Source organism: Actinorhabdospora filicis (assembly GCF_030269765.1).
Classification (GTDB): Bacteria; Actinomycetota; Actinomycetes; order Mycobacteriales; family Micromonosporaceae; genus Actinorhabdospora; species Actinorhabdospora filicis.
This window is the reverse complement of record NZ_BSTX01000001.1, coordinates 1,237,179-1,975,471: the sequence shown is the minus strand read 5'-3', so window position 1 is coordinate 1,975,471 and position 738,293 is coordinate 1,237,179. Positions and strand designations below refer to the sequence as shown.

At 71.4% G+C, this 738,293-nt stretch carries 713 protein-coding genes, 5 tRNA genes, 3 pseudogenes and 2 riboswitches (1 of these 723 only partly in view); of the genes and pseudogenes, 406 read left to right on the top strand and 315 right to left on the bottom strand.

Annotated elements, in window-relative coordinates; translation table 11 throughout:
• Positions 1-588 precede the first annotated feature (588 nt).
• Positions 589-1,050, top strand: a complete 462-nt coding sequence (locus QSK10_RS09255; protein ID WP_285662205.1) for a GNAT family N-acetyltransferase — start codon at positions 589-591, stop codon at positions 1,048-1,050.
• A gap of 74 nt (positions 1,051-1,124) precedes the next feature.
• Positions 1,125-1,868 carry a hypothetical protein gene (locus QSK10_RS09250; protein WP_285662204.1) on the top strand — a complete coding sequence of 248 codons (744 nt, stop codon included), beginning with the start codon at positions 1,125-1,127 and terminating at the stop codon, positions 1,866-1,868.
• Here QSK10_RS09250 and QSK10_RS09245 read toward each other — a convergent pair.
• Both QSK10_RS09245 and QSK10_RS09240 read right to left on the bottom strand, forming a co-directional pair.
• A complete protein-coding gene (locus QSK10_RS09245; RefSeq protein ID WP_285662203.1) occupies positions 1,865-4,039 on the bottom strand; it encodes an AAA family ATPase in 2,175 nt (724 codons plus the stop codon). The genes QSK10_RS09250 and QSK10_RS09245 overlap by 4 nt on opposite strands.
• A gap of 970 nt (positions 4,040-5,009) precedes the next feature.
• On the bottom strand, positions 5,010-5,501 hold the full coding sequence (locus QSK10_RS09240; protein WP_285662202.1) for a DUF6023 family protein: 492 nt from the start codon (positions 5,499-5,501) through the stop codon (positions 5,010-5,012).
• Positions 5,502-5,768: 267 nt separating this feature from the next.
• On the opposite strand from QSK10_RS09240, the gene trhA reads away from it, so the two are divergent.
• The 10 genes from trhA (at position 5,769) to QSK10_RS09190 (ending at position 15,143) form a co-directional block, all read left to right on the top strand.
• Complete coding sequence (gene trhA, locus QSK10_RS09235; RefSeq protein ID WP_285662201.1) at positions 5,769-6,443, top strand: PAQR family membrane homeostasis protein TrhA; 675 nt, start codon at positions 5,769-5,771, stop codon at positions 6,441-6,443.
• Positions 6,444-6,536: 93 nt separating this feature from the next.
• Positions 6,537-9,077 carry an alpha/beta fold hydrolase gene (locus QSK10_RS09230; protein ID WP_285662200.1) on the top strand — a complete coding sequence of 847 codons (2,541 nt, stop codon included), beginning with the start codon at positions 6,537-6,539 and terminating at the stop codon, positions 9,075-9,077.
• The gene (locus tag QSK10_RS09225) at positions 9,074-9,949 is read left to right on the top strand and encodes an ABC transporter permease (RefSeq protein WP_285662199.1); all 876 of its coding nucleotides are present in this window, start codon (positions 9,074-9,076) and stop codon (positions 9,947-9,949) included. Before QSK10_RS09230 ends, QSK10_RS09225 begins: the two co-directional genes overlap by 4 nt.
• A 177-nt stretch (positions 9,950-10,126) precedes the next feature.
• Positions 10,127-10,894 (top strand): hypothetical protein, encoded by a 768-nt coding sequence (locus QSK10_RS09220; protein ID WP_285662198.1) that lies wholly within the window; start codon positions 10,127-10,129, stop codon positions 10,892-10,894.
• A 49-nt stretch (positions 10,895-10,943) separates the two neighbouring features.
• Positions 10,944-11,543, top strand: coding sequence for a hypothetical protein (locus QSK10_RS09215; RefSeq protein WP_285662197.1), 600 nt, complete (start codon positions 10,944-10,946; stop codon positions 11,541-11,543).
• Positions 11,540-12,094, top strand: coding sequence for a hypothetical protein (locus tag QSK10_RS09210; protein ID WP_285662196.1), 555 nt, complete (start codon positions 11,540-11,542; stop codon positions 12,092-12,094). Before QSK10_RS09215 ends, QSK10_RS09210 begins: the two co-directional genes overlap by 4 nt.
• Complete coding sequence (locus QSK10_RS09205; RefSeq protein WP_285662195.1) at positions 12,091-12,615, top strand: hypothetical protein; 525 nt, start codon at positions 12,091-12,093, stop codon at positions 12,613-12,615. The genes QSK10_RS09210 and QSK10_RS09205 overlap by 4 nt, the downstream gene beginning before the upstream one ends.
• Complete coding sequence (locus tag QSK10_RS09200) at positions 12,612-13,190, top strand: hypothetical protein (RefSeq protein WP_285662194.1); 579 nt, start codon at positions 12,612-12,614, stop codon at positions 13,188-13,190. The genes QSK10_RS09205 and QSK10_RS09200 overlap by 4 nt, the downstream gene beginning before the upstream one ends.
• 97 nt (positions 13,191-13,287) lie before the next feature.
• Positions 13,288-14,139, top strand: coding sequence for a TrmB family transcriptional regulator (locus QSK10_RS09195; RefSeq protein WP_285662193.1), 852 nt, complete (start codon positions 13,288-13,290; stop codon positions 14,137-14,139).
• Positions 14,136-15,143, top strand: a complete 1,008-nt coding sequence (locus tag QSK10_RS09190) for an adenylosuccinate synthetase (RefSeq protein ID WP_285662192.1) — start codon at positions 14,136-14,138, stop codon at positions 15,141-15,143. Before QSK10_RS09195 ends, QSK10_RS09190 begins: the two co-directional genes overlap by 4 nt.
• Here the strand turns inward: QSK10_RS09190 and QSK10_RS09185 are convergent.
• The 3 genes from QSK10_RS09185 to QSK10_RS09175 form a co-directional block, all read right to left on the bottom strand.
• On the bottom strand, positions 15,140-15,622 hold the full coding sequence (locus QSK10_RS09185; RefSeq protein WP_285662191.1) for a GbsR/MarR family transcriptional regulator: 483 nt from the start codon (positions 15,620-15,622) through the stop codon (positions 15,140-15,142). The two genes, QSK10_RS09190 and QSK10_RS09185, sit on opposite strands and share 4 nt — an antisense overlap.
• A 63-nt stretch (positions 15,623-15,685) precedes the next feature.
• On the bottom strand, positions 15,686-16,450 hold the full coding sequence (locus QSK10_RS09180; RefSeq protein WP_285662190.1) for an ABC transporter permease subunit: 765 nt from the start codon (positions 16,448-16,450) through the stop codon (positions 15,686-15,688).
• Positions 16,447-17,340 (bottom strand): ABC transporter ATP-binding protein, encoded by an 894-nt coding sequence (locus QSK10_RS09175; protein WP_349497677.1) that lies wholly within the window; start codon positions 17,338-17,340, stop codon positions 16,447-16,449. Before QSK10_RS09175 ends, QSK10_RS09180 begins: the two co-directional genes overlap by 4 nt.
• 130 nt (positions 17,341-17,470) lie before the next feature.
• Positions 17,471-17,587, top strand: a riboswitch (SAM riboswitch).
• A gap of 13 nt (positions 17,588-17,600) precedes the next feature.
• On the opposite strand from QSK10_RS09175, the gene thrC reads away from it, so the two are divergent.
• The 15 genes from thrC (at position 17,601) to QSK10_RS09100 (ending at position 34,427) form a co-directional block, all read left to right on the top strand.
• Complete coding sequence (gene thrC / locus QSK10_RS09170; protein ID WP_285662189.1) at positions 17,601-18,860, top strand: threonine synthase; 1,260 nt, start codon at positions 17,601-17,603, stop codon at positions 18,858-18,860.
• A gap of 341 nt (positions 18,861-19,201) precedes the next feature.
• A complete protein-coding gene (locus QSK10_RS09165) occupies positions 19,202-20,221 on the top strand; it encodes a GNAT family N-acetyltransferase (protein ID WP_285662188.1) in 1,020 nt (339 codons plus the stop codon).
• Between the two features lie 2 nt (positions 20,222-20,223).
• The gene (locus tag QSK10_RS09160) at positions 20,224-21,258 is read left to right on the top strand and encodes a GNAT family N-acetyltransferase (protein WP_285662187.1); all 1,035 of its coding nucleotides are present in this window, start codon (positions 20,224-20,226) and stop codon (positions 21,256-21,258) included.
• 112 nt (positions 21,259-21,370) lie between these two features.
• Positions 21,371-22,393 carry a GNAT family N-acetyltransferase gene (locus QSK10_RS09155; protein ID WP_285662186.1) on the top strand — a complete coding sequence of 341 codons (1,023 nt, stop codon included), beginning with the start codon at positions 21,371-21,373 and terminating at the stop codon, positions 22,391-22,393.
• Positions 22,393-23,421, top strand: coding sequence for a GNAT family N-acetyltransferase (locus QSK10_RS09150; RefSeq protein WP_285662185.1), 1,029 nt, complete (start codon positions 22,393-22,395; stop codon positions 23,419-23,421). The genes QSK10_RS09155 and QSK10_RS09150 overlap by 1 nt, the downstream gene beginning before the upstream one ends.
• 42 nt (positions 23,422-23,463) lie before the next feature.
• The gene (locus QSK10_RS09145; protein WP_285662184.1) at positions 23,464-24,492 is read left to right on the top strand and encodes a GNAT family N-acetyltransferase; all 1,029 of its coding nucleotides are present in this window, start codon (positions 23,464-23,466) and stop codon (positions 24,490-24,492) included.
• A complete protein-coding gene (locus tag QSK10_RS09140; protein ID WP_285662183.1) occupies positions 24,492-25,514 on the top strand; it encodes a GNAT family N-acetyltransferase in 1,023 nt (340 codons plus the stop codon). The genes QSK10_RS09145 and QSK10_RS09140 overlap by 1 nt, the downstream gene beginning before the upstream one ends.
• A gap of 6 nt (positions 25,515-25,520) precedes the next feature.
• A complete protein-coding gene (locus QSK10_RS09135; protein WP_285662182.1) occupies positions 25,521-26,555 on the top strand; it encodes a GNAT family N-acetyltransferase in 1,035 nt (344 codons plus the stop codon).
• On the top strand, positions 26,552-27,517 hold the full coding sequence (locus tag QSK10_RS09130) for a GNAT family N-acetyltransferase (RefSeq protein WP_285662181.1): 966 nt from the start codon (positions 26,552-26,554) through the stop codon (positions 27,515-27,517). The genes QSK10_RS09135 and QSK10_RS09130 overlap by 4 nt, the downstream gene beginning before the upstream one ends.
• Complete coding sequence (locus tag QSK10_RS09125; protein ID WP_285662180.1) at positions 27,514-28,503, top strand: GNAT family N-acetyltransferase; 990 nt, start codon at positions 27,514-27,516, stop codon at positions 28,501-28,503. The genes QSK10_RS09130 and QSK10_RS09125 overlap by 4 nt, the downstream gene beginning before the upstream one ends.
• A 100-nt stretch (positions 28,504-28,603) precedes the next feature.
• Entirely contained in the window at positions 28,604-29,647 is a 1,044-nt protein-coding gene (locus QSK10_RS09120) for a GNAT family N-acetyltransferase (RefSeq protein ID WP_285662179.1), read from the top strand.
• Positions 29,648-30,667 carry a GNAT family N-acetyltransferase gene (locus QSK10_RS09115; protein WP_285662178.1) on the top strand — a complete coding sequence of 340 codons (1,020 nt, stop codon included), beginning with the start codon at positions 29,648-29,650 and terminating at the stop codon, positions 30,665-30,667.
• Between the two features lie 61 nt (positions 30,668-30,728).
• Positions 30,729-32,417 carry a phenylacetic acid degradation protein PaaN gene (gene paaN, locus QSK10_RS09110; RefSeq protein WP_285662949.1) on the top strand — a complete coding sequence of 563 codons (1,689 nt, stop codon included), beginning with the start codon at positions 30,729-30,731 and terminating at the stop codon, positions 32,415-32,417.
• A 346-nt stretch (positions 32,418-32,763) separates the two neighbouring features.
• Positions 32,764-32,967, top strand: a complete 204-nt coding sequence (locus tag QSK10_RS09105) for a cold-shock protein (RefSeq protein WP_285662177.1) — start codon at positions 32,764-32,766, stop codon at positions 32,965-32,967.
• A gap of 158 nt (positions 32,968-33,125) precedes the next feature.
• The gene (locus QSK10_RS09100) at positions 33,126-34,427 is read left to right on the top strand and encodes a hypothetical protein (protein WP_285662176.1); all 1,302 of its coding nucleotides are present in this window, start codon (positions 33,126-33,128) and stop codon (positions 34,425-34,427) included.
• Between the two features lie 613 nt (positions 34,428-35,040).
• Here the strand turns inward: QSK10_RS09100 and QSK10_RS09095 are convergent.
• From QSK10_RS09095 to QSK10_RS09085, 3 genes are read right to left on the bottom strand one after another with little or no spacing between them, the layout of a single operon-like run.
• Entirely contained in the window at positions 35,041-35,676 is a 636-nt protein-coding gene (locus QSK10_RS09095) for a rhomboid-like protein (protein WP_285662175.1), read from the bottom strand.
• A complete protein-coding gene (locus QSK10_RS09090; RefSeq protein ID WP_285662174.1) occupies positions 35,673-37,085 on the bottom strand; it encodes a sugar porter family MFS transporter in 1,413 nt (470 codons plus the stop codon). Before QSK10_RS09090 ends, QSK10_RS09095 begins: the two co-directional genes overlap by 4 nt.
• Before the next feature lie 59 nt (positions 37,086-37,144).
• On the bottom strand, positions 37,145-37,822 hold the full coding sequence (locus tag QSK10_RS09085; RefSeq protein ID WP_285662173.1) for a copper homeostasis protein CutC: 678 nt from the start codon (positions 37,820-37,822) through the stop codon (positions 37,145-37,147).
• 159 nt (positions 37,823-37,981) lie between these two features.
• On the opposite strand from QSK10_RS09085, the gene QSK10_RS09080 reads away from it, so the two are divergent.
• The 8 genes from QSK10_RS09080 to QSK10_RS09045 all read left to right on the top strand — a co-directional run bounded on the left by QSK10_RS09080 (position 37,982) and on the right by QSK10_RS09045 (position 44,751).
• Positions 37,982-38,488: a SigE family RNA polymerase sigma factor gene (locus QSK10_RS09080; RefSeq protein ID WP_285662172.1), complete on the top strand. Its 507-nt coding sequence runs from the start codon at positions 37,982-37,984 to the stop codon at positions 38,486-38,488.
• 5 nt (positions 38,489-38,493) lie between these two features.
• Entirely contained in the window at positions 38,494-39,693 is a 1,200-nt protein-coding gene (locus QSK10_RS09075; protein ID WP_285662171.1) for a hypothetical protein, read from the top strand.
• A gap of 104 nt (positions 39,694-39,797) precedes the next feature.
• Entirely contained in the window at positions 39,798-40,955 is a 1,158-nt protein-coding gene (locus tag QSK10_RS09070) for a hypothetical protein (RefSeq protein WP_285662170.1), read from the top strand.
• Positions 40,956-41,056: 101 nt separating this feature from the next.
• Positions 41,057-41,554 (top strand): SigE family RNA polymerase sigma factor, encoded by a 498-nt coding sequence (locus QSK10_RS09065; RefSeq protein WP_285662169.1) that lies wholly within the window; start codon positions 41,057-41,059, stop codon positions 41,552-41,554.
• Positions 41,554-42,624 (top strand): TolB family protein, encoded by a 1,071-nt coding sequence (locus QSK10_RS09060; protein ID WP_285662168.1) that lies wholly within the window; start codon positions 41,554-41,556, stop codon positions 42,622-42,624. The genes QSK10_RS09065 and QSK10_RS09060 overlap by 1 nt, the downstream gene beginning before the upstream one ends.
• Positions 42,625-42,715: 91 nt before the next feature.
• The gene (locus QSK10_RS09055) at positions 42,716-43,015 is read left to right on the top strand and encodes a hypothetical protein (RefSeq protein ID WP_285662167.1); all 300 of its coding nucleotides are present in this window, start codon (positions 42,716-42,718) and stop codon (positions 43,013-43,015) included.
• A 90-nt stretch (positions 43,016-43,105) separates the two neighbouring features.
• Positions 43,106-43,615, top strand: coding sequence for a SigE family RNA polymerase sigma factor (locus QSK10_RS09050; protein WP_285662166.1), 510 nt, complete (start codon positions 43,106-43,108; stop codon positions 43,613-43,615).
• On the top strand, positions 43,615-44,751 hold the full coding sequence (locus QSK10_RS09045; protein WP_285662165.1) for a hypothetical protein: 1,137 nt from the start codon (positions 43,615-43,617) through the stop codon (positions 44,749-44,751). The genes QSK10_RS09050 and QSK10_RS09045 overlap by 1 nt, the downstream gene beginning before the upstream one ends.
• 34 nt (positions 44,752-44,785) lie before the next feature.
• Here QSK10_RS09045 and QSK10_RS09040 read toward each other — a convergent pair whose 3' ends face one another.
• On the bottom strand, positions 44,786-45,631 hold the full coding sequence (locus tag QSK10_RS09040) for a S41 family peptidase (RefSeq protein WP_285662164.1): 846 nt from the start codon (positions 45,629-45,631) through the stop codon (positions 44,786-44,788).
• A gap of 80 nt (positions 45,632-45,711) precedes the next feature.
• Here QSK10_RS09040 and QSK10_RS09035 point away from each other — a divergent pair, with 80 nt between their 5' ends.
• Entirely contained in the window at positions 45,712-46,632 is a 921-nt protein-coding gene (locus tag QSK10_RS09035; RefSeq protein WP_285662163.1) for a phosphotransferase enzyme family protein, read from the top strand.
• A 70-nt stretch (positions 46,633-46,702) separates the two neighbouring features.
• Here QSK10_RS09035 and groL (QSK10_RS09030) read toward each other — a convergent pair whose 3' ends face one another.
• A complete protein-coding gene (gene groL / locus QSK10_RS09030) occupies positions 46,703-48,325 on the bottom strand; it encodes a chaperonin GroEL (RefSeq protein WP_285662162.1) in 1,623 nt (540 codons plus the stop codon).
• 786 nt (positions 48,326-49,111) lie between these two features.
• Positions 49,112-50,026, bottom strand: coding sequence for an N-acetylmuramic acid 6-phosphate etherase (gene murQ / locus QSK10_RS09025; protein ID WP_285662161.1), 915 nt, complete (start codon positions 50,024-50,026; stop codon positions 49,112-49,114).
• Between the two features lie 135 nt (positions 50,027-50,161).
• On the opposite strand from murQ, the gene QSK10_RS09020 reads away from it, so the two are divergent.
• The 4 genes from QSK10_RS09020 (at position 50,162) to QSK10_RS09005 (ending at position 53,602) form a co-directional block, all read left to right on the top strand.
• On the top strand, positions 50,162-50,791 hold the full coding sequence (locus QSK10_RS09020; protein WP_285662160.1) for a hypothetical protein: 630 nt from the start codon (positions 50,162-50,164) through the stop codon (positions 50,789-50,791).
• A gap of 224 nt (positions 50,792-51,015) precedes the next feature.
• The gene (locus tag QSK10_RS09015) at positions 51,016-51,549 is read left to right on the top strand and encodes a hypothetical protein (RefSeq protein WP_285662159.1); all 534 of its coding nucleotides are present in this window, start codon (positions 51,016-51,018) and stop codon (positions 51,547-51,549) included.
• On the top strand, positions 51,546-52,982 hold the full coding sequence (locus QSK10_RS09010) for a hypothetical protein (RefSeq protein ID WP_285662158.1): 1,437 nt from the start codon (positions 51,546-51,548) through the stop codon (positions 52,980-52,982). The genes QSK10_RS09015 and QSK10_RS09010 overlap by 4 nt, the downstream gene beginning before the upstream one ends.
• Positions 52,979-53,602 (top strand): hypothetical protein, encoded by a 624-nt coding sequence (locus QSK10_RS09005; protein WP_285662157.1) that lies wholly within the window; start codon positions 52,979-52,981, stop codon positions 53,600-53,602. The genes QSK10_RS09010 and QSK10_RS09005 overlap by 4 nt, the downstream gene beginning before the upstream one ends.
• On the opposite strand, the gene QSK10_RS09000 is transcribed toward QSK10_RS09005, so the two are convergent.
• A complete protein-coding gene (locus tag QSK10_RS09000; protein ID WP_285662156.1) occupies positions 53,589-54,512 on the bottom strand; it encodes a helix-turn-helix domain-containing protein in 924 nt (307 codons plus the stop codon). The two genes, QSK10_RS09005 and QSK10_RS09000, sit on opposite strands and share 14 nt — an antisense overlap.
• A gap of 70 nt (positions 54,513-54,582) precedes the next feature.
• Here QSK10_RS09000 and QSK10_RS08995 point away from each other — a divergent pair, with 70 nt between their 5' ends.
• A complete protein-coding gene (locus tag QSK10_RS08995; protein WP_285662155.1) occupies positions 54,583-54,894 on the top strand; it encodes a cupin domain-containing protein in 312 nt (103 codons plus the stop codon).
• A gap of 1 nt (position 54,895) precedes the next feature.
• Here QSK10_RS08995 and QSK10_RS08990 read toward each other — a convergent pair whose 3' ends face one another.
• From QSK10_RS08990 to QSK10_RS08980, 3 genes are read right to left on the bottom strand one after another with little or no spacing between them, the layout of a single operon-like run.
• Positions 54,896-57,283, bottom strand: a complete 2,388-nt coding sequence (locus QSK10_RS08990; protein WP_285662154.1) for a S8 family serine peptidase — start codon at positions 57,281-57,283, stop codon at positions 54,896-54,898.
• A gap of 9 nt (positions 57,284-57,292) precedes the next feature.
• On the bottom strand, positions 57,293-58,039 hold the full coding sequence (locus QSK10_RS08985) for an ABC transporter permease (RefSeq protein WP_285662153.1): 747 nt from the start codon (positions 58,037-58,039) through the stop codon (positions 57,293-57,295).
• A complete protein-coding gene (locus QSK10_RS08980) occupies positions 58,036-58,929 on the bottom strand; it encodes an ATP-binding cassette domain-containing protein (protein ID WP_285662152.1) in 894 nt (297 codons plus the stop codon). The genes QSK10_RS08985 and QSK10_RS08980 overlap by 4 nt, the downstream gene beginning before the upstream one ends.
• Before the next feature lie 67 nt (positions 58,930-58,996).
• Here QSK10_RS08980 and QSK10_RS08975 point away from each other — a divergent pair, with 67 nt between their 5' ends.
• From QSK10_RS08975 to hutU, 3 genes are read left to right on the top strand one after another with little or no spacing between them, the layout of a single operon-like run.
• A complete protein-coding gene (locus tag QSK10_RS08975; protein WP_285662151.1) occupies positions 58,997-59,551 on the top strand; it encodes a TetR/AcrR family transcriptional regulator in 555 nt (184 codons plus the stop codon).
• Positions 59,552-59,601: 50 nt separating this feature from the next.
• Entirely contained in the window at positions 59,602-60,114 is a 513-nt protein-coding gene (locus QSK10_RS08970; RefSeq protein ID WP_285662150.1) for a DUF3592 domain-containing protein, read from the top strand.
• Positions 60,115-60,169: 55 nt separating this feature from the next.
• Positions 60,170-61,849, top strand: a complete 1,680-nt coding sequence (gene hutU / locus QSK10_RS08965; protein ID WP_285662149.1) for a urocanate hydratase — start codon at positions 60,170-60,172, stop codon at positions 61,847-61,849.
• Between the two features lie 7 nt (positions 61,850-61,856).
• Here the strand turns inward: hutU and QSK10_RS08960 are convergent, their stop codons facing one another.
• Positions 61,857-63,035, bottom strand: coding sequence for an outer membrane protein assembly factor BamB family protein (locus QSK10_RS08960; protein ID WP_285662148.1), 1,179 nt, complete (start codon positions 63,033-63,035; stop codon positions 61,857-61,859).
• Positions 63,036-63,148: 113 nt separating this feature from the next.
• Between QSK10_RS08960 and hutI the strand changes: the two genes are divergently transcribed.
• Positions 63,149-64,309: an imidazolonepropionase gene (hutI, locus tag QSK10_RS08955; protein WP_285662147.1), complete on the top strand. Its 1,161-nt coding sequence runs from the start codon at positions 63,149-63,151 to the stop codon at positions 64,307-64,309.
• Here the strand turns inward: hutI and QSK10_RS08950 are convergent.
• Positions 64,230-64,505: a hypothetical protein gene (locus tag QSK10_RS08950; RefSeq protein WP_285662146.1), complete on the bottom strand. Its 276-nt coding sequence runs from the start codon at positions 64,503-64,505 to the stop codon at positions 64,230-64,232. The two genes, hutI and QSK10_RS08950, sit on opposite strands and share 80 nt — an antisense overlap.
• 207 nt (positions 64,506-64,712) lie before the next feature.
• Here QSK10_RS08950 and QSK10_RS08945 point away from each other — a divergent pair, with 207 nt between their 5' ends.
• Positions 64,713-65,627: a hypothetical protein gene (locus tag QSK10_RS08945; RefSeq protein WP_285662145.1), complete on the top strand. Its 915-nt coding sequence runs from the start codon at positions 64,713-64,715 to the stop codon at positions 65,625-65,627.
• A gap of 12 nt (positions 65,628-65,639) precedes the next feature.
• Here the strand turns inward: QSK10_RS08945 and QSK10_RS08940 are convergent, their stop codons facing one another.
• A complete protein-coding gene (locus tag QSK10_RS08940) occupies positions 65,640-66,785 on the bottom strand; it encodes an NADH-quinone oxidoreductase subunit D (protein ID WP_285662144.1) in 1,146 nt (381 codons plus the stop codon).
• A 2-nt stretch (positions 66,786-66,787) separates the two neighbouring features.
• On the bottom strand, positions 66,788-67,729 hold the full coding sequence (locus QSK10_RS08935; protein ID WP_285662143.1) for an SAM-dependent methyltransferase: 942 nt from the start codon (positions 67,727-67,729) through the stop codon (positions 66,788-66,790).
• Positions 67,730-67,763: 34 nt separating this feature from the next.
• Here QSK10_RS08935 and QSK10_RS08930 point away from each other — a divergent pair, with 34 nt between their 5' ends.
• The 5 genes from QSK10_RS08930 (at position 67,764) to QSK10_RS08910 (ending at position 71,781) form a co-directional block, all read left to right on the top strand.
• On the top strand, positions 67,764-68,717 hold the full coding sequence (locus QSK10_RS08930) for a hypothetical protein (protein ID WP_285662142.1): 954 nt from the start codon (positions 67,764-67,766) through the stop codon (positions 68,715-68,717).
• 91 nt (positions 68,718-68,808) lie between these two features.
• Positions 68,809-69,276, top strand: coding sequence for a hypothetical protein (locus QSK10_RS08925; RefSeq protein WP_285662141.1), 468 nt, complete (start codon positions 68,809-68,811; stop codon positions 69,274-69,276).
• Positions 69,273-70,136 carry a hypothetical protein gene (locus tag QSK10_RS08920; protein WP_285662140.1) on the top strand — a complete coding sequence of 288 codons (864 nt, stop codon included), beginning with the start codon at positions 69,273-69,275 and terminating at the stop codon, positions 70,134-70,136. Before QSK10_RS08925 ends, QSK10_RS08920 begins: the two co-directional genes overlap by 4 nt.
• Positions 70,133-70,969, top strand: a complete 837-nt coding sequence (locus QSK10_RS08915; RefSeq protein ID WP_285662139.1) for a hypothetical protein — start codon at positions 70,133-70,135, stop codon at positions 70,967-70,969. The genes QSK10_RS08920 and QSK10_RS08915 overlap by 4 nt, the downstream gene beginning before the upstream one ends.
• Complete coding sequence (locus QSK10_RS08910; protein WP_285662138.1) at positions 70,966-71,781, top strand: hypothetical protein; 816 nt, start codon at positions 70,966-70,968, stop codon at positions 71,779-71,781. Before QSK10_RS08915 ends, QSK10_RS08910 begins: the two co-directional genes overlap by 4 nt.
• Here QSK10_RS08910 and QSK10_RS08905 read toward each other — a convergent pair.
• Positions 71,770-72,408: an SIMPL domain-containing protein gene (locus QSK10_RS08905; protein WP_285662137.1), complete on the bottom strand. Its 639-nt coding sequence runs from the start codon at positions 72,406-72,408 to the stop codon at positions 71,770-71,772. The genes QSK10_RS08910 and QSK10_RS08905 overlap by 12 nt on opposite strands.
• A 142-nt stretch (positions 72,409-72,550) precedes the next feature.
• On the opposite strand from QSK10_RS08905, the gene QSK10_RS08900 reads away from it, so the two are divergent.
• The 7 genes from QSK10_RS08900 to QSK10_RS08870 are packed head-to-tail and all read left to right on the top strand — an operon-like array spanning position 72,551 to position 79,495.
• Complete coding sequence (locus tag QSK10_RS08900; RefSeq protein ID WP_285662136.1) at positions 72,551-73,444, top strand: Rossmann-like and DUF2520 domain-containing protein; 894 nt, start codon at positions 72,551-72,553, stop codon at positions 73,442-73,444.
• Positions 73,441-74,280 carry a pantoate--beta-alanine ligase gene (gene panC / locus QSK10_RS08895; RefSeq protein WP_285662135.1) on the top strand — a complete coding sequence of 280 codons (840 nt, stop codon included), beginning with the start codon at positions 73,441-73,443 and terminating at the stop codon, positions 74,278-74,280. The genes QSK10_RS08900 and panC overlap by 4 nt, the downstream gene beginning before the upstream one ends.
• Before the next feature lie 2 nt (positions 74,281-74,282).
• Positions 74,283-74,723 (top strand): aspartate 1-decarboxylase, encoded by a 441-nt coding sequence (panD, locus tag QSK10_RS08890; protein ID WP_285662948.1) that lies wholly within the window; start codon positions 74,283-74,285, stop codon positions 74,721-74,723.
• Positions 74,724-74,741: 18 nt separating this feature from the next.
• Positions 74,742-76,187: a S10 family peptidase gene (locus QSK10_RS08885; RefSeq protein ID WP_285662134.1), complete on the top strand. Its 1,446-nt coding sequence runs from the start codon at positions 74,742-74,744 to the stop codon at positions 76,185-76,187.
• The gene (locus QSK10_RS08880; protein WP_285662133.1) at positions 76,184-77,848 is read left to right on the top strand and encodes an L-aspartate oxidase; all 1,665 of its coding nucleotides are present in this window, start codon (positions 76,184-76,186) and stop codon (positions 77,846-77,848) included. The genes QSK10_RS08885 and QSK10_RS08880 overlap by 4 nt, the downstream gene beginning before the upstream one ends.
• A 17-nt stretch (positions 77,849-77,865) precedes the next feature.
• A complete protein-coding gene (nadC, locus tag QSK10_RS08875) occupies positions 77,866-78,726 on the top strand; it encodes a carboxylating nicotinate-nucleotide diphosphorylase (RefSeq protein ID WP_285662947.1) in 861 nt (286 codons plus the stop codon).
• 7 nt (positions 78,727-78,733) lie between these two features.
• Complete coding sequence (locus tag QSK10_RS08870) at positions 78,734-79,495, top strand: type III pantothenate kinase (protein ID WP_285662132.1); 762 nt, start codon at positions 78,734-78,736, stop codon at positions 79,493-79,495.
• 46 nt (positions 79,496-79,541) lie between these two features.
• Here the strand turns inward: QSK10_RS08870 and QSK10_RS08865 are convergent, their stop codons facing one another.
• On the bottom strand, positions 79,542-80,144 hold the full coding sequence (locus QSK10_RS08865) for a GNAT family N-acetyltransferase (protein WP_285662131.1): 603 nt from the start codon (positions 80,142-80,144) through the stop codon (positions 79,542-79,544).
• The gene (locus QSK10_RS08860; protein WP_285662130.1) at positions 80,137-80,616 is read right to left on the bottom strand and encodes a mycothiol transferase; all 480 of its coding nucleotides are present in this window, start codon (positions 80,614-80,616) and stop codon (positions 80,137-80,139) included. Before QSK10_RS08860 ends, QSK10_RS08865 begins: the two co-directional genes overlap by 8 nt.
• A 54-nt stretch (positions 80,617-80,670) precedes the next feature.
• Here QSK10_RS08860 and QSK10_RS08855 point away from each other — a divergent pair, with 54 nt between their 5' ends.
• From QSK10_RS08855 to QSK10_RS08830, 6 genes are all read left to right on the top strand, one after another.
• Positions 80,671-81,618 (top strand): helix-turn-helix transcriptional regulator, encoded by a 948-nt coding sequence (locus tag QSK10_RS08855; protein ID WP_285662129.1) that lies wholly within the window; start codon positions 80,671-80,673, stop codon positions 81,616-81,618.
• 456 nt (positions 81,619-82,074) lie between these two features.
• A complete protein-coding gene (locus QSK10_RS08850) occupies positions 82,075-82,806 on the top strand; it encodes a class I SAM-dependent methyltransferase (protein ID WP_285662128.1) in 732 nt (243 codons plus the stop codon).
• Positions 82,807-82,940: 134 nt separating this feature from the next.
• The gene (gene lysS, locus QSK10_RS08845) at positions 82,941-84,395 is read left to right on the top strand and encodes a lysine--tRNA ligase (protein WP_285662946.1); all 1,455 of its coding nucleotides are present in this window, start codon (positions 82,941-82,943) and stop codon (positions 84,393-84,395) included.
• Positions 84,396-84,544: 149 nt separating this feature from the next.
• The gene (locus tag QSK10_RS08840; RefSeq protein WP_285662127.1) at positions 84,545-84,901 is read left to right on the top strand and encodes a histone-like nucleoid-structuring protein Lsr2; all 357 of its coding nucleotides are present in this window, start codon (positions 84,545-84,547) and stop codon (positions 84,899-84,901) included.
• A 226-nt stretch (positions 84,902-85,127) separates the two neighbouring features.
• Positions 85,128-86,210 (top strand): DUF1214 domain-containing protein, encoded by a 1,083-nt coding sequence (locus tag QSK10_RS08835; protein WP_285662126.1) that lies wholly within the window; start codon positions 85,128-85,130, stop codon positions 86,208-86,210.
• Positions 86,211-86,660: 450 nt separating this feature from the next.
• On the top strand, positions 86,661-89,204 hold the full coding sequence (locus QSK10_RS08830; RefSeq protein ID WP_285662125.1) for an ATP-dependent Clp protease ATP-binding subunit: 2,544 nt from the start codon (positions 86,661-86,663) through the stop codon (positions 89,202-89,204).
• 62 nt (positions 89,205-89,266) lie between these two features.
• Here the strand turns inward: QSK10_RS08830 and QSK10_RS08825 are convergent, their stop codons facing one another.
• The 3 genes from QSK10_RS08825 to QSK10_RS08815 all read right to left on the bottom strand — a co-directional run bounded on the left by QSK10_RS08825 (position 89,267) and on the right by QSK10_RS08815 (position 90,658).
• On the bottom strand, positions 89,267-89,482 hold the full coding sequence (locus tag QSK10_RS08825) for a type II toxin-antitoxin system HicB family antitoxin (RefSeq protein WP_285662124.1): 216 nt from the start codon (positions 89,480-89,482) through the stop codon (positions 89,267-89,269).
• Positions 89,479-89,877, bottom strand: a complete 399-nt coding sequence (locus QSK10_RS08820) for a hypothetical protein (protein WP_285662123.1) — start codon at positions 89,875-89,877, stop codon at positions 89,479-89,481. The genes QSK10_RS08825 and QSK10_RS08820 overlap by 4 nt, the downstream gene beginning before the upstream one ends.
• A gap of 85 nt (positions 89,878-89,962) precedes the next feature.
• Entirely contained in the window at positions 89,963-90,658 is a 696-nt protein-coding gene (locus QSK10_RS08815; RefSeq protein ID WP_285662122.1) for an NAD(P)-dependent oxidoreductase, read from the bottom strand.
• A gap of 52 nt (positions 90,659-90,710) precedes the next feature.
• Between QSK10_RS08815 and QSK10_RS08810 the strand changes: the two genes are divergently transcribed.
• The 3 genes from QSK10_RS08810 to QSK10_RS08800 all read left to right on the top strand — a co-directional run bounded on the left by QSK10_RS08810 (position 90,711) and on the right by QSK10_RS08800 (position 92,390).
• Positions 90,711-91,184 (top strand): MarR family winged helix-turn-helix transcriptional regulator, encoded by a 474-nt coding sequence (locus QSK10_RS08810; RefSeq protein ID WP_285662121.1) that lies wholly within the window; start codon positions 90,711-90,713, stop codon positions 91,182-91,184.
• Between the two features lie 88 nt (positions 91,185-91,272).
• Entirely contained in the window at positions 91,273-91,407 is a 135-nt protein-coding gene (locus QSK10_RS08805) for a hypothetical protein (protein ID WP_285662120.1), read from the top strand.
• A gap of 14 nt (positions 91,408-91,421) precedes the next feature.
• The gene (locus QSK10_RS08800) at positions 91,422-92,390 is read left to right on the top strand and encodes a zinc-binding dehydrogenase (RefSeq protein WP_285662119.1); all 969 of its coding nucleotides are present in this window, start codon (positions 91,422-91,424) and stop codon (positions 92,388-92,390) included.
• 1 nt (position 92,391) lies between these two features.
• Here the strand turns inward: QSK10_RS08800 and QSK10_RS08795 are convergent, their stop codons facing one another.
• The 3 genes from QSK10_RS08795 to QSK10_RS08785 all read right to left on the bottom strand — a co-directional run bounded on the left by QSK10_RS08795 (position 92,392) and on the right by QSK10_RS08785 (position 96,418).
• Positions 92,392-94,692, bottom strand: coding sequence for a protein kinase family protein (locus tag QSK10_RS08795; RefSeq protein WP_285662118.1), 2,301 nt, complete (start codon positions 94,690-94,692; stop codon positions 92,392-92,394).
• Complete coding sequence (locus QSK10_RS08790; protein ID WP_285662117.1) at positions 94,595-95,764, bottom strand: patatin-like phospholipase family protein; 1,170 nt, start codon at positions 95,762-95,764, stop codon at positions 94,595-94,597. Before QSK10_RS08790 ends, QSK10_RS08795 begins: the two co-directional genes overlap by 98 nt.
• Before the next feature lie 180 nt (positions 95,765-95,944).
• Positions 95,945-96,418 carry an Lrp/AsnC family transcriptional regulator gene (locus QSK10_RS08785; RefSeq protein ID WP_432705303.1) on the bottom strand — a complete coding sequence of 158 codons (474 nt, stop codon included), beginning with the start codon at positions 96,416-96,418 and terminating at the stop codon, positions 95,945-95,947.
• Between the two features lie 180 nt (positions 96,419-96,598).
• On the opposite strand from QSK10_RS08785, the gene hppD reads away from it, so the two are divergent.
• Entirely contained in the window at positions 96,599-97,768 is a 1,170-nt protein-coding gene (hppD, locus tag QSK10_RS08780) for a 4-hydroxyphenylpyruvate dioxygenase (protein ID WP_285662116.1), read from the top strand.
• A 73-nt stretch (positions 97,769-97,841) separates the two neighbouring features.
• Here hppD and QSK10_RS08775 read toward each other — a convergent pair whose 3' ends face one another.
• Together QSK10_RS08775 and QSK10_RS08770 are read right to left on the bottom strand one after the other, a co-directional pair.
• On the bottom strand, positions 97,842-98,093 hold the full coding sequence (locus QSK10_RS08775; RefSeq protein WP_349497676.1) for a DUF397 domain-containing protein: 252 nt from the start codon (positions 98,091-98,093) through the stop codon (positions 97,842-97,844).
• Positions 98,090-98,926, bottom strand: a complete 837-nt coding sequence (locus QSK10_RS08770) for a helix-turn-helix domain-containing protein (RefSeq protein WP_285662115.1) — start codon at positions 98,924-98,926, stop codon at positions 98,090-98,092. The genes QSK10_RS08775 and QSK10_RS08770 overlap by 4 nt, the downstream gene beginning before the upstream one ends.
• A gap of 732 nt (positions 98,927-99,658) precedes the next feature.
• On the opposite strand from QSK10_RS08770, the gene QSK10_RS08765 reads away from it, so the two are divergent.
• Complete coding sequence (locus tag QSK10_RS08765) at positions 99,659-99,940, top strand: hypothetical protein (protein ID WP_285662114.1); 282 nt, start codon at positions 99,659-99,661, stop codon at positions 99,938-99,940.
• 53 nt (positions 99,941-99,993) lie between these two features.
• On the opposite strand, the gene QSK10_RS08760 is transcribed toward QSK10_RS08765, so the two are convergent.
• Both QSK10_RS08760 and QSK10_RS08755 read right to left on the bottom strand, forming a co-directional pair.
• The gene (locus QSK10_RS08760; RefSeq protein WP_285662113.1) at positions 99,994-100,239 is read right to left on the bottom strand and encodes a hypothetical protein; all 246 of its coding nucleotides are present in this window, start codon (positions 100,237-100,239) and stop codon (positions 99,994-99,996) included.
• Between the two features lie 28 nt (positions 100,240-100,267).
• Positions 100,268-100,531 carry a hypothetical protein gene (locus QSK10_RS08755; protein ID WP_285662112.1) on the bottom strand — a complete coding sequence of 88 codons (264 nt, stop codon included), beginning with the start codon at positions 100,529-100,531 and terminating at the stop codon, positions 100,268-100,270.
• Positions 100,532-100,688: 157 nt separating this feature from the next.
• On the opposite strand from QSK10_RS08755, the gene QSK10_RS08750 reads away from it, so the two are divergent.
• From QSK10_RS08750 to QSK10_RS08735, 4 genes are all read left to right on the top strand, one after another.
• Entirely contained in the window at positions 100,689-101,558 is an 870-nt protein-coding gene (locus tag QSK10_RS08750; protein ID WP_285662111.1) for an RDD family protein, read from the top strand.
• On the top strand, positions 101,536-102,606 hold the full coding sequence (hisC, locus tag QSK10_RS08745; RefSeq protein WP_285662110.1) for a histidinol-phosphate transaminase: 1,071 nt from the start codon (positions 101,536-101,538) through the stop codon (positions 102,604-102,606). Before QSK10_RS08750 ends, hisC begins: the two co-directional genes overlap by 23 nt.
• A gap of 188 nt (positions 102,607-102,794) precedes the next feature.
• Positions 102,795-103,865, top strand: a complete 1,071-nt coding sequence (locus QSK10_RS08740) for an ArsR/SmtB family transcription factor (protein ID WP_285662109.1) — start codon at positions 102,795-102,797, stop codon at positions 103,863-103,865.
• 138 nt (positions 103,866-104,003) lie between these two features.
• Positions 104,004-104,582, top strand: coding sequence for a flavin reductase family protein (locus QSK10_RS08735; RefSeq protein WP_285662108.1), 579 nt, complete (start codon positions 104,004-104,006; stop codon positions 104,580-104,582).
• Between the two features lies 1 nt (position 104,583).
• Here the strand turns inward: QSK10_RS08735 and QSK10_RS08730 are convergent, their stop codons facing one another.
• Positions 104,584-105,978 carry a class II fumarate hydratase gene (locus QSK10_RS08730; protein WP_285662107.1) on the bottom strand — a complete coding sequence of 465 codons (1,395 nt, stop codon included), beginning with the start codon at positions 105,976-105,978 and terminating at the stop codon, positions 104,584-104,586.
• A 336-nt stretch (positions 105,979-106,314) separates the two neighbouring features.
• On the opposite strand from QSK10_RS08730, the gene QSK10_RS08725 reads away from it, so the two are divergent.
• The 5 genes from QSK10_RS08725 to QSK10_RS08705 are packed head-to-tail and all read left to right on the top strand — an operon-like array spanning position 106,315 to position 111,613.
• Positions 106,315-107,442: an LPXTG cell wall anchor domain-containing protein gene (locus tag QSK10_RS08725; RefSeq protein WP_285662106.1), complete on the top strand. Its 1,128-nt coding sequence runs from the start codon at positions 106,315-106,317 to the stop codon at positions 107,440-107,442.
• Positions 107,439-108,203, top strand: a complete 765-nt coding sequence (locus QSK10_RS08720; protein WP_285662105.1) for a hypothetical protein — start codon at positions 107,439-107,441, stop codon at positions 108,201-108,203. Before QSK10_RS08725 ends, QSK10_RS08720 begins: the two co-directional genes overlap by 4 nt.
• The gene (locus tag QSK10_RS08715) at positions 108,196-109,272 is read left to right on the top strand and encodes a CbiQ family ECF transporter T component (protein ID WP_285662104.1); all 1,077 of its coding nucleotides are present in this window, start codon (positions 108,196-108,198) and stop codon (positions 109,270-109,272) included. Before QSK10_RS08720 ends, QSK10_RS08715 begins: the two co-directional genes overlap by 8 nt.
• Positions 109,269-110,861: an ABC transporter ATP-binding protein gene (locus QSK10_RS08710; RefSeq protein ID WP_432705302.1), complete on the top strand. Its 1,593-nt coding sequence runs from the start codon at positions 109,269-109,271 to the stop codon at positions 110,859-110,861. Before QSK10_RS08715 ends, QSK10_RS08710 begins: the two co-directional genes overlap by 4 nt.
• Positions 110,858-111,613 carry an ECF transporter S component family protein gene (locus QSK10_RS08705; RefSeq protein ID WP_285662103.1) on the top strand — a complete coding sequence of 252 codons (756 nt, stop codon included), beginning with the start codon at positions 110,858-110,860 and terminating at the stop codon, positions 111,611-111,613. The genes QSK10_RS08710 and QSK10_RS08705 overlap by 4 nt, the downstream gene beginning before the upstream one ends.
• On the opposite strand, the gene QSK10_RS08700 is transcribed toward QSK10_RS08705, so the two are convergent.
• A complete protein-coding gene (locus QSK10_RS08700; protein WP_285662102.1) occupies positions 111,606-112,004 on the bottom strand; it encodes a MarR family winged helix-turn-helix transcriptional regulator in 399 nt (132 codons plus the stop codon). The two genes, QSK10_RS08705 and QSK10_RS08700, sit on opposite strands and share 8 nt — an antisense overlap.
• A gap of 85 nt (positions 112,005-112,089) precedes the next feature.
• On the opposite strand from QSK10_RS08700, the gene QSK10_RS08695 reads away from it, so the two are divergent.
• The 5 genes from QSK10_RS08695 to QSK10_RS08675 all read left to right on the top strand — a co-directional run bounded on the left by QSK10_RS08695 (position 112,090) and on the right by QSK10_RS08675 (position 116,160).
• Positions 112,090-112,533, top strand: a complete 444-nt coding sequence (locus QSK10_RS08695; RefSeq protein WP_285662101.1) for a MarR family winged helix-turn-helix transcriptional regulator — start codon at positions 112,090-112,092, stop codon at positions 112,531-112,533.
• Positions 112,534-112,579: 46 nt separating this feature from the next.
• Positions 112,580-113,224 carry a maleylpyruvate isomerase family mycothiol-dependent enzyme gene (locus tag QSK10_RS08690; RefSeq protein ID WP_285662100.1) on the top strand — a complete coding sequence of 215 codons (645 nt, stop codon included), beginning with the start codon at positions 112,580-112,582 and terminating at the stop codon, positions 113,222-113,224.
• A gap of 105 nt (positions 113,225-113,329) precedes the next feature.
• On the top strand, positions 113,330-113,743 hold the full coding sequence (locus QSK10_RS08685; RefSeq protein ID WP_285662099.1) for a hypothetical protein: 414 nt from the start codon (positions 113,330-113,332) through the stop codon (positions 113,741-113,743).
• Entirely contained in the window at positions 113,740-114,099 is a 360-nt protein-coding gene (locus QSK10_RS08680) for a YciI family protein (protein ID WP_285662098.1), read from the top strand. Before QSK10_RS08685 ends, QSK10_RS08680 begins: the two co-directional genes overlap by 4 nt.
• An 819-nt stretch (positions 114,100-114,918) precedes the next feature.
• A complete protein-coding gene (locus QSK10_RS08675; RefSeq protein ID WP_285662097.1) occupies positions 114,919-116,160 on the top strand; it encodes an RNA polymerase sigma factor in 1,242 nt (413 codons plus the stop codon).
• Between the two features lie 654 nt (positions 116,161-116,814).
• Here QSK10_RS08675 and QSK10_RS08670 read toward each other — a convergent pair.
• Positions 116,815-117,453, bottom strand: coding sequence for a hypothetical protein (locus QSK10_RS08670; RefSeq protein WP_285662096.1), 639 nt, complete (start codon positions 117,451-117,453; stop codon positions 116,815-116,817).
• A 64-nt stretch (positions 117,454-117,517) separates the two neighbouring features.
• Between QSK10_RS08670 and QSK10_RS08665 the strand changes: the two genes are divergently transcribed.
• A complete protein-coding gene (locus QSK10_RS08665) occupies positions 117,518-118,381 on the top strand; it encodes an HhH-GPD family protein (RefSeq protein ID WP_285662095.1) in 864 nt (287 codons plus the stop codon).
• 110 nt (positions 118,382-118,491) lie between these two features.
• Complete coding sequence (locus QSK10_RS08660; protein ID WP_285662094.1) at positions 118,492-119,664, top strand: DUF4241 domain-containing protein; 1,173 nt, start codon at positions 118,492-118,494, stop codon at positions 119,662-119,664.
• A 178-nt stretch (positions 119,665-119,842) separates the two neighbouring features.
• Here QSK10_RS08660 and QSK10_RS08655 read toward each other — a convergent pair whose 3' ends face one another.
• The 3 genes from QSK10_RS08655 to QSK10_RS08645 form a co-directional block, all read right to left on the bottom strand.
• Positions 119,843-121,003, bottom strand: a complete 1,161-nt coding sequence (locus QSK10_RS08655) for a trypsin-like serine peptidase (RefSeq protein WP_285662093.1) — start codon at positions 121,001-121,003, stop codon at positions 119,843-119,845.
• 81 nt (positions 121,004-121,084) lie between these two features.
• Complete coding sequence (locus QSK10_RS08650) at positions 121,085-121,651, bottom strand: nitroreductase family protein (RefSeq protein WP_285662942.1); 567 nt, start codon at positions 121,649-121,651, stop codon at positions 121,085-121,087.
• 149 nt (positions 121,652-121,800) lie between these two features.
• Entirely contained in the window at positions 121,801-123,486 is a 1,686-nt protein-coding gene (locus QSK10_RS08645) for an NAD-binding protein (protein WP_285662092.1), read from the bottom strand.
• A 462-nt stretch (positions 123,487-123,948) separates the two neighbouring features.
• On the opposite strand from QSK10_RS08645, the gene QSK10_RS08640 reads away from it, so the two are divergent.
• Complete coding sequence (locus tag QSK10_RS08640; RefSeq protein WP_285662091.1) at positions 123,949-125,004, top strand: hypothetical protein; 1,056 nt, start codon at positions 123,949-123,951, stop codon at positions 125,002-125,004.
• 114 nt (positions 125,005-125,118) lie between these two features.
• Here the strand turns inward: QSK10_RS08640 and QSK10_RS08635 are convergent, their stop codons facing one another.
• The 9 genes from QSK10_RS08635 to QSK10_RS08595 form a co-directional block, all read right to left on the bottom strand.
• Entirely contained in the window at positions 125,119-126,315 is a 1,197-nt protein-coding gene (locus QSK10_RS08635; RefSeq protein WP_285662090.1) for a hypothetical protein, read from the bottom strand.
• Positions 126,312-126,830: a SigE family RNA polymerase sigma factor gene (locus QSK10_RS08630; protein WP_285662089.1), complete on the bottom strand. Its 519-nt coding sequence runs from the start codon at positions 126,828-126,830 to the stop codon at positions 126,312-126,314. Before QSK10_RS08630 ends, QSK10_RS08635 begins: the two co-directional genes overlap by 4 nt.
• 148 nt (positions 126,831-126,978) lie before the next feature.
• Positions 126,979-128,634 (bottom strand): fumarate hydratase, encoded by a 1,656-nt coding sequence (locus QSK10_RS08625; protein WP_285662088.1) that lies wholly within the window; start codon positions 128,632-128,634, stop codon positions 126,979-126,981.
• A 53-nt stretch (positions 128,635-128,687) separates the two neighbouring features.
• On the bottom strand, positions 128,688-129,527 hold the full coding sequence (locus QSK10_RS08620; protein ID WP_285662087.1) for a class I SAM-dependent methyltransferase: 840 nt from the start codon (positions 129,525-129,527) through the stop codon (positions 128,688-128,690).
• A gap of 22 nt (positions 129,528-129,549) precedes the next feature.
• Positions 129,550-132,084, bottom strand: a complete 2,535-nt coding sequence (locus tag QSK10_RS08615) for an Hsp70 family protein (protein WP_285662086.1) — start codon at positions 132,082-132,084, stop codon at positions 129,550-129,552.
• Positions 132,085-132,141: 57 nt separating this feature from the next.
• Positions 132,142-132,726 carry a Uma2 family endonuclease gene (locus QSK10_RS08610; protein ID WP_285662085.1) on the bottom strand — a complete coding sequence of 195 codons (585 nt, stop codon included), beginning with the start codon at positions 132,724-132,726 and terminating at the stop codon, positions 132,142-132,144.
• Between the two features lie 121 nt (positions 132,727-132,847).
• A complete protein-coding gene (rlmB, locus tag QSK10_RS08605; protein ID WP_285662084.1) occupies positions 132,848-133,879 on the bottom strand; it encodes a 23S rRNA (guanosine(2251)-2'-O)-methyltransferase RlmB in 1,032 nt (343 codons plus the stop codon).
• A complete protein-coding gene (gene cysS, locus QSK10_RS08600; RefSeq protein WP_285662083.1) occupies positions 133,879-135,309 on the bottom strand; it encodes a cysteine--tRNA ligase in 1,431 nt (476 codons plus the stop codon). Before cysS ends, rlmB begins: the two co-directional genes overlap by 1 nt.
• Before the next feature lie 77 nt (positions 135,310-135,386).
• Positions 135,387-135,914 (bottom strand): DUF7158 domain-containing protein, encoded by a 528-nt coding sequence (locus QSK10_RS08595; RefSeq protein WP_285662082.1) that lies wholly within the window; start codon positions 135,912-135,914, stop codon positions 135,387-135,389.
• Positions 135,915-135,945: 31 nt separating this feature from the next.
• Between QSK10_RS08595 and QSK10_RS08590 the strand changes: the two genes are divergently transcribed.
• Positions 135,946-136,296 (top strand): hypothetical protein, encoded by a 351-nt coding sequence (locus QSK10_RS08590; protein WP_285662081.1) that lies wholly within the window; start codon positions 135,946-135,948, stop codon positions 136,294-136,296.
• Positions 136,293-136,571, top strand: a complete 279-nt coding sequence (locus QSK10_RS08585; protein ID WP_285662080.1) for a hypothetical protein — start codon at positions 136,293-136,295, stop codon at positions 136,569-136,571. The genes QSK10_RS08590 and QSK10_RS08585 overlap by 4 nt, the downstream gene beginning before the upstream one ends.
• Here the strand turns inward: QSK10_RS08585 and QSK10_RS08580 are convergent.
• Positions 136,568-136,921, bottom strand: a complete 354-nt coding sequence (locus QSK10_RS08580; RefSeq protein WP_285662079.1) for a hypothetical protein — start codon at positions 136,919-136,921, stop codon at positions 136,568-136,570. The two genes, QSK10_RS08585 and QSK10_RS08580, sit on opposite strands and share 4 nt — an antisense overlap.
• Before the next feature lie 47 nt (positions 136,922-136,968).
• Between QSK10_RS08580 and QSK10_RS08575 the strand changes: the two genes are divergently transcribed.
• Positions 136,969-137,292: a hypothetical protein gene (locus QSK10_RS08575; RefSeq protein ID WP_285662078.1), complete on the top strand. Its 324-nt coding sequence runs from the start codon at positions 136,969-136,971 to the stop codon at positions 137,290-137,292.
• On the opposite strand, the gene QSK10_RS08570 is transcribed toward QSK10_RS08575, so the two are convergent.
• Genes QSK10_RS08570 through QSK10_RS08560 form a run of 3 tightly spaced genes read right to left on the bottom strand, consistent with a single transcriptional unit; the run spans position 137,279 to position 143,545 of the window.
• Positions 137,279-141,415 carry a glycoside hydrolase family 38 N-terminal domain-containing protein gene (locus QSK10_RS08570; RefSeq protein WP_285662077.1) on the bottom strand — a complete coding sequence of 1,379 codons (4,137 nt, stop codon included), beginning with the start codon at positions 141,413-141,415 and terminating at the stop codon, positions 137,279-137,281. The two genes, QSK10_RS08575 and QSK10_RS08570, sit on opposite strands and share 14 nt — an antisense overlap.
• An 11-nt stretch (positions 141,416-141,426) precedes the next feature.
• The gene (locus QSK10_RS08565) at positions 141,427-142,596 is read right to left on the bottom strand and encodes a DNA glycosylase AlkZ-like family protein (RefSeq protein ID WP_285662076.1); all 1,170 of its coding nucleotides are present in this window, start codon (positions 142,594-142,596) and stop codon (positions 141,427-141,429) included.
• Between the two features lie 13 nt (positions 142,597-142,609).
• Complete coding sequence (locus tag QSK10_RS08560) at positions 142,610-143,545, bottom strand: DMT family transporter (RefSeq protein ID WP_285662075.1); 936 nt, start codon at positions 143,543-143,545, stop codon at positions 142,610-142,612.
• A gap of 180 nt (positions 143,546-143,725) precedes the next feature.
• Here QSK10_RS08560 and QSK10_RS08555 point away from each other — a divergent pair, with 180 nt between their 5' ends.
• Positions 143,726-143,851, top strand: a complete 126-nt coding sequence (locus QSK10_RS08555; protein ID WP_285662074.1) for a hypothetical protein — start codon at positions 143,726-143,728, stop codon at positions 143,849-143,851.
• Here QSK10_RS08555 and QSK10_RS08550 read toward each other — a convergent pair.
• The 4 genes from QSK10_RS08550 to QSK10_RS08535 all read right to left on the bottom strand — a co-directional run bounded on the left by QSK10_RS08550 (position 143,848) and on the right by QSK10_RS08535 (position 147,209).
• Positions 143,848-145,356 carry a phytoene desaturase family protein gene (locus QSK10_RS08550; protein WP_285662073.1) on the bottom strand — a complete coding sequence of 503 codons (1,509 nt, stop codon included), beginning with the start codon at positions 145,354-145,356 and terminating at the stop codon, positions 143,848-143,850. The two genes, QSK10_RS08555 and QSK10_RS08550, sit on opposite strands and share 4 nt — an antisense overlap.
• A gap of 9 nt (positions 145,357-145,365) precedes the next feature.
• Complete coding sequence (locus tag QSK10_RS08545; protein WP_285662072.1) at positions 145,366-145,941, bottom strand: HAD family hydrolase; 576 nt, start codon at positions 145,939-145,941, stop codon at positions 145,366-145,368.
• Positions 145,938-146,657, bottom strand: coding sequence for a phosphatase PAP2 family protein (locus QSK10_RS08540; RefSeq protein WP_285662071.1), 720 nt, complete (start codon positions 146,655-146,657; stop codon positions 145,938-145,940). Before QSK10_RS08540 ends, QSK10_RS08545 begins: the two co-directional genes overlap by 4 nt.
• A 93-nt stretch (positions 146,658-146,750) precedes the next feature.
• Positions 146,751-147,209 (bottom strand): MarR family winged helix-turn-helix transcriptional regulator, encoded by a 459-nt coding sequence (locus QSK10_RS08535; protein WP_285662070.1) that lies wholly within the window; start codon positions 147,207-147,209, stop codon positions 146,751-146,753.
• Positions 147,210-147,298: 89 nt separating this feature from the next.
• Between QSK10_RS08535 and QSK10_RS08530 the strand changes: the two genes are divergently transcribed.
• On the top strand, positions 147,299-147,667 hold the full coding sequence (locus QSK10_RS08530) for a cupin domain-containing protein (protein WP_285662069.1): 369 nt from the start codon (positions 147,299-147,301) through the stop codon (positions 147,665-147,667).
• 1,734 nt (positions 147,668-149,401) lie between these two features.
• Here QSK10_RS08530 and disA read toward each other — a convergent pair.
• On the bottom strand, positions 149,402-150,511 hold the full coding sequence (disA, locus tag QSK10_RS08525) for a DNA integrity scanning diadenylate cyclase DisA (protein ID WP_285662941.1): 1,110 nt from the start codon (positions 150,509-150,511) through the stop codon (positions 149,402-149,404).
• A 785-nt stretch (positions 150,512-151,296) separates the two neighbouring features.
• Between disA and QSK10_RS08520 the strand changes: the two genes are divergently transcribed.
• Positions 151,297-151,905: a hypothetical protein gene (locus QSK10_RS08520; RefSeq protein WP_285662068.1), complete on the top strand. Its 609-nt coding sequence runs from the start codon at positions 151,297-151,299 to the stop codon at positions 151,903-151,905.
• 1,970 nt (positions 151,906-153,875) lie between these two features.
• On the opposite strand, the gene QSK10_RS08515 is transcribed toward QSK10_RS08520, so the two are convergent.
• The 4 genes from QSK10_RS08515 to QSK10_RS08500 form a co-directional block, all read right to left on the bottom strand.
• Positions 153,876-154,361 carry a CarD family transcriptional regulator gene (locus QSK10_RS08515; protein ID WP_285662067.1) on the bottom strand — a complete coding sequence of 162 codons (486 nt, stop codon included), beginning with the start codon at positions 154,359-154,361 and terminating at the stop codon, positions 153,876-153,878.
• Between the two features lie 180 nt (positions 154,362-154,541).
• Complete coding sequence (locus tag QSK10_RS08510) at positions 154,542-155,576, bottom strand: type III polyketide synthase (protein ID WP_285662066.1); 1,035 nt, start codon at positions 155,574-155,576, stop codon at positions 154,542-154,544.
• The gene (locus QSK10_RS08505) at positions 155,570-156,679 is read right to left on the bottom strand and encodes an acyl-CoA dehydrogenase family protein (RefSeq protein ID WP_285662940.1); all 1,110 of its coding nucleotides are present in this window, start codon (positions 156,677-156,679) and stop codon (positions 155,570-155,572) included. Before QSK10_RS08505 ends, QSK10_RS08510 begins: the two co-directional genes overlap by 7 nt.
• 40 nt (positions 156,680-156,719) lie before the next feature.
• Complete coding sequence (locus QSK10_RS08500) at positions 156,720-157,418, bottom strand: methyltransferase domain-containing protein (protein WP_432705301.1); 699 nt, start codon at positions 157,416-157,418, stop codon at positions 156,720-156,722.
• Positions 157,419-157,469: 51 nt separating this feature from the next.
• On the opposite strand from QSK10_RS08500, the gene QSK10_RS08495 reads away from it, so the two are divergent.
• The 8 genes from QSK10_RS08495 to QSK10_RS08460 all read left to right on the top strand — a co-directional run bounded on the left by QSK10_RS08495 (position 157,470) and on the right by QSK10_RS08460 (position 163,954).
• A complete protein-coding gene (locus QSK10_RS08495) occupies positions 157,470-158,276 on the top strand; it encodes a UbiA family prenyltransferase (RefSeq protein ID WP_285662064.1) in 807 nt (268 codons plus the stop codon).
• Positions 158,273-158,938 carry a hypothetical protein gene (locus tag QSK10_RS08490; RefSeq protein ID WP_285662063.1) on the top strand — a complete coding sequence of 222 codons (666 nt, stop codon included), beginning with the start codon at positions 158,273-158,275 and terminating at the stop codon, positions 158,936-158,938. The genes QSK10_RS08495 and QSK10_RS08490 overlap by 4 nt, the downstream gene beginning before the upstream one ends.
• Positions 158,939-158,991: 53 nt before the next feature.
• Positions 158,992-159,534 carry a hypothetical protein gene (locus tag QSK10_RS08485; RefSeq protein WP_285662062.1) on the top strand — a complete coding sequence of 181 codons (543 nt, stop codon included), beginning with the start codon at positions 158,992-158,994 and terminating at the stop codon, positions 159,532-159,534.
• A gap of 120 nt (positions 159,535-159,654) precedes the next feature.
• The gene (locus QSK10_RS08480; RefSeq protein ID WP_285662061.1) at positions 159,655-160,290 is read left to right on the top strand and encodes a hypothetical protein; all 636 of its coding nucleotides are present in this window, start codon (positions 159,655-159,657) and stop codon (positions 160,288-160,290) included.
• A 93-nt stretch (positions 160,291-160,383) separates the two neighbouring features.
• The gene (gene radA / locus QSK10_RS08475; protein ID WP_285662060.1) at positions 160,384-161,781 is read left to right on the top strand and encodes a DNA repair protein RadA; all 1,398 of its coding nucleotides are present in this window, start codon (positions 160,384-160,386) and stop codon (positions 161,779-161,781) included.
• Positions 161,782-161,809: 28 nt separating this feature from the next.
• Positions 161,810-162,295, top strand: coding sequence for a 2-C-methyl-D-erythritol 2,4-cyclodiphosphate synthase (ispF, locus tag QSK10_RS08470; RefSeq protein WP_285662059.1), 486 nt, complete (start codon positions 161,810-161,812; stop codon positions 162,293-162,295).
• The gene (locus QSK10_RS08465) at positions 162,292-163,284 is read left to right on the top strand and encodes a tetratricopeptide repeat protein (RefSeq protein WP_285662058.1); all 993 of its coding nucleotides are present in this window, start codon (positions 162,292-162,294) and stop codon (positions 163,282-163,284) included. The genes ispF and QSK10_RS08465 overlap by 4 nt, the downstream gene beginning before the upstream one ends.
• Positions 163,285-163,318: 34 nt before the next feature.
• Complete coding sequence (locus QSK10_RS08460; RefSeq protein WP_285662057.1) at positions 163,319-163,954, top strand: tetratricopeptide repeat protein; 636 nt, start codon at positions 163,319-163,321, stop codon at positions 163,952-163,954.
• Here the strand turns inward: QSK10_RS08460 and QSK10_RS08455 are convergent, their stop codons facing one another.
• Positions 163,955-164,800: an NAD(P)H-binding protein gene (locus QSK10_RS08455; protein WP_285662056.1), complete on the bottom strand. Its 846-nt coding sequence runs from the start codon at positions 164,798-164,800 to the stop codon at positions 163,955-163,957.
• A 91-nt stretch (positions 164,801-164,891) separates the two neighbouring features.
• Here QSK10_RS08455 and QSK10_RS08450 point away from each other — a divergent pair, with 91 nt between their 5' ends.
• Complete coding sequence (locus tag QSK10_RS08450) at positions 164,892-165,347, top strand: MarR family winged helix-turn-helix transcriptional regulator (RefSeq protein WP_285662055.1); 456 nt, start codon at positions 164,892-164,894, stop codon at positions 165,345-165,347.
• A 51-nt stretch (positions 165,348-165,398) separates the two neighbouring features.
• Here QSK10_RS08450 and QSK10_RS08445 read toward each other — a convergent pair whose 3' ends face one another.
• Positions 165,399-166,580: a homogentisate 1,2-dioxygenase gene (locus QSK10_RS08445; RefSeq protein ID WP_285662054.1), complete on the bottom strand. Its 1,182-nt coding sequence runs from the start codon at positions 166,578-166,580 to the stop codon at positions 165,399-165,401.
• A 160-nt stretch (positions 166,581-166,740) separates the two neighbouring features.
• Between QSK10_RS08445 and QSK10_RS08440 the strand changes: the two genes are divergently transcribed.
• The 3 genes from QSK10_RS08440 (at position 166,741) to QSK10_RS08430 (ending at position 171,350) form a co-directional block, all read left to right on the top strand.
• Positions 166,741-167,586: a hypothetical protein gene (locus QSK10_RS08440; RefSeq protein ID WP_285662053.1), complete on the top strand. Its 846-nt coding sequence runs from the start codon at positions 166,741-166,743 to the stop codon at positions 167,584-167,586.
• Positions 167,583-168,797: a fumarylacetoacetase gene (gene fahA / locus QSK10_RS08435; RefSeq protein ID WP_285662052.1), complete on the top strand. Its 1,215-nt coding sequence runs from the start codon at positions 167,583-167,585 to the stop codon at positions 168,795-168,797. Before QSK10_RS08440 ends, fahA begins: the two co-directional genes overlap by 4 nt.
• Before the next feature lie 246 nt (positions 168,798-169,043).
• Positions 169,044-171,350 carry an ATP-binding protein gene (locus QSK10_RS08430; RefSeq protein WP_285662051.1) on the top strand — a complete coding sequence of 769 codons (2,307 nt, stop codon included), beginning with the start codon at positions 169,044-169,046 and terminating at the stop codon, positions 171,348-171,350.
• A 279-nt stretch (positions 171,351-171,629) separates the two neighbouring features.
• On the opposite strand, the gene cds1 is transcribed toward QSK10_RS08430, so the two are convergent.
• Entirely contained in the window at positions 171,630-172,724 is a 1,095-nt protein-coding gene (gene cds1, locus QSK10_RS08425) for an L-cysteine desulfhydrase Cds1 (RefSeq protein ID WP_285662050.1), read from the bottom strand.
• An 11-nt stretch (positions 172,725-172,735) separates the two neighbouring features.
• Positions 172,736-173,194, bottom strand: a complete 459-nt coding sequence (locus tag QSK10_RS08420) for an Lrp/AsnC family transcriptional regulator (protein WP_285662049.1) — start codon at positions 173,192-173,194, stop codon at positions 172,736-172,738.
• Between the two features lie 1,182 nt (positions 173,195-174,376).
• Between QSK10_RS08420 and QSK10_RS08415 the strand changes: the two genes are divergently transcribed.
• Positions 174,377-174,610, top strand: a complete 234-nt coding sequence (locus QSK10_RS08415; protein ID WP_285662048.1) for a BldC family transcriptional regulator — start codon at positions 174,377-174,379, stop codon at positions 174,608-174,610.
• A 39-nt stretch (positions 174,611-174,649) separates the two neighbouring features.
• Here QSK10_RS08415 and QSK10_RS08410 read toward each other — a convergent pair whose 3' ends face one another.
• The 5 genes from QSK10_RS08410 to QSK10_RS08390 are packed head-to-tail and all read right to left on the bottom strand — an operon-like array spanning position 174,650 to position 177,975.
• The gene (locus QSK10_RS08410) at positions 174,650-175,270 is read right to left on the bottom strand and encodes a UbiX family flavin prenyltransferase (RefSeq protein WP_285662047.1); all 621 of its coding nucleotides are present in this window, start codon (positions 175,268-175,270) and stop codon (positions 174,650-174,652) included.
• Positions 175,271-175,317: 47 nt separating this feature from the next.
• A complete protein-coding gene (ptsP, locus tag QSK10_RS08405; RefSeq protein ID WP_285662046.1) occupies positions 175,318-177,021 on the bottom strand; it encodes a phosphoenolpyruvate--protein phosphotransferase in 1,704 nt (567 codons plus the stop codon).
• On the bottom strand, positions 177,018-177,287 hold the full coding sequence (locus QSK10_RS08400; RefSeq protein ID WP_285662045.1) for an HPr family phosphocarrier protein: 270 nt from the start codon (positions 177,285-177,287) through the stop codon (positions 177,018-177,020). The genes ptsP and QSK10_RS08400 overlap by 4 nt, the downstream gene beginning before the upstream one ends.
• Positions 177,288-177,289: 2 nt before the next feature.
• Positions 177,290-177,739: a PTS sugar transporter subunit IIA gene (locus QSK10_RS08395; protein ID WP_285662044.1), complete on the bottom strand. Its 450-nt coding sequence runs from the start codon at positions 177,737-177,739 to the stop codon at positions 177,290-177,292.
• Complete coding sequence (locus QSK10_RS08390) at positions 177,736-177,975, bottom strand: PTS sugar transporter subunit IIB (protein ID WP_285662043.1); 240 nt, start codon at positions 177,973-177,975, stop codon at positions 177,736-177,738. The genes QSK10_RS08395 and QSK10_RS08390 overlap by 4 nt, the downstream gene beginning before the upstream one ends.
• A gap of 162 nt (positions 177,976-178,137) precedes the next feature.
• Between QSK10_RS08390 and QSK10_RS08385 the strand changes: the two genes are divergently transcribed.
• Complete coding sequence (locus QSK10_RS08385) at positions 178,138-179,442, top strand: PTS transporter subunit EIIC (protein ID WP_285662042.1); 1,305 nt, start codon at positions 178,138-178,140, stop codon at positions 179,440-179,442.
• Between the two features lie 764 nt (positions 179,443-180,206).
• Here the strand turns inward: QSK10_RS08385 and QSK10_RS08380 are convergent.
• Both QSK10_RS08380 and QSK10_RS08375 read right to left on the bottom strand, forming a co-directional pair.
• Positions 180,207-181,163 (bottom strand): hypothetical protein, encoded by a 957-nt coding sequence (locus QSK10_RS08380; RefSeq protein ID WP_285662041.1) that lies wholly within the window; start codon positions 181,161-181,163, stop codon positions 180,207-180,209.
• A 2,625-nt stretch (positions 181,164-183,788) separates the two neighbouring features.
• Entirely contained in the window at positions 183,789-185,165 is a 1,377-nt protein-coding gene (locus QSK10_RS08375; RefSeq protein ID WP_285662040.1) for a C40 family peptidase, read from the bottom strand.
• Between the two features lie 240 nt (positions 185,166-185,405).
• On the opposite strand from QSK10_RS08375, the gene mqnE reads away from it, so the two are divergent.
• Entirely contained in the window at positions 185,406-186,578 is a 1,173-nt protein-coding gene (gene mqnE, locus QSK10_RS08370; protein ID WP_285662039.1) for an aminofutalosine synthase MqnE, read from the top strand.
• On the opposite strand, the gene QSK10_RS08365 is transcribed toward mqnE, so the two are convergent.
• Positions 186,560-186,985, bottom strand: coding sequence for a DUF6228 family protein (locus QSK10_RS08365; protein WP_285662038.1), 426 nt, complete (start codon positions 186,983-186,985; stop codon positions 186,560-186,562). The genes mqnE and QSK10_RS08365 overlap by 19 nt on opposite strands.
• Positions 186,986-186,995: 10 nt before the next feature.
• On the bottom strand, positions 186,996-187,727 hold the full coding sequence (locus QSK10_RS08360; protein ID WP_285662037.1) for a 3-keto-5-aminohexanoate cleavage protein: 732 nt from the start codon (positions 187,725-187,727) through the stop codon (positions 186,996-186,998).
• Positions 187,728-187,797: 70 nt separating this feature from the next.
• On the opposite strand from QSK10_RS08360, the gene QSK10_RS08355 reads away from it, so the two are divergent.
• Both QSK10_RS08355 and QSK10_RS08350 read left to right on the top strand, forming a co-directional pair.
• Positions 187,798-188,883 carry a hypothetical protein gene (locus tag QSK10_RS08355; protein WP_285662036.1) on the top strand — a complete coding sequence of 362 codons (1,086 nt, stop codon included), beginning with the start codon at positions 187,798-187,800 and terminating at the stop codon, positions 188,881-188,883.
• 22 nt (positions 188,884-188,905) lie between these two features.
• The gene (locus QSK10_RS08350) at positions 188,906-189,286 is read left to right on the top strand and encodes a VOC family protein (protein WP_285662035.1); all 381 of its coding nucleotides are present in this window, start codon (positions 188,906-188,908) and stop codon (positions 189,284-189,286) included.
• Here the strand turns inward: QSK10_RS08350 and QSK10_RS08345 are convergent.
• The 8 genes from QSK10_RS08345 to QSK10_RS08310 are packed head-to-tail and all read right to left on the bottom strand — an operon-like array spanning position 189,279 to position 193,641.
• Positions 189,279-189,932: a helix-turn-helix domain-containing protein gene (locus tag QSK10_RS08345; protein WP_285662034.1), complete on the bottom strand. Its 654-nt coding sequence runs from the start codon at positions 189,930-189,932 to the stop codon at positions 189,279-189,281. The genes QSK10_RS08350 and QSK10_RS08345 overlap by 8 nt on opposite strands.
• A gap of 2 nt (positions 189,933-189,934) precedes the next feature.
• Positions 189,935-190,183: a DUF4229 domain-containing protein gene (locus tag QSK10_RS08340; RefSeq protein ID WP_285662033.1), complete on the bottom strand. Its 249-nt coding sequence runs from the start codon at positions 190,181-190,183 to the stop codon at positions 189,935-189,937.
• Positions 190,184-190,615, bottom strand: a complete 432-nt coding sequence (locus tag QSK10_RS08335) for a hypothetical protein (RefSeq protein ID WP_285662032.1) — start codon at positions 190,613-190,615, stop codon at positions 190,184-190,186.
• A 14-nt stretch (positions 190,616-190,629) separates the two neighbouring features.
• A complete protein-coding gene (locus tag QSK10_RS08330; RefSeq protein WP_285662031.1) occupies positions 190,630-191,454 on the bottom strand; it encodes a bifunctional 5,10-methylenetetrahydrofolate dehydrogenase/5,10-methenyltetrahydrofolate cyclohydrolase in 825 nt (274 codons plus the stop codon).
• Positions 191,451-192,044 (bottom strand): cyclodeaminase/cyclohydrolase family protein, encoded by a 594-nt coding sequence (locus QSK10_RS08325; RefSeq protein ID WP_285662030.1) that lies wholly within the window; start codon positions 192,042-192,044, stop codon positions 191,451-191,453. Before QSK10_RS08325 ends, QSK10_RS08330 begins: the two co-directional genes overlap by 4 nt.
• 6 nt (positions 192,045-192,050) lie before the next feature.
• Complete coding sequence (locus tag QSK10_RS08320) at positions 192,051-193,031, bottom strand: endonuclease/exonuclease/phosphatase family protein (protein ID WP_285662029.1); 981 nt, start codon at positions 193,029-193,031, stop codon at positions 192,051-192,053.
• Between the two features lie 57 nt (positions 193,032-193,088).
• Positions 193,089-193,433, bottom strand: a complete 345-nt coding sequence (locus QSK10_RS08315; protein WP_285662028.1) for a hypothetical protein — start codon at positions 193,431-193,433, stop codon at positions 193,089-193,091.
• A complete protein-coding gene (locus QSK10_RS08310; RefSeq protein WP_285662027.1) occupies positions 193,420-193,641 on the bottom strand; it encodes a hypothetical protein in 222 nt (73 codons plus the stop codon). The genes QSK10_RS08315 and QSK10_RS08310 overlap by 14 nt, the downstream gene beginning before the upstream one ends.
• 228 nt (positions 193,642-193,869) lie before the next feature.
• Here QSK10_RS08310 and QSK10_RS08305 point away from each other — a divergent pair, with 228 nt between their 5' ends.
• Together QSK10_RS08305 and QSK10_RS08300 are read left to right on the top strand one after the other, a co-directional pair.
• Complete coding sequence (locus QSK10_RS08305; protein ID WP_285662026.1) at positions 193,870-194,265, top strand: DUF4234 domain-containing protein; 396 nt, start codon at positions 193,870-193,872, stop codon at positions 194,263-194,265.
• A 113-nt stretch (positions 194,266-194,378) separates the two neighbouring features.
• Positions 194,379-196,181: an outer membrane protein assembly factor BamB family protein gene (locus QSK10_RS08300; RefSeq protein WP_285662025.1), complete on the top strand. Its 1,803-nt coding sequence runs from the start codon at positions 194,379-194,381 to the stop codon at positions 196,179-196,181.
• A gap of 305 nt (positions 196,182-196,486) precedes the next feature.
• Here the strand turns inward: QSK10_RS08300 and QSK10_RS08295 are convergent, their stop codons facing one another.
• From QSK10_RS08295 to QSK10_RS08285, 3 genes are all read right to left on the bottom strand, one after another.
• Complete coding sequence (locus tag QSK10_RS08295; RefSeq protein WP_285662024.1) at positions 196,487-197,932, bottom strand: hypothetical protein; 1,446 nt, start codon at positions 197,930-197,932, stop codon at positions 196,487-196,489.
• A 183-nt stretch (positions 197,933-198,115) separates the two neighbouring features.
• The gene (locus tag QSK10_RS08290) at positions 198,116-199,621 is read right to left on the bottom strand and encodes a hypothetical protein (RefSeq protein ID WP_285662023.1); all 1,506 of its coding nucleotides are present in this window, start codon (positions 199,619-199,621) and stop codon (positions 198,116-198,118) included.
• Positions 199,622-199,680: 59 nt separating this feature from the next.
• Positions 199,681-201,186, bottom strand: coding sequence for an LPXTG cell wall anchor domain-containing protein (locus QSK10_RS08285; protein ID WP_285662022.1), 1,506 nt, complete (start codon positions 201,184-201,186; stop codon positions 199,681-199,683).
• Positions 201,187-201,743: 557 nt separating this feature from the next.
• Here QSK10_RS08285 and QSK10_RS08280 point away from each other — a divergent pair.
• A complete protein-coding gene (locus QSK10_RS08280) occupies positions 201,744-202,079 on the top strand; it encodes a PadR family transcriptional regulator (RefSeq protein ID WP_285662021.1) in 336 nt (111 codons plus the stop codon).
• Positions 202,076-203,032, top strand: a complete 957-nt coding sequence (locus QSK10_RS08275) for a hypothetical protein (RefSeq protein ID WP_285662020.1) — start codon at positions 202,076-202,078, stop codon at positions 203,030-203,032. Before QSK10_RS08280 ends, QSK10_RS08275 begins: the two co-directional genes overlap by 4 nt.
• Here the strand turns inward: QSK10_RS08275 and paaE are convergent.
• From paaE to QSK10_RS08240, 7 genes are all read right to left on the bottom strand, one after another.
• On the bottom strand, positions 203,020-204,129 hold the full coding sequence (gene paaE / locus QSK10_RS08270) for a 1,2-phenylacetyl-CoA epoxidase subunit PaaE (RefSeq protein WP_285662019.1): 1,110 nt from the start codon (positions 204,127-204,129) through the stop codon (positions 203,020-203,022). The genes QSK10_RS08275 and paaE overlap by 13 nt on opposite strands.
• Entirely contained in the window at positions 204,130-204,594 is a 465-nt protein-coding gene (gene paaD / locus QSK10_RS08265; RefSeq protein WP_285662018.1) for a 1,2-phenylacetyl-CoA epoxidase subunit PaaD, read from the bottom strand.
• A complete protein-coding gene (gene paaC, locus QSK10_RS08260) occupies positions 204,591-205,310 on the bottom strand; it encodes a 1,2-phenylacetyl-CoA epoxidase subunit PaaC (RefSeq protein ID WP_285662017.1) in 720 nt (239 codons plus the stop codon). The genes paaD and paaC overlap by 4 nt, the downstream gene beginning before the upstream one ends.
• On the bottom strand, positions 205,307-205,585 hold the full coding sequence (paaB, locus tag QSK10_RS08255) for a 1,2-phenylacetyl-CoA epoxidase subunit PaaB (protein WP_285662016.1): 279 nt from the start codon (positions 205,583-205,585) through the stop codon (positions 205,307-205,309). Before paaB ends, paaC begins: the two co-directional genes overlap by 4 nt.
• Entirely contained in the window at positions 205,582-206,616 is a 1,035-nt protein-coding gene (paaA, locus tag QSK10_RS08250; protein WP_432705300.1) for a 1,2-phenylacetyl-CoA epoxidase subunit PaaA, read from the bottom strand. The genes paaB and paaA overlap by 4 nt, the downstream gene beginning before the upstream one ends.
• Before the next feature lie 705 nt (positions 206,617-207,321).
• The gene (locus QSK10_RS08245; RefSeq protein ID WP_285662015.1) at positions 207,322-207,522 is read right to left on the bottom strand and encodes a hypothetical protein; all 201 of its coding nucleotides are present in this window, start codon (positions 207,520-207,522) and stop codon (positions 207,322-207,324) included.
• A 287-nt stretch (positions 207,523-207,809) separates the two neighbouring features.
• Entirely contained in the window at positions 207,810-208,658 is an 849-nt protein-coding gene (locus tag QSK10_RS08240) for a menaquinone biosynthetic enzyme MqnA/MqnD family protein (RefSeq protein ID WP_285662014.1), read from the bottom strand.
• Positions 208,659-209,192: 534 nt separating this feature from the next.
• On the opposite strand from QSK10_RS08240, the gene QSK10_RS08235 reads away from it, so the two are divergent.
• The 9 genes from QSK10_RS08235 to rplL all read left to right on the top strand — a co-directional run bounded on the left by QSK10_RS08235 (position 209,193) and on the right by rplL (position 216,215).
• Positions 209,193-209,474 carry a holin gene (locus tag QSK10_RS08235; protein ID WP_285662013.1) on the top strand — a complete coding sequence of 94 codons (282 nt, stop codon included), beginning with the start codon at positions 209,193-209,195 and terminating at the stop codon, positions 209,472-209,474.
• A gap of 687 nt (positions 209,475-210,161) precedes the next feature.
• Positions 210,162-210,234: transfer RNA gene (locus QSK10_RS08230), tRNA-Trp, on the top strand.
• Positions 210,235-210,285: 51 nt separating this feature from the next.
• Entirely contained in the window at positions 210,286-210,672 is a 387-nt protein-coding gene (secE, locus tag QSK10_RS08225; protein WP_285662012.1) for a preprotein translocase subunit SecE, read from the top strand.
• A gap of 56 nt (positions 210,673-210,728) precedes the next feature.
• On the top strand, positions 210,729-211,412 hold the full coding sequence (gene nusG, locus QSK10_RS08220; protein ID WP_432705320.1) for a transcription termination/antitermination protein NusG: 684 nt from the start codon (positions 210,729-210,731) through the stop codon (positions 211,410-211,412).
• A gap of 115 nt (positions 211,413-211,527) precedes the next feature.
• Positions 211,528-211,959 carry a 50S ribosomal protein L11 gene (gene rplK / locus QSK10_RS08215; RefSeq protein ID WP_285662010.1) on the top strand — a complete coding sequence of 144 codons (432 nt, stop codon included), beginning with the start codon at positions 211,528-211,530 and terminating at the stop codon, positions 211,957-211,959.
• A gap of 71 nt (positions 211,960-212,030) precedes the next feature.
• Positions 212,031-212,738 (top strand): 50S ribosomal protein L1, encoded by a 708-nt coding sequence (gene rplA, locus QSK10_RS08210; protein ID WP_285662009.1) that lies wholly within the window; start codon positions 212,031-212,033, stop codon positions 212,736-212,738.
• Positions 212,739-213,867: 1,129 nt separating this feature from the next.
• Complete coding sequence (locus QSK10_RS08205) at positions 213,868-214,986, top strand: S8 family serine peptidase (RefSeq protein ID WP_285662008.1); 1,119 nt, start codon at positions 213,868-213,870, stop codon at positions 214,984-214,986.
• 235 nt (positions 214,987-215,221) lie between these two features.
• Positions 215,222-215,761 (top strand): 50S ribosomal protein L10, encoded by a 540-nt coding sequence (gene rplJ, locus QSK10_RS08200; RefSeq protein ID WP_285662007.1) that lies wholly within the window; start codon positions 215,222-215,224, stop codon positions 215,759-215,761.
• Between the two features lie 67 nt (positions 215,762-215,828).
• Positions 215,829-216,215 carry a 50S ribosomal protein L7/L12 gene (gene rplL, locus QSK10_RS08195; protein WP_285662006.1) on the top strand — a complete coding sequence of 129 codons (387 nt, stop codon included), beginning with the start codon at positions 215,829-215,831 and terminating at the stop codon, positions 216,213-216,215.
• A gap of 392 nt (positions 216,216-216,607) precedes the next feature.
• On the opposite strand, the gene QSK10_RS08190 is transcribed toward rplL, so the two are convergent.
• The gene (locus QSK10_RS08190; protein ID WP_285662005.1) at positions 216,608-217,588 is read right to left on the bottom strand and encodes an NADP-dependent oxidoreductase; all 981 of its coding nucleotides are present in this window, start codon (positions 217,586-217,588) and stop codon (positions 216,608-216,610) included.
• A gap of 93 nt (positions 217,589-217,681) precedes the next feature.
• Between QSK10_RS08190 and QSK10_RS08185 the strand changes: the two genes are divergently transcribed.
• Positions 217,682-218,269 carry a TetR/AcrR family transcriptional regulator gene (locus tag QSK10_RS08185; protein WP_285662004.1) on the top strand — a complete coding sequence of 196 codons (588 nt, stop codon included), beginning with the start codon at positions 217,682-217,684 and terminating at the stop codon, positions 218,267-218,269.
• A 4-nt stretch (positions 218,270-218,273) separates the two neighbouring features.
• Here QSK10_RS08185 and QSK10_RS08180 read toward each other — a convergent pair whose 3' ends face one another.
• A complete protein-coding gene (locus QSK10_RS08180; protein WP_285662003.1) occupies positions 218,274-219,062 on the bottom strand; it encodes a methyltransferase domain-containing protein in 789 nt (262 codons plus the stop codon).
• Positions 219,063-219,284: 222 nt separating this feature from the next.
• Here QSK10_RS08180 and QSK10_RS08175 point away from each other — a divergent pair, with 222 nt between their 5' ends.
• The 11 genes from QSK10_RS08175 to QSK10_RS08125 all read left to right on the top strand — a co-directional run bounded on the left by QSK10_RS08175 (position 219,285) and on the right by QSK10_RS08125 (position 229,802).
• The gene (locus QSK10_RS08175; RefSeq protein ID WP_285662002.1) at positions 219,285-220,121 is read left to right on the top strand and encodes an ABC transporter ATP-binding protein; all 837 of its coding nucleotides are present in this window, start codon (positions 219,285-219,287) and stop codon (positions 220,119-220,121) included.
• The gene (locus QSK10_RS08170) at positions 220,118-220,876 is read left to right on the top strand and encodes an MlaE family ABC transporter permease (RefSeq protein ID WP_285662001.1); all 759 of its coding nucleotides are present in this window, start codon (positions 220,118-220,120) and stop codon (positions 220,874-220,876) included. Before QSK10_RS08175 ends, QSK10_RS08170 begins: the two co-directional genes overlap by 4 nt.
• Positions 220,876-221,664, top strand: coding sequence for an MlaE family ABC transporter permease (locus tag QSK10_RS08165; protein WP_285662000.1), 789 nt, complete (start codon positions 220,876-220,878; stop codon positions 221,662-221,664). The genes QSK10_RS08170 and QSK10_RS08165 overlap by 1 nt, the downstream gene beginning before the upstream one ends.
• A 5-nt stretch (positions 221,665-221,669) precedes the next feature.
• Entirely contained in the window at positions 221,670-223,022 is a 1,353-nt protein-coding gene (locus tag QSK10_RS08160; RefSeq protein ID WP_285661999.1) for an MCE family protein, read from the top strand.
• Between the two features lie 65 nt (positions 223,023-223,087).
• On the top strand, positions 223,088-224,125 hold the full coding sequence (locus QSK10_RS08155) for an MCE family protein (RefSeq protein WP_285661998.1): 1,038 nt from the start codon (positions 223,088-223,090) through the stop codon (positions 224,123-224,125).
• Positions 224,125-225,123 (top strand): MCE family protein, encoded by a 999-nt coding sequence (locus tag QSK10_RS08150; protein ID WP_285661997.1) that lies wholly within the window; start codon positions 224,125-224,127, stop codon positions 225,121-225,123. The genes QSK10_RS08155 and QSK10_RS08150 overlap by 1 nt, the downstream gene beginning before the upstream one ends.
• Complete coding sequence (locus QSK10_RS08145) at positions 225,123-226,226, top strand: MCE family protein (RefSeq protein ID WP_285661996.1); 1,104 nt, start codon at positions 225,123-225,125, stop codon at positions 226,224-226,226. The genes QSK10_RS08150 and QSK10_RS08145 overlap by 1 nt, the downstream gene beginning before the upstream one ends.
• Entirely contained in the window at positions 226,226-227,314 is a 1,089-nt protein-coding gene (locus QSK10_RS08140; RefSeq protein WP_285661995.1) for an MCE family protein, read from the top strand. The genes QSK10_RS08145 and QSK10_RS08140 overlap by 1 nt, the downstream gene beginning before the upstream one ends.
• On the top strand, positions 227,311-228,591 hold the full coding sequence (locus QSK10_RS08135; protein ID WP_285661994.1) for an MCE family protein: 1,281 nt from the start codon (positions 227,311-227,313) through the stop codon (positions 228,589-228,591). The genes QSK10_RS08140 and QSK10_RS08135 overlap by 4 nt, the downstream gene beginning before the upstream one ends.
• A 12-nt stretch (positions 228,592-228,603) precedes the next feature.
• Positions 228,604-229,134 carry an Rv1363c family protein gene (locus QSK10_RS08130; RefSeq protein ID WP_285661993.1) on the top strand — a complete coding sequence of 177 codons (531 nt, stop codon included), beginning with the start codon at positions 228,604-228,606 and terminating at the stop codon, positions 229,132-229,134.
• The gene (locus QSK10_RS08125; RefSeq protein ID WP_285661992.1) at positions 229,131-229,802 is read left to right on the top strand and encodes a hypothetical protein; all 672 of its coding nucleotides are present in this window, start codon (positions 229,131-229,133) and stop codon (positions 229,800-229,802) included. Before QSK10_RS08130 ends, QSK10_RS08125 begins: the two co-directional genes overlap by 4 nt.
• A 52-nt stretch (positions 229,803-229,854) precedes the next feature.
• Here QSK10_RS08125 and QSK10_RS08120 read toward each other — a convergent pair whose 3' ends face one another.
• Positions 229,855-230,496, bottom strand: coding sequence for an NAD(P)-dependent oxidoreductase (locus tag QSK10_RS08120; protein WP_285661991.1), 642 nt, complete (start codon positions 230,494-230,496; stop codon positions 229,855-229,857).
• A 96-nt stretch (positions 230,497-230,592) separates the two neighbouring features.
• On the opposite strand from QSK10_RS08120, the gene QSK10_RS08115 reads away from it, so the two are divergent.
• From QSK10_RS08115 to QSK10_RS08100, 4 genes are all read left to right on the top strand, one after another.
• Positions 230,593-230,850: a hypothetical protein gene (locus tag QSK10_RS08115; protein ID WP_285661990.1), complete on the top strand. Its 258-nt coding sequence runs from the start codon at positions 230,593-230,595 to the stop codon at positions 230,848-230,850.
• The gene (locus QSK10_RS08110) at positions 230,847-230,987 is read left to right on the top strand and encodes a hypothetical protein (RefSeq protein ID WP_285661989.1); all 141 of its coding nucleotides are present in this window, start codon (positions 230,847-230,849) and stop codon (positions 230,985-230,987) included. The genes QSK10_RS08115 and QSK10_RS08110 overlap by 4 nt, the downstream gene beginning before the upstream one ends.
• Before the next feature lie 1,832 nt (positions 230,988-232,819).
• Positions 232,820-236,257, top strand: coding sequence for a DNA-directed RNA polymerase subunit beta (rpoB, locus tag QSK10_RS08105; protein WP_285661988.1), 3,438 nt, complete (start codon positions 232,820-232,822; stop codon positions 236,255-236,257).
• Positions 236,258-236,346: 89 nt separating this feature from the next.
• Positions 236,347-240,237 carry a DNA-directed RNA polymerase subunit beta' gene (locus QSK10_RS08100; RefSeq protein ID WP_285661987.1) on the top strand — a complete coding sequence of 1,297 codons (3,891 nt, stop codon included), beginning with the start codon at positions 236,347-236,349 and terminating at the stop codon, positions 240,235-240,237.
• A 63-nt stretch (positions 240,238-240,300) separates the two neighbouring features.
• Here the strand turns inward: QSK10_RS08100 and QSK10_RS08095 are convergent, their stop codons facing one another.
• Together QSK10_RS08095 and QSK10_RS34250 are read right to left on the bottom strand one after the other, a co-directional pair.
• Complete coding sequence (locus QSK10_RS08095) at positions 240,301-240,600, bottom strand: LuxR C-terminal-related transcriptional regulator (protein WP_285661986.1); 300 nt, start codon at positions 240,598-240,600, stop codon at positions 240,301-240,303.
• A 5-nt stretch (positions 240,601-240,605) separates the two neighbouring features.
• A complete protein-coding gene (locus QSK10_RS34250) occupies positions 240,606-241,034 on the bottom strand; it encodes a hypothetical protein (protein ID WP_432705319.1) in 429 nt (142 codons plus the stop codon).
• Here QSK10_RS34250 and QSK10_RS34245 point away from each other — a divergent pair.
• A complete protein-coding gene (locus QSK10_RS34245) occupies positions 241,003-241,194 on the top strand; it encodes a hypothetical protein (RefSeq protein ID WP_432705325.1) in 192 nt (63 codons plus the stop codon). The two genes, QSK10_RS34250 and QSK10_RS34245, sit on opposite strands and share 32 nt — an antisense overlap.
• 164 nt (positions 241,195-241,358) lie before the next feature.
• On the opposite strand, the gene QSK10_RS08085 is transcribed toward QSK10_RS34245, so the two are convergent.
• Positions 241,359-241,583, bottom strand: coding sequence for a LuxR C-terminal-related transcriptional regulator (locus QSK10_RS08085; protein WP_285661985.1), 225 nt, complete (start codon positions 241,581-241,583; stop codon positions 241,359-241,361).
• Between the two features lie 255 nt (positions 241,584-241,838).
• Here QSK10_RS08085 and QSK10_RS08080 point away from each other — a divergent pair, with 255 nt between their 5' ends.
• From QSK10_RS08080 to QSK10_RS07905, 36 genes are all read left to right on the top strand, one after another.
• Entirely contained in the window at positions 241,839-242,153 is a 315-nt protein-coding gene (locus QSK10_RS08080) for a hypothetical protein (protein WP_285661984.1), read from the top strand.
• A 193-nt stretch (positions 242,154-242,346) separates the two neighbouring features.
• Positions 242,347-243,132, top strand: coding sequence for a hypothetical protein (locus QSK10_RS08075; protein WP_285661983.1), 786 nt, complete (start codon positions 242,347-242,349; stop codon positions 243,130-243,132).
• A complete protein-coding gene (locus tag QSK10_RS08070; protein WP_285661982.1) occupies positions 243,129-243,569 on the top strand; it encodes a hypothetical protein in 441 nt (146 codons plus the stop codon). The genes QSK10_RS08075 and QSK10_RS08070 overlap by 4 nt, the downstream gene beginning before the upstream one ends.
• 61 nt (positions 243,570-243,630) lie before the next feature.
• The gene (locus QSK10_RS08065; RefSeq protein ID WP_285661981.1) at positions 243,631-243,987 is read left to right on the top strand and encodes a hypothetical protein; all 357 of its coding nucleotides are present in this window, start codon (positions 243,631-243,633) and stop codon (positions 243,985-243,987) included.
• A gap of 7 nt (positions 243,988-243,994) precedes the next feature.
• A complete protein-coding gene (locus QSK10_RS08060) occupies positions 243,995-244,840 on the top strand; it encodes a DUF4190 domain-containing protein (protein WP_285661980.1) in 846 nt (281 codons plus the stop codon).
• Between the two features lie 504 nt (positions 244,841-245,344).
• The gene (gene rpsL / locus QSK10_RS08055) at positions 245,345-245,719 is read left to right on the top strand and encodes a 30S ribosomal protein S12 (protein ID WP_285661979.1); all 375 of its coding nucleotides are present in this window, start codon (positions 245,345-245,347) and stop codon (positions 245,717-245,719) included.
• A gap of 2 nt (positions 245,720-245,721) precedes the next feature.
• Positions 245,722-246,192 (top strand): 30S ribosomal protein S7, encoded by a 471-nt coding sequence (rpsG, locus tag QSK10_RS08050; protein ID WP_285661978.1) that lies wholly within the window; start codon positions 245,722-245,724, stop codon positions 246,190-246,192.
• A 319-nt stretch (positions 246,193-246,511) separates the two neighbouring features.
• Positions 246,512-248,611 carry an elongation factor G gene (gene fusA, locus QSK10_RS08045; protein ID WP_285661977.1) on the top strand — a complete coding sequence of 700 codons (2,100 nt, stop codon included), beginning with the start codon at positions 246,512-246,514 and terminating at the stop codon, positions 248,609-248,611.
• Positions 248,612-248,988: 377 nt separating this feature from the next.
• Positions 248,989-250,182, top strand: coding sequence for an elongation factor Tu (tuf, locus tag QSK10_RS08040; protein ID WP_285661976.1), 1,194 nt, complete (start codon positions 248,989-248,991; stop codon positions 250,180-250,182).
• A 356-nt stretch (positions 250,183-250,538) separates the two neighbouring features.
• Positions 250,539-250,847 (top strand): 30S ribosomal protein S10, encoded by a 309-nt coding sequence (gene rpsJ, locus QSK10_RS08035; protein WP_184790214.1) that lies wholly within the window; start codon positions 250,539-250,541, stop codon positions 250,845-250,847.
• Positions 250,848-250,859: 12 nt separating this feature from the next.
• Positions 250,860-251,528, top strand: a complete 669-nt coding sequence (gene rplC / locus QSK10_RS08030) for a 50S ribosomal protein L3 (protein ID WP_285661975.1) — start codon at positions 250,860-250,862, stop codon at positions 251,526-251,528.
• 14 nt (positions 251,529-251,542) lie between these two features.
• Positions 251,543-252,181 carry a 50S ribosomal protein L4 gene (gene rplD, locus QSK10_RS08025; RefSeq protein ID WP_432705318.1) on the top strand — a complete coding sequence of 213 codons (639 nt, stop codon included), beginning with the start codon at positions 251,543-251,545 and terminating at the stop codon, positions 252,179-252,181.
• Entirely contained in the window at positions 252,178-252,492 is a 315-nt protein-coding gene (rplW, locus tag QSK10_RS08020; RefSeq protein ID WP_285661973.1) for a 50S ribosomal protein L23, read from the top strand. Before rplD ends, rplW begins: the two co-directional genes overlap by 4 nt.
• 15 nt (positions 252,493-252,507) lie before the next feature.
• Positions 252,508-253,344: a 50S ribosomal protein L2 gene (gene rplB / locus QSK10_RS08015; RefSeq protein ID WP_285661972.1), complete on the top strand. Its 837-nt coding sequence runs from the start codon at positions 252,508-252,510 to the stop codon at positions 253,342-253,344.
• 12 nt (positions 253,345-253,356) lie between these two features.
• Positions 253,357-253,638: a 30S ribosomal protein S19 gene (rpsS, locus tag QSK10_RS08010; RefSeq protein ID WP_285661971.1), complete on the top strand. Its 282-nt coding sequence runs from the start codon at positions 253,357-253,359 to the stop codon at positions 253,636-253,638.
• A gap of 25 nt (positions 253,639-253,663) precedes the next feature.
• The gene (gene rplV, locus QSK10_RS08005; RefSeq protein ID WP_432705299.1) at positions 253,664-254,149 is read left to right on the top strand and encodes a 50S ribosomal protein L22; all 486 of its coding nucleotides are present in this window, start codon (positions 253,664-253,666) and stop codon (positions 254,147-254,149) included.
• Complete coding sequence (gene rpsC / locus QSK10_RS08000) at positions 254,149-254,952, top strand: 30S ribosomal protein S3 (protein WP_349497675.1); 804 nt, start codon at positions 254,149-254,151, stop codon at positions 254,950-254,952. The genes rplV and rpsC overlap by 1 nt, the downstream gene beginning before the upstream one ends.
• Positions 254,953-254,958: 6 nt before the next feature.
• Positions 254,959-255,384, top strand: coding sequence for a 50S ribosomal protein L16 (gene rplP, locus QSK10_RS07995; RefSeq protein ID WP_285661969.1), 426 nt, complete (start codon positions 254,959-254,961; stop codon positions 255,382-255,384).
• The gene (gene rpmC / locus QSK10_RS07990) at positions 255,384-255,617 is read left to right on the top strand and encodes a 50S ribosomal protein L29 (protein ID WP_285661968.1); all 234 of its coding nucleotides are present in this window, start codon (positions 255,384-255,386) and stop codon (positions 255,615-255,617) included. Before rplP ends, rpmC begins: the two co-directional genes overlap by 1 nt.
• On the top strand, positions 255,614-255,880 hold the full coding sequence (gene rpsQ / locus QSK10_RS07985; protein WP_285661967.1) for a 30S ribosomal protein S17: 267 nt from the start codon (positions 255,614-255,616) through the stop codon (positions 255,878-255,880). Before rpmC ends, rpsQ begins: the two co-directional genes overlap by 4 nt.
• A 9-nt stretch (positions 255,881-255,889) precedes the next feature.
• On the top strand, positions 255,890-256,258 hold the full coding sequence (gene rplN, locus QSK10_RS07980) for a 50S ribosomal protein L14 (protein ID WP_285661966.1): 369 nt from the start codon (positions 255,890-255,892) through the stop codon (positions 256,256-256,258).
• 3 nt (positions 256,259-256,261) lie between these two features.
• Positions 256,262-256,576 (top strand): 50S ribosomal protein L24, encoded by a 315-nt coding sequence (rplX, locus tag QSK10_RS07975; protein WP_285661965.1) that lies wholly within the window; start codon positions 256,262-256,264, stop codon positions 256,574-256,576.
• 4 nt (positions 256,577-256,580) lie between these two features.
• A complete protein-coding gene (gene rplE, locus QSK10_RS07970) occupies positions 256,581-257,141 on the top strand; it encodes a 50S ribosomal protein L5 (protein WP_349497674.1) in 561 nt (186 codons plus the stop codon).
• Positions 257,142-257,145: 4 nt separating this feature from the next.
• Positions 257,146-257,331, top strand: coding sequence for a type Z 30S ribosomal protein S14 (locus QSK10_RS07965; protein WP_285661964.1), 186 nt, complete (start codon positions 257,146-257,148; stop codon positions 257,329-257,331).
• Positions 257,332-257,407: 76 nt separating this feature from the next.
• Positions 257,408-257,815, top strand: a complete 408-nt coding sequence (gene rpsH / locus QSK10_RS07960; RefSeq protein WP_285661963.1) for a 30S ribosomal protein S8 — start codon at positions 257,408-257,410, stop codon at positions 257,813-257,815.
• A gap of 17 nt (positions 257,816-257,832) precedes the next feature.
• Positions 257,833-258,372, top strand: a complete 540-nt coding sequence (gene rplF, locus QSK10_RS07955; RefSeq protein ID WP_285661962.1) for a 50S ribosomal protein L6 — start codon at positions 257,833-257,835, stop codon at positions 258,370-258,372.
• Complete coding sequence (gene rplR / locus QSK10_RS07950) at positions 258,373-258,768, top strand: 50S ribosomal protein L18 (RefSeq protein WP_285661961.1); 396 nt, start codon at positions 258,373-258,375, stop codon at positions 258,766-258,768. It abuts the gene before it with no gap.
• A gap of 190 nt (positions 258,769-258,958) precedes the next feature.
• Positions 258,959-259,582 carry a 30S ribosomal protein S5 gene (gene rpsE / locus QSK10_RS07945; protein ID WP_285661960.1) on the top strand — a complete coding sequence of 208 codons (624 nt, stop codon included), beginning with the start codon at positions 258,959-258,961 and terminating at the stop codon, positions 259,580-259,582.
• Positions 259,583-259,594: 12 nt separating this feature from the next.
• A complete protein-coding gene (gene rpmD / locus QSK10_RS07940; protein WP_285661959.1) occupies positions 259,595-259,777 on the top strand; it encodes a 50S ribosomal protein L30 in 183 nt (60 codons plus the stop codon).
• Between the two features lie 2 nt (positions 259,778-259,779).
• Entirely contained in the window at positions 259,780-260,238 is a 459-nt protein-coding gene (gene rplO / locus QSK10_RS07935; protein ID WP_285661958.1) for a 50S ribosomal protein L15, read from the top strand.
• A gap of 208 nt (positions 260,239-260,446) precedes the next feature.
• Complete coding sequence (secY, locus tag QSK10_RS07930) at positions 260,447-261,769, top strand: preprotein translocase subunit SecY (RefSeq protein WP_285661957.1); 1,323 nt, start codon at positions 260,447-260,449, stop codon at positions 261,767-261,769.
• Positions 261,770-261,799: 30 nt separating this feature from the next.
• The gene (locus QSK10_RS07925; RefSeq protein ID WP_285661956.1) at positions 261,800-262,453 is read left to right on the top strand and encodes an adenylate kinase; all 654 of its coding nucleotides are present in this window, start codon (positions 261,800-261,802) and stop codon (positions 262,451-262,453) included.
• 9 nt (positions 262,454-262,462) lie between these two features.
• Positions 262,463-263,293, top strand: a complete 831-nt coding sequence (gene map / locus QSK10_RS07920) for a type I methionyl aminopeptidase (protein WP_285661955.1) — start codon at positions 262,463-262,465, stop codon at positions 263,291-263,293.
• Positions 263,294-263,391: 98 nt separating this feature from the next.
• Positions 263,392-263,877, top strand: coding sequence for a DUF1707 SHOCT-like domain-containing protein (locus tag QSK10_RS07915; protein WP_285661954.1), 486 nt, complete (start codon positions 263,392-263,394; stop codon positions 263,875-263,877).
• The gene (locus tag QSK10_RS07910) at positions 263,867-264,424 is read left to right on the top strand and encodes a DUF1707 SHOCT-like domain-containing protein (protein ID WP_285661953.1); all 558 of its coding nucleotides are present in this window, start codon (positions 263,867-263,869) and stop codon (positions 264,422-264,424) included. The genes QSK10_RS07915 and QSK10_RS07910 overlap by 11 nt, the downstream gene beginning before the upstream one ends.
• Positions 264,425-264,546: 122 nt before the next feature.
• Positions 264,547-267,135, top strand: a complete 2,589-nt coding sequence (locus tag QSK10_RS07905; RefSeq protein ID WP_285661952.1) for a M4 family metallopeptidase — start codon at positions 264,547-264,549, stop codon at positions 267,133-267,135.
• Positions 267,136-267,192: 57 nt separating this feature from the next.
• Here the strand turns inward: QSK10_RS07905 and pnuC are convergent, their stop codons facing one another.
• Positions 267,193-267,825 (bottom strand): nicotinamide riboside transporter PnuC, encoded by a 633-nt coding sequence (gene pnuC, locus QSK10_RS07900; RefSeq protein ID WP_285661951.1) that lies wholly within the window; start codon positions 267,823-267,825, stop codon positions 267,193-267,195.
• 227 nt (positions 267,826-268,052) lie between these two features.
• Between pnuC and QSK10_RS07895 the strand changes: the two genes are divergently transcribed.
• The 20 genes from QSK10_RS07895 to QSK10_RS07800 all read left to right on the top strand — a co-directional run bounded on the left by QSK10_RS07895 (position 268,053) and on the right by QSK10_RS07800 (position 279,833).
• A complete protein-coding gene (locus QSK10_RS07895) occupies positions 268,053-268,424 on the top strand; it encodes a YbaB/EbfC family nucleoid-associated protein (RefSeq protein WP_285661950.1) in 372 nt (123 codons plus the stop codon).
• A complete protein-coding gene (locus QSK10_RS07890; protein WP_285661949.1) occupies positions 268,421-268,744 on the top strand; it encodes a hypothetical protein in 324 nt (107 codons plus the stop codon). Before QSK10_RS07895 ends, QSK10_RS07890 begins: the two co-directional genes overlap by 4 nt.
• The gene (locus tag QSK10_RS07885; RefSeq protein WP_285661948.1) at positions 268,741-269,859 is read left to right on the top strand and encodes a WXG100-like domain-containing protein; all 1,119 of its coding nucleotides are present in this window, start codon (positions 268,741-268,743) and stop codon (positions 269,857-269,859) included. The genes QSK10_RS07890 and QSK10_RS07885 overlap by 4 nt, the downstream gene beginning before the upstream one ends.
• A gap of 483 nt (positions 269,860-270,342) precedes the next feature.
• A complete protein-coding gene (locus QSK10_RS07880) occupies positions 270,343-270,564 on the top strand; it encodes a hypothetical protein (RefSeq protein WP_285661947.1) in 222 nt (73 codons plus the stop codon).
• Positions 270,561-270,833 (top strand): hypothetical protein, encoded by a 273-nt coding sequence (locus QSK10_RS07875; protein WP_285661946.1) that lies wholly within the window; start codon positions 270,561-270,563, stop codon positions 270,831-270,833. Before QSK10_RS07880 ends, QSK10_RS07875 begins: the two co-directional genes overlap by 4 nt.
• A 169-nt stretch (positions 270,834-271,002) precedes the next feature.
• Positions 271,003-271,365 carry a YbaB/EbfC family nucleoid-associated protein gene (locus QSK10_RS07870; RefSeq protein WP_285661945.1) on the top strand — a complete coding sequence of 121 codons (363 nt, stop codon included), beginning with the start codon at positions 271,003-271,005 and terminating at the stop codon, positions 271,363-271,365.
• Positions 271,362-271,682: a hypothetical protein gene (locus QSK10_RS07865; protein ID WP_285661944.1), complete on the top strand. Its 321-nt coding sequence runs from the start codon at positions 271,362-271,364 to the stop codon at positions 271,680-271,682. The genes QSK10_RS07870 and QSK10_RS07865 overlap by 4 nt, the downstream gene beginning before the upstream one ends.
• Positions 271,679-272,791, top strand: coding sequence for a PPE domain-containing protein (locus QSK10_RS07860; protein WP_285661943.1), 1,113 nt, complete (start codon positions 271,679-271,681; stop codon positions 272,789-272,791). The genes QSK10_RS07865 and QSK10_RS07860 overlap by 4 nt, the downstream gene beginning before the upstream one ends.
• A 53-nt stretch (positions 272,792-272,844) precedes the next feature.
• Entirely contained in the window at positions 272,845-273,384 is a 540-nt protein-coding gene (locus tag QSK10_RS07855; protein WP_285661942.1) for a hypothetical protein, read from the top strand.
• A 148-nt stretch (positions 273,385-273,532) separates the two neighbouring features.
• Complete coding sequence (locus QSK10_RS07850; RefSeq protein WP_285661941.1) at positions 273,533-273,889, top strand: YbaB/EbfC family nucleoid-associated protein; 357 nt, start codon at positions 273,533-273,535, stop codon at positions 273,887-273,889.
• Positions 273,886-274,131, top strand: coding sequence for a hypothetical protein (locus tag QSK10_RS07845; RefSeq protein ID WP_285661940.1), 246 nt, complete (start codon positions 273,886-273,888; stop codon positions 274,129-274,131). Before QSK10_RS07850 ends, QSK10_RS07845 begins: the two co-directional genes overlap by 4 nt.
• Positions 274,128-274,715: a PPE domain-containing protein gene (locus QSK10_RS07840; RefSeq protein ID WP_285661939.1), complete on the top strand. Its 588-nt coding sequence runs from the start codon at positions 274,128-274,130 to the stop codon at positions 274,713-274,715. The genes QSK10_RS07845 and QSK10_RS07840 overlap by 4 nt, the downstream gene beginning before the upstream one ends.
• Before the next feature lie 299 nt (positions 274,716-275,014).
• Entirely contained in the window at positions 275,015-275,236 is a 222-nt protein-coding gene (gene infA / locus QSK10_RS07835) for a translation initiation factor IF-1 (protein WP_013016493.1), read from the top strand.
• Positions 275,237-275,261: 25 nt separating this feature from the next.
• On the top strand, positions 275,262-275,375 hold the full coding sequence (gene rpmJ / locus QSK10_RS07830) for a 50S ribosomal protein L36 (protein WP_012854604.1): 114 nt from the start codon (positions 275,262-275,264) through the stop codon (positions 275,373-275,375).
• Between the two features lie 147 nt (positions 275,376-275,522).
• Positions 275,523-275,903 carry a 30S ribosomal protein S13 gene (rpsM, locus tag QSK10_RS07825; RefSeq protein WP_285661938.1) on the top strand — a complete coding sequence of 127 codons (381 nt, stop codon included), beginning with the start codon at positions 275,523-275,525 and terminating at the stop codon, positions 275,901-275,903.
• A 41-nt stretch (positions 275,904-275,944) separates the two neighbouring features.
• On the top strand, positions 275,945-276,349 hold the full coding sequence (gene rpsK / locus QSK10_RS07820) for a 30S ribosomal protein S11 (protein ID WP_285661937.1): 405 nt from the start codon (positions 275,945-275,947) through the stop codon (positions 276,347-276,349).
• An 18-nt stretch (positions 276,350-276,367) separates the two neighbouring features.
• Positions 276,368-276,994, top strand: a complete 627-nt coding sequence (gene rpsD, locus QSK10_RS07815; protein ID WP_285661936.1) for a 30S ribosomal protein S4 — start codon at positions 276,368-276,370, stop codon at positions 276,992-276,994.
• Positions 276,995-277,088: 94 nt separating this feature from the next.
• The gene (locus tag QSK10_RS07810) at positions 277,089-278,105 is read left to right on the top strand and encodes a DNA-directed RNA polymerase subunit alpha (RefSeq protein ID WP_285661935.1); all 1,017 of its coding nucleotides are present in this window, start codon (positions 277,089-277,091) and stop codon (positions 278,103-278,105) included.
• A gap of 36 nt (positions 278,106-278,141) precedes the next feature.
• A complete protein-coding gene (rplQ, locus tag QSK10_RS07805) occupies positions 278,142-278,684 on the top strand; it encodes a 50S ribosomal protein L17 (RefSeq protein ID WP_285661934.1) in 543 nt (180 codons plus the stop codon).
• Between the two features lie 297 nt (positions 278,685-278,981).
• Complete coding sequence (locus QSK10_RS07800; RefSeq protein ID WP_285661933.1) at positions 278,982-279,833, top strand: SDR family oxidoreductase; 852 nt, start codon at positions 278,982-278,984, stop codon at positions 279,831-279,833.
• Between the two features lie 429 nt (positions 279,834-280,262).
• On the opposite strand, the gene truA is transcribed toward QSK10_RS07800, so the two are convergent.
• The gene (gene truA, locus QSK10_RS07795; RefSeq protein ID WP_285662937.1) at positions 280,263-281,135 is read right to left on the bottom strand and encodes a tRNA pseudouridine(38-40) synthase TruA; all 873 of its coding nucleotides are present in this window, start codon (positions 281,133-281,135) and stop codon (positions 280,263-280,265) included.
• 169 nt (positions 281,136-281,304) lie between these two features.
• Here truA and QSK10_RS07790 point away from each other — a divergent pair, with 169 nt between their 5' ends.
• Complete coding sequence (locus QSK10_RS07790) at positions 281,305-281,982, top strand: MBL fold metallo-hydrolase (RefSeq protein ID WP_285661932.1); 678 nt, start codon at positions 281,305-281,307, stop codon at positions 281,980-281,982.
• On the opposite strand, the gene QSK10_RS07785 is transcribed toward QSK10_RS07790, so the two are convergent.
• Complete coding sequence (locus tag QSK10_RS07785; RefSeq protein ID WP_285661931.1) at positions 281,958-282,515, bottom strand: CGNR zinc finger domain-containing protein; 558 nt, start codon at positions 282,513-282,515, stop codon at positions 281,958-281,960. The two genes, QSK10_RS07790 and QSK10_RS07785, sit on opposite strands and share 25 nt — an antisense overlap.
• A 68-nt stretch (positions 282,516-282,583) precedes the next feature.
• Here QSK10_RS07785 and QSK10_RS07780 point away from each other — a divergent pair, with 68 nt between their 5' ends.
• Positions 282,584-283,831 (top strand): MFS transporter, encoded by a 1,248-nt coding sequence (locus QSK10_RS07780; RefSeq protein WP_285661930.1) that lies wholly within the window; start codon positions 282,584-282,586, stop codon positions 283,829-283,831.
• 4 nt (positions 283,832-283,835) lie between these two features.
• On the opposite strand, the gene QSK10_RS07775 is transcribed toward QSK10_RS07780, so the two are convergent.
• Complete coding sequence (locus QSK10_RS07775) at positions 283,836-284,729, bottom strand: hypothetical protein (protein ID WP_285661929.1); 894 nt, start codon at positions 284,727-284,729, stop codon at positions 283,836-283,838.
• 86 nt (positions 284,730-284,815) lie between these two features.
• Between QSK10_RS07775 and QSK10_RS07770 the strand changes: the two genes are divergently transcribed.
• Positions 284,816-285,415 (top strand): class I SAM-dependent methyltransferase, encoded by a 600-nt coding sequence (locus QSK10_RS07770; protein WP_285661928.1) that lies wholly within the window; start codon positions 284,816-284,818, stop codon positions 285,413-285,415.
• On the opposite strand, the gene QSK10_RS07765 is transcribed toward QSK10_RS07770, so the two are convergent.
• The 4 genes from QSK10_RS07765 to QSK10_RS07750 form a co-directional block, all read right to left on the bottom strand.
• On the bottom strand, positions 285,385-285,984 hold the full coding sequence (locus QSK10_RS07765) for a GNAT family N-acetyltransferase (protein ID WP_285661927.1): 600 nt from the start codon (positions 285,982-285,984) through the stop codon (positions 285,385-285,387). The genes QSK10_RS07770 and QSK10_RS07765 overlap by 31 nt on opposite strands.
• Before the next feature lie 89 nt (positions 285,985-286,073).
• Entirely contained in the window at positions 286,074-286,505 is a 432-nt protein-coding gene (locus QSK10_RS07760; protein ID WP_285661926.1) for a hypothetical protein, read from the bottom strand.
• Positions 286,506-286,553: 48 nt separating this feature from the next.
• On the bottom strand, positions 286,554-287,870 hold the full coding sequence (locus QSK10_RS07755) for a hypothetical protein (RefSeq protein ID WP_285661925.1): 1,317 nt from the start codon (positions 287,868-287,870) through the stop codon (positions 286,554-286,556).
• A 12-nt stretch (positions 287,871-287,882) separates the two neighbouring features.
• A complete protein-coding gene (locus tag QSK10_RS07750) occupies positions 287,883-288,632 on the bottom strand; it encodes an RluA family pseudouridine synthase (RefSeq protein ID WP_285661924.1) in 750 nt (249 codons plus the stop codon).
• A 79-nt stretch (positions 288,633-288,711) separates the two neighbouring features.
• On the opposite strand from QSK10_RS07750, the gene QSK10_RS07745 reads away from it, so the two are divergent.
• Together QSK10_RS07745 and QSK10_RS07740 are read left to right on the top strand one after the other, a co-directional pair.
• A complete protein-coding gene (locus tag QSK10_RS07745) occupies positions 288,712-289,479 on the top strand; it encodes a class I SAM-dependent methyltransferase (protein ID WP_285661923.1) in 768 nt (255 codons plus the stop codon).
• A complete protein-coding gene (locus tag QSK10_RS07740) occupies positions 289,479-290,594 on the top strand; it encodes a metallophosphoesterase (protein WP_285661922.1) in 1,116 nt (371 codons plus the stop codon). The genes QSK10_RS07745 and QSK10_RS07740 overlap by 1 nt, the downstream gene beginning before the upstream one ends.
• Positions 290,595-290,624: 30 nt before the next feature.
• On the opposite strand, the gene QSK10_RS07735 is transcribed toward QSK10_RS07740, so the two are convergent.
• From QSK10_RS07735 to QSK10_RS07675, 13 genes are all read right to left on the bottom strand, one after another.
• Positions 290,625-291,305 (bottom strand): ABC transporter ATP-binding protein, encoded by a 681-nt coding sequence (locus tag QSK10_RS07735; protein ID WP_285661921.1) that lies wholly within the window; start codon positions 291,303-291,305, stop codon positions 290,625-290,627.
• The gene (locus QSK10_RS07730) at positions 291,299-291,958 is read right to left on the bottom strand and encodes an ABC transporter ATP-binding protein (RefSeq protein WP_285661920.1); all 660 of its coding nucleotides are present in this window, start codon (positions 291,956-291,958) and stop codon (positions 291,299-291,301) included. The genes QSK10_RS07735 and QSK10_RS07730 overlap by 7 nt, the downstream gene beginning before the upstream one ends.
• Entirely contained in the window at positions 291,951-292,877 is a 927-nt protein-coding gene (locus QSK10_RS07725; protein WP_285661919.1) for a branched-chain amino acid ABC transporter permease, read from the bottom strand. The genes QSK10_RS07730 and QSK10_RS07725 overlap by 8 nt, the downstream gene beginning before the upstream one ends.
• Positions 292,874-293,728 (bottom strand): branched-chain amino acid ABC transporter permease, encoded by an 855-nt coding sequence (locus tag QSK10_RS07720; protein ID WP_285661918.1) that lies wholly within the window; start codon positions 293,726-293,728, stop codon positions 292,874-292,876. Before QSK10_RS07720 ends, QSK10_RS07725 begins: the two co-directional genes overlap by 4 nt.
• 2 nt (positions 293,729-293,730) lie before the next feature.
• Positions 293,731-294,909, bottom strand: a complete 1,179-nt coding sequence (locus QSK10_RS07715) for an ABC transporter substrate-binding protein (protein WP_285661917.1) — start codon at positions 294,907-294,909, stop codon at positions 293,731-293,733.
• Positions 294,906-295,541, bottom strand: a complete 636-nt coding sequence (locus QSK10_RS07710; RefSeq protein ID WP_285661916.1) for a GTP-binding protein — start codon at positions 295,539-295,541, stop codon at positions 294,906-294,908. The genes QSK10_RS07715 and QSK10_RS07710 overlap by 4 nt, the downstream gene beginning before the upstream one ends.
• A gap of 26 nt (positions 295,542-295,567) precedes the next feature.
• Positions 295,568-295,975 (bottom strand): roadblock/LC7 domain-containing protein, encoded by a 408-nt coding sequence (locus QSK10_RS07705; RefSeq protein WP_285661915.1) that lies wholly within the window; start codon positions 295,973-295,975, stop codon positions 295,568-295,570.
• Complete coding sequence (locus QSK10_RS07700; protein WP_285661914.1) at positions 295,962-298,610, bottom strand: sensor histidine kinase; 2,649 nt, start codon at positions 298,608-298,610, stop codon at positions 295,962-295,964. The genes QSK10_RS07705 and QSK10_RS07700 overlap by 14 nt, the downstream gene beginning before the upstream one ends.
• 133 nt (positions 298,611-298,743) lie before the next feature.
• On the bottom strand, positions 298,744-299,982 hold the full coding sequence (locus QSK10_RS07695; RefSeq protein ID WP_490246403.1) for an NsdA family TPR-like regulatory protein: 1,239 nt from the start codon (positions 299,980-299,982) through the stop codon (positions 298,744-298,746).
• 96 nt (positions 299,983-300,078) lie between these two features.
• The gene (locus QSK10_RS07690; RefSeq protein WP_285661912.1) at positions 300,079-300,492 is read right to left on the bottom strand and encodes a PaaI family thioesterase; all 414 of its coding nucleotides are present in this window, start codon (positions 300,490-300,492) and stop codon (positions 300,079-300,081) included.
• Between the two features lie 26 nt (positions 300,493-300,518).
• The gene (locus tag QSK10_RS07685; protein WP_285661911.1) at positions 300,519-300,932 is read right to left on the bottom strand and encodes a winged helix-turn-helix transcriptional regulator; all 414 of its coding nucleotides are present in this window, start codon (positions 300,930-300,932) and stop codon (positions 300,519-300,521) included.
• A gap of 44 nt (positions 300,933-300,976) precedes the next feature.
• On the bottom strand, positions 300,977-301,993 hold the full coding sequence (locus QSK10_RS07680) for a prenyltransferase (RefSeq protein WP_285661910.1): 1,017 nt from the start codon (positions 301,991-301,993) through the stop codon (positions 300,977-300,979).
• A 45-nt stretch (positions 301,994-302,038) separates the two neighbouring features.
• Complete coding sequence (locus tag QSK10_RS07675) at positions 302,039-302,356, bottom strand: NIPSNAP family protein (RefSeq protein WP_285661909.1); 318 nt, start codon at positions 302,354-302,356, stop codon at positions 302,039-302,041.
• A 92-nt stretch (positions 302,357-302,448) separates the two neighbouring features.
• Between QSK10_RS07675 and QSK10_RS07670 the strand changes: the two genes are divergently transcribed.
• The 3 genes from QSK10_RS07670 to QSK10_RS07660 all read left to right on the top strand — a co-directional run bounded on the left by QSK10_RS07670 (position 302,449) and on the right by QSK10_RS07660 (position 304,775).
• On the top strand, positions 302,449-303,444 hold the full coding sequence (locus tag QSK10_RS07670; protein ID WP_285661908.1) for a phosphotransferase: 996 nt from the start codon (positions 302,449-302,451) through the stop codon (positions 303,442-303,444).
• Between the two features lie 12 nt (positions 303,445-303,456).
• The gene (locus QSK10_RS07665; RefSeq protein ID WP_285661907.1) at positions 303,457-304,092 is read left to right on the top strand and encodes a class I SAM-dependent DNA methyltransferase; all 636 of its coding nucleotides are present in this window, start codon (positions 303,457-303,459) and stop codon (positions 304,090-304,092) included.
• Between the two features lie 140 nt (positions 304,093-304,232).
• Complete coding sequence (locus QSK10_RS07660; protein WP_285661906.1) at positions 304,233-304,775, top strand: hypothetical protein; 543 nt, start codon at positions 304,233-304,235, stop codon at positions 304,773-304,775.
• A 17-nt stretch (positions 304,776-304,792) separates the two neighbouring features.
• Here QSK10_RS07660 and QSK10_RS07655 read toward each other — a convergent pair whose 3' ends face one another.
• Complete coding sequence (locus QSK10_RS07655) at positions 304,793-305,416, bottom strand: GNAT family N-acetyltransferase (protein WP_285661905.1); 624 nt, start codon at positions 305,414-305,416, stop codon at positions 304,793-304,795.
• A 53-nt stretch (positions 305,417-305,469) separates the two neighbouring features.
• On the opposite strand from QSK10_RS07655, the gene QSK10_RS07650 reads away from it, so the two are divergent.
• Positions 305,470-306,135 carry a cysteine hydrolase family protein gene (locus QSK10_RS07650; RefSeq protein WP_285661904.1) on the top strand — a complete coding sequence of 222 codons (666 nt, stop codon included), beginning with the start codon at positions 305,470-305,472 and terminating at the stop codon, positions 306,133-306,135.
• Positions 306,136-306,180: 45 nt separating this feature from the next.
• Positions 306,181-307,392: a hypothetical protein gene (locus QSK10_RS07645; RefSeq protein ID WP_285661903.1), complete on the top strand. Its 1,212-nt coding sequence runs from the start codon at positions 306,181-306,183 to the stop codon at positions 307,390-307,392.
• Between the two features lie 50 nt (positions 307,393-307,442).
• Here QSK10_RS07645 and QSK10_RS07640 read toward each other — a convergent pair whose 3' ends face one another.
• Together QSK10_RS07640 and QSK10_RS07635 are read right to left on the bottom strand one after the other, a co-directional pair.
• Positions 307,443-308,672, bottom strand: coding sequence for a lipase (locus tag QSK10_RS07640; RefSeq protein ID WP_285661902.1), 1,230 nt, complete (start codon positions 308,670-308,672; stop codon positions 307,443-307,445).
• A gap of 10 nt (positions 308,673-308,682) precedes the next feature.
• Positions 308,683-309,753 (bottom strand): oxidoreductase, encoded by a 1,071-nt coding sequence (locus QSK10_RS07635; protein ID WP_285661901.1) that lies wholly within the window; start codon positions 309,751-309,753, stop codon positions 308,683-308,685.
• 55 nt (positions 309,754-309,808) lie between these two features.
• On the opposite strand from QSK10_RS07635, the gene QSK10_RS07630 reads away from it, so the two are divergent.
• The gene (locus QSK10_RS07630) at positions 309,809-310,216 is read left to right on the top strand and encodes a MerR family transcriptional regulator (protein WP_285661900.1); all 408 of its coding nucleotides are present in this window, start codon (positions 309,809-309,811) and stop codon (positions 310,214-310,216) included.
• Positions 310,217-310,247: 31 nt separating this feature from the next.
• On the opposite strand, the gene QSK10_RS07625 is transcribed toward QSK10_RS07630, so the two are convergent.
• Positions 310,248-312,350: an ABC transporter permease gene (locus QSK10_RS07625; protein ID WP_285661899.1), complete on the bottom strand. Its 2,103-nt coding sequence runs from the start codon at positions 312,348-312,350 to the stop codon at positions 310,248-310,250.
• The gene (locus QSK10_RS07620; RefSeq protein WP_285661898.1) at positions 312,347-313,003 is read right to left on the bottom strand and encodes an ABC transporter ATP-binding protein; all 657 of its coding nucleotides are present in this window, start codon (positions 313,001-313,003) and stop codon (positions 312,347-312,349) included. The genes QSK10_RS07625 and QSK10_RS07620 overlap by 4 nt, the downstream gene beginning before the upstream one ends.
• 121 nt (positions 313,004-313,124) lie before the next feature.
• On the opposite strand from QSK10_RS07620, the gene QSK10_RS07615 reads away from it, so the two are divergent.
• Both QSK10_RS07615 and QSK10_RS07610 read left to right on the top strand, forming a co-directional pair.
• The gene (locus QSK10_RS07615; RefSeq protein WP_285661897.1) at positions 313,125-314,297 is read left to right on the top strand and encodes a sensor histidine kinase; all 1,173 of its coding nucleotides are present in this window, start codon (positions 313,125-313,127) and stop codon (positions 314,295-314,297) included.
• Positions 314,294-314,953 (top strand): response regulator, encoded by a 660-nt coding sequence (locus QSK10_RS07610; protein ID WP_285661896.1) that lies wholly within the window; start codon positions 314,294-314,296, stop codon positions 314,951-314,953. The genes QSK10_RS07615 and QSK10_RS07610 overlap by 4 nt, the downstream gene beginning before the upstream one ends.
• Here the strand turns inward: QSK10_RS07610 and QSK10_RS07605 are convergent.
• Complete coding sequence (locus QSK10_RS07605; protein ID WP_285661895.1) at positions 314,911-315,912, bottom strand: helix-turn-helix transcriptional regulator; 1,002 nt, start codon at positions 315,910-315,912, stop codon at positions 314,911-314,913. The genes QSK10_RS07610 and QSK10_RS07605 overlap by 43 nt on opposite strands.
• A gap of 62 nt (positions 315,913-315,974) precedes the next feature.
• Here QSK10_RS07605 and QSK10_RS07600 point away from each other — a divergent pair, with 62 nt between their 5' ends.
• From QSK10_RS07600 to QSK10_RS07590, 3 genes are all read left to right on the top strand, one after another.
• Positions 315,975-316,988, top strand: coding sequence for an MDR family NADP-dependent oxidoreductase (locus QSK10_RS07600; protein WP_285661894.1), 1,014 nt, complete (start codon positions 315,975-315,977; stop codon positions 316,986-316,988).
• Positions 316,988-318,124 carry a winged helix DNA-binding domain-containing protein gene (locus QSK10_RS07595; protein WP_285661893.1) on the top strand — a complete coding sequence of 379 codons (1,137 nt, stop codon included), beginning with the start codon at positions 316,988-316,990 and terminating at the stop codon, positions 318,122-318,124. Before QSK10_RS07600 ends, QSK10_RS07595 begins: the two co-directional genes overlap by 1 nt.
• Before the next feature lie 67 nt (positions 318,125-318,191).
• Positions 318,192-318,815, top strand: a complete 624-nt coding sequence (locus tag QSK10_RS07590) for a GNAT family N-acetyltransferase (RefSeq protein ID WP_285661892.1) — start codon at positions 318,192-318,194, stop codon at positions 318,813-318,815.
• Here QSK10_RS07590 and QSK10_RS07585 read toward each other — a convergent pair.
• From QSK10_RS07585 to QSK10_RS07570, 4 genes are all read right to left on the bottom strand, one after another.
• Positions 318,797-319,051 (bottom strand): hypothetical protein, encoded by a 255-nt coding sequence (locus QSK10_RS07585; RefSeq protein WP_285661891.1) that lies wholly within the window; start codon positions 319,049-319,051, stop codon positions 318,797-318,799. The two genes, QSK10_RS07590 and QSK10_RS07585, sit on opposite strands and share 19 nt — an antisense overlap.
• Before the next feature lie 113 nt (positions 319,052-319,164).
• Complete coding sequence (locus QSK10_RS07580; protein ID WP_285661890.1) at positions 319,165-322,302, bottom strand: S8 family peptidase; 3,138 nt, start codon at positions 322,300-322,302, stop codon at positions 319,165-319,167.
• 250 nt (positions 322,303-322,552) lie between these two features.
• Positions 322,553-323,830 carry a hypothetical protein gene (locus tag QSK10_RS07575; protein WP_285661889.1) on the bottom strand — a complete coding sequence of 426 codons (1,278 nt, stop codon included), beginning with the start codon at positions 323,828-323,830 and terminating at the stop codon, positions 322,553-322,555.
• Between the two features lie 335 nt (positions 323,831-324,165).
• Positions 324,166-324,627: a hypothetical protein gene (locus tag QSK10_RS07570; RefSeq protein WP_285661888.1), complete on the bottom strand. Its 462-nt coding sequence runs from the start codon at positions 324,625-324,627 to the stop codon at positions 324,166-324,168.
• Positions 324,628-324,782: 155 nt separating this feature from the next.
• Between QSK10_RS07570 and QSK10_RS07565 the strand changes: the two genes are divergently transcribed.
• On the top strand, positions 324,783-326,201 hold the full coding sequence (locus QSK10_RS07565; RefSeq protein ID WP_285661887.1) for an aminopeptidase P family protein: 1,419 nt from the start codon (positions 324,783-324,785) through the stop codon (positions 326,199-326,201).
• A gap of 20 nt (positions 326,202-326,221) precedes the next feature.
• On the opposite strand, the gene QSK10_RS07560 is transcribed toward QSK10_RS07565, so the two are convergent.
• The 8 genes and pseudogenes from QSK10_RS07560 to QSK10_RS07525 all read right to left on the bottom strand — a co-directional run bounded on the left by QSK10_RS07560 (position 326,222) and on the right by QSK10_RS07525 (position 335,117).
• Complete coding sequence (locus tag QSK10_RS07560; protein ID WP_285661886.1) at positions 326,222-326,872, bottom strand: response regulator; 651 nt, start codon at positions 326,870-326,872, stop codon at positions 326,222-326,224.
• Positions 326,869-327,786 carry a sensor histidine kinase gene (locus QSK10_RS07555; RefSeq protein ID WP_285661885.1) on the bottom strand — a complete coding sequence of 306 codons (918 nt, stop codon included), beginning with the start codon at positions 327,784-327,786 and terminating at the stop codon, positions 326,869-326,871. Before QSK10_RS07555 ends, QSK10_RS07560 begins: the two co-directional genes overlap by 4 nt.
• Positions 327,783-328,274 (bottom strand): hypothetical protein, encoded by a 492-nt coding sequence (locus tag QSK10_RS07550; protein ID WP_285661884.1) that lies wholly within the window; start codon positions 328,272-328,274, stop codon positions 327,783-327,785. The genes QSK10_RS07555 and QSK10_RS07550 overlap by 4 nt, the downstream gene beginning before the upstream one ends.
• Positions 328,275-328,333: 59 nt before the next feature.
• On the bottom strand, positions 328,334-329,962 hold the full coding sequence (locus QSK10_RS07545) for an SMI1/KNR4 family protein (protein WP_285661883.1): 1,629 nt from the start codon (positions 329,960-329,962) through the stop codon (positions 328,334-328,336).
• Positions 329,963-330,085: 123 nt separating this feature from the next.
• Positions 330,086-331,675 (bottom strand): annotated as a pseudogene (locus QSK10_RS07540) (serine hydrolase domain-containing protein).
• Positions 331,675-332,823 (bottom strand): baeRF11 domain-containing protein, encoded by a 1,149-nt coding sequence (locus QSK10_RS07535; protein WP_285661882.1) that lies wholly within the window; start codon positions 332,821-332,823, stop codon positions 331,675-331,677. Before QSK10_RS07535 ends, QSK10_RS07540 begins: the two are co-directional and overlap by 1 nt.
• Before the next feature lie 342 nt (positions 332,824-333,165).
• On the bottom strand, positions 333,166-334,377 hold the full coding sequence (locus QSK10_RS07530) for an SGNH/GDSL hydrolase family protein (RefSeq protein ID WP_285661881.1): 1,212 nt from the start codon (positions 334,375-334,377) through the stop codon (positions 333,166-333,168).
• Between the two features lie 38 nt (positions 334,378-334,415).
• Positions 334,416-335,117: an NUDIX hydrolase gene (locus QSK10_RS07525; protein WP_285661880.1), complete on the bottom strand. Its 702-nt coding sequence runs from the start codon at positions 335,115-335,117 to the stop codon at positions 334,416-334,418.
• A 129-nt stretch (positions 335,118-335,246) separates the two neighbouring features.
• Here QSK10_RS07525 and QSK10_RS07520 point away from each other — a divergent pair, with 129 nt between their 5' ends.
• The 6 genes from QSK10_RS07520 (at position 335,247) to QSK10_RS07495 (ending at position 343,082) form a co-directional block, all read left to right on the top strand.
• Positions 335,247-336,395 (top strand): phosphorylase family protein, encoded by a 1,149-nt coding sequence (locus QSK10_RS07520; protein WP_285661879.1) that lies wholly within the window; start codon positions 335,247-335,249, stop codon positions 336,393-336,395.
• A gap of 16 nt (positions 336,396-336,411) precedes the next feature.
• Positions 336,412-338,073, top strand: coding sequence for an AbeC-like domain-containing protein (locus QSK10_RS07515; RefSeq protein ID WP_285661878.1), 1,662 nt, complete (start codon positions 336,412-336,414; stop codon positions 338,071-338,073).
• 141 nt (positions 338,074-338,214) lie between these two features.
• Positions 338,215-341,538: a hypothetical protein gene (locus QSK10_RS07510; RefSeq protein ID WP_285661877.1), complete on the top strand. Its 3,324-nt coding sequence runs from the start codon at positions 338,215-338,217 to the stop codon at positions 341,536-341,538.
• 64 nt (positions 341,539-341,602) lie between these two features.
• Positions 341,603-342,076: an NUDIX domain-containing protein gene (locus QSK10_RS07505; protein WP_285661876.1), complete on the top strand. Its 474-nt coding sequence runs from the start codon at positions 341,603-341,605 to the stop codon at positions 342,074-342,076.
• Complete coding sequence (locus QSK10_RS07500) at positions 342,076-342,801, top strand: GntR family transcriptional regulator (protein ID WP_285661875.1); 726 nt, start codon at positions 342,076-342,078, stop codon at positions 342,799-342,801. The genes QSK10_RS07505 and QSK10_RS07500 overlap by 1 nt, the downstream gene beginning before the upstream one ends.
• A gap of 35 nt (positions 342,802-342,836) precedes the next feature.
• A complete protein-coding gene (locus tag QSK10_RS07495; RefSeq protein ID WP_285661874.1) occupies positions 342,837-343,082 on the top strand; it encodes a hypothetical protein in 246 nt (81 codons plus the stop codon).
• 45 nt (positions 343,083-343,127) lie between these two features.
• Here QSK10_RS07495 and QSK10_RS07490 read toward each other — a convergent pair whose 3' ends face one another.
• Positions 343,128-344,243, bottom strand: coding sequence for a hypothetical protein (locus tag QSK10_RS07490; protein ID WP_285661873.1), 1,116 nt, complete (start codon positions 344,241-344,243; stop codon positions 343,128-343,130).
• A 261-nt stretch (positions 344,244-344,504) separates the two neighbouring features.
• On the opposite strand from QSK10_RS07490, the gene QSK10_RS07485 reads away from it, so the two are divergent.
• A complete protein-coding gene (locus tag QSK10_RS07485) occupies positions 344,505-345,341 on the top strand; it encodes a replication-relaxation family protein (protein WP_285662936.1) in 837 nt (278 codons plus the stop codon).
• Positions 345,342-345,458: 117 nt separating this feature from the next.
• Complete coding sequence (locus QSK10_RS07480; RefSeq protein ID WP_285661872.1) at positions 345,459-346,055, top strand: hypothetical protein; 597 nt, start codon at positions 345,459-345,461, stop codon at positions 346,053-346,055.
• Between the two features lie 563 nt (positions 346,056-346,618).
• On the opposite strand, the gene QSK10_RS07475 is transcribed toward QSK10_RS07480, so the two are convergent.
• From QSK10_RS07475 to ddaH, 6 genes are all read right to left on the bottom strand, one after another.
• Positions 346,619-347,047 carry a transcriptional regulator gene (locus QSK10_RS07475; protein ID WP_285661871.1) on the bottom strand — a complete coding sequence of 143 codons (429 nt, stop codon included), beginning with the start codon at positions 347,045-347,047 and terminating at the stop codon, positions 346,619-346,621.
• A gap of 101 nt (positions 347,048-347,148) precedes the next feature.
• Entirely contained in the window at positions 347,149-347,385 is a 237-nt protein-coding gene (locus tag QSK10_RS07470) for a hypothetical protein (protein WP_285661870.1), read from the bottom strand.
• A 100-nt stretch (positions 347,386-347,485) separates the two neighbouring features.
• Positions 347,486-348,883 (bottom strand): tyrosine-type recombinase/integrase, encoded by a 1,398-nt coding sequence (locus QSK10_RS07465; RefSeq protein WP_285661869.1) that lies wholly within the window; start codon positions 348,881-348,883, stop codon positions 347,486-347,488.
• Positions 348,865-348,996 (bottom strand): hypothetical protein, encoded by a 132-nt coding sequence (locus QSK10_RS07460; protein WP_285661868.1) that lies wholly within the window; start codon positions 348,994-348,996, stop codon positions 348,865-348,867. Before QSK10_RS07460 ends, QSK10_RS07465 begins: the two co-directional genes overlap by 19 nt.
• Positions 348,997-349,098: 102 nt before the next feature.
• Positions 349,099-349,171, bottom strand: a tRNA-Arg gene (locus QSK10_RS07455).
• 11 nt (positions 349,172-349,182) lie between these two features.
• Complete coding sequence (gene ddaH, locus QSK10_RS07450; RefSeq protein ID WP_285661867.1) at positions 349,183-349,971, bottom strand: dimethylargininase; 789 nt, start codon at positions 349,969-349,971, stop codon at positions 349,183-349,185.
• A gap of 72 nt (positions 349,972-350,043) precedes the next feature.
• On the opposite strand from ddaH, the gene QSK10_RS07445 reads away from it, so the two are divergent.
• From QSK10_RS07445 to QSK10_RS07410, 8 genes are all read left to right on the top strand, one after another.
• Entirely contained in the window at positions 350,044-351,687 is a 1,644-nt protein-coding gene (locus tag QSK10_RS07445) for an FAD-binding dehydrogenase (protein WP_285661866.1), read from the top strand.
• A 67-nt stretch (positions 351,688-351,754) separates the two neighbouring features.
• A complete protein-coding gene (locus tag QSK10_RS07440) occupies positions 351,755-352,246 on the top strand; it encodes an ion channel (RefSeq protein WP_285661865.1) in 492 nt (163 codons plus the stop codon).
• A 419-nt stretch (positions 352,247-352,665) separates the two neighbouring features.
• A complete protein-coding gene (locus QSK10_RS07435; RefSeq protein ID WP_285661864.1) occupies positions 352,666-353,667 on the top strand; it encodes an ABC transporter permease in 1,002 nt (333 codons plus the stop codon).
• A gap of 1 nt (position 353,668) precedes the next feature.
• A complete protein-coding gene (locus QSK10_RS07430) occupies positions 353,669-354,559 on the top strand; it encodes an ABC transporter permease (RefSeq protein WP_285661863.1) in 891 nt (296 codons plus the stop codon).
• Between the two features lie 42 nt (positions 354,560-354,601).
• Positions 354,602-355,669, top strand: a complete 1,068-nt coding sequence (locus QSK10_RS07425; RefSeq protein ID WP_285661862.1) for an ABC transporter ATP-binding protein — start codon at positions 354,602-354,604, stop codon at positions 355,667-355,669.
• Positions 355,662-356,813 (top strand): ABC transporter ATP-binding protein, encoded by a 1,152-nt coding sequence (locus tag QSK10_RS07420; protein ID WP_285661861.1) that lies wholly within the window; start codon positions 355,662-355,664, stop codon positions 356,811-356,813. Before QSK10_RS07425 ends, QSK10_RS07420 begins: the two co-directional genes overlap by 8 nt.
• The gene (locus QSK10_RS07415) at positions 356,810-357,016 is read left to right on the top strand and encodes a hypothetical protein (RefSeq protein ID WP_285661860.1); all 207 of its coding nucleotides are present in this window, start codon (positions 356,810-356,812) and stop codon (positions 357,014-357,016) included. Before QSK10_RS07420 ends, QSK10_RS07415 begins: the two co-directional genes overlap by 4 nt.
• Positions 357,013-358,824, top strand: coding sequence for an ABC transporter substrate-binding protein (locus QSK10_RS07410; RefSeq protein WP_285661859.1), 1,812 nt, complete (start codon positions 357,013-357,015; stop codon positions 358,822-358,824). The genes QSK10_RS07415 and QSK10_RS07410 overlap by 4 nt, the downstream gene beginning before the upstream one ends.
• 792 nt (positions 358,825-359,616) lie before the next feature.
• On the opposite strand, the gene QSK10_RS07405 is transcribed toward QSK10_RS07410, so the two are convergent.
• The 4 genes from QSK10_RS07405 to QSK10_RS07390 form a co-directional block, all read right to left on the bottom strand.
• Complete coding sequence (locus tag QSK10_RS07405) at positions 359,617-360,324, bottom strand: alpha/beta fold hydrolase (RefSeq protein WP_285661858.1); 708 nt, start codon at positions 360,322-360,324, stop codon at positions 359,617-359,619.
• 102 nt (positions 360,325-360,426) lie between these two features.
• Positions 360,427-361,875 carry an arylsulfatase gene (locus tag QSK10_RS07400; protein WP_285661857.1) on the bottom strand — a complete coding sequence of 483 codons (1,449 nt, stop codon included), beginning with the start codon at positions 361,873-361,875 and terminating at the stop codon, positions 360,427-360,429.
• Between the two features lie 64 nt (positions 361,876-361,939).
• A complete protein-coding gene (locus QSK10_RS07395; RefSeq protein WP_285661856.1) occupies positions 361,940-362,134 on the bottom strand; it encodes a ferredoxin in 195 nt (64 codons plus the stop codon).
• Positions 362,131-363,330, bottom strand: coding sequence for a cytochrome P450 (locus QSK10_RS07390; RefSeq protein ID WP_285661855.1), 1,200 nt, complete (start codon positions 363,328-363,330; stop codon positions 362,131-362,133). Before QSK10_RS07390 ends, QSK10_RS07395 begins: the two co-directional genes overlap by 4 nt.
• Before the next feature lie 102 nt (positions 363,331-363,432).
• Between QSK10_RS07390 and QSK10_RS07385 the strand changes: the two genes are divergently transcribed.
• The gene (locus tag QSK10_RS07385) at positions 363,433-364,050 is read left to right on the top strand and encodes a TetR/AcrR family transcriptional regulator (RefSeq protein WP_285661854.1); all 618 of its coding nucleotides are present in this window, start codon (positions 363,433-363,435) and stop codon (positions 364,048-364,050) included.
• Positions 364,051-364,078: 28 nt separating this feature from the next.
• A complete protein-coding gene (locus tag QSK10_RS07380; RefSeq protein WP_285661853.1) occupies positions 364,079-364,945 on the top strand; it encodes a Vgb family protein in 867 nt (288 codons plus the stop codon).
• Here the strand turns inward: QSK10_RS07380 and QSK10_RS07375 are convergent.
• Complete coding sequence (locus QSK10_RS07375; RefSeq protein WP_285661852.1) at positions 364,935-365,600, bottom strand: endonuclease V; 666 nt, start codon at positions 365,598-365,600, stop codon at positions 364,935-364,937. The genes QSK10_RS07380 and QSK10_RS07375 overlap by 11 nt on opposite strands.
• 70 nt (positions 365,601-365,670) lie before the next feature.
• Between QSK10_RS07375 and QSK10_RS07370 the strand changes: the two genes are divergently transcribed.
• Together QSK10_RS07370 and QSK10_RS07365 are read left to right on the top strand one after the other, a co-directional pair.
• Positions 365,671-366,633 carry a quinone oxidoreductase family protein gene (locus QSK10_RS07370; protein ID WP_285661851.1) on the top strand — a complete coding sequence of 321 codons (963 nt, stop codon included), beginning with the start codon at positions 365,671-365,673 and terminating at the stop codon, positions 366,631-366,633.
• 33 nt (positions 366,634-366,666) lie between these two features.
• Entirely contained in the window at positions 366,667-368,460 is a 1,794-nt protein-coding gene (locus QSK10_RS07365; protein WP_285661850.1) for an alkyl/aryl-sulfatase, read from the top strand.
• Positions 368,461-368,489: 29 nt separating this feature from the next.
• On the opposite strand, the gene QSK10_RS07360 is transcribed toward QSK10_RS07365, so the two are convergent.
• The 3 genes from QSK10_RS07360 to QSK10_RS07350 form a co-directional block, all read right to left on the bottom strand.
• Positions 368,490-368,948, bottom strand: coding sequence for a DUF6328 family protein (locus QSK10_RS07360; protein WP_285661849.1), 459 nt, complete (start codon positions 368,946-368,948; stop codon positions 368,490-368,492).
• Between the two features lies 1 nt (position 368,949).
• Positions 368,950-369,342, bottom strand: coding sequence for a low affinity iron permease family protein (locus QSK10_RS07355; protein ID WP_285661848.1), 393 nt, complete (start codon positions 369,340-369,342; stop codon positions 368,950-368,952).
• A gap of 129 nt (positions 369,343-369,471) precedes the next feature.
• The gene (locus QSK10_RS07350) at positions 369,472-369,675 is read right to left on the bottom strand and encodes a DUF2795 domain-containing protein (protein ID WP_285661847.1); all 204 of its coding nucleotides are present in this window, start codon (positions 369,673-369,675) and stop codon (positions 369,472-369,474) included.
• A 125-nt stretch (positions 369,676-369,800) separates the two neighbouring features.
• Here QSK10_RS07350 and QSK10_RS07345 point away from each other — a divergent pair, with 125 nt between their 5' ends.
• On the top strand, positions 369,801-370,037 hold the full coding sequence (locus QSK10_RS07345; RefSeq protein WP_285661846.1) for a hypothetical protein: 237 nt from the start codon (positions 369,801-369,803) through the stop codon (positions 370,035-370,037).
• 40 nt (positions 370,038-370,077) lie between these two features.
• Here the strand turns inward: QSK10_RS07345 and QSK10_RS07340 are convergent, their stop codons facing one another.
• The 5 genes from QSK10_RS07340 to QSK10_RS07320 form a co-directional block, all read right to left on the bottom strand.
• Positions 370,078-370,872 (bottom strand): LLM class flavin-dependent oxidoreductase, encoded by a 795-nt coding sequence (locus QSK10_RS07340; protein WP_285661845.1) that lies wholly within the window; start codon positions 370,870-370,872, stop codon positions 370,078-370,080.
• Complete coding sequence (locus tag QSK10_RS07335; RefSeq protein ID WP_285661844.1) at positions 370,872-371,336, bottom strand: SRPBCC family protein; 465 nt, start codon at positions 371,334-371,336, stop codon at positions 370,872-370,874. Before QSK10_RS07335 ends, QSK10_RS07340 begins: the two co-directional genes overlap by 1 nt.
• A 13-nt stretch (positions 371,337-371,349) precedes the next feature.
• The gene (locus QSK10_RS07330) at positions 371,350-371,748 is read right to left on the bottom strand and encodes a CBS domain-containing protein (RefSeq protein WP_285661843.1); all 399 of its coding nucleotides are present in this window, start codon (positions 371,746-371,748) and stop codon (positions 371,350-371,352) included.
• 114 nt (positions 371,749-371,862) lie between these two features.
• Positions 371,863-372,645, bottom strand: a complete 783-nt coding sequence (locus QSK10_RS07325; protein ID WP_285661842.1) for a SigB/SigF/SigG family RNA polymerase sigma factor — start codon at positions 372,643-372,645, stop codon at positions 371,863-371,865.
• A 219-nt stretch (positions 372,646-372,864) separates the two neighbouring features.
• Entirely contained in the window at positions 372,865-373,008 is a 144-nt protein-coding gene (locus QSK10_RS07320; protein WP_285661841.1) for a GPGG-motif small membrane protein, read from the bottom strand.
• Positions 373,009-373,105: 97 nt separating this feature from the next.
• Between QSK10_RS07320 and QSK10_RS07315 the strand changes: the two genes are divergently transcribed.
• Together QSK10_RS07315 and QSK10_RS07310 are read left to right on the top strand one after the other, a co-directional pair.
• Positions 373,106-375,289, top strand: a complete 2,184-nt coding sequence (locus QSK10_RS07315) for an ANTAR domain-containing protein (RefSeq protein ID WP_285661840.1) — start codon at positions 373,106-373,108, stop codon at positions 375,287-375,289.
• 37 nt (positions 375,290-375,326) lie between these two features.
• On the top strand, positions 375,327-377,120 hold the full coding sequence (locus tag QSK10_RS07310; protein WP_285661839.1) for a glycoside hydrolase family 15 protein: 1,794 nt from the start codon (positions 375,327-375,329) through the stop codon (positions 377,118-377,120).
• Here the strand turns inward: QSK10_RS07310 and QSK10_RS07305 are convergent.
• Complete coding sequence (locus QSK10_RS07305; RefSeq protein WP_285661838.1) at positions 377,117-377,530, bottom strand: hypothetical protein; 414 nt, start codon at positions 377,528-377,530, stop codon at positions 377,117-377,119. The two genes, QSK10_RS07310 and QSK10_RS07305, sit on opposite strands and share 4 nt — an antisense overlap.
• Before the next feature lie 466 nt (positions 377,531-377,996).
• Between QSK10_RS07305 and QSK10_RS07300 the strand changes: the two genes are divergently transcribed.
• From QSK10_RS07300 to QSK10_RS07280, 5 genes are all read left to right on the top strand, one after another.
• The gene (locus QSK10_RS07300; protein ID WP_285661837.1) at positions 377,997-378,185 is read left to right on the top strand and encodes a hypothetical protein; all 189 of its coding nucleotides are present in this window, start codon (positions 377,997-377,999) and stop codon (positions 378,183-378,185) included.
• A gap of 934 nt (positions 378,186-379,119) precedes the next feature.
• A complete protein-coding gene (locus tag QSK10_RS07295; RefSeq protein ID WP_285661836.1) occupies positions 379,120-379,527 on the top strand; it encodes a phage holin family protein in 408 nt (135 codons plus the stop codon).
• A complete protein-coding gene (locus QSK10_RS07290) occupies positions 379,524-379,802 on the top strand; it encodes a DUF3618 domain-containing protein (RefSeq protein ID WP_285661835.1) in 279 nt (92 codons plus the stop codon). Before QSK10_RS07295 ends, QSK10_RS07290 begins: the two co-directional genes overlap by 4 nt.
• Complete coding sequence (locus QSK10_RS07285; RefSeq protein ID WP_432705298.1) at positions 379,799-380,050, top strand: DUF4235 domain-containing protein; 252 nt, start codon at positions 379,799-379,801, stop codon at positions 380,048-380,050. Before QSK10_RS07290 ends, QSK10_RS07285 begins: the two co-directional genes overlap by 4 nt.
• A gap of 3 nt (positions 380,051-380,053) precedes the next feature.
• A complete protein-coding gene (locus QSK10_RS07280; RefSeq protein WP_285661834.1) occupies positions 380,054-380,902 on the top strand; it encodes a YihY/virulence factor BrkB family protein in 849 nt (282 codons plus the stop codon).
• 9 nt (positions 380,903-380,911) lie between these two features.
• Here QSK10_RS07280 and QSK10_RS07275 read toward each other — a convergent pair whose 3' ends face one another.
• Positions 380,912-383,569: a M4 family metallopeptidase gene (locus QSK10_RS07275; RefSeq protein WP_285661833.1), complete on the bottom strand. Its 2,658-nt coding sequence runs from the start codon at positions 383,567-383,569 to the stop codon at positions 380,912-380,914.
• A 143-nt stretch (positions 383,570-383,712) separates the two neighbouring features.
• Between QSK10_RS07275 and QSK10_RS07270 the strand changes: the two genes are divergently transcribed.
• Entirely contained in the window at positions 383,713-384,663 is a 951-nt protein-coding gene (locus tag QSK10_RS07270) for a helix-turn-helix domain-containing protein (protein ID WP_285661832.1), read from the top strand.
• A 59-nt stretch (positions 384,664-384,722) separates the two neighbouring features.
• Positions 384,723-385,286, top strand: a complete 564-nt coding sequence (locus QSK10_RS07265; protein WP_285661831.1) for a VanZ family protein — start codon at positions 384,723-384,725, stop codon at positions 385,284-385,286.
• 55 nt (positions 385,287-385,341) lie between these two features.
• Here QSK10_RS07265 and QSK10_RS07260 read toward each other — a convergent pair whose 3' ends face one another.
• The 5 genes from QSK10_RS07260 to QSK10_RS07240 form a co-directional block, all read right to left on the bottom strand.
• Positions 385,342-386,601 carry a DivIVA domain-containing protein gene (locus tag QSK10_RS07260; RefSeq protein ID WP_285661830.1) on the bottom strand — a complete coding sequence of 420 codons (1,260 nt, stop codon included), beginning with the start codon at positions 386,599-386,601 and terminating at the stop codon, positions 385,342-385,344.
• Positions 386,602-387,183: 582 nt separating this feature from the next.
• The gene (locus QSK10_RS07255; RefSeq protein ID WP_285661829.1) at positions 387,184-388,431 is read right to left on the bottom strand and encodes an SAM-dependent methyltransferase; all 1,248 of its coding nucleotides are present in this window, start codon (positions 388,429-388,431) and stop codon (positions 387,184-387,186) included.
• Positions 388,412-389,785: an FAD-binding oxidoreductase gene (locus QSK10_RS07250; RefSeq protein ID WP_285661828.1), complete on the bottom strand. Its 1,374-nt coding sequence runs from the start codon at positions 389,783-389,785 to the stop codon at positions 388,412-388,414. Before QSK10_RS07250 ends, QSK10_RS07255 begins: the two co-directional genes overlap by 20 nt.
• A 95-nt stretch (positions 389,786-389,880) precedes the next feature.
• On the bottom strand, positions 389,881-390,498 hold the full coding sequence (locus QSK10_RS07245; RefSeq protein WP_285661827.1) for a TetR/AcrR family transcriptional regulator: 618 nt from the start codon (positions 390,496-390,498) through the stop codon (positions 389,881-389,883).
• Between the two features lie 4 nt (positions 390,499-390,502).
• Entirely contained in the window at positions 390,503-392,110 is a 1,608-nt protein-coding gene (locus QSK10_RS07240; RefSeq protein ID WP_285661826.1) for an MFS transporter, read from the bottom strand.
• A gap of 608 nt (positions 392,111-392,718) precedes the next feature.
• Here QSK10_RS07240 and QSK10_RS07235 point away from each other — a divergent pair.
• Positions 392,719-395,094, top strand: coding sequence for a chitinase C-terminal domain-containing protein (locus tag QSK10_RS07235; RefSeq protein WP_285661825.1), 2,376 nt, complete (start codon positions 392,719-392,721; stop codon positions 395,092-395,094).
• A gap of 99 nt (positions 395,095-395,193) precedes the next feature.
• Here QSK10_RS07235 and QSK10_RS07230 read toward each other — a convergent pair whose 3' ends face one another.
• Complete coding sequence (locus QSK10_RS07230; RefSeq protein ID WP_285661824.1) at positions 395,194-396,117, bottom strand: TolB-like translocation protein; 924 nt, start codon at positions 396,115-396,117, stop codon at positions 395,194-395,196.
• 129 nt (positions 396,118-396,246) lie between these two features.
• Between QSK10_RS07230 and QSK10_RS07225 the strand changes: the two genes are divergently transcribed.
• The 5 genes from QSK10_RS07225 (at position 396,247) to QSK10_RS07205 (ending at position 405,813) form a co-directional block, all read left to right on the top strand.
• A complete protein-coding gene (locus QSK10_RS07225) occupies positions 396,247-399,390 on the top strand; it encodes a S8 family serine peptidase (RefSeq protein ID WP_285661823.1) in 3,144 nt (1,047 codons plus the stop codon).
• Positions 399,391-399,588: 198 nt separating this feature from the next.
• Complete coding sequence (locus tag QSK10_RS07220) at positions 399,589-402,903, top strand: S8 family peptidase (protein WP_285661822.1); 3,315 nt, start codon at positions 399,589-399,591, stop codon at positions 402,901-402,903.
• 212 nt (positions 402,904-403,115) lie between these two features.
• Positions 403,116-403,286, top strand: a complete 171-nt coding sequence (locus QSK10_RS07215; protein WP_285661821.1) for a hypothetical protein — start codon at positions 403,116-403,118, stop codon at positions 403,284-403,286.
• 234 nt (positions 403,287-403,520) lie between these two features.
• The gene (locus QSK10_RS07210) at positions 403,521-405,182 is read left to right on the top strand and encodes a beta-N-acetylhexosaminidase (protein WP_285661820.1); all 1,662 of its coding nucleotides are present in this window, start codon (positions 403,521-403,523) and stop codon (positions 405,180-405,182) included.
• 193 nt (positions 405,183-405,375) lie between these two features.
• The gene (locus QSK10_RS07205; RefSeq protein ID WP_285661819.1) at positions 405,376-405,813 is read left to right on the top strand and encodes a hypothetical protein; all 438 of its coding nucleotides are present in this window, start codon (positions 405,376-405,378) and stop codon (positions 405,811-405,813) included.
• Between the two features lie 9 nt (positions 405,814-405,822).
• Here QSK10_RS07205 and QSK10_RS07200 read toward each other — a convergent pair whose 3' ends face one another.
• The 3 genes from QSK10_RS07200 to QSK10_RS07190 form a co-directional block, all read right to left on the bottom strand.
• Positions 405,823-406,560, bottom strand: a complete 738-nt coding sequence (locus QSK10_RS07200; RefSeq protein ID WP_285661818.1) for an ester cyclase — start codon at positions 406,558-406,560, stop codon at positions 405,823-405,825.
• Positions 406,561-406,618: 58 nt separating this feature from the next.
• Positions 406,619-407,563 carry a C40 family peptidase gene (locus QSK10_RS07195; RefSeq protein WP_285661817.1) on the bottom strand — a complete coding sequence of 315 codons (945 nt, stop codon included), beginning with the start codon at positions 407,561-407,563 and terminating at the stop codon, positions 406,619-406,621.
• Between the two features lie 103 nt (positions 407,564-407,666).
• Entirely contained in the window at positions 407,667-408,599 is a 933-nt protein-coding gene (locus QSK10_RS07190) for a C40 family peptidase (RefSeq protein ID WP_285661816.1), read from the bottom strand.
• A gap of 11 nt (positions 408,600-408,610) precedes the next feature.
• Positions 408,611-408,758: riboswitch (cyclic di-AMP (ydaO/yuaA leader) on the bottom strand.
• A gap of 204 nt (positions 408,759-408,962) precedes the next feature.
• On the opposite strand from QSK10_RS07190, the gene QSK10_RS07185 reads away from it, so the two are divergent.
• Genes QSK10_RS07185 through QSK10_RS07175 form a run of 3 tightly spaced genes read left to right on the top strand, consistent with a single transcriptional unit; the run spans position 408,963 to position 410,684 of the window.
• Positions 408,963-409,247, top strand: coding sequence for a metal-sensitive transcriptional regulator (locus QSK10_RS07185; protein ID WP_285661815.1), 285 nt, complete (start codon positions 408,963-408,965; stop codon positions 409,245-409,247).
• A 22-nt stretch (positions 409,248-409,269) separates the two neighbouring features.
• The gene (locus QSK10_RS07180; RefSeq protein ID WP_285661814.1) at positions 409,270-410,172 is read left to right on the top strand and encodes a DUF8832 domain-containing protein; all 903 of its coding nucleotides are present in this window, start codon (positions 409,270-409,272) and stop codon (positions 410,170-410,172) included.
• A gap of 41 nt (positions 410,173-410,213) precedes the next feature.
• The gene (locus QSK10_RS07175) at positions 410,214-410,684 is read left to right on the top strand and encodes a GNAT family N-acetyltransferase (protein WP_285661813.1); all 471 of its coding nucleotides are present in this window, start codon (positions 410,214-410,216) and stop codon (positions 410,682-410,684) included.
• On the opposite strand, the gene QSK10_RS07170 is transcribed toward QSK10_RS07175, so the two are convergent.
• Positions 410,650-412,002 (bottom strand): MFS transporter, encoded by a 1,353-nt coding sequence (locus QSK10_RS07170; protein WP_285661812.1) that lies wholly within the window; start codon positions 412,000-412,002, stop codon positions 410,650-410,652. The genes QSK10_RS07175 and QSK10_RS07170 overlap by 35 nt on opposite strands.
• 124 nt (positions 412,003-412,126) lie before the next feature.
• Between QSK10_RS07170 and QSK10_RS07165 the strand changes: the two genes are divergently transcribed.
• Positions 412,127-412,684, top strand: coding sequence for a winged helix-turn-helix transcriptional regulator (locus QSK10_RS07165; RefSeq protein ID WP_285661811.1), 558 nt, complete (start codon positions 412,127-412,129; stop codon positions 412,682-412,684).
• Positions 412,685-412,856: 172 nt separating this feature from the next.
• Here QSK10_RS07165 and abc-f read toward each other — a convergent pair.
• Positions 412,857-414,471 (bottom strand): annotated as a pseudogene (gene abc-f, locus QSK10_RS07160) (ribosomal protection-like ABC-F family protein); the annotation flags it as partial.
• 117 nt (positions 414,472-414,588) lie between these two features.
• On the opposite strand from abc-f, the gene QSK10_RS07155 reads away from it, so the two are divergent.
• Positions 414,589-415,218: a GNAT family N-acetyltransferase gene (locus tag QSK10_RS07155; protein WP_285661809.1), complete on the top strand. Its 630-nt coding sequence runs from the start codon at positions 414,589-414,591 to the stop codon at positions 415,216-415,218.
• On the opposite strand, the gene QSK10_RS07150 is transcribed toward QSK10_RS07155, so the two are convergent.
• Entirely contained in the window at positions 415,200-416,240 is a 1,041-nt protein-coding gene (locus tag QSK10_RS07150; protein WP_285661808.1) for a hypothetical protein, read from the bottom strand. The genes QSK10_RS07155 and QSK10_RS07150 overlap by 19 nt on opposite strands.
• Before the next feature lie 129 nt (positions 416,241-416,369).
• Here QSK10_RS07150 and QSK10_RS07145 point away from each other — a divergent pair, with 129 nt between their 5' ends.
• Positions 416,370-416,531 carry a hypothetical protein gene (locus tag QSK10_RS07145; RefSeq protein ID WP_285661807.1) on the top strand — a complete coding sequence of 54 codons (162 nt, stop codon included), beginning with the start codon at positions 416,370-416,372 and terminating at the stop codon, positions 416,529-416,531.
• A gap of 500 nt (positions 416,532-417,031) precedes the next feature.
• On the opposite strand, the gene QSK10_RS07140 is transcribed toward QSK10_RS07145, so the two are convergent.
• The 3 genes from QSK10_RS07140 to QSK10_RS07130 form a co-directional block, all read right to left on the bottom strand.
• Positions 417,032-418,138 carry a class I SAM-dependent methyltransferase gene (locus tag QSK10_RS07140; protein WP_285661806.1) on the bottom strand — a complete coding sequence of 369 codons (1,107 nt, stop codon included), beginning with the start codon at positions 418,136-418,138 and terminating at the stop codon, positions 417,032-417,034.
• 21 nt (positions 418,139-418,159) lie between these two features.
• A complete protein-coding gene (locus QSK10_RS07135) occupies positions 418,160-418,471 on the bottom strand; it encodes an FmdB family zinc ribbon protein (RefSeq protein WP_285661805.1) in 312 nt (103 codons plus the stop codon).
• Positions 418,472-418,577: 106 nt separating this feature from the next.
• Positions 418,578-419,150 carry a 5-formyltetrahydrofolate cyclo-ligase gene (locus tag QSK10_RS07130; protein WP_285661804.1) on the bottom strand — a complete coding sequence of 191 codons (573 nt, stop codon included), beginning with the start codon at positions 419,148-419,150 and terminating at the stop codon, positions 418,578-418,580.
• Between the two features lie 212 nt (positions 419,151-419,362).
• Here QSK10_RS07130 and QSK10_RS07125 point away from each other — a divergent pair, with 212 nt between their 5' ends.
• The 5 genes from QSK10_RS07125 to sepX all read left to right on the top strand — a co-directional run bounded on the left by QSK10_RS07125 (position 419,363) and on the right by sepX (position 425,135).
• Positions 419,363-421,414, top strand: a complete 2,052-nt coding sequence (locus QSK10_RS07125) for a GGDEF domain-containing protein (RefSeq protein WP_285661803.1) — start codon at positions 419,363-419,365, stop codon at positions 421,412-421,414.
• A 44-nt stretch (positions 421,415-421,458) separates the two neighbouring features.
• Positions 421,459-422,355, top strand: coding sequence for a UTP--glucose-1-phosphate uridylyltransferase (locus tag QSK10_RS07120; protein ID WP_285661802.1), 897 nt, complete (start codon positions 421,459-421,461; stop codon positions 422,353-422,355).
• Between the two features lie 20 nt (positions 422,356-422,375).
• Positions 422,376-423,635 carry a molybdopterin molybdotransferase MoeA gene (locus QSK10_RS07115; protein ID WP_285661801.1) on the top strand — a complete coding sequence of 420 codons (1,260 nt, stop codon included), beginning with the start codon at positions 422,376-422,378 and terminating at the stop codon, positions 423,633-423,635.
• Positions 423,632-424,255, top strand: a complete 624-nt coding sequence (locus tag QSK10_RS07110) for a GNAT family N-acetyltransferase (RefSeq protein ID WP_285661800.1) — start codon at positions 423,632-423,634, stop codon at positions 424,253-424,255. Before QSK10_RS07115 ends, QSK10_RS07110 begins: the two co-directional genes overlap by 4 nt.
• Positions 424,256-424,349: 94 nt before the next feature.
• Positions 424,350-425,135: a divisome protein SepX/GlpR gene (gene sepX / locus QSK10_RS07105; protein WP_285661799.1), complete on the top strand. Its 786-nt coding sequence runs from the start codon at positions 424,350-424,352 to the stop codon at positions 425,133-425,135.
• Between the two features lie 761 nt (positions 425,136-425,896).
• Here sepX and QSK10_RS07100 read toward each other — a convergent pair.
• Together QSK10_RS07100 and QSK10_RS07095 are read right to left on the bottom strand one after the other, a co-directional pair.
• Complete coding sequence (locus tag QSK10_RS07100) at positions 425,897-426,352, bottom strand: hypothetical protein (protein WP_285661798.1); 456 nt, start codon at positions 426,350-426,352, stop codon at positions 425,897-425,899.
• 34 nt (positions 426,353-426,386) lie between these two features.
• A complete protein-coding gene (locus QSK10_RS07095) occupies positions 426,387-427,007 on the bottom strand; it encodes a TetR/AcrR family transcriptional regulator (RefSeq protein ID WP_285661797.1) in 621 nt (206 codons plus the stop codon).
• Between the two features lie 89 nt (positions 427,008-427,096).
• On the opposite strand from QSK10_RS07095, the gene QSK10_RS07090 reads away from it, so the two are divergent.
• Complete coding sequence (locus tag QSK10_RS07090; RefSeq protein WP_285661796.1) at positions 427,097-427,513, top strand: DUF6463 family protein; 417 nt, start codon at positions 427,097-427,099, stop codon at positions 427,511-427,513.
• Here the strand turns inward: QSK10_RS07090 and QSK10_RS07085 are convergent.
• Positions 427,474-428,259, bottom strand: coding sequence for a VIT1/CCC1 transporter family protein (locus tag QSK10_RS07085; RefSeq protein WP_285661795.1), 786 nt, complete (start codon positions 428,257-428,259; stop codon positions 427,474-427,476). The genes QSK10_RS07090 and QSK10_RS07085 overlap by 40 nt on opposite strands.
• Positions 428,256-429,122, bottom strand: a complete 867-nt coding sequence (gene rsmI, locus QSK10_RS07080; RefSeq protein WP_285661794.1) for a 16S rRNA (cytidine(1402)-2'-O)-methyltransferase — start codon at positions 429,120-429,122, stop codon at positions 428,256-428,258. Before rsmI ends, QSK10_RS07085 begins: the two co-directional genes overlap by 4 nt.
• Positions 429,123-429,145: 23 nt before the next feature.
• Here rsmI and QSK10_RS07075 point away from each other — a divergent pair, with 23 nt between their 5' ends.
• On the top strand, positions 429,146-430,666 hold the full coding sequence (locus QSK10_RS07075) for a dolichyl-phosphate-mannose--protein mannosyltransferase (RefSeq protein ID WP_285661793.1): 1,521 nt from the start codon (positions 429,146-429,148) through the stop codon (positions 430,664-430,666).
• 57 nt (positions 430,667-430,723) lie between these two features.
• Positions 430,724-430,796, top strand: a tRNA-Ala gene (locus QSK10_RS07070).
• Between the two features lie 272 nt (positions 430,797-431,068).
• Here the strand turns inward: QSK10_RS07070 and QSK10_RS07065 are convergent.
• Positions 431,069-431,905 carry a DUF4097 family beta strand repeat-containing protein gene (locus QSK10_RS07065; protein ID WP_285661792.1) on the bottom strand — a complete coding sequence of 279 codons (837 nt, stop codon included), beginning with the start codon at positions 431,903-431,905 and terminating at the stop codon, positions 431,069-431,071.
• A gap of 231 nt (positions 431,906-432,136) precedes the next feature.
• Between QSK10_RS07065 and QSK10_RS07060 the strand changes: the two genes are divergently transcribed.
• Both QSK10_RS07060 and QSK10_RS07055 read left to right on the top strand, forming a co-directional pair.
• Positions 432,137-433,075 carry an ATP-binding cassette domain-containing protein gene (locus QSK10_RS07060; RefSeq protein WP_285661791.1) on the top strand — a complete coding sequence of 313 codons (939 nt, stop codon included), beginning with the start codon at positions 432,137-432,139 and terminating at the stop codon, positions 433,073-433,075.
• Positions 433,072-433,812 carry an ABC transporter permease gene (locus QSK10_RS07055; RefSeq protein WP_285661790.1) on the top strand — a complete coding sequence of 247 codons (741 nt, stop codon included), beginning with the start codon at positions 433,072-433,074 and terminating at the stop codon, positions 433,810-433,812. Before QSK10_RS07060 ends, QSK10_RS07055 begins: the two co-directional genes overlap by 4 nt.
• Here the strand turns inward: QSK10_RS07055 and QSK10_RS07050 are convergent.
• A complete protein-coding gene (locus tag QSK10_RS07050; protein WP_285661789.1) occupies positions 433,796-436,930 on the bottom strand; it encodes an ATP-binding protein in 3,135 nt (1,044 codons plus the stop codon). The two genes, QSK10_RS07055 and QSK10_RS07050, sit on opposite strands and share 17 nt — an antisense overlap.
• A gap of 187 nt (positions 436,931-437,117) precedes the next feature.
• Between QSK10_RS07050 and QSK10_RS07045 the strand changes: the two genes are divergently transcribed.
• Positions 437,118-438,050, top strand: a complete 933-nt coding sequence (locus QSK10_RS07045; protein WP_285661788.1) for a helix-turn-helix transcriptional regulator — start codon at positions 437,118-437,120, stop codon at positions 438,048-438,050.
• On the opposite strand, the gene QSK10_RS07040 is transcribed toward QSK10_RS07045, so the two are convergent.
• Positions 438,047-438,313 (bottom strand): hypothetical protein, encoded by a 267-nt coding sequence (locus QSK10_RS07040; RefSeq protein WP_285661787.1) that lies wholly within the window; start codon positions 438,311-438,313, stop codon positions 438,047-438,049. The two genes, QSK10_RS07045 and QSK10_RS07040, sit on opposite strands and share 4 nt — an antisense overlap.
• A gap of 258 nt (positions 438,314-438,571) precedes the next feature.
• Here QSK10_RS07040 and QSK10_RS07035 point away from each other — a divergent pair, with 258 nt between their 5' ends.
• On the top strand, positions 438,572-441,247 hold the full coding sequence (locus tag QSK10_RS07035; RefSeq protein WP_285662934.1) for an AAA family ATPase: 2,676 nt from the start codon (positions 438,572-438,574) through the stop codon (positions 441,245-441,247).
• Between the two features lie 449 nt (positions 441,248-441,696).
• Here the strand turns inward: QSK10_RS07035 and rnhA are convergent, their stop codons facing one another.
• Positions 441,697-442,158: a ribonuclease HI gene (gene rnhA, locus QSK10_RS07030; RefSeq protein WP_285661786.1), complete on the bottom strand. Its 462-nt coding sequence runs from the start codon at positions 442,156-442,158 to the stop codon at positions 441,697-441,699.
• Between the two features lie 104 nt (positions 442,159-442,262).
• Entirely contained in the window at positions 442,263-443,882 is a 1,620-nt protein-coding gene (locus QSK10_RS07025) for a M4 family metallopeptidase (protein ID WP_285661785.1), read from the bottom strand.
• Positions 443,883-444,242: 360 nt separating this feature from the next.
• Between QSK10_RS07025 and QSK10_RS07020 the strand changes: the two genes are divergently transcribed.
• Genes QSK10_RS07020 through QSK10_RS07005 form a run of 4 tightly spaced genes read left to right on the top strand, consistent with a single transcriptional unit; the run spans position 444,243 to position 445,556 of the window.
• Positions 444,243-444,605 (top strand): DUF2089 domain-containing protein, encoded by a 363-nt coding sequence (locus QSK10_RS07020; RefSeq protein ID WP_285661784.1) that lies wholly within the window; start codon positions 444,243-444,245, stop codon positions 444,603-444,605.
• Complete coding sequence (locus QSK10_RS07015) at positions 444,602-444,847, top strand: hypothetical protein (protein WP_285661783.1); 246 nt, start codon at positions 444,602-444,604, stop codon at positions 444,845-444,847. Before QSK10_RS07020 ends, QSK10_RS07015 begins: the two co-directional genes overlap by 4 nt.
• Complete coding sequence (locus QSK10_RS07010; RefSeq protein ID WP_285661782.1) at positions 444,844-445,290, top strand: SHOCT-like domain-containing protein; 447 nt, start codon at positions 444,844-444,846, stop codon at positions 445,288-445,290. Before QSK10_RS07015 ends, QSK10_RS07010 begins: the two co-directional genes overlap by 4 nt.
• On the top strand, positions 445,287-445,556 hold the full coding sequence (locus tag QSK10_RS07005) for a hypothetical protein (RefSeq protein ID WP_285661781.1): 270 nt from the start codon (positions 445,287-445,289) through the stop codon (positions 445,554-445,556). The genes QSK10_RS07010 and QSK10_RS07005 overlap by 4 nt, the downstream gene beginning before the upstream one ends.
• Before the next feature lie 39 nt (positions 445,557-445,595).
• Here QSK10_RS07005 and QSK10_RS07000 read toward each other — a convergent pair whose 3' ends face one another.
• Positions 445,596-447,848: a transglycosylase domain-containing protein gene (locus tag QSK10_RS07000; RefSeq protein ID WP_285661780.1), complete on the bottom strand. Its 2,253-nt coding sequence runs from the start codon at positions 447,846-447,848 to the stop codon at positions 445,596-445,598.
• Positions 447,849-448,173: 325 nt separating this feature from the next.
• On the opposite strand from QSK10_RS07000, the gene QSK10_RS06995 reads away from it, so the two are divergent.
• From QSK10_RS06995 to metG (QSK10_RS06985), 3 genes are all read left to right on the top strand, one after another.
• Positions 448,174-448,980: a hypothetical protein gene (locus tag QSK10_RS06995; RefSeq protein ID WP_285661779.1), complete on the top strand. Its 807-nt coding sequence runs from the start codon at positions 448,174-448,176 to the stop codon at positions 448,978-448,980.
• Between the two features lie 13 nt (positions 448,981-448,993).
• Positions 448,994-449,509 (top strand): hypothetical protein, encoded by a 516-nt coding sequence (locus QSK10_RS06990; protein ID WP_285661778.1) that lies wholly within the window; start codon positions 448,994-448,996, stop codon positions 449,507-449,509.
• A gap of 289 nt (positions 449,510-449,798) precedes the next feature.
• Positions 449,799-451,604: a methionine--tRNA ligase gene (metG, locus tag QSK10_RS06985; protein ID WP_285661777.1), complete on the top strand. Its 1,806-nt coding sequence runs from the start codon at positions 449,799-449,801 to the stop codon at positions 451,602-451,604.
• A gap of 155 nt (positions 451,605-451,759) precedes the next feature.
• Here the strand turns inward: metG (QSK10_RS06985) and QSK10_RS06980 are convergent, their stop codons facing one another.
• From QSK10_RS06980 to QSK10_RS06970, 3 genes are all read right to left on the bottom strand, one after another.
• Positions 451,760-453,124, bottom strand: a complete 1,365-nt coding sequence (locus QSK10_RS06980; protein ID WP_285661776.1) for a serine hydrolase domain-containing protein — start codon at positions 453,122-453,124, stop codon at positions 451,760-451,762.
• Positions 453,125-453,205: 81 nt separating this feature from the next.
• The gene (locus tag QSK10_RS06975; protein ID WP_285661775.1) at positions 453,206-453,682 is read right to left on the bottom strand and encodes a gluconokinase; all 477 of its coding nucleotides are present in this window, start codon (positions 453,680-453,682) and stop codon (positions 453,206-453,208) included.
• Positions 453,679-454,566: a TatD family hydrolase gene (locus QSK10_RS06970; protein ID WP_285661774.1), complete on the bottom strand. Its 888-nt coding sequence runs from the start codon at positions 454,564-454,566 to the stop codon at positions 453,679-453,681. The genes QSK10_RS06975 and QSK10_RS06970 overlap by 4 nt, the downstream gene beginning before the upstream one ends.
• Positions 454,567-454,639: 73 nt before the next feature.
• Here QSK10_RS06970 and QSK10_RS06965 point away from each other — a divergent pair, with 73 nt between their 5' ends.
• The gene (locus tag QSK10_RS06965; RefSeq protein ID WP_285661773.1) at positions 454,640-455,845 is read left to right on the top strand and encodes a hypothetical protein; all 1,206 of its coding nucleotides are present in this window, start codon (positions 454,640-454,642) and stop codon (positions 455,843-455,845) included.
• A 799-nt stretch (positions 455,846-456,644) separates the two neighbouring features.
• Here the strand turns inward: QSK10_RS06965 and QSK10_RS06960 are convergent.
• Positions 456,645-458,114 (bottom strand): MFS transporter, encoded by a 1,470-nt coding sequence (locus QSK10_RS06960; protein WP_285661772.1) that lies wholly within the window; start codon positions 458,112-458,114, stop codon positions 456,645-456,647.
• A gap of 85 nt (positions 458,115-458,199) precedes the next feature.
• Here QSK10_RS06960 and QSK10_RS06955 point away from each other — a divergent pair, with 85 nt between their 5' ends.
• From QSK10_RS06955 to QSK10_RS06930, 6 genes are all read left to right on the top strand, one after another.
• Positions 458,200-458,619, top strand: a complete 420-nt coding sequence (locus tag QSK10_RS06955) for a MarR family winged helix-turn-helix transcriptional regulator (RefSeq protein WP_285661771.1) — start codon at positions 458,200-458,202, stop codon at positions 458,617-458,619.
• Between the two features lie 34 nt (positions 458,620-458,653).
• Entirely contained in the window at positions 458,654-459,502 is an 849-nt protein-coding gene (gene rsmA / locus QSK10_RS06950; RefSeq protein WP_285661770.1) for a 16S rRNA (adenine(1518)-N(6)/adenine(1519)-N(6))-dimethyltransferase RsmA, read from the top strand.
• Entirely contained in the window at positions 459,466-460,392 is a 927-nt protein-coding gene (locus QSK10_RS06945; protein WP_432705317.1) for a 4-(cytidine 5'-diphospho)-2-C-methyl-D-erythritol kinase, read from the top strand. The genes rsmA and QSK10_RS06945 overlap by 37 nt, the downstream gene beginning before the upstream one ends.
• Positions 460,389-460,988, top strand: coding sequence for a P-loop nucleotide/nucleoside kinase family protein (locus QSK10_RS06940; RefSeq protein ID WP_285661769.1), 600 nt, complete (start codon positions 460,389-460,391; stop codon positions 460,986-460,988). Before QSK10_RS06945 ends, QSK10_RS06940 begins: the two co-directional genes overlap by 4 nt.
• A gap of 160 nt (positions 460,989-461,148) precedes the next feature.
• A complete protein-coding gene (locus QSK10_RS06935) occupies positions 461,149-462,159 on the top strand; it encodes an acyl-CoA desaturase (RefSeq protein ID WP_285661768.1) in 1,011 nt (336 codons plus the stop codon).
• Positions 462,160-462,209: 50 nt separating this feature from the next.
• The gene (locus QSK10_RS06930; RefSeq protein ID WP_285661767.1) at positions 462,210-462,806 is read left to right on the top strand and encodes a TetR/AcrR family transcriptional regulator; all 597 of its coding nucleotides are present in this window, start codon (positions 462,210-462,212) and stop codon (positions 462,804-462,806) included.
• Here the strand turns inward: QSK10_RS06930 and QSK10_RS06925 are convergent.
• Complete coding sequence (locus QSK10_RS06925) at positions 462,803-463,336, bottom strand: DUF4383 domain-containing protein (protein WP_285661766.1); 534 nt, start codon at positions 463,334-463,336, stop codon at positions 462,803-462,805. The two genes, QSK10_RS06930 and QSK10_RS06925, sit on opposite strands and share 4 nt — an antisense overlap.
• Before the next feature lie 52 nt (positions 463,337-463,388).
• A complete protein-coding gene (locus QSK10_RS06920) occupies positions 463,389-465,161 on the bottom strand; it encodes an ABC-F family ATP-binding cassette domain-containing protein (RefSeq protein ID WP_285661765.1) in 1,773 nt (590 codons plus the stop codon).
• A 129-nt stretch (positions 465,162-465,290) separates the two neighbouring features.
• Here QSK10_RS06920 and QSK10_RS06915 point away from each other — a divergent pair, with 129 nt between their 5' ends.
• The 10 genes from QSK10_RS06915 (at position 465,291) to QSK10_RS06870 (ending at position 475,033) form a co-directional block, all read left to right on the top strand.
• Positions 465,291-466,211, top strand: a complete 921-nt coding sequence (locus QSK10_RS06915) for a resolvase (RefSeq protein WP_285661764.1) — start codon at positions 465,291-465,293, stop codon at positions 466,209-466,211.
• A 42-nt stretch (positions 466,212-466,253) separates the two neighbouring features.
• Positions 466,254-466,324 (top strand) — tRNA-Gln (locus tag QSK10_RS06910).
• A 154-nt stretch (positions 466,325-466,478) separates the two neighbouring features.
• Positions 466,479-467,906: a bifunctional UDP-N-acetylglucosamine diphosphorylase/glucosamine-1-phosphate N-acetyltransferase GlmU gene (glmU, locus tag QSK10_RS06905; protein WP_285661763.1), complete on the top strand. Its 1,428-nt coding sequence runs from the start codon at positions 466,479-466,481 to the stop codon at positions 467,904-467,906.
• Positions 467,907-468,028: 122 nt separating this feature from the next.
• Entirely contained in the window at positions 468,029-469,012 is a 984-nt protein-coding gene (locus QSK10_RS06900) for a ribose-phosphate diphosphokinase (RefSeq protein WP_285661762.1), read from the top strand.
• A gap of 224 nt (positions 469,013-469,236) precedes the next feature.
• Positions 469,237-469,830, top strand: a complete 594-nt coding sequence (locus tag QSK10_RS06895; protein WP_285661761.1) for a 50S ribosomal protein L25/general stress protein Ctc — start codon at positions 469,237-469,239, stop codon at positions 469,828-469,830.
• Positions 469,831-469,842: 12 nt separating this feature from the next.
• Positions 469,843-470,445 carry an aminoacyl-tRNA hydrolase gene (gene pth, locus QSK10_RS06890; RefSeq protein WP_285661760.1) on the top strand — a complete coding sequence of 201 codons (603 nt, stop codon included), beginning with the start codon at positions 469,843-469,845 and terminating at the stop codon, positions 470,443-470,445.
• Between the two features lie 76 nt (positions 470,446-470,521).
• Positions 470,522-472,003, top strand: a complete 1,482-nt coding sequence (locus QSK10_RS06885; protein WP_285661759.1) for a sugar transferase — start codon at positions 470,522-470,524, stop codon at positions 472,001-472,003.
• Positions 472,004-472,059: 56 nt separating this feature from the next.
• On the top strand, positions 472,060-472,824 hold the full coding sequence (locus QSK10_RS06880; protein WP_285661758.1) for a 3'(2'),5'-bisphosphate nucleotidase CysQ: 765 nt from the start codon (positions 472,060-472,062) through the stop codon (positions 472,822-472,824).
• Positions 472,824-473,759: a sulfate adenylyltransferase subunit CysD gene (gene cysD / locus QSK10_RS06875; protein ID WP_432705297.1), complete on the top strand. Its 936-nt coding sequence runs from the start codon at positions 472,824-472,826 to the stop codon at positions 473,757-473,759. Before QSK10_RS06880 ends, cysD begins: the two co-directional genes overlap by 1 nt.
• The gene (locus tag QSK10_RS06870; RefSeq protein WP_285661756.1) at positions 473,759-475,033 is read left to right on the top strand and encodes a sulfate adenylyltransferase subunit 1; all 1,275 of its coding nucleotides are present in this window, start codon (positions 473,759-473,761) and stop codon (positions 475,031-475,033) included. Before cysD ends, QSK10_RS06870 begins: the two co-directional genes overlap by 1 nt.
• Before the next feature lie 721 nt (positions 475,034-475,754).
• Here the strand turns inward: QSK10_RS06870 and QSK10_RS06865 are convergent.
• The 5 genes from QSK10_RS06865 to QSK10_RS06845 are packed head-to-tail and all read right to left on the bottom strand — an operon-like array spanning position 475,755 to position 478,483.
• Positions 475,755-476,354, bottom strand: coding sequence for a hypothetical protein (locus tag QSK10_RS06865; RefSeq protein ID WP_285661755.1), 600 nt, complete (start codon positions 476,352-476,354; stop codon positions 475,755-475,757).
• Positions 476,351-476,938, bottom strand: coding sequence for a hypothetical protein (locus QSK10_RS06860; protein WP_285661754.1), 588 nt, complete (start codon positions 476,936-476,938; stop codon positions 476,351-476,353). The genes QSK10_RS06865 and QSK10_RS06860 overlap by 4 nt, the downstream gene beginning before the upstream one ends.
• A gap of 47 nt (positions 476,939-476,985) precedes the next feature.
• A complete protein-coding gene (locus QSK10_RS06855) occupies positions 476,986-477,549 on the bottom strand; it encodes a hypothetical protein (RefSeq protein WP_285661753.1) in 564 nt (187 codons plus the stop codon).
• Positions 477,546-477,995: a hypothetical protein gene (locus QSK10_RS06850; protein WP_285661752.1), complete on the bottom strand. Its 450-nt coding sequence runs from the start codon at positions 477,993-477,995 to the stop codon at positions 477,546-477,548. Before QSK10_RS06850 ends, QSK10_RS06855 begins: the two co-directional genes overlap by 4 nt.
• A complete protein-coding gene (locus tag QSK10_RS06845; protein WP_285661751.1) occupies positions 477,986-478,483 on the bottom strand; it encodes a GNAT family N-acetyltransferase in 498 nt (165 codons plus the stop codon). Before QSK10_RS06845 ends, QSK10_RS06850 begins: the two co-directional genes overlap by 10 nt.
• A 96-nt stretch (positions 478,484-478,579) precedes the next feature.
• Between QSK10_RS06845 and QSK10_RS06840 the strand changes: the two genes are divergently transcribed.
• From QSK10_RS06840 to tsaB, 6 genes are all read left to right on the top strand, one after another.
• Complete coding sequence (locus QSK10_RS06840; protein WP_285661750.1) at positions 478,580-478,948, top strand: holo-ACP synthase; 369 nt, start codon at positions 478,580-478,582, stop codon at positions 478,946-478,948.
• Positions 478,948-480,354: an NAD(P)H-hydrate dehydratase gene (locus tag QSK10_RS06835; RefSeq protein ID WP_285661749.1), complete on the top strand. Its 1,407-nt coding sequence runs from the start codon at positions 478,948-478,950 to the stop codon at positions 480,352-480,354. The genes QSK10_RS06840 and QSK10_RS06835 overlap by 1 nt, the downstream gene beginning before the upstream one ends.
• Before the next feature lie 70 nt (positions 480,355-480,424).
• Positions 480,425-481,534 carry an alanine racemase gene (alr, locus tag QSK10_RS06830; protein WP_285661748.1) on the top strand — a complete coding sequence of 370 codons (1,110 nt, stop codon included), beginning with the start codon at positions 480,425-480,427 and terminating at the stop codon, positions 481,532-481,534.
• On the top strand, positions 481,531-482,667 hold the full coding sequence (locus QSK10_RS06825) for an alpha/beta fold hydrolase (protein WP_285661747.1): 1,137 nt from the start codon (positions 481,531-481,533) through the stop codon (positions 482,665-482,667). Before alr ends, QSK10_RS06825 begins: the two co-directional genes overlap by 4 nt.
• Positions 482,664-483,110 (top strand): tRNA (adenosine(37)-N6)-threonylcarbamoyltransferase complex ATPase subunit type 1 TsaE, encoded by a 447-nt coding sequence (gene tsaE, locus QSK10_RS06820; protein WP_285661746.1) that lies wholly within the window; start codon positions 482,664-482,666, stop codon positions 483,108-483,110. Before QSK10_RS06825 ends, tsaE begins: the two co-directional genes overlap by 4 nt.
• A gap of 5 nt (positions 483,111-483,115) precedes the next feature.
• Entirely contained in the window at positions 483,116-483,769 is a 654-nt protein-coding gene (gene tsaB, locus QSK10_RS06815; RefSeq protein ID WP_285661745.1) for a tRNA (adenosine(37)-N6)-threonylcarbamoyltransferase complex dimerization subunit type 1 TsaB, read from the top strand.
• Here tsaB and QSK10_RS06810 read toward each other — a convergent pair.
• Complete coding sequence (locus tag QSK10_RS06810; protein WP_285661744.1) at positions 483,762-484,331, bottom strand: hypothetical protein; 570 nt, start codon at positions 484,329-484,331, stop codon at positions 483,762-483,764. The two genes, tsaB and QSK10_RS06810, sit on opposite strands and share 8 nt — an antisense overlap.
• A 132-nt stretch (positions 484,332-484,463) precedes the next feature.
• On the opposite strand from QSK10_RS06810, the gene rimI reads away from it, so the two are divergent.
• Genes rimI through QSK10_RS06795 form a run of 3 tightly spaced genes read left to right on the top strand, consistent with a single transcriptional unit; the run spans position 484,464 to position 486,426 of the window.
• Positions 484,464-484,886, top strand: a complete 423-nt coding sequence (gene rimI / locus QSK10_RS06805; protein ID WP_285662933.1) for a ribosomal protein S18-alanine N-acetyltransferase — start codon at positions 484,464-484,466, stop codon at positions 484,884-484,886.
• Positions 484,883-485,956: a tRNA (adenosine(37)-N6)-threonylcarbamoyltransferase complex transferase subunit TsaD gene (gene tsaD, locus QSK10_RS06800; RefSeq protein WP_285661743.1), complete on the top strand. Its 1,074-nt coding sequence runs from the start codon at positions 484,883-484,885 to the stop codon at positions 485,954-485,956. Before rimI ends, tsaD begins: the two co-directional genes overlap by 4 nt.
• A 35-nt stretch (positions 485,957-485,991) precedes the next feature.
• Positions 485,992-486,426, top strand: coding sequence for a nuclear transport factor 2 family protein (locus QSK10_RS06795; RefSeq protein ID WP_285661742.1), 435 nt, complete (start codon positions 485,992-485,994; stop codon positions 486,424-486,426).
• 366 nt (positions 486,427-486,792) lie between these two features.
• Here the strand turns inward: QSK10_RS06795 and upp are convergent, their stop codons facing one another.
• Positions 486,793-487,425 carry a uracil phosphoribosyltransferase gene (gene upp, locus QSK10_RS06790; RefSeq protein WP_285661741.1) on the bottom strand — a complete coding sequence of 211 codons (633 nt, stop codon included), beginning with the start codon at positions 487,423-487,425 and terminating at the stop codon, positions 486,793-486,795.
• A gap of 62 nt (positions 487,426-487,487) precedes the next feature.
• Here upp and deoC point away from each other — a divergent pair, with 62 nt between their 5' ends.
• Genes deoC through QSK10_RS06770 form a run of 4 tightly spaced genes read left to right on the top strand, consistent with a single transcriptional unit; the run spans position 487,488 to position 491,092 of the window.
• Complete coding sequence (gene deoC, locus QSK10_RS06785; protein ID WP_285661740.1) at positions 487,488-488,393, top strand: deoxyribose-phosphate aldolase; 906 nt, start codon at positions 487,488-487,490, stop codon at positions 488,391-488,393.
• A 5-nt stretch (positions 488,394-488,398) separates the two neighbouring features.
• Positions 488,399-489,826, top strand: a complete 1,428-nt coding sequence (locus QSK10_RS06780; protein ID WP_285662932.1) for an aldehyde dehydrogenase family protein — start codon at positions 488,399-488,401, stop codon at positions 489,824-489,826.
• Entirely contained in the window at positions 489,819-490,688 is an 870-nt protein-coding gene (locus QSK10_RS06775) for an aldehyde dehydrogenase family protein (RefSeq protein WP_285661739.1), read from the top strand. Before QSK10_RS06780 ends, QSK10_RS06775 begins: the two co-directional genes overlap by 8 nt.
• Positions 490,685-491,092: a GNAT family N-acetyltransferase gene (locus QSK10_RS06770; RefSeq protein WP_285661738.1), complete on the top strand. Its 408-nt coding sequence runs from the start codon at positions 490,685-490,687 to the stop codon at positions 491,090-491,092. Before QSK10_RS06775 ends, QSK10_RS06770 begins: the two co-directional genes overlap by 4 nt.
• A 109-nt stretch (positions 491,093-491,201) precedes the next feature.
• Here the strand turns inward: QSK10_RS06770 and QSK10_RS06765 are convergent, their stop codons facing one another.
• Together QSK10_RS06765 and QSK10_RS06760 are read right to left on the bottom strand one after the other, a co-directional pair.
• Positions 491,202-493,103: an NACHT domain-containing protein gene (locus QSK10_RS06765; protein WP_285661737.1), complete on the bottom strand. Its 1,902-nt coding sequence runs from the start codon at positions 493,101-493,103 to the stop codon at positions 491,202-491,204.
• A 317-nt stretch (positions 493,104-493,420) separates the two neighbouring features.
• Entirely contained in the window at positions 493,421-494,812 is a 1,392-nt protein-coding gene (locus QSK10_RS06760) for an NAD(P)H-quinone dehydrogenase (RefSeq protein WP_285661736.1), read from the bottom strand.
• 45 nt (positions 494,813-494,857) lie between these two features.
• Here QSK10_RS06760 and QSK10_RS06755 point away from each other — a divergent pair, with 45 nt between their 5' ends.
• Positions 494,858-495,337 (top strand): gamma-glutamylcyclotransferase family protein, encoded by a 480-nt coding sequence (locus QSK10_RS06755; protein ID WP_432705296.1) that lies wholly within the window; start codon positions 494,858-494,860, stop codon positions 495,335-495,337.
• Positions 495,338-495,365: 28 nt separating this feature from the next.
• On the opposite strand, the gene QSK10_RS06750 is transcribed toward QSK10_RS06755, so the two are convergent.
• Together QSK10_RS06750 and QSK10_RS06745 are read right to left on the bottom strand one after the other, a co-directional pair.
• Positions 495,366-497,036 (bottom strand): phospho-sugar mutase, encoded by a 1,671-nt coding sequence (locus QSK10_RS06750; RefSeq protein WP_285661734.1) that lies wholly within the window; start codon positions 497,034-497,036, stop codon positions 495,366-495,368.
• Positions 497,037-497,066: 30 nt separating this feature from the next.
• Complete coding sequence (locus QSK10_RS06745; protein WP_285661733.1) at positions 497,067-497,861, bottom strand: alpha/beta fold hydrolase; 795 nt, start codon at positions 497,859-497,861, stop codon at positions 497,067-497,069.
• Between the two features lie 75 nt (positions 497,862-497,936).
• On the opposite strand from QSK10_RS06745, the gene QSK10_RS06740 reads away from it, so the two are divergent.
• Positions 497,937-498,545 (top strand): TetR/AcrR family transcriptional regulator C-terminal domain-containing protein, encoded by a 609-nt coding sequence (locus QSK10_RS06740; RefSeq protein ID WP_285661732.1) that lies wholly within the window; start codon positions 497,937-497,939, stop codon positions 498,543-498,545.
• Here the strand turns inward: QSK10_RS06740 and QSK10_RS06735 are convergent.
• Together QSK10_RS06735 and QSK10_RS06730 are read right to left on the bottom strand one after the other, a co-directional pair.
• Positions 498,530-500,386, bottom strand: coding sequence for a serine/threonine-protein kinase (locus tag QSK10_RS06735; protein ID WP_285661731.1), 1,857 nt, complete (start codon positions 500,384-500,386; stop codon positions 498,530-498,532). The genes QSK10_RS06740 and QSK10_RS06735 overlap by 16 nt on opposite strands.
• A 452-nt stretch (positions 500,387-500,838) precedes the next feature.
• On the bottom strand, positions 500,839-502,422 hold the full coding sequence (locus tag QSK10_RS06730; protein ID WP_285661730.1) for an acyl-CoA mutase large subunit family protein: 1,584 nt from the start codon (positions 502,420-502,422) through the stop codon (positions 500,839-500,841).
• A 131-nt stretch (positions 502,423-502,553) separates the two neighbouring features.
• Between QSK10_RS06730 and QSK10_RS06725 the strand changes: the two genes are divergently transcribed.
• Positions 502,554-503,384, top strand: a complete 831-nt coding sequence (locus tag QSK10_RS06725) for an SDR family oxidoreductase (protein WP_285661729.1) — start codon at positions 502,554-502,556, stop codon at positions 503,382-503,384.
• Here the strand turns inward: QSK10_RS06725 and QSK10_RS06720 are convergent.
• Positions 503,363-504,568 carry an MFS transporter gene (locus tag QSK10_RS06720; RefSeq protein ID WP_285661728.1) on the bottom strand — a complete coding sequence of 402 codons (1,206 nt, stop codon included), beginning with the start codon at positions 504,566-504,568 and terminating at the stop codon, positions 503,363-503,365. The genes QSK10_RS06725 and QSK10_RS06720 overlap by 22 nt on opposite strands.
• Before the next feature lie 141 nt (positions 504,569-504,709).
• Here QSK10_RS06720 and QSK10_RS06715 point away from each other — a divergent pair, with 141 nt between their 5' ends.
• The 8 genes from QSK10_RS06715 (at position 504,710) to QSK10_RS06680 (ending at position 515,550) form a co-directional block, all read left to right on the top strand.
• Positions 504,710-505,012 carry a helix-turn-helix domain-containing protein gene (locus QSK10_RS06715; protein ID WP_285661727.1) on the top strand — a complete coding sequence of 101 codons (303 nt, stop codon included), beginning with the start codon at positions 504,710-504,712 and terminating at the stop codon, positions 505,010-505,012.
• A gap of 746 nt (positions 505,013-505,758) precedes the next feature.
• A complete protein-coding gene (locus tag QSK10_RS06710) occupies positions 505,759-506,976 on the top strand; it encodes an amidohydrolase (RefSeq protein WP_285662931.1) in 1,218 nt (405 codons plus the stop codon).
• A 697-nt stretch (positions 506,977-507,673) separates the two neighbouring features.
• Positions 507,674-509,317: an ABC transporter ATP-binding protein gene (locus tag QSK10_RS06705; protein ID WP_285661726.1), complete on the top strand. Its 1,644-nt coding sequence runs from the start codon at positions 507,674-507,676 to the stop codon at positions 509,315-509,317.
• Positions 509,318-509,377: 60 nt separating this feature from the next.
• Positions 509,378-510,565, top strand: coding sequence for a hypothetical protein (locus QSK10_RS06700; RefSeq protein WP_285661725.1), 1,188 nt, complete (start codon positions 509,378-509,380; stop codon positions 510,563-510,565).
• Positions 510,566-510,567: 2 nt separating this feature from the next.
• Positions 510,568-511,782: an efflux RND transporter periplasmic adaptor subunit gene (locus QSK10_RS06695; protein WP_285661724.1), complete on the top strand. Its 1,215-nt coding sequence runs from the start codon at positions 510,568-510,570 to the stop codon at positions 511,780-511,782.
• A complete protein-coding gene (locus QSK10_RS06690) occupies positions 511,779-512,447 on the top strand; it encodes an ABC transporter ATP-binding protein (protein ID WP_285661723.1) in 669 nt (222 codons plus the stop codon). Before QSK10_RS06695 ends, QSK10_RS06690 begins: the two co-directional genes overlap by 4 nt.
• Positions 512,425-513,648, top strand: a complete 1,224-nt coding sequence (locus tag QSK10_RS06685; RefSeq protein WP_285661722.1) for an ABC transporter permease — start codon at positions 512,425-512,427, stop codon at positions 513,646-513,648. The genes QSK10_RS06690 and QSK10_RS06685 overlap by 23 nt, the downstream gene beginning before the upstream one ends.
• Before the next feature lie 168 nt (positions 513,649-513,816).
• Positions 513,817-515,550 carry an ABC transporter ATP-binding protein gene (locus QSK10_RS06680; RefSeq protein WP_285661721.1) on the top strand — a complete coding sequence of 578 codons (1,734 nt, stop codon included), beginning with the start codon at positions 513,817-513,819 and terminating at the stop codon, positions 515,548-515,550.
• Here the strand turns inward: QSK10_RS06680 and QSK10_RS06675 are convergent.
• Positions 515,547-515,915, bottom strand: coding sequence for a DoxX family protein (locus tag QSK10_RS06675; protein WP_285661720.1), 369 nt, complete (start codon positions 515,913-515,915; stop codon positions 515,547-515,549). The genes QSK10_RS06680 and QSK10_RS06675 overlap by 4 nt on opposite strands.
• 112 nt (positions 515,916-516,027) lie before the next feature.
• Here QSK10_RS06675 and QSK10_RS06670 point away from each other — a divergent pair, with 112 nt between their 5' ends.
• Positions 516,028-516,621 (top strand): TetR/AcrR family transcriptional regulator, encoded by a 594-nt coding sequence (locus QSK10_RS06670; protein WP_285661719.1) that lies wholly within the window; start codon positions 516,028-516,030, stop codon positions 516,619-516,621.
• On the opposite strand, the gene QSK10_RS06665 is transcribed toward QSK10_RS06670, so the two are convergent.
• The 5 genes from QSK10_RS06665 to QSK10_RS06645 all read right to left on the bottom strand — a co-directional run bounded on the left by QSK10_RS06665 (position 516,618) and on the right by QSK10_RS06645 (position 520,340).
• Complete coding sequence (locus QSK10_RS06665; protein ID WP_285661718.1) at positions 516,618-517,622, bottom strand: NADP-dependent oxidoreductase; 1,005 nt, start codon at positions 517,620-517,622, stop codon at positions 516,618-516,620. The two genes, QSK10_RS06670 and QSK10_RS06665, sit on opposite strands and share 4 nt — an antisense overlap.
• On the bottom strand, positions 517,619-518,041 hold the full coding sequence (locus QSK10_RS06660) for an organic hydroperoxide resistance protein (RefSeq protein WP_285661717.1): 423 nt from the start codon (positions 518,039-518,041) through the stop codon (positions 517,619-517,621). Before QSK10_RS06660 ends, QSK10_RS06665 begins: the two co-directional genes overlap by 4 nt.
• Positions 518,038-518,475: a MarR family winged helix-turn-helix transcriptional regulator gene (locus QSK10_RS06655; RefSeq protein WP_285661716.1), complete on the bottom strand. Its 438-nt coding sequence runs from the start codon at positions 518,473-518,475 to the stop codon at positions 518,038-518,040. Before QSK10_RS06655 ends, QSK10_RS06660 begins: the two co-directional genes overlap by 4 nt.
• 78 nt (positions 518,476-518,553) lie before the next feature.
• Entirely contained in the window at positions 518,554-519,123 is a 570-nt protein-coding gene (locus tag QSK10_RS06650; protein ID WP_285661715.1) for a histidine phosphatase family protein, read from the bottom strand.
• Between the two features lie 8 nt (positions 519,124-519,131).
• Complete coding sequence (locus QSK10_RS06645; protein ID WP_285661714.1) at positions 519,132-520,340, bottom strand: THUMP-like domain-containing protein; 1,209 nt, start codon at positions 520,338-520,340, stop codon at positions 519,132-519,134.
• Positions 520,341-520,493: 153 nt separating this feature from the next.
• Between QSK10_RS06645 and QSK10_RS06640 the strand changes: the two genes are divergently transcribed.
• From QSK10_RS06640 to groL (QSK10_RS06630), 3 genes are all read left to right on the top strand, one after another.
• Entirely contained in the window at positions 520,494-520,703 is a 210-nt protein-coding gene (locus QSK10_RS06640; RefSeq protein ID WP_285661713.1) for a DUF1918 domain-containing protein, read from the top strand.
• A 175-nt stretch (positions 520,704-520,878) separates the two neighbouring features.
• The gene (gene groES, locus QSK10_RS06635; protein WP_285661712.1) at positions 520,879-521,208 is read left to right on the top strand and encodes a co-chaperone GroES; all 330 of its coding nucleotides are present in this window, start codon (positions 520,879-520,881) and stop codon (positions 521,206-521,208) included.
• Between the two features lie 99 nt (positions 521,209-521,307).
• Positions 521,308-522,942 (top strand): chaperonin GroEL, encoded by a 1,635-nt coding sequence (gene groL, locus QSK10_RS06630; RefSeq protein ID WP_285661711.1) that lies wholly within the window; start codon positions 521,308-521,310, stop codon positions 522,940-522,942.
• A gap of 1,807 nt (positions 522,943-524,749) precedes the next feature.
• Here the strand turns inward: groL (QSK10_RS06630) and QSK10_RS06625 are convergent.
• The 3 genes from QSK10_RS06625 to QSK10_RS06615 form a co-directional block, all read right to left on the bottom strand.
• Positions 524,750-525,373: a helix-turn-helix transcriptional regulator gene (locus QSK10_RS06625; protein ID WP_285661710.1), complete on the bottom strand. Its 624-nt coding sequence runs from the start codon at positions 525,371-525,373 to the stop codon at positions 524,750-524,752.
• 131 nt (positions 525,374-525,504) lie between these two features.
• Complete coding sequence (locus QSK10_RS06620; RefSeq protein WP_285661709.1) at positions 525,505-526,239, bottom strand: TetR/AcrR family transcriptional regulator; 735 nt, start codon at positions 526,237-526,239, stop codon at positions 525,505-525,507.
• A 704-nt stretch (positions 526,240-526,943) separates the two neighbouring features.
• Complete coding sequence (locus tag QSK10_RS06615; RefSeq protein ID WP_285661708.1) at positions 526,944-527,309, bottom strand: DUF5319 family protein; 366 nt, start codon at positions 527,307-527,309, stop codon at positions 526,944-526,946.
• A 145-nt stretch (positions 527,310-527,454) separates the two neighbouring features.
• Between QSK10_RS06615 and guaB the strand changes: the two genes are divergently transcribed.
• From guaB to QSK10_RS06600, 3 genes are all read left to right on the top strand, one after another.
• Positions 527,455-528,945, top strand: coding sequence for an IMP dehydrogenase (gene guaB, locus QSK10_RS06610; RefSeq protein WP_285661707.1), 1,491 nt, complete (start codon positions 527,455-527,457; stop codon positions 528,943-528,945).
• 11 nt (positions 528,946-528,956) lie between these two features.
• The gene (locus QSK10_RS06605; protein WP_285661706.1) at positions 528,957-530,081 is read left to right on the top strand and encodes a GuaB3 family IMP dehydrogenase-related protein; all 1,125 of its coding nucleotides are present in this window, start codon (positions 528,957-528,959) and stop codon (positions 530,079-530,081) included.
• A gap of 121 nt (positions 530,082-530,202) precedes the next feature.
• Positions 530,203-532,281 carry a DUF6346 domain-containing protein gene (locus QSK10_RS06600; protein WP_285661705.1) on the top strand — a complete coding sequence of 693 codons (2,079 nt, stop codon included), beginning with the start codon at positions 530,203-530,205 and terminating at the stop codon, positions 532,279-532,281.
• Here QSK10_RS06600 and QSK10_RS06595 read toward each other — a convergent pair.
• The gene (locus QSK10_RS06595; RefSeq protein WP_285661704.1) at positions 532,268-533,380 is read right to left on the bottom strand and encodes a glycosyltransferase family 2 protein; all 1,113 of its coding nucleotides are present in this window, start codon (positions 533,378-533,380) and stop codon (positions 532,268-532,270) included. The two genes, QSK10_RS06600 and QSK10_RS06595, sit on opposite strands and share 14 nt — an antisense overlap.
• Positions 533,381-533,402: 22 nt before the next feature.
• The gene (locus QSK10_RS06590) at positions 533,403-535,535 is read right to left on the bottom strand and encodes an FUSC family protein (RefSeq protein ID WP_285661703.1); all 2,133 of its coding nucleotides are present in this window, start codon (positions 535,533-535,535) and stop codon (positions 533,403-533,405) included.
• Positions 535,536-535,642: 107 nt separating this feature from the next.
• Here QSK10_RS06590 and guaA point away from each other — a divergent pair, with 107 nt between their 5' ends.
• From guaA to QSK10_RS06575, 3 genes are all read left to right on the top strand, one after another.
• The gene (gene guaA / locus QSK10_RS06585; protein ID WP_285661702.1) at positions 535,643-537,193 is read left to right on the top strand and encodes a glutamine-hydrolyzing GMP synthase; all 1,551 of its coding nucleotides are present in this window, start codon (positions 535,643-535,645) and stop codon (positions 537,191-537,193) included.
• A 122-nt stretch (positions 537,194-537,315) separates the two neighbouring features.
• Entirely contained in the window at positions 537,316-538,218 is a 903-nt protein-coding gene (locus QSK10_RS06580) for an NUDIX domain-containing protein (protein WP_285661701.1), read from the top strand.
• 319 nt (positions 538,219-538,537) lie between these two features.
• Positions 538,538-539,431 (top strand): CDP-alcohol phosphatidyltransferase family protein, encoded by an 894-nt coding sequence (locus QSK10_RS06575; protein ID WP_432705316.1) that lies wholly within the window; start codon positions 538,538-538,540, stop codon positions 539,429-539,431.
• Here QSK10_RS06575 and QSK10_RS06570 read toward each other — a convergent pair.
• Positions 539,397-540,335 carry a LysR family transcriptional regulator gene (locus QSK10_RS06570; RefSeq protein ID WP_285661699.1) on the bottom strand — a complete coding sequence of 313 codons (939 nt, stop codon included), beginning with the start codon at positions 540,333-540,335 and terminating at the stop codon, positions 539,397-539,399. The genes QSK10_RS06575 and QSK10_RS06570 overlap by 35 nt on opposite strands.
• 63 nt (positions 540,336-540,398) lie before the next feature.
• On the opposite strand from QSK10_RS06570, the gene QSK10_RS06565 reads away from it, so the two are divergent.
• A complete protein-coding gene (locus tag QSK10_RS06565; RefSeq protein WP_285661698.1) occupies positions 540,399-541,571 on the top strand; it encodes a M64 family metallopeptidase in 1,173 nt (390 codons plus the stop codon).
• Positions 541,572-541,875: 304 nt separating this feature from the next.
• Here QSK10_RS06565 and QSK10_RS06560 read toward each other — a convergent pair whose 3' ends face one another.
• Genes QSK10_RS06560 through QSK10_RS06550 form a run of 3 tightly spaced genes read right to left on the bottom strand, consistent with a single transcriptional unit; the run spans position 541,876 to position 544,871 of the window.
• Positions 541,876-543,093 (bottom strand): phosphatidylserine decarboxylase, encoded by a 1,218-nt coding sequence (locus QSK10_RS06560; protein ID WP_285661697.1) that lies wholly within the window; start codon positions 543,091-543,093, stop codon positions 541,876-541,878.
• Positions 543,094-543,135: 42 nt separating this feature from the next.
• Positions 543,136-543,549, bottom strand: coding sequence for a hypothetical protein (locus QSK10_RS06555; RefSeq protein ID WP_285661696.1), 414 nt, complete (start codon positions 543,547-543,549; stop codon positions 543,136-543,138).
• Complete coding sequence (locus tag QSK10_RS06550; protein ID WP_285661695.1) at positions 543,546-544,871, bottom strand: PspC domain-containing protein; 1,326 nt, start codon at positions 544,869-544,871, stop codon at positions 543,546-543,548. Before QSK10_RS06550 ends, QSK10_RS06555 begins: the two co-directional genes overlap by 4 nt.
• Positions 544,872-545,041: 170 nt before the next feature.
• Between QSK10_RS06550 and QSK10_RS06545 the strand changes: the two genes are divergently transcribed.
• The 4 genes from QSK10_RS06545 to QSK10_RS06530 all read left to right on the top strand — a co-directional run bounded on the left by QSK10_RS06545 (position 545,042) and on the right by QSK10_RS06530 (position 549,083).
• Positions 545,042-546,301, top strand: coding sequence for an ATP-binding protein (locus QSK10_RS06545; protein ID WP_285661694.1), 1,260 nt, complete (start codon positions 545,042-545,044; stop codon positions 546,299-546,301).
• A gap of 3 nt (positions 546,302-546,304) precedes the next feature.
• Positions 546,305-546,949, top strand: a complete 645-nt coding sequence (locus QSK10_RS06540; protein WP_285661693.1) for a response regulator — start codon at positions 546,305-546,307, stop codon at positions 546,947-546,949.
• Positions 546,950-547,098: 149 nt separating this feature from the next.
• Complete coding sequence (locus QSK10_RS06535) at positions 547,099-548,280, top strand: thioester domain-containing protein (RefSeq protein WP_285661692.1); 1,182 nt, start codon at positions 547,099-547,101, stop codon at positions 548,278-548,280.
• A 230-nt stretch (positions 548,281-548,510) separates the two neighbouring features.
• Positions 548,511-549,083, top strand: coding sequence for a hypothetical protein (locus QSK10_RS06530; protein WP_285661691.1), 573 nt, complete (start codon positions 548,511-548,513; stop codon positions 549,081-549,083).
• 3 nt (positions 549,084-549,086) lie between these two features.
• On the opposite strand, the gene QSK10_RS06525 is transcribed toward QSK10_RS06530, so the two are convergent.
• From QSK10_RS06525 to QSK10_RS06435, 19 genes are all read right to left on the bottom strand, one after another.
• Positions 549,087-550,034 (bottom strand): lysophospholipid acyltransferase family protein, encoded by a 948-nt coding sequence (locus QSK10_RS06525; RefSeq protein WP_285661690.1) that lies wholly within the window; start codon positions 550,032-550,034, stop codon positions 549,087-549,089.
• 12 nt (positions 550,035-550,046) lie between these two features.
• Entirely contained in the window at positions 550,047-550,880 is an 834-nt protein-coding gene (locus QSK10_RS06520; RefSeq protein ID WP_285661689.1) for a patatin-like phospholipase family protein, read from the bottom strand.
• Between the two features lie 49 nt (positions 550,881-550,929).
• Positions 550,930-551,379, bottom strand: a complete 450-nt coding sequence (locus QSK10_RS06515) for a hypothetical protein (RefSeq protein ID WP_285661688.1) — start codon at positions 551,377-551,379, stop codon at positions 550,930-550,932.
• A 10-nt stretch (positions 551,380-551,389) separates the two neighbouring features.
• Positions 551,390-552,058 carry a hypothetical protein gene (locus tag QSK10_RS06510; protein ID WP_285661687.1) on the bottom strand — a complete coding sequence of 223 codons (669 nt, stop codon included), beginning with the start codon at positions 552,056-552,058 and terminating at the stop codon, positions 551,390-551,392.
• Positions 552,055-553,263 (bottom strand): WXG100 family type VII secretion target, encoded by a 1,209-nt coding sequence (locus tag QSK10_RS06505; RefSeq protein WP_285661686.1) that lies wholly within the window; start codon positions 553,261-553,263, stop codon positions 552,055-552,057. Before QSK10_RS06505 ends, QSK10_RS06510 begins: the two co-directional genes overlap by 4 nt.
• Positions 553,260-553,580, bottom strand: coding sequence for a hypothetical protein (locus QSK10_RS06500; RefSeq protein ID WP_285661685.1), 321 nt, complete (start codon positions 553,578-553,580; stop codon positions 553,260-553,262). The genes QSK10_RS06505 and QSK10_RS06500 overlap by 4 nt, the downstream gene beginning before the upstream one ends.
• Positions 553,577-553,945 carry a YbaB/EbfC family nucleoid-associated protein gene (locus tag QSK10_RS06495; RefSeq protein ID WP_285661684.1) on the bottom strand — a complete coding sequence of 123 codons (369 nt, stop codon included), beginning with the start codon at positions 553,943-553,945 and terminating at the stop codon, positions 553,577-553,579. Before QSK10_RS06495 ends, QSK10_RS06500 begins: the two co-directional genes overlap by 4 nt.
• A 190-nt stretch (positions 553,946-554,135) precedes the next feature.
• Complete coding sequence (locus QSK10_RS06490) at positions 554,136-554,906, bottom strand: eCIS core domain-containing protein (RefSeq protein WP_285661683.1); 771 nt, start codon at positions 554,904-554,906, stop codon at positions 554,136-554,138.
• Between the two features lie 138 nt (positions 554,907-555,044).
• Positions 555,045-555,662, bottom strand: a complete 618-nt coding sequence (locus QSK10_RS06485; RefSeq protein ID WP_285661682.1) for a hypothetical protein — start codon at positions 555,660-555,662, stop codon at positions 555,045-555,047.
• 28 nt (positions 555,663-555,690) lie between these two features.
• A complete protein-coding gene (locus tag QSK10_RS06480; protein ID WP_285661681.1) occupies positions 555,691-559,503 on the bottom strand; it encodes a phage tail protein in 3,813 nt (1,270 codons plus the stop codon).
• Positions 559,504-559,843: 340 nt separating this feature from the next.
• Positions 559,844-561,061 (bottom strand): NADP-dependent isocitrate dehydrogenase, encoded by a 1,218-nt coding sequence (locus QSK10_RS06475; RefSeq protein ID WP_285661680.1) that lies wholly within the window; start codon positions 561,059-561,061, stop codon positions 559,844-559,846.
• A 103-nt stretch (positions 561,062-561,164) separates the two neighbouring features.
• Positions 561,165-561,818 carry a fibronectin type III domain-containing protein gene (locus QSK10_RS06470; protein WP_285661679.1) on the bottom strand — a complete coding sequence of 218 codons (654 nt, stop codon included), beginning with the start codon at positions 561,816-561,818 and terminating at the stop codon, positions 561,165-561,167.
• A 9-nt stretch (positions 561,819-561,827) separates the two neighbouring features.
• Entirely contained in the window at positions 561,828-562,448 is a 621-nt protein-coding gene (locus tag QSK10_RS06465; RefSeq protein ID WP_285661678.1) for a fibronectin type III domain-containing protein, read from the bottom strand.
• An 11-nt stretch (positions 562,449-562,459) separates the two neighbouring features.
• Entirely contained in the window at positions 562,460-563,266 is an 807-nt protein-coding gene (locus tag QSK10_RS06460; protein WP_285661677.1) for an RICIN domain-containing protein, read from the bottom strand.
• A 9-nt stretch (positions 563,267-563,275) separates the two neighbouring features.
• Positions 563,276-563,929, bottom strand: coding sequence for an RICIN domain-containing protein (locus QSK10_RS06455; RefSeq protein ID WP_285661676.1), 654 nt, complete (start codon positions 563,927-563,929; stop codon positions 563,276-563,278).
• A gap of 10 nt (positions 563,930-563,939) precedes the next feature.
• The gene (locus QSK10_RS06450; protein WP_285661675.1) at positions 563,940-564,536 is read right to left on the bottom strand and encodes an RICIN domain-containing protein; all 597 of its coding nucleotides are present in this window, start codon (positions 564,534-564,536) and stop codon (positions 563,940-563,942) included.
• Positions 564,533-564,868 carry a hypothetical protein gene (locus QSK10_RS06445; RefSeq protein ID WP_285661674.1) on the bottom strand — a complete coding sequence of 112 codons (336 nt, stop codon included), beginning with the start codon at positions 564,866-564,868 and terminating at the stop codon, positions 564,533-564,535. Before QSK10_RS06445 ends, QSK10_RS06450 begins: the two co-directional genes overlap by 4 nt.
• A complete protein-coding gene (locus QSK10_RS06440) occupies positions 564,865-565,161 on the bottom strand; it encodes a WXG100 family type VII secretion target (RefSeq protein WP_285661673.1) in 297 nt (98 codons plus the stop codon). The genes QSK10_RS06445 and QSK10_RS06440 overlap by 4 nt, the downstream gene beginning before the upstream one ends.
• Positions 565,162-565,182: 21 nt before the next feature.
• A complete protein-coding gene (locus QSK10_RS06435; protein ID WP_285661672.1) occupies positions 565,183-565,518 on the bottom strand; it encodes a hypothetical protein in 336 nt (111 codons plus the stop codon).
• A gap of 263 nt (positions 565,519-565,781) precedes the next feature.
• Here QSK10_RS06435 and QSK10_RS06430 point away from each other — a divergent pair, with 263 nt between their 5' ends.
• Both QSK10_RS06430 and QSK10_RS06425 read left to right on the top strand, forming a co-directional pair.
• Positions 565,782-566,108, top strand: coding sequence for a hypothetical protein (locus tag QSK10_RS06430; protein ID WP_285661671.1), 327 nt, complete (start codon positions 565,782-565,784; stop codon positions 566,106-566,108).
• Between the two features lie 9 nt (positions 566,109-566,117).
• On the top strand, positions 566,118-568,532 hold the full coding sequence (locus tag QSK10_RS06425) for a TPR repeat domain-containing protein (RefSeq protein WP_285661670.1): 2,415 nt from the start codon (positions 566,118-566,120) through the stop codon (positions 568,530-568,532).
• Between the two features lie 38 nt (positions 568,533-568,570).
• On the opposite strand, the gene eccD is transcribed toward QSK10_RS06425, so the two are convergent.
• Positions 568,571-569,911, bottom strand: a complete 1,341-nt coding sequence (eccD, locus tag QSK10_RS06420) for a type VII secretion integral membrane protein EccD (protein WP_285661669.1) — start codon at positions 569,909-569,911, stop codon at positions 568,571-568,573.
• Positions 569,912-570,054: 143 nt separating this feature from the next.
• On the opposite strand from eccD, the gene eccCa reads away from it, so the two are divergent.
• Complete coding sequence (gene eccCa / locus QSK10_RS06415; RefSeq protein ID WP_285661668.1) at positions 570,055-574,047, top strand: type VII secretion protein EccCa; 3,993 nt, start codon at positions 570,055-570,057, stop codon at positions 574,045-574,047.
• 33 nt (positions 574,048-574,080) lie between these two features.
• Here the strand turns inward: eccCa and QSK10_RS06410 are convergent, their stop codons facing one another.
• Both QSK10_RS06410 and QSK10_RS06405 read right to left on the bottom strand, forming a co-directional pair.
• Positions 574,081-574,476: a nuclear transport factor 2 family protein gene (locus QSK10_RS06410; protein ID WP_285661667.1), complete on the bottom strand. Its 396-nt coding sequence runs from the start codon at positions 574,474-574,476 to the stop codon at positions 574,081-574,083.
• A 14-nt stretch (positions 574,477-574,490) separates the two neighbouring features.
• A complete protein-coding gene (locus QSK10_RS06405; RefSeq protein WP_285661666.1) occupies positions 574,491-575,660 on the bottom strand; it encodes an MFS transporter in 1,170 nt (389 codons plus the stop codon).
• Positions 575,661-575,714: 54 nt separating this feature from the next.
• On the opposite strand from QSK10_RS06405, the gene QSK10_RS06400 reads away from it, so the two are divergent.
• Positions 575,715-576,353, top strand: coding sequence for a TetR/AcrR family transcriptional regulator (locus QSK10_RS06400; protein ID WP_285661665.1), 639 nt, complete (start codon positions 575,715-575,717; stop codon positions 576,351-576,353).
• Positions 576,354-576,948: 595 nt separating this feature from the next.
• Here the strand turns inward: QSK10_RS06400 and QSK10_RS06395 are convergent.
• Entirely contained in the window at positions 576,949-577,899 is a 951-nt protein-coding gene (locus QSK10_RS06395; protein WP_285661664.1) for a malate dehydrogenase, read from the bottom strand.
• Between the two features lie 93 nt (positions 577,900-577,992).
• Positions 577,993-578,850 carry a bifunctional methylenetetrahydrofolate dehydrogenase/methenyltetrahydrofolate cyclohydrolase gene (locus QSK10_RS06390; protein WP_285661663.1) on the bottom strand — a complete coding sequence of 286 codons (858 nt, stop codon included), beginning with the start codon at positions 578,848-578,850 and terminating at the stop codon, positions 577,993-577,995.
• An 866-nt stretch (positions 578,851-579,716) separates the two neighbouring features.
• On the opposite strand from QSK10_RS06390, the gene QSK10_RS06385 reads away from it, so the two are divergent.
• Positions 579,717-580,541, top strand: coding sequence for an inositol monophosphatase family protein (locus tag QSK10_RS06385; protein WP_285661662.1), 825 nt, complete (start codon positions 579,717-579,719; stop codon positions 580,539-580,541).
• Between the two features lie 58 nt (positions 580,542-580,599).
• Here the strand turns inward: QSK10_RS06385 and QSK10_RS06380 are convergent, their stop codons facing one another.
• Complete coding sequence (locus QSK10_RS06380) at positions 580,600-580,857, bottom strand: UBP-type zinc finger domain-containing protein (RefSeq protein ID WP_285661661.1); 258 nt, start codon at positions 580,855-580,857, stop codon at positions 580,600-580,602.
• A gap of 17 nt (positions 580,858-580,874) precedes the next feature.
• Positions 580,875-582,452 carry a Na+/H+ antiporter gene (locus QSK10_RS06375; protein WP_285661660.1) on the bottom strand — a complete coding sequence of 526 codons (1,578 nt, stop codon included), beginning with the start codon at positions 582,450-582,452 and terminating at the stop codon, positions 580,875-580,877.
• Between the two features lie 126 nt (positions 582,453-582,578).
• Here QSK10_RS06375 and QSK10_RS06370 point away from each other — a divergent pair, with 126 nt between their 5' ends.
• The 5 genes from QSK10_RS06370 (at position 582,579) to QSK10_RS06350 (ending at position 588,276) form a co-directional block, all read left to right on the top strand.
• Entirely contained in the window at positions 582,579-584,180 is a 1,602-nt protein-coding gene (locus QSK10_RS06370) for a peptide ABC transporter substrate-binding protein (protein ID WP_285661659.1), read from the top strand.
• Positions 584,181-584,293: 113 nt separating this feature from the next.
• Positions 584,294-585,217 (top strand): ABC transporter permease, encoded by a 924-nt coding sequence (locus QSK10_RS06365; RefSeq protein ID WP_285661658.1) that lies wholly within the window; start codon positions 584,294-584,296, stop codon positions 585,215-585,217.
• Positions 585,210-586,184: an ABC transporter permease gene (locus QSK10_RS06360; protein WP_285661657.1), complete on the top strand. Its 975-nt coding sequence runs from the start codon at positions 585,210-585,212 to the stop codon at positions 586,182-586,184. Before QSK10_RS06365 ends, QSK10_RS06360 begins: the two co-directional genes overlap by 8 nt.
• A gap of 5 nt (positions 586,185-586,189) precedes the next feature.
• Positions 586,190-587,269, top strand: coding sequence for an ABC transporter ATP-binding protein (locus tag QSK10_RS06355; RefSeq protein ID WP_432705295.1), 1,080 nt, complete (start codon positions 586,190-586,192; stop codon positions 587,267-587,269).
• A complete protein-coding gene (locus tag QSK10_RS06350; RefSeq protein ID WP_285661656.1) occupies positions 587,266-588,276 on the top strand; it encodes an ABC transporter ATP-binding protein in 1,011 nt (336 codons plus the stop codon). Before QSK10_RS06355 ends, QSK10_RS06350 begins: the two co-directional genes overlap by 4 nt.
• A gap of 632 nt (positions 588,277-588,908) precedes the next feature.
• Here the strand turns inward: QSK10_RS06350 and QSK10_RS06345 are convergent.
• The gene (locus QSK10_RS06345; RefSeq protein ID WP_285661655.1) at positions 588,909-589,679 is read right to left on the bottom strand and encodes a sporulation protein; all 771 of its coding nucleotides are present in this window, start codon (positions 589,677-589,679) and stop codon (positions 588,909-588,911) included.
• Between the two features lie 509 nt (positions 589,680-590,188).
• Between QSK10_RS06345 and QSK10_RS06340 the strand changes: the two genes are divergently transcribed.
• Complete coding sequence (locus QSK10_RS06340; RefSeq protein ID WP_285661654.1) at positions 590,189-593,128, top strand: S8 family peptidase; 2,940 nt, start codon at positions 590,189-590,191, stop codon at positions 593,126-593,128.
• A gap of 75 nt (positions 593,129-593,203) precedes the next feature.
• Here the strand turns inward: QSK10_RS06340 and QSK10_RS06335 are convergent, their stop codons facing one another.
• Positions 593,204-594,262, bottom strand: coding sequence for a LacI family DNA-binding transcriptional regulator (locus QSK10_RS06335; RefSeq protein WP_285661653.1), 1,059 nt, complete (start codon positions 594,260-594,262; stop codon positions 593,204-593,206).
• 200 nt (positions 594,263-594,462) lie between these two features.
• Between QSK10_RS06335 and QSK10_RS06330 the strand changes: the two genes are divergently transcribed.
• Positions 594,463-596,895, top strand: coding sequence for a glycoside hydrolase family 2 protein (locus QSK10_RS06330; protein WP_285661652.1), 2,433 nt, complete (start codon positions 594,463-594,465; stop codon positions 596,893-596,895).
• 109 nt (positions 596,896-597,004) lie between these two features.
• Complete coding sequence (locus tag QSK10_RS06325; protein WP_285661651.1) at positions 597,005-597,460, top strand: hypothetical protein; 456 nt, start codon at positions 597,005-597,007, stop codon at positions 597,458-597,460.
• A 193-nt stretch (positions 597,461-597,653) separates the two neighbouring features.
• Here the strand turns inward: QSK10_RS06325 and QSK10_RS06320 are convergent, their stop codons facing one another.
• From QSK10_RS06320 to QSK10_RS06300, 5 genes are all read right to left on the bottom strand, one after another.
• The gene (locus tag QSK10_RS06320) at positions 597,654-599,450 is read right to left on the bottom strand and encodes a bifunctional metallophosphatase/5'-nucleotidase (RefSeq protein ID WP_285661650.1); all 1,797 of its coding nucleotides are present in this window, start codon (positions 599,448-599,450) and stop codon (positions 597,654-597,656) included.
• An 88-nt stretch (positions 599,451-599,538) separates the two neighbouring features.
• Positions 599,539-600,693 (bottom strand): ROK family transcriptional regulator, encoded by a 1,155-nt coding sequence (locus QSK10_RS06315; protein ID WP_285661649.1) that lies wholly within the window; start codon positions 600,691-600,693, stop codon positions 599,539-599,541.
• 176 nt (positions 600,694-600,869) lie between these two features.
• Complete coding sequence (gene purH, locus QSK10_RS06310) at positions 600,870-602,423, bottom strand: bifunctional phosphoribosylaminoimidazolecarboxamide formyltransferase/IMP cyclohydrolase (protein ID WP_285661648.1); 1,554 nt, start codon at positions 602,421-602,423, stop codon at positions 600,870-600,872.
• On the bottom strand, positions 602,420-603,043 hold the full coding sequence (gene purN, locus QSK10_RS06305; RefSeq protein WP_285661647.1) for a phosphoribosylglycinamide formyltransferase: 624 nt from the start codon (positions 603,041-603,043) through the stop codon (positions 602,420-602,422). Before purN ends, purH begins: the two co-directional genes overlap by 4 nt.
• Positions 603,044-603,046: 3 nt before the next feature.
• A complete protein-coding gene (locus QSK10_RS06300) occupies positions 603,047-604,351 on the bottom strand; it encodes a cell division protein PerM (RefSeq protein ID WP_285661646.1) in 1,305 nt (434 codons plus the stop codon).
• A gap of 136 nt (positions 604,352-604,487) precedes the next feature.
• Here QSK10_RS06300 and QSK10_RS06295 point away from each other — a divergent pair, with 136 nt between their 5' ends.
• The 4 genes from QSK10_RS06295 (at position 604,488) to QSK10_RS06280 (ending at position 605,925) form a co-directional block, all read left to right on the top strand.
• The gene (locus QSK10_RS06295; RefSeq protein WP_285661645.1) at positions 604,488-604,775 is read left to right on the top strand and encodes a helix-turn-helix domain-containing protein; all 288 of its coding nucleotides are present in this window, start codon (positions 604,488-604,490) and stop codon (positions 604,773-604,775) included.
• 207 nt (positions 604,776-604,982) lie between these two features.
• A complete protein-coding gene (locus QSK10_RS06290; protein ID WP_285661644.1) occupies positions 604,983-605,363 on the top strand; it encodes a type II toxin-antitoxin system RelE/ParE family toxin in 381 nt (126 codons plus the stop codon).
• Positions 605,360-605,677, top strand: coding sequence for a helix-turn-helix domain-containing protein (locus tag QSK10_RS06285; protein WP_285661643.1), 318 nt, complete (start codon positions 605,360-605,362; stop codon positions 605,675-605,677). Before QSK10_RS06290 ends, QSK10_RS06285 begins: the two co-directional genes overlap by 4 nt.
• Before the next feature lie 62 nt (positions 605,678-605,739).
• Entirely contained in the window at positions 605,740-605,925 is a 186-nt protein-coding gene (locus QSK10_RS06280; protein ID WP_285661642.1) for a hypothetical protein, read from the top strand.
• Positions 605,926-606,017: 92 nt separating this feature from the next.
• Here the strand turns inward: QSK10_RS06280 and sucD are convergent, their stop codons facing one another.
• From sucD to QSK10_RS06235, 9 genes are all read right to left on the bottom strand, one after another.
• On the bottom strand, positions 606,018-606,905 hold the full coding sequence (gene sucD / locus QSK10_RS06275) for a succinate--CoA ligase subunit alpha (RefSeq protein ID WP_285661641.1): 888 nt from the start codon (positions 606,903-606,905) through the stop codon (positions 606,018-606,020).
• 4 nt (positions 606,906-606,909) lie between these two features.
• Positions 606,910-608,088, bottom strand: a complete 1,179-nt coding sequence (gene sucC / locus QSK10_RS06270; RefSeq protein WP_285661640.1) for an ADP-forming succinate--CoA ligase subunit beta — start codon at positions 608,086-608,088, stop codon at positions 606,910-606,912.
• 127 nt (positions 608,089-608,215) lie between these two features.
• Positions 608,216-608,785 (bottom strand): hypothetical protein, encoded by a 570-nt coding sequence (locus QSK10_RS06265; protein ID WP_285661639.1) that lies wholly within the window; start codon positions 608,783-608,785, stop codon positions 608,216-608,218.
• Positions 608,786-609,169: 384 nt separating this feature from the next.
• Positions 609,170-610,126, bottom strand: coding sequence for a JmjC domain-containing protein (locus QSK10_RS06260; protein ID WP_285661638.1), 957 nt, complete (start codon positions 610,124-610,126; stop codon positions 609,170-609,172).
• A gap of 1 nt (position 610,127) precedes the next feature.
• Entirely contained in the window at positions 610,128-611,189 is a 1,062-nt protein-coding gene (locus QSK10_RS06255) for a cupin domain-containing protein (protein ID WP_285661637.1), read from the bottom strand.
• The gene (locus QSK10_RS06250) at positions 611,186-613,330 is read right to left on the bottom strand and encodes a DUF4135 domain-containing protein (RefSeq protein WP_285661636.1); all 2,145 of its coding nucleotides are present in this window, start codon (positions 613,328-613,330) and stop codon (positions 611,186-611,188) included. The genes QSK10_RS06255 and QSK10_RS06250 overlap by 4 nt, the downstream gene beginning before the upstream one ends.
• A gap of 8 nt (positions 613,331-613,338) precedes the next feature.
• Positions 613,339-613,473 carry a hypothetical protein gene (locus QSK10_RS06245; RefSeq protein ID WP_285661635.1) on the bottom strand — a complete coding sequence of 45 codons (135 nt, stop codon included), beginning with the start codon at positions 613,471-613,473 and terminating at the stop codon, positions 613,339-613,341.
• Positions 613,474-613,655: 182 nt separating this feature from the next.
• Positions 613,656-614,057, bottom strand: coding sequence for a coenzyme B12-dependent isobutyryl CoA mutase small subunit (gene icmB, locus QSK10_RS06240; RefSeq protein ID WP_285661634.1), 402 nt, complete (start codon positions 614,055-614,057; stop codon positions 613,656-613,658).
• A 143-nt stretch (positions 614,058-614,200) separates the two neighbouring features.
• Positions 614,201-614,566 carry a hypothetical protein gene (locus tag QSK10_RS06235; RefSeq protein WP_285661633.1) on the bottom strand — a complete coding sequence of 122 codons (366 nt, stop codon included), beginning with the start codon at positions 614,564-614,566 and terminating at the stop codon, positions 614,201-614,203.
• A gap of 167 nt (positions 614,567-614,733) precedes the next feature.
• Between QSK10_RS06235 and QSK10_RS06230 the strand changes: the two genes are divergently transcribed.
• From QSK10_RS06230 to QSK10_RS06215, 4 genes are all read left to right on the top strand, one after another.
• Entirely contained in the window at positions 614,734-615,321 is a 588-nt protein-coding gene (locus QSK10_RS06230) for a DUF6461 domain-containing protein (protein ID WP_285661632.1), read from the top strand.
• Between the two features lie 108 nt (positions 615,322-615,429).
• Positions 615,430-616,527: an LLM class flavin-dependent oxidoreductase gene (locus QSK10_RS06225; RefSeq protein WP_285661631.1), complete on the top strand. Its 1,098-nt coding sequence runs from the start codon at positions 615,430-615,432 to the stop codon at positions 616,525-616,527.
• Between the two features lie 75 nt (positions 616,528-616,602).
• The gene (locus QSK10_RS06220) at positions 616,603-617,211 is read left to right on the top strand and encodes an FMN reductase (RefSeq protein WP_285661630.1); all 609 of its coding nucleotides are present in this window, start codon (positions 616,603-616,605) and stop codon (positions 617,209-617,211) included.
• Positions 617,212-617,530: 319 nt separating this feature from the next.
• Positions 617,531-617,701 (top strand): hypothetical protein, encoded by a 171-nt coding sequence (locus QSK10_RS06215; RefSeq protein ID WP_285661629.1) that lies wholly within the window; start codon positions 617,531-617,533, stop codon positions 617,699-617,701.
• On the opposite strand, the gene QSK10_RS06210 is transcribed toward QSK10_RS06215, so the two are convergent.
• From QSK10_RS06210 to QSK10_RS06180, 7 genes are all read right to left on the bottom strand, one after another.
• On the bottom strand, positions 617,671-619,002 hold the full coding sequence (locus QSK10_RS06210) for a hypothetical protein (protein ID WP_285661628.1): 1,332 nt from the start codon (positions 619,000-619,002) through the stop codon (positions 617,671-617,673). The genes QSK10_RS06215 and QSK10_RS06210 overlap by 31 nt on opposite strands.
• A gap of 9 nt (positions 619,003-619,011) precedes the next feature.
• Entirely contained in the window at positions 619,012-620,670 is a 1,659-nt protein-coding gene (locus QSK10_RS06205; protein WP_285661627.1) for a SulP family inorganic anion transporter, read from the bottom strand.
• Positions 620,667-621,758 (bottom strand): AI-2E family transporter, encoded by a 1,092-nt coding sequence (locus tag QSK10_RS06200; protein WP_285661626.1) that lies wholly within the window; start codon positions 621,756-621,758, stop codon positions 620,667-620,669. Before QSK10_RS06200 ends, QSK10_RS06205 begins: the two co-directional genes overlap by 4 nt.
• Positions 621,759-621,784: 26 nt before the next feature.
• A complete protein-coding gene (locus QSK10_RS06195; protein WP_285661625.1) occupies positions 621,785-622,522 on the bottom strand; it encodes a hypothetical protein in 738 nt (245 codons plus the stop codon).
• A gap of 124 nt (positions 622,523-622,646) precedes the next feature.
• Complete coding sequence (locus QSK10_RS06190; protein WP_285661624.1) at positions 622,647-622,913, bottom strand: chorismate mutase; 267 nt, start codon at positions 622,911-622,913, stop codon at positions 622,647-622,649.
• A 230-nt stretch (positions 622,914-623,143) separates the two neighbouring features.
• Complete coding sequence (gene pcrA, locus QSK10_RS06185) at positions 623,144-625,471, bottom strand: DNA helicase PcrA (protein ID WP_285661623.1); 2,328 nt, start codon at positions 625,469-625,471, stop codon at positions 623,144-623,146.
• An 85-nt stretch (positions 625,472-625,556) separates the two neighbouring features.
• Positions 625,557-626,360 (bottom strand): M23 family metallopeptidase, encoded by an 804-nt coding sequence (locus QSK10_RS06180; RefSeq protein ID WP_285661622.1) that lies wholly within the window; start codon positions 626,358-626,360, stop codon positions 625,557-625,559.
• Positions 626,361-626,499: 139 nt separating this feature from the next.
• On the opposite strand from QSK10_RS06180, the gene QSK10_RS06175 reads away from it, so the two are divergent.
• The 8 genes from QSK10_RS06175 (at position 626,500) to QSK10_RS06140 (ending at position 637,766) form a co-directional block, all read left to right on the top strand.
• Positions 626,500-626,793, top strand: coding sequence for a WXG100 family type VII secretion target (locus tag QSK10_RS06175; protein WP_285661621.1), 294 nt, complete (start codon positions 626,500-626,502; stop codon positions 626,791-626,793).
• Positions 626,793-630,977: an FtsK/SpoIIIE domain-containing protein gene (locus QSK10_RS06170; protein ID WP_285661620.1), complete on the top strand. Its 4,185-nt coding sequence runs from the start codon at positions 626,793-626,795 to the stop codon at positions 630,975-630,977. The genes QSK10_RS06175 and QSK10_RS06170 overlap by 1 nt, the downstream gene beginning before the upstream one ends.
• 5 nt (positions 630,978-630,982) lie before the next feature.
• Entirely contained in the window at positions 630,983-633,967 is a 2,985-nt protein-coding gene (locus QSK10_RS06165; protein ID WP_285661619.1) for a DUF8616 domain-containing protein, read from the top strand.
• Positions 633,958-634,482 (top strand): hypothetical protein, encoded by a 525-nt coding sequence (locus tag QSK10_RS06160; protein ID WP_285661618.1) that lies wholly within the window; start codon positions 633,958-633,960, stop codon positions 634,480-634,482. Before QSK10_RS06165 ends, QSK10_RS06160 begins: the two co-directional genes overlap by 10 nt.
• On the top strand, positions 634,479-635,864 hold the full coding sequence (locus QSK10_RS06155) for an RICIN domain-containing protein (protein WP_285661617.1): 1,386 nt from the start codon (positions 634,479-634,481) through the stop codon (positions 635,862-635,864). The genes QSK10_RS06160 and QSK10_RS06155 overlap by 4 nt, the downstream gene beginning before the upstream one ends.
• 2 nt (positions 635,865-635,866) lie before the next feature.
• Complete coding sequence (locus tag QSK10_RS06150) at positions 635,867-636,295, top strand: hypothetical protein (protein WP_285661616.1); 429 nt, start codon at positions 635,867-635,869, stop codon at positions 636,293-636,295.
• Entirely contained in the window at positions 636,296-636,883 is a 588-nt protein-coding gene (locus QSK10_RS06145; protein ID WP_285661615.1) for a hypothetical protein, read from the top strand.
• 88 nt (positions 636,884-636,971) lie between these two features.
• A complete protein-coding gene (locus QSK10_RS06140; protein WP_285661614.1) occupies positions 636,972-637,766 on the top strand; it encodes an AfsR/SARP family transcriptional regulator in 795 nt (264 codons plus the stop codon).
• Here QSK10_RS06140 and QSK10_RS06135 read toward each other — a convergent pair.
• The 5 genes from QSK10_RS06135 to mca form a co-directional block, all read right to left on the bottom strand.
• Positions 637,729-640,515, bottom strand: a complete 2,787-nt coding sequence (locus tag QSK10_RS06135; RefSeq protein WP_285661613.1) for an AfsR/SARP family transcriptional regulator — start codon at positions 640,513-640,515, stop codon at positions 637,729-637,731. The two genes, QSK10_RS06140 and QSK10_RS06135, sit on opposite strands and share 38 nt — an antisense overlap.
• A gap of 26 nt (positions 640,516-640,541) precedes the next feature.
• On the bottom strand, positions 640,542-641,456 hold the full coding sequence (locus tag QSK10_RS06130; protein WP_285661612.1) for a Ppx/GppA phosphatase family protein: 915 nt from the start codon (positions 641,454-641,456) through the stop codon (positions 640,542-640,544).
• Positions 641,453-641,953, bottom strand: coding sequence for a DUF501 domain-containing protein (locus QSK10_RS06125; protein WP_285661611.1), 501 nt, complete (start codon positions 641,951-641,953; stop codon positions 641,453-641,455). Before QSK10_RS06125 ends, QSK10_RS06130 begins: the two co-directional genes overlap by 4 nt.
• Complete coding sequence (locus QSK10_RS06120) at positions 641,950-642,540, bottom strand: FtsB family cell division protein (protein ID WP_285661610.1); 591 nt, start codon at positions 642,538-642,540, stop codon at positions 641,950-641,952. The genes QSK10_RS06125 and QSK10_RS06120 overlap by 4 nt, the downstream gene beginning before the upstream one ends.
• 751 nt (positions 642,541-643,291) lie before the next feature.
• Positions 643,292-644,164, bottom strand: a complete 873-nt coding sequence (mca, locus tag QSK10_RS06115; protein WP_285662929.1) for a mycothiol conjugate amidase Mca — start codon at positions 644,162-644,164, stop codon at positions 643,292-643,294.
• 302 nt (positions 644,165-644,466) lie between these two features.
• Here mca and QSK10_RS06110 point away from each other — a divergent pair, with 302 nt between their 5' ends.
• The 3 genes from QSK10_RS06110 to QSK10_RS06100 all read left to right on the top strand — a co-directional run bounded on the left by QSK10_RS06110 (position 644,467) and on the right by QSK10_RS06100 (position 646,004).
• A complete protein-coding gene (locus QSK10_RS06110; protein ID WP_432705294.1) occupies positions 644,467-644,814 on the top strand; it encodes a DUF4307 domain-containing protein in 348 nt (115 codons plus the stop codon).
• Positions 644,815-644,903: 89 nt separating this feature from the next.
• Positions 644,904-645,401 carry a transcription elongation factor GreA gene (greA, locus tag QSK10_RS06105; RefSeq protein ID WP_285661608.1) on the top strand — a complete coding sequence of 166 codons (498 nt, stop codon included), beginning with the start codon at positions 644,904-644,906 and terminating at the stop codon, positions 645,399-645,401.
• Positions 645,402-645,506: 105 nt separating this feature from the next.
• A complete protein-coding gene (locus QSK10_RS06100) occupies positions 645,507-646,004 on the top strand; it encodes a DUF2269 family protein (RefSeq protein WP_285661607.1) in 498 nt (165 codons plus the stop codon).
• 6 nt (positions 646,005-646,010) lie between these two features.
• On the opposite strand, the gene QSK10_RS06095 is transcribed toward QSK10_RS06100, so the two are convergent.
• Together QSK10_RS06095 and QSK10_RS06090 are read right to left on the bottom strand one after the other, a co-directional pair.
• Complete coding sequence (locus QSK10_RS06095; protein WP_285661606.1) at positions 646,011-647,372, bottom strand: amidase; 1,362 nt, start codon at positions 647,370-647,372, stop codon at positions 646,011-646,013.
• 10 nt (positions 647,373-647,382) lie between these two features.
• Entirely contained in the window at positions 647,383-648,525 is a 1,143-nt protein-coding gene (locus QSK10_RS06090) for a cystathionine gamma-synthase (RefSeq protein WP_285661605.1), read from the bottom strand.
• Positions 648,526-648,636: 111 nt separating this feature from the next.
• Here QSK10_RS06090 and msrA point away from each other — a divergent pair, with 111 nt between their 5' ends.
• Complete coding sequence (gene msrA / locus QSK10_RS06085) at positions 648,637-649,287, top strand: peptide-methionine (S)-S-oxide reductase MsrA (protein WP_285661604.1); 651 nt, start codon at positions 648,637-648,639, stop codon at positions 649,285-649,287.
• Positions 649,288-649,295: 8 nt separating this feature from the next.
• On the opposite strand, the gene QSK10_RS06080 is transcribed toward msrA, so the two are convergent.
• From QSK10_RS06080 to QSK10_RS06070, 3 genes are all read right to left on the bottom strand, one after another.
• A complete protein-coding gene (locus QSK10_RS06080) occupies positions 649,296-649,871 on the bottom strand; it encodes a hypothetical protein (RefSeq protein WP_285661603.1) in 576 nt (191 codons plus the stop codon).
• A 97-nt stretch (positions 649,872-649,968) separates the two neighbouring features.
• A complete protein-coding gene (locus tag QSK10_RS06075) occupies positions 649,969-651,168 on the bottom strand; it encodes a Cmx/CmrA family chloramphenicol efflux MFS transporter (protein ID WP_285661602.1) in 1,200 nt (399 codons plus the stop codon).
• 119 nt (positions 651,169-651,287) lie between these two features.
• The gene (locus tag QSK10_RS06070; RefSeq protein WP_285661601.1) at positions 651,288-651,860 is read right to left on the bottom strand and encodes a TetR/AcrR family transcriptional regulator; all 573 of its coding nucleotides are present in this window, start codon (positions 651,858-651,860) and stop codon (positions 651,288-651,290) included.
• Positions 651,861-651,984: 124 nt separating this feature from the next.
• On the opposite strand from QSK10_RS06070, the gene QSK10_RS06065 reads away from it, so the two are divergent.
• Complete coding sequence (locus QSK10_RS06065) at positions 651,985-652,356, top strand: VOC family protein (RefSeq protein WP_285661600.1); 372 nt, start codon at positions 651,985-651,987, stop codon at positions 652,354-652,356.
• A 240-nt stretch (positions 652,357-652,596) separates the two neighbouring features.
• Complete coding sequence (locus QSK10_RS06060) at positions 652,597-652,893, top strand: hypothetical protein (protein WP_285661599.1); 297 nt, start codon at positions 652,597-652,599, stop codon at positions 652,891-652,893.
• A 75-nt stretch (positions 652,894-652,968) separates the two neighbouring features.
• Here the strand turns inward: QSK10_RS06060 and QSK10_RS06055 are convergent, their stop codons facing one another.
• Entirely contained in the window at positions 652,969-654,336 is a 1,368-nt protein-coding gene (locus tag QSK10_RS06055) for a cystathionine beta-synthase (RefSeq protein ID WP_285661598.1), read from the bottom strand.
• 49 nt (positions 654,337-654,385) lie between these two features.
• On the opposite strand from QSK10_RS06055, the gene QSK10_RS06050 reads away from it, so the two are divergent.
• Complete coding sequence (locus QSK10_RS06050) at positions 654,386-655,165, top strand: SGNH/GDSL hydrolase family protein (protein ID WP_285661597.1); 780 nt, start codon at positions 654,386-654,388, stop codon at positions 655,163-655,165.
• On the opposite strand, the gene QSK10_RS06045 is transcribed toward QSK10_RS06050, so the two are convergent.
• Together QSK10_RS06045 and QSK10_RS06040 are read right to left on the bottom strand one after the other, a co-directional pair.
• On the bottom strand, positions 655,162-655,479 hold the full coding sequence (locus tag QSK10_RS06045; RefSeq protein ID WP_285661596.1) for a hypothetical protein: 318 nt from the start codon (positions 655,477-655,479) through the stop codon (positions 655,162-655,164). The two genes, QSK10_RS06050 and QSK10_RS06045, sit on opposite strands and share 4 nt — an antisense overlap.
• Positions 655,476-656,255: a Bax inhibitor-1/YccA family protein gene (locus QSK10_RS06040; RefSeq protein ID WP_285661595.1), complete on the bottom strand. Its 780-nt coding sequence runs from the start codon at positions 656,253-656,255 to the stop codon at positions 655,476-655,478. Before QSK10_RS06040 ends, QSK10_RS06045 begins: the two co-directional genes overlap by 4 nt.
• A 200-nt stretch (positions 656,256-656,455) precedes the next feature.
• Between QSK10_RS06040 and QSK10_RS06035 the strand changes: the two genes are divergently transcribed.
• Both QSK10_RS06035 and QSK10_RS06030 read left to right on the top strand, forming a co-directional pair.
• A complete protein-coding gene (locus tag QSK10_RS06035) occupies positions 656,456-657,382 on the top strand; it encodes a hypothetical protein (protein WP_285661594.1) in 927 nt (308 codons plus the stop codon).
• 34 nt (positions 657,383-657,416) lie between these two features.
• Positions 657,417-658,277: a hypothetical protein gene (locus QSK10_RS06030; RefSeq protein ID WP_285661593.1), complete on the top strand. Its 861-nt coding sequence runs from the start codon at positions 657,417-657,419 to the stop codon at positions 658,275-658,277.
• Positions 658,278-658,475: 198 nt separating this feature from the next.
• Here the strand turns inward: QSK10_RS06030 and QSK10_RS06025 are convergent.
• A tRNA-Leu gene (locus QSK10_RS06025) sits at positions 658,476-658,557 on the bottom strand.
• A 211-nt stretch (positions 658,558-658,768) separates the two neighbouring features.
• Here QSK10_RS06025 and QSK10_RS06020 point away from each other — a divergent pair.
• A complete protein-coding gene (locus QSK10_RS06020; RefSeq protein ID WP_285661592.1) occupies positions 658,769-660,616 on the top strand; it encodes a DUF6311 domain-containing protein in 1,848 nt (615 codons plus the stop codon).
• Between the two features lie 109 nt (positions 660,617-660,725).
• Here the strand turns inward: QSK10_RS06020 and QSK10_RS06015 are convergent, their stop codons facing one another.
• From QSK10_RS06015 to QSK10_RS05960, 12 genes and pseudogenes are all read right to left on the bottom strand, one after another.
• On the bottom strand, positions 660,726-662,057 hold the full coding sequence (locus tag QSK10_RS06015; RefSeq protein WP_285661591.1) for an NAD(P)/FAD-dependent oxidoreductase: 1,332 nt from the start codon (positions 662,055-662,057) through the stop codon (positions 660,726-660,728).
• A 52-nt stretch (positions 662,058-662,109) separates the two neighbouring features.
• The gene (locus QSK10_RS06010) at positions 662,110-662,670 is read right to left on the bottom strand and encodes a hypothetical protein (RefSeq protein ID WP_285661590.1); all 561 of its coding nucleotides are present in this window, start codon (positions 662,668-662,670) and stop codon (positions 662,110-662,112) included.
• Positions 662,670-664,037 carry a DUF58 domain-containing protein gene (locus QSK10_RS06005; protein ID WP_432705293.1) on the bottom strand — a complete coding sequence of 456 codons (1,368 nt, stop codon included), beginning with the start codon at positions 664,035-664,037 and terminating at the stop codon, positions 662,670-662,672. The genes QSK10_RS06010 and QSK10_RS06005 overlap by 1 nt, the downstream gene beginning before the upstream one ends.
• Before the next feature lie 92 nt (positions 664,038-664,129).
• Positions 664,130-665,095, bottom strand: a pseudogene (locus QSK10_RS06000) (AAA family ATPase); the annotation flags it as partial.
• Positions 665,096-665,124: 29 nt separating this feature from the next.
• Positions 665,125-665,631: a hypothetical protein gene (locus QSK10_RS05995; RefSeq protein WP_285661589.1), complete on the bottom strand. Its 507-nt coding sequence runs from the start codon at positions 665,629-665,631 to the stop codon at positions 665,125-665,127.
• Positions 665,628-666,335, bottom strand: a complete 708-nt coding sequence (locus QSK10_RS05990) for a DUF4129 domain-containing protein (protein WP_285661588.1) — start codon at positions 666,333-666,335, stop codon at positions 665,628-665,630. The genes QSK10_RS05995 and QSK10_RS05990 overlap by 4 nt, the downstream gene beginning before the upstream one ends.
• 814 nt (positions 666,336-667,149) lie before the next feature.
• Positions 667,150-668,685: a methionine--tRNA ligase gene (metG, locus tag QSK10_RS05985; RefSeq protein ID WP_285661587.1), complete on the bottom strand. Its 1,536-nt coding sequence runs from the start codon at positions 668,683-668,685 to the stop codon at positions 667,150-667,152.
• Between the two features lie 158 nt (positions 668,686-668,843).
• Entirely contained in the window at positions 668,844-669,437 is a 594-nt protein-coding gene (locus QSK10_RS05980) for a hypothetical protein (RefSeq protein WP_285661586.1), read from the bottom strand.
• The gene (locus QSK10_RS05975) at positions 669,434-670,666 is read right to left on the bottom strand and encodes a hypothetical protein (protein ID WP_285661585.1); all 1,233 of its coding nucleotides are present in this window, start codon (positions 670,664-670,666) and stop codon (positions 669,434-669,436) included. Before QSK10_RS05975 ends, QSK10_RS05980 begins: the two co-directional genes overlap by 4 nt.
• Before the next feature lie 139 nt (positions 670,667-670,805).
• Positions 670,806-674,456, bottom strand: a complete 3,651-nt coding sequence (locus QSK10_RS05970; protein WP_285661584.1) for a S8 family peptidase — start codon at positions 674,454-674,456, stop codon at positions 670,806-670,808.
• 84 nt (positions 674,457-674,540) lie between these two features.
• Positions 674,541-675,167: a DsbA family protein gene (locus QSK10_RS05965; protein ID WP_285661583.1), complete on the bottom strand. Its 627-nt coding sequence runs from the start codon at positions 675,165-675,167 to the stop codon at positions 674,541-674,543.
• Positions 675,168-675,181: 14 nt separating this feature from the next.
• Complete coding sequence (locus QSK10_RS05960) at positions 675,182-675,877, bottom strand: hypothetical protein (RefSeq protein WP_285661582.1); 696 nt, start codon at positions 675,875-675,877, stop codon at positions 675,182-675,184.
• Positions 675,878-676,034: 157 nt separating this feature from the next.
• Here QSK10_RS05960 and eno point away from each other — a divergent pair, with 157 nt between their 5' ends.
• The 3 genes from eno (at position 676,035) to QSK10_RS05945 (ending at position 679,453) form a co-directional block, all read left to right on the top strand.
• Complete coding sequence (gene eno / locus QSK10_RS05955) at positions 676,035-677,315, top strand: phosphopyruvate hydratase (RefSeq protein WP_285661581.1); 1,281 nt, start codon at positions 676,035-676,037, stop codon at positions 677,313-677,315.
• Positions 677,316-677,508: 193 nt separating this feature from the next.
• Positions 677,509-678,732, top strand: a complete 1,224-nt coding sequence (gene ilvA, locus QSK10_RS05950) for a threonine ammonia-lyase (protein ID WP_285661580.1) — start codon at positions 677,509-677,511, stop codon at positions 678,730-678,732.
• A gap of 43 nt (positions 678,733-678,775) precedes the next feature.
• Positions 678,776-679,453 carry a uracil-DNA glycosylase gene (locus QSK10_RS05945; RefSeq protein WP_285661579.1) on the top strand — a complete coding sequence of 226 codons (678 nt, stop codon included), beginning with the start codon at positions 678,776-678,778 and terminating at the stop codon, positions 679,451-679,453.
• A gap of 78 nt (positions 679,454-679,531) precedes the next feature.
• Here the strand turns inward: QSK10_RS05945 and glnII are convergent, their stop codons facing one another.
• Positions 679,532-680,545, bottom strand: a complete 1,014-nt coding sequence (glnII, locus tag QSK10_RS05940) for a glutamine synthetase (RefSeq protein ID WP_285661577.1) — start codon at positions 680,543-680,545, stop codon at positions 679,532-679,534.
• Positions 680,546-680,651: 106 nt separating this feature from the next.
• Between glnII and QSK10_RS05935 the strand changes: the two genes are divergently transcribed.
• Positions 680,652-681,128 carry a hypothetical protein gene (locus tag QSK10_RS05935; RefSeq protein ID WP_285661576.1) on the top strand — a complete coding sequence of 159 codons (477 nt, stop codon included), beginning with the start codon at positions 680,652-680,654 and terminating at the stop codon, positions 681,126-681,128.
• 18 nt (positions 681,129-681,146) lie between these two features.
• A complete protein-coding gene (locus tag QSK10_RS05930) occupies positions 681,147-681,389 on the top strand; it encodes a hypothetical protein (RefSeq protein ID WP_285661575.1) in 243 nt (80 codons plus the stop codon).
• A gap of 79 nt (positions 681,390-681,468) precedes the next feature.
• On the opposite strand, the gene QSK10_RS05925 is transcribed toward QSK10_RS05930, so the two are convergent.
• Positions 681,469-684,384, bottom strand: a complete 2,916-nt coding sequence (locus QSK10_RS05925) for an ATP-binding protein (RefSeq protein WP_285661574.1) — start codon at positions 684,382-684,384, stop codon at positions 681,469-681,471.
• Between the two features lie 147 nt (positions 684,385-684,531).
• Between QSK10_RS05925 and QSK10_RS05920 the strand changes: the two genes are divergently transcribed.
• The 7 genes from QSK10_RS05920 (at position 684,532) to QSK10_RS05890 (ending at position 693,354) form a co-directional block, all read left to right on the top strand.
• The gene (locus tag QSK10_RS05920; RefSeq protein ID WP_285661572.1) at positions 684,532-685,713 is read left to right on the top strand and encodes a cytochrome P450; all 1,182 of its coding nucleotides are present in this window, start codon (positions 684,532-684,534) and stop codon (positions 685,711-685,713) included.
• Between the two features lie 85 nt (positions 685,714-685,798).
• Entirely contained in the window at positions 685,799-688,267 is a 2,469-nt protein-coding gene (locus QSK10_RS05915) for an ATP-dependent Clp protease ATP-binding subunit (protein WP_285661571.1), read from the top strand.
• A gap of 373 nt (positions 688,268-688,640) precedes the next feature.
• Entirely contained in the window at positions 688,641-689,990 is a 1,350-nt protein-coding gene (locus QSK10_RS05910) for a glutamine synthetase family protein (protein ID WP_285661570.1), read from the top strand.
• Positions 689,991-691,349, top strand: coding sequence for an aldehyde dehydrogenase family protein (locus tag QSK10_RS05905; RefSeq protein ID WP_285661569.1), 1,359 nt, complete (start codon positions 689,991-689,993; stop codon positions 691,347-691,349). It begins immediately after the preceding gene.
• A 4-nt stretch (positions 691,350-691,353) separates the two neighbouring features.
• Positions 691,354-692,118 (top strand): 3-oxoacyl-ACP reductase, encoded by a 765-nt coding sequence (locus QSK10_RS05900; protein ID WP_285661568.1) that lies wholly within the window; start codon positions 691,354-691,356, stop codon positions 692,116-692,118.
• An 11-nt stretch (positions 692,119-692,129) separates the two neighbouring features.
• Complete coding sequence (locus QSK10_RS05895; protein WP_285661567.1) at positions 692,130-692,981, top strand: gamma-glutamyl-gamma-aminobutyrate hydrolase family protein; 852 nt, start codon at positions 692,130-692,132, stop codon at positions 692,979-692,981.
• A complete protein-coding gene (locus QSK10_RS05890) occupies positions 692,902-693,354 on the top strand; it encodes a hypothetical protein (protein WP_285661566.1) in 453 nt (150 codons plus the stop codon). Before QSK10_RS05895 ends, QSK10_RS05890 begins: the two co-directional genes overlap by 80 nt.
• Before the next feature lie 2 nt (positions 693,355-693,356).
• On the opposite strand, the gene QSK10_RS05885 is transcribed toward QSK10_RS05890, so the two are convergent.
• The 4 genes from QSK10_RS05885 to QSK10_RS05870 all read right to left on the bottom strand — a co-directional run bounded on the left by QSK10_RS05885 (position 693,357) and on the right by QSK10_RS05870 (position 696,679).
• On the bottom strand, positions 693,357-693,617 hold the full coding sequence (locus QSK10_RS05885) for a helix-turn-helix transcriptional regulator (RefSeq protein ID WP_285661565.1): 261 nt from the start codon (positions 693,615-693,617) through the stop codon (positions 693,357-693,359).
• A complete protein-coding gene (locus QSK10_RS05880; protein WP_285661564.1) occupies positions 693,617-694,465 on the bottom strand; it encodes an ABC transporter permease in 849 nt (282 codons plus the stop codon). Before QSK10_RS05880 ends, QSK10_RS05885 begins: the two co-directional genes overlap by 1 nt.
• The gene (locus tag QSK10_RS05875) at positions 694,462-695,328 is read right to left on the bottom strand and encodes an ABC transporter ATP-binding protein (RefSeq protein WP_285661563.1); all 867 of its coding nucleotides are present in this window, start codon (positions 695,326-695,328) and stop codon (positions 694,462-694,464) included. Before QSK10_RS05875 ends, QSK10_RS05880 begins: the two co-directional genes overlap by 4 nt.
• Before the next feature lie 259 nt (positions 695,329-695,587).
• Positions 695,588-696,679 carry an LCP family protein gene (locus tag QSK10_RS05870; protein ID WP_285661562.1) on the bottom strand — a complete coding sequence of 364 codons (1,092 nt, stop codon included), beginning with the start codon at positions 696,677-696,679 and terminating at the stop codon, positions 695,588-695,590.
• Positions 696,680-696,943: 264 nt separating this feature from the next.
• On the opposite strand from QSK10_RS05870, the gene QSK10_RS05865 reads away from it, so the two are divergent.
• The 7 genes from QSK10_RS05865 (at position 696,944) to QSK10_RS05835 (ending at position 704,445) form a co-directional block, all read left to right on the top strand.
• Positions 696,944-697,816 (top strand): SMP-30/gluconolactonase/LRE family protein, encoded by an 873-nt coding sequence (locus QSK10_RS05865; protein ID WP_285661561.1) that lies wholly within the window; start codon positions 696,944-696,946, stop codon positions 697,814-697,816.
• Positions 697,817-697,898: 82 nt separating this feature from the next.
• Complete coding sequence (tsaA, locus tag QSK10_RS05860) at positions 697,899-698,315, top strand: tRNA (N6-threonylcarbamoyladenosine(37)-N6)-methyltransferase TrmO (RefSeq protein ID WP_285661560.1); 417 nt, start codon at positions 697,899-697,901, stop codon at positions 698,313-698,315.
• Between the two features lie 113 nt (positions 698,316-698,428).
• On the top strand, positions 698,429-699,274 hold the full coding sequence (locus QSK10_RS05855) for a sigma-70 family RNA polymerase sigma factor (protein ID WP_285661559.1): 846 nt from the start codon (positions 698,429-698,431) through the stop codon (positions 699,272-699,274).
• A 25-nt stretch (positions 699,275-699,299) separates the two neighbouring features.
• Positions 699,300-699,653, top strand: a complete 354-nt coding sequence (locus QSK10_RS05850) for a YciI family protein (RefSeq protein WP_285661558.1) — start codon at positions 699,300-699,302, stop codon at positions 699,651-699,653.
• Between the two features lie 91 nt (positions 699,654-699,744).
• Complete coding sequence (locus QSK10_RS05845) at positions 699,745-701,514, top strand: thioredoxin domain-containing protein (RefSeq protein WP_285661557.1); 1,770 nt, start codon at positions 699,745-699,747, stop codon at positions 701,512-701,514.
• 100 nt (positions 701,515-701,614) lie between these two features.
• Entirely contained in the window at positions 701,615-703,783 is a 2,169-nt protein-coding gene (locus tag QSK10_RS05840; RefSeq protein ID WP_285661556.1) for an asparagine synthase-related protein, read from the top strand.
• Positions 703,784-703,869: 86 nt separating this feature from the next.
• The gene (locus QSK10_RS05835; protein WP_285661555.1) at positions 703,870-704,445 is read left to right on the top strand and encodes a hypothetical protein; all 576 of its coding nucleotides are present in this window, start codon (positions 703,870-703,872) and stop codon (positions 704,443-704,445) included.
• 28 nt (positions 704,446-704,473) lie between these two features.
• Here QSK10_RS05835 and QSK10_RS05830 read toward each other — a convergent pair whose 3' ends face one another.
• Together QSK10_RS05830 and QSK10_RS05825 are read right to left on the bottom strand one after the other, a co-directional pair.
• A complete protein-coding gene (locus QSK10_RS05830) occupies positions 704,474-704,821 on the bottom strand; it encodes a hypothetical protein (RefSeq protein ID WP_285661554.1) in 348 nt (115 codons plus the stop codon).
• A 34-nt stretch (positions 704,822-704,855) separates the two neighbouring features.
• Complete coding sequence (locus QSK10_RS05825) at positions 704,856-705,491, bottom strand: TetR/AcrR family transcriptional regulator (protein ID WP_285661553.1); 636 nt, start codon at positions 705,489-705,491, stop codon at positions 704,856-704,858.
• A gap of 89 nt (positions 705,492-705,580) precedes the next feature.
• On the opposite strand from QSK10_RS05825, the gene QSK10_RS05820 reads away from it, so the two are divergent.
• From QSK10_RS05820 to QSK10_RS05785, 8 genes are all read left to right on the top strand, one after another.
• Positions 705,581-706,378 carry a hypothetical protein gene (locus tag QSK10_RS05820; protein ID WP_285661552.1) on the top strand — a complete coding sequence of 266 codons (798 nt, stop codon included), beginning with the start codon at positions 705,581-705,583 and terminating at the stop codon, positions 706,376-706,378.
• A 102-nt stretch (positions 706,379-706,480) separates the two neighbouring features.
• A complete protein-coding gene (locus QSK10_RS05815; RefSeq protein ID WP_285661551.1) occupies positions 706,481-707,353 on the top strand; it encodes a DMT family transporter in 873 nt (290 codons plus the stop codon).
• Between the two features lie 238 nt (positions 707,354-707,591).
• On the top strand, positions 707,592-709,430 hold the full coding sequence (locus QSK10_RS05810; RefSeq protein WP_285661550.1) for a phosphoenolpyruvate carboxykinase (GTP): 1,839 nt from the start codon (positions 707,592-707,594) through the stop codon (positions 709,428-709,430).
• Between the two features lie 21 nt (positions 709,431-709,451).
• Entirely contained in the window at positions 709,452-710,234 is a 783-nt protein-coding gene (locus QSK10_RS05805; protein ID WP_285661549.1) for an isoprenyl transferase, read from the top strand.
• Positions 710,235-711,056: 822 nt separating this feature from the next.
• Complete coding sequence (locus QSK10_RS05800; protein WP_285661548.1) at positions 711,057-711,737, top strand: aggregation-promoting factor C-terminal-like domain-containing protein; 681 nt, start codon at positions 711,057-711,059, stop codon at positions 711,735-711,737.
• Between the two features lie 417 nt (positions 711,738-712,154).
• Positions 712,155-712,613, top strand: a complete 459-nt coding sequence (locus QSK10_RS05795; protein WP_285661547.1) for a hypothetical protein — start codon at positions 712,155-712,157, stop codon at positions 712,611-712,613.
• A 145-nt stretch (positions 712,614-712,758) separates the two neighbouring features.
• Complete coding sequence (gene phoH2, locus QSK10_RS05790) at positions 712,759-714,045, top strand: RNA 5'-3' helicase PhoH2 (protein WP_285661546.1); 1,287 nt, start codon at positions 712,759-712,761, stop codon at positions 714,043-714,045.
• Between the two features lie 147 nt (positions 714,046-714,192).
• Positions 714,193-714,861, top strand: coding sequence for an aggregation-promoting factor C-terminal-like domain-containing protein (locus QSK10_RS05785; RefSeq protein WP_285661545.1), 669 nt, complete (start codon positions 714,193-714,195; stop codon positions 714,859-714,861).
• A 57-nt stretch (positions 714,862-714,918) separates the two neighbouring features.
• On the opposite strand, the gene QSK10_RS05780 is transcribed toward QSK10_RS05785, so the two are convergent.
• From QSK10_RS05780 to QSK10_RS05760, 5 genes are all read right to left on the bottom strand, one after another.
• Positions 714,919-715,878, bottom strand: coding sequence for a trypsin-like serine peptidase (locus tag QSK10_RS05780; protein WP_285661544.1), 960 nt, complete (start codon positions 715,876-715,878; stop codon positions 714,919-714,921).
• Positions 715,769-716,314, bottom strand: a complete 546-nt coding sequence (locus QSK10_RS05775) for a hypothetical protein (RefSeq protein WP_285661543.1) — start codon at positions 716,312-716,314, stop codon at positions 715,769-715,771. The genes QSK10_RS05780 and QSK10_RS05775 overlap by 110 nt, the downstream gene beginning before the upstream one ends.
• A 32-nt stretch (positions 716,315-716,346) precedes the next feature.
• A complete protein-coding gene (locus QSK10_RS05770) occupies positions 716,347-716,775 on the bottom strand; it encodes an SRPBCC family protein (RefSeq protein WP_285661542.1) in 429 nt (142 codons plus the stop codon).
• Positions 716,776-716,805: 30 nt separating this feature from the next.
• Positions 716,806-717,786 carry an NAD(P)/FAD-dependent oxidoreductase gene (locus QSK10_RS05765; RefSeq protein ID WP_285661541.1) on the bottom strand — a complete coding sequence of 327 codons (981 nt, stop codon included), beginning with the start codon at positions 717,784-717,786 and terminating at the stop codon, positions 716,806-716,808.
• A 65-nt stretch (positions 717,787-717,851) separates the two neighbouring features.
• On the bottom strand, positions 717,852-718,775 hold the full coding sequence (locus QSK10_RS05760; RefSeq protein ID WP_285661540.1) for a PfkB family carbohydrate kinase: 924 nt from the start codon (positions 718,773-718,775) through the stop codon (positions 717,852-717,854).
• 156 nt (positions 718,776-718,931) lie between these two features.
• Between QSK10_RS05760 and QSK10_RS05755 the strand changes: the two genes are divergently transcribed.
• On the top strand, positions 718,932-719,534 hold the full coding sequence (locus tag QSK10_RS05755; protein ID WP_285661539.1) for a hypothetical protein: 603 nt from the start codon (positions 718,932-718,934) through the stop codon (positions 719,532-719,534).
• 72 nt (positions 719,535-719,606) lie between these two features.
• Here the strand turns inward: QSK10_RS05755 and glpX are convergent, their stop codons facing one another.
• Positions 719,607-720,626, bottom strand: a complete 1,020-nt coding sequence (gene glpX, locus QSK10_RS05750) for a class II fructose-bisphosphatase (RefSeq protein WP_285661538.1) — start codon at positions 720,624-720,626, stop codon at positions 719,607-719,609.
• Positions 720,627-720,767: 141 nt separating this feature from the next.
• Here glpX and QSK10_RS05745 point away from each other — a divergent pair, with 141 nt between their 5' ends.
• Positions 720,768-721,280, top strand: coding sequence for a DUF4245 domain-containing protein (locus QSK10_RS05745; RefSeq protein ID WP_285661537.1), 513 nt, complete (start codon positions 720,768-720,770; stop codon positions 721,278-721,280).
• A 6-nt stretch (positions 721,281-721,286) separates the two neighbouring features.
• Here QSK10_RS05745 and QSK10_RS05740 read toward each other — a convergent pair whose 3' ends face one another.
• Positions 721,287-722,348: a methyltransferase domain-containing protein gene (locus QSK10_RS05740; RefSeq protein ID WP_285661536.1), complete on the bottom strand. Its 1,062-nt coding sequence runs from the start codon at positions 722,346-722,348 to the stop codon at positions 721,287-721,289.
• 272 nt (positions 722,349-722,620) lie between these two features.
• On the opposite strand from QSK10_RS05740, the gene QSK10_RS05735 reads away from it, so the two are divergent.
• The 4 genes from QSK10_RS05735 to QSK10_RS05720 all read left to right on the top strand — a co-directional run bounded on the left by QSK10_RS05735 (position 722,621) and on the right by QSK10_RS05720 (position 728,895).
• Positions 722,621-726,406, top strand: coding sequence for an endo-alpha-N-acetylgalactosaminidase family protein (locus QSK10_RS05735; protein WP_285661534.1), 3,786 nt, complete (start codon positions 722,621-722,623; stop codon positions 726,404-726,406).
• An 81-nt stretch (positions 726,407-726,487) separates the two neighbouring features.
• Positions 726,488-727,372, top strand: coding sequence for a GNAT family N-acetyltransferase (locus tag QSK10_RS05730; RefSeq protein ID WP_285661533.1), 885 nt, complete (start codon positions 726,488-726,490; stop codon positions 727,370-727,372).
• A 117-nt stretch (positions 727,373-727,489) separates the two neighbouring features.
• Complete coding sequence (locus QSK10_RS05725) at positions 727,490-728,686, top strand: cytochrome P450 (protein WP_285661532.1); 1,197 nt, start codon at positions 727,490-727,492, stop codon at positions 728,684-728,686.
• Entirely contained in the window at positions 728,680-728,895 is a 216-nt protein-coding gene (locus tag QSK10_RS05720; protein ID WP_285661531.1) for a ferredoxin, read from the top strand. Before QSK10_RS05725 ends, QSK10_RS05720 begins: the two co-directional genes overlap by 7 nt.
• Here the strand turns inward: QSK10_RS05720 and QSK10_RS05715 are convergent.
• Genes QSK10_RS05715 through QSK10_RS05700 form a run of 4 tightly spaced genes read right to left on the bottom strand, consistent with a single transcriptional unit; the run spans position 728,892 to position 731,527 of the window.
• On the bottom strand, positions 728,892-729,491 hold the full coding sequence (locus tag QSK10_RS05715; RefSeq protein ID WP_285661530.1) for a TIGR03086 family metal-binding protein: 600 nt from the start codon (positions 729,489-729,491) through the stop codon (positions 728,892-728,894). The two genes, QSK10_RS05720 and QSK10_RS05715, sit on opposite strands and share 4 nt — an antisense overlap.
• A 27-nt stretch (positions 729,492-729,518) precedes the next feature.
• Complete coding sequence (locus tag QSK10_RS05710) at positions 729,519-729,722, bottom strand: exodeoxyribonuclease VII small subunit (RefSeq protein ID WP_285661529.1); 204 nt, start codon at positions 729,720-729,722, stop codon at positions 729,519-729,521.
• A 2-nt stretch (positions 729,723-729,724) separates the two neighbouring features.
• Complete coding sequence (gene xseA, locus QSK10_RS05705; protein WP_285661528.1) at positions 729,725-730,933, bottom strand: exodeoxyribonuclease VII large subunit; 1,209 nt, start codon at positions 730,931-730,933, stop codon at positions 729,725-729,727.
• 30 nt (positions 730,934-730,963) lie between these two features.
• Positions 730,964-731,527, bottom strand: coding sequence for a TIGR03086 family metal-binding protein (locus QSK10_RS05700; RefSeq protein ID WP_285661527.1), 564 nt, complete (start codon positions 731,525-731,527; stop codon positions 730,964-730,966).
• Between the two features lie 116 nt (positions 731,528-731,643).
• On the opposite strand from QSK10_RS05700, the gene QSK10_RS05695 reads away from it, so the two are divergent.
• The 3 genes from QSK10_RS05695 (at position 731,644) to QSK10_RS05685 (ending at position 734,952) form a co-directional block, all read left to right on the top strand.
• Positions 731,644-732,600 carry a 4-hydroxy-3-methylbut-2-enyl diphosphate reductase gene (locus QSK10_RS05695; RefSeq protein WP_285661526.1) on the top strand — a complete coding sequence of 319 codons (957 nt, stop codon included), beginning with the start codon at positions 731,644-731,646 and terminating at the stop codon, positions 732,598-732,600.
• 119 nt (positions 732,601-732,719) lie between these two features.
• On the top strand, positions 732,720-733,853 hold the full coding sequence (locus QSK10_RS05690) for a glycosyltransferase family 4 protein (protein ID WP_285661525.1): 1,134 nt from the start codon (positions 732,720-732,722) through the stop codon (positions 733,851-733,853).
• A gap of 25 nt (positions 733,854-733,878) precedes the next feature.
• Positions 733,879-734,952, top strand: a complete 1,074-nt coding sequence (locus QSK10_RS05685; protein WP_285661524.1) for a mannose-1-phosphate guanylyltransferase — start codon at positions 733,879-733,881, stop codon at positions 734,950-734,952.
• 360 nt (positions 734,953-735,312) lie between these two features.
• Here the strand turns inward: QSK10_RS05685 and QSK10_RS05680 are convergent, their stop codons facing one another.
• Genes QSK10_RS05680 through QSK10_RS05670 form a run of 3 tightly spaced genes read right to left on the bottom strand, consistent with a single transcriptional unit; the run spans position 735,313 to position 736,820 of the window.
• Positions 735,313-735,669 carry a hypothetical protein gene (locus tag QSK10_RS05680; protein ID WP_285661523.1) on the bottom strand — a complete coding sequence of 119 codons (357 nt, stop codon included), beginning with the start codon at positions 735,667-735,669 and terminating at the stop codon, positions 735,313-735,315.
• Positions 735,670-735,701: 32 nt separating this feature from the next.
• A complete protein-coding gene (locus QSK10_RS05675; RefSeq protein WP_285661522.1) occupies positions 735,702-736,064 on the bottom strand; it encodes a hypothetical protein in 363 nt (120 codons plus the stop codon).
• A gap of 18 nt (positions 736,065-736,082) precedes the next feature.
• A complete protein-coding gene (locus QSK10_RS05670; RefSeq protein WP_285661520.1) occupies positions 736,083-736,820 on the bottom strand; it encodes a hypothetical protein in 738 nt (245 codons plus the stop codon).
• A 42-nt stretch (positions 736,821-736,862) separates the two neighbouring features.
• Here QSK10_RS05670 and QSK10_RS05665 point away from each other — a divergent pair, with 42 nt between their 5' ends.
• Both QSK10_RS05665 and QSK10_RS05660 read left to right on the top strand, forming a co-directional pair.
• Positions 736,863-737,999 (top strand): DNA recombination protein RmuC, encoded by a 1,137-nt coding sequence (locus tag QSK10_RS05665; RefSeq protein WP_285661519.1) that lies wholly within the window; start codon positions 736,863-736,865, stop codon positions 737,997-737,999.
• Between the two features lie 94 nt (positions 738,000-738,093).
• Positions 738,094-738,293, top strand: partial view of an RpnC/YadD family protein gene (locus QSK10_RS05660; RefSeq protein ID WP_285661518.1) — the start only. The gene runs 712 nt beyond the window's last position; 200 of the gene's 912 nt are visible here — the first part of the coding sequence; it begins with the start codon at positions 738,094-738,096; the stop codon falls past the right edge of the window.

Genomic DNA, 738,293 nt, shown 5'->3' with positions numbered 1-738,293 from the left:
GTGCCTCGGCCTTCGGCCTGGGGTCGACCTTGCCCGTCTCTCGGCGGGTACCGCCCAGCCGTCAGCCGCGAGCCGCTAGGGGCTTGCCGGTGGTGGTGGCCATCGGTCGTGCCTCGGCCTTCGGCCTGGGGTCGACCTTGCCCGTCTCTCGGCGGGTACCGCCCAGCCGTCAGCCGCGAGCCGCTAGGGGCTTGCCGGTGGTGGTGGCCATCGGTCGTGCCTCGGCCTTCGGCCTGAGGCCAACCTTGTCCGCCTGCCGCCGCCAGCGGCTTGCCGGTGACGGTGGCCGAGGGCGTCGCGGCCGTCGGGTGGCTCATAGCGGGCACCGCCCAGCAGCAGCCGACAGCTCGCCGGTGGTGATGGCCACCGGTCGTGCCTTGGCCTTCGGCCTGGGGCAGACCTTGCCCGCCTGCCGCCGACGGCCATCGGTCACGCTTCGGCTTGAGGCGGCCCTGCCCACCTCCCGCCTCCCGCCCCAAGCGCCCCGGTGGGCCTCCAGCGCCGCCTCGCGTGCGTGCGGCCCCACCCCCGGTCGGCTCTCCCCACTCGCCATCGATGCAGTTCAATGCATCTCGTACCCTGTCGATCATGGCCGACTGGATCTTGCGGGCCGCCTCGGTGGCCGATACCGAGGCGATCGCCGAACTGCGGGCGGTGGTCATGCGGCCCGATCTCGCCCGGCTCGGGCGGTACGACCCGGTGCGGGTGCGGCAGCGGTTCCGCGATTCGTTCGTGCCCGCGTGGGCGTGGGTGATCGAGGTGGCGGGGGAGTTCGCGGGGAGCATCGCGTTGCGGCCCGCCGAGGACGGGCACTGGCTGGAGCACTTCTTCCTCGACCCGCGCCATCACGGGCGGGGCATCGGATCCGCGGTCCTGGGCGAGGTGCTCGATGGGCATGAGGGGCCGGTGCGGCTCCAGGTGCTTCAGGGCAGCCCGGCGCGGCGGTTGTACGAGCGCCACGGGTTCGTCCCCGAATCGGAGGACGCCGTCGACGTGTGGATGCTGCGCGCGGGACCAACTCCCCTATTCGCCGGCCCCGCCGCTCCGTAGCGTCGATCGGGGGACTCCGCGCCCCGGGCGCCCGGGAAGTCCCGCGCCGAACGCGGTGACGGCGGGAGACGCCCATGTCAGATCTCATCCGCGAACTCGACCAGCTGCTCGCCCTCCAGACCGGGGTCCGCGGATACCTGTCCTATCAGGACGGTATGAACCGGAGAATGGCGGAGGAATTCGCGCCCATCCTCAAGCCCACCGAATCGCAGGCCGGGCTGCTCCTGGTCAACCTCATGAACGCCGGGAAGTTCGCCGTCGCCTGCGAACTGAAGGTCCGCGAGAACGAGCGCGACACCATCTACACCGGCGGATCCCGCGACGACGAGTACGCCGGGACGGCCGTGGAGTTCAATGAGCAGTGCGTGCGCTCCCTGGAACGCGCCCGCTACATCCTGCGCGGGCTACCGAAAGCGCTCCAGGAACTGCCCCGGCCCGACGACGAGGTCATCGCCGACGGGCGCACCGCGATGTTCAGGACCCTGGCGAAATTCAACATCATGCCGCCGGAGTTCGCCGAGGTCATCAAGATCTGGGAGGAGACCGTCGCCCCCGCCAGGCGCGGCGGCGTCCCCGCCATCTTCGCCACCCTCGACCAGAACCTCGAAACCCTCATCGGCCTGCGGACCCGCGCCGACCGCGGCAACGAGGCCCACTCCCCGCTGCCGTGGTGGAAGTACGTCCTGATCGCGGTCATCATCGGCGCGGCCCTCTTCGCGATCTTCGCCTGCTTCTACTGGGGCGCCTGCACCTGGGTGTGGCCCGCGCTGGCCCTGGTGGCGCCGTGGGTCTTCGGGATCATCGACCGCGGTTGCTAGCCGCGCCGGGAATCGGCGTAGGCCTCCAGCGCGGCCAGCTGACCCGGATCCAGTGACGGCCGGACGCGTGAACGCGCGGCCTTGACGTGCTCGGCGGTGACCTCGGTGGCGTCCAGGCTCTCCCGCATCGCCGAGAGCGCCGCCTCGCGGACCAGCGCCGAGCAGTCGGCGGCCGAGAACAGCTCCAGCTCACCCGCCAGCTCGTCGAGGTCGACGTCCGGCGCGAGCGGGACGTTCTTGGCGGCCGAGCGCAGGATCGACGCGCGCGCCCCCGCGTCCGGCGGCGGCACGTACACCACCCGCTCCAGGCGGCCGGGCCGCAGCAGCGCCGGATCGACCATGTCCGGCCGGTTCGTGGCGCCGATGACGACGACGTTCCGCAGCTCCTCGACGCCGTCGAGCTCGGTGAGCAGCGCGGCCACGACCCGGTCGGTGGTGCCGCCGTCGGTGGACTGGCCGCGCACCGGCGCCAGCGCGTCCACCTCGTCGAGGAAGATCAGCGTCGGGGCGGCCTGGCGGGCGCGGCGGAACAGATCGCGGACACTGGCCTCGCTCTCACCGACCCACTTGGTGAGCAGCTCGGCGCCCTTCACGCTCATCACGTTCGCCTTGCCCGAACCCGCGATCGCCTTCACCAGATAGGTCTTGCCGCACCCGGGCGGGCCGTAGAGCAGCACACCCCGCGGCGCCTCCACACCCAGCCGCGTGAACGCGTCCGGGTAGGTCAGCGGCCACAGCACCGTCTCGGTGAGGATCTGCTTGACCTCGGCCATGTCGCCGACATCATCGAGACTGACCTGCGCCAGCTCCAATGTGGAATCGGCCATCGAGGACGGCCGGACCGTCTGCGCGGCGGCCAGCAGATCGGCCGCGGTCACCTCGGCGACACCGCCGTCCCGCGCCCGCATCGCCGCCCGCACACCGGCCTCCCGGACCAGCGTCAGCAGATCGGCGGCCACGAAACCGGGCGTCCGGCCCGCCACCACACCCAGGTCCACATCGGACTCCACGCGCATGTTCCGGACCAGCACGCCCAGCAGCGCCTGCCGCGCGGCGGCGTCCGGCATCGGGGCGGTGATCTCGTGCTCCAGCAGCCCCGGCTGCCGCAGCAGCGGACTGACCTCCTCCGGGCGCGACGTGGTGCACACGATCGCGTGCCCCGCCGCGATCAGCTCCCGCATCAGCCGCCGGAACACCGTCGACAGCGGCGTGTTGTCCTCGCGCGGCGCCAGATCCTCGACACCGGAGACCAGCAGCAGACTCGGCTTCGGCAGCCGCGCGGTCGTCTGCCGCAGCTTCTCGGCACCGTCATTGGCGGTCAGCGCGGCGACCTCCGGGGCCCAAAGATGGGCGACCGGGACGCCGATCTCCTTCGCGACCGCGCGGACCAGCGTCGTCTTGCCGACGCCGGTGGGGCCGGTGAGGAGGATGCCGAGGGAGATCTTCGTGCCGACCGATTCGAGGATCTCGCGGTGGTGGAAGCCCAGGTCGAGGAGTTCTCGGAGCTGGTCGGCCTGGGTGGTGAGGCCGGCGAGGTCGGCTACGGGGGGTGTGTCGTCTTGCTGCTCTTTCGGCGTCTCGACCCGGGGGACGTCCCTTTGCGTTGTCTCCCGCTGCGCTCGCCGCCAGGTCACCACCGTGTCGGAGGTGACCATCGCCGCCTCGGCCGGGTCCGATTCGACGACGGTGAGGAGGGTCGTGGTGTAGGCGAAGCCGACGGTGTTCGAGAGGGTCCGGCGGGTGGCCTCCACGACGTCCCTCGGGGCGCCGCCGATGTCCAAGGGGAGGAGGGAGACATTGTCGTCGACGCCCACGACCTTGCTCAGCAGGGCGCGGCGCAGGATGTCGCTCGTGACCGCCGCCGCGACCTCGATCGGGCCGTCCAGGACAACCCGGCGGGCCGCTTGGAGGGTGACCGGTTCGATGGAGATGGAATCGCCGTCCAGCGCGCCCAGGTTGCCCAGGGTGAGGTCGTCGGCGTAGACGGCGCCGCGCGCGTCGCCCTCGGCTTGGAGGGCGATGCAGACGGTGCTGCGCTCGCCGGTCAGGCGGACGGGGTCGCCGGCCTGGAGGGCCAGGGCCGCGAGGACCTCGGGGTGCACGCGGACGATGCCGCGGCGGGCGTCGAGGGCGGCGGGCTTGAGGAGGATGGAGACGGTTAGGGCGGCCACAGGTGAAGAGTAGTGGGGGTGGGCTTGGGGGGTGGGGGGCTGGCTTCGGCTTGCGCTGCCTCGCCTTGCCTCACCCCGCCTCGCCTTGCCTCACCCCGCCTCGCCCCGCCTCGCCCCGCCTCGCCCCGCCTCACCCCGCCTCACCCCGCCTCACCCCGCCTCACCCCGCCTCACCCCGCCTCACCCCGCCTCACCCCGCCTCACCCCGCCTCACCCCGCCTCACCCCGCCTCACCCCGCCTCACCCCGCCTCACCCCGCGCCAGCCTCACTACCACGTGCGGGCAGCGCGAGCGGTGCGGCCGTTACCCATCACCCGAGGCCGTTTCACCTGGTCTCAGCGGGCATCCCCAGCCCGGGGGTCGTATGTTTCCGACGCCTGTTGTGGCTTGTCGCGCTTCTGGTCTGGCGCCCCGCGGATCGTCCGCCCGCTATGCATCCACGGCGTTGCGGCTATGACACCGTCGCCGTCTCCCCCCCACGGATCGGCCGCTTTCGATTCCCTGCATCGGCGCTATTTGACGGTCGCCGTCTGGCCTGGGCTTTCAGCCCTCGTCCCCGACCAGGACGCTGTCCTGGACCTGGGCCTCTCTCGGGAGGCGTCTCCTCCTCTGGCCGGCTGGTACGACGCTGAACGAGGAACCCCGGGGTGTCAAGCCAAAGAACGCGGCTTGACACCCCGAGAACCCTCGTTCTGAAACCACGTCTGGCCGACCGACGGAGGATCCACCTCTCCTACCCCGAGAGGGCTTTCTTGCGCGTCTGCTCGTCTTCTGGCCCGGCTCAGTTTTGCGGCTTGCGGGCCGTCCCGGTCCGGCTCTACTGCAACGAGCTTTTGTCCTCGCCCGGGTTTTGACCCCGTTGCCCGCCAGTCACCTCGCGGGCTCTCAAACAACCAGCTTGTCTGTTGCCCGGGTTTTGACCCCGTTGACCGCCAGTCACCATGCCCGGCTCAGTTTCCTTGGCTTGCGCTTACTTCTCGGTCAGTCGTCCCACCAGTACGTTCTTTCCGCGTCCTTCGGTCGTCTTTCCGCCGCTGACCTTCAGGCCGCCCGCTTTTTCCACCGTCAGGTCCTTCGACGTGACGATTCCCGCCGTGGAGCAGGGCACCGATGTCGTTACCGCCGCCGATGCCAGTGTGAGTTCGATGTACGCCTCGCCTTCGCCTACGCAGACGAGATCGAGTACATATCCGCCTTTCGGGAACGTGGTCTCCGAGGCGTAGTCGGTGCCGCCGCCGACGGTGCCTTTCCAGAGGGCTTGTTCGTCGGTGGCGGGGAGTTTGCGTTCGGCGGTGTCGCGGTAGGCGTTCCACTGTTCTTCGGTGAGGTCGGTGGCTTTCGTGCTGGGTTCTTGGGGTGGTGCGGGGGCTGCCGGGTTTTTGGGGTCGCCTGTGCCGCAGGCGGTGAGGAGGAGGGTTGCCGCTGCCGTTGCGGTGGCGGCGGTCAGGATGGTCTTGGCCATCTTCTTCGGTTCCGCCGTCGGGGTGATTCGCATTTCGTTCCGTTCTGGGGCTAGCCAGTTGGGGGTTCCCGGGGCCGCGTTCTTCCTTGCGCCGGACGACGTGGTCCGGGCGTGGTGTGGCGCGGATCCGCAAGATCAGCGCAGTCTAGAAAGCGCATTCACTGAGATGGCGGACACATCGCACCCCTACTCATGAGTAACCTACGATCGCGTAGGTTTGTCTCAGGAGGTGGTCCCACCATGGCTCAGGTAACGCAGGTGACGCGGGTGACGGACGTGGCCGATGTGTCCGATGCGGCCGGGCCGGTCGAGGCGAAGCCGCGGTGGCGGGGTGCTCTTCACGCCCTGACGTTTCCGGCGGTGCTGGTGGCGGGGCTTTTTCTGGTCGCGTTGGGGCCGACGGTGGCGGCGCGGGTTTCGTCGGCGATCTATGTGCTGACGTCGGCGAGTTTGTTCGGTGTGTCGGGGTGGTATCACCGGGCCACGGTTCGTCCTCGGACGGGTGAGGCTCTGCGGCGGGCCGATCACGCGAACATCTACCTGATCATCGCGGGGACGTACACGCCGTTCGCGGTGCTGGCGTTGTCGGGTGGGGCGCGGATCCTGCTCCTGGCGATCATCTGGGGTGGGGCGGTCGCGGGGGTTGTGTTCCGGGTCGTGTGGATCGGTGCGCCTCGCTGGCTCTACACGTCCTTGTACGTGGCGCTGGGGTGGACGGCCGTTTTCTTCCTGCCGCAGTTGCTGCCGGGGGCCGGGGTGCTGTCGAGTGTGCTGGTCTTCGGGGGCGGGATCCTGTACAGCCTCGGGGGGCTGGTGTACGGGTTGCGGCGGCCGGATCCCTCGCCGCGGTGGTTCGGGTTCCACGAGGTCTTCCACGCGTTCACGGTGGCGGCCTACATCTCGCAGTTCGCGGGGGTGGCGTTGCTGGTGGCGCGGTCGTGAGGCGGGGTTTCGGGACGGCATCGCGCGGCGACACCCTGAGACGTCGCTGAGACCGTCCACGCGAAAATCGTTCCCGGCCGTACCCTTCCCGTCATGCGGACATGGCTGGCGAAACGGCGCGGATGGGTGATCACCGCGATCGTGCTGCTCCTCGTGGCGGGCGGCGGGGTGGTGTGGCAGGCGGTGACGGCGCCGCCGGGGCACACCACCGAGGACGCGAGGCTGACGGTCCTGTCGGGGCCGGGGCGCGATGAGCCGGTCGAGCTGGACACGACGCTGTACGTGCCCGCGTCGACGCCGGCGCCGGCGGTGCTGCTGGCGCACGGTTTCGGGGGGACGAAGGACTCGGTGCGCGAGTCGGCGGAGAAGCTGGCCGGGCAGGGGTACGTCGTGCTGGCGTACACCGCGCGGGGTTTCGGGAACTCCGGCGGTGAGGTGCACCTGAACCAGCCCGACTACGAGGTCAACGACGCGCGGGCGCTGCTGGACTGGCTGTCGCGGCGCTCGGAGGTCGAGCTGGACCGCGCGGGCGACCCGCGGGTGGCGGCCGTCGGCGGGTCCTACGGGGGCGCGCTGTCGCTGCTGCTGGCCGGTTACGACCAGCGGGTGGACGCCATCGTCCCGCAGATCACCTGGAACGACCTGGCCGCCTCGCTGTTCCCGAACAACGTGGTCACCGACGACCCGGGACCGTTCGGGGTCGGCGAGCCGCACCAGGGTGTCCTGAAGAAGTCGTGGGCGGGCCTGTTCTTCGCCACCGGCATGGGGCGGGGCCCGACGCCGAACCCGGCGTGCGGGCGGTGGGCGGCCGACATCTGCGCCGTCTACCAGCGGATCGTGGCCAGTGGTGAGCTGGACGACGAGGCGCGCGCGGTGATGGCGAAGGCGAGCCCGAAGTCGGTCCTGGACCGCATCTCGGCCCCGACGCTGCTGGTGCAGGGCGAGGCCGACACGCTCTTCGGTCTCGACCAGGCCGACGCGAACGCGAGGGGCATCACGGGTGCGCCGGTGCGGGTCGCCTGGTATTCGGGTGGGCATGACGCGCAGGGCGCCGAGGCCGACCGGAACCGGGTGGAGCTGCTCACCGGGCAGTGGCTGGCGCACTACCTGAAGAAGGAGGGCGATGCCCCGGGCGGCTCCTTCACCTATTCGACGGTGACGGGCATCCGCAACCAGCAGCTGGACATGTCGACCCTGGGCTACAAGGCCGACTCCTACTCGGGGCTGTCGGGCGCGTCGAGCCAGAAGGTGGACCTGGCGGGCCGGCCGCAGGCGATCGCGAGCCCGCCGAACGGGACCCCGGCGGCCATCAGTTCGCTGCCGTCGCTGGGATCGCTGGCCTCGCTGGCGGGCAGCGCCGGGGTGGGGCTGGACCTGCCGGGGCAGTTCGCGGCCTACGAGTCGGAGCCGCTGAGCGCGCCGCTGGAGATCACCGGCGCGCCGACCGTCCGGATCAAGGCGGCGTCCCCGACGGGTGAGGCGACCCTGTTCGTCAAGCTCTACGACGTCCCGGACAACGGCAACCCGACCCTCCCGAACGGGCTGATCGCGCCGGTGAAGCTGACGGGGCTGGCCACCGACATCGCGCAGGCGCAGCCGATCGAGGTGCGGCTGCCGGGCATCGCGCAGCGCTTCGACGCCGGGCACCGCCTGCGCGTCGTCATCGCCACCGCCGACCAGGCCTACGCCAACCCCGTCGAGCCGGTGACCTACACCGTCGTGGTGGACGGGCCGGTGACCGCGCCGACGGTGACGGCTTCGCTGCTGCCCAGCGAGGACGCGATCTGGCAGATCGCGCTGGTGGTCGTCCTGGTGGCGATCCCGGCGGGCATCCTCATCGCGTGGCTGACGGTCCGCTACCGGGCCCGCCGCCGGGTGCGGAACCTGGTGGAGGCCGACGCGGAGACGCCGCTGGTCGTGGCGGGCCTGCGCAAGACGTACAAGGACGGGTTCGTGGCCGTCGACGGCGTGGACTTCCGCGTCGAGCGCGGCCAGGTCGTGGGCCTGCTCGGCCCCAACGGCGCGGGCAAGACCACGACCCTGCGGACCCTGATGGGCCTGCTGCAACCCACCTCGGGCTCGCTGACGGTGTTCGGGCACCAGGTCACGCCGGGCGCGCCGGTGCTGTCGCGGCTGGGCGCGCTCGTCGAGGGCCCGGGCCTGCTGCCGCACCTGTCGGGGGTGGACAACCTGCGCCTGTTCTGGCGCGCGACGGGGCGTCCCATCGAGGAGGCGCACCTCGACGAGGTCATCAAGATCGCCGACCTGGGGGAGCGCATCCACCGCAAGGTCCGCACCTACTCGCACGGCATGAAGCAGCGGGTGGCGATCGCGCAGGCCATGCTCGGCCTGCCGGAGCTGCTGGTCCTCGACGAGCCGACCGACGGGCTCGACCCGCCGCAGATCGCCGAGATGCGGCGCGTGCTCCACGAGTACGCGCGCGACGGCCGGGCGGTGCTGGTGTCCTCGCACCTGCTGGCCGAGGTCGAGCAGACCTGCACGCACGTCGTGGTGATGAGCCGCGGCCGCGTCGTGGGCGCCGGCGAGGTCGCCGACGTGATCGGCACCGGCACCGGGGCGCGCCTTGAGGACGCGTTCCTGAATCTCGTGGAGAACGTGGGGAAGGACTCATGACCGTCACCACCGCGCGGGCCGACGGAGGCGCGGCCGGGTACAGCCCCGGCCGCACCCTCACCTTCGGCACCGAGTTCCGCCGCCAGCTCACCCGCCGCCGCACCCAGTGGACGCTGGCGCTGCTGGCCCTGCTGCCGGTCGTCCTGCTGCTCGCCTTCAAGATCGGCGGGGACGGCGAGTCCGGCGGCAACGACGGCAGCTTCGCCGCGATGGCCGACCTCGGCACCGCCGGGGCCGCCAACTTCACCCTGTTCGCGATGCTGGTCAGCTCCACCTTCCTGATGGTCGTGGTCTTCGCGATGTTCTGCGGCGACACCGTCGCGGGCGAGGCGAGCTGGGGGAGCCTGCGCTACCTCCTGGCCGTCCCCGTGCCGCGCGGGCGGCTGCTGTCGGTGAAGCTCGCGGTGGCGCTGGCCTACTGCGTCCTGGCGATGACGGTCCTGACCGGCATGTCGTTGCTGGTCGGCGGCATCGTCTACGGCTGGGGGCCGCTGCGCGCGCCCCTCGGGGGCGAGGTGGCGTCCCCGGAGGCGATCTGGCGCGTCCTGGCCGTCGCCGGGTACCTCACGGTGACGTTGATGGTGGTCGCCGGACTGGCGTTCCTGCTGTCGGTGCTCACCGACGCGCCGCTGGGCGCGGTCGGCGGGGCGGTGCTGCTGTACATCGTGTCCAACATCCTGGACGCGGTGACCGCCCTCGGCGACCTCCGCGACGTGCTGCCGACCCGCTATACGACGGCGTGGCTGGGGTTGCTGTCACCGGAGGCGCAGACCGACGACATGGTCCGCGGCATCGTGGTGGCCCTGGTCTACGGCGCGGTCTTCGCCTCGGCGGCGTTCTGGCGCTTCACCCGCAAGGACGTCACGTCCTGATCGTCGGGGCCCGGGGTGGTGTTCTGGCGCTTCACCCACGGGTCACCGGCGGGGACGTCACGTCCTGATCGTCGGGGCCCGGGGTGGTGTTCTGGCGCTTCACCCACGGGTCACCGGCGGGGACGTCACGTCCTGATCGTGGTGGAATAGGGGCTTACCGCGAGCGAGGGAGCCGCCGTGAGCGATCAGCAGGGCCTGGGGCGCCGTCCCGACGGCGCCCCGGAGATGCTCGCGCCCGGCGAGCCCGGCTTCACCGCCGAGCAGCCGGCGCTGCCCGCCGCCGTCGGCGAGCCGCGTCCCTGGGACCCCGAACCTCCGCGCACGCGCGGCCCGCTGGTCGTGCTCGCGGTGTTCGCGCTGATCCTGATGGCCGGGGTCGCCGCCGTCGGCTCCTACCTGCTCACCGACGCCCCCCACGACCACGCCGGGGACGCCTCGACGCAGCTGGAGGCCGTCCCGCCGCCCCCGTTCGAGCAGCGCGTCCACGCCGGTGAGCTCTACGACGGCGACTGGGACTTCCGCCTGGGCGAGACCACCGCCTCGGCCACCCACACCGGCGACTGGGACCACCCCGACTGCCGCCGGGCCGCCCTCTTCAGCGCCGACAACGACCGCCTGGTGTCCCTCGGCTGCACCTACCGCGTCGAGGGCGCCTACCGCTCCAGCGACGGGCACGCCGTCGTCTCCGAGCAGGTCCTGGTCTTCGCCAGCCAGAGTGCGGCCGAGACCGCCGCGGCCGAGTTCGACTGGTCGGCCTTCGCCTTCCAGCCCGACGGGCTCACCGGCGACGCCGTCCTCACCGGTGGCAGCATCGATGTGGTCAAGACGTACGTGATCGTCACGATGATCACCATCGACACCACCGACGAGGCGGTCACCGAGTCGGCGGAGAAGCTGCTGCACTGGTTCCACACCGACCATGTGGGCGTCTTCCACTGGAAGTGAGGCATCATTGGCGGGCTTGATCGACCCGCCCCCAAGAGAGTGCCCACAGTTGAAGAAGACCATCGGTTCCGCCGCGCTCGCCGGCGGACTGCTCCTGGCCGCCCTCACCGGATGCGAGACCGGCTCCCCGGCCGCCTCCGATCCCTCGCCGCAGCCCTCGGCGCCGGACAAGCTGACCTCGGCCATCGCCTTCCCGCAGACCATCACCCTCCAGGCCACCGACAAGAGCGGCGAGAAGACCTTCACCCTCGACAAGGGCTGGGACGAGTCCTGCCCGAAGCCCGAGGAGAAGGTCGCCGAGCTCTTCAAGGGCTGCGAGGGCCGCGTCTCGGCCGGTTACGAGAGCGCCGATGGCATCCGCGTCGCCATCGACTTCTACGTCTTCCCCGCCGCCACCGGCAGCATGGACGACGAGATCCTGGCGGCCAAGAAGTCCAAGGCCTTCGACGCGATGCCCGACCCCCTGGGCCTGGACACCAAGCTGCCCCGAACCTGGAACGCCACGTCCATCAAGACCTACATGGTCGTGTGCGCCGCCGGCCCGGCGAGCGCCGAGAAGCTCAAGGAGCGCGAGAAGACCGCCGGGCTGTTCACCAACCCCGCCTGCGACTGGGGCGTGAACCAGATCAAGGGGATCTTCCCCTCATGAGAACGGCACGACCGCGCCTCGCGGCGGCCATGCTCGCGGCCATCGCGCTGTTCGCCCTCGCCGCCTGCGGCAGGGTGGCGGTGATCAACCCGCCGCGCGAGAAGCCCGTCGAGCTCGACGGCGTCTACCAGGGCACCGTCTCGGTGTCCCTCAGCACGACCACCGACCTCGTCCGCGAGGAGCGCGAGGAGACCGGGGACTGCACGAAGTACTTCGAGCGCTCGGTCAAGGTCCGCGACTGCCGCCGCGCCCTCTACGGCTGGTACCGCAACCCCGAGGGCGACCTCACGGTCATGCTCCAGCTCTACGAGATGGAGGACGTCGACGCCTCCGTCCAGCTGGTCACCGACGTCCTCGGCGGCGACTCGGTGGGCTTCTACGAAGGCGCCTGGAACTCCTCCGACCGCACCGGCCGCTACGCCCTGAGCATGTGGGTCCTCGACCCCGACGGCCGCGAACTGGAGGGCGAGCGCAAGGACCGGGCGCAGCAGCTCGCCTTCGCCGTCGAGTTCTGGTTCAAGCCGCGCGTCGAGGAGCTGACGGGGCTGTGAGACGCGTGGCCGTCGCCCTGTCGGCGCTGCTCGCGCTCGCCGGATGCGCCGCCCCGGCCGATGGGCCGGAGGGCGCACCGGAGAAGCGCATCGAGCCCGGCGCGCTCTACCCGGGCTCGCTGGCGGTGTCCTTCGACGCCACGACCACCGTCCTGGAGCGCACCGACCGGGGCGCGGACGGCGACTGCACGGAGTTCGACCAGGACGTCATCGGTTGCGAGCGCGTGATCTACGCGACCTACCGCGCCGGTGAGCTGGCGGTGTCCCTCACGCTCTTCGAGATGAGCGACCACGCCGCCGCGCGGGGCTTCTTCGAGTCCGCCTACGGCGCGATGCCGTCGGTGGGCGACTGGGGCTACGGCTGGCGCGCCGCCGATCAGAGCGGGCGGTACGTGCCCGCGTTCCAGGTGGAGTACCCGGCCGGGGAGACCGATGACGCGGTGCTGGACCGCGCCAAGAGCCTCGCCTACGCGGTGTCGGCGTGGTTCAAGCCGCGCGTGGCGGAACTGCGGGGGCTATGAGACGCGCCGCCGTGCTGATCGTCGCGCTGCTCGCGCTCGTGGGCATGGCCGGATGCGGGCCGGTGGTGGCGTTCCAGGAGCCGCGGCAGCCGGTTTTCGCCGCCGAGGACGTCTTCCCGGACGACTTCGCCCCGCAGGTCGCGGCGAACGCGGCCGGGCCGGTCACCGAGGTCCTGGCGATGGACGAACGCACCCAGGAGGAGGGCTGCCCGGCATTCCGTGCGACCTTCGACAACGAGCAGGCGTGCGACCGGACCCTCGGCGCTCGCTACTACACCACCGACCGCAAGCTCATGGTGTCCGTGCAGATGATCATCTTGCCGGACTCCGAGACCGTCTCCGGCTACAACAACGTCTTCTCCGGCGAATACCTTCACAAGGGGTTCATGCAGGTGAGCGGTGGTTCCGTGGGGCGGTACGGCCTCGCCGTCGGTGTATACGACGGCAGCCGCGGGTCGCGCCCCGGCAAGCAGGTGGAGCAACTCACGGGCGAGCTGGCCGAGCGAGCCCGCGCCCTCGCGCACGGCACCCGGGTCTTCCTGGAGGACTCCATCAAGCAGCGCGTCGGCCTCTGACCCCCGCTCGCCCTCATTTCGACGTTTCCGCAGCTCACGCCACCCTCCACACTAGTAGTAGTGCAAGCAACTACTCCATCTGCTATCGTCTCGGTACGTGATCGAACGCCTCACCGCCCTGGGCTTCACCACCCAGGAGGCCCGCGTGTACGTCGCGCTGCTCCAGCGCCCGTACTCCACCGGCTACGAGCTCGCCAAGGCCACCGGCCTGCAGCGGGCGAACGTGTACCAGGTCCTGGCCACGCTCGACGAGCGTGACGTCGTCGACCGCGCCACCGCCGATTCGCCGGCGAAGTTCGTCGCGCATCCGGCCGCCGAGGTGCTGGGACGCATCAAGCGCCAGACCGCCGAGACCGCCGACGCGCTCATCGCGGAGCTGACCGCGCTGGGGCGTCCGCAGGAGCGGGCCGCTTACACCCTCAAGGACCGCGACGAGGTCGTGGACCAGACCGTCACGCTGGTCGCCGAGGCGGCCCACCGGGTCGCGGTGTGCGTGTGGGCCAGCGATCTGGAGTGGCTGGCGGCTCCGCTGCGGATGGCCTCGCGGGCCGGGCGGCAGGTCGTGGTGAACGTCTTCGGCGAGTCCGACGAGCTGGACTTCGGCGAGGTCTACCGGCACGAACCGCTCGCGCGGACCGTCGGCGGGCACTTCCTGACGCTGGCCGTGGACTACAAGACGGCCCTCGTGGCGTCCTTCGACGAACCGGCGGGGGCGGTCTTCACCAGCCATCCCGCGCTGGTGCGGGTCGTGGAGAAGCTCATCCGCGACGAGACGTACATGGCCGAGATCTACCACCGCTTCGGGCCGCAGCTGGAGGCCGAGTTCGGCCCGCACCTGGTCGACCTGCGCACCCGGCTGCTCCCGCCCGATCAGGCCGAGGCGCTGCTGTCGATCGTCGGCTTCGGCGCCACCACCACCAACGCGACCGCCCTCCTGGAGGACAAATGACCGCCACCGTGATCGTCGACGCCCTGTGGGGCGACTCGGGCAAGGGCAAGGCCTGCGCCCACCTGGCCCGCCGCGACGGGGCCGCGCTGACCGTCCGCGCCGGGATGGGCACCAACGCCGGGGCCAGCGTCACCCTCGACGACGGTGTCCTGGTCAAGCAGCGGCAGCTGCCCACCGGCTGGATCAACCCGGGCACGTCGGTGGCCGTGGGCCCCGGCGTCATGGTCGACCCGCGCGTCTTCCTCGACGAGGTCGAGCGCTTCGGCCTGCGCGGGCGGGCCTTCGTGGACGGCCGCTGCGGCGTCATCACCGCCGACCACGCCGCCGCCGAGCGCGACGACGCCAACCTGATGGCCGTCGTGGGCTCCACCGCCTCGGGCACCGGACGCGCCCGCGCCGACTTCGTGCTGCGCCGCGCGTCCCAGGTCAAGGACGTCGCCGAGCTCGCCGAGTACACCGTGGACGTGCCGCGCCTGGTCAACGACGCCGCCCGCGACGGCGGCGTCATCGTGGAGGGCTCGCAGGGCACCATGCTGTCGCTGGCCTTCAGCCCGGACTACCCGTACACCACCAGCGGCAACTGCACCACCGCCGCCGCCATCGACGACGCCGGGCTCAACTGGCGGCTGGTCACCGACGTGGTCATGGTCGTCAAGGCCATGCCGACCCGCGTCGGCGGCGGCCCGCTGCCCTTCGAGATGAGCGGCGAGGAGGCCGTCGCGCGCGGCATCGCCGAGTACGGCGTGAACACCGGCCGCCAGCGCCGCAAGGCGTCCAAAGTGGACCCGGAGCTGCTCGCCTACGCCGCCATGCTCAATGGCCCCACGCAGATCGCGCTGACCTTCACCGACCACCTCGACCCGGCCATGAAGAGCCGCCGGACGGGCGACGCGCTCACCCCGGAGGTCCGCCGGGTTATCGCCGAGGTCGAGGAGGCCACCGGCGCGCCGGTGACGATGCTGGACACCGGCCCGGGCGTCAGCGACGTCGTCGACCTGGCCTAGGACGCCAGTCGCTCGGTCTCCCAGCGCTCGAACAGGGCGGGCATCTCCCGCTCCAGCCAGGTGAAGAAGCTGTGGATCTCCTCCAGGCGCGCCTTGCGTTCGGGACCGGCGCCCTCGCCGTCGAGCATCGCCAGCCCGTTGGCGGCCAGCTGGGCGAAGGGCCCGTACTGCTTGCCCTGGAGCCGCACGATATCGGTGATGGCGGTCTCGCGGACCGAGAAGTAGTCCTTGCGGTCGCCGGGGCGGGAGGTGCGGATCACCCAGTGGGCGGTGGTCAGGAACTTCAGGGCGTTGCTGATGGAGCCCTTGGACGCCTGGAGGGTTTCGGCGATCTGGTTGAAGGTCTGCTCGGGCGGGTCGCAGATGGTCAGCCAGCCGATCACCCGGCCGGTCATGCGGACCAGGCCCATGCGCTCCATCGCGAGGGCGAACTCCTCCACGTACTCCAGTTCCGCGTCGGTCGCGCCTTCGGTCGTCATGCCCATCAGTATCCCTTCCGGCAGGCGGTGGCGGCCCGGGACGTGATCGTCCCGGGCCGTCGTTCAGACCGCCAGGTCGCGGCGGCCGAAGCGCCAGGCGCCGGCGGTGATCGCCAGCGCGGTCAGGCCCGCCAGGACGGCCAGGCCGCTCCACTGCCAGCCGTTGGCCAGCGGTGTCTGGCCGTTGAAGTGGTAGAAGGGCGACAGGTGGCGCAGCCAGTCGGCGCCGAGGGTGTTGGCGAAGTAGGACAGCACCGCCAGGACGGCCGATCCGGCGATGGCGATCGCCCGGCGCCCGCTCGCGGCGCCGATGAGCAGCGTCAGCGCGCCGAACAGCAGCGCCAGCAGCCCGAGGCCGACGGTGGCCGCGGCGATGTCGGCGGCCGGGACGTCCATGTCGCCCGCGGCGGCCGCGCCCACCAGCGCCAGCAGGAACGCGCCCGTCAGCAGGGCCGTGGCGGTGGCCAGCGCGGCGAAGCGCTGGAGCAGCAGGGAGACGCGCCCGATCGGCTGGGCGAGCAGCAGGTCCAGGACGCCCGACTCCTCCTGCCCGGCGGTGCGCGCGCCCGCCGAGACCGCGAAGATGATCATCAGCAGCGGGCCCATGAGCGCGAAGACCGCCGAGTTGAGGTAGCCGACGGGGGACGCGAGGTCGCCGACGCCGATGGCGTCGAACATCGCGTTGCCCTTCATGTCGAGGATCCCCTGGTCCCGGTAGGTCTGGTAGGACGGGATGTAGATGAAGGCCACACCCGCCAGGGCGATCGCCCAGATCAGCAGCGAGCGCCGCTGGTCGCGCAGGGCCTGGGTGTACACGCTGCGCTTCATTCCCGGCCTCCGTAGTAGGCGAAGAAGATCTCCTCCAGGTCCGGTTCGGTGGACCGGATCGAGTGGACGGTGTGCCGCGCGGCGGCCTTGACCAGCGCGTCGGCGGACCCTTCTGTGGTGCAGCGCAGGACGCTCCCGTCCACCGACACGTCGCGTACGCCCGGCAGCCCGGTGAAGTCGGCGAGCGCGACGGGGCCGCCGAAGGCGATCTCGACGTTGCGCAGGGCGCGCTTGCGCAGGTCGTCGACGTCTTCGGTGGCCAGGACGCGGCCGCCGCGCATGATGACGGCGCGGTCGGCGACCTCCTGGACCTCGGAGAGCACGTGGGAGGACATGAAGACGGTGCGGCCGTCGTCGCGGGCGGCGCGGACCAGGTCCAGGAAGCGGTGCTGGAGCAGCGGGTCGAGGCCGGAGGTGGGCTCGTCGAGCACCAGCAGAGCGGGGTCGTGCATGAAGGCCTGGACGATGCCGACCTTCTGCTTGTTGCCCTTGGAGAGTTTGCGGACCTGGCGGGAGAGGTCCAGGTCGAGCAGTTCGGCGAGTTCGGTGATTCGCCCGGCCCGGACGCCGCCGCGCCGGGCGGCGAGGAAGGCGAGCAGGTCGGCGGCGGTCTGGCGGCCTTCGAGGTGCAGTTCGCCGGGCAGGTAGCCGATGCGGCGGCGCAGCTGCGGGCCGCCGCGGCGGGGGTCCTTGCCCAGGACCTCGATGGTTCCGGCGGTGGGCCGGATCAGGTCGAGCATGAGGCGGATGGTGGTGGTCTTCCCGGCGCCGTTGGGGCCGAGGAAGCCGAAGACCTCGCCGGGCGCGACCTCGATGTCGAGGCCGTGGAGGGCGGTGCGGTTCCCGTAGCGTTTGACCAGGCCCGCGGCGCGGACGGCGGCGATCAGCACGGCTCTCCTCCTCTTACGGAAGGTTCCATAGATTCAGTCTGCACTGAACAAACTGAAGGCACAAGAGTGATCCGGACCTCAAGCCGGGCGCTTCCCGGTCCGGGGCCTCTCCTTTACACTTCGGCTCAGTAACTCATCCAGAGGAGCTGAGGGATACGGCCCTGTGACGCTCCGGCAACCACCGTCTGCTCATCAGCAGGCGGAAGGTGCCAACTCCGTCCCGCCTTCGATGCGGGAAAGATGAGGGAAGGAGCCTCTCTATGTCCGCACCCACCGTGCCGTTCACCGCCAGCCCCGCCATCGGTCTGGTCTGTCGCGCCTGTCAGGCGAAATACCCGCTCATCGCCCAGCACGCCTGCTGGAACTGCTTCGGCCCGCTTGAGGTCGACTACGACCCGGCGCTGCTGGCCAAGGTCACCCGCGAGCAGATCGAGTCCGGCCCCCAGAACATCTGGCGCTACGCCGGGCTGCTGCCCGCCGGCGTCGACCCCGCCACCCGCGTCACCCTCAACCCGGGCATGACCCCGCTCGTGGACGCCACCAACCTGGCCCGCGAGCTGGGCATGAAGAAGCTGTGGGTGAAGGACGACTCGGGCAACCCCACGCACTCCTTCAAGGACCGCGTGGTCTCGGTGGCCCTGACCGCCGCCGCGCAGCTGGGCTTCGACCGCTTCGCCTGCGCCTCCACCGGCAACCTGGCCAACTCGGTGGCCGCGCACGCGGCGCGCGCCGGGGTCCCGTCCATCGTGTTCATCCCCTATGACCTGGAGGCGGGCAAGGTCACCGCCTCGGCGGTCTACGGCGGCACCCTGGTGGCCATCGAGGGCTCCTACGACGACGTGAACCGGCTGTGCTCGGAGCTGACCGAGACCGACGAGTTCGAGACCACCGCCTTCGTCAACGTCAATGTCCGGCCCTTCTACGCCGAGGGCTCCAAGACCCTCGGCTACGAGGTCGCCGAGCAGCTCGGCTGGCGCCTCCCGGAGCAGGTGGTCATCCCCATGGCCTCCGGCGAGCTGCTGACCAAGGTCGACAAGGCCTTCGAGGAGCTCGTCCAGATCGGTCTCGTGGACGCCGCCGTGCCGCGCGTCTTCGGCGCCCAGTCGGCCGGTTGCGACCCCATCGCCACCGCCCTCAAGGCCGGCACCGACGAGATCACCCCCGTCAAGCCCACCGGCATCGCCAAGTCCCTCAACATCGGCGACCCCGCCGCCGGGCCCTACGCCATCGAGTCGGTGCGCCGCACCGGCGGCTGGATGGAGTCGGTGACCGACGACGAGATCCGGGACGGCATCCGGCTGCTCGCCCGCACCACGGGCGTATTCGCTGAAACGGCGGGCGGCGTCGTTGTCGCAACACTTCAGAAACTCTTGCGCGAAGGCAAGCTCGACCCCGAGGCCGAGACCGTCATCTACAACACCGGCGACGGGCTCAAGACCGCCGACGCCATCGACGGCCGCCCGACGCACCAGGTCAAGCCCTCCTTGAAGGCCGCCCGTGAAGCGGGGCTGCTCGGCTGAGGTCAAGTACCACGGCCGATGATCTACGCGGAATTACTGTCAGATTCCCGACAGTTGACGGAGTATTGACCCCGTGCCCGAATGGGCGCAGAATATCGCGTGCGGGAGGTCACAGCACCGAGTCGTATCACTCCCAGTGGGGATGCGGCTACCGGCGGCGGAGTCGTCGGGGTGCGGTCACCTCCCGACCAATCGTACGGATGAGCCCCGGTTCGCGAAGCGGATCGGGGCTCATCCGCGTACCGCCACCGGCGCGGTGTTCGCGCACGTCCGCCGCCCCGCAGCGGCCCCGGATCGCTAATTCAGTGGCGCGCTCGCCGACCTGCCGCGATCCTCAGGACATGCGCATCGAGCCACTCCACGTCCACGACGACTCCGTCGCCATGGACGTCTTCGCCCTGGAATCGGCTCATAAGCGTCATGACCTCCCCGAATACGCCGAGTTGTTCCCCGAGGTCGCCATCGCCCGCTACCGCGCGGACATGCCCGGGTCCGACATCGAGCGCTGGGGAATCCGCGTCGACGGCGAGCTCGCCGGTTTCGCCGAGCTGACGCTGCCGACGATCGAGAACCTCCAGAACGCCCACGTCGAGGGCTTCGTGCACCCGTCCCTCCGCCGCCGCGGCATCGCCACCGCCCTCTACGCGCACTGCGTATCGCGGGCACAGGCGATGGGACGGACGAAGCTCTCCTCCTTCATCGAAGCACCGGCCCCGGACGGCGTGGAACACGCCGACGGGGCCGGTGTTCTCTTCCTGGAGCGCGCGGGCCTGCGCCGGGTCCTGGACGAGGTGCGCCGCCGCCTCGACCTCGGCTCCCTCGACACCACCGCGCTGGCGAAGCTGCGCGCCGACGCCGAGGCCGCCGCGGAGGGCTACCGGCTCGTCTCGTGGACCGGCCCGGCCGCCGGCGAGCTCGCCGAGGGCCTCGCCTACCTCGAAGGCCGCCTCATCCAGGACGCCCCGACCGGCGAGCTGGAGTGGGAGCCGGAGAAGTACGACGCCGACCGCTGGCGCGCCACCGAGGCGATGACGGCCGCGCGGCTGCGCACGCAGCACACCACCGCCGCCCTCGCGCCCGGCGGCGAGGTCGTGGCGTGGACCGGCCTCCTCGTGGCCGCCCGCCCGCGCACCGACGCCTACCAGATCACCACGATCGTCGATCCCGCCCACCGCGGGCGGCGGCTGGGGACGCTGGTGAAGCTGGCCAACCTCGACCACGCGCGGGCCGCCGAGCCGGAGCTCGCGCGCGTTTACACGTACAACGCAGCAGACAACACGCACATGATCGCCGTGAACGAAGCGATGGGGTTCAAGATCGCGCACCTCGGCGTCAATTTCCAGGGAGACATACCGAAGTGAACGTGGAATTCGAACTCGTCGATCCGGCCGATCCAGTCCGATTCGACGAGTACATCGCCCTGCTCACCGCCGTCAAGACCGCCGACCACCCAGAAGACGCGCACATCCCCGTGAGCAGGGTGGAAGAGCTGGCCGGGATGCGATATCCATGGCCGGGTGAGCTGATCGAGTACTGGCAGGTCCTCCTCGACGGGGAACTCGTCGGCTCCTACGACATCGGTTTCCCGCAGCTGGAGAACCTGCGCACCGCGTGGACCGGGGGCCAGGTGCACCCCGATCACCGGCGCAAGGGAATCGGGCGGCGGATGTGGGCGCACGCGCTGGAGCGCGCCGCCGCGCACGGCCGCTCGGTCATCGGCTCGGGCGCGCACCGGGGCGTCGAGGGCGGCCCGCCGCGCGACGGCGCCGGGCTGGCGTTCCTGGCCGCGATGGGCATGGGCGAGAAGCTCGACGAGGCGCACCGCCGCGTCGTGCTGTCGACGGTGGACCAGGCCGACCTGGACGCGATGCTCGCCGAGGCGTGGACCCACGCCGGCGGCTACCGCCTGCGCCGCTGGATCAACCACGCCCCCGAGGACCTGGTGGACGGCCTGGCCTACCTCGACGGCCGCCTGCTCCAGGACGCCCCCATGGGCGACCTGGACATCGAGCCGGAGAAGGTCGACCGCGACCGCTTCCGCGAGGGCGAGTCGATGCTGGACAGGCGCATGCGCACCCGCTTCCACGCCGCCCTCCAGCACGAGGAGACCGGCGCGGTGGCCGCGTGGACCACGTTCAACACCGAGCTGGAGTACCGCGAGCGCGCCCACGTCGGCGTCACCATCGTCGACCCCGATCACCGCGGGAAGCGCCTGGGCACGATCGCCAAGATCGAGCTGCAGAACTGGGCCCGCCTGGTCGAGCCGGCCATCGTCGAGATCGACACGTGGAACGCCGAGAGCAACGCCTACATGATCTCCATCAACGAGCGGATGGGGTACCGCCTGGTGGAGTCCGCAGTCGACTTCCAGGGACCGGTTCCCGGGGTCGCGGAGTAGCGCCGGAGCCGGTACCGGGGCGGGGACATCCCCGGCACCGGCCCACGAAGACACAGCCGGGCCGACAGCCCGGACGCAATGAAGCAAGTGAGCAATGAGGGAAGGATTCACCGTGAGCGATATCGAGATCGTCAAACTGACCCAGGCCAACATCGGCGACGCCGACGGCTGGACCGAGGTGCTGGCCGCCAGCTGGGGCGCCGACCTGCCGAACTTCCCGGCGCCTTCGGTCGCCGAGTTGGTCGGGTCCGTCTCGCGGCCGTCCGTGCACGCCCGCATGGAGCGCTGGATGGCCAAGATCGACGGCCGTGTCGTCGGCGTCATCGAGGGCAACTTCGGCCTGACGGACAACACGCACCTGGTGGAGTTCGAGCTGGACGTGCACCCGGACTTCCGCCGCTCGGGAGTGGCCACCGCGCTGCTGGCCAAGCTGGAGGAGCTGGGCGCTGCCGACGGCCGCACCACCTACATTTCCTACGCGCCGGACACCATCGATCCGGCCGCCCCGCGTCCCGACGCCGGGCAGAAGTTCCTGGAGAAGAACGGCTTTGTCAAGGGCCTCGACGAGATCCGCCGCGCGGCCGATCTGGACCTGGTACCGGCCGCCGAGCTCGACGACCTGCTCGCGCGGGCGTGGGAGAAGGCCGACGGCTACGAGCTGGTGCAGTGGGTCAACCGCTGCCCCGACGACCTGGTGGACGGGGTCGCCTACCTCGACGGGCGGCTCATTACCGACGCGCCCTCGGGCGACCTGGACCTCCAGCCGCAGAAGGTGGACGCCGCCCGCATCCGCGAGAACGAGGTCCGCGCCATCTCGCGTGGTCAGCTCAATGTCGACACCGCCGTGCGGCACGTGGCCTCGGGCGCGGTGGCGGGCTGGACGAACATCTCCGTGTCCGCCGGTCAGGAGGAGCACTCCTGGCAGGGCATCACAATCGTGGACCCCGATCACCGGGGCCACCGCATCGGCACCATCCTCAAGATCGAGAATCATCGTCTGCTGCGCGCCTACCGGCCGAAGATGAAGTGGGTCCAGACCTGGAACGCCGAGGTCAACGACTTCATGATCTCCATCAACGAGGCCGTGGGCTACCGCGCTCAGGAGCGCTGGATCGCCTACCAGAAGAAGAGCTAGTGAGGGAACACGTGGAACTGGACATCATCGCCGTCACCGCCGATTCGCCGTCGCGGGACCTGGAGGACTGGCTGGACGTCAAGGCCGCCGCGCACGCGGTGGACATGGCGGCCTACTACCCGTTCTGGCGCGAATCGGCACTCGGCGGGCTGACGGTCGACTTCCCCGTCGTGCGCACCGACTACCGCCTCGTGCGGCAAGGCGGCGTGCCGGTGGCGGCGTTCCACGTGTCCCACCAGCTCAAGTCGAACGCGGCCGTCGGCCCGTTCGAGCTGTCGGTGCACCCGGCGCATCGCCGCCGGGGCATCGGCACCGCCCTCATCGACGCCATCGTCGCCGAGCACAAGGCCACCGGCAAGAAGTCGGTGCTCACCTACGCGCTGCGGACGGTGCCCGGCGGGCCCGCCCGCGACGAGTCCGGCATCGCCTTCGCCAAGGCCCTCGGCTTCACCTCGCCCGGCACCGAGATCCGCCGCCGCGTCGACCTCGGCGCCGTCGACCACACCGAGGCCCACGCCAAGGCGAAGGCCGCCGCCGGTGAGCGCTACTCGGTCGTCCGGTTCATGGACCCGATGCCCGAGGAGTACCTGGCCGACCTGGCGTTCGTGAAGCGGCGGCTGTCGGCCGACCTCGCCGTCTACCGGGACGACTGGGAGGCCACCCCGCACGACACCGCCTCCCTGCGCGGCTCCGAGGCCGCCGCCGCGGCCCGGCTGTGGCGGCGCCCGAACGTGGCGATCCGCGACGAGGAGAGCGGGCGGCTGGTCGCCTGGAGCAACCTCTCGCTGATGGACGCCGACGGCGTCCACGCCGACCAGGGCATCACCGTGGTCCTTCCCGAGCACCGCGGGCACCGCCTGGGCGCCCTCGCCAAGCTGGAGCTGCACCGCTACGCCCACGAGATCGCCCCCGGCATGCGGTTCATCGACACCTGGAACGACGGCGAGAACGTCCACATGATCCGCATCAACGAAGAGCTCGGATTCGTCGCCGTCGAAGCCGGTGACGACGTCATGCGGGACATCTGAGCCCCACCACCCCTCCCACCCCCCCTCGAACGGAGCACCACCGTGAGTTCACTCGAACTCGTCCACCTCACCGGCGCCTCCCCGGAGGCCGACCTCGCCGACTGGCACGCCCTCCGGGTCGCCACCCACGCCGTCGACGCCCTCGACGAGGCGCCGCCGTGGCGGAAGTCGGACGAGGGCGGGCTCGACAACCCGTGGCCGGGCGGCTGGGCGCGGCACTACCTCGTCCGCCGCGACGGCGCGCCCGTGGCGCACCTGCGCCTCAGCGGCTCCACCCAGGCCAACACCACCGTCGGCAACTTCGAAGGCGCCGTCCACCCCGCCCACCGCAGGCGCGGCATCGGCACCGAACTGCTCGCCGAGGTGGAGCGGATCTTCCGCGCCGAGGGCATGAAGAAGACCATGACCTGGGCCAACACCTCCCTCGACCACGGCACCGCCCGTGACGAGTCCGGCGCGCGCTTCCTGGCCGCGCTCGGCTTCCGGGAGGTCGGCGAGGAGACCCGCCGCGCCATCGACCTCCCGTCGCTGGACGCAGACGCCGTCGCCGCGCGGCACGCCGACGCGCTCGCCAAGGCCGGATCCGACTACGAGGTCGTGCGCTTCACCGAGCCGGCCCCCGAGGAGTTCCTGCCCGACCTCGCGGTGATGAACGGGCGCCTGTCCCAGGACGTCGCCGGGTACATCGAGGACTGGGAGCCCACCCCCTACGACACCGGCAAGCTCATCGCCTACCAGGACGCCTCGGCCGCGCGCGGCTGGCGCCGCCCGCACGTCGCCGTCCGGCACAAGCCCTCCGGGCACCTGGTCGCCTGGTCCTTCGTCGCCATCAACAGCGAGGACGGCGCCCAGGCCGAGCAGGCCGTCACCGTGGTCCTGCCCGAGCACCGGGGCCACCGCCTGGGCGCCCTGGTCAAGTACGAGCTGTACCGCTATGCGACCGAGATAGAGCCGAACCTGCGCCGCATCGACACCTGGAACGCCGCCGAGAACGAGCACATGATCGCCATCAACGAGCAGATGGGCTTCTTCCCGGTGGAGTCCTTCCACGAGTACCAGCGGGAGCTGTGATGCGCGTAGAGATCTACGACAAGGGCGATGCCGCCACCCTCGACCTGATTCACGCCACCGGCCGCGCGGCCTTCGCCGTCGACCGGCCCAGCGTGCCACTGGCCGACCGCGACGCCTTCGCCGCGATCATGGACGACGACCGGCCCACCGGCGAGCACCTGCTCTTCCACGTCCGCGAGGGCGACACCGTCCTGGGCTGGGTCAAACTCGACCTGCCGCTCGCCGACAACACCCACAGCGGCGAACTGTGGGGCATGGTCCACCCCGAACACCGCCACCGCGGTGTCGGCCGGGCCCTGCTCGACGCGGCCATCGCGCACATGCGCGCCCAGGGCCGCGACACCCTCCAGGCCGGCGCCCAGGAACCCCTCCCCGGAGGCGGCGGCAGCTTCGACGGCGCCCGCTTCCTGGCCGCCGCCGGGTTCCAGCGCGCCCTGGAGGAGCTCACCTCCCGCCTCGACGTCACCACCGTCGACGAGGCCGCGCTGGAGAAACTCCGCTCGGAGGCGTGGTCCAAGGCCGACGGCTACGAGCTGATCCAGTGGACCGACGGCGTCGACGGCGAACCGCCCGCCGAGGTCCTCGACGGACTCGCCGCCCTGCTCAACCGCTTCTTCACCGACACCCCCATGGGTGATCTCGACGTCACCGACCTGAACTACACTCCCGAACGGCTGCTCGCCGACAACGCGTCGGCGGCGAAAGGCGGACGGCGCACGTTCAACTCCGCCGTCCGGCACCGGGAGAGCGGCCAGGTCGTCGGCTGGACGAAGATCCACATCAGGTCCACCGCTCCGCACTACGGCATGCAGGGGATCACGATGGTCTCCGACGGCCACCGGGGTCACCGCCTCGGCACCGTCCTGAAGGTCGAGAACCTGCGGTTCATGCGCGAGCGCGAACCGGAACTCACCGCCATCGACACCGACAACGCGGTGAGCAACACCCACATGCTGGCCGTCAACGTCGCCATGGGCTTCGCCCCGTTCCAGAACGCCGTCTTCTACCAACTGAAGGTCTAACCGCACATGAGTGTCACCCCGTTCGCCCCGTCCGACGCCGCCGCGCTGCACGCGATCGCCACCGAGGCCCACCCCGTCGACCACGGCGGCCCGCTGCTGCTGGACCGGGAGTCCTTCACCGCCGGTCTCACCCACGCGGCCGAGGGCGAACGGGTCGACACCCTCGTCGTGCGCGACGAGACCGGCCGCATCGCCGGTTACACCACCGTCACGACCTGGACGCGCGACAACACGCACCTCGCCGAGATCTCCGGCGCGGTGCTCCCCTCGCTTCGGCGACGTGGGCACGGCAGGGCGTTGGTGGACGCCGCCCGCGCCCACGTCGCCGAGCTCGGCCGCCGCACCCTCGTCGTGGAGACCAAGAACCCCGTCGGCGACGGCCCCGGCGACCCCGGCGCCACCGCCATGTTCACCGCCCTGGGCTGGGACGAGGTCCTCAACGAGAACTACTACCGCCTCGACGTGACCTCCTTCGACCCGCAGATCTGGGAGAAGGAACGCCTCCACGCCTGGCAGAAGGCCACCGGCTACGACCTCGTCACCTGGGCCGACGGCCTCGCCGGGCCCATGCCCACCGAACTCGCCGACGGGATCGCCGCCCTCCTCGGCCGCTTCCAGTCCGACATGCCCACCGGCGGCCTCGCCGTGGAGGACATGGACTACGACGCCGCCCGCGTCATCGCCGACGTCGAGCACGCCGGTCGCCTCGGCCGGACCGTGGTCAACGCCGTCGTCCGCCACACCGCCACCGGCGAGGTGGCCGGCTGGACCAAGCTGTCCTTCAAGCGCGGCAGCGAGGACACCGCCTCGCAGGGCATCACCATGGTCGCCGCCGCCCACCGCGGCCACCGCCTCGGCATGGTCCTCAAGACCGAGAACCTGAACTACGCGCGGAGCCTGTACCCGGGCCTGGCCACCGTCCTCACCGACAACGCCGCCGACAACACGTACATGATCGCCGTCAACGAGGCCATGGGCTTCACCCTGCACCAGCGCTCCTCGGTCTTCCAGACCGAACTGGCGTCCCGGGAAGAGCGGTGACGATCCGCCCGGTCACCGCGGCCGACCACGACGCGATCCACGAACTGGCCGGGCTCTTCGCCGAGGAGGAGGGCGGGCTGTTCCCGCCCCCGCCCCGGGCCTCCATCGCCGCCTACCTGGCCACCCCCAGGGACGGCACCACCGGCGAGACCCTCGTCGCCGAGGCCGACGGGCGCGTCGCCGGATTCGTCCGGCTGCGCCTGTCGCAGCGCGACAACCGGCACCGGACCGCGCTGCACGGCGTCGTCCACCCCGGCCTGCGCCGCCGCGGACTCGGGCGGGCCCTCTACGAGCGCGCGCTCGCCGAGAGCCTCGCGCTGGGCCGGACCGTCCTCACCGCCACGGCCGGGGACGGGGGGCCGGGCGAGCCGTTCCTGACGGCGATGGGCATGGAGCGCGTGCACGCCGAGCGGGTCAGCGTCCTGGACCTGGGCCGCGAGTTCGCCGAGCCCACCCCGGTGCCCGGCTACGACCTCGTGCACTGGCTGGACGGCGCGGCCGGGCCCGTCCCGGACTCGCTGGTCGCCGATCTCGCCGATCTCATGGGACGCCTGTCGACCGACGCCCCCAGCGGCGGCCTGGCCGTCGAGCCCACCGCCTACTCGCCCGAGCGCGTCATCGAGCTCTCCGAGCTGGCCGCCTCGCTGGGGCAGGTGCGCATCTCCACCGGCGCGCGCGAGCGCGCCACCGGCCGCCTCATCGCGGTCACCACCCTGCGCCACGACGGAAGAAGCGAGCGCCTCATGCAGCTGATCACCCTCGTCCACCCCGAACACCGGGGACACCGGCTCGGCACGGTGGTGAAGCTGGCCAACCTGGAGCAGGCCCGCAGCGTCGCGCCCGACGCGACCTCGGTGGTGGCCACCAACGCGCTGGCCAACGAGAAGATCTGGCGCGTCAACGAGGCCCTCGGCTTCGCCACGGCCGGCGTGGACGGCTACTACCAGGTGGTGGCCGCGTGATCCGCCGCCTCGACTTCACCGGTCCCGACATGGCCGCCTACGCCGCCGTCCGGGCCGCCGCCGACGCCAACGACCGGCCCGACCGGCCGCCGATCCCCGCCGAGCGGCTCGCCGCCCTGCTGGCCCACCCGCAGCCGGGCAAGACCACCGAGTACTGGGGCTGGTTCGAGGGGGAGGAGCTGGCCGGTGCGGCCCTGCTGTTCCTGCCGGGCGAGGACAACACGCACACCGTCGAGCTGGAGGGCCAGGTCGCGCCCGCCTTCCGGCGGCGCGGCATCGGGCGGGCCCTGTTCGAGCTCACCCGCGAGCGCGCCCAGGCCCTGGGCCGCACGCTGATCCTGGTCAACGTGCTGGCTCCGGCGCCGGGCTCGCCGCTGGTCCGCGACCGCGCCGGGGAGGCCTTCTGCGCGGCCATGGACATGGAGGTCGCGCTGGTCGACATCCGCAGCGAGCTGACCGTGGGGCCTGTGGACGAGCCTGTGGACGACGGCCGCCTGGTGCGCTGGGTGGACGGCGTGCCCGGCGATCCGCCCGCCGAGTGGCTGCCGGAGCTGGCGCGGCTGATGACGCGCCTGGACGCCGACGCGCCCGCCGGGGACCTCGACGTCACCCCCGAGGTGTGGACGCCGGAGCGGTTGCTGGAGGCGGCGGCGGTCTCTCGCGAGACCGGCACCACCGCCGTCCACACCGCCCTGCGCGACGGCGACCGGCTGATCGGCTGGAGCACCATCGAGCTGACCGGCGGGACGCACGCCGAGCAGGGCATCACCGTCGTCCTGCCCGAGCACCGGGGCGCGGGCCTGGGGCTGCTGCTCAAGCGCGCCAACCTGTCCTTCGCGCGCCGGATCTGGCCGGCGCTGGCCACGGTGACCACGTTCAACGCCGAGACCAACGCGGCGATGCTCGCGGTGAACCGGCGCATGGGGTACGTGGACCTCGACCGGATGGTGCATTTCCAAGCAAAGGTCGGCCAGGCCAAGGTCTAGCTGCGCCGATTAGTACGAACGGGCCCCGATCGCGATGCGGTCGGGGCCTTTCGCGTGCCCGGGTCTTGCGCCTGGCGCAAAGTGCCGTCAGAATGACTGCATGAGCACTCCGAGCGCAGTCACTCTTGACATCAAGACCTTCACCGCGGACGACGCCGACCTCATGCGGTCGCTCTACGACGGCTGGGCCGAGGCCATTCCGGTGGACCAGCCGGGCATACCGGCGCCCTCGCTGGAGGACGCCACCCGGTCCCTGGCCACCCCGCCGCACGGCGCGCGGGCGGAGTTCCTGGCCGCCGTCGCCGACGGCACCGTCGTCGGCGCGGCCCTGATGTTCATGCCCGACACGGTGAACACGCACTTCGTCCACCTGGAGGGATGGGTGAACCTCGGCTGGCGCCGCCGGGGCGTGGGCACCGCCCTGCGCGACGCCGTCGAGGCGAAGATGCGCGAGTACGGCCGCACCACCTGGCTCGCCCAGGTCCGCGAGAACCCCGGCCGGGAGTCGCCCGGCCCCGCCTTCGCCGAAGCCACCGGAATGACACGAGCGATGACGGAAGTATGCCGTCGTCTCCACCTGGAGGACCTCGACGATGACGTCTTGACCGCCCTCAGTGCCGACTGCCGGACCCGGCTCGACGGCTACGAGGTCCTGGTCTGGGAGGACGGCACGTCCGGCCCCCACCCCGAGGAGTACGTCGACGGCCTCGCGCGCCTCGAACTGCGCATGGATACCGACGCCCCCCACGGCGACATCGACATGAAGCCGCGCACCGAGCCCGAGCCGGAGGCGATCCGCGCCCGCTCGCAGCGCTCCGGCCTCCAGAACATGCGCTGCTTCAACGCCGCCGTCCGGCACGTCGAGAGCGGCGACATCGTCGCCTGGACCGTGCTGATGCTCCACCCGGGCGAAGGCGGCACCTTCGCCTACCAGAACATCACCGTGGTCGACCCCGCGCACCGCGGCCGCAAGTTCGGCACCCTGGTCAAGCTGGAGAACCTGGCCGCGATCCGGGCCGCGTGCCCCGATCTGCGCACCATCGAGACCCGCAACGCCGACGAGAACGCCCACATGATCGCGATCAACGACGCGCTCGGCTTCCGTATCTTCTGTCTGGTCCACAACTATCAGAAGGAGATCTGAGTGCAGATCACCCCGTTCCGAGCCGACGATCCCGTCGACTTCGAGGACTACTTCTCCGTCCGCACGGCGCTGCACCTCCCGGGCATCACCGTGAAACCCACCCGCGAGCGGGTGCGAACCACCGCCGGTGTCTCCCGCCCGGGCGTCACCCGGCACGAATGGCTGGCCCGTGAGGACGGCAAGGTCGTCGGGCACCTGTCCGTCGACCTGCCGCAGGAGGCCAACCGTCATATGGCCCTTGGTTTCGTCGGTGTGGTCCCCTGGTACCGGCGGGCCGGACGCGGGCGCGCCATGCACGACTTCCTCTTGGACTTCGCCGCCGCCGAGGGCCGCACCACCGTGCTCAGCAGCGCCCGCGCGCCCATCGAGGGCGGCGCCGAGATCGACCCGGCGGGCGTGCGCTTCGGCGAGGCGATGGGCTACACCGTCGCCCAGACCACCTTGCTGTCCCGCCTCGACCTTGACACCGTCGAACCGGGCGCGCACGAGGAACTGGAGGCGAAGGCCGCCGCGCACGCCGACGGCTACACCTTCGTCACCTGGCTGGAGGGCCCCGGGCACGAGCTGCCCGAGGAGTACGTCGACGACCTGGCCCACCTGGAGTACCGGCTCACCGCCGACATGCCCACCGGGGACATGGACGTCGAACCCGAGCCGCCCAACCCGGAGCTCATCCGCCAGCGCGCCCGCCAGGCCGCCGCGACCGGCACCCCGCTGGTCCACGCCGCCGCCCGGCACGAGGAGAGCGGCCGGCTGGTCGCCTGGACCTTCATCTCGGTCTCCCCGATCGACACCACCCGCGCCGCGCAGGCCATCACCGTGGTCGACCCCGACCACCGCGGCCACCGCCTCGGCCTGCTGGTGAAGCTGGCGAACCTGCGCCGGGGCACCGCCGAGCACCCCGGGCTGCGGCTGATCGACACCAACAACGCCGAGGACAACGCCCCGATGATCGCGGTCAACCGGGCCCTCGGCTACCGCCCGCACTCCTACGAGCTCAACCTGCAACACAAGGCCTGACCACCCGATCACCCGAAGTGCCATGGTGTGCGCGGTGCCAACGCCCGGCGACTGCGGCATCATGGCCAATATGACGCACCCGATGCTCACGAAGCACCGCGACCTCCTCGACCGCGCCCTTCAGGCGATCGGTGAACGCGGGTACTGGTCGGCCTACCCTGAGTCGCCCAGTCCCCGCGTGTACGGAGAAACCGCCGCCGACGAAGGGAAGGCGCGCTTCGAGTCCTACCTCGGCGCCGACTTCCCGCTCGACCAGCCCGGCAGCCAGGGAGTGGTGGCCACCGAGCGCAGCCCGTACGGCATCGCCCTCGACGTCCGCTACCCGCGCGCCGACGCCGGGGCGCTGGTCGCCGCCGCCCGCGCGGCGCAGCCGGCCTGGCGGGACGCGGGACCGGCGGTCCGCGCGGGAGTGTGCCTGGAGATCCTGGCGAAGCTGTCGGCCGACTCCTTCACCATGGCCAACGCCGTCCAGTTCACCACCGGCCAGGGCTTCATGATGGCCTTCCAGGCCGGGGCCCCGCACGCCCTGGACCGCGCGCTGGAGGCCATCGCCTACGCCTACAGCGAGATGACCCGCACCCCCGGCACCGCCCACTGGGAGAAGCCGCAGGGCAAGCACGACCCGCTCGTGCTGACCAAGACCTTCCACGTCGTCCCGCGGGGCGTCGCGCTGGTCATCGGCTGCAACACGTTCCCGACCTGGAACTCCTACCCGGGCCTGTTCGCCTCCCTGGTCACCGGCAACCCCGTGATCGTCAAGCCGCACCCGGGCGCGGTCCTGCCGCTGGCGATCACCGTCCGGCACGCCCGCGAGGTGCTCGCCGAGGCCGGGTTCGACCCGAACCTGGTGACGCTGGCCGCCGAGGACCCCGGCGACAAGGTCGCCTCGGCCCTCGCCGTCGACCCGGCGGTCAGGATCGTCGACTTCACCGGCGGCACCGCCTACGGCGACTGGCTGGAGGAGAACGCGCGCCAGGCGCAGGTGTACACCGAGAAGGCGGGCGTCAACACCGTCATCATCGACTCCACCGACGACCTGAAGGGCCTGGCCCGCAACCTCGGGTTCACCCTGGCCCTCTACAGCGGGCAGATGTGCACCACCACCCAGAACATCCTCATCCCGGCCGGCGGCATCGACACCCCCGAGGGCAAGGTGTCCTTCGAGGAGGTCGCCGGGGCGATCACGGCCTCGGTGGCGAAGCTGACCGGGGACGCCGCGCGCGCGGTGGACCTGACCGGCGCGATCGTCAACGACGCGGTCCTGGACCGGCTGGCGCGGGCGGAGAAGCTGGGCGAGGTGCTGCTGGCCTCGCAGCCCCTTGAGCACCCGGTGTACCCCGACGCGGTGGTCCGCACCCCGCTCATCGTGAAGCTCTCGGCGGGCGACTCCGACGTCTACGGCGAGGAGTGGTTCGGCCCGATCGCGTTCATCGTCGCCACCGCCGACACGGCCGAGTCGATCCGGATTTTCCGCGATGTGGTTTCGGCGAGGGGCGCGCTGACCGCCGGGGTCTACTCGACCTCCGAGGAGGTCCTGGACGAGGTGGAGCGGGCCGCGCAGGACGTCTACACCCACCTGTCGGTCAACCTGACCGGCGGGGTGTTCGTCAACCAGTCGGCGGCGTTCTCCGACTTCCACGCCTCGGGCGGCAACCCCGCCGCCAACTCGGCGCTGACCGACGGAGCCTATGTGGCCAACCGGTTCCGGGTCGTCCAGAGCCGCCGTCACACGGCCCGCGAAGAAGCGTGACAGCGGGACTCCGGTGGGTGGCCGCCCACCGGAGTCCATCGACGTTTGTCGAAGTCTTAGGCCCGTGCCGAAAGGGTTGCCGCCCGACGCCGTCCGTTACCCGACAGAGACGCCGAGTGGTGCTTTCCGCCCATGTGGGACCGCACAAAACCGGTCTTTCCGGAACAAGATCCAACGTCTACACGCACGCGGCGTACCTAGCCAGGCGGGCGCCGCTCGTGTAGCGTGCGACACGGTCGTCCTTGACGCGGAAGCAAGTCCACCGCTGGTGTGGGTGCGCCGGCGGTGGGGGCGATCCCGGACCCGCGCCGCGAGTCCGGTGCATGCAGAGCAAGGGAAGTGCACAGTGGCACAAGGCACCGTCAAGTGGTTCAACTCCGAGAAGGGCTACGGCTTCATCGCCGTGGACGGCGGGGCGGACGTTTTCGTCCACTTCTCGGCGATCCAGGTCGACGGATACCGTTCGCTTGACGACGGTCAGCGCGTCGAGTTCGACGTCGCGCAGGGCCAGAAGGGCCCGCAGGCGGAGAACGTCCGGGTCATCGGCTGACCCGGGTCAGACTCAGACCTACCCGAGGCCGGGGCTCCCAGGGGGTGCCCCGGCCTCGGCGTGTCCGGCGACGGGTGATAAGGCGTGGATCTTGATGAACAAAGATCATCATTGCCATATGTCCTGAATGGCGGCTTTTGAGTTGCTAGCTTGCCGATATGACAACTCCGCCACCGCCTCCTGGCGGGACGCAAGGTCCCGATGACCCGTACGCGGCGCCGTACCAGCCGCCGCAGCCGCCGGCTTCCGAGGGCTACCCGGCGCAGCCCCACCCGGGCGAGTACCAGCCGCCGCGGCACGGGGACTACGCGCCACCCCCTCCGCCCCCACCGCCTCCGCCGGAGCCCGCGGTCTACCCGCCCGAGCCGGAGTACCCGCCCTACCGGGCGCCGGAACCCTCCACCGGCTCGTACCAGCAGCAGCCCCCCGCGAGTTACGGCCCCTCGGCCTCCACGTACGGCACCGGAAGCGGCGACTACCCCTCGCAGACTCCCCCGCAGTCCGGCGCGTACGGCACGTCCAGCTACGGCGAGCCCTACACCCCGCCCCCGCCCACCGGCGGTGGCGGTGGAGGCAGTGCCGGCGGCGGCTACTGGCCGCCCGGCACCGGCGGGGGCTACGGGCCGTCCGACCCGTACGACCCGATCGTGCCCACCGACTTCAACACGTGGATGAACCGCGTCCAGGGCGTCTTCAAGCGCAGCTGGAAATCGATCGGCATGATCATGCTGGTCGGCGCGGTGATCCCCAGCATCGCGCTCGGGACGACGGTGAACACCTCCGTCGGCCCGATCGGCCGCGACGCCAACGACAACTGGGACTGGGGCGCCTACGTGGGCGGTGGCCTCTGGGGCCTGCTCGCGTGGGTGATCACCGGCTTCCTCGCCGCCGCGGCCGTCGTCGGCGCCATCCGCGCCGCCGTCCGCGAGGGCACACCCGGCGTCCAGGTGCCCTTCGGGGAGTCGATGTCCTACGGCTTCGGGCGCGCGCTGCCCATGTGGGGCTGGACGATCCTGGCGTCCATCGCCATCTCGATCGGCCTGTGCGCCTGCTTCCTGCCGGGCGTCTACCTGGCCATCGCGCTGTCGGTGCTGGCGCCCGCCTTCGTCTTCGAGGGCGGCAACCCCTTCGTCCGCAGCTTCAAACTGACCCACGCCGACTTCGGGCGGGCACTGTCGCGGGTCCTGGTGATCTTCGTGGCGGCCCTCGTCTACGGCTGCGTCATCGGCATCCCCGTCGGCCTCATCGAGGGCGCCATCATCGGCAACGACGGCACCGTCGGCTTCGGCGGCTTCATCGGCGTCCTGATCATCGAGATCGTCCGCGCGGTGGCGATGCTGCCCCTGGCGATCTTCGCGGTGGCGGGCATCCTGGTCACCTACGCCGAACTGCGCGGACGGCAGGAAGGCCTGTCGACCCAGCAGATGGTCAGCGAGGCGGACGCGATCGCGAACAAGTAGGCGCCCTCGGGCGAACTGGCGGAGTGGAACGGCCCCGGGCCGCAAGGCCCGGGGCCGTTCGCCGTGGGGGCGGTGCCGGACATCGCCCGCGCACGCGGCCCGCTCAGACAGCACCCACGCACACGCAACCCACTCGCACGCAGCCCACCCACCCAGCGCCCACCCATGCACCATCCGCCCACGCGCCTCGCGGGCGTCGGCCCGGCGGGCCGGGCGGCAGGGTCGTGTCGGCTGAGCGTCGCTTCACGTCATGTCCACTGCCCCGCGTCCGATCCCGGTGGCCGTGGTCGATCGGGCCGGGCGGGTGAGATGCGGCCGCACGCCACCCGCTCACGTGTCGTCCCCGCGCCCTCCGTGCGCCGCGCGGCCACCGGCCGGAGTGGGCCGACCTCGCGGTGGGGCCGGGCGCGTCAAGCGGGAGCCCGATGGTGCGCACACCCGCCACACCGCGGCCGCCCTCGCACCTGCGGCCACCGGCTGGAGTGGGCCCGGGCGTCCGAACGCCGCCCCGCCCCAGTGCCCGAGGCCGTGCCCGTACCCGGGCGGGGCAGGCCGGGCCGGTGAGATGCCGCCGCGCGGCCGTCACGGCCCGCCGGCGGCCTCACCCATGTCCCTATCCCGCCAGCGGCCTCCGCCGCGCCGCTCCGATCACGCACGCCACGCACAGCCCGATGAACCACGCGCTGAGGTGCCCGACGTCGGTGAAGGTCCGCGAGAACACCACGTACCCGAGCAGGTACATGCTCACCAGCGCGATGTACACCAGCTTCATGTGGACGGTGGCGAACCACGCGACGACGATCCCGGCGACGCCGACGAGCGCGTAGCTGACGCCGACGTCGGAGGCGAGCCGGACGGCGGGGTCGACCAGGCCCTTGCTGATGCCCGAGCGCAGGAGCACCGACACCAGCAGGGTCGCGCCGATGTGGCCGAAGGCGGCGGTGATGATCAGGATCGCGCGGCCGAGGAGGGGCTGCACGATCGAGAAGACCACCAGGATCATCGGGATCTGCAGCCACAGCCCCGACCACGAGGGCAGCACGAACGCGCTGGTCACCAGCACGGTGAGGGGGTGGACGCGCAGGTTGCGCAGGTTGGTGCTGGTGAAGGCCACCACGTGGTCGTGGACGGAGTCGGGCACCAGCTGGAGCACCACCAGCACGATCGCCAGGAGGATCGAGTAGACGATCCCGACGTCGCTGGCCAGGACCCATTTGCGGACGAACCGCCACACGTCACGCCGGTTCACGCCATGTCCTCAAGTTCGCGGCCCTTCGTCTCGCGCACCGCCTTCCACACGAACACGAACGCGAGGAGCGCGAAGACCGTGTACAGCCCGTAGGCGAGGCCCAGGCCGACCTTCGCCAGCATCGGGAACGACGTCGAGATCAGCCAGTTCGCCAGCCACTGCGCGGCGGCGGCCACCGCCAGGGCGGTCGCGCGGATCTTGTTGTTGAACATCTCGCCGAGCAGGACCCACACCACCGGCCCCCACGAGCAGCCGAAGAAGAACACGTAGGCGTTCATCGCGATCAGCGCGGTGGTGGACCAGCCGCCGGTCAGTTGCGGTTCGTCGCCGACGACGGTCGCGGTGGAGAACGCCACCGTCATCAGCGCCAGGGTCACCGTCATGCCGGCCGCGCCGATCAGCAGCAGCGGCTTGCGGCCGATCCGGTCGACCAGCGCGATCGCCACCAGTGTCGTGACGATGTTGGTGATCGAGGTGATCACCGAGGTCAGCATCGCGTCCGACTCGCTGAAACCGACCGACTGCCACAGCGTCGAAGAGTAGTAGAAGACCACGTTGATGCCCACGAACTGCTGGAACACCGACAGCAGGATGCCCACCCACACGATCCCCAGCAGTCCCACCACCGGGCCGCGCAGGTCCCGCAGGTGGACCGCCTTCTGCCCGGCCAGCGAGCGCGCGATCTCCTTGATGCGCTCGTCGACGTTGCCGCCGACGAGTTTGCGCAGGACCTCCTTGGCCGTCGACACCTGGTTGATCTTCACCAGGTAGCGCGGCGACTCCGGGATCTGCAGGGCCAGGACGCCGTAGACCGCGGCGGGCAGCACCGCCGAGGCGAACATCCACCGCCACGCCGTCCCGCCCCACGGGACCGTCCCCGAGGCGCCGCCCGCCGACTCGGCCAGCACGTAGTCGATGAGCAGCGCGGCGAAGATGCCCGTCACGATCGCCAGCTGCTGGAGCGAACCGAGCCGCCCGCGCATCTCCGCCGGGGAGATCTCGGCGATGTAGGCGGGCGCGATGACCGAGGCCGCGCCGATCGCCAGGCCGCCGATCACGCGCCAGCCCGCCAGGCTCGCCGCGTCCCAGGCCAGCGCCGAACCGATCGCGCTGATCGCGAACAGGCACGCCGCCACGATCATCACCCGCAGCCGCCCGTACTTGTCGGCGATGGGCCCGGCGAACCACGCGCCGATCGCGCACCCCAGCAACGCCGAGGACACCACGAAACCCAGGACCGTCGAGGAGATCCCGAACTCGGCCTGCACGGCGTCGACGGTGCCGTTGATGACGCTGGTGTCGAAACCGAAGAGGAAGCCGCCGAGGGCCGCCGCCACCGCCACGAGGATCGTCGCGCCGTGCTTCGCGGGGGCGTTGACCGCGCCGCCGCTCATGGAGTCACCGCTCATACCTCAGCTTGACAGCAGTAACACCCGTTTCGCGCCGATTTCGGCCGCTAAGGCGTCGTTCAGGCCACGCCGAGCGCGCCCGCGTCGACCGTCCCGCGCCAGCGCCGCACCAGCTCCGCCTCCACCGGACGGTCCCAGCCCGGCCGCGCCATGCCCCCGATGTGGAACGCGCGCACACCCATGTCGACCAGCGCCGGGACGTGCTCCGGCCGCAGCCCGCCGCCCGCCATCGCCAGCCCGGGACGCGCGTGCGCGGCCAGCGCGCCCAGGCCCTCGCCGACGCCCGCCGCCGAACCCGCCGTCAGCACCTGGTCCAGGCCCGGCAGCCCGCCGATCGTCTCCCACGCCCGCGCGTAGGACGCGGCGTGATCGACCGCGCGATGGAACGTCCACCGCCGCGACGGCACCGCCCCCGCCACCGCGAGGGTGGCGTCCAGGTCGACCTCGCCCCCGGCGTCCAGGAAGCCCAGGACGAAACCGTCGCGCTCGCCCATCACCGCGTCAAGCTCCACCGCCGCGGCCCGCAGCGCGTCCAGGTCGCCCGGCAAGAACCCGGCCTGGCGCCGCAGCATCACCCGAAGCGGCAGGTCACAGGCCTCGCGGATGGCCGCGAGGGTCTCGCGCGAAGGGGACAGGCCGTCGGCGGCGATGTCCGAAACGACCTCCAAACGGTCGGCTCCGCCCGCCTGCGCGGCGGCGGCGTCGGCGGCGTCCAGCGCGATGACCTCAAGCAGCATGGGCCCGATCTTAGGGGCTCAGGCCACATCCGTTGATCACCGCGCGGGGGCCACTGGACACGACCTGGAAAATTGCTCAGGATTCCAGGGCAACCTGAAGGCCCCCCAGACACGTCTACACAGGTGGAATTCCACCGCGCACCCCGGAGAACAGCCAGTATGAGTGCACCGGCGGACGATTTCGACGAGTTCGTCCGCGCCTACACGCCTACGCTGCTGCGCACCGCCTATCTTCTGACCGGCGACCAGCACCACGCGGAGGATCTCGTGCAGTCGGCGCTCGCCCGCGCGCACCGTTCCTGGCACCGCATCGACGAGAGCCCCTTCGGCTACGTCCGCCGTACGATGTACCACCTTCAGGTCGCCACCTGGCGCCGCCGCCGCATCCGTGAATGGCTCGGGACCAGCCCGACCGAGCCGTTGCCCGAACCGGACGTGGCCGCCGCCGCAGACATGAGAATCACGTTGCAGAAGGCCCTCGCGCAGCTCACCGACAAGCAGCGTGCCGTGATCGTCCTGCGCTTCTACGAGGACCGCTCGGTGGAGGACACCGCGCAGATCCTGCGGTGCAGCACCGGCACGGTGAAGAGCCAGACGGCGAAGGCGCTGGGCCGCCTGCGACAGTTGATGCCGAGCATGGCCGGACTGCTCGAAGGGCGACTGTAGGGATGATGAAGGATCTGTCCAACGGGCTCAGGGAGCTGGCGGGCGACGTCGAGATCGTCGACCTGCGCGACCGTTCCATCCGGCATTCCCGCAGGCTGCGGGCCCGCCGGGCGGCGGTGGCGATGGGCGGCGCGATGTGCCTGGTGGCGTCGCTGATCGTGGGCGGCAGCCTGCTGTGGCGCGGCGGCGACAAGGTCCCGCCGGCCGGGGTCTTCGACTCCGCCGACGGCGTCGAGCAGGGCACCGGCTTCTACCTGAAGAACGAGCCGGACGGCGCCTACGCGGTCTACTCGTGGACCGAGGGCGCCGCGCCCGAGCGCGTGCTGAGCGGCGACGAGCGCTTCGGGACCACCGTGTCGGTCTCCCCGGACGGCCGTTACGCCGCCTACTACGACGAGTCGGCGATGATCGTGACGAACCTCGCCGACCAGTCGCAGGTGACCTCCGTGCAGGGCGTCGGCGACACCTGCCTGGAACCGGCGTGGTCGCCCGACTCGATGTCGGTGCTGCTGTCCACCGAGACCTCCGCGCAGCTGGTCGACCTGGTCCCCGGCAGCACCATCGTCAGCCAGGTCCGGCGCCCGGTGGGCTGCCACGTGCGGCTCGTCCAGTACTCCGACGGCTTCGCCGGCTACGTCGCCGTCTCCGAACAGGGTGACCGGGTCACCTACATCGACCGCGAGGACGGCGCCGAGTTCGCCGCCGCGACCGATCTGCCCTCGCTGTCGGCGGTCCCCGTCACGGTCAACCACGACGGCTCGCTCATGTGCCTGTCCACCGAGGCGGCCACCGGACGCACGCTCAGCTGCGACTCCTTCGCCACCCGCGGCGGCCTCGACCAGCAGGTGACGCTGCCGGTGGAGGGGGCGACGCTGGTCGGCGCGGTCTTCACCATGTCCGAGTCGCTGCTGTCGATCCCCTACGACGGGCCCAGCGGCGATCCGAGCACCGGCCCGAGCGGCGGCGCGAGCGACGGGCCGAGCATCGGGCCCTCCGACCTGGGCACCCAGGCGATCCCGGCCGACGGGACCGAGGTCGCGCTGCGCCTGCTGGTGTCGGGCAAGACCGTACTGGTGCGCGCCGAGCTCATCGCCACCCGCGACGACGACGGGACCGTCATCGACCTCGCGGGGTTCGAGGCGACCCGCACCGTCGAGGAACCGAACTCGCTGTCCGGGGCCGCACTGCTCACTTTCGTGCCCTGAGAAGTCCTCCACATGGGCGGCAACCCGCTCGGCATCGTCCGGCATCTTGATGGGTGACGCGCGGCCCGCCGACCGGCGGCCACGGCTACCTGGAGTGAGTGTCGATGACGCTGAGAAGCCTCGGTGAGGGATTGCGGGACCTCGCCGACGCCGTCGAACCGGCCGATCTGCGCGATCGCGCGCTGTCCGCCTCACGGCGGCTGCGCGCGCGTCGCGTCGTGGCGGGCATGGGCACCGCCGCCGTCGTCCTCTTCGCGCTCGTCCTGGGCGTCAACGCGATGCTGCCGGGCGGCTCGCTCCCCCCGCCGCGCGACCTGGCCGGGGACATGGCCGGGCCGACGGCCTCCTCCAGCGAGGGCCTCAACTACACCGACTCCGCCACCGACGCCCTCGGCGGTATCACCTCCATGGACAAGGGGACCTTCTTCTACCTCGCCGAGGCCGCGACCGGCGGCACCATGGAGGTCCTGCGCTGGACGGCCGGCGCGGCCACCACGACGGTCGTGGCCAGGGACCTCCCCGCCACCGGCACCGAGCAGCTCTCGCCCGACGGCCGCTACCTCAGCAGCGTCGAGAAGGGCAGGCTCCAACTGCGCGACCTGATCGCCGGCACCCGCCACGAGTCGATCGAGGTGCCCGACGGGCAGCTGTGCAACATCCCCACCTGGACGCCCACCGCCGACCGGCTCCTGGTGGCGACCGGTCCCGGCGGCACCAGCGGCCCCCTCGGCTTCGTCGACGTCGCCGACGACAGCTACACGCAGGTCTCGGCCGAGTCCCGCGGCTGCCACACCTACCCGTCCTACGGCCCGACCGGTGACGTCGAACTGACCTTCACCGCCTACGCCGCCACCTCGCAGAGCGTCGCGCGCGCCACCCTCGAAGGCGTCATCACCAGCAGCGTCGCCTGGGACGCGCTGCCCGGCGACGTCCTGCTCGACCAGGTCACCGACGTCTCGCCCGACGGCGGGCTGGTCTGCGTCGGGCTCGTCCCGGCCGGGACCAAGCCCGGGAACCTCACCGGCTCACAATCCCGCACCTGCCAGGCGATCGGCATGTGGAGCGGCGGTTTCCAGCGCATCGAGGTCGGCGAGCCGTTCAGCGAGGCGCTGATGCTGCAGAACTCCTTCGTCACCCGCACCGCCACCAACGGCGGCGGCTCGACCCTGCGCCTGCACGACGGCACCGGCGCCGAGATCCAGCGCATCGGCGAACCGGACCTGCCCGACGGCAGCCTGCTCCTGGGTTTCGTGCCCGGCTGACTTTCCCCGCCCGCGGCTGACAACCGCCGGTGACCGCGCGGCGTCTAGTGGGGGACACTGCCCACCCACGGGGACCACGTCCCCACCCCACGGGGGGATCGATGCCCGAAGCAGAGACGGACTTCGCCGTCTTCGCCCGCGCGCACACACCCGCGCTCATCCGCTCGGCGTACCTGCTGACCGGCGACCAGCACCACGCCGAGGACCTCGTCCAGTCGGCGCTCTCACGCACCCACCGGCACTGGCGGCGCGTCGGCGACCCCATCGCCTACACCCGCAAGGCCATGTACCACCTCCAGGTCTCCCGCTGGCGGCGCGGCCGCGTCCGCGAGCACCTCACCGACGTCATCGCCGACCGCACGCCCGCGCGCGTCCCCGACGTCGCTCTCCGGCTCACCGTCCGCAACGCCCTCATGGACCTGTCCCGGCAGCAGCGGGCCGTGATCGTCCTGCGCTTCTTCGAAGACCTCGACGTCGCCGGCACCGCCGCCGTCCTGGGCTGCTCGCCCGGGACGGTCAAGAAGTACACCTTCCGGGCCCTGGCCCACCTGCGCGAAGCGCTCCCCGAACTGGCCGAACTGATGGAAGGGGACGCGTGATGTCGGCGGACCGGCTGCGCGGGATCCTGCGCGACATGGCCGACGAGGCGCACCCGGCGCCCCTCGTCGCGGGAGCGGTCCGGCGGACCCGCCGCGCCCGCGCCCGGCAGGCGGCGGTGGCGGTGATCGCCGTGCTCGGCGTCCTCGCCGGGCTCATCGCCGTCCTCGGGCCCGGGACGGACGCGCGCCCGGAACCGGCGATCAGCCCATCGCCGTCACCCTCTCCGTCGGCCTCGGCCTACACCGGCGCCTTCTACTACCTCAAGCCCGACGGGAGCGTCTGGCGCTGGCGGGTGGCCGGCGTCCCGGAGAAGATCCTGGACGGCGGCGGGTACCACCGCGCGACCGCCTCGGTCTCCCCGGACGGGAAGTACCTCGCCTACGTCGACGACGACATGATGCTCACCGTCGTTCCCACCCGCGGCGGAACGCCCAGGAAACTGCTCGCCTACAGTCCCAACCTCACCTGCGTCGAACCGGTGTGGGCACCCGACTCGCGTTCCCTCCTGGTGTCCCCCCGCGAGATGGAGGGGCTCTGGCTCGTCGACGTCGAGGATCCCGGGAACCCGTACCCCATCGGCTACGAGGTGGACGGCTGCCACCCGCAGTTCCGCTACCAGTCCGGCCTCGACCTCATCTGGGTCACCACCGACGGGGAGCGCATCCGCGGCAGCGGGGGCGAGAACTACACCGCGATCATGCCCCGGATGCGGGTCACCGGCCTCGCGGTCCTCATCCCCGACACCCTCATCCAGTTCTGCGCGACGACCTCCAAGGACCCCCTGACCACCGTCCCCCCGCGCCCGCTCTCCTGCACGGTGATGATGGAGACCGCCCTCGGCGACCAGATCCGGATGTTCCCCGACCCGCCCACCGACAACGGCATCATGGACGTGATCCCACGGGGCCCGAAGAACGCCCAGGGGCAGACCTGCGTCGCCTTCCGCGAACTCACCCAGAACGGCGTGGCCATCATGTGCCACGCCGGCTACTTCGGCAACGGCGTCAGCGAGCGCGTCAACGAACCCGTCGACCTCATCGAGGCCGACCTCCTCGTCTACGTCCCCTGAGGTGTCAACCGGCGCGGGCGGACCATCGTCTTAGTAGGTGAGAGCGGACCCGGCCGGGCCCGCCCCGACCCGAGCCGGAGCGATCCCCTTGATGCCAGTCGACCGCCTCCGATCGATCATGCACGACTCCACCGAACACGTCGACCTGGTCGACCTGGCGCGGGCGGCCATCCGGGAATCACGGCGGGCCGCCCTGCGGCGGGCCGTCCTCATCGTCCTCGGCGCGCTGGCGCTCCTGCTGGCCGCATACGCGGCGTGGACGCTCTTATCCGTGACGGTGGTCTCCACGCGAACCGGGTGCGTCCACATCGGACGCGCCCGGTTCGCCTACACGGCAAGGCATTCCGCCACCGGCCCGGTATCGCCACGGTTCCTTCCGGTGACACCGTGACCATCCCGTGACGAAACCGGTGTCAACCCGTGCGCCGACCTCGGCGTCTAGGGGATCGACAGTCCGCAACCACCCGCGGGGGAGCCCTAGATGCCCGATATCGCGGCCGAATTCACCGAATTCGCTCGCACGCACACGCCGTCGCTGTTGCGTGCGGCGTTCCTCATCACGGGGGACCAGCACCTCGCCGAAGACCTCGTCCAGACCGCGCTCGCCCGCACCCACCGGGCCTGGCGGCGGATCGAGGAAGGCAACGCCCCGGCCTACACCAGGAAGATCATGTACCACCAGCAGATCAGCTGGTGGCGTCGCCGTAAGGTGAACGAGCAGCTTTCGGAGACGATCGCCGACACGCCCAGCCGCGGCGACTCCGCCGAGGACGTGGCCCTGCAACTGACCGTCCGCAAGGCGCTCCTGCAACTGTCGAAGACCCAGCGGGCGGTCGTCATCCTCCGGTTCTTCGAAGACCGCGACGTGGCCGAGACGGCCGAGATCCTCGGCTGTGCGCAGGGGACCGTCAAGACGCACACTTTCCGCGCCCTCGGGCACCTGCGGAAGGCCCTGCCCGAGCTGGCCGACGCGATGAAGGGAAACGTCTGATGTCGACCGACCGACTCCGCGACGTTCTGCGCAACAGCACCGAACACGTCGACATGGTCGAGCTGACCGATGCGGCCCTCAAGCAGTCCCGGCAGATCACCGTCCGCCGCGCCACCGTCGGCGCCACGCTCGCCGTGGTCCTGCTGGCCGGGGGCGTCTTCGGGGCGGCGAACTTCTGGCCCAAGACGCCCGGGGACGGGGTGAACGTCGCCGACTCGGGCTCGCCCTCGGCGAGCGCGCCGGTGGAGCCGGGCCCGTCCACCGCCGAGGGCGGTGGCGAGGTGACCGTGCCGCCGAGGATCGACGGCGCGTTCCTCTACGTCACCGAGAACAACGGCCTGATCAGCTGGAAGCCCGGCTCGTCGCCGAAGACCCTCATCGCCGACCACAAGGGCGGCGAGGACATGATCTTCGAGACGGCGAACGTGTCGCCCGACGGCCGTTCGGTCGCCTACAACACCACCAGCGGGAAGCTGCGCTTGCGCGACCTGGCCACCGGCAAGGCCCGTGACCTGATGGACGTGTACGAGGGGAACTTCTGCGGCACCCCGGCCTGGACGCCCGACGGGCGCATCCTCATCACCCCGAACACCGAGGGCAAGTCCGGTCTCTTCAACCCCGTGACGAACAAGTACACCGAGCTGTCCTTCACGGTCAACGGCTGCCAGCCGCGCGTGGTGAAGCAGGGCGGCGTCCTGATGGTCTACTTCATCGACGGCTCGGTCTCGCACCTGCGAGGCATCGAGCTGGAGTCCGGGAAGGTCGTCGTCGACGTGCCGAACACCGCCGGTTCGCGGCGCGCGACGGACATGTCGGCGGCCATGGTGACCGCCGACGGCAAGGTCAGGTTCACGATGCGGACCACCACCCTCAACGGCACGCTCGGGGACGGCCTGCGCGGCTTCGGCGGCGACTCGCTGTTCGAGCTGCGGGACGGCAAGCTCGTCGACCTCGACTTCGACGACCGGACCATGGGCGCCGCCTACCAGGGCGGTGACGGGCTGATGGTGCTGCGGCAGAAGATCGACGGCAAGTACGAGGTCTCCATCTGGGACATGCACCAGGGCGGCGGTTTCGATACCGAGGACGAGCCGGCCTCGCTCAAGGACGCCCTCCCGCTGGGCTACACCTACTGAGGAACGGGCCCGCGCCACCGGTGCGGGCCCGTTCTCACGCCCGCGCCTCGGCCAGCGCGGCGGTCAGCGCGTCGGCGGCCGCGACCGGGACGTCCGGGCGGACGCCGACGCCCTCCCAGTTGCCGCCGGTGCGGGCGTCCACGAGCAGCTCATTGGGCACGAACGCGTCGATGTTCGCCGTCACCGGGTACACCTCGAACGCGTTGGCCGCGCCCGCGGTGGTCTCCCCGACGACGCGCGCGCGGCCCAGGCTCTGGAGGGTGTAGGCCGCGTCCTCGCCGCCGGAGAAGGTCTTCGCGCTGGTCAGCACCCACAGCGGCGCGGTGTAGCGGGGGCCGGGCAGCGCGGCGGGGCTCCACTGCTGGCGGACCTCGCCGGCGGTGCGGATGTCGCGCAGCCGCACCGGTTCGCCGTCCAGGAAGTACCCGATGAGCTGCACCGCGCTCCACGGCCAGCCGCCGTGGTTGACGCGCAGGTCCAGGATCATCGCCTCGGTGTGCGCCAGCAGCCGGAACACCGCCTCGTAGACGGGACCGGTGTCGCGCGGGTCGCCGAAGCCCTCCAGCGCGAGCAGGCCGATGTTCGGTTCGAGCCGCTCGACGCGCCGGACGGCCTGTCCCTCCCGCCGGAAGCGCTCGCGCCAGTCCCCGGCGGCGTGCCGGGGTTCGTCGTGCCAGTCGAGGGAGAGGTGGCGGTCGTCGTAGACCTCGCGCAGGTCCTTCGTGACGGCGGCGCAGAGGTCCGGGCCGTCCAGCGCGTCGTAGGCGCCCCGCGCCAGGCGGCGCTTGACGTGGGCGTCCATGGCGGCGGCGATGTCCCGCTCGACGTAGTGGGCGGTGATGTGGGCGAGCGCGCCCGTCACGACATCATGAACAGTCATGTCGAAGACTGTAACGATATATCGCGAGCGAATCAAGAATTCGAGTGGCGGCGGATCGGACGGGAGGACATCATCCGGACGTGGATCTCACCGCTCTCCTGCGCGACCGCTACGGCCTCGACGCCGTCCTCACCGCCGCCGACGGCGGACACGACCCCGATGCCGCCGTCTGGCGGGCCGTGGCCCCCGACGGGCGCGTGTACGCCGTCAAGCGCAGCGCGGCGGGCGTCGCGCACGGGCTGCACGCCGTCGCGCACCTCTCGGCGCATCACGTGCCGGGCGTGCCCGCGACCGTGCCGACCCTGGACGGGCGGGCGTGCCTCGTCCTGGACGGCGGCGAGCTCTCGGTGACCGAGTGGATCACCGGCGAGGGCGGCTGGGGTCAGGTCCTGGGCGAGCGCTGGCGCGCCTACGGCGAGCTGATGGCCGCCGTCCACGCCGTGTCCGCCCTCGGCGGGCTGCCGGTGGAGGACTGGCGGCCGATCGCCACCGGGCCGACCCGGGTGATGGACGAGCGCATGTCCGGTCTCGGCGACGAGATCGCGGTGGTGTGGCGGGCGAACTCCGCGCGGATCCTCGCCGCGGCCGACCGCACCGAGAAGCTCGCCGCGACCCTCGACCGCGACGTCCCGTACGTGCTGACGCACGGCGACCCGCACCTGGGCAACGTGATCCAGGACGAGCGCGGGGTGTGGCTCATCGACTGGGACGGCGCGGCGATGGCGCCCGCCGAGCGCGACCTGTCGTTCTTCCATTACGGGTGGATCGCCGATCCGGCGATGACGGCGGCGGACAAGGCGGCCTTCTTCGCCGGTTACGGCGGCCGCGAGCCCGACCCGGCGCGCCTGTCGTACTACCTGCACGCGCGCGCCCTGGAGGACCTGGAGTCCTGGGCGCGTTCAGGGCTGGAGGACGCGGCGGCGGAGGACCGGGACTTCTCGCTGCGGATCTTCCGGGGCCTCGTCGGCGACGGCGGCGTGCTGACCCTCTCGGAGGGCTGAGACGAAGAAACCGGCCCGCCCCTTGCGGGACGGGCCGGTTCGGGCCTGGGAACAGGCGGTTCTAGAGAGTCTAGAAGCCCATGTCCGGGGCGCCACCGCCGGCGGCGTCGGCCTTGGCCGGCTCCGGCTTGTCGGCGACGACGGCCTCGGTGGTGAGGAACAGCGCGGCGATCGAAGCGGCGTTCTGCAGCGCCGAACGGGTCACCTTGGCCGGGTCGGGGATACCGGCGGCCAGCATGTCCACGTACTCGCCGGTCGCGGCGTTGAGGCCGTGGCCGGTCGGCAGCGAGCGGACCTTCTCCGCCACGACGCCGCCCTCAAGGCCGGCGTTGACGGCGATCTGGCGCAGCGGCGCGTCCAGGGACAGCTTGACCAGCTGAACACCGGTCGCCTCGTCACCCGTCACGTCGAGCTTCTCGAACGCGTGCACGGCGGTCTGTGCCAGGGCCACGCCGCCACCGGCGACGATGCCCTCTTCGACGGCGGCCTTCGCGTTGCGAACGGCGTCCTCGATGCGGTGCTTGCGCTCCTTGAGCTCGACCTCGGTGGCCGCGCCGACCTTGATCACCGCGACACCGCCGGCGAGCTTCGCCAGGCGCTCCTGCAGCTTCTCACGGTCGTAGTCGGAGTCGGAGTTGTCGATCTCGTTGCGGATCTGCGCGACCCGTCCCGCGATCTGGTCCTCCTCGCCGGCACCGTCGACGATGGTGGTCTCGTCCTTGGTGATGACGACCTTGCGGGCGCGGCCCAGCAGGTCGATCGTGGCGGACTCCAGCTTGAGGCCGACCTCTTCGCTGATGACCTGACCACCGGTCAGGATCGCGATGTCGGTCAGCATCGCCTTGCGGCGGTCACCGAAGCCGGGGGCCTTGACGGCGACCGACTTGAAGGTGCCGCGGATCTTGTTCACGACGAGCGTGGCCAGGGCCTCGCCCTCGACGTCCTCGGCGATGATGACCAGCGGCTTGCCGGCCTGCATGACCTTCTCCAGCGTGGGGAGGAGGTCCTTGACCGCGGAGATCTTCTGGTTGGCGATGAGGATGTAGGCGTCCTCGAACACCGCCTCCATGCGGTCGGGGTCCGTGACGAAGTAACCCGACAGGTAGCCCTTGTCGAAGCGCATGCCCTCGGTGAGCTCCAGCTCCAGCCCGAAGGTGTTGCTCTCCTCGACGGTGATGACGCCTTCCTTGCCGACCTTGTCCATCGCCTCGGCGATGATCTCGCCGACGGTGGAGTCACCGGCGGAGATGGAGGCGGTGGACGCGATCTGGTCCTTCGTCTCCACGTCCTTGGCGATCTTCGCCAGCTCCTCGGCGACGGCCGCGACGGCCTTCTCGATGCCGCGCTTCAGCGCCATCGGGTTCGCACCCGCGGCCACGTTGCGGAGACCCTCGCGGACCAGCGCCTGCGCGAGGACGGTCGCGGTGGTCGTACCGTCACCGGCGACGTCGTCGGTCTTCTTCGCGACCTCCTTGACGAGCTCGGCGCCGATCTTCTCGAACGGGTCTTCGAGCTCGATCTCCTTGGCGATGCTCACACCATCGTTGGTGATGGTGGGGGCGCCCCACTTCTTCTCCAGGACGACGTTGCGTCCCTTCGGCCCCAGCGTCACCTTCACGGCGTCGGCGAGGATGTTCATGCCGCGCTCAAGGCCGCGACGGGCCTCCTCGTCGAACGCGATGATCTTGGCCATCTGGCTTGGTCCTCCGGATACGGGTCACGTGCCCGGGTAGGACACGTGGTGTGTAGCTGTCTCCGGTCGGGCGGATGGCCCGCGACGATAACGACCGCCCAGGTATGGACGGTCCCACCACCCCGACCTTGGCACTCACGGGGGGCGAGTGCCAATGACTTGTTTAGCACTCTCGGCGGGGGAGTGCAAGCGGATGGGGGTGGGGTCACGGTTTTCGGGGGGAGGTGAGAGGGGGTGAGGGGGTGGTGTGAGCGGGGCGACTGGCTGGACGGACGCTCGTGTGGCTGGCGCTTAGGGCGGGCCGCGACACGTCTGTAGGGCTGTCGGCCACTGTGCTTTGTTTGCTCACCGGACCGCCCGCCCGCGCGCGCATCGCCCGCCGCGCGCCCGTGCGCCAACGGGGCTGCCACCCGCCGTTCTCACGCCCGTCCGTCACGGCCACCATGCCTTGGTCACGGTCGGCGCGTGCCGTTTTCGCGCGCCGACTCTGTTGGTGGGGGCCCGAAGCCCGCCCCGCTGGGGCGAACGTAACCCCACCTCACGCGTGCTCCACCAAACGGCCCATCGCGGAACCTGTGGATAACCACCTCAATGTGGATAACTCGCAGGCGTGAGACCCCACCGGCCGGCGGGTGAGGCGAAGTCATTCGCCGACCGAGCCCCACCGGCCCGGCTCGCCCCGAGTGCCGCCGACCATCACCCGCCACGAACGAAGCAACCGCCCCACGCAAAGCCCACCGCCCCACCCACCCGCCGCCCACCCCGTTGTGCGCGACGCGCGGAGCTTCACCCCCCGAGCGCGACGCCCAGGCGTCCGCCCGCCCGTGCCAGCAGTGCGGCGCCTTCCTCCACGTCGACCGAGCGCTCCAGCATCACCACCGCCAGCTTGGTGTTGCGTCCGGCGCGGGCGAGGGCGGCTTCGGCTTCGGGGAGGCCGACTCCGGTGATCTCGGCGACCATGCGGGCGGCGCGGACGGCGAGTTTCTCGTTCAGGATCTGCATGTCGACCATGCGGTTGCCGTAGGTCTTGCCCAGGCGGACCATGGTGATCGTCGAGATCATGTTCAGCACCATCTTCTGCGCGGTGCCCGATTTGAGCCGGGTCGAGCCCGCCACGACTTCGGGGCCGACGGGGATGTCGATGCCGAAGTCGGCCTCGCCGGCCAGGCGCGAGCCGGTGTTGCAGGCGATGCCGATGGTCAGGGCGCCCAGTTCGCGGGCGCGCGCCAGGGCCGCCAGGACGAACGGGGTGCGCCCGGACGCGGCGATGCCCACGACGACGTCGGACGGCCCGACCCGCTCGGCGTCCACCGCCGCCGCGCCCGCCGCCTCGTCGTCCTCGGCCCCCTCCGCCGAGTTGACGAGGGCGCTGGGGCCGCCGGCCAGGATCGCCTTCACGAACTCCGGCGAGGTGCCATAGGTGGGCGGGCACTCCGAGGCGTCCACGACCGCCATGCGCCCGGCGGTTCCGGCGCCGAAGTAGCGGATGCGGCCGCCGGACTCCAGGCGCGGGACGAGGGCCTCGATCGCCGCGGCGATCTGCGGCAGCGCCCGGTGCACCGTCTGCGCGACGGTCGCGTCGGCGTCGTTCATGGTCGCCGCCAGCTCGGCCACGCTCATCCGGTCGATGTGCGCGTACCGCGCGTCGGCCTGCTCGGTGCCGAGTTCGGCCAGCGCCGCGGCGTCGTCTACCGTCGTCATCCCGCTCCCCAGGTGCGAAGTTTTCCTCCGCATGGAGGAATCCGAATGAAGGCTAGCAACGGATTCCGCACATGGAAAACTGTCGTACCCCTCGCATACCGTAAGGAGTACAGACGCGGAGGGAGGGGTACATAAATGCCCAGCCAGTTCGAGATCACCCTCAACGGATTCGTCGACTTCCTGCGGACCCGCGGCGCTGCCCGGGTCGACGTCGTGACACGGCAGCTCACGCAGTACACCGAGCCCTACTCCCCGGCTCGGGACTTCTACCGCCGAATCCTCAACGCGATCGTCTCCGGCCGGCGCACCGGCACCGACGAGGAGACCCTGCGGGCCGTGCTGGAGGCGGCGCCGCAGTACAAGAAAGCGCACTACCAGCAGGTCGTGGACGGTTGGCTCGCGGTCCTGCCGCAGTTCACCGGCACGCGCTGCCTGCGCGTCCACACCGGGCGCTGGCACAACCCGTCGGTGACCGTCCGGGCCACGCCGCACCTGCTGCTGGCCCGGCCCGACGGGCGCAAGGAAGCGCTCTGGCTGTACCTGAAGGCCGACCCGCTGCCCGCGGGCGACGCCGAGGCCATGCTCTACCTCGCAGGGGCGGCGATGCCGGAGATCTTCGCCGGCGCCGAACCGGTGGTCGTCGACGTCCGCCGCCAGAAGATCTGGTGCCGCGGCGAGGAGACCGAGGGCTTCGGCGTGTGGCTGGAATCGGAGGCCAACGGGTACAAGTTCCTGGCGGAGAAATGGGAGGACGCGCGCGCCTGACGCGCGAGTCGCAAGGGGTCGGCGAGGGAAGAAGACGGCGAGTCGATGAAGAACGGGCGGTCCGGGGACGGGCCGCCCGTGGTCGTTTCGGTGATCTGACGGGGGCGGCGCCGGTGGCGCCGGGCCGCTACGGTGCCGGAGGCGGAAGGGGGCGACGCCGAGTGCCCGACGTGCCACGCCGGTTCCGCCCGAACCGGTGACACGGTGCCCCGAGGGAGATGCCCATGTCCTTGAGCGAGCTGCTCGACCGCGCGACGTTCTCCGTCACGTCCCCCGGCCGCGTCCTGCGGCTGGACGCGACGATGCGGGCGGTGAACCTGGTCCTCCTCGCCGATCCCGCCGCGATCGCCTCGCGGGATCTGGAGCGTGAACTGGCCGCCGTCCTGCACAGCTGGATCCTCACCCGCGACCGCGTCTTCCGGCAGGCCACCGCCCGCGCCCGCGAGGCGGCCGGGCTGCCCGAGCCGCCACCAGATCGAGGCACGTCCCGGATGGCGGACGCGGTGAGCCGCCTGGAGGCCGAGGGCCGCTCCCGGCACGGCTGGGCGACCGTCCGCTGGACGGGACACGACTCCTTCGACGTGACCATCGACGCCGTCCGCATGCGCCGAGCCAAAGGCGGCGAGCTGCGGCACGAGTTGCTGTCGGCGGTCTACTCCGCCATCAGCGACCAGCGCGAGCAGTACGCGCTGCTGCGCCGGCGGACCCTCGGACGGGTCTTCGCCGTCCGCGACGAGCTGCGCGGAGACCGCCGATGACCGGCCCGTACGCCTCCTTCAAGGCCGAGACCAAGGTCCTCGTGGAGAACGGCGTCAACCGCATGGAGGACGCCCTCGCCTGCGAGGCCGCCCGGCTGCTACTCCTGGAGGTCGGTTCGGTCCCGGCCGCCGCCTTCGGTGCCATCGCGAAGTTCTCCACCGAGATGCACCGGGACTGGACCGAGCAGTTCGCCGCCCGCTGCGCCGAACTGGAGTCCATCCGCGACGCCCTGTGGGCCGCCGGATCGGGGCTCCTGCGGGTCGCCGCCGGCTACGAGAACACCGACATCGAGGTCGCCTACCTGATCGGGAACAGCTGGTCGGTTCAGGGCACCGCCGTCGGGTCCTATCTGGACACCCTCTTCGCCGTGTACGGCGGCCTGACCTACCCCGCGCACGGCTCGTTCCCCGCCGACTTCCGGAGCCTCCGGGACACCGTGGCCGCCTCCAGCGGTGGTGACGGATTCGATTTCGCCTCGCCCGTCGAGACGCCCGTACTGCCGACGTACTCGCAGGAGACGGTGCTGGAGAGCATCCCCTTCGAGACGAAGTGGGCATGGCCGTGGGAGGACGAGTGGCCGTGGCCGTGGGAGTCGGAGTACTACGAGTCCGCGCTGACCACGACCGTCGAGGTGCCGAAGGTGTCCATCGCCGCCGACCCCGGTGTCGAGGCGGACAAACTGGTCGCGTTCGTCATGGACGACACCAAGGGCAACGCGCTCGCCCTCGGTGAGGCCATCATCGAATTCGAGGACGGCTCGACCGGCGGGCGGCCGATGCAGGACATGATCGTTCCGGCGTGGACGGCCTCGGCGAAGGTCTTCGCGAGCCGCCAGCCGTCGATCCAGGCGGTGGCCTCGGCCGTCGCCGAGATCGCCGAACGGGTCATCAACCAGTCCGGCCGCCTCAACACCTACTGGGAAGGCGTGGGCGCGGCCTCCTACCTCTCCAAGGACCAGTCCGGCCTCGCCCCGTTGATGGGCGCATACCTGCAGGGGCTAAGCGCGCGCATCGACTGGCTCACCACGCGCAGCAGCAAGGTCTCCGTAACCATCGAGTCCATCCGGAACCTCTTCGCCGACGGCGCTTTGAAGCAGGTCGAAGCGGTCAACGCGGCCAACGACGAGTACCGCAAGGCGGTCGCCTCGGTGCTCGGCGGAGATCCGGCCTCGTCGGTGAAGACCGCCATCGAGGCCGTCTTCAGTGTCTACACGGCCTCGCGGAAGATGGACGCCGACATGGTCAGAGCCGAGATCGAAGAGGAGAAGGGCTCCATCGCCCACAAGCTCGGTGTCGGACTGGGCGAGCTGTACCTCGAACCGCGCAGATTCCAGCCGCCCGGCGGTGGCCCCGGCTGGAGCGAACCGGGCCTGTGGAAGAACAAGGGCGGCGCATTGCCCGCGTACTCGACCGAACAGGAGAGCGGCTCGTGACGGACGAGAAGAAGCCCGGCTTCTGGGCCCGCTCACCTATCGGGACCACGATCATCGCCTTCGCCGTCGTGGGTTTCATCGTGTTGGTGCTCGTCGACACCCGGCTGTTCGGACTCGTGCCGGCCGAGCCGGAACCGGCTCCGTCGGTGGCCGTCCCCGAGCCCATCGCGCTGACCTGTGAGGCGTGGCGGGCGTCGGTGAAGGAGCCCCTGCTCGGCGAGCTCCAGACGCGGGGTGTCGACAGGTCCGTCGCCGACTTCGAGCGGTCGTGCTTCGCCATGGGGCTCGATGACGGGGGCGGTTACCTCGCCTCACTCGATGTCACGATCAACAGTTATGCGACCGACACCGCTCTGGATGACGTGAACCGGATGCGGCTGGGTCAGATGGCGTACTGCTCACCCGGTGCGCCGTCGGAACCGTACGGGCCGGTGTCCTGCTTCAAGACGCCGAGCGTGGTGCGGTGGTCGGGAATGATCCGGCAGAAGACGGTTCGGTTGATGATCGAACTCGATCGGAAGAAGCTCCCCGCCGCCGCCGAAGCCGCCGCCACCACCCCCCAGGCCCTCGCCACCGAGCTCGCCGACCGGGTCGGGCGCGATCTCCTCACCCGCGTCTGAACGCCCTGCGGTACCCCGCCGGTGTCGTCCCCAGCCGCGCCCGGAAGTGCCTGCGCAGGTTCACCGCCGATGACAGCCCGACCCGGGTCGCGATGGCCTCCACGGGCAGGTCGCCGGTCTCCAGGAGTTCGCGGGCGGCGTCGACGCGGCGGTCGAGGAGCCACTGGCCGGGGGAGGCGCCGACTTCGGCGGTGAAGCGGCGGGCGAAGGTGCGGGGTGACATGCGCGCGTGTTCGGCTAGCGACGTCACTGTCAGGGGGGCGTCGAGGCGGGCGACGGCCCAGTCCAGGACGGGTGACAGCGACAGCTCCCGGCGCTCGGCGAGGGGGCGGGCGTACTGGGACTGGCCGCCCTCGCGGTGGGGTGGCATGACCATGTCGCGGGCGATCTCGGAGGCGTGGGCGGCGCCGTGGTCGCGGCGCAGGAGGTGGAAGCACAGGTCGATCCCGGCGGCGGTGCCCGCGCTGGTGGCCACGTCGCCGTCGTCGACGTAGAGGACATCGGGGTCGACCGACACCAGGGGGAAGCGTTCGGCGAGTTCGGCCGCGCGCCGCCAGTGGGTGGTGGCGGCGCGGCCGTCGAGGAGTCCGGCTTCGGCGAGGACGAACGCGGCGGTGCAGATGGACACCACGCGGGCGCCGCGCGTGTGGGCCGCCCGCAGCGCGTCCAGTAGTGGCGCGGGCGCGGGGCCGCCGGACCAGCCGGGCAGGACGATGGTGTCGGCGCGCTCGAAGGCGGCCAGTCCGGCGGGCACGTCGATGTCGTAACCGGCGGTGGTGCGCAGGGGGCCGGGGGACAGCGAGCAGGCCTCGAAGGAGTAGTGCGGCGCGGCGAAGATCTGCGAGACGATCGCCAGCTCGAAGGGCTGCTGCGGGGGATGCAGGAGTGCCACGATCCGGTGCGGGGACATGGCAGAAAAGTACCCGAGGATGACATCCCTGCCACTGACGTCCGCGCCGGATCCGCCGCAGGATGGCCGCATGACACCAGAGAAGCGCGTCACCGCCGTCCGGCTCGACGAGATCGTCCCCACCGATGTCGCCCCCGGCATCACCCGCCTCGGCCTGCCGGGGGAGCAGGTCACCGCCCGCGCCTTCGACTTCGCCCCGGGCGCGGTGTGGCCCGAGGTGGACGAGCACCCGCACGACGAGCTGATCTACGTCGCCGACGGGGTGCTCCTCGACAACGGCGTCACCTACCCGGCGGGGTCGTTCCTGCACTACTGGCCGAATTCGCGGCACCGGCCCGGGACGGAGACCGGCGCGCGCATCCTCGTCTTCACCCGAGGCTGAGTCAGAGACCGAGGGCCCCGGGCACCGACACCACGCCCGCCCCGGCCACGTTCCCGCCGCACGCGGACAGCGACTGCTCGCCGGACAGGGTCCGGGCGCCGTTCGCGGGCACCGCCGTCGACTTCAGGGCCGCCACGGTGCCCGCGATGTCGCCGGCGAGTTCGGGACGCGCCTGCCACAGCAGCGCCACCACGCCCGCCACGTGCGGGGTGGCCATCGAGGTCCCGGACAGCGCGGTGTAGCCGCCGCCGGGCACGGAGGAGACGACCTCCTCGCCGGGGGCGACCACGTCGGGTTTGCCGACCGAGGACGGGCCGCGGCTGGAGAACTCGGTGACCTCGCCGCTCTTGTTGACCGCCCCGACCGAGAAGGACTCGGGGAGGTCGGCGGGCTCGTCGGCGACCGAACCGCAGTCGGGGCCGGTGTTCCCGGCGGCCACCGCGAAGAAGATCCCCGCCCCGGTCAGCGCCTGGACGGCCGGGCGCAGCACGTCGCCGGAGCAGCCCTCCATGCCCGGGCATCCCCACGAGTTGGTGATGATGTCCGGCGCGCGGGAGGGGTCCCCGGCGGTGAACGGGTCGCCGCCCTGCGGGAAGGGCGCGAGCATGAACTGGAGGCACGCGGTGTAGTCGATGGGGTTGCCCATGTTGCGCGGCAGGTTCGCGCAGCCCATCCAGGACGCCCCGGGTGCCACGCCGATCCCGTCGCGTCCCAGCGCCAGCCCCAGCGCGTGCGTGCCGTGCCCGTTGGGGTCGTTGGGCGCGCTCGTGCCGTTGACCGGGTCGAACCAGGAGTCCGCGCCGCCCCGGTACCCCGAGGCCAGCGCCGGGTGCGTCCCGTCGACGCCGGAGTCGGCGATGCCGATGGTGATGCCGGTGCCGTCGAAGCCCTTCGCCCACGCCTCGGGCGCGCCGATCTGGGTGATGTTCGGCTGGACGCCGTTGACGGCGGTGTCGCCGTGGATGGGGGAGGCGGGCGCGGGCACCGGGCGCGTGCGCGGCGCGATGAGCACCCGCGCGACGTCGCCGCGCTCCTCCAGCCAGGGCCGCGACTCCGGTCCGGTGTCCACCGCGATCGCGTTGACCAGGTAGAACGGCGTGTAGGACAGCCCGCGCGAGTCGAGTTCGGCCCGCAGCTCCTTCTGGGTGGCCTCGGCGTATGCCGTGAGGCGCTGGTAGGTCTCGGTCAGCCGCCGCTCGCGGGGCAGGAACTCCAGGCCCGACAGGTCGGCCTGCCCGCCCATCACCACGAACAGGCGCTCGCCGAAGGTCCCCGGCGAACCGGCGGTGTAGTAGACGGCGCACGCGGCGGCCAGCGCGACGACCGTGACCCCGGCGCCCACGGCGGGCAGCCGGATGATCCGCGAGGACAGCAGCGCGTAGACCAGCCCGGCCAGCCAGGCCGCGCCGACCGCGATCAGCGCCGCCCAGCCCGCCCAGGTCCCGAACTCGGGACCGGTGACCAGCGGCACGAACTCGTCGGAGTCCACGAACGCCAGGGGACCCAGCACCGCCGGTCCGACCGCGAGGGCCACCACGCGCCCGGCGCGCGCGCCGGTCTGCAGGGCCGCGATCGCGAAGCCGAGGGCCGCGGCGACGGTCATGACCAGCAGCTGCACTCCCGTCGCCCCGAAGCCGGTGCCGATCATGAACAGCGCGACGCCCGCGGTGGCGCCGCCGCCCAGGACCCGCCGCCACGCCGGTCCGTCGACGAAGGGCGCCCAGAAGCGCTCGCCGAGGACGGTCGCGGCCAGGGCTGCGCAGCCCGCGGCGGCCAGCACCGCCGCGCCGGTCTCCCACCACGAGCCCAGCGCGCCCGCCCACGTCCACGGCACGAACGCGGCCAGGCCGACGACCGCCGCCCACCAGTACCGGCCGGACGGCTGCGGCTCGCTGCGCCGCGGGCGCCGGATCAGCCACGCCACCACCGCGATGAGCAGCGCCAGCGCGCCCTGCGCGGCCAGCGCCAGCTCGTTGACCACGCCGGGGACGAGCTTGGGCGCGGCCAGCAGCAGCATCGCCACGGACGCCCCCAGCCACGCGCCACCGGCGGCCCACGCGGCCGGCCAGCGGCGCATGAACAGCATCGGCAGCATGGCCAGGGCGACCGTGACGGCCCCGGCGATGGTGACGCCGGGCCAGAAGGCGCGCCCGCTGTCCTGGTTGTAGAGGAGCCCGATCTGCCAGACGACCCATCCGCCGCCCTGGAACAGGAAGGTCCACGCCACCGCCCACAGCCCGGCCAGGACGGTGTAGATCGCGGCGAACGGGCCCCACGTCGACTCCGGCCGGGCCGCCGGTGGCGGGGGCGGGGGTGGTTCGAGCGTGCCGACGGCCGTGGGGGGCGGCGGGGGCGGATCGGCTTCGAGGCGGCCCTCTGGCGTCGTCATGAGGTCACTTTAGGAGAGTCGGGTGAACCTGCGGACGCTCAAGGGTGCGAAGACGCCGATGATGAGCAGGGGCCACAGCACCGCCGGGAGTACTTTGCCGTCTGCGCCGGGGTTGCCGAAGAGTTCGCGGCAGGCCGAGACGGTGGCCGACAGTGGGTTCCATTCGGCCAGGACGCCCAGCCAGGCCGGGAGTTGTTCGGGGGCGACGAAGGTGTTGGCGAGCATGGTCAGCGGCAGCAGGACCATCCAGCCCATTCCGGCGGCCTCGGGGGTGAGGGACAGGCCGAGGTAGATGCCGAGCCAGACCATGGCCCAGCGCAGTAGCAGGAGCAGCCCGATCGCGGTGAGGGCGGCCGGGAGGCTCCCGTGGGCCGTCCAGCCGATGGCGAGGCCGCAGGCGACCAGGACGATCAGCTCGAAGACGGAGTTGACCAGGTCGGTGACCGAGCGGCCGAGGACGACCGAGGCCGGTGAGACGGGTGAGGTGCGGACGCGGTCGGTGACGCCGCGGCGGGCGTCGGTGGCGACGATGACCGAGGTGGTGAGCAGCCCGTTGGCCATGGCCTGCGCGAACATCCCCGGCATCAAGAACTCGGCGTACTCGCCACCACCCGGCACCACCATCGCACTGCCCAGGATCAGCCCGAACAGCCCGACCATCACGATCGGGTAGGTCAGCCCCGAGACCAGCACCATCGGGTTGCGCCGCCAGTGGATCAGGCCCCGGTGGGTGAGCACCAGCGCGTCGCGGATCATCGCGGGCCTCCCGTCAGGCTCAGGAACACCTCGTCGAGCGTGGGACGCCGCAGCGCCACGTCCCGCGGGGTGACGCCCGCGTCGTCCAGGCGGCGCAGGACGGCCACCAGCTCGGCCACCCCGCCCGGCACGGTCAGCCGCCCGGTCTCCGGATCGCCCTCGCCGCCGATGAGCGCGGCGGCCCCGGCGAAGTCCTCCTCGCCCACGACCAGTTCGACGCGGTCGCCGCCGAGCCGTGCCTTGAGCGCGGCGGGGGTGTCCTCGGCGACCACGCGCCCGTGGTCGAGGACGGCGACGCGGTCGGCGAGCCGGTCGGCCTCCTCCAGGTACTGGGTGGTGAGCAGGACGGTGGTCCCGGCGGCGGCGACCTCGCGGACCGCGCGCCAGGTCTCGGCGCGGGCGCGCGGGTCGAGGCCGGTGGTGGGTTCGTCGAGGAACAGCACGGCCGGGCGGGTGACGAGCGCGGCGGCCAGGTCCAGGCGCCGCCGCATGCCGCCGGAGTAGGTCTTGACGCGCCGGTCGGCGGCGCCGGTGAGCCCGAAGGCCGCCAGCAGCTCGGTGGCGCGGGCGCGCGGGTCGGGCAGGTGGTGCAGCTTCGACCACATGACCAGGTTCTCGCGCCCGGTCAGGATCTCGTCGACGGTCGCCTCCTGCCCGACGATGGCGATGCGCTCGCGGACGGCCTTGACGTCGGACAGCGGTACTCCGGCCACGCTGCCGCTCCCGGCGTCGGGGCGGGTGAGGGTGGCCAGGACGCGGACGGCGGTGGTCTTGCCCGCGCCGTTGGGGCCGAGCAGCGCGCAGACGCGCCCGGCTGCCACGGTCAGGGAGAAGCCGGTGAGGGCGGGGGTGGCGCGGAAGGACTTCCGCAGGTCCTCGGCTATGAGCATTGGTCCTCCAATCTGGATTTCGAAAGTACCACTATGGAACGCGAGTGTTCCAGTAGATAATCTGGGCATGACCGTCCGCAACCGCACCCGCGCGGCGATCCTCGCCGCGGCCGCCTCGGCGCTGGGCCGCAACCGGGCCGCCACGCTCGCCGAGATCGCCGAGGCCGCCGGGGTCGGGCGCACGACCCTCCACCGCTACTTCCCCGACCGCGAGGACCTCGTCCGCGCCACCGTCGCCGACTCCCTGCGCGCCATCGCCGAGAACGTCCTCGCCGCCCGCCCCCACGAGGGACCCGCCCGCGAGGCCCTGCGGCGGCTGATCGCGGCCATGGTCGAGACCTACGAGCGGTCCCTGTTCGTATGGGGTGAACCCGCCGGCGTGCCCGAGGTGGACGCCGGGCCCGGCCCCGCCGAGGCCGACGCGGCCGTGCGCGCCCTCATCGAACGCGCCCGGGACGAAGGCGCGGTCGACCCCGCGATGAGCGTCGACTGGGTCCAGCAGATCCTCTGGGCGGTCACCTACACCGGCGGCGAGGCCGGGGCCAAGGGCCAGATCGCGCGCGGCGGAGTCGTCGACCTCGTCGTGCGCACCTTCGAAGGCGGGGTGCGCCCGGCCGCCTGAGACCCGTTCGGGCGAGCTCCCGACTCCCTCGCGGTCCCTAGGATCGGGGTATGACCCGCGACGCCGACCCGGCCGAGACCCGCCGCCGCCGAGAGCGGCGGCTGTTCACCGGCGTCGCCCTCGTCCTGACCATCGCGCCCAGCGCGCTCGCCTTCGCCGCACGCGACCTGTGGTACCCGGCGATCACCTTCACCATCGCCGCCATCGGCGCGCTCGCCCTCGCCTGGGCGGCCGTGCGGGTGCCGGGGGCGCTGCACCGCTGGCGGCTGCCCCGGCGCGGGATCACCGTCACCGCGCGCATCCTCGACAAGCACTCCGGGCGGCTCACCTACGTCTACCGCGACGACCGCGACCGGGACCGTGAATACGCCACCGGCTGGACCCTGGCCTCGGGCACCACCCTCGCCGTCAGCTACGACCCGCGCGACCCGTCCATCGCCGTGGCCGCCGACGGCGCGGGCCGGTGGGCGAACCTCGTCCCCGGGCTGCTCGGCCTGGCCTTCGGGCTGGGCGTGTACGCCTTCGCCGTCACCATCGCGATCGCGGCCGCCTTCACTGACTGACCCAAGATCAGCCGCCCCCCTCTCCGCGCGCCCGGGCCTTAGTAGTCTCGGCCGTATGACCCTGAGCAGCGACGCTCCCGTGAGCGGCCCCCGTCCGGTGCGTTCCCCCATCGGCACGTCCCTGACCTGCGACAACTGGCAGACCGAGGCCGCGTTCCGGATGCTCCAGAACAACCTCGACCCGGACGTCGCCGAGGCGCCCGACCAGCTCGTCGTCTACGGCGGGACGGGCAAGGCCGCGCGCGACTGGCCGAGCTTCGACGCTCTCCTGCGCACCCTGACCACCCTCAAGGCCGACGAGACGCTGCTCGTCCAGTCGGGCCGTCCCGTGGGCGTCATGCAGACCCACGAGTGGGCGCCGCGCGTCCTGATCGCCAACTCCAACCTCGTCGGCGACTGGGCGACCTGGCCGGAGTTCCGGCGCCTGGAGCAGCTCGGGCTCACCATGTACGGGCAGATGACCGCCGGCTCGTGGATCTACATCGGCACCCAGGGCATCCTCCAGGGCACCTACGAGACCTTCGCGGCCGTCGCCGAGAAGCGCTTCGGCGGCACCCTCGCCGGGACCCTCACCCTCACCGCCGGATGCGGCGGCATGGGCGGCGCGCAGCCCCTCGCGGTCACCATGAACGGCGGCGCCTGCCTGATCATCGACGTGGACCCCGTGCGCCTGCGCCGCCGCGTCGAGACCCGCTACCTGGACGTCGTCGCCGCCGACCTCGACGAGGCCGTCAAGCTCGCCGTGGACGCCCGCACCGCCAAGAAGGCGCTCTCGGTGGGCGTGGTCGGCAACGCCGCCACCCTCGTCCCGCAGCTCCTGCGCATGGGCGTGCCGATCGACATCGTCACCGACCAGACCTCCGCGCACGACCCGCTCGCCTACCTCCCCGAGGGCATCGACCCCGGCGACGCCCCCGACTACGCCGCCAAGAAGCCCGAGGAGTTCACCGACCGCTCCCGCGAGGCCATGGCCAAGCACGTGGAGGCCATGGTCGGGTTCATGGACGGCGGCGCCGAGGTCTTCGACTACGGCAACAGCATCCGCGGCGAGGCCAAGCTCGGCGGCTACGACCGCGCCTTCGCGTTCCCCGGGTTCGTGCCCGCCTACATCCGGCCGCTGTTCTGCGAGGGCAAGGGCCCGTTCCGCTGGGCCGCGCTGTCCGGCGACCCCTCCGACATCGCCAAGACCGACAAGGCCATCCTCGACCTGTTCCCCGAGAACGAGTCCCTGGCCCGCTGGATCAAGATGGCCGGTGAGCGGGTCGCCTTCCAGGGCCTGCCCGCGCGCATCTGCTGGCTCGGCTACGGCGAGCGCGACAAGGCCGGTGAGCGCTTCAACGAGATGGTCGCCGACGGCACCCTCAAGGCCCCGATCGTCATCGGCCGCGACCACCTCGACTGCGGTTCGGTGGCCTCGCCCTACCGCGAGACGGAGTCCATGCTGGACGGTTCGGACGCGATCGCCGACTGGCCGCTGCTGAACGCGATGGTCAACGTGGCCTCGGGCGCGTCGTGGGTGTCGATCCACCACGGCGGCGGCGTCGGCATCGGCCGCTCCATCCACGCCGGGCAGGTCACCGTCGCCGACGGCACGGCCCTGGCGGGGGAGAAGATCCGCCGCGTCCTCACCAACGACCCGGGCATGGGCGTCATCCGGCACGTCGACGCCGGTTACGACATCGCCGAGCGCGTCGCCGAGGAGAAGGACGTGCGGATCCCGATGCGGGAGAGCTGATCCCGGCCTAGATCTCGTAGAAGTACATCCCGTCGCCACCGACGGCGGCCAGTCCGTCGTCGGTGAGCGCGAAGCCCTGGCCCTGGATGCGGGCGTAGGCGCCGCTGGCGGTGTTGATCAGCCAGGTGCGCGGGCCACTGGACAGCATCAGCCGGTCGCCGATCAGCTGCGCGGTGTCCGGGGCGCGCCCACCGATGTGGACCATCCACGAGGGACCCTCCAGGGTCCCGGTGGCGGGATTGAAGAAGACGTCCCCGGAGTCGGCGGCGCCGATCAGCAGCCGCCCGAGCGTGTCGCCTTCGCGGGCGTTCCCGTCGTCGCCGGTGACGAGGTAGGGGCCGGTGATGAAGTTGCGCTCGGGCGTCCCGAAGACCAGGCGGCCGTTGGAGCTGAACATGGTGCCGCGGTCGCCGGCCCGCCACAGCTCGCCGCCGGTGACCGGGTCGAGTCCGCGCACGGTGTCGCCGTTGCGGCCCAGGACGTGTCCGTCGAAGGCGGTGATGTCGCTGTCGTGCCAGGTCGACAGGGTCGCGCCGGTGGCCAGGTCGACGGCCACCGCGCCGCGGCCGGAGCCGATGATCCCGTAGCCGACGGGGGTCCGGCGCAGCGCGCTGAAGGTGTCGCCGCCCAGTTCGCGCGGCCATTCGGGTTCCTGCGCGTCGCCCACGATCATCTGCCCCTCCCAGGCCACCGCGCCGGTGGCGGCGTCGCGGCCCCGGAAGCGGCAGCCGTCCGGATCGCAGAGGCGCGTGACGATGACCGGCGCGGGCACCGCGACGTAGGTCTCGCCGGCGTCGAGTTTCACGGTGTAGCGGGTCTCGCCGGTGTCCAGGTCGACGCCCTCGAAGGCGTAGAAGCCGTCGCGGGGCACCACGACGGTGTCGCCGAACAGGCGCGGGACCCGCGAGTCCAGGGTCCGGTCGCCCTCGTCGAGGTCGCGCCGCCACAGCCGCTCGCCGTTGTCGCGGTCGAGGACGACCACGGCGAAGTCGGTGGTGACCACGACCCGGTCGGCGGTGGTCTCGGTGGCGAAGGGCAGGCCCCGGTCGCCGAACCCGGCCGTCCACACCGGACTGACGCGGTGCGCCGAGGACGCGGCCAGGAACGCGCCGGCGCCGACGAAGATGACGGCGGCCACGGCGGCGGCGGACAGCAGGACGGCGCGCGGCCGGCGGAGCTGATGCATGGGGCACCTCGGGTCGGCGGGAGGGGTGCTGCACAAGGTAGGGGGTCCCGTCACCCCCGCGCGACCCCGCGCGTCCCGGCGGGCCCGCACACCGCGACCGCTACCCTCGTGGCGTGAGCCTGCTGATCACCGACATCGCCGAACTCTCCACCTGCGACCCCGCCCACGGCGAGGGCCCCACCGGCGTCCTCACCGATGCCGCGCTCGTCGTCGAGAACGGCGAGGTCGCCTGGATCGGCCCGGCCGCGCAGGCCCCGGACGCCGACGAGCGCCTGTCGGCCGAGGGGGGCGCGGTCCTGCCCGGTTTCGTCGACAGCCACGCCCACCTCGTCTTCGCCGGTGACCGCGCGGGCGAGTTCGCCGCGCGCATGGCCGGGCAGCCCTACGCCGCCGGTGGCATCCGCACCACCGTCGCCGCGACCCGCGCCGCCTCCGACGAGCAGTTGCGCGCCAACGCCGCCCGGCACGTCGAGGAGGCCCTGCGGCAGGGCACCACGACCATCGAGATCAAGGGCGGCTACGGGCTCACCGTCGCCGACGAGGCCCGCAGCCTGCGCCTGGCCCGCGAGTTCACCGCCGAGACGACCTACCTGGGCGCGCACGTCGTCCCCGCCGGCACCGACGCCGACGCCTACGTGGCCCTGGCCGCCGGGGAGATGCTGGACGCGGCGGCGCCCTACGCCAAGTGGGCCGACGTGTTCTGCGAGCGTGGCGCCTTCGACGGCGACCAGGCCCGCGAGATCCTCACCGCCGCCGCCAAACGCGGGCTGGGCCTGCGCGTCCACGCCAACCAGCTCACCGAGGGGCCGGGGGTGCGGCTGGCGGTGGAGCTGGGCGCGGCCAGCGCCGACCACTGCACGTTCCTCAGTGACGCCGACGTCGACGCCCTGGCTTCATCGTCTACTGTGGCCACTCTGCTGCCGGGTGTGGAGTTCTCCACCCGCCAGCCGTATCCGGACGCCCGCCGCCTCATCGACGCCGGGGTGAACGTGGCCATCGCCAGCGACTGCAACCCCGGGTCCTGCTACACCAGCTCGATGCCGCTGATGATCGCCCTGGCCGTCCGCGAGATGCGCATGACCGTCCCGGAGGCGATCCTGGCCGCCACCGCCGGCGGCGCCAAGGCCTTGCGCCGCACCGACATCGGCCGTCTGGTGCCGGGCGCGCGGGCCGACCTGGTGGTCCTGGACGCGCCTAGCGCTCTCCATTTGGCGTATCGGCCGGGGGTGCCGCTGGTGCGGTCCGTGCTGCGAGCAGGGGCGCGGGTGGCGTAGACCGGGCCGGGTGCAGCCGGATCCCGATGCCGCACAGGGCCAGGCCGATGCCGACGATGGCGATCGGCACGGCCTTGTCGTTGCCGGTGAACACCCAGACCAGCGACCAGATCTCGGCGACGAAGCCGCAGAACAGCACGAATCCGGACAGCACCGAGACGTCACGGGAGGTGGCGGGACGCGTTTGGGGCGACATGCGCCGACGATACCGCCGGGACGCCGCCCGCGGGGGTGCCGAAAGGGCACGGTCGAAGACACCGTCGACAGTGGACCCAATCATCCGCCCGAGCCGGGAACCCGACACCCGCCTCACCCTTCCCTTCCCCCGAAATCGGGCGTATGGTCTGGCCTTATGCCACCCTCGACGCCCACGCCGAGGCGGCGGGGAGGACGAGCGCTCGCGGTGCTCTTCTGGTGCGGGGTGGGGCTCGCGCCGGTGGCGGCGGGCGTGCTGTTGGTGGAGGACGGTGGTGGTCCGTCCGACGTCGCCGTCCTGCTCGCGGTGACCTCGATCGTCCTCATCGGACTGTCCGTCGGCCTGCGCTCCGACGCCGACGTGACCTTCGAGGACCTGTCCCGGCAACTGGCCCTGGCCCGCCGCGACGCCGCCGAGGCCGATGAGGCCGCCCGCGTCGCCATCGTCACCGCGCGCACCGAGATCCGCGACCTGAAACTGGTGGTGGACGACATGTGCGCCCGGCTCCTGGGCTCGGTGCAGCAGACCCGGACCGCGCTGGACGGCCTGCACACCGGCCAGCAGCCGTTACTGCGGGCGGTCCCGGCGAACCTGCCCCGGCGGGCCGAACCGCCCGCGCCGACTCCGCCTCCGGTACCGCCGCCCCCGCCCGCACCCCCGCCTTCGCCCGCGCCCTCACCCTCGTCCGGCAGGCAGCCCTCTTCGCCCGCCTCCGGCAGGCATCGCCACACCGAGGAGCCCGAGCGCGTGGTCGCCCGCGCGCAGGTGCCCGCGCCGCGCAACCCGGTCACCCGGGGCGGCCCCAGCGTCCAGCCGGCCGTGCCCGCGCCCGATCCCCGCCAGACCCGCATTCCCCGCAGCCGGCACGCCGGGGACGATCCGCGCACCGAGGCCTGGATCGACGCGCTGCGCCGGGACGAGGCCATGCGCCGCCACGAGGAGCCGCGCACCGACGCCCCCGGGCCGCGGCTGTCCAAAGAGGACACCTCGGCGTTCTGGATCCGGCAGCAGCACGAGCGTCAGCGCGCCGCCCAGCAGCAGTACCCGCAGCCCCAGTACCACCAGGAGCCGCGCCGCCACCGCCGTCGCGAGGACGAGGAGTACCGCGGCTGGCCGTCCTGAGTGGATGGAGCGCTACTTGTCGACGTCGCCGACCACGAAGAACATCGAGCCCAGCACCGCCACCAGGTCGGGCACCAGGCAGCCTTCCAGCAGCGTGGCCAGGGCCTGCACGTTCGAGTAGGACGCGGTGCGCAGCTTCAGCCGGTAGGGCGTCTTCTCCCCGCGCGAGACCAGGTAGTACCCGTTGACGCCGAGCGGGTTCTCCGTCCACGCGTAGGTGTGCCCCTCGGGCGCCTTCACGACCTTCGGCAGCCGCACGTTCACCGGCCCGCTGATGGCGTCCACCCGGTTCAGGCACTCCTCGGCCAGGTCGAGCGAGACGTACACCTGCTCCAGCAGGCATTCGAAGCGCGCGTGGCAGTCACCGGCCGTCCGCGTCACCACCGGCACCTTCAGCTCGCCGTAGGCCAGGTACGGCTCGTCGCGGCGCAGGTCGAAGTCGACGCCCGAGGCCCGCGCGACTGGTCCGCTCACCCCGTAGGCGACGGCCTTCTCCGGCGTCAGCACGCCGACGCCCTTGGTGCGGGCCAGGAAGATCTCGTTGCGGGTGATGAGCTTGTCGATATCGGGCATCCGCTTGCGGACCAGCCCGATCGCCTCGCGGGCGCGCCCCGTCCAGCCGACCGGGACCTCCTCCTTCAGCCCGCCGATCCGGTTGAACATGAAGTGCATGCGCCCACCGGCGGCCTCCTCGAAGACCCCCTGGAGCACCTCGCGTTCCCGGAACGCGTAGAACACCGGCGTGATCGCGCCGATCTCCAGCGGGTAGGAGCCCAGGAACATCAGGTGGTTGAGGACGCGGTTCAGCTCGGCGAGCGCCGTGCGCAGCCACACCGCCCGCTCCGGCACCTCGATGCCCATCAGCCGCTCCACGGCCAGCGCGACGCCCAGCTCGGAGCAGAACGCCGAGAGCCAGTCGTGCCGGTTGGCCAGCATCAGGATCTGCCGGTAGTCGCGCACCTCGAACAGCTTCTCCGCGCCCCGGTGCATGTAGCCCACGACCGGCTCGCACGCGGTGACCCGCTCGCCGTCGAGCTTCAGCTTCAGCCGCAGGACGCCGTGCGTCGACGGGTGCTGCGGCCCGATGTTCAGGACCATCTCGGTGGTGTCGAGGTGGTCGGCGCCCGCGCCGACGCCGACGGTCATCTCCCGCGTCATGCTCAGCAACTTACTCGCTGCAAGAGCCACCAGTGCGCACCCAATCCGGCCGGATCGGTCAGTTCGGCGACTTCCCCCGTCCGCGACAGGCCCCGCAGGTACCCGCCGGGGTCGGCCGAGGCGAGCGCCAGCGGCGGCCTCTCCGTGCTGAAACCCAGTCCCCGCAAGGCTTCTCGCTGCGTGGCGAGGCTCGTGGCCGTGGCCCCGGCGCGCACGCCCGCCGCCGCGACGGCGTCCATGGCCACGTGCGCGGTGATGTCGCGCGAGCCGTCCGGCACCGGCGGCACCTGCCGCCCGTGGGCGAACCCGGTGAGGGTGCCGTGCGCGGGCCGCGCGGCCTTGAGGTGCCCGTAGTCCACCGCCAGCGCCGCCCCTCGCTCCACTGTGGACACCAGTGTCGCCCACGCCAGGTCGCGCGGGCGCCCGATCTCGGCGCGTTCCCCGTCGGGCCACCACGCGTCCAGCCACGGATCGGCGACCGGCTCGCCGGGCTCCGTGACACCGTGCGCGTCGACGCGTTCGAGGCGGACGCCGGTTTCGGTGCGCACCACGACGTCGAGCGGCACATTGTCCAGCCACTCGCACGCGGTGATCAGGCCCGTCACCCGCGACGGCGGCACGTCCCGCCACCCGATGCGGGCGTCCAGGCCCACCGGGCGGTGTCGCAGCTCCACTCCGACCGGCCTGAGTCGGGCGGCGAGCCCGTCGTCCGCCAGTTCGAGGACGCCCGTCAGCAGCTCGCCCTCGCCCGCGCCCACATCGACCAGGTCGAACTCCGCGGGATGGCCGAGCGCGGCGTCCAGCTCCTTCACCACTCGCAGGATCGCCTCGGCGAACACCGGCGACCTGGCGGAGGTGTGGAAGTGCCCGGCCGGGCGGTTGCGGCGGTAGAAGCCGTCGACGCCGTAGAGGGCCTCGCGGATGGCCTTGCGCCAGGGGAGCATCCTGGGAGTCTGGCACGCCGGATGGGAGATGCCCGTGTCCGACCTCGCCCACGCCGACCGGCTCGCCGCCGCCGCAATCATCCTGCTGCGACGCGGCGAGGCGGGCGATGAGCGCACCCGCGTCCTGGACGCGACCCTGACGGAGCTGCGGGAGTTACTCGCCCGCGATCTGCGCCCGGTGCGGCGGTGGCTCCTCGACACCGGACCCCGCGTCGTCCTGGCGTTCCTCGGCCTGGCGGCCGGGACGGCCTGCCACCTGCTCGACGCCCGGTTCTGGGGGATCGCGGCCGTCCTCCCCCTCACACTCGCCGCGGTGTTCCTGCGCTCCCGTCCCCCATCGCCCTCCCCGGAGCCCGGCGGTGAGGCGGAGGGCGACGTGGCCGCGATCGTCCGCGAGATCGGCGTGGCCCTCGCCACGCACGGAGCGCAAGGCTCCCACGGCGGCCGCCTCGCGCACACCGCCGCGTGCCTGGCGCGAGCCTGGGACGTCCTCAACCTGGGCGCGATCCCCCCGTACACGCCGGGCGCGGGCTACCAGCGCTTCGGGCGTGTCCCCTTTCTCGAACGTCATGACGCGAGCCCCGCCATGCGCGCCATGCGGGCCACCGGCCTGCGCTGGAACGTGGCCGCCACCGCGCACCGGATGGTCCACCAGTACTGGTATCACTCCCTGTACCACCCGGCGGGCCGGCGCATACTCGCCCGCGCCGACCACGTCCTCCGCTACACCTGGCGTGCTCCCGGTGGACTGCCCGCTCGTCTGGTCGTGACGCTGCCGCCGCTGCTCGTGGCCGCCTTCCTCGGCGGCCTCCTCGGGCTGGCCGCCGCCGTGGTCTGCCTCGGCGCGATCGAGCTGACCCGCCTCGACCCCTGCCACGAGTACCCCCCGTCGAGCTACGCGGCCTTCGACGTCCGCGCCGACGACGCGCACACCCGCTGGCTCTTCTCGGTGAGCGGCGATCCCGTGCTGCGGGAGCTGATGCGCTGAGGCCGTATGCTCGCCCCCGCCCACGTGAAGTACCGCCCACCGCCCATGGAGTGCCCGCCATGATCGCCTTCTCCGTACCCGGAGCCCCGGGATGACCCGCCGCTTCATCGAAGCCGACCGCCTCGCCGCCGGGCTGGGGCTGGGGGAGTTGCGGTGGCACGTGTCCCGCACCCAACCCCGCCGCCCCGGCCCGCTCGTCCACGCCCTCGCCTGCGCCGCCCGCGCCTGGGCGCAGACCCACGACGGCCTCCGGCAGCTCTATGGCCCCGGCACCCCACCCGGCACCGACCGGGGTGACGCCGTCGCCCGCCTCGACCGCGTCCTGCACGACACCGCCGCCGAGCTGCTCGACGGACCCGACCCGGACACCGCCCGCCGCCGTCTCGCGCGACTGGACCACGCGCTGCGGCTGGTGTCGGGCCACATCCCCAAGCCCGATTCACCGCAGCCATGGTGCCGGGCGACGACGAAGCCGGTCGCCGACCGGGAGGCCGTGCTCCGGGACGTCGCGGAGGCGTTCCCGCACCCCGTCGTGCGCGGCTACCTGGAGGTCTCGTGAGGTACTTCGCCGAGGCCGACCGCCTCGCTGCCGCCCTGGGGGAGACCGAGCTGCGCGAGCACCTCGCGGCCGCCGACGCGGCCGTGGGCAGAGCGCGGTGGAGAGGCGTGACCGCGTACGCGACCATGGCCGTACTCGCGGCGGCCGCCGTGATGCTCATCGGTCGCCTGGACTCGCCGTGGCCGCTCAGAGCACTGCTCGGAGCGGGCGTGTTCGCCGCCCTTCTCACCCTGATGCTCCTGGTGGCCCGCCGCCCCGGCAGGCCGGGGGTGGTCGAGCCCGTGCCGGACGCGACCCACGACGCGCTCGTGGCGGCCGTCGATGACGCCTTCGGTGCCCTCCGGCCCCGCCATCGGCGACTCGGCCCGGTCCTGCACGCGCGCGCGTTCGCCGCACAGGTGTGGGCCGAGGCTCGCGGCGAGCTGCCCGACGCGGATCCGCCGCACCGGCCCTTCGACCGGCGGCGGGCCAGAGCAGCGCACTGGCTGCACGGCCTGACCCATGACCTGGCCGGCCGCGAGTCCCATGACGACCGCAGCCGAGCCACGCTCGCCAGGCTGGACCGCGCCTCGCTGCTGGTGGACCACGGCCCGCGCGCGAGGCTGCCCTGGATCGCCTTCGGCGTTGCTGCCGTGGGCGTGGGCGCTGTGGTGACGGCCTTCTCACCCGCGATGAGCGGCGGAGTGTGTGGGCTGCTCGGGTCCCTGATGAGGCCGGTGCTGGACGGCGCCATGCCCGCCTGCCCGCACTCGTTCTCGTCGTGGCCTCCCCGGGACCGCGAAGAGGCCCTCCGCGAGATCGCCGAGGTGTTCCCGGGCCTCCGCGAGCTCATCGCCCGCGACCACCTGGAGGTCTCGTGAGGTACTTCGCCGAAGCCGACCGCCTCGCGGCGGGGCTGGGGGCGGTCGAGCTGCGCGAGCACCTCGCGGCCGCCGACGCCGAGATCACCAGGGCGCGGTGGACGGGCCTGATCGCACGCCTCGTCGTCACCGCGCTGGTCACGGCGGCGGTGGTCATCATCGGCTTGTCCGACATGACCTGGCCGCTCAAGGCTCTGCTGGGCATGGGTGCCTTCGCCCTTGTCGTGACACCGGTGATCGTGGTCGGGCGGTGGCCGAGCCGCCCGGTGATGGCCGCGCCGGTCCCGGACGCGACTCCCGACGCGCTCATGGACGCCGTCGACGCCGCATTCCGCGCGCTGAAGCCCCGGCACCGCTCACTCGGCCGCGTCGTGCACGCCCGCGCGTTCGCCGCGCGGGTGTGGGCGGAGGCTCGCGGCGAGCTGCCGGACGCGGATCCGCCGCGACCGCCTTTCGGCCGGCGGCGCAAACGGGCCGCGCAATGGCTGCATTCGCTGGTACACCGCACCGCCACCGACGAGTCCTGCGACCGCCTCACCCTCGCCCGCCTGGACCGGGCACTGCTGCTGGTGAGCACCCCGTCCCGGATGAACCTCGTCTGGACCGCCATCGGCGTCCTGGGGATGACGATGGCGGTGGCCGGACCCGACCACCCGTACGTGATGGTCCTCGGGTACGGCCCGGTGATCACCGCCTCGATCGGCGCCGGAATGGAGCTGGCCCTGCCGGATTGCCCGGTCGCGGGCTGGCGTGTGCGTCCTCGGGATCGCGAAGAGGCCCTCCGCGAGATCGCCGAAGCCTTCCCCGGCCTCCGCGACCTGGTCCGCCCATGACCCCCGAAGCCCTCGCCGCCGCCCTCCTCGCCCGCCTCGACCCCGGCGACGCCCTCCGCTACCGCGTCACCCTCATCCAAAACGCCTCGCGCGCCGCCGCCAGGCTCGCCGCGCCGGTCGGGTGGGTGCCGTGGCTCGGCGTGGCCGCGAATCTCGCGGTGGCGGCGATCCTCTACTACGTCATTGACCTGGACCGGCTGGTCGAGCTGGTGATCTATGGCGTCTGTGCCTTCGCCGTCGTCGTGGGCCTGCTCCGGGTGCTGCGGGAGCGGCCGGAGCCCACGCCCGTCATCGGCGGCGACGTGCCCGAACTCGCCGGTCGCCTGCTCACCGCCACCCGGGACGCCTACGTCACCGCTCGCCGGGGACGCCACCTCCTGGCGCACGCCTACGCGCAGGCGGCGATCGTGCGCACCTACGTGGAAGAGGACGGCCACCTTTCCGTTGCCGACCCGGGCCACCTCGGTGAGCGGGTCCACCGGCTGCTGCACGACGCCTGTGACGACCCGGACGTCGCGCCCGGGGTACTGGCGCGGTACGCGCGGGCCCAAGAGCTCGTCGGCGGGAACGCGCCGAGTGGGGTGGTCCTCGGGAACGCCCGGACCCTGCTGGTCCTCGGGTACATGCCGGGCTTCGTGTGGATCCTGGCGGACACGCCGGGCTTCCCGGTCGGTCTCAGTCCGCTGATCGCGCAGGTCTTCGTCATATTCCTGGGGATCCGCCGTGCCACCCGCTGCCGCCTGTCCGACCCCACCACGCCGGATCGCGTCCGCGCCGAGCTCCCACCCGATCTCCGTCACCTAATCCCGTAGCAGCGCCCACCCCATCAGCACCGACGCGCGAACCGACACCGCCCCCGGCTGCATTCCCGACGGCATGGGCGGAGCCGCCATGGCCTCCATCCGGTACATCACCGGCCCGGGGTCCCCGGCGTCCAGGTCCTCCACGTGCAGGACCGCCCCGAGCCGGACGCCGGACGCCGAGGCGAGCTCGGACGCGCGCGTGAGCGCCGCCGACACCGCCAGGGACCGCGCCCGGGACGCCAGCGCGGCCGCGTCCCGGACGGTGTAGGTCACCTCGTCCACGCGGTTGGCCCCGGCGTCGGTGACCGCGACGAGCATCGGCTCGACGATGTCCAGGTCGCCGAGTTCGACGGTGAATCCGGCCTCGCAGCGGTAGCCGAGGAACTTCCGCTCGATGCCGTAGCCCTCGTACTCCGAGGACAGCGTCAGCCGGGATTCCTGCACCGCCTCGTCGGGGACGCCGTGTGCGCGCATCGCTTCGCGGATCGCCGCGACGCGCAGGCGGGTGGCCCCGAACGCGGCGGCGGCGTCGGGTTCGACGCGTTCGGCGGCGAGGCGGACGCGGGCGAGGTCCGGTGACGCCACGGCGGTGCCGGTGCCGTAGGCGGTGAGCCCCCAGGGCGCGGAAATCTGCATGCCCGCAGCTTAGGACGAAATGGGGTGGTAACGAGTGCCTAACCTCACTGTCGCAACATCTCCCCCGCGAGCGCTCCGAAGGCGATACTTGACCACGTTGACCGGTACCCCTGGCAGGACTGGATCGCAGAACAGGAGTTCGATGACGAACGCCGCCCGACTGACCGTGGGCATCATCTCCGCCGGACGCGTGGGCTCCGTGCTCGGTGCCGCGCTCGCCCGCGCCGGGCACCACGTCATCGCCGCCACGGCCGTCTCCGACGCCTCGCGCGACCGGGCCGGGCGGTTCATCCCGCAGGCCGAGCTCGCTCCCGCCGAGCGCGTCGCCGATCTCGCCGAGCTCCTCGTCCTGGCCGTGCCGGACGACACCCTCCCCGGCCTCGTCAAGGGCCTCGCCGACACCGGCCATCTCGTGCCGGGACGCATCGTCGCCCACACCTCCGGCGCGCACGGCATCGGCGTGCTCCGGCCCGCCACCGACGCGGGGGCGCTGGCGCTCGCGCTGCACCCGGCGATGACCTTCACCGGGCGCGCCGAGGACCTCGACCGGCTCGCCGGCATCTCCTGGGGCGTGACCTCGCACGAGGACGCGCGCGTCGTCGGCGAGGCGCTGGTCGTGGAGATGGGCGGGGAGCCGGAGTTCATCGCCGAGCACCGCCGCGCGCTCTACCACGCCGGGCTCACACACGGCGCGAACCACCTGGTCACCCTGGTCAACGAGGCCTGCGACATCCTGCGCGCCTCGGGCGTCTTGATGCCCGAGCGGATGCTGGGCCCGCTGCTGTCGGCGGCCCTGGACAACACGCTGCGCCTGGGCGACGCCGCCCTCACCGGGCCCGTCTCGCGTGGCGACGCCGGGACCGTCGCGGCTCACCTGAGCGCGCTCGCCGAGACCGCGCCCGACTCGGTGGCCGCCTACCTCGCGCTGGCCAGGCGCACCGCCGACCGCGCCATCGACGCCCACCGCCTCAGCCCCGAGGCGGCCGAACCGCTGCTCGGCGTGCTCGCCGACCGACCCCAGGAGGCATCGCAATGACGCGACTCGTCCCCGACCGGGCGACCCTCGCCGAGGTCCGCCGCGAGATGACCGGCACGGTCGCCGTGGTGATGACCATGGGCGCCCTGCACGACGGGCACCGCGAGCTGATCCGGGACGCGCGCGGCCGCGCCGACCACCTCATCGTCACCGTCTTCGTCAACCCGCTCCAGTTCGGGCCCACCGAGGACTTCGACCGCTACCCGCGCACCCTCGACGCCGATCTGCGCATCTGCGAGGAGGAGGGCGCCGACGCGGTCTTCGCGCCCAGCCGCGAGGACATGTACCCCGGTGGGCGCCCGCAGGTCCAGGTCACCCCGGGCCCGCTGGGGGAGCTCCTCGAAGGCGCCTACCGCCCGGGGTTCTTCACCGGCGTCCTGACGGTCGTGGCGAAGCTGCTGAACGTGACCCGCCCGGACGTGACGTGCTTCGGGGAGAAGGACTACCAGCAGCTCACCCTCGTCCGGCAGATGGTCACCGACCTGTCGTTCCCCGTGGAGGTCGTGGGCGTCCCGACCGTGCGCGAGGACGACGGGCTGGCCCGCTCCAGCCGCAACGTGTACCTGTCCCCGGCCGAACGCCAGGCCGCCCCGGGCATCCACGCCGCCCTCCGGTCCGGTGCCGCCCTCGGCGCCAAGGGGGCCGCGGCGGAGGAGATCCGCGAGCGCGTCATCGGCGAGCTCCCGGCGGGCGTCGACCTGGACTATGTGCAGGTCACCTCACCGGAACTGGGTCCCGCGCCCACCTCCGGCCCGGCCCGGCTACTGTTCGCCGGCCGCCTGGGCTCCACCCGGCTCATCGACAACATCCCCCTCGACATCGCGGAGGCCGAGTAATGCTGCTCCGTACCATGTTCAAGTCCAAGATCCACCGCGCCACGGTGACCCAGGCCGATCTGCACTACATCGGCTCGGTGACCGTCGACGAGGACCTCCTGGACGCCGCCGACCTGCTCCCCGGCGAGCAGGTGGCGATCGTGGACATCACCAACGGCGCCCGGCTGGAGACCTACATCATCCCGGGCGAGCGCGGTTCGGGCGTGATCGGCATCAACGGCGCGGCGGCGCACCTGGTGAAGCCGGGTGACCTGGTCATCCTCATCTCCTACGGGCAGATGGACGACGCCACGGCCCGCTCGTTCGTGCCGAAGGTCGTGCACGTCGACGCCGACAACCGCATCGTCGGACTCGGCGGCGACCCGTCGGTGGCCGCGCCCGGCACGGCGGGCGATCCCCGCCCGGCCCCGCACGCGGTGCCCATCGGCGTCGGCGCCCACTAAGACGTAGGCTGCCTTCCCATGAGCGACACCCCCGAGAAGGCCGAGCGCCCCGAGCCCAAGGACGACCTCGTGACCAGCCAGCACACCTTGGTGTCGCCTGGTCACGAGGATCTCCACTACACCGCGACCACGGGACGCGTCGTCCTGCGGGAGGAGACGCACACCGACGACGTCTTCGACGGCCACAAGGCGAAGGCGGAGATGTCGGTCACGGCCTACACCGTCGACGGTGAGAACCGGCCGATCCTGTTCGCGTTCAACGGTGGTCCCGGTTCGTCCTCGGTGTGGCTGCACCTCGGCCTGCTCGGGCCCCGCCGTGTGGTCATGGGCGACGCCGGTGAGCTGCTGCCCCCGCCCTATGGCCTCACCGACAACCACGAGACGCTGCTGCGGCACGCCGACCTGGTGTTCATCGACCCCATGTCGACGGGCTTCTCGCGGGCGGTGGAGGGCGGCAAGGCCGGGGAGTACCACGGCTACCTCAAGGACGTGGAGAGCGTCGGCGAGGTGATCCGCATGTGGATCACCCGCAACAACCGCTGGCTGTCCCCGAAGTACCTGTGCGGCGAGTCCTACGGCACGCTGCGCGCGGCGGCCCTGGCCGAGCACCTCCAGTCCCGGCACGGCATGCAGCTCAATGGGCTGGTGCTGATCTCGGCGACGCTGGACCTGGGCACCATCGACTTCACCGACCACAACGACGACCCCTACGTCTACTACCTGCCGACGTACGCGGCCACCGCCCACTACCACGGCCTGCACGGGGACCGCCCGCTCGCCGAGGTCGTCGCCGAGGCCGAGGAGTACGCCTCGAAGGACTACCAGTGGGCCCTGCACCGGGGCGCGCGCCTGACGCCGGAGGAGCGCGCGGAGGCCGTGGCGACCGTCGCGCGCCTGACCGGGCTGTCGGAGTCCTACGTGGACCGCGTCGACCTGCGCCCGGAGCACATCCGCTTCCAGTCGGAGCTGCTGCGCGAGAAGCGCCTGGTCGTGGGCCGCCTCGACGGCCGCTTCACCGGCGAGGACAGCGACTACGGCCGCGAGAACTGGTCGGCCGACCCGTCCATGTCGGCGATCGTGGGCCCCTACACCGCCGCGCTCAACCACTACCTGCGCGCCGAGCTGGGCTACGAGAGCGACCTGCCCTACGAGATCATCACCGTGAAGGTCCACCCCTGGTCCTTCAAGGAGTTCGAGGGCAAGAACATCTCGGTGGCCGACAAGCTCGCCCACGCGATGCGCAACAACGAGCACCTGCGCGTCCACGTCGCCGCCGGGTACCACGACGCGGCCACCCCGCACTTCGCCGCCGAGGCCACCATGGCGCGGCTGGCGATCTCGCCGAAGCTCCAGGAGAACATCTCCTTCGAGTACTACGAGGCCGGGCACATGATGTACGTCCACGAGGAGTCGCGCCTGCGGCAGTCGGCCGATCTGGCCGCGTTCGTCCGAGGCGAGCGGTGAGCACACCCCTTTTGATCCCGCCGGCCGCGCTGCCCAAGATCCCCCAGAGGCTCCTGGCGGCCGAGCCGACGTGGACCGAGACCACCGACGTCGTCGTCATCGGCTCCGGCATCGCCGGTCTCACCACGGCCCTGCACCTGCGGGAGCAGGGCCTGCACGTCACCGTCGTCACCAAGGACAACCTCGACGACGGCTCCACGCGCTGGGCGCAGGGCGGCATCGCCGCCGTCCTCGACCCGCTCGACACCCCCGAGGCGCACGCCGTCGACACCGAGATCGCCGGTGTGGGCCTGTGCGACCCGGCCGCGGTGAAGATCCTGGTCACCGAGGGCCCCGGGCAGGTCCGCGAGCTCATCCGGGCCGGCGCCGAGTTCGACCGCAACGCCGACGGCTCGCTCGCCCTCACCCGTGAGGGCGGGCACCGCGCCAACCGCATCATCCACGCCGGTGGCGACGCCACCGGCGCGGAGGTGCAGCGCGCGCTGCACGCCGCCGTCCACCGCGACCCGTGGATCCGGCTCATCGAGCACGCCCTCGTCCTCGACCTGCTCACCGACGCCTCCGGCCGCGCCTGCGGCGTCAGCCTGCACGTCCTGGGCGAGGGCACCGAGGACGGCGTCGGCGGCATCCTCGCCCGCGCCGTCGTCCTGGCCACCGGCGGGCTCGGCCAGCTCTTCGCGACCACCACCAACCCCTCGGTGTCCACCGGGGACGGCGTGGCGCTCGCCCTGCGCGCCGGGGCCGCGGTCACCGACCTGGAGTTCGTGCAGTTCCACCCCACGTCCCTGTACCTGACGGGCGTGCGGGACCGGCAGCCGCTCATCTCCGAGGCCCTGCGCGGCGAGGGCGCCCACCTCGTCGACGCCGACGGCAAGCGCTTCATGGTCGGCGCGCACGAGCTCGCCGAACTCGCCCCCCGCGACGTGGTCGCCAAGGGCATCACCCGCGTCATGCACCGCGACGGGCTCGACCACGTCTGGCTCGACGCCCGCCACCTGGGCGGTCCGATGCTGGAGGAGCGCTTCCCGACCATCCTGGCCGCGTGCCGGGCCGCCGGGATCGACCCCGTCACCGACCTCATCCCCGTCGCGCCCGCCGCGCACTACGCCTCCGGTGGCGTGCGCACCGACCTGCACGGCCGCACCTCCGTCGCCGGGCTCTACGCCTGCGGCGAGGCGGCCTGCACCGGTGTGCACGGCGCCAACCGGCTCGCCTCGAACTCGCTGCTGGAGGGCCTGGTCTTCGCCCGCCGCATCGCCGACGACATCGCCCGCGACCTGCCCGGGCAGGCCGATCCGGTGCCGGTGCCGCGCGACTGCTCGCAGTGGGTGGCGTCCACGACCTCCCGCGCCGAACTCCAGCGCGCGATGACCCGCGGCGCGGGCGTCCTGCGCTCGGCGGAGGGGCTGGGAGAGGTCGCCGAGACCCTCGGCGCCCTCGGCAAGGCCCGCTCGGGGCGTCCCCGCACCGAGACGTGGGAGGTCACCAACCTCCTCACCGTCGCCGCGGCGCTCGTCTCAGCCGCGCATGCCCGCACCGAAACCAGGGGATGCCACTGGCGGGAGGATTTCCCCGAAGCCGATGACGCCTGGCGGGGCCACCTGCTGGCGTCGATCGGTCCAGACGACCAGATGAACACGACCTGGGAGGCCATCGCGTGAAGTCGACCGTGGAACGCATCGAAGACGGCGGACTGGACCTGCTCGAAGTCACCCGCATCGCCCGCGCCACCCTCGCCGAGGACCTCGGCGGGCCCTCCGGCGTCGACGTGACCAGCGTCGCCACCATCCCCGAGGACGCCGTCGCCACCGCCGACCTCGTCGCCCGCGAGTCCGGCGTCATCGCCGGGCTGCCCGTGGCGGCGATGGTCTTCGAGGCCGCGTCCAACACCGCCGCGACGTTCGAGTACCTCGTCGAGGAAGGCACCGAGGTCGGCCCCGGCACCGTCCTCGGCACCGTCAGCGGGCCCGCGCGCGCCCTGCTCACCGCCGAGCGCTCCGCGCTCAACCTGATCTGCCGCATGTCCGGCGTCGCCACCCACACCCGCGCCTTCGCCCGGGCCCTGCACGGGTTCAAGGCGACCGTCCTGGACACCCGCAAGACCACCCCCGGCCTGCGGCACCTGGAGAAGTACGCCGTCCGCGTCGGCGGCGGCGACAACAAGCGCATGGGCCTCTACGACGTGGCCATGATCAAGGACAACCACATCATCGCCGCCGGTGGCATCACCGCCGCCTACGACCGGGTCCGCGCGGCGTTCCCCGACGTGCGCGTCCAGGTCGAGGTCACCACCGTGGAGGAGGCCGTCGAGGCGGTCAAGGCCGGCGCCGACTTCCTCCTGTGCGACAACATGTCCACCCAGGCCCTCACCCAGGTGGTCTCGCAGGTCGGCGGCGTCGCCGAACTGGAGGCCACCGGCAACATCACCCTGTCCACCGCCCTCAACTACGCCAAGACCGGCGTGGACTACATCTCGGTGGGGGCGCTCACGCACTCCTCGCCGATCGTCGACATCGCTCTGGACATCAGGGAAGGCTAGAAAGCTCATGCTCCTGTGCATCGACGTGGGCAACACCAACACGGTGCTGGCGACCTTCGACGGCGACAAGCTCGTGCACTCCTGGCGCATCCGCACCGACTCGCGCGCCACCGCCGACGAGCTCGCGCTGATGCTCAAGGGCCTGCTCGCCGGGGACAACGTCCAGATCACCGGCGTCGCCCTGTGCTCGACCGTCCCCCAGGCCGGACGCGAGATCCACCGCATGCTCGACCGCTACTACGGCAACGTGCCCCACGTGGTGGTCGGCCCCGGCACCCGCACCGGCGTCCACCTCGCCATCGACAACCCGAAGGAGGTCGGCGCCGACCGGGTCACCAACACCCTCGCCGCCTACACCCTCTTCGGCGGGCCCGCGATCATCGTCGACTTCGGCACCTCGACCAACATCGACGTCATCAGCGGTAAGGGCGAGTTCCTCGGCGGCGCCTTCGCGCCCGGCATCGAGATCTCCATCGACGCCCTCGCCCAGCGCGCCGCCCAGCTGCACAAGGTGGAGCCGGTCAAACCCCGCTCGGTCATCGGCAAGAACACCACCGAATGCCTCCAGTCGGCGATCGTCTACGGCTTCGCCGGCCAGGTGGACGGACTGGTGTCGCGCATGATCGCCGAACTCGGCGGCGAAGTCGCGGCGGTGGTCGCCACGGGCGGACTGGCGCCGGTGGTGATCGGGGAGTGCGCGACGGTGACGCACTACGAGCCGATGCTGACGCTGATCGGGCTGCGGATGATCTACGAGAAGAACTCCTGAGGGAGTGGTTCGAGAACGCGGGGCCGTCCTTCGGGGCGGCCCTTTCTCACCCCTCCCCGAAGTCCATCCGCATCACCACCCGCCGCAGCGTCGGTTGCGCCACCTGCGTGTACCCCGCGTCCAGGAACGCCCCCAGCGGGCCCACGTGCAGCTCGCCCCAGGTGATCACCTTTCCGGGGACGGTGATCATCGCGTAGCCCTCGACGGCCGTGGCCCCCTGCTCGCGCGCGTAGTCGGCGGCGGCCTTGGCCAGGACGGTGGTGAGTCCTTCGCGCCGGTGGTCCTTGCGGACGAAGAAGCACGTCACCGACCACACGCCGGGGTCGGTCTTGTCCTCGTCGCGTTTCGCCCAGGTCACGCGCCGTCCGAGCAGGCCGGGGTAGCGGGTGCGGGGGGCCACCGCGACCCAGGCGATGGGTTCGCCGTCGCGGTAGCCGATGAGGCCGGCCGTGGGGGCCCCGGGTTCGCCGCAGCGGGCGTCTTCTTCGAGTGAGGCGGCGCGTTCGGCGTCGGTGGCGTACCAGAAGGTGCGGCTGGGCATGGCGAAGCGGCGGCAGTAGCAGCGGTCGCCCTCCTTGCCGAAGCCGAGGAGCCCGGCCAGGTCGGCCCAGGGGGCGCTGGAGGCGGGCACGATCGTCAGGTCACTCATCCGGTTCGTCCTCGCCGACGAGGCCGTCGATGGATTCGCGGATCAGGTCGATGTGGCCGAGGTGGCGGGCGTACTCCTCGATCATGTCGGCGACGAGGCGGCGGACGCTCACCTTGAGCCCCTTGGACGAGGTCCAGGGCGCGATGTCGCCCAGGTCGAAGCGCGCCAGGTTCGCGCGGGAGCGGGCGACGGCGGCCTCCCACAGCTCCACGCCGCCCTCGGGGGACCACTTGTCGGCCACCGACACCGCGGCGGGCTCGCCGAGGCGCACCTGGAACATGTCGTCCTCGACGGTGGCCAGGTGGGTCAGCAGGCCGCCCAGGGTGAGGGTGGAGGGGGCGAGGGTCGCGCGCATCCCCTCGGCGTCCAGGCCGCGGGTCTTCCACGCCACGAGGCGGCGGCCGCGTTCCAGCGAACCGATGAAGGTGTCGCGCTCGTCGCCGATGAACGCGGGCTCACGAAGGATCTCCATGTCGAAGCACGCTAACGTGCTATCCGGACGTTCTACTGCCGGGTTGGGGAAAAGATGCGTGACGAGAGTCCCACCGCGCGGGCGCTGCTGGCCCTGGAGCTCATCCAGAACCGCCCCGGCGTCACCGCCGACCGCCTGGCCGCCCGCCTGGGCGTGACCGAGCGCGCCGCCCGGCGCTATGTGGGGATCCTGCGCGAGGCGGGCATCCCCGTGGAGTCGGTGCGCGGACCCCACGGCGGCTACCGGGCGGGCCGGGGCCTGCGCCTGCCGCCGCTGATGTTCAGCGCGACCGAGGCGCTCGGGCTGGTCATGGCCGTCCTGGACGGCAATCACGCCGCCGACCCCGAGGGCCCGGCCGGACTCGCGCTCGGCAAGCTCATGCGCGTCCTGCCCGAGACGGTCGCGGGACCAGCCGAGGCGGCCTGGTCGGCGGTCTCGCGCGCCGCCGACCCGCAGGCCGCGAGGCCGGACGTCGAGGTCGCCGCGGTCCTCCTGCGCGGCTGCGCGACGAAACGGCGGGTGCGGCTGACCTACCGCGAGCGCGTCACCGAGGTCGATCCGTGGGCGGTGGTGGTCCGGCGCGGCAAGTGGTACCTGCTGTGCTGGTCGCACGCGGTGGACGCGCGCCGGATGCTGCGCGTGGACCGCGTGCTGGCGCCGGAGGTGCTGGACGTGCCCGCCGAGGTCCCCGAGGGGCTCGACCCGATCGCGGCGGTCGAGGAGCAGCTCTCCGAGGGCTGGGGGATGCCCACCGAGGTCATCATCGACGCGCCCGTGGAGTGGGCCTCGCGCTGGGTTTCGCGCAGTCTCGGCCGCCTGGAGCCGTACGGGACGCACCAGTCGCGCCTGCTCGGCAGTACGGAGGCGCCCGGCTGGTACGCGCGGCAGCTCGCCGTCATCGAGGTGCCGTTCCGGGTGGTGGGCTCGCCGGAGCTGCGCGAGGCGGTCCGGCACTTCGCCGAGCGCTTCGCCCGCGCGGCCGGCGAAGGCGACGATCGTTGATCGACGTGGTGACGGCTCCCCGGGCCGGGTGACGTGGTTCGCCCGCGCGTCCGCCGAGCGCGACGATCGTTAGACGGAGTAAACACTCCCGTTCCAACCCCCATCCGCGCGGGCTTGGGCGCGGGGACCGCGTTCCGGTCGGTCCCCGCGCCGGCGTCCGCACGGACGCCCATCCGCGCTCTCCCTCGAAGGCGCGGACGTCTTCAGTCACCCCTTACCCCTTTGACGCCCCCGGGCCCCATCCCGGTTGACGCACATGGTCCCCGATCCGTCAACCCGTCGCGCACGGTCATCGCATTGCCCCGATCGGGTGGGTGTGCAGTACTGTCCGCAACGCCCCTTCGAGAATTCACCGAATCAGTCCCCTTCCGCAGCCCCCCAGACGCGAATCAGGCCGATACGCGCCGATTTCGCGTACCCCATCTATGCGGATCGATATGCGAAAGGCAACCCGTCATGACCGACCCAGCGCACTCCTTCGGGCAGGCCGCCGGCGTTTACGACGCCATCCGCCCGACATACGCCTCCGAACCGCTCGTATGGGCCTTGGGGACCGCACCGCTCACGGTGGTCGACCTGGGCGCCGGAACCGGAATCCTCTCTCGCGCGCTGGCCGCCCTGGGCCACCGCGTCATCGCCGTCGAGCCCGATGCCGAGATGCTCGCCAAGCTCGCCGAGAAATCGCCGGGAGTGGAACCGCGCCAAGGCGACGCCGAGCACATCCCGGTCGACTCCGGCAGCGTCGACGCCGTCACCGCCGGTCAGGCCTACCACTGGTTCGACCCGGCGAAAGCGCACCCGGAAATCGCCCGCGTCCTGCGCCCCGGGGGCGTGTTCGCGCCGATCTGGAACCTTCGGGACGAAACCGTTCCGTGGGTGTCGCGAATGTCGGAGCTGATCGGCAAATCCGAGGCCGAAGTCGTCGCCCACGCCGTGCCCGATCTCACCGCCGACGGCTTCGAACGAGCCGAAAGTCACACTCTCTTCTACGACCGCGTGATGACCGAGGAGGATCTGGTCACCCTCGTGAAGTCGCGCTCCTACTATCTGATCGCCGATGAGGAGGGCCGCGCCGAACTGGAACGCCGAACGCGGGAACTCGTCCGGACCCATCCCGATCTGGCCGGAAGAAGCACGTTCGAGCTGCCCTACGAGACGCTGGCCTACCGGATCCGCCGGAAGGGCTAAAAGCCGTCGAACCCCCGAAGACGCTGCACGTATTCTGGTCGGCGACATAAGCACCGCCCCAGCGAGACCGTGTAGCAAAGGAACGTGGCGTGACCGACACAGGCGTACCCGGAATCGATGATCTGCCCGAGCAGATGCGAGTCAGGCGTGAGAAGCGCGACGAGCTGCTCGACTCGGGTGTCGAGCCGTACCCGCTCGGTGTCAAGCGCACGCACACCCTCGCCGAGATCCGGCGGAACTACGACGGCCTGGCCGTCGACACCGCCACCGGCGACAAGGTGACCGTCACCGGACGGGTCATGTTCCTGCGCAACACCGGCAAGCTGTGCTTCGCCACCCTCCGCGAGGGCGAAGGGGTGGAGCTGCAGGCCATGCTCTCGCTGGCCAACGTCGGCGAGGAGCGCCTGGCCGACTGGAAGCGCCTGGTCGACATCGGCGACCAGGTCGCCGTCACCGGCGAGGTGATCAGCAGCAGGCGCGGGGAGCTCTCCGTCCTGGCGGACGACTGGGAGATGACCGCCAAGGCGCTGCGGCCGCTGCCGGTCGCCCACAAGGACATGAGCGAGGAGTCTCGCGTCCGGCAGCGGTACGTCGACCTCATCATGCGCCCGCAGGCGCAGCAGGTAGTGCGGGACCGGGCCGCCATGGTCCGCTCGCTGCGCGAGCAGTTCCACGAGCGCGGCTTCATCGAGGTGGAGACCCCGATGCTTCAGCCGATCCACGGCGGCGCCTCCGCCCGGCCCTTCGCGACGCACAGTAACGCTTTCGATACCGATCTATTCTTGCGGATCGCACCGGAGTTGTACCTGAAACGCTGCGTGGTCGGCGGCCTGGACAAGGTATTCGAGATCAATCGGAATTTTCGCAACGAGGGCAGTGACTCCAGTCACGCGCCGGAGTTCGCAATGCTGGAAGCCTATGAGGCATACGGCAACTACGACACCATGGCGGCCCTGGTCCGCGATCTGGTGCAGGGCGCGGCCCGCGCGGTCTACGGATCCACAGTGGTCACCCACGCCGACGGCTCCGAGTACGACCTCGGCGGACAGTGGAACGAGATCACCGTCTTCGGTTCCATTTCCGAGGCGCTCGGTGAGGAGGTCACCGTCCGCACTCCCTACGAGGAGCTGAAGAAGTACGCCGAGGGTATTGAGCTGGGCGTCGACCCCGCCTGGAGCGCCGGGAAGCTCGCCGAGGAGCTTTTCGAGGCCCTCGTGCAGGACAAGCTGCGGGAACCGACGTTTGTGCGCGATTATCCCGAGGAGACCTCGCCGCTGGTCCGCCAGCACCGCACCGAGCCCGGTCTCACCGAGAAATGGGACCTCTACATGCTCGGCGTCGAGATGGGCACCGGGTACTCCGAACTCGTCGACCCGGTCGTCCAGCGTGAACGCTTCATGCAGCAGGCGCGCCAGGCGGCCCGCGGCGACGACGAGGCCATGCGCCTCGACGAGGATTTCCTGCGGGCAATGGAGTACGGGATGCCCCCCACCGGCGGCTTCGGCATGGGCATTGACCGGCTCCTCATGGCGCTGACCGGTCTCGGTATTCGGGAGACCATCCTCTTCCCAATGCTGCGGCCGGAGTAGCCGAACGGACGAGTCGCAGATCATCACTCGGGCTCATCAACCGCAGGTCGCACCCGGAATAGAGTGCGCGCTGTTTTGTTCGGAGTACGGTTGAGCTAAGGTATCTCCGTAAACAAGGTTGAGGTCGTTATTTCCCGAAGGGAACCCACGTGGCATCGAAAGTTCAGGTAATCCTCGTCGATGACCTCGACGGCGGTAAGGCGGACGAGACCGTCAAGTTCGGTCTCGACGGGAAGATCTACGAGATCGACCTGGCCGAGGACAAGGCCGCCACCTTGCGTGAGGCGCTCGCCGACTACGTCGCCGCGGGTCGCAACATTGGCCGTTTCCCCATGGCCGGTGGCAAGGCGCCGGTGGGTATCCCGGGTCGCGCGGTCGGCCGTCCCACTACCGACCGTGAGCAGAACAAGGCCATTCGGGAATGGGCCAAGCGCAATGGCAAGCCCGTCTCCGACCGCGGCCGCATTCCGCAGGAGATCATCGACGAATACCACGCCCAGGCGTAGTACCAGCTCGGTCCTTCATCGGACCACCGGCATCACCGCGACCCCGCCCCACCCGTCAAGGGGCGGGGTCGCGGTGTATCCGCAGAACAGCGCCGTTAATCGGACGTAACCCGCTGTTTTCGGCCTCCTCTACCCCGCAAGATCACTAAACTTCCTCACGTCCGGCTCGCGTCGCGCGGGCCGGGAGGCGCGGCCGTCGCGGCCCACGCCGTCCGGGGGGATGCCGATGACCACCGCGCCGAGCGGTCTGGCACCCGGCCTCTCGCCGCCGGACCTGGCCGCCGCCTACCGCTTCTGGCATCCCACGGTCGCCACCGAGGGGCTCCTCCAGGGCCTGCGCGATCTGGGCATCGCCGAGGGCGCGGCCATGGCCATCGGCGTGGCCGGTCCCAGGCACACCGGCTTCACTCTCGACCCCGGTACCGCCCGCGGCCTCGCCGCGCTCGACCTGCGCGCGGGCGCCGTCCGCGTCGAGCTGCCGCCCGGCCCGGTCACCGGGCACGTGGACGACCGCCACCGCACCCGGGTCGCCGATCTGGCCGCCGGCCGAAGCCATCTCATCCGCCCGCCGGGCGACCTGTGCCCCGAGGCCCGATCTGGGACCTCGATCGCCCTGCTGCACCTGCGCGTCCCGCTCACCGGCGGCGACACCGGCCGGGCCCTGGACACGCTGCGGCGCGTGAACGTCCAGCGGCCGGGCGCGCAGCCCGTCCTCTTCTTCCCGTGTGTCGACGTGAGCGCGCTGTCCACCGACGGCACGTGCCTGCGCTGGGAGGAGGGCCCCGAGTACTGGCGGGTGCTGCGCCGGGTCCTGGCCGCCGAGCCGCGTCCCGATGGGCCACCGATCCCTCCCGGCGCCGGACGGTGGACGCGCGAGGCCCGCGACGCGATGCTCGCCGAGGCCTACGCGGGCACGCGCCCGGCCTGGCCCGGGCGGCGCTGGGAGCGGGTCGAGCCCGCCGACACCCCCGGCCTGCACTGCCTGACCGCGCGCGACTCCGCCGGGCGGCTCCTCGACGGCGGCGCGAACTACCGGCTGGGCGCGCCCCCGCCCGTCCCGGAGTGGTCGGTGACCGCCTACGACCGCCGGACGCGCTCCCAGGTCCGCACCGACCAGGACCGGGCCGCGCTGCGGTCCCTCGCCGAGCCGGTCCCCGCCGGCGCCGAGCTCTTCTTCGGGCCCGCGCCGCCGATGGAGTACGCCGACAGCCGCTGGGTCAAGACCGTGCCCGGCGAGGGCTGGTTCGCGCACCTGCGCGTGCACGGGGCGGCGGGGGAGTGGCGGCCCGGGGACTTCGAGAGGCTCTGATGCCGGTCCGGCCGGAGAATCTCGCGGTGGGTGCGTGCGGGCTCACAGTCGGGTCGGCGACAGTCGGCAGCGGCGTTCACGCCGTCCTGCGCGGTGATGGCGGTGTTGCCGCTGGTGATGGGGATGCCGCTGGTGGGGAAGGGGATCGGCGGGCTGTAGTGCCGCACACATGCCCCTGAGCGGGGAACAAAACCCTCACCGGACGCGCTGTCCCGTCATCGGGTGGTCGCCCGGGAGCTTCCCGTGTTCGCTGACGGCGTACAAGCACAAGTCGGCGGAACACATGGTTCGCCACGTAGGTTGGGGCCAGGGAGTGTCACGGAGCGACGATAGAGTGAAGACCCGGGCACTTGGCACTAACTGTCCCGGGCCGGCGAGAGCCGGGCCAGCGATTCGAGGTCCGGCCCGGCGTCGGGAGCCCCGTCGCAGGTATGTGAGGAGCACGTAGGAATGTTTGAGAGGTTCACCGACCGAGCGCGGCGGGTTGTCGTCCTGGCCCAAGAAGAGGCCCGGATGCTCAATCACAACTACATCGGCACCGAGCACATTCTGCTCGGGCTCATCCACGAGGGTGAGGGCGTCGCCGCCAAGGCTCTGGAGAGCCTCGGCATCTCGCTTGAGGGCGTGCGCCAGCAGGTGGAGGAGATCATTGGGCAGGGACAGCAGGCCCCCAGTGGGCACATCCCGTTCACGCCTCGCGCCAAGAAGGTTCTTGAGCTGTCGCTGCGGGAGGCCCTGCAGCTCGGCCACAACTACATCGGCACGGAGCACATCCTCCTCGGCTTGATCCGTGAAGGCGAGGGTGTCGCCGCTCAGGTGCTCATCAAGCTCGGCGCGGACCTCAACCGGGTCCGCCAGCAGGTCTTGCAGCTTCTGTCGGGTTACCAGGGCGGTAAGGAGCAGGCCACGACCGGCGCCGCCACCGGTGAGCAGACGCCGTCGACGTCGCTGGTCCTGGACCAGTTCGGCCGCAACCTGACGCAGGCCGCGCGCGACGGCAAGCTCGACCCGGTCATCGGGCGCGAGCGTGAGATCGAGCGCGTCATGCAGGTCCTGTCCCGCCGCACCAAGAACAACCCGGTGCTGATCGGTGAGCCCGGCGTCGGCAAGACCGCCGCCGTGGAGGGCCTGGCGCAGGCCATCGTCAAGGGCGAGGTGCCCGAGACCCTCAAGGACAAGCACCTCTACACCCTGGACCTGGGCGCGCTGGTCGCCGGTTCCCGCTACCGCGGTGACTTCGAGGAGCGCCTGAAGAAGGTGCTCAAGGAGATCCGCACGCGCGGCGACATCATCCTGTTCATCGACGAGATCCACACCCTGGTCGGCGCCGGCGCCGCCGAGGGCGCGATCGACGCCGCCTCCATCCTCAAGCCGATGCTGGCCCGCGGTGAGCTGCAGACCATCGGTGCGACGACCCTCGACGAGTACCGCAAGTACCTGGAGAAGGACGCCGCCCTGGAGCGCCGCTTCCAGCCGATCCAGGTGGACGAGCCGACCCTCGCCCACACGATCGAGATCCTCAAGGGCCTGCGGGACCGTTACGAGGCGCACCACCGCGTGTCCATCACCGATGACGCGCTGGTGGCCGCCGCGACCCTCGCCGACCGCTACATCTCCGACCGGTACCTGCCGGACAAGGCCATCGACCTCATCGACGAGGCCGGCGCCCGCATGCGCATCCGCCGCATGACCGCGCCGCCGGACCTGCGCGACTTCGACGACCGGATCGCCCAGGCGCGCCGGGACAAGGAGTCGGCGATCGACGCCCAGGACTTCGAGCGTGCCGCGCAGCTGCGCGACAAGGAGAAGCAGCTGATCGATCAGCGCGACCGCCGTGAGAAGGAGTGGAAGGCCGGCGACCTCGACGTCGTGTCCGAGGTCGACGACGAGATGATCGCCGAAGTGCTGGCCAACTGGACCGGTATCCCGGTGTACAAGCTCACCGAGGAGGAGACCTCGCGTCTGCTCCACATGGAAGACGAGCTGCACAAGCGGATCATCGGCCAGAAGGACGCGGTCAAGGCCGTGTCGCAGGCGATCCGCCGTACCCGCGCCGGGCTGAAGGACCCCAAGCGTCCCTCGGGTTCCTTCATCTTCGCCGGTCCCTCCGGTGTCGGTAAGTCCGAGCTGAGCAAGGCCCTCGCCGAGTTCCTCTTCGGTTCCGAGGACAGCCTGATCCAGCTGGACATGTCCGAGTTCCACGACCGCTACACCGTGTCCCGCCTGGTCGGCGCCCCTCCCGGGTACGTCGGCTACGACGAGGGCGGCCAGCTCACCGAGAAGGTGCGCCGGAAGCCGTTCTCCGTCGTGCTGTTCGACGAGATCGAGAAGGCCCACGCCGACGTGTTCAACACGCTCCTCCAGATCCTGGAGGACGGCCGCCTGACCGACGGTCAGGGCCGCATCGTGGACTTCAAGAACACCGTCATCATCCTCACCACCAACCTCGGTACCCGCGACGTGGCCAAGGCCGTGTCGATGGGCTTCCAGTCCGACGAGGACGGCGGCGAGGCCGGTTACGAGCGCATGAAGCAGAAGGTCCAGGACGAGCTCAAGCAGCATTTCCGGCCCGAGTTCCTCAACCGCATCGATGACATCATCGTCTTCCCGAAGCTCTCGGAGAGCGAGATCGTCTCGATCGTGGACCTCATGCTCAAGCGCATCGAGGAGCAGCTGAAGAACAAGGACATGACCCTCGACGTGACCCCCGGCGCCCGCCTGTACCTGGGCACCAAGGGCTACGACCCCGTCCTGGGCGCCCGGCCGCTGCGCCGGACGATCCAGCGCGAGATCGAGGACACCCTGTCCGAGAAGATCCTGTTCAACGAGCTGCGCCCCGGCCAGATCATCCACGTGGACGTGGAAGGCGAGCCGACCGACATCGAGAACGCCCACCTGGTGTTCAGCGGTGCCGAGGGCGAGCCGCTGGTGAAGGTCCCGGACGGCGTGCCGCCGGAGCTCGCTGCGGAGCAGGTGACCAACGGGGACGAGTAGGCCCCGGGTTAGTGGGTTAGTGGAGAGCGCCGGTTCCCTTGGGGGACCGGCGCTCTTGCTTGTCAGAGGGTGACGAGGGTGACCTCGACCGTCGAGGGGGCGGGGACGGGCTCGCCCATCTCGCGCAGGAGCTCGATGTGGAAGCGCATGGCCTCGCGCATCTCGGCGAGGGTCTCCTCGGGGGAGTCGGCCAGGGCGACGCAGCCGGGGAGGTCGGGGGACCAGGCGCCGAAACCGCCGTCGTCGGCGCGTTCGATGATGATGGCGTACCCCTTCATCGCTCACGTCCGGCCAGGCCCGCGACTTCGAGAACACTTCGCGTGACGCCGGGGGACGCCGCCCGGGTCGGCCTCATGCCCATGGTCACGAGCCCCGCCTCAGACGGGTTGGTGAACTGCATGCAGCCACCGTTTCGGCGCACGTGGTTCCATCCGGCTTCGGTGAGCAGGCCGACGAGCCCATTGGTGCTGCCGGGGTCCTTCGAACCCGGCCGGATCGGGATCTCGCTCGCGATCAGTTCGGCGGCCGTGGGCAGCGGTTTGCCGAGGCTGGCGAAGACCCACGCGTAGTGGTCCATCGCGGGCGTGTCCTCGGGGCCGCGGCAGATCGCCTTCATCACCTTCGCCGCCCGCTTCCGCCGCTGCTCGGGGGTCTCGCCGGGGTAGTACGCCATCGTGTCCCCTCTCTAGATCGTCCATCTGCGGTAACGACCTGCATCTGCAGAAGTCACGTGAGCCCTCCTGTCGCGTCCGCGACAGCTACTTCTTCAGCGCCTCCTTGCGCATGAACTCCACCAGCCCGATCCGCGCCGAAGGCGTCGCCACCGCCACCGCCCGCCCGACCCACCTGTCCTCCGAGGCGCAGGCGAGCATGAACGCCGCCAGGTCCGCCCGCGAGGTGAACCGGTACCCGCAGTGCCCCTCCTCGACATGAAACGCGGTCCGCTCGCCCTCGAAGAGCCCCGACGGCCGCGCGATCACCCACTCCAGCCCGCTCTCCCGCACCGCCGACTCCATCCGGCGCATGTCGTCATAGACCGTCCGCCCGAGCTTCTTGATCACGTACGGCTTGAGCAGCTTCTCGAAGACGAGCCCGCCCCCGGTGTCGTGCCGCAGCGCGTCCGCGTCGACGGCAGACGAGCTCACCACCACCAGTCGCCGGACGCCGTGCGCCCGCATCGCGTCGATCATGTTGCGCGTGCCGCGCGAGAAGGTCTCCACCTCGTCCTTGCCGAAGGGGACGCCGAGGGCCGACAGGACGGCGTCGCCGCCCGCGATCGCGCCCGACACGTCCTGCGGCGAGAGCGCGTCCCCGACGTGCACCCGCAGGCGGTCGTGGGCGATGGGGAACGCGGTGGACCGGGTGAAGGCGGTGACGTCGTGCCCGGCGGCCAGTGCCTGGCGGACGAGGTGGTGGCCGGTGGGGCCGTTGGCCCCGAAGACGCGGATGTCCATGGCATACTCCCTACAGTGATCTGAGCCCCGTACTACATGGAGAACGTATCATATGAGTTCCATATCTTCTAGGGATCGCCGTCACCTCACCAACGGCGTCAAGGAGCACCTGCGCGAGCTCTCGGTCCAGCTCGCCCTCCTCAACCACCGGGTCAGCGCCGGCGCCGGGCTCAAGCAGGTCGACCTCGACTGCCTCGACCTCATCACCCGGCACGGCCCGATCGGGCCGAGTGCGCTGGCGCGGCGGGCGGGGCTGCATCCGGCGACGATGACGGGCATCCTCGACCGCCTCCAGAAGGGCGGTTGGATCGTCCGCGAGCGCGATCCGGAGGCCGCCGACCGGCGGGCGGTGACGCTGCGGGCGGTCAAGGAGCGCATGGGGGAGATCTACCGCCTCTTCGGCGGGATGAACGCGGCGATGGACGAGCTGTGCGAGGAGTACACCCCTGAGGAACTGGAGGTCATCGCGGGTTTCCTGCGCAGGACCACCGACGCGGGACAAGAGGTGACGGCGGACCTGGTGTAAAGGACATGGCGTAAAGCCGACACCCCCGCCGTTCGCCCCCGCGGCCCCCGGGCGCTCCGGTAGTACTTACTCCCAAAGGGGGGAAGTCATGAAGAAATGGATCGCCCGCGGCCTGCTCATCCTGGCCGCCGCGACACTCGGGGCCTACTTCGGCAAGAAGTCGGAGGCCGCGCCGCCCGTGCCGGTCTGCGCGGCGAGCGCCGAATGCCACGGGGGACGATGATCTAGGCTCGCCGCATGCGCGCCGCCGTCCTGTCGGGTCCCGGACCCGTCGAGAACCTCACCGTCACCGACCTGCCGCTGCCCGAGCCGGGACCCGGGTGGGTCCGGGTTCGCGTGGAGGCGGCCGGGATCAACCGCTCCGAGCTGCACACGCGGCTCGGCCTCGCCGTGGGGGTGACGTTCCCGCGCGTCCCGGGCATCGAGGCCGTCGGCACGGTCGATCTTGATCCCGACGGTGTGCTGGAGCCCGGGACGCAGGTCGCGGCGATGATGGGCGACATGGGCCGGAGCTACGACGGCGGTTACGCCGAGTACACGATCGTCCCGCGCGAGATCCTCATCCCGTTCCGCTCGGAACTGCCGTGGGAGACCATCGGCGCGGTCCCGGAGACCCTGCAGACGGCCTACGGCTCGCTCACCACCGGCCTGGACCTGCGCGAGGGCCAGACGCTGCTCATCCGCGGCGGCACCTCGGCGCTGGGCATGGCCGCCACCGCGCTCGCCCGCGACATGGGCGCGAAGGTGCTGGCCACCAGCCGCAGCGCGGCGAGGCTGGGCGCGATCGAGGCGCAGGGCGCGCACGGCATTGTGGACGACGGGAAGGTCGCGGAGAAGGTGCGCGAGCTGTACCCGGAGGGTGTGGACGCCGCGCTTGAGCTGGTCGGCACCGACGTCCTGCCCGACACGCTGCGCGCGGTTCGCGTGCACGGCACGGTGTGCTTCACGGGGATGCTGTCCAACCAGTGGACGGTCCCCGATTTCTACCCCATCGGCTACCTGCCGAAGGGCGTACGGCTGGCCGCCTACGGCGGTGAGTCCTCGGATCTGCCCGCCGAGGTCCTCCAGTCGTACCTGGACCGCATCGCGGCCGGTGCGGTGACGCTCGGGCCGGTGACGGTGTACCCGCTGGCGGACGTCCGTCGCGCCCACGACGACCTGGAGCACAATCGCGTGTTCGGCAAGCTGGTGCTGCGGACGCGGTGAGTTACTCCAGCCGCCGCACCCGCTCGGCGGCCAGGCACGCCCGCAGGAGCCCCGTGCGCACGCGCGGGGCGTCCAGCCCGCAGCGGATCACGTAGAACAGCACCAGGTTGATCAGCGTGACCGCGCCGGCGTAGACCCACACGTCCTTCAGGACGCCGAAGTAGATCAGCAGCCCGATCCACCAGCAGTTGAACGCGTAGAAGGCCGCCGTCGAGGTCCATCCCCGGATCGCGCGGGCCCCGTAGACGTCCGAGCGGTCCTCCTCGCCGACCGCGCGGGGGACCGTGGTGAGCCCCTTGTCCAGGGCCCGCTTCAGCGCCAGCTGCGCGAACCGCGCGCACATCAGGTTGCACAGGAACGTCGCGGTGATCCCCAGCGCGGTGCAGATCGGCCACCAGTCGCGGTCGATGAGGGTGGGGCTGACGGTGAGCACGAACGGCACCAGCGTCATCGCGCGCATGCCGATCTCGGCGGCCACCGCCCGCCGCCAGAGGGGGCGGTCGTTGCGCGAGGCGATCAAGGGGCTGACCCCGGCGAAGACGTTCTGGTAGTACTTCGCCCCGGCGAAGGCGAAGCTCAGGCACACCATCCGCGCCGGGAGGCTGTTCAGCGGCTCGTCGTGCGGGTACCGGAGGATGTCGTCGAAGCCCGGCAGGGTGTCCCGGGAGGTGCCGGTGACCAGCTGGATGAGGTTGATCAGCCGCGTGTCCCAGCTGAAGCCGATGTCGCGCGTCCAGTACATGATGATCAGGGTCGCCGCGACGAAGAACGCGTAGGCGCTGACCATGGACCACTTCCGCAGCCGCCGCAGCTCCGGGTCGCGCCGCCCGGCCGAACGCAGCCGCCGGTTCTGCGCCCACAGCCGCCGCTGCTCGGCCGGGACGCCGGACAGCGGCCGCGCCAGCTCCCGCAGGTGCGCGTACCAGGGCGAGTTCGGGCCGGGACGCCCGCCGCGCCGCGACTCGCTCACCATGGTGATCTCGTCGAGGAGGATCCGGCACAGCCGCAGATAGCGGCCCGCCCGCTCGCCCCCGCCGGGCTCCTCGGGTTCCGGGGGCTCCCGGGCATCGGGGGGCTTGTCCGTCTCGCCGGCCTCCTCGATGACGAGGAGCCGCTTGGCCGGGTCGCGGTCCACCAGGTCCTCCAGGAACCGCGCGAGCCGTGGCGCCTCGGCGTAGAAGGCGTCCGGGACGGTCCCGTCGGGAGTGTTCGCCCCCGCCCCGGCCCGGATGAGCAGCTGCCCCAGCGAGTACAGGTCGGCCCCGGCCAGGTCCCGCCGGTCGGATCCCAGCTCCGGAGCGGTGAAGGCGGTGTCCTCCCCGCGCCCGGGGATGCGGTGGGTGTGCAGGTAGTTCGGTCCCAGGTCGATGAGGGTCAGTTCCGGGGTCACGCCGCCGTTGTCGACCAGGACGTTGGACATGGACAGGTCGCCGTGCCGCAGACCGGCCCGGTCCAGCTCGTCCAGCGCGGTCAGCAAGCCCTTCCCGACGTCCTGGAGCAGGTCCAGCCGCAGTCCCGGACGAGTGGGGCGGTGCCCGGCGAGGTGGGCGTCGAGCTGGACGCCGGGCACGAAGTCCATCAGGATCCAGCTGTCGGCACTGGCCCGGACCTTCGCGGTGTGCTTGAGGACGGCGACGGCGACGGTGTCCCCGTTGCCGCGCGGTGTCGTGTCGGCCTGGTAGGCGACCGTCGCCCGCGCGATCGCGGGGATGCGCAGGTAGGGGTAGAGCAGGCACTTCAGAACCGCGTCGGAGGTCTCGCCGCGCTCGCGGACGGTGAGGATCACCGAGGTCGTGCCGTGCCGGTGGAAACGGAACTCGCCCAGGCCGCGCCAGCGCACCGACAGGCCGGTGGTGAGCCGGGCGGCGCCGGCGCGGCGGCCGTCGGGGTGCCGGACCGACTCGGGCAGCGCGCCGGGCTTGTAGATCGCGGTGACGGCGTCCTGGACGCGCGGGTCGGCCACCAGCGGGACGCAGTCGCGGGCGCAGTCGTGGGTGTAGGAGGTGCCCATGCGCACGCTCTCGGAGTGGCGCAGCCCGATGAGCGTGAGCATCACCAGCCCCAGGTATCCCCGCAGGGGGTCGTCGGGGGTGTCCGCCCACCAGGACCGGAGGCGTTCGATCACCCCGTCGGCGTCGGTGACCAGCCGGTCGTAGAAGGCCGCGGAGTCCTGCGGCAGGTCGGCCAGCGCGAGCCGCCAGTCCTCATCCGTCCAGGCCGCCAGGGCCGCCGGGCTTTTCGGCAGCCTGTCGCAGGTCGTGATCAGCGTCCGGACGCGGGAGACGGGACGGGGTGGCGCCATGCTCTCTCCTGACGAACGTGAACCGGGGCAGGGCCTGGACCCCGCCCGACCGCACGGTGGAGGGGTCGAGGCCTTCGATGGCGCAGCACATCAGCTCGTAGCCCTGGCGGGCCCCGGCGATCAGGTGGCCGAGCCGGATCTCGTGCCGTTTGACCTCGGTCATGTGCGACAGCGGGGCGAGGTCGAGGACGTAGGGGGCCTCGCCGGGCTCGCGCATCCGCTGCTGGAGGCGGACCCGGTCGACCCGGTAGCGGCGGACGGCGTCGAGGTAGCCCGAGCCGAGGCCCTTCTGGAGCTTCTCCAGGTGCCGGTGGGTGAGCCAGTGCATCAGGTTGAGCCGGGGTCTGGGCGGCTGGATCGGCCGTGTGCTCAGGGACAGGACGTGCGTGCAGCCGTCGTTCAGGGCGAGCTGGAAGGGGTGGGCGGTCAGGACGCCGCCGTCGACGGCCCGGAAGTCCCGGAAGCGCGTGGTGCCGCGGATGGCGACCGGCAGCCACATGCTCGCCCGCAGCGCGGCCATCACTTCGTCCCCGGAGGCGTATTTGGCGACGGACTCGGTGCGCAGCTCGTCCACGTTGGTCATGGTGATGTGCACCGGGACGGGCGAGTCGACCAGCGCGGCCACGTCGAGTGGTTTGACGCGCGAGACGATGTGGCCGAGGGCGTAGTCGAGGTTGAGGATGTTGCCGCCGAAGGCGCGGCGGAAGTCGACGAACTCGCGCGTGCCGAGGTCGTCGAAGTAGATGGTGAGCGGGTACCAGGTGTCGCCGCCGACGTAGTACGCGCAGTTGATGGCGCCCGAGGAGGTGCCGAAGATGACGTCGAAGGACGTGTAGGGGATGCCCAGGTCCTCAAGCGCGGCCAGCATCGCCGCCGAGATGACGCCGCGCATGCCGCCGCCTTCGACGGCCAGGCCGATGCGGAGCCCGTCCGGGCGGTCGCCGGGGACGCCGGGGCGCTCGCGGCGGGCGCGGAGGGCTTCGAGGACGGGGTGATGGGGGTGCCAGGGCATCTCACCGGGCATCCTGTCGGCCGGCCCGCCGGGCATTCCATTGGGCGCTGCGTCGTTCATCCGTCCCCCACCCCGTCGTGGCCCCGATGAGCGGCGGCCCGGGTCGCGTCCGGGCCGGAATCGGTCCATTGTAGATGGAATGGGCGATCTTGGGCGGCCCCGGTTTTGCGCCATCTGAGGCCGCGGGGCCGAGGACCGAGGGCAGGGGCAGAGGGATGGTGAGCGGGAAGGGAAAGCGGGTCAGTTGCGGACGGCGGCCTCCACGAGCAGTCCGGTGCGGTAGCGGACCTGTTCGGCCAGGGCGATCACGGAAGAAGCGCGCAGGACGCCCTCGTAGCCGACGATCTGGTCGATGACGCGCTGGAGGTCGGCGTTGTCGCGTGCGACGACGCGGGCGACGATGTCGCCGCCGCCGGTGACGGTGTGGGCTTCGAGGACTTCGGGGATCCCGGCGAGGTGGCGTCCGACGCGGTCGTGGCCGCCGGCCTGGCGGATTTCGAGGGTGACGAAGGCGGTGACGCGGTAGCCGAGGGCGGCCGGGTCGATGTCGGGGCCGTAGCCCTGGATGACGCCGCGGGCGACGAGTTTGTCGAGGCGGGCCTGGACGGTGCCGCGCGCGACGGCGAGGCGGCGGGCGCATTCGAGGATGCCGATGCGCGGCTCCTCGGCCAGTAGGCGGATCAGGCGAGCGTCGAGGACATCGATGGCACTCACTGCCGTAACAGAGCCCATAGCCGTAACAGGTCCGGGACTGGTCATGTTGACCAGCATACGGGCGGGTACGGCCGTCAGATCGTACAAGTTGACCATGTGAATGGTGACGTGTTGCCCAGTGTGCTGGGGGTACGCGATCCTTCGCTCGTAACCGGACGAGGAACGCGAGGAGGCGGATCCATGACTGCTGTTGAACCCGAGATCAGCGAGGCCGTGCTGGTCGGCGCCATCGAGCACGACATCAGCCAGGACCCGTTCCCCATCAAGGGCTGGGACCACGTGACCTTCCACGTGGGCAATGCCAAGCAGGCGGCGCACTACTATTCGACCGCCTTCGGCATGAAGCTGGTCGCCTACCGCGGGCCCGAGCAGGGTTACCGCGACTACGCCGAGTACGTCATGGTGTCCGGTGGGGCGCGCTTCGTGCTCAAGGGTGCGGTTCATCGGAACGCCCCCGGCGCCGAGCACCACACGATTCATGGGGATGGCGTCACCGACGTCGCCCTGGAGATCCCGGACGTCGACGCCGCTTATGCCTATGCCATCAAGCAGGGCGCGCGGAGCCACACCGAGCCCACCACGCTCAAGGACGAGCACGGCGAGATCCGCTACGCCGCGATCCACACGTACGGCGACACGATCCACTCGCTGATCGACCGGTCGGCGTACAGCGGGCCGTTCCTGCCCGGCTTCGTGGCGCGTCAGCCGATGGTGGAGCGCACCACCGGCCCGAAGCGCTACTTCCAGGCGATTGACCATGTGGTCGGGAACGTCGAGCTCGGCAAGATGGACGAGTGGGTCGAGTTCTACAAGCGCGTCATGGGCTTCACGAACATGGCCGAGTTCGTCGGTGATGACATCGCGACGGAGTACTCGGCGCTCATGTCCAAGGTCGTCGCGTCGGGGACGCGCAAGGTGAAGTTCCCGCTGAACGAGCCGGCGATCTCGAAGAAGAAGTCGCAGATCGACGAGTACCTGGAGTTCTACGAGGGACCCGGGCCGCAGCACATCGCGCTCGCGACGAACGACATCCTGGCTTCGGTGGACGCCATGCGCGCGGCGGGTGTGGAGTTCCTCGACACGCCCGACTCGTACTACGACGACCCCGAGCTCCGCGCGCGGATCGGTGAGGTTCGGGCTCCCATCGAGGAGCTGAAGAAGCGGAAGATCCTCGTGGACCGGGATGAGGACGGGTACCTGCTCCAGATCTTCACCAAGCCGCAGCAGGACCGGCCCACGTTCTTCTATGAGCTCATCGAGCGCCACGGCTCGCTCGGGTTCGGCAAGGGCAACTTCAAGGCCCTGTTCGAGGCCATCGAGCGCGAGCAGGACGCCCGCGGCAACCTGTAGGGCCGGGGTAGGTACGGAGCTTTAAGACACAGGGAGAAGTCCCGGGAACCTCATGGTTCCCGGGACGCTGTGTTTAGCGGGGGTCGAGCTCCCCGCGCTTCAGGTCGGCGAGGAGACCCCGCCACTGGGGGACGGTGAAGGTGAGCAGGGGGCCTTTGCGGTCTTTGGTGTCGCGGAGGGCGACGCCCGTGAGGTCGGTCAGTTGGCCGACCTCGACGCAGTTGCCGCCGGAGCTGCCGCTGCGGCTGCTCTTGCGCCACCCGCCGACTTCCACACAGTTACCGCTGCTCGAACCGCTGCGGCTGCTCTTGCGCCACGCGATCACAGTTTGTTCCTCTCGGCGATGATCAATTCCCGGGAAGCCTGCACGTCAAGGCACGCTTCTAGGAGGCGATCATACGATCGGACCAACCGATCGACCGCTTCTCCTTCTACGCACAACTCCCCCGCACTCGTATCCGCGAAGCCGACGACTGGGTACGGCCTGACCATCGTGTACACGGCGAACGCACCTGACAGACCGGCATGGGCGGCCACATCGACGGGCAGCACACGTAGCTGAATGTTCGGCCGCTCCAGCGCCATGACCAGGTGATCAAGTTGCCGCGCCATCACCTCAGCCCCACCGATGCGGCGTGTGAGGGCCGAATGGTCGATGATGCCGTCGAAGCGAAGTGGCCGATGGCCCATCACGACCGCCTGCCGGTTCATGCGCACGTCTACCCAGCGCTCGATCTGCTCGTCTGGGGCATCGGCGTCGAGGGCGCGAATGACGATCTCGGCGTACTCGCGGGTTTGCAGTAGGCCGGGAGCGAGTATCGGCTCGAACGATGCGATGGTCGTGGATCGATCTTCGATCCAGGCGCGATCCATGAGGGTGCTGGCGATCTCGCCGCGATAGCCATCCCACCATCCTGCCTGCGCCACATCCTTGTGGATGAACTCCAAATCGGCCCGCCGGTGTGGGTCTTTGAGGCCGCACATCTCGAAGAAGGCCTGCAGCATTGCGTCGGTGATGTGTACCTCGCCGAGTTCCATCCGCGTGACGGTGGTGGCGTCGCGCGACAGGTACGTGCCAGCACCTCTCGCACTGAGCCCGGCGTTCATGCGAAGACTGCGGAGTTCCTGCCCGAGCCAGATGGCTCGGATCGTCGGCACCCTCGCCAAGATCGCACTCCCTTCCTGCTGGCGGCAACACGCAGGCTGATCATGTCTGCAGTGTTGCATCAGTGAGAAAGGTCATGATATACAACGAGTGAGCGATAAAGTGAGGGCGGTAACGTCATCGCGAAAGTTGCTCATAAACGACCGGGACGGGCTCCTCATGGTTGGTAGCCCTGGACCCGTCCCGGTCCCCAAATCGAAGAAAGGAGATCCCTATCGAGTAGAGCTTTCGACGATCATCATCAGTCTTGCACGCGTGATGATCGTTTGTCACCTGCCATTAGCCCGACCGTGCACGCGGTGGGGGCGAGCACGGCCTTGCTGTCGATGATCCATTCCCGGGATCGAAACTCCCCAGGCAGGTGACGGCACATCCCCGGAGGACCGGGCGGGCAGCGCACCGACCATTCCCAACGCGCTGCAACTGCATTCGCCCGGTCCTCCCCATCACGCACACCTTGGGGGATCACCGTGCGCTCTTCCGAACCCTGCCCAGACCAGTCCGCCGAGTGGCACCGCTGGTGGGCCGCCATCCTCAGACACCACACCCACGCGGGCGACTCCGTGTGCTCCTGCGGCAAGCCCGTGGCGACTTGTCTGATCCGAGTGAAAGCCGTCGAGCGCGGCGTCCTCGCGTCCCTAACTGCCTGAAGACAGAAACGAGCCACCCCGCCTAAAGCCTGGACAGCTATCGGGGTGGCTCCTCCACACGAAGGACAAGCCTCCATGCTGCTCCATAACCTAGCCGACCTACCGCCGCTCGTCACCGCACTGGGCGGCGCGTCGTCCACGATCATCACGGTCGGCGTCCTATCTCTCCTCGAACGAGGCCGACGCCGGTACCGGTGCACGACATGCCAACTCGTCGGTTCGCTGATACGCCGCTCGCTCGCCGCCGGGATGTCGACGCTTCACCCCCGCTCGCGAGGCCGCCACCGGATGTGGGATCTGTTCGAGCACCAGTCCGGGATCCGCTCCGACCATCACCACCTGACCCGGCGCAGCTAAGGGACACCCCCGGGACCGGGCACGGTCCCGGGGATGCCCGGCTACCTACACGCTCAGCGCACCCACAAGTCCCAGTGCCTCGGAGTCACCGGCTCACAGTGGTACTGCCGCCACGACCCGTCCATCTGCCCCTGATGCCCGATGTACCCGCAGAACTGGTCACTCCCGTACCAGCCCTCCCAGGTGTACGGACCCGCCCCGGTCCCGGCCTGCGCCGACCCCGCCACGCCGCCGACCACCGCGGTCGCCGCCGCCAGCGCCAACGCCGCACGCGCGGCCCACTTCAGCTTCGTCCCCATGACTCATCCCCCCGTGTTTGATCCGGCCTCAGTACAGAACCCACAGGTTCCAGTCGACGGCACTCTCTTCGCAGTGCCACTCGCGCCAGTTCCCCTGCGCCTTCCCGGACAACCCCGCCTCGCGGCAGCCCGCGTAGGTCCAGTAGTCGTCATAGAACTCGTACCCCGGCGGGACGACGTGCTGCGGCCCCGCCGGCGCGGCCTGCGCCGTCCCGGCGACGGCCATCCCCCCGAGCGCGATGGCCCCCGCGAGCAGTCCTCCGGCCAGTCCCCGTGTCACCAGCTTGCGCATGATCCCTCCCGTGTGACGGGTGCCTCCCGTCACGCCCTCCTGTCTACCGGCGGTCCTCACCCACACCCACCCGGACCGGCGGAAACGGCGGAAACACGGCATGATCGAGGAACCGACCCCAGGGAACGATCAGGAGGGCCCTGACACAATGGCGCGGGTGAGCAGTATCGAGCCCGGCTGGTACCGGGATCCCGCCGCACCCGAAACCCAGCGGTACTGGGACGGCGAGCAGTGGATCGGCGCCGCGCTGCCCGCCGACGCTCCCGCGCCCGACGGCCCACCCGCCCCGGAGCCCGAGCCCGTCCCGGTCCCCGGCACCGCCACTTCCACCAGTGCGAACAGCGAGCCGGACCCCAGCTGGGCACCCCCGCGTCCCGACGTCACCCCCATCGACCGCCGCCCGCCCACGGGCTATCAGCCCGGCGCCGGACCCGCCGCTCGTCCGGGGACGCCCTTCGGCATGCCCGAGACGAAGATGCGCGGCGTCGTCCTGGCCACCCCCGGCCAGCGGCTCGTCGCCCGCCTCATCGACATCGTCGCGATCCTGCTGCTCATCGCCGTAGTCGACGGCTACTTCATCTTCCAGTTCATGCAGGAGGTCTGGCCCCAGGTCGAGGCCGCCGCCCTGAACGGCGAGACCACCTACCCCCTGAAACTCAGTGAACGAGCCGGGCAGCTCCAGATGACGATCATCCTCGTCGCCCTCCTGCTCTGGTACGTCTACGAGGTCCCCATGACCACCTACACCGGTCAGACCCTGGGCAAACGCATGGTCGGCATCAAAGTCGTCCCCGTCTACGGGCAGCCGATGCGGATCTTCCCCAACAGCCTGCGCTGGTCGTTCATGGCCCTCCCCTTCTTGATCCTGATCTGCGGATGGATCATCCTCGTGGCGGACGCACTGTGGTGCCTGCGCGACAAGCCGCTGCGCCAGTGCCTGCACGACAAGTCCCCGGGCACGGCGGTGATCCTCGCCGGCTCCATCCCCACCCAAGGAGACCCCGATGGCCAACCTGACCCGCGCTGACCTCGAAGCGCTGCCGAAGTACGTCCCCGGCCGCAGCCCGGCCGACCTCGCCCGCGAGCTCGGCATCGAAGAGGCCATCAAACTCGCCAGCAACGAGGTCCCCTACGGACCCCTGCCCGGCGTCGTGGAAGCCGTCACCGAGGCCGTGACCAACGTCCACCGCTACCCCGACATGGGCGTCCTCGCCCTCCGCGAAGCCCTCGCGGCCAAGCTGGACGTCCCGGTGGACCGAGTCGCCACCGGCTGCGGCTCCGTGGCCCTCTGCGAGCACCTCGTCAAGGCCACCGCCATGCCCGGCGACGAGATCATCTTCTCCTGGCGCTCCTTCGAGGCCTACCCGATCATCGCCGCCACCGCCGGCGTGACCGCCGTGAAGATCCCCAACACCCCCGTCCACGGTCACGACCTGGACGCCATGGCCGCCGCGGTCACCCCCCGCACCAAGCTCATCCTGGTCTGCAACCCGAACAACCCGACCGGCACGTTCCTGCGTCGCGAGGAGATTGAGCGCTTCCTCGACACCGTCGGCCCCGACGTCCTGGTCGTCCTCGACGAGGCCTACCGCGAGTTCGTCACCGACCCCGGCGTCCCCGACGGCATGGACTTCGCCGACCGCCCCAACGTCGTCGTCCTGCGCACCTTCTCCAAGGCCTGGGGACTGGCCGGACTCCGCGCGGGCTACCTCGTCGCCGCCCCCGAGGTCGCCGACGCCGTCCGCAAGGTCATCACCCCCTTCTCCACCAACGCCTGCGTCCAGGCCGCCGCGCTGGCCGCCCTGCGCGCTGAAGAAGAAATGGCCCGCCGGGCCGCCCTCGTCATCGCCGAGCGCGACCGCCTCACCGCCGCCGTCCGCGAGCTCTTCGCCGACGTGCCCGAGTCGCAGGCCAACTTCGTGTGGCTGCCCCTCGGCGACAAGTCGGTCGACTTCGCCAAGCACTGCGAATCCAACGGCGTCATCGTCCGGCCCTTCGCCGGTGAAGGCGTCCGCGTCACCGTCGGCACCGCCGAGGAGAACGACGTGTTCCTTAAGGTCGCCGCGGCCTTCTAGCCCGGCCTCAGACCAGACCAGGCCAGATCAGATCAGACCAGATCAGAGCGGCACGGGCCCGGGGGAGACTCCGGGCCCGCATCTGATCAATCACGCCTGATCACCCACCCCTGACTACCCGTCTCTGATTACCCACCCTCGACTAGTCACTTCTGACTGATCACTCACCGCTCGGGCCGGAGGCACCGGTGATCACCTTCCACCTCCCCGCCTCGGCCGTCGACCGCCTCGCCTTCGCCTACTCCCCGGCCCTCGAAGCGGTCCTGAGCCTGCACGTCCTCATCGAACCCAAACACCACCCGCTCCAGCACGAATGGGTCCGGCGGATGCGCGGTCTCTCACCCACCCTGAAACGCGAGATCGCCGCCTTCGGCTTCGTCTACCGCTCCCACTTCCCGGCGTTCTTCTACCCCACGCCCACCGGGCCCTTCCCGGGCTTCGCCGACGAACTGACCCGGCTGCGCGCCTTCACCCCCGAGGTCCTGGCCTTCGAGTTCACCGAGACCTTCGCCGCCACCCGCGATCCCGCGCGCCTGAACGATCCGGCCGCGCGCGACCGACTCCTCACCCGCGCGGCCGAGCTGGCGCCCAAGAGCCTCGACCTCGTCCGCCTCGTCCTCGACGAGCCGCACACCGTCCTCGACCGCTTCCTCGACCTCCTCACCGGCTACTGGGACGAGGCCTTCGGCGAGGAATGGGCCCGGCTGGAGAAACTCCTCGCCGCGAGTGTCGCCGAGGCCGGGACGACCCTGGCCGCCCACGGGCTCTACCCGTTCCTGCGCGGCCTGCGTCCCGAGATCCGCGCCGACGAGGCCGCCGGGCGCTTCTGGCTCGACCGCCGCCACGAACACGACGTGACGATCGGGCCCGATGAGCGGTTCACGCTCGTCCCCAGCTTCCACGCCTGGCCGCACGTCCGCGTCAACTGCGACCGGCCGTGGCCGCCCACCCTCGTCTTCCCCATGGCCCGGCGGCCGCGCCCCCCGGTGCCGCCCGAAGACCTGCTGCGGGTCCTGCGCGCCCTCGCCGACGAGACGCGCCTGCGAGCCCTGCGGCTCATCGCCGAACGGCCGCGCAGCACCCAGGAACTCGCCCCACTCGTCGGCCTGAGCGAGGCCGCCCTCTCCCGGCACCTGCGGCTCATGGCCGAAGCGGGTGTGCTGACCACCGAGCGGAGCGGCTACTACGTCCTCTACCGCCTCGCGCCCGAGCCGATCGACGTCGTGGTGGACGGCCTGCGCGGCTACCTCGAAGGCTGACCCCCTTCCCTTACACGGCAACCGATGTCGCATGTTCCGAATCAGTTGATCACCGCCCTCGCGCGTGGGTAGCTTCCGAGCCCCCGGGGATCCCGTCATCCCCGGGGATCTCACCCCTCAAGCCCTGAGTGAGGACCGATGGCCCATCTCGTCGTGGAACCGCGCAGCTTCTACTTCGGCACGCCCGTCGTGCTGATCAGCTCCCTCAACGAGGACGGCTCGCCCAACCTGGCCCCCATGTCCTCGGCCTGGTGGATGCGCCGGTCCTGCATGCTCGGCCTGAGCACCCGCGCGGCCACCGCCCGCAACCTCATGCGCGAACGCGAATGCGTGCTGAACCTGCCGTCCTGGGAACTCGGCGACAACGTGGACCGCCTCGGCGGCACCACCGGCCTGAACCCCGTCCCGGAGTCCAAAGTGGAGCTCGGCTACCGCTACGAGCCCGACAAGTTCGGCACCGCGCAGCTCACCACCGCGCCCTCCGACCTCGTCAAGCCGCCCCGGGCCGCCGAATGCCCGGTCCAGCTGGAGGCCGTGGTCGAAAACGTGCATCCCTTCGGGGACCCCGATGCCGACATCGTCAGCATCGAGGTCCGGGTCGTGCGGGCCCACATCGACGAGGCCATCCTGGTGCCCGACCAGCACCACTACATCGACCGGGACCGGTGGCGCCCGATCATCTTCAGCTTCGGCGAGTTCTTCAACCTCACCGCCTGAGCTAGACCGTCCCGGTCATCCGCAGCACGTCCAGGGCCTCGTCCAGCTCGGCCTCCGTCAGCCGCCCCTCGGCCACGTGCCCGCGCTCCAGCACCACCTCGCGGATCGTCCGGCGCTCCTTCAGAGCCTGCTTGGCGATCGCCGCCGCCTCCTCATAACCCAGGTACCGGTTCAGCGGCGTCACGATCGACGGGGAACCCTCGGCGTACTCGCGCAGCCGCTCCTCGTTCGCCTCCAGCCCGGCGACGCAGCGCTCGGCGAAGACCGCCGACACGTTCGCCAGCAGGTTCACCGACTCCAGCAGGTTCTTCGCGATCACCGGCAGCATCACGTTCAGCTCGAAATCCCCGGCCGCGCCCGCGAAGGCGATCGCCGCGTCATTGCCGACGACCTGCGCGGCGACCTGCCGGACGGCCTCGGCCAGCACCGGGTTCACCTTGCCCGGCATGATGCTCGAACCCGGCTGGAGATCGGGGATCCGCAGCTCGGACAGCCCGGTGCGCGGGCCGGAACCCATCCAGCGGACGTCATTGGCGATCTTGAACAGCCCGACGGCGATCGTGCGCAACTGCCCCGACAGCTCCACCAGCGCGTCCCGCGCGCCCTGCGCCTCGAAGTGGTTGCGGGCCTCGGTCACCGGCAATCCCGTGCGGGAGGCGATCAGCGCGATCGTGGCCGCGGCGAACCCGGGCGGCGTGTTCACACCCGTCCCGACGGCCGTGCCGCCCAGCGCCAGCTCCGCCACGCGCGGCAGGCTGCTCCGGACGCGCTCGACGCCGTAGCGCACCTGGGCGGCGTAGCCGGAGAACTCCTGCCCGAGGGTGACCGGGGTGGCGTCCATCAAGTGCGTGCGGCCGGACTTGACCGTCCGCGACCACTCCGCCGACTTCGCCTCCAGCGCGCTCGCCAGCGTCGTCAGCCCCGGGATCAGCTTGTGCACGGTGGTGTCCACGGCGGCCAGGTGCATCGCCGAGGGGAACACGTCATTGCTGGACTGCGAGGCGTTCACGTGGTCGTTCGGGTGCACCGGACGTCCCAGGCGGGCCGTGGCCAGGGTCGCGATGACCTCATTGGCGTTCATGTTGCTGGAGGTGCCCGAACCGGTCTGGAACACGTCCACCGGGAAGTGCTCGTCGTAGGTGCCCTCGGCGACCTCGTCGGCGGCGGCGCCGATCGCGGCGGCCATGTCGGCGTCCAGGACGCCCAGCTCGGCGTTGACCGCGGCCGCGGCCGACTTCACCCGGGCCAGCGCGGCGATGAGCGCGTGGTCGAGACGCTGCCCGGAGATGGGGAAGTTCTCCACCGCGCGCTGCGTCTGGGCCCGCCAGGCGGCCCACGCCGGGACCGCGACCTCGCCCATGGTGTCGTGCTCGATGCGTACGTCCTCGTCGCTCATGCGTCCATCGTGCCGCAGTGTCCGGTCCGCCGGTGCGCGAACGCATCGGCTGAGCTGCGGGTTCGTCGCATGGGTGATCAAAGAGACAAGCCGGCCGACCAGGTTGACAGGCGTGTTCGCAGGTCGAGAGACTGTTGACCACAATTTCATCTTCGGCCCGCGGGGGAAGTCCGGTGCGATTCCGGCGCTGACCCGCAACGGTGTGCGTCCCATTCGGCGGCGCGAGCCCGAGTACCCGCGTTCCGTCCCACTCGTTCACTCCTCCCGTCGCGGCAGCGGGACGGAACGGGCCTCACGCGGTCCTTTCTGTGCCCAGGCCGCGGAAAGGCCCCTCGCATGCTCCGCCGTTCCCTCGCCGTGGCCGCCGTCACGGGCGCGATCACCACCGCCTTCCTGGCCGCGCCCGCGCAGGCCGCCGAGCCGGTGCCCGCCGCCAAGGCCGCCGCGTCCTGGCTGTCGACCCAGCAGCCCGCCATCCCCAGCTTCGGCCTCGACCACGCCCTCGCGCTGGTCTCGGCCGACGTGGCCTCGGACAAGGCGAAGGCCCTCGTCGGCGCCTTCGACTCCAAGACCGCGCTGGAGGCCTACGTCAAGGACGCCAAGACCGGCGCCTACAAGCCCGGCGCGCTCGGCAAGGTCATGCTCGCCGTGGAAGCCGTCGGCGGCGACGTCCACGCCTTCGGCGGCACCGACCTGGAGCAGACCCTGCGCGGCCTGATCGCCCAGGACGGCAAGCTCACCGGCGCCGGCACCCCCAACGACCAGGGCCTGGCCGTCCTCGCCCTCGGCAAGACCACCGGCGGCGCGCCCGCCGCGACCGTCACCGCCCTGGCCACCGGCCAGTGCCCCGACGGCGGCTTCGGCTGGGACTGGGGCGGCGCGAACTGCTTCTCCGACATCGACGCCACCACCCTCGTCGCCACCGCGCTCGTCGCGCAGAAGTCCCCGGCGGCCACCAAGTCCCTCGACTACGTGGAGAAGGCCCAGAAGGCCGACGGCGGCTTCGCCGACTCCTACTCCAACGTCGAAAACGCCAACACCACCGGCATGGCCGGGCAGCTCCTGCGCTCGGCCGGGCGCACCGCGTCCGCCGACAAGGCCGCCAAGTTCCTGCTCACCCTCCAGGTCGGCTGCTCCGCCAAGGAGAGCGAGCGCGGCGCCATCGGCTGGAACGAGCCGGCCGTGGACGACATGACCGCGATGGCCACCGCCCAGGGCGTCCTCGGCCTCACCGGTGAGGGCCTCATCGAGCTGAACGCCAAGGACGACACCACCGCCGTCGTCGGCCTCGACTGCTCCACCAAGCCCACCCCGACCACCCCCACCACCAAGCCCACCAACGTGGCGAAGGACCCCCTCGCGAAGACCGGCACGTCCCTCGGCGTGGCCATCGCCGCCGGTGCCGCGCTCGTCGGCGCGGGCGCCGTCCTCGTCCTGGTGAACCGGAAGCGGGCCCGCCGGTGACCTCCCCACGGCGACTGTCGGCGGCCCTGGCCGCCCTGGCCCTGTGCGCCACAGCCGGGACGGTGATCGCCGCCCCGGCCGCGCAGGCCGCGTCCTGCCGTGAAGGCGGCGGCGTGACGGTCGTCGTGGACAACGGTGGCGGCGCGCAGACCTCCTGCGCCAACGGCGATCCGGGCAGTGGCCTGGCGGCTTTGTCGAGTGCCGGTTTCGGCTACCGGCAGAACTCCACCAAGCTGGTGTGCAGCATCAACAGCACACCCGGCGACTGCCCGGACCCGCCGCCCACCAACAAGTACTGGTCCTACTGGTACGGCTCGCCCGGCGGCTCGTGGACCTACAGCCCCAAGGGCCCCGGCACCCGCAACCCCAAGCCCGGCGACGTCGAGGGCTGGGCCTACGGCGCCGGGAAACCGCCGTCCATCGCGCCCCCGGCCGAGCAGCCCGCGCCCAAGCCGCCGCCCAAGACCGAGGACCCCAAGCCCGGCGGCGACCCGGCCAAGCCCGGCCAGACCGCCACCACCGAGCCCGGCCCGAAGGACCCCGCGTCGCCCTCCAGCCCGGGGCCGTCCACTTCGGACGCTCCCGCGGACTCGGCGGCGGCCTCCTCGTCGGCGGCCTCGGGTGAACCCGGCATCAACGCGGACAACGCCTCGGCCTCCTCCGGCACCGGCACGGTCAGCTGGATCCTCGGCGCCGTCGCCATCGCCGCCCTCGCCGGTGGCGCGGTCTGGCAGATCCGGCGGCGCAAGACCAGTGAGTAAGCGGCTCCACCCGGTCGCGTGGTGGGCATGGGCGCTCGGGCTGGCCACCGCGGCCAGCCCGGTCACCAACCCCTGGCTGCTCGCGCTGATCGTGGCCGTCGCCGGATTCGTCGTCGCCGCCCGGCGCGGCCCCGAACCCTGGTCCGACGCCTACAAGGTCTTCCTGCGCCTCGGCCTGCTGGCCATCGGCATCCGCCTCCTCTTCCACCTCGTCCTCGGCGGCGTCGAAGGCCCCACCGTCCTCATCGGACTCCCGCAGCTCACGCTCCCCGACTGGCTCTCCGGGATCCGCATCGGCGGGCCCGTCACCGCCGAAGGCGCCCTCGCCGCCCTCTACGACGGGCTGCGCCTGGCCGTCCTGCTCGGTTGCGTCGGCGCCGCCAACGCCCTCGCCAGCCCCCGGCGCCTGGTCCGCTCCATGCCCGCCGCGCTCTACGAGGTCAGCGTCGCCGTGGTCGTCGCACTGTCCATGGCACCCCAGCTGGTGGCCTCCACCAAACGCGTCAACCGCGCCCGGACCCTGCGCGGCGACACCGATCGCGGACCCCGGCACCTGCTGCGCGCGGTCGTCGCGCCCGTCCTGCACGACGCCCTCGACCGCTCCCTCGCCCTGGCCGCCGCGATGGACACCCGCGGCTACGGGCGTCCCGGCACCGTCTCGAAAACCGCCCGCCGCCTCACCGCCGCGCTCATGCTCACCGGCGTCCTCGGCATGTGCGTGGGCGCCTACGGCCTGCTCGCCAGGGAATCCACCGGCCTCACCGGCGGGCTCTTCCTCGCCCTCGGCGGCGCGCTCGCCGTCACCGGCATCGTGCTGGCCGCCCGCCGCGTCCCGCGCACCCGCTACCGGCCCGATCCCTTCGGCTGGCGCGAATGGGCGGTGACCCTGTCCGGCGCGGTCGCCGCCGGGGCCGTCATCGCCACCCAGGCGCTGGACCCCGGCGTCCTCAACCCGCCCGTGACGCCTTTGAGCGTGCCGGGACTGCCGCTCTACGCCGCCCTCGGCGTGCTGGCCGCCACGCTCCCGGCGTGGATCGCGCCCGATCCGAACAAGGAGGCCGCCCGGTGATCCGCTTCGAAGACGTCTCCATCGCCTACGGCACCCGGACCGTGCTGTCCCATGTGGACTTCGAGGTGCCCGAGGGCGAGCTGCGGCTCCTCGTCGGCCCCACCGGCACCGGCAAGTCCACGCTGCTGGGCGCGGTCTGCGGGCTCGTCCCGCACTTCACCGGCGGCACCTTCCACGGCACCGTCACCGTCGCCGGGCGCGACACCCGGAAACACCGGCCCTCCGAGCTCACCGACGTCGTCGGCTACGTCGGCCAGGACCCCCTCGCCGGATTCGTGACCGAGTCGGTGGAGGAGGAACTGGCCTACGCCATGGAATCCCTGGCCACCCCCGACGCGATCATGCGCAAGCGCGTCGCCGAGACCGTCGACCTGCTCGGGCTCGCCGAGCTGCGCGACCGTCCACTCTCGACCCTGTCGGCCGGGCAGCGCCAGCGCGTGGCCATCGGCGCCGCGCTGACCGCGCAGCCGAAGGTCCTCGTCCTCGACGAGCCCACCTCCGCCCTCGACCCCGGCGCGGCCGAGGAAGTGTTGGCCGCGCTGCACCGCCTCGTCCACGACCTCGGCGTGACAGTCCTGCTGGCCGAGCACCGGCTGGAGCGGGTCGTGCAGTACGCCGACACCGTCGCGCTGCTGCGCCCCGGCGTCCCCGGCATCGAGGTCGGCGAACCCGGCGAGGTGCTACTGGACGCGCCGGTCGCGCCCCCGGTGGTGCGGCTGGCGAAGCTCGCGGGCTGGTCGCCGGTGCCCGTCTCGGTCCGCGACGCCCGCCGCCGGGCGGCCTCGCTGCGGTCCTCGCTGCCCGAGCCGCCGGAACCGTCCCCTGTGGAGGGTGAGCCGCTGCTGTCGGTGCGGGACCTGACCGTCCGGCACCCGGGCGTCACCGCCGTGAACGGCGTCGGCTTCACCGTCGGGCGCGGCGAGCGGGTGGCGGTCATGGGCCGCAACGGGTCCGGGAAGTCCTCGATGCTGTGGGCCTTGCAGGGCACCGGGAAGCGCGCCGGTGGCGTCATCGAGGTCGCCGGCGCCGATCCGTCCACACTCGACCCGAAGCGGCGGCGGCGACTGGCCGGGCTGGTCCCGTCCGAACCCGCCGACCTGCTCTACGCCGAGACGGTGGCCGCCGAATGCGCCCAGGCCGACCGGGAATCCGGCGGCAACCCACCCGTCTCCTGCTGGGACCTGCTCTGCCGGTTCACACCCGGCATCGACCCCGCGGCCCATCCGCGCGACCTGTCCGAGGGGCAGCGGCTGTCGCTGGCCGTGGCCGTCGTGCTCACCGCCGCGCCGCCCGTCCTGCTGCTCGACGAGCCCACCCGCGGTCTCGACTACCCCGCCAAGGCCGCCCTGGCCACCCGGCTGCGCGAGCTCGCCGAGGCGGGCTCGGCCCTGCTGGTCACCACCCACGACGTGGAATTCGCCGCCGAGTACGCCACCCGCGTCATCGTGCTCTCCGACGGCGAGATCGTCGCCGACGGGCCCGCGCGCGAGATCGTCACGTCCTCGGCGATCTTCGCGCCGCAGGTGTCGAAGGTGCTGGCGCCCGCGCGGTACCTCACCGTCGAAGAAGTACGGGCGGGCCTGGCGTGATCGGACTGCGTCCCCGCACGCTGGTGGCGATGTCGCTGGCGCTGGTCTTCGGCGTCCTCGCCATCGGCTGGCCCCTGCTGGTCGCGCCCTCCGGCGCGCTGGCCGGCGGGCCCGCCGGGTCCTGGATGTTCGCCGCGCTGCTGCCGCTGGTCCTGGCGGTGGTGCTCGCGCAGCTGTCCGACGGCGGCATGGACGCCAAGACCGTGGCGATGCTCGGGGTCCTGTCGGCGGTGATCGCCGCGGTGCGGCCCTTCGGCGCCGGAACCGGCGGCGTCGAGACCGTCTTCTTCCTGTACGTGCTCGCCGGGCGCGTCTTCGGGCCCGGCTTCGGCTTCGCCCTGGGCAGCACCTCGATGTTCGCCTCGGCGCTGCTGACCGGCGGCGTCGGGCCGTGGCTGCCCTACCAGATGCTCGGGGCGTCCTTCTTCGCCTTCGGGGCGGGCCTGCTGCCGCGCGCCAAGGGCAAGTGGGAGATCCTCCTGCTGGCCGCCTATGGAGCCGTGGCGAGCCTGCTGTTCGGGCTGGCGCTGAACCTGTCCTTCTGGCCCTTCTTCGCCGACGGCTCACAGCTGTCGTACCTGCCCGGCGGCGGAGTCGGGGAGAACCTGAGCCGCCTCATCGCCTACAGCGTGGCGACGTCCCTGGGCTGGGACGTGGGCCGCGCGGTCACCACCGGCCTGCTCATCGCGGCCACCGGGCCGCTGCTGCTGCGGGTGTTCCGGCGGGCGGCGCGGCGGGCCGACTTCAGGTGAGGTTGGCGCACATCCGGTCCAGGGCCGCCACGCACTTCTCGTAGTCCTCGCGGTCGAGGCCGGTCATCATGCGCGCGCGGAACCCGTCCACGCCGACTTCGAGCTCCTTCTGAGTCGCGCGCCCGGTCTCGGTGATCTCGACGAGGTCGGCGACGGTGACCAGGCCGCGGCCGATCAGGTCGTCCAGCACCGACGCGAAGGAGACGTCCTCCTCGGTCCAGAACGGGGCGAGCCGGGCGGCGAGTTCCCCGGGCGCGCCGGGGCGCTCGGCGAGCGTGGTCAGCACCTGCCAGTGGCGGCGGCGCAGGCCGTGCCCGGCGAGGACTTCGTCGAAGGCGGCGGTGATGAGGCCGTCGAGGCGCTTGAGATAGAAGCCGATCGGTTTGAACACGGCACACTCCCGCTAGACTGGTTGCAGTGGAGCAAGTAGTTGTCTACTGACATGTACTTGTCGGCGAGCATATATTGGAGTCCGCGTGTCCGTCAACCCCGCCGAACAGGTCGCCCGCGCCATGACCGGCATCCGGCGCAGTCAGCGCCGCCGCGCCCTGCTGGCCAGGAACGCCCCCGGCGACCCGGCCGCCGCGCACTTCGACGTCCTCGACGCCATCGAGTCCGCCCACGAGAAGGGCGAACACGTCGGCGTCCGCGAGATCGCCCTCGCCCTCGACGTCGACCAGCCCCGCGCCAGCAAGCTCGTGTCGGCCGCCGTCGAGGCCGGGCACGTCCGCCGCGAGGCCGACCAGTCCGACGGCCGCCGCACCCTCCTCAAGCACACCGAAACCGGCCGCGAGGTCATCGCCCGCGCCACCGCCGCCCGCGAGGCCGCCATGGACCGCGCCATGACCGGCTGGAGCGAAGCGGAACGCGCGGAGTTCGCGCGGCTGCTCACCAGGTTCGTGGCGGGATTCGAGCGTTAACCGAACCGCACTTGATCACCCACGGCCACCCGGCTTCAATGACCCCATGCCGTACCTCCCCACCGACGTCCACCTCGCCCACGCCCGCCACGAGCTGGCCGCCATGCGAGCACTGCTGACCCCGCTCGACCTGCCCGTCCCCGCCTGCCCCGGCTGGACCCTGCGGGACCTCGCCGAACACGTCGGCGGGTACAACCTGTGGGTCGCCGCCGCCATCAACGAGGGACACGGCGACCTCGAACCCCCGCCCGCGCCCGAAGACGTCCTCGCGTGGTTCGACGCCAACGCCGCGCAGGAGCTGGCCGCGCTCGCGCTCGACCCGTCCACGCCCGCCTGGACCTTCGGGGACGACCGGACCGTGGCGTTCTGGCGCCGCCGCCGCTGCTTCGAGTTCCTCATCCACCGCTGGGACGCCGAGGACGCCCACGGCGCGCCCGGCCCGATCGACGCCGAGCTGGCCTGGGACGGCGTCCTGGAGGCCGTGGAGTTCTTCGCGCCGCGCCAGGTCAGGCTCGGGCGCATCGAGGCACCCGCGTACGCGGTCGAGGTGAGCGACGGCGCCCGCTCGGTGGCCTTCGGGCCCGGCGAGCCGGCCGTCCGCGTCGAGGGCACCGCCGAGGAGCTGCTGCTCGGGCTGTGGGGACGGCGTCCCCTGCCGGGTGGCGTCGACCTGAGCCACTGGACGCCCTGACCTGCCGCACCTCATCCTTTCGGCCGGATCGGCGGGAGAATGTAGCGGTGGGCGCGGCGGCTCCGAGGTACCGGTGTCAGAGCACCCCGAACCTTGGAGCACACCATGCGCAGCGAACACCTGAAGGCCCTCGGCGACCTCCTCGTCGGCACCTGGACCATCACCGGGCAGGCGAAGGGCACCACCACCTACGAATGGGCCGAGGGCGGCCACTTCCTCATCCAGCGCTGCGACATCACCCACGACGGGCACACCGGCCGCGGCTTCGAGGTCGTCGGCCACCTCCAGCCCTTCGGCGAGGAACCGCAGACCGCGATCCGCTCCCGCTTCTACGGTGCCGACGGCGCCACGCTCGACTACGAATACGAGCTCGACGGTGACATCCTGACCATCTGGGGCGGCGAGAAGGGCTCCCCGGCCTACTGCCGGTGCGTGCCCGCCGACGGCGTCATCGAGGCCGCATGGGTCTGGCCCGGCGGCGGCTACACCGCGACCCTGACGAAGGAGACCGGCCGATGAAATACCTGCTCATGGCCTACACCAGCGTCACCGGCTGGGACGAGATGGACCCGTCCTCGCCGGAGTTCCTGGAGATCTGCGCCTTCTACGCCGCGCTCGGCGAGGAACTCTCGGCCACCGGCGAGCTCGTGCTCACCGAGGGGCTCGACCACCCCGCGCTGACCCGCACGGTCCGCCGGGTCGACGGGAGGGCGGCGGTCGTGGACGGGCCGTACGCGGAGTCGAAGGAGGTCGCGGCCAGCTTCGCGATCCTGGACGTGTCCGGGGTCGAGCGCGCGCTGGAGATCGCCGCGCGGATCACCGAGGCGACCGGCGACGACATCGAGGTGCGGCCGATCGGGAGCGGGCCGGAGTGAGTTCGGGGGTGGCGGTGGGGTGGGCTGTGGGGTGAGGTTCGCGGGGGCGGCGGTTGGTAGCGGCCGAGGTGGTCGGCGAGGTCTCGCGGGGGCCGGGGCTGCCGGGGGACCGGGCCCCGCTGGCCAGGGCACCGCGTGGAGCGCGCGTGGGGCAGGCGGCGGGTGCCTGCCTCCGTGTCCGGGGGGACGGTCCCCGCGGGCCGGGGCGGTGGCGACCCGCAGGAGCAGCCGCCGACGTGGTCGGCGAGGTCCCGCAGGGGCCGGGGCGGCCGGGGGGACCGGGTGCCCGCCTCCGTGTCTGGAGGGACGGTCCCCGTCGGCCGGGGCGGCGGCGACCCGCAGGGTGGCCGCCGACGTGGTCGGCCAGGTCCCGCGGGGGGCCAGGGCCGCCGGGGGACCGGGTACCCGCTGGCCAGGGCACCGCGTGGAGCGTGTGGGGCAGGCGGCGGGTGCCTGCCTCCATGTCCGGGGGGACGGTCCCCGCTGGCCGAGGTGGCGGCGACCCGCAGGGGTAGCCGCCGACGTGGTCGGCCAGGTCCCGCTGGGGCCAGGGCCGCCGGGAGACCCGGCACCCGCTGGCCGGGCACCGCGTGGAGCGGGTGGGGCAGGGCGGCGGGTGCCTGCCTCCATGTCCGGAGGGGCAGTCCCCGCCAGCCGGGGCGGTGGCGACCCGCAGGGGCAGCCGCCGACGTGGTCGGCCAGGTCCCGCAGGGGCCAGGGCCGCCGGGGGACCGGGTCCCCCGCGGGCCGGGGCGGCGGCGCGCAGGGCGGCCGGCTTGCGGCTCGGTGGGCTTCGGGGTGGAGTGAGCTTCGGGTCGAGTGAATGTCGAGGTGGGCGTGAACTACGAGGCGGGCGTGAGCCGGGAGCTCGTCCCGGGCGTGCTCGGCGCGCTGGTGCGCCGCTACGGGCACTTCGCCGAGGCCGAAGACGCCGTCCAAGAGGCGCTGCTGGCGGCGTCCCGCCTCGCCGCTCCGCCCGAGGATCCGCGGTCCTGGCTGATCCGGGTGGCCTCGCGGCGGCTGGTGGACATCCTGCGCGCCGACGCGGCCCGGCGTGAGCGGGAGGCGGTCTACACCCGCCTCCCGGCCGGGTCCGTAACCACTTCGCGGGATGAGTCGTTGGATCTTATGTTCCTGTGTTGCCATCCCGCGCTGACCCGACCGGCGCAGGTGGCCCTGACCCTGCGCGCGGTCGGCGGGCTGACCACCGCCGAGATCGCCCGCTGCCACTTCGTGCCCGAAGCCACGATCAGGCAGCGGATCACGCGCGCCAAGGCGGCGGTGAAGGCCGCCGGGCTCGGCGCGCGCGGCGACGCCGACGCCGTCCGGGAGGTCCTCTACCTGATCTTCAATGAGGGCTACCTGTCCGGCGGTGGCGAGCTGGCCCGCGTCGACCTGACGGCCGAGGCGATCCGCCTGACCCGGATGCTGCTGGCCGCGCTGCCCGCCGACGCCGAGACGGCCGGGCTGCTGGCGCTCATGCTGCTCACCGACGCGCGCCGCCCCGCCAGGGTGGACGCCGAGGGGCTGCCGGTGCCCATGGAGGAACAGGACCGCGCCCGCTGGGACGCGGGGATGATCGCGGAAGGGACCGCGCTCATCGACGCGGCGATCACCGCGTCCCCGCCCTTCCTGCACACCCGCCTGCCCGGGCCCTACCGGCTCCAGGCGGCCATCGCCGCCCTGCACGCGGCCGCGCCCACGTCCGCCGCGACCGACTGGCGGCAGATCGCCGCGCTGTACCGGCTGCTGGAGGTGCGCACCGGCAACCCCGTCGTCACCCTCAACCGGGCGGTGGCCGTCGGGCACGCCCACGGGCCCGACGCCGGGCTCGCGCTGCTGGACGGGCTCGTCCTGGACGGGCTCCCATTCCAAGGACACCCGTTTCAAGGACACCGCCTCGCCGCGGTGCGTGCGCATCTGCTGGAGCTGAAGGGGGATCCGGCGGCGGGGGAGTCGTACCGCGAGGCCGCTCGGCTGACCACGAGCGAGCCGGAGCGGCGGTTCCTGCTGGGCCGCGCCCGGAACTTGGCGGGCACAGAGCCGGGCGGCACGGATTGAGGCCGTCCGGAGCCGGGACGCGCCCTGAACTTGGCGGGTACAGAGCCGGGTCGCCTGGAGCGGAGCCGCGTACAGAACCTCGGCGGCACGTAGCCGGGCCGCACGGAATCGGCCCGCACGCAGAACTCGGGCGGCACATAGCCGGGCGGCACGGAACCGGCCCGCACGGATCCGGCCCCCGCGCAGAACTTCGGCGCAACGGGCAGAACGGACCGGGGACGCGCTCCCCGGTCCGCTCCAGACCCAACGCCATAGCGCCTCCGTCCGTCTTCCCCTCGGCACGCAGGCCGATCACGGACGGGCGGCGGGCCGCCGCATCGCCGGTCCCCGGTCGTCACGGCTTCCACGCGCATCCGTGACGTCGGTTGACCCGCACCATTGGGGCACCCGTGGCCGACTGGCTGGCGGTTAGCGTCCGGCCGGGTGTGTGGCGGTGCGGAAGCGGAGTCCCCGCGCCCCGCCGGCGTTACCGCCGGTGGACGATCAGGCTGCGATGCTCCGCGGGCGCGATGCAGTTTTGCCGTCGGCGTGACGGGTCCGGGACTGTTGCCCCTGCGAAGTGGCGCCCGTGCCGCACCGAGTCAGATAGACATCGAGCAACTTCGAATTCACCCTCCGTGATCGAACGGTACCACGGGGCAATATGAAAAGCGCTCAATCGATGGTGAAGGCCGCGGGCTTGCCCCACAGCGTCCCGCACCGGGCCGTGACCTCGTACTTCCCCGCCGGAACCGTCCGCGAACCCGAGCGGCAGCCCGGTGTCGAGGTCTTCCCGTTCCACGTCACCCGCGAGGTCACCACCTCGCCGGGCTGGAGCGTCCGCTTGCCCGGATCACCCGCGCCCGCGCAGTCGTCGGAGGACCACAGGCGCTCCTCACCGGCCTTCACCTGGACCTCCTGCGCCTTCGAGCCCACCTCCCGCGCGCACGCCACCGCCGACGTGTTGGTCACGGTCACCTCGATGGTCAGGTACCCGCCCTTCGGGATCACCGCCCCCGACGGCTTGGCGACCACCGCGAGCGCCGCGTCCGGGCACACCGCGCCCGGCACCGGCCCCGACGCGCTCGGCTTCGCGGCCTGCGAGTCCCCCACGTACGGGTGCTTCACCCCGTCGTCCTCGGCCGGCGGCGGCGCGCTCGTCGCCCCCACCGTCGCCTCGGCCGCGGCGGGCGTCGCCGGTGGGGCGTCCTCACCCCCCGAGCAGGCGTAGAACCCGAAGGCCGCCACCACGACCACCCCGCCCAGCACCATCGCCCGGCGGCGCCAGAACGTGCCCGTCGATCTCGCTCTCACCAGCGGAACGTAACCCCGCCCTGCGCTCCGGGCCGCGCGACACGCTGTGTCAGGATCGACGGCGATGACCGACGACATCTGGCGCCTGGCCGCCGACTGGTTCGCCGAGAACGCCCGCGACCTCCCCTGGCGACGCCCCGGCACGACCCCCTGGGGCGTCCTCGTCAGCGAGGTCATGTCCCAGCAGACCCCCGTCAAACGCGTCGCCCCCGCCTGGGAGGCCTGGCTCGACCGCTGGCCCACCCCCGCCGACCTCGCCGCCGAACCCACCGGCGAGGCCATTCGCATGTGGAACCGCCTCGGCTACCCCCGCCGCGCCCTCCGCCTCCACGCCGCCGCCGTGGCGATCGCCACCGACCACGACAACCAGGTCCCCACCACCATCGCCGCCCTGGAGGCCCTCCCCGGCATCGGCACCTACACCGCCCGCGCGGTCGCCGCCTTCGCCCACCGCCAGCGCCACCCCGTCGTCGACACCAACGTCCGCCGCGTCGTCGCCCGCCTCGCCGGGAGACCCGACGCCGGCATGGCCACCACCCCCGCCGACCTCCGCGCGGCCGAGCAGTTGCTCCCGCCGGGGGAGGAGGACGCCGCGGTGACCTCGGCGGCGCTGATGGAGATCGGCGCCCTCATCTGCACCGCCCGCGCACCGAGTTGTGCGGAGTGTCCCCTCGCCGCGGTGTGCGAATGGCACGCCAGCGGTGAAGAGCTGCCCGAGGGCCCCTCCCGCAAGCCGCAGAAGTACACCGGCACCGACCGCCACGTCCGCGGCCTGATCATGGCCGTGCTGCGGGAGGCGGACCTGCCGGTGCCGAGGGTGTCCCTCGACGGCGTGTGGCATGAGGCCGAGCGGCGAGAGCGTGCCCTGGCAGGGCTCGTCGCGGATGGCCTGGTGGCGGTGGAGGACGAGAGGTACCGGCTGCCCTAGGGGTGTACGCACCAGGCTGGCCGCCGCGACGACCTGCCTCGGTGGATCTGTCGGAGGCGGCGGGTAGATTTCCGTTCGCCCTCGACCCGTGCCCGCCCCGGAGGACGACCATGCCCTTGACCCTGCGCTACTGCGACGGCTGGGACTGGGATGCGGGTGAACAGGTCGGCTGGTGGACGGCCGCCGACGCGCTCGCGGCGGACCGGGAAGGACGGCAGTACTCGGTACTGGTGCTCGACGGCGACACCCCGATCGCGGTCGTCGACGTCGCCTGGCACTCGCACTACCTCGCCGTGTCGCACATGGACGACCGGCGGCGACGCACCCGGAAGACGGTGTACCGCCGACTCCGCGACGACGCCATGTTCCCCACCCGGGACGTCGAGTGGCGCTACCGGCCCGACCAGCGTCACGGCGATGCCGACGTCTGGCAACGAGAGACGACCCGGACCGCACACGGGCGGGTTCACGTGGCGACCCAAGAGCGCGGCGCACGCGGCGGCCTGCGCACCACCGTCGCCACCAAGGACATCGGCTCGCTATGGCGGGCGCTCCCGCGCGCGGAGGAGCCCGAGGGCTTCGCTCCCGATGCCACGGTCACCGAGCCCGATGACGGCTCGCGCTTCGGGAAGACCCTGCCGTGGCACCCGCCGGTCCCGCTGACCGTGCCCTACCTCGACGCGCTCCTGACCCCCGGCACCACCGTCGCGTGGCCCAAGCCCGAGGACAAGGCGACGATCCGATGGTGGCGGCCCGCGACTGGGCTGAACCTGCCCACCGGCCGTGTCCTGGCCCGCGACCCGCTCCTGCTCGGCTCGGACACGGAGAAGCCCTTCGCGGCCGAAGTCCCACCCGGGACCTACCCGGTCGTGTTCGCCATGGCCGTCCGAGAGGGTGAGACCGACGAAGGCCCGGTGGCCGCGGTGATCCTGCGGATCAGCGAGGAACCGGTCGTCTCATGGAGCCTGGCCGTCGCCGAAGACCAGGACCCGCGCACCCTCGGCGACCGCGAGTACTTCGGTTTCGGCGTCGACACGGGCATGGGCTGCTTCACCGACGCCGGGAACGCACCCGCGCTCGCCGAGTACGTCGAAGAGCTCTACGACATCACCGAGCTGATCGAGGAGACCGCCACGATCACCGTCCCGGGCACCGAGGCCAACTTGATCGGCTGGTCCTGCTTCTACGGCGACGGCGATTACCCGACCTGGCTCGGCCGCGATGCCCGGGGCGAGGTCGTGTGTTTCGTCGCAGACATGCTCATTCTCCGCTCCCGGCCTTGAAAACAGGGCCGGCCGCCCACCCTCCCCGCGCGGGTCAGCGCGGGCAGGGCAGGCGGCCGGTGCGACGGTCCCCGGGCCGGGTGGACGGGCGCCCCATCACGGTGGGCGCCCCAGCCCGGTGGCGCGGCGGTGGGAGTTGGATCGCTGCTGGTGATCCTGTGCCGCCGCGCTCAGGCCGTCAGATGTACTCGCCGATCGCGTTCATGAGCAGATCGGCCCGGACGCCGGAGTTGGGGCAACCGCCGAAGTGGTGGAGGGCGATCACCTTGTGCGTCGAACGGGCCAGGACCGGCGAGCCGGATGAGCCGAATTCGGTGTCGCAGTAGTAGCTGACATCGGTGTCGGCTTGATATCCCTGGTACTTGGGCGAGTCGACGCGGCAGTATCCGCCCTCGTCGGAGTCGCTGTCCACGGACAGCTTGAGCGGCTCGCCGCTGGGGTGCTGTGGAATGTAGAGCTTCTCGCCCTTGGTGGCGACGCGGTCGTCGAGCTCCAGGAAGCCGAAGTCCTTGATCGCCTCGAAATCCTGGACGGTGAAGAGCGTGTAGTCGAGGTTCTGGTCGGTGGACAGGACCTCGTCGCCGAGGACCTTCACCGGCTCGCGGGTGGCGCCGCCACCGCAGACGCGGCACTCGTAGCCGAACCAGACCTCGGTGGCGCGGGCGTCACGGGTCGTCTCGAAGCAGTGGTGGTTGGTCAGCATGCGGTTCTGCGCGCCGACCCGCCAGGCGGTGCAGAGGGTGGTGCCGTTGATGAGCAGGCGGGCCACCGGCTCGGTGTGCTGGTAGACCTGCGGGTCGGACTCGGCGTAGCAGACCGCGTCCTTCTTGTCGTCGCCGCCGCAGAGGCTCTCCTCATGGCGGGGCGCGTGCGCGGCGGCCTCCTCGGCGCTGAAGCCGCGGGAGATCTTGTCGACGGTGACGCCGTAGGCGGGCAGCTTCGCCAGCAGCGCCGATTCGCGGATCGGCCGCTCCAGGTGCAGGGTCAGCCGGGCCTTGTCGCCGGACACCGAGGTCGCCCAGGTGTCGCCGTTGTCGTAGCGGCGGTTCTCGCGTCCGTCCATGCTCGACACCGTCACGTAGTCGCCCTCGGCGAGCAGCATCCGCTCGAAGTGCACCTTGATGAAGGACGCGCCCGGCCGCGAGATCACCCGCTCGGTCACGCCGTCGTAGCCCAGCTTCACGTCGGCGTCCTCGACCTGGGCGACCTGTGCCGGGGCGTATTCCTGCCGCGCCGTGGGGGGCGTCTGCGCCCCCGCGTCGGGGCCGAGGAAGGGCAACAGCCCGCCCAGGAGCAGCATCGCCCCGCCGATGATCGTCTTACGAGCCCTTCCGGACACCCGCGCCTCCCCATGGGGTCGATTCGTCGCCTGGTGTAACGAGGCGGACGTCGGAGAGTTGCGGGACGCGTGTGTGCGCCGCTATCGGCGTATCAGCACCTCGTCGAGGGACTTCCGGTGGATGTCGGGCACGCGCGCGCCGCGCGCCGGGTAGCCCACGGGGATCAGGACGTAGGGCCGCTCGTTGGCCGGGCGTCCCAGGATCTCCCCGAGGAACTTCATCGGCGAGGGCGTGTGCGTCAGCGTCGCCAGCCCGGCCCCGTGCAGCGCGGCCAGCAGGAACCCGGTCGCGATGCCCACCGACTCCTTCACGTAGTACGGGCGCGGCTCGCTCTCTCCCTTGTGGACCTCGAAGACCACGATCAGCGCGGGCGCCTCCACCAGGAACGGCTTGTCGGAGTCGGTCCCCAGCGGCGCCAGCGCCGCCAGCCACTCCTCCGAGGCGCGCCGCTGGTAGAACTCGCGCTCCTCCTCCTCGGCGCCCAGCCGGATCTCGGCCTTGAGATCGGGATCGGTGACGACGACGAACCGCCACGGCTGGATGTTCGCCCCGCTGGGCGCGGTCGCCGCTGCGCGCACCGCGTCCTCGATGACCTCCATCGGCACCGGGTCGGGCGCGAAGTCGCGGATCGTGCGCCGCAGCTCCATCCGGTCGGCGAACGCCGCCGCGCGGTGCCGCGACTCCTCGGGAGAGAGGTCGAAACGGGGGGCGGCCACCGTCGGCCAGGAATCGATAGCTGGGTTACCAAAAGACATGCGAACAGGATCACCGTCCACAATCACCCCGGCAAGGACGATCAAGTCCCTGAAATGGGCGTCTCCGCGCGGCGCATGGTCCGCCGCAGGTCGGCGCGGCCGGCCACCACCAGCATCCGGTCGCCCGGATGCAGCACGAGCGACGGCGGCGGCCCGAAGTGCTCGCCCACCGCCAGCACCCACACCCCGGTGCGGACCGTCCCCTGACGCACCGACCCCACGTGCGCCCCGTCGAGATCGGAGCGCTCGCCGACGACGACCTCGGCGATCACCAGGACCGCCCGGTCGACGGTCATGGTGCCCTTGACGTCCTGCGCGGTCAGCGCGGCGGCGAACGCGGGCGCGGCCACCGTCGACACGCTCAGGGTGCGCGAGATGTCGGAGCGCTCGTCGATGCGCCTGGCCAGATCGCCGTCCCCCACGCGCAGCACCACCCGCAGCCCGGCGCGGATGCCTCGCGCGTTCCACGCCGCCTCCAGGTTCACCACGTCGCTGCTGGTCACCGCCACCAGCGAACGGCACGAGCGGACGTAGGCGGCGTCCAGGATCTCCGGGCGCGAGGCGTCGCCCAGCACGACCGGGACGCCCAGCGCGCGCGCCGCCTCCACCCCCGGCGCGGCCTCGTCGCGCTCGATCGCCACCACCGGCACGCCCAGCTTCGACAGCTGCGTCACCACCCGCACGCCCACGTTGCCCAGGCCGATGACGACGACGTGGTCGCTGACCGGCCGCCGCAACCGCCCTGAGGCCGCCGCGAGCCGCCGCCCGACCACCGTCTCCACGATCGACGCGGTCAGCACCGGAACCAGCGCGACCCCGGAGAAGGCCACCAGCATGTGCGTCACCTGCTCCATCCCCGCCGCCTTCAGGTCGGGGTCGATGCCCCCGGCGGTGGTCAGGATGACGACGTAGGCCGCCTGGAGCCAGGTCAGCGCCGGCTGATGGTTCTCGGCGATCACGAACGTGCCCGCGATGACGACGGCGCCCAGCACCAGCGCCGTTATCCGCAGCTTGCGGTCCATGGTCTCCCGCACCACGTCCCACGACGCGGTGAACGCCCGCCGCAGCCGGTGCGGGACCGTCGGCCGCGCCGGGCGCGGGGGACGCTCGGTGACGGCCAGCACGAGGTCGGCCTCCGGATCGCCCGCGGTGACCAGCCGCCGCCCGTCGTCGGCCGAGGCGACACCGCACACCACCGTCGCGTCCGGCACCGACCCGTTGCGGGTGAGGTAGAGCGTGCGCCCCGAACCCAGCTCGACGTGCGCGTCCGGGATCTCCCCGAGCGCCGTCGCCACGAACGAGGGCGCGGCCATCTCGGCGTCGGAGAGCACCACGCAGTCGCCGATCAGCTCCTCGACGCGCTCGCGCAGCGCGGTGTTGAACAGCCGCAGGACGATCGGCAGGCCCGGGTTGGCCGCGCGGACGCGCAGGGCCGCGTGGACGTTCTCCACGTCGTCCTGGTGGACGAACGCGATGGCCTTGGCGGTGTCGGTGCGCGCGGCCCGGAAGGCGTCCTCGTCCAGGCGCTCGGACTCGATGAGCAGGACCTTGGAGATCTTCCCGATCTGCGGGCCCCGGCCGGTACGGCGCGACTTCAGCAGAACGGTGACCTGCTCGTCCCTCATGGACAGCTCCTCCACCAGGCGGTGGGCGAGGGTGTCCTGACCACAGACGACCACGTGAGCCTTGCGGCGGATCGAGGTGAGAGAGGTGACCGTCGACAGCACGCAGCGAAGCCTATCGATCTAGCGCCACTGTGCTCCGACCCCTCGCGACACGCCCGGGATCACGGCCGCGTTCCCTTTTCCGGTGGTCGCTCGTTGTATCGACCGAGACACAGCCAGTGTCTGACGGCCTCGCTCGCCTGGGACCGCTTCGCGGGCTCATGGCGACGGCCGACGCGCACACGGCGCAGCCCGCGTCGTGCGCCCGGGAGGGAACAGCGCGAGACGTGCGCGAGACACGGCCGGAAGTGGCGACTGCCGGCCCTCACGTCCCCGCGTCCCACCCGGACCGGTCCACTCGCGGACCTGCGCCGGCCCTTGAGCCCACGATCCGCCCAACCGTCCGCCCGGGCATCCGGCCCGGCCGGCACCGCGGCACCCGCCGCGGCGGCGAAGAGGCCGCAGAAGAGCGCCTGCGGGATGAGCAGGCGCCTGAGGCAGTGATTCAAAACCGAAAGGTACGCAATGAAGAAGTGGCTCAACCGCACCGCGAGCACTGTGGGTATGGCCGGCGGGATCGTTCTGCTGGCCGCGGGTATCGCGCAGGCCGCCGACGACGCCATCGTCGCGCAGTCTCCGGTTCCCGGCCTCTCCAGTGGCGCGGGGCTCGGCCAGCTCGACCCCACCGGCCTCGTCGGTGGCCTCTCCGGCAGCCCCCTGGGCCTGCCGAACCCGGCCACCGGCGTGACCGACGGCCTCCTGGGCGCGCCCGCGCCGCACCACGGCAAGGGCAAGCACAAGGAAGCCGGCATGACCGACGCCTTCACTGGGATGTCCAGTGGGCTGGCGCAGGGCTTCACACACGGCCTCCCCGTCGCGGGCGAGGTCCCGACCCTGCGCTCGCTGCCGGCCGGTGCCTCCGACCTGAGCGAGATCAACTCCACCGACGTGGTCGCTGACCTGATCCGCGTCCAGGACGTTCTCGACCAGACCACGGAGTCCGGCCCGCTCCCGCTCGGCCCCGGCCTGCCGGTCGGCGGCCTCGACACCTCCGCCGCGAACGTGGTGGACGGCGTCACCTCCGGCCTCCCGGCGAAGGACCTCGTCGGCGGCCTCCCGGTGGTCGGCGGGCTCGCCCCGCAGGTCACCGCGCCGGTCAAGCACAAGGTGAAGGCGGGGGCCCCCATGGTCTCCGACACCACCAACACCCTGGGGGAGCGCAAGGCCGCGCCCGCCCCGGTTCCCGGAGCCGACCTGCTCGGCGGCCTGCCCCTCGTGGGCGGGCTGACCGGTGGCGGCCTCCCGGTCGTCGGCGGTCTCCCCGTCGGCGGCATGGTCCCCACCGAGTCCGGTGCGACCGACCTGCTCGGCGGGCTGCCCGTGGTGGGCGGCCTGACCGGTTCGGGTCTGCCCGGCTCGGCGGCCCTGCAGGCCGTCCCCGGCCTGGGCGCCACCGAGAAGGGCGGTCAGGCGACCGACCTCATCGGCGGCCTGCCCCTGGTCGGCGAGCAGCTGGGCGGCACGTCCTCGGTCCTGCCGGGTGACGTGGCGAGCCTCGGTTCGCTGGGCGGCATCGCCTAACTCGCGATACGCGGCGGCCTTCGGGCCGCCACCGAAAGGGATGGGACCGGTGGGTTCACCACCGGTCCCTTTTCCCTTCCCGGGGACACCCCCGTGGTACCCCGGGGAAGGGCCTCAGAAGCCCAGGTTCGCGGCTTCGGCGGGCAGCCCGGCCGAGGGGCTGACGTACATGGTGCCGATACTGCTGACGCAGTCCATGGTGCGCAGGATCGTGCCGTCGGTGAGGCTCACCAGTTCGAGCTTCGGCGTCGCGCCGATCCAGGAATAGCGTGCGATGGTGTTCGCGTCGTACCAGGCCAGGTTCTGCCCGTAGAGACCGTTGTCCCAGTCGATGTTGACGATCGGGGTGCTCTTAAGGCCGGTGGTGAGGTCGATGGTCGCGAAGTACCCACCGATGCCGCCCTGCGATTCGCTATTGGCGCGGAACTCGTACAGCAGGTACCGGCCGTCGGGTGACACCCGGTGCAGCAGTGTGCGCCAGTTTCCCTGGAGCGTCATTGCCGCTCCCATGGCGCCGTTGTTGTCGAGGGGCCGCAGTTCGGTCGTGTCCGTGCCGGGGTCGCCGGGCCCGGAGGAGAGGTCGCCGATGGTGGCCAGGTAGGTGTTCGAGTCGGCGGCCCAGGTCACGCTCCGGATCCCCTTGCCCGCCGGGAGCGGGATCTCGGTCATGGTCCCGGCGGCCACGTCGTAGCGGAACAGCTTTGCGAAGTTCTGCGCCATGGGCTCGTTCGTGTAGACGGGGATGAGGGCCTTGGCGCCGTCCGGGGACCAGAGGTTCTCCGGCTCGTTGAGGAACGTCACCCCGCCCGTCTCGATCCAGGTGACGGCGGCCGGTCCCTCGTCCAGGTACTCCTCGCGGTCGGCGACACCGACACGGGTGTGGATTCCGGTCTCCTGGTCCTGGGTCAGCTCGTTCACCAGTACGGTCCGCTGGTCGGGCGAGGGCACCGTGAGGTACGGGACGCCCTGGTAGCGCCCGGTGCGCCGGTCCAGCAGGTAGTGGTCCCGGTCGCCACGGGCGAACCCGTCCAGGACCATCGGCCCGCCACCGGGTCGCGGGATCTCCGCCTCGGGGAAGTAGCTCGAAGAGTAGGACGGCGACGGCCCCGAACTCGGCACGCCCGCGCGGTTCAGCCACATGGATCCGCCGATGAACAGCGCGGACACCGCCACCACCGCGATCAGCGCCCGGCGTCCCCGGACGACGTTGTTCCGGCGGAGGGCACTGTCGGCCGCGTCGTGGACCGGCAGCAGGTCCGGTGGAAACGGAATGTCCCGGAACTCGTCGACGAGTTCCCGCTCGTCCTTCATCTGAAGGCCTCCGTACGGTTTTCGGACGCCGCCCGCAGGCGGCGCAAGTTGGCGATGCCGCGCGCGGCCTGACTGCGCACGCCGCCGGTGGAGATGCCGAGGACGGCCGCGACCTCCGCTTCGGGCCGGTCCTCGTAGTAGCGCAGGACGACGATCAGCCGCTGCCGGTACGGCAGCCGCGCCAGATCGGCCAGCAGGTCTCGCCGCGTGGCGACGTCCTCGGCGTGATCGCGTTCGGTGTCGTGCTCCGGCGGGGCAGCGACCACCGACTCCGGTCGCCGCGCCCGCGTCCGCCACGCGTTGTACTGGCTGCGGTAGAGCGCCTTGCGCACGTAGGCGAAAGGCTGATCGCGGTCCCGGATCCGGTGCCAGCGGCGTGCGCACGCCGCCAGCGCCGACTGGACCAGGTCCTGCGCCAGGTGCACGTCACCGGACAGCAGGTACGCCACCCGCAGCAGCGCGGGCGACTGCGTGTCGACGAATTCGCGGAACTCCCTCTCGTACTCGGCTCTCACACGGGTTCCGCCTTTCGGGCTGAGGGGCGATGATGGGCCATCACGGGTATAGACACCGCCCGTCCACCGCGCGCTGCTCGTCGCCCGGAGATCTTTCCCGGGCACGCGAAAGGGCCGCGCGGTACCCCGCGCGGCCCTTCGCAGAACCCTAAGCGCCCGTGCGGATCGTCAGCACCGGCGTGGTGACCTCGGCGAAGAAGTCGTTGCCCTTGTCGTCGACGACGATGAACGCCGGGAAGTCCTCCACCTCGATCTTCCAGACCGCCTCCATGCCCAGCTCCGGGTACTCCAGGACCTCCACCTTCTTGATGCAGTCCTGCGCGAGGCGGGCGGCGGGGCCGCCGATGGAGCCGAGGTAGAAGCCGCCGTGGTCGCGGCAGGCGTTGGTGACGGCCTTGGAGCGGTTGCCCTTGGCCAGCATCACCTGGGAGCCGCCGGCGGCCTGGAAGCGCTCGACGTAGGAGTCCATGCGCCCGGCCGTGGTGGGGCCGAAGGAGCCGGAGGCGTAGCCCTCGGGGGTCTTGGCGGGCCCGGCGTAGTAGACGGCGTGGTCGCGCATGTACTGCGGCATGGGCTCACCGGCGTCGAGGCGCTCGGCGATCTTGGCGTGCGCGATGTCGCGGGCCACGACGAGGGGCCCGGACAGGGACAGGCGCGTCTTGACGGGGTACTTCGACAGCTCGGCGCGGATCTCGCTCATCGGCCGGTTCAGGTCGATCCGGACGACGTCGTCGGCGCCTTCGAGGTCGGCGTCGGTGGTGTCGGGGAGGTAGCGGGCCGGGTCGCGTTCGAGCTGCTCCAGGAAGACGCCCTCGGCGGTGATCTTGCCGAGCATCTGGCGGTCGGCCGAGCACGACACCGCGATCGCCACCGGGCAGGACGCGCCGTGGCGGGGGAGGCGCACGACGCGGACGTCGTGGCAGAAGTACTTCCCGCCGAACTGCGCGCCGATGCCGAACTTGCGGGTCAAGTCCAGGACCTGCGCCTCCAGCTCCACGTCGCGGAAGCCGTGGCCGGTGGCCGAACCGGTGATCGGCAGGTTGTCCAGGTAGTGCGCCGAGGCGTACTTGGCGGTCTTGAGCGCGAACTCCGCCGAGGTGCCGCCGACCACGATCGCCAGGTGGTACGGCGGGCACGCGGCCGTGCCCAGCGAGCGCAGCTTCTCCTCCAGGAACTGCATCATGCGCGTCGGGTTGAGGACGGCCTTGGTCTCCTGGTACAGGAAGGACTTGTTGGCCGAGCCGCCGCCCTTGGCCATGAACAGGAACTTGTACGCGTCATCGCCCTCGGCGTACAGCTCGATCTGCGCGGGCAGGTTCGAGCCGGTGTTCTTCTCGTCCCACATGGTCAGCGGCGCCATCTGCGAATAGCGCAGGTTCAGCTTCGTGTAGGCGTCGTAGACGCCGCGCGAGATGTGCTCGGCGTCGCGGCCGTCGGTGAGGACGTGGCGGCCGCGCTTGCCCATCACGATCGCGGTACCGGTGTCCTGGCACATCGGCAGGACGCCACCGGCGGCGATATTGGCGTTCTTGAGCAGGTCGCGGGCCACGAACTTGTCGTTGGCCGAGGCCTCCGGGTCGTCCAGGATCGACGCGAGCTGCGCCAGGTGCGCCGGGCGCAGCAGGTGCGAGATGTCGTGCATGGCCTCTTCGGTGATGTACCGGAGGGCGTCCGGCTCCACGGTGAGCAGCCGGCGTCCGCCCGGGGCCTCGATCACGTCGATGCCGTCGGTGGTCAGCAGCCGATACTCCGTCGTGTCGGGGCCGAGGGGGAGGAGGTCGGTGTACGTGAAGTCGGTGGTCACGACCACCAAGATAGCGCCGCGCGACCCGCCCTCCCGACCCCGGATGGAGCCCGTCACACGTCCGCTTTGACCGCCGCGAAGATCGCCGTACCGGGGATCACCTTGCCGCGCAGAGGGCTCCAGCCGCCCCACACGTGCTCGTTCTCCTCCGGCCACTCCGGCTCGACCAGATCGGCGAGGCGCAGCCCGGACGCGGCGATCGCGCGCACCCAGTCGCCGACGGTGCGGTGGTGCTCGACGTATGTCACCGCGCCCGACTCGTCCTCCTCGACGTAGGCGTTGCGGTCGAAGTAGCTGTGCACGGCGGCCAGGCCCGGCTCGGTGGGGTCGTCCAGGAAGCACCAGCGGATCGGGTGCGTCACGGAGAACACCAGCCGTCCCCCGGGACGCAGTACGCGCGTGATCTCCCGCAGCGCGCCCCCGGCGTCGGCGATGAACGGGAGGGCGCCGTAGGCGGAGCACACCACGTCGAAGGACGCGTCGGCGAACGGCAGGACCTGCGCGTCGGCCTGCACGGCCGGCAGCGTGACGTCGCTCTCCAGGTCGATGCGCCGGGCGTGCTGCAACTGCCGCCAGGACAGCTCCAGGCCCACCACGTGCGCGCCCTCGCCCAGCAGCCACCGGCCGCACTGCCCGGCGCCGCAGCCCAGCTCCAGGACGCGCCTGCCGCGCACGTCCCCGAGGAGCCGCAGGTCGGCCTCCTCGACGCCCTCGGGTCCCCACACGAAGCGGGCGTCGCCGAGGAACTCGCCGTGCTCGGCCTGGTAGGCGTCGGCGGCGCCGTCCCACCACCGGCGGTTGCCGGCGGCGCTCTCGGCGGTGGAGGCGGCCCGGCGGGCGACGCGGGCGGTGTCGGTGGGGTACTGCGCTGATTCGGGCTCGGCTGCGGTCACCCCGGGATTGTCGCAGTCGTGCCTATGCGTCCCGGAACCGCCAGACCGTGTAGCCGTCGCTGCCGTGACAGGCGAGGACCTTCTGGTCGGGCACGCAACCCGCGACGCCGATCTGCCCGAGGCCGATCTCCACGCCGTCGAGCGCGCCCAGGCCCTTGACGTCGAAGGCCTGGGTGGAGGTGCCGCCCGGGAAGAGGAGGAGGCTGCCGGAGTCGATGGCGCTGAAGGTGCCCGCGTGCGGCGCGCCGATCGGCTTGAAGTCGGCGTCCAGGATCGTGGTGGTCGGGCCGGTCTTCTCATTGTCGACGTAGAGCGCGAAGTGCTCGCCCATGCCGGTGATCCAGGTGGTGTTCTGGTCGGCGGAGCTGTGCCAGGCCAGGACCGGGCCCTTGTCGGTGAGGTCGAAGACGGCGACGGCGTACTTGCCCGCGTCGGTCTTCTCCCGCAGGCACAGCCGCTCCTCGCCGCATCCCCACAGGAGGTCGGGTTTGCCGACCCCGGTGACCTGGGTGGTGGCGCCCGCGGTGAGCTTCCCGTCGTACTCGGTGAGGCCGTAGTTCGTGTCGCCGCTGGCGATGTAGAGCTTGCCCTCGAAGAGTTCCGTCTTGTCCTTGGCGGGGTCCTTGAGGATGGACGCCGAGGCGACGGTGGAGCCGTCCTCGGCCTTCCACACCGTCACCGTCTTGTCCTTGCCGAGGCCGTAGAACAGCCCGGCGGAGTCGACGGTGGTGTTGGCGGGGGCCGAGATCGCCGACCAGAGGCCGCCCTGGCCGACGTCGCCCTTCCAGGGGTGGTTCCAGACCTCTTTGCCGTCGGTGTCGTAGGCGTAGGCGGTCTCCACGTCGCCGCGGTAGACGATCAGCCGGTCGCCGAGGAACCAGATCCGGTCGTACATGACGTCGGCGACGATGGTGGCGCGGACCTTGCCGGTGTCCGGATCGATGAGGTACAGGCTGTCCAGCGGACCGCTGTTGTCGGCGCGGACCAGGATGAAGCCGCTCCCGACGGCGAGGCTGCCCCAGGCGCTCCCGGTGACCAGCCCGGCGGAGTTGCGCCACTGCTCCTTGCCGGACTCGGTGTCCACGGCGGTGATCTCGCCGGTCTTGCCGTCGCCGGTGGGGGAGAAGAAGTAGGCGACGCCGTCCTCCAGCTCGGCCGAGGCGCTGCCGGTGGCGCCCTGCGGGAGCGGCGCGGTCGCGCCCACCTGCGCGAGCTGGTGCATCGGCAGCTGCGGGTACGGGTCCCGCAGCAGCCACCAGCCGCCCACGATGACGAGGAGGAGCACCACGGCGGCGGCGATCCAGGCCGGCGGCCGCTTCCACAGTGGACGCGCCGGCGTCGGCGGGAGGAAGGGGCCGTCCGTCCCTTGTGGAGGCTGGAAGTGCCCGTCGGCGCCGTTCGGCGGGGTGTACGCCTGCACCGGCGGCGCGGGCGAGACCGGCGGCTCGGTGCGGGCCAGCGTCATCGGGTTGTGCGAAGGTAGCTGCGGCTGGGTGGCCAGGGCGCCCTCGGCGACCGGCAGCTCCGGCTGCTCCAGCACGATCGGCGCGATCCCCAGGCGCTGGTGCAGAAGCCTGGCCACCAGCGGGATCCGGCTCGCGCCGCCGACGAGGTACAGCCCCCGCAGCTGCGCGGGCTCCAGCCCGGCGGCCTGGATGACCCGGACGGTCTCGCCGATCGCCCGGTCCAGCAGTGGAGTGGCCAGGCCCTCCAGCTCATCGCGCGTCAGGTGCAGCGACACGTCCACTGTGGGCACCGGGACGGGCGCGACGGTGGTGCGCGACAGCATCTCCTTCGCGCCGCGCACGTCGTCCCAGAACTGGCGGCGCGAGCGCTTGTCGGTCTGCGACTCAGGATGCTGCAACCGCTGCCACAGCTCGGGCGCGTTGTGCGCGATGGTGCGGCCCAGATGCGCCACGAGCGCGGCGTCCACGTCCAGCCCGCCCAGGTCGGAGAGGCCACCGTCGCCGAGGACGCCGAAGCCCATCACACCGTTGTTGCGGACGACGGCCACATCGAGCGTCCCGCCGCCGAAGTCGAAGACCGCGACCGAGCCGTTCGGCGGGATCGGCTGCGCGGCGGCGAAGTAGTGCGCGGCCGCGATCGGCTCGGGCACCAGCCGCACCGGCGGGAAGCCCGCCTTCGCGGCGGCGTCCTGGAGCAGGTCGCGGCGGCGCGCGGTCCACTTCGCCGGATGGGTCAGCACCGCCGGGGGCAGGAAACCGACGGCCTCGATCGCCTTGTCGGCCACCGCCCGCAGAATCGCGGTCAGCAGCGCGACGACCGGGACCTCCCGCTCGCCCAGGAGGATGGCGTCCTCTTCGGTGCGCTGCTTGGGATTGGGCTCGTACCGCCCGGGCGCGGTCAGCGCCAGCCTCTGCGCGTCACGGCCGACGTGGATGTGGCCGCCCTCGTCGAGGAAGACCGAGGAGGGCATCACGTGCGTCCCGTCGACCAGCAGCGGGCGGACGCGCCCGTCCGGCCAGCGGATCACGGCGACGGTGTTGGACGTGCCGAGGTCGACGCTCAGGAGGTAGCCGGGCTGCGGGGATGCCATGGGTGCGCGCTCCAGGGGTGGGGGTGCGCGTCGATTTTAGGGGGTGGGGGCCAGCCCTCAGGAGGTGCGTCGTCGGCCCTCCAGCCGAGCGAGGTCGATCGAGCATTCGATCGGTTCGCGAAGGTCGAGAACCCCGCCCGGTGCGACCTTCTCGGCGAGGACGTAGGCGTCATCACGAAGCAGGTACAGCGTGGCGGCGAAACCCGCCGTCTCCTCTTTCAGGATGAGGTACGCCGGGACTCCCGCCTCGGCGTAGTCGGCCATCTTCTGCCGGAACTCTTTGCCCCCGCCCGGCGAAATGACCTCGACGACCAGCAGCAGGTCCTCGCCGGGCAGCGGTCGTCCCTTGGCGGGGGTGCGAAGCACGAAGGCGTCGGGACGGTAGTAGATCTCACCGTCGGCGAGGCGTACGTCGACGTCGGTGCCCACCTGGTCGGTCTCCTCGACGGACTCTTCGAGGATCATCGCGAGCCGACGAGCGGCGTTGTTGTGGCTGTTAGAGGCGCTGGGGGTCAAGATGAGCCTTCCGTAGTGCAGTTCCGCGCGCAGGCCCTCGGGAAGCCGGTCGAAGTCCTCTTCCGTCCACGGCCCCGGGTGGTGCAGGGCCGCCTCCCAGCCGATGTCCTGCGAAACCGCTGCCATTGCGATCACCTCCGGATAACGAGCCTAGTCGACCGGTGGTGATCGTCATGAACTGTCGGAAACCTGATCATGTGTCACACCTGCCAAAACGGCCCCCGGCGCATCGCCGGGGGCCGTCACGTCACACCGCGACTAACCGTGCCGCGCGCCGCCGCGCCACCTCGGCGAGCGTCACCGACGCCGCCACCGACGCGTTCAGCGACTCCACGGCGTTGGCCATGGGGATCGACACGCGCAGGTCGCAGGTCTCGGCGACGAGCCGGGACAGCCCGCGGCCTTCGGAGCCCACCACGATGACGAGGGGCTCGACGGCCGCCTCCAGCTGCGGCAGTTCCAGTTCGCCGTCGGCGTCGAGGCCGATGACGAGGTAACCGGCCTCCTGGCACTGCTTGAGCGCGCGGGTCATGTTGACCACGCGGGCGATGGGCATGCGGGCCGCCGCGCCGGCGGAGGCGCGCCAGGCGGTGGCGGTGACGCTGGCCGCGCGGCGTTCGGGGACGAAGACGCCGTGGGCGCCGAAGGCCGCCGCGGACCGCACGATCGCGCCGAGGTTGCGGGGGTCGGTCACGCCGTCGAGGGCGACCAGCAGGCCGGGGGCCTGTTCGTCGGCGATGGCGAGGACGTCCTCCAGGGGCTCGTAATGGAACGCGGGGACCTGGAGGCCGACGCCCTGGTGGAGGGCCTTGTTGCACATGCGGTCCAGTTCGGCGCGGGAGACTTCGAGGATCGCGATCCCCTTGTTCCCGGCGACCCGGATCGCCTCGCGGACGCGCTCGTCGATCTCGATGCCGCGCGCCACGTACAGCGCGGTGGCGGGGACGCCGCCGCGCAGAGCCTCCACGACCGGGTTGCGGCCGACGAGGACCTCGGGCGTGTCGGGGTCCTTGCGGCGGATCGGCTGGCGCGTCGGCGCGGACTTGCCGATGTGGGACACGCGGCCTTCGGCGGCCGCCTCGCGGCGGACGCGCTCCTGCTTGCGGCGGGTCTTCTTCGGCTTGTCCTCGCCGGTGTACTCCTTGTGCCAGGGCCGGTCCTGCGCGCCGAGAGTCTTGCCGCGGCCTTCCAGGGCCTTCTTGCCCTGACCGCCCGAGCCCTGTGCGGGGCCCTTCTTGGCGGTGGTGCGTCGCCCGCGACGCTGTGAATTGCCGGCCATCAGTTGCCTTTCGTGGTTTCGTACGTCCATCGTGGACCGTGTGGCGTGTCCTCGACCTGCACGCCCGCGGCCGTGAGCTGGTCGCGGAGCATGTCGGAGGTGGCGTAATCGCGGCGGGAGCGGGCGGCCTGCCGCTGTTCCAGGGTCAAGGCGACCAGCGCGTCCAGAGTGGACCGCAGGTCGTCGCCGCCACCGGCCTTCGTCCACTGGGGAGCCAGCGGGTCGAGGCCGAAGATGTCCAGCATGCGTCGTACGGAGGCCGCCGTGGACGTCAGGAGCTTGACGTCACCGGCGTCGCAGGCGGTGTTCCCCTCGCGGACGGCGTCGTGCACGGCCGCCATCGCGCCGGAGGTGTTCAGGTCGTCGTTGAGGGCGGCCTCGAACTCGGGCGCGAGCGCGCCCAGGTCGGGCCGGATGTCGTCGGCGCCGACGCGTTCGGCGGCGCGCTGCACGAAGCCCTCGATGCGCCGGAAACCGGCCGCCGAGTCGCGCAGGGCGTCCTCGGAGTACTCGATCACCGAACGGTAGTGGGGGACGGCGAGGTAGTAGCGGACCTCGATGGGACGCACGAAGGCCCGCAGCGAGTCCAGGTCGATGACGTTGCCGACGGACTTGCTCATCTTCTCGTTGCCGAGGTTCACCATCGCGTTGTGGACCCAGTAGCGCGCGAAGCCGAGCCCGGCCGCCCGCGACTGGGCGACCTCGTTCTCGTGGTGCGGGAAGACGAGGTCGACGCCGCCGCCGTGGATGTCGAAGGTGTCGCCGAGGTAGCGGCGGGCCATCGCCGAGCACTCCAGGTGCCAGCCGGGCCGCCCGCGCCCGTACCGGGTGTCCCAGTACGCGTTCTGCGGCTCGGTGTCCTTGGGGCCCTTCCACAGCGCGAAGTCGCGCGGGTCGCGCTTGGCGCGCACCGGCCCGTCGGCCGCGGCCTGCATGTGGTCGACGCGCTGGCCCGACAGCTTCCCGTACTCGCCGAAGGAGAGCACGTCGAAGTACACGTCGCCGGAGCCGTCGGCGGCCTGGTAGGCGTGCCCCTTCTCGATGAGCTCGGTGATGAGCGTCATCATCTCGGGGATGTGCCCGGTGGCGCGCGGCTCGTAGGTGGGCTCCAGGACGTTCAGGGCGGCGTAGTCGGCGGCGAGCAGGCGCTCGTTGGCGTAGGCGATCGTCCAGTACGGCCGGTCCTGCTCCAGGGCCTTGGCCAGGATCTTGTCGTCGATGTCGGTGATGTTGCGGACGAATGAGACGTCCATGCCGTTGTAGGTGAGCCAGCGGCGCAGGACGTCGTTGTTCACGCCCGACCGCAGGTGGCCTATGTGCGGCGGTGACTGCACGGTGAGACCACACAGGTAGACGCCGACCGATCCGGAAACGCGCGGCGTGAAGTCGCGCACCGAACGGGTGCCGGTGTCATGCAGTCTCAGGTTCACCGATACAGGGTATCTCCGGGCAGGTGCCCCATGGCGCTCAGGCGGGCGGTGTCAACCCGTGTGAACTGTGACCCGCGTCAATGCCGGTGGTGGTTGTCGGGCTGCCCGGGGTCGCCCGGGTGCTCCAGTCCCGCGACCAGGCGGACGCGCCGCTCGCGCTCCCCGTCGAGCCAGATCACGAACGCGCGCCGGGCGGCGGCGTCGCGGACGTGCGCGACGGCGTCGTCCCAGGTGGGTGGCTCAGGACGGTGCGCGGTGGCGGCGAGGTAGGCCTCGGCCTGGGCGTGGTCGGCGGCCGTGGACGCGGCGACGTGTTCGAACGCCGCCCGCACCGCCGCGCTGCCCTCGTAGGCGGCGGCGTTGATGGAGCCCAGCTCGACCGCCGCGACCGGGTCCAGCCGCGCCAGGGACGTCCCGCCGCCGAAGGACGCCTCGCACAGCCGCTCGGTGACGATGACCTGCGCCACCCACCGGCGCAGCTGCCGGTCCTCGGCCGACCCGGGGACGGGCAGCGCGGCGGCGCGCGGGCCCTCGCGCAGGCGCGCGACGCGCTCGTCGAGCAGGGCGATCGGCAGGGGGACGCCGTCCAGGTACGCGAGAGGCATGGGCGGAGGCTAGCGCGAAGTAGGGTGACGCATGGCCACCCCCTTAACTCGCGTCCGCCCGTCCGGTGGGCGCACCGCCGCCGTGTGGGCCCTGCTCATCGTGTCGGTCCTGGCGCTGGCCCTCGCGGGCCTGCTCGCCCTCGGCCTGTACGTCGGCGACGGAATGCGCTGCGACCATCCGACGCTCACCTGCGACTACACCGAGTCGGCCGGCATGGGCGCGGTCCTGGCGGTGACCGGGATCGGCGGGTTCGCGATGGCCCTCGCCGGGGTCCTCACCCGCCGTCGGCCGATGTCGGTGTGGCTCGGTGCGGCGGGCGTCGCCGCGCAGTGCCTGTCACTGTTCGTCATCGTCGGCGTGGTCTTCCGGGTCTTCGGGTGACCCGTCCGGTCCTCACCGCGCTGTCGGTCATCGGCGCCGTCGCCGCGGTCTGCTGGGCGGGGTTCATCGCGCTGCTGTCCCCGGCGGTGTGCCGGGGCGGCGGGGGAGCGCTCATGTGCTCCACCGGCGGGCTGCTGCTCATCGCCGCGCCGTTCGTGCTGACCGCGGTGGGCGGGGTGGCGCTCGTCCTGGTCACGCGGGGACGGCTGGGCTGGGTGGCGATCGCGGTCCAGCTGGCCGGCGCGTGCCTGGGCGTGTACCTCTCGTCGCGTTAGCGGGCGGTGGCGGCGATGGCCCAGATGGTGCCGAAGCCGATGACCAGCGCCAGCAGTGCCAGCGCGCCGGGGATCGGTGAGGGCCGCCGGGCGCGCACCGCCAGCCCGATGATCGGCGCCAGCAGCGCCACCCCCGCCATGGCGAGGGGTACCAGCAGGATCGTCCACTGCCCGGCCACCGTGCAGATGAACCCGTCGGCGGTGGTGCCGCACCCGTCGGAGGACATCGGCGCGAGGATGCCGACCATCGTCAGCATCGCCGCGCCGGGCACCGCGATGGCCAGGCACACGATCGCCCAGGCGAGACGGCCGCCCGAGACCGGGGGGCGAGGGGGACGTGGGTACACCATGCGGCCGAGGGTAGATCCGGTTTGCCAGTGGCCGCTACCGTGCGCTGATGCCCAAGCCCGCCTCGGTACCGCACGTCGCCGTCACCGTGCTCATCAACCTCTGCGCCGCCGCCTGGACGGGTCTCACCCTCTCCCTCGGCCTGCTCCTCGACGGCACCGAGGGCGGCTGCCACCAGGACGCCCCGGGCCTGTTCTGCACCGACGAGGGACGCGAGCGGCTGGGCGCGGTGCTGGCGATCCCGGCGGTCCTGGGCCTCCTGCTCACCCTCGGCGGCTGGATCGTGAACCGCCGCCGCCCGCCCGTGTGGTTCGGGCTGGGCGGCCTGGCGGTTCAGCTGGCGGGAGCGGTCACCGGCGTCATGCTCGCCTGACCTCGACCCGCACGGCCTCGGTGTAGGCGACGCGCCCGAACCACATGACCTTCACCATCGCCCAGTAATGACCCGGGCGGGCGTCGGGCGGCACGTGCACGGGGAAGGCCACCTCGGTCTCGTGCCCGGGCTCGACCGACGCGCCCAGCACCGCCCGCGGGAACAGCTCCCACGTGCCCCACGGCGAGGCCAGCTGCAACTCGGCGGAGATCGCGCTCTCGCAGCCGTTCTCCAGCCGCAGCCGCAGCTCGCCCGCACCGCCCGCGACCAGGTCCAGGGACGGCGTGAGCAGCGTCGTCGTCAGCCCGGTCGCTCGCGCCTCGGCCGCCGTGGTGCCCTGGGCGGAGTCCTTCCACTCCTTCACCGGGTCGCCCACGGGCAGCACCGGCGACTCGCCGCACACCACCGTCACCACGTCCTCGATCTCGTGGCGGCCGTCGAAGGCGCGGGCCCGGATGAAGTAGACGCCCTCGGCCAGGTCATCGGGCACTCGCATTTCCAAGCGCTGGACGACGTGCCCGCGCGGCGGCAGCTCGTAGACGTCGAGATCGTCGTCGCGCCACGGCGAGACCACCGTGACGTGCCCGGCGACCGTCGCGTCGGTGCGCTGCGAGGACACCCGCACCTCCAGCGCGACGTCCTGCCCCGGCTCTACGGTGAGCAGCGCCGGGGACACCGCCAGCCCGAGCGGCTGGTAGCCCATCGGCGCCGGACCCCGGTTGTGCAGCCAGTAGCGCGCGTAGACCGGTTGGGCGACCTCGGCGTCGGCGCCCAGCACCGGACCCGGAGCCGGTGGCACGGACGCGACGAACGTGGCGATCTCGTGCCCCTCCAGTACGAATTGCTCATCGGCGGGCTCGCCGGGCCGCTCCAGCAGATCGGCGCAGCGCAGATCACCGAAGTCCACCGACACGATCTGCCCGAGCCCGCTGGCCTCCGACAGCCGCAGCGCCACCTCGCCGTCCACAGGGGACTCACCGAAGGCGATCGCGTGCCCGGCGGGCTTGAGCGCGGTCAGCAGCACGTCCCGCTCCGGCTCGATCCGCAGCATCGAGTGGACGCCCGGCAGCCCACCCCCACCGGTCGACATGCGCGCGTGCAGCGGCGTGGAGAACTCCTGACCCTGCGCCGACAGCCGCAGCTCCCGCCAGTCGCCGCCACCGGAGACCAGCGCGTAGTCGAACTCGTGCGTCCAGTGCTGCAACTGGAACCCCGAGCCGTCCGGCGCGGTCCGGCGCGGCGGATCGATCCACACCCCCGAAGGCCAGCCCGTGCACGAGCGCATCAGCGACGCGTGCAGCGCGCCCGTGGCGTCCACCGCGAAACCCGGCAGGCCGTAGGTGAGCAGCGCGACCGTGCGGCACTCGCGCACCACCGGCTCGCCCTCCGGCGGCGCCAGGACGCAGGCCGCGCGGATCTCGGCCGGGCGGTTGCGGCCGCGCTGCTCGTCCAGCTCGTCCAGCAGCGCGGGGACGTCCGCCGCGAGCAACGCCGGCAGCGCCCGCAGGTCCCGCAGATCGGCGTTCGGCCGCCACACCTCCGTCAGCGGCCGCTCCGCCGGAATCCACATGAGACCCCCGACGCCCGCCACCCCCGCCAGTAGCTCCGCCGCCACCGCGTTCCGCTCCGGGCCGCCCAGCACGATCCGGGTGTCCGGCAGATTCGAATCCACGTGCAGCCACCCGTAACGCGGCCCCTCCGGGCGCGTCACCGTCGCCGTCACACCCAGCCGCGCCAGCTCCACCACCAGATCCCGGACCCCCGGCTCGCCCTCCGGGGCCACGATCTCCACCACCCCCACCGAGCGGAAACCGCCCTCGCCCAGATCCACCCACAGCGCCGAGGACAGCCCGAACCACGTGTTCGCCGGATTGTCCAGCGTCCACGGCGCCCCGGCACTGTCCACATCGGGCAGCGCGAACCCGCGCCCGATCGCCGCGCCCGCCACCTCCGACACCGGCAGCGCGCCCGGCAGATCACAGGCGAACCTCACCCGCAGCAGCCGGTCGGCGCCGGTGAAGTCCAGGACCCGGGTGCGCAGATCGACCCGGTCGTGGCCGCGCAGCAGCGTCACCGTCTGCTCGTAGTCCACGTCCTCCACCCGGCCCCGCACGACCAGGCGCTCGCCGAGGGCCGAGACCTCCTTGCGCACCACCGCCTCCGTCTCGCCCGAGGAGCGGACGGGACCGGCGGGCAGCAGGTGCCAGGGGCCCTCGCCGAAGTGCGGGTGCGTCGGGTACTCCTCGTAGACGCGCAGCTCGTTGCCGAGACCGCCCTCGCGCAGCAGTTCGCGCTTCGCGGCCTTCTCGACAACACTGGACAGTCCGCCGCCGCGGCCGGGGTCGGCGCACACCGCGTAGTGCTCGTTCTCGATGCCGGTGCCCTCGGCCGGCGTCCATCCGCCGTCGCCGCCCTCGGTGAGGGTGAAGGTCTTCCAGCCCATCGACGGCACGCCCGTGGCCAGGAACACCAGGTGCCCGTCCAGCACCGCCGAGGGCACCGGCGTCTCTCCGTCCGCGACGCCCACTGTGGACGAGGCGACCGGCAGCCGGACCAGTCCGTCGCGCTCGAAGGCCAGGGTGTTCACCACGACCACGCCCTCCGCCGCGACGTGGCCCACCAGGGCGTCCAGGGCCGCGTCGCGGACCCCGGCGGCCAGGTCGTGCGCCTCGCGCCAGCCGGTGAGCAGGTCGATGTAGACCTGATCGGACTCCGAGCCGGTGATCGCGTCGTGGTGGGCGCCGTAGGCCAGCTGCCGCCACACCTTGTCCATCGCCGCGTGCGGATACCCGTGCCCGCCGAGGATCCCGGCCAGCACCGCCAGCTTCTCGGCGTCGGTGGCGGCGGTCTCGGCGGCCCGCTGCGCCTGCTTGGTGTCGATGTAGGAGACGTCCTTGCCGGTGTAGACCGGGTTCATGTCCCGCGACTGCGGGGACGCCGCCATGCCGCGTTCGGCGAGTTCGGCGCGCACGGCGTCCAGGAAGTCGCGCGGGGTCGCGCACACGAACCGCGGCCACAGGTAGCGGGAGTTCCAGTCGCGCTGGATCGCCGTCACCCACTTGTTCGGCGGGGTGTAGTCGGTGCCGACCGGCAGCAGGATGTTCTTCGTGGCCGCCACCGGTTTCAGGGCCGCGTACAGCTCGTAGGTCTGGCGTTCGGCATCGGCCAATGTGGACGCCGAGTCCATCCGCCACCCGGCCGAGTAGTGGTTGGGCATGTAGTGGGTCAGCACGCCCTTGCCGGAGGGCGAGATCCACTCGAATTCGCTGTCGAACTGCATGACCGAGGCGTCGCCGCCGGCCTCGCCGTAGTTCTTCAGCATCGGCCCCCACTGGTGGAACGGGCCGCGCGCCCAGGCCGAGCCGGTCAGCCCGGCGTCGGCGAGCAGGCCGGGGAACTGCGGATCGTGCCCGAAGACGTCCAGCTGCCAGGCGGTGCGGGGATCGCCGCCGAGGATGCCGCGCTGGTATCCCACGCCGTAGGCGATGTTGCGGACGGTGGTCTCCAGTCCGGTGAGGTTGGTGTTCGGCTCGTTATAGGTGCCGCCGAGCAGCTCGGCCTGTCCGGTCGCCAGGAGCCGGGCGAGGTCGGCGCGGCGCTCGGGGTGGGTGTCGAAGAACGGCTTGAGGTAGTCGATCTCGGCGAGCACGAACTTGTACAGCGGGTCGCGCAGCGCGAGGTCCATGTGCGCCTCGACGAGCGCGAAGCCGTTGCCGGACCACAGGGGGCGCGTCGAGCCGTCCCCGGCCAGGAACTCCCATGGGCTGGTGTAGGCGGCCTGGGTGTTCCACCAGACGGGGTCGTAGTGGAAGTGCGAGACCAGGTGCATCGTCCAGCCGGGCTCGTGCCGCTCCACTGTGGACTCGGCGCGGGCGAGTTCGGTGCCGTCGTCGTGGAGGGTGACGATGACATCGTTGTCCGGGCCGGTGAACTCGATCGGGACCTCGACCTCGGTGGCGCCGGGCGGGACGGTGGCGGTGCCGCGCACGCCGCGTCCGGCGACGGCGAGGGTGAGCCCCTCGCGGGCCCCGTCGAGGGCGACCCGCAGGATCTGGCGGGGATCGTCCGCGGTGCCGGTGAACAGGTCGGTGGAGACGACGGCCGTGATGCGCGGGGTGGTCATGCCGGGGGAGGCTACCGGCTGCGACCGGCGCGGGCCAGCCTTTCGATCGCCTCGATGCGCGGGCGCCGGGAGGCCGGGCTGTCCAGGCTGGAACCGCGCAGATCACCCAGCTCGGCGCGAACGAACGCCTCGGTGGCCGCGACCGTCTCGCGCAGGGCGTCGGTGGCCGGAACGAAGGAGCACCAGACGATCGCGCCCGCCTCGGGGTCGTACTCCCACAGTCCCACGATCCGCCCGCGATCGACGATGGCCTGCGTGGCCAGGTCCGACAGGCCGCCGATGGGCTTGCCGAGGATCTCATTGGCCGCGTCGGCGGGGTCCACAAGGGACGCCAGGTCGCGGCGGAGCAGTACCAGGCCGTCGATCCAGCAGACCAGGGAGTACGCGGGGTTCGGCGGTGGCGTGAAATCGGCGAACGCGGCGGCGTCCCCGGGGAGCATGAGCAGCCCGCCGCCGACGTCGACCAGGTCCAGGTCCGCCACGGCCGCCTTGGCCTCCTTGACGCCGAAGGCGGTGAACCAGCGGAACTGCGACAGGCTCGCGGGTCCCGCCCAGGTGAAGTAGCGGCGGGCGACGCGCTCGGCCGCGTTCGCCACCGCTTCCACGCCGCTCCAGCGGATGTAGGAGTAGCGCTGCCGATCGAGACGCCCGCCCTCCGGCACGCGCCGGATCTCGCCGTGCGACTGGAGCAGCCCCAGCGCGGTCGGCAGCGTGGTCGACTCGCCCTTCTTGCGGCCCTCCTCGCCCAGGTTGCGGACGGCGTCGCCCAGCGCCTCGCGCAGCTCGGCCGGGCTCATCGGGGCGCCCGCGCCGTCCAGCACGGCCAGCACCTCACCGCACAGCCGCTCCACCTCGGCCTCCCCGACGCCCAGCCGCGCCAGGACCCGCAGCGGCGCCCGGGCCGCCGGGCGCGACAACGTCAGGCCGAGGTTGAAGTCGCAGGCGGGCAGGACGTAGGTGCAGCCGCGCGCCGAGGGCAGCTCGTGGATCTCCAGTGCCGCCACCGCCTCGTCCACAGTGGACCGGCCCAGGCGGCCGCGGGCGAACAGCTCGACGTACGGGTTCGCCCCGCCCACCGAGCGCGCCCACCCCGTCGTGGCCAGCACCTCGGCGGGAACGGCCGCGCCGGGCGCGGGCAGCCACTGGCGGGCCGACCACCAGGCCCGGAGCTTGTCGTCCATGGCCCCGATCCTGTCAGTCCACGCCCGCCGCGACAGGGGATTCGGCCCTCTTCTTCGTGAAGCGGCCCTGCGTCAGGGCGATCGCCGCCAGCACCACCAGCGCGCCCACCGGCTGATTCCACGAGATGTGCTCCCCGAGCAGCGCCACCCCCGTCACCCCCGCCACCACCGGCAGCAGATAAGTGACCGTCGACATCGTGGTCACACCCACGATCCGGACCGTGCGGTACATCAGCATGTAGGCCAGCCCGGTGCCCAGCGCGCCCAGCGCCAGCACACTCGCCCACGCCTTCGGCTCCACCGCCTGCGTCGGCACCGGCGAGACGCCCATGATCGGCGCGATCACCAGGATCTGCGCGGTCGCCGCCACCAGCTGCCCGAACGACAGGGCCACCCCCGACTCCGGCCGGTCGGAGAGGAACTTGCGCATGTACACCCCGCCCAGCCCGTAGCTGGCGGCGGCGATGAAGCACGCGAGGCTGCCCATGATCGCCCCGCCCGCCATCGGCCGCCACACCCCGAGCACCACCATCACCCCGAGGAAACCCAGGACCAGCCCGCCGATCCGCCCGGCGCTGGGGCGCTCGCCCTTGAGCAGGACCAGGGTGAACAGCAGCGTGCACAGCGGCGTGGTCGCGTTCCAGATCGCGGCCAGCACCGAGGACACCTGCGTCTCCCCGTAGCCGAACAGCGTGAACGGGATCGTGCTCATCACCGTCGAGGCGGCGAAGAAGTGCCCCCACAGCTTCCAGCCGCGCGGCAGCCTGTCGCGGGTCACCAGGATGATCGCGAGCATCGTCAGCGCGCCCACCACCACCCGGATGAGGGTGAGCTGGAACGGGTGCAGGTCGGCGACGGCGACCTTGATGAACAGGAAGCTGTTGCCCCAGACCAGGGCGAGGACGGCGAACGCGGGCAGCCACGTGCGCGGGGACGGGGTGGTGGCCATGGGGCTCCTTCGATGACGGACGCGGCAGCCTAAGCCCGCCGAGCCGCGCGCGTCCAGGCCACTTCTCAGGTGGGTGGCGCTGACGGTAGGTGTCAGTGGCCCACTGCTATGTCCTCAGAAGGTGTCAAGGACGCGTCAAGATCCTGGCCGCGGCACCCGCCCCGCCGCACACTCGGTGACATGGCAACACTGACGCCTCCCCACCGCGTCCACCACGAGGACAAGACCCTGCGCATCGCGGTGCTCGTGGCCCGCGCCGTCCTGCTCGGCGGGCTGCTGGCGCTGGTGGTCTTCGCGCTCGACTAGCGTCCCAGCGCCGCCATCGCAGCGTTGTGACCCGGGACGCCCGACACCCCGCCGCCGCGCTTGGCCCCGGCCCCGCACACGAACACGTTCGCGTGGGCGGTCTCCACACCCCACCGGCCGTCGCCGTCCTCGGCGAAGGGCCAGGCCAGCGGGCGGTGGAAGATGTTGCCGCCGGGCAGCCGCAGCTCGCGCTCCAGATCGGCCGTGGAGTGCGCCTCGACGCACGGGCGGCCCTCGGCGTCGCGGTACAGGACGTCCTCGATCGGCTCGGCCAGCACCGAGTTCAGCGACCGCAGCGTCGCCGCCAGCGCCGCCTCGCGGGTCGCCTCGTTGTCGCGCTCGAACAGCCGGTGCGGCATGTGCAGCCCGAACAGGGTGAGCGTCTGCGCGCCCGAGGCGCGCAGCCCCGGTCCCAGAATCGACGGGTCGGACAGCGAGTGGCAGTAGATCTCGCACGGCGGCAGCGACGGGACACGCCCCCCGGCGACCTCGGCGTGGGCCGCCGCCAGCTGCGAGTAGGTCTCGTTCACGTGGAACGTCCCGGCGAACGCGTCGGCCGGAGCGACGCCGCCGCGCAGCCTCGGCAGCCGCTTGAGCAGCATGTTCACCTTCAGCTGCGCGCCCTCGACCGGCTCGGGGGTCTCCCCGAGCAGCGCGGCCAGCTCCGTGGGCGAGGCGTTGACCAGGACCTGCGCGGCGTCCAGGACGTGCTCGCCGTCGCGGGTGCGGTAGTGGACGCGCGCGTGACGGCCGTCCGTCTCGATCGCGGTGACCTCGGCGCCGGTGGTCAGGCTCGCGCCGTACTCGGCCGCCCGTGCCGCGAGCTGCCCGGTGACCGCGCCCATGCCGCCGATCGGCACGTCCCAGTCGCCGGTGCCGCGCCCGATCACGTGGTACAGGAAGCAGCGGTTCTGCGCCAGCGAGGCGTCGTCGGCGGTGGCGAAGGTGCCGATCAGTCCGTCGGTGAGGACGACGCCGCGCACCAGGTCGTCGGCGATCTCCCGCTCGATGAGCTCCGACAGGGGCCGCTCGAAGACCGCCTCCCACGTGCCCGGGTCGACGAGCGCGCGGAAGTCCTCGCGGCTGCGCAGCGGCTCGGTGAGCGTCCCGAACACCGCCTTGGCAAGGTCGGCGGTGCGGCCGTAGAGCCGCGCCCAGCCCTCCGCGTCGCCGGGGGCCAGCCGCGCCATGGACGCCCCGCCGTCCCCGATGAGCAGGCCGTCGTCCCCACCCGGCACGGGGGTGTAGGACGAGATCGTGCGGCGCGCCAGGCGCAGGTCGACGCCCAGGTCGCGCGCGATGGCGTCCGGGAACAGGCTCACCAGGTAGGAGTACTTCGACAGGCGCGCGGCCACACCCGGGAAGACCTCGGCGGAGACCGCCGCGCCACCGGTGTTCCGGCGCCGTTCGAGGACGGCGACCCGCTTGCCGGCGCGGGCCAGGTAGGCGGCGGCGACCAGGCCGTTGTGGCCGGCGCCGACGACGACGGCGTCGAAGTGCGTCATGCCGGGAGGCTACAGCTCCGCGAGCGCGTCTTCCAGAGCCGCGACGGTGGTGAACGTGTGCGCGCGCCAGCCCTTACGGCGCGCCTCGCGCGTGTTGTCCGGGTTGTCGTCGACGAAGAAAATCTCGTCCTTCAGGGCCGCCGTGACCTTGTCGAAGGCCGCCGGGTCGGGTTTGCGCAGGCCCAGCCCGCAGGCCCAGAACCGGCGCGGGAACAGCGCGGCGACCTCGGGGAAGCGCTCGTCGAAGAAGTCGGCGAACAGGGGCCCGTTGTTGGAGAAGATCGCCAGCGGCAGGCCTCGTCCCCGCAGCGCGGCGATGACGTCCTCGTCGGGGGTGAACGCGCTGGTCCAGATGCGGCTGACGGCCGCCACGTCCTCGTCCAGGCCCAGGTGCCCGGCCAGCCAGGCGCGGATCTCGGCGGGCGTGTGGCGTCCTTCTTCGCACGCGGTTTCGAAACCGGACGCGAAGACCCGCTCGTGGATCACCTCCGGCGCCAGGCCGGTGCGGCGGGACAGCTCGGCCAGGCGCGGCGCCGGGTCGAAGCGGAACAGGACACTGCCGACGTCGGCGAGGAGAACGGTCATCCCTCGCGCCTCTCCAGCCGCGCCGGAAGCGGCACCCGCTCCCACGGCAGCCGGAAGAAGACGCGCTCGATGATGATGCCCAGCGCCAGCCCCGCCAGGACGTCGGTGAACCAGTGGAACGCCAGGTAGGTCATCGACCACGTGACGATCACCGGCGGGACCAGCCGGATCCACAGGCGGTACCGGTCGAGTTTCGGGAACAGCGGCACCAGGAACGCCAGCAGCAGCGCGTACCAGACCACCGCGTTGACCGTGTGGCCCGAGGGGAACGACATGGCCTTGTCGAACTGGAAGAAGTCCGACTGCTCGACGGTGGGATACGGCGGCCCGAGCTTTTCGGTGCCGGGCAGCGTGTGGGGGGCGTAGCGGTCCGTCCACAGCTTGATCGGGCCGATCACCCCGCCCACCGCGAAGTACGCGGCGACGAAGACGACGAGCGGCCGGATCGTCTTCTTCCGGTAGGCGAGATACGCGGCGGCCAGGCCCGTCAGGACCGCCAGCGGCGTCCCCTGCCCGAGGAAGTTCAGGATCCGCGCCAGCCAGAACATCGGCGCTGGTCGATGCGAATCGACCCAGTCGCGGATGGCCACGTCCATCCGCACCGCCCAGGTGACCTCCGACAGCAGCAGCATCAGCCCGGCCACGAAGGCCAGGCAGAACAGGACGGCCGCCACGTCCACCCACCAGCGCGGACGCGGTGCGTACGGTCGGGTCATCGGGCCACTCATCGGGCCATGGTCGCATACGCGGGGAGGGGCGCCCACCGTTCGTGGGGTGCGAGGGCTTGCCGGGGGGCTCTCTGAAGCCGCTCACCACAGCGGCTTCATCGTCACCTGCCCCTTCGAGCTCGCGTCGGCGACGATCGCGCACACGGCGTCCCGGACCACGTCGAGCCGCTCGGCGCCGACCAGCGCGGCCCAGTCGTCCTCGATCGCCCGCCACTCGTTCACCACCGCCGAGACGCAGTGCCACCCCCGCTCGGTCAGGCTCACCAGCCGCGCCCGCCGGTCCAGCGGATGCCCCTCCCGCCGGATGTACCCCTTCGTCTCCAGCTCGGCCAGCAACTGCGTCGCCGCCTGCTTCGTGACGCCCAGATGCGCGGCGATCTCCACGGCCGTCGACCCGTTCGTGTGCGAGAGCAGCTGAAAGACGAAGCCGTGCGCGGGACGGACGTCCCCGTAACCGAGCTCGGCGAGCTTGGCGTGCACCCGGTCCATCGCCGCCCGAAACGCCATCGACATGTGCCCTGGCAGGTCCCCGTAGGCCATCTGACCTCCCGATTCTTCCCGGCTCGACAAAGTGGTCAAGTTGATGTACCTTATGGTCAACCTGATTGACCAACCTTAGAGGAGTCACCGTGCGACTGTCCCCTTCGGACGCCAAGAACCACGCTATCGGCACCACCTCCGCCCTGAGCCTCGCCGTGCCCTCCCGCGGCACCAAAGAGCTGGCGGTCTGGATCACCACCCTCGCGCCCGAGAGCGTCGGCGTCGACCACACCGTCGACCGCGAAGAGATCTTCATCGTCCAGTCCGGCCGCGTGACCGCCTGGCTCGGCGGGGAGTCCTTCGACCTCGAACCCGGCGACGCCTTCGTCATCACCGCCAACACCCCCACCCACATCGACAACCCCACCACCGAGCCGGCCGTCCTGACCGCCATCACCACCGCAGGCGTCAAGGCCCAGGCCGGTGGGAAGGAAGTCATCCCGCCCTGGTCGGTGTGACCACCGCGAGGCCGCGCGAGCTGGGCACGGTGCCGGGCGGGACGGGGCACACGGACCGGGACGGCGTGATCGGAGAGATCCGCCGACCCGGTGCGGGGGATCGGGAGGGGGAGGGGTGGAGGCGCGAGGCACACTCGGCTCAGGGTGGCCCGCGCGTGGCCCATTCGCGGCCCGGTTAGGCCCAGTACGGCCCTGGGGGACTCAGGGCGGCTCGGCATGGTCCAGCGCGGCTCAGTGCGGTTGGCCCGGTGAGCTCGGATGACCGGTCACGAGCCGGTCGAAGAACTCGCGGGGTACGCCTGCCGGTCCGGTGAGGTGGGCGATCTGACTCCCGGCGGGCCAGGGCGGCGCTGATGGCGTGACCGCGGATCGCTCATGCTCGACCGACTGGCCCGACTGGCCCGACTGGCCCGACTGGCCCGACTGGCCCGACTGGCCCGACTGGCCGGGCTCCCGGCCCTGGCTGTGGCCCGACCTCGGCTCCGGCCCTGACGGCGATCTCGATCCCGCCCCGACCCGGCCTGTCCCCGACCCGACCGGCCTTGGCCCGGCCACAGTCCGACCTCGGCTCCGCCCTGATGGCGATCTCGATCCCATCCCGGCCTATCTCCGACCCGAGTGACCTTGGCCCGATCTCGACCCTGACCCGACCGATCTCGTCCCGGCCTGTCCCCGACCCGACCGGCCTTGGCTCGACACCGACCCGACCGATCTCGTCCCGGCCTGTCCCCGACCTGGCCTGAGCCCGACTCGGCCTGCCCCTGGCCCGAGGGCCCAGACCCGATCTCCCCCCCGGCTCCGACCGAACCTGACCTCACCCTCACTCTCGGCGTTACCGCTGGCCTTGGCCTCGACTTCGAGCTGGCCCTGGGGCTCGGCCGGGAAGTGGGGCCGTGGCGCCCTGCGTGCGTGGGTACACACCACGCCCGTCACGCCCGCCATGCCCACCGCGGTCATCGCGGCCATCGCGGCCATGACAGACGCCGTGGCCCGCTGGTCGTCGCGTGATGGCAGCGGGCGCGGCATGCGTTGTCTTCGTCGCGGTGTGGGGTGGCGTGGGAGCGTGCGTCCCCGCTGAGTCGCGATGTGCTTCGTGCGCTCTGGCGGTGCATCGCCACCTGCCCGATCGTCGAGAGAACGCGTACCCGGCCCGGGGGCTCATGTGTCCGATCTGGTGCCGATCGCTCAGGTCACGCGACCTGGCGCGGGTCGAGGTCCGGCTTGGTGTCAGTCCGGCTTGGTGTCAGTCCGGCTCACCTGTTTCCCATCACCCGACATCGCGCCACGTGCCCCGCCGGAGTCGCCGCGCGCCTCCCGGTGCCGCCGTGCGGTGCCTCTCGTGGCGGTCGCCGGGTGCCCGCACGCCCGCTTCGGCCTCCACGGCCTCAACCTCCGCCATGAGCCGTCCGGCCGTGCATCCCGCGATGCCTCCCCGCGCGTCCGGGTCGTCGGCTCTCCCCGCCGCCGTCCCGTCCCGCGCTCTCGTGCCGCCGCCGGTCCCACCCATCGGGCCCGTTCCGCCCCGCCGTCACCGGGGTGGCCCGTCCCATCTACTGTCCACAGTGGAACGGAGCCGCCCGCGCCCGCCCGCCGGGTGCCCGCGGTTCTACGAGAGGTGGGGAGTTGACGGTCATCAGATCCCTATGTCAGGGGGTCATCCCGTCCGCGGGGTGACTCCTCCTGGCATCCGGGCCTCCGGCCGCCGCCACCCGCGTCCGCCCACTCGACACCGGGTCAGACGTAGCGTTCCAGGATCGACGATTCCGCCAGCCGCGACAGTCCCTCGCGCACCGAGCGCGCGCGGGCGTCGCCCACGCCCTCGACGGCCTGGAGGTCCTCCACGGTCGCCGAGAGCAGAGCCTGAAGGCCGCCGAAATGCTCCACGATCCGGTCCACCACCGCGCCGGGCAGGCGCGGGACCTTGCCGAGGAGCCGGAAGCCGCGCGGCGACACCGACGTCTCGTAGGACTCCGCCGTCGTCGGGTAGCCGAGCGCGCGCGTGACCGCGCCCAGGTCCAGCAGCTCCGCCGGAGAGATCTCGTCGAGGGCCTCCAGGCCCTCGGTGAGGTGCTTCTTGTCGAAACCGTTCGGCAGGTAGTCGCGGATGACGAGGGTGCGCTCCTCGTCCACCCCGGCGAGCAGCTCGTCGAGCTGCAACGCGAGCAGCCGCCCGTCCGTGCCGAGCTCGATGACGTAGCCCTCGATCTCATCGGCGATGCGGCGGACCATCTCCAGCCGCTGGATGACCGTCATCGCGTCGCGGACCGTCACCAGGTCCTCGATCTCCAGCGCCGACAGCGTGCCGGACACCTCGTCGAAACGCTGCTTGTACCGCTCCAGCGTCGCCAGGGCCTGGTTCGCGCGCGACAGGATCGCCGCCGAATCATCCAGGACGTGCCTGCGCCCGTTCACGTAGAGCCCGATGATGCGCATCGACTGGCTCACCGAGATCACCGGGTAGCCGGACTGCTTCGCCACGCGCTCGGCGGTGCGGTGCCGCGTCCCCGACTCCTCCGAGTGGATCGACGAGTCGGGCATGAGATGCACGGCCGCGCGCACGATGCGCGTGCCGTCGTTGGTGAGCACGACGGCGCCGTCCATCTTGCACAGCTCGCGCAGACGCGTCGCGGAGAACTCCACGTCCAGCGAAAAACCGCCGGTGCAGATCGATTCGACCGTCTTGTCGTAGCCGAGCACGATCAGCCCGCCGGTGTTGCCGCGCAGAATGCGCTCCAAGCCGTCGCGCAGCACCGTCCCCGGCGCCATCAACGCCAAGGTCGCGCGCAGCGGATCGTCCCGGTCGATGGGCACTGGAAGCCTCCACTCCTGCTGAAACGTCACCAGTCTACGGACGCTGAGAGAGCGGGCGCCGTGTGGATCTTCGTGGCGCGCTCGCCGGTTGGGTAACGATTCAGGCACCTTGAGCGATACGAGGAGGGGAAGGGACGGCACGACAGGTGTGACGCACGGGGGACCGATGGCGCTGAAGTGGGGGCGATCTCCCGAAGACCGCCCGACGGGATGACGCGGGAGCCGACCCCGGGCGCGGACCGTCCGATACGACGATGCTGGACGCGATGACGCCGGAGACGATGAATACGGACGCGCCCACCACCGGGCCCGGAACCGACGCGGCGGCACCCCGCGGACAGGGAGAGAACGACGCGGGGGACCACGCCGTAGGGGGAGGCGCCCGGGGGAGCCGTGCCTCGGGGGGCCGGGTCTTGGAGGATCGGGACCCGGAGGATCGGGACTCGGCCGACCGGGCTCCGGGAAACCGGGCGGCGGGACGGTTCCAGCGAGACCAGTGGCAGCCCGGCCGGCTCCATCCCGACCGGCTCCATTCCAACCACCTCCGGCCCGACCGGAACCAGCCCCACCGAGACCAACCCGACCAGCTTCAGCCCGATCAACTCCGGCCCGACCCAGACCGGCTTGACCCCGACCGGCCCGACCAGCACCGAGCCGATCGGCCCGAGCGGGTCCCGTCCAAGCCGGATCGCCCCCGGCGGGACCGGCCCCGAGCGGATCGGCCCCGAACGGATCGGCCCCGGCCCGTCCGGCACGATCCCGACCGGCGCGAGCCGCACGAGCCCGACCCCGGCGACAGCGAAGAGAGGAGGCCGCCCATGACCACCACCCCCCGCCCCCGCGCACGCGGAGAGGCGCGCGTGCGCCTCCGCCGGAGGTTCCCCTGGCGCCACGTGCTCCGGCTGCTCGCCTACCTCGTGCTCGCGGCGGCGATCCTCGCGCTCACCAGGTACCTGTTCGCGATGGAGCCGGACATGCTGGACACCGGCGTCCCCAACCCGCTCCGGCACGCCGAGGCGTTCGTGGCCGGCGTCCTCATCGCCGGGACCATCCCCTACGCCTACCGCCTCATGCGCCTGCCGAAGCTGGAGGTCAACCACTTCGGCCTGATCGTGCGCCCCGGCGCCCTGCGGACCCTCGTCCTCCCGTGGGTGCACATCGAGCAGGTCGCGGTGTACACGGCGGCGAAAGGGCGGACGTACCTCCTGATCGCCTGCGACGGCCACCAGGGACGCCTGGGCGACCGGCCCGGCTACGGCGACCGGATCGTGCTCCGCGAAGCGCTGCACCTCACCGGCGGCATGCTCGCCGACTTCGACCTCGCGGTCAGATCCCGCGACTTCGCCGACACCCCCTCGGCCCAGCTCGCGCAACTGAGCGCGTTCGCGCCGGCGCACGTGGACGTGGTGGACGCGACGGAGGCGTAGGACCCGGCGAGCAGGGAGCGGCGGTCGGCCTTGGGGACGCAGCGGGTCGCGGGCCCGGGGGCCGGACACTCGGGACGCGGGCAGGACGGCCCAGCGGACAGCGCGGCGGCCGAGCGGGACGAGGAGCGCGACAGAGGACATCGGACGCACCGGCCGCGCAAACCGTCCCTCGACCGCCCGGCGCACGGACGGGCACACGGGCACACGGACGCGCCACGCCGAAGCCACCGCCGGGCCACCGGTCGCCCGTGCCGCACTGGAGCCGCCGCCCATTGCCGGATGGGTGCGTGCCGCGCGACGGTGGCCTCTCGATCGCCGGTTGGTCGTTCACGCCGCGCAGGAGCCGCCAGCCGACCGCCGGAAGGCGCCCGTGCCGCGCCTGACCCGCTGGCCCGGATGGCGGGTTGGGCGTGGTCTACCTCGGGACGTACTGCGCTGGGGGAAGTCGCTGGTCTGGGTGGTGGGTGGGGCGTGGCGGGTACGCCTCGGGCCGCAGAGTGCCGGGGGTGAGGTTGCCGGCTGGGGGAGGGTTTGCGCATGGAGGTTGCGTGCTGGGTCTACCTCGGGCCGCAGTGTGCCGGGAGTGAGGTCGCTGGTCTGGGCGATGGCTTGCAGGCAGTGGGTTGTGGGCTGGGTGCGCCACGGGCCGCAAGGCACCCGGGGTGAAGTCGCCGGACCGGGCTTCGGGTGATGGGTGGCAGGATGCGAGCCGGTGTGGATGCCGTGCCGACGCCGGTGTGGTGCCAGCCAGCCAGCCAGCCAGGGCAGCCAGGCCAGGTATGCCGAGCAGAGCAGGCCAGGCCAGGTATGCCGAGCAGAGCAGGCCAGGCCAGGCCAGGTAGGCAGGCCGGGCAGGCAGGCAGGCAGGCAGAGCAGGCAGAGCAGGTAGGCAGGCCAGGCCAGGTAGGCCGGGCTGGGCAGGGCAGGGCCGGGCAGGCAGGCAGGCAGGCAGAGCAGGCAGAGCAGGTAGGCAGGCCAGGCCAGGTAGGCCGGGCTGGGCAGGGCAGGGCAGGGCCGGGCAGGGGCAGGCGGGCAGGCGGCATGAGCGACTTTCGCGCGCCTCTTATTGGTGGGGGCCCAGAGCCCGCCCCGCTGGGGCGAACGTAACCGGCCCTACGCGAAGGGTGCCAAACGGCTGAATCCACAGCCTGTGGATAACGGGTCAATTGTGGATAACTCTCGCCAGGATCGGGCCGATCTGGCCGGATCCTGGCGGATGAGCGTGATTCATGCGCCACCCGAAGCCGATGGCGCGGACTTCGGCTGCCCGGCCGCCTCTAAGGCGACGTGGGCACAGGCGTGGGCTGCGAGCGCACGCTGACTCCGGTCCCTACGGCTGTGGTGGATGGTGCGCGCTCGTCGTGACGGTTGCCGTGCCGCTCGCTCGGTGCTTAACCTGGCGGTGGACGGACGGCCTCGACCCGATCGTGGGAGCCGGTCGCGGTTGCTGAATGCAACTGAATGAGAATCAGCGTTCGGCCGGGCGGAAGCCCAGGTCGGGAAGTGTCGGCCCCGCGCGTGCGGGGATGAGCCCGTCATCAGGTCCAAGGCGTAGCCGTTGGTGACGTCGGCCCCGCGCGTGCGGGGATGAGCCCGTGATCATGTGGCGGCCGTTGCGGCGGAGCGTGTCGGCCCCGCACGTGCGGGGATGAGCCTGCGGGCAGGTGGCGGATGTGCCAGTTCATCGCGTCCTCCCCACCCCGCGAGGCCCCCACACGCAATGAGGGCGACCCGAAGGCCGCCCTCATGACATCGATATGTACCTCGTGCGCCAGTACTCGTACCTGTACTCGTACCGCTGTGACCGCTACCTCACCGGGCCCGCTGGCTGGCGGTCCGCTTCGGCCTGTTGTCTCGTTGTCTCACTCGTCCCGCTCGGCGCTGCTCTAGCCGTGGACTCCGACGCTTCGGCGACCGATGCGGCCGTGGCTGGCGGCCGGTGGGGTCGTCGGGTGTCGGGGTAGGTGTGGCTAGTTGCCGGACAGCACCTTGTCGAGGAGGACTTCCGCGTCGTCCTTCGTGCTGCTCTCGGCGAGGGCGACCTCGCCGACCAGGATGTCGCGGGCCTTGGCGAGCATGCGCTTCTCGCCCGCCGACAGACCGCGCTCACGCTCGCGACGCCACAGGTCACGGACGACCTCGGCCACCTTGAGCGGGTTGCCCGAGGCGAGCTTTTCGAGGTTGGCCTTGTACCTGCGCGACCAGTTCGTTGGCTCCTCGGTGTGCGGAGCGCGCAGGACGTCGAAGACCTTGCCAAGGCCCTCGGCGCCGACCACTTCGCGGACACCGACGATTTCCAGCGACGTGGCCGGAACGCGTACGGTCAGGTCGCCCTGCTCGACTCGGAGGACGAGATACTCCTGCTCGACGCCCCTAATCGTGCGCGTCTCGATCGCTTCGATGAGTGCGGCCCCGTGGTGGGGGTAGACAACGGTCTCGCCGACACTGAAACCCATAGGATCGGAACCCCTTTCGCTATGACTAGGGTAACACGGGGTTCCCGTATTCCACGACCTCAAGTGATCGTGTTTTCGCAGCTCAAGCGGCATGTGAGCGAATTCTCCCACGCGACGCGTTGGTATTCGAACGATCCGTGACGATCGCTGCCCGGCGTGCGCCCGGGTGACCGAAATGCCTCAACCGGACGTCAAGAGCGCCGAGTACAAAGTCAGTCCCGGACCGAAAGACATCGCCACGATGTCATCCACTTCAGGATTGTCACGGCGCAACCGATCGATCACCATCAGTACTGTCGCCGATGAGCAATTGCCGTGTTCGGCCAGCGTCGCGCGGGACGCGTCGAGGCCGTTCGCGGACAGGGCGAGGGCCTTGCCCACGACGTCCAGGATACGCGGGCCGCCGGGGTGGACGGCGTACGCGCGGGCGTCGGACAGGTCGCGCCCGGCGGGTTCGACGAGGGCGCGGACGGCGTCGGCCGCGTGGCGGGCCAGCACCAGGGGGACGCGTGAGGCGAGTCCCATGCGGAAACCGTGGTCGGTGACGTGCCAGGTCATGTCGTCGGCGTGCGCGGTGTCGGTGCGAGAGGCGACGTTGCGGACGGCGAGTCCGGGACCGCCGGGGACGAGCACGGCGGCCGCGGCGGCGTCGCTGAACAGCGAATGCGCCACCGCCTGCCCGAGGTCGTCGGTGGCGGGCTGGAGGTGCAGGCTGGTGAGCTCCACGCACAGGATCGCGGCGGGCCTGCGGTGCTGGGCGACGTAGTCGGCGGCGGTGCGCAGGGCGGGGATGGCGGCGTAGCAGCCCATGTGCCCGATGACCATGCGCTGCATGTCGGCGGACGTGGACAGCGCGGCGGCCAGCCGGATGTCGAGCCCGGGCGTGGCGTAGCCGGTGCAGGACACCACCACGAGGAGCCCGAGGTCGGTGGCGTCGACGCCGGACTCGGCGAGCGCGCGGGTGAGGGCCTCCTTGCCCAGGGGCAGCGACTCCTCCTCGTAGCGGCGCATGCGGCGGCCGGTGGACCACTCGGAGATGTCCTCGATGAGGGGGTTGATGACGCCGTGGCGGGTGTGGACGCCGGAGTTGGCGAAGACACGCTCGGCGCGCGCGGAGCCGCCGGTGTAGGCCTTGAAGTACCCGTCCCACAGGTCCTGCTGGAGCTGGGGCGGCGGGGTGACGACGCCGATCCCGGCGAGGACGGCGTTCACCATCGGGGGCCCGAGCCCTCGCGGTAGGGGTCGCCGCCGAGGGCGGCCACGCCGAGCCAGTCGGCGCACACGTCGGAGGTGGCGGGCTGGAGGGCGCCGCAGCGGGCGTCGCGGTAGAGGCGTTCGAGGTCGCTGCCGCGGCGGATGGCCGAGGCCCCGGCGGCCTCCAGCATCGAGGCGGCTACCTGGGCGGCGGTGTCGCCGGCGAGGAGCTTCGCGCGCCACACCCAGCGGGGTGATTCGGGGTCGCCGGCGTCGACGCGGCGGGCGGCCTCCATGACGGTGGCGTAGGCGGCGGACACGGCGGCGTCGGCGCGGCCGACGCGGCTGCGGACGTTGGCCAGCCCGCGCAGGTTGCGCTCGGTGGCGTGGGCGACGGCGGCGTCCACGGCCGCGCGGGCCACGCCGACGTAGACGGCGGCGTAGGAGGCGACCATCCAGTGGGGGGAGACCTCGGTGGCCAGCAGCGCCAGGCCCTCGATGCCGCCGAGGAGCGCCGAGGCGGGTACCCGCACGTCGAAGTCGACGTCGTTGGAGCCGGTGGCGCGCATGCCCATCGCGTCCCAGGTGGGGTGGACGGTGACGCCCTCCCCGGCGGGGACGAGGAACTGCGAGACCTCACCCGCGGCGGATTTGGCCGCGACGAGGTAGCCGTCGGCGTGCCCGGAGCCCGACACGAAGGACTTGCTGCCCTTGACGCGGTACCCGCCGTCCTCGGGGAAGTAGCGGGACGACATCGCCGACAGCCGCGCGCCGGTCCCGCGCTCGCTCATCGCCACCGCGTACAGCTTCCCCTCGGCCGCCGAGCGCAGGATCTCGTCGCGGCGGGGGAACCACTCCTCGGGCGCGCCGAGCTCCTCGGCGATCTCGTCGGGGGTGAGGGCCAGGACGCCGGTGATGGCGGCGTGCATGTTCAGGATCAGCGCGGTGGCGCCGTTCCCGCGGCCCAGTTCGTAGGCGAGGGCGGCGTAGTCGGCGAAGGACCTGCCCATCCCGCCCAGCCGGGTGGGGACGAGGAAGCCCAGGAGCCCCGCCGCGCGCAGCCCGGCGAAGTCCTCGGCGGGGAAGGAACCGTCGCTGTCGTGCGCGGCCGCCCTGGCCGCCATGCCGTGACGCAGTTCGGAGATGGAGTGTGCACGGGCCACGTCAAGCACTCTTGCGCCCCCAGACCTGGTAGAGGGTGGACGTCGATCTCGTCGGCGCCAAGGCGTCCACTGAGACGGTACGGCGTCGTGATCGAGTGAGCCAGCGAACCAGCGGACCGATCCTGGGACGCAGGCCACGTGTCTCGACGCCGACGCCGTGGCGCGCGCATTCGGCGGCCAGCTCGCGCGGCGGCACGAACAGCGCCGGATCGTGGATGCCCCGGGGGACGCCCGGCAAACGTTCTCCGATGTGGACGGCCGCCAGGCGGCACAGCCACGTGTCGGCGAGGGTGTCGGCGACGAACAGCCCGCCGGGCGCCAGGACGCGGCAGGCCTCGGCGACCGCCGCGCGCCAGTCCGGCACGTGCTCCAGGATCTCCCCGGCGGCCACGACATCGGCGACGCCGGAGGCCAGCGGCAGGCGCGTGGCGTCACCGGCGACCGGGACGACGCCGTGCGCGGCGGCCGTCCGCAGCGCCGGTGGCCGCAGATCCACCCCGAGGTGCCGGAAACCGCGGACGTGCCCGGCCAGCAGGCCGCCGCCGCAACCGACGTCGACCAGCAGCGCGCCCGGCCGCGGCGGCGCGCCGATCAGCTTCGCGCGCGCCCCGGCCAGCCAGTGCAGCATCGCGAACGGGCCGCGCGGGTCCCACCAGGCGTCCGCCAGATCGTCGTACAGGCGGGGATCATTGGCCTCCACCACGCGAGCGTGGCACACCGCCGGGGGCGCACAGCCTCTACAGTGGCCGCCATGCCACTGCTGCCCCTGGTACGGGCCTCGCATCCGGGACCGGCCGTCGTGGTGACGACCGTGTCGGTCCTGCTCGGGGTCGCCTTCGGGCGCGGCCCCGCGACCACCGTCCTCATCGGACTGGCCGTGCTCGCCGGTCAGCTCTCCATCGGCTGGCACAACGACTTCCTGGACGCCGGGCGCGACCTGGCCTCCGGGCGTCTCGACAAGCCCCTCGCCACCGGCGAGCTGTCGCCGGACGCGGTGCGCTGGGCCGCCGGTCTCTCCGCGCTGGCCTCGGTGGTGCTGTCGCTGCTGACCGGCTGGACCGGCGGCGTCCTGCACATCGCGGCGGTGGCCGGCGCGTGGGCCTACAACCAGTTCTACAAGTCGACGCCGTGGTCGGTGCTGCCCTTCGCGTTCTCCTTCGGGCTGCTGCCCTCGTTCTGCGCGGGCGGGCCGCAGGAGGCTCCATGGTGGACGGTGGCGGCCGGCGCGCTGCTGGGCGCGGGCGCGCACTTCGCGAACGTGCTGCCCGACCTGGCCGAGGACGCCGCCACCGGCGTCCGCGGCCTCCCGCACCGCCTGGGACGCCTGGGCAGCGAGCTGGCCGCCTCCGGGCTGCTGCTGGGCGCAGCGGTCGTCCTGGCGGTGGGCATCGGACGCTGGTACGCGCTGGCGGCGGTCGCGCTGGCCGCGGTGGTGATCCCGCTGGGACTGTGGCTGGGCCGCCGGATCGGCGGCCGGATGGTGTTCCGGGCCGCCATGGCATTGGCGGTCGTCGATGTCGTGCTGCTGGTGGCGGGTTCGGCTACCGTGACGGTGTGAGCGACGAGACACCGGTCGACATCGAGCTGTCCGAAGAGGACACCGCGCTCGACGACGTCGACGACGACGGGCCCCGCCCGAGCCTGCGCGAACGCCTGCGCAAGCCCTGGCCGCGCCCGGTGATCGCGGTGATCGCCGCGCTCGCCGCCGCCCTGGGCACCGCCGCCGTCGTGCGGCCGGACCCGCCGCGGCAGCAGCCGCCCGCGCCGAACGTGGCCGAGCCGGAGCCGGGGCCGATCGTGAGCTACTGGATCCCCCTCGAAAAGGACCACGTCCTCACCGACAAGGGCTGGATCGCGCTCGACCCGGAGAACGGCGAGATCGTGGCCGACCTGGAGACCGACGCCAATAACAAGGTCGGCGCGGCGAAGTCGCCGGTGTGGGCCGGATCCGGTGTCATCCACCCGGTGTCCTCGGGGAAGCTGGCCGCCGGGAAGTACGACCTGCACGTGGCCTGCGCGGGCAACGCCGACTACATCAGCATGCGGTTCCAGGTCCGCGACCCCGACGGCGACTTCTTCTTCGAGACCGACCTGCCCTGCGACGGCCCGGCGAAGGTCTACCACCTGGAGCTGGCCACCTCCGCGTCGCTGCAACTGGAACCGGTGGGCCCCAACGCGCTACTGGTCGGTTACGCCTTCTGGGCCGCGCGTACTGATTGATCCGTCCGGCCCACCGATCCCCATCGGCGGTGAAGGCGAGTTAGCCTCCGATGATGGGGGAGATAGACCTGGATCAAAGCCCTCCAGCGGAGCCGGGGGGCGACACCGCGCGGTGGACCATCGACCGGCTGCGGCGCCCATGGCCGCGACCGGCGATCGTCGCCGTCACCATCGTGCTCACCTTGCTGGCCGCGGCGCTCGTGTGGCGCCCGGCCGCGCCGGAGGCGGCCACCACCGCCACGATCACCGCGGGCTCCTCCTGGGAGGAGCTGTACGGGCGGGCCGTGCGCAAGCTCGCCGGTTCGGGCGCGGCCTTCGACGTGGTCAACGCCGTCGACTCGGGGGTGCCGACGGTGTCCACGCTGGACGCCGGTGAGTACCGCATGGAGTTCGCCTGCGCCTCCGACAGCGCCGGGATCGACCTGGCCGTCCTCGTCGACGCCGGGGACGGCGCCGGTGTCCGCAGCGCCGCCGACTGCGACTCCGACCACACGTTCACCGTGTTCACGCTGCCCGAGGGCGCGCGGGTGACCATCTGGGTCGGCTCGTACCAGGTCGCGCAGACCGCCTACGCCTTCGCGGTGCGCTCCGGCTGACGATTAGGGCGGGTTGCGCTTTCGCCGATACGCGGACCAACTACGCTGTGTCCGATCCAAGAGCAGGGTCCGGTCGAAGAGCTGTGTCCGGTCCAAGAGCATCGATGAGAGGGCATCACCGTGACCGTCCGCGTCGCACGAATCGGAGCGTGTCTGGCCGCCGCCGCGGCCGTCGTCATGGGTGTCAGCGCTTGCGGCGCCGGCCAGGTCACCCAGACCGCCGACACCGTCACCGCCATCGCCGGTGCCGACCTGACCGTCGGCGACCTCATGCTGAACGACGTCAAGATCGACTGGAACGGCTCGCAGGGCTACCAGACCGGCGCGAACGCCGACCTGATCCTGCGCGTCTTCAACAACGGCACCGAGGCCGACCGCCTCACCGCCGTCAGCGTCGAGCCCGCCCCCGGTGACAACCCGAACGAGCAGAGCCCGGGCGCCCAGGGCGTCGTCTACGTCGACGGACCCGCCGTCACCCCGTCGGCCTCATCCTCGGACGCGCCCACTACCGGCGGCGGCAACCCCGCCATCAACGTCACGGTCCTCCCGCACGGCTACGTGATGCTGGTGCCCGGACAGGGCCCGTTCCTGCGCGTCAACGGCCTGACCGGCAAGCTCGGCCCCGGCGAGTCGCTGTGGATGACCTTCACCTTCGAGCGCGCCGGGACGATCCGCGCGCAGATTCCGGTGGGCCTGCCCAGTGAGCCCGTCGACCGCTCCAAGGCCGAGTTCCCCGAGACCGGCGAAGGACACTAGAACTTCACGGAAGCCCCCGCCACGGCGGGGGCTTCCGCGTACCCACCGCCCGCGTTGACGCGGGATGTCCGACCCCCGCGTTACCCTCCGTCCATGGCCAAACCCGCCCGCTCCGCCTGGCAATGCTCCGCCTGCGGTCACACCGTCTCCAAATGGGTCGGACGCTGTCCCGGCTGCGGCGAGTGGGGCACCATGTCCGAGACCGCGCCCGTCGTGGCCGCCAAGGGCGGGCCCATCCGCACCACCCCGCGCGTCTCGGTCAACCCGGCGCTGTCCATCACCAACGTCCCCGCCGAACCCGCCCGGCACCGCCCCACCGGCGTCGGCGAGTTCGACCGTGTCCTCGGCGGCGGCCTCGTCCCCGGCGGTGTCGTGCTGCTGGCCGGTGAGCCCGGCGTCGGGAAGTCCACGCTGCTGCTGGAGGTCGCCCACAAATGGGCCGCCGCGCCCGGCGGCGGGCCCGCGCTCATCGCCACCGGCGAGGAATCGGCCTCCCAGGTCCGCATGCGCGCCGACCGGCTCGGTGCCCTGCACCCCGACCTGATGCTGGCCGCCGAGACCGACCTGGCCGCCGTCCTCGGGCACATCGACGACATCAAACCCGGCCTGCTCATCCTCGACTCGGTGCAGACCATCTCCACCACTGAGGTCGAGGGCGTCCCCGGTGGCGTCACACAGGTCCGCGCGGTCGCCGCGCAGCTCATCGCGGTCGCCAAGGCCCGCGGCATGGCCACCGTCCTCGTCGGGCACGTCACCAAGGAGGGCACCATCGCCGGGCCGCGCGTCCTGGAGCACCTCGTGGACACCGTCGCCCACTTCGAAGGCGACCGGCACTCCGCTCTCCGCCTCTTGCGAGGCGTTAAGAACAGGTTCGGGCCCGCCGACGAGGTCGGCTGCTTCGAGATGACCGAGACCGGCGTCGTGTCCCTCCCCGACCCCGGCGGGCTGTTCCTCACCGAGATCGCCGAACCCGTCCCCGGCACCTGCGTCACCGTCACCATGGAGGGCCGCCGCGCGATGCTCGTCGAGGTCCAGGCCCTCGTCGGCGGCAGCGCCAAGGAAGGCGTCGTGCCCCGCCGGACCGTGTCCGGCCTCGACGGCGCCCGCCTCAACATGGTCCTCGCCGTCCTCCACCGCCGCAGCGGCAAGAAGGTCCTCGACCGCGAGGTCTACGCCGCCACCGTCGGTGGCATGCGCGTCACCGAACCCGCCGCCGACCTCGCCGTCGCCCTCGCCGTCTCCTCCTCGGTGTCCGAGGCGCCCGTCTCCGCCGACATCGTCGCCATCGGCGAGGTCGGCCTCACGGGTGAGATCCGTCGCGTCACCGCCGTCCCCCGCCGCCTCGCCGAAGCCGCCCGGCTCGGCTTCAAACACGCCATCGTGCCCCGGGGCTGCGGAAACGAGGCCCCCAAGGGCATGACCGTCAGCGAGGCCGGCAGCGTCGACGAGGCCCTGCGCCTGTCGGCGATGCGCTGGGCGGGACGCGGGTGACGCCCCTCTCCTGGCTACCCTCGAAACCGTGCTGATACCTCTGGTCGGAACCGGAACCGACGTCCACGCCTTCGAAGCCGGACGCCCCTGCTGGCTGGCCGGGATCCTGTGGGAGGACGCCGACGGCCTCGCCGGCCACTCCGACGGCGACGTCGCCTGCCACGCCGCCTCCTCGGCCCTGCTCTCGGCCGCCGGACTCGGCGACCTCGGCAGCAACTACGGCACCGACCGGCCCGAATGGTCCGGCGCCTCCGGCGTCCGCCTGCTCGCCGAATCCGCCCGCCGCGTCCGCGCCGTCGGCTACGACATCGGCAACGTCGCCGTCCAGGTCATCGGCAAGAAACCCCGCCTCGGACCCCGCCGCGCCGAAGCCGAGCGCGTCATGACCGAAGCCGTCGGCGCGCCCGTCCGCCTCTCCGCCACCACCACCGACGGCCTCGGCTTCACCGGCCGCGGCGAGGGCCTGGCCGCCACCGCCGTCGCGGTGGTCTACACCAACGAGCGCCGATCGTGAACACCCCGGAGGAGGCCGAGAGCTACATCGCGCGAGCCGAACTCCTCTACGAGCTCACCCGCTTCGACGAGGCCCGCGAGGAACTCGCCGGCGGGCTCCTCCACTACCCCACCAACGCCGCCCTGCTGTCCCTGCTCGCCGCCACCGAACTGCGCGCCGGACAGCCCAAGGACGCCCTCACCGCCGCCGACGCCGCGCTCGCGCACGACCCGTCCGACCACCGGGCCCTCAGCTGCCGCGGCTACGCCCTGGCCCTGCTGGGCCGCGTCGACGACGCCGTCGAGGCCGCCGAGAAGCTCCTCGACGCCGACCGGCTGGCGTGGTGGCGGCACATGCACTACGCGATGATCCGGCAGATCGCCCGCAACGGGCAGGAGGCCCTCGACGCCGCCTGGCAGGCCATCCGGCTGGCGCCCGACCGGCCCGAACCGCACGTCGTGCTGTCCTCCATCGCCGGTCAGCTCGGCCTGGCCGACCTCTCCGAACGCGCCTCCCGCGCCGCCAGCCGCCTGGGCAAGGACCGCGGCGGCGACTGGGACACCGACGACTTCCTCCACCTCCAGTTCGACCCGGAGCTGAAGCTGCGGCCCTCGACGCCGCCGCCGGACGCCGAGAAGCCCGACACCTACCTCTTCGAGCGCGTGGCGGGCGTCGTCCGCTACGGCGCCGCGTTCCCCATCGCCGCGCCCCTGCTGGTGGCGCTACTGTCGGCGGGCGCGACCGGCACCGCGCGCGTGCTGGCCGCCATCCTGGCCGTCGCGGGCGGCATCGGGCTGTTCGTGGCGGTCTCGCGGCTGCCGGAGCCCATCACCGTGATCCTGCGGAAGATGGACGGCTCCGAGCGCTGGCTGGAGATCGCCTTCGCGTGCGTGGCGGCATCCCCGGTGGTGCTGGGGTGCTACGCGGCGGTCGCCTCGCCGTTCCTGCTGGCGCTGACGGTGCTGCTGGGGTTCGTGGCGTTGTACGCGTTCGTGATGCGCGGGCGCTGACTAGGGTGACGTCTCCACCCCTGAGGAGACCACCATGACCGATCGTTTCGCCCTCGCCGACGACCTGTACCACGCCGCCGTCTTCCAAGGAGATCTCGCGGCCACCGACGCCGCGGACCGCGTGCTCGACGCCGTCGAGGCCGATCTGCTGATGGCCCGGGGCATGAACCTCCACGCCCGTTTCCTGGCCGACCGCGAGAACGTCGACGCGACGCCCGAACCGGCCATGTTCGAACGCGCCGGAGACCTCTACGGCTCCTTGAACGACACCGACGGCGTGGCCTGGGCGCGGTTCTGGACCGGCTGCTACCACCACGTCGTACGCGATGACGCCGCCACCGCCATGCCCCACTTCGAGGCGGCCCTGGCCGGATCCGCCCTGACCAGGTCCTACGCGCTGCGGCACCTCGGCTTCGTCGCGCACACCGAGGGACGCCTCGAAGCCGCGATGGACTTCTTCACCGCATCCACCCGCCTGCGCCGCGAGCTGGGCTTCACCGCCGGTGTCGCGGCCAACCTCGTCGGCATGGCCCACGTGAACCTCCAGGCCGGGCGTCCCGGGGAGGCCCGGAAGTACGCCGACGAGGCCGTGGAGCTGGCCGAGGCGGTGGGCGGCACGGGCGTCCTGACGTGGGCCCGGGAGGCCAAGGCAGCCGCCGACGCGGCCTGACTAGAACAGGTGGGCGTTGCGGCGGCACCAGTCCGCGAAGGTGCCCGCCGGGCGTCCCAGCAGCCGCCGCACGTCGTCCGAGGCGAAGCCCTCGGTGTTGGAGCGCGCTGCGGTGAAGGACTCCACCAGCGCCGCCGCCAGCTCCGGGGGAGCGCCGTGCGGGAAGCGGGCGCGCACGGCGTCCTCGGGCGAGGCGGCGGTGCGGACCTCGATCTCGCGGCCCAGTTCGGCGGCCAGGACGGCGGCCTGCTCGGCGATGGTCACCCGCTCGTCGCCGGTGAGCGCGTAGGTCGCGCGTTCGTGGCCTTCGCCGGTGAGGACGGCGGCGGCCACCGCCGCGATGTCGGCGGGGTCGATGGGCGCGTACCGGCCGGGCCCCATCGGGTCGAGGACGTAGCCGCCCTCGCGGAGCGTGCCGGCCCACTCCAGCGCGTTGCTCATGAACCCGCCGGGGCGCAGGAACGTGGCCGGAATGCCCGAGGCGGTGATCATCTCCTCGCGCGCCCGGTGCCAGCGGCCCATCGCGGGCACGGGCTCGCCGTCGGCCAGCAGCGACGAGAGCAGGACGATCCGGCCGACCCCGGCGTCCTTCGCCGCCGCCACGGCGTTGGCGGTGTGGTCGAGACCGGTGCCCGGTACGACCAGGAACAGCGCGGACACTCCCGCGAAGGCCTTCCGCAGGCTCTCCACGTCGTCCAGATCGCCGGTGATCCGGCGGGCGGACGCGGGCAGCGCGGTCGCGCGGGCGGGATCGCGGACGAGGACGGCGAAGTCGGCGCCGAGGGCGTCCAGCTCGGCGGCGACGGCACCGCCGACCTGGGCGGTGGCACCGGTGACGAGTAGCATGGGAACTCCGATCGTTTACGGGTTAACGACTTTGACGAAGAAACGATAACCGGTTAGCGATCTGTTGGCAAGGACCGTTCCGAGAGGACCCATGACCACCGGATCTTCAGCCGCCCGGCCACCCGAGGCGGACTCCTTCTTCGAGACCCACTGTCGCGTCAACAAGTCCCTGCGCGGCCTCACCGAGCCCGAACTGGCCGCCCTCGGCCTCTACCTGGGCCAGGACCGCATGCTCGGCGCGCTCTGGGACGCCGACGGGCGCACCCCCGGCGAGATCGCCGCCGCCGTGCACGTGAGCACCCCGGCCGTGGTCAAGATGGCCACCCGGATGGAGACCGCCGGGCTCCTCACCCGCCGCCCGGACGAGCGCGACCGGCGCCTGGTCCGGCTGTGGCTCACCGAGAAGGGACGGGCGCTGCGGGAGCCCGTACAGGCGATCTGGCGCGAGGCCGACACGAAGGCGACGGCGGGCCTCAGCGAGGCCGAACGGGCGCTGCTGGCGTCGCTGATGGCGAAGGTGGACGCGACCCTCACGTCCGGGGAATGACGAAGGAGGGCGGCCCCAGGGCCGCCCTCCGGTCGTTCAGTGTGGTGTGGCTCAGACCTTGCGCGCCCACGTCCACGCGTAACCCGGGTCCTCGCAGCGCAGGCCCGCGTCGCACAGGTCCAGGGGACGGAACGTGTCGACCATGACGGCCAGCTCGTCGAAGAACTCCGCGCCGATCGACCGCTCCGCCGCACCCGGCTGCGGGCCGTGCGTGAAACCGCTCGGGTGCAGCGAGATCGAGCCCTGGCCGATGCCGGAACCCTTGCGGGCCTCGTAGTTGCCACCGGTGTAGAACAGGACCTCGTCGCTGTCCACGTTGTGGTGGTTGTACGGGACCGGGATCGCCAGCGGGTGGTAGTCGACCTTGCGCGGCACGAACGAGCAGATCACGAAGTTCGGGCCCTCGAAGGTCTGGTGCGCCGGCGGCGGCTGGTGCACGCGGCCGGTGAGCGGCTCGAAGTCGTCGATGTTGAACACCCACGGGTACAGGTGCCCGTCCCAGCCGACCACGTCGAAGGGGTGGTTGACGTAGGTGAACTTCGTCCAGCCGATGCCGCCGCGGATGCGGTGCTGGACGAGCACGTCGACGTCCTCGCCGTCCTCCACCAGGGGCTCCTGCGGGCCGCGGATGTCGCGCTCGCAGTAGGGCGCGTGCTCCAGGAGCTGGCCGCGCTTGGAGAGGTAGCGCTTGGGCGGGGTGATGTGCCCGGTGGCCTCGATGACCAGGGTCCGCAGCGGCTCGGCGCCGGTGGGGACCACCCGGTAGATGGTCGAGGTGGGGATGATGACGTAGTCGCCGCGGCCCACCTCAAGGGCGCCGAAGGTGGTCTCCACCCGGGCCGTGCCGGCCTCCACGTAGAGACACTCGTCGCCGATGGCGTTGCGGTACAGCGGCGAGGGGGTGTCGGCCACGGAGTAGGAGATGCGCACGTCCTCGTTGGCCAGCAGGTGCTGGCGGCCGAGGATCGCGTCGGACCCGGCGGCGTCCAGCTTGTGCGTGACCAGGTGGCGCGGCTTGAGCGGCAGGTTCGCCTCGCGGGTCAGCGGCCACGGGGGAGCGAACTCCACGCTGGCGTTGATCGCGGTGGGCAGGTGCTTGTGGTAGAGCAGGGACGAGTCGGAGGAGAAGCCCTCCACGCCCATCAGCTCCTCGCTGTACAGCGTCCCGTCGGGCTGCCGGAACTGCGTGTGCCGCTTGCGCGGGATCTCGCCGATCTGGCGGTAGTAAGGCATCGTCGCCCCTCCTAGAGGTGTACGCCCCCACAGTACGACGGCGGCGCGGCGGGCATCGACCGGAGTTGATCACTGTTTCGAACACCGGCCGTGCGCGTATTGGACCCACCTCGCAGGATCGGCTAACGTCCGAGCCGTGTCAACCGGGCTACCCTCGGGCATGATCCCGAAACTGTTCCGCGGCTTCGTCGACGACGCGGCGGTCTTCCCACCTGGCAGCGCCTCGCTCCCCGACGCGGTGCGCGCGCATCTGGAGCACCGCGGCAGGTGGTACCAGGACCTGGTGGGTCCGCTGCTGGTCAAGACCAGCCAGCTGTCCCAGGTCCAGCGGCACCTGGACGAGTTCCGCACCGGCGACGAGCCGCTGCGCGTGGGGATCGTCGCCGACACCGGCATGGCCGACGTCGCCCCGGCGATGGCCCACCTGCGCGCCGACATCGTCCCCGTGCAGGTCGAGGTGCCCGTCGCCAAGCGCGGCGAGGACCCGATGCCGGGCGTGGCCGAACTGAAGGAGACCTACGGCGACTGGGGCGGCGTCCTCGTCTACGGCGAGATCCCGCTGACCTTCGGCCTGCACGAGGCCCTCGACGAGCTGGCCGGGACGCCGGTGATCCCGAAGTTCCGCACCGGCGGGCTGCTGTCGGAGCTGTTCCCGACGCCCGAGGAGCTGGCCGCCGTCATCGTGGCCTGCGCCGGGCGCGGCTCGGGGCTCAAGCTCACCGCCGGGCTGCACCACGCCGTCCGGCACACCGACCGCTCCACCGGATTCACCCATCACGGTTTCCTGAACGTGCTGGTGGCCTGCGCCGACGCCGGGAAGGGGGCGGCCGTCGCCGATGTGGCCGCGATCCTGCGTCACACTGATCCCCGTCCGCTCGTTGACACAACGTACGAACTGCGTGACCGCGAGCGTCCCCTGTGGGCGGGCTTCGGCTCGTGCAGTGTCACCGAACCGCTCGACGACCTGATCGGTCTCGGGCTGATAGAGGAGCCGGTTCAGCAATGACTTGGGTGGAGAGCGCGGCGGGAAGCCGGTACGGCGTGGACAACCTCCCGTACGGGGTCTACTCGACCGAGGACAACGCGGTACCCCGCGTCGGCGTGCGCATCGGCGACGAGATCCTCGACCTGCGCCGGATCGTGGAGATGGGCACCTGCGCCGACTGCCCGACCTGCTCGGCGCTGCGCGCCCCCGTCCTCAACCCGTTCATGGCCCTCGGCCGCCAGGTGTGGTCGACGGTGCGCGCGCAGGTCCAGGGCCTGCTGACCAACGAGGACCTGGCGCACCAGGTCCGCCCGCTGCTGACACCGGTCGCGGCGGCGACGATGCACATGCCGTTCCTGGTCGGCGACTACGTCGACTTCTACTCCTCGGAGCACCACGCGGTGAACCTGGGACGGCTGTTCCGTCCCGACTCCGAGCCGCTGTTCCCGAACTGGAAGCACCTCCCGGTGGGCTACCACGGGCGCGGCGGGACGGTCGTCCCCAGCGGCACGCCCGTGACCCGGCCCAAGGGGCAGCGCAAGGCCCCTGACGGGACCGTCCAGTTCGGGCCCTCGGCGCGGCTGGACATCGAGGCCGAGGTCGGCTTCGTCGTCGGCGTCCCCTCCAGGCTCGGCACCCCGGTCTCCGTCGACGACTTCCGCGAGCACGTCTTCGGCGTGGTCCTGGTCAACGACTGGTCCGCCCGCGACATCCAGGCCTGGGAGTACGTGCCGCTCGGCCCGTTCCTCGGCAAGTCCTTCACCACCTCGATCTCGCACTGGGTGACCCCGCTGGACGCCCTCGACGACGCCGAGATCACCGCGCCCGAACAGGACCCCGAGGTCCTGCCGTACCTGAGCGAGAAGGACCGCTACGGCTACGACCTGCGCATGTCGGTCAAGTGGAACGGCACCGAGGTGTCCCGCCCGCCCTTCGCCGACATGTACTGGACGCCCGCGCAGCAGCTGGCGCACATGACGGTCAACGGCGCCTCCGTGCGCACCGGCGACCTCTACGCCTCCGGCACCGTCTCCGGCCCCCAGCCCCACCAGCGCGGCAGCTTCATCGAACTGACCTGGGGCGGCAAGGAACCCATCGCCCTCGGCGACGGCGAGACCCGCACGTTCCTGGAAGACGGCGACATCATCGAGCTGAACGCCACCGCCATGGGCGTCAACGGCGAACTCATCGCCCTCGGCGAGGTCACCGGCACGATCTACGCGGCCGACTAGCCGACAGCGAACGCCCCGCATCGGTGTGACTCCCCCTGACGCACCGATGCGGGGCGTTCTGCCGTCCCCCGCGGCGACGGTCCAGACCCGGCCGCGCGGGTCGGTGGGAGCGATGAATCGCGCGGCCCGGCCTGGAACAAAGTCGATTGAGCACGGCCCGGCCACTCCGCGTCGACCGCCCCGGACGCTCCCGTACGCCCCCGTACACCGACCGGATACCATCGGCTCTCCCTGGAAGGAGGCGACGTGCCCGAGATCGCCGCCAAGGCCGACCCGGCGCGGGTGGCCACCTCGGCCGACCTCGCCCGCGAGCTGCGTTTACTCAAAGTCTGGGCCGGCGACCCGTCCCTTAGGACCCTCGCCCGCCGCATCGGAGTACCCGCCTCCACCCTCAGCGACGCCCTCGGCGAAACCCGCCCCCTGCCGCGCCTGCCCGTCCTGCGCGCCATCGTCGAAGCCCTCACCGACGCGCCCGTGGACCTGTGGGAGGCCGCCTGGCGCCGCGCCCGCGCCACCGGCCTCGGCGCCCCCGAGACCACCGTCGCCGCGCCCGTCGTCCCCCGCCAGCTCCCGCCCGCCACGAGCGGCTTCGTCGGCCGCGACGGGCTCCTGCGCCGCCTCGACGACCTCCTCGACCCCGAGACCCGCCCGCCCGCGGCGATCCTGTCCGCCCTCACCGGCTCCGGCGGCGTCGGCAAGACCGCCCTCGCCGTCCACTGGGGACACACCGTCGCCGACCGCTTCCCCGACGGGCAGCTCTACGTCGACCTCGCCGGCTTCGGGCCCGGCGGACCCCGCGAGGCCACCGAGGTCCACGGGCTGTTCCTGCGCGGCCTGGGCGTCCCCGCGTCCGAGATACCCGCCGACCCCGACGCGCGCCTCGCCCTCTACCGCAGCAGCACCGCCGGACGCGCGCTCCTCGTCGTCCTCGACAACGCCGCCACCCCCGAACAGGTCCGGCCCCTCCTGCCCACCGGCCGCGGCTGCTTCACCGTCGTCACCACCCGCCACGCCTTCACCGGCCTGCGCGCCCGCGACGGCGCCGTCCGCCTCTACGTCGACCTGCTCACCCACGACGAGGCCCTCGCGCTGCTCGCCGAACTCGTCGGCGAACGCGCCACCGCCGAACCCGAGGCCGCCCTCGCGTTCGTCACCGCCTGCTCCCGCCTGCCCTTGGCCATCCGCGTCGCCGCCCAGCACGCCGCCGACCGGCCCGGCGAGACCCTCGCCGCGCTCGTGGCCGACCTGACGTCCGGGGAACTCGACTTCTTCGCCGACCCCGGCGACCCCCACAGCGACGCCCGCGCGGTCTTCTCCTGGTCCCTGGACCGCCTCGACGCCCCCGCCGCCGAACTCTTCGCGCTCCTCGGACTGCACCCCGGGCGCCGCTTCGACGTCCACTCCGCCGCCGCACTCGCCGGGATCGGCCACGACGACGCCGAACAGCGCCTCGCCGCCCTCCTCCACGCCCACCTCATCGACGAGACGGCCACCCCCGAGCGCTACTCCACACACGACCTCCTGCGCGCCTACGCCGCCGAACTCGCCGCCACCCTCGACTGCGCGATCGTGACGGACTCCCGCGAGCGGCTCGCCGACTACTACCTCCACACCGTCGCCAACGCCTCGGTCACCGAACACCCCTGGGACGCCATCGACCGCGACGAGCTCCCCGGCTCGCCCGCCCACGCCCGCCGCTTCGGCCACGCCGCCGAGGCCACCGCCTGGCTCGACGGCGAACTCGACGACATCGTCGCCGTCGCCGTCCACGCCGCCGGGCACGGCCGCCCCGCCCACGCCGAACGCTTCTCCGGACTGCTGTGGCGGCGCCTGCACCTGCGCTCCCACCACGACCACGGCCTCACCCTGCACCGCGCCGCCTTCGACGCCGCCGACCTCGCCGGAGACGACAAGAACGCCGGGGCCACCGCCTTCCGCATCGGCGACGTCCACTGGCGCGTCGGCGAATACGAGCGCGCCGAAACCTGGTTCACCCGCGCCCGCGACCGCAAACGCGCCGCCGGAGACGAACCCGGCCTCGGGCACGCCCTGTCCGGGCTCGGCACCGTCCAGCTCCTCACCGGACGCCTCACCGAGGCCCGCGACAGCTACCGCGAATGCCGCGAACTGGCCGCCCGATCCGGCAACCCCGGATCCGAAGGCGTCGCCATCCACAACCTCGCCGAGGTCTGCGCCCGCCTCGGCGAACACGAGGAGGCCGCCCGGCGCTTCCGGGAGGCGCTGGACCTCGCCGTCCGCCACGGGCTCAAGGACCTGCGCGTCGCCGCGCTCATCGGCACCGCCGTCGAAGGCGCCCACATCGGCGACCCCGCCGCCGAGACGAACGCGCGGCAGGCCCTCGACCTCGCCCGCGACCTCGGCTCACGCGACATGGAGGCGCAGGCCCTCACCGGCCTCGGCGTCGTCCTCGGCTCGACGGGACGACGCGCGGAGGCCACCGGGCACCTGCGCCGGGCGCTGCGGATGTTCACCGAACTCGGCAACGCGGCCGGCCGCGCCGAGGCGGCGGCCGCGCTGGCGGGGGTGGAGTGAGGCGGCGGGGCCGGGTGGCCGGCGTCGAAGGCCTGCTTTGACGGCCGGGTTCGATGGCCGGGTGTGGCGGTGGAGTGAGGCGATCCACCGCGACACCACGTCTTCCGGGTAGTGCCGTGTTCTGGCGGTTCCGTTCTCGGCCGGTGCGGCTTTTCGGGCCGCGCGATCCTCTCGCACGCCCTCCCAACCGCGCGACGTCCACGCGCTCGCGCCGCCTCGGCGGGGCTCGTGGGGCACGGAGGCGGGCCGACCCAGGGGAAGCCGTCCGGCTCGGCGGCGCTAGCCGCTGACCCACTCCCCGGTGCGCAGGAACAGATCGATCAGCGCCTCATAAGGCGCCAGGTCCATGCCCTGCGCGGCGACCCAGCCGTCATCGAAGTAACTGTGCCCGTAGCGCTCGCCCGAGTCGCACAGCAGCGTCACGACACTGCCCGCGCGGCCCGCCTTGCGCATCTCGGCGATCAGCCCGAAGCACGCCCACAGGTTCGTGCCCGTCGATCCGCCCACGCGGCGTCCCAGCATCTTCGAGGCCACCCGCAGCGAAGCCACCGAAGCGGCGTCCGGGACCTGCGCCATGCGGTCCACGACCGAGGGCACGAACGACGGCTCGACCCGGGGACGCCCGATGCCCTCGATGCGCGACCCGCCCCGCACCGTCGCCGCCGGATTGTGCTCCGACCAGCCCGTGAAGAACGCCGAGTTCTCCGGATCGGCGACCAGGACACGCGTATCGTGCCGCTGATAGCGCACGTAACGCCCGATGGTCGCCGAAGTCCCGCCCGTGCCCGCGCCCACCACGACCCAGTCCGGGATCGGATGCCGCTCGGCCGACAATTGCTGGAAGATCGACTCGGCGATGTTGTTGTTGCCGCGCCAGTCGGTCGCGCGCTCGGCGTAGGTGAACTGGTCCATGAAGTGGCCGCCCTTCTCCCCGGCCAGCCGCCGCGCCTCATCGACGACGAGCGCCGGATCGTCCACCAGGTGGCAGGAACCGCCCATGAACTCGATGAGGTGGACCTTCTCCTCGCTGGTCGTGCGGGGCATCACCGCGATGAACGGCAGCCCCAGCATCCGCGCGAAATAGGCCTCGGAGACCGCGGTGGAACCACTCGACGCCTCAATAACCGGCGTCCCCTCGGTGATCCACCCGTTGCACAGGGCGTACAGGAACAGCGAACGCGCCAGCCGGTGCTTCAAACTGCCCGTCGGATGCACCGACTCGTCCTTGAGGTACAGGTCGACACCCCACTGCGGCGGGAGAGGGAACGTCAGCAGGTGCGTGTCAGCACTGCGGTTGGTATCGGCGTGGACCTTCGCGATCGCATCATTGACCCACCCGCGGGTCGCGTCACAACATCGGTCGACGGTCTTCATGATCGACAAGGCTAGTCTCCGTCCGCGTCGAGAGGCTGAGGACGGCTCTCCCACTTCGTGGAGAGCGCGATGGCGGTACGGGTCCGGGCGACCCCCGGCAGGCGGTTTATGCGCGTCACCAGCTGCTCCAGGTCCCCGATGGCGCCCACCCGCACCTTGATGAGGAAGGACTCCTCACCGGCGAGGAAGTAGCAGGACTCGACCTCCGGGATCTGCTCCAGCGCGTCGGTCACCGTCGAATACTCGGTGTCGGGCTTCTCGATGATGCCGATCAGCGCGGTCACCCCCAGTCCTACCGCCTCCGGGTTGACGTCGGCTCGATAGCCGGTGATCACACCCGTGCGCTCCAGCCGGCCCATGCGATCGTGCACCGCGGGGGCCGAGAGGCCGACCTGACGGGCGAGATCGGCGTAGGAGCGGCGGCCGTCGGTGCGCAGGAGGGAGAGCAGGCGGCGGTCGATGTCGTCCATGGGGGGAGCGTATGTGGTGGGGGGTGGGGGTGGGGGTGTGGGGCGCGGTGGGGGGTTTGGGGTGGGGGCGTTGTGTTGCCTTGGGCTGTCTTGGCTTGCTGGACCTCGCCTCGCCTCGCCTCGCCCTGCCTCGCCTCGCCTCGCCCTGCCTCACTCCGCCTCACTCCGCCGCACTCCGCCTCACCCCGCCGCACTCCGCCTCACCCCGCCCCGCCCCGCCCCGCCCCGCCCCGCCCCGCCCCGCGCCAGCCTCACTACCACGCGCGGGGGCCTTCCCCAGTGCGGCCGTCACCCGTCACCCGAGGCCGTTTCACCCGGTCTCAGCGGTCACCTGGCGCCCGGGGTCGTGTGTTTTCGACGCCTGTTGCGGCCCCTGGTGCTTCTGGTCTGGCGCCCCGCGGATCGTCCGCCCGCTATGCATCCACGGCGTTGCGGCTATGACACCGTCGCCGTCTCCCCCCCACGGATCGGCCGCTTTCGATTCCCTGCATCGGCGCTATTTGACGGTCGCCGTCTGGCCTGGGCTTTCAGCCCTCGTCCCCGACCAGGACGCTGTCCTGGACCTGGGCCTCTCTCGGGAGGCGTCTCCTCCTCTGGCCGGCTGGAACGACGCTGAACGAGGAACCCCGGGGTGTCAAGCCAAAGAACGCGGCTTGACACCCCGAGAACCCTCGTTCCAAGAACACGTCTGGCCGACCGACGGAGGATCCACCTCTCCTACCCCGAGAAGGCTTTCTTGCGCGTCTGCTCGTCTTCTGGCCCGGCTCAGTTTTGCGGCTTGCGGGCCGTCCCGGTCCGGCTCTACTGCAACGAGCTTTTGTCCTCGCCCGGGTTTTGACCCCGTTGCCCGCCAGTCATCGCGTGGCCTTACTTCACCCGTTCCACCTCGCCGCGCCTGTTTCACTCCGCCCCGCCCCTGACCTCGGCCTTCGTGCTCGCCTTCCTCTCCGCGCCCATCCGCACGGTCTACACAAATCCGTCCGTTTGTCCACCCCTAGATAACCTGGATACAGATGGCTGATCCCGTCGGTTTGGTGCATATTTAGGAGCATGGTGCTCTAATGGGGGTGTACGCGGCCTGAACGGGTGCAAGAGGGGCATGCCGAAACGTGTTCGGTCGCCAGACCGAACGGGCACCTTGTGACACAGCCCGTAGGGGCGCATGGGCAGGGGGGCACGTCGATGGACAGTGAAGACCGCTTGTTGACTCCGGGTGAGGTGGCGGCGCTCTTTCGCGTCGATCCCAAGACCGTCACGCGTTGGGCGGCGGCGGGCCGGATCAGCAGCATTCGCACGCCAGGCGGGCACCGGCGGTTTCGGGAGTCCGAGGTGAAGAAGTTGCTCCTTGGGGAGCTCGGTGGTGGCGCTGGTGGTGGCGGTGGTGGGGGAGCCGGGGCTGGTTCCGATCACCATTAGCCGTCTTCGCGGCGGTCGTGTGCGGGTGGGGTTTTCGCTTCAGGTGAGGCGGGCCGCGCCCAGGTCGCCGCGCCAGCGTTGGTAGAGCGTGTGCTGGACGCCGGCGGCGTCCAGGACGCGTCCGGCGACGAAGTCGACCAGTTGCTGGACGTCGCGGGCTCCGGCGTAGAAGGCGGGGCTGGCGGGGAGGACGGTGGCGCCCGCGTCGTGGAGGGCCAGCAGGTGGACGAGGTGGCTGCGCGAGGCGGGGGTTTCGCGGGGGACCACGATGACCTTGCGCTTCTCCTTGAGGTTGACGTCGGCGGCTCTTTGCAGCAGGTCCTTCGACAGGCCGAGGGCGATGCCGGCACAGGCGGCCGTTGAGGCGGGGACGACGATCATGCCGTTGACCTCGTAGGAGCCCGAAGAGGGCCCGGCGGCCAGGTCGGCGTGTGGCCAGTAGGTCACGTCGCCGAGGTCGCGGTCGAGCCAGGCGGACAGGTCGTCCTTCCAGTGGGCGTCGCGGATGGAGCCGCCCGTCTCGTCGATCAGGGTCAGGCGCGCCGCTTTCGACACGACGAGGTCGACGGACTCGCCGGCGTCGAAGAGCGCCGTGATGACCGCCTTGGCATAGGGCGTCCCGGAGGCGCCGGAGACGCCCACGACCCAGGGTTTCCGCATACCCCCAAGCCTGCCTCAGGCACGGCCGGGGGCACACATAACCCCGGTCACATCCCGACGGCTCGCAGACCCGGGAGGGCCGCGCGGGCCATTTCGCGGGCGCCGGACGCCGAGGTCGCGCGGCGGGCCGCCTCGGCCGCGCGTACGCACTGGGAGTAGGTGTGGGCCGCCAGGACGGCGCGGACCAGGGGCAGCGCGGGAGCCGACATCGACAGGCTGGTGACGCCGAGGCCGACCAGGACGCAGGCGAGCGCCGGGTCGGCGGCCGCCTCCCCGCAGACTCCGCAGGAGGTTCCGGCGGTGTTCGCGGCGGTGGCGGCCGAGGCGATCAGGTCGAGCATCGCGGGCTGCCAGGGGTCCTGGAAGCGGGACAGGGCGCCGATCTGGCGGTCGGCGGCGAAGGCGTACTGGGCGAGGTCGTTGGTGCCGATGGAGAAGAAGTCGACGGCCTGGGCGAAGTCGCGGGCGCGCAGGGCGGCGGCGGGGATCTCGATCATGACCCCGGCCTTGCCGGTGAGACCGGCGGCGCGGGCGGCGTCCATGAAGAAGCCCGCGTCGTCGCCGTCGGCGACCATGGGCGCCATCACCCACAAATCAACCGGCAGGCCGGACGAGGCGGCGGCGAGCGCGCGCAGCTGCGTGTCGAGCATGTCGGGGTGGTGGCGCATCATGCGCAGGGCGCGTTCGCCGAGGGCGGGGTTGGGTTCGTCCCCGGCGGGCAGGAACGCCAGGGGCTTGTCGGCTCCGGCGTCGAGGGTGCGGACGACGACGCGTTTGTCGCCGAAGGCGGACAGGACCTCGCGGTAGACGGCCTGCTGCGCCTCCAGGGTGGGGGCGGTGGCGGCGTCCAGGAACAGGAACTCGGTGCGGAACAGGCCGACGCCTTCGGCGCCGTGCGCGAGGGCGGACTCCACGTCGGCGGGTCCGCCGATGTTGGCCAGCAGCGGGACGAGCTTGCCGTCGGCGGTGGCGCCGGGGCCGCGTGCGCCGGAGACGGCGGCGGCCAGGGCGTCCCCGGCCTGGCGGGCGGTGCGGACGGCCTCCTCGGAGGGCTCGACGGTGACCTCGCCGGTGGTGCCGTCGACGAGGACGGGCGTGCCGTCGGGGAGGTCGAGGGCGGCGGGGGCGGCGACGACGGCGGGGACGCCCATCGTGCGCGCCAGGATCGCGGTGTGGCTGGTGGGACCGCCCTCGGCGGTGACGAACGCGGCGACCTTCGCCGGGTCGATCAGCGCGGTGTCGGCGGGCGCGAGGTCGCGGGCGACCAGCACGAACGGGACGTCGGCGTCGGGGACGCCGGGCATGGGGCGTCCGGACAGGACGGCGATGACCCGGTCGCGGATGTCGTCGAGGTCGGCGACGCGCCCGGCGAGGTAGGCCCCGGCCGAGGCGAGCAGGTCGCGGAAGGTCCCGAAGGCCTCGAAGACCGCGCGGGCCGGGCTCAGGCCCTCGCCGATCTTGGCGGCGGCGAGTTCGGACAGGCTCGGGTCGCGGGCCATCATCGCCTGCGCGGCGAGCACTTCGGAGGCCTCGGCGCGGCCTTTCTGGGCGGCGCGCTCGGAGCGGGCGTCGAGGTCGGCGCCGACGGTCTCCAGCGCCGACGAGGCGGCGGCGAGCGCGGCGGTGGCGTCGCCGTCGTGGCGTTCGCCGGGCGGCGGCTCGGGCGGTGCGGCGGCCATGGCGCGGACCGGGCCGGCACCGACGCCGGGGCTGACCCCGACGCCGGTGAAGGATGTGGCGGTGACGGTCAAGACGTCTCCTCCGTGACCAGGGCGGCGAGCCGGTCGACGGCCTCGGCGTCCTCGCTGGCGATGATGACCTCGTCGCCGTTGCGGACGTCGAGGCCCAGCACCGCCAGGATGCTCTTGGCGTTGACCCGGTTCTGCGACTCGGCGGCCGGATCGAACTTCGCGAGCGTGACGTCCTCGGACGACTGGGCCGCGCTCTGCACGAACACCGCCGCCGGGCGGGCGTGCAGGCCGACGTCGGTGGTGACCTTGACCTGTCGTTCTGCCATGTCTACTCCCAGGTGAACAGCGGATCGGCGGTGTGCACGTAGTCGGCGCCGGTGACCGTCACGCGATCGGCGGGCGCGTCCAGCGCGATGACCGGGACGACCGGTGAGCGGCCGCCCTGCTCGATGGCCCCGGCGTCCCAGCGGACGATCTCGGCGCCCGCGGCGACGTGCGCGCCCTCTTCGGTGAGCAGCTGGAAGCCCTCCCCGTCGAGTTTGACGGTGTCGATGCCGAGGTGGACCAGGACGCCCCGGCCCTCGGCGTCGACGATGACATAGGCGTGCGGATGGAGCTTCTGGACGACCCCGGAGATGGGGGCGACGGCCACGCCCGGCCCCCGGTCGGGGTCGACGGCGGTCCCGGGACCGACCATGCCCTCTGCGAACACCGGGTCCGGGACGCCCGGCAGGCCGACCACCTTCCCCGCGACGGGGGAGACGATGCGCGCGGTCACTCCTCCTCCAGCAGGTCTTCGATGTCACTGGCGATGGTGTCGGCGTCGGTGCCGACGACGACCTGGACGTTCGTGCCCATCTTGAGCACGCCGTAGGCGCCGGCGGCCTTGAGCGCGGGCTCGTCGACGACGGTGGCGTCCTTCACCTCGGTCCGCAGCCTGGTGGCGCAGGGCTCCACCTCGATGATGTTCTCGGCGCCGCCGAGCGCGGCCACGATGGCCTCGGCCTTGTCCATGGGACTCCTCTTTCCGCCGCCCCCCAGGGCGGTCTGTCCGACACCCCCGGTACAGGGGTGTCACACGGGTCAACGCTCACCCGTATGTCTATTTAACCGGATTCGCCCGTGTTGTCGGACACACTGCTTATGATCTCGACAACCGACCGGGGGGTATGTCGCATGAGCGCCACAGCAGCGGCGGGGGACGCCGCCTCAGGAGGATCGAAGGTCTTCGCGTTCCTGCAGAAGTTCGGGCGCAGCCTCATGCTGCCCATCGCCGTCCTGCCCGCCGCCGCGCTTCTCCTGCGCTTCGGGCAGCCCGACATGCTCGGCAAGGACGGCCTCGGCAAACACTGGACGTGGATGCTGCCGGTGGCGAAGGTCCTCGCCGCGGCCGGGCAGGTCCTCTTCGACAACCTGCCCCTGCTGTTCGCGGTGGGCGTGGCCCTCGGGATGGCGAAGAAGGCGGACGGATCGACGGCCCTCGCGGCCGTCGTCGGCTATCTGGTCTTCGACCGCGTCACCAAGGCCATGTTCTCCGAGTCGCGCATCCGCGACCAGGTCATGGTCACCATCCTCAAGGCGGACGGCACCAGCCAGCTGAAGGTGGACATCGGCGCGGCCAACCCCACCGGCGTCCTCGGCGGCATCATGATCGGCGTCATCGCCGGACTGCTGTGGCAGAAGTACCACCGCATCAAGCTGCCCAGCTGGCTGTCATTCTTCGGCGGCCGCCGCTTCGTCCCGATCATCACCGCCGTCACCGCGATGCTGCTCGGCGTGGTCTTCGGCTGGATCTGGCCCGTCGTCGGCTCCTGGATCGCCAGCTTCGGCGACTGGGTGACCGAGAACGGCGTGGTCGGCGCCGGCATCTACGGCGTCGTCAACCGCCTCCTGCTGCCCATGGGCCTCCACCACATCATCAACTCGATCGTGTGGTTCACGATCCCCACCTGCGACGTCAACGGCGTGGTCGCCCACGGCGACCTGAACTGCTACTTCGCCGGGCAAGACGGCGCCGGCACCTTCATGGCCGGCTGGTTCCCCGTCCTGATGTTCGGCATCCCCGGCGCCGCCCTCGCCATGTGGCGAGCGGCCCGCCCCGCCAACCGCGCGGTCGTCGGCGGCCTGATGATCTCCGGTGCCCTCACCGCCTTCGTCTGCGGCATCACCGAGCCCGTGGAGTACTCGTTCATCTTCGTCGCGCCACTGCTCTTCGGCATCCACGTGGTCCTGAGCGGCGTGTCCCTGGCCCTGGTAACGGCCCTCGACATCAAGATCGGCTTCGGCTTCTCCGCCGGACTCATCGACTACCTGCTCAACTTCAGCAAGTCGAACACCCACAAACCACTGCTGCTGTTGCTGATCGGCGTCGTGTACTTCGCGGTCTACTTCCTGATCTTCTACGTGCTGATCAAGAAACTGAACCTGCCGACACCCGGACGCGAAGCAGAAGGCGAAGACGAGAAGGAGAACACGGCCTGACCCGCCGGGCAGGGCCCGGCGGGAAGGTCGGCGGAGGACCGGTCGCGCGAGCGGCCGGTCCTTTCGCGGGAGTGGGGGTGGGGTGGGGGTGGGGTGGGGGTGGGGTGAGGCCGCGAGATGACTGGCTGGCAACGGGGTCAAAACCCGGGCACGGACCGAAGCTCGTTGTTTTAGACCCGGGCACACTGATTGGCTTGCTACGGGGTCAGAACCCGGGTGGGGACGAGAGCTTGTTGTTTTAGACCCGGGCCGAAGACAAGCCGCAGGCCGCACGACAACACGAACCCGGGACCAGCTTGTGCGGGGGCTGTCTCGGGATAGGAGAGGATCCTCCCTCGGTCGGCCGGATGGTTCTTCGAACGAGGGTTCTCGGGGTGTCAAGCCGCGTTCTTTGGCTTGACACCCCGGGGTTCATCGTTCACCGTCGCAAAGGCCGAGCGGGGGTGGAGCCTCCCGAGAGAGGTCCGGCGTCCAGGGGCCGCACCCCTGGTCGGGTCCTAGGGGTGAAACCCCTGACCAGACGGCGACCGTGTCATAGCCGCAGCGTAGTGGATACATCGAACACGGACGATCCGCGGGGCGCCAGACAAGAAGCGCGACGAGCCACAACAGGCGTCGGAAACACACGACCCCCAGCCTGGAGACGGCCACGAAGACCAGCCGAAACGGTCCCGGGTGACGGGTAACGGGTGATGAGGACGGCCGCACAAGACCCCCCAAAACAAAAGAGCCCCACCGTCCACCGGTGGGGCTCTTTCACTCTCCTACTGCCTGGGCTCCCCGCCCGGCGCCATAGGTGGCCAAGGCATCTCCTCCGGCGGACGACCGTAGGTGCGAGGCGTCGCCATCGGCAAGCGGGCCGGGAGCTCCTCGGCGGTCAGCCGGTTGGCGGCCGGAACGGTCGCAATACCGCGCGCAGCCGCACCAGGGTCACCGGTCGGCGGCGGCACGGCGGCCGACTCCGAGAACCACGAGTTCCCGTTCTCAGCCGAACCCGAACCCGAGACCGGAACCGAAGCCGGAGCCGGAGCCGAGGCCGAGGCCGAAGCCGAAGCCTCAACCGGCGGCGGAGCAAAAGGCTCGGCCAAAGACGCCCAAGCGTTCCCAGACCCCTGCGGCTGCGCCGGTTCAGGCGTATTCCACTCATCCGGGATCGGCGCAGGCTGGAAGACCGGAGGCTTCTCCGGCTCCGGAGCGGGCTCCGGGTCAAAGCTCGACCGCGGCTCACTACCGGGAACGGCGAACGCGGGCGGCGGCTCCGGGAAAGCCGAAGGCCCCGGAGCGGGCTCAGGATCGAAACTGGACCGCGCCTCATCACCGGGAACGGCGAAGGACGGCGGCTCCGGAGCCGACTCAAAGCTCGGCCGCGACTCCTCGGCGGGAACCGCGAAGGAAGGCGAGGGCTCGGGATCGAAGCTCGATCGCGGCTCACCGCCGGGAACGCCGAAGGAAGGCGCCGGGTCGGCAGCCTGCGGGGCGAACGGCTCGGGATCGAAGCTGGACCGCGCCTCACCGCCGGGCACCCCGAAAGAGGGCGCCGGTTCAGCAGCCTGCGGCGCAAAGGCCGGTTCCGCATCGAAGTTCGACCGCACCTCGCCACCCGGCACCCCAAACGAAGGCGCCGACTCAGCAACCGGCGAAGCCGAAGCCCCCTCGTCCTCATCCCCCTCAGGCACGTCCGCCGCGAGCCCGGCCAGCGTCGCCCGGTCCTCCTCCGACATCTCCGGCTCCGGGCCACCGGACGCGGGTGCCGCGCCCTCCCAGATCGCGCCATCGGCGGGCGGAGGGGGCGGCGGAGCGTCGTCGGGGTCCCCAGCCGGGGCGGGAGCGGCCGCGTCGAGGCGCTCCCCGACCGGCGGGGGCTCGGGAAGCGGGGGGAGCTCCCAGTCCTCGTCGCGGTCGGAAAGGTCGCGCTCGACCGACGGAAGCCGCGGCAGGTCGTCGTCGTCGGGCTCACCGGGACGGCGCACGTCGTCGTCGGACGCGCCGAACGACGGCGGAGGCGGCGCCCAGCCACCGGCGTCCGGGGAGGACGACGGGGGCGCGAACCCGGGTGGTGCGAAGGCGGGTGCGGCATCGGCCGACGGCGGAGCGAAGTCCGGTGGCGGCGGGCCGAACCCGGGCGGCGGAGGCGGAGGCGCGCCGAAGTCGCCACCGGGAGGCGGCGGGAACGCGCCCGGGCCACCCGGCGGAGGCGGTGCGAACTCGCCACCGGGCGGGGGACCGAAGTCGCGGGGGCCGCCGGACGGAGGGTAGTCCCCGCCGGGAGGCGGGCCGAAGTCGCGGGGAGCGCCCGGAGGCGTCCCGAACTCCGGCGGCGGGCCGAACCCGGGCGGCGGCGGGAAGCCACCACCGGGAGGCGGCGGGGGCGCGCCGAAGTCGCCTCCGGGGGGAGGCGGGGGACCGAAGCCACCGCCGGGCGGCGGGCCGAAGTCGCGCGGGCCACCGGAGGTGGGCGCGTTCGGCGGGTAGCCGGGCACGGGCGGAGGCGACGGGTGGTCCTGGGGACGCCCGAAGTCCGGCGGGGGCGGACCCCAGCCCGGGCCGCCCGAGGTGGGCGCGTTCGGCGGCGGGAAGCCACCCGGAGCGCCGGGAGGCGGGGGGTAGTCGCCGGGACCACCGGGGGGCGGGAAGCCTCCGCCGGGAGGCGGCGGGTAGTCACCGGGGCCGCCGGGAGGCGCGAAGTTCCCGGGCGGGGGACCGAAGTCGCGCGGGCCGTCGCCGTCCCGGACCGGCGGAGGCGGCGGACCGCCCCAGCCGCCACCACCGGAGGTGGGGGCGTTCATGGGCGGCGGAGGTCCACCCCAGGCGGGTCCGCCGGACGTGGGCGCGCCCGGAGGCGGGCCGAAGTCACGCGGGCCGCCGGGGGCCGGCGGGTAGTTCCCGGGCGGCGGGGGCCCGAAGTCGCGGGGGCCGTCGCCGTCGCGCATGGGCGGCGGAGGCCCGCCCCAGGCGGGTCCGCCGGACGTGGGCGCGCCGGGGGGCGTGCCGAAGTCGCCGGGAGGCGGCGGGAAGTTGCCCGGGCCGCCAGGGGGCGGCGGGTAGTTCCCGGGAGGGGGAGGCCCGAAGTCGCGCGGGCCGGGCGGGAAGTCGCCGTCGCGCATGGGCGGCGGAGGTCCACCCCACGCCGGTCCACCGGAGGTCGGCGCGCCGGGGGGCGTGCCGAAGTCGCCGGGAGGCGGCGGGTAGTCACCGGGACCGCCGGGAGGCGCGAAGTTCCCGGGCGGCGGCCCGAAGTCGCGGGGGCCGTCGCCGTCGCGCATGGGCGGCGGAGGTCCACCCCACGCCGGTCCACCGGACGTGGGCGCGCCCGGAGGCGTGCCGAAGTCGCCCGGGGGAGGCGGGAAGTTGCCCGGGCCGCCGGGAGGCGGCGGGTAGTTCCCCGGAGGCGGGGGACCGAAGTCGCGCGGGGCGTCGCCGTCACGTGGGCCGGGTGGGAAGTCGCCGTCACGCATGGGCGGAGGCGGCGGACCGCCCCAGCCGCCGCCACCGGAGGTGGGGGCGTTCATGGGCGGCGGGGGAGCACCCCACGCGGGTCCACCGGAGGTGGGCGCGCCGGGAGGCGTGCCGAAGTCGCCGGGCGGCGGGAAGCCACCGCCGGGAGGCGGCGGGTAGTTCCCGGGAGGGGGAGGCCCGAAGTCGCGCGGCGCGTCGCCGTCGCGCGGGCCGGGCGGGAAGTCACCATCGCGCATGGGCGGCGGAGGTCCACCCCACGCCGGTCCACCGGACGTGGGCGCGCCGGGCGGCGGGCCAAAGTCACCGCCGGGAGGCGGGCCGAAGTCGCGAGGGGCACCAAAATCACCGGGTCCCCCGGGAGGCGGCGGGCCGAAATCACCGGGTCCACCAGGTCCACCAGGTCCCCCGGGAGGCGGCGGGCCGAAATCACGGGGTCCACCGGGTCCACCCGGTCCCCCGGCAGGCGGCGGGAAGTCATTCCCCGCCCCGGCCGGCGGCCAGCCCCGGCCATCACCGGGCGGCGGCGGGGCGGCGTTCCAGGGGTTCGCCGGTTCCGGCGCGGGCGCCTGCCAGTCGTCGCGGTCGGCGTGCCAAGACGTGTTGGTGTGCGGCTCGGGGGGAGGCGGAGGTGTCGCGTACGGCGCAGCGCTCCCCATGGGGGGATTCACGTACAGGCCGCACTGCGGGCAGCGTTCCGCGGCGGCGTGCACCTGCGCTCCGCAAGCGGCACAGGTTCGGTTACCCATCAAAGCCCTCCAGGCCGAAGCTTGCCAGGTACTTCCCACCGTGCCACATCACCGCAAGCCGGTGTGGGGCTCAGTCGTTCGTCCAGCATTCCCGATCACGATCCGTAACCGGTCGCTGCCGTACGTTCGGTTCGTCCTCGCTCACTACGTGGACGGGACGATCGAGCTGGAACCGGGCTCTTCCCGACCGGAGCCGCCCGTGTTGTCCCCGGGCGGCGCGGCGGCCGCGGGCGAGGAGGACGGGTCGACGACCGGCGAGCTCGACGGGGGCGTCGTCGGCGGGGTGGTCGGAGGCGTCGTCGGAGGTGTGGTGGGCGGGGTGGTCGGCGGCTTCGTGGACGACGGCGGCGAGGTCGGGTTGGACGTGCCGCCGGGGTTGGAGGTGCTGGAGCCGTCGTCGTCGGCCTTGACGGCCTTCAGGGGACGGGTGGCGCCGAAGTAGTCGTCGAAGCGGACGACCGAGGTCTTCACGAGCTGGCCGGCGGTGGGCGCCTCGATCATCTTGCCGTCGCCGATGTACATGGCGACGTGGTAGATGGAGGTCCAGTCGGTGGCGCGGTCGCCGTAGAAGAGGAGGTCGCCGGGCAGCAGGTAGTCCGGCGTGATCGTCTGGATCGCCGAGGTGATGTGGTACTGGTCGTTGGCGATGCGGGGGATGGACACGCCGACGGAGTTGTAGGCGGCCCAGGTCAGCCCGGAGCAGTCGAAGCTGTCGGGCCCCTCGGCGCCCCACACGTACGGCTTGTTCAACTGCTTGAAGGCGAACTGGACGGCCTGGATCGCCTTCGGGTTGGCCTGGTAGCCCTTGACCTTGGACGACAGGTTGCCCTGGTACTGCTTGGCGAAGTCGGCGCGGGCGCGCTCGGCGTCGGCGAGGGCCTTCTGGTTGTCCTGGACGAGCTTGGTGACCTCGGCGTTGAGCGTGTTGAACGAGGTGCGCAGCTGCGTGTCGCGCTGCCCGGCGATGGTCTGGGCGGCGATGGCGGCGTCGAAGGCGGCCTGCGACTCGGCGAGCTCGGCGCGGGCGACGGCGAGCTGCTCGGTGACCGCGTCGGTGGTGTCCTGGGGGCCGATGCCGAGGTCGGGGGTGGCCTGGCTGTCGGTGTACTTCTTGGCGGCGACGTCGCCGGCGGCCTGCTCCAGGGCGGCGACGGTGGCCTTGTCCTGGGCGAGCATGCTGGACACGGCGGTGGTCCACTGGACGCGGTCGGCGAGGTCGGCGGCGGAGCCCTTGGCCTGTTCGGCGAGTTTGGCCAGCTCGGTGGTCTTGACCGAGATCTGGGTCGCGAGTGGACCGACGCCGGGGATGCTGGTCCCGGTGGGCGGCAGGCCGGTGCCGGTGCCGGGGTTGTTGGGGGCGGTGACGGACCCGGGCTGGGCGCCCTTGGCGGGCGGCGCGCTGATCCCGTTCGGGTCGGCGAGGGCCTGGGTGGCCGGGAGGGCCGCGCTCAGGATCATCGCCGTGCCGAAGATGAGAAGGACTCGTCCGGCTTTGCGGGCGGGTGTCCACATCGGTCGCATGTATGCCGTCTCCCTCGTGTCGCCGCCTAAAGCCTGCGTGCTTTATGAGTCCGGGCGGCATCGTGCGCGTTGCCACCGTACGACGGGAAAGCCAGATCACACCAGTGCGGGACGCAAACTGAGTGAATCTTATACGCATTTCGGGCACCGGTCCGGGGCTCGCCGGATCATGCCGAAGGGCCCGGCAGTAGTCTCGCTTCCGTACGTACGTGAACGCGGTAATGATGCGAGGCGGCAGGGATGACGGACAAGTCCTTTCGGGCATCCATCGAGGAAAAGGTTGCGGCCGGCGAGCGCCTCACCCGTGAGGACGGCGTCGCCCTCTACGAGTGCGACGATCTCGCGTGGCTGGGCGGGCTGGCGCATCAGGTGCGCGTCCGCAAGAACGGCGAGCGGGTCATGTTCAATGTCAACCGGCATTTGAACCTCACCAACGTGTGTTCGGCGTCCTGCGCCTACTGCTCCTTCCAGCGCAAGCCGGGGGAGAAGGACGCGTACACGATGCGCGTCGAGCAGGCCGTGGAGCTGGCCAAGCAGATGGAGGGCGACGCCCTCACCGAGCTGCACATCGTGAACGGGCTCCACCCGACCCTGCCGTGGAAGTACTACCCGCGCGTGCTGAGCGAGCTGAAGAAGGCGCTCCCGTCGGTCAACCTCAAGGCGTTCACCGCCACCGAGGTCCAGTGGTTCGAGAAGATCTCCGGCCTGGGCGCCAGTGAGATCCTCGACGAGCTGATCGAGGCGGGCCTGGAGTCGCTGACCGGTGGTGGCGCCGAGATCTTCGACTGGGAGGTCCGCCAGCACATCGTCGACCACGACTGCCACTGGGAGGACTGGTCGCGCATTCACCGACTCGCCCACGAGAAGGGCCTGCGGACTCCGGCGACGATGCTCTACGGGCACATCGAGGAGCCGCGTCACCGTGTCGACCACGTGATGCGCCTGCGTGAGCTGCAGGACGAGACCGGTGGCTTCGCGGTGTTCATCCCGCTGCGCTACCAGCACGACTTCGTCGACTCCAAGGACGGCAAGATCCGCAACAAGCTCCAGGCGCGGACGACGATGGCGTCCCCGGCGGACTCGCTGAAGACCTTCGCGGTCTCCCGGCTGATGCTGGACAACTTCGACCACGTCAAGTGCTTCTGGGTCATGCACGGCCTGTCGGTGGCGCAGCTGTCGCTCAACTTCGGTGTGGACGACCTGGACGGCTCGGTGGTCGAGTACAAGATCACCCACGACGCCGACTCCTACGGCACCCCGGACAAGATGGGCCGCGAGGACCTGCTGGAGCTCATCCGCGACGCCGGTTTCCAGCCGGTCGAACGCAACACCAAGTACGAGGTCGTGCGCGAGTACGACGGCCCGGTCTCGATGGCCGAGCGCCGCGCGGTCCCTCAGGACGTCTGGTCGTAGCCGAGGACCAGATCGATCGCTTCCCGGAGCCCCTCCGCGACACCGCGGAGGGGCTCTCCCGTTGGCAGGACCGTCACGACGGTGAAGGCCCAGGCCTGGTGCAGCCGCTGGCTGCTGAGGACCCAGCGCAGCCGGACGCGTCCACGGCCCTCTGGAGCCGCGGTCACCGACAGGCGCGCGTCGATGGACCGCCAGGATCCGGCGCCGCCCTCGGCGAGCGCGTCGAAGAAGTCGGCGAGTCCGTCGGTGGAGGTGTCGGCGACGCTCAGGCGCAGGTCCACATCGGTCCCGGTGGCGGCGATGACCAGTTCGACGACGCCGTCGCCGGAGTCGTCGGCGGCGACCTCGGCCACGCGCAGCCGCACGTCGCCCGCTAAGGGCTCGCCGAGCTCGATGCCGTCGTCCACACGCCGAAACCTAGACCGCGCGGGCCAGGCGGACAAGCTCGGCGTTGCCGCTGACCTGCTGCCCGGCGGGGCCGGTGACGGTGTCCTCAAGGCCGATGCGGGTGGCCAGGCCCAGCCCGGCGGCCATCTTCACCATCGGCCACGTGGACGCCTCGTCGCCGTGGAGGAGCCGCGGGTTGTCCACGCCGAGCTCGTCGAGGCGGGTGATGATGCGCCCGGCCAGTCCCGGCGCGACCTCCGGGGGGACGCCGATGAGCTCGACGAGGACCCGCAGGCAGCGCGGCGCCAGGCCGCTGTCGCGCAGGGTCTCGGCGTCCTCGGTGGACCAGACGCCGGCCTCGACGCCGATGCCGAGGTCCAGCAGCTGCGCGGCGAGGGCCATCGAGCCGGGCTCGCCGACGTTGACGGAGGCGAAGTCGGGGCGGGCGGTGGGCTCCAGGTCGGCCCAGGTGGCGATGGTGCGGCGGCGGCGCTCGGGGTCGCCGTCGCTGATCCACAGGCCCGTGGACACGCCCAGGGGGATGCCGGGGCAGGTCTCGCGGACGGCGAGTACGGCCTCGGCGACGTGGGGGGCGTCGAGGGTCTCTGCGCCGTCGGGGGTGCGGGCGTGCATGTGGACGGCCGACGCTCCGGCCGCGACGGCCGTGGCGGCGTCGGCGGCGAGCTCGGCGGCGGTGAGCGGCACCGAGGGGTGATCGGCTCGCAACCGCCCGCCGTTGAGGCACACCTTGATCAGCACCACGCGATCATTCCACTGCGGGGACGTGAAAACCACTGCGCGAATCGGCCGCAGCGGCATTAACCTCGCTGCTGTGACCGACGTCAACGACACCCTAGCCCGCGCGGGCGCCCTTATCGGAGCCGAGCTGACCGAGGGGGCCGATCTCGGCGGTTCGCGGCGAAGCCTGACACTCCGGGCGCATCGTGCCGACGGCTCGTCGGTGATCGTGAAGGCCTACGACCCCGGGCAGCCGTACGCGGCCTCGGCTTTCGTGCGCGAGGCGGCCGGGCTGTCCTTCCACTCCGGCGGTCCGGAGCTGCTGGGCGCCGACGGGGACGCGCTGATGACGGTCATGGCCGACCTGGGCGACTGGCCGAGCCTGGTCGACCGGCTGCTGGCCGGCGACCCCGCCGCGGCCACCGAGGGCCTACTGGCCTGGGCGCGCGCCTACGGCGAGATGGGCCGGGCGTCCCTGGGGCGTGAGGACGAACTGGACGCGCTGCGCGAGAAGTTCGCCATCGACGGCGACGACGATCCGGCCCTGTGGGACGCGCCGAAGCTCGCCCGCCTGCGCGGGCTCCTCGACGGCGTCGGCATCACCACCTCGGCGGCCTTCGCCAGCGAGGTCGACGACCTGAACGTGCTGTCGACGATCGGCCCGCGCGTGTTCTCCCCCGGCGACATCTGCCCGGACAACAACCTGCTCACCGGCGACGGTTTCCGCGCCATCGACTTCGAGGGCGCCGGGTACCGCTCGGCCTACCTCGACGCCGCCTACGTCACGATGCCCTTCGCGACCTGCTGGTGCGTCTTCGCGCTGCCCGCCGAGGTCGTCGCGGCCGTCTCCGACGAGTACTGGACGGCGCTGCTGGGCCGTCCCGCCCGGCGCGGCGAGAGCGAAGGCGTGCGGCTGGCCGTCGTCCACTGGACCCTGGACATGCTCACCTGGCTGATGGAGCGCGCCTTCGCGGGCGACGAGCCGATGGGCCGGGGCCGGGCGGTCGTCTCGTCGATCCGGCAGGTCCTGCGCCACCGCCTGGACACCGTCGCGACGATGCTGGACGGCCTGCCCGCCATCGCCGCCGTCATCGAGGCCCTCCGCGAGCGCACCGACGGCTGGCCGCGCATCGAGCGCTACCCCGCCTACACGACCGATTCGTACAAGCCGGGGACCTGATCACGCCCGTAGCGTCGTCGGCATGAGACTGAACGCGATCGAGATCCTCACCGTCGACATGCCGGCCTCCCTCGCCTTCTACCGGCTGCTGGGCCTGGACATCCCCGCCGAGATGGACGCCGAGGGCCACGTCGAATGCGACTTCGGCGCCTTCAAGCTGATGTGGGACACCGTGGAGTCGGTCCGCTCGTTCCTGCCCGGGGTCCAGGTCGTGCCGGGCGGGCGGATGTCCCTGGCCTTCCAGTGCGACACCGCCGAGGAGGTCGACGCCGCCTACGAGCGCGTCACCGCCGCGGGCGCGAAATGCCACCTGGAGCCCTTCGACGCCGTCTGGGGCCAGCGCTACGCCGCCGTGTCCGACCCCGACGGCAACGGCGTGGACTTCTACGCCCGGCTCAGCTGAGCAGCGCGCCCATCGTCGTCCCCGCCAGGCCGCGGACGTCGCGCGCCAGGTGTGCCTGATCGGCGTACCCCGCGCGCGCCGCGGCCTCGGCGTAGGCGACACCGCCGCGCGCCAGGTCCAGCGCCCGCGTCATGCGGAAGATCCGGCCGAGGGTCTTCACGCCGTACCCGAAGGACGCCAGGGCCCGCCGGTGCAGCTGCCGCTCGCCCAGGTTCACCGCCCCGGCGATGGCGGCCACGCCCTCACCGGCCCGCGCCCGCGACACCACCGCGGCGATCAGCCGGTCGGCGGGCGGCGTCGGCACCGCGCCCAGCACCTCCGCCGGGTCCTCGCCGTACTCCAGCCGCGCGATCAGGTCCCCGGCGTCGAAGACGTCCTCGGCGGCCACCCGCGCGTCCCGCAACTCCACCGCCGGCACCCCCAGCACCAGCGGCGCCAGGCCCGGGTCGAAACGCACCCCCGTGTAGGACGCCCCCGGCGCACCCGTCGCGTACTGCGCCCGCGAGTCCGGGCCCGCCACGATCAGCCGCCCGCCGGTCCAGATCAGGTCCATCGACCCGTCGGGCAGGATCACCTGCGGACCGGCCGCCGCCACCGGCGCCCGCTCCCACAGGACGCCGCCGGGCACCGGCCGCTCGCGGTACACGTCTAGTCGTCGTCCCCGGCCAGCGCCGCCCGCATGCGCTCCTTCTCCTCGCGGCGCTTGGCCACCGCGCCGCCGATGGCCTCGCTGGCCTGGTCGCGCCACTTCTTCAGCACGAAGATCGACAGGATCATCGAGGCCAGCAGCGCGATCATCAGCTTGACCAGCGGGTTCAGCGTGAACGGCCACACGATCGCCGCGCACACCGCGAACACGCCCAGCCGGCCCAGGCCGTACTTGAATGCGGGACTCATCTAAACCTCTCGTCCGATCATCCGGATCCCGGTGAACCACAGGATCGTGTACACCACCACCGACACCGCCGCGCCCAGCGCGCCCGACAGCAGGTCCAGCCAGCCCGAGGGCATCGCCATCGCGATGCCCAGACCGGCGACCGTGCCCAGGACGACGGCGGCGATGAAGACCGGGACCCGGTACTTCGTGCCCGACCAGGCGCGGAAGTCGTCGATGAAGATGAACGCGGCCAGCGTCACGCTGATCCAGCCGGAGATGTGCCCGAACTCGCCGAAGTCGAAGCCGGAGAAGATCAGGTCGACGATCGCCAGCAGCACGAACGTGAACAGGGTCGCCCCGAGCACGGCCGCGAGGTACTCGGCGAGGGACTCCACGCGCCCGCGCTCGTCACGCGGGGGGAACTTCGCCGGGGTCTTCGTTTCCTCTTTCATCGCCTTCGATGGTCTCACGCGCGCGAGGCCTCGACCGTGTGCGCCAGCAGTAGCGCGGTGGTGACCGGTCCCACGCCGCCCGGGACGGGCGTGACGGCGCCCGCGACGCCGCTCACGTCGGCCACGTCGCCGACGAGCCCGCCGTCCTCGGTGGCGTTGGTGCCGACGTCGATGACGACCGCGCCGGGACGCAGATGCGCGGCGGTGATCAGGCCGGGACGCCCGGCGGCGGCCACCACCACGTCGGCGGTGCGCGTGACGGCCGCCAGGTCGGCGGTCCGGGAGTGCGCGACGGTGACCGTGGCGTCGCGGGCCAGCAGCAGGTGCGCCAGCGGCTTGCCGACGACGTTGGAGCGGCCCACGACCGTCACCGTCTTCCCCGGCAGCTCCACGCCGTGGTGGTCCAGCAGCGCCATGACCGCCTCGGCGGTGGCCGGGGCGAACGCGGGCAGGCCCGCCGCGAGCAGCCCCAGCGACAGCGGATTGGCCCCGTCGACGTCCTTGACGGGGTCGATCGCGCGGGCCAGCTCCTCCAGGCGCGCGCCCTTCGGCAGCGGCGTCTGGAGCATCAGGCCGTGCACCGACTCCTCGGCCGACAGGCCCGCCAAGGTCGCCTCGACCTCCTCCGGGGAGGCCCCGGCGCCAAGGTCGACGACCTGGCAGTCCAGGCCGGTCCTGGCCGCCGCCGCCGCGATCGAGCGCACGTACCAGGCGGAGGACTCGTCATCGGTGGCGACCACGACCGCCAGCCTCGGCGTGACCAGCGCGCCCTCACAGGCGCGCTTCGCCTCGGCGCGGATCGCGGCCGCGAGGTCCTTGCCGGACAGCACCCCGGTCACTTCAGTCCCTCCCGGACGGCCTCGGTCACCGCGGCGGCGCGGCGGGCGATGTCATCGACCCCGGCGGCCACCCCAGCCAGCTCGGCGCGCGCCCCGGCGTCCTTGATGCCGCCCAGGTTGATCTCGATGTTGACGCGCGCGGTCGTCGCGGCCGCGCGGGCGGCCTCGGTGGCGGCGGCGACGTCGGTGATGACGTTCTTGTTGCCGATCGGCAGCAGCTCCTCGGCCAGCTCCACCAGCCGCGCGGCGGTGGCGACCACCTCGGCCGGCGGACGCGCGGCGCCCACCAGCGAGGCGGCGATCATCGCCGAGCGCGCCGCCTTCTCCTCATCGGTGGCCTTCGGCAGCTTGTAGGCGTCGGTGACGGCGGTGAACGCCTCGGCGTCCTCGGCGGCCAGCGCCACCGCCCGCTCCCGCAGGGCGTCGGTGGCGTCGATGACGTGCTGAACGGGCGGATTGGTGTACCGGGCGACCATCCCGAGGAGGGCCGCGGCCTGTGCGGCGTGCAGGGCCGCCGTCGCGCCGCCACCGGGGGCGGGGACGCGGGCGGCGAGGGCTTCCAGGAAGCCGCCGATCGTTTCATCGCGCATGTCGGCCTATTGTCCCGGGAGCCGCAGCACCGCGAAGACCGGGAGGTGGTCGGTGCCCGGCGGATCACCGAAGTCCACCGACTCCACCGCCACCCGCTCATCGACGAAGACGTGATCCAGAGCCACGCGCGGGGCGAGCGCCAGCAGGCCCGAACGGCCCTTCCACGTCCCGCGCAGCGCCATCCCGACCTCATCGGCGGCGTCGTTGAAACCGCGGTCGAGGACCTCCCGCAACGCCGCGTGATCCAGCGTCGCGTTGAAATCGCCCGCGATGATCCGCGTACTCCCACCCGACGCGCTCGGCAGCGACTCCAGATCCTTCAGCCACCGGCGCAGCTCCGTGGCCGCCCACGGCGCCGCCGGATGCGCCGCCAGCAACTCCACCGGCGCGGTACCCGGAACGGTGATCGTCACCCCCGTCATCGCGAACGTCGCCGGGAACTCCAGGACGGTGTTGCGCGCCAGCGGATACCGCGAGTAGACCCCCGTGCCCTCCGACTCCACCCCCGGCGTCACCCGGACCTCCCGGTAGGGCAGCAGCGCGCCGATACCGGCCGCGTCCAGCCGCGCCACGGCCTCCACCGACAGCTCCTGCACGCTCAGCACGTCCACACCGCGCTCGCCGACCATCTCGACGACCTTCCCCGCGTCGGCCTGCCCGATCCACAGGTTCAGCGTCATGACCGTCAGGCGCGGCCCGGTGGCCTCCGGCTGCGAGTCGGGGAACGCGCGCGGGACGACCAGGGAGGCCAGCACCAGCGGCGCGATGAGCCCGGCCAGCGCCAGCCGCCACTTGCGCAGGACCGCCGCCGCGATCGGCGGCACGAGCGCCAGCAGCGTCAGGTACGGGGTGTAGGCGACCAGCGTCCGCAGCGGCCAGGTCCGCTCCAGGCCGGTCAGCCGCATGAGGGCGAACAGGGCGGCGGCGACCGTCGCGGTGATCACCAGTGCGAGCGCGATGCGGCGGACGAGGGTCTTCTGGGGCACGCGGGAACTCCATCTGTCAGATAACGCACCCTAGACGCCCCTGGACCGGCGCGGGGTTCAGGAGAGGCGATCCAGGTAACGCCCGTAGGCGGTGATGACGGGCGGCAGCAGCGCCTCGGTCTCCCGCTTGAGGGCCGTGCGCGCGTCCTCCTGGGCGAGGCGGATCGCCTCGGCGACCTCGGCGCCCTCGCGTGCGGCGCCGCCCAGGTCGAGGTCGATGACGCGGCCCTCCAGGTTCACCGTGACCGTCACCGGGCCGTGGTGGCGGCGCAGTTCGCGCGTGGCGGCCAGCTCGGCGCACCTGTCCGGGAAGTCCATGAGCGCGTCGAAGGCCGCGTCGGCCATCTCCTGCGCCCGCGGGTCGGTCAGTTCCACGTCGAGCACTCCGTCACCGTCGTCCATCTCGCCCTTCCGTCCGGTCCCACAGCCGCGCCAGTTCCGCCTCGTCGTATCCGGCGAGCACCGCCTCGGCGAGGTGCCTCGGCGAGCGCCCCTCGGCGTCCGGGAGGAAGACCACGGCGCGCACGAAGCCCCCCGCGTCGACGGTCACCTCGGCGATCCGGGCGGGATCGCGTCCGGTGTGACCGGGCCTCGGGCGGGGCGGGCTCATGGCACTAGTGACGCATGGACGAGGCCGCGAGGTTGCCCGTTCGGCGGCTTCGGGGTGCAAGATCGCCTGGTCCGATCGTCCACATTCGGTCGTACGAAGGTGCCGAGCGGTGACGGGAACGTGAGTATCGGTCCACTTTGTCCAGCGAAGACGCCTGGAACCGTTTGCCGCGCTGTCTTAATGTGTCCCAGCCCACTGCAATACCTGCTCTTTCGAGAGGAACCCCTCATGACCCACCCGCCGCAGAGCAACCCCGGTGCCCAGGCGGTCGTCCTCGGCAAGACCCGGAGCCCGTTCGGTGTCTGGCTGCTGACGCTCGTCACGCTCGGGATCTACGGCATCGTCTGGCACTACAAGGTCAACAAGGAGGTGAAGGAGTTCGCCCGCCTGGAGGTCTCCCCGGGTCTCGCCGTGCTGGCGCTCTTCGGCTCCTGCCTCGTGGTGCCGCCCATCATGACCCTGGTCAACACCGGCTCGCGCATCGCGAAGGCCGAGGAGGCCGCCGGTCTCCAGGAGCGCGCCTCCGGTGGTGTCGGCTTCCTGCTGGCCATCATCGGCGGTTTCCACTCGGTGTACTACCAGGCGCACCTGAACAAGGTGTGGGCCCGCTACGGCCAGCAGTAGCACGCCCCTGCGACGCGCCCCCGCGCCTCCATTGTGGAGGGCGGGGGTTTTTCTCGGCCCGGGATGACGGGTTTCTGCCCGAAAACCATCGATGTTTCCGGTAATAGATAGGAGTGGACTCTCCCCAGAGCGGCGTTCCCACGAGCGGTGTTCCAAAGAGCGGTGTTGCGCGCAGCAGCGTCGACTGGGTCCGCTCGCTGACCAGGACGGCCGCGATCCTCACGGGTGGCGCGGCCCTGGTGTCCTGCGCGGTGATCCTCGGGTTCGCGGTGTTCGGCGAGCCGGGGGCCGACGATCCGTCCGCGACCTGGCTGGCGGTCTCGCTGGTGGCGATGTACCTGCTGATCGGCGTCGCCCTGTCGGTCACGGTCACCAATCCGGGCCGTCCCGCGCTGATCTCGGCGGCGGCGCTGACCGGCGGATCGCTGATCCTGTGCGCGATCACCGTGGCCACGATGCCCGATCCCGGGCACGGCCACTGGATCTCCCACCGCCAGTCCCTGGGCGCCTTCGCCTTCGGCATGGCCGCCTTCGGGGGCGCGCTGCTGATGCTGGCCGAGTGGGTCGTGCGGACCGGGCCCGGCGACACTCCGCCGGTGAGCCTGGTGGTGCGCGTGTGCGTCCTGTCGGTGGCGTTCGTGGCGGTCGTCGCCGCGGCGGGCACTTCGGCGGCGCACGAGCTGGCCGAGTCGGCCAACACCGAGGCGACCACGACGGCCTCGGCGGTGCCGGTGGCCGACCTGTCCGACTTCGAGCACCTCAACTCCGCCTATCCCGGCGGCGGCGCGGTCGGCACGCCCTTCGGGCTGCTCATCACCTCGCCCGACACCCTCGCGGTGACCGCCTACGACGCCGGTTCGGGCAGGAAGCGCTGGGAGCACGTGCGGCACAACCGGACCTTCGCGCAGCCGCCGATGACCTCGGCCGACGGGCGCGTGGTCGCCCTCGTCGGCGACCGGCGCGACGCCCCGTCGGGCACCTCGGCGATCCTGCTGGACACCGCCACCGGCCGCATGTTCGCCGACCGCCGCTACACCGGCGAGGAGGGCAGGGTCCTGGCCGTCACCGACCAGGCCCTGCTGATCCAGCCGGAGAAGGCCCTCGGCACCGTCGAGGCCTTCGCCTACGGCGGCGCCCACCTGTGGACCTACACCGCCCCCGAGCGCTGCCTCGTGCGCGTCGTGGAGCAGGCCGGGCCGCGCCTGGCGGCGGCCATGAACTGCGCCGCCGACGACGTCAGCGCCGACAAGCCGCGCGTGGCCGCGATCGACGCGCAGTCCGGTGCGGGCCTGTGGGAGTGGCAGGGGCCGGTGGTCGGCGAGATCGAGCCCGGCTCGCTGACCGTGGCCGGTGAGCGCGTCATCGCCGACGTGCGGCAGGACGTCTCCGACAGCGAGGGCCTGTTCGCCGCGCGCGTCTTCCGGCACGACCTCACCGCCCTCAACTCCGCCGACGGGGCCGAGCTGTGGCGGCGCGAGGGACTCGACCTCGGCAGCACCTACGCCGTCTCCTGCGCCGGGACCCTGCAGGTCGGCGGCGAGGACCTCGTCCTCGGCGAATGCCACCACGCGACCCTCGGCGGGCAGGCCACCTTCGACGTGGTCGCCTTCGCCCTCGCCGACGGCGCCGACGCCTGGCACGCCGCCGCGCCCCTCGGCTTCACCCCCGGCGACGGGGCCGACCCGGCGGGCTGGTTCGCCGCGCTGCCCGACGGGCGCGTCCTCATGGTCACCGACGCCTCCAGCGACGTCACCCGGCCCGAGTGCGGGCTGTTCGTGGCCGCCGGTGGCGAGGTCGACGAACTGAAGGCCGACGACGGCATCACCGACGCCGGATGGTGCCGGGGCGCGCGCCTCCAGGCCACGCCGAACGCGGTCTCGGTGAGCTTCCCGGGGAAGGTCTTCTCGGTGCGTTAGCCGTGGGCTGTCGGGCCGCGGCTCTTGGCCGCCGCGGCCCTCTCCCCGTCTCCACCCCGCTGCAGGGCCCGGTCAAGCCGTTTCGCTCCGGTGGGCGTGTCTCCGGTGCGGCAGGCCCGCGCTGGCGGTGGTCCGGCGCACGCGCCAGTGGGCACGGCGCGTACACGGATCTCACGTCAAGCCGATCTCGCCGGTTGCGCCGATGCGCGGGGTTATCCGATCGTTACGAACCCCCCGGCCGCGGCCGGGGGTTCGGTGGTCTTCGCGGTGGCCGCCCCCGCGGGGGGCGGGGGCGGCCGGCCGGATCAGCGCCGGCGGGTCAGCGCGAGGGCGGCGCCCCCGGACACGACCAGCACGGCGGCGAACCCGGCGGTGACGGGCAGCGACACGCCGGTCTTGGCGAGCGGCCCGGTGCCGGTGAAGGTGGCGGCGAGTTCGACGCGGTCGTTGGCCTTGTCGGCGTCACCGTGGAAGAAGGGCGCGCCCTCCTCCCGGTCCCAGCCGATCAGCGCCGCCGAGCCCTTGGCGCCGGTGACCGATTGGTCGAGCTTGACCTTGACGGTGACCTTGACCGACTTCCCGGCGTCCAGTTCGAGCGCGTTCTGCGGCCAGACCTTGCACATGCCCTTCAGGGCGGGGTCGGGCGAGTAGGCGATCGGTTCGCAGTTCTTGGCGGTGACGCCCTTGGGGAGCGTGTAGGCCACGCCCGCCACGGCCGGGCCGTCGTCGGTGGTGATCTTCACCGGGCCGGTGTTGGCGATGGTGAAGGTCAGGTCGGCCTCGGTCCCGGCCTTGCCGGTGATCGCGGTGGCGGTGAGCGCGAGGTCGTCCTTGCGCTGGCCGCTCAGCCTGATCAGGACCGAGCTGTAGTTGTACTTGCCGGCCGGCGCGGTGCTCGTGGTGGTGAGGGTGAGCGCGGGGCCGCTGCCGGGCTCCCAGGCCATGCGGTCGCCGCGCTTGTACGGCTCCCACGAGTAGCTCATCTTCACGTCGCCGGTTGTACCGGCCGCGACGGCCAGCTCCAGGGGCGAGGTCAGCTTGTAGGACTTGCCCGCCGCGAGCGGGGTCTCGAAGAAGCACGCGTAGTCGAAGTCGTCACCGCGCGCCTGACGGCGGCAGTTGGACGGCAGGGACGTCGGCGTGACCGTGTTCTTCAGCGTGAACCGGAGGGCCGCGTTGCGGACCTCGTTGCTTCCGCCGTTGCGGACGCTCAGGGGCACCGGAACCTTGCCACCGGCGCTGCCCTGGACCTCCCCGGCGACGTCGGTGTAGAGGCTGCCGTTGTCGGCGACGGTGAGGTACTGCTCGGTCTCGGCGGGGTCGGAGGCGTCGCTGGTCATCCGCCAGGTGAGCTTCCGGGAAGCCGGGACGGCGTCGTCGGCGACACTGAAGCCCACGTTGCCCAGTTCGACCTTCTCGGGTTCGGCCGCGGTGAACGTGTGGGTGAACGTGCAGGTGTACACCGTCCCGGCGCCGGTGCAGCCGGGGCCGTCGACGACGACCTTGCCACCGAAGGCGGCGACGTCGACGGTGAAGGCGAAGTTCACGGTGGCCGCGAAGCGCTCCTTGCGCACGACGGACACGGGCCGGGCGGCTCCGCCGCCGACCTGGACCTTGACCTCGCTCGGCACCTCCGGGGTGAGCGAGTACTTCTCCGCGGCCGATGCCGGTGACGCCACCAGCGTGCCGCCCAGTGCCAGCGCGCCCAGGGCGATCAGGCCCCGGGTGATTGCGCGGACCGGTGAGTTCATAGGGGGGTTCTCCTCATCTCATCGGGTCCGAGACTCCCCACAGGGCCTGCGGCGGAAGCCGCTCGCGCTAAAGTGCCCTGGAGGGATGTTTCGGACATGGGACTCCCTTTTCATGGGGACCGCGAGGTCCCCGGGCCGGTCCGTCTCGGCCAGGAGGCGGACCGGTCACTCAGGGCGCCTGTGTCAGGCGCGTCGGCGGCGCGCGAGCACGAGTGCCGCGCCTCCCGCCGTCACCAGCAGCCCGGCCGTCCCCGCGGCGGCGGGCATGGACAGCCCGGTCTTGGCGAGGGGGCCGGTGGCGCTGCCCTTGCCGGTGATCTCGGGCTTGAGGACGACTGAGTCGTTGGCCGCGTTCTCATCACTCCATGTACGGATGTTGCTGCCCTCGAAGTCGCGGTTGTAGAACGTGGCCTTCGCCGAGGCGCCCGCGACGGCCTTCTCGACGGTGTAGACGACCGTCCACGCCATCGTCTGCCCGGGACGCAGGACGTAGACCTCGTTCTGTATCCCGCAGAGCCCCTTGAGCGGCTGGTCGACCGAGCCGAAGAGGTCGATCAGTGAGCAGTCGGCGGCCTTCAGGCCCGCCGGGACGCCGTAGGCGAGACCGGCGGCGACCGTCGAGGCCGTCTGGTTGATGATCGCGGTCTTGCCGACGTTGGTCGCGGTGAACGTGACGGTGATCTTGTCGCCGACCTTGCCCTTGATCGGGGTGGCGGAGATCGCCAGGTCGCGGTGTTCCTGCCCGCTCATCGCCACATTGAGGTTGCCTCCGGCGCTGGTCGAGGTCGGCGCGCCGTCGGTGGGGACCAGGGTCAGCGCCGGGCCGTCGCCCTGCTCTCCGGCCGCCGCGAGCTTCGCGGTGTCGCTCGGCAGCCAGGTGTAGCCGAAGTAGTAGGAGGCGAACTCGCCGGTGACGGGGGTGTCGGCGCCGACCTTCACCGCGACCGGCGAGCTCAGCCTGTACGCCTTGCCCGCGGTGACGGTGGTGTCGAAGTAGCAGTCGACGTAGACCCTGTGGTCGCGCCCGTTGACCTGGTAGCGGCAGTTCGACGGCCGCGTCACCGGGTCGAAGGTGAGCGGGAGGGCGTAGCGGAGCGAGGGGTTGCGGACGTCGGTGCCGCCCGCGTTGCGCATCCGGTCCGGGAACGTGATGGTGTCGCCGGCCTTCGCCGAGAGCTTGCGGTCGCCGTCGCCGTACAGGGTGCCCTTGTCGGCGATCACGATCTCCTGGCTGATCTCGGCCGGGTCGGACCGGTCGGTGGTCAGCTTCCAGGTGACGTCCCTGTTGGCGGGGACGGCGTCCTCGGTGGCGGTGAACATGAGGCCGGTCATCCGGATCCTGGTGGGTCCGGGCGCGGCGAACTTCACCGCCTTGACGCAGGTGTAGACCGTCCCGGCGCCGGTGCAGCCGTTGCCCTTGAGGGTGAGTTTGCCGCCGAAGGCCGCCAGGTCCACCGTGATCTTCGCGTTGACCGTGGCGTTGACCGACTTCGGCGCGATGACGACCGAGAGGGACTGTTCCTCGTAGGTCGTCGTGCCCCGCTGGAAGTAGACGTCGCTGATCTCGGGCTTGAGGTCGAGTTTGTCGGCCGCCGAGGCGGCGGGGGTGAGCGTGAGGACGCCCGCGGCCAGCGCGGTCACCCCCAGCAGGGAGCGCACGAGGGCGCGCCCGAGGAGTCTCTGGGACATGGGATCTCTCTTCCAAAGAGCCGGTGCGCCCCGGCCAGGGGACGCACCGGCGGTTCGATCTATGCGAGGCCGCGGGCGCGACGGCGGCGCCCGAACAGGAGCGCGCCGCCTCCGGTGAGCATCAGGACACCGGCCACCCCCGCGATGGCGGGTGCCGAGACCCCGGTCTTGGCCAGCGGCCCGCCACCGGCGATCTCCGGCTTGAGCGTGATGTGGTGGTTGCCGTTGTCGGCGTCGGTGCGGACGTAGGTCTCCTCCGCCTCGGAGTCCTCCGAGAAGATGGTCGCGGTGGCGCTGGCGCCCGGCACGGCCTTCTCGACGGTGAAGGTGGCCGTGAAGGTCATCTTCTCCCCGGCCCGCAGGTGGTAGACGTCGCCGCGCAGGATGTGCAGGCCGCGCAGCTCCTTGGGGACGCGCTGGTCGTCGGCGCCGAACTGCGCCTTGACGTCGGTCTTGAGACCGGCGGGGACTCCGAAGGCGACGTTGGCCAGGACCGCGCGCTGCTCGTGCGCGCTGACCATGACCGGCCCGACGTTGGTGATGGTGAAGGTGACCTTGATCTTGTCGCCGACCTTGCCCTTGATGGGCGTGGCGGTCAGCGCCAGGTCGAAGCGGTCGGTGCCGCTCATCTTCGTCTGGAGCGCGCCGTCCGGCTTGGTGGAGGTGGGCGCCTTGTCGGCGGGGACGAGGGTGAGGGCGGGGCCGTCGCCCTTCGTCCAGCCGTTGCCGCCCGCCGCTCGCGTCGACCACTCGTAGCCGAGGTGGTAGGTGCTCCACGGGCCGGTCACGGGGGTGTCGGCGGCGATCGTCATCTCGAAGGCCCGGTTCGGCCGGTAGGCCTTCCCGGCTTTCGCGGTCATGTCGAAGGCGCAGGAGACCTCGTAGTACTCCTCGTAGCCCTGCCCGACGAGACGCCGGTTGCAGTTCGAGGGCCAGGAGGCCGGTTCGAAGGTGAGCGGGACGGTGAAGTTGACGACGGGCGAGCGGACGTCGCCGGTGCTGCCGTTGCGCATGGTGAACGGCATCGCGACCTTGTCGCCGCGCTTGGCGTCGACGGAGCGGTCACCGTCCCCGAACAGCTTCGTCTCCTCGCGGACGCCGATGCCCTGGGCGTACTCGGCCGGGTCGGACTTGTCGCTGGTCAGCCGCCAGGTGACGCGGGCGCCCGGCGCGGTGGCGCCGGGGGCGGCGGTGAAGGTGATCTTGCTGAGCGGGACGCGGTAGCCGGCCGGGTCGGTGTCGCTCAGCTGGAGCGTCTTGGCGCAGGTGAAGACCGTGCCCTCGGTGGTGCAGCCGTCGCCTTTGAGGGTGACCTTCCCGGCCAGGGCGGCCAGGTCGACGGTGGCCTTGACGGCGACGGTGGCGTTCACCGGTTTCGGCGTGCGGACCCACAGGTCCTGCGTGGCGCTCGTCCCGGCGGTGACCATGACGTCGTAGATGTCGGGCACCAGGACCAGCTTCTCGTCCGCCGAGGCGGCGGGGGACAGGGTGAGCATCCCCGCCGCGAGCGCGGTCGCGCCCAGTAGGGAACGCACGAGGGTGCGCTGAAGGAATCTTTCGGACATGGAACTCCTCTTGTTTCGGCCGGTCCGCCTCGGCCAGGAGGCGGATGGCTCTTGGGGTCAGGCGCGGCGGCGGCCGAGCGCGGGGGCGGTCACGCCGAGCGGAGCGCGCGCGGGGGCGCGCCCGAGGGGTCTTCCGGACATGGGACTTCCTTTCCGTGTCGCCGTCGTGGCGACTTCGGGCCGGTCCGCCTCGGCCAGGAGGCGGACCGGTCACTGCACCTCTTCGAACCGCACCTCGTAGAACCCGGCACGGACGACCGGGAACCGGGCCCTTGGGGAGGGACGCCGTCACGCGCTGGTTCTCGTTCGGCCGTGTGCGCTTAACACGCCGTTGCCCGGGCGCGAGGTTGCATTTCTTCATGGTTTGCGTGGAGATATTCCCCGCAGTCCATTCACGCGGTTCGATGACGTGTCGGTGACAAGACGCGGAAGCGGGCTCCGGGGTTGGGGGTGATCGCAAAACTTTTCGCCGAAGTCCCGGATCCGCCGCACCGATGCGTCCACTGTGGATATATCTATGTGGACGATATACCTTCGCGTCCGATACATTGCCGGGCATGACCACCCCGCTCCGGGAACCCGCGTTCCTGATCCTCACCGCCCTGGCCGGCGGCCCACTGCACGGCTACGGCCTCATCAGCGAGGTCGCCGAACTCTCCGCCGGGCGCCTCACCCTGCGTCCCGGGACCCTCTACGGCGCGCTCGACCGCCTCACCGAGGACGGCCACGTCGCCCCCGACCACGAAGAGATCGTCGACGGGCGGCTGAGGCGCTACTACCGCCTCACCGACGAGGGCGCGGCCCTGCTGGCGGCCGAGGCGGCGCGGCTGCGCGCCAACGCCGAGGCGGCCGCGACCCGCCTGCGGATGCGGCTCGCGGGAGGCACGGCGTGAGCCTGGAGAGGAAGTACCGGCGGCTCCTGCGCGCCTACCCGTCCGCTTGGCGCGCCGAACGCGCCGACGAGATGACCGCGACCTACCTCGATCTCGCCGGTGACCGCGTGACGCCCAGCCTCGCCGACCGGTGGGACGTGTGGCGGGGGGCGGCGCGGTACCGCGCCGCCCACGGCGGGCGGTTCTTCGCGGGCGCTCGCGCGTCCGCAGACGTCGCCCTCACCCTCCTGGCCGCGCTCGCCGCCTACTACTTCACCGCCTTCGGGCTCCGCGGGGAGGCCCACTGGTACCCGGCGAGCATCTCCGACGGCAAGGTCCTGGAGTGGGCCTGGTGGGAGCCGCCGCCCGGCATCGGGCCCTTCGCCGACTTCAGCGGCATCACCTGCGCGGTGTGGCTGCTGGCCGCCGTCGCCGCGCTCGCGCCCGCGCGCTGGACCCGGGCCGCGGTGCTCGCCGCGCTGGGCGTGACCCTCGTCCAGGTCGCGATGAGCGACGCCGGGGGCATGCCGCTGATCGAGGCCGGGCTCACGGGCGTGTTCGTCGTCCCGGGGCTGATCGCCCTGGCCGTGGGGAAGCGGCGCGGCCTCGCCCGCCGCCTGCTCCCGCTGGTGGCGACGCTGCCCGGGATCGTCTGGGGGCTCGGCGTGCGCGAGGTCATCGACTGGGGTCTGCCCGAGGTCGGCACCACGATCATCGGGCAGCTCGTCGGCATCGCCGCCGTGGCCCTGTGCGTGATCGCCTACCAGCGGGCCGGTGTGTGGCCGGTGGTGCTGCTCGCGCCGGTGGTCGCCGCGCTGTTGCTCGCCGAGGCGCGCGTCGGTCCCGAATACATCGACTTCGACTCCACCATGGCCACCCTCGTCGCGCTGCTGGTGGTCGCGGTGACCGTGCCGGTGGCGGTGCTGCTGACGGCCGTGCTCTCGCGCGGCCCCCGTCCGCCTCAGAAGTCGTAGTCCACGACCAGCTCGTCGCTCACCGGCTCCGCCTGGCAGGTCAGCACGTACCCGGCCGCCAGGTCGGCGTCGGTGAGCGCGTAGTTGCGCGCCAGCCGCACCTCACCCGTCACGACTTTCGCCTGGCACGTCGCGCACACCCCGCCCTTGCAGGCGAAGGGCAGCTCCGGCCGCACCTTCAGCGCGGCGTCCAGGACCCGCTCGTCACGGCGCATCGTGAAGCTCGACTCGCGCCCGTCCAGCAGGATCGTCACCTCGGCGGTGCCCTCCGCGCGCGCCTCCTGCTCGGGGGTGCGCGGGATCTCCTCGGCGAAGAACAGCTCGTGGTGGACCGCCGACTCCGGCACACCCCGCTCGGCGAGGGCCTTCTGCGCGCCGGTGACCATCCCGAACGGCCCGCACAGGAACCACTCCTCGACCTCGGCGGACGCGTCGAAGGCGGCCAGCAGCCGCGGCAGCCGCTCGTCGTCGATGCGGCCCGACATCAGCTCGGCGCCCGGCTCGCGGGACAGCACGTGCACGATCTGCAACCGCGCCGGGTAGCGGTCCTTCAGGTCGGCCAGCTCGTCGGCGAACATCACCGTGCGCGCCGCCTTGTTCCCGAACAGCACCAGGAAGGTGCTCTCCGGCTCGGTCTCCAGGGCCGCCGCGACCAGCGACAGCACCGGGGTGATCCCCGAACCGGCCACCACCGCCCCGTAGCGGCGGGCGCGGCCCGCGTCCAGCTTCGTCGTGAAATGCCCCAGCGGCGGCAGGACCTCCACCGCGTGCCCCTCGGCGAGCTCGCCGAGGGCGTAGGCGGAGAACAGCCCGTTGGGGACGCCTTTGACGCCGATGCGCAGCAGGCCCTCGCGGGCCAGCAGCGACGGCGGCGAGCAGATCGAGTACGAGCGGCGGACATCGTCCTGGCCGACCGGGAGCTTCACCGTCAGGTGCTGCCCCGGCTCGAAGGCGAAGGCCGCGCGCAGCCGCGGCGGCACCGCGAAGGTGATCCGCACCGCCTCGTCGGTCAGCCGCTCCACCTCGGCGACGGGCAGCCGGTGGAAGCCGGGGCGCCGCTTGGCGGGGACGGAGAGGCTGATCCTGGGCTCGCTCATCTACAGCACCTTCACGTGGTCGAACGGCTCGGCGCAGCCACGGCAGCGCCACAGCGACTTGCAGGCGGTGGACCCGAAGCGGGAGATCTCCTCGACCTCGGGCGAGCCGCAGCGCGGGCACACCGGCGTCCGCTGGAGCAGCGGCAGGCTGCGCGGCGGGGGAGGGGCGGTGCCGGCGGCGGCGAGTTTGGCGCGTCCCTCGTCGGTGATCCAGTCGGTCGTCCACGCCGGTGACAGGACCGTGCGCACCTCGACGTCGGGGTAGCCCGCGGCGGTGAGGGAGCGGGCGATGTCGGCGCGGATGGCGTCCATCGCCGGGCAGCCGGAGTAGGTGGGGGTGATCGTGACCCGCACCGTCCCGTCGGCCTCCTCCTCGACCTCGCGCAGGACGCCGAGGTCGGCGATCGTCACGACCCGCAGCTCCGGGTCCACGACCCGGGCCGCGGCCGCGAACGCCGTCGTCACCAGGACGCCCCGGGGTGCGCCCGGTGCAGCGACTGCATCTCGGCGAGCAGGTAGCCCATGTGCTCGGTGTGGACGCCCTTGCGCCCGCCGGTGGGGCGGAAGCGGCCGTCCTCCGGGCGGTCGAGGGTCGCCTCGGCCAGCACCGGCTCGACCGCCGCCAGCCACGCCTCACGCAGGTGGGGGCGGTCCTCGAACAGCTCGAACGTGTAGGGCCACAGCCGGTCCACCGCGGCCTGCGCGCGCCGGTGCGACTCGTCGGTGCCGTCGCCCAGCCGCAGCGTCCACATGATGGCGTGGTCGACGTGGTAGGCGACCTCCTTGGACGCCTTGCCCGCGATCGCCGCGAGGCGCTCGTCGGGACCGGCGGCCAGTTCCGCGTACAGCTCGCGCTGGTAGGCGGCGAAGAACAGCATCCGGACCAGGGCGTCGGCGAAGTCGCCGCGCGGCAGTTCGGTCAGCTGCGCGTTGCGGAACTCGCGTTCGCCGCGCAGGTAGGCCAGGGCGTCCTCGTCGCGCCCGGCCCCTTCAAGGCCGGCCCTTTCAAGATCAGCGGCGTAGGACAGCAGCATCCGCGCCTGGCCGAGGAGGTCGAGGGCGATGTTGGCCAGCGCGACGTCCTCCTCCAGTTCGGGGGCGCGCGTGGTCCACTCGGCGAGCCGCTGCGCGGCGATGAGCGCGTCATCGCCGAGGGCGAGGAGCTCGTCCACCGTCGTCATATGTGCTCGGCCCCCTCGGGCACCTCGTAGAACGTGGGGTGGCGGTAGATCTTGTCGGCGGCCGGGGCGAAGAACGCGTCGCGCTCCTCGGGGCTGGACGCGCTGATCGCGGTGGCCGGGACCACCCAGATCGAGACGCCCTCCTCGCGGCGCGTGTACAGGTCGCGCGCGTTCCGCAGGGCCTGCTCGGCGTCGGCGGCGTGCAGCGAACCGACGTGCTGGTGGTTCAGACCGCGCCTCGGGCGGACGAAGACCTCCCAGAGGGGCCAGCTCATACCGTCGCTCCTTCTCGCTTCTTCGCGTACGCCGTGGCCGCCTCGCGCACCCACGCGCCGTCCTCCCAAGCGGCGCGGCGGTGCTCGATGCGCTGCCGGTTGCACGGGCCGTCGCCCTTGATGACGGTGAACAGCTCGTCGTAGTCGGGCTGCGTGTAGGCCCAGTGCCCGTCCTCGCCGAGGCGCAGGTCCGGGTCGGGCAGACTCAGGCCGAGCACCTCGGCCTGCTGCACGGTCATGTCCACGAACTTCTGCCGCAGCTCGTCATTGCTGAAGCGCTTGATCTTCCACGCCATCGACTGCGCGGAGTGCGTGGAGTCGGTGTCCGGCGGCCCGAACATCGCCAGCGACGGATACCACCACCGGTCGATGGCGTCCTGCGCCATCGCCTTCTGCTCCGGCGAGCCGTTGGCCAGCACGTGCAGGATCTCGTAGCCCTGCCGCTGGTGGAAGGACTCCTCCTTGCACACGCGGATCATCGCCCGCGCGTAGGGCCCGTACGAGCACCGGCACAGCGGCACCTGGTTCACGATGGCCGCGCCGTCCACCAGCCACCCGATCGCGCCGACATCGGCCCAGGTCAGGGTGGGGTAGTTGAAGATCGAGCTGTACTTCTGGCGTCCGTCGAGGAGCATCTCGTACAGGTCGGCGCGGTCGACGCCGAGCGTCTCGGCCGCCGCGTACAGGTACAGGCCGTGGCCCGCCTCGTCCTGGACCTTCGCCAGCAGGATCGCCTTCCGCTTCAGCGAAGGCGCCCGGCTGATCCAGTTGCCCTCCGGCTGCATGCCGATGATCTCGGAGTGCGCGTGCTGCGCGATCTGCCGGATGAGGGACTTCCGGTACGCCTCGGGCATCTCGTCCCGCGGCTCGATCTTGCCGTCGGCGGCGATCACCGCGCCGAAATAGTCGTCGGCACCACCCTCGGTGCCGTCTCCACCCAGGCCACGCCCGGTCAGATCCCGCTCCGCGGCGGCCACCTCATCGAGCAGCCGGGCATGGCCGGGCTGCTCGGGGATGTCGTTGCCGTACACGAGCCAAGTGTTACAGGTACGGGACGGATGAGCAAGGGTGTGTCACATCGGCGTGGTGCGGGGTGGGGTGGTGTGGGGTGGGGTGTGGGGGTGTGTGACGCCACTGGAGGACCGTGCCACGGCGGTGCACGCCGGGACCTCACCCCGCGCCGGTGGCCCGCGAGCCCGCGGTTCGCCGCGTCCGCACGGCGCGCCGGACGGGATCGGCGGATGGCCCGGGACGGCACACCGCCCTGCCCTCGTGGGTGCCGATCGGTGCCCTGCGCGGGCTGTCGCGGTGTCGGCATGCCGTGCCGGAGTGACAAACCCGGCCGGGCCGGTGCCGCACCCGTCGTCCTCAGCCGGGTGCTCGCCGAAAGGCGGCCGTGTGCCCCACCCCGGGCTCGCGTCACCCGCGCGAGGCACGCTCGGCGGGCGAAGTCGTGTCGCCTCGTGCCGCCACATGCCGTCTCGGATGCTCCGGCTCGTCGAGGCCGTTCGCCCGGTCCGATAGGGGCGCTCACCACTCGGTCTCGACGCAGGTCGGGCGGTCGCCGGTGAGCGCACTCGCCCGGGCCACCCACGAACCAGCTCACGGCATCTCTGTACGCCATTCCCTGTACGCCGTACAGCACGGATCCGGCCGTCCCCGAACCTCACGGCCCCCCACTGCACGACCTCAGCGAACCGGCGAGTCCCGCATCCCCGCGGCAACCCCCGTCCGCGCTACTCCTCGTCGCGCCCGCGGGTGCGCGAGCGCACCCAGAGCGTCAGCCCGCCGGCCGCGATGCCGACGACCGCCGCGACGACCGCGTTCCCGGCGGTCACGCTGGTGGGAGCGCCGTCGGCGGCGTAGGCGGCGCCGCCGATCAGGGCGCCCAGAAGACCGATCGCCGCCGCCGCAAGTGCGCCTCTGCGCCACCCCATGCGCTTCTCTCCTCGGATCCCCGGAAACCGCTCTATAAGGCCCTACATCGAGAAGACGCCCATTCGCGGTTTACGGCTGCGTATGTCCGGAAGTCTTTACCGGATCGTGATGCCCCGTTCAATGGCCGAGGCCTCCCCCGTGGGCGACCAGCGCAAGCCACGGGGAAGGCCTTCTGGTGACCTCACGCCCCCGGGCGCGCCGGGGATGCGGCCCTGAGCCACTCGTGACGCGATCGTGATCTTGCCGCGACCCGGGGCCCGAGCCCGAAGCCTCAGCTCCCGAACTTTCAGCTTCCGAAGAACTCCGGCCCCTCCGCCGGCAGCGCCGGGACGGTGCCCAGCCGGTGGGCGCGCGCGGCGAACTCGCGCAGCCCGGCCACCTGCCGCGCGCCGAGCGAGAAGTCCAGGACGCGGAAGTAGCCCGCGAGGGTCTCCGCCGAGAACGGCTCCCAGCGGGCCGCCGACTCCGCGACGGTGTCCAGCTCGGCCAGGCACAGCTCGCGGGACCGCAGGAACGCCTCGTGCACGTCCTTGACCATCCCGGGGTGCGTGACGGCGAAGTCGCGGCGGGCCGCCCACACCGCGAAGACCATCGGCAGGCCGCTCCACTCGCGCCAGGCCGCGCCCAGGTCGGTGACCATGAGGCCCTTGGACGGGGCCTCGTACATCGCGCGGAGGGCCACGTCGCCGATGAGCACGGCGGCGTCGGTCTCGGCGAGCATCGCGTCGAGGTCGGGGGCCATGCGCACGAACTCCGGCCGCGCCTCGTAGCGCTCGTCCAGCAGCATCCGCGCCAGCATCACCCCGGTGCGCGAGGTCGAGCCGAGGGCGACCTTCTTGCCGTCCAGGGTCTCCAAGGGCGCCCGGTGGACGATGTTGACCGACAGGACGGGCCCGTCGCTGCCGACGGCCAGGTCGGGCAGCAGCAGCAGGTCGTCGGCGTTGCGCAGGTACTCCACCAGGCTGATCGGGCCGATGTCGAGATCGCCGCGGACGAGCGCGTCGTTCAGCGCGTCGGGATCGGCCTTGGTGAGCTCGACGTCGAGGAGCGCGCCCGAACGCATCAGACCCCAGTAGATGGGGAGGCAGTTCAGGAACTGGATGTGCCCGACGCGGGGCCGGCGGCGAACGCTCATGACGCCAGACGCTACGCCGGAAAGGCTGGACGCGACCTGTGAGGTCCGGATTCGGCGCGGAATGATCACGATCGGATGACGGCCGCAACCCGCTTTCCGGCAAGCGCGTGCCAGATGTGCCCGTGTCGCCGCGTGCCCCGCGTGCGGCCGCCGTGACGCGCCTCCGTCACGGCGGCCGGAACCGATCTCCGGCCGTCCTCCGAAGCGGCGCCTCTCAAGCGGGCGCTCGCAAAGGGCGCCACCCGAAGCGGTGCCCGCCCGGAAACGCGATCGGACGGATTCCCTCTTGATTCCGCGTCTGATCGAGAGCCATTGCTTCCGGACATTCGCCGCCCACTCGAAAGTGCCTCCCGAAACCGGCCGCCGAACCGCCACCGCGACCGCCCGGCACCCTCGACCACACCGTCCACAAGGGCGAAACCCTCTGCGCATTCGTTGTCCCGCAAGGGAAAGAGGCATAGTGGAAGTAGTCGCACAATTGCCTGGCACCCGGCCGGCCGGGTCGGGAGCCCGAGGCTCGAAGGGGGAGCCGCCATGTGGACCTGGAATTTCTGGAAACAAACCCTCGAACGCGCCATCAAAACCGCCGCGCAGGTCGCCGCCGCGCTGCTCGGCGTCGCGGGCATGGGCATCCTCGACGTCAACTGGAAGTCGATCGGCAGCATCGTCGCGCTGGCCGTACTGGCCTCCCTGCTGACGAGCATCGCCACGTCGGGGATCGGGCAGACGGACTCTCCCAGTGCCGTCGCCGTCAACCCCACACCCCTCGCCCCCGCCGTCGCTGACGCGGCACCCGCGCCCGCTCCGGCCGACTGACCTTCCGCCCATCGCCCCCTCGCCGCGCCCCGGACTCCCCACCTCGGAGGACGGGGCGCGGCCCACTTCCGGCGGCGCCCGGCGAACCCGAACCCCTTTCGCCGTAATTGAATACGGACTGTCACGACGCGCTGGATATGCGCCGAAGGCCCGGGGAGGCGGTGCGCTCATGGCGCGCGGCGAGTAGGCTCGTCTTGTTTCCACAACGGGCACGTGGAGACACCATGGCCACGGCGTCTCGTGACCGGTATGGGCATACCGAGTCTTGCCGTGGCAGCCTCGCCGAAGGTGTGCAAGGGCAATGCATGACCAACCTTCGGCGAGGCCCCTATCTTTTCGGGCACAGGGCTTTTCGGGCACGCGGCCTTTCGGGTGCGCGGTGCCACCACGGCCCGGTGTCCCGGGCCCGGTGATCCTGACAGGACACCTTCCCGTCGCGACAGCCATTTGTGCTCGCGGCCGGTGTCCGGGTCCGCATCCAGGACGCCGTGTCGCGGGTCACCCGTGACGTCCGGCACGTGCCCCGCCGACCCCCTGGTTGCCCCCTCCGGGGCCACCCCGTACACTGGGCGATCGGAGCGGCTCGACCGTCTCCTCGTGATGCGCAAGTTCCGGATCCGATCCGGGCTCTTCATATGTGGAGTGTGCGATATCCCGGGGATGCGGTAGGTTGCTTCCGGAACACCAAGGGGTGTGGCGCAATTGGTAGCGCAGCGGTCTCCAAAACCGCAGGTTGCAGGTTCGAGTCCTGTCGCCCCTGCTGCCGAAGGCACACCGGCATGGCCGGACGACTGCGAGCAGGAGACGCGACGTGGCCGACAAGGACCGCCGGGGTGACGATGAGGCTGAAAAGACCGAGGCCGTAAAGGGCGACTCGGGCAAGAAGGATGCTGGATCGGTCAAGAAGGACGAGAAGTCCCTCGCCAAGGCCGATGGCACGGCCAAGAAGAGCGAGCCCACGAAGAAGTCCTCGGAGACCGAGGGCGGGCAAGGGCGGGGGCCCCTGCGGTTCTTCCGTGAGGTCGTCGAGCAGCTTCGGAAGGTCATTCGGCCCAGCCGCAAGGAAATGCTCACCTACACGCTCGTGGTGCTGGTGTTCGTCAGCGTCATGGTCGCGCTGATCTACGGCATCGACCTCGGCTTCACCAAGCTGGTCCAGCTGACCTTCGGCTCGAAGGACGCCGTAACCGGTCAGTGACCGCAGTTTGAGAAGAGAGAGCAAGCGTGCCTGAGAACAACGAGACCGCAGAGACCCTGGCCGAAGAGGTCGAGGTCGACGAGGTCGACGAGACTCCCGCCGCCGTGGAGGAGACTCCCGCTGTCGTGGAGGACGCCGTCGACCCGGTCGAGGAGCTTAGGCAGGCGCTCCGCTTCGCGCCCGGCGACTGGTACGTCGTGCACTCCTACGCCGGGTACGAGAACAAGGTCAAGACCAACCTGGAGAGCCGCATCACGTCCCTCGACATGGAAGAGGAGATCTTCCAGGTCGAGGTGCCGACGCAGCAGGTCGTCGAGATCAAGAACGGCAAGCGCTCCCACGTCCAGGCGAAGGTCTTCCCGGGCTACATCCTCGTCCGCATGGACCTGACGCCGGAGTCCTACTCCGCGGTGCGGAACACCCCCGGCGTGACCGGGTTCGTGGGCGCCACCGACCGCGTCGACCGGCCCACGCCGCTGACCCTCGACGAGGTCCTGAAGTGGCTGGCCCCGACCGTGGACGAGGGCAAGAGCGAGGGCGGTTCGTCCCGCGCGACCGAGGTCAAGGTCCTCGACTTCGAGGTCGGCGACTCGGTCACCGTCACCGACGGTGCCTTCGCCTCGCTGCCGGCCACGATCAACGAGATCAACGTCGACCAGCAGAAGCTGAAGGTCCTCGTCTCCATCTTCGGACGTGAGACGCCGGTCGAACTCAACTTCAACCAGGTCAGCAAGATCTGAGTTCCGCTCACGCGCTACTCTTGCGAATTGTCCTCCGGCATGGACCGGACGGATCGTCAAAAATCCCAGGACCGGGCCGTGAGCGCGTGCGCGCGCGGCCCTGAAGGAAGTAGTAATGCCTCCGAAGAAGAAGCTTGTCACCACGTTCAAGCTGGAGCTGACCGCCGGTCAGGCCACCCCGGCCCCCCCGGTGGGTCCCGCGCTGGGTCAGCACGGCGTGAACATCATGGAGTTCTGCAAGGCGTACAACGCGGCCACCGAGGCCAACCGCGGTGAGATCGTCCCCGCCGAGATCAGCGTTTACGAGGACCGCTCGTTCACGTTCGCTCTGAAGACCCCCCCGGCCGCCCGGCTGCTGCTGAAGGCCGCGGGCGTCGACAAGGGCTCCGGCGAGCCGCACCGCGTCAAGGTCGCCACCGTCACCAAGGCGCAGATCCGTGAGATCGCCGAGCGCAAGCTCCCCGACCTCAACGCGACCGACCTGGACATGGCCGACCGCATCATCGCCGGCACCGCCCGGTCGATGGGCATCACCGTCGCCGAGTAAGCAGACTCCAGTCCCACCCGTGGCAGGGCGATGCGCTCGTCCCGACCACACCATCCTTGAGGAGGATGTCCATGCAGCGCAGCAAGACTTATCGCAAGGCCACCGAGCAGGTCGACAAGACCAAGCTCTACGGTCCCCTGGAGGCCGCCACCCTGGCCAAGGAGACCACGGTCACGAAGTTCGACGCCACGGTCGAGGTGTCCATGCGCCTCGGTGTCGACCCCCGCAAGGCCGACCAGATGGTCCGCGGCACCGTCAGCCTGCCCCACGGCACCGGCAAGACCGTCCGCGTCATCGTCTTCGCCACCGGTGAGAAGGCCGAAGCCGCCCTCGCCGCCGGCGCCGACGAGGTCGGCAGCGACGACCTGATCAAGCGCATCCAGGACGGCTGGCTCGAATTCGACGCCGCCATCGCCACCCCCGACCAGATGGCCAAGGTCGGCCGTATCGCGCGGATCCTGGGCCCGCGCGGTCTCATGCCGAACCCGAAGACCGGCACGGTCACCGTGGACGTGGCGAAGGCCGTCACCGAGATCAAGGGCGGCAAGATCGCCTTCCGCGTGGACAAGCACGCGAACCTGCACCTGATCATCGGCAAGACCAGCTTCAGCCCCGAGCAGCTCGCGGACAACTACGCGGCCGCCGTCGAAGAGGTCTCCCGCCTCAAGCCGTCCTCGGCCAAGGGCAAGTACCTCAAGAAGGTCACCATCAGCACCACCATGGGCCCCGGCATCCCGGTCGACCCGAACAAGATCCGTGAGACGGCGGACGCGGCGTAACGCCGTAACCCACTCGCAGACTTGGGGCCGCGCCTTCGGGCGCGGCCCTTTTGCGTGGGCGGGGGGTTTTGGAAGAACACACGCTGGTTCGCAGTGCCGTGCCCGTGGTGGCGGGGAGGTGGGCGGCCGGTGGCCTGACGGGCGGGTGGGGTGGGGGACCGGCTCGGTGAGTTCGCGGTCGGGTGGGACGTGTGCCATCGGTGACGTCGGCGCTGCCCCACTACGTGCCAGCCACCACGTCACAGGCGACACGGGAGTTGCCCGCCCACAGGCGAGAACCGCCGCTGACCGTTCGGGCGGCGGAGTGGGCCATCGGCCCGGTGAGTGTGCCGTCCGCTGGGACGTGTGCCGCCGGTGACTTCGGCCCCTGCCCCCACCATGTGCCAGCCGCCGCGTCTCACGGGCGACGCGGAGTGGCCTGCTCGCAGGCGAGAACCACCACCCCACCGCTTGAGCGGCAGGGTGGGCCACCGACTCGGCGGGCACCTCGCGAAACGCGTGCGCCGTGCGCCCGTTCTCGCCATTCGCCCCGGCCACGCTCGGCGCACGGCTCGGGCGGGTGGCCCGCCCCGCGCGGCGCCACGGCGGTGACTCGGCGTCGGCAACCCGGTTCCCGGCCGGCATGCGCCCAGGCGAATGCCATCAACGCGGCGTGGTTTCAGCGCGCGGCAGCCGCACCCCCTGTCCCACTCGGACATCCCCCACACCTCGCCGCGCGAGAGCGGCCGGGTGGCAATTCGGGCGCGGCGGCGTAACCCGCAAGATGGCGGTATGACGATCTGGATCCGCGCCCACCATGAAGACGAGGGCCTGTGGCTCTACTTCGAAGCCGATGAGGACGGCCGCGTGACCCGCCAGATCGAGCTCCGGGTCGATGACTCACGGCCCGTGGCAGCGGCTTCGCTCGACGAGGTGCTGCATCTGCGCGATCACGCCGATCTCGCGGCGATGCGGGAGTACGAGTCGCGTTACGGCGTCCTGGCCGAGGCCCCCGTCGACGGGTGGCGCGAGGAGCCCTCGGTGGCCGAGATCCCGGCGGCGGAGTTCGAGCATCACTGGATCCAAGCGCGACAGTCCCTCCCCGGTGCGCACCCACACCGTCCTCGCCTCGCCGGGTTACCGTGTCGTGGTGACGCCGACCCGGTTCCGTGCAGCGGTTCTGACGCTCGCCATGGGTTTCGGTGTGGCCGTCCTCCCCGCTCCGGTCGCCGCGGAGGACACCGGGCCGGATTCCGCGCAGTGGTACCTCGACGCGGTCGGCGCCGATCGGGCGCAGCGGTTGGTGAAGGGCGACGGGGTGACCGTCGCGGTCGTCGACACGGGCGTGGACGCCGGGCATCCGGATCTGCTCGGGCGGGTGCTGCCGGGGGCGACGGTGACCACGGGCGGGGACGTCGACGTGAAGCAGCCGGGCAGCCGGGACCTCGACGGGCACGGGACGGCGATGGCGGGGCTGATCGCGGGGCAGGGGGAGCCGCTGGGTGTGGCACCGCACGCGAAGATCCTGCCGGTGCGGGTGCTGCGGCGGGAGGACGGGGCGCTCGACCCGGATCACGTGTACGCGGGGGTGCGGTGGGCGATCGACGCGGGTGCGCAGGTGGTGAGCCTGTCGCTGTCGGGGCGGCCGACGGAGGACGCTCCGTGGAAGAGCGAGCTGATCGCCCACGCGATCGAGCACGACGTGGTTCTGGTCGCCGCCGCGGGTAACCGCGCGACGGGGGATGTGCGGGTGGGGGAGCCGGCCGCGATTCCGGGGGTCGTGGCGGTCTCGGGGCTGGGACGCGACGGGAGCGTGTGGGACGGCTCGGTCACCGGGGGCGCGGTCGTGCTGAGCGCGCCCGCCGAGGACCTGCCGCACCTGAGCGCCGGGGGCGGCTGGCGGACGGAGTCGGGCACCTCGGGCGCGGCGGCGATCGTGGCGGGGGTGGCGGCGCTGATCCGTTCGCGCTACTGGGATTCCGGCGCGTCCGGGGTGGTCAACCGGCTGATCCGGACCGCGCACGACCAGGGCAGCCCGGGGCGGGACCCGGGATTCGGCTACGGTTCGGTGGACGCCTACGAGGCGCTCACCGCGGCCGTCGCGCCGGTCGGGCGCTACCCGCTGGAGGTCGCCGAGTCGCCACCGGCGGCGCTGACGGCCCGTCCGCGGCGGGTGTGGCCGGGCTGGTGGGCGGTGGGCGTGGGCGCCGCGCTGCTGGTGGGAGTGGCGTGGGTCGCATGGCGCGGGGGTGCCCGTCGGGGCAGGTAGAAGGCTTCGTGTTAGAGTTGCCGACGTTCCACGTAACCCGAAGACCGCCGGTCGGCGCGTTCAACCGAACGCCCCTAAGGCGTCGTGAGAGATCACGACGGACCCGCGCAGGGAGACGCAAGTGTGTGCCGGCCCCCGGGCCGATGGTCACCCCGTGCGCTCCGCTGCGCCGGGGTTTTTCGTTTCTCACGCGCCGCCTCCGACGGGATTCATCTAGCGTCCCGAGAGGAGGAACATGACGGACAAGCCAGTTCGTGAGGACAAGGCGACCGCGGTCGCCGAGATCGTCGAGCAGTTCAAGGGCTCGACGGCGGCGGTCATCACCGAATACCGCGGCCTCAAGGTCTCCCAGCTCACCGGACTTCGCCGCTCGCTTGGTGCTGGCGCCTCTTACCGGGTCGCCAAGAACACCCTGGCCAAGCGCGCCGCGGCCGAGGCCGGTCTGGAGGGTCTCGACGACCTTTTCACCGGCCCGACCGCTTTGGCGTTCGCCACCGGTGACCCGGTGGAAGCCGCCAAGGGCCTCAAGGAATTCGCCAAGGCGAACCCGAACTTGATCATCAAGGGCGGGTTCATGGACGGCAAGGCGCTCAGCGCGGCCGAGGTCGAGCGTATCGCCGACCTTGAGTCCCGCGAGGTGCTGCTCGCCAAGCTGGCCGGTGCCATGAAGGGCAACCTCACCAAGGCCGCCGGTCTCTTCCAGGCCCCCCTGTCGCAGGTCGCGCGCCTCGCCGCCGCGCTCCGCGACAAGCAGGAGGGCAACGGGGGCGAGTAGTTCCCGTGGGGCTTCACGGCCCCGTTGTTCGACCCACAAACGTTCTGTGTACTGAAAGGAAGCCGTCATGGCGAAGCTGAGCACCGAGGAACTCCTCGACGCGTTCAAGGAGATGACCCTTCTTGAGCTCTCCGAGTTCGTGAAGCAGTTCGAGGAGACCTTCGAGGTCACCGCCGCCGCCCCCGTCGCGATGGTGGCCGCCGGCGGCGGCGCCGGTGGCGCCGTTGAGGCCGAGGCTGAGAAGGACGAGTTCGACGTCGTCCTTGAGTCGGCCGGCGAGAAGAAGATCGCGGTCATCAAGGAGGTGCGCGCCCTGACCTCCCTCGGCCTGAAGGAGGCCAAGGAGCTCGTCGAGTCCGCCCCGAAGGCCGTCCTGGAGAAGGTCAACAAGGAGACCGCGGACAAGGCCAAGGAGCAGCTTGAGGGCGCCGGCGCCACGATCTCGCTCAAGTAGTACCGGACTTTTCCGGAGCTGCTGAGGCTCGAAAGGGCGGTGTGCATTGGCACACCGCCCTTTTTCGTGCCCGGGGGAGGACCGGTGATTGCGGGCCGGGGAGGACGGCGCCGCTGGTGATGCCTCCGTGCTGCCGGGCCACCGGGGGAGGTGGGGCGGGCCGTCGTCGCGACCTGGTCGTCGTGCGTTGCGGCGGGTGCCGCGAACCATCGTTACCGGGCCTTCATCGCGAGGCAGGGGCGGCGCGGCCGTCGCCGCCACTCCGCCATAACCGGCGTCGGCGTCGACGTGGGCGTGGGCGACCCGTCCCCCGCCCCGGAACCACTCAATCCACGATCACCGGGTCACACGGTCACACGGTCACACGGTCACGCGATCACAGGGTCACCCGGTCACATGCTCACCACGATCTTCCCCGTGGTGTGCTCCCGCGCGAAGGCCACCACCGCCGCCGGTCCTTCCTCCAGCGCGAACTCGCGGCCGATGACGGCGGGCAGGGTTCCGGCCAGGGCGGCCTCGCCCACTTCCGCCATGCCGCCCGCTTCGCCGGCCAGGTCCAGGATCAGCTCCAGGGTCACGTCATCGCGTCCGGCGCTGCCGGGTACGGGCGGGGGGAACGTGATCGTGTAGACGCGGCCGCCGGGGCGGGCGGCGGCGGCCAGTCCTGACAGGTCCTCGCTCTGGACGACGAGGTTGACCACGACGTCGACGCCTTCGGGGTGGCGGCGGAGGGTTTCGGCGACGGGGGCGGACGCGCGGTAGTCCACCGTCTCGGCCGCGCCGAGGCGCCGCAGGAGGGCCTCGTCGGTCTCGGTCGCGGTGGCGATGATGTGCGCGCCGGTCGCGGCCAGGTACGGGACGACGGCGGTGCCGGTGCCGCCGGTGGCGCCGATGACCAGGACCTTCTCACCCGCGGTGACGCGGGCGCGGTGCTGGAGGGCGCGGGCGGTGAAGCCGACGGTGGGGATCGCGGCGGCGTGGACGACGTCCAGGCCCGCGGGGCGGTGGGCGATGAAGGGGGTGTCGGCCTCCACCACGACGTACTCGGCGAGGGCGCCGGTGCCCAGGGACGGGCGGGGCCCGGCCATCGCGCGCAGGGCGCGGGGGAGGGCCATGCCGAAGACCTCGTCGCCGACGGCGTAGCCGGTGACGCCGGGGCCGATGGCCACGACGGTGCCGGCGAAGTCGTTGCCGGGGACGTGGGGGAAGTCCAGGTCGACCATGCGCTCGGCGACCACGCGGACCTCGGCGGGGTTGATGGAGGCCGCCGCCACGCGGACCTTCAGCTGTCCGGGCCCGGCTTCGGGCTCGGGGATCTCGGCGACGGTGTAGTGCTCCGGGGGGCCGTAGCCACGGGCCACCACTGCTCGCATGTTCACTCCAGGTCAGATAAACGGACCGGGCGGTCCGGTTGGCGACTGTAGCGCTAACCGGACCGCTCGGTCAACTTAAGCTATCGTGGTGCGGTGACCAGGAATCTGCGCGCCGACGCCGTCCGCAACCGCGAGGCGCTCATCGCCGCCGCCACCGCGGAGTTCGCCGCGCGCGGGGCCGAGGCCTCGGTCGCCGAGATCGCCCGGCGCGCCGGCATCGGCAAGGGCACGGTCTTCCGGCACTTCCCGACCAAGGACCACCTGCTGGCGGCGGTGCTGATGGACCGCATGGAGAGCCTGCACGCCGAGGGCGAGCGGCTGCTGGGGGCGCCGGACGCGGGTGAGGCGCTGCTGGAGTTCATGATGTTCGCCGGTGAGCAGAAGCAGCGGCTGGACCTGTCGCTGCTGGTCACCGCGAGTCCGGAGGTGCTGGCGGTGCCAGAGGTCGCCGGGGCGCAGGCGCGGATGTTCGCGATCTTCGACGCGCTGACCGATCGCGCGCGGGCGGCGGGCGCGGTGCGGGACGACGTCACCGGCACCGACGTGGGGCTGCTGATGTGCGCGCCGGGGCACCTGGCGGCGCCCTTCGCCGAGGAGCGGCCGGAGCTGTGGCGGCGCTACATGGCGCTGATCTTCGACGGGTTGCGCCCGGCGGGAGCGCATCCGCTCCCACCGGGCTGAGGTCTCAGGCCCGCGCGAGCACCTCGCCGTGCGGGACCATGAACCAGCCGTCGGGGGACGCGGCCCACTCGCGCCAGGCCGCCGACATCTCCGTCAGCTCCTCGCGGGTGGCCAGGCCCAGTTCGACGGCCTGGCGGGCGACCGCCGAGTCGAGGATGCGGTCGGCCCACATGCCGCCCCACCAGGCGCGGCCCTCGTCGTCGGCGTAGACCCACGTCGAGCCGGACGCGGTGACGTCTTCGAACCCGGCCGCGCGGGTCCAGGACAGGAGCTTGCGCCCGGCGTCGGGGTCGCCGCCGTTGCCGCGGTGGACGGCGCGCACCAGCGCCAGCCACTGGGTCAGCTCGGGGGAGGCGGGGAACCAGGTGAAGACCTCGTAGTCGGCGTCGCGGGCGGCGACCAGGCCGCCGGGGCGGGTCACCCGGCGCATCTCGCGCAGGGCGGCGACGGGATCGCCGAGGTGCTGGAGGACCTGGTGGGCGTGGACGACGTCGAAGGAGGCGTCGGAGAAGGGCAGCGCGTAGGCGTCGGCGGTCTGGAACTCCACATTGGACACTCCGGCACAGGCCTCGCGGGCCTGGTCCAGGACGTCGGCGGCGGCGTCGACGGCCACCACCGAGGCGACCCGGGTGGCGAGGTCGGCGGTGATGGTCCCGGGGCCGCAACCCAGGTCCAGGAGGCGCTCGGTGCCGGTGAGGTGCGGCAGCAGGTAGGCCGCCGAGTTCTCGGCGGTGCGCCACTGGTGGGAGCGCAGGACGGAGGCGTGGTGGCCGTGCGTGTAGGTCGCGGACATGCCGGAAGCCTAGATTCACCGTCCGCTTCTTGGGAAGTGAGTCCTAGCAACTGGAAAGTAGTCGGCGAGAGCTGGAGTGAATCCCCTGGTCGGACAGGGGTCCCATCGCACTGAACGGATGTTACTCACCCGTTACCCTTCAGCCCGTTCCGTGACGCCGACCACTCTCGTTAATCTCCTACAGCCGGACGCCACCCCTCTCGTCCGGCGAGGAGGAGCGCTGTGGGCGTCGCCGTGGAGATCGACGGGCTGACGAAGTCCTTCGGGGCGCAGACGGTCTGGTCCGACGTCTCCTTCACGCTTCCGGCCGGGGAGATCTCGGTCCTGCTGGGCCCCTCGGGCACCGGCAAGTCGGTGTTCCTGAAGACCCTGGTGGGCCTGTTCCGGCCCGATCGGGGCACCATCCACATCGACGGCGAGGAGATCACCTCGCTGCACGAGCGCGAGCTGTACCGGGTCCGGCGGCGGCTGGGGGTGCTGTTCCAGGACGGCGCGCTGTTCGGCTCGATGAACCTCTACGACAACATCGCCTTCCCGCTGCGCGAGCACACCCGCAAGACCGAGGCCGAGATCCGGGCCATCGTCAATGACCGCCTCGACCTGGTCGGCATGAGCGGGGACGGCGAGAAGTTCCCCGGGGAGATCTCCGGCGGCATGCGCAAACGCGCGGGCCTGGCGCGGGCGCTGGTGCTGGACCCCGAGCTGATCCTGTGCGACGAGCCGGACTCCGGGCTCGACCCGGTCCGCACGGCCTTCCTCGGCGAGCTCATCGCCGAGCTGAACCGGACCACCGGCGCGACGTTCCTGATCGTCACCCACGACATCAACACCGCCAAGACGCTGCCCGACCACATCGGGATGCTCTACCTGCGGCGGCTGGTGGCCTTCGCGCCGCGCGAGGAGATCCTGGCCTCGGACGACCCGGTGCTGCGGCAGTTCCTGGCCGCCGACATGGACGGCCCGATCGGGATGGCCGAGGAGAAGGACGCCGTCGGCAACGGCAAGGGCGAGACCCTTCCCGAAGAGCAGTACCGCGGCGAGCACCGGGAGGACGCGTGAGGGTCTTCCGCGCCACCGGCGAGTTCGTCGCGTTCGGGCTGGACACCGTCCGGGCGGCCTTCCGGCGGCCGTTCCAGCTGGGCGAGGCGATCCAGCAGGCGTGGTTCCTGGTGAGCGTGTCGATCCTGCCGACGGCCCTGGTGGCGATCCCGTTCGGCGCGGTGGTGGCGTTGCAGCTGGGTTCGCTGACCAAGCAGCTGGGCGCGCAGTCGTTCTCCGGCGCGGCCAGCGTCATCGCGGTGGTGCGCGAGGCGGGCCCGATCGTGACGGCGCTGCTGATCGCCGGTGCCGGTGGCGCGGCGATGTGCGCCGACCTGGGCGCGCGCAAGATCCGCGAGGAGCTGGACGCGATGCGCGTCCTGGGCATCGATCCGGTGCAGCGCCTCGTCGTGCCGCGGGTGATCGCCAGCGCGGTGGTCGCGGTCCTGCTGAACGGTGTGGTCTCGGCGGTCGGCATCGCCGGCGGTTACGTGTTCACGGTGGTGCTGCAGGACGGGACGCCCGGCTCCTACTTCGCCAGTTTCGCCGCGCTGGGGCAGGTCGCCGACCTGGTCTCGGCGGAGTCGCGGGCGCTGGTCTTCGGGATCCTGGCCGCGCTGATCGGCTGCTACCTGGGCATGAACGCCAAGGGCGGTCCCAAAGGCGTCGGCCAGGCGGTGAACGCCTCGGTGGTCATCAGCTTCATGCTGCTGTTCGCGGTGAACTTCGTGATGGTGGCGATCTACTTCCAGCTCGTGCCGCAGAAGGGGTCGTGATGCTGGCGCTTCTGGGCAGGCAGCTGCTGTTCTACGTGCGGGCGGGCGCGGCCACGCCCCGGACGCTGGCGCGCTACAAGAAGGAGATCGTCCGCATCCTCGGCGAGATCGCCTTCGGGACGGGCGGGCTGGCGCTGGTCGGCGGGACGGTCGGGGTCGTGGTGTTCCTGACCTTTTTCACCGGCACCGAGGTCGGGTTGCAGGGATACCAGGCGCTGGACCAGATCGGGTCGAGCGCGTTCACCGGGTTCATCTCCGCCTACTTCAACACGCGCGAGATCGCGCCGCTGGTCGCCGGGATCGCGCTGTCGGCCACGGTCGGGTGCGGGTTCACCGCGCAGCTGGGCGCGATGCGCATCAACGAGGAGATCGACGCGCTGGAGGTCATGGGGCTGCCGTCGATGCCGTACCTGGTGACCACGCGGATGATCGCCGGGCTCATCGCCACCGTCCCGCTGTACGTGATCGCGTTGCTGTCGTCGTACTTCGCGACCCGCTTCATCGCCGTCTGGTACTTCGACCAGCCATCGGGGACCTACGACAGCTACTTCGACCTGTTCCTGGTGCCGCAGGATCTGCTGTGGTCTTTCGGGAAGGTGCTGTTCTTCGCCATAGTGGTGATACTCGTGCACTGCTTCTACGGCTACCACGCCGAAGGAGGGCCCGCCGGTGTCGGCGTGGCCACCGGCCGGGCGGTGCGCACGTCGCTGGTGTCGATCAACGTGGTGAACCTGTTCCTGGGCCTGGCGGTCTGGGGCGCGACCACCACCGTGCGGATCGTGGGGTGACCATCGTGAGACCGCGGACGAAGGAACGCTTCACCGGACTGGCCTTCTCGGTCATCCTCCTGGCACTTCTCGGCGTCTGCATCGCCGCCTACGCCAAGGTCTTCACACCCGTCGTGTGGGTCTCGCTGGACACCGACCACACCGGACTCCAGTTCAACCGCGGCGCCGACGTCAAGATGCACGGCGTCCTGATCGGCGAGGTCCGCTCCATCGACTCCGAGGGCGCCGGAGCGCGCCTGCGGCTGGCCCTCGACCCCGGCATGGCCCGCAAGGTGCCCGCCGAGGTCAGCGCCCGGCTGCTGCCCAAGACCCTGTTCGGCGAGAAGTACGTCGAGATCGTGCCGCTGGGCGAGGACGGCGTCCTGGCACCCGGCACCACCATCGGGCAGGACCGCACCTCCACCGGCGTGGAACTGGAATCGGTGCTGAACAACGCGCTCCCGCTGCTGCGGGCACTGCCGCCCGACAAGCTCTCGGCGACCCTGACCGCGCTGGCCACCGCCCTCGACGGACGCGGCGACAAACTCGGCCGGACCCTCGTGCGGCTCGGCGACTACGTCCGCGCCCTCAACGAGCAGATGCCCACCATCACCAAGGACCTCGACCTGCTGGCCACCGTCCTCGACGACTACAAGGGCGCCGCCCCCGACCTGGTCGGCGTGCTGCGCAACCTCACCGTCACCGCCAACACCATCACCGACCAGCGGATCCAGCTCCAGTCGTTCCTGACCACCACCGCCGACTTCGCCGACGACACCCGCCTGTTCCTCGACCGCTACCAGGGCCGCCTCATCCAGTTCGGGGACGTCACCGCGCCCGTCCTGGAACTCCTGGCCGCCTACGCGCCGGAATACCCCTGCCTGTTCGAGGGCATCGTGAAGATCCAGCCGGCCGTGGAGGACACCTTCGCCACCGGGCGCCTGCACATCACCCTGGAGATCGTCCGCAACAACGGCAAGTACGAGAAGGGCCGCGACGAACCGGCCTGGAACGACCACCGCGGACCCGACTGCCGCGGCCTGCCCAACCCGCGCGTCCCCGACGGCCCCAACCCCGTCGACAACGGCTACGACTGGGACGGCAACCGCGTCAACCTGCCCATCGGCCTGCCCGGCCTCACCGACCAGAAGGCGGCCATCGCGCCCCCGGCCGGACTGCCGCTCATCGACGACCCCAAGAGCGACAACCCGGCCGTCTTCGACCCCACCATGGGCTACGCCGGGACCCCCGAGGAACGCGCCATCCTCAACCCGCTCGTGGCCGCCGCCACCGGGCAAGAGGTCACCAGCCTCAGCGACCTCGCCGCGCTCCTGTGGGGACCGCTGCTGCGCGGAGGGACGGTGAACGCCACCGGCTAGCCCACCCGTCCCGACCCGTACCCCCGATCCGTCCCCCTCACTTCGCACACCCGGCGGGAGGAGCCTTGCGAACCCCATCCACCGCCAGGGCGGCCGTCAAGTTCGGCGTCTTCGCCGTGGTGACGCTCGTGGCCCTGGCGTTGCTCACCGAATCGCTCGGCGGCTTCGACCTGCCCGGCGGCGTGGCCTACCGCGCCCGCTTCACCGACGTCACCGGCGTCCTCGCCGGAGACGACGTCCGCATCGCCGGAGTCAAGGCCGGCGAGGTGACCAGCGTCGAACTCGTCCAGGACGACGGCGGCAACTACGCCCTCGTCGGCTTCCGCCTCGACTCCGCCTCCCGCAAACTCCCCGGCAGCGTCAACGCCACCATCCGCTACCGCAACCTCGTCGGGCAGCGCTACCTCGCCCTCACCGAGGCCCCCGGCGACGCCGCCCCCCTCCAGCCCGGCGCCACCATCCCCCTCACCCAGACCCACCCCGCGCTCGACCTGACCGCCCTGTTCAACGGCTTCCGGCCACTGTTCTCCGCGCTCAACGCCGAAGACGTCAACAAGGTCAGCTACGAGATCGTCCAGGTCCTCCAGGGCGAGGGCGGCACCCTCGCGTCCCTGCTCAACCACACCGGATCCCTGACCTCCGCCCTCGCCGACCGCGACGCCGTCATCGGGCGCGTCATCACCAACCTCAACACCGTCCTGGGCACGGTCGCGCAACGCGATGACGAACTGTCCACCGCCATCGCGCGCCTCCAGGAATTCGTCTCCGGCCTCGCCGACGACCGCGTGGTCATCGGGCAGTCCATCGCCACCATCGGGCAGCTCGCCGACGCCACCCAGGACCTGCTCGCCGACGCCCGCCCCTCCCTCAAGGCCGACATCGGCGCCCTCGGCGAACTGGCGAACAACCTCACCGCCAACTCCGACGCCATCGAGACCGCGCTGGCCCGGCTGCCCTACACCTACGCCAACCTCACCCGCACCGGCGCGCACGGCAGCTGGTTCAACTTCTACCTCTGCAACGCCGACGGCACCGTCACCCTCCCGCTGGTCGGCCCGGTCAACCCCGCGACCCTGAACTCGCCCAAGGCGAGGTGCCGGTGATGAAGTCCTTCAGCGAACGCAACCCCGTCCCGATGGGCATCACCGCGGTGGCACTGCTGGTCCTCGGCGTCATCGGCGCCTTCAGCATCAAGGACGTCACCGCCTTCCTCGGCGGCTCCAGCTACGCCGCCGACTTCCGCGACGCCGCCGGACTCGCCCCCGGCACCGAGGTCCGCGTCTCCGGGGTCAAGGTCGGCGAGGTCACCGGCGTCGGCCTGGAAGGACTCGGGACGCCCGAACCGCACGTCCGCGTCGACTTCCGCGTCGACTCCGACGTCACCCTCGGCGAGCAGACCAGCGCCACCGTCCAGCTCAAGACCCTCCTCGGGCAGCGCTACCTCGCGCTCGTGCCCGCCGGCGGCGGCGAGCTCAAGACCATCCCCACCGGCCGTACCGCCACCCCCCTCGACGTCGTCGACGCCGTCAACGGCCTCGCCGACACCGTCGGGAAGATCGACACCGACGCCCTGGCCACCGCCATGGAGACCCTCACCGACACCCTCCGCGAGACACCCCAGGGCTTCGACACCACCATCGACGGCATCGCCCGCCTCTCCCAGACCATCGCCTCCCGCGATGACGAGCTGCGCGAGCTGCTCGCCCACGCCGCGACCGTCACCCAGGCCCTCGCCGACCGCGACGACGAATTCGTCAAGCTCGTCCAGGACGGCAACCGCCTGCTGGAGGAGGTCCGCAACCGCAAGGACGCCATCCACCAGCTCCTGGTCGGCACCGCCGCCCTCGCCACCCAGCTCGAAGGCCTCGTCGCCGACAACAAGGCCCAGCTCAAACCCACCCTCGACAGCCTCTACGGCGTCACGAACCTGCTGCTGGCCAACAAGGAGAACCTGGAGGCCACCCTCACCAGCATGGGGCCCTTCGTCACCGCCTTCTCCAACGTCCTGGGCAACGGCCGCTGGTTCGACTCCTACATCGACGGGCTCCTCCAGCCCTACGGCGTCGGCGATCCGCCCGGCAAGAAGGAGGGGAAGAACTGATGCGCGCCATCCTGCGACGCCCCGTCGTCGTCATCGCCGCCATCGCCGTCCTGCTGCTGGCCGGGTTCTTCACCTGGCGGGCCCTGACCTCCCGCGAGAACACGGTGACCATCGAGCTCACCCGCGCCGTCGGCGTCCACCCCGGCAGCGAGGTCCGCGTCCTGGGCGTCAAGGTCGGCCAGGTCCGCGAGGTCTCCCCTGAAGGCGAACGCGTGAGCGTGGTCCTCGACTGGGACCGCGACGTGCCCGTGCCCGCCGACGTCCGCGCCATCGTCGTGCCGCCCAGCCTCGTCGCCGACCGCTACATCCAGCTCGCCCCCGCCTACACCGGCGGCCCCAAGCTGAAGGACGGCGCGCGCCTGGGCACCGACCGCACCGCCGTCCCCCTCGAACTCGACGAGGTCTACACCGCCCTCAACCAGTTCGCCGACGCCCTCGGACCCGACGGCGCGGCCGGAAACGGCGACCTCCAGGCCCTCCTCGAAGCCGCCCGCAAGAACCTCGAAGGCAACGGCGCGCCCCTCGGGCAGAGCCTCGACGCCCTCGCACAAGCCCTCTCCACCGTCTCCGACGGCAAGGGCGACCTGTTCGCCACCATCAAGAACCTCCAGCAGTTCACCACCGCCCTGGCCGCCAGCGACGAACAGGTCCGCCTGTTCAATCAGCAGCTCGCCGAGGTCGCCGGGCAGCTGTCGGGCGAACGCGACGAACTCGGCGACGCCCTCCACAAACTCGCCGGGGCACTCGTCGTCGTCACCGGTTTCATCGAGGACAACAAGGACGCCCTCGTGCAGAACGTCGACGCCCTCGCCGAGCTGACCGGCGTCCTGGCCCGCCAGCAGAACGCCCTCGTCCAGGCCCTCACCTACGCGCCGGTGGCCCTCTCCGACCTCCAGATGGCCTACAACCCGTCCGCGGGCACCCTCGACACCCGCGACAACGTCCTGGGCGCCAACGACCCCGCCGGGTTCGTGTGCAACCTCATCGCCGGGCTGCTGCCGGAGGGCCAGGTGCCCATCGAATGCGTCAACCTCGCCGAGGCCCTGTCCAAGGCGGGCGTGAAACTGCCCGGCGACCTGGCGAAACTGGTGGGGGGCAAGTGATGCGCAAACTCCTCGCGGTCCTCGCCCCCGTCGCGCTGGTGCTGTCCGGCTGCTCCTCGATGCCCCTGCCCGGCGGCGCCGGGGCGGGCGGATACGCCGTCACCATCGAATTCGCCGACGTCCTCGACCTGGTCGCCAACTCCGCCGTCAAGGTCAACGACGTGACCGTCGGCAACGTCGAGGACATCGAGGCCGAGGGCTGGACCGCCAAGGTCACCGTCCGTGTCGACGAGGACGTCAAGCTGCCCGCCAACGCCACCGCCGCGCTGCGCCAGACCAGCCTCCTGGGCGAGAAGTTCATCGCGCTCAGCCCGCCCATCGACGTCCCGCCCGCCGGGGACCTCACCGACGGCGCCACGATCCCCCTGGAGCGCACCCGCCGCTCCGCCGAGGTCGAGGAGGTCCTCGGCGCGCTCGCGCTGACCCTCGGCGGCGGCGGACTCGACCAGCTGCGCACCATCAACACCGAACTCATCGCCGCCCTGGAGGGCCGCGAGAGCGACATCCGCGACACCCTGAACCAGCTCGACGTCTTCGTCACCGCCCTCGACGCCCAGCGCGACGACATCGTCGCCGCCATCGAGGCCCTCGACGGGCTCGCCGCCGAACTGGCCGCCCAGAAGGACGACATCGGCGCGGCCCTGGAGGCCCTCGGGCCCGGCGCGGAGGTGCTGGCCGATCAGCGCGAGAACCTCACCTCGGCGCTGAGCGCGCTCGGCGAGCTCGGCCGGGTCGGCACCCACGTGGTCAACGCGACCCGCGAGGACACCCTGGCCACCGTCCGCAGCCTCCAGCCGGTGCTGGAGCAGCTGGTGAAGGCCGGGGACGACTTCCCGCGCGGGCTGGAGCTGGCGCTGTCCTACCCGTTCCCGCACAACGTGTCGGGGGCGATCAAGGGCGACTTCGTGAACCTGCACGTGACCCTCGACCTGGACCTGGGCAACGTCCTGTCGAACCTGTTCGGCGCCGAACCCGAGCCCACGCCGGTCCCCGGGAAACCCGCCGGGGAGAAGGACCCGGTCACCGGCGCCATCGACCCGCTCGTCGGCGGCCTGACCGACCTGCTGCTGGGAGGCCTGGCGAAATGATCACCCGGAAGGCCAAGATCCAGGTCGCGGTTTTCGCGCTGCTGTCGGTGCTCGGCGCGCTCGTGGTCGGCTTCAAGTACCTCGGCATCGGCGACGGCTCCTACCCCGTCTACGTCGAGATGGCCGACACCGGCGGCGCCTACACCCACGGCTCGGTCACCTACCGGGGCGTGCCCATCGGCCGTGTCGGGGAGATCGACCTGATCCCCGGCGGCGCGCGCGTCCGCCTGGACATCGACCGGGGCGTGGAGGTGCCGCGCGACCTGAGCGTGGTGGTCGCCAACCGCTCCGCCGTCGGCGAGCAGTACGTGGACCTGCGCCCGGCCTCCGACACCGCGCCGTTCCTGGCGCCCGGCGAGACCATCCCGGCCACGAAGGTCACCCCGCCGCTGAAGGTGGAGACCCTGCTGACCAACCTCGACAACCTCGTCGCCGCCGTCGACCCCGAGGACCTCGGGGTCGTCATCGACGAGCTCGGCGCGGCCTTCGAGGGCAACGGTGACGCCCTCGCCCAGATCCTGGACGCCACCGACGTCCTGCTCACCGACGCCACCGCCTACCTCCCGGAGACGGTGGCGCTCATCAAGGACGGCCGGATCGTGCTGGAGACGCAGGCGCTGTCCGGTGACGCGATCGCCGCCTGGGCCAAGGGACTGCGCGAGTTCACCGACACCCTGCGCACCTCCGACGGCGACATCCGCTCGCTGCTGGCCGAGGCGCCCAAGGCCACCACCCAGGTCTCCGGGCTCATCCGCGACCTCGACCCGGCCCTGGGCGTCCTGCTGGGCAACATGATCACCGTCAACGGCGTGGCCGTGCGCCGCTTGCCCGGACTGGAGTCCCTGCTGATCTCCTACCCCTCGGCGGTGGCCGGGTCCTTCACCGTGACCCCCGGCGACGGCACCGCGCACTTCGGGCTCGTGCTCAACTTCGACAACCCGCCCCCGTGCGTGTACAACAAGGGCGCCGGGCCCTACACCTGCACCGGCGGCGAGAAGGGCTCCGGCTCATCGGTGCGCGGCTGGCAGAACGCGCCTGGGCCCACCGGGCCCACCGTCACGCCCGTCCCCCTGCCCGGCGAGCCGCTGCCCGACAAGCCCGACCCGGCCCTCGCGCCCGCGCCCGCCGGTCCGACCATCGCCGGATACGACCCCGCGACCGGGCTCGTCGTCGACAGCCTCGGGCTGCCCATCGTCTTCGGCGGCACCGGCGGGCAGTACGCGCTGGCCGGCGATCAGTCCTGGCGGCAGCTCCTGCTGTCCGGCCTCGCTTCCTAGGAGGAGACAGCGGTGAAGAAGGAAAGCGCGTACGAACGCGCCCCCCTGTGGATCGTCGTGGTGGTGGTCCTGTCGCTCATCGGCGCCGGGGCCGTCGCCCTCGGCGCCTGGAAGGGCTGGGACCTGTACGAGTCCAACCGGGCCGACGGCCTCGAACAAGAGGCCCTGGACGCCGCCGGGCAGCTGGTCACCAACTTCATGACCACGTCCGCCACCAGCGTCGACGCCGACCTCGCGCGCATCGTCGAAGGCGCCACCGGCGAATTCGGCGACCAGTTCAAGAACGGCCAGGCCGCCCTCAAGGAGACCATCGTGGCCAACAAGGCCGCCTCCGTCGGCAAGGTCCTGTCCAAGGCGATCCTGCACGGCGACCCCGTCTACCAGACCGACACCGACTCCGCCGGCGTCATCGTCGCCTGCGACGCCCAGGTCAGCAACGTCAACGCCCCCGACGGGCGGCTGCTGCACTACCGCGTCAAACTCGGCCTCACCCTCGGCGGCGACGGCGTCTGGCGCATCTCGAAACTGGAGTTCGTGGGATGAGCGGCAAATACGTCTCGCGGAACCTGCGCGGGAAGAAGAGCGGCGGCACGACCACCACCCGGCCGCGCCCGGCACCGCGACCCACCGAGGACGCCACCACCGCCCCCGCGCGCAAACCCAGCCCCGGGCCCCGCCGGGCGCCCGCCCGCGCCCGCCGCAACAGCGCCGCCCGCCTGCGCGCGGCGTCCCTGAGGCTGACCGCGGTCGCCGTCCTCGCCCTGCTCCTCGGCGGCGGCGTCACCTGGTTCGCCTACCGCGCCGAAGCCGTCGACAAGGCCGTCGCCGCCGCCCAGGCCGAAGCCGTCGTCGGCGTCCAGGCCGTCCTCGCCTACGACTACCGCAGCTTCGACTCCGCCAAGAACAACGGCATGGCCCACCTGACCGGCGCCTACAAGGACGACTACGCCAAGCAGATGGACGCCCTGCGCGTCCAGGCCGAGCAGGAGAAGGCCGTCCTCGTCGCGCCCGTCACCTCCGCCGGCGTGGTCGCGGTGGAGAACGGCTCGCCCTTCTCCTTCAAACCCAAGTCCGTCGACGTGCTCCTCTTCGTCGACCAGACCCGCCGCAACGACAACATCACCGGCGAGAAGGTCGACCAGAACCGCGTCCTGGTGACCATGGTCCCGGTCGGCGACGGCTGGAAGATCACCTCGCTCAAGGGCCTGTAGATACGGGGACGACCGGCTCCCGTGGTGCCGGTCGTTCCCGTTTTCCATCAGGTCAGTAGGCGACGGTCATGCGCTCCCGCACGTGCCGGTTCGCCTCCAGCTCGTTCACCACCGCCACCGCGTAGTCCTCCGCCGAGATCCGCGAGCGGCCCTCGGCGTCGGTCAGCAGGAAGTTCCCGCCCGTCCGGAACACGCCCGTGCGCTCACCCGGCGCGATCTCGGCCGCCGGGGAGATGTAGGTCCAGTCCAGATCGGCGGTCTCCCGGAACACGTCCAGCACCTCCGCCTGCGCCGCCGCCTCGCCCTTGTAGGCGTCCGGGAAACCCTCGGTGTCCTGAAGCCGCCGGTTCCCCCCGACCTCCAGGCTCCCCGCGCCGCCCACCCACACCAGCCGCGACGTCCCCGACTCCCGCGCCGCGCCGATGATCGACGCCGCCGTGGCCAGGAACGGCCCCACCGGCGGCGACCCGTCCCGCGGCGGCGAGACCGCCGAGACCACGGCGTCCGCCTCGGCCGCCAGACCCGCGATGGCCTGCGTGTCACCCGCGTCGGCGGCCACCGCCGTCAGCCCCGGATCCGCCGACGGCGCCTTCCCCTCCCGGTTCACGCCCACCACTTCATGGCCGCGCGACAAGGCCTCGGCGGTGATCCGCGAACCGACCATCCCGCTGGAGCCGATGACGACGATCTTCATGACGGTCCCTTCCCACGGCGTCGGGACCATCGAACCACCCGGGAAAGGGGGTGGTGGGGGTTTTGGGGATAGGCGAACGCCTCGGGAGGTGACCCCGTGATCCGCCACCTCACCACCGCCCACCTCCGCCGCCTCGCCGGCCTCGCCGTCACCGGGACCGTGCTCGTCCGCGACGAGAACCTCCTGGAGTCGGCCGCCCAGCGACCCCGCACCCTCCTGTTCGGCGTGGAGAGACACCCGACCGTGCTGGAGAAGGCCGCGGCGATCTTTCATTCGGTGGCACCCGATCTTTGGGGCAGGGTCACCCGCTCATCGACGGGAACAAACGCCCCGCCTGGATCGCCGCCGCCGTGACCTGCGAGATCAACGGCGTCACGGTGACCGCGACCAACGACGAGGCCTACGACGTCACCATCGCCGTCGCCTCGGGCGAGCTGCGTGAGGTGGCGGAGATCGTCGCCGCACTCGCGCCGCTGGTGCGCGAGGGGTGAGAGAGACGGGTGGGACGGCCGCCGCGCTCGCCGCGCCTGAGCCGCGCCACGACGGAGGCCACCGGCACGCGGGGCGGGGCGGGCGTAGCCGGAAGACCGGGCCGTGGGGAAAAGGCCTCGCGGGCCCGTGGCGTGCCGGTGCTTCGAGTAAGCCGCAGGTGGGGTGAAGGACGGCATGCCCGAGTCGCACCATCCGACGCGCCCGGTGCTTCGGGCGAGCCGGGAAGCCGCCGACACGACCGGCGAAAGCGGGCACCTCGCGCGCCGATCGCCGGGCACGAGCTCGCCGCACCCGGCGCGGCCCGCGGTGAGAGCGCGGCGTGAGCTTCGGTCGCGTGGCGCGGCCGGGTGTCGTGACATCGCCGTCAGGCGAGCGGGCCGAGGCCGCCGGGGTGACCCTTTCGCCCGCCGTGCGGGTTCGCACGGCCGGCAGCCCGCGCGCCTCGGCCGACGTGTGAACCGGGTCGAGGCACCGAGCGCACCGGACACCGCGGGCGAAAGCGGATCACGCCGCCTCAAGTGACCCGTGTCCACCGCCCGCCCGCGACGCCTGAAGGGCGAGGGAACGTCGCCGGTGGCGAACCGGTCGGAGGGTGGCGCCGCTTCCGCACGGCCTCTCGGTGTCGTGCGGGCGACTGCGGCCCGGCGGGCCGGGAGCGAATGTTGGCGGTCACGGTGGCGAACTCGCCGGAGGTCGGCGCGGCTTCCGCACGGCCTCTCGGTGTCGCGGGCCACTGCGGCCCAGCAGGCCCGGAGCGAACACCGGCGGTGGCGGCGGCGAACCGGCCGGAAGGCGACGCGGCTTCCGCACGTCCACCGAGCGGGTGCGCCTCGCGATGTCACGCGGGCGGCGCCGGCACCGCCACCGAGTGGCCCACCCGGCCCACCCGGCCGCGATCACCGTGACGTCCGGCCCGGGGGACACCGCGCCCGAAATCACCCAATGCCGCCATGGCGCACGTCCCCGCCCCATTCACGCCGCTCAATCACGCCATCGCCACTCCACCACCACAACTCCACCACCACTCCACCGCACCCATTCCGCCCAACTCCGCCGGTAGCGCTCACCGCCGCCGCATTCATTGCACGCACGGGTGAATCGCGGGCGAATCACCCGATCGGCGCGGGCGGTCCGTTTCGCATTCATTCCACCCGCGTTCCGCGTCCGTTCTTCCATCCCGCTCCGCCCGCCCTCCTCGCGGTGCGGGTGCGCGGGGCGCGTACTCTCATCTCCGCGCACTCCCCTCACGCGCACCCTTCCTCCCGCTCCTCTTCCCCGCCCGGACGCCGTCGTGGCGCGCGGTGCGACACGCCCGGACGCGATCACCTGTTCGAATCGATCGCCGTCGTGCTCCTCAGGGGCCGGTCAGGGTGGGTTCGGGCTTCGGTGGGGGACTTTGCCGAGGTCGGCGGGCCGTGGTGCGGAGTCCGGGTCGACTCGTGTCACATTCGCACCACCCGTCACCGTGACGGCTTCGTGACCAAAACACGCCGACCCCCTTGACGACGTGACCTCCGTCAAGGCAAGCTATGCGCAGACAACGCCACCACGCGTGGCCACACTTGTTCCAAGAGGCGTCCGCCTGGGGGTTCAAAGGGGCGCCTGGACAGTTGTCTGTGCTTCGGCTACACTGCTAGTTTGCGCTGCCCTCTCGCTACTGAACTCGTGGGGACCTGTCCGCTTATCGCGACTTCTGGACGCATTTGTCCGATTCGAAGAGCGTCTTCGTTTCGCCTTGGCGTCTCCGTTGATAAGACGGCCGGTTTGACACGGGTCGTGTGGGGTGCGCGCTAAACGGCCGTTGCAACACAGGTCCTCGGAAGGACGCATCTTGGCAGCTTCCCGCCCTGCGAAGACCAATCTCACCTCGAGCGCTCTCGCTCCTCGCCGAATCTCATTCGGCCGGATCAAGGAGACTCTTGAGGTACCCAACCTCCTCGCCATCCAGAACGAGTCCTTCGACTGGCTCGTCGGGAATGAGGCGTGGCGCGCCCGGGTCGCCGACGAGACATCGCCCAAGTGCGGTCTCGACGAGATCCTGGAAGAGATCAGTCCCATCGAGGACTTCTCGGGCACCATGTCGCTTTCCTTCTCCAACCCGCGCTTCGACGAGGTGAAGGCCTCCACCGAAGAGTGCAAGGAGAAGGACCTCACCTACTGCGCGCCGCTCTTCGTCACCGCCGAGTTCATCAACCACAACACCGGCGAGATCAAGAGCCAGACGGTGTTCATGGGCGACTTCCCGATGATGACGCCCAAGGGCACCTTCATCATCAACGGCACCGAGCGCGTCGTGGTCTCGCAGCTGGTGCGTTCCCCCGGCGTGTACTTCGACAAGTTCCCGGACAAGACCTCCGACCGCGACCTCACCAACGTCAAGGTCATCCCCGGCCGCGGCGCGTGGCTGGAGTTCGACGTCGACAAGCGCGAGACCGTCGGTGTCCGCATCGACCGCAAGCGCCGCCAGGCCGTCACCGTCCTGCTCAAGGCGATCGGCTGGTCCGGCGAGCAGATCCGCGAGCGCTTCGGCTGGTCCGAGATCATGATGGCCACGCTGGAGAAGGACCACGTCGCCGGCACCGATGAGGCGCTGCTCGACATCTACCGGAAGCTCCGCCCGGGCGAGCCGCCGACCAAGGACAACGCGCAGGCGCTGCTGGAGAACCTCTTCTTCAACCCGAAGCGCTACGACATGGCCAAGGTCGGGCGTTACAAGCTGAACAAGAAGTTCCACGCCGAGGACCCGGTGCGGACCAACACGCTCACCGAAGAGGACCTCGTCGCCACGATCGAGTACCTCGTCCGCCTCCACCAGGGCGAAGAGGGCTACGAGCCGGACGACATCGACCACTTCGGCAACCGCCGCCTGCGCACCGTCGGCGAGCTGATCCAGAACCAGGTCCGCGTCGGCCTGTCCCGCATGGAGCGCGTCGTCCGCGAGCGCATGACCACGCAGGACGTCGAGGCGATCACGCCGCAGACCCTGATCAACATCCGTCCCGTCGTGGCGGCGATCAAGGAGTTCTTCGGCACCTCGCAGCTGTCGCAGTTCATGGACCAGGTCAACCCGCTGGCGGGCATGACCCACCGTCGCCGCCTGTCCGCGCTGGGCCCGGGTGGTCTGTCGCGCGACCGCGCCGGCATGGAGGTCCGCGACGTTCACCCGTCGCACTACGGCCGCATGTGCCCGATCGAGACGCCCGAGGGCCCGAACATCGGCCTGATCGGCGCGCTGTCCTCCTTCGCCCGCGTGAACCCCTTCGGGTTCATCGAGACGCCGTACCGCAAGGTCGTCGACGGTGTGGTCACCGACCAGATCGACTACCTGACGGCCGACGAAGAGGACCGCTATATCAAGGCCCAGGCCAACGAGCGCATCAAGGCCGACGGCACCTTCGTCACCGACCGCGTCCTGGTTCGCCGTAAGGGCGGTGAGGCCGACCTGGTCACCCCCGACCTCGTCGACTACATGGACGTCTCGCCGCGGCAGATGACCTCGGTCGCCACCGCGATGATCCCGTTCCTTGAGCACGACGACGCCAACCGTGCCCTCATGGGCGCGAACATGCAGCGGCAGGCCGTGCCGCTCATCCGGCCGAAGTCGCCCGTGGTCGGTACCGGCATGGAGTACCGCGCCGCCGTCGACGCCGGTGACGTCGTGGTGGCCGAAGAGGCCGGTGTCGTCGAGGACCTGTGCGCCGACTACGTCACCGTCCACCAGGACGACGGCCTGCGCCGCACCTACCTGCTGCACAAGTTCCGCCGCAGCAACGCCGGCACGTGCGTGAACCAGATCCCCGTGGTCAACGAGGGCGACCGGGTCGAGCGCGGCCAGGTCCTCGCCGACGGTCCCTCGACCGAAAAGGGCGAGATGGCCCTCGGCAAGAACCTCCTCGTGGCGTTCATGTCGTGGGAGGGTCACAACTACGAGGACGCGATCATCCTGTCGCAGCGCCTCGTGCAGGAGGACGAGCTCACCTCGGTGCACATCGAGGAGCACGAGGTCGACGCCCGTGACACCAAGCTCGGTCCGGAGGAGATCACCCGGGACATCCCGAACGTCTCCGAGGAGATGCTGGCCGACCTCGACGAGCGCGGCATCATCCGCATCGGCGCCGAGGTCCGCGACGGCGACATCCTCGTCGGCAAGGTCACCCCGAAGGGTGAGACCGAGCTGACCCCGGAGGAGCGCCTGCTGCGCGCCATCTTCGGTGAGAAGGCCCGCGAGGTCCGCGACACCTCCCTGAAGGTGCCGCACGGCGAGACCGGCACGGTCATCGGCGTGCGCACGTTCTCCCGCGACGACGGCGACGAGCTGTCGCCCGGCGTGAACGAGCTGGTCCGCGTCTACGTGGCCCAGAAGCGCAAGATCTCCGATGGTGACAAGCTCGCCGGCCGTCACGGCAACAAGGGCGTCATCTCGAAGATCGTGCCGCAGGAGGACATGCCGTTCCTCTCCGACGGAACCCCTGTCGACGTGGTCCTGAACCCGCTGGGCGTGCCCGGCCGCATGAACATCGGCCAGGTCCTGGAGGTCCACCTCGGGTGGATCGCCAAGCAGGGCTGGAAGATCGAGGGCGAGGACGCCGACTGGAAGAAGGCGCTGCGTTCCATCGGCGCCGATGAGGCCCCGCCGAACTCGAACGTGGGTACGCCGGTCTTCGACGGTGTCCACGAGGACGAGATCGTCGGTCTCCTGGAGAACACCCTGCCCAACCGCGACGGCGAGCGCATGGTCGGCGGTAACGGCAAGGCGCGTCTGTACGACGGCCGCTCCGGCGAGCCGATCCCGGACGCGATCGCCGTGGGCTACATGTACATCCTGAAGCTGAACCACCTGGTGGACGACAAGATCCACGCGCGGTCGACGGGTCCGTACTCGATGATCACGCAGCAGCCGCTCGGTGGTAAGGCCCAGTTCGGTGGTCAGCGCTTCGGTGAGATGGAGTGCTGGGCCATGCAGGCGTACGGCGCCGCCTACGCCCTGCAGGAGCTGCTCACCATCAAGTCCGACGACGTCGTCGGCCGCGTGAAGGTCTACGAGGCCGTCGTCAAGGGCGAGAACATCCCCGAGCCCGGCGTCCCGGAGTCGTTCAAGGTGCTGCTGAAGGAGCTTCAGTCCCTGTGCCTGAACGTCGAGGTCCTTTCGAGCGATGGTGTGGCGCTGGAAATGCGCGACACCGATGACGAGATCTTCCGCGCTGCGGAGGAGCTCGGCATCGACCTGTCCCGGCACGAGCCGAGCAGCGTCGACCTCGAAGGCGCCTAGGTCAGATCGATGGGAGCCGCCGCTTCGGCTGGCGGCTCCCGCCAAGACCCCATAGACAGTGCTAGCAACAACAAGGGGATTGAAACCAAGTGCTCGACGTGAACTTCTTCGATGAGCTCCGGATCGGTCTGGCCACCGCAGAGGACATCCGTCAGTGGTCGCACGGTGAGGTGAAGAAGCCGGAGACCATCAACTACCGCACCCTGAAGCCGGAGAAGGACGGGCTCTTCTGCGAGAAGATCTTCGGTCCGACCCGTGACTGGGAGTGCTACTGCGGCAAGTACAAGCGCGTCCGCTTCAAGGGCATCATCTGCGAGCGCTGCGGCGTCGAGGTGACCCGGGCGAAGGTGCGCCGTGAGCGGATGGGCCACATCGAGCTGGCCGCCGCCGTCACCCACATCTGGTACTTCAAGGGCGTTCCGTCGCGTCTGGGTTACCTCCTGGACATCGCGCCCAAGGACCTTGAGAAGATCATCTACTTCGCCGCCTACGTGATCACCTCGGTGGACGCCGAGGCGCGCACGCGCGACATGTCGACGGTCGAGAACGAGATCGCCGCCGAGAAGCGCCAGCTGGAGAACATGCGGGACGCCGAGCTGGAGAAGCGCGCGTCCAAGCTGGAGGCCGACCTGGCCGAGCTGGAGGCCGAGGGCGCCCGTTCCGACGTCCGCCGCAAGGTCAAGGAGGGCGGCGAGCGCGAGATGCGCCAGCTGCGCGACAAGGCCCAGCGCGAGATCGACCGGCTCGAAGAGGTCCTGGACACCTTCCGCAAGCTCGACGCCAAGCAGCTCATCGGCGACGAGATGCTCTACCGCGAGCTGTACGACCGCTTCGGCGACTACTTCAAGGGCGGGATGGGCGCCGAGGCCATCAAGGAGCTCCTCGCCAACCTCGACCTGGCCGAGGAGTCGGAGCTGCTGCGCGAGACCATCCGCTCCGGGAAGGGCCAGAAGAAGGTCCGCGCCCTGAAGCGCCTGAAGGTCGTCGCGGCGTTCGCCACCACCGGCAACTCGCCGATGGGCATGGTCCTGGACTGCGTGCCGGTGATCCCGCCGGAGCTGCGCCCGATGGTGCAGCTGGACGGTGGCCGCTTCGCGACCTCCGACCTCAACGACCTGTACCGCCGGGTCATCAACCGCAACAACCGCCTCAAGCGCCTCATCGACCTCGGTGCGCCCGAGATCATCGTGAACAACGAGAAGCGCATGCTGCAGGAGTCGGTCGACGCCCTGTTCGACAACGGCCGTCGCGGCCGCCCGGTGACCGGTCCCGGCAACCGGCCCCTGAAGTCCCTCAGCGACATGCTGAAGGGCAAGCAGGGTCGTTTCCGCCAGAACCTGCTGGGCAAGCGCGTCGACTACTCGGGCCGTTCGGTCATCGTCGTCGGCCCGCGCCTGAAGCTGCACCAGTGCGGTCTGCCCAAGCAGATGGCGCTGGAGCTGTTCAAGCCGTTCGTGATGAAGCGCCTGGTGGATCTCAACCACGCGCAGAACATCAAGTCGGCCAAGCGCATGGTCGAGCGCGCGCGTCCGGTCGTGTGGGACGTCCTCGAAGAGGTCATCACCGAGCACCCGGTCATGCTGAACCGTGCGCCCACGCTGCACCGTCTGGGCATCCAGGCCTTCGAGCCGCAGCTGGTCGAGGGCAAGGCCATCCAGATCCACCCGCTGGTCTGCACCGCCTTCAACGCCGACTTCGACGGCGACCAGATGGCCGTGCACGTGCCGCTGTCGGCGGAGGCGCAGGCCGAGGCCCGCATCCTCATGCTGTCCAGCAACAACATCCTCAAGCCGTCGGACGGCCGTCCGGTGACCATGCCCACCCAGGACATGATCATCGGCCTCTACCACCTGACGCACGGCCGTGACGATGTGATCGGCAAGGGCCGGTCCTTCAGCTCGGTCGCCGAGGCGCTCATGGCGCACGACGCCAACGAGCTGAACCTGCAGGCGCCGATCAAGATCCGCCTGGAGGGCATCTCCACCATCGACAACGGCGCCGCCCCCGCGTGGTCGGCTCCGGAGGAGTGGGAGACCGGCACGCCGCTGATCGTCGACACCACCCTCGGCCGGGTCCTGTTCAACGAGACCCTGCCCGTCGACTACCGCTTCGTGAACTACGAGGTCCGCAAGAGCCAGCTGTCCGACATCGTCAACGACCTCGCCGAGCGGTACCCCAAGGTGCAGCTGGCGGCGTCGCTGGACGCGCTCAAGGAGGCCGGTTTCCACTGGGCCACCTGGTCGGGCGTCACCATCGGCATCGAGGACGTCGTCCCGCCGGCCCGCAAGGCCGAGATCCTGGAGCGGTACGAGAAGGAAGCCGAGCGCATCGAGAAGCAGTTCCAGCGCGGTCTGCTGACCGCCGAGGAGCGCCGCGTCGAGCTGATCGGCATCTGGACCAACGCCACCAACGAGGTCGCCAAGGAGCTGGAGCACTCGCTGCCGCAGGAGAACCCCCTGTGGAAGATGATCAACTCCGGTGCCCGAGGCAACATGCTGCAGCTGCGGCAGATCGCCGCGATCCGTGGCCTGGTGGCCAACCCGAAGGGCGACATCATCCCGCGCCCGATCAAGTCCTCGCTGCGTGAGGGCCTGTCGGTGCTGGAGTACTTCATCTCGACGCACGGTTCCCGCAAGGGTCTGGCCGACACCGCGCTGCGTACCGCCGACTCGGGTTACCTGACCCGCCGTCTGGTGGACGTGTCGCAGGACGTCATCGTGCGCGAGGAGGACTGCGGCACCGAGCGCGCGATCCGCCTGCCCATCGCCGACAAGCACGAAGACGGCTCGATCACCAAGCACGAGCACGCCGAAACGGCCGTCTACGCGCGCACCATCGCCGAGGACATCTCCGACGACAAGGGCAACCTGATCGTCGCCGAGGGCACCGACCTGTCCGCGCCGCTCATCGACGCGCTGGTCGCCAACGGCGTCCAGGAGGTCCGGGTCCGCTCGGTGCTGACCTGCGAGTCGGCGATCGGTGTCTGCGGCGCCTGCTACGGGCGGTCCATGCCGACCGGTAAGCGCGTGGACATCGGTGAGGCGGTCGGCATCATCGCCGCCCAGTCCATCGGTGAGCCCGGTACCCAGCTGACGATGCGTACCTTCCACACCGGTGGTGTGGCGGGTGACGACATCACGCAGGGTCTGCCGCGTGTCCAGGAGATCTTCGAGGCGCGCGTCCCGAAGGGCAAGACCTCCATCGCGGAGGTCGCCGGCCGGGTCCGCATCGAGGACACCGACAAGTCGCGCAAGATCGTCATCGTCCCCGACGACGGCGGCGAAGAGGTCGTGTACGACAAGATCTCGCGGCGTGTGCGGCTGCGCGTCCACGACGGCGGTCACGTCGGCGTCGGCGACAAGCTGCACGAGGGCACCATCGACCCGCACGAGCTCCTGCGCATCCTCGGCCCGCGTCAGGTGCAGATGCACCTGGTGGACGAGGTGCAGAAGGTGTACCGCTCGCAGGGTGTGCTCATCCACGACAAGCACATCGAGATCATCGTGCGGCAGATGCTCAAGCGCGTCACCGTCATCGACTCGGGCGCGACGGAGTTCCTGCCCGGCTCGCTGACCGACCGCGCGCGGTTCGAGACCGAGAACCGCCGCATCGTCGCCGAGGGCGAGGAGCCGGCCTCCGGCCGTCCCGTGCTGATGGGTATCACCAAGGCGTCGCTCGCGACCGACTCGTGGCTGTCGGCGGCCTCCTTCCAGGAGACCACCCGCGTGCTCACCGAGGCGGCCATGAACGCCAAGGGCGACTTCCTCGTCGGCCTCAAGGAGAACGTCATCATCGGTAAGCTCATCCCGGCCGGTACGGGCATCGCCAAGTACCGCAACGTCCGGGTCGAGCCGACCGAGGAGGCCAAGGCGCGCGTGTACTCGATGTCCGGGTACGACGAGCCGACCGGTTTCGGTTTCGGTCCGGGTGGCGGCGCCGCGGTGCCGCTGGACGACTTCGACATCGGCGGTACGTTCTAAGCACGTTTGAGGCCCCCCTCCCAGCACGGGAGGGGGGCCTTTTTTCGTCGTGAGTCCCCTGGGTCAGAGCCAGCCCCGCAGGGCCGCCTCCGCTCCCAGCGCGAATCTCGACGCCGCCCCCACCTGCGACATCAAGGACGCGACCTCCCGCTGGACCGTGCGCTGGCCGATGTACAGGCGACGTGCGATCTGTACGTCGGAGGCGCCCTCCGCGAGCAGCGTGACGATGTGCGTCTGCCGTTCGTTGAGGCGGTCCGGACCGCGCCTGGTGCGCGGCCGGGAGTTCTCCGGCCGGATTCTGTTGTCCCGATGCATTTCCCGGTGTTCGTGCAGGTTCCCGTATAGGCCGGGATCAGCCGACATGCTCCTCACCCCGTATCCCGCGACGACCGGACGGCGAGCGGTGCCGCCGGTGCTTCCCCACCGCAGGGTGGATGATGCCACGCGAGTGAGGGTGGGGCAAGACGGATATTCACTGTGGCAACGGGAGGAACGGTCGGGTTTGCGTCAGAAGCGGGATGAAGGTGGGGCCGGGGCGGGGGAGCGTGGCGGGAAGACGCCGAGCTGGAGCGCGTTTCGGGGCGCCGCGGCGGGGGTATCGCCGGGTGTGGCGATGCTCGCCAGGAGGCCAGGAGGCCAGGAGGCCAGGAGGCCAGGAGGCCAGGAGGCCAGGAGGCCAGGAGGCCAGGGCCTCGCCGGCCAGCGGGCACGGCCCGGCCGCGCAGCCTGTGGAGCCGGGACACCCCGAAGCGGTCGGCGTCCAGGATGACCATCATCGTCGCGTTCGGGACGTCCACGCCGGCCTCGATGACGGTCACGGCCACGATCACGTCGAGCGTGGTTCTTGAAGGCGCGCAGGGGGCCGCGGACGCGGTGTGGCGGGGAGTCGCCGTGTGCTGGACGGGCCCCGCGCGCGGGCAGCATGAGCCGCCCGCGCGCGCTGCGGGTCGTCGTTGATCCCGGTGCGGCGGATCCGTGGCGGGGATCCGCGCGGTGATCGGGCGCGCGGGCATCCGGCGTCCCGATGGGTCCGCATTCCCGGCGGCGGGTGCGCGTGCCGGGTCCGGCCGGTGGCGGCGGTCGGTGTGCTGCGGGTTCTTGCGGGTCGGTGCGGGGTCGTCTCAGTGCGTCGCGGCGCCCAGCCAGCCCAGGCGGGTCGCGGCGGCGCCCAGGGTGAACCTCGATCGGCTTCCGGACATTCGCATGAGGCGGTTGATCTCGCGCTCGACCGTGCGCATTCCCAGGTAGAGCTCGTCGGCGATCTGCTGATCGGTGTATCCGTCATGCATCAGGAGCAAGATCCTCAGCTGCCGCGAGTTGGGCCGCTGACCTGCCCTTTCCGCCATGGCAAAGTCCCCCTAGGGGTTCGGGTGGGTCGGGATGTCATTCGCAGGATGTCACATCTCGCTCGCGCTGCGCAATAGTCACCCACTTGGCGGGAAGTCGTCAATGCCGCTGTTTGCCCTTGAATTGGCCGATCGGGCGTGCGTAGGTTGGCCCTTGGGAACGGGCCGCGCACGCGGCCGGACATGCGGTTTCGGAACAGGCGCCACCCGTCCCCGAACGTTCACGCAAGGAGCACTCAAGGGGAGGAGCGGCTAATGCGTAAACCGTTCAATTTCCGCCGCGGTATGTGGGGCCTGAAGGCCCTGGCGGTGGCGGGCATCGCGGTCATGGGCATGGTCGTGGCGGCGCCGGTGGTCTCGGCGAATCCGGGCGACTACACCGCCGACGGGGCCAGGATCTGGCACAACCCGGGGTGGGGCGGGCCGGACGGCCTGGGCTACCGCGGCGATGGCGCCAACGTGTACTGCTACGTCGGGGAATGGAACTACCACACCAACCTGAAGACGGGTGTCACCGGATACTCGCACGACTCGGTCATCACCTGGACGGGCGGGATCGGCCCGTGCTGATCGGGACGGGTGCGCGTTGACGTCGTTCGCGCGTACCCGTTTCGCCCGGTATTTCGCGCAGGGTAGATGCGTGCACAGATCGGGAGCCGAGATTTTTGCCCATTGCGCAACGAGGGAATTCGGCGAGGTCATCGCTCATTTCCAGACGCTTTTATGACGCCTCGGGTAAGCCAATGTTACGCGGGGAGGGATAATGAAGCCATTCAGGGAAATCCTGCTGTCGGCGCTGGTGCTGCCGGTATTCGCCGCGTGCGGCGGGGGCGCCGGGCCGGTGCCGCTGGACGCGGCCGCCGCCCTCCCGCTGGACGCCTTCCGTCCCGCCCCGGAGATCGCCGCCGCCGTCGACGGCCTGACCGCGCGGTGCATGGCGCGGCTCGGCCACGACTGGGCGCCCGACCCGGTCCCGGCGGCCAGGCCGTGGGAGTCGGGCCTGTCGATCGGCCTCCTGGACGCCGCGCACGCCGCCGAGTACGGGTACCGCCCGCCGCCGCGGCTGCGCGAGCGCCTGTCCACCACCGACCGTGCGGTGCGCGTCGCCTACGCCGGTCCCATGCCCGGGGAGACCGCGCCCGCCGGCGTTCCGGACGGGGGCTGCGCCGGTGAGGCGCGGCGGGCGCTGGCCGGGCCCGACACGTCCATCGTCTCGCGGCTGGCGGGCGAGGCGGAGGACGGCGCACACGCCGACGAGCGGGGGAGAGCGGCCCTCGACGCGTGGAGCGCGTGCATGTCCGGCCGGGGCCACCGCTACGCCGAGCCCGCCGAGGCGCAGTGGCAGTACTGGCCCGAGGCGGTCACCGACGTCGAGCGGTCCCTGGCCACCGCCGACGTCGCCTGCAAGGACGCGGTGGGCCTGCCCGCGACCTGGCGCGGCCTGGTCGGCGCCTACCAGGAGCGGCTGGCCGCCGGGCACGCCGCCGAGCTCGACGCGGTCCGGCGGGGCCAGGACGCGCAGCTGGCGAAGGCGCGGGCGGCGACATGAAATGGCTGGTGGTGACCCTCCTGGCGCTGGCCGGATGCGGCGGCCCGGCGCCGCGGGCCGCGTCCCCTCCGGCCGGGCTGTCGTCCGGGTACGAGGAGTTCTGGGTCGCCTGGGGACGCGCCGAGCGGGCGGGCGATCCGGACCTGGTCGTGGCCGCCGACCCGCTGCTGACCACGCTGCGGCGGGTGATCGCCGAGCGGGCCGCGGCCGGGGGCGCCGTCCGGGGCGAGGTCGCCCGCCGGGTCGTGGCCGAGGAGGAGGTCACCGGCGGCGGGTACCGGGTGACGGCCTGCGTCGACTACGACGGACGGCGTGAGCTGCGGGACGGCGAGCCGGCCGATCCGGCCGACAAGCCCGAGCAGCGCGTGGCGGTGGTGATGAGGGAACACGACGGGGGCTGGCGGGGCGTGAACCTGTACTACGAGGGGGACTGCTGAACCGGCGAGGGAAAAACCTCCCGTCGGCGCCCGTTCCTCCCCGGGAGGGCATGATGGTGGGGTGCAGCAGCAGGCCCTCGGTGAGATTCGCGATCCGCGCGATCCCGACCCCGTGCCCTCGACGAAGGCGGCGACGGCGTTCGGGCTGGCGATCGTCGGGGTGATCACCGCGCCGTTCATCGGCGGGGTGGTGCCCGCGATCCTCGCGTTGCGCCTGGCCGGTGAGGCCGAGGCGGAGATCCTGGCCTCCAAGGGCTTCCTGACCGGCAGCGTGAAGGTCCGGCGCGGGCGGTTCCTGGCCCGGCTGGCCCTGCTCATCGCGCTGGGCGCGGTCCTGCTCGGGGTGGTCGTCTGGCTGGCCGTGCGGGTGGGCGGTTCGCCGGGCGGGACCGCCGACTTCCCTTCGAACGTGGATTGAGCTGCCGGTGAGCGAGCAGGAACGTCGTGAGGAGACCGGCGGCTGGGCCGCGCCGGGCGGCAATGGCGAGCCGGTCTGGCCCGGCGGTGAGCCCGGGGCGACGCGTCCCCCCGTCCATGAGCCCGCGCAGCCGAGCTGGGACAACGGCGAGCCCGGTGCCACGCGCCCGCCCGCCGACCGCGGCGCCCGGCCCTTCTTCGACGACGGGCCCGTGGAGGACGCGCCGGTGACGGCGATCCCGGGGCCCGACTTCCGGGGCGCGCCGATCGTGCCGCCCGCCTACCGGCCCGAGCCGCTGCTGCCGCCGGTCCAGCCGCCGCAGCCCGCGCCGCAGCCGGTGGTCAGGCAGCCGATGGGCGCGCCGACGCCGGTGCCGCCGCGCATCGGGCGTCCGCAGATGCCCTACGGCTACACCGGGCAGTTGCAGCCGGGACCGGCCGGGTACCAGCTGATGCTGCCGCAGATCAAGCCGATCCACTCCGGGCCGGCCATCGGGGGAGTGCTGGCCGGGTCGGCCGCGATCCTCACCGCCGTGGCGGTGCTGTGCGCGGGGGTGGCGTTCCGGGACGCGGTCTTCGGCATCGCGTTCACCGTCCTGGCGGTCTTCCTGGGCGGCATGGGCCTGGTGCTGTCCTTCATCGGCCTGCGCCAGGTGCGCCTGTCGAACGGCGAGTACACCGGGCGCGGCACGGCGATCACCGGGATGGTGATCAGCGGGGCCGGGCTGTTCCTGACCATCCTGATGTTCCTGGTGGTGGCCGCGCTCTCGACCGGGAACGGCGGCGACAACGGCCCGATGGACCCGACGGTCATCCCCACTCACGGAGTGAGCAAGAGCCCCGCCCCGCGGTGACCCCCTGTGGATGACGGCACGCCGGACGGGCTATCCTGGTCGGCGGTGTGCTCTCGCTCAGGCGGGGCCGCCCTCCGGGAGGAACCGCGTGGGAATCCCGGCAGGCGAGATCTGTCTGCGGACTGAAACCGCGTCGGCGGACCGGCGGCACCGGAAGCGACCGCCCGAACTCACATGGTGAGACCGGGCACGTCTCCGGTCGAACCCGGGTCCGCCGCGACCTGGCATGTCTATGGTAGGTAGGCTTCAGTCAGCGCTTGGACCATGCGCTTTGGGACTCAAGGTCCCCAAGCCGCCGGTCCGGGCCGTGCGCGCTCCGCTTCGGAGCGGCGTACCCCCAGATGCTCAGACCCGCTCGGTTTGAGATGTGCGAAGGCGACACGCCCGAGCGCGGGGGACGGACAAGAGCACGCACACCAAGCGATATCGAAATAACCAGGAGAAGACGGCTCGGCTCCGGCGAACGGGATGCCAAGAGGAGCCACAAAGGAGACGGGAAACCCGGTGCCAACGATCCAGCAGCTGGTCCGAAAGGGCCGCAAGGCCAAGGTCAGCAAGAGCAAGACACCTGCGCTGAAGGGCTGCCCTCAGCGACGCGGCGTGTGCACGCGTGTGTACACCACCACCCCGAAGAAGCCGAACTCCGCCCTGCGGAAGGTCGCGCGTGTCCGCCTCATGAGCGGCTTCGAGGTGACCGCCTACATCCCCGGCGTCGGCCACAACCTGCAGGAGCACTCGATCGTGCTCGTGCGCGGCGGCCGTGTTAAGGACCTTCCGGGTGTCCGCTACAAGATCGTCCGTGGATCGCTCGACACCCAGGGTGTCCGTGACCGCAAGCAGGCCCGCAGCCGCTACGGCGCGAAGAAGGAGAAGAGCTAACAATGCCTCGTAAAGGCCCTGCTCCGCGCCGCCCGCTCGCCGCGGACCCCGTTTACCACTCGGTTCTGGTGACGCAGCTCATCAACAAGGTGCTGGTGCGCGGTAAGCGCCAGCTCGCCGAGCGCATCGTCTACACCGCCCTTGAGGGCACCCGTGGCAAGACCGAGACCGACCCGGTCGTCACGCTCAAGCGCGCCCTCGACAACGTCAAGCCCGCCCTTGAGGTCCGCAGCCGCCGTGTCGGTGGCGCGACCTACCAGGTGCCGGTCGACGTCCGTCCCGCCCGCGCCACCACGCTCGGGCTGCGCTGGCTGGTCCAGTTCTCCCGCGCCCGTCGCGAGAAGACCATGACCGAGCGGCTCATGAACGAGCTGCTGGACGCCAGCAACGGCCTCGGTGCCGCGGTCAAGCGCCGCGAGGACACCCACAAGATGGCCGAGTCGAACAAGGCGTTCGCTCACTACCGCTGGTAGGAGCCCGAGGCCCGTACCGGCGGTGGCGACAGCGGTCGCCGGTACGGACCCATCCCGGTGGTCGGCCCTGGCGGCCTGAAACACAGTCGCGAGGAGCCACCGATACCGGGGAAAATGGCTCCCGTCGGGCGGGTCGAGACGATCCACCCGGCACACGGAGCCGTCGGCGAGAGCCGGCGGCACGCGTGCGTTCACGCACCTGAAGCGCGGCACGTGCCGAGGGTGATGGCGAAGACACAACTGCACATCCCCAAGACACGGCCCCACGGGTGAGACCGCACGGCCAGTGGGTAAACGACTAGAGAATCAGGACAAGACAGTGGCTAAGGCCGACAGCGCCCTGGCGAAGCTTCGCAACATCGGCATCATGGCGCACATCGATGCCGGTAAGACGACCACGACTGAGCGGATCCTGTTCTACACCGGTATCACGTACAAGATCGGTGAGGTCCACGACGGCGCTGCCACGATGGACTGGATGGAGCAGGAGCAGGAGCGTGGTATCACCATCACCTCCGCCGCCACCAAGTGTGAGTGGAAAGACCACACGATCCAGATCATCGACACGCCCGGCCACGTCGACTTCACCGTCGAGGTCGAGCGGTCCCTGCGCGTGCTGGACTCCGCGATCGCCGTCTACGACGGTGTCGCCGGCGTCGAGCCCCAGACCGAGAACGTCTGGCGCCAGGCCGACAAGTACGGCGTTCCGCGCATGTGCTTCGTCAACAAGCTGGACCGCACCGGCGCGAACTTCTTCCGCTGCGTGGACATGATGGTGGAGCGCCTCGGCGCCAACCCCCTCGTCCTGCAGCTCCCGATCGGCAACGAGTCCGACTTCATCGGCGTCGTCGACCTCGTCGGCATGCGCGCGCTCGTGTGGCGCGGTGAGACGCAGATCGGTGAGGACTACGAGATCGAGGAGATCCCCGCCGATCTCGCCGATGACGCCGCCGAATGGCGCGAGAAGCTCCTTGAGGGCCTCGCCGACGTCGACGACGAGATCGCCGAGAAGTTCCTTGAGGGCGAGGAGCTGTCGGTCGAGGAGATCAAGGCCGCGATCCGCAAGGCCACGATCGCCGGTAAGGCCAACCCGGTCCTGACCGGTACCGCGTTCAAGAACAAGGGCGTGCAGCCCCTGCTCGACGCGGTCATCGATTACCTGCCGTCGCCGCTGGACATCCCGCCGATCGCCGGCACGAAGATGGACGGCGAGACCCCGGACAGCCGTCCGTCGGACAATGAGGCCCCCTTCGCGGGTCTGGCCTTCAAGATCCAGACGGACAAGCACCTGGGCAAGCTGACCTACGTGCGCGTCTACTCCGGTCGCATCGAGTCCGGTACCCAGGTCGTGAACTCGACCAAGGACCGCAAGGAGCGCATCGGCAAGATCTACCAGATGCACGCCAACAAGCGCGAGGAGCGCTCGTTCGCGGAGGCCGGTGACATCATCGCCGTCCAGGGTCTCAAGCAGACCACCACCGGTGACACGCTGTGCGACACGGCGAACCCGGTGATCCTGGAGTCGATGACGTTCCCCGAGCCGGTCATCTCGGTGGCCATCGAGCCGAAGTCGAAGGCCGACCAGGACAAGCTGTCGACCGCCATCCAGCGCCTCGCCGAGGAGGACCCGACCTTCCGGGTCAAGACCGACGAGGAGACCGGCCAGACGGTCATCTCCGGCATGGGCGAGCTCCACCTGGACATCCTGGTGGACCGCATGCGCCGCGAGTTCAACGTCGAGGCCAACATCGGCAAGCCGCAGGTCGCCTACCGCGAGACGATCCGCAAGCGGGTCGACAAGGTCGAGTACCTGCACAAGAAGCAGACCGGTGGTTCGGGTCAGTTCGCGCGCGTCATCGTGGCCATCGAGCCGCTCCAGATGACGTCGGACGGTCCGACCTACGTGTTCGAGAACAAGGTCACCGGTGGCCGCATCCCGCGGGAGTACATCCCGTCGGTGGACGCCGGTGCCCAGGACTCGATGCAGTACGGCGTGCTGGCCGGCTACCCGCTGGTCGGCATCAAGCTGGAACTGCTCGATGGCCAGTACCACGAGGTCGACTCTTCGGAGATGGCCTTCAAGATCGCCGGTGCGCAGGTCCTCAAGGAGGCCGCGCGCAAGGCCGATCCGGTGCTGCTCGAACCCATGTTCGCCGTTGAGGTCATCACTCCCGAGGAGAACATGGGTGATGTCATCGGCGACCTCAACTCCCGCCGCGGGATGGTCCAGGAGATGGGCGAGCGTGGAAACGCCCGCACCGTCAAGGCCCTGGTCCCCCTGAGCGAGATGTTCGGCTACGTCGGCGACCTGCGGTCGAAGACCCAGGGCCGGGCGAGCTACAGCATGCAGTTCGACTCGTACGCCGAGGTTCCGGCGAACGTGGCCAAGGAGATCATCGCCAAGGCCACGGGCGAGTAGTTACTCCAACGATGGCCTTGAAGATGATCCGGAAACGGGGTATCGCCAAGGCCACGGGCGAGTAGATAGCGAGTCACGGCCCCGGACGGGTTTCCGTCCGGGTGCCGGGTCCGTAGTACGAGCCGCATGGCAAGGCCGGGTGCGAGTGCCTCACGAGTCACGAACACCCAGGCCACCGGCGGACAGCCGGAACCGATGCGTTAGTTTCGGGCAGCCTTGTTCGAGGGAGACCACGGCCGTGGGAGATCTCGGACACCGGCCGCCCGGGACGGCGAGTCAAACCGCATAACCCGCACGGCCCGAAGGGTCTTTGGACCCGGCGGGCTGTGACCCAAGGTAAATCGACGTAGATCCAAGCAGTCCACAGGAGGACGACAGTGGCGAAGGCGAAGTTCGAGCGGACTAAGCCGCACGTCAACATCGGCACCATCGGTCACATCGACCACGGTAAGACGACGCTGACGGCGGCCATCACCAAGGTCCTGCACGACAAGTTCCCGGACCTGAACCCGTACACCCCGTTCGACGAGATCGACAAGGCGCCCGAAGAGAAGCAGCGCGGTATCACCATCTCCATCGCGCACGTGGAGTACCAGACGGAGACCCGTCACTACGCCCACGTCGACTGCCCCGGTCACGCCGACTACATCAAGAACATGATCACCGGTGCCGCCCAGATGGACGGCGCGATCCTGGTGGTCTCGGCGACCGACGGCCCGATGCCGCAGACCAAGGAGCACGTGCTCCTGGCCCGCCAGGTCGGTGTCCCGTACATCGTCGTCGCGCTCAACAAGTCCGACATGGTCGACGACGAGGAGATCCTCGAACTCGTCGAGATGGAGGTCCGCGAGCTGCTGAGCACCTACGAGTTCCCGGGCGACGACGCTCCGGTCGTGAAGGTCTCCGCGCTCAAGGCCCTTGAGGGTGACGAAGAGTGGGCGAACTCGGTCGCCGAGCTCATGGACGCCGTCGACGCGTCGATCCCGGAGCCGGCCCGTGAGACCGACAAGCCGTTCCTCATGCCCGTCGAGGACGTCTTCACGATCACCGGTCGCGGCACCGTGATCACCGGTCGTGTCGAGCGCGGTGTGCTGCTCCCGAACGAGGACGTCGAGATCATCGGCATCCGCGAGAAGGCGATCACCACCAAGGTCACCGCCATCGAGATGTTCCGCAAGACCCTCGAAGACGCGCGCGCCGGTGAGAACGTCGGCCTGCTCCTCCGCGGTGTCAAGCGTGAGGACGTCGAGCGCGGCCAGGTCGTCATCAAGCCCGGCACCTCGACCCCGCACACCAACTTCGAGGCCCAGGTCTACATCCTCTCGAAGGACGAGGGCGGCCGTCACACGCCGTTCTTCAACAACTACCGTCCGCAGTTCTACTTCCGGACCACCGACGTGACCGGTGTCGTTACCCTCCCCGAGGGCACCGACATGATCATGCCCGGTGACAACACCTCCATGACCGTTGAGCTGATCCAGCCCATCGCCATGGACGAGGGTCTCCTCTTCGCCATCCGCGAGGGTGGCCGCACGGTCGGTTCCGGCCGTGTCACGAAGATCCTGAAGTAATTCAGGCTCTGAAGTAGGACCTTCACCACAACGCACGCATCGAAAGCTCACGCTTCCGGTGTGACGTACGCCGGGGAGTGGCCCCCGGACTGGGATCGCTCCCCGGCGTACGGCATAATGAACAGGTTGCGCCCTGCGGGGCGACGGGCAGGTCTGCGCCCAGATCCGGAATAGATCGGATACGGGCGAGGGGACTCCGGCACCGCATCAAGGGGCGCGCAAGAGCCTTCCGCGTTCGAAAGCTCCTCGTTCTCCGGCTTCGCCGTGGGATGAGACTGTCCGGAGGACGCGACACGCCCGACCTCGGGGACCGGACAAAACGGCCCTGAAACGAGTGGGATGAGAGTAAAGGAACCATGGCGGGACAGAAGATCCGCATTCGGCTCAAGGCCTACGACCACGAGGTCGTGGACTCCTCGGCGCGGAAGATCGTCGAGACGGTTACGCGTACCGGTGCCAACATCGCGGGGCCCGTGCCGCTCCCGACGGAGGTCAACCGCTTCTGCGTGATCCGTTCGCCGCACAAGTACAAGGACTCGCGTGAGCACTTCGAGATGCGCACGCACAAGCGCCTGATCGACATCCTTGACCCGACGCCCAAGACGGTCGACTCGCTGATGCGCCTCGACCTGCCGGCCGGTGTCGACATCGAGATCAAGCTGTAGGGACCAGAGGCGATGGATAGGCAAGTCAACGGCATCCTGGGCAAGAAGCTCGGTATGACCCAGGTGTGGGACGAGAACAACCGCGTCGTCCCCGTCACCGTCGTGCAGGCCGGCCCGTGTGTGGTGACGCAGGTGCGCACCACCGAGGTGGACGGTTACTCCGCGGTGCAGCTCGCGTTCGGTGCGATCGACCCCCGCAAGGTCACGCAGCCGCTTCGCGGTCACTACGCCAAGTCCGAGTCCGCCCCCCGCCGCCACGTGGTGGAGCTGCGGACCCCCGACGCCGGCGAGTACACGCCCGGCGACGAGGTGACGGTCGGCAAGTTCGACGGCGTCAAGCTGATCGACGTGACCGGCACCACCAAGGGCAAGGGCTACGCCGGTGTCATGAAGCGACACGGCTTCCACGGTCTTCGCGCCTCGCACGGTGTGCAGCGCAAGCACCGTTCCCCGGGCTCCATCGGCGGTTGCGCCACGCCCGGTCGCGTGTTCAAGGGCATGCGCATGGCGGGTCGCATGGGTGGCGTTCGCCAGACCGTGCAGAACCTGACCATCCACGCGGTGGACACCGAGAACAACCTGATCCTGATCAAGGGTGCGATCCCCGGTCCCAAGGGCGGCCTCGTGCTGGTCCGCACGGCCGTGAAGACCGCGCTGGGCAAGGGTGGTGCGGCCAAGTGAGCCTCCAGGTAGACATCAAGAACCCCGTCGGTGACGGCAAGTCGACCGAGACGGTCGACCTCCCGGCCGAGGTGTTCGACCGCCAGGTCAACATCCCGCTGATGCACCAGGTCGTCGTGGCCCAGCTGGCCGCGGCCCGCCAGGGCACGCACAAGGCGAAGACCCGCGGCGAGGTCTCCGGCGGCGGCAAGAAGCCGTACCGCCAGAAGGGCACCGGCCGCGCCCGTCAGGGCTCGACCCGCGCGCCGCAGTTCGCCGGCGGTGGCGTCGTCCACGGTCCCCTGCCCCGCGACTACTCGCAGCGCACCCCCAAGAAGATGAAGGCCGCCGCCCTGCGCAGCGCCCTCTCCGACCGGGCCCGCAGCGAGCAGCTGCACGTCGTCTCCGCGCTCATCGAGGGCGAGACCCCGAAGACGAAGACCGCTCTGGAGAACCTGCGCAAGGTCACCTCCGCCAAGCGCGTCCTGGTCGTTCTCGACCGCTTCGACGAGGTCACCTGGCTGAGCCTGCGCAACGAGCAGTCGGTGCATCTGCTGGTCGTCGACCAGCTGAACACCTACGACGTGCTCGTGAACGACGACGTGGTCTTCACCAAGGGCGCTTACGACGCCTTCGTTGGCCGCGACAACAAGATCGAGGAGGCCGCGGAATGAGTGGCGTCGACACCTCGGACCCGCGCGACATCATCCTCGCGCCGGTCATCTCGGAGAAGAGCTACGGCCTCACCGAGCAGAACAAGTTCACGTTCCTGGTGCACCCGAGTGCGAACAAGACGCACATCAAGCAGGCCATCCAGGCGATCTTCGAGGTGAAGGTGGCCAGCGTGAACACCATCAACCGTGAGGGTAAGCGCAAGCGCACCCGCACCGGTTGGGGCAAGCGCAAGGACACCAAGCGCGCGATCGTGACCGTTGACGGAGACAGCACCGCTCTCTCCGAGATCTTCGGCGCCGCGGCCGGCTAAGGAGCTTGAACCAGAATGGGCATCCGCAAGTACAAGCCGACGACCCCGGGTCGTCGCGGTTCGAGTGTGGCCGACTTCGTCGAGATCACCCGCACCACTCCCGAAAAGTCGCTGCTGCGTCCGCTGTCCTCTAGCGGTGGCCGCAACTCCCACGGCCGGATCACCACCCGGCACCGTGGTGGCGGCCACAAGCGCCAGTACCGTCTGATCGACTTCCGTCGTCACGACAAGGACGGCATCCCGGCCAAGGTCGCGCACATCGAGTACGACCCCAACCGCACCGCGCGCATCGCGCTGCTGCACTACGCCGACGGTGAGAAGCGCTACATCCTGGCGCCGAAGGACCTGAAGCAGGGCGCCGCGATCGAGAACGGCCCCTCGGCCGACATCAAGCCGGGCAACAACCTCCCGCTGCGCAACATCCCCGTGGGTACCACCATCCACGCGGTGGAGCTGCGCCCGGGCGGCGGCGCCAAGCTGGCCCGTTCGGCCGGCTCGTCGATCCAGCTCCTCGCCCGTGAGGGTCAGTACGCGCACCTGCGCATGCCGTCCGGCGAGATCCGCCTGGTCGACACGCGTTGCCGCGCGACCGTCGGCGAGGTCGGCAACGCCGAGCAGTCGAACATCAACTGGGGCAAGGCCGGCCGTATGCGCTGGAAGGGCCGTCGTCCCACCGTCCGTGGTGTCGCCATGAACCCGGTCGACCACCCGCACGGTGGTGGTGAGGGTAAGACCTCCGGTGGCCGTCACCCGGTCAACCCGCAGGGTAAGCCCGAGGGCCGTACGCGCGCCAAGCGCAAGCCGAGCGACCGGCTCATCGTCCGTCGCCGCTACGTGAACCGGAAGCGATGAGGTAGGTAGCCAATGCCGCGCAGTTTGAAGAAGGGTCCGTTCATCGACGACCACCTCCTGAAGAAGGTGGAAAAGGCCGTCGAGACGAACTCCAAGAACGTCATCAAGACCTGGTCGCGCCGGTCGACGATCATCCCGGACATGATCGGGCTGACCTTCGCCGTCCACGACGGGCGCAAGCACGTCCCGGTGTTCGTCACCGAGGCGATGGTCGGGCACAAGCTCGGCGAGTTCGCGCTCACCCGGACGTTCCGTTCGCACGACAAAGACGACCGCAAGAGCCGCCGCCGCTAGGCGCGGATAACGAGCAAGGGGACTATTGATGGCAAGCAAGGACGCCGTTCAGGCGCCGGGCGCCCGCGCCATTGCGCGGCACGTCCGCGTGTCGCCGAACAAGGCGCGTCGTGTCGTCAACCTCGTTCGTGGTCTGCCCGCGACCGAGGCTCTGACGGTGCTGAAGTTCGCCCCGCAGGCGGCGAGCGAGCCCGTGTACAAGGTGGTCGCCAGCGCGATCGCCAACGCGGAGAACAACGAGCGGCTCGACCCCGAGTCGCTGCTCATCTCCGAGGCCTTCGTTGACGAGGGCCCGACGATGAAGCGGTACCGTCCGCGGGCCCACGGCCGCGCGTACCGGATCCGCAAGCGGACCAGCCACATCACGATCGTGGTGGAGAGCGTCACGGCGGCTGCCGCCCCGGTGACCGCGCCCCGCCGCCCGGCTCGTGCCGCCGCCGAGGCCCCCAAGGCCGAGGCTGTCGAGACGACCGAGACGACCGAGGCGACGGAGAAGGAAGGCGCCGAGTAATGGGTCAGAAGATTCACCCGCACGGGTTCCGGCTCGGCATCAGCGCCGACTGGACCTCGCGCTGGTACGCCGACAAGCTCTACCGCGACTACGTGTCCGAGGACGTGAAGATCCGCAAGCTCATGTCCACGGGCATGGACCGCGCGGGCATCGCGAAGGTGGACATCGAGCGCACCCGTGACAAGGTCCGCGTCGACATTCACACCGCCCGTCCGGGCATCGTGATCGGCCGCAAGGGCGCCGAGGCCGAGAAGCTTCGCGAGAAGCTGGTGAAGCTCACCAACAAGCAGGTGCAGCTGAACATCCTTGAGGTCAAGAACCCCGAGTCGGACGCGCAGCTGGTTGCGCAGGGCATCGCCGAGCAGCTGGCGAGCCGGGTCAACTTCCGTCGCGCGATGCGCAAGGCCATTCAGTCGGCCATGCGCAACCCGACCGTGAAGGGCATCCGGGTTCAGTGCGGCGGCCGTCTCGGCGGCGCCGAGATGTCCCGCTCGGAGTTCTACCGCGAGGGTCGCGTTCCGCTGCACACGCTGCGCGCGAACATCGACTACGGCCTGTTCGAGGCCCGCACCAACTTCGGCCAGATCGGCGTGAAGGTGTGGATCTACAAGGGCGAGGGCGTGCCCGGTCGCGATGGCGACCAGCAGCAGCGCCCGCAGCGTCGCGCCGGTGAGCGTCCGGAGCGGGGTGCCCGCCGCGGCGGCGACCGTCCCGCCCGTGTGCGCTCGGGCGCGTCGGGTACGACGGCAACTGGCACCGAGGCCGGCCGCGCCGCCTCTGGTGAGACGAAGCAGGAGGGCTGAGCAGCCATGCTTATGCCACGTAAGCCCCCGAAGGGCTTCCGTAAGCCGCACAACCCGAAGCGTTCGGGTAAGAGCAAGGGCGGCACGAAGGTCACTTTCGGTGAGTTCGGCATCCAGGCTCTTAGCCCGGCGTACGTGACGAACCGTCAGATCGAATCGGCCCGTATCGCGATGACCCGCCACATCAAGCGTGGCGGCAAGGTCTGGATCAACATCTTCCCGGACCAGTCGATCACGAAGAAGCCCGCCGAGACCCGCATGGGTTCCGGTAAGGGAACTCCGGAGTGGTGGATCGCGAACGTGAAGCCGGGCCGGGTCATGTTCGAGCTGTCGTTCCCGAACGAGACGGTCGCGCGTGAGGCACTTCGTCGCGCGATGCACAAGCTCCCGATGAAGTGCCGGATCGTGACGCGCGAAGTGGGTGATGTGTGATGGCGGCGACTATCGCTGCCGGCGAGCTCCGTGAGCTGGCCGACGATGAGCTGCTCGCGCGGCTGAAGGAATGCAAGCAAGAGCTGTTCAACCTGCGTATGCAGGCGGCCACCGGCCAGCTCGACGACAACCGGGGATTGAAGGCCGTGCGCCACAACATCGCCCGGATCTACACGATCATGCGTGAGCGCGAGCTGGGCCTGTCCGTCGCGCCGACGGAGGTTGAGGCATGAGCACCGAAGAAGCGCGCGGGCGCCGCAAGGTCCGGGAGGGCCTGGTCGTCAGCGACAAGATGGACAAGACCGCGGTCGTCCTCGTAGAGGACCGCGTCAAGCACCCGCTGTACGGCAAGGTCCTGCGCCGTACGAAGAAGTACAAGGCTCACGACGAGCACAACCAGTGCGGCATCGGCGACCGTGTCCAGATCATGGAGACGCGTCCCCTCTCGGCCACCAAGCACTGGCGCATCGTCGAGATCCTTGAGAAGGCCAAGTAGGGAGCCGACGTGATTCAGCAGGAGTCGCGACTTCGCGTCGCCGACAACACCGGTGCCAGGCAGATCCTGTGCATCCGCGTGCTCGGTGGTTCGGGCCGGCGTTACGCCGGTATCGGCGACCTCATCGTGGCCACCGTCAAGGACGCCATCCCGGGCGCCGGTGTGAAGAAGGGTGACGTCGTTCGCGCCGTCGTCGTTCGCACCGCCAAGGAGAAGCGCCGTCCGGACGGTTCGTACATCCGCTTCGACGAGAACGCGGCCGTCATCATCAAGGACGACGGTGAGCCGCGCGGTACCCGCATCTTCGGCCCGGTGGGCCGTGAGCTGCGCGACAAGCGGTTCATGAAGATCATCTCCCTCGCGCCGGAGGTGCTGTAACCAATGAAGATCAAAAAGGGTGACCGGGTTCGGGTCATCGCCGGCAAGGACAAGGGCGCCGAGGGTCAGGTCATCGAGGCCTACCCCCGCACCGGCAAGGTCCTGGTCGAAGGTGTGAACCGGGTCAAGAAGCACACGCGGGTGAGCCAGACTCAGCGCGGTTCCAAGACCGGCGGCATCGTCACGCAGGAAGCGGCCATCGACGTCTCGAACGTCATGGTGCTCGACGCTGACAACCAGCCGACCCGCGTCGGTTACCGCACGGGTGAGGACGGCCGCAAGGTGCGCATCTCCCGGCGTACGGGTAAGGACCTGTAGAAGCATGAGTGACACGAAAGTTCTGCCGCGTCTGCAGAAGCGCTACCGCGAGGAGATCGCGGCGGCCATGCAGACCGAGTTCAGCTACGCCAACGTCATGCAGATCCCGGGCGTCGTGAAGGTCGTCGTGAACATGGGTGTCGGCGACGCCGCCCGTGACTCGAAGCTGATCGACGGCGCCGTCCGCGACCTGACCACGATCACCGGTCAGAAGCCGCTTCTGCGTCGCGCCCGCAAGTCCATCGCGCAGTTCAAGCTGCGCGAGGGCATGCCGATCGGCGCGAAGGTGACCCTGCGCGGCGACCGGATGTGGGAGTTCCTCGACCGGCTCCTGTCGATCGCGCTGCCCCGTATCCGCGACTTCCGCGGTCTGTCGGACCAGCAGTTCGACGGCAACGGGAACTACACCTTCGGTCTCACCGAGCAGTCGGTGTTCCACGAGATCGACCAGGACAAGATCGACCGGGTCCGCGGCATGGACATCACCGTCGTGACAACGGCAAAGACCGACGACGAGGGCCGCGCGCTGCTGAAGCAGCTCGGCTTCCCGTTCAAGGAGAAGTGACAGGATGGCCAAGAAGGCGCTGATCTACAAGGCCGCGCAGAAGCCGAAGTTCGCGGTTCGCGCGTACACCCGCTGCAACAAGTGCGGGCGTCCGAAGGCCGTGTACCGCAAGTTCGGCCTGTGCCGGGTTTGCCTGCGTTCCATGGCGCACCGGGGCGAGCTGCCCGGTGTGTGGAAGGCCTCCTGGTAACCAAACCAACCACTTCGCCACAGGCCCCCGTGTCCACGGACACGGGGGAACCGGGGCGAGAAGGGCGAGATCTGTAATGACCATGACCGACCCGATCGCGGACATGCTTACCCGTCTGCGCAACGCCAACCAGGCGTACCACGACCAGGTCGTGATGCCCCACTCCAAGATCAAGGCGAACATCGCCGAGGTCCTGAAGGCCGAGGGTTACATCGCGGGCTGGAAGGTGGAGGAGCCCGCCGAGGGCAAAGTCGGCAAGACGCTCGTCGTCGACCTGAAGTTCGGCCAGAACCGTGAGCGGAGCCTCGCCGGCATCCGTCGCGTGTCCAAGCCGGGCCTGCGGGTTTACGCCAAGTCGACCGAGCTGCCGCGTGTGCTCGGCGGCCTCGGCGTGGCCATCGTGTCCACGTCCGACGGCCTGCTGACCGACCGTCAGGCTCGCAAGCGTGGAGTGGGCGGGGAAGTCCTCGCCTACGTCTGGTAAGGGAAGGCTGCGAGCACATGTCGCGCATCGGACGTAAGAGCATCCCGGTCCCGGCCGGCGTGGACGTCGCCATCGAGGGTTCCTTCGTGAAGGTGAAGGGCCCCAAGGGCGAGCTGACCCACACCCTGGCGGAGCCGATCACCATCAGCAAGACCGAAGCCGGTGAGCTTTCGGTCGAGCGCCCCGACGACGAGCGGAAGTCCCGTGCCCTGCACGGTCTGTCCCGCACCCTGGTGGCCAACATGGTCACCGGCGTCACCGAGGGTTACAAGAAGAGCCTGGAGATCAACGGCACGGGTTACCGTGTGCAGATGAAGGGCACGGACCTTGAGTTCGCGCTCGGGTTCTCCCACCCGGTCGTCGTGAAGGCGCCCGAGGGCATCGTCTTCTCCGTCGAGCGCCCGACGCTGTTCCACGTCGAGGGCATCGACAAGCAGAAGGTCGGCGAGGTCTCCGCCAACATCCGCAAGATCCGGCCGCCGGAGCCGTACAAGGGCAAGGGCGTCAAGTACGTCGGCGAGCACATCCGTCGCAAGGCGGGGAAGGCAGGTAGGTAAATGTCGGCCACGCTCGCCAAGCGTCGCAATTCCGGTGGCGTCAGCGGTATCCGCCGCATCGCCCGCGACCGTCGTCACTTCCGGATCCGCCGCGATGTCACCGGCACCACCGAGCGTCCGCGCCTGGTGGTCACCCGGTCCCTCCGGCACATCGTCGCCCAGCTCGTCGACGACACCAAGGGCCACACCGTGGCCTCGGCGTCGACGCTCGAAGACTCCTTCACCGGTTTCGAGGGTGACAAGACCGCCCAGGCGAAGAAGGTCGGCGCTCTGCTGGCCGAGCGCGCCCTGGCCGCCGGTTACGACAAGGCCGTCTTCGACCGTGGCGGCAACCGCTACCACGGCCGTATCGCGGCTCTCGCCGACGCCGCCCGTGAGGGTGGCCTGGCGTTCTAAGTAGTCTCAGGACTACTCGATCTCGTGCGGATGGGGTGGAGTTCTCACCCCATCCGCATCGGTCGGTTGACGGTCGGTAAGGTTCTCCGGTCGTCACGAGCGGTTCTCACCGCTCATACCCCCGTGAGGGGCAGCGAGTCGGCGAGGTTCGCCGGCGTTTAGCGAATGAACAGAGAGAGGTAAGTGCCTGATGGCAGGTCAGCAGCGCACTGGCGGCGGCCAGGCGGCCGGCGGCGGGGGTGGCGAGGGCCGCGGCCGTCGCGACCGTCGTGACGGTGGCCGCGGCAACGCCGCCGAGAAGACCCCGCACATCGAGCGGGTCGTCTCGATCAACCGTGTCGCCAAGGTCGTCCAGGGTGGTCGTCGCTTCAGCTTCACCGCGCTGGTCGTGGTCGGCGACGGCAACGGCACCGTGGGTGTCGGCTACGGCAAGGCCAAGGAGGTGCCCGCGGCCATCGCCAAGGGTGTCGAAGAGGCCAAGAAGAACTTCTTCAAGGTGCCCCGGATCGGCAACACGATCCCGCACCCGATCATCGGTGAGGACGCCGCCGGCGTCGTCATGCTCAAGCCCGCTTCGGCCGGTACCGGCGTCATCGCCGGTGGTTCGGTTCGCGCGGTGCTGGAGTGCGCCGGTATCCACGACATCCTGAGCAAGAGCCTGGGCTCGTCGAACGCGATCAACATCGTGCACGCGACGGTGGCCGCGCTGAAGGCTCTGGAGTCGCCCGAGGCCGTGGCCAAGCGCCGTGGTCTGCCGCTTGAGGACGTCGCCCCCGCAGCCATGCTGCGCGCGATGGCCGGCGTCGAGGCGTAGGGGGTAGACAAGATGGCTCGCCTGAAGGTCACCCAGACCCGCTCGAAGATCGGTAACAAGCACAACCAGCGCGAGACGCTCCGCAGCCTCGGCCTTAAGCGGATCAATGACGTCGTCGTGAAGGAAGATCGTCCGGAGATCCGCGGCATGATCGCGACCGTGACGCACCTCGTCTCGGTTGAGGAGGTCGACTGACCATGGCCGTGAAGATCCACCACCTGCGCCCGGCGCCCGGCTCGAACACGGCTAAGACCCGTGTCGGCCGCGGTGAGGGTTCGAAGGGCAAGACCGCGGGTCGCGGTACGAAGGGTACGAAGGCGCGTAAGAACGTGTCGGCGGCCTTCGAGGGTGGGCAGATGCCCATCCACATGCGCCTGCCGAAGATGCGCGGTTTCAACAACAAGTTCAAGGTCGTGTTCCAGGTCGTGAACCTGGACCGTCTGGCCGAGCTGTTCCCGCAGGGCGGCGAGGTCGGCCCGGCCGAGCTGGTCGCCTCCGGCGCCGTCCGCAAGGGCCAGCTCATCAAGGTGCTCGGCTCCGGCGAGCTGAACGGCGTGACGCTGCAGGTCAGCGCGCACGCGTTCTCCACGTCCGCCAAGGACAAGATCGCCGCGGCCGGTGGCTCGGTGACCGTCGTCGGCAAGAAGAACGACTAGTACGTGAACGCCGTGACCGGGGGTTCCCTTTCGTTGACACGAAGGGGAGCCCCCGGTCGTTCCCGGGGACTGTTAGAGTCCGTCAGCGGCTTTGTGGACCCCATCACAAATCCGCGACGAGTCGGCCGAATCACCCGGTCGGTGCGTCAAATGCCCGTGACACACGCCATTGCCTGGCCCCCAGGCCCCGCAGCGCAGGAGGACTGAGTTGCTCTCCGCCTTCTTCAGCGCGTTTCGGACCCCCGATCTGCGCAAGAAGATCCTGTTCACGCTCTTCATCCTCGCGCTCTACCGGTTCGGGGTCCAGATTCCCAGCCCCGGTGTGTCGTACGAGAACGCCCAGTACTGCATCAACCTGAACTCCGAGAACGGCGCGACGGACGTCTTCACGCTCCTGAACCTGTTCTCCGGTGGCGCGTTGCTGCAGCTGTCGGTGTTCGCGCTGGGGATCATGCCCTACATCACCGCGAGCATCATCCTTCAGCTGCTGACGGTGGTGATCCCGCGCCTGGAGGCCCTCAAGAAGGAGGGTCAGCCCGGCCAGGTGAAGATCACCCAGTACACCCGGTACCTCACGCTGGGTCTGGCGGTGCTGCAGGCCTCCGGTTACGTGGCCCTGGCCCGTGGCGGGCAGATGTTCCAGAACTGCCCGCGCGACGTGGTCCCGGTCAACGACAAGATCCCGGACTGGCTGACCCTGGTCGTGCTGGTGACCACGATGACCGCCGGCACCGCCGTCATCATGTGGTTCGGCGAGCTGGTGACCGACCGTGGCGTCGGCAACGGCATGTCCATCCTGATCTTCACCAACATCGCCGCGCGCCTCCCCGCCGAGGGCTGGGCCATCAAGGAGGCGACCAACTGGTTCGTCTTCGGCGCGATCATCGCCATCGGCATCGCGATCATCGCCCTGGTGGTCTTCGTGGAGCAGTCGCAGCGGCGCATTCCGGTGCAGTACGCCAAGCGGCAGATCGGCCGTCGCATGTACGGCGGGACCTCGACCTACATCCCGCTGAAGGTGAACCAGGCGTCGGTGATCCCGGTGATCTTCGCCTCGTCGCTGCTGTACATCCCGTCGCTGATCACGCAGCTGGACTCCACACCGAACAAGTTCATGGTGTGGATCAACGACAACCTGGTGTCGCCTTCGAGCTGGGTGCACATCCTGGTGTACTTCCTGCTCATCATCTTCTTCACGTACTTCTACGTGGCCATCTCGTTCAACCCGACCGAGGTCGCCGACAACATGAAGAAGGTCGGCGGATTCGTTCCCGGTATCCGTCCGGGCAAGCCCACCGCTCAGTACCTTGAGTACGTGTTGAACCGGATCACATTGCCAGGTTCGCTTTACCTTGGCATCATTGCGATCCTGCCCAACCTTGCGCTCATCTGGCTCGGCGGTGGCCAGTATCTGCAGAACTTCCCGTTCGGTGGCACCGCCGTGCTGATCATCGTGGGTGTCGGCCTGGAGTCGGTCAAGCAGATCGAGAGCCAGCTGATGCAGCGCAACTACGAGGGCTTCCTTCGTTAACGCGCGAGGTTGTTGAACGGGAGTAATTGGATGCGTTTGGTACTCGTAGGGCCTCCCGGGGCCGGTAAGGGCACGCAGGCGGAGTTCATCGCCGCCCAGCTGTCGGTCCCGAAGATCTCCACCGGTGACATCTTCCGCGCCAACGTGGCCGGGGAGACTCCGCTGGGGCTGGAGGCGAAGCGGTACATGGACGCCGGCGAGCTGGTGCCGGACGAGGTCACCATCAACATGGTGGCCGGGCGCCTCGCCGAGTCCGACGCGACCGACGGCTTCCTTCTCGACGGGTTCCCCCGCACGGTCCCGCAGGCCCAGTCCCTGGACAAGCTCCTGGCGGACATGGGCACGCAGCTGGACCTGGTGCTGGAGCTCGTCGTGGACGACGACGAGGTGATCCGGCGGCTCTCGGGCCGCCGGACCTGCCGCGGCTGCGGCAAGACCTGGCACCTTGAGTTCGACCCGACCACCGTCGACGGTGTGTGCGACCGCTGCGGCGGTGAGCTGTACCAGCGCGACGACGACAAGGCCGAGACGGTCCAGAACCGGCTGCGCGAGTACGCCGACAAGACCGCTCCGCTGGTCGGTTTCTACAGCGCACAGGGCAAGCTCGCCGGGATCGACGCGACCGGTCCGGTCGAGGACGTCACCCAGCGCGCCCTGGACGTCCTGCGCTCCTACGACGGCTAAGGTCGCGGCATGGGGTGGCGCAGGGAGCACATCGAGATCAAGACCCCCGAACAGATCGGCCTGATGCGCAAGGCCGGTCTGGTCGTGGCGGCCGTGCACGAGGCCATGCGTGAGGCGACGCGTCCGGGGGTGTCCACCAAGCGGCTGGACACCATCGCCGAGACGGTCATCCGCGATCACGGGGCGATCCCGTCGTTCCTGGGTTACGACCTGGGCGACGGGGCCTACCCGGCCTCGATCTGCTCGTCGGTGAACGAGCAGGTGGTCCACGCGATCCCGACCGAGGCGCAGGTGCTCCGCGAGGGCGACCTGATCTCCATCGACGTCGGCGCGATCCTGGACGGGTGGCACGGCGACGCCGCGATCACGCTCCCGGTCGGCGAGGTCGAGCAGAAGCTGCTGGACATGGTGACGGCCGCCGAGGACGCGCTGTGGGCGGGCATCGCCGCCGCGCGCGTCGGCGGGCGCCTCACCGACATCTCCCACGCGGTGGAGACGGCCGTGGACGCCGCCGGTGAGTACGGCATCGTCGAGGGCTACGGCGGGCACGGCATCGGCACCGAGATGCACATGGACCCGCACATCCTCAACTACGGCGACCCGGGCCGGGGCGTGAAGCTCAAGTCGGGCATGGCCCTGGCGATCGAGCCGATGATCACGATGGGCTCCTCGGAGACCGTCGAGCTCGACGACGCCTGGACCGTGGTCACCGATGACGGGTCCTTCGCCGCGCACGTGGAGCACACCATCGGGCTGTGCGCCGACGGCGTGTGGGTGCTGACCGCGCCCGACGGCGGTGTGGCGCGGCTCGGCGAGCTGGTCACCGCCCGCGCCCGGTAGGTCTAGGCCCCCAATTCGCGAAGGGGGCTCGCCTTTGACGTCAGTCCGATGGCATCCTTGACGCAACCCATGGGATATGAGCACAAGGATGAGACCGCGTGGACAGTGAGCGGATGCGGGCGGGCGACTCCGACCGCGAGAAGGTCGTCGAACGGCTGCGCACGGCGATGAGCGAGGGACGGCTGTCCCTCGCCGAGTACGACGAGCGCGTGGCCGAGGCCTACAAGGCGCAGACCTACGCCGACCTGAACGAACTGCTGGTGGACCTGCCCGCGCCCGCCTCGGCGGAGCGTTCGCAGCTCGTGCCGCCGCCCTCTCCGTCGGAACGCGACCGGCAGATCGACCGCCGGCACCGCGACCGCCGCAAACACAAGCACAGCATCGCCAACGCCTGGAAGGGCTGGGCCGGTTTCGCGGTGTTCCTGACCGGCATCTGGTTCCTCTCCTCCTGGAGCGACATCCAGGAGAAGGGCTGGTCGGAGGCCATGGACGACCACAACTTCTGGCCGATGTGGCCCATCGCCGGCATCGGCCTGATCGTGCTCATGCGGACCATCTCCGGATCGAGAAGGCATGACGACTGAATCGGCTTCGACCAAACCCGCCGTGACCGAATCGGGGGAGCGCCCGGTGGAACCCAATGACAAGCTGCGCATCTCCGACGCCGACCGCGAACTGGTCGGCAAACTCCTGAAGGTCGCCATCGAGGAGGGCCGCCTCACCCTCGCCGAGTACGACGAGCGGCTGCGGCAGGCCTACGAGGCCAAGACCGTCGGCGAGCTCGCGCCGATCATCTCCGACCTGCCCCGGGTGGGGGACGGGGCGGTGGAGCACGTCGTGCCGCGCCCGGCGTCGGCGGCCTCGGGGTCCTGGTACGACCAGCCGGGCACCACGCCGCAGTGGATCAAGTGGCTGTGGGTGTCGTGGATGGTGCCGGTGTCGATCACCATGCTCATCTGGGTGATCACGCTGGTGACCGGCGACGGGACGATCTACCCGTGGCCGCTGTGGGTGGCCGGGCCGCTGGGCGCGGTGTACCTGAGCCTGACGGTCGGGGAGCGCATGACGCGTCCGGACCGGCTGCGGGCGGAGGCCGAGCGCAGGGCGCGGCGGCAGCGTCCGCAACACTGATCTGGCGCGACCGAATCCAACAAAACTTAATAGTCGGGTCTTGACGGACTGTGGTGATTCCCGATAGCAATACGGGCAACGTTGTTTAAAGCTTCCCGTGGGGAAGCAACAGGGAGGCAACGATGCCCAGAAAGTCCCATGCGGTTCCGTTACTGACGGCCGCGGCTCTCGTGGTCGCGGTCCTCGCCGCTCCTCCGGCACAGGCGGGGCCCGAACTGTCCGGCACCGACGAGCAGGCCCTGGCCGCCGCGCTCGCCTACATGGGGGACGGACCGGCCCCGCGGGGCGCGGCTCCGGCGCCCTTCACGGCCCTCTCCAAGACCGCCGACGGCGATGACGTCACCGTCCGGCTCCAGCAGAACCTCGACGGGGTGCCCGTCTTCGGCGCGCACACCCTCGTGCACCTCACCGGCGGGGCGGCCGACGCTGCCCAGGACCCGGTGACCGGCCGCTCCTACCCGGGCCTGTCGGTGTCGACGACGCCGACGGTCGCCTCGGCGCGCGCCGGTTCGCTCGCGCTGGCGAGCCTGGCCGACTTCCGCACGCGCGCGGCGGCGAAGGTGACCGGCGCGCAGCTGGTCGTCCTGCCGCTCGGCGCGGGCGTGCTCGCCTGGCGGGTCAGCGTCGCCGGGCTCGACTACGAGAAGCAGACCCCGCTGATGCGCGACGTGTTCGTCGACGCCGCCACCGGTGGGATCCGGCTCGCCTACGACACGGTGGAGTTCGCCGCGCCCGTCCACGGGTCGGGCACCGCCGCCGACGGCGACACCCTGCCGCTGGAGGCCTGGCGGAACGACGCCGGGGCCTATGAGCTGCGCGACCGGACCCGGCCCATGTGGGACGGCACCGAGGGCGAGGTCCTCACCTACGACGCCGAGGGCGGCAACTACTGGGACTACCTCGGGGTCCTGCCGCCGGACACGCCGCTGGTGAGCGGCCCGACGTCCACGTTCACCGGGCGCGCCACCGAGTCCGGCGCCGTCGACGCCCACTGGGGCGCCGGGCAGGTCTACGACTTCTACCGCGACAACTTCGGCCGCGACGGGCTCGACGGCCAGGGCATGACGATGGTGTCGGTGGTGGGCACGACCTACTTCGGGCGTCCCTTCATCAACGCGTTCTGGGACGGCACGAAGATGGTCTACGGCTGGGCCAACGGCGAGTACCGGCCCCTGTCGGCCGATCTCGACGTGGTCGGGCACGAGATGACCCACGGCGTCATCTCCCACTCGGCGAACCTGGTCTACATCGGGCAGTCGGGGGCGATGAACGAGGCGCTCGCCGACTACTTCGGCAACGCCATCGACGTGACCGTCTCGGGTACCCCGATGAGCGACCCGACGGCGGGGCTGCTGGGTGAGGACCTGTGCCGCACGACGCCGCCGGCCGAGTGCGCGCTGCGCGACCTGAACGACGCGCGGACCACGCTCGACTCGTTCCTGGGGGTGACGATCCGCAGCGACTCCGGCGGTGTGCACCTCAACTCCACCATCTTCTCCGGCGCCCTGTGGGACGCCCGGGAGAAGCTGGACCCGAAGGTCGTCGACAAGGTGGTGTACAAGGCGCTCACCGAGTACATGACGCCGACCGACACCTTCAGCGACGGGCGGGCGGCGGTGGAGGCCGCGGCGAAGAAGCTGAAGCTGTCCAAGGCCGATCAGCGGGTCTTCTCGCGGGCCTTCGACGCGCACGGCATTTACCCGGGCTGGGAGCGCGACCTGGGCGTGGACTCGCGGGTGCTGTTCAAGGGCGTCACCGACTCGCAGGTCATGATGAACGCCAGTGGCGGGGCCTACGCCGTCACCAGCTCCGACGAGCAGGGCGGCGCGCCGGCCGCGGTGTACGCGGGCAGCACCGACGGCGGGAAGGCGCGGCGGATCAGTCCCGATGACGGGCTGTGGCACTCCAGCCCGGCCACCGACGGGCGGACCGTGGTGTGGGAGGCCAGCGGGTACGTCGACGACGCGCCCTACGCGGCGGTGCTGGCGCGCTCGCTCAAGGGCGGGCCGGTGCGCGTGATCGCCGAGGCGCGCGACGGGACGTCCTACGCGTCCCCGACCGTCGACGGCGACACGATCGCCTACACCGCCAACGAGGTGGCGACCTTCGAGACCGAGGTCTACGTCAAGAAGGGTTCGGCCGCCGCGGTGAAGGTGACGCCGGGCGAGGGCATCCAGGGCTCGTGGCTGGACCTGCGCGGCGGGCGGCTGGGGTACATCGAGGTCGATCCTTCGGGCTCGTGGACCTACAAGCCGGCCGTGTACGACATCGCCTCGGGAAAGAAGACCTACTTCGAGGCCAGCACGGACTTCGTCTACAACAAGGACGTCGTCCTCGGCTCCGACGGGCTCAGCTGGGTCCGCGACAGCGATGTCGACGGCACGGCGGCGATCATGCGGGCCGACTACGACGGTTCGCACGTGCGCGCGCTCATCGCCGAGGACGCCGCCGACGCGCCGTTCCAGCCGGTGCTGGACGGCAGTGACCTGTTCCTGACCTACGCGAGTCGCGACAAGGCCGGGGCCGGGAACGCCGGTCTGCCGAAGCTGCACCAGTTCTCCGTCTACGGCGGTAAGCCGTGGCGGGTCTCGTGCAACCGCGGCGACCAGGGCCAGTTCGCCGCCGACGAGTTCCTGCGCGTGGTGTGGCTGGACGGGACCACCGGGTCGAGTGACCTGGTGACCCGCTTCTTCCCCGCCGGGCGCTGCTAGCGACGGATACGACGAGGGCGCGCTCCCATTCGCGGGAGCGCGCCCTCTTGGCGTGCCTCAGGCCTGGACGGCGCGTCTGGCGGTGCTGCGCCAGTCCAGGAAGCCCTTGATGACCAGGACGGCGAAGACGATGTAGACCAGCGCCGAGAAGTACAGGTGCGCGCCGATCTGCAGCGGCACGCCGACGATGTCCACCGCCAGCCACACCAGCCAGAAGTCGACCAGGCGGGCGGCCTGCGCGGCGAAGGCGACGAGGGTGCCCACGAAGATCCAGGCGTCGGGGAAGGGGTTCCAGGACGCGTAGAAGCCCTGCGCGTTCAGGTAGGCCAGCAGCCCGCCGAAGGCGGCGGTCCCGGCCAGCATCACCGCGGCCATGATGACGCGCTCCTTCGCCGTCGCCGAGCGCACGACCATCCCGAAGACGGCCTTCTTGTGGCGGGTCCAGGCCCACCAGCCGAAGACCGAGATCAGCAGGATCGCCACCTGCCGCGCGGCCAGGCCGTACAGCGGCGCCGAGGCGTAGACGATGAAGAGCATGACGGTGGCCAGGATCTGCACCGGCCAGGTCCAGATGGTGCGCCGGTCGGCGAGCAGCACCACCAGCAGGGCCGAGATCTGGCCGATCAGTTCGGCCCAGGAGATCTTCTGGCCCAGGAGGTTCAGGCCGTGATCGAGGAGGAGGCTGCTCACGGTGGCGAAGCCTACCGCCGGGGTAGGGAAACGCGGTAGGGGTTGTGTCGGACGCGAAACCGTGGAATTTCCGTATGGATCCTTCGCGTTCCCTGATGGTTCATCGCGGGCCTGAGCGGCCCGGTGTCCGGTGCGCGATCTTGCGGGCGCTTCGGGTGGCTTTCGGTCCCGGTGGGGCTTTCCGGGCGTCAAGGCGCGCTGACGGGCCGCTTGTAGCTTCCCGTCCCATGACGCAGCAGTTCGACCTCGACGAGTGGACCCGCGGGTTCGAGGAGCGCATCGCGGTGATGCGGCGGCGCGCCGAGGAGGCGAGCGCGGCCCTCACCGAAGGCGAGAGCACGCACACCACCCGGGACGGATCGGTGACGGTGACCGTCGGCCCGTCCGGCGCGCTGGTGGACGTCCGCTTCGGCGCGCGCGCCGAGGGCATGAGCGCGCCGCAACTGTCGACGGCGATCATGGCCGCCTACCGCGAGGCCGCCACGGCGTCCGCGCGCCGCCTCCAGGAGACGATGTCGGGCATCGTCGGCGCCGACTCCCAGATCATGGACGTGTTCAAGACGCACGTGCCGGTCCCCGGCGAGGAGGACAACCGGTGACCGCCCCCGGCTACGGCGTGACCCCCGACGCGGTCACCGCGCACGGCGAGCACCTCCAGAACGCGATCATGGACCGCGTCCGGCTCGTCGTGGACGCCGCCGACCAGGTGAAGTTCGGCGACGACGAGGTCTACGGCAAGATCCTCGCCCACGTCATCCCCCCGATCGTCACCGCGTGCACCGGGGACGCCGTGGCGGCCCTGCGCAAGCTCGCCGACCTCGGCGACGAGGTCACCGGCAACGTGAAGGCCGTCGCCGAGACCTACCGCGAGGCCGACGACGCCGTCCGCGCGCTGATGGAAAAGATCATCACCCGATGACCAACCCCCTCATCGTCACCGCGGGCAGCCCCAACCCCACCGGCGGGGCGCGACTGGCCGACTCGGCGTACAACACGGTCAACGACTTCAAGAACATCGGCGGGGAGAACTTCTCCGGCATCGCCCTGGGCATGGACCTGCTCACCGTCGGCCTGGACTTCCTGGCCGTGGTTGCCAACCCGCTCAAAGAGCTGATGATGGCCGGGATCGGTTTCCTCATCGAGCAGGTCGAGCCGCTGCGCGAGGCGATCCACGCCGTCACCGGCAACCCCTACGAGATCACCGCGCTGGCCAAGACGTGGACGCAACTGGCCGTCGAACTGCGGCAGGCCGCCGACGACTACACCGCCGCCACCGGGCAGCTGAAGGACTGGCACGGCGAGACCGCCGAGGGGTACCTGCGCGTCGCCGCCGACTTCCAGATGTCGCTCAAGGGCGCCGCCTCCTGGTGCGAGGAGGTCGCCACCGGAGTGGCGGTGACGGGGGCGGTGGTGTCGACCATCAAGGCCCTCGTCGTCGAGCTGATCTCGGACCTGGTGTGCCGGGCGATCATGGTCCTGGTGCCCGCCATCGCCTCCGCGGCGGTGACTTTCGGGGCCTCGCTCGCCTCGGGCCTGTCGTGGTTCTTCGCGCAGATGGCCATCACGTGCGCCCGGATCGGCTCGGCCTTCGCCAAGCTCCTCAAGGCCGCCGGGCGCCTCGCCGGGCGCTTCGGGCGCATGGGGCAGACCATGCGCACCGTCGGGAACAAGCTGGAGAGCGCCGGGACGAACCTGGCCTCCAAGAGCCGTGCCATGCGCAGCAACGCCGCCAACCGGCACGCCGACTTCGCCACCAAGGCCGACGCGTGGAAGACCGGGACGCACACCAAGATCGGCGACCTGAAGAAGAAGTGGCAGGACAACTACAAGTGGGGCAACCCGAAGGTCGCGGCCAACGCGCCGGACAAGAGCTGGTACGACCCGGCGGTGCGGTGGACGGGCTCGTATCCCGCCACCGGGATCCGGGGCGCGGCCTCGGGGACCAAGGACGCGTTCGGGTCGCGGCAGGAGGGCACCGCCCATGAGATGGACGCCGGGAAGGACGAGCGGCCGGCGACGGGGGGTAAGGCGTGAGCCGAGGGCGGAGGTGCGGCGGGGGTGGCGTAGCCGGGCCTCGCGGGCCGTAGGCGTGGGCTGGGAAGCGGGCACACGGGCGGGACGGCGCGTGTGCCACGCGCCGAAAAGACCCGGGCGTATGTGGGTGCTCGCGGCCGTGGGTTGGCGTCTTCTCCGCTTGGTGCCCAAGGGGCTTTGCCCCCTGGACCCCCACCAGGGAACTCCGTCCCCGCCGACCCCGGAATCAAGACACTTCTCCCGAGCCGGGGGCGGGCTTTGTTCTTCGGCACACGGTGATTCGTGGCTCTGGGGGTTGGTTGCGCCGCTGCACGCGCGCGTCCTTCACAGACACGCGGCCAAAACCCTTCCCTCGCGCCCCTCGGCCTCCGGCCTCAGGCGGTCCGGCCGACCGCCCGTGGCCGCGGCTCGCCGCGTTCCTCCCCGCCCTGGCCGGGGATACCTCACCACGATCACGATCCTGAAAGGAAGGAAGAAGTCGGCATGAGCGGATACGGCGTCGACCCCGGTGACCTCACCCGGCACGCCCACGCGACCCTGGAGCTGCTGGCGCCCCTGCGCGCCGCGCTCGCCTCCGGCGATCTCGACCCGGCCACCCTCGCCGCGCTGCGCGGCCTCACCGAGCTCGGCGAGGGACTCAGCACACTGGTGGACGCCTCCGCCCTCGCCTACGCCCGCTGCGAGACCGAGGGGACGTGGGCGTGAGCGGTCCGGAACCGGTGGTGGCGGCGCTGCTGGCCGCGGCCGACGCGCACGAGGCGGCGGTCGCCGCCCTGACGTCCTGGCACGGCGAGGCCGCCGACGGCTACCGGGCGGTGGCCGCGCTCTTCGCCGGTGAGCTGCGGGCCGCCGCCGGCGCCCTGGCCGCAGGGGACGCCGGGGCTCTGCGCGACAAGGCCCGCGACCACCGGGAGGTCGCGGCGTTCATGCTCGCGCGAGCCGCCACGGTGCGGGCCGAGCTCACCGGCGGCTAGCCGGATCTCTTTCGTGCCAACATTTTCCGCCGTCTCAACGGGTCCTGCCAGCGACGTCATCTCAAGTTTCCCTTCGTTAGCGGAAGATCCACTTGAACGTCACGATCGTGTCCCGCCGTCCCGTCTAGGCTCGCGTGTCCGAATCCGACGGAGATGCTGGGACGGCGCGATGGCACAGTTCGATTACGAGGAATGGGCGCGCGGCTTCGACGACCAGATCGCGGTCATGCAGGAGAAGGCCGAACGGGCCTCCGCCGCGGTGACCGAAGGGGACTACACCCACAGCCACCGGCGCGGCGTCCTCACCATCACGGTCGGGGCCTCGGGCAACGTGGTCCAGGTGCGGTTCGGCGCGGCCGCCGAGGGCCTGTCGGCGCCGCAGCTGTCCATCGCGTTCATGGAGACCTACGGCGAGGCCGTCACCGAGGCCGCCCGGCGGCTCCAGGAGCGGCTCGCCGAGATCACCGGCGACACCTCCTCCCTCATGGAGGTCCTGCGCGCCAACGTGCCCCTCCCGGACGCCGACCGGTGAGCACCGGATACGGGGTCGACCCCGTCGTCGTGAAGGCGCACGCCACCGTCCTGAAGAACCAGATCATGGACCGCGTCAAGCTCGCCGCCGACGCCGCCGGGCAGGTCAAGTTCGGCGACCGAAGCGTCTACGGCGTCCTGCTGTCCACCTTCATGCCCGACATCGTCGAGGCCTGCACCGGCGACGCCGCCGACGCCATCAAGAAGATGGGCGAGCTCGGCGACGGCATCGCCAAGAACGTCGACGCGGTCGCGGCCAACTACGCCACGACCGAAAAGGACCTGCGGGACATGATGGAAAGGATCATGACGCGATGACCAACCCCATGATCGTCGGCGAGCGCGATCCGCAGCCGTTCGCCGGCGTCCGCGTCATGTCGGGCGGGTACAACGCCTACACCGACATCAAGGCGGGCCTGGACGGCGAGGGCTGGAACGGCATCGCCCTCGGCATCGACGGCGCGCTCATCGCCCTGGACTTCCTGTCGGTGGTGGCCAACCCGCTCAAAGGACTGATGGTCTCCGGCATCGGCTGGCTGCTGGACCACGTGGAGTTCCTCCAGGAGACCATCCACTTCTTCACCGGCGACCCCTACGAGGTCACCGCGCTGGCGGCCACCTGGACGCAGCTGTCGGTCGAACTCAACCAGGCCGCCGACGAGTACGAGCAGGTCACCGCGGGCCTCACCGGCTGGAACGGGCAGGCCGCCGACGGCTACATGACCGTGGCGGGGGAGTTCCAGGTCTCGCTGCGGGGAGCGGCGGCCTGGTCGCAGGAGGTGTCCCGGGGCATCGCGATGACCGGCGTGGTCGTGGCCACCATCAAGGACCTGGTCGTCAAGCTCATCTCGGACTTCGTCACCCAGGTGATCATGGTCGTGGTGCCCGCGGTGGCCTCGGCGACGGTGACCTTCGGGGCGTCCCTGGCCAGCGCGATGGGCTGGTTCTGGGCGCGGCTGGCCTCGGTGATGGCGAGCATCGGCAAGCAGATCGCCAAGCTCATGAAGGTCTGCGGCAAGCTCGCCGGGCGCTTCGGGAAGATGGGCGGCGCCATCCAGAAGGCGGGCACGAAGATGGGCAACGCGAGCAAGGACCTGGCGATCCGCAGCAAGAACCTCGCCGACAACGCCTCGCTGCGCCAGATGGACCTCAAACTGCGCGGCGAGGGCTGGAAGCAGGGCGGTCACAACAGGGTCGACGCCTTCAAGACCGGCTGGCAGAACAAGGTGAGCACCGGCAACCCGTGGGTGGCCAAACCGGCTCCCGGGCAGCCCCCGAACCACTCCTGGGACAACCTCGTGCGCGGCGCGGGCAACTACCCCAACAGCGCCGGCAAGGGCGCCATGAAGGGCATCCGCGACGGCATGGCCTCCCAGAAGGAAGGCGACCCCACCAAGCTCGACCCGAACAAGGACGAGTCCCCGTAGACCGCGCGGCGGCCGGGCACCGGTCCGGCCGCACCACCCCGTGGAAGGACCACATGAACGGCTACGGCGTCGACCCCGCCGCCCTGCGCCACCACGCCGACGCGACGCGCGCCGCCCTCGACCCGGCGCGCGGCCTGACCGCCGAAGGCGAGGCCGCCACCGCGGCCCTGCGCGCGCTCGTCGACTTCGGCGACCAGCTCGCCGACTTCGTGCGCGCCAGCGCCGACGCCTACGCGCGCGTCGACACCGCCCGGCTGTGGGAGACCGGGAGCCCCGAGGCCGAACCCGCCTCGCCCCCGCCGTCACCCGCCCCCCGGGCCGACCCCGGCGGGGACCCGGTGGCGGCCCTCCGCGCCGCCGCCGACGCCCACGAGACCGCCGTCGCCGCCCTCACCGGCTGGACCGGCCGCGCCTCCGAGGGCTACCGGGGCGTCGCGGCGATGCTGGCCACCGAACTGCGCGCCACCGCCGCGCTCCTCGCCACCGGCGACGCCGACGGGCTGCGCGGCAAGGCCCGCGCATACCGCGAAGTCGCCGCCGTCCTCGCCGAACAGTCCACCGGCGCCGAGATCCTGCCCACACCCACCCCGTGAACCGGGCGGGCCGACCAGCCCGGAACCACCCGTTCACCCGACCCGGACGCCGTCCGGTTCGCCGGAACCGTACCCGTCTCGGATTTGGCATCCCATTACGCACCCGATGTACTTTCGCGATCCCACCACGACGAGCACGGGATGTGTCATGACGCGTTCCTTCGACTTCGACGACTGGACCCGCCGCCTCGACGAGCGGCTGGACCACATGCACCGGCGGGGAGAGCGCGCGGGGGCGGCGCTCGCCGGGGCGACCTTCACCGGCCGCGACCGCGACGGGACCGTCACCGTCACCGTCGGCGCGGCCGGGAACCTCCTCGCCGCCGACTTCACCGACCGGGCCACCGGCCTGCCGCCCGCACGCCTGTCGGCGGCCCTCATGGACGCCCACGCGCAGGCCGCCGACGCGGCCGCCGCCCACGTCCACCTCGCCCTCGACGAGCTCGGCGTCGGCGACCTCACCGCCGTGGCCACCGGACGCCGACCCGAAGGAGTGGACGGGTGAACTACGGAGTCGACCCCGCCGGACTGCGCGAACACGCCGAACGCGTCCGCGACGAGGTCGTCGCGCGCGTCCGCGCCGCCGCCGACCTCGCCCGCGGCGTCCCCGGCGAGACCGGCACCGCCGCCGCCCTGCGCGGCCTGGCGGTGATGGGCGACGAGCTCGCCGGGCTCGTCCACGCCACCGCCGCCGCCTACGCCGGCACCGAGCAGACCGCCACCCGCGCCATGGACGGCGAACGGTGATCCGGGAGACCGCCGAGGCGCTCGCCCGGCACGAGGGCACCGGCGGCGCCTGGGAGCGCGTCGCCGAGGAGCTGCGCGCGGCCGCCGAGGCCTACACGCGCGCCGTCGACAAGCTCACCTGGACCGGGCCCGGCGCCGCCTCCTACCTGGCGGTGGCCGCGTCCTACCGCCGGACGCTGCTGGAGGCCGCCGAGCGCGCCGACGCCGTCGCCGCCGACGTCCGGCGCGAAGAGGAACAGGCCGACACCACCGTCGCGCTGGAGAGCGCGGCGGGCGTGCTCGCCGAGATCGCCGCCGTGCACGGGCTGGCCCAGGCCATGTCCGAGGCCACCGGCGGCGCCTCGATGCTGGCCGCCGTCGCCTGGCACGCCTCGCGCGGCGAGGAGGCCCTGGGCGTCCTGCGCGACGCGGTGGAGCGGACCCGGGCCGCCTCGCGCCGGGTCGCCGAGCGCGGCGCGCGCGCCGGGGACGACGACCGGGGACGGGCGGTGGGCTACGCCGAGGTGAGCGAGCTGCTCGCCGTCCAGTCGGCGCGGCTGCGCGGCCGCGCCGGAGCCGATGATCTGGGTCACAGCACGGGATGATCCCGGTCTCTCGGGACATTGACGTACCTGCCGGGCCTGGGGTGACATCACGCCCCGTCGCGCGAGCGAACTCACGTTCCGCGTACCCTTCCGGACCCGAAGTGGCGGGTCTCGATGAAGGGGAGTAGAGTTCAGCGCTGGCGCAGCGCGCCCATTCTGCCGTGCCTAGGAGCGCTTCCCAAGGCCGGCGGAGCGGCTGAGGGTGCGTGTGCCTTCCGGGTCCGTCCCGGGCAACTCTGCGAACCAACGGATCGCGGAGCCACATTGTTCGCAATCAGAAAGTCACGGTAGCGGAGGACATGCCGAAAAAAGACGGCGCCATCGAGATCGAGGGTCGTGTCATCGAGCCCCTGCCCAACGCCATGTTCCGGGTGGAGCTGACCAACGGCCACAAGGTTCTGGCCCACATCAGCGGCAAGATGCGACAGCACTACATCCGGATTCTGCCGGAGGACCGTGTCGTGGTGGAACTTTCCCCCTACGACCTGTCCCGCGGCCGGATCGTCTACCGCTACCGCTGACCGACGAAGACACAAAAGGGCAGCCGTGAAGGTCAAGCCGAGCGTTAAGAAGATCTGCAACAAGTGTCGCGTGATCCGCCGCCACGGCCGGGTCATGGTGATCTGCGAGGACCCGCGCCACAAGCAGCGTCAGGGTTAATTCGCGGCCCACCGGGCACCGCAGCGTCCCCCGCCGTCCGCGCTCACGCGTGGACGACCCCTGGTATCGGAGGCCAGGGCCTCATCACGGGCTGATGAGGGATGGGGTGGCGACGACCTCCGTACATACAAGGAGCACCAGCCTTTTATGGCACGTCTAGTCGGTGTCGACCTCCCGCGCGAAAAGCGTCTGGAGATCGGCCTCACCTACATCTACGGCCTCGGCCGTACCCGTGCGATCGCCACCTGCGCGGGCACGGGGATCGACCCCAACAAGCGGGTCAAGGACCTCACGGACGCCGAGCTCGTCCAGCTCCGTGACTGGATCGAGCAGAACTACCAGGTGGAAGGTGACCTTCGCCGCGAGGTCGCCGCGGACATCCGCCGCAAGGTCGAGATCGGCTGCTACCAGGGCATCCGGCACCGCCGCGGTCTGCCGGTGCGCGGTCAGCGCACCCGCACGAACGCTCGCACCCGCAAGGGTCCGAAGCGCACCGTGGCCGGCAAGAAGAAGCCCGGCAAGAAGTAGCACCGGTCCCTACAGGCTTTTAACAAGGAGCGCATAGACACATGCCGCCTAAGGCACGCGCCGGAGCCGTCAAGAAGCTCCGCCGCAAGGAAAAGAAGAACGTCGCTCACGGGCACGCCCACATCAAGAGCACGTTCAACAACACCATCGTCTCGATCACCGACCCCACCGGTGCCGTCATCTCCTGGTCGTCGTCCGGCCAGGTGGGCTTCAAGGGTTCCCGCAAGTCGACTCCGTTCGCCGCGCAGATGGCCGCCGAGGCCGCCGCTCGCCGCGCGATGGAGCACGGCATGCGCAAGGTCGACGTCTTCGTCAAGGGTCCCGGCTCCGGCCGTGAGACCGCGATCCGTTCGCTCCAGGCGGCGGGTCTTGAGGTCGGCCAGATTCAGGACGTGACCCCGCAGCCGCACAACGGCTGCCGCCCGCCCAAGCGGCGCCGGGTCTGAGGTAGGGGATTAGAGACAATGGCTCGTTACACCGGACCTGACTGCCGTCGCTGCCGTCGCGAGAAGGTCAAGCTGTTCCTCAAGGGCTCCAAGTGCGAGAGCGCGAAGTGCCCGCTTGAGTCGCGCCCCTACCCGCCCGGCCAGCACGGCCGCGGCCGTCCGAAGGAGACCGAGTACCTCCTTCAGATGCGCGAGAAGCAGAAGGCCAAGCGCACCTACGGCGTGCTTGAGAAGCAGTTCCGCAACTACTACGAAGAGGCCAACAAGCGCCAGGGCAAGACGGGTGAGGTTCTCCTGGAGATCCTTGAGTCGCGCCTGGACAACGTGGTTTACCGCGCCGGCTACGCCAAGTCCCGTGACATGGCCCGCCAGCTGGTCAAGCACGGCCACTTCATCGTGAACGGCCGCAAGGTCGACATCCCGTCCTACCGGGTCTCCCCGAAGGACATCATCGAGGTGCGCGCCAAGTCCACCGAGATGACGCCGTTCCTCGTCGCCCGCGCCGAGGCCGGCGAGAAGCGCGTCCCGGCGTGGCTGGAGCCCATCCCGAGCCGCATGAAGATCCTGGTTCACTCGCTGCCGGCCCGCTCGGTCATCGACACCCAGGTCCAGGAGCAGCTCATCGTCGAGCTCTACTCGAAGTAGCAGCTCACCGGCCGCGTCTGGTCCACCAGGCGCGGCCGACACCGTGTTCGCGGACGTCAAATAGTGGTCGTCCCCGTACTACTGGAGGAAGTCAGTGCTCATCACTCAGCGACCGTCCCTGGTCGAAGAGTCCATTTCCGAGACGCGCTCCAAGTTCACCATCGAACCCCTGGAGCCCGGTTTCGGTTACACCCTCGGGAACTCGCTGCGCCGTACGCTGCTCAGCTCGATCCCGGGCGCGGCGGTCACCTCGATCAAGATCGACGGCGTGCTGCACGAGTTCACCACCATCCCCGGCGTGAAGGAAGACGTCGTCGAGCTGGTGCTGGCCGTGAAGCAGCTGTGCGTGTCTAGCGAGCACGACGAGCCGGTCACCATGTACCTGCGCAAGCAGGGCCCGGGCGAGGTCACCGCCGGTGACATCCAGCCGCCCGCGGGCGTGTCCGTGCACAATCCGGACCTGCACCTGGCGACCCTGAACGGCAAGGGCCGTCTCGACATGGAGTTCACCGTCGAGCGTGGGCGCGGTTACGTCTCCGCCCCGCAGAACAAGGCGCCGAACTCCGAGATCGGCCGGATCCCCGTCGACTCGATCTACTCGCCGGTGCTGAAGGTCAGCTACCGCGTCGAGGCGACCCGTGTCGAGCAGCGGACCGACTTCGACAAGCTCATCGTCGACGTCGAGACCAAGCCGTCCACGACCCCGCGCACCGCACTGGCCTCCGCCGGTTCCACGCTGGTGGAGCTGTTCGGGCTCTACCGCGAACTCGACTCGACCGCCGAGGGCATCGACGTCGGGCCGTCCCCGCAGGACGCCCAGATGGCCGCCGACCTCGCGCTGCCGATCGAGGACCTGGAGCTGACCGTCCGCTCGTACAACTGCCTGAAGCGCGAGGGGGTAGACACGGTCGGTGAACTGATAAACCGCACCGAGGCCGACCTGCTCGACATCCGCAACTTCGGGCAGAAGTCGATCGACGAAGTGAAGATGAAACTCGCCGGCATGGGACTGTCCCTCAAGGACTCCGTGGGCACCTTCGACCCGGCCGAGGCCGTCGACGCCTTCGGTGAAGACGACGGCGACGACTACCGGGAGACCGAGCAGCTCTAAGCTGCGGCGGCACTGTAAACACAAGGAGCTAGACCAATGCCACAGCCCACCAAGGGCGCGCGCCTCGGCGCGGGGCCGTCGCACGAGAAGCTGCTGCTGGCCAACCTGGCCACGTCGCTGTTCAAGCACGGCAAGATTCAGACGACCGAGGCCAAGGCGCGCAAGCTGCGTCCCTTCGCCGAGCGCCTGGTCACCTACGCCAAGCGCGGCGACCTCGCCTCGCGCCGTCGCACCCTCGCGATCCTCCACGAGAACGACGTGGCCCACGCCCTCTTCGAGGAGATCGCCCCGCGCTACGCCACCCGCAACGGTGGTTACACCCGCATCACCAAGCTCGGCCCGCGCAAGGGCGACAACGCCCCCATGGCGCAGATCGAGCTCGTGGAGGAGCTGGTCGTGAGCGCTGCGGCCCCCGCCGCGAAGAAGGAGGCCCGCAAGGCCGCCAAGTCCGAAGCCGTGGCCGCCCTCGCGGGCGAGACCGAGGAGACCCCGGTGGCCGTGGCCGCCGAGGAGACCCCGGTCGAGGCCGCCGCCGAGGTCGCTTCTGACGAGGACGAGAAGAAGGACGACGAGAAGTAGTCGTCGTTCTTCCGAACGTGGAACGGCCCCCGCTTCGGCGGGGGCCGTTTTTTGGTGGGCCGGGGGCGGGCTCGTCTCGGGTGGCGGCCGGTGCCATCGCCGGGCCGGTGGCCTTCGGCGATGTGGTCTCGCGCACCGTACCGGCGGCGTCCACGGCTCTGCGGGCGGTGTCCTCCCAGGTCACGGCGCCGCCGGGGTTCGCCGTGCGGGTGCCGGATCTTTTGGGGCCGGGGTTGACCTGAACCTTAGTTGATGTACGAGAGTCGTCTCATCGGAACGCGAGATGAGGAGACGGCGATGACACAGCCCAGGATTCTGGTGACCGGAGCGACCGGGAAGGTCGGCGGCGCACTGGTCGCCCAGCTGCACGCGGCGGGCGTCCCCGTGCGGGCGCTGGTGCGCGGCGAGGCCGCCTTCCCGGCGAGCGTGGAGACGGTACGCGGCGACCTGGGCGACCCCTCGTCGCTGGACGCGGCCCTGGACGGCGTCGACGCGGTCTTCCTGGTGTGGCCGTTCCTGAGCGCGGCGGGCGCGTCCGACGTGATCGACGTGATCGGCGAGCACGCCCGCCGGGTGGTCTACCTGTCCTCCGCCGGGGTGGCCGACGCGGCGGAGGAGCCCGGCGAGGCGATCACCACGTTCCACGCCGAACTGGAGCGCCTGATCGAGGCCTCCGGCCTGGAATGGACCGCGCTGCGGCCCACGGGCTTCGCCGGCAACACCCTCGGCTGGGCCGACGAGGTCCGCACCACCGGGGTCGTCCGGGCCCCACTGGCGAACCTGGCCCGTCCCCTGATCCACGAGGCCGACATGGCCGCGGTCGCCCTCAAGGCACTGACCACCGACACCCTCCTCGCCGCCCGCCCCGTGATCACCGGCCCCGAACTGGTCACCCAGGAGCGGCAGGTCGCGCTGATCGCCGAGGCGATCGGCCGCCCGGCCCGCTTCGAGGAGATCGGCCAGGCCGAGGCGATGGCGGAGATGAAGGCCGCGGGTTACCCGCCCGAGCTGGTGGACGCCGTGATCCCGGCCCAGGCCAAGCTGCTGGCCGAGCCGGAGCCGGTCAACGACGAGGTCGAGCGCATCACGGGCAGCCCGGCGCGGACGTTCAGGCAGTGGGCGGTGGACCACGCGGGGGACTTTCGCTGAGGGGGATTGGCGGCGGCCGGGGCGATGGGGTCGTGGCCCGGGACGGGGACACCGGCGGGCATGGAGGCCGCTGGCTCGCCTGGCGCGCAGCGGCCGCGACGGCCCGGACCGCTTCCGTGCCGACCGGTGGATTCGCGCGGCTTGCCACCGGAGGGGCGTGACGGCGGGTCGGCCGGGGCCGTGATTGTCCACATTGGGTTATCCACATTGGGGTGCTTGTCCACAGGCCGCGCGATGGGCCGTTTGGTGGAGCACGCGTGGGGTGGGGGTACGTTCGCCCCAGCGGGGCGGGCTTCGGGCCCCCACCGAAATGAGGTGCCGCGTTGCGATCGTGCGGGTGGCGGTGGCGGTGGCGGTGGCGGTGCGGAGCGCGGGAGCGGGGTGCGAGGGCGGGAGCGTGAGCAGGGCGCGAGTCGTGGGTGGCCCTTGCTAGTCGCCGGTGGTGCTCCCGAGCGTCCGCATCCGCCGGGTGGCACCGTCCCGTGCGAGCCAGCCGTCCCGGTCGGCCGGGTAGTCGACCCGCACCAGCGTCAGGCCGTGCGCCGGGGCCACCACGACCTCGCTGGACCGCTCGGAGCGCGACAGCAGCGCCACCGGCCATTCCGCGGCCCGCCGTCCGTCGCCGACCGCGAGCAGCGCGCCCACCAGGCTGCGCACCATCGAGTGGCAGAAGGCGTCGGCGGAGACCGCCACCAGGATCGACCCGTCGTCCGAGCGCGTCACATCGAGCCGCGACAGGGCACGGATCGTCGTCGCGCCCTCCCGCCGCTTGCAGAAGGCCGCGAAGTCGTGCTCACCGAGCAGGGTCGCCGCCGCCCGGCCCATCGCGTCCACGTCGAGCGGACGGTTCCAGGCGAGCGTGTCGCGCCGCTTCAGGGGCTGCACGCCCCACACGTCGTCGGCGATGCGGTACTCGTAGTGCCGGGCGAGGGCGGAGAACCGCGCGTCGAAGGCGGGATCGATCTCCTCGACGCCCGTCACCCGCACGTCCGGCGGCAGGATCCCCCTGAGCCGCCACAGGACCTTCGCCGCGCCACCCGACGTCGCCCACCGTTCGGCGTCCACGTCCGCGTGGCAGACCTGGCCCGTCGCGTGCACTCCCGCGTCGGTGCGGCCCGCCACCACCAGCGTCCGCAGCCGCCCGAACAGGTGCTCCAGGCCCGTGCGCACCTCTCCGGCGACCGTCCGCGCCGAAGGCTGCGGCGCCCAGCCGTGGAACTCGGTGCCGTCGTAGCTGATCGAGAACCGCAGCCGGACGGTCGGAACCGGCTCGGCGGCGGGCTCAAGGGCGGGCGCGGGGATGGGAGTGGGCTCGGCGGCGGCTTCGGTCACGCTGGTCAGGATGGCATGCGCCCCACCGGCGACGGCCACGCGGGCCACTCAGGGTCCGGCCCACCCCTCTGCCCTGAGCTGATCCGCGCACGGCTGAACCCCTCCGTCCCACCCCGCCCGCGGCCGTAGCTTTCCCCACATGAACGCAGTCATCCCCGGTTCCCTGTACCGCCTCGACGCTCCCGTCGGTCACGCCTACCTGTGGCGGGACGGCGATGAGCTCACCCTCGTCGACACCGGCCTGAAGGGCTCGGGTGCGGCCATCGCCGATGCCGCCGCGCGGCTGGGTGGGCGGATCGTGCGGCTCGTCATCACGCATGCGCACGAGGATCACTACGGGGCCGCCGCCGAGTTGGGCGGCGATGTCGAGATCGTCGCGCATGCCGGTGACGCCGCCGTGGTGCGGGGTGAGGAGCTGATCGCGCCGCCGGTGCTGGCCGATTGGGAGCGGGCGGTGTGGGACGCCGTGCACGCCGAGCCGTTGCCGCCCGCGCCGCCCGTGCGGGTCGACCGGGTGGTCGCCGACGGCGAGGTGCTGGACTTCGGGGGTGGCGCGGTCGTCGTGCACGTGCCGGGGCACACGCCCGGCAGCATCGCGGTGCACCTGCCCGCGTACGGGGTGCTGTTCGCGGGTGACGCCTTCGCCAATGTCGGCGGGCGGGCGATGCCGGGCGTGTTCAACGTCGACAGCGCGATGGCCGCGGACTCGCTGGGGCGGCTGGCGGCGCTGGAGCCCGCGCTGGTGCTGCCCGGGCATGGCGAACCGGCGGACGGTGCCGCGCTGAGCGCGGCCTACGAGGCGGTGCGCTTGCGGTAGGCGCGCATCTTCGCGCGGCTGCCGCAGATGCTCATCGTGCACCAGCGGCTGCGGCCGGAGCGGCTGGCGTCGTAGTAGACCCAGCGGCAGGAGTGCATCGCGCAGGCCTTCAGGCGGCGCCAGGTGCCCTCGGCGGCGGCCTTCGTCACGGCGGTGGCGAGGGCCGCCGTGAGCGCCTCCAGATCGCCGAGGCCGGGCGCGGGACCGATGTCGGTGTCGCCGTGGGCGTCGACGCGCAGGACGAGGTGGGCGCGGTCGAGGACGCGGGTGAGCTCGGCGAGGCGGTCGGGGGGCACGTCGACGCCGGCGTGGGCCTGGCAGACGTCGCGGAGGAGCTCGCGCAGGTCCAGCAGGGCGGCCAGGTCGCCGGGGGTGAAGTCGCGCAGGGGCAGGCCGTGCGCTTCGCAGAAGGCGATGAGCCCGGTGGTGTCGGCCAGGTCCTCGCGCCCCACTTCGATGTCGGTGGTGTTCAGGAAGTCCTGGACCAGGGCGATCACGCCCGGAGCCGGTTCGCGGTCCCCCGGTTGATACATGCGAAAAGGTTACCCCTAAACTTCCCACGCCGGTAACGTTACCGGTGAAGTTACTATGGAGGTAACGCTTGACTCATGTTCTTCGCCGGAACCGGGACTTCCGCCGTTTCTGGCTCGGACACACCATCTCGGTGTTCGGTGGGGACGTCACCTACGTCGCCCTCCCGCTGATCGCCACGCTCGTCCTGGGCGCCGGTGCCGCGGGCGTGTCGGCGGTCGCCACGGCGGGCGTGCTGCCGAGCATCCTGCTCTCGCTGTTCGCGGGCAACTGGCTGGAGACGCGCAGGCGGCGGGGCGTCATGATCACCGCCGACATCGCCCGGGCCGCACTGCTGGGCGCGCTGCCGGTGGCGTGGGCCCTGGACGCGCTGACGCTGCCGCTGATGGTGGTCCTGGCGTTCCTGACGGGCGTGGCCACCGTCGTCTTCGACCTGGCGAGCTTCGCCTACGTGCCGACCATGGTCGACGCCGAGGACCTGCCCGCCGCCAACCAGGCCAGCCAGGGCTCGACGACGGCGGCGCAGGTCGCCGGACCGGGCGTCGCGGGGCTGCTGATCACCCTGCTCGGACCGGTGCTCGCGCTCGTCGTGGACGCCGCCAGCTACCTGGCCAGCGCCCTCGGCATCGCCGGCGCCCGCCGGGCCGAGCCCCTGCCGCCCAGGCCCGACCGGCGCCCGGGAGTGTTCAGCGGGCTGAGGCTGGTCCTGGCCAACCCGTTCATGCGCGCCATGACCGTGCACGCCGCCGTGTACAACGCGGGCGCCCAGATCCTCATGATCAACATGGTGGTCATGGCGGTGCGGGAGCGCGGCCTGGCCCCCGGCTGGTACGGCCTGGCCCTGTCCGCCGCGGGTGTCGGCGCGCTGCTGGGGACGCTGATCGCGCTGCGGCTGATCCGGCGGTTCGGCTTCGGCCGGTCCTTCATGATCGCCCTCGCCCTGGAGACGGGCGCGCCACTGCTGCTGGCGGCGATCCCGTGGGACGGCCTCGCCTTCGGCGGCGCGCTGGCCGGACTGGACTTCATCGCCGGTGTCGGCCTGGGCGTGGCGAACGTCCTCTCGGTGACACTGCGGCAGAACGTCCTGCCGCAGGGCACGATCGCCCGCAGCAACGGCAGCTACCGCATGATCACCTACGGCGTCCTGCCGATCGGGGCCGCGCTCGCCGGGATCCTCGGCGAGACCATCGGCACGCGCGCCAGCGTCGCGGTCGGGACGGCGGCCATGGCGATCTCGGCGCTGCCGATGGTCGCGCGGCGCGTGCGGCGGCTGCGGGACGTGCGCGAGGCCCGTCCCGAGCCGGTGCCGGTCGGGTGAGGCGCTACTCGCCCCGCCAGTGCAGCGCGCCCGCCAGGTGCGTGTCGACGACCTCCCCGACGATCGCGGAGTAGGCCGGATCGTTCTGATCGGCCTTCTTCCCGTCGGTGGGTGCGATGACCGCGTACAGCAGGTAGTGGCCGTAGGTGTTGTAGCCGACGACGGTGGCGCTGCGGCCCAGGACCGCCGACTCGCCGCCGTCGTGCAGGGTCGTGAAGTCCCCGGCGTCCTCCTCGACACCGGCGCGCACCGCCTGCGCGCCCGCCGCGTCGGCGAGGTTGACCACCCCGGCGGTCAGCGCGAACGCGCCGTCCTCCCGCAGGAGCGTGGCGCGCACGACCTGGCTGCACTCGTAGCGGTCCAGGAGCTTGGCCAGCTCGCCGGTGGCGGCCTGCCGGCAGTCGGGCAGGTCATCGGACTTCAGGACCCGGTACCCGGCGACGGCGCCGAAGGCCTCGGCCACGGTCACCGCCTCAGTGTCGGTGGCGCGGGACGCCAGGCGGTCCACGCTCGGGGACGCCGCGGGCGGCGGCGCCACCGTCTCCGGCGGGATCACCCGGTCGTCGCGCAGCAGGAAGAACGTGCCCGCAGCGCAGGTGGCCAGCAGCGCGATACCGGTGATGGTGGCCAGGATCCGCAACCACGACCGGGAGTTGGCGCGGGACTGCGCCACCCGGCGCGGTTGCGCCCGCCGCGCGCCCGGCTGCCGCCTGCGGGGGCCCAGACGCGGGTCGACCAGGGGCTCGGCCTCGTAGGGGGTCTCGTCGATGATCGTCTCGGGAAAGGCTTCGTACGGGGGCGCTTCGTCCGTCGGGCCGGCGGGGGCGCGAAAGGGGGAAGGTCCACCGTCGAGCTCGCGACGCCGGGAAGAGGCGTCCGTCGCGGTGCGATAACTCACGCGGACAGAGGGTAGTCAAGTAAGCGGGCCGGCGTGCCGAGATCCTGGAGAATCGTCACACCATCGGGGACGACAGAATGGTCGCCATGACGCAGGAGCACTACTTCTCGGCCGAGCCCACGGGCGAGGAACGCCGCCGCTACGTGAACGTGTCGGCCGCCGGACGCCAGTTCCGGCTGGTCGCATCATCGGGCGTGTTCTCCGCCGACCGGCTCGATCCCGGTACCGCCGTGCTGCTGCGGAAGGCGCCCATCCCGAAGGAGAAGGGCGTCTACCTGGACCTCGGCTGCGGCTACGGGCCGATCGCGACCGCGCTGGCGGCGTCCAGCGGCGGCGTCGTGCACGCCGTCGACGTGAACGCGCGCGCCCTGGAACTCGCCCGGGAGAACGCCAAGGCGCACGGCCTGGCCGACGCGGTGATCGCCTCGACCCCGGACGAGGTGCCCGATGGAGTGGTCTTCGACGAGATCTGGTCCAACCCCCCCATTCGTGTAGGCAAGGCCGTCGTCCACGAGCTCATGGAGACGTGGCTGCCGCGCCTCGCCGAGGGCGGCACCGCCTGGCTGGTGGTGGCCAAGTTCCTGGGCGCCGATTCGCTCCAGGGCTGGCTCACCGAGCGCGGCTGGGACGTGGAGAAGCACGCCAGCCAGAAGGGCTACCGGGTCTTCGCCGTCCGCAGGGCGTAGGAACCTCCGGGACCGTCGCCGCGCTGCCCGGTCCACGGGCGCGGGTCGTCCTCGACGATGGCGTAGGCGGCCGAGTCGCGCCATTCGCCGCGCTGGAGGGTGTCGGAGCGGTGGACGCCCTCGAAGCTCAGCCCGCACTTCTCCAGCACCCGCCGGGAGCCGATGTTGGCCGGGTCGGTGTGGCCGATGACGCGGTGCAGGCCCAGGTCGTCGAAGGCGAAGTCGATCAGCAGGGCCGCGGCCTCGGTCGCCAGTCCCTTGCCCCACTGATCGTGGGCCAGGACGTAGCCGACCTCGCCGGTGTGGCGGCCGCGCAGCTCGATGCCGCCGGTGCCGATGACGCGCCCGTCGAGGGTGAGGGCGAGCTTGTAGCGGGCCCGCTCGGGGTCCTCCAGGGTGCCCAGCTGCTCGCGGAGGTAGTCGCGCAGGGCGTCGGCGGGCGGCACGTCCTCGTCCAGGGTCTTGTCGAAGACCGCGGGGTGGACGAGCAGGTCGTGGAGGGCCTCGGCGTCGGCGGGGGACATCTCGCGCCAGCACACGCGCGGCCCGACCAGAGTGACAGGAAACATGACGTAAGTATGACGCCACATAGGCGTCATTACAAGTCAAAGAAGAGGGCCTCCCGATTCCCACCGGGAGGCCCGTACGTTCGCGCCGGTCAGCGGCCCATCCGCCGCAGCCCGACGAACTGGAGCTCGGCGAAGGCGGCGACCACGACCGCCTGGACGATCATCATCCCGACGCCCACCGCCGTCAGCGGCCACAGGCCCGCCACCACCGCGATGACGCAGTCGACGGCGTAGACGGCGTTCAGCGCGATCACCGCCCACGTCAGGCCCCGCGACGGCGCCGGCCGCGAGCCCAGGGCGAAGACGCCGGCCGCGTAGGCGAGCAGGAAGGCCCCCAGGCCCGTCTGGATCCCCAGCGGGACGCCCGTGAGGTCATCGGCCAGGCCCAGGCCGGTCGCCAGGAGCAGCAGGCCCGACAGGCCGGTGGCGACACCGTCGACGCGCAGGGCCAGACGAAGGAAGCGGGCGGGGGAGAGGGTGGCAGTGGGGTTCGGGGTGGGAGTAGCGAGCGAGGCGTTCATGGCGGTTCCCTTTCGAGCCGGGGTTCGTTGCGACGAGCCCCAATCTGCTCAGGAACCACTGCCTCGCACAGACTCCGCACTGCCAACGGGGGCCGAAAGTACTGCCAGAGACTGCCGAAGTTCGGCCGCGACCAGTTCGGCCGCCCGATTCTGCCAGTTGTGCAACGTTCGTTCCGGCACCCCGGCGCGGAACCACTTGAGGGCCGCCGCCGCGTCCGGCGTCAGATCGTCGTGCCGCGCGCGGACGCTGTACGGGCGCAGGCCGACCACGTACGGGTAGTGGACGGCGTTGAAGAAGCGCCACTCGTCGGAGGTGCCGAACTCGCCGGGCACCGGCCGCAGCCGCTCGACGCCGTCCCGCAGCAGCGACTTGAGCTCGGCGGCGCGCTCCAGCGGTCCGTCGGCGGCACCGCGCGCGGCGAGGCGCTCGCCGAGGGCGGGGACGGTGGTGAGCGGGCTGGCCACCAGGCGGCCGAGGTGGGCGTAGTCGCGCAGGGCGCGGCGGACGAGGCGGGTGAACTCCGCGTCGTCCCAGGCGGGGGCGGGCTCGGCGGGGCGGCGGGCGACGGCCTCGACGGCGTCGCGCAGGTCGGCGGCGTCGGTGCGGGTGAGGCGGTCCACGAGCCGCAGGAGGAAGGCGTGCAGCGGCTGGATGGCCACGGCGGCCCCCACGACGCCGAACAGCAGCGCGACCATCGGCGCGGTGCGGCCGGTGGCGAGCATCGCCAGCCACGCCTGGCCGCCGAAGACCAGCGCGGCGAGCCCGGCGGTGACGGCCGAGCGGGCCAGGTCGGGCCCGAGGCTCGCGCCCTCCTCGAAGGCGTCGGAGACGACCACCGCGACGGCCAGGATCACCAGGTCGACGCCCAGCAGTGGCAGCGACAGCCACGATGGCAGCAGCCCGGAGGCGTAGATCGGTGTGGCCATGCCCAGGGCGAAGAGGATCGTGGCGGTCACCGTCAGGGCCCGCGCGCCCTTGTGCCGGACGCGCTTGACGGTCAGCGCGAGCGTGAGCGGCGGCAGCAGCGCCAGGACGGTGAACGCCACCAGCGGCGCGACCGGGCGGCCCAGCGTCGCCGCGGCGACCACGACGCCGAGGGCGGCCACGGTGATCGTGGCGCGCCGCTGCCACGCCGGGACGTCCCCGGCCAGGTGCAGCAGCACCATCGGCCACGCCACCAGTGGCACCAGGAACAGGCCGGTCGGCCACAGCGTGCCCGGCGCGATCGCGTCGGCGGCCAGCGCCAGGGCGTAGCCGAGCGCGCCGGTCGCGGCCCACCGGACGGCGGGTTTGCCCGGCGCGCGGGCCAGGAGGTGCGCCCCGAGCCAGGCGGCCAGGGCGAACGTGAGGAGTTCTACCGGCATCCGCCCATGCTGTCAGGCGATGATCGACCCCGGATCGGCCAGGCCCGTGGGCGCCCAGAAGTCCGCGCCCGGGAACGCCTCCAGGTCCAGGCGGCGTCCGTCGTGGTCGAAGGACAGCCGCCAGGAGTGCAGGGCGGTGCGCCCGGTGGCGACCTCGTCTTTTGGAACTCTGTCGAAAAGGGGATCGCCGATGATCGGCTGCCCGATCCAGGCCAGGTGCACCCGGATCTGGTGGCGGCGGCCGGTCTCGGGGATGAGCGCCAGGACGGTGTGCGTCCCGTCCTGCCACAGCCGCCGGAACGCCGTGGTCGACGGGTAGGTCTTGACGTGGGTGAACACGTCGGCGTCGGGGACGCCCCAGATCCCGCCGTGCTCGGCGATCGACTCGCGGGGAGCGGCCACGCGGACGCGGTTCTTGCGGCCCACCGACAGCGGCAGCTCGATCGTCCCCGACTCCGGCAGGCCCGTCCCGGCGGTGACCGCCAGGTAGGTCTTGGCGACCGTGCGCTTGTTGAACTGCCTGGTCAGCGCGCCGTGCGCGGCGAGGTCGGTGGCGAACAGGATCAGCCCGGAGGTCACCTTGTCGATGCGGTGCGCCGGGTAGAGGGTCACGCCCTCGTCGGCGGCGAGGCGGACGATGTCGGTGTCGTGGCGCTCACCGGTCACCGACAGCCCGGCGGGCTTGTCCAGCACGATCGTGGTGGCGTCCTCGTGGACGGTGTGGGCGGCCTTGACGTCCGCCCAGGTGATGTCGGTGGTCACGGCGAAGATCGTAGCCGGGGGGTCACCCCGCGCCGACGGCGTCCACAATGGATCCGTCTCGTACAGGGAAAGGGAGACCATGTCCGACTCGTACAGCTTCTCCAACTCCGACGCCCACTCGCGCGTGCAGCTCGACACCATCGAGGCCTACCTCGACCCGATCACGATCCCCGCCCTGGCCGCGCTGGACCTGCCCGGCGACGCGCGCTGCCTGGAGATCGGTCCCGGCGGCGGCTCGATCGCGCACTGGCTGGCGGCGCGGACCGGCGAGGTCGTCGCCGTCGACATCGACCCCTCGCGCGTGTCGCCCGCGCCCAACCTGCGCATCGTCCAGGCCGACATCCGCGAGGGACTGCCGGTGGAGGGCGAGTTCGACCTGATCCACGCCAGGCTGGTCCTGCTGCACCTGCCCGCGCGCGAGGAGATCCTGCGCTCGCTGGTGGCGCGGCTGCGCCCGGGCGGGCACCTGCTGCTGGGCGAGTTCGGGGAGCAGCCGATCCGCGCCTACCGGACGCCGGGGAAGGCCGCCGAGGAGCTGTTCGAGCGGGTCACGCGCGGCATCCTGGAACTGGTCCAGGCTCACGGCGCGGACATGAACTGGGCGTACCGGGCCTACGCGGCGCTCGCCGAGGCGGGGCTGACGGGCGTGTACGGCAGCGAGCGCTCCGAGGTGTGGTCGGGCGGCGGCCTGTCGCTGTACCGGAACAACGTGCAGATGAAGCGCGGCGAGCTGCTGGCGGCCGGGTTCACCGAGGCGGAGCTGGACGCGTACCTGGCGCTGTGGGAGGACCGGGGCTTCGCCGCGCCGGGCTACCGGTTCGTGCTGACCGGCGGACGGCGTCCCTAGTGGGGTTCCTGGTTCTGGCGGCGGTGGTGATCGCCGCCGCGCACTACTACCTGTGGCGGCGGCTGGTGGTCGACACCACGCGGCCGGGCCGGTGGCGGCGGGTGTTCACGTGGGCGGTGGCGGGGATCGCGTCGGTGCTGCTGCTGACGCTGACCGCCGGGCGGTTCATGGACCTGACGTGGCTGGCGTGGCCGGGGTACGTGTGGGTCGCGCTGATGTTCTATCTGACGCTGATCCTGGCGGTGCTGGAGATCCCGCGGCTGGTCGCGCGCAAGACGGTGGCCGTCGACGAGGACCGGCGGCGGCTCCTGGGGCGGGGCGTGGCGCTGGCCGCGGGCGTCGGGGCGGCCACCACGGTCGGGTTCGGGATCGCCTCGGCGCTGGGGCCGCCGGAGGTGACGCGGGTGCCGATCGCGCTCCCGCGTCTCGACCCGCGCGTGCGGGGCCTGCGGATCGCGGTGGTCAGCGACATCCACCTGGGCCCGCTGACCGGGATCGGGCACACCGAGCGGATCGTGCGGCTGATCAACGAGTCGGAGGCCGACATCGTCACCATCGTCGGTGACCTGGTGGACGGGACGGTCGCCGAGCTGGGCGATCTGGCGCGGCCGCTGGCCGACCTGGAGCGCCCGAGCTACTTCGTCACCGGCAACCACGAGTACTTCACCCGGGGCGGGCCGCAGCAGTGGGTGGACGAGCTGGAGCGGCTGGGCGTCCGCTGCCTGCGCAATGAGCGCGTGGAGATCACCCACGGCGGGGGCGTGTTCGACCTGGCCGGGATCAACGACCTGGGCGGCCGGGCCTTCGCCGAGCCGCCGGATCTGTCGCGGGCGCTGGACGGGCGCGTCCCGGACCGCGCGGTGGTGCTGCTGGCGCACCAGCCGGTGCAGGTCGGCGACGCCGCCGGGCACGGGGTGGACCTCCAGCTGTCCGGGCACACCCACGGCGGGCAGCTGTGGCCGTTCGGCGCGGTGGTGAAGGCGCAGCAGGGCGCGGTGGCCGGGCTGTCGGAGGTCGACGGGACGCAACTGTTCGTCACGCGTGGGGCGGGTTACTGGGGTCCGCCGGTGCGAGTGGGCGCGCCACCGGAGATCACGGTGGTGGAGCTGACCTAGAGGCGCGGCCTTTCTAGAGGCGCAGCCCTTCTAGAGACGCAGTGCGTCGGCCACCAGCTCCGGTTTGGCGCGGGCCTCCTCGCCGGTGAACTCGGCGGTGACGCGGCCGGTGGTGAGCACGGTGATCTCGTCGGCGACGCGTGCGACGGTGTCCCAGGCGGGCGCGGTGACCAGCACCGCCACGCCCTCCCCGCGCAGGACGCCGACCACGTCGGCGATCGCCGTGGCCAGCGCGGGCACGAGGCCCTCGGCCGGTTCGTCGAGCAGCAGGACGCGCGGCTGCCCGACCAGGGCGCGGCCGAGGGCGAGCATCTGCTGCTCGCCGCCGGACAGCTTGCCGCCCGGGTGGCTCCGGCGGGCGGCCAGGCCGGGGAAGACCTCGTAGACGCGCTCGGCGGTCCACGGGCCGGGCCGCCGTGCCAGCGACAGGTGCTCGGCCACCGACAGCGACGCGAAGCAGCGCCTGCCCTGCGGCACCAGCCGCAGGCCGAGGCGGGCGCGGCGGTGGGCGGCGAGGCGCTCGACGGGGCGCTCGTCGACGTCGATGCTCCCCGAGGTCAGCGGCAGCAGTCCGGCGACGGCGTGGGCGAAGGTGGTCTTGCCCGCGCCGTTGTGGCCGAGCAGGGCGTGGACGCCGGTCACCGTCAGCGAGACCCCGCGCAGGACCTCGCCGCCGTGGTACCCGGCGCGCAGATCGGACACGGTCAGCACGCCGCCCCCTGGTAGACGGCCGCGACATCGGCGTCGGCGGCGATGGTCGAGGGCGTCCCGGAGGCCAGCAGCGCGCCCTGGTGCAGGACCGTGACGGTGTCGGCGTAGGCGCGCACGAAGGCCTGGTCGTGCTCCACGAGCAGCACCGGCACCTCCACCGCGCGCAGCACCGACAGCAGCAGGGCGCGGTCGTCGTCGCCGAGACCGGCGGCGGGCTCGTCCAGCAGCAGGACCCGGGGAGCCCCGGCGAGGGCGACGGCGACCTCCAGGAGCCGGCGGCGGCCGTGCGGCAGCGCGCCCGCCGGGAGCCGCTCGCAGCCGCCGAGGCCCACGTCGTCCAGCGACACCGGCGCGCGCCCGCCCAGCCGCAGGTTCGTGCCGCAGTCGGCGGAGTCGACCAGCGCGGGCGTCTGGAAGGTCCGCCCCAGCCCCAGCCGGGCACGGCGGCCCGGCCCTGCGCGGGTGACGTCCCGGCCGTCCAGCAGGACCCGGCCCGCGCTCGGCCGCACGTTGCCCGCCGCCAGGTGCAGCAGCGTCGACTTGCCCGCGCCGTTGGGGCCGATCAGGGCGTGCCGCGAGGACACCGTGAGCGAGACGCCGTCCACGGCCGTCAGCGAGCCGAAGACGCGGCTCAGGCCGCGCAGCTCAAGCATCACGCCTCCGGTTGATCCCGGCCAGCCCGCGCGGCAGCACGTAGACCGCCGCCACGAACAGCAGACCCAGCAGCAGCGGCGCCTGCCCGGCGGGCGCGAGGTTGTCGCGCACGGCGACCACCGCCCCCGCCCCGGCCACCGCGCCCCACAGGGACGCCGCGCCGCCGATCACCACCGCCAGCAGCGTCAGCGCCGAGACCTCGAAACCCACGTCGGCGGGCGAGACGTATCTCTGTACGGCGATCAGCAAAGCGCCGCCGACGCCCGCGACCGCACCCGCCCACACGTGCGTGAGCAGCAGGATCAGGCCCACCCGGTGACCCGAGGCGCGCATCCGCTCCTCGTTGTCGCGGCAGCCGCGCACCAGCGCGCCCGCACGCGTCCGCAGCATCAGCCACGTCGCCACCAGCACCACCAGCGCCGTCCCCACCGCGTACACGTACAGCGGGACGCCCTTCAGCATCGGCTCGCCGCCCCAGAACGCGCGGACGGCCGGGACGCGCGCCATCCCGTCGGTGCCGCCGGTGACCGACTTCCACTGATCGGCGGCGATCGCGGTGAGCTCGCCGACGGCGAGGGTGACCATGAGGCAGACCGTGCCGCGGGTGCGCACCACCGCCAGCCCGGTGAGCAGCGCGAAGACCGCCGCGGCGGCCGCGGCGACGAGGATCTGGACGAGCCCGACGGCTCCGGCGTGCGCGAGGTGCCCGGCGGTGTAGGCGCCCACCGCGTAGGGCGCGACCTGCCCGAGGGTGGGCAGCCCGGCGGTGCCGGTGAGCAGCGCGGTGGAGGCGGCCAGCAGGCCCAGCGCGGCCACGCGCGCGATGGTGAGCAGCGCGAAGTTGCGCAGCACGAACGGCAGGACCACCAGGGTCACCAGGACGGCCGCCACCGCCGCCAGGGTCGGCCACTTCTTCACGTCGCCCACCTCCGGCGCCGCGCCAGCAGGGCCACGCCCATCGCGGCGAACAGCAGGTAGGGCGCCCAGTCGGGCGCGACGATCACGCCCAGGCTCTGCACCTGCCCGACGGCGATGGCGGCGATGAACGCGCCGCCGATGGAGCCGAGGCCGCCGACGACCACGATGATCAGCGACAGCAGCAGCGTCGTGTCGGCGGTGCGGGGCCCGGGCCCGAGGATGGGCGCGCCGAGGGCCCCGGCCGCGCCCGCGAGGGCGCCACCGGCGGCCAGGACGCCCGCCATGACCGCGCGCGGGTCGAGGCCGAGGACGGCGACCATGTCCCGGTCGTCGGCCACCGCCCGCACCGCCGCGCCGAAGCGCGTGCGGCGCACCAGCAGGACCCCGCACAGGGCCAGCACGGCGGCCACGCCGATGAAGCCGAGCCGGTAGGCGGGGTAGCGGTGCCCGAACAGGTCCACCGGCGCGTCCAGGGCCGCCGGGAGACTGGGGCGCAGCTCGTCGGTCCCGAAGGCCCGCACCAGCAGCGCGCCGCCCGCCAGGGCCACGCCGAAGGTGAGCAGCGCCTGCGCGAGGTGCCCGCGGCCCTCGATCGGGCGCAGCATCCCCCACAGCAGGAGCCCGGCGGCCAGGCCCGCGCCGGTACCGGCGAGCGCGCCCAGGGCCAGGCCCGTCCACGTGCCGTCGGACAGGGACACCGCGAGGTACCCGCCGAGGACGTAGACGGTGCCGTGGGCGAGGTTGAGGACCCCGGCCACGCCGAAGGTGAGGGTGAGCCCGGCCGCGACGGTGTAGAGCAGCAGCCCGTAGGCCACCCCGTTCACGGCCGGGATCAGGTAGGCGTCGGCCACCGTCAGCCGCCGACGGTGGCGAGGTCCTCGACGAGCAGGTTGGACAGCTTGGTGCCGTCGAGGGCGACCTCGCGCAGGTACCAGCGCTGGATCGGGGAGTGCGTCTTGGGGCTGAACTGCCAGGGGCCGCGGGGGCTGTCGATGGTGCCGAGCGCGCCGATCGCGTTGTTGATCAGCTCGGGGCTGACGTCCTGTCCGGCGGGCACGGCGGCGATGGCGCGGTCGAGCACGGCGGCGGCGTCGTAGGAGGCCATCGCGAAGGTGGTGGGCTGGCGGTCGTGCCGGGCGCTCCACTCGGCGACGAAGGTGCGGTTGGCCGGGTTGTCGAGGTCGGGGCTGTAGTTGAGGACGTTGCGGATGCCCTTGGCGGAGTCGCCCTGGGCGTCCAGGATCGCGCCCTCGGTCAGGAACGCCCCGTACAGCGGCAGGTCGGCCACGTCGGACTGGGCGTACTGCTTGACGAAGTCCACCGCGGCCTTGCCGGCGTAGAAGCAGTAGACGGCCTTGGCGTTGGTCTGGGCGATCTCGTTGAGGTAGGGCAGGAAGTCGCTCGTGCCGGGGAACGGCGTCCAGCGGGTCTTGCCGTCGGGGTTGGCCAGTACGCCGCCGAGCTTGGTGTAGGTGTCCACGAAGCCGCGCAGCTCGTCGTGGCCGCCCTGGTAGTCGGGGCCGATGGCGTAGACGGGCCCGGCGACGTTCTCCTTGACGTAGGGGGCGATGGCGATGCCGGGTTCGTCGCTGATGTAGCTGGTGTGCCACAGCCAGTCGGTGGACTTCATGTCCGGCCGCGCGTTGGCGCCCACGAGGGGGATCTTGTTCTCCTGGGCGAGGTTGGCGATGGCCGCGTAGGAGCCGCCGGCGACGACTCCGGCGAGGGCGTCGACCTCGTCCTCCTGGACCAGCCGGGTCGCGGCCGGCAGGGCCGTCTGCGGGCCGTCGCCCTCGTCGGCGACGACCAGGTCGACGGTGCGCCCGCCGAGTTTGCCGCCGTGGGTGTCGAGGTAGAGCTGGAAGCCGTCGCGCATGTCCTCGCCGACGGTCTGGTAGGTGCCCGACAGGGAGGCCACGAAGCCGATGGTGACCTTCCCGCCGTCTCCGGCGTCCTCGGCGTTGCACGCGGTGAGCGCGACGAGGGCGACGGTGGACAGGGCGAGGGCGGATCTCAGACGGGGAAGTGTCATTGATGCTCCCGTTGGTGGGGTGGGGTGAGGGGATGACCGCAGCGGTGGGTGCGCGGTCTCGGTGGTACGGAAGCGGTGGCGGCCCGGGTACGGGACCGCAGATGCGCCAGGGTGGTGGCGAGGACGCGCCGGGCGGCGGATCGCACCCGCGCGTCGCAGGTGAGGACGCGGACGGTGACGGGCAGGCGCAGCTCGGCCCGTACCTGTCGCGGTGTGGGCAGCGGTGCGTCGTCGAAGCGGTTCACCAGGACGACGAAAGGGAGCCGCCGGGTGCCCAGGAAAACGCGCGCCGGGCCGCTGTCGGCGACCCGGCGCGGATCGGCCAGCAGCAGCGCGCCGCGCGCGCCGTGCGCGAGCCGGTCCCACATGAACCGGAACCGGTCCTGCCCGGGCGTGCCGAACAGGTACAGGTCCTCGCGTTCGAAGCCGACGCGGCCGAAGTCCATCGCCGCCGTGGTCGCCCGCGCGCGGGGCGCGGGCGTCTCGACGGTGATCTGGCCGAGGTCCGACACGGCCCCGATCAGGGTGGTCTTGCCCGTGGCGGGGCCGCCCACGACGACGAGCTTGGTCGCCGACGAGGGCGGCCGCGCCCTCGTGGCGAGCGCAAGGCCGCAGGGGTTCGCGGGGGCCATGGGGGGTCCTTCGGGGCAGTCCGGGCTCAGGTCGTCTTGTGCGGCAGCAAGGTGGGGCGGGCGTGGGGGGTGAGGGCCGGGCCGACCTGGTTGATGAGCTTGGTCAGCTCGTGGCCGACCTGGCCCAGGTCGCCGTCGCGGCTGATCAGCGCGACCAGGCAGGCCCCGCTGGACACCGACATCGTCGACAGGTAGCCGCCGTCCATCTCGGTGAGGTTGGAGATCACCCGCCCGGCCTCAAGGGACTTGGCGGCCGAGTGCAGCAGGCTGACCAGCCCGGAGGCCACGGCGGCGAGCCGGTCGGCGTCGTCCTCGTTCAACGCGTTGTTGCGCGCGATGAGCAGCCCGTCTGCCGAAACCGCCAGCGTGTGGGTCACGTCGGGCACTCGCGCGACGAAGTCGTTGAGGAGGAAATCCAGGTCAAGCTCGGTCACTGTCCTGCTCTCGATCGGTCGTCATGGACAAGGTCGTGTTGGTACTGCTCGTTCCCCGCTTGTAGGCGGCGAACGTGGCTCCGACCGAGGCCGGGTCTCGGTAGTCGCTGACGGGCGCCTCGGCGGTGGCGGGCATGCCGCCGGGCACCAGGTGCGCCATGGGGGCGCGTCGGGGGAGGACCGGGAGGGCGTCGTGCCCTCGCGGGTCCGGCATGTCATCGGTGATCACTGGGATGACCTCCGTCGGCGTTTCGTCCTCGACGGGAAGACGGGCCGTGGGCACGCGCTGGGTGAGGGGGAGCGGGGACGGCTTGACCAATGGGGCGTCCAGGGGCCGGGAGTAGCCGTCGGCGACGGGCGCGGCGGGTTCGATCGGCCAGCGCGAGTCGAGGGGCTCGGGCTCGTGGACGGGGTGCGCGAGGGTCTCGGGCTCCTCGAAGGGCTCGGCGGTCTCGGGCTCCTCCACCGGGGCGGCGGCCGCCTCGGGGACGGGCGTCTCGGTGGCGACGGGAGCTTCGGTGGCGATGGGAGTCCCGGTCGCCTCGGCGATGAACTCGTCCAGCGGGAGCGAGTGGCCGTCCACGATCGGCTCGGGCTCGGGCGGCGGCTCGGGCGCGAAGAGGGCCGGGATCTCCTCGGCGACCATCTGGGGCTCGGGGGCGGGCCGCTCGGGGAGCATGTCGCGGCGGATGCCGGCGTGGCCCTCGTCGCGGCGCTGGAACAGCGGCGCCGCCGGGCCGGAGGCGGTGGCGGGCTCGGCGGGCGCGTCCGGCGCGGCCTCGCGCGGCTCCTCCTTGACGAGGATCGCCGCCGGGACGGTGACCTCGGCGATGGTGCCGCCGTCGGGACCGCCGCGCAGCTCCACGGTGATCCCGTGCCGCTCGGCGATGGTGCCGACCACGGTCATGCCCATCGAGTGCAGGGAGTCCAGGTCCAGCTTCGGGTAGGCCAGCCGCGCGTTCAGGGCCTCGCGCTGCGGCGGCTCGATGCCGATGCCGTCGTCGCTGATCTGGATGATGGTGCGGTCGGCCAGCGCCGAGGCGCTCACCAGCACGTGCTGGGAGAAGCGGGTCGCGTTGTCGATGAGTTCGGCCAGCAGGATGACCATCTCGTCGATCAGTTTCGCCTTCACCGCCATGCCCTCGGCGATCTCGCCGATGTGCACGCGCTTGTAGTGCTCGACCTGGCCCTGGGCGGCCTTGAGGACGTCGGCGACCGGCTCGTCGTTGACGCGCGCGTGCGCCGGGGACGAACCGCCCAGCACCAGCAGCGAGTTGTTGCGGCGCGACAGCAGCGTCACCATGTGGTCGAAGGCGAACAGCCGGTCCAGCGCCTCCGGGTCCTCCTCGGTGTGCTGCGCGGCGTCCAGCGCGCGCGTGAGGCGCCCGGTGAGGGAGTTGCCGCGCCGGGCCAGCTCGACGAACATCCGCGCGATGTGCAGGCGCAGGACGGCCTGCTCGGCGGCGACGCGCACGGCCTCGGTGTGGACGGCGTTGAACGCGCGTGCCACCTCGGCCAGCTCGTCGCTGCCCTTGGCGGGCAGCAGTTTGGTGTTGCGCCCGGCGAACTGGTCGGGCGTCAGGTCGCCCAGCCCGTCGCCGGAGTTCAGTTTCGCCACCGCCATCGGCAGGTCGGCCGAGGCGACCCGGTCGGCGGCGTCGCGCAGGCGGCGCAGGCCTAGCACGACGGGACGGCCCAGCCGCACCGCCAGCCACAGCGCGACGATGACCGCGATCAGCACCAGCCCGGCCTGGAGGCCGCCCCACACGCGTTCGGTGGTGCGCAGGTCGCTGATGGCCTTGACCACGTCGGCGTCCACGGTGGACTGCACGGCGTCGATGTGCGCCAGGCGCTTGTCCATCGCCTCGATCCAGGCCTCGTCGTCGATCTTGATCGCCCGGCCCGGCCGGACGCGCGAGACGGCGTCCTCCAGGACCTGCACGGTCACCGCGTCCTGCGACATCTCCGCCTGGTAGCGGGCCAGCCAGCCCGCCCCCGACAGGGTCTCGAAGGTCCGCATCGACTCCAGGTAGCCCGAGCGGGCGGCGGTGATCTCCTGCTGCGCGGCCGGGGTCAGCCGCCCCGACTCGATCGCCCGGTCCACCGTGATCTGCTCGGCCCCGGCGTACTCGGCGGCCTGCGCGAGGGCCGCGGCGGCGCGGATGCGGTCGGCGTTGTCGCCGCGCGCGCCGCCGTTCTGCACGATCGACTCCCGGTAGGTCACCAGGTCGCCCAGCAGGATCCGGTAGCGGAACGCCGTCGCCGAGGCCGTCATCGCCCCGCCCGACACCTGCCGCCGCAACCGGGGCAGGTCCTTCAGCTGGCGGTCCATGCGGTCCAGCAGCGAGGTCAGGTTCGGGCCGAACTCGCCGAGGCGGTCACGGGCGTCGGCGTACTTCTTGACGGCCACGTCGGTGTCGCGGGCGCTGGCCAGGAACGGGTCGGTGCCCAGTTCCTGGTGCGCCAGGCCCTCCACCGCCGCGGTGCGCTCGATCTGCAGGCGGTGCGACAGGTCCCCGACGGCGTCGGCGGCGACCACGAGGGTGCGCAGGCGATGCGCCTGGAGCGCGTCGCCCACGGTGGTGGCCACCGCGAGCGCGGCGAACGCGACGGCCGTGGCCAACGGGACGGTCACGAGCACGCCGACTTTCCGCGTGATCTTCAGCGGATCCTCCTACCAAGCTCTGCGCCCCCGCTTCGCCCACTCAGGGTGGCGGCAGCGGTGCGTACGGACCATGACATCGGGCTGCCATTTCGCCGGTGGACGGTCACAGGTGGGCACCCGCCGTGAAGGCGTCGATGGTCTCGCGCAGGTCCACCGCGGCGCGGGACTTCTTGAAACGGGGGGACGCCAGGCGTCCCCGGATGCCGCCGAGCCGTTCGGTGAGCCGCGCGGTCCGGCGGGCCGGGTCAAGCCCCAGCGCCGGTTCCAGGGCGTCGCGGACGCCGTCGAGCTCATCGCGCAGGATCCGCGCGGCGGCCAGGTCCATGCTCGCCCCGGCCAGGACGCCGAAGCGGCGCTGCTCCACCGGGGTCCGCTCGTACATCGCGATCGCCTGCTGCGCGCTGAGCGCGGCGTGGTCACCGTCCCCAAGGGACAGATGCACCGCCGCGGTGCACATCGACAGCCGGGCGGGCGGGAAACCGAACTCGCCGCCCACGTCGGTGGCCAGGGAGTCGGCGCCGTGGCAGCGCCCGGCGGCGTCGACGGCGGCCAGCGCCTCGCGGCGGGAGCCGAGGAGGGCGTGGGCGCGCGCGGCGACGGCGTGCAGGCGGCGGGCGGTGGTGCCGGAGGCGTGGGCGAGGCCGCCGGCGACGTGGTCGAGGGCCTCGCGGGGGCGGCGGCTCCAGAACGCGATGGTGGCGCGGGTGCCGCGCACCCACGCGGTGAGCGCGGGCTGCTCGGCGATGTCGGCGTAGATCCCGGCGGCGCGCGCGTGGTCGTCGGCGGCGTCGGGATCGCCGAGGTCATAGGCGGTGGTGGCGGCCAGCGCGCAGACCTGCCCGGCGATGGCGAGCAGCGTGGCGCAGTGGCGGGGACGGCGGGTGGTCTCCAGCAGCGCGTAGGCCAGGTCGCGGGTGCGCAGCAGCCGCGGCAGGAGACTGCCGGGTGCCAGGTGCGCGTAGTCGCGGGCGTGGCGGCGGACTTCGGCGCGCAGCTGTTCCACCGGCGCCTCGGACAGGTCGGCGGCGGCGATGGCCACCGCGTGGTCGCGGGAGGCGTCCTGGCCCAGCGGGTCGGCGTCCGATGTGGACGGAGCGGGGGCGAGCAGATCGGTGGCGGGCATGCCGAAGACGGCGCGCAGCACCTCGGCGGTGACCGGCCGCATGCGCGTGGACTCCGCGGCCAGGTAGCGGTCGAACTGCCGTAAACCGAGCGTGAAGCCGGTCAGGCCGAGTTCGTGCGCCTTGCGGTGCAACAGCTGTAGTGCCCGTTCTCTCCCCCAGGACCGGGTCCTCAGCTCCGCTTCCAGCCGCGTGCGCGGCGGGGAGGGATGATTCGACACGGGTGCTTTGTCCAATCTGGAGGGCCTGCCGCCAGATGGTAGCGGTTCGTGCGGCCCCGGTCGCCCGGTGGTGTGGACGCGAGCGGTAACGGGCGGTCAGCCCAGGAGAGCGTACACAGTGGATGCCTGGGCGACCTGCGCGCCCGTCCCCTCAAGTGCGGCGTCGATGTCGGTGAAGGCCATCGAGCGGCCGAGCTTGTTGACGGTGGCGGTGAACAGCACGTCGGCGTCGATCACGGGCCTGCGGAAAGTCACTGACTGCTGCACCGTGGTCATCGGCCGGTAGGTACCGGAGGCCGAGGAGATCGCGATGACGGTGGCGGTGTCGGCGGCGGCCATGATCGCCTGGCCGGACAGCGCGCCGCCCTCCCGGGCCAGCGCCTTCGACCAGGGCAGGCGAAGGACGGCGGTGGGCCCGTCGACGGACACGGTGTGCAGGCCGAGGGCCTGGACCCAGGGCGCGAAATTCCCGGCGAGGACGGCGTCGGCCTCGTCCACTGTGAGCGGCATCTCATCATCCTAAGTGGACGACGTTGCTACGCGGTGACGGCGGCGTGTTCCTCGTCGTAGCGGATCCGGGCGGCGGTGATGTCGCCGGTGTGCCGGTCGGCCCAGGTGGTGAGGGTGATGAGCGAGTCGTAGAGCTCCAGCGCCATCGGCGTGGCCTGGTACTCCACGCGCGGCGGCACCGTCGGGTAGACGGTGCGCACGAGCAGCCCGTCGCGTTCGAGGTTGCGCAGGGTCAGCGTCAGCATCCGGCGGCTGATGCCCTCGACCTTGCGCTCCAGCTCGGTGAAGCGCACCGGTCCCTTCCCGGCCTCGACGATGATGCCGATGGACCACTTGCCGCCGACCCGGTCGAGGACCTCCCGGACGGTGCACACGTCGGGTTTGCGTTCGGTGCCGGTCTCGGGCGTGCAGATGGCGTCGTGCGTCCTCAGGTTGACCATGGCCCCATGGTCACACGCGATGCCGTCAGTTACAAGTCGTGCCCTCAGCGTTTGCGGGCCAGCCACAGCCGGTGCGCGAACAGGCCCGCGTACGCCGCCAGGACCGCGCCCAGCGGCAGCGCGCCGCTCCGGCCGCGCAGCGCCAGCTCGGCGACCATCCCGGCCAGGGCCGCGCACACGACCAGCGAGACGTGGTTGGAGGCCCAGAACACCACCGGCGTCATCGTCACCGGATCGCCCTCGCGCATGTCGCCGCGCCGCAGACGGGTGACCAGCCAGGCCGACAGGGGCGCGGTCGCGATCATCGCCAGCCACACCAGCCACGGCACCCACCCGAACACCGCGAACGCGGTGAGCAGCCCGTAGGCCACCGCCTGGGCCACGGTGATCAGCAGGACCGAGCGGTCGTGCCCGAGCCGGACCGGGATCGTGCGCTTGCCGACCGAGGCGTCGGAGACCCGGTCGCCGAGGTTCATCACCGCCATGCGCGCCGTCTGCAGGATCGCCGTCGGCGCCAGGATCGCCAGGAGCATCCACGGCACCCGCCCGATCTGGAGCAGCACCGCCACCACCGGCCACAGCCCGTTCAGGATCGCGGCGACGGTGAGCTCGCCCAGCGCGCGGTAGTTCAGCTTCAGCGGCGGCGCGGTGTAGAACCAGGCCAGCGTGACGGTGAGGGCGGCCAGCGCCCGCGCCGGCCAGTCCGGCATCGCCACCACCAGGCCCAGGCAGGCCGTCCACAGCAGGAACGAGGTGGCCAGCGAGACCTCCGGCCGCACCAGCCCGTCCACCAGGGCGCGGCTGCCGCCGGTCCAGGGCGTGTAGCGGGTGTTGGCGCGGTCGGCGGCCAGGTCGAAGTACTCGTTGCAGTAGTGCGTCATGACGTGCACGGTCCAGGCGAACACCTGCGCGTACAGGTACCAGCCCAGACGCACCGGGTGGCCCGTCCAGGCCGCCGCGGAGACCCCGAGGGCCACCGGGAGCACGTTGTACAGCAGAAAGCGGAACCGGGCCAGCCGCAGGAAACCGCGTAACGACCGACGGGTCAGTAGACCGTCCATTCGGATCAAACTAGGCCCGTACCGGACAGTGCGCAGTGGCCTGGGTCACAGCCCCAGCTCGGCGCCGTCGAGGACGACCGAGTGGTAGCTGAGGATCCGCGAGACGATCGCGTCGCGCGGGCCCTCGCGCCAGGCGTCCCCGCCGTAGAACGCCGTCTCCAGGCGCTCCAGCTCCTCGATCGAGTCGAACTCGCGGACCAGGTAGGCCTCCTCGTGCCCGTTCTCGGCGACCAGCGACCGGCCGACCGTGCGCACCCTCAGACCGGCCGCCGCCAGCAGCGGCAGCACCTCCTCCCGCGCCACGCGGATGAACTCCTCGGCGGTGCCGGGCTTGAGCCGGTAGGTGCGAATCTCGATGACCATCGGACCTCCACAGGTGGTGAATGCTGCCCGACCGTACTGCCCTTACGTGACAACCGGCGTCAGGATCGTCGCCGGTCTGACACGATCGCGGCATGGGGGACGAACGCACTCGACGCGCCGTCGCGGCCGCCACCGCGGCCGCGCGCGACCTCGACCTGACCGTGACCGACCCGGTCGTCCTGCACGACCTCTTCTCCGTGGTGGTCCACCTGGCGCCCGCGCCGGTCGTGGCCCGCGTGCCCACCGTCGTCCCGGAGCCGCTGCGGGCCGACACCGCCGCGCAGGCCACCCGCATGCTCGACGAGCTGGACGTGGTGGCCTGGCTGGCCGGGCGCGGCTTCCCGGTGGTGGCGCCCAGCCCGCTGGTCCCGGCCGAACCCGTCGAGCGCGACGGCTTCGCGATGACCTTCTGGGAGCACCTGGACGTCGTCCCCGGCGCCCACCCCGACCACCTCCGCGAGACCGCCGCCCTGCCCGGCCTGCACGCCGAACTGGCCGGGTACCCGCGCGAGCTGCCGCTGCTGACCTCACTGGACGACACCATCCCCGCCTGCCTCACGCAGCTGCGCGACCACCCCGAGCTCATCCACCCCGACGAGCTGGACCGCGCCCGCCGCGAATGGGACCTGCTGGCGCCGGTGGTGACCACCCGGGCGGGCCTGCGGAAGGAGTTCCCGGGCATCCGCCTCCAGCCCATCCACGGCGACTCGCCCGTGTACAACGTCATCGCCACGACCAGTGGGAACGTCTACGCCGACTTCGAGATGACCTGCCTGGGCCCGGTCGAATGGGACCTCGCGCTGTCCGGCGAGGAGGCCGTCGACGCCTACGACACCGCCGCCGCCGTCCTGGGCCGCCCGCCCGTCGACCGCCGCCTCCTGACCGTCATGGAGGCCGGGCGGATGCTCCAGGTCGTCGCCTGCCTCGCCCTCGTCCCGCGCCTGCCGCAGCTCGCCGACGGGCTGGCCGGCGTCCTCGACCAGTGGCGCGACAGCCCCATCGCCGGCGGCCTCACCGACGAGCACGCCGAGGCGCCCGAACCCGAGACGGAACCCGCCAAAGCCGGGACCCGAGAACCATTCGCATGATCCACTGAGGTCGTGGAACCAGCACCGATGCCCGCCGCCCGCATCTTCGACGAACTCGGCGAGGACTACGAGACCGGCTTCCGCCGCCTCCCCGAACAGCACGCCGCCCTCGGCTGGCTCGCCGGGCGCCTCATGCCCGGCGACCGCGTCCTGGACATCGGCAGCGGCACCGGACGGCCCGTCGCCGAACGCCTCGCCGGGCTCGGCTGCCGCGTCACCGGCATCGACGTCTCACCCCGCATGATCGACGTCGCCACCCGGCACGTGCCCTCCGCCAGCTTCCTGCTCTGCGACGTGCGCGGCTTCAACGCCCTCGCCGGGACCTTCGCCGCCGTCTGCGCCTTCTTCCCCCTGCTCCAGATGACCCGCGACGAACTCGACGAGACCCTCGTCCGCATCGCCGCCTGGCTGCGCCCCGGCGGCGCCTTCGCCATGGCCACCGTCCCCGGCGACTACTCCGAGACCGACACCGAATGGATGGGCCGCCCCCTGCGCATGAGCAGCTACACCGAACCCGAATACCGCCGCCGCCTCGCCGAGACCGGCCTCGACGTCGTCCACACCTCGCTCACCCGCTACGAACCCGACCTGCCCACCGCCGCCCCCGAAGACCACCTCTTCGCCTACGCCGTCAAACGCCGCGAGTAAAAGACCGCGCACCGGGTATTCACCGGCGAACCGGCGCGGCGTCCTTCCATCGGCCGCCGCGAAAGGTGAAGATGGGACGGCCCGGTCCGTAACCCGTCGACACGGCCGGCCGAACCGACCGCCATGGGAGCCCGTCAGCCATGCGCACCGCTGCCGTCATCAGCGCGCTCGCCCTCGTCCTGACCGCCTGCGCCGGACCGGCCGACACGCCGTCCGCCGCCTGCGGGCTCACCCCCGCAGAACCCTCCGGCCGCTTCGCCGCCGAGGACTTCACAGAGCTACTGGGCACCGACCCCGACCTGGTCGAGGAGTCCTACACCGCCACCGGGCCCTGCTCCCCGGCCCCGGTCCGCCTCGGCTGCGTCACCGCGCCCCTCGTCGACGTCGGCGACCCCCGCGTCCTCACCGCCCTCGGCGTCACCGCCGCGCACCGCGTCAGTGTGCGCGGCGACGGCGGCGACGAGGACGAGTCCGCGCTCGAACTCACCGGCACCGTCCTGGAGACCCCCGACCCGGCGGCCCTCCTGGAACGCCTGGCCGCGACCTGCACCGAGGCCGAACTCGCCGAGGGGCACCTGATCCTGGACACCGGCGAATTCCAGGCCGAACCGGACGCGGTGGTCGGCATCGAGACCATGAGCACCGGCTGGCACCGCGAGGACGTCGCGGCCCTGCTGGGTTAGCCGCCCACTCCGCGGTGTCACAAACCGAAGTGGGGCAGGCATGGCGCCAGGCCCTCGATCTCCACCGGCACCGGGCACGCCCAGTCCGCGCGCTCCAGGCGCATCGTCTGCGAGACCCACACCCGCCCGTCGGCGGCGTCGCGGGTCAGCCCGGCCGGTCGGTAGCCGAGCTTGCGGGAGACGGCCAGCGAGGCGTGGTTGTCGGCGAAGGCCGCCGAGTTCGCCGCGATGGCGCCCAGGCCCTCGAAGGCCAGGTACAGGCTCGCCGCGCGCATCCGCGTCCCGATGCCGCGCCCGTGGAAGTCCTTGCCGAGCCAGGACGAGCCCCAGATCTCGCGCACGAGCCCGAAGTCGCGCGCCCGCACGGTCTGCGAGCCGACCGGCACCCCGTCGTCGAAGACGGCCAGGGACAGCGACCACGCCTCCGGCCTCCACTCGCCGAGGGACTGCCAGTGCCCGCGCAGGATCTCCAGCGGACCGCCGTCCAGCCACGGCGTCAGGAACCGCCGGACCCCCGGCTCGTGGACGCCCGCCGCCGCCAGCTCCGCCAGCTCGGCCGCCTCCGCGTCGGTCGGCAGGCGCAGTTCGAGGGATCCGGTCCGGATGCGCAGGCCCGGCAGGGGCCAGATGTCGATCAACACTCCGGGAGTGTGGCCGGGGCCCCACCCGGGCGCACGGGGTTTTAGGGTGTGGCGTGCCCCATGACTGGATGATCGAGGAACGCGAGTACCTGCGCCACGAGGAGCGACGCGGACGCCGCTTCGCCTACGAGCGCGTCGATCCGGCGCGGACCGCGCTGGTCGTCATCGACATGGTCCCCTTCTTCCTGGACGTCAACCGATACGCCCGCGAGATCGTGCCGAACATCGCCGCCCTGGCCGGCGCGCTGCGGACGGCCGGCGGAACCGTGGCGTGGGTGGTCCCGGCGCCGGGACCGGAGAGCCTGCGCGCGGTCGCCGAGGAGTTCTACGGCCCCGAGATCGCCGCCGTCTTTCGCGCCTCCGGCGGCGAGGGCCCGGTGCGAGACCGCCTGTGGCCGGAGTTCGAGGTGGACGGGGAGCGCGATCTGCTCGTGGAGAAGACGGCGGCCAGCGCCTTCTTCCCCGGCCGAAGCGACCTGCACGAGCAGCTCACGGCACGCGGGGTCGACACCGTCCTGATCACCGGCACCGTCACCAACGTCTGCTGTGAGTCGAGCGCACGGGACGCCAGTACCCTCGGCCACCGGGTGATCATGCTCGCCGACGCCACCGCCGCCCGCCGCGACGCCGACCAGAACGCCTCCCTGTACACGATCTACCGCTCCTTCGGGGACGTGCGCACCACCGCCGAGGTGCTGGGCCTGATCGCCGTTCACTGATCACCTCGCCTTGACCCCCACCACCCCGGCCAACACCATCCGTGCATGACCCGACGACTCCTCACCGCCCTCGCCTTACTCGCCGCGCTGCTCGCCCCGGCTCCGGCCGCGGCCGCGTCGCCGCCGTCCTGCCGGGACGCCTCGGTCCCGCTCACCGTCGAGGAACAGCGCCTCACCCGCACCATCGGCACCGACCCGGTGCCCGTCGCGCAGCGGCTCATCGCGGCGGGCGGGCTCACCCGGCTCGTGGCGAACTTCGAGCGCTCCCTGTGCTCGGGCCACCCCGACGTCGCCCTCCAGGGCCGCCTGCTGTGGGAGACGGCGGTGGCCCGCAAGGGCGACGACCGGCCGCTCTACTGGGCGCGCCTGGCGATGACGGCCGCGCTGCGCCAGTGGAAGCCGCGCCACCCGGTCGACAAGCCCGCGCTGGAGCACCGCTTCGAGTACGCCTCGCGGGGCATCGACAGCTCGGACTTCGCCCGGGGCGTCCGCAAGATCTTCGTCTCCGGTTTCGACCCGTTCACGCTGGACCGCGACCTGCGGCAGGCCAACCCGTCCGGGGCCAACGCCATCGCGCTGGACGGGCGGTGGCTGCGGGTGGGCCGCGAGCTGGTGCAGATCCAGACCGTCGTGCTTCCGGTGCGGTACGCCGACTTCGACGAGGGCATCGCCGAGGACGCCTTCCGCCCGCATTTCCAGAAGGGCCCGCAGCGCGCCGATCTGGCGGTGACGGTCAGCCAGGGCCGGCCGGGCCGCTTCGACCTGGAGATCCACAATGGACGCCGCCGCTCGGTCTCCTCGATCGGCGACAACAACAACGTCTGGGGCGGCGGCAGTCTCACCGCCCCGGTGGTCTTCCCGGGCGTGGGCCCCGGCGGGGAGTTCGTGGACACCTCGCTGCCGGTGGACGCCATGAAGCTGGCCACCGGCGCGTTCCCGGTCAACGTCAACCACGAGGTCACCGAGATCCCGGCGGGCGGCACGGATCCCGTCTACCGCGCGGACGGCCCGACGCCCGGCTCGGTCGCGGTCAACGGCTCCGGCGGCGGCTACCTGTCCAACGAGGTCGCCTACCGGGCGTCCCGGCTGCGGCAGGCCCTGGGCGCGAACATCGGCGGCGGTCACGTGCACACCCCGGTCCTGGCCTTCGGGCCGGGCAACACCACCGAACTGAGCGATCCGGTCTTCGAGAAGAACCGGGCGGACATCCTGGCGCAGCTGGAGGCGATCCTGCGCGCCGGGGCCGAGACGCTGTAGGGAAACGGAGAGAGGCGGGCCGCAGCCCGCCTCTCTCCGTCCCTTGTGGATCAGATCGTCTGGAACCAGCGGACCAGGTCACCCATGGACCGCAGGTGGCTGCCGGCGTGGTCGGTGGCGCCGAGGTCCACGATGGACACGTCCTTGCCGGCCGCGTCGAACTTCGCCGCGCAGGAGTCGGTGTTGGTCGAGGCGGCCTCGGCGTCGGTGCGGGTCACGTAGAGCCGGACCGGGGCGTCCGGCGCGAAGGAGCAGACCCGGCTCTCGGCGGCCAGGGCCTTCGCGAAGCGCCCGCCCGGGTGCTCCAGCAGCGCCTTGCCCTGCGGGGTCAGCAGTTCGGCGACGGTGCCGGGGGTTCCGGTGAAGATGTCCTTGCCGGAGTGGTCACCGTCGAAAAGGGACTCGATGTTCTGGTCCCAGGGAGACTGGAAGATCTCCGCCGGGGAACCATAGATGTCGTAGGTCTTCTCCCACGAGGTCAGCAGGTAGGTGGTGTAGAGGACGGACAGTTTCGGGTCGAGCTTCGGCTGGCCCGGCGCGCCCAGCAGCGCGGGCACTTCGGCGCCCGCCATGTCGTAGGCGCCCGAGACCGCGCCGACCGCGCCCAGCTCGAAGCGGTGCCGCCCGGCGCCGTCGCGCCCGGCGTCCAGGACCTTCGCCAGGCCCAGGGCCGCCGAGGCGCCCTGCGAGAAGCCGGTGACCATGACCTCGCCGTTCAGCTTGCGGTGCAGCGTCTTCACGTAGCTGTCGGAGGCCCGCAGCATGTCCATGGACGCGGTGGTCTCGGTCGGCAGGTGGAACCAGGGGTGGCGGCCGGGGCCGGTGCCCAGGCCGAGGTAGTCGGGCATGAGGGTGGCGAAACCGGAGGAGGAGTAGAGCCAGGCCGGGGCCTGGTCCCACACGTTGTCTTCGAGGTTGGGGACGGACGGGACGCCCACGCGGTTGCTCTCGGTGCCGTGCGCGAACGACACGGCGGTGAGCCGCTTGTCGCGGTTGTGCGGCAGCGCCAGCAGGCCGCTGGCCATGATCGGCGAGCCCCACGGGTCCACCGTGGAGTACTCGACGCGGTGCAGGTCGACCTCGTAGCGCAGGGACGACACGTCCACGCCCTCGTCGGTGAGCCCGGTGCGGATCTCGTCGAGCCCGACGGTGCGGACGAAGGACGCGTTCAGCACGTCGCCCCGCTGGGGCCCGTGCTCCTTGGCGGTGGCCATCGCGGGGAGGGCCAGGATGATTGCGGCCGTCGTGGTCGTCGCGGCCAGTGCCCTGGTGATCTTCACGCCTTCGAATCTATGGACCGGCGGGCGCTTCCACAGTGGACGCAGGCGGCGTCTCGACGGGGGCCTGGGCCCACTTCGGGTAGTCGGTGTAGCCCTCCGCGGCGCCCTCGTACATGAACTCCTCGCGCAGCGGATTGAGCGGAAGGCCCTCGCGCAGGCGCTCCACCAGGTCGGGGTTGGCGATGAACGCGCGGCCGAGGGCGATCAGGTCGGCGCCCTCGTCCAGCAGGCCCTCGGCGGCGGCGAGCCCGCCGTCGGCCGGGAGGGCCTTGCCGAGGTCGGGGTTGGCGATGAGGACGCCGGTCCAGTCGCGCCGGATCCGGGCGAAGACCGGGTCGCCGGCCGGGACGCGTACCACGTGCAGGTAGGCGGGGCCGAGCTCGCGCAGCGCGGGCACGAGGGCGGCGTAGATCGCCCCGGTGGCCGCGCCCTCCTCGATGCCGTTGACGCGGTTGCGCGGTGAGACGCGCACGCCGACCCGCCCGGCGCCCACGGCGTCCACGACCGCGCGGGTGACCTCGACGGTGAAGCGGACCGGGTCGGCCCACTCGTCGGCGCGGAGGTTGGTGTTGGGCGCGGTGAACTGGTGCAGCAGGTACCCGTTGGCGGCGTGCACCTCGACGCCGTCGAACCCGGCGGCGACCGCGTTGCGCGCGGCCCGGGCGAACTCGGCGATGATCGCGGTGATCCCGGCGCCGGTCAGCTCGCGCGGGACCATGTCCTTCAGGGGGACCGGTGAGGGCGCGACGCCGGGCTCGGTGGAGCCGTGGTGGCGGACCCGGCCGCCGTGCTGGAGCTGGAGGAACATCCGCCCGCCGACCGCGCCGGTCAGCCGCCGCCAGCCCTCGACGTGCGCGGGGGTGTGGACGCCGGGGATGCCGGGGTGGGTGCGGCCGATGAGGCTGGGCGTGGTCGCCTCGGCCACGATCAGGCCCGCCGTGGCGCGCTGGGCGTAGTACTCGGTCATCAGCGCGTTCGGGGTGCCGTCGGCGTCGGCGCGGGTCCGGGTCAGCGGCGCCATCACAAGGCGGTTGGGGAGCGCGAGGCCGCCGATCTCGGCGGGTGTGAACAGCCTGGACATGCCGGTACCGTAGGACCTGACATCAGTGTCAGCGTCAAGGCGGAAGGGTGCCGGAATGCGCATCGGCGAACTCTCGCGGCGGACCGGGGTGAGCGAGCGGTCCCTGCGCTACTACGAGCAGCAGCACCTGCTGTCCTCCGAGCGCACCGCCGGTGGCCAGCGCGAGTACGCCGAGCGGGCGGTCGACCGGGTCGTGCTGATCCAGGAGCTGTTCGCCGCCGGGCTGCACTCCAAGACCATCGCCAAGCTCCTGCCGTGCATGCGCGACAGCGACGGCGGCCCCAACGAGATGGCCACCGACAGCCTCGTGGTGGAGCTGGTCGACGAGCGCGACCGCATCGGGCGGCTCATCGCCGACCTGGAGCGCTCCCGGGAGGTTCTCGACGAGGTCATCGGCAAGGCCGAGGAGGTCCGGGAGCGCCCGCTCGCTCAGGCCAGCGCGCCCACCGGCGCGCCCGGGTAGGCGGTGTAGCCCCCGGGACCGCCGGTGTGCATCACTCGCCGCGCAGCGCGGTGGCGGTGCGGACGCCGGCCGCCCAGCTCGCCGGGCACAGCGCGCCCAGCACCGCGATCACCGGCCCGGCCACCGCGACCGCCGCCAGCAGCCCCGGCCCGAACACCTCCAGCGCGGCCACCGGCAGCTTCGTGCCCGCCCCCGATCCCATCGCGGGCACGACGTAGGTGTGCAGCGCCATGCCCGCCGGGACGCCCAGCAGCGCGCCGAGCAGCCCGGCTGGCGCGATCGAGGCGACCACCCCGGCCACCGTCTGCCGGGGCGTCATCCCGAGCGCCTTGTGGACGCCCAGGTCGCGCGCCCGGTCCCGCACGTCCAGCACGACGCCGTTGACCACGCCCAGCCCGGCCACCGCGACCAGCAGCACCGTGAACGCGGCGGCGATGGCGTTGAGCGCGCCGATCATCTGCCCGCCGCCGTCCCCGGAGTCCTCGGCCACCAGCCCGAGCGCGGCGATCTCGTCGGCGGTCGCGCCCGCCACGTAGAACATGTCGGGCTCCATGCCCAGGTCGCCCGCCGCCGCGAGCACCCGCATCCCGTCGAAGCGGGTGTCGAAGACCTCCCCGACGATGGTCAGTGTCGTGCCCTCGACGGTCACGGTGCCGCCGATGGCGGTCCCGGTCGCGGCCAGGAACGGCCCGGCGGCCACCGCCTCCCCGGGCGCGCTGAACCAGCGGCCCTCGGTCATCCGGTAACCGGCCAGCGCCGTGTCGCCGGTGAGCCCGGTGACGTCGGTGTTGCGGCCGGACACGATGCGCTCGGTGGTCCGCGAGCCGTAGAACCGGTGTCCGGCGAGCTTGGCGGCCACCCCCGCCGGATCGTCATGGGCCTCCACGGTCACGTCCAGGCCGTGCGAGCGGGCCGCGGCGACCTCGCCCAGGGACGTGGCGAGCCCGGCGGCGAAGGTGACCGCCGCCGCGCCCAGCGCCACCGCCAGCAGCACCGCCGCCGCCCGGCCCGGCCGGGCGAAGGGCCGCGCGAGCCCCAGCGAGACCGAGCGCGGCAGTGGCGAGCGCGCCGCCAGCGCCGCCGCCCGGCGTCCCCTGGCGCGGCCGGTGGCGCGGGCGGGCGCGAGGGCGTCGACGGTCCGCAGGCGCCCGGCGCGAGCGGCGGCAGCCCACGCGACCACGGCGACGATCAGGGGGAGCCCGATCGCGGCCGCGACGGTCACCGGCGGGTTCGGGCCGGACGGGACGGTCCGGTAGGCCTCACCGGCGGCCTCCAGCAGCGGCACCGCCCCCAGGTTGCCGATGACACCGCCCAGGACCACGCCGACCGCGGCCGGGACCAGTGCCCGCGCGACGTAGCCGCGCACGACCTGCGCGGGGGTGAAGCCGACGGCCTTCAGGACGCCGATGCGCCGCCGCCCGCCGCTGACCGCGCCCGCCACGACGTTGCCGACCACCAGCCCCGACAGCACCAGGCCGAGGACCCCGAAGGCCGACAGGAACGGCAGGTAGACGCCGGTGTCCCGCTCGGCGGCGGTCTTCACGTCCAGCCAGGACGCGGCCGCCTCGACCGGCCCGAGAGCGGCCTTGGCGGCGTCCACGGCCTCGGGGTCGGACAGCCGGTAGAGCATCTGGGTGCGCCCTTTCGCCCACGCCGCCGCCTGCGCGGGCGTCGCCCACGCCGAGGCGGTGCCGGTGACCGAGTAGGCCGTCCCGACGATGGTCAGCTCGCGCCCCTCGACGGTGAAGGCGAACCCGGGCGGGGGCGGGCCCTCGCCGGGCAGGGCGGACATGACGATCTCGCCGTCGGCGGCCGGCCAGCGCCCGTCGAGCAGGGTGAGGGCGTCGATGCCGCCGCCCTCCTCGCGCCCGGCGATGGCCAGGGGGATCTCGAATCCCTCGCGGGACCTCGCGGTGACCATGGCCAGCGGGTAGGGCCCGGCGGAGGCGGCTACGCCCGGCGCGCTCGCGGGGAGGTTCGTGCCGGTGACGGCGAGGTGGGCGCCGTTGTGTGCGGCGAAGGCGTCCTCGAAGGGCCCGTCGGAGACCGCGAGGAGGTTGCCCGCCAGCACCGCCGCGGTCATCGCGATCAGCGCCGACAGCGCGATCACGATCGCCGGGATCCGGCGGCTCATCCCAGCACCTCGCCGTCGGCGAGCCGCACGGTCCGCGTCGCGCACGCCTCGGCCAGCGCGAGGTCGTGGGTGACCAGGACGATGGTGTGCCCGTCGGCGTGCAGGTCCTTCATCAGGCCCGCGACCTCGGCCCCGGCGGCCGAGTCGAGCGCGCCGGTCGGCTCGTCGGCCAGTAGCACCGGCGGGCGGTTCATCAGGGCGCGGGCCACCGCGACCCGCTGCCGCTGGCCGCCGGAGAGGCGGGCGGGGTGGGTGTCGCCGAAGCGGCCGACGCCCAGGTCGTCCAGCAGCCGCTTCGCGCGCTCCTCGGCGGCCTTGCGGGACAGGCCCAGCAGGCGCGCGGGGAGCAGCACGTTCTCGGTGACGGTGAGGTCGTCGAGCAGGTGGAAGAACTGGAAGACCATCCCGATCCGGGCTCGCCGGTGCTTGGCGGCGGCGGTCTCGCTCATGCCGTCGACCCGCACGCCGTCGACGGTGACGGTCCCCGAGTCGGGCCGGTCGAGGCCCGCGATCAGGTTCAGCAGCGTCGACTTGCCGCTGCCGGAGGGCCCCAGCACCGCCACCGACTCACCCGCCGCCACCGACAGGGACGCGTTGTTGAGCGCCGGGGGGCCCGCGTCATAGGCGCGGGTCACATGGTTCAGCTCGATCATGCCGGGGACGCTATGGCCGCGCCCCCGTCCGCGTCGTCGCCCGCACGAGCGCAAACCGCGCCCGCCGCGACTACATCGCGCGGATGATGCCGCTGGGCGCGCGGGCGGGAAGAATGGTCCGGTGATCCACCCGCTCACCCTCCTGTGGCGGGCGAGCGGGCCCGCGCACCGGCCCATCGTCCGCAATTACCTCTTCGACACCGCCCTGGCGCTGTTCCTGTCGGTGATGGTCGCCAATTTCTCGCTGTTCGGCATGTACTCGCGGTCTCCCACGGCCGCCGACCGGGTGCTGATGACCGCGATCGGCGTCCTGTCGGCGCTGCCGCTGATCTGGCGCCGCCGCTTCCCGCTGACCACGCTGAGCGTGATCCTGGGCGTCACGCTGGCGTCGATGCCGGTGATGAACGGGCGGCTGACCTACTACCACCTGGTCGTCGCCTGCGTGACCGCCGTCCTCTACGGCCGCTACCTGGTGGCCACGGTGGCGCTGCTGCCCCTGGCGGGGGTGCTGGTGGCGGTCCGCTCGGAGGACGGCTGGCCGATCATCCCGGCCCGCTACGCGCCCCTGCTGGTGCTGGTGCCGTTCGTGCTGACCGCCCTGGGCGTGCGCGACTGGCGGGACCGCACCACCGCCGAGCGCGAGCGGCTGGCCCGCCTGGAGCACGCCCGCGAGGAGGAGCTGCGCGCGGCCGTCGCCGACGAGCGCGCGCGCATCGCCCGCGAGCTGCACGACGTCGTCACGCACGGGGTGAGCGTCATGGTCATCCAGTCGGGGGCGGCCCGGCGGGTCATGGACGCCGACGGCGAGCGCGCCCGCGAGGCGCTGCTGGCGGTGGAGGCGACCGGGCGGGACGTGCTGGGGGAGCTGCGGCACGTCGTCGGGCTGCTCGGCGCGACCCCCGAGCTGGCCCCGCAGCCGGGCCTGGACGAGCTGGACGGTCTGGTCGGGCGGCTGCGCGACGCCGGGCTCCCGGTGACGCTGCGGGTGGAGGGCGCCGCCGAGGTACCGCCCGGCCCGGCGCTGGCCGCCTACCGGGTGGTCCAGGAGGCCCTGACCAACACCCTGCGCTACGCCGTGGGCGGTTCGGCGGCGGTGACGGTGGTGCGCGCGCCCGAACGCGTCCACGTCGAGGTCACCGACACCGGCGGCCCGGCGGTCCCCGGCGGCGGCGGGCACGGGCTGATGGGGCTGCGGGAGCGGCTGGCGCTCTACGGCGGCGAGCTGAGCGCGGGTCCCCGCCTCGGCGGCGGCTGGCGGGTCGCGGCCACGATCCCGATCGGAGCGACGGCATGAGCCCGCGCGTGGTAATCGCCGACGACCAGACCCTGGTCCGCAGCGGCTTCGCGATGATCCTGGGCGCCGACGGCGTCGAGGTCGCCGCCGAGGCCACCAACGGCGCCGAGGCCGTCGAGGCCGTCGAGCGCACCCAGCCCGACGTGGTCCTGATGGACGTGCGGATGCCCGTCATGGACGGCCTGGAGGCCACCCGGCGGATCCTGCGCGGCGAGCCCGGCGAGCCGCGCGTGATCATCCTGACCACCTTCGACCTCGACGAGTACGTCTACGCCGCCCTGGAGGCCGGGGCGAGCGGGTTCCTGCTCAAGGACGTCACGCCCGAGCAGCTGACCGCCGCCGTCCGGCTCGTCCGCGACGGCGACGCGCTGCTCGCGCCCACCATCACCCGCCGCCTCGTGGCCCGCTTCGCACGCCCGGCCCTGGCGCCGAGCCCGTCGCTGGCGGCGCTGACGCCCCGCGAGGTGGAGGTGCTGGAGCTGCTGGCGCGCGGGCTGTCCAACGCCGAGCTGGCCGCGCGCCTGTACCTGTCGGAGGCGACGGTGAAGACGCACGTCGCGCGCATCCTGGCCAAGCTGGGGCTGCGCGACCGCGTCCAGGCGGTGGTCGCCGCCTACGAGGCCGGGCTGGTCGTCCCGGGCTCGGATGGGGACTGATCTTCTGATGGGGACTGAGCCGCGTCGGTGAACAGCTCGCCCGCCCGGCGCAGGTGGTCGCGCAGCTCCGGCGGGCCCAGCACGGTGAACGGCGCGCCGAGCCCGGCCAGGATCGTCGCCGGGTCGGCGAGGTCGTGGACGTCCATGGTGAGCAGGGTGCCGCCCTCGGCGGCCGCCACCCGGCCCCAGCGCCCGGCGGCGGCCGCGACCTGCTCGACGGGGGCGCGCACCAGCACCTCGACGTGATGGCGGGTCGGCACGCCCGAGATCTGCTCGCGGACGTAGGCGGCGGCATCGCCGCCGGGCAGCTCGCGCGGGCGGAACCGGTCGCCGGTGGGGGCGGCGTCCACGAGCCGGTCGAGGCGGAAGGTGCGCCAGGCGTGCCGGTCGAGGTCCCAGGCCACCAGGTACCAGCGCCCGGCGTGCGGCACCAGCCGCAGCGGCTCGACCAGGCGCGCGGTGACCGCGCCGCCGTGGGCGGTGTAGCCGAAGCGCAGCCGCTCGGCGTCGCGGCAGGCCAGCGCGATCACGGTCAGCGCGGCGGAGTCGATCGCGGGCAGGCGCGGCGGCGCGGCCACCGTCGAGGCGCGCAGGGCCTCCACCCGGTGCCGCAGGCGCGGCGGCATCGCCTGGACCACCTTCGTCAGGGCCATCACCGCGCTCTCCTCGACCCCGGACACCGCCCCGGCGGCGGCGGCCATCAGGCCGATGGTGATCGCGACGGCCTCCTCGTCGTCCAGCAGCAGTGGCGGCAGCGAGGTGCCGGTGGCCAGCTGGTAGCCGCCGTCCACACCGCGATGGGCGTCCACGGGGTAGCCGAGCTCGCGGAGCCGGTCGATGTCGCGGCGCAGGGTGCGCGGCGAGACGTCCAGCCGCCCGGCCAGCTCGGTGCCGGGCCAGTAGCGGTGGGTCTGGAGGAGGGACAGCAGTTTCAGGGTCCGTGCGCTGGTGCTCGCCACGTCACAACTGTTTCGTCGATTGCGGCCGGAAACTGGCCGCAATTGACTTTAGTCTTCGCCACATGACGAACACGAGCCCCTCCACCACCACCGAGATCCGCCTCGCCCGTCACGTGACCGGCGACCCGTCGCCCGCCGATTTCAGCTTCGCCGAGGTGCCGGTGACCGCTCCGGGCGAGGGCGAGGTCCTGGTCCGCACCGACTACCTGGGACTGTCGGTGGCCTACCTGGAGATGATGCGGGAGGACACGATCCTGCCGATCCCGCCGTGGCGGGTGGGCGACCGCGTCGGCGGTGGCGGCGTGGGCACCGTGGTCGCCTCCGGCAGCCCGGACCTGGCCGTCGGTGACCTCGTGCAGACGATGGCCGGCTGGACGGAGTACTCCACCGGGCCCGCCTCCGCCTACCCCCGCCTGGACCGCGACGCGCTGCCCACGCCCGTGCACCACCTGAGCCAGGGCACCACCGCCTTCTACGGCATGGCCGAGATCGCCAAGGTGACCGAGGGCGACGTCGTGTTCGTCTCCGGCGCCGCCGGTGGCGTCGGCTCCCTGGCCGGGCAGATCGCCGAGCGCCTGGGCGCCGCGAAGGTCATCGGCAGCGCCGGTGGCCCCGCCAAGGTCGCCTACCTCGTCGACGAGCTGGGCTTCGACGCCGCCTTCGACTACCGCGACGGCTCGGCCTCGGCGCACCTGCGCCGCCTGGCGCCCGAGGGGATCACCGTCTTCTTCGACAACGTCGGCGGCGAGCAGTACGCCGCCGCGCTGGACAACGCCGTCCCCGGGGCCCGCTTCGCGCTCTGCGGGTCGCTGTCCACCCAGATCGGCGGGCACGCCGACCGCTTCCCCGAGCCGGACGCCGAGGCCGCCGCCGCCAAGGACGTCACGCTCCTGCCGTTCTCCACCTGGCACACCCCCGAGCAGGTCGCGGCCTGGAAGGAGCACTTCGCCGCTTGGCTGCGAGAGGGCTTCGTCTTCCCGCACACCGTCGTCGACGGCGGCCTCGCCGCGGTCCCGGACGCACTGGTGTCCCTGCTGGGCGGCGCCCACCGCGGCAACGTCTCGGTGCGGTTCTGATGCGCACCACCTTCGAGCGGGCCACCGCCCGCCGCCTCGCCCGGCACGGGCTCGCCGGGCCCGTGCCGGGCGACCGGCTCGCCGCGCAGGCCGGGGTGATGTGCGGCGTGCACGCCCAGGTCATGTCGGCGGCGGAGATCTCGCTGGCGCTGCGGGTCGAGGGCGGCACGCGCGAGGCCGTCCGCGAGGCCCTGTGGAGCGACCACGCCCTCATCAAGACCTACGGGCCGCGCGGGACGGTGCACGTGTTCCCGGCCGCCGACCTGGCGGTGTGGGCGGGCGCGCTGGGCGCGGCGGCCCCCGCGTCCCGCTTCGCCGACGGCGTCCGCCTCACCGCCGCCCAGGAGGACGAGGTCGTCGCGGCCATCGGCGCGGCCCTGTCCGGCGGCGAGCTGACCGCCGACGAGCTCGGCGACGAGGTGGTCGCGCGCACCGGGCCCTGGGCCGGGGACCTCGTCATGCCCGCCTTCCAGGGCATGTGGCCGCGCTGGCGGCAGGCGATCAACGTCGCCGCGCACCGGGGCGTCCTGTGCTTCGGGCCGAACCGGGGCCGCAAGGTGACCTACACCAACCCCGGCCGGTTCGTGCCCGGCTTCGCCCCCGTCGCCGCCGGCGAGGCCGACGCGGCGGTCCTGCACCGGTTCCTGCACGCCTACGGACCGGCCACACCGCAGCAGTTCGCGCAGTGGCTGGCGGTGTCCAAGACCTGGGCCGCGCGGGTCTTCGAGACCGCCGACATCGAGCGCGTCACCGTCGACGGCGCCGAGGCGTGGGTCAACGCCGGCGACACCGGCTTCGGCGAGGAGCCCTCGGGCGTGCGGCTGCTGCCCTACTTCGACGCCTACGTCGTCGGGAGCCACCCGCGTGAGCGGCTGTTCCCGGGCCGCGCGGTGTCCCGCGCCCTCGACGGCGGGCAGGCCGGGACCTTCCCGGTGCTGCTCGTGGACGGCGTGGTCGCCGGGGTCTGGCACCAGAAGGCCGGGCGCCGCCGGACCGCGATCACCGTGGAGGCCCTGGACGAGCCCGGCCCGGCGCTGCGCGCGGCGATCGAGGAGCAGGCCGAGCGGATCGCGGCGATCCAGGGGCTCACGGCCGCGCTGACCTTCGGCGAGATCACCGTCGGCGCGCACGCCTGAGTGGCCGATCGGGACGTGGCGGGGCATGATCATTCTGTTCGTGCCCCGCCCCTGATCAGGAGTCCCCGTGCCGAAGTCTTCCGGTGGTATGGACGCCCCCGTCCTGCGCGGCGAACGCGTGCGCCTGGAGCCGCTGTCCCAGGACCACGCCGCCGGGCTGGCCGCCGTCGTCGACGCCGACCGCGCCACCTACGGCCACACCGTCGTCCCCACCGCCGCGACCGTGCCCGCCTACATCGACGAGCAGCTCGCCCGCCCCGGGCTCACGCCCTTCGCGCAGATCCGCGTAGCCGACGGGCGGCCCGTCGGCTGCACCGGCCTCTGGTTCCCGCGCACCTGGCCCGGCAGTGAGGAGCTGTGCGCGATCGAGATCGGCTGGACGTGGCTGGCGCCCACCGCGCAGCGCACCGGCCTCAACGCCGAGGCGAAGCTGCTGCTGCTCACCCACGCCTTCGAGGACCTGCGCGTCCAGCGCGTCGACTTCAAGACCGACGCCCGCAACGAGCGCTCCCGCCGCGCCATCGCCGCCCTCGGCGCGACCTTCGAGGGCATCCTGCGCAGCTGGTCCCCGTCCCGCACCCCCGGCGAGGAGGGACTGATGCGCGACTCGGCGATGTTCTCGATCATCGCCCCCGAATGGCAGGACGTGAAGACCCGGCTGCGGGGGCGCGTCTATTCGTCGGGTTCCTGAGCCCGCGTCAGGCCCTCGGGCGTGACACCGACGGAGTGGACCTCCTCGGCGCCCTCGCCCTGGGTCCGGCCGCGCACGTAGGGCGGGTTCGTGCCGCCCAGCTCGGCGATGGACTGCACCACGGTCCGGTCGTCGAAGGGCAGCACCGCCAGCCAGCCCCGGACCGGGCGGGCGGCCCCGCCGTCCCGGGCGGCCATGGCGCGCAGCACCGCGATGGCCTCGGGATTGATCTTCATGTCCCCATCGTCCCAGCCACCCGCCGCGAGGTCTCAAGGATCGCCACACGGGGTATCACCCACGCGCGGAAGCGGCCCGCGCGCGCACGCGGGCCGCTTCCGGTCTCGCCGGGCTACTTCAGCCCGTAGGAGCGGATGGTCGTCTGGACCGAGGAGTTCCCGTCGGCGTCCACCATCGTCATGCGCGTGGACACCCCGGTAGCCCCGGCCGGGTGGAACAGCACCGCCACGGCCGTCTCGCCGTAACGCGCCACCGGGACGGTCGTCCAGGTCTTGCCGTCGTCGTAGGAGACGTCGAAGGTCAGCGACTTGGTCGCCGCCTGCCCGGTGGGCGTGAGCACCGACAGCGACACCAGCTGCGGCAGCCTCGCCGAGGCGAAGCCGTCCTTGACGCCGGTGGCGTTCAGCCGCACCGCGCGCATCAGCACCGGCAGGGACGTGTCGGGCTGATAGCCCTGCTTCCAGCGGTACTCGGCGCTGGCCCGGGTGCCGATCGCGCTCCACGGGACATCACGCTCGGCGTCCAGCCGCAGTGTGAAGTCGCCCGACAGGCCGTCGGGGATCACGAAGCGGTTGGTGAAGCCCAGGTCGGCGTCCAGGACCCGCTCGCCGTTGGCGTCGAGGGAGATGTGGCTGTTCGGTGAGCCGTAGGAGCTCTGCCGCTCCGGGTCGGGCGAGGCGAACATGCCCAGGTTGGCGGTGATGAAGTGGTTGTAGCGGCCGATCGGGGTGTAGCGGGCGTCGAAGCCGAAGCTCAGGGGTGAGCGGTTCCAGCGCGGCTTCGCCGTCTGCCCGAGCGCGGCGGTGAACCGCCCGCTCTCGTCCTCGTCACCGTCGCCCCAGGACAGGATGCCCGACCAGAGGCCCGGCGAGTAGTAGACGGTGACCGTGCCCGGCGCCGGGTGGCTCGTCCCGGTCCACGTCCCGGCCCCGGAGGGACCGAACATGAAGAGCGCCTTCGTGCCCGTCACGCCCCGGCTCTCCACCTGGTGGTCGACGCGGGCCAGGTCCGCCCGGCGGAAGAACACGTCCAGCCCGGCGGGCAGCGGCCCGTCCGTGCGGTGCGTGACGTAGATGGACTCGGTGTCGGTGCGGTACACCGCGAACATCTCCAGCCGGGCCGGAGCCGTGGAACCGCCCGGCAGCAGCCGCATGCCCTGGGGCCAGGCGTTGGTGTACATCTCCTCGCCGGGCTCGCCGATGGTGAACCAGAGGTCGCCGCTGGACAGCCGCTCGCCCTCGCCCTCCAGGTCCAGCGTCACGGGCTTCGCCGCGCGCAGGTCGAAGGGCAGGGACGTGTCGGCCCGCACCTCGATCTCGCCGACGCCGAGGGTGGAGTAGTGCTCCTCGCCGAGCACGGTGAAGAAGGTCAGCATGACGCGGTAGTGACCGGGGGAGACCCGGGGTTCGATCGGCTCGCCCGCGCCGGGCAGCCAGCCGCGCTCACCGTTGTCGAGGTTGATGTAGTCGATGCTGTAGAAGTCGGTGGTCTCGCCGTCGGGCTTGGTGACCGGCAGCGAGAGCGTGTACAGCTCCGGCTCGGTGCTGGCGCCCACGGCCGTGCGGACCGACGTGGTGGCGTCGGAGGCGACCAGCTCGGCGGCGAAGTCGCCGTAGCCGCGCGCCGGGTCCGGGTCGTAGGACACCGCCACGGTGGCGCTGCCGTGCGCGGGGACCGTCACCTGTGGACTGTCCACACTGAACCCGGGCGCGGCCCGGGTGAGGCTCACGTCGAGGGTGACGTCGGTGTCGCCGTCGTTGGTGTAGGTGACGGTCTTGGTGGCGGCCGGCTGGTCCTGCGGGTAGGCGAACATGCCGAAGCCCACGCCGCCGTCGGCGGTGACGTGCTGGCCGATCGCGCGCGTCAGGTCGAGCCGTCCGGCGCCTTCCTGGAACGCGCTGAGCCCGTCCAGGCCCTTGGCGGAGGAGACGAGGGTGCTCTTGAGGCGCGCGGCCGTCCAGTCCGGGTGCTGCTGCTTGAGCAGTGCCGCCGCGCCGGTCACGTGCGGGGTGGCCATCGAGGTGCCGCTGTGGGTGGCGTAGTCGCCTTCGCCCTCGGTCCCGGCGGCCCGCGCGGCGGTGATGTCGCTGCCGGGCGCGGTGATGTCGGGCTTCATCGACCAGTCGTAGTTGGGGCCCTGGCTGGAGAAGTCGGAGCGCTCGTCGGTCTTGGTGACGCTGGCGACCGTCAGCGCCGAGGGCGCCGAACCCGGCGATTCGATGGTGCGCGGCTCGTAGGAGTTGCCCGCCGCGACGGCGAACAGCGTCCCGGACTCGGCGGTCAGCCGCTCCAGCGCCGCCACCACCGGGTCGTCGGTGCCGCCCGCCGGGCCGCCCAGCGACATGTTCGCCACGTCGGCGCCCTGCGCGACCGACCACTCCATCCCGGCGATGATGTCGCTGAACTGGCAGCTGCCGTTCACGCACACCTTGGCGATCAGCAGATCCGCCTTCGGCGCCACGCCCTTGTACCGCCCGTTCGAGGCGGCGCCCGAACCGGCGGCGATGGACGCCACGTGCGTCCCGTGCCCGATGTCGTCGGCGCCGTCGGGCGCGGTGCCGGTGAAGTCCCTGATCGCCTTCACCCGCCCGGCCACGTCCGGGTGGGACGTGTCGAGCCCGGAGTCGATGATCGCGATGGTCGTGCCGGTCCCGTCGTAACCGGCGGCCCACGCGGCCGGGGCCCCGACCTGCGGGACGCTCACGTCCAGCGCCGGGCGCATCCGCCCGTCCAGCCACACCTTCGACGCCCCGGCGGCCTTGAGCCCGGTGCCGCTCATGCTCGCCCACAGCGCGGTCATCGCCTCACCGTCCATCGTGGACGCGGTGGCGTCGATGCTGTCGAGCCGGGTCCCATCGGCGGCCAGGGACCTCGCCGCGCTCCCGCCGGAGACGATCAGCGGCAGCGCGCCGGTGTCGGCGTACCCGTCGCGCAGCAGCCCGCTCACGTTGAACAGGCGCTCGTCGAGCCGCCCGTCGGTGAACGCCCGCACCGCGTCGCCGGGGATCACGTACCGGTCCCCGTTCCGCGTCCGGTTCAGGTGCCCGACGCCCTCGCGTCCCTTCCCCGGCAGGAAGACCGCCGTGCCGTCGGCCTCGATCCGCACCCGGTCGCCGGTGATGAGGGTGAGCGTGTGCGTCCGCCCGTCCCCGGGCGCGGCCACCGGTACCGGCGTCGCGGCCGGATCGGCCTGTGCGGCGTGCGCCGACCCGAGCAGCAGCGTCACCGCAGCCGCGCCGGCCAGTGCCATTCTTCGCGTTCTCTTCACTCGCGCTTCTCCCCGTTCGTAGGTGACGGCGGCGGGCCACCGTCCTTTCACGACGGTCCACATGGGGCCAATGAGACAAACGAGGTCGACGGGGTGAAAGGTTGAGAAGATCGACTTCTTCGTGCCGCCGCCTGCCCGCTGACCGGCGGCGGGACCTCAATCACTTAATGCGGTCCGGATGACGAAACGGCCCGCCGGATACCCCGGCGGGCCGTTCCCTGGATCTCGCGGGCTACCAGGTCGCCTCGGTGTCCGGCTCGCGACGGCGGATCAGCGCGATCAGCATGACGCCGCCGCCGGCGATCGCGCCGCCGATCAGGCCGATGGTCGCCACGTCGGCGCCGGTGGTCGGCAGGCTCGTGCCGGTCGTGGTGGTCGGGACGACCGGGGTGGCCGAGCCGGACGACGAGGGCGTCACGCTCGGGGACGCCGAGGCCGACGAGCTGGTGCTCGGGCTCGGCGAGGCCGAGGACGAGGAGCTCGCGCTGGGCGAGGGGCTCTCCGACGGCGAGGGCGACTCGCTCGGGGACGTCGACGGCGAAGGAGACTCGCTGGGCGAGGCCGACGGGGACGGCGACTCCGAGGGCGACTCACTGGGCGAGGCCGACGGCGAAGGGCTCTCCGACGGGGACGCGCTCGGGCTCTCCGAAGGCGACTGCGAGGGGCTGGGCGACTCCGGCTCCGTCGGCGGGACCGTGGTCGGCGGGACGGTCGTGGGCGCGACCGTCGGCGAGGACGAGGTCGGCGTCGGCTCCGGCTTCACGCGCGGCTCGCACACCACGGACACGTGCCCGACGGTGACGTCCAGCAGCGGGCCGTCGTAGACGACGTCGTCGCCCTTGTTCCGCAGCTCGCCACCGACGGTGACGCGGATGTACGCCTCGGCGCCGGCCTCGGTCGGGGTGGTGGTCACCTTCTCGTAGCGGGTGAAGCTCGCCCGCAGCTTCGCCTGCTTGATGTCGGGGAGGCCGATGTCGGCGCCCTTGACGGTGATCGTCTTGTCCCCGGTGACCTTCTTGCCGGCCACGAACACCAGGTTCGAGTTGGAGCGCGCGTAGGCGAGGTAGCCCTGGCCGCGCACGCAGCTGGCGTAGTTGTCGACCGAGCCCATCGTCAGGAACCCGGGCTTGCCCGCCAGGGATCCGTCGAGGCCGGTGATGTTGGCGCGCGCGGTCAGCTGACCGGAGCCCTCGTCCCAGCTGGTCTCCGAGAGCTTGGTGCCCTGGACGGTGACGCGCTCGATCGGCGTGCCCCACACCGCCTCCACCGCGCCGGAGGGCTGCGAGAGGTCGGGCGTCCCCGCCGTCCCGTACACCGCGCTGTAGGCGGTGAGGGGCGTGCCGGGCACGGCGGTGTAGTCGGCGCTGATCAGCACCGATTCGGCCTTGCGCGAGTCGGCCGCGGCGGCCTCACCGCCGACGAACAGCAGGCCGGTCAGCGAGGCGACCATGACGGCCCCACCGGCCGCGGCGAGGCTCCAGCGCCGCCGCCCGGTACGTGAACTGGACAAGGGGGACCTCCATGAGGGGAAGGGAAGGCCGGGGCGCCGCGATGGTAAACACAGTGAACAGATAAATGCGAATGCCCCGCCGGGGGCCGCACGCCGCCGATCGGGCCTACCGGCGCAACTCATCGCCCATGCCGTGACCGGCGCGAATGCCGCGCCCGAAGTGGACGAAGGCCGCGATGCGGGCGGCGCTCATCGCCCGAACGGCGTCCCGCGACGGCGATCGCGGCGGCGGACCGGTCGATCGGCGCCAAAGCCGGACCGGGACGGCGAGCGAGATCCGCGTCTCCGTCCCGCGCGCCGGGATCCCCTGCGGGCGCGCGGGACGGCGTGCCGGGTCAGGAGCAATAAGAAGTACTGCGGTAACAGGTGACCCGCTGGTAGCCGGAGTGCGAGTGGTCCCACACCTCGACCTCGATCATCGTGATCCCGCCGGGCACCGCGCTCCCGTCGAGGGTGATGTCACTGAACGGCCAGGACTGCGGCCCGCCCGCCGGGGCGCAGTAGTCGCGCGTCCAGCTGCGGTAGTCGATCAGCGTCGAGCCCTGGTAGCCCGCCACCATCCAGCTGCCGCACTCGCCGGCGGTCACCCACAGGTGGATGTTCGTCAGCCCCACCGACCGGGCGTACCAGGTCATCCCGCCCACGACCTGCACGGCGGTGGCGCTGGCGCCACCGCCGTGCACCGCGGCGGCCTTGAACGAGCTCGCCCCGGCGGTGGCGGCCGGGCTCAGCCCGAACACGGCCGCGGCGACCATGCCGATGGCCAGTGCCGTGCGGGCGATACGTCGTTTCAGCATGTTTTTCTCCCTTCTATTCCGTGGCGGGAGCGACCGTATCGGACGGTGTCCACCGTCACGGTGGACAATTACATGACAACTGTTGTGTGAACGTGTCATGTTACATACCATCTATGCTCGGGGGGTCGATGCGAGCAAGGAGAAAGGTGCCTCAGGTGGCCGAGACGAAGTTCCGCAAGAACGGTCTCTACAAGGAGATCTCGCCCGAGTTGTCGGCGCTCATGAGGACCGGATGGGCCGACACCGAGCGGCACGACATCCGGCTCGACGAGCAGGCGCCCTACGCCGCCGCCCGCCGCGAGGCGCTGTCGGCGCTGTTCCCCGGTGAGCGGCTGATCGTCCCGTCGGGGCGCCTCAAGGTCCGCGCCAACGACACGACCTACCCGTTCCGGCCGTTCACCGGCTACGTCCACCTCACCGGCGACCAGGCCCGCGAGTGCGCGCTGGTCCTGGAGCCGCGCGCCGAGGGCGGGCACGACGCCGTCCTCTACCAGCTGCCCCGCGACGGCCGCGACGACGACGAGTTCTGGCTGGGCTACCACGCCGAGCTGTGGACGGGCCGCCGCCGTTCCCTCGCCGAGTCGGAGCGCCTGTTCGGGCTGCCGTGCCGCGACTCCCGCAAGGCCGCCGCCGAGCTGGCCGCGCTGCCGCCGGTGCCGACCCGCATCGTGCGCGGCCACGACGCCGAGCTGGACGCCGCCGTCACCACCGACGCCGAGCGCGACGCCGAGCTGGGCGAGGCCCTGGCCGGGCTGCGCCTGGTCAAGGACGAGTGGGAGATCGGCCAGTTGCGCCGGGCCGTCGACTCCACCGTCGCCGGGTTCACCGACGTGGTCCGGGAACTGGCCACCGCGATCGCCACCTCCGAGCGGTGGATCGAGGGCACCTTCTTCCGCCGCGCCCGCCTGGAGGGCAACGACGTCGGCTACGGCTCGATCTGCGCCGCCGGTGAGCACGCCACGATCATGCACTGGCAGGACAACGACGGCCCGGTGCGCCCCGGCGAGCTGCTCCTGCTCGACGCGGGCGTGGAGACCACGACGCTCTACACCGCCGACGTGACCCGCACGCTGCCGATCAACGGCACGTTCACCCCGATCCAGCGCAAGGTCTACGACGCCGTCTACGAGGCCCAGGAGGCCGGGATCGCCGCGGTGAAGCCCGGCGCGGCCTACCGCGACTTCCACGACGCCGCGCAGCTGTACATGGCCACCAAGCTCGTCGAGTGGGGCCTCCTGGAGGGCGACCCGGCGGAGGTCTTCCGCCTCGGGCTCCAGCGCCGCTTCACGATGGCCGGGACCGGGCACATGCTCGGCCTCGACGTCCACGACTGCGCCGAGGCCCGCGTCTCCGACTACGTCGAGGGCGCGCTGGAGGCCGGGATGGTCCTCACCGTCGAGCCGGGCCTGTACTTCCAGGCCGACGACCTGAGCGTGCCCGAGGAGTACCGCGGCATCGGCGTCCGCATCGAGGACGACATCGTGGTCACCGCCGAGGGCAACGAGAACCTGTCGGCGGGCCTGCCCCGCTCCGCCGACGAGGTGGAGGCCTGGATGGCCTCGCTGACCGGCTGAGCGCCCGGTCGTCCCCGGGGTCACTCGATCCCGGGGACGACCAGCCCGGCCTCGTAGGCCGCGATCGTCAGCTGCACCCGGTCCCGCAGGCCCAGTTTCGCCAGGATCCGGCTGACGTGCGTCTTGACCGTCGCGTGGCTGAGCACCAGCGCCCGGGCGATCTCGGCGTTGCTGAGCCCGCGCGCCACCAGGCGGCTGATCTCTTGCTCGCGCCCGGTCAGGGCGCCCAGGTCCGCCCCGCCCGGCGCCGGGGCCCGCAGGACCCGCGCGATGAGCGCCGCCGTCGGTCCCGGCGACAGCAGCGACTCACCCGCCGCGACCGTCTCGATGGCGGCCAGGAACTGCGCCGGACGGCAGTCCTTCACCAGGAAGCCGCTCGCCCCGGCGCGCAGCGCGGCGATGACGTTCTCGTCGGCGTCGTAGGTGGTCAGCATCAGCACCCGCGTGCCCGGCAGCCGCGCGGCGATGGCGGCGGCGGCCTCGATCCCGTCGCCCCCGGGCATCCGCAGGTCGAGGACGGCGACGTCGGGGCGGGTGCGGGCCGCGGCGGCGACCGCGTCCCGGCCGGTGGCGGCCTCGGCGACCACCTCGAAGCCGGGCGTGGCCTCGATGAGCAGCGCGAAGGCCTCCCGCACCAGCGACTGGTCGTCGGCGAGAAGTACGCGTATCACTGCGGCATCACCACGGTGAGGGTGTGGACGGCGCTCAGCTCGCCCCGGTGCGCCCGCGCCCGCTCGGCCATGCCGCGCAGGCCGTTCCCGAAGGCCACCGGGTTGGCCACGGTGAGCGTGAGCCGTCCGTCCTCTCTGGACACCGTGACGGCCGCCGGTCCCGAGCCGTGCCGGGCGGCGTTGGTGATGGCCTCGGCCAGGATCAGCCGGGCCGGTTCGGGCAGCTCGCCCGGGTCGCCGTCCACGGTCAGGCCGAGCGCGCCCGCGCCGAAGTCCGCCGGTGGCCGCAGCCCGTCCACTATGGAGCCCAGGTCGGCGCGCGCCCGGTCGCAGGCGGCCACGATCGCCGCAAGGCAGCGGCCGAGCCGTTCGCCGTCGATGGCGCCCGCGGCCAGCAGGTGCGCGGCGACGTCGGCCTGCACCCGCGCGGCGGTCACGGTGTGGGCGAGCAGGTCGTGGACGTCGGCGGCCACGCGCAGCCGTTCCCGCGCGGCCAGGTGCGCCCGGCCCCGGCGGACCGCCTCCCCGCACGCGGCGGCCGCGAGCATCCACGCGACCTGGTCCACCACGCGGATGTCGCCGCCGAGCAGTCCACTGAGGACGGCGAGCCCGGCGACGCCGCCGAGCGCCACGCCCGTCCGCCGCCCCGGCCCGTCCTCGGCGACCCGGAACAGCGCCACCAGGACGGGCGCGGCCAGCGCGTCGTGCGGGTAGTCGAGCAGGTGGTACGGCAGCGCGACGGCGATGACGGCCGCCAGCGCGGCCCAGGAGCGCGGCAGCGCCACCGCCGCGCAGGCCGCCACCGTCAGTCCCAGCGCGAGCCAGTTGAAGGGCCGCACCCACGTCGTGGTGAAGCCCACGACGAGCACGGCGGCCAGGGCGGCCGCGGCCATCGTGTACTCGCGCCGTATCACCGCTGCTCCTCAAGACCCTTGCGCACCACCGCGATCACGAGGGTAGCCAGCGCGATCACGGCGTAGCCGGAGATGAGCGCGATCCGGATCCAGTGGGTGTCCACATAGTCCAGTTGCGCCGGGTGCGGGCCGCCGTCCGGCAGCCGCACCCCTTCGGCCCGCACGGTCTCCGCCCACGCGCCCCACAGCCACAGCCGCGAGAACCACACCGCCGCCTGCACCGCCAGCCCGAGCGCCGGCAGCCACCACGGCACCCGGGGATGCCGGTAGACCAGCAGCGCCACCGCCAGCACCGCGCCGATCGCGTTCACCGGCACGCCCAGCGTCGCGGTGAGCGACTCGTACGGGCCGTCGTAGGCGGCGGCGTCGGCGACCAGCGGCAGCGCCAGGTGATGCATGTGCGTCATCCACACGAATCCCGCGCCGAATCCGGCGAGCAGGACGGCGAGGGCGGGCAGGAGCAGGGCGGGGACCGGTTTGGCTCTCATGTGGACAGCCTCGCCCGCGCGGCCCGGCCGCCGCGTCGCCCGCGAGATGGCTCCCGGGCCTACATCCCGCGATGTACCAGCGACCGCTTCCAGTCGAGGGCGTCGGCGAGGTAGGTCCGCCCGGTCATCGCGGCGCCCGCGAGCCCCCGCGGGACGCGCCCGGCCTCCCGCAGCCGCCGCCACTGCCCGGCGTCCAGGGTGAGGACCCGCAGCGCGGGGAACCCGTCGAGCAGTTCCAGGTCGGTGACGCCGGAACCGGACAGGTCGAGGTGCGCCAGCCCGGGGATCGTCGCCAGCGGCGCGATGGAGAGGGTGGGCACGTCGAGCTTGAGATGCCACAGCGCGGGGTGGCCGCGCAGGGCCTCCGCGTCGAAGCTCATGGCGCCGATCGAGAGCCCCTCCACCGGCAGCCGCGCGGGCAGGACGCCCACGACACCGCCCGCCCGGTTCACCGACAGCTCCCGCAGGTTCGGCAGCACCGCCAGCTCGCCGAGCTCGATGATGAGCCCGTCGTTGAGGTAGAGCTGCTGCGTGTGCCGGGGAACGTCGATCCCGGCCAGGATCTGCGCCGTACCAGAGGTCCCCACCACATGCGACTCGCAGTAGCGCGGCATGCGGGAACGGCCGAGCCGCGCGGGCAGCTCCAGGTACCCCTCCTCCGTCGCGGTCACGCCACCCGCCCGCAACGCCACCACGACCCGCCGCAGCAGCGAGAGCACCGAGTCGGCGATGTAGCCCACGTGGGAGTGGAAGTCCCGCCCGTACTCGAAGAGCTGCCCGCGCGTGCCCGACGGCGCCGGATCCAGGTCCACCGCACACGAGTTGCACCCGAAGTCGGTGGCGAAGGTCAGCCACCAGTCGCTGCGGGTCAGCCGCCGGATCCGGTCCGGCGGCTCCGAGTCGAAGATCGCGGCGTTGACCGGGAACAGGCCCCCCGACTCCACATCCGTGCCCGGCTCGCCCTCCAGGTAGCCCGACACCAGCGCGTCCAGGGGAAGCAGCGACTGCGCGCCCAGCAGCCCCACCTCGCCCAGGTCGGCGCGCACCGTCCGGTACAGCGCCCGCAGGTCCTCCGGCAGCCGCACGCCGATGGCGGTCTCGGCGGCCAGCAGCTCCTCCTCCGAACAGCCCGCCCCGAAGTCGGGCGCCTCGCCGCGCAGGGCCATCGCCCGCTCGGTGAACTCGCCGACGAGCGCGGCGACCTCGGCCAGCACTACCGGGTCCGTCGGCCGCGCGGTCACCTCGACGCCCTCCGGCCTGGCCATCCCCGCCGCCGGACGCCCCGGGTACCGGTACCCGCCGTCCAGCACCAGCCGCGCCGGCGACAACTCCGCCAGCTCCCGGGAGTGGCGCACCATGTACCCGTCGCCCGTCCGCCGCACCTCGACGACGAGCGTCCCGTCGATCTCACCCCCGCCGAGCGCGGCGTGCAGCGCCTGAACCTCGCTCGCCAGCCCCGGCCCGCCCGTGAAACGCGCCATGGCCTCCTGGATCTCGCCGCGCTCCATCGCCGCCCGCATCTCGGCGAAACTCGGCCGCGGCGGCCCGTCCGCCCGCTCCAGCTCCTTCGTGGACACCGAGTAGCGGCTGCTGACGAACTGGACGAAGGTGATCCCGTCCCGGGCGGCCCCGGCGATCAGCGCCCGCTCAAGCGAGGCGACATCGGCGGGGCTGTTGATCTCGGACATCCCGGCACTCTAAGCGCGGGGTCCGACACCCGCCATCCCCCGTTCATCAGCCTCGGCACGGCCGATCGCACCCGGGCTCCACCCGTAGCGGCGACCGCAGGCCGCCGCCTCCTCCGGCGGGCTCTAGGCGAACGGCGCGCTCGCCAGGTGATACGTCAGCGCCACCGTCACGAACGCCAGCAGCGACACCGCGATCAGGCTGTACCCGAGGCGTCCGGCCACCGATCCCCACCGCCGCCACCACGCGCCGGCCGCCCCGGCGAGGACGGCGGCGGTGGCGAAGACCGTCACCGTCACCAGCACGGTCAGCGCGACCATCGAGCCCGCGCCGAGCATGACCGCCTCGTTGAGCGCGTTGCCGTCGCCGGAGACGGCGGCGAAACCGGCCGCGAAGGCGGTGACCAGCGCCGAGGCCAGCCAGGCGGCCCACCACGCGGCGCGCGACCACGGTCCCGGTGAGGGACGCTTGCGCCGCACCAGCGCCGTCACGGGGATCGCCAGGAACGCCAGGAACGGCACCAGGACGCCCAGGCCGAGCAGCGGCAGGTGCAGCGCGGGCGAGGCGTACCAGGCGAGCTTCTCGTAGGCCTGCCCCGGATCGGCTCCGGCGTGCAGGACGCCGTCGGCGTCGAACAAGAGCAGCCCCTGGCCGCCGCGCTCGCCGAAGAGCCCGTCGCCGAGCGGCACCCACGTCTGGCTCTCCACCGCCGGGTCGGGGGAGAGGCCGCTGGTGACCAGCGTGTCGCCGTCGGCCTCGACGGTCACGGGCGCGGTGAGCCCGGTGACGGCCGACAGGTCGCTGCGGCTGGCGCGCGTGCTGCGGTAGGTGCCCTCGTAGCGGTCCAGCCCGGTCGCGGGCACGGCCGTGACCGGTGCGCCGCCGGGGAAGTAGCGGTCGAGGACGTCGTTGATGACGCGCTTGCCGGCCCAGGAGCCGACCCCGTCGGTCCCTTCGCCGTTGACGACGACGTAGATCCCGAAGCCCTGTTCGGGCAGCAGCGCGAGGTTGCCGTGGTAGCCGGGCACGTCGCCGTCCTTGAACAGCACCCGGTGCCCGTTGCGGGGACGCTCCTCGAACATGAAGCCCAGGCCGGGGACGCGCGGGTCGGCGCCGAACTGGCGGGCCTGCATGGCCTCGGCGACGCCTTCGCCCAGGCGCGGGTCGCGGGTGAGCTGGGCGGTCATGAACCGGCCGACGTCGGCGGGCGTGGACACCGTCCCGGCGCCGGTCGGGGCTCAGCCGCCGTACTGCCCGCGCGACGGGGTGTACCCGTCGCCGTCGGGCCGGTATCCCTTGGCCATGACCAGATCCAGGCCGTGCGGCTGCCGGAAGGAGCTGCCGCTCATGCCCAGTGGCGTGAACACGTTCTTCGCGACGTAGTCGGCGAAGGGCTCGCCGGACACGACCTGGACGAGGTAGCCCGCCAGCGTGACGCCGTAGTTGTCGTAGGCCGCCAGCTTCCCGGGTTTCCGCAGCCGCTCGGGCTGCGCGTCGGCGACGACCCGCTCCAGCGCGGGCGCGTCGGCGGGGTCGGTGACGGCGATGTCGAAGGTGGCCGAGTCGAAGCCCGCGGTGTGGGTCAGCAGGTGCCGCATGGTGACCGGCTTGCCGGGGAAGGTGTCGGCGATCTTGAAGGCGCTCAGGTAGGTGTTCACGTCGGCGTCGAGGTCGATGCGCCCGTCCCTCTGCCGTCCGATGTGGACGGTCCTCATCAGACCGGCGCGTACCGCAGGATCGCCGCCACGTCGCCCTTCTCCGGGACGTCCTCGCGCCGGACGGCGACCACGTTCCCGCCCGCCAGCAGCACCCGCCGCGCGATCTCGTCCACGATGCCGTAAGCGACTGCGTCGTCGACCTCGGCGTAGGTCACCGCGCCCTCGTCGTCGACGGTCCCCGGCACGGTCGCGTCGAAGTCCACGAAGACCGTGTCCACCGCGCCCTGCGTGGCCAGCCGCGCGACGTCGCCGACGTCCACCGCCGTCCGGCCCTGCGAGGCGCGCTCGGCGAAGCGCTCCTGGAGCCCCTTGAGCGCCTCGGCGTGCACCTGGTCGAGGACCTCCCGCCCGGCGGCGGCCAGCTCGGTCTCGCCCCGGCCCTCCGGGTTGCCCGCGACCACGCCCTCGGCGACGTCCGGGTACGCGCACACGCCCCGGAAGATGCTCAGCAGCGGCTCGGTGCCCGCCAGGATCAGCGGCACCCCGCTCTGCGGCAGGACCCCGCGCAGCGCCTCGTCGATCTGCCGCGCGTACTGCTTCATGCGCAGCTTCTGCCCCTCGCTGCCCTGCACCCGCCCCTCCGGTGCCCGGTGCTTGATGGACGCCTTGCCCACCGCGTCGGCCACGTCGGAGGGCAGGCCGGGGACCTTCACCGGCTCCGGCGAGATCCCCTCGGTGATCTCCAGCAGCCGCACCGAGCCCTGCGCGAGCGCCAGCAGGTACCCCGTCTGCGGGAACGTCACCGACCGCAGCAGCGGCTTGAGGTGGAAGCGGTCGGAGACCGCCGTCATCGGCTGGAGATGGTTCGGCAGCCGGAACGTGGTCACCCGCCCGGGCGTGAGGAAGACCGCCAGGCTGCGCGCCTGGTACCGCCAGAACAGCGCGTCGTCCAGGAGCGCCTCGACGTGCTCCTCCAGCGCCTCGACCTCGGCCTTGCCCGTCCCCGCCGCCCGCAGCTGCGCCACGGCCTGCGCCGCCAGGTCCTTCAGCCCGATCCGCGCCGCCCCCGTGGACGACCCGATGCTGCTGCTCTCCCGCGCCGCCGGGTCCGTCGGAACATAGATGCTCACACTCGCCGGATCCCGCGCGACCAGCAGCGCCTCCAACTGCGGACGGGTCGGAATATCGGTGTACAGCCCGGGCATGTCGATGGACCCCCTCCGGACGCCGGCGCGTCCCCCACCTCGGATGCTACGGACGCGCGGCCCGGCCAGCGGCGAAACGGCGAGCCCGGGCGGCCCCCGGGGGATGCGCGGGGCCGCGGGCCGCGCGCAGGCTCCCGGCTCGCGCCCGAACATTTTCCGCGCGCCCACGCCGTCCGGGGTCTCGTACTTCATGGCCGCGCTGCCCATCGTGGCCTTCGCGGGCGGTGCCTGACCCACCGCCCGAGCGCCGCGATCACCGGCCGCGCCATCTTCGCCGTCACCTACCGCCGCCGACGCGAAAAGGGCGGCCCGTCACCGGGCCGCCCGACTCATCGTCCGTCCTCAGAGGATGGACAGCGGGATCGCCCGCGCCATCGCCGCCAGCCCGGCGTCATTGGGGTGCAGGCCATCGGAACCCGCGCTGTACAGCGGCAGCATCCGGTCCCGGTCGGCCGGGTCGGACACGGCCAGGTCGAAGTCGGCGACCGCGTCGAACTCGCCGGAGCCGCGGATCCACGCGTTGACCGCGTCCCGCACCGCCTCATTGGCCGGAGTGTCGTAGTAGGAGCCCTTGAACGGGGTCACGGTCCCGCCGACGATGCGGACACCGCGCTCGTGCGCCGCCGCGATCAGCGTCCGGTACCCGGCGATGAGCGCCTCGGCGGTGACCGGAGTCCCCGTCCAGCCCGACATCCCGATGTCGTTCACACCTTCGAGCAGCACGACCGTCCGCACACCCGGCTGCCCCAGCGCGTCCCGCTCGAAGCGGTGCAGGCCCGACTCCCCGTACAGCGGCGAATCGGCGAGGACCTGGTTGCCCGAGATACCGGCGTTCAGGACGCCGTACCGGCCGCCCAGCCGCTCGGCGAGCTTGTCCGGGTAACGATTGTCGGCCCCCTGCGCCGACCCGACCCCGTCGGTGATGGAGTCGCCGAAGGTCACAATGGACTGCCGTCGCGGCCCGTGCCCCGAGACCTCCGCGCCCGACAGGAAGTAAGAGGAGTGCGAGGTCTGCGTGCCCAGGGACTTCGTGCTGTACCGCCGATCGCCCCCGGCCACGTACGCCAGGTCCGACGCGGCCTCATGGAACGTCGCCGGACCCGTGGCCTCCTTGAAGTACAAGGTGACGCTGATCCGGTCCAGCGCGGCCGTCCGCAGGTTCGCCGCGTCGGACATCAGCTCGCGACCCGCCGCGACCGCCACCGACGACCGCCCGCCGAACGTCAGTGTCCGCACCGTCCCCGGCACCACCGACCCACCCGGCCCCGCGAGTCCCACCGTGGCTCCCGCGACCTTCAGCGGCCGGTCACCGTACACATTGGACAACTCAATGCGCAGCCTGCTCCCGCCCTCGGTGAGCCGCAGCTCCTGCCGCAGCGTCTGATCGGCGAACCCCGTCAGGGACCAGTTCGGCCCCGCCCAGCTCTCCGGCGCCGCCACCTGCTGCGCCCGCGCCCAGGCCCCCGACCACGGTGGGGCGGCTTCGGCGGGAGCGGCGAGGGAGACGGAGGCGGCGGTGGCAAGGAGCGCGGCGGCGATCTTCGTTTTGATCATGCCGTCAGCCTAAGAACCCTTGAGGACAGGACCTGTCCTCAAGGCGAAATCGATGCCGGCCGGTACATCGGAGGCTGGAGGCGCCGGGCCGTGCCGAGCGTGTAGAGCGCGGCGGGGCGGCCCCCGTCCCGGGTGGTCTTGCCGCCCGTGGGCACCAGGAAGTCCTCGGCCCCGGTGACCTTGCGGTTGAAGTTGCGCACGTCCAGCGCGTGTCCCCAGATCGCCTCGTAGACGCGGCGCAGTTCGGTGACGGTGAACTCGGCGGGGCAGAAGGCCGTGGCGATCGTCGTGTGCTCCAGCAGGGATCTGGTGCGCTCCAGTGAATCGATGACCATGGCGCGGTGGTCGAAGGCCAGCTCCAGCCGTCCTTCAAGGATGTCGCCGACCGGCGCCCAGGTGGCGTCGTCGGCGTCCCCGCCCGCCACCGCCGGGGGTGGCGACGGCACGAGGGCCATGTGGCAGAAGGACAGGACGCGTCCCCTCGGATCCCGTTCGGGGTCGGTGTAGTCGGCGACGTGCTCCAGGCGCGGACGGGCGAGCGCGAGGCCGGTCTCCTCGGTGAGCTCGCGGTGGGCGGCCTCCCCGACGGTCTCGTCGTTGTTCACATAGCCGCCCGGGAGCGCCCACATCCCCTGGTACGGCGGCTCTCCACGCCGGACGAGCAGAACCTTCAGCTCACCGTCGACGGTGTAGGCGGCGATGTCGACGGTGGCGTACATCAATGCGGGCGTCCAGTCCATGATCGGCACCCTACCCGTTCTTGCTGTCCTATTGACAGTATGTGACTCCGGGTCATATCGTCCCCTTAATACTGTCGGGATGACAGTAAAGATCACCTGGGGGACAGGATGGCAAATGCCCGACGACCCATGGCGGTGCTCTGCGCCGCGCTTCCCCTCGAATACGGCGCTGTTCGCGACCTCTCACCGGGGCCGGTGAGCCGGGAGGAACTCGGCGGCGTGCACTACGAGACGTCCTCACTGGGTGGCTGGAAGGTCGTGCTGGCCTTCATCGGCCGCGAGAACACGGCGGCGGCGATCCAGGTCCAGCGCATGATCACCGCCCTCGACCCGCAGGTGGCCATGCTCGTGGGCATCGCCGGCGGGCGGTACGTGAGCCACGGCGACGTCATCGCCGCCGACTGCGTCTACGACTACGAGGCCGGACGCGACGACGATGAGGGCTCCTACTCCCGGGTCAAGAGCCTGCACTCGGCCGCCGGCCTGGTCGCCATCGCCCAGACCGTCGCCATCGACGCGGCGTGGCCCGGCCGCCTGGCGCAGCCGCCCGACCCGATGCCGAGGGCGTACGTGGCGCCGCTGGCCTCGGGCGGGAAGGTCGTCACCGGCAGCGGCTCCCACACCGCCCGCCTCATCGAGCGGCGCTGCGACGACGCCCGTGGCGTGGAGACCGAGGGCTTCGGCTTCCTCGCCGCCGTGCGCGCCAACGACGGCGTCGACGGCATCGTCCTGCGCGGAGTCTCCGATCTCCTCGGCGACAAGACCTCTGACGGCGATCGCGTGTGGCAGCCGCGCGCGGCCCGTCACGCCGCCGCCTTCGCCTTCGAACTGCTCAGCCGGACCGAACCCCGTCCCGTCACGCCCCGAGAGAGCGGTGAACCCGTCATGGTCAACAACGGCATCGAGAACTCCGGCGGCGGTAACGCCCACCTCGGGATCGGGGGGCAGGGCAACAGCGGGAACACCGTCGGCACGGTCGGCACCTCGCACGGGGACGTGCGGATCGAGTGGACGCCGCTGGCCCCCACGGAGCTCGACGAGCTGCGGGTCGCCATCAAGCGCCTGCTGGCGCTGCTGAGCACGCACGCCGGTGCGATCGCCGGTCGCGACGCGGAGTACGAGCACGCGGTCCGGGAGCTGGAGACCAGCGTCCGCGGCGGCAGGCCCGAATCCGGCCGCGTCCTGGCCGCCCTGCGCTCCATCGGCAGCTTCGCCGCCGCGCTCACCGGCGTGCGGCAGGCCATCGAGGCCGTCCAGACCCTGATCAACGCGAAGTAGGCGAGGTGTCCACGTCATGACCCACCTGACGACCAGCGCGCAGCCGCAGGCGGCCGTTCCGCCGTCGCACAACCTCGCCACCCGTCACCTGAGCGCGGGGGTGTTCCTCGACGCCGCGTACCGGGACAAGGTCCTGCGGGACGTCTACGACGACCGCCGCAGCGCCATCGCGCCCTACGCCGGCGCCGACACGCCCACCGTCCTCGCCCACGCGAGGAACGCCCGGAATCTCGCCCTCATCGAGGCCGGCGTCCTGATGGCGATCACGGTGATCCTGGTCTGCGGCGTCCCGAGCCTGCTGAACAGCCTCGTGGTCGTGCTGGTGATCTGGCAGCTGGCGGTACTGGCGGTCAAGCTCGTGCGCGACACCGTCGGCTACATCCGCGATGGCCGGGAGGAGTACCGGCGGGGCATGCTCGGCCGGCTCATCCTGTTCCTGGTCCTCGGCATGGCCGCCGTGCCGCTGCTGATGTCGGCCGTCGCCATGATGCTCACCTCGCTGGCCCTGTCGCCGCCCGCGCTGGGCGGCTCGGGCCCGCTCGGGAGCGCGCTCAACGTGATCTTCAGCCTGATCGGCACCTCTCTGCCGGTGCTGCTCTTGATGCTGGCGCTGGTCTTCACCATGGGCTGCCTCCGCCGCCTCCAGCTCATCAAGATCAAGAACGGCGTCCCCGTCACGCTCACCGGGAACGCCGCCATCGAACGCGCCCACCGGGAGCAACACGCGTCCACGGTCATCTACGCCGGGACGGACCCCTTCGCCCACGAAGGCGCCCGGCTGGAGACCTGGCGGTGGGCGTTCAAGCTGAAGCCCCCGCGGGCGAACCCGAACACGACCGGCGACGAGGACTGGCCCGGCTTCGACGTCCACGAGCTCATCACCCACATCGGGAACGCCCTGTCGGCCCTGCGCGAGGAGACCCGGCGCTTCGCGCCGATCCCGGGACTCACCATCGAGGACAACCTCATGGTGCCCGGTCGCGACTGCTACTCCGGGGACAGGACCCAGCCCTCCGACGCCGACATCCGCGGCATCATGCACCTCCCCACGGGCAACGCCCGCCACTTCCTCAAGTGCCAGGTGATCTCCTGGAACGGCGAGCTCGCGACCACCGCCTACCTGCACACCGCACTCCAGGGCAAGACCCTGTACATGGAGTTCCAGGCGTTCGCCATGCCCCCGACCCGCGCCGACTTCCACGTCTTCGACGACCCCCGCGACACCAGCCCCGCAGCGGTCGTCCTCGACGGCCTGCGCGCCGCCGGACGCCTCCCCCGCATCCTGGGCCGCAGCCCCCTCGTCCTGTGCAAAGCCCTCGCCGCCTACTCCCGCGGCCTGGCCAAGAACCTCCCCGGCACCACCGACTTCGGCGCCAAGACCAGCATCCGCGCCCTCGGCGCCGACGACGACTTCCATAGCTACTTCCAGTGGCGCGACCCCCACAAGTACGTCGCCATCCTGGAGGAACAGCTGTTCGTGGCGCTCTTCGAGTTCCTGGAGGGCAAAGTCGACCTCGGCGAACTCCGCGAACGCATCACCACCATCATCAACAACGGCGTCATCAACCACGCCCCCGGCACCAACATCAACGTCGGCGTCGCCGGCCAGAACAACACCGGCAACGCCATCGGCGCCGTCGGCAACGTCCAGGGCAACGTCACCCAGCCCACCACCTGACCAGCACGACCCACGGGCCCGGTGTGCGAGAAGCGCCGGGCCGTGCGCGTCACGACGCACGGCATCGGCTCGGAACAGCACGCGGCCGGCGGACCTCGCATCCCATTGGCGCCCCTGGTGCGCGTGCTGCACGATGGGGCGGTGTCCGACATGGTGATCACCGCGCTCCTCGACGAACTCGACCCACTGCCCTTCCCCGAGCGGATGAGGCTGCTCGCGCGCCGCGCCGGCGAGTGGGCGGCCGAGGGCGTCCTGCGTGCCCGGCTGGACGTGTTGTGGGGCGGCGACGACTACGCGCGTGGCCTGGCCTTGACGCTGGGGATCATCGGCCGGGACGCGGGCAGCGTCATCGCCGGACTCGCCGACCCCGACCGGGTGATCCGGCACCGGGCGGTGCGGGCCTGCCGGGCGGTCCCGGTCGACCCGGAGGTCCTGGCCGGGCTGGTCGTCGACGCTCCCGCCGAGCTGCGCCTGCGCCTGTACGCCACGATCCGCCGCGCCCGGATGCGCGGCCTCGCCGACCGGCTGGTCGGAGCGGTCCGCGAGCGCCACGGCGACGCCGAGGCGGCCAAGCTGCTCATCTCCTGTGGTGAGGCGACGGTGCGCGAGCTGCTCCCGCGGATCGGCTACGCCGCCGGTCGATGGGACGCCCTCGCCCGCCGTCACCCGGGGCCCGTCCTCGACGAGGCCGAGCGGCACTTGTCCGGGAACCGTCTGGAAGCGCGCTCCTGGTGGTCGCGTTACGGGTGGTCGGTGCTGTCGGCGGCCGAGGGCGAGCCCGAGCGGGTGCTGTCCCTGCTGGAGGGCGATCCCCGCCTGGCGCGCGTCGGCGCCGGCAAGGCCCTGACCTTCCTGGCCGCGCACGATCCCCGGCGCGTGGCGCGGCTGCTGTCCCGGCACGTGTACACCGGCACCGGCCCGTCCGGGCTCGGTGCGGGAACGCTGCGGCGCCTGGCCGCGCTCGACCTGCCCGTCCTGGTGGAGCTGGGCACCCGCTGGGACGGCCCCGGCGAATGGGCCGCGCTGCTGAAGCGGCGTCCGCCATCGGCGCGGGCGGAGCTGTTCGAGGCCCTGTCGGCGACGCGCCCGGTGAGCGCCGAGCCGCTGCCGGAGGTCCTCCTCGACGTCCTCCCGCGCGCCCTGCGCACCCGTGAGGCCGAGCGCGCCATCGGCCTGCCCGCGGTCGCCGAGGACGAGGCGCGCGTCCTGCACTACACCGCGCACCTGCCCTTCGCCGACGCCTTCCCGGCGCTTCTCACCGCGACCCGCAGGCACCTCGCCGACGACCGCGCGGCCGGTTACGGGCTCCTGATCGCCTGCGTCCGCCGCTCGGCCGACCCCGAGGCCCTCGGCACCGTCCTGAACGGACTCGACCGTTTGCGCAACGAGCAGGACCCGGTCCGCGCCCGCTTCGTCACCGCCCTCTCCTCGATCCCGCCGCACCGCTTCACCGGCGCCCACGCTCCCGCCCTCACCGCGATCGCCAAGGACACGGTCGAAGCCCGTGACGCCTCCTGGTCCACCCGCACGGCGCTCACCGGGCTGGCCGTCCGGCTGCTGTCGGCCCGCTCCGAGGTGCCCGAGCTGCTGGACTGGGCGACGTCCACGCTGGACGGCCTGGCCGGCACCGGACGCCTCTATCTGCGCGACCTGCGGCGGCACCTGCGGCGCGGCGACGAGGCGCGCTTCATCGCCACGCTCCTGCCGTGGCTGCGCCGGGGCGCCGAACGCGCCCACTTCGAGCCGCTGTTCGGCGTCGTCGGCGGCCTCGGCCCTCGCGCGCACGGCCTGGCACCGCTGACCGAGCTCCTCGCCCGCGCCGCCGCGCCCGGCAACGTCACCGCGGTCGCCGCCACGGCCATCAGCCTGCTCCTCGACGACCCGCGCGAGCGCGCCTCCCGCGTCGAGGACATCCTCCTCGGCGACACGTCCACCGTCGCCGTCCACGCGGTCTGGAGGACACTGTGCACCACGCGCACCGACCTGCTCGACCTCGTCTTCGAGGGCTCACCCCCGGCGGGCGGGCACCTCGCCCAGGGCGTCCGCTGGGTGCCGGGCCACGCGCAGGCCGTCGACCGGTGGCTGCCCCGGCAGCAGGCCGCCTACCTGCGGCTGCTCAAGGCCGTCATCGGTGACGCCGGCACACGCCTGCACATCCGGGCCGCCGCGATCGCCCAGGCCGCGCACGTGCCGGGCGGCTGGGACCTGGTCAACCGCTACGTCGACTCGCCCAACACCGTCCTCGACGAAGCCGCCCTCGCCGCTCTCGTATGGACCTCACGTCCCGCGGAAGCCCTCGGCCTCCTCCTCGACCGCGCCGACGGCGACCGCGCCCGCGTCGCGGTCTACTCCGCCGGACGCGCCGCCCGTTTCACCCCGCCCTCGGCGCTCGCCGAGCCGCTGACCGCGCTGCTGGCCTCCCCGAAGGTCACCGCCCGCAAGGAGGCCGCGCGCCTGCTCGCGGCGTCCTCGGTGCCCGGCGCGATGGACGCCCTCCACGCGACCTGGAGCACCGGCCCGCACCGCGACGTGAAGGCCGCGATCGTCTCGGCCGTCCGCCACCTGCTCGACGACCCGCGCGCCTGGACGATCCTCGAAGAAGCCATCGCCGACCCCGAACCTGCGGTCGCCCAGGCCGCCCTCACCATCGGCCGCTGGGACATCGCACCCCGCCACGCCGCCGCCTACGCCGCCCTGGTCCTCGCCGCCGGACGCCACCCCGACCGCAACACCGCCCTCGCCGCCTGGAACGCATACCCGTCCTGGTCGGCCCAGGCACCCGGCGGGACCGCCACCATCGCCGACGCGGTCGCCGACCTCGACAACCGCACAACGTGGCGGCAGGCGGCCCACGCGCTCGTCTGGCTCCTCGACTCCGGCGTGCCGGAGGACACCGCGGCCGCCCTCATCGAGCGGCTGCTGTCCGCCACCGGCCAGCCCGACGCCCTCGCCGACCGCGACCTCCCGGCCCGCCGCCGCATCGCCACCCTGTGCTCAGACCTCGACCACTGGGCGCGCACACAAGACGGCACCGCCGACCTGGCACCCGTCGCCGCGGCCGGCAGACTCCTGGCCGCGCACCCCGAGTACCTCGCGGAAGGCTGCACCCTACTGGTCGCCGCCACCCTCCCCTATGGACCCGAGCCCGGCCTCGCAGCCATCGCCGACCGCCTCCACGACCGCCCCCTCGCCGCCGCCCGGACCGCCGAGGCGGTCGAAACCTGGTACGCCTCACGCACGTCCTTCACCCCAGAACCGCTCCTCGCCACCGCCGAAGCGCTCTCCACCCGCGGCGACCTCCCCGGCGGCCTCCTCTCACTGGCCCTGGTGGTCGCGGTCGCCAAAGCGACACCCGAGCGGCGCCCGTCCGACCCGGCAGCGCGCGGGCTCGTCGCCCGACTGCGCCGCCACCCCGAGGCGGAGGTCCGGACCCTCGCCCTGAACCTGGCCACCGCACCGGAGTGACGTCCAAACCAGGCGGACGGCCGATGGAGATCTAGATCGAATGCCGGGGCATACGCTGGGAACCGTGACCGGTCCCGAGACGCAGGAACACGACCCGGCCCAGGCGGTCATGGCCGCGGGCGCGCTGTTCACCGACGAGGCCGGGTCGGTGATGCTCGTGAAGCCGACCTACAAGAGCTTCTGGGACATCCCCGGCGGCTACGTCGAACGCGGGGAGAGCCCGCAGGACGCCTGCGTCAGAGAGGTCCACGAGGAGCTCGGGCTCAAGATCTCGCCGGGGCCGCTGCTCGTGGTGGACTGGGCACCGACGGCCAAGGAGGGCGGCAAGCTGCTGTTCGTCTTCGATGGAGGTCGGCTGTCGATCGAGGAGAGAAACGCCATCCAGATCGAGACCCGGGAGCTCGTCCGATACGAGTTCGTCCCACCTGAACGGTTCGCCGAGTACACCATCGACCGGCTCGTCCTGCGGCTGACAGCAGCGCTGGAGGCCACATCGAGCGGCGTACCGGCCTACCTCGAACACGGCAAGCGCACCTGATGACCCGTGACCGGCGCGCTAACCATCAAAGGGTCGCCGCTGACCTGCGAGCGAAGATCATGGCCGGTGAGATCCCGCCGAGGTCGGCGCTGCCGTCGACCCAGCAGCTCATTGACGGGTACGGCGTCGCCAACAGCACCGTCCAGAGAGCGCTCACCACACTCAAGGACGAGGGTCTGGTTGCGGGCGAGCGTGGGCGTGGCGTCTTCGTGTGTGAGCGGAGGCTGAGGCTGAACGAACCCCTCCCGTATCGCGTGCCGGGCCTGGACGACGGGTACGGCTACGACCTCCTCGAAGTCAGCACGACGCGTCCGCCTGTCGAGGTCGCTGCCGCCCTTGATCTCAAACCGGGACAACAAGCGGTGCTTCGCCGTCGGCTGATGCGCGTCAACAGGGAACCGGTGGAACTGATCTGGTCCTACTACCCGGCCTCGATCGCGGTCGGGAGTCCGCTGGCCCTACCGGGCAAGATCCGGGGTGGCGCTCCGCTAGCGCTGGCAGACCTTGGTTATCCACAGCGTCGTATGGAAGACCGGCTGACGGTGCGTCTTCCGACCAGCGCGGAGCTGGAGCTTCTGGAGCTCCCCATGGAGGTGCCGGTCATTCGCCGGCTGCGGGTCGTCTTCACCGATCGGGACCTCGCGGTCGAGGCGTCGATCCTGGTCAAGAGCGGTCATCGAAGTGAACTGCTCTACCGTCGCAGTCTCGACTCAGGCGCGCAGTAGCGGCCGACCCCGCAGGATGGATGGGTAGGAGAACTATGCGCTTCAAGGTCTGCTCGGATCGAGCCACCGTCGTCGTGTTCGAGCCCACCGCCGACGAGCACCGCCTGGATGCCGGTGCGACCATCACCATCGAGTGGCCTGCCGGTGGGGACGACGGCTTGGTCTCGGTTGTGGGTGACATGCTCGTGGTCTGGGCGCCGTCTGGCGGATACACGCGAGCCTGGCGGTCAGACGGGACGGAGATCTACGTCGGGCCGGAATCCGGGCCGGACGCCTCTTGAGCTTGGGCCGCATGAACCTGCGGGAGCCGGTCACCGCCGACTCGGTTAGCGGGCCAGCAAGGATTCTCGATGCCGCCAAGCGAGAGCGAGGAGCGCTGCGCCGGCTGCCTGCATCCGTTCTCGCCGGGCGTACCGCTCGACGTTCTCCCGGGTGAAGGCGATACCGACGTTGCCGTCGTCCCCACGCAGGAGCAGGCCCTCGGCGTTCTCGTCAACGAGTGTCCCGAACAGTTCGTCGAAGACCAGGCCGTCGAAGACCACCACGGTGAGCAGGTCCGTGGCGAAGGTGAGCGGGTCGACGCCGAGGCCCAGGCAGTAGGCGGAGGCTGCTCCAGAGGTCACGGCGGCATTCATGGCGACGGCGAAGGGCCAGGAGGCGTAGTCGATCGGCGCCAGCTCACTGCCGTACTCCTCGGGCCGTCCGAGGAGCTCCTCGGCGAACTCCTGCGTCATGCAGCGCCACAGGCTGAAGTCGTTCATGTCGTTCCAGTCGGCCTCGCCGGAGGCCTGGAAGATCCCGGCGGGCGCGACCTGGAACAGCCCACCCGCGTGCCCGACCTTCGCCGGATCCCGCCAGTGCAGGATGAATGTCGCCTCGCCCGTGCTGCGGTCTTCGCGGATGGTGAGCGTGCTGATGGCGATGTTCGTCGGCCGGCGTGCCGGATCGCACGGGTCGCCGATCGCTTCGCGCAGCACGGCCGACCGGCCTGAGGCGTACTCGTGGGCTGCGGCCTCACCGGTGTCGAGCCCATCGGAATAGCGGCCCCGGCTGAATGACATCCACGCCGCCGGACGCCGGAGATCGGCGGCCCGGAGTCGATAGGTGGACCTGTTCTCCAGCCTCGCTGGCGTCAGCGCGAGCAGTGCGTCCACGTACGAGCTGTAGCCGTGCGGAACGACCGTCGGCGTATCGAGTGGAAGGCGAGGGAGCGGCGGTGCGTCAGGGACCGACATCAGCTTGACGGCGTCCAGCGGGAGTGGCTTCTCCGGCAGCCACTCACTTCGGCTGAGCAGGGGCGTTCCCTCCACCTTGAGCAGGCCGGGATAGAGCTCCGCGGCCTGGACGCCGAGCTCGAAGCGCTCGTCAGTAAGGCGGGCTCGGGTGGCCAGCCACTCACGCTCGTCTGCCGAAAGCGCTTTCGGTGAGGACGTATCCGGCATCGCGTTGAGGCTACTCCGCAGAGGATCTTGCCTCGGACACGCGGCTGAGCGGGCACGACCTCGACCGGGCAGAACCAGAAACGAGCAGGCAGCCGGTCTGTGCCTGACTTGTGCCCGGGGAGACCTGGCGATGGCGACTGCGCGTGCCCGCCCAGAGCTACTCTCGTCCACCCGCTTCGAACCGGGTCAATCCGGCGAACGAGTCAGCAGGTCACCAGGCCTGTGACCCGTCGGTGCCAAGTCGGGCGAGTGAAGGTGAACATGCAGGTCAACCACCTGGAGGCGACATTGGAGGAGCCCAGACAGAAGCCCATAACAGGCGAACAAATCATCGCGGTCCACCGGCACTTGACCGACCGCGACCTCAACCTCATCGATGCCCTCGGTCAGCACCAGGTCCTTCTGCTCCCGCAGATCACCAGGATGTTCTTCCCCTCGGAGACGCGAGCACGAACCCGCCTCACAGTGCTCCGCGGCCTGGGTGTGGTGACGCGCTTCCGACGGTCGGTGCGTCCAGGCTCCCAAGCCTGGCGCTACACGCTGGGCCACGTCGGAGCGACGATCTACGCCCACTCCCGAGGCGAGAAGCCCCCGCGCGTCCCGGACACGACCGCACGGCTCGGCAAGCTCACGGCGCGCCGGGACATGGAGCACCTCCTGGGCGTGAACGAGGTGCTCTCTCACCTCTACGAGCACGCACGCCACACCGAAGGCGCGGAGCTCGAAGAGTGTCTAGGCGAGCCTGACAGCGTTGCCCTCACCTACGGCTTCGCCCGGCCCGACGCCAGCTGGGTCTGGCGCGAGGGCGGCCTCAGCCGAAGGTTCTTCCTCGAGTACAACACCGGCACTGAATCGCTGGTGCGCGTGGTGCGAAAGCTGAGGCTGTACGACACGCCGCTTGACCATGAAGGCGTGGTCGTGTTCGTCTTCCCGAACGCGACACGGGAGGCGAATTTTCGGTTCATGGCCTCTGATGCAGAGCAGGGGATAACCGTAGCTACGACCAGTCAGTCGTTTGTGCCTATATCAGCTGGACGAATCTGGTGGCCACTGGCGGGGAATGAGCGGAGCCGGTTGGTGGATTTCGGGCAACCTTGAGGGCCTTGGCAGGAGGCGATACGGCCCGAAGGGTCGGTCCGCTCGGGTTGCGAGCACATGGGCAGTCCGGTATCGCAATCATGGATCATGACAGTGTCGGGGGGCTACTTTCGAGACATGGGGAGGAAGAAGAGCGGCAAGAAGGTCGTGCAAGACTTCAAGCGCGCCTTGGGGCGGATCGTCGCGTTTACCGAAGAGGTTACTGTCAGCGGCCTTGGTAAACAGTCGATTACATGGGCTTACGAGGCGGCCTTGATCAGAACCTACGTCGAGTTTGAGCGCTTGATGCTCGACTGTATAGTCACGGCCATTAACAACGACACCGATGGCACCATTGGTCTCAGGACTAACGTGAGTTTCCCGAAACACCTGACCGACGAGGTCTGTGAGTATCTCGTGATCAAGGAGGGGTATTTTGACTTCAAGGGCCGAGATGGGCTAATTAGGAAGATTAGGGAGTATCTTCCTGACCGGCATTGGCTCATTGAGGTTATTAGGAAGCAGTCTTACGTAGGTCCTATCAACACGCTCGTCGCGCTGCGAAACTTCGCTGCCCACGATAGCCCCAGAAGCAAGCGAGCCGCCGCCGCTGCCGTCGGAGCGAGTCGACTGAGCAGTGCTGGAGCTTGGATCAAATGCAACCAGCGGTTCCCGCTGATGATCAAAGAACTGACCAGGTTCGCTGATGAGCTCGAAGGTCGATGGCCCTACTGAGACTCGCGCGTGCCTATCTGTAGCTCGCGGTCGACACCGTGCTTGCTTGCTGGCCGAGGTGTGCTTGGGCTCATGTGTATCCGGGATCGGTCCGGCTGTTGGTCAATGACAGGAAAGTCTGGACACTCTCTCCACAAGGTACGGTCCAGATCAGCAGGACGGCCAGGCCGCCGGGCGCATTGCGGGCGGCCACCCGTTGCAGCGGGGGCCGCCCTGCTCCGTGTTCAGCCAACAACAGAAGCGGGACCATCGTGCCACGACAGACCCCCACCGTGAACCCTGGAGATGATCACGACCCTGAAGAGCACAGTCGCCTGCCTCTCCGCTGGTTCGTCATCATCGTCATTGCTGCTGTCGCTGGCTGGGGCACCGCCGCTGCCAGCCAACCTATCTTGGCAATCCCGGTTGCCATTGGTGTTGCCGCAGGGCTCCATGGCTTCCTTAGTCGTTGACCTGTGCGAGGGGGTGACCGTCTTTCCGCCCCCTCGCACGATGCTTAGGGTTGCTACCGTCGGATTCGCAGGGGCCGAGGACGTGCTTGTGGGCGGCCCACCCTGCCAGCCTCAGTCTGAAGTCTGTCTGAGGCTAGGTAGCGAGGATTCCGGCACAGGCGAGTAGGACTCCCATATGGAAAGCCGATCGAGCTGTGGGGCCCCGCCGTTTCGCCAGAAGACGCCGTGCCGGACGCGCTCGGCGACCCAGGCGAGGAAGGTGCGCCGGTCGGCGAGGTAGTGCGTCCCGGCGTTCACCACGAGCGCTGCCGCTGCGGCACCGGGGTGGATGGGGAGCGCGAACAGGGTCGAGGCGATCGCGACGCCTATCGCGCATGTCAGCGTGTAGCCGACGACGTGCAACCCGCACATGAGGTGTCCATGCAGGTTGTGGTCTGCCTTGTGCGCGGCCTGGTGGTCGCCTTGCATCCAGTAGTCGGCGACCGGGTGTAACGCGTAGAGGACGGCGGCGAACACGCTGAAGGCCACAGGATTCATCATTGGGTTCTCTCCTTTGTGCATTGCGTGATGGGGAGACCCTCGGCGGGGGAGCTGGCCGGCGAGCCCGCCGAGGGCTTGTGTGTGGGTCTGGCAGTGGTGGGTTATCCCTGGCCGTCGATGACGGCCTTCACGGAGCCGTCGGCGAGCCTGCGGTAGCCGGTGCCGTCAGGTCGGAGCGCGACGGTCTCGCCCGCACGCGCCTTGAGCTCGTACTTGCCGACGCGGACGGTCGCGCCCTCGCCGGAGGCCGTGACTTCGCCGTCGCTGGTGATGGAGGCGTTGTCGCCGAAGGCCAGTGGGCCGGTGCTGGTGAGGTTGGCGATGTGGAACTTGGCCATGAGCTGACTCCTTTTGGAATGGTCGACGCCGCTGTGACGTGCGGTTTCACCGCGCGACCGGCGTCTTCTGGTTGGGTGGGAGCGGAGTCCTTGAGCGGGTCTACTGAACGGTGACCGGAACTCCGCGTCTTGCCGCCACCAGGCCGTCGCGTTTGAGCACGTCGACGGCGCGGTGGACGGTGCTGGGCGCGACGAAGTAGCGCGCCGCGAGCTCCTTCATGGAGGGCAGCCGGGAGCCGCTGGTGAGGATCCCCGCCCGAATCGCTCCGGCCAGGTCGACGGCGATCTTCTCGTAGGGCTCGGACGGTTCCTCTGGCAGTGCGGAACGCTCCTGGCCGTCGACGAGCTCCTGGAGCCAGCTCTCCGAGACCGGGACTCGCGGGCTGGTCAGCGCTGCCGCGCGCTGGTCGGCTTCGGCGACGAACGCCGCATACGTCTTCATCGTGGTCGTCCCGCCGCCGCCGTGGCCCAGGCGGCCGGCGACGGTGCGGATGTCGACGCCCGCGGCGATGAGTTCGGTGGCGGCGTACTCGCGGAGGCGTTTGAGGGAGGCGTTCATGCCGAGGCGGTCGCAGAGGCGCTTGAAGCGCTGGCCGACGGTCGAGGGCTTGAACCAGGTGGCGTGGTCGGGGTCGGGGGAGAAGAGGCGGCCGTGAGCGGCGATGGTGACGCCGAGCGCGGCGGCCTTGCGGGCGCGGTGGACGAGGTAGGCGCGCAGGAGGGCGACGTCGATGTCGTCGAGGGCGGTGCGGCGCTTCTGGTGGGTCTTGGTGGACTTCTCCCAGGTCCTGGCGCCGTCCTGGGCGATGGACGAGTCGACGCCGAGGGAGTGGGCGTCGAGGTCCAGGAGGTCGAGTTTCAGAGCGCAGACCTCGCCGCGGCGCTCGCCGGTGCGCATGCAGATCCACACGAACATTCCCCAGTCGGGGTCGTCTTCCCAGGCGGCGCGCAGGATGCGGGCGGCGTCGTTGGCGTTGGGTGGGCGTGGGTTGGGGACGGGGGTGCCGAGGGAGCGGGCCTGGCCGATGGGGCTGACGGTGATCCATTTCCAGCGGATCGCCTCGCGGAAGGCGCCGGAGAGGATCGTCATGATCTGCCGGAGGGAGCCCTCGGCGAGGCCGCGGCACTGGTGCGGGGGGCAGCGGTGGTCGCAGGTGTGGGGGCGGATGGTGCGGTGGTCGATGCGCTTCTTGCCGTCGCAGTGGACGCGGCAGCGGCGCAGCTCGCGGTGGAAGGAGTCCCAGGCGTGGGCATCCATGTCGCCGACGGACACGTGGCCGATGAGGGGACGGATGTGCCGGCGTTCCTTGGCGCGGTAGTTCTTGAGGGTGAGGACCTTGCCGCGGAAGTCCTCGAAGTACCGCTCCAGCATCAGCGTGATGGTCGCCCGGGTGCGCGGGTGGCGCCGTTCGTCGACCTGGTTGAGCAGGCGGGTGCGGACCTTCTCGGCCTCGCGGGCGGCTTTGGGGCCGGGCGGTACTACTTCATCCAGGTACACCCGGCGCTTGGTGACGGGTCCAGGCCCGCGTAGACCTTCACCCGGAGCGAGCCGCTCGGGAGGGTCTCGATGCTGCCCCGCTCGCGCTTCGGAGCGGCCTTGCGTGGTGCCATGGGTTCAACGCTAGAAACGTTCGCACCACGCACGGCACCACGGTGGCCCACCCGTGGCCCGACATGAAGAAACCGCAGGCCGTTGACCTGCGGTTACGCACGTGCCCCCGGCAGGATTCGAACCTGCGACGCACGGTTTAGGAAACCGACGCTCTATCCCCTGAGCTACGAGGGCGCGCGGCCAGTCTAACGGCCCGCTCGGTGGGGGTTCGGGTACGTCCCCCGGAGGCGGACTGACAGGCATGTCACGCAGCCTTCGAGCTTCTCGAACTCGCCGATGTCGACGGGGACGGGGTGCCAGCCGAGGTCGGCGAGGAGGGTTGTGGTGCGGGGGGCGCTAGTGGCGATGAGGAGGCGGCCGGAGCCGAGGTCGACGACGTGGGCGCCGCTTTCTTCGGGGACGGGGAGGAAGCTCGGGAAGAGGCCGGGGTCGTCGACGAGAGGTGGGTGGCCGATGACGGTGCCGTCGGGGAGGGCGGTGACGGCGGACTTGAGGTGCAGGACGCGGGTCACGGGCACGGCGACGACGCGGGCGCCGAGGGGGGTGAGGGCGGCGCGGAGCTGGGCGATGCCGGCGGCGTTGGTGCGGCCGCCGCGGCCGACGTAGACGGTGTCGCCGATCTTGAGGACGTCGCCGCCGTCGAGGGTGCCGGGTGCTTGGACGCGCAGGGTGAAGCAGCCGAGGTCGGCGAGGTGGGATTCGACGGCGTCGACTTCGCCGCGGCGTTCGGGGGCGCCGGGGCGGGTGAGGACGGCGGCGTTGCGCCACATGACGACGGTGTCCTCGATGAACACGGCGTCGGGGTGGTCGTCGGCGGGTAGGACCTCCAGGCAGCGCCAGCCGTTCTCGGTGAGGGCGGTGACGTAGGCGTCCCATTGGGCGAGGGCCGCCTCCGAGGACACCGGTACGCGTTCGATGTGGGTGACGAGGCCTTCGGTGAGGCGGGGGCCGGGGCGGCGGACGAGCGCGATCATCGAGGCTCCTGAATGGCTGGTGGCTTGGGCGCGGCTGTGGTAAACCTCTGCGAACACGACTTGGGAGGCGGCATGGACACCGACGTCATCGTGGTCGGCGCGGGACTGGCGGGGCTGGTCGCGACGGCGGAGCTCGCGGACGCCGGGAAACGGGTGCTGCTGCTGGACCAGGAGCCGGAGGGCTCGCTCGGCGGGCAGGCGTGGTGGTCGTTCGGTGGGCTGTTCCTGGTGGACTCGCCGGAGCAGCGCCGCATGGGGGTGAAGGATAGCCGCGACCTGGCCTGGCAGGACTGGCTCGGCTCGGCCGGTTTCGACCGGGACGAGGACGCCTGGCCGCGCAAGTGGGCCGAGGCCTACGTCGACTTCGCCTCGGGTGAGAAGCGCGCGTGGCTGCACGCGCAGGGCGTCCGCTTCTTCCCGGTGGTGGGCTGGGCCGAGCGGGGCGGGTACCTCGCCGACGGGCACGGGAACTCGGTGCCGCGCTTCCACGTCACGTGGGGCACGGGGCCGGGGGTCGTGGCGCCGTTCGAGCGGCGGGTGCGCGAGGCGGCGGAGAAGGGGCTGGTGCGGCTGGCGTTCCGGCACCGCGTCGACGAGCTGGTGGTGACCGGCGGGGTGGTGACGGGTGTGCGCGGGGCGGTGCTGGAGCCGTCCAATGTCAAGCGGGGCGAGGCGTCCTCGCGGGTCGTGGCGGGGGACTTCGAGTACTCCGCGCAGGCCGTCGTCGTCACCTCCGGCGGTATCGGCGGCAACCCCGAGCTGGTGCGCGCCAACTGGCCCGAGCGGCTGGGCACGCCCCCGAGGAAGCTGCTCTCGGGCGTCCCGGAGCACGTGGACGGGCGGATGCTCGGCATCGCCGAGGCGGCCGGCGGGCGGCTCATCAACCGCGACCGCATGTGGCACTACACCGAGGGCATCGAGAACTGGGCGCCGATCTGGAAGTCGCACGGCATCCGCATCCTGCCCGGACCTTCTTCTCTGTGGCTGGACGCCACCGGCAAGCGCCTGCCGGTGCCGCTGTTCCCGGGCTTCGACACCCTCGGGACGCTGGAGCACATCATGCGCACCGGCCACGAGCACACGTGGTTCGTGCTGACGCAGAAGATCATCGAGAAGGAGTTCGCGCTCTCCGGCTCCGAGCAGAACCCCGACCTCACCGGCAAGAGCGTCCGGCAGGTCCTCAAGCGGGTCCTGCCCGGCGCGCCCGGGCCCGTCGAGGCCTTCAAACAGAACGGCGTGGACTTCGTGGTCGCCGCGACCCTCGACGAGCTGGTCGCGGGCATGAACAAGCTGACGCCGGACACCCCGCTGGACGCCGCCGTCGTCCGCCACCAGGTCGAGTCCCGCGACCGGGAGATCCGGAACGCGTTCACCAAGGACCTCCAGGTCACCGCGATCCGGGGCGCGCGCAGGTACCGCGGCGACAAGCTCGTCCGGGTCGCCTCGCCGCACCGGCTGCTCGACCCGAAGGCCGGGCCGCTGATCGCGGTGCGCCTGAACATCCTCACCCGCAAGACCCTCGGCGGCCTCGAATGCGACCTGTCCGGCCGGGTCCTGGGACACGACGGACAGCCGGTCCCGGGCCTGTACGCCGCCGGTGAGGCCGCCGGTTTCGGCGGCGGCGGACTGCACGGGTACCGCTCGCTGGAGGGCACCTTCCTCGGCGGCTGCATCTTCTCCGGGCGCGTGGCGGGACGCGCGGCGGGCACGGCCTAGGAGAAATCGCCCGGTTCGCGGCGAAAGCGGTGGTAGACATCCCCTGAGGACGTCGAGGGGAGCCGTCATGCGCCTGCGGACCTGTGTGGTGCTCGCGGCGATGCTCGCCGCCTACTACCTTCTCCCGTCCCACCCTTCGGACGCGCTGCCGCTGCTGCGCGGCATCGGATCGGTCCTCATCCTGGCGGGACTCGCCGTCCTGTTCGTCCGGCAGATAAAGGCCCAGGCGAGAGCCTCGGAGGACACCACGGTCCGGCTGGAGTCGCTCTTCTACCTGGTGTCACTGACGGTGTTCGTTTTCGCCTTCACGTACTACGCGCTCGCCCGCTCGCAGCCGGGACAGTTCGCGGGCCTCTCCACGCGCACCGACGCGCTCTACTTCACCGTCACGACGATGGCGACGGTCGGTTTCGGGGACGTGCACGCCGCCGGGCAGGTCGCGCGGGGGCTGGTGACCGTGAACATGATCTTCAATGTCGTGTTCGTCGGCGTGTTCGCCTCGGTTCTGGCGGCCCGGGTGCGGCGCGCGGTCGAGCGGCGGCGAAGCGCGCGCGGCTGAGTTTCGCGCATTCGGCGTGCGCACTACAGACCGTTAAGTACTAGCACACCTTCTTAACAGTTCATTTACGGGGTCGGCAAGACTCCGTTAACCCCTGTGAGCACGCTAGATTCCTTACCTGGAAAGGAAACCGAATCGTGCCTCCGAAGTGGACTGTTCGTCACTCTCTGTTGACGATCATGTACCGCTTTGGAAGATAACGATTCGATACAGCTCCTAGCGCGCAACAACGCGCAGCCGTTACGCTCCAACGCACATCGCGCCGGGAGTGAGCTGCCTCACCCCGGATCCATCGATCATTGTCGATCTTGGGGAGGAGCTGCGTGGCATCCGTCAGCCCCGCCGCTCCCGGTGTCACCGCCAAGTCGGCGGGACCCGGGAACGGCCGGTCAGTCCTATCGCGGATATGGCGCAGCTATGTGCTCCGCCGCATCCTGCGGGCGATCTTCATCGTGTGGCTGGTCGCCACCGGTGTCTTCTTCATGGTGCGGCTGCTGCCGGGCAACCCGGTGGACGTCTACATCAACAAGCAGATCTCCGAGTACGGCATGTCCTACGACGCCGCGGCCGCGCAAGCGGCGGCGATGTTCAGCTTCGACCCGAAGACGCCCCTGTGGCAGCAGTACCTGGACTATCTGGCCGGGATGACGCACGGCGACTTCGGCATGTCGATCCTCTCGCCGGGCACCAGCGTCACCGACAAGATCGCCTCGCACCTGCCGTGGACGCTGTTCACCGTCGGCATCGCGCTGCTGATCGCCGTCGGCGTCGGCCTGGTGCTGGGCATGCTGATGGCCTACCGGCGCGGCGGGTTCCTCGACCACGCCATCTCCGGGCTCGGCTCGCTGCTGCACGCCATCCCGAACTACCTGATGGCGCTGATGATCGTGGTCTTCGGCGCGGTGAACCTCGGGATCATCGACTACGCCACCATCCGCGGGAACCTCTCGCCGGGCATCCACCCGGAGTTCTCCGCGCGCTTCTTCCAGGACGCCTTCTATCACGCGAGCCTGCCGATCCTCACCTACGTCCTCACCACGGTGGGCACCTGGGCGCTGATCATGAAGTCCTCCACGACACAGGTCCTCGGCGAGGACTACGTCATGGTCGCCCGCGCTCGCGGCCTGTCGGACGGGCGCATCCGCACCGCCTACGTGGGCCGCAACGCGGTCCTGCCGCTGGTGGCGCAGATCGCCACCGCCGCCGGCTTCGTGGTGGGCGGCGCGATCTTCGTGGAGTCGGTCTTCCGCTACGAGGGCATCGGGATCACCCTGTTCGACTCGGTGGCCGCCCGCGACTACCCCGTCATCCAGGGCGTGCTGCTGGTCGTGACCATCACCGTCGTCGCGGCCAACCTGATCTCCGACCTCGTGTACAGCGTGCTCGACCCGCGCATCCGCACCGGTGAGAAGGAGGACTGAGGTGGCCCAGGCGACCATCGCCGCCACGCCCGCCGGGGCGCAAGGCGCGTTCCGCGGGTTCCTGCGCGAGCTGACCCGCAGCAAGGCCGGGTTCGCCGGTTTCGTGATCGTGTTCCTGATCGTCGGCATGTCCATCGTGGCGCCGCTGTTCATCGAGGCCGACACCAAGGCGAACACCGACCAGATCTGGCAGGGCCCCTCGGGCGCGCACTGGCTGGGCACCGACGGCTCGGGCAAGGACACCCTGAAGCAGATCGTCCTGGGTGGACAGACGGTCATCTTCGTGGGCTTCCTGGCCGCGGCCATCACCACCGTCATCGCGGTGGCGATCGGCTCGCTGTCGGCCTACATCCGCGGGCGCTTCGACGCGATCATGCTCCAGCTCACCGACATCGTCATGACGATCCCGCAAATCGTGCTGCTGGCGGTGCTCGGCGCCTTCTTCAGCCTGAACAGCCCGCTCTACCTCGCCCTCATCATCGGCGGCCTGACCTGGCCGGTGCTGATGCGGTCGATCCGGGCGCAGGCGCTGTCGCTGAAGGAACGCGAGTTCGTCGAGGCCGCCAAGCTGCTGGACATGGGCACCGGCCGGATCGTGTTCGGCGAGATCGTGCCGAACATGGCCAGCTACATCCTCATCAACTTCATCATCGCCGTCACCAACGCGATCTACGCCCTCGTCGGCCTCTACGTCCTCGGCCTCGCGCCGCTGGCGGGCGCCAACTGGGGGATCATGATCAACAACGCCTGGATCGGCGGCGCGATGTTCCTGCCCAAGGCGATGCCCTACATCCTCGCCCCGATCGCCATGATCGCCCTCCTCCAGCTCGGTCTGATCATGCTGACCCGCTCCCTGGAGGAGATCCTCAACCCGCGCCTGCGCGACAAGTAAGTGGTGGACCGTGCGACTGCGCGCGAACAGAAGAAGGGTGTGGTGACCTTGGCGATCCAAGACCCGCCGGACGAGCCGATCCTGTCGGTCCGCGACCTGGCCGTGGCCTACAAGACCGGCGCGGGCAAGACCGTCGAGGCCGTGCGAGGCGTCGACTTCGACCTCTACCCCGACCAGTCCCTCGCCCTGGTCGGCGAGAGCGGCTGCGGCAAGACCACGCTGGGACTCGGCCTGCTGCGGCTGCTGCCGCGCCTGGGCAGCGTGCCGCGCGGCACCGTCACCTACCGGGGCCGCGACGGCTCCACAGTGGACGTGCTGGCGCTGAAGAAGCGCGAGCTGCGCGACTGGCGCTGGCGGGAGGCCGCGATGGTCTTCCAGGGCGCGATGAACTCCTTCAACCCGGTCCTGCGCGTCATCGACCAGATGGCCGACACGATCAAGGCCCACCCCGACGGTGAGCGCAAGCCGTCCAAGAAGGAGATCTGGGAGCGCTCGGCGGAGCTGCTGCGCGCGGTCCGGCTGGAACCCAACCGGGTCCTGCCGTCGTACCCGCACGAGCTGTCGGGCGGCATGAAGCAGCGCGTGCTCATCGCGATGAGCCTGCTGCTGGACCCCAAGCTGCTGATCCTGGACGAGCCGACCACCGCGCTGGACATCCTCACCCAGCGCGCCATCGTGGACGTCCTGCACGAGCTGCGCGCCGAGCGCAAGTTCGCCATGGTGTTCATCTCCCACGACCTGGCGATCGCCGCCGAACTGGCCGACCGGGTCGCGACGATGTACGCCGGGAAGATCATCGAGACCGGCACCGCGCGCGACATCTTCTACGGCCCACGGCATCCCTACACCGTCGGCCTGATCAAGGCCGTGCCGCCGGTGGTCGGGGACCTGCCGGAGCTGGCCTCGATCCCGGGCGCGCCGCCGAGTCTGGCGAACCTCCCGGAGGGCTGCAAGTTCGCCCCGCGGTGTCCGTACGTCCAGGACGCCTGCCTGACGGGCGATCCGGAGCTCGACACCATCGAGGAGCGGCCCCGGGGCACCGCCCACACCGCCGCCTGCATCCGCTGGCAGGACGTGAAGTACGAGCGCAAGGTGGTGGAGCGTGTCTGAGCCGCTGATCACGCTGCGGAACGTCTCGCAGACCTTCGGCAGCAAGAAGGGCGACCTGAAGGCCGTCGACGACGTGTCCCTGTCGGTCGGCCCCGGCGAGGTGCTCTGCCTGGTCGGCGAGTCCGGCTGCGGCAAGACCACCACCGCCCGCATGGCCGCCGGACTGGCCAAGCCGACCGCCGGGACCGTGGAGTTCCAGGGGCGCGACATCTGGTCCATGTCGAAATCGGAGTTCGCCGAGTACCGCACGGCCGTCCAGTACGTGCACCAGGACCCGTACGCGTCGCTGAACCCGATCCGCGACATCCACAAGACTCTGGCGTCCCCGCTGCGCAAGCACGGTGTCGCCAGGAACCGCAAGGAAGGCTGGGACAAGGCCGCCGCTCTCCTGGAGCAGGTGGACCTGACCCCGGCGGAGGCCTACCTGCCGAAGTTCCCGCATCAGCTGTCCGGTGGACAGCGGCAGCGGGTCTCGGTGGCGCGGGCCCTCACCCTGGATCCGAAGCTCATCATCGCCGACGAGTCGACGTCCATGCTGGACGTGTCGATCCGCATCGGCATGCTGAACATGCTCGGCAGGCTGCGCGACGAACTGAACGTGGGCTTCCTGTTCATCACCCACGATCTGGCCATCGCGAAGTACTTCGGCTGGCAGGGCAGGATCGCCGTCATGTACCTGGGCCGGGTCGTCGAGTTCGGGCCCACACCGCAGGTCATCAACAACCCCCAGCACCCCTACACCAAGGCGCTGCTGGACGCGGTCCCCGAACCCGACCCCGACCTGACCCGCACCAAGAAGGCCGGTGGCGGCCTGCGAAGCTCGGAGATCCCGAGCCTGGCGATGCTGCCGACCGGCTGTTCGTTCCATCCCCGGTGCCCGCTCTTCGAAGCCGACACCTGCGATGCGCACAGGCCCGAACTCCAGGGCCTGGACGCCGGCCGCGAGGTCTCCTGCCACGTGGTCGGGCGCGCAGCCACCACCCCGGAACCCACCGCTGAGGCGGGAACCGTCCCGGAACCCACCGCCCAGGCGGGATCCGTCCCGGAACCCACCGCCCAGGCGGGATCCGTCCCGGGTCCCGCCGTCCAGGCGGGATCCACCCCGGTGATACCCCAGCCGAGGGACGGCGAGGAGACCGAGTGACCCCGGTCGTCTCGCGCGCGGTGCTGAATCTGGCGGCCTTCCTGGTCGCCGGGTCGCTGCTGATGCTCCTGCTGGTCAAGCCCGGTACGGCGGAGCAGATCATCACCGTGTTCTCCCTGGGCCTGGGGTTGACCCTCGGCGCCATCGCGATCTTTCTCGTTCGTCGTTCCCGACGGCAAACGCCTCACAAGGAGGACCAGTGACCACCCAGGATTTCGATCTCTCTAGGAGAAGGCTGTTCCAGCTGGCGGGCGTCGGCGCCGTCGGCGCGGTCGGCGTCTCCGCCCTCGCCGCCTGCTCCCCGGCCGAGCCGGAAGGTGGCTCCAGCAAGGAGTTCCACGGGGCGTGGCCCTACAAGAAGGCCCCCGAGGGGCACTTCAACAACGCCGGAAACCCGTTCGCGGGCGTCCCGACGCGCATCATCGCCGACGGTCCCTACGGCGACCTCCTGTGCCTCCCGTCGGCCTACTACTACTGGGCCGACAAGCGCTGGGAGTACCTGCTGGCCGAGTCGCACACCGCCGACCCGGCGACCAAGTCCTACACGGTCAAGATCAAGCAGGGCCTGAAGTGGAGCGACGGCAAGGACATCACGTCCGCCGACTACGTCACCACGTTCAACCTGCAGTGGCTGCTGCGTTCGCCGCTGTGGAACTTCGTGGAGAAGATCGACGCGCCCGACCCGCAAACCTTCACCATCGTCATGCACAAGCCGTCCACGGTCGCCGAGCGCTACCTCCTGCGCTCCAACATCGTGTCCACGACGGTCTTCGGCGAATGGGCGAAGAAGGCCGCCGACCTGCGCGCCGCCGGTAAGGACATGAACTCCGACGAGGGCGTCACCCTCGGCAAGGACTTCCAGGCCTTCCGCCCGGAGAAGTTCATCGTCTCGGGTCCCTTCGACCTGGACTACGGCACGATCTCCGACTCGCAGCTGACGCTGGTGAAGAACGCGTCCGGCTACGGCGCGGCCAACGTCAAGTTCGACAAGGTCGTCCTCTACAACGGTGAGACCCCCGCGGTCACGCCGCTGGTGCAGCAGAAGGCCGTCGACTACGCCACGCACGGCTTCCCCGTCGCGTCCGAGCAGGCCTTCAAGGACGCCGGCTTCCGGATCATCCGGCCGCCGAACTACTCCGGCCCGGCCCTGCTGTTCAACCTCGACAAGCACCCCGAGTTCAAGGACGTCAACGTCCGCCGGGCCTTCGCGCACGCCATCGACCGCGCCGTCACCGGCAAGGTCGCGCTGGGCGACTCCGGCAAGGGCGTGGAGTTCATGGCCGGGTTCGCCGACGCGTCCATCGACGGCTGGCTCACCCCCGAGGACAAGGGCAAGCTGAACAAGTACGCCTTCGACAAGGCCAAGGTCGAGGAACTCCTCGGCAAGGCCGGGTGGAAGAAGGAGGGCGACTCCTGGAAGACCAAGGAGGGCAAGCCCGCCGAGTACGAGATCCAGTTCCCCTCGGAGTTCGCCGACTGGTCGGCCGCCGGCACCAACGTCGCCGAGCAGCTCACCACCGTCGGCATCAAGGTCACGCCCCGCGGCGTCACCTACACCCAGGCGCCGATCGACATCGACAAGGGCGAGTTCTCGCTGGCCATCCAGTCGTGGGGCGCCTCGCAGCACCCGCACCCGCACTTCTCGTTCGTCGCCGACCTGTTCACCCACAACATCCCCGTCGCCAAGAACCAGGGCGGCAAGGGCATGGCCTTCGAGCTGAAGACGAAGTCGGAGCTGTACGGCGACGTCGACCTCACCGAGATCGTCAACAACGCCGGAGCCGGACTCGACGAGGCCGAGCAGAAGGCGAACGTCACCAAGGCCGCGCTCGTGTTCAACGAGCTGCTGCCGATGGTGCCGCTGTTCGAGCGGTTCGGTAACAACCCCGCGCTTGAGGGCGACCGGGTGAAGGCGTTCCCGGCGGACTCGGACCCGGTGGTGAAGAACGCGATGTACGCCGACAACTTCGTGATCCTGTCGCTGCTGACGGGGAAGTTGGAGCCCAAGTAGGTCTGTTTCGCGCTTCTCTCCTTCTTCAGCCCTGGCCGGGGTGGTGCCCGGCGACTCCTGGGGCCGCGCTGCCGCTTCCGGCGGTGGGTGGTCGGGCTTGAAGGGGGAGGTGGGGGCGTGGGATAGTCCAGTGTGGACTTCGGTCCGGACGGCCTGAATTGAGGTCAGGCAGCGTTGCCCCCGGCTTTGGTCGGGGGTTTCGTTGCTTGGGGGGGTCTGGGCCCCAGCCGCAGTCCCAGTCCCAGCCCGGCCAGTTTCGCTAGCACGCGTCGCCCGGCGTCCCATCAGCCTCAGCCCGAGCCCGTCTCCCCGCACTTCCTGCCCACCCCACGGATCGACCATCTTCTATTCGCCACATTGGCGCTATGTCACGGTCGCCGTCTGGTCAGGGCTTTCAGCCCTGGGACCCGACCAGGGGTGCGGCCCCTGGACGCCGGACCTCTCTCGGGAGGCTCCACCCGCGTTCGGCCTTTGCGACGGTGAACGATGAACCTCGGGGTGTCAAGACGGTAGTGCGTGTCTTGACACCCCGAGAACCCTCGTTCGAAGAACCATCCGGCCGACCGAGGGAGGATCCTCTCCTATCCCGAGACAGCTTCAGCGGATCTGGTCGCGGGGTCGTGTTGTCTTGCGTCTTGCGGGCCGTCTCGGTGCGGCTCTACTACAACGAGCTTTTGTCCCCACCCGGGTTTTGACCCCGTTGCCCGCCAGTCGGTTTGCCCGGGTCTAAAACGACGAGCTTTTGTCCGTGCCCGGGTTTTGACCCCGTAGCCAGCCAGTCACCTACCCGGCTCAGAGCCTGTTCAGTGCCTGTCCCGTGATCTTCGCTAGTACTTCACTGTCCGCCAGGCAGCTGATGTGCGTGCGCTTCGGGAGGATTACCAGTTCGCCCCGTTTGCATGCCTTCAGGAAGCCTTTCTCTTCCGCGCGGAAGGGGTCTCTGGCGCCGTTCACCAGGGTGACGGGTCCTGGGTAGGTCTCCAGGGCTGCTCTTGGGTCCAGCTGGGACAGTGCGTCCACTACTTGTGGCATCGAGGTGGAGTCGAGGCCTCCGGCGACTATGGCGGCGGCCATTTCCGGGGGGAGGGTCTTTTTGAAGGCCCAGGTGCTGAAGCGGTCCGCCTTTCTTGCGTTGGCGGAGGCCATTTTCGCGGCGAGGCGGTAGGCGCTGAGCAGTAGTCCTTTGGGGGTTGCGGTGCAGCCCATGGCGACGAGGCCGGGGACGCGGTCGGGGTGGGCTGCTGCGGTGGCTATGGAGACGTAGCCGCCCATGGAGTGGCCTACTACGAGTGCTTTGCCGCCGAGGTCGTCGATGGCGTCGACTACTGCTTGGACGGCGGCGTCCACATTGAACTTCTGGTCGCGGTGGGTGCCGTGGCCGGGGAGGTCGGGGGTGGCGACGGGTCTGTCGCGGCCGACTATGGCGGCGACGGGGCCCCAGACGCTGCCGCTGATGCGGATGCCGTGAACGAAGACTACGGGGAGGGTGGCCGCGTCCATGTTTGTCTCCTGACCTCTGACCTTCGTCACTCGTCACTCGGCGTCCGGGGCTGGTCTTGCGTCACTCGTCATCTGCTGCTGCCGCCGGTGTTCCGCGACTCGTCATTCGCTGCCGGTCACAGTTAGTTCGGTGCGGACCGGGCGTCCGGGAACCAATAGTCCGTCGTGGACGAAGGCTTCGGGGCGTCCTGCGAGGGAATTCACCAGTCTGGCGCGTTGTCTGGCCAGTTCGGGTTGGTGGTCGTGGTCGGCCGAGAGGTCCCGGGCTTCTTCGGGGTCGGCGTGGAGGTCGAAGAGTTGTTCGATTCCCTCGGCGGAGAGCCACACGTATTTGTAGCGGTGGTCGGTGATCCAGTGCATCGACTGTCCGAAGAGGACGTGCTCGCCGTGGAGGTGGTCGCGGACGGGTGGGGCGGCGTTGCCCGATGGGGTTGCGGCCAGGGGGAGGAGGGAGTGGCCGTCCATTGTGGGTACGTCTTGGATCCCGGCGGCGTCGAGGAGGGTGGGCATGATGTCGCGGAGTTCGACGACGGCTTCCGATACGACGTGGCCGGGGAGGCCGGGGCCGGCCAGGATGAGGGGGACGCGGGCGGAGCCCTCGTAGGGGTAGGCCTTGCGCCACATGCCGTGGTCGCCGAGCATTTCGCCGTGGTCGGAGGTGAAGCAGATCCAGGTGTTGTCCAGTTCGCCGAATTCGGCGAGGGTCTGCAAGAAGTAGTTGAGCTGGGTGTCGATGTGGGACATGTGGCCGAAGTAGCCGGCGCGGGCGCGGTGGGTGGTGAGTTCGTCGTAGCGGGCGATGTTGGCGTCGGCGCGGGTGTCGTCGCGCCAGGGTTCGAAGGCGGACGTCCAGTCGCCCATGGGGGGAGTGGTGCCGGGGGCGGCGAGGTACTGCTCGAAGGCCCAGGCGGGTGGGTCGTAGGGCGGGTGGGGGCGGTGGAAGGACAGGTTGAGGAAGAACGGCGTGGTGGTGTCGCGGCGGTATAGGAAGTCGATCGCCTCGCTCACCACCCAGTTGGTGGGGTGCAGCTCTTCCGCCCAGGGCCAGGGGCGGGCGACCACGGAGTTGCACTGGAGGCCGAGGGAGGCCTCGTCGGCGGCGGGGTTGCCGGTGCGGCGGGCCAGCCAGGCGCGGTAGTCGTCGTGGAGGCGGGGATCGCGGCGGCGGTCGCGGGCGAAGTGGAGGTAGCCGTCGTGGAGGACGACCTCGTCGAAGCCGATGCGGTTGCGCTCGGGGTGGACGTGCATCTTGCCGATCGCGCGGGTCTGGTAGCCGGCGCGGCCCAGGGTCGAGGCGAGGGTGCCGGGGTAGGTCCAGGGGACGCCGTCCCGGTAGCCGACGCGGCCGTGGTTGCGCTGGGAGAGGCCGGTGTGGAGGGCGGCGCGGGCGGGGATGCAGGAGGGGGTGGCGCTGTAGGCGCGGTCGAAGCGGGCGCCGCGGGCGGCCAGCTCGTCCAGGTAGGGGGTGCGGACCACCGGGTGACCCGCGCCGGAGAGGCAGTCGCCGCGCCACTGGTCGGCGGTGATGAGCAGCAGGTTGGGACGGGTCATGTCCCGACGGTAGCGGGGCGGGCCGCGGTTCGCCGAGGATGGCGACGGCGGCCCGCCCGTTCGCTCATTCCCGGACGGTGATCGCCCCCGAGGGGCAGACCCCGGCGGCCGAGCGCACGTCGTCGTGCCACTCCCGGGGCGGTTCGGGGAGCAGGACCAGCACGTAGCCGGTCTCCGCGTCCTGGTCGAAGACGTCCGGCGCGGTCAGCGCGCACATCCCGGAACCGCAGCAGCGCTCCCGGTCGGCCTCGACGTTCACCACGCCACCTTGAGCGAGTGGACGCCGTAGATGATCGCGTTGGTCTTGGTCGGCACGTCCTCGGGTGCCACCGCCAGCCGCAGGTTCGGGAAGCGCTCGACGAGCGTGGTCAGCCCGATGCGCATCTCGACCCGGGCGAGCTGCTGGCCCAGGCACTGGTGGACGCCGTGCCCGAAGGACAGGTGCCCGGTGCCGTGCGGCCGCGCCAGGTCCAGCTCGTCGGGATTCTCGAAGCGCTCGGGATCGCGGTTGCCGGCCGACACCGACAGGATCACGCACTCCCCGGCCTTGACGAGGGTGCCGTGCAGGTCGAGGTCCTCCAGGGCGGTGCGGGTCATGCCGACGTGGATGATCGACAGGTACCGCAGCAGCTCCTCCACCGCAGCCTCGGCGATCTCGGGCTCGGCCCGGAAGCGCGCCAGCTCGCCGGGATGCCGGAGGAGCGCGAAGGTGCCCAGCCCGAGCATGTTCGCCGTGGTCTCGTGCCCGGCCACCAGCAGCAGGAACGCGATGTTGGTCATCTCCTCGGCGGTCAGCTCGCCGGTGGCGGCCAGCCCGCCGAGGATGTCGTCGGTGGGTTCGGCGATCTTGGACATCACCAGGTCGTGCAGGAACTGGCCCATGGACTCGAAGGCGCCCATGATGTCCTCGCGGCTGGAGTCGAGGCTCATGATCGTCCTGGAGTTCTGCTGGAAGCGCGCCCGGTCCTCGTAGGGGACGCCGAGCAGCTCGCAGATCACCAGCGACGGCACCGGCAGCGCGAAGCGCGCCACCAGGTCGGCGCCCGGCCCGTCGGCCTCCAGCTCGTCGAGGGCCCGGTCGACGAAGCCCTGGATGCGCGGTTCGAGGGCCTTCATGCGCTTGACGGTGAACTGCCCGGTGAGCAGCCTGCGCAGCCGCCCGTGCTCGGGGGCGTCCATGCGGATGAACATCCCCGGGCGCGCGGGTTCCATGGGCTCATTGGCCAGCGCGTGGTCGAGCGGGAAGTGGCGCAGCTCCTGGCGGGAGCTGAAGCGCGGGTCCCGCAGGACGTCCCGGGCCTCCTGGTACCCGGTCACCAGCCAGCCCACGTGGCCGTCGGGGAACGCCAGGCGGCTGATCGGCTCGTTCTCGCGGAGTTCGGCCAGCCTGACCGGCGGGTCGAACGGGTTCGGGCGCTCCAGGGGCAGCCTGGGGGCCGATGGTGCCTGTGTCATCTCATGCTCCTTTGAGCCGAAACGGTGGCTACTCGTCCACTTAAGCGCACCCGGCAGAAATTTACAACCAGTGTAAAAATTCTTTGAGTGTAAGGTGTGGCCATGACGGACGACCTGGGCCTGCGCGACCGCAAGAAGGCGCTGACCCGGCGCGCCCTCGCCCGCGCCGCGCTGCGCCTGTTCACTGAAAAAGGCTTCGCCGACACCACCGTGGCCGAGATCGCCGCCGCCGCGCAGGTCTCCACCAAGACCTTCTTCAACTACTTCGCGTCCAAAGAGGACGTCGCCTTCGCCGACTTCCACCAGCGCATGGAGCTCACCCTCGCCGTCATCGCCGAACGCGGCGACGACGAGACCGTCCCCCAGCTGCTGCAACGGATCTGCGACCGCGCGCTCAGCCTGGTCGCCTCCCACGAATCGGTCATCGACCTCGCCGACGGCCGGGCGCGCTTCGGCCTCATCGCCCGCGAACCGGCGCTGCGCGCGCGGGCCCTGGAGCTCATGCACTCCGGCCAGCGCCGCCTGGCCGCCGCGCTCGCCGAGGCCTACCCGCACGTCCTCACCGAGGTCACCGCCGCCGCCGTCATCGGTGGCTACATCGGCGCGATCCAGGCGGCGATGATGATCTGCCTGGAACGCGGCGACGGGATCGAGGACGCCGTGCGCGAGGCGATGAACGCGGGCATGACGATCATGCGGGGCCTGCACAGCCTGGCATGATCGACCCGAAGACGGCGAAAGGAACCGAATGCCCCTCCGCGAACATCTCGTCTCCGGACCCGAGGCGGGCCCCTACGCGCTGACCGCCGCCGCCGACGGCACCATCTGGTTCACCCTCGTCCACCAGGGCGCCATCGGGCACTTCGACCCCGCCACCGGCCGGACGCGCACCTACTCCACCGGGGACGAGTCGATGCCCGGCATCATCGTCACCGGCGCCGACGGCGGCGTGTGGGCCTCGCTGTCGCGCAAGGCGAAGCTCGCCCGCCTCGACCCGTCCACCGGCGAGGTCACCGCCTTCGACGCGCCCGCCGGAGTGTTCGGGCTCGCCGCCGCCCCCGACGGGAAACTGTGGGTGACGGGCATGGCGGCCAACACCGTGGCCTCCCTCGACCCCGCCACCGGCGTCCTGGACGTCGTCGAGCTGCCCGTCGAGGGCGCGATGCCGTCCATGATCGCCGTCGCCGCCGACGGCACCCCCTGGTTCACCGCCAACCAGGCCAACGCGGTCGGCCGCGTCCGCGACGGAAAGGCCGAGCTCTTCGAGCTGCCCACCGCGTCCGCCGGGCCGGTCGGCGTCACCATCGGGCCCGACGGCGCGGCCTGGTTCGTCGCGCTGCTCGCCGGAATCGCCGGACGGGTGGACGCCGACGGCACCGTCACCGAGATCCCGCTGCCCGACCGGGGGAGCAAGCCGCACGCCATCGTCTCCGACGGCACCTGCCTGTGGATCAGCCTGTGGGGAGCCGACGCGCTCGCCCACCTCACCGTGGACGGCGAGGTCACCACCCACCCGCTCACGGCGGGCTCCGAGCCGCACGGACTGGCCGTCGCTCCCGACGGCGCGATCTGGACCGCGCTGGAGAACGGGCACCTGGCCCGCCTCACCCCTTGAGCAGCCTGCGGCTCAGCGCGTCGGCGCGGCGGGTGGTCTCGGGCAGGCGCGTGCCGCGCGTCAGCTCCAGCACCGCCGCGCACGCGCCGTCCAGGTCCGCGCGGTGCCCGACGGAGACGTAGACCGGCTTGACGGACGTGCGCGTGCGCAGGACGCGTCCCACCTCCGCGCCCTCGTGCAGGATCGGGGCGGTGTCGCCGCGCTCCTCGCCCGGGGCGTCAGTGGGCCAGGGCGCGTTCTTGGCCACGCCGATGGCCGGCACGTCCAGCAGGACGCCGAGGTGGCAGGCCAGCCCGAACGCGCGCGGGTGGGCCAGCCCGTGCCCGTCACAGACGAACAGGTCCGGCGCGGTCTCCAGGTCGGCCAGCGCCTCCAGGAGCGTGGGCAGCTCGCGGAAGGCCAGCAGGCCCGGGATGTAGGGGAACCGCGCGGTGCCGGAGCGGGTGACCTCCTCGACGGTGTCCCATGTGGACACGTCGACGGTCACCGCGGCGGCCACCAGGCGCTCGCTCGCCGGGTCGTAGGACACGTCGACGCCGGTCACCAGCCGCGGCGGGGCCAGCGGCTCGTCGCGGCGGAAGGCGCGCAGGCGCTCCTGCTCGGCGATCGCGGCGTCCTCGCCGTCGGGCCGGTAATCCTTGACACTGAACTGCACCGCGCGAGAATAGCCGCGCTCGGTCCCGGGTTGGGGAAAGGTGGAAGCCGTACCCGACGAAGGAGCGCGCATGAAGGCCATCGTGGTCAGTGAGACCGGCGGACCCGACCGCCTGGAGTACACCGACGTCCCCGATCCCGTGCCGGGTCCGGGAGAGGTGCTGGTGGACGTCAAGGCCGTCGGCGTCAACTACGTCGACACCTATCACCGCGAGGGCCGCTATCCGATGCCGATGCCCTTCACACCCGGGCAGGAGGGCGCCGGAGTCGTGGCGGCCCTCGGCGAGGGCGTCACCGGCTTCACCGCCGGGCAGAGCGTGGCCTGGACGCAGACCCTCGGCAGCTATGCCGAGAAGGTGGCCGTGCCCGCCGACCGGCTCCTGCCCGTCCCGGACGGCCTGGACCCCGCGCTGGTGGCGGCCTCGCTGCTCCAGGGCCTCACCGCGCACTACCTGTCCCACTCGACCTACCCGGTCCAGCCGGGCGACGTGGCCGTCGTGCACGCCGCCGCCGGGGGCGTCGGGCAGATCCTCACGCAGCTGGTGAAGCTGCGCGGCGGGCGCGTGATCGCCACGGTGTCCACCGAGGAGAAGGCGAAGCTGGCCCGTGAGGCCGGGGCCGACGAGGTCGTGGGCTACGAGGGCTTCGCGGAGAAGGTCCGCGCGTTCTCCGGCGGCGCCGGGGCGCACGTCGTCTACGACGGCGTCGGCCGGACCACCTTCGACGAGGGCCTGACCGCGCTGCGGCCGCGCGGGATGATGGCGCTCTACGGCGGCGCGAGCGGCGCCGTCCCGCCCTTCGACCCGATCCGGCTGTCGAAGTCGGGCTCGCTGTTCCTGACCCGGCCCACCATGGAGCACTACGTCGCTGACCGCGAGGAGATGCTCGGGCGCGTCGGCGACCTGCTCGGCTGGCTGGCCGACGGGACCGTCACCGTGCGCGTGTCGGCGACCTACCCGCTGGCCGAGGCCGCCCGCGCGCACACCGATCTGGAGGGCCGCCGGACCACCGGCAAAATCCTCCTTATTCCCTAAAAATCGGACGAATCCTCATCAATACTGGTCGGCATGACGTCACTCGACTACGCCGACCGGACCGACTCCGACGACGCCGACCGGGGCTTCATCGCCGCCCTCACCCCGGGGGTGGTGAAGGCCCCGGACGGGCGCGTCATCTGGGACTCCGACGCCTACGCCTTCCTCGAAGCCGACTGTCCCCCCACGGCCCACCCGAGCCTGTGGCGGCAGGCGCGGCTGTGCGCCAAGCAGGGGCTCTACCAGGTCACCGAGCGCGTCTACCAGGTCCGCGGCCTGGACCTCTCCAACATCACCTTCGTCGAGGGCGACACCGGCGTCATCGTCATCGACCCGCTCATCTCCTGCGAGACCGCCGCCGCCGCGCTCGGCCTCTACCGCGCCCACCGGGGCGACCGTCCGGTCACCGGCGTCATCTACACCCACTCCCACGTCGACCACTTCGGCGGCGTCATGGGCGTCACCGACGGGAACGTGCCGATCCTGGCCCCCGTGGGCTTCATGGAGCACGCGGTCGCCGAGAACGTCTACGCGGGCGTGGCGATGGCCCGCCGCGCCAACCTCATGTACGGCGTGACCCTCGGCCCCGGACCCGAAGGGCAGCTCGGCATGGGGCTGGGCCTGGCCACGTCCACCGGCCGCGTCTCGCTGATCCCGCCGACCGTCGACATCACCCACACCGGGCAGACTGAGACCGTCGACGGCGTGCGCATCAGCTTCCAGCTCACCCCCGGTACCGAGGCCCCGGCCGAGATGAACTTCCTGTTCCCGGACCTGCGGGCGCTCTGCATGGCCGAGAACGCCACCCACACCCTCCACAATGTCCTGACCCTGCGCGGGGCCGTGGTGCGCGACTCGCGCATGTGGTCGCGCTACCTCGGCGAGGCCATCGAGCTGTTCGCCGGCGGCTACGACGTCCTGTTCGCCTCGCACCACTGGCCGACCTGGGACGAGGAGCGCTGCGAGACGTTCCTGCGCGAGCAGCGCGACATGTACGGCTACCTCCACGACCAGACCCTGCGGCTGCTGAACCAGGGGTACACCGGCGTCGAGATCGCCGAGATGTTCCAGCTGCCCGAGGGGCTGGACACCGCGTGGAACACCCGCGGCTACTACGGGTCCGTCTCGCACAACGTGAAGGCGGTCTACCAGCGGTACATGGGCTGGTTCGACGGCGTCCCGGCGCACCTGTGGGCGCACCCGACGGTGGAGTCGGCCAAGCGGTACGTCGACTGCCTCGGCGGCGTCCCCGGCGTCCTCGGGCACGCCCGGCGGTACGCCGACGAGGGGGACCTGCGCTTCGCCGCGCAGCTGCTGCAGCAGGCGGTCTTCGCCGAGCCCGGCAGCGCCGAGGCGAAGGAGGCGCTGGCCGGGGTCTACACGAAACTGGGCCGCGGCGCCGAGAACGGGACCTGGCGCAACTTCTACCTGACCGGGGCCAAGGAGCTGCGCGACGGCGTCGACATGGTCCCCTTCGACCTCGGCGGCGACATGGCCACCGCCCTGAGCGTCGAGCAGATCTTCGACAGCGTCGCGATCAGGGTGGACGGCGTCAAGGCCGCGCGTGAGACGGCGGTGATCGACTGGACCTTCACCGACCTCGGCGAGAAGGTCCGCACCGAGCTGTCCAACGGGGTCCTCGTGCAGACACCCGACCCGAAGAGGGGCGAGGCGGGGCTGCGGGTGACGACCACGAAACTCGGGCTGCTGGGACTGCTGGCGGGGAAGCGGGAGGGAGTGGAGTTCGACGGGGACGCCTCGCTCATCGAGCGGCTGGTCGGCGTCATCGAGCTCCCGGATCCGAACTTCGCGATCGTCACGCCGTAATAAGTACCCGTGCGGATCCCGGCGGCGGTTCAGCGGTCGCGGTGGCGCAGCCACAGGGGCAGGCCGAACCAGAAGGCCAGCGCCACGGCCACCACCACCGCCGCCAGGGCCGCCGCCCAGACACGGTCCACGACCATGTCGACGACCAGGAACAGCGCCCCGCTCATCGCGGCGAGGACGAAGAACAGACCGGCCAGCGCCAGGTTCGAGGTCAGCCGCACGATCTGCGGCTTGGCGCCCTGCCGGAACAGCACCCGGTGCATCCCGACCGGGGTGATCATCAAGACCGTGGCGATGCCGGTCGCCAGCAGCGTCCCGACGTAGACGTCCCGCTGATAGGCCACGAGAGTGCCGAAGGCCTGGGTGAACGGGACGGTGAGCAGGAACGCGAACAGGATCTGGTTGCCGGTCTGCGCGACCCGCAGTTCCTGCAGGAGCTCGTGGTAATTGCGTTTCCATCGGTCGGCCTCGCTTTCGCCGGTGTCCATGTCAGGCGCTCTCCCGGTCCTCCAGGCCGACGGCGGCCCGGACCTCGTCCACGTCGTGGGCGAGTTTCTCGTCCCCACGCGCCTTGGCCATGCCGGCCAGGATCTCGGCGATCGCGTTCAGCTTGTCCTGCGTCGCCTCGTCCTGCCGGGTCTGGGTGTTCTGCAGCAGCGCCACCATCAGGAACGTGATGATCGTGGTGCCGGTGTTGATGATGAGCTGCCAGGTGTCCACATCGCCGATGAGCGCGATCGAAGGCGCCCACAACAGCACGATCAGCAGGCACACGGCGAAGAACCACGGCTTGGCGAAGAACCTCGCCGCGACCGCCGCGAAGCGGTCGAAGACGCTCACCTCGGACGTCACGTCGGAGGGCATGTGCGGAACCTTCGGCATGACGCCTCCACATGAGAGAGCGGCGGGACGGCCGGGGGGAGGACCGCCCCGCCGCGGGAACAGGGGAACCCGGAGGGCACCGCCCGAGCGCGCTACGGGTTCCACCTGTGGTCTACGGCGGGCGCCCGCTCACAGGCGGGTCGCGCCGTGCCCCAGCGCCGTCCACACCTCGTTCACGTCGGCGTAGAGGGCGTCGGGAAGCCGTGTCAGCTCGGTGCGCATCGGCAGCGGCACGCCGCTGGCGGCGGCCATCTCCCGGACGCGCCTGGCGTCGGCGGGGAAGTCGGCGTCGTCGAGGTAGTCGGCGAGCGGCGGTCGTGGCGTGTCGGTCATGCTTTCCACCTCCAGACGGGGGGATACCCGGATGGGGCGGGGGCAAACCCGCCGGGCCCGTGCGTCTCGGCTTCCATACGCCCCGAAATCCGTTCACCCGGCCCGGTTCGGGGTATACCGGGATCATGAAGGGTGTTCCAGGTTCCGAAGGCGCGCATCCCCGACCCGCTCCTCGCCGCCTGCGCTTCCACCTGGCCGTCTACGGACTGGTCCTGTGCGGCGCGCTGGGGGTCCTGGCCCTGGCCAACGGCCTGGCGTGGTTCGCCTGGCCGCTGCTGGGGCTGGCGATCCTGGCGCTGGCCGACGTGGCGTGGCTGTCGTGGCAGCGGCACATGGGGCGGTGGAAGGACGAGGAGGCGTGACGAACGCCCCGCCGGACCGGCGGGGCGTCGGTACTTCCGCTCACCTCGTGCCGGGAATGACCTCGGTCCGGTACAGCTCGAAGAACTCCCGCTGGTAGGGCCCGATGTTCGCCACGAAGACCTCGTCGAAGCCGGCGTCGGCGAACCGCCGGAACGCCGCCAGGTGGCGGGCCGGGTCGGGGCCGCACACGAGGACGGGGGTGGCGTCGTGGGAGGCGTGGGCCAGTGCGGTGGCCTCGGCTTCGGTGGGTGCCCAGCAGACGCGGTAGAAGCCCTGGGTGATCTTGTCCTGGCCGCCGAACTCGCGGAACAGGCGCAGGGTCTCGGCCTCGGGTTCGGCCGAGATGAAGCCGTCGGCGATGCGCCCGGCCAGCGCGATGGACGTCATCCCGGTGCCGGACAGGTACAGCGGCGAGGGCAGGTCGGGCAGGGTCTCCAGGCGCTCGTTCTCCACCGTGTAGTACTCGCCGTGGTGGTCGACGGGTTTGCCCGTCCACAGTTTCCGGACGAGGTCGACGGCCTCCTCCAGTTCCTCCGGTGGCCTGCCCGGCGCGGGGTCCAGGCCGAGGGCGAAGCGGTTGCCGAGCAGGACGGCCGAGGTGGCCGCGGCCCGGGCGAGGGCCACGGGGTGGAGGCGCTCGTCGGGGCACGTCACGGTGGTGGTGACCGGCAGGCGGCACACGCGTGAGATCGCGCCGGTCATGGGCCACGCGGACGGGCCGCGGCCGGTGAGGCGCAGGCCGGTGAAACCGGCGTCCTCGGCGCGGCGGGCCTGGTCGAGGAGCTCACCGGGGGCGAAGTCCTCGCCGGTGAGGCCGTATCCCAGGTAGGCCATCACATCGCCGATCCGTGCCAGGGCTCGTCCCAGGCCTTCGGCGGGGGAGCGGTGTCGTCCTCCATGTACTGCTTGAACTGCTGGAGGTCGCGGCGGACGCGGAGGTTTATCACGCCGAGGCGGTCGGCGGCGGCCTCGGCGAAGCCCTCCGGCACCAGTTCCACCCGGGCCGTCACGCGGGTGGTGTGCTCGTCGAGGGGTTCGAAGTCCATGGCCCCGGCGTGTTTGGGGCCGTCGATGGAGCACCAGGTCAGGCGCCGTCCGGGGATGCGCTCCAGGACACGGGCGTCGAACTCGCGGGTCACGCCGGCCACCGACACCGTCCAGTGCGTGACGTCCTCCCCGCGGCGTTCGACGTTCAGGACGCCGTCGGCGAACCGGGGCAGGGCCTCGTACTCGTTCCAGCGCTCATAGGCGGCACCCGCGGGGGCGGCGATGGTGACGCTCTCGGTGATGGTGCTCATGGGGGAGGGCTCCTCAAGTGGTGGGCGGCGCTTCGCTGATCTCGGCGAGGGCGGAGTTCGGGTCGCGTTCGGCGGCGAGGTCCCCGAGGGAGACGATCCCGACGGGCCGTCCGTCGGGATCGCAGACCGGGACGCGGCGGACGCGTTTCTCGCGCATCAGCCGCACCGCCTCGTCGACGGGGTCGTCGGGGGACAGGCGCGCCGGGTGCGGGGTGGCGAGGTCGCCGATCCGCGTCAGCCGCGGGTCGGCGCTGGAGGCCAGGCCCCGCACGACGAGGTCGCGGTCGGTGACGATGCCGCGCAGTTCACCGTGGCCGAGGACCAGGACGTCGCCGATGCCGTGGTCGCGCATCGTCTGCGCGGCGGTGACGGCGGTGGTGTCGGCGGGCAGGCAGACGGGATCGTGTGTCATGACGTCTCGTACGCGTAGCCGGTTCATGCTCGCCGTGTACCCGGGCGCGGTGATCTCATGCGCGGTGAGGGGCGCGGCCCGAAGGCCGCGCCCCCACTCCACCGGGAAAGGTCGTCACGCTCTGGCGGCCCGGGCCTCCCGGAGCCAGCCGCGCATGCGTTCCAGCGTCCGCGAGATCAGCCGCGAGACGTGCATCTGGGACAGGCCGACGCGGGCGGCGATCTGTGACTGCGTCTGGCCCTGGTAGAAGCGCATGATCAGGATGTCCCGCTCGCGTTTGGGCAGCCGGGCGAGCAGCGGCCGGACGGCCACGCGCGCCTCGGCGGCCTCCATGCCGGGGTCCTCACCGCCCAGCAGGTCGAGCAGCTCGCGCCCGCCGTCGCGTTCGGCGGGGCCGTGGATGGACATGGCCGCGTAGGCCTGCGCGCATTCCAGGCCCTGCCGGACGAGGTCCGGCTCGATGCCCAGGTGCTCGGCGAGGTCGTCGATGGTGGGCGTGCGCCCGAGCTTCTGCGAGAGCGGGTCCATGGCGGCGTTGACGCTCATCATCGCCTCCTGGAGCCGGCGCGGCACGCGCACCGACCAGCCCTTGTCGCGGAAGTGGCGCTTGAGCTCGCCGAGGATGGTGGGGATGGCGTAGCCGGCGAAGCCGCCGCCGCGTCCGGAGCGGAAGCCGTCGGCGGACTTGACCAGGCCGAGCCTGGCCACCTGGATGAGGTCGTCGATGGGTTCGCCGCGCCGCGCGAAGCGCTTGGCGAGACGGTCGGCGAGGGGGAGGGTGTCGCGGACGACCTGGTTGCGGACGCGGACCCGTTCGGGGTGCCCGGCGGGGAGGTCGTTGACGCTGCTGAGAGAACGGTCTACGGAATCGTCGACGAGAAGATGCGGCGTGGACACGAGTCCACCTCCAAGGGTTCCGTCGCCGCGGGCTGTGCCTCGCGCGGCGGCAGATGCAGATGCGACGCCCGTTGCTAGAGCGTCTGGGCGGCCCGAGTGGGCCGCGGGCGGAGCGGTCCGGGGAGGGCCGGGTTTAGACCCTCGGACGAACGGATGAGGATCCGCTCCTACTTACAGACGATAGCGGGTTCGCTTCCCCTTGGGAAGGGCGGACCGTCGTTACGTGAAGATGGACACGCCGCCGGGTCCGACGAGGAGGCCGACGATGATCAGCACGACGCCCCACAGGACCTGCCGCCTGAACAGGGCGACGATGCCGGAGACGACGAGGATGACCGCGAGGATCCAGAGAAGAAATTCCATGCCCATGGACTACCCCGTATCCGCCGTGTGAAACTTCGCACCGACTCCACCACCGGCCCAACTGGACAGCGAGGTGTCCATACTGTTGGCTGATCCCGTGACGGACGAATCCCTGGAGGCGCTCTCCCAGACGGTCGCCAGACTCCGCAAGGAGCGCGACGGGCTGCGGCGCGCCATGCGCAGCCGCTCGGTGATCGAGCAGGCCAAGGGCATCCTCTCCGAGCGGCTGGGCATCGCTCCGGAAGAGGCGTTCAAGCAGCTGCACGAGCTGTCCACGCACTCCAACGTCAAACTCGCCGAACTGGCCGCCGCGCTCGTCGCCGGGCGCAGCGGCGTCCCCGACGCGATCACCGAGACCGCCGGGGCCGAGGTCCTGGACCTCCTGCCGCCGCCCTCGGAGCCCGAGGCCGCCCACTTCGAGGACCTCGCCGAGCACCTCGCCGAGCCGATCGCGCGCGGGCGGCTGCTGACCGGGCGCATCGAGGCCGCCCGGACCCTCGACGAGATCGCCGAGGCCGTCGCCGCCTCCACCCTCGGCTGGCCCGAGCCCGCCACCGTCGTGGTGATGATGCTGGAACCCGACGGAGCGCTGCGCCTGGGCGGGTCCAGCGGGCTGCCCGCCGACGCGCGCAGCAAGTGGGCGCGCGTACCGCCCATCGACGGCCTGCCCATGATCGAGGCCATCAAGGCCCGCCGCCCGGTCCTCATCACCGACGCCGACGCCCTGCACGTCCGCTTCCCGACCACCGTCGCGCCGCTGTCCTCGCAGGGCCTGGCGGCGATCCCGCTGGTCCACGACGGCGCGGTCATCGGCGTGGTGGAGCTGTTCTGGGAGCGCCCCTGCCGCCTGGACGACGAGACGAAGGCGCACCTGCTGTCGCTGGCGATCCCCGTCGCGGCGCGCGCGGCCGTCCTCGACACCGGCGGCACCGACCAGGAGGGCGGCGCCGACGCCCCCATCGGCCTGGTGCTGGACGCGCTCACCGAACCGGCGCTGCTGCTCGCGCCCGTCCACGACGACACCGGCGTCATCGTCGACTTCACCGTCGAGGCCGCCAGCGCGCCCGCGCGCGCCCTCAGCGACGAGGAGGACCTCTCCGACGGCACCCTCATGACCGTCCTGCCGCGCCTGGGCTCCCAGCACCTGCTGCCGCTGCTGTCCACCGTCGCCGAGACCGGCGAGCCCGGCGAGCTGACCGGCCTCTACGTCGACCCCGTCGCCGAGGGCACCCGCGCCGCCTACCGCTTCGACGTACGCGCGGTGCGGCTGTGGGACCGGGTGCTGGCCACCGTCGCCGTCCACGACGAGGCGACCGTGCTGTGCGCGGAGTTCGTGCGCGCCGAGGGACGGCGCGGCTCCTTCTACTGGGACCTCGCCACCGGCTACTCGGTGTGGTCGCCGGGCATGTTCCGGCTCGCCGGGCGCCGCGCCGACGACGGGCCGATGGACCCCACCGCGATGGCCGAGCTCGTCGACCCCGCCGACCTGGCCGGGCTGCTGACCCGCCTCGGGCAGGAGGAGATCGTCGCCGAGGTGCGCGGCGCTGGCCCGCTGGCCGGGGCGCGGCTGGAACTCAACGCCGTCCTCGGCTACGAGAAGGGCGACCTGGCCTCGGTGTCGGGCACCATCCGCGACGTCACCCGCCGCCAGAACCTCACCGCGCAGCTCAAGCAGGCGCGGGTCGCGGTGGCCGCAGAGCGGCGCCGCCTGTCGGAGTTGCTCTCGGCGTCCCCGGACCGCCTCACCGTCCCCGGGCTGGTCGCCGAGGGCGTCTCCGCCGACCGGGCCCTGGCCTGCTGGTACGACATGGCCGAACTGCACGACGGGAGCCTGCTGCTCGTCGTCGGCGAGGCCGACCCCGTCGGCTCGGCCCAGCGGCTGCGGCACGCCGCCGTCGCCTACGGCATGGCCGGACTGGCCCCCTCCGCGGTACTGACCGCCCTCAACGCCCTGGCCCGCCGCCTCGAACCCGACGCCACCACCTCGGTCACCGTCGCCATCGCCCAGCCCGAACGCCTCACGTGGGCGGCGGCGGGGCAGGGCGCGCCGATCCGCCGCGCGGTCACGCCCACCGTCCACCCCGGCGCCCTGGGCCTGCCCGTGGGCACCGTCGACGGCCTGGAGTACACCGACAACGAGCTGATCCTCAACCCCGGCGAACGCTTCCACCTGTGCACCGCCGGCGCGCTCGGCGAGGTCCTGGAGGCGCTGACCGCCGACGGCGACGTGCCCGAGAAGGACCTGTGCCTGATCACCGCCACCGTCCTCACCAGACGATGAGCGGACGCGTCGCGGCGCGCGGGTGCATGATGGACGGATGCCACTGCCGATCGAACGGTACGCGCTGCTCGGTGACCTGACGACGGCCGCGCTGGTCGGGACCGACGGTTCCATCGACTGGCTGTGCCTGCCGCGCTTCGACTCCGGCGCGGTCTTCGCCGCGATCCTCGGCGGCCACGACCACGGCCGCTGGCGCCTGGGCCCCACCGACCCCGGCGCCAAGGTCACCCGCCGCTACGTCGGGTCCTCCCTGGTCCTGGAGACGGAGTTCACCACCCCCACCGGGCGCGTCCGCCTCACCGACTTCATGCCGCCCCGTGATCGCCGCGCCGACGTCCACCGCCGCGTGGAGGGCGTCGAGGGCGAGGTCGAGATGAGCCAGGAGTACGTCCTGCGCTTCGACTACGGGCGCGTGCGCCCCTGGGTGCGGCGGGTCCGCGACAACGAGGGACGCGAGGCCATCGCCGCCATCGCCGGGCCCGACGCGCTGTGCCTGCGCGGCGACGTCCTCCCCGACGCCGTCGACCACCGCCACGAGGGCTCCTTCACCGTCCGCAGGGGCGAGACCTACGACTTCTCCCTCACCTGGTACCCCTCCCACGAGAAGCTCCCGCGCTGCCACGACACCGGCGAGCGCCTCACCGCGACCCTCAACTACTGGCACGCGTGGTCGGAGCGCTGCTCCTACACCGGGCCCTACCGCGAGACCGTCCTGCGCTCGCTGCTGACCCTGAAGGCCCTCACCTTCGCCGAGACCGGCGGCATGGTCGCCGCGCCCACCACCTCGCTGCCCGAGCTGATCGGCGGACCCCGCAACTGGGACTACCGCTACTGCTGGCTGCGCGACGCCGCCCTGTCGCTGAGCGCGCTGGTGGAGACCGGGTTCACCGACGAGGCCCGCGCCTGGCGCGCGTGGCTGCTGCGGACCGTCGCCGGCGACCCCGAGGACCTCCAGATCATGTACGGCGTCGGCGGTGAGCGGCGGCTGTCGGAGTGGACCGCCGACTGGCTGCCCGGCTACGAGAACTCCGCGCCGGTGCGCATCGGCAACGCCGCCCACGGGCAGGTCCAGTTCGACGTGTACGGGGAGGTCATGGACGCCCTGGCCGCCGCCCGCGCCGCCGGGCTCGCCGAGGACGACTTCTCCTGGCCGCTCCAGGCGACCCTCGTGGACAGCCTCGCCGCCCGCTGGCGGCAACCCGACTCCGGCATCTGGGAGGTGCGCGGCGAACCGCGCGCCTTCACCCACTCGCGGGTGATGAGCTGGGTCGCGCTCGACCGCGCCGTCCGCGCCGTCGAGGAGTACGGGCTGCCCGGGCCGGTCGACGCCTGGCGCGCCGCCCGCGAGGAGATCCGCGCCGAGGTCCTCGCCGAGGGCTTCGACCCGGCGATGAACAGCTTCACCCAGTACTACGGCTCCGGCACCGTCGACGCCGCGCTGCTGGAGATAGGGACCTGCGGGTTCCTCCCCCACGGCGACCCCCGCACCGCCGGGACCGTCGACGCCGTCATCCGCGACCTCAAGCGCGGGCCGCTGGTGTGGCGCTACGCCACGTCCCACGCCACCGAGAAGGTCGACGGGCTCCCGCCCGGCGAGGGCGCGTTCCTGGCCTGCTCGTTCTGGCTGGTCAAGGCCCTCGCCGAGAGCGGGCGGGAGAAGGAGGCCCGGCTGCTGTTCGAGGAGCTGCTGGAGCTGTGCAACGACGTCGGGCTCCTCGCCGAGGAGTACGAGCCCGGGCTGGCGCGGCAGGTCGGGAACTTCCCGCAGGCCTTCAGCCACCTCACGCTCGTGCACGCCGCGCTCGCGCTGGAGCGGGCGCCGGGCGGCTAGGCCGCCAGCTTCTCGGCGCGGGCGAACAGGTCGTCCAGCTCGACCTCGTTCGTCCCCGCCAGCAGATGGTGCACCAGCAGCGACTCCAGCTGCCCGACGGTGGTCGGGTCGATGCGGGTGGCGTCGGCGTCCCCGAACACCGAGCCGATCAGCGCGGCGACCGCGTACGGGTCGATCATGAGCCCGCCGGGGTCCCACCGGTCGCGGACCTCGCGCACCAGCAGCGCGACCTGCACCGGCCCGGCGCCCTCGGGGAACCGGCGGGCCACCGCGAGATAGAACAGCGCGGCCAGGAACTCGCCGTAGCCGTCCCAGGCGTGGCGGCGGTCGATGTCGTCGATGAGGCGGCGTCGCTCGCCGAAGCGGCCGTGGACGAGGAGACGCGCCACCGTCAGGAGTTCTTCGGTCATGGTCCTCCGCCATAGTTCGAGGGGGCCGCGATACGTCGCGGGAACGTGGAGGGGGTCGGCTCATTGTTCGCCCGGACGGGTGACGAAAACCGGGGCCGTCGTTGATCGGACAGTCCCAAATGGACGCCCACCGGCGGGAGAGTCGGAAATCCGTCACCTCGCTCCACGCGTACACGGCCTCTTCGTGAAGCGCGAAGAATGCTCCCGATGACGTAACGCGGTCGTATTCTCACCGGTGGGCCTCGCGCCGGATCCACCGGGCGATCTCGGCCGCGACAGCCTCACGCACCGTCGCAATCTGCCACTTGTGTAGACAAGTTCGCAGGTCAGAGGGCATGCCGGAAGAGTGAATCGGCTTCGCGAGTGTCAACTTGACGACCGCCAATCCTCACCCGTCGTGCTGCACTTTCATCAACGACCGGAAGCCCGGCCGGACACACATTCATCCCAAGGAGCACACCGTCCAATGAAGACCGAGACGACCGTCCACCCCGCGACGGTCGACGAGCGGAACATCGATCACGACGCCAGGCACATCCACGCGGCCAACCCGGATGGTCTGTGCAAGGACGACGGTCTGCCTTACCCTTGCCCGATCGTTCGGGCGGTGGCGGCGGGGGCCGTTCCGCCACGTGCACCGTCTGAGCGGGGCTAGGGCTAGGGGCTAGAGGGGCGGCGGAGACAGCACTTTTCGCTTCTGCTTTCGCTTTCGCTTTAGCTTTCGCGACAACTGAGTGCGGGCGCGCCGGTGGGGGCGCCTGCGGCAGGGTGGGGAGACGAGGGCCGGTGGGGTCTTCGGCTCCCCTCCTGGGGTTGGGGGGTGTTTTGGTCCCAGCCTCAGCCCCAGCCCCAGCCGTCGCGAGCCTCGCTATCACACCCCCTGTTGCGCCACCTCTCCCGTCGCCCTCACCCCGAGCCCGGGCCGTCTGGCTTCTCGCCTTCCCCCCACGGATCGCACGTCCTCTAATGCCTGCGTTGGTGGTACTCGACGGTCGCCGTCTGGTCAGGGGTTTCACCCCTAGGACCTGACCAGGGGTGCGGCCCCTGGACGCCGGACCTCTCTCGGGAGGCGTCTCCTCCTCTGGCCGGCTGGTACGACGCTGAACGCAGAACCTGGGGGTGTCAAGACGGAAGGGCGTGTCTTGACACCCCCAGAACCTGCGTTCTGAAACCACGTCTGGCCGACCGACGGAGGATCCACCTCTCCTATCCCGAGCGAGCTTCAGCGGATCTGGTCGCGGGGCGGTGTTTGTCGGCGGGTTGCGGGCCGTCTCGTTGAGGCTCTACTACAACGAGCTTTTGTCCGTGCCCGGGTTTTGACCCCGTAGCGAGCCAGTCGCCATGCCCGGGTCTAAAACAACGAGCTTCGGTTGTTGCCCGGGTTTTGACCCCGTTGCCGGCCAGTCACCTTGCCCGGCTCAGTTCCCCGCCCCACTCACCCGCCTCCAACCCGCCCCCGACCCGTCCCGCTCCCTCACGAACTCCCCTCGAACCCCCCGGCGTTTCCCGCCCCACTGACCCTCCGATAGCGCGATAGTGGACGCAGAGGCCGTTTCCGCCCGCGACGGCCGGGGTAACCGGGAGGGACCATGACCACCACGACCGATCGCCCCGCGAACCCGTCGACCGCGCAGCTCGTCGCGCGGGCGGCGGATCAGGTCTCGCGGCTGGTGCGTGAGGAGATCGCGCTCGCGAAAGCCGAGATGGCGGCCAAGGGTAAGGCCGTCGGCACTGGTGTCGGCTTGTTCGCGGGTGCGGGGTTCATCGCGCTCTACGGGCTCGGTGCGCTCATCGCCACCGGCATCATCGCGCTGGCGCTGGTCGTGCCGTTGTGGCTGGCGGCGCTGATCGTGACCGTGCTGCTGTTCGCGGTGGCCGGGTTGCTCGTCCTGCTCGGGCGGGCGAGCCTGAAGCGTTCGGCGCCGTTGAAGCCGACCGAGGCGATCGCGGGCATCCAGGCCGACCTCGACGTACTTAAGGAGCACTCTCGCCGATGAGCACCGACGCAGAGGCCGTGCCGGCCGACGGCGAGGAGAAATCGCCACCGCCACCACCGCCGCCGCGCAGTATCGAGGAGATCCGGGCCGGGATCGAGGCCGAGCGTGCCGCCCTGGGTGAGACGATGGCCGCGCTCAGCGCGAAACTCGACGTCAAGACGCGGGTGCGGCAGCGGATCCAGGACACGCCGGTGACCGTCTACCTGCTCGGCCTGGGCGCCGCCGTCGCCGTGGGGGCGGCGGTCTGGCTGATCGGACGGAGGACCCGCTCGTGAAGCGGAAACCGAGCCTGCTCATGCGGCCTTTGGGGCTGATGGCCGGTGTCGCCGGGGGACTGGCCGCCGGATGGGCGTTCAAGCAGATGTGGCGGATGGCCACCGGTGAGGACGACGCGCCGGACGCCACCGACCCCGAGCGCGGCTGGGGCGAGATCCTCACCGCCGCCGCCCTCCAGGGCGCGATCTTCGCGCTGGTGAAGGCCACCGTCGACCGTGCCACGGCGGTGGGCGTCCGGAGGCGCTGAACCGTGTGGTCCCTGCTGAAGAGCACCGTCAAGCGCTTCGAGGGGAACAACCTGACCGACTGGGCCGCCGCGCTCACCTACTACGGCGTCCTGTCGGTCTTCCCGGGCCTGCTGGTCCTGGTCGCCATCCTCGGCCTGGCCGGTAAACCCGCCACGGGCCCGCTCATCGACGACCTGGGACGCATCGCGCCCGGCCCCGTCCACGACATCCTCGACCAGAGCGCCACCGGCCTCGCCCAGAGCGGCGGCTCCGGGTGGGTCCTGATGCTGAGTCTGGCGACGGCGTTCTGGGCCGCCTCGGGCTACATCGGCGCGTTCATCCGCGCCGCCAACGTGGTCAACGGCGTCACCGAGACCCGCAAGATCTGGTGGACGATCCCTCTGCGGCTGGGCGTAACCCTCGCGGTGGGCGCCATCGTCGCCGTCTGCGCGGTCATCGTCGTCTTCACCGGCGGCCTGGCGCGCTACGTCGGCGAACTCATCGGCGCCGGGGGCACCGCCATCACCGTGTGGGGCGTGGTGAAGTGGCCGGTGCTGCTGCTCCTGGTCAACCTGGCGTTCTCGATCCTGTACTGGGCCTCCCCGGACGCCCGCACCGGCGGTTTCCGCTGGTGGAGCCCCGGCAGCCTCACCGCGGTGTGCCTGTGGGTGGCCGCCTCGGCCGGGTTCGCCCTCTACGCGGCCAACTTCGCCTCCTACGACAAGACCTACGGCACCCTCGGCGGCGTCATCGTCTTCCTCGTGTGGCTGTGGATCTCCAACCTGGCGATCCTGTTCGGCGCCGAGATCGACGCCGCCCGCCGCACGCGCGAGGGGCCCGCGTCCCAGGACACGGGCCCCTCTTCGGGCTAGCGGATCAGGTCAGCAGTGCGAGCGCGGCTTGTCGCGCACGACCAGCGCGGTCGTGCCGTACATGCCGTCGAACCACACGGCGCGGGTGCCCTCGTCGGCGTTCACGTGGAACTGGACGCCGGTGGTGCACGACATCGGCTTGGCCTTGCCGCCGTCGATGGACACCTGCCAGATCTTCGGCGGGACGTCCCCGGGCCAGTTCTCGAAGGTCACCGCCGAGGACGTCGCGTCGTACTCGCCGAGCAGCGGCGCGTTCGCCGAGGCCTCGTCCACGAGGGTCTTCACGGTCTTGCCGTCGGCGGAGATCCGCACGATGCCCGCCTGGTTCCCGGGACGCGCGTCGACGCCGATGACGATGCCCTTGGACGTCGGCTTCGGCCCGTACAGACCGGCCGGTTCGGTGGTGGAACCCTCGGCCATGATCTCCGGCAGCATCGTCTCCTGGCGCGTGGCCAGGTCGCGGACGACGACGTTGAGGTGGTAGCGCTCGCTGTCCGGCCAGGCCAGGACGTAGTAGAGCTTCCCGCCGCGGATCTCGCCCAGGCCGGAGGTCTTGTGGTAGGTCCCGTCGACGGGCTCCTCGTAGGAGTTGGGGTCGTCGGCGTTCTTGTACCACTGCTTCGGGCCGGACGGCGTGCTCTCCTGCCAGGAGATCCACGAGCCCTCCACCGACAGGCGCGAGGGGTTGCGGGCGTAACCGACGACCTTCGCGGGCGCCGAGCCGTTCACCGGGGCGCGCATGATCAGCGCGTCGGCGGCGCCCCACGCGATCCACACCGCCCACTTGCCGTCGGTGGCGGGCATGACGTTGAAGCGGCCCTCGACCGGGTCGGCGAGCTTGACGGGCTTGCCGCCGGAGGTGCGGCCGGAGTACATCGAGTACGGCTCGCCGCCCTCGGGGGAGCCCTTCGCCGCGACCCACCAGCCGCCGGCGGCCGCGGGGGCGGTCCGCTCGGTGGTGATGCCGGTCATCAGCTGCGAGGCGTCGCCGATGCGCTTCTCCCAGCCGTCGACGATGCCGTGCTGGAGGAACGCCACCAGGACCTTGCCGCGCTCCAGCCACGACAGGCGCGAGTCGAGCGCGGCCTGGACGACGGCGTTGCGGCCGTCCACGAAGGACGACGTGGGCGTCAGGTACTCGGTGAGCGCCTTGTAGATCAGCTTGTCGGCCTTGGCGCCGCCGATGCGCTCGCGGATGTCCCACAGCGCGCCGGAGAAGATGGTGGAGTTGGCGTGCACGCCGCCGTTGTCGAACTCCCAGGTCAGGCCCTCGTAGTCGGCGGTGGTGCGGCCGTCGTTGAGGTCGCGCAGGGCGCACTCGCGAGGGGAGGCCGTGCGGCACAGGTCCTCGCCGAGCAGCCCGGCGTCGGGGTCGCGCATGGACGTGCCGGAGTAGTCGACGTCGATGGCGTTGCCGAAGTAGTCGGCGATGGCCTCGTTCATCGCGCCCGGCTGGTGGGCGTAGATGAGCCCGGCGGAGTGCTCGACCACGCCGTGGGTCATCTCGTGCCCGACGACGTCCAGGTCGGCCGACAGGGTCTTGAAGTCGCCGCCGCCGGAGCCGTAGACCATCTTGGTCCCGTCCCAGAACGCGTTCACGAAGGGCTGGCCGCCCAGGTCGACGCCGACCACGGACGTCATGTCCATGCCGTTGCCGTCGAGGCCGTTGCGGCCGAGCTTCTTCAGGTAGTACTCGTAGACGTGAGCGGCGTTGACGTGGGCGTCCACGGCGCCCGACTCGGTGGCGTCGCCGTCGAAGCGCGTCGAGGGCCCGCTGTAGATCGGCATGCCCTCGGGGACACCGCCGCCCAGGACCGAGCGGACGTCCCAGCCCCGGCCGTCGTAGGTGGTGATGTCGGTGGGCGCGTTGGCCTGGTCGACGAGCTTGTAGGTGCCGTCATCGGACTTCGTGACGCCGATGGGCGACTCGGTCCCGTCGTACTTGACGCCGGTGCCGGCGGCGGGCGAGTCGAACTGGATGCCGTCGTAGGCGAACAGCGGCCACGCGGTGTCGGCGTCGACGTACACCTCCTTGACCACGGGGGTGCCCTTGCCGTCCACGGTCGACACGGTCACGTGCCAGCTGAGGCGGCCGGCGCCCTCGGGCAGGACGACCAGGCCGCGCGAGGCGGCGGCGACGTCCGGGCCGGTGGCGGGCACGGTGAACTTCCCGCCCGCCAGCCCCTCCAGGACGTACTGCTTGGCGCGGTCCACGGCCGTGGCCTCGGTCGCCGCCGGGGCGGTGTCCACGCTCAGGCCCGTGTAGTAGGTGCCGTTGGCGCCGGTGACGGTGGTGTCGCCGCCGTCGGGACGCATGTGGACCAGGTACTGCGCGCCGAAGACGGGCACACCCTGGTGGCTCTGCGCGAAGCGGACGGTCTCGGTGGCGCCGTCGGCGTAGGTGGCGATGGGGGTGAGGTCGCCGCCGTCGATGGCGAAGGTCCTCTGGTTGTCGTCGAGGTACTGGCGGGCGGCGGCGACGGGCTCGTCGGCGGCGACGGTCTGCTCGTCGCCCATGACGCGGGCGGGCGCCTCGGTGCCGGTGCCGGGGGTGACCGCGGACGGGTCGATGCCCTCGTCGGCCTGCGCCGGCGCCGCGACGGCCAGCGCGGCGGCGGCGCAGGCGGCCGTCGTCATCGCCAGCAGGCGGGCACGGGATCGGGACACGTGGACTCCTTTGCGAGGGGGCTCCAAAAGGCGGAGTGGGACTCATTCAAAAGGGCCATGCGTCAGTGGATCAAGGATTTGCCGAGCCCACTTGTGGACATGAAGACTTGTGTGCGATTGATCGAAAGCGCAGACTCTTGCGCGTGAACGATCTCGCGAACTGGGCCGGACTCGACGCCACCGAAGCCGCACTGTACCGCGAGGCCCTGCGCGCGGGCGCCGTCCCGGACGGCGACGCCTTCGCGCTGTCCCGGCTGGCCGCCGCGGGCTTCCTCACCGAACGCGGGCCCGTCCCGCCGTCCATCGCCCTGCGCGCCCTCCTGCACCGCCGCCTCGCCGGGCTGCACGAACAGCGCGCCGCCCTGGAGTCGGCCGACCTCGACGGGCTCGCCTCGGCGTTCCTGGCCGCCGCGCCCGGGACGCTGCCGGTGGACGGCGTCGAGCTCGTCACCGGCCGCGACGAGGTCGCCCTGCGCGCCGGTGGGCTCGTGGCGACCGTCCGGGAGGAGCTGCTCATCCTGGACGCGCCGCCCTACGCGCAGCTCGCGGTGGCCGTCGTGGAGAACTGCGAGCCCTTCTCCAGCGCCGCCGACTCCGACTTCGGGCTGGCGCTCAAACGCGGGGTGCGCATGCGCCGGGTGATCGCGCAGGAGGCGCTCGACCTGCCCGGGCGGATGGCGGCCGTCAGCGAGCTCGTCGAGCTCGGGCTGGAGGTGCGGGTGGCGCCCGCTGTCCCCGTCAAGCTCATCGTCGCCGACCGGTCGACGGCGCTCCTGCCGCCCTCGGCGGCCGTCGACGCCGGAGAGCACGCCCTCGTCCTCCACGACGGGCTGCTCGCCAACGCGCTCGTGCCGCTCTTCGAGGCGGTGTGGGACGCGGCGATGCCGCTCGGCGGGACGCCCTCGGCGCCGGGCGAGGAGGACCGCGCGCTGCTGGCGCTGCTGGCGTCCGGGCTCAAGGACGAGGCCATCGCCCGCCAGCTCGACGTGCACGTCCACACCGCCCGCCGCCGCATCAGCGCGCTCCTGGCCCGCCTGGGCGCCACCACCCGCTTCCAGGCCGGGATGCAGGCCGCCAGGCAGGGCTGGCTCTGAGACTCATCGTCCTCTCATGATCGACGCGTACCGTCCGCCACCGGACGGAGGGAGCGATCATGACCAGGGAGGACGCCGACGGAGTGGTGTCGGGGGCGATCTACGTGCTGGGCAAGCCGGGGGTCACCGCGATCGTGCTCGGCGGGCTCGCGCTGGCCGTCGCGGCCGGGATCTGGGGACGCCGCAGGCCCTGGGCGATCGGGGCGGTCCTCGGCCTGACCGCGATCCTCGCGCTGACGATCCCGGTGGACGGCCTGTCGGGCCTGGACGCGCCCCGCACGAACGCCGAGGGCTTCTGGACGCGCCTGTTCGACCCCTCGGCCTACGAGATGTGGCGGACCTACGGGCTCCACTCGGCCGAGGGCATGGCCAACGTCCTGCTGTACATGCCCTTCGCGTTCTTCGCGGCCATGTGGAGCCGCCGCTTCGCGCTCACCGCCGTCGCGGGGGTGGGCCTGAGCGTGGCGATCGAGACCGTCCAGAGCATGACCTACCGCGCCGCCACCGTCGGCGACGTGCTGAACAACTCCATCGGGACCCTCATCGGCGTCGCCCTCGCCCTGGCGGTGAGCGTGCCGGTCTGGCTGTGGCGCAGAGGACGCGTCACGCCCGCGCACACATGAGCGAAGGCCCCGGACCGAGCGGTCCGGGGCCTTCGCCATCACGTGAGCGGTTCTCTCAGTCCCCGGTCCGCACGGCCGGGATCTGCTGGGTCGGGCGGTCCGACTCGTAGGGCTCGCGCTGCCGGTTGATCGACATCCCGGCATCGCCCATCAGGTCGCGCAGCGGGCTCGCGACGGTGCCGAGCTGGCGCTGGAGCTCGCCGAGGTGGGCGGTGACGGAGTCGCGGCGGGCGGTGAGCGCGTCGAGCTCCTCCTTGAGCGGGTTGACCATGCCCTGGGCCTCGGACTCGGCCAGCGAGCGGATGCGGGCGGACTCCGACTCGGCCTCCTGGCGCAGCTGCGCGGCGGAGGCCTCGGCGCGGGCGACGGTGTCGGCGGCGCGGCGGTCGGCGTCGCTCATGCGTTCCTGGGCGCGGTTCTCCGACTCCCGGGCGCGCTGCTCGGCGAGGAAGGAGCGCTGCTCGGCCTCTTCCACGAGGTGGGTGGCGGAGTTCATGGCCTGGGCGTGGCGGGCCGACTCGTCGCGTTCGGCGCGCTCGCGCTTCTCGGCCAGTGCCAGCGAGAGCTCCTGCATCTCGGTCTGGCGCTTGTCGGCGGCCTCCGCCAGGATCGACGACGCCTGGGCGTGCTGCTCGTCGACCTCGCGGGCGACCCCGGCGCGCAGCTGGGTGACCTCGCGGTCGGCGACGGCGCGCTGCATGGCGACCTCGCGTTCGGCGGAGGACTTCGCCTCGGCGGCCTCGCTGTGGGCGACCGCGCGCAGCTGCTCGGTCTCGCGGGTGACGTCGGCGCGTTTCAGGTCGTGGTCGCGGCGGGCGTTGGTGCGCAGCTCCTCGGCCTCCTGGGCTGCGGCGCCGCGGATGTCGGCGGCGTCGCGGGACGCCGAGGTGGTCACCGAATGGGCTTCGATGCGGGCGGACTCGGCCGTCGAGGAGGCCTCGGCGAGGGCCTTGGCGCGGATGTCGGCGGCCTGGCGGCGGGCGTCCTCGCGCTGCTCGTCGGCCTCCAGTTCGGCCGCGCGCAGCAGCTTCTCCACCCGGGCGCCGAGACCGGCCAGGGTCGGGCGCTCGTTCTCGGCGATCGCGGCGTCGGAGTCGGCGAGACGCCGCTCCAGGCCCGCGATGCGCTCCTCGGTGCGGCGCAGCTTGGTGCGGACGTCGTCGAGGCGGCGCTCGGCGTCGGCGCGGTGCTGCTTGGCGGTCTTCATGGCGGCGAGGATCTTCTGCGCGTAGGCGTCGACCTGGGCCCGGTCGTAACCACGCATGGCGACGGAGAACTCCGTGCTCTGGAGGTCCGAATCGAAAAAGTTAGACATGTCAGTCCGTGAGTCTTTTGGTGGATTTGACGGTGATGTCACATGATGGCACGCGGTGACGACGCCATCACCGCTGGGACCGACGGAAACGCGAAACCTTGATCATCTATCGCCGTGAATGCCCGGCCGGACATCGCCCGCCGCGTGCGGACGCGCGCCCCGGCCCGTCCATATGGGACAAGGGGCGGGCGCCGACCTCGGCGGCGAAGGGATCACCGGTCACATCGCCCGCCGAGTCGTGCGGACGGTCTTCGCGCCCGGCGTGGACGCGGCGCGGGATGCGCGTGAAGCGCCGGAGCGACGCGCGATGGGTGCGCTCACGGCGATGCCGGACGTGCCGGGGATGGCCGCGCGGGCCGGGAGCGCGAGAGAAGGGCCGCCGGGACCGCGGGCCGGCGATGCTCACCATGGCGTTCGCCGCCGGCATCGGCGCGACTCTGCTGGTCCGCCGCCTCTCAAGCGGCATCATCGGCGAGGCCGACGTACCGCCCCGCCGTGCCTCATCGGCTCCGCGCCGATCGCCGCCCTTCTAGGTGCGTGGGACCCGCCACCCCGCCAGGGCGGCGGGCCCCACGCCGCGTCTCAGCTCCCCCAGTTCGGCCGCAGCGGCATGTGCGCGTCGGCGTCGTCGTCCAGCCGCACCGCCAGGAACTGGTGCAGCTCGATGCCGTTGGTCTCGAAGCCCAGCTGCGAACCGACCAGGTACAGCAGCCAGGCGCGCGCGGTCTGCTCGCCGACCTCGGCGACCGCGGCCTCCCAGTTCGCCTTCAGGTTCGCCCACCACGCCCGCAGCGTCATCGCGTAGTGCTCGCGCAGGTTCTCCGAGTGCCGGACCTCGAAGCCCACGTCGTGGATGTGCGACATCAGCACGCCCGGGCCCGACAGCTCGCCGTCGGGGAAGATGTAGCGGGTGATGAACCCGCCGCGCTCGTTCGGCGGGAAGTTGCCGTGCGGGTGGGTGATGGTGTGGTTCAGCAGCCGCCCGCCCGGCTTGAGCTTGTCGTAGAGCGAGCGGAAGTAGGACGCCTGCTGCGCCCGTCCGATGTGCTCGGTCAGGCCGATGGAGCTGATCGCGTCGAAGTCGGTCTCGGCGGCGTCGCGGTAGTCCATGAAGCGGACCTCGGCCAGGTCCTCCAGGCCCTCGGACTTGATCTTCTCCTGCGCCCAGGTCGCCTGCTGCTTCGACAGCGTCACGCCCAGGGCCTTCACGCCGTACTCGCGCGCGGCGTGCATGACCATCCCGCCCCAGCCGCAGCCGACGTCCAGCAGCCGCATCCCGGACTTCAGGCCGAGCTTGCGGGCCACCAGGTCGTGCTTCTCGAACTGCGCCTGCTCCAGCGTGGCGACCTCGGTCGGGTACACCGCGCACGTGTAGGCCATGGACGGGCCCAGGATCAGCTCGTAGAACGCGTTCGAGACGTCGTAGTGGTGGGCGATGGCGGCGGCGTCGCGCTGCCGGGAGTGCGTCCGGCCGGACAGCCGCGCCTCGCCCGGCGGCAGCGGCGGGCGCTTGAGCAGCTTCAGCCCGCCCAGCTTGGAGAAGATCGCGATGGCCTGCGCCTTCGACACCGACGGCACCCGCGTCCACAGGGCCCGCAGCCCCGAGTACAGGTCGCCGGTCACGTCGATGGCCCCGGTCACGTAGGCGCGCGCCAGCCCGATGCCGCCTTTGAGGCCGGTGGCCAGGTAGTTCAGCGCGATGGGCTCGCGTATGACGATCGTGGCCACCGCGTCGGAGGGCCCGGCGTGGCTGCCGTCGTAGCCCTGGAAGGCCACGGGCACGTCGGGCCCGACGAGCTGTTCGTACACATCAGACAGTCGTATGGTCACCGGTCACCTTCCGATAGAGATCGGGGAAACGCCCGCGCGGGTCGTAGCGGTCCTTCAGTCCCCGGTACGCCTCGCCGTTGTAGTGGCGCCAGAACGCGTCACGGTCGTAATGAACCGTGGAGTAGAGCGATTTGTGCCCGCCGAGATCGTCGACGAGCCGCTCCACGAAGAGGTTGTGGTGGTCCGGCGACTGGCCCGGCGCCAGCGGCGCGGTCGCCCAGAAGCCGAAGTTCACGTACATCCGGCCCGGTGCCAGCGGGTACAGCGGCCACTGCGCGGAATCGGACAGGGCCAGCGGGCACAGCCAGATCGGCCGGATCGGCACCTCGGCGCAGAAGTCCGCCAGGAACTCCGCGGCCCGCTCGATGGGCAGCTCGACGTCCTGGACGACCAGCTCGGCGCGCTGCCCGCGCATCGCGCCCAGCCTCGCCGTCAGCCCGTGCCGCCGGTCGAGGGCGACCAGCCGGCGGTACACGTCCGAACGCCGCAGCCGCTTGGGCCACAGCGCCCGCACCGCCGGGTTCTGGACCCCGAAGGCCGCCGAGCACCAGAACCAGTCGGTGTCCCAGCGCCACAGGTAGTCGCCGACCCGCAGGTGGTCGATCGTGCGCGTCCGCAGCGACTTGTAGTAGACGCCCATGCCCGTGTAGTCGGACGCGTAGGGCGCCTCGTCGGCGAACGTGCCCACCGACAGGTACATCTCCTCCGGCGAGAAGACCACGCCGTCCAGGAAGTCCACCGAGTGCCCCTCGTGGACGCGGGTGCGCGTCAGCTCGTCCATCGTCTTGAAGCAGGACGCGGCGTCATCGAAGCGCAGGTGCCGCACGGTCACGAAGGGCTTGACCGGCTCCAGGTCGATGACCAGCCGCAACGCGTAACCGAGGGTGCCGTAGGAGTTGGGCAGCCCGCGCCACAGGGCGTCGTGCTCGCCGCCGGGGACGACGGTGACCAGCTCACCGGCGCCGGTCAGGACGTCCATCTCGCGCACCGACTCGTGGGGGAGGCCGTTGCGGAAGGACGCCGACTCGATGCCGAGCCCGGCGACGGCGCCGCCGAGGGTGATGGTCTTGAGCTGCGGGACGACCTTCGGCATGAGCCCGTGGGGGAGGGTCGCGGCGACGAGGGCGTCGTAGGTGATGAGCCCGCCGACCTCGGCCGTCCGCGCCTCGGGATCGATCCGGATGACCCGGTCGAGGCCCATCGTCGGCAGTCCGGGGGCGGTGTCGCGCGCGCCGAATCTGAACAGGTTGGAACTCTGTTTGGCCAGGCGCAGAGGGGCGTCGGGCGGGAGGGCGGCGAGGGCGTCGCCGAGCCGGGTCACGGCCCGGCGGTGGATACCGTACGCGTCGGCCATTCCCGCACACTAGCAGTGATCGGGGCCTAGATCGACGGCCTTCGAACAGGCGCTCTACCCATGACGAACGGCGGCGGGGTGTGACCCCGCCGCCCTCAGTCCGCCTTCGGCCCGCTGATCCCGGCCAGCAGCGTGTCCACGACCCGCTCGGCGAAGGTCTCGCCGTCGATGCGCGGGTTGGGACCGTAGAGCTTGTTCATGAGCATCGGGCTCGACAGCATCGACATGGCCACGTCGACGTCGAGGTCCTCGCGCAGCTGGCCGGTGGCGACGCCCCGGCGCAGGACCGAGCGGGAGATCTCGCGCCGCTTCTCCACCACCTGCTCGTGCAGGGCGCGGAACTTGGGGTTGCGGCGCATCTCCAGCGCGATGCAGGGCACGATCCGGGCGTCCTGGTCGATGTCCTTCGACACCGCCATGGACCGCAGGAGCTGGAGCAGGTCCTCGCGCACCGACCCGGTGTCGGGCTCGACGAGCTTGCCCTTCAGGGACGCGATGGCGTCCATGACCAGCTCTTCCTTGCCCGGCCAGCGCCGGTAGATCGTCGCCTTGCCCACTCCCGCGCGCGAGGCGACCGCCTCGATGGACAGCGCCTCGATGGATCCGCCCTCGGCGAGCATCTTGAGGACGGCGTCGGTGATGGCTCCGGCGACGCCGGGGTCGCGCGGCCTCCCTGGAGGCCGTGAAACCCCGGCGTCGGTCGTATTGCTCATCCCCCTAGGCTTCCATGAGCACCGGCTCGGCGGCCGGGGCCTCCGCCTGGGAGCCCCCGCCGCGCTTTCCCGGCAGCAGGGTCCAGCTCACGATCACGCCGATGAAGGCGATGACCGCGGCGGCCAGGGTCGTGGTGTGCATGGCGGAGATGAAGGCGTCGTTGGCGGGCGCGATCAGCGCGTCGGCCGCGCCGCCGGAGTGCTCGACCACGCCGTAGGTGCCCATGATCGAGCTGGACGCGGCCTCGTGGGCCTCCGCCGAGAGGTTCGGCACGGAGTCCAGGGTCGGGCCGATCTTGTCGCGGTAGATCTGCGAGAGGACCGAGCCGAGCACCGCGACACCGAGCGCGCCGCCGACCTGGCGGATGGTGTTCGACACCGCCGAACCCACACCGGCCTTCTCCCGCGGGACCGACGCCTGCACGGCCTCGGTGGCCGGGGGCATCACGTTGGCCATGCCCGCGCCCTGCACGAAGAACATCACCGCGACCAGCCACATGGGCGTGTCGGTGCCGAAGGTGAAGTACACCAGGAAGCTGGCGGTGACGATCAGCATGCCGACCGAGGACACCGCGCGCGCGCCGTACTTCTTGACCATCGCCGCCGAGCGCGGGGCGAAGATCAGCTGCGCAGCCGCGAACGGGACGAACAGCAGACCGGTCTGGATCGGGCTGAGCTGGCGGACCGCCTGGAGGTAGAAGGCGAAGAAGAACATCAGGCCCATGGCCGCGAAGAACACCAGGCCGATGGTGCCGGTGGCGCCGGCGAACATGCGGTTGCGGAACAGCGTCACGTCCAGCGCGGGGTTGGGGATCTTGCGCTCGTAGAGCACGAAGGCCACCAGCACGACCACCGAACCGGCGAGGGTGCCCCACACCTTGAGCTGGCCCCAGTCGCCGCTGTCGCCGCCCTCGATGATGCCGTAGGTCAGCAGCGTCAGGCCGATGATGGACAGCAGCACGCCGACCACGTCGAGCTTGGCGGGCTTCGGGTCCTTCGACTCCGGGACCAGCATGAAGATCGCGATGATGCCGATGACGACCACGGGGACGTTGATCAGGAAGACCGAGCCCCACCAGAAGTGCTCCAGCAGGAACCCGCCCAGCACCGGCCCGATGGCCGCGCCGAGACCGACGGCACCCGCCCACAGGCCGATGGCCTTGCCGCGCTCCCGCGGGTCGAAGACGTTGGAGATGATCGACAAGGTGGCCGGCAGGATCGCCGCCGCGCCGATGCCCATGCCCGCCCGGAACCAGATCAGCTGGGTCGGGGTGTCGGCGAAGGCGGAGGCCAGCGAGGTCAAACCGAAGACCACCATGCCGCCCACCAGCATGATGCGGCGGCCGATGCGGTCGCCCAGGACACCGAAGGTGAACAGCAGGCCGGCGAAGACAAGGGTGTAGGAGTTGATCGACCAGGCCAGCTCACTCTGGCTGGCGCCGATGCCCGCGTCCGGGTCGGCGATGGTCTTCATGGCCACGTTCAGCACGGTGTTGTCGAGGACGACGACCAGCAGGCTGACGACGAGGACGCCGAGGATGGCCCAGCGGCGGGGGTGGCCGCCCATGGGGGCTTCGGCCGGAGAGGGCGGCGCTGAGGCGTCGCGTGACATTGGTGCTCCCTCAGGATTCGATACGGGGATGACTCGTAATTGACTCCGTCTGAACCTACGCCCGGGAATCCGATACGGCACCGTTTCGTATCGCAGGTCACATCGGTGGATCCCGGGGGACGGGCGGTGCCCCGTCGTGCCCCGTCCAAAGCGCTCGCGCCGGGAGGACGCGCCGCAGGTCGGAGGGGGTGCGGCCGCCGGATGGCGGCTTCGTCGGGAGGGGGCGGGGGAGGGGTGAAAAGGCGGGGGTGAAGAGGTGGACTGGGGGTGTCGCCGGCCCGGCGAACGGGCCGGCGGGCCCGGCACGCCCGCCGGCCACGGCATCGCCGTCCGGTCGCCGCCGGGCGCCTCTCGCCCGGGCGGATAAGAGTGGAGTGGGCGCTTGTGCACCACTCTCCTCTCTTATCTACCTATCGGGCCGCCCGTGTCGTGTCGTCCTCACTGTCGGCAACACGTCCGATTAAGCGTTTCGGGAAGGTCACCGGGCGGTTCTGATCAGTTAAGAGAAGTTCTTGCGGCCGGTCGCACAGTGCCGCAAACTGTAAACACGGCAAATCATTAAGGTTCCTGTCTTATCCCCTTGGCAGGCCCTACATCTGGGAGACAACATGCAACCCCGGCACCGATTTCGCCCTCTGCCGTTAGCCGTCGGCGCGGTGGTGGCCGCGCTGACGTTGGCGATGGGCGTCCTGATCCCCGCCATCGCGCAGTCGGCCGAGGACCACGCCGCCTGCCGCCCGGACGGGCTCTACCTCCAGGCCAACGTGAGCGTCCCGTACTGCAACGCCTACGACAACGCCGGCCGCGAGAAGATGGGCGGCAACGACCGCCGCGTCATCGGCTACTTCGCGTCCTGGCGCAACGGCTCCGACGGAACCCCGAAGTACCTCGTCCCGAACATCCCCTGGGGCAAGGTCACCCACCTGAACTACGCCTTCGCGCACGTCGACGGCAGTAACAAGGTCTCGGTCGGCAACGCGGGCCCGAACAACCCCTCCATCGGCATGGAGTGGCCCGGCGTCCCCGGCGCGGAGATGGACCCGAGCCTGCCCTACAAGGGCCACTTCAACCTGCTGAACAAGTACAAGAAGACCTACCCCAACGTGAAGACGATGATCTCGGTCGGCGGCTGGGCCGAGACCGGCGGTTACTTCAACGACCAGGGCGTCCGGGTCAATGACGGCGGCTTCTACACCCTCGCCGACGACCAGAACAAGATCAACACCTTCGCCGACTCCGCGGTCGCGTTCATCCGGCAGTACGGCTTCAACGGTGTCGACATCGACTACGAGTACGCCACCAGCGCGCCCAAGGCGGGCAACCCGCTCGACTTCACCGTCTCCGAACCGCGTCGCGCCCGGCTGATGACCGGCTACGTCAACCTCATGCGCACGCTGCGGGAGAAGCTGAACGCGGCCTCGGCCGCCGACGGCAAGTACTACCTGCTCACCGCGGCCGTCTCGGCCTCCGGGTGGATCCTGCGCGGCAGCGAGTCCTACCAGGTCACCCAGTACCTCGACTACGCCAACGTGATGACCTACGACCTCCACGGCGCCTGGAACAAGTTCGTCGGGCCCAACGCGGCCCTCTACGACGACGGCACCGACTCGGAGATGAAGAACTGGAACATGTACTCCACGTACGGCCAGGGCTACCTGAACACCGACTGGGCGTACCACTACTTCCGCGGCTCCATGCCGGCCGGGCGCATCAACCTCGGCGTCCCGTTCTACACACGCGGGTGGAAGAGCGTCACCGGCGGCACCAACGGGCTGTGGGGTGAATCGGCGCTGGCCGATCAGACGAAGTGTCCCAAGGGAACGGGTCCCGACGTGGGCTCGACCGTCCCATGTGGAGACGGCGCCATCGGCATCGACAACCTGTGGCATGACAAGAACACACAGGGAGCCGAGGAACCGGCCGGCGCCAACCCGATGTGGCACGCCAAGAACCTCGACGAGGGCATCACACCGGACTACCTGGCCGCCTACGGCCTCGACCCGGCCACCGACCCCGACGACCGCGTGACCGGCGACTACCAGCGCTACTACTCCTCCTCGCTGGGCTCGCCCTGGCTGTGGAACGCCCAGAAGAAGGTCTACCTGTCCACCGAGGACGAGCAGTCCCTGGCGGCCAAGGCCGACTACATCGCCGCCAAGGGCATCGGCGGCGTGATGTTCTGGGAGCTGTCCGGCGACTACAGCTTCAACGCCGCCAAGGGCCAGTACGAGATGGGCGACACCCTGGTGACGACCCTGTACAACAAGCTGAACAAGGCCGGGCCCTACGGCAACACCAAGTCCAACGCGGCGGTTCCGGCCGACCAGCTCAATGTCGGCATCTCGCTGAGCGGCTATGCCGTCGGCGACGCCAACTACCCGATCAACCCCGAACTCAAGATCACCAACAACTCCACCACGACCATCCCCGGTGGAGCGGTCTTCGACTTCGACTACGCCAGCACCGCCCCCTGCGACATGTCGCAGCAGTCGGGCTGGACGCTCACCAACGGGCCCTGCGGCCATACCGGCAACAACAACACCGGTGGCCTCAAAGGCGACTTCCAGCACGCGAAGCTGACGCTGCCGAGCTGGCAGAGCATCGCGCCGGGCGCCTCGGCGGCGGTGAAGATCGTCTACAAGCTGCCGGTCTCCACCCCGTCCAACTGGAAGGTCACCTTCGGCGGCAAGTCCTACTCCCTGTCGGCGGACTACCCGCGCGGCTCGGGCACCACCAACCCGACCAGCAACCCGACGGGACCGACCACCGGGCCGACCACACCACCGACGACCACACCGCCGACCACCACACCGCCCACCGGGGGCAACTGCACCAACCCCTCGTGGGACCGGGCGAAGGTGTACAACGGCGGCAACCTCGTCTCCTGGAAAGGCCACAACTGGCGGGCCAAGTGGTGGACCCAGGGCGAAGAGCCCGGGACCACCGGTCAGTGGGGCGTCTGGGAGGACAAGGGCGCCTGCTGATCGACGGTGAACGACGCCGTCGGCCGTTCACCGGACGGCCGACGGTGACATGAGGGGACGTGCCCGTCCACGCCCGGGCACGTCCCCTCACCCCGCGTCTCAGGCGGCGCGGCCGATCAGGATCCAGTCGGCCTTCCCCCGGTCCTTCGCGCGGTCCAGCTCCTTGCCGGACTCGTCGAGGTGGATCAGCTCGCCCTTCTCCCGCACGATCATCGAACCGTCGGCCAGGAACACCGCGCCGTTGAGACCGTCGCGCACGACCTTGCCGGAGACCAGGTCCACGATCGTGTCGCAGAACAGGCTGCGCGCCACGTCACCGGACGGCTCGCCGTCCTTGACGGTGTGCACGCAGGCCCGGCGGGCCCCCGCGCCCACGGAGCTCATGTCGATGACATTGCGGCCGGGGATCTCGATCGTCACCTCGCGCGCGTTCTTCCCGTCCTTGTCCAGGACGACCAGCGTGCCGGTGCCGGCGGCACCGCCCACCAGCGCCGAACCGTCGGCGGCGAAGCGGTAGTGGCACGTGGTGCGGGTCGCGAACGGGACCGCGGTCCCGCCGCCGGGCGGCAGCAGCAGCAGCTTGTCGCCCTCGGCGTACAGCAGCGAGCCGTCATTGCGCCACACCGGCTCGGCGCACATGCCGTCGGCATCGGCCGAGATCACCCGCGGCTTCGCCCCCGGCTTGTTCTCGGCGATCGACAGGCCCACGCCCTCGGCGACCCACGACACCTGGGAGCCGTCCGGAGAGACGTTCGCCGACAGCCACGCGTCGGAGAACTTGAGCACGAGCGTCTCGGTGACCTGGTCCCCATGTACAGCGTGGATCGTGGCGTTGGTGAAGTCCCGCTCGGCGGTCTCCATGTAGTAGAGCGTCCCGGAAGCGGCCCCGGGCGGGGGTGTCACAGGGGCGGGCGCCGAGGACGAGGAGGCGGGCGGGCTGGTGGGCGGCGGGGCGTCCTGGGCCTTCGCGCAGCCGGCCAGAGCGGCGAGCAGCAGGACGGATACGGCGAGCCGACGGTTCACGGTCACTCCTGGGCGATCAGTCGAGGGTCGAGGCAGGCTAGCCGACCGAATCCCTAGACGCCGCAACCGAAGATCCGGTTTACATCGTCTCCTCATCGGAACAACCGAGTCCACTGAGGAGCGTTCCACGTGAGATCACGCGCACTGCCCACCGTCATCGGTGCGGCCCTGCTCGCCGTCGCGGCACTCGCGCCGCCGGTGAGCGCGGCGGAACCGGCCGACACCCCGGTCCAGAAGACCGACCCGCACACCACCGAGAGCACCGTCGTCACCCTCGTCACCGGCGACCGCGTCCGGGTCTCCGACGAGGGCGCGATCGGATTCACGCCCGCCGAGGGCCGCGAGAAGGTCGGCCACAAGCGCTACCGGCTCGGCGGCGACACCTACGTCGTCCCGGACGACGCCTCGGCCGCGCTGGCCGAGGGGCGTCTCGACCGCCGCCTGTTCAACGTGACCGCCCTGGCCCGCGACGGCTTCGGCGAGAAACTCCCGCTCATCCTCGACCCCAAGGGAAGCGGCGCGGCCTCGCTGCGCAGCATCGGCGCCACGGCGCTGACCGTGGACGCCGCCCAGGCCGCCGACCTGTGGGACGCCGCCTCCGGCTACGACCACATCTGGCTGGACGGCCTGGCGAAGGTCCAGCTCGACAAGTCCGTGCCGAAGATCGGCGCGCCCACGGCCTGGCAGGCCGGTTTCGACGGCACCGGCATCACCGTCGCCGTCCTGGACAGCGGCTACGACCGCAACCACCCCGACCTCGCCGGGCTGGTCACCGGCGAGCGCGACTTCCTGTACGGCGAGCCGCAGGCCGATGACCAGAACGGGCACGGGACGCACGTGGCGTCCACAGTGGCCGGTTCCGGTGCCGCTTCGCAGGGGCGGTACAAGGGTGTCGCGCCCGGTGCGAAGCTGCTGGTCGGCCGGGTCTGCGACTACCGCGGGCGCTGTCCGGAGAGTGCGATGATCGAGGGCCTGGAATGGGCCGTCGCGCAGGGCGCCGACGTGGTCAACCTGAGCATCAGCGGCGCGATCACCGATGGCACCGACCCGCTGTCGCGGGCGGTGGACAAGGCGACGGCCGCCGGGACGCTCGTGGTGGCCGCGGCCGGGAACAACGGCGCTCCGGCGAGCGTCGGCACGCCGGGTGCGGCCGCGTCCGCGCTGACGGTGGGCAGCACGACCCTCGACGACACCCTGTCGTGGTTCTCCAGCCAGGGCCCGCGGTCCGGTGACTACGCGGTGAAGCCGGAGCTGGTGGCGCCCGGTGACGGGATCGTGGCCGCGCACGCGGCGGGTACGCCCGCCGAGGAGCCGGTCGGTGACTACTACATGCGCGCCAGCGGTACCTCGATGGCCAGTCCGCACGTGGCGGGCGCGGCGGCGATCCTGAAGCAGCGCCACCCCGACTGGGGTCCGGAGCGGCTGAAGGCGGCCCTGACGGGTTCCTCACACGGCCTGGAGACCGGTGTCTTCGAGACCGGCGCCGGGCGGCTGGACGTGGCCGCGGCGATCGCGACCACGGTGACCGCCAATGCGTCCAGTGTGGACTTCGGCTTGCAGGAGTACCCGCAGAAGCCGGGCCCGGTCACGCGCACCCTGACCTACGCCAATGACGGGGACGCGCCGGTCACGCTCGCCCTGGCCGCCACGGGACCCTTCGCCGTGGCGTCCACGGTGGACGTTCCCGCGCACGGGACCGCGCCGGTGACGGTGAGCTTCGACCCGCTGGGCGCGGGCGTCGGTGTCCACGGTGGCGCGATCACCGCGACCGCGCCGGGCGTCACCGTCCGCACCACGGTCAGCGGCTACACCGAGCCGGAGCGGTACGCGGTCGACCTGACCCCGACGGCCCGCGACGGGGAGACCTACGTCGGCACGACGGTGTCCTGGTACGACCGGGACAAGGACACCGGTGGCTTCATCGACGCCATCGGCACCGAGGGCAAGTCGATCCGGCTGGCGCCGGGGCGCTACACCTTCGCCGGTTCGGTGGACACCGAGCAGAGCACGACGATGTTCAGCGCCGACGTCACCATCACCGCCGCCGACCAGGCCCTGGTCTGGGACGCGCGCACGGCGAAGCCGGTCACCGTGGATCTGACCGACCGGTCCGACGAGCGGCTGGAGGTCGTGACCATGGCCGTGGCCTGCGGCCCGAACCCGTGGACCGGCCTGTTCTACGGGCGTGTCTCCAATGGACAGCCGATGTACGCCGCCGGTGGGGCCTCGGCCTGCCCGAACTACTCCTTCCGGCTCTTCCCGATCATGTCGGGGCCGGGTTACCGGTACTACCCGTACGTCAAGAGCACCGGCGGCGTCCCCGCCGACACCGCGTTCCGTTTCGCCGACCGCGACCTCCAGGCCGAGGACGTGCGCTACGAGACGCAGGGCGGCACCGCGTACGCCACGGCCTGGGACTACCCGCGCGCCGACTTCACCGACCTGAACCTGGCCTCGCCGGACCGCTGGCTCGACGTGGGCACGCGGGCGATGGAGTACTGGGGTCCCAACATGTGGGGCCGTCAGCTCTACATCGGTGACGGCCAGGACTCGGAGCTGACCCTGCGCAAGTGGACCGGCAAGCCGGGCACGCGCCAGGTCGTCCGCTTCAACGGCGGGCCGATCGGCATGGCCATCGCCCCCGACGGCGACGCGTACTACGCCTACGGGCCCAAGGGCATGACGGTCAACATCGGGCCGTTCAGCAGCCCGGCGCCCGACTCGGCGACCGGCGCGAGCCGCGGCACCACCGGCTGGATGACGCTGTCCCGCGACGGCGTGGAGCTCCAGCGGGTCGACGCGCCCTGCTTCGGCAACTTCGCCATCCCCGAGACCCCCGGGCGCATCAGCATCGCCTGCGAGGTCTCGCGCTCGGTGCCGTGGTCGACGATCGGCTCCAAGTCCAGCGGCGAGTGGAGCGTCGGCGCGGTCACCGGGGGCGACAACCTGACCCCGGGCGAGATCATGGCCGTGCGCATGGACGCCACCGGCGTCACCAACGGCTACGCGCACCGCGCGCTGCCGCAGCTGGTGAGCCTGCGCGTCGAGCACAACCTGCCCGGTGCGACCAAGGCGAAGACCCTCACCTTCGAGGTGTCCTACGACCACGGCGCCACCTGGAAGAAGGTCCCGGTCGCGCTGATCGGCGAGACCGGCCTGGCCGTGCTCAATCACCCGGCGGGCGCGACCAGCGTCTCGGTGCGGATCGCGGCCACCGCGGCGAACGGTGATTCGGCCAAGCAGACCACGATCGACTCCTACGGGCTGAAGTAGTCCACAGTGTCCGGAGCGTCGTTCAGCGAAACCTCCGCCGAACGGCGCTCCGACCTTGCATACATATCTGTCGATAATCGAGCTACGTCGGGTGAGAATGGGCGACGGGATCGCGGTAACCGACCGCCGATGCCCGCGCATCTCACATTCGTGGGCGCCAGCCCAGGGATCCACGCCGACAACTCGGGGAGTTGCATCGTGAAGTTCCGCCCGTTAATGGCCGCACTGGGGGTCGCGGCACTGGCGTTGACCGGCGCGCCCGCCGCCGCCAACGCCGCCGAGGGAACGGCCGCGCCGTGGTCGCAGGCCGGCTCGGACGCCTCCTCCAGCACCGTCACGCTCGTCACCGGCGACAAGGTGACCCTTCATCCCGACGGCCGTTTCGTCTTCGTCCCGGGGGCCGGACGCGAGACCATCGGCTACAACCGCTTCGCCACCAGGCGCGACGGCCGGACCGAGCTGTACGTCGTCCCGAACGACGCCGCCAAACCGCTGGCCGCCGGGACGCTCGACCCGCGCCTGTTCAACGTCACCGCGCTCACCCGTGACGGCCTGGCCGGGGACACCCTCCCACTGATCGTGCAGTACACCGCGTCCGCCTACGCCGCCCGCTCCGCCAGCTCACTGGCGGGTGCCACCCGCAGCGCCACCCTGAGCAGCATCAACGCCGACGGCGTGCGCCTGCCCGCCGCCGGGGCCACCGCGTTCTGGAACCAGGTCGTGCCCGGCGGCGCCACCGACCGCTCGGTGAGCCCCGGCATCGCCCACGTCTGGCTCAACGGCAAGAAGCACGTGACCCTGGACGAGTCGGTCCAGCAGGTCGGCGGGAACACCGCCTGGCAGTCGGGCTACTCCGGCACCGGGATCACCGTCGCCGTCCTGGACACCGGCATCGACCTCACCCACCCCGACTTCCGTGACCGCGTCCTGGCGGTCAACGACTTCACCAACACCTCGCCCACCGCCGTCGACGGCAACGGCCACGGCACCCACGTCGCGTCCATCACCGCCGGATCCGGGGCCGCCTCCAACGGCCGCTTCCGGGGCGTGGCGCCCGACGCGAAGCTGCTGATCGGCAAGGTCTGCGACAACGCCGGGCAGTGCACCGACGAGGACATCATCGAGGGCATGCAGTGGGCGGCCTCGCAGCACGCCACCGCGGTCAACATGAGCCTGTCCGGTGACCCCTCCGACGGCACCGACCCGCTCTCGGCGGCGATCAACAACATCACCGAGCTCACCGGGACCCTGTTCGTGGTCGCCGCGGGCAACGAGGGCGCCTTCGGCACCGTCGGCTCGCCCGGCACCGCCGACTCCGCGCTCACCGTCGGCAGTGTTACGAAGAGCGACGGTCTCTCCGGCTTCTCCAGCCAGGGCCCGCGCTTCGGGGACTACGCGGTGAAGCCGGACGTGGTCGCGCCCGGCTCGGCGATCACCGCCGCGCTGGCCTCCGGCCTCGGCTTCCCGGCCTCGCAGAAGTACGTCGAGGGCAGCGGAACGTCGATGGCGACCCCCCACGTCACCGGCGCGGTCGCGCTGATGAAGCAGTCGCATCCGGCCTGGACGGCGGCTCAGCTGAAATCGGCGATCATGAACAGCAGCAAGCGGATCGGCAGCGGTGTGACGGTCTTCCAGCAGGGCGCCGGGCGGCTCGACATCGGGCAGGGCGTCACGCAGACCGTCTACAGCGACTCCGGCAGCCTCAGCTTCGGCCGGTACGCCTTCCCGCACACCCAGCCCGCCGTCACCAGGACCGCGCGGCTGAACAACCCCGGGACCACCCCGGTCACCGTCAGCCTCGCCTTCACCGCCTACGCGCCCAACGGCGAGCAGGCCCCGGCCGGGCTGTTCACCACCGACCGGGCCGCGGCGACCATCCCGCCCGGCGCGAGCGTCGACGTGAACATCACCTTCACGCCGTCCCCGTCCGCCGCCAGCGGCTCCTACAGCGGCGACCTCGTGGCCACCAGCACCACCGGTGTCCGCGTCCGCGTCGTCGCCGGGGCGTACCTGGAGCCGGAGATGCACGACATCGTCATCGCCCCCAAGGCCCGCACCGGCAGCACCGTCGACGTCTTCGGCGCGGCCGTGCTGAACCTGGACACCGGCGCGTCCCACTGGATCACCACCATCGACGCGCAGGGCAAGGCCCGGGCGCACGTGCCGCTGGGCCGCTACCAGGTCATCGGCAACATCGGCAGCAACGGCGCGGCGGCGTCCCTGACGTCCTTCGCCTCGGCGCTGACCGTCGGCAGCGCCGACGTGAACCTCAACTGGGACGCCAACCAGGGCGTCCGCCGCTCCTACGCGCTGGCCGACCGCACCGACGAGGTGCGCCAGTCCATCGACGCCGAGACCACCGCCTCCAGCCTGGACGGATCGTCCTCGGTCCAGTTCGGCGGCACCGCCGTGGGCTCGGCGCAGACGATCTACACCGTCCCGACGACCGTGCAGCCCGCGGCCGGATTCTGGTACTCCGAGCGGGTCACCCTCATCAAGTCGGGCACACCGAACAACACCACCAGCCCCTACCGCTACAACCTCTACGGCGAGACCTCCGGGCGCCTGCCCGACACCGTGTCGGTCAACGCGCGTGACGCCGACCTGGCCGTGGAGACCGGGGTCTACCAGTCGCAGGGCAAGACCGCGCCCGCCACACGCCTGGACTACGCCCTCGCACCCGGCGCGGGCTTCGCCGTCGCGGCCTTCGGCCAGTACAACGGCGTGCCCTCGACCGTCCGCGAGTACTTCCAGGCCACCACCGGATGGCAGTGGCAGAGCGACCTCGTCTTCGGCACCGCCAATAGCTACGAGACGCAGAGCCGCTCGCTGACCCGCCCGATCGCCAGTACGACCTACCAGTGGAACCGGGCGCCGATCCAGGCCGCCGGGGCCACGGTGATCCGGCGGGGCGACCAGATGACGGTGATCGCGCCCATGTTCTCCGGGCCCGACCAGGTCACCGACACCTTCACCAACACCGGGATCACCGGCACGTCGGTACTGCTGATGGGCGGCACCGAGCTCTACCGGGACCCCACGGCCTGCGCCTCGGACTACGAGCTGCCGCCGGGCCTGTCCGGCCGGTTCGTCTACCGCTGCACCGAGACCCGCCCGGCCGCCTGGACCACCCTGGGCACCTCGGCCACCGGCGAGTGGAGCTTCGACAGCGCCACCACCGCGTCCGAGACCATTCAGCAGCTCACCACCGTCCACGTCGCGGCCACCGGGGTCGAGAACGGCGCCGCCAAGGTCGGCGTCCGCCAGGACGTCACCCTGGACGTGGTGCGCGCCACCGGATCGCCCGAGGTCAAGAAGTTCAAGTACGAGGTCTCCTACGACGGCGGGACCACCTGGATCTGGGTGACCGTCAGCCGCGTCGGCGACCACGGCACGGCCTCGCTCGTCCACCCGGCGGGATCGACCTCGGTGTCCACCCGGATCACCGTGACCGACACCGCCAACAACACCGCGATCATGACCGTGATCAGGTCGTACAACCTGGTCCCGTAAGACATCGCTCAAGGGACGCCGGCCGGGTGGGCCGTGCCGGCGTTCCGGAAAGGCGCGCCGCCGGGCGGGGGCGCGCCTTTTTCCTGCCCCGGTGAATATTCAGCCGGGTTGCGGAATTGCGCTCTGCGTCACACACAGGTGTCCTCAGGGGCCCTTCCGGTCGTATAACTCCGTCCGGGGACATCACCGTCGGTCCCGGGGAACGGAGAACCATGAAGCTCAAGACCATCGCGGCGGCGCTCGCGGCCGCGGCGGCCGTCCTGGCGGGCGTCGCGGCCACCACCGCGAGCGTCACCGCGCAGGAGCCCAAGGCGGTCGACACCGCCATCTACGACGGCTCGCCGTGGCTGAAGGCGCCGGTCCGCCCACCGACCCGATGGTGACCGTTTCGTGCGGTTGAGGCGCGGGTGCTCGGTTTCGCACCGAGCACCGGCAATCACTGAAAGCTCCCCGGCGGCCACATTTGCGGTACGGACCGACCGCGAAGTTGATCACTTACCGGGCAGATCGGTTCACCTTCTGTACAATTTCCGCCGCAGGTCTGGTCCACGGGCCGGAAGCTGTCGTACCGTGTCCGGAACTGATCCCTGAACCCACAGACATCCACAGGGGTGATCATGTCTTTGGCGCTGGTGCCACAGCCGCTCTCGGTAACCGAACATTCCGGAACATTCCTTCTCGACGGGTCCGTCTCCATCGTCGCCGCCGGTGACGCACAGGGGCCCGCCTGGCTGCTGCACGACGTCCTGCGCGCCGGAACCGGCTTCGCGCTGCCGGTGACCGCCGCCGCCGACGGGCGCGCCATCACGTTCGCCCTGGCGGGCGAGCGGCCCGAGTACCCGTCGGTCGCGGCCGAGCGGTACACGCTGGAAGTGAGCCCGGACAGCGTTGTCCTGACCGCGGCCCACCCGGCCGGGCTGGTCCGCGCCGTCCAGACGCTGCGGCAGGTCCTGCCCGCGTCGACCCTGCGCAAGGGCGCCGTCCGCCCGGGCACACCGGTCGAGGTACCCGCGGTGTCCATTGAGGACCGTCCGCGGTTCGCCTGGCGCGGCATGATGCTGGACGTCGGCCGGCACTTCCTGCCCAAGGTCGACGTGCTGCGCCAGATCGACCTGGCCGCGCTGCACCAGCTGAACGTGTTCCACCTGCACCTCACCGAGGACCAGGGCTGGCGCATCGAGATCCCCAGCTGGCCGAAGCTCACCGAGATCGGCTCCTGGCGTCCCGAGACCGTCATCGGCCACGCCCGCAGCGGGCTCGGCCACGACGGGACCCCGCACGGTGGTTTCTACACATTGGACGATCTGCGCGAGATCGTCTCCTACGCCGCCGAGCGGCACATCACGGTCGTCCCCGAGATCGACCTGCCCGGGCACGTCCGCTCGGTCCTGGCCGCCTACCCCGAGCTGGGCAACCGCGACGTCCCCGGCCGTGAGGACAAGGGCGTGGCGACCACCTTCGGCATCTTCGACGAGGTGCTGGCCCCGACCGATGAGGCCGTCGGCTTCATCAAGGACGTCCTGGACGTCGTCGTGGACGTGTTCCCCTCGGAGTTCATCCACGTCGGCGGTGACGAGGTCCCGCGCACCGAATGGCGCACCTCGCCCTACGCGCAGCAGCGCGCGGCGGAGCTCGGCCTGGCCTCGCCCGACCTGATCCAGAGCTGGTTCACCAAGGTCATGGGCGAGCACCTGGCCGCCCGCGGCCGCAAGATGATCGGCTGGGACGAGGTCCTGGACGGCGGCGCGCCCCACGACGCCGCGATCATGGTGTGGCGCGACTTCTCCATCGTCCAGAAGGCCCTGAACGCCGGGCACCAGGTCGTGGTCGCGCCCTGCAAGAACGTCTACCTCGACTACTACCAGAGCATCGACCCCGAGGAGCCCCTGCGCATCTTCGGACTGAACACGGTGGAGTCGATCGCGAAGTTCGAGCCGATCCCCGACGGCGCCAGCGCCGAAGGCGTCCTCGGGCTGCACTCTCCCCTGTGGAGCGAGTACTCCAAGGACCGCCAGGACTTCGAGTACTCGCTGTACCCGCGCCTGTCGGTGATCGCCGACGTGGCTTGGGGCCACCCCGACCGCCTGGCGGCCGAGCCGATCCTGGATCGCCTCGCCCACCACGCCGAGCGCCTGGACGCCCTCGGCGTGAACTACCGGCCCCTCGCCGGCCCCCGCCCGTGGCAGAAGGGCGGCACGGGCCGCAAGGCCCGCTACGACGCCGACTACTCCGGTGACTTCGAGGAGCACCTGGAGGAACTGGGCCTGCCGCCGATCTAGCGGCGGTGAAGTCGTGTGAAGGGCCCCCGGCGACGCCGGGGGCCCTTCGCCCGTTCGGGGTAGGCGGTTCGGGGGCGGCCATCGGGTAGATCCGGTGGATTCGCCGGTGCGATCCGGCGGAAGCGCGCCCGGATCCAGTCCAAAAGGGACATCATCGCGTCGCCATGGGCGGCGGCGGTTCTAGCGTCGAAAGATGAACGCCTGCAGGCGGTTCCGCCCGGCCGCCGTCCTCGCCCTCATGCTCCTGCTGCTCGCCGGATGCGGTGACCCGCCGGTGGCGACCTTCCACCCGGGCCACTTCACCGTGCTCGGCGCCCTCTACGTCGAGTACGAGATGGCGGGTCTGTACGGCAACGGTGATCCGTGCTCGACCAGCCTCGGCTACGACGACATCCGCGAGGGCACCCAGGTCACCATCTCCGACTCCGCGGACGCCACCGTCGCTCTGGGGCGGCTGGAGAGGGGAGCGGTGAGCAACGCCTACTCCGCCTGCGGCTTCGGCTTCGAGATCCCCGGCGTGCCCGCCGGGCTCGGCTTCTACGGCGTCTCGATCGGCCGGCGCGGCACGATGCGCTATGCGGAGGCCGAACTCAAGGGTGGGCGGCTCGAACTCCAGCTCGGCCTCGACTGACGCATCCGGTTAACCGCAGCAGTAAATGTTGTCGCACCCCATCCCGACCTCGCTCCCGTACGCCACCCACCCCGCCACCGGCGCCAGCGCGTCGGCGGCGTCCACCGACTCCATCGGCACGTCCGTGACGCGCGGGATCGTCCAGCCGGCGGGGGTCTCCTCCAGGTCGCCCCAGCGGCGTCCGCCGGCGAAGAGCGTCCACAGGGGATGGTCCGGGAAGCAGTTCAGCCGCAGGACCCACCAGAGCCCGTCGACGAGGGCGGCGGTGATGAACGAGTCGTGTCCGGTGCGGCGCCAGCCGGGGGACGCCGGTAAGGCCGGGCGGGGCGCGCGGGCGCGGTCGAGCTGGACGCGCAGGCCCTCGCGGTCGATCTGGATCCAGTACTCCACGATGCGGCCGTCGGCGACGCGGTAGACGGCGGAGGCGATCTCGACGAGGGGCGCGCCGGTGGGGCGGTGGCCGTCGTCGTCGGCGAGGTGGTTGCCGGTCTGGCGCCAGCGGGCGTAGACCTTGTCGCCGTCGGCGAGCAGTTCGGTGATCTCGAAACCGAAGTCGCCGTAGGCGGCCTTCATCTCGCGCACGTGCCCGGCGTACTGGGCGGGGGTGCGCTCGATGGTGACCGTCTCCTCGGAGACGACCTGGTGGGCCAGCACCAGCGGGGCCATGAAGTCGGTGGCCTCGTCCGCGTGCGCGCCGGAACGCACGCGCGTCAGGAACTCGCGGACGAGGGCCTTCGGGTCGCTCATACGGTCATCGTGCGCCACGACTGGCGTCATGGCACGCGATGACCGGGAACATCACATGTCAGGGACGCCCGAAGCCGTAGACCGGCATCGAGTCGACCGGTGACACGCGGACGCCCTGCCCCTCCTGGGGCGCGTGGATGATCATCCCCTCGCCGGCGTAGATGCCGACGTGGTGGATGTCGTTGTAGTAGAAGACGAGATCGCCGGGCTGCAGCGCGTTCCGGTCGACCTTGCGGACGGCGTCGTACTGCATCGCCGCGTTGTGCGGCAGCGAGCGCCCGGCGGCGGACCACGCGGCCGAGGTGAGGCCGGAGCAGTCGTATCCGCCGGGTGCGGACCCGCCCCACTGGTAGGGCGTGCCGAGGGCGGAGTTGGCGTAGCGGACGGCCGCGGCGCCATTGCCGCCGGAGGGCAGCGAGTGGAGCGTGTAGGTGCCGCCCTCGAAGTAGGACACGCCGTCGCGCATCTGCTTGAGGCGGGCCAGTTCGCCCTCGATCGCGGTCTTCTTCTCGGCCAGTTCCTTCTCCAGCCGCTGCTTGTCGGCGCGGAGGCCGCGGATCTGGCCCTGCTCGGTCTCCAGGGCGGACTTGGTGTCCAGGAGCTGCCGCAGGTCGGTGCCCTGCCGCCAGGCCAGGAAGTCCATGGTGGTCATCCGCTCGGCCAGCGTCATGGCGTCGCCGGTGAAGATCGCGTTGACGGTACTGAGACCGCCGGTCTGGTAGTAGTGGACGGCGATGGTGGAGATGTCGGCGTCATTGGCCTCGATGGCCGCGCTGAGCGGGCCGAGGGCCGACTTCACCGTCTTCGCCCGTTCGTTGACCGCGTCGAGTTCCTCGGCGGTCTTGTTGTACTGCTCGACGATCACTTCGAGATCGTGGCTCGCCTTGGTGATCTGGTCGTCGAGCGACGGATCGGCCCACGACGCCGAAGGCGCGGCGGCCAGAAGGGCGCCGCCGATGATCAGGATTCTGGAGATCGCGGTGAGATACCGGGGAGTGGCCATGTTCGACCGGCTCCTTCAAAGGTCCCCGGGGGTGGTGACAGGAAGTGTGGGGTCAGCGCCGAAGCGTACCACCCCCGGGTGGCTTTGATGCGATGTGCCCGGATCAGCCCGGGCGGCCGTAACCGACGATCGGCATGGAATCGAGCGGCGCCGTCGTCACCTTCTGCCCGGAAGTGGGGGCGTGGACGATGACGTTGTTCCCGGCGTAGATGCCCACGTGGTTCAGGTTGTTGTAAAAGACCAGGTCACCGGGGGCGAGCTGGCTGCGGCTGACGTGCGGGACCTCGTTCCACTGCATGTTCGTGTTGTGCGACAGCGAAACACCGGCGGCCCGCCAGGCGCCCTGGGTGAGGCCCGAGCAGTCCCAGCTGTTGGGGCCCGCGGCCCCATAGACGTAGTCGTCGCCGATCTGGTCGTAGGCGAACTGGACGGCCTTGCCCGCGTTGCCGTCGGGCGCCGGAGGGGCGCCGGGCGGGTTGTCGGGAGTGAGGTCGGCCTGGAGGTCCTTGAGCTTGCCGAGCTCGCCTTCGATCTTGTCCTTCTTGGTCCCGATCTCCTTCTTCAGGGTCTCCTGCTCGTCGATGGTGCTCTGCAGGGACGCCTGCTCGCCCGCGAGGGCGTCGGTGGCATCGTGGAAGGCGCGGATCTCGGCGATCTGGGTCTGCCCGAGCTGGCTGAGCAGGGACAGCCGCTCGACGGTCTGGTCGGGCGATCCCGACAGCATGATGTTGACCTGGCTGAGGTTGCCGCCCTGGTAGGAACTGGCGGCGATGCCGTCGATGGCCAGCTGGGCCACGGCCACGGCGTCGGAGAGCGGCTTGAGCTGCTCCTCGATCTCGCCCTGGCGCTCCTCGGCCTTCTTCAGGTTCTCTTTGGCACCGTTGTATTCCTCGATGACCTTTTCGAGTTCCTCGCCTTTTTCCTTGACCTGCTTCTTCACCTCTTCGAGGGTGGGTTCCGCCTGCGCGGGCGCGCTGCCTAGGAGCAGCGCCAGCACGGTCGCGGCCGCGGTCAGGGCGACGAAACGTACTCGCACCTGGGGTCGGCTCCTTCTTCCTCGAACCGCCTACCGGGTTAGCTGACGGGCTCGGGCGGGAAGAAGCATCGCCCTACTCGCGTTCTCCAACGCGGGATTCGCCCCAGTTGCCTGGTTCCCCGGTTCACCGTCAGCGCGGCGATTCGGCGGTCGCGCCCGGTGCCGCCGGGGTGGTGGCAAGGGGTCCGGGCTGACAGCGCCCAAGAGTAGGGTGAACCGGCGGCCTATATCAAGTCGTGACCCCCGAATGGCACAGGTCATCCGCGCTGTGTGCTGCGTCGATGACACGCCGGAGCGAGGTACTGTAGGGGGGTATCGTATATGGGTAGGGACAAGGGCCGGGAATCGGCAGAGGTGAGCGGCATGGCGGATTATTGGTACAGCACGGACAAGAAGGCCCTCCTGGCGCGCCTGCGCCGGATCGAGGGGCAGGTGCGCGGCCTTCAGCGCATGGTCGAGGGCGATGAGTACTGCATCGACATCCTGACCCAGATCTCGGCGGCGGACAAGGCGCTCAAAGCGGTCGCGGTCAGCCTCCTGGAAGGCCACATCTCGCACTGCGTCATGGAGGCCGGCAATGACGCCGAGGCCGCCGCGGCCAAGGTGAAAGAGGCCTCGGACGCCATCGCCCGGCTGGTCCGCTCCTGACACTCTGCGTACTCTCGACCCCATGAAGCCGATGCCCCCGCGCCTGCCGCTGTACGTGGGCGGAGTCGTCCTCGCCCTGCTCGTGGGCGTGGGCATCGGCCGGGTCATCGGGCCAGTCACCACCTACCCGCCCGACGCCGGCCAGCAGTCGGCCGCCCCGAACGCGGGCGCGCCGATGGTCGCCGCCGACGGGCACATCCACGGCGTCACCGGGGGCGGCTCGGGCGCGTCCGGGCTCGCCGCGGGCGGCCTGGAGATCTCGGCGGCCGGTTACACCCTCGTGCCCGCCGCCGATGTGGCCGAGCCCGGGAAGCAGGCGATCTCCTTCCGGATCCTGCGCAAGGACGGCACCCCGCAGACGAACTTCGCCGTGGTGCACGAGAAGCCCCTGCACTTCTTCGTGGTCCGCCGCGACTTCGGCGTCTACCGCCACCTGCACCCCACGATGGCCGAGGACGGCACCTGGACCGTGGAGACCGAGCTGCCCGAGGCCGGTCCCTACCGCATGTACGCCGACTTCACCGCCGTGGACGCCGCCGGCACCCAGACCGCGATCACCCTCGGGGCCGACCTGACCGTCACCGGCTCCTTCGAGCCCGTCGCGCTGCCCCCCGCCGCGACCGTCTCCAAGCCCGGCGGGCTGACGGTGACCATGTCCGGCACCGCCACCGTCGGCGTGGCCAGCCCCATCCTCTTCACCGTCGACGGCGGGACCTTCGAGCCTTACCTGGGCGCCTTCGGGCACCTGGTCGCCCTGCGCGACGGCGACATGGGCTTCGCCCACGTCCACCCCGAGCCGCAGCTGGCGCAGGGGGCGGTGAAGTTCTGGTTCACCGCGCCCTCCCCGGGCACCTACCGCTTCTACCTGGACTTCCAGGTGGGCGGCGTGGTCCACACCGCCGACTACGTCGTCGTGGTGGCCTAAATCGGTTGCCGGGCGCGTCCGGCCCGCCCGACGATGGCCGGATGCCGGAGATCCGCCGTTACGCCGAGGCCGACTGGCCGTCCATCGCCCGCATCCACGACGCCGCCCGCCTCGACGAGCTGCGCGACTCCGCCGGGGTCGAGGCGTTCTTGACCCTGGAGCAGACCGCCGAGGGCGAGGGCCTCTTCGACGGCGACCTGTGGGTGGCCGTCGAGGACGGTGAGGTCGCCGGATTCGCCGCCTACGCCGAGGCCGAGCTCACCTGGCTCTACGTCGATCCCGCCAGGTACCGGCGGGGCCTGGGTCGCGCGCTGCTGCGCCACACGCTCGCGAACAGCTCCGACGAGACCGTGGAGTGCACCGTCCTGGACGGTAACCCGGCCGCGCTGGCGCTCTACCTCTCCGAGGGATTCGAGGTGGTCGAGACGCGCACCGGGGGCCTGGCCGGGAACGAGTCCTTCCAGGCCACCGGGCACATCATGACCTGGCGGAGGTCCGCACCAGCGCGGTGACGACCGCGGCGACGACCAGCAGGGCGGCGGCCAGCACCAGCAGCAGGTCCAGGCCGCCGGCCCAGCCCTTCGCGCTGAGCACCGCGATCGAGGCCGCCACGCCCACCGAGGACCCGATGTAGCGGGCGGTGTTGTTGGCGCCGGAGCCCATGGACACCTGCTGCGGCGGCACCGAGTCGATCGCCAGCCGCGCCAAGGCGGCGTTGGTCAGGCCCGCGCCGACGCCGGAGACCACGAAGACCACCAGGACCCGCCACAGCGACCAGTGCGCGGCGGTGCCGATGATGCCCGCGATGGTCGCCGCGATTAGGAAGCCCAGGGCCAGCAGCCGCGTGGGACGCAGCCCGATCCGGCGCGCGTTCAGCGCCGCCAGCAGGCTCGCCCCGGCCCACGCGGTGAAGGTCAGGGCGGTGTACCAGGCGCTGAAGCCGTGGGTGTGCTGCCACACCAGCGCCAGCGTGCTGTTGACGCCGATGATCACCACGCCGTTGACCAGCGCGCCGAGGGTGGACAGCAGGAACAGCGGCTGCCGGAACAACCGCAGGTCCACCGCCGGGCTCGCGTGCCGCCGCTCCACCAGCACGAACGCCACCGCCAGCACCAGGGCCGCGGCGAACAGGACCGGCACCGCCGGGCGGGTCCAGCCCTCACGGCCGAGGGTGACCGCCGACAGCAGCGCCACCAGCGCCAGCGCCAGCAGCGTCATCCCGGCGGGGTCCATGCGGCGGCGGGTCTCCGAGCGCGACTCCGGCAGCGCCCGGGTGGCCACGGCCAGCCCGACGGCGGCGACGGCGTCCAGCCAGTAGACCGCGCTCCAGTCCAGCGCGGTCAGGCCACCGGCGAGCAGCGGCCCGACGGTGAGTCCCGCGCCCAGCGCGGCCGCCCACTGCCCGGTGGCCTTGCCGCGCGCGGCGGGGTCGGTGAAGAGGTGCCCGACGATGCCCAGGCTCGCCGAGATCAGCGCGGCCCCGGCCATGCCCTGCGCGGTGCGCGCGGCGATCAGCACACCCGCGTTGGGCGCGAGCGCGCCGAGCAGGCTGGCGGCGGCCAGCGCCACGGCGCCCCAGGTGAACAGGCGCCGCCGGCCGATGGCGTCGGCGAGGCTGCCGGTGACGAGCAGGACGGCGGCCAGGCCGAAGGGCGAGCCGTTCATGATCCAGGTCTGGGCGGTGACCCCGGCGCCGAGCGCCTTCGCGGTGTCGGCGGTGTTGACCAGGGGCACGGTGTAGATCGACAGGGCCAGCAGCGGCGCGGCGGCGGCCACGGCGAGCGCGCGTCCGGTGCGGGCGGTGGTCTGGGGTGGGGCGAGAGCGGACAAGACGCCTCCTGGTTCGTTCAATGAACCGTCAGACTAGCCCTGTTGGTTCGGTGAATGAACCCGGGTTGGTTCATTGAATGAACTAGCAGGTAGGATGCCTCGAAACCACGAGGTGAGGACGGCCATGGCGCTCGGCAAGGACTACGAATCGCAGCGGGACTGCACCATGGCGCGCGGCCTGGAGCTGGTCGGCGAGCGCTGGACGATGCTGATCCTGCGCGACTGCTTCTACGGCGTCCGCCGCTACAGCGACTTCTTCGTCCACCTCGGCCTGCCCCGCGCCGTCCTGTCGGAGCGCCTGGCGAACCTGTGCGAGCAGGGCGTCCTGGAGAAGCGCCGCTATCAGGACGCGCCACCCCGCGAGGAGTACGTGCTCACCGAGATGGGCGAGGCGTTCTGGCCGGTGCTGGCCGCGCTCGGCGCGTGGACGACGAAGTTCGCCTGGGAGCCCGGGCGCCGCTACCGCACCTTCCTCCACGACCCGTGCGAGACGCGCCTGGTCGCCTACGCGCACTGCCCGTCCTGCGACCGGGCGGTCCCGGCCGCCGAGGTGCGCATCGTCCCCGGACCCGACCTGCCCGACCAACCGGCCACCGACCCCGTGAGCGTGGCCCTGCGGCGCGGCCCGAAGCGCCTCCTCGAACCCCTCATCGTCACGCCCGGCGGGTCGGGAGCGCGATGAGCTGCCGCGGGCGGGTGGCGGTGTAGAGACTGCGGCACCCGTGGGTGGGGTTCGGGTACGAGACCCTCGCTCTGCTGGGGGACGCCGACCAGCTGGTGGTGGCGTACACGGCGGCGCCGGGGTCGGAGACGGCGCGGCGATTGGGGGACCTCGCCGGGTGACAGGCCCGCCGTCCTACTCCCAATGCGGCGGGCCGCCCTTCACATCACCAATCGCGTCCCCCCAAAACCCCGCCGCATCCGCCGGTCGTGGCTCACCAGCACCACCGCCCCCGGGTACTCCGCCAGCGCCGCCTCCAGCTCGTCGGCGAGTTCCGGTGTCAGGTGGTTGGTCGGTTCGTCGAGTAGCAGCAGGTCCACCGGCGCGGCCACCACTCGCGCGAGTTCGAGTCGCCGTCGCTGTCCGATCGACAGGTCGCGGACGGCACGGTCGAGGTCGCCGGGGTGGAACAGTCCGAGTGCCAGGAGCCCGTCCGCGTGGTCCTCGGGGACGCCGGGCAGGCCTTCGGCGTAGGCGGCCAGGAGTGTGCGGGCGTCGGTGGTGGGTTCGGCGCGCTGGCGGAGGTGGCCGACGCGGCCGGTGTGGCGGACGGCGTGCGGCCCGCCGTCGAGTTCGCCGGCGAGTACGGCCAGGAGGGTCGACTTGCCGGAGCCGTTGGGGCCGGTGACGAGTAGCCGCCCGCCGGGTTCGAGGCGCAGGTCGGGCAGCCGGATGCCGCGGGCGAACGCGCCCGACAGGGAGGTGGCCACGCCGTCGCCCTGGGGACGGCCGCTGAAGCGGAGGGGTTCGGGTGGGGCCTCCTTCGGTGCGGCGGTCAGGCGGGTGAGGCGTTCTCTGGCGTCCCGGACGCGGCTCATCGCGCCGTGGTGGCGGGAGCGGGCGCGGAAGGCTCCGGCGCCGCTGAAGGCCCAGGGGCCCTTGCGGGGGATGGCCTCCAGGCGGATGGCGTTGGACGTGGCCAGCTCGCCCTGGCGGCGGATCTCCTCGCGCCATTCGCGGTGCTCGCGCAGGCGGGTCTGGCGTTCGGTTGCCTTGGCCGTCAGGTAGCCGTCGTGGCCGCCGCCGTAGCGGCGGACGCGGTGTTCGGCGACTTCCAGGATCGTCGTGGACACGCGTGCCAGGAATTCGCGGTCGTGGGTGACGGCGACGAGGGTGCCGGGGTGGTCGCGGAGGTGGTCCTCCAGCCAGGCGACGGCCTCGTCGTCGAGGTCGTTGGTCGGTTCGTCGAGCAGCAGCAGTTCCGGCGCGGACGCCAGGGTCGCGGCGAGGTTGAGGCGGGCGCGCTCGCCGCCGGAGAGGGTGCCGAGGGGCCGGGCGCGGTCCGGCGAGGGGCCGCCGAGGTGGTGCAGCATCGCCTCGACGCGCTGGTCGGCGCGGTAGCCGTCGCGGGCTTCGAAGGCGGCGGCGAGGGCGGCGTAGCGCTCCAGGGCGGCGGGGGACGACAGGTCGGCCTCGGCTTCGCGCATGAGGCGGTCGAGCTCGCGGAGCCCGGCGAGGGCGAGGTCGATGAGGTCGCCGACGGTGGCGGAGGCGGGGAGCCCGTCGGTCTGGGCGAGGTGCCCGGTGCCGCCGGGGGCGTGGACGGAGACCGTGCCGTTGTCGGGGTCCTCGCGTCCGGTCATCAGCCGCAGGAGGGTGGATTTGCCGGCCCCGTTGTCGCCGATGACGGCGGCCTTCTCGCCGGGCTTGACGCTCAGGCTCACCCGGTCGAGGACGACCCGGTCGCCGTAGCGGCGGGTGACGCCGTCGAGGACGAGGTGGGAGGCGGTGAGTGCCGAGGTGCGCAACTGCGGCTCCTTCACTGAACGAGACGAGACGGTCCGTCTCGTATGTGAGAACCATAGCAGCGCCCTTCGCCGTTCGCAAGACGGTCCGTCTCGCCTATTGCGGGTTAGGCTCGCGCGATGATCAACGAGACCTCCGTCGCCGAGCTCGTCATGGCCTGGGGCACCGGCTGGGCCGCGTCCCGCCGCACGCCCGCCCCGGTCGCCGTGCCGGGCGGGTTCCGCGTCGACGTGGACGAGCCGGGCCATCGCGTCCGGCACGTCCTGCACGACCTCGGCGCCCTGCCCGCGCTGGACGTGGACGCCGTGCCCGGCGCGTGGGTGAAGGCCGTCGCCGAGCCCGGGGACCTGCACGCCGCCCTGCCGGGGTGGACGCCCGGGCCGCCCGGATACCTGATGACCGGGCCGGTCACGACGGACGTCCCGGCGGCGCCCGAGGGGTACAGCGTCGAGGCGGGCGAGGAGCCGGGAGTGCTCGCGGTGAGCGTCCGGGACGCCGCGGGAGCCGCCGCGTACGGGCGGCTCGGGCTCGCGGGCGACTTCGGCGTCCTCGACAAGATCGTCACCGAGCCCGGGCACCGCCGCCGGGGACTGGGCAGGCTCGTGGTGGCCGTGCTGCTGGCGGAGGCGGGCGCGCGCGGCGTCGGGACCGGCCTGCTGGTCGGCACCGACGACGGCCGCGCCCTCTACCGCGCGCTCGGGTGGAGCGACCGCGCGCCGCTCCCCTCGGCCTACGTGCCGGAGCCCTGAGGGGCCGGCCGCACCGACGCCAGGGTCCGCACGGTCAGGTCGGCGACGTCGCGCAGCAGCGTGTCGGCCTCCAGCTCGACGCCCGCGAGCGCGCTGAACAGGCTCGGCAGGCCCGGCAGGCAGAAGCCGTCCTCGGTGGCCACCGCCGCGCCGATGTCGCCGCGCTTGGCGATCGCCTCGCGGCTGCGCAGCCACACCTCCATGACCTCCTCGCGGGAGGGCACCCCGAAGCCGTGCCCGACCGGGGCGGCGTGCCGCAGGCGGATGAGCGCGCTGTCGCCGAAGGCGAGCGCGACGCCGTTGCGCACCGCGAGCGACTCGGCGACATCGGCGTCGAGGGTGTTCATGACGCCGCAGCGCGAACGGCAGCGCGCCGCGCACACCGCCAGCGCGTGAGAGACGTTCGAGTGCTGCCGGTCGAGGTAGGCGCGCCAGCCCTCACCCGGTCCGGTGGCGACCTTCAGGGACCGCTGCGTGGCGCCGGCGTCGGTGCGGTTGTGTTCGCATCGGCGCTCGTCCTGGGCCTCGCGGTCGCCGAAGCGGGAGTCCTCGACGGCCATCGTCGACGGCAGCAGCGCGGGATCGCCCGCGTGCCCCCACACCGACTCCCAGATCAGCAGCGGCAGGTACTCGGACATGATGTGCGCGCAGGAGACCAGCCCCGCCATGTCACCCCGCCGCCACCGGGCCTCCAGGACCTCCAGCAGCAGCCGGAACGCCGGGCGCATCGTCTTCAGCGCGCCCCGGTCGACCTCGCCCGGCTCCTGTGGCATCCGGCACCGCCGCGCGCGCACCACCAGCGCCCGCAGCTCGGGGCCAGCGTCGTCCAGCAGGCCGCCCATGTCGAAGTCCTCGGCGTCCAGATCGGCCAGCCGCTGGCCGAACAGGCACAGTCTGCGCAGTCTCGCCAGCGTCGGCGCGGGCAGTTCCAGCCCGGTGACCAGCGCGCGCACGTCCCCGAACGCGTAGCGGTGACACAGCATGACGAGCAACCGGTGGGCCAGATCGGCGGACGAACTCATGGCGGCCAGTTTGGTACACGGTCGCACACCGGGACACCCCGGACACCGATGTTGGAGAGGAGAGACCCCACCGGCCCGCCCGGATAAGCTGCGAGAGGCACGCCGAGCGGCACCAGTGGGAGTAGAGACGTGACCCGACCCGACGACGACCGCGTGGTCGACCTGTCCGACGACCTGGACATCCTGCCCGACCAGACCCGCGACGACACCGACCGCGGCTGGGGCGAGAACCGCGGCTGGGGCGACGAGGACAGCCGGTACCTGGAGGACCGCCCGCCGCACTGGGAGTAGGACGGCGGGCCCGTCCCCGGCAAGGTCCCCGAGCGCGCGCCAGGACGGCACCCGAAGTCTCCAGCCCAGTCGGCGGAGTCGATGAGCCCGGCCCAAACCCAACCCGGCCCGGCCGGAGACGAACGCCCGGCAGAACCACCCCCACCCCAAGGTCGAAGCCGGCCCGTGGACAAGCCGCGAGCCGGAAACGGTCCGGGTGCGATGCGAAGCCTTGTAGGGCCCTCGCACAGACCGGCCGAAAGACGCAAGACGAGCCGCCACGACGGACAAGCCCACGCCCGCCACCTTTCGGCCCGGAAGCGGGATCTTCTGGCGGGTGGACTGACGGGTCCATGAACGAGGGTTCTGGGGGTGTCAAGCCGCGCTCTTTGGCTTGACACCCCCAGGTTCCTCGTTCACCGTCGCCAAGACCGCACGACAGGAGATCCGCGACCCGCAACCAGCCCACACAGGGAGGGCTGGAGAGGAGGGGGAAGCGGCAAGAAGCTCGCGCGAAAGCCCTACCCCAGCAACCCCGCCAGCCGCGGCTTGACCCCCCAAGCCGCCACCAGCCCGTCGTACTCCACCCGCGCCGCCGTGCGCAGCGCCGCCGGGACGTCCGCGCGGCGTGCCCGCAGCATCGTGTTCCGCGGGGTGTGCGCCGAGGCGATGAACTCCACGACGTCGACCTCGTACCCGAGCGAGCGCAGCAGCAGCGCGCGCAGCGCGTCGGTGAGGGTGTCGGCGAAGCGCTCCAGGAGGATCCCGTCGCGGACGAGGGAGCCGTAGGGCGCGGGGGCGGAGCCGGAGCGGAGTTGGGCGGCGATGTCGTGGTGGCAGCAGGGGGCGGCGAAGATGTGCGCGGCTCCCAGGGACACTCCGCGGGCCAGGGCCTCGTCGGTGGCGGTGTCGCAGGCGTGGAGGGCGAGGACGACGTCGGCTCCCGGCAGGTCGGCGGACGCGGCGGTGTCGGCGACGAAGCGGACGCGGTCGGCGCAGCCCAGTTCGGTGGCGACCTGGCCGTTGCGGACGCGCTGGTCCTCGCGGACGTCGACGCCGATCACCTCGACCTCTCGCGAGGCGGCGAGGTGGCGGTAGGCGGCGAAGGTGAGGTAGGCGTTGCCGCAGCCGAAGTCGACCACGCGCAGGGGCGTCGAGCCGGTGAGCGAGCCGTCCACCAGGTGCAGGAACGCGTCGACCTGGCGGCGTTTGGCCGCGTCGCCGCCGACCACGTCGAAGAGGGGGTCGTCGGGGGCGATCAGGTGGGGTTTGGCGCGGTCGTGAGAGGTGTCGCGGACCCGGGAGGCCTCCGTGCGGTGCAGGAACGCCTTCCCGCGCTTGGTGACCCGGACCTGGACGGTGGCGTCGGTCAGTTCCACGTGCCAGTTGCCGTAGGGCCGGGCGAGCAGTTCGTCGACCGTCTCGGGGGTCCAGGGCAGGTTCTGGACGGTGGGCCGCGCGCCGTCGGAGGTCTCCAGCTGGAGTGCCTCGCCCGCCTTCACCGTCACGGGGCGCAGGCGGGTGTGGGGAGGCGCTTCGGTGCCCTTGATCCGTCCGGCGGCCACGGCGGAGACGAGGCGGTCGCGGTCGAGGAGGAGGGCGCGCAGCTCAGAGAGGTCGGCGGTCACCTTGAAATGGTGTCACGCCGCTCAGGCGGCCTTGGTGTCGCTCTTCGGCTTGGGCTTGCTCTCGGCCTTCTTCTCACCCGAGCCGGAGCCGGAGCCGGCGGCGGGGGAGGAGGTGGTGGTCGCCGAGGTCGACTTCGCCGATTCCTTGGAGGAGCCGGTGCGGTTGTCGGTGCGGTAGAAGCCGCTGCCCTTGAAGACCACGCCGACCGCGGAGAAGACCTTGCGCAGGTCGCCCGAGCAGTTGGGGCACACCTTGAGGGCCTCGTCGGTGAACTTCTGCACCACTTCGAGCTGCTCGCCGCAGTTGGTGCAGGCGTACTGGTAGGTAGGCACGGTTCCTCCGGGAAAGACTGGCACTCCGCTAGGCCAAGTGCTAATTGTGCAGGGCGGTGGGCGAATCGTCCAGCCGGAGGCGCCGGTGTGGTGAGCAACGCCATCCTCACAGGGGCCGGTGGCCCGCCGGGGTGACCACGGCGGTGACGCGCCGGTCGTGGGGTTCGGCGGGCAGCGCGTCCACGAACTCCTCCTCGTCGAGCAGCGCCAGCAGCGGCACACCGGCGGGGACGCGGGCCAGCGCGCGGTCGTAGGACCCGCCGCCGCGGCCCAGGCGCGTCCCGTCGGCGGCCACGGCCAGGGCGGGGACGATCACCAGCGCGGCGGTGAACTCCACGGCCTCGCCCGGGGGCTCCAGCAGGCCCTTCAGCCGCCCGGGCACGAGGGTGCCGTCATAGCGTCCCCAGGCGAGGTCGTCGTCGGGCAGCAGCACCGGCAGCAGGACGCCGTAACCGAGATCACGAAGACGTTCGGGCAGGTCGCCGCCACCGGGTTCATCGGCCATCGGGACGTAGGCGGCGACGTCGGCGCCGGGGGCCGCGAGATCACCGCAGGCGGCGCCGAGGGCGGAGAGGATCTCCAGGTCGGCACCTCTACGCTCCATGGTGGACAGCCCGCGGCGGCGGGCCAGGAACCGCTGTCGCAAAGCGCGCTTTTCGGTCCTCCGGTCGGATTCCATCCGTATCACCCTTCCGAGGATCAATGCCGCACGTTGCCGGGAGCGGTGGTCAATCGTTGTCTGAACGTGGTGTGCTGGCGAGTGCGACCGATGGTTACATTGCATCGAGCGGACTGCGGCCCGTGCGCGAACGGTACCGGTGGGCGACGTGATCTCCGGGCCGCGGGCGACTAGACCGACGAGGCTCTCAGTGGGACTGGGGTGAGCGCGACTTGACTTTGCGAGCGCGGCTCACCGCCGCCTTCCTGGCGGTCGTCCTGGGGCCCGTACTGGTCGGCGCGCTGTTCGTCGGCGTCACGGTGACCGCCGTCGGCGCCAACCGCGCCCAGGAGCGGCTCGGATACGGCGCGGCGAGCCTGCGCACCGCCGTCGACTCCCTCTGCACGCGCCTGTCGGCCGCCGCGCAGACCCTCGGGCTCCTCGCCGGCGAATCCGGCTCGCTGTCCCAGGCCCGCGCGGCCGAGTTCGCCGACGACGTGACCAACCGCGGCCTGGCCGCCACCGTCACCGTCGAGGACGCCGAGGGCGAGACCATCGCGCAGAACGGCGCGCGCGTCCACTCCTGGATCGACTGCTCCGACGGCACCGTCGCCCCCGCCGGGGACGGCGCGGAGAAGGGGCCCGGCGGCACCGTCGCCGCGCTCGCCGCGCACATCACCATCTACGACGGCGACCGGAACCCCGTCGGCGTGGTCCGCGCGGGCTTCCCCATCGACGCCGACCTCCTCGACGGTTTCGCCGCCCTGTCCGGCTGCGACGTGACGATCCTGTCCGACCCGCCGGTCTCCAGCGCCGACGCCGGGGCGGCCCTGGCGGCCAAGGCCCGTGACATGGAGCCCGGCAAGCCCGGCGACACCGCCGACGGCGGCCTCATCCAGGTCGTCGCCCCCGAGGGCGGGCAGCCCCTGCGCATGGCCCTGTCCACCACCCGCGACCTGCCCACCGGGCTGTACCCGATCCTGCTGGTCGCCGTCGCCGCCGCCGGGATCCTGGCCGTGCTGGCCGCCTGGTGGCTGGCCAGATCCACCACGAGACCGGTGACCGAGCTGGCCATCGCCGCCGACCGGGTCGCCGCCGGTGACCTGGACGCCCGGGTGCCCGTGCGCGGCGGCGACGAGGTCGCCGCCCTCGCCATGACCTTCAACCGGATGACCCGCGAGATGCAGGGCTACGTCCAGGCCCTCACCGCCAGCCGCGACCAGCTGCGCGGCAACCTCGGCCTCCTCGGCGACACCCTGTCCTCCACGCACGACCTGGACCGCATCCTCGAAGTCATCCTCTCCACCGCGATGACCGCCACCGGCGCCCAGGCGGGGGCGATACTCCTGGTCGACGAGGACACCGACGACCCCGGCCTGACGCTGGTCGCGCGCACCCACACCGGCCTGCCGCCCACCGGCATGCGCATCCGCGTCGGCGAGGGGCTCCTCGGCGCCATCGTCGCCGCCGGTGAACCCCGCCGGGGACGCGTCACCGAGCAGACGCCCCTGGCGCCCTCCGAACCCCGATGTCACACCTACATCGCCGTGCCCTTCGCCGGAGCCGACGTCCTCGGGCACGGCGCGGGCAAACCCGTCGGCGTCCTGGCCCTCTACGACCGCCTCGGCTTCGACGAGTTCGACGACACCGACCTGTCGACCCTGCGCACCTTCGCCGGGCAGGCCGCCGTCGCCGTGGAGAACGTCCTCCTGCACGAGGAGGCGCAGCGGCTGTCCCTCACCGACCCCCTCACCGGGCTGTGGAACTACCGCTACCTCAAGGTCACCATGGACAAGGAGGTCGAGCGCGCCCACCGCTTCGGCCGCCGCACCGCCGTCATCGCCATCGACCTCGACCGCTTCAAAGAGGTCAACGACACCTACGGCCATCCCGTCGGCGACCGCGTCCTCATCGAACTCGGCTCCCGCATCACCGCCCAGATCCGCGAGGTCGACTTCGCCTTCCGCTACGGCGGCGAGGAGTTCGTGGTCCTGCTGCCCGAGACCGACCGCTACGGCGCCATCCCCGTCGCCCGCCGCCTCGGCGAGGCCATCCGCGGCTGCGCGTTCACGATCCCCGGCAAGGACGGCGAACCCGAGCGCACCATCCCCGTCACCATTTCCATGGGCATCGCGATCTTCCCCGACCACGGCGAGACCGGCGCCGCCGTCCTCGCCGCCGCCGACGAGGCCCTGTACGCGGCCAAGGCCGCAGGGCGAGACACCTACCGAGTGTCCCGGCCCGCCGAGGAGCCCGCCGCCGACGACCGGACACCCGTCACTTAGATCGTTCCCGCGACTGCGGACGGTGAACCCGTAGGCTCACACTCATGTCGAACCGTGAGCCAACGCCACCGGACCGTCCACTCAAGGCGGTCATCCCGGCCGCCGGGTTCGCCACCCGATTCCTTCCGGCGACCAAGGCCGTCCCCAAAGAGCTCCTCCCGGTCGTGGACCGGCCCGTCCTCCAGTACATCGTGGAAGAGGCCGCCGCCGCCGACCTGCGCGACATCCTCCTGGTCACCGGGCGCGGCAAGACGTCCATGGTCGACCACTTCGACCGCCGCCCCGACCTGGAGGCCCGGCTGGCCGAGAAGGGCGACGAGGAGCGCCTGCGCGCCATCCTCGAACCCTGCGACCTCGCCGAGATCTACACCTGCCGCCAGGGCGAGCCCCTCGGTCTCGGGCACGCCATCTCCTACGCCGAGTCGCACGTCGGCGACGAGCCCTTCGCGGTCCTGCTCGCCGACGAGTTCACCGAGATCGGCGACCGGCTGCTGCCGCGGATGCTGGAGCTCCAGCGTGAGACCGGCGGGATCGTCCTGGCGCTGCTGGAGGTCCCGCGCGAGGACGTCGACCGCTACGGCGTGGCGGCGGTGCGCGGCGACGGCGACGTGGTCGAGGTGACCGGCCTGGTCGAGAAGCCCACGGTGGACGAGGCCCCGTCCAACCTCATCCTCATCGGCCGCTACGTCCTGCCGCCGCAGATCTTCGAGGCGATCCGGGAGACCAAGCCCGGCCGCGGCAACGAGATCCAGCTGACCGACGCGATGCTGCGCCTGCTGGACGGCGGCACGCCCGTGCACGGCATCATCTTCCGCGGCAAGCGCTACGACACCGGGGAGCCCGTCGGGTATCTCCAGGCCGTCGTGCAGCTGGCCTGCGAGCGAGATGATCTCGGCGCGTTTCGGGACTGGCTGGTCCGTTTCGTGGAAACTCAGGGATAGGTGATTGGGGGTGTACGTCGATGGCTGAGCTCCATCCCGACGCGCAGCGGGGCGACGAAGTGGTGCCACTGGTGCGGTTCCTCAGCGACGCCCTCGCGCGGGTGCGTCCACTGCCGTCCATTGACGTGCACCTGACGCAGGCGCACGGGCACGCCCTCGCGGCCGACGTCACCGCGCCCGGCGCGGTACCGGCGTTCGACCACTCCACCGTGGACGGCTACGCCGTCCGCTTCGACGACATCGTCGCGGCCACGCCCCGGCGGCCGGTGCAGCTGAAGGTCCTCGGGGACGTCTCGGCGTCCTCGTGGCGGCCGGTGCGGATCCTGCCCGGCACCTGCTTCTCGGTGGCCGCCGGCGCGCCGCTGCCGACCGGCACCGAGGCCGTGGTCCCCACGTCGTGGACCGACCAGGGCATGGCCACCGTGGAGATAGGGGAGGTGCCCAAGCGCGGCTACGGCCTGCGCCGGGCCGGGGACGAGGTCTCCGCCGGGCAGGTCCTGGGCCGCGCGGGCCAGCAGGTCACGCCGCACCTGATCGCGCTGTTCGCCGCCTCCGGCGTCAGCGACGTCCACGTGCGCCCGGAACCGCGCGTGGTCATCATCGCCACCGGCGACGAGCTGATGGACGCCGGGCGGATGAGCCAGCCCGGCCAGATCGTCGACGTCGACTCCCCGGCGCTCACCGCCGCGGCCGCCGAGGCGGGCGCGCACGCCTTCCGCATCGGCATCTGCGATGACGAGCCGGAGGCCCTGCGCAGCGTCCTCGACGACCAGACCCTGCGCTCGGACCTGGTGATCACCACCGGCGGGACCGGCCTCGGCCCCGGCGACATGGTCCGCCGCACCTTCGGGCGCGACGGGGCGGTCGACTTCGCCACGGTGTCCATCTTCCCGTCCTCGACCCTGGGCTTCGGCACGATCGGGCCCGAGGAGATCCCGATCATCTGCCTGCCCGGCGAGCCCGGCGCCGCGCTCATCGCCTTCGAGGCCTTCGCCCGTCCCATCATCCGCCGTCTGGCGGGGGTGGAGCCGGTGTTCCGGCAGCAGGTGAAGGCGCACCTCCTGGAGACGGTGTCGTCTCCGGCGGGTCTGCGGGAGTTCCGGCCCGCCGACGTCCAGGAGCGCCGCGGCGGCGGGTACACCGTGGCGCCGCTGTCGGGGGGTCCGTACACTCTGTCCGGTCTGGCGGTGGCCAGCGGCCTGATGGTGCTGGGGGAGAAGGTCACCAACGCCCCCGCCGGGTCCACCGTGGACGTACTCCTCTTTGACAGGCGCCGATGACTGAAGAACGTATGGGCTGGCCCGTCGTGCTCACCGAGGGCCGGCTGTCCCTGCGTCCCTACAAGCGCTCGGACGCCAGGGCGTGGAGCGACCTGCGCCGCGCCAACGAGGGCTGGCTGTCGCGCTGGGAGCCCACGTCCCTGGGCAGCTGGCACGACACCCACACGGTCGCCTCCTTCCGCGCCCTGCACCGCGAGCTGAAGCGCACCGCGCGCGCCGGGACGGCCATGCCCTTCGCGGTCTGCTGGGACGGGAACTTCGTCGGCCAGCTCACCGTCGGCAACATCGTGCGCCGCGCCTTCCGCTCCGCCTACATCGGCTACTGGGTAGACAAGGGACACGCCGGGCTCGGCATCATCCCCACCTCGGTGGCCCTGGTCGTCGATCACTGTTTCTCCCGCGGTGGCCTGCACCGCATCGAGGTCAACATCCAGCCCGACAACCGGCCCTCGCAGCGGGTGGTGGAGAAACTCGGCTTCCGCAAGGAGGCCCTGCACGAGCGCTACCTCTACATCGACGGCGCCTGGCGCGACCACATCGGCTACGCCGTCACCATGGAGGACGTCCTCGAACGGGGCGGCATGATGGAACGCGCCCGGGGACTGCTCAAGGCCCACTGACCGTCCACTTCGGGGTACGGGGGAGGCCAAACCCGCGCCCGCGCACGGGTCGGGGGCGTACCCTCGGGTAACAGCGAGGAGGGTGGGAACGCGAATGCCGACGTCGGTGCTGCTGGCGATTCTCGCGGCCGCCGGGCTACTCGCCCTGGCGCCCGCGCTGGTGCGCCGCTACGACGCCGGTGAGCGCATCGCCGCCGAGCGCGAGGCCTCCACCGCCCGCGTCCTCTCCCGTCGCGACAAGAAGACCACCGTAGCGGCCTGCGCGCCCGAGGATGAACCCGAAAGTCGCACAGACGACAGTTCACCCGGGTGGCAACGAGCTGGCCGTGCGCGCGCGGCCTCGGTACGGTTGACGGCTCAGGCTTCCTCGCGCTCGGTGGGTGAGACGGACGTGGCAGACAACGAACGACGCGCCTGGTGGCGACGTCGCCACCGCCGCATCCTCATCGGGATGCTGGTGGTCTGCCTCGCCGAGCTCGCCGGTGTGGTCTTCCTCGGCCCCGGGTTCTGGATCGGCTTCGGCGTCGTCTTCCTCCTCCTGCTCTGGTACGTCCGCCACCTGCGCCTGCGCGCCCTGGCCTCCGGACGCACCGTGCGCGGAGAGATCACCGAGGCCCCACGCGTCCCCCGCCAGGTCTCGGCGGTCGCCGAGTCCCAGCCCCCACTGATCGACCCACGCTGGCCGGACGAGCCCGCGCCGGTGCTGTACCGGCCCGCGGAGAAGAAGGAGCCGGAGGCGGTCCCGCGGGAGCGGGACGAGGACGACGACGATCACGACGACGCGGGTCGGCCGCCGGTGGGGCGCGAGGAGACGCAGCCGCCGACGCGTCCGAAGGGGATCCGGGGGCGGTCTTATGAGTCGCCTGCGGCGAATGTTTAGGGTGGCTGGGAGCAGGGCCGAGGTGAAGGTCGAGGCGAAGGCCGAGGCGAAGCCGGGGACCGGTGGGCTGGGCGCGTAGCGCATCCAGCCGGGCGAGGCATCGGACGAGGGTGAGCACCGCCGAGCGGGAAGTGTCTTGATCGGGTGTCTGCGAGGGACGCGTGCGTGCGGCGGCGCAACCAACCCGGTTGGCCACGACACCACCGGGTGCCAAAAGCTGAGGCCGCTTCCGGCTCGGGGGAAGTGTTTTGAGTTCCCGGGGTCCAGGGGACGGAGTTCCCTGGTGGGGGTCCAGGGGGCAAAGCCCCTTGGGCACCAAACGGAGAAGACGACAAACCACGGCCGCAAGTCCCACGCACCCGAGAAGAGAAGCCGGGGTGGAGCGAGGCCGGGCGACGCGGGACCGGTGCGGGGCCGGGGCGGTTCGGGGCCGGGGCGGCGCCCCGGCCCTTCTTTTCAAGCGAGTGACACCTGCGGTGTCACCTCGCCTCCCGGCCGTTTTGGTCGGGGTAGCAGGCGCTTCGCCCTGCACCAGACCAGGGCCTTGCCCTGGACCCACCAGGGAACTCCGTCCCCTGGACCCCGGAAGTCAAAACACTTCCCCCGAGCCGGAGGCGGCCTCCGCTCTTCGGCACACGGTGAGCCGTGGCTCTGGGGGTTGGTTGCGCCGCTGCACGCGCGCGTCTTTCTCAAACACGCGGCCAAAACACTTCCCCCCGCGTGGGGGGCCGCTCCTGTGCTCTTTGCCTGCGGCTTTGGCCTCAAGCCGACTCCTCCTCCACCCGCCCCCGTCGCCAGTGCCCCACCAGCCCGTACCCCCAAGCCCCAACCCAAACCGCCCCCAGCGTGACCGTCACCCAGCTCCACCCGTTCACCGGCATCCCGTCCGCGTTGCTCACCACCCCAGCAGCGCGCAGCGCGAACCCCACGAAGCCCGCGCCGATCAGCAGCAGTGCTCCCCACGAGGCGATGTGCAACCCCACCTCCACCCAGCGCGGCCAGCGGCGCAGCAGGGCCAGCGCCAAGGCGGCGGTGATGACGCCGAGGGCGGCGTTGCCCAGTTGCGCGGCGGTGGCGTCCCCGAAGGCGGCGTTGGCCTCGGGGGTGGCCTCGAAGCCGTCGATCCCGAGTTCACCGCGAACGGCGAAGTGGATCTTGCTCGCGGCGTAGGCGAGCCCGCCGAGGGCCGCGATCACCGCCGCCTGAGGAGTCTTCATGGCTCCAGCCTCGCCGACGGGCGGCGGCCGTCCCTCACCCGGGTGTGGCGGTCCCATCCCCCTGCCGGGGGAGTCCCCCGGCCGGGTGAATCAACCCCCCTGCCACGGTGCTGGCCAGGTCATCGGCGAAGCCCTCCCGGTCGCCCTCGCCGAAGACGTGCAGGCGCGCGAAGATCGCGCCCATCATCACCGCGTGGACGAAGGCGGGGTCGGGCGCCGCGGGGAGTTCGCCGCGCGCGGTGGCGCGGTCCAGGATCAGCGCGATGGTGGCGCGTTCCAGGGCGGCGAAGCCGCGCATGGCGGTGGCCACGGCCTCGTCCTCCATGTCGGCGAGCAGGCCGCCGAGGACGCCGCCGACGCCGGGGGCGCCGATCATGCCGGTGATGGTCGCGGCGAGCCAGCGCAGGTCGGCGCGCAGGGAGCCGGTGTCGGGCGGCTGGGGGACCTGGGCGCCGTGCATGGTCGCGGCGAAGACCATCTCCTGCTTGGTGGCGTAGCGGCGGTAGATGGCGGCCTTGCCGATGCCGGCGCGGGCGGCGACGGCGGCGACGGTGAGCCCGGCGTAGCCGGCTTCGGCCAGCAGCACGCGCGTGGCCTGCAGGATCGCGGCGTCGACGCGTTCATCGCGGGGGCGGCCTGGACGGTTGGGAGACATGGACGCATAATACAGAACCACGAGTTCCGATACTCTCGGTTCCGTAAGTTGTGCCGTGTCGTCGATAGTCTCTGAAAGGGAGTCCCCTCATGCGCAAGACCCTCTGGGCCGGCCGGATCATGATGGCCCTCGGTGTGATCCACCTGGTCCTGATGACCGGGCTGGCCTACAAGCACGTGCCGGGCTGGTTCGGGCTGGAGCTGTGGGACCCGAAGGCCGATCCGACCTCGATCCAGCCCTCGCTGGGCGCGTTCTGGTCGTCCTACGGCAGCTTCAGCGTCCCCCTGCTGCTGCTCGGCGCGTTCACCGTCCACCAGGGACGCCGGGGCGTGCCCGTGCCGAGGTTCGTGGGCTGGGGCGTGGGCCTGTGGGCGCTGGGCGGCGCCTACCTGCTGGAGCCGACGCCCTTCGTCCTGGCCCTCATCCCGGCGATCCTGATCCTGAAAGACAGGTCTCCGCGGGAAGATCAGGCCACCGCCGCGCCGAACACGTCACCCACGAAATAGGTCACCGCGGAGGCGACCGCGACGATGAGCAGCTGCCGGGCCGCGCCCCACCAGGGGCCGCGGCCCGAGCCCACACCGAGGTAGCCGCCCACGAACAGCGACGCCACCGCCGTCAGCGTCGCCGACCACAGCACGGCGGTGCCGCCGTCGGTGACGAACCACGGCGCGAGCGGGATGAACGCGCCGACCATGAACAGCAGCAACGATGAGACCGCGGCGATCAACGGTGAACCGGCGTCGTCGGAGTTGACGCCGAACAGGATCGTGGCGGCGTCCTTCGAGGCGGTCCGCTTCGCCGAGACCACGCCCTCGCTGGCGCGCTCGGCCGTCTCGGCGTCCAGGCCGTGCCGCCGCATGGACCGCGCCAGCCGCGCCAGCACCACCGGCGGCGACAGGTGCCAGGCCCGGTGCAGGTCGCGCTCGATGCCCTGGGCGACCTCGACCTGGCTGCGCACCGAGACCCACTCCCCGGCCGCCATCGACAGCGCGCCCGCGACCAGGCTCGCCAGGCCGGACAGCCGCACCGTCCCCGCGCTCGTCGCCGCCCCCGCCACCCCCAGCGTCAGGCACAGGTTGGTGACCAGGCCGTCGTTGACGCCCAGCACCGCCGCGCGGATGCCGCCCCCGGCGACCTGCCGGGCGGTCTTCTCGATGCCGTCGAGGGTCTCCTCGGCCTCGGTGTCGACGGCGTCGCTGCGGGACGCCGGGTCCCAGCCCGGCGCCAGTTTCGCCCAGTCCTCGCTCATCCGTCGTCCCCCTCCTTCACGCGCAACAACGCCTCGTACACGTCCCGGCGGCGCAGGCCGTGCCGCGCGGCGACCTCCGCCATGGCCGCCTTGCGCTGCGTCCCGGTCTCTTCGAGCTCCGCGACCGCCTCGGCCAGGTCGGCGTCGCTCGCCTCGGCGGGCGCGGCCGGCTCGGCCCCGGCGATGACGAGGGTGATCTCGCCGCGCGGGGCGTCGGCGGCGACGCCCTCGCAGAGCTGCGCGAGCGTCCCCCGCCGGACCTCCTCGAAGGTCTTGGTCAGCTCCCGGCACAACGCGGCCTGCCGGTCGGCGCCGAAGACCTCGCGCAGGTCGGCCAGGGTCGCCTCGACCCGGTGCGGAGACTCGAAGAACACCATCGTGCGGCGCTCGGCGGCCAGATCGTGGAAGGCGGCCCGGCGCGCCCCCTGCTTACGCGGCGGGAAACCCTCGAAGCAGAACCGGTCGCTGGCCAGGCCCGACACCGCCAGCGCGGTCGTCACCGCCGACGGGCCCGGTACCGAGGTCACCGGGATCCCGGCGTCCACCGCGGCCCGCACCAGCCGGAAACCCGGGTCCGAGACCGAGGGCATTCCCCCGTCGGTGATGACCGCGACGGTGTACCCGGCGTTCAGGGCGTCCACCAGCCCCGACTCGCGCTCGGACTCGTTGCCCTCGAAATAGGAGACGACCTTCCCCTCGGGTGAAACACCGAGTTCCCGGGCGAGCCGGTGCAGTCTTCGGGTGTCCTCGGCCGCCACGACGTCGGCGGAGCGGATCACCTCGGCGATCCGCGGGGAGGCGTCGGCCGGGTTTCCGAGAGGGGCGCCGAGGAGGATCAAGCGGCCGGGTGCTGCGTCAGTCACGTGGAAAGCTTAGGATCGCGTGGATGACCGCCATCGCCGAACGGGAGCAGACCGCCTCCAGCGTCCTCTCCACCGCTCCCGAAGTACGCGAGCGGCTCACCCCCAGCCTGCCCACCGACCGGTTGCGCGACTGGATCGTCACCGGTGCCGTCATGGCCGTCGCGGTCATCCTGCGCTTCGTGGGCCTCGTCCACCCGCGCGGCATGATCTTCGACGAGGTCTACTACGCCCAGGACTCCTGGGACCTGCTCAACCACGGCGTCGAATGGGACGACAAGGCCCGCAGCGGCGCCTTCGTCGCCCACCCGCCCCTGGGCAAGTGGCTCATCGCCATCGGCGAGAAGATCTTCGGCTACAACGAGTTCGGCTGGCGCATCAGCGCCGTGGCCGCCGGGCTCATCTCCGTCCTGCTGATCATCCGCATCGCCCGCCGCCTCTTCGGCTCGCCGATCCTGGCCGGGGCCGCCGGACTGCTCATGGCCCTCGACGGGATGGCCTTCGTCACCGGCCGCACCGCCCTGCTGGACGTGTTCCTGCTGGTCTTCGTGCTGGCCGCCTTCTACTTCCTGCTCCTGGACCGCGACCAGCGGCGCAAGCGCTGGATGACCGCCCTCGCCGGCGGCCTCGACCCCACCCGCCGCCGCCCGCCCTTCGCCGTCCCGTGGTGGCGCCTGGCCACCGCCGTCATGCTCGGCTGCGGACTCGGCGTCAAATGGAGCGCCGTCTGGTACGTCATCGGCTTCTTCATCCTCGCCTTCGTGTGGGAGTACCGGACCCGCAAGTCCGCCGGCGTCCCCCACGCCTTCCGCGACACCCTCATCGACGAGACCGGCTGGCTCGTCCTGTGCGGCCTCATCGTCGTCGCCGTCTACGTGTCGACCTGGACCGGCTGGTTCATGAGCGACGACGGCTGGGGACGCCACTGGCTCCAGTCCCAGGGCCGCGCCGAACCACCCGTCATCGGCGCCCTCCAGAACCTCCTCAAGTACCACGAGGACGTCCTGCGCTTCCACGAGACGCTCACCGCCGACCACACCTACGAGTCGCAGCCCTGGCAGTGGCTCCTCGACGCCCGGCCGGTGGCCTACTACTGGTCCAACGACATCGACTGCGGCGCCGCCAACTGCGCCGGCGAGGTCCTGCTCCTGGGCACCCCCCTCCTCTGGTGGTCGTTCCTCCCCGCGCTCATCGCCCTCGTCTGGTGGGGCATCGCCAAACGCGACTGGCGCGCCTGGGCGGTCCTCATCGCCGCCCTCGCCGGAGTCGTGCCCTGGCTCAACTACCCCGAGCGCACCATGTTCTTCTTCTACGCCCTGCCCGCCGAGCCGTTCCTGATCCTGGCCGTGGTCTTCGCCCTCGGCATGATCGGCGGCGCCGGGCGGGAGACCACAGTGGAACGACGCATGACCGGCGCGTTCGTCCTCGCCGGATACGTAGTGGTCATCGCCCTGTGCTTCGCGTACTTCTACCCGATCTACACCGGATCGCCCATCACCTACGACGACTGGTACGCGCGCATGTGGCTCGACAAGCTATGGATTTAAGGGCCCCGAAACCCTCGTGCTAAGGTAGTCACCGCACCGCCGCAAGGCGGCTGGTGAGGGGCTGTGGCGCAGTTGGTAGCGCGTCTCGTTCGCATCGAGAAGGCCAGGAGTTCGAATCTCCTCAGCTCCACTTTCCAGGCAAGGCCCGTGCTCGTAAAGAGCGCGGGCCTTCGCTGTTTTTCCGGGGCCCGAGCCCCGGACCCCACGCCGGGGGGAACCCCGGACCCCCGGTGGTCGCGCGAGTGGGTGAGTTCGGCCTGAGTGGTTGAGGGGTGAGGTCCCGCGGCATGCGAAGACCCCCTCGCCTCATGCGCGAGAGGGTCTTCGGGCCGTCGTTGCGATGCTCGTGGCGGGTGGGCCGGTGCTCCCGCGATCTCCCGTGTGCTCGATGTCGGTCCCCTCTCACACGTAGTTGATCGTGATGTCCCCGCCGTGGGTGCGGGCGCGGACCTTCACCGTGCGCTCGGTCGTCGCGACCGCTCCGGCGTACTCGCGGACGCGGCCGGCGGTGGCGCGGGCGTCCAGGGCGACGGCGGTGCCGTGGGGGACGCCGATCTCCACGTCGCCGTTGGGGGTGTAGAGCTCGACGGGGCCGGTGCCGATCTCGCCGAGGCGGAGGTCGCCGGAGGCGGTCTTGACGTTGACGGTGCCGCGGGCCGCGCCGACGGTGATGTCGCCGTTGGCGGAGTTGACGCGCAGGTCGCCGCCGATCTCGCCGAGGACGCTGGTGCCGCCGATGTTCTTGACCACGGCGTCGCCGTCGACGCGGTCGAGGCGGATGGCCCCGTTCCCCGAGACGTCGGCGTCACCGGTCACGTGCCCGACGGTCACGTCGCCGCCGACGGTGCGGACGCGCAGGCTCGCGGCGCGCTCGACGCGGACGTCACCGGTGGGGGTCTTCAGGCGGACGGCGCCGGCGGCGCCCTCGACGGTGAAGGAGCCGCTGGCGGTCGTGCCCTGCACGTCGGAGCCGGCGGGCAGTTCCACGACGACGTCCACGCGGCCGTGGCGGCTCTGGAACAGGTTCGCCAGGCGCATCTGGCGGTGCTTGACGGTGAGGCGGCCGTCGCTGAAGTCGATCTCGGCGTCGCGGGCGGCCTTCACGTCCAGGTCCCACGTGGAGTCGGCGGGGGTGACCTCGACGACGGTGGTCGCGCGGTCGCCGGCCACGAACCGGACGCTCCCGAAGACGATGTCGACGACGGCGGAGACGGGGGCGGGAGTGTCGTAGGTGTGCATGCCGGTGCCTTCCTCAGTGTGGTCGGCCCCCGCGGCGGGGACTGGGACGACATTGACCCGCCGCGCTGACACCGGACGGTCATCGCGCTGACACGGCTCCACCCGCCCGAGGCTACTCAAAACGGCACGAAACGGGACGGGAACCGGCCCACACCGGCCCCCACACGGTGTCAGCGGCCGTGTCAGGGCGAGGACAGGGCCGTGACAGGCGTCGCCGTGACAGTGGTCCACATGACGAACACAGCGATCGCGGTCTCCGGACTGCGGAAGTCCTACAAGGACAAGGTCGTGCTCGACGGCATCGACCTCGACGTGCGGGCCGGGACGATCTTCTCCCTGCTCGGCCCCAACGGCGCGGGCAAGACCACCACGGTCAACGTGCTCACCACCCTCATCGCCGCCGACGCCGGGACGGCCCGCGTCGCCGGCCACGACCTGGCCACCCAGGCGAAGGCGGTGCGCACGGCCATCGGCGTCACCGGCCAGTTCGCCGCCGTCGACGAGCTGCTCACCGGACGCGAGAACCTCCAGCTCATGGTCGACCTGACGCCCCGGGTCCGCAACGGGAAGGCCGTCATCGCCGACCTCCTGGAGCGCTTCGAGCTCACCGAGGCCGCCGACAAGGCCGCCTCCACCTACTCCGGCGGCATGCGCCGCAAGCTCGACCTGGCGATGACGCTCGTGGGCAACCCGCGCATCATCTTCCTCGACGAGCCCACCACGGGCCTCGACCCGCGCAGCCGCCGCACCATGTGGGCCATCATCCGCGACCTCGTCGCCGACGGCGTGACCATCTTCCTCACCACCCAGTACCTCGACGAGGCCGACCAGCTCGCCGACCAGGTCGCCGTCCTCGACAAGGGCAAGATCGTCGCCCAGGGCACCCCCGACGAGCTCAAGCGCCAGATCCCGGGCACCCACATCCGCCTGCGCTTCACCTCCGCGGCCGAACTGGACGCCGCCGCGCAGATCCTGCCCGGCTCCACCCGCGACGACGATGCCCTCGCCCTGCGCGTCCCCGGCGACGGCGGGACGAAGTCCCTGCGCGCCCTGCTCGACACCCTCGACCGGTACTCCATCAGCGCCGAGGAGTTCTCCGTCCACACCCCCGACCTTGACGACGTCTTCCTCGCCCTGACGGGCCACGCCACGGAGGTTTCCGCGAAATGAGCTCCTCGATCGTGATGCTGCGACGCAACTTCAAGCACGTCGCCCGCAACCCGGTATCGGTCTTCAACTCGATCTTCATGCCGATCGTGATGCTGTTCATGTTCGTCTACATGTTCGGCGACGCGTTCAGCGTCGGCGAGGACTACGTCGACTACGCCACACCCGGCATGATGCTGATGGCCGTCTGCTACGGCCTGGGCGCCACCGCCACCGCCGTCAACTCCGACATGACCAAGGGCATCATCAACCGCTTCAAGGTCATGGACGTCTCCCGCGGCGCCGTCCTCACCGGCCACGTCATCTCCACGGTGCTGACCAACATCCTCGCCATCGCCGCCCTCACCGGCGTGGCCTTCGCGATGGGCTTCCGGCCCGAGGCGAGCCTCGGGAACTGGCTCGGGCTGGCCGGCATCGTCCTGCTGCTCAGCTTCGCCGCCAGCTGGCTGATCGTCGCCCTCGGCCTGGCCGCGAAGTCGCCGGAGACGGCGGGCCTGGCCGCCGTCCCCATGATCATGCTGCCGTTCTTCAGCAGCGCCATCGTCCCCGCCGACAAGATGGGCCCCGGCCTCAAGCAGTTCGCCGAGTACCAGCCCTTCACCTCGATCATCGAGACCATGCGCGGCCTGCTGAACGGGACGCCCTCCACCGGCTACACGATCACCGCGATCGCCTGGTGCGTCGGCCTCGCCCTCGTCGGCTACCTGTGGGCGACCGCCACGTTCAAGAAGCGAGCGTGACCTCGGCCAGCTCCGCCCACGGCGTCCCCGCGCCCTCCCGAACCGCCTCGGTGAACTTCGCGTCACCGAGGCGGTTTCGCGCGTCCTGCTCGGCGCGCGCGTAGTCGGGGTGCGCGTGGTTGACCAGCCCGCTGAGGGTCTCACCGGCCCCCAGCAGCCGCGCGGCCAGCTCCGGACGATCCCCGCGCAGCGCCAGGTCGGCCAGGCCGACCATGGTCCGCGCGATCAGCGGCGCGTGCCCGCCCGCGGTCACCGCCGCCACTTCCAGGACCCGCTGCTCACGCGAGGACCCGGTGTCCTCGGCGAGATAGCCGAGCATGTGATGGACCGAGATGGCGATCTGCGCGCCGTCGGAGCCCATCACCGCCGTCGCCTTCACGATCTGCTCCCGGGCGGCCTCGGCGTCGCCGTTCCAGCGCGCCACGTCCGCCTTCGCCAGGGCCAGCACCGCCAGGGTCCCCGGCCACGCGACCCGCTCGGCGAACCGGTCGGCCTCGGCCAGCGCGGCCGCGCACGCCTCCCGGTCGCCCTTCAGCCAGTACAGGCTCGACTGCTGGGCCCGCAACCGGATCACGTCGTCGTGGGCGCCGATCTCCTTGACCGCGGCGATGGCCTCCTCGTAGTACTCGCAGGCCTCGGCGAGCTCGCCGCGCGCCGCGATCCGCTCGGCCAGTTCGGAGAGCGCGAAGGAGATCCCGAAGCGCTCGCCGATGGCCTGGAACTCCACCAGCGCCGTCTCCAGGTACGCGTCGGCCTCCAGGCCGGGGTCGCCGAGGACGGTGCGCATCTTGCCGACCTGGAGCCGCGCCAGGGCCCGCACCCACGGGTCCGGGTTGTTCAGGACCGGTTCGAAGGCCCGCGAGGCCGAGGACGGGTCGCGCAGCATCTGCTCCAGCGGGGCGATCAGGGCGATGCCGGGGTGGTCGCCGTCGCCGCGCTTGCCGTGCTCGTAGGCCTTGTGGATCCAGGTCGCGGCGTGGTTCTCGTCGCCGGGTCCGGTGGTGGCGAACATGACCAGGAGGGCGTAGACGGTGGCGATGATGTCGTCGGGGACCTCGCCGGGCAGGTCGACGGTGGCCCGGAGCAGTTCCATGCCCTCGGCCTTGTACCCGGCCAGCCACCAGAACCAGCCGGCGTTGGCGCCCAGCCACATCGCGGCGCGGGCGTCGCCGGAGGCGATGGCGCCGCGCATGGCGGCGCCGATGTTGTCGCGTTCGGCGTGCAGGACGTTCAGCCATTCGATCTGCTCGGCGCGGCGCAGGTTGGGTTCGGCGGTCTCGGCGAGCTGGGTGAAGAACGTCAGGTGCGCGCGGCGGGTCGCGTCGGTCTCGCCGGCCTCGGTCAGGCGCTGGTCGGCGTATTCCTTGATGGTGCCGAGCATGCGGTAGCGGGGGGCGTCGTCGTCGCCGGTGGTGACCAGCAGGGACTTCTCGGTGAGCGCGGTGATCAGGTCGAGGACCTCCCACTGCTCGACGGGTTCGCCCGCGCACACCCATTCGGCGGCCTCCAGGCTGGCGCCGCCGGAGAAGACCGACAGGCGCCGCAGGACGGCGCGTTCGGCCTCGGTGAGCAGTTCCCAGCTCCAGTCGACCATCGCGCGCAGGGTGCGGTGGCGGGGCAGGGCGGTGCGGCTGCCGCCGGTGAGGAGCCGGAACCGGTCGTCGAGGCGGTTGGCGAGCTGCTCGATGGACATGGTGCGCAGCCGGGCGGCGGCCAGTTCGATGGCCAGCGGCATGCCGTCCAGGACGCGGCAGACGCGGGCCATGGTCCGCAGGGTCGCCGCGTCGGCGGTGACGTCCTTGCGGACGGCGGCGGCCCGGTCGCGCAGGAGCCGGACGGAGGGGGAGGCCTCGATGGCGCCGAGGTCGGCCTCGGCGTCGGGGAGGGCCAGCGGCGCCACCGGCCACAGCGCCTCGCCGGTGATGCCGAGGGGTTCGCGGCTGGTGGCCAGGACGCGCAGGCGGCGGCATTCGCCGAGGAGGCGGTGGGCGAGCGCGGCGGCCGATTCGATGACGTGCTCGCAGTTGTCGAGGACGAGGAGCATGTCGCGTTCGCGGATGGCGGCGATGAGCCGCTCGACGGGTTCGGCGCCGGCGGATTCGCCGAGGAGGGAGTCGCGCAGCCCGAGCCCGGCGAGGGTGGCCTGGGCGACGTCGCCGTCGGCGCCGATGGCGGCGAGTTCGACCAGCCACGCCCCGTCGGGGACGTCGCCGAGCATGGTGCGGGCGGTCTCGGTGGCCAGGCGGGTCTTGCCGGAGCCGCCGGGGCCGATGAGGGTGGTGAGGCGGTGCCCGGCGATGAGCCCGGCGACGGCGGTGACGTCGGCGTCCTTGCCGACGTAGCTGGTGAGTTCCTCGCGGAGGTTGGTCTTGCGTTCCTCGTCGCGGCGGCCGAGTTCGCCGCGCAGGAGGGCCACGTGCAGCGCGGAGAGTTCGGGGGAGGGGTCGACGCCGAGGGTGTCGGCGAGGGTGTCGCTGGCGCGCTGGTAGACCATGAGGGCCTCGGAGTCGCGGCCGCTGGCGACGAGGGCGCGCATGAGGGAGGCCACGAGGCGTTCGCGCACGGGGTGCGCGGCGACGAGGTCGGTGAGCTCGGTGACGAGTTTGGCGCCGTTGCCGAGGTCGAGTTCGGCGTCGAAGCGTTCCTCCATCGCGGTGAGCCGCAGGCCCTCCAGGCGGGTGGCGGCGGCGTCGAAGGCGGCGCTCTCGGGGAGGCCGACGTCCTGCATCGCGCCGCCGCGCCACAGCCCGAGGGCTTCGCGCAGGTTCCGGACGCGCTGGGGGCCGTCGTCGTCGCGGGCGCGGGCGACGAGGCGCTCGAAGCGGACCGCGTCGACCGATTCGGGGTCGACGGTCAGCCGGTAGCCGTCGGTCTGGCCGTCCACGGTGCCCTCGGGGAGGGCCTTCCGTAGCCGGGAGACCAGCCGCTGGAGCGCGTTGGCGGCGTCGGAGGGCGGCTGTTCACCCCAGATCCAGTCGATGAGGGTCCCCTTGGGGACGGCGTGCCCGGCCTCCAGCGCGAGGGCGATCAGCAGCCCGCGCAGCCGGGCGCCCGGCACGTCGGCGATGTCACCTTCGGTGGTGCGAACCTCGAAGGGCCCGAGAATCCCGATCTGCACGGGCCGATTTTGCCATGGATCACCGGCATCCGGCGACGGCGGAGTGCCGCCAAAAGACGCCGACGTGACGCCAGTCGGGACAAGTCGTCATCTATCGGCGGCCCGTCCGCCGTTCGGGTCACTGTCGCTCCGCCGTTCGTCCCACTAACCTTCACCCGTAGTCGTCCCATCCACACGGAGCGCCCCCATGCTCGAACCTCTCGGCATCACGCCCGCCGCCGAGTCGGTCTACCTCGCGCTCCTGCGCGCGCCCTGCGCGGGCGTCGCCGACCTCGTGCGGGCCGTGCGCGCCGAGGAGAACACCGTCCGCGAGGCGCTCACCGAGCTCACCGCGATGGGCCTGCTGCGCGCGTCATGGCGCGAACCGGGCGTCCTGCGGCCGGTGGACCCCGAGATCGGCCTCGGCGCGCTGGTCGCGCGCGAGCAGGCCGAGGTGGCGCGCAGGCAGTCGCTGGTCGAGGAGGGCCGGGCCGCCGTCGCGCGCGTCCTGGCCGGTCAGGTCGAGTTCCGCGACGAGGGCGAGGTCGAGTGCGTCGACGGGCTCGACGCCGTCCGCGCCCGCCACAAGGAACTGGCCGCCGAGTCCCGCGAGGAGATCCTCGCCTTCGACCCCGCGCCCGGCGACCACCCGGGCGGCGTGCGCGTCCGGCAGGTGCACCTGGACGGCGTCCGCGCCAACGCCGCCGCCTGGGCGCTGGTGCGCGGCCTCGCCGAGAACGGCGTGGAGGTGCGCACCGCGATGTCGCTGCCGGTGCGGATGAGCGTCTTCGACGGCCGCCGCGCCGTGGTCCCGCAGGCCGGCGGCGCGCTCGTGCTGTCCGGGCAGGGCGTGGTCACCGCGCTGGTGACCCTCTTCGAGCACGTGTGGCGCGAGGCCACCCCCGTCGACGTCACCCGCACCACCGCGTCCGGCGCGCCGACCCTCCAGCAGCGCGAACTCCTGCGCCTGTGGGCCCGGGGCGCCACCGACGAGAAGGCCGCCCGGCAGCTCGGCGTGTCGCCGCGCACCGTCCGGCGCCTCTCCGGCGACCTCATGACCCGCCTGGGCGCCGCCAGCCGCTTCCAGGCCGGGGCCAAGGCCCTCGAACGCGGCTGGCTCGCCGCCGCCGACCTCGCCTAACCGACCCGCACCTCGCGCAGCGAGTACGCGCCGCCACCCGAGGCGCCGGTCACCGACTCGAACGCCAGCCTGGTCGCCGTGCCCACCGCGTGCCGCAGCGGACCCAGCACGCACAACCGGAACGTGGTGGTGCGGTCCTCGGCCTCCACCTCCACGTGCTCCAGCAGATCACCGGGACCGGCGACCAGATGCCGCCGGAGACTGGACGGGCACGGCTGCCATTCGGGGGTGTCGACGACGACGCTGATCAACCGCATGGGCACGGTCGGGCTCCTTCCCGTGGGCGAGGGGGCTCCTCCTTCCTACCGACCCCGCGCACGAAACACCAGGTCGGCGGCCTGTCCTACCCCGGCCACCCCACCCGCCTGGCCGCAACCGACCAGCCCGCCCACCAGCACGAACTGGACACCACACTTAACAGCCAACTTTCCAAAGCGAGCCCGCACAAAAACCGTCTTCAATCCGTGACGGCTCGCCACTAGGCTGGCCCGAAGGTGACGGCGGGAGGTGTCGCTGTGCGCATGGTGGGGCGCGGGCAGACGATGAGGCGGGCGGCCGCCGGGTTGCGCGCGCAACGCGGCGTCCTCCTCTACGGACCACCCGGCATCGGCAAATCGACCCTCGCCGACGCCCTCGCCGGATCCGCCCGCGACGGCGGCGTCCGCGTCCTGCGCGCCTCACCCGCCGAAGTCGAGGCCGAACTGCCCTACCTCGTCCTCATCGACCTCTTCGCCGACATCCTCGCCACCTCCTGCGGACGCGGCCTGCCCGGCCACCTCCGCGACGCCCTCGACGTCGCCCTCCTCCGCACCGGCGGCGCCGAGACCGGACCCGACGAACTCGCCGTCCGCATCGCCGTCCTGGAACTCCTGCGCCGACTCGCCGCCGACGCGCCCGCCCTCATCGTCCTCGACGACGCCCAATGGGCCGACCAGGCCAGCGCCGACGTCATCGCCTTCGCCGTCCGCCGCCTCGGCGACCTCCCCGTCGCGTTCCTCATCACCGAACGCGTCACCGACGGCGAACCCACCACCCGCCGCCTCTGCCCCGACACCGCCACCGCCATCCCCGTCCCGCCCCTGGCCCGCCCCGACATCGCCGACCTCCTCACCGGCACCGGCACCCGCGCCACCCGCCGCATCTGGGAGGCCTCCGGCGGCAACCCCATGTACGCCCTCGAACTCGCCCGCGCCCTCGGCGCCACCGCCCCCGCCGACCACGAACCCCTCCCCGTCCCCGACCGGCTCCGCGCCCTCCTCGCCAAACGCGTCACCGGACTCGACGACACCACCCGCACCGCCCTCCTCTACGCCGCCCTCGTCGCCCGCCCCAACCTCGCCCTCCTCATCCGCGCCGGCGTCCTCCCGCCCGACGGACTCCGCGCCGCCGAACACGCCCAGGTCGTCACCACCAACGACGCCGGAGACGTCCGCTTCCCCCACCCCCTCCTGCGCGAACTCGTCGCCACCGACGCCGGAAACGCCGCCCGCCGCGAAACCCACGCCGCCCTCGCCGCCCTCGTCGAAGAACCCGTCGAACGCGCCCGCCACCGCGCCCTCGGCAACCCCGCCGCCGACGAGGACACCGCCGCGCTCGCCGAAACCGCCGCCGCCGACGCCGCCAAACGAGGCGCGCCCGGCACCGCCCTCTCCCTTGCCCGCCTCGCCGCCCAGCGCACACCACCCCAGAACTCCCAGGCGCTCGCCGCCCGCCACCTCACCGCCGCCGGCTACGCCCACGACGCCGGGCACGTCGACGAGGCCCGCGACCTCGCCACCGCCGCCCTCACCGGCGCGGCCGGCACCCGCGTCCGCGCCCGCCTGCGCCTCATCGACCTCGCCGGAGCCGACCTCACCGGCATCCCCGAACACCTCGACGCCGCCCGCGCCGACGCCACCGGCGACACCGAACTCGAAGCCCGCGTCGACCTCTACGCCGCCGTCCTCGCCTACTTCGAACGCCGCCACCCCGACGCCGTCGAACTCGCCGACCGCGCCGTCGGCCTCGCGCGCCTCGCCGGTGACCGCGAACTGATCGTGGAGGTCCTCGTCACCCGCGCCAACCTCGCCAACGCCGAGGCCGACGGGATCTACGAACAGGCCTACCTCCTGGCCCAGGGAATGCCGCTGACCACACCCGTCGCCGACGCCCGGCAGATGTGGGCGATGACGGCGCTGTTCCGCGGCGACCTGGCCACCGCCGTCGACGAGATCACCCGGCTGGAGTCCGACGTCCGCTCGCGCGGGCTCATCGCCGACCTGATGAGCGTCCTCATCTCCACCACCTCCGTGAACGTGCGTGCCGGGCACGGCGAGGCCGCCCTGCGCGCCGGACGCGAATGCGAACGCCTCTTCCTGGACGCCGCCCCGTCCCCCGGCCCCGGCCTCGTGTCGGCCGCCAACGCCGAATGGTGCGCCGGCACACCCCGCACCGCCGTCGAACGCGCCGCCCGCGCCATCGCCGGATGCGAGGAACACGGCGACAACGAATGGCTGGAGGGCGCCCTCGTCCTGCACGGCCAGGCACTCCTCCTCGCCGGCGACCCCGTCGCCGCCGTGCTGTCCTTCCAGCGCGCCGTCGACCTGGAGAAGGCCTCCGGCCTGCGCGACCCCGCGATCATCCCCTGGCACGCCGACCACATCGAGGCCCTCGTCGCCGTCGGCGACCTCGGCCAGGCCGCCACCCGCCTCGAAGACCTCGACGGCCGCATAATCGAGTTCGGCCGCGACGTCATCCGCCTCCCCGCCGCCCGCGCCCGCGCCCTCCTCACCGCCGCCCGCGGCGACCACACCCGCGCCCTCGACGCCCTCCGCACCGCCATCGACACCCTCACCGGCTACCCCCTCGAAGCCGCCCGCGCCGAACTCACCTTCGGCCGCCTCGCCCGCCGCGCCCGCCGCCGCGCCCTCGCCCGCCAGGCCTTCACCACCGCCGCCGAAACCTTCGCCGCCATCGGCGCCGAAGCCCACCTCACCGTCGCCCGCGATGAGCTGGACCGCCTCGACCACCCCGGCGGCGACCGCCTCTCGGAAGCCGACCGCAGGCTCGTGGAGATGGTCCGAGCCGGAGCGACGAACCGCGAAGTCGGCGCCGCGCTGTTCCTGTCGGTGAAGGCGGTGGAGGCGAGGCTCTCCCGGCTGTACCGCCGCTTCGGGGTACGGAACCGGGCGGAGCTGCTGGGGCGGCTGGAGCCTTGAGGGGGTGCCGCGGCCTCCTCGTAGGGGCGGCGGAGGTGGATCACCGGCCGGGGTGTGCGGGGTAGGAGCGTGCCGGGACGGACGCGATGGCCGTGCGGCCTGGGGCCGTCGCATCGGCGCGACGCCCATGCCGCGATCGCGCAGACCCTCACGCGAAGAGCGCGAGGGGCTTGCGAGAGCGGTACGGCCGCGCATGCGCCTGGTGGGCCGCGACCTGTCGAACCCATGGGCCGCATCAGCTGAGTGATCCGGCCACCCCCTCCACCCCGACCACCCCGATCACTCAGCGATCGTGCGGCTCGTGCGCACCTTGCTCATCGCCACGAGTCACCCGAGGCCGGTTCACCCGCCCGGCAAGCCGAGACGGCCCACCCCAAGCCGCTCCCGCGTCATCCCCCAGGTCACCCGAGCCGCACTCACCCGCCCGCCCGACCCGACGAGCCCCCTCCCTACCCCACCCCCACCCCCGCCGCAACAGCCTCCGCCAGCCCCTTCGCCGCGAGGCGGTCGGCGCGTTCGTTCTCCACGTGCCCGTTGTGGCCCTTCACCCACAGCCACTCGACCTCGTGCCGCGCCACGGCTTCGGAGAGCGCGCGCCACAGGTCGGCGTTCTTCACCGGCTTCTTGTCCGAGGTCACCCAGCCGTTGGCGCGCCATTTGACCACCCATTTGGTGATGCCGTCGCGGACGTAGGTCGAGTCGGTGTGGATGCGCACGGCGCAGGGGCGGGTCAGGTGGTTGAGCGCTTCGGTGGGCGCGGTCAGTTCCATCCGGTTGTTCGTGGTCTCCTCGGCGGTGCCGCCGCACAGTTCCTTCTCCCGCGAGCCGTAGCGCAGGAGGGCGCCCCAGCCGCCGGGGCCGGGGTTGGGGCTGCACGCGCCGTCGGTGTAGATGTCCACGGTTGCGGTCATTGGCCGAGGGTAACGGGGACGCCGGAGGGGCCCGGCCGTAGCCGGGCCCCTCCTCCTCTCGCCGGTCGCCTGGTCTCCCGTGAACGGGAGACGCGGGGAGAGGATCACCCCCGTGGGGTCGTGCCCATCTCGGTGGCGGCCACGGCCTTGTCGACGCTCGCGCAGTCGGCGGACGTGATGCCCGCCGTGCCCGAGGACGCCAGGGCCCGGCACGCCGCCGGGAGGACGGTGTTCAGCTCGGAGTACGTCGCCGACGAGGTGAGCGTGTGCTGGACGCGCCACCAGATCTGCGCGGCCTTCGCCAGCCCGAGACCGGTGACGGTCTGGCCGTTGAAGGTGCCGCCGTCGGCGATGAGGAACGCCGCCTTGTTGCCCACCCCGGAGTTGATGTGCACGTAGGCGGAGTTGTTCGAGCCGGTGTACCAGTAGGAGCTGCCGATCCGGTCGGGGTTCTGGTACCGGGTCGGGTCGGACAGGCTGCGGATGACCCCGATCGAGGACGGCAGGTCCTCCCCGAGGTCCCAGCGCACCGAGGCGGCGTCGTTGCCGGTGCCGTTGGTGAGGTCGGAGTACTCGCCGAAGATGTCGGACAGGGACTCGTTGATCGCGCCGCTCTGGCTGGAGTACTCCAGCCCGGAGATGAACTCGGTGACGCCGTGGGTCAGCTCGTGGGCGATCACGTCATCGGCGGAGGCGAAGCCGGCGCCGAAGGTCATGCCCTTGCCGTTCCAGAACGCGTTCTCCATCGGGCAGCCGTAACCGGGGACGCAGGCGCGCACGATCGCGCGCAGCCGCTTGGTCCGGTCGCCGCTGGCGGTGGAGCCGATGCCGGCGGTCAGGTCGTAGCCGAAGTTGTCCTGGTAGAACTTCGAGGTCGCGCCGAACAGGTCGTAGGCCTTGTCGACGTCGGCCTGCCCGGTGGCGGCCTGGCCCTCCTTGCGGGTGGCGTTCTTCGAGGAGCACACCGTCGTGGTGCTGACCGAGCCGCCCTTGACGTCGCAGACCACGCGGTTGATGTCGTGCTTGTCGGAGATCCGCAGGACCTCCTCGCCGGTGGTGGCGTCGTAGAGCATCTCGCCGCCGAAGCCGATCAGCCCGTTCGGCTCGACCTTGACCGACCACACCAGCCGCAGGTCGCCGGTGGACGGCGCGCCCGACCAGATCGCGGAGTCGAACCACGCCAGGCTCGGCTTCTGGGCGGCCAGTTCCTTGACGGGGACGTCGGCCTCCTTCGCGAACTCCTTGAGCGCCTTGCCCTTGAGGGGGTTGTCGCTGCTGCGCACGACCGCGTCCTGGCCGTGGTTCTCGCTCACCGTGCCGTGCAGGGACGTGAGCGAGCCCGAGCCGTCCAGGACCGCGACCATCTGGGCGCCGAGCACCGGGATGTAGTCGACGGTCTGCTGGAACCGCACGACCGCGCCACCGGGGATGGTGGTGCCGCCGGTGACGGAGTAGGTCGCCGCGTCCACGCCGAACCGGGAGGCGTAGGCCGCGAGGTGGTCGCGCGCCTGGTCGACGGCGGTGCCGGGGCCGCCGTGACGCAGGACGCCGCCCGCCGGGGCGATCAGGGCGGTGAGGTGCCCGGCCGCGTCCTGGACGGACTGCGCGGACTGGGCCGGAGCCGTCGGCTCCTCCGCCGTGGCCTGCACGGCGGGCAGGGCGGCCATTAACAGGCCGGAGAGGGAGACGGCCACCGCCGCCTTGGTGAGGGGTCTGCGAGTCATGTGCCGCGACCTTTCGTGTGTCGCCTGAGGGGGATTGCGTTCTACGTGGGATCACTCGGCCGAACGGATGCGGCCGGTGTCCTTTTGTGCCACGCCGGAGCCGGGACGTCACGGGTCGCGGAGGTGATCAAGGGTGGCGCAAGGGGAAACCTACGCGCGGGTAACCGGCGTTGGGGTGCGGTGACGGGAAGGCATGGGGAGGTTTGTGTCCCGTTCACCCGGGGCGTCCCGAGGTCTTCGTTCCGTCCGTCGGTATCAACTTCTTCAAGTGCCACCTTAAGAAAATCAATTACGGACTCTTGTCGCCTCAAGAAACTCAATCTATAACTGAGGAATGAGCATCGAGCGAGGGAGCCGCGCATGGACTGGCAGGAACTGACCGACCTCACCCGCGGACGGCCGTTCGTCGTCGAGCGCGTCCGCCTCACCGACGCCGACGTCGCCATCGAGGGCTCCTTCGAGCCGCCGCAGCTGGCCCGGCTCAGCGCCGAGGACCAGGTCTTCGTCGCCGCGTTCGTCCTCGCGCACGGCTCCATCAAGGAGATGGAGCGGCTGTTCGGGGTCAGCTACCCGACGGTCAAGGCGCGGCTGAACCGCATCGCCGAGCGGCTCGACTTCGTCGACACCGACCCGGCGCCCACCGGCGCCGACGTGATCGAGAGCCTGCGCCGGGGCGAGATCGACGTCCAGGGGGCCCTGGACGAGCTGCGGAGGTCGCGATGATGCCGCAGCTGGTGACCGTGGGATACCGCCGCACGAGGGTGTGGATCCCGGTCCTGCCGGTGGTGCTGGTCCTGTCGCCGCTGCTGCTGTTCGCCGTCATCGGCGGACTGGTCGCGTGCCGTGTCGCGGGGATCAGCCCGCTGGGGACGCTGCGCGGCGTCGGGCGGTTCCTGTGCGCGCTGCCCGGCACCCGGATCGAGATCGCCGACGGCGAGCACGCCCTCCTTTTGAGCGTTCGATGAGTGAGAGGAACGAGCACGTGACCGAGCAGCGCCGCCAGATCCTGGAGATGCTGGCCGAGAACAAGATCACCGCCGACGAGGCCGAGCAGCTCATCGCCGCCGTGGAGGGGGAGCGGCAGGCGTCCCCGCGCGAGGCCGCGCCCCAGGCGGGACCCCGCCGCAAGTACCTGCGCGTGCTGGCCTCCGACGACTCCGCGGGCGCCGGGACGGGCCACGTGAACATCCGGGTGCCGTTGCAGCTGCTGCGCGCCGGGGTCCGGCTGACCAGCTTCATCCCGCCGCAGGCCATCGCCAAGATCAACGCCGAGCTCGGTAAGTCGGGCGTCCCGATCGACCTGAGCGAGCTCAAGCCCGCCCAGATCGAGGAGCTCATCGACCACCTCGACGAGCTCGTGGTCGACGTCGTCGACGAGACCAGCTCGGTGCGGGTGTTCTGCGAATGACGGCTTTAGCGGCCACACCCTGGACGGGGCTGATCCCGGTCGGCGACACCGCGCCGGCCGCCACCGACACCGGCGGGCCGGGCGTCCCGGTGGTCCACCTCAACGGCCAGTTCGCCACCCGGGGCTACTGGAAGAACGTGATCGCCGAGCTCGGCCCGGGTTTTCGGCACCTGGCGATCAGCGCGAAGGTCGCCGGCACCCACGGGACGATCCTGCGCAAGGACGCCCCGGCGATCGCCGCGGCCGTCCGCGAGGTCGCCGCCTAGCCGAAGGCGCCACCCGGGGGTGGCGCCTTCGGCGTGTGCTCAGTCCCGGCGTCCCGGTCCCGTCGAACTGCCCTGCGTGGGCGTCCCGCTCGGGTTCACCGGGGGATTGGACGGCGGGGTGGACCCGCCGGTGTCGGGCTTCTCCGGCCCGCCGTTCCACGGCGAGTTCGTCTTGGCGCCCACCAGCTTCGTGGGCGGCGTGAAGGAGCCCTTCGGGTTCTCCCGCCAGCCGGTGCCCAGCACCTTCGCCGACACGTCGGTGGGCATGTGCGAGAGGCTGCCCACGGCGTGGTTGGGGTTGTCGGGGTCGCTGATGAAGGACGCGGCGGCCAGGTTCGGGGTGAACCCGGCGAACCAGCCGGCCTGGTTGTTCTCGGTGGTACCGGTCTTGCCGGCGACGGGACCGCCGACGCTGCCGGACACCCCGGGCGCCGTCGACCAGCCACCGCAGGAGCCGGTGGCCGCGCCGTAGCCGGTGGTGCAGCGCGCGGCGTCGGTGGCGGCGCGGGCGACCTCGGCGGAGAACACCTGCCGCGTGGCGGGCTTGTTGAACTCGACGTCCTGCCCGGTCTCGTCCTTGATCGACACCACCGGGGTGGGCGTGGCGTAGACGCCGTCACCGGCGATCGTTGCGTAGGCGGCGGCCATCTCCAGGGGCGTCACGTCGGCCACTCCGAGGGTGAACGAACCCCACGCGACGGCGTTGGCGGCCTGGTCCTTGTCCGGCTTGGTCTTCCAGGTCAGGCCCATCTTCTCGGCCATCGCCACGGCCTTGTCGGCGCCGACGCGCTCCTCCAGCTGGATGAAGTACGTGTTGACCGACTTCCCGAAACCCGACCACATGGTCTGGTTGCCGGTCATCGACGGGCTGTCGTTGCTGGGGCAGTAGAACTCGCCGCACTTGCTGGTCCCGGCGCCGCCGTAGTACTTCGACTTGTACTTGTTCGGCGAGTAGATCATCGTGTCCAGCGGCATGCCCGCGTCGAGGGCGGCCAGCATGGTGAACATCTTGAACGTCGACCCGGCCTGGTAGCCGCTGACCGAGCCGCCGCCCGACAGCAGCGGGTTGGTCGTGGCGGGGTAGGTGCCCTTGCCGCTGCCACCGGTGTTGGGGCCGTTCTTGGAGATGTCGGTGGAGAAGAGCCGGTTGACGGCCATGGTCCGCACGTACCCGGTCTTGGGTTCGACCAGGACGGTACCCAGCGCGTAGGGCGAGTCGGTGCCGATCTGCTGGGCGATGGCCTGGTCGGCGGTCTTCTGCAGGTCGGCGTCCAGCGAGGACACGATCTTGAAACCACCGCGGCGCAGCAGGTTCAGCCGCTCGTCGGGGGTGGCCCCGAAGTCCGGCTGCTGCTTCCACCAGCTGGTGAAGTAATCGGAGAAGAAACCCCACTTGGGGTTCTCCACGCCACCGGCGCCGGTGGGGATGTCCTGCGGGTCGGTCTCGATGCCGGCGGCCTTGGCCTCGGTGGCCGTGGCGGCGTCGATCGCGCCGGTCTTGACCATCTGGTCCAGGACGTAGTTGCGGCGCGTGGTCGCCGCGGCCTTGTCACCGGCGATCGGGTCGTAGGCCGAGGGCGCCTGCACCAGCGCGGCCAGCATCGCCGCCTCGTCCAGGTCCAGCTCCGGCGCGGTCTTCCCGAAGTACACCCACGCGGCCGCGCCGATGCCGTAGGCACCGTGCCCGAAGTAGGTGATGTTCAGGTAGTTGGTGAGGATCTGGTCCTTGTCCAGTTCCTTCTCGATGCCCAGCGCCAGCCGCGCCTCACGGAGCTTGCGCGCCGGGGTCTGGTCGGTGGCCGACGAGGCCTGCTCGGGGGAGTCGGCGCCGTACAGGAGCGCGTTGCGCACGTACTGCATGGTCAGCGTCGAGGCGCCCTGCGTGACCCCGCCGTTGGCGAGGTTGGCCACCAGCGACCGCAGCACGCCCTTGGGGTCGACGCCATTGTGCTCGTAGAACCGCTGGTCCTCGGCGGCGACGATGGCGTCCTTCATGACCTTCGGGATCTTCCCCGCGGCGGTGTCGACCCGGTACTGGTCGAAGTACTTGGCGATCACCGTCTGCCCATCGGACGCGTACAGCGTCGAGGGACGCGGCGGCGGCGGCAGCTTCAGATCGGCCGGGGTGGTGGTGAACGCGTCGGCGCCGGCCTTGGAGGCCAGCCCGGTGCCGCCCACCAGCGGGAGCATGGCGAGGGCCACCACCAGGCCCCCGATGAGCCCGGTGGCGAGGAGGGTGAGTACGGCTTTACCAGGGGATGTTCTCTCCCGGCTGCTCACATAAAGGCCCAAGGGGCGCACCTCCGCGTAGATCGACTCCTGGACGGTACGTGGGATAGACGCCTGTCGACACATAACGCGTGCACACCGGTGCGCATCGTCACAAAGAGCGTCGTCACAGAAAGCGGCGCCAAAAGCGGCGGCGCCACGAAAACCGGCCTCACCAAGGACACGTGCCCAGATGGGTGCCCGGTTGCGGAAGACCGGCTGTGCGTTCCCCGAGAATCCCTACGCCCACCGGCGCACCCGCCCCTACCGCCACCGGCGTACCGCCCGCACCGCAAGTGCCGCCCCTCGCCGGACGACCCACCCGCCCCCGCGGCCATACCGTTTCTGCATGTCGAGCCCCACCCAGAAGCCCATCCCGCTGTTCCCCATCCCCGAACCCGTCACCGGCATCTGGCGCGACGCGCGCGCGATCGAACGCGCCGCCTACCTCGTCGCAGCCGTCCTCTTCGCGTCCGGCCTGTTCCACTTCGCGGTCTTCCTCACCGGCGACACCGCCTGGGCCGGACCCGTCTCCTGGCGCAAACCCACCACCTTCGGACTGTCCTTCGGCCTCACCCTCGCCACCCTCACCTGGGTATCGGCGCAGCTCACCACCGGGACCAGGCTCCGCACGATCCTCACCGGCGTGTTCATCGCCACCAGCGTCGCCGAGACCGGCGGCATCACCCTCCAGGCGTGGCGGGGCGTCCCGTCCCACTTCAACTACGACGACGGCTTCTCCTCCGCCGTCACCGCCGTCCTCGCCTTCGGGGGCGTCGTCATCGTCGCCGCCGTCCTCGCCCTCACCATCGCCGCCTACCGCAGGCCCGCCACCGACGCCGCCATGCGCCTGGCCACCCGCGCCGGGCTCACCATCCTCATGGGCGCCATGGCCTCCGGCGCGGCCATGATCGCCACCGGCGTCATCCTCAGCAACGCCGGAAACGAACAGGCCGCCTACGACACCGCCGGATGGCTCAAACCCACCCACGCCGTCACCATGCACGCCGTCGGCGTCCTCCCCGCCCTGGCGTGGCTCCTGGCCGCCGCCAAAGTCGGCGAACGGCGCCGCCTGACGATCACCAGACTCGCCGTGTGGGCCTACGTCGCCGCCGCCGCCGGCACCGCCGCCGTCAACCTCGTCATCGGACGCTAACCACGCCGCCCCGATGACACCCGCCGCCAGCACCAGCGGAATCCCGTACCCGGCCAGCACCGCCCAGAACCGGCCCCGCCCCTCCAGCCGCCACGCGCCCGTCGCCAGCGGAATCAGCGCCGCGCACACCAGCATCAACGCGAACCCGATCACCCACCGCAGGAACAACCCCGAGGTGTCCCCGGTGTACACCGTCCGCGCGTCGGCCGACACCGCCACCGCCGGCAGCACGTCCCCGACCACCTCGGTCGACTCCTCACCGGTGATCGTGGCGTACTCCAGCGTCAGCCCGCCGTCCTCCGACACGAAACTCCCACCGCACCGGTACGTCGCCCCATCGCCCTTGCAATGGGTCACCGTCACCGCCCCGTCGGTCCCGTGCCCCAGCGACAGCCAGAACGGCTCGGCGCTCACCCACGCGAAGAACGCCACCAGCAGCGACAACACCACCAGCATCGCCAGCCCCACCACCGGATTCCGCGGCGGCTTCACCTTCCTCGCCGCCGCCTTCACCGGCATCGGCGCCTGAGCGCCACCACCGTCCAGGATCTCGTTCACCCGCGCCACCGCCGACATCACGACGGTCGGCTTGTCGGCGTCGGCGGTGACATGGCGCTCGCCGTCCTGGTGCGGCAGATTGACCGCCTCCAGGCCCGCGGCCAGCACCTTCGGCTCCTCACCCTCGACGGTAGCCGGACGTTCCCCCGCGTTCTCGGACATGCCACCCATTCCACCCCAGGCGAGGCCGGTACGGGGGGATTTCGCGGGCCCTCGGCGTGCCGTTGGCCGAGGTAGAGACGCCGGTAGGCTACGTGCTCATGAGTCATGTCCTGACCGCGGTCGCCTGGCCGTACGCCAATGGTCCGCGCCACATCGGCCACGTCTCCGGGTTCGGGGTGCCCGCCGACGTCTTCAGCCGGTACATGCGCATGGCCGGCCACGACGTCCTGATGGTCTCGGGCACCGACGAGCACGGGACGCCGATCCTGGTGCAGGCCGACAACGAGGGCCTCACGCCCATCGAGGCCGCCGACAAGTACAACCGGATCATCGTGGAGGACCTGGTCGCCCTCGGCCTGTCCTACGACCTGTTCACCCGCACCACCACCGGCAACCACTACGCCGTCGTCCAGGAGATCTTCACCGCCCTCCACGACAACGGGTACATCCTCGCCAAGACCACCCTCGGCGCGATCTCCCCGTCCACCGGCCGCACCCTCCCCGACCGCTACATCGAGGGCACCTGCCCCATCTGCGGCTACGACGGCGCCCGCGGCGACCAGTGCGACAACTGCGGCAACCAGCTCGACCCCACCGACCTGATCGGCCCGCGCTCGCGCATCAACGGCGAGACCCCGAAGTTCGTGGAGGAGGAGCACTTCTTCCTCGACCTGCCCGCCTTCGCCGAGACCCTCGGCACCTGGCTGGACACCCGCGACGGCTGGCGCCCCAACGTCGTGCGCTTCACCCGCAACCTCCTGGACGACCTCAAGCCCCGCGCGATCTCCCGCGACCTCGACTGGGGCGTCCCGGTGCCCCTCGACGGCTGGCGCGACCGCGGCGACAAGCGCCTCTACGTGTGGTTCGACGCCGTCATCGGCTACCTGTCGGCCAGCATCGAATGGGCCCGCCGCAGCGGCGACCCCGAAGCCTGGCGCCAGTGGTGGCAGGACCCGCAGGCCCTGTCCTACTACTTCATGGGCAAGGACAACATCGTCTTCCACTCCGAGATCTGGCCGGCGATGCTGCTGGGCAACAACGGCGGCGGCGCCAAGGGCGGCAAGCCCGGTGCCCTGGGCACGATGGAACTGCCCACCGAGGTCGTCTCCAGCGAGTTCCTGACCATGGAGGGCCGCAAGTTCTCCTCCTCGCGCCGCGTGGTCATCTACGTCCGCGACTTCCTGGCCCGCTACGACGCCGACGCCCTGCGCTACTTCATCGCCGTGGCCGGGCCCGAGACCCAGGACACCGACTTCACCTGGGCCGAGTTCGTCCGCCGCAACAACGACGAGCTCGTGGCCGGCTGGGGCAACCTCGTCAACCGCGCGGTGGCCATGGCCGCCAAGAACTTCGGCGAGATCCCCGCCGCCGCCGACCTCCAGCCCGAGGACACCGCCCTCCTGGAGACCACCCGCGCGGCCTTCACCACCGTCGGCGACCTCATCGCCCGCAACCGCCAGAAGGCCGCCATCGGCGAGGCCATGCGCGCGGTGGCCGCCGCCAACAAGTACGTCTCGGAATCGGAGCCGTGGAAGCTCAAGGGCGAGGAGAACAAGGCCCGCCAGGGCACCATCCTCCACGTCACCCTCCAGGCCGTCGACGACTGCAAGACCCTCCTGGCGCCGTTCCTGCCGCACTCCTCGCAGAAGATCCACGAGATGCTCGGCGGCGAGGGCGTCTTCGCGCCCCTCCCGCGCATCGAAGAGGTCGACGACCTCGACGGCACCGGCCCCATCGGCACCCGCGGCTACCCGATCATCACCGGCGACTACACCGGCGTGCCCGCCTGGGAATCGCGGCCGATCCACGTCGGGACGCCGCTGGCCAAGCCCGTCCCGATCTTCACCAAGCTCGACCCGAGCGTGGTGGAGGAGGAACTGGCGCGGCTGGAGGCGGGGGAGTAGAGGTTTTACGGCCGTAAAGCCGTGACACCCCACCGCACACGGTGAGACATGCGCGAAGGCCGACCGGGCAACCGGTCGGCCTTTCGCGTGTGCGGGTCGGTTCGTCCACCCGCGCCTCTATCTCTGTTTCACACCCGTGTGCCGCTACCTTCCCTTCACACTCGTGCGAAGAGCCTCCCCGCCAGGTCCAGGCCCGTGATCGCGCCCGAGGCGTCCCGGTGGAACACGCCGCGCTGACCCTTCAGCCCGCCGTCGACCACGATGAACTCGTCGCTCTCGGCATCCAGCATCCCCATCGGGGCCGCGTCGATGTCCGGGGGCATCTCGTCGGTCGAGGTGGCCCGCACCTCCGCCTTGATCGCCGCCGCGATCGTCATCCCCGACTCCTGCGAGGTCACCGTCACCGTCATCGCGTCGATGTCGTAGCGGCCCGCGAAGACCGCCGTGCGCGCCGCGTCGTGCGCCACCGGCTCCGGATCGGCGTCCACCACACCCAGGTAGTGCTCCAGCGTCCACTTCGCCACCGCCTGGTTCAGCTGGTAGCCCGCCGCCGCGTCATTGGACGCCACCACCACCGCGAAACCCCGCTCCGGCACCAGCAGCAGCTCACCGAACTGGCCCGTGCCCGAACCGCCGTGCCCGACGGTGCGAACACTCCCACCATCGGAGCCGCCCACATCGCGCAGGAACCACGACAGCCCGATCGCGTCGGCGAGGGAGCTCGACTTCATCTCCACCCGCGCGACCTTCATCGCCTCCAGCACCTCACGCGACACCGGGCCCTCGACGTCGCCGAGCTGGAACCGCGCCCACCGCAGCAGATCCGCCATCGAGATCGCCAGCCCGCCACCCGGGTTGCCGCCGCGCCACGGCTTCCACATCCGCACCGCCCGCCGCGAACCGTCCTCCTCCGCGTCGTGCCCGACGGCGAACTCCCGCAGCATCGCCTCGGTGGCGAAGTACGTCGTTTCGGCCAGCCCCAGCGGCGCCAGCAGCATCCGCGCCACGACCTTCTCGTAGGGCTCGCCGGTGATCTTCTCGATCACCCGGCCCGCCAGGTTGTAGGCGGCCTGGCTGTAGGACGCGCGCTCGCCGGGTTTGCCGATCAGCTCGATGGTGGCCATGCGCTCCACGACCATGGCCAGCGCGCCGTCGCCCTCGTCGGTCTCGATGACGTCGCCCCAGCCGAAACCGGCGGTGTGGTCCAGCAGCTGCCCGACGGTGATGGCGGCGGCGTGCTCCTCGTCGGGCAGGACCAGTTCGGGGATGTGGGCGCGCACCGGGGCGTCCAGGTCGACCTTCCCCTCGGCGGCCAGTTGCGCCAGGACCGTGGCGGTGAAGGTCTTGGTCACCGATCCGATGGTGAAGAGGGTGTGCTCGGTGACCGGCCTGGGGTGGGCGAGGCTGGTGACGCCGTGGGAGGCGAAGACCTCCCGGCCTTCGAAGAAGACCCCGACGGAGGCGCCGGGAACCCCGTACTCGGTGGCGGTGCGGGTGATGAACTCCTGGAGCTGCGACATTTCCCTGTCCCGTCTCTCGTGTTGCTGACGAGGAACAAGGTCGCCGGTGCTGCTGACACGGCGCTGATACGGCTCAGGGTGTCACTGACGCGCCCAGGCGGCGATCGCGTCGACGGCCGCGTCGACGGTGGCTGCGGCGATGGTGATGCCGTGTTCGCCGGGGCCGAGGGGTTCCAGCGCGGCGAGCTGGCCGTCGACGAGCGCGGCGGGCATGAAGTGCCCGGTGCGGGCGGCCACGCGCCGCCGCAGTTCGTCGGCGGCGACGTCGAGGTGGGCGAAGGCGACGTCCCCGGCCTCGCGCAGGACGTCGCGGTGGGCGCGTTTGAGGGACGAGCAGGCCACGACGACGTCGCGTGCGGCCAGGACCGCGGCGACGTCGCGCAGCCACGGCCACCGGTCGGTGTCGGTGAGGGGACGCCCGGCGCGCATCGCGGCGACGCTGGCGGGCGGATGCAGGTCGTCGGCGTCGGCGAAGGGGACGCCGAGGCGGGCGGCGAGGGCCCGGGCGACGGTGGTCTTGCCCGCGCCCGAGGCCCCCATCACCACGATGGGCGTCACCAGTCCCCGAAGACCCGGGTGCCGGTGGCGTCGATGCCCGCGCACAGTTCGTCGACGCCCACGCCCTTGAGTTCGGCGAGGAAGCGGACGGTGAGCGGCACCAGGTAGGAGGAGTTGGGGCGCCCCCGGTAGGGCATCGGCGTCAGGAACGGCGCGTCGGTCTCCACCAGCATCTGCTCCACCGGCGTCACGAGGGCCGCGTCGCGCAGGTGCTGGGCGTTCTTGAAGGTGATGTTCCCGGCGAAGGACAGGAAGAAGCCGCGCTCGACGCACTCCCGCGCGAAGGCCTCGTCGCCGGAGAAGCAGTGCAGGACGACGGTGTCGGGCGCGCCCTCGTCGTCCAGGACGCGCAGGACGTCGGCGTGCATCTCGCGGTCGTGGATGACCAGGGCCTTGGCGTAGGTCTTGGCGAAGTCGATGTGGCGGCGGAAGGAGTACTCCTGCGCGGCCAGGCCCTCGGGCCCGGTGCGGTAGGAGTCCAGGCCCGTCTCACCGAAGGCGCGCACGCGCGGCTCGGCGCCCATCTTCTCGATCTCGTCGAGGGCGGCCTCCAGGTCGTCCAGCACCGGCGCCTCGTTGGGGTGCAGGGCCACGGCGGCCACGACACGGTCGTGCGCGGCGGCCAGGTCGGCGCCCCAGCGGGACGACCGCACGTCCACCCCGACCTGGACGATCCGGGTGATTCCGGCGGCGGTGGCCAGGTCCAGTTCGGCTTTGACCGAAGGGCCGGTGACCTCTGGCGGTTCGGCGCCGTCGGCACCCCATTCTCCGGAAAGCACTATGTCCAGGTGGGTGTGGCTGTCGAGGACGGGGACATTCAGTGGCTCGGGCGTCTCGGGCCGTTCACCCGTACGGCCTGCGCTCTTACGGTTCTTTCTAGACATCGCCTCAAGGATGGCACGGTCCCTCCCTGCCGGTTAACCGGATATTCATTCCGGTCACATAGCGTCAGTCTCTGTGAGTACACAGGCCCCCACAGTCGAGTACCGTGGTGTGCGCTACGCGGCCGAGATGATCGCGGGCGGTGCCGCTTACGAGATCTTCGCCGCCGACCCCGACCCCGGTTTCCTCCCCAACCCGCGTCCCGAGGCCCGCTGGCCCTACCGCCGGTTCGTGCACGTCAGCGAGGTCGGCGGCGAGTCGGCGATCAACGCCTGCGCCGAGTCGCTGCTGTCGGCGCCGCTGGCCGCCGGGGTCACCTGGCGCCGCATCCACGAACAGTCCCAGTCGCCCTACGGCGACGAGGCCACCCGCGCGCTCCTGCGCTCGGTGCGCGCCTCGGCGAGCGTCCGCTGCGGCACCAAGATGGTCAAACCCCTCTCGGTGCGCCAGGTCGTGCGCCTCCTCGGCGGCCCCGCGGTCGTGTCGGGCTTCTGCTTCCGCGAACACGACGTCGCCCACCTGCGCACCCCCATGCAGCGCCGCGTCCTGGCCGGCGACCCGATGCCCGCCGACGACTACGCGGCCTTCGCGCTGCGCTGGCGCGCCAGCGACCCCGTGGACTACGTCGTCCCCGCCGGTGAGCCCTGGGCCGGGATGGCCCGCATCCCCGGCAGCGCACGGCGGGGCGGACCGGTGCTCGGCACGGGATTCCTGCCCTCGAACCAGTACCTGCTGCCGGAATTCGTCACCGCCGACTTCGCCGACCTGCCCCTGCCCACGCGGGCGGAGATCCTCGCCTACACGGCCGACGGGACCGAGGTGACGATGTTCCAGTACGTCACCGAGCAGGGTGCGTGGACCCGGATGGCGGGGACGCAGTGGCGGCGGTTGCAGGCGGAGCTTCCGGGAGTCGACCCGCACCAGGAGTGGTTTCCGGTGCCGGCATCGGGGCACGTCGGGTTGTCGGGGGAGTACCGGGGGCGGCGGCACCCGGCGGTGGCGGATCCGCCGCACGGGTTCCGGATCGCGGCGCGGTCTCAGGCGGCTCGGTTTCCGGTGACTTCGGTGAAGAGGCTGGTGCGGTATGCGGCTTGGCGGGGGGTGCCGGTTTCGGTGGCGGGGGAGCGGGAGGAGTGGGTGCGGTTGAGGTTGGTCGTGCCGGGGGAGCAGGTGCTGGTGGTGACGGGGGCGGAGTGTGTGGAGCGGGGGGTTTATGAGGTTTGGGCGCCGGGGGATGAGGTGGAGGAGGGGCGGGAGGTGGAGGTGGCTTATCGGTCTTGAGGGGTGGGTCCTGCTTTAGGCCCTGCCTTAGTCCCAGCCTCAGCGCCAGTCCCAGTCCCAGTCCCAGTCCCAGTCCCAGTCCCAGTCCCAGTCCCAGTCCCAGTCCCAGTCCCAGTCCCAGTCCCAGTCCCAGTCCCAGCCAGTTTCGCTACCACCCTTCGCCCGGCATCCCCCGTCACCCCAGCCCCCACCCCGGGCTCGGGCCGTCTGGTTTCTCGTCCCGCCCCCACGGATCTTCCGTCCTCTAGTCCCTGCATCGGCGCTATGACACGGTCGCCGTCTGGCCTGGGCTTTCAGCCCTCGTCCCCGACCAGGACGCTGTCCTGGACCTGGGCCTCTCTCGGAAGGGGGCTTCGCCTTGGGTTGCGGGCCGTTGTCCACGGGCTTCAACCCGGGTCGGGCTTGTTTGGGGTTGGTCTTTGCGTGCGGTGGTGCCCTTCGTCGGTCGGCCCCGGCACCATAACGACGAACCTGGGGGTGTCAAGCCAAAGAACGCGGCTTGACACCCCCAGAACCCTCGTTACCAATTCCTTTACGGCCGACCGACGAAGGACCCCACCACCCGAAGCCGGCATCTGCGCTATCGCGCCGGCTTCCGTGGGGCACCTTCCGCTGCCACGGCCGCCACCCACCCCACTCACCTCGCACCGTCTTGCGCTCCCGCCCATCTTGCGCTCCCGCCCATCTTGCGCTCGCCCCTTCTTCTCCCCTTCCCCTTCTCTCTCCACCTCTCCCTGTCCGGCACGCAAAGAGGCCCGCGCCTTTCGCGCGGGCCTCTTCTGTGCGAACCGTCCTTCGTCTAGCTCCGTGCCTCGTGCCTGCCGTGCTTGCGCTTCACCAGTCCGGTGAGGGTGATCAGGAGGCCGACGAGGGCCACCGCCGTGACGAAGTAGAGGCCCGGCTTGAAGGCGTCCAGGGTCTGTTCTGGGGTGGGGTGCTCGATGTCGGTGGCGATGATCGCGGTGTTGATCGCGAGGATCAGTGCGATGCCGACTTGGCCTGCGGTTTGGACGAGGCCGGCGGCTAGGCCTTGTTCGTCATCGTGGATTCCGTTGGTGGCCTGGACGTTGATGGCGGGGAAGCCGAGGGCGAAGCCGACGCCGAGGAGGAGGACCGAGGGGAGGATGAAGGCGAAGTAGGAGGGGTTGGTGTCCAGTCGCAGGAACAGGACGTAGCCGATGGTCAGGGCGAGGAGGCCGCCGATGACGAGTTTGGGGGTGCCGAAGCGGTCGATGAGGTTTCCGGCGAAGGGGGCGCTCACGGCGACGAGGAGTCCGGCGGGGAAGAGGGAGAGGGCCAGTTCGAGGCTGGACCAGTGGAGTGAGTCCTGGAGGTAGAGGGAGACCATGAACTGGAAGGTCATGTAGGAGCCCATGAGCGCGATGAAGGCGAAGTTGGCGCGCAGGAGGCTGCCCTTTTTCAGGATGGAGAGCCTGATGAGGGGGTGTTTGACCTTCAGCTCGGTGATCACGAAGGCGGTGAAGAGGGCCGCGACTCCGGCGAAGGAGCCGATGGTGCGGGGCGAGCCCCAGCCGACTTCGGGGGCCGTCACCACTGTGTAGACCAGTAGCAGCATGCCGAGGGTGGAGAAGAGGGCGCCGAGGATGTCGTGGCCGCCTTCGGCGGCGGGCTTGTCCTTGGGGATCAGCAGGACGGCGCCGACGAGGGTGAGGAGGGCGACGGGGACGGGCAGGAGGAAGGTCCAGCGCCAGCCGACGTCGGTGAGGAGGCCGCCGACGATGAGGCCGAAGGAGTAGCCGCTGGCGCCGAAGACCGTATAGAGGGACAGGGCGCGGTTGCGGGCTTTGCCTTCGGGGAACGTGGTGGTGATGATCGACAGGCCGGTGGGGGCGGTGAACGCGGCCGACACGCCCTTGATGAAGCGGGTGGCGATCAGGAGGGGGCCGGAGTCGACGAGGCCGCCCAGCAGTGAGGCGACGGCGAAGACGGCGAGGGCGATGATGAAGACCTTGCGGCGCCCGATGAGGTCGGCGGTGCGGCCGCCGAGGAGGAGCAGGCCGCCGTAGCCGAGGACGAAGCCGGACACGATCCACTGAAGCGACGAGGTGGTCATGCCGAGTTCGGCGCCGATCGACGGGAGGGCGACACCGACCATGGAGCCGTCGAGGCCGTCCAGGAACAGCACGACGCACAAGGTGATCAGCATCAGCCACAGCCGCGCCGGCCAGCGATCGGGGATGCCTGGCGGGGTATCGGCGCCTTCGGCGGGGAGGGGGGTACCGGTTTTGGGGGCGATCGTTGCGGTCACGTCGAGGACCGTACATGCACACGCATCAGATGCACAAGCGAGTAATGCGTTTGCATCAGATGCATGGGCATGATAGGATGCCGCCATGTCCCAGACACGCGACGACGCGGTCGGGGGTGCGAAACCCCAGGTCGCGCTCGACTCCGATCCGATCGTGGAACGGTGGCGCGACATGCTGCGCTGCTACTCCGACATCTCCTGCCAGCTCGAACGCGCCCTCCAGGACGACCACGGCATCGGCATGAGCGAGTTCGAGGCCCTAGACCGCCTCGTCGGCGCCCACGGCAACAACCGCCGCATGAGCGAACTGGCCGCCGACATGTACCTCTCCCAGTCCGCGCTCTCCCGCGCCGTGGCCCGCCTCGAACGCGACGGACTCGTCATGCGCGGCATGTGCCACGAAGACCGGCGCGCCATCTTCGTCAACCTCACCGACGCCGGACGCGAAAAGCACACCGCCGCCCGCGTCACCCAGCGCGCCGTCCTCGCCGAACACCTCACCTGAGCGGTGCTGCCAGGCGATCCGTAAGATCGAGCCGGTGAGCGAACTTCTCGGCGCGGCCGCCATCCGAGCCATCGCCGGAGCACTCGGCGTCAAACCCACCAAGACCCTCGGGCAGAACTTCGTCATCGACGCCAACACCGTCCGCCGCATCGCGGGCGCGGCATCGCTGACCCCCGAGGACGTCGTCATCGAAGTCGGACCCGGCCTCGGCTCGCTCACCCTGGCACTCCTGCCACCCGCCGCGCACCTCCACGCCGTGGAAATCGACCCGCGCCTGGCCGGAGCCCTCCCCGAGACCGTCCGCGTCCACGCCGGACCCGACGCCGCCAAACTCCAGGTCCACCACGCCGACGCCATGCGCGTCACCCGCGAAGAAATCGGCGAACCCGCCCCCACCGCGCTCGTGGCCAACCTCCCCTACAACGTCGCCGTCCCCGTCGTCCTGCACCTCCTCGCCGAACTACCCAGCCTCCGCAAAGGCCTGGTCATGGTGCAGTCCGAAGTCGCCGACCGCCTCGTCGCCCCACCCGGCTCCAAAACCTACGGCGTCCCCAGCGTCAAACTCGCCTGGTACGCCTCCTCCCGCCGCGCCGGAGCCGTACCCCGCGGCGTCTTCTGGCCCATCCCCAACGTCGACTCCGGCCTCGTCGCCTTCACCCGCCGCGAACCCCCCGCCGGCGACCGCGACGCCACCTTCAAAGTCATCGACGCCGCCTTCGCCCAGCGCCGCAAAACCCTCCGCGGCGCCCTCGCCACCTGGGCCGGATCACCCGCCAAGGCCGAAGAGATCCTCATCAAGGCCGGAATCTCCCCCATGGCCCGCGGAGAAGCCCTCAACGTCGAGGAATTCGCCAAGATCGCCGCCGCCAAGGAGACCGCGTGACCGCCGTCCACGTCACCGCCCCCGCCAAGATCAACCTCCACCTCGGCGTCGGTCCCCTCCGCGAAGACGGCTACCACGACCTCACCACCGTCTTCGAAAGCGTCGCCCTCCACGACGACCTCACCGCCGAACCCGCCGACGACATCTCACTGGTCATCCACGGCGAAGGCGCCCACGACCTCCCCACCGACCGCCGCAACCTCGCCGTCCTGGCCGCCACCGAACTCGCCGCCTACACCGGCACCCGCGCCGGCGCCCGCCTCACCCTCACCAAACGCATCCCCGTCGCCGGCGGCCTCGCCGGCGGCAGCACCGACGCCGCCGCCGCCCTCATCGCCTGCAACCGCCTCTGGAACACCGGCCTGACCACCGGCGAACTCGACAAACTCGCCGCCGCCCTCGGCAGCGACGTCCCCTTCTGCCTCCACGGCGGCACCGCCCTCGGCACCGGACGCGGCGAACAACTCACCCCCGTCCTCACCACCGGACGCCGCCACTGGGTCATCGCCATCGCCGACACCGAACTCTCCACCCCAGTCGTCTACCGCGAAGTCGACCGCCTCCGCGCCGCCGGACACGGCCACTACCACGACGACCCCGCCCCCCTCCTGGCCGCGCTCCGCGTCAACGACACCGACGCCATCGCCCGCCACCTCCACAACGACATGCAACACGCCGCACTCTCCTTGCGCCCCCAGCTCACCGACACCCTCGAAGCCGGACTCGCCCACGGAGCCCTCGCCGCCCTCGTCTCCGGCTCCGGCCCCACCTGCGTCTTCCTCGCCCGCACCGAAGAACACGCCACCACCCTCGCCGAACGCCTCCGCGCCAGCGGCACCGCCCGCGCCGTCCACACCGGCAGCGGACCCGCCGGAGCCGACCTCACGTGAAGCACGTCCGCTGGATCGGCGGCGGCAGCGGCGCCGGCAAGACCACCATCACCCGCGCCCTCACCCAGGCCCACGGCCTCACCCGCTACGACACCGACGCCGTCATGCGCGACCACGCCACCCGCCACCCCATCGGCCCCCACACCGCCGCCTTCACCGCCATGACCATGGACGAACGCTGGGCCGACCGCGACCCCCACACCATGCTCGACACCTTCCACTGGTACCAAGGCGAAGGCTTCCAGCACATCGAAGACGACCTCCGCGCCATCGACACACCCGTCCTCGCCGAAGGCTTCCGCCTCCTCCCACACCTCGTCGCACCCCACCTCCGCGACGGCGGACACGCCGTCTGGCTCCTCCCCACCCCCGCCTTCCGCCACGCCGCCCTCACCGAACGCGGCACCCTCTGGTCCATCCCCGAACGCACCAACAACCCCCAGCGCGCCCTCGCCAACCTCCTCGAACGCGACCGCCTCTTCACCGAACGCATCACCGAAGAAACCCGCCGACTCGGACTCGCCACCATCACCGTCGACATCGGCACCGGACGCGACGAACTACGCGAAGCGGTCACCCACGCACTCGCCCTCTGACAGGCCGCGCATAATCCCACAGAACCGTGACCGGCGCCACTTTCCCGGCGAACTCACAGGGATCTAGCAGCAAAGAGGGGGCGTAGCCCCCCTATAAACCTACGCTTCCGTAGGCTACGGTTTCGTAGGTAAACGCATCCGCTTACACCTGCGAGGATCCATGACCACACCAGCCCTCGACGCCGCCACCGGAAGCGTCGCCAAGCCGGTGAACGCCCAGGCTCCCAAACCGCTCACCTCAGGAAAACAGGGCAAGGGCATCCTCATCGGCCTGTGGGCCTTCGTGGTCCTCCCGTTCATCGCGCTCGTGGCCGCCGTGCCCTTCGCGTGGGGCTGGGGCCTGTCGTGGATCGACATCGCCATCGCCTTCGTCATGTACTGCATCAGCGGCTTCGGCGTCACCATCGGATTCCACCGCTACTTCACCCACGGCGGATTCAAGGCCAAGCGCTGGCTCCGCGTCACCCTCGCCGTCTCCGGATCCATGGCCGTCGAAGGCTCCGTGATCCAGTGGGTCGCCGACCACCGCCGCCACCACATGTTCAGCGACGTCGAAGGCGACCCCCACTCGCCCTGGCGCTACGGCACCACCTTCGGCGCCCTCGCCAAGGGCATGTGGCACGCCCACATCGGCTGGATGTTCTCCCGCGAGCTCTCCAACCAGGAACGCTTCACCCCGGACCTGCTCGCCGACAAGGACATCCGCCGCGTCGACGCCCTCTTCCCGTGGCTCACCGTCATCACCGCCGCCGCTCCGGCCGTCGCCGGTGGTCTGCTGACCTTGTCCTGGCAGGGTGCCGTGACCGCCTTCTTCTGGGCCACGCTCATCCGCATCGGCCTGCTGCACCACGTGACCTGGTCCATCAACTCCGTCTGCCACGTCTGGGGCGAGCGGCCCTTCAGCACCCGCGACGGCGACCAGGCCACCAACTTCTGGCCCCTGGCCATCATCTCCATGGGCGAGAACTGGCACAACCTGCACCACGCCGACCCGACCTCGGCCCGCCACGGCGCGCTCCGCGGCCAGATCGACCCGTCGGCCCGCATCATCTGGTTCTTCGAGAAGATGGGCTGGGTCACCAACGTTCGCTGGCCCAAGCAGGAACGCCTCGAAAAGCTCCAGGAGCAGCAGCGGCAGAAGAAGGCCGAAGCCAAGAAAGCCAGAGTGTGACCGAAGCCAGAGACACCGGCCCGGCCCGATCGACATCGGGCCGGGTTCGCATGTCGGCGCCCAAGCGCCGCGAGCAGCTCATCGCCGTCGCCCGCAAGGCATTCGCCGAACGCGGTTACGACGGCACCAGCGTGGAAGAGATCGCCGCCCGCGCCAAGGTCTCCAAACCCGTGGTCTACGAGCACTTCGGCGGCAAGGAGGGCCTCTACGCCGTCGTCGTCGACCGCGAGGTCACCGCCCTGCTCGACCGCATCACCCGGGCCCTCACCGGTGGCCACCCGCGGGTCCTCGTCGAACAGGCCGCGCTGGCCCTGCTCGACTACATCGAAGAGGACACCGACGGGTTCCGCGTCCTGGTCCGCGACTCACCCGTCGGCGCCGAGGGCAACTTCTCCAGCGTCCTCAACGAGGTCGCCCACCAGGCCGAGCACATCCTCAACCGCGAGTTCAAGGCCCGCGGCTATGACACCAAACTCGCCGAGCTCTACGCGCAGTCCCTGGTCGGCATGGTCGCGCTGACCGGCCGCTGGTGGCTCGACGCGCGCAAACCCAAGAAGGAAGTGGTGGCCGCCCACCTCGTGAACCTCGCGTGGCACGGCCTGTCCCAGCTTGAGCAGAAACCCTCGCTCAGCGTCAAGAAGAACTAGTCCTTCTTCGCTTCCTCGACGTCCTCTTCCAGCACCACCGGCTCCTCCGCCTTCGCGGCCGCCGGGACATGGTGGCGGTGCAGCTCCTCGGCCGCGGCCAGCCGGGTGCTTCCCACGCGTCCGTACAGGCCTGCGGTGAACACGACCAGGCCCAGGATCGCCGACACCACGCAGGTGCTCACCCCGAAACCGAGGATGTTGGCGTCGGTGCGCAGGAACAGCAGCATCAGCATGCTCGCCAGCAGGAACACCGCGCCGCAGACCAGGTTGATCCAGCGGTCGATGTTCCGGCCGATCAGGGCGCCGATCACGATCAGCGCGCCGACCACGATGGACAGCAGCGAGAACGCCGGGTTGGCCTTCAGGCCCAGGACCCACGGAAGGCCGTCCTGCGCCGTCCAGGCCAGGCCCAGGTCGCTCTTCGACTTGACGAAACCCAGGATGCCGAACAGCAGGACGTAGGCGCCGGCGAAGAACGCCAGCACACGCCAGAACGGCCGCAACCTGTGGTTGATAGGTAGGTGATCCACACCCGGCATTGTCGCCTATCGCCCACCGGCCGTCTCGCCGACCTGCGGATGGCTACTCCCCGTCGGCCAACTCCAGCCAGCGCGTCTCCACGTCCTCCTTCTCGGCCAGCAGCGCCGTCAGCTCCGCGTGCAGCTCGGCCGCCCGGGCGTGGTCGGTGGCGTTCTCGGCGAGCTTCACGTGCAGCTTCGCCTCCTTGTCGCCGAGCTTGTCCAGCTGCCGCTCCAGCCGCTTCAGCTCCTTCTGCGCCTCCCGGCTCACCGTGGACGCGCTGGCGGCCTTCGCCGGGCCACTCGTGGCGGCCCCGGGCGCCTCGCCCTTCTCCGACAGCTCCAGGTACTGGTCGATGCCGCCGGGCAGCTCCTTGATCGAGCCGTCGCCGAGCAGCGCGATCGTCTTGTCGGTGACGCGTTCCAGCAGGTAGCGGTCGTGGCTGGCGACGACGAGGATGCCGGGCCAAGAGTCCAGGAGGTCCTCAAGAGCCTGGAGGGTGTCGATGTCGAGGTCGTTGGTCGGCTCGTCCAGCAGCAGCGTGTTCGGCTGGCCGGTCAGCAGCAGCAGGAGCTGCAGCCGCCGCCGCTGCCCACCCGACAGGTCGCGGATCGGCGTCCACATGATCTTGTCGGTGAAGCCGAAGGCCTCGGCGAGCTGGCCGGCCGACATGTCCCGGTCGCCGAAGGTGAAGCGGTTCCCGTTCTCCTGGATGGCCTCCAGCAGCTTCATGTCCTTCGGGAGCTCCTTGAGCTCCTGCGACAGCATCGCCGTCTTGACCGTCTGCCCGACGGTGACCGCGCCCTCGTCGGGCGTGCGCGTCCCCGTCATCAGGCCCAGCAGCGTCGACTTGCCCGCCCCGTTGGCGCCGACCAGGCCGATCCGGTCGCCCGGGCCGACATGCCAGTCCACATGCGACAGGATCGTCTTGCCCGGCACCGCCAGCGACACGTCCTTCAGCTCGAAGCCCTGCCGGCCCAGCCGCGAAACCGACATGCGCGACAGGTTCACCTTGTCGCGCGGCTCCGGGACGTCGGCGATCAGCGCGTCGGCGGCCGCGATGCGGAACTTCGGCTTGCTCGTCCGCGCCGGAGCGCCCCGCCGCAGCCACGCCAGCTCCTTGCGGACCAGGTTCTGCCGCCGCTCCTCACTCGCCGCCGCCTGCCGATCCCGCTCGGCCCGCGCCAGGATCCACGCGGAGTAGCCGCCCTCGTAGGAGTTGATGGTGCTGTCGGTGACCTCCCACGTGGTCTCGCAGACCGCGTCCAGGAACCACCGGTCGTGGGTGACCGCGATGAGCGTGCGCACCCGCTGCTTCAGCCAGTCCGCCAGCCACGTGATCCCGTGGATGTCGAGATGGTTGGTCGGCTCGTCGAGGATCAGCACGTCCACCGGCCGCACCAGGAGCGCGGCCAGCGCCACCCGCCGCCGCTCACCACCCGACATGGAGTCGGTGGGCGCGTCCAGGCCCAGGTTGTGCATGCCCAGGCCGTCCAGGATCGTGCGGACCGTGGCGTCACCCGCCCACTCGTGCTCCTCGGTGTGCTCCGTCGGCAGCCACACGTCACCGAGCACGACATCGGCCACGGTCGTGCCCGCCGGGTACTCGATCGACTGAGGCAGAACACCGACCCGCAGGTCACGCCGGTGCGTGACGCGTCCGGCGTCGGGGTCCTCGGTCTTGGTGATCAACCGCAGGAGAGTCGTCTTGCCCGTCCCGTTCAGGCCGACCACACCGATGCGGTCGCCCTCGGCGACGCCGGTGGAGAGGTCGGAGAAGAGGGTGGTGGTGCCGTAGGACTTGGCGACGGCGTCGAGGTTGATCAGGTTGGCCACGGGACAAGCGTATGGGGTGGGGTGGAGGGGGCGGGGAGTGCGATCGTACGAGGAAGATTCACATTTGTTACGAGAGTGAATGATCGTTACTTTTGGTGCGAACACCAGTTCGGATCAAGGGGGAAGATCATGGCGCGAGAAGAGAACTATGAGGAGAAGAAGTTCCAGGACCCGCGGGCGGCCGAGGCACGACGGCTGCGGGTGGAGGAGGGGATGTCCTCCGCGGAGATCAGAGAACGCCTGGGGGTGGAGAAGAACCAGCTGCAGTACTGGCTCGCCGGACTGCCGGGGAACAAGCCGAATCTCCGGCCGAACGCGAAAGACCACCTACGCGACGAGGCGCGACGTCTTAGAGCGGAGGGAAGCACCTACGACGAGATCGCTGAGGCTCTAAAGGTCTCAAAGAGCTCAGTCTCCCTGTGGGTGCGCGACATCCCGGTGCAGCGCGAGCGCACGTCGAGCTGGTCTGCCGAGGCACGGGCCAAGCGTGACGAGGGACATCGCCGTCGACGCGAGCAGAAGGTCGCCAGTCAGGAGGAGAGGCGCCTTCGGGCCGCCGGTGAGGTCGCCCGGCATGCGAGGGAGGCGATGCAGCTCATCGGGGCGATCGCCTACTGGTGCGAAGGCGTGAAGTGGAAGCCGTGGAACAGCGGGCCGCCGCGTGTGCGGTTCATCAACAGTGATCCGGGGCTGCTGAGGCTCTTTCAGGAGTTCGTGCGGGCCGCGCCCGTGCCGCATGGCGGCATGAGCTATCGCCTGAGCATTCATGAGAGTGGTGACGAGGCGGCGGCGCATGCGTATTGGGCCGAGCAGCTCGGGATCGAGCCGGGTGAGTTCCTTCCGACCACCTGGAAGCGTCATAACCCGAAGACGGTGCGGAAGAACGTCGGTGAGGGCTACTTCGGCTGCGTGACCATCGCCGTCTACGACTCGCTCAAGCTCTACTGGCACATCGATGCGCTCGCCTCGGCGACCATGGAGATGGCGAGCCTGGGTGTTCCGTGCGGCGATAAGCCGGATGAGGCCGAGAGGGGCGGCACGGTAATCTAAGCCGTGCTTGGTGTTCGTGAGAGAAAACGGACATTGGGGTCATCCCGGGTCGTATAAGGGCAATACCTTTGATTTTGGTTCAAATGATGGGGGTTCGAGTCCTCCCCCGGGAGCTGACCTGCGAAAACGCCCTCCGGGGCGTTTTCTAGTATCTGGCGTTCTAGGGTTCGGATCCCCTCCCTCAAGCCCCGCCCCCACCCCCTCTCCTCCCGGCATACGATGGCCCGAAGTCAGCCACAAGCCAGCACTGCCACGGACGGAGCCCTCATGCCGCAGCCCCAGCGCACCGTGATCCTGCTCGCCGCCGGGGAGGGCAAGCGCATGAAGTCCGCGCTCCCCAAGGTCCTGCACGAGGTGCTGGGTCGTTCGCTCATCGGGCACGTCCTCGCCGCCGCCGAGCCGCTCGCGGCCGCCGAGACCCTGGTGGTCGTCGGGCATGGCGCCGAGCAGGTCGAGGCGCATCTCGCGGTGATCACGCCGGACGCCAAGACCGTCCTGCAGGAGAAGCAGCTCGGCACGGGCCATGCCGCGCGGGTCGCGCTCGACACGGTTCCGGACGCCGTGGGCACCGTCGTCGTCCTGTACGGCGACACGCCGCTTCTCCAGGCCGACACGCTGCGCGAGTTCTGTGAGGCGCATGAGGCCTCGGGGCTGGCCGCCACCGTCCTGGTCGCCGATGTCGAGGACCCCACGGGCCTGGGCCGGATCATGCGGCACGAGGACGGCACGTTCCGCGAGATCGTCGAGCAGAAGGACGCCACGCCCGAGCAGCTGGCGGTCACCGAGATCAACTCGGGCATGTACGTCTTCGACGGCGCGCTGCTGCGTTCGGCGCTGGCGAACCTGTCCACCGACAACTCGCAGGGCGAGGAGTACCTCACCGAGGCGCTCACGAACCTGATCGCGGCGGGGCACGCGGTGGGTACGCACACGGCCGCGGACGTGGCCGACACGCTCGGGTGCAACGACCGGGAGCAGCTGGCGTGGCTGCGGGGCATCATGCAGAAGCGGGTGAACGGCGCTCTCATGCGCTCCGGGGTGACGATGGACGACCCGGCGAGCACCTGGGTCGACGTGACCGCCGTGGTCGAGCCGGACGTGACGGTGCGCCCGAACGTGCAGCTCAAGGGCCGGACGGTCGTCCGGGCCGGCGCGGAGGTGGGCCCGGATTCCACGCTGACCGACACGGTGGTCGGTGCGGGTGCGACGGTGGTCCGGACGCACGCGGAGGGTGCGAGTGTGGGCGCGGGGGCGTCGGTGGGGCCGTTCGCGTATCTGCGTCCGGCGGCGGAGCTGGGTGAGGCGTCGAAGGTGGGCACGTTCGTGGAGGTGAAGAACTCCACGATCGGTTCGGGTTCGAAGGTGCCGCATCTGTCGTACGTGGGGGACGCGACGGTGGGTGAGAAGTCGAACATCGGCGCGGGTGTGATCGTGGCCAACTACGACGGGCTGAAGAAGCACCGGACGTCGGTGGGGGACGCGGTGTTCATCGGGTGCGACTCGGTGCTGATCGCGCCGGTGACGATCGAGGACGGGACGTACGTGGCGGCGGGCAGCGCGATCGACGCGACGGTGGAGTCGGGTTCGCTGGGGGTGGCGCGGGCGCGGCAGCGGAACATCGCCGGCTGGGTGGAGCGGAAGCGGCCGGGGACCAAGACGGCCGACGCCGCCGCGCGGCACAAGTCGGCCGAATAAGCTCTTGTCGCGCGTCCCACAGCGACCAATGCCACATCGTTCGGGGATACCGCTCATGTGCGGTGAGCGCAGGGGCGAGACTTAGCGTGAATTCAGCAGCGCTACCAGGGAGCGGGTGGACCGTGGGCAGCATCGTGGCGGAGAACCGGAAGAGCATGATGCTCTTCTCCGGTCGGGCGTTTCCGGAGCTGGCGGAGGAGATCGGGCGTCATCTAGGTGTGGCGCCCACGCCGACGGACGCCTATGGCTTCGCCAACGGCGAGCTGTTCGTGCGGTACAAGGAGTCGGTGCGCGGCTCGGACGCGTTCGTGGTGCAGTCGATGTCGGCGCCCATCAACCGGTGGATGATGGAGACGCTGATCATGGTCGACGCGCTGAAGCGCGGTTCGGCCAAGCGGATCACGGTCGTGCTGCCGTTCTATCCGTACGCGCGTCAGGACAAGAAGCACCGGGGCCGGGAGCCGATCTCGGCGCGGCTGGTGGCCGACCTGCTGAAGACGGCGGGGGCGAACCGGATCCTGACGGTGGATCTGCACACCGCGCAGATCCAGGGGTTCTTCGACGGGCCGGTGGATCACCTGTTCGCGATGGACCTGCTGGCCGACTACATCGAGAAGAAGTACGCGGGCCGTCCGATGGCGGTCGTGGCGCCGGACTCGGGCCGGGTGCGGGTGGCGGAGCGGTGGACGGACCGGCTGGGCGGTTACACACCGCTGGCGTTCATCCACAAGACGCGTGACCCGCTGAAGCCGAACCAGGTGGTGGCCAACCGGGTCGTGGGTGACATCAAGGACCGGGTGTGCCTGCTGGTGGACGACATGATCGACACCGGCGGGACGATCTGCTCGGCGGCCGATCTGCTGGCCGAGGGCGGCGCGGCGGAGATCATCGTGGCGGCGACGCACCCGATCCTGTCGGATCCGGCGACCGAGCGGCTGCAGAAGTCGCCGATCTCGGAGGTCGTGGTGACCAACACGCTTCCGCTGGAGGACTACAAGAAGATCGACAAGATGACCGTGCTGTCGATCGCCCCGCTGGTCGCGCGGGCGATTCGCGAGGTGTTCGACGACGGCTCGGTGACCACCCTCTTCGGTGGCCTGTCGTAAGGACCTGTAGACTATTCCGGTTGCCACGGCGAGGGCGCTACGTGGTGTGTCCCGGGGTCGGCCCCTGCATGAACACGCAGCCGAATTTTTCGGATGGACACGCTTTCTCTTCTTCCGAAGGGGTTTCGTGAGCGCCGTCATCGACGCGGTGAGGGCTCCTTTTCTGGTGCCGCGCCATGCGTCGAGCGCCGACCTAGTCTGTAATTGAGGATGGAGTACTTCCCGTGTCCGAGGTCCGCATCAGCGCCGAGCCCCGCACCGAGTTCGGCAAGGGCGGCGCCCGTCGCACCCGGCGCGCCGGCAAGATTCCCGCCGTTCTGTACGGTCACGGCGAGAAGCCGAAGCACGTCGCGCTGCCGGCGCTTGAGTTCGCCGCCGCACTTCGTCGCGGTGGCATGAACCAGCTTTTCAGCATCGAAGTCACCGACGGCACCAAGGAGCTGGCGCTCCCGAAGGCCCTGCAGCGTGACCCCATCAAGGACACCATCGACCACGTGGACCTGCTGCTGGTCCGTCGTGGCGAGCAGGTCACCGTCGAGGTTCCGGTCGCGCTGACCGGTGAGCACGAGAAGGGCGGCCTGCTCGTCACCGAGCACGCCACGCTGTCCGTGCAGGCCGAGGCTTCGCACCTGCCCGAGTCGATCGAGGTGTCGGTCGAGGGCCTGGCCGTCGGCGCGAACATCACCGCCGCCGATGTGGTTCTTCCGAAGGGTGTGGCCCTGGTGTCGGACCCGGAGACGGTGATCGCGGTTCTGTCGGCTCCGGCCGTCGAGGCGCCCGCCGCGGACGAGACCGCTGAGGACTCCGCCGCCGAGTAGCGGCGTGGTCGTATGACCGAGGGTCCTTTCCTGGTCGTCGGCCTGGGTAATCCCGGGCCGAAGTACGCACGTAACCGGCACAATGCCGGGTTCATGGTCGCCGATCTGCTCGCGGAGCGGGTCGGCGACCGTTTCAAGTCCGCCGCGCGCGTGAAGGCGGACGTGGCCAGAGGGCGTCTGCCGTTGCCCTCTGGCGCGCCGGGTGGTCCGTCGATCGTGCTGGCGAAGCCGATGACGTACATGAACCTCTCGGGTGGCCCGGTGGCCGGGCTGGCGAACTTCTTCAAGTTCGGCATCGAGCAGATCGTGGTGGTCCACGATGAGCTAGACGTGCCGTTCGGGCAGATTCGGCTGAAGCGGGGTGGCGGCGAGGGCGGCCACAACGGGTTGCGCTCCATTTCGCAGTCGATGGGGTCGAAGGACTACATCCGGGTGCGGGTCGGTATCGGCCGTCCGCCGGGACGGATGGATCCGGCCGATTACGTGCTGCGCGATTTCCCCCCGGCCGAGGCCGAAGAGGCGGGTGTGTTGCTGGAGCGTTCGGCCGACGCGGTCGTGGACGTTCTGATCGATGGTCTGGAGAAGACCCAGAATCGTTACCACACCGCCAATTAGTGAGCCCGCTCACGTCTATTTTTCCTTTATGTGCTAAAAAGTGCCACACCATCGTCCGTTTTGAAGGGGATGCCGGGTGTTGGCAACAGATGTGCCGGTCGTGGAGGACATTTCGCGCGGTACGGTCGCGGTCCCGCGTCATCTTCCGCGTTTCGCGCGTCCGCAGTGGCAGGCGGTCTATCTGCGGAAACTCCTCGTTTTCGATCTTCTGGTCGCGCTCGCGGCGACGGTGACGGCGTTCGTCACGCGGTTCCGGGTGGTCAACGAGGCCAGTGAGGCTTATGTGCCGCTGTTCGTGGTGCTGCCGGTGGCGTGGCTGGTGTTCCTGTCGCTGAACCACGCCTACGAGTCGCGGTACCTGTACGTGGGGACGAGCGAGTACCAGCGGGTGCTGCGGGCGGGCATCGCGTTGATGGCGGTGGTGGCGCTGGTGTCGTACGCGCTGAACGTGCCGACCTCGCGGGCGTTCGTGCTGACGGCGGTCCCGTGCACGGTGGCGCTGACCCTGGCGGGCCGGTTCGTGCTGCGGCGGCGGTTGCACGGTGCGCGCACGAAGGGCCGGTGCATGCGCCGGGTGGTCCTGGTGGGGCACCCGTCGGCGGTGTCGGACCTGGCGCGGCAGTTGCAGCGGGAGCGGTTCCACGGCCTTGAGGTGGTGGGCGTGTGCTCGCCGGACGGGCGGGAGACCGGCGCGTTGCTGGACATGGACGTCCAGGTGCTGGGGTCGTTCGAGGACGCCGCCGACGCGGTGGCGATCGCTATGGCCGACACGGTGATCGTGCTGTCGTGCCCGGAGCTGGACGGGGTGGCGCTGCGGCGGATGGCGTGGCAGCTGGAGCGCGGTGACATCGACCTGATCGTGGCCTCGGCGATGGTGGACGTGGGGGGCTCGCGGACGTCGGTGCGGCCGGTGGACGGGCTGCCGATGCTGCATCTGGAGCACGCGGCCCTGTCGGGCACCAAGCGCCTGGTGAAGGAGGCCTTCGACCGGGTGGGGGCGTTGCTGCTGCTGGCGATGCTGTCGCCGCTGCTGCTGGTGCTGGTGATCTGGGTGCGCCGCTCGGGGGAGGGGCCGGCGATGTTCGCCCAGGAGCGCATCGGGCGCGACGCGAAGCCGTTCACGATCCTGAAGTTCCGGACCATGTACCCCGACGCCGAGCAGCGCCTGGAGGCCCTGCGCGCGCAGAACGACTACGACTCGGTGCTGTTCAAGATGCGCGACGATCCGCGGGTGACGCCGGTGGGGAAGGTCCTGCGGCGGTTCTCGCTGGACGAGCTGCCGCAGCTGTGGAACGTGGTGCGCGGGGACATGTCGCTGGTGGGGCCGCGTCCGCCGCTGGCGAGCGAGGTCGCGGTGTACCCCGACGACGTCCGCCGCCGGCTCGCGGTGAAGCCGGGCCTGACGGGTCTGTGGCAGATCTCGGGACGCTCCGACCTGCCGTGGGAGGAGGCGGTGCGCCTGGACCTGCGGTACGTGGAGCACTGGTCGCTGACGCTGGACCTGGTCATCCTCATCCGGACCGCCAGTGCCGTCCTCCGCTCCTCGGGTGCCTACTGACCGGTATGTGACGGGCGATACAGGACGTGTCGGTACAAGGCGTTACTCTGTGCCGCATGTCTGCGACCGATGGTGTTTTCGCGCGCGAGCTGGCCGAGCTGGCCGGACGGGAACTGCTGGCGCTGCGGCTGGCGGAGGGATTCGGCGATCCGGCGAAGCTGCGCGCCGAGGGCGACCGCCGGGCGCATGAGCTGATCATGGCCGAGCTGGCCGCGTCCCGGCCCGGCGACGCGATCCTGTCCGAGGAGGGCGAGGGCGAGCAGGGCCGCACCGGGACGTCCCGCCGTTCCGCCGATCGCGTGTGGATCGTCGATCCTCTCGACGGTACCCGCGAGTTCGGTGAGGAGGGGAACACTGATTGGGCGGTGCACATCGCGCTGTGGGAGCGGGGGAAGGGCCTGACGGCGGGTGCGGTGGCGTTGCCGGCGAAGGGGTACACGCTCGGTACCGATGTGCCGCCGGACGCGCCCGGGCAGGTGAGCGCCGGACCGCGCATCGCGGTGAGCCGGTCGCGTCCCCCGGCGTGGACGGAGAAGCTCGCCGAGGCCACCGGTGGTTCGCTGGTGCCGATGGGGTCGGCGGGCGCGAAGGTGGCCGCCGTGGTCACCGGTACAGTTGACGCCTACGTGCACGCCGGTGGCCAGCACGAATGGGACTCGGCGGCCCCTGTGGCGGTCGCGGTGACCGCGGGTCTGCACGCGTCGCGCATCGATGGGGCTGCGCTGGAATACAACGCGGAGGACCCGAAGCTGCCGGATCTGCTGGTGTGCCGCCCTGAGCTTGCTGAGGTGTTTCTGCGGGAGTTGGCCGGGCTGCTGTGATGAGCGGTCCGGCCGGTCAGAAGGGGTCCATTGTGGGCGATTACCGGGTGAGTCACCTCGACGCCCTGGAAGCGGAGAGCGTCTTCGTCTTCCGGGAGGTCGTGGCCGAGTTCGACCGTCCGGTGCTGCTGTTCTCCGGCGGCAAGGATTCGATCGTGATGCTGCATCTGGCGCTGAAGGCGTTCGCGCCGGCGCCGGTGCCGTTCCCGGTCATGCACGTCGACACCGGTCACAATTTCGCCGAGGTCATGGACTACCGGGACCGCAAGGTCGCCGAGCTGGGCCTGTCGCTCGTGGTGGCCAGTGTCGAGGAGGGGCTGGCGTCGGGGCTGGTGAGCGAGCAGCCGGATGGCGTCCGCAACCGCATCCAGACGCCGGTGCTGCTGGACGCGGTGGAGAAGCACCGTTTCGACGCGTTGTTCGGTGGTGCCCGCCGTGACGAGGAGAAGGCGCGCGCGAAGGAGCGCATGTTCTCCTTCCGGGACGAGTTCGGGCAGTGGGATCCGAAAAACCAGCGTCCGGAGCTGTGGTCGCTGTACAACTCGCGGGTGCACGCCGGTGAGTCGATTCGGGTGTTCCCGCTGTCCAACTGGACCGAGCTGGACATCTGGCACTACATCGCGCGCGAGAAGATCGATCTGCCGTCGATCTACTTCGCCCACGATCGTGAGGTCGTGGAGCGGGACGGGATGCTCTACGGCGTCACCGAGCACCTCCAGCCGCGCGATGGTGAGGCGGTGCGCGTGGAACGCGTCCGTTACCGCACCGTCGGGGACGCGACCTGCACCGCGGCGGTCGCCTCCGACGCCGTCACCGTCGAGGCCGTCATCGCCGACGTCGCCTCCACCAGGATCACCGAACGCGGCGCGACCCGGGGCGACGACCGGGTCAGCGAGGCCGCGATGGAAGACCGCAAGCGCGAGGGGTACTTCTAATGGAGACGGTTACCGAGCCGACCGAGTTGCTGCGTTTCGCCACGGCGGGCAGCGTCGACGACGGCAAGAGCACCCTGATCGGGCGCCTGCTCTATGACACCAAGACCCTCTTCGACGACCAGCTGGCGGCCGTGGAGGCGGTGTCGAGCGCGCGCGGTGACGATTACACCGACCTGGCGCTGCTGACCGATGGTCTGCGCGCCGAGCGCGAGCAGGGCATCACCATCGACGTGGCCTACCGGTACTTCGCCACGCCCCGGCGGAAGTTCATCATCGCCGACACCCCCGGGCACATCCAGTACACGCGGAACATGGTGACCGGTGCGTCCACCGCCGACCTGGCGCTGATCCTGGTCGACGCCCGCAAGGGCCTGGTGGAGCAGTCGCGGCGGCACGCGTTCCTGTGCTCGCTGCTGCGCGTCCCGCACATGGTGCTCGTGGTCAACAAGATGGACCTCGTGGACTACTCGCAGGAGGTCTTCGAGCGGATCGCCGCCGAGTTCACCGCCTTCGCCACGAAACTCGACGTGCCGGACCTGACGATCCTGCCGGTGTCGGCGCTTCGCGGTGACAACGTGGTGGAGCGCTCGCCGAACCTGTCGTGGTTCGAGGGTCCGTCTCTGCTGCACCATCTGGAGCGCGTGCACATCGCCTCCGACCGCAACCTCGTGGACGTGCGGTTCCCCGTGCAGTACGTGATCCGGCCGCAGTCGAACAAGTACCGCGACTACCGGGGCTACGCCGGGCAGGTCGCCTCGGGCGTCCTGAAGCCCGGTGACGAGGTCATGGTGCTGCCCTCGGGGTTCACCACCACGATCGCGTCGATCTCCACCGCCGACGGTGAAGTGGCCGAGGCCTACCCGCCGATGTCGGTGACGGTGCGGCTGACCGACGAGCTGGACGTGTCGCGCGGCGACCTGATCTGCCGGCCGAACAACCGTCCGGTGGCGGCGCAGGACGTGGACGCGATGATCTGCTGGATGGACGAGAAGACGCCGCTGCAGCGGGGGCGGAAGTACGCGATCAAGCACACGACGCGGTCGGCGCGGACGATCGTGAAGGAGCTGCAGTACCGGCTGGATATCAATACGCTGCACCGGGATGAGGCGCCGGATGGGTTGGCGCTGAATGAGATCGGGCGGGTGCGGTTGCGGACTACGGTGCCGCTGCTTTGTGATGAGTACCGGCGGAATCGGTCGACGGGGGGGTTTATCGTGATCGATGAGGCTACTAATCGGACGGTTGGGGCGGGGATTATTGTGGAGGCGGGGTAGGGGGCGGTTTTTTGGGGCGGCGTTTGCTGGGGGTGGGCGGCGGTTTTTGGGCCCAGCCCCAGCCCCAGCCCCAGCCCCAGCCCCAGCCCCAGCCCCAGCCCCAGCCCCAGCCGTCGCGAGTCTCGCTACCACAGCCCTCGTTGCGGCACCTCTCCCGTCGCCCTCACCCCGAGCCGGTCTCCCCGCGCTTCCTGCCCGCCCCATGGATCGACCATCTTCTATTCGCCAGATCGGCGCTATGACACGGTCACCCTCTAGACAGGGCTTTCAGCCCTGGGACCCGGACCAGGGGTGCGGCCCCTGGACGCCGGACCTCTCTCGGGAGGCTCCACCCGCGTTCGGCCTTTGCGACGGTGAACGATGAACCTCGGGGTGTCAAGACGGTAGAGCGTGTCTTGACACCCCGAGAACCCTCGTTCGAAGAACCATCCGGCCGACCGAGGGAGGATCCTCTCCTATCCCGAGACAGCTCACGCACAAGCTGGTCCCGGGCCCGTGTTGTCTTGCGGCTTACGGGCCGTCTCGGTGCGGCTCTACTACAACGAGCTTTTGTCCCCACCCGGGTTTTGACCCCGTTGCCCGCCAGTCACCTTGCCCGGGTCTAAAACAACGAGCTTCTGTCCGTGCCCGGGTTTTGACCCCGTAGCAAGCCAGTCACCTTGCCCGGCTTAGTTCTTGCGCGCGCACCTGTCCCTGCCCTGCCTGCGTCTCGCCCTGTGCTCTACGCCCTGAACTTCACCGAGGCGGTCATTTCCCGCAGTGCCTTCGCCAGTGATCCCGTCGTGTCCGTGCCGTCTTGTGGTTGGTCGGCGCGGAGGGTCAGCAGGATGCCGTTCTTGCTGATGTACACGTGTTCGGTGCCGCCGTCGGTCCAGGTGTGGGCGGTGGTGGTGGGGTCGGCGGTGGGGAGGTCGGTGATGGTGGCGGATCCGGCGTTCTTCTTCAGGATCTCGGTGAAGTCGCCTTCGAGGGGTTGGTGTTCCGCCTTGATGCCGGCTTTGGTGGGGAACCAGGTTTCGGGGGCGAATGTGGCGTCTGCGTGTTCGCCTTCGCCGGGGTTGGGCATGGTGGTGAGGCCGGCGGGGATGGTGAGGGTGTAGGGGAGGCTCGCCACGTCGAAGGGGGTGGGGGTGCCTTGGAGGGCGGGGTATTCGCGGTCGTAGCTCGGGAAGGGCTTGTAGTCCGTGCGGTTGTTCGAGATGACGAGGAAGACGATCATCAGCAGGACGAGGGGGATCAGGGCGATCGCGGGGGTGGTGGCCTTGTAGGAGGCGGTTTTGCGGTCGGGGATGCCGCTTCCGCTGCCGTCGCTGGCGGTCATGCCGTGGGCTCCAGGTTCTGCAGGGCGGTGGCGCAGCCGTCGATGAGGGGTTGGGCGTATTTGAGGTCGCTGTAGGCGCAGTCGAGGACGGTGACGGTTCCGGCCAGGTAGGCCTGGATGAGGACGCCTTGCCATTCGTCGGGTTCGTCGGAGTAGGCGATGGCGATGACCTGGAAGCCGTTGACGGAGGTGGGGTGGGGTTCTGCGGTGCGCCAGTGGGCGGATTTGGCGGTGAGGGTGGCGGCTCGTTCGCGTCCGGCGGCGGTGGTGGTGTCGAGGCCGGGGGCGAGGTGGTGGGTGGTCATGGTGATGGTGGCCTTGCCGTCGGCGTAGTCGCCTTCGCCGCGGTCGACGTACCAGCCGGCGGGCATGCGGGTGGTGACGGTGGCGGGGCCGGGGCCGATGGGGGCTTGGGCGGGGGTGCCGGGTGGGAGGGGGTGGGCGTCGGCGAAGTCTGGGGTGACGGGGGCCCAGGGGCCGAGGTGGTTGATGGAGGCCACGGCCCAGGCCAGGAGGAGGCACACGGTGAGGCTGGCGGTGAAGGCGATCCAGCGTTGGACGCGCGCTCGGCGTGGGACGGACATGGGACGCAGGGTAGCCCGGGGTGACCAGGGGGCCGGCGGAAGCGGGGCTAGCGGAAGTGCAGGGTCGCGATGAGGGACTCGGCGGCGTGGGTGAGGACCGTTTTGTCGTAGGTGTCGCGGTAGTCGGGCGGTTCTGTGGCGATGTGGACGGAGTGGGTGCCGTGGAAGAGGTGGTAGTTGCGGCTGCCGGGGGACTGGTCGGGCTCCGCGTAGGTGGTGATCAGGCGGTAGTCGTCGCGTTCGATCCGGTCGATGACGGTCGGTCCCGTCGGTCCCAGGTCGTCCCAGTCGCGGGTGTCGAAGTCGTCGACACCGGAGGTCCACCACACCTGGAGCATCGCCGGGGTGGGCAGCCAGGACTCCGGGACCAGCTCCAGGCGGTCGGCGGTGGGGTCGATGGCGAAGCCTTCGGGCACGGCGAAGGTGAAGGGCACCGAGGGGTCGTCGATGACGACCGTGCCGGGGGTGGCCGAGATCGGGGGGAGGTTGCGGTGGGTGCCCGGCTGGAAGGCCTCGTCGTCCTGGCCGCCGTAGGTGACGAGGGCGGCCAGGGCCCAGATGAGGGCGGTGAGCGCGGCGAGGGCGCCGGTGAGGACGGGGCGGCGCTTCACGCGGTGACCGGCTGATCGAGGACCTGGGCGCACTCGGCGAGGCGGGCCGGGCGGTCGAAGCCGTCGAGGCCGCAGTCCTGGACGACCATGGTCCCGGCGGGGAACCAGGCGGTGGCGACGCCGGTCCAGTCGCCGTTGGCGTCGGTGTAGGCGTACTCGACGGCGGGGAGGCCGCCGATGGTGCGCTGGACGGTGGGGCCGAGGCGGGGGTGGTCGCGGCGGAGGGCGACGGCGAGGGCGTGGGCGCGTTCGCCGGGGGTGGTGGTGGGGACACCGACGAGGGGATAGGCGTGTGTGGTGCCGACGGGGGGTGTGCCGGTGGCGGGGGTGACGCCGACGAGGGTGGGCACCGGGGCCGGCGTGGGCAGGGCCAGGTAGCCGGTGACGAGGGCGGCGGCGCCGACCGCGGCGAGCACGCCGAGCAGGCCCCGGACGTTCATGGGCATGCCCGCGAGGATAACGGTTTCGGCAGGTCGAAGACGGCGGTGACGGCGTCTCCGTCGATGGTGAAGGCCGCGCCGTTGCGGCGGAGGGCGCCGCGGGAGCCGTGATTGTCCACTGTGGTCTCGGCGACCACGCGGGTGGCGCCGAGGGTGGTGGCCTCGGTGAGGGCGAGGCGGATGGCTTCGGCGCCGACGCCTTTGCCGCGGGCGGAGCGGGCGATCCAGAGGCCGGTTTCGAGGACGCCGGGGGCGATCCAGTCGAGGCGGAGGGATCCGGCGGCGTGGCCGTCGACGGCGATGACGTAGGTGTTGCGGACGCGTTCGGCGCGGCGGGCGCGGTGGAAGTCACCGAACGCGGCTTCGCTGTCGGGGTGCCAGCCGGGTGGGCCGTCGACGGGTGGCATGACCTCGGTGGGGTCGGCGTCGGTGACGGCGACGGCGGTGAGGCTGGTCAGCCAGGGGTCGTCGAGGGGGTGAAGGTCCACGGCCATGTCGAGCAAGGTTAGCCGTCCGAACGAGTGACGCGCGGTCACCCGGCCGGTGCGGCGATGCTGTGCGTTCGGGGATTCTTGTGTAAGGGTTGGCGGGTGATCGTCGCGGTAGGGATCGACGTGGTTCTCGTCGAGCGATTCGCGCGGGCCTTGACCCGCACGCCTCTGCTGGCCGACCGTTTGTTCACCGAGAGTGAGCGGACGGCGTCCGGCGGCCGGTTGCGTTCGCCGGAGTCGCTGGCGGCGCGGTTCGCCGCGAAGGAGGCGGTGGCCAAGGCGCTGGGCGCGCCCACGGGCCTGCACTGGCACGACTGCGAGGTGGTGTCCGATCCGGACGGCCGCCCGTGGCTGACGGTGGCGGGCACGGTCGCGGCCGCCGCGGCCGACCGTGGTGTGGCGCGCTGGCATCTGTCGCTGTCGCACGACGGCGGGATCGCCTCGGCGATCGTCGTCGCGGAGGCCTGATGCGGGGCGCGTGGCGGGCCGGGCGGGTTCGGGCCGCCGAGGCCGCGCTGATGGCGACCGTCCCCAATGGAACGTTGATGCAACGGGCCGCGGCGGCGTTGGCGCGGCGGGCCGCGCTGATGCTGGACGGCGTGTACGGCTCGACGGTGCTGGTGCTGACCGGTCCCGGCGACAACGGCGGGGACGCGCTGTACGCGGGCGCGCGCCTGGCCCGGCGGGGCGCGCGGGTGCTCGCGCTGCCCCTGGCGTCCCGGACGCACGAGGACGCTCTCGCCGACCTCCTGAACGCCGGTGGCCGGGTCGTCCACACGCCACCGTCGCGTGTGGACCTCGTGATCGACGGGATCCTCGGCATCGGCGGGCGCCCCGGGCTGCGCGAGGACGCCGCCGCGATCGTCGAGGGCCTCACCGCCCCGGTGCTCGCCGTGGACCTGCCGTCCGGTGTGGACGTCGACACCGGCGACGTGCCCGGACCGGCCGTCACCGCCGACGTGACCATCACCTTCGGGTGCCTCAAACCCGCCCTCGTCGTGGGACCGGCCGCCGCGCGCGCCGGGCTGATCGAGGTAGCCGACATCGGCCTCGGCCCGTACCTGGACGAGCCGTACGTGCTGATCCCCTCCTCGGCCGACGTGGCCGCCGCGTGGCGCCGCCCGCGTCCCGGCGACGACAAGTACACGCGCGGGGTCCTGGGCATCGCCGCCGGATCGGCGCGCTACCCGGGCGCGGCGCGGCTGGCCGTGGCCGGCGCGCTGGCCGGGCCGGGCGGGTACGTGCGCTACGCCGGTCCCGCCGCGCGCGAGGTCGCCGGGGCGCACCCGGAGGTCGTGACGTACTGGCGGGCCGCCGAGGCCGGGCGCGTCCAGGCGTGGACCGTCGGGCCGGGGCTCGGCACCGACGGTGTCGCGCGCGCCGAACTGATGTCGATGCTGGACCATCCCGTCCCGGTGTGCGTCGACGCCGACGCGATCACCCTCCTGTCGCAGGACCCCGCCGCCCTCGCCGGGCGCCAAGGTCCCACCGTTCTGACCCCCCACGACCGGGAGTTCGCGCGCCTCTTCGGACGCGAGCCCGGCCCCGACCGCGTCGCCGCCGCCCGCGAGCTCGCCGAGCGCACCGGCGCGGTGGTGCTGCTGAAGGGCCACCGCACGGTCGTCGCCGCCCCCGACGGGCGCGCCTACGCCAACCCCACCGGGCATCCGGCGCTGTCCACGGCCGGGTCGGGCGACGTCCTGTCGGGCCTGCTGGGGTCACTGCTGGCCTCGGGTGTGGAACCGGCGCTCGCGGCGGTCTCGGCGGCCTATCTGCACGGCCTGGCGGGCGCGCGGGCGGCCGCCGACGGGCCGGTGACGGCGCCGCGGGTGGCCGATGCGCTGCGGGAGGTCGTGCGGGACGTCGTCGGCTGAGGCTTCCCGTCCAGCGGGCGCCGCACGGGGACACATCCGCCCGAACCGCGCCCGGACGTACGCTGTGACCATGCTTGATCAGACCGAGGCGCTCATCGACCTCGACGCCATCGGCGCCAACACGGCGCTGCTGGCGTCCATGACGAGCGCCGAGGTCATGGCCGTCGTCAAGGCCGACGGGTACGGGCACGGCCTGGTGCCCTCCGCGCGGGCCGCCCTCGGCGGCGGCGCGACGTGGCTGGGCGTGGCGACCCTCGACGAGGCGCGGCGGCTGCGGGAGGCGGGCGTGACCGCGCCGACGCTGGCGTGGCTGCACACCTCCGGGCAGGACTTCGCCGGCGCGATCGCCGCCGATGTCGACCTGTCGGCCTCGACCCTCGGGCAGGTCGCCGAGCTCTCGGCCGCCGCGCAGCACGCGGGCCGCCCGGCGCGCGTGCACCTCAAGATCGACACCGGGCTGTCCCGCAACGGCGCGCGGCCCGAGGAGTGGCCGATGCTGCTGGACGCGGCGGCCAAGGCGCAGGCCGACGGGCACGCCGAGGTCGTGGGCGTGTGGAGCCACCTGGCGTGCGCCGACGTCCCGGACGCCCAGGCCAACGCCGATCAGCTCGCGGTGTTCGTCGCAGCCGTGGAGGCCGCCGAGAACGCCGGGCTGGAGGTCCCGCACCGGCACCTGGCCAACACCCCCGGCCTGCTGGCCGCGCCCGAGACCCACTTCACGCTCGTGCGGCCCGGCATCGGCGTCTACGGGCTGTCCCCGATGCCCGGGGAGACCTACGGCCTCATCCCCGCCATGACGCTGCGGGCGCGCGTCGCGCTCGTCAAACGCGTCCCCGCCGGGACCGGCGTCTCCTACGGCCACACCTACACCACCGACCGCGAGACCACCCTCGCGCTCGTCCCGCTCGGATACGGTGACGGCGTGCCCCGTGCCGCCTCCTCCATCGGGCCCGTCGCGATCAACGGTGAGCGCTTCACCATCGCCGGGCGCGTCTGCATGGACCAGTTCGTCGTCGACGTCGGCGACCACGACGTCGCCGAGGGCGACACCGCCGTCCTGTTCGGACCCGACGGGCCCTCCGCCGACGACTGGGCCACGGCCACCGGCACCATCAACTACGAGATCGTCACCCGCGTCTCGCCACGCGTGCCGCGCAGGTACATCGGGGGCGCGTTATGAGCGAGGAGCCCAAGGCGTCCAAGGCCAAAAAGGCCGGGATCATCGGCGCCATCGTCGGCCTGGCCGCCGCCGGCATCGCCGCGGGCGTGGGCACCCAGCGCTACCTGGTGAAACGGGCCCGCAAGGCCGAGGACGACCCCTACGCCGACGAGCCCTTCGGGATCCTGCCCTACGACACCACCGCCACCGTCACCACCACCGACGGCGTCAAGCTCTACGCCGAGATCGAGGGCGCCGCCGACGCCCCGCTCACCGCGATCTTCGTCCACGGCTTCTGCCTGGACATGGGCACCTTCCACTTCCAGCGCCGCGCGCTGACCGCCGCGAAACTGCCCGTCCGCGCCGTCTACTACGACCAGCCCGGCCACGGCCGCTCCGACGCCCTGCCGATCCCCGAATACGACATCGAGACCCTCGGCGCGAGCCTCGGCGAGCTCATCGACGCCGTGGCGCCCAAGGGCCCCCTCGTCCTCATCGGGCATTCGATGGGCGCGATGACGATCATGGCGCTGGCGGAGCAGCGGCCGGAGCTGTTCGCCGAGCGGGTCAAGGGCGTGGCGTTGCTGTCGACGAGTTCGGGTGGGCTCTCGGAGGTGTCCTTCGGGTTCCCGAAGGTGATCTCGCAGCTGCGGCGGCCGCTGCTGCCGCTGGTGACGGGGGCGGCGCGGATGACGCCGTCGATGATCGACCGGGCCCGGCGGGCCGCGGGGGACGTGGCGTGGCTGCTGACCCGCCGCTACGGGTTCGGCACGGCCAAGCCCAGCCCGAGCGTGGTGTCCTACGTGGAGCTGATGAACACCGCGACGCCCATGCAGACCGTCGCGGGGTACCTCAAGACCCTCATGACGCACGCCCGTGAGGCCTCGCTGCCGGTGTTCAGCGGCGGTGACGTGCTCATCATCGGCGGCGCGAAGGACCTGTTCACGCCCGTGACGCACACCCACCGGCTCGCCGAGCTGATGCCGCAGGCGCGGCTGGTGGTGCTGCCCGAGGCGGGGCACGTCGCGCCCCTGGAGTTCCCCGACGAGGTCAGCGGGCCGCTGCTGGCGCAGCTGCACCGCATCAGCGAGGCCGTGACCGCCGGGCCCGTGAAGAAACTGTTCAGCCGACGCCGAAAGAAGAGCGACCAGTGAAGTTCACCGCCGCCACCGTCGAGGACACCCGCGCGCTCGGCGAGCGTCTCGCCGCGCTGCTCAAGCCGGGTGACCTGCTCGTCCTGATCGGCCCGCTGGGCGCGGGCAAGACCGCGTTCACGCAGGGCCTGGGCGCCGGGCTGGGCGTGTCGGGGGCGGTGACGAGCCCGACGTTCGTGATCTCCCGCGTGCACAAGGGACCGCTGCCGCTGGTGCACGTCGACGCCTACCGGCTCGGTGGGGCCCTGGAGGTCGACGACATCGACCTCGACGCCGACGTCGCCGACTCGGTCACGGTCGTGGAGTGGGGCGAGGGGCTGGTGGAGCAGCTCGCCGAGTCGCACCTGGAGGTTCGCATCGACCGCCGCGCCGACGACGTCCGCGAGATCACGTTCGTCCCGGCCGGGGGCGACTGGGCCGACCGGCTCGCCGGGCTAGGCTGACCGGCGTGTTCGTTCTCGCCGTCGATACCGCCACGCCCGCCACCTCCGCCGCCGTCGCCCACGTCGATGAGACGGGTGTGGAGATCCGCGCGACCGAACGGGTCGTGGACGCCCGCAGGCACGGCGAGGAACTCGCGCCGCTGATCGCCTCCGCGCTGGCCACCGCCGGGATCACCCCCGGTGACCTGTCGGCGATCGTCGCCGGTGTCGGGCCGGGCCCGTTCACCGGGCTGCGGGTCGGCCTGGTCACCGCCGCCGCGATGGGCCACGCCCTCGCCGTCCCGACCTACGGGGTGTGCTCGCTGGACGCCATCGGCACCCTCACCACCGGCCGCGTGCTCGCCGCCACCGACGCCCGCCGCCGCGAGGTCTACTGGGCCGTCTACGACAACGGTGAGCGCGTCGACGGCCCGGCGGTGGACAAGCCCGCCGCGCTCGCCGTGGACGACGTGACCTCGGCGGTGGGGGACGGCGCGATGCTGTACGCCGAGGTCCTGGGCCTGCCGGTGGCGCCCGAGCCGCGCTACCCCGACCTGGCGGCGATGGTGGCGGTGGCCGCCGGGCGTATCCGGGCGGGCGCGCCGACCGAGCAGCTCACGCCGCTGTACCTGCGGCGTCCCGACGCGGTGCCGCCCCCGGGCGTGGTCGTCGCTAGCTGATCTGGAGCGAGCGCAGCACCGTCTGGCAGGCGTTTCGGACGGTGCTCTCCTGCTTGTCCCACTGGCAGATGACCTGCACCAGCTTCGGGCCGAAGAACAGGTAGGTCGCCTCGAAGGTCACCGTCTTGCCGTTGACCGACTTGGTGACGACCTGCACGAAGCCCTTGTGGCGGGAGGCCAGCGCCAGGATCGGCTCGCCCTGGGGGGTGACCCCGGCGGCGGTGTCGTACTCGGCGATCTTGGCCTTGAGGGCCTCGTCGGTGGCGCCGGTGAAGTCCTGCGGCAGCGCGTAGGAGGCGGTCATGACCGCCTCGATGGTGTCGACGTTCTTCAGTGCCGCGATGCGGGTCTTCTTGTCGTCGGCGATGACCATGGGCAGGGCCACCGCGCTGGACTCGGCGAAGTCGGAGGGCATCGTCCAGGACACCTTGAGGGGGCCCTCGGCGGTCACCGCGGGTCCGGAGTTCGACGCCGAGGGCTCGGGATCGGGGGTTTCGGGCGTGCAGGACACCAGCGCGGCCAGCAGCGCCACCGCCGCCAGAGGGCGGATCCAACGCGACACAATGCACCTCCGAGGGGATGGGGCTCCAGCGTAGTGGGCAGGGGCACGCGACCGTTCCTCGCGTTCGCCGCGCGTGCCCGGGCCCGGTCCGCCCCGGCGACGACCTAGGCTGTACCCGTGGAGATCGAGCGGATGCGCTGGTGGCACATCGAGGCGCTGGAGCCGATCGAGCGCGAGGTGTTCGCCGCCGAGGCGTGGAGCCCGGCCATGTTCTGGTCCGAACTGGCCGCCGGGCACCACTACCTCGTCGCCGTCGAGGACGGCGAGCTGGCCGGCTACGCCGGGCTCGCGGTGACCGGTGACGAGGCGTGGATCAACAACATCGCCGTCGTCCCCCTGCGGCGCGGGCACGGCCTCGGCAGGCGCATGGTCGGCGATCTGCTGGACGAGGCCCGGCGCCGGGGCGCGGCGACCGTCGCGCTGGAGGTGGCCGTGGACAACGCCCCCGCCCAGCGGCTCTACGATTCCTACGGGTTCGAGCAGATCGGCGTCCGCCGCGGCTACTACCAGGCCACCGGCACCGACGCGCTGGTGATGATCAAGGAGCTTTCGTGACGGACGAACCGCTGGTCCTCGGCATCGAGACCTCCTGCGACGAGACGGGCGTCGGCATCGTCCGCGGGCACACCCTGCTCGCCGACGCGATCGCCACCAGCGTCGACCAGCACGCCCGCTTCGGCGGGGTCGTGCCGGAGGTGGCCAGCCGCGCGCACCTGGAGGCGATGATCCCGACCGTCCAGCGAGCCCTCGACACCGCCGGGGTCACCCTCGGCGACATCGACGCGATCGCGGTGACGGCCGGGCCGGGCCTGTCCGGCGCGCTGCTGGTGGGCGTGGCCGCCGCGAAGGCCTACGCGCTGGCGGCGGGCAAGCCGATCTACGGCGTGAACCACCTCTCGGCGCACATCGCCGTCGACACCCTGGAGAACGGGCCCATCCCCGAGCCCGCCCTGGGCCTGCTGGTCTCCGGCGGGCACTCCTCGCTGCTGCTGGTGGAGGACCTCGCCGGGCGCGTGGAGCAGCTCGGCGCGACCATCGACGACGCCGCCGGTGAGGCCTACGACAAGGTCGCGCGCCTGCTGGGCATGCCCTTCCCCGGCGGCCCGCCCATCGACCGCGCGGCCAAGGACGGCGACCCGCACGCGATCGAGTTCCCGCGCGGGCTGACCGGTCACCGCGACATGGAGAAGCACCGCTACGACTTCTCCTTCTCCGGGCTCAAGACGGCCGTGGCGCGCTGGATCGAGGCCCGCGAGAAGGCCGGCGAGCCCGTCCCCGTCAACGACGTGGCGGCGTCCTTCCAGGAGGCCGTCTGCGACGTCCTGACCCGCAAGGCCCTCGACGCGGCCAAGGAGCACGGCATCGAGACCCTGCTGCTGGGTGGCGGCGTCGCGGCCAACTCGCGCCTGCGCGCGATGTCGGTGGAGCGTTTCGAGAAGGCCGGGATGCGCGTCCGCGTCCCCCGCCCCGGGCTGTGCACCGACAACGGCGCGATGGTCGCCGCCCTCGGCTCACACCTGGTCGCCGCCGGTGTCGCACCCTCCGACCTGGGCATCCCCGCCGACTCGGCGCTGCCGGTGGAGCTGGTGAGCATGGTCGAACACGACGTGCGGGTGACGCGCTAGTCCCGTTCCTTGTGGACGGTGGCTAGGGTCGCCCGATGAGCCACCCCACACCACGCGAGGTGTTCGAGCGACTGGTCGAGGGCGTCTGCGCCGCCGACCCCGAGCTGCACCTGCTGTACGCGGAGAGCATCGACGTCCGCCACCCCCTCTGGCCCGGCGAGCCCCTGCGGACCCGCGAAGAGCTGCGGAAGCATTTTGCCGGGCCGCCGGATTCCAAGGCCGACCCCATCGAGCGCCGCCCCGTCGACATCGTGGTGCACGAGACGGGCGACCCCGAGGTGATCGTGGCGGAGTTCGCCTACGCGGGCCGCAACCTTCGCACCGGGCGGGAGTTTCGCGTGCCGTGCGTGTTCGTGATGCGAGTGCGCGACGGGCTGATCGTGGAATCGCGCGACTACATCGACCATGTGGGGAGCGCGGCGGCGCGGGGGATGTTCGAGGAGGCGGTGGCGCTGCGGAGGGGGCAGTGAGCCGGCGGGTCGCTGACCACGGAATGGACGTGATTCGCATGGCGACCGGGGCTGGCGTCATGCCGATGACGACACTTCAAGTGCGGGACGTGCTGGAAGAGACCATCGAGGCCCTCAGCGCGAGAGTGCCCCCACCGGAACCAAGGTTGCGGTGGATCGGGCTCGAAGACACTTTCCCCGAGATGGTGGTCGCGGCCGCACTCGGCACGCGGATGTGTCTCGCTCGAAGGGGCCGGATGCGCCGCTCAAAGAGCGGCGCATCCGTTTCTCAAGAGCGCCGGTACGCCCCCGGCCAGAACCGCCGGTGAGCCCCGCTCTGCTTGCCGGTTCGGGGCTTCCCGGCGATAACCGAGGCGGTACTCCGGCTCAGAACCGCCTATACGCCCCGAACTGCCGATCCCCCGCGTCCCCGAGCCCCGGCACGATGAACGCGGCCTCGTTCAGACCCTCGTCGATCGAGGCCGTCGTCAGGCGCGGGACCAGGCCGCTCTGGCGCAGCGTCTCCACGCCGTCCGGTGCGGCCAGGACGCAGACGACGTCGATGTCGGTGGCGCCGCGGTCGGCGAGCATGCGGCAGCAGGCGACCAGGGAGCCGCCGGTGGCGAGCATGGGGTCCAGGACGATGACGTGGCGGCCGGCGAGGTCGTCGGGGAGGGACTCCATGTACGCGCGTGGCTCGTGGGTCTCTTCGTCGCGGGCGAGGCCGACGAAGCCCATGGACGCCTCGGGCAGGAGGGCGTGGGCGGCGTCGGCCATGCCGAGGCCGGCGCGCAGGACGGGGACCAGCAGCGGCGGGTTGGCCAGGCGGGTGCCGCGTGCCTCGGCGACGGGGGTGGCCACCGGGAAGTGCTCGGCGGCGATGGTGCGGGTGGCCTCGTAGACCAGCAGGGTGGTCAGTTCGTGCAGGGCCGCCCGGAACTGTCCGGAGTCGGTGCGCGCGTCGCGCATGGCGGTGAGCCGCGCGGCGGCCAGGGGATGGTCTACGACGTGTACTTCCACGTCCACAGACCCTAGCGGCTACTCTCCGGTAGCTCCGGGGGGTGGCCCGTAGACTCCTGTTCATGACCGAGCTGTCCACCCTTCTGGCGGGCCTGCCGGGCGTCGACCAGGTCGGCGCCGAGCAGCGCGCCGCGAGCCTGGCCACACGGTCGATCAAGACCAGCGCGAAAGCGTGGGCGATCGACCTGTCCATCCGCATGGTCGACCTGACCACGCTGGAGGGGGCCGACACGCCCGGCAAGGTCCGCACTCTCTGCGCGAAGGCGATCCGTCCCGAGCCCAGTGACCCCACGTGCCCGAGCACGGCCGCGATCTGCGTGTACCCGTCGATGGTCCCGGTGGCCGCGGCGGCCCTGAAGGGCTCCGGGGTGCATTTGGCGAGCGTGGCGACGGCGTTCCCTTCGGGCCAGGCGCCGCTCCAGGTGAAGCTGGACGACACGCGCGCGGCCGTCGAGGCCGGTGCCGACGAGATCGACATGGTCATCAGCCGGGGCGCGTTCCTGGCCGGCGACTACCAGCACGTCTTCGACGAGATCGTGGCGATCAAGGAGGCCTGCGGCAAGGCCCACCTGAAGGTGATCCTGGAGACCGGTGAGCTGGGCACCTACGACAATGTGCGCAAGGCGTCGTGGCTGGCGATGCGCGCCGGGGCCGACTTCATCAAGACCTCCACGGGCAAGGTCGCCCCGGCGGCGACGCTGCCGGTGACGATGATCATGCTGGAGGCCGTCCGCGACTTCCGCGAGCTCACCGGCCGCCAGGTCGGCGTGAAGCCCGCCGGTGGCATCAAGACCACCAAGGACGCCATGAAGTACCTCGTCGTGGTCAACGAGGTCGCCGGACCCGACTGGCTGGACCCCGACTGGTTCCGCTTCGGCGCCTCCAGCCTCCTGAACGACCTGCTCATGCAGCGCCAGAAGCTCGCCACCGGCCATTACAGTGGCCCCGACTACGTGACGGTGGACTGATGACGATGTTCGAATACGCGCCGGCGCCCGAGTCGCGGGACGTCGTCGACATCAAGCCGTCCTACGGCCTGTTCATTGACGGGAAGTTCGTCGACGGCAAGGGTGAGGCGTTCAAGACCGTCAACCCGGCCACCGAGGAGACCCTCGCCGAGGTCGCCGCCGCCACCTCCGAGGACGTCGACGCGGCCGTGGCCGCCGCGCGCCGCGCCTACGAGAAGGTGTGGGGCCCGATGCCGGGCTCGGAGCGGGCGAAGTACCTGTTCCGCATCGCGCGCATCATCCAGGAGCGCGGGCGCGAGCTGGCCGTGCTGGAGTCGCTGGACAACGGCAAGCCCATCAAGGAGTCCCGCGACGTCGACATCCCCCTGGTCGCCGCGCACTTCTTCTACTACGCCGGGTGGGCCGACAAGCTCGGGCACGCCGGGTTCGGGGCCGACCCGAAGGCGCTGGGCGTGGCCGGTCAGGTCATCCCGTGGAACTTCCCGCTGCTGATGCTGGCGTGGAAGATCGCCCCGGCCCTGGCCTGCGGCAACACCGTCGTGCTGAAGCCGGCCGAGACCACGCCGCTGACCGCGCTGCTGTTCGCCGAGATCTGCCAGCAGGCCGAGCTCCCGGCCGGCGTGGTGAACATCGTGACCGGCGCGGGCGCCACCGGCGCCACCCTCGTCGAGCACCCCGACGTGAACAAGGTCGCCTTCACCGGCTCCACCGAGGTCGGGCGCCGCATCGCCCGGGCCGTGGCCGGGACGCGCAAGAAGCTCACCCTCGAACTGGGCGGCAAGGCCGCCAACATCGTCTTCGACGACGCCGCCATCGACCAGGCCGTCGAGGGCACCGTCAACGGCATCTTCTTCAACCAGGGACACGTCTGCTGCGCCGGATCGCGGCTGCTGCTCCAGGAGTCGATCGCCGAGGAGTTCCTGGCCAGGCTGCGCCGACGCATGGGCACCCTGCGCGTGGGCGACCCGCTGGACAAGAACACCGACGTCGGCGCCATCAACTCCGCCGAGCAGCTGGAGCGCATCCGGGCCCTCTCGCAGATCGGCGAGGCCGAGGGCGCCGAGCGCTACACCGCGCCCTGCGTCCTGCCCGAGCGCGGCTTCTGGTTCGCGCCCACGGTCTTCACCGGCGTGTCCCAGTCGCACCGCATCGCCCGCGAGGAGATCTTCGGGCCGGTCCTGTCGGTGCTGACCTTCCGCACCCCCGACGAGGCCGTCGCCAAGGCCAACAACACCCCCTACGGCCTGTCGGCGGGCGTGTGGACGGAGAAGGGCTCGCGGATCCTGTGGCTCGCCGACCGCCTGCGCGCGGGCGTGGTGTGGGCGAACACGTTCAACAAGTTCGACCCGACCTCGCCCTTCGGCGGGTACAAGGAGTCCGGTTACGGCCGCGAGGGCGGGCGTCAGGGTCTGGAGGCCTACCTCGATGTCTGAGACCGGTCGCATCGCCGTCCGCAAGACCTACAAGCTGTACGTGGGCGGGAAGTTCCCGCGCAGCGAGTCCGGGAGGTCCTACCTCGTGACCGGTGCCGACGGGACCGTCCTGGCCAACGCCTCCAGGTCCTCCCGCAAGGACGTCCGCGACGCCGTCGTGGCCGCCCGCGCCGCCCAGAAGGGCTGGGCCACCGCCACCGCCTACCTGCGCGGCCAGATCCTCTACCGCGCCGCGGAGATGATGGAGGGCCGCCGCGCCCAGTTCGCCGAGGAGCTGCGCGCCGCCGAGGGCGGCTCCCGCAAGCAGGCCGAGGCGCGCGTGGACGCCACCATCGACCGGTGGGTCTGGTACGCGGGCTGGGCCGACAAGGTCCCGCAGGTCCTCGGCAACGGCAACCCCGTCGCCGGGCCCTACTTCAACCTCTCCTCGCCCGAACCGACCGGCGTCGTCGGCGTCATCGCGCCCCAGCACGCGCCCCTCCTCGGGCTCGTCAGCGCGATCGCGCCCGCCATCGTCACCGGCAACACCGTCGTGGTCATCGCCAGCGAGAAGATGCCGCTGCCCGCGGTGACCCTCGGCGAGGTCCTGGCCACCTCCGACTTCCCCGGCGGCGTGGTCAACATCCTCACCGGCCACACCGGCGAGATGGCCCCCCACCTCGCCTCGCACGCCGACGTCAACGGCCTCGACCTCACGGGTGTGGACGACCCCGAGCTCGCCCGCACGCTGGAGGCCGCCGCCGCCGACAACCTCAAGCGCGTCCTGCGCCCGGCCGCCGAGGACTTCCTCGCCGAGCCCACGCTCAAGCGCCTGCGGACCTGGACCGAGACGAAGACGGTCTGGCACCCGGCGGGCGTGTGACCGCTCCGCCGATCCGCGCCGCCACGTCCGAGGACGTGGCGGCACTGTCGCGCCTGGACACCGTCGGCGGCCCCGAACGGGCGGCGGAGATCGCCGGGTGGGTCGCCGCCGGGCACGTCCGCGTGTACGACGACGGCTCGCCGCGCGGCTACACGGCGGTGACGCGCGAGTTCTTCGGGCGGCCGTTCCTGGCGATGCTCATGGTGGCCGCCGGTGCCCGCGGTGAGGGTGTCGGCGAGGCGCTGCTGCGCGAGGCCTCGTCGGCCGGGACCTTCACGTCGGCGAACCTGTCGAACCAGCCGATGCAACGCCTGCTGGCGCGCTGCGGGTGGGAGGCGTGCGGGATGGTCCACGGCCTGGACGAGGGCGACCCCGAGGTCTTCTACCGCTTCACCGGGCCCTGACATGATTCACCCGGATGCGCGGAGTCGGGCTCGGCACGCATCCGGGGATACGTGAGTAATCGTGCGCTCGTGTACCCGGGGCATGACGGACAGATTGTGCGAACGTCGCCTACCGGACTCTTTCGCGCGCGAGATGATCGCGGATGAGCGCGTGCACGAAGATCCAGTCCCGCCCGACCCGGCGCAGCAGCAGGCACGCGCGGGCGTGTTCGAGCATGGGGGCGGCCGGATGGGGGAGCAGGTCGCGGCGGGCGAGGGCACGGCGGACCGCGCGCTGCTCGACGAGGCCCGACACGCCCACGTGCAGGACGTGGACCATCGCGGTCACCGCGCAGAACGGCATGAACGCGAAGGCGTCCCCGAACCAATCGCCCGGCAGCGGCGCCGAGACCACGAACACCGCCGCCGCCCCGGCCACCACCGCGCGGTCGACGGTGGCGCGCAGCAGCGCGCGCCCGGCCGGTGAGGGCGACTCGGCGCGCTCATGCCGCGGACGCACGCTCAGCCCGCGCACCACCGCCGGGCGGAACACCAGCACCGCCACCAGCGTCGTCGCGGCGGCCAGGAGCCCGCCGAGGGCCTGCCCCGTCGACATGGCCGTGAACCCGCCGGCGCGCAGGACGGCCGCCGCGCCCACCGCCACCGCGACGACGGCCGCGACCACCACGTGCACCGGCGCGACGCGCACACGCGAGCGCGATCTCGCGGTGAGGTCGGTGGCGCGCACGCTCAGCCGGTGCGGCGCGAACATCGGCAGGGCCGCCACCACGCCCGCCGCCAGTCCCGCCCGGCCCGCCCACAGCCACCCGCTCAGCACCGGGAACACCGCCAGGACCGCCGCCGCGTTCAGTTGAGCCGCCCAGGCGAAGAAGCCCGACCCGGGTGTCCAGGAGCCGTCCAGGTCGTCGAAACCGAAAACCGTGCCGCCGTGCTGCTTCGTCAGCCGCGCCAGGAAACCCAGCCACCCCTTCACCTTCTCCGGCGGGAAGCGCGGATCGGGCCGCTGCGCGAGCATCCGGTCGACGTAGGCCGCCAGCAGCCGCTCCCGCGCGTCGCCCTCCTCCCGGGCGGGCATCTCGGTGAGCATCAGCACGTTCAGCAGCAGCGGCGTGGTGACCAGCGCGCGCAGCTCCGCGTCGGTGTCCAGGACGCCGATCAGGCCGCCCCGGCGACGCGCGCGCAGGAACCGGTCGACCTCGCCCGCGGTGAGCGGCCGGATCTCCAGGCGTCCCCGCAGGCGCAGGGACTCGCCCAGCCCGGCGTACTCGGCGGTCCGCGAGACCACGGCCACCGGCACCGTCGGGTGCGCCTCGCGGAACGCGTTCACCGCCCGCACGCACGCCGGGCGCGCGTCCTCGGCGACCTCGTCCAGCCCGTCGAGCAGCAGCAGCTCCAGCGGCACGTGCTCACGCGGGACGCCGTACCGCGACGCCGCCTCCGCGACCGCCCACGACGCCAGGTCGCCCGAGCGCCACGAGGACAGGTTCAGCATCAGCGGCACCGGCTCGCCCGGCTCGGCGGCGGCGTCCAGGAGATCGCGCAGCAGCTCCAGCAGCACCGTCGTCTTCCCCGAGCCCGGCTCGCCGAGGATCAGCATCCAGCCGTGCATCTCGTCGCCGAACAGCCGGGTCACGTCCCGCCCCGCCGGGCGCGGCGGCGCGCCGGGCACATAAGCCGTCGCCGCCCACGGGTGCGGCTCGTCGATGGCGGCGTCGTAGTTGAGCCGGACCCGCGCCTCGCGGTACATCGAGGCGTCCAGGACACCCCGCACCCACGCGTCACGCTGCTTGACCAGCAGCAGACGCCGGGTCCGCGCGGCCGAGCCGTGCCGCGAGCGGCCGGTCCGCCACTCCCACAGCGCCAGACCGGCGGCGGCGAACGGGACGGCCAGCCACGCGGTCCACTTGTAGGGCCCGAAGGCGGCGGGCAGCTCACCGCTGGCGACGTTGACCAGCAGCCCCAGGACCACCGCCCCGAGCACGACGCCCGTCAGCCTGGCGCGGAAGGTCATGAGCCGAACCCGCGCGGGATCGGGCGGTCGCGCGCGTGATCTCGCCATGGGGTGGCGGGCCGGGCGCGGGTTCGCCGCGTGAGCATCCGTCCCGGGTACGCCTCGACCCGGCCCGGCAGGTCACCGGAGGCGATGCCGGTGGCCGGGCCGATCAGGGGCAGGGGCGGGATCGGGGCTAAGGTCCACCGCGGGCAGGGTTCCGGCACCTCACCTTTCTACAGGCACCGGGGGCCACCGGGCATCCGTCAGGAGCGCGCACACCGGCCGCGCCGCCTCCGGCATCGCCACGCCCGTCCTCGCTCACCCGCCCGACGGGCTCACTCGAACTCGTGCCGCATCAGCTGACGCGCCGCCTCGGTGATCGAACCCGACAGGGACGGGTAGATCGTGATCGTCTGCGCCAGCTCGGCCACCGTCAGGTGGTTCTCCACCGCCATCGCGATCGGCAGGATCAGCTCGCTCGCGCGCGAACCCACCACGACACCGCCCACCACCAGGCCCGAGGCCGGGCGGCAGAACAGCTTCACGAAACCGTCGGTGTAGCCGTTCATCTTCGCGCGCGCGTTGCCCTCCAGCGGCAGCATCACCACGCGCGCCGGGACCGTACCGGAGTCCTTGTCCGCCTGCGTGATGCCGACGGTGGCCAGCTCCGGGTCGGTGAACACGTTCGAGGCGACCTTCTTCAGCCGCAGCGGCTGGACGGCCTCGCCCAGCGCGTGCCACATCGCGATGCGCCCCTGCATCGCCGCCACCGAGGCCAGCATCAGCACACCGGTGACGTCACCGGCGGCGTAGATGCCCGGCACGTTCGTGCGCGAGACCCGGTCGACGGTGATGAACCCGCCCGGGCCGCGCTCGACCCCGGCCGCCGCCAGGTTCAGGTCGGCGGTGTTGGGGACCGAGCCCACCGTCATCAGCGCGTGCGAACCCTCCACCACGCGCCCGTCGGTCAGCTCGACCCGCACGCCGTCCCCGTCGCGCTTGACCGAGGCCGCGCGCGCCTGCGGCAGGATCGTCATGCCCCGCTCGCGGAACACGTTCTCGATCGCCATGGCCGCGTCGGCGTCCTCGTGCGGCATGACCCGCTCGCGGCTCGACAGCAGCGTCACGTCCACGCCCATCGCCTGGTACGCCCCGGCGAACTCCGCGCCCGTCACGCCCGAACCCACCACGATCAGCCGCGTGGGCAGCTCGGCCAGGTCGTAGACCTGCCGCCAGGTCAGGATGCGCTCGCCGTCGGGCTGCGCGTCGCGCAGCATGCGCGGGGTGGCGCCGGTGGCCAGCAGGACCACGTCGGCGTCGATCTCGTAGGGCTCGCCCTCGAAGGGCGTGACGGCGACCTTGTGCTGGTGGGCCTCGGCGGAACCGGCCAGCGCGGCGGTGCCCGCCACGAACGACACGCCCGCCTTCACCAGTTTCGCGTGTACATCTTCCGACTGCGCCACCGCCAGGGCCTTGACCCGCTGGTGGACCGAGGCGGCGTCCACCGCGACCTCGGGAATGGTCACGCCCAGACGCGACGAACGCCGCGCGGCCGTGACCATTCCGGACGACGCGATGAACGTCTTGCTGGGAATACAGTCCGACAGGACGCATTCGCCGCCCGCGCCGGCCGCCTCGATCACGGTGACGTCGGCGTCGAGTTGGGCCGCCACGAGGGCCGCCTCGTAGCCGGCCGGACCCCCGCCGATGATCGCTATCCGGGTCACTTGAGTACCTTCCTCGCCGCCTTGCCGGGGTTTTGTCCGGGCACAATGCTTCCACGGCATTGTCTCTCAAGCTATCGTCGTACAGTGCCGCTGTATGCCGCGTACGGATCTAACCTCGACCCCGGACGGATGCGGGCCACCTGCCCACACTCTCCCCAGGTCGACACCGGATGGCTGGAGGGCTGGCGACTGACGTTCGCCGGCGCCGAGCTCGGGTGGGAGGGATCACTCGCCACCATCGTCGAATCACCGGGCGACCGGGTCTTCGTCGCGCTCTATGACGTCGACACCGTCGACGCCGCGACCCTCGACGAACTGGAGGGCGCCACCGGCGGCGTGTACCGCAGACTCCACGCCCAGGTCGCCACCCTGAACGGGGACGCCTCGGCCTGGATGTACGTGTTCAACGGGTACGAGGGCGGCCTGCCGTCCAGCTGGTACCTCGCCGAACTCGCCGCCGCCGCCGAGAAGGCCGGCGCGCCCGAGGACTACGTCGACGCCCTGCGCAAACGGCCCACCGGCTGAGCGGGACCGGCCGGAGCCGGTCCCGTCCTCATCGTCCTAACAGCCCTAGGGCGTGCGCGACCTCGGTCCGCAGCGCCTGGACCGACGCCGTCGCCCGCTCGCGGGCCTCGGCGACCTCGCCGTCCACGACGGGCTCGACGACCTCCAGGTACGCCTTGAGCTTCGGCTCGGTGCCGGACGGGCGCACCACCACGCGCGCGGTCGGCGTGCGCAGCCGCATCGCGTCGGTCTCGGGCAGCAGGTCCTCCACGGAGGCCACCGGCTCGTCCAGCAGCGTGGCCGGGGGACGCTCGCGCAGGCGCGTCATCGCGTCGGAGATCTCCCGCAGGTCCTCCACGCGCACCGACAGCTGGTCGGTGGCGTAGACCCCGAACTCCTCGGCGAGCTCGTCGAGGCGCTCGGCGAGGCCGCGCAGCTCCGACTTCAGGCCCGCGGCGAGGGAGCAGGCGAGCACGGCGGCGCTGACGCCGTCCTTGTCGCGGACCATCCACGGGGCCACGCAGTACCCGATGGCCTCTTCGTAGCCGAAGGCCAGGTCGCGTGAGGCGCGCACGATCCACTTGAAGCCGGTGAGGGTCTCCTCGTAGGGCACGCCGCGCTTGAGGCAGATGGCGCGCAGCATCGACGACGAGACGATCGTGGTGGCGTAGGTGCCCTCGCGGCCGCGGCGCATGAGGTGGTCGGCGAGCAGGACGCCGAGTTCGTCGCCGCGCAGGAGCCGCCAGTCGCCGTTGTAGGGGACGGCGACGGCGCAGCGGTCGGCGTCGGGGTCGAGGGCGATGGCTATGTCGGCGTGGCGTTCGCGGGCCAGGTTGAGCAGGCGGTCGGTGGCGCCGGGTTCCTCGGGGTTGGGGAACGCGACGGTGGGGAAGGCCGGGTCGGGGCGGGTCTGCTCGGGGACGAGGTCGGGTTCGGCGAATCCGGCGCGGGTGAGGGCGGCGGTGATGACCTTGCCGCCGACGCCGTGCATGGGGGTGGCGACGATGTTGAGGTCGCGGGGGTCGTCGGCGTCGAGGATCCCGGCGACGCCGTCGAGGTAGGACTCCAGGAGGTCGGCGCCGATGAGTTCGGCGGCGTCGCCGAGGGGGACGTCGGACAGGCGCCCGACGGCGGCGATGGCGGTCTCGATCTCGGTGTCGACGGGGGAGACGATCTGGGCGCCGAAGCCCAGGACGCCGCCGAGTTCGGCGCCGAGGTAGACCTTGTAGCCGTTGTCGCGGGGCGGGTTGTGGGAGGCGGTGACCATGACCCCGGCGACGGCGTTGAGGTGCCGGACGGCGAAGGCGAGGACGGGGGTGGGCAGGGCCTCGGGCATGATCAGCGCGCGGCGTCCGGTGCCGGTGACCACGCGGGCGGTCTCCTCGGCGAAGTCGACCGAGCCGTAGCGGGCGTCGTAGCCGATGACGACGGGCCCGGCCGCGCCGGTCTTGTCCAGCCACGCGCACAGTCCGGCGGCCGCGGCGCGGACCACGGCGCGGTTCATGCCGTTGGGGCCGGCGCGTACGGGTCCGCGCAGCCCGGCGGTGCCGAAGGCCAGGCGTCCCGCGAAGCGGTCGGCGAGGTCGTCGGCGGTCTCGGGCAGCCCGTCCAGGACGCGGCGCAGCTCCTGCTGCGTGCGCGGATCGGGGTCGTCCTCGATCCAGGACTCGGCGGCCGCGGCGAGGCGGGCGAGCATCGACTCAGGCGTTGACTGGTTCATTGGTGCATGTTCGCATAACGGACGCGCACCTCAGTTCGCCGATGGGGAAACCCGGTCGGCGAGGGCTTCGATGACCGCGGCGACCTCGCCGGGGGCCCTGAGGTCGGCGCCGTGGTCGCGTCCGGGGAGGCTCACCCAGGTGGCGCCGGGGACGGCGGCGCGGACGGCGGTGAGGCGTTCGATGAGGTGGGCGGGGCTCTTCTCGCCGCTCAGGAGGGTGACGGGGACGCCGATCGCGCGGTAGGCGCCGAGGCGGTCGCCGAGGGCGTCGATGGCGGCGAGGTCGTCGAGCTGGGCGGGGACCAGCCGGCGGTATTTGGGTATGAGGGTGATCACGAGCCCGGCGAGGCGGGCCTTGAGCGCGGGGAGGCCGACCACGTCGCGCAGGAAGATCGCCATGGCCCGGCCGGGCCGTCCGTGCGCGAGCGCCTCGCGGGCGAGGGTGAGCGCCGCGCCGCCGAGGGGCGGTCCGGTGACCACGGGCGCCTCGAAGATCACCGCGCCGGTGAAGGCCTCGGCGGCGGCCAGGCATTCCAGGGCGAGGACGCCGCCGGAGGAGTGGCCGTAGAGCAGCACGGGGGAGCCGATGGCGCGCGCCAGTGTCAGGACGTCGGTGACCTCGTCGGCGAGCGCGCAGGGCGGCAGGTCGAGGCGGTAGCGGCGGCGCTGGAGGCGCAGGACCCGGTGGCGCGCGGCGAGGCGGTCGGCGAGGGGTTTGGTGCGGCTTCCGTCGTCGAGTCCGGGGCCGAGGATGAGGACGGCGGGTCCGGCGCCGGTGTCGTGGGCGCGGATCTGGGTGCCGTCCGGGGCGGTCGCGGTGAGCACGGGGACCCCCTTCAGCGGTGCTAAATTCTCCTTAGCAACGCTAAATTAGGCCCCTGCCGACGAAGGTGTCAAGCCGTGCCCGCGAAACCGAGACTGACCCGCGAGGCCATGGTCGCCGCCGCGATGCGCCTGCTGGACGAGGTGGGCCTCGACGGGCTCACCGTGCGGCGGCTGGCCGAGGAGCTGGGCGTGCGCTCACCCGCCCTGTACTGGCACGTCAAGACCAAGCGGGAGCTGCTGGACGCGGTCGCCGAGGAGCTGATCCTGGCCGGGGGCATGGGCCCGCCCGCCGCGGGGGAGACCTGGCGCGACTGGCTGGGCCGCCGCGCGCGCGGCTACCGCGCGGCGCTGCTGGCCCACCGCGACGGCGCGCGGATCGTGGCGCAGGCCAGGTCGGTGAGCCCGGCGACGGTGCGGTTCTTCGACACCGAGCTGGCCGCGCTGACCGGTTTCGGGTTCACTCCGGCGGTGGCGCTGCGCACCATCGCCGCGCTCACCTACTACGTCCACGGCTCGGTGCTCCAGGAGCAGGCCGCGGTGAGCGCGCCACCGGTGGGCGTGGAGCCCGGTGAGACGCTGGCGCGCGCCGTCCGCGAGGGCGCCAGCACCGTCGGCGAGGCCACCTTCGAGCACGGCCTCGCCGCGATGCTGGCCGGGATGGGGCCCGGTCAGGTCAGCGCGTAGGACTTGACCGCCGCGTCGAAGACCGGCTTGCTGGCCGCCCACTTCTCCTCGGGCACCGACAGGTAGATGTGGTAGCTGACGTCGTCGACCTGGATGATCGCCCAGATCGCGTGGCGCGGCTGGTCGTCGTCCTTGCGGGTGCCGGTGTACTCGATCATCGCGCCCTCTTTGCCGGCGACGGTGATCGGGCCGCTGGCCACGGTCTTGACCGAGTCCTTGGCGAACTGGCTGCCGTCGAGGCCCTTGACGGCGTTCTCCAGGACGGTGGCGGGCTCACCCTCCTTGGACACCACGTTGAAGCGGATCCAGGTGTCCTTGTCCTGGGGGTCGATGACGTCGACCTTGCCCTTGCCGTTGACCTTGACCGTCCAGCCCTTGGGGACCTTCACCGAGTACTTGCCCTCGGGGTCGTCGTAGGTGGAGCTGGGACCGGCGGGTTTGTCGCTGGTGTTGTTCCCGGCCGGGTTGGCGTTGTTCGGGTCGTCCTTGCCGCCGCCGAAGATGCCGATGCCGGCGAAGACCAGCGCGATGACGACCACGGCGGCGCCCACCGCGAGCATCCACGGCTTCGTGTGCCGCTTCGCGGTGGCGATGAGCCCGCCAATGCCGCTCGGCTTGCCACCGTCGGGCTGCGGCTGCCCGAACGGGGGCTGCTGCGGCGGGAACGGCGGTCCCTGCGGAGGTGCGCCGAAGGGCTGCTGCTGCGGCGGACCGTAGGACGGCTGCGGCGGCGGGTACGCGCCGGGCTGAGGCGGCGGAGAGAACGGCCGGGTCTGCTCATAGGACCCGGAGTCGAAGGGCGAGGGCGCCGGATGCGCCGCCGTGGACTCCAGGACGCCGGCCGCGTGCGGGCCGGAGACCGGCGCCGCCGATACCGGCGCGGGTGGGAACGCCCCCGTCGGGGGACCCGAGACGGGCCGCTGCTGTTGCTGCGGGATCACCCGGTGCAGGTCGGTGAGCCCGTCGATGTCCTGCGAGGCCAGCGCGCCGCGCCCGGACAGCAGCTGCTGCAGCGCCGCGCGCGTCTGCGGCACGTTCCAGCGGTGCTGCGGATCCTTGTCCAGCAGCCCGCCCAGGATCGGCGTCAGCGCGCCCGCCCGGCGCGGCGACTCCGGCGGGTCCTGGACCACGGCCTGCATCGTGGCCAGCGCGCTGGGCCGGTCGAAGGGCGGGCGCCCCTCCACGGCCGCGTACAGCGTCACGCCCAGCGAGAACAGGTCGCTGGCCGGGCCGATCTGCCCGCCGGTGGCCCGCTCCGGGGCGATGTAGTGCGCCGAACCCAGCACCATGCCGGGAGTCGTGAGGTTCGACGGCTGGTTGGTGCGCGCCACACCGAAGTCGGACAGCACGCAGCGGCCGTCGGCGGAGATGAGGACGTTGCCCGGCTTCACGTCGCGGTGCAGGATCCCGGCGGCGTGCGCGGCCTCCAGCGCGCCCAGCATCGACAGGCCGATCTTGGCCACCACGCGCGGCGGCATCGGGCCGTCCGCCTTGATGATGTCGGCGAGGCTGCGGGCCTGCAGCAGCTCCATGATGATCCACGGCCGGCCGGCCTCGGTGATCACGTCGAACACGCGGATCACCGACGCGTGCGACAGGGCCGCCGCCGCCCGCGCCTCGCGCATGGTCCGCTCGATGAGCGTCTGCCGCTCCGGCCCCGGCAGCTCGATCGGCAGCAGGACCTCCTTGACGGCCACGTCCCGCTGCAGCAGCGTGTCGTGTGCCCGCCACACCCCGCCCATGCCGCCTTCGCCGATCGCGGCGCGCAGCTCGTATCGTCCGGCGAGCATCGCCCCGGCGGCGGCTCGTCCATCGTCGGGCACAGGGGTCTGGGTGGTCACGATATTTCCTCCGAGGGGGCGAGGGATCCCATTTTGGCATCCTCCCCGGTCCGGGGACATCGACGTCTCACGCTGCGGCGGAGGTCGCGGCGGCCCGGACGGGGGCTCGGTCGGGGCGGTTCGGGGCGGTGGCGCTGGGGGGTTCGAGGGGCGGGCCAGGGGAAGGGTCGCCCGAGTATGCCCCCTCCGGGCAACCCACCGGGGGCGAGGGCGGCCCAAGAGGCCCGGGAACCACCCTAACGGGGACGCGCCCGGGGAAAGGAGGGCCAAGCGTGCCAAGCCGGGGAAAGGACGGCGAACACATGAGAACCGTGATCACGTGTGGTGGCGGCACGAGAGATGACCGGTGTGGACGTCACCCGACGTGGACGACCGGCACCGCTGCGCGAGAACGTGATCGCCGTCACGATCGCGCCCGAAGGCGGGCGGGGCCGCGGCCCCGCCCGCCGCGCTCAGAACGAGTCCGGCGGCGAGTACTTGCCCCACACCTCGCGCAGCGTCCCGCACACCTCGCCCACGGTCGCCTTGGCCCGCAGCGCGTCCTTCAGCGGGAACAGCACGTTCGTCTCACCCAGCGCCGCCTCCCGCACCCGCGCCAGCGCCGCCTCCACGGCCGCGTTGTCGCGCGACGCCCGCAGCGCCGCCAGCCGCTCGTGCTGCGCGGCCTCGATCGCCGGGTCCACCCGCAGGGGCTCGTAGGGCTCCTCCTTGTCGATGGTGAACCGGTTGACGCCCACGACCACGCGCTCACCGGAGTCGATCTGCTGCGAGGTGGCGTAGGCGCTGGTCTCGATCTCGTACTTCTGGAACCCGGCCTCGATGGCGTCCACCGAGGAGCCGTAGGAGAAGACCCGGTCGATGAGGCCGACGGCGGCCGCCTCGATCTCGTCGGTCATCGCCTCCACGACGTAGGACCCGGCGAAGGGGTCGACGGTGGCGGTCACGTCGGTCTCGTAGGCCAGGACCTGCTGCGTGCGCAGCGCCAGCCGGGCGGCCTTCTCGGTGGGCAGCGCGATCGCCTCGTCGAAGGAGTTCGTGTGCAGCGACTGCGTCCCGCCCAGCACGGCCCCCAGGCCCTGCACGGCCACCCGGACGAGGTTGACCTCGGGCTGCTGCGCGGTGAGCTGGACCCCGGCGGTCTGCGTGTGGAACCGCAGCATCAGCGACTTGGGGTTCTTCGCGCCGAACTCCTCGCGCATCACCCGCGACCAGATGCGGCGGGCCGCGCGGAACTTCGCGACCTCCTCCAGCAGGGTCGTGCGCGCCACGAAGAAGAAGGACAGGCGCGGGGCGAACTCGTCCACGTCCATGCCCGCCGCCACCGCCGCGCGCACGTACTCGATGCCGTTGGCGATGGTGAAGGCGATCTCCTGCGTGGGCGTGGCCCCCGCCTCGGCCATGTGGTAGCCGGAGATGGAGATGGTGTTCCACTGCGGGATCTCGGCCCGGCAGTAGGCGAAGGTGTCCGAGACCAGCCGCAGCGACGGCTTCGGCGGGAAGATGTAGGTCCCCCGCGCGATGTACTCCTTCAGGATGTCGTTCTGGATGGTCCCGTTCAGGGCGGTGCCGGGGACGCCCTTCTCCTCCGCGACCAGCTGGTACAGCAGCAGCAGGACCGCCGCGGGAGCGTTGATCGTCATCGAGACCGAGACCTGGTCCTGCGGGATCCCGTCGAACAGGACCCGCATGTCCTCGATCGAGTCGATCGCCACGCCGACCTTGCCGACCTCGCCGCGCGCGATCGGGTCGTCGGAGTCGAAGCCCATCTGCGTGGGCAGGTCGAAGGCCACCGACAGGCCCATCGTGCCCGCGTCGAGCAGCTGGTGGTAGCGCCGGTTGGACTCGGCGGCCGTCCCGAAACCGGCGTACTGGCGCATCGTCCAGGGCCGCGTCGTGTACATCGTCGGGTACACGCCCCTGGTGAAGGGGTACCTCCCGGGCTCGCCGAGGCGCTCGTCGAGGCCCTCGGCCACGTCCTCGGCCCGGTACACGGGTTTGATGGGGAAGCCAGACTCACCACGCCGTACGTCCGTCATGCCGCTGATAGTAGGGGCGCGGCCGGGGGAGTGACGGCGGGTGTACGCGAGGAGAAGGATCCGCCACACGCGGGGGACGCCCGTCACAGCGCCTGGACCTCCACCGCGGTTCAGGTCGTAGCGTCGCCGCCGTGCAGCCCTTCCTCATCACCGGCGCCACCGGACGCGTCGGATCCCTCGTCGCCGCCTCGCTGGCCGCCCTCGGCCACGACGTGCGCGGCCTCGCCCGTTCCACCCGCGCGGTCCTGCCGCCCGGCGTCACCCCGGCGCGCGGCGACCTCGCCGACCCCGCCTCCCTCGCGGGCGCCCTGGAGGGCGTGGGCACGGTGTTCCTGGTGTGGCCGGGACTCCCCGTCGACCCCCGCGTCATCGAGCTCATCGCCGCGCACGCCGGCAAGGTCGTGTACCTGTCGGCCGACGTCACCGACCTCGCCGAGGGCGAGGAGCCGGTGTTCTTCCACCAGGAGGTCGAGCGGCTGATCCGCGGCACCGGCCTGGAGTGGACCTTCGTACGCGCGATCACCTTCGCGGCCAACACCCTGGCGTGGGCGGCGCAGGCGCGCGAGGGCGTCGTCCGGCTGCCCTACGGGTCGGCCACGCGCGCGCCACTGCACGAGAGGGACATCGCCGAGGTGTCCGTGCGCGTCCTCACCGAGCCCGGCCACCACGGCGGCAAGTACCTCATCACCGGGCCCGAGACGCTCTCGCACGCCGAGCAGGCGCGCGTCATCGGCGAGGCCGCCGGGCGTCCCGTGCGCTGGGAGGAGCAGCCAGAGGACGAGGCCCTGGCCGCGCTCACCGCGCTGCTCGGGGACGCCGCCTTCGCGCGGCAGCGGCTGGCGGCCTGGCGGCGGCTCACCGAGTCCCCCGACCGGGTCACCTCCACCGTGGCGGACCTGCTGGGACGCCCGGCGCTCTCATTCGCCCAGTGGGCCGCCGATCACGCCGAGGCCTTCCGGTAGCGGCGGACCAGCGGCACCGCCGCCAGCAGCGAGACCATCGCCTGCGCGGCCGGGACCGTCCACAGCGGCCCGATCTCCAGGGCCGCCCCGGCGGCGAGGTTGAACAGCGGCGTCAGGGCCGTCGTGGCGGCGAAGAACAGGCCCAGGACGCGACCGTGCATCTCCGGCGGCGTCAGCCTGCGCACCAGCGCCATCACCACCGGAACGGTCGGCCCGGCGGCGAAACCGGCCACGGCGATGCAGGCCAGGCGCGCCGGGAAGTTCGGCGCGAGCGCGAAGGCGGCCACCGCCACCGCCTCCAGGGCCAGGGTGACGGCGAGGACCGTCCAGCCGGGCACGCGCGTGACGACGAGCGTGTACAGGCCGAGCCCGAGCAGCGTCCCGACGGTGTCGAGTCCCAGCAGCCAGGCCAGGCCGCCCTCGGGTGCGCCGGGAGCGGTGCCGTACAAGGGAAGCGCGACGGTGGCGGTGGCCGTGGCGAGCCCGGCCAGGACGCAGCCGGCCACGAGCGTGACGCGGACGTCGGGCGCGCGCCAGGACGCGCGCAGCCCGGCGAGCCAGTCGCCGAGCACCGAGCCGTCCTTGGCCGCCGGGCCGCGGCGGGCGCGGACGGCGGCGACCATGAGCGCGGTCAGCCAGAAGGACGCCGCGTCGATCCACACCAGCGTGGCCAGGTCCACCGCGGCGACCAGGAGCCCGGACAGGGCGATGCCGCCGACGTATCCGGCGTTCAGGAGGAACTGGTAGCCGCCCTCGGCGCGGTCGGCCGAGGCTCCGCTCGCGGCGGCGGCGTCCAGCAGCAGGCCGCGCCGGGCGATGCCGCCGGTCGATCCGCACGCGCCGGACAGCAGGCCCAGGGCGCACAGGACGGCGATGTTCAGCAGCCCGGCGGCCGAGGCGAGGGGGATCAGCGCGACCACCGCGCCGGCCAGCGCGCTCCCGGTGAGCGAGGCGCGGCGGGGGCCGATCCGGTCGGCGAGCGTCCCGCCGAGGGTGTTGCCCGCGACCATGCCCGCCGCCTGGAATCCGCCGACGAGCCCCAGGTCGAGGGCCGAGCCGGTGAGCCGGAGGACCAGAAGGGGTATGGCCACAGTGGAGAGTGCGCTGCCGAAGACGCTGACCCCCGTGGAGGCGAGCACCAGCGCCAGCGGGAGACGGGAACGGACGGGTGATTTTTCCAGCACGCGGGCATCCCTTCGAGACGGTCGGCCGTGCCGGGACGCTAGACGGGCGATCCCCACGGGGGAAGAGGGATGGCGCCAAGCCGCCATCCGGTCCGTTCCCGGGCCCGGCGGGCGGGCGGCACTCCGTGCTACACAAGGGGGATGCTGGAAGACGAGATCTTCTATCACCGGGTCGCCGCGCGGGCCCGCGCGGCGTTCGGCGTGCCGGTGTCGGCGCGTCAGGTGAAGATCGCCGATCTCCTGCATCGCGGCTACGACGACGTGCGCGTGGCCCGTGAGCTGGGCGTGGGCCGCCGGACGGTGCAGCGCGACGTGGCCGCCATCGCGGCGATGCTGGGCGCGCGGTCGCGCTTCGAGCTGGCGTTCCGGCTCGGCGAGCTGTGGCATCACATGCGCACCGCCGGTAAGGGGCCGCACGCGTTCGGGCGCCGTCCCGCCGAATAGCGTGATCAATTCGGCACCGTGCGCCGAAGATATTGCGGGAAACTGCACGGAGTGCCGAATGGACGCACATCTTGTGCGACGGGAGTACCGTTGTCGGGGTAACAATTGGACGGTGGGCAAATCCCGCGACCACCGCGTAACCGTTCAGTGTGTGCGAGTGCAGATCGTGACACAGGGTGAGAGTTATTGCGAACCGCCGTCACGATCGATACCCGCCGTAGTCCCCCCTATGTCGAACGACCGGCCGTAACCAGGTCGGCCGTCCATCCGTTATGGGAGGTGTGGGACAGGTGGCAGGTTCAGCACGGCCGCACCGGGAAAGTGAGTCCGGCAACGGCTCCGACCACGGGTCTGACCAGCAGCACGGGTCCGGCCAGCACAGGTTCGACCAGTACGGACGGGCTCGCGCCGGACAGGGGCGCGGACCCCGCGCGGCCGGCTTTCGCGAGCGATCCTCGGAAGGGCCGGACGTCAATCGGCCGCCCAATGCGGACAGTAATGGGTGGCGGTCTAGGCTTACCGAGTCCTTTGTGGACGATCCAAAGACAGACCGCGCCGCGGGCACCCGAGAACGCTCCGAGAAGGCGTGGACGCACAAGAACGAACAGGTCTACCGCAACGAACAGTGCGCCACCACTCAACAGTGCACCACGAAACATCGCAACGGAGTCCGACCTCAAGTCCATTCAATCCAGCACGAAGGTACCCACACCGTGACTATCACGCCGACGCTCTCCGCCGAGCCGATGCCCGCCCCATTCGGGCCAGTCGCCGAGTCCGACCCGTTGCCGGGACGCCTCGACGCCTGGCTCGCCGCGCATGCCGAGGAACTCGTCTCGATTCGCCGCCATTTCCACATGCACCCGGAACTCTCGGGTGAGGAGCACGGCACGGCCGCCTACGTGGCCGAGCGGCTTGCCGCCGCCGGGCTCCAACCGCGGCTGATACCGGGCGGCAACGGCGTGCTCTGTGACATCGGTGAGGGCGACCGGGTGATCGCGCTGCGCGGAGACATGGACGCGCTGCCGATCCAGGACCCGAAGGACGTCCCGTACCGCTCGACCGTCGACGGCGCCTGCCACGCGTGCGGCCACGACGTTCACACCACGGTCGTCCTCGGCACCGGGCTCATGCTCGCCGACCTCGCCAAGCGCGGCGAGCTGGCCGGCCGGGTCCGTCTGGTGTTCCAGCCCAGCGAGGAGAAGTTCCCCTCGGGCGCGCCGGTCATGATGCGCGCCGGTGCCCTAGACGACGTCGCCGCGATCTTCGCCGTCCACTGTGATCCCCGCCTGCCCGCCGGGATGGTCGGCATGCGCTCGGGGCCCCTGACGGCCGCCTCCGACATGCTGGAGGTCCGCCTCACCGGCCGCGGTGGCCACACCTCGCGCCCGCACCTGACGACCGACCTCGTCCACGCGCTCTCCCGCGTCGTGGTCGACGTCCCCGCCCTCCTCGACCGCCGCCTCGACCCCCGCGTCGGCGTGGCCCTCGTCTTCGGCGCGATCCAGGCCGGCCAGGCCGCCAACGCGATCCCCCAGGAGGGCATCGTCCGCGGCACCGTCCGCATGCTCGACCGCGACGCCTGGAAGACCGTCCCCGGCATGGTGGAGCAGCTCATCCGCGACGTCGTGGCCGCCACCGGCGCCCACGCCGAGATCGACTACACCCCCGGCGTCCCCCCGGTGGTCAACGATCGCGTCGCCACCGCCGTCTTCGCGGGCGCGGCAGCCGCCGCCCTCGGCGAGGACCGCGTCACCGAGACGCCCATCTCCATGGGCGGCGAGGACTTCGCCTGGTACCTCGAAGAGGTCCCCGGCGCCATGGCCCGCCTCGGCGTCGGCCGGGCCGGTCAGGCCCTCGACCTGCACCAGGGGGACTTCGACGTCGACGAATCGGCCATCGCCGTCGGGGTCCGCATGATGACCCACACCGCCATGGCCGCCGTCTCCTCGGCGGCCTTCTAGCCCGTACCGAACGAACCGGGCACCGGGCCGCGCCACGCGCGGCCCGGTGTTCGGCGTCCGGGGGCGCCCGGCAGAGCGTGCCGGGTTCGGGCGTGCGTACACGGTGGAGCGTGGACCGGCGACGGTCGGCGGACGGTGACCGGCAGCGGCTCGCGCTCGGCCCACCGGGCGAGGTCGCGCCGGAACTCCACCGGGTCCCGCCCGCGCGGCGCGCACGGCGTTGAGGCCGCGGGCCGCGCCGTCGATGTGCGCCCGTCGGCATCCGGGCCCGTACCGGGCCGCCGGGATCGTGGAACAGCGTGCCGACCCGCCCGGGCGGCTTCGTGGCGAGACGCCGGGAGAGGTACGGCGTCACCTTGCCCGTCGTTCGGGCGCGACCGGCCGGGCGTGCCGCACTCGGTACCGGGCCGTTCGCCGCAGGCGTGCGGGCGTCGGGTCGGCGGCCGTGGCGGATGCGATGACGGTGGCGGCGACTCCCTCGAAGGCCACAGAAGCGGTCCCGGGCCCTCCGCCGGAAGCCCGGTGGCCTTGCGAGCACCGTCCGCCATGTGTCCCACCTCACCCCCCTCACCCCCTCCCATCAGGCCGAAAAGCCCTGGCCACCGTCTCCCGCCGCGCGTAACCTCCACAGGCTGTGCGCCTCTCCATGCCCTCCCCCCATCCCGGTGTCCCCGACTCCCGAACGCCCGCCCGATTCATGTGGTGGCTCCTCCGCCAGCAGGGCTGGCGGGTCGTCGCGGGCATGGCCTTCGGCATCGTCTGGATGGTCTGCATGGCCGTCTCGCCCGCGCTGCTCGGCAAGGCCATCGACGAGGGCGTCGCCACCAAGGACTGGTCGCGCCTGCTCCCGTGGTGCGGGGCCATGCTGGTCCTGGCGGCCGTGGGCGCCACGGCGGGCATCATGCGGCACCGGACGGTCGTGCTCATCAGCAACCACGGCGCCACCCGCGTCATCCAGGTGGTGACCAGGGCGGCGGTCCGGGTCGGCGCCGCGCTGCCCAAGCAGGTGTCCACCGGCGAGGTCGTCTCGGTCGGCGCCTCCGACCTCACCAGCATCGGCATGGCGCTCGACATCACCGCCCGCGGCACCGGCGCGGTCGTGACGCTGCTGGTCATCATCGGCATCCTGCTGTCCATCTCGCCGACGCTGGGCGCGGTCATCATCGTGGGCGTCCCGGTCCTGATGGGCCTGGTCGCGCTGCTGATCAAGCCGATCCAGCGGCGCGAGGCGCACTACCGCGAACAGCAGGGCGAACTGTCGGGGCAGGCCGGTGACATCGTCTCGGGCCTGCGGGTGCTGCGCGGCATCGGCGGCGAGGACCTGTTCCACCGGCGCTACCGGGAGCGCTCGCAGAGGCTGCGGGCCGCGGGCTACCGCATCGGCGCGGTGCAGACCTGGGTCGAGGCGCTCCAGATCCTGCTGCCGGGACTGTTCCTGGCGCTGGTCGTGTGGCTGTCGGCGCGCATGGCCGCCGCCCACGACATCACCCCCGGCGACGTCGTCGCCGTCTACGGGTACGCGGCCCTGCTGACGATCCCGCTGCGCACCTTCGCCGAGGCCGCCTACAAGGTCACCCGCGGCATGGTCGCCGCCCGCCGCGTGATCAACATCCTGAACCTCCAGCCCGGCGTCGTCGACGGACCCGACACCCTCGACCCGCGCGAAGGCGAACTCGTCGACCCCGAGTCGGGCCTGGCGGTGCCCGCCGGGACGGTCTACGCGATCGCGGCCACCGACCCCGACGACTCCGCGCGCATCGCCGACCGGCTGGGCCGCTACACCGAGTCGGAGGCGACCTACGGAGGCGTGCCGCTGAACCGGCTGCCGGTCGCCGAGGTCCGCAGCCGCATCCTGGTCGCCGACAATGACGCGCGCCTGTTCGCCGGGGCCGTCCGCGAGGAGCTGGACGCCCGTGGCGGCGCGAGCGAGGAAGCGGTACTCGCCGCGGTGCGGGCCGCCTCGGCCGAGGACGTCATCGCCTCGGTGCCCGGCGGCCTGGACGGCGAGATCACCGAGGACGGCCGCTCGCTGTCCGGCGGTCAGCGCCAGCGGCTGCGGCTGGCCCGCGCGCTGCTGTTCGACCCGGAGGTGCTGGTCTTGGTGGAGCCGACCTCGGCGGTCGACGCCCACACCGAGGCCGCCATCGCCGACCGGCTGCGCGCCGCCCGGGGCGGCCGCACGACGGTCATCGCGACGACCAGCCCGCTGCTGCTGTCCAAAGTGGACCAGGTGGCCTATGTGGAGCGGGGAAAGGTGCTGGCCACCGGCACCCACGCCGAGCTGCTGGTCGCCGAACCGCGCTACCGCGCGGTGGTCACCCGTGAGGAAACTGCCGCCTAGGGCACGGCAACCGGGACCGGGTCCCTCGCATCTTGTCGGTTAGACACGGATGGAGGGACCATGAGGTCACGCGCGCACCGGCTCATGCCGGTGATGGTCCTGGCCGGCGCCTTCGCGCTCGCCGGATGCAGTGGCGGCGACGCCGACGACAAGCCCACCGGAGCCAAGGAAGCCTGGCTCGAAGGCAACAAGCTGGACGCCGAGCTCGACCAGACCGTCACGCGGCTGGTCCGCCAGTGCATGGAGGGCAAGGGCTTCACCGTCCACCCCTACACCGGCAGTGACGGCGAGATGTGGGTGTTCAACCCCGAGGAGATCATCAGCCCCGAGCAGCAGGGCCCGAAGCTGACCGTCGAAGAGGCCCAGAAGAACGGCTACGGGATGGACCCGCGCGGCATCAAGGGCCCGGGCACCGAGGGCGAGGGCCCCTCCGACGGCAGCAGCTCCGAGCCTGAGGTCTCCGGCAGCGACATGCCCATGCCGAGCGAGAGCGGCGAGGCCCTGCCCGGCGGCGGGGACCCCAATGCCTTCTACAACCTGCCTGAGGCCGATCAGGACCGCTACTGGGTCGCCATGGAGGGCGTCAACCGCAGCAAGATCCAGGAAGAGGACTGGAAGCAGCGGGAGAAGGACGGCGCCATCTCCATCGAGAGCAAGAACGACTACCAGGAGCCCGACTACCCGACCTTCGAGAAGATCGTGCTGCCCGACGGCTCCAAGCGCCAGTACCCGACGCAGGGCTGCGCCGCCGAGGTCAACGCCAAGATCTTCAAAGACGGCATGGGCGACTACCTGGAGACCGAGTACTACGCGCTGGACAAGTTCAGCAAGGTCATCTGGGAGGAGCTGGCCGAGACCGCCGAGATGCAGGCCCTGGACGTGCAGTGGGCCGACTGCATGGCCGGCCGCGGCTTCGACGGCCTGGCCAAGCCCGAGGACGCCTACCAGAAGGCCAGCGAGCTGTACTGGGGCAAGTCCGGCGACAGCGGTGACGGCCTGACCACGGTCCACCCGATCGAGCCCGAGCAGAAGAGCGACGACGAGCTCGACAAGGCCCGCGAGAAGGAGATCAAGCTGGCCGTCGCGCACGCCGAGTGCAGCACCGAGACCGGCTACGACGACGCCCGCTCGCAGCTCCTCAAGGGCGCCCTGGACACCTACCTGGTGGACCAGGAGACGCGCCTCTTCCACTGGTACGAGTACGTCAAGGCCTCCCTGTCGGCCGCCCAGGACCTCCTGAAGGGCTAGAAGTGAAGATCACCCGAGCCAGGGTCGTCATCGCGCTGCTGAGCGTGGGACTGATCGTCTCCTCCGGAGTCGCGGTATGGGCCGCCTCCAAGGCGCGCACACCCGCGCAGGTCTCCGCCGAGGCCGGCGAGCCCGAGCCGTCCACCATCACCGCGACCGTCCAGAAGGGACCACTGGCGTCCTCGCGGAAGTTCGACGGCGAACTCTCCCGGGAGGTGTCGCTGTCGGTGAAGGCCCCGGCCGGCGCCAGCGGCGGCCCGGCGCCGATCTGCACGTTCCTGCCCAAGAAGGCCGGTGACGAGATCCGCAGCGGGCAGGCCCTCATCGAGATCTCCGGCCGCCCGATCATCGTGCTCACCGGCGAGTTCCCGGCCTTCCGGGACATGAAAGAGGGCGACAAGGGCCGCGACGTCTCCCAGTTCCAGAAGGCCCTCGCGGCCAAGTACGGGACGCCGGTGACCGGGACCTTCGACGCCCGCACCGCCGCCGACACCAAGCGCCTGTACTCCGACCTGGGCTACGCCAACGCCACCGCCGACGGCGAGCAGGGCCCGGCCGACCCCGAGTCCGGCCAGCCCAAGGCCGCCCCGAAGATCGTGTCGGTCCCGGCCGCCGAGCTGCTGTACGCGAAGTCGCTGCCGGCCACCGTCGGCAAGATCAACGCCGAGGTCGGCCTGCCCGCCAAGGACACCATCGCCACCCTCGTCGGCGGCGCGTGGCGGGTCAGCGTCCCTCTCAAGGACGGCGCCAAGGGCCTGGACAACCTGCCCGAGGGCGCTCGCCTGACCTTCGGGGAGGGCCCGCTGGAGGACAAGGGCACCAAGCTCCTGGGCATCGGCAAGCCGCCCGCGGAGGACAAGCCGGAGGGCGAGGAGAACAAGGGCGACCCGTGGGGTCAGCCGCAGGGCGCCGCCGACATCGCCACGTTCGCGGTGGACGGCAAGGACCTGCCGGACAAGCCGAAGGTGGGCGCCGCGCAGAGCGTGGTGGTGGAGTTCAAGACGTCCCCGCCGGAGGCGGTGGTCGTGCCCGTCTCGGCTCTGTGGCGCAAGGCCGGGGCCGACGTGGTGACCGTGGTCGACGCCAAGGGCGAGCGCCACGACGTCGCCGTGACCGTCCACCTCAACCAGGAGGGCCTGTGCGCGGTGACCCCGAAGGAGGGCCAGTTGCCGGTGGGCGCGAAGGTCGTCGTGGCCGAACGGAGCGCGAAGAAGTGATCGAGCTGCGCGAGGTGGGGCGGACCTTCGCCGGGCCGCCGGAGGTGACCGCGCTGCGGGATGCCACCTTCGGTGTGGACGCCGGTGAGATCGTGGCGATCGTGGGCCCGTCAGGTTCGGGCAAGTCGACGCTGCTGAACGTGCTGGGGCTGCTGGACACTCCCACGACCGGTACGTACCACCTGGCCGGGGTCGACACCGGGAGCCTGAAGGAGCGGCAGCGCACGGCGTTGCGGGCCAGCACCCTGGGGTTCGTGTTCCAGGCCGCGCACGTCATCGCGCACCTGGATTGCCTGGGGAACGTGACGGTGCCGCTGGAGCACCTGGGGATTCCCCGCAGGGAGCGGGCGGCGATGGCGGAGAAGGCGCTGCTGGCCGTCGGGCTGGGGCACCGGCTGCGGGCGCGCCCGAACACCCTGTCGGGTGGTGAGCGGCAGCGGGTGGCGATCGCGCGGGCGATCGTCCACGAGCCGAAGGTGCTGCTGTGCGATGAGCCGACGGGCAACCTCGACTCGGAGAACACCGCTTCGGTGCTGGAGCTGCTGGAGTCGCTGGTGAGCGGCGATCGCGCGGTCGTCATCGTCACCCATGAGAGTGACGTCGCCGATCGCGCGCACCGGACCGTGAAGGTGGTGGACGGCGTTGCGGCTGCCCTGGCGGCGTAAGAAGGCGGCCGGTCCGGATCCCCTGGCGGGCCTGGCGCGCAAGGTGCGGACCTCGCCGAGGGACGCGCTGCGGCAGGCGGCGCTGGCGGTGAAGGGGCGGCGGCTGCGGTCGAGCCTGACCATCGCGGGCGTGGCCCTGGGCATCGCGACCGCGATCGGGACCCTGGGCATCACCGCCTCGGCGGCCGGGGCGGTCTCCGACCGTTTCGACGCGGTCAAGGCCACCGAGGTCACCGCGCGGTTCCCCGAGGGCATCAAGGCGCCGGCGGGCGATGCCGCCGACAATGTGCGCGGCCTCAACGGCGTGGACTCGGCGGGCCTGTCCTGCAAGGGACGCGAGGTCGAGGCCGGGCGCAACGCCTACGGCCGCAACGTGAAGCTGTCGTCCTCGGCGGCGCAGGCCGAGGCGATGCAGACCTACCGGGCCGAGCTGACCATGGGCCGCTGGTTCGACGCCGGGCACGGCGAGCGCGGCGACGCCGTCGTCATGCTCGACACCGCCGCCGCGCAGGCGCTGGGGATCAAGGACCTGGACGCCGGGCCGATGGTGTTCATCGGCGGGACGCCGTTCCTGGTGGTGGGCGTGTTCAGCGCGCCGCCGTCGGAGACGCGGTTCACGCGCGCGATCGTGTTCCCCTACGAGCGGTGCCTGGGTTCGGGGTTCTCCTCGGCCGAGGTGATCGTGCGGACCGATCCGGGCGCGGCCAAGCAGGTGGCGAAGGAGGTCGCGCTGGCGCTGTACCCGCAGGGCCCGCAGCGGCTGACGGTGACCACGCCGCCGGACCTGGAGACCTTCCAGAAAGGCGTGCAGTCGGAGACGCGGGCGCTGTTCCTGGGGCTGGCGGCGATCTCGCTGCTGATCGCCGCGATCGGCATCTCCAACACCACCTATGTGGCGGTGCTGGAGCGCAAGCCCGAGATCGGGCTGCGGCGGGCGACGGGCGCGACGCGGCTGGGCATCACCGTCCAGTTCCTGTGCGAGTCGGGGATCCTCGGGCTGGCCGGTGGGCTGATCGGCACGATCCTGGGCGTGGACGCCACGGCCGCCGCCGCGCTGTCGAAGGACTGGCTGGTGGTGCTGGATCCGCTGCTGCTGGCCGGTGGCCCGGTGCTGGGCCTGGTCGTGGGCACCCTCGCCGGGATCTACCCGGCGCTGGCGGCGGCGCGGATGCACCCGGTGGACGCCCTGAGAACCGCGTAGCTGGACGTGGGCCGTCCCCGGAGTGACGGCCCGCGCCGGGCGAATGGGCGCGCCCGGCGACCCGGGGACCGATTGTGGTGATCGGTTCCCGGGCCTCTTTTTATCGCTTGGATCTTCGCGCGCGATGGGCGTAGGGTTCGCCCCGCCCGCGCGCGAGGAGTCACTTTCATGTCCACCGATCTGCCCGTCGCCGATCCACCCGAGGTCCGCAAGGCCGCCTGGGAGCTCCTGCGGAGCGATCCCAAGCGCCTGACGGCCGTCATCGCCCTGCACCTGCTGGCCGCCGTCACCGGCCTGGCCGGGCCGTGGTTCCTGGGCGACCTCATCGACCGCGTCCGCGCGGGCACCACCACCGCGACGATCGACCTGATCGCGCTGTCGATCGCGGGATTCGTCGTGGTCAACGCGGTCCTGACGCGCTTCGCGCGGTACACGTCCTTCAAGTTCGGCGAGACGCTGCTGGCGCGGCTGCGGGAGACCTTCATCGAGAAGGCCCTGGCGCTGCCGCTGTCGACGGTGGAGCGCGCCGGGACCGGCGACCTGATGACCCGCAGTTCCCAGGACGTGGACGCCCTGGGCTCGGCGGTGCGCTTCGCGGTCCCCGAGATGCTGGTGGCGATCATCACCATCTCGGCGACGTTCGTGGCGATGCTGGTGATCAGCCCGGTGCTGGCGCTGTCGGCGCTGATCTGCGTGCCCAGCCTGTTCCTGGTGACCCGCTGGTACCTGCGGCGGGCGCGGGCGGTCTACATCAGCGAGGGCCGGGCGCGCTCGGCGGTCAACGAGCAGCTGGCGACCACCGTCGAGGGCGCGCGCACCATCGAGGCCCTCGGCATCGCCGAGCGGCGGGTGGAGCGCTCCGAGGCGGGCGTCCGCGCGTTCTTCGGGCTGCGCATGCAGGGCCTGCGGCTGCGGACGGTGTGGTTCCCCGTCGCCGAGTTCACCTACCTGATCCCGCTGGTGACGATCCTGGTGCTGGGCGGGCTGCTGTACATGAACGACCTGGCCACCGTCGGCGCGGTCACCGCCGTGGCCCTCTACGCCAACCAGATCATCGAGCCGGTCGACCGGCTGCTGATGTGGATGGAGAACCTCCAGGTGGGCAGCGCGTCCTTCGCGCGGGTCCTGGGCGTGGGCAAGGTCCCCGCCGACCGCGAGGAGCACGGCGTGGAACCCGAGGACGACCGGATCGCCGCCGAGGACGTGCGCTACTCCTACGTGGACGGCGCCGACGTCCTGCACGGCGTGGGCATCACCGTGCGGCCCGGCGAGCGGCTGGCCATGGTCGGCCCGTCCGGCGCGGGCAAGTCGACGCTCGGGCGCCTCATCGCGGGCGTGGACCGGCCGCGCACCGGCAGCGTCAGCGTCGGCGGCGCCGAGGTCACCGGCCTGCCCCTGGGCGAGCTGCGGCAGCGCATCGCGCTGGTGACGCAGGAGCACCACGTGTTCCTGGGGACCCTGCGCGACAACCTCGCGCTGGCCCGCCCGGAGGCCACCGACGACGAGATCCACGCCGCCCTGAACGCGGTGGACGCCGACTGGGCCGCCGAACTGCCCGAGGGGCTCGACACCGGCCTGGGCGCCGGGAAGTACGAGGTCTCACCCGCGCAGGCGCAGCAGATCGCGCTGGCCCGCCTGGTGCTGGCCGACCCGCACACCCTCGTCCTGGACGAGGCGACCTCGCTGCTGGACCCGCGCGCCGCGCGGCACCTGGAGCGCTCGCTGGCCGCCGTCTTGGAGGGCCGCACGGTCATCGCCATCGCCCACCGCCTGCACACCGCCCACGACGCCGACCGGGTGGCCGTGGTGGCGGGCGGGCGCATCGCCGAGCTGGGCAGCCACGACGAGCTCATCGAGGCCGACGGGGACTACGCGGCGCTGTGGCGGTCCTGGCGGTCCTAGAAGGACCAGTCGCCGAAGCGGCCCCAGGCTACGAACACCGCGATGAGGAACAGCACGACGTTGGTGCCGATGAGGGGGAACTCCCTGCGGCGGACGTGCACGACGGCCGCGCCGATCATCTCCAGCGCGATGCCGGTCGCGGCCAGCGGCGTGAGCCAGGTGGCGACATCGGCCAGCGGCGGGACGATGAGGCCGATGGCGGCCAGGATGTAGCTGAGGCCGATGAGCTTGACCGCCCAGGCGGGGAAGTCGTCGACCCAGCCCATCATGGGCCGCAGCTTCTCCTTGGGCAGCAGGAGCTTGGCCAGGCCGGACAGGGCCAGCAGGGACAGGGCGATCTGTCCCACCCACAGGGCGGTGTTCATCGTCGGCTCCGAACGATCAAGTGGAGGAGGCCCTCCGGGACGAGGTCCCCTGGAACCTAGCACAAGTGGAGGGTCGTCTCCGCTTGTCGGTGTCGCCGGTTAGTATCGCCGGATGAGCAGGGGGACCCTTCGATCCGACGCCGCCCACAACCGCGAGCGCATCCTGCGCGCCGCCCGCGACCTCTTCGCGGAAAAGGGCACCGACGTGCCCATGGACGAGGTCGCGCGCAGAGCCGGGGTCGGCATCGCCACCGTCTACCGGCGCTTCCCCACCCGCGAGGACCTCATCGCCGCCGGGATGGGCGAGACCATGGCCGCCTTCGCGCGGGCCCTGGCCGACGCGCGCGAGGCCGACCCGGCCACCGCCTTCGCCGAACTGCTGGAGCGCGTCCGGCGCGTCCAGCTCGCCGACCGCGCCTTCTCCGACGTGATGTGCCCCGGTGAGGACGGTTTCGCCGAGGCAAAGGCCGCCATGCACGCCGACCTGCTCGTCGTCATCGAACGCGGCGTGGCCGCCGGGGTCCTGCGCGCCGACTACGACGCCGGCGACTTCCTGAGCGTCCTGCTCGCCCACGCCGGGCTCGTGGCGACCGCCACCGGTGACGTGGACGCCGTCTCGCGGCGGTTCATGGCCGCGCAGCTGATCGCCTACGGCCCGAGCGGGGCCGAGCTCCCGCCCGGGAGCCCGGCGCCCGTCATCGACTAGACCCGGACCAGCATCTTGCCGAGGTTCTGTCCGCGCAGCATGCCCAGGAACGCCTCCACGGCGTTGTCCACGCCGTCGGTGACGGTCTCCTCGGCCAGGATCTTCCCGTCCCGCAGCCACGGCCCGACCTCGGCCAGGAACTGGGGCATCAGCCCGGCGTGATCGCCGACCAGGAAGCCCTCCAGGCGCAGGCGCTTGCCGATCAGGTAGGCCATGTTGCGGGGGCCGGTGGGCGTCTCGGTGGAGTTGTACTGGGCGATCGCGCCGCAGATGGCGGCCCGGGCGTGCAGGTTCATCGCCCCGATCGCCGCCTCCAGGTGCTCGCCGCCGACATTGTCGAAGTAGACGTCCACGCCCTGCGGGGCGGCCTCGGCCAGCAGCTTCGCCACCGGCCCGTCGTGGTAGTCGAAGGCGGCGTCGAAACCGAGCTTGCCGGTCAGGTGCGCGACCTTCTCGGGCGAACCGGCCGAGCCGATGACGCGGGAGGCGCCGCGCAGCTTCGCGATCTGCCCGACCATCTGGCCGACCGCCCCGGCCGCGCCGGAGACGAACACGGTGTCGCCGGGCTTCATCCCGGCCACCGAGAGCAGGCCCGCGTAGGCGGTCAGCCCGGTCATGCCGAGCGCGCCCAGGTAGGCCGAGACCGGGGCCAGCGCGGGGTCGACGACCCGGGCCTGACCGGCGTCCACCAGCGCGTACTCGCGCCAGCCCAGGCCGTGCAGGACGGTGGTGCCCACCGGGATCTCCGGGTTCGCCGAGGCCACGACCTCGCCGACGGCCCCGCCCAGCATCGGCTCGCCGAGGACGTAGGGGGGCGCGTAGGAGGGGACGTCGTTCATGCGCCCGCGCATGTACGGGTCCACCGAGACGAAGGAGTTGCGCACCACGATCTGCCCCGCGCCGGGTGCGGGCAGCTCGACGGTGACCAGGGCGAAGTCCTCCGGGACCGGCCAGCCCTCGGGCCGCCGGACGAGGTGCCACTCCTTTGACGTGTACGTCACCGGTTCTCCTTAACGGTCAGCGCGACGTCGATGTTGCCGCGCGTGGCGTTGCTGTACGGGCACACCTGGTGCGCCTTGGCGACCAGGTCCTCGGCGATCTCGCGCGGGACGTCCGGCAGCGAGACCACCAGCGCGGCGGTGAGCCCGTAGCCGGGACCGGACGGGCCGATGCCGACCTCGGCGGTGACCTCGCTGGCGCCCAGCTCGACCTTCGCACGCCGGGCCACGGTCTGCAGCGCGGAATGGAAACACGCGGCGTACCCGGCGGCGAACAGCTGCTCGGGGTTGGTGGCGCCACCCGGTCCGCCCAGGTCGGCGGGGACGGCGAGGTTCGCCTTCAGGAGGCCGTCGTCGGTGGCGACGGCGCCGGAGCGGCCTTCGCCGGTGGCGGTGGCCCGGGCGGTGTAGAGGACCTTCACGGGGTCTTCCCTTCGATGGTGCGGGTGAGTCGGGTGAGCACGTCGCGCAGCGCGATCAGCTCTTCGCGGTCCAGGCCCGCCTTCGCGGCGACCTGGCCGGGGACGCACGCGACGCTTTCGCGCAGCGCGCGTCCGCTGCCGGTGAGGTGGACGGTGACCACGCGCTCGTCGGCGGTCTCGCGGCGGCGCTCGACGAAACCGGCGGCCTCCAGGCGCTTCAGCAGCGGCGAGAGGGTGCCGGAGTCCAGGCGCAGCTCGGCGCCGATCTCCTTGACCGCGCGCCCGTCGCGCTCCCACAGCACCAGCAGGACCAGGTACTGCGGGTAGGTGAGCCCCAGGGGGTCCAGCAGCGGGCGGTAGGCGGAGGTGACGGCCCGCGAGGCGCCGTACAGCGCGAAGCAGGTCTGGAGGGAGAGGCGGAGGGTTTCGTCCACGCCGAAAACATAGCGCGCGATTGAGTTGTGCGCAATCTAAATGCCGGAGAGGTGGCCGAGGCCACCCGCCACCCGCGCCTAGGGCGCGATGTTCCAGCGCCGGATCACCCGCTGCTCCCGCTCGTAACCCAGCGCCGAGACCGTCGCGGTGTCCAGCCACAGCAGTCCACCGCCGCGCGTGCCCAGCCCGATCCAGTGCGCGGCGGCCACCCGCAGCGCGTGCGCGTGCCCGACCAGGACCACGTCCCCGCCGGTGAGCAGGTCGTCGGCGCGCTCCAGGACCCGGTTCATGCGCGTCCCGATCTCGCCGGGGGACTCACCGTTGGGAGCGCCGTCGCGCCACACGCTCCAGCCCGGCCGCTCCGCGCGGATCTCGGGCGTCGTCAGGCCCTCGTAGTCGCCGTAGTCCCACTCCGCCAGATCCGCGTCGACGGTCGCGTCGGGCAGGCCCGCCAGCTTCGCGGTCTTGAGCGCGCGCGTCCGCGGCGACGACAGCACCGCCCGGTACTCGCGCCCGTCCAGCAGGGGACGCAGGCGCTCCGCCTGCTGGACGCCCAGCTCGGTCAGGTCGATATCGGTGGTCGAGGTGTGCCGCCCGTCCCGGCTCCACTCGGTCTGACCGTGCCGAACGAGGAAGATCTCCGCCATGGCGACAGTCAAACATCCCCGGCGGGCTCGCCGAGGAACGCCACGCGCTTGCCGTCCACCCGCGTCACGATCAGCGTCGCGGCGTTCGGGCCCTCGGGCTTCAGCTGCCGGCGCAGCGCGTCCGGGTCGATGTCGGCACCGCGCTTCTTGACCGTCAACCGGCCCACGCCCCGCTCGCGCAGCTCCCGGCGCAGCGCCTTCACGTTGAACGCGAGGGGCTCGCCGACGCGGTAGGCGCGCGCGAACGGCGTCGGCCGCAGCTCGTCGGCGTGCAGGTAGCCGATCGTGGCGTCGGCCAGGCGCGCGTCCAGGTCCCGCGCCAGCTCGCTGACCAGGTAGGTGCGCAGCACCGCGCCGTCCGGCTCGTACAGGTAGCGGCCCGGGGGACCGACGGGCGCGGGCTCGCCCTCGCCGGTGAGCTCGCGGACCTCGCCGTCGCGCATCACGGTGGCCCGGAACGGGACGCGCGCGGCGGTGCCCAGCCACAGCGCGGCCTCGACGACGTCGCCGTCGATCGACACCCACTCCGCCTCAACGAGCCCTGCTTCCGCCTTCGAGGGGATCGCCTCGTGGGGGATGCCCGGGCCGACCTTGATCACCGCGCACGGCACCTCGCCCGCCCGCGCGACCAGCGCCGACAGGGGCGGCCCGTAGCCCTCGGGGTCGAAGACCCGGCGGCCCCGGGCGTCGCGGCGGGCCGGGTCGGCGAAGACCGCGTCGCAACCGGTCAGGTCGGTGACCAGGGCGTCCTCGTGGCGGACCTCGATGAGCCCGGCCAGCCCGAGCGCCTCGGCGTTCATGCGGGCGATGGCCGCGGTGGCCGCGTCGGCGTCCACCGCCACGACGCTCAGTCCGGCCCGGGCCAGCGCGATGGCCTCGGTGCCGATGCCGCAGCACAGGTCGGCGACCCGGGACGCGGTCCGGGCCAGCCGGGCGGCGCGGCGGGCGGCGACCGCGGGGCGGGTGGCCTGCTCCAGGCCGTCCCGGGTGAAGAACATCAGGCGGGCGTCGGCGCCGAACTTCGCGCGCGCCGCCAGCCGCAGCGTCGCCTGGTTCAGCGCCGCCGAGGCCAGCGCCGGGTCGGCGGTGTGCGCGCGCAGCGCCACCGCCGCGCGGGCGGGGTCCCGCTCGGCCAGCTCGGTCGCCGCGGCCAGCAGCGCGGCGCCCTCGGGGGTGCGCAGCTCCGCGAGGGGCGTCGGCGCGGCGGGCTCGTCCATGCGCCCATCCTGCGTGATCGCCGCCGCGGGCCTTCCCCCGGGCGGGGACGAACTGGGACACTGACCTCGCAAAGAACGCCGAGTTGACAAAGAGAACCGATCTCACAGAACGCCCACATACCCAACGAAGAGGAACGAAAGGAGGCGGAGTCCATGCGAGCGAGCGTCGGTGACCGGCTTCACGTGCACGGGAGGGTCGTCGGGCAGGGCGACCGGCACGGCGAGATCGTCGAGGTGCGCGGCGCCAACGGCGAGCCGCCCTACGTCGTCCGATTCAGTGACGGGCACCAGAGTCTGGTGTTCCCCGGGCCCGACTGCGTGGTCCTCCCACCCGTCACCCGGGACGCCCCCGAAGGGGTGTGACGAACGCCCCTACCTGCTTCGAACGTGGCGAGATTGGCACTCTAGTTGACGGAGTGCCAGCGAGCGCCTAGTCTCTGCGTTAGCACTCTCCCTGTGAGTGTGCCAGCTCAGCCGAGCGGACCGGGGGTTCCGCCACCCGCGACGACGGGACTCCGGTACATGTCAGTTCGTTCCCATGTACCCACGGAGGGTATCAGTGACCACGGCGACTCAGGTTGCTATCAAGCCGTTGGAGGACCGCATCGTGGTCCAGGCCAACGAGGCCGAGACCACCACCGCCTCCGGCATCGTCATCCCCGACACCGCCAAGGAGAAGCCCCAGGAGGGCACCGTCCTCGCCATCGGCCCCGGCCGGATCGATGACAAGGGCAACCGCGTCCCGCTCGACGTCAAGGTCGGCGACACGGTCATCTACTCCAAGTACGGCGGCACCGAGGTCAAGTACGCCGGTCAGGACTACCTGATCCTCTCGGCTCGTGACGTTCTCGCCGTCGTCGAGAAGTAATCGGGCTTTGACGATCTAGTCGGCTCACCGCCCCGGGACCCTCTGTTTGCGAAAACCGGGGGGCCCGGGGCGGAGCCGTACGAAGGGACAACTCTGACAATGGCAAAGATCCTCAGCTTCTCCGACGACGCCCGCCACCGCCTGGAGCACGGCGTCAACGCCCTCGCCGACGCCGTCAAGGTCACCCTCGGCCCGAAGGGCCGCAACGTCGTCCTCGACAAGTCCTTCGGCGCGCCCACGATCACCAACGACGGCGTCACCATCGCCAAGGAGATCGAGCTCACAGACCCCTACGAGAACCTCGGCGCGCAGCTGGCGAAGGAGGTGGCCACCAAGACCAACGACGTCGCGGGCGACGGCACCACCACCGCCACCGTCCTGGCGCAGGCCATGGTCAACTCCGGTCTCCGCAACGTCGCCGCCGGCGCCGGCCCGATCGCCCTGAAGAAGGGCATCGACCTCGCCGCGCACGCCGTGTCCACCGCGCTGCTCGCCAAGGCCGTCGAGGTCGCCGACAACGCCGACATCGCCAAGGTCGGCGCGATCTCCGCGCAGGACGACACCATCGGCACGCTCATCGCCGAGGCGATGGACACCGTCGGCCGCGACGGCGTCATCACCGTCGAGGAGGGCTCCGGTCTGGAGACCGCCCTTGAGGTGACCGAGGGCATGCAGTTCGACAAGGGCTACATCTCCCCGTACTTCGCCACCGACGCCGAGGCCGGCGAGGCCGTCCTGGACGAGCCCTACATCCTCATCGCCAACCAGAAGCTCTCCGCGATCGAGGAGCTGCTGCCGCTGCTGGAGAAGATCGCCCAGTCCGGCAAGCCGCTGCTGATCATCGCCGAGGACGTCGACGGCCAGGCGCAGTCCACCCTCGTGGTCAACGCCATCCGCAAGACCTTCAAGGCGTGCGCGGTCAAGGCCCCCGGCTTCGGCGACCGCCGCAAGGCGATGCTGGAGGACATCGCCGTCCTCACCGGCGGCGAGCTGATCGCCGCCGAGACCGGCGGCAAGATCGAGTCGGTGACCCTGGAGCAGCTCGGCCGCGCCCGTCGCGTGGTCGTCACCAAGGACACCACCACCATCATCGACGGCCAGGGCGACCAGACCGCCCTTGAGGGCCGCGTCTCGCAGATCAAGAACGAGATCGCCGAGACCGACTCCGACTGGGACCGCGAGAAGCTCAATGAGCGCCTCGCGAAGCTCGCCGGCGGCGTCGCCGTCATCAAGGTCGGCGCCGCGACCGAGGTGGAGCTCAAGGAGAAGAAGCACCGCATCGAGGACGCCATCGCCGCCACCCGCGCGGCCGTCGAAGAGGGCATCGTCCCCGGCGGCGGCACCGCGCTCACCCAGATCGTGGCCGCCATCGGCGACCTCGGCCTCACCGGCGACGAGGCCACCGGCCTGCGCATCGTGAAGGACTCCCTCCGCGAGCCGCTCCGCTGGATCGCCATCAACGCCGGCCACGACGGCTCCGTCGTCGCCGAGAAGGTCGTCGGCATGGACTGGGGCCACGGCCTCAACGCCGCCACCGGCGAATTCGGCGACCTCGTCGCGCAGGGCATCCTCGACCCGGTGAAGGTCACCCGCAACGCGGTCATCAACGCCGCCTCCATCGCGGGCCTCCTCCTCACCACCGAGGCCCTCATCGTGGAGAAGCCCAAGGAGGAGAAGGCGACGGCCGGTCACGGCCACTCGCACTCCCACGGCGGGCACTCCCACTCTCACTAGCGGGTACTCGCACTAGCGGGCACTCGCACTAGCAGGTACTCGCACTAGCGGGCACGCACGTTAGAACGCGAAAGGGCCGGGACCTGTGTCCCGGCCCTTTCGCGTGCCCGGCGTCAGCCGAACCGCCTGCCCGCTCGCCTGTCGCGAGCGGGCGCGGATGCGGCGCTGACCGGAGGCCGGGCCACCCGAGCGGGTGTGAAGCCGACGGGCGTGCTCGCAGGGGGAGTGTGGTGTCGCCGCCGCGATTGTGCGGCCTGGACCGGCAGCCCGGGCCTCTTGGCTCGACCTCGCCGCCCCGGCCCCACGGCCTTGATCCCGTCGCCTCGTTGAGAGCAGCCGCCGGGTGCGGGTGTGCGGCGGGGTGAGGTGGGCGTACGCGATCCCACGGCCTTGACCTCACCCCCGGCCCCTCGGCCTTCATCCTGTCGCCCTGCTGCGGGCACTCGCCGAATGCGTGTGCGGGGTGGGAGGTCTGTGCGTGCACGGTCTCACCGCTCGACCCGGCCGCCTCGATTTCGCCTTCGTGGGTGCGAGACCTCGCCGGGTTCGGAGCGGCGTGGGGCGGGTGAGGGCAGGTCTGGGTGTGGCTTCAGCTCGATCCCACCCGCGCGAGAACCTCGCCGGGTGTGGGTGTGGGTGTGGGTGTGGGTGTGGGTGCGGTGCCTGCTTCGCTCACCGACTCGACTTCGCCTCGCCGCGCGAGAATCTCGCAGTGCAGCCAGTGCAGCCAGTGCAGCCAGTGCAGCCCGTGCGGCCCGTGCGGCCCGTGCGGCCCGTGCGGGCAGGTCTGCGGCGTGCACCCGCCCCGCCACTCCGCCCCGCCGTCCGGCCCCGTCGCCCCACTCCGTGTCGGCCCGTCCTCGCCGCCGTCTCCGCGCCTGGGCTGGCCGACTTGTGCGGGAGCCTCGCCCGGAGCGGGGCCATGCGAGGCGTGGCCCGACCCCGACCTCGCATCCCCGGCCCCGTCGCCCCACCCCGCGTCGGCCCGTCCTCGCCACCGTCACCGCGCCCCCGGCCGGCCGACTCGTGCGAGAACCTCGCCCCGAGTGGGGCCATGCGAGGCGTGGCCCGACCCCGACCTCGCATCCCCGGCCCCGTGTCGGGGTGAGCGCGGGTGCGGGCTCCTCGGTCTGTGGAGCGCGTGGGCCGACCTCGACGGCGGCATCGCGACTCCGTCTCGCCGCGTGTGACCCCATGGGGTGCGGCTGCGTGGGGCGAGGGTGGCCGCGGGTGTGGGAGCGGGCGGCTCTGTGGCGTGACCGAGCCGGGCCACCCGCGGCCTGGCCGGGTTCGTCGTGCTCGCCGGCGTGTGATGACCGGCTGCTCGCCCTCTTTCCATGGCGCTCGGGCATGCGCTCGCCCTACCCGGATCGCATCCTCGGCGGGCCCGGCGCACTCGCCGTGCGGCCCTCGCGCGGTCCGGGGCCGGGGCCGGTCCTGCGGGGCCCGGTCCTCACCTGCCCCGCCGCTCCAGGTCCCGGGCCGCGTCGCGGCTCACGGTGGCGCGTACCGGGGCGACGCCTCGTCGGTCCATCGCGGCGTCGCCCCGGGTACTGCCGTCCCCACCCTGTGTGACCGCGTCAGGGCGCGGTCCGCCGGTTCCCGCGTGTGGTGTGGCGGGTCCGTGTGTTGATTCGCCGCCGGTCGGCTACCGCCGATGTCGCGGCCGATCTCCCCGGTCGCGGTGCCGCTGGTGGCGGCACCGCCGTGCTCGCTCTGTCCGGTCTTCCCGGCGGGCACCGCCCAAAGTGCCCGCCGGGGACCGTGTGTGCCTCCGGTTTCCCACCACCGGAAGCGTCTTACGTCGTCAGCTCACGAGGCCGGAGCGGAAGGCCTCGGCGACCGCGTGAGCCCTGTCCCGAGCACCGAGCTTGCGGAACAGGCGGCGGGCGTGCGTCTTGACGGTGTCCTCGGACACGAACAGGTCGCGGCCGATCTCGCCGTTGCTCTTGCCCTCGCTCATGCCCCGCAGGACCTGCATCTCGCGCTCGGTGAGGGCGGAGCCCCGGCGGGGGCCGGGCCGATCAGCGCCGACCTGGCGCGGGACCGTCCCGTTCGGACGCGGGCAGACCATCATGATCGCCTGGGTGAGGGCGACCACGAGGTCCTCCTCTTCGCGTCCGGCGCGGATCACGCCGCGCGCCCCGGCGGCCACCGCGAGGGCGGCGATACGGGGGTCGGCGTTGCCCACGAGGACGACGCCGGTGCCCGGCGCGACGGCCAGGACCTGCTTGGTGAAGGAGACCGGGTCGGGCCGGGTGAGGGCGACGTCGGCGAGGACGACGTCGGCTCGGCGTTCACGCAGTCTCATATGGACATCGGCGGATGACAGGGCGGTACGCACCGCCTGGGCCACCCCCGTCCGGCTCGCGCAGGCGCTGATGCGCTGCGCGGCGGCGGGGGTTCGAACACACACTAGGACCGATCTCATGGTGTCCCACCTCTCTCGTCTTGCGCGTGTGACGGGTGGGGCCACGGGGTTATGACGAGGTTTTGCAGCTGCAATCTGCCGAATTTGATGGTGATTTAGTGGGAAATGCCGGAGTTTCCGCCAAGATTTTTCTACTCGGGCGTAGATTCCTTCGATTTCAGCTCGGCCCAGACGCGGTGGGCGATCTCCTCGACGGTGCGGTGCACGTCGGCGTCGGTGAGTTCCGGGACGCCCGTCAGGCGGCCGTGGATGAGGCCGTAGGCGGCGGCGTTGGCGCGGTGGAGGGTGTCGAGGGGGACGGTGGCACCGGCTTCGGCGAAGAGGGCGGCCATGGCTTCGACCTCGGCGGCGTAGAGGGAGGTCATGGTGGCTTGGAGTCTTGGGCGGCGGACGCCTTCTAGGAGGAGTTCGAAGGCGACGAGGTATTGGGAGCGGTAGGGGCCCAGGGCTTCGGCGACTAGTTCGGTGAAGAAGGCTTGGACGTGGTGGGGGGTTAGGGGGGGTGGTTGGGGTGTCTGGGGCGGCTGGGGCGGCTGGGGCGTGTCGGACGTCTCGGCCGTGTTGGCCGGGTCGGTCGTGTCGGCCGTCTGGGGCGGCTTGGCCGTGTTGGCCGTGTCGGCCGTCTTGGTCGTCTTGGTCGTCTTGAAGACTTGGCGTAGGCCGACTTCGACGACGTGGGCGCCGATGAGGTGTTTCGCGGCGGCGAGTAGGAGGTCTTCGCGCGTGCGGTGGTAGTTGATCGTGGTGCCGATGGGGAGGGCGGCTTCGCGGTCGACGGCGCGGTGGGTGAGGCCTCGGCAGCCCTCGCGGGCGATGACGTGGACGGCGGCTTCGCCGATCTGGATGCGTCTTGCCGGGTTTTCCATGGGCACCCCGATTCGTATGGGTTCAGGGTACTGTAGGTGTACGTCAGGTGTAGTACTACAGATGACGGGGTTGATTGGGTTTCGGGGGGCCTTCGGGGTGCCCGGGGCCTTGGGCCGGTCTTGGGGAGGGGGCGCGGGCAGGTACGCGGAGGCGTAACGCACTGAGCTGACGGCACCGGAACCCACCGCCGGTGCCGTTTTTCTTGGGGTGGGGTTTGTTTCCGACGCCTGTTGGGGCTTGTCGGGCTTCTTGTTTGGCGCCCCGCGGATCGTTGGTCTGCTATGTATCCACGGCGTTGCGGCTAAGTGACGGTCGCCGTCTGGCCTGGGCTTTCAGCCCTAGGACCCGACCAGGGGTGCGGCCCCTGGACGCCGGACCTCTCTCGGGAGGCTCCACCCGCGTTCGGCCTTTGCGACGGTGAACGATGAACCCCGGGGTGTCAAGACGGTAGAGCGTGTCTTGACACCCCGAGAACCCTCGTTCCAGGACACGTCCGGCCGACCGAGGGAGGATCCTCTCCTATCCCGAGACAGCTCCCGCACAAGCAGGGCGCGGGCCCGTGTTGTCGTGCGGGTTGCGGGCCGTCTCGGTGCGTGTCTAAAACAACAAGCTCGCGACCCCACCCGGCTTTTGACCCCGTTGCCCGCCAGTCACTGCGCCCGGCTCAGTTCTTGCGCGCGCACGCGTGCTCTCGGCTGCGCGCCTACTCCTCCACGCCGCTGGCGTCCTGGACCCCATCGGTATATCCCCGCGCGTAATCCCACGACACGTACTGCGTGGGATCCGGGTCGTATGCGGGTTCGTGGAGTCTCGGGCGGTTGCTCTCCAGGAGGTGGCGCAGGTTCGATTTGAGCAGGCCCCACTCGAAGTAGTGGGGTTCGCGGCAGTCGGGGCATTCGATGACGAGGCCGCGGACGCCGGTGGGCTCCAGCAGGGTCTGGTAGACCTCCAGGCTGGTGAGGTCCTCGATGATCTCGGCGCGCTCGGTCTCGCTCAGGGGCTCGGCCGCGAGCTGGTCGTCGTCGTCATCGGGCTCGTCACTGAACGGGTCCTGTGGCTCATCCTGCACGTAACCACCGTATCCCGGGGCGGGGACAGTGTGTGCGTCCGCACGATTTGCGGGCACCTAGTATTACCGGATGGAACACCTTGGGGCTCCGGGCGGTAACTCCGCGGCGGAAGTGAACAGTGCCGGATTCGTACCGAATACTCCCATGGGCCTGGAGCATGCGCTTCCGCTCGGGCTGACCTTCGATGACGTCCTCCTCCTGCCGGGTGAGTCCGACGTCCTGCCCAATGAGGTCGAGACTTCTTCGCGGCTCACGCGGAATGTGACGCTCTCCATGCCGCTGTTGACGGCGGGGATGGACACCGTCACCGAGGCGCGGATGGCGATCGCCGTGGCGCGGCTCGGGGGGATCGGTGTGCTGCACCGGAACCTGTCCCCTGAGGACCAGGCGATGCATGTGGACCTGGTGAAGCGGTCCGAGGCGGGGATGGTCACGAATCCGGTGACCTGCCGGCCGGAGGACACCCTGGACGAGGTCGACCAGATGTGCGCCCGGTATCGCATCTCGGGGCTTCCGGTCGTCGACGCAGAAGGTCGGCTCGTGGGCATCGTCACCAACCGTGACATGCGATTCGAGACCGACCTTTCTCGTCCCGTGGGCGAGATCATGACCAAGACGCCGCTGGTGACCGCTCCGGTGGGCACCTCGGCCGAGGACGCGATCGCGATCCTGCGCCGCCACAAGATCGAGAAGCTGCCGATCGTGGACGGCGACGGGCGCATCAAGGGCCTCATCACCGTCAAGGACTTCGCCAAGAGCGAGAAGTACCCGCACGCGTCGAAGGACGAGTCGGGCCGCCTGCGGGCCGCCGCGGCCATCGGTGTCGGCGACGAGTCGTACAACCGGGCCGGGCTGCTGGTCGACGCGGGAGTCGACGTGCTGGTCATCGACTCCTCGCACGGCCACCACCGGGGTGTGCTGGAGATGGTCGCGCGGGTCGCCAAGGACTTCGGCGAGCGCGTCGACATCATCGGCGGCAACATCGCCACCTACGAGGGCGCCAAGGCGCTCATCGAGGCGGGCGTGGACGCGGTGAAGGTCGGCATCGGGCCGGGCGCGATCTGCACCACGCGGGTCGTGGCGGGTGTCGGTGCTCCGCAGATCAGCGCGATCATGGACGCCGCGCGGGCGGCGCGCCCGTACGGGGTGCCGGTCATCGGTGACGGCGGGATCCAGTACTCCGGTGACATCGCCAAGGCGATCGTGGCCGGCGCGGACACCGTCATGCTGGGGCAGCTGTTCGCCGGGTGCGACGAGAGCCCGGGCGAGCTGGTGTTCGTCAACGGCAAGCAGTTCAAGTCCTACCGGGGCATGGGCTCGCTGGGCGCGATGCAGGCGCGGGGGCAGGGCAAGTCCTACTCCAAGGACCGCTACTTCCAGGCCGACGTGTCCTCCGCGGACAAACTCGTCCCGGAGGGCGTCGAGGGACAGGTACCGTACCGGGGCAGCCTCGCGCAGGTCGCCCACCAGCTCGTGGGCGGTCTGCGGCAGGCGATGGGGTACGCCGGTGCCGGTACGATCGCAGCGCTGCACGAGCGGGGACGTCTGGTCCGGATCACCGCTGCGGGGCTCAAGGAGAGCCACCCGCACGACATCCAGATGACCGTCGAGGCGCCCAACTATCACTCGCGTTAGGAGAAGGTCCAGTGCCGGATGTCGTGGAGATCGGTGTGGGTAAGGTCGCGCGCCGCGGCTACCACCTCTACGAAGTGTCGATCGTCCCGAGCCGTCGTACCCGGGACGTCGATGACGTGTCGACCAACTGGCAGCTGGACGCCTACCGCTTCGGGATCCCGTGCGTGGCTCATCCGTCCGACGCGACGATGAGCCCCGCCACGGCGATCCGCCTCGGGCAGCTCGGCGGTCTGGGCACTTTGAACGCCGAGGGCCTGTGGTGCCGTTACGAGGACCCCGAGCCGATCCTGGCGGAATTGGCCACGCTGGACCACGCGACCAACGCGGCCACCCGCCGGCTCCAGGAGGTCTACTCCGAGCCGATCAAGCCGGAGCTGATCACCGCGCGGGTCAAGCAGCTGCGGGAGGCCGACGTCACCGTGGCGGTGCGGGTGTCGCCGCAGCACACCCTCGCGCTGGCGCCGGTGATCCTGGACGCGGGGATCGACATCCTCATCATCCAGGGCACCATCGTCTCCGCCGAGCACGTCTCGGCCCACGACGAGCCGCTGAACCTGAAGGAGTTCATCGCCGACCTGGACCTGCCGGTCATCGTCGGCGGCTGCACCAACTACCAGACCGCACTGCACCTGATGCGCACCGGCGCCGCCGGGGTCATCGTGGGCATCGGTCAGGGCGCGGGCTCCTCCAGCAGCGAGCAGCTGGGCATCAGCGTCCCGATGGCCTCGGCCATCGCCGACGCCGCCGCGGCCCGCCGCGACTACCTCGACGAGACCGGTGGACGCTACGTCCACCTCATCGCCGACGGTGACCTGGAGACCGCCGGTGACGTGGCCAAGGCCATCGCCTGCGGCGCCGACTCGGTGATGCTGGGCCAGCTGCTGGCCCAGTGCGAGGAGGCACCGGCCGGGGGCGCGTGGTGGCACTCGGCGGCCAGCCACCCGAAGCTGCCGCGCGGACGCTACCTGGAGCCCTTCCCCGAGCGCGAGGGCGACATGGAGCGGGTGCTGCACGGCCCGGCCGAAGACCCCAACGGCGCGCAGAACATCTTCGGCGCGCTGCGCCGGTCGATGGCCAAGTGCGGGTACTCCGACGTCAAGGAGTTCCAGAAGGTCGAGCTCACGGTCTCGTTATGACCCTGTTTCGTTAAGAAGCCGTAGTGAAAGCCCGAAACCAGGAGATGGGGTCGGGCTTTCACTTTTTTCCACGCCCTACCCCATTGACGGCGATCATGGGACCCTGGCATCCTTTTGCCCCGTGCTCCCCACCTCCGCCACCCGCCGGGACCGCGCCATCCCTCTGTCCACAAAGGACGAACGGGGTGCGCCGCACCACCTGCGCCGCTTCCCCAGCGGCCCCGCCCGCCGCCGCGCGCACCGGCGCATCGGGCGCCTGCGGAGCCTGTGGCTGGCCGGGTACCTCTTACTCGTCGCCGCCCCGTCCGCCTACGCCCTCCACCTCATCGTCGGCGAGGACCCCGCCTGGGGACGCCCCGTCCTGCTCCTCGCGCTGGGCGCCGCCACCCTCGGCGCCGCCGCGTTCTGGCTGTTCACCGGGGCCGCGCGCATGCGCATCGAAGCCGACATCGCCATCGACGGCCACCACCTCGTCGTCGCCGGTGAGGGCGAGCGCCCCGCCGCCGCCGACCTGCGCACCCCCGACGTGACCGTCACCGCCACCCGCACCCGGCAGGGTCCCCGGCACCTCCTGCGAGTGCGCGCCGGGTCCCGGCGGGTGACCGTCGCCCTCGACGACCCGCGCGTCGGGCAGGTCCGCTGCGCCGAGGACCTGACCGCGCTCGCCGACGCCCTCGCCGCCTCGCCCGAGCCCGAGGGCCGCGACGCCGGGCGCGCCGTCCGCGCGCTGGTTCCGGCGGCCAGTCCGCGTCCGGACGACCGCCGCGCGGCCGAGGACTGCGTGCCCTACCAGGTCCCGCGCGGGCCCTGGGACCGTGTGGGCGCGGCCTTGTGGGCGGTGGTGTTCCTGGCCGCCGGGGCCGCCCTGAACTGGCTGGCGGTGGACGGCTACCGCCACCAGCGGCGCCTCATCGAGGGCGGCGGGACGGTCTCGGTCACCGCCGGGGCGGTCGTGGACGTGCTGATGTTCCTGTCGGCGACCGTGCTGGGCATCGGCGCCTACCGGCTGCTGGTCAAGCCGTTCCGGCACGGCGTGGACGCCTACCTGCGCCCCCGCCCGCTCGCCCCGCACGAGGCGCCCGCCGACCCCGTCGCCGATTCGCACACGCCCTCGCCGCCGCGTCCCACCGAGGCCGGGCCGCGTTCGGCGCGCTTCGCGGAGTACCCGCCGCACCGGCACGGGAGCACCGGCCGCCGGATCGCGGCGGTGGCCGCGGCGCCGGTGGCGATCCTGCTGGCCCTCGCCGGGCCGGTCGGGTCGTCGCTGCTGCTGCTGTCGGCGGCGCAGTCGACGAATCCGCCGTGGTGGGCCTGGTACGCCGCCGGGTTCCTCAACTTCGGGCTGCCGCCGCTGCTGTACCTCGCGCACGGCGCGATCGTGCGCCACCACGTCGCGGTCAACCACACACGCGTGTGGCTGGACGGCCACCGCGTGGTCTGCGAGGGGCCGCGCGGTGTCCGCGTCGGCGACCTGCACGCCGCGCGCGTGTCGGTGCGCATGGTCCGCCGCAACGCCGTCCTCTACGTGCCCGTGGACGGCTGGTGGACGCGCTACCCGATCCTGCTCACCCAGGGCCGCACCGACACCTGGCGCCCGGTGCCCGACCTGCACCGCCTCGCCGCGGCGCTGCGGACGTCCCCGCACCCCGCCGGGCGCGCCGCCGCCGTGCGGGTGCTGGCCATCGCCCCGCTGGCGCCCGGCGAGCGCCTGCCGCGCGTCCCGGCGCCGTCGCGGCCGCGCGTGGCCCGCGTCGCGGTGGAGATGCCCACCACCGTCGCCGGGCGCGGCGCGCGCGCCATCGCGCTGACCTGCGCGGCGGCGTTCCTCGTCCTCGTCGGCCTCACCGCCGCCTCCCAGGCCGGTGGCCGCCCCTACGCCGAACCCGAGGGCCGCGAGGTGGTCTTCGTGGCCAACTGCCACCTCGGGCCGCCCATCGGCGCGCAGGGCTTCGGGCGGCTCAGCGAATGCGCCGTCCAGCTGGAGGACGGCACCTTCCGCGAGGTCGGCGGCGGCGAGTTCACCACCGCCGACATCAACACCCGCGTCCTGGCCCTCACCGCCCAGGACGGGCTCGGCCAGGTCATCGTGCGCGCCGACAAGCCCCGCGACGACTCAGCGCTGCCGCTGATGGTCTTCGCGATGGCCGGCGCGGCCCTGGTGTTCGTGCAGGCGTGCCGGCTGGTGTTCAGGCGCCCCTGAGCTTCTCCCCGACCCGCCGCCAGCCCGCCGACCACACCCGCCGTGCTGAGGCCGCCGGGCCCGCCGCCCGCAGCCGCAGGCGCAGCCCGGCGGGCAGCGCGGCGGGGTCGAAGCCCCACGGCGCGACCCCGCCGCGCTTGTCGAAGTGCCGGACCTGCTCGACGACGGCGTCCAGCTCACCGGCGCGCACCAGCAGCCACTGCCGCCGGTAGTAGGGCCCCATCGCCTTGGCGACCGGGCCGCGCGACCACTCGGCGACCGCCGGGCGGACCTTGTCGAAGGCCGCCCGGCGCACGTCCCGGTCGGGTTCGGAGCGCATCGCCCGCCACAGCGACTGGAGCCCCAGCTCCATGTGCCGCTTCAGGAGGGTGTCGCGGCGGCGGCCCGCCGGCAGCTCCGCCCGCAGCAGCGTCAGCATCCCGTCCAGCGAGGTCAGCCGCGTGGCCACGCTCGCCGAGTTGACGCTCAAGGCGCCCTTGCCCGCGTAATAGCAGTCGTAGTCGGCCAGCACCGAGATCACGCGCGCGTTCAGGTACGCGCGGGCGGTGAACGGCTGGTCCTCGCCGTAGTGCTGGCCCACCGGGAACCGCAGGGCCAGCGACTCCAGGAAGTCGCGGCGGAACAGCTTCAGCGGCGACAGGGTCCAGTAGATCCGCGAGCGGAACAGGTCGGCGCGGGGGGTGTTGCGGGTGAACATCGTCGTGGCCACGCCACGGCCGTCCACGCCCACCATCTTCCCCAGGACCACGTCCGAGGAGTGCTCCTCGGCCATCCCCACCATGCGCTCCAGCGCCTCCGGGCCCAGCCGGTCGTCGGCGTCCAGGAAGAACACGTACTTGCCCTGGGCCAGGTCCAGCCCGACGTTGCGGGGCACCGACGGGCCGCCGGTGTTCTCCTGGTGCACCACCCGCATCGCGTCGGGATGGCGGGCGGCGAAGGCGTCCAGGGACGCGCCGGTGCCGTCGGTCGAACCGTCGTCGACCGCGATCACCTCGACATCCGCCAGACCGATCGTCTGCTCCAGGGCCGAGGAGATACATGCCCCGATGGTCGTTTCGGAGTTGTACGCGGGCACGATGACGCTGACGAGAGGTGGCAAGGCGAAGTCCCCGTGAGATCGGCTAAGGCGGAACCGGACGTCCGATCTGCTCGCCGATTGACTCTAGGGCGGTGACGAGCGTCTCGCATTCCGTCCGGTAAAGAGCCCTTCTCCGGTATGTCGGTTGCCGGTCTGTGTCGGGGGTCACATCATCGGCGAGATCGGCCACCAGGCGCTCATAGGCCGTCCGCAGGGCCACCAGGGACTCATCGTCCTGCTCACGGCCGCGCAGCCGGTGCTCCAGCTCCTCATAGACCCCCGCCACCGCGCGCCGGAAATCGTCCAGCGGCGGCACCGCCGGAGCGTCCACCGCCGGCAGCGACGCCTCCAGCGCGATCATCGGCCGCGCCGCCCAGCCCAGATCCCCCGCCAGCTCCTTCGCCTCGGCGCTCATCGGGCCCGGCGAGGTCACCGGCTCGGCCGCCGCGCGCGTGATCGCCGACTGCACCTCCGCCCGCGACAGCCGCAGATCCTTCAGCAGCGACCGCATCCGCCCCTCCTTGAACCGGGACGGATCGGCGTGCCGCGACAGGATGTAATCGGCGTAATCGGCGTACCGGCCCGCCAGCTCCGCCAGGCGCTCGCCGAGCTGCGGGGTCTCCCACTTGGGCCAGGCCATGAAATAGAGCAGCGCGAACAGCCCGCCCACCAGCGTCGCGGCCACCCGCTGCCCGGCCGCGTACAGCGGCGCGCTGCCGCCCAGCTCCATGTTGAACACCACGAACCCCGCCACCGCCGCGCTGTAGGCGGGGTAGCTGGCCTGGAACAGCAGGTAGGCGATGAACGCGAAGCTCACCACCACCGGGGCGACCACGAACGGCTCCATCGGCAGCAGCGACGACAGGACGCCCGCCAGCAGCGCGCCCACCGCCGTCCCGATCGTGCGGCCGATGCCGCGCCCCAGGGTCGCGGCGAAGTCGGGTTTCAGGATCAGCCACGTGGTCAGCGGCAGCCAGTACCCGTGATCGCCCGGCCACGCGTAGGCGCCCAGGGACGCGATGCCCACCGCGATCCCCGTGCGCGCCGCCTGCCGCAACGCCGTCGACCGCCACGAGAGGTTCGCCCGCAGCGTCTTCCACGCCTCGCCCAGCGGCTCCCGGATCGGCGGGACCTCCGGGCGCAGCCGCCACCGCGAGGGGTCCATGCGGCCCGACTCCGGGTCGTCCACCGTCGGCGTCGCCGCGGTCGCCGCCGCCGCGCGCACCAGGCCCACCAGGCGGTTGGCCTCCCACTCAGGGATCGGCAGATAGGTGCCGCGGTTGTCCTCGGCGACCACCTTCACCGCCGCGTCCAGCCGGTCGTGCCAGTCGTGGGCGGGCTCCTCGCGGCGCGCGATGGCGTCCCCGATCACGTCGAGGGCGTCGGCGGCCTCCCGCAGCACCGCCGCCAGGTGCCGCGCGGCCGTCGGATCGGCGTCCACCACCCGCTCGCGGCCGGTGGCCACCGCCGAGATCACCGCGCGCAGCCGCCGCGCGTGCGTCAGCGCCGTCAGGAACACCTCGGGGGTGTGCCGGTGGGTGTCCAGGACCTTCTCGGCCAGCTCCAGCGGACCCGTCGAGGGTGCCACGTGGGCGTCCTCGGCCAGTTCCCGCGCCTCCCGCCCCAGCCAGTGGTACAGCTCGGCCAGCGCCAGCCGCTCACTGCGGTGCCGGTGCCGGGGCAGCAGCAGCACGATGACCGCCTGGATCACCCCGCCCACGACCGCCGCCACCGCCGCCTGCTCGGGCGTGTTGTCCACCGTCAGGCCGTGCGCCAGGAAGATCGCCACCCCGAGGCTCGCCGAGGTCGAGGCCGCCAGGTCGTTCAGCGAACCGAGGAGCGAGCACAGGAAACACCACGCCATCGCGGTGAGCACCGAGACCCACATCCAGTGCTCGGTGTGCCCGCCGATGAACACGCCCAGGCCCAGCACCGCACCGGCCAGCACCGCCAGCATCGGACGCGGACGCGCGTCCCGGTGGAACGTGGTCAGCCCCGCCGACCACGCGCCCATCGCCGCCGCGCCGCCCAGCGCGGGCTGGCCCAGCAGCATCCCGCCGAGCAGCGGAATCGCGATGCCCAGCGCGCATCGGAACGCCGACAGCGGGTCGATCCGCGACGGCGTGAACTCGACCAGCGTCCGGCGCACCTCTTGAACCGGAGCCCGCACCGCCATGGTCGGGAATATAGGTGATCAAGGGGGTCCCGTGGAAGCGGTCGGCCCGGCTCACACACGCGCCGGTTGCCTCGGCCGTGGCGAAAACGGGCGTTTAAGCTGCTGACATGACCCTGCCTGCACCGGTACTCGTCGTCGACTACGGGGCCCAGTACGCCCAGCTCATCGCCCGCCGCGTCCGCGACGCGCGGGTGTACTCCGAGATCGTCCCGCACTCGATGCCGGTGGAGGAGATGCTGGCCAAGAAGCCGGCCGCGATCATCCTGTCCGGCGGGCCCGCCTCCGTCTACGCCGAAGGCGCCCCCCGCACCGACCCGGCGCTGTTCGAGGCCGGGGTCCCCGTCTTCGGCATCTGCTACGGCTTCCAGGCCATGACCGTCGCCCTCGGGGGCACCGTGGAGTCCACCGGCAAGCGCGAATTCGGCGGCACGCCCCTCACCGTCAGCGAAGAGTGCGCGCTGTTCGCCGGGCTGCCCGAGCGCCAGTCGGTGTGGATGAGCCACAACGACTCCGTCACCGCCGCCCCCGCCGGGTTCACCGCCACCGCCAGCTCCGAGGGCGCCGCCGTCGCCGCGTTCGAGGACCGCGAACGGCGTCTGGCCGGCGTCCAGTTCCACCCCGAGGTCGCGCACACCCCGCACGGGCAGGCCGTGCTCCAGCACTTCCTCTACGACATCGCCGGCATCGCGCCCACCTGGACGATGAGCAACATCATCGACGACCAGGTCGCGCTCATCCGCGACCTCGTCGGCGAGAAAGAGGTCATCTGCGCCCTCTCCGGCGGCGTCGACTCCGCCGTGGCCGCCGCCCTCGTCCACAAGGCCGTCGGCGACCAGCTCACCTGCGTCTTCGTCGACCACGGCCTCCTGCGCGCCGGCGAGGCCGAGCAGGTCGAGAAGGACTACGTCGCCGCCACCGGCATCAAGCTGCGCGTCGTCGACGCCGCCGAGCACTTCCAGCGCGAACTCGCCGGGGTCAGCGACCCCGAGACCAAGCGCAAGATCATCGGCCGCGAGTTCATCCAGATCTTCGAGACCGTCCAGCGCGAGCTGAAGGCCGAGCACGACGTGGAATTCCTCGTCCAGGGCACCCTCTACCCGGACGTCGTGGAATCCGGCGGCGGCACCGGCACCGCCAACATCAAGTCCCACCACAACGTCGGCGGCCTCCCCGAGGACCTGCGCTTCACCCTCATCGAGCCCCTCCGCACCCTCTTCAAGGACGAGGTCCGCCGCCTCGGCCTCGAACTCGGCCTCCCCGAGGCCATGGTCTACCGCCAGCCCTTCCCCGGCCCCGGCCTGGCCATCCGCATCATCGGCGAGGTCACCCCCGACCGCCTGGAGATCCTGCGCGCCGCCGACGCCATCGCCCGCGCCGAACTCACCGCCGCCGAACTCGACCGCTCGGTGTGGCAGTTCCCCGTCGTGCTGCTCGCCGACGTGCGCAGCGTCGGCGTCCAGGGCGACGGCCGCACCTACGGCCACCCCGTCGTGCTGCGCCCGGTGTCCAGCGAGGACGCCATGACCGCCGACTGGTCGCGGCTGCCCTACGAGCTGCTCGCCAAGATCTCCACCCGCATCACCAACGAGGTCCCCGAGATCAACCGCGTCGTCCTCGACGTGACCAGCAAGCCCCCGGGCACCATCGAGTGGGAGTAGGCCCCCACGGCCCCGCGCACACCGCGCGGGGCCTTTTCGTGCGCCACCACGTCCGGCCGGACCGCCGTCGGCCCCGTCACACGCACCGTTTGCGCAGGTCGCTCGCAGGATAGTCTTGATCGATGCGACAAAAGAACAGCTTTCGGCTCGCTAGCTACGGGGTGGTGTACGACGAAACCGGCCGCATCCTTCTGACGAAGGGCTCGCAGCGCTCCGTCTACCCGGGGGCGTGGTTCCTGCCCGGCGGCGGCGTCGAGCACGGCGAGCACCCGCGCGACGCGGTGGTCCGCGAGTTCGCCGAGGAGACAGGCCTCGACGTCGCGGTCGAGGACCTGAAGGACGTCGTGTCGATCATGATGGACGGGCCGCGGGGGCCGGTCCACACCAACGCGGTCCTCTACGGCGTCCGCGTCACCGGCGGCACCCTGCGTCCCGAACCCAACGGCAACATGGAGCAGCCGACCTGGCTGCGTCCCGAGGAGATCGCCGGGCAGGCGATGACCCCCGTCGTCTCGCGCGTCCTGGACATCCACGGCGGCCCCGTCACCTACCGGCCCGACCCCCCGCCGATCGAACCCAACGAGAAGCGCCAGCGGCGCGGCCAGCGCTTCGGCGCCTACGGCGTCACCACCGACGCCGATGACAACTTTCTCCTCGCCCGCATCGCCGACGGCTACCCCGGCGCCGGAAACTGGCACCTGCCCGGCGGCGGCGTCGACTTCGGCGAGCAGCCCCGCGACGCCGTCACCCGCGAGGTCTACGAGGAGACCGGCCAGCACGGCGAGGTCGGCGAACTGCTGGACGTGACGTCCTTCCGCACCCGCCGCGCCATCGGCCCCGAGGGCCACCCCCTCGACTGGCACGGGGTCCGCGCGATCTTCCGCGTCTTCGTCGCCGAACCCACCGACGCCCGCGTCGTGGAGATGGCCGGCGGCTCCACCGCCGATGCCCGCTGGTGGCCGCGGAAGGCGCTGGAGGAGCTGCCGCTGACGCCCGCGGTGGTCGATGGACTTCGGCTGATCTGAATGCGTTGATTAGGAGCTGTCCGGATTAGCCGGTACCTTGGTTAGGGTCACCGGCTCTCCCGGTGGCGCAGGCTACCCGATACAGCGTGGTGTCGGGTGCCGTTTCGCGCGTTTTCACCCCGTTCGACCGTCGAGAACGTGTCACGGGGATCGCCAAAGCTGGCACTGATGTGCCATGGTGTACAGCGCGAACCTGAGAGACCATCGTTTTGTGGGTGCCCGGTGGAAGGGCGAGGAGGACCGAGTGCAGAGGACCTTGTGGCTGCGGCGTCGTAACAACGACAGCCCGCGACCGGCGGGCCGTGGCATCGCCAGGGGGCTGCGTCGTGGCGGCACGCTCGCCCGGCGTCTGGTTCTCCAGCCGCTGCCGCCCATCCGGCTGCGGAGGCGCGGTGACGAGGTGACGGTGGAGATCCCCGCCGAGACGGTGGCCGAGCTCGACGGGCTCACGGCCGCCGCCGAAGACGCCGAGGACGCCCCGCCGGCCCCGATCCGGCTGCTGCCGGGCGAGGTCACGATGAGCCGCCGCGTCAAGTTCGCGCTGGTCAACGGGTGCACCGTGACGTCCATCGCGTTCGGCATGACCGCGATGCTGCTCGCCTCGCAGGGCCAGGACATGGTCAAGTGGGCCGCGCTGTGCCTGCTCGGCAGTGTCCTCATGGACGCCCTCGACGGGCCGCTGGCCCGCAAGTTCGGCGTCGCCAGCCCGTTCGGCCTGCAGATGGACTCGCTGGCCGACATGTGCTCCTTCGGCATCGCCACTCCGATCGTGGTGTACCAGTGGCTGCACGGGGACGCCCCCGTCGCGCTGGTCGCCGCCGCCTGCGGCCTCGTCGCGGTGTGCGCCGCGATCCGCCTGGCCCGCTTCAACGTCTCCCCGAAGGACGGCCGGTTCTTCTCCGGCGTGCCGACCACCATGTCGGCGGCGGTCCTGGTGATCGCCACCGTCCTCATCCCGCGCCCGGACGAGGCGGTCGTCCCCACGATCGTCCTGGCGGGCGTCGTGGGCGCGCTGGCGCTGCTGATGGTGTCGAGCTTCCCGTACGTGAAGCTGAACCAGCTGCGCAAGCTCCCGACGGTCCTGTGGATCCTGCCCGCCCTGGGCGCGCTGCTGGACCTCCAGGCGACCTTCGTGATCGTCGTCGCGCTGTACCTGGTCTCCGGCCCGCTCCTGTGGGTCAAGCACCGCCGCCGGGCCGGTTCCGCGGCCTGAGGGCCGCGCACGCCCCGTACGCCTCCTCCGCCAGCGCGCCGAACAACCCGGCGTGCTCGGCGAGGGGCGAATCCCGATGCCACAGCAGCCGGTGCCGCACCAGCATCGGTGTTCCCCGCAGCGGACGCACCACCACACCCTCCGGCGCGGGGAACGTCGCCTGGCACGGCACCAGACCCCTGCCCGACGCGAGCAGCTCGTGCAGCAGGCGCGTCTCCCCGACCCGGTGACCGACCCGCGGCGTGAACCCCGCCTGCGAGCACGACCGCAGGAAGTACTCCGGCCAGCCCGCCCCGTCCGAGCGCGGCAGCACCCACGACTCGCGCGCCAGCTCCGCCAGGTCCAGCTCCTCCAGCCGCGCCAGCGCGTGCCCGGCGCCCATCGCCACGCACACCGCGTCGGTCACCACCAGCGCGCTGTCCACGTGCGCGGGCGTGGCCAGCTCGTGCCCCGGATAGTCCAGGACGACCGCCGCGTCCAGCCGCCCCGTGGCCACCAGGTCCAGCAGCAGCCGAGGCGAGTACTCGGCCCGGATGTCGACCCGCCGATCCGGGAACGCCTCGGCCAGCCGGTCGGCCAGGCCCACGATGATCGGCCCCGACACCCCGCCCAGCCGCAGTTCACGGACATACTCGCCGCCCGCGCGCTGCCGCAGACCACCCGCCAGATCGTCCAGCTCCGCCAGGATCGCCCGCCCCCGGTCGATGAGGTACTGCCCCAGCGCGGTCGCCTCCACCCCGCGCAGATGCCGCGCGAACAGCGGCGCGCCCGCCGCGTCCTCAATGCGCCTCAACTGCGCCGTCAGCGCCGGCTGCGAGATCCCCAGGACCGCCGCCGCCCGCGTGATGCTGCCCTCGTCGGCGATGGCGCAGACGATGCGCAGATGGCGCGGCTCGATGTCCATGCCCCGGATGTTATGGCCGGTTGGGATGGGAGGCAACGCGGGCGTACGGCCATAGTCGGGAACATGAAGACCTACTTACGCGCCGGTGCCGCGCTCTTAGGCACCGCGCTCGCGCTCGCGTCGACCGCCCCGGCACAGGCGGCCACACCCACCCGGACCGAGGTGCGCGAGGTGTTCGCGCCCGACGGGACGATCACCCGGCAAGCCGTGCGCCTCCCGTCGAGCGAGTCCCCGGCTTCTCGCTCGGCCGTCGCGCAGGCCGTCGTCACCCCCATCATCAACAACGGCGACCCCGCCACGCACCTCGACCTCGTGTTCGTCGGCGACGGCTACACCTCCGGCCAGCTCGGCACCTACGACACACACGTCCGCTCCAAGGTCGCCGAGCTCTTCGCCGTCGAACCCTTCAAGAGCTACCAGTCCCTGTTCAACGTGTGGAAGGTCGACGTCGTCTCCAGCCAGTCCGGCGTCGACAACGACCCCTACGGCACCTACCGCACCACCGCCCTCGACATGTACTTCTACTGCGGCGGCACCGCCCGCCTCCTGTGCGTCAACGAGACCAAGGCCAAGCAGTACGCCGCCCAGGCCCCCGACGTCGACCAGGTCGTCGCGCTCGCCAACACGACCACCTACGGCGGCGCCGGAGGCGGCGTGGCCACCGCCGCGGGCGGCAACGCCTCCGCCGGGCAGATCGTCGTCCACGAACTCGGGCACAGCATCGGCGGACTCGCCGACGAATACGACTACGGCGGCGGGACGGTGTACACCGGGGCCGAGCCGCGCGAGGCGAACGCCTCGAAGCTGACCCGCACGCAGATGGTGAGCCAGCAGCGCAAGTGGTACCGGTGGATGGGACAGGCCACGCCCGACGGAGGTGTCATCGACACGTTCGTGGGGTGCAGGTACTACACCAGCGGGATCTACCGGCCCTCGGACAACTCGATCATGCGCACGCTCGGGCGGCAGTTCAACCTGCCCGGGCGCGAGGCGATGATCGCGGCGTTCTACGCGAAGGCGAACCTGGCGGTGGCGGAGGGACCCGGGCGCATCACGGTTCCCGACATCGCGACCCTCAAGACGTCCTGGACCGTCGATGGGGTGGCCGTGGCGGCGGCGCCGGTGGCACTCACCGGCGGGCACACCGTGACGGTGACCGTCACCGACACCACCGACTGGGTCCGGGACCCCGACCTGCGGAAGGGATTGACCATCACGTATTCCTGGCGGGTGTGACGGCCGGACCCGGGGTGCTTGGGATGGCTGCGGCTTCGCGTGGTGCCCAAGGGGCTTTGCCCCCTGGACCCCCACCAGGGAACTCCGTCCCCTGGACCCCGGGTCGGAAAACACTCTTCCCGAGCCGGAAGAGGGCTTAGTTTCTCGGCATACGGTGCGTCGTGGCTCTGGGGGTTGGTTGCGCCGCCGCACGCGCGCGTAGAGCTTCACCACACGGTCAGGACACTTCCCGCTTGCGGCTCGAATGAGCGAACGGCCCGCCTGAATCAGGCGGGCCGTTCCCTTACTTGCTCTCACTCTTCTTTTACAGCCAGCGGGCCACGACGGTCTCGCCGCCCACGACGCGCTCACCCGGGGCCACCAGGGCCTCGGCGCAGTCGGCGGGCAGGTAGATGTCGGTGCGGGAGCCGAAGCGGATCAGGCCGTAGCGCTCGCCCTTGGCGACGAGGGCGCCGACCTTGGCGCGGTTGACGATGCGGCGGGCCAGGAGGCCGGTGCGCTGGGCCACGACGGCGCGGCCACGGGTGTTCTCCACGACGGTGTAGCAGGCCACGTTGTGTTCGGCGGCGGCCTTCATCGCCGGGGCGTAGCCGCCCGACTCGCGGAAGACGTCCACCACGCGGCCGGACACCGGCGAACGGTTGACGTGCACGTCCAGCACCGACAGGAACACCGCGACCCGCAGCCACTCGGTGCACTCGTCGCCGAAGCGGTCATCGGTGAGGTGCTCCACCGACAAGACCTTGCCGTCGGAGGCGGCCACGACAGCCTCCTCTTCCTCCGGGATGGACCGCTCCGGGTCACGGAAGAAGGCCGCCACGGGCGCCGCGGCCAGGGCCGGGACGACCCACAGCTTCGACTTGGGGCGCAGGCGCTTGAGCAGCACGGCCGCGCCGAAGGCGATACCGGCGGCGGCGATGCCGTTGGAGTCGATGTGCATGCGGCCGGTCAGCGGGACGCTGGAGGGCCGGTAGGCCGGCAGCAGCTTCTCGGCGTCGGCGGCGGGCGCGACGCCGAAACGCAGCCGGTGCACGCGCAGCGGCGGGCGGTTGCGCAGGACGAGGTCCTCGGCGACGCCGTGCTCGGCGATCAGGTCGGTCAGCTCGAAGGCGACCGGGCCGCGTGCGGGGACGGCCAGGACGAGGATCCCGTTCTCGGCCACGACGGCCTTGACGGACTCCAGGTACTTCGCCGTCTCGCCGTCGAGGGTCGAGACGGGCGCGCCGAGCATGACGACGTCGCTGCGGGGCGCGTCGCTGATGGCGGTCACCACCTTGGCGCGGGCGGCGACCCAGCTGCCCTGCGCCTCCAGGTGCTCGCGCATGGCGGCGGCGGTGTCGGCCTCGGCGACCACGGTGAGCGTGTCGCCGGGGGCCAGGGCGTCCAGCGCGGCGGTGAGCACGGCGGACCCGGGTTCGGCGCCGATCAGGAGACCGGAGCGCGGGGTGGTGTCGCGGGCGAACTCGTCGGCGATGGCGCGGGCGGCGCGTTCACCGACTCGCGAGGATGGGGCAAGACTCATCAACAGCTCCACAGACGGCAGAAGACCGCCTCAAGCATATGTTCACTCGGGTTCGCGAGGGTCTTCGCCCTCTTCGGCCCGCGTCCGGCCGATCTTCCGGATGAGCTCGTCGGCGCGGGCGCGCTCGTCGTCGGTGAGCAGACCGTGAACGTCGAAGCCGCTGAAACTGGGCCGCTCGGCCGCCGGGGTCTCGCCGAGGACGGCGGTGGCGTCCGGCGCGGGCGCGAACAGCCCGGGCGTGGGCGCGGGGGTCACCGGGGCGGGTTCGAGGACGCGGCGGGGGCGCATCGCGGTGACGAGGCCGATGACCCCGGCGGCGATGAGCGTCCCGGCGACCATGAGGCCGAACCCGGCGGGACTGAAATCGGTGAAACGGGACACGATCCACCACACGACCACGCCGGTGAAGATCACGGCGAAGACGAGGGAGACGGTGTCGGTCTGGTGCCGCTTCATCGGGAGACCTCCACTGCGCCGTTGTTCACGTCGATGTTCAGCTTGATCTTGCCGCCCCCGGCGCCGTCGGCGCCGAGGTCGGTTCGCGTGCCGCCGCCGAAGGAGTCGTTGCCGAACAGGGTCGACGAACCGAAGTCGACCCGGCTGGTGACGGTCGCGTCGACGTTCTGCGGCAGCCGCACGCGAATTTCGCCGTTGTCGGCGCTGATGGTGACGGTGAGGTCGGTGGTATCGGTGAACACCACGTCCCGCAGGTCCAGCAGGCCCGTCCCGTCGTTCAGCTCGTACCGGGTCTGCACCTCGGCGACGCTCGTGGGGTGCCAGAGGCGGTCCTCGTCGGGGAAGTTCTCGTTCACCCACGCGGTCAGGCTGTAGATCCCCAGGGCCAGCGACAGGACGATGCCCACCGCGATCATGCTGCGGGCCCGGCCGATCCAGGTGGCGATGAACAGCCCGGCGGCGGTGATGGTCAGCGCGACCGCCAGGTACCAGCCGAAGGGCACCGAGGCCCCGGCCAGGTCGACGACGCCGGTGACGCCCGCGCCCAGCGCGATCGCCGAGAGCACACCCAGCGGCAGCTTCGAGCGCGGCTTCGGCGGCTTCGGGACGACCGGCGGGCGCGGCGGGACGTACACGGGCGGCTGCGGCGGGGTCCCGTAGGACACCGGCTGCGGCTGCGGACCGAACACCGGCGGCTGCGCCAGCGGCGGCAGGAACGGCGGCTTGCCCGTCGGGCTCGGCGCGGGAGCCGTCGCCGCGCCGTGCGAGGCGCTCTGCGTGGTGTAGGTGACGTAGGGGCCGTAGGGCGCGAACGGGGCCCGGTACCCGGGCGGGCCCGGGGGAGGGGGCACCGGCACGGGGGACGCGCCCAGCGGGCTGTGCCGGTAGGTCTCGGCGCGCTGGAAGCGCTGCGGCACCGTCCGCGTCAGGTACACCACCGCGCCGATCAGCGCCAGGCCGATGATGACGGCGACGGGGAAGTTGTCCCAGAACACCACGAACGCCGCGACCGCGACGCCACCGGACAGCGCCAGCGTGAGCGGCGCGGGCGTGCTGGAGCGGCCGCGTCCGAAGACCGCCTCCATCGGGGCGGCGGTGTCGCCCTCGGCGGGCGTGAACAGCCACAGCAGCGCGTAGACGATGAGACCGGCGCCGGCGAACAGGATCAGGACCGCGAACAGCACCCGCCACAGCAGAGCGTCACTGCCGGTGACACGGCCGATCGCGGCGCACACACCGGCGACCTTGCCCTCTTCCCGGGCCCGGACGATGCCGAGCAGCGGGCGCGGCAGGCTCCGCGGCGGGGGGACGTGTTCGTTCATGCCTTGAATCCTGCCGGGCCGCGCCGCCGCGCGCCTCGGGGATCGACCCTGACCCGACCCTGATATCGGGAAATGGGGGCCGGACCCCATGGCGGGCGCGTCGCGCGCGTGTGAGTATCGAGATCAAGAGCCAGACGACCACCCCCCGCGGATCAAGGGAGAGCCCCATCGTGACGGCCGCCATCGCGCCCGCCCCGGCGCCGCCAGAGGAGCGCCGCCTGCGTCGCGCCGTCCGCGGACGGATGCTCACCGGCGTCGCCCGCGGCCTGTCCAACCACCTGGGCCTGAGCGTCGTCCCGCTGCGTCTGGGCCTGATCGTGCTCTCGCTGTTCTTCGGGCTGGGCGCGATGCTCTACGTGGCCTTCTGGGCGGTCCTGCCGCGTGACGCCGATCCGGCCGGCGCGCGGACCCGCTCGGACCTGCGGCAGCTCCCGGCCTTCGTGGCGCTGGGCGCCGGGGTCCTCATCGTGCAGATCACCACCGGGTGGGGCGGCACGAACATGATCCTGGGCTGGCTGATCGTCCTGGTGGCGGCCGGCGCGGGCCTGATCTGGCAGCAGGCCGACCCGGCGCAGCGCCGCCGCTGGTCGGCCGAGGCCGGGGGAGCGGCATGGCTGGCGGCGTTGTTCGGGCGCGGTGGCAAGCGCGTCCTGCTGTACCGGATGCTCGGCGGGACGGTCCTCGTCCTGGTCGGCGTCGTGGGCGTGGTGGCCGTGGTCGACCCGTCCCGGGACGGCCAGGAGGCCCTGCTCAACTCGCTCATGTTCACCGCGATCGGCGTGGTCGGCATCGGCATCGTCCTCGGCCCGATGGTGTGGCGGATGATGACGCAGCTGTCGGCCGAGCGCGAGGCCCACGCCCGCGAGCAGGAGCGCGCCGAGGTCGCCGGGATGATCCACGACCAGGTCCTGCACACCCTCGCGCTGATCCAGCGGCGCGCCGAGGACCCCCGCGAGGTCGCGCGGCTGGCCCGCGGCCAGGAGCGGACCCTGCGCAACTGGCTGTACAAGCCCACCGCCGAGCCCACCGAGAAGCTGTCGGCGGCCATCGACCAGGTCGCCGCCGAGGTCGACGAGGTCTACGGGCTGACCGTGGACGTGGTCTGCGTCGGCGACTGCGACGTGGACGGCCCCACGGTCGCGCTGGTGGCCGCCACCCGCGAGTCACTGGTCAACGTGGCCCGGCACGCCGGGGTGGACACGGTGTCGGTCTACGCCGAAGTGGAGGAGGATCAGATCTCGGTGTTCGTGCGCGACCGGGGAGCCGGTTTCGACGTCGACGCCGTCCTCGGCAACGAGGAGAGTGACCGGCACGGCGTCCGTGGTTCCATAATCGGTCGCATGAAGCGCCACGGCGGCGACGCGAAGATCATCAGCGAGCCGGGCGCGGGCACCGAGGTGCGGCTGAGCATGCCGCGGGAGAAGGAGTAGGCGATGAGCGAGCCGCTGCGAGTGTTCCTGGTCGACGACCACGCCATGTTCCGGGCGGGCGTGCGCGCCGAGCTCGGCGACCGCGTCGAGGTGATCGGCGAGGCGAGCACCGTCAACGACGCCGTCCGCGACATCTCCGCGAAGCTGCCCGAGGTGGTCCTGCTGGACGTGCACATGCCCGACGGCGGTGGCCGGGCGGTGCTGGAGCGCGTCCGCGCCGCCCATCCCGAGGTGCGTTTCCTGGCCCTGTCGGTCTCCGACGCCGCCGAGGACGTCATCGGGCTCATTCGCGCCGGAGCGCGCGGCTACGTCACGAAGACCATCTCCTCCGACGATCTCGTCGACGCCATCCGCCGCGTATCCGACGGCGACGCGGTCTTCTCGCCGCGGCTGGCCGGTTTCGTGCTGGACGCCTTCGCGTCCAAGACCGTCGGCGGCGGCAGCGATCCCGAACTGGACCAGCTCACCAACCGCGAGCGCGAGGTGCTGCGGCTGCTGGCGCGCGGTTACGCGTACAAGGAGATCGCCAAGGAGCTCTACATTTCGATCAAGACCGTCGAGACGCACGTTTCGAATGTCCTGCGCAAACTCCAGATGTCCAATCGTTACGAACTGTCGCGCTGGGCCGCCGACCGCCACATTGTTTGAGTCCCAAGGGATTTGGACTCGCTCAAAAGGGTGAACCCGCTTAACGAAGCTTTTTCGTGATGTGCAACCGTGTCCCGTTGCCCGTCGTGTGAAGAACACACGCGTAACGCGCCCCCCATCTCAAAGTTCCCAGGGGAGGGACACCCTTCATGAAAACCCGCTTGATCAAGACGGCTCTGGTCACGGCCGTCGCGGGGATCACCCTCGTCGGCTGGGCCGGTTCGGCCGCCGCCGACGAAAAGGTAACCGGTACGGTCAGCTCGAAGCCCGGTATCTCCGTCAAGTACGACAACCACGATAAGACCGAGTACCTGGCGCACCCGCTGGTCCTCACCACCAGCGATCAGCAGACCCAGGTCGTGTACTGCATCGACCTGCACACCGCGCTGAAGAAGCACACCTACACCGAGGCCGACTGGAACACCTCCGGCGTCAAGAACCTCGGCAAGATCAAGTGGCTGCTCACGAAGTCCTACCCGAACGTGGCCGCCGATGATGTGCTGACCGCCGCGGGCGCGACCCTGCCCGGTACGTACAACCAGGCGCAGAAAGAGTCGTACATCTACGCCGCGACTCAGGCCGCGATCTGGAGCTTCAGCGACAACTTCAAGCTGCACCCGACCGACTCGACCAACATCGACGGCCAGGGTGGCGCGGTCACCGACGTCGACACCGCCGTGGCGAAGGTCTACAAGTGGCTGACCGAGAACGCCACGGACCTTCCCGACCCGGGTGCGCCGAACCTCGCGTTCAACGGTCCCGACGGCACCACCGGCAAGGTCGGCGACAAGATCGGCCCGTTCACCGTGGAGACCAACCTCGGTGACATCACCCTGACCGTCACCGGCGGCAAGGCCGTCGACAAGGACGGCAAGGAGCTGACCAAGGTCAAGGGCGGCGACAAGTTCTGGCTGACCGCCACCGCGCCCGGCAAGGTCGAAGTGACCGGCGTCGGCGAGGTGTTCGTCCCCGTCGGCCGCATCTTCGTGTCCACCGAGGGCGCCAACACCTCCCAGAAGCTGATTCTGGCCGGAAAGCTCAAGAAGCAGGGCGAGGCCAAGGTCAGCGTGACCTTCGAGGTGAAGCCCACCACCTCGCCGTCGAGCTCCCCGAGCCCGAGCCCGTCGAGCTCCTCGCCGAGCTCCTCGGCCACGCCCACGCCGAGCAAGAGCACGCCCGGCGGTGGCCTGCCCACCACGGGTAGCAGCCTGACCCTCTTCGGCATCGCCGGCGCGGCCCTTCTGGCCGCCGGCGTCGTCCTGGTGATCATGATGCGCCGCCGCCGTGCCGCGGCCGCCAGCTGGGGCAACGATGAGGACGGCGTCGCCTAGGCGACGCCGGCCGTAAGGCATCGCGAGTGAGGGGCGCGACCTTCGGGTCGCGCCCCTTCTCCGTGCCGCGCTGACCGGTTCCCGACACCCTCCCGTGTGGCGGCCGCGGGACAGTCGGATCGCCGACCGCGCAGGTCACGGCGTTTTGCGATGCTCTGCTGACCGCGCCGGAAACGGGGATCGGCGATCGTCGCGTCCTTCGGGGGGACGCCGTACCGGAGGAGCCGTCGATGCCGTCACATGTCTCGACCAGCCTGGCCGACCTGTTCGCCGCGACCGACGCCTCGGCGCCGGTGCGGATGCGCGGGCACTCGGCGCGTCTCCTGTGCCGCCTCGATCCCGAGGAGCACGCCCGGCGCACCGGGGCCGCCGGACGCCGTCTCGCGCTGGCCGACTGGGCTCCGCTGAACCTGCTGATGGGGCTGCCGCACGGCGAGCCGGTGCCGGTGGCCGCGCTGTCCATCCGGGAGCGCACGATCCTGCCCCGGCTGCCGCACTGGACGCACACCCTGCACGACGGGCACATCCGCCGCTCCGCGCGGCCGCCGCTGCACCCGGTGTACGCCGCGATCTTCGCCTCCCGCTGGGAGGAGGGCCGGGCCGCCGCGAGGGAGTTCCGGCCCTTCTCCGCCCCGGTGGTGGTGCTGGACGCGCTGGACGACCCGTTCGCGCCGATCGAGGCCGAGGGGCTCGGCATCGGCCTGGCGCTGGACGAGAAGCTCGTCGTGGCGCCCGCCCGGCGGGTGCCGAGCCCCGGTCCGACCCTGTGGTGGCTGGCCGAGCACGCCTACGCGCGTTACTGACCCTCAGGCGTGGGCGAGTTCGCTCCAGCGGTCGATGCGCTCCCACCAGCCGTGCAGCCAGCGGGCCTGTTCCTCGCGGCCCTGCGGGACGGACTCGGCGGGCACGACCCAGTAGCGGGCGCGGACGACGCCGTCGGCGGCGACGGAGCCACCGGCGGCCGGCGGCAGGACGGGCGCGAGTCCACTGTGGGCGAGGAAGACCACGTCGGGCTGGGAGCGCAGGGCGATCTGGACGCCGCCGGTGTGCGGCCACAGGGACCGGCGCAGCCGCTCGGCGCGATCGGCCTCGGCGTCGTTCCCGCCGCCGCGCAGGCGATCGGCGATGGCGCGGGCCCTGGCCCGGGTGTAGCTGGTGCCCTCGGGGAACAGCAGGACGGGCGCGCCCGAGCGGCACAGCCGGTCGATGGCGCGCAGCGCGGGCACGCGCCCACCGGCGTCGGTGCGGATGAAGGGCGCGTCGAGGCGGCGCAGCATGAGGTCCATCGCCGGGTCGAAGCCGATGGCGGTCTTCACGATCGGGACGGTGTCCTGGTCCAGCATGCGGTGGAGCAGGTGCAGCACGAGCGGGCCGTTGAAGCTGCCGATGTGCTGGGACAGCACCAGGATCGGGCGGGTGCCGTCGGGCCAGCCGGTGCCCGAGACCGAGAGCCGGATCCTCCCCAATGGACACAGCAGCCGGATCCAGGCCGCCAGCCACCAGCGTTGCGCCGCCGCCCACGCCGTCCGGGGACGGCGGCGCAGCCACAGCGTGAAGCCGGTGGCCAGGCACCCGGCCTCGTAGGTCGCCAGCCACGCCCACGACACCACCAGAAGCCGCAACCCGGGCCGCGTCCGGCGCGGCAGGACCGGGAGGACCAGGCCCAGCAGGACGATCAGCGGCAGCAGCGCCAGCGTCCCGGTCAGCGCGAACCCGAAGGCCGCCGGATCCCGCCAGATCCGTCTCGCGGGCACTCCCTTCACGGCCTAGACCGCCCGCAGGTACTCGGCGGTCGCCGCGTACGCGTTGGCCACGCGGGTCCGGACCTCCTCGATCTGGTCTTCGGTGCTGTCGAAGATGTCGATGTCCTCGTCGGGCGCGGTGTCGCCGGTCGGCAGCAAGTGGACGGTGACGCCCTCGGGGACGTTGGCCATGCCCTCGCTGAAGCGGTGGCGGCGGGCGATCTCGAAGGACACCGAGGCGATCTCCCACGGCCGCCGCGGTGGCCGCAGCGCCTTGTTCACGCGCCCGGCGTGCAGGACGTAGACGGTGGTGGCGCCCAGCTCGTAGGCGCGGTGCAGCGGGATGCTCTCCACGAGCCCGCCGTCCAGGAAGTGCTCATCGCCGATCCGCACCGGCGGCCAGACGCCGGGGACCGCGCAGGAGGCCAGGACCGCCGGGATCAGCGGCCCGGTGGCGAACCAGTGCGCCGAGGCGCGCTCGATGCTGGCGGCCACGCACTCGAAGGGCACCGCGAGGTCCTGGATGCGCGGGCGGCCCAGGTAGCGCACGAGCAGGTCGGCGATGGGTTTGTTGCTGCACATGTGCGTCCCGGTCACCGCGAGGGTGGACAGGCGCGAGGTCAGCGACGGGCGGAAGATCTTCTGCCGCATCACGTCGATCCACAGGTTGTTCAGCCGGTCCACGCAGCCCGGACTCGGGTCGGCGGCCACGAACGCGCCCTGCACCGAGCCGATCGAGGTGCCCAGCACCAGATCCGGGACGATGCCGGCCTCCAGCAGCGCCTTGAGCTTGCCGACCTCGTAGCCACCGCGCACGCCGCCGCCCCCGAGGACGAACGCGACCGTCTCCTTCGCCATGGTCGCCGATGATACGGACATAAGCCGCCTAACCGGCGGCGACGCTCCGTTACGCCACGAGCAGCGCGCGCAGGCGGTCGATCTCGTACCTCGCCCGCTGCTCATGCCAGCACAGGTACGAGCCGTCGGGCAGGCCCGCGTGGACGAAGTAGCGCGCGCCCTTGGCGGTGGTGACACCGACGGCGGACAGCTCGCGCACGCCGATCGTGTGGCCGCCCGCGCGCAGGCCGTCCGGGCCCAGCAGCAGCGGCTCGCGCCGGGCGAGCGCGTCGGCGAGCACGAGGGACGCGGCCCCGGGCGCGGCGGCCGTCGCCCAGGCCCAGACGGATGGGTCGTGGGCCCACTCCTGGTCCAGGAAGCGGCCGGACGTCGTCATCGCGGTGGGACGCGGCCAGGCCGGGTCGGGGTCGCCGGGCAGGGGTGCGGTGTTCTCGATGATGCCGTGGACGCCGCCCACGGTCGCGCCGATGAACCCGGCGGCGCGGGTGATCTCCTCCATGCGGTGCCCCTCAGGCGATCCGGTGCAGCCGCGAGGTCAGCTCGGCGGGCAGCAGGCTCTTCTTGGCGTCGCGGTAGTAGTCGAAGCCCGAGCCGTCGGGCAGCAGGATCCGCCGGTAGACCGGTTCTTTCACCGTGCGCCGCCGCATCTTGCGGACGATGTCGCCCCCGTCGGTCCACGGGCATTCGAGGACCGGCGTCAGCGGCACGGTCGGGATCGGGCGGCCGGGCGCGAAGGGCGGCTCGGGTTTGAAGGCCGCGACGACGTCCTGGGCGAAGCCGGTGACCTGCTTCAGCAGCGAGCGGCGGACCGGCGGCTCCGGGGGCGGCGCCAGGAACGCGAAGCGCCCCGGCGTGGCCACCCAGAAGCCCCGGTCGCGGGATTCGCCCGGGAGGTCGGCGAGCGCGGCGGCCAGGCATTGTGGACGGTCGGCCCAGGCGATGACCGCGGGCGGCGGTTGCGGGCCGTCCCCGGAGCCGCCGTCGGACGGGGCGGTGGCCGCGAGGGCGAGCAGTCCGGCGCCCTTGACGATCTTCGTGCCGAGGCCGTCGGCGGGCCGCCCGTCGCCTTTGCGGCCCTTCATCTCGTAGGTGGTGCGGCGGTAGGGCAGCATCCACAGGATCGGCTCGCCCGGCGCGGCCCAGTGCTCGCGGACGGCGGGCAGGCCGGACAGGCTCACCACATGAAGCCCTTGTCCTGGGACTGCTTGCGCTCCTTGTCGCTCTGTTTGCCGGTGATCTTGTCGGTGCCGGTGTTGTAGGCGGCGTCGGCGCCGAATTTGACGGCGGCGTCGGTGGCGGTGCGGACCCCGGCGTTCCAGGCCGCGCGGCCCCACATGGTCGAGCCGCCGAAGACCATGGACGCCGCGCCCTGCGCGACGTTGGTGGCCAGCGCGTGGCGTCCGGCCACGAAGCCGCCGCCGCGGGTGACGAAGCGGTTGGCCGTCACCGAGGCCAGCGTGCGCGGGTTGGCGCGGTCCAAAATGGACGGCAGGCCGATGCGCCGGTCGATGGTCCGGGCCAGCCACTGCTCGCGGCGGTTGCCGTTGCGCAGGGCGTCCATGCGGTTGACCACCTGCCGCAGCGGTCCGGAGCGGATGCGCTTCATGAGCTTCTCCAGCTGCACGAACAGCTTCCCGAGCTTCTGCTGAAGCTGGGCGAGGACCTTGGCGATGCGCGCGCCGGTCGTCGCCGTGCTGGCCGTGGTGGCCGCCGTGGCCGTGGCGACGGAGGTCCCGGCGGTGATCCAGGACGCCGCGAGCGCCGCCAGCCACTGGATGATCAGGCCGATCACGTACTCGGTGAGCATCTGGATGATGAATTCCAGCACCATGTCGAAGATGTCGGCGGTCATGGTGAGGATGCCGCCGATCTCGCGGACGTCCTGGGCCAGCGCGGTGACGCCGCCACCGAACTCGCCCATCTGGGCCCGGAACTTCTCGGCGGCCTCGCCCTTCCACAGCTCCGTGGTGGCCTGCGCGCGGGTCGGTTCGGTCTCGGCGACGTGGTCGAGCCAGCGCGCGACCTGCTCCCAGCCGGCGGCGGTGGCGCGCATCTGCTCGGGATCGCCGATGAAGGGCTCGATGAGCCCCTCCACCAATGGTGAGACCGTCCAGGACACCAGGAAGCCGACGCCGTTGGACATGAGCGCCTTGCCGGGGCTGGCGACGGCCTGGAGGTACTCCCAGCGGGCCTGTACGGTCGCGACCGACACCGAGGGCGGGTCGGTGGCGTCGGACAGGCCGTAGGCGGCGCCGAAGAGGCCACCGGCGTGCGAGGTCGCCTGGTCGGCCCAGCCCTTCTTGTCGTACGTGGAGGGGTTGTTCAGGGAGTTCAGGTCGCCGGGGCCGTCGGGTACCGGTCCCTGGTTCCACGGGTAGCTCATTTGCTCTCCATGGACTTGGCGACGGCGTCGAAGGCCTGGGCGATGGCCTCCTCGGTGCCGCCGTAGGACTCGGCGGTCTCGTGGACGGCGTCGCGCACGTGCTCCAGGTAGGTCTTGGCCTTGTCGGTGGTCTCGCGGGCGTCGTCGAGCGCGTTGTAGTAGGGCTTGGCGATGAGCCAGGCCAGCGCGGGACCGAAGCAGTCGTCGTCCACCCTGGCCTGCTCCAGCAGCGTGGACAGCTGCCCGAACTTCTCCGCCAGGGACCGGGTGCCCTCGCCGTAGGCGCGCAGGGCGTCGACCTGGACCTCGAAGCTCATCGTGACCACCGTTCCTCGATGTCGCGCATCAGGCTCTCCGGGCTGATCGGGGGCGGCAGCTCGGCACCGGACATGGCGGCCTTGAAGCCGGCGTAGTCCTCGCCGAGGGCCTCGCCCATCTCCTCCTCCATCGTCTCGGCGGCCTGTGCGGTGGCCTTGCGGACGACGTCCATCAGCTCCATGGCCAGGGCCTGGTGGCTGTAGGCGGCGATCTTGGGGGAGAACTTGACGTCGAGGAGCGCGCCGTTGGGGGCGACGGTGACCGTGATCGAGCCGTCGCGGTTGTGCGCGGACCCGTGCAGGTCCTGGATCTTGCCGCGCATCTGGCCGAGTTTGGCGGCGCGTTCCTCGAAGTTCTTGAGCATGGCGGTGATGCGCGGGGGCAAATGCGATTCGCCGGCGGGCTCTCTGTAATCGTTTTCAGCGTGCGGATCCTGGGACAAGGCTGGGCTCCTCGCGCGTCGGGGGAAACGGGCGCGAGGGCCAACCTATCGCATTAAAGCAAGGCTTTCGGCGGTGAAAACCGGCGGTGACCGGGAAGTGGAGCGCGCGGGATCAGGGCTGGTCGCCGACCTCGGCGGGGCCCTCGTCCTCTTCGCCCTCGCGCTGCACGAAGGTCTGGGCGGTCTCCTCTTCGCCCTCTTCCTCACGCTGCACGTAGGTCTGCGCGGTCTCTTCCTCGGCCTCTTCCTCACGCTGGACCGTGGTCGCGCCCGGGCTGCCGCCCTCCTCGACGCGCTGCACCGCACCGGCGGCGGCCGGAGCGGGCTGCGACATCAAGCGGTCGGCGTTGGCCACGGCCTCGCGCTCGAAGCGGTCGGAGGGGTTGCTGACCGAGATTCCGCCGCCGGTGGGCGTCCCGTCGACCGGGCCGCTGCGCTGCTGGACGACGTGGGTGAGCTCGTGGGCCAGCATGTGCTTACCGGCCTCGGTGCCCGGCTCGTAGCGCTGGAAGACGATGTTGTTGCCGACGGTGTACGCCTGCGCGTTCACCGCCTTCGCCGAAGCGGCGGCCTGGCCGTCGGTGTGGACGCGCACGTCGGAGAACGAGGTGCCGAAGCGGCCCTCCATGTCCGAGCGGGTCTCGGTGTCCAGCGCGCTGCCGCCGCCGGAGTTCACCACGTCGTGGACCGGCGAGCGGTCCTCCTCGATGAGGCCGGTGACGGCCTGGTTGCCCGCGGCGCGCTGCAACCCCAGCAACCCGCCGGCGCCGAGCACGTCCGGCTTGGCGAGCGAGGGCGCCTGCTCGAAGGCGCCCGCCTCGACCCGGTCCGACTTCGGACGCGCGCCGGACTCGACGTCGTTGACATGGTCGTGAGCGTGCATGCCGTCCCCCGAATCGATTGCGAGGCTCGTGGTGGGTGGAGTCCGTTCGACCGTCTCATATGGACCGCTGCCCCGTCAGGCGCGCGGGTGTGGGGTGCCGGGCAGCCGTGGATGCCCGAACGGGCACGGGAAGCGGGACTAGTCTTGCGCCTCCAGTTCGGTGTCGTCCTCGAAGCGGACGGCCTCCACGCGGGCCAGGAAGCGCGCGTAGGAGCGGAAGATCGGGTAGACCGAGCCGCGGACCGGGCGCCCGTCGTACTTGTTGTCCCGCAGGTCCGGTGCGGCGGTGTCGAAGACGCGCACGTCATCGGGCTTCTCCAGGTCGGCCAGCAGGTAGGAGCGGTCCTCGCCCCACCACGAGCCGATCCGGTACACCTGGGCGTCCTCGGCGAACAGCTCGCGCTCCTCGTCGTTGGCGTAGCCCGGGCGCAGTTCGTACCAGATGTCCTCGACGTCCTCGCAGCGCGGCGAGTCGTACCAGTCGAAGTCGTCGACGCGGACCTGCACGGGCGGGTCCACCGCGGCCAGCACCGAGCGCAGCTCGCGCAGCCAGGGCGGCAGCGGGACGCCGGCCTCTTCCTCGTGGTGGTCGAGGGCGGCGGCGTCCTCCTTGACGAAACACAAGGAGGGGAACCTGCCGATGAAGGTGAGCAGGTCCTCCTTCTGGTCCTGCGGCAGTCCGGAGGCCTCGACCCACCCCTTGGCGGTCTCGGCGTCGCCCTTGGTCACGTGCTCCTCGTACGAGAACCCGGTCATAGTTCCTCTTCTGGGTCGAACCACTCGGCTAGGTGAACCGCTTGAACAGCGCCTCGATGGCGGCCCGGTGCACGGCCTGGCCCGCACCGCTCACCGTGCTCCCATTCTTGTCGGTACAGGCCGGGTGAATCTCGGGATTCATCGCGCTTCCGTCCCACACCCACGCCTTGGCCACCGCGAGCGCCGCCGCGGCGGCGCCCTTCACGGTCGTGGACGAGGTGAAGGCGGTGCGCAGGTCGTCGTGGAAGTTGCTCGACCCGGCCGTCTTTTCCTTGCCCGAACGGCCCGGGTAGTAAACGGCGCCCACGTGCCCGCTGGGCACCGAGTAGTCCTTCTTCGGCCCGCCGCCGACCGACTCGTTCACGATCTCCGGGGCGGCCTTGCTCGGCGAGTACACGATCTGGAAGGTGTCGCTGCGCAGCTCGTGCTGCAGGTCGATCCACTTCGGACCCTCGACGATGTCGGCGGCCGCGCGCTGGGTGACCTCCAGGATGTAGTTGCTCGGCAGCCACTCGTGGCTGCCCTTCATCGCGTCCCGGAACTTGTTCTTCAGGAAGTCCACGTTCTTCTGGTTGCCCCACGCCGTCACCAGGTCGGCCATCGCGAAGTCGCCGGAGACCGCGCCCTGCGTCAGCTTCAGCGTCTTGCCCGCGGCCATCGCCTTGAGGAAGTCCACGATGCCGTTCTGCGTGACGGCGATGCGCAGCAGCGCCTCGTCGGTGGGCAGCCCGGCGATCTTCGCCAGCCGCGTCCTGGGGTTGATCTCGCCGTACAGCTCGACGGACTCGCCCTTCTTGACCATCGACACCTTGGAGACACCGGTCTGCCCGGCCAGCTGCGAACCCAGCGCCGACAGCGAGGACGCGCCCGGATCGGAGACCTTCGGCAGCGTCAGCGTGCCGCTGGCCTTGTCGTACTTGGCGTCGGAGTGCGCGGTCAGCAGCGACTTGGTGACCTGCTTGGGATCGCCACCGCCACCCTGGTGGATGGTCTTGCCGTCCTCGGCGGCCGAGATCTCCTTGGCCAGCTCCGGGGAGACCTTCGTGATGGACACCTCGGCCGGCTCGACGAGCTTCTTGGGCGCCTCGACGTCCTTGGCGTCGCCGGGTTTGCCGTCCTTGCCGTCCTTCTTCTTGCCGAACTTGTCCTTGAGCTTCGCCCAGATCTTCTTTCCGAAGCCGACGATTTTGCCGACGACCCAGTCCACGGCTTTCATGACGGGCTTGGAGAGTGCCTGGAAGAACTTCTTGACCTTGTCGGCGATCCCACCGACACCCAGCAGGGCCGCGAGGAACCCGATGAGGACCGGGATGCTCTTCGCCAGGGCGTTCTCGATCAGCGCACCGACCCCGCCGCCCCCGCCCTTGGCGATGGCGATGATGGCGTCGAGGACGGAGTTGACGAACTCCATGATCTGGGCGCCGCGGGTGAAGATGAACGTGACGATGTCGATGATCGCCTTGCAGGCCTTGATGAATGCGCTGGCGGGGTTGAGCAGCGAGATGATCCAGGTGATGCCCGCGACCAGGACGGTGGGCACCAGGTACTCGGTGATCTTGCCGAGGAGGTTCTCTTTGAGGTCGCCGACCTGTTCCTTGATGTCCTCCCAGATCCCCGCGACTCCACCCGAGGCGAGTTTCTGCGCGATCGGGACCGATGCCTCCACGGCGACCATGGCCTGTTCGGGTACACCCTTGGACACGATCCGCCCGCGGATCGCCGCCCACGTCAGGCCGAGCATGGAGGCGATCATCCCGAGGATGCCCTGCAGGTCGAACTTCGCCGGCAACTGCAAACCCGCACCCGACGCGGTCCCCAGCAGCCACCCGATCAGGCCCTTCTTCAAGTGCCCGGCGATGTTGGCGATGAAGGACTTCAGGCCCGACCCGATGGCCGAGATCAGGTTGCCGAGGAACCCGATGGGGTCCTTGATGATCGCCATCACCGCCTGCACGGCACGGGCGAGGACGTTCATGAGCATGTTCTTCAGCTCGATGATCGTCTTGATGACACCCGCCACGGCGTCCATGGCCTTGGCCACGAGGCCCTTGTTCTTCTCCTTCTCGGCCGCGATCTCCTCATCCACGGCCTTCAACGCGTCGTTGTACTTGGTGGCGAGGGTGTCGACCAGCTCGTTCTGCTTGGAGTTGACCTGCTCGGTCAGCTCATCGAACTTGCCCGAGAAGTCCCCGGCGGCCTGCTTCCCGATCGCCTGAAGGTCCTTCGGGAGCTTCTGGACCTCCAGCTGCAGGTCCTCACGGCCCTTCGCGATGCGCTGCTTGGCCTTACCCAGCTCCTGCCCGATCAGGTCGGCGACACCGGAGATCACGCCCTGCATGCCGTTGACGTAGGTCTGGCGGGCGGCGACGAAGATCTGGTTGGCCTCCGCCGGGAGGCCCATGAACTTGTCCTTGACCCACTTCAGCTTGCCCGTGAAGCCCGAGTACCGCTTGTCCTTGTACTCGTCCATCTTCTTGGAGTGCTCGTCGGTGAAGGCCTTGCGGACCTTCGCCTCCTCCGTGGTGAACTTGGCGTCGACCTTCCCGTCGAGCTCGGTGAGGATCTTCTCCACATCGGTCTTGGTGGCGTCGAAGACCTTCTGGAGCTTGCCGGTCACCTCGACGCGCTTGCGCTCGTCCTCCGACTGCGCCTTGCCCTTGCCCGAGGACACGTCCTGCCCGGACTTGTTGCGGGTCGTGGACAGGGCCTTCATCGCGTTGGCGCCCTCGGCCTGCGCGTCGGCCTTGGCGGACGTGAGGGTCTCGTTCTCCTTCGCCCGCACCTCACCCGGAGCGGTCTTGGCGTGCTCTTCCCCGGCCTTCTTCTCTTTCAGCGCGGTATCGAAGGCGGGTTCGTTGCCCTTGGCCAGCTGTTCCTCGGTGACCTCGTTGGAGGCCATCTCGGCGTTGACGTCCTTGGGGCCTTGCGAGAAGTCGGTCGCGGCGGGCGGGGCCTTGTCCGGGATCGCCTTGGCCGGGTCGGGCGTGCCGGGAGTCGCCGGAGGCTTGTCGGCCGCCAGGGGCTCGACCGGCTTCTCCTTGGCCGCGGCCAGGTCCGGCGGCGCCTTGGTGGTCGTCTCGATCGCAGAGGAGGACTGCTTCTTGCCGTCGCCGACCTTGTTCGACACGTCCTGCTTGACGCCGTCGGCCTTGCCGGAGTCGCCGAACTTATCGGCCTCATCGAGGTTCTTGGGCGCCTTGGCCGCGATGGCGTCGTTGACGGCTTTGATGAAGGCGGCCTTGTCGAACTCGCCGGGCTTGGCGGCGTTCATCTTCTCGGCGTTGGCGGCCTTGCCCTGGGCTTCCTTATCGTCAGCGGGGGGCTTGGCGGCCTTCGCGGCGGCATCGGCTTCCTTGGTCGCCGGAGGATGCGCACGCATCGTGGACGCCTTGTTCGACACGTCGGTCTTCAAGGTCTTGAACTTGGGATCCGAGGCGGCGCCGGGACGATGGTCGGGCGCCTCGGTGAGCCGCTGGACGGGCGGCGCGAAGTCCTCGGCGGCCTCGGGCGCGGCGGTGACGGCCGTGTCGGCGGAGGCGCTGGCGGGCGCGGAGGTCGCCTGCGCGGCGGCCGGTGCGGCGGTGCGCTGCGCGGGGACCTTCGGGCCCTTCTGCTTGGCGGCGAGGGCGGCGACGGCCCGGTTGCCGGCCTTGCGCTGGAGCGCCAGCGCCGAGCGCTGGCTTAAGCCGGGGGTGGTCCGAGCGGGGGCATGGTCGTCGCCGGCCGGACGTTCGACGTCGGGCCGGTCAGGACGTCGGGGTGGCGCTGACGGGGCGCGTTCGTGCTCGACGGCGGGTTCCACGATGACCTCCTGGGCGGTCGTCCCAAGGGTCCGGTCCACGCTGACACCGAATGCAAGACGCCGGGCAGGCACCCGGGCAACACGGCCTGCCCGAAGAGGAAGACTCCATGCCCAGAGGGCACGGCCCCGAACGAGCACCGTCCTGAATGGGGTGAGGGGCCCCCGGGATGGATCCGGGGGCCCCTACTGGGAAGGGACGGCAGGCCTTGACGCGGGCGGAACTCGCTGGGGGACGGTTCGCACGCCCGCACCCTGTATAACGGGCCACCTCACGAAAGGTTACGACCTGTCCGACAAAATGTGACAACCCGTCAGGCGTAAAAAGTGACAACCCGTCGGGCAGAGCGCCCGACGGGTTGTCAGTGGTGGTTCAGGTGGCTCAGGCGAGCTTGCGCGCCAGGTTGTCCGACAGGCTCGTGAGGAACTCGTCGGTGGTCTGCCACGGGGTGTCGGCGCCGACCAGGATCGCGAGGTCCTTGGTCATCTGGCCGCCCTCGACGGTCTCGACGCAGACCTGCTCCAGGGTGTTGGCGAAGGCGGTGACCTCGGGGGTGCCGTCCAGCTTGCCGCGGTGCGCGAGACCGCGGGTCCACGCGTAGATCGAGGCGAGCGGGTTGGTCGAGGTCTTCTCGCCGCGCTGGTAGGCGCGGTAGTGACGGGTCACGGTGCCGTGGGCGGCCTCGGCCTCCACGGTGCGGCCGTCGGGGGTCATGAGGACCGAGGTCATCAGGCCCAGCGAGCCGAAGCCCTGCGCGACGGTGTCGGACTGGACGTCGCCGTCGTAGTTCTTGCACGCCCAGACGTAGCCGCCCTCCCACTTCAGGGCCGCGGCGACCATGTCGTCGATGAGGCGGTGCTCGTAGGTGAGTCCCTTGGCGTCGAACTCGGCCTTGAACTCCGCGTCGAAGATCTCCTGGAACACGTCCTTGAACATGCCGTCGTAGGCCTTCAGGATGGTGTTCTTGGTCGACATGTAGACCGGGAAGTTCCGGGCCAGGCCGTAGGCGAAGGACGCGCGCGCGAAGTCCTCGATGGACTTGCGGTAGTTGTACATCGCCATGGCGACGCCGCCGCCCTCCGGGTACTCCGCCACCTCGAACTCGATGGGCTCGGAGCCGTCCTTCGGGGTGAAGGTGACCGTCAGGGTGCCGGGACCCGGGACCTTGAAGTCGGTGGCGCGGTACTGGTCGCCGAAGGCGTGACGGCCGACGACGATCGGCTTGGTCCAGCCCGGGACGAGGCGCGGCACGTTCCGCATGATGATCGGCTCGCGGAAGATCACGCCGCCGAGGATGTTGCGGATGGTCCCGTTGGGGGAGCGCCACATCTTCTTGAGGCCGAACTCCTCGACGCGCGCCTCATCGGGGGTGATGGTGGCGCACTTGACGCCGACGCCGTGCTTCTTGATGGCGTTGGCGGAGTCGATGGTGACCTGGTCGTCGGTGGCGTCCCGGTGCTCGATGCCGAGGTCGTAGTACTCCAGCTCGACGTCGAGGTAGGGAAGGATGAGGTTGTCTTTGATCTGCTTCCAGATGATCCGGGTCATCTCGTCGCCGTCGAGCTCGACGACGGGGTTGGCTACCTTGATCTTCGCCATGCGACCTGGTGCTCCTCTCGGATCTGCCGTGTAACAGTACGAGCGTACGGCACACCGTGCGGGCCGCCCGCGGGGGCGTGTGCAGCCTCTCCGGTGGCCTGGCTCACAGCAGGATGTCGTCGTACTGGGCGGTCTGGCCCTCGCCCTCGGCGTTGATCGCCTGCACGGTGATGCAGTCGAGGTCCGGGTGGAGGATGTCGGTGCGGTAGGTGCCCGCGCCCACCCGCTTGAGGACCGTCCCGTTGCACTTCTTGAGCACGTAGCCGGTCACCGGCGAGCCGCCGTCGTCCTCGGGGTACTCCCATTTCGCGGTGTAGCGGCCGTCGTCGGCCTCCCACGCGCCGAACTTGGTGGGACGCGAGGGGGTGGTGACGTCCCGTGGCGGCGGCTTCGGGTCCGAGACCGGCGGCTTGGGCTTGTCGACCGGTTTGTCACCGCCACCGTCCCCGTCGTCCTTCTTGGGCGATTCACTGGATGCCGACGGCGAGGAAGACGGCGACGGGGACGCCGAGGGCGACGCCGACGGCGTCACCGGCGCGGTCGTGGACGGCTCCCGCGAGGGCTCGCCCGCCGAGGCCGCCCGCCCCGGCGCGTCCGGCCGCATCGCCGCCAGCCCGATCGCGACCACCAGGACCAGCGCGACCAGACCGGCCGCCACCAGCACCGCCCGCCCGCTGCGCGAGCGGCTCCCCAGGCGCGCGGCGAGCGCACGCAGCCGTTGCGGCATGGTCCGGTCGTGGCTCCAGCGTCCGTCCACGGTCCCTCCTCAGATCTGGTCGACGGCCCACTCGCCCTCGCCCGCGGCGTTCTGCGCGCGCACCGCGATCGAGGTCAGGCCGGGCCGGGTGATGACGGTCTCGAAGGTGTCGGCGCCGACGGTGGTGATGTAGGCGTCATCGGTGGCGTCGCGCAGGACGTGCCCGGTGACCGGCAGCCCGCCGTCATCGCTCACCGCCGTCCACGTGACGCGGAACCGCCCGCCGCCCAGGGCGGTGACGGCCAGGTTGTGCACCATGCCCGGCGGATCGCCCGCCGGTGGCGGCATCTGCGACGGCGAGGACGCCTTCGGCGGGTTCTTGCCCGGCGCCGCCGGTGGCGGGGAGTCCGGGGACGACGGCGGGACCGCCGAGGGCGAGGTGGACGGGCGCGGGCCCGCCACCGGGTTCTCGGTGCGCTCGGCCAGGGACACGTCGGCGCCCGGTTTCGGCCCGGCCGCCGGCGCCCGGTCCTCGCGCAGGCTCACCATCAGCAACGTCGCGCCCAGCACGACCACCACCAGCCCGGCGGCGATCAGGACGCCCGTCGCGCTCGCCACGCGCCCGCGCACCGTCCCGGCCGCCGATCTCAGCCGCTCCGGGCCGCCGTAGCGCCATCGGCCTTCACTCACGTCGTCCCCCGTCAGGTGAAACTGAAGCGCTGCGATGACGAGCCGGACGCGCAGGGCTGCGCGCCGGCCTGCGCGCCCTTGTCGCGCCCGTCCCACGGGAAGTCCATGCACTCGCCGGTCGCCTGCGACTTGATCAGGTAGGCGTCACCGGCGGGCACCAGCAGGAAGGTCTGCAGGCCGCCGCCGTCGCAGCCGCGCGAGGAGTAGAGCTCGCCGGGCGAGTCCTGGCCCAGGCACGCCGACCATCCGGAATCGGCCCAGTACATGGTGAAGCGGACCTTCTCCGAGGACAGCTTCGTCATGGACAGCGCCGGACCGGCGTGCGAGCAGTCGTCCTGCACCAGCACCGTCCGGCCCTCGTTGCCCGGTTCGGGGCCGAAACCCAGGCACAGGCCGGTGTGGCCGGTGCGGATGCGGTAGGTGCCGCCGTCCGGATAGGACGGACCGGAGGCGGCCTCGCCCTGCTTCTCCTCTTCCTTCTTCCCGGTGGGCCCGGGGTCGGGCTTCTTCGAGGCCGAGGGTGAGGTGCTCGGCGACGCGGGGGGAGAAGCGGAGGGGCTAGCGGAAGGAGAGGAGCCGGGCGTCGGGGGTGACGGCGTGCCGGAACCCGTCTCGGCCGCGCCCGCGCCCGCCGGCGGAGCCGGGTCGGCGTCCGGGAGCACGGTGGCGGCCACCACCGCGACGATCAGGACGACCGCCACCAGCCCGGCGGTCAGCGCGACCGCGCGGGCACTGCCCGCCCGCCGCCGCCCGCCCCGGAAGGCCCGGCGCAGCAGATCGGGCATGTGCGGGCCGCCGCCGCGCCATCGTCCGTCCACGGTGATCTCCTAGAGCTTCTCGAAGCGGTAGCGCTGGGAGGCCGCGTCGGGCTTGCAGTGCTCCGCGGAGAACAGGGTGCCCGGCGTGGTGCCGCCCTCGTAGGCGTCCATGCACATGCCGCCGGGCGACTTGATGAGGAAGGTGCCCTCGGGGGCCGGGGTCAGCGTGAAGTCGTGGACCATGTCCTTCTCGCACTGCTGCGGGCCGTAGAGGTAGCCGGGCTCCTCGCCGTCCAGGCTCATGCACGCGATCCACTGGAGGTCCGGGTAGTGCATGAGCACGCGGTAGGTCTCGCCGTGCTTCTCCAGCGTCAGTTTCGGGACGGCCTCCGGGCAGTCCACCTGCATCATCGCGAAGCGGTCGTGGCCGGGCTGCTCCTGGGCGCCCAGGCAGAAGCCGGTGTGCGCGACGGTGATCCGGTAGTCGCCGTCACCGGGCGGGACGGCCGTCTCCGGCGCCGCCGTGGTGGGCCCGGCCTGCGGCGGGGTCTTGCCGTCGCCGCCACCGGCGGTGACCGCGATGATCACCGCGACCACCAGGACCGCCGCGACCAGTGCCGCCGCGATCGCCACCGTGCGCCCGTTGCGGCCGCGATCGCGGGTCGCCGACCAGGCGCGGTCGACGTCGCCGGGCGCGCCGCCGGGCTTCCATTCACCTGTCATGGAGGGCTCCTCAGGCCGGGATGAAGCGGAACCGCTGCGCCGCCGACCGCTCGTCGCAGCGGGCCGCCTCGGCCGCCGCGCCGCGCAGCGCGCTGCTTCCGCCGATCGCCAGGCACTCGTCGTTCTCGGGCACCGAGATCTGGAACCGGCCGCCGTCGTCGGATGACAGCCGGAAGGTGCGGTGGTTCTGGGCGCAGTCGACGCCGGTCAGCCGGTGCCCGGCGTCCACCGTGAGGCAGTCGCGCCAGTTGTCGCCGTAGACGAGGGCGAAGGTGAAGACACCCGGCTTCGACTCCCGCTCGGTGATCTCCACCGGCGGCCAGGCCGCCGCGCAGGGCTGCTGGACGAGGACCGCGCGCCCCTCATCGCCGCGCAGCGGGCCCACGCTCAGGCACATTTCACTGTGCTCGGCCCGCAGCAGGTAGACGCCGTCCTTCGGGTAGCCGCCGGAGGATGCCGGGTCCTCCGCGGCCGTGGCCGTGGGCGGCGGGGCCGCCTCCGCGCGAGCGCCGCGCCAGGTGCGTCCGATGTAGACGCCCGCCGCGCCCGCGATCAGCGCGGTGGCCAGCAGGGCGACGGCCAGGACGAGGGGACGCGCGCGGCTCATGTGCTCACCACGGCCGGGTTCTGGCGCCGCTGCTCCTCCTCGTTGATCTGCTGCTGCCGCTTGAACGCGCCGGTCACCGCCACCGCCGCCACGATCACCGCGACGAGGATGATCCCGGCCAGCGCGGCCGGCCACAGCGCCTGCCGCTGCCGCCAGCTGCGCGAGGAGCCGTACAGCATCGCCGCCCGCAGCTGCCTGCGCCGCAGGGCCGCGGCCTGGAGGATGTAGCGCTCGGAGTCACCGGTCCGGCGCATCGTCTCCGAGACGTCGACGGCTTCGAGCCGCCCGTCGTGCTGACCGGGCGGCTCGGACGTCGTGGCCGGAGATGTCATGCCGAGAAGGTGCGCACCAGGTCCGCGCCGAGCTTCGTCACGTGGCCGGAGGCGTCGTTGGTCGCCCCCTGCATCTTGTTCAGCGCGTCCTGCATCATCTGGAACTCGGTGCCGTACTTGTCCATGACGGCCTTGTGGTCGGGCTGGCCGGCGCCGTCCCAGAGCCCGAGCACGGTCGCCACGTTCGTCTTGACCTGCTCCATGATCGCGTGGAACTTGGCGTGGTTGGTCGCCTGGTCGGTGGCCAGGGTCGCGATCCTGGTGGCGTCGCCGCCGATTTCGAACTGCGCCATGTCGCTACAGCCTTCCTTCGATCAGGCGGTGATGTTGGCCGGGATGGACTTGCCTACCGTGCCGATCTCGCCCTCCATGAGCTGATCGGTCTGCACGGTGTAGTTGTTACCTTCGCCGAGCGCGATCGCCTTGCGGCCGAGCTTCTTCTGCAGCTGGTTGTAGCCGACGAGGAACTGCGTGATCGCCTCGTTGAAGCGGACCTGCGCGTTGCCCCACAGTGCGTCCTTGACCGGCTCCATGTCGGTCAGGAACGCGTTGACCCTCGTGTTGAGATTGTCGGTCTCAATGCCCTGGGAGTTGCTGGCATCGCTGAACGCGGTCGCCTTGGTCAGGCCGAGCATCTGGTCGCCTGGCATGGCGCCCTCCTGTGTCACTCGTTCGTGGACCTTGGAGGGCCCATCGTAGGGGTAGGAAAGCTACGACGCGAGTGTCCAATGTGAACAAAATCTGACCGGCGGATCCCCGTCGGGTGATCATCGGGCTCACGGGCCCGCACTGTTCACCCGTTCGATCTCCGTTCACGCAAAGGCCACCTTGACGAGTGAAGACGATCTATCCCCGTGATGCGCGCAGGCGATAAAGTCCGCTCCGGACTGTCCATGTTGGATGGAGGTGCGTCATGGCGGAAGTCGGGGTCAACCCGAACGAGGCCGCGGCCGCGGGCGCTTCGACGTCGGCGGCCGCCGAAGGGTTCAAGGGTCTCGCCGAGTCGTTCCGGACGATGGTCGGCATCGCCGAAAAGGCGTCCGGCAAGGATCCGGGCGTGGACGGCGGATACGCGCCGTTCGGCGAGAAATGGGTCAGCGCGCTGACGGAGGTCGAGCACCACGGCGTCTCCGTCGGCGACAACACCGTCGGCGGCGCGGGCAAGGGCGTGCAGACCGACACCAAAATAGCCACGCAGGTGGCGGCGGCCGGTTCGTCGATCAAACCGATCAACATCTAGGAGCGGGCCGTGGCGACCATTCCGTCCTTCAGCATCAAGGACACCGACGCCGACGCCGGGGCGATCTCGGGCGCGGCCGACAACTTCTACGACATCGCCGGGCGCGTGACCGGGCAGGGCTCCACCGTCCGCGACCTGATCAACGGCGGCGCCCGCGAGTTCAGCACGATCATCGCCGAGCCGATCAAGGGCCAGGCGCAGAAGAACATGATGGCCTGGCTGGCCGCCACCCAGGGCAGCGTCTACGGTGCGGCGGTCACCGCCGCCTGGGGCAAGAACGTCGCGGAGTTCAAGCGCCGCCGCGACGCGCTCCTGGCGGCCTGGTCGGCGGCCACGTCCTCCGACTTCGGCCTCACGATGCCCCGCAGCGTCGGCGGCGACGGCGCCGCCCGCGACTGGGAGCTCTACGACCAGAAGCTCCAGACCGCCGCCGACAAGAAGTTCGGCGAGGTCACCGCCGAGGCCACCGCCCTGTGGCGGTGGTTCGAGAGCGAGGCCGGCGCGCGCGGCCGCGAGCTGAAGGCCGGTCCCACCAAGGAGACCCTGAAGGAGCTCGCCGAGGCCGGGACCCTGGGCTGGGCCGGGTTCAACCTGTTCGGCGGGATGTCCCCGACGCCGCTGACCGAGGCCGAGGCGCAGAAGCTCGCCGAGCAGCTGGCCGCGCGCATCATGGGCGGCGTCCCGCTGACCCCCGAGGACCTGCAGAACCTCCGGAACATCCAGGCGCTGGTCACCCACGCCCAGTGGCTCCAGGGCAACGGCGGCCAGTTGTCGGCGGGTGAGCTGAAGTTCCTGGAGAAGTACTACGGGACGCTCGGGCTGATCCCCACCAAGGTCGAGGACTACCTGAAGAACGCCGGGCAGTTCATGAAGCCCGAGGACCGCGACCTGCTGCGGGCGACCCTCGGCGGCGGGCTGCTGGCACTGTCCAGTGAGGACCTGGGTGGCGGCTACGACAAGCTGCCGGCACCGCTGCGGGACCTGATCAACCACTCCACGCCGATCGTCGGCAACGACCCGGGCGCGAGCTGGGCGCCGGTGGCCGCGCTGGCCCCGCTGCTGCTGGCCGGTGGCAAGCAGATCATCGGCGGCAAGGAGTTCAGCGGGCGGATGACGTTCTTCGTCGCCGACCAGCTGCATCCCTTGAAGGGCAAGGACCTGGAGGCCGCCCGGCAGCTCCTTGAGGTCAGCCTGAACAACAAGTGGGCCAACGGCGAGATCCTCTCCGGCAAGTTCACCGACTTCGGTGACAAGGACGGTCGCGAGCGCGTCATCCGGGAGATCTTCGGCAAGGAGTGGGGCGACGACGGCGCCACCGCGGCCAAGCTGGTCGACTGGATCCCCGACGCCGCCGGGAGCAAGGATCAGGCCCTGAAGGACCTGGCGGGCGGTGCTTCGGCGGGGCTGTGGGACACCCTCACCAACACCAAGCCCGGCGCGTACAAGACCTCGGCCTTCGAGTGGGTCACCGACGGCTTCGGCAAGGCGGGCAAGGACCCGGCCGCGCCGCTGGGCGTGGTCAATCCGATCATCGCGCAGAAGCTGGGCGCGGCGGTCGTCCCGTACCTCACCGACACCTTCACCGAGGACCCCGAGGGCCTCAAGAACGGTTACGACCCCAAGTCCGGCCTGCACCTGGACGAGGACACCCGCCGTCGCGCGTTCCAGATCATCATGGGCGACGAGAAGGCCGCCGACGCGCTGGGCGGGACGGTGTTCGCCCTCGCCGGTGACGACCTGCGGAACCTGACGCACTGGGACGGCGCCGACGGCGAGCACGCCGGGGCGAAGGCCGGGCGGCTGACCGGTTACCTCGATTCGGGTCTGCAGGGCCTGATCAACGACCGGGAGGCCGGTGTGGAGCCGCCGCCGGCGGCGTCCACGAAGACCGACGACCGGATCGTGCGCTGGGGGAACCTGGCCGCCTCCATCACCAAGGAGGTGGTGACCTCGCTGCCGGGCTTCAAGACGGTGTCCAATGTGGGGCAGATCTTCTGGAAGATCGGCTTCGAGGGCGCCAAGAACCTGCCCGGCACCACCAACATGGAGGGCTGGTGGTCCACGGTGGACATGCCCGGCAACGGCGGGCACGACTCCGGGGAGCAGGGCCTGCCGGGGCCGGTGCGGCTGGGCACGACGCAGTTGCTGTTCCGGGACGCCGCCGTGCGGGCGATCATCGACGACCCGCGCATGGGCGTGTCGGTGGACGACCTGCCGCCCTCGCTGCGGGACGGCGATCACGTCAAGAGCATCAACGACATCCCGGCCGGGGCCGCGCGCGACCAGGCCCGTGAGGACATGCTGCGGATCATCAAGCAGCACCCGAACGCCGCCGACGCCTACGCGGAGTTCGAGAAGTCCTACCTGGCCTGGAAGGGCGACGCCTCGGGCAAGGACTACGCCGGGGGCAACCCCAAGGGCTAGCGGACGAAGGCCCCCGGTGCGCCGGGGGCCTTCTGGCGTCAGTTGGACATTCCGGCGATCATGTCGTAGAGGCCCATCACCTTGCCGGTGGCCGCGATCAGCGCGCTGACCAGGACGATCTCGGCGATGCCGATGACGCGGCGGGCCCGTGCGTTGCCGACGGTGGAGCGCGGCATGGTGGTCATGCCCGCGTAGGCGAGGGCGGCCAGCACGGCCACGGCGGGCAGCCACGGCTTCATGTCGGCCTGCGCGCTCAGGAACAGCCATCCGGCCAGGGCCAGGACGAGCGTCCCGGCCACCCGCAGCGGCGCCACGTGCCGGATCTGGTCGAAGACGCGCGAGCGGGTCAGCAGCGCCAGCCCGGCGCCGATGCCCAGCCAGCGCTCGAAGACGCCGCCGTCCAGGACGAGGACACCGGCGGCCAGCGCGGCCACCGCGGCCAGCGCGACGAGCCCGCCGCAGAGCATGGCGTCGATGCGTTCGAGGCGCACGCGCAGGTCGTCGGTGGTGGCCGGGCGTCCGGCCTGGATGCGGCGGTCCATGCCGAACAGGCCGCCGGTGGACATCGACACGCGCGGCAGGACGCCGAGCGAGAACAGCGCCGACAGCAGCACCGCCGAGGCGACCGGCGCGGGCCGCCCGCCCAGCAGCAGCGCCGAGGCGCCGGCCGAGCCGAGCAGCGTCGCCGCGCCCAGCCCGGTCACGTACGGGAGGGCCAGGGGAGTGCCGATGAGGCACAGGACGGCCACCAGCAGTGCCGCCCCGGCGCCGTAGACGTGCCGCAGGGCCTCGCCGGAGGTGTTGTCGGCGACGATGGACTGCGTGGCCAGGTGCGTGACCCGCCAGGCCCACAGGGCGCCGCCGATGATGGCCAGGCGCGCCAGGGCGTGGTTCTCGGCGGCCGACCACCAGGTCACCACCACCGACAGCAGGCAGATCAGGACGCCGGTGAGCAGCACCGCCGTCGACCCGCCGCCCAGGAACGCCGAGCCGGTGACGACCAGGGCGGCCACGGCGGTGGCGTAGACGCGGCCGGTACCGGCCCGCCAGGAGCGGCCCGCGCCGTCCACGTGGTCCTCGACGGCGTCGCGGACGTCCTCGACCGGGGTCGGGATGATCTCGTCGGTGGCGTCGTGGAGGTGCAGGACCTCGCCGTCGCCGACGCGCGCCTCGGCGAGGGTCCGGTTGGGGCTGAGGCGGCGGCCCTCGACGGTGGTGAGGGTCCAGCCGGCCGGTTCGTCCTCGGCGCGGTCGCCGCGCAGCAGGCCCGGACGCAACAGCTGGGGGAGCAGTTCGGCCACCGGCACGTTCACCGGCAGAGCGATGTCCCTTGTGGATTGCGGCCCGACGACGGTGACCGCGCTGTACTGGCCGGGCACGGAAATCTCCCTGTTGTTCAAGATCTGGCAATCGCAGCTTGCCAGGATCCAGGCTGCTGCACAACGATACGGTGTCGCACGTTGAACCAAAGATGTCTATTAGGGACACTGTCATAAGGGAGCGTCCACATGGGAGCCACGCGATGAGCACCGTCCTCGTCCGGCGGCCCGCGCGCAAGGCCGTCCCCGAGGTGTCCAGCGCGCCGATCGCCATCGCCGCGCCCCCGCAGCTCCCCGACGCGCAGAGCGCCACCATGAACATGGCCATGGTCATCATGCCGATGATGTCGGGCTCCGGCGCGCTCATGATGGCCCTGACCAACCCCAACCGCCCGCTCTACGCCGCCGCCGGGCTGCTCATGCTGGTCGCCAGCGTCGGACTCGGCATCGTCATGTGGGTGTCGATGCGCTCGGGACCCAAGCGCAAGCTCCGCGAGCAGCGCGAGCGCTACCTGGACTACCTGGAGGACGTGCGCGGCGTGGTCCGCAAGGCCGCCCGCGTCCAGCGGGCCGCCGCCGCCCTGCGCCACCCGCATCCGGAGCTGCTGCCCGACCTGGCCGGCGGCTTCGCCCGCCGCTGGGAGCGGCGCGTCGGCGACCGCGACCTGCTCACCGTCCGGTGCGGACTCGCCCGGGTGCCGCTGACCCGAACCCTCACCCTCAACATCGACAACAACCCCCTGAACACCTACGACCCGGTGTGCCAGAGCAGCGCCGAGGAACTCGTCGACCGCTACGCCACCGTCGGCGCCCAGCCCCTCACCGTCCCGCTGGGCCGCTACGCCAACGTCGCCGTCGTCGGCGACTACGCCCACGGACGCGCCGCCGCCCGCGCGATGCTCACCCAGCTGGCCACCCTCGTCTCACCCGACGACGTGCGCGTGGCCGTCGTGCGGCACCGCACCCGGGCCGAGCACTGGCACTGGCTGACGTTCCTGCCACACGTCCTGGCCGAAGGACCCGGCTCCGGCCCGCTGCCGCACCCGCTGATCTGCGACTCCACCGGCGAACTCGGCGAACTGCTCGCCGAGGACCTGCACCGCCGCGCCCAGGACTGGCGCCGCCGCCGGGGCGGGCCGCCCGGGCCCGGCACGCAGCACCTCGTCATCGTCATCGACGGCGAGCAGCAGGTCTCCATCTCCGGCATGTGGGACGAGGAGATCGACCCGGCCGAGCTCGGCGTCCACGTCCTCAGCCTGGTCGCCGAGGAGCGCCAGGAACCCGAGCGCCTCGACGCCCGCGTAAAGGTCACCGCCGACGGGTCGGTCACCGCCGTCCTCGACCTGCGCGCGCCCGCGCCCGCCGAGGGCGAGCCGCACCTTGAGATCGTGCCCCTCAAAGGCGCGCTCGACGTCATCTCGGAGGCCGAGGCCGCCGGTGTCGCCCGCGCCCTGAGCCCCTTCCGGCTCGCCGAGGCCGAGAGCGGCGAGGCGCTGCACGCCGTCCACGGCCTCACCGACATCCTCGGCGTCACCGATCCGGCCACAGTGGACGTCGGCGCGATCTGGCGGTCCCGTCGCGACGAGGACGCCCTGCGCGTCCCGATCGGCGTGGGCGCCGACGGCGAGATCGTCGACCTGGACCTGAAGGAGTCCGCGCTGGGCGGCATGGGCCCGCACGGGCTCATCGTCGGCGCCACCGGATCGGGCAAGTCGGAGGCCCTGCGCACCCTGGTGGCCGCCCTGGCCGTGCGGCACGACCCGGAACGGCTGGCGCTGCTCACCGTCGACTTCAAGGGCGGCGCGACCTTCGCCGACCTCGATCCGCTGCCCCACAACGCGGGCAGCATCACCAACCTCGCCGATGACCTCGCCCTCGTCGACCGCTTCCGCGAGGCCCTCTACGGCGAGATGATGCGGCGCCAGCAGCTGCTCAAGGACTCCGGGAACCTGCCGAACGTGCACGCCTACGCCCGGCTGCGCAAGACCCGCCCGGAACTGGCGCCGCTGCCGCACCTGCTGGTCATCATCGACGAGTTCTCCGAGCTGCTCACCGCCAAACCCGACTTCGCCGAGCTGTTCGTGGCCGTCGGCCGCATCGGCCGCTCCATCGGCGTCCACCTGCTGCTGGCCACGCAGCGCCTGGACGGCGGGGCCATCCGCGGCCTGGAATCGCACCTGTCCTACCGGATCGGGCTGCGCACCTTCTCCGAATCGGAGAGCCGCGACGCCATCGGCGTCCCCGACGCCTACCGGCTGCCGCCCGAACCCGGCTCCGGATACCTCAAAGTGGACACCTCGGTCTTCACCCGCTTCAAGGCCGCGATGGTCTCCGGCGCCTACGAACCGCCGCGCGAGGACAACGACGACCACCTGCCGATCCTGCCCTGGCCACCACCGCCGAGCCCGCTGATCGGGCTCACCCAGGCCCTGGCGGCGATCGCGCCCGACACCAGCGGCGGGCACGCCGCGCCCACCGAGCGCACCATCCTCCAGGTCCTCGTCGAGCGGCTCGCCGGCGCCGGTGCCGAGGCGGTGCGCCCGGTGTGGCTGCCGCCGCTGCCGGAGGCGATGCCGCTGGACGCCGTCCCCACCGCACTGGACAAAGTGGAGGACCCGGCGCGGGTCACCGCGATCATCGGCCTGCACGACTCTCCGCGCGAGCAGCGGCAGAAGCCGCTGGAGTGGGACCTCACCGGCGCCGACGCCAACCTGGCCGTCTACGGCGCGCCCGTCTCGGGCAAGTCCACCCTCATCCGCACCCTGGTGGCCAACCTCGCGCTGCGCTACGAGCCCGGCCAGATCGCCTGCTACATCATCGACTACGGCGGCGGCGCGCTGGCGCCGCTGGCCGCGCTGCCGCACGTGGCGGCGGTGGCCACCCGCGCCGAGCCGGAGCTGATGCGCCGGGTCATCGCCGACGTCAAGTCCATGCTGGACAGTCGCGAGGCGGTCATGCAGCGCCTCGGCCTGGACTCCGCGGCCCGCCTGCGCCGGGCCCGCGCGACCGGGGAGGTACCGGCGTCGGTGGCCGGGGACGTCCTGTTCATCGTCGACGGCTGGGGCGCCCTGCGCGACACCGACTACGAGCTGGAGGACCCGCTCATCGAGATCGCCGGGCGCGGTCCCGCCCTCGGCGTCCACACCGTCATCACCGCCGTCAACCAGACCCAGGTGCGCGCCCGCCTCGCCGCCAACATCGGCGGCCGCGTCGAGCTGCGCCTGTCCGATCCCTTCGACTCCGGCATCGAACGCAAACTCGCCGAGGCCCTGCCCAAGGAGACACCGGGCCGCGTCCTGTGGTCCGACGAGAACTACGGCCACGTGGCCCTGCCGCGCGTGGACGGCTCGGTCGACGTGGAGGACCTGCCCGCCGGCATCGCCCACCTGGCCCGGGAAGTTTCCCAGCGGTGGACGGCGCCGCCGGTACCGCCGGTGCGCGTCCTGCCCGGCCACGTCACCGCCGCCGAACTCGTCCCGCCCTACGTGCCGGGCGAGGAGCTCGACCCCTACGCGATGCGCCCGGTCATCGGACTGTCCGAAAGGGACCTCGGCCCGGCCCGCATCGACTTCGACACCGACCCGCACCTGATCGTCTACGGCGACCCGCAGACCGGCAAGTCCAGTGTGGTCACCACGATCATCAAGCAGCTCATGCGCCGTCCCGTCGGCGGGGTCGGCATCATGATGGTCGACTTCCGCCGGGCGCACCTGGAGGAGATCCCCGACGACTACGAGCTCACCTACTGCACCGGTGCCGCGCACGCCGCCCAGAACGCCACCGAACTGGCCGCCGCGCTCAAGAAGCGCCTGCCCGGTCCCGACGTCACCGCCCAGCAGCTGCGGGAACGCTCCTGGTGGAAGGGATACGAGGTCTTCCTCGTCATCGACGACTACGACCTGGTCGCCACCGGCGGCGGCAACCCGCTCGCGCCGCTCATGGAGCTCATCCCGCAGGGCCGCGACCTCGGCTTCCACGTCATCCTGTCCCGCCGCACCGGCGGGGCCTCGCGGGCGCTGTACGAGCCGTTCCTGCAGACGCTGTCCGACATGTCCCCGCCGACCCTGATGTTCTCCGGCGACCGCATGGAGGGCCGCCTCGCGCACGGCGTCGCACCGCAGCGGCTCCCGCTCGGGCGGGCGCTGCTCACCCGGCGCGGCGAACCGGCCGAGCCGGTCCAGATCGCGGTGACCTGAACAGGGGGCCGGGATCTCCCGGCCCCCACTTCGTCAGGCCTCGAACGCGACGTGGATCGCGTAGGAGTCCTCGTGCATGTGGTAGCGCACGACCTTCCCGTCCCGCACCGTCAGCCGCAGCGCGAAGGTGGAGTGGAACTCGCGGCCGGTGTCGTTGACCAGGTAGCGGAACTCGCCCAGCACGACCGCCTCCTCCCCGTCCACCACGACCGTCTCGACGGCGAACTCGCGCGGGGTCAGGTTGGTGTCCAGCAGGTGGAAGAACTCGCTGACCTGGATGTGGCTGGACCGCTCGCCCAGCCACGGGACCAGCGGCGAGCCGTGCACGGCCCAGTCGGCGGGATCGGCGGTCAGGTTGAGGATCGTGTCGATGTCGTGCTTTCCGATGGCGCGCAGGTAGGTCTCGACGGTGGCGCGGGTGTCGCTCATGGTTCTCCTCGTGATCACTTGGCGCGGGCGACGGCGAGGGCGACGCCCGCGCCGGCGGCGGTGATGACGGCCGCGATGACGGCCGAAGTGGACAGTCCATTGAGGGCGGTGCTGACGGGGCCGGTGACGCTCGCGCCGACCAGGAGGGCGGCATTGAATATCCCGGCGCCCAGGGCCCGGGCCGCGCCGGAGCGCATCCCGACGGCCTCGGCGAGGCTCGGCGCGGCCAGGGCCACGCCGAAGGTGAGCACGAACATCCCGAGCGCCAGCGCGACCGCCGGGGCGCCGGTCCCCAGCGCGGCCACCGCCAGCGCGGTGACGGTGACCAGGGCGAGCCCGGCGGCGGCCCGCAGCGGTGCGGCCCACCGTAGCCGGGTGAGCAGGAAGGGCACCAGGACCACGGCGGGGACCGCGCTGAGGCGGATCCACGGCAGGGCCGAGCGGTCGACGTCCGCCGACAGCTGGAACGTGGTGTAGAGGGCGACGAAGGCGACCAGCAGCGTCAGCGCCGCCGTCCACAGGCCGATGAGCTGCGGTGTCACTGTGAGCTTGACGCGCGTCCCCGGCTCGCGGGCGGGGTCGGGGCGCAGCACGAGCCGGATGGCCAGCGAGGCCAGCACCATCAGCGCGGCCGCGGCGAAGAAGGCGGTGCGCCAGGGCGCCACGGCCAGGACGCCCTGTCCGGCGACCTGGAGCAGCCCGCCCGCGGCCAGGAACCCGCCGGTCAGCGAGGCGAGGACGACGCCGCGCCGCTCGGCCGGGACGTTCATGCCGACGTAGGCGAAGGCGGCGGGCGGGAACGCGCCGGTGGCGAGCCCTTGCAGCGCGCGCAGGGCGTAGCCGGAGGCGGTGCCGCGCGCCAGCGTGACGGCGAGGGTGGCGACGGCGGCGGCGAGCAGGCCGTAGGTCATCACCCGGCGGGCGCCGATCCGGTCCACGAGCATGCCGAACAGCAGGACGCCGGCGGCGTAGCCGATGCCGAAGGTGGACAGGACGCTCATGGCGGTGGGGGCTTCGACGCCCCACTCGCCGGCGATGGAGGGGACGAGCGGGATGCCGAGGTAGAGCTGCCCGGTGGCCAGCATGGCGGGCGGGGCGAGCACGAGCACGGTGCGCAGGACCGGTGTCCGTACCGCCGACGGCGCGGCGCTCGGCACGGGCACCGCCGGGGTGGTGGTGGTCATGGGCACACGCTAACCAACCAACTAGTTGGTTGGCAACCGGGTAGGCTGTTGCTCATGTCACGCAACCCCGAGGAGACCCGCGCCCGCCTGCTCGCCGCCGCCCGCGTCGAATTCGCCGAGCACGGCCTGGCGGGATCCCGCGTCGACCGCATCGCCACCGCCGCCGGCTGCAACAAGGAGCGGATCTACGCCTATTACGGGTCGAAGGAGAAGCTGTACGACACCGTCCTGGAGAAGGCCCTCACCCAGATCCGCGCGGCGACCCCGCTGCACCTGCACGAGGGCGAGGACATGGGCGACTTCGTCCGGCGCGTCTACGAGTTCCATCGCGCCGACCCGAGCCTGATGCGCATCTTCATGTGGGAGGCCCTGGAGATGGACGGCCGCGAGACCCTCGTGGCCGACCAGGAGCGGCGGGCGTTCTACCGCGACCGCGTCCACGAGATGGCCGGGCAGCTCGGCGTGACCGACCTGGGCCGGATGCGGATGATGTTCATCGTGCTGGTCGCCCTGGGGGCATGGGCGACGGCGCTGCCGAACCTGGTGCACTTGATCGGCGACGGCGAGCTGGACGACGAGGCGGGCCGGGACGCGCTGCGGGAGTTCCTGGCGGGGATCGCGGTGGCGGGGCGGGGGCTGGTGGAGGGGGAGAAGGGCATGGAGTGGTCCGGAGGGCAGGGCGGGGACGCCTGAGCGGGCGGGGGTCGAACCGGGCCGTGGTGGCGGCGTGGGGTTCGTCCCGGGGTGATCAGTGCCGGGCCCGGCCCGTCACGTGGATGTCGGCCGGATCGGGCGGGCCGCCCGGGGCGAGCGAGTCGAGCGACTCCACCCGGCTGGGTGGCCATGGCCTGCGGCGCTTCGGTGGCCGTCGATTCGGTGCGCGGGGTGTGGCTCATGCCGGTGGGTGTCGCCGGGCGCGGCACCTCGGCGGCCGTCGCCCTCGTCCGGGTTCGGCGGCCGGTCTTCGTCGGCGTGCGGTCTTCTCCTCACCTCCTCGCTGTCGTCGCCACTTCTTCGCCTCGGCCCGGTCGTCCCGGGCCACGGCACCCGGCGGCCCCCGGCTCCACCCCCACCGCCCGCGGCGGGTCCGGATCGGGCGGCCGATGTGAAATGCACTCATCCATCGCATAACGGAATGCTCACACATCCCGTGTTAAACCACTGTGAGTCGATTAAGGTGAATATGTCCGCTTCGGTGGCGGGGTCCGCAGCCCGGCGCGGCGGCGGGTGAACAAAAACGCCCTCCCGGTGGACCGGGAGGGCGCTTCAAGCTCTGCGCGAGCTCACATCACATGCTCGCGACGTCGCTCTGCTTCGCGCGGACGGCCTCGGCGGCCTCCTTGAGACCGGCGAGCTCCTCGGCGGTCAGGTCCGTCTCGACCACGCGGCGGACGCCCTCGGCGCCCAGCTCGGCCTCGACGCCCAGGTAGACGCCGTCGATGCCGTACTCGCCGTCCACCCACGCGCAGACCGGCATGACCGCGCCGGAGTCCTCCGCGACGGCCTTGGCCATGCGGGCGGCGGCGGCCGACGGGGCGTAGTACGCCGAGCCGGTCTTCAGGAGGGCCACGACCTCGGCGCCGCCGTTGCGGGTGCGCACGACGAGCTCCTCGATCTTCTCGGCCGGGAGCACCTCGGACAGCGGCTGTCCCTTGACCGAGCAGGCCGAGGGGACCGGGACCATCGTCTCGCCGTGCGAGCCGAGGGTGAGGGTCTTGACCTCGGAGATCTTGGCGCCGGTGGCCTCGGCCACGAAGTGCGTGAAGCGCGCGGTGTCCAGCATGCCCGCCTGGCCCATGACCCGGTTCTTCGGGAACTGGGCGGCGATCTGCGCCAGCGCCGTCATCTCGTCGAGCGGGTTGGTGACGACGATGATGACCGCGTTCGGGGCGTACTTCGCGACGTTCTCGGCGACGGGACGGACGATGCCGGCGTTCTTCTCCAGCAGGTCCATCCGGCTCATGCCCGGCTTGCGCGGGAAACCGGCCGTGATGATGACGACGTCGGAGCCCTCGATGATCTCGTAGCCCGACCCGTCGAAGCCCACCGTCTTGCCGACGACGAGGGTCTCGTAGCCCTCGACCGGGCGCGACTGGTTCAGGTCCAGGGCCAGGCCCTCCGGCTTGCCCTCGACTACGTCCACCAGCACGACGGTCTCGAAGACGTCGTACTCGGCCAGCCGCTGCGCCGTGGTGGAGCCGTAGAAACCGGCGCCGACGACGGTGACCTTCTTGCCCATTCTGGGTGCTCCTTTGCGTCCTTGACAGGTCGTTAAGGCGAACCTACGCGCTCACCGGAGGTGAAATGGTGTCGGGTCGCCGTTACAAAAGTCTCAGGCGAGCTGCTCGGCCCGCTCGACGACGTTCGTCAGCAGCATCGCGCGCGTCATAGGGCCCACACCGCCCGGCATCGGCGCGAAATGCCCGGCCACGGCCGCGACCTCCGGGGCCACGTCACCGAGGATGACCGCCTTCCCGTTCGCGCCCACCTCACGCGTGACGCCGACGTCCAGCACCGCCGCGCCCGGCCGCACCATGTCCGCCGTCAGCAGCCCCGCCACACCCGCCGCGACGACGATGACGTCGGCGTTCTGGGTGTGCGCCTTCAGGTCCCGCGTACCCGTGTGGCACAGCGTGACCGTCGCGTTCTCGCTGCGGCGCGTCAGCAGCAGCCCCAGCGGGCGGCCCACCGTGATGCCACGGCCGATCACCACGACCTCCGCGCCGTTCAGTGGCACGTCATAGCGGCGCAGGAGCTCCACGATGCCCCGCGGCGTGCACGGCAGCGCGCCCTTCTCGCCCAGCACCAGGCGGCCCAGGCTCACCGGGTGCAGGCCGTCGGCGTCCTTGTCGGGATCGATGCGCTCCAGAACGGCCTGCTGCGAGATCCCCGCCGGGAGCGGCAACTGGACGATGTAGCCGTGGATCGCGTCATCGTGGTTCAGCTCGTCGATGACCTCGGCGACCTGCGCGAAGGAGGCGTCGGCCGGGAGTTCCTTCTGGACCGAGTGGATGCCGACGGCGGCGCAGTCGCGGTGCTTGGAGGCGACGTAGACCTTCGAGGCGGGGTCGTCGCCGACCAGGACGGTGGCCAGGCCGGGGGTGAGGCCCTTGGTGGCGAGGGACTTGACCCGGATGGCGAGTTCTTCCTTGATGGCGGCGGCGGTGGCCTTGCCGTCGAGTAGCTGCATGGGGGGATTTTCGCATGGGGGGTGGGGGGAGGGGGTTGGTCTGGGGTGGGTTGGTGGGGGTGGGGGGCTGGGCTGGGCTTTGCGTCGCCTTGCTGCGCGCTGCCTTGCCTCGCTGCGCCCTGCCCCGGCCCGCGCCGCCCCGCCCTGCCCCGCCCTGCCCCGCCCTGCCCCGCCCTGCCCCGCCCCGCCCTGCCCCGCCCCGCCCCGCCCCGCCCCGCCCCGCCGCCAGCCTCCCTAGCACGCGCGGGGGCCGTCCCCGGTGCAGCCTTTCCCCGTCACCCGAGGCCGTTTCACCCGGTCTTCGTAGCCGTCTCCAGGCCGGGGGTCGTGTGTTCCCGACGCCTGCTCGGCCCTCGGTGCTTCTCGTCTATCGCCCCGCGGATCGTCCGCCCGCTATGCATCCACGGCGTTGCGGCTATGACACCGTCGCCGTCTCCCCCCACGGATCGGCCACTTTCGATTCCCTGCATCGGCGCTATGACACGGTCGCCGTCTGGCCTGGGCTTTCAGCCCTCGTCCCCGACCAGGACGCTGTCCTGGACCTGGGCCTCTCTCGGGAGGCGTCTCCTCCTCTGGCCGGCTGTCGTGACGGTGAACGAGGAACCTGGGGGTGTCAAGACGGAAGAGCTGTCTTGACACCCCCAGAACCCTCGTTCCAAGGCCCATCCCGGCCGACCGACGGAGGATCCACCTCTCCTATCCCGGGTCGCTGTTTTCGCACGGGCTGGTCTTGGGTTGCCGTCTGTTCTGCGGGCTGCTGACCGTCTCAGTTGGGCTCAGAACAACCGGTCCTCTAGCTCTTTCCTCACCCTTCCCGCATACCGCTAATCCCCGAGCGCGTAACCCCATCCCCCTACACTCACCCCATGACCGACGATCTCGCCCTCGCACGCCGTCTCGCCGATCTCGCCGACCCGATCTCCATGCGTTACTTCCGTTCCGATGCGCTCGGGGCCGAGACGAAGGCGGACGGGTCGATCGTCACCGCCGCCGACAAGGAGATCGAACGGGTGCTTCGCGCCGAGCTGGCTTCTGCCGCGCCCGCCGATCGGGTGATCGGGGAGGAGTACGGCTCGGACGCGGACGACACGGGTGCGATCGGTTCGCGGTACTGGATCATCGATCCGATCGACGGGACCGCGCACTTCGCCTCCGGGAAGTCCGCGTGGAGCACGCTCATCGGGTTGCGGGTGGGGGAGACCGTGACGGTGGGGTTGGCTTCGGCGCCGGCCCTGGACAAGCGGTGGTGGGCTTCGGAGGAGGGCGCGTGGGTGGCGCCCAATGGGGGGTCGGCGGTGCGGTTGGGGGTGACCGACGTCGATGGGCTCGCCGAGGTCCGGATGGGGATGTGGCCGGTGGGCAAGCGGCTGAACGAGTCGCAGCGGCGGGTGTGGGAGGCGCTGTCGGAGCGGGTGGCGACGGTGCGGCCGACGGCCGATGAGGGGGGTTCGCTGCGGGAGGCCACGGGGAACGTGCACGGGGGGTTGATGGTGGCCGAGGGGTTGCTGGACGCTTATGTGCTGCTCGGTGGGGGGCCGTGGGATCACGCGGCGATCGTGCCGATCGTGACGGGGGCCGGTGGGCGGTTCAGTGACCTGGAGGGTGGGACGCGGGTCGACACCGGCGCGGGGGTTTACACGAACGGGAAGGTGCACGACGAGGTGCTGCGGGTCATCGCGGCGGCGCTCTGATCTGACGAACCGGACGGCCGGGCTCGATCGTCGAGCCCGGCCGTTCGTGTGCCGGTCGCTATCCGAGGGCCTCGTCGGTGTAGCACCAGCGCCAGATCTCGCCGGGTTCGACCGAGCGCATGACCGGGTGCCCGCTCTCCTTGTAGTGCGCAGTGGCGTGCTGGTGGGGGGTGGAGTCGCAGCAGGCGACGTTTCCGCAGGTCAGGCACATGCGCAGGTGCACCCAGTCGTGGTTGCCCTCGTCGAGGCAACGGGCGCAGGACAGCTCGGCGGGGACGGGGTGGTCCACCGCTTCCGAAAGATGGGCGCAGCTCATATTGATCACGTTAGCGGTCAGCCGTGCTCGCGCCCCAGGAGAGACTCCTCCAGGTCCATGTCGCGCTGGACGCGGGTGAGGACCTCATCGGGGATGCGGCCCTCGTCGCGGGCGGACACGAAGACGCCGCGCTCGGTGTCGAGCATCGCGTGGCGCAGGCGGCGGAAGGCGTCGGAGGGGGTCTCCACGTCGGCGGGGCCGAGGCGCTCCCAGGCGTGGTTCGCCCGGATCTGGGCGCCCTGGCGCAGGCGCTGCACGACCTCGGTGGGGGCCGGGTGCTCGGTGATCTCCTGTTCGAGCCGGACGAGCGCCGCCCGTGTCGCCTCGTGCTGGACGGAGGCCTCGGCGAGCGCGTCGGCCTTGGAGTCGTCGCGTTTGATCTTGAGCTTGCGGACCAGTACCGGCAGGGTCGTGCCCTGGAGCAGCAGGGTGACGACGATGGTGACGAAGGCCAGCCAGATGAGCAGGGTCCGGTGCGGGAAGGGCGTCGACCCGTCCGAGAGGTACAGCGGGAGGGTCAGCGCGGCGGCGAGGGTGATCGCGCCGCGCATGCCCGCCCAGGACAGCACGATCGGCTGGACGAGTGAGTCCCGGTCGCGTTCCCGGCTCGGGAAGAGCCTGGTCGTGTAGAAGGCGGGGATGATCCACACGAAGCGGGCGGCGATGACGATGCCGACCACCAGCGCCGACAGTCCGACGATGACCTCGATGGGCTCGGTCAGGTCGTGGACGATGAAGTTGACGTGCATGCCGACCAGCACGAACACCGCGCCTTCGAGCATGAACACGACCATTTTCCAGAACGCCGCCATCTGCAGGCGCGAGGCCGCCGACATCATCGTCGGCAGGCGGTGGCCCACGTAGAGGCCGGTGACGACCACCGCGACGACACCGGAGCCGTGGATGAGCTCGGCGGCGTAGTAGGCGACGAACGGCGTGATGAGCGACAGCGCGTTGTCCAGCAGCGGGTAGAGCGTCCGGCGGTGCAGGAACGTCATCACCACGGCGGCGACGAGGCCGACGAGGAGACCGCCGCCGGCCGACTGGACGGCGGTGAGCGCGATGCCGCCGATGCCGACGGCCTCGCCGACGGCGGCGGCCACGGCCACGCGCAGCAGGACCAGCGCGGTGGCGTCGTTGAGGAGGCTCTCGCCCTCCAGGATCGTGACGAGCTTGCGGGGCAGCCCGAGGCGGCGGGCGACGGCGATGGCGGAGACCGCGTCGGGCGGGCCGACGACCGCGCCGAGCGCGAGGGCCGCCGACAGGGGGATGGACGGCATGACCGCGTGGAGGGCGAAGCCCACGGCCAGGGACGTGAAGATGACCAGCCCGACCGCCAGCAGCAGGATCGGCCGCATGTGCAGGCGGAAGGCGGGCACCGAGAACTCCTGCGCGGCCACGAACAGCAGCGGCGGCAGGATCCCGAAGAGGATCAGGTCGGGGTCGAGGGCGGGCGTGGCGATCCACGGGGTGAGTCCCAGGATCACTCCGACGATCATGAGGGGAATGGGGGCCAGGATGCCCAGGCGCCGCGAGGCCGCGTAGACGGCGATCACGACGATGACGATGCCGAGGACGGTCAGGTACTGGGACATGCCATGACCCTATCTAGTGGACGAATGACCTATTTCTCCAAAATCTGCGCGTATGGTGGCCAATGTGACGTGGGTCGGCGCCGTAAGGGCGGCGGCCCCGCGGGTAGTTGAGGCAGAGGAGATGCGATGAAGAAGCGCGCGGTGTGGTGCGCCCTCGCGGTCCTGCCGCTGACGGCGGCGGCGCTCGCGGGGTGCGGCGGAGGGTCCAGTGGTGGTGGCGGCGACGGGGTGATCAGCGTCGGTATCGGCGAACCCAAGAGCCTGTTCGTGACCTCCGTCGGTGAGACGGAGGGCCATCAGGTGATCATGGCTCTCTATACCCCGCTGGTGCGCTACAACGACAACCTGGAGACCGAGCTGGCCGCGGCCGAATCGGTCACGCCCAGCGAGGGCAACAAGGTCTGGACCATCAAGCTCAAGGACGGCTACACCTTCCACAACGGCGAGAAGGTCACCTCCGACTCCTACATCAACGCCTGGAACTACGGCGCCTACGGTCCCAACGCGCAGGACCTGAACTCCTACTACTCCAAGATCGATGGCTACGCCGCCATCAACCCCACCGACGGGTCGACCCCGGCCACCAAGACCCTCTCGGGCTTGCAGAAGGTCGACGACCTCACCTTCAAGGTGACGCTGTCGGCGCCCTACTCCGGGTTCATGACCACCCTCGGTTACACCAACTTCATGCCGCTGCCGTCGGTCGCGTTCAACGACCCGGCCGCGTTCCAGAACTCGCCCATCGGCAACGGGCCCTTCAAGATGAAGGGCAACTGGCAGCACGACCAGCTGATCCAGGTCGAGGCCTGGGACGGCTACACGGGCACCAAGCCGAAGGTCAAGGGTGTCGACTTCAAGATCTACCAGGACGCGGGCGCTCAGTACAACGACGTGGTCGGCGGAAACCTCGACGTCGTGAAGACGATTCCGACACAGCAGATCGCCAACGCCAAGAAGGACCTGGGCGACCGCTACGGCCAGACCCCGTCCGGCTCCTTCCAGGGCCTGGCGTTCCCGGTGTACCAGAAGGACTTCGAGAACGTCGGCGTGCGCCGGGCGATCTCGATGGCCATCGACCGGGACGCGATCGTGCAGACGGTCTTCGCCAACTCCGCCGTCTCGGCCCGCTCGTGGGTGTCCCCGCAGTTCCCGGGGGCCCGCGACAACACCTGCGGCGAGTGGTGCAACTACAACCCGACCGCGGCCAAGGCGCTCTACACCGAGTCCGGCGGGCTGCCGAACAACAGCCTGAAGATCAGCTACAACGCCGACGGCGGCCACAAGGAGTGGATCGACGCCACCTGCAACCAGCTGGCCACCAACCTCGGCATCACCTGCACCGGCAACCCGGTGCCGAAGTTCGCCGACCTGCTGACCTCGCTGTCCAAGAAGGAGGCGGTCGGCATGTTCCGGCAGGGCTGGATCCCGGACTACCCGACGATGGACAACTACCTGGAGCCGCTCTACTCCTGCGACGCGGCCCCGCAGCCGAACTACTCCGGCTTCTGCGACAAGACCTTCGACGAGGACCTGGCCCAGGGCTTCGCGGCCGCCGACAACAACGCCGCGATCCCGCACTTCCAGGCCGCCGAGAGCATCCTCGCCGAGAAGCTGCCGCTGCTGCCGATGCGCTTCGGCCGCAACAACTTCGGCTACTCCGACAAGGTCAAGAACGTCACCATCGACCTCTTCTACGAGCTCGACCTGCTGGCGCTGGAGACCAAGTAAGCGCGAACGGCCGGAGTCGATGGGGATCGACTCCGGCCGTTCACCCACCCACCCTGACCTGAGGGCATACGCGGAAAGGGCCCGGCCGCGCCGGGCCGTGAGGGGCTTGAGCGATGTTCCGCTACATCATCCGCCGGTTGCTACAGATGGTGCTGGCCTTCTTCGGCACCACGCTGCTGGTGTACTGGCTCATGTTCGCCGCGAGCGGGGACCCGCTGGCGGCGCTGGCAGGTGAGAAACCGATGAGCCCCTCGGTGCGGGCCGCGCTCACCGAGCAGTTCCACCTCGACCAGCCCTTCATCGTGCAGTACTTCTACTACATGAAGGGCCTGCTCAGCTTCGACCTGGGCAACAACCTGTCCAACCGCGACATCGCCGACCTGGTCCTGTCGGCCTGGCCCTACACGCTGCGGCTGGCGTTCCTGGCCTTCATCTTCGTGGTCGTCGTCGGCATCCCGCTCGGGGTGTGGGTGGCCATGAAGCGCGGCGGGGTCTTCGACACCACCGTCCTGCTGCTGACCCTGGTCATCATCTCCATCCCCGTCTTCGTCATCGGCTCGACGCTGGCGATGATCGGCTCGATGTACGGCCTGTGGGTGACCAACGTCGGCGGCGCCGGGACATTGTCGGCCTATCTGGTGCCGGCCATCGTGCTCGGCTCACTGTCACTGGCCACGGCGGTGCGATTGACGCGCGGCTCGGTGAGCGAGAACCTGCGCGCCGACTACGTCCGCACCGCCAAGGCCAAGGGCCTCAAGCGGCTGCGCGTGGTCGGCGTCCACGTCCTGCGCAACTCCCTCATCCCGGTCATCACGTTCCTCGGCATCGAGCTCGGCGGCCTCATGGGCGGCGCCATCGTCACCGAGAAGATCTTCAACATCCCCGGCATCGGCTTCGAACTCGCCAAGGCCATCAACCTGGAGGACGGCCCGACGGTCGTGACGATCGTCAGCCTTCTCGTCATCGTCTACCTCGTCATGAACCTGATCGTCGACGTGCTCTACGCCGTGCTCGACCCGAGGATCCGCTATGAGTAGTGACCCGAACGCCCTGCCTCCCAACGACGAGCGGGCGGCCATCGCCGAAGGCGAGGCGGCCAGTACCGAGAAGCGCGTGACGGCCGAGCTGACGGAGGTCTCCGGCCGTCCCCGGTCGCTGGCCTCGGACGCGTTCCGGGACCTGCGGAAGAACCCGATCGCGATCATCTCGGCGGTCATCATCGTGATCCTGGTGGTCATGGCGATCTTCCCCACGCTGTTCACGCACAAGGACCCCACCGACTGCGCGCTCGGGCGCTCGCTGAAACCGCCGAGCTCCGAGGCCTGGTTCGGTTACAACTTCCAGGGCTGCGACATCTACGCCCGCACCATCCACGGCGCCCGCGCCTCGCTGATGGTCGGCATCGGCTCGGTCATCGTGGTGGCGTTCATCGCCATCGTCCTGGGCATGCTCGCCGGGTACTACGGCGGCCTGGCCGACGCGATCATCGCCCGCTTCACCGACATCATCCTGGGCATCCCGCTGCTGCTGGGCGCGATCGTGATCCTGTCGGGCTTCAAGAACAACAGCAACATGTGGCTCGGGCTGCTGATGGTCATCGCCGCGCTCGGCCTGCTGGGCTGGACGAGCGCGATGCGCATCGTGCGCGGCTCGGTCCTGTCGGCCCGCAACCAGGACTACGTGCAGGCCGCGCGGATGCTCGGCGCGACCAACTGGCGCATCATGACCCGCCACATCGGGCCCAACGCGATGGCGCCGGTCATCGTCGTCCTGACCATCGCCCTGGGCTCCTTCATCGCCACCGAGGCGACCCTGTCCTTCCTCGGCATCGGCCTCAAGCCCCCGTGGATCTCCTGGGGCGGCGACATCGCCGACGCCACCGCCCGCGTCCGCAACGCGCTCGGCCCGGTGCTGTTCCCGTCGTCCTTCCTGGCCCTGACCGTCCTGGCGTTCATCATGCTCGGCGACGCCGTGCGTGAGGCCTTCGACCCGAAGCTGAGGTGAGCGCGGTGGGCAAGCACTCCACGGACCAGTCGGTCATCGAAAAGGCGAGCGCGCCCGGGCCAGACGACGGCGGCGGGCACCTCCTGGAGGTCCGCGACCTGTTCGTGGAGTTCCGCACCGGCGAAGGCGTCGCCAAGGTCATCAACGGCGTGTCCTACCACCTGGACGCCGGTGAGACCCTGGCCGTGCTGGGCGAGTCCGGCTCGGGCAAGTCGGTCACCGCGCAGGCCATCATGGGCATCCTGGACAGCCCGCCCGGGTTCGTCACCGGCGGGCAGATCCTCTACAAGGGACGCGATCTGCTCACCGCGAGCGAGAACGAGCGGCGGGCGGTGCGCGGCAAGGAGATCGCCATGATCTTCCAGGACGCCCTCTCCGCCCTCAACCCGGTCTTCACCGTCGGCTGGCAGATCTCCGAAACCCTGCGCAAGCGCGAGGGCCTGTCCAAAAAGGACGCCCTGGACAAGGCCGTCGAACTGATGGACCTGGTGAAGATCCCCGCCGCGCGGGAGCGGCTGAAGGCCTACCCGCACCAGTTCTCCGGCGGCATGCGCCAGCGCGTCATGATCGCCATGTCGCTGGCGCAGCAGCCGAAGGTGGTCATCGCCGACGAGCCGACCACCGCGCTCGACGTGACCGTCCAGGCCCAGATCATGGACCTGCTGGCCGACCTGCGCCGGGAACTGAACACCGCGATGATCCTGATCACCCACGACCTCGGCGTGGTCGCCGACGTCGCCGACCGGATCGCGGTCATGTACGCCGGGCGCATCATCGAGCACGCCGAGGTCCACGCGCTCTACAAGAGCCCGGCCCACCCGTACACCCTGGGCCTGCTCAACTCGATCCCGCGCCTGGACGACAAGGGCAAGACCCTGCGCACCATCCCGGGCCTGCCGCCGAACCTGACGCGCATCCCCGCCGGATGCCCGTTCAACCCGCGCTGCCGCTACGTCCGCGACGTCTGCCGCACCGACGTGCCGCCGAGCGTGTCGCTGGGCGAGGGCCGCGACGCGGCCTGCCACTTCGCGCGCGAGGTGCTCGCCGGAACGCTGGAGCCGACCAGGAAGGACCCGGAGCTATGACCGCGCCCGCGCTGGGGGAGCCGCTGCTGAGCGTCAGCGGCATGGTGAAGCACTTCCCGATCACCCGGGGCATCCTGTTCCGCAGCCGGATCGGCGAGGTCAAGGCCGTCGACGGCGTCGACTTCGTCCTCCACAAGGGAGAGACCCTCGGCATCGTCGGGGAGTCCGGCTGCGGCAAGTCCACCCTGGCCAAACTGCTGATGCGCCTGGAGGAGGCCACCGCCGGGACGGCCGTCTACGACGGGCGCGACATCGTCGCGGCCAAGGGCGGCGAGCTGCGGCGGTTGCGGCGCGAGGTCCAGATGGTCATGCAGGACCCCTACACCTCGCTCAACCCGCGCATGACCGTCGGCGACATCATCGCCGAGCCGCTGATCATCCACGGCGTCGGCGGCGACCGGGACGCGCGCGTCCGCGAGCTGCTCGACCTGGTCGGCCTCAACCCCGAGCACATCAACCGGTACCCGCACCAGTTCTCCGGCGGGCAGCGGCAGCGCGTGGGCATCGCCCGGGCCCTGGCGCTCAACCCGGAGATCATCATCTGCGACGAGCCCGTCTCGGCGCTGGACGTGTCGATCCAGGCGCAGGTCATCAACCTGCTGGAGAAGCTCCAGGCCGAGCTCGGGCTGTCCTACATCTTCATCGCGCACGACCTTTCGGTCGTCCGGCACATCTGCGACCGGGTCGCGGTGATGTACCTCGGCCGGATCGTGGAGATCGGCAGCGAGGACGAGATCTACCAGCGCGCGACCCACCCGTACACGCAGGCGCTGCTGTCGGCGGTGCCCGTCCCCGACCCCGATGCCCGCGAGCACCGCAACGTCATCCGGCTCACCGGGGACGTGCCCTCGCCGGCCAACCCGCCCTCGGGCTGCCGGTTCCGCACGCGCTGCTGGAAGGCCACCGACCTGTGCGCGCAGGAGGACCCGCCACTGATCCCGCGTGAGGCCGACCCGCACCCGAGCGCCTGCCACTTCGCCGCGCAGGCCGAGCACATCATCGACTGAGCCGGTGAGGGCGGTTCGCGGGCGAGCCGGATGATGTGGAGCCGGTCGCGAGGTCACTGATCGGCGATGCGGGGGATGCCTGTGACCGGCTGTGCGGAGTTGTCTACACTCAGTGTCCGGACCCTCGCGGGTCCCGCGGAACGCCTTGTCTCCCGTTTCCGCCTCCGGTGGGGGGTCGCTCGCGACCACCCACCGGCTATTTTTTCGCTCGCCGATCGAGGGCGGGGCATCTGGCTTTGAGGATGGGCTCGGTCGGCCGGGGGTTGGTGGGGGTGCTCGCCTGGAGGCCGCGCGCGGGTGTGTGAGTGGTTGGGCGCATCGAGCAGGCCGTCTTTGACGATGTGCCCGGCAGGCCGATGGTCGTGGTGAGGCGCGCCCGAGACCCGCGCTCGGGTGTGTGAGGGGACGGGCGCACCGAGCAGGTGATCCGGGCGATCTTCGAGGTCAGCCGAACCCGGCCCCCGCGTGCGGAATCAAGGCGTGGGTCGTGTTCGAGGGCGGCGTGGTCGGCGTGGCGGGGCGGGGCGGACTTCCGGTATCTCTTCCCTCGTCTCCTCCCCTCCTCTCTCCCCCAAGAGCGCGAAAAACCCACCCGGGCGGCCCGGGTGGGCTTCGTCATGGGTCGGCCCGGGTCAGGCCACGCCCTGCCGCTGTCCCAGCTGGGTGAGCTGCGTCCGCAGGGTCTCCAGGATGTCGCCCGGCGCGTCGTTGGTGATGGTGAAGCGCTGGTAGGTGTCGTGCGCGGGTGAGGTCAGGCTGCCCTTGTCGTTGGCCTGGAAGATCACGTCGGTGGTGGCCTTGCCGGTCACGAAGGTCAGCTCGACCTCGGTGAAGCGCTCCTTGAACTCGCCGCCGGGCCAGAATTCGATCTCCTGGTAGAACGGCATGTGCGAGCCGGGGATGGTGCCCGACTCCAGGTCGGCGATCTGGAGCACGAAGCCCAGTTCGACCATGGCGTCCAGGACGGCCTTCTGGATCGGCGTCGGCTCGATCACCAGCGGGTCCAGGTCGCCCTTGTCGAAGGCGTTGTCCAGGGACAGCTCGGTGGACACGCCCAGCTTCATGGTCGGCAGCGGGCGGCCGCCGACGGCGCTGATCGGGGTCTCCAGCGGGACCGGGATCGCGAAGGCGACGGTGTGCGTGGAGCCCTTGGCGAGCTGGAAGGGGCCGGAGACCTGGGCGCGGTGGAAGTCGAAGGTGGCCTTGGCCTCCTCGCCCTTGTCGTCGAGCTCGACCATGGCGGTGAACTCGATGGTGATGCCCTCGACCTTCTGGTCGACCTCGCCGCCGGTGAAGGTGACCTCCCCGCTGAGGGTCCCGCCGGGGGTGACGTTGGGGTCGGTCAGGACACTGTCGACGGTGACCCCGGCACCGAAGATCGCCTTGAGCTGACGCAAGACCACGGGGGTGGGTCCTTTCTGGAGGGCAAGAGTGCGTACAGAGTATCCGGGCCGCCGTGCGGCACCGGGTACCGGACGCCGATGTCGGCGGTGAATCGGTTCGGTGGCACGGGATCGAGCGAATTCGGCGAATGGCGGCCAATTGCGCGACTCCAATGGGGACGAACACCATTCAGGGTGCCGTCGCGAGCCGTATGAGGGTTATCCCTCGCATCGGCGTTCACCCTCGGGACATCGGCGCGTTGCCACCTGGGACGTCGTCCTCTCCCCGTCCTCGCGGCGTCCTCCAAGGCCCTCACCACGGGCTCCCCGGCCCTTCGGTTGATTTACATCGGTCGATCGTCCGGCCTAGGCTTCGGGCGCGCGCCCTGCCCCGGCGCGTCTGCTCCCGGGGGAGCAGTCACTCAAACGGAGGGTGCACATCTGTGTCCTCGAAAATGTTCCCGGGCCGGAGATCGCCGGCGACTTTAAGCATTGCGACCGCGGTCATCACGACCGCCGCTTTCCTCTCCGTGCCGGGCGCTGCCGCGGCGGGGGAGGGCACGAGCACGCCTCCCACGACCTACACCGCCGGGCGCTACATCGTGGAACTGGAGCAGGCGCCCGCGTCCAGCTACGAGGGTGACGTCGCCGGTCTCAGCGCCACCCAGCCCAAGGACGGCGACCGGCTGAACCCGGACGGATTCGCCGTCAAGCGCTACCGCAACTACCTCGCCGCGCTTCGCAACGACGTCCTGGCGATCGTGCCGGGCGCCGAGGTGAGCCGCACCTACGACACCGTGTTCAACGGCTTCACCGCCGAGCTGAGCGCGTCCGAGGCGGCGACCCTGGCCAAGACCAAGGGCGTCAAGGGGATCTACCCCGACGAGGAGTTCGAGGACGACACCGTCACCACCCCCGACTTCCTCGGCCTGACCGGCTCCAACGGCGTCTGGCAGAAGCAGTACCAGGGCGTGGAGCACGCCGGTGAGGGCGTCATCGTCGGCGTCATCGACTCCGGCTACGTCCCGGAGAACGGCGCCTTCGGGGCGCTGCCCGAGCCGCGTCCCGACCAGGCGATCATCGACGCCAAGTGGAACGGCACGTGCCAGACCGGCACCACCGGCGACCCCACCAAGGACGTCGCCTGCAACAACAAGGTCATCGGCGCTCGCTGGTACAAGAACAACGTGACCGCCGTCCCCGAGGAGTTCGACTCCCCGCGCGACTACCACGGCCACGGCTCGCACACCGCGTCCACCGCGGCGGGCAACAACGGCGTCGACGCCATCATCGGCGGCCAGAACGTCGGCAAGATCTCGGGTATGGCCCCGGCCGCGCGCCTGGCCATCTACAAGGTCTGCTGGCGCCGCCCGACCGGTAACTGCGGTGCCAACGCCGCCAACTCGGTCGCGGCCATCGAGGACGCCGTCAACGACGGTGTGGACGTCATCAACTTCTCCATCAGCGGCTCCAACACCGTCGCCTTCACCGCCGTCCAGACCGCCTACTTCAACGCCGCCGCGGCGGGCGTTTTCGTGGCGAACTCGGCCGGCAACGACGGCCCGGGCAGCACCGTCAACCACAACACCCCGTGGACCACGACGGTCGCCGCCAGCACCCACGGCCGCGCGTACTCCACCACCCTGACCCTCGGCAACGGCGTCACCGCCGTCGGCGCGGGTCGCGGCAGCGGCCTGCCCAGCTCGCCGATCGTCCAGTCCAAGGACATCGCCAAGGCGGGTTCGTCGGTCGCCGAGGCCAACCTGTGCTTCCTCGGGACGCTCGACCCGGCCAAGGCCGCGGGCAAGCTCGTGGTCTGCCAGCGCGGCACCAACGCGCGCACCGACAAGTCGCAGGAGGTCAAGAACGCCGGCGGTGTCGGCATGATCCTGCGGAACATCGTCGGCGGTGGCCAGGACATCGCGTCCGACTTCCACGCCGTCCCGTCGGTGCACCTGACCGCCGCCGAGGCCCAGAAGGTCCTCGACTACCTGGCGGGTTCGGCGACCCCGACCGGCGCGCTGGCGCCCGGGGTCTACGCGCCGGACCGCGCGCCGACCATGGCCGACTTCTCCTCGGCCGGTCCCGCCATCGCCGGTGGCGGCGACCTGCTGAAGCCGGACATCACCGCGCCCGGTGTGGACGTCATCGCCGCCTACGCCCCCGCGGGCAACGGTGGCGCGAACTTCGCCTCCGCGCAGGGCACCTCGATGTCCAGCCCGCACATCGCCGGCATCGCCGCGCTGGTGAAGGGCAAGCACCCCGACTGGACCCCGATGATGGTCAAGTCGGCGCTGATGACCACCGCGACCACGCTGGACAACCAGGGCAAGCCGATCCAGCGCGCGGGCCACGACGCCACGGTCTTCGACTACGGCTCCGGGCACGTCCGCCCGAGCCTGGCCTTCGACCCGGGTCTGGTCTACAACTCCGACCAGGACGACTGGCTGGCGTGGGGTTGCGGCATCGGTGAGCTCCAGGTCAAGTTCCCCGACGTGTGCGCCCAGGACGGCAACACGATCGACCCGACGCAGCTGAACTACCCGTCGGTCTCGATCGGGAACTTCGTCAAGGCCGAGACGGTCACCCGTACCGTCACCAACGTCGGCAAGTCGACCAGCACGTACTTCGCGGTCACCGAGGCGCCCAAGGGCACCAAGATGACCATCAGCCCGACCTCGCTGGTGCTGCGTCCCGGCCAGTCGGCGTCCTTCAAGATCACGATCACCCGGACCGACGCCGCCCTCGGCGTGTGGACCTCGGGCTCGTACACCTGGAAGGACCTCAGCGGGCACGTCGTGCGCAGCCCCGTCGTGCTGAAGCCGGGCGCGGTCGCCACGCCGAAGGAGGTCGCCGGCAAGGGCGTCACCGGTTCGGTCGCGATCAACGGTGTGTCCGGTTACGCCGGTCAGCTGAACGCGTCGGTCATCGGCCTCGGCCTGGACAACACCAGCCACGTGGCCCTGTCCAACCCGCAGTCGGAGGGCTTCCCCACCAACGCGCCGGTGGAGAGCGACCACACCAAGAAGGTCGAGGTCACCGTTCCCGCCGGTAAGACCGGACTCGTCGACACCTTCGACAACGAGTACGAGACCGGCACCGACATCGACCTGTACGCCTACGTGAAGAACGCCGACGGTTCGCTGACGGCCGGCCCGACCTCCGGTTCGGAGGGCGCGACCGAGCACGTGAGCCTGCCCGGCGGCGCGACCTACGTGGTCTTCGTCGACCTGTTCGACTCGCCGCGGGGTGAACCCGTCGACGGGAAGCTGCACGCGGTGTCGCTCGGGGGCAACGAGGGCAACCTCTCGCTGAGCCCGGCGAGCCAGTACGTGACGGTCGACAAGGCCTTCACTGTCACCGGTTCCTGGACCGGTCTCCTCGCCGGACGCCGTTACTACGGCGTGGTCGTCCTCACCGACGGCACCGGCGCCGAGATCGCCCGCGTCCCGGTCACCGTCACCACATAGGACCGTCCATATCGGACGAGCATGGCCGGGCCGCCCGCGCGGTGGCCCGGTCCGTGGAGGAGCGGGCCGCCCGGTCTACCGGGTGGCCCGTTTCGCGTCCGGCGCGCCGGTGCTGCCGCGGATGGTGAGCTCGGCGGGGGCGTCGCGGTGGGCGGCGGGCGCGGCGCCGGAGATGACGTCCAGCAGCCGCCGGGCGGCCAGCGCGCCATAGGCGGGGATGTCGCGGCCGAGGGCGGTGAGCGCGGGGTGGGTCAGCCGGCACAGCGGGGAGTCGTCCCAGGCCACTATGGACAGCTCGCCCGGCACGTCCACCCGCAGCTCCTGCGCCACCGACAGCCCGGCCACGGCCATGATGTCGTTGTCGTAGACGATCGCGGTGGGCCGGTTGGGGGAACTGAGCAGCCGCCGGGTGATGCGCGCCCCGGCCTCGCCGGTGTAGTCCGAGGACAGCGTGATCGCGTCGCTCAGGCCCAGCCGCGAGGTCACCTCGTGGAAGGCGGCGGTCCGCACGCGCGTGTGCAGCAGCTCCGACAGCCCGGCCACGTGCGCGATCCGGCGGTGCCCGAGGGCGTAGAGGTACTCCACGGTCTCGGTGAGCGGCGCCGAGTCGTCGGCCCACACGCTGGTCAGGTCGCCGGTGTGGCCCGGGCCGCCGATGACCACCGCGGGCAGGCCGAGCTCCTCCAGCACCGGGACGCGCGGGTCGTCCACGCGCAGGTCGCACACGAGCACGCCGTCCACGCGCCGCTCGGCCCACCAGCGCCGGTAGACCGCCAGCTCGGAGGCGTGCCCGTCGGCGATCTGGAGGGTCAGCCCGTAGTCGTGGGCGTGGAGTTCGGCCTCCAGCCCGCTGACCAGGGCCATGAAGAACGGCTCGATGCCCAGGACGCGCGCCGGGCGCGACAGGGCCAGGCCGACCACGTTGCACAGGGCGCCGGAGAGCGTGCGGGCGGCGCTGTTGGGCTGCCAGCCGACCTCGGCGGCGATGGCCAGGATGCGGCGGCGGGTCTCCTCGGACACGCCGGGGCGCCCGTTGAGGGCGTAGGAGACCGCGCCCTTCGACACTCCCGCCCGCCGGGCGATGTCGGCGATGGTCGGGCGTCGGTGGGAGAGGCGCCGGGCGGGGTGGGTCACGGGGTTCTCCGGTTCACCGGTTGAGCTGTGCCGTCAAAACTACCCCGGTGTGCCCGGAACGCCCTCATCCCCGGCCCGGGGCGGTAGGTTCACGTCACGGGGGACGCGGGTGACCGGCCGGACCGGGTGCTTACCCGGTTCAGTAGGCTGCCCGGACAACCTTGTCTCGCACCTCGTCCCGATCCCCTCCGAGGAGCACCATGAGCCAGCTTCTGCCCCTGCGGACCGGCTGGCGGCTGACCGCCGCGACCGGCTCCGACGTGCCCGCGCCGATCGCCACCGCGACGGTGCCGGCCACCGTCCCCGGCTGCGTGCACACCGACCTGCTCGCCGCCGGGCTCATCCCCGACCCCTACCTCGACGCCAACGAGACCGCGCTGGCCTGGATCGGCCGCGCCGACTGGCACTACGAGACCGCCTTCACCTGGCACGACACCGGAGCCTCCGATGTGGACCTGGTGTGCGCCGGGCTGGACACCGTCGCCACCGTCACGGTCAACGACGTCGAGGTCGGCCGCACGGCGAACATGCACCGCGAGTACCGCTTCCCCGTGCGGCACCTGCTCCGCGAGGGCGAGAACACCCTCGCGGTCCGCTTCGACTCCGCCTACGCCTACGCCGAGCGGCTGCGCGACTGGCTCGGCGACCGTCCCAACGCCTACCCCGAACCGTTCAACTTCATCCGCAAGAACGCCTGCAACTTCGGCTGGGACTGGGGCCCGACCCTGGTGACCGCCGGGATCTGGCGCGACATCGCGCTGCACGAGTGGTCGCTGGCCCGGCTTGAGCGCGTCCGTCCCCAGACCCACCGCGACGACGAGGGCTGGCGCGTCCGCGTCGAGGCCGACCTGCCCGCCCCCGCGCCCGCCGGGCTGGAGGTGCGCGTGGCCGTCGCCGGGGCGTCGGCGCTCCTCGCCGTCCCCGAGGGCGCCACCACGATCACCGCCGACCTCGCCGTCCCCGGCGCCCAGACCTGGTGGCCGCGCGGGCACGGCGCCCAGCCGCTCCACGACCTCACCGTCACCCTCCACAAGGGAGACACCGAGCTGGACGCCTGGTCCCGCCGGATCGGCTTCCGCACCGTCGGCCTCGACACCGAACCCGACGAGCACGGCACGCCCTACACCGTCCTGGTCAACGACCGGCCGATCCTGGTACGCGGCGCCAACTGGATCCCCGACGACGTCTTCGTCGCGCGCATCACCCGCGACCGCCTCGCCGACCGGTTCCGCCAGGCCACCGAGGCCGGGATCAACTTCCTGCGCGTCTGGGGCGGCGGCATCTACGAGTCCCACAACTTCTACGACCTCGCCGACGAACTCGGCGTCCTCATCGGCCAGGACTTCCTCTTCGCCTGCGCCGCCTACCCCGAAGAGGAACCGCTCGCCGCCGAGGTGACCGCCGAGGCCCGCGACAACGTCGCCCGGCTCGCCTCCCACCCGAGCCTGGTCGTGTGGACCGGCAACAACGAAAACCTGTGGGGGCATCAGGACTGGGACTGGATCGAGGCACTCGGCGACCGCACCTGGGGCGCCGGGTACTACTTCGAGGTCCTGCCCGCCGTCGTCGCCGAACTCGACCCCACCCGCCCCTACTGGCCCGGCAGCCCCTACGCCGGAACCCGCGACATCCACCCCAACGACCCCGCACACGGCACCACCCACATCTGGGACGTGTGGAACACCGACGACTACACCCGCTACCTCGACTACCGCCCCCGCTTCGCCGCCGAGTTCGGCTACCAGGCGCCACCCGCGCACGCGACCCTGCGACGGTCCATATCGGACCCCGAACTCGCCCCCGACTCACCCGGCATGGCCCACCACCAGAAGGCCATCGGCGGCGACGCCAAACTCAAGCGCGGCCTGGACGCGCACTTCCGGCCACCCCGCGACTTCGACGACTGGCACTGGCTCACCCAGCTCAACCAGGCCCGCGCGCTCGCCCTCGGCATCACCCACTTCCGGTCCCTGTGGCCGCTGTGCACCGGCACGATCATGTGGCAGCTCAATGACTGCTGGCCGGTGACGTCGTGGGCCGCGGTGGACGGCGACGGACGCCGCAAGCCCCTCTGGTACGCCCTGCGCGACGCACACGCCGAACGGCTGCTCACCTTCCAGCGCCGCGGGGACGACGTCGTCCTCTTCGGACTCAACGACACCGGCGAGGACCTCGTCGGCGAGGTCGCCGTCACCCGCCGTGACTTCGACGGCCGCGTGCTGGCCAAACACGACGCGCCACTGCACGCCGCCGCCCGCGGCGGCGCGGCCCTCGAACTCCCCGCCGACCTGACCCGGCCCGACGACGCCCGCGCCGAACTGCTGCTGGCCGAGTTCGCCGGGCAGCGCGCCTGGTGGTTCTTCGACCGCGACAAGGACCTGGACCACCCGGCGGCCACCTTCGGCGTCACCGCCGCCGAAGTCCCCGGCGGCTACACCGTCCGCGTCACCGCCGGAAGCCTCCTGCGCGACCTCACCCTGTTCCCCGACCGCGTGCACCCCGCCTGCGAAGCCGACACCGCCCTCGTCACGCTGCTTCCGGGCGAGAGCCACACCTTCACCGTCACCGGACCCGCCGGACTCGACCCGGCCGACTTCGGCGCCGCGCCCGTCCTGCGCTGCGCCAACGACTGACACCCGGGCACCACCGGCCCATCGGGCGCGGGAGCCGGCCGGCCCCCGCGCCCGAAGCGTTACCGAAACCCTGACAGCCAATGGCAGCATCACCGCCGAGTCTTTCGGCATGAGCGAATTCGACTTCTTCACCGGCACCTGGTCGGTGGCCAACCGCCGTCGGACCGTCTGGCTCGCCGATGTCGAGGAGTGGGAGGAGTTCCCGGCCACCTCGGTCTGCACCTGGCTCCTCGGCGGCGCGGCGATGGCCGACGAGATGGACTTCCCGACCAAGAACTCCACCGGCATGACCCTCGGCCTGCGCGACGCCAAGTCCGGCGAATGGTCCCTCTACTGGGTCCGCGGCGACGACGGCGTCCTCTCCGAGCCCGTCGTCGGCAAGATCAACGACGGCGACGGCGTCTTCTACGGCGAGACCGAACACGACGGCCGGCCGGTACTGGTCCGCAACCTCTGGCACTCCCACGGCCCCGACGCCTTCGGCTGGGTACAGGACTACTCCGCCGACGGCGGCGACACCTGGGAGACCAACTGGACCATGGACTTCACCCGCACAGACGGGTGAACGGGGGCGGTGGGACCCACGTGGGCGGGTCCCACCGGCATCCTCTCTCCCAAGGGCGCGGGACGGCGGCACGGCCGTCCCGCGCCCGGGAGAAGGACGATGAGGCTTCTCCGGCCCGGGACAGGGCCGGAGAGGGCGGGGAACGAGATCATCCCGGGCGCGCGCGGGCCGCGCGCCCGGGATGGTTCAGCGACTACTTCGGCGCAGCCCTCCCCAGTGGCGCCGGAGTGATCACCGGGTGCGCGCGGAGATAGGCGATGAATCCCTCACGGTCGCGCTCGCCCCGGACCGGGTTCATGAACCCGGAGAACGCGCCGTAACCGTCCGCCCCGATCAGGGTGTACGCGAGGGCCGCCACCCGGTATTCGCGGTCCGGATCGAGTGGTTCGCCGCCGATCCGGACCGCGTCCGCGCCGATGCGCGCACCCGCCGGGCGGCTCAGGTCGTACACATAGGACACGTTCTCCGAGACGGCCAGCGGCGCGAACTTCACCGTACCGTCGGGCTGCGCCTGCCACTGCTGCTCCAGCACCTCCAGCAGCTTGGCGCCGGGCAGCGTCACGGTCAGTACCGGGTTGCCGTAGCCGATGGCGTTCCAGGCCTCGCCGAACAGGATCTGCCCGTCGGTGTCGGAGGGGTTGGTGCCCTTGGCGAACAGCAGATCGGCGGCGATGGCCACCGAGCCCTTGACCGGCTTGGTCGCGATCAGCGCCAGATCGGCCTCGCCGTCGGGGTTCTGATTGGCGCTCCACAGGAGATAGTCGGCGGCCAGGTTGCCCATCGTGGACTCGCCCGAGGCGTCCTGGGCGCGGGTGAAGTCGGCGGTGACGCGCGCCAGCGGCGTGGCGTAGCGGCGCTTGCCCTGCGCCGACCAGTAGTCGGCGATGTACTGGACCTCGGGGTCCAGCGGCACGTCCCGGGTCATGGCGTGGTTGGTGGAGCGGGTCAGCTCGCGGATCACGTGGCCGGTCTTGCGGTCCAGCTTCAGGTTGATCTCGGTGATGACCTGCCCGTGGTTGCCCGCCTCGGTGATGGGCCGCAGCACGCCGCTGGGGTCGGGCAGCATCATGTTGAAGCGGCAGTGCCAGTGCCCGGTCACGATCGCGGCAATGTCGGGGGAGGCCTTGGCGGCCAGCTCGAAGACCGGGCCGGACGGGTCGGTGCCCGCGTTGTAGTCGTTGCCCGCCACGCCGCCGTCGTGGATGTTGACGATGATGGCGTGCACGCCCTTCTTCTTCAGCAGGGCCGCGTACTTGTTGGCGGTGGCGATGTCGTCGAGGGCCTTCATCGAGGGCTGGTAGGACGTGGAGCCGACCGGGGTGTCCTCGACGGTGAGGTGGATGAAGCCGACGGGCAGCTTGCGCCCGTGCCCGGCGTCGACCCACTCGATGTTGTACGGCGGGACGACGGTCTTCTCCGTATCGGCCCAGACGATGTTGCCGCTGTAGAAGCGGAAGTCGGCGCCGCGGAAGCGGGTGCCGGTGGAGTCGAGGAAGCTGTTGTCGCGGCCCACGACCGGCCAGGGGCGGCCCTTCTCCATGTGCTTGATGAGGAAGTCGGCGGTCTTGTCCAGCTCGTGGTTGCCGACGGTGGTGAAGTCCAGGCCCAGCGCGTTCAGGACCTCGATGGTCGGCTCGTTGGCGTGGGCGTCGGTCTCGAAGGGCCAGCCGGCGAAGTTGTCGCCGGAGGAGAAGAAGATCGAGTTCTTCTTCCCCTCGCGCAGCCGCTTCAGGTGCGTGGCGATGTACCCGGCGCCGCCGACGGTGAGCTTCACGCCGTCCGCGCCGGTGATGACGCCACCGGAACCGGCCGAGGGCGGCTGCATGTAGCCGTGGAAGTCGGTGATGTTCAGGAGCTGGACGTCGACGTACTCGTCGGCGCTCTCGGCGGCGGCCGGGGTGGCCACGGCGAGGTCGCCGACGGCGGTGGCGGTGGCGATCGCCCCCGCGGCGGTGAGGAAGGTTCTGCGGCGGATCTTGTCGGGATGCATCGGGACGGCCTTCCGGGGGCGGTGGAATTCTGTCGGGGCCCGACGTTATTGAGCGCAGACCTCGCCGTCAAGAGCGTGGGGTCGATCTTCAGAGGCTGTTCACGCCGAGATCGGGTAGCGGACCCCGGGAGGGCGCCAGGAGCCGCGCCTCCAGCCGGTCCAGCGCCAGGGCCGCCCCGCCGAGGGCCGCGCTGTCGGCGTCCAGAGTGGATGCGCGCAGCTCGGGGACCACCGCGCACATCTTGGCCAGCTCCTCGGCCAGGCGCGGCAGGATCACGTCCGCCGAGCGCGACAGCGTCCCGCCCAGCACCAGCAGGCGCGGATCGGCGATCGCCACGGCCGTCGCGGCCGCCGCCGCCATCGCCGCGACATAGCGCCGGACGGCCGAACGAGCGTGCCGCCTGCCCGCGCGCGCCTCGGCGAAGGCGCGCTCGGCGCGTTCGGGCAGCGGCAGGGACGCTGGGACGTCCGGGCAGCGGTGCAGGTGCTCGATCGCGGCCTCCCAGCGCACGAACGGCAGGTGGGACAGATCCCCGGCGGCGGCGTGGAACCCGCGCCGGGGCGTGCCGTCCAGCACCAGCGCCATGCCGGTGCGGCGGCCCGCCTGGAGCAGCACGAAGTCGGGGGCGTCGGCGGCGGCTCCCCAGCGGCATTCGGCCATCGCGGCGAGCTGGCTGTCGTTGTCGGCGGCCACGATCGGGGCCCGGAACTGCGCGGGCAGCGCCAGTCCGGCCCAGTCGCGGATGGCGTTGCAGCGCAGGACCCGCCCGTCCCGGTCGACCTGGCCGGTGGTGGCGACCCCGATCGCCCACGGCCGCTTCGCCTTGGCCTCCTTGGCGGCGGCGGCGAGGGTGGTGCGCGCGTTCTCCAGCCGCTCCACTCTGGACATCGCCGGGCGCACCGCCGTCCGCGCGCCGCCCAGCACCCGTCCGGCCAGATCGGTGACCACGGCCCGGATCCCGTGCGCGCCCACGTCCAGGCCGCCGACCGCGCCCGCCTCGGCGCGGAAGCGGAAGGCCCGCGCGGGACGTCCCGGTCCCAGCACGGCGGCCTGTTCCTCGGCCAGCCAGCCGCGTTCGGCGAGCCCCGACAGGACCTGCTCGACCACGGTCCGGCCCAGTCCGCTGGCGGCGACGATGTCGGCGACGCGCATGCTGCGCCCGCCGCCCCGGACGGCGGCCAGCACGGCGCGCTCGTTCAGGTGGCGGAGCTGCCGCAGGTCGGCGCCGGTTCCATCGCGCATCCCTGCACGGTACGGGACGCCCGGCCGGCGGCCTGAGGGTGATCACGCCATGGCGGTGCGTGGCTCCATCGTTGAGAGGAAGCGAAACGGGCCGGGCGATCGCCCGGCCCGTCCACTGTGTTTGATCAAGTGCTGTGGTTCATGAGGTGCTGTGGTTGATCAAGTGCTGTGGCTGCTTAGTGGTAGAAGTGCCGCGATCCGGTGGCGTACATGGTCACCCCGGCCGCCTCGGCGGCGGCGATGACGAGCTCGTCGCGGATGGAACCGGCGGGCTGGACGATGGCCTTCACCCCGGCCTCGATGAGCACCTCGGCGCCGTCGGGGAACGGGAAGAACGCGTCGGAGGCGGCCACCGAGCCGCGCGCGCGGTCCTCACCGGCGCGGGAGACGGCGAGGCGGGCGGCGTCGACGCGGTTGACCTGGCCCATGCCGGCGCCGACGGTGGCCTCGTCCTTGACCAGCAGGATCGCGTTCGACTTGACCGAGCGCACCGCGTGCCAGGCGAAGGCCAGGTCGGCCAGGGTGGCCGCGTCGGCGGCGGGACCGGCGATGAGCTTCCAGTTGGCCGGGTCGTCGCCCTCGGCGTTGTTGCGGTCGGGCGTCTGGCCGAGCACACCGCCGGAGATCTGCTTGAACTCCACCGGCTCGGGCGTCCACTTCGGAGCCCGCAGGATCCGCAGGTCCTTCTTCTTGCTGCGCAGCAGCTCCAGCGCCTCGGGCTGGTAGGAGGGCGCCACGATGACCTCGGTGAAGATCGGCCGGATCTGCTCGGCCAGCTCCAGCGTCACCTCGCCGTTGGTGGCGATCACGCCGCCGAAGGCGCTGACCGGGTCGCACTCGTGGGCCTTGCGGTGGGCCTCGACGAGGTCGGCGCCCACGGCGATGCCGCACGGGTTGGCGTGCTTGATGATCGCCACGCAGGGCGCGTCGAAGTCGTGCGCGGAACGCCAGGCGGCGTCGGCGTCGACGTAGTTGTTGTAGGACATCTCCTTGCCGCCCAGCTGCTCGGCCTGCGCGAGCCCGGCCGGGGCCTGCGGGTCGTTGTACAGGGCGGCCGACTGGTGCGGGTTCTCGCCGTAGCGCAGGGTCTTCTCCAGCGCCAGCGCGTGCCCGACGAAGGGCGGGAAGCCGTCGGAGGTCTGCAGCGCCATCCAGGAGGCGACGGCGGCGTCGTAGGTCGCGGTGTGCTGGAAGGCGGTGGCGGCCAGGCGCCCGCGCTCGTTCGGCGTGTACCCGCCCAGGGCGACGGCTTCGAGGACCTCGCCGTACTCGGCGGGCGAGGTGACGACGGCGACGTTGGCGTGGTTCTTGGCCGAGGAGCGCACCATCGCCGGTCCGCCGATGTCGATCTGCTCGATGCACTCGTCGAAGGAGGCGCCGGAGGCGATCGTCTGCTGGAACGGGTAGAGGTTGCTGATCAGCAGGTCGAAGGGCTCGACGTCGAGCTCGGCCAGCTGCGCGCGGTGGGTCTCCAGCCGCAGGTCGGCCAGCAGCCCGGCGTGGACGCGCGGGTGCAGCGTCTTCACGCGGCCGTCGAGGCACTCGGGGAACCCGGTGAGCTCCTCGACCTTGGTGACGGGGACGCCGTAGGACTCGATGGTGGCGGCGGTGGACCCGGTGGACACGATCGCCACGCCGCCGGCGTGCAGGCCGCGGGCGAGCTCCTCCAGGCCGGTCTTGTCGTAGACGCTGATCAGGGCACGGGTGATGGGTTTGCGTACGTCGCTCATGCGCTCTTCCGTCCGAGGGTTACTTTGCGTCCGGTCACGGTCCAGCCGTCGCGCACCATCACACCGACGGAGTCGACGAGCTGCCGGCGTTCGGCCACTTTGATGCGTTCGGTCAGGGTCTCGACCGTGTCGTCGTCGAGGACGGGCACCGCCACCTGCGCGATGATCGGGCCGGTGTCGACGCCCGCGTCGCAGAAGAAGAGGGTGGCCCCGGCGAGCTTGACGCCCGCCTCGAAGGCGTCCCCGGGGCCGTGCATGCCCGCGAAGGACGGCAGGAGGGAGTTGTGGGTGTTGATGTAGCGGCCGTCGAAGCGGGACAGGAAGCCCTCGCCGAGGATCTTCAGGAATCCGGCGCTGATGACCAGGTCGGGTTCGAAGGAGGCGACGGACGCGGTGACGGCGGCGTCCCAGTCGGCGCGGGCGGCGTAATCCTTCACCCGGTGCACGAAGGTGGGGACGCCCGCGGCGGCGGCGATGTCGAGTCCGGCGATGTTCTCCCGGTCGGCTCCGACGGCGACGACGGTCGCGCCGTAGGCGGGGTCGGCGCAGGCTTCCAGGAGGGCCTGCAAGTTCGTGCCGGAACCGGAGATGAGGACGGCGAGCCGCGCGGGGGAGGTCACGGCCTACCTTAACTTTCGGTCGCGTCCCAGCAGCGCACGGGTGGCGAGCGTGCCGATACCTGCCGCGACGGTGACGGTCCCGGCGGCGGCGAGTGCGCTGAGCCACACCCGGGGCCCGATCTCGGCGAGCCGCCCGGTGCCGAGGGGCCCGGTGGCGGCCAGGCAGGCGAGGGCGATGACGGCCCCGGCGACGAGCCCGGCGGTGAGCGCGGCCAGCAGGAGTTTGCCGACGCGCAGGTCGCCGCTGCGGCGGGTGAGGAAGACGCCCAGGATGACCCCGGCGACGACGGGGACGCCGAGGATGAAGCTGGCGTAGGAGGGCGCGGGCTGCGTCGGGAACGCCGCCAGCAGTGGCACGTTCGGGACGGGCCCGAGGACGACGTCGACGAGGCTGACGCGGGTCCCGGCGCCGAAGGCGAAGCCCGGCCCGAGCAGGTAGGAGGTGGCCCAGATGGCGACGGTGGGCACGAACAGCAGGCAGATCAGGCCGACGCCGATCGCGCCGGTGCCGTAGCCCTCCAGCATCTGCCGGGCGGCCTTGCCGTTGGCGGCCAGTGAGATGCCGACGGCGAGCGCGCCGCCGGCGAGCATGATGAGCGCGGCGATGAGCCCGGCGGAGGCGCCGCGTTGCAGCCACACCGGCGTCCGCGTCCACCGGCGGCGCCCGACGCCCGATTCGCGCAGCGCGCCCAGCAGCGCCAGCGCGGTGGCGAACACCGCGGCGTGCAGCGCACTTCGGGGGACGGAGACGTGGAAGAGGCCGCCGTCGACGAGCGCGGCCACGATGACCGCGATGAGCGTGTAGGGCGGCACGACGGCCAGCAGCACCGAGCGGATCGCGGCGGCGTCGCGCGCGCCGATGGCCCGGGCGGTGTTGGCGCCCGCGCGGTACGCGCGCCAGGCGAGCAGCGCGGTGATGAGCAGCGGCGTGAGCCCGATGAGCCCGCCGCCGATGCCGACCGGGACGCCGTGGCCGAGCAGCCACGCGGCGCCCGCGGCGCGCACCGCGTCCGAGACGCCGCCGGGATGCCCGGCGATGAACCACGGGACGAGGACCGCCACGATCAGCGGCGCGCCGGTGACCAGCAGCGCCCACCCGACCGTCGCCGCGCCCGCGGTGAAGACCGATCCGGCCGTGCGGGGCCGTTTCGGGCGCGTGCGTACCTCCACCGTCCGCTGCTGGCCGCCCCGCTGCCGCGGGGTGACGGGCACGGTCTCACGTTGCGTGGCGCGCGGTTTGCGCGCGCCCGTCACGTCGACCCTGGCGGTGTCGCGTTGCGCGCCTCGATTCCGGTTCTGCTCGGTCATCGCGGTAAGTGTCTCAGGATGAGCGCGCGAATGGGCGGCGGCCTGCCGGGGGCGATATACGCATCGTTCGGGGGATGTCAATGTCGTGTACACGACAGAGGTGGGCCGGTGTCGCCGCGTCGTCGTTGGTCAGGGCATGGGTACTGACACGTGGCATGAGATCCGCATCGGGACCGAGACCGTCGAGCAGTCGGCGGCGCGCCTGTTCCGCGCGCACCGCCTCATCGAGCGGCGCGAATCGCGCGGGCTGAGCGTGGGCGAGGCGGCGTCCCTGGCCGGGATCACCGTGGACGAGGTCTCGGCGATCGAGCGCGGCGACGCGGCCTCGCTCCCGGGACGGGTGACGGGGGCGTACGTGGGCGCGCTCGGGGGGAGCTTCGAGATGGTGGCGGACTTCGGGGGGCGGTGGGTGGTGCTGGATTAGGGGACTGCCGCACGCTTTCGCGGCTGTGGGGCGTTGCGGGGGCGCGATCTCGCCTCCCGGGCCTCTGGCGCCGGTGTTCGATCGTGACATGTGGCGGGCACGGCGGTCGTGAAACTTCTATCGCAAATCCGACGAATCGGTAACTCTTTCGAATCTTGCTCGTTCAGTACTTCGATATGCTAGTATCTCGAAGTACTGGAGAGTCGAATGAGCTGGCAGCTCAAGATGACCGATGACGTGAAGGAATGGCTCCATCGCCTGCGAAAGGACGATCGGCGAACGTCGCGACTCGTCGGGCGGGCCGTGGCCGCACTGCTGGAAGATGGTCCGGCCTTGGGACGACCGCTGGTCGATCGGGTCAAGGGCTCGCACTGGCACAACCTCAAGGAACTGAGGCCGCCGTCGGCAGGCCGAAGTGAGGTCAGGATCCTGTTCGTCTTCGACCCGATTCGCAACGCGGTGCTTCTTGTCGCCGGTGACAAGGCCGGGAGCTGGAATGCCTGGTACGCAACGGCCATTCCTCAGGCGGAGGCTCTCTATTTGGAGTGGCTCGACCAACTGGACACGGGTGGAGACGACGAACGATGACCAAGTTCCTTGACTGGGAAGACGCCAAGCACGAGATCTTCGACGACGAGGATCTCGCCGACATCGAGGCGGGGGCCGCTCAGCTCGTCGCCATCAGCCGAGCCGCCCGACTCGTCGAGATGCGCAAGGAACGCGGGCTGACGCAGCAGCAACTCGCCGAGCGCCTGCATGTCCGGCAGGAGCGCGTCTCGGCGATCGAGCGGGGTCAGGTCGCCAATAGCGAGATCGCCACGATCGCCGCGTACGTGAGCGCACTGGGGGGAACCCTGGAAGTCGTGGCGAACTTCGGTTCCACGCGGCTGCTCATCGCCTGATCGGTGAGAAAGGCCGGCGTCATGCCGGGCCGGGTTCACTCGTTCAGCCTGATGGAGGTGCGATGACCACGTTCTACGACTGGGAAGACGTTCGCCGCAAGCTCTTCGACGAGGAAGAACTCGCCGGTATCGAGGCCGGTGTGGCTGAATCGGTGGTGGCCTATCACGCCGCCAGGCGCCCCGGCGCACGTGTGGACCTCGGCCTCACGCCGTGTGAGCCCGACCGGGAGATCGACCGTCGTCGATAATCGCGAGTTATGTGCGAACACCTCGACCCCCACCCGTGAAAAAGCCCCGGACCACCGGCCCGGGGCTTCCTCATCACTCGTGCTCGCGCGTCCTAAAGCGACGCCACGACCTCGCGCATCAGCTTCGCGGTCTCCGAAGGCGTCTTGCCGACCTTCACGCCGGCCGCCTCCAGGGCGACCTTCTTGGCCTCGGCGGTGCCGGCGGAGCCGGAGATGATGGCGCCCGCGTGGCCCATGGTCTTGCCGGGGGGAGCGGTGAAGCCGGCGATGTAGGCGACGACGGGCTTGGTGACGTTGGCCTTGATGAAGTCGGCGGCGCGCTCTTCGGCGTCGCCGCCGATCTCGCCGATCATCACGATGGCCTCGGTCTCCGGGTCCGCCTCGAAAGCCGCGAGGCAGTCGATGTGGGTGGTGCCGATGACGGGGTCGCCACCGATGCCGACGGCGGTGGAGAAGCCGATGTCGCGGAGCTCGTACATCAGCTGGTAGGTCAGGGTGCCGGACTTGGACACCAGGCCGATCTTGCCGGCGCCGGTGATGTCGGCGGGGATGATGCCCGCGTTGGCCTTGCCGGGAGACTGCAGACCCGGGCAGTTGGGGCCGATGATGCGGGTCTTGGCGCCCTTGTCCTGGTTGTAGGCCCAGAACGAGACCGAGTCGTGGACCGGGACGCCCTCGGTGATGACCACGGCGAGGGGGATCTCGGCGTCGATGGCCTCGATCACGGCGGCCTTGGTGAAGGCCGGGGGAACGAAGACGACCGATACGTCCGCGCCGGTCTCGGCCATGGCCTCGGCGACGGAGGCGAACACCGGCAGGGAGGTGCCGTCGAAGTCGACCTTGGTACCGGCCTTGCGGGGGTTCACGCCGCCGACGACGCTGGTGCCCGCGGCGAGCATGCGGCGGGTGTGCTTCATGCCCTCGGAGCCGGTCATGCCCTGGACGATGACCTTGCTGTTCTCGTTGAGGAAGATGGCCATCGTTCTACGCTCCCTGCGCCGCGAGCTCGGCGGCGCGGTCGGCCGCGCCGTCCATCGTGTCGACCCGCTGGACCAGCGGGTGGTTCGCCTCGTCGAGGATCCGGCGGCCCTCGTCGGCGTTGTTGCCGTCCAGGCGGACGACCAGCGGCTTGGTGACGTCGTCGCCGCGCGCGGCGAGCATCTCCAGGGCCTGCACGATGCCCTTGGCGACCTCGTCGCAGGCGGTGATGCCGCCGAAGACGTTCACGAAGACCGACTTGACGTCGTTGTCGCCGAGGACGATCTCCAGGCCGTTGGCCATGACCTCGGCCGAGGCGCCGCCGCCGATGTCGAGGAAGTTGGCGGGCTTGGCGCCGCCGTGGTTCTCACCGGCGTAGGCGACCACGTCCAGAGTGGACATGACCAGGCCCGCGCCGTTGCCGATGATGCCGACGTTGCCGTCGAGCTTCACGTAGTTGAGGTCCTTCTCCTTCGCCGCCTGCTCCAGCGGGTCGACGGCGTTGACGTCGACGTACTCGGCGTGGTCGGGGTGACGGAAGGAGGCGTTCTCGTCGAGGGTGACCTTGGCGTCCAGCGCCAGGACCTTGCCGTCGCGGGTGAGGGCGAGCGGGTTGACCTCGACCAGCGTGGCGTCCTCGGCGACGAAGGCGGCCCACAGCTTCACGAACATCGGGACCAGCTGGTCCTTCAGCTCGGCCGGGAACTGGGCCCGCTCGGCGATCTCGGCCGCGAGGGCCTCGTCGACGCCCTTGATGGCGTCGATGGGGAGCTTCAGGACCTTGTCCGGGGTCTCCTCGGCGACCTGCTCGATCTCCATGCCGCCCGCGGTGGAGGCGATGCACAGGAAGGTGCGGTTGGCGCGGTCCAGCAGGAACGAGAAGTAGTACTCCTCGGCGATGTCGGCGGTCTCCGCCAGCATCACCTTGTGGACCGTGTGGCCCTTGATGTCCATGCCGAGGATGTCGGAGGCCCGGTCGAACGCCTCCTGGGCGCCGTCGGCGAGCTTCACGCCACCGGCCTTGCCACGGCCGCCCACCTTGACCTGGGCCTTGACCACGACCTTGCCGCCGAGCCGCTCGGCGAGTGCGCGAGCCTCTTCCGGAGTGGTGGCCACTCCACCGTCGAGCACCGGCACTCCGTGCCGCTCGAACAGCGCGCGCCCCTGATATTCGTACAGGTCCACGATTTAGTCCCTGCTCCCTGCGTCTTCGCTGACATGGTTTGAGACGGGCGGAGTCGCGCAATACGGCTCCTTCCCGCAGGGTAGCGAGGGGGTTGCGGTCACGCCCGGCCCGGGTGTGTCGTACGTGTCACAGCGTGGACGAGTCGTCAATCGCATTCCCATCGGACGCCTCGTGACCGGGTCGTGACGCGTTGATCCCGGCGATGATCTGCCAGCGGGACTTGTCCTTCCCGCCGTCGGTGAGCGCGAAGGGCGTGCCGTGAGCTTGGCGGGCCGGGGCGGTGCGCTGCCACAGCTTGGCGTGCGAGGCGAGCTCGGCGGCGGCGTCGTCGGCGTCGACGAGGACGAACCAGTAGCCGCCGTGGGTGCTGGTGCGCACGTCGGTGACGTCGGACCACGGGACGCCCGCCAGGTGCTTGACGCCGATGCGGAACCAGATGGCCTTGGGGGTGACGGCCAGGACGGGGAACGTGGTCTGGCGGCGGTACTCCAGCAGCGTGTGCACGAGTGTGGCCAGCCCGACCACGCTCAGGCCCCACGCGACGAGGGACTTCCAGTCGAAGGCGAGTGAGACGAGTCCGCCGAGCAGGACGAGCGCGCCGATCAGGCCCATCGCGCCGAAGACCTTCGCCTGCGCCTTCGGGTCGGCGCGAACGATGAAGGCGGCGTCGGTGGGCGGGCGGGTCGTGATCTCCATGGGGTCCTCTCGGGTCGTTTCGGCACCGACGATTGTGCCCGACAAGCGCGTGAATCCGACACGCCGAGAACTAGTTGTAGAAGATCTGCCTGCAGGGCGTAACCATCATCTGGCAGGATCGTTGATACAAACGTCGGCCCAAAGCGGACAACGAGCGGCGATAAGCCGCCACGTCTGGGGCCGACGATTACGGCCGATGCCCTGTCGGTCGAGGGGTGGCGGCGGGGTGTCGTGCATGAGAGGGACCGGACGTCTGAGGGGTGCGTCCGGTCCCTCGTTTATGCGCGAGTGAGGTCGTTCGAGGCCTTGGCACGAGGGGGAGCGGCGGTCCGGGGGACCGCCGCTCCTTTTTGTTCACCGCCGTTCGCGTGGGTGTGGCCCGCGTCACCGGGCGGTCTCGTGGGGGACGGGCGCGAAGCCGCGTGAGCCGCGCAGGGCGAGCTCCAGTTCCGCCAGCCGCCGCCCGCGTCCGCGCGCCACCGCGCCCATCGCCGTGACGGTCTGGGTGAGCGCGTCGGGGAGCCGGGTGCCCTCGGTGAACATCGAGGCGCTCACCGGCGCCAGCTTCGCCGCGATCGTGTCCGGCCGGGCCGGCAGGTCGAGGTCGGGGTCGGGGTCGGCCAGCAGGCAGTCCAGGTCGTACTCGGCCCGGTGCCCGTGGATGGGAACGCCGACGTTGACGCTGGTCGCCGGACCGCCGCCGAGGTTCTCCCCGACGTGGTAGTAGGCCGAGGGCCAGTAGAGCAGGTCACCGGGCTCGACCTCACCGACGAAGGACGTGCCGAGGTACTCGCGGTAGTCCAGGACGGTGGTCACGTCGTGCGTCCAGGGGCGTTCGGTCCAGAAGCGCATGCGCTTGCGCCCGGACAGGGCGAACATGAAGGTGGTGAACCGGTCCTTGTGGACGCCCACGGGGCTGTGCTCGTAGGTGCCGTGGAACATCGTGGTGATGGCGCCGGTGAGCGGCAGCCCGACCTGCTCCCACAGTCCGGCGTAGAAGTCGGTCTCGCGTTTCCACAGGCCGTGGTCGAAGGCGTGGAAGACGCTGACCACCAGGGCATAGCGGCGTCCGTCCAGCGTGGCCGACACGCGTGAGTGGTACCCGGCGAGGTCGCCGTCCCCGGGTTCCGGGGGCAGGGCGATGTCGAGTCGGCGGTCGGCGACGGAGAACGCCGCCGTGGTCGCGCGCGCGGCGGCGCGGAAGACCTCGTCGGCGGCGAAGGGGCGCGGCCGGACGTCCTTGATCAGCACCGGGCGCTTCTCCCAGTACAGCTCGGCGAACTCGGCCCAGTCGAGCCGGTCGATGACGGTGAGGGGGCTGTCCACTCCGTTCTCGGTCATGTCAGTCCTCCATGTCGATCACGCGGACCTGGTAGAGCCGCTGTAGCAGCGCGAACGCGCCCGGGAAGTCGGTGGTGGACGCCGTCCCGCGCGCGGTCAGCCGCCGCAGGATCCGCCCGGCGTCGGAGCCGCGCAGGGTGAAGGCGTGCCCGTTGGCCGCCCACACGACGCCGTCGTTGCCGGCGCGGACGCGCAGGACCTCGCCGGTGACGCGGATCCGGCAGTCCTCGGGCAGCTCCGGCGGGCGCGGGGCGGGCGCCGGATCGAGTCCGGCGGCGCTGCGCCGGGCCGCCCACCGCAGCCGCAGGAGCCGGGTCAGCTCGCCGGAGTCGACGATGCCGCTCACCAGGTCCACGGTCCGCGCCAGCGGGAACGGCCCGTCGCCCACGTAGGGCACACGGTCGTCGCCGTACCCGGCGTCCATGAGCTCGATGAGGGTCTCGCGGGCGTGCATGGTCGCCATGCGCGGATCGGTGGGGACGTGGACGCGCAGCGTCAGCGTCGGCTCGGTGTACTCGTCGGCGTGGACGGTGCCGGCCGGCCAGTAGAGGAGATCGCCCGCTCCCGCCTCCAGGGTCTCCTCGCCGAGGCGTGTCCGCAGCCGCCCGGCCAGGACCCACGTCAGCATCGCGTGCGTCTCCCCGGTGCCGGGCGCGCGCGACCACGCGTCCCCGGCGGTCAGCTCGGCCACGACCGGTGCGACGGGGGCGCCGACCTCGCGCCACAGCCCGTCCAGCAGATCGCGGACCGCCGACCACAGTGGCCAGTCGAGGAACAGCGGCTGCTCGGCCTCGATCAGCCAGCCGTCCGGTCCGGCGACGCGCGCGGCGTAGCCGGTGAGGTCCTCGCCGGGCGCGGGCAGCATGTCCCCGGGTGCCGCGCTGCGGCCGTCCCCTTGGTGGAAGCGGACGGCGGGCAGGACGCGGTGGCGGCTGCCGGTGCGGAAGGGCTCGGCCGACGTCGCCAGCAGCGTGAACGCGCGCGCCGGATCCACCGGGGGTGAGCCCGCGATCAACGCGGGGCCCTCCTCCCAGTGCTTCTCGGCGAAGCTGGACCAGTTCACGAGGTGGTGCCTCCCGTTCCGAAGCGGTTCCGGATCACGACGGTGTACTCGGCGAGCGTCCCCAGGCCCATCGCCGCCCGGCGCGCGTCGACGCCGCCGGGATCCTCGATGGGCAGGGGGACCAGGACGCCGTCGACCGGCGTGAACTTCGTGCCGTAGACCTGCGATCGGCCGTCGCCCACACGCAGCGCGTCGGTGGTGTACGCGACGTCCTTACCGGGCAGCTCGCCGCGCTCCATCGCCGCCGTCATCCGCGCCAGGCAGCGCTCGCGCAGCTCGCGGTGCCCGTCGGCGTGCTGGACGAGGCGGCCGGCGGCCTCAGCGGCGGCGGTGCCGACCCACGCGGGCGTGGGCCAGTCGTCCAGTTCGGCCAGCAGCGCCATGCCCTCGTCGGTGAGCGCGCGCATCTTCTCCTCCAGCGCGGTGTCGCTGAAGCCGCCCTCGGTCCACTCGACGCGCAGGGACGTGTCCAGCCGGTCGAGCCGGAGCAGCCGGGCGGCGAGTTCGCCCGCCGCCGGGTCGGTGTGTAGCCGGACCGACTCCGGCGACCAGGTCCAGGTGAAGGAGCGGCCGCCTTCCGGCCAGTCGATGACCGCGGAGTCGGGGGTGACGCGCACGCCGTGCCCGGCCAGCTCGCCCGGCGCGGCGTAGGCGAGCGCGTCGCGCAGGGCGATGCCGAGGCTCGACAGGTCCAGGCGCGCGCCCGCGCGCAGCCCGGCGTCGGGCGGCAGGTCCGATTCGGCCTCGCCCGCCGGTCCGTCCACGGTCAGCAGCGGGCCGCCGCCGGCGGAGCGGAAGAAGTAGGGGACGTCGCCGCGCGCGAGCTGGGCGGCCTCGGCGGGCGTCGGGTCGCCGGGCGGGTCGTCCCCGGTGTACTCCGCGGTCGAGCGCAGCAGCACCCGGACGGCGAAGTCGCGCTCCAGCCGCGCGGCCAGCTCCTCGCGGTACCGGCACATCAGCACCCACGCCTCGAACATCCCGCGCACGAACGCGGGCGCGTAGGGGCCGTAGCCGACGCGGCCCTCGGTGTCGGCGACCACGGTCCGGCTGTCCGGCTCGCCCCAGGCGGAGCGGCGGCGCACGAGCGCCAGGCCGCCGGGGCCGGGGAGGAACGCGGCGAGCGGGCCGTCCACGGCGCACCAGCGGGCGGTGTTCTCCAGCCCGACGTGGTGGGTGCCGTGGCCGTCCGGGACCAGGCCGGTCGCGGCCAGCGCCGTGCCCGGGTTCAGGACGACTTCGAGGTCCACCGGGTAGTAGAGCGGCCCGTCGCCGCCGACGAGGAGGTTCCCGGCGATGAGATCGGACAGCCCGAAGGCGTAGGCGACGGCGGTCAGCTCGCCCGCGCGGCGCCAGAAGGTCCCGGCGCGTTCCGGGGACAGGACCGTGCCGCGCAGCTCCTCGTCCCCGTCGGCCAGCAGGACGCCCTGGGGGCCGGGCTCGATCCACTCCGACCAGGAGTAGGCGCGCCGGTCGCGGCCCTTGCCGCGCCAGGTCCGGAACACCGGCAGCCGGACCGCGCCGCCGGAGACGCGGTTCAGCAGCGAGAACACCGAGCCGCGTGGGGCGGCGAAGACGTCCTCGCACCCGGCCGGGCGTGGTTTGTAGGCGACCGAGCCGCCACCGGCCATGCGCAGCCGCAGCACGCGCTGCCGGTGATTGTGGGTCTCGCCGTCGTGGGCCTCCACGGCCAGGACCGGCCCGGCCAGCCGCGGATCGCGCGGCCACGCGGTGCGCAGGTCGCGGTCCAGGCGGCGCTGGAACGACTCCATCGCGGCGGTGGCGGCGGCGAACTCGGCCGCCGGATCCGGCGCGCGGCCCAGGGCGCAGGCGGTGAAGACCTCGCGCAGCAGCGGCGCGAAGGAGGCCAGGGTGACGACCGGGTCGTCGCACCAGGCGTCCAGCCGCGCGGCGAGATCGGCCCAGGCGGCGAAGCGCGGCTCGGCCAGCGCGGCGGCGATCACGTCCGGGTCGCCGACGTGGTGGTCGAAGCGCCACACGCCGCCGGGGCCCACGCGGACCACCGGCGGCAGGGCCGCCCCGCCCGTCCCGGCCAGGATCGCCTCCACGAGGCGCGCCGGTGTTCGGCTGGGGCGTGCCCGCACGGGACGCCACAGCGTTTCGGGGACGGGCGGGACGGTCACGGTGGCGCCTAGAAGCAGTAGTAGTTGTGGACCTGGCAGGTGACGTGCGACGCCTTCGCGGCGGGGGTCTTCTGCTCCAGTGCGCCCAGGACGATGTCGGTCTTCTGGACGGTGACCTTCGGCTTACGTGTTTTGACTGTCATTTCTGCCTCCCGTAACCGAGCAGGACGCACGGTCATGCGCCCGGCACTGTCAGATGAGGACGGAGTCTAGGAAGATCCACGTCGCCCATGGGGGCACGTATGCGGTCGCGTATGCACTCTGGGTCCGAGCAGCGAAAAGACCCCGCCGGCCATCGGCCGACGGGGTCTTCGCGCTGGTGGGATCAGGCGGGCGTCTTGACGTTCCCGCGCACCCATTCGACGATGGAGGCGGTGGTCGCCCCGGGGGTGAAGATCTTGGCGACGCCCATCTCGGTGAGCGGCGCGATGTCCTCTTCGGGGATGATGCCGCCGCCGAAGACGACGATGTCCTCCGCGCCGCGCTCATTGAGCAGCTCGATGACCTTGGCGAAGAGGGTCATGTGCGCGCCGGACAGCACCGACAGGCCGACGACCTGGGCGTCCTCGGCGACCGCGGTCGCCACGATCTGCTCGGGCGTCTGGTGCAGGCCGGTGTAGACGACCTCCATGCCCGCGTCCCTGAGGGCGCGCGCGACGACCTTGGCTCCCCGGTCATGGCCGTCCAGGCCAGGCTTGGCCACCACGACCCGGATTCGCGTACTCATGGTTGTTCACCCTTCACGCTCGGCGCTTCGATGCGCGCGGACGCGTCGAGCCTACCGATCGTTCAGGTGAGCCGGTCGAGGGCGGTGACCCGGGTCGCACCACGCCGCCCGCCACCGCGCCGGGCGGCGGCGGGCGGAGGCGGTCACCCGCCGCAGTTGTTGTTGCGCGCGGCGGCCGTCGTCTTCGACTGCGTCCCGAACTGCGCGTGCACCCGCAGCATGCACGGCAGCTCGATGTCGCCGGTGTAGGTGGTGGTGTTGTCGTCGTAGTGCGTGGTGTCGCTGCTCCAGAGCGACCACGTGCCGTCGGCGGCCTGGCTCTGGACCTCCCAGTAGACGTCCCCGGAGCAGCCTTCGAGCCCGGTGACCCACTGAATGATGTTGGCGCCGTTATAGATCTCGCTCTGCACGAGCGTGCAGGAGGCCGCGGCCTGCGCCGGAGCCGCCGCGACGAGCGAGCCGCCGGTGATCGCGGCCGCCGCGCCGATGATTCCCAGGATCTTGCGCATGTGAAGCGGTCCTTCCTGTGTTCGGACAGCGCTTTCCGCTGCCCTTCGGTGGACGGTTATATCAGTGAAAGGGTGAGGTGGGCCATAGCTTGAGGGCGTGGGGGCGGGCGGGAGTCGATCTTTCGGGGGTGGCTATGCGGTTGGGGATGCGGTGTGAGGATGGCCCGATGAGCACACCCGCCGACTACGCCTGGTTCGAGACGGACTTCCCCGAGCTGGCCGAGGCCTACTGCTTCACCGCCGTCCGCGCGATCGATCCACCGGGACTGCTCGCCGCGCTCTCCGCCGAGCCGCTCGGGGAGACCGTCGGCGTCCTGGGCGCGGACGAGGCCGCGCACGCCGTGCTGGAGGACGGCCTCCAGTACGCGGCCGTGACCCGCCTCGGCGAGTGGGCGCTCATGCTCGAACCCAACGGCCACCTGGGCGTTTCCGACGCGGTCGGCGGCCCGCTGTCGCACGGCCGCCGGGCGGTCGCGCACTTCAGGAACGTCAATGCCGCCGACCACTTCCGGTTCTGGGACGACGGCGTCTCCCGGCTCGACTTCGAGCCGCTCTTCGCCGCCGGGGCCGAGGTGTCCGCCGACCTCCTGCCGGAGCTGCGGGCGGCCGGGTTCGACCTGGATCCCGAAGGCGCGTTCGGGCATCACTCCGCCGCCGCCTTCGTCCTCGCCGAGCGCCTCACCGCCCTCCCCGTCACCCCCGGCCTGCTGACCCGCTCGCGCTGGACCTGCGGCCTCGTCCCGATCCCGCGCTGATGTGCCCGACGCCACCCACCCCGTGCTCCCGGAATAGCCCCGGGTGGTCTACCGTTACCCACATCGAAGGCTGACACGTCAGCAAAAGACTCATCGGGAGTGATTCACATGCAGTTCGGCATCTTCACCGTCGGCGACGTCACCCCCGACCCGACCACCGGGCGGGAGCCGACGGAGAACGAGCGCATCAAGGCCATGACCGCCATCGCCCTCAAGGCCGAGGAGGTCGGGCTCGACGTCTTCGCCACCGGCGAGCACCACAACCCGCCGTTCGTGCCGTCGTCGCCGACGACGATGCTCGGCTGGATCGCGGCCAAGACCGAGAAGCTGATCCTGTCGACGTCCACGACGCTGATCACGACCAACGACCCGGTCAAGATCGCCGAGGACTTCGCGATGCTCCAGCACCTCGCCGACGGCCGCGTCGACCTGATGATGGGCCGGGGTAACACCGGGCCGGTCTACCCGTGGTTCGGCAAGGACATCCGCCAGGGCATCCCGCTGGCCATCGAGAACTACGCGCTGCTGCACAAGCTGTGGCGCGAGGACGTCGTCGACTGGGAGGGACGCTTCCGCACGCCGCTGCAGGGCTTCACGTCCACGCCCCGGCCGCTGGACGGCGTCGCGCCCTTCGTGTGGCACGGCTCGATCCGCTCGCCGGAGATCGCCGAGCAGGCCGCCTACTACGGCGACGGGTTCTTCGCCAACAACATCTTCTGGCCGCGCGACCACTTCAAGCGGCTCATCGACCTCTACCGGGAGCGCTTCGCCTTCTACGGGCACGGGACGCCGGACCAGGCCATCGTGGGCGCCGGCGGGCAGTTCTTCATGCGCAAGAACTCCCAGGACGCCGTCCGCGAGTTCCGCCCCTACTTCGACAACGCGCCCGTCTACGGGCACGGCCCCTCGATGGAGGAGTTCACCCGCGAGACGCCGCTGGTCGTGGGCAGCCCGCAGGAGGTCATCGAGAAGACCCTCTCCTACCGGCAGACCTACGGCGACTACCAGCGCCAGCTGTTCCTCGTCGACCACGCCGGGCTGCCGCTCAAGACCGTCCTGGAGCAGCTCGACCTGCTCGGCGAGATCCTCCCGACGCTGCGGGCCGAGTTCGCCAAGGGCCGCCCGGACACCGTCCCGGACGCCCCCACGCACGCCGCCCTCGTGGCCAAGCGTGACGCCGATCTCACCGACCCTGTCAGCGCCTAGGTCCACACGGTACGGTCGGCGGCGGTGCGGACCCCGGACCGCCGCCGACCCCGATCCCTCCGGAAGGACACCACGATGAAGCTCGTCGCCGTCTCGGCGGGCCTGAGCAGCCCGTCCTCCACCCGCCTGCTCGCCGACCGGCTGGCCGAGGCCACCCGCGCCGGGCTGGACGGGGACGTGGAGGTGCGCGTCGTGGAGCTGCGCGACCTGGCCGTCGACATCGCCAACAACATGGTCACCGGCTTCCCCTCGGCGGCCCTGCGCGAGGTCATCGACGCGGTCACCGAGGCCGACGGGATCATCGCCGTCACGCCGGTGTTCACCGCCTCCTACAGCGGCCTGTTCAAGTCGTTCTTCGACGTCATCGAGAACACCGCGCTCACCGGCAAGCCCGTCCTCATCGCCGCCACCGGCGGCACCGCCCGCCACTCGCTGGTGCTGGAGCACGCGCTGCGCCCGATGTTCGCCTACCTGCGCGCGATCGTGGCGCCCACGGCCGTCTACGCCGCCTCCGAGGACTGGGGCGGCAGCGGCGACGCCATCACCGACACCCTGCCCTCGCGCATCGAGCGGGCGGGCCGGGACCTGGCCGGACTGATGAGCGGCCTGTCGGGGACGGCGAAGCGCGGCGAGGACGAGGTCGTGCCCTTCGCCGAGCAGCTGGCGGCCCTCCGCAAGTCCTGACGGGGCGACCCATCGGCGTGATCTGGATCACGCCGGAGTGGTTCGAGCCTCCGTCCACAGTCGAGATCATCCGGCCGCGCGCCTTCGGGCGCGCGGCCTTTTTGTGTCCCCTGAGCTGCGTGAACGATGAGGATTCAGGTTCGGACGGCAGTGGATCTTCAGATACCGGAAAACGTGAAGTGAAACCTTCACGTCTCCGGGGCCGTCTATCTGATGACGAGGTGGAGTCCGTCCTTTTCGCGGCCTATTTGCAGAAGTATCCGATCTTGTTAATGTCGTGCCGCCGCCGACGCGGCACGTTCCGAAGAGAGGACCCCTCGTGAAGCTCATCGACCGCATGCTGAACCGTCTTGTCCCCGCCTCGAAGGCCGCGGCCGGTACCTGCGGCGTCACCAGCACCTGGTACCAGTGCCGTGGAACCTCCGAGTACAAGTGCACCTACGACTCCTGCAAGGTGACCTACTGCACGCCCACCGGCAAGCACTGCTGACGTAACACCGCGGGGGACGCCCCGGCGTCCCCCGCCCGATCCGGCCGGGGCACCTTGATCAGCACCTCCACCAGGATCAAGAAGATCCCCACTCCGGCGGCCGTCCACAGGACCGCCGGGGGCCCCGGCCGGTTCGCCGCGATCAGCACCACCAGCGCGACGCCGAAGGCGGCCACCCACAGCGCGGCCCGCCACGGTCCCACCACCCGCGCGACCCGCCCGAGGCCCGGCCACAGGCGTCCCAGGCCCGTCCCGGCCCAGGCGAGCACGCGGCCGACGACGCCCCGGATCGCGCGCGCCGGGCGGCTGCGCCCGGCCAGCCAGGCCGCGACCGTCCAGATCACCGCCCCGCAGAACAGCGCCTTGAGCGCGCTGGCCAGCACGCCCGCTATCTGGTCGTAGAGCACCATCGCCGCGTCGGCGTTCACCGTCGGCGGCAGGGCGTCCCGGTACAGTGAGCGGCCCAGCGGCACCGCCAGGACCAGGATCCCGGCGATCACCAGCAGGCAGATCCCGGCGACCAGGATCCCCCGGCGGCGGTCGGGCGCGGTCAGCACGCCGGCCACCAGCAGCGCCAGCGCGATCCACGGCAGCCACAGCGCCAGCGTGTTCAGCAGGCGCGTCAGCCGCTGCGCCTTGGCCAGGTCGGGGGAGTCGAAGACGGTGAACTCGATGTGCACCTGCGGGACGGCGTTGAGGAACGTCATCCCGCGCGCGACCAGGCGCTGTTTGACGACCTCCAGGAACGCCCCCAGGTCCACCGACACCGCCGTCCCGCTGGTCTGGATCAGCTTCGAGTCCTCGCCGGTGAGGACGGCGTCGAGCTGCTGGTGGGCGACGCGGTTGGCGTCGGCCCAGGCGGTGGTGAAGGCGTCCGAGGAGACGATCTTGGCGACCTCGGTGCCGATGAAGCTCTCCACGCCGTTGGCCAGGATGCCCACCAGCTTGTCCAGCGCCTTGGGGGCGCCGGCGTTCTGGAGGGCCTTGACGGCCTCGTCGGAGAGCTGGTCGACGTTGATGAAGGCCAGCAGCTCATTGGTCAGCCGCGTGCTGACCGCGGTCTGGATGTTCGGGTCCTGCGCCAGCGGCGCCACCGTCGCCACGTAGGTGTCGGTGTCGAGGAGCTCGTCGCGGGTGAAGGTGGCGATGACCGCGATCCCGGCCAGCAGGGCGGCGATGACCAGCAGGACCACCGCGCCGGTCCAGCGCCCGGCGCGCTTCCAGCGTCCGGGGCGGCGCTGGCGGGCCACCTCCGCCCTCAGCGCGTCCAGTTCGGCCCGGTCAACGGCATCATCCGGCATATCCGCACATTACGGCTGTTTCGGGCGGCTCGCGGCCCGGATCCAGCGCTCGGCCTCCACGACGGCGTCGTCGAGCGCGCCGAACACGCGCGCCCGCGCCGGATAGACCCCGTGCGGGCCGAGTTTCTCCACCAGGCCGCCGTGGTCGAGCGCCCGCAGCGTGCCGGGATCGGCACCGGCGATGATCAGGCGGCAGTTCCGCGCCTCCAGGCGCTCGGCGTACCCGAGCAGCGCCTTGAGCAGCGCCGTCGACGCCAGGCCCGGGGTGCCGCGCATCCGCAGGATCAGGACGGCGTCGCGCGCGCCGGTGAGCGCGGGGATGCGCTGCTGGAGCCAGGGCAGCTCGGCGAAGAAGCCCGCGCCGGTGTAGTCGAGGACGGTGACCTCGCCCGGCGGGAGCGTCGCGGGCGGTTCGGCCGTCCGCCAGCCGCCGCCGTCGCGGACGAGCGCGCTCAGCCCGCCCCGGCGCGCGGCCTGCCAGCAGTAGAGCAGCAGCGACAGGATCGCGCCGATCACGATGGCCTGCTGGAGCGGCAGCTCGGTGGTCGCCAGGAACGTCGCGACCAGCGCCAGCGCCGAGGGCCACGCGGTCTTGAAGACCAGCACGATGTCGGGGACGCGCCCGGCGATCAGCTCACCGCCGATGACGAGGATCAGCCCGCCGATGACGGGCATGGGGATGTACTCGGCGTACTTCCCGACGGTGAGCACGATCAGCGCCAGCCACGCCCCGGCGAACACGCCCGCCCAGCGCGTTTTGGCGCCCGCGCTGGCCGCCACGCCCGTCCGGGACAGCGAACCGCCGACCGGCAGGCCGCGCAGGAAACCCCCGGCGAGGTTGGCCAGGCCCTGCGCGGTGAAGTCCCGGTCGGTGTCGCCGCGCGAGCCGTCCGGGTTCGGCACGGCCGCGCTGATCCCCGCCGCCTGGGCGAGGGCGACCAGCGCCACCGAGACCGCCCCGGCGGCCAGCTCGGGCGCCGCCGACCAGTCCGGCCACACCGGCATCGGCAGCCCGCGCGGGATCGTGGCGATGTCGCCGACGAGCGGCACGCCGATCCCCGCGACGGCCACGCCGACGGTGACGACCAGCAGCGCGGCCAGCGTCGCCATCGCCCGGATCGGCCGCACCAGCCGCGCCAGCGCCCACACCGCGACCGTGGCCAGCGCGACCGCGGTGACCCGGGCGTCCCAGTCGCCCACGTGGATCAGCCAGTCGGCGATCTGGCGCAGCTTGTTGTGGCCTTGCGGGTCGTAGCCGGTGGCGTCGCCGAAGACGCCGGTGAGGATCTGCACGGCGATGCCGGTGGAGAACCCCGTCATCACCGCGTTGGAGACGAAACTGAGGACCACGCCCAGCCGCAGCGCGCCCAGCAGCGCCATCACGACACCGGTCAGCACCGTCAGCGTCGCCACCTGCGCGAGGTTCCGCGGGTCCAGGCCCGCGTCGGTCAGCGCCGAGTTCGCCGTCAGCGCGATCGCGCTGGTCAGCGTCGTGACCATCAGGACCGTGCGCGAGAACAGCGAGCCGACCATCGTCGGCCACATGCCCGCGTACAGGCCTTGCGCCGGGGCGAAGCCCGCGATGCTCGCGTAGGCCATCCCCTCCGGGATCGAGAAGAGACCCGTGACCAGCCCGGACAGCACATCGGACGGGCGCGGCGGCCTCATGGCTTGGCCGTCAGGAGGTGGTTCGCCCACCGGCCGTTCGGGGCGACGTCCACCAGCAGCGCCTTGGCCAGCAGCGTCAGCGGGATCGCCAGGATCGCGCCGAGCGGGCCGATCACCCACGTCCAGAACACCAGGGCCAGGAACGTGAGCGTGACGGTGAGGTCGATGCTGTTGCCGATGACCTTCGGCTGGATCACCGACTGCAGGACGAAGTTGATGCAGCAGTAGATGACCACGACCCACGCCGCCGCGCGCCACCCCCCGTCCAGCAGCGCCAGCAACGCCGGCGGGATCAGGCCGATGATGAAGCCGACGTTCGGGATGTAGTTGGTGAGGAACGACAAGAGCCCCCACAGGATCGGCAGCGGCACCCCCAGCGCCCACAGCGCGCCACCGTCCAGCACCGCCACGATCGCGCCGAAGATCGTGGTGACGAGCAGGTAGGAGCGGGTCCCGCGTGCGAACCGCTTCAGCGCCTCGGCCAGCCCCGGCCGGATCGCCGACAGGCCGGTGATGCGCGCCGGGTAGCCACCGGCGTCCAGGGCCATGAACAGCAGCAGGCACAGCAGGAACGCCAGGTTCGAGACGATCCCCGCCAGCGAACCCAGCAGCGTCAGGACCGTGTCGACCAGATGCCCCGGATCCAGCTGCTTCCCCAGCGTGGCCACCTGCGCCTGATCGACCCCCAGGTCGGCCAGCCACCCCTTCACCTGCGCGATCAGCGCGTCCGCCCGATCGGCGTACTGCGGCACCAGTGCGGCCAGTCGTCCCACACTCGCCACCAGGACGAGCGCGAACGACGCCAGGAACCCATAGACGACGAAGAGCAGCACCGCCGCGCTCAACCAGCGCGGCCACCCGTGCCGCACCAGGAAACCCTGCACCGGGCTCACCGCCACGACCAGCACGAGAGCGAGCGCCACCGGCGCGACCAGCGACGCGCCCGCCTTCAGGCCCGCGATGATGACGATGAGCGCGGCGGTGGAGATGAGCGCGCGATCGATGCCGCCGCCGGGGGCGGCGGGGGTGGGGCTGGTGGTGGAGGATGCGATGACTGCCCCCTTTCGTCCGGTTACATCACTTAACACCGTGATGTGGGACGAGAGGGTGGGAATCAGGCTTTCAGTGCGGTGACGAGCTCGGTGGCGGTGTCTCGGGTCCACCGGTCGGCGAGGTCGCGGGCGGTCCGCTCGTCCCAGTGGGCCACGGCGAGGGTGACGACCCAGCGGTCGACGCCGATGAAGGTGTGGACGGTGAAGTAGTCGCCCTTCGGGTCGTGGCCGGTCTCGCAGTAGCCGAGCACCTCGGCGTCGGGGATCGCGACCTCGGGGGTGAAGGTGCCGCACGAGGTGAGGTACTCGGAGTTCATGCGCTCCGGCACGGGGGCCTTGGTGAAGACGGGCCGTTCGTAGTCGCCGCAGCCCTCGGCCATCTCCCGGATCTCGCCGACGGCGATCGGGCCGATCGGGTGCTCGTACTCGGCGTAGGAGTGGCGGACGAAGATCCAGCCGCCGTCTTCTTGCGAGGACCACTCGCGGAACTCGCCGTCCCGGACATCGTGATCGGCGGGAAGGGCGTTCGCGCAGAAACCGTGCGGGTAGTGGGGCCGGTCGGCGTGGGAGGTGTCGGCGGCGTCGGTCCAGGGGACCGAGGAGAGCAGCACGTCGGGGGAGGGCTCGCCGGTGACCCAGGCGGGGTGGACGGCCTCGTCGAGGTAGGTGGGCTCGTCGGCCTGGGCGTGGGTGTCCATGACGGTGGTCGTGTTGACGTAGACGATCGCGGCGGTGACGGCGGTGAGGGCACAGGCGATCGCGGCGATGAGCGCGAAGCGGGCACGGCGTGAGACGGGCATGGCGGGAGGGTACGGAGGAGAAGCTGAGAGAACGCCTCGACCGAGCTGGGCGGGGTGGCGGATCTCGCGGTGTCGGCCGGGCCCGTCGCGGGCGTCTCACCCGCGACGATCGGCCCGTCCCCCACTACAGCGGCCCGCGTCCGGAGCGCAGCAGCAGCAGCGCGACCTGCGTCCCGTCCGCGCCCAGGGCCTCGCGGAAGCGGGACAGGATCTCGCGTTCGCGGGCCAGGACGAGGCGGGTGCCGCCGGAGGCCATGCGGGCCTTGCCGACTTCCTGGGACAGCGCTGATCGCTCCTGCCAGAGGCGGATGAGTTCGGCGTCGATGGTGTCGATGCGGTCGCGCAGGTCGTCGATGCCGAGCTCGGAGGCGGGGGAGGTGATGGCGTTCATGGGACAAGCTCCTCGGTGAGTTCTTCCGTCAGGAGCCCAGAGACAAAAAATCCCCGGGCCACTGCCCGGGGTCGTTAGGTCTTCTAGCTACGCGCGACCTACGACTGCCGGACTCCCGGTGCCGTAGTAAAAGTAAAATCGCGCGGTCTGCGTCACGGAAGCGATTATGCCAGCAGAAAGCCGGGGCCGCCACTGGCGACCCCGGCGTGTCTCAAAGATCAGGACGCCGGTCACAGCTTCTGCAGGGGCGCGTGGCGCACGACCAGCCAGCGTTTCGCGTCGCCGAAGTCGATCTCGGCGCGGGTGCGGGCCCCGATGCCCTCGACCTGGGTGACGCGGCCGAGGCCGAATTTGTCGTGGGTGACGCGGTCGCCGACGGTCAGCACGGGGACGTCGGAGCCGCCGCGCAGGTTGGACGCCGAGGTGAGCCCGACGCCGGCGAGGCCGAGCTTGGCGGCCATCTCCGACTCGGGGTGGCGGACGGAGGAGCGGATCAGGCGGGACGGGCCGGCGTCGATCTTCTCCCAGGCCAGCAGCTCCTCCGGCACTTCCTCCAGGAAGCGGGAGGGCGGGTTGTACTGGGGCTGGCCCCAGGCGGAGCGGGTCACCGCGCGGGACAGGTAGAGGCGGCGGCGGGCGCGGGTGATGCCGACGTAGGCCAGGCGGCGCTCCTCCTCCAGCTCCTCTTCCTTCGTGGAGCGCTGGTGCGGGAAGACGCCGTCCTCCATGCCGGTCAGGAACACCACCGGGAACTCCAGGCCCTTGGCGGTGTGCAGGGTCATCATGGTGACCACGCCGTCGGTGTCGTCGTCATCGGGGATCTGGTCGGCGTCGGCGACCAGCGCCACCTGCTCCAGGAAGCCCTCCAGGGTGGGGCGGGCCTCGTCGTCGCCGTCGTCCTCGGCGTCGCCCAGGACGCGCTCGGTGTACTCGCGGGCGGCGCTCACCAGCTCCTGGAGGTTCTCCACCCGGCCCTCGTCCTGGAGGTCGTTGGTCGCCTCCAGTTCGGCGATGTAACCGCTGTCGGCCAGCAGGTACTCCAGGACCACCTCGGGCCCTTCGGACGCCGACAGCTCGCGGGCGGCGTCGATGAGGTGGGTGAACTTCCTGATGCTGTTCGCCGCGCGGGAGGTCACCCCGACCACCTCGCCGACGCGCCACAGCGCGGCGCCGAAGGAGATGTTCTGCCGCTGCGAGAACGCGTCCACCGCCTCGACCGCCCGGTCGCCCACACCGCGCTTGGGGACGTTCACCACGCGGCGGGCCGACACGGTGTCGTCGCCGTTGGCCACCAGCCGCAGGTAGGCCAGCGCGTCGCGGACCTCCTTGCGCTCGTAGAAGCGCACGCCGCCGACGACCTTGTACGGCATCCCGGCGCTCATGAAGCGCTGCTCGAACACGCGCGACTGGGCGTTGGTGCGGTAGAAGACGGCCACGTCGGCGTAACGGACGTCCTCGTCGTCGGTGAGCCGGTCGATCTGCTTGACGATCCACTGGGCTTCTTCGTGCTCGGTGTCGGCGACGTAGCCGACGATGCGCTCGCCGTCGCCCTGGTCGGTCCACAGGCGCTTGGGTTTGCGGGAGCTGTTGCGGTCGATGACGGCGTTGGCCGCCGACAGGATCGTCTGGGTGGAGCGGTAGTTCTGCTCCAGCAGGATTGTGCGCGCGTCGGGATAGTCGCGCTCGAACTCCAGGATGTTGCGGATCGTGGCGCCGCGGAAGGCGTAGATCGACTGGTCGGCGTCACCGACGACGCACAGCTCGGCCGGGGGAACCTCACCGTCGGCGGGACCCACCAGCTCCCGCACCAGCCGGTACTGGGCGTGGTTGGTGTCCTGGTACTCGTCGATGAGGACGTGCCGGAACCGCCGCCGGTACTTCTCGGCCACCAGCGGGAACGCGCTCAGCAGGTGGACGGTGTGCCCGATCAGGTCGTCGAAGTCGAGGGCCTGCGCCTGGCGCATCCGCTCGTCGTAGCGGCGGTAGGCGTCGGCGATCATCTTCTGCCGGTCGGTGTCGGCGCGCGCGGCGGCGGTGTCGGCGTCCACGAGCTCGTTCTTGAGCTTGGACACCTCGGCGGCCAGCATGCGCGGCGAGTTGCGCTTGACGTCGAGGTCCATGTCGACGGCGACCATCTGCATGACGCGGCGGGCGTCGTCGGCGTCGTAGATGGTGAAGGACGACTTCAGCCCGAGCGTCTCGGCCTCGGCGCGCAGGATCCGCACGCACGCCGAGTGGAAGGTGCTCACCCACATCATCCGGGCGCGGCGGCCGACCAGGGACGTGACGCGCTCGCGCATCTCGGCGGCGGCCTTGTTGGTGAAGGTGATGGCCAGGATCTCGCCCGGGTGGACCTTGCGGTGGTTCAGCAGGTGGGCGATGCGCTGGGTGAGGACGCGCGTCTTCCCCGACCCGGCCCCGGCGACGATGAGCAGCGGTGTGCCCTCGTGCAGGACGGCGGCCCGCTGGGCCTCGTTCAGGTCGTCCAGCTCGGGGCGGGGGGCGGTGGTGACGGGGGAGGGGTCACCGAACAGGGAGTCCGAAAAGAGCGCATCCATGGCGTCACCGAGTCTATGCCGGGGGTCCGACAGGAGCTTCGGGACACCCGTTCGAACGGGTGAGTCCGGGACGGGGGAGCGAGGCTCAGCCCGGCACCAGCGAGTCGTCCTGAACCACCGTCTTGGCCGCCTTCGCCACGTCCAGCCCGCGCTTCTTCAGGTACGGCATCGGGTCGACCTTCTCGCCCTTGACGTGCACCTCGAAGTGGCAGTGCGGGCCGAAGGAGTAGCCGGTGTTGCCGACCCGCGAGATCGGGTCGCCCGCCTCGACCTTGTCCCCGGCCTTGGCGATCAGCGCCGAGTTGTGCGCGTAGTAGGTCTGCACGCCACCGCCGTGGTCGACGACCACGAGGTACCCGTACGTGCCCGCCCAGCCCGATTCGCTCACCACGCCCCGGTGGGCGGCGTGGACGGTGGTCCCGGTCGGCGCGGCCAGGTCGATCCCGGCGTGCAGGACGCCCCAGCGGGTCCCGTAGAAGGACGTCAGGTCGAACTCGCGCAGCGGCGGCGTCCAGTAGTCCTCGGCGTCCTGCGCCTTGAGGGGACTGCGGTCCATCGTGCGGGTCGCCGCCTGTGAGGTCTCGCGGGGGACGGCGACCAGCGGCTCCTGCGTCACCACCGCGACCACCGCCGGGGGACCCGCTGCGGGACGCACGACACCGCCGTCCGGCAGGACGCTGCCCGCCGCGAGGGCGATCACGCTCGCGCCGATCACGGCGGCGGCGACCACCGTCGCGTACTGGACCTGCGCGGTCGAGGCGGCCCGGCGGCGGCCGGTGTAGGTGCCGCAGAAGTCCCACTCGGTGCCGATGCGCAGCATCGCCCGGGACGCGTGCGGCTCCCAGGCGGGCGTCCGCCGGTGCCGCGCGACGAAGCGTTCGTGGTTCACAAGCCCCTCAAATGGTGCAGGCCCCAGATCATCGCTACGGTAGCCGATCCATCACCAACGGTGACGGCGACCCGTTTGCAACCGCCTTCCGACCCGCGCCCGCGAGGCTTCCCACCTCACCGTTGGGAAGGAGCCATCCATGGTCATGCAGGTCGATCCGGAGGCCGTGGCCTCCGCCGCCACCTGGCTGCGCGGGCACGCCGGGACCCTCGCCTCCGACATCGCCTCGGCCAAGTCGAAGATCGAGACCCTGCTCGCCTCCGGGTACAAGACGCCGAACTCCGAGACGTCGTTCCGGCCGTTCTGCGAGAGCTTCATCAAGAGCGCCAACGGCGTCTCCACGGGCCTGGAGGGCATCTCCGACTACCTCAAGGCCGTCGGCGAGGCGTTCACCAAGCTCGACACGGACCTGGGCGGAGCGCTCAAGAAGTAATGAGGCTCCAGCTTCGGGTCATCGACTCCGGGGACGCCGCCGACGTGCTCGTCGAGGCCGACCCCACCACGACCGTCGCGGCGGTGGCCGCCGAGATCAGCGCCGTGCTGCGCCGGGGAGAAGGCGACCCGGGCGTGCTCCACCTCGACGGCGTGCCCCTCGACCCCCAGACCTCCGTCTGGCAGTCGGCACTGCGGGACGCGTCCGTCGTCGGCTTCGCGCCGGGCGGGCGAGCCCCGTCCGGCGGCGTCGCCGAGGTCCGCTTCGTCGCCGGGACCGGCGCCGGGCGCGTCGTACGCCTCGCCCCCGGCGTCCACGACGTCGAAGGGCTGCGGGTGACGGTCCGCCGCACCGGCGCCTGCGAGTTCACCTCCGCCACCCCTGTCCCGCTGGACGGCGAGGAGACCACCGGCGGCGACTGGCCGCCCGGCGCGCAGCTCGCCCTCGGCGACATGCTCCTGGAGGCCCACCCCGTCACCCGTCCCGACGGGGCCCTCCAGGCCTCCGCCGACGGCGCCGGGCTCGACTTCTACCGCCCGCCGCGCATGGTCACCCCGGTCGCCGCGACGCGCCTGTCCGTCCCGCGCAAGCCCACCCCCAGCGAGCGCCAGGCGTTCCCGCTGGTGGTCGGGCTGGTCCTGCCGCTGGTGATGGCCTTCGCGTGCGTGGCGATCTTCAAGCAGTACTACTACCTGATGTTCGCGCTGCTCTCCCCGATCAGCGCGATCGCCATGCACTTCTCCAACCGGAAACGCGGCAAGGGCGCCTACAAGCGCCAGCTCGCCGAGTACGAGGAGACCCGCGCGGCCGTGCGCGCCAAGGCCGACGAGGCCGTCGCCGCCGAGCGCGCCCACCGCCGCGCCGCCCAGCCCGACCCGGCCGTCACCGCGCTGACCGCCGAGGGCCCGGGACGGCGGCTGTGGGAGCGCCGCCGCGGCGACGACGACTTCCTGCGCCTGCGCGCCGGGACCGCCGACCGGCCCGCCGCCGTCACCATCGACGACCACGACGACGAGGACGCCGCCCCGCCGCTGGCCGCCGACGTCCCGGTCACCGTGCCGCTCGCCGAGCACGGCGTCATCGGCATCGCCGGAACCGGGCTCGCCCGCGACACCGCGCGCTGGCTGCTGGCACAGGCCGCGGCCTGGCACTCGCCGACCGACGTGCGCGTCTACCTGCTCGCCCGGGGCGCCGACGAGGAGGAGTGGGGCTGGCTGCGCTGGCTCCCGCACACCCGCGACGGGGAGGGCGAGGCGCAGGGCCTGGCCACCGTCGCCACCGACCTGGACGGCATCGCCCGGCGCGTCGCCGAGCTGGCCTCCACCGTCGAGATGCGCCGCCACGTCCCCGGCGGGCCCGCGATCGTGGTCCTCATCGAGGACGCGCTGCGGCTGCGGCACATGCCGGGCCTGGTGCAGGTCCTGCGGGACGGCCCGTCCCTCGACGTGCACGTGATCTGCCTGGCCGCCGAGGAGAAGTTCCTCGCCGAGGAGTGCCGCGCGATCGTCACCGAGCAGCGCGATGGGACCCTCGCGGTGCAGCTGCCCGGCGAGGAGCGCCTGACGGGCGTGCGTCCCGACGCGATCGGCCGCGACTGGACCGAGCGGCTCGGCCTGGCGCTGGGCCCGCTGCGGGACGGGACGCCCGGCGCGGGCGAGGCCCTGCCGGAGTCGGTGCGGCTGCTGGACCTGCTGGGCATGGAGCACCCCGAGGCCGCCGACGTGCTCCAGCGCTGGCGCGCCTCCGGGCGCGGCACCGAGGCCGTCGTCGGCATGTCCCTCGACGCGCCCTTCACCCTCGACCTGCGCAAGGACGGCCCGCACGGCCTCATCGCGGGCACCACCGGCGCGGGCAAGTCCGAGCTGCTGCAGACGCTGGTGGCGTCCCTGGCCACCGGCAACTCGCCGGAGGCCCTGAACTTCCTGCTGGTCGACTACAAGGGCGGCAGCGCCTTCACCGACTGCGTCCGCCTGCCGCACACCGTCGGGCTGGTCACCGACCTCGACCCGCACATGGTCGAGCGCGCCCTGACGTCGCTGAAGGCCGAGCTGCTGCGGCGGGAACGGCTGTTCGCCGCCTACGAGGCCCGCGACATCGAGGACTACCAGCGCGTGGCGAACCGCCCGCCGCTGCCGCGCCTGGTGATCGTCATCGACGAGTTCGCCTCCCTGGTGCGCGAGCTGCCCGACTTCGTCACCGGCCTGGTCAACGTGGCGCAGCGCGGCCGGTCCCTGGGCCTGCACCTGATCCTGGCCACGCAGCGGCCCGCCGGGGTGGTCTCGGCCGACATCCGCGCCAACACCAACCTGCGCATCGCCCTGCGCGTCACCGACTCCAGCGAGTCGCAGGACATCATCGACGCCCGCGACGCCGCCGGGATCGGCCTGCACACACCCGGCCGGGCCTTCGTCCGCGCCGGGCAGTCCTCGCCGCTGATCCCCGTGCAGATCGCCCGCGCCTCCGGCCGCCGCCCCGAGGGCGCGCGCGGCGTCGTCGCCCCGACCCGGGTGACGGTGCTGCCGTGGCGGGCCGTGGGCAGTCCGCCGCCGCGTCCCGAGACCCCGCCCGAGGGCGAGGTCACCGACCTGACCGCGCTGGTGGACGCCATCAACGCCGCCGCCCGCGAGTCGCTCACCGGCCCGCCCGGGACGCCGTGGCTGCCGCCGCTGCCGGACCTGCTGCCGCTGGCCGACCTGTCCGCCCCCGGCGCGTGGGGCTTGGTGGACCTGCCGGCGAGCCAGCGGCAGGAACCCCTCGTGGTCGACCCGTCCACGATGGAGCACCTGCACATCGTCGGCTCGGCCCGCTCCGGCCGCTCGGAGGCCCTGCGCACCCTCGCGGGCGTCCTCGCCGCCGGGCACACCAGCGCCGAACTGCACCTGTACGGCATCGACTGCGGCAACGGCGCCCTGCTGGCGCTGGCCGACCTGCCGCACACCGGCGCGGTCGTCACCCGCGGCCAGCCCGACCGCGTCACGCGCCTCGTGGAGCGGCTGCGGACCGAGGTCGCCCACCGGCAGGAGCTGTGCGCCGCGCACGGCGTCCCCACCGTCGGCGAACTGCCGCCGGAGACCCGGCCCGCGCGCGCGTTCCTGCTGCTGGACCGCTGGGAGGTGTTCACCCGCACCATCGGCGCCGAGGGCAACGGCGAGATCCTCGACGGCGTCATGGCCCTGTTCCGCGAGGGCGCGGCCGTCGGCGTCCACGTCATCGCCGCCGGTGACCAGGAGCTGCTGTCCGGGCGGTACGCGCCGCTGGCGCAGGAGAAGCTCATCCTGCGCCTCCAGGACCGCTCCGACGTCACCATGATCGGGTTGCGGCCCGCCGACCTGCCCAAACGCTGGCCCGCCGGGCGCGCGATCCGCGCCTCCGACGGCGCCGAGGTGCAGCTGGCGGTGCTCTCCGGCAGCGCCGACGCCGCCGCGCAGGCCGCCGCGCTGAAGGAACTCGCGGTGCCCGCCACCGTCGGCGGACCGCGGCCGATGCGCTTCGACCCGCTCCCGGAGCGGCTCACCGTCGCCGAGGCGCGCGTCCTGCGCCCCGCCACCGCCGGTCCCCTGTGGACGCTCGTGGGCGTCGGCGGCGACGAGCTCACCGCCTACGGGGCCGACCTGGCGTCCGTGCCGACCCTGCTGGTCGCCGGACCCTCGCGGTCGGGACGCAGCACCGCGCTGCTGGCGATGGCCGCCGACCTGCGCGCGTCCGGCATCGACGTCGCCGTCATCGCGCCCAAGCCCTCACCGCTGCGGGACCTCGCCGGGCGGCCCGGCGTCCTGGCCTGCGTCACCGACATCGCCGCCCAGTTCTCGCGCCTCGAACGGGCCATGGAATCGCAGCGGCCGCTGGTGGTGCTCGCCGACGACGCCGAGCTGCTGCCCCGCCAGGAGGCCGACGACCTCCTGGAGGGCATCGCCGCCGGACGCCACCTCGGGCTGCGGGCCCTCATCGCGGGCGGCACCGTGGACGACCTCGCCGGCGGCTACGCCGCCTGGCAGGTGCACGCCCGCCGCAACCGCGCCGCCGTCCTGCTCTCACCGCAGGACCTGACCGCCGGTGAACTCATCGGCGGACGCGTCAACCGGCAGCTCATCGGCGGGCCCATCCGGCCCGGCCGCGGGCTGGCCGCGCTCGGCGAGCCCGAGCCGCGCCGCCTCGCGCTGCCCCTGGCCACCGGGGAGGACTGACACTCATGGCACGCAAAGGCTGGGAAGGGCCCGACGACGCCCGGGGCTGGGACCTCGTCGGCGGCGACCCCGCCCCCGGGGACCCGCCCACCATCCGCACCTACGCCACGCGGTACAAGGAGATCGCCGACAACACCGAGCACGCCGGAACCATCGCCACCATGCTCAAAGGCGACCAGTACGGCAAGGGCGGCGCGGGCAAGACCATGGAGCAGATCAGCTCCCGCGTCGCCGAACTGCCCGGCTGGCTCGGGAAGCTCACCACCGCCTTCCGCTCCGCCGGTGACGCCGTCGACAAGTACACCGGCGTCCTCGAACAGGCCCAGGGCGACGCCCAGCGCGCCCTGACCATGGCCCTGGAGGCCGAGGCGGAGATGAAGACCGCCGGCGGCGCCCTCGGCCACGCCCGCGCCGCGCTGTCCTTCGCCGCCGAAGTCGCCCGCGACGACAAGAAGGACCTCGCCACCGACCGCGACTACCTGGCCGCCAAGGACGCCTTCGAGGCCGCCAAACGCACCGTCGCCGGCGTCGAGGGCAAGATGAACATGGCCCGCCAGATCGCCGCCGACGCCCGCGCCCTGCGCGAAGGCGCGGTCAAGACCGCCGTCACCGCCCTCAACACCGCCGCCGAGGTCCGCGTCCCCGACCGCGGCCTCGGCGAGAAGATCGTCGACTGGATCAAGAACAACTCCTGGTTCAAGTGGGTCATCGGGATCCTGTCCTTCGGGCTCGCCTTCTTCGGCGCCATCGGCCTGGCCATCTCGCTCACCCTCACCGCGATCGACATGGGCACGGTCATCCTGGAAGGCGTCGTCACCGGCCACTGGGACATCGCCGCCCTCGTCCTGGGGGCCCTCGCGTTCGTCCCCGGTTTCGTGTGGGTCAAGGCCGGGAAGACCATCGCCGGACTGCCCGGCATCAAGCAGTTCCTGGCCCTGCCGAAGGTCGCCGCGTTCAACGCCGCGGCGGCGGCGAAGATCGGCACCCTGATCACGAAGGTCACCAACTTCGCCAAGACCCTGGGGAACCTGGCTCTGACCGGGGCGAAGAACCTCGGATCGGCGATCAAGGGGCTGATCACCAAGGGGCTGGACAACGTGTTCCAGATGAAGACGGTGAAGGTGGACGTGCGGCCGGTCTCGCCGGTGCACAGCACGACGCCGGCTCCAGCGAAGCCGGAGGTGAAACCGCGTCCGCAGTCGGGGGACTTCGACGACATCGTGTGGCAGCGGCCGGACGGCAGCAAGGCGCGTCCGCAGTCGCACTACCCGGGAGCGACGCCGATCCACATCGAGCCGCCGAACGTGGGGCGTGCGGCGGATGACATGGACATCGATCTGCCTCCGAGTCCGGGCCGGGCCGCCGACGATATGGACATCGATCTGCCTCCGAGTCCGGGCCGGGCCGCCGACGATATGGACATCGATCTGCCTCCGAGTCCGGGGCGTGCGGCGGATGACATGGACATCGATCTGCCTCCGAGTCCGGGCCGGGCCGCCGACGATATGGACATCGATCTGCCTCCGAGTCCGGGCCGGGCCGCCGATGACATGGACATCGACCTCCCGCCCAGCCCCGGTCGTGCGGCCGATGACATGGACATCGACCTGCCACCCGCCGGACGGGCCGCCGACGACCTGGACGCGATCCCGTTCAACCGGAAGCGGCGCGCCGAGGACGACCTCGAAACCGACCTGCCGAAGATGGCTCACTCCAAGCTGCCCGGCAAACTGACCGTGCCGAAATTCCCGCACTACGAGCCCCCGCCGCACGTGCCCGGGCCTTCCTCCGTCCCACCTGGCACGCGCGTCAACTTCGGTGACGACATCGAGGCCTTCAAGCTGCCCACCAAGGACGGCACGGTCGGTTACGGCTTCAAGCACGACGCCGAATGGGTCGGCACTCCCCGCTTCCCGGGTGACAGGTGGATGGGCGACGTCAACGCGTGGGGTCACATGGACATCCGCAAGGTCGGCCGTCCCGTCGACAACGGTCCTTGGACGAACCACACCAAGGCGCCATGGGCGAATGAAGAGATCTTCATGTTCAGTGCGCACGGCGACCTCAAGACCGTGGCGATCCCGAAGAACGTGGACATGCCCGCGAGCACGGTGACGGCCAAGGCCGAGGACATGGTTCCGGGCACGGCCTACCCCAACGTCGAAGGGATCGACATCGGCGGAATCAAGATCCACCTCGCCGACAAGTGGGTGGTCAACGTCGGCACGAAGGCCGAACCCATGTTCAGTGAGATCAAGAACTTCGCCTACAGCGCCGACAACATGCGCGTCACCGGCAAGGCCGATCATTTCCTGGACGCCTCCCAGACCGCCGAGGTGCTCATGAAGAACCCCGAGTTCCTCAAGATCAAGGAAGCGGGCGGCTCCCTGGTTCTGAACTCCTGCAAGACCGGTGAGATCTACAGCGGCTTCGCCGACAAGCTCGCGGAGAAGCTGGGCATGAAGGTCTACGCGCCCGACAACATCTCCTACATCGGCACCCACATCCCGATGGGCGCCATGGATCACGCCGCCACCGTCCCGGGCGCGTGGCGGACCTTCGAGACGAACAAGCTCGCCGAGATCACTCCCAAGTACTTCGGGGAGGCCTTCGACGCCGAGAAGATCATCAAGACCTACGAAGGCCCGGCACTGAAACGGGCTGAAGAGATGTACGACATCGCTGCGGCGAACGCCCGGGTCGGCATTCCGGACGAGCTGGTCTCCAAGTTCGCCACCGAGATCAGGACCATGGGGGTCCCGCTGGAGACCGCGCTCAACGACATCGCCGTGGTCATGCGCGACCAGCCGAAAATGCCGTTCGGGGATGTCGTCAAGACGGTCTCGAACATCCACTTCATGGGTGGCGGCGGCGCCAAGATCTACGACACCCTCTTCGACCTCGGCCGTGAGTCACGAGCCGCTGGGATGACCGTCGACCACTACCTCAACGGCAAGGTCCTCGACACATTGCTGAGCTCATGGGACTGACCGACCGCCTCCTCATCGACCCCGCCCACGAGGGCGACCCCGCCGACGCCCCCGATCACCTCATCGCCGGTCTCCTCCCCGAGACCCCGGACGGCGAGTTCGTCCCGAACCCCGGCTACCTCCCGTCGCCGCGCGCGATGGGCTGGCCGGAGCCGCTGTCCACCCTGGAGGGCGCGCTCCAGGACTTCGCCGCCGGGCACGTCAGCCGCGCGGTCCTGTACGGGGTGATCCTGCACTCGCCCGTCCACCTGTTGATGGACGGCGACCGGGTCGCCGTCGTCGAGGACGCCGGGGTCGCGCTGCTGGCCGTCCACACGCACGAGTCCTTCGCGCCGGAGGGACACACGCTCATCCCGGGACGGGCGCTGCCCGCGCTGCCCGACGACGTCGTGCTCGCCTTCGACCCGGGCCGGGCCTCGTCCTTCGAGCTCCCGGTCACCATCCTGCGCGCCTACGCCTCCGAGATCGCCGCCATCGTCCCCGAGACCGACACCGCCCCTGAGGACAGCAAGTGAAGCGTTTCGTCACGGCCCTCGCCGTGCTCGTCCTGGCCGTCACCGCGACCCTGACCGTCGCCGCCCCGACTCCGGCGCGGGCGGACTTCTCGACCCGCATCAAGAACGTCTCCTCGGGACGGGTGCTCGCGCTGAGCACCGAGAACCCGCAGAACGGGACGACGATCATCACCACGAAGCTCACCGACTCGTGGACGCAGTTCTGGACCGGCCACGAGACCAGCAAGGACATCACGACCTACTCGATCGACGGGTGGTACCTCGACACCCACAACATCGACAAGACCTCGATCCTGGCGTGGCCGTCCAATGGCGACGACAACCAGCGGTGGTGGCTGGACGGATCGCCCGGCAACAACACCTTCTACATGCACAACTACAAGTTCGACCACTGCCTCACCGACATGGGCGACGGCAACCCGGTCAAGCTGAAGGGCTGCGACAACCCGCGCACGCAGGTGTGGACGTGGGACACCGAGGCCGCGCCCAAGAAGGACGATCCCAAGCCCGGCGGCGGCGACAACGGCGGCGCCCAGCCCGGCGGCCCCGGCGCGCCCGGGGGACCGGGTGCTCCCGGTGGTCCCGGCGCGCCCGCCGGTGGTGACCCGGCCAAGCCCGAGGAGAAGGCCGAGGACAAGGACGCCGACTCCGAGGCGCCCTCACTGGACGCGCAACCCGCCTCCGACACCAAGGGCTTCGCCCTCGACGGCAAGATGCTCGCCATCAGCGGCGCCGCGCTCGCCGGGCTGCTGCTGCTCACCGGGCTGATCGTGCTGCTGGTCCGCTGGCGGTTCTGGCGCTGGCCCCTGGCCCTGGGCGGGGTGTTCGGCAAGGCCCGCGACAAGGGCCGCGAGCGGCAGGACCAGAAGGACGCCCGCCGCGCCGCCCTCGACGTGCTGAACGACGGCGCCTCGCCCGCCACCGCGCGGCTGGCGCTGGGGACGCTGCCCGCCGACGTCCGCGAGCTGGTGGGCGCCGTGGAGATCACCGGCGAGACCGCCGTGCTGCACCTGGTCGGCGCGCCCGAGCCGATCGCGCCGTGGATCGCGCGGGAGGCCGTCACGTGGGAGACGCCGCTGGGCGAGCTGCCCACGGCCGAGGCCACCGGCGAGCGCCTGCCGCTGCTGGGCGCGACCGCGTCCGGGCGGGTGTGGGTCAACCCGGCGGCGATGCCCGCGCCGGTCGCCCTCGACGGCGACCAGGCGGTGGCCGCGCGGCTGGCCGACCGGATGGGCGCGTGGCTGGTGCCCTCGGGTGAGCTGCCCGCCGATGAGGAGGCGACCTGGCGGTGGCGGCTGGACGCCGACGGGTCCCTCGACACCGGCGTGTTCGACCTGGCGCTGCCGGTCACCGTCGCCGACCGCGGCTACCGGGGGGAGTGACCGTGACCGTCATCAGCGTGCCCATCGAGGACCTCAAGGAGATCCGGACGCGGCTCACCCGGGCCATCGAGCTGCTCGACAAGAACGAGTTCTGGAGCTTCAAGAAGGTCGTCGAGCTGCGCGGGCGGGGCGCGTTCAGCGAGGCCCTGTTCAACTTCCACGACCGGCACTACGAGGGCCACGTCCGGGTCAACAAGGCCGCCAAGAACCTCAAGGAGGCCATCGACGCCACCGTGGAGCAGTTCACCAAGGCCGATGACCAGTTCGGGGACCGGCTGCGGGTCGCGCAGGGCACCATGACCGAGGCCGAGTTCGACAAGAAGTACCCGGGACCGCCCAAGCCGCACCTGCCCTCGGCCGACCTGCCCGACCCGAAGCGTCCGCTGCCCGCCAATGACGCCGGGCGTCCCCGCCCGAAGATGGAGATCTAGATGCTGCCGTCCTTCCAGCTCTCCGTCCCCGATTCCTGGACGCTGCTCGAACTGGCCTCCCCGAACCGGGACGCGGTTTTGCGCCGCTCGGTGGAGGCCTCCGTCGGCCGGTCGCTGCCGCGCCCGCACGTGGAGAAGATCACCCGGCAGCTGCGCAAGGCCGCCCGGGAGTCGCAGGCGCTCGGCGCGGTCTTCGCCGCCGGGATGTTCGATTTCGCCGACGGCGGCGCCATCCAGGCGATCGTCACCGGCGCGGTCGTCAAACCGCCCGAGGGCGCCGACCTGAGCCTCGCGGGCCTCCTGGCGAGCCTGGGCCGTCCCGAGCCGGAGCGGCCCGGCGGGCCGTGGGCGCGCATCGGTCCCGTCGACCTGCCGGCGGGACCGGCCGCGCGCCTCACCGGCGTCGACGACCTCGACCTGCCCGGCGCCGGGGCGCAGATCCGCTGCGCCGTCACCCACACCCTCGTGCCCGCGCCCGGCGGTGAGCGCGTCGTGGCGATCATGTGCGCCAGCCCCAACATGAGCCTGGTTCCGCAGCTCCATGAGCTGTTCGACGCGGTCACCGGGACCCTGGTCTTCCTCGAATAGCGGATTGATCTTCGGTGCAACAAATCGTCAAACGCGCCCGGGCAGGATGGCGGCCGTCAACCGTCATCCAAGGGGAGGAACGCAACACATGTCCATCGCACCGGTCCCGCACGTACGGCTGCTCGGTCCGGTCCAGGTCGAATACCAGGGGACGCCGCTGCCGCTCGGGGGGCCGCGCCAGCTCGCGCTGCTGGCCATGCTCGTGTGGGCCGACGCCCGCGTCCTGACCGTGGACGAGATCATCGAAGGCGTCTGGGGTGATGACGCGCCGCCCCGCGCGCGCCACTCCGTCCGCGCCTACATCTCGCGTCTGCGGACCGCGCTGTCGCCCACCGGCGCGGAGTTCACCTGGGCCGGGGGATACGCCCTGATCCTCCCGCCCGGGTCGACCGTGGACGTCCGCGAGCACCGCCGCCTGCGCGAGGCCGCCTCGGCCGCGACCGAAACCTGCGTGGCCGCCCAGCTGCTGCGGGAGGCGGAGTCCATGCACCGCGGACTGGCCCTCACCGGCCTGCCCGGTCCCTTCGCGGCCCGCCAGCAGATCCAGTGGGCCGAGCGCGCCCTCGCCGTCCGCGAGGAGCGCCTGGCGCTCGACGTGGCCTGCGGGCGTCCCGGCGCCGCGATCGCCGAACTGCTCGACCTGACCGCCGCCCACCCCGTCCGCGAGAGCCTGCACGCGACCTTCATGCGCGCCCTGGCCGCCGCCGGACGCCAGGCCGAAGCCGTCGACGTCTACCACCGCCTGACCCGCCGCCTGGCCGACGACTACGGACTCGACCCGGGCGCGGCCCTGCGGGAGGCCTACCTGGGCGTCCTGCGCGCCGAGGCGCCCGGCCTCGCGCCGGTCATCCCGATCCGGCGGAGGCTGGCGGCGGCTCGCTGATCGAGGCGAGCAGCGGCTCCGCCTCGGGGACGACCTGACGCGACCGCGGCGTGCCCACCGCCCGCGTCAGATACGCCCTGGCCCGCTCCACCTCGCCTCGCGCGAGGTGGATGCGGCCCAGCATCGTCAGCGACACCATCAGCGGCGTCGGGTCCATCGAATGGACCGCGATCGTCAGGGCGTGCTCGCCGCAGGTCACCGCCTCGTCCAGCTCGCCCAGGGTCAGCCGCGCCTCGGCCAGCCGGTACCACGGGAACGACTCCCACAGCGGCTCCCGGTTGAACTTGCGCGAGAGGCGCAGGGCCTCCTCATAGCAGGCGATCGCCACGCGCACGCGTCCCGCGTTGAAGAAGACCACCCCCACGTAGTAGAGGGCGTTCACGCGCGAATCCAGACCCGGCTCGGCCAGCGCGATCCGCAGGCCCCGGACCGCCTCCCGCACCGCCACCCGGTGCTGCCCCCGCACCGAGAGATTCCGCGCCAGCTCGGTCATCGTGGCCGCCGCCCACATCCGGTACCCGAGCGCCAGATGCTCCTCGGCGGCCGCCCGCTGAAGCGGCGCGGCCTCCTCGTAACGCTCGTGCACCCAGTAGTGCGCCGCCTCCAGCCGCAGCGCGTCGGCCCGCAGCAGCGGACTCGCGGCCAGCTCACGCGCCCGCCGCGCCGGCACCAGCGCGTCCTCGATGTTCCCCGCGCGCGGCACCGCCAGCGACACGCAGTACAGAGCCTGCGCCTCGGCTTCGGTGTGCCCCCACTTCCGCGCCGTCACCCGGACCGCCTCGGCGGTGCGCGCCCACGTCGGACCGTGCATCCGCGTGAAGATCGAATACGACGACACCCGCAGCAACGTCACCGCCGTGTGCAGCTCCGCGGCCGACTCGGCGACATCGGCGAAACAGGACAGCGCGGCCAGGAACCGGCCCGGCTCCTCGCTCTGCCACGCGCTCGCCTCCCGCCAGTCCCGGAACTCCAGCCCCGGCACACCCGGGCCCTCGATGCCGTCCAGGTAGTGCGAACCGGGATCGCAGGCCCGCCAGGCGTTGATCGAGCTCGACAGGTGGAACCGCGCCAGCCGGTGCAGCGCCTCGCGGCGCTCGCCGTCCCCGGCGCAGCGGCGCCCGAACAGGCGCAGCAGGTCGTGGAAGCGGTAACGGCCCGGCACCGGCGAGGACAGCAGGTTCAGGTCGACCAGGTGCTCGGCGTGGTCCTCGGCCTCGTACACATCGACGCCCAGGACGGCCGCGGCCTCCTCGATGGTCAGGTCCGGCATCGCCGGCAGCGACAGCAACCGGAACGCCGTGGCGTGCGCGGCGTCCAGCTGCCCGTAGGACAACGCGATCGACGCGCCCACGTCCAGGTCGCCCACCGCCAGCTCACTCAGCCGGCGGCGCTCGTCGGCCAGGCGCGTCAGCAGGTGCCGCACCGACCAGCCCGGCCGCGCCGCCAGCCGCGCGGCGGCGATCCGCACCGCCAGCGGCAGCCGCCCGCACGCGGCGATCAGCTCGCTGGCCGCCTCCGGCTCCTCGGCCACGCGCGGGCAGATCCGCGCGAGCAGATCCGCCGACTCGTCGAGGGTCAGCACGCCCAGGTCCAGGTGCGTCCCGGCCAGACCAGCCAGGCGCGTCCGCGAGGTCACCACGACGGCGTTGCCCGGTGAACCCGGCAGCAGCGGGCGCACCTGCGCCACGTTCGCCGCGTTGTCCAGCAGCAGCAGGACCCGCCGCCCGTCCAGGTCGGAGCGGAAGGCCGCCGCGCGCGCCTCGGGGTCGTCCGGGATCGCCGCGTCGGACCGGCCCAGCGCCCGCAGGAACGCGCCCAGCACCTTCGCCGGGTCGGCCGGTTCGGCGCTCGCGCCGCGCAGGTCCACATAGAGCTGCCCGTCGGGGAAACGCTCCCGCAGGCCGTGCGCGACGTGCACCGCCAAGGCGGTCTTGCCGACACCGGGGACGCCCGAGACCGCCGCGACCGCGCCCGGCTCCCCCAGCGCCGCCGCCAGCCGCGCCACCACCGCGTCCCGCCCGGTGTAGTCGGCGGTGTCGGCGGGCAGCTGCGCCGGCCGGTCCCGGGCCGGCAGCAGGCGCGGATCGTCGCGCAGGACCCGGCGCTGCAACTCGAACAGCTCCGGCCCCACGTCCAGGCCCAGCTCGCCCGACAGCTCACCGGCGATGTCGCCGAAGACCGCCAGCGCGTCGGCGCGCCTGCCGTCGGCGTACAAGGCCCGCATCAGCAGCGCCGCCACCGACTCCCGGTAGCGATGCCCGGCCCGCAGCGCCAGCAGTTCCGGCAGCGCCGCCGAATGGTCGCCCAGATCCAGGTCCAGCGCCAGGCGGCGCTCCAGGACCGACAGGCGCAGCTCCGCCAGCCGCGCGCGCTCGCCCTCCGCCCACCGGCCGGGCAGGCCCACCAGGGCCTCGCCGGGCCACAGCGCGAGGGCCTCGCGCAGGCGCTCGCGCGCGGCGGCGGGGGTGCCGGAGGCCTCGGCGGACAGCGCGGTGAACGCGGCGAGGTCGGTGGCCGCGCCGGGCACCGCGTAGGCGTCGCCGTGGCGGACGACGGCGTCCTTGCCCAGCGCCGAGCGCAGCCGCGACAGGTACGACCGCAAGGTGGCCAGCGCCGTCGCGGGCGGTTCGGCGCCCCACACGTGGTCGATGAGCCGGTCGGCGGTCACCGGGCGCCCGGCGGCCAGCAGCAGCGCGGCCAGCACCAGCCGCTCGCGCGCCGAACCCAGCGAGACCCCTTCGGCCGTCACGGGACCGAGGAGGGTGTAGCGACGGATCAGGTGAGGCTCCAGGCGATGCCGTCGAGGATGTCGTGCTCGGAGGCGATCACGCTCTCGGCACCCGAACGCTCCATGATGATCCGCAGGATCATCGCGCCCGCGCCGATCACGTCGGCGCGGCCCGGGTGCATGACGCCGAACGCGAGGCGCTCGGCGCGGGTCAGGGCCAGCAGCTCGCCGGTGATGCGGGCGACGTCGGTGTAGGACACGCGCGTGTGGTGGATGCGCTCCGAGATGTACTCGGTGAGCCCCAGGGCCAGCGCGGTCACCGTCGTCACCGAACCGGCCAGGCCCACGAGGGTCCTCGCCCGCCGCTCGGGGTCCACGGTGGACAGTGCGGTGTCGACGACGGCGGTGATGTCGGCCTCGGCGGCCGCGATCTGCTCCGGCGTCGGCGGATCGGACTTGAGATGCCGCTCGGTCATCCGGACGCAGCCGATGTCCATCGAGCGCGCCGCCTCCACCGCCTGCGAGCCGCGCACGAACTCGGTCGAGCCGCCGCCGATGTCGACGACCAGGAACGGGCTCGCCACATCCGCGGGCAGGCCGCGCACGGCCCCGCCGAAGGACAGCGCGGCCTCCTCGTCACCAGAGATCACCTCCGGGGCCACACCGAGGGTGCGGGTGACCATCGCGGTGAAGTCGGCGGAGTTCTCCGCGTCCCGGCTGGCGCTGGTGGCGACCATCCGGACGCGCTCGGCGCCCAGGCCCTCGATCTGCGCGGCGTAGTCGGCCAGCGCCTTGCGGGTGCGCTCCAGCGCGGCCTCCGACAGGCGGCCGGTGCGGTCCACGCCCTCACCGAGGCGGACGATCTCCATGCGCCGCACCAGCTCCGACATCCGCCCGCCGTCGATGTCGGCGACCAGCAGCCGGATGGAGTTGGTACCGCAGTCGATCCCGGCGACTCTCATGCCTCGTCGGCTTCCCGTACGCACGGGCCGTTGGCCCACCACTCGCCCACCAGATCGCGGGTCTCGTCACCGAACGGGTTGACGCCGCGTCCCACCGCCAGCGAATGGCCGAGGTGGACGTGCAGGCACTTGACGCGATCGGGCATGCCACCGGCGGAGATGCCGTCGATCTCGGGGACCTCACCCAAGGCCCTGCGGCGCTCCAGGTAGTCCTCGTGGGCGCGTTCGTACTGCCGCTTGAGTTCGGGGTCCTCGGCGAGACGCTCCTGCATCCCCTTCATGACCCCCGCCGCCTCCAGGCCGCCCACCGCACCGGCCGCCTTCGGGCACGTGAGGTAGTAGGTCGTCGGGAACGGCGTCCCGTCGGAGAGCCTCGGCGGGGTCGTCACCACGTCCGGATTGCCGCACGGGCAACGATGGGCGACGTCGTGGACGTCCCTGGGCTCGCGGCCGAGCTGCTGCTTCACGGCCTCACGATCGGTCTCGCTGAAAGTCATCCTGCCTTGTCCGCTCCGTCGACGCTGCCCCACAGTTTCTCGTACCAGGTACCGGGCTCCTCCACGGGCTGGTCCAGAGGGTGACCTGAGTCCTTCGCCGCCCCCGCCGGGTCGTCGATGATGATCAGCGGCTTCTCACCCGGACGCACCAGCAGCAGATGGATCCGCGCCTGCGTGATCACGTAGGCGTCGTCGTTCCACTTCGCGCGCTCGGTCTCCAGCGCCGAGATGCGCTCCCGCTGCGACTGCTGCGCGGCCTCCAGGGCCTCGATGTCGGAGCGCTGCGCGAAGTAGGTGCGGACGGGGTAGGCGTAGGCCAGGGCGAGAGCCGAGAGGACGAGGGCGAGGATCGCCGTCCGCGCGGACATGCGGCGGGGACGAGGGGGTTTGATGCGCTGGACGGGCTTGGGGGTGGGGTCGGTCTTGCGGCGGGTGCCGGGGGCGCGGTCGGGGCGGGTGCCGCGGGGTTTGGGTTTTTTGGGGCCGGCGGTGGGTTTGGCGGCCTTGGTGGGCTTGGCGGGTTTGGCGGGTTTCGGGGCTCCCGGGCGGGGGGAGGGGCCGGAGGGGCGGCGGCGGGTTGGAGGCACGGGGTGACGGTATCAAGGGGGAGGGGTGGGGGGTGGGAGTTGTGGGGGTGGGTCCCCAGCCCTGGCCGCAGCCGTCGCGAGCCTCGCTGCCACACCCCCCGTTGCGGCACCTCTCCCGTCGCCCTCAGCCCGAGCGCGTCTCCCCGCGCTTCTCGCCCCACCCCACGGATCGACCGCCCTCTATTCGCCACATCGGCGCTATGACACGGTCGCCGTCTGGTCAGGGCTTTCAGCCCTAGGACCCGACCAGGGGTGCGGCCCCTGGACGCCGGACCTCTCTCGGGAGGCGTCTCCTCCTCTGGCCGGCTGGTACGACGCTGAACGCAGAACCTGGGGGTGTCAAGACGGAAGGGCGTGTCTTGACACCCCCAGAACCTGCGTTCTGAAACCACGTCTGGCCGACCGACGGAGGATCCACCTCTCCTATCCCGAGACAGCCCCCGCAGATCTGGTCCCGGGCCCGTGTTGTCTTGCGTCTTACAGGCCGTCTCGGTCCGGCTCTAAAACAACAAGCTCCGTCTGTTGCCCGGGTCTTGACCCCGTAGCCAGCCAGTCACTGTGCCCGGCTCTAAAACAACGAGCTTTTGTCCTTGCCCGGGTTTTGACCCCGTTGCCAGCCAGTCACCATGCCCGGCTCAGATCTTCCGCCTCCACATGTGACGAGGGCGCGCGGCTTGTGCCGCGCGCCCTCAACTCCCCACCCGGAGCCGTCTCCGCTCCGGGGAAGTCGTCGTCATTCAGTTCTCGCCCGCTACCGCAGCCCTGCGAACAGGTCGTCCTCCGGCTTCGCCGTCTCCACGGTCGACTCCACCAGTTCGTAGTCCTCGGTGGGCCAGACGTTCTGCTGGATCTCCTGGGGGATGGCGAACCAGAAGCCGTCGGGGTCGACCTGGGTGGCGTGGGCGCGCAGGGCGTCGTCGCGGGTGGGGAAGAATTCCGCGCATTCGACCTTGGTCGTGACGCGGGTGCCCTTGTCGCGGCTCCAGTCGCGTTCGTCGAGCCAGGCGGCGTAGGGGGATTCGAGTCCGGCGGCGAGCATGGCTTCGTGGAGGGCCATGACGCGCTGGCGGCCGAAGCTCATGTGGTAGTAGAGCTTGTCCACCTGCCAGGCTTCGCCGAGTTCGGGGTAGCGGGTGGGGTCGGCGGCGGCTTTGACGGCCTCCATGGTGATCTCGTGGGTCTTGATGTGGTCGGGGTGGGGGTAGCCGCCGTCTTCGTCGTAGGTCAGGACCACGTGGGGGCGCTGTTCGCGGATGGACTTGACCAAGGGGGCGGCGGCCTGCTCCAGGGGGACCAGGTAGAAGCAGTCCTCGGGGAGTTCCACTCCCGAGTCGGGCAGCCAGCCCTCGGGGAGGCCGGAGTCGACGAAACCGAGCCACTCCTGGCGGACGCCGAGGATCTCGCGGGCGCGGTCCATCTCCTTGGCGCGGATCTCGGTGATGTTCTCCAAGACTTCCGGGCGGTCCATCTTCGGGTTCAGGACGCTGCCGCGCTCGCCGCCGGTGCAGGTGACCACCAGGACGTCCACGCCCTCCTTGACGTAACGGGCCATGGTCGCCGCGCCCTTGCTCGACTCGTCGTCGGGGTGGGCGTGGACGGCCATGAGGCGCAGCTGTTCGGACACCATGTCTCCTTGATCAATTCGTCAGTGTTGGCCGGGACGTACGTAGATCCCCAACAGGACCGCGCCGCCGTTCATGCCCGGAAACCGGGGCGTAATTCTGCGCCGGGGCGTTGTCACCGTCGGTATCGATGGGACATGTGCGTACGATTCGGACCGGGGGTGGGCCGTTCGGCCCGGCGGCAGGCATAATCGATTCTTCCCGACGCGTACGACACTCAGGAGCGACCATGAGCGAGACCCGCACCACACCGGTGCGTTTCCCGCGCGGTCGTTATGGGCGGCGGCGAGAGGGACGTCGTGGCATGTCCCGTCCGCTCGTCGTCATCGCGGCCGTGGTGGCCGTCCTGGGCGGGCTGGCGATCTCGGTGAAGCTGTACCAGCAGTACGGCGACACCGACTACGCGGGACAGATCATCTCCTATGAGACGCATGACGCGTCGGTGGACATCACCTTCTCGGTCACCAAGCCCGACGGGGAGTCCGCCCTATGTCAGGTGCGCGCCAGGTCCCGGGACGGGGCCGAAGTGGGCCGCGCCGAGGTGTCCGTTCCATCGGACGGCGAGACCGTCACGATGACGTACACGCTCTCCACCAGCGGAGACCGGCCGGTGACCGGCGAGGTCCAGCGCTGCTACCCCGCGAAGCGGTAGCGACAAACTCCGTATTCGGGGGAGGCGCGAACTCACCCCACGCTGGTAACTTAGTCATTTAACCCAACCAATCCCGGAGGAAAAGGGTCGTGTCCATCAGTAACGAAAAAGCGGGCACCTGGCTCTCGCAGGAGGCCCACGACCGGCTCCAGGGCGAGCTGGACGAGCTGATCGCCAGGCGACCGGAAATGGCGGCCGAGATCAACGCCCGCCGTGAAGAGGGCGACCTTAAGGAGAACGGCGGCTACCACGCCGCCAAGGAGGAGCAGGGGAAGATGGAGGGCCGCATCCGGTACCTCCAGGAGTTCCTCCGCACCGCCCACGTCGGTGAGGCTCCCGACGCCTCCCAGGTGTCGGTCGGGAACGTGGTGACGATCGCGTTCGACGAGGACCCCGACGACACCGAGACCTTCCTCCTGGGCTCGCGCGAGATCGCGCCCACCACCGACCTCACCGTCTACAGCCCCGAATCGGCGCTGGGCGTGGCCATCCTCGGCGCCAAGACCGGCGACGTCGTCACCTACCAGGTGCCCTCCGGCGCCGAGATCAAGGTGAAGGTCATCGAGATCGGGCAGTACGGCGGCTGAGGCCGTCCACGAACCTTCGCGGAACCGGCCGGGTCGCGATGACCCGGCCGGTTCTCTTTGGCGTCCCCGGCGCTTTTTGGGGCCCCGTGGGCATACGATCACCGTATGTACCGGTTCGTGGTCACCCTGCACGTCCTGTTCGCGGTCCTGCTGACCGGGCCGGCGGCGTTCGTCCCGTTCATGGCGGTGACCGGGCTGGTCGCGCGCGACCCCGAGCGGATCCGCCGGGCCGGTAAGCGCACCCTCCAGTTCGGGCTGCTCACGCTGCTCATCGCCGGGAGCGGGCTGCTCGCGCTCGGGCAGAGCACGACCTACCGCTTCGGGACGCCGTGGGTGACGATCGCGGCGACCGTCTACGTCATCGCGGTGCTCCTGGACGTCCTGGTGCTCCCGGGCGTGCTGTCGCGGGCGGCCAAGCACGTGGAGGAGGCCGTCTCGGCGTCCCCGGAGGTCCCCGACACCCCCAACGACCCGGAGCGGGCCGCCGTCGCCACGGCCCTGGTCGACCAGCAGCGCGGACGCCTGCTCGCGCTGGCCGGGCTGACCGTCGCGCTCTACGCGGTCGCGGCGATCATGATGGCCTTCAAGCCCTTCGGGAACTAACGCCGCCTAGGGCAGAACCCAGGGGGCGTAGCGGCGCAGGTTCAGCGCCGAACCCAGCTGCGCGCCCAGGTCCAGCAGCGTCTCCTCGGAGTCCGGGGGGCCCACCAGCTGCACCGCCGAGGGCAGCCCGTCGCCGCGCGTCCCGGTGGGCAGGACCAGTGCGGGCAGTCCGGTCAGGTTCCACGCCGAGGTGAACGTGGTCAGCCGCGTCGAGGCCGCCAGGTTCGAGCGCCACGAACGCGCCGACCACTCCTCGGCGACCGGCGCCGGGCCCGGCAGGACCGGGGTGATCAGGACGTCGAAGGACTCCTGCCCGAACCATTCCGAAGCGCGTCGGCGCCAGTTGTCGACCGCGCCGAGCAGGCCGTTCAGGTAGACGCGCTGCCCGATGGACACGTGGCGGCGCGTCCGGCGCTCCAGGCGGCCCTTGTCCAGCCGCAGCGACGACAGGTAGGCCGTGGCCGTCCACGCCGAGAAGATCGCGCCGTGCGCGTGCGGCGGCAGCGCGAAGGACGCCTTGTGCGCGTCGTGCCCGGCGGCGGTCAGCAGCTTGATGATCGAGCGCAGCGCGTCCCACTCCGGCCGGTCGCCGTGCCTTCCGGCCAGCGGCGGGGACGCGGTGACCGCGATGCGCAGCCGCGAGGGTGCCACCGGCTCGAACAGCTCGCCGCCCGGGCGGACGCTGTGGCCGGCCAGGACGCCGAAGGCCGCCGCGGCGTCCCCGACGGTGGTCGCCAGGATGCCGGGCGCGGCCAGGCCGAACCAGTCGGCGGTCCCGCTCAGGGCCGGGACGACGCCCCGGCCCGGTTTGAAGCCCACGATCCCCGACGCGGCGGCCGGGATCCGCACGCCGCCCAGGGCGTCCACGCCGATCGCGATGGGGACCGTGCCGTAGGCGACGGCCGCGGCCGCGCCGTTCTCCGCGCCGCCCACGCCCCGGTCGTCGCGCCACGGATTGCGCGGGCCGTCCGATGTGGACCACAGGCCCAGCTCGGTGGTCCGGGTGATCCCGGCGATGACGGCGCCCGCGCCCCGCAGCCGCCGCACCGCCTCGTGGTCCTGATCGGCGACGGGCCCGGTGTAGGCGGCGCTGCCGTGGCGGGCGGCCACCCCCGCCACCGGGAGCAGTTCGCCCACCGCGACGGGGACCCCGGCCAGCGCGAGGCTGCCGAGGTCCGCCAGGTCGTCCACGGCGGCGGCCTCGGCGAGCGCGCCGAGCGTCCGCAGTTCCGCGTAGGGATCGCCGCGCCGTCCACTCTGGACGGTCGCGGCGTGGCGCAGGTGCTGGTCCACGACGGATCCGGCGGTGGCGTCGCCACGCCGTACCGCGCGAGAGATCTGGCGCGCGGTCGTCGCTGCCCAGCTCACGTGTCTCCTCTTAGTCGCCGAAGGCCTGGGACAGGTCCGCCAGCAGGTCCTCGGCGTCCTCGATGCCCACCGACAGGCGGAGCAGGTCGCCGGGCACCTCCAGCGGAGAGCCCTCGGTTGACGCGTGCGTCATCCGGCCGGGGTGTTCGATGAGCGATTCGACGCCGCCCAGCGACTCCCCGAGCGTGAACAGTTTAGTGCGGTTGCAGACGTCGATGGCGGACTGCTCGCCACCGCGCAGCCGGACCGAGATCATGCCGCCGAAGCGGCGCATCTGGGCGGCGGCGACCTTGTGGCCGGGGTGTTCGGTGAGTCCGGGGTAGCGGATCTCGCTGATGTCGTTGCGTCCGGCGAGCCATTCGACGACTCGTTCGGCGTTGTCGCAGTGGCGTTCCATGCGCACCGCGAGGGTCTTGATGCCGCGCAGGGTCAGCCACGCGTCGAACGGGGACGCCACGGCGCCCATGGAGTTCTGGTGGAACCCCAGCTCGGCGGCCATCTCCTCGTCCTTGACGATGAGCGCGCCGCCGACCACGTCGGAGTGCCCGCCCACGTACTTGGTGGTGGAGTGCACGATGACGTCGGCGCCCAGCGTCAGGGGCCGCTGGAGGTACGGGGACGCGAAGGTGTTGTCCACGACCAGCTTCGCGCCGATCTCGCGGGCGAGGACGCCGAGCGCCTCGATGTCGGCGATGTTCAGCAGCGGGTTGGTGGGCGTCTCGACCCAGATGACCGTGGTCTTGTCGGTGACGGCGGCGCGCACCGCGTCCACGTCGCTGATCGCGGCGGGGGTGTAGTTCAGGCCCCAGCGGCTGGCGACCTTCGCGAACAGGCGGTAGGTGCCGCCGTAGGCGTCGTTCGGGATGACGACGTGGTCGCCGGGGGAGCAGATCGCGCGCAGCAGCGTGTCCTCGGCGGCCAGGCCGGAGGCGAACGCGAAGCCGTGCGTGCCCTCTTCGAGGGCGGCCAGGCACTCTTCGAGCGCCAGGCGCGTCGGGTTCTTCGTCCGGCTGTACTCGTACCCGTTCCGCATCTGCCCGACGGCGTCCTGCAGATAGGTGGAGGTCGCGTAGATCGGCGTGACGACCGCGCCCGTCACCGGGTCGGCGGGCTGTCCGGCGTGAATCGCTCGTGTGGAGAAGCCTTCGGTCATTGGAAGAGTCTCGCTCACCGCGCGCCCGATCACACGCCGTCCCACCCGTTTGAGCCTTGCGAGTCTCTTACATCACGCGCGGACGCCGTTGCGGCGAGCGAGAATTGGGGCATGTTCCTGCGTCGCAAGATCGAGATGGTCACCCCCGACGTCGCCCTCCCCGGCCGCCCCGAGGCGATGCCGGTCCCCGCGCGTCACACCGTCCTGGGCACCCCCCTCACCGGCCCCTGGCCCGCCGACACCGAGATCGCCGTGTTCGGCATGGGCTGCTTCTGGGGCGCCGAGCGCATCTTCTGGCGCCTGCCCGGCGTCTACTCCACCTCCGTCGGCTACGCCGCCGGCTACTCGCCGAACCCGACCTACGAAGAGGTCTGCACCGGCTACACCGGCCACACCGAGGTCGTCCAGGTCGTCTACCAGCCCGCCGAGGTGGGCTACGAGACCCTCCTGAAGACCTTCTGGGAGAACCACGACCCCACCCAGGGCATGCGCCAGGGCAACGACATCGGCACCCAGTACCGCTCGGCGATCCTGACCACCACCGACGCGCAACTCAAAGCCGCCCTCGCCTCGAAGGACGCCTTCGAACCGGTGGTCAAGGCGGCCGGCTTCGGGCCGATCACCACCGAGATCGCCCCGCTGGGGGAGTACTACTTCGCCGAGGAGTACCACCAGCAGTACCTGGACAAGAACCCCGGCGGCTACTGCAACATCGGGCCGAACGGGATGAGCTGCCCGGTGGGGGTGGCGAAGGCGGAGTGAGGGGGGGCTCAGGGCCGCGCCCACCGACGCGGGCGGCCGTCCTTCGCGTTCTCCGTGACGGCCTCGCCGGGTTCGGCGAGGCCGCCGATCGATCCGGTCGCGAGAACGTCGGCCATGCGCCGGAGCTCCGTGAGAGCGTTGAGGCGGGCGGCCTCGTCATGGAGGAGCATCGCGTCGGCGAGGTCGCGAACGTCGCGGGCGGCGCCTGCATAGATTCGCGCCGACCGTGACGACTGCTCGCCCACTGCCGGGATGTCCTGCCGCCGGGCGGCGTCGAAGGCACCGGCCGGATACCTGAGTTGTCGGTCCGGCCGGTGAACCGGATCGACATCGGCGGTCGGGCGGTGCAGCTCACGGCTCAGCTCGCCCATGGTCGCGGCCATACGTGCGGCGATCTCCATGAGCGGCCTGGGCGTGTGGGCACGTTCGAAGGCGAACAGTGGGATGATCGTCAGCACGGTCGCGCCGAGGAAGGTGCCGGTAGCGGCGAGTTGTGTGACCGCCTCGGGTACCGAGCGCATGACGGAGGCCGCGAGGGCACCGCTGCAGACCAGGCCCGAGATGATTGGAACGGCCGAACGCATCGCGAGCCCCCAGTCCCGGGCGCGCTGCGAGACCCGGCCTTCGCGCAGAAAAGGGACGTCATACTTCCTCCCGAGTCGATGGTCGGCGAGCTGACCACTACACCACGGGCCGGCCGCTCAAGGCCCGGACGCGCTCGGCATCCCCCATCGTCGCCACGCGCCCGTCGAGGGCGAATCCCGCCGCCATTCCCAGCAGCGACAGCCCGGCCAGGGCGGCTCCGGCCCAGGCGGTGGAGGGGTGGCCGAGTCCGGCGGTCAGTAGCAGGCCGCCCAGCCAGGGGGCGGCGGTGTTGCCGAGGTTGTAGGCGGCGATGACGGTGCCGCCGGCGAGGGTGCGGGCCTCGCCGGCCAGGGCGTAGGCGCGGACGTTCAGGGGCGGGCTGATGAGGAAGCCGCCCACGCCGAGGGCGAAGACCGCGGGGACGACGGCCCAGGTGTGGGCGGCGCCGGTGGCCAGGGCGAGGGAGGCGAGGACGATCACCGCGCCGCCCGCCAGGGGAGTCGCGCGGGGGTGTGCGCTCGCGGTGCGGCCGCCGGTGGTGATGCCGATGAAGGCGCCGAGGCCGAAGACGGCGAGGACGGCCGGGACCCAGGCGGCGGGTACGCCGGTCACGTCGGTGAGCAGGCCCGACAGGTAGCCGAAGGTGATGATCACCGCGCCCGAGGCGAGCGCGGTGGTGCCGTAGGTCAGCCACAGGCGGGGGGAGGCCATCGCGCGGAGTTCGGCGCGCATCGAGGGGACGCCCGCGCCGCGGCCGCCGGGGACGGTGGCGGCGACGCCGGTCAGGGCCAGCACGGACAGCGCGGCCACCGCCCAGAAGGCCGCGCGCCAGCCGAGGTGCTGGCCGATGAGGGTGCCGAGGGGGACACCGGCGATGTTGGCGATCGTCAGGCCGCCCACGACCACGGCGACGGCCCGGGGGCGCAGGCGCTCCTCGACCATGGCCATCGCCGCGACCGTGGCGACGGCGACCAGCCCGGCCGCGGAGAGGGCGGCGATCGCGCGGGTGGCGAACAGGAGGGGGTAGGACGTGACGAGCGCGCCGAGGACGTGCGCGGCGGCGAACACGGCGAGGAAGCCGGTCAGTGCGGCCCGGCGGGGCAGGCGGATGGTGGCCAGCGCGAGGGCGGGGGCGCCGACGAGCATGCCGATGGCGAAGGCGGAGATGAGCAGACCGGCGTCGGGCACCGAGACCGACAGGTCCTCGGCGATGCCCGGCAGGATCCCGGCGAGCATGAACTCCGAGGTGCCCATGGCGAACACGGCCAGGCCCAGCAGGTAGACGGCGAGAGGCATCGGTACTCCAGGTGACAGGTTTTGGAGTGAGCACTCCAAAATGAGGGGTGAAAACGCGCTCGGGACCTTCGATGGGCCGGGACGACCCGGGGATGGCGCGACCGGGACGGCCGCCGCGCTCAGAACAGCCGGTACGCCGACTCCGCCACCGCCTCCAGCGCCGCCCGGTCCGCGCCACCCCGCGCGACCACGCGGATCCCGGCGATCGCGGCGTTCAGGAAGTGCGCCAGCGCCACCGGATCCGCCGACGCCGGAAGCTCACCGGACGCCCGCGCGGCCAGCAGGCGCGCGGTGATCGCCGAGGTCCGGCGCTCGTAGTCGGCGGCCAGGACCGCCGCCACCTCCTCGTCGCGCGGCGCCAGCTCCAGCGCGGTGTTGGTGACCAGGCAGCCCAGGCGCTCGCCGCACTCGTCGTCGATGATCGTGCCGACCAGGGCGCGGACGCGGGAGGCGAGCGGGCCGGGGCCGTCCAGGATCGCCAGCTGGGCGGTGGAGGTCTCGTCGATGTAGTGGCGCAGCGCGCGCAGGAACAGGGCGTGCTTGCTGCGGAAGGCGTTGTACAGGCTCGACTGCCCCTGGCCGGTGGCGGCGGAGAGGGCCTGGGTCGTGGTCGCCTCGTATCCGTGTGCGCGGAAGACGGCCATGGCGGCGGCGACGGCGGTGTCCTCGTCGAAGGTGCGGGGGCGCGGCATGCGGCCAAGCCTAGCAGGGTTTTGGAGTGGACACTCCAATATGTGGTCGCAACCCGTCTGAACTGCCCTTACGGTCAGTCACACGCCTTGCCCCGGGGAGATCGCTACGGCAGAGTAACCACACATGGAACTCCTGTGCGCGCTCTATCCGGCCGAGGACATCGACGCCGCGGCCGAGCTCTACCGGGGACTGGGTTTCCGGGACATCGCCCGGCCCGACGAGGACACGATCCTGATGTCGGCCAACGACGACGGGCACGTCGAGGTCATGCTCGAACGGCATCCGCTGGAGCGGAAGGCGGGCCCCGGCCCGGTGTTCAAGGTGGCCGACGTGGCCGCCTTCCACGCCGAACGGCCCGCGCTGACCTGGCTGCTGCCGCCCAGGGAGATCGCCACCGGCCATTACGCGGTCTTCGCCGATCCGGCGGGCAATCCCGTGCGGATCGTGGACTTCACCCGCGACAGCGGCCGCTACGCCCGGCTGTTCCGGCGCTGAAACGGCCCCCCACGAGGGATTCCATATCCCGGGACGCCGGGTTAGGCTCCGAAACCGGGGCGGGTATCTTCGCGTCCGTCCAGTCGGGTGAGGCCGTACCGGCCGGTGATCCTCCGGTCACCGACGGCCGAAGTCCGGCGGTGGCACGAATCCATGATTCGGGCCCCCCGGGCTCTCCGTAGAGTTCTGGATGTCAAGGCAACACGCTAAGAAAAAGCATCGCAAACCAAGGGGAACGACATGTCTTACGAAGAGGTTCAGGGCGACTTCGACGGCGACGGCACCGAGGACGACACCGCCTACCTCGGCGACGACGGTTCGGTCTACATCGACAACAACTCCGATGGCACCGATGACGTTGTCGCCCTGGACAACGATGGTGACGGCGAGCTGGACACGGTCTTCATCGACGAGGACGGTGACGGCGACGCCGAGCAGTACTACGAGGACACCGACTCGGACGGCACCTTCGACTACGCCGAGATCGACGCCAACAACGACGACGTGCTGACCGACGGCGAGATCTACAACGCGTAGGTAGCGGCACACGAAAGAACCCCGGCTCGGTTGGAGCCGGGGTTCTTCGCGTTCGTGCTATTCCGAGGCGCCGGGCTAGTTCGGGACGTAGGCCAGCAGGTCCTGCCGGGTCACCACGCCGCGCGGCTTGCCGTCCACCAGGACCAGGGCCGCGTCGTGCTTCTCCAGCAGCGACACCGCGTGCCCGACGGGCTCGCCGCCGCCGATCATCGGCAGCGCGGCGCTCATGTGCCCCTCGACGCGGTCGTGCAGGTGCGCGCGGCCGGAGAACAGGGCCTCCAGGAGGTCGCGCTCGGCGACCGAGCCGGTCACCTCGGCGGTCATCACCGGCGGTTCGGCCTTCAGCACCGGCATCTGCGACACGCCGTACTCGCGCAGGATGTCGATGGCGTCGCGGACGGTGTCGGTCGGGTGGACGTGCACCAGCTCCGGCAGGTCCTTGTCCTTGCCGGCCAGCACGTCGGCGATGGTGGTGCCCTCACCGGCGGTGGTCAGGAAGCCGTAGCGGGCCAGCCACTCGTCATTGAAGATCTTCGACAGGTAGCCGCGGCCGCCGTCGGGCAGCAGGACGACCACCACCGCATCGGGACCGGCCTCGCGCGCCACGCGCAGCGCCGCCTCGGCGGCCATGCCGCAGGATCCGCCGACCAGCAGGCCCTCCTCGCGGGCCAGGCGCCGGGTCAGGTCGAAGGAGTCCTTGTCGGACACCGCCACGATCTCGTCGCAGATCCCGGTGTCGTAAGTGGTCGGCCAGAAGTCCTCGCCGACGCCCTCCACCAGGTACGGGCGGCCGGTGCCACCGGAGTACACCGAGCCCTCCGGGTCGGCGCCGATGATCTTCACCTTGCCGCCGGAGACCTCCTTGAGGTACTTCCCGATGCCGCTGATGGTGCCGCCGGTGCCCACACCCGCCACGAAGTGGGTGATCTTCCCGTCGGTCTGCTCCCACAGCTCCGGGCCGGTGGTCTCGTAGTGCGAGCGCGGGTTGGCGGGGTTGCTGTACTGGTCGGGCTTCCAGGCGCCCGGGATCTCGCGCACCAGCCGGTCGGAGACCTGGTAGTAGGAGCGCGGGTCGGCCGGGTCGACCGCCGTGGGACACACCACGACCTCGGCGCCGTAGGCGCGCAGGACGTTCTGTTTGTCCTCGCTGACCTTGTCCGGGCACACGAAGACGCACTTGTAGCCGCGCTGCTGCGCCACGATCGCCAGGCCCACGCCGGTGTTGCCCGAGGTCGGCTCGACGATCGTCCCGCCGGGCTGGAGGAGCCCGGCCTTCTCCGCGTCCTCGATCATGCGGACGGCGATGCGGTCCTTGACGCTGCCACCGGGGTTGACGTACTCGACTTTGGCCAGTACCAGGGCCTCGATGCCCTCGGTCACCTTGTTGAGTCGGACCAGCGGGGTTCCCCCGATCAGGTCGACGACCGATTCGTAGTAGTCCACGCGGGTAGCCTATGGCACAGACGAGCGATTCCACCGAAAGGAGCCGGTCATGCGGCTGTCCACTCTGCTGCGCCGCGCCGGTTACACCGCGGCGATCGGGGCGGGCGTGGCCGTGGTGTCCGGCGCGGCCGTGCTGGCCCTGGAACTGCTGGCCGCCAAACGCGTCCGCCACGGGCACCCGACCCTCGGGCCGCACATGCGCATGTGGGCCGGTCCCGCCGACGGCGCGCCGCTGCGGCTGGTGGTCTTCGGTGACGACCTCGCCGCCGGCGTCGGCGTCGAGGACGCGCAGGAGACCGTCGGCGGGGTCCTCGCCGAACTCCTCGCCGGTACCGGCCACCGCGTCTCGCTGTCGAGCGCGGCGGTGTCCGGGGCGAGCACCGGCGACCTGGAGACCCAGGTCGCGCGTGCGCTGCTGGGCGAGGCGCCGGACGTGGCGGTGATCCTCATGTCGGGCCTGTCGGAGGCGGTGAGCCATCCGGCGGAGTCGGTGGCGCGCCTGGGCGAGGCCGTGCGGCGGCTGAGCGCGGCCGGGTCATCGGTCGTGGTCGGCACCTGCCCGGACCTGTCCAGCGTCACCGCCATCGCCCAGCCGCTGCGGTCGATCGCGGGCTGGCGCGGCTCACGCCTGGCCCGCGCGCAGGCACCGGCGATCAGGGTGGCCGGTGGCGTCCCCGTGGACCTCGCCGCGCGCTGCGGCGCGTTGTTCCGCGCCGACCGGGGGATGCTCTGCGAGCACGGGCTGCACCCGTCGGCGGAGGGCTACCGGGCGCTGGCGCACGCGCTGTACCCGGCGGTCTACGACGCCGCCTCGCGCGCCCGGGCCTAGAGCCCGGTGAACAGCGCGGTGTGCGCGGCCCGCAGCAGCTCTCGCGCGCGCTCGGCGACCGGTTCGTCCGTCACGGTCGCCAGGTCGCGGGTCATGACCCGCAACTGGTCGGGCAGCGCGTAATCGTTGTCCAGGCGCGGGACCGGGCGCGGCTCGCGTCCCTCGGCCTCGGCGCACAGGTCGGCGAGGCCCTGGATGAGGCGGTGCATCACGTCGCCGCGCGCGGCACCGTCCCCGGTCGCCGAACGCCACCGCGCAGGCCCCCAGCCGGAGACCTGCGCGGCGATGCGATCTGCGAGTACCTCCACCGTCACCGGCGCAGATACGACAGCAAGCGGAGGATCTGCCAGTAGAGGAAGATCAGCCCGGCGAGCATCCCGAAGGACGCCGCCCAGGCCATGCGCTTGGGGGCGCCGGAGCGCACACCCCACTCGACCATCTCGAAGTCGAGGACGAAGGTCATGGCGGCCACCACGATGCACAGGATCGTGAAGCCGATCGCCAGCCAGCCGGCCTTCGCGTTCAGGTCGTACTGGGCGAGGCCGATGTCCACCCCGAAGAAGTAGAGCACCAGGTTGATCATGGACAGCGCCATGATGCCGAGGACGGCGCCGATGGTGATCTTCCGGAAGCGCGGCGAGGAGCGGATCACCCGCGACTTGTACAGCAACGCCATGGTCGCGAACACGCCGAAGGTGCCCAGTACCGCCTGGATGACGATGCCCGGGAACTTCTGCTCGAAGACGTAGCTGACCGCGCCGAGCAGGAAGCCCTGCGCCACCGCGTACACCGAGATGACCGCCGGGTTCGAGATCATCGTGAACCAGGAAGCGATGATGACGGCCAGGCCCACGATCGACCCGACGGCCATCAGCACGCCCGCGACGGCGGGGGCGATGTCCCACATGTTCCACGCGACGGCCCCGGCCACGCCGGTGAGCGCCACGAGGCCGATGGTGCGGATGACGACGTCATCGAGCGTCATCGGGCTGACGCGAGGGGCGTTGGTCATGTGCCCGTACTCGGGGGCGGGAGCCTGCTGTCGGGCGCCCTGTACCCACCGGTTGAGCGCGGGGTTCGAGCTGCGCACGTCTTCCTCCTAGGTTGGACGTGGCTCAAGAGTAGATGCGCGAAACGACAATCCGGTAACGATCGGTCGCATGTCGGATGCATGGGCCCCGGGACGTCCCCTTCGGCCCGTTCGCGCGCTTGCGCGAGGGGCCCGGCGACGGTCACAATCGCTTGCCCACGCCCGCCCGCGCGTCCCCGTGCCATGCCCGAAAGACCACCGTGTCCCACTCCGAAACACCGCCCACGCAGGGAAACCAGCCCGTCACCCCGCCGCCCCCGCCCGTCCCGCCCGGCGGCTGGCCCCCGCCGAATGTGACCTCGCCCGCCGTGGGGCAGAACACGCCGCCGGCCTGGCACTACACCCCCACCGGGCGGGTCCGCGCCCGCCTCGGCCGCCTGCCCGGCTGGACCCGCGCCGTCGCCCTGGTCGTCGCCGCCCTCCTCGGCCTCGGCCTGGTGTCCTACCTCCGGTACGGGTGGAAGCCGTCCTCGTCGCAACCGGACGCGTCGTACTACACCGGCACGGAGGCCGAGAACTGGCCGGAGGCGGCCGACATCGTCCTGCCCGTCGCCCTCGCCCAGGAGCACTTCACCGCCGGGGAGATCCGCGCGATCCTGGACGACCTGGAGGACCTCATCGTCCTCGGCCGCGTCGACTGGGCCACCGGGAAGAGCGACCCCGCCGCCTACGTGCGCGCCCACTCGCCCGGCATGCGCCAGTACCTCGGCGACACCCTCGACGGAGCCGAGCGGCTCGCCCTGGTCTCCGCCCTCGCCGACGGGCACGAGCTGCTCGAAGAGGTCCGCTACACCTACGCCGAGCCCCCCACGGTCGATGAGGTGAAGGACGACGAGGGCGTGACGGTCCTGGAGATCACCGTCAAGGCCCGCTTCGCCTACTACTTCGACCGGCGCGGGCAGCGCTACTACAACCCCCTCGTCGTCCTCGACACCACGACGGTGTGGCAACTGCCCGTCGCGGGCGAGGTCGACCCGTCCGCCACCGGCCTGTGGCTCACCGACTACGAGTGGGCGCTGGCCAACGGCGACTGCGAAGAGGCCCTCGCCGGGCACATCGCGCCCGCCCACGTGGGCAGCAAAGAAGCCGTCCTCGACGACGAAGGCGGGCTCACCGCCTGCAAGTAGCCCACCCCGCACTCTCGAAGGATCGGCCCACCCCATGCTGCACCCCGCGCACCGCCGCCGTCGTCTGCTGAACCGTCTTAAGACCGCCGTCGGCGTTGTCCTCGCCATCGCCGTGTGCGGGCTGGCGGTGGTGTTCGCGCTGGGGAAGGCGGGCTTCATCGACCTGCCCAAGGCCGATGACGGCACCGACGCGTCACTACCGGGTTTCGTGCCCATGCCCGAGACGCCCTTCGAGGGCACCCCCACGGCGGACTGGAAGGAGTTCGGCGACCTGGCCTGGCCCGAGGCGAAGTCCACCGGCCACTTCACCCGCAAGCAGGTCGAGGGCGCGCTGAAGGACGTCAAGGACATCCTGTGGGCCGGTCGGGTCGACTGGGCGGCGGGCAAGATCGACCCCGAAGGGTTCCAGGGTCTGTTCGCGCCCGACGCCCGCAAGAACGTCGGCGGCTACCTGGAGGACGACCAGCGGCTGCACCTCGTGAGCGAACTCGACGCGGGCGCGTCCCTGGCGTCCCCGCCCCGCGTCACCGGAACGGTGAGTTTCAGTGAAAGCACCGACGAACACGGCCGCGCGGTCCTGCGGATCACCACGAACCTGGTGTGGGCCTACGGCTTCACCGGCGACCTCGTCTACTACGGCGACCACCTCATCGTGCTCAACCTGACGCAGAACTGGGAGATCACCGACCCCGACGACATCGCCCGCACCTCGCAGGGCGTGTGGCTCGGGAACGGCGGCCGAGCGGCGTGGCAGGGACTCTCCTGCGACGGGGTGAAGCGCGGGGTGCTCGCCCTGGAGCCGCCCATGACGGGCGACGGCACCGCCGACCCGAACGCCGAGCGGATCTGGGAGGCGGGCTCCGACACCTCCGTGTTCACCAACCACTGTAAATGAGCCATCCGCCGTCCGCCCCTTACGGATGCTTTGCCCGAAATGCATGCCCGAAGGGGCACGGACGCCGGAAAAAGCTGGCCGGACGGCGGAACCGGAAGCGCTCTCACGTCGTCCAAGATGAACACCGGCCGCAATGGGAAAGAACCCGGAGACAAAAGAAGGGGCCGATGTCCCAAGGGACGATCGGCCCGTCGACAGTGCCCGGGGAGGGACTCGAACCCTCACGCCTCGCGGCACCTGCTTTTAAGGCAGGTGTGTCTCCCGTTTCCACCACCCGGGCGTAGAAGACACGGTAGCGGTGACATGCCTCTCAGCGCTCCCCTGAAATAAGCCGTATAGAACGCTTATCCGGCAAAGGGTTCAGAACTTTTTTGGTGGTGTCGTCCCGGTACTCCCGGTTGATCTTCACCCCCGCCCGCACGGCCACTGTGGCCGGACGCGGCGGCGCTCCACCACCGGCGCCCCACGGCTTTCCGGATAGGGTGCGTGACGTGGCAGAGATCCCCCGGGAGGCGCCCGTCCCCCAAGACCCGCCGATCCCTCCGGAGACTCCGGTCCCCCGCTGGCGGAGGCGCGTGCGGACCCGCGTCGCCACCGACCTGGCCGCCGCGGCCGCCTTCCTCGGCCTCGCCGTCTACATCGGACACCAGTTGCTCGCCGCCCCGAACGGGCGGCTGCTCACCGCCAACTGGACCGACCAGGTCCTCATCGAATGGTTCCTCGGCTACGGCGGCCGCTTCTGGATCGGCGACTTCTCCCTCGTCACCGACCGGCTGAACTCACCCGACGGCGTCAACCTCATGGCCAACGCCTCCCACATCGGGCACGCGGTCCTGCTGGCACCCATCACCTGGATCTGGGGCGCGCCGGTCACCTTCGCCGTCGCGCTCGCCGGGAACCTCGCCGCCACCGCGTTCTGCTGGTACCTGCTGTTCTCGCGGGAACTGGTGTCCTCACGCCTGGCGGCCTTCACCGGCGCGCTCTTCTGCGGCTTCGCCCCCGGCATGCTCTCGCAGTCCCAGTCGCACCTGCACATCTCGGCGGGATGGCTGGCGCCGCTGCTGATCTGGTGCCTGATCAAGGTGTGGCGGGGCCGCAGGCCCGTGCGCTGGGGCGCGCTGCTGGGCGTCCTGTCGGCGGCGCAGCTGTTCGTCGGCGAAGAGGTGCTGTACCTGAGCGTCCTGGGCGCGGTGATCTTCGCGCTGGTGTGGGTGCTGGGGCACCTGCGCGAGCTCAAGGGACGGCTGGTCAACCTCGGGCTCGGGCTGACCACGGCCGCCTTCGTCGGCCTGGCGCTGGTCGCCTACCCGCTGATGGTGCAGTTCACCGGGGCGCAGCACCTGAACAACGCGCCCTTCGCCGCCGAGTACTTCAGCTCCGACGTGGTCTCCTGGACGACGTTCTCGCAGCTGACCATCGGCGGCCACGACGACGTGTCGAAACTGGCGCCCGGGCACACCGAGCAGAACACGTTCCTGGGCCCGGCCGTCATCGTGGTCACCGTGATCGCCATCGGCTGCCTGTGGTTCAGCCGCAAGGTCGTGCGCGCGCTGGCCGCGGTCATCCTGGTGATGTTCCTGCTGTCGATCGGCCCGCAGGTCCTGTTCAACGGCGAACCCACCCGCATCTGGGGACCCTACGAGCTCATCGGGTGGATGCCGGTCGTCGACGCGGCCCTGCCCACCCGCTACGCGCTGGCGCTGATACCGGCCGTCGGCGCGGTCCTGGCGCTGGCCGTGGACGCCGCCCGCCCGCGCGGGATCCTCACCGCGATCCGGCTGCGCCTGTCGGGCATGCCCAAGGGGCAGAACCTCATCGTGCGGACCTCGGTCCTGCTCATCGTGCTGGCCGCGCTCATCCCGCTGACGCCGCGCGCGCTGCCGGCCATGGAGCGCCCGCCGGTCCCGGAGTTCATCACCAGCGGCGCCTGGCGCGAATGCGCGCCCGAGGGCGGCGTCATCGTCCCCGTGCCCCCGCCCACGCCCGGCAACCCGAACACGATGCGGTGGGCGACGGCCGCCAACGGCGCCTTCGGGACGCCCGAGGGCTTCTTCCTGGGCCCCTACGGCGCCGACGGGGCGACGTCGATGGGGACGTGGTCACGCCCGACGGCCACCATGTGGCGCAAGGTCTGGGAGGGCGAGGACGTCCCCGAGGTCAACGAGGAGACACGCGCCCAGGCCCGCAAGGACATCCTGGAGTGGAAGGCCGACTGCGTGGTCGTGCCCACCGACTACCGGGTGCCGCAGATGGTGGAGCTGACCACGCGGTTGCTGGGGCCGGGGCAGCAGGTCATGGACGTGTGGGTGTGGAAGGTGAGCGACGCCCCCGTCGGGTGACGGGGGCGGGGGCTCAGACCTCGCCGGTGCTCGCTTCGGGGCACTGTGGGGCCGTGCGGTTCCCGTGCCCACCCGGCGTGTGTCGCGGTGCCGCCGGGTGGGGTCGGGTTCAGACCTCGCCGGTACTTGCTTCGGCGAACGGTCCATGCGGTTCCTGCAACTCGCCCAGCTGCACGATCTCGCGCTTCGTCAGCAGCGCCAGGGTCCAGTCGGCCACCACGCGCGTCTTGCGGCCGAAACCGGGCACGCGGCTGAGGTGGTAGGTCCGGTGCAGGAACCAGGCCAGGATGCCCTTGAGCTTGATGTTGTACACGTGCGCCACGCCCTTGTGGAGGCCGAGGCTGGCCACCGAACCGGCGTACTTGTGCCGGTACTCCACGGGCTGCCCGCCGCGCAGGACGGCCACCAGGTTCTTCGACAGCCGGTGCGCCTGCCGGACGGCGTGCTGCGCGCTCGGCGAGCAGTAGCCGCCGGGGTTGGTCAGGTCCGGGACCTGCGCGCCGTCCCCGGCCGCCCACGCGCCGGGCACGACCGTGCCGTCCTCGGTGGCGACCTGGAGGGTCGGGACGCACACCACGTGCCCCTTGGGGCCGGTGGGCAGGTCGCTCTCGCGCAGCATCGGGTTGGGCTTGACGCCGGCGGTCCACACGATGGTGTCGGACTCGAACTCGGTCCCGTCGGACAGGACGACGTGCCCGTCCACGCACGACTTCAGCAGCGTGTTCAGGCGGATGTCCAGGCCGCGCTTGAGCAGCTGCCGGACGGTGTAGACGCCCATGTCGGGGCCGACCTCGGGCAGGATCCGCTGGCTGGCCTCGACGAGCACCCAGCGGGTCTGCTCCATCTCCAGCTCGGGGTAGTAGCGGAGGGTGTCGCGGACCATGTCCTCCAGCTCCGCCAGGGCCTCGATGCCCGCGAAGCCGCCGCCGACGAACACGAACGACAGGGCCCGGCGGCGCACCTCCTCGTCGGTGGTGGACGCGGCGATGTCGAGCCGCGCCAGGACGTGGTTGCGCAGGTAGATGGCCTCGCCCATGGTCTTGAAGCCGATGCCGTTCTCAGCGAGCCCGGGGATGGGCAGGGTCCGCGACACCGAACCGGGCGCGACGACGATCTCGTCGTACTCGACCTTGCGCGCGGGGCCGGTGATGGGCTGGACGGTGACCGTCCGGTCGGCGTGGTCGATCCTGGTGACGCGCCCGGCCAGGATCGTGCAGTGCTTCAGCGAGCGGCGCAGCGAGATCACGCCGTGCCTGGGGGAGATGTGACCGGCGGCCGCCTCGGGCAGGAACGGCTGGTAGGTCATGTGCTGGTTGGGGTCCACGACGACGACTTCGACGGCGCCTCGACGGATCTCTTTGCGTAGCTTGCGGCCGAGGTCTGCGGCTACGTAAAAGCCGACGTGACCTGCGCCGATGATGAGAATCCTCTTGCGGTCCACCCAGCCATCATCGCGCGAACACGTCGGCCCGTGTATGTATTCCCCGGCACAGTCAGCGCTTTCTGCGGCCCATCGCCGTCAGCACGCACACCAGCCCGACCACGGCCACGAGGCCGATGGCGGCGACGACGAGCGAGGACGTCCGCTGGAAGACGCCTGGGAGCAGGCTGAACACCGCGGCCAGAATCGCCGAGATCAATAGCGTGACGCCCGTACGGCGCAGAAGGCCCATGATCACGTCGGGTGGCGTATAGGTGTCGGTGCGCAAGGTCACAGCCTGTGCGGCGGCCTGATGGTGGGCGTACAGGAGGGCCGCGATGGGGAAGAGCGTCAGGAAGTTCTCCGTCTCGCCGCCCATCAGCAGGACGCCCAGGCACACCACGATCAGCAGCGTCGCCCACGGTCCCGCCGGGCGCAGCGTCGGCATCAGCGCCACCGCCAGGCCCAGCGCCGTCACCCGCCAGAAGCCCAGGTAGGTGCCGCTGAGGCCGATGGCGAGCGCGCCGGTGGCGAACACCGCGACGCGGACGCCGAGCGCGATCGGGTCCAGGCGGTCCACCCAGGCGCGGCCCTGGCGGGCGCGCTCGGTGTAGTAGTCGATGTTGGCGCCCATCAGATGACCGCTCCTCTCGCCGCCGACATGCGCGTGACGTCGCGCAGGACCTGGTCGAGGCTGCCGGTGCCGGTCCACGGCACGACGGGGACGCCGTGCTCGCGCAGCTCGGCGACGACGTTCTCCCGGTCCAGGCGCCACAGGCGCTCGGCGATGGGGCTCCAGGGCGTGTCGTGCGGCGGGCGCACGTCCGGCGGGAGCGTGTCGACGACGACCACGAAACGGCCCGAGCGGGCCATGGTGGCCAGCGCGGCGACCGCGGAGTCGTCCAGCAGCGGCGTCAGCATCACCACTAGCGCGTTGCTGGGGAGCCCGCCGGTGCGCAGGAGGCGCTCCTCGTCCCCGCTGCCCTGCCAGACGCGCACGCCCAGCAGCCAGTCCAGGATCGCCAGGTAGTGGCGGCGCCCGCCGCCCGCGCGCAGGCGCCGGATGCGCCCGCCGTACTCCACGCACGAGACGCGGTCACCGCGCGAGAGGTAGTGGTCGGCGATGGACGCGGTGGCGCGCACGGTGGTGTCCAGGACGCTCGACGCGCCCTTGACCCCGCCGGACTCCCCGGCGTCGGCGCCCATGTCCAGCAGCAGCACGACCTCGGCGTCCCGGTCGGACAGGGTGTGGTTGACGTGCAGCTCGCGGGTGCGCAGCGAGACGCGCCAGTCGATGCGGCGCAGCCGGTCCCCGGGCTGGTAGTGCCGGACCCCGGCCAGCTCGCCGCCCTCGCCGGGCCGCCGCGAGCGGTGCGCGCCCGACAGGCCGCCCGCGCGGGGCATGGCGTCGTCGGCGGTGAACGGCTCGCTCACCGGGTAGGCGCGAACCTGCTGCATGGGCGCGGCCACCGGCCGGCACTGGAGCAGGTTGTCGCAGGCGTAGGCCATGACGTGCGCGGGACCGATGGGGTGCTCGCCCCAGCGCTCCACCGAGCCGCCGATCTGGACGACGGTCGCGGTGTTCGGCGCGACGGTCGCCGCGTAGGTCCCGTACCCGTGCCGCGCCTTGATCCAGCGGGGCACGGCGGTGCGGGTGACCAGGGACGAGTACTCGGTGTCCTCGGGGTTGAACACCATGAGCCGCGCGTCCACGTCGCCGCCCTCGGCGTTGATGGCGCGCTCGATGTCCAGCCGCACCGTCGGCGGGCGCGTCGGGCGCTTCAGCAGCGCGATCGACAGGCCCACGATGAACGGGACGGCGACGACGACCAGGTCCAGGCGGCCGAACAGGACGCCCAGGCCCGCCGCGGTGGCCGCGACGGCCACCGCCCGGCGCAGGGCGCGGGTGGGGGCCCACATGGGCTTGTCCTCGTCGTCCTTGGGCAGATCGGGAGCCTGGCCCGTGGCCGGGCTCAGGGCCATCGCCAGATTGGCGGTCATCAGCTCGTGTACCGGTTGACCGGGTGGTTCGGGTTCACCGCGGGTTGCTGGCCCGGCGCGTACGGGACGGGACCGCCCGGCGTGGCCTGCCCGGCGTAGGTGGGCAGCTGCTCGGAGGCCGGGACGGGCGTCTGCTCGCAGATGTGCCGGATGATCCCGGCCGGGTCGACGCGGCGCAGCCACATCTCCGGCTTCAGCGAGATCCGGTGCGTCAGCGCGGCGGGGGCGACGCTCTTGACGTCCTCGGGGATGACGTAGTCGCGTCCCGACAGCACCGCGCGCGCCCGGGCGGTCAGCAGCAGCGCCAGCGAGCCGCGCGGGGACGAACCGACCTGCACCTGCGCGTGCTCGCGCGTGGCGGCGACGATGTTGACGATGTAGCGGCCGATGGAGTCCTCCACCGCCACCGTCTCCAGGGCCCGCTGCATGGCCAGCAGCGTCTGGGCGTCCACGACCTGCGCGAGGTTGGCCTCCTCCTGCTGCCGGGCGATGCGGCGGCGCAGGACCGTCCACTCCTCGTCGGGGGTGGGGTAGCCGAAGGACACGCGCAGCAGGAACCGGTCCAACTGCGCCTCCGGCAGCGGGTAGGTGCCCTCGTACTCGATGGGGTTGGCGGTGGCCAGCACGTGGAACGGGGCGTCCAGGCGGTAGGTGGTGCCCTCGACGCTGACCTGCTTCTCCTGCATCGCCTCCAGCAGCGCCGCCTGCGTCTTCGGGGGCGTCCGGTTGATCTCGTCGGCGAGCATCAGGTTGGTGAAGACCGGCCCGGCGCGGAAGGAGAACTCGCCGTTCTTCTGGTCGTAGAGGAACGAGCCGGTCAGGTCCGCCGGGAGCAGGTCCGGGGTGAACTGGACGCGCTTGAACCCGATGCCCAGGCTCTGCGCGAAGCAGCGCGCGGTGAGCGTCTTGGCCAGGCCCGGGAAGTCCTCCAGCAGCACGTGCCCACCGGCGAGGATGCCCGCCAGCACCAGCTCCAGCGATTCGCGCTTGCCGACGATGACCGTGTTCACCTGGTCCAGGACCTGCTGCGCGTACGCGCTGACCTGGGCCAGCGGCATGGACGCGGTGGCGGCGGGTTGCTCGGACATCAGATCTCCTCAATGCGGGCGACGAACCAGTCGAGTTGCGCCGGGTTGGGCGTGACGGCGACCCTGTGGTGCAGGAAGTCCCACAGCGGCTGCCCGAGAGTCGCGTGGGCGCGGGCGGGATCGCCGTCGATGGTGAAGCCGTGCCGCCGGCGCAGGCGCTCGTCGGTGAGCTCGCGCAGCCGGACGCGCACCGCGCCGTCGAAACGCTCGGGATCGCCCGTCGTCCACGACAGGCGGTTCTCCCAGCGCGCGGCCGAGGCGAACGGGCGGCGCGGCACGAGATGGCTGTGCGTGCCACGTCCCGGGATCGGCGACGGGACGGTCTCCTTCGGTCCGGCCAGCAGCGTCAGGATCTTGCGGATCACGAGCGCGGCCAGGACCGTCGTGAAGACGTAGGCGGTGAAGTTCTTGCCGATCAGCGCCAGCACGCCGGAGATGAAACCGCCGATGAGGACGGTCAGGGCGAGGGTCCCGAAGACCCAGCCGACGGTGAACTTGCCCTTCACGCGGGCACCCCTGTGGTGGTGAGCTGCGCGTCCAGTTCGACCAGCGCCTGGCGGGCGTCGGCGCGCATGGAGTCGGTGACGTCGTGGGGGGCGTAACGGGCGTCCCGGTAGAGGGACGCCAGACGGTCCAGGGCGCGCGGGTTGATGCGGTGCGCGGCCAGGACCCGGTGCACCAGCTCCGTGGAGGTCTCCGAGGCGAGACGCTCGACGCCGGCGCGCGCGGCGGCCTTCTCCAGCGACAGCCAGCAGGCGATCACCGCGCGGCGCGGGTCGCCGCCCTCGTCGATGTCGGCGAGGCTCGCGCGGACCGCCTGCCGGACCTCCTCCAGCTCCGGGGCCAGCTCGGCGGCCTGCTCGTCGTAGACGACGTCGGGGATGGAGCGGTTCTTGACGTTGGAGATGAGGCCGCGGATGAGGAGGGTGATCAGGAAGGCGAAGAGGGCGACGATGATCAGCGCGGCCAGGGAGGCCAGGACGATGAGGAAGGGGTGGATGCCTTCCTCGGCTCCTGTCTTTGGTACCGGGGAGAGGGAGTGGGTGGGGGTGGAGCTCGGGCTTTCTGAGCCGGTCGGGGACATCATGTCCCGGAAGTCCGGGGGCTGCACGTCGGTGCCGCGGAGATCGACGATCGAGGCGGTGGCGGCGATGAGCAGGAGGAGGGTGGAGACGGTGAGGAGCGGCAGCCATCGCCTTAGGTGGGTCACGCGTGCCTCCATTGGCGCCGACCCCGTATCGGCGCTGGGGTAAGGGAAGCTCGGGGGGTGGGGGTGCGTCAAGGGGGTTGGCTGGGTTGTTATTTGACTGTGGCGGGGTTGGTGTTTTGGGGGGTGGGGCTTTTGTTGCCTCAGGCCTCAGGCCTCAGCCCGGCATCCTCTCTCCCATCACCCTCACCCTGAGCCCGTCTCCTCGCACTTCTCGCCCCACCCCACGGATCGACCGTCCTCTATTCGCCACATCGGCGCTATGACACGGTCGCCGTCTGGTCAGGGCTTTCAGCCCTGGGACCCGACCAGGGGTGCGGCCCCTGGACGCCGGACCTCCCTCGGGAGGCTCCACCCACGCTCGGCCTTTGCGACGGTGAACGAGGAACCCCGGGGTGTCAAGACGGAAGAGCTGTCTTGACACCCCGAGAACCCTCGTTCGAAGAACCATCCGGCCGACCGAGGGAGGATCCTCACCTTTCCCGAGACAGCTCGCGCGGATCTGGTCTCGGGGCGGTGTTGTCGTGCGTCCCCGGCTTGTCTTCAGCCCGGCTCTAAAACAACAGGCTCTCGACCCCACCCGGGTTTTGACCCCGTTGCCAGCCAGTCACCTCGCGGGCTCTAAAACAACAAGCCGGTTCCCCACCCGGGTTTTGACCCCGTTGCCCGCCAGTCGCTTTGCCCGGGTTAGTTCCTTCGCGTCGTGCTGCGCCTCGCACCCGGCTCGGCCCTGCCTCGTCCTGCCTTGCCCTCTTCGCCGTGACCGGGGGCGGGCCACCACCCGCCCCCGGAGATCTGCCGGCTGCTTCGCGCGCTGTTACCCCTCGGTGGTCGCTGTTGGTGCTTCCAGGCGGGGGAATACCGGGGCGGGGGTGGCGACCTTTTCCGCTTCGCCGCATTGGGCGACGATCTTCTCGGCGAGGGCTGGGGCGAATGGGGTGAGTTCGTCGCCGAAGACGCGGCAGGCTTTCACGAGGAGGGCGAGCACGGTGTCGAGGCGGACGCCGTCGACGGCGGAGCCGCCCTTCTCGCCTTTGGCGAGTGCCCAGGGGGCGTTGGTGTCGACGTATTTGTTGGCGGCGTCGACTGCCTTGACGAAGGCGCCGGTGGCTGCTCGGAAGTCGAAGGCGTTGAGGGCCGTGTCGATTTCCTTCGGCAGGTTTTGCAGGGTTTGGGCGAAGGTGCGGTCGCCTTCGTCGACGAGGGTGTCGGGGGTGTTGACCGTTCCGCCGCGGTAGCGGTGGACCATGCTGACGGTGCGGTTGACGAGGTTGCCGAGGCCGTTGGCGAGGTCTTCGTTGGCCCTGGTGATGAGGCGGTCGATGGTGAAGTCGGCGTCGCCGACCTTCGGGACTTCGCGCAGGAGCCACCAGCGGAGGGCGTCTGTGCCGTACTCGGCGGTGACGGCGACGGGGTCGATGACGTTGCCGAGGGACTTTCCGATCTTCTTTCCGTCGACGGTGATGTAGTCGTGGACGAAGATGTGGGTCGGGAGGTTCACGCCGGCGGAGATGAGCATGGCGGGCCAGTAAACGGCGTGGAAGCGGATGATTCCCTTGCCGATGACGTGGGCGCGGGTCTCGCCGTTGGTCCACCAGGTGTCGAAGTTCTGCTCATCGTCTTCGCCGCCGCCGTAGCCGGGGGCGGTGATGTAGTTGCCGAGGGCGTCGAACCAGACGTACATGACCTGGCCGGGGTCGCCGGGGACGGGGACGCCCCAGCCGTGGGCGCGGGCCACGGAGCGGGACACCGAGAAGTCCTGGAGGCCGCTGTCGATGAGGGAGAGCACCTCATTCTTGCGGGACTCGGGTTCGATGGTGAGTTCGCCGGAGGTGATGACGCGCTTGAGGTCGTCGGCGTACTTGGAGAGCCGGAAGAACCAGTTCTCCTCACTCACGACCTGCGGTTCGACGCCGTGTTCGGGGCACTTGCCGTCGACGAGGTCGGCTTCGGCGTAGAACTGCTCGCAACCGACGCAGTACTTGCCCTCGTAGTGCTTCTTGTACAGGTCGCCGGACGCCTCGCAGGCACGCCACAGCTTCTCCACGCCCGGCAGGTGGCGGGGGTCGGAGCTGGTCTTGATGAAGTCGTCGAAGCTGAGGGCGAGGGGGCCGCGCAGGCCCTCGAAGAGGGCGGCGTTGCGGGCGACGAGCTCTTCGGTGGTGATGCCCTCGGCCTGGGCGGCCTTGACGTTCTTCAGGGAGTTGTCATCGGTTCCGGTCAGGAACCGCACCGGCTTACCGCGGTGGCGGTGGTGCCTGGCGAGCGCGTCGGCCTCCACGATCTCCAGGGCGAAGCCGATGTGGGGCGCGGAGTTGACGTACGGGATTGCGGTGGTGACGTAGAAGCTCATCGCGGGGGACCTCCGACTCAGGTGAACGGGGCCCGGACACGACCAAGGCCCCGTGAAGGGGCCTTGTGCAGCAGCGAACAAGCCCCGGTCAGGGGCGCATCATTCGGGTGAAGGCGGTTCGCATGCGCCAACGATACAACCCGAAGGAATCTTGGCCGTCACGAGGGACGCAGGTCGCCCTCGGTGACCGAACCCTCGTCCAGCTCGGTGACCTCCATCAGGCGGCTCATCGGGCCGCCGCGGGCGTCGGTGACCTCGCGCATCAGCACGTAGCCGTCGGCGACGAGGGTGCGCACCAGGCTGCGGAACTTGACGCCGTTGTCGCGGCCCTCCAGGAACGAGCGGTACTCCCAGGCGTCGCGGCCCAGGCGCGAGTCGCGGGCGGTGGGGGCGGTGCTGAAGCGGGGCGCGAAGACCTGACCGGCGACGCGCGCGATGTCCACCGAGTCGGCCTCCCACTCGCGGCCCGAGGGTTCGCGGACCATCGCGTCGGGGGACGCCAGGTCGCCCCACAGGTCGGTCTCGCCGCGGGGCGTGGACGCGGTGGCGTCCATGAACTCGCCGATCGTGCGGGGGACGAGCCCGAAACCACGCGGCTCGGTCACGTCCCCGACGATCTCGGCGTAGCCGCGCCCGTACCCGTCGCGGACGCGGTAGCGCTCGCCGAGCCACCAGATCGTCATCGGCGTCGACAGGGCCGGCGCGGGTGGCGCGGTGCGGGTGACGAGCAGGTCGAGGCGGACGTTCCTCATCGCGCGATCCTCCGCAGCCGGGCGGTGGCGCGTTCGAAGCCCTGGATGTCGGCGGCGGTCATGTCGAACGGGTGCGTGCCGCCCGGCAGGCCCTGCGACTGGAGGTGCGCCAGGTGCGCCATGCCCATGCCCTGGTAGCGGACGCCGTTGGCGACGGCGTCGGTGAGGGCCTGCTCGAAGTGCATGTTGCGCCAGGCGGAGAACATCGCGCCGCGCTCGGCGTGGGTGCCGGTGGGCATCCCGCCGAGGGCGGTCTGCTGCGCGCTGCTCAGGCCCGGGTCCGCACCGGCGCGGGCGATCATGACGGGCATGAACGCGTTCGCCAGGTCCAGCAGCGCCGGGAGCAGCGCGCGGTTGCGGCGGGTGTCGAGGGTGTCGCCGAGCCAGCCGTCCACGGCCAGGCCGGTGATGTAGGGCTCCAGCGCGGCCCGGTGGTTGGCGACCACCGTGGCCAGGGCCTGCTTGGCGGGCGGGACGGCCTGCGCGGTCGCCTGGAGCATCGCCACCTCCAGGGCCACGTCCTTCGCGTGCGCCCAGGTGACCTTGAGGTAGCGCTGCGCGGGCTGCCCGAAGTAGCCGTTGCGGCGGCGCAGCTCGCTGACGGGGCTGGCGCCGCTGAAGTACGGGGTCAGCGCCTCCATGTTGTAGGCGAGCTTCGGGAACACCGACTCGCCGCCGTGGTCGCGCTGGTTGCCGCCGCCCACGCCCATGCGGGTCATGCGCCCGCTGGTCTCGGTGTCCATCGCGGTGGCCGTGGCGCCGCCCACGACGTCGCGGGAGAAGGGCTCGTAGGTGAAGTTCGTGCTGCCCACCGCCGGGGCGACCTGTTCGAGGGTGACCTGCGTGTGGTTCTCGCCCAGCAAGTTCACACCGGTCGGGGAGAAGCGCACCCACGTGTTGCGGCTGGTCGGGCCCGGCAGGTGTCCCAGGTAGTCGGTGGTGCCGGAGGCGTGCGCGTTCATCTCGGCGTCGTCGACGTAGTCGCGGACCTTCCGGTCGCGCGCCAGCGGGCGCGTCGTGGCGTCCAGCCGGGCGTCGCGGCGGCCCACCTGCGTCCCGGCGATGAAGATCCACCGCTGCACCGTGGGGACGGGGTTGCGCGCGACGAGGTCACCGAACGCGCGGTTGCCGATGCGCGACTGGAGCGCGCTGGCCGCGTCCAGTGAGCTCTCCTCGGGACCGCCTCGCGCGGCCGGACGATGGGTGGGGGCGGTGGCTCGAAGGCGCATGGGGATCACCTCTCCACCTCAAGTTTAGGTAGGAAAGGGCAGCTCAGGGCCTGCCCGCGCGGGCAACCGTGCGGGCACGAACTCCACGCGCGACGAGGGCGGCCACCGTACGGTGACCGCCCTCGTGAACCGTTCGGGGCTACTTCAGCCCGAACGCCCGGATGACCTCCTGGCTGATGGCGCCGCCGGCGTCATCGGTGGCGGTCGCCCGCACCGAGACGTACTTGGCGGCGTCCTTCGGCAGGCTCAGCGTGGTCTTCCAGCCGCCCTTGCCGTCGGACACCAGCGTGGCCTGCTGCCACGTGACCCCGTCGTCATAGGAGAACTGGAAGGTCGCGCCGGTGACCTTCCCGGCGCCGACCACGCCCGGCATGTGCGAGGCCGACAGGCCCACGGTCACCTTCGACCCGGCCTTGACGTCACCGCCGAGATCGGTGGCGACGGCGTAGTCGAGCTGGAGCAGCGCGATCGCCTCCAGCCCGTCGGTGGTGGGCGCCGCCGAGGAGAACGACCACTCGGTGTGCGTGCGCGTGGAGTACTCCCAGGCCTCGGGACGCGAGGCGTCCATGACCAGCCGGTAGTCCTTCCGCTCCTCCGGCAGATCCAGGTACAGCGCCTGCGAGGAGCCCTTCTTCAGCAGCGTCTCGCCCTGGTAGAGGCGCGTGTCCAGGGTCTCCTCGCCCAGGAAACCGGCGTGCCCGGCGCCCGAGTCGGTCCACGGCGTGATGTTGATCGTGGTCCAGGTGCCCGGGTAGCGCACCGGCTGCCAGGCGCCCAGGCCCAGCCGCGGGCGCACGATCGGCGCGAACCAGTCCTTCACCTGCCGCGAACCGGGACGGTAGACGTCCAGCCCGCCGCGCGACTCCCAGTCCATCCCGGGGGAGTACACGTCCTCGTGGAACCGGCTGCCCTCGGGCGCCGAGACCCACTCGGTGCGCTCGGCCGGAACGCTCAGGCGCTCCAGGAAACCGATCGCGTGATCCGACCACGGACGCAGGTCGAAGCGGAACTCGCCGCCCTCGCCCGGGGTCTTGCCGTGGTACTTCGCGTCGACCCGCGCCAGGTCCCGCCGCGCGGGAACGAAGGTCAGGTTCGCCGGGACCGCGCCCGGGTGCACGTCCAGCAGGTCGTAGGTGACCGGGCTGTAGACCGTGGACGCCACCGTCACCGGCACACCCCACTTCGCCAGCCCGACCAGCCCGCGACCCTGATCCGCCTTCAGCGAGGCCACCGGCAGAGCCGCGCCCGGGTAGTACTCCGAGAGCACGCCCGGACCGTCGTTGACCACGATCAGCAGGACCGCGCCGGCCGCTTTCGCCGCCGCCGCGCGCTCCTCCGGGGAGACCTCATCGGAACGGGTTACCACCGCCACCGCGCCCTTGGCGCGCAGACCCGCGTAGTCGCTCGCCGCGCCGGCACCGGCGTAGACCGTCGCCTTCAGCAGCGCGTCGAAGTCCGGGCTCGGTGTCCCCGCCTGCGGCAGCGGATCGATCTTGCCGCAACCCAGCACGCTCAGCGTCAGCGGCGAGATCCCCTTGCGCCAGCGCGCGTAGAACTCGAACTCGCCGACCGTGACCGGCTTGGTGGGGGTGACGTAGACGTCCTCGACGTACAGCGGCAGGATCGCGCCGTTGTCCAGCACCGAGTCCTCGGTGATCTTGCGGTGGGTGAACACGTGCCGCTGCCGGTCCACGGTGCGCTCCGGCGCCCGCGACTCGCTCTTGACCGCCGTGCGCGCGTCGAGGGTGACCACGGCGTCGGCGCCCGGCTTGACCTCGGGCGCGATCAGCAGCGCCAGCGAACCCCGCGCGCCGCCATCGGCGCCGGGCTGCTCCAGGAACATCGTGATCGCGTACGTGCCCGGCTTCAGCCGCAGCTCCGTCTCACCGTCGACGGCCACCGGCTCCGGCTCGTACATGGTGTCGCCCTGCAGCGCGAAGTAGCCCGCCGCGGGCTTCCCGTCCCGGCCGATGACCTTCACGGTCAGGCCGTAGCGCTCCTCCTCCTTCACCAGGCCCAGCGAGGTGCTCGCCACCGCGACACCGTTGGCCGAGGCGGTCAACTTGCCGCCGTAGGTGTGGCCCAGCGGGAACAGCGCGGGCGCGGCGGTGACGTCCACCGAGACCGAACCGCCCGCCGGGACCGTCACCGACTCCGCCGACAGGGCCAGCGCGCCCGCCGGGACCGCCGCGCCCGTCTCGTCCTTCGCGGCCAGGGCCAGCGACAGCGTCACCTCGGCGGTGCCGCCGTTGGTGTAGGTGACCGCCCTGGTCACCGGGCCGTCGTCGTGCGGCCAGTCGAAGAAGCCGAAGTCCACCGAGCCCGACGAGGTCACCTCGGCGTCGATGGCCGCCGCGACGTCCACGCGGCCGGTGCCGATCTCGTAGGGGGTGTAGTCCAGCTGCTTCGAGGTCGACACCAGGGCGTCCTTGACGCGCTCGCCGTCCCAGCCGGGGTGGCGCTGCTTGAGGATCGCCGCCGCGCCCACCACGTGCGGGGTGGCCATGGAGGTGCCGCTCATCGACTGGTAGAGCCCGCTGCCGGGCGCCCACTGGGAGCGCGCGGCCTCGATGTCCACGCCCGGACCGGCCAGATCGGGCTTGAGGGCGTAGGAGCCGTAGAGCGGGCCCTGGCTGGTGAAGTAGGCGATCTGGTCGGCCTTGTCGACCGCCGAGACGGTCAGGGCGCCGGCCGCCGAGCCGGGCGAGCTGATGCAGCCCACGCAGCCGGCGTTGCCCGCCGCGATGACGAAGAGGGTGTCCGACTCCGCCGACAGGCGGTTGACCGCCAGCGACATCGGGTCGTTGCCGTCGTCGGGGGTCTGGCCGCCCAGGCTCAGGTTGACCACGTCGGCGCCCTGGGCCACGGCCCACTCCATCGCGCCGATGATCCAGGAGTCCTGGCCGTAGCCGTCGTCGCCGAGGACCTTCCCGACGATCACCGACGCACCGGGCGCGACGCCCTTGTGCGCGCCGTCCCCGGCGCCGGTCCCGGCGATCGTGGAGGCCACGTGCGTGCCGTGCCCATTGTGGTCCTCGACGCCGTACCGGGACCCGGTGAAGTCCTTCGTGGCGCCGACGCGGCCGCTCAGGTCCGGGTGGGCGGCGTCGACGCCGGTGTCCAGGACGGCGACGGTCACGCCGGTCCCGTCGAAACCGGCCCGCCAGGCGGCGGGCGCGCCGATCTGCGGGACCGACTCGGTCAGATCGGCCTTGACCTTCCCGTCCAGGTGGACGCGGGTGGGGGCGAGGCCGCGCGCCTTGGGGGCGGCGATGGCGTCCCACAGGGCGCCGGGCGCGTCGCCGTCGACGGTGGTTGCCACGGCGTTGATGCTGGGCAGCGCGCGCCCGCCTTCGGTACCGGCGAGGGCGGACAGCGTGCGCGGCGCGCTCCCGTACTGCACGATGACGGGGATGTCGCCGTCGGTGTAGCCGTACTCGATGAGCCGGTCGATGTTGAACAGGTCGCGGTCGACGGTGGCCGCCGCGATCAGCGGCTGCGCCTCGGCCGGGATGACGTAGGTGGAGCCGCCGTAGGTCTGGGTGTAGACGGCGCCGGTGGCGCCCTCGGGACGCTCCACGGCCAGCGAGGAGGTGCCATCACCGAGGGCGTGGACGGTGACGACGTCACCGGTGATGAGGGTGACGCGGGCGTCGGTGACGCCCGCCGGGCTGGGGACGGTCGTGGGGGAGAGGGGCTCACCCGCGGCGGCGGGCACGGGCGCGAGCCCGAGCGCCAGCGCCGAGGCGGCGATGACCGGCAGGAGTATCCGGCGTTTGTTCGGGGGCATGCGGTGTTTATATGCGCCGGAATGTTTCCGGGGTCATTTGTGGAGTGTCGGGTTCTCGCCCGGGCGGGAACCCGACAGGCCGCGCTAGGCCGCGATGCCGTTCTGCCGCAGCGTCCCCTCGACCTGTTCGAGGGTGGCCGCGCCCCTGGCGATGACCCCGTACCGCCCGTCAAGGGTGGCCAGCAGCGTCGGGAAGCCCTCCGCGCCGAGCACCTGCGCGCGGTGGAAGTCGGCCTCGGCGGCCTGGAGCGAGCCGGGGGACGCGTAGTCGCGCAGGACCGCCTCGGCGTCCAGCCCGAACTCGTCGGCCACCGCCCGCACCGTCTCCGGGGCGCCCAGGTCGTTGCCGTGGGTGAAGTAGTGCCGCTGGTAGGCGCCGGTGATGGCGACCATGCGCCCGCCCTCGGCACCGGCGCGCAGGGCGGCCACGGCCCGCGCGGCGGCCTCGGAGTCCATCACGAAGTCGCCCTGGTGGAACAGCTTCCGGAAGCCCTTCCCGAAGCGCGCGCCGGTGAGCCGGGTGACGCGCTCGTTGGCGTCGGCGATGTAGCCGAAGTCGCGCAGGGGACGCCGCCGCGGCCCGGTCATGAGGCCGCCGGAGATGACGTCGATGGGCAGCTCGGGGTGTCTGTCGGCCAGCGAGGTCATCGTCGCCGAGAATCCCCAGCACCAGCCGCAGTACGCGTCGAAGACATAGATGAGGCCCGCCATCGCCTCATCATCGCTCACTTGGAGCGCTGATCGACCAGCTTCCAGCCGGACGGCGGCGTGAAGACGTTCTCGTCGGCGTTCTGGCTGTAGCCGACCAGCAGCTGGTCCACCGGCGCGTCGTGGAAGCTGCCGGTGAAGCGGCCCAGGACGCCCCTGTCGGTCACGCAGGTGCGGAACTTCGTGGACGCCCCGCCGGTCAGCCCGTCGACCGAGGCGCAGTTGGCGTGCTCGGCGACCAGGGTGTCGTCGCCGGGGGTGAGCTCGGCGGACTTGTCCAGCGCGGCCTTGGTCAGCAGCGACATGACGTCCTGGACGGAGATGAAGCCCGGCCCGCCGGCCTCGGCGATCGCGTCGGTGTCCAGCGGCGCGTTCGTGGGCAGCGGGTCGGTGAGCGTGCAGGTCGCCGCGTCGCAGGTCATCTGGAACTCCGGCGTGCTCACGTACCGGCCGTCGGGGAAGATGTAGGCGTCGCGGTAGGGCGTCGGGGTGTGCACGACGGTCACGGTGACGCCACCGGTGAGCTGGTAGGTGGCGGTGTAGGCGTCGGCGGTGCCCTCGTCGACGTGGCTGGCCATCTCGTCCACCACGCGGCCCTGGTCGTAGACCTCGGCGCCGTCGGCCGGAGTGCAGGCGGCCAGCGCCGAGACGGCGAGCGCGGCCAGCGCGATCGCGCGCGGGACGTGCCCGCTCTTCGTCTTCCGGCCTGCCACCGGTCCACCTCCCCATCGCCCACTGTCGGCCAGGACACCCTACTCGGCGGCGGCCAGGGGCCACGGCGTGCCCCGCGACCCCACCTCACCGGCTGGAACTAGGCTCAGAGCGCGACAGCGTCGTCCCGGTGATCACCCACTGAAGAAGGAGCACTACGTGGCGGGCATCAGCAACATCTCCGCCCGGGAGATCCTCGACTCCCGTGGCAACCCCACCATCGAGGTGGAGATCCTGCTCGAAGACGGTACGCAGGCGAGCGCGGCGGTGCCCTCGGGCGCTTCGACCGGCGCTTTCGAAGCGGTGGAGCTGCGGGACGGCGACGCCGAGCGCTACGGCGGCAAGGGCGTCCTGAACGCGGTGGAGAACGTCGACGAGAAGATCGTCGAGGAGCTCCTGGGTTATGAGGCGAGTGAGCAACGTCTCATCGACCAGGTGATGCTGGACCTGGACGGCACGCCGAACAAGTCGGTCCTGGGCGCCAACGCGATCCTGGGCGTCTCGCTGGCCGTGGCCCGCGCGGCCGCCGAGTCGGCCGGGCTGCCGCTGTACCGCTACCTGGGCGGCCCGAACGCGCACCTGCTGCCGGTGCCGATGATGAACATCCTCAACGGTGGCGCGCACGCCGACAGCAACGTCGACGTCCAGGAGTTCATGATCGCGCCGATCGGCGCGTCGACCTTCTCCGAGGCGGTCCGCTGGGGTGCCGAGGTCTACCACGCGCTGAAGTCGGTGCTGAAGGCCAAGGGCCTGTCGACCGGCCTGGGCGACGAGGGCGGTTTCGCCCCGGACCTGCCCACCAACCGGTCCGCGATCGACCTGATCGCCGAGGCGGTGGGCAAGACCGGGCTGACCTTCGGCACCGACATCGCCGTCGCGCTCGACGTGGCCGCCACCGAGTTCTACTCCGACGGCGCCTACCAGTTCGAGGGCGCGGCCAAGACGGCCGCCGAGATGACCGCCTACTACGAGCAGCTGGTCGCCGACTACCCGATCGTGTCGATCGAGGACCCGCTGTCCGAGGACGACTGGGCGGGCTGGACGGCGCTCACCGCCGCGCTCGGCGACAAGATCCAGATCGTCGGCGACGACCTGTTCGTCACCAACCCCGAGCGCCTGCGCCGGGGCATCGACGAGAAGGCCGCCAACTCGATGCTGGTGAAGGTGAACCAGATCGGTTCGCTCACCGAGACCCTCGACGCGGTGGAGCTGGCGCACCGCTCGGCGTTCTCCACGATGATGAGCCACCGCTCCGGCGAGACCGAGGACACCACCATCGCCGACCTGGCGGTGGCCGTGGGCTCCGGGCAGATCAAGACCGGCGCGCCCGCCCGCAGCGAGCGCGTCGCCAAGTACAACCGCCTGCTGTGGATCGAGCGGGACCTCGACGACGCCGCCCGGTACGCCGGCGCGACGGCGTTCCCGCGCTTCAAGAAGTAAGCAGAGCAGTAGGTAAGTAAGAGGGTCTTAAATAAGCACGCTCCTAAATAAGCACAGTGGGGAGCCCGGGCGGCACCGCCCGGGCTCTTTCGTGTCCGTTCCCGCCCACGGCGTCCGATGCGCCGCCATTCCGGGGCCGTGCGGGCGCGCCCCCGACGGGCGTCCGCCCGGTACCCCGGGAGATGATCACCCCATGGCACCGCTGGTCACCCTCGATGACGTGCTCGCCGCTCGTGAGCTGCTCTCCGGCGTCATCCGGCCCACCCCGCTCGAACCGTCGCGGGGTTTTCCTCCGCACGCCGGTGAGCGGATCTTCTACAAGTGCGAGAACGTCCAGCGCGCCGGCGCCTACAAGGTGCGCGGGGCCTACGTCCGCATCGCGCGGCTGACCGACGCCGAGCGGGCCCGGGGCGTGGTGGCGGCCTCGGCCGGCAACCACGCGCAGGGCGTCGCGCTGGCCGCCGGGCTGCTGGGGGCGAAGTCGACGGTGTTCATGCCCTCGGGCGCGCCGATCCCGAAGGTCGCCGCGACCAAGGGCTACGGCGCGACGGTGGAGCTGGTCGGCCAGACCGTGGACGACGCGCTGGACGCCGCCCGCGACTTCGCCGAGCGCTCCGGTGCGGTGTTCATCCACCCGTTCGACCACCCCGACGTCATCGCGGGGCAGGGCACGGTGGCCCTGGAGATCCTGGAGCAGCTCCCGGACGTCAAGACGATCATCACCGGCGTCGGTGGAGGTGGGCTCGTCTCCGGCATCGGCGTCGTGGTCAAGGCCCTGCGGCCCGACGTGCGCGTCATCGGCGTGCAGGCCGAGGGCGCGGCGGCGTTCCCGCCCTCGCTGGCCGAGAACCGCCTCGTGCGGCTGCCGTCGGTGCACACCATCGCCGACGGGATCAAGGTCTCGGTGCCGGGCCAGGTCACCTTCGAACACGTGCGGCACCTGGTGGACGAGGTCGTCACCGTCTCCGACGAGGACATCTCGCACGCCCTCCTGCGGCTGCTGGAGCGCTCCAAGCTCGTCGTCGAACCCGCCGGGGCCGTCGGGGTCGCGACGCTGCTGGCCGACCCGGAGCGCTTCGAGGGACCGGTCTGCGTGATCCTGTCCGGCGGCAACATCGACCCGCTGCTGATGCTGCGCGTCATCGAACACGGCCTCACCGCGGCGGGCCGGTTCCTGCGCTTCACCGTCCGCTGCACCGACCGTCCCGGCGTCCTGGCGGCCATCCTCGGGCTCATCGCCCGCGCCGGCGGCAACGTCCTGGACGTCATGCACCAGCGCCACAATCCCGGCCTCCACCTGGGCGAGGTCGCCGTGGAGCTGTCGGTGGAGACGCGCGGCGACGAGCACTCCGCGCGGCTCACCACCGAGCTGGAGTCGGCCGGGTATCAGCTGGACTTCGTTCGCCCGCAAGGGTAAGGGCCACGCATGCGGTGTCACAGGCCCGATTTAAGGTGCAAACATGACAGCACGTCCCCTTGAGGAACTCGTGGACCCGGGCTGGGCCAAGGCCCTGGAGCCCGTCGCCGACAACATCGCCGCGATGGGCGCCTTCCTGCGCACCGAGGTCGCCGAAGGACGCACCTACCTCCCGGCGGGTGAGAACGTCCTGCGGGCGTTCAAGCAGCCCTTCGACGACGTGCGGGTGCTCCTGGTCGGGCAGGACCCGTACCCGACGCCCGGGCACGCCGTCGGCCTGAGCTTCTCGGTCTCCCCGGAGACCAAGCCGATCCCCGCGAGCCTCCGTAACATCTACACCGAGCTGATGGACGACATGGGCGTCCCCAAGCCGAGTAACGGGGACCTCACGCCGTGGGCCGAGCAGGGCGTCCTGCTCCTCAACCGCGCTCTCACCACCGTCCCCCGCCAGCCCGCCGGGCACAAGGGCAAGGGCTGGGAGCCCATCACCGAGTGCGCCATCAAGGCCCTCGCCGAGCGCGGCGGCCCACTCGTCGCGATCCTCTGGGGCAGCCACGCCCGCGCGCTGCGGCCCCTGCTCGGCGACGTGCCGTGCGTGGAGTCGGTCCACCCGAGCCCCATGTCGGCGCGCACCGGGTTCTTCGGCTCCAAGCCGTTCAGCCAGACCAACGCCTACCTCGTCGAGCAGGGCGCGCAGCCCATCAACTGGGAACTGCCCTAACGCACGCGAAAGGGGGCGGCTCGGGACCGCCCCCTTCACACGTCACCCGTCGGTCCCCGCGGCGGGACCGCGGGTCGCTCAGACCTGCCCGGCCTTCTCCAGCGCCGCGCAGCACGTCTCCACCATCAGGCGCGTCACCACGTACGGGTCGCAGTTGGCGTTGGGACGGCGGTCCTCGATGTAGCCCTTCCGCTCCGCGGCGACCTGCCACGGGATGCGCACCGAGGCCCCACGGTCCGACACGCCGTAGGAGTACCGGTCCCAGGGGGCCGTCTCGTGCAGCCCGGTCAGCCGCCCCTCGACGCCGAAACCGTAGTTCTTCACGTGCTCCAGGACGCGCTCGCCCAGCGACTCGCAGGCGGTGATGATCGCGTCGTAGCCCTCGCGCATCGCCTTCGTCGAGAAGTTGGTGTGCGCGCCCGCGCCGTTCCAGTCGCCCTTGACCGGCTTCGGGTCCAGGGTCGCCGACACATTGAACTCCTCGGCGGTGCGGTACAGCAGCCAGCGCGCGACCCACAGCTGGTCGGAGACCTCGACGGCGCCGAGCGGGCCGACCTGGAACTCCCACTGGCCGGGCATGACCTCGGCGTTGATGCCGGACAGCTCCAGGCCCGCCTTCAGGCAGTTGTCCAGGTGCTTCTCGACGATCTCGCGCCCGAAGATCTCATCGGCGCCGACACCGCAGTAGTAGCCGCCCTGCGGGGCGGGGAAACCGCCCTCGGGGAAACCGAGCGGACGCGAACCGGCGAAGAAGGTGTACTCCTGCTCGATGCCGAAGATCGACTCCTGGTCGGCGTACTGCTCGGCGGGGCCGGTCAGCAGGGCGCGGGTGTTGGTGCGGTGCGGGGTCATGTCGGTGTTCAGGACCTCGCACAGGACGAGGACGTCGTTCCCGCCGCGGATCGGGTCCGGGCACGTGAAGACCGGCCGCAGCACACAGTCGGAGGACGCGCCACCGGCCTGGTTGGTGCTGGACCCGTCGAAGCCCCACAGCGGCAGCTCCGCGCCGTCGTGGAGGATCCGCGTCTTCGACCGCAGCTTGGCGGTCGGCTCGGTCCCGTCGATCCAGATGTACTCGGCCTTGTAGCTCATGTCTGTCAGCAACCCTTTGACGCGGCGTGGACTATGGGGCAGAGTCTGTCGGCGGCCCTTTTCCCGGCCGTTGCCCGTTTGTGAACAGCGTGTAACGGAGGTGGCCGTGGCCGGCGCATGGGTACGGCGAGGCGTCAACCCGGACGACCCGGGCGAAGCCGTCCTGGTCGTGACGATCGACCCCGGCAACTCACCCGGCGAGGCCCTCGCCGCCGGGATGGGCGACTGGGGTCATGAAGGCGACGGCGCGTTCTACATCGTGCGCACCGACGGCTGGATCGCCACCCGCCTCGACGGCACGTCCCTCACCGCCGAGGTCCACATCGCCGAGCACTACGTCCGCGAACAGGACGCCGACCCCGCCGGCTACCCGCCCTCGCCCGGCGGCTACCTCCGCGTCGCGACCGCCACCGGCGAGGCCGATCCCGCGCTGTACGCCGAGGCCGCCGAGGGCGGCATCGTCGTGTTCCACGCACCCCACGGCTCCACCTTCGAGGAGGCCATGGCCCGCCAGGACCCCGAGGAGGACTGGCCGCTGATCTGGGCGCCCCCGCCCCCGCCCGGAGAGCTCGCCGGTGAGTAGCCGCGTACCGTGGACGGCGTGAACCTCATCGAGCTGCTCGCGGACAACAACTTCGGCGACACCAGGGCGCCCGCCCTCGCCGGGCCCACCGGCCTGGTCATTATCCTGCTGCTCGTGGCGGGCACGATCTTCCTGATCCGCAACATGAACAAGCGGCTCAAGCGCCTGCCGGAGAGTTTCCCGCCCAAGACCGGCGAGTTCCAGGCGAAGGCCGTCGAGCCGGAGCGCGCCAACGGCGCCCACGCCGAGGACGAGAAGTAGCGCAAGCTTTCTGCAAGGACCCTCCGGCAGGATGTGCCGACCGGGCGCTCAGGGCGCCCGGGGCACCTGCCGGGTGGGTCTACGGGGGATCCACCCGAGGCGTGAGACCGCCGAGGACGGCCTCCACTTCGGCCGCCTCGGCGGACCTCGCGTGCCGGAACCCGGCCAGTGCCGCGCTGAGCCACTCGCGCGCCGCGTACTCCTCCCCGAGCGCCAGATGCACCTCGGCGACCCGCCGGTGCGCCGTCGCGGTGTACCGCCGGTACCCGACTCGCTCCGACAGCACCCGCGCCTCCAGCGCCACCTCCATCGCCGTCGGCAGGTCGCCGGCGGCCAGCAGCGCCGGGACGGTGTGCAGCAGCACCTGCAACCGGACGATGCCCGCGCCCATCTCATCGGCCAGCGCCAGCGCCTCGCGCAACTCCACCAGGGCCTCCACCGGGCGCCCCGCCAGGTTCAGCGCCGCCCCCGTGTACAGCCGCGACTGCGCCCGGCCCTGCCGCTCGCCGAGCGCGTCGGCCGCCGCGCGGGCCCGCACCAGCCGCTTCAGCGCCCGCTCCGGATCACCCCGCCCGATGTCGCCGCGCGCCAGGTCGATGCGCATTATCGCCGCCTCCCGCACCCGCCCGGTGCGCTCGTAGCGCTCCAGCGCCCGCGTCCCGGCCTCCTCGGCCTCGTCCCAGCGCCAGTGGTCGCGGGCGATGGCCGCCAGCCGCGAGTCGGCCAGCGCGATCCCGAACTCCCAGCCCGCCGCCTCCGACATCGCCACCGCCTCCCGCAGCAGCCCGGCGGCCTCGTCGTGCTCGCCGACGCTCTCGTGGACCATCGCCACGTGCGTGAGGGCCTCGGCGGTCACGCGCGGGTCGCCGAGGGCGCGGGCGGCGGCCAGGGCGTCCCGGTAGAGCTCCACCGCCGTGCCCATCTGCTCGCCCATCGAGTGCGCCCGGCCCAGCTGGAGGGAGAGCGACACCGCCAGCGCGGGCTCGCCCGAGCGGCGGGCGGCGGCCAGGCCGATGAGGCTGGCGCGCACGAGGTCGGCCTGCCGCCAGCGCAGGTTCAGGTACCGCCACATGGTCAGCGCGAGCCGGGCCGCGCGCGTCCCGCCCGCCTCGTGTTCCCCGGCGTCGTCGAGGACGGCCAGGATCGTCTCGGACCGCGCGTCCAGCCACTCCTGCGCCACCGCGCCGTCGGCGAAGTCGGGGACGGGCGCGGCCGGTTCCGGCACGGGGAACCACGGCGGTGCCCCGAACAGGGCCCGGCGCGCCTCCAGCGCGGCGCGCAGGTACCAGTCGTAGAGCCGCTCGCGCGCCTCCGGCAGGCCCGGTTCGTCGCCGGCGAGCCCGGCGGCGTACTCGCGCAGCAGGTCGTGGACGGCGATCAGCCCGTCGGCGGACTGGGTGAGGCTCGCGGTGGTCAGCTCCGCCAGCAGCGCCGACGTCTCGTCCAGGCTCAGCCCGGCCATCGCCGCGAGTGAGGCCGGTTCGGGCCGTTCGGCGGGGTGCAGGCCGATGAGCCGGAACAGCCGCCGCGCGCCGGGCCCGAGCGCGTCGTAGGACAGCGCGAAGGTGTCGCTGAGGGTCACGTCGCCGGGCACGGTCAGCTCGTCGATGCCGCCGCCGGGCGGCATGGGCCCGCGCCCGAGGCGGCTGGCGGCCAGCCGCAGCGCCAGCGGCAGCCGCCCGCAGCGTTCGGCCAGGTGCCGCACGGTGGACTCGTCGGCCCCGGCGGCCAGGCGCCGCACCAGCCGCGCGGCCTCGTCGGGTGACAGCACGCCCAGGCTCAGCACGTCGGCGTCGTGGCTGACGACCAGCCCGAGCATGTCGTCGCGGCTGGTGAGCAGGACCTTCGCGGTGGCCGAGCCGGGCAGCAGCGGCCGGACCTGCGCCGGTCCCGAGGCGTTGTCCAGGAGGATCAGGAGCCTGCGCCCGGCGGTCATCGAGCGGTAGAACGCCGACCGTTCGGCGGTGTCGCGGGGTATCTCGTCGGGTGTCACGCCCAGGGCGCGCAGGAATCCGCCGAGGACGTGCCCGGGGTCGGCCGGGGGATGCGCGGCGAAGCCGTGCAGGTCGGCGTAGAGCTGCCCGTCGGGGTAGGCGTCGGCCGCCGAGTGCGCCCACCGCAGCGCCAGCGCGGTCTTGCCGATGCCGCCGGTCCCGGTGACCGCCGCGATCGGGCCGGACGCGTCCAGCGCGGCCAGCGCCTCGCCGCGCCCGATGAAGCCGGGCAGCTCCGGCGGCAGCTCGCGGGGCAGCGGGCGGGCCGCGGCCGGTTCGGCCAGCCGCAGCGCGGGGTCGTCGCGCAGGATGCCCCGGTGCACCTCGGTCAGCTCGCGGCCCGGTTCGATGCCGAGGGCCCCGGCGATGCCGTCGCGCGCGGCCCGGAACGCCGCCAGCGCGTCGGCGGTGCGCCCGGCCCGGTGCAGGGCCAGCAGGTAGCGCGCCGTCAGCGGCTCGTCGAGGGGGTGCCCGGCGACCAGCTCCGACAGCTCCGGCAGCAGCGTCTCGTGCTCACCGGCGGCCAGGGCGGCGTCGAAGCCGCGGACCAGGACGCCCAGCCGCTCGGCGGCCAGCGCGGCCCGCGTGCGCTCGGCCCAGTCGCCGCGCACGCCGGTGAGCGGCTCGCCGCGCCACAGCGCCGCCGCCGCGCGCAGGCTGGCGGCGTCCCCGCGTTCGGCGAGGGCGCGCATGCGGTGCACGTCGACGTCGCCGGGCTCGATCTCCAGGACGTAGGCGCCGCCGCGCTGCGCCAGCCGCAGCCCGTGCGGGTCGAGGAGCCGCCGCAGGCGCGCGGTGATCGTGTACAGCGCCGAGCGGGAGGCCGGCGCGTCCCCCCACGCGCGTTCGGTGAGGGCGTCCATCGTCACCGGGCGGCCCGGGTTGAGCGCGAGGACGGCCAGTACGCAGGCCTGGCGGGGCGGTCCGGCGCCCGCGCCCGCCACGGTCACCGGTCCCAGGAGACGGATGGCCGGCACGGTGTCGTTGATCACGCGCCCCATGCAAACACCTCGCGCGACATGTGGCAACGTCGGTGATTGCCGTGGGGGCGGGCGCGGAGTTAGGTTGTGCGCGTCTCTTGCGGGAACCGTGGAGGGCGCTGGGGCGACTGTCCCGGGAGCCCACCTCTCACTGACAAGGAACCACCGATGACCGAGGCCACCATCCCCTTCCAGCGCCAGGGCTTCGACCCCGTGGCGGCCATCGGTGACCTTCGGCGGCGGCGGCCGGTCACCCGGCTGGAGGTGCCGATCGGCCCGCCCATCTGGCTGGTGACCCGCTACGAGGACGTCAAGGCGGTGCTGGGCGACACCGAGCGCTTCAGCAACGACTTCTCCAACATCACCGCGCTGGAGGAGGCGGGCATCTCGGTCGAGATGAACCCGGGCGGCCTGGGCTTCGCCGATCCGCCGGACCACACGCGCCTGCGCAAGCTGCTCACGCCGGAGTTCACCATGCGGCGGCTGAAGCGGCTGGTCCCGCGCATCGAGGCGATCGTGACCGAGGCCCTCGACGAGATGGAGCGGCGCGGCCCGGGCGTGGACCTGGTGGAGACCTTCGCGCTGCCGATCCCGGCGCTGGTGGTGTGCGAGCTGCTGGGCGTGCGCTACGAGGACCGGGTGGAATTCCTGCGGCACGCCGAGGACCGCTTCGACCTGTCCGGCGACATCCTGGCGTCCATCGGCGCGATGAGCCAGTCCCTGGACTACCTGGAGGACCTCGTCGCCCGCGAGCGCCGCGACCCCGGCGACGGCCTGCTGGGCGCGCTGCTGCGCGAGCACGGCGAGGACCTGGACGACCGTGAGCTGGCGGGCATCGCCGACGGCGTCCTGACCGGCGGGCACGACACGTCGACCTCGATGCTGGCCCTGGGCAGCCTGCACCTGCTGACCAACCCCGACCACGCCAAGACCATGGTCGGCGACGACGCCGACGCGCACGACCTGGTCGAGGAGCTGCTGCGGTACATGACCGTGGTGCAGGTGGCGTTCCCGCGCTTCGCGCGCGAGGACCTGACCGTCGGCGGGCAGGACATCGCCAAGGGCGACATGGTCCTGTGCTCGCTGTCCTCGGCCAACCGGGACGACGCGATCGGCGCGGGCCTGGAGGCGGTGGCGCCGGAGCGCTCGACCTCGTCCTCGCACATGGCCTTCGGTTACGGCATCCACCGCTGCGTGGGCGCCGAGCTGGCCCGGATGGAGCTGCGGATCGCCTACCCGGCGCTGCTGCGGCGCTTCCCGGGGCTGCGCATGGGCGTCCCCTTCGAGGACCTGCGCTTCCGTGAGCTGTCCATCGTCTACGGCGTGGAAAAGCTGCCCGTCGAGTGGTGAGTTTTTGTCGCCAATCCCCGCAAATCGCCCCGGCGGTCTGGGCACACTGAGGGCGTCCGGTCCGCGGCCACAGGGGGAGAACGCGATGACCAGCCCGTTCGGGTCCTTCGACGACATTGTCAACCGGTTCTTCGGCGGTGACCCGTTCGCGGCGCGGCCCGTGCAGCGCGCCGATCTGGGGCGCCTGCTGAGCACGCAGGCGCGGCGGCTGCTCACCGCGGCGGTGGAGGCCGCCCAGGAGTGGGGCAGTCCCGACGTCGACACCGAGCACCTGCTGTGGGCGGCCACCGAGAACGAGCCGACCCGCACGATGCTGGAGCAGTCGGGCGCCGACCCCGACGCGATGGGCGAGGCCATGAAGGCCGTGGTGGAGAAGGGCGACGAGCGCGACGGCACGCCCGCGCTGACCCCGGCGGCCAAACGCGCCATCCAGGACGCGCATACGCAGTCGCGCATGGCCGGGGCCAGCTACATCGGCCCCGAGCACATCCTGCTGGGCCTGGCCGCCAACCCCGAGACGGCCGCCGGGCGGGCGCTGCGGGCGATGGTGGAGGGCGACAACGCGCTCCCGTCGGGCCCGGCGAAGGAGTCCAGCACGCCCACCCTCGACCAGTACGGCCGCGACCTGACCGAGGAGGCCCGCGCGGGGAAGATCGACCCGGTCGTGGGCCGCGAGGAGGAGATCACCGACACCATCGAGGTCCTGTCGCGCCGCACGAAGAACAACCCGGTGCTGATCGGCGAACCGGGCGTCGGCAAGACCGCGATCGTGGAGGGCATCGCCCAGCGCATCGTCAACGGCGACGTCCCCGACACCCTCGCCGGGCGGCGCGTGGTGGTGCTGGACCTGGCGGGCATGGTGGCCGGCTCGAAGTACCGGGGCGAGTTCGAGGAGCGCTTGAAGAAGGTCATCGACGAGGTCAAGGACGCCGAGGGCGGCCTGGTGCTGTTCCTCGACGAGCTGCACACCCTCGTCGGGGCCGGTGGCGGCGGCGAGGGCTCGATGGACGCCGGGAACATGCTCAAGCCCGCGCTGGCGCGCGGTGAGCTGCACGTCGTCGGCGCCACCACCCTCGACGAGTACCGCAAGCACATCGAGAAGGACCCGGCGCTGGAGCGGCGCTTCCAGCCGATCCTGGTGCCGGAGCCGACCGTCGACGACACCGTGCTGATCCTGCACGGCCTGCGCGACCGCTACGAGGCCCACCACCAGGTCCGCTTCACCGACGAGGCGCTCGCGGCGGCGGCGTCGCTGTCGGCGCGCTACATCACCAACCGGTTCCTGCCGGACAAGGCCATCGACCTGGTGGACCAGGCGGGCGCGCGCGTCCGGTTGCGCTCGCGGACCCCGGCGCCGGACACGCGCGTGCTGGAGAAGAAGGTCGAGGACCTGCGGCGCGAGAAGGACTCGGCGGTGGCCGCCGAGGAGTACGAGCGCGCCTCGGCCCTCAAGGAGGACATCTCGGCCGCCGAGAAGGACCTGGCCGCCGAGCGCAAGTCCGCCGGTCCGGTGCCCGAGGTGGGCGTGGACGACATCGCCGAGGTCGTCGCCCGCCGCACCGGCATCCCGGTCTCGCAGCTGAACCAGGCGGAGAAGGAGCGCCTGATGCGGCTGGAGGACCACCTCCACGAGCGCGTCGTCGGGCAGGACGAGGCGGTGGTGGCCATCGCCGAGGCGGTGCGCCGGGCGCGGGCGGGCCTGTCGGACCCGAAGCGTCCCGACGGGTCCTTCATGTTCCTCGGGCCCACCGGCGTCGGCAAGACCGAGCTGGCGCGGGCCCTGGCCGAGGCGCTGTTCGGCGACGAGGGCGCGATGATCCGTTTCGACATGAGCGAGTTCCAGGAGAAGCACACCGTGTCCCGGCTCATCGGCGCCCCGCCCGGGTACGTCGGCTACGAAGAGGCCGGGCAGCTGACCGAGGCGGTCCGGCGGCGGCCGTACGCCGTCCTGCTGTTCGACGAGGTGGAGAAGGCCCACCCGGACGTGTTCAACACGCTGCTCCAGCTGCTCGACGACGGGCGGCTGACCGACAACCAGGGCCGCACGGTCGATTTCAGCAACACGATCGTGATCATGACCAGCAACGTCGGCGCCCAGCGCATCCTCGACGCGCAGGCCGCGGGCCAGTCGGTGGACTCGCTGCGCGACGAGCTCATGGACGCCCTCGGCCAGCGGTTCCGGCCGGAGTTCCTCAACCGCATCGACGAGATCATCGTGTTCACCGGGCTCGACAAGACGCAGCTGCGGCAGATCACCGAGCTGTTCGCCGACAAGACCCGCCGGCGGCTCAAGGCGCAGGACATCGACCTCCAGCTGGACGTGGCGGCGGTGGACTGGCTGGCCGACAAGGGGCACCAGCCGGAGTTCGGGGCGCGGCCGCTGCGGCGGACCATCCAGAAGGAGCTGGAGGGGCGGTTGTCGCAGCTGCTGCTGTCGGGAGAGGCGGGGGAGGGCGACACGATCGTGGCGAAGGTCGCCGACGGGGACCTGACGCTGACGGTGGAGAAGAAGGCGACGAAGGAGGCCGTGGACGCCGAGACGGCCTCGGTCTGAGGGCCCTCGCGCCGCACCGGGGCACTCCCGCACCACGCGCCCCGGTGATCGGCGGAAGAACCCGGTCAATCTGAAAAAAGCTCGCCAATCGGGGTTCATCGGGCCCCTGGGGTGCGACAATGAAATCGGAGCGGGACCTGCCGACGGGCAAGATCGAGCGAGTCTCATCGGCGCGATGCCGAAGGGACGCGTAAGCCGACAAGCCCCGCTTCGCTAATGCTCTACGAAAGGCCGGATCCACTGGGTCCGGCCTTTTCGCGTGGGCGCGCCGCTGCCGGACACTTCCCGCTGGAGCGCGCCATCCCCCCACGCCCGCCGATCTCCGACATACTGTTCCCCGCCGGAAAGACCCCCACCCGACGGAGGCATCCGAATGGACCGGCTCACCGAACAGCGCCTGCGCGATGACGTCGCCACCGGCAAGGTGGACACCGTCCTGCTCGCCCTCACCGACATGCAGGGCCGCCTCCAGGGCAAACGCCTGGCCGCCGCGCACTTCCTGGACGAGGTCCTGCCGCATGACGCCGAGGCCTGCGCCTACCTGCTGGCCGTCGACGTCGACATGAACACCGTCGACGGCTACCGCTCCAGCTCCTGGGAGACCGGCTACGGCGACTTCGTCCTGCGCCCCGACCTCGCCACGCTGCGGCCCGTGCCCTGGCAGGAGGGCACCGCGATGGTGCTGGCCGACCTCGCGTGGCCCGACGGGCGCGCCGTCCGCGAGTCGCCCCGGCAGATCCTGCGCGCCCAGCTCGACCGGCTCGCCGCGCGCGGGCTGACCGCGCAGGTCGGCACCGAACTGGAGTTCGTCGTCTACCGCGACTCCTACGAGGACGCCTGGCGCGCCGGATACCGCGACCTCACCCCCGCCAATCTCTACAATGTGGACTATTCGCTGCTCGGCACCGCCCGCGTCGAACCGCTGCTGCGCGCCATCCGCAACGCCATGGCCGCCGCCGGGATGACCGTGGAGTCGGCCAAGGGCGAATGCAACCTCGGCCAGCACGAGATCGCTTTCCGCTACGCCGACGCGCTGTCCACATGCGACAACCACGTGATCTACAAGAACGGCGCCAAGGAGATCGCCGCCGCCCAGGGCCGCGCGCTCACCTTCATGGCCAAGCCGAACCCGCGCGAGGGCAACTCCTGCCACATCCACTTCTCCCTCACCGAGGACGGCGAACCCGTCTTCGCCGGTGAGAACGGCCATGGACTGTCCACGCTCGCCGGGCACTTCCTCGCCGGGCTGCTGGCCGGGATGCGCGAACTCTCCCTCTGGTTCGCCCCCAACATCAACTCCTACAAGCGCTACGCCGCCGGGAGCTTCGCGCCCACCGCCGTGCGCTGGGGCGTGGACAACCGCACCTGCGCCCTCCGTCTCGTCGGGCACGGGCCCTCCATGCGCGTGGAGAACCGCGTCCCCGGCGGTGACGTCAACCCCTACCTCGCCGTCGCCGCGATGATCGCCGCCGGGCTGCACGGCGTCGAGCACGAACTGCGCCTGCCCGAACCCTTCGCGGGCAACGCGTACACCGCCGACGGCGACCGCGTCCCCACCTCTCTCCGCGACGCGCTCGCCCTGTGGGAGCACTCCTCGCTGGCCGCCGGCGCGTTCGGCGAGGACGTCGTCGCCCACTACGCCAACAACGCCCGGGTCGAACTGGCCGCCTATGACGCGGCCGTCACCGACTGGGAGCTGTACCGAGGATTCGAGAGGCTGTAAATGGAAACACTGCCGGTGGTCGACCCGGCCTCCGAAGAGGTCATCGTCGAAGTCGCCGCCGCGTCGGCGTCCGATGTGGACCTCGCCGTCGCCGACGCCGTCAAGGTCGCCGCCGCCTGGCGCGCCGTCGCGCCCGGCGAGCGGGCCCGCCTGCTGCGCCGCTTCGCCGCGCTGGTCGAGGAGCACGCCGAGGAACTGGCCCGGCTGGAGTCGCGCCAGGCCGGGCATCCCATCACCGCCGCCCGCTGGGAGGCCGGGAACGTCGCCGACGTCCTGAACTACTACGCCGGCGCGCCCGAACGGCACACCGGGCGCCAGATCCCGGTGCCGGGCGGGCTCGACGTGACCTTCCACGAGCCGCTCGGCGTGGTCGGCGTGATCGTCCCGTGGAACTTCCCCATGGTCATCACCATGTGGGGTGTGGCGCCCGCGCTGGCCGCCGGGAACGCCGTCATCGTCAAGCCCGCCGAGAGCACCCCGCTCACCGCCGTCCGGCTGGAGGCGCTGGCGCTGGAGGCCGGGCTGCCCGAGGGCGTCCTGCAGGTGCTGCCGGGACGCGGTGAGGTCGCCGGGGCCGCGCTGGCCGCGCATCCCGACGTCCGCAAGATCGTGTTCACCGGCTCGGTCGCCGTCGGCCGGGAGATCGCGCGGACCGCCGCGGCCACCATCAAGCGCGTGACGCTGGAGCTGGGCGGCAACAGCGCCAACATCGTCTTCGCCGACGCCGATCTGGCCCTGGCCGCCGCGAAGGCGCCCGGCGCGGTCTTCGACAACGCCGGGCAGGACTGCTGCGCGCGCTCCCGGATCCTGGTGCAGCGCGAGGTCTACGACGAGTTTCTGGCCCTGCTGGAACCGGCCGTGCGGGCGGTGCGCGTGGGCGATCCCGGCGACGAGGGCACCGAGATGGGGCCGCTGATCAGCGGCGGGCACCGCGACCGGGTCGCCGCGTACCTGACCCGGGAACCCGACTTCGCCGGGACCTGCCCGTCCGGGCCCGGCTTCTGGTTGCCGCCGGCGGCCTATGTGGACGTGGCCGCCGACGATCCCCTGTGGACCGAGGAGGTCTTCGGCCCGGTGGTCGCGGTGGCGCCCTTCGACGGCGAGGCCGACGCGATCGCCAAGGCCAACGCCACGCCCTACGGGCTGTCCGGCTCGATCTGGACCCGCGACACCGGGCGCGCCCTGCGCATGGCCCGCGCGGTCGAGGCGGGCAACCTGAGCGTCAACTCCAACTCCTCGGTGCGGTACTGGACGCCCTTCGGCGGCGTGAAACAGTCCGGGCTGGGCCGGGAGCTGGGGCCCGACGCCCTGGACGCCTTCTGCGACACCAAGAACGTCTTCATCGCCACCGAGGAGTAGTCACATGCAGCGACTGTCCGGCCGGGTCGCGGTCGTCACCGGCGCCGCCAGCGGCATCGGGCTGGCCACCGTCCGCCGATTCCGCGACGAGGGCGCCACCGTCGTCCTCGTCGACGTGGACGAGAAGGCGGGCGCGAAGGCCGCCGCGGAGGTGGGCGGGCGGTTCATCGCCGCCGACGTCACCAGCGAGGAGCAGGTCGAGGGCGTCTTCGCGGCCACCGTCGAGGCGTTCGGGCGGGTGGACGTGGCGTTCAACAACGCCGGGATCTCACCGCCCGACGACGACTCGATCCTGACCACCGGGCTGGACGCGTGGAAGCGCGTCCAGGAGGTGAACCTGACCTCGGTGTACCTGTGCTGCAAGGCGGTCATCCCGCGCATGCTGCGGCAGGGCAAGGGATCGATCATCAACACCGCCTCCTTCGTGGCGCGCATGGGCGCGGCGACCTCGCAGATCTCCTACACCGCCTCCAAGGGCGGCGTGCTGGCGATGAGCCGCGAGCTGGGCGTCCAGTTCGCCCGCGAGGGCATCCGCGTCAACGCGCTGTGCCCGGGGCCGGTCGACACCCCGCTGCTGCGGGAGCTGTTCGCCAAGGACCCCGAGCGCGCCGCCCGCCGCCTGGTGCACATCCCGATGGGCCGCTTCGCCCACGCCGAGGAAATCGCCGCCGCGGTGGCCTTCCTGGCCAGCGACGACGCCGGGTTCATCACGGCCTCGGAGTTCCTGGTGGACGGCGGCATCTCCGGCGCCTACGTGACACCACTGTGATCGGGGATGCTGTGAGAAGGCCCGTCATCGGGATCACCTGCTACACCGAGCGGGCCCGCTTCACCGCCTGGGACGTGCCCGCCAGCCTCCTCCCGCGCTCCTACGTGGACGCGGTGACGGCGGCCGGCGGGCAGCCCGTGATCCTGCCGCCCACCGGCGAGCCCGCCGGGCTGATCGGCGTCCTGGACGGCCTCATCGTCGCCGGTGGCGGCGACATCGACCCGGCCCGCTACGGCCGCGAGCCGCACGCGGCGACCGGCTACGTCCGCGACTTCCGGGACGCCGCCGAGTTCGCCCTCACCGGGGCCGCGCTGGCCGCCGGGCTGCCGTTCCTGGGCATCTGCCGGGGCATGCAGGTGCTGAACGTGCACCTGGGCGGCACCCTCCACCAGCACCTGCCCGACCACCTCGGGCACACCGGCCACGCGCCCGCGCCGGGGGAGTACGGGCGGCTGGCCGTCGACGTGCGTCCCGGGACGCTGCTGGCCGCCGTCACCGGCGCCGCCAGCTTCACGCCCGCCCACTACCACCACCAGGCCGCCGAGCGGCTCGGTGCCGGGCTGGTGGCCGCCGCGACCGCCGGGGACGGGTGCGTGGAGGCCGTCGAGCTGCCCGGCGGCTTCACCCTCGGCGTCCAGTGGCACCCCGAGGTCGGTGCCGCAATGGGAGTCGACGCCGACACCGGCCTGTTCGCCGCCTTCGTCGACGCCGCACGTGGACGAATACCCCACTTAGGACCAATCGGTCGCGTATCCTGCGCTCAAGGAGCGAGGGGGGAGAGGCATGCGCGTCCGCGACCTGGCCGTGTGGGGCGGTCTGGCCGCCCTGGGCGTCCTCGCCCTCGGGCTCGCGCTTCCGCGTGACAAAGAGCCCGACGGCGTCATCTGGCTGCACTTCACCGCCTCCGACGGCCGCTGCCTCAGCGACGACGGCTACGGGACGCTGCACATGAGCGACTGCGGCGGCGGCTCCGGGCAGATGTGGAAGATCGGCGGCCCGGGCGTCTTCTACGGCTTCGGCGAGCGCTGCCTCGTCGACGACTACGGCACGCCCACCACCGTCGGCGGCTGCCAGCCCTTCGGGGAGGCCGCCACCTGGACGCCGGAGATGCGCGCGGACGGCTCGGTGGCCTACCGCAACGACCTCTCCGGCGACTGCCTGGAGCCCGACGGCGACACCGTCGTCCTGCGCAAATGCGGTGACGGGCCCGGCTGGCGCCTGGAGCCCGTCACCTGAGCTCAGTTCTCGCTGCCGATGCGGGGGAACGGCTCGGTGGCGAAGACGATCTCCACCGCCACCTCGAAGTAGGCCGCTATCCGCATCGCCAGGTGGAGGCTCGGGCTGTACTCGCCGCGCTCCAGGTAGCCCACGGTCTGGTAGTGGACGCCGAGCGCCTCGGCGAGCTGCCTGCGGGAGACGCCCCTCTCGGCGCGCAACATCGCGATCCGGTTGTAGATCACCTCGCCGCCCACCGCTTTGGACTCCTTCCTGCCGGCCATCAGCCGACGCGCTGCATCGCTCGCTGCTGGCGTTCCGCCACCGCCGAACCAGATTCTCTGCGGGCGACCCGGCGCAGCAACATCGGGGCCAGCAGAAGTCCCAGGACGGTCCAGGCGCCCAGGACGGCGAACATCTCCAGGTGCCGCCAGGAGCCGCCGATCTCGATGGCCGCCATGGCGTCCGGCAGCAGGGACGCGCGCATCCCCAGGCCGAGCCAGTACATCGGGAAGACCTGCCCGATGGCCTGGACCCAGGTGGGCAGCGCGGTGATCGGGTAGAAGATCCCCGAGATCGCCACCAGGCCCATCGTGGGCAGCATGACCAGCGCCAGGGACTTCGGGTTGGAGAACAGCGCGCCCAGGGCCGCGCCGATCGGCGCGGTCGCGCCCACGCCCATGATGACCGTGGCCAGCAACAGGAGCCAGGAGCCGGGCCCGTCGAAGGCGACGTTCTCGAAGACGATGACGCCGGGGATGAGCACCAGCGCCAGCGAGAACAGCAGCTGGATGAGGCTCTCGACGATGATGCCGACGAAGTAGGCGGTCATGCCGCCGGGGACGGTCTTGGCGCGCAGCAGCGTCCCGTCCTCGCGTTCGACGGTGAGGGCCTGGACGATGCCGAGCATCCCGAAGAAGGTGATGTTCATGCCGATCATGCTCGGCAGCGACATCGAACCGAGGGAGACCTCGGTCCCGGGGATGCTGACGCCGCGCAGGAAGAAGATCACCACCATCGCGATGACCGAGGGGATGACGATTCCCGCCATCTCCTCGGGGGTGGTGAACGCGTGCCGCGCCTCGATCACGCCGCGCCGGGCGCCGATCTTGAGGGGAGCCCACCGCATCATCGCGCCGCCTCCTCGAACTCGCGGAGCGTCGTCTCGCCCGCGCCGGACTCGATCTCGTGCACCAGGCGCATGTAGGTCTCCTCAAGGCTCGCCCGCCGGACCTCCAGGTCCGTCACGGCGTCCCCGTGCTGCTTGAACAGGTCGCGCACGAACGCCGTCGGGTCGCTCGCGGCGTGCACGAAGCGCTCGCCGCCCAGACTCCACTTCACCTCGGCCTCGGTGGAGACCCGGCGCGAGAGCGCGTCGGCGGAGCCGTCGGCGATGATGCGGCCCCCGGCCAGGATCAGGATCCGGTCGGCGAGCTTCTCGGCCTCGTCCAGGTCGTGCGTGGTCAGCAGGATCGCGGTGTCCAGGTCGGCCAGCCGGTGCACGAGGTCGTGGAACTCGCGCCGGGCCTCGGGGTCGAAGCCGACCGTGGGCTCGTCCAGGAACAGCAGCTCGGGACGCCCGACGATGCCGATCGCGACGTCCAGGCGCCGCCGCTGCCCGCCCGACAGCCGCGAGACCCGCTGCTGGGCGTGCTCGGCCAGCCCGACGGTCCTGATCAGGTCGTCCACCGGCCACGGCTCGCGGAACGGGGCGTAGTAGGACGCGAAGTGCGCCAGCAGCTCGCGGACCTTCCAGCGGCCGTGATCGCGCCAGGACTGCAGGACGACGCCCAGCCGCGAGCGCCAGACCTCGTCGCCCCGGGCCGGATCGACGCCGAGGACGGTCACCTCGCCCGCCGAGCGCATCCGGAAGCCCTCCAGGATCTCGATGGTGGTGGTCTTGCCCGCCCCGTTGGGGCCGAGCAGCGTCACCACCTCGCCCTGGGCGATGGAGATGTCGACGCCCTTCAGGACGTCCTTTGTGCCGTAACGCATCCGCAGGTCCCGTACATCGAGGACCGCGGCGGACCGGGGTGGTGGTTCCGTCACGAGCTCGCCCTTCACTGCTCAGGTGTAGTGCTTACGCTTCAATGGATAGCACATGTACTACATCTCGTCCAAGGGCTGTGTCTTCATCGGGGACGCCGGATCGCTTGTGGCGTACCGGTTCGGGGCGGTTCGGGCGGGTGCGGACATGGCGAAGGCCCGGCCGCGGGTGATCTCCGCGGGCCGGGCCTTCGTCCAGGCTCTAGCGCTAACCGGTCTTGTTGACCCATTTCGGGTGGGTGACCGCCCAGTCCTCAAGGGTGTCGTTCTGGAGCGCGGTGAACAGCTCCTCGGCGGCCTTCTCCTGCTCGCCGGGCTGGATCACCACGTAGGAGGTGTCGCCGATCATCGCCGGTTCCGAGGGCACCTTCAGGGTGGTGATCTTGGTGGCGTCGATGCCCTTGAGTGCGAAGGCCAGGTCGACGGGGGTGCGGCCCTTGAGGTCGACCCGGATCTGGTCGCCGATCTTCTCGATCAGCGTGCCGACCTTGAAGGGATCGGTGATGTAGCCCTGCTCCTTGGCCTTCTTCAGCAGCTGCTTGATGAAGTGCTGCTGCATGCGCTGGCGGCCGTAGTCGCCGATGCCGTACTCCTCTTTCCAGCCCGGCGTGGTGGGGTCGTAGGCGTAGCGCTCGCGGACGATGCCCAGCGCGATCTCGGCGTCGTACTCCTTGCAGCCCTTCTTGACCTTGGTGCCCTGCGGGTGGGCGAGGGTCATGTCGAAGGGCACGCACAGCTCGACGCCGCCGAAGAGCTCGACGAGGTCGGCGAAGCCGCCGAAGTTGATCATCGCGGCGCCGTCGAAGCTCTTGAGACCGGTGCGGTCCATGAGGGTCTGGGCGAGGTTCTGCATGGCCTTGGCCATGTCCAGGCCGCCCGCGGCGAAGGCCGTGTTGATCTTTTCCTTGCAGGAGTTGTTGCCCCAGCCCGGTCCGCAGTCGGGGATCTGGACGTAGAGGTCGCGCGGGATGGAGATGATGTTGGCCGCGGTCAGATCCTTGTTGACGTGCAGGATCATGATCGAGTCCGACTGGGCCGAGACCCAGTCCTTGCGCATGTCGGAGCCGATGAGCAGCAGGTTGAGGGGGCCCTTGATGTCCTCGCCCGGCTGGTGGGCGTCGCAGTCGGCGAGCAGGCACTCCGTCGCCACGGCGTTGTTGACCTTATTGAGCATCACCTTGATGTAGGTGACCGTCCCGATCGAGGCGGCCATCAGCACCGCGCCCAGCCCGACCAGCACCTTCGCCCAGATCGGCGAGCGGCGGTTGGTGGCCCGCCGGGTGCCGCGTTTCCTGCTCATGCCCGCTCCTCACACTGTCGCCACGATCACAAATGGCGACCGGCCGCAAAATGCTACCCACGTCGGCTGAGAGCCCGTCGTTCCCGGTTGCCCTGCCAGCGATCTGTGGTGATTCGTGATGGTTTTCCGGTGTGATCACGGTTGATCCCGGTTCGCCGTCGCCGTCGTCGGCTCCCCGTCCATCGTCCCTTGTAGATCTGGGGAACCGTACCCGGGGCTTGCTATCTTTGGCCGACTTCGGAACCCGATCACTGGAGCGCGGCCATGTTCGAGCAGTACGTCATACCCGGTGACGGCGTGTTCCCCGAGGGGATCACCGAGGGAATCGGCCGGCATGAGTTCTATGTCTCAGCCTCGGCCGGTGGCGCGATCTACCGCGGTGACACCGGTCGGCGCGAGCTGGAGCCGTGGCTGCCCGGTGGTGAGGACGGCCGGGTCAGCACGCTCGGCCTCGCCCTGGACGGGCACGGGCGCATCTTGATCTGCGGCGGCCGGTCCAAGGCGTTCTACGCCTACAACCTCTCCAGTGGCGACCTGGAGGAGCGGCACGAGTACGCCGGTTTCCTGAACGACGTGTGCGTCCACGGCGGTTTCGCCTATCTGACCGATTCGCACAATCCACGCATCCTGCGCGCCGAGGTGGGCGAAAAGGGCGTGGGCGCGCCGGAATTGTGGCTCGACCTGTCCACCGAGGAGACCGATCCCTTCTTCAACGGGATCGTGCCGACGCCCGACGGCTCGGCGATCGTGTGGGCCGCGCAGGGCTCGCACCACTTGTGGCGGGCCGCCGTGTCCCAAACCCCGGGGTCGTCCGGGAAGGCCGAGATGATCGACGTCGGCGACCTCCTGATCGCCGGTGACGGCATGGTCTTCGTCGGCGACGTGCTCTACATCTGCGACAACACCGACGAAGCGGACGGTTCGGCGCGTTTCTGGCTGACCGCGCTGACCTCGTCCGACGGCTGGCGCTCGGCGGAACTGGCCGGAAGGTGGGAGCGCCCGGCCGCCGACACCCCGACCACCGTGGCCCACCGCGACGGGCGCCTGCTGCTGGTGAACTCCCAGTTCGTGGGCCGTGACAAGGGCACCGCGGCGGCGCCCTTCACGGTCTCGGCGGTTCCCCTGCCCACTGTCTGATCCTGTCCTTTCGTCACATCCGGCGCTCCTTCTCCGGTCAGATGGAGTGAACGCGTTCCCACCTGATCGGAGAAGAGCCGCGATGACCCACCGCAGTTACCCGCTGTACGCCATCGGCGTCGTGGAGTCCGTGCTGACCGAACCCGCCGAGGCGCCCCGGCAGTCCGACGAGGACGCCCCGCCCGCCTGGCTGGTGTTCGAGCCCGAACTGCGCTCCGGCCTGGCGGGCATCGAGGCCGGCGCGGAGGTCATCGTGCTCACCTGGCTCGACCGCGCCCGCCGCGACACCCTCACCGTCCATCCCCGCGGCGACCTGTCCCGTCCCCGCCAGGGCGTCTTCGCCACCCGCTCGCCGCACCGGCCCAACCCCATCGGCCTGCACCGGGTGAAGGTGTCCGAAGTGGACGGCCTGCGGCTGCGGGTGGACCACCTCGAAGCCGTCCACGGCACGCCCATCGTCGACGTGAAGCCCGTCCTGGGCGACCCCTCGGAGCGATGACCGACCCCTCGGCGAGTCGACTGACCCCCCAACAAGTCGATCTTGCCGGTCGGTCACACTTTCCCGGCCTCGCGCGTCAACAGGTTGACGCCGTCACCGCCGATTGGAGGGGCATGGACACCCTTGCCGAGCTCTTCGAGACCCACCGCCCGCGCCTTCAGGCCGTCGCCCGCCGCATCCTCGGCGCGCCCGCCGAGGCCGAGGACGCCGTCCAGGACGCCTGGCTGCGCGCCTCCCGCGCGGGCCTCGACGGCGTGGTCAACCCCGGCGGCTGGCTGACCACCATCGTCGCCCGCGTCGCGCTGAACATGCTGGAGTCGCGCAAGACCCGCCGCGAGGACCCCATCGACGACGTCGTCGCCGAGCCCGTGTCCCCCGCCGATCCCGCCTCCGCCGCCGTGCAGGACGACGAGATCGGCCGCGCCCTCAGCGTCGTCCTCGACGAGTTGTCGCCCTCCGAGCGCGTCGCCTTCGTCCTCCACGACCTCTTCGCCGTCCCCTTCGGCGAGATCGCCGCCATCATCGACCGCACCCCCACCACCACCCGCAAACTCGCCTCCCGGGGCCGCCAGCGCGTCCAGGGCGCCGGAATCCCCGACAGCGACGCCGGTGACCGCAAGGACGCCGTGACGGCCTTCCTCGCCGCCGCCCGCGGCGGCGACTTCGCCACCCTGCTCACCATCCTCGACCCCGACGTCGTCCTCACCTCCGACGCCGCCGCCGTCCTGCTCGGCACCCCCGAGAACCTCGTCGGCGCCTCCGCCGTCGGCGGCGTCTTCAACGGCCGCGCCTCCGCCGCCATCGTGTCCCTTGTGGACGGCCTGCCCGGCGCGGTGTGGAACGTCCGCGGCAAGCCCCGCGCGGTCCTCATGTTCTCCGTCGAAAATGGACGCATCACCGGCATCCACGCCATCGGCGAGGTCGACTCCGTCGATATCGAGGAGCTCCCGGCGTCATAGACCCGAGAGAAGGGAAGCCGACACCATGCCCCGCTACCTGTTCCTCGGCTACGCCGACACCGCCACCGAACGCGCCATGACCCCAGCCGAACTCGACGCCGTCATCGACGCGCACAGCGCCTTCGCCGCCGAAATGCGCGCCGAAGGCCGCCTGCACGCCGGTGCCGGCCTCGCCGACCCCAAAACCGCCACCACCGTCCGCCGCACCCCCGCCGGCACCCCCGACGTCGTCACCGACGGCCCCTTCACCGAGCTCGCCGAACAGATCGGCGGGCTCTACATCCTGGAGTGCGCCGACCGCGAGGAGGCCCTCGCCCTGGCCCGGCGGATCCCGTACAGCGCGACACTGACGGTGGAGGTGCGGGAGGTCGTGGCGTGACGGGCGCGCCGGGCGGCGGTCACGGCCGCCCGACGCGAACGGGCCGCGCCAAGTCGGGCCCGCCGTCACCTTCGCGTGAGAGGCTGGCCCCATGAACCGCCTCGCCTCCTCCCTCTCGCCCTACCTCCAGCAGCACGCCGCCAACCCCGTCGACTGGCGCGAGTGGAGCGAGGAGACCCTCGCCGAGGCGAAGGCGCTGGACAAACCGCTGTTCATCTCCGTCGGTTACGCCGCCTGCCACTGGTGCCATGTGATGGCGCACGAGTCCTTCGAGGACGCCGAGATCGCCGCGCTGGTCAACGAGTTCACCGTGCCGGTGAAGGTCGACCGGGAGGAGCGGCCGGACGTCGACGCGGTGTACATGCAGGCCACGATCGCCATCGCGGGGCAGGGCGGGTGGCCGATGACGGTCTTCGCGGCGCCGGATGGGACGCCGTTCTTCGCGGGCACGTACTTCCCGCGTGAGCACTTCGCGCGGCTGGTGAACGCGGTGGGGACGGCGTGGGCGACGCAGCGTTCGGATCTGATGGAGCAGGGGAAGGCGGTCGTGCAGGCGTGCGCGACGGGTGGGCCGGTGCTGGCCGACGTGAGCGATTCGTGCCCGATCGACGGGCCGTGCCCGGCGGGGGCGCCGATCGAGGCGGGGGTGCTGGACGCGGCGGCGGAGCAGGTCGCGCGGGCCTTCGACCGGGCGCACGGGGGGTTCGGCGGGGCGCCGAAGTTCCCGACGGCGCCGGTGCTGGACTTCCTGCTGCGGCAGCACGCGCGCACCGGTGAGGCCGCGTCGCTGATGGTGGTGGAGCGGACCGCCGAGGCGATGGCGCGGGGCGGCATCTACGACCAGCTCGGCGGGGGGTACGCCAGGTACAGCGTGGACGCCGCGTGGGTCGTGCCGCACTTCGAGAAGATGCTCTACGACAACGCGCTGCTCCTCGACCTGCACACGCGCCTGGACGGGCCGCTGCACCGGCGGGTCGCGGGTGAGGTCGCGCGGTTCATCGTGGACGGCCTGGGCACCGCCGAAGGCGGGTTCGCCTCGGCCTTCGACGCCGACACCGACGGCGTCGAGGGGCTCACCTACGTGTGGACGCCGGGGCAGCTCCTCGACGTGCTCGGCGAGGACGCCGAGTGGGCCGCGCGGCTGTTCGAGGTCACCCAGCAGGGGACCTTCGAGCACGGCGCGTCGGTGCTCCAGCTGCTCGCCGATCCCGACGACGAGGCGCGTTACGCCAGGGTCCGCGACCGGTTGCGCCTGGCGCGCGACGCGCGGCCGCAGCCCGGGCGGGACGACAAGGTGGTCGCGGCGTGGAACGCGCTGGCGGTCACCGCGCTGACCGAGTACGCGCGCGTCCACGGGCAGGAGTGGGCCGACCGGGCCGCCGAGCGGGCCGCCACGCTGCTGCACGAGCTGCACACCGTCGACGGCCGCCTGCGCCGGGTCTCCCGCGACGGCACCGCGGGTGCGGCGGCGGGCGTCCTGGAGGACTACGGCGCCACCGCCGTCGCCTACCTCGCCCGGCACCGCGCCACCGGCGAGGCGGTGTGGCTCGACCGCGCCAAGGTCCTCGTCGACGTCATCGACGCCCGCTTCGCCACCGGCGACGGCGGTTTCCACGACACCGCCGACGACGCCGAGGCCCTGGTCAGCCGCCCGTCCGACCCCACCGACGGGCCCACGCCCTCCGGCTGGGCGCTGGCCGCGCGCGCCTACGCCGAGTACGCCGAGACCACCGGCGACCCCTACTACCGGGACGCCGCCTACCGCGCGCTGGCGGTCGCCGAACCGGTGCTGACGCAGCACCCGAGGTTCGCCGGCGGGCTCGGCGTGGCCGCGGAGGTCATGCGGGGTCACCTGTTCTGAACCACCGGGCGTCACCCCATCGATGGATGAGCCGTTGTTGTAGCGATAGGACTACGATCGGTCGGCGCGGGTGGACGGTACGCCCGCGTGGGGGTTGCGCATGTCTGGAATCGCCGCCTGCCTGGAGGCGAACCGCTCCGTCCTGTCCGCGCTCGGCGAGGGGCTGACGGCCCGGGGGGCCGATCAGGTGCTCTGGCACGAGCGCGGCATCGGGCTCGTCGCGCGTGCCGGGCTGCCGTCCGTCCACGGTGTCGAGGGCCTGAAGGCCGTCGCCGACGGGGTGGTGGAGACGGGCACGCTCATGGCGCGCTACCTCGACGACGGGGGAGCGGCGCTGTTGGGCTCACCGCACCCGTTCGCGATGATCCTGGCCGACCCGGTGCGGCGCAGCCTGTCGCTGGTCCGCAACGGGGACGGGCCGACGCTCTACTACGCCGTCACCGAGGACGGGACGGTGCTCGCCGGATCGGAACCGGCGGCGCTGCTGGCGGCGGGTGTGCCCGCCGCGCCCGACCGCGAGGTCCTCGGCCGCTTCCTGGACACCGGGCTGTGCGACGAGTCCGAGGCGACCTTCTTCGCCGGGATCCGCCGCGTCCTGCCCAACCAGGTCGTCGAGGCGCGTTCGGGACGCGTCACCGTCACCGCCTCCCGCAGCCTCCAGGGCACCGCCTACGCCCCCGTCCCGGTGGCGCTGCGGTGGGCGGCGCGGGGTGAGCGCGTGGGCGTGCGCTTCGCGCAGGGCCTGCCGGGCGCGGCCCTGGTCGGCGCGGCGGTCAGCGCGCAGGCCGAGTACGCCGCCGACCTGGACGCGCCGCTGGCGGCCGTCCCGGTGTACAGCGCGGCCTACGCCGGTGACGACGAGCAGGACTACGTCGCGCGCGTGCTGGCCGAGCTGGAGCCGCGCGCGTACCTGCATCGCACGCTGCCCTTCGACGCGGTGTCCTTCGCGGCGGGCATCGCCGACTTCGTCCGCGACCTGGGCGAGCCGATGCCGGACGCGTCGTCGTTCACGCTGTGGGCCTCGGCCCGCGCCGCCGCCGGGGAGGTCGACGTCCTGCTCGACGCGGCGGGTGCCGAGCGGCTGCTGTCCACCGAGGACGCCCGCGCGGTCCGCCCCGGGCACCTCTCGCGGCTGGTGGACCGCGTCTCGGCGCGCTTCGGGGTCAGCGTCCGCACGCCCTACCCGGACGTGGCGGGCGCGGGGGAGAGCCTGCGCTGCGAGCTGGGCGCGTTCGTGCGCGCCACCCTGCCCGACCCGGCGCCGCGCCTGGCCGACGAGCTGCGCGAGGCCGTCCCGCTGCTGCCGCTGCTGACCACGGCGCGCGAGCACGTCTACCGCGTCTTCACCTCCCCGGCCTTCGCCGCGCGCCCGTGGGTGAACCAGCGGCGGGTCCTGCGCCAGTTCCAGGCCCTGCTGAACGGGCGCGGCGCCGAGGACCCCGCCTACTTCTGGCGGCTGTACGTCGTCGAGCTGTGGCTGCGCGCGCATCACCCGGCGGTGGCGCTGCCCAGGCAGCGCCTGCCGCGCAGCCGCACGGTGCGCGGGGGCGTCACGTGGCAGCGGCATCCGGTCAAGACGCGCTGGTTCGGTCCCGACGACGGCACGGCCGGGTTCGTCGACGCCGTCGCCTGGTACGTCGGCGAGCTCATGGACGGCGACGGTCCCGGCCGCCGGGTGCCCGACGGCGCGAAGCAGCCCTGGTACGCGCTGGTCTCGGCGCGCGCGGCGGCCGTCGCGCAGGGCCGCTGCACGCCCATGTGGGAGATCCGCCCCGGGCGCCTGGCGCGGCTGGCGGCGAACCTGACCAGCGCCGACGAGTGGTGCGCGCAGGTGGCCATCAAGGACGTCGGGCGCGGCCGGGTGCTGCGGGCGACGATCGCGGGCGCGTGCGGGCGGCTGTTGCGGCGTCCGCAGTGGTTCGACCGGACGCTCGGGTCGATCGCGGTGCGCGCGCTGCGCGGCCCGGCCGAGGGCGCTCCGGCGCCGCTGGACGTGGGCGTCCTGGCCCCGCCCCGGCAGCCGGGGCGGCTGAGCGCGCAGCTGGAGCAGGAGATCCGCGCCAAGCTCAGCGGGAGCGTGCGGGACAACTTCGGCGGCGTGTACCTGCTGACCGGTTCGGGGGCGGTGCTGGGCCGCTCGGTCGCCGACCGCTCGTGCGCGCCGGGGGAGGACGTCATCACCACGCTGCTCGCCGATGATCCGCTCGGCGCGCGGGACGCGGCCACGCCCTTGTGCATTGTGGTGCAAGAGCGGCAAAGCGCCCGGTGAGACCCTGATTTCCCCCTGAGAACCATGGCGTAATCAGGTCAGCCGTGTAACGCTGTAATCGTCGCAACTTGTTGTGGGAGGAAACGATGCAGCAGAACTCCGAATGGACGCAGCAGTACCCGTCCGGCGGCTGGCAGTACGCCGACCTGCCGCCCACCGACGACGCCTCGGCGTGGATCGCCGCGCGCGTGCCCGACGACTGGTTCGTGGGCGCGCCCGAGGTCCTCGCCGACCGCGACGAGATGATCATCATCGGCCGTCTCGCCGAACCCCAGGTGGAGGACGACGCCACCGACGCCGACCGCGCCGCCGCCGAGGAGGGCCGCATCTCGCGCTTCCGCGAGGGCACCCGCGAGCAGCGCATCGCCATCTCGCAGCAGATCACCCACCGCTTCCGCCGCAAGGCCAGCTGGGGCGCCTCCTGCGGATCGACGCGCGAGATCTTCACGCACATGACCGTCCCGGTGATGACGCGCCTGCGTCAGCCCGAGCGGTGGGTCCTGGACACCCTCGTCGACTCCGGTGTCGCCCGCTCCCGCTCCGACGCGCTGAGCTGGTGCGTGCGCCTGGTCGGCGAGCACGCCGACTCCTGGCTCGCCGAGCTGCGCGAGGCCATGACCACCGTCGACGAGCTGCGCCGCAAGGGCCCGGACATCCAGTAGCGCGGCGGCGGGGCAGCCCGCCGCCCGCTCAGCACGTCGGCCGGAGATGCCCGGCCGTCGCGCGCGTGACCGGCGCGAGGGTCGCCACGGCCTCCCCGAGCATCCGCCGCACCCGCTCGGCGGCGGGGACGTCGAGGTGGACCCGGGCGTGGTCGCGGTCGTCCACGACCGTCAGGATCACCGCTTCGAGAGGACCGAGCCGGGCCGGCCGGACCTCCACGTACTCCTCGTGGGTGTCATGGGCGGCCTCCCAGCGCGTTCTCCGGCCACCGTGCACGGCCCGCCCCACCGGATCGGAACCGCGCACGCCGTGATCGTCGGCGCACCAGGGCGGGCACGGCCAGAAGGCCGCGAGATCTTCGTTCGTCTGCTCCATGACACATGATCATCACCGGTGGGTACGACAGTTCTCAGGACTCCCGGTACCGGTAGTACCCCAGGAACATGTCCACCCCGCCGTCGATCAGGGCCTCGGTCGTCTTCGCGTCGAGGGGCGTCCCGTACTGGTTATGGATCAGTTGCGGGTACAGCACCAGCGCGTACAGCTGCACGATCGCCAGGTCCACATCGGGCATCTCCAGCCGCCCCTCGGCCACCAGCCGCCCGAAGATCGCCGCCAGCCCCGGACGGGCCCGCTCGGGCCCGTTCAGCCGCCAGGCCTCGCCCAGCTCCGGGAACCGCTTGCCCTGGCCGACGACGAGATCGCGCAGCGCCCGCACGTCCGGCCGCCCCAGCCCCTCGGCCCAGCCGCGCGCCGCCCACCGCAGGGCCTCGCGCAGGTCACCCGACTCCTCCATGCGCCGCGCGCTGCCGGTGACGGTCTCGCCCAGCACCTCTTCGAGGGCGTCGCCGATGACGGCCAGGAACAGGTTCTCCTTGCCGCCGAAGTGGTTGTAGACGGTCACCTTCGAGACGCCCGCCTCGGCGGCGATGGCGTCCATCCCGGCGTCGAAGCCCTCGCGCACGAAGATCTCGCGCGCGGCCCGCACGATCTGCCGCCGCTTCCGCTCCGCCCGTTCGCCGGTGGGACGCCGTGGGGTCTCCATGCGACGATCCTATCAATGTACTGAACAGTAGAGTTCATGTGAACTGTGCTGTACAGTTCAGGCGCTCGCCCGTCCCGCTGGAGGCACACATGTCCGCCGCCGTGCTGAACGGGGCCCTCGCGCCCACCCCGTTCCATCGCGAACTCGCCCACCGGGCCTGGACCGACGTCCTGGCCGACTGGTGGCCCCGCCTGCTCTCCGGCATCGCCGCCGACGAGTCCCACGCCGTCATCGCCACCGGCCAGGCCGTCCGCGCCCTCGCCGACGCCGACACCCCCGCCCGCCGCGACGCCCTCGCCACCGCCCTGGCGCGCTGGGTCGCCCACGCGCAGCCGCTGCCCGGCGTCGTCCCGCCACGCGGACGGCTCACCGCCGCCGGGGCCCTGGCGGGCGTCCCGCGGATGATCATCCAGCGCGGCGACCTCGCCGAACGCCTCGCCCGCCTCGGCCACACGCCCGGCTGGCCGGCCTCGCTGACCGCGCTGCGGCTCACCGAACCGCGCGAACTGCTGCGGGACCTGGTCTCCGCCGCGCTCGCCCGCTACGCCGGGCACGCGCACGGCGCGCCGATCATGCTCGCCCGCGCGGCGATCGCGCCCAACGCGGTCCTGCGCGTCCTGCCGTACCTGCCGCGCGACCAGTGGGCGGCCTCGGCCGCCCGGGCCTGGGCCCTCTCCGCGGCCCTGACCGCCGCCTACGCCCCGGCCGCCGAGGCCGACGAGTGCCCGGTGCCCGCCGCGTCCCCGGACGCGGCCTTCGCGGCGGCGCTGGACAACGGCGACGTCCCCGTCCTGGAGCTGGCCGGTACCGCGATGGACGCCTACGCGCGCGACGGCGACAAGCGCGCCCTGGTGGCGGTCGCGCGGGCGGTGGAGCTGTTCTTCTAGGGGGAGTCCACTCCGTCTTCCAGGCGGAGCCTCCACCCCGGAGGTCCACATCCCGGAATTGGTCTGAACCTTTGCCGGGAGTTGGCGCTAGGGTCACCTGCCGTGCACCCACTCGCCATCGCCCTCATCATCTCCGCGGCCGTGACCCACGCCGTGTGGAACCTGTTCGCGAAGCGGGCCGCCGACGGCGGCCCGGTCTTCGTGTGGCTGAACTCCCTCGTCGCCACCGCGGTCTACCTCCCGGTGGCCGCCACCGCGTTCGTCCTGACGCCGCCGTCCTGGAGCTGGCAGGTGCCGGTGGCGCTGATCGGCAGCGCGCTCATCCACCTCGGCTACTTCGTCCTGCTCCAGCGCGGCTACCGCTACGGCGACCTCACCGTCGTCTACCCGCTCGCGCGCGGCACCGGGCCCGCCCTGTCGGTGCTGCTGGCGATGGCCCTGTTCGACGAGCGTCCCGGGCCGATCGGGTTGCTCGGGGCCGCCGGTGTCGTGCTCGGCATCATGCTCATCGGCTTCAGCCAGAAGAGCGACGGCGGCAACAAGAAGGTGCTGACCGCCGTCGGCTACGGCGTCGCCACCGGCCTGGTGATCGCCTGCTACACCGTGTGGGACGCGTGGGCGGTCGGTCCACTGGCGATCTCGCCGTTCATCTTCGACTGGGCCAGCAACCTGACCCGCTCGGCGGTGCTGGCGCCCTACGCGCTGCGGCGCACCGACGAGGTCCGGCGAGTGTGGACGCGGTACCGCTCGGCGGTGTTCGCCGTGGCGATCCTCAGCCCGCTCGCCTACATCCTCGTGCTCTTCGCCTACCGCTACGCCCCGGTGAGCCTCGTGGCGCCCGGACGGGAGCTGAGCATCGTCGTCGGCAGCCTCCTCGGCTGGCTGCTCCTGAGGGAAAACGGTGCTTCGCGTCGGATCGCCGGTGCGATCGTGGTGCTCGGTGGGGTTATCGCCCTAGCACTCGCTCGGGCGTGAACGTGCAAGATCTTTCAAGCGGTTGAAATACGCGCGGCGCGTGCGCGAACGTGTGACAGTTTCCGCTCACTCTCGCGCGCATGCGCACACGCGCGACACGCGACGCAACTTTGTGCACTCTTTCACAAGCAGTGGGTTTCCGCCGTCTGTCCGGTGGGCATACGCTGACCTCATTCCCAATGAAACCGCAGCACAGCTGCGGTCACCGGTCAGTGTCGACCCTTGAGGAGAGGTCACGATGAGCGTTCCGGTTCTGGTCCCCGGGCTGGAGAATCCGCCGACCACCCATCCCCGACTGATCGCCTGGGTGCGCGAGGTCGCCGAACTGACCACCCCCGACCGCGTCGTGTGGTGCGACGGCTCCGATGAGGAGTGGGGTCGGCTGACCGAGGAACTCGTGGAGGCCGGCACCCTGGTGCGCCTCAACGACGAGACGAAGCCCAACTCGTTCTGGGCGCGCACCGACCCGACCGACGTCGCCCGGGTCGAGGAGCGCACCTACATCTGCTCGGTCGACGAGGCCGACGCCGGTCCCACCAACAACTGGATGGCGCCGTCGGAGATGAAGCGGACGATGACGGAGCTGTACCGCGGCTCCATGCGCGGCCGCACTATGTACGTCATCCCGTTCTGCATGGGCCCGCTGACCGCGGAGAGCCCGATGTACGGCGTCGAGATCACCGACTCCGCCTACGTCGTCCTCAGCATGAAGGTCATGACCCGCATGGGCGCCCACGTGCTGGACGCCATGGGCGACACCGCCGAGTACGTCCCGGCCCTGCACTCGGTCGGCGCGCCCCTGGAGGAGGGCGAGAAGGACTCCGCGTGGCCCTGTTCGCCCACCAAGTACATCTCGCACTTCCCCGAGACCCGCGAGATCTGGTCCTACGGCTCCGGCTACGGCGGCAACTCGCTGCTGGGCAAGAAGTGCTACTCGCTGCGCATCGCGTCCGTCATGGGCCGCGACGAGGGCTGGCTGGCCGAGCACATGCTCATCCTGAAGCTGACCTCCCCGCTCAACGAGGTCAAGTACATCGCCGCCGCGTTCCCCTCGGCCTGCGGCAAGACCAACCTGGCGATGGTCGAGCCGACCATCCCCGGCTGGAAGGTCGAGACCCTCGGCGACGACATCGCCTGGATGCGCTTCGGTGACGACGGCCGCCTGTACGCCGTCAACCCCGAGTTCGGCCTCTTCGGCGTCGCCCCCGGCACCGACTACAAGACCAACCCGAACGCCATGCGCACCATCGCGCAGGGCAACTCGCTGTTCACCAACGTCGCCCTCACCGACGACGGCGACATCTGGTGGGAGGGCATGGGCGAGCCGCCCGCGCACCTCACCGACTGGCACGGCAACGACTGGACCCCCGAGTCGGAGGGCCCGTCCTCGCACCCGAACAGCCGCTTCTGCACGCCGATCAAGCAGTGCCCGATCCTCGCCGACGAGTACGAGGACCCCAACGGCGTGCCGATCTCGGCGATCCTGTTCGGCGGCCGCCGCGCCACCACCGTCCCGCTGGTGACGCAGGCCCGCGACTGGGCCCACGGCGTCTACTTCGGCGCGACCCTGTCCTCGGAGACCACCGCGGCCGCCGTCGGCCAGGTCGGCGTCGTCCGCCGCGACCCCATGGCGATGCTGCCCTTCATCGGCTACAACGGCGCCGACTACTTCCGTCACTGGATCGAGATGGGCAAGGGCGCCAACGGCGAAGGCGACGCCTCGAAGCTCCCCGCGATCTTCTACGTCAACTGGTTCCGCAAGAGCGACGAGGGCAAGTTCCTGTGGCCCGGCTTCGGTGAGAACAGCCGCGTCCTCAAGTGGGTCGTCGACCGTCTTGAGGGCCGCGCCGAGGCCATCGAGACCCCCATCGGCCACGTCCCGACCCCGGAGTCCCTCGACACCGACGGCCTGGACCTCACCCCCGAGCAGCTCACCGCCGCCCTCGAAGTCAACGCCGACGAGTGGCGCGCGGAGATCCCCCTCGTCCAGGAATGGTTCGAGAAGTTCGGGGACAAACTGCCCGGCGTCCTCTGGGCCGAACTCGACGCCCTGAAGGCCCGGCTTGGGGTGGATTAGTCCGCGACTAGTCTCTGAGTCGTGTGGCTGAAGGATCAGATCTACAAGGTATTCCTGCGGGTTTACGAACAGCGGCTTGCCGGCAAGCTCGTCGGCAAGCCGCTCCCGCAGCACATCGGCGTGATGGTCGACGGCAACCGCCGCTGGGCCCGCGAGATGGGCTTCATCGACCCCAACGACGGACACCGCGTCGGCGCCGAGCGCATCAAGCAGCTCCTACGCTGGTGCGACGAGGCCGGAGTCGGGCACATAACCATCTGGCTCCTGTCGACCGACAACCTCTCCCGCCCCGCGGCAGAGCTCGACCCCCTCCTCCAGATCATCGAGGACCTGGGCACCGAACTCGCCGAAGACGGCCAACCCTGGCGCCTGAACATCATCGGCGCCGTAGACCTCCTGCCACCCCAACACGTGTCCGCCCTGAAGACCGCCGAACAACGCACCCAGGGCCGCACCGGAGGCGCCCAGGTCAACCTCGCCATCTGCTACGGCGGCAGACGAGAGATCGCCGACGCCGTCCGCAGCCTCCTCCAAGAAGCCGCCGCCGAAGGTACGTCGATGGAGGAACTGGCGGAACGCCTCGACGTCCACCACATCGCCGAACACCTGTACACCAAGGGCCAGCCGGACCCCGACCTCGTCATCAGGACCAGCGGCGAACAACGCATGTCGGGGTTCCTGATGTGGCAGTCGGAGTACGCGGAGTACTTCTTCTTCGACGCGAACTGGCCGGAATTCCGGCGCGTGGACTTCCTGCGCGCATTGCGGTCGTACGCGAACCGGCAACGCAGGTTCGGCGGGTAGAACCCCGGGCAAGCCGAGGACGAAGACGAGGGATCGAAGCCGGGCAAGGTGACTGGCCAGCAACGGGGTCAGAACCCGGGCAACAGGCGGAGCTGGTTGCTTTAGACCCGGGCGAAGTGACTGGCCTGCAACGGGGTCAAAACCCGGGTGGGGAACCGGCTTGTTGTTTTAGACCCGGGCAAGGTGACTGGCTGGCTACGGGGTCAAAACCCGGGCACCAAACGAAGCTCGTTGTAGTAGAGCCCCAACGAGACGGCCCGCAACCCGCGAACAAACCGCGACCCCGTGACCAGATCCGCTGAAGCTCGCTCGGGATAGGAGAGGATCCTCCCTCGGTCGGCCGACGGGTCATAGAACGCAGGTTCTGGGGGTGTCAAGACAGCTCTTCCGTCTTGACACCCCCAGGTTCTGCGTTCACCGTCCTCAAAGCCGAACGTGGGTGGAGCCTCCCGAGAGAGGTCCGGCGTCCAGGGGCCGCACCCCTGGTCGGGTCCAAGGGGTGAAACCCCTGTCCAGAGGGCGACCGTCACAAAGCGCCAACCCGGGGAAGAGAGCAAGGCCGATCCGCGGGGATCGAGACAAGAAGCACGACAGGCGAACCCCCCAGTGTGACCCCCACCACCGAACACCAGTTCGGTGACCTCCATCACCCCCCCAAACCCCCCTCCAAGTCCCGCCCCTCCCCCCAAGTCGGTCATGTCCGACACCCCAAATCCCGGGTTGCAGTGAGATCCCCCATCGTCACCCAGCGCAGCCCCCGTCCTCCCGTCCAAGTCCGGCAGGGTCCCCACCTGGCCCAGCCCCCGACGGAAGGACCAAGCCGTGCTCTTCAACCGCGACCGATTCACCACCCTCAAGTCCGCCCTCTCCGAGAGCGGCAAGCTCCGGTACGCCACCCTCGGCGTCACGGGCCTCCTGGTGATCGGGGCGGCCCTCCTGGGCGTCACCTCCGCCGGCGACCCCACCCCGGCCTCCGCCCTGGCCGGTGACGCAAGGACCGTCGACGACCAGGCCGCCCGGGGCACCGAACGCAGCCAAGAGCCCACCCCGAGCACCCCGGCCACCCCCACCCCGGACCCCACCAAGTCCACCCCCGAGCCCGCGAAGGCCACCGAAAAGCCCGTCGAGGAGCCCAAGAAGCCCGCGAACGAAGGCGGCGGCAGCGGCGACAACGTCGACATCCCCGCCGACTGCTCGAACCTCTCCGGCTCCCGCGCGATCGGCTGCGCGGTCATGCTCGACTCGGGCTTCGGCATGAACCAGTGGTCGTGCCTGAACACCCTCTGGGACCACGAGAGCGGCTGGAACGTCCACGCCGAGAACCCCAGCTCGGGCGCCTACGGCATCCCGCAGGCCCTCCCCGGCAGCAAGATGGCCTCGGCGGGCGGCGACTGGCAGAACTCCGCGGCGACCCAGGTCAAGTGGGGCCTCGGCTACATCAAGGGCCGCTACGGCTCTCCGTGCGGCGCGTGGGGCTACTGGCAGAGCAACGGCTGGTACTAAGCCGCCGCGCATGAACGAGTGAAAGGGCCGCGCCAATGGGCGCGGCCCTTTGCCGTGCCCGGGTGCCGGTGGGGGTGGGTGTGGTGGCTGAAGGTCGTGACGACGGGCCGCAGGACATGCCGTGCCCGGGTGGGGGAAGCGCGCCGAGCCGGAAGGCACCAGTGCCCGGGTTTGTGCCCGGGTGCCGGTGGGGGTGGTGAAGGTCGTGACGATGGACCGCAGGACATGCCCGCGTACGGGTGAGGGCGCGGGTGGGAAGCGCGCCGAGCCGGAAGGCACCGGCGACCCGGGTCCGGGCCGAAAAGCCTCTAGGCGCGGCCCACGACCGCGCGCCCATCCCGGAAGGCCGCGCGGGATGGGCACGCGGCAGGATGGCGGCAGCCCCAGCCCCAGCCCCAGCCCCAGCCCGGAGCCCCCATGCCCGCCCTCCCCCTTCACCCCACCCCGCCCCCACCCCACCGCGCCCTCGCCTTACCCCTCCTCGTCGCGATCTGGTGGTGGCTCATCACCGCCGCGATGCTCTCCGAGCTCCCCCTGCCCGAAGCCGCCTGCGCCGCCGCCGTCCCCGCCCTCGTCGGCGTCCTCACCGTCGCGCTCCCGCTGCCACTGCTCGCCGAGACACCCGGGCGCGCCCTCCCGCTGCTCCTCACCGGCCTGGCGTTCGCCGTGGGAGCACCGGACTGGCTCGGGTTCGCCTATGAACACGAGCTGACGATCTGGGTGATGGCGGGCAACGCCGTCTACACGATCTTGGGGCTGCGCGAGAGTCGGAATCCCGACGCCAACACCCGCCGGCCCTCTCCCATCGCCGTTCTCGCGGTGATCGTGCTCGTGGCGATGGGTTTCCTGGTCTGGCTCGCCATTGTCGCAGGCTGAACCCTCCTGAGGGGACGGTCCGGCCATACACCCGCCCCCCGAAATCTTCAACCCATGTCGCTGTGGTACATCCAGTGAAAACGCGGCTACCTTCAAGGTCACAGGTGGGCACTCCCGGCTCACCCCGGCTTCGTGGGAGCTGATCGTGACGACACCTCGCACGTACGTACTCGACACCTCGGTGCTGCTGAGCGATCCGGCCGCGTTCCTGAGGTTCGCCGAGCACAATGTGGTCCTCCCGCTGGTGGTCATCAGCGAGCTTGAGGGCAAGCGGCACCACCCGGAACTCGGCTGGTTCGCCCGGCAGTGCCTGCGGCTGCTGGACGAGCTGCGCGTCGAGCACGGGCGGCTGGACGAGCCGCTGCCCGTCACCGATCTCGGTGGCAGCATGTGGGTCGAGCTGAACCACGCCGACAACGCCGTCCTGCCGGTCGGTTTCCGGCTCGACGCCAATGACCACCGCATCCTCGCCGTCGCGCTGGGGCTGGCGGCCGAGGGCAACGACGTCCGGCTGGTCACCAAGGACATGGCGCTGCGGGTGAAGGCCGCCTCGGTGGGACTGCCGGCGGAGGAGTACCGGCACGAGCAGGCCACGGACCCGACGTGGTCGGGGATGTCGGACATGAGCGTCACCGACGAGCAGATGACCGCCCTCTACGCGGGGGAGACCATCCCCGCCACCGGCGACCTGCCCGTCCACACCGGACTGGTGCTGTCCGGGCCGAAGGGCTCGGCGCTGGGCCGGGTGCGGGCCGACAAGACCGTCGGGCTGGTGCGCGGCGACCGGGAGGCCTTCGGCATCCACGGACGCTCCGCCGAGCAGCGGATCGCCCTCGACATCCTGCTGGACGACTCCATCGGGATCGTCTCGCTGGGCGGGCGCGCGGGCACCGGCAAGTCCGCGCTGGCGCTGTGCGCGGGCCTGGAGCAGGTCCTGGAACGCGGCCGGCACAAGAAGGTCATGATCTTCCGGCCGCTCTACGCCGTCGGCGGGCAGGAACTGGGCTACCTGCCCGGCACCGAGGCCGAGAAGATGTCGCCGTGGGCGCAGGCGGTCTTCGACACGCTGGGCGCGGTCACCAACGACAACGTGATCGAGGAGGTCCTCGGGCGCGGGATGCTCGAAGTCCTGCCCCTGACGCACATCCGCGGCCGGTCCCTGCACGACGCGTTCGTGATCGTGGACGAGGCGCAGTCGCTGGAGCGGGGCGTCCTGCTGACCGTCCTGTCGCGCATCGGGGCGGGCTCGCGGGTCGTCCTCACCCACGACGTGGCGCAGCGCGACAACCTTCGCGTCGGGCGCCACGACGGCGTCAGCGCCGTCGTCGACGCCCTCAAGGGACACCCGCTGTTCGCCCACGTGACGCTCACCCGTTCGGAGAGGTCCGAGATCGCCGAAGTGGTCACCGATTTGCTGGAGGATCTGCCGTAAAGCGCCGATTCGCCGGGCGATAGAGTTCCCTCGTTTGCGGGCCGGGACTTTGACAAACCCGCCGGGCATCCGGCAGGGTGATTCCCGGCCTGTGACCGCCGCCCCATCGGGCGCGGAGACTTTGTCGCCCAACGAGAGGACGCACGCGTGCTGCGTACGCTGACGCGCCTTGGCTGCCGGACCTTCGCCGTTCTCCTGCTCGTCGCGGGAGTGGCCGCCGGAATTCAGCTCGGGCTGGCGCCGGGGGACGGACACGACGACCGCGATCCCCGGCAGACCGCGCAGGACACCGCGCGAGCCGTCGAGGAACAGGCGCGTTCCACCCGTGACTGGCACCGCGAGTACGCCGAGCACGCCGCCGACGCCGATGCCGCCGAGAAGGCGGAACAGCTGACGAAGATCGTCGGCGAACAGGCGTCGACGGCCGACAAGGAGTACAAGCGCCGCAAGGAAGAGAAAGAGAACAAGATCCCGGGCATCGACCCGGGCGAGATCCCCGACGACTGCAACGAGTACTCGGGCAACCGGGCCGTCGGCTGCACCCTGCTGCTGAAGGCCGGTTACGGGCTCGACCAGATGCCCTGCCTGGACAAGCTGTGGAACAAGGAATCGCACTGGAACGAGAAGGCGTACAACTCCGGTTCCGGGGCGTACGGCATCCCGCAGGCGCTTCCCGGCTCCAAGATGGGCAGCTCCGGCTCGGACTGGGAGACCAACCCGGCCACGCAGATCCACTGGGGACTCGGCTACATCAAGGGCCGCTACGGCGATCCGTGCGGCGCTTGGAGCCACTCGGTGAACACCGGGTGGTACTAAGACCTGAAGCTTGACCGTGAGGCCCCACCGTTCGATGACGGTGGGGCCTCACGGCGTCTACAGGTCCCGCCAGTGGACGAGGTTGTTGTAAACGGCCTCCGTGACGCGCGGACCCGAGTTGTGATCGGACTCCGGTGAGGACTCGCCGTGGAACCCGTGCGCGTGCACCGCGATCGCGCACGGCCCGCAGGTGGAGTTCGCGTAGGTGTACACCGGTCCACCGCTGTTGCCGCCCGCCGTGTCGTGCCAGTAGAACAACTCGCGGTCCTTCGTCGCGCGGACCTGGTCGTAGCTCGCCCACTGCGTCCCCCACGGCTTGTCGCCGCCGTAGCCCCGGTTGTAGGTGGCCGTGCCGTCCTGGACGGCGTCGGTCCACATGAAACCGAAGGCCCCGGTGTTCTGCCCGACCGTGCAGTTCAGCTTCATCGCGCCGTAGTCCCAGCCGTCGGCGAAGTCGCGCGTCCAGCCCAGCACCGAATGCAGCGTCGTGACACCGCAGGAACCGTAGGGCGTGCTCGCGCCGTCCCGGCCCGGCCACACGGTGAACTCGGCGGCCGGGTACCACTCGGCCCCGTCGCGCGGATAGACGCAGTGCCCGGCGGTCACGACGGTGTTCGCGCCGATCAGCCAGCCCGTGCAGTGCGCGCTCACCACACCGTTCACCGTGCGGGTGATCTGCGCCGTCGCGCTGGCGGGCCACCAGTTGGCGGGCGTGGTCTGGTACCGCTCGTCCTCGCCGACGACGCTGTCCACCCCCGCGCCGTGCGGATCGCCCGGCGTGCCCTCCTTCATCTCGGCCGGAGTCGGGTCCGACCCGTCGGCGACCGGCTGGTCGGCCGGGGGAGTGGCGACCACGACGTCCCCGTCGATGGTGGCGGCCAGATCCGCCGGATCGGCGGTGGTGCCGTCACTGGCCACGGCGGTGGACGGATCGGCGGTGTCCTCGGCGGACACCGGCGCGGCCAGCAGGAGCAGGCCGGCGGTGAGGGCGATGGGGATACGTATGGCTGCGGGCATGTGCGCTCCCGGTTCGCGAGGCGGTGCGCCGGCGGAAGCGCCGCCGGCTAAGGGCATTGCACAGCCACGCGAGACGCGGGAGGTACTTCAATTGGGCGAAAAGTCCGGGATCCGACATGGGTCGGTCGTAGTAGTTGGACAGAGCCTCACCGAGCGACGCCGGTTTCCAGTAGGCGACGCCGGAGCGCAGGACGCGAGGCCGGGCTCGCGCGGGCATGTCGCGGTAGCGCAGCGGCGCCGAGTCGCCCGCCTCGGCGATCGCCGGGATCGGCTCGTCGCGCAGCCTCACGACTGCCACAGTGCGGTCGGGGTAGGCGATGACGCCCTGGTGGAAGCTCGGGGTGACGCACTCGGCGTAGCGGAACTCGGTGACCTGCCCGCCGGTGGCGAGCGCGGCGAGTCGGCAGGCGCGCCGGAAGGCGCGGAGGTCGAGCATGGGGTGAGGGGTAGGTAGGGGGTTCGGGGCGGTCAGCCCTCAATCTCGGCCAGCAGCCGCGGCAGGAAGAACTCCCACCCCGCCCGGTGGCTCTCGGCCTCCTCCCGCTCCTCCGGGGTGTCGGCGTACGGCCCGTGGGTCACCGTCACCGTCCCCTCGGCGGCCGTCACCGTCACCAGGTACGTGGGCTGCTCGGGCTGGTGGTCCCAGGCCCAGGAGAACTCCAGGCGGTCCTCGGCGATCAGCACGATCTCGCCGCGCATGGTCTGGTCCAGGCTCGGGAAGCGGGCGACGTACTCGCCGCCGGGGACGGGATCGCAGGTGAGTTCGGCCATCCACCAGCGCGCCACGATGGCGGGGTCGGTGAAGGCCTCGATGAGGGCCCTGGGGGCCGCCGTGGTGTCCACGGCGGCCGTGAGGAGCAGGCGCCCGTCGGGGCGCGGTGCCAGGGTGATCTTCATGCCCGCATTGTCAACTGCGGGTACGACAACTCATCCCGCGTCGGATGAGTGGCCGGGGAACAGGTGCGCGGACGGGTCGATCGCCACGGCGGCGTTGTTGACCGCCGTCGCCGCCTCGCCGAAGCCGGTGGCGATGAGCCGGACCTTGCCGGGGTACTCGGTGATGTCCCCGGCGGCGAAGACACGGGGGAGGTTGGTGGCCATGGTGGGGCCGACGAGGATGTGGCGCTTGTCCAGCTCCAGTCCCCAGCCGGTGAGCGGGCCGAGGTCGGCGACGAAGCCGAGGGCGGCGACGACGGTGTCGGCGGGCAGGTCGCGGGGTTCCCCGCCGCGGGTCTCGACGTGGACGCCGGTCACGTGGCCGTCCCCGTGCAGCGCGGTGACCTGCGCGTTGACCAGGATCGGTACGCCCAGGCCCTGCACGCGGTCCACGGTGTGCTGGTGGGCGCGGAACTTGTCGCGGCGGTGGACGATGGTCACGCTGCGGGCGATGGGATGCAGCGCCAGCGCCCAGTCGAAGGCGGAGTCGCCTCCGCCGACCACGACGATGTCCTCGTCGGCGTGGACGGCCAGTTTCGGCACGAAGAAGACCACGCCGGAGCCGGTGAAGCCCTCGGCGGCGGGCAGGGGACGGGAGGTGAAGCTGCCGATGCCGCTGGTGATCAGCACGGCGCCGCATTCGATGGACGTGCCGTCGTCCAGGGTCAGGACCGGCTTCTCGCCCATGTACGCGAGGCCCTCGGCCTGATGGCCGAGGACGTAGTGCGGCGCGAAGGGCGCGGCCTGTTTGACGAGGTTCTCCACCAGGTCGCGGCCGCGGATCTCGGGGAAACCGGCCACGTCGAAGATCATCTTCTCGGGGTACATGGCGGTGATCTGGCCGCCGGGCTCGGGAAGGGCGTCGATCAAGGTCACCGACAGGCCGCGGAATCCCGCGTAATAGGCCGCGAAGAGGCCGGTCGGTCCGGCGCCGATGATCGCTATATCGGTGTGCGGGGTCGGATCGGTCATGGCACTCACCGCCGCTCGTGAGGGGTGGGCTCGACCATTCGACGGTATCCGAGATGACCGTACTGTTAAAGGGGGATCTCGGCGAAGGTGGGCGGATCGGCCCCTTCGCGGGTGCAGGCGAGCGCGGAGGCCGCCGCCGCGTACCGCAGCATGGCCGCCACCGCGTCCCGGGACGCCGCCGCGCGGGCGAAGGACGCGGGGGTGAGTGCGTCGCGCGCGGCCAGCCACGCCAGCATGGCCGCGTCGAAGGTGTCGCCGGCGCCGACGGTGTCCACCACGTCCACGCGGGGGATCGGCACGGTCACCGTGCCGAGGGGGCCGTGGGCGGCCGCGGGCGCTTCGCCGTCGGTCACCACGACCAGGCCGCAGCCGGAGGCCAGCCAGCGCGCGGCGGCCGAGGCGGGCGGCTCGTCGCCGTAGAGGGCGGCGACGTCGGGGGTGGACACGCGCATCAGCGCGACCATCGGCGCGTAGCGCTCGGTGCGCGCGCGGGCCGCGTCCAGGTCGAGGACGGTGGGGCGCACGTTCGGGTCGAAGGAGACCACGTGCGAGGTGTGGACGCGCTCGATCCAGGTCTCCAGCACCGTCGCGCCGGGTTCCAGGTAGGCGGCCAGCGAGCCCAGGTGGACGGCGTCGCGGGGGGACAGCGCGGGCGGTGCGGCGCGGGTGAAGTCGGCGGCGCCGTCCAGCCGGAAGGCGTAACTGGCCTGACCGGCGTCGTCGAGGGTCACCTCGGCCACCGGTGTGGGGCCCGGGACGTCGGTCCAGGTCAGGCCTTCGGCGGCCAGCCGGGCGCGGACGGCGTCGGCGTGCGCGTCCTCGCCGGCGCGACCGGCGAAGCGCACCGGGGCACCCAGGCGCGCCAGCGCGATGGCGGTGTTGGCCGGACCCCCTCCGACCAGCGCACGCGTTCCTCCGTCACGGCCTGGCAACAAGTCGATGACGTTCTCGCCAACAACCACGATCACCGCGCCCACCTCCCATGACATGCTCGTTCGGGCAGCGTAATGTGACCGCAGTTCGCCTTGGCGGTGTGTGGCACATTCCCGGGATTCGCCGCTTGCCGCAACGCCGTACGGTGAACACATCAAGGCGGCACCGCCGCTCTAAAGACCGACACAGCCGCCATATGGGAGGGCATTGCGATGAGCGACTACGACACCCCGCACGACGACACCACCACGGACACTGACGACCACTCGTACGACGCGCAGTTCCACGAGGCCGTCGACCTCGACGGCAACGGTGTCGCCGACGACACGATCACCGTCGAGTACGCCGACCACTCGGAGACGCTGATCGACACCGACGGTGACGGTGACGCCGAGGGTGTGGCCGTGGACGCCGACAACGACGGCGACTACGACAACCTGTACGTCGACGCCGACGGCGACGGCACCATCGACTCCGAGGCCCTCGACACCGACGGTGACGGCCGTGTCGACACCATCGTGACCGACGCCGACGGCGACGGCGTGGTGGACCAGGTCGCCTCCGACACCGACGGCGACGGCGACGTCGACGCGGTGGCCATCGACGCCGACCACGACGGCCAGCTGGACACCTTCGCCGCCGACACCAACAACGACGGTGTCGCCGACACGATGGTGCTCGACTCCGACGAGGACGGGATCGCCGACGCGACCCTGACCGACACCAACGCCGACGGCGCGATCGACCAGGTCGTCTACGGCGACGCGTCGGTCACCGACGGCACCACCCCGCCCGCGTCCCCCTACGCGAGCTAATCACCCGGCCCTCCCGCGGCCGTAAGAGAAACCCCCGCCACGTTCGTGGCGGGGGTTTTTCGCGTCCGGGGTCTATTCGACGGGCAGGAGCTTGCCGTCGAAGTCGACGACCGAGTAGGCGCGCAGCTTCTCCAGGCGGTGGTAGGAGTCGATGACGCGGATGGTGCCCGACTTCGAGCGCATCACGATCGACTGCGTGTAGGCGCCGCCGCGCTGGTACCGGACGCCCTTGAGCAGGTCGCCGGAGGTGACGCCGGTGGCGCAGAAGAACATGTTCTCCCCCGAGACCAGGTCGCGGGTGGTGAGCACGCGGCCCAGGTCGTGCCCGGCGTCGAGGGCCTTCTGCTTCTCGGCGTCGTCGCTGGGCCACAGGCGGGCCTGCATCGCGCCTCCCATGCAGGTCAGCGCGACGGCGGCGATGATGCCCTCGGGCGTGCCGCCGATGCCCATCAGGACGTCGACCTCGCTGGTCTCGCGGGCCGCGGCGATGGCGCCGGCCACGTCGCCGTCGCTGATGAACCGGATGCGCGCGCCGGCCTGGCGGACCTTCTTCACCAGGTCGGAGTGCCGGGGGCGGTCCAGGATGCACACGGTGACGTCGGAGATCTCGGAGTGCTTCGCCTTGGCGATGCGGCGCAGGTTCTCCTCGACGGGCGCCTCGATGTCGATGACGTCGGCGGCCTCGGGGCCCACGGCCAGCTTCTCCATGTAGAAGACCGCCGAGGGGTCGAACATCGCCCCGCGCTCGGCGACGGCCAGGACCGCCAGCGCGTTCGGCATGCCCTTGGCCATCAGGGTCGTGCCGTCGACGGGGTCGACGGCCACGTCCACGCCCGGCCCGGTGCCGTCGCCGACGGACTCGCCGTTGTACAGCATGGGCGCGTGGTCTTTCTCACCTTCGCCGATCACGACGGTCCCGCGCATCGGCACGGAGTTGATCAGCAGGCGCATCGCGTCGACGGCGGCGCCGTCACCGCCTTCCTTGTCGCCCCGGCCGACCCACCGTCCGGCGGCCATCGCGGCCGCCTCGGTGACCCGGACCAGGTCAAGTGCGAGGTTGCGGTCGAGCTCTTCGGTCTGGCGGTCGTCCACAAGGATCTCCTCGGCGCTGAGGGTCGTTTAGCGCATCCTGGCACGGACCTCGGCGATACGGGGCGGTCGGGTCACGCGCTGTGGCGTACTCCCTCGACCCCACGACGGCCGGCGGGGACGGGCTGCGCGACGATGGAGGGCGTGTCGAGCCATTACACGCAGCCGCGCCGCCCGAGGGACATGGCCCTCTCGCTGGCGGTGATCCTCGTGCCCATCGCGTTGATCCTGGGCGGATGGCGGCTGCTGTCCTCCGGTACCGACCCGGGCATCGACCCCTCGGCCCGGTACCAGGAGGCCGCCGACTCCGGGCTGAGCGTGCTGCGGCCCTCGGCGCTGGACGGCTGGCGCGCCACCACGGCCGCCGTCGCGCGCACCGGCGACGGGGTGACGCTGCGGGTGGGTTACGTCGGCCCGAACGACTCCGGCGTCCAGCTCATCGAGAGCAGCGTCGAGGCCGAGAAGCTGCTCGGGAACGAACTCGGCGAGCAGCCGCGCCTGGAGGGCAACGTGGAGTCGCGGGGGCGCATGTGGCAGTCCTACGTGACCCGCGACGGCAACGCCGCCATGGTGTGGACGCAGGACGGGCGCACCATCATCGTCATCGGCGACGCGAAGCAGGCCGACCTGATGGGCATCGCCGACGGGCTCCAGTAGGGCCTTCTATAGGGGCAGCGCCCATTTCCGCTCGTCCAGCCAGATCCAGCCGCCCGTGGGCGTGACCGTCACGCCGTAGTGCGTGCGGTCGGGACGCCCGGCGGCCACGAACGCCTCCCACGCCGCCCGCACCTGCTCCGGGTCGACCGGCTCGTCGCCGCGTCCCACCGGCAGCGGGGGCGTGCCCGGCTCGTGCGCGAACTGCACGTGCCGCACGGTCAGCGACAGCCACAGCCGGAAGTCCAGGTCGCCCAGGGCCTCCACGGGCACGCCCGGCGGCGTCCCGGCGTGCTCGGGGACGGCCTGGCGCCAGATGTGGCGTTCGGTGCGGTCGGCGTCGAGGGTCGAGCGCAGGGGCATGAAGAAGGCGCACTCCTCGTCCACGCGGCCCTCCAGGCGGTCCGGCGCGGTCTTGGTGAGCACGGTCAGCGCGCCGCCCTCGACCAGTGGCGCGACCAGGCGCCCGCCGAGGGTGAGCTGCGCGATCCAGGCGGGCGGGAAGTCGTCCACGGCGCAGGTGACCACGATGCGGTCGAAGGGCGCCCGGTCGGCGACGCCCGCGCTGCCGTCGCCGGAGCGCAGCTCGGGCCGGTAGTCGATCGCGGCGAGGCGGGCGCGGGCCTCGTCCACCAGCTCCGGGTCGAGGTCGATGGAGGTGACCTGCCCTTCGCCGAGCCGGTGGCACAGCAGCGCGGCGTGGTAGCCGGTGCCGGTGCCGATCTCCAGGACGCTCATGCCGGGTTCGGCGCCCAGGAGGCCGAGCATGACCGCGATGACGGTCGGCTGGGAGGACGAGGAGGTCGCCACGTAACCGTCGCCGCCACCGGGGAGCGGGACCCGTCTTCGCCGGGTGACCAGCGGCAGGTCGGCGTAGACCTCCCACATCCAGCGCGGATCGGCGGCGTCCACGACACCGTCCAGGCGCCCGCCGGCGTCCTGGTAGAAGCGGGGGACGAAAACGTGGCGCGGCACGGCCAGGAAGGCCGCGCGCCAGCCGGGCGACACGCGCACCCCCCGCGCCAGCACACGGTCCAGCATGGCCTTGGCGTGGGCCCGCCAGGTGGTCATCTCCGCGCCTTCATGGCTCCCCGCCTTCATGAGGTCGGCGCCTCCACGGGCCATTGTCGCGCGAAGCGGACGCGTGTGGCGCCGCCTTGTTCGGTGACCGCCCTAAGGGGGTCTTCGGGCCACCCCCACTCACCGGAACGGGTGGCCGGTACCGCCGAACGACGGATAACGATTCGGCCTCAAGGCGTGACATCGCTGTTCGATTCCGTTGGAATGGCTGGGATTACCTCTGTATCGCCCGGGAGGAACCCGGACATCCCCCTGGAGGAAACATGACCCGACGCCCATGGGTGCTCGGACTCGCGGCCTGCACGGCGGCGGGCGCGCTGGTCGCCGTACCGGCGTCCCCCGCGCTCGCCGACGACACCGCCACGATCGGCTCGCCCGAGCTGAGCGTGGCGGTCGGCCGCGAGTTCCCGCGGATCGTGTCCTACGCCCACACCCCCACCGGAGCCGTCGTCCACGGCCGCTCCACCCCCCTCGACACCGTCCTGATCAACGGGACCGCCCTCAAGCCCGTCATCACCGCCGAGTTCGGCGCCGACGCCCGCTACCACCTCGCGTTCCCGCAGGGCGTGAGCATGGACGCGCGCATCTCCGTCGAGGGCGCCACCGTCACCTTCGCCGTCACCGCGATCGACGACACCGACGCCCTGCGGGTCAACACGATCGCGATCCCCGGCCAGGACCTGGTCTCGGTGCGCTCCACCGACACCGCCGCCCAGATCGCCGCCGCCCGCCTGGACATCGACGCCTCCCGCGTCGGCGACACCATCTACCCCGTCACCGCCGCCACCGCGCCCGACGCGTCCCCGATCGGCGCCAACTACGTCCTGGCCGCCGCCAACGGCGCGGCCGTGGCCATCGAGACCAACTCCGTCTACGACAAGCCCACCGGCACCAACGCCGCCGCCAACGGCCGCGTCATGCGCCAGGCCCGCAGCCGCGACGGCTACCGCGAGGTCGGCCTGTGGAGCGGCGAGTGGACCTACCGCGGAGCCGGGGCGTCGGCCACCGACACCGAACCGCTCCCGCTGGTGCGGATCGCCCTCACCGGCGACGCCAACGCCGACGCGGCCGTCGACTGGCAGGACGCCGCCATCGCGCTGCGCCCGCTCCAGCCCGCGATCACCGGCGCGGCCAACACCCCCTACCGGGTCGTGCCGCGCATCCCGTTCAACATCGCCAGCCTCGCCACCCACCCCTTCGGCAAGACCCTCGACGACACCAAGCGCATCGCCCTGGCCACCGACGGGCTCGGCCAGTTCGTGCTGCTCAAGGGCTACCAGTCCGAAGGACACGACGCCGCGCACGCCGACTACGGCGGCAACTACAACACGCGCGCCGGCGGTCTGGGCGAACTCAACACCCTCCTCGAAGAGGGCAGGGCGTACAACGCCGAGTTCGGCGTCCACGTCAACGCCACCGAGGCGTACCCCGAGGCGCACAGCTTCTCCGAGCAGATGGTCGACCCGTCCGCCAAGGGCTGGGCGTGGATGGACCAGTCCTACTACATCGACCAGCGCCGCGACCTCACCACCGGCGCGGTCATGGACCGCTTCGACCAGCTGTTCGCCGAGACGAACCACAACCTGTCGTTCGTCTACATCGACGTCTACTACAGCCAGGGCTGGCTCGCCGACTCGCTGTCGCGCCGCCTCAACGAGGCCGGGGTCGCGGTGGCCTCCGAATGGTCGCACCGCCTGCCGTCCAACCAGATCTGGTCGCACTGGGCCAACGACCCCGACTACGGGCCCGACTCCAGCCGGGGCGTCAGCTCCCACATCCTGCGCTTCATCGGCAACGACGCCAAGGACGTCTTCGTCCAGCACCCGCTGCTGGGCGGCTCGCGCATGAGCGACTTCGAGGGCTGGACCGGCGAGGTCGACTTCAACGCGTTCCTGGCCAACGTCTTCACCTACAACGTGCCCACGAAGTACCTCCAGCGCTCGCCGGTGACCAGGTGGGCCGAGCACGAGATCGGCTTCGCCGACGGCTCGCGCGTCAGCGACGCCGACGGCGTCCGCCGCATCACCGCCCCCTACGGCGAGGTCGCCGCCGGTGACGCCTACCTGCTGCCCTGGCCCGACGGGTCCGGCGGCACGAAGCTCTACCACTACAACAAGACCGGCGGCACCACCACGTTCGCCGTGCCCCCGGGCCTGACCACGGCCACGCTCTACAAGCTCTCCGACACCGGCCGGAAGGACGCCGTCCAGGTGCCGGTCGTGGACGGGAAGGTCACGCTCACCGCCGAGGCGGGCGTCCCGTATGTCCTGTACTCACACGAGGTCGCGGCCACGTCCGTCACCTACGGCACCGGTACCCCCGTCGCCGACCCCGGCTTCAACGCCGGGACCTTCGGCCCGGCCTGGACCACGCGCGGCGAGGCCACCGTCGAACGCAACGCGCGCGGCCAGTACGAGGCGATCGCCGGTGACGGCCGGACCTCCATCGCCCAGAAGATCGGCGGCCTGGCGCCCGGCACCTACGTGGCCTCGGCGAACATCGAGATCGAGCCGGGGAAGGAACGCGAGGCGACCATCTCGGTGACCTCCGGGCACAAGACCGCCGCCAACGGCATCGAACGCTCCTCGCTGCGCAACAACAACAACTCCGACGAGAAGGTCGGCACCAACTCCCAGCGCGTGCGCGTGTACTTCGACGTGACCGCGGGCAAACCGGTGACCCTCACCCTGGGCGCCGGACGCGGCTCGGCCCGGGTCACCTTCGACGACGTCCGCGTCGTGCCGGGCGTGCGCCCCGCCGCGGGATCGACGTGGGACTTCGAGCACGTCGACCAGGGCTGGGGCCCCTTCTACCGGGGCGGCGAGAAGGACGCCGGTGACGCCAATACGCACCTGTCCGAACTCCACGCCCCCTACACACAGGCCGGCTGGAACGGCAAGGTCATCGACGACGTGCTCGCCGGGCAGTGGTCACTGAAGTCCTTCGAGTACGACGACAAGCTCGCCTACCGCACCACCCCCGCCACCGTCGCCTTCAAGGCCGGGCACCGGTACCGGGTCGCGTTCTCCTACGAGAACGAGCTCGCCGGAGCCTACGGCTGGGTCCTCGGCGTCGACGGCCCCGGCGGCACCCGCGACCTGTCGGTCACCCCGTTCCCGCAGGCCACCACGCCGACCGCGCACGTCCAGGAGTTCACCGCCGGGAAGTGCGGCGACTACTGGGTCGGCCTGCGTCGCCTGCCACCGAACAGCGACCAGGTGGAGTTCGCCCTCGACGACTTCACGGTCGTCGACCTCGGGCCCGCGCCCGCCGAGGGCAACTGCGGCGCGGTGTCCATCGCGGCCAAGGACGCCAAGCTCACCCCCGGCAAGGCCAACGAGGTGACCACCACCTTCGTCAACGGCGAGCCCGGCACCGTCCGGGACGTCTCGCTGGCGCTGGCGGTGCCCACCGGCTGGACCGCCACCGCGTCCGGCACCACCGCGCGCCGCCTCGACAGCGGCGAGAGCCTCACCGTGAAGTGGGCGGTCACCCCGCCCGCCGACGCCGCCGACATCGGGCACGCCCTCACCGGGACCGTCGCCTACCGCGCGCACGGCCGCCAGACGGTGACCGGCACCAGCGTGGTCCGCACGCTGCCGCCACCCCCGTCCGGCGTCGTCTACGCCTCCGACCACACCTGGATCTCCGCCACCGGCGGCTGGGGACCGGTCGAACGCGACCGCGCCAACGGCGGCCAGGGCAAAGGCGACGGGCCACCGCTCACCCTCAACGGCGTGGCCTACCCCAAGGGCCTGGGGACGCACGCGCCCAGCGAGGTCGTGTACTTCCTGGGCGGCAGGTGCTCCACCTTCACCGCCTCCGTGGGCGTCGACGACGCCCAGCCCACCCGCGGGACCATCCGCTTCCACGTCTACGACGGCGACCGTGAACTCGCCGTGTCGCCACTGATGCGCGCCGACTCGGCGACCTTCGCGCTCACCGCGTCCCTGACCGGCGTGGAGTACCTGCGCCTCGTCGTCGACGACGGCGGTGACGGCAACGGCAACGACCACGCCGACTGGGCCGACGCGAAGTTCGCCTGCTGACCTCACTCCTCCTTCCCCGGGCCGCCGCGACCATGTCGCGGCGGCCCATTATTCGATTGCCCCGGCCGGTAGAACGGGATCATGCGCGCCTACCGTCCCTCCGACATGCCGCTGCTCCAGTCCACCGTCGCCGCCTGGATCGCCGAGGCCGGCCGCTGGGGCTACGACCACATCGGCGAGCTGCCCCACCGCGTCCACGAGAACCTGCGCGGACGCGACCTCTCGCGGCTGGTGCACCTGTGGGACGCCGACGGCCTCCTGTCCGGCATCACCATCGCCGGGCGCTTCGGCAACGCCTTCGACTGCTTCGTCGCGCCCTCGCATCGCGGAACGGCCTTCGAGACCGCGCTGCTGTCCTTCGCCTGCGAGACCACCCGCCGCGCCTCGGGCGCAGCCGAGATCCTGACCGACGGCTTCGACCGCGACACCGTCCGCGCCGAACTCCTCACCGGACTCGGCTTCGAGCGCTTCCGCACCTGGGACGACATCCGCGAACGCGACCTGACCGACCTCCCCACCGGCACCACCGCCGAGGGCTTCACCATCCGCTCCGCCCGCCCCACCGACGCCGCCGCGCTCGCCGAGGCCCGCAACCGCTCCTTCGAGGGGGCCGGCTGGACCGCGTCCGCCTACGCCGAGTTCATGCGCGCCCCCGGCTACGACCCGGCCCGCGAGATCGTCGCCGAAGCCCCCGACGGCCGCATCGCCGCCTACACCGTCTACTGGACCGACGAGCGCAACCGCCTCGGCCACTTCGAACCCGTCGGCACCCACGAGGACTTCCGCCGCCTCGGCCTCGCCGCCGCCGTCATGCGCCACGCCATGACCGAGATGCGCGCGCAGGGGATCACCCGCGCGACGGTCAACCACAACGCGGAGAACCTCGCGGCGCGGGGGCTGTACGAGCGCCTGGGCTTCGCGCGGGAGTACGCGACGTACGGATACCGCAAGATCATCGGCCGGTGAGACCCCACCGCGTCCTCACACTGTGCACCGTGTCGCGATCACGACACCCACGGCCACCTCGATGGCGCTAAGTTCCGCCATGGACACGTCATCGGGTGGGCCGACGAGAGGTCGCTCATGCCTGCACAGCCCTCCACCGAACCCTTCGTGTTCCCCTTCGCCGCCGCCTACGAACTCCGGCACGCGCCCGAGCTCGCCGCGTTGCGGGGGACACCGCCGCGCCCGATGCTCATGCCCGACGGCAGTCCCGCGTGGCTGATCTCCGCCTACGAGGACGTCCGCCGCGCGCTGGTCGATCCGCGGCTGTCGCGGAAGGCGGCCAGCGCGCCCGACGTCGCCCAGACCGCCGCGGCGGCGGGCCTGTCGCTGCTGGGCGTCGACGCGCCCGAGCACACGCGGCTGCGGAGACTGGTGGCGACGGCGTTCACGCAGCGGCGGGTGGAGGAGCTGCGGCCGGGCATCGAGCGGATCGTGGCGGGCCTGGTGGACGGGCTGTGCGACCTCCCGCAGCCGGTGGACCTGGTCGAGCACTTCTGCCGCCCGCTGCCGATCGCGGTGATCTGCGAGCTGCTGGGCGTGCCGCTGGCCGACCGCGAGGACTTCGCGGGCTGGAGTGCCGAAGTCATGTCGAGCATGGACGAGGTCGGCGCGGCGATCGCCGCGCGCGCCTACGCCGGCATCGAGCGCTACATTCGCGACCTGATCGCCGACAAGCGCGAGCGGCCCGACGGCGGGCTGATCAGCGGGCTCATCGTCGCCCGCGACCAGGGCGACCGGCTCGGCGAGGACGAGATGGTCTCCCTCTCCGTCCTGCTCCTCCTCGCCGGGAACGAGACCACGGGCTCGCAGTTCACCACCGCCTTCGCCCTACTGCTCACCGATCCGGGGCTGCGCGCGAGAGTCGGCGGTGCCGACATGGCGGGGCTGGTCGAGGAGATCCTGCGGGTGCAGAGCATCAGCGCCATCGGCGGCGCGCTGCCGCGGGTGGCGCTGGCCGAGGTGGAGATCGGCGGCGTCACGATCCCGGCGGGCTCGGTGGTGGTGCCCGCCTCGGCGCTGGCGAACATGGACCCCGGGGCCTATCCCGATCCGGAGACCGTCGACCCCGCCCGTCCGCACAAACCGCACCTGTCCTTCGGGACCGGCATCCACCACTGCCTGGGCGCGCAGCTCGCGCGCGCCGAGCTGCACGCGGGCATCACGGGCCTGTTCGCCGCGTTCCCGGAGCTGCGGCTGGCCGTGGACGCCGCGGAGCTGGCGCTGACGCGGGGATCGGTGATGCGGTACCTGACGGCGCTCCCGGTCCGATGGTGACCTGGCTGGTCACCGTCGACCCGGGACGCTGCATCGGCGCCGCGGTGTGCGTCGGGGTGGCCAGCGAGCGGTTCCGGCTCATCGACGGGCGGTCGGGGCCGGTGAGCGAGACGATCGAGGCCGACGAGTCCGTCCGCGACGCCGCCGAGATGTGCCCGATGGAGGCGATACTCGTGCGCGCCGCCGACGGTGCGCCGATCGCGCCCTAGACGTCCCGGCCGAGGTGGGCCGCCAGCCGGTCGGCGGCGGTCCAGTCGGCCGCGGCCCGCCCACCGCCGAGGGTCTCGGGACCGAAGTTGAAGGACATCGCCTCGCGCGGGAAGGCCGCGAAGAACGCGCGCCAGCTCGCCTCGGAGCGCTCGGCGATGTCGGGGGACAGGTCGGTGGACGCGCCGGTCGCGCGCGCCAGGTCCCAGGCGTGCGCGATCATCTCGTTGACCAGGTGCTGGACGAGGACCCGGCCCGGCTGCTCGCCGATGGGCGTGGGCCGGACCTCGTCGAGGTAGCCGGGGACGGCGACGGCCTCGGCGGCATAAGCCGCCCACTGGCGGAACGCGGCGACCGGGTCGGGGTAGTCCGGGTCGACCTCGGCCTCCTCGCGGGTGGCGGCGAAGCGGCCCCACACCTCGTTGAGTTCGGCGAGGTGGCAGATGACGCGCCGCACGTCCCAGTCGCCGCAGGGCGTCGGGTCGCCGTAGGCCGAGGCGGGGGTGGCCTCGATGAGGGCCCCGGCCTCGGCGGTGAGGCGCGCGTGCGCCGCCAGGAGGTCGGGCTCGGTGACGTAGGCGGTGACGAAGTCGCTCATGGGCGACAGGATGCCAGCCCGGTGCGACTATTCGGCCTCACGCGCCTCGCGGGCCTTCTCCAGGCGCTCGCGGGCGCCGTCCAGCCAGGCCTGGCAGGTGTCGGCGAGCTTCTCGCCGCGCTCCCACAGGGCCAGCGACTCCTCCAGGGTGGCCCCGCCGGCCTCCAGGCGCTCGACGACCTGCACCAGCTCGGCGCGCGCCTGCTCGTAGCTGAGGCTCTCCTCGGACACGGTCACTCCTTCACGGTCGCGTTGATCTCGCCGCGCGCCAGGCGCAGGCGCAGGACTTCACCGGGCTCGGCCTCGCCGGCCGCGCGCAGCACCGAGCCGTCGGCGCGCTGCACGATGGCGTAGCCGCGGTCCAGCGTCGACTGCGGCGACAGGGCGCGCAAGCGGGCGCGGACGTGGGTGAGCCCGTCGGCGGCCGCGTCCAGCCGGGTCGACAGGGCCTGGCGGGCGCGCCGGCGGCCCTCGGCGACGTCGCTCTGCCGCGAGTCGACCATCGCCATCGGCTGCGCCAGGCACGGGCGGGAGCGGACGGCGTCCAGGCGGTGCTGCTCGCGCTCCAGCAGGCCGCTCATCGCCCGGTCGAGGCGGTGGCGGGCGGTGTTCAGCGCGCGCAGCTCCTCGCCGAAGTCGGGGACGACGCGTTTGGCGGCGTCGGTGGGGGTCGAGGCGCGCACGTCGGCGACGTAGTCGACCAGCGGGTTGTCCGTCTCGTGGCCGATGGCGGCCACCACCGGCGTGACGCAGGCGAAGACCGCCCGGCACAGGGCCTCGTCCGACCAGGGCAGCAGGTCCTCGACGCTGCCGCCGCCGCGGGCCAGGATGATGACCTCGATCTCGGGGTCGGCGTCCAGCCGCTTGAGGGCCTCCAGCACCGCCGGGACGGCCGAGGCGCCCTGCACGGGCACGTTCACCACCTCGAAGTCGGCGGCGGGGAAGCGCTGGCGCGCGTTCTCCAGGACGTCCTTCTCGGCGGCGCTGGCGCGCCCGGTGACCAGGCCGATGCGGCGCGGCAGGAACGGCAGGGGCCGTTTGCGCGCCGGGTCGAACAGGCCCTCGGCGGCCAGGGCCTTCTTGAGCCGCTGGAGGCGCGCGAGGAGCTCGCCGAGCCCGACCGCGCGGATCTCGTCGGCGCCCAGCGACAGCGTCCCGCGCCCGGCGTACCACTGCGGCTTGCCGTGGACGACGACCCGCCCGCCCTGCTGGAGCGGCGGGTCGGCGTCCTCGACGCGGCGGCGGGGGACCGTCACGGTCACGCTGATGTCGGCCGACATGTCCCGCAGCGTGATGAACACCAGGGGACTGCCGGGCCGCTTGGTGATCTGGGCGATCTCGCCCTCTGCCCACACCCAGCCCAGGCGGCCGATCCATTCGCCGATCTTCTGGCTGACGACGCGGACGGGCCACGGGGTCTCGGGGGTCGGCGCTTCGGTCACCCGGTCAGGTTAGACGAGCGGTCGGACAGTTCAGGCCGCCCACTTCGGGTCACGCCCGGACAAAGCCAGCGCGCGGTCCAGCGCCGACGTTCCCTCGGGCGTTTCGACGGTGTCGCCGAAGCCCTCGTACTGGCGGTACATGTCCGCCCACTTCTCGACCACCGGCAGGAACTCCGTACCGAAGTCGGGGTCGTAGTCGACGCCGGTGGCCTTGGCGACGTCCCACGTGTGCAGGACCAGCTCCAGGGTCAGCATCGAGGCCACGTCCGCGGCGGCCATGGCGCCGCCGCCGGTGTCGATGTCGCCGTCCAGCGCCCCCGGCCGCGACCACGCCCGGACACCGGCGTCCAGGTGCTTGAGGTACTCCTGCCGCCAGCCGGGCTCGGACGCGAAGTCGCGCCCGGTCAGCTCCTCGCCGAAGGGCTCGCGCAGGGCGCGCTTCTCCAGCGCGTGGGAGGTCCACAGGACCCAGTGGTTCAGGAGTGCGCGCGTGTCCCAGTCCGCCGAGGGGGTGGGGGCGTCCAGGTCCACGTCGCCGACGGCCCGCGCGACGGCGGCGGCCTCGGCCGCGGCCCGCTTCATCAACTCGATCATGTGACCACGGTATGGCCCGGACCACCCGCGCCGATTGAACAAACGCGACGGGCCGCGCATGTGACCGCCCACACGGGCCCGGGTGGGCGCGCGGGCCGCCTGCGTACCATGGCGATGTGTCGAAACGCGTTCTTCTCGCCAAACCCCGCGGCTACTGCGCCGGTGTCGACCGTGCGGTGGAGACCGTGGAGAAGGCCCTGGAGGTCTACGGTCCGCCGATCTACGTGCGCAAGGAGATCGTGCACAACAAGCACGTCGTGGCCACCCTGGAGGCCAAGGGCGCGATCTTCGTCGAGGAGAACGAGGAAGTGCCCGTCGGCGCGACCGTGATCTTCTCCGCGCACGGCGTCGCCCCCGTCGTCCACGACGAGGCCAAGGCGCGCAAGCTGCGGGCCATCGACGCCACCTGCCCCCTCGTCACGAAGGTGCACATGGAGGCCCGGCGCTACGCCGCCGAGGACTACGACATCCTCCTCATCGGCCACGAGGGCCACGAAGAGGTCATCGGCACCTCCGGTGAGGCCCCCGAGCACATCCAGCTCGTGGACGGCCCCGACGGCGTCGACAAGATCACCGTCCGCGACCCCGAGAAGGTCGTGTGGCTGTCCCAGACCACCCTCTCGGTGGACGAGACGATGGAGACCGTCGACCGGCTGCGCCAGAAGCTCCCGCTCCTGCAGGCCCCGCCCTCCGACGACATCTGCTACGCCACCCAGAACCGCCAGCTCGCGGTCAAGGAGATGGCCCCCCAGTGCGAGCTGGTGCTCGTGGTGGGCTCGCGCAACTCGTCCAACTCGGTGCGCCTGGTCGAGGTCGCCCTCGGCGCCGGAGCCGACGCGTCCTACCTCGTCGACTTCGCCCACGAGATCGACGAGGCCTGGCTGCACGGGGTGGAGACCGTCGGCGTCACCTCCGGCGCGTCGGTGCCCGACGACCTCGTCCAGGACGTCCTCGCCTACCTCGCCGAGCGCGGCTACGGCGACCTGGCGACCATCGACAGCGCCGAGGAGCGGCTCACCTTCTCCCTGCCGCAGGAGCTCAAGCGCGACATGAAGAAGGCCGGCGTCTCCTAAACGGGAGTCACCAATCCGTCATCACCCCTCCAGGTGGCCGCCCCCGCGCCCGTACCGGTCCACGGCGTAGGCTCGGCAGTCAGACTCGTCACAGACGACTCAACGAGGAGTGGATTTCAGTGTCCCGTCTGCGCGTACTCGTCGATGCCACAGGGGTTCCCGCCGACCGGGGCGGTGTCGGGCGATACGTGGACGGGCTGCTGGGCGCGCTCATCGACGAGGACCTCGCGCTCACCGTCGTCTGCCAGCGCACCGACTCCGAACGCTACGGACGCGCGCTCCCGCACGCCGAGATCATCGCCGCGCCCGCCGCCGCGGCCCACCGGCCCGCGCGCCTGGCCTGGGAGCAGACCGGACTCCCGCTGCTGGCCACCCAGGTCAACGCCGACGTCCTGCACTCGCCGTTCTACACCTGCCCTCTGCGCGCGTCCTGCCCGGTGACCGTCACCGTCCACGACGCGACCTTCTTCACCGAGCGCGACCACTACGACAAGCCGCGCGGCACCTTCTTCCGCTCCGCGATCAAGACCAGCCTGCGCCGGGCCGCGCGCGTCGTCGTGCCCAGCAAGGCCACCCGCGACGAGCTGATCCGCCTCCTCGACGCCGACCCCACCCGCATCGACGTCGCCTACCACGGACTCGACCCCGAGGCCTTCCACGTGCCCGGCGAGGACGAGTGCCAGCGCGTCGCGGCGCGCCTCGGACTGTCCGGGACGCCCTACGTGGCGTTCCTGGGCGTCATGGAGCCCCGCAAGAACGTGCCCAACCTCGTGCGCGGCTGGGCCAGCGCCGTCCAGGGCCGCCCCAACCCGCCCGCGCTGGTCCTGGCCGGCGGCTCCGGGCACGACGACGCCATCGACTCCGCCATCGCCGAGGTCCCCGGCGAGCTGCGCGTCGTGCGTCCCGGCTACCTGCGCTACGCCGACCTGCCCGGCTACCTCGGCGGCGCCCTCGTCGCCGCCTACCCCAGCCACGGCGAAGGCTTCGGCCTGCCCGTCCTGGAGGCCATGGCCTGCGGCACACCCGTGCTGACCACACCCCGCCTCTCACTGCCCGAGGTCGGCGGCGACGCCGTCGCCTACACCGGCGAGGACTCCGCCGAGATCGCCCGCGACCTCGAAGCGCTACTGAACGATGAGCCGCGCCGGCGCAAACTCGCGCGTTTGGGCGTCGAACGCGCGAAGGAATTCACCTGGGAACGCAGCGCGCAGGCCCACCTGGCCACCTGGCGGAAGGTGGCGGCCGGACGCTAGACCGGCATCCCGCATACTGGTCGGCATGTTTCACGCCGTCATCCCGGCGGGAGGCAGCGGCACAAGGCTGTGGCCGCTGTCCCGCTCCAGCCATCCCAAGTTCCTGCACGACCTGACGGGCGCCGACCGTAGTCTCCTGCAGGCGACGGTGGAGCGGCTGGCACCGCTGGCCGACGCGGCGCACACCTACGTCGTCACCGGCACCTCGCACGCCGTGCCGGTCGCCCGCCAGCTGCCCACCGTCCCCGACGGCAACCTGCTGGTCGAGCCGTCCCCCCGCGACTCCTGCGCGGCCATCGCGCTCGCCGCGGCCGTCATCGCCGAACGCGACCCCGAGGGGGTCATGGGGTCCTTCCACTCCGACCACCTCATCCCCGACGCCGACAGCTTCGTCGCCACCGTCCGCGCCGCCGCGAAACTGGCCGAGGACGGCTACCTGATGACCATCGGCATGGTCCCCACCTACCCCGAGACCGGGTACGGGTACCTGCGCTGCGGCGACGACCTGGACGGCGGGAAGGTCCTGCGGGAGTTCCGCGAGAAGCCCGACGCCGAGACCGCCGAGCGCTACATCGCCGAGGGCTACCTCTGGAACTCCGGCCTCTTCGTGTGGCGCGTCGCGGTGTTCCTGGGCGAGCTGGAGCGCCAGCAGCCCGAACTGCACGGCATCATCCGCGAGATCGCCGCCGCCTGGGACACCCCCCACCGCGAGGAGGTCCAGGGCCGCCTCTGGCCGACCCTGCCGAAGATCTCGGTGGACCACGCGGTCATGGAGGGCGCCGCGGCCGCCGGGAAGGTCGCCGTCGTCCCCGGCTCGTTCTCCTGGAACGACGTCGGTGACTGGCACACCCTCGCCGAGGTCCTGGAGACCGACGTCAACGGCAACGTGGTCATCGGCGACGGCGACGTCCTCGCCATCGACACCACCGACACCGTGGTCGTGCCGCGCGGCGGACGGCTCATCGCGACCGTCGGCGTCCACGACCTCGTCGTCGTGGACACCGAGGACGCGGTCCTGGTGTGCCCGCGCTCGCGCGCGCAGGACGTGAAGAAGCTGGTGGACGTCCTCAAGCAGCGGGGCGACACCAAGCGGGTGTGAGGCAGGCCGGCGGCGGGAGCGTCAGCAGGACGAGTCCCCGCCGCCGCCCCCGGAGTCCGAACCGCAGTCGGCCGATCCCGACGACCAGTTCTGCCCGGGGGCGCCCGACCACGAGTCGTACGCATTCAGGCCGTCATGGTCGCCTTGTCGTCGCACAGTGCGTGGGCGCGGACGGAAGACGATCATCAACGTGATCACCAGGACGGCCATGCCGCCGAGAAAGAGCGGCCCTAACAGATCCCCCATGATCTGAGGTTAGCGCCGAGGGCGGCTCCTCGCCGCCCCCTCACTTCCCCCGCGTCCACGTTTCCACCGTGCGCTTGGCGGCTAGTCCCCGCCGCCGCCACCGCCATCGTCGTTTCAGGAGGAGGAGTCCCCACCACCCCCGGAATCCGAGGACGACGAACCGGAGTCCCATCCGCCGCCGCTGTCCTGGGAATGGGAGTCGTGGGAATGAGAGTGACCGCCGCCATCGTGGTGGTGATGCCCGCCGTGGTGATGGTGCTGCGGTCCCGAATCGTCCGTCCATGAGGGACTCGACGTGTCGGTGTATCCGGTGTGCGTCGGGCCGGCGTGGTAGCCGCCGGGCCGGGCTTTTCCCGGGTGCCCCGGCTTCTTGTTGTTCTGCTGGACGACGTAGTACACGCCGAAGCCGATGGCGCCCAGGATGCCCACCGTGACCAGCAGGCACAGGAAGTTGGCGAACAGGAATCTCATGCCTTCAAGCTAAGATCCGCGCGCCAGCCCGATCAGCCCCCGTACGGAGGCTGGTGAGGCGGCGGCTGCTGCCCGGGAGGCTGCCCATAGGGGTATTGGCCGCCGTAGGGGTCTTGCGGCGGCTGCGGCTGGCCGTACGGGTCGTGCGTCACCGGCGGCTGCGCGTAGGGGTCCGGCTGGTAGTACTGCTGCGGCTGCGCGGGCTGGCCGTACGGGTACTGCGGCTGCTGCGGCTGCCCATAGGGCTGCTGCCCGTACGGATAGGGCGGCTGTGCGCCGTACGGGTTGGCGTTCTTCTGCTTGTTCTTGCTGATCACGATGGGGATCGTGATGGCCGCGGCCACGATCCCGAAGAAGATGAGCAGGCAGAGGAAATTACCGAATACAAAGCGCACGTGCTTGGTCCTTCACGGTCAGAAGTCGCCGCCCCCGCCGAAGTCGCCTCCGCCGAAGTCGCCGCCGAAATCGCCACCACCGTAGTCTCCGCCCGCACCCCCGTCGGAAGCGGCACCATCGGCGAATCCGTCGGCGTAGGCGCCCTCGACGGCGCCGGAGTCGAAACCGGGCGAGATCAGCGCGTCGAAGACCAGCATCGCGCCGAGCATCCCGACACCGCTGGCGGCGGCCGTCCGCCACCACGGCTCGCTGTACCAGCCGGACGGGACGGGCCGTCCCTCGACGTAACCACCCGGGTAGTAGTGCGTGGTGCGGTTGGACGGCGTCGGGCTCGCGGTGTAGCGGTGGCCCTGGACGTCGGCCTCGATGCGCTCCTTGAGCCGGCCCGTGCGCGACTCCGGCAGCTCCGGCCCCGGGTCCATCCCCAGCGCCTCACGCGCGGCGCGCACGTAGAACAGCCCCTCGACGGCCGTCTGGCCCGCGAGCTCGTACTGCCGCAGCGTCGTCGCGCGGTCGAGCTGCGCGCCCGCCGCGTTGTAGCGCTCACCGGCGTCCACGAGGGCCTGCTGCGCGGCGAGGCTGTCGCCGCCGTGCAGGTTCATGGTCTGGCCGCCGAGGCGCTCGTACCACCGCAGCGCCTCCTCGCGCGCGTCGGCGAGGCGCCGCGCGGCCGCCTTGCGTCCGAGCACGATGAAGCCCGCGAAGACCGCCAGCAAGACGAGAACGATCGCGACCGGGAGCGCGTAATCCGCCATGCTTGAAAGGTACCTGCCGTTTCTGAGGGCACACTGGAGGTCATGTCTTATGTCCTGATCGCCGTGTTGTGCCTGGCCGCCGGGGTGGCGATCGGCTGGTACGCCGCCCGCTCCCGCGCCGCCGCCGAGGTCGCGACGCTGACCGCGCGTCTCCAGTCGCACACCGAGGGCGAGGCGCGGCTGGAGCAGTCGCTGCGCGCGCTCAGCCACGACGTCCAGCGCGAGGCGAAGGGCGAGCTGTCCGAACTCGTCCAGCCGCTCTGGGAGAGCCTGGACCGCTACCAGCGGCACATCGCCGACGTCGAACGCGCGCGCCTGGACGCCTACGCCACCCTGCGCACCCAGGTCGCCGAGGTCGCCCGCACCTCCGACAAGCTGCGCGGCGAGACGGCGTCCCTGTCCTCGGCCCTGCGCGCCCCCCAGGTCCGCGGCCGCTGGGGCGAGCACCAGCTCCGCCGGGTCGTGGAAGCGGCCGGGATGCTGGAACACTGCGACTTCACCGAGCAGCTCACCACCGCCGTCGAGGACCGCGTGATCCGCCCCGACCTCGTCGTGCACCTGGCTGGCGGGCGCAGCGTCGTCGTCGACGCCAAGGCGCCCTTCGAGGCGTACCTGGAGGCGATGGAGGCCACCGACGAGCCCACCCGCGACACCGCGCTGTCGGTGCACGCCAAGCAGCTGCGCGCGCACGTCGACGCCCTCGCCCGCAAGGAGTACTGGCGCGCCTTCGACACCACGCCCGAGTTCGTGGTCCTCTACGTGCCCGCCGACGCGTTCCTGGACGCCGCCCTGCGCCGCGAACCCGCGCTGCTGGAGTACGCCTTCTCCCGCGACATCGTCCTGGCCACCCCCGCGACCCTCGTGGCGATGCTGCGCACGATCGCCTACAGCTGGCGGCAGGACACCCTCGCCCGCAACGCCGCCGAGGTCCACACCCTCGCCAAGGAGCTCTACGGGCGGCTCTCCACGATGGGCGCCCACCTGACCCGCCTCGGGGCGTCCCTGTCGGCCTCGGTGCAGGCGTACAACAAGGCGGTCGGCTCGATCGAGACCCGCGTGCTGGTGACGGCCCGTAAGTTCGCCGAGATGGGGGTGAGCAAGGACGAGCTGGCGGTGATCGACCCGGTGGAGCTGACGCCGCGGCAGGTCAGGGCGGGGGAGTTGGGTGGGGATTCGTAGGTTTGTTCGACCCTGGGGGTAAATAGACGTGAATAGATGAATTACTCTCTGTGACTGCGTGCAGGCAATCTGCATATGCAGGAAGGAGAGATGCATGGTTACCCGAGACCATGAGGCGCCGATCGAGTTGCTCGACCGGATGCCGGAGCTCATACCGCGACTGATGAGGCTCGCCGACTGGCATGCGCCAGAGGACGGTGAGATCACCGTCGAGGACATCAGTGAGCGCGCCACCGACTTCAATCCCACTGAGGCCCGGGCCGACCGGGTCTACGGAGTGAAGCGCGACGGCGG

Bases quoted from the DNA above. Each gene is read 5' to 3' on its own strand.
- QSK10_RS09255 (WP_285662205.1), top strand. From the start codon at position 589: ATGGCCGACTGGATCTTGCGGGCCGCCTCGGTGGCCGATACCGAGGCG.
- QSK10_RS09250 (WP_285662204.1), top strand. From the start codon at position 1,125: ATGTCAGATCTCATCCGCGAACTCGACCAGCTGCTCGCCCTCCAGACC.
- QSK10_RS09240 (WP_285662202.1), bottom strand. From the start codon at position 5,501: ATGGCCAAGACCATCCTGACCGCCGCCACCGCAACGGCAGCGGCAACC.
- QSK10_RS09230 (WP_285662200.1), top strand. From the start codon at position 6,537: ATGCGGACATGGCTGGCGAAACGGCGCGGATGGGTGATCACCGCGATC.
- QSK10_RS09225 (WP_285662199.1), top strand. From the start codon at position 9,074: ATGACCGTCACCACCGCGCGGGCCGACGGAGGCGCGGCCGGGTACAGC.
- QSK10_RS09210 (WP_285662196.1), top strand. From the start codon at position 11,540: ATGAGAACGGCACGACCGCGCCTCGCGGCGGCCATGCTCGCGGCCATC.
- QSK10_RS09200 (WP_285662194.1), top strand. From the start codon at position 12,612: ATGAGACGCGCCGCCGTGCTGATCGTCGCGCTGCTCGCGCTCGTGGGC.
- QSK10_RS09190 (WP_285662192.1), top strand. From the start codon at position 14,136: ATGACCGCCACCGTGATCGTCGACGCCCTGTGGGGCGACTCGGGCAAG.
- QSK10_RS09185 (WP_285662191.1), bottom strand. From the start codon at position 15,622: ATGACGACCGAAGGCGCGACCGACGCGGAACTGGAGTACGTGGAGGAG.
- QSK10_RS09180 (WP_285662190.1), bottom strand. From the start codon at position 16,450: ATGAAGCGCAGCGTGTACACCCAGGCCCTGCGCGACCAGCGGCGCTCG.
- thrC (WP_285662189.1), top strand. From the start codon at position 17,601: ATGTCCGCACCCACCGTGCCGTTCACCGCCAGCCCCGCCATCGGTCTG.
- QSK10_RS09165 (WP_285662188.1), top strand. From the start codon at position 19,202: ATGCGCATCGAGCCACTCCACGTCCACGACGACTCCGTCGCCATGGAC.
- QSK10_RS09140 (WP_285662183.1), top strand. From the start codon at position 24,492: ATGCGCGTAGAGATCTACGACAAGGGCGATGCCGCCACCCTCGACCTG.
- QSK10_RS09135 (WP_285662182.1), top strand. From the start codon at position 25,521: ATGAGTGTCACCCCGTTCGCCCCGTCCGACGCCGCCGCGCTGCACGCG.
- QSK10_RS09120 (WP_285662179.1), top strand. From the start codon at position 28,604: ATGAGCACTCCGAGCGCAGTCACTCTTGACATCAAGACCTTCACCGCG.
- paaN (WP_285662949.1), top strand. From the start codon at position 30,729: ATGGCCAATATGACGCACCCGATGCTCACGAAGCACCGCGACCTCCTC.
- QSK10_RS09100 (WP_285662176.1), top strand. From the start codon at position 33,126: ATGACAACTCCGCCACCGCCTCCTGGCGGGACGCAAGGTCCCGATGAC.
- QSK10_RS09090 (WP_285662174.1), bottom strand. From the start codon at position 37,085: ATGAGCGGTGACTCCATGAGCGGCGGCGCGGTCAACGCCCCCGCGAAG.
- QSK10_RS09085 (WP_285662173.1), bottom strand. From the start codon at position 37,822: ATGCTGCTTGAGGTCATCGCGCTGGACGCCGCCGACGCCGCCGCCGCG.
- QSK10_RS09080 (WP_285662172.1), top strand. From the start codon at position 37,982: ATGAGTGCACCGGCGGACGATTTCGACGAGTTCGTCCGCGCCTACACG.
- QSK10_RS09075 (WP_285662171.1), top strand. From the start codon at position 38,494: ATGAAGGATCTGTCCAACGGGCTCAGGGAGCTGGCGGGCGACGTCGAG.
- QSK10_RS09070 (WP_285662170.1), top strand. From the start codon at position 39,798: ATGACGCTGAGAAGCCTCGGTGAGGGATTGCGGGACCTCGCCGACGCC.
- QSK10_RS09065 (WP_285662169.1), top strand. From the start codon at position 41,057: ATGCCCGAAGCAGAGACGGACTTCGCCGTCTTCGCCCGCGCGCACACA.
- QSK10_RS09060 (WP_285662168.1), top strand. From the start codon at position 41,554: ATGTCGGCGGACCGGCTGCGCGGGATCCTGCGCGACATGGCCGACGAG.
- QSK10_RS09055 (WP_285662167.1), top strand. From the start codon at position 42,716: ATGCCAGTCGACCGCCTCCGATCGATCATGCACGACTCCACCGAACAC.
- QSK10_RS09050 (WP_285662166.1), top strand. From the start codon at position 43,106: ATGCCCGATATCGCGGCCGAATTCACCGAATTCGCTCGCACGCACACG.
- QSK10_RS09045 (WP_285662165.1), top strand. From the start codon at position 43,615: ATGTCGACCGACCGACTCCGCGACGTTCTGCGCAACAGCACCGAACAC.
- QSK10_RS09040 (WP_285662164.1), bottom strand. From the start codon at position 45,631: ATGACTGTTCATGATGTCGTGACGGGCGCGCTCGCCCACATCACCGCC.
- groL (WP_285662162.1), bottom strand. From the start codon at position 48,325: ATGGCCAAGATCATCGCGTTCGACGAGGAGGCCCGTCGCGGCCTTGAG.
- murQ (WP_285662161.1), bottom strand. From the start codon at position 50,026: ATGACGACGGTAGACGACGCCGCGGCGCTGGCCGAACTCGGCACCGAG.
- QSK10_RS09020 (WP_285662160.1), top strand. From the start codon at position 50,162: ATGCCCAGCCAGTTCGAGATCACCCTCAACGGATTCGTCGACTTCCTG.
- QSK10_RS09015 (WP_285662159.1), top strand. From the start codon at position 51,016: ATGTCCTTGAGCGAGCTGCTCGACCGCGCGACGTTCTCCGTCACGTCC.
- QSK10_RS09010 (WP_285662158.1), top strand. From the start codon at position 51,546: ATGACCGGCCCGTACGCCTCCTTCAAGGCCGAGACCAAGGTCCTCGTG.
- QSK10_RS09000 (WP_285662156.1), bottom strand. From the start codon at position 54,512: ATGTCCCCGCACCGGATCGTGGCACTCCTGCATCCCCCGCAGCAGCCC.
- QSK10_RS08995 (WP_285662155.1), top strand. From the start codon at position 54,583: ATGACACCAGAGAAGCGCGTCACCGCCGTCCGGCTCGACGAGATCGTC.
- QSK10_RS08990 (WP_285662154.1), bottom strand. From the start codon at position 57,283: ATGACGACGCCAGAGGGCCGCCTCGAAGCCGATCCGCCCCCGCCGCCC.
- QSK10_RS08985 (WP_285662153.1), bottom strand. From the start codon at position 58,039: ATGATCCGCGACGCGCTGGTGCTCACCCACCGGGGCCTGATCCACTGG.
- QSK10_RS08980 (WP_285662152.1), bottom strand. From the start codon at position 58,929: ATGCTCATAGCCGAGGACCTGCGGAAGTCCTTCCGCGCCACCCCCGCC.
- QSK10_RS08975 (WP_285662151.1), top strand. From the start codon at position 58,997: ATGACCGTCCGCAACCGCACCCGCGCGGCGATCCTCGCCGCGGCCGCC.
- QSK10_RS08970 (WP_285662150.1), top strand. From the start codon at position 59,602: ATGACCCGCGACGCCGACCCGGCCGAGACCCGCCGCCGCCGAGAGCGG.
- hutU (WP_285662149.1), top strand. From the start codon at position 60,170: ATGACCCTGAGCAGCGACGCTCCCGTGAGCGGCCCCCGTCCGGTGCGT.
- QSK10_RS08960 (WP_285662148.1), bottom strand. From the start codon at position 63,035: ATGCATCAGCTCCGCCGGCCGCGCGCCGTCCTGCTGTCCGCCGCCGCC.
- QSK10_RS08950 (WP_285662146.1), bottom strand. From the start codon at position 64,505: ATGTCGCCCCAAACGCGTCCCGCCACCTCCCGTGACGTCTCGGTGCTG.
- QSK10_RS08940 (WP_285662144.1), bottom strand. From the start codon at position 66,785: ATGACGCGGGAGATGACCGTCGGCGTCGGCGCGGGCGCCGACCACCTC.
- QSK10_RS08935 (WP_285662143.1), bottom strand. From the start codon at position 67,729: ATGCTCCCCTGGCGCAAGGCCATCCGCGAGGCCCTCTACGGCGTCGAC.
- QSK10_RS08925 (WP_285662141.1), top strand. From the start codon at position 68,809: ATGACCCGCCGCTTCATCGAAGCCGACCGCCTCGCCGCCGGGCTGGGG.
- QSK10_RS08910 (WP_285662138.1), top strand. From the start codon at position 70,966: ATGACCCCCGAAGCCCTCGCCGCCGCCCTCCTCGCCCGCCTCGACCCC.
- QSK10_RS08905 (WP_285662137.1), bottom strand. From the start codon at position 72,408: ATGCAGATTTCCGCGCCCTGGGGGCTCACCGCCTACGGCACCGGCACC.
- QSK10_RS08900 (WP_285662136.1), top strand. From the start codon at position 72,551: ATGACGAACGCCGCCCGACTGACCGTGGGCATCATCTCCGCCGGACGC.
- panC (WP_285662135.1), top strand. From the start codon at position 73,441: ATGACGCGACTCGTCCCCGACCGGGCGACCCTCGCCGAGGTCCGCCGC.
- QSK10_RS08885 (WP_285662134.1), top strand. From the start codon at position 74,742: ATGAGCGACACCCCCGAGAAGGCCGAGCGCCCCGAGCCCAAGGACGAC.
- QSK10_RS08870 (WP_285662132.1), top strand. From the start codon at position 78,734: ATGCTCCTGTGCATCGACGTGGGCAACACCAACACGGTGCTGGCGACC.
- QSK10_RS08865 (WP_285662131.1), bottom strand. From the start codon at position 80,144: ATGAGTGACCTGACGATCGTGCCCGCCTCCAGCGCCCCCTGGGCCGAC.
- QSK10_RS08860 (WP_285662130.1), bottom strand. From the start codon at position 80,616: ATGGAGATCCTTCGTGAGCCCGCGTTCATCGGCGACGAGCGCGACACC.
- QSK10_RS08855 (WP_285662129.1), top strand. From the start codon at position 80,671: ATGCGTGACGAGAGTCCCACCGCGCGGGCGCTGCTGGCCCTGGAGCTC.
- QSK10_RS08850 (WP_285662128.1), top strand. From the start codon at position 82,075: ATGACCGACCCAGCGCACTCCTTCGGGCAGGCCGCCGGCGTTTACGAC.
- lysS (WP_285662946.1), top strand. From the start codon at position 82,941: ATGCGAGTCAGGCGTGAGAAGCGCGACGAGCTGCTCGACTCGGGTGTC.
- QSK10_RS08835 (WP_285662126.1), top strand. From the start codon at position 85,128: ATGACCACCGCGCCGAGCGGTCTGGCACCCGGCCTCTCGCCGCCGGAC.
- QSK10_RS08830 (WP_285662125.1), top strand. From the start codon at position 86,661: ATGTTTGAGAGGTTCACCGACCGAGCGCGGCGGGTTGTCGTCCTGGCC.
- QSK10_RS08825 (WP_285662124.1), bottom strand. From the start codon at position 89,482: ATGAAGGGGTACGCCATCATCATCGAACGCGCCGACGACGGCGGTTTC.
- QSK10_RS08820 (WP_285662123.1), bottom strand. From the start codon at position 89,877: ATGGCGTACTACCCCGGCGAGACCCCCGAGCAGCGGCGGAAGCGGGCG.
- QSK10_RS08815 (WP_285662122.1), bottom strand. From the start codon at position 90,658: ATGGACATCCGCGTCTTCGGGGCCAACGGCCCCACCGGCCACCACCTC.
- QSK10_RS08810 (WP_285662121.1), top strand. From the start codon at position 90,711: ATGAGTTCCATATCTTCTAGGGATCGCCGTCACCTCACCAACGGCGTC.
- QSK10_RS08805 (WP_285662120.1), top strand. From the start codon at position 91,273: ATGAAGAAATGGATCGCCCGCGGCCTGCTCATCCTGGCCGCCGCGACA.
- QSK10_RS08800 (WP_285662119.1), top strand. From the start codon at position 91,422: ATGCGCGCCGCCGTCCTGTCGGGTCCCGGACCCGTCGAGAACCTCACC.
- QSK10_RS08795 (WP_285662118.1), bottom strand. From the start codon at position 94,692: ATGGCGCCACCCCGTCCCGTCTCCCGCGTCCGGACGCTGATCACGACC.
- QSK10_RS08790 (WP_285662117.1), bottom strand. From the start codon at position 95,764: ATGAACGACGCAGCGCCCAATGGAATGCCCGGCGGGCCGGCCGACAGG.
- hppD (WP_285662116.1), top strand. From the start codon at position 96,599: ATGACTGCTGTTGAACCCGAGATCAGCGAGGCCGTGCTGGTCGGCGCC.
- QSK10_RS08765 (WP_285662114.1), top strand. From the start codon at position 99,659: ATGCTGCTCCATAACCTAGCCGACCTACCGCCGCTCGTCACCGCACTG.
- QSK10_RS08760 (WP_285662113.1), bottom strand. From the start codon at position 100,239: ATGGGGACGAAGCTGAAGTGGGCCGCGCGTGCGGCGTTGGCGCTGGCG.
- QSK10_RS08755 (WP_285662112.1), bottom strand. From the start codon at position 100,531: ATGCGCAAGCTGGTGACACGGGGACTGGCCGGAGGACTGCTCGCGGGG.
- hisC (WP_285662110.1), top strand. From the start codon at position 101,536: ATGGCCAACCTGACCCGCGCTGACCTCGAAGCGCTGCCGAAGTACGTC.
- QSK10_RS08735 (WP_285662108.1), top strand. From the start codon at position 104,004: ATGGCCCATCTCGTCGTGGAACCGCGCAGCTTCTACTTCGGCACGCCC.
- QSK10_RS08730 (WP_285662107.1), bottom strand. From the start codon at position 105,978: ATGAGCGACGAGGACGTACGCATCGAGCACGACACCATGGGCGAGGTC.
- QSK10_RS08725 (WP_285662106.1), top strand. From the start codon at position 106,315: ATGCTCCGCCGTTCCCTCGCCGTGGCCGCCGTCACGGGCGCGATCACC.
- QSK10_RS08690 (WP_285662100.1), top strand. From the start codon at position 112,580: ATGCCGTACCTCCCCACCGACGTCCACCTCGCCCACGCCCGCCACGAG.
- QSK10_RS08685 (WP_285662099.1), top strand. From the start codon at position 113,330: ATGCGCAGCGAACACCTGAAGGCCCTCGGCGACCTCCTCGTCGGCACC.
- QSK10_RS08680 (WP_285662098.1), top strand. From the start codon at position 113,740: ATGAAATACCTGCTCATGGCCTACACCAGCGTCACCGGCTGGGACGAG.
- QSK10_RS08665 (WP_285662095.1), top strand. From the start codon at position 117,518: ATGACCGACGACATCTGGCGCCTGGCCGCCGACTGGTTCGCCGAGAAC.
- QSK10_RS08660 (WP_285662094.1), top strand. From the start codon at position 118,492: ATGCCCTTGACCCTGCGCTACTGCGACGGCTGGGACTGGGATGCGGGT.
- QSK10_RS08650 (WP_285662942.1), bottom strand. From the start codon at position 121,651: ATGGAGCTGCGGCGCACGATCCGCGACTTCGCGCCCGACCCGGTGCCG.
- QSK10_RS08640 (WP_285662091.1), top strand. From the start codon at position 123,949: ATGAAGAAGTGGCTCAACCGCACCGCGAGCACTGTGGGTATGGCCGGC.
- QSK10_RS08635 (WP_285662090.1), bottom strand. From the start codon at position 126,315: ATGAAGGACGAGCGGGAACTCGTCGACGAGTTCCGGGACATTCCGTTT.
- QSK10_RS08615 (WP_285662086.1), bottom strand. From the start codon at position 132,084: ATGGCATCCCCGCAGCCCGGCTACCTCCTGAGCGTCGACCTCGGCACG.
- QSK10_RS08610 (WP_285662085.1), bottom strand. From the start codon at position 132,726: ATGGCAGCGGTTTCGCAGGACATCGGCTGGGAGGCGGCCCTGCACCAC.
- rlmB (WP_285662084.1), bottom strand. From the start codon at position 133,879: ATGGCCGGCAATTCACAGCGTCGCGGGCGACGCACCACCGCCAAGAAG.
- QSK10_RS08595 (WP_285662082.1), bottom strand. From the start codon at position 135,914: ATGCCTCTCGCGTACCTGGACGGCGTCCCCCTGCCGATCGCCCTGCTC.
- QSK10_RS08590 (WP_285662081.1), top strand. From the start codon at position 135,946: ATGGCCACCCCCTTAACTCGCGTCCGCCCGTCCGGTGGGCGCACCGCC.
- QSK10_RS08580 (WP_285662079.1), bottom strand. From the start codon at position 136,921: ATGGTGTACCCACGTCCCCCTCGCCCCCCGGTCTCGGGCGGCCGTCTC.
- QSK10_RS08575 (WP_285662078.1), top strand. From the start codon at position 136,969: ATGCCCAAGCCCGCCTCGGTACCGCACGTCGCCGTCACCGTGCTCATC.
- QSK10_RS08570 (WP_285662077.1), bottom strand. From the start codon at position 141,415: ATGACCACCCCGCGCATCACGGCCGTCGTCTCCACCGACCTGTTCACC.
- QSK10_RS08565 (WP_285662076.1), bottom strand. From the start codon at position 142,596: ATGGACGACAAGCTCCGGGCCTGGTGGTCGGCCCGCCAGTGGCTGCCC.
- QSK10_RS08560 (WP_285662075.1), bottom strand. From the start codon at position 143,545: ATGGCCACCACCCCGTCCCCGCGCACGTGGCTGCCCGCGTTCGCCGTC.
- QSK10_RS08555 (WP_285662074.1), top strand. From the start codon at position 143,726: ATGGCAACACTGACGCCTCCCCACCGCGTCCACCACGAGGACAAGACC.
- QSK10_RS08550 (WP_285662073.1), bottom strand. From the start codon at position 145,356: ATGACGCACTTCGACGCCGTCGTCGTCGGCGCCGGCCACAACGGCCTG.
- QSK10_RS08545 (WP_285662072.1), bottom strand. From the start codon at position 145,941: ATGACCGTTCTCCTCGCCGACGTCGGCAGTGTCCTGTTCCGCTTCGAC.
- QSK10_RS08540 (WP_285662071.1), bottom strand. From the start codon at position 146,657: ATGACCCGACCGTACGCACCGCGTCCGCGCTGGTGGGTGGACGTGGCG.
- QSK10_RS08535 (WP_285662070.1), bottom strand. From the start codon at position 147,209: ATGGCCTACGGGGACCTGCCAGGGCACATGTCGATGGCGTTTCGGGCG.
- QSK10_RS08520 (WP_285662068.1), top strand. From the start codon at position 151,297: ATGACCACCACCCCCCGCCCCCGCGCACGCGGAGAGGCGCGCGTGCGC.
- QSK10_RS08515 (WP_285662067.1), bottom strand. From the start codon at position 154,361: ATGGGTTTCAGTGTCGGCGAGACCGTTGTCTACCCCCACCACGGGGCC.
- QSK10_RS08510 (WP_285662066.1), bottom strand. From the start codon at position 155,576: ATGGTGAACGCCGTCCTCGCCGGGATCGGCGTCGTCACCCCGCCGCCC.
- QSK10_RS08505 (WP_285662940.1), bottom strand. From the start codon at position 156,679: ATGGCGGCCAGGGCGGCCGCGCACGACAGCGACGGTTCCTTCCCCGCC.
- QSK10_RS08495 (WP_285662064.1), top strand. From the start codon at position 157,470: ATGCCACTGCTGCCCCTGGTACGGGCCTCGCATCCGGGACCGGCCGTC.
- QSK10_RS08485 (WP_285662062.1), top strand. From the start codon at position 158,992: ATGGGGGAGATAGACCTGGATCAAAGCCCTCCAGCGGAGCCGGGGGGC.
- radA (WP_285662060.1), top strand. From the start codon at position 160,384: ATGGCCAAACCCGCCCGCTCCGCCTGGCAATGCTCCGCCTGCGGTCAC.
- QSK10_RS08460 (WP_285662057.1), top strand. From the start codon at position 163,319: ATGACCGATCGTTTCGCCCTCGCCGACGACCTGTACCACGCCGCCGTC.
- QSK10_RS08455 (WP_285662056.1), bottom strand. From the start codon at position 164,800: ATGCTACTCGTCACCGGTGCCACCGCCCAGGTCGGCGGTGCCGTCGCC.
- QSK10_RS08450 (WP_285662055.1), top strand. From the start codon at position 164,892: ATGACCACCGGATCTTCAGCCGCCCGGCCACCCGAGGCGGACTCCTTC.
- QSK10_RS08445 (WP_285662054.1), bottom strand. From the start codon at position 166,580: ATGCCTTACTACCGCCAGATCGGCGAGATCCCGCGCAAGCGGCACACG.
- QSK10_RS08440 (WP_285662053.1), top strand. From the start codon at position 166,741: ATGATCCCGAAACTGTTCCGCGGCTTCGTCGACGACGCGGCGGTCTTC.
- fahA (WP_285662052.1), top strand. From the start codon at position 167,583: ATGACTTGGGTGGAGAGCGCGGCGGGAAGCCGGTACGGCGTGGACAAC.
- cds1 (WP_285662050.1), bottom strand. From the start codon at position 172,724: ATGAAGACCGTCGACCGATGTTGTGACGCGACCCGCGGGTGGGTCAAT.
- QSK10_RS08420 (WP_285662049.1), bottom strand. From the start codon at position 173,194: ATGGACGACATCGACCGCCGCCTGCTCTCCCTCCTGCGCACCGACGGC.
- QSK10_RS08415 (WP_285662048.1), top strand. From the start codon at position 174,377: ATGGACAGTGAAGACCGCTTGTTGACTCCGGGTGAGGTGGCGGCGCTC.
- QSK10_RS08410 (WP_285662047.1), bottom strand. From the start codon at position 175,270: ATGCGGAAACCCTGGGTCGTGGGCGTCTCCGGCGCCTCCGGGACGCCC.
- QSK10_RS08400 (WP_285662045.1), bottom strand. From the start codon at position 177,287: ATGGCAGAACGACAGGTCAAGGTCACCACCGACGTCGGCCTGCACGCC.
- QSK10_RS08390 (WP_285662043.1), bottom strand. From the start codon at position 177,975: ATGGACAAGGCCGAGGCCATCGTGGCCGCGCTCGGCGGCGCCGAGAAC.
- QSK10_RS08385 (WP_285662042.1), top strand. From the start codon at position 178,138: ATGAGCGCCACAGCAGCGGCGGGGGACGCCGCCTCAGGAGGATCGAAG.
- QSK10_RS08380 (WP_285662041.1), bottom strand. From the start codon at position 181,163: ATGTCGGAGGAGGACCGGGCGACGCTGGCCGGGCTCGCGGCGGACGTG.
- QSK10_RS08375 (WP_285662040.1), bottom strand. From the start codon at position 185,165: ATGCGACCGATGTGGACACCCGCCCGCAAAGCCGGACGAGTCCTTCTC.
- mqnE (WP_285662039.1), top strand. From the start codon at position 185,406: ATGACGGACAAGTCCTTTCGGGCATCCATCGAGGAAAAGGTTGCGGCC.
- QSK10_RS08350 (WP_285662035.1), top strand. From the start codon at position 188,906: ATGAGACTGAACGCGATCGAGATCCTCACCGTCGACATGCCGGCCTCC.
- QSK10_RS08340 (WP_285662033.1), bottom strand. From the start codon at position 190,183: ATGAGTCCCGCATTCAAGTACGGCCTGGGCCGGCTGGGCGTGTTCGCG.
- QSK10_RS08335 (WP_285662032.1), bottom strand. From the start codon at position 190,615: ATGAAAGAGGAAACGAAGACCCCGGCGAAGTTCCCCCCGCGTGACGAG.
- QSK10_RS08325 (WP_285662030.1), bottom strand. From the start codon at position 192,044: ATGCGCGATGAAACGATCGGCGGCTTCCTGGAAGCCCTCGCCGCCCGC.
- QSK10_RS08315 (WP_285662028.1), bottom strand. From the start codon at position 193,433: ATGGACGACGGTGACGGAGTGCTCGACGTGGAACTGACCGACCCGCGG.
- QSK10_RS08310 (WP_285662027.1), bottom strand. From the start codon at position 193,641: ATGAGCCCGCCCCGCCCGAGGCCCGGTCACACCGGACGCGATCCCGCC.
- QSK10_RS08305 (WP_285662026.1), top strand. From the start codon at position 193,870: ATGACCCACCCGCCGCAGAGCAACCCCGGTGCCCAGGCGGTCGTCCTC.
- QSK10_RS08295 (WP_285662024.1), bottom strand. From the start codon at position 197,932: ATGAACTCACCGGTCCGCGCAATCACCCGGGGCCTGATCGCCCTGGGC.
- QSK10_RS08290 (WP_285662023.1), bottom strand. From the start codon at position 199,621: ATGTCCCAGAGACTCCTCGGGCGCGCCCTCGTGCGCTCCCTGCTGGGG.
- QSK10_RS08285 (WP_285662022.1), bottom strand. From the start codon at position 201,186: ATGTCCGAAAGATTCCTTCAGCGCACCCTCGTGCGTTCCCTACTGGGC.
- QSK10_RS08280 (WP_285662021.1), top strand. From the start codon at position 201,744: ATGACCACCCCGCTCCGGGAACCCGCGTTCCTGATCCTCACCGCCCTG.
- paaE (WP_285662019.1), bottom strand. From the start codon at position 204,129: ATGAGCGAGCCCAGGATCAGCCTCTCCGTCCCCGCCAAGCGGCGCCCC.
- paaC (WP_285662017.1), bottom strand. From the start codon at position 205,310: ATGACGACGGTGGACGAGCTCCTCGCCCTCGGCGATGACGCGCTCATC.
- paaB (WP_285662016.1), bottom strand. From the start codon at position 205,585: ATGAGCTGGCCCCTCTGGGAGGTCTTCGTCCGCCCGAGGCGCGGTCTG.
- QSK10_RS08245 (WP_285662015.1), bottom strand. From the start codon at position 207,522: ATGGGGTGGCGCAGAGGCGCACTTGCGGCGGCGGCGATCGGTCTTCTG.
- QSK10_RS08240 (WP_285662014.1), bottom strand. From the start codon at position 208,658: ATGAGCGTTCGCCGCCGGCCCCGCGTCGGGCACATCCAGTTCCTGAAC.
- QSK10_RS08235 (WP_285662013.1), top strand. From the start codon at position 209,193: ATGTGGACCTGGAATTTCTGGAAACAAACCCTCGAACGCGCCATCAAA.
- rplK (WP_285662010.1), top strand. From the start codon at position 211,528: ATGCCTCCGAAGAAGAAGCTTGTCACCACGTTCAAGCTGGAGCTGACC.
- rplA (WP_285662009.1), top strand. From the start codon at position 212,031: ATGCAGCGCAGCAAGACTTATCGCAAGGCCACCGAGCAGGTCGACAAG.
- rplJ (WP_285662007.1), top strand. From the start codon at position 215,222: ATGACGGACAAGCCAGTTCGTGAGGACAAGGCGACCGCGGTCGCCGAG.
- rplL (WP_285662006.1), top strand. From the start codon at position 215,829: ATGGCGAAGCTGAGCACCGAGGAACTCCTCGACGCGTTCAAGGAGATG.
- QSK10_RS08190 (WP_285662005.1), bottom strand. From the start codon at position 217,588: ATGCGAGCAGTGGTGGCCCGTGGCTACGGCCCCCCGGAGCACTACACC.
- QSK10_RS08180 (WP_285662003.1), bottom strand. From the start codon at position 219,062: ATGTCCGCGACCTACACGCACGGCCACCACGCCTCCGTCCTGCGCTCC.
- QSK10_RS08165 (WP_285662000.1), top strand. From the start codon at position 220,876: ATGCTGGCGCTTCTGGGCAGGCAGCTGCTGTTCTACGTGCGGGCGGGC.
- QSK10_RS08150 (WP_285661997.1), top strand. From the start codon at position 224,125: ATGAAGTCCTTCAGCGAACGCAACCCCGTCCCGATGGGCATCACCGCG.
- QSK10_RS08145 (WP_285661996.1), top strand. From the start codon at position 225,123: ATGCGCGCCATCCTGCGACGCCCCGTCGTCGTCATCGCCGCCATCGCC.
- QSK10_RS08140 (WP_285661995.1), top strand. From the start codon at position 226,226: ATGCGCAAACTCCTCGCGGTCCTCGCCCCCGTCGCGCTGGTGCTGTCC.
- QSK10_RS08135 (WP_285661994.1), top strand. From the start codon at position 227,311: ATGATCACCCGGAAGGCCAAGATCCAGGTCGCGGTTTTCGCGCTGCTG.
- QSK10_RS08125 (WP_285661992.1), top strand. From the start codon at position 229,131: ATGAGCGGCAAATACGTCTCGCGGAACCTGCGCGGGAAGAAGAGCGGC.
- QSK10_RS08120 (WP_285661991.1), bottom strand. From the start codon at position 230,496: ATGAAGATCGTCGTCATCGGCTCCAGCGGGATGGTCGGTTCGCGGATC.
- QSK10_RS08095 (WP_285661986.1), bottom strand. From the start codon at position 240,600: ATGTCGGCTGATCCCGGCCTATACGGGAACCTGCACGAACACCGGGAA.
- QSK10_RS34245 (WP_432705325.1), top strand. From the start codon at position 241,003: ATGACCATCATCGTCGCGTTCGGGACGTCCACGCCGGCCTCGATGACG.
- QSK10_RS08085 (WP_285661985.1), bottom strand. From the start codon at position 241,583: ATGGCGGAAAGGGCAGGTCAGCGGCCCAACTCGCGGCAGCTGAGGATC.
- QSK10_RS08080 (WP_285661984.1), top strand. From the start codon at position 241,839: ATGCGTAAACCGTTCAATTTCCGCCGCGGTATGTGGGGCCTGAAGGCC.
- QSK10_RS08075 (WP_285661983.1), top strand. From the start codon at position 242,347: ATGAAGCCATTCAGGGAAATCCTGCTGTCGGCGCTGGTGCTGCCGGTA.
- QSK10_RS08070 (WP_285661982.1), top strand. From the start codon at position 243,129: ATGAAATGGCTGGTGGTGACCCTCCTGGCGCTGGCCGGATGCGGCGGC.
- rpsG (WP_285661978.1), top strand. From the start codon at position 245,722: ATGCCTCGTAAAGGCCCTGCTCCGCGCCGCCCGCTCGCCGCGGACCCC.
- rpsJ (WP_184790214.1), top strand. From the start codon at position 250,539: ATGGCGGGACAGAAGATCCGCATTCGGCTCAAGGCCTACGACCACGAG.
- rplC (WP_285661975.1), top strand. From the start codon at position 250,860: ATGGATAGGCAAGTCAACGGCATCCTGGGCAAGAAGCTCGGTATGACC.
- rplW (WP_285661973.1), top strand. From the start codon at position 252,178: ATGAGTGGCGTCGACACCTCGGACCCGCGCGACATCATCCTCGCGCCG.
- rplB (WP_285661972.1), top strand. From the start codon at position 252,508: ATGGGCATCCGCAAGTACAAGCCGACGACCCCGGGTCGTCGCGGTTCG.
- rpsS (WP_285661971.1), top strand. From the start codon at position 253,357: ATGCCGCGCAGTTTGAAGAAGGGTCCGTTCATCGACGACCACCTCCTG.
- rpsC (WP_349497675.1), top strand. From the start codon at position 254,149: ATGGGTCAGAAGATTCACCCGCACGGGTTCCGGCTCGGCATCAGCGCC.
- rplP (WP_285661969.1), top strand. From the start codon at position 254,959: ATGCTTATGCCACGTAAGCCCCCGAAGGGCTTCCGTAAGCCGCACAAC.
- rpmC (WP_285661968.1), top strand. From the start codon at position 255,384: ATGGCGGCGACTATCGCTGCCGGCGAGCTCCGTGAGCTGGCCGACGAT.
- rpsQ (WP_285661967.1), top strand. From the start codon at position 255,614: ATGAGCACCGAAGAAGCGCGCGGGCGCCGCAAGGTCCGGGAGGGCCTG.
- rplX (WP_285661965.1), top strand. From the start codon at position 256,262: ATGAAGATCAAAAAGGGTGACCGGGTTCGGGTCATCGCCGGCAAGGAC.
- rplE (WP_349497674.1), top strand. From the start codon at position 256,581: ATGAGTGACACGAAAGTTCTGCCGCGTCTGCAGAAGCGCTACCGCGAG.
- QSK10_RS07965 (WP_285661964.1), top strand. From the start codon at position 257,146: ATGGCCAAGAAGGCGCTGATCTACAAGGCCGCGCAGAAGCCGAAGTTC.
- rpsH (WP_285661963.1), top strand. From the start codon at position 257,408: ATGACCATGACCGACCCGATCGCGGACATGCTTACCCGTCTGCGCAAC.
- rplF (WP_285661962.1), top strand. From the start codon at position 257,833: ATGTCGCGCATCGGACGTAAGAGCATCCCGGTCCCGGCCGGCGTGGAC.
- rplR (WP_285661961.1), top strand. From the start codon at position 258,373: ATGTCGGCCACGCTCGCCAAGCGTCGCAATTCCGGTGGCGTCAGCGGT.
- rpsE (WP_285661960.1), top strand. From the start codon at position 258,959: ATGGCAGGTCAGCAGCGCACTGGCGGCGGCCAGGCGGCCGGCGGCGGG.
- rpmD (WP_285661959.1), top strand. From the start codon at position 259,595: ATGGCTCGCCTGAAGGTCACCCAGACCCGCTCGAAGATCGGTAACAAG.
- rplO (WP_285661958.1), top strand. From the start codon at position 259,780: ATGGCCGTGAAGATCCACCACCTGCGCCCGGCGCCCGGCTCGAACACG.
- QSK10_RS07925 (WP_285661956.1), top strand. From the start codon at position 261,800: ATGCGTTTGGTACTCGTAGGGCCTCCCGGGGCCGGTAAGGGCACGCAG.
- map (WP_285661955.1), top strand. From the start codon at position 262,463: ATGGGGTGGCGCAGGGAGCACATCGAGATCAAGACCCCCGAACAGATC.
- QSK10_RS07910 (WP_285661953.1), top strand. From the start codon at position 263,867: ATGACGACTGAATCGGCTTCGACCAAACCCGCCGTGACCGAATCGGGG.
- QSK10_RS07905 (WP_285661952.1), top strand. From the start codon at position 264,547: ATGCCCAGAAAGTCCCATGCGGTTCCGTTACTGACGGCCGCGGCTCTC.
- QSK10_RS07895 (WP_285661950.1), top strand. From the start codon at position 268,053: ATGACGCAGCAGTTCGACCTCGACGAGTGGACCCGCGGGTTCGAGGAG.
- QSK10_RS07885 (WP_285661948.1), top strand. From the start codon at position 268,741: ATGACCAACCCCCTCATCGTCACCGCGGGCAGCCCCAACCCCACCGGC.
- QSK10_RS07880 (WP_285661947.1), top strand. From the start codon at position 270,343: ATGAGCGGATACGGCGTCGACCCCGGTGACCTCACCCGGCACGCCCAC.
- QSK10_RS07870 (WP_285661945.1), top strand. From the start codon at position 271,003: ATGGCACAGTTCGATTACGAGGAATGGGCGCGCGGCTTCGACGACCAG.
- QSK10_RS07860 (WP_285661943.1), top strand. From the start codon at position 271,679: ATGACCAACCCCATGATCGTCGGCGAGCGCGATCCGCAGCCGTTCGCC.
- QSK10_RS07855 (WP_285661942.1), top strand. From the start codon at position 272,845: ATGAACGGCTACGGCGTCGACCCCGCCGCCCTGCGCCACCACGCCGAC.
- QSK10_RS07850 (WP_285661941.1), top strand. From the start codon at position 273,533: ATGACGCGTTCCTTCGACTTCGACGACTGGACCCGCCGCCTCGACGAG.
- infA (WP_013016493.1), top strand. From the start codon at position 275,015: ATGCCGAAAAAAGACGGCGCCATCGAGATCGAGGGTCGTGTCATCGAG.
- rpsM (WP_285661938.1), top strand. From the start codon at position 275,523: ATGGCACGTCTAGTCGGTGTCGACCTCCCGCGCGAAAAGCGTCTGGAG.
- rpsK (WP_285661937.1), top strand. From the start codon at position 275,945: ATGCCGCCTAAGGCACGCGCCGGAGCCGTCAAGAAGCTCCGCCGCAAG.
- rpsD (WP_285661936.1), top strand. From the start codon at position 276,368: ATGGCTCGTTACACCGGACCTGACTGCCGTCGCTGCCGTCGCGAGAAG.
- rplQ (WP_285661934.1), top strand. From the start codon at position 278,142: ATGCCACAGCCCACCAAGGGCGCGCGCCTCGGCGCGGGGCCGTCGCAC.
- QSK10_RS07800 (WP_285661933.1), top strand. From the start codon at position 278,982: ATGACACAGCCCAGGATTCTGGTGACCGGAGCGACCGGGAAGGTCGGC.
- QSK10_RS07790 (WP_285661932.1), top strand. From the start codon at position 281,305: ATGAACGCAGTCATCCCCGGTTCCCTGTACCGCCTCGACGCTCCCGTC.
- QSK10_RS07785 (WP_285661931.1), bottom strand. From the start codon at position 282,515: ATGTATCAACCGGGGGACCGCGAACCGGCTCCGGGCGTGATCGCCCTG.
- QSK10_RS07770 (WP_285661928.1), top strand. From the start codon at position 284,816: ATGACGCAGGAGCACTACTTCTCGGCCGAGCCCACGGGCGAGGAACGC.
- QSK10_RS07765 (WP_285661927.1), bottom strand. From the start codon at position 285,984: ATGTTTCCTGTCACTCTGGTCGGGCCGCGCGTGTGCTGGCGCGAGATG.
- QSK10_RS07760 (WP_285661926.1), bottom strand. From the start codon at position 286,505: ATGAACGCCTCGCTCGCTACTCCCACCCCGAACCCCACTGCCACCCTC.
- QSK10_RS07755 (WP_285661925.1), bottom strand. From the start codon at position 287,870: ATGCCGGTAGAACTCCTCACGTTCGCCCTGGCCGCCTGGCTCGGGGCG.
- QSK10_RS07745 (WP_285661923.1), top strand. From the start codon at position 288,712: ATGTCCGACTCGTACAGCTTCTCCAACTCCGACGCCCACTCGCGCGTG.
- QSK10_RS07730 (WP_285661920.1), bottom strand. From the start codon at position 291,958: ATGCTTGAGCTGCGCGGCCTGAGCCGCGTCTTCGGCTCGCTGACGGCC.
- QSK10_RS07715 (WP_285661917.1), bottom strand. From the start codon at position 294,909: ATGACACTTCCCCGTCTGAGATCCGCCCTCGCCCTGTCCACCGTCGCC.
- QSK10_RS07710 (WP_285661916.1), bottom strand. From the start codon at position 295,541: ATGGCCCCCGCGAACCCCTGCGGCCTTGCGCTCGCCACGAGGGCGCGG.
- QSK10_RS07690 (WP_285661912.1), bottom strand. From the start codon at position 300,492: ATGCCGCTCACAGTGGACGAGGCCGACGCCGTCCTCGCCGGGAATTTC.
- QSK10_RS07685 (WP_285661911.1), bottom strand. From the start codon at position 300,932: ATGGTCAACCTGAGGACGCACGACGCCATCTGCACGCCCGAGACCGGC.
- QSK10_RS07680 (WP_285661910.1), bottom strand. From the start codon at position 301,993: ATGGACGGTCTACTGACCCGTCGGTCGTTACGCGGTTTCCTGCGGCTG.
- QSK10_RS07675 (WP_285661909.1), bottom strand. From the start codon at position 302,356: ATGGTCATCGAGATTCGCACCTACCGGCTCAAGCCCGGCACCGCCGAG.
- QSK10_RS07670 (WP_285661908.1), top strand. From the start codon at position 302,449: ATGGGGGACGAACGCACTCGACGCGCCGTCGCGGCCGCCACCGCGGCC.
- QSK10_RS07660 (WP_285661906.1), top strand. From the start codon at position 304,233: ATGCGCACCGCTGCCGTCATCAGCGCGCTCGCCCTCGTCCTGACCGCC.
- QSK10_RS07645 (WP_285661903.1), top strand. From the start codon at position 306,181: ATGACCCGACGACTCCTCACCGCCCTCGCCTTACTCGCCGCGCTGCTC.
- QSK10_RS07635 (WP_285661901.1), bottom strand. From the start codon at position 309,753: ATGTCCAGGCTGTTCACACCCGCCGAGATCGGCGGCCTCGCGCTCCCC.
- QSK10_RS07630 (WP_285661900.1), top strand. From the start codon at position 309,809: ATGCGCATCGGCGAACTCTCGCGGCGGACCGGGGTGAGCGAGCGGTCC.
- QSK10_RS07625 (WP_285661899.1), bottom strand. From the start codon at position 312,350: ATGAGCCGCCGGATCCCGGCGATCGTGATCGCGCTGTCGGCGCTGATC.
- QSK10_RS07620 (WP_285661898.1), bottom strand. From the start codon at position 313,003: ATGATCGAGCTGAACCATGTGACCCGCGCCTATGACGCGGGCCCCCCG.
- QSK10_RS07610 (WP_285661896.1), top strand. From the start codon at position 314,294: ATGAGCCCGCGCGTGGTAATCGCCGACGACCAGACCCTGGTCCGCAGC.
- QSK10_RS07600 (WP_285661894.1), top strand. From the start codon at position 315,975: ATGACGAACACGAGCCCCTCCACCACCACCGAGATCCGCCTCGCCCGT.
- QSK10_RS07595 (WP_285661893.1), top strand. From the start codon at position 316,988: ATGCGCACCACCTTCGAGCGGGCCACCGCCCGCCGCCTCGCCCGGCAC.
- QSK10_RS07585 (WP_285661891.1), bottom strand. From the start codon at position 319,051: ATGAAGATCAATCCCGAGGCCATCGCGGTGCTGCGCGCCATGGCCGCC.
- QSK10_RS07580 (WP_285661890.1), bottom strand. From the start codon at position 322,302: ATGGCACTGGCCGGCGCGGCTGCGGTGACGCTGCTGCTCGGGTCGGCG.
- QSK10_RS07570 (WP_285661888.1), bottom strand. From the start codon at position 324,627: ATGCTGAAACGACGTATCGCCCGCACGGCACTGGCCATCGGCATGGTC.
- QSK10_RS07550 (WP_285661884.1), bottom strand. From the start codon at position 328,274: ATGAGAGCCAAACCGGTCCCCGCCCTGCTCCTGCCCGCCCTCGCCGTC.
- QSK10_RS07545 (WP_285661883.1), bottom strand. From the start codon at position 329,962: ATGTCCGAGATCAACAGCCCCGCCGATGTCGCCTCGCTTGAGCGGGCG.
- QSK10_RS07535 (WP_285661882.1), bottom strand. From the start codon at position 332,823: ATGCCCGGGCTGTACACCGATATTCCGACCCGTCCGCAGTTGGAGGCG.
- QSK10_RS07530 (WP_285661881.1), bottom strand. From the start codon at position 334,377: ATGATCAAAACGAAGATCGCCGCCGCGCTCCTTGCCACCGCCGCCTCC.
- QSK10_RS07525 (WP_285661880.1), bottom strand. From the start codon at position 335,117: ATGGACTGGACGCCCGCATTGATGTACGCCACCGTCGACATCGCCGCC.
- QSK10_RS07520 (WP_285661879.1), top strand. From the start codon at position 335,247: ATGGCGGTGCTCTGCGCCGCGCTTCCCCTCGAATACGGCGCTGTTCGC.
- QSK10_RS07515 (WP_285661878.1), top strand. From the start codon at position 336,412: ATGACCCACCTGACGACCAGCGCGCAGCCGCAGGCGGCCGTTCCGCCG.
- QSK10_RS07500 (WP_285661875.1), top strand. From the start codon at position 342,076: ATGACCCGTGACCGGCGCGCTAACCATCAAAGGGTCGCCGCTGACCTG.
- QSK10_RS07495 (WP_285661874.1), top strand. From the start codon at position 342,837: ATGCGCTTCAAGGTCTGCTCGGATCGAGCCACCGTCGTCGTGTTCGAG.
- QSK10_RS07490 (WP_285661873.1), bottom strand. From the start codon at position 344,243: ATGCCGGATACGTCCTCACCGAAAGCGCTTTCGGCAGACGAGCGTGAG.
- QSK10_RS07485 (WP_285662936.1), top strand. From the start codon at position 344,505: ATGCAGGTCAACCACCTGGAGGCGACATTGGAGGAGCCCAGACAGAAG.
- QSK10_RS07480 (WP_285661872.1), top strand. From the start codon at position 345,459: ATGGGGAGGAAGAAGAGCGGCAAGAAGGTCGTGCAAGACTTCAAGCGC.
- QSK10_RS07475 (WP_285661871.1), bottom strand. From the start codon at position 347,047: ATGATGAATCCTGTGGCCTTCAGCGTGTTCGCCGCCGTCCTCTACGCG.
- QSK10_RS07470 (WP_285661870.1), bottom strand. From the start codon at position 347,385: ATGGCCAAGTTCCACATCGCCAACCTCACCAGCACCGGCCCACTGGCC.
- QSK10_RS07460 (WP_285661868.1), bottom strand. From the start codon at position 348,996: ATGGCACCACGCAAGGCCGCTCCGAAGCGCGAGCGGGGCAGCATCGAG.
- ddaH (WP_285661867.1), bottom strand. From the start codon at position 349,971: ATGATCGCGCTCGTCCGCCGCCCCGGCCCCCGCCTCACCGAAGGCCTC.
- QSK10_RS07445 (WP_285661866.1), top strand. From the start codon at position 350,044: ATGGACACCGACGTCATCGTGGTCGGCGCGGGACTGGCGGGGCTGGTC.
- QSK10_RS07440 (WP_285661865.1), top strand. From the start codon at position 351,755: ATGCGCCTGCGGACCTGTGTGGTGCTCGCGGCGATGCTCGCCGCCTAC.
- QSK10_RS07405 (WP_285661858.1), bottom strand. From the start codon at position 360,324: ATGGACGCGGCCACCCTCCCCGTAGTCTTCGTTCACGGCATCCGCATC.
- QSK10_RS07400 (WP_285661857.1), bottom strand. From the start codon at position 361,875: ATGACCCGTCCCAACCTGCTGCTCATCACCGCCGACCAGTGGCGCGGC.
- QSK10_RS07390 (WP_285661855.1), bottom strand. From the start codon at position 363,330: ATGACACAGGCACCATCGGCCCCCAGGCTGCCCCTGGAGCGCCCGAAC.
- QSK10_RS07385 (WP_285661854.1), top strand. From the start codon at position 363,433: ATGACGGACGACCTGGGCCTGCGCGACCGCAAGAAGGCGCTGACCCGG.
- QSK10_RS07380 (WP_285661853.1), top strand. From the start codon at position 364,079: ATGCCCCTCCGCGAACATCTCGTCTCCGGACCCGAGGCGGGCCCCTAC.
- QSK10_RS07370 (WP_285661851.1), top strand. From the start codon at position 365,671: ATGAAGGCCATCGTGGTCAGTGAGACCGGCGGACCCGACCGCCTGGAG.
- QSK10_RS07365 (WP_285661850.1), top strand. From the start codon at position 366,667: ATGACGTCACTCGACTACGCCGACCGGACCGACTCCGACGACGCCGAC.
- QSK10_RS07360 (WP_285661849.1), bottom strand. From the start codon at position 368,948: ATGGACACCGGCGAAAGCGAGGCCGACCGATGGAAACGCAATTACCAC.
- QSK10_RS07355 (WP_285661848.1), bottom strand. From the start codon at position 369,342: ATGCCGAAGGTTCCGCACATGCCCTCCGACGTGACGTCCGAGGTGAGC.
- QSK10_RS07350 (WP_285661847.1), bottom strand. From the start codon at position 369,675: ATGACCGACACGCCACGACCGCCGCTCGCCGACTACCTCGACGACGCC.
- QSK10_RS07345 (WP_285661846.1), top strand. From the start codon at position 369,801: ATGAAGGGTGTTCCAGGTTCCGAAGGCGCGCATCCCCGACCCGCTCCT.
- QSK10_RS07340 (WP_285661845.1), bottom strand. From the start codon at position 370,872: ATGGCCTACCTGGGATACGGCCTCACCGGCGAGGACTTCGCCCCCGGT.
- QSK10_RS07335 (WP_285661844.1), bottom strand. From the start codon at position 371,336: ATGAGCACCATCACCGAGAGCGTCACCATCGCCGCCCCCGCGGGTGCC.
- QSK10_RS07330 (WP_285661843.1), bottom strand. From the start codon at position 371,748: ATGACACACGATCCCGTCTGCCTGCCCGCCGACACCACCGCCGTCACC.
- QSK10_RS07320 (WP_285661841.1), bottom strand. From the start codon at position 373,008: ATGGAATTTCTTCTCTGGATCCTCGCGGTCATCCTCGTCGTCTCCGGC.
- QSK10_RS07310 (WP_285661839.1), top strand. From the start codon at position 375,327: ATGCCACTGCCGATCGAACGGTACGCGCTGCTCGGTGACCTGACGACG.
- QSK10_RS07305 (WP_285661838.1), bottom strand. From the start codon at position 377,530: ATGACCGAAGAACTCCTGACGGTGGCGCGTCTCCTCGTCCACGGCCGC.
- QSK10_RS07300 (WP_285661837.1), top strand. From the start codon at position 377,997: ATGAAGACCGAGACGACCGTCCACCCCGCGACGGTCGACGAGCGGAAC.
- QSK10_RS07295 (WP_285661836.1), top strand. From the start codon at position 379,120: ATGACCACCACGACCGATCGCCCCGCGAACCCGTCGACCGCGCAGCTC.
- QSK10_RS07290 (WP_285661835.1), top strand. From the start codon at position 379,524: ATGAGCACCGACGCAGAGGCCGTGCCGGCCGACGGCGAGGAGAAATCG.
- QSK10_RS07265 (WP_285661831.1), top strand. From the start codon at position 384,723: ATGACCAGGGAGGACGCCGACGGAGTGGTGTCGGGGGCGATCTACGTG.
- QSK10_RS07260 (WP_285661830.1), bottom strand. From the start codon at position 386,601: ATGTCTAACTTTTTCGATTCGGACCTCCAGAGCACGGAGTTCTCCGTC.
- QSK10_RS07250 (WP_285661828.1), bottom strand. From the start codon at position 389,785: ATGGCCGACGCGTACGGTATCCACCGCCGGGCCGTGACCCGGCTCGGC.
- QSK10_RS07245 (WP_285661827.1), bottom strand. From the start codon at position 390,498: ATGAGCAATACGACCGACGCCGGGGTTTCACGGCCTCCAGGGAGGCCG.
- QSK10_RS07240 (WP_285661826.1), bottom strand. From the start codon at position 392,110: ATGTCACGCGACGCCTCAGCGCCGCCCTCTCCGGCCGAAGCCCCCATG.
- QSK10_RS07235 (WP_285661825.1), top strand. From the start codon at position 392,719: ATGCAACCCCGGCACCGATTTCGCCCTCTGCCGTTAGCCGTCGGCGCG.
- QSK10_RS07215 (WP_285661821.1), top strand. From the start codon at position 403,116: ATGAAGCTCAAGACCATCGCGGCGGCGCTCGCGGCCGCGGCGGCCGTC.
- QSK10_RS07210 (WP_285661820.1), top strand. From the start codon at position 403,521: ATGTCTTTGGCGCTGGTGCCACAGCCGCTCTCGGTAACCGAACATTCC.
- QSK10_RS07205 (WP_285661819.1), top strand. From the start codon at position 405,376: ATGAACGCCTGCAGGCGGTTCCGCCCGGCCGCCGTCCTCGCCCTCATG.
- QSK10_RS07200 (WP_285661818.1), bottom strand. From the start codon at position 406,560: ATGAGCGACCCGAAGGCCCTCGTCCGCGAGTTCCTGACGCGCGTGCGT.
- QSK10_RS07195 (WP_285661817.1), bottom strand. From the start codon at position 407,563: ATGGCCACTCCCCGGTATCTCACCGCGATCTCCAGAATCCTGATCATC.
- QSK10_RS07185 (WP_285661815.1), top strand. From the start codon at position 408,963: ATGGCGGATTATTGGTACAGCACGGACAAGAAGGCCCTCCTGGCGCGC.
- QSK10_RS07180 (WP_285661814.1), top strand. From the start codon at position 409,270: ATGAAGCCGATGCCCCCGCGCCTGCCGCTGTACGTGGGCGGAGTCGTC.
- QSK10_RS07175 (WP_285661813.1), top strand. From the start codon at position 410,214: ATGCCGGAGATCCGCCGTTACGCCGAGGCCGACTGGCCGTCCATCGCC.
- QSK10_RS07165 (WP_285661811.1), top strand. From the start codon at position 412,127: ATGGCGCTCGGCAAGGACTACGAATCGCAGCGGGACTGCACCATGGCG.
- QSK10_RS07155 (WP_285661809.1), top strand. From the start codon at position 414,589: ATGATCAACGAGACCTCCGTCGCCGAGCTCGTCATGGCCTGGGGCACC.
- QSK10_RS07150 (WP_285661808.1), bottom strand. From the start codon at position 416,240: ATGAGTTCGTCCGCCGATCTGGCCCACCGGTTGCTCGTCATGCTGTGT.
- QSK10_RS07130 (WP_285661804.1), bottom strand. From the start codon at position 419,150: ATGGAATCCGACCGGAGGACCGAAAAGCGCGCTTTGCGACAGCGGTTC.
- QSK10_RS07120 (WP_285661802.1), top strand. From the start codon at position 421,459: ATGTCGAACCGTGAGCCAACGCCACCGGACCGTCCACTCAAGGCGGTC.
- QSK10_RS07115 (WP_285661801.1), top strand. From the start codon at position 422,376: ATGGCTGAGCTCCATCCCGACGCGCAGCGGGGCGACGAAGTGGTGCCA.
- QSK10_RS07110 (WP_285661800.1), top strand. From the start codon at position 423,632: ATGACTGAAGAACGTATGGGCTGGCCCGTCGTGCTCACCGAGGGCCGG.
- sepX (WP_285661799.1), top strand. From the start codon at position 424,350: ATGCCGACGTCGGTGCTGCTGGCGATTCTCGCGGCCGCCGGGCTACTC.
- QSK10_RS07100 (WP_285661798.1), bottom strand. From the start codon at position 426,352: ATGAAGACTCCTCAGGCGGCGGTGATCGCGGCCCTCGGCGGGCTCGCC.
- QSK10_RS07095 (WP_285661797.1), bottom strand. From the start codon at position 427,007: ATGTCTCCCAACCGTCCAGGCCGCCCCCGCGATGAACGCGTCGACGCC.
- QSK10_RS07090 (WP_285661796.1), top strand. From the start codon at position 427,097: ATGCGCAAGACCCTCTGGGCCGGCCGGATCATGATGGCCCTCGGTGTG.
- QSK10_RS07085 (WP_285661795.1), bottom strand. From the start codon at position 428,259: ATGAGCGAGGACTGGGCGAAACTGGCGCCGGGCTGGGACCCGGCGTCC.
- QSK10_RS07075 (WP_285661793.1), top strand. From the start codon at position 429,146: ATGACCGCCATCGCCGAACGGGAGCAGACCGCCTCCAGCGTCCTCTCC.
- QSK10_RS07065 (WP_285661792.1), bottom strand. From the start codon at position 431,905: ATGCACACCTACGACACTCCCGCCCCCGTCTCCGCCGTCGTCGACATC.
- QSK10_RS07060 (WP_285661791.1), top strand. From the start codon at position 432,137: ATGACGAACACAGCGATCGCGGTCTCCGGACTGCGGAAGTCCTACAAG.
- QSK10_RS07055 (WP_285661790.1), top strand. From the start codon at position 433,072: ATGAGCTCCTCGATCGTGATGCTGCGACGCAACTTCAAGCACGTCGCC.
- QSK10_RS07045 (WP_285661788.1), top strand. From the start codon at position 437,118: ATGCTCGAACCTCTCGGCATCACGCCCGCCGCCGAGTCGGTCTACCTC.
- QSK10_RS07035 (WP_285662934.1), top strand. From the start codon at position 438,572: ATGGTGGGGCGCGGGCAGACGATGAGGCGGGCGGCCGCCGGGTTGCGC.
- rnhA (WP_285661786.1), bottom strand. From the start codon at position 442,158: ATGACCGCAACCGTGGACATCTACACCGACGGCGCGTGCAGCCCCAAC.
- QSK10_RS07025 (WP_285661785.1), bottom strand. From the start codon at position 443,882: ATGACTCGCAGACCCCTCACCAAGGCGGCGGTGGCCGTCTCCCTCTCC.
- QSK10_RS07020 (WP_285661784.1), top strand. From the start codon at position 444,243: ATGGACTGGCAGGAACTGACCGACCTCACCCGCGGACGGCCGTTCGTC.
- QSK10_RS07015 (WP_285661783.1), top strand. From the start codon at position 444,602: ATGATGCCGCAGCTGGTGACCGTGGGATACCGCCGCACGAGGGTGTGG.
- QSK10_RS07010 (WP_285661782.1), top strand. From the start codon at position 444,844: ATGAGTGAGAGGAACGAGCACGTGACCGAGCAGCGCCGCCAGATCCTG.
- QSK10_RS07005 (WP_285661781.1), top strand. From the start codon at position 445,287: ATGACGGCTTTAGCGGCCACACCCTGGACGGGGCTGATCCCGGTCGGC.
- QSK10_RS06995 (WP_285661779.1), top strand. From the start codon at position 448,174: ATGTCGAGCCCCACCCAGAAGCCCATCCCGCTGTTCCCCATCCCCGAA.
- QSK10_RS06990 (WP_285661778.1), top strand. From the start codon at position 448,994: ATGACACCCGCCGCCAGCACCAGCGGAATCCCGTACCCGGCCAGCACC.
- metG (WP_285661777.1), top strand. From the start codon at position 449,799: ATGAGTCATGTCCTGACCGCGGTCGCCTGGCCGTACGCCAATGGTCCG.
- QSK10_RS06980 (WP_285661776.1), bottom strand. From the start codon at position 453,124: ATGTCGCAGCTCCAGGAGTTCATCACCCGCACCGCCACCGAGTACGGG.
- QSK10_RS06970 (WP_285661774.1), bottom strand. From the start codon at position 454,566: ATGTCTAGAAAGAACCGTAAGAGCGCAGGCCGTACGGGTGAACGGCCC.
- QSK10_RS06955 (WP_285661771.1), top strand. From the start codon at position 458,200: ATGTCCCAGACACGCGACGACGCGGTCGGGGGTGCGAAACCCCAGGTC.
- QSK10_RS06935 (WP_285661768.1), top strand. From the start codon at position 461,149: ATGACCACACCAGCCCTCGACGCCGCCACCGGAAGCGTCGCCAAGCCG.
- QSK10_RS06930 (WP_285661767.1), top strand. From the start codon at position 462,210: ATGTCGGCGCCCAAGCGCCGCGAGCAGCTCATCGCCGTCGCCCGCAAG.
- QSK10_RS06915 (WP_285661764.1), top strand. From the start codon at position 465,291: ATGGCGCGAGAAGAGAACTATGAGGAGAAGAAGTTCCAGGACCCGCGG.
- glmU (WP_285661763.1), top strand. From the start codon at position 466,479: ATGCCGCAGCCCCAGCGCACCGTGATCCTGCTCGCCGCCGGGGAGGGC.
- pth (WP_285661760.1), top strand. From the start codon at position 469,843: ATGACCGAGGGTCCTTTCCTGGTCGTCGGCCTGGGTAATCCCGGGCCG.
- QSK10_RS06880 (WP_285661758.1), top strand. From the start codon at position 472,060: ATGTCTGCGACCGATGGTGTTTTCGCGCGCGAGCTGGCCGAGCTGGCC.
- cysD (WP_432705297.1), top strand. From the start codon at position 472,824: ATGAGCGGTCCGGCCGGTCAGAAGGGGTCCATTGTGGGCGATTACCGG.
- QSK10_RS06870 (WP_285661756.1), top strand. From the start codon at position 473,759: ATGGAGACGGTTACCGAGCCGACCGAGTTGCTGCGTTTCGCCACGGCG.
- QSK10_RS06865 (WP_285661755.1), bottom strand. From the start codon at position 476,354: ATGACCGCCAGCGACGGCAGCGGAAGCGGCATCCCCGACCGCAAAACC.
- QSK10_RS06860 (WP_285661754.1), bottom strand. From the start codon at position 476,938: ATGTCCGTCCCACGCCGAGCGCGCGTCCAACGCTGGATCGCCTTCACC.
- QSK10_RS06850 (WP_285661752.1), bottom strand. From the start codon at position 477,995: ATGCCCATGAACGTCCGGGGCCTGCTCGGCGTGCTCGCCGCGGTCGGC.
- QSK10_RS06845 (WP_285661751.1), bottom strand. From the start codon at position 478,483: ATGGCCGTGGACCTTCACCCCCTCGACGACCCCTGGCTGACCAGCCTC.
- QSK10_RS06835 (WP_285661749.1), top strand. From the start codon at position 478,948: ATGCGGGGCGCGTGGCGGGCCGGGCGGGTTCGGGCCGCCGAGGCCGCG.
- alr (WP_285661748.1), top strand. From the start codon at position 480,425: ATGCTTGATCAGACCGAGGCGCTCATCGACCTCGACGCCATCGGCGCC.
- QSK10_RS06825 (WP_285661747.1), top strand. From the start codon at position 481,531: ATGAGCGAGGAGCCCAAGGCGTCCAAGGCCAAAAAGGCCGGGATCATC.
- rimI (WP_285662933.1), top strand. From the start codon at position 484,464: ATGCGCTGGTGGCACATCGAGGCGCTGGAGCCGATCGAGCGCGAGGTG.
- QSK10_RS06795 (WP_285661742.1), top strand. From the start codon at position 485,992: ATGAGCCACCCCACACCACGCGAGGTGTTCGAGCGACTGGTCGAGGGC.
- deoC (WP_285661740.1), top strand. From the start codon at position 487,488: ATGACCGAGCTGTCCACCCTTCTGGCGGGCCTGCCGGGCGTCGACCAG.
- QSK10_RS06780 (WP_285662932.1), top strand. From the start codon at position 488,399: ATGTTCGAATACGCGCCGGCGCCCGAGTCGCGGGACGTCGTCGACATC.
- QSK10_RS06775 (WP_285661739.1), top strand. From the start codon at position 489,819: ATGTCTGAGACCGGTCGCATCGCCGTCCGCAAGACCTACAAGCTGTAC.
- QSK10_RS06765 (WP_285661737.1), bottom strand. From the start codon at position 493,103: ATGACCTTCCGCGCCAGGCTGACGGGCGTCGTGCTCGGGGCGGTGGTC.
- QSK10_RS06755 (WP_432705296.1), top strand. From the start codon at position 494,858: ATGCTTCCACGGCATTGTCTCTCAAGCTATCGTCGTACAGTGCCGCTG.
- QSK10_RS06750 (WP_285661734.1), bottom strand. From the start codon at position 497,036: ATGAACCAGTCAACGCCTGAGTCGATGCTCGCCCGCCTCGCCGCGGCC.
- QSK10_RS06730 (WP_285661730.1), bottom strand. From the start codon at position 502,422: ATGACGGACGTACGGCGTGGTGAGTCTGGCTTCCCCATCAAACCCGTG.
- QSK10_RS06715 (WP_285661727.1), top strand. From the start codon at position 504,710: ATGCTGGAAGACGAGATCTTCTATCACCGGGTCGCCGCGCGGGCCCGC.
- QSK10_RS06710 (WP_285662931.1), top strand. From the start codon at position 505,759: ATGCCCGCCCCATTCGGGCCAGTCGCCGAGTCCGACCCGTTGCCGGGA.
- QSK10_RS06705 (WP_285661726.1), top strand. From the start codon at position 507,674: ATGTGGTGGCTCCTCCGCCAGCAGGGCTGGCGGGTCGTCGCGGGCATG.
- QSK10_RS06700 (WP_285661725.1), top strand. From the start codon at position 509,378: ATGAGGTCACGCGCGCACCGGCTCATGCCGGTGATGGTCCTGGCCGGC.
- QSK10_RS06680 (WP_285661721.1), top strand. From the start codon at position 513,817: ATGTCCACCGATCTGCCCGTCGCCGATCCACCCGAGGTCCGCAAGGCC.
- QSK10_RS06675 (WP_285661720.1), bottom strand. From the start codon at position 515,915: ATGAACACCGCCCTGTGGGTGGGACAGATCGCCCTGTCCCTGCTGGCC.
- QSK10_RS06670 (WP_285661719.1), top strand. From the start codon at position 516,028: ATGAGCAGGGGGACCCTTCGATCCGACGCCGCCCACAACCGCGAGCGC.
- QSK10_RS06650 (WP_285661715.1), bottom strand. From the start codon at position 519,123: ATGGCGGAGATCTTCCTCGTTCGGCACGGTCAGACCGAGTGGAGCCGG.
- QSK10_RS06645 (WP_285661714.1), bottom strand. From the start codon at position 520,340: ATGGACGAGCCCGCCGCGCCGACGCCCCTCGCGGAGCTGCGCACCCCC.
- QSK10_RS06640 (WP_285661713.1), top strand. From the start codon at position 520,494: ATGCGAGCGAGCGTCGGTGACCGGCTTCACGTGCACGGGAGGGTCGTC.
- groES (WP_285661712.1), top strand. From the start codon at position 520,879: ATGTACCCACGGAGGGTATCAGTGACCACGGCGACTCAGGTTGCTATC.
- groL (WP_285661711.1), top strand. From the start codon at position 521,308: ATGGCAAAGATCCTCAGCTTCTCCGACGACGCCCGCCACCGCCTGGAG.
- QSK10_RS06625 (WP_285661710.1), bottom strand. From the start codon at position 525,373: ATGAGATCGGTCCTAGTGTGTGTTCGAACCCCCGCCGCCGCGCAGCGC.
- QSK10_RS06620 (WP_285661709.1), bottom strand. From the start codon at position 526,239: ATGGAAAACCCGGCAAGACGCATCCAGATCGGCGAAGCCGCCGTCCAC.
- guaB (WP_285661707.1), top strand. From the start codon at position 527,455: ATGGGCCTGGAGCATGCGCTTCCGCTCGGGCTGACCTTCGATGACGTC.
- QSK10_RS06590 (WP_285661703.1), bottom strand. From the start codon at position 535,535: ATGGCGGTGCGGGCTCCGGTTCAAGAGGTGCGCCGGACGCTGGTCGAG.
- guaA (WP_285661702.1), top strand. From the start codon at position 535,643: ATGACCCTGCCTGCACCGGTACTCGTCGTCGACTACGGGGCCCAGTAC.
- QSK10_RS06580 (WP_285661701.1), top strand. From the start codon at position 537,316: ATGCGACAAAAGAACAGCTTTCGGCTCGCTAGCTACGGGGTGGTGTAC.
- QSK10_RS06570 (WP_285661699.1), bottom strand. From the start codon at position 540,335: ATGGACATCGAGCCGCGCCATCTGCGCATCGTCTGCGCCATCGCCGAC.
- QSK10_RS06565 (WP_285661698.1), top strand. From the start codon at position 540,399: ATGAAGACCTACTTACGCGCCGGTGCCGCGCTCTTAGGCACCGCGCTC.
- QSK10_RS06560 (WP_285661697.1), bottom strand. From the start codon at position 543,093: ATGAGTCTTGCCCCATCCTCGCGAGTCGGTGAACGCGCCGCCCGCGCC.
- QSK10_RS06555 (WP_285661696.1), bottom strand. From the start codon at position 543,549: ATGAAGCGGCACCAGACCGACACCGTCTCCCTCGTCTTCGCCGTGATC.
- QSK10_RS06550 (WP_285661695.1), bottom strand. From the start codon at position 544,871: ATGAACGAACACGTCCCCCCGCCGCGGAGCCTGCCGCGCCCGCTGCTC.
- QSK10_RS06540 (WP_285661693.1), top strand. From the start codon at position 546,305: ATGAGCGAGCCGCTGCGAGTGTTCCTGGTCGACGACCACGCCATGTTC.
- QSK10_RS06535 (WP_285661692.1), top strand. From the start codon at position 547,099: ATGAAAACCCGCTTGATCAAGACGGCTCTGGTCACGGCCGTCGCGGGG.
- QSK10_RS06530 (WP_285661691.1), top strand. From the start codon at position 548,511: ATGCCGTCACATGTCTCGACCAGCCTGGCCGACCTGTTCGCCGCGACC.
- QSK10_RS06520 (WP_285661689.1), bottom strand. From the start codon at position 550,880: ATGGCGAAGGAGACGGTCGCGTTCGTCCTCGGGGGCGGCGGCGTGCGC.
- QSK10_RS06515 (WP_285661688.1), bottom strand. From the start codon at position 551,379: ATGGAGGAGATCACCCGCGCCGCCGGGTTCATCGGCGCGACCGTGGGC.
- QSK10_RS06505 (WP_285661686.1), bottom strand. From the start codon at position 553,263: ATGAGCTACCCGTGGAACCAGGGACCGGTACCCGACGGCCCCGGCGAC.
- QSK10_RS06500 (WP_285661685.1), bottom strand. From the start codon at position 553,580: ATGAGCTTCGAGGTCCAGGTCGACGCCCTGCGCGCCTACGGCGAGGGC.
- QSK10_RS06495 (WP_285661684.1), bottom strand. From the start codon at position 553,945: ATGCTCAAGAACTTCGAGGAACGCGCCGCCAAACTCGGCCAGATGCGC.
- QSK10_RS06490 (WP_285661683.1), bottom strand. From the start codon at position 554,906: ATGCACGCTCACGACCATGTCAACGACGTCGAGTCCGGCGCGCGTCCG.
- QSK10_RS06485 (WP_285661682.1), bottom strand. From the start codon at position 555,662: ATGACCGGGTTCTCGTACGAGGAGCACGTGACCAAGGGCGACGCCGAG.
- QSK10_RS06475 (WP_285661680.1), bottom strand. From the start codon at position 561,061: ATGGCGAAGATCAAGGTAGCCAACCCCGTCGTCGAGCTCGACGGCGAC.
- QSK10_RS06455 (WP_285661676.1), bottom strand. From the start codon at position 563,929: ATGACAGGTGAATGGAAGCCCGGCGGCGCGCCCGGCGACGTCGACCGC.
- QSK10_RS06450 (WP_285661675.1), bottom strand. From the start codon at position 564,536: ATGAGCCGCGCGCGTCCCCTCGTCCTGGCCGTCGCCCTGCTGGCCACC.
- QSK10_RS06445 (WP_285661674.1), bottom strand. From the start codon at position 564,868: ATGACATCTCCGGCCACGACGTCCGAGCCGCCCGGTCAGCACGACGGG.
- QSK10_RS06440 (WP_285661673.1), bottom strand. From the start codon at position 565,161: ATGGCGCAGTTCGAAATCGGCGGCGACGCCACCAGGATCGCGACCCTG.
- QSK10_RS06435 (WP_285661672.1), bottom strand. From the start codon at position 565,518: ATGCCAGGCGACCAGATGCTCGGCCTGACCAAGGCGACCGCGTTCAGC.
- QSK10_RS06430 (WP_285661671.1), top strand. From the start codon at position 565,782: ATGGCGGAAGTCGGGGTCAACCCGAACGAGGCCGCGGCCGCGGGCGCT.
- eccCa (WP_285661668.1), top strand. From the start codon at position 570,055: ATGAGCACCGTCCTCGTCCGGCGGCCCGCGCGCAAGGCCGTCCCCGAG.
- QSK10_RS06410 (WP_285661667.1), bottom strand. From the start codon at position 574,476: ATGAGCGACACCCGCGCCACCGTCGAGACCTACCTGCGCGCCATCGGA.
- QSK10_RS06405 (WP_285661666.1), bottom strand. From the start codon at position 575,660: ATGACCACCACCACCCCGGCGGTGCCCGTGCCGAGCGCCGCGCCGTCG.
- QSK10_RS06400 (WP_285661665.1), top strand. From the start codon at position 575,715: ATGTCACGCAACCCCGAGGAGACCCGCGCCCGCCTGCTCGCCGCCGCC.
- QSK10_RS06395 (WP_285661664.1), bottom strand. From the start codon at position 577,899: ATGGGCAAGAAGGTCACCGTCGTCGGCGCCGGTTTCTACGGCTCCACC.
- QSK10_RS06390 (WP_285661663.1), bottom strand. From the start codon at position 578,850: ATGCAGCTACTCGACGGCAAGGCCACCGCCGCCGCCATCAAGGAAGAA.
- QSK10_RS06385 (WP_285661662.1), top strand. From the start codon at position 579,717: ATGACCGACGATCTCGCCCTCGCACGCCGTCTCGCCGATCTCGCCGAC.
- QSK10_RS06380 (WP_285661661.1), bottom strand. From the start codon at position 580,857: ATGAGCTGCGCCCATCTTTCGGAAGCGGTGGACCACCCCGTCCCCGCC.
- QSK10_RS06375 (WP_285661660.1), bottom strand. From the start codon at position 582,452: ATGTCCCAGTACCTGACCGTCCTCGGCATCGTCATCGTCGTGATCGCC.
- QSK10_RS06370 (WP_285661659.1), top strand. From the start codon at position 582,579: ATGAAGAAGCGCGCGGTGTGGTGCGCCCTCGCGGTCCTGCCGCTGACG.
- QSK10_RS06365 (WP_285661658.1), top strand. From the start codon at position 584,294: ATGTTCCGCTACATCATCCGCCGGTTGCTACAGATGGTGCTGGCCTTC.
- QSK10_RS06360 (WP_285661657.1), top strand. From the start codon at position 585,210: ATGAGTAGTGACCCGAACGCCCTGCCTCCCAACGACGAGCGGGCGGCC.
- QSK10_RS06350 (WP_285661656.1), top strand. From the start codon at position 587,266: ATGACCGCGCCCGCGCTGGGGGAGCCGCTGCTGAGCGTCAGCGGCATG.
- QSK10_RS06330 (WP_285661652.1), top strand. From the start codon at position 594,463: ATGAGCCAGCTTCTGCCCCTGCGGACCGGCTGGCGGCTGACCGCCGCG.
- QSK10_RS06325 (WP_285661651.1), top strand. From the start codon at position 597,005: ATGAGCGAATTCGACTTCTTCACCGGCACCTGGTCGGTGGCCAACCGC.
- QSK10_RS06320 (WP_285661650.1), bottom strand. From the start codon at position 599,450: ATGCATCCCGACAAGATCCGCCGCAGAACCTTCCTCACCGCCGCGGGG.
- QSK10_RS06315 (WP_285661649.1), bottom strand. From the start codon at position 600,693: ATGCGCGATGGAACCGGCGCCGACCTGCGGCAGCTCCGCCACCTGAAC.
- purH (WP_285661648.1), bottom strand. From the start codon at position 602,423: ATGAGCGACGTACGCAAACCCATCACCCGTGCCCTGATCAGCGTCTAC.
- QSK10_RS06300 (WP_285661646.1), bottom strand. From the start codon at position 604,351: ATGACCGAGCAGAACCGGAATCGAGGCGCGCAACGCGACACCGCCAGG.
- QSK10_RS06295 (WP_285661645.1), top strand. From the start codon at position 604,488: ATGGGTACTGACACGTGGCATGAGATCCGCATCGGGACCGAGACCGTC.
- QSK10_RS06290 (WP_285661644.1), top strand. From the start codon at position 604,983: ATGAGCTGGCAGCTCAAGATGACCGATGACGTGAAGGAATGGCTCCAT.
- QSK10_RS06285 (WP_285661643.1), top strand. From the start codon at position 605,360: ATGACCAAGTTCCTTGACTGGGAAGACGCCAAGCACGAGATCTTCGAC.
- QSK10_RS06280 (WP_285661642.1), top strand. From the start codon at position 605,740: ATGACCACGTTCTACGACTGGGAAGACGTTCGCCGCAAGCTCTTCGAC.
- sucD (WP_285661641.1), bottom strand. From the start codon at position 606,905: ATGGCCATCTTCCTCAACGAGAACAGCAAGGTCATCGTCCAGGGCATG.
- QSK10_RS06265 (WP_285661639.1), bottom strand. From the start codon at position 608,785: ATGGAGATCACGACCCGCCCGCCCACCGACGCCGCCTTCATCGTTCGC.
- QSK10_RS06260 (WP_285661638.1), bottom strand. From the start codon at position 610,126: ATGACCGAGAACGGAGTGGACAGCCCCCTCACCGTCATCGACCGGCTC.
- QSK10_RS06245 (WP_285661635.1), bottom strand. From the start codon at position 613,473: ATGACAGTCAAAACACGTAAGCCGAAGGTCACCGTCCAGAAGACCGAC.
- icmB (WP_285661634.1), bottom strand. From the start codon at position 614,057: ATGAGTACGCGAATCCGGGTCGTGGTGGCCAAGCCTGGCCTGGACGGC.
- QSK10_RS06235 (WP_285661633.1), bottom strand. From the start codon at position 614,566: ATGCGCAAGATCCTGGGAATCATCGGCGCGGCGGCCGCGATCACCGGC.
- QSK10_RS06230 (WP_285661632.1), top strand. From the start codon at position 614,734: ATGAGCACACCCGCCGACTACGCCTGGTTCGAGACGGACTTCCCCGAG.
- QSK10_RS06225 (WP_285661631.1), top strand. From the start codon at position 615,430: ATGCAGTTCGGCATCTTCACCGTCGGCGACGTCACCCCCGACCCGACC.
- QSK10_RS06220 (WP_285661630.1), top strand. From the start codon at position 616,603: ATGAAGCTCGTCGCCGTCTCGGCGGGCCTGAGCAGCCCGTCCTCCACC.
- QSK10_RS06210 (WP_285661628.1), bottom strand. From the start codon at position 619,002: ATGCCGGATGATGCCGTTGACCGGGCCGAACTGGACGCGCTGAGGGCG.
- QSK10_RS06205 (WP_285661627.1), bottom strand. From the start codon at position 620,670: ATGAGGCCGCCGCGCCCGTCCGATGTGCTGTCCGGGCTGGTCACGGGT.
- QSK10_RS06195 (WP_285661625.1), bottom strand. From the start codon at position 622,522: ATGCCCGTCTCACGCCGTGCCCGCTTCGCGCTCATCGCCGCGATCGCC.
- QSK10_RS06190 (WP_285661624.1), bottom strand. From the start codon at position 622,913: ATGAACGCCATCACCTCCCCCGCCTCCGAGCTCGGCATCGACGACCTG.
- pcrA (WP_285661623.1), bottom strand. From the start codon at position 625,471: ATGGATGCGCTCTTTTCGGACTCCCTGTTCGGTGACCCCTCCCCCGTC.
- QSK10_RS06175 (WP_285661621.1), top strand. From the start codon at position 626,500: ATGGTCATGCAGGTCGATCCGGAGGCCGTGGCCTCCGCCGCCACCTGG.
- QSK10_RS06170 (WP_285661620.1), top strand. From the start codon at position 626,793: ATGAGGCTCCAGCTTCGGGTCATCGACTCCGGGGACGCCGCCGACGTG.
- QSK10_RS06165 (WP_285661619.1), top strand. From the start codon at position 630,983: ATGGCACGCAAAGGCTGGGAAGGGCCCGACGACGCCCGGGGCTGGGAC.
- QSK10_RS06160 (WP_285661618.1), top strand. From the start codon at position 633,958: ATGGGACTGACCGACCGCCTCCTCATCGACCCCGCCCACGAGGGCGAC.
- QSK10_RS06145 (WP_285661615.1), top strand. From the start codon at position 636,296: ATGCTGCCGTCCTTCCAGCTCTCCGTCCCCGATTCCTGGACGCTGCTC.
- QSK10_RS06140 (WP_285661614.1), top strand. From the start codon at position 636,972: ATGTCCATCGCACCGGTCCCGCACGTACGGCTGCTCGGTCCGGTCCAG.
- QSK10_RS06130 (WP_285661612.1), bottom strand. From the start codon at position 641,456: ATGAGAGTCGCCGGGATCGACTGCGGTACCAACTCCATCCGGCTGCTG.
- QSK10_RS06125 (WP_285661611.1), bottom strand. From the start codon at position 641,953: ATGACTTTCAGCGAGACCGATCGTGAGGCCGTGAAGCAGCAGCTCGGC.
- QSK10_RS06110 (WP_432705294.1), top strand. From the start codon at position 644,467: ATGTCCCGTCCGCTCGTCGTCATCGCGGCCGTGGTGGCCGTCCTGGGC.
- QSK10_RS06100 (WP_285661607.1), top strand. From the start codon at position 645,507: ATGTACCGGTTCGTGGTCACCCTGCACGTCCTGTTCGCGGTCCTGCTG.
- QSK10_RS06090 (WP_285661605.1), bottom strand. From the start codon at position 648,525: ATGACCGAAGGCTTCTCCACACGAGCGATTCACGCCGGACAGCCCGCC.
- msrA (WP_285661604.1), top strand. From the start codon at position 648,637: ATGTTCCTGCGTCGCAAGATCGAGATGGTCACCCCCGACGTCGCCCTC.
- QSK10_RS06080 (WP_285661603.1), bottom strand. From the start codon at position 649,871: ATGCGTTCGGCCGTTCCAATCATCTCGGGCCTGGTCTGCAGCGGTGCC.
- QSK10_RS06075 (WP_285661602.1), bottom strand. From the start codon at position 651,168: ATGCCTCTCGCCGTCTACCTGCTGGGCCTGGCCGTGTTCGCCATGGGC.
- QSK10_RS06070 (WP_285661601.1), bottom strand. From the start codon at position 651,860: ATGCCGCGCCCCCGCACCTTCGACGAGGACACCGCCGTCGCCGCCGCC.
- QSK10_RS06065 (WP_285661600.1), top strand. From the start codon at position 651,985: ATGGAACTCCTGTGCGCGCTCTATCCGGCCGAGGACATCGACGCCGCG.
- QSK10_RS06060 (WP_285661599.1), top strand. From the start codon at position 652,597: ATGTCTTACGAAGAGGTTCAGGGCGACTTCGACGGCGACGGCACCGAG.
- QSK10_RS06050 (WP_285661597.1), top strand. From the start codon at position 654,386: ATGCGGCTGTCCACTCTGCTGCGCCGCGCCGGTTACACCGCGGCGATC.
- QSK10_RS06030 (WP_285661593.1), top strand. From the start codon at position 657,417: ATGCTGCACCCCGCGCACCGCCGCCGTCGTCTGCTGAACCGTCTTAAG.
- QSK10_RS06010 (WP_285661590.1), bottom strand. From the start codon at position 662,670: ATGGGCGCCAACATCGACTACTACACCGAGCGCGCCCGCCAGGGCCGC.
- QSK10_RS06005 (WP_432705293.1), bottom strand. From the start codon at position 664,037: ATGACCGCCAATCTGGCGATGGCCCTGAGCCCGGCCACGGGCCAGGCT.
- metG (WP_285661587.1), bottom strand. From the start codon at position 668,685: ATGAGCTTCTACGTCACCACCGCAATCCCGTACGTCAACTCCGCGCCC.
- QSK10_RS05980 (WP_285661586.1), bottom strand. From the start codon at position 669,437: ATGAGGAACGTCCGCCTCGACCTGCTCGTCACCCGCACCGCGCCACCC.
- QSK10_RS05975 (WP_285661585.1), bottom strand. From the start codon at position 670,666: ATGCGCCTTCGAGCCACCGCCCCCACCCATCGTCCGGCCGCGCGAGGC.
- QSK10_RS05970 (WP_285661584.1), bottom strand. From the start codon at position 674,456: ATGCCCCCGAACAAACGCCGGATACTCCTGCCGGTCATCGCCGCCTCG.
- QSK10_RS05965 (WP_285661583.1), bottom strand. From the start codon at position 675,167: ATGGCGGGCCTCATCTATGTCTTCGACGCGTACTGCGGCTGGTGCTGG.
- ilvA (WP_285661580.1), top strand. From the start codon at position 677,509: ATGGCACCGCTGGTCACCCTCGATGACGTGCTCGCCGCTCGTGAGCTG.
- QSK10_RS05945 (WP_285661579.1), top strand. From the start codon at position 678,776: ATGACAGCACGTCCCCTTGAGGAACTCGTGGACCCGGGCTGGGCCAAG.
- glnII (WP_285661577.1), bottom strand. From the start codon at position 680,545: ATGAGCTACAAGGCCGAGTACATCTGGATCGACGGGACCGAGCCGACC.
- QSK10_RS05925 (WP_285661574.1), bottom strand. From the start codon at position 684,384: ATGGGGCGCGTGATCAACGACACCGTGCCGGCCATCCGTCTCCTGGGA.
- QSK10_RS05920 (WP_285661572.1), top strand. From the start codon at position 684,532: ATGACCGAGGCCACCATCCCCTTCCAGCGCCAGGGCTTCGACCCCGTG.
- QSK10_RS05915 (WP_285661571.1), top strand. From the start codon at position 685,799: ATGACCAGCCCGTTCGGGTCCTTCGACGACATTGTCAACCGGTTCTTC.
- QSK10_RS05910 (WP_285661570.1), top strand. From the start codon at position 688,641: ATGGACCGGCTCACCGAACAGCGCCTGCGCGATGACGTCGCCACCGGC.
- QSK10_RS05905 (WP_285661569.1), top strand. From the start codon at position 689,991: ATGGAAACACTGCCGGTGGTCGACCCGGCCTCCGAAGAGGTCATCGTC.
- QSK10_RS05900 (WP_285661568.1), top strand. From the start codon at position 691,354: ATGCAGCGACTGTCCGGCCGGGTCGCGGTCGTCACCGGCGCCGCCAGC.
- QSK10_RS05890 (WP_285661566.1), top strand. From the start codon at position 692,902: ATGCGCGTCCGCGACCTGGCCGTGTGGGGCGGTCTGGCCGCCCTGGGC.
- QSK10_RS05885 (WP_285661565.1), bottom strand. From the start codon at position 693,617: ATGGCCGGCAGGAAGGAGTCCAAAGCGGTGGGCGGCGAGGTGATCTAC.
- QSK10_RS05880 (WP_285661564.1), bottom strand. From the start codon at position 694,465: ATGATGCGGTGGGCTCCCCTCAAGATCGGCGCCCGGCGCGGCGTGATC.
- QSK10_RS05875 (WP_285661563.1), bottom strand. From the start codon at position 695,328: ATGCGTTACGGCACAAAGGACGTCCTGAAGGGCGTCGACATCTCCATC.
- QSK10_RS05870 (WP_285661562.1), bottom strand. From the start codon at position 696,679: ATGAGCAGGAAACGCGGCACCCGGCGGGCCACCAACCGCCGCTCGCCG.
- QSK10_RS05865 (WP_285661561.1), top strand. From the start codon at position 696,944: ATGTTCGAGCAGTACGTCATACCCGGTGACGGCGTGTTCCCCGAGGGG.
- tsaA (WP_285661560.1), top strand. From the start codon at position 697,899: ATGACCCACCGCAGTTACCCGCTGTACGCCATCGGCGTCGTGGAGTCC.
- QSK10_RS05855 (WP_285661559.1), top strand. From the start codon at position 698,429: ATGGACACCCTTGCCGAGCTCTTCGAGACCCACCGCCCGCGCCTTCAG.
- QSK10_RS05850 (WP_285661558.1), top strand. From the start codon at position 699,300: ATGCCCCGCTACCTGTTCCTCGGCTACGCCGACACCGCCACCGAACGC.
- QSK10_RS05845 (WP_285661557.1), top strand. From the start codon at position 699,745: ATGAACCGCCTCGCCTCCTCCCTCTCGCCCTACCTCCAGCAGCACGCC.
- QSK10_RS05840 (WP_285661556.1), top strand. From the start codon at position 701,615: ATGTCTGGAATCGCCGCCTGCCTGGAGGCGAACCGCTCCGTCCTGTCC.
- QSK10_RS05835 (WP_285661555.1), top strand. From the start codon at position 703,870: ATGCAGCAGAACTCCGAATGGACGCAGCAGTACCCGTCCGGCGGCTGG.
- QSK10_RS05830 (WP_285661554.1), bottom strand. From the start codon at position 704,821: ATGGAGCAGACGAACGAAGATCTCGCGGCCTTCTGGCCGTGCCCGCCC.
- QSK10_RS05825 (WP_285661553.1), bottom strand. From the start codon at position 705,491: ATGGAGACCCCACGGCGTCCCACCGGCGAACGGGCGGAGCGGAAGCGG.
- QSK10_RS05820 (WP_285661552.1), top strand. From the start codon at position 705,581: ATGTCCGCCGCCGTGCTGAACGGGGCCCTCGCGCCCACCCCGTTCCAT.
- QSK10_RS05810 (WP_285661550.1), top strand. From the start codon at position 707,592: ATGAGCGTTCCGGTTCTGGTCCCCGGGCTGGAGAATCCGCCGACCACC.
- QSK10_RS05795 (WP_285661547.1), top strand. From the start codon at position 712,155: ATGCCCGCCCTCCCCCTTCACCCCACCCCGCCCCCACCCCACCGCGCC.
- QSK10_RS05780 (WP_285661544.1), bottom strand. From the start codon at position 715,878: ATGCCCGCAGCCATACGTATCCCCATCGCCCTCACCGCCGGCCTGCTC.
- QSK10_RS05775 (WP_285661543.1), bottom strand. From the start codon at position 716,314: ATGCTCGACCTCCGCGCCTTCCGGCGCGCCTGCCGACTCGCCGCGCTC.
- QSK10_RS05770 (WP_285661542.1), bottom strand. From the start codon at position 716,775: ATGAAGATCACCCTGGCACCGCGCCCCGACGGGCGCCTGCTCCTCACG.
- QSK10_RS05765 (WP_285661541.1), bottom strand. From the start codon at position 717,786: ATGACCGATCCGACCCCGCACACCGATATAGCGATCATCGGCGCCGGA.
- QSK10_RS05760 (WP_285661540.1), bottom strand. From the start codon at position 718,775: ATGTCATGGGAGGTGGGCGCGGTGATCGTGGTTGTTGGCGAGAACGTC.
- QSK10_RS05755 (WP_285661539.1), top strand. From the start codon at position 718,932: ATGAGCGACTACGACACCCCGCACGACGACACCACCACGGACACTGAC.
- QSK10_RS05740 (WP_285661536.1), bottom strand. From the start codon at position 722,348: ATGACCACCTGGCGGGCCCACGCCAAGGCCATGCTGGACCGTGTGCTG.
- QSK10_RS05735 (WP_285661534.1), top strand. From the start codon at position 722,621: ATGACCCGACGCCCATGGGTGCTCGGACTCGCGGCCTGCACGGCGGCG.
- QSK10_RS05730 (WP_285661533.1), top strand. From the start codon at position 726,488: ATGCGCGCCTACCGTCCCTCCGACATGCCGCTGCTCCAGTCCACCGTC.
- QSK10_RS05725 (WP_285661532.1), top strand. From the start codon at position 727,490: ATGCCTGCACAGCCCTCCACCGAACCCTTCGTGTTCCCCTTCGCCGCC.
- QSK10_RS05720 (WP_285661531.1), top strand. From the start codon at position 728,680: ATGGTGACCTGGCTGGTCACCGTCGACCCGGGACGCTGCATCGGCGCC.
- QSK10_RS05715 (WP_285661530.1), bottom strand. From the start codon at position 729,491: ATGAGCGACTTCGTCACCGCCTACGTCACCGAGCCCGACCTCCTGGCG.
- QSK10_RS05700 (WP_285661527.1), bottom strand. From the start codon at position 731,527: ATGATCGAGTTGATGAAGCGGGCCGCGGCCGAGGCCGCCGCCGTCGCG.
- QSK10_RS05685 (WP_285661524.1), top strand. From the start codon at position 733,879: ATGTTTCACGCCGTCATCCCGGCGGGAGGCAGCGGCACAAGGCTGTGG.
- QSK10_RS05680 (WP_285661523.1), bottom strand. From the start codon at position 735,669: ATGAGATTCCTGTTCGCCAACTTCCTGTGCCTGCTGGTCACGGTGGGC.
- QSK10_RS05670 (WP_285661520.1), bottom strand. From the start codon at position 736,820: ATGGCGGATTACGCGCTCCCGGTCGCGATCGTTCTCGTCTTGCTGGCG.
- QSK10_RS05665 (WP_285661519.1), top strand. From the start codon at position 736,863: ATGTCTTATGTCCTGATCGCCGTGTTGTGCCTGGCCGCCGGGGTGGCG.